The 922,746-nt window shown below is 28.3% G+C and carries 853 protein-coding genes, 14 tRNA genes, 6 rRNA genes, 31 pseudogenes, 6 riboswitches and 2 other annotated features (2 of these 912 only partly in view); of the genes and pseudogenes, 230 read left to right on the plus strand and 674 right to left on the minus strand.

Annotated elements, in window-relative coordinates; translation table 11 throughout:
* The 8 genes and pseudogenes from ACWPW7_RS13795 to ACWPW7_RS13830 all read left to right on the plus strand — a co-directional run.
* A protein-coding gene (locus ACWPW7_RS13795) for a phage tail tape measure protein (protein WP_454053972.1) crosses the window boundary here: on the plus strand, positions 1-1,587 show its final stretch. It extends 1,656 nt beyond the left edge of the window; only the last 1,587 of its 3,243 coding nucleotides appear in the window; its start codon lies beyond the left edge, outside the window; the stop codon is at positions 1,585-1,587.
* Positions 1,588-1,602: 15 nt separating this feature from the next.
* Positions 1,603-2,463: a phage tail family protein gene (locus ACWPW7_RS13800; protein WP_454053973.1), complete on the plus strand. Its 861-nt coding sequence runs from the start codon at positions 1,603-1,605 to the stop codon at positions 2,461-2,463.
* Position 2,464: 1 nt separating this feature from the next.
* A pseudogene (locus ACWPW7_RS13805) lies at positions 2,465-3,594 on the plus strand (siphovirus ReqiPepy6 Gp37-like family protein).
* Between the two features lie 6 nt (positions 3,595-3,600).
* The gene (locus ACWPW7_RS13810) at positions 3,601-4,437 is read left to right on the plus strand and encodes a hypothetical protein (protein WP_454053974.1); all 837 of its coding nucleotides are present in this window, start codon (positions 3,601-3,603) and stop codon (positions 4,435-4,437) included.
* 3 nt (positions 4,438-4,440) lie between these two features.
* Positions 4,441-5,778, plus strand: a complete 1,338-nt coding sequence (locus ACWPW7_RS13815; RefSeq protein WP_454053975.1) for a hypothetical protein — start codon at positions 4,441-4,443, stop codon at positions 5,776-5,778.
* Between the two features lie 268 nt (positions 5,779-6,046).
* Complete coding sequence (locus ACWPW7_RS13820) at positions 6,047-6,454, plus strand: hypothetical protein (RefSeq protein WP_454053976.1); 408 nt, start codon at positions 6,047-6,049, stop codon at positions 6,452-6,454.
* 223 nt (positions 6,455-6,677) lie between these two features.
* Positions 6,678-6,899 (plus strand): BhlA/UviB family holin-like peptide, encoded by a 222-nt coding sequence (locus ACWPW7_RS13825; protein ID WP_454053977.1) that lies wholly within the window; start codon positions 6,678-6,680, stop codon positions 6,897-6,899.
* A 13-nt stretch (positions 6,900-6,912) separates the two neighbouring features.
* Positions 6,913-7,470 (plus strand): annotated as a pseudogene (locus ACWPW7_RS13830) (N-acetylmuramoyl-L-alanine amidase); the annotation flags it as partial.
* A 348-nt stretch (positions 7,471-7,818) separates the two neighbouring features.
* Here the strand turns inward: ACWPW7_RS13830 and ACWPW7_RS13835 are convergent.
* Positions 7,819-8,118, minus strand: coding sequence for a hypothetical protein (locus ACWPW7_RS13835; RefSeq protein ID WP_454053978.1), 300 nt, complete (start codon positions 8,116-8,118; stop codon positions 7,819-7,821).
* Between the two features lie 399 nt (positions 8,119-8,517).
* Between ACWPW7_RS13835 and ACWPW7_RS13840 the strand changes: the two genes are divergently transcribed.
* From ACWPW7_RS13840 to ACWPW7_RS13865, 6 genes and pseudogenes are all read left to right on the plus strand, one after another.
* Complete coding sequence (locus ACWPW7_RS13840; protein WP_454053979.1) at positions 8,518-8,937, plus strand: hypothetical protein; 420 nt, start codon at positions 8,518-8,520, stop codon at positions 8,935-8,937.
* Entirely contained in the window at positions 8,832-9,365 is a 534-nt protein-coding gene (locus tag ACWPW7_RS13845) for a hypothetical protein (protein ID WP_454053980.1), read from the plus strand. Before ACWPW7_RS13840 ends, ACWPW7_RS13845 begins: the two co-directional genes overlap by 106 nt.
* Positions 9,366-10,320: 955 nt before the next feature.
* Positions 10,321-10,704 (plus strand): annotated as a pseudogene (locus ACWPW7_RS13850) (3'-5' exonuclease); the annotation flags it as partial.
* A 960-nt stretch (positions 10,705-11,664) separates the two neighbouring features.
* The gene (locus ACWPW7_RS13855) at positions 11,665-12,852 is read left to right on the plus strand and encodes a M20 metallopeptidase family protein (RefSeq protein WP_454053981.1); all 1,188 of its coding nucleotides are present in this window, start codon (positions 11,665-11,667) and stop codon (positions 12,850-12,852) included.
* A gap of 35 nt (positions 12,853-12,887) precedes the next feature.
* Positions 12,888-13,850 carry an RluA family pseudouridine synthase gene (locus ACWPW7_RS13860; protein WP_454053982.1) on the plus strand — a complete coding sequence of 321 codons (963 nt, stop codon included), beginning with the start codon at positions 12,888-12,890 and terminating at the stop codon, positions 13,848-13,850.
* 12 nt (positions 13,851-13,862) lie between these two features.
* Complete coding sequence (locus ACWPW7_RS13865) at positions 13,863-15,491, plus strand: putative polysaccharide biosynthesis protein (protein ID WP_454053983.1); 1,629 nt, start codon at positions 13,863-13,865, stop codon at positions 15,489-15,491.
* A gap of 130 nt (positions 15,492-15,621) precedes the next feature.
* Here the strand turns inward: ACWPW7_RS13865 and spoVB are convergent, their stop codons facing one another.
* The gene (gene spoVB, locus ACWPW7_RS13870) at positions 15,622-17,130 is read right to left on the minus strand and encodes a stage V sporulation protein B (RefSeq protein WP_454053984.1); all 1,509 of its coding nucleotides are present in this window, start codon (positions 17,128-17,130) and stop codon (positions 15,622-15,624) included.
* 433 nt (positions 17,131-17,563) lie between these two features.
* On the opposite strand from spoVB, the gene ACWPW7_RS13875 reads away from it, so the two are divergent.
* The 16 genes from ACWPW7_RS13875 (at position 17,564) to ACWPW7_RS13950 (ending at position 35,569) form a co-directional block, all read left to right on the plus strand.
* Positions 17,564-18,856: a hypothetical protein gene (locus ACWPW7_RS13875; RefSeq protein ID WP_454053985.1), complete on the plus strand. Its 1,293-nt coding sequence runs from the start codon at positions 17,564-17,566 to the stop codon at positions 18,854-18,856.
* 326 nt (positions 18,857-19,182) lie between these two features.
* Positions 19,183-19,770, plus strand: a complete 588-nt coding sequence (locus tag ACWPW7_RS13880) for a zinc dependent phospholipase C family protein (RefSeq protein WP_454055510.1) — start codon at positions 19,183-19,185, stop codon at positions 19,768-19,770.
* Positions 19,771-19,857: 87 nt separating this feature from the next.
* Entirely contained in the window at positions 19,858-20,367 is a 510-nt protein-coding gene (locus ACWPW7_RS13885; RefSeq protein ID WP_291561805.1) for a class I SAM-dependent methyltransferase, read from the plus strand.
* Positions 20,364-22,073, plus strand: coding sequence for a B12-binding domain-containing radical SAM protein (locus ACWPW7_RS13890; protein WP_454053986.1), 1,710 nt, complete (start codon positions 20,364-20,366; stop codon positions 22,071-22,073). Before ACWPW7_RS13885 ends, ACWPW7_RS13890 begins: the two co-directional genes overlap by 4 nt.
* 233 nt (positions 22,074-22,306) lie before the next feature.
* Complete coding sequence (locus tag ACWPW7_RS13895) at positions 22,307-22,633, plus strand: ATPase (RefSeq protein WP_454053987.1); 327 nt, start codon at positions 22,307-22,309, stop codon at positions 22,631-22,633.
* A gap of 1 nt (position 22,634) precedes the next feature.
* Positions 22,635-24,581 carry a V-type ATP synthase subunit I gene (locus tag ACWPW7_RS13900; protein ID WP_454053988.1) on the plus strand — a complete coding sequence of 649 codons (1,947 nt, stop codon included), beginning with the start codon at positions 22,635-22,637 and terminating at the stop codon, positions 24,579-24,581.
* 12 nt (positions 24,582-24,593) lie between these two features.
* Positions 24,594-25,076, plus strand: a complete 483-nt coding sequence (locus ACWPW7_RS13905; protein ID WP_039630411.1) for a V-type ATP synthase subunit K — start codon at positions 24,594-24,596, stop codon at positions 25,074-25,076.
* 17 nt (positions 25,077-25,093) lie between these two features.
* Positions 25,094-25,693, plus strand: a complete 600-nt coding sequence (locus ACWPW7_RS13910; protein WP_454053989.1) for a V-type ATP synthase subunit E — start codon at positions 25,094-25,096, stop codon at positions 25,691-25,693.
* Between the two features lie 20 nt (positions 25,694-25,713).
* Positions 25,714-26,715: a V-type ATP synthase subunit C gene (locus ACWPW7_RS13915; RefSeq protein ID WP_454053990.1), complete on the plus strand. Its 1,002-nt coding sequence runs from the start codon at positions 25,714-25,716 to the stop codon at positions 26,713-26,715.
* Positions 26,708-27,016: a V-type ATP synthase subunit F gene (locus tag ACWPW7_RS13920; protein ID WP_080619086.1), complete on the plus strand. Its 309-nt coding sequence runs from the start codon at positions 26,708-26,710 to the stop codon at positions 27,014-27,016. The genes ACWPW7_RS13915 and ACWPW7_RS13920 overlap by 8 nt, the downstream gene beginning before the upstream one ends.
* A gap of 17 nt (positions 27,017-27,033) precedes the next feature.
* On the plus strand, positions 27,034-28,809 hold the full coding sequence (locus tag ACWPW7_RS13925; RefSeq protein WP_454053991.1) for a V-type ATP synthase subunit A: 1,776 nt from the start codon (positions 27,034-27,036) through the stop codon (positions 28,807-28,809).
* The gene (locus tag ACWPW7_RS13930; protein ID WP_454053992.1) at positions 28,802-30,184 is read left to right on the plus strand and encodes a V-type ATP synthase subunit B; all 1,383 of its coding nucleotides are present in this window, start codon (positions 28,802-28,804) and stop codon (positions 30,182-30,184) included. The genes ACWPW7_RS13925 and ACWPW7_RS13930 overlap by 8 nt, the downstream gene beginning before the upstream one ends.
* A 2-nt stretch (positions 30,185-30,186) precedes the next feature.
* Positions 30,187-30,846, plus strand: a complete 660-nt coding sequence (locus ACWPW7_RS13935) for a V-type ATP synthase subunit D (RefSeq protein WP_454053993.1) — start codon at positions 30,187-30,189, stop codon at positions 30,844-30,846.
* 221 nt (positions 30,847-31,067) lie between these two features.
* Entirely contained in the window at positions 31,068-31,538 is a 471-nt protein-coding gene (def, locus tag ACWPW7_RS13940) for a peptide deformylase (RefSeq protein WP_454053994.1), read from the plus strand.
* A gap of 468 nt (positions 31,539-32,006) precedes the next feature.
* Complete coding sequence (helD, locus tag ACWPW7_RS13945) at positions 32,007-34,289, plus strand: RNA polymerase recycling motor HelD (RefSeq protein ID WP_454053995.1); 2,283 nt, start codon at positions 32,007-32,009, stop codon at positions 34,287-34,289.
* 104 nt (positions 34,290-34,393) lie between these two features.
* Positions 34,394-35,569, plus strand: a complete 1,176-nt coding sequence (locus tag ACWPW7_RS13950; protein ID WP_454053996.1) for an FprA family A-type flavoprotein — start codon at positions 34,394-34,396, stop codon at positions 35,567-35,569.
* Positions 35,570-35,795: 226 nt separating this feature from the next.
* Here the strand turns inward: ACWPW7_RS13950 and rocF are convergent, their stop codons facing one another.
* A complete protein-coding gene (gene rocF, locus ACWPW7_RS13955; RefSeq protein ID WP_454053997.1) occupies positions 35,796-36,692 on the minus strand; it encodes an arginase in 897 nt (298 codons plus the stop codon).
* Positions 36,693-36,891: 199 nt separating this feature from the next.
* Here rocF and ACWPW7_RS13960 point away from each other — a divergent pair, with 199 nt between their 5' ends.
* A complete protein-coding gene (locus ACWPW7_RS13960; protein ID WP_454053998.1) occupies positions 36,892-37,290 on the plus strand; it encodes a hypothetical protein in 399 nt (132 codons plus the stop codon).
* A 59-nt stretch (positions 37,291-37,349) separates the two neighbouring features.
* Here the strand turns inward: ACWPW7_RS13960 and ACWPW7_RS13965 are convergent, their stop codons facing one another.
* The gene (locus ACWPW7_RS13965) at positions 37,350-37,517 is read right to left on the minus strand and encodes an aspartyl-phosphate phosphatase Spo0E family protein (protein ID WP_082024850.1); all 168 of its coding nucleotides are present in this window, start codon (positions 37,515-37,517) and stop codon (positions 37,350-37,352) included.
* A 277-nt stretch (positions 37,518-37,794) separates the two neighbouring features.
* Here ACWPW7_RS13965 and ACWPW7_RS13970 point away from each other — a divergent pair, with 277 nt between their 5' ends.
* The 6 genes from ACWPW7_RS13970 to ACWPW7_RS13995 all read left to right on the plus strand — a co-directional run bounded on the left by ACWPW7_RS13970 (position 37,795) and on the right by ACWPW7_RS13995 (position 48,117).
* Positions 37,795-37,980 (plus strand): DUF896 domain-containing protein, encoded by a 186-nt coding sequence (locus ACWPW7_RS13970; protein WP_039630434.1) that lies wholly within the window; start codon positions 37,795-37,797, stop codon positions 37,978-37,980.
* Between the two features lie 28 nt (positions 37,981-38,008).
* Positions 38,009-38,926, plus strand: a complete 918-nt coding sequence (gene hprK / locus ACWPW7_RS13975; protein ID WP_291561769.1) for an HPr(Ser) kinase/phosphatase — start codon at positions 38,009-38,011, stop codon at positions 38,924-38,926.
* A 221-nt stretch (positions 38,927-39,147) separates the two neighbouring features.
* Positions 39,148-40,545, plus strand: coding sequence for an aminopeptidase (locus ACWPW7_RS13980; protein ID WP_291561767.1), 1,398 nt, complete (start codon positions 39,148-39,150; stop codon positions 40,543-40,545).
* Positions 40,546-41,164: 619 nt separating this feature from the next.
* The gene (locus ACWPW7_RS13985) at positions 41,165-42,793 is read left to right on the plus strand and encodes a M4 family metallopeptidase (RefSeq protein ID WP_454053999.1); all 1,629 of its coding nucleotides are present in this window, start codon (positions 41,165-41,167) and stop codon (positions 42,791-42,793) included.
* Positions 42,794-43,475: 682 nt separating this feature from the next.
* Positions 43,476-45,122 carry a M4 family metallopeptidase gene (locus tag ACWPW7_RS13990; RefSeq protein WP_454054000.1) on the plus strand — a complete coding sequence of 549 codons (1,647 nt, stop codon included), beginning with the start codon at positions 43,476-43,478 and terminating at the stop codon, positions 45,120-45,122.
* 2,458 nt (positions 45,123-47,580) lie between these two features.
* Positions 47,581-48,117, plus strand: a complete 537-nt coding sequence (locus ACWPW7_RS13995) for an RNA polymerase sigma factor (protein ID WP_454054001.1) — start codon at positions 47,581-47,583, stop codon at positions 48,115-48,117.
* Positions 48,118-48,483: 366 nt separating this feature from the next.
* Here ACWPW7_RS13995 and ACWPW7_RS14000 read toward each other — a convergent pair whose 3' ends face one another.
* On the minus strand, positions 48,484-49,308 hold the full coding sequence (locus ACWPW7_RS14000) for a PHP domain-containing protein (protein ID WP_454054002.1): 825 nt from the start codon (positions 49,306-49,308) through the stop codon (positions 48,484-48,486).
* Between the two features lie 244 nt (positions 49,309-49,552).
* Between ACWPW7_RS14000 and ACWPW7_RS14005 the strand changes: the two genes are divergently transcribed.
* The 7 genes from ACWPW7_RS14005 to folK are packed head-to-tail and all read left to right on the plus strand — an operon-like array spanning position 49,553 to position 55,080.
* Positions 49,553-50,167 (plus strand): anthranilate synthase component II, encoded by a 615-nt coding sequence (locus tag ACWPW7_RS14005; protein WP_454054003.1) that lies wholly within the window; start codon positions 49,553-49,555, stop codon positions 50,165-50,167.
* Positions 50,151-51,518, plus strand: a complete 1,368-nt coding sequence (gene pabB / locus ACWPW7_RS14010) for an aminodeoxychorismate synthase component I (RefSeq protein ID WP_454054004.1) — start codon at positions 50,151-50,153, stop codon at positions 51,516-51,518. Before ACWPW7_RS14005 ends, pabB begins: the two co-directional genes overlap by 17 nt.
* Before the next feature lie 11 nt (positions 51,519-51,529).
* Complete coding sequence (locus ACWPW7_RS14015; RefSeq protein ID WP_454054005.1) at positions 51,530-52,297, plus strand: aminotransferase class IV; 768 nt, start codon at positions 51,530-51,532, stop codon at positions 52,295-52,297.
* Positions 52,298-52,325: 28 nt separating this feature from the next.
* The gene (folE, locus tag ACWPW7_RS14020; RefSeq protein ID WP_454054006.1) at positions 52,326-52,883 is read left to right on the plus strand and encodes a GTP cyclohydrolase I FolE; all 558 of its coding nucleotides are present in this window, start codon (positions 52,326-52,328) and stop codon (positions 52,881-52,883) included.
* Positions 52,884-52,896: 13 nt separating this feature from the next.
* Positions 52,897-53,394: an HD domain-containing protein gene (locus ACWPW7_RS14025; protein ID WP_454054007.1), complete on the plus strand. Its 498-nt coding sequence runs from the start codon at positions 52,897-52,899 to the stop codon at positions 53,392-53,394.
* A 26-nt stretch (positions 53,395-53,420) separates the two neighbouring features.
* A complete protein-coding gene (gene folP / locus ACWPW7_RS14030) occupies positions 53,421-54,230 on the plus strand; it encodes a dihydropteroate synthase (protein ID WP_454055511.1) in 810 nt (269 codons plus the stop codon).
* 19 nt (positions 54,231-54,249) lie between these two features.
* Positions 54,250-55,080, plus strand: coding sequence for a 2-amino-4-hydroxy-6-hydroxymethyldihydropteridine diphosphokinase (gene folK, locus ACWPW7_RS14035; RefSeq protein ID WP_454054008.1), 831 nt, complete (start codon positions 54,250-54,252; stop codon positions 55,078-55,080).
* A gap of 101 nt (positions 55,081-55,181) precedes the next feature.
* Here the strand turns inward: folK and ACWPW7_RS14040 are convergent, their stop codons facing one another.
* Together ACWPW7_RS14040 and ACWPW7_RS14045 are read right to left on the minus strand one after the other, a co-directional pair.
* Positions 55,182-55,652 carry a DUF4883 family protein gene (locus tag ACWPW7_RS14040; protein ID WP_454054009.1) on the minus strand — a complete coding sequence of 157 codons (471 nt, stop codon included), beginning with the start codon at positions 55,650-55,652 and terminating at the stop codon, positions 55,182-55,184.
* Between the two features lie 62 nt (positions 55,653-55,714).
* The gene (locus tag ACWPW7_RS14045) at positions 55,715-56,830 is read right to left on the minus strand and encodes an AI-2E family transporter (RefSeq protein WP_454054010.1); all 1,116 of its coding nucleotides are present in this window, start codon (positions 56,828-56,830) and stop codon (positions 55,715-55,717) included.
* A gap of 186 nt (positions 56,831-57,016) precedes the next feature.
* On the opposite strand from ACWPW7_RS14045, the gene ACWPW7_RS14050 reads away from it, so the two are divergent.
* The 4 genes and pseudogenes from ACWPW7_RS14050 (at position 57,017) to ACWPW7_RS14065 (ending at position 60,254) form a co-directional block, all read left to right on the plus strand.
* Entirely contained in the window at positions 57,017-57,232 is a 216-nt protein-coding gene (locus tag ACWPW7_RS14050) for a DUF3006 domain-containing protein (RefSeq protein ID WP_454054011.1), read from the plus strand.
* Positions 57,233-57,618: 386 nt separating this feature from the next.
* Positions 57,619-57,837 carry a hypothetical protein gene (locus ACWPW7_RS14055; protein ID WP_454054012.1) on the plus strand — a complete coding sequence of 73 codons (219 nt, stop codon included), beginning with the start codon at positions 57,619-57,621 and terminating at the stop codon, positions 57,835-57,837.
* A gap of 305 nt (positions 57,838-58,142) precedes the next feature.
* Entirely contained in the window at positions 58,143-58,739 is a 597-nt protein-coding gene (locus ACWPW7_RS14060; RefSeq protein ID WP_454054013.1) for a GNAT family N-acetyltransferase, read from the plus strand.
* A 398-nt stretch (positions 58,740-59,137) separates the two neighbouring features.
* A pseudogene (locus tag ACWPW7_RS14065) lies at positions 59,138-60,254 on the plus strand (SDR family oxidoreductase).
* A 113-nt stretch (positions 60,255-60,367) separates the two neighbouring features.
* Here ACWPW7_RS14065 and ACWPW7_RS14070 read toward each other — a convergent pair.
* A tRNA-Leu gene (locus ACWPW7_RS14070) sits at positions 60,368-60,454 on the minus strand.
* A 281-nt stretch (positions 60,455-60,735) separates the two neighbouring features.
* Here ACWPW7_RS14070 and glsA point away from each other — a divergent pair.
* The 6 genes from glsA to ACWPW7_RS14100 all read left to right on the plus strand — a co-directional run bounded on the left by glsA (position 60,736) and on the right by ACWPW7_RS14100 (position 67,096).
* Entirely contained in the window at positions 60,736-61,650 is a 915-nt protein-coding gene (gene glsA, locus ACWPW7_RS14075) for a glutaminase A (protein ID WP_454054014.1), read from the plus strand.
* 242 nt (positions 61,651-61,892) lie between these two features.
* Positions 61,893-63,017 carry a chorismate synthase gene (gene aroC / locus ACWPW7_RS14080; protein WP_454054015.1) on the plus strand — a complete coding sequence of 375 codons (1,125 nt, stop codon included), beginning with the start codon at positions 61,893-61,895 and terminating at the stop codon, positions 63,015-63,017.
* A gap of 59 nt (positions 63,018-63,076) precedes the next feature.
* The gene (polA, locus tag ACWPW7_RS14085; protein WP_454054016.1) at positions 63,077-65,704 is read left to right on the plus strand and encodes a DNA polymerase I; all 2,628 of its coding nucleotides are present in this window, start codon (positions 63,077-63,079) and stop codon (positions 65,702-65,704) included.
* Positions 65,691-66,320, plus strand: a complete 630-nt coding sequence (gene coaE / locus ACWPW7_RS14090) for a dephospho-CoA kinase (RefSeq protein ID WP_454054017.1) — start codon at positions 65,691-65,693, stop codon at positions 66,318-66,320. Before polA ends, coaE begins: the two co-directional genes overlap by 14 nt.
* Complete coding sequence (locus tag ACWPW7_RS14095; RefSeq protein ID WP_454054018.1) at positions 66,307-66,864, plus strand: lytic transglycosylase domain-containing protein; 558 nt, start codon at positions 66,307-66,309, stop codon at positions 66,862-66,864. The genes coaE and ACWPW7_RS14095 overlap by 14 nt, the downstream gene beginning before the upstream one ends.
* Before the next feature lie 145 nt (positions 66,865-67,009).
* A tRNA-Leu gene (locus ACWPW7_RS14100) sits at positions 67,010-67,096 on the plus strand.
* 378 nt (positions 67,097-67,474) lie between these two features.
* Here ACWPW7_RS14100 and ACWPW7_RS14105 read toward each other — a convergent pair.
* From ACWPW7_RS14105 to ACWPW7_RS14115, 3 genes are read right to left on the minus strand one after another with little or no spacing between them, the layout of a single operon-like run.
* Positions 67,475-68,731, minus strand: a complete 1,257-nt coding sequence (locus tag ACWPW7_RS14105) for an erythromycin esterase family protein (protein WP_454054019.1) — start codon at positions 68,729-68,731, stop codon at positions 67,475-67,477.
* 19 nt (positions 68,732-68,750) lie between these two features.
* On the minus strand, positions 68,751-69,356 hold the full coding sequence (locus ACWPW7_RS14110; RefSeq protein ID WP_454054020.1) for a DUF2812 domain-containing protein: 606 nt from the start codon (positions 69,354-69,356) through the stop codon (positions 68,751-68,753).
* Between the two features lie 12 nt (positions 69,357-69,368).
* Entirely contained in the window at positions 69,369-69,680 is a 312-nt protein-coding gene (locus ACWPW7_RS14115; protein ID WP_039630476.1) for a PadR family transcriptional regulator, read from the minus strand.
* 295 nt (positions 69,681-69,975) lie between these two features.
* Here ACWPW7_RS14115 and ACWPW7_RS14120 point away from each other — a divergent pair, with 295 nt between their 5' ends.
* A complete protein-coding gene (locus ACWPW7_RS14120; RefSeq protein ID WP_454054021.1) occupies positions 69,976-70,713 on the plus strand; it encodes a hypothetical protein in 738 nt (245 codons plus the stop codon).
* Between the two features lie 204 nt (positions 70,714-70,917).
* Positions 70,918-71,382 (plus strand): N-acetyltransferase family protein, encoded by a 465-nt coding sequence (locus ACWPW7_RS14125; RefSeq protein WP_454054022.1) that lies wholly within the window; start codon positions 70,918-70,920, stop codon positions 71,380-71,382.
* A gap of 380 nt (positions 71,383-71,762) precedes the next feature.
* On the opposite strand, the gene ACWPW7_RS14130 is transcribed toward ACWPW7_RS14125, so the two are convergent.
* Positions 71,763-72,206, minus strand: coding sequence for a MarR family winged helix-turn-helix transcriptional regulator (locus ACWPW7_RS14130; RefSeq protein WP_454054023.1), 444 nt, complete (start codon positions 72,204-72,206; stop codon positions 71,763-71,765).
* Positions 72,207-72,765: 559 nt separating this feature from the next.
* On the opposite strand from ACWPW7_RS14130, the gene ACWPW7_RS14135 reads away from it, so the two are divergent.
* The 3 genes from ACWPW7_RS14135 to ACWPW7_RS14145 all read left to right on the plus strand — a co-directional run bounded on the left by ACWPW7_RS14135 (position 72,766) and on the right by ACWPW7_RS14145 (position 75,531).
* The gene (locus tag ACWPW7_RS14135) at positions 72,766-73,401 is read left to right on the plus strand and encodes a flavodoxin family protein (protein WP_454054024.1); all 636 of its coding nucleotides are present in this window, start codon (positions 72,766-72,768) and stop codon (positions 73,399-73,401) included.
* A 301-nt stretch (positions 73,402-73,702) separates the two neighbouring features.
* Entirely contained in the window at positions 73,703-74,425 is a 723-nt protein-coding gene (locus ACWPW7_RS14140) for an HAD family hydrolase (protein ID WP_454054025.1), read from the plus strand.
* Between the two features lie 296 nt (positions 74,426-74,721).
* The gene (locus tag ACWPW7_RS14145; protein WP_454054026.1) at positions 74,722-75,531 is read left to right on the plus strand and encodes a ZIP family metal transporter; all 810 of its coding nucleotides are present in this window, start codon (positions 74,722-74,724) and stop codon (positions 75,529-75,531) included.
* A 211-nt stretch (positions 75,532-75,742) separates the two neighbouring features.
* Here ACWPW7_RS14145 and ACWPW7_RS14150 read toward each other — a convergent pair whose 3' ends face one another.
* Positions 75,743-76,213 carry a PKD domain-containing protein gene (locus tag ACWPW7_RS14150; protein ID WP_454054027.1) on the minus strand — a complete coding sequence of 157 codons (471 nt, stop codon included), beginning with the start codon at positions 76,211-76,213 and terminating at the stop codon, positions 75,743-75,745.
* A 525-nt stretch (positions 76,214-76,738) separates the two neighbouring features.
* Between ACWPW7_RS14150 and lipA the strand changes: the two genes are divergently transcribed.
* The 5 genes from lipA to thiC all read left to right on the plus strand — a co-directional run bounded on the left by lipA (position 76,739) and on the right by thiC (position 81,660).
* Positions 76,739-77,605 carry a lipoyl synthase gene (gene lipA, locus ACWPW7_RS14155; protein WP_454054028.1) on the plus strand — a complete coding sequence of 289 codons (867 nt, stop codon included), beginning with the start codon at positions 76,739-76,741 and terminating at the stop codon, positions 77,603-77,605.
* 177 nt (positions 77,606-77,782) lie between these two features.
* Positions 77,783-78,040 (plus strand): hypothetical protein, encoded by a 258-nt coding sequence (locus tag ACWPW7_RS14160; protein WP_454054029.1) that lies wholly within the window; start codon positions 77,783-77,785, stop codon positions 78,038-78,040.
* A gap of 188 nt (positions 78,041-78,228) precedes the next feature.
* Positions 78,229-79,011 carry an N-acetylmuramoyl-L-alanine amidase gene (locus tag ACWPW7_RS14165; protein ID WP_454054030.1) on the plus strand — a complete coding sequence of 261 codons (783 nt, stop codon included), beginning with the start codon at positions 78,229-78,231 and terminating at the stop codon, positions 79,009-79,011.
* Positions 79,012-79,106: 95 nt separating this feature from the next.
* A riboswitch (TPP riboswitch) is annotated at positions 79,107-79,207 on the plus strand.
* 106 nt (positions 79,208-79,313) lie between these two features.
* The gene (gene thiE / locus ACWPW7_RS14170; RefSeq protein WP_454054031.1) at positions 79,314-80,378 is read left to right on the plus strand and encodes a thiamine phosphate synthase; all 1,065 of its coding nucleotides are present in this window, start codon (positions 79,314-79,316) and stop codon (positions 80,376-80,378) included.
* On the plus strand, positions 80,347-81,660 hold the full coding sequence (gene thiC, locus ACWPW7_RS14175) for a phosphomethylpyrimidine synthase ThiC (RefSeq protein ID WP_454054032.1): 1,314 nt from the start codon (positions 80,347-80,349) through the stop codon (positions 81,658-81,660). The genes thiE and thiC overlap by 32 nt, the downstream gene beginning before the upstream one ends.
* Positions 81,661-81,811: 151 nt before the next feature.
* On the opposite strand, the gene ACWPW7_RS14180 is transcribed toward thiC, so the two are convergent.
* Both ACWPW7_RS14180 and ACWPW7_RS14185 read right to left on the minus strand, forming a co-directional pair.
* Positions 81,812-82,048 carry a PF20097 family protein gene (locus tag ACWPW7_RS14180; protein WP_454054033.1) on the minus strand — a complete coding sequence of 79 codons (237 nt, stop codon included), beginning with the start codon at positions 82,046-82,048 and terminating at the stop codon, positions 81,812-81,814.
* 40 nt (positions 82,049-82,088) lie between these two features.
* Positions 82,089-83,021: an alpha/beta hydrolase gene (locus ACWPW7_RS14185; protein ID WP_454054034.1), complete on the minus strand. Its 933-nt coding sequence runs from the start codon at positions 83,019-83,021 to the stop codon at positions 82,089-82,091.
* Between the two features lie 283 nt (positions 83,022-83,304).
* Here ACWPW7_RS14185 and ACWPW7_RS14190 point away from each other — a divergent pair, with 283 nt between their 5' ends.
* The 3 genes from ACWPW7_RS14190 to ACWPW7_RS14200 all read left to right on the plus strand — a co-directional run bounded on the left by ACWPW7_RS14190 (position 83,305) and on the right by ACWPW7_RS14200 (position 87,311).
* Positions 83,305-85,653, plus strand: coding sequence for an ATP-dependent DNA helicase (locus ACWPW7_RS14190; protein WP_454054035.1), 2,349 nt, complete (start codon positions 83,305-83,307; stop codon positions 85,651-85,653).
* Positions 85,654-85,932: 279 nt separating this feature from the next.
* Positions 85,933-86,700 (plus strand): MerR family transcriptional regulator, encoded by a 768-nt coding sequence (locus tag ACWPW7_RS14195; RefSeq protein WP_454054036.1) that lies wholly within the window; start codon positions 85,933-85,935, stop codon positions 86,698-86,700.
* Positions 86,701-86,702: 2 nt separating this feature from the next.
* Positions 86,703-87,311, plus strand: coding sequence for a GNAT family N-acetyltransferase (locus ACWPW7_RS14200; protein ID WP_454054037.1), 609 nt, complete (start codon positions 86,703-86,705; stop codon positions 87,309-87,311).
* A 255-nt stretch (positions 87,312-87,566) separates the two neighbouring features.
* Here the strand turns inward: ACWPW7_RS14200 and ACWPW7_RS14205 are convergent, their stop codons facing one another.
* Both ACWPW7_RS14205 and ACWPW7_RS14210 read right to left on the minus strand, forming a co-directional pair.
* A complete protein-coding gene (locus ACWPW7_RS14205; protein WP_454054038.1) occupies positions 87,567-87,722 on the minus strand; it encodes a hypothetical protein in 156 nt (51 codons plus the stop codon).
* A 187-nt stretch (positions 87,723-87,909) separates the two neighbouring features.
* Positions 87,910-88,155, minus strand: a complete 246-nt coding sequence (locus tag ACWPW7_RS14210; protein ID WP_291567454.1) for an AbrB/MazE/SpoVT family DNA-binding domain-containing protein — start codon at positions 88,153-88,155, stop codon at positions 87,910-87,912.
* A 252-nt stretch (positions 88,156-88,407) separates the two neighbouring features.
* On the opposite strand from ACWPW7_RS14210, the gene ACWPW7_RS14215 reads away from it, so the two are divergent.
* The gene (locus ACWPW7_RS14215) at positions 88,408-89,139 is read left to right on the plus strand and encodes a class I SAM-dependent methyltransferase (protein WP_454054039.1); all 732 of its coding nucleotides are present in this window, start codon (positions 88,408-88,410) and stop codon (positions 89,137-89,139) included.
* 100 nt (positions 89,140-89,239) lie between these two features.
* Here the strand turns inward: ACWPW7_RS14215 and ACWPW7_RS14220 are convergent, their stop codons facing one another.
* Positions 89,240-89,731, minus strand: a complete 492-nt coding sequence (locus ACWPW7_RS14220; RefSeq protein ID WP_039630509.1) for a YajQ family cyclic di-GMP-binding protein — start codon at positions 89,729-89,731, stop codon at positions 89,240-89,242.
* 253 nt (positions 89,732-89,984) lie between these two features.
* On the opposite strand from ACWPW7_RS14220, the gene ACWPW7_RS14225 reads away from it, so the two are divergent.
* From ACWPW7_RS14225 to ACWPW7_RS14235, 3 genes are all read left to right on the plus strand, one after another.
* The gene (locus ACWPW7_RS14225; RefSeq protein WP_291567459.1) at positions 89,985-90,428 is read left to right on the plus strand and encodes a hypothetical protein; all 444 of its coding nucleotides are present in this window, start codon (positions 89,985-89,987) and stop codon (positions 90,426-90,428) included.
* Positions 90,429-90,854: 426 nt separating this feature from the next.
* Positions 90,855-91,724, plus strand: coding sequence for an SDR family oxidoreductase (locus tag ACWPW7_RS14230; protein ID WP_454054040.1), 870 nt, complete (start codon positions 90,855-90,857; stop codon positions 91,722-91,724).
* Between the two features lie 21 nt (positions 91,725-91,745).
* The gene (locus ACWPW7_RS14235; RefSeq protein ID WP_454054041.1) at positions 91,746-92,672 is read left to right on the plus strand and encodes an alpha/beta hydrolase; all 927 of its coding nucleotides are present in this window, start codon (positions 91,746-91,748) and stop codon (positions 92,670-92,672) included.
* A 183-nt stretch (positions 92,673-92,855) separates the two neighbouring features.
* Here ACWPW7_RS14235 and uvsE read toward each other — a convergent pair whose 3' ends face one another.
* The gene (gene uvsE, locus ACWPW7_RS14240; protein ID WP_454054042.1) at positions 92,856-93,815 is read right to left on the minus strand and encodes a UV DNA damage repair endonuclease UvsE; all 960 of its coding nucleotides are present in this window, start codon (positions 93,813-93,815) and stop codon (positions 92,856-92,858) included.
* Positions 93,816-93,953: 138 nt separating this feature from the next.
* Between uvsE and ACWPW7_RS14245 the strand changes: the two genes are divergently transcribed.
* The 10 genes and pseudogenes from ACWPW7_RS14245 (at position 93,954) to ACWPW7_RS14290 (ending at position 101,870) form a co-directional block, all read left to right on the plus strand.
* Positions 93,954-94,541 carry a protein kinase gene (locus ACWPW7_RS14245; RefSeq protein WP_454054043.1) on the plus strand — a complete coding sequence of 196 codons (588 nt, stop codon included), beginning with the start codon at positions 93,954-93,956 and terminating at the stop codon, positions 94,539-94,541.
* Between the two features lie 162 nt (positions 94,542-94,703).
* Entirely contained in the window at positions 94,704-94,943 is a 240-nt protein-coding gene (locus tag ACWPW7_RS14250; protein WP_454054044.1) for a hypothetical protein, read from the plus strand.
* 12 nt (positions 94,944-94,955) lie between these two features.
* Positions 94,956-96,089, plus strand: a complete 1,134-nt coding sequence (locus ACWPW7_RS14255) for an IS200/IS605 family accessory protein TnpB-related protein (protein ID WP_454054045.1) — start codon at positions 94,956-94,958, stop codon at positions 96,087-96,089.
* 271 nt (positions 96,090-96,360) lie between these two features.
* A complete protein-coding gene (msrB, locus tag ACWPW7_RS14260; RefSeq protein WP_454054046.1) occupies positions 96,361-96,810 on the plus strand; it encodes a peptide-methionine (R)-S-oxide reductase MsrB in 450 nt (149 codons plus the stop codon).
* Between the two features lie 135 nt (positions 96,811-96,945).
* Entirely contained in the window at positions 96,946-97,518 is a 573-nt protein-coding gene (locus tag ACWPW7_RS14265; RefSeq protein WP_454054047.1) for a hypothetical protein, read from the plus strand.
* Between the two features lie 309 nt (positions 97,519-97,827).
* Positions 97,828-97,935 (plus strand): annotated as a pseudogene (locus ACWPW7_RS14270) (peptide-methionine (R)-S-oxide reductase MsrB); the annotation flags it as partial.
* Between the two features lie 154 nt (positions 97,936-98,089).
* A complete protein-coding gene (locus ACWPW7_RS14275; protein WP_454055512.1) occupies positions 98,090-98,356 on the plus strand; it encodes a metal-sensing transcriptional repressor in 267 nt (88 codons plus the stop codon).
* Between the two features lie 13 nt (positions 98,357-98,369).
* On the plus strand, positions 98,370-100,814 hold the full coding sequence (locus tag ACWPW7_RS14280) for a heavy metal translocating P-type ATPase (protein ID WP_454054048.1): 2,445 nt from the start codon (positions 98,370-98,372) through the stop codon (positions 100,812-100,814).
* A gap of 21 nt (positions 100,815-100,835) precedes the next feature.
* Positions 100,836-101,051 carry a heavy-metal-associated domain-containing protein gene (locus ACWPW7_RS14285; RefSeq protein WP_454054049.1) on the plus strand — a complete coding sequence of 72 codons (216 nt, stop codon included), beginning with the start codon at positions 100,836-100,838 and terminating at the stop codon, positions 101,049-101,051.
* 159 nt (positions 101,052-101,210) lie between these two features.
* Positions 101,211-101,870, plus strand: a complete 660-nt coding sequence (locus tag ACWPW7_RS14290; protein WP_454054050.1) for a peptidylprolyl isomerase — start codon at positions 101,211-101,213, stop codon at positions 101,868-101,870.
* Between the two features lie 43 nt (positions 101,871-101,913).
* Here ACWPW7_RS14290 and ACWPW7_RS14295 read toward each other — a convergent pair whose 3' ends face one another.
* Positions 101,914-102,078 (minus strand): hypothetical protein, encoded by a 165-nt coding sequence (locus ACWPW7_RS14295; RefSeq protein ID WP_454054051.1) that lies wholly within the window; start codon positions 102,076-102,078, stop codon positions 101,914-101,916.
* A gap of 347 nt (positions 102,079-102,425) precedes the next feature.
* Here ACWPW7_RS14295 and ACWPW7_RS14300 point away from each other — a divergent pair, with 347 nt between their 5' ends.
* The 8 genes and pseudogenes from ACWPW7_RS14300 to ACWPW7_RS14335 all read left to right on the plus strand — a co-directional run.
* The gene (locus ACWPW7_RS14300; protein WP_454054052.1) at positions 102,426-103,031 is read left to right on the plus strand and encodes a DJ-1/PfpI family protein; all 606 of its coding nucleotides are present in this window, start codon (positions 102,426-102,428) and stop codon (positions 103,029-103,031) included.
* A gap of 608 nt (positions 103,032-103,639) precedes the next feature.
* Positions 103,640-104,578: a D-alanyl-D-alanine carboxypeptidase family protein gene (locus ACWPW7_RS14305; protein ID WP_454054053.1), complete on the plus strand. Its 939-nt coding sequence runs from the start codon at positions 103,640-103,642 to the stop codon at positions 104,576-104,578.
* Positions 104,579-104,658: 80 nt separating this feature from the next.
* Positions 104,659-105,711: a D-alanine--D-serine ligase VanG gene (gene vanG / locus ACWPW7_RS14310; RefSeq protein WP_454054054.1), complete on the plus strand. Its 1,053-nt coding sequence runs from the start codon at positions 104,659-104,661 to the stop codon at positions 105,709-105,711.
* Positions 105,704-105,862 carry a hypothetical protein gene (locus ACWPW7_RS14315; RefSeq protein ID WP_454054055.1) on the plus strand — a complete coding sequence of 53 codons (159 nt, stop codon included), beginning with the start codon at positions 105,704-105,706 and terminating at the stop codon, positions 105,860-105,862. The genes vanG and ACWPW7_RS14315 overlap by 8 nt, the downstream gene beginning before the upstream one ends.
* Positions 105,859-106,893, plus strand: coding sequence for an acyltransferase family protein (locus tag ACWPW7_RS14320; protein WP_454054056.1), 1,035 nt, complete (start codon positions 105,859-105,861; stop codon positions 106,891-106,893). The genes ACWPW7_RS14315 and ACWPW7_RS14320 overlap by 4 nt, the downstream gene beginning before the upstream one ends.
* Positions 106,890-108,002 carry a serine racemase VanT catalytic subunit gene (vanT, locus tag ACWPW7_RS14325; RefSeq protein ID WP_454054057.1) on the plus strand — a complete coding sequence of 371 codons (1,113 nt, stop codon included), beginning with the start codon at positions 106,890-106,892 and terminating at the stop codon, positions 108,000-108,002. The genes ACWPW7_RS14320 and vanT overlap by 4 nt, the downstream gene beginning before the upstream one ends.
* A 710-nt stretch (positions 108,003-108,712) precedes the next feature.
* Complete coding sequence (locus ACWPW7_RS14330) at positions 108,713-109,588, plus strand: ribbon-helix-helix protein, CopG family (protein ID WP_454054058.1); 876 nt, start codon at positions 108,713-108,715, stop codon at positions 109,586-109,588.
* Positions 109,589-109,993: 405 nt separating this feature from the next.
* Positions 109,994-110,116: pseudogene (locus ACWPW7_RS14335) on the plus strand (IS3 family transposase); the annotation flags it as partial.
* A gap of 45 nt (positions 110,117-110,161) precedes the next feature.
* Here the strand turns inward: ACWPW7_RS14335 and ACWPW7_RS14340 are convergent.
* From ACWPW7_RS14340 to ACWPW7_RS14350, 3 genes are all read right to left on the minus strand, one after another.
* Positions 110,162-110,623: a hypothetical protein gene (locus tag ACWPW7_RS14340; protein WP_454054059.1), complete on the minus strand. Its 462-nt coding sequence runs from the start codon at positions 110,621-110,623 to the stop codon at positions 110,162-110,164.
* Between the two features lie 13 nt (positions 110,624-110,636).
* On the minus strand, positions 110,637-111,119 hold the full coding sequence (locus tag ACWPW7_RS14345) for a hypothetical protein (RefSeq protein WP_454054060.1): 483 nt from the start codon (positions 111,117-111,119) through the stop codon (positions 110,637-110,639).
* A 145-nt stretch (positions 111,120-111,264) separates the two neighbouring features.
* Positions 111,265-112,539 carry a radical SAM/SPASM domain-containing protein gene (locus tag ACWPW7_RS14350; protein WP_454054061.1) on the minus strand — a complete coding sequence of 425 codons (1,275 nt, stop codon included), beginning with the start codon at positions 112,537-112,539 and terminating at the stop codon, positions 111,265-111,267.
* 802 nt (positions 112,540-113,341) lie between these two features.
* Between ACWPW7_RS14350 and ACWPW7_RS14355 the strand changes: the two genes are divergently transcribed.
* Both ACWPW7_RS14355 and ACWPW7_RS14360 read left to right on the plus strand, forming a co-directional pair.
* Positions 113,342-113,923 carry a non-canonical purine NTP pyrophosphatase gene (locus tag ACWPW7_RS14355; protein WP_454054062.1) on the plus strand — a complete coding sequence of 194 codons (582 nt, stop codon included), beginning with the start codon at positions 113,342-113,344 and terminating at the stop codon, positions 113,921-113,923.
* A 108-nt stretch (positions 113,924-114,031) separates the two neighbouring features.
* Positions 114,032-114,835 (plus strand): M55 family metallopeptidase, encoded by an 804-nt coding sequence (locus tag ACWPW7_RS14360; protein ID WP_454054063.1) that lies wholly within the window; start codon positions 114,032-114,034, stop codon positions 114,833-114,835.
* A gap of 132 nt (positions 114,836-114,967) precedes the next feature.
* Here the strand turns inward: ACWPW7_RS14360 and ACWPW7_RS14365 are convergent, their stop codons facing one another.
* The 3 genes and pseudogenes from ACWPW7_RS14365 to ACWPW7_RS14375 all read right to left on the minus strand — a co-directional run bounded on the left by ACWPW7_RS14365 (position 114,968) and on the right by ACWPW7_RS14375 (position 115,905).
* Entirely contained in the window at positions 114,968-115,372 is a 405-nt protein-coding gene (locus ACWPW7_RS14365; RefSeq protein ID WP_454054064.1) for a hypothetical protein, read from the minus strand.
* Between the two features lie 73 nt (positions 115,373-115,445).
* Positions 115,446-115,638 (minus strand): annotated as a pseudogene (locus ACWPW7_RS14370) (YitT family protein).
* Positions 115,639-115,905 carry a YitT family protein gene (locus ACWPW7_RS14375; protein WP_454054065.1) on the minus strand — a complete coding sequence of 89 codons (267 nt, stop codon included), beginning with the start codon at positions 115,903-115,905 and terminating at the stop codon, positions 115,639-115,641. It abuts the pseudogene before it with no gap.
* 1,648 nt (positions 115,906-117,553) lie between these two features.
* Between ACWPW7_RS14375 and ACWPW7_RS14380 the strand changes: the two genes are divergently transcribed.
* From ACWPW7_RS14380 to fosX, 6 genes and pseudogenes are all read left to right on the plus strand, one after another.
* Entirely contained in the window at positions 117,554-118,249 is a 696-nt protein-coding gene (locus ACWPW7_RS14380; protein ID WP_454054066.1) for a lipoprotein BA_5634 family protein, read from the plus strand.
* Between the two features lie 10 nt (positions 118,250-118,259).
* Complete coding sequence (locus ACWPW7_RS14385; RefSeq protein ID WP_454054067.1) at positions 118,260-118,952, plus strand: ABC transporter ATP-binding protein; 693 nt, start codon at positions 118,260-118,262, stop codon at positions 118,950-118,952.
* 12 nt (positions 118,953-118,964) lie between these two features.
* Complete coding sequence (locus ACWPW7_RS14390; protein WP_454054068.1) at positions 118,965-121,403, plus strand: ABC transporter permease; 2,439 nt, start codon at positions 118,965-118,967, stop codon at positions 121,401-121,403.
* Positions 121,404-121,423: 20 nt separating this feature from the next.
* Positions 121,424-122,116, plus strand: a complete 693-nt coding sequence (locus ACWPW7_RS14395; RefSeq protein ID WP_454054069.1) for a response regulator transcription factor — start codon at positions 121,424-121,426, stop codon at positions 122,114-122,116.
* Positions 122,117-122,118: 2 nt separating this feature from the next.
* Positions 122,119-123,345 carry a sensor histidine kinase gene (locus ACWPW7_RS14400; RefSeq protein ID WP_454054070.1) on the plus strand — a complete coding sequence of 409 codons (1,227 nt, stop codon included), beginning with the start codon at positions 122,119-122,121 and terminating at the stop codon, positions 123,343-123,345.
* 531 nt (positions 123,346-123,876) lie between these two features.
* A pseudogene (fosX, locus tag ACWPW7_RS14405) lies at positions 123,877-124,283 on the plus strand (FosX/FosE/FosI family fosfomycin resistance hydrolase).
* A 244-nt stretch (positions 124,284-124,527) separates the two neighbouring features.
* Here the strand turns inward: fosX and ACWPW7_RS14410 are convergent.
* From ACWPW7_RS14410 to purB, 14 genes are all read right to left on the minus strand, one after another.
* Positions 124,528-125,547, minus strand: coding sequence for a tyrosine recombinase XerC (locus ACWPW7_RS14410; protein WP_454054071.1), 1,020 nt, complete (start codon positions 125,545-125,547; stop codon positions 124,528-124,530).
* Positions 125,548-125,791: 244 nt separating this feature from the next.
* Positions 125,792-127,483: a proline--tRNA ligase gene (locus ACWPW7_RS14415; RefSeq protein ID WP_454054072.1), complete on the minus strand. Its 1,692-nt coding sequence runs from the start codon at positions 127,481-127,483 to the stop codon at positions 125,792-125,794.
* A gap of 624 nt (positions 127,484-128,107) precedes the next feature.
* Positions 128,108-129,043 carry a GTP-binding protein gene (locus ACWPW7_RS14420; protein ID WP_454054073.1) on the minus strand — a complete coding sequence of 312 codons (936 nt, stop codon included), beginning with the start codon at positions 129,041-129,043 and terminating at the stop codon, positions 128,108-128,110.
* 75 nt (positions 129,044-129,118) lie between these two features.
* Positions 129,119-129,559 carry a C-GCAxxG-C-C family protein gene (locus tag ACWPW7_RS14425; RefSeq protein ID WP_454054074.1) on the minus strand — a complete coding sequence of 147 codons (441 nt, stop codon included), beginning with the start codon at positions 129,557-129,559 and terminating at the stop codon, positions 129,119-129,121.
* A 94-nt stretch (positions 129,560-129,653) separates the two neighbouring features.
* Positions 129,654-131,297, minus strand: coding sequence for an FAD-dependent oxidoreductase (locus tag ACWPW7_RS14430; protein WP_454054075.1), 1,644 nt, complete (start codon positions 131,295-131,297; stop codon positions 129,654-129,656).
* A 15-nt stretch (positions 131,298-131,312) separates the two neighbouring features.
* Positions 131,313-131,636 (minus strand): ArsR/SmtB family transcription factor, encoded by a 324-nt coding sequence (locus ACWPW7_RS14435; RefSeq protein WP_454054076.1) that lies wholly within the window; start codon positions 131,634-131,636, stop codon positions 131,313-131,315.
* Positions 131,637-131,777: 141 nt separating this feature from the next.
* Complete coding sequence (arsB, locus tag ACWPW7_RS14440) at positions 131,778-132,824, minus strand: ACR3 family arsenite efflux transporter (protein WP_454054077.1); 1,047 nt, start codon at positions 132,822-132,824, stop codon at positions 131,778-131,780.
* 135 nt (positions 132,825-132,959) lie between these two features.
* Positions 132,960-134,705, minus strand: a complete 1,746-nt coding sequence (arsA, locus tag ACWPW7_RS14445) for an arsenical pump-driving ATPase (protein WP_454054078.1) — start codon at positions 134,703-134,705, stop codon at positions 132,960-132,962.
* A gap of 20 nt (positions 134,706-134,725) precedes the next feature.
* Positions 134,726-135,097 (minus strand): arsenite efflux transporter metallochaperone ArsD, encoded by a 372-nt coding sequence (gene arsD / locus ACWPW7_RS14450; RefSeq protein WP_454054079.1) that lies wholly within the window; start codon positions 135,095-135,097, stop codon positions 134,726-134,728.
* A 367-nt stretch (positions 135,098-135,464) separates the two neighbouring features.
* Complete coding sequence (locus tag ACWPW7_RS14455; RefSeq protein ID WP_454054080.1) at positions 135,465-135,650, minus strand: hypothetical protein; 186 nt, start codon at positions 135,648-135,650, stop codon at positions 135,465-135,467.
* Positions 135,651-135,767: 117 nt separating this feature from the next.
* Positions 135,768-136,673, minus strand: coding sequence for a 4Fe-4S binding protein (locus ACWPW7_RS14460; protein ID WP_454054081.1), 906 nt, complete (start codon positions 136,671-136,673; stop codon positions 135,768-135,770).
* Positions 136,666-137,769: a CD1871A family CXXC motif-containing protein gene (locus ACWPW7_RS14465; protein ID WP_454054082.1), complete on the minus strand. Its 1,104-nt coding sequence runs from the start codon at positions 137,767-137,769 to the stop codon at positions 136,666-136,668. The genes ACWPW7_RS14460 and ACWPW7_RS14465 overlap by 8 nt, the downstream gene beginning before the upstream one ends.
* A 560-nt stretch (positions 137,770-138,329) precedes the next feature.
* Positions 138,330-139,424, minus strand: coding sequence for a [FeFe] hydrogenase H-cluster radical SAM maturase HydE (hydE, locus tag ACWPW7_RS14470; RefSeq protein ID WP_454054083.1), 1,095 nt, complete (start codon positions 139,422-139,424; stop codon positions 138,330-138,332).
* A gap of 193 nt (positions 139,425-139,617) precedes the next feature.
* Positions 139,618-141,048, minus strand: a complete 1,431-nt coding sequence (purB, locus tag ACWPW7_RS14475; RefSeq protein ID WP_454054084.1) for an adenylosuccinate lyase — start codon at positions 141,046-141,048, stop codon at positions 139,618-139,620.
* A gap of 309 nt (positions 141,049-141,357) precedes the next feature.
* Between purB and ACWPW7_RS14480 the strand changes: the two genes are divergently transcribed.
* The gene (locus ACWPW7_RS14480) at positions 141,358-141,588 is read left to right on the plus strand and encodes a DUF378 domain-containing protein (RefSeq protein ID WP_291565691.1); all 231 of its coding nucleotides are present in this window, start codon (positions 141,358-141,360) and stop codon (positions 141,586-141,588) included.
* Between the two features lie 63 nt (positions 141,589-141,651).
* Here the strand turns inward: ACWPW7_RS14480 and ACWPW7_RS14485 are convergent, their stop codons facing one another.
* From ACWPW7_RS14485 to ACWPW7_RS14495, 3 genes are all read right to left on the minus strand, one after another.
* Positions 141,652-143,013 carry an MATE family efflux transporter gene (locus ACWPW7_RS14485; RefSeq protein ID WP_291565692.1) on the minus strand — a complete coding sequence of 454 codons (1,362 nt, stop codon included), beginning with the start codon at positions 143,011-143,013 and terminating at the stop codon, positions 141,652-141,654.
* Between the two features lie 168 nt (positions 143,014-143,181).
* Positions 143,182-144,099: a pseudouridine-5'-phosphate glycosidase gene (locus tag ACWPW7_RS14490; RefSeq protein ID WP_454054085.1), complete on the minus strand. Its 918-nt coding sequence runs from the start codon at positions 144,097-144,099 to the stop codon at positions 143,182-143,184.
* Positions 144,093-145,187 carry a PfkB family carbohydrate kinase gene (locus tag ACWPW7_RS14495; RefSeq protein ID WP_312573422.1) on the minus strand — a complete coding sequence of 365 codons (1,095 nt, stop codon included), beginning with the start codon at positions 145,185-145,187 and terminating at the stop codon, positions 144,093-144,095. Before ACWPW7_RS14495 ends, ACWPW7_RS14490 begins: the two co-directional genes overlap by 7 nt.
* Positions 145,188-145,466: 279 nt before the next feature.
* Between ACWPW7_RS14495 and rsxC the strand changes: the two genes are divergently transcribed.
* The 10 genes from rsxC to ACWPW7_RS14545 all read left to right on the plus strand — a co-directional run bounded on the left by rsxC (position 145,467) and on the right by ACWPW7_RS14545 (position 154,750).
* Positions 145,467-146,783, plus strand: coding sequence for an electron transport complex subunit RsxC (rsxC, locus tag ACWPW7_RS14500; RefSeq protein ID WP_454054086.1), 1,317 nt, complete (start codon positions 145,467-145,469; stop codon positions 146,781-146,783).
* Positions 146,784-146,870: 87 nt separating this feature from the next.
* A complete protein-coding gene (locus ACWPW7_RS14505; protein WP_454055513.1) occupies positions 146,871-147,812 on the plus strand; it encodes an RnfABCDGE type electron transport complex subunit D in 942 nt (313 codons plus the stop codon).
* The gene (locus tag ACWPW7_RS14510) at positions 147,813-148,382 is read left to right on the plus strand and encodes an RnfABCDGE type electron transport complex subunit G (RefSeq protein WP_454054087.1); all 570 of its coding nucleotides are present in this window, start codon (positions 147,813-147,815) and stop codon (positions 148,380-148,382) included. It begins immediately after the preceding gene.
* A gap of 2 nt (positions 148,383-148,384) precedes the next feature.
* Entirely contained in the window at positions 148,385-149,026 is a 642-nt protein-coding gene (rsxE, locus tag ACWPW7_RS14515; protein WP_454054088.1) for an electron transport complex subunit RsxE, read from the plus strand.
* Between the two features lie 21 nt (positions 149,027-149,047).
* Positions 149,048-149,623, plus strand: a complete 576-nt coding sequence (gene rsxA / locus ACWPW7_RS14520) for an electron transport complex subunit RsxA (protein ID WP_454054089.1) — start codon at positions 149,048-149,050, stop codon at positions 149,621-149,623.
* A 12-nt stretch (positions 149,624-149,635) separates the two neighbouring features.
* Positions 149,636-150,463: an RnfABCDGE type electron transport complex subunit B gene (locus ACWPW7_RS14525; RefSeq protein ID WP_454054090.1), complete on the plus strand. Its 828-nt coding sequence runs from the start codon at positions 149,636-149,638 to the stop codon at positions 150,461-150,463.
* Positions 150,464-150,545: 82 nt separating this feature from the next.
* Positions 150,546-150,965 carry a SoxR reducing system RseC family protein gene (locus ACWPW7_RS14530; protein WP_454054091.1) on the plus strand — a complete coding sequence of 140 codons (420 nt, stop codon included), beginning with the start codon at positions 150,546-150,548 and terminating at the stop codon, positions 150,963-150,965.
* Positions 150,966-151,312: 347 nt separating this feature from the next.
* The gene (gene murI / locus ACWPW7_RS14535) at positions 151,313-152,095 is read left to right on the plus strand and encodes a glutamate racemase (protein WP_454054092.1); all 783 of its coding nucleotides are present in this window, start codon (positions 151,313-151,315) and stop codon (positions 152,093-152,095) included.
* A gap of 217 nt (positions 152,096-152,312) precedes the next feature.
* Positions 152,313-152,981 carry a deoxyribose-phosphate aldolase gene (gene deoC / locus ACWPW7_RS14540; RefSeq protein ID WP_454054093.1) on the plus strand — a complete coding sequence of 223 codons (669 nt, stop codon included), beginning with the start codon at positions 152,313-152,315 and terminating at the stop codon, positions 152,979-152,981.
* Positions 152,982-153,268: 287 nt separating this feature from the next.
* Positions 153,269-154,750: a Na+/H+ antiporter NhaC family protein gene (locus tag ACWPW7_RS14545; RefSeq protein ID WP_454054094.1), complete on the plus strand. Its 1,482-nt coding sequence runs from the start codon at positions 153,269-153,271 to the stop codon at positions 154,748-154,750.
* Positions 154,751-154,962: 212 nt separating this feature from the next.
* Here ACWPW7_RS14545 and ACWPW7_RS14550 read toward each other — a convergent pair whose 3' ends face one another.
* The gene (locus ACWPW7_RS14550) at positions 154,963-155,838 is read right to left on the minus strand and encodes an SDR family oxidoreductase (protein WP_454054095.1); all 876 of its coding nucleotides are present in this window, start codon (positions 155,836-155,838) and stop codon (positions 154,963-154,965) included.
* A gap of 207 nt (positions 155,839-156,045) precedes the next feature.
* On the opposite strand from ACWPW7_RS14550, the gene pdaA reads away from it, so the two are divergent.
* A complete protein-coding gene (pdaA, locus tag ACWPW7_RS14555; RefSeq protein WP_454054096.1) occupies positions 156,046-157,044 on the plus strand; it encodes a delta-lactam-biosynthetic de-N-acetylase in 999 nt (332 codons plus the stop codon).
* 36 nt (positions 157,045-157,080) lie between these two features.
* Here the strand turns inward: pdaA and ACWPW7_RS14560 are convergent, their stop codons facing one another.
* From ACWPW7_RS14560 to ACWPW7_RS14685, 26 genes and pseudogenes are all read right to left on the minus strand, one after another.
* Positions 157,081-157,338, minus strand: coding sequence for a DUF1292 domain-containing protein (locus ACWPW7_RS14560; protein WP_454054097.1), 258 nt, complete (start codon positions 157,336-157,338; stop codon positions 157,081-157,083).
* 56 nt (positions 157,339-157,394) lie between these two features.
* On the minus strand, positions 157,395-158,762 hold the full coding sequence (locus ACWPW7_RS14565; protein ID WP_454055514.1) for a CCA tRNA nucleotidyltransferase: 1,368 nt from the start codon (positions 158,760-158,762) through the stop codon (positions 157,395-157,397).
* A 22-nt stretch (positions 158,763-158,784) separates the two neighbouring features.
* Positions 158,785-160,212, minus strand: a complete 1,428-nt coding sequence (cysS, locus tag ACWPW7_RS14570; protein WP_454054098.1) for a cysteine--tRNA ligase — start codon at positions 160,210-160,212, stop codon at positions 158,785-158,787.
* A 291-nt stretch (positions 160,213-160,503) separates the two neighbouring features.
* The gene (locus ACWPW7_RS14575) at positions 160,504-161,523 is read right to left on the minus strand and encodes a polysaccharide deacetylase family protein (RefSeq protein ID WP_454054099.1); all 1,020 of its coding nucleotides are present in this window, start codon (positions 161,521-161,523) and stop codon (positions 160,504-160,506) included.
* A gap of 17 nt (positions 161,524-161,540) precedes the next feature.
* Positions 161,541-161,819, minus strand: a complete 279-nt coding sequence (locus ACWPW7_RS14580) for a hypothetical protein (RefSeq protein WP_454054100.1) — start codon at positions 161,817-161,819, stop codon at positions 161,541-161,543.
* A 96-nt stretch (positions 161,820-161,915) separates the two neighbouring features.
* A complete protein-coding gene (locus ACWPW7_RS14585) occupies positions 161,916-162,518 on the minus strand; it encodes a deoxynucleoside kinase (RefSeq protein ID WP_454054101.1) in 603 nt (200 codons plus the stop codon).
* A gap of 317 nt (positions 162,519-162,835) precedes the next feature.
* Positions 162,836-162,994, minus strand: coding sequence for a hypothetical protein (locus tag ACWPW7_RS14590; RefSeq protein WP_454054102.1), 159 nt, complete (start codon positions 162,992-162,994; stop codon positions 162,836-162,838).
* Positions 162,995-163,012: 18 nt separating this feature from the next.
* A complete protein-coding gene (locus ACWPW7_RS14595) occupies positions 163,013-163,243 on the minus strand; it encodes a DUF1292 domain-containing protein (protein WP_454054103.1) in 231 nt (76 codons plus the stop codon).
* Positions 163,244-163,999: 756 nt separating this feature from the next.
* Positions 164,000-165,352 (minus strand): replication-associated recombination protein A, encoded by a 1,353-nt coding sequence (locus ACWPW7_RS14600; protein WP_454054104.1) that lies wholly within the window; start codon positions 165,350-165,352, stop codon positions 164,000-164,002.
* The gene (locus ACWPW7_RS14605; RefSeq protein ID WP_454054105.1) at positions 165,349-166,422 is read right to left on the minus strand and encodes a GIY-YIG nuclease family protein; all 1,074 of its coding nucleotides are present in this window, start codon (positions 166,420-166,422) and stop codon (positions 165,349-165,351) included. The genes ACWPW7_RS14600 and ACWPW7_RS14605 overlap by 4 nt, the downstream gene beginning before the upstream one ends.
* Before the next feature lie 120 nt (positions 166,423-166,542).
* A complete protein-coding gene (locus ACWPW7_RS14610) occupies positions 166,543-167,727 on the minus strand; it encodes a glycosyltransferase family 4 protein (protein ID WP_454054106.1) in 1,185 nt (394 codons plus the stop codon).
* A 382-nt stretch (positions 167,728-168,109) separates the two neighbouring features.
* Positions 168,110-168,586: an XdhC family protein gene (locus ACWPW7_RS14615; RefSeq protein WP_454054107.1), complete on the minus strand. Its 477-nt coding sequence runs from the start codon at positions 168,584-168,586 to the stop codon at positions 168,110-168,112.
* A 79-nt stretch (positions 168,587-168,665) separates the two neighbouring features.
* On the minus strand, positions 168,666-168,815 hold the full coding sequence (locus ACWPW7_RS14620) for an XdhC family protein (protein WP_454055515.1): 150 nt from the start codon (positions 168,813-168,815) through the stop codon (positions 168,666-168,668).
* A gap of 200 nt (positions 168,816-169,015) precedes the next feature.
* Complete coding sequence (locus ACWPW7_RS14625) at positions 169,016-170,284, minus strand: uracil-xanthine permease family protein (RefSeq protein ID WP_291565740.1); 1,269 nt, start codon at positions 170,282-170,284, stop codon at positions 169,016-169,018.
* A 202-nt stretch (positions 170,285-170,486) separates the two neighbouring features.
* Positions 170,487-170,807, minus strand: coding sequence for a hypothetical protein (locus ACWPW7_RS14630; RefSeq protein ID WP_291565742.1), 321 nt, complete (start codon positions 170,805-170,807; stop codon positions 170,487-170,489).
* Between the two features lie 58 nt (positions 170,808-170,865).
* The gene (locus ACWPW7_RS14635) at positions 170,866-171,564 is read right to left on the minus strand and encodes an MgtC/SapB family protein (protein WP_454054108.1); all 699 of its coding nucleotides are present in this window, start codon (positions 171,562-171,564) and stop codon (positions 170,866-170,868) included.
* Positions 171,565-172,541: 977 nt separating this feature from the next.
* On the minus strand, positions 172,542-173,654 hold the full coding sequence (locus tag ACWPW7_RS14640; protein ID WP_454054109.1) for an Ldh family oxidoreductase: 1,113 nt from the start codon (positions 173,652-173,654) through the stop codon (positions 172,542-172,544).
* 23 nt (positions 173,655-173,677) lie between these two features.
* Complete coding sequence (locus tag ACWPW7_RS14645; protein WP_454054110.1) at positions 173,678-174,382, minus strand: Mpv17/PMP22 family protein; 705 nt, start codon at positions 174,380-174,382, stop codon at positions 173,678-173,680.
* Positions 174,383-174,543: 161 nt separating this feature from the next.
* Complete coding sequence (locus tag ACWPW7_RS14650; RefSeq protein ID WP_163247950.1) at positions 174,544-174,684, minus strand: hypothetical protein; 141 nt, start codon at positions 174,682-174,684, stop codon at positions 174,544-174,546.
* Between the two features lie 17 nt (positions 174,685-174,701).
* Entirely contained in the window at positions 174,702-174,872 is a 171-nt protein-coding gene (locus tag ACWPW7_RS14655) for a hypothetical protein (RefSeq protein WP_163247951.1), read from the minus strand.
* A 260-nt stretch (positions 174,873-175,132) separates the two neighbouring features.
* Positions 175,133-176,281, minus strand: a complete 1,149-nt coding sequence (gene rpsA, locus ACWPW7_RS14660) for a 30S ribosomal protein S1 (RefSeq protein ID WP_454054111.1) — start codon at positions 176,279-176,281, stop codon at positions 175,133-175,135.
* Between the two features lie 222 nt (positions 176,282-176,503).
* A complete protein-coding gene (locus ACWPW7_RS14665) occupies positions 176,504-176,833 on the minus strand; it encodes a HesB-like protein (protein ID WP_291565753.1) in 330 nt (109 codons plus the stop codon).
* A 162-nt stretch (positions 176,834-176,995) separates the two neighbouring features.
* Positions 176,996-177,184, minus strand: coding sequence for a hypothetical protein (locus ACWPW7_RS14670; RefSeq protein ID WP_291565755.1), 189 nt, complete (start codon positions 177,182-177,184; stop codon positions 176,996-176,998).
* Between the two features lie 21 nt (positions 177,185-177,205).
* Positions 177,206-177,568 (minus strand): annotated as a pseudogene (locus ACWPW7_RS14675) (peptide-methionine (S)-S-oxide reductase); the annotation flags it as partial.
* 193 nt (positions 177,569-177,761) lie between these two features.
* Positions 177,762-178,832 (minus strand): glycosyltransferase, encoded by a 1,071-nt coding sequence (locus ACWPW7_RS14680; protein WP_291565757.1) that lies wholly within the window; start codon positions 178,830-178,832, stop codon positions 177,762-177,764.
* A 189-nt stretch (positions 178,833-179,021) separates the two neighbouring features.
* Entirely contained in the window at positions 179,022-179,579 is a 558-nt protein-coding gene (locus ACWPW7_RS14685; RefSeq protein ID WP_454054112.1) for a hypothetical protein, read from the minus strand.
* Between the two features lie 389 nt (positions 179,580-179,968).
* On the opposite strand from ACWPW7_RS14685, the gene asnB reads away from it, so the two are divergent.
* Both asnB and ACWPW7_RS14695 read left to right on the plus strand, forming a co-directional pair.
* Entirely contained in the window at positions 179,969-181,870 is a 1,902-nt protein-coding gene (asnB, locus tag ACWPW7_RS14690; RefSeq protein ID WP_291565761.1) for an asparagine synthase (glutamine-hydrolyzing), read from the plus strand.
* A 163-nt stretch (positions 181,871-182,033) separates the two neighbouring features.
* Positions 182,034-183,476, plus strand: coding sequence for an RNA-guided endonuclease TnpB family protein (locus ACWPW7_RS14695; protein ID WP_454054113.1), 1,443 nt, complete (start codon positions 182,034-182,036; stop codon positions 183,474-183,476).
* 213 nt (positions 183,477-183,689) lie between these two features.
* On the opposite strand, the gene ACWPW7_RS14700 is transcribed toward ACWPW7_RS14695, so the two are convergent.
* Positions 183,690-184,742, minus strand: a complete 1,053-nt coding sequence (locus ACWPW7_RS14700) for an NADH:flavin oxidoreductase (protein WP_454054114.1) — start codon at positions 184,740-184,742, stop codon at positions 183,690-183,692.
* 268 nt (positions 184,743-185,010) lie between these two features.
* Entirely contained in the window at positions 185,011-185,478 is a 468-nt protein-coding gene (locus ACWPW7_RS14705) for a hypothetical protein (RefSeq protein ID WP_454054115.1), read from the minus strand.
* A 246-nt stretch (positions 185,479-185,724) separates the two neighbouring features.
* Between ACWPW7_RS14705 and ACWPW7_RS14710 the strand changes: the two genes are divergently transcribed.
* From ACWPW7_RS14710 to ACWPW7_RS14720, 3 genes are all read left to right on the plus strand, one after another.
* Entirely contained in the window at positions 185,725-186,501 is a 777-nt protein-coding gene (locus ACWPW7_RS14710) for a nitroreductase family protein (RefSeq protein WP_291565767.1), read from the plus strand.
* A 137-nt stretch (positions 186,502-186,638) separates the two neighbouring features.
* On the plus strand, positions 186,639-187,241 hold the full coding sequence (locus ACWPW7_RS14715) for an ECF transporter S component (protein ID WP_454054116.1): 603 nt from the start codon (positions 186,639-186,641) through the stop codon (positions 187,239-187,241).
* A 70-nt stretch (positions 187,242-187,311) separates the two neighbouring features.
* On the plus strand, positions 187,312-188,283 hold the full coding sequence (locus tag ACWPW7_RS14720) for a P1 family peptidase (RefSeq protein WP_454054117.1): 972 nt from the start codon (positions 187,312-187,314) through the stop codon (positions 188,281-188,283).
* 110 nt (positions 188,284-188,393) lie between these two features.
* Here ACWPW7_RS14720 and ACWPW7_RS14725 read toward each other — a convergent pair whose 3' ends face one another.
* From ACWPW7_RS14725 to ACWPW7_RS14760, 8 genes are all read right to left on the minus strand, one after another.
* Positions 188,394-188,567, minus strand: coding sequence for a YjfB family protein (locus ACWPW7_RS14725; protein ID WP_069187809.1), 174 nt, complete (start codon positions 188,565-188,567; stop codon positions 188,394-188,396).
* A 656-nt stretch (positions 188,568-189,223) separates the two neighbouring features.
* On the minus strand, positions 189,224-190,714 hold the full coding sequence (locus tag ACWPW7_RS14730) for a hypothetical protein (RefSeq protein ID WP_454054118.1): 1,491 nt from the start codon (positions 190,712-190,714) through the stop codon (positions 189,224-189,226).
* A 45-nt stretch (positions 190,715-190,759) separates the two neighbouring features.
* Positions 190,760-191,785, minus strand: coding sequence for a nucleoid-associated protein (locus ACWPW7_RS14735; RefSeq protein ID WP_454054119.1), 1,026 nt, complete (start codon positions 191,783-191,785; stop codon positions 190,760-190,762).
* Positions 191,786-192,124: 339 nt separating this feature from the next.
* Complete coding sequence (locus tag ACWPW7_RS14740; RefSeq protein ID WP_454054120.1) at positions 192,125-192,235, minus strand: hypothetical protein; 111 nt, start codon at positions 192,233-192,235, stop codon at positions 192,125-192,127.
* 214 nt (positions 192,236-192,449) lie between these two features.
* Positions 192,450-192,695 carry a terminase TerL endonuclease subunit gene (locus tag ACWPW7_RS14745; RefSeq protein WP_454055516.1) on the minus strand — a complete coding sequence of 82 codons (246 nt, stop codon included), beginning with the start codon at positions 192,693-192,695 and terminating at the stop codon, positions 192,450-192,452.
* 8 nt (positions 192,696-192,703) lie between these two features.
* A complete protein-coding gene (locus tag ACWPW7_RS14750) occupies positions 192,704-193,054 on the minus strand; it encodes a hypothetical protein (RefSeq protein ID WP_454054121.1) in 351 nt (116 codons plus the stop codon).
* A 319-nt stretch (positions 193,055-193,373) separates the two neighbouring features.
* On the minus strand, positions 193,374-193,757 hold the full coding sequence (locus ACWPW7_RS14755; protein WP_454054122.1) for an HNH endonuclease: 384 nt from the start codon (positions 193,755-193,757) through the stop codon (positions 193,374-193,376).
* Between the two features lie 406 nt (positions 193,758-194,163).
* Entirely contained in the window at positions 194,164-194,328 is a 165-nt protein-coding gene (locus tag ACWPW7_RS14760) for a hypothetical protein (protein ID WP_454054123.1), read from the minus strand.
* A gap of 119 nt (positions 194,329-194,447) precedes the next feature.
* Here ACWPW7_RS14760 and ACWPW7_RS14765 point away from each other — a divergent pair, with 119 nt between their 5' ends.
* Positions 194,448-194,660 (plus strand): KTSC domain-containing protein, encoded by a 213-nt coding sequence (locus ACWPW7_RS14765; protein WP_454054124.1) that lies wholly within the window; start codon positions 194,448-194,450, stop codon positions 194,658-194,660.
* Here the strand turns inward: ACWPW7_RS14765 and ACWPW7_RS14770 are convergent, their stop codons facing one another.
* The 4 genes from ACWPW7_RS14770 to ACWPW7_RS14785 form a co-directional block, all read right to left on the minus strand.
* Positions 194,661-194,798, minus strand: a complete 138-nt coding sequence (locus ACWPW7_RS14770) for a BC1881 family protein (protein ID WP_454054125.1) — start codon at positions 194,796-194,798, stop codon at positions 194,661-194,663.
* Between the two features lie 310 nt (positions 194,799-195,108).
* Entirely contained in the window at positions 195,109-195,411 is a 303-nt protein-coding gene (locus ACWPW7_RS14775; RefSeq protein ID WP_454054126.1) for a hypothetical protein, read from the minus strand.
* Positions 195,412-195,573: 162 nt separating this feature from the next.
* Positions 195,574-196,815 (minus strand): Ig-like domain-containing protein, encoded by a 1,242-nt coding sequence (locus ACWPW7_RS14780; RefSeq protein ID WP_454054127.1) that lies wholly within the window; start codon positions 196,813-196,815, stop codon positions 195,574-195,576.
* A gap of 665 nt (positions 196,816-197,480) precedes the next feature.
* Positions 197,481-197,645 (minus strand): hypothetical protein, encoded by a 165-nt coding sequence (locus tag ACWPW7_RS14785; protein WP_454054128.1) that lies wholly within the window; start codon positions 197,643-197,645, stop codon positions 197,481-197,483.
* 343 nt (positions 197,646-197,988) lie between these two features.
* Here ACWPW7_RS14785 and catA point away from each other — a divergent pair, with 343 nt between their 5' ends.
* From catA to ACWPW7_RS14800, 3 genes and pseudogenes are all read left to right on the plus strand, one after another.
* Positions 197,989-198,648: a type A chloramphenicol O-acetyltransferase gene (catA, locus tag ACWPW7_RS14790; RefSeq protein WP_454054129.1), complete on the plus strand. Its 660-nt coding sequence runs from the start codon at positions 197,989-197,991 to the stop codon at positions 198,646-198,648.
* Between the two features lie 107 nt (positions 198,649-198,755).
* A pseudogene (locus ACWPW7_RS14795) lies at positions 198,756-198,932 on the plus strand (helix-turn-helix domain-containing protein); the annotation flags it as partial.
* 84 nt (positions 198,933-199,016) lie between these two features.
* Positions 199,017-199,947 (plus strand): annotated as a pseudogene (locus ACWPW7_RS14800) (IS3 family transposase); the annotation flags it as partial.
* Between the two features lie 282 nt (positions 199,948-200,229).
* On the opposite strand, the gene ACWPW7_RS14805 reads toward ACWPW7_RS14800, so the two are convergent.
* From ACWPW7_RS14805 to ACWPW7_RS14945, 29 genes and pseudogenes are all read right to left on the minus strand, one after another.
* Positions 200,230-202,485, minus strand: coding sequence for an ATP-binding cassette domain-containing protein (locus tag ACWPW7_RS14805; RefSeq protein ID WP_454054130.1), 2,256 nt, complete (start codon positions 202,483-202,485; stop codon positions 200,230-200,232).
* The gene (locus tag ACWPW7_RS14810) at positions 202,466-202,927 is read right to left on the minus strand and encodes a MarR family winged helix-turn-helix transcriptional regulator (RefSeq protein WP_454054131.1); all 462 of its coding nucleotides are present in this window, start codon (positions 202,925-202,927) and stop codon (positions 202,466-202,468) included. Before ACWPW7_RS14810 ends, ACWPW7_RS14805 begins: the two co-directional genes overlap by 20 nt.
* A gap of 293 nt (positions 202,928-203,220) precedes the next feature.
* Positions 203,221-203,829, minus strand: a complete 609-nt coding sequence (locus ACWPW7_RS14815) for an alpha/beta fold hydrolase (RefSeq protein WP_454055517.1) — start codon at positions 203,827-203,829, stop codon at positions 203,221-203,223.
* A gap of 21 nt (positions 203,830-203,850) precedes the next feature.
* Entirely contained in the window at positions 203,851-204,213 is a 363-nt protein-coding gene (locus ACWPW7_RS14820) for an alpha/beta fold hydrolase (protein WP_454054132.1), read from the minus strand.
* A 509-nt stretch (positions 204,214-204,722) separates the two neighbouring features.
* Positions 204,723-205,358, minus strand: coding sequence for a class I SAM-dependent methyltransferase (locus ACWPW7_RS14825; protein ID WP_454054133.1), 636 nt, complete (start codon positions 205,356-205,358; stop codon positions 204,723-204,725).
* 137 nt (positions 205,359-205,495) lie between these two features.
* Positions 205,496-207,445: an FtsX-like permease family protein gene (locus ACWPW7_RS14830; protein WP_454054134.1), complete on the minus strand. Its 1,950-nt coding sequence runs from the start codon at positions 207,443-207,445 to the stop codon at positions 205,496-205,498.
* Complete coding sequence (locus ACWPW7_RS14835) at positions 207,432-208,202, minus strand: ABC transporter ATP-binding protein (protein WP_454054135.1); 771 nt, start codon at positions 208,200-208,202, stop codon at positions 207,432-207,434. The genes ACWPW7_RS14830 and ACWPW7_RS14835 overlap by 14 nt, the downstream gene beginning before the upstream one ends.
* Before the next feature lie 117 nt (positions 208,203-208,319).
* On the minus strand, positions 208,320-208,688 hold the full coding sequence (locus ACWPW7_RS14840) for a YxeA family protein (RefSeq protein WP_454054136.1): 369 nt from the start codon (positions 208,686-208,688) through the stop codon (positions 208,320-208,322).
* Positions 208,689-208,857: 169 nt separating this feature from the next.
* Positions 208,858-209,924 (minus strand): annotated as a pseudogene (locus tag ACWPW7_RS14845) (sensor histidine kinase).
* Positions 209,925-209,931: 7 nt separating this feature from the next.
* Positions 209,932-210,638: pseudogene (gene vanR / locus ACWPW7_RS14850) on the minus strand (VanR-ABDEGLN family response regulator transcription factor).
* A 594-nt stretch (positions 210,639-211,232) separates the two neighbouring features.
* Complete coding sequence (locus tag ACWPW7_RS14855) at positions 211,233-212,756, minus strand: cell wall-binding repeat-containing protein (protein WP_454054137.1); 1,524 nt, start codon at positions 212,754-212,756, stop codon at positions 211,233-211,235.
* 198 nt (positions 212,757-212,954) lie between these two features.
* On the minus strand, positions 212,955-213,899 hold the full coding sequence (locus ACWPW7_RS14860; protein ID WP_291561442.1) for an SPFH domain-containing protein: 945 nt from the start codon (positions 213,897-213,899) through the stop codon (positions 212,955-212,957).
* A 2-nt stretch (positions 213,900-213,901) separates the two neighbouring features.
* Entirely contained in the window at positions 213,902-214,327 is a 426-nt protein-coding gene (locus ACWPW7_RS14865; RefSeq protein WP_291561445.1) for an NfeD family protein, read from the minus strand.
* 299 nt (positions 214,328-214,626) lie between these two features.
* On the minus strand, positions 214,627-214,905 hold the full coding sequence (locus ACWPW7_RS14870; protein ID WP_454055518.1) for a hypothetical protein: 279 nt from the start codon (positions 214,903-214,905) through the stop codon (positions 214,627-214,629).
* 70 nt (positions 214,906-214,975) lie between these two features.
* Positions 214,976-215,098 carry a hypothetical protein gene (locus ACWPW7_RS14875; protein WP_454054138.1) on the minus strand — a complete coding sequence of 41 codons (123 nt, stop codon included), beginning with the start codon at positions 215,096-215,098 and terminating at the stop codon, positions 214,976-214,978.
* A gap of 151 nt (positions 215,099-215,249) precedes the next feature.
* A complete protein-coding gene (locus ACWPW7_RS14880) occupies positions 215,250-215,438 on the minus strand; it encodes a hypothetical protein (RefSeq protein WP_039633461.1) in 189 nt (62 codons plus the stop codon).
* 199 nt (positions 215,439-215,637) lie between these two features.
* Complete coding sequence (locus ACWPW7_RS14885; protein WP_454054139.1) at positions 215,638-217,152, minus strand: YfcC family protein; 1,515 nt, start codon at positions 217,150-217,152, stop codon at positions 215,638-215,640.
* A gap of 570 nt (positions 217,153-217,722) precedes the next feature.
* Positions 217,723-218,238 carry a hypothetical protein gene (locus ACWPW7_RS14890; protein ID WP_454054140.1) on the minus strand — a complete coding sequence of 172 codons (516 nt, stop codon included), beginning with the start codon at positions 218,236-218,238 and terminating at the stop codon, positions 217,723-217,725.
* Between the two features lie 22 nt (positions 218,239-218,260).
* Positions 218,261-218,491 carry a hypothetical protein gene (locus tag ACWPW7_RS14895; protein ID WP_454054141.1) on the minus strand — a complete coding sequence of 77 codons (231 nt, stop codon included), beginning with the start codon at positions 218,489-218,491 and terminating at the stop codon, positions 218,261-218,263.
* A gap of 55 nt (positions 218,492-218,546) precedes the next feature.
* Complete coding sequence (locus tag ACWPW7_RS14900; RefSeq protein WP_454054142.1) at positions 218,547-218,855, minus strand: hypothetical protein; 309 nt, start codon at positions 218,853-218,855, stop codon at positions 218,547-218,549.
* A gap of 38 nt (positions 218,856-218,893) precedes the next feature.
* Entirely contained in the window at positions 218,894-219,397 is a 504-nt protein-coding gene (locus ACWPW7_RS14905) for a sodium:solute symporter family transporter (RefSeq protein ID WP_454054143.1), read from the minus strand.
* Positions 219,357-219,944: a sodium:solute symporter family transporter gene (locus ACWPW7_RS14910; RefSeq protein ID WP_454054144.1), complete on the minus strand. Its 588-nt coding sequence runs from the start codon at positions 219,942-219,944 to the stop codon at positions 219,357-219,359. The genes ACWPW7_RS14905 and ACWPW7_RS14910 overlap by 41 nt, the downstream gene beginning before the upstream one ends.
* A 159-nt stretch (positions 219,945-220,103) precedes the next feature.
* On the minus strand, positions 220,104-220,412 hold the full coding sequence (locus ACWPW7_RS14915; protein WP_454054145.1) for a hypothetical protein: 309 nt from the start codon (positions 220,410-220,412) through the stop codon (positions 220,104-220,106).
* A gap of 62 nt (positions 220,413-220,474) precedes the next feature.
* Positions 220,475-221,041 carry an MFS transporter gene (locus ACWPW7_RS14920; RefSeq protein ID WP_454054146.1) on the minus strand — a complete coding sequence of 189 codons (567 nt, stop codon included), beginning with the start codon at positions 221,039-221,041 and terminating at the stop codon, positions 220,475-220,477.
* The gene (locus tag ACWPW7_RS14925) at positions 220,999-221,364 is read right to left on the minus strand and encodes an MFS transporter (RefSeq protein ID WP_454054147.1); all 366 of its coding nucleotides are present in this window, start codon (positions 221,362-221,364) and stop codon (positions 220,999-221,001) included. Before ACWPW7_RS14925 ends, ACWPW7_RS14920 begins: the two co-directional genes overlap by 43 nt.
* Before the next feature lie 417 nt (positions 221,365-221,781).
* Positions 221,782-222,216 (minus strand): PLP-dependent transferase, encoded by a 435-nt coding sequence (locus ACWPW7_RS14930; RefSeq protein WP_454054148.1) that lies wholly within the window; start codon positions 222,214-222,216, stop codon positions 221,782-221,784.
* A pseudogene (locus tag ACWPW7_RS14935) lies at positions 222,168-222,836 on the minus strand (trans-sulfuration enzyme family protein); the annotation flags it as partial. The gene ACWPW7_RS14930 and the pseudogene ACWPW7_RS14935, both read right to left, overlap by 49 nt.
* A gap of 300 nt (positions 222,837-223,136) precedes the next feature.
* Positions 223,137-223,994 (minus strand): MerR family transcriptional regulator, encoded by an 858-nt coding sequence (locus ACWPW7_RS14940; protein ID WP_454054149.1) that lies wholly within the window; start codon positions 223,992-223,994, stop codon positions 223,137-223,139.
* Positions 223,995-224,017: 23 nt separating this feature from the next.
* The gene (locus tag ACWPW7_RS14945; RefSeq protein ID WP_454054150.1) at positions 224,018-225,940 is read right to left on the minus strand and encodes an ABC-F family ATP-binding cassette domain-containing protein; all 1,923 of its coding nucleotides are present in this window, start codon (positions 225,938-225,940) and stop codon (positions 224,018-224,020) included.
* A 289-nt stretch (positions 225,941-226,229) separates the two neighbouring features.
* Between ACWPW7_RS14945 and ACWPW7_RS14950 the strand changes: the two genes are divergently transcribed.
* Positions 226,230-226,364, plus strand: a complete 135-nt coding sequence (locus ACWPW7_RS14950) for a hypothetical protein (RefSeq protein WP_454054151.1) — start codon at positions 226,230-226,232, stop codon at positions 226,362-226,364.
* 70 nt (positions 226,365-226,434) lie between these two features.
* Here ACWPW7_RS14950 and ACWPW7_RS14955 read toward each other — a convergent pair whose 3' ends face one another.
* The 6 genes from ACWPW7_RS14955 to ACWPW7_RS14980 form a co-directional block, all read right to left on the minus strand.
* Positions 226,435-226,962 carry an ECF transporter S component gene (locus tag ACWPW7_RS14955; protein WP_454054152.1) on the minus strand — a complete coding sequence of 176 codons (528 nt, stop codon included), beginning with the start codon at positions 226,960-226,962 and terminating at the stop codon, positions 226,435-226,437.
* A gap of 519 nt (positions 226,963-227,481) precedes the next feature.
* The gene (locus ACWPW7_RS14960; RefSeq protein ID WP_454054153.1) at positions 227,482-228,438 is read right to left on the minus strand and encodes a DUF4349 domain-containing protein; all 957 of its coding nucleotides are present in this window, start codon (positions 228,436-228,438) and stop codon (positions 227,482-227,484) included.
* Positions 228,439-228,785: 347 nt separating this feature from the next.
* Entirely contained in the window at positions 228,786-229,631 is an 846-nt protein-coding gene (locus tag ACWPW7_RS14965) for an FAD binding domain-containing protein (RefSeq protein WP_454054154.1), read from the minus strand.
* Complete coding sequence (locus ACWPW7_RS14970) at positions 229,625-230,098, minus strand: (2Fe-2S)-binding protein (protein WP_454054155.1); 474 nt, start codon at positions 230,096-230,098, stop codon at positions 229,625-229,627. Before ACWPW7_RS14970 ends, ACWPW7_RS14965 begins: the two co-directional genes overlap by 7 nt.
* Positions 230,091-232,238, minus strand: a complete 2,148-nt coding sequence (locus tag ACWPW7_RS14975) for a xanthine dehydrogenase family protein molybdopterin-binding subunit (protein WP_454055519.1) — start codon at positions 232,236-232,238, stop codon at positions 230,091-230,093. The genes ACWPW7_RS14970 and ACWPW7_RS14975 overlap by 8 nt, the downstream gene beginning before the upstream one ends.
* A 902-nt stretch (positions 232,239-233,140) precedes the next feature.
* The gene (locus ACWPW7_RS14980; RefSeq protein WP_454054156.1) at positions 233,141-234,316 is read right to left on the minus strand and encodes a MalY/PatB family protein; all 1,176 of its coding nucleotides are present in this window, start codon (positions 234,314-234,316) and stop codon (positions 233,141-233,143) included.
* 277 nt (positions 234,317-234,593) lie between these two features.
* Here ACWPW7_RS14980 and ACWPW7_RS14985 point away from each other — a divergent pair, with 277 nt between their 5' ends.
* From ACWPW7_RS14985 to ACWPW7_RS14995, 3 genes are read left to right on the plus strand one after another with little or no spacing between them, the layout of a single operon-like run.
* Positions 234,594-235,073, plus strand: coding sequence for an NADH-quinone oxidoreductase subunit NuoE family protein (locus ACWPW7_RS14985; protein ID WP_454054157.1), 480 nt, complete (start codon positions 234,594-234,596; stop codon positions 235,071-235,073).
* 11 nt (positions 235,074-235,084) lie between these two features.
* The gene (locus ACWPW7_RS14990) at positions 235,085-236,980 is read left to right on the plus strand and encodes an NADH-ubiquinone oxidoreductase-F iron-sulfur binding region domain-containing protein (RefSeq protein WP_454054158.1); all 1,896 of its coding nucleotides are present in this window, start codon (positions 235,085-235,087) and stop codon (positions 236,978-236,980) included.
* Positions 236,981-237,000: 20 nt separating this feature from the next.
* Positions 237,001-238,734 (plus strand): NADH-dependent [FeFe] hydrogenase, group A6, encoded by a 1,734-nt coding sequence (locus tag ACWPW7_RS14995; protein WP_454054159.1) that lies wholly within the window; start codon positions 237,001-237,003, stop codon positions 238,732-238,734.
* 393 nt (positions 238,735-239,127) lie between these two features.
* Here ACWPW7_RS14995 and hydF read toward each other — a convergent pair whose 3' ends face one another.
* The 5 genes from hydF to ACWPW7_RS15020 all read right to left on the minus strand — a co-directional run bounded on the left by hydF (position 239,128) and on the right by ACWPW7_RS15020 (position 243,052).
* Positions 239,128-240,321: a [FeFe] hydrogenase H-cluster maturation GTPase HydF gene (hydF, locus tag ACWPW7_RS15000; protein ID WP_454054160.1), complete on the minus strand. Its 1,194-nt coding sequence runs from the start codon at positions 240,319-240,321 to the stop codon at positions 239,128-239,130.
* 19 nt (positions 240,322-240,340) lie between these two features.
* The gene (hydG, locus tag ACWPW7_RS15005) at positions 240,341-241,738 is read right to left on the minus strand and encodes a [FeFe] hydrogenase H-cluster radical SAM maturase HydG (RefSeq protein ID WP_454054161.1); all 1,398 of its coding nucleotides are present in this window, start codon (positions 241,736-241,738) and stop codon (positions 240,341-240,343) included.
* Positions 241,739-241,831: 93 nt separating this feature from the next.
* On the minus strand, positions 241,832-241,984 hold the full coding sequence (locus ACWPW7_RS15010; protein ID WP_454054162.1) for a hypothetical protein: 153 nt from the start codon (positions 241,982-241,984) through the stop codon (positions 241,832-241,834).
* A gap of 141 nt (positions 241,985-242,125) precedes the next feature.
* Positions 242,126-242,722 carry a lysine exporter LysO family protein gene (locus ACWPW7_RS15015; protein WP_454054163.1) on the minus strand — a complete coding sequence of 199 codons (597 nt, stop codon included), beginning with the start codon at positions 242,720-242,722 and terminating at the stop codon, positions 242,126-242,128.
* A complete protein-coding gene (locus tag ACWPW7_RS15020) occupies positions 242,723-243,052 on the minus strand; it encodes a LysO family transporter (protein ID WP_069187782.1) in 330 nt (109 codons plus the stop codon).
* 146 nt (positions 243,053-243,198) lie between these two features.
* Here ACWPW7_RS15020 and ACWPW7_RS15025 point away from each other — a divergent pair, with 146 nt between their 5' ends.
* The gene (locus ACWPW7_RS15025) at positions 243,199-244,020 is read left to right on the plus strand and encodes a hypothetical protein (protein WP_454054164.1); all 822 of its coding nucleotides are present in this window, start codon (positions 243,199-243,201) and stop codon (positions 244,018-244,020) included.
* A 296-nt stretch (positions 244,021-244,316) separates the two neighbouring features.
* On the opposite strand, the gene ACWPW7_RS15030 is transcribed toward ACWPW7_RS15025, so the two are convergent.
* Entirely contained in the window at positions 244,317-246,236 is a 1,920-nt protein-coding gene (locus tag ACWPW7_RS15030; protein WP_454054165.1) for an FAD-dependent oxidoreductase, read from the minus strand.
* A 386-nt stretch (positions 246,237-246,622) separates the two neighbouring features.
* Here ACWPW7_RS15030 and ACWPW7_RS15035 point away from each other — a divergent pair, with 386 nt between their 5' ends.
* Positions 246,623-247,177 carry a hemerythrin domain-containing protein gene (locus ACWPW7_RS15035; protein WP_454054166.1) on the plus strand — a complete coding sequence of 185 codons (555 nt, stop codon included), beginning with the start codon at positions 246,623-246,625 and terminating at the stop codon, positions 247,175-247,177.
* Positions 247,178-247,210: 33 nt separating this feature from the next.
* Here ACWPW7_RS15035 and ACWPW7_RS15040 read toward each other — a convergent pair.
* Positions 247,211-249,117, minus strand: a pseudogene (locus ACWPW7_RS15040) (glutamine synthetase).
* Between the two features lie 189 nt (positions 249,118-249,306).
* On the opposite strand from ACWPW7_RS15040, the gene ACWPW7_RS15045 reads away from it, so the two are divergent.
* Together ACWPW7_RS15045 and ACWPW7_RS15050 are read left to right on the plus strand one after the other, a co-directional pair.
* Entirely contained in the window at positions 249,307-249,921 is a 615-nt protein-coding gene (locus ACWPW7_RS15045; RefSeq protein WP_454054167.1) for a 3'-5' exonuclease, read from the plus strand.
* Between the two features lie 147 nt (positions 249,922-250,068).
* On the plus strand, positions 250,069-251,232 hold the full coding sequence (locus tag ACWPW7_RS15050; protein ID WP_454054168.1) for an amidohydrolase: 1,164 nt from the start codon (positions 250,069-250,071) through the stop codon (positions 251,230-251,232).
* A 37-nt stretch (positions 251,233-251,269) separates the two neighbouring features.
* Here the strand turns inward: ACWPW7_RS15050 and asrC are convergent, their stop codons facing one another.
* From asrC to asrA, 3 genes are read right to left on the minus strand one after another with little or no spacing between them, the layout of a single operon-like run.
* Positions 251,270-252,220 (minus strand): sulfite reductase subunit C, encoded by a 951-nt coding sequence (gene asrC, locus ACWPW7_RS15055; RefSeq protein ID WP_454054169.1) that lies wholly within the window; start codon positions 252,218-252,220, stop codon positions 251,270-251,272.
* An 11-nt stretch (positions 252,221-252,231) separates the two neighbouring features.
* The gene (gene asrB / locus ACWPW7_RS15060; RefSeq protein WP_454054170.1) at positions 252,232-253,023 is read right to left on the minus strand and encodes an anaerobic sulfite reductase subunit AsrB; all 792 of its coding nucleotides are present in this window, start codon (positions 253,021-253,023) and stop codon (positions 252,232-252,234) included.
* 2 nt (positions 253,024-253,025) lie between these two features.
* Positions 253,026-254,033 (minus strand): anaerobic sulfite reductase subunit AsrA, encoded by a 1,008-nt coding sequence (gene asrA, locus ACWPW7_RS15065; RefSeq protein WP_454054171.1) that lies wholly within the window; start codon positions 254,031-254,033, stop codon positions 253,026-253,028.
* Between the two features lie 442 nt (positions 254,034-254,475).
* Here asrA and ACWPW7_RS15070 point away from each other — a divergent pair, with 442 nt between their 5' ends.
* A complete protein-coding gene (locus ACWPW7_RS15070; protein ID WP_454054172.1) occupies positions 254,476-254,661 on the plus strand; it encodes a hypothetical protein in 186 nt (61 codons plus the stop codon).
* A 101-nt stretch (positions 254,662-254,762) separates the two neighbouring features.
* Here ACWPW7_RS15070 and ACWPW7_RS15075 read toward each other — a convergent pair whose 3' ends face one another.
* The 9 genes and pseudogenes from ACWPW7_RS15075 to ACWPW7_RS15115 all read right to left on the minus strand — a co-directional run bounded on the left by ACWPW7_RS15075 (position 254,763) and on the right by ACWPW7_RS15115 (position 261,240).
* Positions 254,763-254,969 carry a hypothetical protein gene (locus ACWPW7_RS15075; protein WP_454054173.1) on the minus strand — a complete coding sequence of 69 codons (207 nt, stop codon included), beginning with the start codon at positions 254,967-254,969 and terminating at the stop codon, positions 254,763-254,765.
* 145 nt (positions 254,970-255,114) lie between these two features.
* A pseudogene (locus tag ACWPW7_RS15080) lies at positions 255,115-255,847 on the minus strand (N-acetylmuramoyl-L-alanine amidase).
* Positions 255,848-255,860: 13 nt separating this feature from the next.
* Entirely contained in the window at positions 255,861-256,082 is a 222-nt protein-coding gene (locus ACWPW7_RS15085; protein WP_039629937.1) for a BhlA/UviB family holin-like peptide, read from the minus strand.
* Positions 256,083-256,535: 453 nt separating this feature from the next.
* Positions 256,536-257,225 (minus strand): Crp/Fnr family transcriptional regulator, encoded by a 690-nt coding sequence (locus tag ACWPW7_RS15090; RefSeq protein WP_454054174.1) that lies wholly within the window; start codon positions 257,223-257,225, stop codon positions 256,536-256,538.
* A gap of 140 nt (positions 257,226-257,365) precedes the next feature.
* Positions 257,366-257,494, minus strand: a complete 129-nt coding sequence (locus ACWPW7_RS15095; protein ID WP_252120199.1) for a clostri-philic family protein — start codon at positions 257,492-257,494, stop codon at positions 257,366-257,368.
* 58 nt (positions 257,495-257,552) lie between these two features.
* Positions 257,553-257,705, minus strand: coding sequence for a hypothetical protein (locus ACWPW7_RS15100; protein WP_454054175.1), 153 nt, complete (start codon positions 257,703-257,705; stop codon positions 257,553-257,555).
* A gap of 364 nt (positions 257,706-258,069) precedes the next feature.
* Positions 258,070-258,447, minus strand: a pseudogene (locus ACWPW7_RS15105) (phosphotransferase); the annotation flags it as partial.
* Positions 258,448-258,460: 13 nt separating this feature from the next.
* A complete protein-coding gene (locus ACWPW7_RS15110) occupies positions 258,461-259,036 on the minus strand; it encodes a phosphotransferase (protein WP_454054176.1) in 576 nt (191 codons plus the stop codon).
* A gap of 419 nt (positions 259,037-259,455) precedes the next feature.
* Positions 259,456-261,240 carry an aminopeptidase P family protein gene (locus tag ACWPW7_RS15115; protein WP_454054177.1) on the minus strand — a complete coding sequence of 595 codons (1,785 nt, stop codon included), beginning with the start codon at positions 261,238-261,240 and terminating at the stop codon, positions 259,456-259,458.
* Between the two features lie 254 nt (positions 261,241-261,494).
* On the opposite strand from ACWPW7_RS15115, the gene ACWPW7_RS15120 reads away from it, so the two are divergent.
* The gene (locus ACWPW7_RS15120; protein ID WP_454054178.1) at positions 261,495-262,007 is read left to right on the plus strand and encodes a hypothetical protein; all 513 of its coding nucleotides are present in this window, start codon (positions 261,495-261,497) and stop codon (positions 262,005-262,007) included.
* A gap of 297 nt (positions 262,008-262,304) precedes the next feature.
* On the opposite strand, the gene ACWPW7_RS15125 is transcribed toward ACWPW7_RS15120, so the two are convergent.
* The 8 genes from ACWPW7_RS15125 to ACWPW7_RS15160 all read right to left on the minus strand — a co-directional run bounded on the left by ACWPW7_RS15125 (position 262,305) and on the right by ACWPW7_RS15160 (position 283,281).
* The gene (locus ACWPW7_RS15125) at positions 262,305-269,906 is read right to left on the minus strand and encodes an amino acid adenylation domain-containing protein (protein ID WP_454054179.1); all 7,602 of its coding nucleotides are present in this window, start codon (positions 269,904-269,906) and stop codon (positions 262,305-262,307) included.
* A 275-nt stretch (positions 269,907-270,181) separates the two neighbouring features.
* Positions 270,182-276,538, minus strand: a complete 6,357-nt coding sequence (locus tag ACWPW7_RS15130) for an amino acid adenylation domain-containing protein (RefSeq protein WP_454054180.1) — start codon at positions 276,536-276,538, stop codon at positions 270,182-270,184.
* Between the two features lie 817 nt (positions 276,539-277,355).
* Positions 277,356-277,811 carry a hypothetical protein gene (locus tag ACWPW7_RS15135; RefSeq protein WP_454054181.1) on the minus strand — a complete coding sequence of 152 codons (456 nt, stop codon included), beginning with the start codon at positions 277,809-277,811 and terminating at the stop codon, positions 277,356-277,358.
* 114 nt (positions 277,812-277,925) lie between these two features.
* Positions 277,926-279,518 carry a sodium-dependent transporter gene (locus tag ACWPW7_RS15140; protein WP_291560971.1) on the minus strand — a complete coding sequence of 531 codons (1,593 nt, stop codon included), beginning with the start codon at positions 279,516-279,518 and terminating at the stop codon, positions 277,926-277,928.
* Between the two features lie 480 nt (positions 279,519-279,998).
* Positions 279,999-280,742, minus strand: a complete 744-nt coding sequence (locus tag ACWPW7_RS15145) for a TIGR03943 family putative permease subunit (protein ID WP_454054182.1) — start codon at positions 280,740-280,742, stop codon at positions 279,999-280,001.
* Complete coding sequence (locus tag ACWPW7_RS15150) at positions 280,743-281,657, minus strand: permease (RefSeq protein ID WP_454054183.1); 915 nt, start codon at positions 281,655-281,657, stop codon at positions 280,743-280,745.
* A gap of 26 nt (positions 281,658-281,683) precedes the next feature.
* The gene (locus ACWPW7_RS15155) at positions 281,684-282,316 is read right to left on the minus strand and encodes a GTP-binding protein (RefSeq protein ID WP_454054184.1); all 633 of its coding nucleotides are present in this window, start codon (positions 282,314-282,316) and stop codon (positions 281,684-281,686) included.
* Between the two features lie 11 nt (positions 282,317-282,327).
* Positions 282,328-283,281, minus strand: coding sequence for a GTP-binding protein (locus tag ACWPW7_RS15160; RefSeq protein WP_454054185.1), 954 nt, complete (start codon positions 283,279-283,281; stop codon positions 282,328-282,330).
* 366 nt (positions 283,282-283,647) lie between these two features.
* Between ACWPW7_RS15160 and ACWPW7_RS15165 the strand changes: the two genes are divergently transcribed.
* Positions 283,648-284,376, plus strand: coding sequence for a FlxA-like family protein (locus ACWPW7_RS15165; protein ID WP_454054186.1), 729 nt, complete (start codon positions 283,648-283,650; stop codon positions 284,374-284,376).
* 176 nt (positions 284,377-284,552) lie between these two features.
* Here the strand turns inward: ACWPW7_RS15165 and ACWPW7_RS15170 are convergent, their stop codons facing one another.
* On the minus strand, positions 284,553-285,140 hold the full coding sequence (locus ACWPW7_RS15170; RefSeq protein ID WP_454054187.1) for a DUF1836 domain-containing protein: 588 nt from the start codon (positions 285,138-285,140) through the stop codon (positions 284,553-284,555).
* A 455-nt stretch (positions 285,141-285,595) separates the two neighbouring features.
* On the opposite strand from ACWPW7_RS15170, the gene trhA reads away from it, so the two are divergent.
* The 5 genes from trhA to ACWPW7_RS15195 all read left to right on the plus strand — a co-directional run bounded on the left by trhA (position 285,596) and on the right by ACWPW7_RS15195 (position 287,807).
* Entirely contained in the window at positions 285,596-286,243 is a 648-nt protein-coding gene (gene trhA, locus ACWPW7_RS15175) for a PAQR family membrane homeostasis protein TrhA (protein WP_291560955.1), read from the plus strand.
* Between the two features lie 83 nt (positions 286,244-286,326).
* Positions 286,327-286,497: a hypothetical protein gene (locus ACWPW7_RS15180; RefSeq protein ID WP_291560952.1), complete on the plus strand. Its 171-nt coding sequence runs from the start codon at positions 286,327-286,329 to the stop codon at positions 286,495-286,497.
* Between the two features lie 208 nt (positions 286,498-286,705).
* Positions 286,706-287,050, plus strand: coding sequence for a DUF2975 domain-containing protein (locus ACWPW7_RS15185; protein ID WP_454054188.1), 345 nt, complete (start codon positions 286,706-286,708; stop codon positions 287,048-287,050).
* Positions 287,051-287,107: 57 nt separating this feature from the next.
* On the plus strand, positions 287,108-287,578 hold the full coding sequence (locus ACWPW7_RS15190; RefSeq protein ID WP_454054189.1) for a DUF2975 domain-containing protein: 471 nt from the start codon (positions 287,108-287,110) through the stop codon (positions 287,576-287,578).
* 10 nt (positions 287,579-287,588) lie between these two features.
* The gene (locus tag ACWPW7_RS15195) at positions 287,589-287,807 is read left to right on the plus strand and encodes a helix-turn-helix domain-containing protein (protein WP_454054190.1); all 219 of its coding nucleotides are present in this window, start codon (positions 287,589-287,591) and stop codon (positions 287,805-287,807) included.
* Between the two features lie 81 nt (positions 287,808-287,888).
* Here ACWPW7_RS15195 and ACWPW7_RS15200 read toward each other — a convergent pair whose 3' ends face one another.
* The 7 genes from ACWPW7_RS15200 to ACWPW7_RS15230 all read right to left on the minus strand — a co-directional run bounded on the left by ACWPW7_RS15200 (position 287,889) and on the right by ACWPW7_RS15230 (position 296,767).
* Positions 287,889-288,905 (minus strand): methylcobamide:CoM methyltransferase MtbA, encoded by a 1,017-nt coding sequence (locus ACWPW7_RS15200; protein ID WP_291560944.1) that lies wholly within the window; start codon positions 288,903-288,905, stop codon positions 287,889-287,891.
* A gap of 14 nt (positions 288,906-288,919) precedes the next feature.
* Entirely contained in the window at positions 288,920-290,002 is a 1,083-nt protein-coding gene (locus ACWPW7_RS15205) for a uroporphyrinogen decarboxylase family protein (RefSeq protein WP_454054191.1), read from the minus strand.
* Entirely contained in the window at positions 289,995-290,654 is a 660-nt protein-coding gene (locus tag ACWPW7_RS15210) for a corrinoid protein (RefSeq protein WP_454054192.1), read from the minus strand. The genes ACWPW7_RS15205 and ACWPW7_RS15210 overlap by 8 nt, the downstream gene beginning before the upstream one ends.
* A gap of 17 nt (positions 290,655-290,671) precedes the next feature.
* Entirely contained in the window at positions 290,672-291,535 is an 864-nt protein-coding gene (locus ACWPW7_RS15215) for a uroporphyrinogen decarboxylase family protein (RefSeq protein WP_454054193.1), read from the minus strand.
* A 255-nt stretch (positions 291,536-291,790) separates the two neighbouring features.
* Positions 291,791-293,518, minus strand: coding sequence for an ASKHA domain-containing protein (locus ACWPW7_RS15220; protein WP_454054194.1), 1,728 nt, complete (start codon positions 293,516-293,518; stop codon positions 291,791-291,793).
* A 199-nt stretch (positions 293,519-293,717) separates the two neighbouring features.
* On the minus strand, positions 293,718-294,494 hold the full coding sequence (gene ygiD / locus ACWPW7_RS15225) for a 4,5-DOPA-extradiol-dioxygenase (protein WP_454054195.1): 777 nt from the start codon (positions 294,492-294,494) through the stop codon (positions 293,718-293,720).
* A gap of 149 nt (positions 294,495-294,643) precedes the next feature.
* Positions 294,644-296,767, minus strand: a complete 2,124-nt coding sequence (locus tag ACWPW7_RS15230) for an immune inhibitor A domain-containing protein (protein ID WP_454054196.1) — start codon at positions 296,765-296,767, stop codon at positions 294,644-294,646.
* Positions 296,768-297,330: 563 nt separating this feature from the next.
* On the opposite strand from ACWPW7_RS15230, the gene ACWPW7_RS15235 reads away from it, so the two are divergent.
* Complete coding sequence (locus ACWPW7_RS15235) at positions 297,331-298,098, plus strand: SDR family NAD(P)-dependent oxidoreductase (protein WP_454054197.1); 768 nt, start codon at positions 297,331-297,333, stop codon at positions 298,096-298,098.
* Between the two features lie 204 nt (positions 298,099-298,302).
* Here the strand turns inward: ACWPW7_RS15235 and ACWPW7_RS15240 are convergent, their stop codons facing one another.
* The 4 genes from ACWPW7_RS15240 to ACWPW7_RS15255 form a co-directional block, all read right to left on the minus strand.
* Positions 298,303-300,258, minus strand: coding sequence for an endonuclease MutS2 (locus ACWPW7_RS15240; RefSeq protein ID WP_454054198.1), 1,956 nt, complete (start codon positions 300,256-300,258; stop codon positions 298,303-298,305).
* A gap of 1,647 nt (positions 300,259-301,905) precedes the next feature.
* Positions 301,906-302,502, minus strand: coding sequence for a hypothetical protein (locus ACWPW7_RS15245; RefSeq protein ID WP_454054199.1), 597 nt, complete (start codon positions 302,500-302,502; stop codon positions 301,906-301,908).
* Positions 302,503-302,639: 137 nt separating this feature from the next.
* On the minus strand, positions 302,640-302,975 hold the full coding sequence (locus ACWPW7_RS15250; RefSeq protein ID WP_454054200.1) for an antibiotic biosynthesis monooxygenase family protein: 336 nt from the start codon (positions 302,973-302,975) through the stop codon (positions 302,640-302,642).
* 595 nt (positions 302,976-303,570) lie between these two features.
* Positions 303,571-305,403, minus strand: coding sequence for a DUF6398 domain-containing protein (locus ACWPW7_RS15255; protein ID WP_454054201.1), 1,833 nt, complete (start codon positions 305,401-305,403; stop codon positions 303,571-303,573).
* Between the two features lie 651 nt (positions 305,404-306,054).
* Here ACWPW7_RS15255 and ACWPW7_RS15260 point away from each other — a divergent pair.
* Positions 306,055-306,876: a YwqG family protein gene (locus tag ACWPW7_RS15260; RefSeq protein ID WP_454054202.1), complete on the plus strand. Its 822-nt coding sequence runs from the start codon at positions 306,055-306,057 to the stop codon at positions 306,874-306,876.
* Between the two features lie 138 nt (positions 306,877-307,014).
* Here ACWPW7_RS15260 and ACWPW7_RS15265 read toward each other — a convergent pair whose 3' ends face one another.
* From ACWPW7_RS15265 to ACWPW7_RS15275, 3 genes are all read right to left on the minus strand, one after another.
* Positions 307,015-307,737: a hypothetical protein gene (locus tag ACWPW7_RS15265; protein WP_454054203.1), complete on the minus strand. Its 723-nt coding sequence runs from the start codon at positions 307,735-307,737 to the stop codon at positions 307,015-307,017.
* A gap of 151 nt (positions 307,738-307,888) precedes the next feature.
* Positions 307,889-308,320 carry a hypothetical protein gene (locus tag ACWPW7_RS15270; RefSeq protein WP_454054204.1) on the minus strand — a complete coding sequence of 144 codons (432 nt, stop codon included), beginning with the start codon at positions 308,318-308,320 and terminating at the stop codon, positions 307,889-307,891.
* A gap of 148 nt (positions 308,321-308,468) precedes the next feature.
* Positions 308,469-309,146, minus strand: a complete 678-nt coding sequence (locus ACWPW7_RS15275; RefSeq protein ID WP_454054205.1) for a DUF6033 family protein — start codon at positions 309,144-309,146, stop codon at positions 308,469-308,471.
* 539 nt (positions 309,147-309,685) lie between these two features.
* Between ACWPW7_RS15275 and ACWPW7_RS15280 the strand changes: the two genes are divergently transcribed.
* Positions 309,686-310,147 carry an NUDIX hydrolase gene (locus ACWPW7_RS15280; protein WP_454054206.1) on the plus strand — a complete coding sequence of 154 codons (462 nt, stop codon included), beginning with the start codon at positions 309,686-309,688 and terminating at the stop codon, positions 310,145-310,147.
* 218 nt (positions 310,148-310,365) lie between these two features.
* On the opposite strand, the gene ACWPW7_RS15285 is transcribed toward ACWPW7_RS15280, so the two are convergent.
* The 4 genes from ACWPW7_RS15285 to ACWPW7_RS15300 form a co-directional block, all read right to left on the minus strand.
* Entirely contained in the window at positions 310,366-312,273 is a 1,908-nt protein-coding gene (locus ACWPW7_RS15285; RefSeq protein ID WP_454054207.1) for an FtsX-like permease family protein, read from the minus strand.
* Positions 312,260-313,024 carry an ABC transporter ATP-binding protein gene (locus tag ACWPW7_RS15290; RefSeq protein WP_454054208.1) on the minus strand — a complete coding sequence of 255 codons (765 nt, stop codon included), beginning with the start codon at positions 313,022-313,024 and terminating at the stop codon, positions 312,260-312,262. The genes ACWPW7_RS15285 and ACWPW7_RS15290 overlap by 14 nt, the downstream gene beginning before the upstream one ends.
* A gap of 269 nt (positions 313,025-313,293) precedes the next feature.
* A complete protein-coding gene (locus tag ACWPW7_RS15295) occupies positions 313,294-314,319 on the minus strand; it encodes a sensor histidine kinase (RefSeq protein ID WP_454054209.1) in 1,026 nt (341 codons plus the stop codon).
* Positions 314,316-314,990, minus strand: a complete 675-nt coding sequence (locus ACWPW7_RS15300) for a response regulator (protein WP_454054210.1) — start codon at positions 314,988-314,990, stop codon at positions 314,316-314,318. The genes ACWPW7_RS15295 and ACWPW7_RS15300 overlap by 4 nt, the downstream gene beginning before the upstream one ends.
* A 148-nt stretch (positions 314,991-315,138) precedes the next feature.
* On the opposite strand from ACWPW7_RS15300, the gene ACWPW7_RS15305 reads away from it, so the two are divergent.
* A complete protein-coding gene (locus ACWPW7_RS15305) occupies positions 315,139-315,840 on the plus strand; it encodes a 5'-methylthioadenosine/adenosylhomocysteine nucleosidase (protein WP_454054211.1) in 702 nt (233 codons plus the stop codon).
* 794 nt (positions 315,841-316,634) lie between these two features.
* Here ACWPW7_RS15305 and ACWPW7_RS15310 read toward each other — a convergent pair.
* The gene (locus tag ACWPW7_RS15310) at positions 316,635-316,799 is read right to left on the minus strand and encodes an aspartyl-phosphate phosphatase Spo0E family protein (RefSeq protein WP_039629872.1); all 165 of its coding nucleotides are present in this window, start codon (positions 316,797-316,799) and stop codon (positions 316,635-316,637) included.
* A 465-nt stretch (positions 316,800-317,264) separates the two neighbouring features.
* Between ACWPW7_RS15310 and ACWPW7_RS15315 the strand changes: the two genes are divergently transcribed.
* Complete coding sequence (locus ACWPW7_RS15315; RefSeq protein WP_291562263.1) at positions 317,265-317,630, plus strand: YmaF family protein; 366 nt, start codon at positions 317,265-317,267, stop codon at positions 317,628-317,630.
* Positions 317,631-317,801: 171 nt separating this feature from the next.
* Here ACWPW7_RS15315 and ACWPW7_RS15320 read toward each other — a convergent pair whose 3' ends face one another.
* Positions 317,802-318,386 (minus strand): ATP-dependent Clp protease proteolytic subunit, encoded by a 585-nt coding sequence (locus ACWPW7_RS15320; protein ID WP_454054212.1) that lies wholly within the window; start codon positions 318,384-318,386, stop codon positions 317,802-317,804.
* Between the two features lie 810 nt (positions 318,387-319,196).
* On the opposite strand from ACWPW7_RS15320, the gene ACWPW7_RS15325 reads away from it, so the two are divergent.
* Positions 319,197-319,646: a MarR family winged helix-turn-helix transcriptional regulator gene (locus ACWPW7_RS15325; RefSeq protein WP_454054213.1), complete on the plus strand. Its 450-nt coding sequence runs from the start codon at positions 319,197-319,199 to the stop codon at positions 319,644-319,646.
* Positions 319,647-319,989: 343 nt separating this feature from the next.
* A complete protein-coding gene (locus ACWPW7_RS15330) occupies positions 319,990-320,709 on the plus strand; it encodes a DUF169 domain-containing protein (RefSeq protein ID WP_454054214.1) in 720 nt (239 codons plus the stop codon).
* 101 nt (positions 320,710-320,810) lie between these two features.
* Here the strand turns inward: ACWPW7_RS15330 and ACWPW7_RS15335 are convergent, their stop codons facing one another.
* From ACWPW7_RS15335 to ACWPW7_RS15520, 38 genes and pseudogenes are all read right to left on the minus strand, one after another.
* Positions 320,811-320,900, minus strand: coding sequence for a hypothetical protein (locus ACWPW7_RS15335; protein ID WP_454055520.1), 90 nt, complete (start codon positions 320,898-320,900; stop codon positions 320,811-320,813).
* A 494-nt stretch (positions 320,901-321,394) separates the two neighbouring features.
* Positions 321,395-321,634, minus strand: coding sequence for a PepSY domain-containing protein (locus tag ACWPW7_RS15340; protein WP_454054215.1), 240 nt, complete (start codon positions 321,632-321,634; stop codon positions 321,395-321,397).
* A 420-nt stretch (positions 321,635-322,054) separates the two neighbouring features.
* Positions 322,055-322,354: pseudogene (locus ACWPW7_RS15345) on the minus strand (Ig-like domain-containing protein); the annotation flags it as partial.
* A 237-nt stretch (positions 322,355-322,591) separates the two neighbouring features.
* Complete coding sequence (locus tag ACWPW7_RS15350; protein WP_291562254.1) at positions 322,592-323,119, minus strand: flavodoxin domain-containing protein; 528 nt, start codon at positions 323,117-323,119, stop codon at positions 322,592-322,594.
* 257 nt (positions 323,120-323,376) lie between these two features.
* Positions 323,377-323,874: an NAD(+) diphosphatase gene (locus tag ACWPW7_RS15355; protein ID WP_454054216.1), complete on the minus strand. Its 498-nt coding sequence runs from the start codon at positions 323,872-323,874 to the stop codon at positions 323,377-323,379.
* Positions 323,875-324,167: 293 nt separating this feature from the next.
* Positions 324,168-325,040: an aminoglycoside 6-adenylyltransferase gene (locus ACWPW7_RS15360; RefSeq protein WP_454054217.1), complete on the minus strand. Its 873-nt coding sequence runs from the start codon at positions 325,038-325,040 to the stop codon at positions 324,168-324,170.
* A gap of 199 nt (positions 325,041-325,239) precedes the next feature.
* Entirely contained in the window at positions 325,240-326,001 is a 762-nt protein-coding gene (locus tag ACWPW7_RS15365; protein ID WP_454054218.1) for an alpha/beta fold hydrolase, read from the minus strand.
* Between the two features lie 156 nt (positions 326,002-326,157).
* Positions 326,158-326,604 carry a GNAT family N-acetyltransferase gene (locus tag ACWPW7_RS15370; protein WP_454054219.1) on the minus strand — a complete coding sequence of 149 codons (447 nt, stop codon included), beginning with the start codon at positions 326,602-326,604 and terminating at the stop codon, positions 326,158-326,160.
* Between the two features lie 678 nt (positions 326,605-327,282).
* Positions 327,283-328,062, minus strand: coding sequence for a GNAT family N-acetyltransferase (locus ACWPW7_RS15375; protein ID WP_454054220.1), 780 nt, complete (start codon positions 328,060-328,062; stop codon positions 327,283-327,285).
* 431 nt (positions 328,063-328,493) lie between these two features.
* The gene (locus ACWPW7_RS15380) at positions 328,494-328,859 is read right to left on the minus strand and encodes a hypothetical protein (protein ID WP_454054221.1); all 366 of its coding nucleotides are present in this window, start codon (positions 328,857-328,859) and stop codon (positions 328,494-328,496) included.
* A 348-nt stretch (positions 328,860-329,207) separates the two neighbouring features.
* A complete protein-coding gene (locus ACWPW7_RS15385; RefSeq protein WP_454054222.1) occupies positions 329,208-329,759 on the minus strand; it encodes a hypothetical protein in 552 nt (183 codons plus the stop codon).
* 513 nt (positions 329,760-330,272) lie between these two features.
* The gene (locus ACWPW7_RS15390; protein WP_454054223.1) at positions 330,273-330,842 is read right to left on the minus strand and encodes a DUF6144 family protein; all 570 of its coding nucleotides are present in this window, start codon (positions 330,840-330,842) and stop codon (positions 330,273-330,275) included.
* Positions 330,843-330,921: 79 nt separating this feature from the next.
* Positions 330,922-331,407 (minus strand): hypothetical protein, encoded by a 486-nt coding sequence (locus tag ACWPW7_RS15395; RefSeq protein ID WP_454054224.1) that lies wholly within the window; start codon positions 331,405-331,407, stop codon positions 330,922-330,924.
* Positions 331,408-331,930: 523 nt separating this feature from the next.
* A tRNA-Glu gene (locus tag ACWPW7_RS15400) sits at positions 331,931-332,005 on the minus strand.
* A gap of 329 nt (positions 332,006-332,334) precedes the next feature.
* Complete coding sequence (locus tag ACWPW7_RS15405) at positions 332,335-332,562, minus strand: catalase-related domain-containing protein (protein WP_454055521.1); 228 nt, start codon at positions 332,560-332,562, stop codon at positions 332,335-332,337.
* A 60-nt stretch (positions 332,563-332,622) separates the two neighbouring features.
* Positions 332,623-332,826 (minus strand): annotated as a pseudogene (locus ACWPW7_RS15410) (catalase); the annotation flags it as partial.
* Positions 332,827-332,924: 98 nt separating this feature from the next.
* Positions 332,925-333,788: a catalase gene (locus ACWPW7_RS15415; protein WP_454054225.1), complete on the minus strand. Its 864-nt coding sequence runs from the start codon at positions 333,786-333,788 to the stop codon at positions 332,925-332,927.
* 100 nt (positions 333,789-333,888) lie between these two features.
* The gene (locus ACWPW7_RS15420; RefSeq protein ID WP_454054226.1) at positions 333,889-334,461 is read right to left on the minus strand and encodes a GDSL-type esterase/lipase family protein; all 573 of its coding nucleotides are present in this window, start codon (positions 334,459-334,461) and stop codon (positions 333,889-333,891) included.
* A gap of 257 nt (positions 334,462-334,718) precedes the next feature.
* Positions 334,719-335,504 carry a sirohydrochlorin cobaltochelatase gene (locus ACWPW7_RS15425; protein ID WP_454054227.1) on the minus strand — a complete coding sequence of 262 codons (786 nt, stop codon included), beginning with the start codon at positions 335,502-335,504 and terminating at the stop codon, positions 334,719-334,721.
* Positions 335,505-335,607: 103 nt separating this feature from the next.
* Positions 335,608-336,111 carry an ECF transporter S component gene (locus tag ACWPW7_RS15430; RefSeq protein ID WP_291562228.1) on the minus strand — a complete coding sequence of 168 codons (504 nt, stop codon included), beginning with the start codon at positions 336,109-336,111 and terminating at the stop codon, positions 335,608-335,610.
* Between the two features lie 126 nt (positions 336,112-336,237).
* Positions 336,238-337,008 (minus strand): cobalt-precorrin-6A reductase, encoded by a 771-nt coding sequence (locus ACWPW7_RS15435; protein WP_454054228.1) that lies wholly within the window; start codon positions 337,006-337,008, stop codon positions 336,238-336,240.
* 12 nt (positions 337,009-337,020) lie between these two features.
* Entirely contained in the window at positions 337,021-337,737 is a 717-nt protein-coding gene (cobJ, locus tag ACWPW7_RS15440; protein WP_454054229.1) for a precorrin-3B C(17)-methyltransferase, read from the minus strand.
* Positions 337,738-337,753: 16 nt separating this feature from the next.
* Positions 337,754-338,770, minus strand: coding sequence for a cobalt-precorrin 5A hydrolase (gene cbiG / locus ACWPW7_RS15445; protein ID WP_454054230.1), 1,017 nt, complete (start codon positions 338,768-338,770; stop codon positions 337,754-337,756).
* On the minus strand, positions 338,730-339,506 hold the full coding sequence (gene cobM / locus ACWPW7_RS15450) for a precorrin-4 C(11)-methyltransferase (protein WP_454054231.1): 777 nt from the start codon (positions 339,504-339,506) through the stop codon (positions 338,730-338,732). The genes cbiG and cobM overlap by 41 nt, the downstream gene beginning before the upstream one ends.
* 16 nt (positions 339,507-339,522) lie before the next feature.
* Positions 339,523-340,206: a cobalt-factor II C(20)-methyltransferase gene (locus ACWPW7_RS15455; RefSeq protein ID WP_454054232.1), complete on the minus strand. Its 684-nt coding sequence runs from the start codon at positions 340,204-340,206 to the stop codon at positions 339,523-339,525.
* A gap of 27 nt (positions 340,207-340,233) precedes the next feature.
* Positions 340,234-340,800, minus strand: coding sequence for a precorrin-6Y C5,15-methyltransferase (decarboxylating) subunit CbiT (cbiT, locus tag ACWPW7_RS15460; protein ID WP_454054233.1), 567 nt, complete (start codon positions 340,798-340,800; stop codon positions 340,234-340,236).
* A 14-nt stretch (positions 340,801-340,814) separates the two neighbouring features.
* Entirely contained in the window at positions 340,815-341,417 is a 603-nt protein-coding gene (gene cbiE, locus ACWPW7_RS15465) for a precorrin-6y C5,15-methyltransferase (decarboxylating) subunit CbiE (protein WP_454054234.1), read from the minus strand.
* Positions 341,418-341,419: 2 nt separating this feature from the next.
* On the minus strand, positions 341,420-342,517 hold the full coding sequence (cbiD, locus tag ACWPW7_RS15470; RefSeq protein WP_454055522.1) for a cobalt-precorrin-5B (C(1))-methyltransferase CbiD: 1,098 nt from the start codon (positions 342,515-342,517) through the stop codon (positions 341,420-341,422).
* A gap of 22 nt (positions 342,518-342,539) precedes the next feature.
* On the minus strand, positions 342,540-343,166 hold the full coding sequence (locus ACWPW7_RS15475; protein ID WP_291562199.1) for a precorrin-8X methylmutase: 627 nt from the start codon (positions 343,164-343,166) through the stop codon (positions 342,540-342,542).
* Positions 343,167-343,418: 252 nt separating this feature from the next.
* Positions 343,419-344,750 carry a cobyrinate a,c-diamide synthase gene (locus ACWPW7_RS15480; protein ID WP_454054235.1) on the minus strand — a complete coding sequence of 444 codons (1,332 nt, stop codon included), beginning with the start codon at positions 344,748-344,750 and terminating at the stop codon, positions 343,419-343,421.
* Between the two features lie 21 nt (positions 344,751-344,771).
* The gene (hemB, locus tag ACWPW7_RS15485) at positions 344,772-345,740 is read right to left on the minus strand and encodes a porphobilinogen synthase (protein ID WP_291562194.1); all 969 of its coding nucleotides are present in this window, start codon (positions 345,738-345,740) and stop codon (positions 344,772-344,774) included.
* 20 nt (positions 345,741-345,760) lie between these two features.
* Positions 345,761-347,230, minus strand: coding sequence for a uroporphyrinogen-III C-methyltransferase (cobA, locus tag ACWPW7_RS15490; protein ID WP_454054236.1), 1,470 nt, complete (start codon positions 347,228-347,230; stop codon positions 345,761-345,763).
* 8 nt (positions 347,231-347,238) lie between these two features.
* Positions 347,239-348,111, minus strand: a complete 873-nt coding sequence (gene hemC / locus ACWPW7_RS15495; RefSeq protein WP_454055523.1) for a hydroxymethylbilane synthase — start codon at positions 348,109-348,111, stop codon at positions 347,239-347,241.
* On the minus strand, positions 348,080-348,724 hold the full coding sequence (locus ACWPW7_RS15500; RefSeq protein ID WP_454054237.1) for an NAD(P)-dependent oxidoreductase: 645 nt from the start codon (positions 348,722-348,724) through the stop codon (positions 348,080-348,082). The genes hemC and ACWPW7_RS15500 overlap by 32 nt, the downstream gene beginning before the upstream one ends.
* Before the next feature lie 24 nt (positions 348,725-348,748).
* Entirely contained in the window at positions 348,749-349,858 is a 1,110-nt protein-coding gene (locus ACWPW7_RS15505; protein WP_454055524.1) for a pyridoxal phosphate-dependent aminotransferase, read from the minus strand.
* A gap of 25 nt (positions 349,859-349,883) precedes the next feature.
* Positions 349,884-350,846 (minus strand): adenosylcobinamide-phosphate synthase CbiB, encoded by a 963-nt coding sequence (gene cbiB, locus ACWPW7_RS15510; RefSeq protein ID WP_454054238.1) that lies wholly within the window; start codon positions 350,844-350,846, stop codon positions 349,884-349,886.
* A gap of 15 nt (positions 350,847-350,861) precedes the next feature.
* Positions 350,862-352,364, minus strand: coding sequence for a cobyric acid synthase (locus ACWPW7_RS15515; protein WP_454054239.1), 1,503 nt, complete (start codon positions 352,362-352,364; stop codon positions 350,862-350,864).
* A 117-nt stretch (positions 352,365-352,481) separates the two neighbouring features.
* A riboswitch (cobalamin riboswitch) is annotated at positions 352,482-352,658 on the minus strand.
* A 765-nt stretch (positions 352,659-353,423) separates the two neighbouring features.
* Entirely contained in the window at positions 353,424-353,744 is a 321-nt protein-coding gene (locus ACWPW7_RS15520; RefSeq protein WP_454054240.1) for a hypothetical protein, read from the minus strand.
* A gap of 293 nt (positions 353,745-354,037) precedes the next feature.
* On the opposite strand from ACWPW7_RS15520, the gene ACWPW7_RS15525 reads away from it, so the two are divergent.
* On the plus strand, positions 354,038-355,360 hold the full coding sequence (locus ACWPW7_RS15525) for a haloacid dehalogenase-like hydrolase (protein WP_454054241.1): 1,323 nt from the start codon (positions 354,038-354,040) through the stop codon (positions 355,358-355,360).
* Positions 355,361-355,806: 446 nt separating this feature from the next.
* Here the strand turns inward: ACWPW7_RS15525 and yfcE are convergent, their stop codons facing one another.
* The 9 genes and pseudogenes from yfcE to ACWPW7_RS15570 form a co-directional block, all read right to left on the minus strand.
* Positions 355,807-356,358 (minus strand): phosphodiesterase, encoded by a 552-nt coding sequence (gene yfcE / locus ACWPW7_RS15530; protein WP_454054242.1) that lies wholly within the window; start codon positions 356,356-356,358, stop codon positions 355,807-355,809.
* A gap of 82 nt (positions 356,359-356,440) precedes the next feature.
* On the minus strand, positions 356,441-357,256 hold the full coding sequence (locus ACWPW7_RS15535; RefSeq protein ID WP_454054243.1) for an alpha/beta fold hydrolase: 816 nt from the start codon (positions 357,254-357,256) through the stop codon (positions 356,441-356,443).
* A 168-nt stretch (positions 357,257-357,424) separates the two neighbouring features.
* Positions 357,425-357,841, minus strand: a pseudogene (locus ACWPW7_RS15540) (MaoC family dehydratase).
* 416 nt (positions 357,842-358,257) lie between these two features.
* Complete coding sequence (locus tag ACWPW7_RS15545; RefSeq protein ID WP_291562170.1) at positions 358,258-359,199, minus strand: hypothetical protein; 942 nt, start codon at positions 359,197-359,199, stop codon at positions 358,258-358,260.
* A gap of 276 nt (positions 359,200-359,475) precedes the next feature.
* Positions 359,476-360,750 (minus strand): FtsW/RodA/SpoVE family cell cycle protein, encoded by a 1,275-nt coding sequence (locus ACWPW7_RS15550; RefSeq protein WP_454054244.1) that lies wholly within the window; start codon positions 360,748-360,750, stop codon positions 359,476-359,478.
* Positions 360,750-361,088, minus strand: coding sequence for a PadR family transcriptional regulator (locus ACWPW7_RS15555; RefSeq protein ID WP_454054245.1), 339 nt, complete (start codon positions 361,086-361,088; stop codon positions 360,750-360,752). Before ACWPW7_RS15555 ends, ACWPW7_RS15550 begins: the two co-directional genes overlap by 1 nt.
* 151 nt (positions 361,089-361,239) lie before the next feature.
* Positions 361,240-362,517, minus strand: coding sequence for an FtsW/RodA/SpoVE family cell cycle protein (locus ACWPW7_RS15560; protein WP_454054246.1), 1,278 nt, complete (start codon positions 362,515-362,517; stop codon positions 361,240-361,242).
* Positions 362,517-362,855, minus strand: a complete 339-nt coding sequence (locus ACWPW7_RS15565) for a PadR family transcriptional regulator (protein WP_454054247.1) — start codon at positions 362,853-362,855, stop codon at positions 362,517-362,519. The genes ACWPW7_RS15560 and ACWPW7_RS15565 overlap by 1 nt, the downstream gene beginning before the upstream one ends.
* Positions 362,856-363,149: 294 nt before the next feature.
* Positions 363,150-363,992: a metallophosphoesterase gene (locus tag ACWPW7_RS15570; protein ID WP_454054248.1), complete on the minus strand. Its 843-nt coding sequence runs from the start codon at positions 363,990-363,992 to the stop codon at positions 363,150-363,152.
* A gap of 679 nt (positions 363,993-364,671) precedes the next feature.
* Positions 364,672-364,844, plus strand: a riboswitch (cobalamin riboswitch).
* Between the two features lie 147 nt (positions 364,845-364,991).
* Here ACWPW7_RS15570 and hemA point away from each other — a divergent pair.
* The 8 genes from hemA to ACWPW7_RS15610 all read left to right on the plus strand — a co-directional run bounded on the left by hemA (position 364,992) and on the right by ACWPW7_RS15610 (position 374,116).
* Positions 364,992-366,212 carry a glutamyl-tRNA reductase gene (gene hemA, locus ACWPW7_RS15575; RefSeq protein WP_454054249.1) on the plus strand — a complete coding sequence of 407 codons (1,221 nt, stop codon included), beginning with the start codon at positions 364,992-364,994 and terminating at the stop codon, positions 366,210-366,212.
* A gap of 15 nt (positions 366,213-366,227) precedes the next feature.
* Complete coding sequence (gene hemL / locus ACWPW7_RS15580) at positions 366,228-367,517, plus strand: glutamate-1-semialdehyde 2,1-aminomutase (protein ID WP_454054250.1); 1,290 nt, start codon at positions 366,228-366,230, stop codon at positions 367,515-367,517.
* Positions 367,518-367,706: 189 nt separating this feature from the next.
* Positions 367,707-368,423 (plus strand): energy-coupling factor ABC transporter permease, encoded by a 717-nt coding sequence (locus tag ACWPW7_RS15585; RefSeq protein ID WP_454054251.1) that lies wholly within the window; start codon positions 367,707-367,709, stop codon positions 368,421-368,423.
* A complete protein-coding gene (locus ACWPW7_RS15590; RefSeq protein ID WP_454054252.1) occupies positions 368,424-368,699 on the plus strand; it encodes an energy-coupling factor ABC transporter substrate-binding protein in 276 nt (91 codons plus the stop codon). It begins immediately after the preceding gene.
* Positions 368,684-369,382 (plus strand): CbiQ family ECF transporter T component, encoded by a 699-nt coding sequence (locus tag ACWPW7_RS15595; RefSeq protein WP_454054253.1) that lies wholly within the window; start codon positions 368,684-368,686, stop codon positions 369,380-369,382. Before ACWPW7_RS15590 ends, ACWPW7_RS15595 begins: the two co-directional genes overlap by 16 nt.
* Before the next feature lie 518 nt (positions 369,383-369,900).
* Positions 369,901-371,322: a Na+/H+ antiporter NhaC gene (gene nhaC, locus ACWPW7_RS15600; protein WP_454054254.1), complete on the plus strand. Its 1,422-nt coding sequence runs from the start codon at positions 369,901-369,903 to the stop codon at positions 371,320-371,322.
* A 434-nt stretch (positions 371,323-371,756) separates the two neighbouring features.
* Complete coding sequence (nhaC, locus tag ACWPW7_RS15605; RefSeq protein ID WP_454054255.1) at positions 371,757-373,178, plus strand: Na+/H+ antiporter NhaC; 1,422 nt, start codon at positions 371,757-371,759, stop codon at positions 373,176-373,178.
* A gap of 494 nt (positions 373,179-373,672) precedes the next feature.
* Positions 373,673-374,116 (plus strand): DUF2383 domain-containing protein, encoded by a 444-nt coding sequence (locus tag ACWPW7_RS15610; protein ID WP_291565836.1) that lies wholly within the window; start codon positions 373,673-373,675, stop codon positions 374,114-374,116.
* Between the two features lie 48 nt (positions 374,117-374,164).
* Here ACWPW7_RS15610 and ACWPW7_RS15615 read toward each other — a convergent pair whose 3' ends face one another.
* The 4 genes from ACWPW7_RS15615 to ACWPW7_RS15630 all read right to left on the minus strand — a co-directional run bounded on the left by ACWPW7_RS15615 (position 374,165) and on the right by ACWPW7_RS15630 (position 377,571).
* Positions 374,165-375,541 (minus strand): sensor histidine kinase, encoded by a 1,377-nt coding sequence (locus ACWPW7_RS15615; protein WP_291565838.1) that lies wholly within the window; start codon positions 375,539-375,541, stop codon positions 374,165-374,167.
* A complete protein-coding gene (locus tag ACWPW7_RS15620; RefSeq protein WP_312580204.1) occupies positions 375,510-376,208 on the minus strand; it encodes a response regulator transcription factor in 699 nt (232 codons plus the stop codon). The genes ACWPW7_RS15615 and ACWPW7_RS15620 overlap by 32 nt, the downstream gene beginning before the upstream one ends.
* Positions 376,209-376,220: 12 nt before the next feature.
* On the minus strand, positions 376,221-377,015 hold the full coding sequence (locus ACWPW7_RS15625; RefSeq protein ID WP_454054256.1) for a hypothetical protein: 795 nt from the start codon (positions 377,013-377,015) through the stop codon (positions 376,221-376,223).
* A 103-nt stretch (positions 377,016-377,118) separates the two neighbouring features.
* Positions 377,119-377,571: a hypothetical protein gene (locus tag ACWPW7_RS15630; protein WP_454054257.1), complete on the minus strand. Its 453-nt coding sequence runs from the start codon at positions 377,569-377,571 to the stop codon at positions 377,119-377,121.
* A 268-nt stretch (positions 377,572-377,839) separates the two neighbouring features.
* Between ACWPW7_RS15630 and ACWPW7_RS15635 the strand changes: the two genes are divergently transcribed.
* Both ACWPW7_RS15635 and ACWPW7_RS15640 read left to right on the plus strand, forming a co-directional pair.
* Positions 377,840-378,298, plus strand: a complete 459-nt coding sequence (locus ACWPW7_RS15635; RefSeq protein ID WP_291565844.1) for a CBS domain-containing protein — start codon at positions 377,840-377,842, stop codon at positions 378,296-378,298.
* A 149-nt stretch (positions 378,299-378,447) separates the two neighbouring features.
* Positions 378,448-379,386, plus strand: a complete 939-nt coding sequence (locus tag ACWPW7_RS15640) for a DMT family transporter (RefSeq protein ID WP_454054258.1) — start codon at positions 378,448-378,450, stop codon at positions 379,384-379,386.
* Between the two features lie 88 nt (positions 379,387-379,474).
* Here ACWPW7_RS15640 and ACWPW7_RS15645 read toward each other — a convergent pair whose 3' ends face one another.
* From ACWPW7_RS15645 to ACWPW7_RS15655, 3 genes are all read right to left on the minus strand, one after another.
* Positions 379,475-379,783: a hypothetical protein gene (locus ACWPW7_RS15645; protein ID WP_291565848.1), complete on the minus strand. Its 309-nt coding sequence runs from the start codon at positions 379,781-379,783 to the stop codon at positions 379,475-379,477.
* A 188-nt stretch (positions 379,784-379,971) separates the two neighbouring features.
* Positions 379,972-381,114, minus strand: a complete 1,143-nt coding sequence (gene thiI, locus ACWPW7_RS15650; protein WP_454054259.1) for a tRNA uracil 4-sulfurtransferase ThiI — start codon at positions 381,112-381,114, stop codon at positions 379,972-379,974.
* The gene (locus ACWPW7_RS15655; RefSeq protein WP_454054260.1) at positions 381,111-382,250 is read right to left on the minus strand and encodes a cysteine desulfurase family protein; all 1,140 of its coding nucleotides are present in this window, start codon (positions 382,248-382,250) and stop codon (positions 381,111-381,113) included. The genes thiI and ACWPW7_RS15655 overlap by 4 nt, the downstream gene beginning before the upstream one ends.
* A 675-nt stretch (positions 382,251-382,925) precedes the next feature.
* Between ACWPW7_RS15655 and ACWPW7_RS15660 the strand changes: the two genes are divergently transcribed.
* Positions 382,926-383,699: a YdcF family protein gene (locus ACWPW7_RS15660; RefSeq protein WP_454054261.1), complete on the plus strand. Its 774-nt coding sequence runs from the start codon at positions 382,926-382,928 to the stop codon at positions 383,697-383,699.
* 253 nt (positions 383,700-383,952) lie between these two features.
* Here ACWPW7_RS15660 and ACWPW7_RS15665 read toward each other — a convergent pair whose 3' ends face one another.
* From ACWPW7_RS15665 to ACWPW7_RS15735, 15 genes are all read right to left on the minus strand, one after another.
* A complete protein-coding gene (locus ACWPW7_RS15665) occupies positions 383,953-384,309 on the minus strand; it encodes an ArsR/SmtB family transcription factor (protein ID WP_039630122.1) in 357 nt (118 codons plus the stop codon).
* 286 nt (positions 384,310-384,595) lie between these two features.
* Positions 384,596-386,626 (minus strand): methyl-accepting chemotaxis protein, encoded by a 2,031-nt coding sequence (locus tag ACWPW7_RS15670; protein ID WP_454054262.1) that lies wholly within the window; start codon positions 386,624-386,626, stop codon positions 384,596-384,598.
* A gap of 319 nt (positions 386,627-386,945) precedes the next feature.
* Positions 386,946-388,982: a methyl-accepting chemotaxis protein gene (locus ACWPW7_RS15675; RefSeq protein WP_454054263.1), complete on the minus strand. Its 2,037-nt coding sequence runs from the start codon at positions 388,980-388,982 to the stop codon at positions 386,946-386,948.
* Between the two features lie 271 nt (positions 388,983-389,253).
* Complete coding sequence (locus tag ACWPW7_RS15680; protein ID WP_454054264.1) at positions 389,254-390,858, minus strand: carbon starvation CstA family protein; 1,605 nt, start codon at positions 390,856-390,858, stop codon at positions 389,254-389,256.
* A 194-nt stretch (positions 390,859-391,052) separates the two neighbouring features.
* Entirely contained in the window at positions 391,053-392,180 is a 1,128-nt protein-coding gene (locus ACWPW7_RS15685) for an RNA-guided endonuclease InsQ/TnpB family protein (RefSeq protein WP_454054265.1), read from the minus strand.
* Between the two features lie 265 nt (positions 392,181-392,445).
* Complete coding sequence (locus tag ACWPW7_RS15690) at positions 392,446-392,955, minus strand: hypothetical protein (RefSeq protein ID WP_454054266.1); 510 nt, start codon at positions 392,953-392,955, stop codon at positions 392,446-392,448.
* 442 nt (positions 392,956-393,397) lie between these two features.
* On the minus strand, positions 393,398-393,871 hold the full coding sequence (locus tag ACWPW7_RS15695) for a hypothetical protein (RefSeq protein ID WP_454054267.1): 474 nt from the start codon (positions 393,869-393,871) through the stop codon (positions 393,398-393,400).
* A 242-nt stretch (positions 393,872-394,113) separates the two neighbouring features.
* Positions 394,114-395,913 (minus strand): oligoendopeptidase F, encoded by a 1,800-nt coding sequence (gene pepF / locus ACWPW7_RS15700; RefSeq protein ID WP_454054268.1) that lies wholly within the window; start codon positions 395,911-395,913, stop codon positions 394,114-394,116.
* A 551-nt stretch (positions 395,914-396,464) separates the two neighbouring features.
* Complete coding sequence (locus ACWPW7_RS15705; RefSeq protein ID WP_454054269.1) at positions 396,465-397,718, minus strand: GNAT family N-acetyltransferase; 1,254 nt, start codon at positions 397,716-397,718, stop codon at positions 396,465-396,467.
* A 251-nt stretch (positions 397,719-397,969) separates the two neighbouring features.
* Complete coding sequence (locus ACWPW7_RS15710; RefSeq protein ID WP_454054270.1) at positions 397,970-398,659, minus strand: 4Fe-4S double cluster binding domain-containing protein; 690 nt, start codon at positions 398,657-398,659, stop codon at positions 397,970-397,972.
* A gap of 162 nt (positions 398,660-398,821) precedes the next feature.
* Positions 398,822-399,322, minus strand: coding sequence for an NUDIX hydrolase (locus ACWPW7_RS15715; protein WP_454054271.1), 501 nt, complete (start codon positions 399,320-399,322; stop codon positions 398,822-398,824).
* Positions 399,323-399,722: 400 nt separating this feature from the next.
* Positions 399,723-400,271 carry a GNAT family N-acetyltransferase gene (locus tag ACWPW7_RS15720; protein WP_454054272.1) on the minus strand — a complete coding sequence of 183 codons (549 nt, stop codon included), beginning with the start codon at positions 400,269-400,271 and terminating at the stop codon, positions 399,723-399,725.
* Complete coding sequence (locus tag ACWPW7_RS15725; RefSeq protein ID WP_454054273.1) at positions 400,261-401,163, minus strand: GNAT family N-acetyltransferase; 903 nt, start codon at positions 401,161-401,163, stop codon at positions 400,261-400,263. The genes ACWPW7_RS15720 and ACWPW7_RS15725 overlap by 11 nt, the downstream gene beginning before the upstream one ends.
* A 222-nt stretch (positions 401,164-401,385) precedes the next feature.
* Positions 401,386-403,128: an ABC transporter ATP-binding protein gene (locus tag ACWPW7_RS15730; RefSeq protein ID WP_454054274.1), complete on the minus strand. Its 1,743-nt coding sequence runs from the start codon at positions 403,126-403,128 to the stop codon at positions 401,386-401,388.
* Positions 403,129-403,192: 64 nt separating this feature from the next.
* Complete coding sequence (locus tag ACWPW7_RS15735) at positions 403,193-404,896, minus strand: ABC transporter ATP-binding protein (RefSeq protein ID WP_454054275.1); 1,704 nt, start codon at positions 404,894-404,896, stop codon at positions 403,193-403,195.
* Between the two features lie 287 nt (positions 404,897-405,183).
* Between ACWPW7_RS15735 and ACWPW7_RS15740 the strand changes: the two are divergent.
* Positions 405,184-405,255, plus strand: a pseudogene (locus tag ACWPW7_RS15740) (IS3 family transposase); the annotation flags it as partial.
* A 73-nt stretch (positions 405,256-405,328) separates the two neighbouring features.
* Here ACWPW7_RS15740 and ACWPW7_RS15745 read toward each other — a convergent pair.
* From ACWPW7_RS15745 to ACWPW7_RS15970, 46 genes and pseudogenes are all read right to left on the minus strand, one after another.
* Positions 405,329-406,729, minus strand: coding sequence for an alanine/glycine:cation symporter family protein (locus ACWPW7_RS15745; protein WP_454054276.1), 1,401 nt, complete (start codon positions 406,727-406,729; stop codon positions 405,329-405,331).
* Positions 406,730-407,419: 690 nt separating this feature from the next.
* Positions 407,420-408,349, minus strand: coding sequence for a GNAT family N-acetyltransferase (locus tag ACWPW7_RS15750; protein WP_454054277.1), 930 nt, complete (start codon positions 408,347-408,349; stop codon positions 407,420-407,422).
* A gap of 28 nt (positions 408,350-408,377) precedes the next feature.
* Positions 408,378-408,950, minus strand: a complete 573-nt coding sequence (locus ACWPW7_RS15755) for a GNAT family N-acetyltransferase (RefSeq protein ID WP_454054278.1) — start codon at positions 408,948-408,950, stop codon at positions 408,378-408,380.
* Positions 408,951-409,072: 122 nt separating this feature from the next.
* Positions 409,073-409,900, minus strand: a complete 828-nt coding sequence (locus tag ACWPW7_RS15760; RefSeq protein ID WP_454054279.1) for a TrmH family RNA methyltransferase — start codon at positions 409,898-409,900, stop codon at positions 409,073-409,075.
* A gap of 259 nt (positions 409,901-410,159) precedes the next feature.
* Entirely contained in the window at positions 410,160-410,720 is a 561-nt protein-coding gene (locus ACWPW7_RS15765; protein WP_454054280.1) for a cupin domain-containing protein, read from the minus strand.
* A gap of 325 nt (positions 410,721-411,045) precedes the next feature.
* The gene (locus ACWPW7_RS15770) at positions 411,046-411,531 is read right to left on the minus strand and encodes a GNAT family N-acetyltransferase (RefSeq protein WP_454054281.1); all 486 of its coding nucleotides are present in this window, start codon (positions 411,529-411,531) and stop codon (positions 411,046-411,048) included.
* Between the two features lie 45 nt (positions 411,532-411,576).
* Positions 411,577-412,503 carry a GNAT family N-acetyltransferase gene (locus tag ACWPW7_RS15775; RefSeq protein WP_454054282.1) on the minus strand — a complete coding sequence of 309 codons (927 nt, stop codon included), beginning with the start codon at positions 412,501-412,503 and terminating at the stop codon, positions 411,577-411,579.
* 257 nt (positions 412,504-412,760) lie between these two features.
* On the minus strand, positions 412,761-413,336 hold the full coding sequence (locus ACWPW7_RS15780) for a GNAT family N-acetyltransferase (protein ID WP_454054283.1): 576 nt from the start codon (positions 413,334-413,336) through the stop codon (positions 412,761-412,763).
* A gap of 399 nt (positions 413,337-413,735) precedes the next feature.
* Positions 413,736-414,074, minus strand: a complete 339-nt coding sequence (locus ACWPW7_RS15785) for a hypothetical protein (RefSeq protein ID WP_454054284.1) — start codon at positions 414,072-414,074, stop codon at positions 413,736-413,738.
* Between the two features lie 24 nt (positions 414,075-414,098).
* A complete protein-coding gene (locus ACWPW7_RS15790; protein ID WP_454054285.1) occupies positions 414,099-414,740 on the minus strand; it encodes a serine hydrolase domain-containing protein in 642 nt (213 codons plus the stop codon).
* A gap of 66 nt (positions 414,741-414,806) precedes the next feature.
* A complete protein-coding gene (locus ACWPW7_RS15795; protein WP_454054286.1) occupies positions 414,807-415,244 on the minus strand; it encodes a GNAT family N-acetyltransferase in 438 nt (145 codons plus the stop codon).
* Positions 415,245-415,373: 129 nt separating this feature from the next.
* Entirely contained in the window at positions 415,374-416,549 is a 1,176-nt protein-coding gene (locus ACWPW7_RS15800) for a hypothetical protein (protein ID WP_454054287.1), read from the minus strand.
* Between the two features lie 216 nt (positions 416,550-416,765).
* Positions 416,766-416,909 (minus strand): hypothetical protein, encoded by a 144-nt coding sequence (locus tag ACWPW7_RS15805; RefSeq protein WP_454054288.1) that lies wholly within the window; start codon positions 416,907-416,909, stop codon positions 416,766-416,768.
* A gap of 303 nt (positions 416,910-417,212) precedes the next feature.
* Complete coding sequence (locus ACWPW7_RS15810) at positions 417,213-418,460, minus strand: nuclear transport factor 2 family protein (RefSeq protein ID WP_454054289.1); 1,248 nt, start codon at positions 418,458-418,460, stop codon at positions 417,213-417,215.
* A 364-nt stretch (positions 418,461-418,824) separates the two neighbouring features.
* Positions 418,825-419,103 carry a CD3324 family protein gene (locus ACWPW7_RS15815; RefSeq protein WP_454054290.1) on the minus strand — a complete coding sequence of 93 codons (279 nt, stop codon included), beginning with the start codon at positions 419,101-419,103 and terminating at the stop codon, positions 418,825-418,827.
* Positions 419,104-419,441: 338 nt separating this feature from the next.
* Positions 419,442-419,885 (minus strand): GNAT family N-acetyltransferase, encoded by a 444-nt coding sequence (locus ACWPW7_RS15820; protein WP_454054291.1) that lies wholly within the window; start codon positions 419,883-419,885, stop codon positions 419,442-419,444.
* Positions 419,886-420,053: 168 nt separating this feature from the next.
* A complete protein-coding gene (locus ACWPW7_RS15825; protein ID WP_291563498.1) occupies positions 420,054-420,305 on the minus strand; it encodes a kinase to dihydroxyacetone kinase in 252 nt (83 codons plus the stop codon).
* A 175-nt stretch (positions 420,306-420,480) separates the two neighbouring features.
* Positions 420,481-421,239 carry an APH(3') family aminoglycoside O-phosphotransferase gene (locus ACWPW7_RS15830; protein WP_454054292.1) on the minus strand — a complete coding sequence of 253 codons (759 nt, stop codon included), beginning with the start codon at positions 421,237-421,239 and terminating at the stop codon, positions 420,481-420,483.
* A gap of 106 nt (positions 421,240-421,345) precedes the next feature.
* The gene (locus ACWPW7_RS15835) at positions 421,346-421,828 is read right to left on the minus strand and encodes an NUDIX hydrolase (protein WP_454054293.1); all 483 of its coding nucleotides are present in this window, start codon (positions 421,826-421,828) and stop codon (positions 421,346-421,348) included.
* A gap of 148 nt (positions 421,829-421,976) precedes the next feature.
* Positions 421,977-422,270 (minus strand): hypothetical protein, encoded by a 294-nt coding sequence (locus tag ACWPW7_RS15840; protein WP_454054294.1) that lies wholly within the window; start codon positions 422,268-422,270, stop codon positions 421,977-421,979.
* A 197-nt stretch (positions 422,271-422,467) separates the two neighbouring features.
* On the minus strand, positions 422,468-423,055 hold the full coding sequence (locus ACWPW7_RS15845; RefSeq protein WP_454054295.1) for a GNAT family N-acetyltransferase: 588 nt from the start codon (positions 423,053-423,055) through the stop codon (positions 422,468-422,470).
* 41 nt (positions 423,056-423,096) lie between these two features.
* The gene (locus ACWPW7_RS15850) at positions 423,097-423,540 is read right to left on the minus strand and encodes an NlpC/P60 family protein (protein ID WP_454054296.1); all 444 of its coding nucleotides are present in this window, start codon (positions 423,538-423,540) and stop codon (positions 423,097-423,099) included.
* Positions 423,541-423,700: 160 nt separating this feature from the next.
* A complete protein-coding gene (locus tag ACWPW7_RS15855) occupies positions 423,701-424,561 on the minus strand; it encodes a hypothetical protein (RefSeq protein WP_454054297.1) in 861 nt (286 codons plus the stop codon).
* 93 nt (positions 424,562-424,654) lie between these two features.
* On the minus strand, positions 424,655-425,323 hold the full coding sequence (locus ACWPW7_RS15860) for an acyltransferase (RefSeq protein ID WP_454054298.1): 669 nt from the start codon (positions 425,321-425,323) through the stop codon (positions 424,655-424,657).
* A gap of 450 nt (positions 425,324-425,773) precedes the next feature.
* Positions 425,774-426,157 (minus strand): VOC family protein, encoded by a 384-nt coding sequence (locus ACWPW7_RS15865; RefSeq protein WP_454054299.1) that lies wholly within the window; start codon positions 426,155-426,157, stop codon positions 425,774-425,776.
* 183 nt (positions 426,158-426,340) lie between these two features.
* Positions 426,341-427,120 (minus strand): class I SAM-dependent methyltransferase, encoded by a 780-nt coding sequence (locus tag ACWPW7_RS15870; protein ID WP_454054300.1) that lies wholly within the window; start codon positions 427,118-427,120, stop codon positions 426,341-426,343.
* 147 nt (positions 427,121-427,267) lie between these two features.
* On the minus strand, positions 427,268-428,029 hold the full coding sequence (locus ACWPW7_RS15875) for a Nif3-like dinuclear metal center hexameric protein (protein ID WP_454054301.1): 762 nt from the start codon (positions 428,027-428,029) through the stop codon (positions 427,268-427,270).
* 107 nt (positions 428,030-428,136) lie between these two features.
* A pseudogene (locus tag ACWPW7_RS15880) lies at positions 428,137-428,334 on the minus strand (DUF6262 family protein); the annotation flags it as partial.
* Between the two features lie 36 nt (positions 428,335-428,370).
* Positions 428,371-428,928, minus strand: a pseudogene (locus ACWPW7_RS15885) (tyrosine-type recombinase/integrase); the annotation flags it as partial.
* Between the two features lie 186 nt (positions 428,929-429,114).
* On the minus strand, positions 429,115-429,807 hold the full coding sequence (locus ACWPW7_RS15890; protein WP_454054302.1) for an HAD family hydrolase: 693 nt from the start codon (positions 429,805-429,807) through the stop codon (positions 429,115-429,117).
* A 163-nt stretch (positions 429,808-429,970) separates the two neighbouring features.
* Positions 429,971-430,189 (minus strand): hypothetical protein, encoded by a 219-nt coding sequence (locus ACWPW7_RS15895; protein WP_454054303.1) that lies wholly within the window; start codon positions 430,187-430,189, stop codon positions 429,971-429,973.
* Positions 430,190-430,338: 149 nt separating this feature from the next.
* The gene (locus ACWPW7_RS15900) at positions 430,339-431,094 is read right to left on the minus strand and encodes a Nif3-like dinuclear metal center hexameric protein (RefSeq protein ID WP_454054304.1); all 756 of its coding nucleotides are present in this window, start codon (positions 431,092-431,094) and stop codon (positions 430,339-430,341) included.
* Between the two features lie 17 nt (positions 431,095-431,111).
* Positions 431,112-431,717 carry an SGNH/GDSL hydrolase family protein gene (locus ACWPW7_RS15905; RefSeq protein ID WP_454054305.1) on the minus strand — a complete coding sequence of 202 codons (606 nt, stop codon included), beginning with the start codon at positions 431,715-431,717 and terminating at the stop codon, positions 431,112-431,114.
* A 15-nt stretch (positions 431,718-431,732) separates the two neighbouring features.
* On the minus strand, positions 431,733-432,191 hold the full coding sequence (locus tag ACWPW7_RS15910; RefSeq protein WP_454054306.1) for a GNAT family N-acetyltransferase: 459 nt from the start codon (positions 432,189-432,191) through the stop codon (positions 431,733-431,735).
* 72 nt (positions 432,192-432,263) lie between these two features.
* A complete protein-coding gene (locus tag ACWPW7_RS15915) occupies positions 432,264-433,160 on the minus strand; it encodes a GNAT family N-acetyltransferase (protein WP_454054307.1) in 897 nt (298 codons plus the stop codon).
* A gap of 91 nt (positions 433,161-433,251) precedes the next feature.
* Positions 433,252-434,112 (minus strand): alpha/beta fold hydrolase, encoded by an 861-nt coding sequence (locus ACWPW7_RS15920; protein ID WP_454054308.1) that lies wholly within the window; start codon positions 434,110-434,112, stop codon positions 433,252-433,254.
* 48 nt (positions 434,113-434,160) lie between these two features.
* Positions 434,161-434,682 carry a DNA topology modulation protein gene (locus ACWPW7_RS15925; RefSeq protein ID WP_454054309.1) on the minus strand — a complete coding sequence of 174 codons (522 nt, stop codon included), beginning with the start codon at positions 434,680-434,682 and terminating at the stop codon, positions 434,161-434,163.
* An 85-nt stretch (positions 434,683-434,767) separates the two neighbouring features.
* On the minus strand, positions 434,768-435,391 hold the full coding sequence (locus ACWPW7_RS15930) for a GNAT family N-acetyltransferase (RefSeq protein ID WP_454054310.1): 624 nt from the start codon (positions 435,389-435,391) through the stop codon (positions 434,768-434,770).
* The gene (locus ACWPW7_RS15935; RefSeq protein WP_454054311.1) at positions 435,358-435,795 is read right to left on the minus strand and encodes a GNAT family N-acetyltransferase; all 438 of its coding nucleotides are present in this window, start codon (positions 435,793-435,795) and stop codon (positions 435,358-435,360) included. Before ACWPW7_RS15935 ends, ACWPW7_RS15930 begins: the two co-directional genes overlap by 34 nt.
* 120 nt (positions 435,796-435,915) lie before the next feature.
* A complete protein-coding gene (locus tag ACWPW7_RS15940; protein WP_454054312.1) occupies positions 435,916-436,521 on the minus strand; it encodes a GNAT family N-acetyltransferase in 606 nt (201 codons plus the stop codon).
* A gap of 15 nt (positions 436,522-436,536) precedes the next feature.
* A complete protein-coding gene (locus ACWPW7_RS15945; RefSeq protein ID WP_454054313.1) occupies positions 436,537-436,989 on the minus strand; it encodes a GNAT family N-acetyltransferase in 453 nt (150 codons plus the stop codon).
* Between the two features lie 26 nt (positions 436,990-437,015).
* The gene (locus tag ACWPW7_RS15950; RefSeq protein ID WP_454055525.1) at positions 437,016-437,294 is read right to left on the minus strand and encodes a GNAT family N-acetyltransferase; all 279 of its coding nucleotides are present in this window, start codon (positions 437,292-437,294) and stop codon (positions 437,016-437,018) included.
* Positions 437,261-437,794, minus strand: a complete 534-nt coding sequence (locus ACWPW7_RS15955; protein ID WP_454054314.1) for a hypothetical protein — start codon at positions 437,792-437,794, stop codon at positions 437,261-437,263. Before ACWPW7_RS15955 ends, ACWPW7_RS15950 begins: the two co-directional genes overlap by 34 nt.
* A 78-nt stretch (positions 437,795-437,872) precedes the next feature.
* Positions 437,873-437,995, minus strand: a complete 123-nt coding sequence (locus ACWPW7_RS15960) for a hypothetical protein (protein WP_454054315.1) — start codon at positions 437,993-437,995, stop codon at positions 437,873-437,875.
* Positions 437,996-438,158: 163 nt separating this feature from the next.
* Positions 438,159-438,650 (minus strand): GNAT family N-acetyltransferase, encoded by a 492-nt coding sequence (locus tag ACWPW7_RS15965; protein WP_454054316.1) that lies wholly within the window; start codon positions 438,648-438,650, stop codon positions 438,159-438,161.
* A gap of 561 nt (positions 438,651-439,211) precedes the next feature.
* Entirely contained in the window at positions 439,212-439,694 is a 483-nt protein-coding gene (locus ACWPW7_RS15970; RefSeq protein ID WP_454054317.1) for a hypothetical protein, read from the minus strand.
* Between the two features lie 162 nt (positions 439,695-439,856).
* Between ACWPW7_RS15970 and ACWPW7_RS15975 the strand changes: the two genes are divergently transcribed.
* Entirely contained in the window at positions 439,857-441,023 is a 1,167-nt protein-coding gene (locus ACWPW7_RS15975) for a metallophosphoesterase (protein ID WP_454054318.1), read from the plus strand.
* Between the two features lie 2,890 nt (positions 441,024-443,913).
* On the opposite strand, the pseudogene ACWPW7_RS15980 reads toward ACWPW7_RS15975, so the two are convergent.
* From ACWPW7_RS15980 to ACWPW7_RS16020, 9 genes and pseudogenes are all read right to left on the minus strand, one after another.
* Positions 443,914-444,846 (minus strand): annotated as a pseudogene (locus tag ACWPW7_RS15980) (GH25 family lysozyme); the annotation flags it as partial.
* 73 nt (positions 444,847-444,919) lie between these two features.
* Positions 444,920-445,705, minus strand: a complete 786-nt coding sequence (locus tag ACWPW7_RS15985; protein WP_454054319.1) for a flavodoxin family protein — start codon at positions 445,703-445,705, stop codon at positions 444,920-444,922.
* 416 nt (positions 445,706-446,121) lie between these two features.
* A complete protein-coding gene (locus tag ACWPW7_RS15990) occupies positions 446,122-447,096 on the minus strand; it encodes an IS3 family transposase (RefSeq protein WP_454055526.1) in 975 nt (324 codons plus the stop codon).
* A complete protein-coding gene (locus tag ACWPW7_RS15995; RefSeq protein WP_454054320.1) occupies positions 447,060-447,362 on the minus strand; it encodes a transposase in 303 nt (100 codons plus the stop codon). Before ACWPW7_RS15995 ends, ACWPW7_RS15990 begins: the two co-directional genes overlap by 37 nt.
* Before the next feature lie 323 nt (positions 447,363-447,685).
* A complete protein-coding gene (locus tag ACWPW7_RS16000; protein ID WP_039630039.1) occupies positions 447,686-448,138 on the minus strand; it encodes an SRPBCC family protein in 453 nt (150 codons plus the stop codon).
* 314 nt (positions 448,139-448,452) lie between these two features.
* Positions 448,453-449,859, minus strand: a complete 1,407-nt coding sequence (locus ACWPW7_RS16005; protein ID WP_454054321.1) for a PdaC/SigV domain-containing protein — start codon at positions 449,857-449,859, stop codon at positions 448,453-448,455.
* A 112-nt stretch (positions 449,860-449,971) separates the two neighbouring features.
* A complete protein-coding gene (locus ACWPW7_RS16010) occupies positions 449,972-452,293 on the minus strand; it encodes a cell wall-binding repeat-containing protein (RefSeq protein WP_454054322.1) in 2,322 nt (773 codons plus the stop codon).
* Between the two features lie 698 nt (positions 452,294-452,991).
* Positions 452,992-455,355: a cell wall-binding repeat-containing protein gene (locus ACWPW7_RS16015; protein WP_454054323.1), complete on the minus strand. Its 2,364-nt coding sequence runs from the start codon at positions 455,353-455,355 to the stop codon at positions 452,992-452,994.
* A 354-nt stretch (positions 455,356-455,709) separates the two neighbouring features.
* Positions 455,710-457,080 (minus strand): 8-oxoguanine deaminase, encoded by a 1,371-nt coding sequence (locus ACWPW7_RS16020; protein ID WP_454054324.1) that lies wholly within the window; start codon positions 457,078-457,080, stop codon positions 455,710-455,712.
* A 389-nt stretch (positions 457,081-457,469) separates the two neighbouring features.
* Here ACWPW7_RS16020 and ACWPW7_RS16025 point away from each other — a divergent pair, with 389 nt between their 5' ends.
* Together ACWPW7_RS16025 and ACWPW7_RS16030 are read left to right on the plus strand one after the other, a co-directional pair.
* Entirely contained in the window at positions 457,470-457,841 is a 372-nt protein-coding gene (locus ACWPW7_RS16025; RefSeq protein WP_454054325.1) for a hypothetical protein, read from the plus strand.
* A 607-nt stretch (positions 457,842-458,448) separates the two neighbouring features.
* Positions 458,449-459,015: a rubrerythrin family protein gene (locus ACWPW7_RS16030; RefSeq protein ID WP_454054326.1), complete on the plus strand. Its 567-nt coding sequence runs from the start codon at positions 458,449-458,451 to the stop codon at positions 459,013-459,015.
* 78 nt (positions 459,016-459,093) lie between these two features.
* Here ACWPW7_RS16030 and ACWPW7_RS16035 read toward each other — a convergent pair whose 3' ends face one another.
* Entirely contained in the window at positions 459,094-459,345 is a 252-nt protein-coding gene (locus tag ACWPW7_RS16035; protein ID WP_454054327.1) for a TIGR03905 family TSCPD domain-containing protein, read from the minus strand.
* 544 nt (positions 459,346-459,889) lie between these two features.
* Between ACWPW7_RS16035 and ACWPW7_RS16040 the strand changes: the two genes are divergently transcribed.
* The 3 genes from ACWPW7_RS16040 to ACWPW7_RS16050 all read left to right on the plus strand — a co-directional run bounded on the left by ACWPW7_RS16040 (position 459,890) and on the right by ACWPW7_RS16050 (position 461,880).
* Positions 459,890-460,564: an isochorismatase family cysteine hydrolase gene (locus ACWPW7_RS16040; protein WP_454054328.1), complete on the plus strand. Its 675-nt coding sequence runs from the start codon at positions 459,890-459,892 to the stop codon at positions 460,562-460,564.
* A gap of 64 nt (positions 460,565-460,628) precedes the next feature.
* Positions 460,629-461,252, plus strand: coding sequence for a DUF2238 domain-containing protein (locus ACWPW7_RS16045; protein ID WP_454054329.1), 624 nt, complete (start codon positions 460,629-460,631; stop codon positions 461,250-461,252).
* A 100-nt stretch (positions 461,253-461,352) separates the two neighbouring features.
* Positions 461,353-461,880: a 2'-5' RNA ligase family protein gene (locus ACWPW7_RS16050; protein ID WP_454054330.1), complete on the plus strand. Its 528-nt coding sequence runs from the start codon at positions 461,353-461,355 to the stop codon at positions 461,878-461,880.
* A 311-nt stretch (positions 461,881-462,191) separates the two neighbouring features.
* On the opposite strand, the gene ACWPW7_RS16055 is transcribed toward ACWPW7_RS16050, so the two are convergent.
* The 6 genes from ACWPW7_RS16055 to ACWPW7_RS16080 all read right to left on the minus strand — a co-directional run bounded on the left by ACWPW7_RS16055 (position 462,192) and on the right by ACWPW7_RS16080 (position 469,561).
* Positions 462,192-462,614, minus strand: coding sequence for a DUF3997 domain-containing protein (locus ACWPW7_RS16055; protein ID WP_454054331.1), 423 nt, complete (start codon positions 462,612-462,614; stop codon positions 462,192-462,194).
* A gap of 1,101 nt (positions 462,615-463,715) precedes the next feature.
* Positions 463,716-465,665 (minus strand): sensor histidine kinase, encoded by a 1,950-nt coding sequence (locus ACWPW7_RS16060; RefSeq protein ID WP_454054332.1) that lies wholly within the window; start codon positions 465,663-465,665, stop codon positions 463,716-463,718.
* Positions 465,666-465,718: 53 nt separating this feature from the next.
* Complete coding sequence (locus ACWPW7_RS16065) at positions 465,719-467,104, minus strand: MATE family efflux transporter (protein ID WP_454054333.1); 1,386 nt, start codon at positions 467,102-467,104, stop codon at positions 465,719-465,721.
* A 232-nt stretch (positions 467,105-467,336) separates the two neighbouring features.
* Positions 467,337-468,536, minus strand: coding sequence for an ABC transporter permease (locus tag ACWPW7_RS16070; RefSeq protein ID WP_454054334.1), 1,200 nt, complete (start codon positions 468,534-468,536; stop codon positions 467,337-467,339).
* A complete protein-coding gene (locus ACWPW7_RS16075) occupies positions 468,526-469,260 on the minus strand; it encodes an ABC transporter ATP-binding protein (RefSeq protein WP_291563766.1) in 735 nt (244 codons plus the stop codon). Before ACWPW7_RS16075 ends, ACWPW7_RS16070 begins: the two co-directional genes overlap by 11 nt.
* A gap of 70 nt (positions 469,261-469,330) precedes the next feature.
* Complete coding sequence (locus tag ACWPW7_RS16080; protein WP_454054335.1) at positions 469,331-469,561, minus strand: hypothetical protein; 231 nt, start codon at positions 469,559-469,561, stop codon at positions 469,331-469,333.
* 356 nt (positions 469,562-469,917) lie between these two features.
* On the opposite strand from ACWPW7_RS16080, the gene ACWPW7_RS16085 reads away from it, so the two are divergent.
* Positions 469,918-470,082: a hypothetical protein gene (locus tag ACWPW7_RS16085; RefSeq protein WP_454054336.1), complete on the plus strand. Its 165-nt coding sequence runs from the start codon at positions 469,918-469,920 to the stop codon at positions 470,080-470,082.
* Positions 470,083-470,243: 161 nt separating this feature from the next.
* Here the strand turns inward: ACWPW7_RS16085 and ACWPW7_RS16090 are convergent, their stop codons facing one another.
* The 19 genes from ACWPW7_RS16090 to ACWPW7_RS16180 form a co-directional block, all read right to left on the minus strand.
* Positions 470,244-472,304 carry a methyl-accepting chemotaxis protein gene (locus ACWPW7_RS16090; RefSeq protein ID WP_454054337.1) on the minus strand — a complete coding sequence of 687 codons (2,061 nt, stop codon included), beginning with the start codon at positions 472,302-472,304 and terminating at the stop codon, positions 470,244-470,246.
* 2,180 nt (positions 472,305-474,484) lie between these two features.
* The gene (locus ACWPW7_RS16095) at positions 474,485-475,303 is read right to left on the minus strand and encodes a hypothetical protein (protein WP_454054338.1); all 819 of its coding nucleotides are present in this window, start codon (positions 475,301-475,303) and stop codon (positions 474,485-474,487) included.
* Positions 475,304-475,306: 3 nt separating this feature from the next.
* On the minus strand, positions 475,307-476,314 hold the full coding sequence (locus tag ACWPW7_RS16100; RefSeq protein ID WP_454054339.1) for a transketolase family protein: 1,008 nt from the start codon (positions 476,312-476,314) through the stop codon (positions 475,307-475,309).
* A 2-nt stretch (positions 476,315-476,316) separates the two neighbouring features.
* Positions 476,317-477,171: a 1-deoxy-D-xylulose-5-phosphate synthase N-terminal domain-containing protein gene (locus ACWPW7_RS16105; RefSeq protein WP_454054340.1), complete on the minus strand. Its 855-nt coding sequence runs from the start codon at positions 477,169-477,171 to the stop codon at positions 476,317-476,319.
* Positions 477,172-477,714: 543 nt separating this feature from the next.
* Positions 477,715-478,344: a cyclase family protein gene (locus ACWPW7_RS16110; protein ID WP_454054341.1), complete on the minus strand. Its 630-nt coding sequence runs from the start codon at positions 478,342-478,344 to the stop codon at positions 477,715-477,717.
* Positions 478,345-478,410: 66 nt separating this feature from the next.
* Positions 478,411-478,905: a hypothetical protein gene (locus ACWPW7_RS16115; RefSeq protein WP_454054342.1), complete on the minus strand. Its 495-nt coding sequence runs from the start codon at positions 478,903-478,905 to the stop codon at positions 478,411-478,413.
* A gap of 106 nt (positions 478,906-479,011) precedes the next feature.
* Entirely contained in the window at positions 479,012-479,557 is a 546-nt protein-coding gene (locus ACWPW7_RS16120; protein WP_454054343.1) for a hypothetical protein, read from the minus strand.
* 137 nt (positions 479,558-479,694) lie between these two features.
* Positions 479,695-479,838, minus strand: a complete 144-nt coding sequence (locus tag ACWPW7_RS16125; RefSeq protein ID WP_454054344.1) for a hypothetical protein — start codon at positions 479,836-479,838, stop codon at positions 479,695-479,697.
* Between the two features lie 706 nt (positions 479,839-480,544).
* The gene (locus ACWPW7_RS16130; protein ID WP_454054345.1) at positions 480,545-481,855 is read right to left on the minus strand and encodes a BclA C-terminal domain-containing protein; all 1,311 of its coding nucleotides are present in this window, start codon (positions 481,853-481,855) and stop codon (positions 480,545-480,547) included.
* A gap of 286 nt (positions 481,856-482,141) precedes the next feature.
* Positions 482,142-482,519 carry a PH domain-containing protein gene (locus tag ACWPW7_RS16135; RefSeq protein WP_454054346.1) on the minus strand — a complete coding sequence of 126 codons (378 nt, stop codon included), beginning with the start codon at positions 482,517-482,519 and terminating at the stop codon, positions 482,142-482,144.
* Between the two features lie 24 nt (positions 482,520-482,543).
* Entirely contained in the window at positions 482,544-483,005 is a 462-nt protein-coding gene (locus tag ACWPW7_RS16140) for a hypothetical protein (protein WP_454054347.1), read from the minus strand.
* Positions 483,006-483,088: 83 nt separating this feature from the next.
* Positions 483,089-483,235, minus strand: coding sequence for a hypothetical protein (locus ACWPW7_RS16145; RefSeq protein ID WP_291562661.1), 147 nt, complete (start codon positions 483,233-483,235; stop codon positions 483,089-483,091).
* Between the two features lie 798 nt (positions 483,236-484,033).
* A complete protein-coding gene (locus ACWPW7_RS16150) occupies positions 484,034-484,471 on the minus strand; it encodes a VanZ family protein (protein ID WP_291562659.1) in 438 nt (145 codons plus the stop codon).
* Between the two features lie 496 nt (positions 484,472-484,967).
* Positions 484,968-485,043 (minus strand) — tRNA-Lys (locus tag ACWPW7_RS16155).
* 35 nt (positions 485,044-485,078) lie between these two features.
* Positions 485,079-485,196: ribosomal RNA gene (gene rrf, locus ACWPW7_RS16160) — 5S ribosomal RNA — on the minus strand.
* A gap of 309 nt (positions 485,197-485,505) precedes the next feature.
* A 23S ribosomal RNA gene (locus tag ACWPW7_RS16165) occupies positions 485,506-488,412 on the minus strand.
* A gap of 518 nt (positions 488,413-488,930) precedes the next feature.
* Positions 488,931-490,442 (minus strand): 16S ribosomal RNA (locus ACWPW7_RS16170).
* Together the 16S, 23S and 5S rRNA genes with 1 tRNA gene alongside form the textbook arrangement of a ribosomal RNA operon.
* A gap of 455 nt (positions 490,443-490,897) precedes the next feature.
* The gene (locus tag ACWPW7_RS16175) at positions 490,898-491,185 is read right to left on the minus strand and encodes a hypothetical protein (protein ID WP_454054348.1); all 288 of its coding nucleotides are present in this window, start codon (positions 491,183-491,185) and stop codon (positions 490,898-490,900) included.
* A 118-nt stretch (positions 491,186-491,303) separates the two neighbouring features.
* Positions 491,304-492,044: a DUF3298 and DUF4163 domain-containing protein gene (locus ACWPW7_RS16180; RefSeq protein WP_454054349.1), complete on the minus strand. Its 741-nt coding sequence runs from the start codon at positions 492,042-492,044 to the stop codon at positions 491,304-491,306.
* A gap of 591 nt (positions 492,045-492,635) precedes the next feature.
* On the opposite strand from ACWPW7_RS16180, the gene ACWPW7_RS16185 reads away from it, so the two are divergent.
* Positions 492,636-492,962 carry a DUF1904 domain-containing protein gene (locus ACWPW7_RS16185; RefSeq protein WP_454054350.1) on the plus strand — a complete coding sequence of 109 codons (327 nt, stop codon included), beginning with the start codon at positions 492,636-492,638 and terminating at the stop codon, positions 492,960-492,962.
* A gap of 75 nt (positions 492,963-493,037) precedes the next feature.
* Here the strand turns inward: ACWPW7_RS16185 and ACWPW7_RS16190 are convergent, their stop codons facing one another.
* The 5 genes from ACWPW7_RS16190 to ACWPW7_RS16210 form a co-directional block, all read right to left on the minus strand.
* Positions 493,038-497,321, minus strand: coding sequence for an acyl-CoA dehydratase activase-related protein (locus ACWPW7_RS16190; RefSeq protein WP_454054351.1), 4,284 nt, complete (start codon positions 497,319-497,321; stop codon positions 493,038-493,040).
* A gap of 147 nt (positions 497,322-497,468) precedes the next feature.
* Positions 497,469-498,875 (minus strand): cysteine--tRNA ligase, encoded by a 1,407-nt coding sequence (gene cysS / locus ACWPW7_RS16195; RefSeq protein WP_454054352.1) that lies wholly within the window; start codon positions 498,873-498,875, stop codon positions 497,469-497,471.
* Positions 498,876-499,388: 513 nt separating this feature from the next.
* Positions 499,389-499,874, minus strand: coding sequence for a hypothetical protein (locus ACWPW7_RS16200; protein WP_454054353.1), 486 nt, complete (start codon positions 499,872-499,874; stop codon positions 499,389-499,391).
* A gap of 112 nt (positions 499,875-499,986) precedes the next feature.
* The gene (locus tag ACWPW7_RS16205) at positions 499,987-500,655 is read right to left on the minus strand and encodes a zinc dependent phospholipase C family protein (protein ID WP_454054354.1); all 669 of its coding nucleotides are present in this window, start codon (positions 500,653-500,655) and stop codon (positions 499,987-499,989) included.
* Positions 500,656-500,824: 169 nt separating this feature from the next.
* Positions 500,825-501,184 carry a hypothetical protein gene (locus tag ACWPW7_RS16210; RefSeq protein WP_454054355.1) on the minus strand — a complete coding sequence of 120 codons (360 nt, stop codon included), beginning with the start codon at positions 501,182-501,184 and terminating at the stop codon, positions 500,825-500,827.
* A gap of 267 nt (positions 501,185-501,451) precedes the next feature.
* Here ACWPW7_RS16210 and ACWPW7_RS16215 point away from each other — a divergent pair, with 267 nt between their 5' ends.
* Both ACWPW7_RS16215 and ACWPW7_RS16220 read left to right on the plus strand, forming a co-directional pair.
* Positions 501,452-501,676, plus strand: coding sequence for a DUF378 domain-containing protein (locus tag ACWPW7_RS16215; RefSeq protein ID WP_039629610.1), 225 nt, complete (start codon positions 501,452-501,454; stop codon positions 501,674-501,676).
* A gap of 76 nt (positions 501,677-501,752) precedes the next feature.
* Positions 501,753-502,397, plus strand: coding sequence for a DUF2284 domain-containing protein (locus ACWPW7_RS16220; protein ID WP_454054356.1), 645 nt, complete (start codon positions 501,753-501,755; stop codon positions 502,395-502,397).
* Here the strand turns inward: ACWPW7_RS16220 and ACWPW7_RS16225 are convergent.
* The gene (locus ACWPW7_RS16225) at positions 502,384-502,827 is read right to left on the minus strand and encodes a hypothetical protein (RefSeq protein WP_454054357.1); all 444 of its coding nucleotides are present in this window, start codon (positions 502,825-502,827) and stop codon (positions 502,384-502,386) included. The genes ACWPW7_RS16220 and ACWPW7_RS16225 overlap by 14 nt on opposite strands.
* Before the next feature lie 56 nt (positions 502,828-502,883).
* Between ACWPW7_RS16225 and ACWPW7_RS16230 the strand changes: the two genes are divergently transcribed.
* Together ACWPW7_RS16230 and ACWPW7_RS16235 are read left to right on the plus strand one after the other, a co-directional pair.
* Positions 502,884-503,204 (plus strand): hypothetical protein, encoded by a 321-nt coding sequence (locus tag ACWPW7_RS16230; RefSeq protein WP_454054358.1) that lies wholly within the window; start codon positions 502,884-502,886, stop codon positions 503,202-503,204.
* Between the two features lie 240 nt (positions 503,205-503,444).
* Positions 503,445-504,887, plus strand: coding sequence for an NADP-dependent glyceraldehyde-3-phosphate dehydrogenase (locus tag ACWPW7_RS16235; RefSeq protein ID WP_454054359.1), 1,443 nt, complete (start codon positions 503,445-503,447; stop codon positions 504,885-504,887).
* 106 nt (positions 504,888-504,993) lie between these two features.
* Here the strand turns inward: ACWPW7_RS16235 and ACWPW7_RS16240 are convergent, their stop codons facing one another.
* Positions 504,994-505,734 (minus strand): lysophospholipid acyltransferase family protein, encoded by a 741-nt coding sequence (locus ACWPW7_RS16240; protein WP_454054360.1) that lies wholly within the window; start codon positions 505,732-505,734, stop codon positions 504,994-504,996.
* Between the two features lie 140 nt (positions 505,735-505,874).
* Here ACWPW7_RS16240 and ACWPW7_RS16245 point away from each other — a divergent pair, with 140 nt between their 5' ends.
* Entirely contained in the window at positions 505,875-506,729 is an 855-nt protein-coding gene (locus tag ACWPW7_RS16245) for a ComEC/Rec2 family competence protein (RefSeq protein ID WP_454054361.1), read from the plus strand.
* 347 nt (positions 506,730-507,076) lie between these two features.
* Here ACWPW7_RS16245 and ACWPW7_RS16250 read toward each other — a convergent pair whose 3' ends face one another.
* From ACWPW7_RS16250 to pckA, 15 genes are all read right to left on the minus strand, one after another.
* Positions 507,077-507,994 (minus strand): hypothetical protein, encoded by a 918-nt coding sequence (locus ACWPW7_RS16250; RefSeq protein WP_454054362.1) that lies wholly within the window; start codon positions 507,992-507,994, stop codon positions 507,077-507,079.
* A gap of 127 nt (positions 507,995-508,121) precedes the next feature.
* Positions 508,122-508,493: a hypothetical protein gene (locus ACWPW7_RS16255; RefSeq protein WP_454054363.1), complete on the minus strand. Its 372-nt coding sequence runs from the start codon at positions 508,491-508,493 to the stop codon at positions 508,122-508,124.
* A gap of 244 nt (positions 508,494-508,737) precedes the next feature.
* Positions 508,738-508,812, minus strand: a tRNA-Asn gene (locus tag ACWPW7_RS16260).
* A gap of 35 nt (positions 508,813-508,847) precedes the next feature.
* Positions 508,848-508,965: ribosomal RNA gene (gene rrf / locus ACWPW7_RS16265) — 5S ribosomal RNA — on the minus strand.
* Between the two features lie 410 nt (positions 508,966-509,375).
* Positions 509,376-512,282 (minus strand): 23S ribosomal RNA (locus ACWPW7_RS16270).
* Positions 512,283-512,719: 437 nt separating this feature from the next.
* Positions 512,720-512,796 (minus strand) — tRNA-Ile (locus ACWPW7_RS16275).
* Positions 512,797-512,802: 6 nt separating this feature from the next.
* Positions 512,803-512,878, minus strand: a tRNA-Ala gene (locus ACWPW7_RS16280).
* Between the two features lie 85 nt (positions 512,879-512,963).
* Positions 512,964-514,475: ribosomal RNA gene (locus ACWPW7_RS16285) — 16S ribosomal RNA — on the minus strand.
* Between the two features lie 538 nt (positions 514,476-515,013).
* Positions 515,014-515,307, minus strand: coding sequence for a serine hydrolase (locus ACWPW7_RS16290; RefSeq protein WP_454054364.1), 294 nt, complete (start codon positions 515,305-515,307; stop codon positions 515,014-515,016).
* 208 nt (positions 515,308-515,515) lie between these two features.
* Entirely contained in the window at positions 515,516-516,451 is a 936-nt protein-coding gene (locus ACWPW7_RS16295; RefSeq protein WP_454054365.1) for a hypothetical protein, read from the minus strand.
* A gap of 57 nt (positions 516,452-516,508) precedes the next feature.
* On the minus strand, positions 516,509-516,757 hold the full coding sequence (locus ACWPW7_RS16300) for a hypothetical protein (RefSeq protein ID WP_454054366.1): 249 nt from the start codon (positions 516,755-516,757) through the stop codon (positions 516,509-516,511).
* Positions 516,758-517,441: 684 nt separating this feature from the next.
* Positions 517,442-518,221, minus strand: a complete 780-nt coding sequence (locus tag ACWPW7_RS16305; protein ID WP_454054367.1) for a serine hydrolase — start codon at positions 518,219-518,221, stop codon at positions 517,442-517,444.
* A 374-nt stretch (positions 518,222-518,595) separates the two neighbouring features.
* On the minus strand, positions 518,596-519,417 hold the full coding sequence (locus ACWPW7_RS16310) for an undecaprenyl-diphosphate phosphatase (RefSeq protein ID WP_454054368.1): 822 nt from the start codon (positions 519,415-519,417) through the stop codon (positions 518,596-518,598).
* A 115-nt stretch (positions 519,418-519,532) separates the two neighbouring features.
* Positions 519,533-520,687: a transglutaminase domain-containing protein gene (locus tag ACWPW7_RS16315; RefSeq protein WP_454054369.1), complete on the minus strand. Its 1,155-nt coding sequence runs from the start codon at positions 520,685-520,687 to the stop codon at positions 519,533-519,535.
* A gap of 209 nt (positions 520,688-520,896) precedes the next feature.
* Positions 520,897-522,471, minus strand: coding sequence for a phosphoenolpyruvate carboxykinase (ATP) (gene pckA, locus ACWPW7_RS16320; RefSeq protein WP_454054370.1), 1,575 nt, complete (start codon positions 522,469-522,471; stop codon positions 520,897-520,899).
* Positions 522,472-522,938: 467 nt separating this feature from the next.
* Here pckA and ACWPW7_RS16325 point away from each other — a divergent pair, with 467 nt between their 5' ends.
* Positions 522,939-523,382 (plus strand): hypothetical protein, encoded by a 444-nt coding sequence (locus ACWPW7_RS16325; RefSeq protein ID WP_454054371.1) that lies wholly within the window; start codon positions 522,939-522,941, stop codon positions 523,380-523,382.
* Positions 523,383-523,484: 102 nt separating this feature from the next.
* Here the strand turns inward: ACWPW7_RS16325 and ACWPW7_RS16330 are convergent, their stop codons facing one another.
* Positions 523,485-525,179, minus strand: coding sequence for a tetratricopeptide repeat protein (locus tag ACWPW7_RS16330; protein ID WP_454054372.1), 1,695 nt, complete (start codon positions 525,177-525,179; stop codon positions 523,485-523,487).
* 173 nt (positions 525,180-525,352) lie between these two features.
* On the opposite strand from ACWPW7_RS16330, the gene ACWPW7_RS16335 reads away from it, so the two are divergent.
* The 3 genes from ACWPW7_RS16335 (at position 525,353) to ACWPW7_RS16345 (ending at position 528,049) form a co-directional block, all read left to right on the plus strand.
* Positions 525,353-525,655 (plus strand): hypothetical protein, encoded by a 303-nt coding sequence (locus tag ACWPW7_RS16335; protein WP_291565929.1) that lies wholly within the window; start codon positions 525,353-525,355, stop codon positions 525,653-525,655.
* A 283-nt stretch (positions 525,656-525,938) separates the two neighbouring features.
* The gene (locus tag ACWPW7_RS16340; RefSeq protein ID WP_454054373.1) at positions 525,939-527,297 is read left to right on the plus strand and encodes a MurT ligase domain-containing protein; all 1,359 of its coding nucleotides are present in this window, start codon (positions 525,939-525,941) and stop codon (positions 527,295-527,297) included.
* A gap of 14 nt (positions 527,298-527,311) precedes the next feature.
* A complete protein-coding gene (locus ACWPW7_RS16345; RefSeq protein WP_291559934.1) occupies positions 527,312-528,049 on the plus strand; it encodes a type 1 glutamine amidotransferase in 738 nt (245 codons plus the stop codon).
* Positions 528,050-528,115: 66 nt separating this feature from the next.
* On the opposite strand, the gene ACWPW7_RS16350 is transcribed toward ACWPW7_RS16345, so the two are convergent.
* The 6 genes from ACWPW7_RS16350 to ACWPW7_RS16375 form a co-directional block, all read right to left on the minus strand.
* Positions 528,116-528,481: a VOC family protein gene (locus tag ACWPW7_RS16350; protein ID WP_291559759.1), complete on the minus strand. Its 366-nt coding sequence runs from the start codon at positions 528,479-528,481 to the stop codon at positions 528,116-528,118.
* 434 nt (positions 528,482-528,915) lie between these two features.
* Positions 528,916-530,190: a helix-turn-helix domain-containing protein gene (locus ACWPW7_RS16355; protein WP_291559762.1), complete on the minus strand. Its 1,275-nt coding sequence runs from the start codon at positions 530,188-530,190 to the stop codon at positions 528,916-528,918.
* Between the two features lie 22 nt (positions 530,191-530,212).
* Positions 530,213-531,514: a helix-turn-helix domain-containing protein gene (locus tag ACWPW7_RS16360; RefSeq protein WP_039631654.1), complete on the minus strand. Its 1,302-nt coding sequence runs from the start codon at positions 531,512-531,514 to the stop codon at positions 530,213-530,215.
* A 553-nt stretch (positions 531,515-532,067) separates the two neighbouring features.
* Positions 532,068-532,229, minus strand: a complete 162-nt coding sequence (locus tag ACWPW7_RS16365; protein WP_291559766.1) for a YtxH domain-containing protein — start codon at positions 532,227-532,229, stop codon at positions 532,068-532,070.
* Positions 532,230-532,408: 179 nt separating this feature from the next.
* The gene (locus tag ACWPW7_RS16370) at positions 532,409-533,779 is read right to left on the minus strand and encodes an ATP-binding protein (protein ID WP_454054374.1); all 1,371 of its coding nucleotides are present in this window, start codon (positions 533,777-533,779) and stop codon (positions 532,409-532,411) included.
* 5 nt (positions 533,780-533,784) lie between these two features.
* Complete coding sequence (locus tag ACWPW7_RS16375; RefSeq protein ID WP_454054375.1) at positions 533,785-534,465, minus strand: response regulator transcription factor; 681 nt, start codon at positions 534,463-534,465, stop codon at positions 533,785-533,787.
* Between the two features lie 161 nt (positions 534,466-534,626).
* On the opposite strand from ACWPW7_RS16375, the gene ACWPW7_RS16380 reads away from it, so the two are divergent.
* Positions 534,627-536,393 carry an urease accessory protein UreH domain-containing protein gene (locus ACWPW7_RS16380; protein ID WP_454054376.1) on the plus strand — a complete coding sequence of 589 codons (1,767 nt, stop codon included), beginning with the start codon at positions 534,627-534,629 and terminating at the stop codon, positions 536,391-536,393.
* Positions 536,394-536,724: 331 nt separating this feature from the next.
* Here the strand turns inward: ACWPW7_RS16380 and ACWPW7_RS16385 are convergent, their stop codons facing one another.
* The 8 genes from ACWPW7_RS16385 to ACWPW7_RS16420 all read right to left on the minus strand — a co-directional run bounded on the left by ACWPW7_RS16385 (position 536,725) and on the right by ACWPW7_RS16420 (position 545,330).
* Positions 536,725-537,642, minus strand: a complete 918-nt coding sequence (locus tag ACWPW7_RS16385; protein WP_454054377.1) for a ribonuclease H1 domain-containing protein — start codon at positions 537,640-537,642, stop codon at positions 536,725-536,727.
* A gap of 12 nt (positions 537,643-537,654) precedes the next feature.
* Positions 537,655-538,689, minus strand: coding sequence for a YkvA family protein (locus tag ACWPW7_RS16390; RefSeq protein WP_454054378.1), 1,035 nt, complete (start codon positions 538,687-538,689; stop codon positions 537,655-537,657).
* A gap of 443 nt (positions 538,690-539,132) precedes the next feature.
* Entirely contained in the window at positions 539,133-539,777 is a 645-nt protein-coding gene (locus ACWPW7_RS16395) for a rhomboid family intramembrane serine protease (protein ID WP_291559784.1), read from the minus strand.
* A gap of 23 nt (positions 539,778-539,800) precedes the next feature.
* On the minus strand, positions 539,801-540,859 hold the full coding sequence (locus ACWPW7_RS16400) for an HD-GYP domain-containing protein (RefSeq protein ID WP_454054379.1): 1,059 nt from the start codon (positions 540,857-540,859) through the stop codon (positions 539,801-539,803).
* 111 nt (positions 540,860-540,970) lie between these two features.
* A complete protein-coding gene (locus tag ACWPW7_RS16405; RefSeq protein WP_454054380.1) occupies positions 540,971-541,372 on the minus strand; it encodes a DUF6762 family protein in 402 nt (133 codons plus the stop codon).
* 451 nt (positions 541,373-541,823) lie between these two features.
* Positions 541,824-542,255 carry a Fur family transcriptional regulator gene (locus ACWPW7_RS16410; protein ID WP_454054381.1) on the minus strand — a complete coding sequence of 144 codons (432 nt, stop codon included), beginning with the start codon at positions 542,253-542,255 and terminating at the stop codon, positions 541,824-541,826.
* A gap of 363 nt (positions 542,256-542,618) precedes the next feature.
* The gene (locus ACWPW7_RS16415; RefSeq protein WP_454055527.1) at positions 542,619-544,076 is read right to left on the minus strand and encodes an aminoacyl-histidine dipeptidase; all 1,458 of its coding nucleotides are present in this window, start codon (positions 544,074-544,076) and stop codon (positions 542,619-542,621) included.
* 705 nt (positions 544,077-544,781) lie between these two features.
* Positions 544,782-545,330: a manganese efflux pump MntP gene (locus ACWPW7_RS16420; protein WP_454054382.1), complete on the minus strand. Its 549-nt coding sequence runs from the start codon at positions 545,328-545,330 to the stop codon at positions 544,782-544,784.
* A 149-nt stretch (positions 545,331-545,479) separates the two neighbouring features.
* On the opposite strand from ACWPW7_RS16420, the gene ACWPW7_RS16425 reads away from it, so the two are divergent.
* Positions 545,480-546,418, plus strand: coding sequence for a magnesium transporter CorA family protein (locus ACWPW7_RS16425; protein ID WP_454054383.1), 939 nt, complete (start codon positions 545,480-545,482; stop codon positions 546,416-546,418).
* Between the two features lie 77 nt (positions 546,419-546,495).
* On the opposite strand, the gene ACWPW7_RS16430 is transcribed toward ACWPW7_RS16425, so the two are convergent.
* The gene (locus tag ACWPW7_RS16430) at positions 546,496-546,660 is read right to left on the minus strand and encodes a hypothetical protein (RefSeq protein ID WP_291559803.1); all 165 of its coding nucleotides are present in this window, start codon (positions 546,658-546,660) and stop codon (positions 546,496-546,498) included.
* Between the two features lie 467 nt (positions 546,661-547,127).
* On the opposite strand from ACWPW7_RS16430, the gene ACWPW7_RS16435 reads away from it, so the two are divergent.
* Entirely contained in the window at positions 547,128-547,880 is a 753-nt protein-coding gene (locus ACWPW7_RS16435; RefSeq protein ID WP_454054384.1) for a DUF4397 domain-containing protein, read from the plus strand.
* A 263-nt stretch (positions 547,881-548,143) separates the two neighbouring features.
* Here the strand turns inward: ACWPW7_RS16435 and ACWPW7_RS16440 are convergent, their stop codons facing one another.
* The 11 genes from ACWPW7_RS16440 to ACWPW7_RS16490 form a co-directional block, all read right to left on the minus strand.
* Complete coding sequence (locus ACWPW7_RS16440; RefSeq protein WP_454054385.1) at positions 548,144-548,695, minus strand: hypothetical protein; 552 nt, start codon at positions 548,693-548,695, stop codon at positions 548,144-548,146.
* Between the two features lie 304 nt (positions 548,696-548,999).
* Complete coding sequence (locus tag ACWPW7_RS16445) at positions 549,000-551,030, minus strand: ABC transporter ATP-binding protein (RefSeq protein ID WP_454054386.1); 2,031 nt, start codon at positions 551,028-551,030, stop codon at positions 549,000-549,002.
* A gap of 2 nt (positions 551,031-551,032) precedes the next feature.
* A complete protein-coding gene (locus ACWPW7_RS16450) occupies positions 551,033-552,781 on the minus strand; it encodes an ABC transporter ATP-binding protein (RefSeq protein ID WP_454054387.1) in 1,749 nt (582 codons plus the stop codon).
* Between the two features lie 171 nt (positions 552,782-552,952).
* Positions 552,953-553,399: a PadR family transcriptional regulator gene (locus tag ACWPW7_RS16455; RefSeq protein WP_291559817.1), complete on the minus strand. Its 447-nt coding sequence runs from the start codon at positions 553,397-553,399 to the stop codon at positions 552,953-552,955.
* Positions 553,400-553,403: 4 nt separating this feature from the next.
* The gene (locus ACWPW7_RS16460) at positions 553,404-554,252 is read right to left on the minus strand and encodes a DegV family protein (RefSeq protein WP_454054388.1); all 849 of its coding nucleotides are present in this window, start codon (positions 554,250-554,252) and stop codon (positions 553,404-553,406) included.
* Between the two features lie 779 nt (positions 554,253-555,031).
* A complete protein-coding gene (locus ACWPW7_RS16465; RefSeq protein ID WP_454054389.1) occupies positions 555,032-555,880 on the minus strand; it encodes a DegV family protein in 849 nt (282 codons plus the stop codon).
* Positions 555,881-556,715: 835 nt separating this feature from the next.
* On the minus strand, positions 556,716-556,934 hold the full coding sequence (locus tag ACWPW7_RS16470; protein ID WP_454054390.1) for a DUF1450 domain-containing protein: 219 nt from the start codon (positions 556,932-556,934) through the stop codon (positions 556,716-556,718).
* A 12-nt stretch (positions 556,935-556,946) separates the two neighbouring features.
* Positions 556,947-557,696, minus strand: a complete 750-nt coding sequence (gene cobS, locus ACWPW7_RS16475; protein ID WP_291559825.1) for an adenosylcobinamide-GDP ribazoletransferase — start codon at positions 557,694-557,696, stop codon at positions 556,947-556,949.
* Positions 557,697-557,768: 72 nt separating this feature from the next.
* Entirely contained in the window at positions 557,769-558,317 is a 549-nt protein-coding gene (cobU, locus tag ACWPW7_RS16480) for a bifunctional adenosylcobinamide kinase/adenosylcobinamide-phosphate guanylyltransferase (protein ID WP_454054391.1), read from the minus strand.
* Between the two features lie 19 nt (positions 558,318-558,336).
* On the minus strand, positions 558,337-558,951 hold the full coding sequence (locus tag ACWPW7_RS16485) for a histidine phosphatase family protein (RefSeq protein ID WP_454054392.1): 615 nt from the start codon (positions 558,949-558,951) through the stop codon (positions 558,337-558,339).
* A 583-nt stretch (positions 558,952-559,534) separates the two neighbouring features.
* The gene (locus ACWPW7_RS16490; protein ID WP_454054393.1) at positions 559,535-560,452 is read right to left on the minus strand and encodes a metal ABC transporter substrate-binding protein; all 918 of its coding nucleotides are present in this window, start codon (positions 560,450-560,452) and stop codon (positions 559,535-559,537) included.
* Between the two features lie 438 nt (positions 560,453-560,890).
* Between ACWPW7_RS16490 and ACWPW7_RS16495 the strand changes: the two genes are divergently transcribed.
* Both ACWPW7_RS16495 and ACWPW7_RS16500 read left to right on the plus strand, forming a co-directional pair.
* Positions 560,891-561,544 carry a metal ABC transporter ATP-binding protein gene (locus tag ACWPW7_RS16495; protein ID WP_291559836.1) on the plus strand — a complete coding sequence of 218 codons (654 nt, stop codon included), beginning with the start codon at positions 560,891-560,893 and terminating at the stop codon, positions 561,542-561,544.
* Positions 561,545-561,553: 9 nt separating this feature from the next.
* A complete protein-coding gene (locus ACWPW7_RS16500) occupies positions 561,554-562,345 on the plus strand; it encodes a metal ABC transporter permease (RefSeq protein ID WP_454054394.1) in 792 nt (263 codons plus the stop codon).
* Between the two features lie 199 nt (positions 562,346-562,544).
* Here ACWPW7_RS16500 and ACWPW7_RS16505 read toward each other — a convergent pair whose 3' ends face one another.
* The 6 genes from ACWPW7_RS16505 to ACWPW7_RS16530 form a co-directional block, all read right to left on the minus strand.
* The gene (locus ACWPW7_RS16505; protein ID WP_454055528.1) at positions 562,545-562,805 is read right to left on the minus strand and encodes a GNAT family N-acetyltransferase; all 261 of its coding nucleotides are present in this window, start codon (positions 562,803-562,805) and stop codon (positions 562,545-562,547) included.
* Between the two features lie 552 nt (positions 562,806-563,357).
* The gene (trmB, locus tag ACWPW7_RS16510) at positions 563,358-564,017 is read right to left on the minus strand and encodes a tRNA (guanosine(46)-N7)-methyltransferase TrmB (protein ID WP_454054395.1); all 660 of its coding nucleotides are present in this window, start codon (positions 564,015-564,017) and stop codon (positions 563,358-563,360) included.
* A gap of 29 nt (positions 564,018-564,046) precedes the next feature.
* Positions 564,047-564,694 (minus strand): site-2 protease family protein, encoded by a 648-nt coding sequence (locus tag ACWPW7_RS16515; RefSeq protein WP_454054396.1) that lies wholly within the window; start codon positions 564,692-564,694, stop codon positions 564,047-564,049.
* 266 nt (positions 564,695-564,960) lie between these two features.
* Positions 564,961-565,986, minus strand: a complete 1,026-nt coding sequence (locus ACWPW7_RS16520; protein ID WP_454054397.1) for a hypothetical protein — start codon at positions 565,984-565,986, stop codon at positions 564,961-564,963.
* A gap of 19 nt (positions 565,987-566,005) precedes the next feature.
* Positions 566,006-567,016, minus strand: coding sequence for a phosphodiester glycosidase family protein (locus ACWPW7_RS16525; protein ID WP_454054398.1), 1,011 nt, complete (start codon positions 567,014-567,016; stop codon positions 566,006-566,008).
* A 311-nt stretch (positions 567,017-567,327) separates the two neighbouring features.
* A complete protein-coding gene (locus ACWPW7_RS16530) occupies positions 567,328-568,704 on the minus strand; it encodes a PhoH family protein (RefSeq protein WP_291559848.1) in 1,377 nt (458 codons plus the stop codon).
* Between the two features lie 174 nt (positions 568,705-568,878).
* Between ACWPW7_RS16530 and ACWPW7_RS16535 the strand changes: the two genes are divergently transcribed.
* From ACWPW7_RS16535 to ACWPW7_RS16545, 3 genes are all read left to right on the plus strand, one after another.
* On the plus strand, positions 568,879-569,316 hold the full coding sequence (locus ACWPW7_RS16535; protein WP_454054399.1) for a Fur family transcriptional regulator: 438 nt from the start codon (positions 568,879-568,881) through the stop codon (positions 569,314-569,316).
* 328 nt (positions 569,317-569,644) lie between these two features.
* The gene (locus ACWPW7_RS16540) at positions 569,645-570,580 is read left to right on the plus strand and encodes a VCBS repeat-containing protein (protein WP_454054400.1); all 936 of its coding nucleotides are present in this window, start codon (positions 569,645-569,647) and stop codon (positions 570,578-570,580) included.
* A 194-nt stretch (positions 570,581-570,774) separates the two neighbouring features.
* Positions 570,775-571,155: a bactofilin family protein gene (locus tag ACWPW7_RS16545; RefSeq protein ID WP_291559854.1), complete on the plus strand. Its 381-nt coding sequence runs from the start codon at positions 570,775-570,777 to the stop codon at positions 571,153-571,155.
* 50 nt (positions 571,156-571,205) lie between these two features.
* On the opposite strand, the gene ACWPW7_RS16550 is transcribed toward ACWPW7_RS16545, so the two are convergent.
* From ACWPW7_RS16550 to ACWPW7_RS16605, 12 genes are all read right to left on the minus strand, one after another.
* Entirely contained in the window at positions 571,206-572,189 is a 984-nt protein-coding gene (locus tag ACWPW7_RS16550) for a hypothetical protein (RefSeq protein ID WP_454054401.1), read from the minus strand.
* Positions 572,190-572,372: 183 nt separating this feature from the next.
* Positions 572,373-572,594, minus strand: a complete 222-nt coding sequence (locus ACWPW7_RS16555; protein WP_039631595.1) for a hypothetical protein — start codon at positions 572,592-572,594, stop codon at positions 572,373-572,375.
* A gap of 19 nt (positions 572,595-572,613) precedes the next feature.
* Entirely contained in the window at positions 572,614-572,925 is a 312-nt protein-coding gene (locus ACWPW7_RS16560; RefSeq protein WP_454054402.1) for a hypothetical protein, read from the minus strand.
* Positions 572,926-572,999: 74 nt separating this feature from the next.
* Positions 573,000-573,539 carry a hypothetical protein gene (locus ACWPW7_RS16565; protein ID WP_454054403.1) on the minus strand — a complete coding sequence of 180 codons (540 nt, stop codon included), beginning with the start codon at positions 573,537-573,539 and terminating at the stop codon, positions 573,000-573,002.
* Between the two features lie 924 nt (positions 573,540-574,463).
* The gene (locus ACWPW7_RS16570; RefSeq protein ID WP_291559865.1) at positions 574,464-574,970 is read right to left on the minus strand and encodes a CPBP family intramembrane glutamic endopeptidase; all 507 of its coding nucleotides are present in this window, start codon (positions 574,968-574,970) and stop codon (positions 574,464-574,466) included.
* Between the two features lie 464 nt (positions 574,971-575,434).
* Positions 575,435-576,022 (minus strand): ribosome biogenesis GTP-binding protein YihA/YsxC, encoded by a 588-nt coding sequence (gene yihA / locus ACWPW7_RS16575; RefSeq protein ID WP_454054404.1) that lies wholly within the window; start codon positions 576,020-576,022, stop codon positions 575,435-575,437.
* Entirely contained in the window at positions 576,012-578,345 is a 2,334-nt protein-coding gene (gene lon / locus ACWPW7_RS16580; RefSeq protein ID WP_454054405.1) for an endopeptidase La, read from the minus strand. The genes yihA and lon overlap by 11 nt, the downstream gene beginning before the upstream one ends.
* A gap of 160 nt (positions 578,346-578,505) precedes the next feature.
* The gene (lonB, locus tag ACWPW7_RS16585) at positions 578,506-580,191 is read right to left on the minus strand and encodes an ATP-dependent protease LonB (protein ID WP_291559872.1); all 1,686 of its coding nucleotides are present in this window, start codon (positions 580,189-580,191) and stop codon (positions 578,506-578,508) included.
* Between the two features lie 440 nt (positions 580,192-580,631).
* A complete protein-coding gene (gene clpX, locus ACWPW7_RS16590) occupies positions 580,632-581,924 on the minus strand; it encodes an ATP-dependent Clp protease ATP-binding subunit ClpX (protein WP_291559875.1) in 1,293 nt (430 codons plus the stop codon).
* A gap of 19 nt (positions 581,925-581,943) precedes the next feature.
* Entirely contained in the window at positions 581,944-582,531 is a 588-nt protein-coding gene (gene clpP / locus ACWPW7_RS16595) for an ATP-dependent Clp endopeptidase proteolytic subunit ClpP (protein ID WP_291559877.1), read from the minus strand.
* Positions 582,532-582,684: 153 nt separating this feature from the next.
* Positions 582,685-583,977, minus strand: coding sequence for a trigger factor (gene tig / locus ACWPW7_RS16600; RefSeq protein ID WP_291559879.1), 1,293 nt, complete (start codon positions 583,975-583,977; stop codon positions 582,685-582,687).
* A 258-nt stretch (positions 583,978-584,235) separates the two neighbouring features.
* On the minus strand, positions 584,236-585,111 hold the full coding sequence (locus tag ACWPW7_RS16605) for a hypothetical protein (RefSeq protein WP_454054406.1): 876 nt from the start codon (positions 585,109-585,111) through the stop codon (positions 584,236-584,238).
* A gap of 677 nt (positions 585,112-585,788) precedes the next feature.
* Here ACWPW7_RS16605 and pflB point away from each other — a divergent pair.
* The 4 genes from pflB (at position 585,789) to ACWPW7_RS16625 (ending at position 590,863) form a co-directional block, all read left to right on the plus strand.
* A complete protein-coding gene (gene pflB, locus ACWPW7_RS16610) occupies positions 585,789-588,017 on the plus strand; it encodes a formate C-acetyltransferase (RefSeq protein ID WP_454054407.1) in 2,229 nt (742 codons plus the stop codon).
* Positions 588,018-588,140: 123 nt separating this feature from the next.
* Positions 588,141-588,887, plus strand: a complete 747-nt coding sequence (gene pflA, locus ACWPW7_RS16615) for a pyruvate formate-lyase-activating protein (protein ID WP_454054408.1) — start codon at positions 588,141-588,143, stop codon at positions 588,885-588,887.
* A 303-nt stretch (positions 588,888-589,190) separates the two neighbouring features.
* Positions 589,191-589,685 (plus strand): hypothetical protein, encoded by a 495-nt coding sequence (locus tag ACWPW7_RS16620; protein WP_454054409.1) that lies wholly within the window; start codon positions 589,191-589,193, stop codon positions 589,683-589,685.
* An 89-nt stretch (positions 589,686-589,774) separates the two neighbouring features.
* Positions 589,775-590,863, plus strand: coding sequence for an AI-2E family transporter (locus ACWPW7_RS16625; protein ID WP_454054410.1), 1,089 nt, complete (start codon positions 589,775-589,777; stop codon positions 590,861-590,863).
* Between the two features lie 101 nt (positions 590,864-590,964).
* On the opposite strand, the gene ACWPW7_RS16630 is transcribed toward ACWPW7_RS16625, so the two are convergent.
* The 7 genes from ACWPW7_RS16630 to ACWPW7_RS16660 all read right to left on the minus strand — a co-directional run bounded on the left by ACWPW7_RS16630 (position 590,965) and on the right by ACWPW7_RS16660 (position 595,074).
* Positions 590,965-592,101 carry a ComEC/Rec2 family competence protein gene (locus tag ACWPW7_RS16630; RefSeq protein ID WP_291559891.1) on the minus strand — a complete coding sequence of 379 codons (1,137 nt, stop codon included), beginning with the start codon at positions 592,099-592,101 and terminating at the stop codon, positions 590,965-590,967.
* Between the two features lie 27 nt (positions 592,102-592,128).
* Positions 592,129-592,995 (minus strand): DMT family transporter, encoded by an 867-nt coding sequence (locus tag ACWPW7_RS16635; protein WP_454054411.1) that lies wholly within the window; start codon positions 592,993-592,995, stop codon positions 592,129-592,131.
* A gap of 188 nt (positions 592,996-593,183) precedes the next feature.
* Positions 593,184-593,537 (minus strand): hypothetical protein, encoded by a 354-nt coding sequence (locus ACWPW7_RS16640; RefSeq protein WP_291559895.1) that lies wholly within the window; start codon positions 593,535-593,537, stop codon positions 593,184-593,186.
* A gap of 20 nt (positions 593,538-593,557) precedes the next feature.
* Positions 593,558-593,743, minus strand: coding sequence for a hypothetical protein (locus tag ACWPW7_RS16645; protein ID WP_291559898.1), 186 nt, complete (start codon positions 593,741-593,743; stop codon positions 593,558-593,560).
* Positions 593,744-593,955: 212 nt separating this feature from the next.
* The gene (locus ACWPW7_RS16650) at positions 593,956-594,129 is read right to left on the minus strand and encodes a hypothetical protein (protein WP_291559900.1); all 174 of its coding nucleotides are present in this window, start codon (positions 594,127-594,129) and stop codon (positions 593,956-593,958) included.
* 7 nt (positions 594,130-594,136) lie between these two features.
* On the minus strand, positions 594,137-594,298 hold the full coding sequence (locus ACWPW7_RS16655) for a hypothetical protein (protein WP_291559902.1): 162 nt from the start codon (positions 594,296-594,298) through the stop codon (positions 594,137-594,139).
* Between the two features lie 461 nt (positions 594,299-594,759).
* A complete protein-coding gene (locus tag ACWPW7_RS16660; protein WP_454054412.1) occupies positions 594,760-595,074 on the minus strand; it encodes a hypothetical protein in 315 nt (104 codons plus the stop codon).
* Positions 595,075-595,169: 95 nt separating this feature from the next.
* On the opposite strand from ACWPW7_RS16660, the gene ACWPW7_RS16665 reads away from it, so the two are divergent.
* Positions 595,170-595,586 carry an NUDIX hydrolase gene (locus ACWPW7_RS16665; RefSeq protein ID WP_454054413.1) on the plus strand — a complete coding sequence of 139 codons (417 nt, stop codon included), beginning with the start codon at positions 595,170-595,172 and terminating at the stop codon, positions 595,584-595,586.
* A gap of 231 nt (positions 595,587-595,817) precedes the next feature.
* Entirely contained in the window at positions 595,818-596,294 is a 477-nt protein-coding gene (locus ACWPW7_RS16670) for an N-acetyltransferase family protein (RefSeq protein ID WP_454054414.1), read from the plus strand.
* A gap of 178 nt (positions 596,295-596,472) precedes the next feature.
* On the opposite strand, the gene ACWPW7_RS16675 is transcribed toward ACWPW7_RS16670, so the two are convergent.
* Complete coding sequence (locus tag ACWPW7_RS16675; protein WP_454054415.1) at positions 596,473-596,856, minus strand: hypothetical protein; 384 nt, start codon at positions 596,854-596,856, stop codon at positions 596,473-596,475.
* Between the two features lie 158 nt (positions 596,857-597,014).
* Positions 597,015-597,155, minus strand: a complete 141-nt coding sequence (locus tag ACWPW7_RS16680; protein ID WP_163247953.1) for a hypothetical protein — start codon at positions 597,153-597,155, stop codon at positions 597,015-597,017.
* 378 nt (positions 597,156-597,533) lie between these two features.
* Between ACWPW7_RS16680 and ACWPW7_RS16685 the strand changes: the two genes are divergently transcribed.
* Together ACWPW7_RS16685 and ACWPW7_RS16690 are read left to right on the plus strand one after the other, a co-directional pair.
* Positions 597,534-597,806 (plus strand): metal-sensing transcriptional repressor, encoded by a 273-nt coding sequence (locus ACWPW7_RS16685; protein ID WP_454054416.1) that lies wholly within the window; start codon positions 597,534-597,536, stop codon positions 597,804-597,806.
* 12 nt (positions 597,807-597,818) lie between these two features.
* Positions 597,819-598,166, plus strand: a complete 348-nt coding sequence (locus tag ACWPW7_RS16690; protein ID WP_454054417.1) for a DUF3147 family protein — start codon at positions 597,819-597,821, stop codon at positions 598,164-598,166.
* Between the two features lie 136 nt (positions 598,167-598,302).
* Here the strand turns inward: ACWPW7_RS16690 and ACWPW7_RS16695 are convergent, their stop codons facing one another.
* The 8 genes and pseudogenes from ACWPW7_RS16695 to ACWPW7_RS16730 all read right to left on the minus strand — a co-directional run bounded on the left by ACWPW7_RS16695 (position 598,303) and on the right by ACWPW7_RS16730 (position 604,011).
* Positions 598,303-598,581 (minus strand): DUF1599 domain-containing protein, encoded by a 279-nt coding sequence (locus tag ACWPW7_RS16695; protein WP_454054418.1) that lies wholly within the window; start codon positions 598,579-598,581, stop codon positions 598,303-598,305.
* Between the two features lie 419 nt (positions 598,582-599,000).
* On the minus strand, positions 599,001-599,570 hold the full coding sequence (locus tag ACWPW7_RS16700; protein WP_454054419.1) for a TIGR03943 family putative permease subunit: 570 nt from the start codon (positions 599,568-599,570) through the stop codon (positions 599,001-599,003).
* Between the two features lie 4 nt (positions 599,571-599,574).
* A pseudogene (locus tag ACWPW7_RS16705) lies at positions 599,575-600,392 on the minus strand (metal ABC transporter permease).
* Positions 600,389-601,075, minus strand: coding sequence for a metal ABC transporter ATP-binding protein (locus ACWPW7_RS16710; protein ID WP_291559922.1), 687 nt, complete (start codon positions 601,073-601,075; stop codon positions 600,389-600,391). Before ACWPW7_RS16710 ends, ACWPW7_RS16705 begins: the two are co-directional and overlap by 4 nt.
* A gap of 1 nt (position 601,076) precedes the next feature.
* Positions 601,077-602,042: a metal ABC transporter solute-binding protein, Zn/Mn family gene (locus ACWPW7_RS16715; protein ID WP_454054420.1), complete on the minus strand. Its 966-nt coding sequence runs from the start codon at positions 602,040-602,042 to the stop codon at positions 601,077-601,079.
* 10 nt (positions 602,043-602,052) lie between these two features.
* On the minus strand, positions 602,053-602,481 hold the full coding sequence (locus tag ACWPW7_RS16720; RefSeq protein ID WP_454054421.1) for a Fur family transcriptional regulator: 429 nt from the start codon (positions 602,479-602,481) through the stop codon (positions 602,053-602,055).
* 284 nt (positions 602,482-602,765) lie between these two features.
* Positions 602,766-603,263, minus strand: a complete 498-nt coding sequence (locus tag ACWPW7_RS16725) for a hypothetical protein (RefSeq protein WP_454054422.1) — start codon at positions 603,261-603,263, stop codon at positions 602,766-602,768.
* A gap of 373 nt (positions 603,264-603,636) precedes the next feature.
* Positions 603,637-604,011, minus strand: coding sequence for a phage holin family protein (locus ACWPW7_RS16730; protein ID WP_291559932.1), 375 nt, complete (start codon positions 604,009-604,011; stop codon positions 603,637-603,639).
* A gap of 1,509 nt (positions 604,012-605,520) precedes the next feature.
* On the opposite strand from ACWPW7_RS16730, the gene ACWPW7_RS16735 reads away from it, so the two are divergent.
* Complete coding sequence (locus tag ACWPW7_RS16735; protein ID WP_454054423.1) at positions 605,521-605,868, plus strand: YmaF family protein; 348 nt, start codon at positions 605,521-605,523, stop codon at positions 605,866-605,868.
* Between the two features lie 1,243 nt (positions 605,869-607,111).
* Here the strand turns inward: ACWPW7_RS16735 and ACWPW7_RS16740 are convergent.
* The 13 genes and pseudogenes from ACWPW7_RS16740 to glnQ form a co-directional block, all read right to left on the minus strand.
* Positions 607,112-607,654, minus strand: a complete 543-nt coding sequence (locus tag ACWPW7_RS16740) for a hypothetical protein (RefSeq protein ID WP_454054424.1) — start codon at positions 607,652-607,654, stop codon at positions 607,112-607,114.
* Between the two features lie 537 nt (positions 607,655-608,191).
* Entirely contained in the window at positions 608,192-608,497 is a 306-nt protein-coding gene (locus ACWPW7_RS16745; protein WP_454054425.1) for a spore coat protein, read from the minus strand.
* Between the two features lie 4 nt (positions 608,498-608,501).
* Positions 608,502-608,717 carry a hypothetical protein gene (locus ACWPW7_RS16750; protein ID WP_454054426.1) on the minus strand — a complete coding sequence of 72 codons (216 nt, stop codon included), beginning with the start codon at positions 608,715-608,717 and terminating at the stop codon, positions 608,502-608,504.
* 411 nt (positions 608,718-609,128) lie between these two features.
* Positions 609,129-609,368 carry a PepSY domain-containing protein gene (locus tag ACWPW7_RS16755; protein ID WP_454054427.1) on the minus strand — a complete coding sequence of 80 codons (240 nt, stop codon included), beginning with the start codon at positions 609,366-609,368 and terminating at the stop codon, positions 609,129-609,131.
* Positions 609,369-609,802: 434 nt separating this feature from the next.
* Positions 609,803-610,042, minus strand: coding sequence for a PepSY domain-containing protein (locus ACWPW7_RS16760; protein WP_454054428.1), 240 nt, complete (start codon positions 610,040-610,042; stop codon positions 609,803-609,805).
* A gap of 166 nt (positions 610,043-610,208) precedes the next feature.
* Positions 610,209-610,349: a hypothetical protein gene (locus ACWPW7_RS16765; protein ID WP_291568408.1), complete on the minus strand. Its 141-nt coding sequence runs from the start codon at positions 610,347-610,349 to the stop codon at positions 610,209-610,211.
* A gap of 52 nt (positions 610,350-610,401) precedes the next feature.
* Positions 610,402-610,749, minus strand: a complete 348-nt coding sequence (locus ACWPW7_RS16770) for a hypothetical protein (protein WP_454054429.1) — start codon at positions 610,747-610,749, stop codon at positions 610,402-610,404.
* Positions 610,750-611,000: 251 nt separating this feature from the next.
* Positions 611,001-611,150, minus strand: coding sequence for a hypothetical protein (locus tag ACWPW7_RS16775; RefSeq protein ID WP_454054430.1), 150 nt, complete (start codon positions 611,148-611,150; stop codon positions 611,001-611,003).
* Between the two features lie 578 nt (positions 611,151-611,728).
* Positions 611,729-612,760, minus strand: coding sequence for a hypothetical protein (locus tag ACWPW7_RS16780; protein WP_454054431.1), 1,032 nt, complete (start codon positions 612,758-612,760; stop codon positions 611,729-611,731).
* 275 nt (positions 612,761-613,035) lie between these two features.
* Positions 613,036-613,362, minus strand: a complete 327-nt coding sequence (locus ACWPW7_RS16785) for a hypothetical protein (RefSeq protein ID WP_454054432.1) — start codon at positions 613,360-613,362, stop codon at positions 613,036-613,038.
* 650 nt (positions 613,363-614,012) lie between these two features.
* Complete coding sequence (locus tag ACWPW7_RS16790; RefSeq protein ID WP_454054433.1) at positions 614,013-615,197, minus strand: murein hydrolase activator EnvC family protein; 1,185 nt, start codon at positions 615,195-615,197, stop codon at positions 614,013-614,015.
* Between the two features lie 79 nt (positions 615,198-615,276).
* Entirely contained in the window at positions 615,277-616,245 is a 969-nt protein-coding gene (locus tag ACWPW7_RS16795; RefSeq protein WP_454054434.1) for a DMT family transporter, read from the minus strand.
* 203 nt (positions 616,246-616,448) lie between these two features.
* Positions 616,449-616,568: pseudogene (glnQ, locus tag ACWPW7_RS16800) on the minus strand (glutamine ABC transporter ATP-binding protein GlnQ); the annotation flags it as partial.
* 318 nt (positions 616,569-616,886) lie between these two features.
* Here glnQ and ACWPW7_RS16805 point away from each other — a divergent pair.
* Complete coding sequence (locus ACWPW7_RS16805; protein ID WP_454054435.1) at positions 616,887-617,960, plus strand: phosphotransferase enzyme family protein; 1,074 nt, start codon at positions 616,887-616,889, stop codon at positions 617,958-617,960.
* Positions 617,961-618,505: 545 nt separating this feature from the next.
* On the opposite strand, the gene ACWPW7_RS16810 is transcribed toward ACWPW7_RS16805, so the two are convergent.
* From ACWPW7_RS16810 to ACWPW7_RS17255, 90 genes and pseudogenes are all read right to left on the minus strand, one after another.
* Positions 618,506-618,919 carry a hypothetical protein gene (locus ACWPW7_RS16810; protein ID WP_454054436.1) on the minus strand — a complete coding sequence of 138 codons (414 nt, stop codon included), beginning with the start codon at positions 618,917-618,919 and terminating at the stop codon, positions 618,506-618,508.
* Between the two features lie 23 nt (positions 618,920-618,942).
* The gene (locus ACWPW7_RS16815) at positions 618,943-619,629 is read right to left on the minus strand and encodes a polymorphic toxin-type HINT domain-containing protein (RefSeq protein ID WP_454055529.1); all 687 of its coding nucleotides are present in this window, start codon (positions 619,627-619,629) and stop codon (positions 618,943-618,945) included.
* A gap of 298 nt (positions 619,630-619,927) precedes the next feature.
* Positions 619,928-620,347, minus strand: a complete 420-nt coding sequence (locus tag ACWPW7_RS16820) for a hypothetical protein (RefSeq protein WP_454054437.1) — start codon at positions 620,345-620,347, stop codon at positions 619,928-619,930.
* The gene (locus ACWPW7_RS16825; protein ID WP_454054438.1) at positions 620,338-621,420 is read right to left on the minus strand and encodes an RHS repeat domain-containing protein; all 1,083 of its coding nucleotides are present in this window, start codon (positions 621,418-621,420) and stop codon (positions 620,338-620,340) included. Before ACWPW7_RS16825 ends, ACWPW7_RS16820 begins: the two co-directional genes overlap by 10 nt.
* Positions 621,421-621,428: 8 nt before the next feature.
* The gene (locus ACWPW7_RS16830) at positions 621,429-621,593 is read right to left on the minus strand and encodes a hypothetical protein (RefSeq protein ID WP_454054439.1); all 165 of its coding nucleotides are present in this window, start codon (positions 621,591-621,593) and stop codon (positions 621,429-621,431) included.
* Positions 621,594-621,876: 283 nt separating this feature from the next.
* Positions 621,877-622,056: a hypothetical protein gene (locus ACWPW7_RS16835; protein WP_454054440.1), complete on the minus strand. Its 180-nt coding sequence runs from the start codon at positions 622,054-622,056 to the stop codon at positions 621,877-621,879.
* A gap of 113 nt (positions 622,057-622,169) precedes the next feature.
* The gene (locus tag ACWPW7_RS16840; protein ID WP_454054441.1) at positions 622,170-622,541 is read right to left on the minus strand and encodes a hypothetical protein; all 372 of its coding nucleotides are present in this window, start codon (positions 622,539-622,541) and stop codon (positions 622,170-622,172) included.
* Between the two features lie 212 nt (positions 622,542-622,753).
* Entirely contained in the window at positions 622,754-622,915 is a 162-nt protein-coding gene (locus ACWPW7_RS16845) for a hypothetical protein (RefSeq protein WP_454054442.1), read from the minus strand.
* Between the two features lie 177 nt (positions 622,916-623,092).
* Positions 623,093-623,419, minus strand: a complete 327-nt coding sequence (locus ACWPW7_RS16850) for a DUF6572 domain-containing protein (protein WP_454054443.1) — start codon at positions 623,417-623,419, stop codon at positions 623,093-623,095.
* A 288-nt stretch (positions 623,420-623,707) separates the two neighbouring features.
* Positions 623,708-624,169, minus strand: a complete 462-nt coding sequence (locus ACWPW7_RS16855) for a hypothetical protein (RefSeq protein WP_454054444.1) — start codon at positions 624,167-624,169, stop codon at positions 623,708-623,710.
* A gap of 778 nt (positions 624,170-624,947) precedes the next feature.
* Positions 624,948-625,268 (minus strand): DUF6572 domain-containing protein, encoded by a 321-nt coding sequence (locus ACWPW7_RS16860; protein ID WP_454054445.1) that lies wholly within the window; start codon positions 625,266-625,268, stop codon positions 624,948-624,950.
* Between the two features lie 10 nt (positions 625,269-625,278).
* Entirely contained in the window at positions 625,279-625,815 is a 537-nt protein-coding gene (locus ACWPW7_RS16865) for a hypothetical protein (RefSeq protein ID WP_454054446.1), read from the minus strand.
* Positions 625,816-626,433: 618 nt separating this feature from the next.
* Positions 626,434-626,649 (minus strand): bacteriocin immunity protein, encoded by a 216-nt coding sequence (locus ACWPW7_RS16870; protein ID WP_454054447.1) that lies wholly within the window; start codon positions 626,647-626,649, stop codon positions 626,434-626,436.
* Between the two features lie 1,278 nt (positions 626,650-627,927).
* Positions 627,928-628,026 (minus strand): annotated as a pseudogene (locus ACWPW7_RS16875) (hypothetical protein); the annotation flags it as partial.
* A gap of 172 nt (positions 628,027-628,198) precedes the next feature.
* Positions 628,199-628,519 carry a hypothetical protein gene (locus ACWPW7_RS16880; RefSeq protein WP_454054448.1) on the minus strand — a complete coding sequence of 107 codons (321 nt, stop codon included), beginning with the start codon at positions 628,517-628,519 and terminating at the stop codon, positions 628,199-628,201.
* 57 nt (positions 628,520-628,576) lie between these two features.
* A complete protein-coding gene (locus ACWPW7_RS16885) occupies positions 628,577-628,732 on the minus strand; it encodes a hypothetical protein (RefSeq protein WP_454054449.1) in 156 nt (51 codons plus the stop codon).
* A gap of 1,217 nt (positions 628,733-629,949) precedes the next feature.
* Positions 629,950-630,249 (minus strand): polymorphic toxin type 15 domain-containing protein, encoded by a 300-nt coding sequence (locus tag ACWPW7_RS16890; RefSeq protein ID WP_454054450.1) that lies wholly within the window; start codon positions 630,247-630,249, stop codon positions 629,950-629,952.
* Positions 630,250-630,295: 46 nt separating this feature from the next.
* Positions 630,296-630,559, minus strand: coding sequence for a hypothetical protein (locus tag ACWPW7_RS16895; protein WP_454054451.1), 264 nt, complete (start codon positions 630,557-630,559; stop codon positions 630,296-630,298).
* 645 nt (positions 630,560-631,204) lie between these two features.
* Positions 631,205-631,741 (minus strand): SMI1/KNR4 family protein, encoded by a 537-nt coding sequence (locus ACWPW7_RS16900; protein ID WP_454054452.1) that lies wholly within the window; start codon positions 631,739-631,741, stop codon positions 631,205-631,207.
* A gap of 5 nt (positions 631,742-631,746) precedes the next feature.
* Positions 631,747-632,082 carry a hypothetical protein gene (locus tag ACWPW7_RS16905; protein ID WP_454055530.1) on the minus strand — a complete coding sequence of 112 codons (336 nt, stop codon included), beginning with the start codon at positions 632,080-632,082 and terminating at the stop codon, positions 631,747-631,749.
* A 448-nt stretch (positions 632,083-632,530) separates the two neighbouring features.
* Complete coding sequence (locus tag ACWPW7_RS16910) at positions 632,531-632,941, minus strand: DUF6258 family protein (protein ID WP_454054453.1); 411 nt, start codon at positions 632,939-632,941, stop codon at positions 632,531-632,533.
* A 16-nt stretch (positions 632,942-632,957) separates the two neighbouring features.
* Positions 632,958-643,301: an RHS repeat-associated core domain-containing protein gene (locus ACWPW7_RS16915; RefSeq protein ID WP_454054454.1), complete on the minus strand. Its 10,344-nt coding sequence runs from the start codon at positions 643,299-643,301 to the stop codon at positions 632,958-632,960.
* A 188-nt stretch (positions 643,302-643,489) separates the two neighbouring features.
* A complete protein-coding gene (locus ACWPW7_RS16920; RefSeq protein ID WP_454054455.1) occupies positions 643,490-645,808 on the minus strand; it encodes a cell wall-binding repeat-containing protein in 2,319 nt (772 codons plus the stop codon).
* Between the two features lie 184 nt (positions 645,809-645,992).
* Complete coding sequence (locus tag ACWPW7_RS16925) at positions 645,993-646,625, minus strand: thiamine diphosphokinase (protein WP_039631510.1); 633 nt, start codon at positions 646,623-646,625, stop codon at positions 645,993-645,995.
* A gap of 1 nt (position 646,626) precedes the next feature.
* Positions 646,627-647,277 carry a ribulose-phosphate 3-epimerase gene (gene rpe / locus ACWPW7_RS16930; protein ID WP_454054456.1) on the minus strand — a complete coding sequence of 217 codons (651 nt, stop codon included), beginning with the start codon at positions 647,275-647,277 and terminating at the stop codon, positions 646,627-646,629.
* The gene (gene rsgA / locus ACWPW7_RS16935) at positions 647,274-648,137 is read right to left on the minus strand and encodes a ribosome small subunit-dependent GTPase A (RefSeq protein ID WP_291568430.1); all 864 of its coding nucleotides are present in this window, start codon (positions 648,135-648,137) and stop codon (positions 647,274-647,276) included. Before rsgA ends, rpe begins: the two co-directional genes overlap by 4 nt.
* A gap of 15 nt (positions 648,138-648,152) precedes the next feature.
* A complete protein-coding gene (gene pknB, locus ACWPW7_RS16940; RefSeq protein WP_454054457.1) occupies positions 648,153-650,144 on the minus strand; it encodes a Stk1 family PASTA domain-containing Ser/Thr kinase in 1,992 nt (663 codons plus the stop codon).
* Entirely contained in the window at positions 650,119-650,865 is a 747-nt protein-coding gene (locus tag ACWPW7_RS16945) for a Stp1/IreP family PP2C-type Ser/Thr phosphatase (RefSeq protein ID WP_454054458.1), read from the minus strand. Before ACWPW7_RS16945 ends, pknB begins: the two co-directional genes overlap by 26 nt.
* 2 nt (positions 650,866-650,867) lie before the next feature.
* A complete protein-coding gene (gene rlmN / locus ACWPW7_RS16950) occupies positions 650,868-651,902 on the minus strand; it encodes a 23S rRNA (adenine(2503)-C(2))-methyltransferase RlmN (protein ID WP_454054459.1) in 1,035 nt (344 codons plus the stop codon).
* 7 nt (positions 651,903-651,909) lie between these two features.
* A complete protein-coding gene (gene rsmB, locus ACWPW7_RS16955) occupies positions 651,910-653,238 on the minus strand; it encodes a 16S rRNA (cytosine(967)-C(5))-methyltransferase RsmB (RefSeq protein WP_454054460.1) in 1,329 nt (442 codons plus the stop codon).
* 452 nt (positions 653,239-653,690) lie between these two features.
* Positions 653,691-654,386, minus strand: coding sequence for a zinc metallopeptidase (locus tag ACWPW7_RS16960; RefSeq protein WP_291568438.1), 696 nt, complete (start codon positions 654,384-654,386; stop codon positions 653,691-653,693).
* A 139-nt stretch (positions 654,387-654,525) separates the two neighbouring features.
* Positions 654,526-655,470, minus strand: coding sequence for a methionyl-tRNA formyltransferase (gene fmt / locus ACWPW7_RS16965; protein WP_291568441.1), 945 nt, complete (start codon positions 655,468-655,470; stop codon positions 654,526-654,528).
* A gap of 1 nt (position 655,471) precedes the next feature.
* A complete protein-coding gene (gene def, locus ACWPW7_RS16970; RefSeq protein WP_454054461.1) occupies positions 655,472-655,924 on the minus strand; it encodes a peptide deformylase in 453 nt (150 codons plus the stop codon).
* A gap of 12 nt (positions 655,925-655,936) precedes the next feature.
* Positions 655,937-658,150, minus strand: a complete 2,214-nt coding sequence (priA, locus tag ACWPW7_RS16975) for a primosomal protein N' (protein WP_454054462.1) — start codon at positions 658,148-658,150, stop codon at positions 655,937-655,939.
* A gap of 141 nt (positions 658,151-658,291) precedes the next feature.
* The gene (coaBC, locus tag ACWPW7_RS16980; RefSeq protein WP_454054463.1) at positions 658,292-659,476 is read right to left on the minus strand and encodes a bifunctional phosphopantothenoylcysteine decarboxylase/phosphopantothenate--cysteine ligase CoaBC; all 1,185 of its coding nucleotides are present in this window, start codon (positions 659,474-659,476) and stop codon (positions 658,292-658,294) included.
* A gap of 1 nt (position 659,477) precedes the next feature.
* Positions 659,478-659,696 carry a DNA-directed RNA polymerase subunit omega gene (rpoZ, locus tag ACWPW7_RS16985; protein WP_454054464.1) on the minus strand — a complete coding sequence of 73 codons (219 nt, stop codon included), beginning with the start codon at positions 659,694-659,696 and terminating at the stop codon, positions 659,478-659,480.
* Between the two features lie 3 nt (positions 659,697-659,699).
* Positions 659,700-660,299 (minus strand): guanylate kinase, encoded by a 600-nt coding sequence (gene gmk / locus ACWPW7_RS16990; protein WP_396153088.1) that lies wholly within the window; start codon positions 660,297-660,299, stop codon positions 659,700-659,702.
* Between the two features lies 1 nt (position 660,300).
* The gene (gene remA / locus ACWPW7_RS16995) at positions 660,301-660,573 is read right to left on the minus strand and encodes an extracellular matrix/biofilm regulator RemA (RefSeq protein WP_039631486.1); all 273 of its coding nucleotides are present in this window, start codon (positions 660,571-660,573) and stop codon (positions 660,301-660,303) included.
* Between the two features lie 13 nt (positions 660,574-660,586).
* Positions 660,587-661,465 carry a YicC/YloC family endoribonuclease gene (locus ACWPW7_RS17000; RefSeq protein ID WP_454054465.1) on the minus strand — a complete coding sequence of 293 codons (879 nt, stop codon included), beginning with the start codon at positions 661,463-661,465 and terminating at the stop codon, positions 660,587-660,589.
* 217 nt (positions 661,466-661,682) lie between these two features.
* A complete protein-coding gene (locus ACWPW7_RS17005) occupies positions 661,683-662,834 on the minus strand; it encodes an aminotransferase class I/II-fold pyridoxal phosphate-dependent enzyme (protein WP_454054466.1) in 1,152 nt (383 codons plus the stop codon).
* Between the two features lie 370 nt (positions 662,835-663,204).
* Entirely contained in the window at positions 663,205-664,557 is a 1,353-nt protein-coding gene (locus ACWPW7_RS17010; RefSeq protein WP_454054467.1) for an NCS2 family permease, read from the minus strand.
* Positions 664,558-664,955: 398 nt separating this feature from the next.
* Positions 664,956-665,948 carry an asparaginase gene (locus tag ACWPW7_RS17015; protein WP_454054468.1) on the minus strand — a complete coding sequence of 331 codons (993 nt, stop codon included), beginning with the start codon at positions 665,946-665,948 and terminating at the stop codon, positions 664,956-664,958.
* 292 nt (positions 665,949-666,240) lie between these two features.
* On the minus strand, positions 666,241-666,438 hold the full coding sequence (locus ACWPW7_RS17020) for a hypothetical protein (RefSeq protein ID WP_454054469.1): 198 nt from the start codon (positions 666,436-666,438) through the stop codon (positions 666,241-666,243).
* 448 nt (positions 666,439-666,886) lie between these two features.
* Positions 666,887-668,362 (minus strand): stage IV sporulation protein A, encoded by a 1,476-nt coding sequence (gene spoIVA / locus ACWPW7_RS17025; RefSeq protein WP_454054470.1) that lies wholly within the window; start codon positions 668,360-668,362, stop codon positions 666,887-666,889.
* Positions 668,363-668,879: 517 nt separating this feature from the next.
* Positions 668,880-669,086, minus strand: a complete 207-nt coding sequence (locus ACWPW7_RS17030) for an integrase core domain-containing protein (RefSeq protein ID WP_454054471.1) — start codon at positions 669,084-669,086, stop codon at positions 668,880-668,882.
* A gap of 35 nt (positions 669,087-669,121) precedes the next feature.
* Positions 669,122-669,442 (minus strand): DDE-type integrase/transposase/recombinase, encoded by a 321-nt coding sequence (locus ACWPW7_RS17035; RefSeq protein WP_454054472.1) that lies wholly within the window; start codon positions 669,440-669,442, stop codon positions 669,122-669,124.
* Between the two features lie 182 nt (positions 669,443-669,624).
* Complete coding sequence (locus ACWPW7_RS17040; RefSeq protein WP_454054473.1) at positions 669,625-669,921, minus strand: transposase; 297 nt, start codon at positions 669,919-669,921, stop codon at positions 669,625-669,627.
* Between the two features lie 166 nt (positions 669,922-670,087).
* On the minus strand, positions 670,088-671,092 hold the full coding sequence (locus ACWPW7_RS17045; RefSeq protein ID WP_454054474.1) for an NAD(P)H-dependent glycerol-3-phosphate dehydrogenase: 1,005 nt from the start codon (positions 671,090-671,092) through the stop codon (positions 670,088-670,090).
* Between the two features lie 28 nt (positions 671,093-671,120).
* Positions 671,121-672,437: a ribosome biogenesis GTPase Der gene (gene der / locus ACWPW7_RS17050; protein WP_454054475.1), complete on the minus strand. Its 1,317-nt coding sequence runs from the start codon at positions 672,435-672,437 to the stop codon at positions 671,121-671,123.
* A gap of 1 nt (position 672,438) precedes the next feature.
* Entirely contained in the window at positions 672,439-673,773 is a 1,335-nt protein-coding gene (locus ACWPW7_RS17055; protein WP_454054476.1) for a DUF512 domain-containing protein, read from the minus strand.
* A gap of 658 nt (positions 673,774-674,431) precedes the next feature.
* On the minus strand, positions 674,432-675,088 hold the full coding sequence (gene phoU, locus ACWPW7_RS17060; protein WP_454054477.1) for a phosphate signaling complex protein PhoU: 657 nt from the start codon (positions 675,086-675,088) through the stop codon (positions 674,432-674,434).
* An 11-nt stretch (positions 675,089-675,099) separates the two neighbouring features.
* Positions 675,100-675,846 carry a phosphate ABC transporter ATP-binding protein PstB gene (pstB, locus tag ACWPW7_RS17065; RefSeq protein WP_291568475.1) on the minus strand — a complete coding sequence of 249 codons (747 nt, stop codon included), beginning with the start codon at positions 675,844-675,846 and terminating at the stop codon, positions 675,100-675,102.
* A gap of 18 nt (positions 675,847-675,864) precedes the next feature.
* Positions 675,865-676,620 carry a phosphate ABC transporter ATP-binding protein PstB gene (gene pstB, locus ACWPW7_RS17070; RefSeq protein ID WP_454054478.1) on the minus strand — a complete coding sequence of 252 codons (756 nt, stop codon included), beginning with the start codon at positions 676,618-676,620 and terminating at the stop codon, positions 675,865-675,867.
* A gap of 16 nt (positions 676,621-676,636) precedes the next feature.
* Complete coding sequence (pstA, locus tag ACWPW7_RS17075; RefSeq protein ID WP_454054479.1) at positions 676,637-677,548, minus strand: phosphate ABC transporter permease PstA; 912 nt, start codon at positions 677,546-677,548, stop codon at positions 676,637-676,639.
* Entirely contained in the window at positions 677,541-678,440 is a 900-nt protein-coding gene (gene pstC / locus ACWPW7_RS17080) for a phosphate ABC transporter permease subunit PstC (protein ID WP_454054480.1), read from the minus strand. Before pstC ends, pstA begins: the two co-directional genes overlap by 8 nt.
* A gap of 213 nt (positions 678,441-678,653) precedes the next feature.
* Positions 678,654-679,583 carry a PstS family phosphate ABC transporter substrate-binding protein gene (locus ACWPW7_RS17085; RefSeq protein ID WP_454054481.1) on the minus strand — a complete coding sequence of 310 codons (930 nt, stop codon included), beginning with the start codon at positions 679,581-679,583 and terminating at the stop codon, positions 678,654-678,656.
* A 684-nt stretch (positions 679,584-680,267) separates the two neighbouring features.
* Positions 680,268-681,959, minus strand: a complete 1,692-nt coding sequence (locus tag ACWPW7_RS17090) for an ATP-binding protein (RefSeq protein ID WP_454054482.1) — start codon at positions 681,957-681,959, stop codon at positions 680,268-680,270.
* Positions 681,960-681,968: 9 nt separating this feature from the next.
* Positions 681,969-682,673, minus strand: a complete 705-nt coding sequence (locus tag ACWPW7_RS17095) for a response regulator transcription factor (protein WP_039631714.1) — start codon at positions 682,671-682,673, stop codon at positions 681,969-681,971.
* A gap of 13 nt (positions 682,674-682,686) precedes the next feature.
* Complete coding sequence (gene pgeF, locus ACWPW7_RS17100; RefSeq protein WP_454054483.1) at positions 682,687-683,406, minus strand: peptidoglycan editing factor PgeF; 720 nt, start codon at positions 683,404-683,406, stop codon at positions 682,687-682,689.
* A gap of 149 nt (positions 683,407-683,555) precedes the next feature.
* Positions 683,556-684,011, minus strand: a complete 456-nt coding sequence (gene nrdR / locus ACWPW7_RS17105) for a transcriptional regulator NrdR (RefSeq protein WP_291568490.1) — start codon at positions 684,009-684,011, stop codon at positions 683,556-683,558.
* 85 nt (positions 684,012-684,096) lie between these two features.
* On the minus strand, positions 684,097-684,363 hold the full coding sequence (locus tag ACWPW7_RS17110) for a YlmC/YmxH family sporulation protein (RefSeq protein ID WP_291568492.1): 267 nt from the start codon (positions 684,361-684,363) through the stop codon (positions 684,097-684,099).
* 376 nt (positions 684,364-684,739) lie between these two features.
* On the minus strand, positions 684,740-685,513 hold the full coding sequence (gene sigG / locus ACWPW7_RS17115) for an RNA polymerase sporulation sigma factor SigG (protein WP_291568493.1): 774 nt from the start codon (positions 685,511-685,513) through the stop codon (positions 684,740-684,742).
* Between the two features lie 75 nt (positions 685,514-685,588).
* Positions 685,589-686,284 carry an RNA polymerase sporulation sigma factor SigE gene (gene sigE, locus ACWPW7_RS17120; protein ID WP_291568638.1) on the minus strand — a complete coding sequence of 232 codons (696 nt, stop codon included), beginning with the start codon at positions 686,282-686,284 and terminating at the stop codon, positions 685,589-685,591.
* Positions 686,285-686,328: 44 nt separating this feature from the next.
* Complete coding sequence (gene spoIIGA, locus ACWPW7_RS17125) at positions 686,329-687,132, minus strand: sigma-E processing peptidase SpoIIGA (protein WP_454054484.1); 804 nt, start codon at positions 687,130-687,132, stop codon at positions 686,329-686,331.
* A 430-nt stretch (positions 687,133-687,562) separates the two neighbouring features.
* Entirely contained in the window at positions 687,563-688,669 is a 1,107-nt protein-coding gene (gene ftsZ, locus ACWPW7_RS17130; protein ID WP_291568497.1) for a cell division protein FtsZ, read from the minus strand.
* A 15-nt stretch (positions 688,670-688,684) separates the two neighbouring features.
* On the minus strand, positions 688,685-689,935 hold the full coding sequence (ftsA, locus tag ACWPW7_RS17135) for a cell division protein FtsA (RefSeq protein ID WP_454054485.1): 1,251 nt from the start codon (positions 689,933-689,935) through the stop codon (positions 688,685-688,687).
* Between the two features lie 624 nt (positions 689,936-690,559).
* Entirely contained in the window at positions 690,560-691,321 is a 762-nt protein-coding gene (locus ACWPW7_RS17140; RefSeq protein WP_454054486.1) for a shikimate dehydrogenase family protein, read from the minus strand.
* A gap of 315 nt (positions 691,322-691,636) precedes the next feature.
* Positions 691,637-692,347, minus strand: a complete 711-nt coding sequence (sigK, locus tag ACWPW7_RS17145; RefSeq protein ID WP_454054487.1) for an RNA polymerase sporulation sigma factor SigK — start codon at positions 692,345-692,347, stop codon at positions 691,637-691,639.
* A 197-nt stretch (positions 692,348-692,544) separates the two neighbouring features.
* Positions 692,545-694,221, minus strand: coding sequence for a penicillin-binding transpeptidase domain-containing protein (locus ACWPW7_RS17150; protein WP_454054488.1), 1,677 nt, complete (start codon positions 694,219-694,221; stop codon positions 692,545-692,547).
* Between the two features lie 71 nt (positions 694,222-694,292).
* Positions 694,293-694,913, minus strand: a complete 621-nt coding sequence (udk, locus tag ACWPW7_RS17155; protein WP_454054489.1) for a uridine kinase — start codon at positions 694,911-694,913, stop codon at positions 694,293-694,295.
* A complete protein-coding gene (locus ACWPW7_RS17160; RefSeq protein ID WP_454054490.1) occupies positions 694,913-696,142 on the minus strand; it encodes a peptidase U32 family protein in 1,230 nt (409 codons plus the stop codon). The genes udk and ACWPW7_RS17160 overlap by 1 nt, the downstream gene beginning before the upstream one ends.
* Positions 696,108-696,791 (minus strand): O-methyltransferase, encoded by a 684-nt coding sequence (locus ACWPW7_RS17165; protein WP_454054491.1) that lies wholly within the window; start codon positions 696,789-696,791, stop codon positions 696,108-696,110. Before ACWPW7_RS17165 ends, ACWPW7_RS17160 begins: the two co-directional genes overlap by 35 nt.
* A gap of 264 nt (positions 696,792-697,055) precedes the next feature.
* Positions 697,056-698,057 (minus strand): endolytic transglycosylase MltG, encoded by a 1,002-nt coding sequence (gene mltG / locus ACWPW7_RS17170; RefSeq protein WP_454054492.1) that lies wholly within the window; start codon positions 698,055-698,057, stop codon positions 697,056-697,058.
* A 25-nt stretch (positions 698,058-698,082) separates the two neighbouring features.
* Positions 698,083-699,903: a translational GTPase TypA gene (typA, locus tag ACWPW7_RS17175; RefSeq protein ID WP_454054493.1), complete on the minus strand. Its 1,821-nt coding sequence runs from the start codon at positions 699,901-699,903 to the stop codon at positions 698,083-698,085.
* 133 nt (positions 699,904-700,036) lie between these two features.
* Complete coding sequence (locus tag ACWPW7_RS17180; RefSeq protein ID WP_291560705.1) at positions 700,037-700,387, minus strand: YlbF family regulator; 351 nt, start codon at positions 700,385-700,387, stop codon at positions 700,037-700,039.
* Between the two features lie 65 nt (positions 700,388-700,452).
* A complete protein-coding gene (locus tag ACWPW7_RS17185; RefSeq protein WP_454054494.1) occupies positions 700,453-702,108 on the minus strand; it encodes a ribonuclease J in 1,656 nt (551 codons plus the stop codon).
* A gap of 194 nt (positions 702,109-702,302) precedes the next feature.
* The gene (locus tag ACWPW7_RS17190; protein WP_454054495.1) at positions 702,303-702,758 is read right to left on the minus strand and encodes a Fur family transcriptional regulator; all 456 of its coding nucleotides are present in this window, start codon (positions 702,756-702,758) and stop codon (positions 702,303-702,305) included.
* 608 nt (positions 702,759-703,366) lie between these two features.
* Positions 703,367-703,618 (minus strand): DUF1292 domain-containing protein, encoded by a 252-nt coding sequence (locus ACWPW7_RS17195; RefSeq protein ID WP_454054496.1) that lies wholly within the window; start codon positions 703,616-703,618, stop codon positions 703,367-703,369.
* 32 nt (positions 703,619-703,650) lie between these two features.
* Positions 703,651-704,061 carry a Holliday junction resolvase RuvX gene (ruvX, locus tag ACWPW7_RS17200; RefSeq protein WP_454054497.1) on the minus strand — a complete coding sequence of 137 codons (411 nt, stop codon included), beginning with the start codon at positions 704,059-704,061 and terminating at the stop codon, positions 703,651-703,653.
* An 86-nt stretch (positions 704,062-704,147) separates the two neighbouring features.
* Positions 704,148-704,420, minus strand: a complete 273-nt coding sequence (locus tag ACWPW7_RS17205) for an IreB family regulatory phosphoprotein (RefSeq protein WP_039631414.1) — start codon at positions 704,418-704,420, stop codon at positions 704,148-704,150.
* A gap of 60 nt (positions 704,421-704,480) precedes the next feature.
* The gene (gene alaS / locus ACWPW7_RS17210) at positions 704,481-707,129 is read right to left on the minus strand and encodes an alanine--tRNA ligase (protein WP_454054498.1); all 2,649 of its coding nucleotides are present in this window, start codon (positions 707,127-707,129) and stop codon (positions 704,481-704,483) included.
* A 201-nt stretch (positions 707,130-707,330) separates the two neighbouring features.
* Positions 707,331-707,508, minus strand: a binding site (T-box leader).
* A gap of 65 nt (positions 707,509-707,573) precedes the next feature.
* A complete protein-coding gene (locus tag ACWPW7_RS17215; RefSeq protein ID WP_454054499.1) occupies positions 707,574-708,596 on the minus strand; it encodes an AI-2E family transporter in 1,023 nt (340 codons plus the stop codon).
* Positions 708,586-709,095, minus strand: a complete 510-nt coding sequence (locus tag ACWPW7_RS17220; RefSeq protein WP_454054500.1) for a PRC-barrel domain-containing protein — start codon at positions 709,093-709,095, stop codon at positions 708,586-708,588. The genes ACWPW7_RS17215 and ACWPW7_RS17220 overlap by 11 nt, the downstream gene beginning before the upstream one ends.
* A 183-nt stretch (positions 709,096-709,278) precedes the next feature.
* Positions 709,279-710,214: an IS3 family transposase gene (locus ACWPW7_RS17225; RefSeq protein ID WP_454052549.1), complete on the minus strand. Its 936-nt coding sequence runs from the start codon at positions 710,212-710,214 to the stop codon at positions 709,279-709,281.
* 14 nt (positions 710,215-710,228) lie between these two features.
* Entirely contained in the window at positions 710,229-710,534 is a 306-nt protein-coding gene (locus tag ACWPW7_RS17230) for a transposase (RefSeq protein WP_454052550.1), read from the minus strand.
* A 109-nt stretch (positions 710,535-710,643) separates the two neighbouring features.
* The gene (gene nifU, locus ACWPW7_RS17235; protein ID WP_454054501.1) at positions 710,644-711,045 is read right to left on the minus strand and encodes a Fe-S cluster assembly scaffold protein NifU; all 402 of its coding nucleotides are present in this window, start codon (positions 711,043-711,045) and stop codon (positions 710,644-710,646) included.
* A 237-nt stretch (positions 711,046-711,282) separates the two neighbouring features.
* Positions 711,283-712,359, minus strand: coding sequence for a tRNA 2-thiouridine(34) synthase MnmA (gene mnmA / locus ACWPW7_RS17240; protein WP_454054502.1), 1,077 nt, complete (start codon positions 712,357-712,359; stop codon positions 711,283-711,285).
* Positions 712,360-712,370: 11 nt separating this feature from the next.
* Complete coding sequence (nifU, locus tag ACWPW7_RS17245; protein WP_291567844.1) at positions 712,371-712,805, minus strand: Fe-S cluster assembly scaffold protein NifU; 435 nt, start codon at positions 712,803-712,805, stop codon at positions 712,371-712,373.
* Positions 712,805-713,992 (minus strand): cysteine desulfurase NifS, encoded by a 1,188-nt coding sequence (nifS, locus tag ACWPW7_RS17250; RefSeq protein WP_039631399.1) that lies wholly within the window; start codon positions 713,990-713,992, stop codon positions 712,805-712,807. Before nifS ends, nifU (ACWPW7_RS17245) begins: the two co-directional genes overlap by 1 nt.
* On the minus strand, positions 713,985-714,428 hold the full coding sequence (locus ACWPW7_RS17255) for an RrF2 family transcriptional regulator (RefSeq protein ID WP_291567841.1): 444 nt from the start codon (positions 714,426-714,428) through the stop codon (positions 713,985-713,987). Before ACWPW7_RS17255 ends, nifS begins: the two co-directional genes overlap by 8 nt.
* 182 nt (positions 714,429-714,610) lie before the next feature.
* Between ACWPW7_RS17255 and ACWPW7_RS17260 the strand changes: the two genes are divergently transcribed.
* Positions 714,611-715,957: an aminotransferase class V-fold PLP-dependent enzyme gene (locus ACWPW7_RS17260; protein ID WP_454054503.1), complete on the plus strand. Its 1,347-nt coding sequence runs from the start codon at positions 714,611-714,613 to the stop codon at positions 715,955-715,957.
* Positions 715,958-716,103: 146 nt separating this feature from the next.
* Here the strand turns inward: ACWPW7_RS17260 and ACWPW7_RS17265 are convergent, their stop codons facing one another.
* From ACWPW7_RS17265 to ACWPW7_RS17335, 15 genes and pseudogenes are all read right to left on the minus strand, one after another.
* The gene (locus ACWPW7_RS17265; protein WP_454054504.1) at positions 716,104-717,087 is read right to left on the minus strand and encodes a lipoate--protein ligase; all 984 of its coding nucleotides are present in this window, start codon (positions 717,085-717,087) and stop codon (positions 716,104-716,106) included.
* 21 nt (positions 717,088-717,108) lie between these two features.
* Positions 717,109-718,500 carry a dihydrolipoyl dehydrogenase gene (gene lpdA, locus ACWPW7_RS17270; protein ID WP_454054505.1) on the minus strand — a complete coding sequence of 464 codons (1,392 nt, stop codon included), beginning with the start codon at positions 718,498-718,500 and terminating at the stop codon, positions 717,109-717,111.
* Between the two features lie 124 nt (positions 718,501-718,624).
* Positions 718,625-720,073 carry an aminomethyl-transferring glycine dehydrogenase subunit GcvPB gene (gene gcvPB / locus ACWPW7_RS17275; protein ID WP_454054506.1) on the minus strand — a complete coding sequence of 483 codons (1,449 nt, stop codon included), beginning with the start codon at positions 720,071-720,073 and terminating at the stop codon, positions 718,625-718,627.
* Positions 720,073-721,413, minus strand: a complete 1,341-nt coding sequence (gene gcvPA / locus ACWPW7_RS17280) for an aminomethyl-transferring glycine dehydrogenase subunit GcvPA (RefSeq protein ID WP_454054507.1) — start codon at positions 721,411-721,413, stop codon at positions 720,073-720,075. Before gcvPA ends, gcvPB begins: the two co-directional genes overlap by 1 nt.
* Before the next feature lies 1 nt (position 721,414).
* On the minus strand, positions 721,415-721,798 hold the full coding sequence (gcvH, locus tag ACWPW7_RS17285; RefSeq protein WP_454054508.1) for a glycine cleavage system protein GcvH: 384 nt from the start codon (positions 721,796-721,798) through the stop codon (positions 721,415-721,417).
* A gap of 13 nt (positions 721,799-721,811) precedes the next feature.
* Entirely contained in the window at positions 721,812-722,918 is a 1,107-nt protein-coding gene (gcvT, locus tag ACWPW7_RS17290; RefSeq protein WP_291567826.1) for a glycine cleavage system aminomethyltransferase GcvT, read from the minus strand.
* A gap of 580 nt (positions 722,919-723,498) precedes the next feature.
* On the minus strand, positions 723,499-724,098 hold the full coding sequence (locus ACWPW7_RS17295) for a zinc dependent phospholipase C family protein (protein WP_454054509.1): 600 nt from the start codon (positions 724,096-724,098) through the stop codon (positions 723,499-723,501).
* Between the two features lie 416 nt (positions 724,099-724,514).
* Positions 724,515-725,897, minus strand: a complete 1,383-nt coding sequence (locus tag ACWPW7_RS17300; protein ID WP_454054510.1) for an MFS transporter — start codon at positions 725,895-725,897, stop codon at positions 724,515-724,517.
* A gap of 345 nt (positions 725,898-726,242) precedes the next feature.
* The gene (gene ltrA / locus ACWPW7_RS17305; protein ID WP_454054511.1) at positions 726,243-727,487 is read right to left on the minus strand and encodes a group II intron reverse transcriptase/maturase; all 1,245 of its coding nucleotides are present in this window, start codon (positions 727,485-727,487) and stop codon (positions 726,243-726,245) included.
* A 563-nt stretch (positions 727,488-728,050) separates the two neighbouring features.
* Positions 728,051-728,596: a group II intron maturase-specific domain-containing protein gene (locus ACWPW7_RS17310; protein WP_454054512.1), complete on the minus strand. Its 546-nt coding sequence runs from the start codon at positions 728,594-728,596 to the stop codon at positions 728,051-728,053.
* Positions 728,596-729,153: a reverse transcriptase domain-containing protein gene (locus ACWPW7_RS17315; RefSeq protein WP_454054513.1), complete on the minus strand. Its 558-nt coding sequence runs from the start codon at positions 729,151-729,153 to the stop codon at positions 728,596-728,598. The genes ACWPW7_RS17310 and ACWPW7_RS17315 overlap by 1 nt, the downstream gene beginning before the upstream one ends.
* Before the next feature lie 533 nt (positions 729,154-729,686).
* Positions 729,687-730,109 (minus strand): annotated as a pseudogene (locus ACWPW7_RS17320) (alpha/beta fold hydrolase); the annotation flags it as partial.
* 247 nt (positions 730,110-730,356) lie between these two features.
* Positions 730,357-730,962 (minus strand): GNAT family N-acetyltransferase, encoded by a 606-nt coding sequence (locus tag ACWPW7_RS17325; protein WP_291566261.1) that lies wholly within the window; start codon positions 730,960-730,962, stop codon positions 730,357-730,359.
* A gap of 60 nt (positions 730,963-731,022) precedes the next feature.
* Complete coding sequence (gene recQ, locus ACWPW7_RS17330) at positions 731,023-733,149, minus strand: DNA helicase RecQ (RefSeq protein ID WP_454054514.1); 2,127 nt, start codon at positions 733,147-733,149, stop codon at positions 731,023-731,025.
* A gap of 255 nt (positions 733,150-733,404) precedes the next feature.
* On the minus strand, positions 733,405-733,536 hold the full coding sequence (locus tag ACWPW7_RS17335; RefSeq protein ID WP_454054515.1) for a hypothetical protein: 132 nt from the start codon (positions 733,534-733,536) through the stop codon (positions 733,405-733,407).
* A 355-nt stretch (positions 733,537-733,891) separates the two neighbouring features.
* On the opposite strand from ACWPW7_RS17335, the gene ACWPW7_RS17340 reads away from it, so the two are divergent.
* Positions 733,892-735,637: an ATP-dependent metallopeptidase FtsH/Yme1/Tma family protein gene (locus ACWPW7_RS17340; protein WP_454054516.1), complete on the plus strand. Its 1,746-nt coding sequence runs from the start codon at positions 733,892-733,894 to the stop codon at positions 735,635-735,637.
* 171 nt (positions 735,638-735,808) lie between these two features.
* On the opposite strand, the gene ACWPW7_RS17345 is transcribed toward ACWPW7_RS17340, so the two are convergent.
* The 3 genes from ACWPW7_RS17345 to ACWPW7_RS17355 form a co-directional block, all read right to left on the minus strand.
* On the minus strand, positions 735,809-736,609 hold the full coding sequence (locus tag ACWPW7_RS17345; protein ID WP_454054517.1) for a GNAT family N-acetyltransferase: 801 nt from the start codon (positions 736,607-736,609) through the stop codon (positions 735,809-735,811).
* A 53-nt stretch (positions 736,610-736,662) separates the two neighbouring features.
* Positions 736,663-737,148, minus strand: a complete 486-nt coding sequence (locus ACWPW7_RS17350) for an HIT family protein (RefSeq protein WP_454054518.1) — start codon at positions 737,146-737,148, stop codon at positions 736,663-736,665.
* A 76-nt stretch (positions 737,149-737,224) separates the two neighbouring features.
* The gene (locus ACWPW7_RS17355) at positions 737,225-737,749 is read right to left on the minus strand and encodes a hypothetical protein (protein WP_454054519.1); all 525 of its coding nucleotides are present in this window, start codon (positions 737,747-737,749) and stop codon (positions 737,225-737,227) included.
* A 138-nt stretch (positions 737,750-737,887) separates the two neighbouring features.
* On the opposite strand from ACWPW7_RS17355, the gene ACWPW7_RS17360 reads away from it, so the two are divergent.
* Complete coding sequence (locus tag ACWPW7_RS17360) at positions 737,888-738,634, plus strand: creatininase (RefSeq protein ID WP_454054520.1); 747 nt, start codon at positions 737,888-737,890, stop codon at positions 738,632-738,634.
* 461 nt (positions 738,635-739,095) lie between these two features.
* On the opposite strand, the gene ric is transcribed toward ACWPW7_RS17360, so the two are convergent.
* Positions 739,096-739,770 (minus strand): iron-sulfur cluster repair di-iron protein, encoded by a 675-nt coding sequence (ric, locus tag ACWPW7_RS17365; protein ID WP_454054521.1) that lies wholly within the window; start codon positions 739,768-739,770, stop codon positions 739,096-739,098.
* A 277-nt stretch (positions 739,771-740,047) separates the two neighbouring features.
* Here ric and ACWPW7_RS17370 point away from each other — a divergent pair, with 277 nt between their 5' ends.
* Positions 740,048-740,731: a Crp/Fnr family transcriptional regulator gene (locus tag ACWPW7_RS17370; protein ID WP_291565945.1), complete on the plus strand. Its 684-nt coding sequence runs from the start codon at positions 740,048-740,050 to the stop codon at positions 740,729-740,731.
* A gap of 130 nt (positions 740,732-740,861) precedes the next feature.
* Here the strand turns inward: ACWPW7_RS17370 and ACWPW7_RS17375 are convergent, their stop codons facing one another.
* The 10 genes from ACWPW7_RS17375 to ACWPW7_RS17420 all read right to left on the minus strand — a co-directional run bounded on the left by ACWPW7_RS17375 (position 740,862) and on the right by ACWPW7_RS17420 (position 745,286).
* Entirely contained in the window at positions 740,862-742,202 is a 1,341-nt protein-coding gene (locus tag ACWPW7_RS17375) for an MATE family efflux transporter (protein WP_291565943.1), read from the minus strand.
* Between the two features lie 84 nt (positions 742,203-742,286).
* On the minus strand, positions 742,287-742,709 hold the full coding sequence (locus ACWPW7_RS17380; RefSeq protein WP_291565941.1) for a MarR family winged helix-turn-helix transcriptional regulator: 423 nt from the start codon (positions 742,707-742,709) through the stop codon (positions 742,287-742,289).
* 206 nt (positions 742,710-742,915) lie between these two features.
* Positions 742,916-744,262 (minus strand): MATE family efflux transporter, encoded by a 1,347-nt coding sequence (locus ACWPW7_RS17385; RefSeq protein WP_312580216.1) that lies wholly within the window; start codon positions 744,260-744,262, stop codon positions 742,916-742,918.
* Between the two features lie 341 nt (positions 744,263-744,603).
* Positions 744,604-744,677: transfer RNA gene (locus ACWPW7_RS17390), tRNA-Gly, on the minus strand.
* Between the two features lie 4 nt (positions 744,678-744,681).
* A tRNA-Gly gene (locus ACWPW7_RS17395) sits at positions 744,682-744,756 on the minus strand.
* 20 nt (positions 744,757-744,776) lie between these two features.
* A tRNA-Pro gene (locus ACWPW7_RS17400) sits at positions 744,777-744,852 on the minus strand.
* Positions 744,853-744,900: 48 nt separating this feature from the next.
* A tRNA-Gly gene (locus tag ACWPW7_RS17405) sits at positions 744,901-744,974 on the minus strand.
* 4 nt (positions 744,975-744,978) lie between these two features.
* Positions 744,979-745,053: transfer RNA gene (locus ACWPW7_RS17410), tRNA-Gly, on the minus strand.
* A 74-nt stretch (positions 745,054-745,127) separates the two neighbouring features.
* Positions 745,128-745,203: transfer RNA gene (locus ACWPW7_RS17415), tRNA-His, on the minus strand.
* 6 nt (positions 745,204-745,209) lie between these two features.
* Positions 745,210-745,286, minus strand: a tRNA-Arg gene (locus ACWPW7_RS17420).
* A gap of 292 nt (positions 745,287-745,578) precedes the next feature.
* Between ACWPW7_RS17420 and ACWPW7_RS17425 the strand changes: the two genes are divergently transcribed.
* Positions 745,579-746,487 (plus strand): ribonuclease Z, encoded by a 909-nt coding sequence (locus ACWPW7_RS17425; protein WP_454054522.1) that lies wholly within the window; start codon positions 745,579-745,581, stop codon positions 746,485-746,487.
* A gap of 726 nt (positions 746,488-747,213) precedes the next feature.
* Here ACWPW7_RS17425 and proC read toward each other — a convergent pair.
* From proC to ACWPW7_RS17460, 7 genes are all read right to left on the minus strand, one after another.
* Entirely contained in the window at positions 747,214-748,032 is an 819-nt protein-coding gene (proC, locus tag ACWPW7_RS17430) for a pyrroline-5-carboxylate reductase (protein ID WP_454054523.1), read from the minus strand.
* Positions 748,033-748,245: 213 nt separating this feature from the next.
* Positions 748,246-750,615: a trans-4-hydroxy-L-proline dehydratase gene (gene hypD, locus ACWPW7_RS17435; protein WP_454054524.1), complete on the minus strand. Its 2,370-nt coding sequence runs from the start codon at positions 750,613-750,615 to the stop codon at positions 748,246-748,248.
* A 5-nt stretch (positions 750,616-750,620) separates the two neighbouring features.
* Entirely contained in the window at positions 750,621-751,523 is a 903-nt protein-coding gene (locus tag ACWPW7_RS17440; RefSeq protein ID WP_454054525.1) for a trans-4-hydroxy-L-proline dehydratase activase, read from the minus strand.
* A gap of 5 nt (positions 751,524-751,528) precedes the next feature.
* Positions 751,529-752,095 carry a helix-turn-helix domain-containing protein gene (locus ACWPW7_RS17445; protein WP_291566589.1) on the minus strand — a complete coding sequence of 189 codons (567 nt, stop codon included), beginning with the start codon at positions 752,093-752,095 and terminating at the stop codon, positions 751,529-751,531.
* Between the two features lie 506 nt (positions 752,096-752,601).
* On the minus strand, positions 752,602-753,135 hold the full coding sequence (locus ACWPW7_RS17450; RefSeq protein ID WP_291566587.1) for an FUSC family protein: 534 nt from the start codon (positions 753,133-753,135) through the stop codon (positions 752,602-752,604).
* Between the two features lie 243 nt (positions 753,136-753,378).
* A complete protein-coding gene (locus ACWPW7_RS17455) occupies positions 753,379-753,531 on the minus strand; it encodes a hypothetical protein (protein WP_454054526.1) in 153 nt (50 codons plus the stop codon).
* 60 nt (positions 753,532-753,591) lie between these two features.
* On the minus strand, positions 753,592-753,750 hold the full coding sequence (locus ACWPW7_RS17460; RefSeq protein ID WP_454054527.1) for a hypothetical protein: 159 nt from the start codon (positions 753,748-753,750) through the stop codon (positions 753,592-753,594).
* Positions 753,751-754,072: 322 nt separating this feature from the next.
* Between ACWPW7_RS17460 and ACWPW7_RS17465 the strand changes: the two genes are divergently transcribed.
* Complete coding sequence (locus ACWPW7_RS17465) at positions 754,073-754,954, plus strand: diacylglycerol/lipid kinase family protein (RefSeq protein ID WP_454054528.1); 882 nt, start codon at positions 754,073-754,075, stop codon at positions 754,952-754,954.
* Positions 754,955-755,078: 124 nt separating this feature from the next.
* Here the strand turns inward: ACWPW7_RS17465 and ACWPW7_RS17470 are convergent, their stop codons facing one another.
* From ACWPW7_RS17470 to ACWPW7_RS17575, 22 genes are all read right to left on the minus strand, one after another.
* Positions 755,079-755,516, minus strand: coding sequence for a hypothetical protein (locus ACWPW7_RS17470; protein ID WP_291566579.1), 438 nt, complete (start codon positions 755,514-755,516; stop codon positions 755,079-755,081).
* Positions 755,517-755,702: 186 nt separating this feature from the next.
* Positions 755,703-757,199 carry an MATE family efflux transporter gene (locus ACWPW7_RS17475; RefSeq protein ID WP_454054529.1) on the minus strand — a complete coding sequence of 499 codons (1,497 nt, stop codon included), beginning with the start codon at positions 757,197-757,199 and terminating at the stop codon, positions 755,703-755,705.
* 20 nt (positions 757,200-757,219) lie between these two features.
* Positions 757,220-757,792 carry a TetR/AcrR family transcriptional regulator gene (locus ACWPW7_RS17480; protein ID WP_454054530.1) on the minus strand — a complete coding sequence of 191 codons (573 nt, stop codon included), beginning with the start codon at positions 757,790-757,792 and terminating at the stop codon, positions 757,220-757,222.
* 221 nt (positions 757,793-758,013) lie between these two features.
* Positions 758,014-758,226 carry a hypothetical protein gene (locus ACWPW7_RS17485; protein WP_454054531.1) on the minus strand — a complete coding sequence of 71 codons (213 nt, stop codon included), beginning with the start codon at positions 758,224-758,226 and terminating at the stop codon, positions 758,014-758,016.
* Between the two features lie 71 nt (positions 758,227-758,297).
* A complete protein-coding gene (locus tag ACWPW7_RS17490; protein ID WP_291566571.1) occupies positions 758,298-759,296 on the minus strand; it encodes a LacI family DNA-binding transcriptional regulator in 999 nt (332 codons plus the stop codon).
* Between the two features lie 4 nt (positions 759,297-759,300).
* Positions 759,301-760,479: a M20 metallopeptidase family protein gene (locus ACWPW7_RS17495; protein ID WP_454054532.1), complete on the minus strand. Its 1,179-nt coding sequence runs from the start codon at positions 760,477-760,479 to the stop codon at positions 759,301-759,303.
* 543 nt (positions 760,480-761,022) lie between these two features.
* Positions 761,023-761,769: a glutamine amidotransferase gene (locus tag ACWPW7_RS17500; protein ID WP_454054533.1), complete on the minus strand. Its 747-nt coding sequence runs from the start codon at positions 761,767-761,769 to the stop codon at positions 761,023-761,025.
* A gap of 21 nt (positions 761,770-761,790) precedes the next feature.
* Positions 761,791-763,056, minus strand: a complete 1,266-nt coding sequence (locus tag ACWPW7_RS17505) for a M20 family metallopeptidase (RefSeq protein WP_454054534.1) — start codon at positions 763,054-763,056, stop codon at positions 761,791-761,793.
* Positions 763,057-763,088: 32 nt separating this feature from the next.
* Entirely contained in the window at positions 763,089-764,027 is a 939-nt protein-coding gene (locus ACWPW7_RS17510) for an ABC transporter permease (protein WP_039637469.1), read from the minus strand.
* A 26-nt stretch (positions 764,028-764,053) separates the two neighbouring features.
* A complete protein-coding gene (locus ACWPW7_RS17515) occupies positions 764,054-765,112 on the minus strand; it encodes an ABC transporter permease (RefSeq protein WP_454054535.1) in 1,059 nt (352 codons plus the stop codon).
* Positions 765,105-766,622, minus strand: coding sequence for an ABC transporter ATP-binding protein (locus ACWPW7_RS17520; RefSeq protein ID WP_454054536.1), 1,518 nt, complete (start codon positions 766,620-766,622; stop codon positions 765,105-765,107). Before ACWPW7_RS17520 ends, ACWPW7_RS17515 begins: the two co-directional genes overlap by 8 nt.
* 77 nt (positions 766,623-766,699) lie before the next feature.
* Positions 766,700-767,770, minus strand: a complete 1,071-nt coding sequence (locus ACWPW7_RS17525; protein WP_291566560.1) for a BMP family lipoprotein — start codon at positions 767,768-767,770, stop codon at positions 766,700-766,702.
* 51 nt (positions 767,771-767,821) lie between these two features.
* Positions 767,822-768,745, minus strand: a complete 924-nt coding sequence (gene rbsK, locus ACWPW7_RS17530; protein WP_454054537.1) for a ribokinase — start codon at positions 768,743-768,745, stop codon at positions 767,822-767,824.
* Between the two features lie 1,178 nt (positions 768,746-769,923).
* Positions 769,924-770,502, minus strand: a complete 579-nt coding sequence (locus tag ACWPW7_RS17535; RefSeq protein ID WP_039637136.1) for an NAD(P)H-dependent oxidoreductase — start codon at positions 770,500-770,502, stop codon at positions 769,924-769,926.
* Positions 770,503-770,724: 222 nt separating this feature from the next.
* Entirely contained in the window at positions 770,725-771,342 is a 618-nt protein-coding gene (locus ACWPW7_RS17540) for a class I SAM-dependent methyltransferase (protein ID WP_454054538.1), read from the minus strand.
* A 187-nt stretch (positions 771,343-771,529) separates the two neighbouring features.
* Complete coding sequence (locus tag ACWPW7_RS17545; protein ID WP_454054539.1) at positions 771,530-772,591, minus strand: endonuclease/exonuclease/phosphatase family protein; 1,062 nt, start codon at positions 772,589-772,591, stop codon at positions 771,530-771,532.
* 264 nt (positions 772,592-772,855) lie between these two features.
* Positions 772,856-773,056 (minus strand): hypothetical protein, encoded by a 201-nt coding sequence (locus tag ACWPW7_RS17550; RefSeq protein ID WP_454054540.1) that lies wholly within the window; start codon positions 773,054-773,056, stop codon positions 772,856-772,858.
* A 218-nt stretch (positions 773,057-773,274) separates the two neighbouring features.
* Positions 773,275-773,856 carry an SOS response-associated peptidase gene (locus ACWPW7_RS17555; RefSeq protein WP_454054541.1) on the minus strand — a complete coding sequence of 194 codons (582 nt, stop codon included), beginning with the start codon at positions 773,854-773,856 and terminating at the stop codon, positions 773,275-773,277.
* A 515-nt stretch (positions 773,857-774,371) separates the two neighbouring features.
* Entirely contained in the window at positions 774,372-775,553 is a 1,182-nt protein-coding gene (locus tag ACWPW7_RS17560) for an acetyl-CoA C-acetyltransferase (RefSeq protein WP_291559678.1), read from the minus strand.
* A gap of 389 nt (positions 775,554-775,942) precedes the next feature.
* Positions 775,943-777,307, minus strand: a complete 1,365-nt coding sequence (locus tag ACWPW7_RS17565; protein WP_454054542.1) for a sigma-54 interaction domain-containing protein — start codon at positions 777,305-777,307, stop codon at positions 775,943-775,945.
* 239 nt (positions 777,308-777,546) lie between these two features.
* On the minus strand, positions 777,547-778,086 hold the full coding sequence (locus ACWPW7_RS17570; protein ID WP_454054543.1) for a Gx transporter family protein: 540 nt from the start codon (positions 778,084-778,086) through the stop codon (positions 777,547-777,549).
* Positions 778,087-778,097: 11 nt separating this feature from the next.
* Positions 778,098-778,493: a NusG domain II-containing protein gene (locus tag ACWPW7_RS17575; protein WP_291559672.1), complete on the minus strand. Its 396-nt coding sequence runs from the start codon at positions 778,491-778,493 to the stop codon at positions 778,098-778,100.
* Positions 778,494-779,100: 607 nt separating this feature from the next.
* Between ACWPW7_RS17575 and ACWPW7_RS17580 the strand changes: the two genes are divergently transcribed.
* Both ACWPW7_RS17580 and ACWPW7_RS17585 read left to right on the plus strand, forming a co-directional pair.
* Positions 779,101-779,562: an FMN-binding protein gene (locus ACWPW7_RS17580; RefSeq protein ID WP_291559670.1), complete on the plus strand. Its 462-nt coding sequence runs from the start codon at positions 779,101-779,103 to the stop codon at positions 779,560-779,562.
* Positions 779,563-779,655: 93 nt separating this feature from the next.
* Positions 779,656-780,696, plus strand: a complete 1,041-nt coding sequence (locus ACWPW7_RS17585) for an FAD:protein FMN transferase (protein ID WP_454054544.1) — start codon at positions 779,656-779,658, stop codon at positions 780,694-780,696.
* A gap of 274 nt (positions 780,697-780,970) precedes the next feature.
* Here the strand turns inward: ACWPW7_RS17585 and ACWPW7_RS17590 are convergent, their stop codons facing one another.
* Entirely contained in the window at positions 780,971-781,222 is a 252-nt protein-coding gene (locus ACWPW7_RS17590) for a DUF3892 domain-containing protein (RefSeq protein ID WP_454055531.1), read from the minus strand.
* 211 nt (positions 781,223-781,433) lie between these two features.
* On the opposite strand from ACWPW7_RS17590, the gene ACWPW7_RS17595 reads away from it, so the two are divergent.
* Positions 781,434-782,009: a TetR/AcrR family transcriptional regulator gene (locus tag ACWPW7_RS17595; protein ID WP_454054545.1), complete on the plus strand. Its 576-nt coding sequence runs from the start codon at positions 781,434-781,436 to the stop codon at positions 782,007-782,009.
* A gap of 80 nt (positions 782,010-782,089) precedes the next feature.
* On the opposite strand, the gene ACWPW7_RS17600 is transcribed toward ACWPW7_RS17595, so the two are convergent.
* Complete coding sequence (locus ACWPW7_RS17600; protein ID WP_454054546.1) at positions 782,090-784,882, minus strand: hypothetical protein; 2,793 nt, start codon at positions 784,880-784,882, stop codon at positions 782,090-782,092.
* A 1,373-nt stretch (positions 784,883-786,255) separates the two neighbouring features.
* Positions 786,256-786,488 (plus strand) — a binding site (T-box leader).
* A gap of 359 nt (positions 786,489-786,847) precedes the next feature.
* On the opposite strand from ACWPW7_RS17600, the gene cysK reads away from it, so the two are divergent.
* The 7 genes from cysK to ACWPW7_RS17635 all read left to right on the plus strand — a co-directional run bounded on the left by cysK (position 786,848) and on the right by ACWPW7_RS17635 (position 792,749).
* On the plus strand, positions 786,848-787,759 hold the full coding sequence (gene cysK, locus ACWPW7_RS17605; protein WP_454054547.1) for a cysteine synthase A: 912 nt from the start codon (positions 786,848-786,850) through the stop codon (positions 787,757-787,759).
* A 30-nt stretch (positions 787,760-787,789) separates the two neighbouring features.
* Positions 787,790-788,335, plus strand: a complete 546-nt coding sequence (gene epsC / locus ACWPW7_RS17610) for a serine O-acetyltransferase EpsC (RefSeq protein ID WP_454054548.1) — start codon at positions 787,790-787,792, stop codon at positions 788,333-788,335.
* Between the two features lie 190 nt (positions 788,336-788,525).
* Positions 788,526-789,944: a DEAD/DEAH box helicase gene (locus ACWPW7_RS17615; RefSeq protein WP_454054549.1), complete on the plus strand. Its 1,419-nt coding sequence runs from the start codon at positions 788,526-788,528 to the stop codon at positions 789,942-789,944.
* 307 nt (positions 789,945-790,251) lie between these two features.
* Positions 790,252-790,962 (plus strand): hypothetical protein, encoded by a 711-nt coding sequence (locus ACWPW7_RS17620; RefSeq protein ID WP_454054550.1) that lies wholly within the window; start codon positions 790,252-790,254, stop codon positions 790,960-790,962.
* A 186-nt stretch (positions 790,963-791,148) separates the two neighbouring features.
* Positions 791,149-791,817, plus strand: coding sequence for a hypothetical protein (locus ACWPW7_RS17625; protein ID WP_454054551.1), 669 nt, complete (start codon positions 791,149-791,151; stop codon positions 791,815-791,817).
* Between the two features lie 31 nt (positions 791,818-791,848).
* On the plus strand, positions 791,849-792,472 hold the full coding sequence (locus tag ACWPW7_RS17630; protein WP_454054552.1) for a hypothetical protein: 624 nt from the start codon (positions 791,849-791,851) through the stop codon (positions 792,470-792,472).
* Between the two features lie 79 nt (positions 792,473-792,551).
* The gene (locus ACWPW7_RS17635) at positions 792,552-792,749 is read left to right on the plus strand and encodes a hypothetical protein (protein ID WP_454054553.1); all 198 of its coding nucleotides are present in this window, start codon (positions 792,552-792,554) and stop codon (positions 792,747-792,749) included.
* Positions 792,750-792,908: 159 nt separating this feature from the next.
* On the opposite strand, the gene ACWPW7_RS17640 is transcribed toward ACWPW7_RS17635, so the two are convergent.
* The 3 genes from ACWPW7_RS17640 to ACWPW7_RS17650 all read right to left on the minus strand — a co-directional run bounded on the left by ACWPW7_RS17640 (position 792,909) and on the right by ACWPW7_RS17650 (position 794,840).
* Positions 792,909-793,574: a Type 1 glutamine amidotransferase-like domain-containing protein gene (locus ACWPW7_RS17640; protein WP_454054554.1), complete on the minus strand. Its 666-nt coding sequence runs from the start codon at positions 793,572-793,574 to the stop codon at positions 792,909-792,911.
* Between the two features lie 483 nt (positions 793,575-794,057).
* On the minus strand, positions 794,058-794,222 hold the full coding sequence (locus tag ACWPW7_RS17645; protein ID WP_291559355.1) for a hypothetical protein: 165 nt from the start codon (positions 794,220-794,222) through the stop codon (positions 794,058-794,060).
* A gap of 450 nt (positions 794,223-794,672) precedes the next feature.
* Entirely contained in the window at positions 794,673-794,840 is a 168-nt protein-coding gene (locus tag ACWPW7_RS17650) for a hypothetical protein (RefSeq protein WP_454054555.1), read from the minus strand.
* A 277-nt stretch (positions 794,841-795,117) separates the two neighbouring features.
* On the opposite strand from ACWPW7_RS17650, the gene ACWPW7_RS17655 reads away from it, so the two are divergent.
* Entirely contained in the window at positions 795,118-795,567 is a 450-nt protein-coding gene (locus ACWPW7_RS17655; protein WP_454054556.1) for a GNAT family N-acetyltransferase, read from the plus strand.
* Between the two features lie 111 nt (positions 795,568-795,678).
* On the opposite strand, the gene ACWPW7_RS17660 is transcribed toward ACWPW7_RS17655, so the two are convergent.
* From ACWPW7_RS17660 to ACWPW7_RS17680, 5 genes are all read right to left on the minus strand, one after another.
* Entirely contained in the window at positions 795,679-796,671 is a 993-nt protein-coding gene (locus ACWPW7_RS17660) for a glycoside hydrolase family 73 protein (protein ID WP_454054557.1), read from the minus strand.
* Positions 796,672-796,695: 24 nt separating this feature from the next.
* Positions 796,696-799,110, minus strand: coding sequence for a VirB4 family type IV secretion system protein (locus tag ACWPW7_RS17665; RefSeq protein WP_454054558.1), 2,415 nt, complete (start codon positions 799,108-799,110; stop codon positions 796,696-796,698).
* Entirely contained in the window at positions 799,061-799,396 is a 336-nt protein-coding gene (locus ACWPW7_RS17670) for a hypothetical protein (protein WP_454054559.1), read from the minus strand. Before ACWPW7_RS17670 ends, ACWPW7_RS17665 begins: the two co-directional genes overlap by 50 nt.
* 16 nt (positions 799,397-799,412) lie before the next feature.
* Positions 799,413-800,300 (minus strand): conjugal transfer protein TrbL family protein, encoded by an 888-nt coding sequence (locus tag ACWPW7_RS17675; RefSeq protein ID WP_454054560.1) that lies wholly within the window; start codon positions 800,298-800,300, stop codon positions 799,413-799,415.
* Positions 800,301-800,609: 309 nt separating this feature from the next.
* Complete coding sequence (locus tag ACWPW7_RS17680) at positions 800,610-800,873, minus strand: hypothetical protein (protein ID WP_039637097.1); 264 nt, start codon at positions 800,871-800,873, stop codon at positions 800,610-800,612.
* Positions 800,874-801,215: 342 nt separating this feature from the next.
* On the opposite strand from ACWPW7_RS17680, the gene ACWPW7_RS17685 reads away from it, so the two are divergent.
* Positions 801,216-801,800, plus strand: coding sequence for a hypothetical protein (locus tag ACWPW7_RS17685; protein ID WP_454054561.1), 585 nt, complete (start codon positions 801,216-801,218; stop codon positions 801,798-801,800).
* A 370-nt stretch (positions 801,801-802,170) separates the two neighbouring features.
* Here the strand turns inward: ACWPW7_RS17685 and helD (ACWPW7_RS17690) are convergent, their stop codons facing one another.
* The 19 genes from helD (ACWPW7_RS17690) to ACWPW7_RS17780 all read right to left on the minus strand — a co-directional run bounded on the left by helD (ACWPW7_RS17690) (position 802,171) and on the right by ACWPW7_RS17780 (position 818,114).
* Entirely contained in the window at positions 802,171-804,420 is a 2,250-nt protein-coding gene (helD, locus tag ACWPW7_RS17690; protein ID WP_454054562.1) for an RNA polymerase recycling motor HelD, read from the minus strand.
* A gap of 423 nt (positions 804,421-804,843) precedes the next feature.
* A complete protein-coding gene (locus tag ACWPW7_RS17695; protein ID WP_454054563.1) occupies positions 804,844-805,611 on the minus strand; it encodes an N-acetylmuramoyl-L-alanine amidase in 768 nt (255 codons plus the stop codon).
* The gene (locus tag ACWPW7_RS17700) at positions 805,595-806,026 is read right to left on the minus strand and encodes a phage holin family protein (protein WP_052268320.1); all 432 of its coding nucleotides are present in this window, start codon (positions 806,024-806,026) and stop codon (positions 805,595-805,597) included. Before ACWPW7_RS17700 ends, ACWPW7_RS17695 begins: the two co-directional genes overlap by 17 nt.
* 325 nt (positions 806,027-806,351) lie before the next feature.
* The gene (locus tag ACWPW7_RS17705) at positions 806,352-806,480 is read right to left on the minus strand and encodes a hypothetical protein (protein ID WP_454054564.1); all 129 of its coding nucleotides are present in this window, start codon (positions 806,478-806,480) and stop codon (positions 806,352-806,354) included.
* Between the two features lie 2 nt (positions 806,481-806,482).
* Positions 806,483-806,752: a hypothetical protein gene (locus ACWPW7_RS17710; RefSeq protein ID WP_454054565.1), complete on the minus strand. Its 270-nt coding sequence runs from the start codon at positions 806,750-806,752 to the stop codon at positions 806,483-806,485.
* Positions 806,753-806,765: 13 nt separating this feature from the next.
* Positions 806,766-807,848 carry a hypothetical protein gene (locus ACWPW7_RS17715; RefSeq protein ID WP_454054566.1) on the minus strand — a complete coding sequence of 361 codons (1,083 nt, stop codon included), beginning with the start codon at positions 807,846-807,848 and terminating at the stop codon, positions 806,766-806,768.
* Between the two features lie 11 nt (positions 807,849-807,859).
* A complete protein-coding gene (locus tag ACWPW7_RS17720; RefSeq protein ID WP_454054567.1) occupies positions 807,860-808,405 on the minus strand; it encodes a YmfQ family protein in 546 nt (181 codons plus the stop codon).
* Positions 808,395-809,459: a baseplate J/gp47 family protein gene (locus ACWPW7_RS17725; protein WP_454054568.1), complete on the minus strand. Its 1,065-nt coding sequence runs from the start codon at positions 809,457-809,459 to the stop codon at positions 808,395-808,397. Before ACWPW7_RS17725 ends, ACWPW7_RS17720 begins: the two co-directional genes overlap by 11 nt.
* Complete coding sequence (locus ACWPW7_RS17730; RefSeq protein WP_454054569.1) at positions 809,452-809,892, minus strand: DUF2634 domain-containing protein; 441 nt, start codon at positions 809,890-809,892, stop codon at positions 809,452-809,454. The genes ACWPW7_RS17725 and ACWPW7_RS17730 overlap by 8 nt, the downstream gene beginning before the upstream one ends.
* Complete coding sequence (locus ACWPW7_RS17735) at positions 809,889-810,236, minus strand: DUF2577 domain-containing protein (RefSeq protein ID WP_454054570.1); 348 nt, start codon at positions 810,234-810,236, stop codon at positions 809,889-809,891. The genes ACWPW7_RS17730 and ACWPW7_RS17735 overlap by 4 nt, the downstream gene beginning before the upstream one ends.
* Before the next feature lies 1 nt (position 810,237).
* On the minus strand, positions 810,238-811,215 hold the full coding sequence (locus ACWPW7_RS17740; RefSeq protein WP_454054571.1) for an XkdQ/YqbQ family protein: 978 nt from the start codon (positions 811,213-811,215) through the stop codon (positions 810,238-810,240).
* Positions 811,212-811,859 (minus strand): LysM peptidoglycan-binding domain-containing protein, encoded by a 648-nt coding sequence (locus ACWPW7_RS17745; RefSeq protein WP_454054572.1) that lies wholly within the window; start codon positions 811,857-811,859, stop codon positions 811,212-811,214. The genes ACWPW7_RS17740 and ACWPW7_RS17745 overlap by 4 nt, the downstream gene beginning before the upstream one ends.
* Positions 811,860-811,869: 10 nt before the next feature.
* Positions 811,870-813,984 (minus strand): hypothetical protein, encoded by a 2,115-nt coding sequence (locus tag ACWPW7_RS17750; protein ID WP_454054573.1) that lies wholly within the window; start codon positions 813,982-813,984, stop codon positions 811,870-811,872.
* Between the two features lie 199 nt (positions 813,985-814,183).
* Positions 814,184-814,354, minus strand: a complete 171-nt coding sequence (locus tag ACWPW7_RS17755) for a hypothetical protein (protein ID WP_454054574.1) — start codon at positions 814,352-814,354, stop codon at positions 814,184-814,186.
* Positions 814,355-814,365: 11 nt separating this feature from the next.
* Positions 814,366-814,773 carry a phage tail assembly chaperone gene (locus ACWPW7_RS17760; protein WP_454054575.1) on the minus strand — a complete coding sequence of 136 codons (408 nt, stop codon included), beginning with the start codon at positions 814,771-814,773 and terminating at the stop codon, positions 814,366-814,368.
* 12 nt (positions 814,774-814,785) lie between these two features.
* Positions 814,786-815,208 carry a phage tail tube protein gene (locus ACWPW7_RS17765; protein ID WP_039637067.1) on the minus strand — a complete coding sequence of 141 codons (423 nt, stop codon included), beginning with the start codon at positions 815,206-815,208 and terminating at the stop codon, positions 814,786-814,788.
* 12 nt (positions 815,209-815,220) lie between these two features.
* Entirely contained in the window at positions 815,221-816,288 is a 1,068-nt protein-coding gene (locus ACWPW7_RS17770; protein ID WP_454054576.1) for a phage tail sheath subtilisin-like domain-containing protein, read from the minus strand.
* Between the two features lie 2 nt (positions 816,289-816,290).
* Positions 816,291-816,707: a phage tail terminator family protein gene (locus tag ACWPW7_RS17775; protein ID WP_454054577.1), complete on the minus strand. Its 417-nt coding sequence runs from the start codon at positions 816,705-816,707 to the stop codon at positions 816,291-816,293.
* An 858-nt stretch (positions 816,708-817,565) separates the two neighbouring features.
* Complete coding sequence (locus ACWPW7_RS17780) at positions 817,566-818,114, minus strand: RNA polymerase sigma factor (RefSeq protein ID WP_454054578.1); 549 nt, start codon at positions 818,112-818,114, stop codon at positions 817,566-817,568.
* A gap of 267 nt (positions 818,115-818,381) precedes the next feature.
* Between ACWPW7_RS17780 and ACWPW7_RS17785 the strand changes: the two genes are divergently transcribed.
* On the plus strand, positions 818,382-818,789 hold the full coding sequence (locus tag ACWPW7_RS17785; protein WP_454054579.1) for a helix-turn-helix domain-containing protein: 408 nt from the start codon (positions 818,382-818,384) through the stop codon (positions 818,787-818,789).
* A gap of 383 nt (positions 818,790-819,172) precedes the next feature.
* The gene (locus ACWPW7_RS17790) at positions 819,173-819,619 is read left to right on the plus strand and encodes an ImmA/IrrE family metallo-endopeptidase (protein ID WP_039637059.1); all 447 of its coding nucleotides are present in this window, start codon (positions 819,173-819,175) and stop codon (positions 819,617-819,619) included.
* A gap of 148 nt (positions 819,620-819,767) precedes the next feature.
* On the opposite strand, the gene ACWPW7_RS17795 is transcribed toward ACWPW7_RS17790, so the two are convergent.
* The 3 genes from ACWPW7_RS17795 to uppP form a co-directional block, all read right to left on the minus strand.
* Complete coding sequence (locus ACWPW7_RS17795; RefSeq protein ID WP_454054580.1) at positions 819,768-820,175, minus strand: hypothetical protein; 408 nt, start codon at positions 820,173-820,175, stop codon at positions 819,768-819,770.
* Between the two features lie 244 nt (positions 820,176-820,419).
* Positions 820,420-820,803, minus strand: a complete 384-nt coding sequence (locus ACWPW7_RS17800) for a YbaN family protein (RefSeq protein ID WP_454054581.1) — start codon at positions 820,801-820,803, stop codon at positions 820,420-820,422.
* A 276-nt stretch (positions 820,804-821,079) separates the two neighbouring features.
* Entirely contained in the window at positions 821,080-821,907 is an 828-nt protein-coding gene (gene uppP, locus ACWPW7_RS17805) for an undecaprenyl-diphosphatase UppP (RefSeq protein ID WP_454054582.1), read from the minus strand.
* Positions 821,908-822,178: 271 nt separating this feature from the next.
* Between uppP and ACWPW7_RS17810 the strand changes: the two genes are divergently transcribed.
* Positions 822,179-822,814: a CatA-like O-acetyltransferase gene (locus ACWPW7_RS17810; RefSeq protein WP_454054583.1), complete on the plus strand. Its 636-nt coding sequence runs from the start codon at positions 822,179-822,181 to the stop codon at positions 822,812-822,814.
* Between the two features lie 327 nt (positions 822,815-823,141).
* Here the strand turns inward: ACWPW7_RS17810 and ACWPW7_RS17815 are convergent, their stop codons facing one another.
* Positions 823,142-823,843: a metallophosphoesterase family protein gene (locus tag ACWPW7_RS17815; RefSeq protein WP_454054584.1), complete on the minus strand. Its 702-nt coding sequence runs from the start codon at positions 823,841-823,843 to the stop codon at positions 823,142-823,144.
* A gap of 199 nt (positions 823,844-824,042) precedes the next feature.
* Positions 824,043-824,684 (minus strand): undecaprenyl diphosphate synthase family protein, encoded by a 642-nt coding sequence (locus ACWPW7_RS17820; RefSeq protein ID WP_454054585.1) that lies wholly within the window; start codon positions 824,682-824,684, stop codon positions 824,043-824,045.
* Between the two features lie 251 nt (positions 824,685-824,935).
* Here ACWPW7_RS17820 and ACWPW7_RS17825 point away from each other — a divergent pair, with 251 nt between their 5' ends.
* Entirely contained in the window at positions 824,936-825,511 is a 576-nt protein-coding gene (locus ACWPW7_RS17825) for an MORN repeat-containing protein (protein ID WP_454055532.1), read from the plus strand.
* Between the two features lie 128 nt (positions 825,512-825,639).
* On the opposite strand, the gene ACWPW7_RS17830 is transcribed toward ACWPW7_RS17825, so the two are convergent.
* From ACWPW7_RS17830 to ACWPW7_RS17890, 13 genes and pseudogenes are all read right to left on the minus strand, one after another.
* Complete coding sequence (locus ACWPW7_RS17830; RefSeq protein ID WP_454054586.1) at positions 825,640-825,978, minus strand: arsenate reductase family protein; 339 nt, start codon at positions 825,976-825,978, stop codon at positions 825,640-825,642.
* Positions 825,979-826,312: 334 nt separating this feature from the next.
* Positions 826,313-827,011, minus strand: coding sequence for a transglutaminase-like domain-containing protein (locus ACWPW7_RS17835; protein WP_454054587.1), 699 nt, complete (start codon positions 827,009-827,011; stop codon positions 826,313-826,315).
* A gap of 40 nt (positions 827,012-827,051) precedes the next feature.
* On the minus strand, positions 827,052-827,828 hold the full coding sequence (locus ACWPW7_RS17840; RefSeq protein ID WP_454054588.1) for a helix-turn-helix domain-containing protein: 777 nt from the start codon (positions 827,826-827,828) through the stop codon (positions 827,052-827,054).
* Positions 827,829-828,091: 263 nt separating this feature from the next.
* Positions 828,092-829,471 (minus strand): MATE family efflux transporter, encoded by a 1,380-nt coding sequence (locus tag ACWPW7_RS17845; RefSeq protein WP_454054589.1) that lies wholly within the window; start codon positions 829,469-829,471, stop codon positions 828,092-828,094.
* Between the two features lie 308 nt (positions 829,472-829,779).
* Entirely contained in the window at positions 829,780-831,957 is a 2,178-nt protein-coding gene (locus ACWPW7_RS17850) for a histidine kinase dimerization/phospho-acceptor domain-containing protein (RefSeq protein ID WP_454054590.1), read from the minus strand.
* Positions 831,935-832,147, minus strand: a pseudogene (locus ACWPW7_RS17855) (winged helix-turn-helix domain-containing protein); the annotation flags it as partial. The pseudogene ACWPW7_RS17855 and the gene ACWPW7_RS17850, both read right to left, overlap by 23 nt.
* Positions 832,148-832,228: 81 nt before the next feature.
* Positions 832,229-832,921, minus strand: a complete 693-nt coding sequence (locus ACWPW7_RS17860) for a response regulator transcription factor (protein WP_454054591.1) — start codon at positions 832,919-832,921, stop codon at positions 832,229-832,231.
* Between the two features lie 513 nt (positions 832,922-833,434).
* Positions 833,435-833,785: a NifB/NifX family molybdenum-iron cluster-binding protein gene (locus ACWPW7_RS17865; protein ID WP_454054592.1), complete on the minus strand. Its 351-nt coding sequence runs from the start codon at positions 833,783-833,785 to the stop codon at positions 833,435-833,437.
* A gap of 128 nt (positions 833,786-833,913) precedes the next feature.
* Positions 833,914-834,684: an SDR family NAD(P)-dependent oxidoreductase gene (locus ACWPW7_RS17870; RefSeq protein WP_454054593.1), complete on the minus strand. Its 771-nt coding sequence runs from the start codon at positions 834,682-834,684 to the stop codon at positions 833,914-833,916.
* A 462-nt stretch (positions 834,685-835,146) separates the two neighbouring features.
* Positions 835,147-835,562 (minus strand): annotated as a pseudogene (locus tag ACWPW7_RS17875) (YjdF family protein).
* Positions 835,563-835,755: 193 nt separating this feature from the next.
* Positions 835,756-836,184, minus strand: coding sequence for a GNAT family N-acetyltransferase (locus tag ACWPW7_RS17880; protein WP_454054594.1), 429 nt, complete (start codon positions 836,182-836,184; stop codon positions 835,756-835,758).
* Positions 836,185-836,347: 163 nt separating this feature from the next.
* On the minus strand, positions 836,348-836,797 hold the full coding sequence (locus ACWPW7_RS17885) for a DMT family transporter (protein WP_454054595.1): 450 nt from the start codon (positions 836,795-836,797) through the stop codon (positions 836,348-836,350).
* An 11-nt stretch (positions 836,798-836,808) separates the two neighbouring features.
* Positions 836,809-837,231 carry a DMT family transporter gene (locus ACWPW7_RS17890; RefSeq protein ID WP_454054596.1) on the minus strand — a complete coding sequence of 141 codons (423 nt, stop codon included), beginning with the start codon at positions 837,229-837,231 and terminating at the stop codon, positions 836,809-836,811.
* Positions 837,232-837,406: 175 nt separating this feature from the next.
* Here ACWPW7_RS17890 and yeiL point away from each other — a divergent pair, with 175 nt between their 5' ends.
* The gene (yeiL, locus tag ACWPW7_RS17895) at positions 837,407-838,099 is read left to right on the plus strand and encodes a transcriptional regulator YeiL (protein WP_454054597.1); all 693 of its coding nucleotides are present in this window, start codon (positions 837,407-837,409) and stop codon (positions 838,097-838,099) included.
* Between the two features lie 242 nt (positions 838,100-838,341).
* On the opposite strand, the gene ACWPW7_RS17900 is transcribed toward yeiL, so the two are convergent.
* A complete protein-coding gene (locus ACWPW7_RS17900) occupies positions 838,342-839,025 on the minus strand; it encodes a flavodoxin (protein ID WP_454054598.1) in 684 nt (227 codons plus the stop codon).
* The gene (locus ACWPW7_RS17905) at positions 839,025-839,600 is read right to left on the minus strand and encodes an NAD(P)H-dependent oxidoreductase (RefSeq protein WP_454054599.1); all 576 of its coding nucleotides are present in this window, start codon (positions 839,598-839,600) and stop codon (positions 839,025-839,027) included. Before ACWPW7_RS17905 ends, ACWPW7_RS17900 begins: the two co-directional genes overlap by 1 nt.
* A 216-nt stretch (positions 839,601-839,816) precedes the next feature.
* Here ACWPW7_RS17905 and ACWPW7_RS17910 point away from each other — a divergent pair.
* The 3 genes and pseudogenes from ACWPW7_RS17910 to ACWPW7_RS17920 form a co-directional block, all read left to right on the plus strand.
* Positions 839,817-840,241: pseudogene (locus tag ACWPW7_RS17910) on the plus strand (IS607 family transposase); the annotation flags it as partial.
* Complete coding sequence (locus ACWPW7_RS17915; protein ID WP_454054600.1) at positions 840,219-841,331, plus strand: RNA-guided endonuclease InsQ/TnpB family protein; 1,113 nt, start codon at positions 840,219-840,221, stop codon at positions 841,329-841,331. The pseudogene ACWPW7_RS17910 and the gene ACWPW7_RS17915, both read left to right, overlap by 23 nt.
* Positions 841,332-841,495: 164 nt before the next feature.
* A complete protein-coding gene (locus ACWPW7_RS17920) occupies positions 841,496-842,089 on the plus strand; it encodes a TetR/AcrR family transcriptional regulator (RefSeq protein WP_454054601.1) in 594 nt (197 codons plus the stop codon).
* Positions 842,090-842,215: 126 nt separating this feature from the next.
* Here ACWPW7_RS17920 and ACWPW7_RS17925 read toward each other — a convergent pair whose 3' ends face one another.
* The 10 genes from ACWPW7_RS17925 to ACWPW7_RS17970 form a co-directional block, all read right to left on the minus strand.
* Complete coding sequence (locus ACWPW7_RS17925; RefSeq protein WP_291559473.1) at positions 842,216-843,103, minus strand: metallophosphoesterase; 888 nt, start codon at positions 843,101-843,103, stop codon at positions 842,216-842,218.
* Positions 843,104-843,549: 446 nt separating this feature from the next.
* A complete protein-coding gene (locus tag ACWPW7_RS17930) occupies positions 843,550-844,011 on the minus strand; it encodes a GyrI-like domain-containing protein (protein ID WP_454054602.1) in 462 nt (153 codons plus the stop codon).
* 222 nt (positions 844,012-844,233) lie between these two features.
* Positions 844,234-844,620: an FMN-binding protein gene (locus ACWPW7_RS17935; RefSeq protein WP_291559479.1), complete on the minus strand. Its 387-nt coding sequence runs from the start codon at positions 844,618-844,620 to the stop codon at positions 844,234-844,236.
* A 192-nt stretch (positions 844,621-844,812) separates the two neighbouring features.
* Positions 844,813-845,508 carry a flavodoxin family protein gene (locus ACWPW7_RS17940; RefSeq protein ID WP_454054603.1) on the minus strand — a complete coding sequence of 232 codons (696 nt, stop codon included), beginning with the start codon at positions 845,506-845,508 and terminating at the stop codon, positions 844,813-844,815.
* Positions 845,486-846,034, minus strand: a complete 549-nt coding sequence (locus tag ACWPW7_RS17945) for a flavodoxin family protein (protein ID WP_454054604.1) — start codon at positions 846,032-846,034, stop codon at positions 845,486-845,488. Before ACWPW7_RS17945 ends, ACWPW7_RS17940 begins: the two co-directional genes overlap by 23 nt.
* 18 nt (positions 846,035-846,052) lie before the next feature.
* Entirely contained in the window at positions 846,053-846,529 is a 477-nt protein-coding gene (locus tag ACWPW7_RS17950) for a flavodoxin domain-containing protein (RefSeq protein ID WP_454054605.1), read from the minus strand.
* 14 nt (positions 846,530-846,543) lie between these two features.
* A complete protein-coding gene (locus ACWPW7_RS17955; protein ID WP_454054606.1) occupies positions 846,544-847,158 on the minus strand; it encodes a TetR/AcrR family transcriptional regulator in 615 nt (204 codons plus the stop codon).
* A 230-nt stretch (positions 847,159-847,388) separates the two neighbouring features.
* Positions 847,389-848,414 (minus strand): tryptophan--tRNA ligase, encoded by a 1,026-nt coding sequence (trpS, locus tag ACWPW7_RS17960; RefSeq protein ID WP_454054607.1) that lies wholly within the window; start codon positions 848,412-848,414, stop codon positions 847,389-847,391.
* Positions 848,415-848,451: 37 nt separating this feature from the next.
* Positions 848,452-849,000 carry a tryptophan transporter gene (locus ACWPW7_RS17965; RefSeq protein WP_454054608.1) on the minus strand — a complete coding sequence of 183 codons (549 nt, stop codon included), beginning with the start codon at positions 848,998-849,000 and terminating at the stop codon, positions 848,452-848,454.
* A 738-nt stretch (positions 849,001-849,738) separates the two neighbouring features.
* Complete coding sequence (locus ACWPW7_RS17970) at positions 849,739-850,242, minus strand: YbjQ family protein (protein ID WP_454054609.1); 504 nt, start codon at positions 850,240-850,242, stop codon at positions 849,739-849,741.
* Between the two features lie 349 nt (positions 850,243-850,591).
* Here ACWPW7_RS17970 and ACWPW7_RS17975 point away from each other — a divergent pair, with 349 nt between their 5' ends.
* From ACWPW7_RS17975 to ACWPW7_RS17995, 5 genes are all read left to right on the plus strand, one after another.
* A complete protein-coding gene (locus tag ACWPW7_RS17975) occupies positions 850,592-850,870 on the plus strand; it encodes a DUF1294 domain-containing protein (protein ID WP_454054610.1) in 279 nt (92 codons plus the stop codon).
* A 136-nt stretch (positions 850,871-851,006) separates the two neighbouring features.
* Positions 851,007-851,411 (plus strand): RrF2 family transcriptional regulator, encoded by a 405-nt coding sequence (locus ACWPW7_RS17980; RefSeq protein ID WP_291559497.1) that lies wholly within the window; start codon positions 851,007-851,009, stop codon positions 851,409-851,411.
* A 321-nt stretch (positions 851,412-851,732) separates the two neighbouring features.
* Complete coding sequence (gene cooS / locus ACWPW7_RS17985; protein WP_454054611.1) at positions 851,733-853,616, plus strand: anaerobic carbon-monoxide dehydrogenase catalytic subunit; 1,884 nt, start codon at positions 851,733-851,735, stop codon at positions 853,614-853,616.
* Positions 853,617-853,632: 16 nt separating this feature from the next.
* Positions 853,633-854,082, plus strand: coding sequence for a 4Fe-4S dicluster domain-containing protein (locus ACWPW7_RS17990; protein WP_454054612.1), 450 nt, complete (start codon positions 853,633-853,635; stop codon positions 854,080-854,082).
* Positions 854,082-855,308: an NAD(P)/FAD-dependent oxidoreductase gene (locus ACWPW7_RS17995; RefSeq protein ID WP_454054613.1), complete on the plus strand. Its 1,227-nt coding sequence runs from the start codon at positions 854,082-854,084 to the stop codon at positions 855,306-855,308. Before ACWPW7_RS17990 ends, ACWPW7_RS17995 begins: the two co-directional genes overlap by 1 nt.
* A gap of 55 nt (positions 855,309-855,363) precedes the next feature.
* On the opposite strand, the gene ade is transcribed toward ACWPW7_RS17995, so the two are convergent.
* Positions 855,364-857,100 carry an adenine deaminase gene (gene ade / locus ACWPW7_RS18000; protein WP_454054614.1) on the minus strand — a complete coding sequence of 579 codons (1,737 nt, stop codon included), beginning with the start codon at positions 857,098-857,100 and terminating at the stop codon, positions 855,364-855,366.
* A gap of 31 nt (positions 857,101-857,131) precedes the next feature.
* Positions 857,132-857,233: riboswitch (purine riboswitch) on the minus strand.
* An 811-nt stretch (positions 857,234-858,044) separates the two neighbouring features.
* Here ade and ACWPW7_RS18005 point away from each other — a divergent pair.
* Positions 858,045-859,739: a glutamine--tRNA ligase/YqeY domain fusion protein gene (locus ACWPW7_RS18005; RefSeq protein WP_454054615.1), complete on the plus strand. Its 1,695-nt coding sequence runs from the start codon at positions 858,045-858,047 to the stop codon at positions 859,737-859,739.
* Between the two features lie 220 nt (positions 859,740-859,959).
* On the opposite strand, the gene ACWPW7_RS18010 is transcribed toward ACWPW7_RS18005, so the two are convergent.
* The 9 genes from ACWPW7_RS18010 to ACWPW7_RS18050 all read right to left on the minus strand — a co-directional run bounded on the left by ACWPW7_RS18010 (position 859,960) and on the right by ACWPW7_RS18050 (position 867,997).
* Complete coding sequence (locus tag ACWPW7_RS18010; RefSeq protein WP_291580289.1) at positions 859,960-860,178, minus strand: hypothetical protein; 219 nt, start codon at positions 860,176-860,178, stop codon at positions 859,960-859,962.
* A 404-nt stretch (positions 860,179-860,582) separates the two neighbouring features.
* Positions 860,583-861,116 (minus strand): phosphoglycerate mutase family protein, encoded by a 534-nt coding sequence (locus ACWPW7_RS18015; protein ID WP_454054616.1) that lies wholly within the window; start codon positions 861,114-861,116, stop codon positions 860,583-860,585.
* Between the two features lie 41 nt (positions 861,117-861,157).
* The gene (locus ACWPW7_RS18020; protein WP_454054617.1) at positions 861,158-862,423 is read right to left on the minus strand and encodes a sensor histidine kinase; all 1,266 of its coding nucleotides are present in this window, start codon (positions 862,421-862,423) and stop codon (positions 861,158-861,160) included.
* 6 nt (positions 862,424-862,429) lie between these two features.
* Positions 862,430-863,125, minus strand: a complete 696-nt coding sequence (locus ACWPW7_RS18025; RefSeq protein ID WP_454054618.1) for a response regulator transcription factor — start codon at positions 863,123-863,125, stop codon at positions 862,430-862,432.
* A 158-nt stretch (positions 863,126-863,283) separates the two neighbouring features.
* On the minus strand, positions 863,284-865,824 hold the full coding sequence (locus ACWPW7_RS18030; RefSeq protein ID WP_454054619.1) for an ABC transporter permease: 2,541 nt from the start codon (positions 865,822-865,824) through the stop codon (positions 863,284-863,286).
* Between the two features lie 14 nt (positions 865,825-865,838).
* Positions 865,839-866,519, minus strand: coding sequence for an ABC transporter ATP-binding protein (locus ACWPW7_RS18035; RefSeq protein ID WP_454054620.1), 681 nt, complete (start codon positions 866,517-866,519; stop codon positions 865,839-865,841).
* A 467-nt stretch (positions 866,520-866,986) separates the two neighbouring features.
* Positions 866,987-867,550 (minus strand): manganese catalase family protein, encoded by a 564-nt coding sequence (locus ACWPW7_RS18040; RefSeq protein WP_039636979.1) that lies wholly within the window; start codon positions 867,548-867,550, stop codon positions 866,987-866,989.
* Positions 867,551-867,553: 3 nt separating this feature from the next.
* Positions 867,554-867,823 (minus strand): spore coat protein CotJB, encoded by a 270-nt coding sequence (locus ACWPW7_RS18045; RefSeq protein ID WP_454054621.1) that lies wholly within the window; start codon positions 867,821-867,823, stop codon positions 867,554-867,556.
* A 12-nt stretch (positions 867,824-867,835) separates the two neighbouring features.
* A complete protein-coding gene (locus tag ACWPW7_RS18050; protein WP_080618899.1) occupies positions 867,836-867,997 on the minus strand; it encodes a spore coat associated protein CotJA in 162 nt (53 codons plus the stop codon).
* A gap of 450 nt (positions 867,998-868,447) precedes the next feature.
* Between ACWPW7_RS18050 and ACWPW7_RS18055 the strand changes: the two genes are divergently transcribed.
* Complete coding sequence (locus ACWPW7_RS18055; protein ID WP_454054622.1) at positions 868,448-868,996, plus strand: GNAT family N-acetyltransferase; 549 nt, start codon at positions 868,448-868,450, stop codon at positions 868,994-868,996.
* 79 nt (positions 868,997-869,075) lie between these two features.
* Complete coding sequence (locus tag ACWPW7_RS18060) at positions 869,076-869,264, plus strand: hypothetical protein (protein WP_454054623.1); 189 nt, start codon at positions 869,076-869,078, stop codon at positions 869,262-869,264.
* 219 nt (positions 869,265-869,483) lie between these two features.
* Here the strand turns inward: ACWPW7_RS18060 and ACWPW7_RS18065 are convergent, their stop codons facing one another.
* The 4 genes from ACWPW7_RS18065 to ACWPW7_RS18080 form a co-directional block, all read right to left on the minus strand.
* Complete coding sequence (locus tag ACWPW7_RS18065) at positions 869,484-870,554, minus strand: immunity protein Imm33 domain-containing protein (protein WP_454054624.1); 1,071 nt, start codon at positions 870,552-870,554, stop codon at positions 869,484-869,486.
* 392 nt (positions 870,555-870,946) lie between these two features.
* Positions 870,947-871,282 carry a hypothetical protein gene (locus ACWPW7_RS18070; RefSeq protein ID WP_454054625.1) on the minus strand — a complete coding sequence of 112 codons (336 nt, stop codon included), beginning with the start codon at positions 871,280-871,282 and terminating at the stop codon, positions 870,947-870,949.
* A 38-nt stretch (positions 871,283-871,320) separates the two neighbouring features.
* On the minus strand, positions 871,321-871,569 hold the full coding sequence (locus ACWPW7_RS18075; RefSeq protein WP_454054626.1) for a DUF1048 domain-containing protein: 249 nt from the start codon (positions 871,567-871,569) through the stop codon (positions 871,321-871,323).
* A 28-nt stretch (positions 871,570-871,597) separates the two neighbouring features.
* The gene (locus tag ACWPW7_RS18080) at positions 871,598-872,044 is read right to left on the minus strand and encodes an Lrp/AsnC family transcriptional regulator (protein WP_454054627.1); all 447 of its coding nucleotides are present in this window, start codon (positions 872,042-872,044) and stop codon (positions 871,598-871,600) included.
* 143 nt (positions 872,045-872,187) lie between these two features.
* Here ACWPW7_RS18080 and ACWPW7_RS18085 point away from each other — a divergent pair, with 143 nt between their 5' ends.
* Complete coding sequence (locus tag ACWPW7_RS18085) at positions 872,188-872,604, plus strand: carboxymuconolactone decarboxylase family protein (RefSeq protein WP_454054628.1); 417 nt, start codon at positions 872,188-872,190, stop codon at positions 872,602-872,604.
* Between the two features lie 106 nt (positions 872,605-872,710).
* Here the strand turns inward: ACWPW7_RS18085 and ACWPW7_RS18090 are convergent, their stop codons facing one another.
* From ACWPW7_RS18090 to ACWPW7_RS18180, 19 genes are all read right to left on the minus strand, one after another.
* Positions 872,711-873,838 carry a universal stress protein gene (locus tag ACWPW7_RS18090; RefSeq protein WP_454054629.1) on the minus strand — a complete coding sequence of 376 codons (1,128 nt, stop codon included), beginning with the start codon at positions 873,836-873,838 and terminating at the stop codon, positions 872,711-872,713.
* Between the two features lie 23 nt (positions 873,839-873,861).
* Positions 873,862-874,461, minus strand: a complete 600-nt coding sequence (locus ACWPW7_RS18095; RefSeq protein ID WP_454054630.1) for a response regulator — start codon at positions 874,459-874,461, stop codon at positions 873,862-873,864.
* 54 nt (positions 874,462-874,515) lie between these two features.
* The gene (locus ACWPW7_RS18100) at positions 874,516-876,357 is read right to left on the minus strand and encodes an ATP-binding protein (RefSeq protein WP_454054631.1); all 1,842 of its coding nucleotides are present in this window, start codon (positions 876,355-876,357) and stop codon (positions 874,516-874,518) included.
* A 384-nt stretch (positions 876,358-876,741) separates the two neighbouring features.
* Complete coding sequence (gene kdpC / locus ACWPW7_RS18105; protein WP_454054632.1) at positions 876,742-877,380, minus strand: K(+)-transporting ATPase subunit C; 639 nt, start codon at positions 877,378-877,380, stop codon at positions 876,742-876,744.
* A gap of 26 nt (positions 877,381-877,406) precedes the next feature.
* Positions 877,407-879,458 carry a potassium-transporting ATPase subunit KdpB gene (gene kdpB / locus ACWPW7_RS18110; protein ID WP_454055533.1) on the minus strand — a complete coding sequence of 684 codons (2,052 nt, stop codon included), beginning with the start codon at positions 879,456-879,458 and terminating at the stop codon, positions 877,407-877,409.
* 40 nt (positions 879,459-879,498) lie between these two features.
* Entirely contained in the window at positions 879,499-881,178 is a 1,680-nt protein-coding gene (gene kdpA / locus ACWPW7_RS18115) for a potassium-transporting ATPase subunit KdpA (RefSeq protein ID WP_454054633.1), read from the minus strand.
* 664 nt (positions 881,179-881,842) lie between these two features.
* Complete coding sequence (locus ACWPW7_RS18120; RefSeq protein WP_454054634.1) at positions 881,843-882,742, minus strand: AraC family transcriptional regulator; 900 nt, start codon at positions 882,740-882,742, stop codon at positions 881,843-881,845.
* Positions 882,743-883,296: 554 nt separating this feature from the next.
* Complete coding sequence (locus ACWPW7_RS18125) at positions 883,297-884,142, minus strand: undecaprenyl-diphosphate phosphatase (RefSeq protein WP_454054635.1); 846 nt, start codon at positions 884,140-884,142, stop codon at positions 883,297-883,299.
* A gap of 181 nt (positions 884,143-884,323) precedes the next feature.
* Complete coding sequence (locus tag ACWPW7_RS18130; protein WP_454054636.1) at positions 884,324-885,058, minus strand: ABC transporter permease; 735 nt, start codon at positions 885,056-885,058, stop codon at positions 884,324-884,326.
* Positions 885,051-885,974: an ABC transporter ATP-binding protein gene (locus ACWPW7_RS18135; RefSeq protein WP_454054637.1), complete on the minus strand. Its 924-nt coding sequence runs from the start codon at positions 885,972-885,974 to the stop codon at positions 885,051-885,053. Before ACWPW7_RS18135 ends, ACWPW7_RS18130 begins: the two co-directional genes overlap by 8 nt.
* 202 nt (positions 885,975-886,176) lie before the next feature.
* Complete coding sequence (locus tag ACWPW7_RS18140; RefSeq protein WP_454054638.1) at positions 886,177-887,100, minus strand: sensor histidine kinase; 924 nt, start codon at positions 887,098-887,100, stop codon at positions 886,177-886,179.
* Positions 887,093-887,797: a response regulator transcription factor gene (locus ACWPW7_RS18145; RefSeq protein WP_454054639.1), complete on the minus strand. Its 705-nt coding sequence runs from the start codon at positions 887,795-887,797 to the stop codon at positions 887,093-887,095. The genes ACWPW7_RS18140 and ACWPW7_RS18145 overlap by 8 nt, the downstream gene beginning before the upstream one ends.
* Before the next feature lie 348 nt (positions 887,798-888,145).
* Positions 888,146-888,628 carry a 50S ribosomal protein L7ae gene (locus tag ACWPW7_RS18150; protein ID WP_454054640.1) on the minus strand — a complete coding sequence of 161 codons (483 nt, stop codon included), beginning with the start codon at positions 888,626-888,628 and terminating at the stop codon, positions 888,146-888,148.
* 191 nt (positions 888,629-888,819) lie between these two features.
* A complete protein-coding gene (locus ACWPW7_RS18155) occupies positions 888,820-889,350 on the minus strand; it encodes a CHAP domain-containing protein (RefSeq protein ID WP_454054641.1) in 531 nt (176 codons plus the stop codon).
* A gap of 466 nt (positions 889,351-889,816) precedes the next feature.
* Positions 889,817-890,806: an alpha/beta fold hydrolase gene (locus ACWPW7_RS18160; RefSeq protein ID WP_454054642.1), complete on the minus strand. Its 990-nt coding sequence runs from the start codon at positions 890,804-890,806 to the stop codon at positions 889,817-889,819.
* Between the two features lie 123 nt (positions 890,807-890,929).
* The gene (locus ACWPW7_RS18165) at positions 890,930-891,922 is read right to left on the minus strand and encodes a helix-turn-helix domain-containing protein (protein WP_454054643.1); all 993 of its coding nucleotides are present in this window, start codon (positions 891,920-891,922) and stop codon (positions 890,930-890,932) included.
* Between the two features lie 573 nt (positions 891,923-892,495).
* A complete protein-coding gene (locus ACWPW7_RS18170; protein ID WP_454054644.1) occupies positions 892,496-893,005 on the minus strand; it encodes a GNAT family N-acetyltransferase in 510 nt (169 codons plus the stop codon).
* 44 nt (positions 893,006-893,049) lie between these two features.
* Positions 893,050-894,258: a sensor histidine kinase gene (locus tag ACWPW7_RS18175; protein WP_454054645.1), complete on the minus strand. Its 1,209-nt coding sequence runs from the start codon at positions 894,256-894,258 to the stop codon at positions 893,050-893,052.
* Positions 894,259-894,261: 3 nt separating this feature from the next.
* On the minus strand, positions 894,262-894,933 hold the full coding sequence (locus tag ACWPW7_RS18180) for a response regulator transcription factor (RefSeq protein ID WP_291565261.1): 672 nt from the start codon (positions 894,931-894,933) through the stop codon (positions 894,262-894,264).
* A 169-nt stretch (positions 894,934-895,102) separates the two neighbouring features.
* Between ACWPW7_RS18180 and ACWPW7_RS18185 the strand changes: the two genes are divergently transcribed.
* From ACWPW7_RS18185 to ACWPW7_RS18195, 3 genes are read left to right on the plus strand one after another with little or no spacing between them, the layout of a single operon-like run.
* Positions 895,103-895,789 carry a polyphosphate polymerase domain-containing protein gene (locus ACWPW7_RS18185; RefSeq protein WP_454054646.1) on the plus strand — a complete coding sequence of 229 codons (687 nt, stop codon included), beginning with the start codon at positions 895,103-895,105 and terminating at the stop codon, positions 895,787-895,789.
* Between the two features lie 24 nt (positions 895,790-895,813).
* Complete coding sequence (locus ACWPW7_RS18190) at positions 895,814-896,506, plus strand: DUF4956 domain-containing protein (protein ID WP_454054647.1); 693 nt, start codon at positions 895,814-895,816, stop codon at positions 896,504-896,506.
* Positions 896,507-896,523: 17 nt separating this feature from the next.
* Complete coding sequence (locus tag ACWPW7_RS18195; protein WP_454054648.1) at positions 896,524-898,548, plus strand: CotH kinase family protein; 2,025 nt, start codon at positions 896,524-896,526, stop codon at positions 898,546-898,548.
* 78 nt (positions 898,549-898,626) lie between these two features.
* Here ACWPW7_RS18195 and ACWPW7_RS18200 read toward each other — a convergent pair whose 3' ends face one another.
* From ACWPW7_RS18200 to ACWPW7_RS18245, 10 genes are all read right to left on the minus strand, one after another.
* Positions 898,627-899,445, minus strand: coding sequence for a class I SAM-dependent methyltransferase (locus ACWPW7_RS18200; RefSeq protein WP_454054649.1), 819 nt, complete (start codon positions 899,443-899,445; stop codon positions 898,627-898,629).
* A gap of 15 nt (positions 899,446-899,460) precedes the next feature.
* Positions 899,461-900,225 (minus strand): ABC transporter ATP-binding protein, encoded by a 765-nt coding sequence (locus tag ACWPW7_RS18205; protein ID WP_454054650.1) that lies wholly within the window; start codon positions 900,223-900,225, stop codon positions 899,461-899,463.
* Positions 900,200-901,159, minus strand: coding sequence for an ABC transporter ATP-binding protein (locus ACWPW7_RS18210; protein ID WP_454054651.1), 960 nt, complete (start codon positions 901,157-901,159; stop codon positions 900,200-900,202). Before ACWPW7_RS18210 ends, ACWPW7_RS18205 begins: the two co-directional genes overlap by 26 nt.
* 14 nt (positions 901,160-901,173) lie before the next feature.
* A complete protein-coding gene (locus tag ACWPW7_RS18215; protein ID WP_454054652.1) occupies positions 901,174-902,019 on the minus strand; it encodes an ABC transporter permease in 846 nt (281 codons plus the stop codon).
* Positions 902,020-902,021: 2 nt separating this feature from the next.
* Positions 902,022-902,969: an ABC transporter permease gene (locus ACWPW7_RS18220; RefSeq protein ID WP_454054653.1), complete on the minus strand. Its 948-nt coding sequence runs from the start codon at positions 902,967-902,969 to the stop codon at positions 902,022-902,024.
* Positions 902,969-904,534 carry an ABC transporter substrate-binding protein gene (locus ACWPW7_RS18225; RefSeq protein WP_454054654.1) on the minus strand — a complete coding sequence of 522 codons (1,566 nt, stop codon included), beginning with the start codon at positions 904,532-904,534 and terminating at the stop codon, positions 902,969-902,971. Before ACWPW7_RS18225 ends, ACWPW7_RS18220 begins: the two co-directional genes overlap by 1 nt.
* A gap of 105 nt (positions 904,535-904,639) precedes the next feature.
* A riboswitch (cobalamin riboswitch) is annotated at positions 904,640-904,820 on the minus strand.
* A gap of 259 nt (positions 904,821-905,079) precedes the next feature.
* The gene (locus ACWPW7_RS18230) at positions 905,080-905,628 is read right to left on the minus strand and encodes a helix-turn-helix domain-containing protein (protein ID WP_454054655.1); all 549 of its coding nucleotides are present in this window, start codon (positions 905,626-905,628) and stop codon (positions 905,080-905,082) included.
* Positions 905,629-905,691: 63 nt separating this feature from the next.
* Positions 905,692-905,991: a hypothetical protein gene (locus ACWPW7_RS18235; RefSeq protein ID WP_454054656.1), complete on the minus strand. Its 300-nt coding sequence runs from the start codon at positions 905,989-905,991 to the stop codon at positions 905,692-905,694.
* Positions 905,992-906,264: 273 nt separating this feature from the next.
* The gene (locus ACWPW7_RS18240; protein WP_454054657.1) at positions 906,265-906,888 is read right to left on the minus strand and encodes a GyrI-like domain-containing protein; all 624 of its coding nucleotides are present in this window, start codon (positions 906,886-906,888) and stop codon (positions 906,265-906,267) included.
* Between the two features lie 11 nt (positions 906,889-906,899).
* Positions 906,900-907,433, minus strand: coding sequence for a DUF6144 family protein (locus ACWPW7_RS18245; RefSeq protein WP_454054658.1), 534 nt, complete (start codon positions 907,431-907,433; stop codon positions 906,900-906,902).
* A gap of 453 nt (positions 907,434-907,886) precedes the next feature.
* Between ACWPW7_RS18245 and ACWPW7_RS18250 the strand changes: the two genes are divergently transcribed.
* Together ACWPW7_RS18250 and ACWPW7_RS18255 are read left to right on the plus strand one after the other, a co-directional pair.
* On the plus strand, positions 907,887-908,318 hold the full coding sequence (locus ACWPW7_RS18250; protein ID WP_291565225.1) for a MarR family winged helix-turn-helix transcriptional regulator: 432 nt from the start codon (positions 907,887-907,889) through the stop codon (positions 908,316-908,318).
* Between the two features lie 245 nt (positions 908,319-908,563).
* The gene (locus ACWPW7_RS18255) at positions 908,564-909,238 is read left to right on the plus strand and encodes a hypothetical protein (protein ID WP_454054659.1); all 675 of its coding nucleotides are present in this window, start codon (positions 908,564-908,566) and stop codon (positions 909,236-909,238) included.
* A 180-nt stretch (positions 909,239-909,418) separates the two neighbouring features.
* Here the strand turns inward: ACWPW7_RS18255 and ACWPW7_RS18260 are convergent, their stop codons facing one another.
* From ACWPW7_RS18260 to ACWPW7_RS18300, 9 genes are all read right to left on the minus strand, one after another.
* Positions 909,419-909,988 (minus strand): GNAT family N-acetyltransferase, encoded by a 570-nt coding sequence (locus tag ACWPW7_RS18260; protein WP_454054660.1) that lies wholly within the window; start codon positions 909,986-909,988, stop codon positions 909,419-909,421.
* A gap of 46 nt (positions 909,989-910,034) precedes the next feature.
* The gene (locus ACWPW7_RS18265; RefSeq protein ID WP_454054661.1) at positions 910,035-910,904 is read right to left on the minus strand and encodes an AraC family transcriptional regulator; all 870 of its coding nucleotides are present in this window, start codon (positions 910,902-910,904) and stop codon (positions 910,035-910,037) included.
* 214 nt (positions 910,905-911,118) lie between these two features.
* The gene (locus ACWPW7_RS18270) at positions 911,119-911,952 is read right to left on the minus strand and encodes a DUF2785 domain-containing protein (RefSeq protein ID WP_454054662.1); all 834 of its coding nucleotides are present in this window, start codon (positions 911,950-911,952) and stop codon (positions 911,119-911,121) included.
* Positions 911,953-912,264: 312 nt separating this feature from the next.
* Positions 912,265-912,840, minus strand: a complete 576-nt coding sequence (locus ACWPW7_RS18275) for a xanthine phosphoribosyltransferase (protein ID WP_454055534.1) — start codon at positions 912,838-912,840, stop codon at positions 912,265-912,267.
* Positions 912,824-914,170: a uracil-xanthine permease family protein gene (locus ACWPW7_RS18280; protein ID WP_454054663.1), complete on the minus strand. Its 1,347-nt coding sequence runs from the start codon at positions 914,168-914,170 to the stop codon at positions 912,824-912,826. Before ACWPW7_RS18280 ends, ACWPW7_RS18275 begins: the two co-directional genes overlap by 17 nt.
* Before the next feature lie 196 nt (positions 914,171-914,366).
* Positions 914,367-914,468: riboswitch (purine riboswitch) on the minus strand.
* Between the two features lie 109 nt (positions 914,469-914,577).
* Positions 914,578-915,693 (minus strand): helix-turn-helix domain-containing protein, encoded by a 1,116-nt coding sequence (locus tag ACWPW7_RS18285; RefSeq protein ID WP_454054664.1) that lies wholly within the window; start codon positions 915,691-915,693, stop codon positions 914,578-914,580.
* Positions 915,694-915,928: 235 nt separating this feature from the next.
* Positions 915,929-918,373, minus strand: coding sequence for a PEP/pyruvate-binding domain-containing protein (locus tag ACWPW7_RS18290; RefSeq protein WP_454054665.1), 2,445 nt, complete (start codon positions 918,371-918,373; stop codon positions 915,929-915,931).
* Between the two features lie 21 nt (positions 918,374-918,394).
* Positions 918,395-919,261 carry a sugar phosphate isomerase/epimerase gene (locus ACWPW7_RS18295; RefSeq protein WP_454054666.1) on the minus strand — a complete coding sequence of 289 codons (867 nt, stop codon included), beginning with the start codon at positions 919,259-919,261 and terminating at the stop codon, positions 918,395-918,397.
* Between the two features lie 366 nt (positions 919,262-919,627).
* Positions 919,628-920,398 (minus strand): TatD family hydrolase, encoded by a 771-nt coding sequence (locus tag ACWPW7_RS18300; protein ID WP_454054667.1) that lies wholly within the window; start codon positions 920,396-920,398, stop codon positions 919,628-919,630.
* A gap of 380 nt (positions 920,399-920,778) precedes the next feature.
* Between ACWPW7_RS18300 and ACWPW7_RS18305 the strand changes: the two genes are divergently transcribed.
* Positions 920,779-921,888 (plus strand): DEAD/DEAH box helicase, encoded by a 1,110-nt coding sequence (locus ACWPW7_RS18305; RefSeq protein ID WP_454054668.1) that lies wholly within the window; start codon positions 920,779-920,781, stop codon positions 921,886-921,888.
* Between the two features lie 292 nt (positions 921,889-922,180).
* On the opposite strand, the gene ACWPW7_RS18310 is transcribed toward ACWPW7_RS18305, so the two are convergent.
* Positions 922,181-922,746, minus strand: the 3' portion of a protein-coding gene (locus tag ACWPW7_RS18310; protein WP_454054669.1) for a hemolysin family protein. The gene runs 748 nt beyond the window's last position; the window shows 566 of its 1,314 coding nt (coding positions 749-1,314); the start codon falls outside the window, past its right edge — the gene reads right to left on this strand; the stop codon is at positions 922,181-922,183.

Consider the following 922,746-nt stretch of genomic DNA (forward strand, 5'->3'; position numbering starts at 1 on the left):
GGAATGATGGCTATTGCTAGTGGTGGAGCATTAAAAATACTTGGTGGAGGAATATCTACAATAGGGAATATAGCTGGAGGACTTTCTAAATTAACAGGGATTCTAGGTGCAGCAAAAACTGCTACTGCAGGAGTTGGCACTGCTGCAAGTGTTGCAGGTGGAGCAGGTGGAATTGGAGCATTAGCAACTGGATTAGGTGGAGCTGTAGTTGCAGCCGCACCATTTGTAGCAGGGGCAGCAGCAATTGGAGTAGCAGCATATGGGATACATAAAGTAATGTCCAAAGATGCAGTACCATCTGTAGATTTGTTTGAAAAGAAAGTTGAATATACTACTAAAACTGTAACAGATAGTAGTGGACGGCTACGGCAGGAAGCTGAAAAGACTACTATTACTATTTCAGAAACAACTAAAAAATCTGTAGAAGCTTATTTAAAGCTAGATGAAGGTGCTACAAAGAGTTTAACTAACCTATATGTTAATGGAACTAAGATAACAGAAGATAATAAGAATCAACTCATAAACACTTATTCCGAAATGAGTACGCAAATAAAAGGTGGAGTGGATAAACATTATAATGAAGAAGTGGAAAATATGAAACAGTTTTTTAGTAATAGTAGAAATATAACATCAGAAGAACAACAGAAGATTTTACAAGGATTACAAGAGCATAACAATAAGCAAAAACAAGAAATTGATGGTTATGAAAAAAGAATAAAAGAAATAATGGATAAAGCAAGTAAAGAAAATAGAGAGTTAAAGAAGGAAGAACAAGAAGAAATAAATAAAATCCAAGATAAGATGAAAACTAATGCAGTTAAATCTCTTAGTGATAGTGAAGTTGAAAGCAAAGTAATATTAGAAAGATTAAAAGGATATAGCACTAGGATAACCACAGAACAAGCATCAGAAGTTATTAAAAATGCAGAAAAACAAAGACTTGAAAGTGTCGGCAATGCGGAGAAACAATATGATGAAACTCTAAGAAATATAGTTAAATTACGTGATGAATCAAAAAAGATAACAGCAGATCAAGCTAATAAAATGATTAAAGAAGCAGAAAGACAAAGAGATGAAACGATAAAAAAGGCAGATGAGCAAAAGCAGGGAATCGTTAATAAAATTAAAGACCAAAACGAAGAAGTCTTAAAAAATATAGATGAAGGTGATGGAGAAATAATGTCTAAGTGGGATAAGTTAAAGAACTGGTTCGCTGACAACCCTATTACTAGGTTTATAAAAACAATAACCAGTGGTGGAGATGAAGAAGCAGGGAGAAACTGGACAGGAACTAACTACTGGAAAGGTGGACTTACTTATCTTCATGATGCCTCAGGAAGAAATAGCAATTACGAATTATATGATTTGCCAAGAGGAACACGTGTATTTAATCATGACGCAAGTGAGGACATGGTCAGGCAAACAGCAGAACAGGTAGCAACTAAAGTAGCTAATAGTGTACTGAGTAGTTTTAATGGTACTGGTGGAATTAATGTAACGCAAAACATATATAGTCCAACTCCAAGTCCAAGTGAAGTATCAAGACAAACCAAAAACAGTTTAAGAGAATTAGCATTAAACTTTTAAAAGTGAGGTGGTGATATGAATAAAAAGGAAAAGTTCATATATGAAAATGAACTAGGACAACATATAGAATTTTCTATTTGGAGTCCTTTTTTTATACAAAACATTGATGGAATAAGTGGATTAAAAAATATTATTTATACTAATAAGGGTATGGGACAGGATGGAACTACTTATACGGGTAGTACTCTTGATAATAGAAATATAGTTATACAGGGTTCAATTATTGAAAATAAAGAATTTAATAGAAAGAAACTACTAAGTACAGTTAATCCTAAATTGAAATCTAAATTGATTTGGGATAATGGAGAAAATAAATACTATGTAGAATGCAAAGTGGAAAATGCTCCAATAATAACTAAGGACAATAAACCTAAGTTTCAAATAAGTCTTTTGTGTCCTAACCCATATTGGAAGAATTATATAGATTCTAAAGTAAATATTGCTTCATGGCAAGGAAGTTTTGAATTCCCTTTAGAAATAAGTGAAAATGAAGAGATAGAATTCGGCTATAGAAATGAAGAATTACTTATGAATATACAGAATAATGGAGACGTAACATGTGGTATGACTGTAGAATTTAGAGCATTAGGAACAGTAGTTAACCCATCTATACTTAATGTAATAACTAGGGAGTTTATAAAGATAAATAAAACTATGTCTCCAGGAGAAATTATTAGAGTTAACACTAATTTTGGAAGCAAAAGAGTAGAACAAGAGATTAATACTGAACTTAAAAATATATCACAGTTTATAAATTTAGATAGTACTTATATGCAATTGGATGTTGGAGATAACTACATTAAATATAATGCGGATAGTAATGTAGGTAATTTAGAAGTAACTATTTCGTATTCTCAGCAGTATTTGGGGGTGTAATATGGATTTACTTATATTTAATAGAGATTTAGATTATTTGGGTATTATAGATACATATAGTAGTTTAAGATGGGTAAGACGTTATAATAAAAGTGGAGAATTTGAATTAAATTGTCCACTTACACAACATAGCTTAGAGCTACTTAAAAGAGAGAATATTATTTATAAAAAAGAAGATAATGAAGCTGGATATATAGAAACTAGGCAATTAAAAGTAGATATTAATGGACAAGAATTTTTAGAGATTAAAGGTAAGTTTCTAACAAATTACTTAGATAGAAGAATTAATTGGGGACAAGTTATATTTAACGGTAAAGTAGAGGATTTAATGCGAAATTTAGTTTTAGATAATGCTATTAATCCAAGTAACGTAAATAGAAAAATTCCTAATTTAGCATTAGGAGATTTAAAAGGATTTACAGAAAAATTAGATTACCAAAACAGCTATGGAAACATATTAGAGCAGTTAGAAAACATAAGTAATACAAATAATTTAGGCTATAGAATTCTATTTAATTATAAAACTAAAAATTAATGTTTGATATTTATAGAGGTGTTGATAGAGCTGTAAATAATAGGTCTATAGCACCCTGTATTTTTTCTAGGGACTTTGAAAACATTTTAGAGCAAAGCTATTTTGAGAGTATAAATAACTACAGAAATACTACATTGATTGCAGGAGTAGGAGAGGGCAAGGATAGAAAGTTAACTAGTATAGGAAACGGATTGGGGTTGGATAGATTTGAACTATATGTAGATGCAAGGGATTTACAGGATACTAGACAAATAGAAAAGAATGATAGTGAAGGAAATACAGTAACAGAAGATGTTCCAATTCCAATAGAAGAATACTATAACATTTTATTACAAAGAGGGAAAGAGAAATTAGAAGAGTGTAAAGAAGTACAAACATTTGACAGTAAGATAAATATCTTAGGAAACAACAAATATAAAATAGATTTTGATTTAGGTGATGTAGTTACCTTAATAGATAAGAAGTGGGGCTTGAGGTTAGATACTAGAATTACAGAAGTAGAAGAAGTTTACGAGCAACAAGGATTATCTATTAATGTAGTTTTCGGCAATACTATTCCTACAATTGTAGATAAAATTAAGCAAAGAATGAGGTGATTATATATGGAAGTTAGTATGTTCTTTAATAGTGTTAATGGAGATAGACGTTATAAAGCACAAGACTTTGCAAACTATTTTAGCAAGGTGCTTACTAATGGAGTATTTCCTAATCCTAGTACTAATCTACAAATTTATAGCGATAATAATATGACCGTTACTGTTAAGCAGGGAGGAGCTAACATTAACGGTTATTTTTATATGTTATATGCAGATAAAAAGTTAGTAATTGATGTTGCTAATCCTACAAGTGATAGAAAAGATTTAATAGTTTTAAGGTGGGATTTGTTACAGAGAAAAATATATTTAGCAATTAAAAAAGGAACTGTTGAAATAACTAAAAATGAGGAAGTATATGAATTAGCACTGGCGGAAATTTTAGTTAAAAAGGGTACCGCTACTATAACTCAAGGAGACATAAAAGACTTAAGGCAAGATAGTAGTAAGTGTGGATTAGTAGACTCTTTAATAAAAATTGATAGTGAAACTTTATTTAATCAATTTACAGAAGGTTTTAAAATAAAGCAAGAGAGCTTTGAAAAGCAATTTTTTGATTGGTTTACTAAATTAAAAGATACTTTAGGGGAAAGTGCAGCAGGAAATTTACAAAATCAAATTGACATGCTCAATCTAAAAAATGATATAACAGGTACTACACAACGAATAATTTTTGAAAATGATTATCCTAAAAAAATCTTACATGTGGATAAGGACAGCTCTGTTCTAAGAACTGATGAATTCCACTTTACTGAAGATTTAATAACAGAAACTAGGACTTTATCAACTGGAGAAACTTTAACCTATAAATATAACTTAAATACTTTAGAAATAGAGGTGATATAGAAAATGGATATAGTAAGTGTAATGGAGCTTAAAGAAAAATTAGACAGAAATCCTCCAGCTAGAATAAGCAATATCAAATATACAGCTATGGGGAATGAAATTACCATTAAATGGGATAATCCGAGTGATGAAGATTTTGCAGGAGTTAGGATTGTAAGAAATTATCTTAGAGTACCAAGTTCTATAACAGATGGGAATATAGTTTTTATGGGTGCTACCAATAGTTATACAGACATGAATTTTGATAGTACGAGAACGGTAGTCTATTATAGATTCTTTCCTTATGATAAAAATTATAATTATAATAAAGATTCAGGGCAACAAATTAAGATTGGTAAAGATGTTACATCGCCAGCAGGAACAAAAATTTATGGAGTACGTATAAACGAGGATTCAAGTAGTTCTAATGCAGTTTATAGGACAGATGATGCAAGTGCTTTATCTCAAGAGGATTACCCATTTAACGAAATCCGCCCATGTGTACTTGGTAGAGATGGGAAGGTCAAATACTATTTAGATAAAAATAATTTTACAAAAAAAATTGATGGAACTAGTGCAAGTATATATCTTTCTTCTAGTGAAGATAATGTAATGATTGAATTTCCTAAAATATATTGGAAAATATACAAAGAAGGAACGTACGTATATGTAAAATATAGCAAGCATAAAATTGACAATACTTGGACTACATTAAGCCATGTGAGAGGTACAGAAGAAAGAGATTATATTTATATAGGGGCGTGTTTAGCAGGGCAAGATTCATCTGGAAAACTTAGAAGTGCAAATACATCATATTCTATTAAGACTGAGATGACATTACAAGAAGCGAGGTCTTCAGCACAAGCAAATGGTGCTGGTTATGAAATAATGACATACGGTGCTTGGTTAATGCTACAGATATTGTATATTGTAAGATATGCTGATAGAGACTCTCAATCTCTAATTGGGAGAGGAAGAACAGATATGTTTGAATCTGGAGAATCTACTAGTATAACTGTTACTAAAGCAACATACGATTTAGGAATGAACTTCATGGGAAATGGGAAACAAAACATGAAGTGGCTTGGGATACAGGACTTCTATGGGAATGGCTTTCAGTTTATAGATGGAATAGTATTTCAAGGGGATGTAACAGATAGACAATTAAAAGGTGGAAGTTTTAAGGTAGGAACTAATAATTTTAATAATTCTGGATCGGGCTACACAACGGTGGGGGAAGTAGAATTGCCCTATTCTAGTAGATATGCAACTGTTAAAAATGTATTTGGAACTAATTTAGGGGGTTTTTGCCTATTTGGAAGGAAGGTTCAAGCAATAGCAGTTATTATTGCGATAAGGTAACTTATCCTAGCCAATATGCAGAGGATAAATACCCTTATACTTTCTCAATTAGAATATCTGGGAGTACAGCTTCACGGTCTGATACAGGTATTTTTGCATTGGATATGGAATATTTGGTAACACATAAAAATAACTATATAGCTGCACGTTTAATGTACTTATAAAATAATATTTATAAAAAATACATTTTATAAAGGATTTTATACTTTTTTGTCTAATAGTTTTTAAACGAACATATTTTAGCAATGTAGTAACGGAGGATTAATAAATGTTTAAAAGCAACAGATTAAAATTTAAAAAAACATTTTACAATATTGTATGTTTAGTTTTAGTGATAATTATAGCTATTGGAATAATTGCAGGTATAATTGGTAATACAATAGACGATAAAACTATTGGAATATGGACTATTATAGCATCAGGAATTACATCTATAGCATTAATAGATGCATTAGTTATGTCTATAAATTCCTCTTTAGACAATCAAAAAGATATCTGTATAAAATTAGTTAGGGAAAACAAAAATAAATATATAATTGAGAATGATGAGAGTTTTAGAAAAGACTTAGAGTTACAAATTAACAGCATCAAAAATAATAAAGGTATTATAGATAATGTTCAGATAATTTCAGTGGACAATAGTAGAGAAGGATATATCTTTTATTATAAAGATTAAAACAAATTTGAAACAATTTTATTTATAGTTTTATTTAATAATCATTTAGACTACTTTTAAAGTAGTCTTTTTGTATTTGAAGTAAATAAAGGCAATAAGTTCTTTTAAACTATTGTAGAGTATGATTTAAAAAAAATGAATTACATCTAATTATTTTTAATTAGATTACATAATCACAATTATGATTATTAAATTTAAAGTAAACTAAAACAGGGGTGAGAATATGGAACAAGAAATTATAAAAGTAGCAATTAGTCAAGGATTAGGATATGCATTATTTGTATTCTTATTAATTTATGTTCTCAAGACTACACAAGAAAGAGAAAATAGATTAAATGCTACTATAGATAAAAACCAATCAATAATACAAGATTTAGCAACAAAATTAAATGTGATTGAGGACGTAAAAAAAGATGTACAAGATATAAAAAATAAAATTAATTAAGGATGTGATAAACTTGAAAATTGCCATAGATTGTGGTCATACACTTAGTGGTGCTGACTATGGAGCAGTAGGAATAAAATCAGAATCTGTATTAACTAGAGAAGTAGGGTCTAGGGTTATAAATAAATTAAAAGCATTAGGTCATAATGTTATAAATTGTACTATAGATAATTCTAATAGTTTAGAAGAAAGTTTAAGTTATAGAGTAAACCAAGCCAATAATAACAATGTGGACTTATTTGTCAGTATACACTTTAATGCTTATAATGGACAGGCACATGGAACAGAAGTATTTACATGGGGTGGCGAACAATTGCCAGAAGCTACTAGAGTATTAAATGACTTAGTAGGGCTTGGATATACAAACCGAGGAATTAAAGATGGTAGCAATTTATATGTAATAAGAAATACAAAAGCTAAAGCAATGTTAATAGAATGTTGTTTCTGCGACAATAGAGAGGACATGAATAAATATGATGCGGAAAAAATGGCTAATGCAATTGTAGAAGGGATTGTAGGTAAAACTGTACCTAATAATATAGAAGTAAATAAGGGGGATTATGACATGGATAAATAGTTACTTACTTAGGAGATGCTGATGTATTTTCAGCTATTTTAGTATCTCAGAAAAATCAATGTGCTTTAATGAAAGCTAGTGACTATGAAGTTAAAAATATAAAAGCAAAAGAAGTAATAAGAATAGGTGGTAAGCCTAATACAAATAGATATGACAGTTTAAAAGAAGCTGCTAAATTAGTATAATTTATTGAGAATTGAATAATATCACTAGGTTATATAATCATAATTATGGTTATTTGAACTTAATGTAAACCAAAGTGTAAAAGAAAACTCATCTTAAAAAAATGAGCTTTCTTTTATCATTTCATGCAATAATTAAGGTTAAAAATAGCACAAACTATTAAAATAGAGTACGTGCATATATAAGCATTACATAAGTTGCAGGTATTTGATAAATTACCAATGCTATATTCAGCAATTTACAATAACGTATCTTTTTTAATTGCCCTGTGTCTAAATTGTCATTTTTTTGTACTTTAATTGTGACTACTAGTCCAATGATATTAACACAAAAAAATAGTGCAAATAGCAATAAGAATACTATGTCTCTTGTTGTACTAGGAAGTATTAAATTTGTTAGCAGTGTCATTATGCAATAAATTATTGCCGATATTATTGGGCAAATTATTGCTTTTCTCATAAATCCCCTCCTTGATAAAAGTATAATATATAAGTGTTTATAATAAGTATATAATTAATTTTATTCATTGTATAGATATAAAAACACCCTAATTTAGTAATAATATACATTATATTGTAGAAAATAAAAATTATGTATTTACAAATATTTCATAATGTATTATACTGGTAATAGTTTAAGGTGAGTTTAATGAGGAATTTTAGCGATTTCGATGTTCATAGATTTTGAATCAATACTATATTTATAGTTATCCAAGATTTATTGTACAAGCAGAGGCATATTTCAAGTTTTTAGTATAGCTATAAATATTCTATTTCGAACATATCTATTTTAAATGTTTTCACAATAAGAACTAGATGAACTCACGTTAAACTATAATTTATTTAGGGGGATATGTATATGGTTAAAAATTCAAAAATTTTTAAAGTTTCTATGGCAGGCTTAATTTGTTGCACTTCTCTAAAAGCACCTATGGTTTATGCTAATACTTTAGATTTTAGTCAACAAAAATCTAATGTACAGTTATTTCAAGAAACTATAAAGGAATCAGATGTAGATTTAAATCGAGAAGATTTAATTAAGCAAGTTTATTCTTTTATTGATGAAGCTAAATCTGCTGGTATGCAGTTTGACTATGTTAATTCAAAAGCAATAGATTCTGCTAACAATGAAGATTTACTTGATATGGCTTTTTATTTAAAATTTGCCACAGTGTGTCAAAAAAATCAAATGAGCAAGAAAATAATTTTAGTAATGAAGATATCAGCAATAATTTTGAAAAACTTCCTGAAGATATTGGAATTGATAATAATAATGTAGGAAATGAAATGCTTGGATCTGGCTATAGTGAATATATAACTAGAACTGCAGGCAAGGTTTATCTTGGAGATGAAACGTTAACTCTTAATGGTAAAACGAAAAAGTTTAGTTATGGAGTAAATGTATATGTAGATTATACCTATAGGGCGTATGAGGATAGGTATGGAGACGCTAGAACTGATTTTTCTAAACTTCACAAAGTAACATCGACTAAGGGTATGGGTGTGGATGCTAAAATATTAAGAAACTATACAGATCGTGGTGGATATTTGTTAAGTAATTCTGCCGACTCATTTAAGGTCAAAGGTCATGGTACATTTACAGTAGGTCTACCAGGTTTTGGTGGTAATCTTGATGTTCCATATCAACAATCATTTGATTGTGGTGACGGTAGCTATGTTGATAGTTCCAATACCCCACCAAGATAAACTTATACTATAGGAAGTTGTGTCACCTTTTATAAGGTGTAACGCCACTCACAAGCCTAGCAAACAACTTATATTAATTATGAGTTGTCTTGCTAGGCTTGTTTTAAGCATTAAATGATGAAATATTTGCATAGTATATATTGAAGAAAAATAATTAAAAATATTAAAGAATTAATTGCTGATTTGAAAAATAAAGATAATAATTTTGAAAAGGATTCCCCAATTAATATAAAGTAATAAAAAGAAAAAAGAGGATTTTACAATTATATCGCTAAAATGTTCTCCATGAATAGTTGGATAGGAGAGGAAGGTATGGAGTACATTGTAAAAGAGGAAACTATGATTGATAAGGTGAAACAGAAGCTAAAAGGGAACTGAAAATCACAAGTTCTATTTTTGTTTAATCTTAACATAGCATGTATTTAAATTTATATAACCATATGTCAAAATCACACTTTTTATGATAAGCCTTAACATGAGATGTATTTAAATATATTAGTTGATAATCCTTTGAGCAAAAATTGAATAGTTGAATCGTAACATATGATGTTATAAATAAAGAGGGTTATTAGGAATTATGTCTAGTAGTCCTTTTGTTATTTTAAGTTATATTAATATGTAGTGTTTTTGTAGCCTACTGTTCCTGCAATCGCAGGAAAGTAATTTATATTTTATTAGTATATATGAATGTGATTTTACTATTAAATATATAAATATTCTTTATCCACATTTGTGGATGCTATAAAATGTAGAAGAATAGTTATTATATGTATATAAACATTAGGGAATTAGATAATTAATCTTAAATTTTTATGTTGCATAATACTGTATAAATTTCAAGATATATAGTACAATACATATATAATGTAAATGTATGGAATGAATTAAACAATTTAATATGGATAGTATGTATTTTACCAGTTAAAGCCTTAATTCTTCTCGATGTCATGGGGTAAAGGGAATGGAATTTAAAAATGTTTTCATAATTAATATGGTACAGGGATATATTCCTCATGAAAACAATATAGAGAATAATATAGAGGAAGAAAGAAGATTATTTTATGTAGCTATGACCCGTAGTATAGAAAATCTCTTTCTATTTATACCTAAGAAAATACAAAGTCAAAGCTATATACTTTCTCAATTTATAAAAGAATGTGAATATAAAAATTCTCTTCCATTTAAATTTAATGATTTTGTAGTTCATAAAAGTCACGGTAGAGGTAAAATTACATATATAGATGAAAATACAATAGAAATCGAGTTTACTAATATAACTAAGAGATTTGATTTAAATGTATTGTGTGATTATAACTTAATAGAATTAGTGGCTAAATAGTTTAATTCATTTCATACATGTAACTATTAAAAAGATAATAAGCTTATATATTATAAAAATATCCATAAGTAGGATATGACATAAAAGAAGCTACTATGACATACCTCATAGTAGAGGTTATTAATTTAAAGACATATGAAAAGTATTTAGATAGTTTTACAACCTATAGTGTATATAAATTCGAGAGAATTAGATTATTATGAATAATAAATTCTTATATGAGTTACAAGAAGGTATTTTAGATAAAAAAGCAATTTATATATTATATGCATTTGTTTTTATATTATCTTTTATCATTAACATTGAAAACATCAAGTTGTATGTTAATATATTTAGATTTATTTTATCTGGAATAGCTCTAGTGTTTTTAGTCTTAATTTATTTAAAATGTAAAAATTCTAGAAATCAAAAGGAGAATAGAATAATTGTTCAAAATATAATCTTTTTTATTGTGTTAACGTTTATCTGCATGTATGTTTTTATAAAAGATTTAATATGAAAGGTTAAAATTATTCTCATATAAGTTAAGTGCGAAGTTATAAAATATATTTAAAAGTAAAGACCAACAGAATAAATCTGTTGGTCTTTACTTTTAAATCCTTATAGATATAGTAGATAATTTAAATAAAGTCTAAAAATAACCTTATTTCATAGCATAGCTATAATATAAGGCTAAACTAGTTAACATAATTATAATTATGATTTTATATATCTAAAGTAAACTTAATAATATATATTTAAATAAACATTTTATACAAATATATATTATGCAATTTAAACTTTATTTTAATATAATGTAATTAGAATTTAATGAAATTAATAAAGAACAATAATTAAGGATTTGTTGAAGTATTTTTAATAATAGTATATAATCTTAATAAGTTTAAAGTACGGTAAAAAAAGATTAAGCTTAAAAATAATAGGCAAAAAGGTCTATTATTTTTTTATGGAGGCATAGTTATGGATTTTCTTAATATGGCAAAGAATATAGAAGATGAATTAATTGAAATTAGAAGAGATTTACATAGAAATCCCGAGTTAGGTTTCGATTTGCCTCAAACTTCAGGAAAGATTAAAGCTTTTTTAAAGAGTGAAAATATTTCTTATACTGAAGTGGCTAAAACGGGAGTAGTGGCTACTATAAAGGGAAGTAAACACCCAGAAGAAAAGAATTTTAAGACTATAGCTATAAGAGCAGATATGGATGCTTTGCCACTAGAGGATAAGAAGACTACTGTATATACTTCTAACATAAAGGGAAAAATGCATGCATGTGGTCATGATGCGCATACAACTATAGCTCTAGGTGCTGCAAAAATATTGAATTCCATTAAAGATGAATTTAGTGGTAATATAAAATTTTTCTTTGAGCCTGCAGAAGAAACTGTAGGAGGAGCTCAATTAATGATTGAAGAAGGTGTACTTAAAAATCCTCCTGTGGATGGAGTTATAGGTCTTCATGTAGATGAAAATTTAGAATGGGGAAAAATTGGAATTAAAAGAGGAACCGCTTATGCAGCGTCAAATCCTTTTACTATAAAGATATATGGAAGAGGTACACATGGTGCGAGTCCTCATAAAGGAGTAGACCCAATAGTCATTGCAAGTCATGTGGTTTTAGCACTCCAAACCATTGTAAGTAGAGAAATTTCTCCTACCTCTCCAGCGGTAGTAACAGTAGGGACAATTAAGGGTGGCACAGCACAAAATATTATACCTGAAGAAGTTGAAATATCAGGAATTCTTAGAACTATGGAAATAAGTCATAGAAAATATGTAAAAGAACGATTGTCAGAAATAGTAAATGGCATAGTTACATCTATGAGAGGACGTTGTGAAATAAAAATTGATGAAAGCTATCCATGTCTTTTAAATGATGACAATATGTATAATATATTTGAAAATAGTGCTATAAACTTATTAGGACAGGATAAAATTAAAGTCTATAATGAACCCACTATGGGAGTTGAAAGTTTTGCTTATTTTTCCTTAGAAAAGCCTTCAATGTTTTATTGGCTTGGATGTGGCAATTTGGAAAAGGGAGTTGTACATCCTGCTCATAGTAGTTTATTTGATATAGATGAAAATTGTTTAGCTATAGGAGTAGCTATGCATTGTAAAATGGCTTTGGACTTTTTAAATAAATAATTACAAAAAAATAAGTTTTACATTAGGAGGAAAGTATGAGGATTGATATAGGATCAAATGAAGCAGGACAAAGATGTGATAAATTTGCAAGAAAATTATTAAAGGACGTTCCTTTAAGTGCAATATACAAAGCTTTTAGAAAGGGAGACATTAAAGTAAATGGTAAAAAGGTAAAAGAAAAATATTCCTTAGAAGAAGGGGATATAGTTGAAATTAGAGAAATTAAAACTGAAGCAAGTAATAATAAGAAAAAACAATTTGACAGAATTGATAATAAACTAAAAATAACTTATGAAGATGAAAATATGATATTAGTAGAAAAATGGCCAGGAGTCCTAGTACATAGTGATAAAAAAAATGGGGAAGCTACATTGACAGATTATGTACTTTCCTATCTATATGATAAAGGCGATTATCAACCAGAGAAGGAAGTAACATTTACTCCTGCACCTTGCAATAGATTAGATAGAAATACCTCTGGTATTGTGTTATTTGGTAAGAACTTTAATGCACTAAAGCAATTGAATGAAATGATTAGAGAGAGAAAAATCGAAAAATATTATATGGCATTAGTGAAAAATAGAATTAAGGATGGAATGTATGAAGCATATATTTCTAAAAATGAAGATACCAATATATCTAAGGTTTATGATAAACCAATGCCAAACACAAAAAAGATAGCTATGAAAGTTAAAACAATACAAAGTTGTGGAACTTTTTCATTAATAGAAATAGATCTATTAACAGGAAGAAGTCATCAACTTAGAGCTCACTTATCCTTTTTAGGAAATCCAATAGTAGGAGATATCAAATACGGTGATAAAAAGTTAAATAGTTTTTTTGTTAACAGATATGGATTAAACTATCAATTCTTATATGCTTATAAGGTTATATTTAAGAATACTCCTGATACATTATCATATTTAGAAAATAAAACAATTGCAGAATCGTTACCTCCAATACTTAAGAAGATAAAAAATGATGTTTTTAAAATCTAGTGGAGGTGTATTATGGGAAATAGTTCGAAGTTAAACACACAATCTGCGGCTAAAGGTGTTGCTATATTAAGTATGGCAATGCTTTTTGTAAAGCTAATGTCTCTTTTGTATGTTCCAGTATTAAGAGCTATTTTAAAGCCAGAAGGTATAGGTGTATATTACTCTTGTTATCAAATATTTCAATACTTTTATATAATAGGTAATTCAGGATTACCAGTAGCTATTTCTAAGATAGTTTCTGAATTTATAGCCCTCGGTAACTATAAAGATGCACTTAAAACTTTTAAAATGGCAAGGGCTATGGCCTTTATATTAGGGCTTGTACTAACATTGTTACTATTTTTATTTGCGGAACCTTTAGCGAAAAGTATGAATAGTGAACAGTCAACATATGCACTTATGGCATTATCACCAACGATATTAATTACAACTATATTATGTGCTTATAAGGGATATTTTCAAGGTAGAGGAAATATGACTCCTACAGCAATTTCTCAGGTGATTGAACAGGTATTTAATACAGGTTTTAGTTTAATTTTTGCTTATTTATTAATTGGATATGGAAATGAATATGGGGCAGCAGGTGGTACTGTTGGTACAACCTTAGGGGCTCTAGTAGCAGCAATATATTTCTTTAGATTTTATAATAAAAATAGAGCTAATAATATACCCCTAGGTTATAGCCATAAAGGTATAGAACGAGCTTCTAATGAAGAAATTGCAAAGAAAATTTTATTTTATGCTATCCCTATAACTATTGGTATAGCTATACAACAAGCAGGAACTTTGGTAGATTTAAAATTGGTGAAAGGCAGATTAGATATAGCTGGTTTTGATAAGTCAAACATAGAGATATTATGGGGAATATTAAGTCAATATACTGTATTAATAAATGTGCCTTTAGCCTTAGTAAGTTCACTATCAATTTCAATAGTTCCTATAATTTCAGCTCATAGTGCAACTAAAGATAAAAAATCTTTAAGAAATAGCGTTAATACTAGTGTAAAAGCAGCCTATTTAATTACAGTTCCTTCTGCTGTAGGACTTTCTGTATTTAGTTTACAGATACTTCAATTATTAAAACTTGATTTAGATATATCTAACTTATTATTTTATGGATCTTATGTAATAATATTAATGGCAATAGTATATTTACAAACATCTATATTACAGGGACTAGGAAAGGTTAAGGCAGTAACAATATTTTCAGTAATAGGACTTATAGGAAAAATTATTGCTAACTATGTATTTGTCGCTATCCCAGAAATCAATATATTGGGAGCAATAATAGGAAATGCTATTTCATTTTTAATAATGCTTATTTTAAACCAGTTATTAATAAATCAAAGTCTTAAAATTAGAGTCAGTATTGTAAGGCCAATAATTAAACCTTTTATTGCATCTGCAGCTATGGCTACTGTAGGCTTAATATGGTACAACTTAGTATATAAAGTATTTTTAATGTTATCAAAAGGATATATAGCAAATGCATTATCTATAGCTACTACTATATTTGTTGCTGTTATAGTGTATTTTGTATCATTAATATATATAGGTGGAATTAGAAAAAGAGATCTTCAAGTGATACCTAGAAAATTAATAAGATTTATTCCTAAGAAATTATTACTAAAGATAAGGTAGGAACAATATTTAATTATTGTATTTATTTATAATAAAATATATGAAAAATAAGGTGAAATTTATTTAAACTATTTTTCATTGTAAACTGTAAAGTATAATATAAAAAATCGTGACTGATAGTCACGATTTTTTATGATGATCTTCTTATCATAAAGGTAGAGGTTATGAATAGTGAAAATCCAATTATTATTAAAATAATATTCTTAATAATAAATATATTATTTGGAATTATTATGTTCAATATCTTTAAAGTTAAAGCTGTTAAGATGGTTAAGCATATAATTATTAAAAACTCACCTAAATTCATAGATATAGATACCACTTTATTAATTTCAACCATATTAATTATTAAACCAATAATAGAAGATGCAACTAATGCAATAGCATATCCTAATATATTAATTTTAGGAATTACTATTAATATATATATTAGTAGTAATTGGATTAAAGATGTAATTAATGAACTTATCAATATAGTCTTTTGCTTTCCTAAGCCATTCAAAATACCATAAGTACAAGATGAGGCATATAGAAAAGGTGCACAAATAGATACAGCTTTAATATATAAGGAAAGATCATTTCTTTTGTAGAATAACATTCCAAGATTATTTGGGATTGTAAGACAGATTATCATAGTAGAAACACCTAATAAAAAGCACATTTTAATCACTTCATTAATTCTTATTTCTAATCCAGTAAAATCTTTTCTAGTTAAATTTTTTGATATATCAGGTACTAATATTGTAGCCATAGATACTACAATTACAATTGGAAAATATATGATGGTTAAACACATACCACTGAACTTTCCTATAATTTCTAGTGCAGCAGTATATTCTAATCCAGCTAATACTAATCTTCTAGGCACTAATAATGTAGAAAAACCTGAAATAGCTGTAGTTAATAAGCCATTGATAGCTAAAGGTGCTGCCACTACTAGCACATTAAATAATAATTGAGCACTGTTTTCTACCCGTTCTTCATTCAAATGTATGTCCATAAATTTAAGGCTACTTCTTTTATAAAATAAATATAAAAGTACAAAGCTTACAAATTCACCTATGGCAAAGGAGGTGTAAGTAGCAGTGACTGTAGAGGTTATATCTTCTAACAAAAAATAATTTATTACAGATAATGTAATAAACATTCTTATTGCTTTTTCAGCGATATCAATAATTGCTGGTGTCTTAACTTCTAATACGCCATAAAAATAACCTTTATATACAGAGGAAATAGCAATAAAAATCAATGCAGGACATAATACCCACAATGAATATAATGTTCTACTATCTTTTATTATATGAGTACTAATAATTGGTGATAGTATAAATATTATTATTGTAACAAAAACAGACCAAATTAATGAGAACGTAAGTACTACATGGATGCTTTTATTTAAATTTTTATAATGACTTGTCCCATAATAAGAAGAAACTTCTTTAGATATGGCAGCAACTAGACCGCCACATACTAGGCAACAAAACAAATCATATATAGGCATTATAAGTCCATATAATCCAACTCCTTCTGGACCTAGTTTGTCCGAAAGGATAATAGAAAAAACAAATCTTATTATAGCCATAGCTAAATTAGATATAGTTAAGACAAAGGTATCTCTATAAAACGTATCATTACCCATAAAAACCCCCACTAAAGTAATATATTAATACTTATATGTAGACGAGCAGACTTATATTCTCATTTTATTATTTAAAATTTCTGTGATTTAGTCATTGAAATTTCTATAACTTCTTCCTCAATTGTAAATTGTAAATTGTGCATTATTCTAAGTTGTGAATTGAAATATTTAATAGCGTGCTTATTATCTATATAGTAACTTTTTGGATAGCTTATCTATAACTTACTTCTTAATCTAAGCTTTAACAAATATACTTATAGTTAAGATAGTGAATATAATAACAATTTTATATATACTAATTAACACTTTACAGATTTTTATGTGTTATTTTTAACAACCATTTTTCAATTTAGTAAATAAAGAAAATGATTAGTAATTTAATGTAATTTGCAAAAATATATATTAATAAATATATAAATAATGGAGTGAGGTTATGAAGAAGATTTGTGGGTGGGCTTTATTGATAATATTTTCAATTTCAATCTTTATTTTTGTTAGTACAAGCAAAAATGACTATGGAATATCTTGTAAAGAAAGAAATGTTAGTTTAGAGATTAAATATAAAGGGCTATCTAATTCAAGAGATTTTGACAAAGATGAAGAAGGAAATTATTATATAGCTTTTAAAGATAGAATTATAATAATAGAAGATAACGGCAAAAGTTACAATTTATTCTCGAAAAATTCACTAAATATCACTAGCATTGAGTATGATAAAGAAAAAATTTATTATGCTTCAGATTCTTCAATTTTTTGCTATGATTTAAAAACTAAAGAACATAGTGAATGTATTAAAGAAATACCTAATATAGGAGATTATAATAAGATATTGTTAAAGTTAAGTGGAGAGTATCTATTTGTTGCTATAGGATCAGCTACTAATTCAGGTGTAGTAGGTGAAGATAATCTTTGGAAGAAAAATTATCCTACAGAACACGATTATAGCCCTAATTCTATAACTTTAAAAGGATATAATTTCGGAGAGATAAATACTGGTGCATTCGTAGAATATGGAAAATCCAATTTAGATGGACAAATAATAGAAAAAAACGAAATAGGCAATTCCACAGTAGTTATTTATAATATAAACACAAAGGCTTATGAAACATTTGCTTGGGGGATTAGGAATATAATGGGGATGGATTTTTCAAGTGAGGGAAAATTGGTTGCTACAGTAGGGGGAATGGAGCAGAGAGGATTAAGGCCAATAAGTAATGATAGTGATTATATATACGAAATTCAAAAGGGAGTATGGCATGGATTCCCAGATTTTTCCGGAGGAGACCCTGTAACTTCTTTAAGATTTTTAGATAAAGAGAACAAACCCATAGAATTTATTTTAGAAAAACATCCAAGCCAAACCCCACCAGGTCCATTATATCAACATAACAAGATATCAGCATTAGGAACCATTGCAATTGATTCACAAGGAAAATTGGGGGACAGAGATAGTATATATTTTTATGATCAGCTAGATAAAAAAATATATAATTACAATAAATTTAAAACATCCAAAGAATATATAACTTTTGGAGATAAATCACAAGTTGAAAGTATAAAGATATTAGATAACAAACTTAATATTCTAGAAAATAATCAAGGAGTATTATATGAGTTAAAGACTTGCGAAAATAAAAATAATGTAATATCATTAAAGGAATTGTTTAGATATTTATTGTTTATTGCACTAACTCTCATTATTATGATCATTATATTATTTATATAGTAAGAAGTTAAAAAAATAAAACTTATTTGAATTTAAATTAGAAGTTCTTAAATTATCTTAAAGCTTTAAAATTTTTCAAAGAAAAAGACGGAATATTAAGCTTGAAATTTATTTTCTAGAAATAAATAAATTAAATTTAAAATCTAGCTATCTTTTTTGATAAGTTTGTTTATAATAATACTGTATTAATTTTTACAGTAGAAGGTGGTAATATAATTAAACGGAAGATTGAAAATACTTATGGTTACACATTAAAATTTCTATTATATGCTTTTAATCCCATAAAGAAAAAGGTTAAAAAGACAGAGTGCATTGTTCATCAATTTATAAACAAAGAGGCCTTAGAAATTTTAAGAAATGATGGATATGAAAAACAGTACAAATTTTTTAAAAAATATATTAAAATTTTAAACAAAGGTGTAATATGGGCAGATGCAGACTTTAAAAGTGCTAATCATTTTTATCATCATGAAGATGGAAGAGGTTTATATGGTTGTTCTAATGCATTAATTGAATGTGAAATCTATTATAATAAAGCTTTAAAGAATATCCATTGCAATAATATTCCTAAAGCTATATTTTATTTAGGAGCAGCATGCCATTTAATTCAAGATACAACGGTGCCTGCACATGCCAATGTAAATTTGAGGAATCATAAGAGTTTTGAAACATGGGCTATTAGACTTATCCAAAATGGATATACTCATCCTATTAAACAAGGAGCTATAAATTATAATACAGTTGAGGAGTATGTTAAAGAAAATACTAAATACTCTAATAGAATTGATAGTATGTATAGGAATATTAGAAATAAAAATCAAAGATATGCTAAAGTTCTAGATAAGGTATTATTAAAAGCAAACCAAAGTACAGCAGGGTTTTTATTAATGTTTTATAATGATGTAAATAATTAATTAAAAGTATATGGAAGGAAATGTAAAAGCTTCGTTGAATAGTATCTATAATAATCTTATATAGATATTAAATGAGGTGAAGAATTTATGAATAGTTCTGTATTTATTAATTTAGAAAACAATATTTTATATGGAAATTTGTTGGATATAGGCCATGACAATTATGGAGTAATATATAATCTGTTCAAGCATTATGATGAAGAATGTGATATTCAATATTTTGAAAAAAGAGCACGAAGGAATATTGAAAAACAGAGTTATGATAGTTGTATACTTTTTTTTAGTTTGAATTCAATATTTAAAAATATTGAAAAAAGGAGACTTATTGATGAAGTTGGAGACTATCTGAAAAATGATGGAATTTTATATATATGGGATATAGATAAAAAATTTTTAAAAACTTATGAAAATAATATAAAAGTATATATGCCAGATAAAAGTTTAAAGGAATTTCAGATTAAAGATTATAATATTTTAAAAGATAATTCTAAAGAAAAAATATTAGATCTAGTTGATAAACGATTTGAGGTTATGAACTTTAAAAGTAATAATGGAGTATACAATATAATTTGTAGAAAGAGGAGAAATAATGGATGAATGTTTTATTAGTTGGGGTAAATGCTAAATATATTCACAGTAATTTAGCAGTAAGGTATTTAAAGGCTTATACTAAAGATATGGATTATAATTGTGATATTATGGAGTTTTCTGTAAATGATAGGGTTGAGAGAATTGTAGAGGAAATAATGGAGAGAAAACCTAGATTACTAGGTTTTTCCTGTTATATATGGAATATTGAATATATAACAAGAATAACAACCTTAATAAAGTCAATAGATGATAGCATACAAATATTTTATGGTGGACCTGAAGTAAGTTATGATTCAGAGAATTTTCTAAAAGCTAACTGTGGTGAATATGTTATAGAGGGCGAAGGGGAAGAAACTTATAGAGAGTTTATTTATACTAAAATAAAAGAATATAAAAATGAAGAAATAGATTATAGTAATATTAGAGGGCTTTACTCTAAAAAGAGTGGACAAATTTACTATGGTGGAAATCGTTCCTTAATGGACATGAATAAAATAGTCTTTCCTTATGAAGAAAGTGAAGACTTAGCTCATAAAATAGTATATTATGAAGCCTCTAGGGGATGTCCATTCAACTGTAAATATTGTTTATCTTCAACTTTTCATGGAGTTAGATTTATAGATATTGAAAAGGTGAAGAAAGATTTAAAATATTTTGTTGATAATAAAGTTAGATTAGTAAAATTTGTTGATAGGACATTTAACTGTAACGAAAGTTTTGCAAATAAAATTTGGAATTATTTAATTGAATTAGATGGAGAGACTAGATTTCACTTTGAGATATCTGCTGACTTATTAAGCAGTAAATCTATAGAAACACTATCCAAAGCAAAAAAAGGATTGTTTCAATTTGAAGTAGGTGTACAAACTACTAATGATAAAATTCTTAAGAATATAAATAGAAATGTTAATTTTTCTACAATAAAAGAAAAAGTGGAAGAATTAAAATGTTTAAAAAATATCATGCAGCATTTAGATCTTATAGCAGGACTTCCAGGAGAGGATTTTAATTCTTTTAAAAACTCTTTTAATGATGTATATGCAATAGGACCAGATGAACTTCAATTAGGTTTTCTAAAACTTTTAAAAGGATCAAGTATGAGAGAAGAAGCAGAAAAGTGGGATATGCATTATAGTCCATACCCTCCCTATGAAATATTGAAAACCAAAAATATAAGTTATAATGAATTAATTAGACTAAAGCATATTGAACATATGGTCGATAAATATTTAAACAGCGGAAAATTTAATAATATATTAAAGTATTTTGTAGAAAGTGATCTTTTTGATACTCCATTTGATTTTTATGAACAGCTATCACTGTTTTACAAAGAAAAGGGATATTTTAAAAGAAATATTTCTTCAAGTGAATATTATAAGGTATTTTTTGACTTCAATAATGAAATATTAAGAAGGAATAGTGAATTATTATGTGACATAATTAAGTTTGACTATTTAACCTATAATAAAAAAAGAGGAATTCCAGATTTTATTTATAGAGAAAGTGGTAAAAACATAGAAAAACAAATTAAAGAGAATCTCATTGATAATAATTTAATAAGTTCTGTTAATGATGTACATATTGAAAAATTCAATTATGACTTAAATCAATATTTTGTAAATAAATTGATAACGAAGAAGGATTTCTATGTAGGTTTCTTTAATAATAGCAATAATGTTTTAATAGATCTAGGAATATACTTAAAAAAATAGAAAAAAAATCCTAAATAATGAACAAATAATGAACAAATGGTTAATAATTAGTTAACTTTACCACTTAGTACGTTTTCACATCTTGTACAATAAATTTTACCTATATATAATAAGTGGTAAACATAAACCTTTTATAAGTATTTTGTGATGTTTTATAAAGTATATGATATTGTGTCGGAGAGGAGATTATTCCTCTCTTTCCATATAATTATATTTTAAAAGGTGGTGATATTTTGGCATTAGAAGCTATAAACAAAGTTAAAACAGCAGAAGATCAAGCAGCACAAATATTAGAAAAAGCATTGAAAGAAAGTAAAGATATAATTAAAAATGCAGAAAGAGAGGCAGATAAGCAGTATGAAGTTAGACTTACTGAAGCTTATAAAGAAGCAGAGCAAATAAAATCTAAATTTATAAGTGAAAGTGAAGTTGAGTCTGAACCTATAATGAAAAAAGGTAAGGAAGAAGTAGGTCATATACTGAATGTAGATGCTAATAAATTTAATAGTGCTGTTAAATTAGTAATTGAGAGGATAGTGAATTTCAATGGCAATAGTTAAAATGAAGAAGTTTACGCTTTTAGCCTTTGAGTCACAAAAGCAAAAGCTATTGCAAGATCTACAAAGGTTAGAAAGTGTTCAATTTTCTGAGGTTTTAATACAAGAAGAACTTGAAGAATATTTACAAAAAGACTCTGCTCATATTGAAATATCAGAAATTGAAGAAGAGCAAGCAAAAATCAGGTTTGCTATTGATTTTTTAAGCCAGTATGAAGAAAAAAAAGGAATGATTCAGAGCTTAAAAGAGGGAAAAAACACTGTTACCTATTATGAACTTGAAAAAGCAGTTGAAGATTTACAATGGAAAAAACAATACAATTATTTAAAAGAAAAAGAAAGCACTATCAACAAGAAAAAACAGCATATCTCAAAACTATCTAGTGAAATTGAAGAAATAGGCAAATGGAGTAATTTAGATATATCTATGAATGAAGTAAATAATTTTAAAAATTGCATTGCCTATTTAGGGGTAGTTCCTAAGAATTTCATAGATAATTTAAGGGAAGATATAAGTTTTCAATATAATAATTGTTATATTGAGGTTGTAAATGAAGATAATAGAGACAGTAATATTCTAATAATTTTCCATAAAGAGTTACAAAGTGAAATAGAAACTTTACTAAAGAGATATAGCTTTAGTAGGGTAAATTATGATTATGAAGTACCACCAAAGGAAGTTATTAGAAATTTTAAAACTAAAATAAAAGAATTAAAAAGTGAGTTAGAAAATATAAAAAAAGAGATTGAAGAACATGTGAAATATATAAATGATTTTAAACTTATATATGAATATAATGAAAATCATTTACTTAGATTAGAGAGTTGTAATAATTTCTTGAGAAGCAAAAATATTCTAACAATAGAAGGATGGTTACCAGAAGAAACTATAGATAAATTTGAAGAAGCAATAAGTAAAAGTCTAAATAGTGAATATTATTTAGAATTAGAAGATGCAAAGGGTGAAGATGTTCCTATATTATTGAAAAATGGAGCAGTATCAGAGGCTTTTGAACCAATTACAGAAATGTATAGTATGCCTAGATACAATGAGATAGACCCAACACCATTATTTATGCCTTTCTATTTTATCTTCTTTGGTATGATGTTATCAGATGCTGGATATGGATTAGTTATGTTTATCGGTTCTTTGGTAGCGTTAAAATTCTTCAATCTAGATGAAGATAAAAGAAAATCCATCAAAATGTTCTTCTATTTAAGTATATCCACAATTTTTTGGGGAGTAATGTACGGTAGTTACTTCGGAGATGCAATTAAAATTAGTCCAATATGGATGAAGCCAGATAGTAATGTAATTTTATTGATGATAGTTTCAGTGGCTTTGGGATTAATTCAAATATATGTTGGTTTAGGAATTAAAGGCTATATGTTAGTTAGAGATGGAAAACCATTAGATGCACTATTAGATGTAGGTTTATGGTATTTGACTTTAACAGGAGGTATTCTATGGTTATTATCAGCTTCAGGTGCATTAAGTAGTTTATCTTCAAGTGGGAATATTCCTACAATTGCAAAATATGCTACATTTGGTGGCATGATATTAATTTTATTAACTCATGGAAGAAGTGAAAAGGGAATAGGCGCAAAACTTGGTGCAGGTTTATATTCATTATATGGAATAACAGGTTATGTAGGAGACTTAGTATCTTATACTAGACTTGCAGCACTTGGACTTGCAACAGGATTTATTGGATCAGCATTTAACTTAATGATTGGAATGCTAGGAAATCCAATAGCAAAAATTTTAGCTGGATCACTGATATTTGTAGTAGGTCACTTATTTAATTTATTCATAAATGCCTTAGGAGCTTATGTTCATACTTGTAGATTACAATATCTTGAGTATTTTAATAAGTTTTATGAAGGCGGAGGCAAAACATTTAGACCATTAAAATTTAGTTCAAAATATGTAAAAGTTGTTAAGGATTAAGGAGGAATTTTCATGACAAACTTAATGGGATTTTTAGTAGACAATGGAGGGATAGTTTTTGCAGCAATGGGTGTTGCATTAGCTGCAATTATGCCAGGAATAGGTTCAGCTAGAGGTGTTGGAATGGTTGGAGAAGCCGCTTCAGGATTAATTACAGAGGAACCAGAAAAGTTCGGTAAGGCACTTATATTAGAATTATTACCAGGTACGCAAGGACTTTATGGTTTCGTTATAGCTCTTATGGTGCTATTCCAAATAAAACCAGATATTACTTTAGCAAATGGTTTATATTTATTCGCAGCTTGTTTACCAATAGCTTTTGCAGGATGGAAATCAGCAATAGCACAAGCAAGAACAGCAGCAGCAGCAATTCAAATATTAGCTAAAAGACCAGAACATAACACAAAAGGTATTATCTTAACAGTTATGGTTGAGACATATGCGTTATTAGGCTTTGTTATGTCACTATTATTAATAATCAACGCTAACTTTTAATTAAGGAAGTGATGATAATGTCAAATTTAGAAAATCTAACTTCAAAGATTATAAGCGATGCTAATGAAAAAGCTGCTGGTATAATTAATGATGCTAAAGTAAAAGAAAAAGAGTTAATAGCTAAAAAGAAAGAAGAAGCTGAAAAACTTGCAAAAAGTATAATAGAAAAAGCAGATTTAGAAGGTAAGAATCTTTTTGATAGAGCTATATCAAAAAGTGAATTAAAAGTAAGAAATGAAAAATTAGTTGCAAAGCAACAAATAATTGATAAAGTTTTTGATGAAGCTATAAAAGAACTTAATAATATGAACTCTGAGGATTATTTAAATTATATAAGAAATAATCTTAAATCAATTAAACTTCAAGGGCATGAAGAAATAATAGTTTCTGAAAATGATAAAGATAAAATAGGTGAAGAATTTATAAAGGAATTAAATAGAACCATTGCTAAAGATGTTGAAAAGGCAAATATCATATTAAGTAAAAATACTAGACAAATGAATGGAGGATTTATTTTAGCTAAAAGTGGTATAGAATTTAACTATTCCTATGATGCTTTAGTGAATTCTTTAAGATATGAAATAGAAAATGAAGTAGCAATGATGTTATTTGATTAATCTTTAAGGAGGATAGCCATATGGATAGAATGAACTTTACTCATGCTGTGGCTAGGCTAAGAGTTATAGAAAAAAAGCTCCTTGATAAAATGAAAATAGAAAGAATGATAGAAAGTAGTTCTTTAGAAGAAGCTATTAAAATTCTTCAAGAAACTCAATATGGAGATAATATATCCATATTGAAAAGAAATGAGGACTATGAACTATTATTAAATGAGGAGTTAAAAAGGCTTTACTCTCTTATGTATGAAATTTCTCCTGAAAAATTAATTGTTGATATTATGAGTATTAAATATGACTATCATAATATTAAAGTTTTAAAGAAGTCTGACATTTTAGGAGGAGATTTATCTTCTTTATTAATTCCTATTGGTACTGTGGAAATTGATAAGTTAAAAAATTCTATGGTTACTAATGAGTTAAAAGAGTTGGAACCTATAATGAGAGAAGCTATTGTAGAAGTTCAAAAGAACTACGAAGAAAATAAGGATTCTCAAAGTGTAGATATAATTTTAGATAATTATATGTATAAAGCTATAATTGAAAAAGCTAAGGAATCCAACTTTGATTTCATTGTAGATTTTATAAAGAAATCAATAGATTTAACTAATATAAAAACAATGATAAGAGTTAAAATGCAAAACAAAGATATTAGATTTTTAGAAAGTGTATTGTTAGATAATGGAAATATATCTAAAGAGTTTTTTATACAGGGACTAAATGATAATTTAGAAAGTTTTAGCAATAGAATATCTAAATATGGATATGAGACTGTCTTAAAAGCTCTAATGGAAGAATATTCAAGTAGTGGCAAATATAATTCTCTTGAAGTTTATTCAGATAATTATTTAATGAGTTTTATAAAAAATGCTAAGAGAATTAATTTTGGTCCAGAACCTATAATTGCATATATAATAGCTAAAGAAACTGAAATAAAAATAATTAGAATAATATTAGCTGGTAAGCTTAATAAAGTTGACAGTAATATTATTAGAGAAAGGTTGCGTGATATATATGCATAAAATTGGAGTTGTAGGGGATAAGGATTCTGTATTAGCATTTAAAGCTATAGGAATAGATGTTTTTCCAGTGGTAGAAGCAGAAGAAGCTAGAAAAGCAATAGATAAAATGGCCTATAACGATTATGCGGTAATATTTGTAACTGAGCAATTAGCACAGCACTTAGATGAAACTATAGAAAGATATAATAAAAAGTTGCTTCCTTCCATTATATTAATTCCAAGTAATCAAGGTACTTTAAACATTGGTAAGAAAAGAATTAGTGATAATGTTGAGAAGGCTGTAGGTGTGAATATCTTATAGAAAGGTAGGTATGTAACTTGAAGAACGGTAAAATTGTTAAGGTTTCAGGTCCTTTAGTTCTTGCTAAGGATATGGATGAAGCCAATATATATGACGTTGTAAAAGTTGGGGAAAAAGGTCTTATCGGTGAAATAATTGAGATGAGAGGCGATAAAGCTTCTATACAAGTTTATGAAGAAACTTCAGGTTTAGGACCAGGAGATCCTGTTACAACTACAGGAGAGCCTTTAAGTGTTGAGCTTGGGCCTGGGCTTATAGAGTCAATGTTTGACGGAATACAAAGACCTTTAGATGCATTTATGGAGGCTGCAAAATCATCCTTTTTATCAAAGGGTGTATCTGTAAAATCTCTAAACAGAGATAGAAAATGGGAATTTAAACCTACTGTTAAAGTTGGAGATGCAATTGTAGCTGGAGATATAATAGGAACTGTTCAAGAAACACCAGTAGTACTTCATAAAATAATGGTACCTTATGGAGTAGAAGGAACAGTTAAGGATATAAAATCAGGAGAATTTACTATTGAAGAAACTGTTTGTATAGTTTCTTCAGAAAAAGGTGATAAAGAATTAAACTTAATTCAAAAATGGCCTGTAAGACGTGGTAGACCATACTCTAGAAAATTAAATCCGATAGAGCCAATGATTACAGGACAAAGGGTTATTGATACTTTCTTTCCAGTAGCAAAAGGTGGAGCAGCAGCAGTTCCAGGACCATTTGGAGCTGGTAAAACTGTTGTTCAACATCAAATAGCAAAATGGGGAGATGCAGAAATAGTTGTTTATGTTGGATGTGGAGAACGTGGAAATGAAATGACTGACGTTCTAAACGAATTCCCTGAACTTAAAGATCCAAAAACAGGGGAAAGTTTAATGAAAAGAACAGTACTTATAGCTAATACTTCCAATATGCCAGTTGCAGCGAGAGAAGCTTCAATTTACACTGGTATAACAATTGCAGAGTATTTTAGAGATATGGGATATTCTGTTTCAATAATGGCAGACTCTACTTCACGTTGGGCTGAAGCTTTAAGAGAGATGTCAGGAAGGCTTGAAGAAATGCCAGGTGATGAAGGATACCCAGCATACTTAGGTTCAAGACTTGCTGATTATTATGAAAGAGCTGGTAAAGTTATAGCATTGGGTTCAGATGGTAGAGAAGGAGCAGTAACTGCAATAGGAGCTGTTTCACCACCAGGAGGAGACTTATCAGAACCAGTTACACAGGCTACTTTAAGAATAGTTAAGGTATTCTGGGGATTAGATGCAAATCTTGCCTATAGAAGACATTTCCCAGCAATTAATTGGTTGGATTCATATTCCTTATATCTAGATAAGATGGGAAGTTGGATGAATGAAAACATATCTCCAGATTGGTCTGAGTTAAGAACAGAAGCAATGGCACTTCTTCAAGAGGAAGCAAACTTAGAAGAAATAGTAAGACTTGTTGGTATAGATGCACTATCTGAAAGAGATAGATTAAAACTAGAAGTTTCTAAATCTATAAGAGAAGACTATCTACAGCAAAACGCTTTCCATGAAGTTGATACTTATGCTTCATTAAATAAACAATATAAGATGTTAAAGCTTGTTTTGAAATTTATGAAAGAAGCGAATAAAGCTCTTGATGCTGGAGTTTATTTAGAAAAAATACTTAACGTGTCAGTAAGAGATAAGATTGCAAGAAGTAAGTATATATCAGAAACTGAAATAGATAAAATGAAAGAAATTGAAGAAGAATTAGAAAGTGAAATTCAAAAACTAATCATCGAAGGAGGTGTTCTAAATGCTTAAAGAATATAGGACAGTTGCGGAAGTAGTTGGACCTTTGATGGTTGTTGAAGGTGTTGAAGGTGTAAAGTTCGACGAATTAGTTGATATAGAATTACAAACTGGAGAAAAGAGAAGAGGTAAGGTTCTTGAGATTAATGGTAGCAATGCCATGGTTCAGCTTTTTGAGGGTTCAACTGGAATAAATTTAAAAGGAACTAAAGTTAAGTTCCTAGGAAGACCTCTAGAACTTGGAGTATCAGAAGATATGCTAGGAAGAGTCTTTGATGGTATGGGTAGACCAAAAGATAATGGTCCTAAAATTATTCCAGAGAAGAGATTAGATATAAATGGGGAACCTATAAACCCTGTAGCAAGAAATTATCCATCAGAATTTATTCAGACAGGTATTTCTGCTATAGATGGACTTAATACTTTAGTTAGAGGACAAAAACTTCCTGTGTTTTCAGGATCAGGTCTTCCACATGCTCAACTTGCTGCACAGATAGCAAGACAGGCAAAGGTTTTAAATTCTGATTCAAAATTTGCTGTGGTTTTTGCAGCTATAGGTATTACTTTTGAAGAAGCAGAATTCTTCGTTGAAGAATTTACAAAAACAGGAGCTATAGATAGATCAGTTCTATTTATGAACTTAGCTAATGATCCAGCTGTAGAGAGAATAGCTACTCCAAGAATGGCGCTAACAACAGCTGAATATCTTGCTTATGAAAAAGGAATGCACGTATTAGTTATAATGACAGATATAACTAACTATGCTGAAGCATTACGTGAAGTTTCTGCAGCTAGAAAAGAAGTTCCAGGTAGAAGAGGATATCCTGGTTATTTATATACTGACCTTTCAACACTATATGAAAGAGCTGGAAGATTGAGAGGAAAAGAGGGCTCTATTACTCAAATTCCTATTTTAACAATGCCAGAAGATGATAAAACGCATCCAATTCCAGACCTTACTGGATATATAACAGAGGGACAAATAATCCTTTCAAGAGAGCTATATAAGAAGGGAATAATGCCTCCAATAGATGTTTTACCATCATTATCAAGACTTAAAGATAAAGGTATAGGAAAAGGTAAAACGAGAGAAGATCATGCAGATACTATGAACCAATTATTTTCAGCTTATGCACAGGGTAAACAGGCAAAAGAGCTTGCAGCAATATTAGGAGAATCTGCCCTTTCTGAAGCAGATAAAAAGTATGCTAAATTTGCAGAGGCTTTTGAAAAAAAATATGTTTCTCAAGGTTTTGAAGCAAATAGAACTGTAGAAGAAACATTAAAATTAGGTTGGGATTTATTAACTATATTACCTAGAACGGAGCTTAAAAGAATTAGAGATGAATATTTAGAGAAGTATTTACCTCTAAGAGAGGATGATTAACTATGGCGAAACTAAATGTTAATCCCACCAGAATGGAGCTCACCAGGCTTAAAAAAAGATTGGCCACTGCTACTAGAGGGCATAAATTACTAAAAGATAAGCAAGATGAGCTTATGAGAAGATTCATTGATTTAATTAAATATAATAACAAATTAAGAAGTGAAGTTGAAGAAAAGCTCCAAGAAGTCTTTAAAAATTTCTTTATGGCAAGTGCTGCTATGCCACCTCAATTCTTAGAGGCTGCATTATCTTGCCCTAAAGAAAGTATATCTGTAGAGGTTGAAACTAAAAATGTAATGAGTGTTAATGTGCCAGTAATGAATTTCATTAGAAAACTTGAAAGTGATCCAGGAAGTATTTATCCTTATGGATTCGCGTCTACTACAATAGAGTTAGATGAAGCAATTGAAAAGTTATATTTAATATTACCTAAACTTTTAGAATTGGCAGAAGTAGAAAAAGCTTGTCAATTGATGGCTGATGAGATTGAAAAGACTAGAAGAAGAGTTAATGCCCTTGAATATATGACAATACCTCAGCTTCAAGAAACTATAAAATATATAAAGATGAAGCTTGACGAAAATGAAAGAGGAGCTTTAACTAGATTAATGAAAGTTAAAAGTATAATGGAAGAAACACAAAGAGCACAACAACAAAACTGAGACTTATTTGTCTCAGTTTTTTAATGTTTAAAGAATACAACATTTATCTTTATAAAATTTAACTGATTTAGTTGAAAAGATGAGATTCTGTTAGAAAGAAATTAATAAATGATTTTTATTAAAAAATATTTGAGTAATATGATTAACTATTATATAATTTAAAAGGAATAATACCTTGTGAAAGGAGGATTTAAGGCAAAGATATGTCTTAATATATATTTATGGCGATAAGAAAGATACTTCAGTATGGTGATAAAAAACTGAATAAAGTATGTGAACCTATTACTAAAATTGATGAAGAAGTACTAGCGTTAGTACAGGATTTAAAGGATACTTTGTACAATTGTAGTGGAGTTGGTCTAGCAGCACCACAAATAGGTATATTAAAAAGAGCTATATTAATAGATCTGAGAGATGGATCTGATTCAATAGTGCTATTGAATCCTAAAATAATTGAAAGCTCAGGAAGCGAAGAAGATTATGAAGGATGCTTAAGCTACGAAGATCATGAAGGCTTAGTAGTAAGACCTACTAGAGTAATTGTAGAAGGTATGAATGTAGATGGACAGAAAGTTCAATATGAAGCAGTAGATTTTTTAGCTAGAGCATTTTGTCATGAAATCGATCATTTAGATGGAATATTATATATGTCAAAGGCTACTGAGATGTACGAACTTGTTGACGAAGAGTAAAGACGTGATTATTTCACGTCTTTTTAATGCATACGAAATATTTTAAAGCTAAAATAATTAACTTTTATTTTCAGAAATCCCAACCCCATATACTCCAAAACTATTACTTCTAAAATAGCTTTTTTTATTTTTGTATATTTTTATATTAGAGGAAAGTTTTAGTGATTTTTCTATATAGATTTTAACATTTTTATATTCAAATGATGTATAATTAGTAATATCATCATAAAAATTTTTACACTCTACCCAAAGTGCTTTAGAGGGGGTATTTCCTCAACATAAATTTACATTGATGATTTTAATAACAAAAGAATAATTATTTTTTAATGCGTAATTGTATGCATTATCTTCAATATAAATCATATTATCAACTCCAATAATTAATGATAACATTATACCATATAAGATGCAGAAAAAATTTATAATATTTTTACTATTATAAGGTTTATAAGAAATTGAGGTGTTAATATGGCCATAGAAAAAAGTAAACTGAACTTAGAACTTAAAAAATTTGAAGAAGTTAGAGATTGGGTTATTATAGAAAAAAATAAGACCTCAAAGAAATATGAAGAGTATGAAGAAAAGATTTCTGCTTTGAAAAAGTCTAGTGGTGGAAGTTTTAGTAATGATTTAATATTAGCAGAGAGAATTTTTCAATTTACAGAAAAGAATTTAAATAAATATAAGGAAGCAAGTAAGCAACCTTACTTTGCGAGAATTGATTTTAGAGAAAAACGATATGATACAGAAACTTTTTATATTGGAAAATTCGGATTAAATGACGAATTAAAAAATGAAGAAATTGTAATCGATTGGAGAGCACCTATTGCTAACTTATATTATAGTGGAACCTACGGCGAATCACATTATATATCTCCAGAGGGGATAATCGAAGGAGAATTAAAGCTTAAAAGAAAATTTTTAGTTAGAGATGAGAAGCTTATAGATGCTTTTGATGAAGGAATAAATGAAATCATATTAAAGAGTAGTGTAGAAGGTAATGAATTAATAGATGAATTTTTAAAGATAAATCTTGAACAAAGTATAAGTAGCAAGCTTAAAGATGTAGTTGCCACTATACAAAAGGAACAAAATGAGATAATAAGAGCATATAAAAATAAAGCTATGATAATACAAGGATCTGCTGGTTCTGGAAAAACTACTGTTGCACTACATAGATTAGCTTATTTAGTGTATACATACAATGAAGTTTTAGAACATGAAGAAATACTTGTGGTAGCGCCTAATGAAATATTTTTAGATTATATTTCTGAAGTATTACCTAATTTAGGTGTGTATACAGTTACTCAAAGTACTTTTGAAAGTTTATGTGCATCACTAATAAATTACAAAGGTAGAATTTATACTAAAGATAAAAAATTATCTTATTTAATGGAAGATAGTGATGAGGAAGATAAAAAATATTTAACCGCTGTAAGTAAAATAAAAGGTTCTTTAAGTTTTAAAGTTATATTAGATAGATATATAAAATATCTAGAGAGAAAAGATGTTGAAGTTGATGATATAAAGATAGATGGGTATGTTTTATATAGTGCAAAGGAAATTAAAAAACTATATATAAGAGATTTAAAGCATCTACCAATTGTAAAACGTAAAGATGAAATTAACCGATATTTTAAACAAAAATTAAAAGATAAACTTGAAAACGTGCAAAATCAGATTGAAGATAACTATAGTTTTAAGATAAAAGACATTAAATCTAAAGAAAATTTAAACGATGAAGGAAAAAGAAAAATCATTATAGAACTTTATGATGAACGAGATAAGTTTATTAAAGAATTAAAACAAAAGGGAAATAAAGCTTTAAAAGACTTTTTTAATAGTTGGCAGAATGAAAAATTGATATCTACTTATTATAATTTATATTCAAATGAAGAGATTTTTAATGAGATTACTGATAATAAAATTCCTTCAAAGCTTGTAAAATACATAGTTAATAGTGCTGAAAAAAATATTAGAGACAAAATTATCGATAGTGAAGATTTACCACATGTAGTTTATTTAAAAATGGCCTTAGAGGGCATACATAGTAAATATATACATGTAATTGTAGATGAAGCTCAAGATTATAGTTACTTTGAAATGCTTATATTGAAGCTATTGTCAAAACAAAACTCTTTGACCATAGTAGGAGACTTAGGACAAGGAATTTATAGTCATAAAGGTATTGACTCATGGGAAAAGCTTATAACAACTGTATTTGAAAATGATGCAACTTATGTTTCTCTAACACAAAGTTATAGATCTACGGTGGAAATTATAGATTTTGCTAATATAGTGCTAGATAAACAAGAATTAAATTTAATTCCTGCAAAACCAGTTTTAAGACATGGGCATAAGCCTAAGATTATAAAAATTGAAAACACTTTAGATGGAATAAATAAAATAGATAAGATTGTTGAAGAAGTTGAAGATATAAATAAAAAAACTGTTGCAATTATATGTAAGACTTATAAACAATGTAGAGATGTTTTAAAGGAGTTAAAAAAGCAAAGTAACTATCAGTGGAGTATGGTTGATGAAAATGATAGTGGTATTAAAGGGAATAGAATAATAATTCCTAGTTATATGACAAAGGGATTAGAGTTTGACGCTACGATAGTTTATAATTGTGATAAAGAGAATTATGGTGAGAATAATCTTGATAAAAAATTACTCTATGTCAATTTAACAAGAGCATTGCATAGAGAGTATATAATGTATAAAAAAAGTCTATCAAAATTGTTATAAATTCATATATTGATAACTGTTATTACTTGAAAATGGCCATTTTATATGTTACCATATAAAGGGTATTATTTAAGGAAAAATATCTTATAGTGGAGGTCTTGTATATGAAACCAGTTGAATTAAAAGATAAATTATATTGGATAGGTGTTAATGACCCAGAATTAAGAGTATTTGATATTATAATGGAAACCAAAAAAGGGACAACCTATAATTCTTATTTAATTGATGATGAAAAGGTTGTGATTGTAGATACTGTTAAAGATAAGTTTTTCGATCAATATTTAAAGAATATAAGAAGTGTTATAGGAAATAGAGATATCGATTACATAATTGTACAACATACTGAACTCGATCATAGTGGTTCCTTAATAAAGCTGTTAGAACATTATCCTAATGCTAAAATAGTTGGATCTAGAGCTGCTATAAAATATTTAGGTGGAATATTGAATTCAAATTTCTATAATCAAGTTGCTGAAGGCGAGCTAAATATAGGTAATAGAGTTTTAGAATTTATTTCTGCACCAAACTTACATTGGCCAGATACAATATTCACATATGATAAAATTAATAAAGTTCTATTTACTTGTGACGTTATGGGATGCCATTATTGTCCTGCGAATTGTATAACAGACAGTTGTAGTGGAGATTATACTGAAGAAATGAAATATTATTTTGATGTGATAATGGGGCCATTTAAAAAGTTTGTTAATGCAGGATTAGATAAAATAGAAAATCTTGAAAAAAATATGATTGCACCAAGTCATGGCCCAGTTCATATTGATGACATAGAGAAATTTACAAAATTATATAGAGAATGGGCTAAAGAAACTACTGTAGATGAAAAGAATATTCAAATATTTTATGTTTCAGCTTATGGAAATACTGAGTCAATGGCAAAATTTTTAGCTAAGACTATTGAAGATAATCAAATTAAAGCAGAAGCCCATGAAATAACTACTACTGATTTTAGTAAAATGATTGAGCTTGTAGATAAGTCAAGTGGTATTATTATAGGTTCTCCAACCATTAATCAAGATGCAGTAGAACCAACATGGAACTTATTATCTCATGTAAGTGCTATAGTAAATAGGGGAAAAGTTGCTTCAGCCTTTGGATCCTATGGATGGAGTGGAGAAGCAGTTCCAATGCTAAATAGTAGGTTAAAGGAACTTAAATTTAAAACGTTACCAGAAGGATTAAAATTTAATTTTGTTCCAAGTAAAGAAGACTTCACAGCAGCAGAATCTTTCGTGGAGAATTTCTTACAATTAGTTAAATAATAAGATAAAACACAATGAATTAAAAAGAAATTTAGATTTATCACAATTAAATTATTTTAATATTTTTATCATAGTATTAGAAATTACTATTCTAATTTGAAAAATTAGTTTTAATTCCTTTATATTTAGTAAAAAAATATATATAATTGTTTGATTTACAATTGGGATGAAAAACTAAAGCGTGAAAAGCGTATTAAAAAACCGTGATTTAATCACGGTTTTACTTTTACAAATATTTAGATATATAATCAATGATTTCAACACAAAATTCAATGGTATCATTGCCTTTATCAAGTTCTGTATTCAGCTCTACAAAATCCATAGATTTTATTAATCTAGTTTCTAATAGATATTTTAATATAAATTTAGCCTCGTTAACAGTTAATCCATTCTCAACTGGAGTTCCAGTTCCAGGAAGAAACTTAGGATCTATAGAGTCAATATCAAAGCTTAAATGTACTGCATCAACATTATTTTTAATTAAAATTTCTTTAATATCATTTAAAATATCCTCTACCCCTCTTTTTTGAACTTCTTCAGTAGTATAAACATTTAATTTATGCTTTTCTATTAATTGAAGTTCTCCAGTATCTAAATCTCTAGCACCTATTATAAATACATTCTTAGGATTTACTTTTTTATCTTCAAAATAAAGCTTTGTTAAAGTATCGTGACCTATCCCCATGGCAGCGGCTAAAGGCATTCCATGCACATTGCCAGATGGTGATGTTTCATGAGTATTAATATCACCATGAGCATCTACCCAAATAACTGCAAGATTATTGTAATATTTACTAGCACCTGAAATACTACCTAATCCTAAGGAGTGGTCTCCTCCTATAGTTAATGGAAAACTTTCAGACTTTAATGAACTGTAAACAGTATGAGCTAAATTTGTGTTTACATCTATGATACTGTCAACATACTTCATGTTTTTATGAGCTGAGAACTTATCACACTCTTTTTTTTCAGGAACATATAAGTTTCCCAAATCATATACAGTATGATTATTATTTCTAATAATTTGAGCTATGTTTTTTTCTCTTAGTTTATTTGGTGCTAAATCAACACCTTTTTTGTCGCAGCCCAAAAATATTGGTACTCCAATTAAGTTAATATTCATAATTAATTCCTCCTTTGCATTGTATCCTTTGCGATTTTAAATTATATAACAAATTTCAACAAAATATAAGTCTTTTTTCAAAAAGTGTATTATTAAAATTATTAATAAAATATAGAATTTTAAGTCAATACTATATTAAAGGATTTATTATTTGTATGTAGAATAATAAATAGTTATAATACTTTAAGGAGGTAATATATTGAACAAGAAAGAAATACTTAATTTTTTAGAAGAAAACGAATTATCGGATGTAAGTGAAGTAGCTTATGAAAGTAAAGAATTGATTATAGCTTTTAAATATTATTTCGATGATATTGAGATTGAAGCCGCTAATGAATATGCCAATGAAGAATATGAGGGAAAAATAAAGGATGAAGATTGGTACTATGAATATTTTTTACCTTATTTAAGTGATTTTGCATTAGATAATGTGGAGGATATACTAGATGAGTGTGCTGAAGAATATGATATGAATTATGAGTTCATAGCCTATGAACTTACAGAGAAGAAATATGATTTTAATAATTTCGTAGTTGTTTTTTCTAAAGATGAAATAAATAATATTGATGATATAATTTTATATTTAGATGAAAAATAAAACATACAAGACTTCAGGAACTTATTAAGTTTCTGAAGCTTGTACAATTTAATAAGAAATTATGCTCCAAATTTTTTTAGTTTTTGATATTCAACTATATATTCGTCTAAATGTTGAGAACAACTTACAACAATTTTATCTGTAGGCTTTTTAAACATAAGAAGTAAATGTAATAAAGTCTTGAAAGAATTAATTTTTTGTTTTAAAATTTTTACTTTAACAAACATACTTTATCTCCCACATAATTAAATAATCTATAATTACTATCATTTAATTTATACTTTAATTTTAACAAATTAGACAAGAAATGTTAATCATTTTAATTTGCCATTTTTATGTATTTTTTTACAAATTATACATAAAATCATAAATAATTTCCAATAAATGATATATACATTTTTTGGAAAATAAAACAAAATGTTGATTTATAGATGTGTGGAAAAAAATGTAAAATACAAAAATGTCAAATTATAAAATATTTATTTAGAAAGAAGGAATAATAAAATGAATATTGACAAAATCATTGAAAGAATCAATTTTTTATATAAAAAAAGTCAAAATGAAGGTTTAACTGATGAAGAAAAAGTAGAACAACAGGAATTAAGACAAAGATATATAGATAATGTAAAGAGAAATTTTAGAGCCCAATTAGATGGAATAGAGAGAGTACCGCCAAAAAATGCAAATTAAAATTGTCATAAAGTGAGGGTGAAATATTATGATAGTAAACGTTGAAAAGTTAATAAATAATTTTAATCTAGAGATAATGTTAAAGGGGGAGGATAATAAGAATATAATATTAGGAGGTATTAATAGACCGGGACTTCAACTAACTGGTTTTTATGATTATTTTGATGAAAAAAGGGTTCAGATAATAGGAAAAACTGAATATAGCTATTTAGAATCTTTATCTCCTGAAATTAGAAAAGAAAGAATGAATAAATTTTTTTCTTATGATGCTCCTTGCACCATTATAACCCGCTCATTAGAAATTCATAAAGAAGTCTTGGAAGCTGCTGAAAAACATAATTCATGGGTATTGAGAACAGATATGAAGGCTACGCGATTTGTTAGTAAGTTAACTAATTTTCTTGATATTGAGTTAGCACCTGAAACAAGAATTCATGGAGTATTAGTAGATGTATATGGTATAGGAATACTTATTATTGGAGAAAGTGGTATAGGTAAAAGTGAAACAGCATTAGAACTTATAAAGAGGGGACATAGGTTAATTGCTGATGATGCAGTAGATATTAAAGAAATTGATGGATTTTTATATGGTAGTTGTCCTTATATAACTCAAGGTATGCTTGAGGTTAGAGGAATGGGAATTATTGATGTACCTGCAATATATGGTATGAGTTCAGTAAAATCTAAGAAACAAATCAATTTAGTAATTTCAATAGAAAATTGGAGTAGTAATGAAAATTATGAGAGATTAGGGATAGATAAAGACTATATAGAAATTTTAAACACTGAAGTAGAAAAATTAACTTTACCTGTAAGACCTGGAAGGAACATAGCAGTAATAATTGAAGCCGCAGCTGCCAACTATAGATATAGTTATACTTCAAATATTACTGCAGTAGATACTATAGAAAAAAGAATGAATGAATTAAATAATTCGGATTTTTAATATGAAAGTATATAGGGTATATTTTATACTACAATACATAATAAAAACTAAAAGATAGCATAATTATCTTTAGAATCCGATTATTTATTTGAAGCAAAATATACAAAGAAAAATTTGCTGATTATTTTGCTTTAAACCGCTAAAAATATATTTGTAATTTATAGAATTATTTAGTAGAATGTAGAATATAAGTATATAAAGTGTTGAAAGGGGATCGTGCAATGACAGATTTAGTTAAAAAGTATGAACTAGCTTGGGACAAGTATTCTAAAGAAGATTTAGAAAAAGTTTTCGCATTATCTGATAGATATATAAACTTTATGTCAAAATGCAAAACAGAAAGAGAGTGTGTTACAGAATTTATAGCTCTTGCTGAAAAAAAAGGATATAAAGATATTAACACATACATTGCTGAAGGAAAAACATTAAAAGCTGGAGATAAAGTATATGCAAATTGTATGGGAAAAACTTTAGCACTGTTTTTAATTGGTTCAGAACCAGTTGAAAAAGGCTTTAAAATATTAGGAGCACATGTTGATTCACCAAGATTAGACTTAAAACAAAATCCACTATATGAAGATTCTGATTTAGCATTATTAAAAACCCATTATTATGGTGGAGTTAAGAAGTATCAATGGACAACTATTCCACTAGCTATTCATGGAGTTGTTTGCAAAAAAGATGGTTCAACCGTTAATGTTGTAATAGGTGAAAATGATAATGAACCAGTAGTAGGAATATCCGATTTATTAATTCATTTAGCTGGAGATCAAATGCAAAAAACTTTAGCTAAAGCTGTTGAAGGTGAACAATTAAATGTATTTATCGGAAGTATACCAGTTGAAGATAAAGAAGCTAAAAATAGAGTTAAATTAAATGTGTTAAGATTATTAAATGATAAGTATGGAATTACAGAAGAAGATTTTGTATCGGCTGAACTTGAAGTAGTTCCAGCAGGAAGAGCTAGAAGTTATGGATTAGATAGCTCAATGGTTATGGCTTATGGTCATGATGACAGAGTGTGTGCTTATACTTCATTTGAAGCTATGATGAATTTAAATGAAACTGATAAGACTTGTATAACTCTTTTAGTTGATAAAGAAGAAGTAGGAAGCATGGGCGCTACAGGTATGCAATCAAGATTCTTTGAGAATACTGTTGCAGAACTAGTGAATTTAATGGGGGATTATAGTGATCTTAAAGTTAGAAGATCGTTAGCTAATTCAAAAATGCTATCTTCAGATGTAAGTGCTGCATTTGATCCAAATTATCCATCTGTAAGTGAAAAACAAAACAATGCATTCTTTGGAAAAGGAGTTGTTTTTAACAAATACACTGGAGCTAGAGGTAAAGGTGGATGTAATGATGCTAATCCAGAATTTATTGCTGAATTAAGAAAAGTAATGGATAAACATAACGTTTCATGGCAAACTTCAGAACTTGGAAAAGTAGATCAAGGTGGCGGTGGTACAATCGCTTATATTTTAGCTGAGTACGGAATGGAAGTTATAGATTCAGGAGTTGCTCTGCACAATATGCACGCTCCATATGAAATTGCGAGCAAAGCAGATATATATGAAGCTTGTAGAGCATATGAAGCATTCTTATTAGAAGTTTAAATTATATAAAGAAGGATGTATAAATTAATTGTCCACCCTTCAATTTAATAAAAACCCTCTGTTTTTTAGCAGAGGGTTTTTATGTTAATTCTTTTAAGTATAGCAATGATATCTCATATGTTATCTAGATAATGTGAAATTCATCAATGTAAAAAATTTAAAATTTCTATGCTGTAAGCTGTTCTGTTATCTAAGACTAATGTAGGTCTGTCTAAAAGTATTAAAGCTTTTTAGCGATGGAAATTTCTATTTTAGCATTCGGATAATCTTGAATACTTTTTGCCCTTTTAAAAACTTTAATTTACATTCTTTAAGGTTCTTTTCTTTCATCATAGCTTAAATATAAATTTTTTATTTTGCTATAATATTTAGACTTTATATAAAAGCTATCTGATTATTCATCTACATATTAATATAATATAAAATCTCCATAATTTTTTTAAAATTAGGTTTACATTTCGCAATGAAATTTCTTTTTTTATTATTGAAAGCTAAATCTTAACCTAAGTAAAGCAGAGGAAAATAATAGGGATAGTTATTTTTTCTTTGTATCCCCTTTACAACAGGGTTAGATGAAATTTTCGAAAAATTTTATCTATTAAATGAGAGGGGAAATATTATGTTAAAAAAGAAAACACTATCAATTATTATATTAAGTTCAATGTTATTAAATACTGCTTCTTCAGCAGTCCTAGCTAAACCTGTTGAGGGGCCAAATGACAAGGTTACTACAATTGAAAATCCTACTGAAGATAAGTTTACATTTATAAATAAGGAATTTAAAGAAGTAGTAGCTAACGAGATAGAAGCTCAAGCTTTTCTTATGAACAATAAAGAGCTTTTAGGAAAAACTACAGGAACCTTTGAAGTTGTAGATACTGAAAAAGATGAAATTGGATATACACATTTTAGAAGCGTAATGACTGGAGATGGAATACCTGTATATGGTTCTGACGTAGTTGTTCACGTAGATAAAAATAATAAGGTATATGCAGTTAATGGTACTATAAATGAAAATGTTATGAATATAGAATGGTCAGATCTTGTAAAAATATCTCAAGAAGATGCTCTTAAAATAGCTAAAGATCTTTTAAACATTAAAGATTTACCAAAGGATGCAAATATTAATCCTGAACTTTATATTTATGAACATGAAGGAAAATTCAATGTTGTGTATCTTGTTCAATTGCTTACTCTAGAAAATGAACCAACCAGTTGGCAAGTTTTCGTTAATGCAGAAAATGGACAAATTGTAAATAAGTTAAGCTTTGTTCAAAATGCAGCTCCAGCGCAAGGAACTGGTGTTGATTTAAAAGGTAAAAATGTATCAATAAACACTTACGAAGAAAATGGAAAATACTATCTAAAGGATACTACAAGACTTTCAAATGGTTCAATAATAACCTTTGACTTAAATAATATAAGTGAAAACTCTTATTTTAACTCTTCAAGATATGGTAATTTTAATGGAACTGTAGTTTCAAGTGCTAATAATGCATTTAATACTGAAAGAATGAAGGCTGCAGTAAGTGCTCATGATAATGTTGCGAAGGTTGTTGATTACTATAAAACTGAATTTAACCGTGATGGTATTGATGGTCGTGGTTCTGATGTAAAGATAGGTGTTCATCTAGACAATAAATATAACAATGCTTTTTGGGATCCAAGCGTAAAAGCTATGGTTTTTGGTGATGGAGATGGCAGAATTTTCAGTTCCCTTGCAGAAGCTCTTGACGTTACAGCTCATGAAACTACTCATGGCGTAATAGATTCCAGTTCAAAGCTTTTGTATCAAAATCAATCTGGTGCATTAAATGAAGCTCTTGCAGATATAATGGGAGTTGCATGTGAAAATGAACCTGGTGATTGGCAAATTGGAGAAGACGTGTATACACCTAATACTCCTGGAGATGCTTTAAGAGATATGGAGGATCCAACAAGATGTGGACAACCTGATCATTTTAGTGCATACCCAGGTGATGTGAGATATCCAAGTCAATACAATGATTATGGTGGAGTTCATAAATATTCAGGTATAATCCTAAAGGCCGCTTACAATATAGGCTCTCAAATAGGCATGAGAGAAATGGGTAGACTTTTCTATAGAGCTAACCACTATTTTACAAGTACAACTAACTTTGCGCAAGCTAGAATATCTACTCTTCAAGCAGCTTCAGATCTTTATGGAAAAGATAGTCGTGAGTATAAAATAGTTGGTCAAGCATTTGATGCTGTTGGAATAAAATAGCAGGTAAAAGTCTTAAGATAACTTGAATAAATATGAATCAAAGAATACTCTGCTATAACTTTATGTATCACTTAAAAGTATAAAAGCGTATTAATCTCCTATAAGTAAAGGAGAAGATAAGATCAACTTCGTTAGAGAAAAAAATTCACATTTATTTAACTAATGATTACCATGTACTGATGAAAAAAATTCTATATTATTTTTGGATAGGATTGAGTAAATAATAATTCACCTTACTTCTTAGAAATTGCATATTTTCAGTAAGCTATAAGAAAAGACCTGCAGTAATTATACTGCAGGTCTTTTTCAGATTTTTGACGTACATATTATATTAACATTTTTAATTTTTGAAAATATTTTGTTAATTCCTTTAAGTATAGGAATGATATCTTATACGTTATCCATAGGATTCCACTTACTAAAACATACTTATTGCACTTCTAAAAAACTTTCTCTTACATTCTTTAAAGTTTTCTTTTTTCATCATAATTTAAATATAATTTTTAAAATTAGGTTTACATTTCGTAATGAAATTTCTTTTTTTATTATTGAAAAATAAATCTTAATCTAAGTAACGCAGAGGAAAATAATGGGGATAGCTATTTTTTTTTGTATCCCCTTTACAACAGGGTTAGATGAAATTTTCGAAAAGTTTTATCTATTAAATGAGAGGGGAAATATTATGTTAAAAAAGAAAACACTATCAATCATTATATTAAGTTCAATGCTATTAAATACTGCTTCTTCAGCTGTTCTAGCTAAACCTATTGAAAATCAAAATGACAAGGTTACTACAATTGAAAATGCCACTGAAGATAAATTTATATTTATAAATAAAGAATTTAAAGAAGTAGTAGCTAATGAGATAGAAGCCCAAACTTTTCTTATGAACAATAAAGGGCTTTTAGGAAAAACTACAGGAACCTTTGAAGTTGTAAATACTGAAAAAGATGAAATTGGATATACACATTTTAGAAGCGTAATGACTGGAGATGGAATACCTGTATATGGTTCTGATATAATTGTTCACGTAGATAAAAATAATAAGGTATATGCAGTTAATGGTACTATAAATGAAAATGTTATGAATATAGAATGGTCAGATTTTGTAAAAATATCTCAAGAAGATGCTCTTAAAATAGCTAAAGATCTTTTAAACATTAAAGATCTACCAAAGGATGCAAATATTAATCCTGAACTTTATATTTATGAACATGAAGGAGAATTCCATGTTGTGTATCTTGTTGAATTGTTTACTCTAGAAAATGGACCAACCAGTTGGCAAGTTTTCGTTAATGCAGAAAATGGACAAATTGTAAATAAGTTAAGCTTTATTCAAAATGTAGCTCCAGCACAAGGAACTGGTGTTGACTTAAAAGGCAAAAATATATCAATAAACACTTACGAAGAAAATGGAGAATACTACCTAAAAGATACTACAAGACTTTCAAATGGTTCAATAATAACTTTTGACTTAAATAATATAAGTGAAAAATCTTATGATGACTTTTCCGAAAAGGGTATTTTTAAGGGAACTGTATTTTCAAGTTCTAATAATGTATTTAACACTGAAAGAATGAAAGCTGCAGTAAGTGCTCATAATAATGTTGCAAAGATTTGTGATTACTATAAAGCTGAATTTAACCGTGATGGTATTGACGGTCGTGGTTCTGATGTAAAAATAGGTGTTCATCTAGACAATAAATATGACAATGCTTTTTGGGATTCAAACTTAAAAGCGATGGTTTTTGGTGATGGAGGTGAAGAGTTCACTTCTCTTGCAGAAGCTCTTGATGTTACAGCTCATGAAGTTACCCATGGTGTAATAAATTCCACTTCAAATCTTTTATATATAACTCAATCTGGTGCATTAAATGAAGCTCTTGCAGATATAATGGCAGTTGCATGTGAAAATGAACCTGGTGATTGGAAAATCGGAGAAGACGTGTATATTACTGATAACACATGGAATAAAAATCCACTAAGAGATTCTTTAAGAGATATGCAGGATCCAAAAAGTTGTGGACAAGCTGAGCATCTTAGTGAATACCCAGGTGATAAGCGTGCTATTTCAAAGTATCCAGAGGATAATGGTGGAGTTCACATATATTCAGGAATAATTTTAAAGGCTGCTTATAATATAGGTTCTCAAATAGGTATGAGAGAAATGGGTAGGCTTTTCTATAGAGCTAACCACTATTTTACAAGGATAACTAACTTTAAACAAGCTAGAATAGGTACTCTTCAAGCAGCTTTAGACCTTTATGGAAAAGATAGCCGTGAGTATAAAATAGTTGGGCAAGCATTTGATGCAGTTGGTATAAAATAATAAGTAAAAGTTTTAAGGTAACTAAATAACTATGAATCAAAGAATACTTTGCTAGAATTTTATAAATTATTTAAAACTGTAAAAGCTTTTAACACACTATAAATAAGAAAGAAGATAAAAAGTGCTTTTATTCAACTTCATTAGAGAAAAAAAATCACATTTATTTAACTAATGATTACCATGTACTGATGAAAAAAATTCTATATTATTTTTGGATAGGATTGAGTAAATAATAATTCACCTTACTTCTTAGAAATTGCATATTTTCAGTAAGCTATAAGAAAAGACCTGCAGTAATTATACTGCAGGTCTTTTTCAGACTTTTGACGTATGTATTATATTAACATTTTTTGATTTTTAAAAACATTTTGTTAATTTTTATTAAATATATTGTGGCTATCTAAAAGCTCATTATAATAACTGTTTTTCTACATAACATAGATAATAGCATTACTTATTTAAAATGAATTTTAGTTTTAATTTAATATATATTAGAAAATTCTCTATGTAATTAATTTTTTTAAATTAAATAGAGGATTTTTAAATATAATATAGAATAATATATTCCAATAATATGTCGATTAAGTAAAAATAAGTAAAAAATATAATATAAAGAAGAATAGAATGATAGAGGAAGTAATAATAAGTAATAACTTAAAGCTATAATAATTTTAAGCTTAATTGTAATAACATTATCCTTAAAGTAAGGTGAAAATGGAATAATAAGTGAAGTTATATATTTTAACAAGTACAGAAGGGAAGAAAATAGGAAAAATTTTATAAAATAAAAGTAGACGTAGTTGGTGTAATTTACATAATCTTTAATACTAATAAATAGTGATTATTAAATTTATTATGAAAATATACTTAAAATTGAAGAGGTACTTAATCTAAATTAAAATATTAATTAGTAATATTCAATATATGGATAAAACAAAGTCTGTTTTAATTTCAAACCTGAAGAAAATTGGGTTAATGTTATAATTTTATCTGAGAGTAAATCGAACATATTTCTATTATTACAGTCGTCGATTTAAATAATAGTGAATATATTATATTAAAGTATTTTTGAAGCTATGATGGAGAAGATTATTCTTCTACCTTATAAAATTACTTTTTAATAAGAGATTTATGAAGTAAATGCTAAAAATAATTTAATAAATGTTAGATCATATACAATTATTAAATGCAATATTTCACTAAATTTTATTTACCATAGAGCTATTTTATATGAATACATTTTATGTTACCCTAAGCTATAATATGTAAATAGCATAAATATTAAATGAGTTTGATATTAGTTTATAAATAAAGTTGTTAAAGAATTTTTTTAGGTACATATAATAAAAGTAGATAAACGTAATTTTTATGTAAAAAATACTATTTTAAAATTAAAGATTCATTATTTTATCATAGAATTTTTATATATTAAATAAAGAACTTAATTTCTTGAATTATTATGATGAATAATGTATGTTCTTAAAAAATTTAAAAATGTAATAATAAATTCAAAAAGTGAACTATCTACATCAACTAATAGGGACTCTATAAAAATACTTGGAATATTGGCTACACTAATAAGGTTATCTCACATCCGATATGTCATATTATATGCTATATTAACAAGCTTTCATTAATATTTACATTGTGATATATTCTATATTTTGTGACATATTCATTTTCTGATTGTTGGATTTCCATTTCAAAGTAGCAATAACTACATTCTGAATAAAGTTTAATACTTGCATAACTTGATGATTATACTATTATATTTCTATACACTTCTATTCTGCTTTATATTCTAAAATCGTTCTAAATTTACCCCAATTTATCAAACTTATACCTTTTATTAACTTTCCTTTATCATATTTTTACTATTAAATTCCTAATAATTGTGATTTAGTTATTCTTAATTATCTCATTATTTATTTTATGAAGAAAATTTTAGCTTTTTTATGTAAATTTGCAAACATTAATTTAACTATATACCTATTATTAATATTTTTTGATAGATTAATAAGTACTTTTGAAGTTCAGTAGACTTTTAGAGACTTTCCAAATGATGAATCATATTGAAAAATCCTTCAAACACCATAGCTATGTCTATTTTACATAACTAAATATTTTCGCTATCCACTAAGATAGGCATATAATAGTCTAATTTAGGTTTATTTATTGTATAAGATTAATTAGTTCATTTTTTATATTAATTTTCTTATTTTAAATTTTGGAATCCAACTTATTTATCGCATTTATATAATAAACTTAGCTCCTATATAATCCCTTTGAAGTTAAAATATTATAACTTCTAGGGATTTTTTGTATTTTTTTAATTAAATTTTCATATAAAAAGCATTTTTTAAAATTATTATTTTCCATTTTTTATAAAGGTTTACATATTTAAGTATTACTTCGTCCTTCATTGATAAATTAAAAACTTCTTTGAGGGGGAAAAATTATGAATATGCCATTATTTCAATTAATTGAAAATTCTCAAAAAGGAGACAAAATATCACTTCTGCTGATAATTGAAAAGTTTAGTCCTTCTATAAAAAAATTCAGCAGAAAGTTAGGCTACGATGGTGCTGATACTGATCTTATAATAAGTTTTATAAAAACTATTAAAGAGTTAAAGCTTACTGACCTAAACTTAGAAAATGAAGGTACTCTAGTAAATTATTTATATAACTCCATAAAATTTAAATATGTAGACCTTATGAGAAAATATTTAAGAATGTTAAAAAGAGAAACTGAACTAAATTTAGAGATAATAGAGAACAAATATACTTATGAAATTGAAGACAACATTTATGTTGAGGATCTTTTAAGAACTTTATCTAAAATGCAAAGAATAGTTTTAGAAGAAAGATATATTAAGAACTATTCAGATATAGAAATTGCGAATAAACTTAATATTTCTAGACAAGCTGTAAATAAAACTAAAAACAAAGCATTAGAAAATTTAAGAACTTATATGAATACTATATCAATATAGGTTTTATAAACTATAAGTAATTCACTATTTCATAATATATAATTTTATATAAAGAATGATTGATATTTAAATTTGTTGTTTCTCGGAGTATATAGATAACTTTATTAATGGCAATTATAGTTTATATTTTAAAAATAAAAAATAAAAAGAAATAAACTAACCATTATTTCAAATTTTAATGAAAGAGTAAATCTAATTAAAGATGTTGAAAATCATATTGAAAACAAAGGAAGATTTAGAATAGATAAAAAAGTTATAAAATAGACTATTCATAATAGGGAAGATATTTTCCATATTATGAATAGTTCTTTTTATATTACAGAAAAATATAGTCTAAAGTATATTTTTAAAAAAATTTCACTTTGATTATTTTTTAATTTCTAAGGATTTTAAGAAAATTTCACATCTTTTATTATCAAAATAACAACTTCCTAAATCTCCGTGAGAGGAATCATTGTATATTCCATGAAAATCAGAGCCGCAGGTTAAAATTTTATTATATTTATGAGCTAAATTAATAAATTTAGCAGTATCATATTCAGTATTAAGAGAATAATAGGCTTCTATTCCATCAAAGTCATGAGAAATTAAGTCTTCAACCTTTGATTTTTTTATAAGAATAGGGTGGGCTAAAGACACAAAAGCATTATGCTCTTTCAGCAGCTGTATTCCTTCATCTAGTGAAACTTTTTTATTTTCCACGTAAGCAGGACTATCCTTAGATAAAAACTTTTTAAAAATTTCATCAAAGCTATAATTATATCCTGAATCTATGATTGCCTTTGCAATATGAGGACGGGCTATTATAGGATTACTTGATATTTGATCATAATCTATTATTATATTAAAATACTTTTTAAGATTTTCTACAATTTTTTTTCCTCTTTCTGCCCTAAAGTCTTTCATTTCTCTTAAAAAGTTTTGCAGGGATAGAGCTTTATAGCTATCATCTCTAAAATAGCCTAATATATGTATGCTTTCTTTATTATGAATTGTAGAGAGTTCAATACCCGGTAGAATAGTTATAGGAAGTTTCTTGCTATAAATTAAAGCCTCTTCTACACCATCAGTAGTATCATGATCTGTAATAGACAGTATATTTATTTTCTTTTTTATGGCATAATCAACTAATTCTTTTGGAGAATATCTACCATCAGATGCAGTAGTATGGCTATGTAAATCTATCTTCATATCATCACCTCATATATAATTCTATAATTTAAAAGATTCTTGTTGAATTTTCAAAGTTAATCTCTGATTTTTTTGATATAATATAGATATAACTGAGAAATATTAGACATATTAACATAATAATGTCTATTAAAGAAATTAGTTCGTAAAGAATTGATTTCTTTAATAATTATGAACTGTGCATTCTTTTAAGTTTATTATACCATTTATTTAAACAAATATTATTTTACTAAAGGAGTATATAATGTTTTTAATGATTGATAACTATGATTCCTTTGTTTATAATTTAGTGAGATATTTAGAAGAAATAAAGGAAGAAATTAAAGTATTTAGAAATGACAAAATAACTATTAAGGAAATTTATGATTTAAATCCAGAAGCAATAATTATTTCGCCTGGTCCTAAGTCACCAGATAAATCAGGAATAATTTTAGAAGTTATTGAAGAATTTAAAGGTAAAATTCCTATATTAGGAATTTGTCTTGGTCATCAAGCTATTGGACATGCTTTTGGAGGTAATATTGTAAAGGGAGCCTATCCTATACATGGAAAAGTAAGTTGTATAACTCATGATAATAAAGGTGTATTTAAAAGCTTAAAAAACCCTTTTAAAGTAACTAGATATCATTCTTTAGTCATTGATAGAAAAACGCTGCCTGAATGTCTTGAAATAACTTCTGAAACAGAAGATGGAGTTATAATGGGAATAAGACATTATAATTATCCTATTGAAGGAGTGCAATTTCATCCTGAGGCAGAACTTACAGAGTTTGGACATGAATTACTAATAAATTTTATTAATATTGCAAGAGAATTTAATAAAAATACATCAAGGAGTAGTTATGAGAGTAAAAATTAAAACTGTAGAGACTGATCTAAATTGCTTTGATATATTTTCATTATTTAAGGATGAAAAAGATATTATTTTCTTAGATAGTGCTAAAGATGAGAATAACTTGGGACAGTATTCAATAATAGGTTTAAATCCATATTTAAAGTTTAAAAGCAAGAATAATTTATGTACTGTAAATGATGAAAGTTTTGAAGGTGATAGTTTTACAGAATTAAATAAAATATTAAGGGAATATAAAATAGAAAACAATACAAATCTTCCATTTATATCAGGAGCTATAGGGTATTTTTCTTATGATTTAGGACGTCAAATAGAAGAACTTCCTGAAAGTGCTGTTGAAGATGTTTTTATTCCTGATGCTTATTTTAATTTTTATGATAATATTATTATCTGTGATAATTTAAATGAGAATTTATTTATTACAGCTTTAGGAATACTTAAAAGCCAAGAAGAAAGTATAAACTTTATAGAAGAGAAAATTAAATTAGGAGAAAAAAGAGAAAAATTAAATTTAAATTTAAATAATCTTAATTATGATATAGAGACTTTTAACTCTAACTTTAAAGAAGATGAGTATTTAAATACCGTATCTACTGTAAAAGAATATATAAAAAATGGAGATATTTATATAGCAAATTTAACTCAACGGTATAGTAAAGAAATAAAGGATAATCCTTTTAATATATATGAAAAATTAAGATCTATAAATCCTGCACCTTTTGCTGCCTATATGGCTTTAGAAGATTTTTATATTTTATCTTCATCGCCAGAAAGATTTTTAAAAATAGAAAACAGATTTATAGAAACGAGACCTATTAAAGGTACTAGGCCTAGAGGAAAAAATATAAGTGAAGATGAAAGATATAAAAATGAACTTTTACAAAGTGAAAAAGATAAATCTGAATTATTAATGATTGTTGATTTAGAAAGAAACGATTTAAGTAAGGTATGTAAACCAAATACAGTAAAGGTAACAGAATTATTTAAATTAGAAGAATATAGTACAGTATTTCATTTAGTTTCAACAGTTATTGGTGAAATTAAAGATGAGTATTCTACTATTGATTGTATTAAAGCTTGCTTTCCAGGGGGATCTATAACTGGGGCACCCAAAATTAGATCTATGGAAATAATTGATGAATTAGAAAAGGTTAGAAGAAATATTTATACTGGTGCTATTGGCTATATAGGATTAGAGGGAAATGTAGATCTGAATATTGTTATAAGAACTGTATTAATTAAAGATAACAAAGCATACTTTGGCGTAGGAGGAGGAATAACCTACGAATCAGTTGAACAAATGGAATATGATGAGACTTTAGATAAAGCTAGAGCTTTAATGAAGGTTCTAAAATAGGTGATGAGATTATGGAGAGTAAAGAAATAGAACAAAGTATAGTTTTAGATGATGGATATGCTTTTGGAAAAGGACTTTTTGAAACCATATTGATATTAAAAGAACCAGTTTTTTTAAAGGAGCATATAAAAAGACTTAATGATGGAATAAATCTTTTAGGAATAGATAACTTTATAAGTGAGAAAGATATCAGAGAAAAAGTAGAAGAGCTTAAGATTACAAACTGTGCTTTGAAAATTATGGTATCTGAAAAAAATATAATTTATTCAAATAGGCCTATAATTTATGGAGAAAAACATTATAAAAGAGGTTTTAATTTAAAAGTTAGTAATTATAAAAGAAATCAATTTTCTAAAACAACTTATATAAAGTCTTTAAATTATTTAGATAATATTTTAGAAAAAGAATTAGCTTTAAAAGAAGGCTTTGATGAAGCTATATTTTTAAATTTAGATAATTTTTTATGTGAGGGATCAGTTTCTAATCTATTCATTATAAAAAATAAAATGATTTATACCCCTAAAATAAGCTCAGGTCTTTTACCTGGTATAGTGAGAGAGTTTTTAATCAATACATTAAGAAGTAAAGGTTATAAAGTTGTTGAAGATTTTATCTTATTAGATGATTTAAAGAATAGTGATGGAGCTTTTTTAACTAATAGCTTAATGGGGATAATGAAAATAAATTCAGTTGATGGTAAGAATATTAAAGATAATAAAATTATAGATGAAATTAAGTTTTACTATGATAATTATATAAATAGTAAATATGGATATTAGCATAGGATAATAGAATGGAGTGTTAAAAATGGTTAATGAAGAAAAAATAAGAGAAGCAATCGCCATGATTATAGAAGCAATAGGAGAAGATCCTGAAAGAGAAGGATTAAAGGATACGCCAGATAGGATTGCTAGAATGTATAGTGAAATATTTTCTGGATTAACTGAAGATCCAAAAGAACATTTAGCAAAGACCTTCACTGTAGAAAATGATGACATTGTAATTGAAAAAGATATAGTATTTTATTCTATGTGTGAGCATCACTTTGTTCCTTTCTATGGTAAAGCTCATATTGCATATATACCTAATGGAAAAGTAGCAGGACTTAGTAAATTTGCTAGAACTGTTGAGGTCTTTGCAAAACGACCTCAACTTCAAGAAAGAATGACCTCTCAAATTGCAGATTCTATAATGAAGAATTTACAAACTAAAGGTGCTTTAGTTATTATTGAAGCTGAACACTTATGTATGACTATGAGAGGGGTTAAGAAGCCTGGCACTAAAACCGCAACTATAGTTTCAAGAGGAATTTTTAAAGATAATATATCTCTACAAAATCAAGTTATTTCTCTAATTAATAAATAATTAAGGTGGTTGAATGAAAAATTTAATTGATAATAATGTTAGAATTAATAAGATTTTAAACAATAAAGAATTTATTAAATATACTAATGAACTGAATGAATTAGAAGAAGAAAGAAGATTTTGTAGACATGGAATGGATCATTCTTTGGATGTAGCAAGAATCATGTATATTAAAGTTTTAGAAAATAATTTAGATATTAGTAAGGATATAATTTATGCAACTGCACTATTACATGATTTAGGAAGAGTACTTCAATATAAAGAAAATATAGAACATCATGAAGGTAGCGTTATTATTGCTAAAAATATATTAATTCATTGTGGATATAATGAAAGTGAAATAGATGAAATATTAATAGCAATTGAAAAGCATAGGGAAAAAAATTGTGAAACGAATTTATCTAAGCTTTTATATAGTTGTGATAAACTTTCAAGATTATGTTTTAATTGTAATGTTATTAATGAATGTTATTGGAATAATGAAAAGAAAAATGTGATTATAACCTATTAGTAGGAGAGGATATTATGAATAAAATAATGAAAATAGGAAGTCGTGAATTTGAATTAGGAAAGAAAACTTTTATTATGGGTATATTAAATGTAACGCCAGATTCTTTTTCAGATGGGGGAAAGTTTAATACTGTAGATAGTGCTGTTGAGCATGCATTAAAGATGATAGATGAAAATGTAGATATAATAGATATAGGCGGTGAGTCTACAAGACCTGGACATAAATCTGTTAATGAGGAAGAAGAATTAGATAGAATTATTCCTATTGTTGAAGCTATAAGAAAAAATGTAGATATTCCTATATCCATTGATACATATAAAGGAAAAGTTGCTGAAGAAGCAATTAAAGCAGGCGCATCCCTTATAAATGATGTATGGGGATTTAAAAAAGATCCATATATATCAAAGGTAGCTGCAAAGTATAATGTACCATGTTGTCTAATGCACAATAGGGAAGAGACAAGCTATAACAATTTAATTAAAGATATGTTAGAAGATTTAAAAGAGAGTATATCCATAGCAATAAAGAGTGGAGTAAAGGGCGAAAATATAATCTTAGACCCTGGTGTTGGCTTTGCTAAAACTTATGAAGATAATCTTGAGGTCATGAGAAATTTAAAGAAATTTAAAGAGTTAGGTTATCCATTGTTATTAGGAACCTCAAGAAAGTCATTAATAGGTAATACTTTAAATCTTCCACCACAAGAAAGAGTTGAGGGTACAATCGCTACCACTGTAATAGGTACAATGAGTGGCTGTGACTTTGTTAGAGTTCATGATGTAAAAGAGAATTACAGAGCAGCATTAATGGCTGATGCTATATATAGAAAAAAATAAACTTAAGAGGTATATAAATATGGATAAAATGTATATAAAAGATTTAGAAATATTTGCAAATCATGGATATTTTCAAGAGGAAAAAAAATTAGGACAAAAGTTTATATTATCTTTTGAATTAGATCTTGATTTAAGTAGAGCTGGGGAAGAAGATAACTTAGATAAAACTGTACATTATGGTATACTTTGTGATGAAATAGAAAAAGAGTTTACTAGAATGAGTCATGATTTAATAGAAAAGGCGGCAGAGGAAATAGTAAACTTTATATTGTTAAAATATGAAGCCATAAATAAAGTAAAGCTTAAATTAAAAAAACCATGGGCACCAGTAAGGAAACATTTAAATTATGTTGCTATTGAAATTGAAAGACAGTGGCATAAAGCATATATTGCAGTAGGTTCTAATCTAGGTGATAAAGAAAAGAATATAAAAGATGCACTTGAAATTATAAATAATTCTAAACATACTAAAATAAATAAAATTGCAAATTACTATAATACAGAGCCTGTAGGATATACAGATCAAGATGAATTTTTAAATACTGCTATAGAGGTAAAAACGTTGTTAACGCCACAAAAACTTATGAAATTTTTGCTTGATGTAGAAAAAAGTTTAAAGAGAGAGCGAATTATAAAATATGGACCTAGAACTTTAGATTTAGATGTAATATTTTATGATGATTTAATAAACAGTGATGAAGAAATTATAATTCCTCATCCTAGAATGGAAGAAAGATTATTTGTATTAAATCCGCTATGTGATATTGTACCATATAAACTTCACCCTATATTAAATAAAAGAATAATAGATATACGAGACAGTATTCTTAAAGATTCTAATAAAGAATAGGACAAGTATTTAATTTAAAATTATGGAGAATTAATGATTAAGGTTGAAATTAATTTCAACCTTAATCAATTTTTATAATCTCAAATTTTAAAATAAGTATATTAGGATAAAAAATACTTACATAATCCATATAAATTAAAAGCTAATGGAGTTTCAGCCATATCGATATAATCCATTGAATATTCTCCATCCCACGGATAAATAGATATGTATCTTTCATTATAGACATTAATAATATATCTCTCATTTTCGAAGGTTATAAATACCTTATATATAGGTATTGTATCAATATTATCGGGTTTATCAATGAAGTACTCATTTTTTATTGAGTTTATAAAACGAAGTACATCAAAAGCTTCATCTTCATTTAGATTTTTTTGTTTATATAAATTAATATCAAATACCCCGACTTCATTAGGAGTACTGTCCACATAACAATCTATTAAATTATAGGTATGATAGGAGTTAGTAGGTTTTTCATCTTTAAATATATCTTTAATATCATAACTACATGAGGTAGTAGTGATTAGTATCAATATTATTGTGATTAAAGTTAATATCTTTTTATACATAAAAATCATCCCCTTTTTTCTATATTAAATTATGAAAAAAAGGGATGATTTATTACTAAAAATTACTTTTTCACCAAATCCTTTAATTTAGGATGATTTTCTTCGTATACGTCCATAAATTTTTGCCAATATATTTTTATAACGCCAGCAATAGGTACTGCAATTAACATACCTATTGCTCCATAAATTGCTCCTCCTACAGCTAATGCAAATATGCAAAAGACAGGGTGTATTCCAACGGTTTTACCAGAAAGCTTAGGACCAAGCCAATTTCCATCTATTTGTTGCAGTATAAATAATAAAATTAATATAAAAAATGCTTTCTGTGGGTCATAAAATACATTTAATAAGGTACCAAAAACAATGCCTAAGAAAGGTCCAAAATAAGGAATCATATTGGTTACTCCAAAGAATAAACTAACTAACAGTACAAAATTAGAATCTAATAGAAGTAACCCAATAAACGCTGCTAATCCCACTATAGCAGATTCAACTGCTCTTATACCTATGTAAGAACCAATCATTTTATCAAAAGTATTTAACAATTCTATAAATTTATTTCCTCTATCTTCTTTAAGAATCATATACATAAGCTTTTTGAAATATAGAATGAAGTGTTCTTTATCATATAGATAATAAGCAGAAATTACAAAACCTAAAGTCCATTTAATCAAAGAACCTGCTAAAGAGCCAGTTATTGATAATAAGGATGTAAAAATAGTGGATAATATATTATACATATTTGCATTTATTTTATCTATTATGTTATTATTTTGAATCCAATATTTAACTGTATCATTAGTAATATAATTTTCGATGAACTCCATTGTTTTTGACATAAAGGATGGAGTAGCTTCAATTAAAGTTTTAAGATTTGATATTATTCCAGGTAATAAGAATTTTATATTTAGAATAGTAAGTAAAATTATTATTATAAAGGATAATAACAAACTAAGACCTCTAGAAAATTTAAGTCTTATCTCAAAAACTTTCATTAAAGGATTAATACAGTAAGCAATAACTGCACCAATTATGAAAGGGGATACTACATTTTTTAATGAGCTGAATAAATCAACAAAAATTTTATAATTATTTATTAATTTAATACCAATAAAGGTTAATAATACAGCTAATATTATTTCTCCGTATTTTTTAAAAGCTTTTAGTATATACTTCATACTACACTTCCTTTCTTATGGTATAATACCAAAACTTACATATATACTATATCATAAACTTACATTGCTTAAAATTATCTTTAAAGATTTATTGAGTTATTTATAAGAATTTAATAATATTACTTCCAAATTGTTGTAGTCAGATATAAAATAAAATTATAAAAGGTTAAAATGAGGTGAAAAATATTGAAATTTATTATTGATAGATTTGAAGAAGAGTTTGCAGTTTGCGAAAATGAAAAGAGAATAATGGTGAATATTTCTAGGGATAAAATACCTAAAGAAGCAAAGGAAGGTGATGTACTTATTATTGAAGAAGAAAATATTTATATAGATGTAGAGGAAACAGAAAAATTAAAGAAAGAAATAGAAGAGTTAGCCAAAGATCTTTGGGAAGAATAATATATTTTAAAAAAATATAGAAATATATTATTAAGGTATATAATAAAGTTTAAAAAAATAAAAAGGCACTTATTAAAAAATTAATCAAATTTCATATGAAAAAACAAATATAAATATAGAAAAGAACTAGTTTTAAAAATAAAAATTTTAGAGATTTAGTTCTTTTTTATTGAAAGTTAAGGTTTATAAATATGAAATCTAATTAAAGAATATATTTATAGTTTACATAATTACAATTATGAACTCTTGAATTTTAAAGTAAACTACATTCTCAAAAATTAGCTAACGACAATAAGTTATAATTAAAAACCGAAAATAAATATATAACAGTACTAGAGAGGATTTTTAAATCTTATGACGAATTTTATTTTTAGAGGTGATTCATTATGGAATTTAATTTAAAAATAAATGATGATCAAGCTTTGGAGATATTAAAAGTCGTACATGAAAAATATATGCATGCAAAAGTATATTTTAAAGAACATCCTAGGGAAGAGGATAGAATTGGTGTAACAACTCCTGAAGAGCTAAAAACAATTCATAACAATATATTAAAACAACTTCATGATAAGGACTTATTTAAAGTATTAGAAATTATTAATTAATAATGTAAATTTATTGAGAAAATAATCCATGAAAGTAACTGATAAGTATATCTTATATATTTACTTTCATAGATTATTTTTTTGTTTATTCTGTAGTAAATGTACTTATGTAATATTTTTAATTTAAATATTTAAATAACATATGTGAAGTTTTGTACATAAAACACAGCACTTGAAGCTATTATATAAATTCTCAAATAAATATATAATTATAATATACAAAATATATTTAAAACTGGGTATACAAATATACTCAATCACATGTGATTAATATGCTTGTTATATTTCTAGGGAGGTTTGAAACCATGATTGGTAAGAGCATTAGAAATGCTCAGAAAAAAGACATTAATGCAATAGCAGAACTTATTTATAGTACAGAAAATGATCAGGAATATGTTTGGGGAGGAAAGTCTAAAAAAGAGAATATAAAAATAATTAAAAAACTTATAGCTATTTCAAACACTAGATATTCATTAGATTACACAAAAGTGATAGAGCATAACGGTGAAGTTGCAGGTATAATAATAGTAATACCTCATGAAAAGCTCGATAAATTAAACATTAATACAGAAAAAATAATATTAAGATCAATAAATGGCTTTAAAAGCAAATTTACGTTTTTAATTGAAGGATTAAAATATATTTTCGTAAAAGAATGTAATAAAGGTGATCTTTATATTGCCAACATTGCTACTAGTGAAAATGTGAGGGGATTAGGCTTCGGTAAAACCCTTATGGAATACGCGGAAAGAGTAGCTAAAGCAAATCGTTATAAAAGATGCGTTCTGCTTGCAAAAGACGAAACTACATCAAAATTTTATAATAAGATTGATTATAAAAAATTAATTGATAAAAATATATTAGGTAATAGGATTATAAAAATGGCTAAGCCAATAATATAAAATAAGAAAGCTGTGAGTGGTTGTAACTCATAGCTTTTTTATTTTTATATTTATATTTATATTTATATAAATTTTATTATATTTAATTTATAATATGTTAAAATCGTACTTATATTTTTTGGTATATGGCCTGTTTTTAGCACAACTTTATATAAAATAAATGAACAGTTTAATACCTTTGTAAAAATAGCAAATATATATAGAAATACAAATATAATAATATGTCATCACTTTATAGTGAAATAGTACAATCGTTCTTGACAGCATCCTACCAACTATTTACAATTAAAGTATGATATTCGTATTATACAATGGTGAGTACAAAATGAATGATAGAGGAAACATAAAAATACATTGTTAATTAAAATTTCATCTTATATGGTAAAGGGGTAAACACTATGAATAGTATACAAGAAAAAACTGCATTAGCTAGTAAAACTGTATTACTTACAGGTGCAGGTGGAGGTATTGGATTTGAAGCTGCAAAAGCATTTGCAAAAATGGGTGCAAAAATCATCATTGTAGAAGTTAATAGAGAAAAAGGATTGGAAGCAACAGAATATATCAACAAACTTTATCCAAAGGCTGCAATATTTTATCATATCGATTTATCTAAGGAATTGCAAGTTAATCAATTATGTGAAAGTATCTTTTCAAAATATGGTTGTCCTAATATTATCTTTAATAATGCTACTATTGCTCCCTTAGGCAATATAGAAGAAATTGATATTGCAACTTGGGATAATAGCTACGCTGTTAATCTTAAAGCTCCAATAATGTTTACAACTTTTTTTACCTCACATAAAAAAAAGAAATGATGGATGTTTTGTGTTTGTATCATCATCTGGAGCTGCTCCATATATGAGTGCATACGAAACTTTTAAAACAGCGCAAGTAGAATTTTCTAATACTTTAGCTATAGAATTAGAGGGAACAAATATTTATGCTTATACTATCAGTCCAGGTCTAGTAAAAACCAGAACAGCGGAAAAAAGCATAGAAATCATTGCCTCTAAAATGGGTATAAGTACAGATGAATTTTACCGTATGAATAAAGATTACATTTTAAATGTGGAGGCTGCTGGATTGGGATTTGCTTTATCAGTATTAAATGCAGAAAAATATCATGGGCAGGAAATATCCTCAATACAAGTTTTGAATGATTTTAATTTTTATAAGAAACATCAAGATGAAAATAGTAATGCAACGTGTATAAATAAAGAATTGTTAAACAAAATTATAACTACATTTGAAGAACAATATAATGGTTGGAAAAAAATGAATATTTTTGAACGTCAATGGGTATTTAGAGATTTCAAAAAGTATATGGGTGTTTCAGCAGATATGGTTCAAGATGACTTATTAAAAATAAAGGAACAACTTAATAACTCGTTAAAAATAACAAATATATCTAGAGACCTTTTTGTAAAATTACAATCATACTGGGAACATCAGCTCCAACTGTTGCAAGGATATGAAAAAGACCCTAATAAGCTTATTGAGAAAGCAAAATAATTGCTGAATGGATTTATGACATTAAAACATTATTATCGTTATTAAATTTATAATAAGTATTAGCACCATAAAAACTACAGCTCTTTAGCTTTGCTAAAGAGCTGTAGTTTTTATGGTGCCGGTGGCCGGGTTCGAACCGGCACGGTATCGCTACCGGAGGATTTTGAGTCCTCTACGTCTGCCAATTCCATCACACCGGCATATTATTTATTTAATTGTTACTTTCTTTCATTCTAGAAAGAACTCCCAATTAACTTAGAAATAGGGCTTTTTACCAATCCCCATTTAGTACATTGTTATATTAACATATTATTTAAAGTTTTTCAAGGTTTAACTTATAATTATATAAAAATAAATATTTTTATAATAAAAGTCTTATAGTTACATGGATTAGTTCTTATTTTTATTGCAAATTGTATTTTACATATATATAATATGGTTGTAATAATTTAGATACTTATATTCATAAAGAGGTGTGATTATGAAAAGAATATTAGATACGATAATTGAAAATAACAGAGAATGGACTAGTAAAGGTACCTTAGCTTCCTATATACCAGAACTGGCAAAAGCAAATCCAAATGTTTTAGGTATTTGTGTAACAACTTTAGATGGAAAGGAATATTATTCTGGTGATTACGAAACTAAATTTACTATACAGAGTATATCAAAAGTAATTACATTAATGCTTGCAATTCTTAATAACGGGATTGAATACGTTTTCTCAAAGGTGGGAATGGAGCCTACAGAGCTTTCTTTTAATTCAATAACAAATTTAGAGACAAGCCCTCAAAGAAAACCTTTAAATCCAATGATTAATGCAGGAGCTATAGCAACAAGTTCTTTAATTTCTGGTAAAAACTCAGAAGAAAAATTTAATAACATACTTAGCTTTACTAGAAAAATCTGCGAAAACAATTCTATAGATATAAATAATGAAGTATACGAAAGTGAGAAAACTACTGGAGATAGAAATAGATCATTAGCTTATTATATGAAGAGCAATGGTATTATTGAAGGTGATGTAGACGAAATATTGGATGTTTATTTTAAAGCATGCTCTATGGAGGTTACCTGCAAGGATATAGCAAGGATAGGTGCAATGCTTGCTAATGAAGGAGTGCTAATGAATCAAGAAAGAGTAATTTCAAGAGAAGCTTGTAGAATAATAAAGACGATAATGGTTACTTGTGGCATGTATGATGAATCTGGTAATTTTGCTGTACATATAGGTATTCCTGCAAAAAGTGGTGTAGGCGGTGGAATAATGGCAGCAGTACCTAGAAGGATGGGAATTGGAGTTGTAGGTCCTTCATTAGATCCAAAAGGAAATAGTATAGGTGGAATTAGGGTATTAGAAAATTTATCAAGAGAATTAGATTTAAGTATATTTTAATACTTTTGATTAAGAGAAAATATTCTTGAAGTTTTTAACAGGTTATATAGAAACAAGAGATTGTATTTATCTCTTGTTTTTTTACAATTAATTTTAAATTTGAGATTACTATTTTTACTGCAGCCTTTATTTAAAATATATTGGACATAATAATTAATAAGATAGTTGCTTTGTTGTTAATAATAGTAAGTAATGCTATAATAAACTATCATATAAATATTGACTAAGAATGGAGAAATGAGATGTTAAGATTTTTAGATAGTGGAGAATCTCATGGTAAAGCTTTAGTTGCTATATTGGAAGGTATTCCATCAAATTTTCAGTTAGATATAGATTTTATAAATAATGAGTTAAGTAGAAGACAACAGGGGTATGGCAGAGGTGAAAGAATGAAAATTGAAAAAGACTCTGTTGAAATTTGGTGTGGATTAAGAGGAAATACAACAACAGGAAATCCTATAACCTTAGTTATATTTAATAAAGATTATGAAAACTGGAAAGAAATTATGAGCAAAGAACCAGAGGAGGAAAATAAAATAATCATTCCTAGACCTGGACATGGTGATTTAGTAGGTTTTTATAAATATAATACTGGAGATATTAGGAATTCTATTGAAAGAACTTCTGCTAGAGAAACTTCAATAAGAACTGCAGTAGGTGCTATTTGTAAAAACATATTAAAGTCTTTAGATATAGAAATAAGAAGTAAAGTACATAGTATAGGAACTTACTGTGACGATAGTATAGATTTATTTAATAATAGTGTGTATGAAGCCATTAATAATAGTGAGTTAAGAGTTTACAACAAAACTATAGAAGAGGAAATGAAAAAACAAATAGATTTATGTAAGATTGAAGGAGACACACTAGGAGGTAGCATTAAACTTGAAGTAAGCAATGTCCCTATGGGAATTGGAAGCTATGCTCATTATGATAGAAAGCTTGATGCTATTTTATCCTTTGGTATTATGTCCGTTCAAGGTATTAAGGCAGTAGAATTTGGTGATATACTAAATAAAGATAAAATTTTTGGAAGTAGCTTTAATGATGAAATTTACTTTGAAAAGAATACTATAAAAAGAACTTCTAACAATGCTGGAGGAATTGAAGCGGGAATATCAAATGGAGAGAATATTAAAATAACTGCTTTTATGAAACCAATACCTACAGTTAAAAAACCTTTAAAATCTATAAATTTAAAAGATAGAACTAATATAACAACAAGATATGAAAGATCTGATGTATGTGGAGTTATTCCTGCATCAGTGGTTCTTGAAAATGTAGTAGCTTTTGAACTTTTAAAGGAAATCTTAAACACTTATCCTAGCGATGATTTTAATAGTTTAAAGAGATACCTTAACAAATAAAAGTTATAGCTATAAAATTTACTTTTAAGATTGGCCAATAAATAAATAGAGGTGAAATTATGTCAAAAGAAAGATTATTAATTTTGGATGGTAATAGTTTATTATACAGAGCCTTTTATGCTATGCCTGCACTAACCAATTCAGAAGGAATATATACTAATGCAGTGTATGGATTCACAAATATGTTATTTAAAATGATTGAAGATATAAAGCCTGATTATATTGTTACAGCTTTTGATAGAGCTGCTCCTACCTTTAGACATGTAGAGTATGATGAATATAAAGCTGGAAGGAAAAAAATGCCTGACGAACTTGGAATGCAATTTCCAATAGTAAAAGATCTCCTTAAAAAGATGGCTATTAATATATTTGAAATTGATGGTTACGAAGCTGATGATTTAATAGGAACTTTATCTGTATTTGCAGAAGAAAATAACATTGAGGTATATATAGTAACAGGAGATAAAGATGCACTTCAGTTAGCCACAGACAACGTTAAAATAGTTATTAATAAAAAAGGGATGACAGAAAAAGAAGTTTACGATAGAACTAGAATGATTGAAGAGTTTGGGGTTACTCCAAAACAATTTATAGATGTGAAGGGCTTAATGGGAGATAAATCTGACAATATTCCTGGGGTACCTGGTGTAGGAGAAAAAACTGCCTTTAAGCTTATAAAAGAATATGGCAGTATAGAAAATCTTCTACAAAATTTAGAAAATGTTAGTGGAAAAAAATTAAAAGAAAATTTAATTGAAAACAGTGAACAAGCAATATTTAGTAAAAAGCTTGCTACTATAATTACTGATGTGCCTGTGGAAATGAACTTGGAATCTATAAAATCTAAGAAAGAATATGATAATAAAGGGTTAAAAGAATTGTTCCATAAGCTGCAATTTAAATCACTATTATCTAAAATAGATAATATAAATGAACAAGATAATATTGAAGAAAAAGCTGTAATTAATATGGAATATACAACAATTGAAGATTTAACAGAATTAAAAGAATTAATAAGTGATATAAAAGAAAAAGTGTTTTTAACTTTTAAACTTAAAGATGTAAATGTATATTCAAAATTAGAAATTGAATATATATTTATTATTCATAACAGTAAATATTATATTATTAATATAAATGAACTTATGATTAAAGATTCAAGTGAAACAATAAAAATTTTAAAAGCTTTATTTGAAAGTGAAGAAACAAAAAAAGTTTCTCATGGATTGAAAAATGTATACACAGCTTTAAATAAATTAAATATTGATTTAAAATCAGTAGAATTTGACAGTGAAATTGCTGCTTATTTAATAGACTCTTCTAAATCAGAATATAGCTTAAAGACTCTTATAGAAGACTTTATAAATGAAACAGTTGGTGGAGATAATTTAGAATTAGAAATTAATTCTTTAGCTATGCTTCCTAAAGTTTATGAGGAAGAAAAGAAAATAATAGAAGAGCTTAATATGAATAATCTTCTATATGAGATTGAACAACCGTTAACTAAAGCTATTTCTATTATGGAATGTGCAGGCTTTAAAATTCATAGAGAAAAATTAGATGAACTTGGTGAAAATTTTAAAGAAGAAATTGATATTACTTCTAAATCAATATATGAAATATCAGATGAAAATTTTAATATAAATTCACCAAAACAATTAGGAAAGATATTATTTGAAAAACTTGATTTACCTGTAATAAAGAAAACTAAAACAGGCTATTCTACTAATGCGGAAGTATTAGATGCTTTAAAAGATAAGCATCCTATTATAGAAAAAATAATTTATTATAGACAATTAACTAAACTCTATTCCACATATATTGAAGGACTTAAGGCAGTTATTGATACCGATGGAAAAATTCATTCTAGTTTTAATCAAACTGTTACAACTACAGGTAGATTATCAAGTACAGAGCCAAACCTTCAAAATATACCAATAAAATATGAGATGGGAAGAGCAATAAGAAAGGTATTTATTCCTGAGAACGAAAATTCTATTATCTTATCAGCAGACTACTCACAAATCGAACTTAGAGTATTAGCTCATATTTCTCAGGATGAAAATTTAATCAATGCTTTTAAAAAACATAGTGATATCCATACTATAACTGCTTCAGAGGTATTTGGTGTTCCTATAGATGAAGTTACTTCCACAATGAGAAGTAATGCTAAAGCAGTAAATTTTGGAATTGTTTATGGTATAGGAGACTTTAGTTTAGCTCAAGATTTAAATATTACAAAAGCGGAAGCTAAAAAATATATTGATAATTATTTAGAAAGATACCCTAAAGTTAAAGAATATATGGATAACGTAATAAATGAAGCAGAAAGTAAACAATATGTTACAACTATTTTAAATAGAAGAAGATTCATACCTGAAATAACTGCTTCTAATAAAATTTTAAAAGCTTTAGGTAAGAGATTAGCTATGAATGCACCTATTCAAGGTAGTGCAGCAGATATAATTAAACTTGCAATGGTTAACGTATATGAAGAATTGACTAAGAGAAATTTAAAAAGTAAGCTTATATTGCAAGTTCATGACGAATTAATACTAAATGTTTATAAAGATGAGTTAGATGAAGTTACAACTTTAGTAAAAAAAGAAATGGAAGAAGTTTTAGATTTAAGTGTTCCTCTTGAAGTGGATATAAATATTGGAGAAACTTGGTATGAAGCAAAATAGTACCATAGTAGTAGGTCTTACTGGAGGTATAGGCAGTGGGAAAAGTACCGTTTCAAACATGCTTATAGAAAGAAATATTCCAGTAATTGATGCGGACAAAATTTCAAGAGAGGTATTAATTATTTATCCGGAGGTTCTATGGTCAATAAAAAAAGAATTTGGTGAAGAAGTTTTTGATGAAAATGATAATTTAGATAGAAAAAAATTAGGATATATTATATTTTCTAATGAAATTTTTAAAAAAAAGTTAGAAAATATAATAATACCCTATATTAAAAAAGAAATTTTTGATAAAATAGAGAAGTACGTGAAAGCTGGAGAAAAACTTTGTATAGTTGATGCTCCTACACTAATTGAAAACAATCTTCATAAATATATGGATGAAGTAATAATTATAGTAGTAAATGAAGAAATTCAAATCAAAAGAGTAATGGCAAGGGATTCCCTAAGTAAAAAAGATGCATTAAATAGGATTAATAGTCAAATGCCGTTAAAAGAAAAGCTTAAATACGCTACCTATACTATTGATAATAGTGATACACTTTCACATACAGAAGAACAATTGGATAATATAATTTTTAATTTATTAGTAAGGGGGAACAATGAAAAAATTTAAAGCATTAATTAAACTATGTATATTTATCTTGATGATTTATATGGTTTTTAACTATAAAAGTGTCATCAAAACTATATATCCTTTAAATTACCAAGAGCACATACTCACTTATTCTAAGGAATATAATTTAGATCCAAATTTGGTGGCAGCAGTAATTAAAGCAGAAAGCGACTTTGATAAGGATGCACTATCTCATAGAGGTGCTTACGGACTCATGCAAATTATGCCGGATACTGCTGATTGGATAGCTGCTCAAAGTGGCATGAAGGAAATTACTTATGATGCTTTATATACACCTGAAATAAATATAAAAATGGGATGTTGGTATTTAGATAATTTAAGTAAAGAATTTAATGGTGACATTAACTTAATCTTAGCTGCTTATAATGGTGGAAGAGGTAATGTCCAAAAATGGCTTAACGATGAAGAATATTCTAAAGATGGTAAAAACCTTCATTTAATTCCATTTAAAGAAACTGATGGTTATGTAAAAAAAGTAAATAAAAATTATAAAATTTATAAGAAGTTATACGATTTAAAATAAAAGGCACTTTTTAGTGCCTTTTTAAAATTTATAAGTTATATTTGTTTATATATAAAAACGCAATATTAACTAAAAACCTATAAATATTATTGTTATAATAATGTAAATATGATATTATTATAATACAAGTTTATATTATATATATGCGGGGATGGCGGAATTGGCAGACGCACCATCTTGAGGGGGTGGCGAGTGTACACTCGTACGGGTTCAAGTCCCGTTCTCCGCACCAAAAATACAAACCTATTTTTAACTAAGTAGGTTTGTATTTTTTATACTAAATTAGATTATTGTTATTAATTCGATACTATCAAAAAGCAAAGTGCAAAAAATAGGTTATTTAGAATAGGAAATGAATGAGTATTGACTTTCAAAAACAGTAGATTCATTTTTTCTATAAAAGAATACTATTGATAAAGATGTTAATGATAAAAGTATGCTGAAATTAATAAGGAATAAAACACTCAAAAATTAATTCTTTTCAAAGTCAGGTCTAAAAACATAACTAGTCAGTATATTAAAATTCATTCAACTTAAAGAACCACCGTGTATCAGATTGGTAAACGGTGGTGTGAGAGTCCTGTAGATAAAATAATTATCTACAATTAGGTTAATCTTCTATAACCGTTCTTGGGGTTGCATTTTTAACTACAATAATTCCATTATAGGCTTTGCTTGGAATCATGTTTAAGGTGTAGAATTTTTTAAATTTTCCTTGCCAATCATTAAATTCAGCACCGATATTTGCCATTGGTTGCTTTTCCTCAATAATGCTTTTTAAAGCCGGATTAGCTTTCGCTTTTTCAAAATCCATAAAGTATTCATTTTCAGGTAAATCTATAAATTGCCCCACAAGTTCATTTTGATTTGTAAGAGTAAAGTTTTTAACTTCATCATTTGATGTAACTGCTGTAAAAGTGCTATTATAAAAATCTGTTCCAATTGCATAATAAGCATCGCCAAATTCATCAGCCAAATGATTGCCCATAGAAGTATAGATAGGTGAAGCTGAAGATTTTTCAATATGTCCGTTATGACCGTTAATAAATATCATGTCACTTCCTTCATGTTCTAGTATCCATTTCACTTTATTGCTCATATATTCATCTCTCATCTGTGAGTAATTAACCTTCCCATCACGTAAAGTGGCATTTTCTTTTATGGATTGAGCAAACTGAAGTGCTAAAGAATACTCTTTTTCATTTGTTGCTTTTATATATATATTCTTATTTAATTCCATTTCAGATATTAAATTTTCTATATTCTTTAATGCTTCTTTCACTTTTGATGGATCTTGCGTATATACAGTATCGTCATTTAAGTCTACTAGTAAATCTTTATACTTGCTTACCATATCTAGGTTTATTTTTTCAATATATGATAACAATCCTTCTTTATTATTATCATATCTTTGCATATCAAAGCCATAAAACTTGATTTTTTGTGATTCGTTCAAATTCTTGTTATAATCATGTATCCATTGAATCAAGTCAACCATTTCCTCTGTTATATAGATACCAAATCCAATTTGAGAAACTGCTTCTTTTGCAGTTCCTTCTCCATTTAGAACATAATTATTGACTTTTTGACATCCACCAAAATCTCCTTCAATAGCAAAAATCCTGCAACCATTATTCTTCACTAATGCTTCAAAGACTTCTTTTTTTAATATTTGAAACTCTGCATTGCCATGGGTAGCTTCTCCAAGTCCTACAATTTTGATGTTGTCTGGCATTGTAATAGAATCAATTCCTGTAATATATTGTTCCATATTTTCTGCTAATTTTGTTTCTTTTTTGCAGCCAGAAAACAGTGACATTATAATAAATATAAATGTAAATAATAATAGGAAGTTTTTCTTTTTCAATTTAATATACACCTCTCAATTAAATTTCCTTATTTGATAAAAAATCCTCATATGCTTTTTTTGCTTTTCTTGCCCAATATCCGTTTAAAACAGTACCAATTATACAAAGAGTAATTGGAAGAACTCTCATAAGCATAAATGGAAATTCAAACCAGAAAGCCTTCCAAAATTCTGCTCCTTGTCTTTCCCAAAGACCGGGTGTTAAAAAGAAAAGCTCAGATAAATTAAAATTAGTACTTACCAATGTTACAACTATTATGCAAATGAACCATTCTAAGCATCTATGTTGTAGACGGACATACCGATCTGCCCTTGATTTCTCGTCTGAAAATATATCAGATGTAGCTTCCTTTGATAATTTTAAAAAATATTGCTGACCGGACCCTTGTGTTCCGTAAATATGTTTCCAGCCACTATCTTCAAACATAGAAATATAATCTAGGAAATTTGATTTTTTATAAAAAATACGATAATCCACCTTGTAAGAACTAATCTTTGGATTAGCTTTTTTAAAATGATATATTCCAAAAGTAGAGTGCCTTACAAACTCAAATCCTTTTTGTGCCATATGATTTAGATATTGCTCTTCCTGTTGAAAATTGGTAAAGACTTTAAGTTGTCTCATCTTCATTTCCTCCTAGAAACCAAATTCTTCTGCTATTTTAATAATATGTCTTAATCTCATTATCTCAAGCTTTAAGACCTCATGTCCGGCATCAGTAAGTTTGTAAACCTTTCTTCGAGCATCTTCTGATTTTACTGATTCAATCAATTTTTGCTTTGTTAGGTTATCAAGAGCACCGTACATAGTTCCTGCGGCAATTCTAACCTTGCCATCACTCAATTTCTCCACCTTTTGCATTACACTGTATCCATGTGCTGGTTCTTTCAATGCAAGCATAATATAAAATGTAGTTTCTGTTAATGGTAAAAACTTTGTTAAATTCATTTTTATCCTCCATTTTTTATACAATATAACTATACAGTATAACTATACAGTTATACTGTATATCGTAAAACTGTATATGTCAATGAGAATAAAAAAGTGTAATTTAATTTATTACCAAATTACAACTTACACCAAAATATAAAATTCATCTTTAAGACTTAATTAAAGAAAGCTGTTTTGATCTATTATTACAATAATTTTAGACAGTTCTTATATTAGAATAAGAATTTCCTTATTGTTTATAAAAGGAAAAACTAGATAATTGTAGAATATTATCATGAAAGGAGGAGAGTTTATGAAGAATAATAGTACTATTAAGGGATTTATAGTATTTTTTATATTTTTATCTATTACTATGGCAATATCACCTAAAATTGCTTCTCTATTATTAACAATAGTACCACTAGCTTATTTAATATTTTTATTTAAGAAAAGTAACAAATTTAAATCTCGAAATATAATGCTTAAAGGAATAATTAGTACATTTTTATTATGTACAGTTCTTACTGGAATTGGAGGAATAGCTACTGAATTTGAAACTTCTAATGAACCTACTAAAAAAATACAACAAATAACCAGTAATAAGAACTCTATTTTAACAGATGAAAAATCATTAGAAGAAAACTCTAAAGATGAGAAAGAGGAAGCAAAAAGAATAGCTGAAGAGAAAACTAAAAGAGAAGAACAACAAAAAAAAGAAGCAGAATTAAAGGCGCAAAAAGCAAAAGAAGAACAAGCTAGAAAAGAAGCGGAAGAGAAAGTAAGAAGAGACGCAGAAGAAAAGAAACAATTAGAAGAATCTATTGCAAATAATAATGTTAGTGAAAATAGTAATGTTATAGAATCTGAAGTAGAATTAGAGTCTGAAATAGTAAATGATGATATAAGCACTGTTGTATACATAACTAAAACTGGAGAAAAATATCATTCAGATGGATGCGGATACTTATCAAGAAGTAAAATAGAAATTACTTTAGAAAATGCAATGAATAGAGGATACACTCCATGTTCTAGGTGTGGTCCACCACAATAAAAATATTTTATTATTTATAAAAAATCTATTTGAGACCATAGGGGTTTCAGTTTTGACACAAGAAATAATTGACTCTATAGAAGAACTGCATTGGAATATGAATGACAATAGAAAATCGGAAAATTAATTATAAATGCTGTGCACTATTATAAATATTAACGATTTTTTCTAAAAATTATCTAGAGACGAGTGGAGGTATTTGTTATGTCAAATATTATTATAAGAGAGTATAAAACTCAAGATTGGCCACGTATCGGGGAAATACATGACTGCGCTAGAAAAATAGAACTTAAATTTGCTGGGTTGGAGGATGCATTTATACCACTTGCTCAGGCTGCCATTGACGAAGGATTATTTGATTATACATTGGTAGTTGGTCAATTAAATGATAGTGTAGTAGGATTTGTAGCATATTCAGAAGATGAAATTGCGTGGATTTATGTCGATCCTAGTGCTATGAGACAGGGCATCGGAAAAAGTTTAGTTAAACATGTCATTAAAAATACGACCTGTAGGCCACTTATGTTAGAGGTTTTGGTAGGAAATAAGCCTGCCTTACGCTTATATGAGGCAATGGGGTTTGAAACCTTAGAGATTCTTTCGGGTTCAATGCCGGGAAATGAGTCTTTCAAAGTATCTGTACATTCCATGCAACTGAAAACAACTTAGTATAATCAAAGTGCAATTCAAAGACATAAGAACATGAAATGCTGTTGGGAATTTCTTAGGAATGGGCAGTATAAGTCAATTGTTACAAATATAAAAAACAAAGCTTTGAAATTCAATTACCATAAATAGTTGTGACAACGTAGTATGATGAAAAAATAAAGTAACATACTATGTTGTTGTTTTTTAGATACTTAAAATAAAGACATAAAAATTTTTTATTCATTACCTTTAAGTATAACCATTTCGATATATTAACTATTTCCTTATAATTAGAAAAAGTGTTATTGTGAAAAAGCTTATAAATTAGAATTATATTTATATTATAACAATACTGTGAGCCTTTATGTCAACTGTATAATATATCTTTAAAAGACTTATATTTATTCTTGATTGTTATTAGCATCAAAAAGTATTTTTAAGTATTTGGTAAATTCTAATTTATCTTCGTCACAAACTCCTTTCAAAGAATTATCTAAAAACTTACATCTTTCAATTAATACATTTTCTAAAACCTTATGACCTTTATCTAAAACTTTAATTCGTACAATTCGTCTATCACGAGGGTCCTTTATTCTTTCAACTAATAAATTTTTTTCCATTCTATCAATTAAATCTGTAGTAGTACTGGGCACTTGATAAAGTTTAGAGCTTAATTCGCTTATTGTTAATTCTCCATTACATATAAGATATTGCAGTGCATCAAACTGTGCTGGAGTTATATTATAATCATCTAAAATTCTTCTTCCTCTTTTCTTAATAATAAAGCAGACTCTTCTTAGTAATACCTCAATATTCTCTATTAAAGTATCATCATAAATACTCATATATTCAACTCCTGTACATAACATTTCGACTCGCGAATTACTATACACTTATTTGAATAATCAGTCAATTATAGTCTTAACTATACTAAGTTTTTCAAGCAAATGGCTGGCGAAAAGAAAATGCGTACGAGCGTTTGTATAAGTATTCCTAATAATGCTGAGTTTGAACAAAATGAATATGCAGCAGCATGGAATTACGTTAATATGTAGTCATTATACAGAATTTGCAGAGATGATGGTTTTATAATTAAAAATGACCTATCTATAATATTTTATAGTCTTTATATATTCATCTAGATGTATGGACTTAGACTAGGCATAATTATATATTGAAATTAAAGATGAAAAAGAGTATAACATTAGAAACTCACAAGAATTAAAACTTCAGCATAGTAGCAGGTTTTATGTTTTGCAGGTTTACGCGCTCAATAAACTAAAGTCCATAATAATAAATGTTCCCTAAAGGTAAGTTACTAACAGAAAAGTGCGTACTTGTTAATTAGATTATGAAGGCATATAATAACATCATTAAAGATATAAATTGTATGGGGGTAATATTATGAAAGTAGTTGCTTTTAATGGAAGTCCTAAAAAGAATGGAAATACTTATGAGGCAATAAAAGCTGTAGGAACAGAATTAGAAAAAGAAAACATAGAATTAGAGATTGTTCATGTGGGAAACAAATTAATACAAGGATGTTTGGCATGTAATGGATGCGGTAGGAACAGAAATGAAAAATGTGTTATTGAAAATGATGAAGTTAATGAGTGGATTCAAAAAATGAAAGAGGCTGATGGAATTATTTTGGCATCTCCTGTATACTACTCAGCTATAGCAGGAACTATGAAATCATTTTTAGACCGTGCATTTTATGTAGCCTCTGCAAATGGAGGAATGTTTAGACATAAAGTGGGCACTAGTGTAGCTGCTGTAAGAAGATCTGGAGGAGTTCCAGCATTTAATCAATTAAATAATTACATTAACTATTCAGAAATGGTAATGCCTACATCAAATTATTGGAATGTAGTTTATGGTACAGTTCCAGGTGAAGCAACTCAGGATGAAGAAGGAATGCAAATTATGAGAGTCTTAGGTAAAAATATGACATGGCTTATGAAAGTTATTGAGGCTGGTAAAGAAAATGTAGAAGAAAATAAGAAGGAACGTAAAGTATTTACGAACTTTATAAGATAGAATTAGTTTATGAAAGAATGAAAATATATCGAATGATAAATAAATAGATTTTCTGTGAGATAAAAATGAAATGTGTAACGAATTGCTACACATTTCATTTTTTATTTGGTTTTGTTTTAAGAAGTTGGTAATTTTATCACTATACTTTATTAGCGATAGTAATGATAGAAAGAAATTTAAAATAGTTGAACTTCGTTGCAGTAATATTATGTGGTAAAATATTACTATAAGTAAAACCTTGATCATTTCCTACTAGCCATCTATTTACTTATTTAACCTTTGTCCATAGGAGGAATAAAAAATGAATAAACCTAAAGCTATATTATTTGATGCAGGAGATACAATTATTGAGTATATAAAAAATAATCCTTTAGAGGGAACAAGGAAGTTATTAGAAAAAGCAAACAATCCTGATAAGGTGACAGCAGAAGAGATACAAGAGTATGCTATAGAAATGGGGAGAATTTTTAACGACGGAAGAGAAACTACTGGTATTGAATATAATATGAGAAGTTTTCAAAGGTTTCTTTATGAGATGCATAATATTTATTTTGATTTAACTCCACTAGAAATAGAGAACATATTTAATAAAGAAGCTTTTAGAGGAAAAGTAATGGAAGGAGTTTTAGAATTTCTTAACTACTTAGAACAAAATAATATTAAAAAAGCTATCTTAAGTAACTCTACTTTTTCAGAAGAAGCTATTAAGGAAGAATTAAGACGTTATGAAATAAACCCTAGTAGATTTGAATTTGTTATATCAACCAGTGAATATGGTTTTAGAAAGCCAGATAAAAGAATTTTTCAATTGGCATTAAAAAAATTAGGTTTGGATAATAATCAGGTATGGTATATAGGAAATAGTTTTAAGTATGATGTAATAGGAGCACAAAATGCTGGAATACAAGCTGTTTGGTTTAACAGACAAGAAAATAATGTAGATGTAGAAAAAGATAATGGAGATTTCCTAGAAGTAAATAGCTATAAGGAGATAGAAGATTATTTAGAAGATATTATAAGCTAGTTTCCAAGGATAATTGTAGACCTACACTACAAGGTGGAATTTTAATAGCTTGTAAAAGGAAGATTTTTGGCGTTTTATGTAAGCTAATTTAATATTATGTATTGATATAAATTATTTAAGGGTATATAATATTAATTGATAATCAATATCGTTTAAGTATATTTATTTGATTATATACTTAACAGTGGAAAATAGTAGTTTAATAGAATTACTAAGAGTTTTATAATTACTAAGAATATTAATTTGTTATAAATGATGATTATATTACATTTTGAATTTACTTGGAGGTGACATTTATGAATACATTTATGAATACATTAAGTCCGGTTGCACTTGCGGCCATAGGGACAGGATTTACTTTCTTAGCAACAGCCTTAGGTGCTGCAATGGTATTTCTTTTTAGAGGAGAAATAAAGCCAAATTTGCAACGTATATTTTTAGGCTTTGCAGCAGGGGTAATGATAGCAGCATCAGTATGGTCTCTTATTATTCCTTCTATAGAAATGGCAGAAGAACAAGGAATGATTGGTTGGATACCAGCTGCAGGCGGTTTTGTTATCGGTGGATTATTTTTACTTTTACTTGATAATTTATTACCACATCTTCACTTAGATAGCGATCATCCAGAGGGACTTCCGTCATCTTTAAAACGTACCACAATGCTTGTATTTGCAGTAACTCTACACAATATTCCAGAGGGATTAGCTGTTGGGCTTGCTTTTGGACTTGCAGGAAGTGGACATTCTACAGTTAGCATTGCATCAGCATCAGCTCTTGCAATTGGAATGGCACTTCAAAACTTCCCAGAAGGAGCGGCTATATCATTGCCACTTAAAAAAGAAGGATTATCAAATACAAAAGCTTTTATATATGGAGCATTGTCAGGCATAGTGGAACCTATAGCTGGAATTATTGGAGTATTGTTAGTTGGTTCAATTCAAGGAATTATGCCTTGGTTTCTATCCTTTGCAGCAGGTGCTATGATATATGTGGTAGTGGAAGAATTGATACCTGAAGCTCATCTAGGAGAGCATTCACATTCAGGAACTATAGGAGTAATGGTTGGCTTTCTTATTATGATGGTTCTTGATGTGGCGTTAGGATAGATAGTCTTTTTATAGATAAAAAATAACAGCCTTGATGACTTTTCTGTTCATCAAGGCTGTTATCAATTTAATACTATCTAATGATAATTTTTTAGTGTGACTAAATCTTTATTCTGTGTTCCTATTGTACAGATGATGATTTTAGTAGTGGTATATATCTCATTTATTTTTATCTCAACTTCCATAGAAGTACCTATAAAGATTAGACAAATTATCTTACTTCAATAATTTCTGTTCCTTCTCCACTATAAAATATTGTATTAAGATGTTCCCAAGGTCTCGTTTGCAGAGGTGAACATTTTATACTAACTTTTACAGTATATCTTCCAGGTCTTGCATAAGTGTGTCTTGGTGAATCACTTTCACTAGTGTTTCCATCACCAAAATTCCATAAATATTTTGTAGTATAGGATGAATTCGAAGTTAAGTAAGGTTCATTTCCATTAAAATCTTTAAAATTAGCTTTAAAATCGAAAGTACCATTTAGCAAACCTATAGGTCCAGCAGGTCCTTTAAGTGATTTAATGTCTACTTTTAAAGGTATAACTTCATATGCTGGATATCCTTGAAGAGATACATCTGTTAAATTTTTTGCTGAAACATTGATGAAAGAACATAGTAAAACAGTTAATACTAGTGTAGTTAATGAAATTATTTTTTTAAAAAAACCCTTTTTGACCATAATAAATTTCCTCCCTTAATACCATTAAATTAAATTCACTAGATAAAATTTATTACTATTAATTCCATAGCATCCCCCTTTAGATAATACATAAAGTACGTATTTCATATTTGTTAACACCTGTTTCTAATATTTTACAATATTATAAATAAATAGTAAAGTATAAGACTTTAATAGGTATTTTTAATCTATAAAAAATATCTATATGTCGACTTTCAAGTAAATAAATCATATAAATAGGTATAAATATTGAAGTATAAGAGGCTGCAAACTTTTAAAGAATATATTTCAAAAACACCTAGCCTAAAATTTATTTTAAATATCAAAAATATTTATTAATAAATGAACTTTTAAAATATTTAATATGCATAAACATGCTATATATAGAATGCAATACGAGGAAAAATATATTATTTTACTATAATATTACAATTTTTCTTTTAAATTGATGTTATAATTTATATATAAGTAATTATGATATATAACTTAAAGTTAAAAGGGAGTATATGAAATAGAGGTGGGTTAATGACATATTTAAGAAAACCAGAATGGTTAAAGGTAAAATTACAAAGTGGTAAAAATATCAATAAGGTTAGTTCTTTGCTAAGCCAATATAAATTAAATACAGTTTGTGAAGAAGCAGGATGCCCTAATCATGGAGAATGTTATAATAAATGTACAGCAGCATTTATGATTTTGGGTAAAAATTGCACTAGAAATTGTAAGTTTTGTAAGGTTACAAAAGATGCCCCAGAAAAAGTTGATCCGATGGAGCCATATAATTTAGCACAAACTGTAAAAGAAATGAACCTAAAACATGTAGTAATTACTTCAGTTACAAGGGATGATTTACTTGATGGCGGGGCTAATCATTTTACAAAAACTGTAAAAGAAATAAAAAAGCTAGATAGAAAAGTTACAACAGAGGTGTTAATACCTGATTTTAAAGGCGACATTGAGGCATTGAAAACAGTAGTGAATTCTAATCCTGAAATAATTAATCATAATATTGAAACTGTAAAAAATTTATATAATAAAGTTCGTCCTATGGCAATTTATAAAAGATCTCTAGAGCTTTTACAAAACGTAAAAATGCTAAATCCAAATATTTTAACCAAATCTGGATTTATGGTAGGATTAGGTGAAAGTGAAGAAGAGGTTATAGAGTTAATGAAGGATTTAAAGAAAGTAGATTGCGATATATTAACTATAGGACAGTATTTAATGCCATCAAAAGAACATATAGATGTTGTAGAATATATTCATCCTAATACTTTTAAAGAATATGAAACTATCGGTAAAGATTTAGGCTTCAAATTTGTGGCTAGTGGACCATTAGTAAGAAGTTCCTACTATGCAGCGGAAGTTTTTGAAAGCCTACTTAAAGCTTAAAACATAAAATTATATTGTATTTAAATTAAAAACCCAATGCTCCTTTATAGCACTGGGTTTTCAATTTGATTAATAATTACTAACTATTTTTTAGTTATAATATAATCCATATATTAATAAATAAGATATTTCTACAATAATAGGTATATAGTAAAATTTAAGAGGTGACATATATACATGCTTATTTTTATACTTATATTAATAAATATACCAATTTATAAAGCTATATTTAAGTTAATATTTAATGATACTGATGATTTAAATGAAAGTATTAGGTATTCCTTTACACCAGATTTCTTTTCACTTTTACGAGGAGAATATTTTGAAGATAGAATGTCAGAATTTAAGCTTAGTTGTTTTATAGTTTCTTGCATACTTGTAGTTACAGTAGAACGTTTTTTTCTTAATAAAATAATACATTGGTTTATGCGATAATTTACATTCTTTATTTATCATAACTATTGATTTATTAGTGAAAAATCTATAATAGAAGAGCTATTATAGAAACTTATGAATTTGATTAATACAAAATACAGTTGCCATCATATTTCTTAAAAATAAAATCATACTTCATATATTGATAATCCTTTTATATGCATATATATAATTGAGGTGATAATATTATGGCACTGATAAATAAAGGTGATACACTAACGATATCTGCAGGACATTGCACTAAAACAGATCTTGGGGCTGTAGGATATAAGATTGAAGCTGAATTAAATAAATCAATAACTAAGGAATTTGTTAAACTATGTAATAAATACAACTTAACAATATATGATGTAACACCATATGATGAAGATTTATCTGTAAATGATAGGCTAGTACTAGAAGTAAATAGAGCTAATAATTATAAACCGAAACTTCATATATGCATGCATCATAACTCCTCTGATGGAAATGGTTATGGCACAGAAGTATATGTATTTTCAAATTCTGGACTAGCTTCAAGTTGTGCTAAGGCAGTAGTAGATGCCATATCCAATTTAGGACTTAGAAATAGAGGAGTAAAAGAAAATAAAAGCTTATACGTTCCTAGAGAAACTAATATGGCTTGCATATTACCAGAAGTCGCATTCGTAGATAATAAAAATGATATGAATTTATGGCAGAAACTTGGACCATATACCGTAGCTAAAAGCATATTTAAAGCGTTAACTGGTATTGATGATAATAAAGAAACCATTCCAACTACTGATGACTATTCTATTAAAGATAAAATAGCACAAATCACTGCTGATATTTTAAATGTAAGAAGTGGACCTGGTATAAATTATTCAGTAATTGGACAATTAAAAAAGAATGATAAAGTTAAGTTATACAAAAAATCTAATGGTTGGTATTCTATATATTATGGTAACAGCGGAGGATATATAAATATTAGTTATATAAAGATTTTATAAGTCTAATATATAATCGAATTCATAATTTGATTATTTTTAGATATATGTTGCAAAAATATTAAATATTGTTATAATGAAATTAAAGAATTAAATAACCTTATTGCTAGGGGTGCCTTATGGCTGAGAGGGCAGATTTTGCCTAACCCTTGAACCTGATGTGGTTAATACCACCGTAGGGAAGCAGAATAAATGCACTTTTATATGTATTTTTAAGCTTGCCTTTGGCAAGCTTTTTTAATTTAGATAAAAGTACATTAAAAATAATAACCTTTCAACATTTTGTTTTAGGAGGTGGCAGTATTTTGTCTATATATAGAATTATTGATGCAAATATAAATAGGGCATCTGAAGGTATTAGGGTATTAGAGGACCTATGCAGATTCTACTATAATGATGAAATAAAAACTAAAGAGCTTAGAGAGTTAAGGCATAATGTAAGAAAAACTTTTGATAGTGATGAACTTATAACCTATAGAGATTCAATAAATGATATTGGTGCTGCTATATCTTTGAGAACCACTGTAGATAAAAAAGAAACTATTGAAGCATTAATAAAATCTAATTTTAAAAGAATACAAGAAGGGCTAAGAACTATTGAGGAACTATTAAAAATATTAGGATACTATGAATATGGTAAAAAATATGAGACTTTAAGGTTTAAATCCTATTATCTTGAAAAGACTTATCCAAATAGAAAGTTTTATTTTAAAGACAGTATTTATGCCATTTTAGGAGAGGATTTTTCTAATGGAAGAGATAATATTCAATTAACTAAAGAACTGATTGAAAATGGTATTAAAATAATTCAATATAGAGAGAAAAATAGAGACAAAGTTTACAAATTAAATCAATGTAAAATTATTAGAGAATTAACTAAAAAAAATAATGTAACCTTTATTGTAAATGATGATATTGATATTGCATTAGCAGTAAAAGCTGATGGTATACATCTAGGGCAAGAAGATATGGATTCACTAGAAGCAAGAAAAATAGCACCTAATATGATAATTGGACTTTCTACCCATAATAAGAATCAAGCTCTTTTAGCTTTAGAAAAGAAGGTTGATTACATAGGTGTAGGACCAATATTTAATACTACAACTAAAAAAGATGTAGAATATTCAGAAGGGTTAGAATATTTAAAATGGGTGTCAAAAAATATAAAATTACCCTCTGTAACAATAGGTGGCATAAAAGAAGAAAATTTAATGGATGTAATAAGCCATGGAGGCAAATGTTTTGCTATGATTTCTGAACTTATTAGTACAGAAAATATAAAAGCTAAAGTTAATAATATTAGAAAAATAATAAATGGGATAAATGAGGAGGATAACTATGAATTACACAACTCAAATGGATGCTGCTAAAAAGCACATTATAACAAAGGAAATGAAGATTGTTGCAGAAAAGGAAAACATAGATATAGAACAGTTAAGAATTTTAGTTGCAGAGGGTAAAATAGCAATACCTGCAAATAAGAATCATAAGAGCTTGTCACCAGAAGGTGTTGGACAAGGTCTTAGAACGAAAATTAATGTAAATCTAGGTATATCAAAGGATTGTGCTAATATTGAAGCAGAACTTGAAAAAGTCAAAATAGCATTAGAAATGAAAGCAGAAGCTATAATGGATTTAAGTAATTATGGCAAAACTTATGATTTTAGAAAAAAACTAATAGATATGTCACCTGCAATGATTGGTACTGTTCCAATGTACGATGTAGTGGGATTTTATGATAAAGAACTCAAAGATATAACTGTAGATGAGTTTTTCGATGTAGTTGAAAAACATGCTATGGATGGAGTAGATTTTGTTACTATCCATGCGGGATTAAATAGAGAGACTATAAATACTTTTAAACGAAATAAAAGACTTACTAATATAGTTTCAAGAGGTGGATCATTACTATTTGCCTGGATGGAATTAAATAACAAGGAAAATCCATTTTATGAGCATTTTGATAGATTACTAGACATTTGCGAAAAATATGATTTAACATTAAGTTTAGGCGACGCTTGCAGACCAGGCTCTATAAATGATGCTACTGATGCCTGTCAAATAAAAGAACTTATGATATTAGGAGAACTTACTTTAAGAGCATGGGAGAGAAATGTACAAGTTATAATTGAAGGGCCAGGTCATATGGCTATTAATGAAATAGAAGCTAATATGTTACTTGAGAAGAAACTTTGCCATGGAGCACCTTTCTATGTATTAGGACCATTAGTTACGGATATAGCACCAGGTTATGATCATATTACAAGTGCTATTGGTGGTGCTATTGCAGCTACTTATGGAGCCGACTTTTTATGTTATGTAACTCCATCAGAGCATTTAAGACTTCCAAACTTAGAAGATATGAAAGAGGGGATAATTGCTTCTAAAATAGCCGCTCATGCTGCTGATATAGCTAAAAATGTAAAAGGTGCAAAAGATATAGATTATAAAATGAGCAAAGCAAGACAGGCGTTGGATTGGGAAGAAATGTTCAATCTAGCTATTGATGAAGAAAAACCTAGAAGATATAGGCGTGAATCCATGCCTGAACATGAAGATAGTTGCACTATGTGCGGTAAAATGTGCTCAATAAGAAACATGAATAAAATTCTTCAAGGAAAAAATATAAATATTTTAAGAGAAGATGATTAAAAAGATCATTGTAAAAGTTAATCTTGTAAAATCTAATAAAATATAAAATTAGAAGGTATATAATTTAGAAAAATAAATTTGAATTATATACCTTTTTTAATTTCACGTAATCTTATAGATAATTTAAATCTTATTATAAAGAAAAGGTTAATTATCTTATTAAAGAGTGTGTTGTATCTATAATTATTTTTTTACATTTATCGCAGTAGTATGCACTAACTTTACATCTAGTAAAAAAGTCTGTCTCATCTAAAATAATACAATCTGTACCCTTAAGTTTAGAGAGAATACTTCTTTTATGAGTCGAATCTACCCATATTAAATTCCTTCTTCCATCAGCTTCAATATTTCCTGGATACATTTCATTTTTACAATAGGGACACTTCATAATTAAATTTACTCCTTAATATTTATTATATTTTAAGATACTATAGAATCACTAAATTTAACCAGTTTATGATATCTTCGAATACTTCATCTTTATTTATTTCATTTAACATTTCATGCCTTCCATCTTTATAGATTTTATAATGAAGATTTTTAATGCCTAAACGCTTATATAAATTAATTAAATTTTCTACTCCTTTTTGATATCTCCCAACAGGATCAGCATCGCCAGAAAAAATGAGTATAGGTAAGTTCTTAGGAATTTTATTTAAATTTTCTTCTTTATGAATTATCTTTAGCCCTTTCATTAAATCATAAAAAAAAGAAGTTGTAAAAACAGTTCCACAATAAGGGTCATTTATAAATTTCTCCACTTCTTCTTCATCTCTTGTAAGCCAATCTACTTTTGTTTTATTTTTATGTATTCTCTTATTATAAGTTCCAAATATCATTCCATCTAAAAGTTTACTTTTTGCTTTTCTTCCACGAATACGCATTTCAATACTAGATATAAAAATACCAAAATTTAATATTAAGCCAGGATTTCCATTAGTTCCTGAAATAATTGCGCCGTTAACAGTATCCCCATATTCTTCTATATATCTTTGAGCTAAAAAAGACCCCATACTATGTCCCATAATTATTATTGGTAAATTGAGATTTTCTTCTTTTATAAAATTATTTATTTCCTTTAAATCTTCAACCATGGTGTGAAAACCATCATTATCACATATATATCCTAAATCTTCAATATTACTACAAGTCAATCCATGACCTCTATGCTCACCAGCATAAACTATAAATCCATTATCTACTAACGTTTTTGCAAATCTTTCATATCTTATTCCAGATTCAGCCATTCCGTGGGCAATATTAATAATTCCTTTAACTGAATCCTTATCCTTTGGCTCCCATTTATACATGTTCATCTTTAATGAATCTTTAGTAATGAAGGTAAAATTTTTGCTTAACATTTAATTCCTCCTAGTGTATAAATCCTTAAAAATATTATACTATAATTTCCCATGTAAGTAATTGGTATTGTATATAATAAAACTTTTTCCCCATATATATTTAGAATTAAATTTGCCATAATTAATAAAAAGAAAGGTTAATAGTAAAATATGTTATAATATTTAAAACTATAATAAATTGATTTTATTACTTTATTTTAGAGAGAAGATCATTATTTATTCTCTTTATTTTTATAAAAATCATATAGTAAAATTTATTAACTAATTATAACGAGGTATAGAAATGAATAAACAAGCTAGAATTTCCGTTAGAAATTTAGTGGAATTCATATACAGATATGGAGATTTAACTAATGAGTATATAAGCCATGGAAGGGCATTAGAAGGTACAAAAATCCATCAGAAAATCCAACAACAATTAAATAAAAAATATGAAGATAATGACAATACAAAATTTGAAAAAGAGGTATCCATAAAAGAAACTTTTAAAATTAAAGATTTTGATTTAACTTTAGAAGGAAGGATAGATGGATTAATAATTTCCCAGGAAATTACAAATGTACTGGAAATAAAAAGTACTAAACGGCAGTTATCTGATATTACTAATGAAAACTTAATTCATAGTGCACAAGCTAAACTTTATGGATATATGTACGTATTTACTAATAACCTTGAGGCTATCAATATAACAGTTATGTATGTTAATACAGAAAGTTATGATATTAAAGAATTTATTACAAATTATAGTTTTGATGAACTTGAAGAATTTTTTTATGAGACTGTAAATAAATATTATCAATGGTTATTATTAAATCATAATTGGATTACGGAAAGAAATAGTTCTATTGATAGTTTACAATTCCCATTTAATGAATATAGACCTAATCAAAGAGAGCTTGCAGTAACAGTTTATAAAACTATTAAACAGAAAAAAAACTTATACTTAGAAGCACCTACTGGAATAGGAAAGACCATATCAACAATATTTCCTTCTATTAAAATATTAGGTGAAGATTTAGGAAATAAAATATTTTACTTAACTGCAAAAGGCAGCACAAAACTTATAGGCGAAAAAACTATTAATTTACTTAAGGAAAAGGGATTGAAATTAAAGACACTAACAATTACTGCGAAAGAAAAAGTATGCTTTAAAGATAATTGCATCTGTAATAGCGATTTTTGTGAATATGCTAAAGGGCACTTTGATAGAGTTAATGATTGTATCTTTGAAATAATAAATAATGAAACTTATATAAATAAAGAAATTATAACGAAATATAGTAAAGAATATAAAGTTTGTCCTTTTGAAACCTCTTTAGATTTAATATCCTATTGTGATTTTATTATATGCGATTATAATTACGTTTTCGATATGCAAGTTTCATTAAAAACTTATTTTAATGAAAGTAAAAATAATAATATATTCTTAGTAGATGAGGCGCACAATTTAGTTGATAGAGCAAGAGAAATGTACTCAGCTACTATAGATAAAGATGAAATATTGGAGTTTAAAAAAAATTTTAAAAACTTAGATAGTACAATATATAAATCTCTAGATAAAATTAATAAATTTATGATAGAAATAAGGAAATACAGTGAAGAAGACAATTATTATATATTAGAAGAAAAACCCAATGACTTTATTAATCATATTAGAGTTTTAATAAATAGTTGTGAATTTTACTTATCTAATAATAAGAATTCTTATAGAGATGAATTGTTAGATTTATATTTTAAATTATTAGCTTTTTACAGAATTAGTGAAGTCTTTGATGAGAATTATATTTGTTATGGTGAAAAGTTAGGAAATAATTTAATCATAAAGCTATTTTGCATAAATCCTTGTAATTTAATTAAAGATGTCATTGGGAAATCTATATCTACTATTTTCTTTTCTGCAACATTCTCACCTATGAATTATTATAAGGAAATGTTAGGTTCTAGTGAAGGAGATTATAATTTAACTCTACCATCACCTTTTGATCTAGAAAACAGAGAAATAATAGTTGCTGATAAAATCTCAACCAAATATCAGTATAGGAAATATAGCTATGATTCTATAGTAGAGTATATCTACAGCTTAATATCATCTAAATCTGGTAATTATATAATATTTTTCCCGTCCTATAGTTATATGGAAGAAATATATAGTAGATTTATTAAAAAATATAATTGTTTCAATATTAAACTTCAGAATTATGGCATGACAGAAATGGATAGGGAAAGCTTTTTAAGAAATTTTGATGAGAATAATGTTATTGGATTTTGTGTTTTAGGTGGAGTTTTTTCAGAAGGTATAGACCTAAAAGGAGATAAACTTATTGGAACGGCAATAATAGGTGTAGGATTACCTCAAATTTGTTTAGAAAGAGATTTAATAAATAAGCATTTTAATAATAAAAATAAGAATGGATTTCATTATGCCTATACTTTTCCAGGAATGAATAAAGTAATTCAAGCAGTAGGAAGGGTAATTAGAACAGATGATGATAGAGGAATAATATTATTAATAGATGATAGATTTAATACGCCATTATATAAAAATCTTTTTCCAAAGTACTGGCTTCCATATAAAAATGTAAAAAATCAAAATGAAATAAAGGAAATTTCTCACAACTTTTTTCAGAAATAGTCACATATCTAAAAATTAAATATAGAATTAGATTCTACCCATAATATTATACAAATGATTATGACAACGTAGTATGATGACATACTACGTTGTTGTTTTTTATACTTAAAGATAATGAATAAATATCTATAAGATTTTTATTCATTATCTTTAAGTATAAATATTCCTACATATTAACTATTTCTTCATAATCAGAAAAAGTGTTACTATGATTTCTATTGACCTTAGCATTGACCTAAGGTATATAATAAATTTACTACACAAGAAAGGATTATAATCATGGAAAATTATCTAAAAATTAGCGAATTAGCTAAGCTAATGAAAGTATCTGTTCACCAACTGCGATATTTTGAAAAAAAGGGGGTATTTTCACCTGCTTATATTGACAATAACGGTTACAGAATGTATGGAATCAATGAAATATATCAACTTTCACAAATACTACTCTTAAGAAGTCTGCAAATACCTGTTCAGAAGATTTATGAAGCGAATAATGATTATACTCCAAAACAATTTGAATTACTTTTAGAAGAATCATTACAAAAAATACAGAAACAAATAGAACAGCTAACTCTTGTAAAAGAGAAAACCCAACAAATATTAGCTAATCAGCAGAATTTAAAGGATAATATGAATAACTTTCAGATTCAATATTTTCCTAAACGCTATCTTCGCAAAAGAGATATATTAGGTGAATCAGAAGATATAGATTTGAATAAATTGAAAAGAAAATCTAAGGAATTTTCTTCATTCTTTAACAGTGATTTAATTTATTTATATGACGAGAAAGAATTAGCTGTATACATTGAAAGTGAAAATAAAGAAATTATAAATTTAGAAGAAGGAGAATATTTATGTAGGAATTTTCTTATATATGAAAAAAGAGATATAGAAAAAGCTTTAGATCACTTAGAGTGTTATATTAAGAATTCTGCTTTTACTCATCATAATCCTGTAATTCTAATTGAGAAATCCTACTCATCTATCTTTCATGCAAAGGCTCTTGTTTATGAAATACAAATAAAAGTTCAGTTAAAGGATGTGTAAACATGAATTATATGGAGGTAAAATACTGTAATATTTATCAAGATGAGAAGATTAAATCTTTAGTCATAAATGCTTTTCAATCAAAATTTACTTCGCTTGTTAATCTTGATGAAATTAACTATCTTTCTCTGATAAATCATTTTTGGGAGATTCCGTACGATTCACATAATGCAAAACAGGTAGTAATTAAAGATAACCATAACATTTGTGCTACCATGTTAATAAAGAAAAAATCAAATAAAAAAGAAAAAGGGTTAAAGTTTGATTATATATCTTTATCTAAACAGTATGGACATAGAAATGTGATTAAACTTATTGCTGGACTGTTAGTCTTAAATCATTCTGTAAAAAAAGGGGAATGGTATATTGATCATATTGCAGTAGATAAAAATTATCGTGGAAAGGGTATAGGAAAAGTGCTTATAAATTGGGCACAAGATTTTATTGAACAAGAAAGCAAATTAACTTTATTTGTTTCTACTAAAAATAAGAATGCCATTCATCTTTATACAAAAGAAGGATTCCAAATTAAAAATAAAAAAAATAGTTTCTGGAAATGGATACTTTTTCGCGAACCATGTTGGTATTTTATGGAGTGGAGAAAGTGTTAAATGAATAAAATAAAAATATTAATTTACAGTTTATTGGATATCTTATTGGCTTTAGGAATTATTTTCTTTTGGCAAAATAGCTACAATATGATGGGAAAGCAAATTATCATAAAACTTCAAAAGAGCATTTATTATCTACTTTGATTATGCCTAAAAAGCAAAATGAAAAAATGAAGAAATGGAGTTAATTATTTTTCTTCATGGAGATGGGGCTATAAATGAAAAAGAAGAGTGAGTTTCACCCTTCTTTTTATATTAGCAACAGCAACGGTCGCGACGTCTTCTACAGTCACAGTCCTCATCAAAGTCAAACAATAAAATTAGTATAATTAGCCACCACCATATGCCGAAGAATGGACAGCAACAAAATAGTAGTAATAGTATTATTATTATTAACGAACAGTCTCTCATTGTATACCCCCCTGTGTTACATATATTGTATAGGATAGTATATATTATGTATTATTCATGTAATTCGTTACTAATTTTTATTTATCCTGAAAATTAAAACAAGGATTACCTAAAAATAGGCAACCCTCATTTTATATTAAAACCCAATTAATGGGTTGAAATACTTTTTCTAATTGTAAAGATAATATTATTTTTCCTTACTTAATTCTTCAAGACATTCATTACATATATTTTTTCCTTTGTAATTTGTAATGTCTCTAGCATTTCCACAGAAAATACAAGCTGGTTCATATTTTTTTAAGATAATTTGATCCTTATCTACATATATTTCTAATGCATCTTTAATCTCAATATCTAAAGTTCTTCTCAATTCTATAGGTATTACTATTCTACCTAATTCATCTACTCTTCTAACTATACCTGTTGACTTCATTTTTCTCCTCCTATTAGCATATAAAAATTTTATAAATATTTAAAAATACTTTTTAAAAATACTTATAGTACATATTATCAATATTGGTAAACATATGTGTTATATTTACGCAAATTTTTGTAAAAATATTTGATAATATGTTTGTAAATATTATATTATTAAATTATCCAATTAAAATAAAAATATACATAATGTACAAGTAAAAAATATAAAAATACTGTTATTATTGTAATAAAAAGGAGAGTGGCTAAAATGTCATTTTATGGAGAGCTAAGTAAAGTATATGAATATGTATTTCCATTAAATAAAAATACCTTAAAATTTATTAGCAAAGACCTGAAAGAAGGCGATAAAATATTAGATTTAGCTTGTGGCTCAGGAGATTATTCCATTGCACTTTCTAAAATGGGATTTAACGTGGATGGAATAGATTTAGAGAAAAATATGATTGAAAAAGCTATTTGTAAAAATATCAATGAAGAAAATAAAGTTGATTTTGTAAGTGGGGATATGACTAAAATAAATGAAATATTTAAAGAGAATAAATATAATTCTATATTTTGTGTAGGAAATTCTATAGTACATTTAGAGGATAAAGACAAAATATTTAGATTAATAAAGGATATTTACTCAATGTTAGAAAACCATGGAGAGTTAATCATTCAAATTGTCAATTATGATAGAATAGTTAAATTTGGAATTACAGAATTACCTACAATACAAAATTCTGAAGTTCCTTTAGAATTTATTAGACATTATATACATAGACCAGAGAATAATAAAGTAGACTTTAATACTAAATTAATTTTAAAAAGTGGCAAAGAAATTTATGAAAATTCTGTCCCACTTTTAATACTTAAAAGTGATGAGTTACTGTCAATGCTTTCAGATGCAGGGTTTAAAGATATAGAATTATATGGTAGCTTTTTAAAAGAAGAATTTACTATTAACTCTTTTGCATTAGTAGTTAGAGCTAAAAAATAATGATTTATATACACAAACAGTTTTAAAAATCTATAATATAAGAAAAATAATTCTCCACCTTATTAATTAGTGGAGAATTATTTTTAAAAATATAATTTTCTTATCTATAATTAGTAAATTGAAGATCTATTCCAAAATCCTTTGATTTAACTAATTGAATAGCTGCTTGTAGATCATCCTTATCTTTTCCTGTAATTCTTAATTGGTTATCCATAATTTGAGTTTGTACCTTAATTTTACTTGCCTTTATTTCTGCTACTATTTTTTTAGCTTTTTCAGTAGAAATTCCTTTTACTATTTTAGCTATTACTCTTGCACTGCCTAGTGATGCAGTTTCTATTTTACCAAGTTCTAAGGCTTTAGGAGAAACTCCTCTTCTTATAAATTTTCCTTTTAGAACATCAATAACCGCATTTAATTTGTATTCGTCGTCTGATACTATTTTAATTTCATCTTTTCCAAGTTCAATTTGAGTTTTAGTTCCTTTAAAATCATATCTCTGACCAATCTCTTTCAATGTTTGGTTGATAGCATTATCTACCTCTTGCATATTTACTTCAGAAACAATATCAAATGAATAATTACTTGCCATAATAAATCCTCCTATGTATATATACTAAAAGCAAAAATAAAGCTTTTAAAAATATTATATTTCATACTAATAATAGTAAGTTATAATCCTATTATTGTCTAGATTAAAGTTAGATATAACCATAATTGTTATAATTTTTTTACTATAATTAAATTATCAGTCTATAAAATTAATAAATAGTTGAATTTAAATTATTAATTTGTTACAATAAAATTTGCTTTAAAACTAATTATAGTGAAAAGAAGGTAGTTATATGAATAAAATATGTATCTTTGACGGAAATAAGAATTGTAACAATTGTAATGAATGTGATTTATGCGAGCTTAATAATAATAAAACCTGTGATAATTGTGGAAAATGTTTGCAATTAGAAGGATATGATGTAAAAGCTATTAAGATTGATGAGGTTTTTGAAGATAAAAAACAAAATACTACATTTAAAAATTATAATGAGAAAATAAATATTGAAGATTTTAGTGATTTTGATTTAGAAGAGGATTCAGAAGATAACTATGATGATTCTTTGGAAGAAGTATCTAGCGAGTATATAGATGCTCTTGATGATGAAAATAACTGGAGCTATTTAGAGGATATTGATAAAATTAAAGAATTTCTAGAGAATGGGGAAGATATAAATTCTTTAGGCTCAGAGGTTTTTCCAGGGCTAATTTCTCTAAAGAATCCTAAGAATAACTAATTAAAGTTTTTATTTCATGTTAATAAAATATAGAGGACTAGTGAAAATTTTAAATATATAAGAGTTTAATGCCTCAAAAATATAGATATCTAATCAACTTAATATTAGATACTTATATTTTTGAGGCTATAATTTTTGTTTGTATTTATTATACTTTTTGTATAAGTACTCCACCTAAAACTATGTTAATTCGCTTTAGATATTTACTGAGTAAAATATATATTAAAACTTTATAAAATAATAAAATTAAATTATATATATTTTAAGAAAATGAGACCTATAAAAAAATAATTATATATAATCTTAAATTAAGTAATTATATGTCGTAAATAAATAGAGTAATTACTGAAAATACGACAATGAGGTACATTTTAAAGGAGTATAATATGAATTAATATGTATTATTTTAGAAAGTGAAGTGGTATTATGGAAAAAATAGCGATCACAGGTTCCAATGGATTTTTTGCGTTAAGATTTATAGATTTTTATAAAGATAAATATGATATTATTCCTTTAAGCCATAATGATTTAGATATAAAAAACTATGAAAGAGCAATTGAAGTAATAAAGAGTGTAAAACCAACTTATTTAATCCATACAGCAGCAATATCAGACACAGGTTTTTGTGAAAAAAATCCTAAGTTATCTTATGATGTCAATGTTAATGGATCAATAAATATTGCTAAGGCGTGTGATATGATGGGAGTAAAAATGATATATTTAAGTTCAGATCAGGTATATGGCGGAAATGAGGATATAGGTCCATATGATGAAATTACTGTACCAATTACAAATAATATATACGGTAAACATAAATTAGAGGCGGAAAAGGCACTAAAAGAAATTTTGGAGGATGGGGTTATTTTAAGAATAACTTGGCTTTATAGTTTACCAGAAAGAAACAAGCCATTAAAACCAAATATAATTTGGAATGTGGTGAAAGCAGCGTTAAATAATAAGCCTGTAGAATTTAGAGCTAATGAATATAGAGGGATAACATATGTATATGATTTAATAAATGCTTTTGATAAAATTCTTCAATTACCTGGAGGAGTTTATAATGCAGGTAGTGAAAATAATTTAAACACCTATGAGCTTGGAGAGATTATTCTTAAAGAAATGGGATTAGAACATAGAATTCATGAATTATTAATTAAGGATACTGAATCATTCAAAAATAAAAATAGAGATTTAAGGATATGTAACAAAAAACTTGAGAAGTATGATATTTATTTTGATGAAACTGAAAAATCACTTAGTAAATGTATAAATGATTTCAAATTCCATATTTTTTAAGAAGAAAAACATTGAGAAAATATGGAAACAAGTGCAAATCAATGTTTAAAGAGAAGAGGAGTAACATTGAAACAGTTTTTTATTAATAATGAAGATGTAAAGACAGAGGTTAGTGAATGGGGGAATAAAGAAAACCCTACAATTATTTGTATTCATGGACTTGGCAGCAGTAGTTTGAGTTTTTTAGAATTAGGAGAATTATTGAAGGATAAATATCATATTTTGTCTATTGATTTACCAGGTCATGGGAAAAGTCCTGTATTTAATAAAGATGACGACTATGAAATTCCCAATTTAATAAACTGGATTTCAAAAGTAATTAAAATAATTGAGAAGGATAATTTTTATTTAATAGCACATTCTTGGGGTGGTTGCATTGCTCTTCATTATGCAGCACTTTACCCAGAAAAGGTAAAGAAAATCCTGTTATTAGATGGTGGTTATCATATAAAACAATTTGAATATGATTATTTTACAAACATGGATAAAAAACAATTATGTTTCGAACCTAATTGTTCTTTAAATGAAGAAATACAGTCATATGAAGCTGATTTTGATGGATATGTATTCTCTAATTGGGATGACTTTTTATATGTAGAGAGGAATAATTATTTAAGATGGTCAGAATTATTAGAGACAGCGGTAAAAGATTTAATGAAAGAAGAAAATGGAAAAATTAGATTTTGTGCAAGTGGAGATACTGCTAGAGGAGCTATTAAATCTATGTATAATTCCCCTACAAATCTTTTATATGATAAATTAAAACTTCCTATATTATTACTACAAGCTACTCTTCCTAGTTCTTGGGATGAAGTTAGAACTTTAGAGGTAGAAGAATTTAAAAAAGGAACTAATGCTATAGTTAAAAAAATAGAAGGAACAACACATTTACTTCATTGGGATAGACCTAATATAATAGTAGAAGAAGTACTAAGTTGGATGAAATAATTATTTCCCAGTTAAAATTAATTATTTTTATAACTTAATATAAGAAATTAGATACTATATTAAAATTTTATACTTACTTATTAAAAGATCAAAAAGAATTAAAACGATACATAAAATAAAGTATGGAATATAAAAAATAGAGATATCCAAATATCTCTATTTTTAAAGTTGTTTAAAAGCGTATTAAACTATAAACGTACTTTCATTAATCCATTTCCAATTTGGTCTCATAATCTTTATATCTTTTGCAAGTTTGAACAATGCCAGATCTTTACTCTTAGCTTCTAGCATAATATCTATATCTCTATTTATATTTTTACAGCCTTCTATAAAATCAATGAATTCTATAACTTCTATATAATCTGCATGTTTTCTATCTAACTTGCCATCTCGAGGGCTTGAGTAATGTAGCTTAGGTGGTAACTCTTCATTTTTCCATGTATTAAAAACTTCTTCTAACATATCAGTAATAATTTCTCTATTATTATTACACTTATGATGGTGAACATCTAAAACCATTGGTATATTAAGAATATTGCATATTTCTAGTGTTTCTTTAGCAGTAAAAGTCTTATCATCATTTTCTAAGATTGCTTTTGAAGTAATGCTACTGGGATAATTCCTAAAATTTTTTATAAATCTTAAGGATGCCTCTTCTTTTCCACCTTCACCACTACCTATATGAAGAATCATTTTTCCTAAAGGATATTTCAAATCCTCAAATAAATTTGCATGAAATAATAAATTTCTTTTTGTGTTTTCTACCGTTTTTATTTTTGTACTATTAACTACATTAAATTCATTAGGATGAGTATCAACCCTCAATTTATTATTAATTATATATTCTCCTAAATGATTAAAATATTCCTTAAAGATCTCTCGATATCTCCAGTGAGTTACGTCTGGATGGGTTGCTAAAGGTACTAGCGATGAGGTAATCCTGTAAAAAAATATTTCATTTGATACATTATATTTTAATACAGTATATAAATCATCTAAATTAGATCTAGTTACTGATACAAGCTTTTTAATTTTTTCATCATCACTTTGGAGTTTATTATAATATGAAAAAGTTACCTTACTAGATGTAGTTATATTAGGTAAATTTAAAGCTATAGACACATATCCTAATCTTACTTTCATATTTCACCTCAAAATAATTGTTTTACTTTAGTATTAAGTACCTTGTTTTTATTTATTCATTCTATAACATTCAAATTAATGCTAATTGTATAAGGCATAGCATATAATTATAAGGATAGCGATAAATTTGGAGGATATATGGGCAGGCCTTTTACAAATCCAGTTTATTTAAACGAAAAAACAGAAAAAATAATAAGAGAAGCAGAATATTTAGGAAAAGGGAATAATGGAGTAGTTTACTTGCTCCCAGATAATAAAATTATAAAAATATTTAACAGTTCAAAAGTCTGTAAAGATGAATATAATACTCTAATTCGTTCAAAAAAAAGTAAGTATTTTCCTAGGGTATATGAACATGGAAAGCATTATATTATAAGAGACTTTGTAGGTGGTATACGTTTAGATAAATATTTAAGAAGAAATAATATGAATAGAACATTGGCTGAACATTTGGTTAAATTAATGAAAGATTTTAAAAAACTAGGTTATAAAAGACTGGATATAAGATGCAAAGACTTATACGTTCAGGAAGATTTCTCAGTAAAGGTTATAGATCCTAAAAATCAATTTACTAAAGTAGTACATTATCCACGGCATTTAATGAAAGGAATTTACAAAAGAAATAAACTAGATGAATTCTTATTTTTTGTAGCAGACATAGACCCAGAGCTCCATAAATATTGGAGTGAGAAAATATATTTGTACATTTGTGAGGAATTTGAATAATAAAGCTACCTATTAATTAGGTGGCTTTTACTATTTTATACAATTAAAATTTAATAATCTATATTAGCATATTTATAAGAATTTAGATAATATTAATTTATAAGGAGGGAGTAACAATAGAAAAATCTATAAAAGAATTATCAAAGAAAGGAGACGAGAATAGTGAAAATAACAATGAAAGCGATACTAGTGAATGAAACTAATAACCAAAAACAAATTATTGATAATATGATGTTAGTATTTTGTACTGCTATAATGTTTTCTTTTAAAAGACTATTAGAAAATAATATTAAGATTAATGAATTAGAAAAAATAGTGTCTAAGAAATATAATCTTAATATTAGACAGTCAAAAGATGCCATAGAGTCAGCTAGACAAACTATTCTCTCTCAAAAGAATTGATAAAAATGAATTATGAAGATTATTCTAATAAATGTAAAGCTATTGAAAAAGTTAGATAAAAGACAAAGAAAGGCTAATTATTTTAAGAATTTCATTGATACAAATACTATTCCATCTGTCACTTTTGGTACAAAAGAAATGTTTATTAGAAGATGTAAGGGCTTAATATCTAAAGAAGAATGGAATAATTGTAGAAATAATAGATTTTATAGTCGTGGAGATAAGAGTAAAAATGGGAACCCTAATTTAAGAATTATAATTAAAAACAATATGAGTTTTTTAGAAATATCTACTTTAGAAAAAACATTAACTAATAGAGCAATTAAAGTTCAAGTACCAATATATTTACCACAAAAATTATCTAAGAAAACAGGTAAAGCTAATGGAATAAATTATAGAGAAATGTTTTTAAGCTATTTAGCTAGTGGCGAAGCTTATCAAGTAGAAATACTAAAAAGAAATAATAAATACTATTGCCATATAACTTTTGATTTACAAAAACAAAAGCCTGTATACACAGGACATAATGGGATAATAGGAATAGACACAAATCCAGATGGTTTTGCATTAACTATGATAGATAACAAAGGTAACTATAAATGGCATACTTATTTAAAGCAACATGAATTATTATATGCTAGAAGTAATAGACGTGAGAATTTATGTGGTGAATTAGTAAAACGAGTAATATTAATAGCAAAAACATACAGCTGTGGAGTTGCTATAGAAGACTTAAAATTCAAAAATGATAAAGATGTTCATAGCAAATTTGCTAGAATAAAACATCAATTTATATATTCTAAATTATTAACTATGCTTGAAAGTACTTGTATAAGAGAAGGAATAGAAATAATAAAAGTGAAACCTCAATTTACGAGTAAAATAGGATTATATAAATATTGCCATCAATATGGAATGGTAGTCCATAATGGTGCAGGTATGGTTATAGCAAGAAGAAGTTATAATTTAAAAGAAAAAGTACCTAAGATTTTAAAAGATAAATTAGTAAAAGATACGAATAAATTTAATAAGAAGAATGAATGGTCAAAATGGAATGAAATTAATAAAAATATAAAAGGAAAGGTAGGTGAAAACCCTGATTTACGGTTAGTTAATAGGAGGAAAATACTTAGATTAGTTAGTTAATAATAACTTTAATATAGATATATACTGCCAAAGTACACCTAGTAGGAAAGGCTTTGATGGCTTATAAATATTAGGGGCTGAGTAACACTCGCAATTCTGTTGTACTTTATAAGTGGATAAAATTATAAAGGCTATATGGAATTTTAGTATTATAGTACTAACCTAAGTAGTTGAATCCTGTGACACTACCGTCTTATTTAGAGAATAAGATGAAAAACTGTAATATAGTTAATGATACTATTTGTTATGGTTTTAGAAATCAGGGAGTATTATGACTAATAAATTATATAAAAAACTTTCATTAGAAGAGCTAAATAAAAAACTTAGTAAAATTCAATTTCACGTTACTCAAGAAAACGGCACAGAGAAGCCTTTCACTAATGAATTTTGGAATCATGACGAAGAAGGATTATATGTAGATACAGTAAGCGGAGAGCCGCTTTTTTCATCAAAAGATAAATTTAACTCTGGATGTGGCTGGCCAAGTTTTTCTAAACCTATAGAGAAAAAAGCTATTGAAGAAAAAGAAGATTTAAGCCATGGGCTTATTAGAACTGAAGTGAGAAGTAACGGAGCAGATTCTCACTTAGGTCATGTATTTGATGATGGCCCTAAGGAACTTGGAGGACTTAGATATTGTATAAATTCAGCTGCACTTAAATTTATACCAAAGGATAAAATGGATGAGTTAGGCTACAGTATATATAAAAAATATCTTTGATAAATCTATTTAGATTACAACAGACAGCTTGTGCTTAATCTAATAAATTTAAACTTAGGCATAAAAATTAGTAGCACAAATAATAATTACTATGTTATAATAATTATTATCAATTATTATATGGAGTGTGTTATTATGGAAAAGAAAATAAGTTTAATATATGAGAATGATGAATATACAATTTTAGTAAATGATACTATAGTAAATAGTGAAAAGGATTTTGAAAAGTCAGTTGATAAATTTAATAAAGTTATAAATGATAATAAATCATTAAATACAAGAAGTTGGGAAAGTATATTAGATGGATTAAAAGACTTATATGATGAAAAAGTAGAAATTAATAACGAATATAGGACTTTAGCTTTTGAATCTATGAAATATTTTTATAACACAGGGAAAACATTCTATATCAAAAATGAACAAATCAATGAACTAAGTGGTTCTTATAATTTATTTTATTATGGTTTGAAAATGATTTTAAAAGAAAAAGTTAAATCTTGTGAAGAGTTATTAGAATTTCTAACTAAAGTTTTAGAAAATAAAGCTGTATACACAATTAATGATGTTGCAATTAGAGTATCTAGTCCTAAATTTAATTATGGTTTTTCAGAATATAATTACATAAATAATAAAATAGATAAAGGTACTTCAATAGAAAGCGGTGACTTTAAAAAATTTAAAGAATATGTTTTAGACAGACTTATGTAAAATGTAAATAAATATTTATTCAAAAACAAAGATATTACTATAAAAACTTGAAATTTATGGTGATATTTTTGTTTTTATTTAGTATATAAATAGAATTTAATATAAAAAATAAAATAAGTTAATATTTAAATAATAGGTAATGTGCTACGTGTTCCTACAAAGATGTAAATGAAATAGAAATATTATTAAGTGAAATCACAGAAAAAAGCTGTGCTAAGTTACCATGTGAAACATAAAGCATTTAATTTGAAAAAGAATTAATCCAACGCATAAAGATAATTATTATATCGTAATACCCATGTATTTAATGATGATTCTATAGAAAATGATAGTCTTAGATATTGCATAAACAGTGCTTCTTTAGGATTTATTCCTGTAGATAAATTAAAAGAAGAAGGATATAGCGATTTTTTATAAAAATTTTAAATACATAACAAACTTTATTAATTTTACTATTGACTATTTATAATATTAGATTTACTATTTAAGTATACCCTACAGGGGTATAGAGTATAATAAAAATGTAATTATGAATAAAAAGGAGGTAACTATGAGTAATAAAACTATAAGTATAAATCCTGAGAGAAAAAATGCAATTAAATATTTAAATATTGCAAAGGGCCAAATAGAAGGCATAATAAAAATGATTGAAGATGACAGATATTGTGTTGATATTTCAAATCAAATAATAGCTTCTCAATCTATATTAAAAAAGGCAAACTCAGTTATTATAAAGCAGCATTTAAAACATTGTGTAAAAAATGCATATGATAATGGAGATATAGATGAGAAAATTGAAGAAATAGATACTTTAATAGAAAAGATAATAAATAAGTAAAGAGGTGATAGAATTGACTAAAAAGATGCTAAAAATAGAAGGTATGACCTGTGCCGCTTGCTCTAAGGCAGTAGAAAGAGTTACAAAAAAGTTAAATGGTGTGCAGGAATCAAATGTTAATTTAGCTACTGAAAAATTGAACATCACCTTTGATGAAAATAAAGTATCCATTGAAGATATAAAACAAGCTATAGAGAAAGCAGGTTATAAAGCTAAAAATGATAGTGTTATAAAGACTTTAAAAATTCAAGGTATGACCTGTGCCTCTTGCTCAAAAGCGGTAGAGAGGGCATGCAAAAAGCTAAATGGTGTTATAGCTGCCAATGTCAATTTAGCTACTGAAAAGCTTACGGTGGAATTTGAAAGCGATAAGATTAGGCTTTCTGAAATTAAAAAAGCAATAGAAAAAGCTGGCTATACTCCACTAAATGATGATTTAAATATAGATGAAGATAAAGAAAGAAAAAATAAAGAAGAAAAATCGCTATATAAAAGATTTATTTTTTCAGCAATATTTACAGTACCATTGCTTATAATTTCCATGGGATCTATGGTAGGCTTAGAACTTCCTACAATTATTAATCCTACAGACAGTCCTTTTAACTTTGCGCTTATACAATTTATACTAACTACTTTTGTTATATTTATAGGCAAGAAATTTTTCAAAGTTGGATTTAAATCCTTAATAAAAGGAAGTCCAAATATGGATTCTCTTATTTCGATTGGTACTTTAGCATCCTATGGTTATAGTATTTATGCTATGTTTGAAATATATTTTAGTGGAAATCATAATATTGCTCATACTAAATTATATTTTGAATCTGCTACAGTAATATTAACTTTGATAACTTTAGGTAAGTATTTAGAAGCTAAAACTAAGGGAAAAACTTCAGAAGCAATTAAAACCTTAATGGGATTAACCCCCAAAACTGCAACTGTAGAAAAAGATGGACAGGAACAAAATATTCCTATTGATGATGTAGAAGTAGGGGATATAATTATCGTTAAACCTGGTGAAAAACTTCCAGTAGATGGTGTAATTATAAGTGGATCTACATCTATAGATGAAAGCATGCTTACAGGGGAAAGTATACCTGTAGAAAAAAATATAGATGACAATGTAATTGGTGCAAGTATTAATAAAAATGGCCTTATAAAATATAAAGCTACAAAAGTAGGCAAAGATACTGCATTGTCTCAAATAATTAAGTTAGTAGAAGATGCTCAAGGTTCTAAAGCACCTATTGCAAGACTTGCAGATATAGTATCTGGTTACTTTGTACCTATAGTAATTGCACTAGCTTTTCTTTCAGCAATAGTTTGGTATTTCTTTAAAGGTGATGTAGTATTTTCATTAACTATATTTATATCTGTATTAGTTATTGCTTGTCCTTGCGCTTTAGGTCTTGCCACTCCAACGGCAATAATGGTAGGTACAGGAAAGGGTGCAGAACTTGGAGTATTATTTAAGAATGGTTCTGCATTAGAAGAAACTCACAAAATTCAAACCATAGTTTTTGATAAAACTGGTACTATCACTGAAGGAAAACCTAAAGTTACAGATATTATAACTAATGATATAAATAAAGATGAGTTATTAATGCTTGCAGCTTCCTCAGAAAAAGGATCAGAACACCCTTTAGGAGAAGCTATAGTACTAGAAGCAGAAAACAGAGCTATTAATCTAAAGGAATTATCAACATTTAAAGCTATACCTGGTCAAGGTATAATATCTACAATTGATGATAAAACAGTATTACTAGGTAATGAAAAGCTTATGAATGAAAACAATATAGATATACAAAGCTTTAATAATTCTTTCGAAAAGTTAGCAAGTGAAGGTAAAACTCCTATGTTTATAGCTATAAATAATAACTTAGCTGGAATAATAGCTGTTGCAGATACTGTTAAAAAGAATAGTAAAAGTGCTATTGAAAAGCTTCATAAAATGGGAATTAAAGTTGCTATGCTAACAGGAGATAATAAAAAAACAGCAAATGCTATTGCAAAGCAAGTTGGAATTGATATTGTTATATCGGAAGTACTGCCAAATGAAAAATCAGAACAAGTTAAAAAACTTCAAAACGAAAATAAAAAAATTGCTATGGTTGGAGATGGTATCAATGATGCCCCAGCATTAGCACAAGCTGATATAGGTATAGCTATAGGTTCAGGTACAGATGTAGCTATAGAATCAGCAGACGTAGTTCTTATGAGAAGTGATTTAATGGATGTACCAACTGCTATAGAATTAAGTAAAAAAACCATACTAAATATAAAAGAAAATCTATTTTGGGCTTTCGCCTATAATACTTTAGGAATTCCTGTAGCTATGGGTGTTTGGTACGCTTTTGGCGGAAAACTATTAAATCCTATGATTGCCGCTTTAGCAATGAGTTTAAGTTCAGTATCAGTATTGTTAAATGCACTTAGACTTAAAAGCTTTAAAATAAAATAATATTTAGAAGGAGTAATAAATATGAAAACTAAAATAACTGTTAATGGTATGAGCTGTATGCATTGTGTTAATCATGTTAAGGAATGTTTATCAGAACTTGAAAATGTAAAATCTGTAGAAGTTGACCTAGACTCTAAAACTGCTATTGTAGAATCAGAGGATAAACTAGACCAAGATAAAGTTAAAACTGCTTTAGATGATTATGGATACGAAGCTGTAGCCTTTGAGGAAATATAAAAGTTTAAATTTTATAATAAAATGGTATGCTAATTGTTAATCTTAGCATACCATTTTTTCTTAATTCTATGATAATGATTTTAAATGATAATTTTATTACAAATTTCTTCTTTAATATGTTAAAATAAATTTTATAGTTAAGTGCAAAGGAGGATAAAAATGAGACTTAGAAAAAGCATAAGCTTATTATTAGTAATAGTTCTATCTTTATCATTATTCATAGGTTGTAGCAAAAAAGAAGAAACTAATGATAAAGATACTACTTCAGCTAATAATGTAGAAACAGAAAAAGGTAAGGATGATAAAAACCCAGTAGCTACTATGGAAATGGAGGACGGTTCAAAAATTAAAATTGAATTGTATCCAGATGTAGCACCTAATACAGTTAGAAATTTTATTTCATTAGCTAATTCTAATTTTTATGATGGATTAATTTTTCATAGAGTAATACCTGATTTTATGATTCAAGGTGGAGATCCTGAAGGAACTGGAGTAGGAGGTCCTGGATATTCTATTAAAGGAGAGTTTTCAAATAATGATTTTGAAAACAATTTAAAACATGATAGAGGAGTTATTTCTATGGCAAGAGCCCAAGATAAAAACTCTGCTGGTTCTCAATTCTTTATTATGCACAAAGATTCACCTCATTTAGATGGAGAATATGCTGCTTTTGGTAAAGTTATAGAAGGTATAGAGGTTGTTGATAAAATTGCAGCAGTAGAAACTGTTGCACAAGATAAACCAAAAGAAGATGTTAAAATGAAAAAGGTAACAGTTGATACTTTTGGTGTTGAATATAAAGAAGTAGAAAAAATGTAGATAAAAAGCTATTTCGTATTTGAATATGAAATAGCTTTTTTAATTATATAACAATAGATATTGTAACTAAAAATATCATAGCTAAATTTATTAGTATACCTGACCATATAAGAAGGTAGAAGTATTTTGTTTTTCTGTTTTTTATACAACAGGAGATAGTAGCTATTAATGTAATTATAGATTCTATTACTAAAATTTTAGTTAACATAAATAAAACCCTGCCTTATATAATTTCATACATAATATTTCCTAGCATTTAAAGCAAATTTATATAAATATTTATTGTTTATAATGATTTTAAAATAAACATATTCAGCACTATAGATATAAAAAATAAGTATTGTAAAAACGAATAATATGGATAATTTAATTTTTTTACCTCGTCATAAAGATTCGTCACATAAAGCAACATTACCTCTTTTTTATAATCTTTTAAATTTTAAACTTGAATACCTTAAAATTATAGCTTAGAATTTTAGTAGACTTAGTAGTTTTTAAGAAACTTACAATATACACTAAAATTTTAAAGAAGATGAAAATATGGAGGATATGTTAATGAAGGAGATTAAAAATGTAGCAATTTTAATATTTGAAGATGTAGAAATTCTTGACTTTTGCGGTCCTTTTGAGGTGTTTTCTATTACAGCTCGTAATACAAATTTAAATGTTTATACGGTGGCGGAAAAAACAACACCAATTTTAACTTATAATAAATTAAGTGTAAATCCACACTATAGTATTTTCGATTGTCCTGAGCCTGATATTGTTTTAATTCCAGGTGGAAAAGGATCAAGAAAAGAGATGAACAATCCTATTATTATCAATTGGATTAAATCAGTATCAAAAAATGCAGAACTAGTTCTTTCTGTTTGTACTGGTGCTTTTTTATTAGCAAAGGCTGATTTACTTGATAATTTAGAAATAACCACTCATCATTTATCATTAGAAGTTCTAAAAGAAATTGCTCCTTCAAGTGCAAAAGTTAGAGAAGGGGTTAGGTTTATAGATAATGGAAAAGTTGTATTATCAGCTGGAATATCCGCAGGAATAGATATGTCCTTATATATTGTAGAAAGAATTTTCGGAAAAGAAAAAGCCTTGAATACAGCAAGTATCATGGAATATGAGTGGAATCCTGAACATGGTGTTAAGTTAATATAATAAATATAAAAGTCAGAGAGCTTTCTCTGACTTTTATGTTTATGCATAATAATATCGATGCTTGAGAATAAGGTATTTTTTAATTATTTCTCTGGCTAATCTCTTATATGTTGTTATCAGTGAAATTAACTCTAAGATTTGTTTCTTTTAAAATCAAGTAAAATTTCTATAGGTCAGTATCTTATAATTTCAACTTTTATCCCTAAATCTAATGGTTGATTTAAAGGCCTATAATTTTCTATATATTTTAAAAATCTCATAACTCACTGTATTGATAAGTTCCTTATGTTCAATAGAAAGTAAAATGATTATGTATATTTTATATAAGAATTCTAAGAGTAATAAACATTTAAGAACCATTCTTCCTTTATGATATGGAAATTCATAGAGGAAGAGTGGTTTTTTACATTCATTTTTATTAATATGTATGCTTTGTAATGATGTCGTTTAGTAAATTGTAATCTTAAGAAATCTTAAGGTTTAATTATAATTTTCTTAAAATCCTTTTTTTATTATAAGAGAGTAAGGAATATGAATTTTATGTTGTTGAAAGATTTTTAATAAAAATAAGACAATATTGTAATTTACATTTAAGGAGGAATGTTAAAATGACAGCCTATAGAAAAAAATGCAAAAGAAAAAAGAGAAAGATAAAATGTATTCTTTTAACCCTATGCCTATGTGCTATATGTATCTCAGCTTTATTTTTCTTAAATCGTCTAATGGTTAATGATTTATATAGCTCAAATGCCATTCTTCTTCGTTTAGATGATAATGAGATATTATTAGATAAATCAAGTGATGAAAGAATATACCCAGCATCTCTTACAAAAATTATGACAGCAATACTGGCAATTGAAAATTTATCAGATTTAAATGAAAGGATTTATCTACCGGAAGAGATGTTTAAAAAGTTATATTCGGAAGGTGCTTCTATGGCTGGCTTTTCACCCAATGAAAATGTGACAGCAATTGATTTAATTTATGGGGTATTATTACCATCTGGAGCAGAAAGCTGTATTGGACTAGCAGAGACAATCGCGGGCTCAGAGGAAAATTATGTGAAGTTAATGAATGAAAAAGCTAAAAAATTAGAAATGAATGATACTCATTTTACTAATTCTACAGGACTACATGACAGAAATCATTACAGTACCGTAAATGATATTGCAAAACTACTAGAATATGCATTACAAAATCATACTTTTCGAGAAGTATATACTTCAAAACGTTATACGACAAAAGCAACCAATATTAATCCCGATGGAATCACTCTTCAAAGTACCATGTTCAAACATATGGATACAGCAGATGTAAATAGCGGTATTATCGAAGGTGGAAAAACTGGTTATACGGAAGAAGCTAAATTATGCCTTGCCAGTTTAGCAAAAATAGATGGTAAAGAATATATTTTAGTAACTGCTAACGCAGATGGTAATCCTCAAACAAAACAGTTCAATATTTTGGATGCATTCACTGTCTATAATCAAATTTTCGAAAATGATATTACTAAAAATACTAAGTATCTTATAAATGATTCTAAGTAGATATATACAAAATTTTTTCTCGATTTTTATAAACTATAATTATCATCAATACAGTTATTTACGAAAGGAGAAATGAAAAAATGAGTAGAAGAAAAATTGTAGTTTTATTTGGTGGCTATTCTACAGAATATGAAGTTTCTTTACAATCTGCATACACAATTATAAAACATATAAACCAAGATTTTTATGAGGTAATACCAATTGGAATAACAAAAGAAGGAACATGGTATCTATATAGTGGAATACTTAGCAAGATTATGGAAAATACATGGATGAATGATAAAACATGTGTACCTGCTATGATTTCACCAAATAAATGCGATCATGGAATTTTTATATTACACCCAGAACATATAGAAAAAATTAGGGTAGATGCTATCTTTCCAATTTTACATGGAAAAAATGGTGAAGATGGTACGGTGCAAGGACTTTGTGAACTTGCTGGAATACCAATTATCGGTTGCAATACATTGTGCTCTGCATTATGCATGGATAAAAACAAGGCACATTCAATTGTAAGATCAAACGGCATTAAAGTTCCAAAGTCAATTATTCTAAAAGAATATTTAAATGAAAATATATTATATGAAAAAATAAAATATTTAAAAATGCCTTTATTCGTAAAGCCTATAAAATCTGGATCATCATTTGGAATAACAAAAGTACAGAAGAAAGAAGAATTACTTCAAGCTGTAGAACTGGCTTTTACCCATGATAATGAAGTTATTATTGAAGAAAACATTGAAGGTTTTGAAGTTGGATGTGCCATATTGGGAAATCACGAGCTAGTTATAGGTGAGATCGATGAAATCGAATTATCACAAGGTTTCTTTGATTATACTGAGAAATATACTTTGAAATCATCAAAAATACATATGCCTGCACGTATACCAGAGGATATAGTAAAACGTATAAAAAAAGCAGCTTGTACTATATATCGAGTTTTAGGATGCTCAGGATTTGCAAGAGTAGATATATTTTTAAAAGCAGATGGAACAATTGTATTTAATGAGGTCAATACAACTCCAGGTTTCACTTCTCATAGCAGATATCCTAATATGCTAAAAGGTATTGGAATGAAATTTGAGGAGATTATAGAAGAAATAATAAGGATGGCGATAGATAATGAATAAAATCTCAAAGGACCATAGATATATTGAAGTATTTTATCAAAAAAATATCAAAAAATTACAAGAATTATATCTATCAGAAGATTTGTCTTATCAAATACTAGGAAACAGTGTAGCTGGTTCTGCTATAACTATATGGAAGAATGGAATATGAGAGATAAAAAAGAATACATAGGAATTAATTATTTTAAAATAATAGCAGCGTTTTTAGTAATAGCTATTCACACATCACCCTTTACTTCCTTTAATGGAAATTTAGATTTTGTTTTTACTAGAATATGGGCAAGGTTAGCAGTTCCATTCTTTTTCATGATAACAGGCTACTTCGTTTTACCTCAATGCTTAAAAGAAGAATGTAATAATATAAATCTAAAAAAATATATAGTTAAAATAAGCAAAATTTATGTACTTGCTATTATTGTATATATCCCAATTAACGTTTATACTAAATATTTTAATCAATCTAATCTATTGTTTAACATTATAAAAGATATTATTTTTGATGGTACATTCTATCATCTTTGGTATCTTCCTGCTTCAATGCTAGGAACAATGATTATTTATTTCTTATTAAAAAAGCTGCATTATAAAAAGACTTTTTATGTTGCAATAATCTTATATTTAATTGGATTATTTGGAGATAGTTATTATGGAATAGTGGAAAAAATAAATTTTTTTAAATTGTTTTATCAAGGTATATTTTTCTTTTCAGACTATACAAGGAATGGAATATTTTTTTCTCCTATTTTTATTTTATTAGGATATTGTACATACCTAACTAAGATACGATTAAGAAAGGAGGATATAAATTCTATAGTCTCCACAAAAGGTTTCCTATTATCATTTCTTTTCCTCAATATAGAAGGAATACTTTTGCACATTTATCATATACAACGACATGATAGTATGTACATTTTTTTAATTCCATGTATGTTATATCTGTTTCATATCTTGCTATCTATAGAAGGAAAAAGAATTGGAGATATAAAAAATGTAGCACTTTTTATTTACATTTTCCATCCTCTCTTTATCATACTGGTGAGAGGGTTCGCAAAGGTAATAGGACTCACTTGGCTAATTGTTGATAATAGTTTCATACACTACATGATGGTTTTAATTTCAACAACAACTTTTTCCTACTTCTCTACAAAAATCATAAATCGACGAAGGAGAATAAACAAATGAATAGAGCATGGATAGAAGTAAATTTAAAAGCTTTAGAGCATAACATAAAAAATATTCAAAACATGATATCAGACCAATGCAATATTATGGCAATTATAAAAGCAAATGCTTATGGCCATGGTGATATTCAAATCGCTCAATATTTAAGCCTGATGGGAATAGATACATTTGGGGTTGCTACACTAGATGAGGCCATTCACTTGAGAAACAATGGTATAGAAGGAGATATATTAATATTAGGATATACCCATATAGAGTGCTTTAAAGATATTGTAGATTACAATTTGATACAAACTGTGGTGGATGCTGATTACGCCAAACAATTGAATGATTTCGGTGAAAAAATTATGGTACATATCAAGATAGATACAGGAATGCACCGCCTTGGAGTAGACTTTCGAAATATGGATGTAATAAAAGGACTTTTTAAATTCAAAAATCTAGACATTAGAGGTATTTATTCTCATTTATGTGTTTCTGATAGTTTAAAAGATACAGATGCGGATTTTACCAACAAGCAAATAAAATATTTTTATAAAGTAAAAGAGCTTCTAAATAAACAGGGGCACCATAATATAAAGAGCCATCTACAATCTAGTTATGGAATTCTAAACTATCCAGAGATTAACTGTGACTATGTAAGACCAGGCATTATTCTTTATGGTATCCAAAATAGTGTTGATATTAAAACAAGAATCTCTCTAGACTTGAAACCTGTACTTGCTCTCAAAGCCAGAATTGCATCTATTCATGAAATAGATGTAGGAGAAACTGTTGGATATGGCAGAAATTTTCGAGCTATAAATAAAAGAATTATAGCTGCTGTCACTATTGGTTATGCTGATGGAATACCAAGAACTTTAACTGGACAAAAAGCCATTGTCAAAGAAAAATTTGCAAAAATTGTTGGTGATATTTGTATGGACCAGCTTATGATTGATGTAACCAATATAAAAGATATAAAGCAGGGGGATATAGTAACTTTTATAGGGCAAGAAAAAGAATGTATTATTTCAGCAGAAGAAATAGCATATCATAATAACACAATAACAAATGAATTATTAAGTAGATTGGGTACAAGGTTAGAGAAGGTATACTACAATAAATAAAGGTGTTTTTCTACATAATGATACCTTTACTAAAGAATACCATAAATAATATTCAATTAACCGCAAGATATACTACAGTATGAGATATTGCATATAAATCCAACTAAAAAATATTAGAAGAAGGTGAATATTCTGCAAGGGAATAGTCATCTTCTTTTGTTGTTAACTATAGAAATCCTAGAAATAATACTAGAAAATAATAGGAACTTTTTCTTGCAATACTTTTAAGAAAAAAACAAAAAATTAATTTTTCCCTTACGCTCTTTAATTTGCTTATTCTGTTTAATTTTGCTTCAACAATAGTTAAATACTTCTAATATTCTATCAAGTTATAGATTACTATCTTTTTTATTAATTGATTTTCAGTATATGGCACAAATTCCTCCGTTTTATCCTTAATAACATCAATTTCACCATTACTTCATATGACTTGCTCCCTCTTTTTGTATCGCTTCTATATCCATATTTTCAATTACTTTTTTTACATCATCTTTTATATCATTTTTCATATCACTTAAAATCTTATATTTTTAACTCAATATAATAAAAGTTATATTGAGTTAAGTTTTTTTATCTTATTTTAGCCTTTTTCATTCACTTTATTCTAAATTCATGGTATAATATACTTGTAAACATTAAGTTTACAAGTGTATTTAATGTGTTTACATGTAAATAATTAATAAAATAAGTAAACATTTTAGGAGGAAATTATGGATACAACTTTTAGCGTAAGGATAAATGACGATTTAAAGTCAAAATTCAATGAATTAGCCCAAAAGGAGGGCATAAATAACAAGGAGTTTATGGAACAAGTTATAAAGTTCTATGAATTAAACTCTATAAAAGATAGCAATTTAAATATTTCAGATGATATAACTGAACTTCAAGATATAACTTCTAGGATTGTAGACATTTATATAAATTCTATGGAAAAAGCTAAAATAAAAATTGGAGAACTAGGCAATACAAATAAAGATCAATTATCGAAGAAAGACTTAGAAATTCAAAAACTTAAGGAAGAATTGGCATCTATTAGAGAAGAAACCAAGAAAATTTTAAAACTAAATGAGGAAGTAAAGAAAAAAGAAGAAATTATTAAAGAAGTTAAAGAAAATCTAGCTCAAACAAAAGAATTAAATAATATGTTGCAAGAAAAGAATAATCACTTAAACAATGAATTAACTTCAACTAAGTCATCATTACAAACTATAACTGAAAAAGAGGAGGAGATAGAAACTTTAAAAAGTGATTTATTAAACTTAAATAATGATAATTCTGTATTAAAGTCTAAATTAGAGGAAATAGAGATTAGACTTTTAAACAAAGATAAAGAGTTAAAAGAAATAAAAGAAAGATTCCAAAGAGATATAGAAGAACTTAATAATAGGAATAAAGAAAAATTTAATTTTGAAATAGAAAAGCAACAACTTGAAACAAGTAAAAAGATATTATTAATTGAAGAAAAACACAAGGAGGAACTAAAGAATAGGGAAGATGAACTAAACAACAAAATAATGGAACTATTAAATAAAAGACAGGAGGATGCAGAAATTATAAGAAAATTAATGATTGGAAATAAAGAATAACATTTAATTATGTTATATATCTAAATGTTTAAACGAAGAAATAAAATTTAGGATATACTTTGCACTATATGGGGTAATCCTAGGGTAACTACGATAAATCGCAAACTCATTTACATTTTAAGAAATTGAGTTTACGATTTAATTATTTTTCTATATTTAGTATAATCTTGGTATGAATGATTATATATTAATTCGCAATTGTATTTTAATACGAACTAATTTAAATAGTTATGTAAATAAACTTTGTATGGAAGGTATATATTATTCAGTCATTACGGAGGAGATAAATTGTTTGAATTTAATTTCATTTTAATGTTATTAGTGCTCTCATTACCACCATTAATTATATAAATGGGTGGTACCGCGTAACTTAGTGGGAGTGAATCGAGCACTTGCTATCAGTCCTATTTCCACACAAAAGAAGACGTAATAGGTACAATCAATGACTATATTTATTGGTATAATGATGAAAGATTTCAACAAAAACTAAATAACCGCACACCAGTTGAATTTAAGTGTGCGGTATAGAAAATAACAGCTTTTTTTAATAATATTTACTTAATTAGACTCAGTTCACTTGGGGGATGCGCCCCGTAAGAGATACTGTTTGTTGCCAGTATCAGTAGTGCCGATCTCGACGAACCTGTCTTTTTCTGGCATTTGGTCATAAGCCTCCTGAGGCATCTCAAGGATCGTCCGTGACTGCATGAGCTGGCATTCACCATGATTCATATCTGCCTCCTGTATGAGCTCATAGATCACATCCTTGGCAGTTTTCACTGGTCCGGCAGATAGACTGTCGATGTCGCCCTCAAGCAAGGTAGACCTATACGCTTGACATCTATTACAGGATTCACAGCTCTGACATTTTTGACAAGCTTCGCATGTTTGGCAGGGCCCGCTCAACAGGTCAACGAGCTCACTCGATCTACCGAGATACTTAGTTCCGATCTCCACAACACTTGAAACTCTTACTTGCGCTGGCGCAAGAGATGAAAAATTGGGCCTCCCGATGGGTTGAAGTTTCTCTGGCATTGTTTTCCTCCTCTCACTTGATTTTCTTGGGGGATGCACCCCGCAAGAGATATTGTTTGGTGCCAGTATCAGTAGTGCCGATCTCAACGAGCCTGTCTTTTTCCGGCATCTGCTCATAAGCCTCCTGAGGCATCTCGAGGATCGTCCGTGACTGCGTGAACTGGCATTCACCATGCTCCATATCTGCCTCCTGGATGAGCTCATAGATCACATCCTTGGCAATTTTCACTGGTCCAGCGGATAGACTGTCGATGTCAATGTCGCCCTCAAATGACATGCGGTACGGATTCCTCTGACAGGACTGGCAGGTCTGACACCTCTGGCAGGTAACACAGCTCTCACATCTTTGACAGCTCGACCCGGCAAACAGGTCAACGAGCTCATCTGATCTGCCGAGATACTTGGTTCCGATTTCCACAGTACTTGAAATTCTTACTTGCGCTGGCGCAAGAGATGAAAAATTGGGCTTCTCGATGGGTTGAAGTTTCTCAGGCATTGTTTTCCTCCTTTCATTTGACTTTCTTAGGGGATGCACCCCGCAAGAGATAAAAAATTGGGCTTCCCGATGGGTTGAAATTTTTCTGACATTGTTTTCCTCGTATATGATATATTCTCGACTAGCTCTTCGCAGCCTTCAAGTGTTATAGTTTCCCTTTGTTGACTAGCAGCCCGTTGTGATACAAGGCGTTTAAGAACTGAAAGTGAGCCTCTCTATTTTCTTCGGTTGCACTCAGAAGCTCGCTGGGCACGAACTCTTGCGGCAAGCGTCGGATGAACTCAACTCCATCCAAATTCACCAGCAGATGGTCGGCGCCAAAGTACAGCAAAAACGCTTCATTCTCTTTCCTCCAACGGATGTCAGACGACAATCTATACGAACAATCAGGGTCAAATTCGCTATACAGCACTTTGCGTCGATAATTCTTCACGGAATGACGCGCCCAGGGATCCATTGCGGCATAATCATCGGAGTACAACTTTGAAGCCACCCGACAGGCCCCGCGACAGTCTACGACGAACGAGCAATCATTACACTCTGCAGGGGCTGCAAGATCCTCACGCCACTCGCTAATTCTCTTCCATATGGTGTCAAAGCCCTCTTCAAAGACGTTGCCCCACACATGGGAGTCATGCGGGCAAAATCGAACATCGCCATAGCAAGAAAGAACTGCCGATGATATTCCGCCGCTGCAGCTCAATTTTACATCTAGGTCTTTGACCCGGGGATCGGCGCAGAAGGGAATGGGCAGTAAGCTTACGACGGAGACGGTCAGGCTTTCTTTGCATTTTAAGAACTCATCAAGAAACCTGGCTGCATTAATCGTATCAACCTTGTAACCGACTTTCATGGGTGAGAGTGCCCGGGTAAAAGAAATTTGGTGAACTCCCATCCTTTCTAATTCTGCTGACGAAGCATACATCATATCGATGTTTCTATTATCGATGACCTGATTTACCGCTACACGTAATCCTTGATTGAGTGCATTCTGAATCCCATTCTTGGTCTCGCCTGCAGCATTCGGAGCGTTTACAATTTCGTTATGTAATTCATCCACCCACGAGTGGAGACTGATCAACACGCTCTGCAAACCAGCGTCTTTCAGCTCTTTGCATGTGGCTTGACTTAATAATCGTCCGTTGGTATTGAGAGAATATTGGACATTGTTATCATTGAAGAACTTGAATAGTTCACTCAAGCGATCAATCCCTAGAATAAGAGGCTCTCCTCCGGTAATAACCACGTCGAACACATCGCTATCTACAATGCGTCGTGCTAATTCAATTATGTTGGGTTTCGCTCTCTTGGCTGGCCTCTTGGCTGGCGACTGAATCCAGCTGGATGCATAGCAATGAGGGCAAGAGTTGTTACAGTGATCGGTGACCTCGAAATGGAGCGTCAGAGGGTAAGTTAACACGTAAATCTCCCCTTTTTTAATAGTATTTCTTCACAATATATTTTTTCACATTTAAACATAAAATTATACATCATGTTGAACAAAATTTATTACCGATGAAAAAATTGAACAAGAAAAAAACTTTACAAAGCAACTTATTGATTACATGGCTGCCTGACCCTGTTGAAGGGAATGGAAGAGGTTGAGGAAGACTATAAACAATTTACTTGAAATGTCAAAGCACGATATATATTAATCATGAGTAGTTTGATTTATTTTATGTTACTAAATCTAAACAACATTGTCAGGAATATATAAGACGCATTTTTCTTAATTTACGAAGCAACCTACTCTAAAAGCAAGTTCATCTTTAGGTAAACTTGCTTTTAGTTATATTTCTTGATTCTCTAATCTGTTAGTTGAAATTTCTGCATTCTTTCCATAGAATATAAAGCCATTAGCAGAATTCTAGTTTTTTACTACATTTGAACCCTCATGTATGATTATTCTTTAAAAATTCTTCTGAATTAAGGACTCCATCTATATCTAAAAATATAACCTTCATAAATTCTTCCCCTCCATTTAAACTAAAAAAGTAAAGAATGTCTCCTATAAAAACTATAGATTATTTCACTTTGTAACATTTTATGATTACATTATTACTATAGACTATGTTATCATTATTTACCATATTTTAGAATAGTCTTTTATAATTCCTCATAATAATAAATTTATTTTATCTACATTGCTATGCTATAATTGTAATTAATTTTAAACTTATTTTTATAGGATAGATATAACTAAAGAGGTGGAGTGAGATAAAATGAAAGAAATCATTTTTGTAACAACTAATAGAGGGAAAATTGCTTCTGCACAAAGGGAATTAAAAAACATAGTAGTTTTGGCTTATAATGCTGAGCTAATTGAACCAAGAAGTGAGGATATAAAAGAAATAGCAAAGCAAAAGGTTTTGCAGGCATATAAAATTGTAAAAAAGCCATGTATATCATTAGATTCAGGATTTTTTATAAATGAGTTAAATGGCTTTCCTAAAGCATATGTTAATCATATGTTAGAAACCATAGGGATAAAAGGGCTATTAAAACTTATGGATGGAGTAGAAGATAGATATTGCGAATTTAGATCTTACTTAGCATATTACGATGGTGTAGATATGAATTTTTTTGAAAGTAAATCTCCAGGAATAATTTCAAAAAGCATACAGGGTAAAGAAAATGAAAATAAATGGTCTGATTTATGGTACATATTTAAACCAGAAAACTTCAATAAAACATTGGCAGAATTTACTGAAGAGGATTTTATAGTATATGACAATTTAAAAGAGGATAGTTGTATAAAGAAGTTTGGAACTTGGTATGAATCTAAAACAACTAATAAATTATAAATCTGAAATATATTATTTATAAAAAATACATAATAAAAATCACATTATAAATAAAGGACTATATCCCTCCATAATGGAATAAGTATATTTAAAAAAGGAGGGATTATTTTGAAATTATTTATAAGTGCAGATATAGAAGGAGTTTCTGGTATAGTAGACTGGGCAGAAACAAATAAAAACCATAGTGATTATAGAACATTTCAGCTGCAAATGACAAATGAAGTAAAGGCTGCTGCTGAAGGAGCACTTAAATCTGGTGTTAAAGAAATCATAATTAAAGACGCACATGATTCAGCTAGAAATATAATTCATGAACTTTTACCTAAAGAAACTGAATTAATAAATGGATGGTATGATCATCCTTATGGCATGATGGAAGGCTTAGATGAAAGTTTTGATGGAGTTATATTCATTGGATATCATTGCGGTGCTGGATTTAATGGTAACCCATTAGCTCACACAATAAGCAGCAGTAAAATCAGATATATAAAGCTAAATGACGAACTAGCAAGTGAATTTAAATTAAATTATTATACAGCTCTTTCTTTAGGAGTTCCAGTAATCTTTGTATCTGGAGATAAGGACTTAATTAAAGATGTGAATAATACTAATCCAAATATAAAAGGTTTAGCAGTAAAAGAGGGGATAGGTGCTGGGGCAAAACATTTACACCCTATATTAGTAGAAGAAAAAATTAAAGAAACCGTTGAGAGTATCATTAAAGATTATAATAAGGAATCTTTTTTAGGAAAAATGCCAAATGAATTTAAAATAGAAATTTGCTATAATCGTCATACCGATGCTTATAAAGCAAGCTTTTATCCTAATGTAAAATTAAAAAATAATAATACAATAGAATTTACTTGTAGTGATTATTTTGAAGCATTAAGAATGAAGCTATTTTTAATTTAATAAATATGTATTTGTGCTACCTTTAATATATATTTATCATATTTTAAAGGTAGCATTTAAATTACAGTATCTGTATAAATACATTAAAATAAATACTTAATCTAAAAAGTACAAGTAATCATTATAAAATTACTATTTAGTTTCATTAACATAAACAGCTGTAGCCCTTCCTTTCATGGGACTTGATTCCATTACTCCATCCTCAATATAAATTTCTACATGGTTACCAACAGTAAATTTACGACTTACATCATGATAAGGTATAGATGTTCCTTCTTTTGTGTTTTCAAAGAAATTAGTTTTATCATCTATAGTAACCCAAATCTTTCCCTTTGCAGTATCTACAATAGAATCCACTAAAATCTTTTTTCCTTCTTCTTTTACCTCTAATACATCACCAACAACAGTCGGAGCCATCAATTTAGTACTTGCTGCTGGGGGATTTTCATTTACCACTTCAGTTTTCTTACTTTCACATCCAATAAACATCATGAAGGTTAGCATACTAATTATAATAAAAAGAATAGTTTTTTTCATAATATCGTCCTTTCTTATATATTATTTTTAATATTCTTTATACGATATGAAATTTAAAAAAGTTCAACATCATTTAAACAAAATTTCCAATTACATCATTAACTGTTGAGATAGTAATAAATGCATTTGAATCCACTTTTTTAATGAAGGCTCTTAAGTTTGGTAACTGTTTTTTCTGGATAACTATATATCATCTCTTTGTTTTCATTAGAATAACCACTAACTGCGTCAAGTACTGTAATACCCCTTAAAAGATTTCTTTTTATTTAATTTACAATTACTTCTGAGCGATCACATATAATGAAATACTGAATTGTAGAAAAAAAGTACTCATTGATATAGGTCATAGTTATTGACCTTACTAAACTAATAAGTATTCCATACATTACAGAATAAATACCAAATACTGCTGAAACTAAAATAAAAACCAAGATATCAAAAAACATTAGAATACTAGATGTTTTTATTGATTTAAACTTACGATTTATAATAATAGCAAGGATATCTAAACCACCACTAGAGCTATCAGACATATAAATCAATGACCTAATATAAATCCACCAAAGATAGAGGCTAGACACATATCACTAATAGGTGTAATTTTAAAATTTGCAGGGAAATATGGGAAGTAAAACTTACTCTTAGCTCAATGCCTACAGATTGGTTAGGGGGGGACGAGGACATACGTGTAAAAACCGGTAATTTTATGGAAATTAAATCCATTAGATGCTGGTTTTTATTATTATTTCATATTTTCATACTCTTTAACTCTTCGATAAAAAGTATTATTTTTAAAATTTAGAAGCTCCATAGCCTTTTTAGCTGTTATTTCTCCGTTTTTCCATTGAGCGTAAATAATTTCAAAGTTTTCACCAACATTTATTTTCTTCCACCCGAATTTTACTCCATTATCATAGTAGTTTTTATTATGCCATTATGGATATTTTTCAAACCATCCAAATCAAAATCGCTCAAATACCGCCTAATGGTATCAATCTGAGGTATTTTAGTTTTCTTATGCAATACTTTTTTTAATTTGTTCTTTTTAAGCCAATGGTTTAATCTATTAAAACTTCTTATTTAAAGCATAAATCCAAACAATACTATAAAAGTAATAGTTGAAACTTTTACTGGAGATTTTACTTTTTTATCTTTTAGGGTATTGATTTTTTCTCCAAGATGATATACCTTAGAGAAATAAGTGAGCATTTGTTTTAAATAACTTTTATTATGCAAATTTTTTCTATATATTTTCCAATAAAAATCGGAAAATACCACATTTCTATTTATTATTCATTCATTCTTATAAATCAACATGCTTACCGCCAAAAAAATTCAAGTGCTAAATCTCTGTCCATAATGTATTTGTCAGACTTCTCTCAGGTAAGAGGAACAATCTTTCTCTCATATATCTGCCACATTTATTTCTTAGAATTTCAGATAGTATTGGAATTTGTTTTGTTGGGCAAACTTGTCCATTTAAAGCAAGTCTTATATGTGATTCATGTTCCTTAAACCGAGGCTTTGCCTAGAACTCCCTTCAAATTCATCATCACGAATGCAACTCTTATCTTCGGCTAGTGGTTCTCATAAGGAAGCCCACAACAGACTTTCACTACAAAACTATAAGCTGGTACAATAGCTGCAAAGTGCTTTCTACTAAGTTCTATTACAATTTTTTGTAAAGTATTAGCCATAACACAACGTCATAGCGTAATATAAAAATAGAGCTTGGATATATTAACAAAAACTCATAGTCAGCGGAGTGTTATATAGTATTAATAGCTTTAAAATTAAATTTAGACATGTAGCAATGAGAACAGTGAAACAAGTTTCGATTTGACAGTAATAAGATTGTTAAAACTAAGTGAAATTAGATAGGAAGTTATAGACTTTATGACGATAAAGCCCTTAAAACCTTGTAGTACACTTAAGTAAAGATTCTTCTTCAAAAGAGCTTCAATAAATTGTTTGTGAGCTAGTAAATTTACACATGTAATATATTTAATTATAGCTTTAAGTTAAGATATTGGATCCTATATTATTTCTAAATATAGGATATTATACTTACAAAACAGTAAGATTAATTTAAATATAGTAATATTACCGTCATGGTTTTAAAGAAGTCAGTATAATAAAATAAATACATAGAAAACAATAAAATTAAGGGGGAAGATATTAATGAAAAAAATAAGCAAATGGATTTTAGGTGGGGTTATCGCTGTTGGAATTTTTACGGCAGCATCACAGGGATTACAGTATGTTTTAAAAGGGCCTAAAAAGCCTTTTAATGCAATTTTAGTTAGTGGGAAAAGTGAAGATGTTAAGGAAGCAAAGGAAATTTATAAGTATAATACTAACTATACAAAGGATTATAAATATAAGATAGTAACTGAGGATAAAACTGTTGTTGAGGATGGAAAGGAGCTTAAGAACACTAAAACTTATATAGTAATAACTAAAGATACAGTAAAAACTATGATAAAGGACCAAATATTTCGTGAGAAGATTGATGAAACGTCAAATTTAGATACGCAGTTACTTAAAGAGATGCCTAATATTGATGGAAATGAAACCTTGATTTTAGGAGGTGCTTACTATAAAGATATATCAAAATTAAACATTCGAGGAATAGAGTTGTCTATGAAATATGGTAATTATTCATGGATGGGATACCTTCCACCAGAAGGAACAATAATTATAGCTGATGATAAAACTTACGATGCTTTAAAAGGTTCTGAGCTTGACATGACTCTTATAAGATTTGAAAAAGGAACTCTTGATTTAAGAGAGGCATCTGACATGGCAAAAGTTAAAAATACATTATCAAGTGTAGCAGATAACATAGAAATAAACTATTCAATTATAGAGGAGTAGAAAGGAAATTATGGAAATTTTAAAAATAGAAAATTTAACAAAGACTTATGGAGAAGGAAATAATAAAGTTGAAGCATTAAATGATATAAATCTTTCTATAAATAAGGGTGAATTCGTTGCTATTATAGGACCATCAGGGTCAGGAAAGAGTACTCTTCTGCATCTCTTAGGAGGATTGGATAGACCGACTTCAGGTAAGGTTATAATTGATGAAAAGAGCATTTATGATTTTAAGGATGAAGAGTTATCTATATTTAGAAGAAGAAAAATAGGCTTTATATTTCAATTTTTTAACCTGATTCCAGTTCTTGATGTGGAGGAGAATATTGAGCTGCCAGTTATATTAGATAATGAAAATGTAGATAAAGACTATTTAGATGAAATTATAACAATACTTAATCTACAGGATAGAAGAACACATATTCCATCAGAATTGTCAGGAGGACAGCAACAGAGGGTATCAATAGGCCGTGCTCTTATTAATAAGCCAAGTATTATATTGGCAGATGAGCCTACAGGAAATCTAGATTCAAAAAATACCAGGGAGGTTATTGAGCTACTTAAGTTTACAGCTCGTGAGTTTAATCAGACTCTTATACTGATAACTCATGATTCCAACATTGCTTCTATGGCTGACCGTGTAATTACCATAGTGGATGGACAGATAATAGAAGATAGTTATTTTAATAATCAGGAAAAGTAAGGAGGGAGCCTTTTGATAGATAATTACAAGGCTTTGAGCAGAAGATATTTAAAGCAGAATAAAAAGCGTACTCTCTTGACACTTATAGGAATTATTTTATCACTTTCCCTAGTAGCAACTATTGGATTATTTGTTAAGAGTGCTGAAAAATCCCAAATTGAAAATGCTAAATATACGGAGGGATTTTCATTTCACTTGGGATATAAAACCTATACAGAGGATATATTATCAAAGGTAGCAAACAATCCTAATGTACAGCGTTACGGTATCATGGAGCGTGGCGATACAGTCACTTATAATGACATTTACATTGATAGATATTATATGGATAAAGGAGCTACTGAATTACTTAATTATAGTGTTAAAGAAGGTAGAATGCCTCAAAATGATAGTGAAATTTCTATAGATCAGTGGTCAAAGAACTACATTAAAGAAAATCTGAACCTTGGAGATAAAATTGTTATTAAAGGAAAAACATACACTGTAGTAGGATTTTTGAAAAATGATGGATATTTCCAGCGTACAAAAAGCTGTAGAGCAATTGTTTTTAGTAATGCTCCTAAAAATGGGCAATTAATGGTGGAAATAAGCCCTAAGGCTGATTTTAGTGAAACTTTAAAAAATATTTCAAATTTGACTACAAATGATAATTTAATACTAAATCAGTCACTTATTAGATTAAATGAAATGAACTCAAACAAAACGTTAATTATAATTGCTTGTATTGCCATTGTTATAGTAGTCAGTGCGACAATTATTGTTATACATAATTCATTTCAAATTAATGTAGCAGAAAGATTGAAACAGTTCGGCCTCCTTAGAAGTATTGGCGCTACTAAAAAACAGATTAAAAAGATAGTTTTTAGAGAGGCAACTATTCTTCTTATTATTGCTATACCTATAGGTATTTCTATAAGCATTGGTGCTATATATGGTTTAAATTTTATTTTTAAACTAATCTTAAAAGGGGATGCTTATTTTTCACTAGTAAGCATTGACGTTGGTATTTTAATTATTAGTATTATAATAACTATTTTAGCAGTGTATATTTCAAGCTTAATCCCTGCAAATTTTGTAGGAAGTATTTCTCCTTTAGCTGCAATAAGTAGTCGTGTTATAATAAAGAAAGAGGCTATTAAAAGAAGAAAGTATCCATTGCTTAAAAAAATCTTTAATTATAAGGTTGTAATGGCGGTGAAGAATATAAGACGTAATCCAAGCAGATGCAGGACTATGATTTTATCAATTATTGTAAGTTCAGCTTTATTTATTACCTTCACTTCTTCCATGAATGAGATATTCACCATAAAAAATCCTAATGGGGCTTATGAAACCATTGATTTAGAGGTTAATAGGTCATCCGATAATGATGATTCAGTAGGTAATAATAATCAGATAGTTGATGATTTAGCATCGCAGCTAAGCACTTTAAACAATGTAAATAAGGTCTATATACAGTATACTGATGTATTTGGTATGGCAGAGGTACCATTAAATAAAAGGATTAAGGAAGCAGGAGGTATTTTACAAAAACAAAAGTTTGAAGATGGTTACAAAGAAGTTATTGTGACCAAAATTAAGAATTATGATAAAGCAGCCTTAGAGGACTTTAGTAAGTACCTGTTAAGCGGAAATATAGATGTCAATAGGATGAACTCTGAAAATGGAGTGATTCTAGTAGATAACGGGAAAGTACGAGACTATAACACCGGTAAGCTTTATATTGGTAAGCTTACTGACTATAAGGTAAATGATGAAATTACTGTACTTAAGGATAGCAAAGAAACTAAAGTTAAAATAATGGCAATTATTAAGGAAGATATCTTTGAGAGAGAGGATTCAACTAATGTTTTGACACTTATTACTGGAAACCAGGTTCTTAAAAATATTACAGGAGAGGCACCGAAGATTAGAAACTTGAGTATTGCTTTAAAGGATAAGGCATTAAATTTAAAGACAGCTGAAGAGGTAAATAATATTCTAAAGGACTATCCTTCCTATACTGTTATTAACTATGCAGATATAAATAAAAGCCAAAAAAATTCAATGCTTATGATTAAGGTACTTATATATGGTTTTATAGCTGTAATTACATTAATCAGCAGCATAAATATTATAAATACAATTACCATGAATATAACCTTAAGGCGAAAAGAAAGTGCTATGTTAAAGTCAATTGGAATGTCACAGAAGGATTTGAAAACAATTATAAGGTATGAAGGTATTTTTTACGGAATAATTGGAAGTACCCTAGGTGCTATAGTTGGATGTTTTTTATCCTACAGTATATTTAATGTTTTATCAGATGTTGTTGTAGTACAGTGGAAACTTCCTTTAGGGTTAATTGTAATTACAATTTTAGTAGCGATAGGTATAAGCTATTTATCTACACTTATTCCTATGAAAAAAATTGAGAAAGATAATGTAATTGAAGCTATTAAGGAAGAATAAGAAAATGAGGGTGGATTTTTATGAGTAGAATACTATTTGTAGAAGATGATACAGATTTAGGATATGCCTTAGACTTTTCGTTAATTGATGAAGGTTTTGAAGTAGTGCGAGTTGCTACTATACAGGAGGCAAAGAGTAAATTCAATAAAGGTAACTTTGATTTAATAATTCTTGATGTGAATTTACCAGATGGGAGTGGGTATGATTTCTGCAAGTATGTAAGAGAGAAATCCAAGATACCTATCATATTTCTTACTGCACTAGATGATGAAGTAAATATTGTTATGGGCTTACAAATAGGAGGAAACGACTATTTGACTAAGCCTTTTGGCTTTAGAGAACTGATGGCAAGGATTAAGGTGCAGTTGCGTTCTAAATTAGAAGAATTTAAAAAGGAGAAGGTAATAACCGGAGATATAACTGTTAATATTGTCACAACTCAGGCATTTAAAAAGGATGAATTATTAAGTTTAACGGCATTAGAATATAAGCTGTTAATGTTATTTGTGCATAATCCACTAAAAGCAATGAAACGAGATGAGATTTTGATAAGTATTACTAAGGATGAAGAAGTCTTCTTTGATGAAAATACCTTGTCTGTGTATATAAAACGTCTTAGGGAGAAAATTGAAGATGATCCTAAAAACCCAAAATATATTGTGACTCAGCGTGGAATAGGCTATAGATGGAATGTTGAGGTAAGGAGTGAATAGAAATGAAGAAGATTTTTGTTAATTATGAAGTAAAAAAAAGTACTTTTATTTTAATATCACTTCTTACTGTTTTTATAATTGTTCAATGGATAATGTATGGAGTATATATTAATAATCAAAAACAGGATTATATTGATATAATGGGTAGTGTTATCTATAAAGCCAAAATCACCAATCCAGAATTAGAAAAAGAGCTAATTCCATTAATTACTAATGACATTAATGCTGAAGACAAAGAGGCTGGCAATGCACTTTTAAAAGAATATGGAATAACAACTACACTTGATAACAGCTTATTTCCAAATTTAAGAAATAACTATGGAATTTTGGCTGCCAGTGTAGTTTTTGCATTACTCATATTAATATTGAATTATATGCAGTTTAACTATTTCTTTAATAAGGTAAGAAAAATAACTTTAGCAGCCAACAAAATATTAGATAATGAGTATAGTATGCTAGTTAATGAAGATGAGGAAGGAGATTTTTCAAAATTAGCTATAGCATTTTCTAATATCCGCAGTATTATAAAAAATAACCTTAACTCTACTCAAAGAGAAAAGGAGTATCTTGTGGAGCTTTTACAGAATATATCCCATCAGTTAAAGACACGGCTTGCTACTATGACATTACATAATGATATATTATTATATAGAAAATTAACAGAAGAACAAAGGGTACATTTTTTAGAGAATAACCGAAGTCAGCTTGATAAAATGAATATTATGATAAAAAATATATTAAAGTTAGCAAAATTAGATGCAAGTGCAATAGAATTTTATAAAAAAGATAATGATTTAAATAAAACTATTGAAGAAGTTGTATATGATCTTAGGCGACTGGCTAAGGATGATGATATTGATTTGAATATAAACTGTAATGAACAGATTAATTTATTGCATGATAAATTTTGGATGCAGGAGGCTTTTACTAATATTATAAAAAATTGCATTGACCATACACCACCAAAGGGAACTATTAAAATTAGGTTAAATGATAATCCTGTATATTTTCGAGTTACAATTAAAGATACAGGAGAAGGAATTGCAAGAGAAGACATTCCTAATATTTTCAAAAGATTTTATAAGGCTAAAAATTCAAGCAAAAAAGATTCTGTTGGTATCGGATTAGCAATTTCAAAATCTATCATTGAAGCCCATGATGGATATATTGATGTTAAAAGTAAAAAAGGAGAAGGTACTAGTTTTTTTATAACCTTTATGAAGTATTAAATCCTTTATAGTATCTATATATATATACATAGTTTTATTTACTAACTTACATTTAGTCAAGAGATTTTTTAATAATTATTTAAAGCTATTCCTAGATTTAAATTTTTGTATAGATAAAAAATAAAGAACTCCCTAAAATTAATAGGAAATTCTTTATTTTATCATATTTAACTCCATTTTTCTGCCCATTTTTGAATTTCATCCATATCTAATATTAGATGTCTTTACAAAAAACAAAAAGGCAGTAAATTTCTATCTTAAAATGATTTTATAGTTATAAACGAACATATTCATGAGGATACAAAAGAAATAGTTTAATGTACAATAAAACGTACAATTAGAGAAATACCGTATTATTCAGAAGTGAATATACGGTATCTTTGTTTCGCAATTCAAGGAAATGGTACAATAAAATAATCAAAAAATAATTTATAAATAGAATATATTTTGTCATAATTATATCTTGGATTATCTTCGATTCAATTCATATAGTATTTAAGACAAATAATAATTAAAAGTTAGGTTTTTAATATGATTAAAGGTATTAGTCATATGACATTTATAGTTAAAGATTTAGAAAAATCAACTAAATTTTTCAAAGAAATATTTAATGCTAAAGAAATATATTCTAGTGGCGATGATACATTTTCATTATCAAAAGAAAAATTTTTTTAATTAGTGGAGAGTTATGGATTGCTATAATGGAAGGTGATGAATTACCTAAAAAGACATACAATCATATAGCTCTTAAAGTAGATGATAATGATTTTAAATTGTACAAAAAAAGAGTTTTAGATTTAGGATTAGATATTAAAGAAGGTAGACCTAGAGTTGAAGAAGAGGCTCAATCCTTATATTTCTATGATTACGATAATCATCTATTTGAAATACATACGGGAACATTACGAGAAATACTGAGTAGATATAACCTAAAATAACGAGTATTATTTGTACTCGCGTCATACTTGGAAACCAGATTGCAGGGCAGACATCCACATGCACGTTTTTTAAAAATTGATGAATTCATGCCTACATACACTGTGCTACTAAAGCAATTAAGTTACTTTAGTAGATATTTAAAAGGTATATTAAGTTTTTATCAAAATAAATCCATAGATAGTGGTTTTTGGGACTAAAAAGCCATATACTTTTTCAGTCCCAATTTTATAATTTTAAAGCATTCTAATCCTCATCTGAAAGGGGATTTTTATTTATAGCAGTTCTAAGCCTCTCATCATCAACATGAGTATAAATCTGAGTGGTTGCAATATTTTCATGACCTAATATTTGCTGAAGTGTTCTAACATCTACCTTGCCGTGCTTATGCATTAATGTAGCAGAAGTATGACGAAGCTTATGTGGAGTATACTTATCCTTATCAAGTCCTGCTAATCCTACATATTTTTTAACTATACGTTCAACAGTTCTTTTATTTATTCTTCTATATTTACCACTAATAAATAGGGCATCTTTATCTTCCTTATCAACTCTAAAATTGATTTCATTCCTATGTGGCATATAACGATTTATTGCCTTTAATGAAGCTTTATTTAAATATATAGTTCTTTCTTTATTTCCTTTACCAATTATGGTTAAAGTATCTCCTTTAATTTTAGATATATCTATACTACAAAGTTCAGAAAGTCTTAAACCACAATTTAAAAATAGTGTTATAATACAATAATCTCTTTCAGAATTTTTTTCTCTATTTTGTGCAGCTTGTAATAGATCTTTACTTTCATCTAAAGTTAAATATACAGGACTTCTTTTACCAAGCTTAGGTGACTCTAAGTCTACAGTTATATTAATAGGTAATAACTTTGCTTTTGTAGTTAAATAATTGAAAAATGACTTTAGCGAAGCAACTTTTCTAGCTTTAGCACTTGATTTATTATTTCTTTCTTTTTCTAGAAAGGAGAGATAGCTATAGAAATCCGTTAGTGTAAGATCTTTCAAAAGAGAAAGGTCAATGTCATTAACTGGTATATTATCAAAATCACCATCAAAATTAATAGGTAAGAGATTTTCATGTATTTTTAAAAACTTCAAAAAAAGAGTCAAATCGGAAGTATATGCAGCTATAGTACTTTTAGATACACCTTTAACAGTTAAAAGATAATTTAAATAATCCTTAACAAAAGGGGGAAGCTTATTAAAATTAGATGATTCATATTTAAGTTTATAATTATTATTATAATTCATGTTTTCCTCCAAAATATATGATAATGTCGTGAAACTTACATTTCACGACATAAATATTCTACAAAAGAGAGGTAAAATCCTTTATTTATATTTAAATAGTTATTGTAGTTTAACATAAAAGTATGTGCATTCCCCTCTGATTTGCCCTTTAATCTAATTTATTCAGATTTTTTATTTAATTTTGACATAAAAGTATGTGCAATTTTTTAAAATATGTTTATGCACACACTTTTATGTCATTGAACTACATATTTAATATTTCCTCTATTTCTCTCTCCAGGTCTTCTACTTGGATAATCTTTTTAATTTTCTTATCTCGTGTAGTTATCTCTAGTTGATTAGCTTTTATGTTTCTCTCGCTTACAATAATTCTTAAAGGTACACCAAGTAAATCTGCATCAGCAAATTGTACTCCTGCGGCAACGTTTCTATCATCCATACTTACTTCATATTGATTTTTTAATCTGTTGTAAATATCTTGGCCTACAGACTCCATATCCACTTTTTGGCTCTTAATTACGCAAATATGAATTTGCCATGGTGCAACAGATCTTGGCCAAATTGGACCATTAGCATCTCTATTTGCCTCAATAATACATGCAAGGAGTCTTCCAACACCTATTCCATAACAACCCATAATTGGATTTTTACTTTGGCCATCCCTATCTATATAGGTCATATTCATTGCCTTTGTATACTTAGTGCCAAGCTGGAATATGTTGCCTACTTCAACACCTCTTTTTAGCTTAAGGTTGCCGCCGCATTCTGGACAATTGTCGTTTTCATTAACCTTAGCTACATCATGAAATTCTACTTTACTTAAATCACGTGTAACGCTAAAGCCTTTAATGTGATGGTCAATTTCGTTTGCTCCACATATTAGGTTGTTTTCATCAATTAATGATTTATCAAAAATAATCTGAACCTCATCCTCCTGAAGGCCGTAAGGCCCTATATAACCAAAGACAAGCGTGCTGTCTTCATATTTTGAGTAAGGTAGTATATTTGCCTTTATTAATGATTTCACCTTAGATTCATTGACCTCTAAATCTCCTCTAATAAATACAATGAGAGGTCTATTACTATTCTCAACTTCAAATACAATTGATTTTAATATACGGTTTTCAGAAACATTAAAGAATTTTGCAAGCAAATTAATCTCTTTTATATTTGGTGTGTAAACCTTTAAAGGTTCTTCTTCCTTTGTCTCTTCATGAATAATTGTTGAAGTAGCAACCTCCATGTTTGCCTTATAGCTGCAGTTGTCACATACAACTATTGTATCTTCACCTATATCAGTAAGCAACATGAATTCATGTGCTATCTTACCGCCCATCATTCCTGTATCTGAGCCTACTGAAATAACCTGAGGCAGTCCTACTCTCTCAAATATAGTATGATATGCTTTTAAACATTCTTCATAATATTCCTCAAGGCTTTCCTGAGAAGTGTGAAAGGAGTAGGCATCCTTCATGGTAAATTCTCTAACCCTTATGAGTCCGCCCCTTGACCTTGGTTCATCCCTGAATTTAGTCTGAATCTGATAAATCATAAAAGGATACTTTGCATAAGTAAGTGCTTCAGTTCTTGCCAAGTGTACTGCAGCTTCTTCATGAGTCATTCCAAGAAGCATTGGATGACCTGCCCTGTCTTTCAGTCTTAACAGCTCACTACCTACGCTCTCATACCTTCCTGATTCTTGCCAAAGCTCAGCAGGAAGTACTACAGGAAATAATACTTCCTGCCCTTCAATTTTATCCATTTCCTCACGTATTATATTTTCTATTTTCTTAGCTACTCGTTTTGCAGGCATAAGCATTGAAAATATTCCATTTGAGACTTGCCTTATGTAGCCGCCTCTTAATAAAAATATATGGCTGTCACTGGTAGCATCTGCAGGTGCTTCCTTATACCTCTCTCCTAAAAGTTTACTCATTAACAACTTAATCACCTTTCCTTTCTAAAATAAAAAATCACTATACAAAACCTGTATAGTGATAGTGTATCTACAACACAGGTGCAAGCACAAACAGCACTTGCACCAAATTTTACTAAGGCACAAATGCTTTAACTTGCACTGGGGTTGCTATTTGGTTGTTTGATAGCACAAGATATAAAAAACATTTTTCGTCACCTCTCTAAGAATTAAAACTAGTATAATATTCCAATGCCAAATTTGTCAAGAGATTATATGCGAAAAATGTTATAATTGTCTGATTAGCTCTTCAAATAGTTTTAATTACTATATTCATTTCTTTTAATTCGTTATATCCTACCGTTCTTTATTTCCGTAAAGTTGCGATTAATGAATACTAGTTTACATGGCTGCGTATATCGTACTTTTATGATATATGCAGCCTATAATAAAAAGATGACATAGCCTATAAATTTTAGACTGTGAACAATGTTCTTTGAAAATATAATAATATATTATTTATATACACACCTTTATGTCATTTCACAAATAGTTATAGATAACATAAATAAAATAAATACTTTTTTGTTGGAAAATACCCCTCTCACTATTACATAAGCAAATATAATTTTAACTCCATTAATATTAATTCTTTAATTCCATTTTTTCTCCTATAATCTCATTCCAATTATTAATTATAGGTTTAATTATATTAGGCCCTATTTTTGATATAAATACCAATTGCGAACTTTCTTTAGGTTCACAGGTTTTATAATCTATGTTTTTGCCAACTACATCTACCTGATTCCATCCTTCTTCTAAGTTAAAAAAACCTTTAATTCGATAGCTGTCTACTTTTATAATATCTAAGAATTTTTCAAGCTCACCCTTTTTAACTATTCCATTAAAATTCATAGTTAAGCTTTTAGGCTTAGTCTCTACAGTATTAGTACTTTCTTCTCCTTCAACCCATTTATTTTTTAATAAATCTTTCTTTAAAAAGTCCATACTAAATTCTCCAAATGAACATATCACTATATCACATATTGGATTTATTTTTCTAATCTCTTCTATTACTTTCTGCAATTCACTTTCACTAATTAAATCTACTTTGTTTATTACAGCCATATGGCAATGCTTTAATTGACGATTAACAGTTTCTAAATCTTGAAGCTGTTCTATAAAGTTAACTCCATCAATTAAACATAGTACACCTTTAAAATTATAAACATTCCCTTCTAAATCCTTAACCTCTTCAAGTATTTCTTCTACATTAGAAGGATCTGCAAGTCCTGAACTCTCTACAAATAAATATTTTAAATTTAGTTTAGACATCTCAGCTAATGCCTGTGCAAAAGATGCCTTTAAACAAGAACAAAATATTGAGCCTCTATTTATTTCTACCATTTCAATGTTATCTCTTTTTAATATGGTTCCATCAATACCTAACTTTCCGAATTCGTTTTGAATAACTCCAACCTTCTCTTCTTTTAAAAGCTCCAATAATCTTAAAAGAACAGTAGTTTTACCAGAACCTAAAAATCCAGTTAAAACATATAAGTTAATTTTATCCCCAACCATTTCACTTATCCCCTCTCTATATTCTCATCATAGCTATAAATTAATGTGATTAATTTTTCTTATCATCTTTATCACTTATCTATTTTCTACTATTATTCTTGCTACTTTTTCCGCTACTTCTCCTGTAAAGGCTATGCATTGATTCATATGCTCTCTTGACCCTAACTCCATACCTTTTGTTAAAAATCTACAGCAGAGACTATTGTGTTTTCCTTTAAAATCATCATGTAGCTCTTTACTAAGTTCCATAGCTTTTCCAACCCTAGGGTCTTTTACTTCTTTTCTTCCGAACACCATCCCAAGTGCCATTATTCCACCTGTTATAGCCCCACAAGTACACCCTGATCCTCCCATTCCTACTGGAAACCCTGATGCCATGGCTATAGCATCATCGGAAATTTCTAGTTCAAATTCATCCCTAATAGTTTTAACTACTGCCTCTGAGCAATAAAAATCTCCATTTCTATAATAGTTTTCAGCAATTTCTCTTACCTTATCAAAATCAATATTATTCATTACTTTACCCCCTAAATCATTATTTATCACTGAGATTATATTCTATAAACACCCATATTATAAGATAATATAGGTTAACTCACATTAATATAAGTTACTCTTTATTTTTAATTGCATTATAAAATTTATGTCCTCCTGAAAGATTATAAACCTTTTTAAATCCATAATTAATCAATATATTTTGAGCTGCATTTCCAGTTACACCTTTGTTACAATATGTTATAGTTAGAATATCCTCATCTAAAGTATCAAGTTCATCTCTAAGATTACTATGTGGTATGTTTATTGCTGTATCTACATGCCCCTCATTATATTGTTTATATACTCTTGCATCAACAATTTGAACCTTTTCTCCCTTATTTATTAGATTTCCAACCTCTTTACTAGTAATAATCGGTCTCTCCTTATTAATTGCATTATCTAATATCATCCCTGTATAGTGAACTGGGTCTTTTGTTGTTGAAAAAGGTGGTGCATAAGCTAAATCTAAATGGAAAAGCTCATCAATCTTTGCTCCGTATGTTATTAATGTAGCAAATACATCTATTCTCTTATCAACACCCTCATAACCTATAATTTGTACTCCTAATATTCTCTCTGTTTTCTTATCTGCAATGGCTTTTATAAGCATTTCTCTACCATTAAAATATGTTGGTTTATCAGGCTTAATATTATGGCATATAGCTATATCATACCCTTCATATATTGCTTCTTTTTCAGATAACCCTGTACTTGCAACGGTGATATCAAAAAACTTAAATATTCCTGTACTTAAATTCCCTCTATATTTTAGATTACCATCTGTAACTACATCTCCTGCAATTCTTCCTGTTTTGTTAGCTGTTGAGCCTAGTGGTCTATAAATTGGCTTTCCTGTAACTATTGAAAATGTTTCAATACAGTCTCCACAGGCATATATATCCCTTATGTTTGTTTCCATTTTAGTAGTCACTTTTATAGCTCCAGTAACTCCAATTTCAATTCCAGAATTCTTTGCTAATTCAATATTAGGCCTTACACCTGTAGCCATAATTGTCATATCACACTTTAATTCTTTTCCATTATCTAAAATAGCTTTACCTTCATTTATTTCAACAGTGCTAGTATTTTTTATAATAGTAATATTTCTTTTCTTTAAAGTGTTTTCTAAAAAAGTAGCCATATCTTCATCAAGATTAGGTGTTATTTTATTTTCCTTTTCTACAATAGTTACATTTATCCCATAAGACATTAAATTTTCAAGCATTTCAAAGCCAATAAAACCTGTTCCAGCAATTATTACATGTTGTGGTTTTTTCTCTTCTATAAAGCTCTTAATATTTCTAGCACTTTGAACATTTCTTAAGAAAAATACATTTCCTCTATCTATCCCTTTTATATTAGGCATAAAAGGTTCTGCACCTGTAGCAACAACCAGCTTATCATAGTTATCTATAAAAACTTTATTTGTATGTAAGTTTTTAACTGTAATTTCCTTAGTTTGAGGATTAATATCTAATACTTCATGTCCAATAAAAATATCAATATTATATTTCTTCTTAAAGAATATAGGATCTCTTGGTGTAAGCTCTCCAATATTCTCTATTTCTCCACCTATGTAATAAGGAAGTCCACAACCTGAATAAGATATATCTTTATCTTTCTCATATATAATTATCTCAGCTTTATCGTTGTTTCTACGGGCTTTTGCTGCTGCTGAGGTTCCAGCTGCTACAGCTCCTATAACTAAAATCCTCATAAAAATTTCCACCTTTTATTTACATTCACATTTTGCTTTATCTTTACATATACAGTCATCCGTATCTGTTATAAGATTCATAAAGAATAACACTAATTTATTACAGTTAGACCTGTTTAATGAATAATAATTCCAGATGCCCTCTTTTCTAGAATCTACAATACCACAATCAATTAATACTTTCATATGGTGTGATAGTGTTGGTTGTGTAAAATTAAAGTACTCTAATATATCACAAGCACATCTCTCTCCGCAGGATAGAATATCAATTATTTTTAATCTATTTGGATCAGACACAGCCTTCATAATCTTTGAATTTTCTTCGTAATTTAAACTCATTTAATCACTCCTTATATAGATGTTTGTCTATTCACAATATATACTTTCATATATATTGTGTCAATAATCCCCGGATAAAAACCCACTGTATTAAACAGAGGGTTTTCAATTATAATTTATATCTTATTTGTTAAGACCTACTTATTTAGGAAACCATTCAGTTGTATTATTAGCAATCTTAACAAGCATTAACATTACAGGTACTTCTACAAGAACTCCAACAATTGTAGCAAGTGCTACTGGTGATGTTGTTCCAAATAATGCAATTGCTACCGCTACAGATAATTCAAAAAAGTTAGATGCTCCAATCATACCTGCAGGTGCTGCAACATTATGTGGTAGCTTTAGTATTCTACTTGCTATATATGCAATAAAGAAAATTAAAAATGTTTGTATAATAAGTGGTATTGCAATTAAAATAATATGGAGTGGATTTTCAATGATTACATCTCCTTGGAATGAGAATATAATTATTAATGTTAAAAGCAAGCCTATCACTGTTACATTATTAAACTTACGAATAAACTCCTTTTCAAAATACTCTTTTCCCTTATTTCTAGTAATAAATACTCTTGTTAAAATACCTCCTAATAATGGAATAACTACAAAAAGAACAACTGATAAAATAAGTGTATTCCATGGTACTGATACATCGCTTATTCCTAGTAGAAATTTAACAATAGGTATAAATGCAATAAGAATAATAAGATCATTAGTTGCTACTTGCACAACTGTATATGCAGGATCTCCTTTTGTAAGGTGGCTCCATACAAAAACCATAGCAGTACATGGTGCTGCTCCTAATAATACTGCTCCTGCAAGATAATCCTTTGCAAGATTTGCAGGAATTAATCCTTTAAATATAACATAAAAAAACAATGATGCTATACCAAACATAGTAAATGGCTTAATAAGCCAATTAGTAACCCATGTTATAAATAATCCCTTTGGATTTTTTCTCACATTTTTAATACTTTGAAAATCTACTTTCATCATCATAGGATAAATCATTAACCAAATAAGTATTGCTATTGGAATAGAAACATTAGCATACTCAAACTTGCCTAAAAAGTTTGGAATACCAGGAATAAACTTTCCAATAAGCACACCTAAAACCATACAAGCTATAACCCATACTGTTAAATATCTTTCAAAAAATCCTATTCCAGATGCTTTTTCTTTACTCATACTTATCACTCCTTTTACTGAAACATTTTATTTTTTTATATAATTATATTCCTATAAAATAATTCCTATCTGAGTTTATTATTTTTAAAATTCCACTACAAAGATTTTTTATTGTTTTGTAGTGGAATTTTAGTTCTAATCGATTAACTGATAAAGTTTATCTCCTTTTATTTCTTCTGGCATCCATTCTATAAGTGCAAAGTTTCCTTTTGATATTTCATTAACTTTATTTATCCATTGCACCTCATTACTTGCTTTTACTTTTAAAATATTATTAGTTGTATTAGCTGCATAGAAACTTGAATTAATTACCCACCATTTACTGTGTATGTCAGCTCTTTCTAAATCTTTTTGCAATCTCATAGCTTCATAAACCGGAGTTGTTTCAGCAAGTGTTACAATAATAACCTCTGTTTCCTTTTCATCTCTTAGTTTAGGTAAAAGTTTTTTAACAGACTCTGGAATATCCCCTTGAGAACGTTGTATTTCTTTATGATAGCTTTGAGTTGAATCTAATAGTAACAGTGTGTGACCTGTTGGTGCAGTATCAATAACTACAACTTCATTTTCTGATCTTTCTACTATTTCAGCAAATGCTCTAAACACTGCAATCTCTTGAGTACAAGGAGATCTTAAATCTTCTTCTATATAAGCAATATCATCTTCACTCATAGTTTCCCTAGCTTTACTTAGTACCTCTTCCTTATACTTTTCAAGCTCTTTCTTTTCATCAATATTACTTAATGTAATACCACAACCATCTTCTAACACAAACTTTAAATGTGCTGCTGGATCAGTAGTTGTCAAATGAACTTTCTTACCTTTTTTATTAAGTCCTAATGCAATTGCAGCAGCTATAGTAGTTTTACCTACTCCACCTTTACCCATCGTAAATATTACTTTTTTGTCATTGGTATATAAGTCCTCTATTACATCATTTAACTTAGAAATGTTAGTAACATTTAGCTTCTCGCTATTAAATCTAACATTGCTTTCTTTTAAAAATGACCTTACATTTTCAATACCTGTTACATTATAAGGTCTTAATGGAATCTCAAAGGTTTCAATATTTTTAATTCCTTTTGGTATGTCCTTTAGCGCATCCTGCTGCTTATTATAAATGGCAGTTGAAAGAGAATCATCATGTTCTTTAAGAAGTCCATTTATAACTAAAATTTGATTATTAACCCCTATATCCTGAAGTTCTCTAGATGCTCTTTCTGCTTCTTTTAATGGTGAAGCTTCTGGGCGTGATACAAGAATAAGGGTAGTTTTATCTTTATTGGCTAGAGTAGCAACAGCACTTTTATAAACTTCCTTTTTACTTTCTAACCCTGAAAGCTGCCCAAGACATGATGCACCGTGAGTGTTTTCACTAATAAAATTACTCCAAGCAGAAGGAAGTTGAAGCATTCTAAGAGTATGGCCTGTTGGGGCTGTATCAAATATAATATGATCATATTCCTCTTCTGCTTTTTCATCAGTTATAAAACTTGAAAACTCATTAAATGCAGCTATTTCAACAGTACATGAGCCTGAAAGTTGCTCTTCCATATTATTTATAACAGTTTGCGGTAATTTTCCTCTATATGGAGCTATTACACTTTCTCTATATTCAGCGGCTGCTTCCTCAGGATCAAAATTCGCAACAACTAGATTTTCCACTTCTTTTATAGCGACACCTTTATTAGTCAGTTCAGTATTAAAAACATCTTGAAGATTTGAAGCTGGGTCAGTGCTTATGAGCATAATCTTCTTACCTTCATCAGCTAAGGCTACTGCCGTTGCACATGCTGTTGAAGTTTTCCCAACTCCTCCTTTTCCAGTAAAAAATAAATACTTAGTTAGATTTATATCTGATACTTTAAAATTTCTAAACATTTGTATCCCTCTTTTCTATATTAACAACATCCACCATCACAACAACAATTATTAGATTTTATTTTGATTGTAGTTTTTAAATAATCTTCTGGTATATCTAGTAATTTAGAAAATTCCTCATTAGTTGGATAAGCTTTTGTTTTTACAACCTCACCATCCACCATTATTACTGGAAGCACTTCTACTCCATGTTTGTTTAAAATTTCATTTATTACTTTATTATCAACAAATATCTGCGGATTGCTAGTAAGGTTATACCTCTCAACTAATATTCCTTTGTTTTTCAAATTGTTTAATACAATTGAAACTCTTAATAATTCTGGATCTACACTTGGGCCACAAACCCCTGTCGAACAGCACATAGCTGGGTCAAATATAATCATTTTTTTCATATTAATTCACTCCTTCTATTAAATGAAATGTATTTTTATCTGTATAAGTAACAATGCTTATTTGTCTAAATCGTATAACATTTCAACTATTTTTAAATATTATTCATACCTTAAATTAACTTTAATCAACCATTACATAGATGACTGTCTATGTATATAATATAGACTATTATCTATATGTTGTCAATATACACTTTAAAAAATAAGGAATAATAACTCTACACATATATAATTATCTATTTATATACTCATATTATGTTAATAGCTAAATATTGTTAATAAAAAAATATTAGATGTAGTAAAATTAATATTAAAGATACTACATCTAATATTCTTTTATTATCTAAATTGAATTAAATTTTTAATATTAATTTTTAATATTAAAGACCATCAGATTCGCTTCTTGATTATTTTTATTATATTTAACAACAAAATCTACTAATGGAGGAGCAATAACTGATTTAAAGTCTATTACATCATTCGGCCTTGACTCTTTCATACGTATAGCATAGGAAACCCAATTTTTATAATGTTTTATATTTAATCTATACAATAACTTTTATATTAATTAAAACTTTATTATTCTTATTTTTTAGATATAATTTCAATTTCTTGTTCTTGTAGATTGACTTAAACTATATTGATTTCATTTTAATTCATCATCTATTTTTTAATCCCCATTTTTTACCACAGATTCCTTAACTACATCAATATCATCGGCTCTCAGCTTATTTACATTTAAGATTTTAAAATTTAAATCCTTTTTTATAGACTTTGTAGGACATGTTTTTATACACTCCCCACACCTAATACATTCAGAGCTATTAGGATTTTTATAAACTTCTATATTCATTTTACATTTATATGTGCAAGCATTACAGCTTGTACATTTATTTTTATCTACTTCATATTTATAGAAACTTACTCTATTAAATAATGAGTAAAATGCTCCTAATGGACATATATATCTACAAAACGGTCTATATATAAATATTGATGCTATAATAATGATAATTAGCAAAAATATCTTCCAGGCAAATAAGTATCCTATAGCTCCCCTTAAAGATTTATTTAATGAAATTAACGGTATTCCACCTTCTAATGTTCCTGCCGGACATATATATTCACAAAAATAAGGAGGACTTATTCCAAATTCATTTACTAAAAATATAGGTAATATTATAACAAATAATGCTAATATAATATATTTTAGATATTTAAGTACATTATTTACTTTTTGATTTACATTTATCTTTTTAGAAGGTATTTTATATAATAGATCCTGAATAAGACCAAAGGGACATAACCACCCACATATAAATCTACCAAATATAATACCAAATAAAGACATAAGTCCAACTATATATAATGAAAGATTATACTTTATGGTTCCAATAACAGCCTGTAAAGAACCTATAGGGCAAGATCCTAGAGCTCCAGGGCAAGAATAACAGTTTAGACCTGGAACACAGATTTTTTTTGTATTTCCTCTAAATATATTACCTTCTAAAAATCCATTTATGTTTGCATTTGTAGTTATAGCTGCAATAATTTGTGTTATCCTTCTTTTATCCAATTCCTATACACTCCAGACATATGTTTATTGCCTTTTTTAATACAATTCTTACTTCATTTCTATATATCCCAGTGAAAATGAATAAAATACTCGTAATTAAGATACTATATTTTATAAGTATTTCACTTTTATTGAATTTACTTATATTCATAGATTTCACATCCTTTATTGATATATAAATTCTACTTGTGATATCTACCTCACCTATTATAAGATGAGGTAGTAGTTTTAATCTATCTTCAATTTTTCTCTTAAACTCTTCTTTGCTATTAGAGCCTACTAAAAAGTCTCCAATAATATTTCCTTCACTATCAACAAAAAATGTAGTAGGAACTCCCGAAATATCTTTTAATATATTATTTTTAATACTTTCATCTGGAATAATATTAGTATACTTTACAGCTTTTTTTGATAAAATTTTCTTAGCTAATTCTTCATTGTCTTCATCTGGCGTATCTGAAATAAGACCAATCACATTAATCTTCTCACCTTTAACTTCCTCATAAAGCTTTTGAATATCCGGCATTTCTTCTATACATGGTCCACAATATGTAGCCCATATATTTACCATTGTAAGCTTGCTATCCTTAAGAATACTACTATCTATTTCTTTACCATCTATAGTTTTAGTTTTAAATTCGAATTTCTTATATTTGCTTAATTTTTCTTTTTCCGATACTGGTTTAAATACTTTAATTAAACTTTTAAATTCTTTAATTTCTCCATGTATTTCTTCATAGTCTTTCTTAGATTTTTCTGATAAACCATTAATATCAGGCTTATTATTATATAATAAATAAAATTCAAGATTGCCCTCTTTACCTATTAAATCTCTATTTTCATATTTTGAGAATAATTCTTTTTGAACTTTGCCTTCTGCTTTGCTCTTATCTATACTTACTACAGTACATAATTCTTTAAACTCTTTAGTTAAATCCATAATTTCTGCTGCAATTTCTTTGATTTTTGCTTTGTCTGTTTCCGGAATTTTCTCTGAATCCTTATTTAATTTTTGCGCCTTATCCATAGTCTCATCAAGTATAAAACTAATGATTAGCTGTCCTTCTACATTTTCTTCTGGTAAGGTTCCATACATATCTATATTTCTTTCTTTCGCTTCCCACTTATTAGGTAGCTTGAATTCAATTCCTAACTCTTCAAATTTTCTTTCTGCATTTTCTTTTGTAGTATCTGTTTTTTTAATTTTATTTTTAGATTGTTTTGAATCTCCTCCTGTAGACTTATTGCACCCTACCAGCGATATATAAAGTATTAATTCCCCTTTATTTTTTATATTGTATTTTCATACTGCTTAATAACTTATATTACAAATATTACAAAAATAACTTTAAGAAAATTATAATTAAACCTTAAGATTTCTTAAGATTACAGTTTAATAAAACTAAGTACGGAAGGTAAACTTTTCTTATCTTCTTTTGTTAATAGATAAAATAAAAAGCTGTTAACAAACATGCTTTGTTAACAGCTTTTAAATAATAATTTATTTAAAATTTTAAAATGATCCTTTTTTCATGTCTATAATCTACATTATCATAAGGATTCTTTGACGCCTATTCTATCTCCTATCCCCTATTTCAATCCCATCTTTAACAAGTGTTTTAATTTTTTTATATCAAAATTATTAAATACTTCCATCTATAATATTGTAATAGTTTTTGGATATGTTTTTTCTCTTTCATTTGTACTAGTAGAAATATCATTATAATCACCACGCGACTCCACAATCTCATAGCCTATTGAAGCTACACGATTTCTCAAACAAACATTACATTCTGCCGCTTCTTCCCCAGTACATATTTTATTATCATATAAATCATATTTTTTTCTAACACTTACAGGAGATAGATTTGGCATCAATACATTAGCTCCGGACAATATTCCCTTTTCTCTACCTTTACTATCAAGGGTCCCAAGTGCAGTTGTTGCTGGAATGAGAGCTTTTGGAAGCATTAGTCTTAAAAGTCCTATTAAAAATAAAGTTAAATCAACACTGCCTGATGGAAATTTTGCAAATTTTGTATCTTTATGTGAAACAAAAGGACCTATTCCTACCATATGAGGAGATAATTCTTTGATAAATAACAAATCATCAGCTATGTGCTCTGCTGTTTGGTAAGGTGAGCCAACCATAAATCCAGTACCTATTTGATATCCAATTTCTTTTAAATTATATAAGCAATTTTTCCTGTTCTCTAAAGAAAGTTTATTGGGATGGAGCATTTCATAATGCGCTTTATTAGCTGTTTCATGTCTAAGTAAATATCGGTCTGCTCCTGCTTTAAAATACTTTAAGTAACTTTCATAATTTTTTTCCCCCATTGAAAGTGTTATAGCACAATCAGGATAGCTCTTTCTAATATTACTAACAATATCAACTATTATATCGTCAGTAAAAGCACCATCTTCTCCACCTTGTAAAACAAATGTACGGAAACCTAACTTATATCCTGTTCCACAACATGACAATATTTCTTCCTTATTAAGTCTATATCTATTAGAATTTCTATTACTTCTTCTTATTCCACAATAATAACAATCATTTTTGCAGTAATTCGTAAACTCGATTAGTCCTCTAAGATAAATATCCTTTCCAAAGTGTTTCTCACTCAAATATCTAGATCTTTTAAAAAGGTATTCACTAACTTCAGCATTAATATTTTCTATCAAAAATATGAACTCTTCTTTTTCTAAGTTATTTGTCTTATATAATTTATCAATTAAATCCTTCATATATTTTTATTCTCACTCCTCTTAATCTACTAGTTTATTTTTTATATCCTCTTTTATATTTTATAATCTTAACTTCTATGTAATAAGATTATATACAAAAAAGTGGATTCTTGGGAATCCACTTTTGCAATGTTATATAAAATTTTATTTTTATATACTCTTTAATTTCTATGAGTATACATTATTATAAGCTCTATACGTTTATTTCAATACTTTCTCCTAATAATTCTCTATTGGATTCTAATATTGGATTAACAATTTCTTGAATGAAATCATCAACTTGACCACTAGCTCTACCAGTAAATTTGCTTGGATCTATAATTAAAAGAATTTCATCTTTTGTAAGGTTAAAGCTATCATCTTCTATAATCCTTTGAATTAAGTCATTGCTCTCCCCTTCTTCTTTAACTTTCCTTGCTGCATCCATAGAATGAATTCTTATTCTTTCATGTAATTCTTGTCTATCGCCACCACGTTTTACAGCCTCCATTAATATGTTTTCCGTTGCCATAAATGGCAGTTCGTTGTTAACGTGAGATGCTATTACTTTAGGATATACAACCATATTTTCTGTTATATTTAAGTATAAGTTTAAAACTCCATCTAAAGCTAAGAAACCTTCTGCTACCGATATCCTCTTATTAGCAGAGTCATCTAATGTTCTTTCAAACCATTGAGTTCCTGCAGTTATAGCTGGATTTAATGAATTTATTATAATATATCTTGAAAGTGCACTTATTCTTTCACTTCTCATAGGATTTCTCTTATAAGCCATAGCAGATGAGCCTATTTGATTTTTTTCAAAGGGTTCCTCCATTTCTTTCATATTCTGAAGTATTCTTAAATCATTACTAAACTTATATGCACTTTGAGCAATTTCTGATAAGGTATTTAAAATTATAGAATCTAATTTTCTTGAATAAGTTTGACCTGTTACTGGGTAAGAAGCCTTAAACTTCATTTTTTCACAAACTATCTTATCTAATTTTTTAACTTTATCTTCATCGTTATTAAATAAAGCCATAAAACTAGCTTGTGTTCCTGTAGTTCCTTTTACTCCTCTAAATTTCATATTTTCAATAACAAAATCTAGATTTTCTAAATCCATCAATAGTTCTTGAATCCATAATGTAGCTCTTTTTCCCACTGTAGTTAATTGAGCTGGCTGCAAATGTGTAAAGCCTAAGGTAGGCATATCCTTATACTTCATAGCAAAAATACTTAATTGATTAATTACATTAATAAGCTTTTTTCTAATTAAATATAAGGCTTCTCGCATAACTATAAGATCTGTATTATCTCCTACGTAACAGCTAGTAGCTCCTAAATGTATAATTCCCTTTGCCTTTGACGCTACTAAACCATAAGCATACACATGACTCATAACATCATGACGTATTTCCTTTTCTTTTGCTTCTGCCGCTGCAAAATCTATATTATCTATATTTTCTTTTAGCTCATTTATTTGCTCTTCCGTAATATTAAGACCTAATTCCTTCTCTCCTTCTGCTAGTGCAATCCAAAGTTTCCTCCAAGTCTTAAATTTCATTTCATCTGAGAATATGTATGACATTTCTTTTGAAGAATATCTTTTATTAAATGGTGAACTATATAAATTTCTCATAGTTTCCTCCGTACTTAATTTATTATTATTATAATATCATTCATATTATAACATACTTAATATAAAAAAGTAATATATTTGTTCGTGTTTAATTCGTTCTAAAACACTATTTAAAACATATATTTATATAGGGTATATTAAAGAAAATAATTAGTCAAATATGCGAAATATATTTTGCATCAGGTTTTCATGATAGTCCAGCTATCATGGAGTTCTAGTGACGCAGTATAACGAAAAATAGACGAGCGTACTGACTAGTTATTTTTGAATATTCCTGAACATATAAATATCAGTTTTAGGGGGAATATTATGTATAGAGTCAATTTATTAGACAAAATTTCCTTTGTATTAGTAATAATTGGTGCTTTTAATTGGGGATTAGTTGGATTATTTAATTTCAATTTAATAGCGAAATTCTTTTCATTAATTCCATCACCATCTATTACTGTATTTTTAAGTAGACTTGTATATATTTTAGTTGGACTAGCTGCAGTAAACATATTAAAATTCTTTATGACTTGTTACAAATCAAATAAATAATTAAAGAAAGTCTATGCATATTATATGTATAGACTTTCTTATTTTATACTATTTTAAAGTTTTTTAAATATCTTTTACTAAATTGCGTATCCATTTTTTAGAAAAAAGCCTTGGAAAGCAAAAAGATATTTTAACTATCTCTTCTAGGTACACTAACGAAACTATAAGTTCTATAGGCAATTTAAATACTAAGGCGCCCAAAAATGCAATAGGAACTCCCACTAGCCAAACCCCGCTCATCTCAAGAATTAATGAGTATTTTGTATCTCCTCCACTTCTCAATATTCCTACAATGAACAGTGAAGTTATCATTCTAAAAGGTATAACAAAGGAGAATACTCTAAGTATTATCTTAGCACTACGAATAACTTCTGGTGATACGTTATACATTGAAACTACTGATGATGAGAAAATAAACAATAATGCACCTATGAGTATTCCCAGTGAAAAGCTTACTTTAATAAACCTTTTAGCAAAAGTCATAGCATTTTCTTCTCTATTAGCACCAATTTCATTTCCTATCATTACAGCACAAGCATTAGCAAGTCCAAAAGCCGCTACAGTAAATATATTTTGAACTGTACCTGCAATTTGAAAAGTTGCTAGTGCATTAGTACTAATTTTTGCATAGGCTACAGAATACATAGTTATACCTAAAGACCAAAATATCTCATTTATTACTACAGGATATATAGTCTTAATTATGTTAAATATAAATTCCTTACTTAAATCGCAAAATTCCTTCAGCTTACCAGCTAAAGCAGTTTTTCTTGTATATGTAACAGATAGAATTAGTACCATCTCAATTACTCTTGCTATAACCGTAGCTATAGCTGCACCTTTAACTCCTAAAACGGGAAAGCCTAATTTACCAAATATAAGTACTGCATTAAAAACGGTATTACATATTAGTGCAACTGCACTAGTAACCATAGGTAATTTGGCTCTTCCTATACTTCTTGATGCAAAAGAAAATGCAAAGCTAATGGCAGTTATTATGTAACTCCACCCTACAATTTTCAAATAATCTGCTCCTAATGAAATAACCATACTATCCTTAGTAAAAAAGCTCATAACTTTTTCAGGAAATATCAATGCTACTATTGTAAAGAATACCGCTCCTAAGCTACCTAAGATTATACATAATCCTAATACTTTTCTTATACTTTTAACATCTCTCTTCCCCCAAAATTGAGCTATAAATATAGCACATCCACTATTTAATCCAAAAATAAATAAGGAGAATAAAAAATAAAATTGATTTGCAAGACCTACAGATGCAATTTGTGCTTCTCCTAATTTTCCAATCATCATAGTATCAACCATATTTAATGATGATGATATTAAATTTTGAATCATAATTGGAAGTGCTAAAGATAACATTGTCTTATAAAACCTTCTCTTGTTATCTAAGCTATTCTCCATATGTCACTTCCTCCCCAAATAAAATATATGTAACTTTTCCCAATATTCATAATAGCATAGTTTTATTTCTTTCTCTAGTACAAAATTCTCTACATTAATATAGGCATATAAAAGAAGCAAGTTCACAAATTATTATATTTGTGAACTTGCTTCTTTATAAATTATCTTCTATTTTAAATTGCTAAGCTCAGCAGCTAATTTTGCACCTAATTTTGCATTGTTGTAAACAAGTTGAATGTTTGCTTCTAAGCTTTGTCCTTCAGTAATTTCTTTAACTTTACCTAATAAGAAAGGTGTGCTTTCTTTACCTTTTATACCCTTTTCTTCTGCTTCTTTTACAGCATCATTTATAGCATTATTTATTTTATCAAAATCCATAGCGTATTCACTAGGTATTGGATTAGCTATAACTACTCCTCCTTGTAAACCTAGATCCCATTTAGCTTTTAGAGCTTTAGCTAATTCTAATTCACTATCAATTTTATAATCTACTTTGAATCCAGATTTAGTAGTAAAGAAAGCTGGTAATTCTTCTGTTTTAAATCCAAAAACAGGAACTCCTTTTGTTTCTAAGTATTCTAATGTTAAACCTATGTCTAATATAGATTTTGCTCCAGCACATACTACTGCTACATTAGTTTTTCCTAATTCATCTAAATCTGCAGATATATCAAAAGTTTCTTGTGCTCCTCTATGAACTCCACCTATTCCGCCTGTAGCAAAAACTTTAATTCCTGCTAATTGCGCAATTATCATAGTAGCTGCTACTGTTGTTGCACCGTCTAATTTATTTGCTATTATAAATGGCATATCTCTTCTGCTCATTTTAATAACATTTTTAGCTTTTCCTAAGTATTCTACTTCTTCAGCAGATAGTCCAACTTTTATCTTTCCATTTAATACAGCTGTAGTTGCAGGTACAGCACCGTTTTCTCTTATTATTTTTTCTACATTTAATGCAGTTTCAACATTTCTTGGATAAGGCATACCATGAGATATTATTGTAGACTCTAATGCTACTACTGGTCTTCCCTCACTTAATGCTTTTGATACTTCTTCACTTATTTCTAAATAGTTTTTTAACATAATTCCATCTCCTTTAATTTTTCATTAACACTGTCTAAATTTATATTAGGATTAATTGTATTTTCATGGGATAGTGCTAAATAAGAACATCCCATAGCAAATTTTATTGTATTATCAATATCAAAATTATTTAGATAACTGTAAACTAGCCCAGAAATAAAAGCATCACCTGCTCCGTTTGAGTTCACTACTTTTATCTTAGAATTAGGCACATATTTAGATGTAGACTTATCTTTATAGTAAACTCCTTCTGCTCCTAGAGAAATAACTACTCTTTCTACTCCTTTATTTAAGAAATAATCACATACCTTTGGTAAGTCTTCATTACTAGTAATCTTTATGCCAGACAATATTTCTGCTTCATATTTATTTGGCTTAATAGTATGAAATCTTCCAATAATATCTTTAACTTTTTTACTTTTTTCAGTAGAAACAGTATCTAAGAAAAATTTTGTATCTTTAAAATTATTTACTGTATATTCAATAATTTCTTTAGGAAGATTAGTATCTATAATACATATTTTTGAACTTTCGATTACATTTTTCTTCTGCTTTATAAAATCAATAGACATATTATCTAGAATATCCATTTGCGATATAGCTAAATGCATATCTCCACTTGAGTCTAAAATTGACATGTATACTGATGAATCATATCCTTCTAATTTTAAACTATGTTCTAAATCAATACCTATATCTCTACATTCATTTAATATCTTTGTACCATAGATATCATCACCAATTGCCGTTATCAATCTAGTATTAATTCCAAGTCTAACTAGGTTTTCCGCTATATTTCTTCCCACTCCACCTAATGAGACTTTTATATTTCCAATATTAGAATCTCTATATCTTAATTCATTAGACGAAAATCCCAAAATATCTACATTAGCGCCACCAATTACAGTGACAAAATTTTCATCATTAATTATATAACCTTTACCCGATATATATCCTTTTTTAATAAGATTTGCAATATGAACTGCGACTGAGGATCTGGTAATCCCTAGAACTTCACTGAGCTCATTTTGAGATATTAAAGGGTTAGATTTTATTAAATTTAATATTTCTTCTTCCCGCTTTGTCATTTAAACCTCCTAATCTTATGCTTATTTCATAAACACTTGTTTATGATTTAATTTTATTTTAGCATACCTTTGTTAAAAAAATCAACAAGATTTTTAAATTATTTTTTTATTTTTTCACATATTTTTAAATTTTATTTAATTATTTTAAAAATATATAAAAAAACCACTTATATATTTTACAATTTTCTCTATATTGCTTATAATTATTGCACCTTACATATTTAAGCGGTATAATAAATTATGAAAATTTGTATTATTTATAACAAAAGGAGGGTCATTATGGGACTTTTAACTTTCAAAGGTGGGATTCATCCCCCACACGGAAAGCACTTAACTGAAAATAGTGCAATTGAAAGATTACTTCCAAAGGGAGATTTAGTCTTTCCTATGTCTCAACATATTGGTGGTGAATGTAAACCAATAGTAAATAAAGGAGATAGAGTTCTCGTTGGTCAAAAAATTGGACAGGCTGCAGGATTTGTTTCTTCTCCAATACATTCAAGCGTTTCTGGAACTGTAAAAAATATTGCTCCAATGCTTCATACAAATGGTAGAAAAATTATGTCTGTTATTATTGAAAATGATGGATTGTATGAGGAAATTGAAGCGTCAGCTCATGATTACACAAAGCTAAATAATGAAGAAATAATCTCTATAATTAATGAAGCTGGTGTAGTTGGATTAGGTGGAGCATGCTTCCCTACTCATGTAAAATTATCTCCAGGTAGCGACAAAAAAATTGATAGCATTATAATTAATGCGGCAGAATGTGAGCCTTACTTAACTTGTGACTACAGATTAATGGTAGAAAACTATAAGGAAATTATTGAAGGGGTTAAGATACTATCTCACATGTTTCCAAATGCAAAATGCTACATAGGTATAGAAGATAATAAAAAAGATGCTATCTCAATTATGTCATCTGCCGTTGCAGAACTAAAAAATATAGAGGTTAAACCTTTAAAAACTAAATATCCTCAAGGAGCTGAAAAACAATTAATTTATGCAATTACTAAACGTGAAGTCCCTACAGGAAAGCTACCTGCTGATGTAGGATGTATAGTTCAAAACGTTGCAACTGCATATGAAATTAGAAATGTGTTATTTACAGGTAAACCTTTAACTGAAAGAGTAGTTACAGTTACTGGTGAAGCAGTAAAAAATCCTAAGAACCTAAGAGTTAAATTAGGAACTGAAATAAGTGAATTAGTTGAAGCTTGTAATGGTTTTAATGAAGAACCAATTAAGATAATTTCTGGTGGTCCAATGATGGGTACAACCCTTATTACATTAGATACGCCTGTTATAAAAGGAACTTCTGGGGTATTATCTCTAACTGCAAAACAAGCAGAACTTACAGAAGAATCTAACTGTATTAGATGCGGAAAATGCGTAGAAGCTTGCCCAATGTTCTTAATACCATCTAAACTTAATAGTTATGTAATTAGAGGAGATTTCGAAAGTTTTGAGAATAGCAATGGACTATCCTGTATTGAGTGTGGCGCTTGTACTTATGTTTGTCCTGCTAAACGTCATTTAACTCAAACTTGCCGTGAAGGAAAACGAGTAATACTAAATAATAGAAAGAAAAAATAAACAATTGAGGTGAATAATATGTCAGATAAATTAAACACGGTATCATCATCTCCTCATATAAAGTCAAAAGAAATTGAGGTGAGTAGTATGTCAGATAAATTATATACGGTATCATCATCTCCTCATATAAAATCAAAAGAAACCGTTAATACTATAATGAGAGATGTTATTATTGCACTATTACCTGCTTTAGTTGCTGGAATATATTTCTTTGGAGCTAATGCTTTAATAGTCACTGCTACTTGTATTGTTTCATGTGTAGCATTTGAATATTTATTTCAAAAGATTACTAAAAGGCCAATTAAAATATATGACTTAAGTGCAGTTGTTACTGGAATATTATTAGCATTCAATATGCCACCAACAACCCCTATATGGGTAGCTATTATTGGAAGTGCATTCGCAATCATAGTGGTTAAATGCTTCTTTGGGGGTATTGGACAAAATATAGTCAACCCCGCTTTAGCTGCAAGAGCATTTTTATTATCTGCATATCCAGTTCATATGACAACATGGACTTTAGATGGCATAGCTACAGTTACTCCACTAGCAATATTCAAAAATGGTGGTGGTGCAATGCCTGAACTTTGGGATGTATTTATAGGTAATGTTGGTGGATGTATAGGTGAAACTTCAGCACTAGCATTATTAATAGGATTTGCTTATTTACTTTATAGAAGAGTTATCAAGCTTCATATACCTGTAAGTTATATAGCAACTACTTTTATACTAACATTAGTACTCGGAAAATTTGGAAGAGACGGATTTGTCGCACAACAAGCTTTAGTAGAAATGTTCTCAGGTGGATTAATTTTAGGTGCTTGTTTCATGGCTACCGACTATACCACTTCTCCAATGACTAAAAAAGGCCATATAGTTTTCGGTATTGGTTGTGGTATTTTAACTGCAGTAATACGTATATTTGGAGGATATACAGAAGGTGTATCTTATTCAATATTAATCATGAACTTGTTTGTACCTATGATTGATAAATTTTTTAAGCCACGTGCGTTCGGGGAGGTAAAATAAGTGAAAGAGAATTTAAAACTAGGTGGAATACTTCTTACAATTACAGCTATTGCTGGAATAATTTTAGGAATTGCCTATTCCGTAACAATGGGGCCAATTATGGCTAAAGAAAAAGAAGAAAAAAATGCTGCAATGAGAGAAATACTCCCAGATGCAGAAGATTTTCAAGAATTTAAATTTGACAATGGTTCAACACCTGAAATTATTGCCGTTGAAAACGGTATTAAAGGTGGAGCAAATGTAGGATATTGTATAAATGTTTCTACTAGTGGATATGGTGGTCCTATTAACATGATGGTAGGAATATCCTCTGATGGAACAGTAAAAGGAATAAAAATATTATCACATACTGAAACGCCAGGACTTGGAGCAAAGGCAGCAGAGCCTGAATTTACTGATACCTTTAAAGAAAAAAAAGTAGATAGTGAATTAAGTGTTGTTAAAGGTGCTGCTTCAGGAGATGATCAAATTGCTGCTATCTCTGGTGCTACGATTACATCCAAAGCAGTTGCTAATGGTGTAAACATTGCAACAAAAGTATTTAATGAACAATTGAAAGGAGCACAGTAATCATGAAGAAACTTATAGAAAGATTGAAAACTGGATTATTTACAGAGAATCCTGTTTTTGTACAAGTTCTAGCTATGTGTCCTACTTTGGCTGTTACAAGTAGTGTTGAAAATGCTATAGGTATGGGACTTGCAGCTACTGCTGTTCTAATTGGTTCAAATGCAGTTATTTCTTTACTTAGAAAACTTATTCCTGATAAAATAAGAATCCCAGCTTTTATAGTTGTAATAGCTAGTTTTGTTACTTTGATACAATTTTTAGTTCAAGCTTACTTACCGGATCTTTATAAGTCTTTAGGTATATTTATACCACTTATAGTTGTTAACTGTATAATTTTAGGTAGAGCTGAAGCTTATGCATCTAAAAACTCTGTAGTGAGTTCTATATTTGATGCTATAGGTATGGGACTGGGCTTTACTTTAGCTTTAACTGTACTTGCATGCATAAGAGAACTATTAGGTGCTGGAACAATATATGGAATCCAAATACTTCCAAGTTCTTATGAACCAATGGGAATTATGCAATTAGCACCTGGTGCTTTCATAACTCTAGGAATTTTACTTTCAATAATGAATCAAGTTAAAATATCTAAAATGAATCAAGTTAAAATATCTAAAGAAAAAAAAGCTGAAGCTATAAAATAAGCAATAGAGAGGTGAATAAATTTGGAACTTTTCAGTATATTTATAAGTGCGTTACTTGTTAATAACGTATTACTAGCTAAATTCTTAGGAATATGTTCATTCTTAGGGGTATCAAAAAAGACAGAAACTGCTAAAGGTATGGGTTTTGCCGTTGTCTTTGTAATTGTTTTATCTTCAATTATTACTTACATTGTAAATATGTTTATATTAGTACCGCTTCACATAGAATATTTATCAACTTTAGCCTTTGTACTTGTTATCGCATCATTAGTACAATTTGTTGAAATAGTTGTAAAGAAAACTAACCCTGGATTATATAGAGCTCTTGGTATATTCTTACCACTTATAACAACAAACTGTGCTGTACTTGGTATTGCGGTTTTAAACATGGAAAAGGGATATAACTTACTTGAAGCTATAGTCAATGGCTTAGGAGCTTCTTTAGGATATATGCTTGCTATAGTTCTTTTAGCTGGTCTTAGAGAGCGTATGGAAGAAAATACTGACATGCCTGAAGCATTCAAAGGATTACCGATTGCACTAGTAACTGCTGGTCTTATGGCAATTGCTTTCTTTGGATTCAATGGTCTTATATAAGGAGGTCTTTTAATGGAATTAAAAGCAATTTTATATCCCGTATTAAGCCTTGGTGGTCTTGGACTTCTATTTGGGTTACTACTTGGATATGCTAACGATAAATTTAAAGTTGAAGTTGATGAAAGAATCCCTTTAGTAAGAGATTGCTTACCTGGAGCAAACTGTGGTGGATGTGGTTTCGCTGGTTGTGATGCATATGCAGAAGCTGTAGTATCTGAAGGAGTAGCTCCTAATTTATGTTCACCTGGTGGTTCAGCTTGTGCTGAAAAAATATCTAATATTTTAGGTGTATCTCTTGAAGAAAGCGATCCTAAGGTGGCTTATGTAAGATGTAACGGTACTTGTAGTGTTGCCAAAGAAAAAAGCTTGTACTTTGGAATAAGGGATTGTAATGAAGCTATGAATGTACCTGGTAATGGTTCAAAAGCCTGTATAGATGGTTGTTTAGGTCTAGGAAGCTGTGTTAAAGTATGTCAATTTGATGCCTTAGAAATTGTTGATGGTGTTGCTAGAATTATAGAAGATAAATGTGTTGCCTGTGGTGCTTGTGTAAACGCTTGCCCTAAAGGTATTATCGGAATTCTTCCAAAAAATTCTAAAGTTCGTGTACAATGTAATTCAAAAGCTAAAGGCAAAGAAGTTATAGACGTATGTTCTGTAGGTTGTATAACTTGCTCATTATGTGCAAAAAATTGTCCAAAAGAAGCAATTGTTATGGAAAATAACTTACCAGTAATTGATTACGATAAATGCGTAAATTGTGGTATTTGTTCAAACAAATGTCCTAAAAATTCAATTGAAAATTTACGTAAGCCTAAAGTTGCTGAAGTGGCAAATTAGTTATATAATATAAATAATAAGAGACTTACAATTGTAAGTCTTTTATTATTAAAATTAGAATGAATTCTTTTGAGGTGATAACATGGAACAAAAAGGACGTATAAAAAAAGTAAATGGTGGCATTGCTGAAGTTGCTTTTGTTAAAAAGTCAGGTTGTGGCGGCAATTGTTCTGGATGTAAATCTGGCTGCCCTTCTGATATGGTACTTATAAGCATAGAAAATACTTTAAATGCTTCCATCGGTGATGAAGTATTAGTTTCTATACAAGATAAAACATTTTCTAAAATGACCTTTTGGGCATATTTTTTCCCAACTGTAATGACCCTATTAGGTCTTATAGGTGGAATAGTCTTATTTAAATCCTTAGGAATGAAAAATTATGAATTATATGGTAGTGCTATAGGATTTATTTTCTTGTTATTATCCTACAGCCTATCAGGCAGATTAAATAAAAAATCTAATAAGGATTCTTTTGTATTTGAAATGATAAAAAAAATTTAATATAATAAAAAATAGAAGTCATAGAAGTCATATATGTGGCTTCTATTTTTTATTACATTAAAATTCTATAGACTAGAATCTTAGTTTCTCCCCTATGCCCTATAAAGATATTATATTATTCTTTTACTTAGATAAAACGCATATAAACTTTACCTTTCGTACTATTACAATCTATTAAAATGATTTTATAGATAACTAAATTAATTCTTAGTTGATTGCTGTTAAATTAATTTATATTTGCTGAAAAATAGTTAAATTATATGAAGCAATAAAATCCATTTTGTATTATAATAAAATTGCATATATATTAAATTTATATATAAACTTTACTTATTGGAGGAATAAGAATGAAGATAGGATTTTTTGATTCTGGTATTGGGGGTATTACTGTATTACATGAAGCATTAAAAATGTTACCTCATGAAGATTATATATATTACGCTGACACATTAAATGTCCCATATGGTCCAAAGCCTAAGGATGAAGTAAAAAAACATATTTTTAATGCTATAGAGTTTATTATGACTCAAAATGTTAAAGCAATAGTTATAGCCTGCAATACTGGTACAAGCGTAGCAATAGAAGATTTAAGATCTAAATATAATGTTCCAATCATAGGTATGGAACCTGCCATAAAACCTGCTGTTGAAAAAAATAACGCTTCAGGTAAACGAATTCTAGTAACTGCTACTGCTTTAACTCTAAAGGAAGAAAAATTACAGCACCTTATTACTAAATTAGATAATGAACATATTGTTGATTTACTACCTCTTCCAGGATTAGTTCAATTTTCGGAAAGATTTGAGTTTAATGAACAAATAGTATTACCTTATCTTCAAGACCAATTAACTAAATATGATTTAAATAATTATGAGACTATTGTATTAGGATGTACTCATTTTTCTTTCTATAAAAATGTGTTTAAAAAATTGCTTCCATCAAACACTAACATAATTGATGGAAACATTGGTACTGTAAAAAATCTTAAAAGAACACTGAAAGAAATGAACTCTTTAAATGAAGGTAATGGTAATGTCACTTTCTTTAATTCAGGATTTAAAATTGAAGATAAGACAAAATTAGATAAGTACAGTAAATTATTTAAAATATTAGATGATATTAATTTTTAAGCTCTAATATAGATAGTTAATATTATTTTCATCATAGGATAAACTATTATAAATTTATATAATTTAACCTATGGAAACTTACCCTTTGTGGATGAGTAAGCTAACTATTGACTATTGCTATAATTTAACTTATTATATTAATATACCCCATAGGGGTATATTAAATTTTTCAAAAGCACTAAAATTAGTGTTTTATTAGATAATGGAGGTTTTATAAATGAATATTGCTTCAATGATTGATCACACAATATTAAAAGCAGATACCACTATAGAACAAGTAAAAAAAATATGTGATGAAGCTAAAGAATATAAGTTTAAATCTGTTTGTGTTAATTCTTGTTATACAAAATTTGTATCAGATGAATTAAAAGATTCAGGTGTTTTAGTTTGTACAGTGGTAGGTTTTCCACTAGGAACTATGGATTCAAAAGCAAAAGCTTTTGAAACAGCTAGAGCTATTGAATTAGGTGCAAATGAAATTGATATGGTTATAAATATAGGTGCATTAAAAGATAAAAATTATGATCTAGTATTAAAAGATATAAAAGAAGTTGTAGAAACTGCTAAAGATAAAGCTATAGTTAAAGTTATAATAGAAGCATGCTTATTAACAGAAGAAGAAAAAATTAAAGCTTGTGAACTTTCTGTAGAAGCAGGTGCAGATTTTGTCAAAACTTCAACTGGCTTTAGTACTGGTGGTGCAACTGTAGAAGATATTAAGTTAATGAGAAAAGTAGTTGGTCCGCAAATAGGTGTTAAAGCTTCTGGTGGAGTTAGAACAACAGAAGATGCACTGAAGTTTATAGAAGCTGGTGCAAATAGAATAGGTGCTAGCGCATCTATAGCTATAGTAAATAAAGATAGTAAAATTACATCTGATTATTAGTAATTTTGTAAAAGTATTAAGACTAAAAGTTAGTTTTAATGCTTTTTTTTACTATTTTTTTATTAATTGTAGAAAAAATAACAATTATTGGTCTACTATTTTGCATTTTTTAACAACAAAATTAATATTCTAAAAACTCTTTGTCTTAATTTTCAAAAAATGTTGAATTTTCAACAAAAAGGTTTTATAATTTACCTATAGCTTAAAGAGGGAAATTTATCATTCAATAGATCAATTACTTTTTTAAGTTAGTATTTTAACAAAAGTTTATCAGGGGGGATTTTTTTATGTTAGCATTATTAAAACTTTCACCTGTCATAGTAATGGCAGGACTCATGATGCTAAAGGTGGATGCATTACTTGCAGCACCAATAGCAACTGTTTACGCAGCACTTATTGCAAAATTAACTGAAAAACTAAAATTCGACGAAATAGTTGATTGCGCTGTTGATAACGTTAAAAGTATGCAGTTAGTATTCTTTATATTAATGCTTGCTTACGCAATGGCATCAGCATTTATGTCTACTGGAGTTGGTGCTTCAATCGTTAACTTAGCTCTAAATCTAGGATTAAACGGACGTACAGTTGCTGTAACTGGTTTCTTAGTTACATCTGTATTATCCGTTGCTACCGGTACTTCTTGGGGGACCTTTGCAGCTTGTGCTCCGATATTTTTATGGCTATGTCATATAGTTGACGGAAGCATAGTATTAACTACAGCTGCAATTGCTGGTGGTGCATGTTTTGGAGATAATATCGGCCTTATATCTGATACTACGGTAGTTAGTTCAGGTATTCAAAAAGTTGAAGTTATTGATAGAATAAGACATCAAGGTGTTTGGTCAATAGGTTGTTTAGTTATTACCGCTGTATTATTTTATATTGCAAGTTTAGTTATGGATTTACCAACAACTGTTACAAATGCTTCTACAGCAATTGATGCAATACCTAGTGAAGTTTGGACTGTTCTAGAAAAAGAAAAACCAGTAGCTATTGACTTATTAAATCAAGTTAAAACTGGAGTTCCATATTATATGATTATTCCACTAATTTTAGTTATTGTAGCTGCTGTTAAAGGTATACAAACTCTTGCTTGCTTAGCAATAGGAATAATTTCTTCATTATTGCTTGGTTTATTAGCTGGAACTGTAGAATCAGTACCTGCATTTATGGAATTAGTTAAAGGCGGATTTGCTGAAGCTGGCGGCTGGGTTATAGTTATGATGATGTGGGTAGGGGCCTTTGGAGGTCTGATGTCAAAAATGAACGCTTTCCAACCTATATCAAAATTAGTTGTTAAACTATCTAGAAATGTAAGACAACTTATGTTCTGGAACGGATGTCTTTCTATTTTAGGAAATGCTGCTCTTGCAGATGAGATGGCTCAAATAGTTACAATTGGACCAATCATCAAGGAAATAGTTGATGAAAATGTTGAAGGTGATGAAGAGTCAATGTATAAACTTCGTTTAAGAAATGCTACCTTCTCTGATGCACTTGGAGTTTTTGGTTCTCAATTATTTCCATGGCATGTATATATGACCTTTTATGTAGGTATAGCTTCTGCTATATATCCATTACACGAATTTAAAGCTATAGAAATAATTCAATACAACTTTATGGCATTTATAGCTGTATTTTCTATATTAATACTTACTCTTACTGGCTTGGATAGATTTATACCAAAATTTGCTCTTCCAAAGGAGCCACAGGTTAAACTTAAAGCAAGGAAATTAAGATTAGTAGAAAAACAATCTAATCACGCTTAATTTATTGAAAATTCAAAGCCTTCATAAAAATGAAGGCTTTTTTTAATTAACTTTTTTTGAAGAATTATTATTTAAATATTCAAATAGCAATTAAGCTAATTTTATTATTTATGAATATGTATTATATTGTTATATTATAAAATTAAATTTAATTTTATATGATTTTTTTAAAAATTCTTTTTTTGAAATTGTTAATTAAATAATTATTGATTTTATCCATTTATTATTGTTCCGCCGTTAACATGGATTATCTCTCCAGATACATAAGATGATAAATCACTAGCTAAATATAAATAAGCCCCTGCTAACTCTACTGGTTGACCTGGTCTTTTACTTGGAGAATTGCTTCCAAATTGTCCTACTTCACTTTCATTAAAACTAGCCGGAATTAATGGAGTCCAAATTGGCCCTGGAGCTACCGCATTTACTCTAATTTGTTTATCTTGAAGAGATAATGCCATAGAACGAGTAAAAGTTACAATCGCTCCTTTTGTACAAGAATAGTCAATTAAAGTCTTATGCCCTTCATAAGCCGTTATAGATGTGGTATTAATTATATTTCCGCCAGATGGTATATATTTTAATGCTGCTTTAGTCATATAAAACATACTAAATAAATTAGTTTTAAATGTTCTTTCTAGTTGCTCCTTAGTTATATCCTCAATTTTTTGTTGTATATGTTGCTCTGCTGCATTATTTATGAGTATATCTATCTTACCTAAAGATTTTATAGTTTCTTCAACTACATTATTGCAAACATTTTCCTCTCCTATATCTCCTGGGAGCAAAACACATTGACCATTATATTTTTCAATTATGTTTTTCGTTTCCATAGCATCTTCTTCTTCATCTAAATAAGAAATTGCTATTTTAGCTCCTTCTTTAGCAAATAATACAGAAATTGCTCTCCCTATTCCACTATCTCCTCCTGTAATTAATACCACTTTATCTTTTAGTTTATTTGATGGTATGTAGCTTTCATCATCATATATAGGCAGTGGATTCATTAATGATTCGATGCCAGGTTGTTTATTTTGATGTTGAGGTTGAAGTTTTTTAGGAAAATTATTAATAAAATTTATATCCATATTCTCTCTCCTTTCTATCAATTTTATTATGTTTATTTTTCTATAATAATATTTAACCAAAAGTTGGTTTAATATTATTTGCATATATTATTACCTATTGCTAAAACTATAATAAGTATTTTATTTAAATAAAACACTATATTTTTTAAATAAATATTCGTATTAAATAGTAAGAATTAATTTTATTTAGGGAAAGGAGATTATTATATGAACAAAGTAAAAATTTTAACTTTGTGTTTAACTTTTGTAATAACGCTATTTGGTTGTTCAAATAATGGAAATATGCAAGATAAGACCTCTAAAATTGACGAAGAATCAATAGTAACAACAACAAAACCTATAGAGAAAAAAGAAAATAAAGATGACCTAAAAAAAGAAAATAAAAATTTAGTAGAAAAGGACAATGACGAGTCTGATTCAAAACTTGAAAAAAAAGAGGTGAATAATCCTACAGAAAATAATTCATCTTCTCCTAACGAAAAAAACGAGACTAGCACAAATAAAATTGATACAAATTTAGATAATACTAAAATCAGTTGGTGGTATAAGCCCAACAAAACTCATACAACTCCAGAAGTAAACAAGGATATAAAATTTGACTTAAGCAAGTATGATGCACTATATGTAGGGAATACCGATGAAAAAGTTATATATTTAACTTTTGATGAAGGATATGAAAATGGTTATACATCAAAAATATTAGATACATTAAAAGCTAATGATGTTAAAGCAATTTTCTTTGTTACTTCTCCATATATTAAAGATAATCCTGAATTAATAAAAAGAATGGTAGATGAAGGTCATATTGTAGGTAATCATTCCAATACACACCCATCTATGCCTACAGTGACTGGAGACGAAACCAAATTTAATAACGAGTTTAAGGATGTTGAAGATAAATTTAAGGCTATTACCGGTCAAGATATACCTAAATTTTTTAGACCACCTATGGGAGAATATTCAGAAAAAAGTTTAGCTATGACTAAGAATTTAGGATATAAGACTATATTTTGGAGCTTTGCTTATCATGATTGGGATAGAAATAATCAACCTAATCCTAGTACTGCAAAACAAACTATGTTAAATGGTGTTCATAATGGTTCTATTATGTTAGTGCATGCTGTATCTAAAACTAACACTGAGATATTAGATGAAGTGATAAAAGAAATAAAGGCACAAGGATATGAATTTAAATTATTGCCATAAAGCAAAAAACATCTAGGATTACTAGATGTTTTTCTTTTATTCATTCATTGTTTCATCAAATAATTTATCATACTCTTCTACTACAGCATTAAATTCTTCTTCATTCTCAACCATTTCATAAGTATCTTTACCATCAACATTAACTATTTTATATATATAGGCATCTTCATCATTATCTGTTGGTGCTAATAATACATATTTCACATCATTTAAAATAATTTCTTCAACCAATTCCAATTCTATCTTTTCATTAGTTTCAGCGTCTAATACTGTTATTATTTTTTTATCTTCCATAATTATCTCCTTTCAAAGTAAAAATACATTCCTATTATATACTATAATAGTATTATTTACAAATAGTTCTTTGTATAGATTCTAGCTTCTTGTATTAATGTTTCTTTAGTATTTAAATTAGGCTTCTCAAGAACTAACTCCAATAAATATTTAAGCAATATACCTATATTTTTACCTTCTGCTATTCCTAGTGAAACCAAATCCTTTCCATTTATATTTATGTCCTTAAGAGTTAAAGGTTCTTTACTATTAATTATTTCATCACAAGCTCTTTTAAGTTTTAATATATCATCATATATTCTATATTCAGGAGAAGAAGCTTTTCTATCAGCAATCATCAATTGAAATAAAACATCTAAATTTTCTTCACCTACTTCATTTATATATTTTTTAATTTTTATTGGCCTCTCTATTTGAGGAACTTTCATATGATTTCTCACTAGTTTTGAAACTTTATTAATTGTACTATTATCAAATTTTAATTTTTTAAGTATTTCTATTGTAAGTTTCTCCCCTACCAAATCATGACCATAAAAATGTCCTCTACCACTATTATCAATAGTAAATGTACTAGGTTTACCTATATCATGTAATAATGTAGCTAATCTTAAATTTAAGTCATTATTAGTATTATCTAGAGCTACCATTACATGATTAAAAATATCCTTATCATGATACTTGCTTCTTTGATTAAAATCTACTAACTCTATTAATTCGGGTATTATATACTCCATAAGATTCAATTCTATTAGTTTTCTTATCCCTTTTGATGGAATATCAGAAATCAGTATTTTCTTAAATTCTTCTCTAACTCTTTCTATACTAATATTTTTAAGTAATCTACTATTATTTACTATAGCTTCTTCTGTATGATCGTCTATAGAAAAATCTAACTGACTACTAAATCTTATAGCTCTTAACATCCTCAATGCATCTTCCTGAAATCTTGCATTTCCATCCCCTACTGCTTTAATTTTTTTACATTTCAAATCTTTTATACCATTAAAACAGTCCACTAAGCCTACTTTATAATTATAAGCAAATGTATTAATAGTAAAATCTCTTCTCTTTAAGTCTTCTTCTAATTTACTAGTATAATAAACTTTAGAAGGCCTTCTGTTGTCTATATAATCCCCTTCTACTCTATAAGTAGTAATTTCATAAGGCATTTTATTTATAATTACTGTTACAGTACCATGCTGTATTCCTGTTTCTATTACCTTATATCCTAAGGAATTAAATAGCTCTTTAGTTTGATGTGGAGTAGAGTTAGTAGTAATATCCCAATCTTTAGGTTCTAATCCTAATAAACTATCTCGTATACATCCACCTACTGCAAATCCTTCACATCCGTTTTTATATAACTTATCAATTATTAGTTCTACCTCTAAAGGTAATTTTATATTCATTTCCACCCATATCATCCCTTTATTTAAACTTTTGTAATTATAAAGAAACATCCCATTCAGTAGTATTTTTTCTATCTAAAATAATTATTCCCCTATCTAACAATTGTTTTTTTATTAAATCTGCATTTTCATAATCCTTATTTCTTTTATATTTACTTCTCTTTTCAATGAGCAAGTTAATTTCATCTTCTGTTACTTTATGCTTTCCTAAATACTTGTTTCGTATTTTATCAACTACTTCTTTAGAACTTTTCTGTAGTAATCCTAAAACTGCATATGTCTTAACTATCGTCTCTTTCATTAGCTTTAACGTAGAAATATCTTGCTTTTTATTAAGCATTCCATTCATACTATGGAAATATTTAAATAAGTTTGAAATAGCAACTGCTGTGTTAAAATCATTTCTCATCGATTCCTTAAATTCATATTCTATATTATAGAGAAGTTTAATTTCCTTTATAGTGTTCTCATATTTTAAATTATCAATTTCTTTAAATATTTTATAGAAATTATATATATGTTTTTCTACTTCTTCAAATATACCGTCAACTATATTTAAATCTGATTTGTAATTATTTTGTAGTAAAACAAACCTTATTACATCTGAATTATAATTATCTAATAATTCTTTTATTGAGATTACATTTCCTAATGACTTGCTCATCTTTTGACCATTAAGCTTAACAAGTCCATTATGTATCCAATAGTTAGAAAACTGCTTTCCTGTTAATGACTCTGACTGTGCAATTTCATTCTCATGATGCGGAAATATAAGATCTTTTCCTCCACCATGAATATCAATTGTCTCTCCTAGATATTTCATGCTCATAGCTGAACATTCAATATGCCATCCTGGACGTCCCTTGCCCCATGGAGCTTCCCAGCAAATTTCGCCAACTTTTGCACTTTTCCATAAAGCGAAGTCTTCCTCATCTCTCTTTCCTGGCTCAACTTCTTTTCTCACTCCGCTAATATTATCCTTAATCATTCTATTTGATAACTTTCCATATTGTGAATACTTCTTTACAGAGAAAAACACATCTCCAAATTTTGTTGTATATGCATAACCTTTCTCAATTAATTTCTCAATAAATTCTATCATTTCATTAATGTTTTCAGTTGCTCTTGCCTGAATTGTTGCTTTATCATTTCTAAGTTTATTTAATTCAAAATCTATTTTCAATATTTGATTGTTAGCATATTCTTGTGGATCAACCCCTAGCTTTTTACCTTTAGCTATAATCTTATCATCAACATCTGTGTAGTTTCTTACATAAGTAACCTCATATCCTTCATATTCAAAATACTTTTTTATAACATCAAATATAACTGATTGATATGCGTGGCCAATATGAGCCTCTCCAGATACAGTTATCCCACAAGCATACATCTTTACCTTACCTTCTTCTATTGGAACAAACAACTCTTTTTTTCTACTTAAAACATTATAAATATAGATTGACATGTATTATCCCCCTTTTTTACCATTTAATTATTTGTAGTATACTCCAATGAGGATTAATGAACAACCTTATTTGAGTATATTATCATCTCTAATCTTACAAATTTATTATACAGTAACAACTGGATATCACTCGTCAAAATTTATTAATGAAGTACAAGATTTAATGTTAAATTATAATCAATTACTAAAACTAGGTTAGTATTTAAATATAAAAGATATTGAATTAGGTTTTTACTTAGAATAGATCCTATCTAATGCTTTTATTTTATATTATAAAATAGTATGCAATTGTTAATAAACAGCTCTTAAGAATTGAATTGTGTACTGTGATGGATCTAAGGAGCTAAATTCATATCCTTGATTAACTAATCCATCAATTATATATGGTAATGCTTCTACCGTAGTAGTTTTCATTATGTTATCATGCATTAATATTATTGCAGAATTTATGTCCTTAGAATTTTCTAATACAGAGTTTATTATGCAATCTCTACTTGGAGCTATAGATGTAGAATCATTAGAATCAATATTCCAATCAAAATATGTATATCCACTAACAATTAAAAGTTTACTTAAATCTGGCATAATATTATAGTGATAATTTTCACTTATGGTATTATTACTTCCACCAGGAAATCGTGCAATCTTTATTTCATAATTATAATTGGATTTTATTAATTTTTGAAGCTTATCAAAATCTTCTATAAAATTGTTCATATTACTATAGATATAACTATAATTGTGACTATAACTATGATTGCCTAATGTATGTCCTTCTTTTATAATTCTCTCATAAACTTTAAGGGAAAATTCATCTTCTCTTCCATTTACAAAAAATGTAGCTTTAATATTATATTTTTTTAACACATCTAATATCTTTATAGTATTTTTGCTCGGGCCATCATCAAAAGTTAAATATGCTATCTTTTTATCAGGAATATTCGCTACATAATATTCAGTAATTTTATTACCCCTATAATTCTGTATACTACTTATTAACTCTTTTTGCTTTTCTTTTTTTTCAATTTGTTTCTTTTCTTCTATTTTTATCATTTCATCTAAAGAATTGATTTGTTCTTCTATTTTTTTAATTTCATTATCAATATTATTTTCTACTCCTCTATACTGTTCAATTTTTATATCAGCTGAGTATATCTTAGCCTCTAATGTATTTATATTATTATTTTTTTGAGAAATAATTTGATTTAATATATTTATTTTTTTATCATTTTTAATACTATAGGATACCATAAATATTTCTGTTATAACTAATACTATTACTATAAGAACTACATATGTTTTCTTTTTCATAATATATTTATACCTCATTAATTCTTTTGTAAAATTCTTAGTTGTTCTTCTTTTTCTATTAGTAAATTATTTAATTTCTCCTTTTTAGCTTTTTTATCATTTATTATCTTTGATAAATTTCTAATTTCTTCTTCTTTATAAAACAACTCAGATGTTTTTTCATTCATAACTCTTTTAATATTACTACTCTTATTTTCTAAAAAAATTGTATAAACATTTTTGTAACTTATAACTATTAGAGTAAAAGCTATGATAAACAAAACTAATAGTATATTCAAATCTAATTTCTTTTTCATATTCTATCTCCTTTAGCTCTAATATTCTTTTTTATTTTGTGTATTATAAAATAATTTATTCTATAAATAAAAAGTCCTCCCATTTAAGGAGACCTTTTATTTTATAGATTTTAACTTATCATCAATTACTGATAATAGATATTGTCTATCTTCTATATTATTTTCAAAATCCAAATTATCTACATCGACCTTTAAAATTGGAGATATATTATATTCATTAAAGTATTTTCTGTAATTATCATTTAGCCTTTCCCAGTATTCTCTTTCAACTATTTTTTCGTATTCTCTTCCTCTTTTATTAATTCTTCTTATTGCCTCATCTACTGTTACCTCTAAATAAATCAATAGTTTAGGCGGCATGCAGTGCTCTAACATATTCTCAAATAGCTCTATGTATAAGTCAAATTCTTCTATAGACATATCCTTAGAATCCTTTAGCATTTTAGCAAAAATTACATCTCCATATATGCTTCTATCCATTACTGATTTATCAAATTTTGATGCTTCTTTGATGTTTTTAAATCTTTTATTAAGAAAAAATATCTGTAATGGAAAACTATATCTTTGTCTATCATAATAAAATTTTTCTAAGAGAGGATTATCTATTATAGGTTCTTCAAAGGGTATATATCCCTGTTCAGCTAAGATATTCATAAGGCTACTCTTCCCTACTCCTACCACTCCATCAATGACAATCATATTCCAATATCCTCCTTTTTTATTTTTCTTAAAGAGATTTTATAGAAGCTCATGGCTTCAGCACTCCTTGCTATAATATAGATATACGAATTCTAAAATTAATATCTGTACATATATATGTAAAAATAATTGATGCTTTTTGATATTATAATTAGAACTATTGAATTCACAATGCACAATTTATATATTATAAGACTATAACTATAAAAAACCAAGCCTACATCTAGATACTTAGTAATGAGACTTGGTTTTTTAATTAGACTTTTAAAGATAAACATAGTAAATATCTAAATTTAAAATCTATGTATCACTGTATATTAATATGATACTTTATGTTTATCAAAGGCACTTTCATTTAATGCTGGCTCTTCAATAGTAGTTACAAATTGATTTTTACTAACTTGATTCTGCGTCTTTACCCCTTTTTTTATATAATCTTTATTATTTTCTTTTTTAAATTCACTTTTATCTTTCATATTATCCTCCATAGTTTATTATCCTTCATTATATTTTTTAAGAACTTTGTTAAATTCGTCACCTGTACCTATTGAAGTATATTGTATTTCTTCCCCTAACCTAGTTACTCTATAAGCGTATGCTTCATTGGAATTTTTAGGTCCTGCAATAATGTATTCTTTACTATCCATCTTAATTACATCAATTAACTCCATTTCTACATCATTACCATGAGTATCTTGAATTTTAAATATTTCATTATGAGCCATTTTTACTCCTCCTCAATATTTACTTATATAATTAAGATGTTCAATTATTCAAATTATATTACATAGACTTTATATTTTAATATATATAATTTTAAATTTCCATAATAATATCCTTTATAACTTAAGGTTCTAAACAATTTATTTAAAATAAAAAATAGTTTTTTGACTAAATATTGTTTTATAAGTAAACTAAAATTTTACCATATAGGATAGCTTCATTTTCATAACATCATCTCATGTCATGAAAATTTTACTATATATGTTTATATTTTATTATTGATTTTTTTAAAATAAGAGGTTATAATACAATGTAACAATAAAATAATATTGAAAAGGAGGAAATTAAATGAAAGATACAACTTTTATAATAACTGCAGATGTTATTGAAGAATGCTTAGAAGAAAGCATAGATTAATAAACATCAAATAATAATTTTAAATTGGAATTGAAAATGGAAAATACATATTATAATAATGTATTTTAAATTTACAAAATGACCCTAATGTAATATTTTACTTAAAATTTTAAGTCATCGTGACTCAAGTCACGACTTTTCAATTCACAATTTATAAATCTAAGCAATTCTCTATTAAAATTGAGGATTTTTTTTATGCCTAAATTTAAGATTTTAATTATCATATTTATAAGTTAATTAGATTAACTTCTTATTTTCCCTTCTAAATTAATAACTACTTATTAGTTTTTATTCATTATAATGAAATTGTAAATTAAATAATATAAAAAAAATACAGCACCTTACTTATGCTGTATACTTTCTGTTGATTTTAATCTTATGAGTCTTTCTTTTAACTTACTTTCATATCCCATTTGAGTCGGCCTATAATATTTTCTATCCTTTATTTTATCTGGTAGATATTGTTGCTTAACATAATGATTATTATAATCATGAGGATAAAGATATTTATCAGAATTATTATATAATCTCTCTGCTCCACTATAGCCTTTTTCTCTTAAAGCTAAGGGTACTTCTCCAATTTCTCCATATTCTACATCTTTAAGAGCTTCATTTATTGCCAAATAAGCTGCATTGCTTTTCGGTGCAGAGGCTATGTAGGTTACAGCTTGAGATAATATGATTCTAGCTTCTGGCATTCCTATAACTTTAACTGAATCCATTGCTGCCTTTGCCACTAATAGAGCATAAGGATCCGCATTTCCTACATCTTCTGAAGCAGCTATTAAAATCCTTCGAGCAATAAACTCTATATCTTCACCAGCATATAACATTCTAGCAAGGTAATGCACTGCTGCATCAGGATCAGATCCTCTCATACTTTTAATAAAAGCAGATATAATATCATAATGATTATCACTATTTTTATCATAGGTAATATGTTTTCTTTGAATACATTCTTCAATAACATCTAAATCAATATTTATTATTCCATCACTATTTTTATTTGTAGTCAAAACAGCTAATTCTAATGCATTTAAAGCTCTTCTACCATCACCATTAGATGTAATACATAAAAACTCCATTGCTTTTTTAGTTAAATTAATCTTTATATTCCCATAACCATTATCCTCATCTTCCAATGCTTTTAATATAAGTTTTTCTATATGCTTTTCATTTAATATTTTTAATTGGAAAACCATAGATCTAGATAAAAGGGCTTTATTTACTTCAAAAAAAGGATTCTCTGTAGTAGCACCAATTAAAATTACTACTCCTTTTTCCACATGAGGAAGAAGAGCATCTTGCTGACTTTTATTAAATCTATGTATTTCATCAATAAATAGTATTGTCTTCTTGTTATACATTTTTAGATCATCTAGTGCAAAATCTATTATTTCCCTTAGTTCTTTAAGATTACTTGTAACTGCATTTATAGATTTAAAATTAGCTTTTGTACTACTAGCAATTACTGTAGCTAAACTTGTCTTCCCTGTTCCTGGAGGACCATATAATATTAAAGAGGTAAGCCTGTCTGATTGAATAGCTCTATAAAGTAGTTTCCCAGGAGCTAAAATATGTTCTTGTCCAATGTATTCCTCTAGAGTTTTAGGCTTCATTCTCTCTGCTAAAGGTGCAGAAGAATTATTATTTCTATTATCCATATCAAATAAACTTATATTTTCAAAGGTCATAGTATCACCCTACCTTTTTTATGAATAGTTTTTTTTATAAATTCTTTTATTTCAATTATAAATTTTTTTTCATCTATGATATCATCTTTTATTTCGAAATAATCAATATGATTATTTTTTAAATAAGAGTTTATTATCATAGATTCATCTATAATTTCCTTTAAATTTACATTATCTAATACCCTATTTTGAGTATTAAATAAACTGAATATCATCTTTGCTATAAAACTTATGTCAATATCATTCACTAAATATTTTTCCCTATATAATATATCATTATTGTACATACAAAATATCTTTATATAATTTTCATCAATCTGTTCAATAACAACTAATCTTCTATCGCTATTTAGTAATTCTACATTATATAAATCTTGTTTTAAATATCTAACCCTACCTAAATTATCCCTTATTTTTGCTGCTAGCTCAAAGTTTAATTCAAGTGCTGAACTTTCCATTAAATCATTAAATCTTTCTATTAACCTATCGTCTTTAAGAGATAGGTAATCTATTATAATTTTCACTTCTTCCATATACTCATTTTTAATATCTTTATTTATGCAAACCCCTAAACAAAGATTTAAATTATAATTTAAGCAAGCAGATTTAGATATGCTATTACACTTTCGTATTTTAGCCATATCTATTATGCTCTTAACTGCTTGATAAGTTGCATTAAAGTTAGTAAAAGGTCCATAATATAAATCCCCATCATTATGTTTTTCATAACATAGAACTACTCTAGGGAATTCTTCTTTAACAGTTATTTTTATATAAGGATATCTTTCATTATTTTTTAGTAATTTATTATAAGTCGGCTTATAAGTTTTAATTAATTTACATTCTAATAGTAAAGCTTCTAATTCCGTATCTGTAGTTATATATTCAAAATCATGAATATTTTTCACAAGCTTTTGAACCTTGCTACTTTTATGATTCTTATTTCCAAAGTAACTAGATACTCTTCTTCTTAAATTTTTAGACTTTCCTACATATATAACTATATTTAAGCTATCCTTCATTAAATATACACCAGGACATTCCTTTAAATCTTTAACCTTTTGCTTCACTATTATTCCTCCAGAAACCAACACATATTTAAGATATTTATAAATTTTACATTACCTATAAATCATATCAAAAATATATGCATAATAAAAGACTATAAGAGATTATAATCTCTCATAGTCTTATCTAGCTGCCAATAGATCTATATCTACTGATTGTCCATAAACCTCTTTATATAGTTCATAAACTCTTATTCCAAATAATTCACTCGAATATTCATAGGATTTACTCAAAGCATTTGAAGAAAACTTTTTCCTTAAATCATCATCCTTTAAAAGCTTAAGAGTTGAAGATATAAAATCTTTCCCTTTATTATAAGTATATCCGTTATAACCATCTATAACAACGTCTTCTATACATTGATCATATCTACATACTACAGGGGTTCCACAACTTAATGCTTCTATATATGTCAATCCCTGAGTTTCACTAGTAGAGGCAGTAACAAACATATCAGAAATTTTATAATATTTATATACATCCTCTGGTTTTACCATGCCAGTGAAAATTATATTATCTAAAAGGTTTAAATTAGTAGCCTCTTCTTTTAATACATCTAGATAAGGTCCACCACCTACTATTAAAAGCTTGGCTCTCTTTTCCTCTTCAATTATATACTTAAAGTTTTCGATAACTTCCTCTATATTTTTTTCTTGAGCTATTCTTCCTATATAAGCTAATACCTTGTCTTCTTTATTTATACCAATACTTTCTCTTAGGTTCATTCTTTCATTCTCATTAAAATCTACCATAAAGCGAGATAAATCAATTCCTGTTGGTATAACTTTAATTGATGCATCTACTCCATAATTAACCAAAGCATTCTTTGTTTTATCTGTTGGAGCAATTACCATATTTACTTTGTCTAATAACATTTTTGTTATTTTAGCTGCTCTATCTCTATTTATTACCTTTCCTTTCAAAAAATACGAAAGATAGTCTTCATACATTGTATGGTATGTGTGAACTAGTGGTATACCTGTAGCTTTAGTTATTTTTCTAGCAATAATCATTGTAGAAAATTCAGACTGCGAATGTATAATATCTGGTTTCCAATCAATAACTTCTTTTATAAGATTATTGCTAGTTATAGAAAACGTAGCTCTTCTAGCCTCAGGATAAACCCATATTGGCTTTGATTTTAAATAATATACATCTCCATCTATATATGTTTCACCATTATTTGATAAGGTAATTATTTTTACATCATGTCCCTGTGATTTTAATTCTTTATATAAATTTATAGTTGATGTCACAACTCCGTTAACTACCGGTTTAAATGTATCTGTTGTTATTAATATCTTCATAAATTAATACCTCCGCCTCTAGAAGATATCTTAATTATAAGATCGCATTATTAGTTATCACTTATAGATATATTAAAAATATATTAGAAACAAATTACAAAAATATATGATTCCTAATTAGAAAATTTCAAAAATATTAATATCTAAATATACTTATTTTATTATAAAACTTACTATTAATGCTACTTATCATAACTTATTATACTACAAAATAGAGTAAATGATAGCCTTTTAATATTAAGAAAATAAGTAAAGTTTCTGTAATATTAATATTGCCACAAACTAAAAAGTTGTAAAAATACTAATTTAAGGTATATTGTTTACTTAAGTCATATGAGGAAAAACAACAGTTCAAAGATGTTAATAGAGAAGGCAAAGAGTGCTATAAACTAGTTCTAAAAACGAAATATAGTGTAAAATAGCTAGCATACGGATTGTTATTTTTTAAAGCTGCCTCATCTTTCATATAGATTAATGTACCATTATTTTTAATCTTTAATATTTCACATATAATGCTAAAAGCTATTTCTTCTGGACTTTCTCCACCTAAATTTATAGCTGATCTTAAAGATATTTCATCATGAATGTAACCTCTAGTAACAATTATAATATAGCACTCTTCCGTTACATTATAATTCTTTAGTCCTTCTTCAATATCTCCTAAAATTATTTCATCAACATCAGTAAATCTTTCATAATTACTATATTCTTCTCTATCTTCAAATATAGTAGTATGAAATTCTAATATGTTTCCTAATTTTTGCAGCACTAATGCAATATGTCCTCCTCCAATTATTAATAATTTGCTTTTAGGAATAAACACCTTAATATATACTTCTATATTTCCTCCACAAGCCATATTTAATGCATCTTTTTCTTCTGTTAGTGAAAAAGTATAGTTTCCACTGTTCCCTTTTTTTAATACACTCTATAGCTTTCTAAATTACTATTTTTCCCAATGCTTCACCACCTATAGTTTCGTATATATTTCCATCTTCAAGTATTGCCATCATAGTTCCCTCACCCCTTGGTGAAGAGCCACAAGCTTTAGTAATGATTGAAAGTGATATTTTATTACCTTTTTCAATTTCTTGATTTAAATTTAGATAATTACTGACTCCATAAAATTACCCCATTTTCTTCATTTAATACCTTATTATAACACAATATTAATTGACAAAAATAAGCTTACAACCAATAATCAAAAGTTACAGTGAAAATTTTTAATTTCTATACTCTGCTGCAAATTAAAAAGATGTGCTAAAATTTAGCACATCTTAATATATTTCTATTTTATTTCTTTTCTATTTATTATTGCATTTAATATTACTCCAGTGATTGCAGCTAAACTGACTCCGGAAATTTTAACAGTTTCCGTTACAGGTATGCCTAAAGTAAATCCAAATTTTTTCTCAATTATCCCTGTACCAATACCTATTATTAATATAACAGTCATGATTATTATATTTTTAATATTGAATTCAACTTTTTCACTTTTAATAGTTTTTACTCCAATTAATGCTATCATACTAAATAGCATTAAACTTATTCCACCCATTACTGGTGCAGGTATTGACTGTAGAAATCCTCCTATTTTAGCTACTACACCAAGGACTATTGCTAACATTGCAGTTAATCTAATTATTGATGGATCATAATTTTTAGTTATTGCTAATACACCTGTATTTTCTCCATAAGTTGTGTTAGCTGGCCCTCCTATAAATGCTGAAAACATTGTTGCAAGTCCATCACCTAATAAAGTTCTATTTAGTCCTGGATCTTCTATAAAATTTTTTCCAACCACTTGACCGTTTGTAGTAATATCTCCAACATGCTCCATTAATACCGCCAAAACTACTGGTGCTATAACGGCTATTGATGAAAGATCAAATTTAGGTAATGTAAAGTTTGGTATTGAAAACAATGGTGCTTCTGATATCAAAGAAGTGTTTACCATACCAATTTTTAGTGCTAGTAAATATCCTACAGTTACTGCTAACAAAATTGATAATTGCTTTATAAATCCTTTGCCAAATAGTGTTATAATAAGTGCTATTGATAAAGTAATTGCTGCTACTATTAAATTCTCTGACGCCATGTCATAAGCAGTTGGTATTAAATTTAATCCTATAGCTATTATCATTGGTCCAACAACTTGTGCTGGTAAAAATTTCTTTATATTATTTACTCCTACTTTACGAACACATAGTGAAAGAAGTACATATATAAGTCCTGCTACCACTATACCACCTTGGGCATATCTAAGGTCACCATTGTGTAGCTCTGTTACTGATATAATAACTGGAATAAATGCAAAAGATGAACCTAAAAATACTGGAACTTTTCCTTTGGTACATATATGAAATATAAGTGTTCCACACCCTGCTGCAATCAATGCAATGGATGGATCAAATCCCGTAAGTATAGGAACTAGCACTGTAGCACCGAACATGGCTATTAAATGTTGTAATGCTAACACAAATCTTTGTGCTGACTGAAGTAATGATTTGTTTTCTTGACTATTAACATTTGATTTAGTAATAACATTTTGTGACATAAAAAAACCTCCTTAATTTTGACAAGGAGAAATTAAATTTCTCCCTTTTCAGCCTCTCTGGACTGATTTAAAAGGTAATACATAATAAAAAAACTTCTTGCTACTGCAAGAAGTCATGATATACCTGTAAAATAACTATACTTTTAATCTTGCAGCCTCTCTGGACCGTATTAAAGATTTATTCACTTTGATAAAAAGTATATCACTTTTTATCCTGTCTTACAAGTATTAAATTATTAAATTTTACTGTTCTACTCATAATTTTTAATATATCTTTATAAACTTTTTCATTATTAACCTTTACAACTTCTCCCTTAGCAACTCGTTCCACTATTTTTTCTAGTTTTTCTGGAGGATTAACTTTTCTTAATGGGTCATTTCTCCATACGATGAGACGTTCACACTCCTCAATTGTTAATATTTTTCTTTCTTTGTCCTCATGTCTCTTTAAAGTTATAACTATGATGTACAGTGAAACTATAAGTACAATTAAAGAAATACTGTCAACTATAATATAATTCATAAAAACTCTCCTTATCCAAAACTAATCCTTATTATTCTTAACGCTATTAAAAAATTGTTTATATAATTCTTATTCCTATAAATTCTTTAAAAGCACTAAGTTCAACTATAAGATTTAGAATATTGATATATGGTGGAATTAAGACATAGTATATGCAGTATTCTGTGTTTTTATTACACTCTTCCTTATATTTACATTCTACATTTAAAATTTCTATATCTTTATCTGCTAAAACTTTATATAATGCTGACATTGCAGCTTCTCTATCTGTATATTTTACTTCTATTTTGATTTTTATAGTTTTATCAATGTACTTTTTTTCTATTTTTTCGAAACTTACTAATACTAAAAACACAACTATAGATGATACTATGCCTAAAAAATAATATCCCATACCTATAGCTAATCCAATGCAAGCTACAATCCAAATAGACGCAGCAGTTGTAAGTCCTTTTACTGATCCTTTCTCATGTATTATTGTCCCAGCGCCTAAAAATCCTACACCAGTAATGACCTGTGCACCTAATCTAGCCAAATCAACTTTTAGAACCTCTCTTAAGGCTATATTGTTATTTATAATATTTATGGCATCTTGGGAGATTAATATTTGTATCATTGAAATTATAGCAGCACCAATGCATACTAAAGAATGAGTTCTAAGCCCTGCAGGTCTATGTTTATACTCTCTTTCATATCCAATGACTCCACCTACAAACATTGCTACTAATAATCTTATTATTATTTCGTATTTTTCCATTAAAACACATCCCCATAATTAATAAAAAATAAATATAACAATTAAAAAAATAATGTGTACGTTAAGATAACTGCTATTCTTATGGTTCTCTAATTAGAGCTATTCAATGAGAATGTACACAATTAAAGAGACTTCTCTTTTATGGAAGAAGTTTTGAATTGATTTCTTTTTTGAAGTTACACAGTAACTTATATACAATCTAGTAATATAATTGCTAGTAAAAAAATAATTAAAGAAGTTATTTTGATTTAAACTAAATTCAACCATAATTGTGCATTCTGCATTGTGAATTAAAATATCTAAGAAAACAATTATATTAATCTGTTTATTAATCTGTTTATTAATCTGTTTATTAATCTGTTTATTAAATTGTGAGCAGTATATCCATAATATGTATACTTTATTATATTGGTGATTAAAATTTTGGAGTATAGAATAAAATAACTATTTAAAATAAAAATAATATTTTACATCATGCAAGTAGATAGTATTACACAAAATAGATTAGTCTATTGGCTAATTATTCTTTGAAGATATATTATATTATTTTAAATAAAAAACCGTTAATTAAGTAAAAATTTAAACTTAATTAACGATTAATATTTATTTTGACTTCTGCTTTAAATTAAAAGTGGCATTAAGCGCCTTCGTAGGACATGCTTTTATACATTCACCACAACAAATACATTCTGGACTATTTGGATTTTCATAAATATTAATATCAAATTTACACTTTCGAGAGCAAGCTTTACACTTAATACATTTGTCATTAACATTTAATCTATATAGACTAATAGGATTAAATAATGAATAAATTGCATCTAATAGATAAATAAATCTACAAAATGGTCTGAACACTATAATAGACAGTATTATGGCAATTATAAGTAACTTTATAATGTTTATATGTAAAATTACGTAAATGTAATACAAAAAAAGAAGGATATGCAATAAACATATCCTTCTCCATGTTAACTTTATTCAAAAGAAAAATTATAATTATTTAGCCCTAATTCTTTTTTTAGTGTCAAAATATCCTGTTGTAATGCTTTATTTACAGGCACACCTTTGTCTTTTCTATAAAGCCAAGCCTCATACTCTTTTTCTCCAGCAGTATAAATCCTTTCCATTCCAGGAGCTTTTTTAGAGTTTCTAAGAGCTCTTAATATTTCTCCTGTTGTAGATTTGAAACTATCTAACTCTGTAAAAGCTTCTACATTTATTGCCATAAAGAAATGTCCTAATCTATAAGGAACTTTCTTACCATCTTCAAAACCATTTAATGCTTTTAGAAAAGCTCCACCTTGAAGTGCTGCAGATAATATTTCAACTACTGTAGCATAACCATAACCTTTATATCCTCCAGTTTCTTCTCCGATACCTCCTAATGGAGTAAGAGCTGCCTTTCCAATTGTTAAATCTTTTAAAATTTGGTGAGTATCTACACGACTATTCCCCTCTTCATCTATTACCCATCCTTCAGGTAATTCTTTGTTTTTCCTATCATAAACTTCAATTTTTCCTCTTTGACTAGTAGATGTTGCACAGTCTAAGACAAAAGGAAACTGCTCATCTGTAGGAACTCCAAAGGTTAGAGGATTAGTACCTAACATATTTTCCACTCCAAAAGTTGGAGCAATAGATGGTCTAGCATTAGTTCCTGTAACACCTATCATACCTTGCTCTGTAGCCATTGTTGCATAATAACCAGCTATTCCATAATGAGAAGAGTTTCTAACAGCTACCATTCCCATACCATAGACCTTAGCTTTTTCTATTGCCATTTCCATTGCTTTTTTTCCTATAACATGCCCAAGTCCATTATTACCATCTATTACTGCGGTAGTTGGTGTTTCTTTAACAATATCAATTTTAGTATTTACTTCTAAAATTCCATCTTTTATTCGATCATAATAGATTGGTTTTAATCTACCTATACCATGAGAATCAATTCCTCTTTTGTCCGATGTAATAAGTACTTCAGCACAAATTTTTGCATGTTCTTCTGGCACACCTACTGCCTTAAAAACGTCTATCATAAAATTTTCTAAATAATTAAAATCTATCCAATACACTTGTTCATTTTCCATATTTTTTCACCTTCTTAAATAAATCATTTTGCAATAGATTTGTGGGAAATAGTATTTTTTTTAGGTTTAGATAAAGCTAAAATAGCCCCTAAAACCATAGAAAGAATTGCTGCTGTTAATACTCTATATTGTGGTGGCAATAAAAAAGTAATAGTATGAGCAGGAATCCAAAAAACTGGAATGGTCTTTAAAACAACAAAATTTAAATATCCATACCAATCTATATTATTAACTACCTCTTTTAATTTTACTTTTTTTATTTTATTTAGTCTACCCCCACCTAGTTCAATATAAGTATCAGTAATTCTATGGAATGCCATAAAAGTTGGTGCAAAAACTATATTCATAAACGCACTTGTAAAAAATGCAAACAAAAATTTATAAGTAGTTGATTCCTTTTCAGCAGAAGGGAGTAATCCAGAATTCATTACTCCTACTACTCCTTTAGCAAAAATATCGAAAACAACAGTGAATGTCATTCCTATAAATCCCCATACAATAAATTTATATACTATTCCTACAGGCTTTTCATAATTTCCTTTTACTATTCTAAGTGCCAAAATTTCACCTAAGGTAGCTAATATAGATACTTTTAAGAATCCTATAACATAAGGATGAGACTTTGCAAAAATAGTTAAACTATTTGTATCTTGACCATTTAGTAGCCGAAATAATAAAAATATTACTAGTCCAACTACAATCCCCCAAATAATATCCCCTTTTTTCATAATTATTCCCCCTATTATTTATTTCAACTCTAATTTTAACAAAAAATATTGCCATTTACTATATTATATTCCATTTGTACAACAGAATAATAATTAAAAGTTTACTTTATTAATTTTTTATTTGGAAATCTTATAATAAAACAAGCTAGGAATAGTCCTAGCTATATGTTTTTCTTAAAATTTTTCACAGAATGTTTTTTAGCATTTCTATTTTGATTATGGTTTTCTTCTGTTATAGGTGTTTGATAATTACATTTTTCCATTCTAGCTATTTTATTATCTGGTTGACTATCTTTTGGCATACCATTTCATCTCCTTTTTACCACTTTCCATCATAGTTTATTGGATTTGCTTTATTATGCTTACTTTTTGCTTTACCTTGAATTTCCGGTACTGGATGAAAATCATTTTTAGGAAATTTTTGTTTATGATTACTTTCTGTTCCATGTGGTTCTTCAACATTAGGTCTTCTCATTCCTTTTTTAGCCATAAATAAATTCCTCCTTATAACTTTCTAATAATAGTTTGTTTATTTACTTTTCTAATATACTAGAAATATAAGGCTTAATTATCTTTAAATATTAAGTATAAAAATAAAACACATAAAGAATACTATTATTTCTTCATGTGTTTATAAAAAACAAAATTAATATTTAATTTGTATTATGTTATAAATGTTTAATAAGAATTTAAGATTAACTTTACCTTTAATAAATTTCTTTTGAAAAAATAAGATTAAAACTCTACAAATTAATCAAATTTAAAATTCTTTAAAGCATCTTTAAAGACATCACCAAGAGTAACATCACTATCATCATTATACTTTTTATAGTCTTCTTTTGAGCCTTCTATAGTTTCTTTAATACTTAAAGAGATTCTATTTTTATCCACATTTAAAATTTTAACTTTAACAATCTCACCTAGAGATAATTTATCTTGTGGTTTGGTTATATTTTCCTCAGAAATTTCTGAAATGTGGACTAATCCTTCTACTCCATCAGCTATTTCAATAAAGGCACCAAAATTCATAAATTTCACTACCTTACCTTCAACAATATCACCAGTAGTAAATTTACTTTCAATACTATTCCATGGGTCATAATCCATATCTTTTAAAGCTAAAGATATTCTGTTTTTGTCTCTATCAAAATCTAATAGATATACTTCTACTTCGTCACCTATAGACACTACATCACTAGGATTCATAATTCTTTTCCAAGATAAATCATTTAAATGAATTAATCCATCTACTCCACCTAGATCAACAAAGGCACCAAAGTTAACAAGTCTTGATACTATGCCTTTTCTTTTCTCTGCTTTTTTCAATGAATTCCATAAATCATTAATTTTCTTTTCTTTTTCTTCTTCTAAAATAATTCTTCTTGATAATATAATTTTATTATCCTCTTTATTAAACTCTATAACCTTAACCTTAAACTTTTCATTAATGAATTTAGATAAATCTTTTACATACTCATTAGAAACCTGTGAAGCAGGAATAAATGCTCTTATACCATCAATATTAGCAATTATTCCACCTTTAACAACTTCTACTGTAGTTGCAGTGATTACATCATTATTTTTATATGCTTCTTCTATGTTATCTAGTGATTTTATTGCATCTGCTTTTTTCTTTGATAAAAGCACATGACCTTCACTTTCATTAATTCCTAAAACATATACTTCTATTTCTTCTCCTTCATTAATAAAGTCCTTTAAATTCTCATCTTCATTACATATTTCATTTTTATATATTATTCCATCGTACATAAAATTTATATTTACTAATACATCATTATCTTTTACAGATAAAACTTTACCTTTTAATATATCACCTTTATAAATTTTATTTAGAGATTTATCTATTTCATTAATAAACTCATTCATTGAATTTTCCATCACACTCTCCCCTTTCTTGCTTATATACAAAGTATATACACTAAATGTAGTATTTTCAATATGAACAAAGAAAACCATTAAAAGTAACTAGCTTTAAGTTTTTAAAAAATAATATATATATTTATTACTTAATTATGTTAACAAAAATTATTAATTCTTTTATACTGGATAAAGCCTATTTTTACAAATAAATAAAAGGAAGGATTTCTCCTTCCTTAAGTATTAGCCACAACTAGAGCAAGTTGAGCATCCGCCACCTTCTGGTTTCTTCTCAGGCTCGATAGAAAATCCACTCATGCCGTTTTCTTCTCCAGATAATATTGTTAATGATCCAAACTGAGTTGTAACATCTTTATCAACTAAAAATGTTATTTCATTTATTACTTCTGTATTATCTTCTGGTTTTTGCTCATCTAAAACAAGATTGAATGATGGCCCACAGCAGCTCATTCCTGCAAAATGTATTCTAATAACATTAGCTGTAACTTCATTGTCTAATAAAAACTGCTTAAATTCTTTAGCAGCATTTTCGCTCATTTTAACGATGCTCATAGTTTATACCTCTCTTTTAATTTATTATCACCAAATTAATAAAAGTCAAAATTTATTGAGAACAATTATTAATTAAGGTAATTACATAATAATATAAAAATAAATATAATGCAATAATAATTTATTTTTATGTTTTCCTTTATATATTATATTATTCGTAGATTATTTTCCATATCCTTCTACTATATCAAACAAAGCTCTTTTTGATATTTCATTTAATTCAAATTTATGAATATCATTCTTTAACATTGCAATAGTTCCATGTCCCTTACAATAGCTATTTAATTTACAAGCTAAAGTAGAGTTCATGAACTCATTAAAATTAGAATATTTAGTAGCTAATTCCTTCATCAAAATAGATGCTTTCTGGAGATAGTATTTTTGATGATAGTTTTCTGCTAAATAAAATTTCCTTAGTGATATTATCTCTGTATTAAAGGTTATATCTAAGGCTTCTTCAAAATCTCTTTTAGAATTTTCTGCTATAATTCTCTCTTCATCTGTTCTATAAAATATAATAGATCTATATTGAGCTATACCAGTTTTATTTTCTGGTGTATGACTATCCCAAAAGCCATTTATTATTTCTTCATATGTAATCTTATCTCCATCATAATCGAACTCAAAGGTTTCTGCATGGTCACCAATATTATTATAAGTAGGATTTTTTGTACTTCCTCCACAATATCCTACCCTTGTTCTAATAACTCCATCAACTATACCAAACTTGGCATCTGGAGTCCAAAATCATCCCACTGCTAGTGTTGTTGTTTTTAAATTAGCTGGCATTTCTAAATCAAGCATTATCATTATTAATCATACCTCACTCTCAAAATTGTTTTTAAAATAATATTAAAATATAAAAAACCTTTTGTAAATTAGAATATAAAAACCTCCAAATTTATGGAGGCTTTTCAAACTAATAATATTATTGTACACCAATACTTTTAAAAAATTCTCTATTATTTATAACATTACTATCTTGAGGTCTGAATTTTGCTGCTAATTCATTATGCTCAAAGGATTCCTGTATTCTATTTATCTTATAATAGCAGACACATAATTGAAGATGAGGACGCCATGTCCAATAATCTATACTTATAAATCCTAAAAAATTTTCAGGAATTTTTAACTTAGTAGCAGTTTCATACCAATATATCGCCTCATCATATCTTTCTTCTTTTTGAAAGAAATAGCCTAATCTATAGCAACTTTCTGCTCTAGGAATACTATATTCAAAAGCTCTTAAACAACTCTCTTTAGCCTTTTTACAGTTTCCTATTCCATCATAACAATCAGCAATCTTATATAAAGCATCTATTTTATCTTCAACCCATCCATCCATAACCATAAATTCTTCAAGTTTGTCAATTGCTTTATAGTACATTCCATTATAAAAAAGCTCTTTTCCATAATAGTAGGTATCTCTACCATTAAATACGTATCCTTCTTTTAATTTATTCTGATATATTTCTAAATTTCTCTTTCCACTACCTTTTAATTTTTTATGAACTACCTTTATATCACTATCTATGGTTTTTCCAAATACTTCAAGATATTCATGTATAAATCCTATCCATAGAAAATGTTTTTCTCTTTTTACTAATCTATTTCTTTTAAAAGTTAAAATAGGATTTCCAAATTCATCAAAATGAGTTTGATAATCCATAGTAACAGAATCTACGGAACTATCTAAAGTCTCCTTAAGATACTGAAATTTTTCTTTATCTTCGTCAAGAAAAATATCATCTGCATCTAGCCATAATATATATTCCTTTGTAGCCTTACTAAAAGAATAGTTTCTAGCAGCTCCAAAATCATCTATCCATTTAAAATTATATATATTATTTGTATACTTTTTAGCAAGTTCAATAGTTTTATCTTTAGAACCAGTATCAACAATTATTATTTCATCTACAATATCTTTTATAGAATCTAAACATCTTTCTATAACATCTTCTTCATCTCTGACAATCATACATAAACTAATAGTAATCATACTTACCTCCACAGTAGTATTAATTCTAAATTTACAATATATTAAATCTGCAAATTTAGTAGAAAATAAGTGTATACCTCTATAATGACTTGATTTTTTTGTCAATATATGCGGTAATATACTTTTATATAATATGAAGGTAAATTGTCTTTAGTTACATATTAGCAAATATATATGTTAATATTTTAATTAAGCTAAATTCTTATTATTCATAAACTCTTCAATAGGTATTATCTCATCCACAAACATTCTATGAGTATGATTAATATAAGAAAGTTTTATAATATCTTTATCTATAGTTTTTCCATTGTTCATATAATCGCCAAAATCATATAATAATAGTGCAACCATATTATTATTTAAGCATATATCATATAAAGAATTTGAAAGATCTTTAAATAATAATTTACTACTTGAATTGATTATACTTTTTACATCAATTATAAATCTTACATCGGAAAATCCACTTTCAACCTTATTATCCCTATATCGTGCTAAAAACTCTTTTATTACCTCAAAATCACTATTTAATACTATATTTTCTATAGCTCCATTACATATCATCAATTTTTCTGTATCATCTAAAAATTTATATAAGAGATTATAGAGTCTATCTTCAATATTTAAATAAACATATACATTATCCTTAATGCAACCCTTTATGTATTTATATATATTTATAACCATATGATCATCTCCATAATAATAAAAGGCTATATTTTTACCTAGTTTATTTATACTACTCATTATATCTCTCTCCTTAAATTGTTGTGATATTTTTACAATAAAGATATTCTACCATTTAATGGAATTACCTTCTTTTTCCATATTTTTTCTTTTTTTAAAATATGACAAAATAACTTTTTATATTAATACTTTATGTAAGTAAAAGTTAATATATATCTACATATGTAATTTTATTTATTTTTTCTTAAAATATGTCTAATCTTAATTTTTTTTATAACTATTCTATAAATAACTGTGTTATACTATAATTTATGTGAATAAAATTATTTGTGAAAGTTAAAATACATAATAGTGAGGACATTTTATATATTGACCAGTTTTTTTCATTAAGATAAAATAAAAAAATAAGAGTAAAATATTATAAAATTCATCACTAAGGAGGAAGTAACATGTGTGGATTTGTAACATTTTTTAGTAATACACCAATGAATGTTGAAACTAAGGATGCGTTAACTCCAATGACAGCATCTATTATTCATAGAGGACCAAATCAAGATGGAGAATATGTTGATGACCATGTTTATTTAGGTTTTAGAAGGCTAAGCATTCTTGATTTAGCAAATGGAAGACAACCTTATAGTCATGAAAATGGTCAATACGAATTAGTGTTCAATGGTGAAATATATAATTATTTAGAATTAAGAGAAGAATTAATAAAAGAAGGATATGAATTTAATACTAATTCAGAAATTGAAGTTATAGCAACCCTTTATAAACATTATGGTGAAAGCTTTGTAAGTAAATTACGAGGTATGTTTTCATTTATAATTTGGGATAAAACTAAAAATGTATTTTTTGGTGCAAGAGATCAGTTTGGAATAAAGCCTTTCTATTATATAGAAAATGATAATGGATTATATATTGCCTCTGAACTTAAAAGCTTCTATTCAAATAAAGATACTACTTATAAAAAAATTGATGAAGAATCTCTTCACAACTATTTGACTTTTCAATTCGTGCCTGAACCAAACACTATGCTAGAGGATGTTAAAATTTTAAAACCAGGTCATACAATAAGAAAAGAACTAGGGAAAAAACATGAAATAAGCCAATATTATTCAATGCAATTCAATCCAACTCCAATGCCAAAAGATGAAAGAATGAAGGAAATAAGAGATGTATTAGAGAAATCTGTTGAGCTTCATATGCAATCAGAAGTACCTGTAGCGACCTTTTTATCTGGTGGTATAGATTCTACTGTAGTAACTGCTCTTGCTAAAAAATTCAAACCTGATATTAAAACCTTCACTATAGGTTTTGATAGAGAAGGATATACTGAAATTGATTTAGCTAAAGAGACTGCTGATAAGCTAGGAGTTGAAAATATAAGTAAAATTATTACAGCAGAAGAGTTTGCTAATGAAATACCTAAAATTATTTGGCATATGGACTCTCCAGTAGCAGATCCTGCTGCAATTCCTCTTTACTTTATAGCAAAGGAAGCTAGTAAACATGTAACTGTTATATTATCCGGTGAAGGTTCTGATGAGGTTTTTGGTGGATATACTATATATCATGAACCCCTATCATTAAAAATGTTTGACTATATTCCTAATGGTGCTAAAAAGCTATTAAAATCTATGTCTTCTAAAATGTCAGAAGGCACAAGAGGAAAGAGTTTTTTAGAAAGAGGATGTACTCCAATTTCAGAACGTTATGTTGGAAACGCTAAAATATTTGTAGATCCTGAAAAACCAGATATACTAAGAAAATATAATAGTAAATATACCTACCCAAGAGCAATGAAAGATATCTATGAAAGAGCGAAAAATTATGATGAAGTAACCCAAATGCAATATGTTGACTTTAATACTTGGCTTACTGGAGATATATTAGTTAAAGCTGATAGAATGACAATGGCTCACTCTTTAGAACTAAGAGTACCATTTTTAGATAAAGAAGTATTTAACGTTGCTTCAAAATTAACTTTAGATGAAAAAATTAATGGTCATGTAACTAAATATATGTTAAGAGAAGCTTATAAATCAGAGCTTCCTATGCTTAGTGCTATAGATAGAAAAAAATTAGGTTATCCAGTACCTATTCGTCTATGGCTAAAAGATGAGCTTTATGATTGGGCTGTTAATATAGTAAAACAAAGTAATGCTGATGAATTTATAAATAAAAAAGCAGTTCTAGATCTTATTGAAGAACACAGAAGAGGACCATTTGATAGAAGTAGAAAAATATGGACTATTCTTGTATTTTTAATATGGCATAGAGTTTTCATTGAAAATACTGCTTCTTATGATTTTCACAAAGAAATAGCTTTAGATAAAGTAACTAAATAAAAAGGTCGTGACTTTAAGTCACGACTTTTTTCTATTAATAATATAGCATCTTAAGGGTAACATATAATGAAAGTAATAAAAATTATAGAAGTTATTAAATAATAAGAACAAATAAGAAAATATATTCAAAATCAATAGAAAAAATAAAGGAGGAATTTCTCTAGTGGCAAACTATGTTTTGACACTTCCATTGAAAACGGAAAAGTGGCAAGAAAATATATTAGAAAAAAGATTAAATATTGCTCGTCAAATCTACAATGCTTGCCTTGGAGAAATTCTTTCAAGATATAGATTAATGCAAAGACAAAAAGAATATGATCTTGCAATGAAAATGGAAAAAGGCAAAAAACGTAATGCAATATTCAATAAACTTAGAAAAGACTTTGGTGTAACTAAGTTTGATCTAAACAAGTTTGTAAAACCTATGGGGCAAAAGTTTAAACAAAACTTAGGTTCTCAAATGGTTCAAGAAATCGCAGAACGTTCTTTTACTTCTTTTGAAAAACTAATGTTTGGAGAAGCAAAGAAAGTTAGATTTAAAGCCTATGGCGAGTTCTATTCTGTACGTGAAAAAGGAAATTTCACAGGCTTTAGGTATTTCGAAGATAGAAATGTAATGGAATGGCTTGGGCTAACAATGCCAGTAATCATAAAAAGAAATGATGAGTATGCACATCAATGTTTTTTAGATAAATTAAAGTTTTGCAAACTTGTTAAAAAAGTTATCCGTGGTAAAAATAGATATTTTGTTCAAATGACTTTTGAGGGTGTTCCACTACAAAAGAAAAACTGTAAGGTTTCTATTAACAAAAATGCTCGTGTAGGCTTAGATATTGGTACTTCTACTCTTGCTATCGCAAGTGAGAAAGAAGTTAAAATATTAGAACTTGCAGAAGATATAAATATAGACGAAAAACTTAAAAGAGTTCTTCAAAGAAAACTCGATAGACAACGTAGAGCAAGTAATCTCAACAAATACAATGAAGATGGCACAATTAAAGTAGGAAATCGTGAGAAATGGGTTCAAAGTAAAGGTTATATTAAAACTAAACTTGCACTTGCAGAAATTCAAAGGAAAATAGCCGATAAGAGAAAAGAATCTCATAATAAACTTGCTAATTATATACTTTCTCTTGGTCTTGATATAAGAGTTGAAACTATGAATTTTAAAGCACTTCAAAAAAGAGCAAAAAAAACTACTGTAAATGAGAAAACTGAGAAGATTAATCGCAAGAAAAGATTTGGAAAATCTCTTGGTAACAAAGCACCGAGTATGCTTATAACTCTTATAGATAATAAACTTCAATACTACGGTCTTTCAATTAAGAAAATAGATACTTACAAAGTTAAAGCGAGTCAATTTGAACACTTTACAAAAACTTATGTTAAAAAGCCATTATCAAAACGTTGGAATGAATTTGAACAAGGAAATATTCAAAGAGATATGTATTCTGCATTTCTAATAATGAATACAAAGGATAACTTAAAAGAAATAGATATAGATAGAGCAAATGCAACTTTTGAAAACTTCTTTAAGTTGCATAATAAAGAAATAGAAAGAATTAGAAAATTAGATAAAAAACAAATAAGTAGCATAGGACTATAAAAGCCCATACTACTTTGGGGCATATGGTTTTGAACCGAGCCAATATGATAAACTCCGTAGGGTGATAATAGTTTCAACGGAAACTTTGCCCGATAAAGTCTTAGGGAAACCGGGCCAGATTTGGTGTCAACCGATATTGCTTTAGCAAATATCGGTTATCCAAAAGAAGTTTGGATAGTACCTAAGAACCTTACGATTTTAGTCGTGAGAGGTTCAGTTATGAAGTATGCAGGTCTTTCCTACAGACATACAGTTACCACAATATAAACATTTAGGTTTAGTTCTATCCCCTGATTCCCATCTATTTATAAGATCAGGTTCACAAATCAGTGGCCTAGACATTGAAAAGCATTCTATTTTACTATTATTAAGTATCTCTTCCATAGTATTTAAATTATTATTTTTACAAACTATCATTACTTTACAATTTACATTATCTGCTATAATTTTCCCATAGTCTCTAAAGACAGAATCTCTATAACTTATTTCATCGCTACTATAATTGCCACTACCGCTTATTTCTATCCCATCAATTCCTCTTTTATCTAACTCATAACAAACATATTTACATTCTTCAAAGGTAGCACCATCATCAAAATCACTACAATTTATTTTTATAGTAACTGTAAATTCACTTCCAACTACTTTTCTTATTTCATCATATACTTCTAATATTATTCTTCCTCTATTTTCAACATTTCCACCATATTCATCAGTTCTTCTATTATAATAAGGACTTAAAAATTGAGATAATAGATATCCATGAGCTCCATGTATTTGAACTCCATCAAGACCAGACTTTTTAACTCTTAATGCAGCTTCACTAAAAGCTTTTTTCAATAGTTCTATATCCTCTATAGTCATTTCTTTAGGAGTAACTTTAGTAATTTTATTTTCTATAGCTGAAGGTCCTAGTATTTCTCTGTTTTCCACTTCAAAACTACTCAGAGAACCACCATACACTATTTGCTGAATATATTTGCAATCATATTTGTGAACTATTTTCCCCAGTATTTTGTAATCCTCAATAAAGGAGTCATCATAAATTCCTAACATTTTAGGAGAAGGTTGTTCATCTTTAGTTACATAAGCATAACTACCAATAATAAGGCCTACTCCCCCTTTAGCTAAGTTCTCATAGATATTATAAATTTCATCGTTTAAATGACCATCATTCTTTGCTCTTCTTTCATAAGTTGCAGAACGAACAAATCTGTTTTTTAAAGATAATTTTCCCATAGTAGCATTATCAAATAAACTTTTCATCTAAATCCCCCTATTATAGATTTATATAATCGAGAATTGATTATTGACAATGAACAAGTTATTTCAATTCTCAATTCACAATGCAAAATTCACAATTATGGATATTTCTCAGCAGAAGCTGAGAAATTTAGACTTTATCTTTTTTCAAGTTACAAAGTGACTTTTTTAAGAAACTAGCAATTACATTGCTAGTGAAAAAGTTTATTAAAGAAATTATTTTGATTAAAAATAATTTCCACCATAATTGTCAATTCTCCATTTTCAATTCTCAATTGTATAATATTATATCCTTTTCATTTAGCCAATTTATTAGATACTCAATAAATCTCATATCTTTATAATCATAATATTCTTCAATAATATCATGATTAATTAATTCTATATTAAATTTATGTTCACTTTCTCCAATTAAGGATAACAATTTAATTTTAAGCATTTCATCATTGATATTTGAAGCAAAATCTATCATCACCTCATTGGCAAACTCACTTTCAATTAATGGTATATATATGTATTTATCTTTATTATTATGTATTTCTCTTGCTTCTTCCAATAAAATTATTTGCCACTCTTCTAATTCATATAATTCTGTATTCTTCTCAATAGACTCCATAATATCTTTAGGAATATAGCTTATATCACCATTTTCTATATTTATAAAACTTTGACCTGTCCCTCTTGTATCAAAAGAACTCAATTCTAATAACAATTCCATATCAATACTTAATTTTTTCATTATTACCTCTTTTTTCAGTATAAAACCACTATTAACAATTTATTAAAATTTAAATTTCAATTCATATTATATCATATAAAAATATAGATTAAAAATATAACATAAGAAAAATAATTGAAGTAAAAAAATAAAATATCTAATCAAATAAAATGAATATAACACTAATCATTTATTTTCTAAGAATGCTTAAAGGAATACATATAAATATATAGAATAATACATAATAAAATTAAGGGGGACTGCATTATGAATGAAGTTATTAAAACCATCAATGAACGTGTATCATTAAGAAAATACGAAGATAAAAAAATATCAGAAGATCACTTAGATATTATATTAAATTCTTCTATGAGAGCACCAACTGCTGGAAATATGATGCTATATTCTATTTTAACTATCGAAAGTGAGGATACTAAGAAGAAGCTTAGTATAAGTTGTGATAATCAACCATTTATTGCTAAAGCTCCATTAATTCTTATTTTTTTAGCCGATTTTCACAGGACCTACAGATATTTTCATATTAGTAAAGTTAAAGATTATTGTATTAAAAACAATAAAAAATATAGGCTTCCTTCCGAAGGAGATTTATTTTTAGCAATTAACGATGCAATTATTGCAGCCCAAAATGCTGTTATATCTGCAGAATCTTTAGGAATTGGTTCTTGTTATATTGGTGATATTATGGAGAATTATGAGTTTCATAAAGAGCTATTAAATCTCCCAGATTATACTTTTCCAATATGTATGTTGACCTTAGGATACTATCCCCAAGATACGAAAAAAATATATCGTAAAAGATTTGATAAAAAATATACAGTATATAGTGAAAAATATGCTGATTTAACTGATGACGATATTAAAGAGTGCTACAAAGGATGGGATAAAAACTTTATGCCAAATAATCCTTACAATGGGGAAAATACAGGACAAGTACTCTATGCTCGTAAAACTGGTGGAGATTTTTCTCTTGAAATGACCCGCTCTGTTCGTGAAGCATTAAAAAAATGGAATGGAGAAATTTAATATTATATATTGATTTTTTTTTATCAAGTGATAAAATACTATTGTCGGTATTCTTCGGAAACTGAACTAGTCTAATAATTTTTTTAATTAGACCCGAATTATATCCTTTTATGGAATAAGAATGGGAGGAATTTAACATGGAAACAAATTTAAATCCAACAACAAGAAAAAAATCAAAATTAACTGTGAGGCAATTAGCTATTGTTGGTATGCTATCAGGAATTTCTATTTTTTTAGGAGTTTCTAAATTAGGTTTTATACCGTTACCTACAATGAAAGCTACAATTATGCACGTACCTGTAATTATTGGTGCCATTATTGAAGGTCCAATCGTTGGAGCATTAATTGGCTTAATTTTTGGTATTTTTAGCATGGTAGATGCTTTTTCAAATCCAACAATAACATCTTTTTTATTCTATAACCCAATTATTGCAGTATTACCTAGAATTTTAATAGGTATTGGTAGCTATTACATTTATCACTTATTCAATGTAAAGAAAGCTTCTTTAAGGCTTTCAGTAACTGCAATTTGTGGTTCACTTATTAATACTTGTGGAGTACTTGGTTTTGCTTACTTATTTTATGCTGAGAAATTATCTCAAGCATTAAATTTAGGGAGTACAAAGGCAGCAGGAATATTTTGTGCAACAACTGCCATAGCTAATGGTATTCCTGAAGCAATACTTTCAGCAGTAATAGTAACACCTATTGTTGTATCAGTAAGAAAATTAAAAAAATAAATACCTTACTCCTAGTCAAGTTTTTTACTTTACTAGGAGTTTTTAATATTTATAAAAGGCGGAATGTGTTATGAAAGAAATAAAATTTGTAGATATAGATAAACTTAAAGTTGGTCATTCTCAAAACTTTGAAGCTTCTACTGGATGCACCGTGGTAATATGTGAAGAAGGTGCCACTGGAGGGGTTGCTGTTAGAGGTGGTGCTCCTGGCACTAGGGAAACTGATTTATTAAACCCAACAGAAATGATTGAAAAAATTAATGCAGTGGTTTTAGCTGGAGGCAGTGCCTTTGGTTTAGATGCTTCTTCTGGTGTAATGGAATATTTAGAAGAAAAATCTCTTGGTTTTGACGTAGGAGTAACAAAAGTCCCTATTGTCTGTAGTGCTGTATTGTTTGATTTAGTCATTGGTAGCAGTAAAATTAGACCCGATAAAACTATGGGGTATGAGGCTTGTCTACATTCAGAAACCAATAATGATGATTTACAAGGAAACATCGGTGCTGGCACTGGTGCAACTATAGGAAAGATATTAGGACCAGAGTTTTCCATGAAAGGTGGTCTTGGATCTTATGCTATTCAAGTTGGTGATTTAAAAGTTGGTGCTATAGTAGCTGTTAATGCGCTTGGAGACATAATTAATCCTAATTCTGGTAAAATTATAGCCGGTGCCTTAAACTCTAGCAAAGATGGGTTTATAAATACTGTAGATGTAATGATAAATCAATATCAAAGCAAAGTAAACAGATTTAACGGAAATACCACTATAGGATTAATTGGTACTAATGCAATTTTAACAAAGTCAGAAGCAAATAAAATTGCTTCTATGTCACATAATGGTTTTGGAAAGACTATTAGACCTGCTCATACTATGTTTGATGGAGATACAATATTTACTATGGCTACTAATGTAGTGGAAGCTGATATGAATGTAGTAGGAATGCTTGCTACAGAAGTTATGGAAAAAGCAGTAATTAATGCTATCATAAATGCAAAGTCCTCCCATGGCATATTAGCTAAATGTGATTTAAATAAAAATTAGAATTATATACAAAAAAAGAAAAGTTTAAATAACTCTTCTTTTTATAAGATAATTTATCTATTATACTTGTATAACTGTTCATAGAAAACCGTGACTAATGTCTTGGTTTTCTATGCTTTTACATCTAAACTATTGCCTAAATTAGGGTCAACAGCCTCTATCATTTTAATCATTCCATCCATATTTACATTAGATGTTGTCATTACTTTTTTCATTAATGCTAAGCTCACTGCATTTTGAACTTTTCCTTGATTTAAAGCAATACTCATTGCACCTATATCCATAATATCTCCTCCATTCATCTTTATATTTCAATTATCGTATAAAGTTTATAGTATTATAGAGCCTATTCAATTTAAAATTAAAATAATTCTATGAAGATATACTATTAAGTATAGGTTACTGACTTTCCACTATTTTTAGAAAACCTTAAATTAAGGCTATTTAGTGGCTTTTTCCAACTTAATATTTTCAGTACTATCATTAGCAGTAATCTCAACTATTTCACCTGAACTGTTATGGACTAAAAATAAAATTAATTTACGCATTTTCAAGCATTTAAAATATAAACTGTGGTCATAGTGTGGTCAAAATTTGAAGAGAGTTACTAGATACAATTTCTATAATCCTTTTTTAAATTACATCACATGTTAAGGTTAAACCACTGGTATTAAGCCATTCTCTATTTTCATTATAGTCTTTAATCTATTGAAAATAAAAGCTTTATTAAAAATTTTCCCAACCATTTTGTGTTTCTTAAAATTTAATAAAAAAAGGTAGCCTAGTTTTCTAAGCTGCTTTTTTAGAGTTCTCATATTTTTGCTTCTCTGCTTCAACAGGACAGATTTCAAATTCTTTCCCTGTTCTGTACGGGCATTCTTTATAAATATAACTTTCATAGTTCATTATTATGCCCTTGTTCTTTTCTATTCCTTACATTTTATTCAAATTTTTTTATAAATATCCTTATATCAGTAGTTAAAACAAAATATGTGATTAAAATTATTATCAATATACTAGCGACTGTATATATACGAAATATGAGCCTGTTTAGAGAATTTCTTTTCATTAATTGCATTATATTATCATCATCTGGATGATGCTTCCTATATAAATTACTATTAAATTGAAAATCATTATTATATTGAACTGCTCTTATTATACTTATAGGCAAATTAAAAAAGCAATTAATATAAAGAAAAATAGTATACAGAAAACTTAACATTTTTATAAAAACATAGTCTCCTTTTGCTACATAGCCTAATACTCCTGCTATAATGGTCGCTAATAAAGATGTCATATTGGTAATAGTTAATTTAGTTAATTCACTTATTTGATTATTTATTCCTATAATATTACTATTTAATCTTTCTATTGCTGTATTTTTTTCTTTGAAAAATGATTCTATATTTTTCATAAGAAAGTCCTTAAAATTACCTTCTACGGATTTTACTAACCAATCGCTATTATTTAATATTGTCTTATATACAGATCCTTGGCATTTAGCAGAAACTAAAATACTTATTACATTTCTACATATAGTAATTTTATCAAAAGTAGAGTTTTCATATATCCACGAATACAATTTAAATAGATTATAGTAGCTATCTTTTTCATAATCATTTAAATTTAAATCATATTTAACTTCAATTCTTTTACTACCATTTATAATACTTAAATATTGATTTTCATTATTCCCAGTGAAGTTACTTATAAAAGGTATAATCATATCTATAGTTTTTTTATATAAATAAATTTTAGCATTATTAGAAATATTAAACCTAGAGTCTTCAATATTTACATAAAAACAATCAGGAGTTAGAAACTGGCTACTATTTATCCAATTACATAATTGATTTCTTTTCTTTATAATATCTTCTGTGTTTATTAAAGTAGTATGGTTACAATAAGTATATATTTCTTCTTTATAATCATTTCTTCTTACATTAGTAATCATATAAAAATTATTATAAAAGAAATCGTTAGAATTCCCCATTATAAATATATTCTTGGAATGCATATCTAATAAATCTTCTAAGCACTTAATATCCTTATTTAGATAATTAATAAAATTAGAATATTCTACAAAATACAACAATTTATCATCTACTTCTATTTGAGATTTTATAAATTCATGTTTTCTAAATATTAATTTAAAACTATAATTGTCATTTAACCGCTCTGTTTCTTCATTAAAATCATCTAAGTTATCCAAATAATCAAATAAATTTTGTTCATCATTAATTGAACTACATATGTATAAACTAATAAAATTTGAAAAACACGTCTTCATTTCTTGTAGTAAATTATAACTAACTAATTTTTTAACTCTATCATAACTTTTAAATTCTAATTTAAAAGTTATTTCATCTTCATAACTCTTATATCCCATGTCATTCAGCGAACTTAGAAATTCATAGAATAGATTCATAGATATACACCTCCTTTTAACTTAATTAAATTAATAATATTTTACTTACTCATTTTTAACTATTTTAACCTTTTTAATCGTTATATCTACAAAACCCTCGTCATCTTTTTCTCCTATATCTATACTTTGAGAATTAAATAGCGACTCATTTGCCCTTAATGTTATCCCATTACTTGTAGTTATACTTCTTCTTTTAAATCTTTTTTCAACTACTGTTTTATCAATTTCAAAAGCATAATCTAGTTTTTTGTTTTTGATTGCTTCTTTGAATTCATTTCCAATATCTTCTGAACCAAACACTCGATTAATTAAAGAGTCGATTTCAAAATTATCACATTCTTTAAAATATGAAGTTAATTCATATGATTTATTTAATTGTACTTGTGGATTATCATTATATTTTTCATTTATAAAATTTATAACTTCATCTATCATTTTTTTCGTATTAGTTTTAGCATCTATTACTAGAGTTGATTTTAAAAAAGTACTCCCAAAATAATTACTAATTTCTTCCTTCGACTGTTTATCTAAAACAATAATTTCAGAATTTTCATCCATTAATATGCTGTCATATATAAATACGCATTTTTGGAGTTTTTGTTTAGAATTGAATCCAGCTGAATTGATTTTTACATCAACCTTAATTTTCCCATCTTTTTCTACTGGTTGTGTATAAAAGTTAACATTAAAATCTAGTTTTAAAAGAGCTACTGCATTATTATCTCCATGTTTATATTTGATAATCATAAAATTTGTTGGAGATGCATTTGTTCCTTTCATTGAACGGAATAATTCCTTAGAAATATTTTTAGTTTGTTCAATAAAACTTTCATCATTATCATTATTATTCAATATATTAATACTACTCTGTTTAACAATATTATCACCTATATTAAATTTTGAGAATCTTCTAGAATCATGTTTAAGTGAAGTAGTAATATACTTGATTATTAGATTGTTTAAAGCATCATGTGACTCTATTTTAAAGTCACTTAATTTATGATAATCCTCTTTTGGGTCTAAAATATGTACTATAATATCTTTAATAAAAATTGTTCCATCAAAATTCATAAATTCCTCCATTATACTCTTATTTCAACGAATATGTGTTACAATAAAGGTATATATTCAATGAAATACTTATTAATCTAAAACCATCCTTGATTTAGTCGTCTTGATGGTTTATTTTCTTCTATAATATAATATATTTTACAGCTTGTACAGTTTTCGACATAATTGTATAAAATTTTCCAAAAGCGCAAATCATATATTTAATATTAATAACTTATATTAGAATTAAAATACTTTATTATAATATAAGTGTAATATTTTATATAATCATTACAAGTACAACATTTAGACAAAATAAAAAAGGTAGTTCCTAAGTTTTACCCTAGAAACTACCTTTCACTACAATATATCTATATAATCCTCATATACATATCCACCATGTGCCCCATAATAAATCTGTATCCAATATCCTTCTTTCCTGTATAATCTTACTTTTTCTCCATGCTTCAAAACACCTAGTATTTTAGAATTTGTGCTTTTACCTTCTCTTACATTTAAACCACTTGTGGCATTTATTATACCAACTTTATCATCTAAAGAATACTAATTACTATTATTAGGTGTAGACTTACATGCAATTCCTTCTACAATTGCACTAGCCATTTTTCTGCACCTACTTTCTTATGTAACTCTATATCTACACTATCTATGAAGAATAACTCTATTAACATTGCTTTAGCCTAATTAACCTTTTATAATCTACATTTTCTTTCTTACTTTTGAAATCTCTTTTATGCAAAGGTATAGATTCCCATACCTTTGCATAAATCTTGTTATTGTATTGACTAACCATAGCGACAGCAGTATTATCATCTGTTTGCGATAAGTCTAAACCTAAATATACTTTTTTACCTTTCCAAAAATCAAGATTTTCTAACTCCTTGCATTCTCTAACTTTCGTAACTTCAATGTAACCTTCTACTCCAAGCCTTTATACTTTATATTGTTACAAAGATAGTTTTCTCTTTTATTTTCATAGAGAATAGCCATATCTCTCATTTCTTTTGTAGTTTCAAATATATACTGATTTTTTACAACTATCGGATTGCTTTGATATATCACTAAATCCTCTATTTGCCACTTATCATCAAGTAAAAATTCATCATCAGGTTCGTATAATAGTGAAAATCTTCTTTTATTTAAATTAACTCTATCTAGTACCTTTTTAGATATATCAATTTCATCTATCATAGCATTATTGTCATTTGGGTATTGAGTACTTATTATTATTCCTAACTTATTAAATAATGTAATTTGTGATGATCTCATAGCTTCAATAGGATAGCTGTCCATTGCCCCTGCTTCATCTGCTAATAAAGGGCTAACTTTTATTAGCTTTTACTTCTTGCCTTTCTTTTAATGGAGTTCCAGTTGCTAGAGCTTTCTCTCCCTCTTCTCTCATTTTTAATTCCTATGAGATTTACCTTCTATTTTTAATACTGTAAACGGCTTTGGTGGTATTGGCATAATATTATCTCATCTCTTGAAAATTTGATGTGGGAATATTTTGTTTACAGATGTGAGTACGTGGTGTCCATAGAAATCAATTTTTTAATCGATTACCTCAGGGGGATATATTCCGACATTATCACGCATAATATTCATTTTCTTGTTGATTTGCTATGTTAATAAGTTCCTCTCCTGGTATCTCCTTACGCTCCGTCATCCTATGATGATAGTCGCATAAACATATTAAGTTACTATCCTCTAGTCTTAAGCCCCACTCCTCTGCAATAGACACTATATGATGTACTCCTATATCCTTATAGTTGCATTGAAGCTGTGTCAAGTATATATTTCTTATACATACTTGACACATATATCCATCTCTTTCATTTATCTGTTTCCTTTGCCATGCCTTAGCCCATCTAAATCTATCTATATCAGTTATTTTATATTCTCTCTTAGGTTTCTTGGGACATATATATTGGCTATCATATATGCCACCACAATAGCTACAGCCCTTTAACATAAGCCTCACCTACTTCTGTTTTAACCTTCCATTCTCTCTTTTATATTTTCTCTGCCTCATACAACTCTCTATATCTTGATAAGGATCAAGTGTTACTTATTCTCCTCACACTTTTCCCACCTATTACAAAGGGGATTAAAAAAGGAACACGCACACTCTAAGTTGTGTTTGTTCCATCTTGTATAAAGTACAATTCTTTTCACAGTCTCACATCACTTTTAAGCATTAAAAAAGAGCCCTGTTAAGAACTCTTTTCTTATAATACAAAAACTCCTTTATCTGAAGCTTCCCTTACATTTTCTTTATATCCATTCTCAAAAGTATTTATAATTTTTTCAAAAATTTCTTCTTCTGATAAAAAACTAACTTTCATATTATCTTTATCTATGCCTTCGATGTTGTAATATTAAAAACTAATACTTCTTCCTAAAATATCAACTATACTATTTTCTTTTTTGTATTCAATTGTTATATGTTCTTTTATTGATACATACTCAGATTGAAAAGCTTGCACGGTAAATTCAACATTGCCTACTGTTCTTTCTATAATTTTTATTATTTTAGAATTCATTCTGTCACACTCCTTAACTTATATTTCTACATTCTAGAATATATTTCTTCTTTTAATTAGTTATTTTGAAGGAATTTACCACTTCTTATAGAATTATGGTGATCAAAGGAGGTGTTTATATGGAAAGAACTATAGTTTCATCCTCAAACATTTATTCTATAGGATATGATGCTTATTCTAACACTTTAGAGGTGCAATTTCATACTGGTTCTATATATCAATATTACAATGTACCTCAATCAGTTTATAATGGGTTAATTTCTGCATCATCACACGGTAGTTATCTTCACTCTTATGTAAAAGGAAGCTATCAATATAAGAGAATGGGCTAATCAACAATTTCTACTATTATAGCTACCATTAACCTTAATCTGCTTGTTTTGATAAGGTTCAGCTATAGCATATTTAACACCTTCTCTTTTTAATATTTCTTCTAGTAATTGTTTTGTAGTAATTTTTTTTAAATTCAAAACTATCACTCCTAACTTATTTCTGCCTTAAATCTCCATTAATCCTTTCTACAATCTTAGTATCTAACCCAGGTACTATCTTATTTATTAATGTAAATACTGTAGTATGTAATATCCTGCAATAATCCCCAATACTTGAATTAATTTTATGTTTGCGTTCGTATCTTCTAAGCCACAATAATTTTTGTTCCTTTCTAGTTATATTAATAATGTCTCCTTATTTTATACAAAATAAAAAGATAGATAATCATATACTCAGAATATCTATCTTATATCTATAACACTATATTTAATTTATGAAAACATTTAGCTACTTTTCAAGCTTAAACGATTCATTTTCCATTATAAACTCTTCGGTAATATTAAAACCGCATAATTTAAGAATATCATATGTTCCTCTTGGCCCTTCTCCCCAATATCCACATGAGCATGAATTAATCAAATGTATCTCTTCATTCTTATCATTAATTAATACTAATTTATAATTGACTTCATTTTCTTTACCATACATCTCAGCTGATATAACATTTCCAAAGGCATCTTTATATCTCTTGAGGAATTCTACACTTCTCTGAGTTGAACCATCACAATTATTATTCATTATTATTGCCATTATAATTACACCTCCATTTTACATAACTATTTCTACATCTTAAGATATATTCCTTCTTTTAAGTAAATTATTTACTAAAAAATAGCACCTAGTTTCCTAAGTGCTATAAAAAGAAGTGGACTAAAAAAGCACCTACATAAGTAAGTGCTCTAATTATCTATTTTATTTACTGATTTCATATTCTCTTACTTCAAAAGATGCTATCTTATCATGTGCTATATATTCTTTTACTGATTTATATGGATTAATCTTTTTATCAAATGAGTATAATGCTGAACCTTTACCATTAGCTCTTTCCTCATACCAGTTTATAAATTTATTTACTTCTTCCATGCTTACATCATATTCTTTTCTAGCTCCATTTACTAAAGAAATACTTAAAATTGCATTATTCTTATTTTCTTCTACTAATTTGCTTACATTTACTTCACAAGTAGCTGTTAAATCAGTATTTTCTAATTTAGCTATTATTGTTGCTTGTCCTTCTTTTATAGCTGTTACATTTCCATTTTCATCTACTTTTGCTATACTTTCATCACTTGATGACCATATAACTTTTTTATTTGTAGTATCTTCAGGTAATACTGTTGCAGTTAATTTTTCTGAGCTGCCTTTCATTAAATTCATAGATGTTTTGTCTAATGATATAGACTCAGCTTTATTTGAATAATCAACAACTTCATTATATATTTCAATTTCATCTAAATCGCCTTTAAATATATATGGATATGCTTTATTTGATGTTTTTCCTATTGTTAAGTTTGATGTTAAATTATTTGATTCTGTTTTCTTTGATGTTGTGCTAATATCTGGAGTATTTAAATCATCAATATACATTTTAGCTGTATTCGAATTAGTAGTCCCATCCCATGTTAATAAAACTGTGTGCCATTGTCCGTCACAAATATTTCTTGTTGAAGCTAAACGGATAAGCCTACTTGAAACATTGTAATCTCCATTATATATATTCCATATAACCTTACCTTCTGTATCTATCCCTATCCAACTACCATAAATTAATTGCTTATCTGATATAGCATTATTCAAAACTGCCATATCTTTGTTAGGAATATCATTTACTCGTACTTTGAACTTAATAGATTTTTTACCAACAGGAATAATTGGATTATTGAATTGTATATAATCACTTATCCCATTAAACCTTCTAAAAGTCTTATTATCTTCAGTTATACTTATAGTGCCATTATATGTACCATTATATTGTCCTATAGTATCTATGCAAGTATTTTCATCTATTTCATCAAGTTTATAGTTAGCTATTAAATTATTGGAATAGTCCTTTTTAAGTTTGCTCTCTATAGAATCAGCTGCAAATACAGTAGCAGAACTCCCTAGCAATAGTACTAATATCATAATTAATGCAATTGTAAATTTTTTTCTCATATTATCCCCTCCACCTTAAATTATTTACAGTAAACATTGTAAATGTTCAACAGACCTACTTCAACACAAATCATTAGACAAATAACACTACATATTACATTATAAGTAAATTTCTTAATTTTAAATATTAACTAATTAAAAATTTTTCTTTGTTTTGTATATAGATATACCTCTCTTAGCTTATCAATGTATGTAAAAAGCACCTAGCAACCTAAATACCTTTCTAGAATTTACTCTTTTTAATAGCTGTAACCACATTTGTAATCCCTGCTGTGGTTACTACCTTTTTTCATGATTTAATATTAACATATACTTACCGAACTTGTTACAGACTTTCTCAGGCTTCTTTCCATATTTTTTACGGATTTAATCAGTGTATTTCTTACTAATCCATATTATTGGAGCTATCTCATTTATAATTCCTCTCTTGGTAATTCTTCAAAAGCTTTATTGTTAAAACACAGTAGATATTCTTTCTGATTTCTTCTAACTTCTGCACTCTTTTGCTGCATAGACTTAAATCTCTTTTTATGGCTTTCTTCTATCTTTAAGTTATACTCTTTATAGATTTCAGGATAATGATTTTGAATATATATGTACTATTTTATTATTTAACTAGTATACTTACTTTGCACTTTTCCTCTTAAAATAGCGTATTGTGCTACTTATACGAACATTTTTATAAATTCTTTTCTATTAACCTTTAAGATTTCATATGCACTATCTAGTCCTAAAGATATATATTCATTATGACTCTTACCTATTTCATTAGTTTCTTCATGTACTAGCTCATAGGCTAATCCTTTAATTTCTGTTTTTATCTTATTCACTCTATATTTTCTTTTCTTAACTTCATAAAATATTTAAATTACGACGTAAAAATACCGTAAAATTCATTTCTGAATAATACGGTATTTAGAAAAATTATTTGATTTTATATTTTAGTCGTTAAATAAGAAAAATATGCATTATTTTAAGTTCTTCGGCCGCTGACATTGTTTCACAACTCGCTTATTTATAGGCTATGTTTTAGATAGATGTTGATTATTGAACATTATAGTATATATGCTATAATATAAACCATAAGTACAGGCTTGGAGGTTGCAAAATGATTATCACAATTAAGATAGCCTTCTAAAATACGTCAACGAAACTTTTTAGGAGGCTAAAATTATGAAATTTAATTTAATAGATATTGAACATTGGAACAGAAAACCATACTTTGAATACTATTTGAATTCTGTTAGGTGCACTTATAGCATGACAGCAAATATAGAAATAACAAATTTATTGCATGATATTAAACTTAAAAAACTTAAACTGTATCCAACACTTATTTATATCATTGCAACTGTGGTTAATAATCATAAGGAATTCCGCACTTGTTTTGATGAAAACGGTAATTTAGGATACTGGGATAGTATGAGTCCAAGTTATACTATCTTTCATAAGGATAACGAAACACATTCAGAGATCTGGACAGAATATGACGAAAATTTTTTATGTTTTTACAGTAAGTATCTTGATGATATTAAAAACTATGGGGACATTATGAGGTTTACTTCGAAATTGAATGAACCAGCCAATACATTTCCTATATCCTGCATACCCTGGGTGAGTTTTACTGGGTTTAATTTGAATGTATACAATGATGGAAGATATTTAGTTCCTATTTTTACTATTGGTAAATATTTTGAACAGAATAATAAAATATTTATTCCTATGTCCATACAGGTTCACCATGCAGTTTGTGATGGTTACCATACCAGTAGATTTATTAATGAGGTACAAGAATTAGCATTAAATTCTCAAACATGGTTAAGACATAAATAGACTATGCTATTCTTATAAACTAAAATAAGGGAAGTCGATTGATATGCACCCCAAAAGTTAGACACTGTAAATAAGAAGTGTATAATTAAAAAAGGGGTGCATATTTTATGTCCAAAAGAAAAACTTATACTGGTGAAATCAAGCAAAGGGTTATAGAGGATATTAGAAATAATAATCTTAGTTTTACTGATGCAGAAGAAAAGTATGGAATTGCTGATTCAATTATCTCAAGATGGGATCGTATATATTTAGAAGAAGGCGTAGAAGGACTATACATACAGAGGCGTGGAAGAAAAAAAGGTGGTAAGAATACAAAGGTTTCTAAGCAACTCAATAAACAAGTAGAGGAAGACTTAATATCAGAAAATCAAAGGCTTAGAATGGAGAATGAATACTTAAAAAAGTTGAATGCCTTAATTCAAGCCAAGGAAAAATCAGAGAAAAAGACAAAATAGTTGTTATCACTGAATTAAGGCATAAATACAAGTTAGCTGATTTATTGAAACTTGTGGGCATAGCCCGTAGCACATTTTACTATCAGCTAAAAGCTATGAAAAAACATGACAAATATGAAGATGTTAAATCTGCTATAAATCAAATCTATCACGAGAATAAAGGTAGATATGGATATCGAAGAATTACAATGGAATTGCGTAATAGAGGATATATTGTAAACCATAAAACCGTTCAAAAGCTAATGTCACAACTGGGATTAAAATGCATGGTTCGTATTAAGAAATATAAATCATACCGTGGAAAGGTTGGTAAGATTGCACCAAATTTGCTAAAACGTAATTTCAAAGCAAATAAACCTAATCAGAAATGGGTTACCGATGTAACCGAGTTCTCAATCTTTGGGAGTAAACTATATCTTTCACCAATACTTGACTTGTACAACGGAGAAATAGTAAGCTATAATTTATCTGAAAGACCTACTTTTCATCAAACAACTGATATGCTAAAAAAGGCATTTGAGAAAATTCCCGATAATACACAATTAATACTTCACTCAGATCAGGGATGGCAATATCAAATGTTTAGTTATCAACAAATGCTAAAGAAAAAGGTATCAAACAGAGCATGTCTCGTAAAGGTAACTGCCTAGATAATGCAGTTATGGAAAATTTCTTTAGTATGTTGAAAACAGAGCTGCTGTACTTGCAGGAATTTAATAATATAGAACAATTCATAGAAGAACTAATCGAGTACATAGACTACTATAACAATGACCGTATTAAGAAAAAATTAAAAGGACTAAGTCCTGTTCAATATAGGATTCAGTCCTCTCATGTAGCTTAATTGAATTTTGTCTAATTTTTTGGGGTCACTTCAGATGGCTTCCCTTAAAAATTGATATATTTTAAACACTACTCTAAAATATATCCTAGTTAAAATATTTTGCCTTACTATTCTTTACCACCTAAAAGAAAAAGATATTACGCAAAATCATACTGAATTTTTTTCGTATTATTATAAAATAATACATGAGCTATGAATTATAATTAATTCATAATTTTTTTATATTATTAAAGGAAGCCATAATGACTTCCTTTAATAATATGCAACAATCAAAATTGATATCTATTCTTTTGATATATACTCTAATAATCTTTTTCCTGTTAAGGATAAAGAACAGTTTATTATATTTTGTGGATATCCCATATATACTAGTTCTCCACCATTAAAGCCTCCAAAAAGTCCTAAATCAATAATCCAGTCAGCATGACACATGATGCTCAAATTATGTTCTAGTGCAATAATTGTTTTTCCTCGTTCAATTAATTTGTTTAATAATACTATCAACTTTTTAGTATCTGCCTCATGTAAACCAGTGCTTGGTTCATCAAATATATAAATCTCGCCACTATCATTTAAAAGTGTTACAGCAATTTTTAATCGCTGAAGTTCTCCTCCTGATAATGTATCCAATGACTGCCCAAGTTTTATATAGCTTAGATTTACTTCTTGAATAGTATGTAATATTTTCTTAATTTCTTTGTCTGTAAAAACAGTTAAAGCTTCTTCCACTGTAAGGTTAAGAATATCACTAATTGTATATCCTTTATATTTATAACTCAAAGCTTCTTCGCTGTATCGTCTTCCGCCACATAACTCACAAGTTTGCTCTACATCATCTAGAAAGGCAAGATCTGTTTTAATTATTCCCATACCTTTACATAAAGGGCACGCCCCTTTTCCATTATAACTAAATAATGAAGGTGATTGATCATTTGCTTTTCCAAATAGGGTTCGAATTTTATCAAAAAAGCCAATGTACGTAGCTAATATTGAGCGAGAAGATGTATACACTCTTTTTTGATCTAAAAGGATGCTATTAGGATAACTATTTATGAAAAGACGCGTAATCAATGTACTTTTACCTGAACCAGCTACTCCTGTTACAACTGTCAAGGCATTTATAGGTATTTTTACTGATATATTCTTTAAGTTAAACATATTTGCATTATTAAGTTCATAAAACTCAGTAAATTCTTTATTTGTCATGTTTATTTTATGTTTTTCAGATAAAGCAAGACCCGTAATAGTATGACTATTTAATAGCTCTAAATAGGTTCCCTCAAAAAGAATTTCCCCACCATGAATTCCTGGCTTTGGACCCATATCAATTATATGGTCTGCTATCTTTATCACATCAGGATCATGCTCCACTATTACTACTGTATTTCCTTTATCTTTAAGCCCCTTAAATATCTTGTTTATACCAATGATATCATGAGGATGTAATCCAGTGCTAGGTTCATCAAATATATATAAAATATCACTGAGACTACTGTTTAAATGCTTTGACATTTTAATACGTTGAGATTCTCCTCCAGATAATGTATTAGTAGTGCGATTTAATGTCAGATAATCTAATCCAACTTCTTCTAATGTACTTAAACGCTGAAAAATATCATCAATCACCGTCTGAACTTCTTTTTCACTAATTGTCTGAATAAAAGATTTCAATTCATTTATTGGCATATTCACACAATCACCGATTGATTTTCCTTTAATCTTACAAGATAAAATCGTGTCATTCAATCTTTTTCCCTCGCAGTGGGGACAAATCTGTTCTTTAATGATTTCTTCAATCTCTTCTTTGTATTGTTTTTGTTCTTTTTCTAAAAATGAACTTCTAATTCGAGGTATAACACCAATATACTTAGCTGTTTTATGCCATTTTTCTGTAGGGTTATCTGGTATTTTTTCTTTTTCATAAAGCAAAGTATTGAGCTCTAAATTAGAGTAATCTTTAATAGGTTTTTGAATATCAAAATATCCGGATTCAGTATATCGAGTTAACCTCCATCCTCCTGGTTGAAATGTAGGAAATTGAATAGCTCCTTCAGCTAAACTTTTATCAAAGTCAATTAGTTTATTAATATTAATGTCCTTAACTACTCCTAATCCTTGACACTGAGGACACATGCCATTTGTGTTGTTGAAAGAAAAGTTCATTGAATAACCAACAAAAGGTTTTCCAATTCTAGAGAAAAGTAGACGCAACAAGGTGTAAATGTCGGTGACTGTTCCAACTGTTGAACGTGCATTCCCACCTATCTTTTTTTGATCTATAATAATAGATACAGGAAGGTTATTAATCTTTTCAACATTTGGCCTCCCATAATGAGGTAATAGCTGTTGAATATAGGCAGAGTAAGTATCATTTAACATTCGTTGGGACTCAGCAGCTAATGTATCAAAAATCAGCGAAGATTTTCCTGAACCAGATAATCCCGTGACTATAGTAATTTTTTTCTTTGGAATCTTTACTGATATATCCTTAAGGTTATTTTCATTTGCATGAAATATTTCAATCATTTCTTCTATCATAGTATCTCCTCTTTTCTTCAAATACTTTGCTTAATTTGATACACATCTCAGCAAACAATACTTGCTCATCTTTAGTTAAAGTAGTTTCAGCAATTCCTGCTAAATATTCATGTCCACTCTTAGTATTCTTTAAAAATTTGAATCCTTTATCTGTTAATTCTGTCCAAAATTCTCGTGCATCATCATTAGGTTGTTTCTTTTGTTCAATATAGCCTATTTCCTTAAGTCCCTTCAATGCCTTAGATATTTTAGAGCGTGAAGCAGCTAATTTAATACTTAATTCTGAAGGCAAACTTCCCTTTGTTCGATATAACAACTCTAATAAATCGTACTGAAACCAAGAAATATTTTCTGGGTTTACTCTATTTCTCTCAGCAACAAGTTCGCATTGAAGTGTTGATAAGCCTTCTTCTAATTTAGAATTATATAATTTTTCATTCATAGATAAATACCTCTTTAATATAAAATAGTTTCCTTTTAGAAATTATTTTATCACTTTAATAAAATGATTGCAATAAGGAAACTATATATAATAAAAATTAAGTGCTAGCTTATTAATCTTGTAATAAGCTAGCACTTATAATCTCCCCAAAGGCATATATAGTTTGTTATTTTGTCTTTAAATTTGTTACAAAAGTTATCAAAAACCATGTAATTTTAATTTGTTTGATATTTAAAATATGTATTGACTCTAGTTTTAATTTAAACACTTGTAGTTGTTAGCATTAATATCTTCTACTTATGCTTCTCTATTAGTTTTTTTATTTCATTATTCACAACATCTGGATTATATTGATGTATAGCATGACCTGCTCCATTAACAACTATTTGTTCACTATCTGTTGACCATTTCTTCAAGGCTATCTGACTGTTATCCCATTCAGGATCACTAGGAGCAGTTAGTATTCTAATTGGTAAACTACCTAAATGACCATTTTCCATCACAGTCTTTGCATTAGCTTTTGCCCCATTACCTTCGTCTATAATATTTTTGTTATACATAGTTTTTATTGTCATTCCTAAATATAATTGCTTTAAATCATCAGGTAATAACTTAATTTTTTTTGAAAAGAAATCTGTATGATAAAGTGCTAATCTTGCTATACCAGTAGACTTTAGAAACTTATACTTAGCTACTGTACTATTAGCAACTTCCAAGCCATTTTGGACATAATACTCAGGATTTCCACCATCTATCAATACTAACGCAGATACTTCATCTTTATAAAGCTGTGCAAATCTTATCATTTGCAATGATGCATATGAGTGTCCAACTAATACATATGGAGATTTTTCTCCTGATTCAATAAGTGCAGTGTGCATTTCTTCTACAATAGAATCTATATCTCTTGGTACATCTGTTACTTAACTCCATCCATGTCCTGGTCTATCATAAGTAACAATTCTAGTATAATTGGAAATTTCATTGTAAAGAGGATAAAAATCTGCATAAGAGCTTGGTTCATTTAATCCTCCAGTAAAAACCACAGTAGAATTTCCTTCACCTTTACTAAAAACATTAATTTTATGATTATTTACCTCAACCATCTTTCCTACTGGAAGATAATTTTTTTCATCCTTGTATCCACCTATTCTTTCATATAAACAACCTATTAGTAAAATAAAAACTACAAAAATAACCCCTCTCAATAAATATTGTCTAAATCGTTTTAAACCTTTTTGTTTAGTCATTTTCTTTTTTTTATTCTCTCTAAATTCATCTCTCAAATCTCCCTCAAACTAACTTTAATAATATACAATTGGTATTACAAACAACTGAAATATTCTTCTTATATCTTACATCTATTTAATAAATAATTAATTATTATAAGAAATAGATAATCAATATTTTTTAAAGATATATCTCTAAAATGATTTATTGCTGTCGCTCCATACCTACATTATATTTTATTGACATTTCATATCACCTCCTATATATAAGATACTATATTCGACATATAATTGTAAAATATTTCTTCTTAATTCTTTCATTAAACAAATCTTTTAAAAGCTAATACTTTTTTTAGCTTAAATTAGAAAACTATCCCTTTATATATTTATTACTCACTTGATAAATTGTATTGTCTACCCTGAGTTGTTAAAGTTTATGTAAAACTTTCGCTATTAGGCATAATATCGATAGCCAAGCTACTCCAAGCGATATTTTATTCGATAAAACATCACTTGGAGTAGCTTGGCTTTTGGAATTGAAATTATTAATTATTTTATTGAATAATTTAAGACTTTAGATACATCAATTCTAGGAAATATAGCCCTATATTCATTCTATGATTTTGTATAATTATTCCATATAACTTATTTTTACATCTCAAAACATAGGCTGGCGGTAAGTTTAAAAATACTTTTCTTCTTTTAATTTTACTAAAATATGATTTAAAGAGTTTCATTTTAAATAAAGTATATTGGAAAGTTATAAACTCTCCTTCATCTTTTAGTATTTCCTTTGTAACTGATGGTACCTTACGGCCTATAGCATCAGATAAGCTAGCGAATGGAATACCTGATACTATATAGTCAACTTTATCAATATTATATTCGTTTAAATACTCTTTTAAATTTTCTGCGGATCCATTTATAAGTATAAAATTTTTCTCATTTTTAAATTTATCATTTAAGATTTCATAAAAATTCCTATTATATTCTATAGCTATAAATATAGTACTATACTTCTTTTTATTTAATATTTTTTCTGTAAATGATCCTGTACCAGGTCCATATTCAACAATACATGATGCATTTAAAAAATTAACATCTTCCACCATTTTATATGCTAATTTTTCTGAACTTGAAGCTACAGCGCCCACTGTTCTTGGATATTTTAAATATTGTTTTATAAAATTACCAAATTCCATTTTATACTCCTCTCATATCACTATGAGATCTCTCCAAGTTAATTCTAGTTATAAATGAAAAAGATTCGTTGGACTTATAGTCTAAATAAGAATCAAAGAAAAGCAGATATTGTTTTCTTCGATATGTAGTTTCTTTATTACTTCCCACTCACAATCTTAAAATAAGACTGAACTGTTAAAAAGTAATACCCAATGTAAATGACTCCATATACTCCCATACTTATTAATAAAGGAATTAAAATTTGGTATGGTATTAACGTCGATAAACTTTTTAAAGCAAATAAGCTATGCAAAATACCAATAGCTAGTGGAATAACAAATATAAATCTCATTTGCTTTGCTATTGCTTTTTTCATCTCTTTTTTCGTTACACCAACTTTGCGAAGGACAATGTAACAGTAACGATCTGCATTCGCTTCTGCTAACTGTTTAAAGTAAATAACAGAACCTGTTGCAAGCAGGAATACAAAGCCTAAGAATATACCGATAAACATTATTAAACCTGTGGCTTCAATTCCCTTTTCGAAGTCAGTATAAAAATCATTGAAAGATTGTACACTTGCATCTTCTTCTACTAGCATCACTTTTTTTAATTTTTCAGTTAATACCTTACTATTTCTTTCATTCTTCACATTAATATTTTTAACAATACGTGTGCCAGCTATCTTTTTGGTACTTTCATATACTTCATCTGGAACAATAACAACCAACTCTCCTAAGCTCGTAAGACTACGACCTTCCGCTTCTTTAATTGTCAATGTCTTTCTTTCACTTCCAAGGTGGAATACTACTTTATTTCCTATGTATACCGGACTAAACTCATATCCTTCTATATATGTACTATCATATATGAATGCTTCCCCGTCATTTAGATTTACAGTATCTGTATTCATTCTTTTCGCAATATTATTAAATGATGATTGAGATACAAGATGATAATATTCTGAAATAAGATAATTAGCATTTCTAATATTATCAGATTTTTCACCTTCAAACTTTCCCTTAACAGAAGCCATCTCTATCTCAAATTGCTCTATTACCGGATGGCTATTCTTTTCTTCATTAAGAATAGTATTCACTTTACTATCTAATTCCCCATTCTTCTTTTCATAGGAATAACTAAATGGTGTAAACCTGCTAGCTTGTACAAATGTGTTATAATATGTTGTGATAGAAACTCCAACGGATGTTAGTGTAACAGCACTTAATACTGCAATTGTGGCAAGTGATTTCGCATTTCCTCTAATGCGGTATAGTAATTGTGATGTTGTTATAATATTCATACCATAATAAAATGACACCTTATTTTTTCGTACTCTTTTCAGTATAAAAACAGTAAAGAACATAAATAGTAAATAGGTACCAAGTACCGTTGCAAGTAGGATATAAAGAGCAACTGTAAAAAGATCCTTACCTTTAATTACTTCTGAAAATGTCAATGATAAGTAATAACCAGAACCAATTAAAAAAACTGAAATACATGCCATAATAATTGATCCCTTTGGCATTTCTTCGCCCTTACGGTCAGCATGGAAAAGCTCAATTAACTTAAAACGATAAACTAGGCGATAACCTTGAAAGGATGTATAGAGTACAATAACAAAAAAGATAATGCTTGTATCAATAATTGCACCAATAGGTACTTCGAAATGAACATTTAAATTTAATCCCATTATACTTATTAATAGTTCAAGAAATAGCTTTGATAGCAAACCTCCAATTACAATACCAATTACTAATGATAGCAGTCCCATTAACATATTTTCATAAAATAACATTCTCCCAATTTGTTTTTTACGAATTCCTAGTAATGAATATAATCCTACTTCTTTTTTACGTTTACATGTAAAAAATCCATTGGAATATATAATAAAGACGGCAACGAATATAACTAACATCACACTAGAAATCTTAAAAGCATCACCAATATTATTGGACTCACCTGACGCTTTTGCAATTTGAGAATTGTACTGTAATGCTTTGAATGTAAAATAGATCACAATGCTAAAAATCATAGAAGCAAAGTATATAAAGTAATCTTTAAAATTCCGTCTTATATTACGGATGGCAATACTAGATAACTTCATTTACACCACCTCCAGAAATGGAAGACATGACATCTACTACTTGTTGGAAAAATTGTTTCTGTGTTAACTCACCACGATGCAATTCTTTATATAATTTGCCATCTTTAATGAAAATTACCCGTTTACAATAACTAGCAGCAAATGCATCATGAGTTACCATTAAAATTGTTACTTTATCATGTTTATTTAATAATTTTATATTCTCTAATAAATCTGTTGCGGATTTTGAATCAAGTGCACCTGTTGGCTCATCTCCAAAAATCATGGTTGGATTTGTCACAATAGCACGGGAGGCTGCACAACGTTGCTTTTCTCCGCCAGAAACTTCATATGGATATTTATCTAAAATATGACTAATTCTAAACTTTTTTGCAATGGTAAGTACACGAGTCTCCACTTCACTGGCTTTTACTTTAGATAGTGCAAGTGGCAATGCAATATTCTCTTTCACCGTTAGCGTATCTAATAAATTATAATCTTGGAAAATGAATCCTAAATGATTGCGACGAAATAATGTTAATTTATCATCATTCATCTTTACAATATCTTTTCCATCAATTAAAATTTCACCTTTTGAAACATTATCAATTGTAGAAAGTACGTTTAAAAGAGTCGTTTTACCTGATCCTGAAATTTTTATGATTCCAACGAACTCACCTTCTTTCACTTGTAAGTTGATTTCTTTTAGTGCTTCAAATTTATTTTTACCGTTATCATATACTTTCGAAATATGCTTCGCTTCTAATACTGTTTTCATCCTTACACGCTCCTATCTACTGCCATAACTATGAATGCTCCTTACATGCTTTATGTAATATAACTCTAAGTATAAATTTGACTTTAAACTCTAGAATTTATATTGTAAAATGAACTTTTATTTTAATCCTAATTTTGCTTTTGCTGCTTCAGGAATTTCATTTAGTTGTACTTCTCCGTAGTTTTTTCCACTCTTTCCTGCTGATTGTACTGATAAGTAAGCACCATGACGTAAATTTTTCGGTGCATTAATTATAATCTTTTGCTCTTTTCCTTCACCATTGTAGCCTATAAATTCGTATTGATAGCATTCATCCTCTTTTCTAATCTTATCTTTCCCTAAGTATTTACCATCGGTTTTTACAACTGTATAATAAGTATCCCTTTTAAGAAATGGATTCATTCTGTCAGCAAGTTCACTATTACTCATAAAAAATGCTCCCACTCCAATTACCAAGAATATAAATGTAATAATAATTTTTTTCATATATAAGTTCCACCTTTCATTATAAAATATAGTTTTTTTATTTATTATCATCCGAAACAGAAATGCTCCCTGCTTTGGTAATATAAATTATACCTAAGCAAGGAGCACTCTTTTTCCGTTTTTCTCTAACAAAAACCTACTTTATTATGATAAAATTCTTACGATTTTCCTACGAAAGTATAGGAATAAAAACCTCAAATTCAATTACTTCATTTTTACTGAATGCTGTGATAGTTCCACTGTGCAATTCAACAATTTCTTTGGCAATTGCAAGTCCCAATCCTGAACCGCCTGTCTTAGAAGTTCGTGCGGTATCTAAACGATAAAACTGCTGAAAAATGCGATTCAGCTTTTCTACTGGAATAGTGTTGCCCTGATTGTAGAATTTTAGCTTTATACCACTTTTATCTTGCACAACCGTAATTTCAATGATGCTATTTTCAAAGCTGTAGTTGATTGCATTCCGAATTAGATTATCAAATACCCGTTCCATCTTTTTAACATCACATTTAATTATTATATCTGGCGCGGCATTTAAAGTACATTGCAGGTTTTTTGTTGCTAATATTGGCTTAAATTCATAGATGATTTGCTCTAACATCCTTGTCAGATTAACTCGACTTAATTCCAATGTAAGGCTTGTTAGATTAAATCTTGTAATTTCAAAAAACTCGTTAATTAAATCCTCTAACCGTTCAGCTTTTTCTAGGGAAATGGAAAGATATTTTTTCTCAAATCCTCTGAAATTTGTCCCTCATCACGCAACAAAGTCAAATAACCAATAACAGATGTAAGCGGTGTCTTTAAATCGTGAGCCAAATAAACTACTAAATCATTTTTTCTTTGTTCTGCTTCTTTTGCAATTTGCTCTTTTCGAAACATATCTAATCTGATGTTATTCATCTGGTTTTCCATCTGTTTTAATGCAGCTGGAAAATGAATAGGTTCTTCATTTGAATTAATAAGAGAATTACTGGCTTCCGCTACTATTACAATATATCTGATGGTCTTTATCCAATACCACGCAAGGATAGAAAAAATGCCAATAATCCATGTGATTTCACCCAAAAAACTTCTATTCTCATTAACAAATTTAAAAATTCTATAACTATCAAGTCGCTCACTTACATCAATAACAAGAGAGCCTATAACTATTAAACTAATAGAGTATACCGTAATAGCTAGAGTAAAACGCCCTAATATATTGAAAAATAGATTTCTTGTGAAATTTTTCATATCGATCTTATTCAATTTGATAGCCAACCCCCCACACTGTTTTTATGAATTTAGGATTTCTGGCTGGCTCCTGCATTTTTTCACGTAATCTTCCGATATGAGCCATCACTGTATTATTGTTATCTAAATATTTTTCTTCCCATACAGCCTCAAACAGCTCTTCAGAAGAAACCACTTTGCCTTTGTGATCACACAGATACCAAAGAATAGAAAACTCTATTGGTGTTAACGATAATTGTTTTCCATATAAAACGCATTTACGAGTATCCTTATTGATAAAAAGACCTTCAAATTCATATTCATTGCATTTTTCAGAGAGGTTAATATCTGTTTCTTTTCCTTGATTATACTTTATATATCGTCGAAGTTGTGTTCTTACCCTTGCAGATACTTCTAATGGGTTAAATGGCTTCGTAATATAATCATCTGCACCTATCGTTAAACCCATAATTTTATCCATGTCCTCAACTTTAGCCGTTAGCATAATAATAGGAAAAAATAATTCTCTCTAATTTTCTGACAAATTGTAAAACCATCTACATCAGGAAGCATTATATCTAGAATGGCTAAGTCCAAATCTTGTAAATTGCTACAATCAAGTGCGTCTTTACCATTGTAGTATTTATAAACCACATATCCTTCATTTTTTAAATATATTTCTAATAAATCAGCGATTTCTTTTTCATCATCAACTACTAAAATTTTTGCACTCATAATTTAATCCACCTTTCTTAAATACGAATTACTGCATTAAAAGACAATCTTAGTTATATAGATAAACTTGCAATTAAACTCAGTACAAGTTCCACAGAATTTCCAAAGGCATATGTTTATCTTCAATAATGCATTTACAAGCATTTATACTGTTGATTTCTTGTATATGATTAGTTTCTAAAGCTTCTCATAGTCCAAACTCATCTTTTATTCATCTCAACTAAAAATGATGGAAATCATTATATCATGCTATTTTTCATTTTTCAACAATTGATATGATATATAAAAAATAATTTATTTTTGTTTAAATCAACACTTATATCTAGAATATAATTTTTTTAAGGTCTTCATAGTGTTTTCGTATATAAAATGAATATTAATTTGGATATTCAGACGTTAACAACCCCTTAAGATTTTTTAAAATCTTAAGGGGTTGATTTAAAATAAAAAAGTCCTGTATCAAATTCTTTCATCATTAGACATTGATATTCTATACTAATAATAACTACATTAGTGTTCATAACACTTACATATAGCTCTATTTTTCCATATGTAAATTGACTTATTTATCTACTTCTTATGATACAATGTTTTTTATCTAACTAGATTCCCTTCGTTGAATTCAATATCTAGTACACCACAAACAATAGCTTTAGCTATAGCATTTAATCCATATTCATTCATAATAGCAACATCTTTTACATTGTCAATAAAGCATACCTCAATATAAATAGTTTCTGCATCTGTTCCATTTATTAAGGCTAGCTCTGCATTCTTAATGCCTCTATTTCTAAATCCTAATTTGCTCATATTTTTTAATACTCTATCTGCTTCTGGTACATACTTACCCTGATATGTAAATATCTCTGTGCCATATCCAATACCTAAATGGCTATTAAAATGTATAACAACATTCATGTCAGCATTTACACTATTACATAGTATAACTTGTTTATTAAGACTTTCATCTAAAGTAGTAGCATGATCTACAATAACTAAATTCGTCTGTTGTCCTTTTGATTTAAACTGACTATCCAATTCTTTAACAAGTTGTCTAGTTAAAACTTCTTCTTTTAAACCATTTACGCCACTAGCGCCTGTATCTGCTCCGGTAAGTGTATGTCCTGCATTTAAGTTAAACATTTTAACTCCTGATTTAAATTTCTGTATTGCCGCTGTAGAAACAACACTTTCTCCTCCTAAAACAATTAAGTTAGCTTGTGTATTATATTTTTTAATACTTAGGGTTGCATTATCTGGAGTATTTGAAATAAGCACCATAGGATTACCATTCTTAGATGCTAATGCACCTCCTGATAAAGCATCCGGAAAATTTATTCCTGTTGCAATAAATAAATTAGAAAAATCTAATTGATCTTTAAATTTATCTAATAATATTTTATTAGTTTCATATCTATTACTTCCATATAATCTTTCAGCATTAGGAAATTTATTAAGTACATTATCAGATATAAGTGATGTTCCTCCAACTACATATGTCTTTGCAATAGAATTATCGCTTATTAAATTCTCTAATGATGGATCTAAATTATGAGTTGGATTTAATAATATTGGCATTTGAAGTTTAGCTGCAATTGGTCCTACTGATAATGCATCTGCATAATTTAAGCCATAGGCAACAAAAATACCATTTTCTACTCCTACCTTTTTTGCAACTGCAACTGATGTTTCATATCTACCTTGACCAAAGATTCTTTCAATCTCAATGTTTAAATTCTTAATTTCATCTTCAACTTCAGTACCTACTACCCCGGTACCACCTACTATAAATACTTTTTTTACACCTAATCTTTTTATTTCACTTAAGGTATTATTATTTAACTTATTTTTTTCCGTTAATAGTATTGGGGCCTCATACTTTTTAGCTAGTGGAGTAGCACTAAGTGCATCTGGATAATCTGCTCCTGTAACTAAAACTGCATATTCACTACTTGTCCACCCATCTGATGACACTGCTTTTGCAGTTTCATATCTCCCTTCACCAGCTAATCTTTTTACTTGAGTTTCTGCATTAACATTTAAACTAAATAAATTAGTAATTATTAAAGTTAATATAATAAAATAGGATATAAATTGTGTTTTTCTATTGTTTCTCATAAAACCACCTCGACTTAACATTATTCTACATTTAACTACCTTTTCCTTTTATAAAATAAAAAAATAAGGTAATTCCTATTTTAAAAACTACCTCTAATGTGTTTCTTATAATTAAATACTAAATTACATTGTATCAAGTTTATCATTTATGCTAAAAAAATAAAGCTAGCTCAAAATTGAGCTAGCTTTTATTTTTTATTATTTATCTTTTGACATCTTTATTGTTTCAGCTATAGCAGATATGCTACCTAATGAAGATAATGTATCTACAGGTAATATTAACTTATTAGCTGGGTTTTTAGATAATTCTTTTAATGCTTCTACTTGTTTTAGAGCTATTACAGTTGCATCTGTACCTGAATCAAGTATAGCTTTATTAACTTTTTCTATAGCCTCAGCATCAGCTTTAGCAATTAATTCAATTGCACTTGCTTTACCTTCTGCCTCTAATAATTGAGACTCACGTAAACCTTCTGCTCTTCTAATATTAGCCTCTTTCTCCGCTTCTGCTTGAAGAATTTTAGATTGCTTGTCACCTTCTGCTCTAGCTATAGCACTTTGTCTATCTCCTTCTGCATTAAGTATTGCTGCTCTCTTATTTCTTTCAGCTTTCATTTGTTTTTCCATCGCTTCTTGAATTTCAGCTGGTGGAACTATATTCTTAATTTCTACAGATAATATTTTTATTCCATAAGCATCTGTAATAGTATCTACAATAGTTAATAACTTGAAGTTTATAGTATCTCTACCTGCTAATACCTCATCAAGTGTCATATCTCCTAATATATTTCTCATATTAGTTACTGTTGAATACATTATACCTGAAGTATAATTTTCAATGTTATAAACTGCATCTTTAGAATTTAATACTTGATAGAATATTACATTATCTACTGATATTTTAACGTTATCTTTTGTTATAACGTTTTGAGGTGGTATATCAAGAATTTGTTGTTTCATTGATATTTTTGCTCTTACAAAGTCAGCAAATGGAATTGTTATATGCCATCCCGGTTCTAAAACCTTGTAGAATTGGCCAAATCTTTCTAAAATGTAAACATAGCCTGTGTTTACAACTTTTACTGATAATATTATAAGTAATAATACTATTACCAGTACAGTTAAAAAACCAAAAAGAATCATTGCTATTCATCTCCCTTTTTAATAATAAGTTTATTGTTCTCTATATCAACAACAATAAAACTTTCACCACTAATTATTGGTGAACCTATATTTTTTACTCTCCAATATACACCGTTCACCTTCATTTGTTCTTCTTTAATAATATCTATATTTGCTACAAATTCTTGTCCTAAATATTTTCCCATCATTAGCTTTTCTTGCTTTATATTCTTTTTAATATATTTTCTAGAGTATTTTAATCCTAATACAATTGAAATTCCACCTATCATTACAGCAATAAAAACTTGTACAGGAAATACCACTAGAAAACCTAATAAAAAAGCTGGTATAAAGCCTATAATAAGCCAGGAATAAACAAAGTCACTTGTAAGAAAGTCAATGACTATAACAAACGCTGTTAACAAGAGCCAAATCCAATTAATTTCCATCCCTCTCACCTCATTTTATACTATAATAATATTATATATTACTTCTAATGAATTATTAGTAATTATCTTTAATATAATAATATCCTATATTTCAACAAAATGCAATATAAACTTTATAAAATAGTATTTAAAAACCCATATGATAATATAAATTATCATATATAAGAAACATGATAATAAACGTATTATAAAAATAAAAAGTTTAGTCCTAGATTAATAATAAATTTAGAACTAAACTCTACTTTTATAAAATTAATACTGTCAATAGCTACAGTAACCATTCTATCTATATCTCTTTCTTAGATACAGTAAGAAGGCATAAAATAAATTATATTTCCTAAAGGCCTTAGTAAGGCACCCTTTTTTAAAGCAGTTTTGTATATGTTATAGTCTACACGACTTTTAAGTGGAAATGTGCCTTTAGTTTTTCTATCTTTAACTAATTCAATTGTGCCTATCATTCCTATTCGTCTAAACTCTCCTACATAAGGATGATTTTTTACCTTTCTATCAACTAAGCTTTTTATAAGTGCAGATTTATCTATGTTTTTTTCTATAATATTTTCTTCTTCAAATATTTTTAATGTTTCACAAGTGCCCTTCCCTCACTATAGTCACCATAAAAACTATTATATATTTCTTCTATTGCTAGAACTGCTGACATCCCCATATATCCGATACAAAAGGTATTGGTATTTTTATAAATGTTCCAATAGCTGTAAGAGCTCCAAAAATGGATATTAAAATTAAACTCTTTATCTCACCTCTCATTGTAAACCTTGATTTAATTTTATTTTTACAATTATAATTTAACACTAATCGAAAGCATTATAAACTTATATATTAAAATTTATTTACAATATTATTTACTTATATAATTTTGTCTATAAAAAAAGAGTTTTCAAAATGAAAACTCTTAAAATTAATCTTCAAATTCCCCTAGTAATCCTTGAAGCCTTTGTGCTTGGTATCCACACTCTTTAGCTAATGCCTTAAACTCATCTTTAACATTCTTGTCATCTACCTTATCAGCATAACTTTGAAAATCACGAACATTTTCTTGAAGATCAACAAGTTTTAATTTGATAACTTCTCTAGTAGAAAGCTCCATTTTTTCACCTCCTCTTTTAGTGTTAGTATTTCCAAAGAGAAAAAATATATATTTAAAATCAACATAATATATAAAAAATCTAAAATTTATTTATTCATATTAAAAAGTAACTAATTAAAGTAAATTTATAAAACATATAAAAATAGAGTCCATCATTAAAATAATTTTTAATGATAGACTCTACACTTTATAAAAAATATTATAGAATTACTTGAACAAATAGCATTGCTATAGATAATCCGCCCATTAATGCCATTAGTGGTAGAATAAATTTCAGCCATTTATCATAGGTTACGTCAACCATTTCTAAACTAGCCAGTATCAATCCCGTTGGAGTAATAAATGACATCAATCCTTGTCCATATTGATATGCACTAACAATAACATCTCTTGATAGTCCGACTGCATCTGCTAGTGGAGCCATAATAGGCATTGATAAAGTTGCAAGTCCTGATGATGATGATATGAAGAATCCTAATAAACTAAATAATATTAAGATAACAACTATAAATAACATAGAGTTCATACCTTCAACTACTCCTGATGAGAAATATAATATAGAGTCACTAATTAAACCTTTTTCCATAATGATGTTAACTCCTCTAGCAACACCTACAATTAATGCAACTCCTATAAGATCTCCAGCACCAGTAACAAATTTGTCAACAAATGCTTTTTCTCCTATTCCTGAAATAACTCCTATTACTACTGCTATTGCTAAGAATAGTGCAGTCATTTCAGTAAACCACCATCCTTTTGATGATACTCCCCAAATCATTACTCCAAATGCCAAGGCAAAAATTAACAACATAAGTTTTCTTCTAAAATCAAAGTTTGGAATGTTATCTGGATCATAATTACTTAAAAATTTATCTTCAATATGTTGTTTATCTGCATGAATTAATGAGTTTTTAGAATCAGTCTGAACTTTCTTTGCATAACGAATTATGTAAATTAAAGAAATTACTAATGATAACACTAAACCAATTCCTCTAAAGGTCAATCCCTCTGTAAAGCTTATACCTGCGGCATTAGATGCCGTAACAGATGAAAAAGGGTTAGTAGTTGCAAACATTGTTCCTAATGATGAACCCATATATATTGCAGCTATACATACCAATGCATCATATCCTGCAACCAAAAATATTGGCATCAATATTGGATAGAATGCTATAGTTTCCTCTGCTAAACCAAAAGTAGTACCTCCTGCTGCAATTAATACAGTTACTACGATTATTAGCATCATTTCTTTTCCTTTTGTTGCCTTTGATAAACTAGCTATTCCAGCATCAAAAGCCCCTGTATAATTAATAACCCCAATTATACCTCCAAGAATAAATACAAACATTATAATATCAATTGATTCATACACCCCTTGAATTGGTGCAGTTAATATTTCGAAAGGTCCTTGTGGATTGCTTTCTATTTTTTCATAGGTATTAGGTATAGCAATAGGTTTACTAATACTTCCACTAGTGAATTTAGATACATCAACTTTCATGTTCAATTTGTCTAATACTTCTTGTGTAGCAGGAAGCTCCTCTATTTCACCAGATGGCTTTGTAATCGTAAACATATTAGTTTCAGTGTCAAATTTTAATTTAGCATAGCTCCCAGCTGGTATTAAGTAAGTTAATGCGGCAACAAGAATTAATACAATAAATGTAACTGTAAAGGCTGTCGGAAAACCTTTTTTCTTTTTTTTGTTACTCATTTTTCTCCTCCCTCATTATGAAAATATTCTAAAAATTTGTTACAGCAACATTATACACTATGTTACAAAAATATTAAATATTTATTAAATATTTTTTACAGTATTATTTATTTTTTATATTATAAATTATATGATTAAGTATAACAGTAAAAATAACAAAAAATTATACATAATATGTAAAATAAACTTGTTTTTTGGTATTAATTTAGACTGGCACCTATTTTTTATAAATTTATAATACCTATTCTATAGGGATACAATTTAAAAACTTAAAATATGCTGTGGAAAATAAATAGCTTAACTCCTTAAAAATTAAGGATTAATAATGAAGAATTTAGGGAGAAATTTACCCTTAGTGAATTTCTAAAATAAAATTTATCCTAAAAAACTCCAAAGGTTTTGAGGTTGGAGTTTTAACCATAATTCATATCTTTAATCCTTAATTTTTAATTTATAGAAAAAAATTTTGTTATGAAAATTAAAATCATGTATAAGTTAAATTTCCATTGTGGAACCCTATATAACTAATTTCTACCTTTATTTCTATTTAAAATAATCTATAAGTAAATACTAAAAGCCTTTATTGATTTTAAAGCCGTCTGCTTCTATTGGAAGATATATTACTTTTTTATTTTTTTCTACTTTATCAAAAAATACAACCCAATATGGTCTAAATATGCTATCTATTTTTATTATTTTAATTTCAGGTATTTTGCCCATAAATTTATGAGTTATTCTCATAGTCATTTTTATAGCTTTTGAACGAATCTTTGTATCATCCTTATCAGAATACTGTATTATGTCTTCATCTACATCTTGTGATGTTATAGATATAGGAACAACATCTTGAGCTATACTACCTGATCCAGTTGATCCATTTATAAGTACTTTTAATATATTAGCCTTATTATCTTTATTTTGTTGTATTTCTATAGTTACCAATTTAAATTCTATATAATGTAGTCTAGCTTCATGTACTTTTTTATACTTTAAAAATATTCTACTTAAAACCGATCCTTTACCATTTTTAGCTATTTCTATAGCTTCCTCTTCTGTAACTTTTATAGGTAAAGCATTTATTTTCATATTATTCACCTTCTTTTGGAAATTATCTCTGTTTTATCATTTTATATACTTGATATAAGTAATCCAGAAATACAATGGTAACTGCAACCATAACTCCAAAAGGTATTAATTTACCTACTATAAAATCATTCTTTGTAAGGATACCATAAAATATGAAACTTGCTATTACAAAATAAAGTAATACTAAAAAACCATCTATACCAAACCATTTTATTTCTAAATCTTTTTTAACTTTAGACACTAGTTTAGACATGCTTAACTCTCCTTTACTATATTATCTTAAATTACTTGAAAGCTTCTACAAGCCTCTATATATTTTCATTATTATTTTGATTTAAATCTTTTCCTATTCTATTTCCTATATTCCAAGCAATAAAGGAAAGAGGAATTGCTATTACAAGTGGTTCAAGTTGAAATTTCTGTACTGGAAATATTTTAAAGTATCCAAAGGTAAATCCACCAACAAGCATACCTAATATTCCACCTAAAGCTGTCCTTTTTCCATTTCCCAAAAGTGCTCCTACTATGGGTACAAAAGCAGATCCCATCCATATACTTCCCACAAATATACAGGCATCATATACATTTTCAAATTTGAAGGCAATACTTAATCCCATTACTGCCGCTACTACAATTCCTATCCTAGTTAATTTAACTAACTGTTTTTGTGATAATTCTTTTTTGTTATTCTGCCATATATGTCATTAGCTAATGTAGCTCCTGCTGCAAGATAATAGCTATCTAATGTAGAAATTATAGAGCCTAATATTCCAATTATAAAGATTAGTCTTACTCCTTTTGGTAGCGTATTTAAAACTAAAGTTATATATCCAGCAGCTGGTGGCATTTCTGGGTAAGTAGCTCTAACTATAAGTCCTGTGATCACAAGCACCATATCAAAACATATCCATAATGAAAAACAGGTTAATAATGCCCTTCTCCCCACTTTAGGAGAATCAGCCGCTGAAAATCTTTGGTAAAAAGTTGGATCTGAATAAGCTCCAAAAGAATATACTATGAGCATTAAGGCTTTCATCATAGACATTCCTCTTGTTGGGTGCATAAGATTAGGTGCATTTTTTAAAGCTTCTGTAAGTCCTGCAAATCCACCTATTTGTTTAAATTGTCCTGGCATAACCATGGTTAATCCAAATACCATACAAAAATAATATCATGTCAGTTATAGCTACTCCCATAAATCCACCAAGTACAGTTAAAATGACAACCACTAAAACAAGTATAAAACCTATTGTTTCTTTATCTATGCCCCATGCAATTTCCCCTATTGTACCCAGTGCAGTTATTTCTCCAAGCTGTGCACAGTATACAAACATCAGTATTGCTCCTAATATAGCTACATATTCTCCATAAAAGCTTTCTAATAAATCTGGCACTGTTATATCTGTTCTTATATGAATTCTTGGTCCAACCCATAATGCTAGTGGCATTCTACCTATATGAGCCGCTATAGACCAAACTGCCCATGCAGATAATCCATATATAGCTGCATATTCTACACTTCCAACAGTTCCTACTCCACCATACCAAGATGCAACTAATGTACCAACTATTAGAGACCATGGCAAACTACGATTCCCTAAATAGTAACTTTCCATATTTTTTATATTTCTAGAAAAATAGTATCCCACTGCTATTAATAAAATAGCAAAAACTACTATGATTCCATTTTCCCATAATGTTAGCATAATTATCCTCCGTAATTTTAAGTATAAAGACTATCTTTTATATTGTTATAATTGTAAATTGGAATAACTCTACCCATCTTTTTCAGAAGATAAGTAGAGCTCTATTCTCATTGTATTTAAAGTCTAATGTATTTAATAATAGTATGTATAAATTGTTTCTTAAGCTATTTCTTTATTCAATATTTCCAATTTCTTTTCTTTCTCATTTATTTTAACTAATGTATAAGTTGCAAATACGCCTATTATGGCACATATTACTGAAAGCATGAATATGTAAGTATATCCTCTTTGTCCATATGTATCTAACCAATTTCCAGCAAGAGTATAATAGAACGCATCTGGGGAAAACCCTATGAATGATGCAAATCCAACTACTGCTCCTGTAGTTTCTAATGGAATGTTAGATTCAGAAACTGAAGCAAAGTATATACCTCTAAAACCAAATAGTATTATGCTTAATATTATCATATTTATAACTGCTATCCATATGAAGCTTTGATTCTTAGGTATTATTAAATAAGCTGCAGTACTTACATTACCATCAATATAAATCCTATAAACATGACTTTTATAGATGATCCAACCCTATCAGTTATGATTCCAGCAGCAGGAGATGCCCCCATTTTTATAACATAAGTTCTTATTATAGATATAGTAGAAACTAGTGCCATTGGCATTACATATATTTCTGATAAATAAGGACTCAAATAAGTTAAACTTGAAAATACTAAATAAGTTGAAAATATGATAATTCCTATTAACCAAGCTTTAGGCATAGTAACAACCTTTATCACTCCTTTAAAGCTCACATTATCACTTGAGGTTTCTTCTTCTTTCTTTTCTTCAAGTAGTATTACTAGTAATATTCCACATATTATAGAAGCTATTGAGTATAGCCAAACAACATATTTAAATCCAATAGTTATCTCCGTGAATTTACCGAACAAATATAATCCTATAAAAGATATTAAAGTCCCTGATATTCCTGACAGTCCTTCATAAAACCCAAATATTCTCCCTTGTTCTGATTCACTACCTTGCATTCTTACAACTTTTACTGAAGCTGAAAAAAGGTCATTATGGTTGTTACACCCCATAATATAAAAGTTAAAAGTAAGCCATTATAGGATGGAAATGTAGCAAAGTAAAACCCTATCCCACCTGAAGACACCAAAGAAAAACATAATAACTTTTTAACTGAAAATTTGTCTGCAAGCCATCCTCCTACAAAGTAGGATATCATTCCTATTAGTCCGTATAAACTTAGTAAATTACCTATTTGAGTATGTGATAAATTTAATGCCTGTTGCATTGGATCATAAAATGATGATTTCATATAAGGCAGACTATACATTGCTGTAGTTCCAAATGCTAATATAAATATTATAAGAAACCTTTTAAAATTTTTCTTCTTTTCCATCTTCTCATTTCTCCTTATGTTTTTTATGCATCCTCTTAATTCATAAGTTATTAAGAGTCTATATAGAATTCTTAGTTAGAAATTCAATTTATACAATATTTTAATTTCTATAGCAAAAACTATTTCTTCATGAATTAAAAATTAAGAATACGAATTATAATTAAAAATGCACTATCAAAGCCTTCAGAGTTTTTAGAATAAATTTTATTTTAGGGAATTTATTAAAGGTGAATTTCATATTAAATTCGTATTCTCAACTATTAATTCTTAATTTTCAAGGGACTAAAATGTTTTTATATAAAATTTATTTTCTAAAGTAAATTTTAAGCTTTCATATAAGATCTATATTTTAATAATGTCTAAAGTTTACACTTAACATAATGAAATTATTTTATTTTTTCTATAGCTTGCTTAAAATCATTTACTATATCTATTGCAGACTCTAGAGTACTCTATAGCTATTCTTATAAGGTTTTCACCATTCATTTGAACTAATGTATGCTCTTCTCCTAAGCTAGTAGCTATTGTGCATAGTTCTAGTCCATTAATCAATTTTCTACTTGCCTCATCTCTAGTTAAACCATTTATTCCATCTTTTAATTTAAAGGACACAATACCTCCACCCATTCCATTCATCTGTTTTTGACATAATTCATAATGTGGATGAGATTTTAATGCTGGATATTTTACTATTTCAACCTTTTCTTCTGTACTTAAAAATTTAGATACAACTAAAGCGTTTTCACAATGTTTTTTCATTCTCATATCTAAGGTTTTCATGCCTCTTAGTATCATCCATGCATTCATAGGTGGCAGTGATGCACCTGTAAAACATGGCAATCCTGGTACCATCTAACTAAATCTATTAATTCTCTTGAGCCTATTACTACTCCACCTAAGGTATCTCCATGTCCATTTATATACTTAGTTAAACTATGAACAACTAAGTCAGCTCCTAAATCTATAGGTTTTTGTAATATTGGACTAGCAAATGTGCTATCTACAATAACTATACTTTTGTTATCATGAGCAATTTCCGATATAGTCTTTATGTCAACTAAGTCTAAAGATGGATTTAAAGGACTTTCTATATAAACTAGTTTTGTATTTGATTTTAATGCTGACTTTATATTTTCTGGATCAACAGCATCTACAAAAGTAACTTCAACGCCAAATTTCCCTAACAATTCATTCATAAATAATTTAGTGTGTGAAAATATTCCATCAGAGCTTACTATATGATCTCCACTTTTTATTAAGGCTAATATTGTAGATGTTATAGCTCCCATACCTGATGTGCTAACTATAGCACTGTCTCCATTTTCTAACATAGCTAATTTAAGTTCTAATTCAGTTAATGTAGGATTGCACTCTCTCGTATATACATAGCCAAAACTTCTACACAATTCTTCGAAATCTTCTATGGTTTTTGCTGCAAATGTGGCAGTTTGATATATAGGAGTAGCTAACGCTCCTGTCGCTGGATCTTACTCTATGCCCCCAATGAATTATTTTAGTTTCTAAGTCATAACTTAAATTGTTACTCACTTTAAATTCCTCCTACTTTAAATATTTTAATGATGATATTGTTTTCAAGCCATATAATTCTATACTTTTCTTGTCACATAATAATATTTTTCTTATTTTTTGCAATTTTCTATATTTATAATTATAAAGTCTATAGTAACTATAGAGTCAATATTTTTTATATTTTTTATATTTTTTATATTTGGTAATTTAAGCATAAAAAAATACCGATATTCATCGGTATTTTATACTAAACATCTTAAATCTATCTCTCTTTTTTTCACTAATATTTGTATTTCTGTAAGAAATTCTTTTTCATTATTTGTAGATAAAGGATCAATTATTGGTATTTCATAGATATAATCTTCTATTGGTATACGCTTATATTCTACGTAATCTATAAGCTTTTTAAAGTGTTTATAATTGTCAGTGTACCGTCCTTTATAAGTCATACATATAAATTCACCTGATGGAATTTCTGTAATATGTTTTTGTGCTTCATTATTAAAAAGATCCTTTTCCACAGTAACAAAACTATTTTCATAAATAACTTCTTCATTTTCTATTACTTTTTTCATGGATACTAATCCACTTACTCCACCATAAAAAACAGAAATATTTTCTTCTAAAATATTTGCAATCTGACGTCTTGTCAATTCTATTGTGTCTTTTATACTTAAACCTTCTTCATACTCCATAGATAAAATACTTCTTTTTTGCATATACTTTCTATTTATTTTTCCTACTTCATCTACCTTCAAACCTTTTTCTATAGTTTCTTTCTTAGTTTGAAGCACTTTTTTAATTAGTTCTAATTCTTTAATTTTATCATTTACCATATCAATTTTATTACTTAATAGATTCAATATCTCTTCATTATTTTTTTCTAATTTACTTTTTATTTCTTTTAGTGGAATACCTAAATATTTTAAATACTTAATAATATCTAATTGTGAAAATTGATCTATTGAATAATATCTATAATTACTTTCTTTATCTACATACACCGGCTTAAATAAGTCTATTTGATCATAATACCTAAGAGTTTGTATACTTATTTTATGGAGCTTTGACATTTCTCCAATAGAAAAATACTTGCTCATATAATTCGCACTCCTAAATCATCTTATATATTATTTTCTTTATTTTCCTTAATTTTTTCAGATAGCTCATTAAGATAAGTCCATCTTTCCATTAAATATTCCAACTCTTCTTCAATCTTACTTTGCTTTTCTAGTAGTTCTTGAAGTAATACAAAATTACTTCCTGCATTACTTATATTTTCCTTAACTTCATTTAATTCATTTTCTTTCTCTTCAACTTTTTCATCGATCTCTTCATACTCTTTCATTTCTTTATAAGAAAATTTTAACGGTTTTTCTTTTTTAGATTCTTTATTTTTAATTTCTTTGGCTTTATTTATACTTTCATCTTTTTTTTCATTAGTTAAGTAAAGTTCACTATATTCCTTATAATCACTATAATTACCTGTAATTTCTAATATTTTTCCATCACCTTCAAAAGTAAAAATTTTATTAGCAATTTTATCTAAAAAGTATCTATCATGGGATATAGTAATTACTGAACCATTAAATTCTTCAAGATACTCTTCCAATATAGTAAGGGTATCTATATCTAAATCATTAGTAGGCTCATCTAAGAACAATACATTAGGACTCTCCATCAATATTCTAAGTAAATACAACCTTCTTTTCTCTCCACCGGATAGCTTTGATATAGGGGTATATTGCATTGCACCTTCAAACATAAATCTTTCTAGCATTTGAGAAGCAGAGATTGCAATTCCATCCTTTGTGGTTATAAATTCTGCTATTTCCTTTATATAATCAATAACTCTAAGTTCGTCATTCATCTCACCATTTTCTTGAGTAAAATAGCCAAGTTTTACAGTGTCACCAAATTCAATCACTCCACTTTCTACTTCTAATCTACCACTTAATATATTTAAAAGTGTAGACTTCCCTACTCCATTTGGTCCTATTATTCCTATTCTATCTTCTTTTGTTGCAATATAACTAAAATCCTTAATTAACTGTTTTTCTCCAAAGGATTTATAAATATTCTCTACATTAATTATTTTTTTGCCAAGTCTACTGCTGCCTGTAGATATGTCTATTTTATTATCCTTTATTTCAACTTTGCTATTTTTAATTTCTTCAAATCTTTCCAATCTAGCTTTTTGTTTAGTACTTCTAGCCTTAGCTCCTCTTTTTACCCATGATAATTCTTTTCTATATAAGTTTTGCCTTTTTCTTTCTAAGCTTTGCATAAGTTCAATTCTTTCAAGTTTCTTCTCTATAAAAGTTGAATAGTTTCCTATATATCCGTAGATGTTCCCGTTATCAATTTCAATTATTTTATTAGCAACTCTATCTAAGAAATATCTATCATGAGTAATCATCAACAATGCGGATTTTCTATTTCTAAGTTCGTTTTCTAACCATTCTATAATGTTATTATCCATATGATTAGTAGGCTCATCTAAAATTAATAAATCACAAGGAGATATTAGCGAAGAAGCTAATGCTACTCTCTTCCGTTGTCCTCCAGATAGGACTTTCATCTTATCATTAAAATTATTTATACCTAATTTTGTTAATATTCTTTTTGCTTCACTTTCTAACTGCCATCCATTTAAAGCATCCATTTTACTTTGAAGAGAGATTAAGCTTTTTTGAAGAGTAGTATTGTCAGCATCTAATGAAAGTTTGTGAAGTATACTTTCATATTCTCTTAACACTTTCATAACTTCTGAAGATCCTTTAAAAATCTGTTCCAATACAGTATCTTCTGCTTCATAGATAACTTCTTGAGGTAAGTATTCTATTCTAAGTCCATTCATTTTTATAATATCACCACTATCAGAAGTCTCCATTTCTGCAATTATTTTTAAAAGAGTAGATTTCCCTGCTCCATTTACCCCTATTACCCCTATCTTGTCTTCATCAGTAATAGTCAATTTTATATTTTCTAATAGTGTTTTATCACTATAGCTTTTACATATATTTTCTAAAGTTATTAAATTCATAAAACTCCATCCTTTTAGTTAATTTTCATAAAATTGTTTTATATATAAATAATTAAATCTTTATACAAAATCAAATTTTATCTTGTTTCTATATAATTATACAGAAATACCATAACAATTTCACTATTAATTAATATTAGGTGCCTGAAATAGAATAACTAGTGAAAATTTCTGAAAATATTTTCTATCAGGCAAAGAGAATGATTTAATTCAAAGCTTCTCCCATACAGCAGAGGTCTCAATAATTATGAATTAATAAAATATGCCACAATACTTACTAGTTATTTTTTTGAACATATCTAAATATAATATAATATCAAATAAAAGGAGGAACTTTATGGCAAACAAATCGAAGAAAGCTACAGATAAGTCAAATAGTAAAAAGAAATCAGATACTAAAAAGAATAAAGATAAAAAGAAATAGTAAAAAGTCGTGATTTCTAATCACGACTTTTTACTAGAACTCCTATCTTTTGTTTGAATATGATAAAAATTTAAGCTGCAATATCTTTTCTTTTATTATTACCACAAAGTAAATTTCCTGTAGCCTTATTTATTGATGCTACTAAAGGTAAGGTAATAAGTCCATCAACAATATGATGTAATACACCACCAACTCCTACTGCAATTAATGCTTTATATAAGTCAAAACCAAAAGGCATTACAACTAAAGCTTCTAAGAATCCGTGTAATGGTGCAGTTATAAAAATAGTCTTAGTAAAACTTACATTTTTAAGTATTAATTTTCCCCCTACAAATCCTACTATTATGTGCATTGCTGCTCTAGCTGCAATTACTGGATCAGGAAATGCAAATAAAAATCCGATTGCAGATCCAATACCAACGACTGCTGCCTCAAAAGGTCCTAAAAACATAGATAAAAACATTGGTACGTGTGATGCCAAAGTTGCAGAAAATGGCGGTATATATATTCTCAAAGTTGAACCAAAGACTAATGGTATGATTATAGATATAGCCATCAACAACGCTGATATTACCATTTTTTTAATATTAATTTTCATAATAATCTCCCCCATTTATAGATGTACTACCTTAAAAATTAATGCATAGCTCATATAACTAAATGTTTAAATATTTCAATTCACAACTTTAATCAATGGAGAATTGGAAATTGACAATTGATAATTATGGTTGAAATTAGTTTTGATTAAACTAATTTCTTTAACTGTTTTTTGCTAGCAATTTTATTGCTAGTCCTTTTATAAGAAATGACTACGTCACTTCAAAAAGATCAATTCTAAATTTCTCAGTTTACTGAGAAATTTCCTCAATTGTGCATTGTGAATTGAAAAAACTGAGAATTCAATAACTCTAATTAAAATACTAAAAAATAACTTTTACTCTGATGTATACATTAAATTTAAAAGTAGCATATCTACTTAGTGTATATACACTAGTATATATTTTTCCTATTCATTTGTAAATACATAAATAAAAATATCTATAAAATTAAGAAGAGAATAAATACACTATAATTCACAGCATATTTATTCTCTATTTAGAATTTAAATATTAACTAACTATTTTTTTGAAAATGGTTTAATAAACTTATCTTTTATATTAAATTTTTTTATTATAAATCTAAATAAGAACACTATTAATCCTATTACAACTATATATGGAATAGATGCAGCAATATAAATAATAGAATTTTTCATTAAATATCCAACATCTTTTATAGAGTTTATAAAAGAATTGATCATTTTTTCAAATATACTTCCTTTTACATCAATTTCATTCTTAATTTGTTCAACTTCTTCTACATTGATATATACTGTTGAATATTCTATTAAATTATCTAAATTCTTTAAATAACCTTCTACTGATTCAATATCATATCTAACTTTAGAAAGTTCTGATTCTACTGCAATTATATCAGTAACATTCTTACTTTCTTTAAGAATTTCTAATAATCTTTCTTCTTTTACTTTTAAAACCTTAAGTCTAGCTTCATTATCAACATATGTTAAAGTTACGTCTTCACCATGTTGACCTTCTTGAGTTACATGAGCTATAGATTTTAATTTAGTAAGGTACTTCTCTAAATCTTTGCTTGGAATTCTTGCTGTTATATTACCATTTCTATTATAAGTATTTCCCTTATTGTCTATCCCATTACCATTCATATAAGAGTTCTGTATAAATCCTTTAAATTCATCTATACTTTTATTAATTGATTCAATAGATTTTTCAAACTCAGTAGTTTGTAACGTAATATCTACATTCCTTATTATTTTTTTAGATGAAGAATTAATAAGTTTATTTTCTTCCATTTTATTTTCTTTTACTTTACTGTCTTCCATTACCTTGTTATTTTGCTCACTATCGTTTATTGCATAGTCTTTAGCAGAACTTTCACATTGGAAACTCTCTTCTACTACTTCTGATTTTTTATCAGTGCCACAACCAATGAATGCAAATAAGCTAATAAATATAGCTAAAAAAATACTTAGAAAATTTCTTATAGGATTTCTCATAAAATTCACCGTCCATAATTTATTTAGGTTTCTCAAATAAGATAACTAATCAAGAATAATAGAATATTTAAAGTAATGATTTCCAATGACCTAGCATAGTACAAAATAGACTATTATGCTGACTAGTTGTTTATTTATTGATTCCTTATATACTATACGAAAATTTTAATTCATAGTTATGTTCAAACTTTAAAATTAATCTCTAAAGTTATATATTCTTTAAATTTTAACTATGTAAAGAATATATAAATTTGAAAGTAAAAAACTAGCAAATTACTTGCTAGTTTTTTATTTAAAAGTTTAATCTTGTAGTCTTTAAAATCAATTTTAGATTTGTAAAAATATCATTAAAAAACTTTTTCATTAAAAAAATAATTTATTAAATTAATTGAAACTTTTTTTCTATATCTGGCTGTAGATCTAGCATCATCTATAGGCATGATAATCTCTTTATATCGTTCTATTATTTCTTCTAATTTTGCCTTTGCTTCCAATTTGCTTAAGCTAATAAATGAACACTCTAAATCTCTATCATTTACAATAGTTGGAGAGACTGCTCCCAATGCTATTCTTATATCTTTTACTATGTCATCTTCAATTTTATAAAATCCTATAAATGAAACTTTAGCTAGTGCTGTAGATTTTCTAGTGCCTACTTTGTGATAATAATAATCAGTAAAATTATAACTCTCTATAATGATTTCCTTTAATATCTCATTATTTTTTAATATTGTTTTTCCTGGTCCAACTATCAATTCTTTTATAGGGATTTTCCTTTCTCCATTACTATTAGCTATAACTACTTTACTCCCTAATGCATATAGTGAAGGTAAAACATCTCCCGCTGGAGAGCCATTACAAATGTTTCCTCCAATAGTTGCAATATTCCTAGTTCCAATTGACGCCATTTCTTTTATAACATCTTTAAGATATTGAGGAATCATATTATTTATTTCTAATTCCCCTAATTTGCAACAACTCCCAATAACTAAATCATTATCTTCTACTCTTACTTCTTTTAATTCCGGTAAATGACTTATAAACAATACTTGTTCTTCAAAATTAGGTATCAACCCAGACCATCGCTTCTTTCTAACCATAAGGTCTGTTCCACCTGCTAATATAATACATTCTTCCCTATTCAATATGTCTAATGCTTCTTCTAGAGTATTGGGCCTATAACAATTTACCATAATCCCTCACCTCTTTTAGATGCCAATTTCACTGCCTCTACTATCATGTTATATCCAGTACATCTACATAAATTTCCTGATATACCTCTTCTTATATCCTCTTCCTTAGGATTAGGATTATTAGTTAAAAGTGCTTCAGCTGCCATTATCATTCCAGGTGTACAAAAACCACATTGTACTGCTCCTGCATCCTCAAAAGCTTGTCGTAAAATTTCAAATCGATTAGTTAATTTTAATCCTTCTATAGTTAAAACTTCCATGTTTTCTAAAGTACCAATAGATACTAGACAGGAATTTACTAATCTTTTATTTATTATAACTGAACAAGCTCCACATTCACCTTGTCCACACCCTTCTTTAATTCCAGTTATATTAAATTCTTCTCTTAACACATCAATTAATCTTTTTACTGGATTACATTCTAAAATAATTTCCTTATTATCCAATACAAAACTTACTTTATTCACTGTCCATCACCTCCATTAGGTACTCTGGATTAACTGGTATTTTATTTATATCTTTTCCTATAGCATTTTTAACTGCTAAAGCATAAGCCACAGGTGCACCTACAAAAGTTAATTCTCCTGCACTTTTAGCTCCAAAAGGTCCATTATCATATAGATTATTTATAAGCTCACTTTTAATATTTGAAAAATCTAAAGCTGTAGGTATAACATAATCCGTATTAGTTCTTTGAATAAGTTTACCATTCTTACATTCCATAACTTCAATAGAACTATGTCCTAATCCTTGAATAATTCCTCCATCTATTTGACCTTTAATTATTTTTTCATCAATTGCAATTCCAACATCATATACTGCATATATCTCTTTAACATCCACTTCATAAGTAATGGGATTAACTTGTACCTCTACAACATTAGCACCCCATGAATACTCATTGTAGGCATCTCCCTGAAAAGTTTCATCATTCCAATAAAATCCTTCGGGGAACTTATATCTAGTAGTAATCTCAGTTTCTTTACTATCTTCCCATTTCTCTTTTAATTCCTTGGATGCTTCCTGCAATAGCTTTCCTACAACCATTATAGTTCTAGAAGCAACGGTAGGTCCTGAATCTGGTACTCTATCTGTATCAGTATTAATAATAATCACTGTTTCAATTGGGATATCTAATTCCGAAGCCACAATTTTTCTTAAAGTGGTGTGAATACCTTGACCCATTTCCACGTTAGAAATAAGTATTTCCACAGTATTATCTATATATTTTTTAAGTTTAACCACTGCCTTTATATGGTCTCTCTCCCCACTTCCTGTAAATCCTCCTCCATGAAAAAACAATGATAATCCTATGCCTCTATAGTTATTATTTAGTTTAAACTCTTTAACTTTTTTACTATAATTACTAAGTTCTTCAATTTTTTTAATTAAATCATTTAATGGTACATATCCTCTAAAAATTCCTCCAGTTGAAGATAAATCTCCTTGATGAAGTAGGTTCATTTTTTTAAATTCTAAAGTATCAATGCCTAATTCACTAGCCATACAATCAATATGCATTTCTAATGCAAATATGCTTTGAGGTGCTCCGAATCCTCTAAAACCTCCATTTGGAACTGTATTTGTAGCTAATGCCTTCCCTTTTACTCTTACATTTGGAATATTATATGCTCCTGTAATTGCAAACATAGCTCTTTGAAGCACTATGTTTGAAAGTCCTGAATAAGCGCCGCCATTTAAAGTTATATCTGCATCCATTCCTATAATTTTATTATTTTCATCTACTAAAGTAGTTAATTTAATTTTTGATGGATGTCTTTTAGTTGAACATTCTATATCTTCATCTCTTTCAAAAATAAGTGTTACAGGCTTTTTGGTTTTCATAGTAGCAGCCACTACTTGACCACCTATTAATGAAGGATATTCTTCTTTACCTCCAAAAGCTCCTCCAGTTATAGATTGAATTATTTGAACCTTATCTTCAGCTAATCCCATAGCCTCAATTACTGCATTTTTTACAAAATAAGGACACTGCATTGATCCAATAACAGTAACTTTATGAGTTTCTTCATCATAAGTGGCAGCAATACCTTGAGTTTCTAAATATATATGCTCTTGATATCCAGTTTTATATTCTCTGCTAAACACCCTGTGTGATGAACTATAAGCCTTATCTATAACTCCTTTTTCATAGAAATAATTTGCAAAACAATTATCATCTTTATATATAGGAATTTTCTCTTTACTGTTCTCACTTTCTTCTATAGTAAAAATAGGTTCAATTTCCTCATATTCAATTTCTATTTTATTGATAATATCTAATATTTTCTCTTTATCTTCACCAACTATAAGAGCTATTGGCTCTCCTATATAATTAACTATCTCCTCAGCAAAAAAAGGCATATCATAAAACATTATTTTCACTCTATTTTTTCCAGTTATATCATTTTTATCAACTATAAAATATTCTTCTGGCATTACTGGATATGTTATATTTACTATTTTTCCTCTTGCTTTAGTTGATCTTAAGGTTTTTGCATATAAAGAATTTTCTAATTTAATATCCGATATATATTTAGCCTCACCACTTATTTTCTCTTTTGCATCAAATCTATTTATTGGAGTGCTTATACATTTACCCAAAATTACACCTCCGCAACACTCTATGTTAAAGTTCTTAAACTTTTAAATTTTTCTAGTATCCAATTATAATCCTCAATGATATCAATATTACTTAATCCTAATTCATTACAAATTCCCTCTTTTAAAGCTTAATATATTCCCTCCTCTAGCATCATGATTAATAATAGTTTTAACAGCATTTTTTATACTAACTAATTCAAAAATTAAAATACTATAAAAACACTCTTCTTTTGTAAGTTTACTATCTAATTTCTACCACAATTGTTGTAATATTTCCTTAATATTTTTATTATCTTATCTTCAAATAATATATATGATTTCTTTCTAAAACTTTCAAAATCATATAATGTAGAGTTTATGATTGGCTTTCATCTAAAATACTCCTTGATAATTTTATAAAATTAGCTATAAAAAGTTGAAATTTAAAACATTACTATTAAATGAAATTTTAAAAGTTAAAATTAGATTGTTGATATCCTTCTTATATATTTTAATTTAAATTTCATAATTATATTACATTTATGATAAATTTTGGATTTAATTAACAATTTTTATTAATGTCTTATAAATTTAATATTTATTTCATATTCTAGTTTACTTTTAAAAATAATGTTCTTAATTTTAATTATGTTAACTAATTTTGTAAGATTCACATAATCTATCACTTTTTTAATTAATGTAATTAACTTTTAAATATTAAGATCTAGTTTGAAATACATGTTTTTTACATAAAATAAAATGGTTCTTCTTAAAATTATAGAAGAACCATTTTATTTACTTATATTAAGTTATATGGTTATTTTTATAAACTTTTCAAGACTTTTAGCATCTGGATTATTATTAATAAATCTATGTTTCCTTAATTTATTTCTATTACTTATATATAAAAAATTACGCTTAAATTTTTATGTTAACTTATCAACTTCTTTTTTTATTCTATTTAGAGCTTCTTCAATAATTTTTTTAGAACATGCTATATTCATTCTCATAAAATATTTTCCTTCTTGTCCAAATATACTTCCTTCATCAAGACCTACTCTGCATTTTCTAACAAAAAATTCTTTAATTTCTTTTTCATCCATGTTTAAATTAGAACAGTCTAGCCAAATTATAAAAGTTCCCTGCGGTTTTATAACTTTTATTTTTGGTATATAATTTTCAATAAAATCTATTATATAATTTAAACTTTCTTCTAAATATATCATTAATTGAGATAACCAATCATCACAGCGATAGTATGCTGCTTTTAAACCCTCTGTACCAAAAACATTTGCACCAGATACAGTATTATTTTCTAAAGTAATTTTAAATCTTTTTCTTAATTCTTTATTTGGAATAATAATATTAGAAACTTGTAATCCTGCAATATTAAACGTTTTGCTTGGAGCAGTGCAAATAATAGAATTTTGTGCAAAAGTTTCACTAACTGAAGCAATTACTGTGTGATTGTATCCACTGTATATTAAGTCAAAATGTATATCGTCAGATATTATAATTATATTATTATCTATGCATATTTCACCTAAAGTTTTTAACTCTTCTAAAGTCCAAACTCTTCCTACAGGATTATGAGGATTACATAAAAATAACAGCTTAGTTCTTGGAGTTATTTTTCTTTTTAAATCATCAAAATCCATGGTATAATTATTATCTTCATACTTTAATGGATTATTAACAATAGTTCTCCCATTAAATTTAATTACTTTTGAAAATGGTGCATATACCGGCGTTTGTATTATTATTTCATCTCCTTGAGAGGAAAATGCTTGAACTGCATAATTTAATGCTGGAACAACACCTGGAGTAAAGCATATCCATTCTTTCTTTATGTTCCAATTATGCTTATCTTTCATCCAATAAACTATAGCTTCATAATAACTATCTTCAAACTTGGTATATCCTAATATAGGATGCTCTGCTCTGTGTTTTATAGCTTCAATTATAGGTTCAGCTACTGGGAAATCCATATCTGCAACCCACATAGGAATTAAATCTTCCACTCCAAATCGTTCTTTTAACCCATCAAATTTAACACATCCTGTATTTTTTCTATCTATACTTTCATCAAAATTATAAATCACGCCATCCCCTCCTTTGTATTTTACATAAATTATATCATAGATGCTTTTGAAGTTTTAAGTTATTATCTAAAAATTTGTTTTATCATCTCAAAAAAAACTTTACATTTTAATTATTCATAATATATAATATTTTTAAATTAATTTTCATAATATTTCAAATCTTCCATCATAGTATATTACATATTCCAAATTCTTTACGTAATGAAATATGCTATTTTTAGAGATTTCATATTTCATTGTTAAAAAAATAACATTAAATTATAAGGAGGTTTTTTAATTGTGCTGTTGTTATGAAAAAGATGAAAAATTTTTAGAGTTAGAAACATTTATAGAATCCCTTCCTAATAAAAAAGGTGCACTTATAGAAGTTTTGCATAAAGCACAAAGTATATTTGGATATTTATCTGAAGAAGTTCAACTTTTTGTTTCTAAAAAACTGGACATTCCTGCTTCTAAAGTCTTTGGAGTAGTTACATTTTATTCATTTTTTAAAACTCAGCCTCAGGGAGAGTATGTCATAAATGTATGCTTAGGTACTGCTTGTTTTGTTAGAGGTGCTGGTGACGTTCTAAAGGAGTTTGAAAATCAATTGGGTATAGCTTGTGGTAAGACTACAGAAGATATGAAATTCACTTTGGGCTCTTTAAGATGTGTTGGAGCTTGTGGACTTGCACCTGTAGTATCTGTTAATAATAAAGTTTATGGTCATGTAACAGTGGACAAGGTTTCACAAATCCTTAGGGAATATACTAATTAGGAGGCGGTATCTTGAATAAAATAGCTTCATTTGAAGAACTTAAAAAAATTCATAATGATAACAAAAATTTATTAAATATAAGAAAATCTACTGGTTGTGACAATTATAATTATAGTGAAGTTCAATATAGAAAGGTTATATTAATTTGTGGTGGAACTGGCTGTAAATCTGCTGAAAGCGACCTAATTAAAGAAAATCTAATTAAAGAAATTGAAGATTTTGGTCTTTCAAAAGAAATCTTTGTAACTACAACTGGCTGTTTTGGATTTTGTGAAAAAGGTCCTATAGTAAAAATTACTCCTGATGATGTCTTTTATGTTCATGTTTCTCCAAAGGATACTAGAGAAATTGTAGAATCCCATTTAGTTAATGGTGAGATTATAGAAAGATTATTATATGAGGAGCCTACCATAAGTAAAAAAGTTAAAACACAGGATGAAATGACATTTTATAAAAAGCAAGTAAGAATTGCTTTAAGGAATTGTGGATTAATAGATCCTGAAAATATACAAGAATATATTGCTGAAAATGGATATCTTGCTCTTGGAATATCTTTAACAGAATTAGGTCAAGATGGGGTTATAAATATAATTAACGATTCTGGTCTACGCGGTAGAGGTGGTGGTGGCTTCCCTACTGGTAAAAAATGGCATATGGCTAAAAGTTATAAATCTGATGAAAAATATATAATTTGTAATGCAGATGAAGGTGATCCTGGAGCATTTATGGATCGTTCTATATTAGAAGGTGATCCTCATAGTGTTATAGAAGCAATGGCAATTGCTGGTTATGCAATTGGAGCTTCTATTGGCTGTGTTTATATAAGAGCTGAATACCCTCTTGCTATAAATAGATTGGAAATTGCAATTAAGCAAGCAAGGGAATTAGGATTGCTAGGCAAAAACATTTTAAATACTGGTTTTAATTTTGACATACAAATTAAATATGGTGCCGGTGCTTTCGTATGTGGTGAAGAAACAGCTTTAATCCATTCTATTGAAGGTGAGAGAGGAGAGCCTACAAATAAACCTCCTTTTCCTGCAGAATCAGGATTATGGTGCAAACCAACTTGCGTTAATAATGTAGAAACTCTTGCTTCTATACCTGTAATTATAAACAAGGGGGCTGATTGGTATAATCAAATTGGTACAGCTACCTCTAAAGGTACTAAGGTTTTTGCACTAGCAGGTAAAATAAATAATGTTGGGTTAGTTGAAGTACCAATGGGTACAACATTGAAGGAAATAATATATGACATTGGCGGAGGGATTAAAAATAACCGCAAGTTTAAAGCAGTACAAACTGGTGGTCCGTCTGGTGGATGCATTCCTGCCCAATATCTTAATACTCCTATAGATTACGAATCTTTAAATTCTATTGGCTCAATGATGGGCTCTGGTGGAATGATAGTTATGGATGAAGATAATTGTATGGTTGATATAGCCAAATTCTATCTTGAATTCACAAGAGAAGAATCCTGTGGTAAATGTACTCCTTGTAGAATTGGAACTACTCGCTTATTAGAAATGTTAGATAGAATTTCTAAAGGAAAAGGTGATGCTGAAACTCTTGAAAGATTAAAGGAACTTTCAGAGATTATTAAAGATACCTCATTATGCGGTCTTGGGCAAACTGCGCCTAATCCTATATTAAGCACTATGAAATATTTTATGAATGAGTATGAAGCTCATGTATTTGGTAAAACTTGTCCTTCAGGAGTTTGCAAGGATTTACTTAAATATGTAATTACAGATAAATGTATAGGATGTACTAAATGTGCAAGACAATGTCCAGTAAATTGTATTACTGGTAAAGTAAAAGTTCGTCATAGCATAAATCAAGAAAAATGCATAAAGTGTGGTAACTGTAAGGTAAGTTGTCCAGTTGATGCTATTATACTTAAATAATATAGAAAAGGGGTATAAAAATGAGTTTAGTTTCACTTAAAATAAACGATATAGATGTATCTATTCAAGAAGGTTCAACAGTGCTAGATGCTGCTAAAAAACTTAATATAAATATACCAAATTTATGTTATTTAAAATTGCATGATGATAAAACTAAAAACCAACCTGCTTCTTGTAGAGTTTGCGTAGTTGAAATAGAGGGAAGAAGAAATCTTGCACCAGCTTGTTCTACAATAGTTCAAAATGGTATGGTAGTAAAAACTAATACTGCTAGAGCAATTGCTTCTCGTAGAGCAGTAGTGGAATTATTGCTTTCAGATCATCCACAAAATTGCTTGCTTTGTCATAAAAGCATGCATTGTGAACTTCAAAAGTTGGCTGCTGATTTAGGTATAAGGGAAATACCCTACTTTGGCGAAATGTCTACTTATCCACTAGATACATCAAGTAATTCAATTGTTAGAGATTTAGATAAATGTATATTATGTAGAAGATGCACCACTATGTGTGATGTAGTTCAAACTGTAGGGGTATTGAGTGCTGTAGAAAGAGGATTTCAAACTGTTATTTCTCCTGCTTTTGGTGAACCTATGACAGAGACAAGCTGTACTTTCTGCGGTCAATGCGTTTCTGTTTGTCCAACTGGTGCGCTAACTGAAGTAGATAACACTTCAAAGGTTTGGAGAGCAATAAATCAAAAGGATAAGATTGTAGTTGTTCAAACGGCTCCAGCAATACGGGCAGCACTAGGAGAAGAATTTGGTATAGATGATGATAACCCTGTTACAGGAAAAATGGTTTCAGCGCTAAGAAAAATTGGTTTTGATTATGTGTTTGATACTAATTTTGGTGCAGACCTTACTATCATGGAAGAAGCTGCTGAATTTATTCATAGATTTGAAAATGGCGGAAAACTTCCTATGTTAACAAGTTGTTGCCCTGGATGGGTTTCATTCTTTGAACATCAATTCCATGATTTACTAGATGTACCTTCAACCTGTAAATCTCCTCAACAAATGTGGGGAGCTATTGCTAAAACCTATTGGGCTGAGAAGATGAATATTGATCCTAAAAACTTAGTAGTTGTTTCAGTAATGCCTTGTCTTGCCAAAAAATATGAAGCTTCAAGACCAGAAATGTCTAGAAATGGAATTCCAGATGTTGATATTGTTATTAGTACAAGGGAACTGGCAAAAATGATAAGAGAAGCTGGGATTAACTTAACCTCTTTAAATGAAGATATCTTTGATAATCCATTAGGCGAATCTACTGGTGCTGGTACAATCTTTGGTGCTAGCGGTGGAGTTATGGAGGCTGCATTACGTACAGCATATGAATGGATTACTAAAGAGGAACTTTTAAATTTAGATTTTACTTCTGTTAGAGGTTTAGATGGTGTTAAAGAAGCTACTATAAAAATTAAAGATATCTATGTTAATGTAGCTATTGCAAGTGGGCTTGGGAATGCAAGAAGCTTACTTGAAAAAATTAAAAATGGCACTGCTAATTATCATTTAATTGAAATAATGGCATGCCCTGGCGGCTGTATTAATGGAGGTGGCCAGCCTTATTCTAAAGACGATACTTCTATTCTTGAAAAACGTAGAGCTGCATTATATAAAGAAGATAAAAATAAGTCAATAAGAAAATCTCATGAGAACCCATATATCATAAAACTTTATGATGAGTTTTTAGGAGAGCCTTATAATAAAAAATCTCATGAACTTCTTCACACTCATTATAGTAAAAAATAATAGTTAAATTTACGAAAATTTTATTAAAGACTAACAATTTTTATTGTTAGCCTTTAATAAAGTCCTATATAAGGATACAATGCGAAAACTTAATATATGCTCTGGAAAATAAATTTTCTATAAAAACAGCTTTAATCCTTAGAAATTAAGGATTAATAATGAAGAATGAAGAATTTAGGAAAAAATTCACTAAAGGTGAATTTCTTAAAATAAAATTTGTTTTTAAAAAACTCCAAGAGCTTTAGTCGTGGAGTTTTAACCATAATTCTTCATCTTTCATTCTTAATTTTTCATTCATAGAAAAGAACTTTTGTCGTGGGAATTAAAATCATGCATAAGTTAAATTTTCATTATGGAACTCTATAATATAAATTAATTATATATTAGTCTACATTATAATTTAAAGGGTTCTATAACTCTATCCAACATGTCATTTAATTTTGCTATTGCTAATCCAAAATTAGTTATAGATACATTAATATTATTACAGCAATTTATTCTTGACATAAATTGAGCTCTATTAAACATACAAGAACCGCAGTGTATAACCAATTTATATTGTGATAAATCTTTTGGGAAATCACTTCCACTTACATTATGAATTTCTATTCCTTTAATCTTGCTACTTAAAAGTTTAGGAATCTTTTCTCTTGCAATATCCCCTTTTAAGCTATGATGACTACAAGCCTCTGAAATTAATACTTTATCTCCACTTTTAAGCTTATCTATAGTCTTTGCTCCATCTACTAAAGTTTTCAAGTCTCCTTTTTGCCTTGCCATCAAAATAGAGAAAGAAGTCAATGGCACATCCCTAGGTATTAATTCATTAACAATTTTAAATACCTGAGAATCTACCACAACTAAATCAGGCTTATTATTTAAAATCTTTAGAGCATCCTCTACCTCATCTAAAGTAACTATCATAGGAATACCATGATGATCCAATATATCTCTTAAAGTTTGTACTTGTGGGAGTATTAATCTTCCTTTTGGAGCTTGAATATTCTGCGGTGCTACTAATAATACCTTATTTTTAGGTTTAATAATATCTCCTAATAAGAATAAATCATTTTCGGTTTTAGAAGTTATTTTCACTAATTCCTCTTTTAGCTGATTTAAATTGTTCTTTGTAATAGCATTGATTTCTATAATTTTAATATCAAATATGTTAGATAAATTATGTTTATCTATAGAATTTACATTCTTTCTATTTATAGCACCAATCACAGGAATGTTTTTCTCTTTTAATAGATTATACCAATGCCTTTCAATTTCAAAATCCTTAAAACTTTCCTCATCAAAAAGTAGTATAGCTACATCAGTTTTTAATAAAACTTCCTTAGTTTTTTCAATGCGTAGATTTCCAATATCACCTTCATCATCAATACCTGCAGTATCAATAAAAACCACTGGACCTATTGGATGAAACTCTATAGCTTTATATACTGGATCTGTAGTAGTCCCTTTTACTTCGGAAACCAAAGATGTATTTTGGTTAGTTAATCCATTTATAAGAGTAGATTTTCCTACATTTCTCCTTCCAAATACAGATATATGAATTCTATTTGAATTTGGTGTTTGCAACATAATATAAAACCCCTTTATCTTAGAATCTTAAATCTCTTTCTCCATTTTCAATTCTATTGAGTTTTTCAATAATAGAAGCTTTAATAGCTTCATTTTTAATTTCATCTAATTCTTTTTTTATTATATTTTCACCTAAAACTTTTGTTTTTTCTCTACCATAATCTATAATAAATTCTTTTAAAGTCAATAATGCATTAGGTTGACACACATTATTTATTTCACCAGACTTCGCTAACGCCATAAATCTATCACCAGTTCGTCCTTCTCTATAACAAGCAGTACAATAACTAGGAATATAGCCACTTTCACATAAACTTTCTATAATTTCTATTGGAGATCTATTATCTCCTAGCTCAAATTGCGGCTTGCCTTTTTGATGTTGATATCCCCCTACACCTGTGCAAGAACCACTACTTACTTGTGAAACTCCTAGTGCAATCACTTCATCTCTAAAATCTGCTTCTTCCCTAGTAGATAGTATAATTCCAGCATAAGGCACTGATAACCTTAATACTGCTACTATTCTTTTAAATGCATCATCATTTACTAGATATGGATAGTTGTCTAAGCTTACATTTTCTGCCGCTTTTATCCTTGGAACAGAAACAGTGTGAGGACCAACTCCAGTATCTCTTTCTAAACTTTCTGCATGCATTAACATTGCAATAGTTTCATACTTGTAATCATATAATCCATATAATACTCCTAAGCCTATATCATCTATTCCTGCTTCTCTAGCTCTATGCATTGCAGTAGTATGATAGTCATAATCACACTTAGGACCATTAAGATGGAACTCCTCATAGCTTTTCTTATGATAAGTCTCTTGGAATAATATATATGTCCCTATATTTGCTTCTTTTAGTCTTTTATAGTTTTCTACAGTAGTTGCCGCTATATTTACATTTATTCTTCTAATAGATCCATTATCAAATTTTAATGAATATATATTTTCTATACATTGAAGCACATATTCAATTGGTAAATTAATAGGATCTTCGCCTGCCTCTAATGCAATTCTTTTATGTCCTAAAGACTCTAAAATTCTTACTTCTTCCTTTAATTCTTCCATTGTTAATTTTTTTCTAGTAAACTCTTTGTTTGAAGCTTTATAGCCACAATATTTGCAATTGTTAACACAATAATTCCCTACATAAAGTGGCGCAAATATTACAATTCTTTTTCCATATATTTTTTCCTTAACTTCTCTCGCCAATTTAAATATTTTATTTAATATTTTCTCATCTTCTACACTTAAAAGTACTGCTGCCTCCTTATGACTAAGTCCACTTCCTTCTTTAGCCTTATTTAATAATTTTTCAATAAAATTTACATCTTTTGATTTTTCTAATCCGTAGTTAATACTTTCTAAAACTTCATCATGAATTATAAAATCTTCCCCTCTATATCTCTCCATACATTTCCTCCTATCTATTTATTAAATCTCTTTTGGTATTAGAAACTGTTCTATTAATATTATGTATAAAATCTTCTATATCTTTTACTTCAGTTAATATACTTTTTTATCTCCAAGATTTTTAGGATACATATCATGAAAAACTCTATATTTACAAGGTTCAGCTTTTCTCGTAATAGCATTTATTCCTATATTAAAAGCTAAATTCCTATTTGCATTATCTATAGTTTCTAATGTTTTAATCACAGGTAACTCCTTTAATAATAAGTTCTATAATTCATAATTAAAAAGCTATAAAACTTATTATAAATTTATTATATCAAAGCTAAATTTTCTTTTAAATAAATAAGTAGATAATAAAACTTATTTATTATCTACTTGGTTGAATTAAAGATTATAGAAAAATGTAACGCAAACCGGTACTAAGGAGCTTAATATAACTCCATTTATAAATGCTATTACAGCTATTTCTGAGTCTGTAGCTTTTGCTACTAAAGGTAGGGTAGTGTCCATAGAAGTGGCTCCACATGGTGCAATTGCGGAATAATAATTTAGTCTTTTTGCCAATATAGGTATGGATATTACTGCAATTATTTCTCTAAATACATTAGATAAAAAGGCTGTAGCACCTAACTGTGCATTTGCAAGCTCCGTAAGCATAATTCCAGATAAGCTATACCATCCAAAACCTGAAGCTACTGCTAAGCTTTCATTATACGGCATTCTAAATATTAATCCACTTATAAGTCCTCCAACTAGAGAGCCAAAAATAACTCCTATTGGTATAATGAGAACTTTAATTCCTATAGCTTTTATATCTTTTATTATTTTCTTATTTGATCCAACATCAATTCCTACTAAAAATATAAGTACATATAAACAGATAGATGCAATACTATCTAAATTTTCTATTATACTTTGTGGGAATATAAAATACCCAAATCCGATGCCTAAAATCATTGAAACTATAACAATTACAGTCATTTACATTCCCCCCTCTTCACATTTTTCAACTATAGCTTCTTTTTCTGCTTGAATTGCTTCTTTTTTATCACAAAAAAATTTTTTGCTTAAAAAATACACAACTATTACACTAAAAGCACAAGCTAATAGTGAAAACGTAAAGGATTTCAATCCTATCGATCCTATGTTCCTTATTACCTCTTCATTCGCACCAATTGAGGCTCCCATGAAAAATAGCAAAAATACTACACCTAGTTGTTGTAATTTACCATTAACTTCCTTTTGTTTTTTTGTCAATGGAATGAAATAGCCTAATATCATTCCTAGTATCAATGCAATCATTATTTTCATATGCATCCCCCTTTCATAAATATTATATCACTTTATCGAAAATTCTAAATAGATTTAATGTAAATAATGTTCTTAACCTAAATAATTGTTCTAAATTTAATAAATACAATATAGAATTTATTATAATACTAAAAGGAGTGAATAAAGTGAGTGATGTATTTATTCCACTTTATGTAAATAATGATACTATTGTCAGCATGTATAAAATTGCTTTTATAAGATTTAGGGAAATAGATGTTGTTGCAAATAGAAGAGAAATAATTATAAATACCAACGTACCTTTAAGTGAACTTACCTGTGGTAAAATTAGCCAAGGTACTGCATTTGTGCAAGTACTACAAGGATTTCTAAATTTGACTTTAGAGGAAGTTACTGCATGCCCCATTACTACTTTTGTAAAACTTCATCAATTACTAACCGAATACAAATTATTAAAAAATATAACTACTATACAAGCACTGGAAAAAGCTAAAATTGGCGATATTATTCAAATAAGTTGTAGGATTCATAAAAGCTCTCAGCTAAAAAAACTTCAAAACTTAATAAATACACTTGAGATAGAAAGTATACTTAATCCACAAGAAAATCTACTAGGAGGTAAAGTTGATAAAAGTGCTCTTTTAAATTTTTTAAAAGATACTTACTCATCTCTTGAAGATAATCATTGCATGGAATATATTTCTGAGCCCTTATTTGACAGCTATAAAGCTATTATTCACCTAGAAAGCAAATATCTAAATGCATATTCTCAATGTTTGGAAAACAAATATGTTACTGTAGTTGGAAAAGTAAACTCTATTGATAAAGAAGTAAAGGAACATTCTAAAGATTTATATGAGGATTTGGGGTTGAATTTAATGGAAAATAAGTTATTAGCTCTTACCGAATATGTTAATGAAAAAGATATTGAAGAAAGTAATAAAATATATAATTATATGGAAATTATACCAATAATGGTATATGTATAATCTTTTTATTATAAATTAGCTATAGTATTGAATTTAATTGATTTAAAAATTAATATAATATAGCAATAATACTAATTCTACTAAAAAATAAATTTATAGAAATCTTTTTTAAATTTAACATTAGAAATACTTTCGTATCCAATTCTTAATGTACTAACAAATCTATTCTTAATGAAAGTGAAAAGAAACCTCTTTCAGTTGTTATATGCCTATTATCTACCATATTTGTATTAAAACTAATTTTAATATACATTAAAAAATAAAGCCGTGACAAATAGTAACGGCTTTACCTCTAATTAAAGTTTTTCTACTTTAGCGGTTACAATACCTTTATCAATTTCTACATGGGTTAATTTACACTTATTTCTTTCACAAAAACTTTTCACATCATCTTGAAAATCAGTATCTGAAGATTTTACTGTTAATATTTCCCCTCTATTTAGTCCTTTTATTTTTTCTTCTAAATTAATTAAAGGATTAGGACAGTGTAATCCACAAACATCTAAAGCAATTTCTTTTTTATTATGATTAATTTTAGAGAAATATTGATTTTCTTGATTATTTATAAATTTTTTAGGAACAAATTTTTCTGCCCTATAGCTTTTATATCCTCCAGTTACATTTTTTACATTAAAACCATAGTTTTTTAACATTCTCTCTGCTATATAAGCTCTTAACCCTACTGCACAATGTATCCAATATTCCTTAGATTTGTCTAACTCAGAAACTTTATCTCTCAATTCATTGACATCTATATGAATTGAACCATCTATATAACCATTATCTCGCTCCATTTTAGTCCTAACGTCAATTAGAACAACTTTCTCTCTATCTCTTCCATCAACCTCTCTAGGTAATACTATATGACTTTTTCCAGACAATACATTTTCAGCTATATATCCTGCAAAATTTACAGGGTCCTTTGCACTAGAATATGGAGGTGCATAGCTTAATTCTAGCTCAGTTAAATCATAAACTGTGCCACCTAACCTAAGGACTGTGGCAATAACATCTATCCTTTTTTCTATTCCATCGTATCCTACTGTCTGTGCTCCTAAAATTTTTCCCTCATCATTGAATATTAGCTTTAAAGTCATTTGTGTAGCGTCAGGATAATAGGCAGCATGATTATTTGGATGAACATATATTATCTTATATGGGATATTAAATTTATTTAAAGTTCTTTCATTATTTCCTGTAGATGCTGCTGTTAAATCAAAGATTTTTATGACAGAAGTTCCTTGGGTATCTTTATATTGATTTTTATATCCACAAATATTATCTGCTATTATCCTACCCATTTTATTTGCTGGTCCAGCAAGGGGTATAGCAGTTTTACTTTTATTCACAAAATCTACCACTTCCACCGCATCTCCTGCAGCATAAATACCTTTAATATTCGTTTCTAAATACTGATCTACTAAAATATGACCTTTAGCTCCTAATTCTATTCCACTGCTTTTTAAGAATTCCGTATCTGGAGTAACTCCTATAGCAAGTATCACTAGATCCCCTTCAACGGCTACATTGCTATTTAGTATAGCAGTGATTGAATTTTCATCTCCTTTAAACTCCTTAACCCCATCTTTTAATATTAATTTAATACCTTTATTTTCTAATTCTTTTTCTATTAATACTACCATATCATCATCTAATGGTGCTAAGATGTGAGGTGCTGCTTCTACCAAAGTTACCTCTAGCCCTCTTTCTCTTAAGTTTTCAGCCATCTCTATACCTATATATCCGCCACCAATAACAGTGACCCTCTTAACTTTATCACTGTCTATTTCTGCTTTAATTTTATCAGTATCAGGAATATTTCTTAGAGTTTTTATTCTGCTATCTTCTATACCCTTTATTTTAGGTACTATAGGTTTAGCCCCTGGTGATAAAACTAAATAATCAAAACTTTCTTCATAAACTTTATCACCATTTTTTACCTTAACGACTTTATTTCCGCTATCAACTTCAATTACCTCACTATTACTCCTAACATCAATATTAAATCTATCTTTCATTAATTCTTCTTTTGTAACTATAAGTTTATCCCTATCTTTTATAACCTCACCTATGTAGTATGGAAGTCCGCAGTTAGCAAAGGAAATGTAAGGGCCTTTTTCAAACATGATAATTTCAATTTCTTCATCTAATCTTCTTAATCTAGCTGCTGCTGAAGCTCCTCCAGCAACTCCACCTACCACTAATACTTTTTTCATGATTACCAGCCTCTCTTAAAATTATTATTTTTTATAAATATAAAATTTCTATAAGTATCTGAATTTAGAATATCACATTATATTTATATATTCAAATACTACGATTTATAAATTTTTACTGAAATATCTAATTTTATAAATTTATCTTCATTTTATTACGAATTTGTACTGTATTAATTTAATTTAATATGTTTTTCATATCCACTTATGTAAATTTATTATGACTTAATGTTTTTTATAGAATTATAAAAAAGAGATTCTATATTATTTATTTAATATTGTATTTTATAAAAATTTATGATAAATCTATAAATATAATAATTATTTATCTAATAGTAAATTTCTATATTGGAATAATAATATTAAAACCTTAGGAGGTAACTATTATGAAAGCAATTGATTTAATGGTAGAGGAACATAATCTTATTGTAAGGATGTTAAAAATAATAAGAAAATTATGTCTTAAGATATTAAATGAAAATACAGTAAGTGTTGAAGACTTTAATACCAGTATAGATTTTATAAAGAATTTTGCTGACAGTCATCATCATAATAAAGAAGAGCTTATATTATTTAAAATTATGGGTGATGCTCTTGGAGAAAGAATAAAAAATGGTCCTATTATGGGTATGCTTGTAGAGCATGATTTAGGAAGACTATATGTAGTTAATTTAGAAAAAGCTATTGTAAATTTTAATAATGGTAATGAAGAGTCTAAATTGGATATAATAGCTAATGCTATAGGATATACAGACTTATTACAAAGGCATATAGACAAAGAAAATTCAACTATATATAGTTTTGCAGAAAGAAGTCTATCTAAAGAAAAAATGGATGAATTAAATGAAAAATGTTTTCAGCTTGAAAATTCTCCAGATGGCATAAAATTACAACAAAAATATAAAAATGTAGTAAAAAGTTTAGAAAAAAAGCTAGCTTAAAGCTAGCTTTTTTTAAATATAATTTATAGAACTTTACATATGAAAATCTATTAAATTTCTTGAATATGTTATATACTTATCTCTTAAATTTTGCATTTCTTCTTCTAGCAAATTTGAAGCTCTGATAATTTATCATATTCTTCATTATTAATAGCTTCTCTTATCTCTGAGAATATACTTTTTCTAACATTTGTATCCTTCATTATATTTTCTCTAATAAGTTTAATATCTTCCCAATTACTCTTATCTAAATCACAATCAATTTCATTATGATGAAGTATTTTACAGCTTCTAACTTCATCCATATAATTTAGAATTATTCTATGTTCTATTTCCATAGCATATTTATTTAAAATAGCTATTTTATAACTATTTATTATATTTTCAGTTATTATACTACCTTCAGTTATTACTTTAAGCTTATCTTTACAGTTGTCAAAAGCTATGATATTTTCATACACCGTTCTTGGAGATTTTCCAAAAAAATCTTCTCTTTCTTTTTCTGAAAAATCCTCAAATATATCTTCTTCACTTCTATAGGATCTGTGCTTTTCTAGATATGGTGAGTCTTCTCCAGGCTTTTTGGATATTTCTCCCAATAGTTCTTCTTCATTTTTATTGTTTTCAATAACATATCTTATTCCATCTAAAATGCCCATATTCATAGTCGCTAATGTTAAATATGTATTAGTACGTGGACTTGGAGATCTTAATTCAAATCTCGTTGCCATAGGATTACCCATATCTCTAATTAATCCTATAAGTATAGTTCTATTTCTTGAAGGTACATCTTTAGTTAGTCCTAGAGATGTAACTATGCAAACTGGAGCTTCAAATCCTGGTTTTAACCTTCTAAATGCATCATTTGAAGAAGATATAAATGGGTTCATAACTTCGTAATTTTTAAGCATTCCCATCAATGCACCATATCCTATTGGACTTATGAATCCACCTTCTTTTGATGTAAAAAGGTTAATTCTCTTATTGTTTTTTAATTTTAGCACTATACCCATATGAACGTGCTTTCCGCTACCTGCAACACTATCTATAGGCTTCGCTGCAAAAGTAACTTCTAATTTATTCCTTCTAAAAGTTTCTTTTATAAGAGTTCTAATAAATAGTTCATTATCACAAGCTTGTATGGCATTAGAATATTTCCAATCAATTTCAAGCTGCTCCATTACATGAACTAAGTCTCCACTTTGAGATAATTTAGCTGTAACTCCTCCAACTTCTTTATGTCCCATTTCAGGCTCTAGTCCATATTTTCCCATTAGTAATAAACTTTGTTCTAAAGATGTTCTTACAGAACCCTTTGTTCTTTTCCAGTATTGTTCTTTTAAAGCTTGAGAAGTAGATAATGCCTCTAATTCTGCAAGCTCATTAGGACTTTTTACCCAAAACTCTAGCTCAGTAGCAGAAGTTATCTCTACTCCTTCTATCTCATCAAAAGTAACTCCATAATAATTAAGAGCTTCTTTGTTTTCTTTCAATAACTTCATAATATTTTGCTTTAAAAATGCTATGGTGCTTTTTAAAATATTTCTTGAATCTACAGCTTTTCCTTCATGATATAAAAAGCATGGAATTCTTAAAGTACCTATAGGTTTATTTGTTTCTTCATCTATATTTTCATAATTATAATCTATAAACCAGTTACAATCTAAATCAGCTTTCATATCTACTTTAGCGTTATTTAACTTTGCTATACCTGGTAAAATAACTGAGGATCCATCTGTCTGTGCTGCCATTCCATTTAAAAAAATATGTATATCTTCTAAAAAATTTTTTACAGGAATTTTTTCGTCAGTGTCATTACCTAATAAATCTACTCCTACTAGGGACACAAACTTAATTTCCTTATGGGCATTAAGTATTGATTTTAAATCTTCTTCATTATGTTTTTCTCTTGGGATAGTGTATATCATATATTCGTCCATTTCATTCCCTCCTATATTAAAGTAACTTTTATTCAACATTATATTACAAAATTCACAAATAAGACATTAATTTTTTGTATATTTATTAATATTTTTTATTTAAACCTTTACAAGTAATTTATCATATTTACTCTATATTTATTCTCTAATTTGTATTATTATATTAGTATACTTAGGAGGTTTTTACATATGAAGATGATATTTTTTGATACAGAAACTACTGGAATAACTCCAGGAAATATATGCCAGCTATCTTATATAGTTGTAGATACTGGTGTAAAACCTACAAAAACTGAAGGTAAAAATGTTTTCTTTGCAGTAGAATATGTTGAGCCTGAAGCTGAAGAGGTTCATGGTTTTTCTGCTGAAGATCTATACCAATTAAGTAATGGAAAATACTTTGAAGATTCTTACGAAGAATTCGTAAATGATTTTTTATCCGCCGATATATTAATTGGACATAATGTTAATTTTGATATAAAGTTCTTATGTCATGAACTTGAATATTGCGATATAGAATATGCTCCTACAAATGTTTTTTGCACAATGAATTATTATAAAAATATATGTAAGTTCATAAATAATAGAGGTGGAATTAAAAATCCTAAGCTTGAAGAAGTTATTAGATTCTTAGGTATAGAAAGAAGTCAAATTAGAGATAAGGCAAAAGAACTTTTTGAAGGTAGTGGAAGTTATCATGATGCTAGATTCGATACCGCTGCCACTTATTTAATAGTTACTGAAGGTATAAAAAAGAAGTATATTCCACCAAGATATTTCACAAATATAGTAAAGAAGCAATAATAAATATTTTGTTTAAGCATATGGCAAAAAATAGGTTAACATACTGGCTTGTTATTTTTTTGAAGATACATTCATATAGATAACTGTAAAATGTTTTATTAAATAAAAATCAATATATTTTAAAGAATATTATGGGGGTATAATGTTATGATATTTATTAAAAATGCTAACATCCATACTATGACAAAGGAAATTTTAGATAAGGGAACAATTATCGTTGATAATGGTAAGATTGTAGCAATAGGAAAAGATCTAGAAATACCTGAGAACTCTACAGTCATTGATGCACAAGGTGGTTTTTTAATGCCTGGTATGATCGATGCTCATTGTCATGTAGGCATGTGGGAAAATGGTATTGGCTTTGAAGGTGCAGATGGAAATGAAGCTACTGACCCTGTTACCCCTCACCTAAGAGCAATTGATGGTATTAATCCTGTAGATAAATCCTTTGAAGAAGCGCTATTAGCTGGTATTACAACTGTTGCTACTGGTCCTGGAAGCGCAAACGTAATTGGTGGTCAATTTGCTATAATGAAGACTTATGGAAAAAGACTAGAAGAAATGATAATAGATGACTGTGCCGCTATGAAAGTTGCCTTTGGTGAAAATCCTAAGAGAGTTTATAATAACAAACAAAAATGTCCTTCAACAAGAATGGGCACTGCAGCAGTTCTTAGAGAAAACTTAATGAAAGCTAAAAACTACGTTGAAATGCAGCGTAAATCTATTGAAGGAAACGAAAAAGCTCCAGAATTTGATATGAAACTTGATGCTCTTGCAAAAGTAATAAGAAAAGAGATTCCTCTTAAAGCCCATGCTCATAGAGCTGATGACATTTTAACAGCTATAAGAATCGCTAAAGAATTTGGAGTAGAAATTTCTTTAGAGCATTGTACTGAGGGTCATCTAATAGTTGATTACTTAAAGGAAGAGACTTTAAAAGGTATAATAGTTGGTCCTACTCTTTCAGATAGATCTAAGTTCGAACTTCAAAATTTGACTTTTGAAACCCCAGCAATTTTAAATAATGCAGGACTTAAAATTGCTCTTATGACAGACCATCCTGTAATTCCTCTTCAATACTTACCTGTATGTGCTGCATTAGCTGCCAGAGAGGGATTGAATGAAGAAGAGGCTTTAAAGGCTATAACTATAAATGCCGCTGAAGTATTAGGAATAGATGATAGAGTTGGATCTATAGAAGTAAACAAAGATGCTGATATTGTAATTTACAATGGACATCCTTTTGATTTAAGAAATAAAGTTAAATTTGTTATGGTAAATGGAAATATAGTAAAGAATGAATTCTAACAAAAAACCGTGAGTAATCACGGTTTTTTATTGAAACTTAGTACCAATTAATATTTTCAGTTATTTCTGCAATATCTGGAAGTTTTACATCTTTTAATGCCCATTTTTCAAATTCTCTATATCCTGTTCTATCAACTATATATCCTATATGTTCTTTTCCACCTGGTGCGTCTTTATCGATATATTCTTTAATATAATCATAGGTATTTAGAATTATTTTAATTATACTTTCTTCATCTATCCATTTTATAAAATCTTGAGCCATTCTTGGATTTTTCTTGCCTGTTCTACCCATAATTACTAATTTATAATATTTATCTATACTCCTTGACCATGCACCTGTAGGACATTTGCCCACGCATTCTCCACAACCTACACATTTAGAATGATCTCTCACTACCTTAAAGTTTTCAAAACTCAATGCTCCTGTAACCCTTTTCTTACAATTCTTAACACAGGACTCACAACCAACACATCTATAACTTTCATATTGAGGTACTGTCATGCCTATAATTCCAAAATCCTGCATTCTTGCTTTTATACAGTCATTAGCACATCCAGTTAATGCAATTTTTACATGATAGTCATTTGGGAAAATTGCTTTTTCAATTTTTAAAGCAAATTCAGAAGTATTATAATTCCCAAAAGGACAAACATTATTACCAATACAAGCAGATACATTTCTAGTTCCCGCTGCGTTATATCCCTTATTGGGATTAAGCTGATTTATTCCTAAACCTTCTATAATTGGTTGAATTAAATTATTTATTTCATCCATCTTATTCATATCTATACCTGGAATTTCAAAACCCTGTCTAGTTGTTAAATGTACTGTACCACTCCCGTAATTCTCTGCAATTTCATTTAAAATTGTAAAGTATTTAGTTGGCATATGACCACCAGGTACTCTTATTCTTATGGCAACTTTTCCTCTATGTTTAGTAACTCTAAAAGCATTTTTTTTTAAATTTTTAGTATTTATATCCACAATATTTCCCCCTAATCTATAAGAGTTTTTCCTTTAATATAATTAAACACTGGTCCATCCACGCAAATATACGTGTCATCTATCTTGCAATGACCACATTTTCCCACTCCACAACACATTTTTCTTTCTTGAGAAATCCAAATATTCTCTTCTTTAATTCCTAATTTTAAAAATTCTAAAACAGTAAACTTCATCATCATTGGAGGCCCTACAACTATTACTTGAACATCATCTATATTATTTATCTTAAGGTCTGGTATATATTTTGTAACAAGTCCGACCTTTCCACTATATCCTTCTTCTGCACTGTCTACTGTTATAGTAACATCAGAAGTTTTTTTCCATCTTTCTATATTATCTTCAAAGAGTACATTATCAATAGTTTTAAAACCTACTAATACTGTTAGATTTTTGCATTCTTCAATATTATCTGCAAAATAATCTATAACACCTTTAACTGGAGATAATCCTGTTCCTCCTGCAGCCACTATAAGCTCTTTATCTTTATAGTTGTCTATATCGAAGCCATTACCATAAGGTCCTCTTAAGAAAAGGATATCCTCTGGTTTAAAGCTATGAATTACATCTGTAACAACTCCCACTCTTCTTATGGTGAGCTCTATATACCCTTCTCCTATTTCTGATACAGATATTGGTGCTTCACCATACTTAGGAAGTGATACTTCAAAAAATTGACCTGGCTTTACATCTCCGTAGTACTCCATTCTAAAGGAATACTCTATATCTGTATGCTTCTTTATGCTAATTATCTTAGATTTAAATGGCATATATATATTTGACATTTTTATTTTTCTCCTTCCATAGCATCATTAAGCTTGTTTACACAATTTGAAAAAGATATATATTCTGGACAGATATCATCACATCTTCCACAGCCTACGCACATATGGTATCCAAACTTTTTCTTAAAATCATATACCTTATGCATTACCTTAAATCTCATTCTTTCGCTTTTCGATTTTCTAAACTCATGTCCTCCAGCCATAACTGTAAAATTATCTACATGGCAAGATGCCCATACTCTTCTTCTCTCTCCTGTTTTCTGATTATCTTTATAAAAAATATCTTGCATTGAAAAGCATGTACAAGTAGGGCAAACAAAATTACATCTTCCACAACTAATACATCTTGAGTTATATTCCTTCCACATATCTGAATTATAAATTCTTTGATCTAAGTTTTCCGGTATATTAACTTTTACAGAATTTTCTGTAACATAATCCGGTTTTACTTCACAAATTCTACCTTCAACATCATTAAAATAGTCTAATAGTTCTTCATCTTTTACATCTAGTTCTACAACGTCATTTCTAAAATTTATTGCTGCATAATATTTATCACTTTTATTTGTCCCCATGCTTACACAAAAGCAATTTTCAAAGCTTTTACTGCAGCCCATCAATATAAATTTTAAATTATCTCTAATCGCCTTATAATATGGGTCTTTGTCGCCATTTTTTAAATATATCTCATCTATTCTTTTTACAGCTTGTAAATCACAACTTCTTAAAAATACTAATATTTCTTTTCTATCAATTTTAGGTTCAATCCATTGTTCTTCTGTAAAATAAAATAAAGTCTGAGTTATTGGCAGTAATATTTCTTTAAAAGAAAAATGAGATTTTACATCAACTACAATTTCCTCTATTGAACTTACTAATCCATATCTTACTCTATCTGTGTCAGAAAAAGTTCCCTTACCTTTTAGGTTTACAGGTGCATATATTTCATATTTTTCGCTTAAATTTTTTAGCACATCATTAAACCTATCTTTAGAAATTATAAGTCCCATAATTGCACACTCCTATACTTTTTTATTCTTTATAGTGAAATTTTAAATATTATAAGAATATGTTTTGAATCATCTGGATATTAAGTTTATTTTGAAAACTTTATATAAAATTTCACTATTTATTGTTAATTAATTCACTAATATTAACAATAAGTTCCCTATTACTCACTCTAATTCTAAGTGATATATAAAAAAAAGTATGTGATTTTTATCACATACCCTTAAAATATTTAGCTAAAATTTCTCTATTAATAACTGTTATCTTTTTATTTTTTATAAGGCATCTGAAAGAAAATAATAGATCAAAGATGTTAGCATATTTTCTATCAGACAAGGCGTCAGGTTCTACTCATAGTGGCACTATGAGAGGGTTCTGACAACGCAGTATGGTGGAAAATAGGCTAATAATACTGCTCTATTATTTTTTTGAAGATGCCTGACTATGAGATTTTTGTCTTCTAATACTTTTATGGCTGTAGACATTGTTTCTCTTGAACACCCAAACATGTTTGCAAGATATGAGTACGACTATAAGTATCTTAAATGCTCATTTTATGCAATTTTATACAACCAAGCATTAATTATAACTTTAATTCCTCTATTTGCACAGAATGTATTATTAATGTAAGATTAATAATGTAGATAATTAAATGCATATATACAAATAAAAAAAGAGGGTAGCTCCTAACTTAAGTTAAGAACTACCTTATAAAGTACATTAATATCGTTTTATTTCGTATTAGCATGTTTTTTTATTTCATCAACAATTATAAATGTACATACTACTACTATTGCACATAATATTGAAATTGCAGTAACTATAATACCTGCCTCATGAACACCAGCCCCAAGTGCTGAGCCCACATTTGTGGCCAAAAACTCTACTATAAAAAATGTTATAAATCCTACCAATAAATAAACCATTTTTTCGCCCATTATTATTCCTCCTTGATTTACATACCATTTATCACAATAAAGGATTAATCCTAAAAGTATTTCAATATATTATACCAAATATATATCCATATATTCCATAAACTAGTAATAAATATTTCTAAAAGCATACTATTTAATTTTAAAACTACAACACTTCTATATAATCACCATGTACATATCCACCATGTTTAGGATAGTAAATGTGTATCCACTCCCATTCTTTTCTGTATAATCTTACCTTTTTTCCATATTGTAAAACACCTAATATCTTGCTATTAGTAGATTTACTCTGTCTTACATTCAAGCCGTCTTTGTCAGTAACAATACCTACCTTTCCATCTAAAGAATACCAATTACTATTGTTAGGTATAGACTTCCCTACAATTCCTTCTACAATTGCACTAGCCATTCTTTCCGCATCATATTTATCCATATCTTCTTTACTATCACAAAAACAACATTCTATTAACATTGCTTTAGCCTTTGTATTTCTTATTACATATAAATTGCTGCCATCTTTAATCCCTCAGTTTGTATATCCAAGTCCTACTAAATTATTTAATACTCTAGTGGCTTCTTGGAATGCCACTCCATGTAAATGCTTCAGTTCCATGTGCCTGTCCATTGTAAGCATTAAAGTGCATGCTAATGAATAAATCCACATTGTTGTTATTGGCTTGATTTACTCTGTAAGCTAGACTTTCTTCTAAACTATTACAAGTATCTATAGTACAATTTATAACGCTATGACCTAATGCTTTTAATTTATTTATAACCCTAGACCCTACTTCTCTAGTTAATACAGATTCTGCTTTTACTCCTACTGCTCCATAGTCAGCACCACTAAGTGTATGACCGCAATCTATACCAATTTTCAAGTTTATCACATCCTTAATTAATTTTATTTTTTATATCTTGTACGTCTTTTTTTACATCTTCAATAACATTTAATTTTGTTGCTAAATCTTGTATAATTGATTGGTTTTTTTCTATAGTAGCATTTAATCTATTCTCTCTGTCCTGTGTAGTTTTAAGAACATAAATTAATAAGAATACAAATAATGCGTATCCTAATCCTTGACTAATCGCTACTTTTACTATTTCTTGTTCCATATTATCACCTCTTGTTTTAGTTTACTTTAAGTTGAATAGTCATAATTATGATTATGTAATCTAATTTAAGTTTTTTATTATAAGAATAGGCAATAAAAATTTTATACTAACATCCTTAACTTGCCTATTTTCTTTCAAAAAAAGTATGAAGTCTTCTATAGTTTTATTATTTATTTTATTTATAGGACTATTATAAGAATAGAACTTATGCCAAATAAGCAAAAAATCTTTATATGTTTTTATTGTTGCTTCTCTTAAATCTTTAACTTTACAATATCTTATAAATTCTTCTGTATCTTCCTCAAAAGTTTTATTTATGTCATTATTAATAATTAATCTTTCCCTGATTTTCTATCTCTCCTCATGAAAAAACACCAAACATATCATAAGTGTTTTTTTACTCTTAGATATGTTTGGTGTTTTTCAATTATTTTTTATATTTTAAGTACATTATCACATACCCTTAAAATATTTAGCTAAATTTTCTCTATTAATAACTGTTATTTTTTTATTTTTTATAGCTATGAGATTTTTATCTTCCAATACTTTTATAGCTCTAGACATTGTTTCTCTTGAACACCCAAACATGTTTGCAAGATATGTAACAGTCATGGTCATATCAATTAATGTGCCCTTTTCCCCATCTACTCCATAATCTTTTGAAAGTTTCCAAAGTTTTGCTGCTAGTTTTTTCTCAATTTTTAATGGCACTGTATTTTTTAGTTGCCTATAAGTTCTTCTAATTTTTTTAGTCATAGATTCTATAACTACTTTAGTTAGTGAAAAGTATTTTTCCATAAGCTTTAGTAATTCATCTTTATTAATTATCATGATGACACTATCTTCAAAAATCTCACAATTTACTGAAGAGCTTCCATTATCAATTATTACATCATTTATTATACTTCCTTCTCCCAGTATAAATATTACTCGCTTTTGTCCTTCTTCTGATATTTTATATAAAGATACTTTTCCACTTAAAACTATATAGATATTATTTACTACATCTCTTTCCATAAAGAGTTGATGTCCCCTATGAAAACTTGTTTTGTAACTTTTATCACAAATTTCTATTAATATATCTTTATCCAATCTTCCAAAGTTCTCTAATTTTTCTATATCCCTTAATATAACCTTATCCATAGTGCACTCCTAATCAATGTATTTCAGATTTTACTATTAATTCTATTATATATTATGGATATAAATAATACACCTATTTATAAATGTGGAGTAATATAAAAGAAAATCTCTTAGGACATTCTAAGAGATTTATAGTTTATCTATTCAGTTGGCTCACCATCAAAATTTACATATCTTGGTGAAGTCTTTTTATTTCCTTTATTTTTAGGTAAGTTATTTATCTTTTGTCTTCTTTTCCCTTTATTATTGCTATTATTGGTTTTATCCATACTATTCACTCCTTTCAGCCTTATTTTTACCTAGGCTAAAAGTTTTATACTATAGAAATTAATTACTCCTCATTAACATAACTTTGCTAGGAACATTGTTTTCTTTTATTAATTTTCCGTTTACATTTCTATCTATAGTTGAAATTATCATACAACTTAATAAACCAATTAATAATACGACTAATCTATTTTTAATTTTTTTCTTTATCATAAACTCTCACCTTCTAATAATGATATTGATAATCATTTTCATCTATATTTTAATTATAATATATTTATTTTTCTATGTCTATAGTTATATAAAATAAAAGTTTATTAATAATTGCGTTGTTAGTTTTTATTTTATATAAATTAATCTTAAAATTGATATATAAATAAAAAAAGAACTTTCTAAAACTTAACGGTTTTATTTTAGAAGTGTGAACTTAAAAATAACAGCAATTTTTACAACGGTTTTTGTAACAAAAAAAACTATACTAATTAGTCGTTTAGCATAGTTTTTTACATTTAATTATTTAAGTCTTAATGAAGAATATAAGAACATTGTGAAGTAAAGCAAGTTCTGATCATACTTATTAGAAACATAATAAAGAATCTATCTCAGACCAGTGTTCTGTCAACCAAAGCATTTCATCTTTGAAACGCTTTGGAATTTCGTCACATTCTCTAAAAAATTCCGGCTGTATCCACCACGGTGTTTCAATGCACCATGAAAGCCTCAAAGCGTCCGCTATATTAGGCAAAGTTAGCTCTGAATGCTGTGTATAGCCTTCAAGGAAAGCATGCACCTTTTCGACATTCATTACATTGCCTTCCAACGCAAAAGACAGTATCGCTCTTCCTATATCATGCCAAATATAGCTGTAACAATTACGATCGAAATCAACGACAGCAGATACGCAATCCACATCGAACAGGATATTTCCGGGTTGAAAATCCTCATGGGCGAGTCCTTTGGGAAACTTATCAAAAAAATTCGGTGCTAAGCTGCTTCAAAATCGGCTCCAGCGCAAGCAAAGCTTTCCGATATTCAACATGAGCGTCCGGCGAGCATTTCGTCATACGAGAGTTAAAGTTTTCCCATAATAAATCCATCGTATAACCGCCAAAAACGGGTAGGCTCTTGACTGAAGGCTCCAGTAATTGTGAAAATGCTTTATGCATTACAGCACAGGCGCTGCCTAGACTTCGCATTTGTGTTATTGTGATTGTATTGGCTTTTTCGGTCTTTCCTGAGCGAAAATCCATGACCATATAAGCTGTTTTGTCATCCAGCCAACGAATTACACGGTCTCCGTGCTGCCAGAGAAACGGACAGGGAACGCCTTTTTTTTCAAGGATAATCTGCCGCTGCAGTGCGGACTCGATTCTCTCAATTTGTTCTCTGCGAAACCGCTTAGTGCTGTATTGTTTGACCAAAAGCTCGCCCTTTTCAGTAGAAACCTTCCATTTCAGATTCAACAATCCACCTGTTACTGGAGTAATTTGATTACAAATTATCCCATAACCACCTTTCAAATCAGCTATAATACTATCCTCCATATAATAGCCTCCTAAACAAAATTTGAATAATCTTTAGTACACATTTTTTTACAAGTATGTACTTATATTATATACCGATTATCTACAAATACTAATATATTAAGAGAAATATATTACGCATTATACTGGAAGTGATTATCTTTAACGTCTATTCTTTGTGCAAGAATTGGCGCATCGCCATTACCATTCTCTAAAGCCCAGCGGAAGTTATAAAACATTCTTAAAGTAGTTAATTTTGGATTGTAGTTACAGTAACTATAACTCTTTCCCTAGACTCTCGCTGTAACAAGTGGGGTTTTAAGGGTAGACATGTTTCTTCTTATCTGATTAAGAAAAGGAGTGCAAAAATCATTGTATTTTTCCTTTTTGTATCTCTAAAGGAAGTCCGCTACTAAAAACTTAGGAAATCCTCCTTTTATTTATATAGCTCTTGTTTCATATTTTAAAAATGCTTTTTCTTCCTCATTTAAATATGGGGATAACTTTTCATATGTTTGTTTATGATAATTATTTAGCCATTCTCTTTCATCTTCAGTCATCATCTCTGGAATTATTCCGTCTAAATCAAAAGGACAGAATGTTATAGTTTCAAATTTTAAAAATTCTCCACCATATTCAGTTGCTTCATCCTCAGTTACAAACAATGTATTTTCTAATCTTATACCATGCTTACCTTCTTTGTAGACACCTGGTTCATTAGTTAGGTTCATACCTACTTCTAACTTAACATTTGATGGAACTCTAGATATTCCATGTGGACCTTCATGAACATTTAATAGATATCCTACGCCATGTCCTGTACCACATTTGTAATCTATTCCTGCTTCCCAAAGTGGTTTTCTAGCAAGTATATCTAGGTTGCATCCCACAGTACCAACTAAAAATCTAGCTTTAGATAATCCAATATTACCTCTAGCAACTAAGGTAAAATCTCTTTTTTGCTCTTCTGTTAGTGATCCTAAAACTATTGTTCTTGTTATATCTGTGGTGCCATCATAATATTGTCCACCAGAATCAATTAAGAATAAACCTTCTGGCTTTAATTCATAATCTGTTTCTGGAGTTGCACTATAGTGCATCATAGCAGCATGATCTTTATATCCTGCTATTGTATTAAAACTTGGTTCTATAAATAATTCATCTTCAGCTCTTAAGCTAGTTAATTTATTAGAAGCAGATATTTCTGTTACTTTTTCACCTCTTGAAACTGATTCTTTTAGCCATTTTATAAATCTTACTTCAGCAACACAATCTCTAATTGTAGCTTTTCTTGTATTTTCTATTTCTATTTTATTTTTTATAGCTTTTAATTTAGTTGTTATATTTACTTCCTCTATTTTAGTAATATCAGATCTTATAGCATCTAAAATCATTACATTAGTTTTAGCTGGATCATATGTTACAACTTTATCTTCTGGTATACTTTCAATAAATTCTGTTATCTCTTCATATGACTTAACTTCAATATTTTCACCTTTTAACTCTTCTGATATTTCTCTTGATATTTTAGATAAATTAATAAATAAATAAGCTTTATTTTCATCTATTACAGCATAAGAAATAACTACAGGATTTTTATCTATATCTCTTCCCCTTATATTAAATAACCATGCTATATCATCTAGTGAACTTAATATAAAATAATTAGCTTCTATTTTTTTCATTTTATCTCTAACTTCACTTAATTTTTTGCTTCTGGTTTTTCCAGCATACTTAACATCATGAATGAATACCTGCTCTGATGGAAGTGCCGGTCTATCTTCCCAAATCTCACCTACTAAATCAAATCTTGTTTCAATTTTAAACTTTTTAGAGGCAAATTTTAATGACATATCCTTATATAAGGAAACAGGAAATACCTTTCCATCAAAACCTATAGTTGAGTTTTTTTCTACATTTTCCTTTATCCATTCAATGTAGGTTGGAACTGTTGGTTGTCCCATTTTAAATAATTCAATTCCACTTCCCTGCAATTGTTTTTCTGCCTGTATAAAATATCTTCCATCTGTCCATAATCCTGCGCTATTTAATGTGATAACAACTGTACCTGCTGACCCCGTAAATCCTGATATCCATGCTCTTGATTTATAATGTTCAGCTACATACTCGCTTTGGTGAGAGTCAAAACTAGGAATAATATAAGCCTCAATATTCTTTTCTCTCATTAAGGCTCTTAATTTTTCTATTCTTTCCTTTACTGTCATCTTTTTACCTCCAATCATAATAAAACTTTGTATAAAATAAATTTTAAATATATAAATACTTTTAGTAGAATGACTTAATTATAATATATTTTTTACTTTATTTAAATATTTTCTTACAATTTAATCAGATTTTTTTATATTTCCTAAATTTTTATCGTATTTGTAAAATTCACCAATATTTATCCTTAATATTTTCAAGTTGTTCCAAAATTATGATATAATGTAGATGATAAAATTGGAAAGTAGGTATTTATATGAAAAAACTTTTATCAATATTATGTATTTTATTTTCATTTTCTTTAATTGGTTGCACAAAAGAAAAATCAGAAACCATCAATCCTGATGATATCGCTAAGGATGTTGTAATCAAATATTATACCTTTGATAAGGATCGCATAGATCTATATGCAAAGCTCGGCATAGATGGGGTAACTAGTGCAGAATCTGCTGATAAATTACATAGCCCTATTAAGGATTATTTTGAAGAGAATTTATATTTAATAACAATTAGCGAAAAAATTATAATTTCTCAACTTGAGAGTTCTCATAGAGACAAATATACACTAGAAGTAAAAGATGTTACTTTAATTAAAGTTAATTCTTCTGAAGAAGGTATCTATGATTACGAATATACTGGAACTCTAATAAAAAAATCTTTTGAAAATGAATCTAGTGAAGAAGTTCCTATGTCTGGACATCTTAAATTAAGCAATTATAATGATAAGTGGACAGTAACAAGTTTTTCTTCGAACCTTCCACTAAAGTAAATAAATTTTTTTGAATTAACTTCTTTATCTATATTAATCTTTAAAGAAAAATAATAAAAATATAATTAAACTTCTTCTGTTATTTTTGCAGCATTATTGCTCTTAGAAAAATAACAGAAGAAGTTTTTAATTAGTTATAAATTATATCTTCCTCTTTCTTTAAATTTAAGAAATCTTCCAATACTTCAATATTTTTCACTATTCTTTTAAATAATTTGTTTATCTATTCTTACCACATAGTAAAATAAAATTCAAACAACTTTTCTATAAAAATTGCTAAATTATAATAGTATATTATCATTCTAAAAAATTAACTTTTCTACAATAATCTATCATTTTATTCATATGCTCTAAATTTAAGCTTGGCCATACGAAGTCTGCTTGCTTAAGTAATATTTGAGTTTTTTCACATATACTTACAAAGGCTTTATTCTCTTCATTGTTCAATATATTAGAGTGTACTAAGAAATTGTCTATATGCTCTCTTAAATCCTCTCTATTATAGTTATCATATACATATTCTAAAAAATCTTCAAAGGACTTCATTTCAATTGAAAGACCTAATTTATTTAATAAATCCCCTATTAGAATTGGAGTTACAGAATTAGGATTAAATATATGATATATTTCATTTTTTAAATCTGCTCTATCATATAACAAAATAATTGCCCTACTTACATAATCAACAAAGGAAAAATCATAACTTGAATTTATTTTTGGCATTGCTTCTAAATTTATATAGGATTTTAGCTGTGAATAAAAAGCATTCTCATCTATATTTTTTTGGAATACCCCTGTTCTTGAATTAAAAACAATATTGCCTACTCTAAATATATTGGTATTAATACCATCTTCTCTTGCCTTTAAGACAACTCTTTCTCCTTCAATTTTAGTCTTTATATAATAGTTATCAATATGGCTTTCTAATTCATCGTTATATTCACTAAATAACATATCTCCCTTATCTGCTTTTTCTGACCCTACACTAATAGTTGAAATGTGATTTAAATCTTTCTTTTGGCCAAATTTAGCAAATTCTATCAACCCTTCAACAGCCTTTACATTCACATCATAAAAATCCTCATAATGACCATAGTGCTTTACATTAGCAGCAGAATTAATAATACAATCTACAGTTTCAGCTAAAACTTCATATATTTCTTTTTCCAACCCAAAATTATACTTTGTTATATCTCCGTTTATTATGGATATCTTATCTGAATAAACCTCATATATATTACTTCCAAAATATAATTCAAAATTTTTCATTAATTTTTTTTCTGCTTCTTCTTTATTTTTCCCTCTTATAAGTAAATGAATTGTTACATCATCACTATTCAATAATTCATGTAGAATATGCATACCTAAATATCCTGTTGCTCCTGTTAAGAAAATATTTTTGTACTTTCTTTTTTTAATAACATGAATTTGATCATATGCTTTATTTAGCTCTCGATAAGTCATAATACTACTATTTAACTTTTTATCAAAAATTGAACTGTTGTTTGAACTTTCTAAAGTAACTGCTACTTCTTTAAAAGAATCAATTTTCATCTTAAGATTATTTTTCTTAAAAGATACTTTTTTAGACAACTGAGATATAGTTTTGCATTCAAAAATATCATTTATTTTTATTTCAAAATCAACAATTAATTTAGATACAATACGAATTGCTTTAATAGAATCTCCACCTAAGTCAAAGAAATTATCTTTTACTCCTATTCTTTCTATTCCTAGTATTTCCTCCCATACAGAGGCCATTTTAGCTTCTATAAAGTTTCTTGGTGCCTCATATACTGTACCTATGTCAATAAATTTATCATATTGCTCTAATGCTCTTATATCAACCTTTCCATTTGGCGTTACTGGTATTTTTTCTAGTTGTACAAAATATGATGGTATCATATACTCTGGTAGCTCTTTTGAAAGATATCCTCTCAATTCTTGAGTATTAATTTCATTATCCCCAACTATATAAGCACAAATATACTTGTTATTATTTTTATCTTCTCTAGATATTACTACTGTTTCCCTTACTTTTTTATTTTTTAACAACTGTGATTCTATCTCACCTAATTCTATTCTAAATCCTCTTATTTTTACTTGATGATCTATTCTTCCTAAAAATTCTATATTTCCATCTGACAACCATCTTGCTAAATCTCCCGTTTTGTACATTCTTATATTTGGGTCGAATGGGTTTAATATAAACTTTTCTCTTGTTAAGTCTGGTTTATTCAAGTATCCCCTTGCAATACCATCTCCAGATATACATAGTTCCCCTGCTACCCCTATTGGTTGAACTTTATTATTTTTATCTACTATAAATATTCTTGTATTATCTCTTGGTTTGCCTATTGTTATTTTTTTATTTGCATCAACATTTCTCATAATTGTTGTAACTACACTATTTTCAGTTGGTCCATATTCATTAACTATTTCAATTTCTTTGTTAACACTTTTACATTTTTCAACAACCTTAGAAGTTAGATTTTCTCCCGCTAATGTTATTATCCTTAAACTTTTTGCTTCTTCTGTAGTTAAAGAATCCATTATTGCTAAGCACATAGATGGTACTGTTATAAAATGTGTAATATTATGTGTTAATATTTTATCTTTTATCACAAAAACATCTTTTGCTTCAATGTCACTTAAAATAACTACTTTTGCTCCAGAGATAATTGGTGTATAAAAACTTGTTACAAACCCATCGAAAGCATAAGAAAATAACTGAAGCACACTATCCACAGAATTTAACTTATATTCTTTTCTTCTCCATTGAAGCATAGTTGTAACGCTTTTATGCTCTATCATTACTCCTTTTGGCTTTCCAGTAGATCCAGAAGTATAAATAATATATGCTAAATCTCGTGAAGTATTTACTTTCTTCAAATTTTCTTCACTCTGTGAATTAATTTTTTCACCATCTATATCTAATACTTCTCCACTGTAAGTTATTTTTTTTAACAATTTGTGACGAGTAAGTAATATATCCACTTTACTATCTTGTATCATATATTCTATTCTATCTTTAGGATACTCTAATTCAATAGGTAAGTATGCTCCTCCAGATTTTAATATGCCAATTATCCCCACTATCATATCTAAAGATCTTTCTAACATTATTCCGACTACAGAATTAGCCTTGACTCCACACTCCCTTAATGCTCTTGCCAACTTATTTGCTTTATCATTTAATTCCCTATAGGTTAGCTTATTCTCCTCACATATTACTGCTATATTGTTAGGAGTATTTTTTACCTGTTCTTCAAATAGTTCATATATAGTTTTATCTTCAGGATACTTAGCATTTGTAGCATTGAAATCATAAAGCAGCTGTTTCTCTTCTTCTTCTGATAGCATTTCTATTTCCGATAATTTAATTTCTATATTATTTACTACTTCTTTTAGTATATTTACATAGTGCCTTGATAATCTTTCTAAGGTTTCTCTTTTAAAAAGTTTTGTACAATACTCTAAATTAAAAATTATCTTTTCCTTTGTTTCAATAGCACTTAATGTAATATCAAATTTAGATATCCTATTTTTAAACTCATATGAACTAAATTTTAATCCATCAATTTCTATATTCTCCATGTCCATATTTTGCAATGTAAACATCACATCAAATAATGGATTCTTGCTAAAATCTCTATTTATATCTAAATTGCTAATTAGGTCTTCAAATTGGTAATCTTGATTTTCATATGCTTCTAATGCAGTATCCTTAACTTTTTCTAAGAATTCCTTAAAGCTCATCTCTCCTTTAGGATAATTCCTCATTACGATGGTGTTTACAAACATTCCTACTATATTATCTAAATCAGAATGTGCCCTGCCTGCTACTGGTGTTCCTACAACTATATCTTCCTGACCTGTATATTTGGATAATAGGACGGTATATGCTCCTAGTAATACCATATATAAAGTTGTCCCTGTTTTAGCTGCAAGTTTATTTATATCTTCTTTTAATTCCTTTTCTATTTCAAATTTTATTAAATTGCCCTCAAAACTTTTCGTAGAAGGTCTCATATAGTCTGTTGGCATATTTAATACAGGTATTTCATCTTTAAATTTATCTAGCCAATATTCTTTTTGTTTTTTAATAGATTCAGTTTTTAATATATTATTTTGCCACTGTGAAAAGTCCTTATATTGTATTCTTAACTTTGGTAATTTTTTATTTTCATATAATGCAATAAATTCTTTTATAAATATTCCTGTTGATATTCCATCTGATATTATGTGATGAGTATCCATCATAAATAAATGATTATTTTTTGATAGTTTTATCAGCTCTACTCTTAAAAGCGGTGCTTTGCTAAGATCAAATGGTTGTATAAAATTCTCTATTTTATCTTTTATTTCACCTTCTATTAATTCACTATAAACTATTTCAAACTCCACATTTTTATATATTTTTTGTACTGGTCTACCTTCTATTAATTCAAAAGCTGTCCTAAAAGATTCATGCCTTCTTACAAGTTCTTGCATTGCCTTTTCAAACTGATTTATATTTAATTCACCTTTAATTGTCATTATCATCGGCATATTATAACTTATACCTGCATTTTCAATTTGATTTAGTATATACATTCTTTTTTGTGCAGAGGATAATGGATAATATTCCTTTTCCTCTACAATTTCTATTGTAGAATATATACTTTTATCTAAATTTCTTATATACTCTCCAAGACTCTTTATAGTAGAGTTTCTAAATATTTCTCCCAAAGAAATTTCTACATTTAACTCTTTGCATATCTTATTTACAAGAGACATAGCTTTTAAAGAATGTCCTCCTAGTTCAAAGAAGTTATCATTTATTCCTATCACATCGACCTTTAATATATCTCCCCATATTTTTACTAAACTCTCTTCAATTTCATCTCTTGCGCCTTCATACTCTATACCTATATCCATTGCGCCTTCAGGCCTCGGTAATCTCTTTCTATCTATTTTTCCATTTGGTGTTAATGGCATTACTTCTAACTGTACGAAATATGATGGTATCATGTATTCTGGTAACTCTTTTAAAAGACATTCTCTTAATTCTTTAACAGTAAAATTTCTCGTTCCTACTATATAAGCACAAATATATTTATTACTACCTTCATCTTCTCTAGCTATTACTACTGATTCGTTTATCTTTTCCTTCTTTAGAAGTTGTGCTTCAATCTCACCAAGCTCTATTCTAAATCCTCTTATCTTCACTTGATGATCTATTCTTCCCAAAAATTCTATATTTCCGTCTGGTAACCATCTTGCTAAATCACCAGTTTTATATATTCTTTCACCTGACTTATAGGGATTTTCTATAAACTTTTCTGCAGTTAATTCTGGCTTGTTTAAATATCCTCTTGCTAGGCCATCTCCTGATATGCATAATTCCCCTGCAACGCCTATTGGTGCTAGTTGATTATTATTCATAATATATATTTGAGTATTTTCAATAGGATTCCCTATAGGTATACTAATATATTTTAAATTTTTATCTACTGAATATCTAGATGAATAGATACTAGTTTCTGTTGGCCCATATAAATTTTCTAATCTTATAGTATTAAACTTACTATAAAAATTAGAAACTATATCTGTTTTTAATTCCTCTCCTGCAGCAAACACATATTTTAAACTATTTATTTTATCTAAATCATCTCCTATACTTTCCATAAACAGATTTAGCATAGCTGGTACAAAATTAATATGTGTTACTTTATGTTTCTCTATTAAATTAATAATAGCACTTATATCCTTTTCTTCATTACTACTCATTATTACAAGCTTACCACTTCCTACAAACCAACCAAATAGTTCACTTACTGACACATCAAATGTAAATTTGGTTTTTAACAAGTGAGTATCTTCATGTCCTAAGGGATATTTTTTCTCCATGCATACTAGTGTATTAATTACGCTTTTATGTTCTACCATTACCCCTTTAGGATTTCCAGTTGAACCTGAAGTGTATATAATATACGCTAAACTCTTAGAATTATTTATTCTTTCTAAATTATTTCTTTCACATCTATATAATTCTTCATCTAGTAAATCTATAGTTTCTCCTAAAAAATCTATATTATTTGAACTTTTTTTCCTAATTAATAATAATTTACTTTTACTATCTTTTAGGATATACTCCACTCTTTCTTTTGGATAGTCCGGATCTATAGGTAAATACGCCCCTCCTGCTTTTAATATTCCTAATATTCCTACTATCATTTCCAAAGATCTTTCTACCATTATTCCTACTATAGAATCAGCTTTAACTCCTTTTTTTCTCAATACTCTCGCCAGCTTATTTGCTTTCATATTTAACTCGTCATAGGTTAATTGTTTGTCTTCATATATTACTGCTATATTGTGAGGAGTCCTCTTTACTTGTTCTTCGAATAGTTCATGTATGGTTTTATCTTTAGGATATTCAATTTTATCACTATTAAAATCATAAAGCAGCTTATCTTTCTCCTCTTTAGATAAAATTTCTATTTCTGATAATTTAATTTCTGCATTATTTGTTACCTCTTTTAGTATATTTATATAATGTTTTGATAATCTTTCTATAGTTTCTCTTCTAAAGAGTTTCGTGCAATATTGTAAATCAAAAGTTATCTTTTCCTTTGATTCAATAGCACTTAATGTAATATCAAATTTAGATACTTTATTTTCAAATTCATATGGTCTAAATTTTAATTGGTCAATTTCTATATTTTCTATATCAATGTTTTGGAGTGTAAACATCACATCAAACAATGGGTTCTTACTAAGATCTCGAGTTATATCTAACTGACTAATTAACTCTTCAAATTGATAATCTTGATTTTCATATGCTTCTAGTGATGTTTCTTTAACTGTTTCTAAGAATTCTCTAAAGCTTTTCTCTCCTTTAGGATAATTCCTCATTGCAACGGTATTTACAAACATTCCTATTATATTATCTAAATCAGAATGAGCCCTACCAGCTACTGGTGTTCCTACAACTATATCTTCCTGACCTGTATATTTAGATAGCAATACATTATAAGCTCCTAGTAATATCATATATAAGGTTGTACCTGTTTTAGCTGCAAGTTTATTTATATCTTCTACTAATTCCTTTTCTATTTCAAATTTTACTACATCACCTTCAAAACTCTTTATGTTAGGTCTTCTATAGTCTGTTAGCATGTTTAATACAGGTACTTCTCCTCTAAATTTGTCTAGCCAATACCGTTTTTGTTTTTCAATAGATTTAGTTTTTAATATATTGTTTTGCCACTGTGAAAAATCCTTATATTGTATACTAAGGTCTGGTAATTCCTTACCTTTATACAAACTAATAAAATCCTTTATAAATATTCCTGTTGATACTCCATCTGATATTATATGATGAGTATCCATCATAAATAGATGTTTGTTTGTTGATAATTTTATGAGCTCTACTCTTAGAAGTGGTGCTTTACTAAGATCAAATGGCTCTACAAATCCCTCTATTTTGCTCTTTATCTCATCTTCTCTTGCTTCGCTATGTGCTATCTCAAACTCTATATTTTTATATATTTTTTGTACTGGTTCACCATCCACTACCTGAAAGGCTGTTCTAAAGGATTCATGCCTTCTTACAAGTTCTTTCATTGTTTTTTCAAATTGATTTATATTTAGATTTCCTTCAATTGTCATTATCATTGGTATATTATAACTTATACCTACATTTTCAATTTGATCCAGTATATACATTCTTTTTTGTGCAGATGACAACAAATAATAATTTCTATCTTCTACAGGTTCTATTGATTCAAATTTATTTTCTTTAATATCTAAAATATTTTGATTAATATCTATATTATTTTCCTTAAGGCGCTTCTCCAAAAGTTTCAACTTTTCAGGTGGTAGTTTTGAAATTCTTTTTAATAAATCATTCATCTTTATTAGCTCCTCCTTATGCTCAAATCATTTATAGTTGATTGCTTATTCTACAATTACAGATAATAAAAATTTAACTCAGTGTAAATTTATAATTTTAAGCATTTCAAATAAAATAACTAGTCAAAGATGTATAAAGTATTTTGTATTAACAGTACGCTTGATTTTATTGATAATGCTATATCAATTAGTTCCAACAACTATATATCTCAAAATACGCTATCATACTCATGCTGACTAGTTATTTTTCAATATGCTTGAATAAATTTAAATAATTATAATATTAAGCCCAATACATTATCATCATCTAAATCTTCTACTTCATTTAACAATTCTTCCAATTTTAAAAGATCAGTTTCATTTGTTAATATTGATGTTTCTTTGTTTTCTATATTCACAATGTAATCAGCAAGACCTTTAATAGTAGCATCTTTAAATATTTCTTTTAATGAAATCTCTATATTTAATTCTTTCCATATTCTATTTACAAGAGATGTAGCTTTTAAGGAATGTCCTCCTATTTCAAAAAAGTTATCATTTATTCCTATCTGCTCAACATTTAATATATCTTTCCATATTTCCACTAATTTTTCTTCAATTTCATTCCTTGGCGCTTCATACTCTATTCCTGTATTTATTTCCCCTTCTAGTTCTGGTAATCTCTTTCTATCTATTTTTCCATTTGATGTTAAAGGCATTGTTTCTAATTGGAGGAAATATGACGGTATCATATATTCTGGTAGCTCTTTTAAAAGATATTCTCTTAAATCTTTAACGTTAAATTTCACCGTTCCTACTATATAAGCACAAATATATTTATTACCTCCATCATCTTCTTTAGCTATTACTACTGCTTCTTTTATTTTTTCATTTTTTAAAAGTTGTAATTCTATCTCACCAAGTTCTATTCTAAATCCTCTTATTTTCACTTGATGGTCTATTCTTCCTAAAAATTCTATATTTCCATCCTCTAGCCACCTTACTAAATCACCAGTTTTATAAACTCTTTCTCCCTTTATAAAAGGATTATCTATAAATTTTTCTTTAGTAAGTTCTTTATTATTTATATATCCTCTAGCTAACCCGTCACCGCCTACATATAGTTCTCCATAAACTCCTACTGGCTGTAATCTTCTATGTTTATTTAATACATAACATGTAGAATTAGCTATTGGTTTTCCTATAGGAATGTTTTCCTCATAGTCCTTATTGATGTGAAAACATGTAGAAAATGTAGTGTTTTCTGTTGGTCCATAACCATTTATAATATTTATTTTTTTATTTTTACTTCTCACATTATTTATATGTTTAGTGGATAATACATCTCCTCCTACCAATAAATATTCTAGTTTTTCAAATATTTCTGGTTTTTCTTTTGATATTTGATTAAATAATGGTGATGTTAACCACATAGTGCTTATTTTATTCTTTTGAATAAATTGTTCTAATTTTTTTACATTCATAAGTACATCATTATTAATTAAATACAATGGCAATCCATTGAGTAATGCCCCCCAAATTTCAAAGGTTGAAGCATCAAATGCTATTGCACCTGTTTGTAATATTTTATGATTTCTTTTAAACTTTATATAGTTAGTGTTTTTTACAAGCCTTACTACATTTTTCTGCTCTACTGCAACTCCTTTTGGCTTACCAGTACTACCTGATGTATATATTATATAAGCTAAATCTTCCGGCTTATTTATATTTGGTAGGTTAGGTAATTCCTCAACAGAATTTATTAAATTTTCTATATCTATTATTTCTCCACTAAAATCCATTCCATCTATAAAATAACTTTTACTTAGTAACACTTTTGCATTACTATCATTTATATTGTGCTTTATTCTGTGCTGAGGATACTCTGTATCTATAGGTAAATAAGCTCCTCCAGCTTTTAATATTCCTAATATTCCAATTATCATTTCTAAGGACTTTTCCACCATTATTCCTACTACTGTATCTGCTTTTACACCCTTATCCCTTAATACTCTTGCTAAATAATTTGATTTTTTATTTAATTCACTATAGGTTAACTGTTTATCTTCATATACTATTGCTATATTATTAGGTGTATTTTTTACCTGTTCTTCAAATAACTCATGTATTGTTTTATCTTTTGGATATTTAGTCTTTGTGTTATTAAAATCATAAATTAACTGTTTTTTCTCTTCCTGTGATAAAATCTCTATTTCTGATAACTTTATTTCTACATTATTTGTTACCTCTTTTAGTATATTTACATAATGTTTTGATAATCTTTCTATAGTTTCCCTTTTAAAAAGCTTTGTACAATACTCTAAGCTAAAAATTATTTTATCCTTTAATTCAATAGCGCTTAATGTAATATCAAACTTGGATATTTTATTTTCAAATTCATGTGGACTAAATTTTAATCCTTCAATTTCTATATTCCCTATATCAATATTTTGGAGTGTAAACATCACATCAAATAATGGATTCTTACTAAGATCTCGAGCTATATCTAATTGGCTAATTAATTCTTCAAATTGATAATCTTGATTTTCATATGCTTCTAATGCTGTTTCCTTAACTGTTTCTAAGAATTCCCTAAAACCTTTTTCTCCTTTAGGATAATTCCTCATTGCAATAGTGTTTACAAACATTCCTATTATATTATCTAAATCAGAATGTCTCCTACCAGCCACTGGTGTTCCTACAACTATATCTTCCTGACCTGTATATTTAGATAACAATACATTATAAGCTCCTAGTAATATCATATATAAGGTTGTCTCTGTTTTAGCTGCAAGTTTATTTATCTCTTCTACTAATTCTTTTTCTATTTCAAAATTCACTACATCACCATCAAAACTTCTTACAGCAGGCCTTGTATAGTCTGTTGGCATATTTAATGCAGGTATTTCATCATTAAATTTGTTTAACCAATATTCTTTTTGTTTTTCAACGATTTTAGTTTTTAATATGTTATTTTGCCAATGTGAAAAATCTTTATATTGTATCCTAACCTTTGGCAATTTCTTCTCTTCATATAGGCTAATAAATTCTTTTATAAATATTCTCATTGATATTCCATCTGATATTATATGGTGAGTATCCATCATAAATAAATGTTTATTTTTTGATAGTTTTAGGAGTTCTACTCTTAACAGTGGCGCTTTACTAAGATCGAATGGTTGTATAAATTCCTCTATTTTATTTTTTATTCTATCTTCTCTTAATTCATCATAGATTATTTTAAAATCTACCTCTTCATATACTTTTTGTACTGGTTCACCTTCTATTAACTCAAAAGCTGTTCTAAAGGACTCATGTCTTTTTACAAGTTCTTTTATTGTTTTTTCAAATTGACTGGTATTTAATTTACCTTCTATTGTCATTATCATTGGTATGTTATAGCTTACCCCTACATCTTCAATTTGGTTTAGTATATACATTCTCTTTTGTGCTGAGGATAGTGCATAATGCTCGCTTTCTTCTACATTCTCTATTGATGAATATATACTTTTATCTAAATTCCTTATATGTTTTCCAAGACTTTTTATAGTAGTATTTCTAAATATTTCTCCCAAGGAAATTTCTGCATTTAACTCTTTACATATTTTATTTACAAGAGATGTAGCTTTTAAAGAATGTCCCCCTATTTCAAAGAAGTTATCATTTATTCCTACCCGCTCAACATTTAATACATCTTTCCATATTTCTACTAGTTTCTTTTCAATTTCATCCCTTGCTCCTTCATACTCTACTCCTGTATCTATTTCGCCTTCTGGTTCTGGCAATCTCTTTCTATCTATTTTTCCATTTGATGTTAAAGGCATTTTTTCTAGTTGTATAAAATATGACGGTATCATATATTCTGGTAACTCTTTTAAAAGATAATTTCTTAATTCTTTAACAGTAAAATTCACGGCTCCTAATATATAGGCACAAATATATTTATTACCATCTTCATCTTCTTTAGCTATAACTACTGATTCTTTTATTTTTTCATTTTTTAAGAGTTTCGATTCTATCTCTCCTAGTTCTATCCTAAATCCTCTAATTTTCACCTGGTGATCTATTCTTCCCAGAAATTCTATATTCCCGTCTGGCAACCATCTCACTAAATCACCGGTTTTATAAATTCTTTCTCCCTTTATAAAAGGGTCAGCTATAAATTTTTCTTTAGTAAGTTCTTCGTTATTTATATATCCCCTAGCTAATCCATCACCACCTACATATAGTTCTCCATAAACCCCTATAGGCTGCAACCTCTCATATTTATTTAGAACATAGCATGTAGAATTAGCTATTGGTTTTCCTATAGGAATGCTTTCCTTATAATCTTTATTAATGTGAAAACATGTAGAAAATGTAGTATTTTCTGTTGGTCCATAACCATTTATAATATTTAATTTCTTATTTTTACTTCTCACATTATTTATATGTTTAGTTGATAATACATCTCCTCCTACCAAAAGGTATTCTAGATTTTCAAACATTTCCGGTTTTTCTTTTGATATTTGATTAAACAATGGTGACGTTAACCACATAGTACTTATTTTATTCTCTTGAATATATTGTTCTAATTTTTTTACGTTCATAAGTATATCGTTACTGATTAAATGCAATGGCAAACCATTGAGTAATGCTCCCCAAATCTCAAAGGTTGAAGCATCAAATACTATTGCTCCTGTTTGCAATATTCTATGATTTTCTTTAAATTTAATATAATCAGTATTATTTACAAGCCTTACTACATTTTTCTGTTCTACTGCAACTCCTTTTGGTTGTCCAGTACTACCTGATGTATATATTACATAAGCCAAATCCTCTGGCTTATTTATATTTGGTAAATTAGGTAATCCCTCAATAGAATCCATTACATTTTCAAATTCTATTATCTCTCCATTAAAATTTATATCCTCTATAAAATAATTTTTAGTTAATATTATATTTACATTACTATCATTTATAATGTGCTTTATCCTCTTATTAGGATATTGTGGATCTATAGGTAAATAAGCTCCTCCTGCTTTTAATATTCCTAATATTCCAATTATCGTTTCCAAAGATTTTTCTACCATTATTCCTACTATTGTATCTACTTTTACTCCCTTATCCCTTAATAATTTTGCTAGATAATTGGATTTTTCATTTAATTCATTATAGGTTAGCTGCTTATCTTTATATACTACTGCTATATTGTTAGGTGTATTTTTCACCTGTTCTTCAAACAACTCATGTATTGTTTTATTTTTTAGATATTCAGTCTTTGTATTATTAAAATCATATAAAACTTTTCTCTTTTCATCCTTTGTAATAATATCTATATCACAAAGACGATTATAAGGGTTATTACCAAGTTGATACAATAAATTTTCAAAGTGTGAAATAACACTGTCGATAGGAAAACTCTCATCAAATACTTTAAGTTGATAATCAAAATCTATATTTATATCTTTCTCATCTCCAAAATCACTTACAAAAGTCGTTAGTGCATTTCTTTCGCATCTATTCGCAAGTAGCTTGTACTCTGTTTCATAGTCAGAAAACTTTTGAGAATAATCATGCTTTAGATAAGAAAGTACTACATCAAATAAGTTTTTCTCATGGCCACTATTGCTATAGACTTCTCTAACTATATGTCCTAAAGGAAATTGCTCATGTTTATAACTTTCAACCAATTCTTTTTTTATATTTACAACGAAATCTATAAATTTTAAATTATTATCAATTTTTATCTTTAATGGTAATAAATTAACAAAAAGTCCTACTGTAGATTTATGTTTATCACTTCTTCTATTTAAAACTGGTACACCAATTATAAGTTCATCTTTGTCATAAACTCTTGAAAAATAAGTAAACATTGTTCCTAAAACAAAATGAAAAGCAGAACAATTATTTTCCTTACTAATTTTTATTATTTTATTATAAGCTGAACGTTTTATAGTTAATGTTTTCCTAGAACTTACTATATAGTTATTTATATCGTTCTCTGTATCTGCTTTTTTCGTGATAAGAGGATCTGTTAATACTTCTAATTTTTTCTTCCAATAAATCTTATCTCTCTCATACTCTTTAGAATTTAAATATTCTTTATTTTCTAGTATTAAATTTTTATAACAATATAAATTGTCTCCTCCTGGAAGATCTCCTTTTATAAGACTGTTGTATATTTTCATAACTCTTTTGTTTATAAGAGAGATTGACCATCCATCAACAATTACATGATGTATTTTTGTAAACCAATAATATAAATTTGTATTAACTTTTATTAATTCAAATTGAAAAAGAATATTGTTATTTAGGTTAAAAGGTTTTATCATTTCTGATTGTAGCCACTGTAAAGTATACTCCTCTGATTTCTCTTTTTCTGAAAAATCATGAAAAGGTACAGTATAATTTAATTTTGATAAAAACTTTTGAGTAGGTTCTCCATTAACTTCATTAATCATTATTCTTAGTGCATCATTTTCTTCTATTAATATATTTATGGACCTCTGAAAGATATCTAAATCTATCTTTCCCTTTATTTCCATATATCCTCCAATGTTGTAAAGAGCATTCTTAGGATATATTTGTTGCTTTATCCAAATATCCTGTTGATATGGTGTAAGTGAATATTCATGTAATTCACTTGTAAAGCTATTTTCATTTAGTAACATAAAATCCCTCTTTCTTATTTTTTAGTTTATTATAAGACTTATCAAAACTAGTATTTTCAATAATAATTAAAGTTTTTATGCATATATTTTTTCTATTCATACCTAGGTATTAAAATTTATATTTTTTATCATAGCAATCCAATTAATTATACATGCCATAATCTTATAAAAAATTACAGTTTCTAGTTGTTATTATACAAATATAAAATGTAACATATTGTAGTTTTTAGTAAAATGTTACTATTATTAACAAATTGTTAACAATTGTTAACGCTCAAAACCTTATTTTTTTATTTAAATTATTATAAATAAATGAAATTTACTAGGTTTTATTTAATTTTTAAACTTCAAAAATGAATATTAAAAATTAATAATATTCATTAATCCTTAATTGTTTTTGATATCAATATAGTAAACCAAATTAAAAAACCAGCTTAAACTTATTTATTAAGCTTAAGCTAGTTTTCCTATGAAATTTAGTTTAATATTAAATTTAATTATTAATTATAAGATATTATTTCTACATATATCTTGAAATCATGACTTTAGTTATTTTCAGCTTTTTGATGCTTCATCAATGAAGTCAAAGTTATACCTACTGCTCCAACTATGGCTCCCCAAAATACTACTAAAAACAAAATAGCACTACTTTCCATAAAAACTACCTCCAAATTGCTAAAAATAAATTTAAATCTGGAAAATAAAATATTTTTACTAATATATGCTAATCCTCTCTAAATATTTATTAAATATATAATATTTTTTAAAGATACCTAAAACAAAAGAGATAAACATAACGTCTATCTCTTTTCACCACCTATCTCTTTTTATCTACCATTGAGTTAAAAATTTTCTTATTCTTTATAAGGGATGTAAAAGTAGTTATACTTAATATAAACAAAATTATACCCAATATTGAACATATCAATGTTATTACTTTTATAGTTCCAAAGTAAAATCCAATACTTGAGCTTAGCTTTAATATTTCTTTATTTAAATTTGGAATTATATATATAAAATATCTTATCCAAAGCATTGATACTCCTAAAGCTATAGGTATTATACCCATAGCAATTAAATAGCCACTTTTTCTTCTGTTTTTAATTCCTTTAATAGCCATATATATAGGAAGTATAAAAACTATAGCCAATATAGGTCCAAAAAATTGTGGCGACAATGCTATTAGACATGCACTTAATAATGTAAATTGAAGGGAAATATTATAAGCTTTTTTTTGAATAATAATTTTTTCCTCTTTAGATGCGGCTACCATAGGCTATTTCTCCGCCCTTTGATGTCTTAATAATGAAGAAAGTGTTCCTACTATAGCCGTAAAAATGCATCCCCAGAAAAATACTAAGAAAAATATTGCTGTTGTTTCCATAAATTATGCCCCCAATCCTTTCTTGACTATAACTTTATTTGAGTCAATTTCTTTTCCATAAACCTTTTTAATACTTCTATAAGTTCCCACAAATCCTATTATTAAAACTCCTAATATAACCAGTCTAGCACCATTTACCCATGGTACAAGATTCGGTGTGCTTTCAACAAAGCTTGGAATCAATCTAAAATATCCATCTCTTATATAGTTAAATGTGGATCCAATAAGAACTACAAGTATAGTTATTGGAGTTACAAACCTTATAACAACAGTATATACCCATCGTGGAAGCTTCCAATAAGAACCATTGTTAATTCCTTCTGTAAAATCTTCTTTCATAATCCAACCGGTAATTATAACCTCCAAGAGTCCAACTATAACTAATAAATATGAACCTACCCAATTATCTATTTCAGTAAAATATGCCATTACATCCGTCTTTGTTAAAATTGGCTCTAATCCCACAGGTAATCCTACTATAATGTATAATGCAAATACTGCAAAAGAAGCAGCTTTTCTTGAAAGTCCCATATCTTCTGAGAAGATTGTAGTTAAATAATTATACATTGCTATTGCAGATGTAAAACCAGCAAAGAATAATAGCAAGAACCATAGTGCACCAATTATTTGTCCTCCTGACATGTTCATAAATACATTAGGAAGTGCGATAAAGGATAATCCTATACTCTGTTGTATTCCATCCGGCCCCATAAATGCATAAGCAATAGGAATTGCAATAGTTCCACCTAGTATTACTTCTGCAAACTCATTTAAAGAAACAGTAGTCAATGCTGAAAGCACTATATCATCATCTTGCCTTACATAGGATGCATAATTTTGAATTATTCCCATTCCTACTGACAGTGTAAAAAATATCTGTCCACTAGCTGCTAAAGTCGCCTGAAAATTAAGAGCACTCCAGTCTGGTTTCCACAAATAATTTAGTCCCTTTAATGCTGACCACTCAGGATTTACTGGCGATCCAGTAGTTAGCGATTTAATTATCAATATAATTCCAAAAGTATATAGTAATGGCATCATTATTTTTGCCCATGCTTCTATTCCTTTTTGTATTCCCTTTGTTACTGCAAAGGCAAGTACTGATAGGGCTATTAGCCAAAATACAAGAACTTTAGCTGGATCTTGAATGTAACTAACAAAAAATTCTCCAGTACTTTGAATACCTTGATAGGCACCTGTGGCTGTAAAGAAAGAATATCCAAGAGACCACCCAATTATATGATTATAATATGAATTTACAAGTACAGTTACTGCAATAGCAAAAGCTCCACATAAAGCTCCTAAGAATATTGCTTTTTTAGGCTTTAATCTGTCTCTTGATTGTAAGTAAGCCATGTATCCAACAGTGCCATGACCATACCTTCCTCCAATTCTTCCTTGCATCCATTCAACGAGCATTACAGGAATCCCCATTACTAACAATGCAAATATATACGGAAGCATAAATGCTCCCCCACCATTTTTAGCTGCTTGATAAGGAAATCTCCAGAAGTTTCCTAGCCCTATAGCGTTTCCTGCCATAGCTAGAATGAGGCCAAGTTTCGTTCCCCAATTCTCTCTACGATTCTGATCCATAATACTACCTCCTTATAAAAATCTTACAATAATGTTATCAAGATAGCGTTTAAAATGCAATTTAACAATTTATTAATTTCATTCTAAGAATTTTAACTTCTATTCCATATCATCACCTAAAGAAATATTTTATAATTATTATGCGCTTAAATCCTTAATTATTCCTATTTATATGAATTGTATTATTTTTTTATAATCCATCCGTCATTTAAACGTTTTCTTTAAAATTGCAACATTTAGAAAATTATTTGTTAATTTTTTGACTATTACAATCATCTCTTCCTCTTAATTCGCACTAGTTATTAAAAGATTTTATTAAACTTTTACAGTTTCTTTTAAATCCCTCTGTAACCTTTAAAAATTTTTAATATTTTATTTTCTTTAAATTGGCAAAAAATATACTATCCAAATTTATTCGTATTTTTTCCATATTTTCCTTCAAAAGATGCCCTAAATAAAAATAAGCCTTAATTTTAAGACTTATTTAGGATAAACATATTCAACTATAGGTTTTTTAACTTGTTCTATTAAAATTACCTTTAATAATGGTGAATTAAATACTTCTCTATCATATTTACTTATAATGTTATGAATAGTAGCTTCAACTCTTACCCAGCTATCCTTTTGCAACTTATCAGCCTTATCATATTCACATAATATACCATAAATTTCTGCATCTGCTGCACAACAATTCATCACTGGTCTAGACAATAAAAACTGTTGATTTTCAAAACTAGTATTCTTATAAACAAAGCCCTCCACTACTATTTTCTTTCCTTCATAATAATCTAAATTATTAACAATTTCCTCAAAAGTCTTCATAAAGTTTTTTTCATCTATTTCAATTTTTTCTTTTAAATCAATATTTTGTAAACTATTAAAAGAAGAGTATTCGCTATTATTGCTCTTAAAATATTTATATCCCTTTAAATTTGCCATACTGCTATTTATTGTATCAGTTTTTACTAGTGGTATAGATATTAATAAAATAACAAATAAGATATAAGAGTACTTTATCTTCTCTCTTTTTTCTATAGTAAATATTTTTTTAAATTGAAATAAATCTAAAATTATAAGAGATGCTAGTACAAAATACATATATTTAACCATGTTAGGATGGATAAAACTAAAAATTCTTTTAGTATATATCAAGTTTGACAAAGATAAGCTGAAAGATAATAAAATCAAAAACCAAATTACTTCATTCAAATTAAACTTTTTCATTTATACCACCCTCCCTGCAATAAAAATGTTTACTAGACATCCACTAACGAAGCATACTGCAAAAATTAATAGGAGAAGTTTTATAATAAATCCTTTTTTAAAACCACTACTTAACATAAATACATTTTTTATGTCTATCATAGGTCCTAAAATTAAAAATACTACAATAGACCCTAGAGAAAATTGATTTATAAAACTACTTGCTATAAAAGCATCTGCTTCTGAGCAGAGTGAAATTATAAAAGCAAAAGCTCCCATTGCAATTATAGATAAAATACTGTTTTCACCAACCATTAATAAATAATTTCTAGGTATAGAACTTTGAAAAGCTGCTGATATTAATGCCCCAATTATAAGCATTCCACCTATATTACGCAATTCAGCTGAACAATGATTTAATATATTTGATATTTTGCCATTATTATAAAATATATAATCATTACATCCACAGCTACAGAAATTACTAGTGCCATTATCCTTTATAACTTTATCTTTATCTATCAAACCCTCTATTAACAATCCTATAGTTATAGCTACTAAAAATCCTATTCCCCCTCTTAACATTACCATATAAGGCATGTCTTTAAATGCATAATAAGTAGAAGTAAGCACTATAGGATTTACAATTGGTGCAGCTAACATAAAAGTTATAGCTATATTAAATGGTACACCTTTTTTAATTAGTCCTCTAGTAATAGGAACAGTAGCGCATTCACATAGTGGAAAAATTATTCCTAATAAAGCTGCAATTATTGTTCCTAAAAGTTTATTTTTAGGGATTATTCTTTTTATTGTATCCTCTGACACATAAATTTGAATTATTGCTGCTATAAAAGAACCTAATATTATAAAGGGTAACGCTTCTAAAACTATGCTTATAAATATTGTAAAAAATATATCTTTATTATTTATCATTTTCTTACTCCTTATAGATTATGGAACTAATAGTCTTTATTCTTTAAAAATAATGATATTTTTTTAGTCATTCCTCTATCCAATTTACTAAAATTCTCTAATTCTTTTTTAAGATCCTCACTTTTATTAACTGGCAATATAAATCCATGATTATTTATTTTTTCTATAGCAGTTAACAATTTTTTCTTTTCATCTTCACCTAATTCTCCTATATTGTTAATAATTATTAGGTTTGCCCTTTCTAAAGTTGGAACAATGACCCCTTCCATATTATACAAGTATAATAAAAAGTTTCTACCATCTATTATATTAAATATAGTGGTAACACTACTTATTTTAGAAAGCTTTTTGGAATTCAACTTTTCAATTAAAGAGCTTATATTCTCCATACTATTATGTTCAATTATTATTCTATATGGCTTAAACCCTTTAATATATTTTATTAATAGTTCTTCCTTTAAATCATCAAACTCTATTTGTCTTATCCTCAAATTTTTATTTTTTAAGAACTCTTCCTTAATAGCACTATTACCTTTTTCACATTGAATTACTATTACTTTTTCACTGCTCATTAAAGTACTACAAAGCAGTGCATTTATAAAATTAGTTTTCCCTGATGAAATAAAGCCCGTTACTATTTCAATATTGGTTTTTAACATATTTTCACCTACTAAAGTTTAAATAGTTTTTTTAAGTTCTCTTTTTTTAAATTAGCTCCTATAATACATAACCTCCCTGAAAAATCCGGAGTAGTATTTCTAATTTGTAATTCTTCAGGTACATAATCAAACTGAATCCACTTATTATTTTCAAGTTCTAAAATTCCTTTAGCTCTTAATACTTGTCCATAGTTTTCATCATCTAATTTTTTTAATAAAGTTAATAACTCACTTTCTTTAAACTTCCTTGCAGTTACAGTTCCAAAGCTTTCAAAGGTATTATAGGCTGAATGGAAATTTTTATTTATAGCTTTTATATCTTTTGTTGGTTTAGTAATTAAATCTATTTCTTTTAAATTGTTCTCGATAGCCTTTTCACTAATTTCAACTATTCTTTCTCCTCTTAATTTCTCCCATGGTGTAATTATTATGGTAGCTTTTGGATTAATAGTGTTTATGCCTTTTAATATTGAGTTTATTAAGTTTTCTTCTGCCTGACCTGTTCTACTTAAAACTAAAGTTTTTCCATTTTGAATTTGGTCTTTATATATCTTTCCAAAGTTTTCTACATACATCTTATATTTAAATACATCAATTACAGTTATAACCATATTTAGTTTTGCAATACTCTTTAATTCCTTAGAATTAATTATTGAAATTATTTCTGAAAGCTTACCTACTCCTGATGGTTCAATTATCACCCTATTTGGATTAAATTTGCTACAAACTTCTACAAGTGCCTTTTTAAAATCTCCTGATATATTACAACAGATACATCCTGCATTTATTTCTTTAACTTCAATATTAGCTTTTCTTAATATAGTTCCATCAATTCCAACTTCACCAAATTCATTTTCAATAATCACTATTTTTTCTTTATATAAACTCTCACTAACTAGCTTTTTAATTAACATAGTCTTTCCTGCACCTAAAAAACCTGAAAATATATCTACTTTTATAGTCATTTAACTCTCTCCTCATATAAAATTTTTCTTAGATATCCGAAATAAAATAACAAGTTAAAAATGTTCCTCTCTTTTCTATTCTATAAGCCGTTAATCTTCACTAATAGTGATCCTATTGTGTTTTCTGATAAAAGACCATATAAAAAATAGGTTAACCTGCTAGATTATTCTTTTTTTAAGATACCTTATATTAAAATATATATTTATTTATGGGAATCTATACCTTTTATTAGTAAAGTTTCTCTCTCATTTTCCAAATAAAATATAAATGTAAAGTTCACTTCCAAAATATAACTCTTTTATTAAAGTTATTGAAAACTTTTACGATAAGTAATATGAAAAAGAATTAATTGGAGTGGTTACAATATGAACATAAAAGGATTAGATAAAATTTTTACATCCACAACTAAAACTTCATCCCCTATTGATAGTGAAATTAGAGCCTTAGAAGATCAAAAAACTACCCTTATGCAACAACTTTCATTAGATAAAGGGAATAGCTCTTTAGATATGGAAAAAATTAAAGAAATAAATAAGCAAATTCAAAATATCGACAAGGAAATTCAGAAGAAACAAATAGAAAAACTAAAAGAGTCTCAAAAAATTGACAAAAGTAAAGAAAGTATTATTACAAACAGCCTAATCAATGCTAGTAATATGCATACACATGCTACTATTATGAATAATGCCAAAGGCTCACTTAGAAGAGAAATAAATATACTTAAAACCGAGGTAAATTCATCTAAGAAAAAAGATAATGATATAAAAGATGAAAATATAGAAAAGGCAATAAAAAACAAAAATTCTCAATTATTTGATAAATATAGTGGAAAACTTGAAAATAGATTAGAAAAAATAAACAATAAAGTTATAGAAAAAACTGAAAATATAGATCAGCATTTAAATGATGCTATAGAAGAAGCAAATAAAAAAGACATAAGTAATGATGCTGATAGAAAGAAAAGAATAGAAGAAAGAAAAGATAGAGATATAAGGAAAAAGAAACTTAAAGAAGCACAAATCCAACATATTAAAAAGCTAGAAAATATAGTAGAGGATTACGCAGAATTTAAAGTTAATTCTTTAATTAAATAAAACCTGTAAAATAATTACAGGTTTTATTTGAGGAATCTGAAAGAAAATAATAACTTAAAGATGCCAGCATATTTTATATCGTACAATGTGTCGGGCTCAGCTTATAGTAGCGCTATATGCTGTTTCTAACAACACAGTATAGTATGAAATAGAATAATACGCTAATCTATTATTTTTTAAATATGTCTAAAATATTTATCTATTATTTTTTCTGCTAACCGTTTTTGTATATTAGCGCTATTTATTAAACAAAGCACAGTTATTAAAAGCTTTTCATACTCCTCATCACCTTTATCAGATAGCTGCTCTTCAACTTTTGAAATTAAATTATTTATTTGATCTTCTGCTTCAATGGTCTGAAGATCTTTTATATGTAAAAACTTTTTATAGATTTCCTCTAGATTAATCTTTTCCGCCTCTTCCTGCTGCAAATTAACCACCATATCATTAAATAGTGATTTTATATCTAAAATACTTAAATTTTGCTTTAAATTATATATAAGAATCATTAATATTATATGATTTTTAGAATACTTTTTCTTTTTAGCTGGGATTAAAAGCTTATCTTTTGTGTAGTTATTTATCATAGTTTTAGTTAAAAGTTTATCTTCATCATATCGTTTTGAATTAGATAAATTACTTTCAAATAATGTTATAACTTGATCCATATATAAATCAATTGATGGTATTTCTTTAGGTTCAATATGCTCATTAAGATTTAATTCCTCCAGTAATTTTAATATATCTTCTCTATTATAATCCATATTTTTCTCCCTTTTATGAAATTTATGTTTAGTTTATTTTTATATAGAAATAATAAGGTATGTGAAATAAAATAATACTCCAAAGATGTTAGTATATTTTAGGTATATAAAATAAAATAGTTAGTTAAAGATGCAAAATCTATTTTACATCAGACAAGAAGCTACGGTCTACTCATAGTAGCGCTATAAGCAGGTTCCGACGACGCAGTATGATGGAAACTAGGCTAATATACTGGTCTATTATTTTTTTGAAAATGCCTAAGTATTAATATTAATAATTTTTTAGTTATTATAATATATCTTTCCTTTTATAGCAATGAAGAAATCTAGAAAATATTTACTAAAATGAATTTATTTTTTAAAATTGTATGTTTACTTTTACGATTTTATAGTATAATATATACATAACATAGTTTTAAAAACTACGTGCGATAGTTTTGATTAGGAGGTACATCATGTCAAAGAATTTTAGAGAGCCTGTAAGTGGTTTTACTCATCTATTTGGTGCTTTAGTTTCATTAGTTGGTCTAATAGCACTAATTTATAAAGAAATTTATATAGGACAAAATTCCATATTAGGTATGATAGGAGTTGTCATTTTTGGTCTTAGCTTAATATTTTTATATACAGCTAGTACTGTATATCATTTAGCAGTTTCTTCAGAAGGTGTAATTAAGATGTTAAGAAAATTAGATCATTCTATGATTTTTGTACTGATTGCAGGAACCTATACACCTATATGCCTCATTGCTTTAGAATCTTATTGGAGATGGGGATTATTTATTTGCGTATGGCTATTAGCTCTGATAGGAATTGTATTCAAATTCTTTTGGATTGATTGTCCAAAATGGTTGTCTTCTAGCTTTTACGTAGGCTTAGGTTGGCTTGCTCTTGCTGCATTTTCACCACTATCTAAAGTATTACCATTTCAAGGTATGGCATTATTAATTTTAGGTGGAATACTCTATACTGTAGGAGCAGTTATTTACTGCTTAGAGAAAAAGGGCAAAAAGAGAACCTTTGGTGCTCATGAAATTTTTCACATATTTGTTCTCTTAGGCAGCTTAGCCCATTATATTTTAGTTTTTAAATACATCATCTAAAAGATTATCCAAAAATTTTATGAATACCTCCTTTATATATAGGTTAAATTAACATTGTAGTAATTATATAAGGAGGTATTTACATGTCTGATAATAATAAAAACCGTATCAAAGATAGAGAAAAATCTAACGCAGAACTTAGAAAAATGTACCCTAAAGATGGTGCTGATATTGGGATAATTGATGGTAAAAAAATAGGCAGTTATGCCAATAGCAAAGATCATTCTAAAGAAAGAGGAAAAGAATATTATTAAAAAGCATGGTAACCATGCTTTTTTTATTATATACATAAATCCTTTTCTATAAATATCTATATTTCAATATATTTTTATTATATTTTAGTATATTTTTATTGATAAACAATAAATTATTTGATATTATATTTTTGAGAGGTGAGAGTTATGAATAAAAAAATCTCAAAAATATTAACAAAAATAGAACCACTAACATCCTTTAGTTTCTATGAATATACAAGAATGTTTAGATTTTTTTCCAGATTCAATATTTATCATAATTTCAACATTGATTATGTATAAAATGAAGGTTATCACAAAAAACTTTAAAAAAGAAGATTTTTTTAGCCTCGAAAATATTCGTGCTTTTAAATCTATAGGATTGTTTTCTGCATGCTCTTTTATTATCTATCAAATCTTATCTTCACTATTTCCAAATATCATGCTTAGCCAATACGGCTCTCTTAAAATGCTTAGTATGGTATTCTTAATATTTGGTACATTCTCTTATGTATTAGCTGAAACCTTTAAGATTGCTCTTTCGACAAAAGAAGAAAATGATTTAACTATTTAAAATAAAGTTTAGTAATTAAAGTAAATAACTAAAAAATTTAAATAAGGAGATAATTCTATGAATAAAAGAAGTTTAACTGTATTAACAATAATATTAAGTATAATTTTTGTAATTGGTTCTCTTGCGAGTTTTTCAATGATCTTCAATGTAATTTTTGCTCTTAATCATTTAGCTATGCTAGACTTTTTTCTTGCTTTAGGCTTTTTAGCTTTTAGTTTGATTTCAACAGTAGTTGCATACAAATTAAAACTTGTTGTAAAAAACATAAGAAATGGTGATTGTTTCAATATAAAAAATAGTCATTACTTTAGACATATTGGACTATTATCCCTAATTTTTTCTATTTTTTATGCAATTATAACCTATCCAACTCCATATCAAGGAAATCTTCAACTTATATCTACTAAGTATGGTTCTTTAAAACCAACCTCCTTTGCATTTTTAATTTTCGGATTATTATCTTATGTATTATCTGAGATCTTTAAACTTGCTTTTTTAACAAAAGAAGAAAATGATTTGACCATTTAGGAGGATTTATATGCCTATTATAGTAAATTTAGATGTTATGATGGCAAAACGGAAGATTAGTTCTCAAGATTTAGCAGCCAAAATTGGGATAACTCAAGCTAATCTTTCTATTTTAAAAACAAACAAAGCCAAGGCTATACGTTTTTCTACTCTTGAAGCTATATGCAAAGTATTAGAATGCCAGCCTGGAGATATATTGGAATATGTAGAAGATGAAAATGAGGATTAATTTTTAAAGTAAAAAGGTGTTAGAGAATTAAGCTAACACCTTTTATGTGGTTTAAATAATATTTTAGATTACTTTGGATATTTAACTTTCTTTTGCTACTTCTACCATGGTCTTAATATTTTTAAGCGGCGTAGTTATTCCTAACCCACAGGCAGGTGACAATATGTCCACTCCATTTTTTATACAATGACTGGATATATTTTTTATTAAGTCACATTCTCCATTAAATAGAGTAAGAGTACTTACATTTCCCATTATTGCTTTTCCCTTAACGTTTTGTTTAACCTCTTTCACACTGGTTATTGAATCGAAACTTATAGCATCGCATTTTAGGTTTTGTAAGTTTTCATAAACACTTTTTAATTTTCCACATATGTGAACTATTATTCCACCTTTAGCGTATGGTTTTAAAGCTTCAACTATTTTATTTATATACGGTATTGCAAATTCGTTAAACAACTTTGGCCCTAATATTTCACCAGTACCGCTTGGGTCTGATATTGCAAGTATTTCTGCTCCAGCCTCAAGTTGAGCTTTACCAAAACTTATTAAATTTTCAGCAATTACCTCCATATATTTATGAGCTTCTTCTTTCTTTCTTACTAGTTCCTTATAAAAAACTATAGGATCCATAATTGAAGAAGCTAAACTTATAGGGCCTGTTATATTGGCTACAATTGGTATTTCTAAATTCCTTTCTGAAAGAATCTTTATAGCATCTATCACTACTTTTGTTCTTCCAGAATTAGAATCTATATTTTTCAATTTTTCATATTCAGTAACAGAATTAATAACATAGTCTGTTACTCTAGGTTCTGTAGTCTTATCTCCTAGAGAAACTCCTGCTCCCATAGATTCTGCCTCTACAGTCATGCAAAACGGAACTCCGCAGTTTTCAAATCCTCCATTTTCATACATACTATATGCTAAGTTTGCCATTAATTTTGGATTAGTATGAGCATCTGGCCACTTTATTTCTGTTATATCCATCAAATCTTCTATTATCATATTCATCATTCCACCAGGGCATATACAAGGTGGTCTGTCTACTTTTTCATTTTTTAATACTTTAAATAATCTCTCTTTTGACGTTAACATTTAGCTTTACCCCTTTAATATCTATCTATACTTAAAAGATAATCTATTTTTTCCTCATCTATAGGCCATCCTATCTCTCTAGCAGCATCCATCATAGCATCTATATTTTCTACTGGAGTCTCTACAGGCAGCCCACAGCCAGGCATTACCATATAACCTTTAGGATTTTTATGTGCAATTTTTATCGAATTCAATACCGCTTTCCTAACATCTTCTCTGCTACCAGAATACATTATGCTAGAAGGATCGATATTTCCCATTACCTTCATTCTATGTCCAACATTATTGACACAATTTCTAAGGCTAGCTACATTATCTATACTAACACCATCCATACCCATCTGTGCTAAATCTCCCCAAATATCTTCAGTTTGTCCACAAATATGTATGGATACTCCTCCGCATCTTTCCTTTATAAATTTACTAAAGGTTTTAATGTAAGGATATGCATACTCTCTAAAATGTTTAGGACTTATAACAGTACAAGATGACATAGGTTCTGCAATAGTAACACCTACCCCTTGTTTAATAGCCTCTTCTGTAAATCTCAAGCAGCTTTCTAAAGATATTTTGCATAATTTATGAACAGCATCAGGATTTTTTATCATGAGTCTAGTCATTTCTTTTACACCTATGAGAAAAAAAGCACTAGTAAAAGGGCCTACAATTAATGTACTAACAGGCACCTCTTTCCCAATTCTATCTTTAACTATTTTCATTGCTTCTATTTGAATAGCTAATCTACCATCTTTATAGGGATTAACTATATTTAAATTTTCTATATCCTCTACCTTATTTATTGCTGGTTCTAAAAGATCCACCGTACCATCTTCAGGATATTTCATTTTTGCTCCCATAGCTTCTGAAAGTATAAATAAATCTGTAAAAATCTTAGCGCCATCTCCACCAAATCTATTATAAGTAGCTATTACTGCATCTGCTAATGCCTTTGAGTTATGATTGAATTCTGAAATTTTACATCCTGATATTCTTGCTATACCATTAGAAAGATTAGGATTACATTGAATTCTATCTACCTCCTGACCCTTAGATAATGCAATAGCTCTTTCTAGCGCTGTCATTTTATCTTTATACATTTAAAACTTTCCCATTCACAAGATTTTTTGCAATTCTAGCAGCTCTAGAAGCTTCTGGAGCATAAGCATCAGCGCCTATTTTATCTGCAAAATTTTGTGATATAGGACCTCCACCTACCATAACCACTACATCTTCCCTTATTCCTTCCTTCTTTAACAAATCTATAACTACTTGCATATTATCCATAGTAGTGGTCATAAGAGTAGACATTCCTACTAAATTGGCATTAAAATTTTTAGCTTTGTTTACAAATTCTATAGGAGGTACATCTCTACCTAAATCTAATACTTCAAAGCCGTTAGTTTCTAGCATTATCTTAAAGAGATTTTTACCTATATCATGAGTATCGCCTTCCACTACTCCAACTACTGCTCTTAAATTATTCTCACTACTTTCACTTTTCAGATGTGGCCTTAAAACGTCAAGACCTACATACATAGCATCAGAACACATTAAAAGTTCCGGTATGTAGTACTCTCCTTCTTCATATAATTTTCCTGCTTCCTGCATTCCCATAGCTAGTCCTTCATTTATTGCTTTAAAAGGATCCATTTCATCTTCTATGCACTTTTCTGCTAAGACTTTAGTTTCATCCTCCTCCATATCAACTACACTTTGTTTTAAATCAAGTATTAAATCTCCATCATACATAGTTTCTCATCCCTTCTTTATTTTAAAATTATCTCATATGCTAAGGGTTCCTTTAATAACTTATTAGTATTTTTTATACATTGTCCCCCTAAAGCTTTACTGGAGTTTCTTTCATTTAATATATTTATTATTCCTTCTCCATAAGTTAGATTATTATCATATTTTATTGGATTAAAAGCAATAAAATCATTATTATATAAACTTAAAGAAGTTAATCCACATACATGAATTAAACTATTATCAATAACTTGTTGAAAATTTCTGATTATATTACAAGTACTCTTACCACTATAATTTAAGTATATATTTTTACCTACAATAGACTCTACTCCACTAGAATCTCCATAAGATATTATGTTAGCTCCTCTTTTAACTCCTTCTTTTATATATTCTAAAATTCCCTGCTCTACCTTCTTTATTATTTCTAAAGCTTTATGTTCATCTTTTCTTAATAGTTTATAAAAAATTCTTGGCTCCATTATAGAAGTTATAACCGTAAAGGTTCCTTCTACTTTTAATGCTACATATGGATTTTCAGCTTTAAGTTCTTCTATACTGTCTAGTACTTCCTTTACCCTACCTAAGCCAAAATTAATTGTCTTTAAATTATCTATTTCATCTAATGAATTTATAGCATATTCCTTAACCCTCGGAAGGTATTTATGATCTCCTAAATTTACCTTTGCTCCAAGTGCCTCTGGTAATACAGTCATACAAAAGGGTAAAAAACATATATTATCTTTTTTATAAATTTTAAGTTCTTTTGATAGCCTTGTCATAGCTGTCTTCTCACTATATGCCTCTGGAAAGCTTATTCCTAAGTGTAAAATTTTCTCAGGTATATGTTCATTATCATCTCCTGAGCATTTAAATTTGTTCAATTATAACACCTCCTTATGTTTTAATGCACAATTTATACAATGGACAATTGACGATTGACAATGGACAATTAAGGAGGAAATTATTTTTAGACAAAATAATTTCTTTAACAGATTTTTAATTAGCAATGTAATTGCTAGCTATGTGGCGAACACTGTTCGCCGCTACAGAATCAATTTAGAATTTCTCAGGAATAACTGAGAAATATCCACAATTGTGAATAGTGAATTCTTCATTGTGAATTGAATTTTAACAGTCTAATTAAAATTTAAAGCTTCTATAAAATACTTTTGAAAATAGTCTTTACTGCTTAAATCTACTACTTCTACTTTATCTTTTATGTCCATCATTTCTAAAAGCTTGTCTTTATTTAAAAGTGATAATTTTGCACCTTCTACAGAAGAATTACCTACAAATTTTATATCTCCTTTAAAACCACTAGGTATTATACCAACAGTTCTTATACTTTCTTCTTTAAGATGATATCCAAAAGAACCAGCTATAATTGCATGTTCTATATTTTCTATAGAATCATCTACTTCTTTTAAAAGCATAGTTATTCCAGAAGCTATAGCTCCTTTAGCTAGCTGTATTTGTCTTATATCCTTTTGAGAAATGTAGATATCCTCTGTTATATAAAATTTTTTATCTTTAAATCTTTTTTTTATATTTTCTGGAATATTCTTAGAGAATCTTCCACTTGGTTCTATTATTTTAGCTTTTATAAGACTAGATGTTATATCTAAAAGTCCGCTTCCACATATTCCTCTTGTCCTACTTCCCCCAATGGTATCATAGCTTATATTATAGTTTTCATCTAATTCAAACTTCTCTATAGCACCACTTTCTGCTCTCATACCACAGCTTATATTCATTCCTTCAAGTGCAGGACCTGCTGCAGTAGATGTTGAGTAGAGTTTACCATCCTTAAGTAAAACCATCTCACCATTAGTACCAATATCTATAAATATTACAGATTGATACTTATTTATATCTATAGCTACTATCCCAGCTACAATATCTGCCCCAACATAAGAAGATATGGAAGGTAATAAAGTAATTATTCCCTTAGGGTTTATCTTAATATTTAACTCCTTAGGTCTTAAATCAATCTTATCTAAGAATGTGGCTTTATAAGGTGCTTTTGCTATAGATTCTGGATTTACTCCTGCTAATATATGTAGCATTGTAGTATTAGCTGCTATGTTTAAATTGTATATATCATCTCTATTAAATTTTTCGCCTATTAATTCTTTTATAAGTTCATCTATTTTTTCTATTATTACTTCTTGAAGCTTGTCCAGACCGTTCTCTTCCTGCATGGTAAAACTTATTCTAGAAATAACATCTCCTCCAAAGATAGTTTGAGGATTTAAAGTAGAAGCTTTATTAAGTATACTCCCATTTTCTAAATCTAAAAGATATGCGGATATCCCTGTCGTACCTATATCTAAAGCTATACCTAGTATATTTTTATTTTCATTAAATAAATCTATAATGATATCTTCAAAAGTTACAACATAAAGATCCTCTTCTTCATATTTTCTAAGGTCTCCTATCTTTTTTATAATATCCATATCTTTTATATTAAAACTTGTACATTCCATGGAACATTTGTATTCAGCTTTTTTTATATTTTGAAACTTTTTCTTCTGTAATCTACTGCTTATATCTACATCTATAGAATAACCTTCATTTATAGTCTTCAAACCCTCTTTTTCATTTGTTAAAAACTCTACTGTAATATCTTCTTCTATTTTAGTAGTACAAGCTAATCTCTCATTAGCATTTGTTAAAAACTTTTTTTCTTCATCTTTAGGCTTCGATTTTATTCCATATATTTTCACCTTGCATTTTCCACATATGCCCTTAGAATTACAAGGTGTTTCCAACTTAAAACCATTTTTTCGTATAACATCTATAAGTAGACTTTCATTTTCTACCTCAATTTCTTTATGGTATTGACTAAAGTAAACTTTGTGCATATTTTCCTCCCTCTAAAAGCTTTTCATCTATTATTGTATTTTCAAACTTATCTCTATACAATGAATATACTATAATGTAATATAACTACTAAGTTCTATAGGATTTTATAATAATACTATAAATAAAAAAACATACTCACTTAACGTACATAAATGAGCATGTTTTTTATTTTTAAAATACTGTTAGTACAAAACTTCTTTATCCTATTTGTATGGTTCTCATTGACATAGAACCGTTTTGTATAGATTCATGTATAAATTTAACCTCATCATTTTCTTGTTGCATAGCTGCAATATATAATAATGGAAGATAGTGTTCCTTCGTTGGAACTGATAACTTAGCAGCCATGCCCATTTGATTATATTCTATTAATTCTTTATGATCTTTATTTTTTATAGCCTTTGCAACGTATTCATCAAATTCAATAGCCCAATCAAAGGGCTTTGAGTACATATCATAATTAATCATCCTTAGATTATGAACAATATTTCCACTGCCTATTATTAATATTCCTTTTTCTCTTAACTTATATAATTTTTTGCCTAAATTATAGTGATATGTTTCATCACCCAATAAGTTTAAACTCAATTGAAATACAGGTATATCTGCATTAGGATATATATGAGTAAGTACTCCCCAAGCTCCATGATCTAGTCCCCATTCATTGGTTCTTTTAATATCTTCATCTTTCAACTCTTCAACAATCATATCAACATAAGCTTTTCCACCTTTTGGATTGTATTTTATATTGTATAATTCTTCTGGAAAACCATAAAAATCATAAATTTGTTTTGGCTTATCGTCATAGGTAATAAAAGTTCCCTTTGTTTCCCAATGAGCTGAAATAACCATAATAGCCTCTGGCCTTTCCATATACTTTCCTAATTCTTCAAGTGATTCAGTATATGAATTTTTTAAGATTGCATTCATAGGACTTCCATGTGCAATAAATAGGGCTGGTAATCTATTCACCATAAAATTCACCTCCTAAATTTATATAATTATTATTTCCAAATATTTAAGTATAAAATTCAAGAGATTGTATGATAATCTTAATGAATTTAAATAATAATTATACTCGTTAATGTTATTTAAATCTGCAGATAAAGTGTTTTTTATACCATTTAGGATTTAGAAATAACGTTAAATTCTCCATCAGTTAATTTTTCTTTATTAGCAGAATTTCCAATGATGTTTTCATAATCTACATTATATATTATTTCTACCCTTTCTTCTCTATCCTGTAAAATAATATATCTTGGTTTCCAATTTCCTAATTTAAAATTATCTTCAACATTTAATTTTCCTACATATTTACCTTTAACTAAGCACAAATCAATCTTTTTTTCTTCTTCAAATTCTTCAGTATTATTTACATAGCATAAAACTGCTTCTTTTGCCGGATTATCTATATCTGTTTCTAAGGTAACTGTTACAGTTGCTCCTGATTTAAATACTTTTTTATCTAATGATATGTTCTGAATAAAATCAGAAGTTATACCCTCTTTTAATATCTTCCTTTCAGTAAAATTATTATCTCCTTTTTTCCTAACTATATGGATTTTTCCCACAGTTCTATCTTTACTCTCCCCTGTCACATAAACTTTAAGTCCATACTGTGGAAGTATTCTGCCAGCTTCTTTTATTCCTTTATTGGAATAATCTTTACTATCGTCAAATATAGGGTTCATAAAAATAATATTATCTGAAGTGGTTTTACCTGGCTTATTTTTTATATTATCTACAAAGATTTTTTTACTCTTTTTTAAACTAAAAGCAGCATCGTGCACATGATAAGTTGATGAAGCTTTTTCAACCTCTTCGCCAGTATTAGCGTCACTCCATATTATTAAATGTTGATCACTATCTACTACTCCTATAAAACTATATCCCGGATGTACTTCAACATCATTATCTTTATTTCCTGTTAAATATCCAAATTTATCCTCTTCTAAATAATTTTCATCTACATACCATATCAGAAGACCTGGATCATAGAACACTTGTCCCCCCTCTGTAGATGACAATCCTCTATCTGTTCCTTGATGGTTACGCCACTCAATAAGATAGTATTTATCCTTTTCATTTCTATCATAGGCATTTTGTTTAGGTAAATCTATTCTAATTAATTGAGTATTTTCCCCTTTTTTGCTTGCTTCATCTAAAAGAAAATCTAATCCCTTTTCATCTATCTCCTCTAACTTTAGCCTAGTTTCCTTAACCCAATTGCCACCATATTCATCTTGTAAATATTTTTTGCACCAAGGGCTAAGTCCAGTAGGATCAGCTCCACCACTTATTCCAGCCCAACTACCACTTGCCATAACAGACCAATATCCAACAGGGTTATCTCCTCCATTATCTGTTACATTATATTCATCTGGAAGCCCCAGTACATGTCCATATTCATGAGCTAAAACTCCTATTCCTGCATCCTGTGGAACTATCATATAATCATAAATACCAATTAAATTTCCATTAATATCTTTCTTCATATATGGTGCATGTTCACTGATAGCATTTCTATGAGACCAAATAGCATTTTCTCCTAATGTTCCTCCATCTACTTCTTCACCTTTTCCTGCATGTATAACAATTAGATAATCAATTATTCCATCTGGTTCATCATAATCTCCATCTTCATCCATATCTAGAGGATCCTTTATATCATATTCACTTAAATCAATATTTTTATCATTACAAACATTATCAAAAGCTTCTCTTATTAAGGAAGTAACATTACTATCTCTAACATTTCTATATGGTTTTCCATAATACTCTGCACTATGCTTTGCTTTATACCAACCAGCTACTCCACCTTCTATATTAAAGCTCCCTCCTGATTGCTCATTATAATATTGCTTCATAGTAAAAAGTTCTTCACCTTTGGGCCCAATATAAGTTTTATCTCCAAATATCATATCTTCATAGTGTTTTTTAGACCAATCTTTAAAGTCTCTCGGTGTTTCTTCCTTCTTTATATCTTCATGTGTGTAATCAGGAAATTCCATTAATATTACTAAAGGTTTTACCGTGGTTTTTTTACCATTCCAAGTTCCCTGTAATTTTATAGGTTGTACACTATCACCGAAATTAATATTTGTTTTTAATTTACTTTCTATATTTTCAGTGATATTTTCTTTATTGATAACTGATGATGCAGCTTGATAAGCATATGTATTATTACTAACTAGTTCTATTACAATTACTAATATCAAGAAACTTCTTATTAACATATTACCCTTCATTAATCTTTCCCCCATAACTCAGTTTTTTACAAATTTATTTATAGCTTTAAAAATACCTAATATGGATATATCACGACATATTATTGGTATATTTTATCATTTATTCATAATACTTCATATAAAGATTTAACTTTTTTATAGAAATTTTTCTTCTATAGTAATTTATAATAATATATTGTTAACTTATATTTTTAAAACATAACTTTCTAAATACCACTTGCGAAAATATTGGATAAATAATAAATGCTCTAGGTGGAAATAACTTTGACGTAGGTCCAACTCTTACAAAACAAAGTTTATATAGAGATTAGTTATTTTAAAATTGGAAAAATACGATAATATTTAGGCACTTTCCTCATGAACTTTAGCCAGAATTGAAAGTTATAAATAATCTCAGCGTAATTTACACCATGAGTATATTAATATATTACAGAAAAGAGATATTTTAATAAAAATAGGTTCAATAATATTTTCATCTTATTCACAAATAAAGTAGGACTTTTAATAATAATGATGTATAATAATTTTATAAAAATTTTATTAAAGATTAAGGAGATGTTGCGATGAGAAATTTATTTGATTTAACAGGTAAAGTGGCAATTATAACTGGGGCTTCTAGTGGAATAGGAGTTCAACTTGCTAAAACTTTTGCAGATCAAGGCGCTAGCGTGGCAATACTTGCAAGGAGATATGAAAAATTAGAAGGTTTATCTAAAGAAATTGAAGCTATGGGCGGAAAAGCCTTCCCAGTGAAATGTGATGTTACGAGAGAAGAAGATGTAATTAAAGCAGTAGCTGCTATTATTGATAAATTTGGTAAGATTGATATATTGATTAACAATGCTGGAGTAGCATCTGCAGGTTCTGTAGAAAATATAGAAGAGGTTGAATGGGATAGAGTTATGGATGCTAATGTTAAAGGTGCATTTTTAATGTCTAAACATGTTGTAAAACATATGAAAGAAAGAAAATATGGAAAAATAGTTAATGTTGCTTCTGTTTGTGGACTTATAGGTAGCAAAAATGCTCCTCTTCATGCATACAATGCGTCAAAAGGTGCAGTAATCAATTTAACAAGAGGTATGGGAACTTCCCTAATTCAACATGGAATAACTGTAAATGGAATTGGACCTAGTCTTTTCAAAACAGAGATGACAGAAACTTCATTATATAGTGAAGACTATTTAAAAATGTATAATGCAGTTTGTCCAGCAGGAAGACCAGGAAATACTGATGAGTTAGATGGTGCAGTTATCTACTTTGCATCAGATGCTTCTAGCTATACAACTGGTCAAACATTATTTGTCGATGGCGGTTTGACATCAGTTTAATACTATTGGCTAATAGGTTCTAAATACTAAAAATAAGAGTTTAAAGATATTTTTAAGGCATAATTATTGCCTTATCTCTTTAAACTCTTAATAATTTAGTATATTAATTTTACGTAGATAAATAAAATTAGGTTTCACTTATCCAATTTATACATTTAATATGATACTGTATATTATCTCACTTAATCCTATCAGTTCAAAGCTTTAAATTTCCTCAGTAGCATCTATCAAAAGTCCTTTTACATGTTTCTTATTCATTAGTTTATCTTTTTTTCTGTAATCTTTACTTTTAAAAACAATGTCTAAATCATATTCTTCAGGATAAAGTTCTTCTTTATCTATATAAATAGATAATCTCTTTTTATTAATTTTAATTTTCTTTTTCATCACCATAACGCCATATTCGCCTTTGGAATTTTCTCCTTCGCAAATTATTCCCGTTCTATTCATAAAACTAATATATACACAATCTCCAATATTAAAACTTAATTTTGTATCTTTAATTTCATTAAGTTTTTCTCTTTTTTCAGCTGACTTTAGTTTTTCAACTTTTTCCTGATGAATTACTAAATCTTTTTCTTTCTTAATTACATTCTCATTCTGCTCCTTATATTCTAAATAAATTTTCTCTTCCTTATAAGTTACAGCATGAGCTCTTTCAATTATACCTTTATCCATGCCAAGTCTTAGTGCAATTAAAAATGCATTACTTTCTCCAGCTTTGCCAATATTAAGTTTATATAATGGCTTAAGAGTATTAATATCAAATTCCATTGAACCATTTATAAATCCTATATGGTTTTGTGCAAAATCCTTTATTTCACTATAATGAGTTGTGGCACAAATTACTGCTCCCTTTTTGTAGAGTTCTTCAAGTATAGCTACAGCTATGCCCATACCCTCACTAGGATCTGTTCCTGATCCAACCTCATCTAAAATTACTAAGCTATATTCATCTGCACAGTTTAATATACTTATTATATTTTTGATATGAGACGAAAAGGTACTAAGATTTTGTTCTATACTTTGACCATCACCAATATCAACTAGCACTTCTGCAAATACTCCAACTTCGCTTCCTTTAGCTACTGGTATATGAAGTCCTGTCTGAGCCATTAAAGTCAGTAGCCCTACTGTTTTTAAAGCCACTGTCTTTCCTCCTGTATTTGGTCCTGTAATAATTACCCCTTTATAATGTTCTCCTGCTATAAAATTTAGTGGAACGGCATTCTTGCCTAATAATGGATGCTTAGCATCTTTAATATTTATATAGTTTCTATTATTAAATCCAACTTCTCTTCCTTCTATAGCTTTGCTATATTTTCCTTTTGCAAAAATATAGTCATAGTTACTCATAACTTCTATATTTATTTTTATTTCCTTTATATTATCACAAACAAGATTAGTCAAATTGGATAAAATTTTATATATTTCTTTTTCTTCTTCAAACTTTTCAAAGTCTAATTCATCCTGTATTTTTTTAACCTCTGCTGGCTCAACAAAAACTGTAGAACCACTTTGAGATCTATCATGGATGTTTCCATCCATATCATTTTTATATTCGCTTTTTATAGGGATTACATATCTGCCATTTCTTTGACTTACTAAAGAATCTTGAAGGTATCCTTTATATCTTTCATTTCTCAATACACTGTCCAATTTACTTTTAATTTTATCCTCTAAAATTATAATTCTCTTTCTTATTTTATAGAGTTTAGAGGTTGCTCTATCATCTACTCTTCCTCTTACAATAGATTTTTCTATTTCTTCTCTTAATCCACCTAGTTCAGAGGTTGATAATGCATATAAACTTATAGTTGGCGCAACCTGTTCTTTATCTAACATAAATCTTTTCAGTCTTTTTATTTCCCTAAGGAGTTCAGAAATCATATCCAAATCTTCTGGTGAAAGAATCATTCCTTTTTCAATCTTCTCTCTTACTGCTTTAATACCAGTTAAGCTATGAATTGGCACACTTGAGTTTATATCAACTATAGCTCTAGCTTCCGTGGTTTCCCTCATATTTTTCCTAATTATATTTATATCCACATAAGGTTCTAACTTTTCAATTCTTTCCTTAGCCATATCTGATAGTGCATATCCTTTTAATAATTCTTTTATTTTGTTATATTCTAATAATTCGATTGCTTTATTATTCACTTTTAATTCCTCCATTTACTCATTTCTCTTAATCGTTTAAAACTTTTTTTGTTATTTTATATTGTGAATAATAAGTCCTATCAACCTATTTGTAATCTTACTGTGTTATAAAATATTTATAATTACTTATTAACTTAGTAAATGTGATTCTTTTAGATGCTCTATATAATTATTTAAAAATTTTCCTTTAAAACTTATAATGTTATAACAAAAGGCTATAAGTAAACAAACGTTCACTTATAGCCTAAAATTTCGTCCTCTTTATATTTAGAATTATCTTTAACAAAGAAAATCATCCATAAATAAACTACAATAACTGAAAAACCTTAGCTAAATATATAATTAAATACTAACAAATTATATGCTAATAGCAAAACATAGTTTTTCATAATAGTGTATTGTTTATATGAATAGAATTTCTTTATGGAACCTAATTCTAAAATGGCGTAAAAAAACCGAGCATTAGCCCGGATTATTACCTCTCTAGACATCTTAAACAAAATAATTAATCAAAATACAGATAGCATACCTTACGTCATACAATTAACAATGAACTAAAATACACTAATATATTGACTATTTATTTACTAATGTCCTATATCAAGGAGAATGTGAACCCCGTTCTACTAAGTTTAAGTCTAAAAAATTTTACAACAAATAAACCTACTAAAATAGGTCAATTTTAAAATTTCTAAAGACTCACTATTCAATTACTTAGTTTAGAACTATCGCACTCATAAAAATCTCCTCTTCATTTTATTATGAAACCATTTTATCATTTATTTTTATACTATTCAATAAGTATTTTTTTGATATAGTAAAATTAGCTATATATACCACCCCTAAATTTGATCTATCCCTGAAAATAATTAACACTTATTGGTATTGCCACTAATACTACTAAATTCAAAATTCACAGTTCATAATTCACAATTTCGGATATTTCTCAGTAGTAACTGAGAAATTTAGAACTGACTAACTGTAGCGGCGAACAGTGTTTACCACTACAATAAAACACTAGTAAATGTAGCCTATCCATAGTATTAGTTAAATTTATTAGTATTGTGCCGAGCTATACTGCACCTCAGGGGAACCCTAAAGGGCTTCACCACTGTTCCCCAGAGGTGGAAAACTAACAATTGTGCTACTAGTTAAAAAATCTATTAAAGGAATTATTTTTGTTAAAAATAATTTCCACATTAATTGTGCATTTTGCATTGTGAATTGTGAACTAAAATACCCCAGAGTATACATTAAGTTTGAAGGCAATTTATCTATAGTAATACAATATAAAAACTCGATTTATGCTAGTTAGCTTTTTCTACTTCTCTATTCTTTCATAGTTATTTAGAGTTATTAAGCTATTTAAAGTAAGCACTCCTATCCATTCATTATACGCTGGTTTTAGCTCATCAATATATATACTTTCTCCCCAAGATGGATTTATTTTTTCTTCCCCTTCTAATTCTTTAATTATAAAGTCTAAATTATTTTCTATTTTAGACTCTTTTATTTCAAATTTACAATTTCTAGGACTTTCAACGAAATCTAATGGTTTTGGTATATACTCCTGCCACTTTCTTTCATCATATATAATTACCTGTTCTATAGCTATTGATATTCTTTTTTCCAGCCTTTGTTTTAGTTCTATAGGTAAAACTTCGTATAATTCAATATAACAAAAATTTCATGTTCTGAACTAAAATTCTCTTTATCTTCAATATGCTTTATTGCAAACTCTATTAAATCATCTACTTTTAAAGTTTTTACATATTCTCTATATTTATATAAACATGCAATTATTTCAGCTGAAGGATTTCCCCAAATTTTATCTATTATTGTCATATTCTCTTCTTCGTTATAATGCCACCAAGGAGCATGAGGAAAATTATTCACTTCCTTTGAAACTGAAAACCATCCATTTCTTTCTTTATCGTATGAATACTCTAAATAATTTATTGCTTTTTTTATCATTTTTCTTGCTTCTTCAAGGCTATCTATTTTTGATAAATGCCTAAGCCCTACAGATGTTGCCATTGGAGAAGAATATGGTAATCTTATATCTGACTCTACTCCATGTCCAAATCCACCATCTTCATTTTGAAATTTCTTCAACTCACATAATACCTTTTCCACATCCCCATTATGAAAATAAAGGTCAAAGATTGCTGTCTCTAATGGTCGAGCATACTTTTTCATGTTTTCAGAAACACCTCTGAAAGACTCTTTACTTAACTTTTTCATTTAAAAATTCCCCCATAATTTTTATTTATCATATTTAAAATTAAGGCTATGTTAAAGAATAGTGTTAATAATATAGAATATTATAAGAGAACTCTTAAAAAGAGTTCTCTTAATTCACACTTTAAAAAGTATATGAACTAAAAAGTACTATCAAAATAATTATCATTTTCTACCTTACAAATTCGTATCATATATTTTGAATACCACATTTTCTTTCCGATTTCCTTTGCTTTCATGTGCGAAACATTGCATTTCCACTCATTAATACTCTCTAAAGAATCCCAATATGATATTGTTGTTCCAAATCCTTCTTCATCTCTGACACTTTCTGCTCCTAAAAAGCCCTTTTGTTTAGAAACAATATTAACTAGCTCATCAGCTACTTCCCCATATCCATTATCATCTAAAGTTCTTATAGATGTAAAAATAACTGCATAATAAGGAGGTTTAGGTGTTTTCACTATTTTGCTCATATAAAATAACCTCCCATTGAAAATTAATATATTTATAATATGTTCAATAATTGTAGCGTAATAGATTACAATTGTCTATTAAAATAACTATTTAAATACATCTTATGTTAAGGTTCAACGCAAGTAAGTGTACCATTAAGCATTGCTAATAATCTATTTAAATACATCTTATGTTAAGGTTCAACTTGGATTATTTGTTCTTCCTTTTTCTATATTCCTTAATATTTAAATACATCTTATGTTAAGGTTCAACTAATTTGTGTGATGATATAATGGCTTATTTGATAGCATTTAAATACATCTTATGTTAAGGTTCAACCATTGGATTCAAGCCATTCTTTATTTTTATGATATCATTAAAACCATTGAAAATAAAAGGCTTATCTAAAATTTTCCCAACCATTTTATGTTTTTTAAAAAAATAATAAAAAACTTCCCTTAAACCTTGAATTTTCAATAGGTTAAGGGAACTTTAATTTTTAAGATGGTTGGGAAAATTAATCTTCATATATAATAAAAATTACCACTTGGTATCTTTTTAGATTAACATCTCTTCCTAGGCTTTGAATTCTCAATATGCTAATAGGAGTCTATTTTACATATTTTCTTTAACCCATTTTTTAAATCCTAGTGTTTCATTTATAGCATCCTTTGCATATGTCATAGCAATTATTGCTTCATTTTCGTCTCCGTATCCATAGAAAAATGGTTCTTCTAGTGGAATTCTTTTTTTCTCAATTATGTAATCTTTTATATATGGATTATGATCCTTTAATGATTCTGCGTTTTCTTTAGCTTTTTTCATATCCCCTAAACTATAATTATATAGTATTTTTCCTAAAAGCATAGTTGCCCCTCTATCTTCCTCATAATCTTTGAAAAGTTTTTTTGCATAGTCAAAATCTCTTAAATTTACTGCTTTGAATATTGCCCAATCTCTAACCCCTTGATTATCATTAGGATTTAGTTCTAAAGTTCCCTTATCTACTTCTAAGGACTCATTTCTTTTCCTAGAAAGCCATAAAACATCTGCATAGTCAACTCTCATCTCCATATATTTTCTAGTTTCTGGTATTAACCAAAAATTACCTTTATTCTCTTTTATAAATTTTTCTCCTAATTTATCTTCTTCATAAATTAAAAGCTCTTTTAATTTTCTCTCAGCTTCTTTATAATTATTATTTTCTATATCAGAATATATATCGTTAAGTAGCTGCAAATTTTCATTATCCGTCTCCATAAAATTTTCAATCAATTCTTGAAAATCTTCAGCTAAATTATAATTTTTAAGTGTCTTTTCAAATATACCATATTTATATATACTTTCTACTTTCCACTCTTCCTCTCCTTCTTCCATTCCCATGAATGTTCTAATATCTCTAGATTTTTTTGATACCGTTCCTTCACTAATATTAAAGTAATCTGCTATATCCTTTACTCTTATATCTATAGCACCTTCCTCTAATAACATCATATTTAAAAATACCCTGTTTACATTTAATATGGCATGAACAATTCCCGCTGCTATAGTATTATTTTTCCCTCTATCTAATTGTTGCCATTCTTCATTTTTAAGAGTTTCAAAGAGGTTTATACATACAGATTCTAATTCCTTATTTTCTAATTCATCACAAAAACTTTCTAAAAGTTTCTTAATTTCTTCATATTTTTGAGTATTTTCTTTTGATTTCTTTATATAATCACTTTTAATCTCCATCAAAGGTAAATAACGTTTTTCATCGTCTTTTTCTCCATCATAATCACAAACTCCAAATCTTGGAGAATTGACATATTCTAGTTCTTCAATGTAATTTTCATCGTCTTCATCGTAGTTTTTTATACATTCATCACACAAATATTTTGTAATTCCTTCATAAGCATCTTCAAAATCATATTTAGCCTTTTTTCCACATTCATCACATTGAACAGCCGGTTCATTATTTCTAGCTAATATTTCTATAATATTTTTAGTTTTTATATCTGAAATTTCATCTATAACTTTTATTGTTATATATGTAGTTGATCCAAAATCATATTCATATTCAAAAATATTTTTAATTTGTACCAAGTCTTTTAATTTCTTATTCATATTGCCATCATAAGAGCTCCAAATACTATCATTTACTTTATTTTCACCATATATCTTATTTTTTATTTTAAAACAACTTAAATGTCCACAACATTCTACCCATACATCTCTTATAAACTTATCCAAATCTTTTAACTTAGCATTTTTCTCTATAGATATGTACATCCAAAAATCTTTTATGTATTTATCCTTAATTAACAATATAAACTTATCTACATGCTTACCATCTATCTTTTTATTTTCTTTTATTAATTCTAATCGCTTTTTACAATTTTTAATATGGTTAGCTCCTCCACCACTAGTAACTTCCTTGCCACAAAAATAACATTTACCTTTCAATACATTCACCTACTCAAAAATTTTCTACATTTTATAATAAAATAATATATCAATATTATCAACAAAAGCTATTTTAATATTATTAAATTTTAGTAAAAAAGATAACAAGTTCTTTAAATATAGCTACTTTATTTAAAGAACTTTTTTAAGCCTCAATTAAAACACTCTTATATTATCCAGCTTGAAAAAGAATTTAAGTACATCTTATGTTAAGGTTCAACGCTTTCTCCCTACTATATTCTGCCCAATAATTGCATCTTTAAATACATCCTATGTTAAGGTTCAACCGTTGAATTCAAGCCATCTTCTATTTTTATGATATCATTAAAACCATTGAAGTTAAAGGATTTTCTTGAAATTTTACCAACCACTTTGTGTTTTTAGAAAAATTGATAAAAAATCTATAATAAACCTTTAGTTTTCAATGAGTTAACAATATTATTTTTTATAAAGAGGTTGGAAAATTTTATGCAATTTATATGTAGTGTAAATAAAAAAATAGAAATTTTAAAACCTATTTTACTTAAGTTACTGAGTTGTAGAACAACTAGTTTTTAAACAGGTTAGAATTATTGTTATTACTGTTAAAATTTGATACTATTTTAAATTGAAGTATATCTTATAAATAATAAAATAAGGTGGGAATTTTATATGAAAAATATACAGTTATCAAAAGAATTTAATGAATTTAAAGATGTTATACAAAGTACATTAAAATCAACCATAACTATAGACGTAAAAGAGCAATCAACTAAACCCTGGGAAAGTAAGATAGGTGGAAACCCTTATTTAGAGATAGGATCACAATGCCCTAAAAATTCTAAAGGAGAGCATTTAAGATTGCTATCTCAAATTAATTTTGAGGAAGTTTCTCATATAGAACCTTATCCTAAAAAAGGAATATTACAATTCTTTATATTTTCCGATGATTTTTATGGTGCAAACTTTGATAACATGGAATATCCTGGGCTCCTTGAACAAGATAATTTTAGAATTATATACGTAGCTGATGTTATTAAAGATGAAACAAAATTAGTTAAAGATTTTTCCTTCTTAGGAGAATTAAAAGAAGATGAATATCTTCCTTTAACAGGAGAAATGAAAATGAGTTTTAGCTTAGAAAAAATGTTTATAACTGCCAATGACTATAAATTCGAGGAAGTATATAAAAACTGTGATTTTGATAACATAGAAGACGGTAAATATGAGTCCTTATTAGAACGATATTATGAAGAGCTTGATGAAGCCTATTCTAGAATAGGTGGATATCCAAATTTCACTCAATGGGATCCAAGAGCAAATTATAAAGGATATGAAGATTTTGATACTTTATTACTTCAATTAGATATGGAAAGTGACGGAAACTCAGAATTAATGTTTGGAGACAGTGGTATTGCTAACTTCTTTATAAGAGAGGAAGATTTAAAAAATCTAGACTTCTCAAAAGTAATGTATAATTGGGATTGCTGCTAATTAACTTAATTAAACATATTATTTAATTAAGTTATAGTGTAATAAATGAAAGGGCAATTTAATATTTCCCTTCATTTATTATTTATGTATAACTAATTTATTGCAGATTTCTATAATAAAAATCCCTCTAAATATAATTTATTTTTCCTCATCTTTAAAATATTCACGACAACGTTTAATCCAAATTTCTTCATGTTTTTTAGGACTTACTACTCTTTTAGTTAAATCTTCAACAGAAAAAATTCCCTTTTCTTCACACCAATTAATACAGGTTTTAAAGAATTTTAAGTCCACATTATCTATTTCGTAATATCCATATACATAAGAAAATCCTTTTAAAAATGCTGAAACCAATCTAGAATGTCCATCTATTGAAACTATTCTATCATCTATGTTAATGCAAGTGACAACAACATCCTCTGGACAGTTTATCCATGAATTTACTCGTTCTAACTTTACTTTATCAACTGTTAACTGTTCTGGCTTTATATCTTTTATATTAACTTTAAAAACTTCTATACCATTATCTATAATTTTTGCCCAGTTTTTATTCTTAATAAAACCACTATCTTTTAAAATCTCTTCTCTTATTTTATATTTCTCATCATTATATATAATCTTACTTAAATAAGGATTCCAGTAGATAATCTCCTCTATTAGCTTTTTAAAGACTAAGCTTTCATCACAGTTTTCTATAATTTGAAAATTTACTAATTCCGCATATTTTAAACTTTTTATTTCATATTCTAAAACTGCTTTAATCTTGTCCTCTTCAGCTACTATAATTGCTGTAGAATGTAAAAAACTTTTTTCATATTTTAAATATCTACGATCACTATCTTTAGCTCTATAAACCTCCACTCTATCACCTCTATTAAACCAATATATTATTAAATTGCTATACTATTTTTTTATTTATAGTAATGAACTTTTATAATTTTTATTTTTCTTTTCTAATTTTAGTTATTTTTAAAAGTAAAATTTACGATTCTATATTATTTAAGCACCACTTTTAGTCAATGGAAATCCCTAACACTCTTTTAGCTAGTACGCTACCTTTATCAACTTCAAGTACATCCTCAGCATATTTATATAATAATTTCTCTTCTAATTTATCATTAAAAAATAATATCCATTCTTTATAATTAACATTTTCCGAATCAAATTCTAGTGATTTCTCTGCATAAGAAAATGCAAGTTCATCTGCTAATACTGGAGTTAAAATTATAAAAAGATGAAATGATATTAGATGGCTGACATATGCAAGCTCTTTTTTCTTATTCATTTTTTCAAATTGAAAAAATTTATGCTGTAATAAATAAAATACATTGTTTTTATAAAATGAACTTTCATTACAAAGAGAACTAATATCATCAACGGATATATCAAATATATTATCTATTTCATCATAGGCATAATTATCAATAATCTCTTTAAAATTCATATAATCTCTCCTTAAAATTAATTAATGTAGATAATAAAACAATCATTATTTAGGCTTATTTTATAAAAACCTCTCTACAGAGCTATTTTATCATAACTTTATGTAAAGAGGTTTAATATTATATTTAAAATTATCTTCTTATAAATTATTATAAAATAGATCTTCTTACTTTCAGTTCTAATGCAGGCAAAGAATTAACGAAAGACTCATCTAAAGAGAAATTTATATGTGTATCCATAGATAACATACTTTGCAACAAAATATTTGTTGAATATTTTCCTTTATAAGTTGCCTCAAGTCTTAACCTTTCTGCTTCTCTCTCCTTTTGTTTCTCTTCCTGAATTCTTTTCCCTTTTTCCTTTTCCTCCTGTGAAGTTTCAGATGCACTCCAAACTGTTGTTGTTCCATCCTCATGAATAATAACTCCAGAGGTTACCACTGTAACTCCTAGAGATTCAAGTGATTTTAAACTTGGTATTTCTCGATTTAAATATAATTCAATACTTTTCTCCACATTTGCCTTTATTTTTGAATCAGTTTTCATTTTTTCAATGATATTAGGTGCTATGGTTATATCGCTTAAATTTCCATTTCGAATCAGTCTTTCCATTTCCTCTTCATTTTTAGGCACAGACTGAATAGCCACAGACAAACTATATTTCTTCATGAGTGCATGGTCAATACTAGATGATTCAGTTCTTAACATTATGTCATTAAAATTGTTATGATTATTATTTTCCCTCATAGCAATATTTTGTTGTAAAGACTGGTTCTGTAGCGTATTAAATAACTTATAATTCCAATTATTAAGTGCAGATAAACTCAATATACTCCCGCCAAATTTCCATAATATATACCTTAGATATATCGATAAAAATCTCTATACACTTAATATCTTTTAAATTTAAATTTTACCTGCCTTTATAAAAAATTTGACACGTTATATAAAAAATATAATTTTTATCAAACTAAAAAACCAATTTGTTCTGTAAAATATTTTCTCATATACTTCATTATTCGCAGTATCGTAGTAGCAAACATTGTTCTCCAACTCTTATACCAATATCTAGTGCTATTATGATTATCATAAATATGATTTCCATCAATAATATATTTATCAATTTTAGGATAGTTTTTTAAATACTACTTACTGAAATATTAACTATCTATCTATCTATCTATCTAATATCTAATAATGGAAATGGTTTTAGATTTTTGTGTTAACGCTATTCGTCCCTACATTAAATAAACCTCTCATTTTAAATATATAAGTTAGATACAGTATATAAATAATTTATAATATAATACTAACTAATAGAATACTGTTATATAATTAAATCATATAAAAACACGAGGTGAAAAGAAATGAATTACGTAGAAGAATTGAGGAGTATAGTTGGTCATAGGCCTCTTATTTTAGTAGGAGCAGTTGTGATAATTGTAGATGATAAAAATAGAATATTGTTACAAAAACGAAAAACAACTTCCTATGGAATGTGGGGAATACCTGGTGGATTAATGGAGCTTGGAGAATCTACGGAAGATACAGCAAGGAGAGAAGTATTAGAAGAAACTGGTCTAACTGTTGGAAAGCTAAAATTAATAGATGTATTCTCAGGTCCAGAAAGTTTAGTAAAGGTTCCTAATGGTGATGAGTTTTATGCTGTTACCATTGCATACTATACTGAAGAAATAAGTGGTGACCTTAAAATAGATAAAAGTGAATCTCTTGGATTTAGTTTTATAAGCCTTGATAATTTACCCGAAAACATTGTAAAAAGTCATAAAAAAATGATTGATAGCTTTCTTCAAACATACAATACTTAAATATTTTAATTCACAGTTCACAATACAAAATTCATAATTATATTTGAAATTAATTCTTTACGAATTAGCTTTTAAACTACTTTTTACTAGCAATATATTACTAGTATTTATATGAAGTGGCTCCTCTATTTCAACATAATAGGAGATAAATAGGCTCACCCAAAGGTAAGTCTATTTATCATTTTTATGAAAATTTAAAGAAAGCTTAATCTAAGCATTTACTCTTCTCTTATAACTCTAATAAAATTTCTTTTAGCTATGACAAAGAAAATTAAGTATATAACTATAAAGATTAAAACAGTTATTATAAAAGGTTTTATTAAATTTACAAAAAGCATTTTACTTAGAATTCTTATAGCAAATATACTGTGAAGTATTCCTAAGGTTAAAGTTAATATAAAGAATATTGAAATCTGCTTATTTACTGAAGTAGCTATATCACTATCATCTATTCCTAACTTAATTAGTATTTTGTATTTTTCCTTATCATTGTTTGCATCATCAAAGATTTTAAAGTACACTATACTACCAGTAGCTACAGCAAATACTAAAGCTAAAAAGCATCCTATAACATATACAAATTTAACCCAATTATCACTATCCTTTTGGTCCAAATAAAAATAATGTATTGAATTATTTCTATCTTTATCTGCCATACTTTCTAATTCTTTTGTTAATACTTTTGTATTTTCTTGATTATCTACCTTTATTCCATAAAAATTTATTTTCTTTAATTCCCTTTCTAATTCACTATAAGTTTTATCATTTATTATCAATAAATCTGATTGGTATATTCCACCAAGAAAAGGAATCTTAATTTTTTCACTTACTGAAAATTTCTTATCATTTACTATAAATTCATCCGTTTTTTCTCCTGAACTTAAAGTTATTAAGGTTCCTGCCTTTTGAACATAAATGCAACGATTTTCTTCTGTTAGATTCGAATTCATACTATTAACTAACTCATAATTTCCAAGTTCTTTTAAAACTCTTATAAAATCTGAATACTTAACAAAGGAAATCAATCCATATTTGTTATAACCATCTATATTATCTGAATAAAGTAGTCTTAGGCTCACTTCTTTTATAATTTTGTGATTACTTTTTTCTATTATATTTTTTATAGGCTTTTCATTTATATCTTTTAAGGAAGCATAAGAAAAAGTATATATATATTTATTCTCTATACGACTTTTATAGGTATAGTTCATAGTTATAGCTGTTCCTAAAGCAGTAATAGTAGCTGCTATTAAAATTACTACTGTAGCATAGGTTTTATAATTTGTTCTTATCCTATAAGCAATATTACTTATACTTATTACATTTACTCCCTTATAAAAAAAACTTTTTCTTCTTATAAGATGTTTTAAAGCTACTGGTAATACTGCTCCAAGTAAACCATAGGTACCTAAAATTATTAATATTAATGCATTTAATGTTTTATTAAAATTATCTGCTGCTAAATAAGCATTTCTGTATCCTAATATAATAATAATTACAGAAATTACTGCTATAATATAGATTAGAACACCTATTTTAGGCATCTTATCCTCTTTTTTTGTAGCATTAAATAAATCTATAAGCTTACATCTTGCTATATTTATAAAGCCCTTTAAAGACATAAATAAAAATATAGCTAAAAAAATTAATATTGTACTACCTATAGAATTAAAAGTTATATCAAATTTACTTTCTACCTGAAAACCAGATGCCTTAATTACAATCATTTGAAACAATTTAGTAGAAAAAATTCCAATTATTATTCCTAAGAGTATTGAAAATAAACCTAAAAGTAAAGTTTCAAAAAAGAATATACTTCCTATTTGGTAATTATCAATTCCCATAAAAGCATATATTCCAATTTCCTTTTTTCTTTGCTTTAAAAATATATTGGTAGAAAACCATATAAAAAATACAAGGAATACTATTAACATAACAGTTATAGTCTTTAGCATTATGGCACAATAACCATCTCCCACCTTGTCAAAGTTTTTTATAGTTTCACCATATCGTAGACTCTGAAAGTTAAATAAAATTGCTACAGAAATTGTCATTGCTATAAGATGAAAATAATATACTCTAATATTATTTTTACAATTTCTTAATGCCATCTTAAAAGAGTTCATTATCTCCACCTCCTAAAGAAGCAAGCAATTCTAATATTCTTCCATAGTATTCCTTTCTTGATTCATTTCTATCTAATCTTGAATAAGTCTTACCGTCTTTTATTAATAAAACCTTTTTACAAAAGCTAGCAGCAAAGGCATCATGAGTAACCATTATAATAGTAGAATTAGTTTTTTCATTTAATTTTGATAAACAATTTAAAAGATCTAAGGAGGATTTAGTGTCTAATGCTCCTGTTGGTTCATCAGCAAAGATTATACTTGGAGAAGTTATAAGTGCTCTTGCTGCTGCTCCTCTTTGCTTTTGTCCACCTGATAGCTGATAAGGATATTTTTCCAAATGATCATTTAAGCCGAAAAAATCTGCAATCTCTAGAACCTTCTTTTCTATTTCTTTATGATTTTTTCTTGATAGTGCTAAAGGAAGTGCTATGTTATCTCTCAATGTCATATTATCTAAAAGATTAAAATCTTGAAAAATAAAACCTATCTTATCTTTTCTTAATTTAGATAATTCCTTATTCCTTAATTTAGCAATGTCTACCCCATCAATAATTATCTGCCCCTCGGTTGGCTTGTCTATAGTTGACATAAGATTTAATAGAGTTGTTTTTCCCGCCCCAGAAGGTCCCATCACACCTAAAAAATCTCCTTTTTTAACTTCCATATCAATATTATCTAGCGCAACAGTAGTAAAACCTTTTATTCCATAGATCTTAGTTAATCCCTGAATTTTTAATACTGAATTCATTTTTAATACCTCCAAATATACACAATTGAGAATTGACTATTGACAATGGACAATTATTGAAGCTTCTCTTTTATAAGAGAAGTTTTAAAGTAATTTTTTTGGAGTAACACAATTACTTTCATGGAAAAGTCCATTTGAAGAAATTAATTTATAAAAATTGATTTCAATAATAATTCTACATTTTGCGTAGTTTATCTATTCTGTACTTTAAGTTTAATCTAACAGAAAAATATTTTCCCTCTCTTTAGGTTACTTTATAGCTCTTAAAGTTACATTTTTGTAATATTAAAATAATCTGATATTTTATAAAAACTTATGATGAATTCAGTAAATTCATTTTCTTTTGATACTACTTTCATTTTATGCCCTAGTTTATCTGCCATCTTCTTAGAAAAATATAATCCCATACCTGTAGATTTGTAGGTTTTTGCTCTTCCATTAGTACCTGTATATCCTTTATTGAAAACCCTCTCTATATCTTCTTGTAATATTCCTATACCATTATCCCTAATATGAAGGCTAATGATTTTTTCATCTTCATCACTATAAATTTCAACTTTTCCATTTTCTCTAGAATATTTAATAGCATTATTAATTATTTGATCTAGTATATAAAGAATCCATTTCTTATCTGTAAGAACATTGTAATCTAAATTATCAAGTTCTAAATCAATTTTATTAGTTATAAAAGAATACGAATTCTTTTTAACCCCTTCTCGTACAATCTTTTCTAAAGAAAGTTCCTGTATTAACAAATCTTCTGAATAGCTATTTGCTCTAGTACTATATAATACTTGATTTACTAAAAAATTAATTCTATCCATTTGATTTTTTATATTTCTTGAAGCCTCTATATCTTCTAATCTATCTGTTATAAGATCACAAACAGAAATAGGAATTTTTATTTCATGAATCCATTTTGAAATATATTCATTAATTTCATCTATGTTTTCCTTTAAACTTTTAATTTCATCATATTTTATTCTATCCTTTAAAATTAGAATATCTCTTATAATTTCATCTTGAGTTGATTCTCCCTTTATATCTAAACACCCTATATCACTAGATTCTATTACTAACTTTTTAAATTCTTTATATCTTGTATTCCATTTTTTATAGGAAATAAATATGTAAATGAGAAATATTGAAATTACTAAAAAATTTATATATAAAATATCTATTAAAACCTTATTTACACTTGTATTACTATATATAAATAAATTTAAAGTTATAAGTATTACTATTTGGTAATAGATAAAAAGTTTATTTTCTTTTAAGTATTTATAGATATTCATTCTATTATATATCCTAAGCCTTTCTTAGTTTTTATAAATTCCTCAATACCTATTTCCCTAATCTTTGTTCTAAGCCTATTGATATTTACAGTTAGAGCATTGTCATTTATAAATTCATCATTCTCCCAAAGGCTCATCATAAGCTTATCTCTTGATATTATTTTTCTTTGATTTTTCATTAATACAACTAATATTTTAAGCTCATTTTTGGTAAGCTCTAGTTTTTCATCTTTATATATTAAAATTCCTTTCTCTATATCTAACATAACATTCTTATAGCTTATAAAATGTCCCTTCTCATCTCCATAGGAATAGGTCCTTCTTAAAAGAGCATTTAATTTTGCTATCAAAATATCTATTTGAAAAGGTTTATTTATGTAGTCATCTCCCCCATTGTTAATTGCCATAATTATATCCATATTAGAATCCCTAGAAGAAAGAAAAATTATTGGGATTTTAGATATTTCTCTAATTTTTTTACACCAATAAAACCCATCAAAATAAGGTAAATTTATATCCATAATAACTAAATGAGGATTACTGGATATAAATTCCTCCATTATATTTTCGAAATTCTTCAGAACTTCAACATTAAACTGCCACTTGTTAAGTGCTAATTTTATCTCTTTAGATAAATTGCAGTCATCTTCAATTAAAAGAATGCTATACATATCCTTTCCCCCTATATACTTAAAATCTTCATTTTATTTAGTTTAATATATTGATTTTAACATTTATATATTTAAAATTATGATATACTCATATATAAAATATATCATAACTGTTAATTATTATGTAATGTTAAGGGGGGTATGATCTTTGCAAACTATAGGTATCATTGGGGCAATGGATTTAGAAATTGAACTTATCAAAAATAGCATAATCATATTAAAGGAAGAAATTTATGCTGGTTTTAAATTTTATATTGGAGTTTTTAAAGATGTAAATTTGGTGTTAACTTCTTGCAGTATTGGGAAAGTTAATGCAGCAGCTTGCACTCAAATACTAATTGATAAATTTGGAGTTACTAGTATAATTAATACTGGTATAGCAGGAAGCTTAAATAATGAAGTTAAGATATGTGATATAGTAATCTCCAACAATGTTACTTATCATGATGTTCGTAAGGAGCAGATGAAAGGATGGTTTCCTTTCGTTGAGCATTTTGAAACAAGCAACTTATTAGTAGAAATTGCTATACAAGCTTATAAAAACATGAAGATAAAAGAATTTAATTATCATGTTGGAAGAATTGTAACTGGTGAAGCTTTTATATCAGATAATGAGTTAAAAAGTAAAATTATAAAAAATTATTCTCCTCATTGCGTTGAAATGGAAGGTTCTGCAATTGGACATGTAGCCTATATTAATAAAATTCCTTTTATTGTGATTAGAAGTATTTCTGATAATGCTGATTGTGATGCACATATTAGCTATGATAATTTTGAGAAAATATCAGCTAATAACTCCAGTAATTTAGTATTAAATATGCTCAAAATAATCAATGATAGAATTGATTGAAAATTATATTAAATATTTAAAATTCTATAGGTTTTCAATATGGATATTAAACATTCATATTGAAAACCTATTTTTATAGAATTAACTCGCTATAAATTGATTTATAAAAGATAAACCATACAAATAAATTCACCCTTAGTAAATTTTATCCTAAATTCGTATTTTTAACTATTAATTCTCAATTTTCAAAGAGTTAAACTATTTTTATAGAAAATTTATCTTTCAGATTATATTCTAAGCTTTCACGTTGTATCCATACAGATAAACTACGTTAAAAATTAATGTGTAGCTAAATATAGCTACACCCTTAAGTATTTCAATTCACAATTAAAGTTGAAATTATTTTTAATTAAAACTAATTTCTTTAATAGATTTTTTACTACCAATACAATTGATAGCTTTTTCACCTCAGGGGAACAGTAGGGAAGCCCTTTAAGGTTCCCCTGAGGTGCAGTATAGTTTGGAACAACATTAATAAATTTAGCTAATACTATGGAGATACTACAGTTGCTAGTTTTTCATAGGAAGTTACTTCGTAACTTCAAAAATAATCAATTTTAAATTTCTCAGCTTCTACTAAGAAATACCCACAATTGTGAATTTTGCATTGCGAATTATGAATTCAACAGTTCTAATTATAATACTAAAAAATACAATTATTTTCACATATATATAATTTTAGAACCGGTCATCTATACACATTGTCCTAATCTAATTGAATAAGGTACTTGATTAAGAATATTATCTTAATCAAGTACCTTACCTAATTTCTAGTAATTGAGCAATGTATAGATCTACTCACTCATCAAAAGTCTATTGTACTGGTTTAGTAGTTTGTCTAATTCTTGGCTAATTTCTACTAATTCACTGTTGGTCAATGTCTCACTTTGGTTCATTAACAAATGCATTAAGTTTCTCAGTTCTTCAATCTTTTGTATTATTTCCTGTTTTTCTGACATAATATCCCTCCTTTCATTATGTAAACTATATTAAATGAAAAAATGGATATTATGTTGTTATAAATTTAATAAAAATATATTTCATAAACTAGCTTTTAAATATATAAAAAAGATAGGCTTAAAGCCTATCAAAGGAGAATATATTATTTATAGAATCTTTTATGTGCTCTCCATACACTTTTTTTACAACTTTCTAAACATTCACATAGTATCAAAAGTTTATTTTGTGAATATTTATATATATAAGAAAGTGTGTTCGTTAGATGAACTCTTAAGGTATAAATATTATTACTATAACAATGTATATTAGTAATCCTTAAACTCTTAGAAAGTGCTAAATTAGCTTAACAATTGAAAGATAGGCATCTATGGATTTGCTTTCTTTGCCACATCTCTCACACCTTTCTAAATAATTTAACAATGTGAAAATTTTATTTACTAAACAGCATATAAGGAGGTACCGTCATGTCAGATGAAGGCTTAAGATTTAAAAGTTGTAATTGTAATGAAAATACTGATGATTGTCAAACTCACGTTCATGAATTCTTAGGAAGCACTCAATTAGCTGAACAAGGAGAAGATAGGCATAATCATAGATTTGCTGGTGTTACAAGCCAAGTTATTCCTATGGGTAACTCTCATGTTCACGCTATCTTAGTGAATACTGACTTTTTCTTAAATCACCATCATGAAATAGGTGTAATTACAGGACTAGCTATTGATGTTGGTAATGGTAAACATGTTCACTTAGTAAGAGGTGTTACTACAGTAGATGATGGTCATAATCATCCATTTATTTTCACAACGCTTATTGAAAGTCCTTTGACTTAATAATAAAATGGGGGAGGCTTTTGCCTCCCTTTTAAATTTGAATACTGTTTATGGAAAACTTAAGATATTTATGAGTATGTTTATACTCATAAATACTAATAAAGACAAAAACAACAAGCCTTATTTATAAGACTTGTTGTTTTATATTATATAGATTAATATACTAATAAATTATAGATTCGTTAGCTCATCGTATTTTGAAATAACTTGATTTGCTATTCCATAATCAACTGCTTCATAAGAATTTAACCAATAATTTCTATCTGTATCTTTTTCTACTTTTTCTAATGATTGACCAGTAGCTTCACTGATTATGCTATTAATCCTCTTACGTACTCTCAATATTTCCTCTGCCTCAATACCAATATCTGTAGCCTGACCACTAAATCCACCTAATGGCTGGTGTATCATATATCTTGTATTTGGTAAAGAATAACGATTTTGCTTTTCAGCTGCAAGATAAATTGTGATAGCAGCACTTGCAACCCAACCAGTACCAATTACAATAACAGGTGGTTTAATAAACTTAATCATATCGTGAATTGTATCACCAGCTTCAACATGACCACCTTGGCTGTTGATAAATAATTTTATTGGTTCATCTCCCATTTCTTGTAGGATTAAAAGTTGTGTAGTTACCTTTTCCGCTAAAGCTTGATTAATCTCTCCAGAAATTACAATTGATCTAGATTGCAATAGTTTTTCTAGCACTAAACTTGAAGTTTCTTTTTCTTTTTTTTGCTCTTCATTATTCATAATATTATTCTCCTATCAATTAATATATTTAAATCTAATGATAACAATATAGTTATCATCAGCTACTTTTAATTTAATTAATTATAACATAATGAACCAAAAATTGTTAATCACAAGTTAAAAATATTAATTTAATTATTTACTTTTCTTTATATGCTTAAATATATTGTAGGAGAATTAGTGAAGGTGTAGATATTTGAAATTATGAAAATCAAAGTTAAATTATTAATATTTCAAAAATATTAGATACTATGCTTTTTTAGTGTAGGAAACTAAAAGAAGATTACTAGGTATAATTCCTAATAACCATCCTTTTTATAATATCAATATGTTAAAGTTCAATTTTTTAGTTGTCATCTATTCGCGTCATGATTTAAATACCTCTTATGCTACGGTTAATAATAAACTTTATTTACTTATTCTACAACTATTTAGGTCTTCCCTTTATAAAATAGAAAAGTAGCCTCTATTTCTAGATACCACCCTTCTTATTTTACTTTAATATATCAACTTTGATTTCTTTTTTTAATTCTTTTAGATTATTTTATACTCTTTTATTACTTCTTTTATTTTAACTTCTTTATATTCATCTATTGTTTTATAATTCATATAACTATCAATTATTTTTGTTCAAAATAATTCATAGGATTTAATTTTACAATTTTAAATAAGTCCTTTCCTCTAGTGACAGCTTAGCTGGTACTACCTCTTTTAGTAAGACAAAATTTATACAAAATAGTTGCAAGTACATTCTATTTATGCTACTATAAACTTAGCTTTAATTGTATATAATTTTGAAAGGATGTAAAAATGAGGGAACTGTTTGGAAAATATATAACTGTGCTAAATAGATACCAGCAAATATTGATTAATCATAAATTAAAAGAATATGAACTGGGGAGCGGGCAATATTTTTTTTTAATTAACATTTACCAAAATGAAGGTATATCGCAGAAAGATTTAACTTCACTAGTAAAGACGGATAAGGCTACTACAGCAAAAGCTTTAATAAAACTAGAGAAACATGGTTATATCTATAGAACTACTGATAGCGAAGACAAAAGATATAATAAACTTTACTTAACTCAAAAAGGTTCTGAATTTATGCCGACTCTCATGAATATTTTGCACAATACAACCGAAACTTTTATGGACGGTATAGATTCTCAACGATATGATGAAATGCTAGAAACTTTGAATATGATTCTAAGCAATGTAGAAACATTAGTAGAGTTGTCGCGAAGGGAAAAGAAAGTTTAAAATCTTACACCTATTTTTTAGGTGTAAAAATTTTAATAAAATAGTTGCATATACATCCTATTTTACAATAATAAAAAAGCTGTGATAGGCAATAAAATAGTTTTTAATGTGAACATACAGTATTGAATTTGTAGCAACATTATAACTTTGATTTATATTATCTTTTTTGATAAATAAATTAACGTGATTTCTGGTAAAAAATGTAACCAGAGTTAATTCGCTTTTTCAAAATCTTTTGCATGCCGTATATCTATTTCACTGTTGCTACTCTGTTTCTACTGTAAATAAAAAGGACAATTATATATATAATTAGATATATAATTGATAAAAGGAGGCTATTTATATGGAAATCAAAGAACTTATGAAGGAATTAAATATGAAATTTCCGCCATTATCAATTATTCAAAGTGATACGGAGATTGAGGCATGTAAAGAAAATTTAACAGGGTGCTCTATGAAAGTGCTTAACAAATCAATAAATGGTGAAACCATTCTTGTAAACTGCAATAACTTAACTTGCGGAGGCGCTAAGTCAGGATTTGGCTTTTATGACGGATTACCTGATATGCCCGGTGGATTTGGGTATTTCTTGTCTTGTGGTCAAGGTGAAGGCTTTCCAAAAGGAGAAAAATTAAAAATAGATCCGGAAACAGGAGTTAGAATGTTGGAAAACCAACCAAAAAATGTATTAAACCAAAAGGCATATATAATTATTAAACCCTATGAGGAAGGTGATAATCCTTGCACAGTAACATTTTTTGCTAACCCTGATCAGCTTTCGGCACTTATACAATTATTTTATTTTAGACGAGACACATATGATGAAGTCATTGCCCCTATGTCTTCCGGTTGTGCATCTGTATTTAGAATACCTTTTAATGAAGCTAAGAAGGAGAAACCAAGAGGTGTAATCGGAAATGTAGATGTCTTTTCAAGACCTCATTTTGATAAAAATCTTTTTAATTTTACGGTTTCTTTTAGAGATTTTCAAACAATGCTGCAAGATGCAGATAACTGTTTTTTCAGTTCCCATATTTGGAAAGGCGTCAAGTCCAGATTGTAACTTATAATGTTTACAAACTATTGGATTTATTACGAAAAATTTATAAAAAATACGAACTAAGCTAACTTAGTTCGTATTTTTTATCTCTAAAATTAGTGTATCTAATTAACCTCTTTTCTATAACCCCTTACCTTTTCTCCATATTTTAAAACACCTAGTATTTTAGAATTTGTACTTTTGTCTTCTCTTATATTTAAACCATCTTTTTAGGGTACTACTCCGTACTTACTACCTAAAGAATATAAGTTATTATTAGGCATAGGTTTACCTATAATTCCTTTTCCAATTTCATTGTTCATTTTTTCTGTACCTACTTTTTTATATGGTTCTATGTCTATACTATCTATAAAAACAACTCTATTAATATTGCTTTAGCATTTGTATCTCTAAGTACATAAAGTTTACTGCCATCTTTTATTCCTCTGCTTGTATCTTCTTTACTTTATACAATGTTCTATATCATCATAAAGTAAATAATATGTTCCAACTTCCTTACGCTACTTCCATTTCCCACATAGAGGATTTAAAAAGGAATATTCATATTTTAAGTTGTGTTTATTCCATCTTGTATAAGGTATTATTTTCTTTTTTACGTCCTCACCTCACTTTTAATCATAAAAAATAATCCTGTTAAGCCCCTTTTTATATTGGTATTTTTCTATTAATTGCTTAATACCTTCTTACTTTACTCAACCTTCTCACTAATTCCAATTACCTTTCCTGTCCTAGTATCTACTTTTACTTCATACATTCCAGCAGGAGTTCTTATACCAACTTTATAAATTAATATGCCCTGCTCAGTGCCTAATCCAACTTCTACTAATTCATGAGGAATATATTCTAAAGCAATTTGGATAGCCTCTTCAGGACTAATTCGATAAGTTCCCCGATAATTATCCCATAATTTATAGTAAAAACCACCCATTATATTAATCTCTTCCTTTTTAGTAATTATATGATTATTGTATTCAAATCCTTAAACATTGGTGCTTTTTAACAATATATAACCCTAAACTACTTCTACCTAACAGTTCCATTTACTATTTTAAACTATCCCTTGTATTCTCCTCCTTAATCCTTTCTGCAATCTTAGCATCTAAGCTAGGTATTGTTTTATTGATTAATGTAATTACTGTAGTATGTAATATTTTGCAATAATCATCTATAGCTAAATTTAATTTATGTTACATTGGTGTATTATAATCCATAATAATTTTTGTTCTTTTTTTAGTTAGCCTCATACCTTTCACTACTTTTTAACTCTATACACAAAAATAACACCTAGATTATTGTAAGTACTATAAAAAGATGAATAAAAAAGCACCTAATTCCTAGATACCTTTAATTATTTACTTACTCCATATTCTCTTACTTCAAAAAATGCTATCTTATCATATATTATTTATATGGACTAATCTTTTTATCAAAGGAATATAATTCTGGCCCTTTACCATTAACTATTTCTTCATACCAGTCTATAAATTTATTTACTTATTCCATGTTTACATCATATTCTTTTGTAGCTCCATTTACTAAAGAAATACTTAAAATTGCATTGTTCTTATTTTCTTCTACTAGTTTACTTACTTACATTTACTTTATAAGTAGCTGTTAAATCATTATTTTCTAATCTAGTTGTTATTGTTACTTATCCTTATTTTATACTGTTACATTCTCATTTTTGTTACTCTATACTTATCCTTTAATTATTTTATCTTATTCACTTTGTATTTTCTCTTTCTTACTTCATAAAATATTGGTATTGCGACATAAAAAATATCTCAAATTCATCTCTGAATAATGCGATATTTTAATCTTGTATTTATTTTTACTTGTACATACTATTCCCAAAAAATGTACAAGATGTTAGCCAGATCAATTATTATAGAGATTTCACATATTTCAGCAATGGCTCAATCTGCTCGCGGCTCGAATAATCATAAGAATTTTGGATTGCCTCTTCAGTTCCTCGTTCTATGTCAGACTTGCTTTTTGACATTTTTAATATAAATTTAAATATGTTCATCAGCATTTTATCTGCACCTTTCATTTTTTCATAGTTTATACCACTTTGAAAATAGAAAAATGGTATACTTTCATTTTCTGGAATATTATTTTTCCTGAATTTCTCTATTTCTTCAGGAATAGGTGCTGTTCCCCCTGTTGCAAAGATAATAACTTGTTTATTTTTAAATGCAGAAAGATTGTCTTTAATAAATTTTATACCATTTATTTTACTGGCGTGCATACCACCGCCAAAAATAATGATATCATACTGGTTTAATTTCAAAGAGTTAGCCTCACTTAATGATATTGCGGTACAACCCAAAGTATCACTAATCCACTCTGAATATTTTCGTGTAAATCCTGTATTAGATTTGTAAATAACAACAACTTTTTTATCGCTCATAATGTCACTCTCCTATCCTAAGAAAATATAAATTATCTTCGTTAAAATTCAAGCTTACCTTTACCTTGTTTACCTATTATAAGTAAATTATAACATATTACCCTAATATTTCATTATAAACTTTCAAAGAACATTTCTATTAATTAATTCATCCTATAATCAAATCACCACATAAAAATACCGTAAAATTCATTTCTGAATAATACGGTATTTAGAAAAATTATTTGATTTTATATTTTAGTCGTTAAATAAGAAAATTATTCACTAAGACTCTTTATTGCTTTTTTAAAGAGTTGCTTACCTATGCTGCCTTCTCTTAGTTTTAAATTAGCATCATTGATTGAGACCCAACTAATCTGGTCAACTTCGCAAGACTTAATAAATTCAGATTTCTCAACAAAAGCCAAATAGCCTAACATGAGTAAATTACGTGAGGAATGATGAAAACTTGATATGTATTGAAATGATTTTACATTAAGACCCGTCTCTTCTTTCACTTCTCGCAATACTGTCTCTTCAGCATTTTCACCTTCTGTAATAAATCCTGCAATCAACCCCCAGTTTGTTTTTGATACATAGTCCTGTTTCAATAATACAACTTCATTATATTCATTGATTACCACCACTAAGACACATGGAGCAGGTGACTTAAAGTAAGGCTTATTGCATGTTTTGCAGTAGGGAATCATACCCTCGTCACCTATTTGTTTAAGCATTAATTTTTCACCACAAATTTGACAAAAGTTTATATCCATAACCTCTTATTTCTCCTATTCTAATTACATTTTAAAATTAGATAAACCATTAGTTCACCATAAAATACAACTATGACTTAACTCATAAGAAAAGTCTATCATATTTACCATTTTTTTGAACTATTTTTCAATATACTTGAGATAACTTTTATTTTTTAATACCGTAAAATTCAAGTTTGAATAATACGGTATTTTAATTAATTTTATTTTTATATTTATCTTCGTAATATCCCAAGATTATTAATTATCTAAGTTTTGTACAAACAAAACTTAGATTTACCCTTAAATATTAACTAATATATTTCCTTTGCATCTTTTGGCAATAAGTAAACATCCTTTAAAAACTTTAAACTATTATTTGCTTCAATTTCGTTATATATAATGCTCATGTTATATGATACTTCATTGGCAATATCATTAAATAAGTCACACATAATAAAAACTGATTTCCAAATATCTTTTATATTTCCAGAAGGATATGTTTTCAAAAATGTATTCCACTCTTTGTTTTCCAACCACCTATACATATACTTTCCTGATTTTCCAACACTAACGGTAAAATTTGTTTTGAATCCTATTTTCCATTCTAATAAACATATTAATTGAGGACGAACACAATAATTTATCATATCCATTACATATGGTATTTCTTCTCGCCATAATCCCTTTGCAACATTATTTAAGCTCCACCAATATTCATTACAGGTATCAAAAAATTGACACTCTGTTGGTTTCTTTACCCAATAATCTTCATCAGTTTCTTTTGGCATCTTAGGTAAACATTTATCTTTATCAAGTAATATTCTACAAAGCCTGTCCTCTTTAATTTCTTTTAACACATATGATAATGTAGACACATGCAAGTCCAGACGATTTCCATCAGTAAATTGAATAAGCCATCCATAACAATTGTCTATATCATTCGGATAGTAAGAACTTTCTTCAGGATACTGCATATATAATCGTTCACCAAATTGGTCAATCCAATTTTTCTGGTCACGAAATGATTTTGTTTCCTGGACAACATATACGATATCATAGTCCTGAAAAATATCTTTTATAGCATTTGGATTTGTTCTGGATCCGTTCATAATAACTGCACGAATCCTTTTATCGTTCTTTGCAATATCTAATATTAAATTAAACATTTCTTGTTCTGTACGCATTTTAACCTCCAAAAAGATAAATATTTTTAATTAACAGCATATAACTAATTATAATAGTATTATAAATTACTTATTAAAGTTAGCATAAAGTCGCAAAATATTTTCAAATAAGGATAAAAATATCATAAATTCAACTTTGAATAATACAGCATTTTAAATAATTATTCGATTTTTATATTTATTGCGTTAAATAAGAATATTATGATTCATCAACTCTTATAAGCCATTCATTAACTAGTGAATTGAATAATTCTTCTTTTTCTATCTGTAAATTATGTCCTGCTCCATCTAATACAGTAAAAGTTGCTCTCGGAAAATTCTCTAAGATATTCCATGCATCCTTATATCCTACACAGGAATCTTGTTTACCTAACAGTATAAGAGCAGGTTTATTAAATTTTTTATTTATCTTATCTACATCAAATGAAAATTCATAGCCATTTTCTTTAAGACTTTCTAAAAATTTAATGTCTGCCATTTTAGCACCAGATATTATTTCTTTTTTATACCTTTCATAGATTGCGTTACTTTGAATCACTGCCATAGAATTAAATTGTTCAGCAACTTCCGATGTCAGTTTAGACAATACCGTATTATCTTTCACTAAAATAACATGTTCGGGAACATTTCGCTTTTTATTATCTGCTATTATAAGTGGACAAATTAATAAAACCCCATCTACCTTATCTGTCATTTTGTAAATTACTCCTCTTGATATATAGCCACCATATGACTCACCTACAAGTAAAAAGTTTTCATTTGGAATGATTTTTTTAATAAAATCAATTACAATTTCAAGCATAACATCAGAGCTAGTAATCCATTCTGCACTCTCTGATTTGCCCATGCCTGGTAAGTCAATATATATTCTTTTATAACTATCTTTAGTACTAAATATAGGTTCCATACATCCAGTCATTAATCTGTGATCTAGAGAATAACCATGATTTTCAAAGAACATTATTTTTATATCTAATATCTATGTATTTGTTATATTCTTTAATCAAATTACAACATAAAAAATACCGTATATTCACGTTGAATAATGCGGTATTTTAGTAAATTATTCGTTTTTTCAGTTATGACTCTAAATAAGAAAATTATTAGTTAAATATATTTACTTTAATTTCATATGAAGTATAGGAAATGGATTTCCTTGTGCATCAAGTTCTGACCTTTTAAATATATCAAATCCTATATGTTTATAGAATCCTACACCTTGTATATTCTGCTCATTTACATCTACATATTTTATATTTAAACTATTTATTGCGTATTCTATAAGCCTTTTTCCTATGCCCTTACCTCTACATTCATCACTTACAAATAACATTTCAATCTTACCATCATGCACACCCATAAATGCTTGTATAGTACCTTCATTATCTCTTATACACATAAGTTTGCTAACATAATAAGCGCCTTCTTTAACTTGGGGTTTTATTGATATTATATCTTCTTCATTTAAAAAAGTATGTGTTGCTCTTACCGATGATTCCCAGGCATCTAATATATTATCCATATCTTCCTCATCAATATTATTTAAAATTTCTATATCAATCATATTATATATCCTCCTTAAACTGTCTTAGGGAATTCTTAATTAAGTCAATAAAATTTAGTGGATGTTAATGCAAATATATTAATTCACAACATCTTACCATTTTGCCTTAACTAATGGTGATTATATCATATTTATATGATCTTATATAGTCATTTCTAACACCGCATTATCCAATTTTTAAAGAGCATTTTTTGTATCTTAAATTTCAGCACTCACTTAATAAAATAATCAATTTGCAAACTAACTCGTTCCTGTTCTTTTAGGACAATATTGAGGACTTGTTCTTAACTCACTTGAAAAAATCTCCAAATATTTTCCTTTGTTAAACTTACAAATATGTTTATTTTTTAGTTATGAAGTCTTAATACTTCCACTGCTCTCTACCATTACAGAAGTATATTTATAATGCTCACATTCCTTTCATTTTAGCACTTTTGTACTCATATTTCACCTATAATCTTCTATTTCTTAAAAGGCGATAACCACGCTGGTCAAGTATCCTTCATAATATATTTGTATTACGACGCAAAAATACTGCAAATCCCCTTATGAATACTGCGGTATTTTAATATATTATTTTATATTTACTTTTTAAGTTCATTGACAAATTGGAATTTATCTAGGTCGTTCAATACTTAGATTACAAACTATACTATATTTATAATCAATCAGATATCTTTAACTAATTGAATATACATAATATTCCTTATCAAAATGATACCCTAATTTCTCAGCAAGTGCCACAGACTCTACATTGGAGGCATCCCACTTAGGATATATATTTTTATCTAAACACTCCAATATAACCTTTGACGCACAGGCTAATGCTAGTCCCCTTTTTCTATATTTTCTTTTGGTTCCAATGGTGATGTCAATAATACCATTACAATAACTATATGAAGATGCTCCTGAAATTATTTCATCTTCATGAATAATTATATATCCAATTCCATTGTCCTCAAAATCATCTAGGGATGAGAAATTTGAGCAACAATCTGCCATAAAATCATCTTCTAATACCTTGTTATAATTAGTTGCATCTATTTTCTCAATCCAAAATTCTTGTTCAATATTCTTAATAAACCTCTTAAGTTTTTCTCCGTCAAAAACATCTGTTTCTTTTTTTATTGCATATCTAATACTTTTCTTATGATTAGTTGCAAAATGCTTTTCTATAAATATATCCCAATACTTATCATAATTAACAATCAGTTTACCCTTATATTGTTCAAGAATATGCTTTATATAACTTTCTTCTTCTTTCTTCTCATTGATACCTAGTAAAAAACAAAAGTCTGCAACTAAAACTATTGCAGTTGATGGATTTTCTTTATTATCTACCCAAGCTACTCCCTCCATCTTTCCTTCAACTAAAGCCCGTAGTTCAACATCTCTATCTCTGCATTCCTTGATTAGCGGAATAATAGAAGTCATTTCTTGTTTTGTTAATTCTATCATAAAATCTCCTTCTCAATTTGCTTTTAAATTAGTTAGCATTTATTTAAACTAATTAGTTCGTAAAATAAAATATTCACTCTTCACTCTAAATAATTAACTAATTCATAAATTCCTATTTATCTATATATCTTATACAAATAATTTTTACTTCGCATTTTATTTGTCCCTCCTACCATCACATTTGTTACTCGTGCACAACATCTTACTATTACAAATTAATTATAACATATATTGTAAATACCGTATTATTTAATTTTCAAAGAACATATTTTCATTTTAATTCGCCTTTTAATCAAATCACGACATAAAAAATACCGCAAATTCACTTATAAATACTGCGGTATTTTAATATATTATTTTATACTTATTTTTTTAAATTGAAATTTGTCTAGCTTAGAGTTATACTTATAATCTCACCGAAAAACTGGGAATTAACCTCTTTTACTAATTTCATCTGTTATTAATGATTTTGAAATATACATCGCTTTTATTATGTTCTTAAAGCGCTTGTGATGAGATGTACCCTCCTCAAATTTTAGCTGTGCTTTTTCACATTTGCTGATAACTGAAGATACTGGGCGTAGTGCTTCTATCAATTCTTCTTTTGTATATTTGTCCATAACATTTTCATCTGTTATTAATGATTTTGAAATATACAACGCTTTTATCCTGTTCTTAAGGAGTGTGTGCTGAGAGGTACCCTCCTCAAATTTTGGCTGTATTTTTTCACACTTACTGATAGTTGAGGATACAACTTGTAGTGCTTCTATCAATTCTTCTTTTGTATATTTGTCCATAGCATTTCACCTCAAATTCATAATTTATCTAGCTTGTATTATAATACAATTATTCTTAACCGAAAATAGCTCACTGACAAATTCTTATTTATCTATATGTCTTATAAAAATAATTTTTACTTAAAATTATTTTACTATTACAAATCAATTATAACATATTTTATAAATACCACATTATTCAATTTTCAAAGAACATATTTCAATTTTAATTCATCTTATATTTGTATTGCGACATAAAAAATACCGCAATTTCATTTCTGAATAATACGGTGTTTTAGTAAATTATTCGTTTTTTCAGTTATGACGTTAAACGAAAAGATAACGTACTCTCCTTAACAAATATGAAATTTATTTTAATGGGTAAATTATTTCCCATTTGCTTTCTTGCAAGTTTTTATAATAATAGTAATTATGTTCTGCCCCTACTGTGCAAAGAACTCTTTTACCCTCATTCCCATCTAATGCATTTTTTATTCTTTCAACCATAATTTGATTTCTACGTATCCAACATACTTTATGCATATCAGGATTTACGTTATTCAGAAAATCTTCTTTTTTCTCTACAATATCATTAAACTCTAATGAATTAAATGATATTTTACTATTTTTAGCACTTTCCATAACCTCAGCCATTAATGAATCGAGTTGTTGTTCTAAAGTAGTAAGTTCAGCATCTGATTTTCCTTGAAAGTAATCATGACCTACCAAGTCATCTAGAAACCAATCAAAAGGTATAAATTTAATACCTTTCTTCTCGCATAAAGGTATTATTAGTTTTCTATATTCATTTGGACCTAGATAGCCTTCATATTCATTATTTGAACAATATTTTTCCCAATCTTCCGGTCGCACTTCTCCACAAATAATATCTGGTTTAAACTCTTCTATAAGTTCCTCCATTTTTTTATGGTAATTATATTATAATTTATATAATCTCATATAGTTATTTCTAACACCGCATTATCCAGTTTTTAAAGAGCATTTTTTGTATCTTAAACTTCAGTAGTTACTTAATAAAATAATTAAATTGCAAACTAACTCGTCCCTGTTCTTTTAGGACAACATTGAGGACTTGTTCTTAACTCACTTGAAAAAATCTCCAAATATTTTCCTTTGTTAAACTTACAAATATGTTTATTTTTTAGGTATGAAGTCTTAATACTTCCACTGCTCTCTACCATTACAGAAGTGTATTTATAATGCTCACATTCCTTTCATTTTGGCACTTTTGTGCTCATATTTCACTCATAATTTTCCATTTTTTTAAAAAGTGATAACTATGCTTGTTAAGTATCCTTCATAATATATTTGAATTGTGACATAAAAAACACCGTATATTCAGTTTTGAATAGTACGGTATTGATGGTTAACTTAATATTTAATTTTGCTTTCGTAATATAAGAAAACTGTGAACTAACGATTATACTCGTTTTGCGAATCTAAAATTGTAATTCTGAATGAACAATCTGTTCCACCGCAGCAAATGCCTTGCAGCAATTTCGACTCAATTGCTTTATCACACAGATAGTTGAACTGCAATTTGTTGTTTGCATTACAACATTCGCACCATGAACACGAGATCTTTTTATAGTTTTCTATTTTTCGAAACATTCCACAGACGCATTTTTTATTTCCCCATGAAAAGGTATATACATTTTTACCACATGAGGAAAATGAACCGCCAAGATATTCGCTGTATGCCTTTATTCTATCAGCAATATTTTCGAAGCTCTCCTTGATTTCTTGCATTTTCTGTTTATCTGCTTTCGGAATATTGCAAGGATGCCGTTGCCGGATCTTAATAATGGTATCGTGATCCAGTGAATTATCAAGTCTATCCATCAATATGTGTGCAAGCTCAACTTGATCTTCCGCAGACATTTTATTGGGTAGTGTTGAATATTCCGGAAACAGCTCATTTGCCTTGTTTTCACCTACAATCTCCTTTATAGAGCGATAAATTTGATAAAACTTGAATATCATTTTCATGCCTCCTATTATATAAATAAATGATTCAGAATTTAAGACGATTATAAATTAAAGATTATCCTTATAATTTTTATTACAAGTTGGAGGTTGATTTTAATTTAATTGGTATAAATGTTTCCATTTGCGCCCATCCTTGTGCTTTTATAATCTCTGATGGTGTAATAATATGTCCCATAGCATAATGATTTTGACGGACATCCAGTTCGAAAATATTAGAATTCTTAATATATTCCAAGGCTTGATTATATAACTTACCATTTGTTTCTTCATCTCCATCTTTATAAACATAAGTTATATAGTACCCGCCTTCAAAATCAATGACTTCGTTGCCGCCATCATCCATATCCTCAGTCAATGCCCACCACCATACCATACCTTGTTTTTCTTCATCAAAGAACAAAAAATCTCTAGGCATAAAACTATCTCTTTTGGATGGATTAATTGCAGAAAAATACTTATCAAACTTTCCTAAAATACCATTAAAGGAAAAGTTGAATTCTTTATCTACCCCAGATGACGCTGCTTTGAATGGTGGCAATGATATTATCCTAAAATCCATAAGAATACCTCCTGTTATTTTTTAATCACTGATTCAAACACGCTGACTTTGCCCACATTATAACATATTTTCAAATACCATACTATTCAATTTTCAAAGATCATAATTTATTAATTAGTTCGTCAAATAATCAATTTACGTCATTAAATAAAATAATAATATCTAAAAAATAATATTGTATAACTTTATAAATAATATAAATTGTCTATAATTTCTCAAATTTAATAGTTAATTTCCTTTGTAGCATGTTTTTCATCTATTCTATTATTTATGATGTCGTAGGGGTGAACAATGTTCGCCAGTTTTCTTTTTTATCTCTTGTATCATCGGCTTGAATCATCATAGTTATATCAATACTCTTAAGTATTTTTTATTAAAATCTTAAGTTGATATTTAGCGAACACTGTTCGCCGCTACAAAGATATTTCTCCTTCTAAACATATATAGTTATATAAAATACCATAACTTAGGAAAATAAAAAAATAAGATGGTTAACATTTCTGTTAACCATCTTATTTCAACATGGTGACTCCTAGGGGAATCGAACCCCTGATACCACCGTGAGAGGGTGGTGTCTTAACCGCTTGACCAAGGAGCCATATATATTTAAAATTATTTTATAAGTGATATTATAATCTCTACAGTCCATATATTACTCGCAAATAATCAATATGTAAATATATTATTATATTTTTCTATTGATGATACTACAACTATAGAAAAGTGGCCATTTTAATTTATCTTTAAGTTTAAGTGACCACTTTATTTAAACAGTATCTGATATTTCACATTCTACACTTTATAAATATTAATATTTTTTATAAAAATTATAAAAGAAATTAAGTCAACCTTAATTATGCATTTTATCTTGCAAGTTAAATACACCACAATACTAACTAGCAATTTTAAAATATAACTTATCTATAATTATTTAATTTTAAGACCTCTTCTTACTCTCTCTCCATATTCTCTATCTGCTTTAGTAAAATACTCTATAACTTTTAATTGAATTTTTTCCTCTACACTCCATAAATCATTTACTAAATTATCTATTAAATGATCTTTTTCTTCTTTATCATAGGAACGATATTTTTCTCCTGCTTGTTGGAAATCGTTTGTTAGCTTTATTTTTTTCTTTTCAATATTGCCACATATATATTGTGGCTTTGATGGTGATGATGGTGCTTCTCTAGGTTCTCCGCAATTTAACGTATTTGGTTCATAGTTAACTTTTCCACAATTTGCGAAGTATCTCATATCTCCATCTTGTTGATTATTTATAACTGGGACTTGAGGTCTATTTATTGGTAATTGAGCAAAATTAGCACCTATTCTATGACGTTGAGTATCAGAATATGAAAATAATCTTCCTTGCAAAAGTTTATCTGCAGAAACTTCAATACCATCTATTAAATTTGCAGGACAAAAGCTGCTTGCTCAACTTCAGCAAAAAGTTTTTAGGTGCTGTAGTTAAGGTAAGTTTTCCCACTTTTATAAGTGGGAATGCCTTTTCAGAGTCAAGTTTTTGTAGCATCTAAAGGGTCAAATTCTTGTTTAAATTCATCTTCAACATCCATAATTTGTACAAATAGTTCATAATCAACGGTTTTTCCTCTATTAAGAGTATCATATAAATCTCTTGTTGCCACATCTGGATCTAATCCTGCCAATATTTCAGATTCCTGTCTTGTTATAGTTTTAATTCCTAATGTAGGCTTCCAATGATATTTTACATAAGTCCTTTTTCCTTTTTCATTTAACCATATATAAGTATTTACGCCGAAGCCTTCCATGGTCCTATAGCTTTTAATTGTTCCTCTATCTGAGAAAATCCATGTAATCATATGGGTAGCTTCTGGTGTATTAGATATAAAGTCCCAAAACCTATTTGGATCTGGTATATTAGTGTCTGGTGAAGGTTTAAAAGCATGAATCATATCTGGAAATTTCATGGCATCTCTTATAAAAAATATTGGTAAGTTGTTTCCTACTAAATCATAGTTCCCCTGTTCTGTATAAAATTTTACAGCAAATCCTCTTGGATCACGTAAGGTATCTGCAGAACCTTTTGAACCTATAACTGTAGAAAAACGGACAAACACCGGTATTTGTTTATTTATCTCATTAAGAAATTTAGCCCTTGTATATCTTCTCATAGAATTACAAAGTGTAAAATAACCATGAGCTCCGGCTCCTTTAGCATGTACCACCCTCTCTGGAATTCTCTCTCTATCAAAACCAGCTAACTTTTCAATTAACTCCACATCTTGAAGTAAAACAGGTCCTCTCTCTCCAACAGTTAATGAGCTTTGGTTATTGGTTATACCCACACCTTGATTTGTAGTTAGATATTCACTATTTTTCAAGTTCCTATCACTCATAAATCCCTCCAATAAATTCCATTAATATCATAACTATATTATATTAATAGATATGGAAAAGTATTATACCTTTTTTAAAATAGTGGTTTATTAATAAAACTTATACTTTAATTACATTAGCCACTACTTCAAATAGCAATTTATTTCCCTCTTCACTAAGGTGAATTCCATCAGTATACAAATGCCTATTGTCTTCTTTTTTATCAAAAACATCATTTAAATTTACAAAAGAAATATCTTCATTAGAGCAAAACTTACTAAGGATATCTCCAAACTGCTCTACTAAAGAGTTTACCTTAGTGTAGTCACAACAACTATCCCAACAATTTAAAGCTAAGTCCTCTATTGCTTTTGGTGGTGATAAAACTATTGGTATAATGTTATTTTCTATTGCTTCTTTCACCATTATATTTATATTTTTAAGAGAATTGTCTGGATTTCGATTGGCTAAAAAATCATTAGTTCCACCTAAAATAATAACAACATCTGGATTATTATAGACTACATCCTCCGTAAATCTATTAACCATACCAATGGTTGTATCTCCATTTACTCCTGCATTTATCACATTAACATTCTTTAACCTCTTCTTTAATAATTCAACCCAGCTACTTTTGCTATTAACTCCATATCCATATGTAAGACTATCTCCTATGCACACTATTGAATTCATATTATTTAAATCCCTCCCTTAATTTTCAATTTCCATTGGTAAAGGTAAGTAACTATTTCTAAAAGCTCTTAAATTTTATCTTTACTTTATAACAATATTTATATTTTTATTCCTTTGAAATAAAATTAATTATATTTTATAACTTATTCCGTAAATTATAATTTTCTCCTTGTAAATTTAAATAATTAAATATTAAATAAAGAATTATATAAATATAAAGACTCAATAACTTTATTTTAATTATTGAGTCTTTTATACTATTTCATTATATCTTCTAAATGGCTAACATATATATTTTGGAATTTATTATTTTCCCCTAATCCTTTAATGTAAGTGTCTATTTTAAAGCCTTCACCTTCTAATATGGATTTCCATGAATCTTCTTCATCAGATGCCATATCGTTTTGAGCATGGTCTCCAGCTACTAACATAAATGGCATTAAAGTTATTTCCTCTATATTTTTTGCCTTTAACTCTGGAATTATATGCTCTATTTCTGGATATCCTTCTACTGTTGCCATGTAGATATTTTCCAAATCCATTTTACGAGCAACGTATTCAAATTGGAAATAACATGAGTTTGCATGATGTTCAGTTCCATGTCCCATTAACACTACTGCTGAATTTTTATTTAATTCCGGAAGCTGAGCTTTTAAAGCTTCAACAGCCTCAAAATAATCTTCATTTTTATAAAGTAATGGTCTTCCAAGTTCTATTTTTCCAAAGACCTTTTCTTCTCTATATTGATCTATGGAAGATTTAATCTTATTATATTCTTCTCCATATATTATATGTAGTGGTTGAACATAAACCTCATTAAATCCTTCCTCACGCATCTTTAAAAGTGCTTCTCCTACTGTGTCTACGTGAAGATTATCTCTACTTTTAAGCTTCTTTATTATCATATTAGAAGTAAAAGCTCTTCTAATTTCAAACTCCTTAAAATTATTCCTTATAAAATTCTCTGTAGCTTCTATACAACTTTTAAGTGGATGTTCATAGCTTGTTCCAAAGCTTACAACTAATATGCCCTTTTTACTCATATGTTCATTCTCCTTAAAATTATATTTTAAAAATCTATTATTATAAACTCCTAGCAAACTGAGAATTAACTACAACCCTTGACTATATACATATCCCAAATTACTAATTAGTTTTATAATTCTCTGGTATAAATTTATTTACAATAAGTGCGATTATAATATTAAATGCAGCCACCATTGTTAAAACAGGTATCATACCTATCAAAACTTCATTTGGCATAAATGCCATAAATTTATTCAATATTAATAACATAAAAACGGATATAGGTCCATTAATTAAAGCTCCTACTATAGCAGAAGATATATTTGATATTAGTTCTCCTTTTTTTCTTAAAACCTTATAAGTTATTCCAAAGAAATACATAGTTAATGCCATATCTATACATATAACTAAGTGAACTGGTAATGACATTGGAAATCCACTGATAGTTGAAGTTATAAGATGACCTATTGCACCAACCACTGCTCCTGCTAAAGGTCCTAATATAATTGCTGATAAAAATCCTGGCATTGAATCAAATGCAACTGTTTGAAAAACTTTAATATTAGCCCCAATTGCACTTAATGCTATAAAAAGCCCTATTAAAACTATTTTTTTTACCTTCATAAATACCTCCATCGTTAATATACAATTCACAGTTTCAAATGCACAATTATAAAGTTCTTCCTATACTTTTTATAAACAATTAGAGATAATTGTGCATTGTTTCAACTACCCTTGAAAAGAATTTTCTTAAATAAACTTCTTTTCAACTAAATAATTTAATAATCCTTTTTCATCACTAAAAGCTATTGGATAATTTATTCTCTTTCTACCTATAACAATTCCATAGATATTGCTTTCTATTATAGCTTCTAATTTTTCTAAAGTACCTCCTACTATGCCACTATCTTTAAGCAACATAGCTTTAACATCAAATTCATTTATAAAGCACAAATTAAGTTCTTTAGAAAAAGGTCCCTTCATCGCAATAATATCTTCTACCTTAACTCCTAACTCTTCACATTCTGAAAGTACCTTTAAGGTAGGTAATACTCTATGAATTATTCTATTATTTAAATTTAAATCTAATATTTTATTGATATTTCTACTTCCTGTAGTGTTTAATATAGTTCCATCTATATTTTTTAACACTTTGTCTAATTCCTCATAGCTTTCCACTTCCATTATATTAGGTGAATTTGTATATTTATCTACAATAGAGGCTCTTTCATATCTAATATAATTAATGTTTAAACTGTTACAAATTTCTAAAGCATTATAAGTTATTTCTACTGCGTAAGGATGAGATGCATCTATTAATAATTTTACACCATTGACCTTTAGCATTTCCTTAAGTTCATCTTTCGTTAGCGGCTTGTCATTTAAAATTTTGTACTTATAATTCTCTAACAGACTTCCACCATATGAACTAGCAACAGACAGTAATAAATCATCGGTATATTTGTTTAAATTTTCTACTATAACTTTTCCTTCGCTTGTTCCTAAAATTAATGCTATCACAATTGTCGCTCCTTATAATTTATATCCTCTTGGAGTTATAAATTTATTATCTTTCATAAAGCTATTACTATTTCCTATGATTACTATAGAGAACATATCCACTTTACTATCATCAAAGTTTTCTAATGTATATAGATGAACTTCTTGTCCTTCTCTTAATGCATGCTTAACTACTGCTACTGGCACATTTCCACTTCTAAATTCCTTTACAGTTTCAATAGCTTCTCTTAAGTAATGAGGTCTTCCATTACTTTTTGGATTGTAAAGAGATATGATAAAATCTCCTTCTGCTGCAAGACGAATTCTTTTCTTTATTAGTTCATATGGTGTTAATAAATCACTTAAACTAATGTTACAATTGTCATGCATTAATGGTGCACCAACTACAGAAGCTGCAGCACTTGAAGCTGTAACTCCTGGTACGATTTCAACTTCTTCACCTTCTGCCATTTGAAGTATAAGACCAGCCATTCCATAGATTCCAGCATCTCCTGTGCTTACAACTGCTACATCCTTATCTCTAGATAACTCTAATGCTTTTCTACATCTTTCTTCTTCTCCACGCATTCCAGTAGAAAATACTTCTTTATTTTCTATAAGAGGCTTAATCATTTCAAGATATTTAGTATATCCAACTACTATGTCACAATTTTCTATTACTTCTTTTGCTCTCACTGTCATATGGTCAAGTCCACCTGGTCCAATTCCAACTACGTATAATTTACCCATATTATTTCCTCCTACTTTATAACACTCCAATACTAAGTGTCATTCCATTTAATTTCATTTTGTTTTTTATGATTTTTCCTCCACTAAGCTCTACAGAAGGCTCACATACAGAGCCTATTCCTAGTGTTTTTCGTACAAAATCACTACCTTCATACTTATGTTCAATCTTCTTAATTTCTTCAATTGTGAATATCTCTAATTCACAGTTTAGTTTATCTTTAAGGGATAAAATTGCTTTTTCCTTTGCTTTAATTTCTACAGTAACAATTTTTTTAACACTTCGAAAATCAATATTGTTTTCTCTTAATGCCTGCATTACATTCTGCTCCATAGAATTTATATCATAATCTTTTCTACAGCCAATACCAAGTACAATGTCCCTTCTTATAAGCTTTAAAGTTTTATGAGTAATATTCTCAACTTCTAACTTATGAGTTACATATACTGCTCCATCAGCTTGATTTTCCTCTTCAACATATCCTTTTGGTATGTTTATTAAAGATTTTCCATCTATAAAAGCAACTTTTTTTCCTTCTACTAAAAGTGCTGCTATATCTTTAGCATCTTTCAGATTGTCAATAATTAAATTATTGTTTTTCGCCACCATATCCGGAGCTTCTATTTTTAATCCATCAGTAGCAGTAGTAATTATAGGAATACATTTAAGTATATAGCTTACTTCCTCTGTAAGAGTATTGGCTCCACCTAAGTGACCACTTAAAAGACTTATAGCATATTTTACTGAATTATCTACCACTACCACTGCTGGGTCCTTGTCTTTACTTTTAATAAAAGGTGCAATTCCTCTTACTGCAATTCCTGTGGAGCTGATAAATATAATTCCTTGAAAATTCTCCATAGCTTCACCACATATTTTATTCAAAGTTAAAGTTTTAACTTCGTCTTTAGTGTATATATGGCAACTATATTTATAATGGACTTCAAGGTTTTCTTTTAAAGATTTTGATATTTTATCTCCACTATTAGTAACACTAATTATTGCTATTTTCATCTTTTGCCTTTCTATACTCATGAGTGAAGCCTGCATCATATAATAAGCTTTTTTCATATTCACTATCTATGAAATCTCCTACTAATATTTGTGCAGTTTTTGTTATATTAGCTTCTTTAACTTTTTCTGCAATATCATCTAATGTTCCAATAACATATTTCTCATCACCCCAAGTAGCTCTTTGTATTACAGCTACAGGTACATTTCTTCCATAACCACGTCTTAACTTTTCAGTTACTTTATCAATCATACCAACAGATAGGAATAATGCCATTGATGCACCTATACTAGCAAGCCTTTCTAAGTCTTCCTTTTCAGGAACTGGTGTTCTTCCTTCCATTCTAGTAAGTATTACTGTTTGAGAAACACTTGGCAGAGTAAATTCTTTCTTTATGCTTGCTGCTGCTGCAGTAAAGGAACTAACTCCCGGAATTACTTTATAACCTATGTTTAATTTATCAAGCTCATCCATTTGTTCTTTAATTGCTCCATAAATAGCAGGATCTCCAGTATGAAGCCTAACAATCTTTTTATCTTCACTATGGGCTCTTTTTATTACTGCAATAACTTCATCTAAAGTCATTGAAGCTGAATTATGTATTTCTACATCCTTTTTACAATATTCAAAATGTGCAGGACTAACTAGTGAACCAGCAAAAATTATTACATCTGCTTCTTCTAATATTTTTCTTCCCTTTACTGTTATTAAATCTGGGTCTCCTGGACCAGCACCTATAAAATAAACTATATTTTCCATATTTATTTCCTCCATACTATATCTCGCTATTTCTATGAGCAATTATTAATGACATATAATCTTTTTCATTTAAAATTTCTTCTCTAGTAGACAGTACTTTTTCACCTTCTCTATATGCTCTTTGAACACATACATAGTCAAAGCCTCTTTCATCTAAGAAATCTAATACTTTTTCTTCTTGGTTGTAGAATTTCATAATAACCACATATTTTTCATCTTTTATAGAATCAATTCTACTTCCTGGAACTATTAATAATGGTTCATCTCCTATTACCAATATTCTATCTGCAATACTTGCACTGGCACAGAAAGAAGTTATTCCTGGAACAGTTTCAGTTTTATAATTTTGTTCTTTTATGTATTTTAATAAATATATATACGTACTATAAACAAAGGCATCTCCTATAGTTAAAAATGCAACATCCTTACCATCTTTTAAATATTCTTCTATGGTTTTAAATGCATCATAAACCTTTTCTTCTTTATCTGGTTTTCCCATTGGGAAATGACTAATAATCACTTCTTGGTTATCCTTTATAAAGTTTTTTGCTGTTTCATATGCGATACTAACTCCGCCAGCTTTTGCACTTGGTGCTATAATAACATCACAATTCTCTATTACTCTTACAGCCTTTAAAGTAAGTAGTTCTTCTCCTCCTGGTCCAACTCCAACGCCATATAAAGTTCCATGTTTCTTCATATATTTAAATCCTCCGTTAATTTCAAATTAGCTAATCTTTTCGCCACAAATTATGAATATAGGGTTATTTGCCATGAGCATGCAACTATTTCCTCTTCCTCTTGCTACTGCTATTTGGCTTACCTCAACTTTATATCCATTTTCTTTTAAAGCTTCCATTGCCTTATATAAATTACTTATAGTAATAAAATTCAACACCATTTTTCCCTGTGGTTTAAGCATTTTTCCATATTCATAGATTATCTTATCTATATTTCCACCGCTGCCACCGATAAAAATTCCATCAAATTCTCCCTTTATGTTATTTATTGCCTCATAGGCTTCACTTTCCACTAAAGTTACATTATTTGCTTCAAATTTTTCTATATTCTTTTTAATAACTTCTATTGCTTCTTCATCCATTTCTACTGCAACAACTTCACCACTATTACAAATTTTACTCATTTGTATAGTAACAGAGCCTGTACCTGCACCTATATCAAGAACTCTTGAGTTTTCTTCTAGTTCTAATTTGGATAGGCTTAAAATTCTTATTTCTTCTTTAGTCATTGGACAATTTCCACGAATAAATTCTTCATCTTTAATAAATTTCATTTACTTCAACTCCATTACTTTAGCTTTATGTACATAACTGCTAGCTTTCCAAAGTTATATTTCATAAGTTCTTCTGGCATTCCGAAGGATATTATTTCATCTTCATAGGAAAGATTTTCTCCAACATAAACTTCACAATTTATGTTATTTTCATAAAGAATTCTGCAAAGCTCACTTGGTGAATTCTTATTATCTGTCAAAAATATTACCTGTGAGTATTTAGAAATATTTCCTAAAAAGTCTTCTTCTCTTCCATGCATACTTCCTAAATGAACATTATGCCATGACTGATTCAACTTACCCATAAAGTATTGAAAAGAACTTATTCCTGGTATGACTTTTATTTCACCATCATAATTTTTCTTTATATATTCGGTAATACCATAAAAGCCAGGATCTCCAGAAGCTATTATAGATATGTTTTTATCTTTATTCTCACTAATATAATCTACAATTGATACTATACTTTTAAATTCAAGTTTAGGAGTTTTTATATGGTCTATGCTTTTAATAGCTCTTCCAAATCCTACTACTATATCAGAGCTTTCCATAGTTTTATCAGCTATAGGAAGAATATAATCTTTATGTCCAGGTCCAAGCCCTATAATATAAACCATAATTATCTCTCCTTTTCTTCTAAGGAATTATAAAGTATTCCTCTCTTCATAGAATACATAATTGCATCTACTTCTAACTGGTCATAGCTATAAATTTTAATTCTATTTATAACCTTTTGACCTATATTTTCATAAAGTTTTTCGAAGCCATCACCTAAAAGCTCTACAGCACCTTCTGTGGTTTTTTCATTATAAATCTTTTTAACTAGTTCTAAGTCATAACCCATAAGTGCTAACTCTAATGCCAGTGTTTCAAGCCTTACATCACAAACTCTACTGTGAGTATTAAAAACTCCGCTAGCCACCTTGCAAAGCTTACCTATATGCCCTACTATTGTAATTTTCTTTATTCCTTTAGAAATTACAGAATCTAAGGCTATGCCTACATAATTAGAAATAATGACCATATCTTTTTCATTAAGTTTAAGCTTATTTGCCATATCTTCGCCCATATTTCCAAATAACAATATGAGTTCTTTGCTTCCACTTGCTACCTTTTGGCTTATCTCTAATTTTACTGATTCAGTTAAAGCTTCTTCTGACATTGGCATTACTATACCAGTAGTCCCCAGTATAGAAATCCCGCCTAATATGTTTAATCTAGGATTAAAAGTTTTTTTAGCAATTTCCTCACCTCGAGGAACAAATATAGTAATTTCTACTCCACAATCTTTAGGAAGCACTTCAGTTACTTCCTTTTCAATCATTTTTCTAGGTACAGGATTTATAGCTGGCTCTCCTTTTTTAATATAAAGTCCTTCTCCGCAAACTACTCCTACACCCTTACCACCCTTTAACGAGTATCCACTAACTTTTTTAGTGGCACGAGCAAATATTTTTATTCCGTTGGTAGCATCGATATCATCTCCGCCATCCTTTATTATTGCACACTCCACATACTCTTCTCCAAAGGTAATATCGTGAACCTCTAAGTTTAATTCTATTCCCTTAGGAGTATCTATTTTAACTTTATCTATTGGTGTTTTCTCTTTATCATAAAGCATCATTGTTGCTGCTTTAGAAGCTGCTGCTGCACAGGAACCAGTGGTATATCCACACCTCAATCTTTTTCCATTTGCTTCTACATATAAATCTAGCATATTTACACCTTCACTCTTAGTACTATCTTTCAACCATCATGTACATAATAGCATTCATAATTGCTGCTACCACTGTACTTCCACCTTTTCTTCCCCTAATCGTTATTGTTGGAATATTGTATTTTTCTAGTAGTTCTTTACTTTCTTTAGCTCCTACAAATCCTACAGGAGCACCTATAACAAATTTAGGTTTTGCTTTACCTTCTTCTACTAATTCTAATAATTTAAAAATTGCTGTAGGTGCATTTCCAAATACAAAGAATTCTACTCCTTCTTCAACAGCTTTTTCAACCCCAGCCATAGAACGAGTTATTTTCTTTTCCTTAGCAATAGCTCTTACATCTTCTCTTGCTACATAACACTCTACATTGCAATTAAGCTTTTTTAATGCTGGCTTACTCATTCCTGAAAGTGCCATATTAGTATCTGTGTATATAGTCACACCCTTAGATAATATGTCCTTAGCCTTTTCAATAGCATCTTCACTAAAATGAATTATGTTTTGATAATCAAAATCTGCAGTAGTATGTATTACTCTTTTAACTATTTGCAACTGTTTTTCATCAAAATTATGAGGTCCCATTTCCTCTCCAATTATTTCAAAGCTTCTAATCTCTATTCCCATTGGATCTTTTATATATTCTTTCATTCTACTTCATTCCTTTTCAAAGATTTTTTAGGCATATAAAGGAAAATAACAAGTCAAAAATGGTGGTATATTTGCATCATCTAGAATATAGATTCCTATGATAACATGGCTGTCATGATATTCTGACAAAGCACTATTATTAAAATAGTATAATATATTTACTTATTATTTTTTATAAATGCCTTAACTTTAACAAACTTTATATTGCTCCCCTAAGATGATTAACTTAATCTTAGTTTTTAAGGAATAATTTTATTTCAATAACTCTTTTAAAAAGTTTATATTGCCAAAAAAATGAATGTGTCCATAGGCACCTAAAGTATTATTTTTTACATATCCACAACTCCAGTTTTTAACAGAACCATCATAACTGTTCTTTGTGAGGTTGTATATATAATTTTCATCTAATTCTACCTTTGATTTATGAAATTCATGTGCATTGATTGACAAGTCTTTTAAAAGTGGACTTTTTTCATCTATATTAATAGCGCAATATCCAAAATTTTGAAGTCTTGTAGTCATAATACTTTTTCCTTTAAAGTAGCCAACAGTATTAAATTCTTTACCATCTAAAGTGCTTATTGACTCTGTTAAATACATAAGTCCTCCACACTCTGCATAGCATTTTAATCCATTATCTAATTCACTTTTTATAGATTTAAGCATTGATGTATTACTACTAAGTTTTTTAATAAAAACTTCTGGATACCCTCCTCCTAAGTATAAAAAGTCTATATTATCAGGTAATTTTTCATCATGTAATGGGCTAAAATATACAATTTCTCCTGCCTCTTTAAGAAGCTCTAGGTTTTCTGTATAATAAAAACTGAAAGCTTCGTCTTTAGCAACTGCTATTTTTAAATTTTTATTTTCTATATGAAAATCATCTTCATATTTCTTTACTTCGCTAAAAGTAGAAATTAATTCATCCATGTTTACATTGGATAAAATATGTTCGCTGCATTTGTTAATTTTATATTCTATATCTTCTACTTCACTACATTGAATAAGTCCTAAATGTCTTGACTCTAATGATATTTCCTCATCTTTAGGTATGTAACCATAGACTTTAATATTACAATGAGTTTCTATTATGAGCTTTAAAAGATTGTAATAGCTAGAAGATATATTGTTTAATATAACTCCCTTTACATTAGGCTTTTTTACCCATTCATCACAATAATCTAACAGCCCTTGAATTTCAGCTGCTAAAGTTGCACTTGCTGCTTTAGGACTTAGTATAAGAATTATGGGAAGCTCTAGAGTTTTTGCTACATGTGCTGTAGAAAACCTACTATCTATTCCTTTTCCATCAAAGAGCCCCATTACACCTTCTATTACAGCCATATCTCCATAACCTCTTGAAAATGCAGCCTTTACGCCTTCTTCTCCCATTAAAAATAAATCTAAATTTCTAGATGGCTTCTTAGTTATAGTGGAATGGAAAGCTGGATCTATATAGTCTGGTCCTACTTTATAGCCTTGCACATCAAAACCAAGTTTCATTAACGCTTTCATTATTCCAAGTGTAATGGTGGTTTTTCCTCCACCACTACAATTAGAAGATATAACTATACCTTTCATCTTTTCACATCTTTCTTTTTACTATTCTTCACTTAACCATTTACAAGCTTCAAGTGCATAGTATGTTATTATTAAGTTTGCACCTGCTCTTTTCATTGAAGTTAGCATTTCTAGTGCTGCTTCCTTTTCATTTAATAGTCCATTTTCTGAAGCACATTTTATCATTGCATATTCTCCACTTACGTTATAAGCTGCAATTGGAATATTAAAATTATCTGAAGCTGCTTTTATAATATCTAAATAGATCATGGCAGGTTTAACGATTATTATATCTGCGCCTTCTAAGATATCTTCTTCAATTTCTCTTAGTGCCTCTTTACCATTTGCCGGATCCATCTGATAAGTTTTTCTATCTCCAAATTGTGGCGTTGAATTTGCCGCTGCTCTAAATGGTCCATACATAGCTGAACAATATTTTGCACTATAAGCCATTATAGAAACATAGTCAAAGTTATTCTCATCTAAAATTTCTCTTATAGCTCCTATTCTTCCATCCATCATATCAGAAGGCGCTACCATATCTGCTCCTGCTTTAGCATGAGATAATGCTATTTTAGCTATAATCTCTACTGAAGCATCATTAAGTACTCTTCCATTTTCAACTATTCCGCAGTGTCCATGATCTGTATATTGGCACATGCAAACATCAGTTATTACAAATAGGTCTTTATCTAATTCTTTTATTTTTCTAATTGCCTTTTGAACAATTCCGTCTTCTGCAAAAGCAGAAGTTGCTATTTCATCTTTATGATCTGGTAATCCAAAAAGTATTACACCTTTTACTTTTGCAGCTTTAACTTCATTTATAACCTCATGTAATCTATCTATAGACCAATGATAAATTCCTTTTAAAGAAGAAATTTCTTCCTTAATATTTTCACCTTCAACTACGAATATAGGAAATATAAAATCATTTGGATTTAAAACTGTCTCTCTTACTAAGCTTCTTATAGCTGAATTTTCTCTTAATCTTCTATGTTGTGTTAACATAACTTCCACTCCCTTAATTCTTAGGACTTTGAATAAATTTCAATTAATTTATTTATCATTCCCTCATTACTACTCTCATCACATACAATATGCTCGATATTATGTTTGTTAAGTTCTACTGAAGTAATCGGTCCTATAGATACCACTGTTTTTTTCTTAATCTCTTCAATACCTACAAGCTTAATCATATTAGTTAAGGTACTTGGACTTGTAAATACAACGGCATCACAATCTACAAATCTGTTAAGCCCTACAGCTTCTCCCGTTTCTGTTTCATATATATGACATTCATCTACTATGCATCCTTTGCTTTCAAATGCTTCTGTTAAAAAAACTCTTGCATTCTTAGATCGTGGAAGAAGTATTTTGTCATTTTCTTTTATAAAACTTTCCATATGACTAAATAAATTTTCTGCTACATATTCTTGAGCACAAAGCTTTGGTATTACCCCATAACTTCTAATTGCACTATCACTAGCTGGTCCTATGGTTATAATTTGCGCTTTTATAGTTCTAACATCAATTTCTCTTTCTATTAAATATTCAAAGAAAACTCTCGCCGCATTAGCACTGGTTATAACAATGTAATCATATAATGATAATTTATCTAAATATGGTTCTAATTTTTCCGGTGTAGGCTTAATTTTTATAGAGTTTATTTCTGTAACTTCTGCTCCTAAATTTAGTAGCTTGGTTTTTATTTCTTTACTTTGCTCTTTAGTTCTTGTAATACATATATTTTTTCCAAAAAGAGGTCTTCTTTCAAACCAATTTAATTTATCATGGAACTGAACTACTTCGCCTACTACAATTATGCTAGGATTTGATAAATTGTTTTCTAGTGCTTTTTCTACAATATTACTTAATGTTCCTATAGCTTTTTTTTGTTTAGATGTAGTTCCTCTCATCACTACTGCTGCTGGAGTATCACCACTCATACCATTTTCCATCAAACTTTTAGTAATAGTCCCCAGCTTCTCAAAGCTCATAAGAAATATTAATGTTCCATTAAGCTCTGAAATAACTTTAAAGTTTAAGTCCATATTATCATTGCTTTTTCCTGTAAATATATGAAATCCTCTAGCTATTCCTCTATGAGTTACAGGGATTCCCGCATAATTTAGTACAGATATTGGAGAAGTTATTCCTGGCACTACTTCAAATTCTATGTTTTCTTCTAATAATCTAAGTGCTTCTTCTCCTCCTCTACCAAATATATAAGGATCTCCGCCCTTTACTCTTCCTACAATATGTCCTTTCTTAGCTAGCTCCACTATCATATCATTAATTTCATTTTGATTTTTATAATGGCATCCTGGTTCTTTTCCACAGTAATATATTTCTGCATTTCGATTTATATATTGTAAAAAACTTTCTCCGCATAATCTATCATACATAATAGCGGTACACTGTTTTAAAACATTTACTGCTCTCATTGTAATAAGTTCTTCATGTCCTGGTCCTGCACCTATTAAATATACTTTATTCATAATTCCTCCTAAGAATTTAAAATTAAAGAAGCAAGCTCTTCTCCTAGCTTAATATTTTTATTTACTGGTCCTGTTACTTCTTTTCTTACAAGGTTTCCATTAACTTCGTAAATACCAATCATATTGATTGTATTATCCTTTAACACCGCATAAGCTCCTATAGCAGCGTGGCAATCCCCTTTTAAAGCTGCCATAAAACTTCTTTCCGCTTCAACACAAACTCTAACCTCATAATCATCAAGAGCTGTAAAAACTTCTTTATCTTTACAACTTTCATGTATTTCAATTCCTAGTGCGCCTTGACCTATAGCAGGAATCATTTCATGAGGCTCAAAATAATCAGTTATTATCTCATCCATACCTAATCTTTTAAGTCCTGCTGCTGCTAGAATTATTCCATCTAAATTTTCTTTTTTTATTTTGTCAATTCTAGTTTGAACATTACCTCTTATAGGTACTATTTCTATATCTGGTCTTAAAATTTTTAATTGACTAGCTCTTCTATTACTACTAGTACCTACCTTAGCACCTTTTTTTAAATCTTTAAATTTTACTCCATTTATAGATACGAAGGCATCTCTTACATCTTCTCTAATAGGCATTGCTGCAACTATAAAACCTTCTGGCAATTCATAAGGCATATCCTTCATACTATGAACACCAGCTTCTGCGTGTCCATCTAATATAAGCTGCTCTAATTCCTTAATAAAAAGTCCTTTACCGCCTATTTTATCAAGTGTAACATCTAACCTTCTATCTCCTAAAGTATCTGTTAATACCTTTTCACATTTAATGTTATGAGCTTTATTTATAAGCTCCATTACAAACTCTGTCTGTACCTGTGCTAACTTACTCTTTCTCGTTGCTATCCTCAATTCTATTGCCTCCATAAAATAAATTTATAATTTTTTCACCGTATCCCTTATTAAAAATATATAGAAAATCCTCTGTAGATATGAAATTTAAAATTTCACTCTTTCTAACATGATTCTTTAGAGAATTTCTTAAATTTACTGAAAAATCTATATAACTATCGTATTTTTTTAGATGAGTTTCTAGATTATCCCTAATAAATAGTGAAGTTTTGGGACTAAATTTTTTTGTATGAATTGCAAAAACTGTACTTTTACTTTCTCCTACGGTAGGAGTTATACACATGCTTTCCTCTACATTAGAAGAATTTATATAAAATTTACAAAGTTCATCACAATCCATTTTAATATTACGATTTAAGAATTCATCATCAGTTGCAATGACCACTAGATGATATTTTACTAACACTTCCTTATTATAAGTAGTTTTTTCAATACTTAACTTTTCAAAATTCTGTAAAGATAGCACTTCTTTACATATATCTAATGCAATAACCTTAACCTCTGCTCCTTTAGTTAAAAAGGATTTACACTTTATATATCCTGCTTTTCCTCCACCAACTATAAGAACCTTAAGCTTATCACTTTTAATAGATAAAAAGCACTGCTCCAAATTTTTCATTTATCCACCTTCTCTAGCTAAGGGTTAAATATCCTTAATTTTTAATGGATCTATATTTTTTAAGTGCTCTATCAGCTTTTCATTAGAGCTTCTATCCTTTATTGCAAATCTAACAAACTTATCATCTAGTCCTCTGTAATTATTGCACTTTCTTATTATAATACATTTTTCTTCTAAGTAACTGTAAAGTTTATCACAGTTTATTCCCTTTAATTTGCAAAGAACATAATTTCCATAACTATTATGACACCTTTCAATTATGGAAATTTTATTTAGTTCATCTATCATATATTTTCTTTCTGTTTCAATCCACTTAAGAGAATCTCGTATATATGCTTCATCACTTAATGCATATTTAGCACTTAATTCAGCAAAGCAATTAATATTCCATGGATTTTGCATTGAAACTATATAATTAATTAATTCTTCATTTTTTGTTATTCCAAAACCTAATCTTACGCCAGGCAATCCATAAAATTTTGTTATCGCCTTAATGATAAATAAACATTTATATTTTTCTACTAAATTCAAAAGGCTATAGTTAAAGCTTCCTGTAAACTCGATAAAAGCTTCGTCTATTAGAACTATCTTATTATTTTCTTCACAAAAATCTAAAATACTTGTAAACTTTTCTTTATCTATAATTGAACCATTAGGATTATTAGGATTTCCAATTATAAGACCTTCACTATTATTTAATTTACTTAATATATCCTCATAGTCATAAGTAAAATCATCTTTTAAATATGAATAACTTACTTCTAAATTATATCTATGACTATTATCTTCATATTCTACAAAGGAAGGTACTACTATAGTTATAGACTTTAAATATCTAACAGCTAGATCTATTATTTCGGAAGCTCCGTTCCCTAATAAAATATTTTCATGAGTTAAATTAAACTCATTAGTTTCTCCTCCAAAATAATAACTACATTTATTTAAATAATTAATTATGTTATCCTTTAATGTTCTATATTTTATATCAGGATAAACTTGAAGCATTTCTATTCCTTCATTAATATTTTCAATAAATCCTTTAGGTACACCGAGAGGATTTATATTAGAACTAAAATCCAATAGTTTTCTTCCTTTTAATAATCCTTCACTATATATATCTCCACCATGCTTCAATTTCTTCACGTCCTAACTAGTTTTTTTAAATTACCACCAAAATTAATGATACAAGTACTAACAATATCTCACTTGAATACATAAGCTTTATACTTTGCTTTATATCTCTAGCTTCTAAGTTTTTAATTCTATCTCCAAGAGTTGGCTTATATACTATCTCTCCAAAATAAACATTTGTTCCACCAAGTTGAATTTTCATTGCACCTGCTGCTGCCGCCTCAGGATAAGCACAGTTTGGACTCTTATGATTTTTCCTATCTCTAATCATTATTCTAAAGCTATCTTCTATATTTCCACCTACAACAAAAGAAGTTAAGCACATTAAAATTCCTGTAAGTCTTGCAGGTATTAAATTGAACAAATCATCTACTTTAGCTGGGAAAAAACCAATATATTTGAACTTTTCATTCAAATATCCTAGCATTGAATCCATAGTATTAACGCCTTTATACATCATAGCTAGTGGAGCTCCTCCTAATATAGCGTAAAACATAGGAGCAATTATACCATCAGAAGCATTTTCTGCTACAGTTTCTATATCTGCTCTTATAATTTCATCTTCTTCAAGGCTAGCTGTATCTCTACCTACTATATAAGAAAGCTTTACCCTTGCATCCTTTATATCTCTTTTTTCTAAAGATTTATAAACTTCAATAGCCGCACCATGTAAACTTTTTGCTGCTAATGTAGTCCAAATTATAAAGATATTTAAACCATGAAATAAATATTCATTAATCAATGATAATTTTAATAAGGCATAAGGAATAGTATAAGTTACAAAACATACTATTAAAACAATTAATCCTCCACAGATTCTTAAGCCTTCATCACTTTTTTCACCTTTTCTAAAATAGTTTTCTAACTTAGCTATAAGCTTCCCAATATAGATAATTGGATGAGGAAGCCAAGCAGGATCCCCCAAAACGAAGTCTATAATCATAGCTATTAATACGTAAATAATGTTAGCTTTCAAATTAAAATTAAACATTATTTTATCTCCTAACTATCTTTTAATTCCCATGATTTTATATATTTCATCCATATCTAAAGTTTTTCTTACTAAATCTGCAAGTTTATCAAGTTCTTCTTCTCTTAAACTTTCATATGGTTTTGATTCTTTTAATTCTATACCCTTTTTACTTCTAAGCTTGTTAACTATAACTTCTCTAAAATCTGTTTTATCAAAAATTCCGTGGATATAAGATCCCATTATATTGCCATATTCATTAATAGCTCCATCATTATAATTTACTTCTTTTGTATTTTGAGTCTTTATATTAAATAGTGGATTGGCATTTTTACCGTATTTGCAAATCCCCATATGAATTTCATAACCGTATACAGATAATTTATCTCTATCAGTGGCGAAGACTTTATTATCAATTAAATCAGCTTCTACTCTAGTAGTTACCTTTTTCTGTTCAAAGACTGTCTCTATGTCTAAAAGTCCTAATCCTTCTATTTCTAATAGTTCTGTTTCTACACCATATGGATCTGTGATTTTCTTGCCTAACATTTGATATCCACCACAAATTCCTATTATTTCTCCATTTTTGCTATATTCTTTAATCTTATCAAAAAGTCCAGAAGTTTTAAGTGCATTTAAATCTTCAATGGTATTTTTACTTCCTGGTATAATTAATAAATCAGGATTTTTAAATTCTTCTACAGAAGTTATAAATCTTACTGAAACATCTTCTTCATTTTTAAGTGCATCTACATCAGTAAAATTTGAGATTCTAGGAAGTTTAATAACAGCTATATCAATTTTATTTGTTATCTTTTTATTTAATTCTACAGCTCCATCCTCATCTTCTAGAGCTAATGTACAATGTGGTACAACTCCTATACACTGTTTTTTAGATATATCCTCAAGCATGTCAATACCTGGCTTTAATATATCTACATCACCTCTAAATTTATTGATGATAGTTCCCTTTACTCTTTCTCTTTCTTCTTCCGTAAGAAGCATTAGTGTTCCTACTAATGAAGCAAAAACTCCACCTTTATCAATATCTCCAACTAAGACTACAGGCGCATCTACAAGTTCTGCCATTCCCATATTTACTATATCTCTATCTCGTAAATTTATTTCTGCTGGACTACCTGCACCTTCCATAACTATAATGTCAAATTGATTTTCTAACTCTTCAAATTGAGTTTTTAGCATATCTTTAAACTCTAATTTCATATTATGATATTCCATTGCTGTGCTATTTCCGTAAACCTCTCCGTTTACAATTATTTGACACTTCTTATCACTAGTTGGCTTTAATAGTATAGGATTCATGTATACTTCTGGCTCTAATCCACAAGCATAAGCTTGCAATACTTGCGCACGTCCCATCTCTTTACCATCTAAAGTTATGTATGAATTTAATGACATATTTTGTGATTTATATGGACATACCTTATATCCATCTTGTTTAAAAATTCTACATAGTGCTGTAACTAATATACTCTTGCCTACGGAAGATGCTGTTCCTTGCACCATTATCTTTGCCATATTAAAACTCCCTTTCAAATAAAAAAATAATAGAGGCAAACTCTCTAAGTTCACCTCTATTTGTATAAATAATCTGCAGAATGTCCCCTCATACTAATAGAACTTTCCCTCCGAAAGCTTTTATCTAAGATTTAGGCAGGTCTCCTGGCTTTTGATTCATTCTCTCCTTAACCTTCCCCTTTAAAAGAGTGGTGTAATTTAAGGTTCGTCATCATTTACAGTAGCGGGGGCTGCTGTGGAGTTTAACCACATTCCCTTTTCACTTATAAAAGCACCTAAATTCTTATTATTTAATTTTTATTATTCCTTAATCTCAATTTAAATATGTTACAACTAAAATTATAGATTTAAATTAATTCCGTGTCAAGTTATGTAACTTTATGAACTATTACCAATTCCTTCATTTAAATCATAACATCATGATTAATATTTCTATTGGAACAACTTTACCTTAGTCACAAGGTCATTCCAGCCTCAATAACCACTATTATATTACTAATTTTAGTAGATTTTTATTAGCATTTATTTCTCTATGGTGGTATACCTTCAATTTATACAATTCCATTCTCTAAGCGCTAATTTTTTTTACTTCTGAATTTTTATGCCCACACTATGAACATAAGAAACGTTTGGAGTCAATCTCATTAATTTAGCTATAGTTAAATTGAAAACATCAACGAAAATTTGTGGATTTCTTTCACTATCATTTCTAAATATAGTAGCATGAGAAACTACTGAAACAATTTCTTGTAACTTTTCATCATTTTTATTACAGCTTCCATATCTCTTAATGGATCTAAAGTCTTTATTTCATAGAATATAAATTAATTTAAGATGCTCCTTAGTGAAAATATATCATTTTTAAGATATGATCAGACTAAAAATAAGAAATTAAAGATTTCATATGAAAAATTTCTAAGTTGAAGCAAAAAATTAATCACCAAAGTATAACAGCTAATATAATATTGAAATAAATTTGGTGAATAATTCAGGTTTAATTATAAACGTATTCACAGTGCTCCCAATTATATGACACCTAATGACCAAATAAAAATTTTATTAAAAAGTGCTGACAATCCATATCCCATTCTCACTAATTATTTGCTTTTTTCTAATGCTCCCCCTGCATAAGCTTGCGGATCTTTGTAGAGCATCTTTATTGTTTAGGACTTCTTCTACTTCTCTTGAGACTATGATTCCTACTATATTAGTTACAATAATAATTCTTGCTGCCTTTGATTTTGTAAATTTTAGAACTGCTAAGGTATCTGCAGCTTCTTCTGCCTGATTTATAACAATTAAAAGACAATGCTCCTCTATCATTGTGATTTTAATCTCATCTAATTTAATCTGCTCATTTATATTAACTCTTGATTTCATAGCATCTCTTATAACTCTTGGCTGCTCTTATCTTGTTCATGAGAAGATACAACTCCTAATGCATAGCTCGTTTTCATATTTTTTAGAAAGTCTTTAAATTAAATTTAAAATTAATTCCAAGAATAGGGAAACCCAACTTTATATTGACATTTTTTGATGCTCGTTATATAAATTAATTGTAAAGTTTATGTTAAGTATGGTTAATAAGTTTTAACAATAAGTTTTATTTGGCATATTTAACTATTTCTATTAAAAATGAAATCACAAATGACACAAATAAGGAGAGATAACTTATGAATAATTTTAAAAGAAAAACTCTTGGCTTATCATTAGCATGCATTATGTCTTTTTCTTTAGTTGCATGTGGAAATTCTGCTAAAACAGAAGGAACTAAAAATGACACTAAAGTAGAACAAACTGATAACAAAAAGGAAGTTAAACTTGAAAAGGGTAACTGGGCTCCTGAAAATTATGCTGCTTTAACAGACCTTATAGAGAAATACGGCAAAAACAGTAAGGATTATGATGAAAAGAAAAAGCCTTACGCTGTATTTGACTGGGATAACACATCAATAATCAATGATGTTGAAGAAGCGTTACTTGCATATCAGTTAGAAAATCTTGAATTTAAAATGACTCCTGAAGAATTTAGCAACACTATTAGAATAAACATTCCAAAGGACAACTTTGTAGAAGCCTGCAATAACGATGAAGGAAAACCTGTTAACATCGAATTAGTTGGTGCTGATATTGATTCTGACTACAAATTCTTATATGAAAACTATAAAGGTTTCAAAGGAACTAAATCTTTAGATGAGATTAAAGCTACTCCTGAATACAAAGATTTTATAGCTAAAACTAGATACCTTTATAATTCAATCGGTGAATCTTTTAGTTCTGATGTAAGCTATCCATGGGTAACTTACCTATTTGCAGGGATGACTGAAAAGGAAGTTTCTGAGTTAACTGAAAAATCAAATGATTATTGGTTAAACCATGAACTTGGTGAAGAAACTTGGACTAGTCCAAAGGAATTAGCAGGTAAAGCTGGCGTTGTTTCAGTTAAATTCCACTCTGGTTTAAGAACAATAAAAGAACAACAAAACCTTTACAAAACTTTAATGGATAATGGAATAGATGTTTATATCTGCTCAGCATCATTCATAGATGTTGTTAGAACATTTGCTACTAACCCTAAGTTCGGATATGAACTTCCAAAAGAAAATGTATTTGCTATGGAACTTGAAAGAGATGATAAAGGTGTAATTAAGGCTGAATTTAGAAAAGGCTACGATCAAACTCAAAGCAAAGGTAAAACTAAAACTATAGAAAAGTTTTTAGTTGAAAACCATGGTGGCCAAGGTCCATTAATCGTTGGTGGAGATAGCGCTGGTGACGTTGCTATGTTATCTGATTTTAAAGATACTAAATTTAGCTTAATCATTAACAGATGCAAAGGTGATGAACTTGGTAAGCTTTCAAAAGAAGCTGCTGATACTATAGGTAAATCAGATGCTAGATATTACTTACAAGGAAGAGATGAAAACACTGGCGAATTTAGACCAAGCCAAAAATCTGTATTCCTAGGAAGTAAAGAAGAAAAGTTACTTAAATAATACAAGCAATTGTAATTGATTGCATTGTTAAAAGTATATCAGTGAAATAGTAAAATTGCTAAAATATAAACTTTATTAGAATATAAAATATATCAAAATAAAAGGAGTTGTCGCATTAACGATTAAAAACCGCTAATGCTCAACTCTTATTTTTTTATACCCATATTTTAAAAATGGAGCATTTGCATACTCACTTTCAATTAGAGTTTTTAAATTTAATTAAATATCGTAATAATATGTGGCGAACACTGTTCGCCGCTACAGGACAATTCAAAATTTCTCAGTGATAACTGAGAAATATCCATAATTGTAAATTGTGCATTGTGCATTAAAAAAGAGAGTTCAATGAGCTCTTTTTTACGTTATGAGCATAGCCAAAAGAATGCTTTCGTCAAAGATATTCTGCTTTCCTTTGCGAAGAAATCTTCGAAATTCCATATCTTGATTTAATTCGCCAAAATATCAATTTCTTTAATAACTTCTCCTTCTAAATTTTTAATGTAAAATTTATTTCCATCAATAACTCCATAACTGTGAGGATTATTTTCTTTAGGATATGCAATAGATCCAGGATTTAAAATAAATATATTATTTTCATTCTTCGCTACTGGTATATGAGTATGTCCATAAATTATTATGTCTCCCTTTGAAATATTAGGAAGTTTATTCTCATTATAAATGTGACCATGAGTTACAAAAATTCTTTTATTTTTCGCTAAAATCACGTTATAATCCATCATACAAGGATATGTAAGGAGCATTTGATCAACCTCTGCATCACAATTTCCTCTTACTCCTATAATTTTTTCTGCGTATTCATTTAATAAATTTGCTACTTCTTTAGGATTATACTCCTCTGGAAGAGGATTTCTCGGTCCATGATAAAGTACATCTCCCAAAATAACCATATAATCTGCTTCTTCTTTTATGAAAGCTTCAACACCAAGTTTTGCATATTTCAATGAGCCATGTATATCAGACATAAAAAATAACTTCATTAATATATCACCTTTTTCTAATTTTTTATATATTATATCATTTTTTCATATAAATCATAAAATATATGATATGTTTTGCTTACTAAAGTATTTTTATATCTTGGTTATACGACTCCAGAAAACCTTTTATTGCTGCTATAAACTCTATAGGTTTTTCATAAATAACCGCATGACCTGCTTTTTCAATTACAACTATCCTAGAACCTTTTATTTTTTTATGTATTAATTTTTGATAGCATATAGGTGTTAAAATATCATATTCACTACCTATTATCATAGTAGGTAAACTTATATTTTTTATTTCTTTTGTCAAATTTAAATTTGATGCACTTTTAGCTATTCTTCTAAAAGAGCTATACCACTGCTTAGTAAGACCTATTGAAAATGCTTCTTCCTTTTTCTTAAGCCATTGTATATTTTCCTCATAAAACTTATGTGAATATATATAAGGCATTGTAGCTTTAAAAAGTATTCTTCCATCATAAGTGCTCGCTGCAAAATCCCATAATTCTTTTATGTCTTTCATTATATTGCTATTATGACAGGTTGTATTAGACAATATTATAGAGTTTAATTTGTGAGGATACTTTAATGCAAATTGCAATGCTATTTCTCCACCGTAAGATATACCCACAATATGACATTTATCTATATTTAATTTTTCAATAACCTTATATAGTATTTCTACTTGAAGGTTTTGATCATATTGAAAGTTAGCACTAGAAGATTGTCCTTGATCTATCAAATCAATTAATATTAAATTGTAATCATTAAAACTTTTTCTAAAGGGGTGCCAGCTTATTGTACTCATCAGTATTCCAGATAAAAATATAATTGGTTCCCCACTTCCGTAGCTTTCGTAATGAATATTATAGTCTTCAATATTTAATTTCGGCATATTTCCCTCCTAGTTTTCTATTTTATAAGTAATTTCTATTTTTCTTCTATTAACTCCTTCTTAATTATTAATCATTTTAAATATAACTTCGTTTATACATTGTATTTTTAGTTAATCATACTTATTTATAGATAATTTAAGCACTGCTAATATTAGCAATGCTCAAATTTATTTTGGCGGCATAACTGTTGCCATACCGTCAATAACAATCTTTCCTTCTTCATTTACCACAGTAGTTTTAAGTTTTACTCTATTTTTTTCTCTATTAATTTCTATAACTTCTACTTCTGCTTTTACTGTATTTCCAATCTTCACAGAAGCTAAAAATTTTAAATCCTATGCTAAATATATAGTTCCCGGTCCCGGTAAATACATTCCTATTACTGTTGAAATAAATCCTGTAATTAAGATTCCATGAACAATTCTGCTCTTAAACATAGTTTTAGAAGAAGCTTCTTCATTAATATGAGCAGGGTTTAAATCCCCAGTAATTCCTGCAAATAAATAAACATCACTTTCACTTATAGTTTTTTCAAAAGAGGCCTTATCTCCTAAATTAATTTCTTCAATTGTTTTACCTTTTATAAAATATACTCCCTCTTATTTTTAATATATAAATTAAAGAATAGCGGTGATACAATTGAGTGTAATCTTATTAAATCAGTTGAAAAGTTGCTAGAATAATTATTTAATAATTAAAAGTTCTCTCCTAATTATATTTTTATTTTATGCATTACGTGCCAAATCCTTTTAATAAATTACTTTAAAGTTCTAATCCCATCAAATTAATTTAAGTTTATATAGACCTTCTAATTTAGAACTTCTTATATTAATAAAAATTGATATAAGAAAAAAGAATCCTTTAAGATAATAATTTCTCTTCTTAAAAGATTCTTTATAAATCAGCATATAAAATTTTCTTTTCTAAATACCTAATTCAACTTTATATTTATAATTATTATATTAAAACAAATTATTACGTAAATTTAAAATCCACAAGTTTAAGATTCTTTATTTTCTTCTAAAAATTTATTAAGATTTTTAACTTCTTTTCCCTTTATTAATAATACTTCATCTTTTTTACTGTGAACATATAGGTCATATTGCCATAGATTATTTCCTTTGTTGTCTTTTTCTATTACTTTATAATATGGTTCATTATTATAAGTAATCTCTTCTACATATACATTTTTTATATCTTTAAGCCATTGTAGTTTATTAATTTTCTCAAGAGCAGCCTTTACTTCTTTTGTATTTTTTAAATACTCTACTTTTTCCTTTTGTATTTTGTCTTTTTCTGCTAATAAATCTTTATCATTATTATTTAACTGTAAAGCTTCATCAATTTTTGATAATGCCTTTTGGAAATCGCCATCTTTAATAAAGCTATCCAATTTCTTTAACGCAAACTCTTTAGCTCTTTCAGGTATGACTTTTAATGTATCCTGTGCCTGCTCATAGAACTTATAACTTTCCCTAACTAGGGCAAACTCTTCCTTTGCCTTAATAAACTCTTTCTCTTCAAAATATTTTATTCCATTTTTATAATGCTTATCATCTTGTATATAATTAAGCATCTTATCATATTCTATTTTAATTTTTTTCGATTTATCTCCATAATATTTAAAATTAACTATAGACTCTTCTGCTTTTTCATTTTCAATAGTATTATTTTCTAAACTAAATTTTAAAGCCTCTAACTGATCTAATAAATATGTATCTATTTTTTCTTTGTGCTTTTCTTTTTTTGTTTCGTCATAAATCTTGTGTGCTTCTACTTGATTATTTACAGTGAAATACTTTTTAAAATCGTTTAATTTTCTTACAAATACAGACTCTGTTGCGTAAAGTTTTCCACCAATTATAAGAAATATAACGGCTATAATTGCAAAAATAGTAGATAACTTATATTTCCTCCTTGTTTCTTTGTTTTTAAAACCCATATTCTTCCTCCTAAACTATGTCCTATGTAATATAAACCTTATCTAATTATAATAATATAGCCATCAGTTGTAAAATTTATGAATTTTCAAAATATTATTAAAAAAATTAGAGAAGACTTTGTTCCTTCTCTAATTAATATCATACCATTTTAAGTCAATATTTCAATTTGATTCTATAAGTAATCTTGAATATACAATAACATATATAGTAATTTATAACATTGAAAACTTTAAAAAATAGAACTTTTATAGTCTCAAAGCCTTAAAAAAATAAGTTTATAAACTTATCTTTTTAAAGCTTTTTTTAAGATTTTTTCTTGAATATATACTGGATATAAGTCCTAACATAGCCATATTAGTAATCATTGATGTGATCTTATATCCAATGAAAGGCAATACAACTCCAATTATTGGTGCAAGATTAAGGCACATCATAATACTAATTGTAAACTGAATAAGAAAGGAGATTGTAATTCCTAAAATTATATTTTTTCCGTAATTATTTTTTATTAATTTTATATTTCTAAATAAAGATATTATAAAAATAATAGATAATACTATTATAAAAAGTGCAGCAGCCCATCCAAAATAACATAATATTAGAGTAAATGTAATATCATTCGCATCAAAAGATATCATATTGATTATATCTTGATTTAATGTTCTTCCTATAAATTGAGAAGAATCCATAATTTTAGATATTATATTATTTATGTAAGCTGCACCCTTATTAATGTCTCTAAAATCTATAAAACTTGTTAGTCTTGCTAAACGATAGGGATTCATAAAACAATAAAATAAACCTCCTAAAACTGATGAAAAAGTAAAAATTATTGGTATTTTTTTATTTTTACAATTTTTAATTGTTAACACTATAAATACAAAAGTAAATATTACAGCATATATCTTATTCATTTCTAAAAATAAAATATAATTAGATAAAATAAACATCCCAATAAGTCTAAATATATTATTTTTATATTTAAAGTCCATATTATTTATAATTCCACTTATTGAAATTAAATAAAGAAGCATGATTAATGATCCTAACATAATTTCATCTCTAACTATTGACATTCCACTTTTTGATATATAAGAAAGTAATCCTACTACAGTTGATATTCCATAAATATGATATGAATACTTTTCTAGCTTTCTATAATCAAAATAATATATGCCTAAAAACACTCCTATTCCAAGTAGAAAACAAACTATACTTTTAACGGTTTGATTTTCATAGCTCTGCATTAAATTGCTAGTTATTAAAAAATTAACTACTATACCAAACAATGATAATACGATTCCTATAATCAAAGTTTTATATTCTATTTTTTTCTCATATACCTTATTAAGCTTAAAACCTATTTCTCCTGAATCTCCCACATCCCTTATAGCTAATTTATAAGCTTCATCTGGACTATATCCATTATCTATATATTCTAATGCTAATTCCTCAATATGATTTCTTATTTCTTCTTTTATTTCTTCATGTACTTCTTTACATTTAATAACACTACAAACCTCTTCTAAATAAGAGCTAATTCCATCCATTACATCAACACCCCCTGGTATAAAAGATTATCAACTGCTCCTTTAAAGGTTTTCCATTCCACTTCTTTTTCTTTTAAAAGTTTAATTCCACTTTTAGTAATCCTATAATATTTTCTTTTTCTTCCCTCATCACTTTCAACCCAATAAGCTTCAACTGCATTTTCCCCCTCTAAACTATGGAGTATAGGATATAAGGTACCTTCTTTAAAAGTAAAAATTCCACTGGACTTTTCTTTAATTTCCTTAATCATCTCATAGCCATACATAGACTTTTCTTTTAAAAGACTCAAAATTAAAATTACTGTACTTCCTTTTAATAGTTCTTTACTTATTTTCATAGTTCCACCTCCAATACATAGATTAACAATGCATAGTAAATCTATGTATACAATAAAATAAATATCCCAGAAGCTCTAATAAGATATACTATTAATACTATAACTTTTTAATCTGTGAATCTATTTAGAATTTTTTAATGATGCAATAAATCTATGAATTTATGACATTATTAAAACTATTTTTAAGATTTTTTCTTGAATATATACTGGATATTAAGCCTAGCATTATCATATTGCTTAACATAGATGATCCACCGTGCCCTATAAAAGGCAATGCAACAATTAAAATTGGAGATAAATTCATTGACATTAGTATATTAAGGACGAATTGTATTCCAAATGCTGTAGTTATACTTATCATTATATTTTTTCCATATCTATTTTTTATTATCTTAGTATTTTTAAATAATATAACTATAAAAGTCAAAATTAATACTATTATAGCTAAAGCTACTATCCACCCCATTGCAGATATTATTGCAGTAAGTACAAGATCTGTACCATGTCCAGCAAATCCCTCTATTTTACTTGTATCAAATTTCCCTATAATATGAGAAGATGATAATATTTTTGAAATCATCATACCATAAGGATCACTTTTGAATTTTAAAAATGCAAATAACCTCGCTCTACGATATTCACGACTTATGATTGGTACTATAATACTTCCTAATGTACCTATCCCCAAAGCGCTAGGTATAAATTTATTATGACTGTTTTGAAAAAGTAAAATAATAAATGCAACAGTAAAAATAAGATTATTGACTATATTCATTATATAAAACAATGAAAAGTTTCCTAGAATAAAAATTCCTATAGCAATGAGTATTTGCTTTTTTTCTTTAAAATTAATGCCTTTAATAATTCCACTAATAGAAATTAAAAATCCTACCAAAATAAATACTTCAAAATTTACAATTCGAAAATTTATAACTCTAAAGCTAGGTCTTCCCCACATTGATTCCCCTAATGTTACTTGAATAAAAGATAAGATTACAGAAACTATAAATATATAATAAGAATATTTCTCTAATTTTCTATAGTCAAAATAATATATACCTATAAATGCTCCTATTCCTATGATAAAATATATTACTTGATTTACTGGAGAAGGATTATAAAAACTTAATTTATTATTTAAAATAAATTCAAAACCAAGACCGAATAAGCTTAACAATATAGCAATAATCAAAGTTTTATATTCTATTTTTTTCTCATACACCTTATTAAGCTTAAAACCTATTTCTCCTGAATCTCCCATATCTCTTATAGCTAATTTGTAGGCTTCTTCTTTTTCATATCCATTGTCTATATATTCTAAGGACAGTTCTTCAATATGACCTTTCATTTCTTCTTTTATTTCATCATGCACTTCTTTACATTTAATAACACTACAAATTTCTTCTAAGTAAGAGTTAACTCCATCCATTACATCAACACCCCCTGGTATAAAAGATTATCAACTGCTCCTTTAAAGGTTTTCCATTCCACTTCTTTTTCTTTTAAAAGTTTAATTCCACCTTTAGTAATCTTATAATATTTTCTTTTTCTTCCCTCATCACTTTCAACCCAATAAGCCTCAACTGCATTTTCCCCCTCTAAACTATGGAGTATAGGATATAAGGTACCTTCTTTAAAAGTAAAAATTCCACTGGACTTTTCTTCAATTTCCTTAATCATCTCATAACCATACATAGGTTTTTCTTTTAAAAGACTTAAAATTAAAATTACCGTGCTCCCTTTTAATAGTTCTTTACTAATTTTCATAATTCCACCTCCAATACATAGATTTACTATGCATAGTAAATCTATGTATATGGTAAACCATATATTTCATGTGGTCAAGTGAAATATCACCTTCTTAAAATAAAGATTTTATAATTTCATATAATCGAAAGAAAAATTTCACCTAAAAAAAGAAGAAAATCAATACTTGATTTCTTCTTAAAGCTTCCATAACTTCTTACATTAAAAAACTAGCAATTTTATTACTAGTTTTTAATTTTAAAATTGCTTTTTATATATTAATTTTTAGTATATAAAAAATAGTACCTAGTTTGCTTAATTATTTCTGCTTTCTGATGATTTTAATGTTATAACCACAATTTCTGGTCTATTAAATATGCGTTGAGGAAATAAACTATTACCTAACCCTCTATTTACTATCATATAAGAATCCTTTTCTTTATAAAGTCCTTTAGTATATTTAGGGAAAATTCCTTGCATTGGAGCAAATAATCCACCTACTAGCGGGAGTCTAATTTGTCCTCCATGTGCATGACCAGTTAAAGCTAAATCTATATTTAAACTACTATATATATTAAATTTTTCTGGCCTATGACTTAAAAGCAGTTTAAAATTCTTATCTTCTTTTATTAAAGGCATAAGATAATTTTCTACAATATTGGCTTCAGTATCTTGTCCATAACCACTTAACGGATCTTCTATTCCTATAATTTCTATACTTTGATTATTTATCTTTATTAACTCCTTATGATTTCTTAAAACCTTTATTCCTAAAGCTTCTAATTTATTTTGTAGATAATCTACATTACCGTATCTCCATTCGTGGTTCCCAGTTACATAATAAACTGGTGAAATCTTAACTAATTCTTTCATTAATTCTAAGCTAGGTATCTCATCATATTTTCTACTATCTATTAGATCACCTGTAAATGCTATAATATCTGGCTTCTCTTTTTTAATTTTATTTATAATATATTTTTGATTTTCACCAAAGCTCTTACAATGCAAATCAGATAAATGTATTATTTTAATTTTGTTATTATTTTCCATTTTGCTATGTTCAATTTCTATATAACTTTTAACAATCGAATTATTTTCTAGGTATAAGAAAATTAATATAAGTAAAGCAACTACTACTGTCTTCTTTAAAGTTTTCATAATTATTTTCTCCTTAAAATTCTTTTATCAAGATTTATTCAACAATATATGAAAATTTCCTCTAAAATTACTCTATAAATAAACTACCTTAAAATTTAATGTATATCTCTATGGCATTTTAATTCACAATGCACAATGCACAATGCACAATTAAGGTGGAAATTATTTTTGATTAAAATAATTTCTTTAATGGATCTTTTAATTAGCAATGCAATTGCTAGTGTTTTATTGTAGATGTGAACGGTGTTCGTCAGTTCTTTTTAATACGTCTTATAGTTTAACATTTATTCAATAATATATGGCGAACACTGTTCGCCGCTACAGTTAATCAATTCTAAATTTCTCAGTTGCCACTGAGAAATATCTGAAATCGTGAATTGTGAACTGTGAATTTTGAATTTAGTAGTTTTAGTTGCCATACCAATAAGTGTTAATTATTCTCAGAGACAGATTAAACTTAGGAGTAGTACATCTTATATTATATATAGATATGCTGCTTGAAAAAAATATTTTTACTCAATCTTTAAAGAAATTGGCTTAATCTCAAATTAAAAACTTTATTAAAAAGTTATCTATAGCTTTATATACATCAATAATTTAAAGATAAAATTAAATAGCTAGATTTTTTTAAAAATAAATTCTTTAAAATTTAATGTATTTGTGATATACTAAACTCAACGAAATATGTTAAGTTTATGGTACTATTATTAGTATAATAGGGAAAGTGGTGAAAATCCACTACAGCCCCCGCTACTGTAACGAAGACGAATCTTGACCACTGAGCTTGTGCTTGGGAAGGTGAGAGGAGATTGATGCGTGAGTCAGGAGACCTGCCATAAACAACTTGCTGTGCCTTCGGTGGGAAGGAAAGTGGCGTTGATACTTAAATAACCTATTAGGATTTAGTATGCAAACTCACTTATTGTGAGTTTTTTTATTTGCGTAATATTTGTGTAAATATACTAGGTAAAGGTACATAAGCTAGGAGATGATTAATGGATGATTCAACTAATAGGGCTAAATAGAGAAGTTGATATAGAAACACGAAGTTGCTTTAGCATTGCTAGCAATGTATTAGAAGAAAGCTTATTAAAATTAAGAGGAATTTGTGATGAAGTAGTTATACTTTCTACTTGTAATAGAACAGAAGTTTATTTTACCTCTGAAAATGTAGATGAAAACATTATAAATAATATTTTTACAATATTAAATTGGGATATAGATAATAAAAAATATATATTCCACTCAACAGGTGAAGCTGCTATAAAACACTTAATGGAGTTATGTTGTGGCTTTCATTCTAAAATTTTAGGTGAAGATCAAATATTAGGTCAGATTAAAGATGCTTATTTTGCTGCTGTTAAAGCAAATAGTTTAAAAGGTATTTTAGAAAGACTTTTTACTAATGCCATAGCTTGCGGCAAGGAATTTAAAACTGCTACAACCCTATATAAAATTCCTGTTTCTGCATCTTCAATTGCTGTGAAAGAAGCTATAAAAAGAAATAAAAGAAATTATATGATTATAGGCTTTGGTGTAATGGGAAAGCTTTGCTATAAAACTTTAATAGGAAATGATAATAATTTCGATAACATATACATTGTAGGAAGAAATGTAGAAAAGATTAAAAAAGATGAATTATTAACCTGTAATGATAAAGTAAAAATAATTTCTATGGAATGTAGGAAGCAATATTATGATTTAGTTGATACAATAATAAGCTGTACTTCATCACCTAATACTATTATAACTAAAGATGAAATTCCAAGTGATAAAGAACTATTAATATTTGATTTGGCAGTTCCTAAGGATGTTGAAAAAAATGTAGAGCTACTTAAAAACGTCACAGTATATGATATAGATAAAGTTCATATAATTGATGAGGAAAATAAAAAATTAAGAAGAGTTATAATGGATAATCATCGATATATAGTTGAAAAGTATATAGAAGAATATAATGAATGGAGAACTCTTAGGGGCTTATCTCCTCATATCATTAATATGATAAATAAAGGTAATTCCATTTATAAAAACAGGTTTAAAACCTATACTCAAAAAAAATACACAAAAGATAATGATAAATTAGTTGAAACTTTAATTAAAAGTACTAGTAATGCTTATGTAAATAGAGCCATTGAAGTTTTAAAAGAGGAAACCTTAAAAGGTAATGGAGATGAAACATTAAAATTAATACAAAAAATCTTTTGTGATATAAATTAAATAAGGAGGAAGAAAATGAATTCAGAAAGAAGTTTTAAAATTTTTGAAGAATCAAAAAAATACATACCAGGTGGAGTTAATAGTCCTGTTAGAGCTTTAAAAGATATGGGTATAACGCCTCCTGTGATAAAAAAAGGTGATGGTGCATACATATTCGATGAAGATGGAAACAAGTATATTGATTTTATTGGTGCTTGGGGCCCTATGATATTAGGTCACAATGACAATAATGTTATTAATGCAATAAAACAAACTTGTGAAGAATCTATAGCCTTTGGTGCACCAACAGACTTAGAATTACAACTTGCAAAACATTTATGTGAAACTTTAGATAATATAGATTTAATAAGAATGGTTAACTCTGGTACAGAGGCTACTATGAGTGCAGTAAAACTAGCAAGAGGATACACTAATAAGAATAAAATTATAAAATTTGCTGGATGTTATCATGGACATTTTGATGGATTTTTAGTAAGTGCTGGTTCTGGAGTAATGACAGAAGGTATTCCTGGTAGTGCTGGTGTACCTCAAGAAAGTATAAAAAATACATTAATAGCTTCTTACAATGATATTGACAGCATAAAAAGTATCTTTGAAAAATATGGTGATGATATAGCTGGTGTTATTATAGAACCTATCGCTGGTAATATGGGTGTAATAAAAGCTACTAAAGAATTTATGAAAGAATTGGAGTCACTATGTAAAAAATATGGTGCTTTATTAATATTTGATGAAGTAATGTGTGGTTTTAGGGTTGCTTATAAAGGAGCTCAAAGTCTTTATGATGTAACTCCTGATATAGTTACCTACGCTAAAATAATGGGTGGTGGGCTTCCTTGTGGCGCCTATGGTGGCAAAAGGCAAATAATGGAAAATCTTTCACCTATGGGACCTGTTTATCAAGCAGGAACTATGTCTGGAAATCCTATAGTTATGGCTGCCGGACTTGCAACTGTACAAAAGCTACATTCTCATCCAGAATACTATGAACATCTTGAAAAATTAGGTAAAAAACTTCAGGATGGAATGGTTAAAATAGCTAGTGAAAAAAATATTCCTATAACTATAAATAGATGTGGAGCTATGATGACTATATTCTTTACAGATTTAAAAGAAGTAAAGAACTATGAAGATGCTAAAACTTGTAATACAAAATTATTTTCAAAATTTTATATGCATATGCTCAAAAATGGTATCTATATTGCCCCATCTCAATTTGAGGCATTATTCTTATCAGTAGCTCATACTGAAGAAAACATAGACAAATTCTTAGATGTTTTCAAAAGCTTTGATTCCAATCAATAGTCTGATCAACTATTGATTTATATAGATTTTTAAAGGCCTTTAATCTATTTTATTACAATTTGTAGCAGTGCTTTAAAACTTATTAAATTTATAATTATATACTAAAGTAATTATATTTATCTTTTACTAAGATTAAATTCTAACTAATATCTTTAAAGCATTGCTATTATAAAAGATGGAGGGTTTAATATGAAAAAAAGAAATATTTTATTGCTAGGTTTAATACTTTCAATAGTTATGCCTTATAGCGCTTTTGCAATGCATATTGCAGAAGGATTCCTAAGTCCATTTTGGTGTATAGTTTACTTTATTTTATCCGCACCATTCTTCTTCTTAGGGGTTAGAGCAATTAATAAAAAAACATATAATAATAAGGATTTAAAAATGCTTTTAGCACTTACCGCTGCCTTTTGCTTTGTTTTATCTGCATTAAAACTACCTTCTGTATCTGGAAGTAGTTCACATGCTACTGGTACTGCCCTTGGAGCAATTTTATTTGGACCTTTTGCGATGACGGTAATAGCATCACTAGTGCTACTATTTCAAGCTCTGTTATTAGCTCATGGTGGTTTAACAACATTAGGTGCAAATGTATTTTCTATGGGTATTATTGGACCAATAGTTGCATTTTTAACATATAAATTATTTAAAAATAAAAATAAAAAAATAGCTATTTTTTTAGCAGCAGTTTTAGGGGATTTATCCACTTATGTTATTACTTCAGTACAGATGGGACTTGCTCACTCTGGAGGAAATTTTATAAATGCTTTCACAAAATTCATTTCAATTTTTGCAATAACTCAATTACCATTAGCTATAATTGAAGGTATTATTACTGTATTAATATTTGAATTTATTGAGAAACATTCTAAGAATGAACTACTAGCTTTGGAGGAGATGGTATAAATGAAAAGAAAAAATATTGTACTTGTATTGATTTGTATTTTTCTTGTAATCGCTCCCCTTGCCTACTATGGTTCTACTAGTGAGTTTGTAGGCGGAGATGATCAAATGGAAGAAGTAATTTCAGAAATAAATAAAGATTATGAACCTTGGTTTAGTAGTATTTGGGAACCACCTTCTTCTGAAATAGAAAGTTTACTATTCTCTCTTCAAGCAGCAATAGGTGCAGGATTTGTAGGCTTCTATATAGGTAAGAAGAAATCGTGCTCAAAAATATAATAGCTTATTCTAAAATAAGTAGTCAAATACATAGGCATCCTTTTGAAAAGTTATGCCTATGTATTTTTCCCATTATTATCTTAGGATTTTCCAATACTATAATACCAATTATATTAAATATAATAATCTTTATTTTTCTTCACATAAAGGTCAATAATCCAATAAATATGGTTTCAAAATTTTCTTTTGGTGCCTTTATATTCGCTTTGTTATCATCAATTACTTTTATATTTACTTACGATTTAAATTATATTTTATTAATATTATTAAAAAGTTTTTCTGGTGGACTTTGTATTGCATACCTTTCTTTAACTACACCATTAGACCATATTTTATATCTATTCTCCAAAAGTAAGAGTCTTAGAGAAATTTGTGATATAGCTAAAAATATGGAAAGATACATATTATTGATTGATGATGAAGCAAGATTACTATACAATGCTATAAAATCTAGAAGTGGTTTTACAACCTTTAAATTAAAAGTTATAAATACAGGGAAAATGCTAGGTTTATTATTCCTTAATACTATGAAAAGATGGGATGAAATAAAAGAAGGCTTAAACTCTAGATGTTATAGAGGAAATCACTATTATAGTGGTTTTGATTTTACTATAACTGCTAAAAATTGTGGATATATTTTTATTTATAATATTATTTTAATAATGATGATTCTAATCTTATAAGAGTATTGCAACTAAGGTTGAAATGCTCTTTTTTTATTTTTGTTTAAGAATAGCTTTATAATATATTGCTGAAATTAATAATAAAACTAAAATTTAGTAAAAACAATTATTAACATTTCTTTACTACATAAAAACCTTTGAAGATTTCAAAGTTTTTTTTAAAATAATATGATATTTTGTTATTTGTTTAACATTTTTTTCTAGCAATATTGATTTTATAATTGCAAACATTTTTAATTCTTTAATATTTTTATAATAAAAATATAAATTTTAATATAAAAATTCAAGAAATCATATATAAGCATAATAATAATTTGAAATTCTTTTGCGTTATAAAGTTACTTATTAAATAATTATACTGTATAATATGAATTTTCTATGCATATTACTTATTTTTTTGCACTAAATGATTGTAATAAATTATTAATAGTTAATTTTTTAATTATTCTTAAATTTAATTGAAAACTTGCTGTTTATAAGGTAAAATATTAACAATATATTGAAATAGGAGGATTAATATGAGTAATGAAATAAGAAAACCTAAACTTTTTGAAGCATTATTACCAATTATTTTTTTAGCAGTATGCCTCTCTGTTGGAATAATATTATATGAATCAAGTCCTCATATTCCTTTAATTATCGGCTCAATAGTTGCGTCTTTGGTTGCACTTAGATTAGGGTTTAAATGGAAGGACTTAGAAGAAGCATTTATAAACTCTATTCAAATGTCTATGCAGGCAATAATTATTTTGATGATAATTGGAATTATTATTGGTTCTTGGATTCTTAGTGGAACAGTTCCTACTATGATATATTACGGACTTAAAATCATTTCTCCTAGTATATTCTTAGTTGCCTCCTGTATTATGTGCTCAATAGTTTCTCTAGCTACAGGTAGTTCTTGGACTACTGCCGGAACTGTTGGTATAGCACTACTAGGAATTGGTCAAGGTCTTGGCATTCCAACTCCTATGATTGCCGGTGCTATTATATCTGGCGCATACTTTGGAGATAAAATGTCACCTCTTTCTGATACTACAAATTTGGCCCCTGCTATGGCTGGTGCTGAACTATTTGAGCATATAAAACACATGATTTATACTACGGCTCCAAGTATGGTCATAGCTTTAGTAATCTATGGAATATTAGGACTAAGATATTCTGGTAAAGAATTAGATATAACTCAAATTAATACTATATTAAGTGGACTTCAAACAAATTTCAATATAACCCCATGGCTTTTAATTCCTCCAATAGTCGTTATAGTTTTAGTTGTTAAAAAAATTCCTGCTATTCCTGGATTAATTGCTGGCGCAATATTAGGTGGAGTGTTTGCAATGCTATTTCAGAGTTCTTCTTTTGGTGATGTTATAAATGTTATGAATTCAGGATATGTTGGAAATAGCGGTGTTGAAATGGTTGACGAACTTTTAAATCGAGGCGGACTTCAAAGTATGATGCCCACTGTATCCTTAATTATGTGCGCTATGATTTTTGGTGGAATTATGGAGAAATCAGGCTGCCTCGGATTACTTGCGGAAAGTTTATTAAAATTAGCAGTAAACACCGGCTCTTTAATACTAGTAACTATAGTATCTTGTATATTTACTAATATTATTGCTGGAGATCAATATTTAGCAATAGTTATTCCAGGTAGAATGTATAAGGATGAATATGCAAAACGAGGCCTTGCTGCTAAAAATCTTTCAAGAACTCTTGAAGATGCTGGTACTATGACCTCTTGCTTTGTTCCTTGGAATACCTGTGGAGCATTTATGAGCAGTACTTTAGGTGTACACCCATTCGCTTATATGCCTTATGCTTTCCTTAACTTAATAAATCCAATTGTTGCTATCATCTATGGATACACAGGTATAACTATTGAAAAAATCAAGCTCGAAAATGCAAAATCTAAAAAAAGATCTTCTTTAGATTTATAGATTATAATATAAGAATTCAATTTGTTACGAAAATTAAAATACTGTATAAGTTAAATTTTCATTGTGAAACCTTATAATTAATCCCTTTTAAATGTATATATAATTACTAAAATCTAAAGAACTCTATGTTAACCATAGGGTTCTTTAGTTAATGTTATTAATTTTTTTACATTTGAAATAACTTTTCTGATTTTTGATTTTTTTCTCATAAAATATATGATTATTTTTAAAATTCCTCCATAAAATCCACTTTTTATATCTACTTTTTAAGTATTTTTGCTAAAATCCAACTTTTTAATATAACTATTGAAAAAAATTTTATGTATTTAAGTAACAAACTGTTAATAGTTATTTTTAATTACCCTTAATCTTCATTGAAAACTTTTTGTATATAATGTAATATATTAACAATATATTGAAACAGGAGGACTAATATGAGTAATGAGATAAGAAAACCAAAACTCTTGGAAGCATTACTGCCCATTATTATTTTAGCAATATGCCTATCTGTTGGTATTATACTTTATGAAGCAAGTGCTCACATACCTTTAGTCATAGGTTCGATAATTGCTTCCCTAGTTGCACTTAGGCTAGGATTTAAATGGAAAGACTTAGAGAAAGGATTTATAAACTCTATTCAAATGTCTATGCAGGCAATAATTATTTTAATGATAATAGGAATTATTATCGGTTCTTGGATACTTAGCGGCACAGTGCCTACTATGATATATTATGGTCTTAAAATTATATCTCCAGGTATATTTTTATTAGCAACTTGTATAATGTGTTCAATAGTTTCCCTTGCTACTGGTAGTTCTTGGACCACTGTTGGAACTGTAGGTATTGCACTACTGGGAATTGGTCAAGGTCTTGGTTTTTCAACTCCTTTAGTTGCTGGCGCTGTTATATCTGGTGCCTATTTTGGAGATAAAATGTCCCCCCTTTCTGATACTACGAACTTAGCTCCTGCTATGGCTGGTTCTGAGCTATTTGATCATATAAAACATATGATTTATACTACAGGTCCAAGTATGATTATAGCTTTAGTACTCTATGGAATACTAGGATTAAAATATGCTGGTAAGGAATTAGATGTTACTCAAATAAATACCATTTTAGATGGACTACAAAGAAGCTTTAATATAACTCCATTACTTTTAATTCCTCCGGTAGTTGTTATAGTCTTAGTTGTTAAAAAAATTCCTGCTATTCCCGGATTAATTGCTGGTGCAATATTAGGAGGATTATTCGCAATATTATTTCAAAGCTCTTCCTTTGGGGATATCATAAATGTCATGAATTTAGGATATGTTGGGAATAGTGGTGTTCAAATGGTTGACGAGCTTTTAAATCGAGGAGGGCTGCAAAGTATGATGCCCACCGTATCCTTAATCATGTGCGCTATGACTTTTGGTGGAATCATGGAGAAATCAGGTTGTTTAGGATTATTAGCTGAAAGCTTATTAAAATTGGCAGTAAACACTGGTTCATTAATATTAGTAACTGTAGTATCTTGTATATTTACAAATCTTATTTCTGGAGATCAATATTTATCAATAGTTATTCCAGGTAGAATGTATAAAGATGAATATGTTAAAAGAGGTCTTGCTCCTAAAAACCTTTCAAGAACTCTTGAAGATGCTGGTACTATGACTTCTTGTTTAATACCTTGGAGCAACTGCGGAGCATTTATGAGTTCCACTTTAGGTGTCCCTACCCTCTCTTATCTGCCCTTTACTTTTCTTAATTTAATAAATCCGTTAGTTGCTATTTTCTATGGATATACAGGTATAACTATTGAAAAAATTAAATCTGAAAATGTAAAACCTGAAAAAAACTCTTCTTTAAATATATAAAATTATAGTAATTCTTTTTTAGAAATTTATAATTTCTATTATTAAGAAGCTCTATGATAATCATAGAGCTTCTCCTCATATTATATTTATTTTATAAGAACATTAAAATTTAGAATATTTTAATGTTAATTGATATAGATTACATATATTATAACTTTTAAATCCATAATAATCATATAGTCATGCAATGTGAAAAGTTAAAATATACTCTGAAAAATAAATTTTCTATAAAATAGCTTAACATCTTAAAAATTAAGGATTAACAATTAAAAATGAAGAATTGAGGGATGAAATTCACCCTTAGTGAATTTCTAAAATAAAATTTATTCTAAAAAACTCCAAAGGCTTTGTCAGTGGAGTTTTAACCATAATCCGTATCTTTAATTCTTAATTTTTAATTCATGAATAAGAATTTTTTTATGGAAATTAAAATCATGTATAGTCTAAATTTCCATTGAGGAACTCTATAGTATATATAAAAGGAGTTGTTTTCTTTGAATAAAGAATGTATTAACGAATTGAATAAATTCCTTCAAGGTATTTATATGGGCATTGATACCTTTGAACAATATATCCAGAAATGTAATGATTATAATATAAAAAATCGATTGCAAGAAATCCAAAAGGATTATAGATTACATGCACTTAAAGTATCAGAAAGAATTCAAGACTTAGGTGGTGTTCCTGTTAATAGTTCAGGATTTGTTAGTAAAACTATAGATTTTTATTCCCAAATAACAAATAGTATTAATCTTAATTCTTCTCAAGATATTATTGAAGAAGCTCATAATGCATCAAATACAGGTTACATAATGGGTAGTAGACTAATCCAAGAAAGTAAATCAATAGATCACAACAGTTATAGACTTTTAAATTCCATATTAAAAGATTATCAAAGGCATATGAACTCCTTAAGTAAACACGCTAGTATACATTAAATAAAGTAATAAAGCACTTGCTACAAAAATAGCTAATGCTTTATTGCTTTATTTATTTTCAATTGGTAACACCACTGTTATAGTTGTTCCTTTCGAAACTTCACTGCTAGCATATATTTTACCACTATGATTTTCAATAATTAATTTTGCAATAGCAAGTCCTAGGCCACTTCCACCTTTTTCTCTATGTCTAGCTTTATCTACCATATAAAACCTATCAAATATTCTAGATAAATCCTCTTTAGGTATACCAATACCTGTGTCTCTTATAACAATTTTTGCAAAATTATTTTCTCTTATTAAATTAATTACAATTTCTCCATCTTCTTTAGTGAATTTAATACTATTGTCCACAAAAATTCTTAAACCTTGCTTAATCATCTTATAATCAGCATCTATAATTATTTCATCATTTATTTTACTATATATATTATGTTTATCAGAAATAAATTTACTTTCTTTTATTACCTCATCAATTAATTCATTTAAATAAAATTTTTCTTTATGAATCTTCTGCGTATTACTATCATTTCTTGCTAAAAACAATAATTTTTCTAATAATACAGTCATGTTTTCTGTTTCTTTTTTAATAGCCTCAATTGATTCCTCTAAGATTTCTTTATCATCTTTCCCCCATCGGTCTAATAAATTCACATATCCTTTTATAACTGCAATAGGGGTTCTCAGTTCATGAGAAGCATCAGATACAAATTGATTTTGTTTTTCAAAAGACCCTTGCAGTCTATCAATCATACTATTAAAAGTTGATGCTAATCTGGATAATTCATCTTCTTTAGGAGCAACTTCTATTCTTTCCTTTAAGTTATTGATACTTATGCTTTGTGCTGCTTTAGTTATTCTATCAATAGGTTCTAGCATACCTTTACTAACCACATTTCCAAGTGCTATCGAAATTATAATTCCTCCAAAGCAAGCTGTTATCATAAAAGCTTTTAATACTTCCAAGAAGATTGTTTCGTATTCTATATCCTTAACAGCCTGAATATATACAGTACCATTATTTGTTTTAACTTTATTGGTTACATATATATACTTTCGCTCTTTTTCATATCTATAATCAGTTTTATCAGTAGTATTATTAGAGTTTATATTTAAAGGAATATCATATTTAAAGTTGTCTACAGTAGCAATGACATTTCCTTTATCATCTAATATTCGAGAATAGTACCTTTCTTTAGAAGGTGCACCCTCAAAAATATTTGAGTAATTATAGACACCTCTTGGATTAACAATTCTTTGCTCAATAATTTTAGATAAATAATTTAACTCTGCACTAACTTGATGCTCTGCATAAAAAGTTATTCCTAAATATATAGCACTATTCAATGCAATTAATACGCTAAGAAGTAATATAGTATAAAGTATAGTTAATTTAGTCGATATTTTTGTGTTTTTTAATAACATATCCTACTCCTCTAACGGTATGAATTAACTTTACATCAAAACCTTCATCAATTTTGCTTCTCAAATATCTAATATATACATCAACTACATTTGTATCTCCCATATAATTGTATCCCCAAACAACTTCCAATAATTGTTCTCTATTCAATACAACGTCTACATTCTTCATCAAATATTCTAGAAGGTCGTATTCTCTTTTAGTCAATTCAATTAATTGGTTTTCTCGTTTAACTTCATGAGTGCTTAAATTCATAACTAAATCATTAACCATAATCTCATTTTTATTTTCATTATTTTTACTACTATTTTTTCTCTTTATAGCTCTAATTCTAGCTAATAATTCTTCAATTGCAAAAGGCTTTGTCATGTAATCATCAGCCCCAATATCTAATCCTGTTACTTTATCTATAACACTATCTTTAGCTGTAAGCATTATAATTGGTACCTCACTAAAAGCTCTTACTCTTCTACAAACCTCCATGCCATTTAAACTTGGAAGCATAACATCTAATATAACTAAGTTATATTCATTATTTTTTATTTTTTCTAAACCTTCTCTACCATCATAAACAGTTTCAACCTCGTAACCTTCATGCATTAATTCTAACTGAACAAATCTAGCAATTTGTTTTTCATCTTCAACGATCAATATTTTATACTCTTTCATAACTTATCCCTCCTAGATCAAATGTTTTTTTCTATTTAAAAATGTATTTTTATTTTCTCTATATAATTGAAATACAAAAATTAATATTATAAAGAAAGATATGACTAACACTATACCCAAAACACAAAATATAGCTGCTATAATCCATATTATCATTCCAAAGTTCATATCACCAGTAAATGCTATTATTACAATCTTTCTATTGTTAATTTCATCATTAATCTCATGCAATAAATATAATTGCTTAAAATTTTTCACTTCTTTATTACCTTTATCTTCTGAGCTTTTTAAGAATTGCTCAAACTCTTCTTCATAGAAATTTCCCCCTAGAAAAAGCATATCTTCTATGTAAGATTTCACATAAATTATTTCAGGGTTATTACTACTATATAAAAATCCTCTATGAAGATAATCATTGTATTGATCCTCTTCATAATTAGCATCTAAGCTTTTATCCAGTATGAACTTTCCATTCTTAGACAAATTGGAATTGCTATAGCTATATGTAATATTGTTTTCATTATCTAAAATAAGAATATCTTTTATGGAGCTAAAGCTTTCTCCAAGTTTCCTAGCATGGACTTTTACCCGTTCATTTGGCTCACTTTTTTTAATATCTCTATGTATGGCTTTATAATTATAAAAGGTTTTTACTCTATTTCTATTAAACCAAGGTATAATTGCACCAAAAAACATCACAGTTACTAAAAACAATATAGTAAAAGCTTTTAAATTGTTCTTAAGATTATTAAAGGCCTTTGTATGAAACAAATACTTATTAAATAAATCTTTTACTATTCGTATCACTTAGTACTCCTCCTATAACTCTTTCATTAATTATATATTTTCCCCATTAAAACTGCATTAAAACCTAATTAAATATAAATAAAGCATCTATATTATAGATGCTTTATTTATGTTTTTTATTTCTTAATAAAATTTTACTAATTGCTACACATGTCACAGCAGTAGCAATTACTTTTGTAGCTATTTCTTTTTTATTTATTTTTCCTACTGGCTCCAAATTATTTATAATTATTGCATCCTTTGAAGTACTCTGTGGATAAAGATATGCGCCTATCATACAAATATGTTGAAATCTTATTTCAGAAAAATTATCAATAAGACTACTTAGAGATTTTAAAAAATATTCCTTATCCCATTCATTAATGGGTTTTAAAACCTCATTATTATGTTCATCCATTAAATCATCAATAAATTCTTCAGCATATTTTTTAGCTCTTAATATTTCTCCTACATTTCCTGGATCTTTTCTTATATACTCAATTAACGCTGTTCTTACAGCTTCAACTTCTCCTAAAGATATGGCTTCTATTAAAGATGCCTCTGCTATAAATTCCATTATTAAAAACCTCCTAATAAAATTTAACCTTAATATTATTATAATCTAATATTCATCTAGTAAAATATATTTTAAATATATTTTAAATATAACTTATATCTACTATTTATGAAAGTCTTATAAAACTAATTATAATGCCTTAGTATAAATTAGTAAATACTTCTAATTTAAATCGTTTTGTAACAATATTGACATATAGAATGATATAATAGTATATATAAGAACAAATTAAAAATAAGTAATATAATATTAATTGGAGGATGATCCCATGAATGTTGCTTTTTTTCTTACTCCAAAAAGTGAGGTAATACATGAAAAGGTAAATTCAACAATGAGAAGAGCTATGGAACGTATGGAATATCATAGATATACAGCTATTCCTTTAGTAGATGAAAAAGGCAGATATGTTGGTACATTAACCGAAGGGGATATTTTATGGAAATTTAAAAATGATCCTGATATAACCCTAAAAGACACTGAAAAGGTGTTAATTAGAGATATACCAAGAAATGTTCGAAATAAAGCAGTGTCAATAAACTCTGACATTGAAAGTCTAATACTGGTTGCTAAATCTCAAAATTTTGTACCTGTTGTAGATGATTCTAATATTTTTATTGGCATAATTAAAAGAAGTGATATAATATCCTATTGTTATAATAGAATATTCAACGAAGATAAATTTAAAAACCTTCCTACCTATGAAATTTTAGATGAAATAGCTAATTAATTACCTTAAAATTTAAAATATTTCGCTAAATTTCCAAAGGAATTTATTAAGAAACCTAGAATATATACTATATAACGCCATAATCTAAAAATTCATGTATTAGATTATGGCGTTTTTCACTGTGGAATATAAGAAAAGGAAGTGATTTAATGAAAGCTTTGAAGAACAAAAGTTTATTAGCAGATTTAGCTCTTTTATTAGTAGCAATCATATGGGGTGGAGGTTTTATTGCCGTAAAAGATTCTGTAAATCTAATACCACCCTTTTATCAAATGACTATAAGATTTTTTCTCTCAACTGTTATAATGGCAATAATCTTTAATAAAAATTTTAAAAAAGCAACTAAAACAGATTTTAAAATGGGAACTATAATAGGAATTTTTTTATTTCTAGGATTTGCACTTCAAACTGTAGGAATTGTTTATACTACTGCTAGCAAAAGTGCTTTTTTAACTGCAACTTACGTAGTACTTGTTCCTTTTTTAAATTGGGCTATTTTTAAATTAAAACCAGATAAATTTTCAGTTATTGGTGCAATTTTATGCTTAATTGGTATTTCCTGCCTAACTCTTCAAGGAGGTTTAAATTTTAATGGTGGTGACATACTTACAATATTATGTGGTATAGGTTTTGCTGGACAAATTATTACCATTGGTCTATACACTAAAAAAACAGATCCTATAATATTAACTATTATTCAATTTGGTGTAGCTGCAATATTATCTTTTATTATGGCAATTTTCTTTGAACCTTTACCTCAGTTTGAAACAAAATTAATACTACCTATAGCATATATGGTTATATTCAGTACTACACTTTGCTTTATAATTCAAAATGTAGCTCAAAAATATACAAGTTCTACTCATGCTGCTATAATACTCTCTTTAGAATGTTTATTTGGATCATTATTTTCAGTATTGATATTTGGAGATAAATTTACCTTCTCTATGATTGTTGGCTGTATATTTATATTTATAGCAATAATCACCACTGAAACTAAATTAAGTTTTGTATTTAAGAATAATAATTCAAAAGATCTTTTAGCTGATAAAGAACTAGAAATGGCATCAGGTGAAAACATAGAATAGAAAAGCGTGACTAAAGGTCACGCTTTTTAAACTAAAATGTTAAATAACTTATAAAAACAATTGCTAGCCTTTAAGTTAAATTAATTCTCTATTCTTCCTTTTTATCTCTATAAATTTTATATGCCTCTTTAAAATGTTTCTTAAATCTTTTTACAAAATATAAGATAAAAAGTATTATAAAATCCACAGCTACTAATGAAACCATTAAATTTCTTAATTCGCTATTTTGCCTTACAGCAGGAATTAACCCTATAATTACACAAATTGGTACACCTATAACTATTATATATTTTATATTCTTATTTTCTTTATACTTATAAATACAATATCTTATCCATATTAAACAAGCAAAAGTGCCACAAATTAGCGGCAAATAATCCTTCATAAATCCTTTCATCCTTTCCCCCAAAGTACCTATAGTTTATTTTATATAGAAATCTTATATTTCTCAAGACTTTTGTATATATAATTGTTTTTTTATTAAACCTTCGGAATGAAAAATTAGCGAACATTGTTCACCACTACAAATCTATAAAAACCTCTCTTATACAAGAGAAGTTTTTATAATAATCATCTAAATTCATATTAGTTGTATACTTCCATTCCTTCTATAGCTTTTTCTACCAATTCATCTATATCAAGTATAGATTCAGATTTTATAATTTCATCTAATCTAGGTTTAGTTTTAGGATGTTTAGGTACAAAGATTGTACAACAATCCTCATAAGGTAATATAGATGTTTCATAGGTATCTATGTCTCTTGCAATATCCATAATATCTATTTTGTCCATAGCAATTAGCGGTCTAAACACCGGTCTATCTGAACAATTATCACTTACTACCAAAGCCTCCATAGTTTGTGAGGCTACCTGACCAACACTTTCCCCAGTAGTTACAGAATTAATATTATATTTCTCTGCTAATTTACAAGCAAGTCTCATCATAAATCTTCTCATTATTATTGTTAATTCATCTTCTCTACATTTTTCAATAATTTCTAATTGAATATCAGTAAAAGGAACCACATATAGATTTAATTCGCCTGTATAGTTTTTTAATATATTTGCTAAAGTCTTCACTTTATCTTTAGCTCTTTCACTTGTATAAGGATGACTATGATAATAAACAGCATGAAGTTCTACACCTCTACGTGCCATTAAATATCCTGCTACAGGAGAATCTATTCCTCCTGATAACATAAGCATAGTACTTCCATTAATTCCATAAGGAAGTCCTCCTACTGCCTTAACTTTTTTAGAGATAACATAAGCATTTTTTCTTATTTCTATATTTAACAAAAATTCAGGTTTCTTTACATCAACAGTAATTCCATCTAAATTTTCCAATATGTAAGCTCCTACTTCTCTACTAACTTCCATAGAGTTTAGTGTAAATTCTTTATTTGCTCTATTTGTTTCAACCTTAAAAGTTTTTCCCACAGCATTCTTCATAACCTCTAATGCTACCTTAGATATTGATTCCATATCAGCAGTGGTTTCTTCCACTATACAAACTTCCATCACTCCAAAAACCTTTTTAACTCTCTCTATAATTTCATCTAAATTTTCAGAGTATATAAACCATCTGCCACTATCTTCAACAAATTCATAATTTAATTCTTCAAGTACATGTTTAATATTATCCTTTAATCTTCTTTCAAATTTTCCTCTATTTAACCCCTTTAAAAAAATTTCTGAAGCATACTTAACTAATAATAGTTTTCTCACCTTTTCATCCTCCTTAAAATTTTTAAACTGCTTTTCAAAGCTTCAATGACATAATCTACTTCATCCTTAGTATTATATTCGCAGAAACTAAACCTTATAGTTCCCTGTTGCTCTTTTAAAGATAGTCCAAAAGCATTTAATACCTGTGAAGTTTTTACAGCTTTTGAAGAACAAGCTGAACCTGTTGAAACATATATATTCTTTTCTTCTAGAGCATGCAATAATACCTCACCTCTTATAGATTGAAAAGAAACAGAAAGTATATGAGGCAAAAAGTTATCTTCCATTTTACTGTTAATTTTTACTTCCTCTAATTCATCCAATCTTTCAATGAAATATTTTTTAACTTCTAATACTTTTTCATAATTTTCCTGTAAATTTTCATGCATTATTTTACTTGCCATTGCGAAGCCAGCTATAGCTGGTAAGTTTTCTGTTCCTGATCTAAAGTTTCTCTCTTGCCCTCCGCCAGAAATTAATGGATTCGCCACTAATCCTTTTTTAATATAAGCAAAACCTACACCTCTAGGTCCATGTAATTTATGTCCACTAGTGCTCAGTAGATCAATTTTACATTTTTCTACATCTATAGGTATTTTTCCGTAGCTTTGTACTGCATCTACATGAAATTTTACTCTAGTTGATTTTTCTTTTATAGCATTTCCTATTTTTTCAATATCTTGAATTATTCCAATCTCATTATTAACATGCATTATGCTTACAAGTACTGTATCTTTAGTTATACTCTCTAACAATTCATCTATATTTATTTCGCCATTGTCCTTTAAAGATATATAACTTACCTTTATACCTTCTTTTTCTAGAGCTTTAAAAGTATTTAATACACTAGGATGTTCAATATTCGATGTAATTATATGAGTTCCTACCTTAGAAAATCCCTTTATTAAAAAATTATTACTTTCGCTTCCACCAGAAGTAAATATTATTTCTTCACTATGAGCTTTAATTGTAGTAGCAATAAACTCTCTACACTTTCTAAGCTTTTGTTCCGCTTTAAACCCTAAGCTATGAGCAGAAGATGGATTAGCAAAATACTCTCTCATACTATTACTTACTTCTTCAATTACTTCCTCATAAGGTTCTGTAGTTGCACTGTTATCAAAATAAACTTCCATATTATTCACCTCTTAAAACTAATAATACTAATGATTGCTATGTATTATAGTATTATTAGTTATATAAATAATTATATTAAATTTATAATTTTTTTATTTTAATTTGCCTATATATAAACTACCTTAAAAATTAATATATAGCTCAATGTAGCTATGCCGTTAAAAACTCCAATTCACAACTTTAATCAATTGAGAATTGAAAATAGACAATTGACAATTGTGGTGGAAATTAGTTCTAATCAAACTAATTTCTTTAATTGTTTTTTTACTAGCAATACAATTGCTAGTGTTTTATTGTAGGGGCGAACACTGCTCGCCAGTTCTTTTTAATACGTCTTATAGTTTAATATTTATTCAATAATATATGGCGAACGCTGTTCGCCGCTACGGTTAATCAATTCTAAATTTCTCAGCTTCTGCTGATAAATATCCACAATTGTGAATTCAATAGCTTTAAAAGCAACAATTGTTTTCACATATATTAATTTTAGAACTGGTATATCTATAAGTGCTTACCTTTATTTTTTATAATAAAAGGGTAATTAGAGAGCTACACAGAAATATATATTGTGAATTATGTAATCAATTTTTATAAAAATATGAAATCATATCTTTAGATATTAAAATCAACATTATTTATAATACCACATATTTTTAAAATTAAGGAGGTTAATTATGATTAAATTAAATCATAGCAATATTTCAAAATTTCTATTACTATTAGGGTTCCTTTGTTTATTATACTTTATTGGTATTAAGGCTATATTTTATAATACAAGTTTTTCAACTTTTTGGGCTATTATTGGAACTATATTAATTTTGATTGGATTAAAAATGAATAAAATACTTGATTTTTTTTCTTCCTTACCAAAATCAATAAGACAGATAACTCTTATACTATTAGTTCTATTAACCATTATTTATATTTTACTTCAATCATTAATAATATTTAATGGATTTTATAAAGATACTACAAAGCCTGATTATGCAATTGTATTAGGTGCAGGACTTATAGGTGATAAAATTTCAACGTCCCTTTACTATAGACTTATGGCAGCAGTTGAATTTCATAACCTTTACCCTGATGTAAAAATTGTAGTAAGCGGTGGACAAGGCCCAGATGAATTAATTAGTGAAGCCGCAGCAATGAAAAACTTCCTCATAGAAAAAGGAGTTAAAGAAGATAATATAATAATGGAAGATAAGTCCACAACTACCTATGAAAACTTTCTCTATACCAAAGATAAACTACATAGTCTAGATAATAGAGAGATGTTATCAGTAACAGTGATTACTAATAATTTTCATATGTTTAGAGCAAAGATCCTTTCACAACGACTGGGCTTTAAAACTTATGGGTATCCTGGTAGAACTCATAAATTTCTCGCACTAAACTTCTTCGTTAGAGAAGTTCCTGCAGTTATTAAAAGTTATTTATTTGATAAATAATATAAAATTTTAAGTTCATCGTTAAAATCTATATTTAGATTATTTTAATTAACAGTTTATAAAATTAATAATAAATACTCTAGTAAATTTTCAATAAAAGTGTATAAACTTTTGAATTAGATAATTAAAATAGAGCATTAAAAATTTATATGTATATCCACTTATAAAGCAATTAATTCTTTAAGAATTAATTGCTTTATATTTTTAATTAGAATTTTTAAAATTGCAAATTTATACAGATGAGAACTAAATCTTACTCTTTTACATGTAATAAAGCTTGATCAAAAATATACTTAACATGGTCATCATCTAAAGAGTAATAAACTACCTTACCTTCTTTTCTAAACTTTACCAATCTTGTACTTTTTAATACTCTTAATTGATGTGATATTGCAGATTGGCTCATTCCTAAGGTTTCTGCTATGTCACAAACACACATTTCCTTTTGAAATAAAACATATAGTATTCTTATTCTAGTTATATCTCCAAAAGCTTTAAAAAGCTCTGATAAATCACCTAACACCTCTTCTGAAGGTATATTACTTTTTACACTATCAACTATATCCTTATGAATTTCTGTACAGTTACAGAATTCTAAATTATTATCCATACTATTCCTCCTATATATGCATTTTAATTATATAGTATATATGAATACATATTCATATATACTATATAATAAATTTATTGTAATACTTTGTCAAATAAACCACTACAAAACTTAACTTTTTATTACTACAATTCCTTAGTAAACATTTATCTTATACATTATTTTAATTTTCATAGCAAAATTTTTAACATGGTATTACTTTAATTATACTTTTCCAAAATTTTATTACAATGACTTTTATTTAAATAAAAAGTAAAGCTAAGTTTAAACTTAGCTTTACTCTTTATTAATTATTTCCATTTTCTTTATTAATATTAAATTTACTTATCGTTTCTCTAAGATCTAAGGATAATTTTTCCAAATTTTCAGCAGCAGTAACTACTTCTCTAAATTTAGTTCTTTGTTCTTCACTAGATGCACTTACTTCTTCCGTTGAAGCTGCTGCTTCTTCTGAAACTGCTGATATTCCTTGTATCTTATCAATAAAACCATCTTTAGCTTCATTAACTTTAGTTAATGTATCATTTACACTATTTATATTATTTTGAAGACCTTTAATTGCATTGTTTATTTCATCAAAAGTCTCATTAGTATTTTCAACTTTCTCTAATGTCTTTTCACTTAAATCTTTAGATAGTGTAATTTCTTTAATAACCATCTTAATATCTTCTAAATTAGTATTTATAACTTTTTCAACTTCTTCTGCAGAACTTGAAGATTGCTCTGCTAACTTTCTTACTTCTTCTGCAACTACTGCAAAACCACGTCCAGCTTCCCCAGCTCTAGCTGCTTCAATACTTGCATTTAATGCTAATAAATTAGTTTTACTAGTAATTTCTTTTATGGCATCAATTATTGCTCTAATTCTATTAGAATTCTCTCCTAGCGCTTCAGCTTTAGCTGCTACATTAATTATAGCTCTATTATTTTCACTGAAGGAATAAGTAAGTCCTTCAACCATTTCCTTACCACTACTAACAAAACTTTCAACTTCTTCGCTTTCTTCTAATACATCATTAGAATAATTTAATATTTCACTTATGTTATTTCCTAAATCCATGGATAAAGCTACACTTTCTTCAAGCATTATAGATTGTTCATTAGCTCCTTGAGCCACCTGTTCTACTGCATTAGATATATCACCAGCTACTGTTTCTGAAAATTCTACAGTAGTAGTTAAATCCACTGATGATTTAGATAAATGCTCTGAAGTGTTAACAATATTATCTATTATCTTTTCCATATCATTCATAAGTTCGTTACTGGCATTTCCTATCTCTACAATTTCCATGGTCTTAACTTTATTTAAATTAACTCTTTTAGTAAAATCTCCATCCTTTGCAGCTTTAAGAATATTGACTAAATGCTTCATGCTTTTAGACAAATTAGTAGAATATACCATAGGTGCTCCTGATGAAAAAATTATAATTATTAATACTGCCAGTATGGGAATAGCTAATTTATTAAATATTTTACCATTTATTTCTGAATTTCTTATAAACCCAAAAGAAGTATATCCTAGTTCCTTATTTTCCACCTTAACCGCATGATAATTTGCATTATCAAAAGTTACATCTATGATATCGTTATCAAGTATTCCTTTGCTCCATTCTTCATCATTCAAATTCTTTCCTATCAATTTTTCATTGTCACTAGCAATTATACTCCCATCTTTATAAGCAACTATATTAAATCCTTCTTTTCCTATTTTCATTTTAGAAACTTTTTCGGAAACTTTATTTAAATCCATATCTATTGCCACAACTCCAGCTAATTTATTATTGTCATCTTTTAAAGCCTTTGACAAAGTCACTATCATTTGGCCAGAGCTGTGATCCTTATACGGGATATCTATGTATAATAGATTCTCATCTTTCATAGCTTCCGTATACCATAGTCTTTCATTTAAATTAAAACTACTATCTACTTCATCCGGTGGATAGCAATAAAGTTTTGTCTTTTCATTAAAAGCATAAACTGAAAAAATATTATCTTTAATTCCCTGTATATTTTTGAAAGTTTCAACTGCCTTACTCTCATTTCCTTGTTTAGTATAAAGGTTTCTAACGTGAGGTTCACTTGATAATAACTTAATAAAATTACTATTAGAATCAATTATTTCCTCTATTTCATCATTTATTGCTCTTACAGAAGCGGATGCAACAATCATATATTCATTCATCACACTATCATAAATTGTTTTTGTTGTAGCTACTCCTAAGATAATAATAGGAATTACACATGTAATTACCAGCATTAGTGAGAGTTGCTTTTTAATACTCACTAATTTAAATTTCTTCTCTTTTTTCCTTTTCATATTCTCTCCCCCTAGTTTAATGTGCCTATTACTTAATAAGTATAATTAATTTGACATATTTTTTCAACAAATTACATATATCTAAGTGTTGTAACTTTAATTTATTAAAAATAATTACATATTTACTTCATAATATATATTTTTTATACACAATTTTAATAATATCAATTATTCTCTACATTTAAACTATTTTTCTATTTTTTTCTAGCGAATATTGTAAATTATTAAGGTATTATACTATTTTAATCATTAGATTCTGAAGCTATATTGAGTTGATTTATAAAAAATAACTGCTGATATTATCATCAGCAGTTATTTCTTAACTTATTTTGAATTTACTAATTACACCCTTAAGTTTTTCTGATAACAATTCTAAGTTTTCTGCTGATAGTACTACTTGTCCAAATCTATCCTTTTGTTCTTCGCTAGATGCACTTACTTCTTCTGAAGATGCTGCTGCTTCTTCTGCCACTGCTGAAATATTTTGTATTCTTCCTATAAGTCCATCTTTAGTACTATTTATATTTATTAAAGTTTCATTAACTCCATTTATATTTTTCTGAAGAAGTTTTATTGAAGAATTTATTTCTTCAAAGGTTTTAAAAGTATTTTCAACTTTACTTGAGGTTTTTTCTGTAATCTCTTTTGATATTGTTACTCCATTAATAACCTTATCTATATCACTAATATTTTCTTTTATTACTTTTTCTATTTCTTCAGCAGAAATTGTAGATTGCTCTGCTAGCTTTTTTACTTCATTAGCAACTACTGCAAAGCCATGTCCTGCCTCACCTGCTCGTGCAGCTTCTATACTAGCATTTAGTGCAAGTAAATTAGTTTTATTTGTTATAGATTTTATTGCATCTATAATAATATTAATCTTCTTAGAATTTTCCTGTAAAGTTTTTGCTTTATTTACAGTATCAATTACTGCTTCAGTATTTTCTTTAAACATTTCATCAAAATCTTGTATAACTTCTTTTCCATTAAAAATAAGTTTTTCTGCTTCTTCGCATTGATTCATTACATCTTCTGAATATGATACTATATTACTGATATCTTCGCCTAAATTAATGGTAAGAGAAACATTTTCATCTAACATTATTGACTGTTCATTTGCTCCTTGTGCCATTTGTGACACAGCACTTGAAATATCACTATTAGCAACTCTTGAGTCTTTAACTATATTTGTTAATGTACTTGACGCTTCTGATAAATGTTTGGAAGCATTCTTCACACTTTCAAGCAATGATACCATATCATCCATCATACTATTTACCACATTAGAAATTTCTTTAATCTCTTTGGTCACTATTCCTTTGGTAGTTATACGAGCTGTAAAGTCTCCATTCCTAGTACGAGCTAAAGTATTTACCAAATTATTTATCACTCTAACAAATTTTGAAGAAAAAATAGTGACAACAGTAAGTGAAAATATAAGTATAAAAACTATTAATATTATAGACGTCCATAAAGCTTCACCTATTTGTCCCTTAATTTCATTTGTAGAACTAAATCCATAAGTTGTATAACCTAATTCTCCATTTGTATATTTTTGAATATAGTAATTATTATTTTCAAATTTAAACAAATCCAAATTTTCAGAAGTGATAAGATCTTTTGCCCACTGTTCCTTCGATAATTCTTTACCTATCAGTTCTTCCTTACTACTAGCAACTACACTTTCATCTTTATAAGTAACTAAAATAAATCCTTCATTGCCAATTGAACTAGAAGTAACCTTTTCTGATAAATTTGTAAGATCAATATCCATTGCCATTACACCAATTAAATCTCCATTTTTATCTATTACTTTTTTTGAGATAGTAAAGACTTGTTTGCCAGTAAAAGCATCTATATACGGCTTTGATATCACTAAGTTCTTTTCGCCCTTTGCATTGGTATACCATTCACGAGAATTGGGATCATAATTTGAATCTAATTCCACTTTAGGATAAAGATATAATTCCTTCTTTTCATTAGCAAAATATATGGATAATACATCATTACTATTTGCTTTTACATTCATAAAAGTATTGAAAACTAGACTTTTATTTTTCTCACCTTTAAATCCATTTTGTATATTTTCTTCTTCTGAAAGAATATTTATTAAGTTGCTATTAAAATTAATAATATTCTCTATTTCTTTTCCTACATCCTCAATTTTATTAGCAGTTGCTACAATATACTCATTATTTGCACTATTATAAACTACCTTAGTAGTGCTTATACCTAAAATGATTATAGGAATTAAAGATATAAATAATATTAAAATTAAAAGTTCATTTCTTAAACTTAAATTTAATCCTAAAGTCAATTTTTTCTTTTCTTTTTGTTTTCTAGTTTTAATCTTCATCTAAAGTCCTCCTTTATCTCATATGTTATTTTTCGTATGATTATACTTTTTCTTTAAATAAAATTAAATTGTTACTATATAGTTCTGTAATTTTCAACAATGTTTTTACATTTCATTACAAAAACAATAAATATAATAATTCCTATATAATAAATTTACAAAAATACTAGAAACTTGTGTTTCATAAGCTCTTAAATTGTATTAAAACAATATATTATTTCAGTAAATTAAAAAAGTAAGAGGCAGTCTCTTTTGAGACAGCCTCCAAAAACTATGCTTTTTTCTTTTTAATTATAAGTCTATAAGTTTCTATTAATAAAATTAGTGCTAATATTAATAATATTACAGCAAATACCCCTAATACTATATTTGACGTAGCTGCAGTAAAATATTGGCGTATTAGCATTGTTAATGATGTCAATGTAACTATAAACATAAATATCATAGGTATTAAAGCCATAGTATATTTTTTCCCTATACTGGATAACCAAGCTGAAACTGCTAATAAAGAAAGAGCCGCTAATAGTTGATTTGCTGATCCAAATATAGGCCAAATTTTATTGTATCCATAAGCTAATAATAAAATTGATGCTCCTATGGTAGCAAATGTAGCAAAATATTTATTGCTACCTAAACTCTTACTTTCTTTTTCTTTGTCAAAGAATTCTTGGAATATATACCTTCCAATCCTTGTTGCTGTATCAAGACTAGTTAATGCAAAAGCTGAAAAAGTAAGCATAGTAAATACCTTACCTATCTGAAGTGGTAATCCAAAACTATTCATAAATACAGATAATCCGTTTGCAAATACTACTGAAGGAGCTCCCTCAGAATTTGCTAAATATCCAACAGTTATTAAGGCTATAATTGCCACAATACCTTCAATGAGCATGGAACCATAACCTATTAATTTGGCATCAGATTCTTTATCAATTTGCTTTGATGAGGTTCCTGACCCTATAAGAGAGTGAAATCCTGATACTGCTCCACAAGCAACAGTTACAAATAAGAATGGAAATAGTGTTTGATTGTTAACCTTAAAACCACTAAAAGCAGGTATTGCCATTGAAGGCCTATAAATCAATATTCCTAGTACTCCTCCTATAATCATTGCATATAAAAGAAACGAGCACAAATAATCCCTAGGTTGTAGTAATATCCATACTGGTAAAGTAGATGCCAAGGTTATATATATAATTAATACTATATTCCATTGAAATTTTGTTAATTTTATAAAAGGAAACATATATCCAAGCCATATACAGAAAAATAAAAGTATAACTCCAATTAATGTGGAAATTCCAAGCTTAGATCCTTTTCTATAAACAGCAAATCCAAAAGCCATTGATATGAATATAAAAAGTATAGATGCTGTTCCTGCTTGTGCTCCTATTAAATTATTGGGATCATAAGCAAAAGTTGAAGCACAAATATCAGTAAAAGCAGCTACTATTAATACAATAGTAGACCATGCAAAAATGTTGTATAGTATTTTGCCTTTATTACCTAAATTGGTTTTAATTATTTCTCCTATAGTTTTTCCATCATGTCTTATAGATGCAAATAAGGCACTATAATCATGAACACCTCCTACAAATACACTCCCAACTAATATCCATAAGTATACAGGAATCCATCCAAAAACTGCTGCTAATATTGGTCCAGTTATGGGTCCTGCACCTGCAATTGAAGAAAAGTGATGTCCTAATAGCACTTTAGAATTTGATGGCACATAATCCATATTATCAAACTTAGTATGAGCTGGTGTTTTTCTATTAACATCAATACCCCATTTTTTAGTTAACCATGCACCATAGGTTACATAAGCTATTAAGAATACTATAATTGAAATAACTAATAATAACAGTGCGTTCATTTATAGCCGTTACCAAAACGCTAAAAAACTCCATAAGAAGATTATATAAGTTTTTAGTTTTGTTTATTTCCTACTTCATAATGTCCGATTTTGCCTAAGCTACTTTCCTTTGGTATAACACTCTATAGGCTTTGCTACCTATTAAGGTAGTGGGTTGTAACGATTACCCAATTTAGTTAATCTTTTTTAGTTGATTATACTAAACCATAGTCTGCAAGATTATAACTAGCATTTTTATCTCTATCACAACTAAAACCACAAGAACATTTATAGGTTCTATCTGAAAGTTTTAAATCTCTATTAATAGAGCCACAATGACTGCAGGTTTTACTTGAAGGATAAAATACAGGTACTTTAATAAACTCAATACCACACCGTTCACATTTATATTTCATTTGATTTATAAATATATTAAATCCTTGCTCTCCTATTGCCTTTGATAAGTGTTTATTTTTCATCATATTAGACACTTTTAAATCTTCCATTACCACCCTGTAAGGCTTGGCTTTCACCATTTTAGAAGTGGTTTGATGGATATGATTTAGTCTAATATTTTTGAGTTTACTATGAAATTTTTTAATCTTCTTTTCAAGTTTTGCAATGTTCCTAGTTTTTTGGTAACTACCTCCTTTTTTATTTTTTTCATACTTCTTTGAACATTGCCTTTGCAATTTTTTTAATCTTTTATTTAATTTTTTGACTTTATGTGTTTTGTTAATATTTCTAGCATCTAAATTATCTATATTAGTTATTGCTAATTGAGTTATCCCGAGATCTACTCCTAAACTAAAATTGTTTAATTTAGTTTTTTCTACTGGTGTTTCAACACCTACTGAAAGTATCCACACTCTACCATTAAAATGTATTCTAGGATTTTTAAATCTTTTTATAGTAGTTAAATCAATATCATAATCTACTCGGCATTTAACTTTACCTATCTTTTCAAGGTTTACAAAATCTTCTTTGAAGTAAACTTTGTCATACCTACTATAAAATTTAGGCTTTGATTTTTTCTTACTTTTAAATTTAGGGAATTTACTGCCATTAAAGAAATTTTTATATGCTTTATCTAAATCTCTAATGCTTTCTTTTAATGTTGCATTGGATGCTTCATAAAGCCACTGATAACCTTCAGTATTCTTTAAAATAGTTAATTCTTTACCTAATTCTGAAACTGATAGATTTTTATTATTGGTTTTATAATTTTCTATTTGCTTTGATAATGCCCAATTATAAACAAATCTCATACAACCAATGTGTTTATAAATTAAATTTATTTGTTCCTCTGTTGGATATAATCTTATATTTAGTGCTTTTATCAAATTTATCACCTCACTTTCTAATAACTATTATATCCAAATACTACCTTTATATAATAGCTTTGAGATGATAAAATAAGGATTAAAAATTTTAAAACAACAATTACTATATCTAATACTATAGATACTAAAATTTAAAAATATTCTACTGGAAATTACATATCACTTTCAAAATTATTAGATAAATCAACTATTTTAAAAGTCTATTAATAAATAGTAAGTTTTTATAACATTTCATAACTTTTCTTTAACAGCTATTTATCCTCCTTTATTTATTACTTAAGGTGTGTAAATACACCTTATAGTCTTCTTTAGCAGCTTTGTTAGTTATAATCTTACTACTAGATAAATCTATAACTACAAGCTTTATGGTACTCCAACCATGAAGTGTAAACTTATAATACTTATTGTATTTGAATTTTTTTGTATAATCCCAAATATCCTTGGAGGTATTAGTTTTGCTAACTATAATTCCTGTTATTATAGAACTTTTGTGTTCTCCATTTGGATTTACTAGTTTTATAGTCATATCTTTTAGATAATGTGAAAATTCTACTAAATCCTGATATTTTAAATCATTATAGCCCTCTATTAAGCAATGTTCATATACTTCGAATTTATCTATAACATCATTTTTAGTCAGAAAGGTTCTTCCACCTATATCTTTATATTTTCCATATAAATTTAACTTTTTATCAAAAATTACTACATCTTTGTGAAGTTCGAAGTTCTTTCTAAATATTTCACTTAGATTATCTAAATATAACTGTAAATCCATAAATATCCCCCAAAATTTTATTACATTGCCTAATATTTATACAATTAAGAGTTGACTATTGACAATAGAGATAAATTCAAACTTCTCTCATAAGAGAGAAGTTTGAATTTATCTCTTTTTAAAGTGCATAGTCACTTTTATCGAAAAGCCTATTTGAAGAAATTAGTTTGATCGAAACTAATTTCAACCTTAATTGTCAATCGTCCATTTTCAATTCTCAATTAAATAAATATAATATGCCTATATTAAAATATACTCATCAGAAACTTGATTTAAAACTATATAGTATAAAAATTATATAAATATACAGTTTTTTATATAATTTTTCATATATATATGTCTTTAAAAAAGTACTCTCTTCTAAAATAAATAATCTATTTTTTATATTTATTGCAAAAAAATAAATGCTGATAGAAAACTCTATCAGCACTAAATATATAAATTATGTTGGTATTTGTGTTGGTATTAATATGTTGTTTAATTCTTTTACAGTAATATTAAAATAATTGCTACCTGTGTCTAATGGTTTAATTTGAGATATAACATAATCATCCTTAAGTAAAAACATCAAATCATCTGATTTATTCTTGTCTTTTGGTATAATAAGTGCAAAGGAATTATTAGATACCAAAATATTATCTTCTTGGATTAGTGCAGCACACAACTCTCCTTTAATAAAATTTTGTTTTAAAGAAAAAATAATATCACCTTTTCTAGCTATGTTAACATTTTCATATAACATACTAAAATTTTCTACAGGCTTAGTATTAATTATTCTTTGTTTAAAAATATCAATACAACTCTCATCAATTAACTTATAACTACTATTAATTTCTGTAGTTTCCTTTAAAGTCCTGCTAGATAAATTAATGTCTGCAATCTGGTACAAATAACAGGTTTCACAATTAATATCCATCCTTATCCCCCTAAAGAAAATATTCAAATTTCTATAATAATTATATACTATTTTTATTCGCAAATTCATTAATAACTTATAGTTTTATCATAAAATTTATTATTTCTAATATTTTCGTAAAAAAATATAATACCACTTTATTTTTATATCTTTATTATACAAAAAATTCCTTAATGTTGCTTATCAAAAAAATCAAAGTTACCAATGAGTTTTATATTGATAACCTTGATTTTAAAATAATTTTATATTTCCTTTTCTAACATGTCTAATAACATATCGAATCTTTTTATAGTATCTTCTAGTGGTTTTGGCGTTGTCATATCAACACCTGCATTTTTAAGTATGTTTATTGGATAATCACTACTTCCTGCTTTTAAAAAGCCTTTAAATCTTTCTACATCTTGGGCTCCTCCATTTATTATCATTTGTGAAAATGAATTTGCCGCTGCAAAACCTGTTACATATTGATAGACATAAAAATCTCTATAGAAATGAGGAATTCTTGACCATTCCATATCTATTTCACTATCTACAATCATATCTTTTCCGAAGTATTTTACATTTAAATCATGATATATACTACACAAATCATCACTAGACAATGCTTCTCCTGCTTCCATTTTTTCATGGGTAATAAGTTCAAATTCAGCAAACATTGTTTGTCTAAAAACAGTAGTTCTTATGCTTTCAAGCTGTTCATTAATCAAGTATAATTTTTTAATTTTATCTTCTTCTTTTTTTATTAAATAATCCATAAGTATGCATTCATTAGTTATAGAAGCAACTTCAGCACAAAACAATACATAATCTGCATAAATATATGGCTGATTTTTCTTTGAATAATAAGAGTGTATAGAATGCCCCATTTCATGAGCAAGTGTGGAAACATCATTTATTTGATTATTATAATTTAAAAGTACATATGGCATGCTATTATAGCTTCCGCTAGAATAAGCGCCTCCTCTTTTTCCTTTGCTTTCATATACGTCAATCCATCTATCTTCTATGCCTTCTTTAAATATATTTAGATATTCCTCTCCCATTGGTTTTAATGCTTCAATACAGATTTTTACTCCTTCTTCATAAGGTATATCAAATCTAGGAGTCTCTATATTAGGTACATATAAATCATACATATGAATTTCATCTAAATTTAACAATTTCTTTTTAAGTGACACATACCTGTGAAGGGATTTTAAATTATTATTGATAGTATCTACTACATTATGATAAACCTCAAGAGGAATTTTATTTGGCTTTAATGAACTTTCTAGCGAAGAATTATAATGTCTAGCCTTTGACTTAAAGATAAAACTCTTATGTGAAGACGTATAAGTAGTGGCTAAAGTATTTTTATATTTTTTATATGTGCTAAATAAACTGTTAAAAGCCTCCTGTCTAACTCTTCTATTTTTTGATCTTATAAATACAGAATAATTTCCTTCTGTAAGTTCAATTGAATAATTATTTTCATCTTGTATTATAGGAAAAGTCATATCTGCATTGGTTAGCATATTAAATATATTTCCTGGAGCTGATAGTGAATTTTCTGCAGATGCTAATAACTTTTCCCCTTCTTCACTAAGTATATGAGGTTTTTGTTCTAATATATCCTTCAAATATTTTTCATAAAGTTTTAGTGGCTCTAACTCATCTATAGCCTTGTTAATATCCTCTTCCCTTAAAGTTAATATTTCCGGTACAAAGAAAGAGGTTATGCTATTTACCTCTGTAAGATAAGCTCTTATTCTATCTAAAAGAACTTGATACTTAGTATTTGCTGTATTTTCATCACTTCTAAGATGAGCATATACATATAAATCCTCTACTAAGTTTGAAACTTTAACATAACTTTCTAAATATCCTAAAAGCATATTAGGATCCTTCAATTTCCCTTTATAATCTAATAATTTAGGTGCTATTTCTTTTGCTTTAATAAAGTCTGATTCCCAAGCTTTCTCGTCCAAATACATTTTCTTAACATTCCATTTGTACTTTTCAGGAACTTCTTCTCTAATTTTTAACTTTTTTACTTCGCTCATGGTTCCCTCCCAATTACTTAGACTATGTTTTTATTATTAATTATGATTTAATTGTTATAATGCTTATAAAAAATAACAGTATTTTAAAACATAGTCATTATTTTAGATTTAATATAATTTCATATTAACACATATTTACAAAATTTTAATAAAATTCTATAATTTTCTTTTAATAAATTTTCCATAACTCTTTTTATCTATAAATTGATTGCCTTTACTATTATCTCTCCTCTTACCATAGTTAATACAGGATATCCTTATTTGCTATGGCTATTCCTATATCTAAATTAAAATGGATGCGAACACCAATATCACCTGGAATTATATATTTTCCACTAGCATTAATAATCTCATCATAATTTCTTTTAATATTACTCTATAAATTCTTACAATGAGATAAGAAAAGCGCACAATCACTTTTCTTGAAAATTCTTAAAGAAATTATTTAAGATATGACTAATATAATCTTAATTATAAATTGTAAAATCTATATTTATTTAGATTACCTATTAGTAAGTTTTTTATTTATTTTTAATTATAAATAATTTAGTTTAGAACTGTGTCATACAGATTGGTTTTTCATCTGATGAAAATATTTTATTTAATACTTTTAAATACTCAACATTTGAAATTTTAACTTTTCCATATCTATAAAGACTATTAATATCTACAACACAGGTAATAAGCGATGAAAAATCTGAAACATCCATCATAAGTTCTACGTCAAAATCTTTATTTTTATTTAAAGTGGCTTTTCCGTCATTAAAATGAATTATATAACTTCCATTATTTTCTTTTATAAGGGTATCAGCAATCGTTAGTTTAAGTCTGCAATTTTGATTTTTAAAGTTATGGCCTTCTAAATCCTTGAAAAGCTTAGACACATCTATTACTCTGTACATTATTCCCGTTCCTTGCCTACTGCATTGATGATATACACCAGTAAGTATTATATCTGCCCCATCTCTTGGATCTTCTAAAGCAAATCTAAAATTTTCATCTTGAGTATTAAAAAGTATATATCTTATTTGATCATTTTGACTATTAAAGAAGGTCATAAACTCAAGGAATACTTCTGGATCTTCATAAAAAAATTCTTTTATAACCATATCATTAATTGTAAAAGCCTCTGTATCCCCTTTTTTAAATTCAAAAACCACATAACCCCTTATTTCATCCTTAACTCTGTATGCTAAAATTTTATTTGAAGCATTATCAAATAAAATTTTAAATTCATAATCATGTTTTTCAATTAGTCCATTAGTTTCCATTACCATTTTATTATAAAAATTACAAAGCTCATGTATATCCTCAATATTTAAAAATTGAATATGTGCCTTACTTGTACCCTTTGGTAAATTGCAAGGTTTTACCCTAAATTGATTTATGCTTGTACCAAATCCAAAACCCATCTTTTTATAAAAATCTGGCCTGAAAGGATATAATAATGCCATTGAAACCCCTTGGTTTCTGTAATGATAGATAAAATCTTTAATAATATCTATTGCAACCTTTTCTTTTTTATGAATTAAATCAACAGCAATACACCCTACTCCACCAGCTTTAATCTTTTGATTTAGTAAATTCATGTTGAAATCATGATATCTCATTCCTCCAAGAAGTACTAAATCTTCAAATACTCCATAGAAATTAACATTTTGCCTTTCATTTTGAACCTTGATAATATTATTTTTAAACCTTCCCTTATCTTCCTTTGTAAATATTCCATTAGATGGGTATGCATTAGCTACTATTTCTACAAAACTTTCTATATTACATTCTTCTAATCTTTTTATTACACGCATGTCATTTTCATTGGAATATCTATATTATTAAGAATCCAATGATATTCACCTCCATTTATCTTTTTAACTACATATAAAATAATTTGATTTATACGAATATTTATTATCATCAGAAAATTATGTTCATATTTGGATATCCTTTTTGCTTTTAAACACCTACTCATTTCTAATAACTAAATTAGTGATCTGTATACAACTATCTTCCTTAAATTCTCAATATATGCCTTTTTATCTCCTTTAATACATTCTCATTAATTACAACTTATATATCTTTGTGTAAATGGACATACCTCTATACATTTACCGCATAATGAAAGTTCAGATCCTACTTGTTTTTTTGATAACTCTCTAGCTTTTTGCCTACATTTAAAAGGATTTATTAATTCCTCCCTTTTTAATTTTATATTCCATAGCTGTCCTTTAATTGTTTCCGCTGGGCATGATAATCTACATTTCTCACATCTGCCACATCTAGATTCATTAATTGGACTATTTGTTTCAAGTGGCATATTAGTTAAAACTGAAGAAATACGTATAGCAGATCCATATTCAGGTGTAATTAATAATGCATTTTTACCTATCCAACCTAACCCTGCCCTTGTAGCTACAGTTTTATGTGGTAACAATGTGGCTAAATTATCATCACTAGTGACATAAGTAGAGGTTTGTCCTATTGCATTATAACCTAAGTTTTCTATATAGCTAACGCAAGCTATAGCAATTTCATCCAAAGCATTATTTATCTTCTTATACTCCTCCCAATATTCTTTTGTTGGCCCACAATTAATCTCTCTTATAATCTTAGTATTTAATTTAATCCCAAAGGATATGCCATAGTCCATACTCTTACGTGCTTCAATATCAATATCTCTCAAATCTGCAAATCCAACTAAAGATGCTCCAAGAGTTTCTAAATATTTCTTTAAAAAATTTTTATTCATACTTCACCTCAATTATTCATATTAATAATAACATTTTCTAAGACTTTCTTACTTTTATCCATAACATAAATTCATTAACTATGTCTTTCTTATCTCACTTTAAAAATCTCACTCTTCCCGTGATAATAAAAATTTTCTTCACATTGCTATAATATAATAAAATTACTTAAATAAATAGTGTCCTACATATTCTAAGTACATATCCCCATAGAAAAAATCTCTACTTTCTATAATTTCTAATATATCTTCTTTAGTCATTAATTTAACTTCACTTACTTCTCCTTGCTGAGGAATAACTTCATTAATATCGATTTTCTGTCTAAAGTGATAAATATCTGCAATCCAAGGATTTTTAGTATCAAATCTAACCCTTCTAAGTAATCCTCCATTTTCTACTTTTAACTCTATTCCTAACTCTTCTTTAACTTCTCTTAAAGCAGCTTCTAAACTTTCTTCTCCTGCAATAACTGAACCACCTACTGTTTCCCATTTGTTTGCATTAGTTTTATTTGGACTTCTTCTTGATATTATAAAATTTCCATCTACATTTTCTATCCATATGAATACAACAAGATGATATTCACCCTCACTCATCTTACTACCTCTGGGAGCTACTTTTCCTGTTCTATTTCCATCTTTATCTAAGATGTCCCATAATTCCATAGTATTATCTCCTTATTCTGTTAATGCATAAATAATATTTGCATAAGGCACATTCAAATAAATAATAAGTCAGTATGCTAGTCTATTTTGTGTAATACTGCGTCAGCAGAACCCGCTGATAGCTCTACTAGCAACGGAACCTGCTTCCTTGTCTGACACAAAATATCCGTCGCATCTTTGACTTATTATTTATTTTCATGTGCCTAATTCTCTTTTTATAATTATAACACTTAGAAATAAAATTATATAATTAAAAACTGCTAAAGATTATTTAAAATCTTTAGCAGTTTTAAGCCATCTATACTTAATATTTTGAAAAATATATTTAATATTTACTTTATAGAGGTTCTTTATGCTTAAATCATAAATATTTAAATGTTTAGTTATTATAATAAAGTATCTACTCTTTCCTTGTTCTTAAAGCCTTTCTCATCCATAAAATCTTAAATTTCTTGCCTGCTATTTCTCCCTCATAAGTATTAAACTGTTTAAAATCTGCTTTTTCATATGCTTTTATTGCTCTCTTATTAAATTCTGCCACCCCTAATCTAAGATAATCTCCTTTATAATTATGATGATTTGTTGCAAAATCTATACATTCTGATACATATTCACTACCCAATCCTTGTCCAGTTAAATCCGGTCTTAATCCAAAGCCTATCCACATTTCATAAATTTTATTTGGATTATCTTTTACTATTTTTATATCTACATATCCATCGTCTTCAGAGCTTTCATCAACCTCTTCAAAAAATTCTATAGTAAGCTCCCCTATTAAATTATTATTCTCATCTAAAGCTGCAAATTTTCCAAAACCCCAGCTTTCTTCTTCTAATAATACTTCTTTTTCATTGCAGTAATCATATACGGAATATTCGCCTTCATATTTCCAATTATTAATCATCTCTCTTGCATACTCTTTGTTCATTGCAACAAACTTATATTTCATGTTTTCTCCTCCAATTATATTCATACTCTACACTTGCTTTATATTTTGTAAAACCTTCTCTAAGATATAGATTTAATGCACTCTCATTTTCCACCTCTACACAGAGCATAGCCTTAGGCATTCCTTTACTTCTTCCATAATCTATTGCTGCTCTTAATAAATTTCTACCTAGCGCTTTTCCTCTATACTCTGGATTTACACACACAACAGATATGTATGTATATGCTTCTCCTGCTTCAAATTCCACTGAAGCACGTATAGTTCCTATAGGTTCCTCATTATAATAAAGTAACATCATTCCATCTTCTAAATGGCACTGTGGCTCACTCTTCCAATATAAACAAACATTTTCTGGTGTTCTTGGAGGATCCTCTGGAAATCCAATATTTCTAACCTTACACCAATCCATTTCATCCCTATTTTCTTTAAAAGTCCTTAACTCATATCCCTCTGGAAAAGTAGCTTTAGGAACTTCTCTATCCTCTCTAATCATAGTAAAACTATATCCACCTAACTTAAATTGTAAAGCTGTTAATATTTCAGCCATAACCTCATTCTTTTGATCTATATATATAAATATTTTATCTATGCCTTCTATTTCTTCCAATATTGCTCTAAGCATACTCTTATAATTATCTATTTTATTTTCAATGCTATGAAATATCCTTAATCTACCCATTCCTCCCTGTTTATAGAAGTCATCTAAAATGATGGAAATCGCCCCTTTAATATTATTATCACTCACTAATATATAAGTTGGATTTTCTTTATTAATCTCAAAACTCTCTAAATCTATATCACTTAATCCTTCATCATTAGGATCCTCTCTATACTTCTTACAATACTCAATAAAGGCTTCAACCATTTCATCTCTTAATCTTTCAACCTTCATGCCCCTTCCCCTCCATTATCTATCCTTATGAAAATATTACCATTTATCACTCTAATCTTATATATCCAAAATAATTCTGTATTAAAGTTGAGCAGAGAGATTTACTTTAACATTTAACCATAAGAATTAGTATTATTTTAAAACAGCATCTCAATTTAAAATAGAAAAACCTATAAACGCAGTATCTTCTCTACGTTTATAGGTTATTAATTTAAATGACCTTTACTCAAACTGTGAATAATATAATTGGCTATAAAAGCCCTTTTGTCTTATTAATTCTTTATGATTTCCCTGCTCTATTATGTTACCATCCTTTACTACTAATATATGGTCAGCACTTTTTATAGTAGAAAGCCTATGTGCTATAACAAAGCATGTTTTACCTTTCATAAGATTTCTCATAGCCTGCTGAATTTGTATTTCCGTTCTTGTATCAACGTTAGAGGTTGCCTCATCTAAAATAAGCATTTTAGAATCTAAAAGCATGGCTCTGGCTATTGTTAGTAACTGCTTTTGACCTTTGGATATATTAGTTCCATCATCTGTAAGAATCGTATCATATCCATTTGGAAGTCTTTTTATATAAGAGTGAATTTTGGCTGCCTTAGCTGCGTTTATTACATCTTCTAAGGTAACATTTTCACTACCATAAGCAATATTTTCAAAGATAGTTCCTTGAAATAGCCAAGTATCCTGTAGTACCATAGCATAGGATTTTCTAAGACTTTCCCTTGTTATGTCCCTTATCTCCATCTCATCTACATAGATACTTCCATGGTTTACATCATAAAATCTCATAAGAAGATTAATCAATGTAGTTTTTCCTGACCCAGTAGGTCCAACAATGGCAATCATATTTCCGGATGGTGCCTCCATACTAAGATTTTTAAGAATTATTTTATCTGCTGTATATCCAAAGGATATATTATCAACTTTTACATCACCATGAACATGTAAAAGTTCCTTGGCATCTTCTTTATCTCTCTCTTCTGTCAGCTCATCCATAAGCTGAAAAATTCTTTCTGCTGCTGCTAGTGAAGATTGAAACTCTCCTACAATATTTGCAGATTCATTGATAGGTCCAGAAAATTTCCTAGAATATAATACAAATGAAGAAATATTTCCTAGACTCATTTGATTATGTAAGTACATGATTGCACCAAATATACTAATTAATGTTAAAGATAAATTGTTCATAAAATTAACTGATGGCCCAACCATAGAACCATAATAATCTGCACGATAATAAGCATTCACTGCATCTTCATTCTTTCTTCTAAATTTATCCTTGGTATTCTCCTCTTGATTATATGCCCTTAATGTCTTCTGTCCTGATACAAATTCCTCAACCATTCCATTTAGTTCTCCAAGCTTTCTTGAACGATTACGAAACATAGGTCTTGTAATTTTTGTCATCCTCTTTGTGAGTATAATAGATAACGGAACTGTAAATACAAAAACTAATACTAGCTTTGTGGATATCATAACCATAGAAATAAATGATACAACTACTGTAATAATACTTCCACAAATGGTAACTAAATCTGCTGTTAAAGATGCATTTAGGGTATCAATATCATAGGAAATTTTACTTATAATATCTCCCGTAGCATGGGTATCAAAATACCCTACAGGAAGTGAAAGTAAATGATCAAATAAGTCCTTCCTTAATTTATAGGATATCCTCTTACTAACCTCCAGCATAATCACTGATAAAATATAGGTTAAAATAGAGGATATTATATAAAATATAATCATAAGTCCACAGTAATAATATACTTTACTAAAGTTTACCGCACCATTTCCCAGTTCAATGCTATCTATGGCATATCCTGATAGCATAGGACCCATTAATGCAAATAAATTACTTCCAATAGACAGTAGAACCGCAATAATTATTAATGCCTTATATTCTAAAAGATAGGACATTATTCTTCTTAAAGCATGAATCTTATTCTTTTTCATAATTACAACATGCCCTCCTTGTTCCATGTAAACTGCTTTAGGGTATTTTTTTACTTAAAGGAATTTACTCCTCTAGTTGTGATTCACTAATTTCTCTGTATATATCACAACTTTCTATAAGTTCCTGGTGAGTTCCATAGCCGACTATCTCTCCATCCTCCAAAACACAGATATGGTCAGAAGACATAATAGAGCTAATTCTTTGAGCAATCATTATAGTTGTGGTTTCCTTAAAATGATTTTGAAGTTCCTTTCGTAATGATGCATCTGTTTTATAATCTAATGCACTAGAAGAGTCATCTAGTATTAAAATCTCGGGATGTGCTGCAAGTGCTCTTGAAATTAGTAATCTTTGCTTTTGTCCACCACTTAAATCTGCACCTCTTACTGCTACTTTAGTTTGAAATCCCTCTGTCTTTCCTTCTATGAACTCAGTAGCCATTGCATATTCTGACGCTGCCTTTATCTCAGCTTCACTTATATCTCTTCCAAATCGAATATTTTCAAATAGGGTATCTGTGCTAATAAAGTCATTTTGAAATACAACTCCAAATTTTTCTCTTAATACCTTCATATCAATTGATCGTACATCTTGTCCATTAATTCTAATTGCCCCTTGATCCACATCATAAAACCTCATTAATAGTTTAACTATAGTAGACTTTCCAGAGCCTGTAGCTCCAATAATGCCCAAGGTCTCTCCTTTTTTAATACCAAAGCTTATATTACTTATATTACTTTCTTTATGATTATAAGAAAAAGATACATTATCAACTTCTATGGCATATCCATTATCTATCTTTGGTATATCTTTAATTACAAATTCCTCTTCAGCATTTAAAATCCCATTTATACGTTTTGCTGAAGCGCTTGCTTTTGAATAATTGGTGAAAACCCTAGAAATAAATAAAAGAGCATTTAAAATTAATGTAACATAGGTTAAAAATGCAACAATTACTCCTGGCTTCATAACTCCGCTGTTTACCCTATAGGCTCCTGCTAGAATAACCAATACCGTCCCAAGATTTAAGCATAGATTCATAACTGGATTTAATACAGCCATCACCATTCCAGTCTTTTTTTCTTGCTCTACAGCAGCTTTATTACGATAATCAAACTTTTCTCTTTCATAATCTTCCTTTGATAAGGCTTTAATAACTCGTATTCCTGTCACATCTTCCCGTACAACCCTTACAAAATCGTCTATCTTTTTTTGAACAATAGAATACATTGGAATGCCTACCTTAGAAACATAGGTCACTGCTAAAAATATAATAGGCATCACTGAAATCATGACTAAGGTAAGTATTGGATCTAGTGTAAAAGTAATAATTATACCACCTATAAGTAAGATAGGTGCTCTTACCCCAATTCTCTGCATCATACCTAGCATCTGGTGAATGTTATATGTATCAGAGGTAACTCTTGAAATTAAAGAAGGTAATGTAAAGTAATCTACTTGATTATTAGAAAGGTAAATTATCTTAGAAAACAAATCATTTCTAACACGCTCCGTTGTATCCCTTGCAACTTTGGAAGCCATTCTATTTGCTATAATATTAAATACCACTGCAATAATAGAGCACAAAAGCATAAGTCCACCCCAAATAAGAATTGGTTGTACCTGTTTTAATGGGATAATCTCATCAATCATATAGGATAATATCCAAGGAAGTGCCAGTTCTACAATAGTACCTGTAAATTTTATGGCAAGTCCAATACTCATTCGAAAAATATATGGTTTTAGATATTTAAATATTTGCTTCATTTTTATTTCCACCTAATACATAATTATATATTTAAAGTAAAATTTGCTTCTTAATATATTATACACTTATATTTCATAAAAATCGATTTTAACGCAAGAAAAAAATTCCGAAAGACCTAAGAAAAAAGAACTTTCCATAGAAGAAAAATATAAATGCCTTAAAGTAAAAATAATTTACTAAAAGCTAAGAAGGAACTCTTAAAAAAGCTCCATATACTAAAAAGGAGGATGATACAAAAAATAAGTTTATCTGTCTAACAGAAATTTAATCTAACTAATTTAGTAGCGAAAAATATAAATTAAATTTAAAAAAGATGACTCCTGTTCAATACAGAAATCATCTTCTTAACCTATTTTAAGCTTTTAATTTTTCTTTGACAAAGGGTATATTTTAAAGGTCTTTTTTTACTAACTAACTATTTTCTTATCCGTTTAAGACCATTCCGTTACTTCATCTTTAAGTTCAGGTATAGAATTGCTAGTGAATATAGGATCTTTTATACCTGCTCTCTTCTGATTTTTGTAATCTTCTAGAGCTTTTAATGCAATTTTGCTTAATAGTACAATAGCAATTAAGTTTACTATAGCCATGAGTCCCATGAATACATCAGCTAAATTCCAAACTATATCCATGCTGACAATAGATCCAAAGAACACCATCACACCAACAAAAACTCTATAAAGCTGTAAATAAATTTTCTTATCTGTTATAAATTGAATATTGGTTTCACCATAATAATAATTTCCAACTATAGAACTAAAAGCAAATAGTAATATACATACGGAAATAAATATTCCTCCCCAAGATCCTACTTGATTATTAAGGGCTATTTGAGTAAGTTCTATACCTTTAACTGAGCCATCAAGTGGAGCACCTGATAATAATATCATGAATGCTGTACAACTGCAGATTATTATAGTATCAGTAAAAACTCCAAGGGTTTGTATAAAACCTTGCTTAACTGGATGGGATACTGTAGCAGCTGCAGCAGCATTAGGCGCAGAACCCATACCAGCTTCATTTGAAAACAACCCTCTCTTTATACCTTGCATTAAGGCTGCTCCAATTCCACCACCAACAACTTCATTAATACCAAAGGCATTTTCAAAAATCATTGATAATACGGAAGGAATTGCCGAAAAGTTTTTAACAACTATAAATAATGCAACTATTATATAAAAAATAGCCATAACAGGAACTAAAACACTTGAAACTTTTGCAATTCTATTGACTCCTCCAAAAATAATGGCAATAGTAAGTATTGTTAAGATAGCTCCTACAACAGTTTTATTAAATCCAAAAGAACGGTATAAAGAAAGAGTTATAGTATTTGCTTGAACTGAATTGAATACTAGTCCAAAACAAATGGTTATCAGAATGGCAAAAAGCATTCCCATCCATTTCTTTTTAAGTCCTTTTTCTATATAGTAAGCAGGTCCACCTCTAAAGCTATCTCCATCCTTAACTTTATAAATTTGTGCCAAAGTAGATTCTATAAAACTAGAGGCACCACCTATAAGTGCTATAAGCCACATCCAAAATACTGCTCCAGGTCCACCAATGGCAATTGCAGTTGCTACACCAGCTAAATTCCCAGTACCAACTCTAGAAGCCGTACTTATACAAAAGGCTTCAAAGGAAGATACAGAATTCTCTTCTTTATCCCCTGTGGCACCATCTCCTAAAAGTCTAAACATCTCTTTAAAATTTCTAAATTGAACAAACTTGGTTTTAAAAGTAAAATACACACCAATTACTATGAGCATAGCAATTAAAATATAGGTCCATAGAAAGTTGCTAATATGTGAAATCATTCCATCTAAAAACGCCATCTTTTGTAAACTCCTCCTTTTTTCTTCAGTTATTCATTAAAAATCCATTTGTTAATACAATATATTATTCATGAATATAATATATTATTTATGGCAAAACTGCAATAAAAATATTTGAATATTTCATAAATTAATTGAAAACATACTGTAAACTAGTAAAATCATGGTAAAAAGGAATAAAATTAAAATACATTATTCATTTCATTGTAAAATACACTATACTAGGATATTAAGGATTAATATAAGTTAAATGTTGAGATAGGGTAAATTTAATCTTTGAGCTTCAAAAAATATTAATTTTTTGTGAATATACTTTTGAAGTATGTCATAGCTCTAATTGATAATGAAGAATAAAAATACTTACCTTACACAAAGTGGCTATAAAAATTCTATCAATTTAGAATCTACATTACATTATCCAATATAATATAGGAAGGTAATTTTTAATTTCTAGGAGAAGTCTACCCATTTTGAGTATTTTATTGAAATTTAAGACTTAAAAAAACAAGAACTTAGATTTATACATCAATATATTACAATTGAAATATTAAATCTAAGTTCATAAATAATTTAAAATTTATTCTATTTTTTTATAGTATATAAATAAAATTAGTTACAGATTAAATAGATATAAAATATGATTAATATATAAATCATATTAATCAATTAAAAACCTATAGATATAGTAAACTACTTCTCTATTATTTCAAATTTCATATCCGTTAACTGAAGCCCCTTTAAGAAGCCTAAATTATGATATAATTCTTCTGCTTTATTTCCTATATCTACGTATAATCTAACTACTGGATATTCTTCATTTAAAACTGCAAGTGCACTTTTTAGCATTTTAGTTCCAATGCCCTTTCCAGCATAGCTAGGCTTTACAGCTATTTGAGATACCAATGGCCATTCTTGCCATATAGATATATAACAAATTCCTACTAATTTTTTAGTAGTTTTATCATATACTAAAGTAGATGCTCTATTTAAAATTTCCACATCTAAATTGCTATCAAAATACTCCTTAACCCATTCAGTATACTCATGTACACTGTAATTAAAATTTAACCCTTCATTATTTTGGAAAGCTTCATAGAGTAGCTTTCCCATTTCTAATTCATCTTCTCTTTTGGGAGAAGTAACATAATAGTTATCTTCCCAGTTAATATTAAAAGTTTCAGTTGGCCTTACCATCCAACGGCCACTTTCTACTTTTATAAAACCTAGTTTTTCATATAGTTTAACTTGATATGAATCAACTGTAGATGCCTCAATAGGTTTATCAGAATCTGACCAATGAACTAATATTTCTTTAAGTTTCTTCAGTACTTCATATTCATCTGAATAAGGTGGAATGAGAAATACTCCCTCTATAAAATTAGGCTTAATAAGTACTCCTCCTATCCTCCTACCATCCTTAAGTATCCAAAAACAATCATCTTCATCATCTATGATTGAACGCATTATATCATAATTCTTTTTAAACCATCCATTTGCCTTTTGTAATCCATAGTAAGTTGCATAATATTTAGAGAAGATTTCATGCTCTGCCCTTTGAAGTTCATAATCATCTCCTAAATTATATATATCTCTTTCCTTTGAATAATTCTCTAATGTCATTTATGATCCCCCCTGTGCTTTTTACTATTTAACTTTTTAGAAAATATATATCAGTTACTGATTTCCCTTTATAATCTCTAGGCAAAATATCCATATACACCTCATCATAAACTTTTCCACCTATAAAATGAGATTCCCGTCTTCTTCCAAATTCCTTAAAACCAACTTTTTTATACATTCCTATTGCTTTTTCATTATGAGAATAGACAACCACCATCACATTATGTAGATTTAATATGTTAAAACAATAATCTATAATAAGTTGCATTGCTTCCACTCCATAACCTTGTCCCCTAAAATTACTATCTCCTATTAAAATTGCTAATTCTGTTGCTCTATCTATATAGTTTATCTCTTTAAGCCAGCAGAACCCAATTAACTTATCTTCTTTTAAATCAACTATTGAGAAATGATTAGCCTTGCTACTATAATTTTCCCCAAAAAATTCTTTAGTACTTTCTATAGAATAATTGCCTGCTGCGTCTCCTAGTCCAATGGTTGTTTTCATATCCGTAAACCACTCTGCAAATTTTTCGTAATCTTCGTAAAGCATTTGTGCTAAATAACATTTCTCACCTATTAACTTCTTTAAATATCCCATTGTTTTCCCCCTATAATTTTTACACTTTACACTTTCCCTACCAAGTAGCATTAGCATAATCTTTAAAGCTTATTATTGTAGTAAAATTATTGTTTAATTTAAATTAAAACTTAATATTCACTTTAATTCCTAGAAAACTTATAAGATGCAATACCTACTGCTACGGATAAATTTAAAGAATCAATTTCCTTTGAATGTGCTATTGAAATACTCGTGCCAATGTTTAAAAACTTATCATCAAGACCAGTAGCTTCATTTCCAAAGACTAAAGAAAATAATTTATCTTCATCAGTTGCTATATTTTTAATGGAATTTTCTCCATCTATCATGAAAGTATAAATATTATGGTGAATAAAATCTTCAATATAAGTATTAAAGTCACTATAGTAACTAAAACTGATTTTAAAAAGTGCTCCCATTGATGCTCTTATAACCTTGGGATCAAATACATCTACTCCAGGGCTTATAACTGCTAAATTATCCATTCCAAATCCAACCATAGTTCTAATAATAGTTCCCATATTCCCCATATTACTTGGATTAACTAAAACTATATGAGACTTATTCCTATCTAAATCTAAACTATATTTTTTAAAAATTCCTATAACATAATAGTTTTCTTTATCTGTAATTCTAGAAAATATATCATCATTAACCTTTATATCTATGTTTTTACTTCTACATAGTTCATGTAAATTTATTCCATTATCCTTTTCTATATAACTAGACTTTACAACAATGCCTATAACCTTATCTAGTCTTGTATTAATTAATTCAATGGTTGCAAAGGCTCCAAAGGTATAAGAGTATTCAAACTGCTTTTTATATTTTTTAAGAATCATCTCTTTAAATTCCTTTTCATTACTTTCAAATTTCTTTCTTAGAAAAATTATACTATCTATCCTATAGTTCTTATATATCCAAAACAATTCTATATTAAAGTTGAGCAAAAAGAAGATCTTATTATCAAGATAATAAGATCTTCCCTAATACAAAGCATAATTTAATATGCTTGACCCACAAAAATTAATATATAGATTTTTTTAATATCCTATGATTTGCCTTACCCATCTATAGGGGGATTTTTTCCTTCATTTATTAAACTATTTACTCTTGCCATAAAAATAACTTATATTATAATTTAATTCTGCTGTGAAAAGCTATCTTTTGCAGATTTTTCACAGCCTCTTTTGATAAATGAATACAGCCTCATTCAGCAGCCTCTGCCTCTGCTTTAGTTTTATGAATTGTACCATGAGGGTGATTAGGTGGTGCATAGATAGAATACAATTTAAGCGGTTTATTACCAGTGTTTATTATATTGTGCCATTTACCAGCTGGTATAATGATTGCAAAATCATCATAGACTTTTCTTAGGAAATTCAAATCATCTTTACTATCACCCATTTTAACAATTCCTTGTCCTTCTTCAATACGTAGGAATTGATCAACATGTGGATGAACTTCTAAACCTATATCATCTCCAACATCAATGCTCATCAATGTAAGCTGTAAATGGTCTCCTGTCCATAAAGCGGTACGAAAAGTATTGTTTTGCTTAGTAGCCTCAGTAATATTAACTACAAAGGGATCTGGTCCATAATCCTTTAACTCATTTAAATAATCACTCCTTGCAAATCGCAAAGAGTAAGCCCATGAATCATACTCCATATCATCAGTAAAATAAGTATACTGATTATCAAACTGATTAGAAAAGTCTGTGGTATCCTCATAATAAGGATGCGAATAGTTTCTGTAGTAATTATACATTTTTTCCTTTCCTTTCATATGACTATAACATTATCATATGTTCTGTATATATATATTGTACTTCGATCCATAGATATGATATGAATCAAAATCTAATACCTAAATCGAAAAATTTATAAATTGTATAAAATCATAATTTTTAAGTATACATTATAATATTTTTCAACTGTTATTTTCTTGCTAGTTCACTGAAGTTTGGTTTATTCAAGCTATTAACCTTCACTAATAGTTTTAATTTACTAAAAAATAATAGGTGGCATCGTCCACCTATTATACTCAATTTCTCAGGTATATAACAATAAAACATTGTAGCACCGTTGAAATTTTAAATGTTTTTCAACATAGATATATTCTCATTTTTTTGATCTCTTATTTTGTATTCTAAACTTTTATATAATGAAAAAGCAGGTTTGTTATATTTAAAAACGTTGAGTAATATTTTATTAAGTCCTTTTTCTTTTGCTTCTTTTTCAAGCAAAAGTAAGGTCTGTTTTCCATAACCTTGTTTACGGAACTTTTCAAGTATTAAGAAATCACAAATAAACGCTATATCTTCCTTATACTTTTGATACCATATAAACCCTACGCCCTCATTATCACTATTTACAACCACATAAATATAATTATCCTTTGTGTACTTTCCTTGTGGAAGCAATTCATTAAAACTTTTTTTTGCATTTTCAAGCGCATTTTCCTCGCTGGATAAGCCGGATTTTATTAAATCTTTTGAATAAGCTAGAATATCCCACTCAGCGAATTTATCAAATTCATCATCACTCATTTCTCTAAATCTTATATTAAAATCCTCCATTTTCTTTCTCCTTTTTAGTTCGTCAAATATGAAAATTGCGTACTATTAAAATTTTTTTCTCCAATTCCAAATTTCATTAATTCTCTCAACTTTAAAACCTAAATCCCAATAAAATTGCTGATCTCCTCCAAGCATTCCTCTACACTGTGGTGACATCTTCATAACTCGATTAGCCGCCTCATATATCAATGCCCTTCCCATTCCCTTTCTTCTACACCACCATACAACTCCAAGGGGCTCTAATTCACAATAAGGCATTTTTTCGTTGTACCAAATGATAGCAAATCCCACTGGTTTTTCTTCATCATCCAATACGCATAAATCAAGTTCTGGTTTATACCCTGGCATTTTTCTTAAATCATGAAATCCTCTTTCTCCTGTTTCCGCTATAGGAAGTGTATAGTTAAAAGAAAACATATGAGTATTGGAAAGAAAAAAATCTGGTGTTTGGGTTCCATCAACTATCTTATATCCATTTGGAAGTATAATATCAAATTTCTTCTCTAAAAACGGAAGTATTAAAGCTCGCTCCACTTTTTGAGATAACTCATATCCTCTCTCTTTTGCCATCTTTTTTACCGAATCATATTCTGGTGGAATTACTACATGTAAGTATCTTGTATTATTTTCATAGCCTTTTTTAAAGCAAGAGAGATGTGTTTCTGCATGATGAAACATTCTCTCTAGTAGTTCTCTATCTCTTTGTCGTTCTAAAGAATCAAAGAGGAAGAAGGCATCTCCATGCCATACTCCTTCGCATATAACTGCCGAAATGATATTACCCTCTTCCTCCCATATACCTACTATATGTCTCCAATTATCTTTTACATTTGCCCATGCACTGTGAACTCCACGGCTAAATTCATGACGACTTACTCCCCATGGTGGATTACCCCATGCATAACTATTTAAGACAAGTTGTTCTAATTTTAGAAAGTCTTTCTCCGTATAATATTTAAAAGAAATACTCATAATTCTCCCCCATTCTACATCAAAGCTCATTTGTTATAAATTTTACCATCTATGCTCATCTTCTTATCCTCAGTTTACAATTATAATCCAGTGCCAATTGTTTTTTGCTATACTAAGTATTTCAGTTTTTGTATACATATTTTACGCCCCCACCCTTTAATGATTATTATATATATTAGTCACCTCTAAAAAGCGAAGATTATTTATATCAACATAATTATTAAAATAATCAACTATGTTGTTTAAGTTTTTTGAATTTATTTCTTTGCTATATTTTTTAAATAGTCTTCTTTTGTTAATCCAAAACATATTTCATCGTAATATCTTCCATTCATATAAATGTTTTGTTTGAGTACACCTTCCTGCTCATATCCAAGTTTTTTATGCATTTTAATAGATGCTTCATTTCCCTCTAAAACAGTTGAAGAACATTTATTTAATCGTCTTTCCATAAATCCATATTTTATAATTATTTTCATAGCACTTGTTCCATACCCCTTGCCTTGGTACTCTGCTGCAATTCTAATACCAACACCAAAAGTTCCATGACTCTCATTATCTATTCCTAAACCTATTCTTCCAACATGTATACCCTCTAATGTGTCTATTGCAAAGATTATACTAGAATTATTTGCAGTACTATTCTCTACTCCCTTACAATATTCTTTTGCACCTGAAACTGTTGGTGGTAAATCAACTTTATATCCTGCTAATCTACCTAATGAACTATCAAATCCAGTATAATAAATCCACTCCCAATCATCTTCACTCCAAGGTCTTAATCTCACTAAATCATTTTGCCAGTAATAATTATCATATATAATTTCTCTCATAAAAAATTCCTCCATTTATTTTGTTTGCAATATAAAAATATTAATATAACTACCAAGTAAATTTATATTTATTAAAACTTTTAATATACTGTAGAACCAATATATATTTGGGAATATACATTATTTTTTTCATTATCAATGCTATATTTAATTCTTCATTTCTATAAATAAAAACTAATATTCACTTAAACTTTTAGAAAGTTCATAAGATACAATACCTTTTTATAATTTCCAAATTTATTCCTAAAAAAATTGTACTATTTTCTTAATAATTCTTATATATCCAAAATAGTTCTATATTAAAGTTGAGCAAAAATAAGGCCTTGCTATTAAATTAAATTTAATAACAAAGTACTTTGTTCTAACACATGGCATAATTTATTATATTTAAACCAAACACTAATCAAACATTTCTAATATAGCTTTATTGTACTTCCATACATTGTTATAAGCATTGCTCATTATTACAACTTTTAAGTTCTTTTCTAAATCAACAAAGGAATTAAATCTTATTCCTGGATCATCTCCCATAAGAGAATATCTATAAGAGCCATTTTCTTTTTCATATAGCCATACTCCATATCCATACTTGCTTCCATCATCTTGTGCTTGTGGCGAAAGCATAGTTTGTGTAAGCTCCTTTGATATTAATTTATACCCCAAGAGACAATTCCAAAATTTTGTCATATCATTAGCAGTAGTAAATGCTCCTCCAGCTCCTGTTCCCTTCACATCCACACTATAAATATTAGTTCTAAACTCTCATGTAGCTTTATCATATATATATCCATTAGCACATCCTGCAGGTAATCTATCCAGTTCAAAATAACCCGTATCATTCATATTACAAGGCTCAAATATATTTTCTCTTATATAACTATCAAAGCTTTTACCTGTTACCTTTTCTATTATTAAGCCCAGAATTACATATCCTGAATTATTATATTTAAATTTACTTCCTTTTTCATATTGCATTGGCTTTTCAATGAATAGTGGAAGCAGCGCTGATGAATTTCTTATTTTATACATAGGATAATCTATCCATAGTTCTTCATAATCCTCCATAATGTCCTCATCAAAATAATCTGGTATTCCTGAGGTGTGATTTAAAAGCTGATGAACTGTAACTTCTTTGTCTATTTGATGAAAATTAAAATCTAATATACTGCCTATTGTAGTATTTAAATTTAATAATCCCCTTTTAATGAGTTGCAATATTGATACAGCAGTAAAAACTTTACTGCCTGAAGCTATGGGAAATCTTGTTGTGATTTCATTTGCTCTAAAGTTACTTCTATCCGCATATCCATAGGCTTTACTATAAATCTCCGCGTCCTTATTACTAATATAAATTACTCCACTAAAATCTTTATCTAATAAATTATCAAATTCTCTACCATCCATAATTTATCTTTAGTAAGAGATATATTGTAAATACCAAGCTCTCACTAAATTCTCCTTTCTTCAAATTTATAAATCTACCTTTAAAATTTCTTCGCCCCAACGTAATTCTCCAGTTTTTTTAAAGCCAACTTTTTCATATAACTTTTTAGCAACATTATTTTCAGGTTTTACACTTGTATACAGTTTATTATCATCATAATTATCTTTGATTAGTTTTTTTAGTTTTAAAAGAGCCATTTTGCCATATCCATGACATTGATAATCCTTGTCTATCATAAATCTTCGTAATCTGTATGCCTTAAAATCTTCATCATAAAGATACATCAAAAATCCAACCATTTTGTTATCATCATATATTGCAACTGGATAATTTCTATCATCATAATGAGATTGAAGTACAGAAAATGTATTATTTACAACAAAATTATTTTGTTCTTCTAATACCTCTAAATTAACACACTCAAGCCAATTATCCTTATCTACAGCTTTAAAAGTGATCCCCATGTTATCGCCCCTTCTATAGAGTAGTTATAATATTGTGTAGAAAGCTAATTATCTTTCTACACAATATTAAATTACATAACTTATTTATTATTTTAAAATTTTATTATAAACCTACATCAGCTTTAGCGTTTACTCAACTATATCTGAGAAATGCATATGGTTGAATTTCCACTTTCCATCTTTTTTTACTAGTACTCCAAAGAATTTCATAGCGTAAAGAGGTTTTTCTTTAGCATTTATTATAATATCTAAGCAATTAGCCATTGATGTTATCATTTTATATACAATTTCTTTATTAGATTCTTCCGTTTCATTTAAGTAGTAGTTTAAGCTATTTTTAGCCCAATGAGAAACCTTGTCCTTTTTCCAAGTAAATTCTATAAGTGCCTTTGAATAAACTACTGCTACATCATCTAAAATAGAAATATATGCATTTTCCCTATTTAAATTGAAATCTCCCCAATACTTCCAATCTCCTTCAAATAATTCCTTGCCTTCATCAAACCCATGAAAGTTCTCTCCTTGGTCTGTTCCAAATATAAATAAATTTCCATCCTTATGAAGTAGCTCATCTCCATAGCTGTCCACTAAATTTACATCCCGTTTATCATAAGCTTCTTGAAAGACTTGCAATACTTTTTGAATTTCCTCTATCTCTAAATTTTCTTCCTTTTCTACTGGAATAAGCTTAAATTTATCCTCCACATTATAGTTATTAAGTATTATCTCTAAACCATTTCCACTAAAAGATATCTTCATATGCTTTATCATCCAATTTAAATTAGTGTTAACCATTACCATTGTCACTCTAAAAGGCTCTATATATTTTTCTTCTTGGCTTATATATTTTTCCTCTGAGTTTAGATTAACTATCCCTTCTGAAATTTCATTTATAAGTTTAGCTAAGGTTCCTTTTGATACATTGTCGTCATTTAATTCCTTAGATAACTTGTTTATCATATTTTCATAGATTTTTTCTTCACTTATATTTCTTGTATTTTTCCCCGAAATAGATACAACAGCTACTTTACCTTCTAAATTTATAACTGCATTATTTACATCAAGTTCTATATGTTGTAGATATTTTTCTGCCTTTGTCCAGTAACTATTTATTTCATCCTTTATATTTTCTATTCCAAAACACCAACTATTTAATCCTGCCCCTACAAGACTTGTATCTTTCTCGTCTACAAAAAACTTCTTAACAAAAGCTTCTGCATTATGGTGATTTCCTTCGTTATATTGTTTTTGAAAATCTTTTAAAACTACCTTTATATCTTCAATTGTCTTATTCTTTTCTCTCATTTTATACTCCCCCTTAATACCTTAGTTAGTGTAAAGTTTTTTTCACTATCTCATATGACCTGTATAAAATTAAAAATTTAAATTTATTTCTAAAAAAATTATACTATTCTCCTTATAATTCTTATATATCCAAACTAGTTCTATATTAAAGTTGAACAAAAAATAGCTGTGATAAACATCATACTCGCCACAACATTAATTTCTTAAACTACCTTTTTAAAAGATATTTTTCCATTCTTGATCTTGCCTTTCATTAACTGCGAAAATATATAAAGAATGACCATCTCCTCTCACAGTCCATGTTCTATACCACAAATCTGTATCTACTAACTTTTCAAGTTGTGTATTCTGACTATCCATACCAAACATTTCCCCATATACAGCTAGTGTGTCTATATGATTATCCTCTCTCCAAATTAATGTAACTAAATAATTTTCATCATCTTCTTCTGTTTTTTCAATAATAGGCGAGCCATTTTTTCTAATTTCATTCCAAAATTCTTCTAAAGCTTTGCCTTTATCACTTTTTAGCTCCTCGTATAAATTCTGTATCTTGGACTAATTATTTTTGGGTTATTTTTCATATCCATCCTCCCACTTTATTAGTTAGTATAAAGTTTTTTACACTATCATACCTTAAAATTTATCTTAAACTTATTTACTTTAAATGCTATCTATCTTTTCTTCAAATATCCAATAAAATGGAAATGAAAAATGTATATAGTTAAATACAGGTTTATCTCCACAATTTGAAACTAACGCTGTTAATCTGATAGGACAAGTATAATTTGTACCTATTGCACTCTCTTTTAGTGCATAAGATACACTTCTGTGAGCCGCAAATAGTTTTTCTTTTGAGGTAAGATTAGATTTAAATAGATTGTCCAGTTCCGCTAAGGCACCTTCAGCAAGTTCATCAGCTGCCAATTCTTGTTTCAATGTACCTGAAACTGTGACCCAAGCCATTTCACCTGTCTTTGTAGCAATGGCATGTTCTAAGTCTATAGAAAGACTTGAAGCGCTGCTTTTTTCAAAGAATTCTTTGATCTGATCCACCCCATAATACCATTGGTTATCCACTCCCATAACATAGGGAATACTATAAGCTGTAAAACATTTACTTATCAATTTTTTTGAAATATTTTCTTGCCCCACAAGCTCTGTCTCTAGACTCTTTAGAAGAGATTTTATCTCCATATTCACTTGATTATTTTTATATTTACAAGCCATAGCATTGTACTTATTGTAACTTTCCACATATTCTTTGGAGCTTTCAAAACGCTGATCTGGAAAATTAGCCTTTGGTATGGAAAATTGGAGATGAGCAAATTTCCACCTGCTCTCTCGTTTTAGTAGAACTCCACTTAAACATACAGCCCATAAGTATTCTCTCTTCTCATCTGATCGCTGATGGTAAGTTAGAGCCAACACCCAATTGATAAAAGCAATTTTCTCTTTAGATGTAAGTTCTGTTTCTTCAGCCTTATTTTTTATGAAATTAACATGACGATCATATCTTTCTGGTGTATCTTCAAAAGTGTGTTTCACAGAAGCTGTAGTGGCAAACCAGGCAACTTCATCTTCAACAGAAATATGTGCCATTTCCCAATCCATATTGAAATCACCCCAATATTTCCAGTCATCTCTAATCAACGTTTTTACTTCTTCGCTGCCTAAAAATAATTCTTCTGTTGAAGTTCCAAGAACAGAGACATCTTCTCCAATAATAAAAAGTTTATCCATAAAAGCATCAACTTTTTCTATATCACGTTCAGTATATCCAACCTGAAACTGCCTGAGAACCTCTCTAATATCTCTATGATCCTCAGTTGAATCATGAAATATATCTTTTTCCTCTGAAAACTTTCTTAAAGATTTATTATCTAAGTATTGTATTCCAAATTTATTCATATCTAAAATACCTCATTTTCCCCTTTAATATCTTTTATTTTAATAGTCTAAGTTCATATTGAAATATTTCCTATGGATGTACCACTTTTAAACTTAATTTATGAATTCATATGACTGGCGAACACTGTTCGCCCCTACAAAAATCTATTAAATAAATTAATTTGTAAAAATTAATTTTAACCATAATTGTCAATTATCAATTCTCAATTTTTAATTGATTGAAAGTCTCCCTACTAAAATTTTACTATTTAATAAAGTTATATTATATATCCAAAACAGTTCTATATTAAAGTTGAGCAAAAAAACGTCTTATTATCAAAATTATATTGATAATAAGACGTTTTCACTGATTTTATTTTTTTGTTTAAGCACTTAATTTTCTTTCCCTGCTTATAATTCTTCTTATACTCTGTTCAGAAAGAAAGTATTCATTTGCAAGGTCTGCAACTTTAGCTCCACAAGTATATTTTTCAAAAATTTCATTATTCCTTTTCTTAAGGCTATCTCTTGTTCCATTTTTTTCGCCCCAAGATTTTTCATTTTCACTTTTTCTAGGGATATATAAGTATTCCCCATCTATATATTCTTGAATTAATTCTATTATCTCCTCTGGTAACACATTGTGTGCTTTAACATATTTCATATTTTTGCTCCTCCTTAATTTTTATAAATTAAGGCAAAGACCTATGAAAAAGTAAGCTCATGTATTATGGGAGCCTAGTTTTTAGCATCTTCAACGAAATATCTAATGAAAGATGCCTTTTAGCTAATAGATACATTAGGCTCCAAGCAAAGCATAGCTAACTGAGTCATTATGGTCTTTGCTTGAAGCATATCATTTACAGTACAATTAAATACATTATAACTTCTCATAAAACATCACTCCTTTTTACCCTATAACATATAATTATATGTTAAGCTCTAAATTCCTTTTATTATTTTTTTATCTAATTAATAATATGCAGTATAAATAATTTTTATTTATACTGCATAACTCTTTCTAAATCCCATAATCTTTCTAAATTTATTTCTTGTATAAAACTCATAGACCTCTTCATCCGCAAGCAATTCTATTCTTGTTTTAGGATATAACTGATGACAAATATCTAATAAAGCTTTTCCTATTCCTTTCCCTCTATAATCTGTATTCACTATAATCTCTGCTATAAAGGTAATGATATTACCATCTGTAAAACCTCGTACTAGTCCAACTATTTTCTCTCCTTCAACAGCTACAATAGCAATACTAGAATTTTTCCATGACTCTAAGCTATCCTTATCTCTATTTATAAATGCCATCCATCCTTCTTCTTTATACAAGTTTTGAATAGAAGAAAAATCCCTCTCTTTAAATCCTCTAACACTAACTCCTTGGATTAATTCAATGTTAAATAATGATTTATCATTTATAATATTATCTTCCATAGAACACCCTCCAATATCTATTAAGAAAAACCTAATTTATAAAACTCTTACTATAAATAATTAAAATTATTATAAATAGATTATTTTATAATCTATTTGAAATTGTTTATATAGGTCTATATATTTCTGATTAGGTAAATTGAAATTTGCAATGATTTTTTATACTATTTAACCTTGAAGACCCTTGGACTGTCTTTCCATATTTTCTATAACGATATCATGAATATCACCTAGTGAAGCGCAATATTCAAGCACTTTCCATGGGGTATTTGTGTGAAAATGAATTTTAATCAATTCCTCATCACCAACCACAAGTAAGCAATCACCTTCAATATTTTTTGTAATATACTCATTTATTTTATCTTCTGAAAGACTTTCTCCTTCAATCAATAGCTGTGTATCAAATTTATATTCAATCATAAATTATTCTCCTTTACATCTTATAAGTTCTAAATTTATCTGTATACTGTAAATAGATTATAACATAACATAATAGCTTCTAAATAATAAGGTATTTTTATAAATTATTCACTTTTTTACTTGTGATTTTAAAATCTAATATTATGAATTAAGTAACTACAGATCATGCTCAAACTTAGAACAACTCATCTAATAAAATATAATATTTTATCTTTTCCCAATTTGGTTCTATCCCCAACTCTTTTATGAACATCTCTGTGTATTTTGGTTCAAAATCCATTAGTTCGCGAACACATAATGCAATATCTTGATAAAAATCACTTACACCAGCTCGTCCCATATCTATAAAGCCTGTAATCTCGGTTCCATTCGTAAAGTAATTATTAAAACAATAGTCTCCATGGGAAAAAATCAGTTCTTCTTCTGGCTTATTCTCTATAAGATATCTATATACATCTTCAGGAGTATATAATCCCTTTGTATATACATTTTTATCTATTCTTCCTGTTAAGCCACTTTCAATTCTTTCTTTTGCCTTCTCTAGTTTTGTATCTATTCTGCTATCAAAAGGACAATCATAAACATCTACACTTTGTAATAATTTAATCCCCTTGGCAGCTAACGCTACTAACTTTTCTGGCCTACTGCGATAACCATCATCTTCTAGCATCTTACCTCTAGCAGCTTCAATTAACATATATGAAACATTATCCTCTACAACTCTATAAACAATTTTCGGTACTGGTAGTTTCCCTATAAGCCACTGATACATATCATACTCTCTTATAACTTCATCATTTATCTTTTCAATTTTTAAAAAGAATTCTTTACAAGCATCATAGTAACGGATCACCTTTGCTCTAGACATACCTTCCTTACATTCTTCAGACTGCATCAATACTACTATACGTTTTATCTCTTTTGGTAAATACATATTATACCTCCACTGATATTTTTGCTATATGAATATCTTGCCTAATATAGCCATTTAAATTAGGTAACAGTCCAATAACCATTTTTTAGTTTATAAATGTTGCAAATTAAACTCTCACTTCCGCCACATGTTCTATTACTTCTGGTAGTTGTAAAATATTCTTCTTTATAAGTAATGGATATATATTCAAATCTTTAATTTTATCTATATCTTTCCAATAAAACGTAAGAGTATGTTTTTTATTCTCTTTAAATATAAAACTCTCCCCTTTATTTATCAATTCATCATCCATCATATCTAATAAATAATAGAAACATATTTCGTGAAAGTTCTCATTGAAATACTCTTCATGAAATAAGTTTTCATGAACCCATAGCATACGATTAACTTTAACCTCAGTATTTAATTCTTCTCTTATTTCTCTAACTATTGCATATTCACTTAACTCATTCATCCCAACTCTACCACCTGGAATATAATAATAAGGTGAATGTTCATCTTTCATAATTAATAATTTATTATCGTAAATTATAATACCTGCTACTCTATAATTAAATCTTCCCTCATCAGTTTTAAATGAAATATCCATATTTAAAATCTCCCTGTCTAATCAATCATTTGTGTAATATCTAAAGTTCCAACTCAATAATTGGTTTAATAATTACTTTCTAAAATTTTTATAACTTCTACGTTTTACAAACATATCCTATAAAACTCTTTTAATTATCATATATTAATTAAAAGAAAATATATGGTAAATTTTTATCCCAATTATTAACACCACACTCTAATACTTTCGCTTTATTTAATGATTTATCAAAAACAAATTTGTTTAACCATTCTACAAAGGCTTCTGATCTATAAGAACAACCTGCCTTTTCACCATTCTCATACCACCAATAAGAATGATTGTTTTGCTTATCAAATAACCAATTCATAAACTTATTACTGTATTCTATTAAATTATCTGTAATATTTTCAGGACAATCAATTATATCTGCATCTATATCAAACTTAACTACTACTCTCATTATTATTACCTCACATTTTTTAGTTTTTCTCAAATAATCTTATAATTATCTCTTAAGTTATATCATATTATTATATTTTTCTATTAAACTATTAAACAAAAACAATTTTTATTTTATAATACCCTATTATTCAATTTTCAAAGAGCATGTTTTGCTTTTAATTCATTTAATAATCATAAAATAAATGAAGAAAATACTCATTTTATTCGCTTCTTCATTTTTATTGGATATCCAAATCCCTGAATAACAGTAAAAAAATTAAAGCTTTTTTTATATACCTTAAATCCCAATTCCTCATATAGTCGTTTTGCATTGGTGTTTTTGGATAGCACTTCTAAATAACATTTATCGTATTCTGGTAATTGGCATGCAAAATCTAACAGCTTTGTAGCTATTCCTTTTCCGCGCATATCTGTATCCGTAGTCAAGTAATCAATATATAAATCAGAATCCTTCTTTACTGCTGGAGTTTCTGCAATCATCTTAAGCTGTTTATATATTATCATTCCTTTAATTTTTCCGAATATCTTTTGACATACTTGAATATCAAAGCAAAATACTCTTTTTTTATTTGTGCCAATACCAAGAACTCCAACAATTTTTTCCTTATAACAACAAACATAAATCATTGAAGTATCTAAAGACGGTAAAAAGAGTTCAATTAATTCGAACTTATTTTCTGTAAATAAGAATATGTTTCTAAATCCATCAACAAATAATTCAACAGTTTCACGTTTTTTTGCTTCATGTAAATCACTAAGACAATATACCTGTAAATCAACCATATACACAATCTCCTATTACATAAATAGTGATAATTTTATATCTAATAAGTTTTTCTTTGAAACCCAAGCATAATCCGTTCAAGTGGCACCCATCCAATGAACTTTGGTTTTTCCCATCCTGGAGCAGCTACTAACTTTTCTATATCAAGGTAATTATCAACCCTTACTTTATCCCAAGCATGGATGACCTCTCCATTGCCCATAGACAAACCAACATGTCCCCAATTTTTATATTCATCATTAATTACTCCTGAGCAGTCATAAAAAACAAAGGTTCCTTTTGGAGGTATATCTGTATGCTTATATGCTTCATATAAATCAGCAGATTCCTTTGCAGTATCTCCACCAAAGATTTCAATATCATTACTTCTCTCTAATGCATCCTCTACAAAAGCCAAACAATGATAACAATATTCTCTAGAATTCAAATGATTTTTAGCCCACTCAATTGTATTATTGACATACTTCTCATAATTTTTATCCATATATTATCCCCTTTTTATAATATCTAGTGTACTTTCTATACACCGATTAATTTTATTTTATGCATATAATCTGTATGCTATATGATTTATTAGTTTGCTTATAACTTTTATTTATAAAATAAGAAAATTGCGACTTTTCACTAAATATTAATTTAGTTGACTAAAGTATACATTTATAACATCTATAGTTATCTTTAATCTCAAATCCTGCAGCTAAAGCTGAATTTAATTCATCAGTACAATCTTCATCAATAAAATATACAATTTCCTTTAATCTACCAAATTCATTATATAACTGCATCAACATTTCATTGATTAAGATACTTTCAATACCACTATTTTTATATTCTTCATCAATAAATAATCCAACGACTTCTTTTTCTTTTGGGTCTAGTAATCCGTTAACAAAAATGCTTCCATGAATCCCTCCATCTTGTCTAAAAACAAATACTCGAAAACGCTCTATATTCTTTTTCAAATTTTTGCTATTATAATACATTTCTAAAGGAATAGCATATTTATCATGAAATATAGCATATTCTTCAAAATTATCTTCGGTAATTTTTTCTATGCAATTATGTCTTTGAGTAGAATGTATTTTTAAATTATATAATCTTGTGTCAAAACTAGCATCGATACATTCTATATTCTTTTTCTTAAAATATTGGTTTGCATTTTCATTAGAAACTGGTACACCTATAAATAATTCATGTCCTGGCAATTGCTTACTTATATAATCAATTAATTCTTCTGCAATTTGTTCATAATTTTCTCTTATTAAAAACATTTCTGTTTGTGCATATTTTTCATCATGTTCCCAAAAATAAACACAAACTCCTGATAATACATCTTCCCTATAACAAGCTAATATATTTCTATTATCTGAGCGGATAGCTCTTTTAATATTTTTTTTAATATCATTCATTGATTTTCTCCTTGGATAGCTAGCATATAAATCATTTTGACTTAATTCCCATGCAAAATCAATTATTTCCTCAAATTTATAATTTGTTTTTATCATCTCTTATCTTTAGTTAGAGAATGTATAACAAGTACCAAACCCTCACTAAAACTCACCTCTTTTCTTTTTATACTCTTTTTCGTGTATAGCATGTTAATAACTTTGTTTTCTCTCTACAATTTCACCACTATTTTTCAAAATACTATTCTCTGGAATATAACCCCTCACAGAACATAATGGATAAACAATACTACCTTTCCCTAATATTGTCCCTGGGTTTAAAACTGTATTACATCCTACTTCCGCTGAATCACCTAAAATTGCACCAAATTTCCTTAAACCAGTTTCAATAATATCTGTACCATATTTTACTTTTACTAACGTTCCATTGGACTTTAAATTAGAGGTTATTACACCTGCCCCCAGATGGGATTTATACCCTAATATTGAATCACTAACATAATTATAATGCGGGACCTGCACTTTATTGAAGAGAATTGAATTTTTAATTTCAGTTGAGTTTCCAACGACAACATCATTACCAATGATAACATTTTCTCTAATGTAAGCAGAATGCCTGATTTCACAATTATAACCGATAATTGCTGGACCTTTTATCAGAGCACTTTTTTCAATAGTAGTGCCTTTGCCAACCCATATAAATTCCTCTATTCTTTCAAAATCATTTGGCAGAGCTTTTGCGTACTCAAAAATGAAAGTATTAATTCTTGTAAGAACTTCCCAAGGATGCTTAACCCCTCCAAATATTGCTTGTGCGTCTAATTCTCTCAATGTAAAAAGTTCATCAACGGAAATGCCCATTATAATCCTCCTTAATGTATTTCGCAATATCTTACTAATTGCCACTTACTTAATACTTTTTAATTTATTTAATTGCTCTCTTAATCTTTTATTTTCATCTTTAACTTTTCCAATTTCTTCTATCATCCACAATAAACAATTGCGACTATTTTCTATAAAAACTGCGGCTTATTTTCCTTTGTATTTTTCTTATAGTTATTTTGCACAGACATACTCTCTTACAATTTTAAATCTAACATATTTAGAACTCACACCAATTGATTATATTTTACTCATAATAGTACTTATTCCGATTAATCATGGAATAAGTACTATATAAATGTAATATTATTGAGCTCTTAAAAGCATTATTTTTGCATTTAGAATATATATCCTTCATTCTTTATTTGAATTACAAAACAAAAACACTGTATATTCCCGTTGAATAACACGGTATTATGAATAAATTATTTAATTTCCCTTTATACCAAACCCTATCCATCTACCATCAATATCCTCAACTACAAATTCTTTATTATGGTAATCCGTACAAAATAATGGACGAACAATATTTGCACCCATATCTTTTAATTCTTCTTGTAATTTTTCCTGATTATCTGTTATAAAATATGCATCATAACCATATCCATATAGCTTCCTATTTGGGATTACTTCTTGTCCATTTGATTTTGTTAATATAATTTCTGTAGAATCACGATATAAACAAATATGTGGTTCTTTTCCGCCAAGATATTGCACTGCTTTAAATCCCATTACTTTCTCATAGTAATCTGATGTCTTTTTTATATTGGGTGTTGGAAACACACAATGTGACATATACAACATTTTTCCCATAATATTTATCCTTTCTAATAAATACTTTAATACATAACCTATATTACAATTGTGATTTAAGCACGCTGACTTTACCCACATTATAATATATTTTCAAATTTATAAAGTTTATCTATAAAACATTGAAATGCACTTTTGTTCTTTAGTTCATCATGAATAATTAATAATTTAAAGCCAATATCTCTACAGTTTTTGTGCAAGATATAAGTCTACTGTATCATTAATAATTAATTCATTTCCAAATTCTTCGATTGCTGTTCTAATATTATCAAAAAGCTGAGATTTTATTGATTTTTCTAAAGCTAAATGGTCTGAATAAGTATTCAGTAACTCTATATATTCAACTCCAGTCATTTTCCTGATATTATGGTATAGTTTAAACTCAATATTAGTAAATCCATACTGCTCTATTTTATTTACCATACTTGAATACATCCTTGATTTATCTTCATTATTGGTTACCTTATAACCCCACTGCGGTAAAAGCTCATTATAAATAGACTGGATTTTTTGATGTAGTGGATTGTCCTTATCATTTGTAGATGGTCTATTCCAAAATAAAGCAATCGTACCACCTTTTTTTATTATCCTATATGACTTTTTATATCCAATTTCATCCGGTATCCAATGGAAAGCCGTAGCAGAATATAACATATCAAACTTATTATCCTCACAATCATAATCTTCAAAAACAGATTGAACAACATTCAGATTTTTATAAGACTTGAACTTTTCTCTTGTGTATGAAGAAAGATTTTCACCTAATTCAACTGCTGTTACCTCACATTTTGTTTTTAAAAACGGCTCTGTAGCTTGACCTGTTCCGCAACCTACCTCTATAAGTGACTTGTCCATCCCAATTTCTGCATATTTTATTATATCTTTAAATAGTTCAGTTCCATAATTTGGACGCCTCTTTTCATAATTTAAAACTACATCATCAAATAAATGTTTTATATCCAAGTTATCATCTCCAATCCATATATAGTGTAGTGCACCCTACACTGACTTATTTTACTATCTTTATACATAGACTACATATAATTAATGTAGTCTATAATTTAATTGTTAAATTCTTTTAAGTTATACGTATTTCTCTGTTATTATGTCTTATTTTATATTTGCTTCATAATGCTCTTCATTAAGTTTCACTACTTCAAGTTCTTTTTTATTCTCATTCAATTTCAATGCTAAACTTTGAATTCCAAATAATTCTGTGAAAGTATGACTCCCAATGATAAGATTTATCCCTTTAAACTTAGCATATTGAATCGTATACAAATTACATTCACCTGTAATGTATACATCACACTTATTTTCAACTGCTTCCTTAAGACAAGTTGTTGGCCCTCCATTACCACAGACTAAGCCCACTCGCTTCACCTTTTTGTCATTAAACTGCCAAAATCTAACTGGTTCTTCAAGTAGATTTTCAATATTTTTTACTAATTCATTAAATTCAATTTCTTCATCATATTCTGCAACTCTACCAAAATATAGCCCTTCCCATTCGTGGGTTCTTTTAACATTTTCTAAATTCAATTTTTTTAATAAACTATCATTTGTTCCAAAGTTACAGTCATCAAGTGGCAAGTGATTATAGTAGTGACTTATACCATACTCTGCTAGTTTTTCTATGCATGCCTCTTTTAATCCATATATTTCATCCCATGCATCGTGGTGTGTCACCATCATATCAACTCCATGAATTCTTGCTTCCTCTATAGTTTCAAGCGTTAGATTAACACAGTATCCTAATTTTTTAACTTTTTTATCTGCGCGGTATGTAATCCCAGATTCACTAGAATAGATTTCCTTATTTGTTACATTAAAAAGATCATTAATTCTTTCAACAATATGTGAAACATCCATATACTTACCTCCTCAATTTCATCATGTTTTGCCTTCAATTCTCATTATTACCTTGGTTGTAATCAATTTCTTTGTATTACATCATAATACAAAGAAATTTTGTGTACTTACATTTTTTCATACAGCTTACCTCTTAGTATCTCTAACTGCTCCCTCAGCTTCTTATTTTCTTCTTCAAGTTCCTTAATCTTTTTATCTTTCGCCATTATGATAATGTCCTTAGCCTTAGAAGTCTTATCATATTTAAGCCTTTGATTCATTTCTCTACTAACCTGCTGTTGTCTTAAATCCTCTATTCTTTTCTTCTGCATATTTCTTTAATCCTTTAGTATTACCAGCCATTATAATACATCCTTCCTTGAAGCTCCATTTTTATGGAGTATCTTTTGGTCCCTAACTCTTTCGAGTGTATTTTCTAATAATTTTAAGCATGTTTTGTTCTTCTCTGCCCAAAGCTCTCTACCACATCTTTCACTAACTTCTATCTGTTTCTTAACATAATCTATTTCTTCTTCATATTCAGATATATTTTCAACTATAGTGCAGAAACTTGCACGAGTTAAACAATGATTCATTTGTTGCTTACAAGACAATTTAGAAGATTTAAAGCACACACCAAAAGGTACTCTTACAGCATCTAAATTCTTTTTAACATATTCATACCTTATAAGATTTTCACCATCATCAGAGCTTAAATCTACTTGTTCAAGATTATTGGTTTCAGTATTAACTCTAAACAAGTCTAAATCCTCTGTATTCTTCCATTTCTCGTAAAGAGTATTTTCTGTTACTGTGGCATAATGAACAGTCATTTTAAGACTTTGATGCCCTAATATTTGTTGTATAATACTAATACCCATACCTTGCTCTACGTACTCTTTTGCCCTTGTATGTCTTAGAGGTTGATAGGTTTTTAATTCGTAATTTTTTTGTATTGCGACGCAAAAACACCGTAAAATTCAATTTATGAATAATGCGGTGTTTGAGCAAATTGTTCGTTTTTTTAGTTATGACGTTAAATATGAAAAATGCGTAATATATTAACTAAACTGCTTTACTCATATTTGCATAAAAAGTTTAAAATATTACTTGGTCAACATTTCAACTGGCTTATATGATATATTCATAAGTTCAGATATATTATTAATAATATATCTTGGAATATAATATTTTGTATCCCATACTTGCCCATTACTTAACCAAACAGAGGCTAAGCCAGCATCAATTGCTCCTTTTATATCACACAAAGGGTTGTCTCCAACAAATAATGTAGTTTCCCTATTTGAATTGATTCTAGATAAAGCAAGATGAAATATTTCAGGGTGAGGCTTTCTAATATTAACTTCTTCAGAAATAATTATAGTTTTCATATATTTTCTTAAATTTAATTTATCAATTTTTGTATTTTGAAAATCGGAATGGCCATTTGTTACAACTCCCATTTTTATATTCTTATTCATAAGGAAATCTAAAACTTTATATACGTTAGCCATAGGTTCAGCACATTTTGGAAATTCCTCATTCCAAAAATCAATTAATTCTTTTAAATTAGGTTTATATTTCCATGAAACTCTGCTTTGTAAATCTTTGAACATTTCTTCTCTTGATCTATATCCTCGCCAATCAATTTCAAAAAAAATATCTCTCATAATCAACTTACTATCATAGTTCAATGCATTTGAATATTTCAGTTTAAAAAGGTCAACAAACTTACACAATGACTTGTTTCTATCATGTATAGTATCATCCAAGTCAAAAAGTATTGTATCAAAAATCATATATTTAACCCCCTAGGAGATATTACTACATAACTATGTACTCCAAAGAATACAGCAGTAGTAGTTATTTCTGGACTCCCCGTCCAACCTAATTTTTTAAGATTCTTCTCATTATCGCTAATAATAATTTTAGGCTTACTTTTAGTACTTCCCCAGAACGTCGCTAGCCTCTTATTTGCTCATCTATAATTGACAGTACCTTGGAACTATCTCCATTAAAATTTTTGTCCACATATATATTCTCCTTAACCTGTGTATATCCACAGAGTGGAACTGTCATTTTATATCCAAGGCTTGTAATTTGAATAAAGAATATCCCAATAAGAATTAGCATAAGTGCTATAGGCACTATAATCACATGTTTCTTTTTGATTTTGTTCATTGGTCCCAATCCTTGCTAATGATTTTTAATTCATTATATATTACTATAATGAATTAATTATAACATATTTTGTAAATACCGCATTATTCAATTTTCAAAGAACATTGTTTGCATCTCTTATTTAGTAGTTATGTCGTCTAATAATCATTTTATTCAATATGCTCTTCCTCTATCTTAACAACCTCAATATCTTTATAGGAATTCTTAATTAATTCACATAAACTCTCCACTCCAAATATTTCAGTGAATGTATGGCTTCCTACAATAAGATTTATATTTGCCTGTTTTGCATATTGAATTGTATATAATATCTTTTCTCCAGTAAAATATGCATCACACCCTAAGTCCACAGCTTCCTTCATATCAATAGCTGAGAATCCTGCCCCTGTTACAACCCCTACTTTCTTAATTTTCTTATCATTATTCTTCCAAACACGAACTGACTCCTCTAACAAACTTTCTATGTTATCTGTTAAAATCTCAAGACTTATAGGCTCATCTACCTCTCCAACTCTTCCATTGTAGAATCCTTCCTCCTGAGCAAATTTTTCTGTAACTCTAAAACCTAATTTTTCAAGCAATGAAACACTTGTACCAAACTCAGCATCATCTAAGGGAGCATGTACATAAAAATGAGATATATTATTCTCTTTTAATATACTAAGAACCTGTTTTTTCATTCCATCTATCCATTCCCATGCATCATGATGAGTTATTAGTAAATCCACTTTATTAACAACCGCTTCTTTAGCTGAATCTGGAGTTAAATTAGTACAATATCCTACTTTTTTGATACTGTCTCTTCCTATATTAGTGAAGCCATATTCTCCTTTTCCCTCTACTAGATTTAGTTTTTCCTTGGTAAATACATTTACAATTAATTTCTCAAAATCTTTTATTAGCATATTTTTACCTCCAGCTTTTATATTGAATTTAAGTATCCTGCAATAAAGGCCCCTTGTAATCTCCTAACTTCATCTTTAAAATGTACATGGTCATAATAAATATCTCCACCTAAATTTTTAGTAAAGTTATATAAATCTATAATTTTCACATTACCTTCTTTCATAACTGATGTTGAAATCTCATTATATTTTTCAACTTCACTACTATATCTTAGAACTCCAGCTTTTCTTGCATTATGAACTTCATCAATAATAGGTGTTAAGGATATCCATATAACTTCTTTTGACATCTCTTTAGAAATTTTAATGCTCTCCTCTAAATTACTTTTATATTTATCTATTTTAATTTGAACCACATTAGATTCTCTATCCCTTCTAAGATCATGCATTCCACAATTTATTATTAGAACATCATATATACTTCCTAATTTATGCTCCTCTTGCAAATATTCTAAAACCATACTACTATCTCCTGCATTAGCACCAACTGGTTTGTCTAAATCCACCAGAGCATGCTCTAATCCTCTTTTTCTATCATAGGTAAATTTGTCCTTTATCATTTCTCTAAGGTATGGACCATAATGGATTGATATACTGTCTCCTATTACAAATAAACTCCTCATAGCCTTCACCTATTTTTACCAAGCATTTATCATTTCATAAAACTCTTTGTCCTCACCATTCACATGCCACATAAACTCTTCACTAACTGTAAATCCTAATTTTTCATAAACTTTTATGGCTCTTTGGTTAAATTTAGCAACTAGCAAGGATATCTCAGTAAACTTATACTTTTCTCTTCCAAATTCTAAAAGAGCTGTTACTACTTCTACCCCCATGCCTTTACCTGTTAATGAAGGTTTCATTTGAACTCCAAATGAAACTCCTTCCTCATCAAATTCAAAACAGCAGTTTCCTATTAATTTATTGCTTTCATTATATATAGCATAGGTATTCTCTTCTTTATGAAGGTTTAGTGCCCATTCTTTTTTTAATTCTGTTTTGTCATTATCATAAAAGGAATACTCTCCTTCAAACTTCCAAGTAGCAATCTCTCTTGAATCAGCTTCTGTAGGTTTTCTAAATTCTAGATTCATTTACAGTTCCTCCAATACATATTTAGCTCTTTTTACTGAGTCTTAAAAAAACATCCTTAATCCACTAATTATTTACCTTATATCATAGTTATAGCAAATTACTACCTCATCCTTATAAAAGCCTTCTTTAAAATATAAACTTAAAGCCTTATCATTTTCTCCATTCACACTGAGCATTCCCCTATCTATACCGAGAGTTTTTCCATGGTGTAGAGCTGTTCTTAGAAGGTTTTTTCCAAGAGCTTTCCCTTGATATTCAGGTTTTACTGCTAAAGAATGTATAAATGCATATTCTATGCCATCTTCAATCTCACTTGACACACCCACTATTCCAACAGGCTCATCATGGCTATATAGAATTTTCATACCTCCTGGTAATAGCCCTCTATCATATTGCATTTCACTTATCATTTCAGGAGTTCTAGGTGTTTCACTGCCTTTAAGTTTTGCAAAGCCTGCATTCCTAACTTCACACCAATGCTCCTCATCTCTATTAAATTCAAAGGTTTTTAAATTAAATCCTTCTGGAAATATTGTTTCTCCTATAGGTCCTACATCCCTTTTAAGTAAAAAGGAATATCTTTGAATGCAAAAATTCAAACTATTAAGAATATTTATAATCTCTTTCTCTTCTTCTTTAACAAAAACAAATATCTTATTTATTTCTTCTGTATGTTTTAATATTTCTCTTAGCATTTCTCTATAATATTCTAAATTATTTGTTATGCTATGAAATATTCTAAACCTACCCTTTTTACATTTTTTATTATATTCATCAATAATAAGAGAAGCCACTCCAATAATATTCTCATCCTTATCTATTAAAAGATAGGTTGGATTTTCTTCACCAAGTTTAAACCTTTCTAAATCCTCATCGTATAAAAAGCTATCGTCTACTTCTTTTCTATGACTCTTACAATAGTTTATGAAATCTACTATTCTTTCTTGTGATAAATTCTCAATTTTCATTTTATACCATCCTTTATTGATAATATGCCTTTTAATCTACTGCTTCTCTAATATATAATCTAAATAACCATATATATACTCTTAATAATGGCTACAATACTTTATCAATAGTTTCTAAAATTATCTCTGGATAATTACTGTAAATATTATGACTTGAACCTTTAGCAAATATTAATTCTGCTTTTGATGAATAATTTAGTTTTTCTCTATTCAACTCTTGAATCAAATCCTCCAAAGCTCTTGCTTCAACTTCTGGTATTCCAACCTTTATTAATTTATTTATTTCTATCTGTCCATCTCTTACTATTGATTTTATTGGCATATTTTTTAACATTTCTATAGACAGCTTCTCTATCTCTATCCCACTGTCTATCATATTTTCGAGTTCAGAACTTTGAGCTCTGTGAAACTTAGAACTAATTAAAGCTTTTCCTATATTTTCTTGAATTTCTTCCGTAAATCCACTATTATATTCCAAAACACTTAGATTAATTTCTTTTTTTAGTTCCTCCTCATTGATATTACCTAGCTTCTTTAATCTTTCTATTGCCTTAATTGTAAGATATTTTTCTTGTATGGATTGGAGTTGTCTTTTTAAATCTTCTATTTTATACATTTCTACTGGAGATGAATCCACCAAAACTAAAGACTTCACCATTTCTGGATATAATTTTGCAAAGTGCAGCACACACATTCCTCCAAAGGAATGCCCTACTAATATTACTGGTTCATTGATACCTTTTTTTGAGAGCAATAATTTTAAATTTTCGGCTACTCTTCTTGTTGTAAATTTCTCTTTTGCCATTGAACTATTTCCATAGCCCTCTCTATGATATAAAATTACTCTTGCTTTCTTAGAAACTTCTTTTGCTATACTATACCAATCATAAAATAGAGATCCAAGCCCTGTTTCAATCACTACAACTTGTTCACCTATACCTTGAGTAGACACTTCTAATATTGTGTCTCCTTTATTTATTATTATTTTTTAAAATATAATCTATATATTTCTTCTTTTCTTTACTTGATTAATAAAAAACTCTATATCTTTTTTATTCTTTAAATAATAGACTTCTTTTCCCTCTGATTTTTCTTCTATTTCTTTTAATATAATAGGTTTACTATCTTTATGGAAATTCCATATCCATTTTATAAATTCCCAGTCTATTTTCTCGTTACATCCTACTGTCAAATCACTTCTTGTTTTGCTACTATATTGAAATCTTCTCTTAACTACGCTATATAGACATTTACTCCTTGGCACATCAATAAAAATTATTGTATCACCAGTACTAAGCCTTATATCTAAAACTCCACTATAATTTCCATCCATAATCCAAGACTCTTTTTCAGCATAGCTTTTAACTCTCTCTTCAAATTCTTCACTAGGAACCTTAACCCATCCTGGCGCCCAAAATAGAGTATCTAAATGAATTACCTCTATGCCAGTTATTTCTCCTATGCTCTTAGCTAATGTTGACTTTCCTGAGCCTGGTGAACCTAAAATCATTATCCGTTTCATATTCATAACCCCTAAGTTTAATAAGTATAAATTTAATTACTCCTGCTTGATCTTTATTTTAGATGCTTTTATCTTTTGTTTATCTTTAGCATAGTTCAAGCTTTTCATCTATCTCATCAAACTCTCCGCTAGTCATTCCATAGATTACTTCATCATAATAGTTTCCATTAGTATATACCATTCTTCTAATTACCCCTTCTTTTTTAAATCCTAAGGCTTCATGGAGCTTCATTGATCTTTCATTGAAGGAGTACACATAAACAGTAGCCTTTTGATATCTTAATTCTCTAAAATAATATCTTAGTATTATTTTTATAGCTTCCTTTGCATATCCTTTTCCCCAGTATTCTCTTGATATACCTAATCCATATCCAAAGGTTCCTATTCTACTATTACAATTTATAGTATTTATATTTCCTACTGCTATTCCATCACTATTTTCTATAATCCATGTAAATTCATCATTTTCTGGTGCTGCTTTTGACTTTTTCTCAACCATATCATTCATTGCTTCACAGTTTCTTGGAAAATGTATTTCATCACAGTATCTATCAGCTTCACAATCGTAATCATAGAACCATTTATAATAATTTTCTGCATCTTTTAATTCTACTGCTCTAAGTCCAATTTTTTCACCTTTCCAAAAATTATAGCTCATAATATCTTCTCCTTTAACTATAACTGTATCTCCATAACCACCTCTCCCCAAGCTATTTCTCCAGTTTTTCTAAATCCTATACTTTCATATAATTTGTCAGCAACAGCATTTTCTGGTTCAAAGCTAGTATAAAGTTTTATATTTCCCTTTTCTTTTTTTAATAAATCAATTAGTAATCCTATAGCCTTTCTACCATATCCTTTACCTTGATATTGCTTGTCCGTCATTAGTCTGCACATCCACCAATTGTTAGTATCATTATCAAAGCTATACATTAAAAATCCCACCATGGTTTCTCCATCATATATACCCATTGGATAACAATAATCCTCATATTTAGATTCCAATAATGAATAGGAATTTGAAGCTACAAATTTTCTTTGGTTCTCCTCTACTTGAAGTTCAATGCACTTTTCCCAGTTGTCTCTATTAATTTCTTTTAAAATAACTTCCATTCTTATCTCTCCTTAATATATCTCCTGTACCTGCTTGTACAGAAGTTGATTTTAATTATTTTATAACCTACATATAAATAATATGTCTTTAATCTTTCATTTAATTTACATCTCTATAAATTACAATAAATTTTTCAAATCCTCATCATAATTTATATATAATTGTTTAAATTCCTCTTCTAAAATACTCATTATAATTTCATTATGATATTTATGATTAAAATACAAACTATCTCTTTTAATTCCTTCTTTTACAAATCCTAATTTCTTATAAACACGGATTGCCCTTTCATTAAATTCAAACACACTTAATTCAATTCTATGAAGATTAAACATTCCAAAACCATAATTTAGTGCTAAAATCATAGCTTCACTTCCATATCCTTTATTAAAATCTTCTTTTTTATTAATAGCTATCCTTATATTAGCACTTCTATCTTTTACACTTACCTCATTAATAACAACTTCACCAACAATTTTGTTAGAATTTTTAGAAAATATTAAAAAGTCTGCTCGATTGCTATCATTTTCAATTGTATTTAAGAAACCTTCTAAATTAGATTTCGTATACAACTCCTTTGTTCCAGTAAAAACACTTGATTCAATGCTGGCATTCTTAAAACATTCACAGTATTCCTCAAGATATTCGCTTCCTAACTTTTTTAAATAGACCAAGTTCCCACTTAACTCTAAAAAATTTATTATTTCTAATTTACATATTCCCATATTTTACCCCTCTTTTTATTCAATTTCTAATTTATAAAAAATCTCATCATCCGCTTCGAATCCAGTAATAAACTGCTTAAAGCCTAAACCAGAGTAAAGCTTTCCTGCTGATCTACTCTCTGGATGAAAACTTAAGCAAATCCTATCACATCTAGTTTCTTCTTTAATTTTTTCTATTAATTTTTCTAGTGCATATTTACCGTAACCTTGTCCTTGATATTTTTCATCAATCATATATCGAATCAACCATATTTCTTTATCCCTCTCGTCTTCTGGACCATACATAGAAAATCCAATAATATCTTCATCTTTATATATACCTAGAGTTGTCCACTTAGGATAAAATTTAGATTCTGCAATTGAAATCAAGTTAGAATGAGGTAAATATGCCTCTTGCTCCTTAGCTATCTTTAGAGCAATAGCTTCTCTCCAATTATCTGCTGCAATATTTTTAAAATATATATTCAATATATTATCCCTGTTTCCTATTATTTTTAAATGAACTTTACCTTTAGTAAACGAGTCTTTGTTACAAAACCACAACTTTCTAAGGTCTTTTTAGAATTGATGTTATAATACCAACAACCACATATAGGAATTTCTCCATTCTCATAACATAATTTTTTTAGCTTAGTTATTATGGCTTTACCTATGCCTTTTTTTCTATATGCTACAATTGTGAACATTCCTATGCTTGTGTAGCCCTGTAATACTTGTCCTCTTTCAGTTATACCAAAGCCTAAAACCTCTTCTCCTTCAGTAAAGATAAATATTTCTTTCTCCGCATCTTGCTTAGGAACGTCCTCAAAAAATCTCCACTGATTCCCTTTATTATTTCTATGTCTTCACTTTCTGCTAATCTTAAAACTCCACCATCATATGGTTTCACTGGTTCAGGATTCTCTTTATTATCTTGAAAAAAGTATGCTTGATTTTTTATCTCCTTATTTTTTACATCACAAATGCAGCTCAAAAATAATTCATCTGCGGCACATACATAAGCTCCTTCTATTGAAAATTTATCAAGTATATAACTAAAAACTTCTTGCGCATATTTTAAATATTTAAATTTCACATAAAATTGAGTTAGTAGCTTTTTTTCAAAAATTGAGAAATAGCCTATATCTACTGAATCTTTAACTATTTTATAAAAATCTGATGCTATTATATGGTCTTCTAAAAAGGAATCAAAGGGCGATGACAATGTCTTTATATATTCCGCCATTAATTCTGAAATCTTTTCAATGGTTGTAGATTCAAATTTAAAATTCATATAATACTCTCCTTTAATTTAGTTTTATAGTAATTTGAAACTTCATCTGAAATTAAAAATTAACTTTATGCCTCTCAGCTATATTCCAATTAAAGCTATAAGTCCTGTAGCTACTGTTTCACCCCAGCCTAAATAATCATGTCCTAATGGAAAATTTTCATAAGCTATACTATATCCCTTATTTAGTAAAACATCTCGCATACTATTTATCACTTCCATCATTATAGGTTCGTCATCATAGGTAGTACCTATTCTTTTTACACCTAACCAAAACTCTTCAATTGCACTATAATTTTCTTTTTCTATTTCTCTAACAGAGTCCTTAATTTACAAATTTTAAAACTCCTCATACTCATAATAATTTTCACCTTACCTTAGAATATAGTAGATTATTATAATATTCTCCCTGAAATTCTAAAACTTTTCTCAATAGTCCTTCTTTAAGAAAACCATTTTTAATTGCAACCTTTTCACTAGCCTTATTTCTTGGGTCCATCCTTATTTCAAGCCTAACTAATTTTAGTTCTTCAAGGGCTATTTTCTCCAGCTTAGCTACGACTTCTGATGCAATTCCTTTATTAAAATAATTTGTATCTATGAAATATCCTAGTTCTCCTATATGTGGTGCCTCTCGAAATATTTTAATGTTACACCCTCCCACTAAAATTCCTCTATAAATTATAGAATAATTATACTCGAGATTATTCTTTCTTTTGTACTCTCTTCTTTTAATCCATTTAATTTCTTCTTCAACATCCTCTGGAATAGCTGCATGATAAAATTCGTACTTTCCATCTTTTAAAATTCTTAAATATTCTTCTGCCTCTTCTATTTGAGGATAACGAAGTTCAATCATTTTTCTCACCTCTTCATACATTCTCTTATTGCTTGCCTTATCAATTAATATTTTTATAATTGATGGCTGATATTTTACTTAAAATCTATATAAAAAATAAATAGCTATATCCATTCCTCCTTAGAAATAGATATAGCTATTTTATTTATGCATATAAAAAGTCCTAGGAATACCCTAGGACTTAATCACAAACATAAAACCTTAAATTGCTTTTAAAAACCTATATTGAGGTAGGGTATAATTTGTATTTCTATTAAGTTTAGCTTCATGTAAATTATTATTACTTAACATTTTCCTACCTCCTTTTTATTGGTTATATTCCTATTATAGTTTTTAATTGTATTATTTGTCAACTATTATTTAATTAATCAATCATATAAATTTGATGCTTAAATATGAAATAATGAATTTTTATGAAGTATATATATTTTCATTACCTTACTTATATTTCAACATATTGGGTAATTATTGCAATTACTTTTCTTATAATAATCATAAATTTAATTTATACACTATTTTAATTTCCATAAAAAAAGCTGACAGATTTTATTCTGTCAGCTTTTAGTCTATAAATATTTCCCAATCTCCACATTCACATTGTATTATATATAAAGTTTTTGAATCAAAGTCGCCTTCTCCAAAATCTTTATCTAAATCTTTTTCGTCTTCTATATATCTATATCCAATATTAAACTTTTCCTCATAATCCTCTTCATCTTCTTCATCATATTCTTCCACATAATCATACTCATAGCCTTCTTCTCCACTTTTATAATATAAAAGCTCTTCATAAGTAGTGCTATCTGTTTTTATATCAAAATTTTCTAATTTGTACACAGTAGACTTATTATCTTCACAACAATTATTTCGTGAAAGTTTTTTCACTTCAGCATATTCATTTTCAGCTCCAAATTGAACTACTTCTAATATTTCCTCTTCACTCATTGATAATTTTACTTTGTGCTCATAATCAGAGAACCCCTTAAATTTATTTACAGGTAACTTTATTCTCTCATCTTCTGTTTCTAAAATTAAATATTCCAAGTACATCACTCCATTTAACTTTTTGTATAGTTATTTTAACATATTTTTTATCATTTATACATTTATTTGAATTATCTAATAAATTTATATATAAATACATTTATTTACCTAAAATAGCTAATAATAACCTAATAAGATAACTGAAAAAAAGGAGGAAAAATTATGGATATGACAGTATTTCTTAAAAATATATTTTCAGTGATTTTACTTGCATTAGTTTTCATTATGATAAATTATTATATAAGTAAAAAAATATATACATCTATCAGTCATTATTTTTCTTCCTTAAGTGAGAGAATTTTTTATTATATCTTTTGGACTATTGCTCTTTGTTATGTTATTGCTACCTTTGGTAAAAGTATTTTACCCTATTATTTATTTTTGCCACTATTAACTATAGGATGCTTTTATTTAGGTGTTCTTTATTATTTAATATTATTCCTTCCCATCTTTGCATTAATAAAATTTATATATAAAAAATTTGCTCCTAAATCTGAAAGATTAAGGGGATTCTTAAGAACAATATATCTTAATGGTGTATTTGTTTTTATTATAATAGGTATTATTATTTCTCTTGGCTATTTTAATAGCCGTACTATAAAAACCACTATTTATAATATAGATATTTCAAAACCATCTGAGCTTAATACCTTAAAAGTAGTCTTCCTTTCAGATGTACATTTAGGTGTAGGAATTAATGATAAAGATTTTTTTAAACTTATAGATAAAATAAATAAAGAAGATGTAGATTTAGTTTTGCTAGGAGGAGATTTTTTTGATGAATCCACGCCTAAAGAATACATAATAAAAATGAAGGAAGGATTAGCAAATATCAAAAGTAAATATGGCGTTTATGGTATTATAGGCAATCATGAATATCAATATGGAACCATGGAAGAAATTAAATCTAGCTATGAAACTATAAATTTATTAATTGATGAATATATAAAAATAGAAGACATTTACATAGTTGGCAGAAATGATTTTTCATCTACGGATATAAATTACTTAAGAAAAGACTTATCTAATGTAATTTCTAATATAGACAAGAGTAAACCAATTATATTATTGGATCATAAACCGCTAGACAGTGATTTGAATATAAAAAACAATATCGATTTACAGCTTTCTGGTCATACTCATAATGGTCAATTTTTTATTAATCAGGTACTAGTAGACTTAATGTATCCTTATAGATATGGTCTTCATAAAATTGATGATTTTAATTTAGTTGTGTCTTCTGGCTATGGTACTTGGGGTCCGCCTATAAGAGTAGCTTCAAATAGTGAGTTTGTAATAATTAATATTACCTTCAAGAATAAATCATAATTAACATTTCTTAAATTCATATTAAAAATGAGGAGGGAAAGCATTATATTGATCTTTAATCAATGAAATATCTAAAAATTATTTATGTATTTTTTTATAATTATTTATATACTAAAAAAATACCCTGATTATCAGGGTACTTCTTTAGTTATCTTTTATGCTTTTTATGATATTTTTTCTTTTTCTTTTTGTCATTATCTTTACGATGATTATTTTCATACCAATGCTTGTAATGAATACCATCCCAATCTTCTAACATTTTTTTATCCTCTTTTAAATATTGATAGTGATATTCATCTTTAAAGTCCCTATATTCTTTTCTACTATTACGTTCTATATCATCTTCACTCTCATTTTTTGCACAATATTCTCTCTCATCTTTACTTTCATTTTCCATGCTGGGTTCTGTCTTATGCTCACCTAAATCTTCCTCAAAATATTCAATTGCATCCCCATTTTTGCTTTCCCTATATTCTTCTTCTATTTCATTTTCATCTTTATCTTTATTTTCTGCATCTTCTTCTCTCTTTTTATTTTCATCTTTATTTTCTATGCATTCTTCTTCTCTTTTACATTCATCTTCATTTTCTGTACATTCTTCTCTTTTATATTCATCTTCATTTTCTGTACATTCTTCTTCTCTTTTATATTCATCTTCATTTTCTGTAGGTTCTTCTTCTCCTCTATATTCATCTTCATTTTCTGTGTATTTTTCTTCCATTTTATATTCATCTTCATTTTTAGTATCATTTTCTATTTCATTTTCACTTTCATATTCTATATCATAATTATATTCACCATCTATATGTCTTTCATATTCAGTATAATCTTCCTCATTATAATTATATAGAGCATAAAGATTAATCCTATTTTCAGTAATGTCCTCTTCTTGTATTTTTTTATCTACATAATTATCTAAGATATTATCTTCAAATATTTCTTCATTATTTTTTTTGCTATACTGTATTATGTGTTCACTGTTATAGTTATCATAAAACTCTTCATCTCTATAATCATTTATCTCATAATCCCCAAAATCATCATCATAGTAACCTCGTGCAAATTCAAATTCTTCACCATAGTCCATTGTAGTTATATTAGACACTTTAATATCAGGCTTCATTTTATATTCAAAGCTATCAAATTTATCTGTAATTATATTAGATACCTGGATGTTAGGCTCCACTTCATATTCAAAATCATAAAAATCATTTACAGTTATATTTGATACCTGTATATTAGGTCCCATTTCATATTCAAAGTCGTAAAATTCATTTGTAGTTATATTGGACACCTGTATATTAGGCTCCATTTCATATTCAAAGTCGTAAAATCCATTTGTAGTTATATTGGATACCTGTATATTAGGCTCCATTTCATATTCAAAGTCATCAAATTCATTTCTAGTTATATTGGATACCTGTATATTAGGCTCCATTTCATATTCAAAGTCATCAAATTCATTTCTAGTTATATTAGATACCTGTATATTAGGCTCCATTTCATATTCAAAGTCATCAAATTCATTTCTAGTTATATTAGATATCTGTATATTAGGCTCCATTTTATATTCAAAGTCATCAAATTCATTTGTAGTTATATTAGATACCTGTATATTAGGCTCCATTTCATATTCAAAGTCATCAAATTCATTTCTAGTTATATTAGATACCTGTATATTAGGCTCCATTTTATATTCAAAGTCATCAAATTCATTTGTAGTTATATTAGATACCTGTATATTAGGCTCCATTTTATATTCAAAGTCATCAAATTCATTTGTAGTTATATTAGATACCTGTATATTAGGCTCCATTTCATATTCAAAGTCATCAAATTCATTTCTAGTTATATTAGATACCTGTATATTAGGCCCCATTCCATATTCAAAGTCATCAAATTCATTTGTAGTTATATTAGATACCTGTATATTAGGCTCCATTTTATATTCAAAGTCATCAAATTCATTTGTAGTTATATTAGATACCTGTATATTAGGCTCCATTTCATATTCAAAGTCATCAAATTCATTTCTAGTTATATTAGATACCTGTATATTAGGCTTCATTTTATATTCAAAGTCATCAAATTCGTTTGTATTTATATTGGATACCTGTATGTTAGGCTCGCTTTCATACTCAAAGTCATCAAATTCATTTTCTTCTTCTTCCAAAGTATATTTAAATACAGGAGAATACTGTATTTTATTTTCAGCTCTTTTTTCCATATATCTCTGTGGATGTACTACTTTAACAGGATAATAATAAAGGTCATCATTTTCATCATAATATATCTCATATTTGCTTCTATAACAATTATTATAAGCTTTTTCATCACTGTAATCCTGATGGTCTTCGTAAACTTTATCTAATTTATTATATTCTATATTATAAGAATCATCATTTTCTGCATCTTGATAGTAATTATCATAACATTTACTAGAATTTTGAAATCTCATATCTTTTTTATTGAAATCTTCAAGTTTCATATAACTCCTATAATAATTATACGCTCTATCACAATCATCAGATTTTATGTCCTTTTTATAATCACTATAACCTTCATCGTAACTTATAGGCTTTATATCTTTTTTATAACTATTTTGTTCTTTATCATAGTTAAATTCCATATGTTTTTTGTAACAACTGCAATCTTTACTATCCTCTTTACGGTTCGCATCTTTTTTATATTCATTATGCTTTTTATCGTAATTTTCAACCTCTATATCTTTTTTATAACCACTATATTCTTTCTTATGATCCTCAGGATATTTATCATTTTCCATAGAATCTTGTTGATTATAATCCTCTGAAAGACATTTGGACTCTTCTTTTTCCTGTCTTGCACCACTATGATCACTTTCTATGTCATCATAAGCTTGCCTAAGCATTACTATAGTTTTTGTTCTGTTTTGAGAAAAATCACCAGTTACATCGAAAGCTTCAATTCCAACTTCATATCTAGCATTTTTATTTGGATACCAAAGTCTTATAGTATGACTGGTAACATTTTTTCCTACAGTACCTACATATTCAGCGCCTAAGAATATATTATATCCATTTAAGTCTACATCAGTATTTCTGTCCCAAGATAAATAGATGTTTTTGTCATCACCATAAGCTTTTAAGTTTCTAACATCTCTAGGTGGTGTTAAGTAATCTAGATTAGTAGGACCATAATTTAAATCTACTGGAGGATTTATACCTGGCATGGTTCCATTTTCAGTAAATTGCCATATTGTCCACCTAGTCCATCCTCCTGCATCTCTTGGATAAGGCGGATTACCTGGAATTTCTGGGTACATTGCAATCCAAAGAGGCATATCAGATAATATATAACCTTTTCTTGAATGATAAAAATTGTTATAAAGATCAATAAAAAAAGAACCAGTATAAAGCATTAATATTCTTCTAGTTTTTCTTTCAAATCTTTTTCTAAATCTATCTACCCAATCTAATAGTGCATCAGTAGAAATTGATTTGTCTATTGGCGCTTCTACATCTACTACTGGAAACATATCACCATATCTTCCTGGGCCATATGCATCTTGGAGTATTCTAATAAAATCATCACATTGTGAATCAGCAGTACTTAAATCATAGGAAGGTACCGCATAATGATATGCACCGCTTAATATTCCTACTGATCTAAGCCCTCTAACATACTCAAAAAATCTTCTATCAACTCTAAATCTTCCTGTTCCTGAACCAGACGCACGTACATAACAATATGGTGTTCTAGTTGCTAATAATGTATAATCTACATCACCTCTATATTCATTTATATCAGGACCTATGATATTATTAGGACTTTTATCTTGCATAGATTCCTCCATATATAAAGTAATTCACTTATATAATATTACAAAATGGAAATTTTTGTTACATATAATTATTTTAATTATATGTTCTATTTTGACTTAATACCTTATTTTCTTCATCATATTGAATATTATTAATGGGCTTTACTTTCTTTGAAAAAGAATTATAAAAAGTTTTGCTTATTATTTTTTTAAAAATGTTTACTTTGCAATTAAAATAATAATCTCCATTGTAATTTTTCTCTTTCCAATAAATTTTATCTAATGGAAGGACTTTATTAGCTAAAGCTCGTTGAACTTGATAATTTATTAGCACATCCATTGTAGGTTTATATTTTCTACTTGAACTATTAAGAAGTTCTTTGAAATTCTTTAATTCATCATCTTTTACTTCATTGTTTATATTTTTTATATTTCTAGTTATACTGCCTGCTGGAATAGCACCCCAAGCAATGACAGTTTTTTTCATTAGTTTTATAGTAGCCCTTAATCCAGATGAAGCAGTAGTAGCTGCTGTTAATATGGGTATTTTAACTAGTTCTGGTCTGTGAAACCATTTTGAAGTTCTATCAATAAAAACCTTTAATTTTCCTGTTATAGAGGACATATAAACTGGTGAGCTTAAAATAATTCCATCACAACTTAATAATTTATTTATTATTATCTCTGTATCATCTTTTATATGACATTTATCTTTTGTTATGCAATTAAAACATCCTCTACATTCACTTATGCTATAATCAAATAAATTAATTATTTCTACTTCCATTTCTTCTTTTAAAAGCTTCTCTTTTATATTTATTAACAAATTATAAGTATTTCCTTTTCTCTTGCTACTATTAATGGCAACTATTCTTTTCATAAAAATAACTCCTTTAATACTATTATAAATATATAAATTTAAACTGAACTATTAAATTAATTCACAATTGCGAATATTCCTCAGCAAAAGCTGAGAAATTTAAAATTATTTATTTTTGAAATGAGGCAATCACTTTTTCGCAGTAGAATTTAGTTGTATTATCTATCTTCATTATTTTAGTTAAATAAATAGTTCTTGTTCCAAAGCATACTGCACCTTAATAGAACCCTTATACAATTGAGAATTGACGATTAACAATAGAGAATTATTGATACTTCTCTTTTATAAGAGAAGTTCTAAATTTATTTCTTTTCAAAGTGACGCAGTCATTTTTATTGGAAAATCTATTTAAAGAAATTAATTTGTAAGAATTAATTTCCACCAAAATTGTCGGATTGGCCCCCTCAAATGGGACACTATATGCTAATTACTAGCTCATTCTTAAAGTTACAATTTTTTAGATTATAGAACTCATCAGGAGTTCTATAATCTATTGATGAATGAACTCGTATCGTATTATATCCATATACATATTTATCAATGATGGCTTCCGCCTCTTCTAAACTATTAAATATCTTACCAGCTAGGCACTCATCTTGAAGATATCTATGATATGACTCTATATGTGCATTATAGTTTGGGCTATGTACTGGGATCCTTTCATGAATCGTCTTTTCTTTTATACATAACTTTTCAAAGCCATGAGCTATAAACTGTGAACCATTGTCTGTACGGACAGTAAGTCCGTCGGCAGCATCTTTGATACCTCTGTTGTACAATGCCGTAAGCAATACTTCTTGTGCTGCCTCAGCATTAGCAGAAAGTGATAGCTTACATGCTATAATACTTCTATCAAAAACATCAATAATTGAAGCTAAATAGGCAACTTCACGTGTACCAGCAATATAGACATACTTCGTATCCATCTCCCAAAGTTGATTAGACTGTTTAACTAAGTGATTTTTGCAAATACGTTTATACCTAGTAACTGGTTCTTTAGATTTTTGTATCATCCCTAATACTGTCATTAACCTATGCACCTTTTTCTTGTTTATCCTTAAGCAATACTTTCGCTTAAGAACTGCCGTAACCTTCTTGTAGCCATAGTGTCGTCCATAGTCACAGGACTTTATTTCCATAATATACTTTTGTATCATTAAGTCACTTATTTTTACATTATCAATATTGTAGCTAAATCCAGGAATAATTCCTTCTTTCTTTTTAACTACTATATTTTCATGCTTTTTACTTTGTTTCCTTCGATAGTATGTAGACTTATTCAGTCCAAGTATTCTAAGAATACTTGATACTGGTGCTCCACATGCTATCCATTCCTCTGCATATTCATAATAATCTATTTCATTTTCTTTTTTTTTAACAAATCTCTCAATACTGCTATTTCTAGGTCTTTCTGTTTATTTTCTTCAACAAGTTTTTTATACTCTTTCTTATAATTCACAATTATATTTTCTTCTTTAGGTTCCTTTGGTTTCAATGTTTGTTGATATCTCCTATAATTCCCTTTCCACGTTGAAAGCAATTTAGGATTAATATCATATTTTGTAGCAACTAAAGCATTGCTTCCATACTCTAATGCCTCCTTAACAATTGCAACTCGTTCTTCTTCTGTAAATTTTCTTGTAAATTTTATGCTCATAGTTCTCCCCCTTAATCTTACTTTTTATTGTATGGTCATTTGAACGAAGTGTCCAACATCTTGAGGGGGCCTATGAGTTGTCAATTTTCCATTTTAAATTCTCCATTGATTAAGTTCCCCAGAGGTAGAAAAATTAGCAATATATTGCTAGTAAAAAATTAATTTTAACCATAATTGTGAATTTTACATTATAAATTGAAAATTAAAATATTTAAAGGTGTAACTATATTCAGTTATACATTAATTTTTAAGGTAGTTTATCTATATAATAGATATATTATATAGGCATAAAAAAATATGCAAGATATTTATCTTGCATATTTTTAAGATACACAGCAAACTAACTCATCCGTAAAATAATTTTGAAGTTTTTCTAAATGATTAAGATCATCTTCTTTAATTACCTCGAATATTTGCTCTGCTAAATCTTCTTGAAAATTATCAAAATTTACTTCTGCTAAATATTGAACTAAGGTTCCTTCATCTAACTTCTCAAAACTATATTTATATATAGTTTGCACTCCTCCTCTTTTACTCTTAATAGTAAATATTTTATTAGTAATAAAATCTATAATTTCTGCTGTAGATTGCAATTCAATATCATCACTTAGCATTATACTCCTAAGCTTGGTTCCCTCTCCTAGAGGTTCTTCAGATAATTTCTCCATATTTAAAATGTGATCCCATATTATTGAAAAAACCTTTAATTCCACAAATAAGTTAAATATGTCTTCTAATTTCTTTGGTATAACTATGGAATTTGAAAACTTGTACATTTCTTTCATCCCCTCCATCTAAAGTAAGTTTATTATATCACATTTTACATAATTTGTAAGCTACATATATAATCTATTTTTCTCTATTAACTCTTATAAAATATGATATCTCTTGTTTGAAAAATTTTTTTTACTATTAAAAGATACTTTTTGATAATATTTAGCTATTTATGTTGTATTTTTAATAAGAATGAGAAAGATAATTTTCATAATAAGTTTAATTATATCAAATTATGTTCAATAAATAATTACTTAAGCAATATTTTTTATCAAAATTTATATTTATATAAAAGAACGTGACAAGATCACGCTCTTTAATGTTCTATAAATTGTGGATTTATTTTATCACCAAATTTATAAAGTGGTATATAAAATTTTGGAGCTCCAAAATCCTTTGAAAGTATTTCCCCTGCTTCAAATAAAATTACTAAGTTTCCTCTATAAATGTAATATGGCTGTTCTGCTTTAATAGTTTTAAAGTTATAATTATATTTATACTCTGAACTTTTAATAATATTTTCAATTTGATTATTTATTTCTGTATTTATTAAAGTAACATAATCAGTACCTTTTTTAAAAACATCAGAAAGTTTATAATTCTCTCCAGTAATTAAATTAAAATTATAGCCTTTATTATAAAGTATATAATTAATTGTACTTCCATCATTTGCCGAATAAGTTATATCTATACTAATTAAATCTGGATTAACAAAATATTCATCTGAATAAACTGATGCACCCCATGTAACAGGCCTATTATATATATTTAGCTTCCCCTTACTTAATTCGGCTTTCTTTTTCACATCTTTAGTAAAATTGCTAATATCTTTGGTTATAATAGTATTTATTTGTTTTTCTATAATAGGATTATCTAAATTTTTAATTTGTGGATAGTATAAATATTCACTATAGTTTTCTCTCTTTTTAACAGATTGCTCTTTTTCAATACTAACATTATCACTTTTAATACTTACATCTTTTTTAAGTCCATGTTTGAATTTTGAATAGGGGATTTTAAACTCAGGAATACCTGCAACATACGGAGCAATATCATACAATGGATAATAAATCACTATTCCATCCTTAGTTAAATAAAAATTTTGATCATATGGAATTCCATGTAATGTATTTAATATATCCTTGAAATATTTATCTGGTTCCTTGGATATTTGATTCCTAACTTCATCTAAGATAACCTTTCTATAATTATCTTCTTCATAAAGGAAATCTTTTAAATATCCTGTTTTACCGGTATTTAAATCAAAATTATAAGCTATTTTTTCTGTGTTGCCATGAGCTCCACCTGTATAGTTATATAAAGTTACTACTACACTTAATACATTGCCTTGATTATACGTCACTTCATAATCTGATGTTACATTATATTTCATAAAAGGCTGATCTTTTTCTTTAGTATTAAAAAATTCCTTTGCCTCTTTTTCTGTAGAGTTTTTTAAATCCATAATGGGCTTTTCTATTTTATCATTCATAATTTTCTCTGTAACCTTGTTATTATAAGTTATCACTGGTATCTTTAAATCCACTTCTATGTAATCATTAGTATACTTTACTTCCTTAGGCTCCACTATAGCATTATAAGTAGGAGCACTAACTAATCTAGGTGGATTTATTTCCACTGTAGGTGGTTTATCCTTTGCTAATACAATGCTATTAATACTGAATATAAGACAAACTATTATACCAAATACTATTTTCTTCATATTATCACCTCTAGCTTTTTTTATTATTTTTCCCCTATTAATTGTTAGTACACCTGTTAAATTTAAACAAAAAAAGCAAATTGATAAATCAATCTGCTTTTTTGTGGTTATACTACTTTACAGTTATATAACTAATATCTAATATATCATTTGGAATTAAAGCACTAGACCCAAATACATAAGCTTTATTTATTGACCATAGGTTACTTTCTATTATTCCTCTTGCAGTAGCCTCTCTTGGATGAGTTAAGATTATAGGATGTCCACCCTTAGCTGCTAACGCTGAACCTGATAGTGCATCAGGATAATCCATTCCAGTTGCAACATATACGTTTGAAAAGCTTATAGTTGATTTAAACTCATTAATGATAGCTTTATTAGTGTCATATCTATTATTTCCACCTAATCTCTTCACCACCGGAAGATTTGATGCTACTTGTTTACTAATAACACCTTCTGCTCCAACTACATAGCTTTGCTGAATATTTTGACTACCCACATATTCTTTTACAACTTTATCAATATTATTTTTACCAACTAATACTATAGGCATTGATAAATTTGCTGCTATTGGTGCAATAGACAATGCATCTGGATAATCTAAACCTGTAGCAAAAACCATCTTACCACTATTTCCAACTTGTTTTGCAATTAATACTGAAGTTTCATATCTATTAGCTCCGCCAATTCTCTTTATATTAATTCCTAAAGCTTTTATTTGATTTTCTGTATTTTTGCTAAGAGCACCTTCTCCTCCAACAATAAATACTTGTTTAACTTTTAATCTTTGTAATTCATTTTTAAGACCTTCAGTTAAAATTTTTTGTTCACTTAATAAAATAGGTGCATTATATTTTTTTGCCAGTGGCCCAGCACATAACGCATCTGGATAATCTACTCCACTAGCTATTACTGCATAATCAGAATTTTGCCATCCTTTTTTTGAAGCCTCATAAGATGTTAAATATCTATTACTTCCAAAAATTCTTTCTCCTACTACATTACCTTTAACATGTACTGTTGCTGAAGCCTTAAATCCTCCATCTTTCGTTGTTGCCGTAATAGTAGTAGTTCCTGCACTTTTTCCTATTATATTGCCATAGGCATCTACTACTGCAACATAAGGATGACTTGAAGTCCATGTTACTTGTTTATTTCCTGCATTTTGAGGAGCTACTTGTGCTTGAATTGCCACTGTATCATCTTTCTTTAAATATACAGTATCCTTATTAAGAGTAACACCAGTTACAGCCTCTCCTCCAGTTGGAGGTGTTACCGTTCCAGAAGAATCTTTTAAATAAGATAAAACTCCTGCTACAATGGCATTAGCGCAATCTTCTCTAAATTTATCTGTTCTCATTTTTTCTTCTACAGTTGGATTACTTATAAACTCCAATTCAGCTAAAATTGCTGGCATATAGGTTTGTCTAATAACTGCAAAATCTGCACTTTTAACTTGTCTATTTTTAGAACCAAGATTATTGAGAAGATTATTTTGTACTAATCCAGCTAACTTTTTGCTTTCATTTATTCTTTCTCCAGTACCAGTATAAACATAAGTTTCTGTTCCACTTACGCTTCTATCACCAAATGAATTATTATGAATAGACACGAAAGCATCTGCTCCAAAAATATTTGCCATTTGTGCTCTTGGAGAAAGATCAACAAATACATCTGTGGCTCTACTTATTTGAACTTTAATCCCTTGAGCTTCTAATTTACTTTTGACTTTCATTCCTACAGCTAAAGTAACTTCTTTTTCTGTTAACTTATTTAATCCAATGGCACCTGGATCTGATCCACCATGTCCTGGATCTATAAATACTTTATATTCTTTATCTTTGAAATTTGCATTGTTTACTATGTAGCTCTGTGGTGCATTAAGGTCTAAGCTCTTTATCTTTTCTTCAAATTCACTAAATCCACCTTTAACTTTTTCTAATGGTTCATCATTTAATTCAAGTCCACTATCTTTATTTTTAATATTCTCATTTTCTTCTTCATCACCACTATAACTTTTTACAGATACAGATTCATTTTCTACTTCTTCTACATATATTTCAAATACATATTTTGTACTATCATCTATAGCATATATTTTAGCTTTTCCATATTCTAAAGCACTAATCTTTCCTAAACCATCAACTGAAACTATATCTTCATTAGAAGACAACCAAACTAATTTTTTTGCATCTTCTTTTGTAGAAACCACATATTTATATAAATAAGTATTATCACCTTTGGATAAACTTATTGGCTCCTTATTTATTTCTAAATATTTTTCATATTTTTTTAACTCATTATTAAAATTTGACGAATTATTTTCTAAGGAAAATGTAACATTTGAAAAAAGTGTTGAAAAAATAAATGTAAAAAGTAAAACTAATGAAAAAAACTTAGTATATTTACTTTTTAAATTTTTATAATTATCCAATGAAATCCCTCCTTGCCCCTCAGCATAAGTTTTTTATTCTTCATAAAATTATAAAATCCTTCTAAATATATTTAAAAAGTTTAAAAAGTTTCCTTTCGCTTTTATATAGGATTTTAGCATTAAATCTTAACTTATTTTAAACAAATTACCGACAAAATTTTATTTCTCAATACTGTTGAGTAAAGCCTTTATGAAAATATAGAACTTATAAACAAGTTAAAATACGCCTTAAAAGCCTATGATAATTTTAATAAATATAAATCAATTTTTAATTTTTTATCATACTGTTATTTGATTTGTACATTTTAGAAATATAAACTAATTATGTGTTTTAGAAGGTTAAATAATTAGAATACAAAGATATTATCTTAGGAATATTTAGTGTATATATTCCATCCATTTATGGTTATATATGTAAATTATTATATGTGAAATCATATAAATAGTACACCAAACAGACAAAAACTGCAACCTAAAAGTTGCAGTTTTTGTTATATTTTTCGTATTATTTTTATTTAACTTAAATCTTAGTAGATATTTATTGCTTACCTTTTCTATTAATATAAAAGTAGAATAGTTATTGCCTACTTTATTTTTTTATATAAAATTTTAGAATACATGTCTATATCTATTGTTAGAAAACATCATCTTTAGCTAAATATTAGATTGCTAAATCAGATTACTTTTTCTCAGTTATATCACTTTACAGTTATATAACTAATATCTAATATATCGTTTGGAACTAAAGCACTAGATCCAAATACATAAGCTTTATTTATTGACCATAGATTACTTTCTATTATTCCTCTCGCAGTAGCTTCTTTTGGATGAGTTAAAATTATAGGATGTCCACCCTTAGCTGCTAATGCTGAACCTGATAGTGCATCAGGATAATCCATTCCAGTTACAACATATACGTTTGAAAAATTTATAGTTGATTTAAACTCATTAATGATAGCTTTGTTAGTGTCATATCTATTATTTCCACCTAATCTCTTCACTGCTGGAAGATTTGATGCTACTTGCTCACTAATAACGCCCTCTGCTCCAACTATATAACTTTGCTGAATATTTTGACTATCTACATACTCTTTTACAACTCTATCAATATTATTTTTACCAACTAATACTATAGGCATTGATAAATTTGCCGCTATTGGTGCAATAGACAATGCATCTGGATAATCTAAACCTGTAGCAAAAACCATCTTACCACTATTTCCAACTTCTTTTGCAATTAATACTGAAGTTTCATATCTATTAGCTCCGCCAATTCTCTTTATATTAATTCCTAAAGCTTTTATCTGATTTTCTGTGTCTTTGCTAAGAGCACCTTCTCCTCCAACAATAAATACTTGTTTAACTTTTAATCTTTGTAATTCATTTCTAAGACCTTCAGTTAAAATTTTTTGTTCACTTAATAAAATAGGTGCATTATATTTTTTTGCTAATGGTCCAGCACATAACGCATCTGGATAATCTGCTCCACTAGCTATTACTGCATAATCAGAATTTTGCCATCCTTTTTTTGAAGCCTCATAAGATCTTAAATATCCATTACTTCCAAAAATTCTTTCTCCTACTACATTCCCTTTAACATTTACTGTTGCTGAAGCCTTAAATCCTCCATCCTTTGTTGTTGCTGTAATGGTAGTAGTTCCTGCACTTTTCCCTATTATATTACCATAGGCATCTACTATTGCAACATAAGGATGACTTGAAGTCCATGTTACTTGTTTATTTCCTGCATTTTGAGGAGCCACTTGTGCTTGAATTGCTACTATATCATCTTTTTTTAAGTATACAGTATCCTTGCTAAGGGTGACCCCAGTTACAGTTTCTCCTACAGTTGGAGGTATCATTTCTCCAGTAGGAGGTGTTACTTCTCCAGCAGGAGGTATTACTATTCCAGAAGGATTTTTTAAATAAGATAAAACTCCTATTACAATAGCATTAGCACAATCTTCTTTAAATTTATCTGTTCTCATTTTTTCCTCTATAGTTGGATTACTTATAAACTCCAATTCAGCTAAAACTGCTGGCATATAAGTTTCTCTCACAACTGCGAAATCCGCACTTTTAACCTTTCTATTTTTAGAACCAAGATTATTAATTAGATTATTTTGTATTGGCGTAGCTAACTTTTTACTTTCATTTATTCTTTCTCCAGTGCCAGTATAAACATAGGTTTCTGTTCCACTTGTACTTCTATCGCTAAAAGAATTACAGTGAATAGACACAAAAGCATCTGCTCCAAAAATATTTGCCATTTGCGCTCTTGGAGAAAGATCAATAAATACATCTGTAGTTCTACTTATCTGAACTTTGATACCTTGAGCTTCTAGTTTATTTTTTACCTTTAAGCTCACATCTAAAGTTACGTCTTTCTCCATCAGCCTATTTAATCCAATAGCACCTGTTTCTGATCCTCCATGTCCAGGATCTATAAACACCTTATACTCTTTACCTTTAAAAGCTTCGCTATTTAATATGTAATTCTGTGGTACATTGAAATCTAAGTTTTTTATCTTTTCTTCAAACTCACTGAATTCCCCTTTAACTTTTTCTTTCTCTTCATTATTTAGCTGAAGTTCATCATCTTTAACTTCTATATCTCTGTTTTCATTTTCTTCATTTTTACCACTTTTTATAGATGCAGTTTCATCTCCTAAATCTTTTACATATACTTCAAAGACAAATTTCGTGCTGCTATCTATAGCATATACTTTTGCTTTCCCATATCCTAAAGTAGTGATTTTACCTTCATTATTAACAGAAACGATATCTTCATTAGAAGATAACCAAACCAAATTTTTCGATTCTTCTTTGGTAGAAACTACAAATTTATATAAATAACTAGTTTTGCCTTTAGATAAACTTATTGGTTCCTTATTTATCTCTAAATATTTCTCATACTTTTTTAACTTATTATTAAAGTTTGATGAGTTATTTTCTAGAGAAAATGTAACATTTGAAAATAATGCTAAAAAAATGAATGTAAAAAGTAAAACTAACGAAAAGAACTTAGCATATGTACTTTTTAAACTCTTATAATTGCCCAATGAAATTCCTCCTCTGCCATAATCATAAGTTTATTATTCTTCATTGGAGTATAAAATCCTTCTAAAGTATATTTGAAAGTCTCTTCTTATGTTGCGCAAACAATTTTAAATTTTCATTACTACATTCTTCTCATCTTTTATTACTCTTCAATGAAAATCAATGCTAATAATATTAATAAATTTTTAGATTAATATTTCACTTTCATACATAATAAAAAAACAGCTACAAAGAGCTGTTCTCAAAATAAATAAACTAAATATAAAACTATTGATCTACAAAACTACTAACAAATCTTTTTCCTATTAGATTAAGAACCATATTTAATTTAAATAAATATTAATTATTGTAGAATCTTAACTATTGGCTATTTTATTTTTTTCCATAATCTTTTTTGCTACTTTATTCGCATTTATTCTTATATCTTCTGTATTCATAGTTAAAAGAATACCATCTTTAACCACTATCCTTCCATTTACCATAGTATATTTAACTAGGCTACTATTGCCGCAACAAACTATAGCTACTATAGGATCATGGCATCCTGCATAAGCTACATCATTTAAATCTATAGCAATAATATCTGCTGCCTTTCCTACTTCAATATACCCTGTATCATATCTCCCTAATACCTTCGCTCCTCCTCTTGTAGCCATTTTTAGTAATTCATAAGCTGACAATCCTTTATCTCCATACTTTAAATGATTTAAAAGATACGCCCTTCTTACTTCTTCCCACATATTAGAACCGTCATTAGATGCACTACCATCTACTGCAATTCCAACTGGAACATTTGCTTTATATAATTCCGAAGTTCTACATATTCCACTGCCAAGCTTCATATTAGAGCTTGGACAATGAGCTATTCCCGCTCCTTGTATAGCTTTAATTTCTCTATCATTTAAAAATATTCCATGTGCATACCAAACATCTTTACCAACCCATTCTAATTCCTCCATAAGTTCTACAGGTCTTCTTCCATATTTCTCAATGCAGAATCTTTCTTCATCTAATGTCTCGGCTAAATGAGTATGCATCATAACATCTTTTTTTCTAGCTAAATCTTTAGTACTAATCATTAAATCTTTACTTACAGAAAATGGCGAACACGGCGCTAATGCAATTCTAGTCATTGCATAATCTTCCTTATCATGATATTTATCTATTAATCTCTCTGAATCAGCTAGTATCTCATCTTCCTTTTGAACAACTGAGTCTGGTGGCAATCCTCCATTACTTCTTCCTAAACACATAGAGCCCCTTGTAGCATGAAATCTTATACCAACTTCTTTTGCTGCTTTTATTTGTTCATCTATCAACCCTTCACTATTATTTTTTGGAAATAAATAATGATGATCCATAGTTAAAGTACATCCGGTTTTTAATAATTCACTGAACCCTACAAGTGCTCCATAATAAACTGCACTACTATCAATATATTTCCAAAATTCATAAAGCCCTGTGAGCCAAGGGAAAAGTGGTAAATCTTGTACTTCTTTAATCCCTCTAAAAAGAGTTTGATAAAGATGATGATGGGTATTAACAAATCCAGGCATTAAGGTCAATTCACTACAGTCTATAACCTCAACATCCTCTTTAACATTAATGTCCTTAGCTATTTTTTCAATTTTATTAGATACTACCAATAAATCTACATCATTTAATATACTTTCTTTATCATCCATAGTTATAAGTGTAGATATATTTTTAAACAATATATTATTCAAAACATCCTCCTAAGCTATAATTATTTCTTAATTATATGTATATTACTTTATATATTTTTTTATAATTAATAATTTTTCAAATAATAATCTTATTGCTTGCCTCTCTCCAATAAAAATATATAAATTGCTTAGAAGAAATAGATTATAACTTTTTTAATATTTAATAGATTAGTTAGATCAAACATTTTATTAATAATAAAATAGTCTTGCCACAACAATATGTAATAAAATATAAAAAAAGTTTTAATTTTCAAAATGTTAATATCTTTTTCAGGTTTAGGATGATATAATATTAATAAAAAACAATAATTGGCAGTGGTTAATTATTGTTTTTTTATTATACCTATAATTCTTTATGTAATATGTTCAATAATTAAGGAGGTGATTTAATGGATTACACTTTAACTACTATGGAAGCATTTGAAATATTGTATGATAATCCAACATATAGAGCTATAAATGCTGAAGGTCATACTTTAGAACTTAGAGGTGAAGAAAAGTATATTATTCATCGACGTGTTAAACTTGCTAAAGATAAACATGTCAGTATGAAGGATACTTGGAGGATTATAAAGCCTATATCTTATGAAATAGCAAATGAGCTATTTAAGCGTTTGAGAACTATTGAATGTAGATTTGAAGATGGAGTAAAAAAAATATATAGCAAAATGCCTATTAATGGTCAATTCATTATAGAAAGTGATTTGCCATATTGTAAGAATTGTTTATGGTATTGTTTTAGCTATATAGATGAGGAGTAATTTTACAATAATTATTTATGGATACTTGTGAAAATTATTATAAAATAAAAAGACAATAGGAATTTCTATTTGAATGAAACATCCTATTGTTTTTTATTTATAAAGATATAATATAAATAATATTTAAATCTTACTACTTAACTCTACGATTTCTTAACTTTTATCTATTTCATTTATGTACATATGACAAAATAACTAGTCAAATATTTTAATAATATTATCTGTAAAAAAGAATAGAATTTTACAGATAATAGTGCTATCTATAAATTTTTTCTATACAATCTTTGTAAAATTCATATTTAGAATTATTATATCTTTCTTACAATTATTGATTATAATTTTCAAAAAATGATATTATAATAATCATGAAAATATAATATTTAACTACAAATGTTGAATTCACCCACATAAATTTATATTAATGTATTTATCTTTATTCATAACCCTCATTAAAATCTATGATTTATTATTGGGCTTATAAATATGAAACTTTTTCTCACTTAGTCATTTCAATAACTTTCTATATAAATAATACATTTTTTGTAATATGTATCATATTTTGTAAATTACTATATAATATTATAGAGAGATTTTTAGGAGGTTTACTATGAATTATGGAAGAAGTGATATTAGAACTCTTAAAGGAAGTGAAACTGAGAAAAACTTACTTAGAACCTTTGCTGGAGAGTCAAGAGCTTCAAATAAGTATATGCTCTTTGCAGAAAAAGCTAAGGAAGATGGCTACCAATATGTAGCACAAGTATTTGAAGAAACTGCTTATAACGAACGAGCTCATAGTAGAGTTGCATACAGAGATTTCCTAAAGCAAGTAAGATCTACTGCTGATAACTTAATGTCTGCTATAAAAGGTGAAACAGAAGAAGTTACTAAAATTTATAAAGAATATGAAGATGTAGCTAGAAGTGAAGGTTTTAATCAAATTGCTGATTTTTATAAAGAATTAAGAGAAGTTGAGGAATCTCATGAGAAGAGATTTAAAGCATTATATGACAGAATTATGAATGATATGATGTTTAAAAGCAACAAGGTAGAATCTTGGCAATGTATGAATTGTGGTTATATACATGAAGGTTTAGAAGCCCCTATGGTTTGTCCACTATGCAAGTATCCTAGATCTTATTTTAAAATTCAATGTAAAGATTATGAGTTATAGGTAAAAATAAGCAGTTTGTTAAAGCTGCTTATTTTTTAAATATATGCAAAATATTAACTACATAAATATTACATTATCTTATTTTACGTTTAAAACCAATTTCTCTAAAGCAGTAGCAAATTGATCTGGACATGAAGTTGAAGTTTTGCAAGGTACTCCTTTTAGCTTTTTAACAATGTCATTAACATCCATTCCTTCTAATAGAGCTGCTAGTCCTTTAGTATTTCCTGGACATCCTTTAACAAATTCAACATTTTTAACTTTATTATCTTCTACTTCAAATTTAACTTCTGTTGCGCAACATCCTTTTGTCTTATATGTATATTCCATTATTTTCTCCCCTATCTATAGCTTTATCTCATATATGAATATACATAAAAATACTAAGACATGCAATATGTTCATAAAATATTGCATAATATAGCAGTATATATCACATTAAAACATAATGCATAGTCTAATATAAATGTTTACCTAAGTATTTTAATCTACAACTTAAAATAATGGGTAATTGGCAGTTGACAATTGATGATGAAATTAATTTCTTTAAAGGTTTGCTCAGAAATATAAGCTTTTAGCTGTTCTTTAATAAAAATCTTTTGCTCTTATTGTTATATGAAAAGAAAGTAATAAATCAGTTAAAAAATTCTCATGCACTGCTGAGAATTCACCATAATTGTCCATTGTCCATCGTAAATTATTAATTTTATACTAATGTGAATCTCAGTAATTTAATAATCAATTATATGAATGCATATACTAAATTTTAAAGTAGTAGATGTATATGTATATACATCTGTAAAATAATATTTGACACTAATATTTTAATTGCCTATAATTTTATTAAAATATTGATTTATTAGGAGAGAAGTATATGTTTAATAATGTTGATGTAAATATTGATAAATATGTTAATTCTTTTAAAAATATCATTTCATTAATTAAAGAAAAGTCCGTAGAATCCATTTCTATTAAAGACTTACCTAAAACTGAAACTGCACTTATAGTAATAGATATGATAAATGGTTTTGCTAAGTCAGGAAATCTTTATAGTCCTAGAATAGAGTCTTTAATTCCTGAAATAGGCGCTATTATGAAATACTGTAAAGATGAACATATAAAAGTTATTGCTTTTGGTGATAGTCATACAGATTTATCACCAGAATTTGATTCCTATCCTAAGCATTGTATAAAAGATAGTTTTGAATCAGACATGGTTGAACCATTAAAATCTATTAATAACTATAATTTCATAGAAAAAAACTCAACTAATGGATTTTTAGAGGAAAAGTTTCAAATTTTTCTTAGAGATAATCCTAAAATAACTAATTTTATTATTGTAGGAGACTGCACTGACATTTGTATTGAACAATTTGCAACTACGCTTAAAGCGCATTTTAACAAAAACAACATAATTTCCAGAATAATTGTTCCTATGAATGCTGTAGATACTTATGATTTATCTCCTCATGATGGCGATCTAATGCATATATTAGGATTATTTATGATGATGAACAACGGGATAGAAATAATAAATTCAATTAAGTAATTATTTAAATAATCTTTGGGAATACTATCTTTACATTCCTATTTAAATTGGAAAGGTGATAGTTATGGACTCTACGGATAAAAAATTTCACTTATTTTTATTATTTAGTATTATCATAATTCTAATATGGTCAGGTATTAGGCCCTATAGTAGATATAATTGGTTCTTCGAAGTTTTTTCTTGTTTTATCATCATAGCTGTATTACTTTTTACATATAATAAATTTAAATTTTCTAATTTAGTATATATTGTAATATGGCTTTCTTTGGCTACTATGGCTATAGGTGGACATTACTCCTATAAAAATGTTCCATTGTTTAACTATCTTAAAGATGTGCTTGATTTATCTAGAAATCATTTTGATAGATTAGGACACATAATACAAGGTGCAGTTCCAGCTTTAGTAACTGCTGAACTTCTTATTAGAAAAAAAGTACTAAAAAATAATTTTTTTATTTTTATTATTTCATTTTCTGTTTCTGTAGCAATAAGTGCTTTATATGAAATAGGAGAAGTGGTAGGAGGATATTATATAGCTCATAAGAGAAATGATTTTTTACAAATGCAAGGTGACCAATGGGATACTCAATGGGATATGCTCTGTACAGCTGTAGGTGCATTTTTCTCTCTTACTGCTTTAAGTCCAATACATTGGAAAATATTAAGAAAAAAATTCAATGTAAGATAAAGAATTGATATTATCAACTCTTTATCTTTTTTAATACTAATCATTACTTTAATTAAATAATATTATAATTATATCAATCTATGTTTGGAGGTAGTAAATCATGAGATATGTTATTGTATGTACAATTAAAGGTCCTGCTGGAGAGTTTAATAATAAATTAAGAAAAGATATTTTTCATAAATTTGGTGCTAAGTCTTCAAAACTTCCTGCTCATTTTACTATAAAAGCTCCTTTTGACTATGATAATATTACAGAACTAGAAAATATATTGGAAAATTTCTCAAAAACTTATAGTAAAGCACCTATTGAAATTAAAGGCTATAATTCCTTTAGAAAAGATGTTATATATATGGATGTTAAAATGTCTAGGGAGGCTAAAGATATCCATGATAAACTTATAGATGAACTAGTAAAACTTCCTTACTTAACCTTTAAATCTAATGAAGGAAAAAATAAAATTTTTCATATAACTATAGCCTCTAAAAAAATTTATGATAAATTTGAACCAATAAAAAATTATGTAGAATCCTTTCCTTGTAACTTTGAAAGTTTCTTTGATAATATAGGAGTTTATAAATGGGTAGACAATACTTGGATATTGCATAAAGAATATGAGCTATTGTCTTAAATATTTGATAAAGAATACTATAAATCTTATTATATAGATATACAATATAAGAACTTAAAATATACCCTAGAAAATGACTTTCCCATAAAATAGCATAACTTCTTAAAATTAAGGTTTAATAATTAAGAATGAAAAGTTTAGGATAAAATCTATTTAAAAAACTCCATGCCTTTTACCATGGAGTTTTAACAATTAATTCTTAACTTTTCATTCTTAATTCTTAATTCATGTATAAGGATTTTTATTATGAAAACTAAAATCATGTATAATTTAAAATTCCATAAAAGAAATCTATAGTGTCCTTTATCATCTTATTTGTAACTCTCTACCTTTTTAAGTTTCAAATCCTTTGGTATTTTTAATTCCTCTTTTTTGCTTTCAAACTCCTCTTTAGTAAAAGGTCCATATCCTCTAAGTTGTTTAGTATTTAAAATCCAATAATATTCATTTTTATCTTCATCAACATTTTTATTATCATTCTCTATATCATCTATATTCTTTTGCTTTGCTAATATAAAAACATCATCAAAAGCTATTTCACTAACCATAGAAGGCACTATAGGTGTGTTTTCATCGTATCCATCACGAGGTATAATCTCCACATGATTATCCTCAATTTTAACCACCATATAATTGTTAGGTAGATTAATAGAAAACTCTCCATTACTACTACATCCGCAGAATAATATTAAAATCATAATAATATTAAAGCATGCTATAAACTTCTTTCTCATAGTCTCAACTCCCACTACTTAATCACTAAAAATACTTTTTAATAAATGCGGCATTAACATTAGCCTTAATTATAAGACCTAAACTTATTTTTAACTTTCTATTTCATAAGTAGTTTTATTACAGAGTTAAAAATATCCCCTTTTAGTAGCCACAATTGTTTAAATTAATATTTTGTCAGTTATACTGATCTCTTTAACTCCCCCTTCTAATATTTTTTATAATTATAAGTTCAATATAATACAAAAGCCTGTCTATATTGTGCTCTAAAATATACATTTTTTTAAAATTTTATTATGTATTTTTAATATACATTATTTTATATTTCACCATAATACCTTATACTTTACAAATTCATAGATTAATACTTATATATTAATTTATATTCTACCTATATATAAAATTTCCTTTAATATAATTAAATAAAATTTATGAAAAACTCTAAATTATTAAAATAATAATTTTAAGTTTTCAATAAAAATTATACCATAAAATACCATAATTTCAATTACAATTTTATTATCTTTATAATCTTATATTTTATTTTGAAATATTCATATAATAATATAAGATTATAAAGATAAAAATGCTCTAAAATTTAAAATTCTAGAGCACAACTATATACACATATTTCAATTCACAATTTAAAATAATAGGCAATTCAAAATCCACAATTGAAGAGGAAATTAGTTTGATTAAAACTTTTTTTACTATCAATATGTTGCTAATTCCTCACCTCTGAGGAACAGTTTAATCAATGGAGAACTAAGGATGAGAAATTAACTATTTTAGTTGAAATTAATTTCTTCAAAAATTTTCGATTTTTAATTGTTAATTGTATAAGGGTTCCTCTGAGGTACAACATAATCCAGAACAATATCTATTTACTTAACTAGAATTATGAAAATAGGTAATACAACTAAATATTACCCATGCATTAAATATATTCCATAATATACTACATCCAAAGAATGGTATATCAATTCAAAATCTCTTTTATAAAGAAAAGTTCTCTATAATTGTGCATTATAAATTTAATAGTTCTAATTATAATACTAAACAGCATTAATTTTTCTCATTTTTACAAATACTAAATTAATTACTTAATCATAAATATCAGAAAACTCTAAATTAACTTTTTGATGTTTATCTTCATTGATATCATTTGCGCCTTGGTTATAATTATTCAATAATTTAACTGGCAACTCTACAATAAAACTACTTCCCTTATTTAATTCACTTTTTAAAGTTATATTCCCGCCATGAAGCTCAACTAGGCTCTTTACAAGTGATAACCCTATACCACTACCTTCTCTTTTTCTAGTTAGAGTACTATCTACTTGTGTAAATCTATCAAAAATTATTTTTTGTTTATCTATAGGTATTCCAATACCACTATCTGTAACAGTTATTCTAACCTTGCTGTTTAAATCCTCTAAACTTACTAATATTTCTCCTCCTTTATCAGTAAACTTTATTGCATTAGAAAGGAGATTCAGCACTATTCTTTCTATCTTTTCCTCATCAATTGCCATTATCTTTTCTTCTGTATCAGTATCAAAGACTAATTCAATTCCTTTTCCTTCTACATAGTCTGCAACTGATAATGCTATGTCCTCTACAACTTCTACTACATTACAATTTTGAAGGTTCAATGTAAAATATCCTGAATCAATTTTTGTAATATCAATTATGTTATTGACCAATCTTAAAAGCCTTAGAGCGTTTTGCTTTATGTAAAAAAATTTAATATAGGTATCTTCATTATCAAAAATTATTTTATTATTATCAACATATAACTCCATAAGACTTACAGTGCTTAATATTACATTTAAAGGTGTTCTAAGTTCGTGGGATATATTTGCAAAAAATTCTGTTTTCAACTTATCGTATTTTAATGCTTCATCATAAATTTTTCTCTCTTTTTTTGCCTTCGCTACTAAATAGACATAATATATCCCTGCTACAATCAATGCAAATACTATAAGAAGTATCAGTCCAAAATAAAATCGCTTTTGTTTTTGAGATAAAATGGAATCATGTTTACTTTTATTTATTATGATACAATTTTCAGGAATTTTTCCTAAAGGTATATCTTCTTTAACTAACATATGAAAATCAAAAACAAAAGCATCAATGTGTTCATTAGTTATAGATATATCAGACACTTTTTTTCCTTCTAATATTTGATTTGCAACTTCCCCTATAGCTTCACCATGTTGCTGCCCTATATCTATAGCTCCTCCAACTATACCATAGCCTAAATAATCTTGAGATGGAGAATAAAAAGGACCTTTATTATATTTTTTTAGGTAATCTATGGTTTGTTCTGGAGTTAAAGTTCTATTTTCTCTGTTTAAAAATGTGCCTGAAATTATATTTACTTGATTTTCTCCATTTTTATGCATATCTTTTGCTACATCTTCAATATACATATGTTGAATAAAATTAAACTGAATAGATTTATAATAAGGTCTAATGGATTTTAAATTTTTTCTTACACTATAAGAATATGAGGTGTTGTCTAAGATAATATTTATTTTTTCTGCTTTTGGATGAAGCTTTAAAATAGTATCGAGATTTTCTTTATCGTTAGAAGCTTCATAGAATCCGGTAAAATGTTTTTTTTCTTCTTCATTTAAATTATTTCTTTCGCTTATCCCTATAAATACTACAGGAGCATTATTAAATATATCACTGTGATATTTTTTTACAAATTTAAATGCTTCATCATTAATAACTAATATTAAATCAAAACTTTTGTTTTTATATTTAATTTTATAAATATCACTAAGTTCCTTATAATATTCATCATTTCCTCTTTTAGCATTTAAATATTCATTTGTATAACTTACTTGGATATTTGGATTAATGGTGCTTCTAAAACCATCTTCAATATTCCTTTCCCAAGTTTGATTAATATCATAAGAATTTATTATAAGTATTTCTTTTCTACTGTCTGCTTTTACAATTTGTACTTTTGCATTGAAAATTAAGCTCCAAATAATAAAAATCATTGTTAAATTCAAAGCTTTTATTTTCTTATTTTTCATAACTTTCTCCTAAAAATTTTTAAAAATTTGTCTATAGATCTATTTAATTAAAATTATCTTAACTTAATAGTTTTCCATTTTCCAGATTTAAATCTTAAGTATATCAATATCCATCTAAAAATTTGATCTAAAAGCATGGCAATCCATGCTCCTGGTAGGGCTAAATTAAAAAAGTTCACAAATATGTAGGCAAAAACAACTCTTACTCCCATAATGCCAATTGCCGTTGATATAAGTGGAAAAACAGTATCCCCTGCACCTCTTAATGCTCCTGCTAAAATAAATGCTGAAGACTGAAAAGGTTGAATTATAGCTACAATTTTAAGTACTATTGATGCCGAATTTATAATGTCATTATCTGTTGTGTAAAGAGATAAAATTTGTTTTCCGAAAAAGAAAAATCCTAATGCAATTAAGGAGGCTAATATAGACCCTAACTGCCTACATCTGTGGACATATTCCTCTGCTCTTTTAGGTTCGCCCTCTCCTAAAGTTCTCCCTGTAAGAGATGATGCTGCAATTGAAAATGCTTGTCCAGTTGTAAAAGAAAGTCCCAAAATATTAATGCAAATTTGATGTGATGCATAAACCACTGTCCCTAGAGATGCTACAATTTTTACATATAAAAGCATACCTAGTCTTAAACTTAATTGTTCTAATGAAGATGGAACACCTATTCTTATAAAATTTAAAACAATATTCTTATCAAAAGCAAACTTTTCTTTAAAATTTATCTTTATTTTTGTTTTTCCTTTTAAGAAATAAGAAATAAGCATGATTGAAGCTATTACATGAGATAGTAAAGTAGATACTCCTGCCCCAGTAACCCCCATTCGTGGAAAAAAGAATAATCCATAAATTAATAATGCATTTCCTAAAACATTAAATCCATTTACTTTTATATTTATTTTCATTGGTACTTTAGTATCTCCTACACCTCTTAACACAGCAAATAATGAGGAGTTAAAGCCTTGAAATATAAATCCATACATTATGACTCTAAAATAATTTATTCCAATATCTATAGTTTGCTGTTCTGCACCCATAAAGCTCATTATGCTTCTAGCATTTATCTGCGCCCATATAACTATTGGCAATACTATAAACATATTGATAAGTATAATATGCTTAACTGTACTGCCTACTTTTTCTACTTTTTTCTGTCCTATATATCTTGCTACCATAGCAGTACCACCTACATTTAATGCCTGTAATACTGCCAATCCTAAAAATAATGGTTGATTGGTTACTCCCACCGAGGCCACCGAAGCTGCTGATTCTGCCTTCGGTAATTGTCCAAGCATCATCATGTCTAACATAGAAAATAATGACCCCAATAATAATTCTAGTAGTACAGGCCAAGCTATGTAAATAACTTCTTTACTTATCTTGTCCTCAAATCTACTAAGAAATTTTTCTTTTATTTGTAAAAATGACATATAACCCCTCCAAATTATGTAAACCCTTTATTTTAGGCATCTGAAAAAATAACTTATCAAATATGTGTCCTATATTTTGTATAAGATAACTCAATAGGTTTCCATAATATTCTAAACATCCTGGAGTTCTAATGAAGCAATATGATGCAAAATAAGCTAGCATACTGATTTGTTATTTTTTTAAGATGACTTATATAGAAAAACACAAGATACCTTGTGTTTTTCTATTTTTCTATGTTCTAAATATAACTTCTTCTTTCATGAACATATATCTAGCTATTAAAAGAGATACTACTACATAGACTATTGTCCATACTAATGTAATAGTTATATGCTGTATATTATATACACCTGCAATTAGTTCCTTTAAAATACAAATTATATTAGCTAATGGAATATGGAAATAAATATTTGAAATTGACTTCACATCTAACATATAAGTTGCATAAGCAGGTATTATTGCAATAATTGTAAGTGGAGTCATGTAAGTCTGAGCTTCTTTAAAGCTTCTAGCATATATACTTATAGCAAGCTCTAATGCTCCAAAAACCATAGTAGTTAATACAGCTAATACAAATATTATTACTATAACTTTAATATCTAAAGAGAAATTTAATGCCATATTTGCATCAGAACCAGCAAAGTATTTCGATGACATACTAAATGATATTAAAAGTCCTCCTAAAGAAGCAGCAGTGGTCATCATGCCCAATACAGTAATTGCTAAAAATTTACCATATAATAGTGACATTCTTCCTGCTTGCGTAGTTAATAGTGGTTCTAATGTACCTCTTTCCTTTTCCCCAGCCCCTAAATCTGTCGCTGCTGGAATAGGTCCAGATACACAATACATTACCAATAGGAAGGGAAGTAATATAGATAGCATCATCTTTGCTCCTCCGTCTTCTTTTTCCCCTACCTTATTTTCATCAATTTTTATTGGAGTTAATATAGCTTCATCAATATTCTTAGCTTTTAGCCTTTCTGCTACAATTTCTTTTGAATACTCTTCTACAAGACTGTTAATAGCTCCTAGTGCCACACTAGAAGATTGACTAACATCATCATAGGAAACAGTTATATTAGAAGTTTCTTCATTTTTAATTTTTTCCTCAAAATTCTCTGGTATTTCAATTGCTATCTTTATTTTACCTTCTTTTATATCATTTTTTATATCACTACTATCAATAATAGTTATGTTTTCTTGAGATTTTATAAACTCTCCTATTTTACTATTTCCTTTGTCAACTATTGCGATTTCAAGATTTTCCATTACTTCTGTGGTATTTTTACTTATTCCTTTTCCTATTAAAGTAAACATCACTGGAAATAATAGCAATGGTATTAATATACTAATCATTAAGGTTTTCTTATCTCTAAAAATATCTAACAGTTCTTTCTTTAATACTATAGATATAACTTTATTTTTCATGACTTTCACCTCCTATAAGAGATAAAAATACTTCTTCTAAATCATCATTGTTATACTTTTCCTTTAAATTAATAATTGTACCTTCTTCAACAATCTTACCTTTATGAATTATAATTACTCTATCACATAGTTTTTCTACTTCCCTCATGCTATGACTTGAAAAAATAATTACTTTATTCTCTTTCTTACATCTAAATATAAAATTTTGTACTGTTCTTGAAGCGGTTACATCTAAACCTATTGTAGGTTCATCAAATAGCATAACTTTGGGATTATGTACAATACTTCTTGCAATAGCAACTCTTTGCTTCATACCTCTAGAGAATTTTCCCACTTTTCTATCTATATATTCGTCCATTTCAAAAACTTCCATAAGATTTTTTATATTTTCATTTGACTGTTCCTCTGATAAACCATTTAGCATAGCAAAATATTTTATATTTTCTCTAGCTGTTAATCTGTCATATAACCCTACTTCACCACCAAATAATATACCTATTTCAGATCTAACTTTTGAACTATTCTTTAGTATATCAAATCCATTAATATTAGCAGTGCCCTCTGTAGGTTTTAACATTGTAGCAATCATTCTTAATGTTGTGGTTTTTCCAGCTCCATTTTCTCCTAAAAGTCCAACTATTTCTCCTTCATTAACTGTAAAACTTATATTATCTACCGCTTTAATATTCTTAAAGCTTTTACTTAAATTTTTTACTTCAATCATAACTCTAGACCTCCCTTCAGTTGATGTTAAATATTAACATCATAATTATAACATACAAAGTAATAAATAGTTAATTTTGAAAATAAAATTTATATTTTGAATTGCTATATTTTGAATTTAAGCATATAAAAGTTTTCTTAAATAAAAGAGAACTCTCAATATATTTTTCGCCCGTTGTAAGAATTATAACTGCCTTTGCAGTATACAATCTATTTTCTGCCTTATCATATACAAGAGATTGTGGTTCATATAGAATACTATCTTCAATCTCATTTCCTCTGCCTGCTTGAAGAGCATACATATACGAGTTTCTTTAGCAAGGCCTTCATTGTTTTGATTAATCACTAATTCTTAGGAATAACTACATCTGCATCTTTATATGCCTCTTCCATATTATGAGCTATAGTAATGCTCCACAATGCTTCTCAGCATTTTCTCTAGCTTGCTCTATAACCTAATCTGTTAATTTGTATCCTTCTGAATAAACTAGCCACACCTCCATCCATTCTATGACTTAGGTAAAACTATTTAATAGAACTAAATAAATAGTAAGTATTTATGTTAACCTTAGAAATTAGTATGAATATTCTTGAAATTATCGTTTATTCATTTAATGTAGTCCATAATTATGATATAATGTTATTAGGAGGTGATATTATGACTTATTTTAATACTAATGACTATACAAGATATAAAATAGCTGAAACAGAACAAAATAATAATGGATTAGGAAAGCAAAGTTATGTATCTGGTTGGAAAATAACAGGTATTTCAACTCTCATAATATTATCATATTTTTTACTCCTATTTATATTAAATTAAAATTCTAAATTATATAAAATTAAGCACTAATTACTTAATGTAAATTAGTGCTTATTTTTTTACCAATATTTAATTTGCGTTATCTTTTTCTTAGTTTTTATAAATAATAGACTTTATTTTAAATAAGTTTTTATTCTTAAAATAATATTATAATTATTCCACTACCTTACCTTAAACTTATTTATTTGTCCCATCATGTCTGTTGCCTTTTCTGTAAGTACCTGAGCACTTGTAGCTACTTCTGAACTTGAGTTATTTAGTTCTTCTGAAGATGCTGATATTTCCTCTGAAGATGCTGATATTTCCTCTGATATTGAAGATAATTCCTCTATTGTATTTACTATCTCCTCTTTATTATTATTAATATCCTCAAAGGCTGTATTAATCTCACTTATTCTTGGTGCTATATCACTAACTGCTATAGAAATTTCATTAAAAGATTTCATAGAATTCTCTACATTTTCTCTTTGATTTACAAGTTCTTTATTCATTGTATCTGTTTCATTAACTATAACTTTAGTATTATTTAATAATTTATTTATTATTCTATAAATATTTTCTGAAGATTCTTTACTTCGCTCTGCAAGTTTTCTTATTTCATCCGCTACTACAGCAAATCCTCTTCCAGACTCTCCTGCTCTTGCTGCTTCTATTGCTGCATTTAATGCTAAAAGATTTGTTTGTTCTGCTATACTATTTATTAAATCCGTAATTTCATTTACAGTTTTAATATCTACATCCATTTCTCCTATGCTCTTTGTAAAGTTTTTAAATTTATCATTAAAGCTTGTTATAGAAAATACCACATTTTCCATGTCCTTATTGCTTTTCTTTGAACTTTCACTTACACCTACTGCCATATTATCTATTTCAGTTATATGAATTGCAACTTCATTTAATTGTTCACTAAATTCATTTAATTTGAAAACTATATCTGTTAAGTCTGACGCCTGTTTAGTAGTCCCTTTTGTTACATCTAATATTGCAGTGGAAATGTTATGAGTTAATGCTGATAATTCTTCAGAAATAGCTGCTAAATTTACTGCACTAGAATCTATTTCCCCTGCTGAATCTTTAACTGCTCCTACCATATTTCCTATGGAACTTTGAGTAACATTCAAAGTTTTACATATAGCACCAACCTCATCTGAGCTTCTTATATACTTTTTGTTTATCTCTTCAGTAAAATCTCCTTCTGCTATCTTATCCATATGTCCTTTAACTGCAACTAATCCATTAGTTATTTTTCTACTAAGTACTACTACTAAAATTCCTATTATCACTAACTCTACTAAACCAATAAGCATACTTATATTCTTAAGTCCATTTAATCGACTTAATAAGTCATTTTCATGTACAGCTATTGCTAAAGACCATCCGGTTGATTCAAGTGGATAATATGCTACATATTTATCAACTCCATCATAGAAGTACTCTCCTATGCCTGTCTTTCCTTGCATCATTTCTTTTTCAATTGCAATTAAATCCTGTAATTCAGGATCATTTTGCACTATATAATTGTCCATTCTGTCTACAATAGCCTGATCTATTGCTGCAATTATTTTCCCTTCTGTATCTATGACAAAGCATTCCCCAGTTGATAAAAACTTTATTTTATTGGTTATTTTACTTAAATTATCACTATTCCTTATTGCTATTAAAGCCCCAGTTACAGAACCATTGTTTTTTATTGGCACAGAATATGCAATCAAAATTTTTCCATCTATTTTACTTTTAAAAGTTGATGATACATAGTTATTCCCCTTTATTGCTTCTTTAAAATATTCTCTATCTTTAATATCAAGTACACTACCATCAGTATAAGTTACTTTTCCTGTTAAATCCGCAATTCCAAGCATTGAATGCCCTTCTAATTCTATACTTGACTGTAAAATTGCCTTTTTATCTTCCCATGAAACTTTAGGATCTTTTATCCTTGGAGTATTAGCTGTTAGACTTAAACTCATAAGTTTTGATTTTATTTCATTTTCAAGTCTTTCTGCTGAGGATCTACTTATTTCTGACATAAGATCGACACTACTATTAACAAGTGTTTTTCTCGCTGAATAATAAGCAAATCCAGTTAAAGATATGCACATTACTGCAACCAAAGATAACATAGAAATTAATAATTTTGCCCTTATACTTTTTAATTGAAATTTTGATTTTACTTTATCTCCTCCTCTATTAAGATTTTTCATTAGTTTCAAATTTAATTTCATTATATTTTTTCCCTCCTATATTATTGATCTTACGATTTTATATTAGTTGGTTTAAATCTAAACTATTAACATCCAAGTTGTTATAGGCATATAGATTTATAAAATAAATATTTAAAAAACTTTATTTTCCCAAATAGATATACAAGTTCAATATTGAACTTGTATATCTATTTTAGAAAGGATTTAATATAAAATCATTCTATTAACTTTAATTAATAATACATTTAATATATCGAGAATATTTTTCAAAATTAAATGTTTTTTTGCTTTTTTCGCCAATTATTTTATTTTTGGCTAAAATATAGCAGATTTTATGCATTATTTTCATATTTTTAGTCTTTTTATTACTTTTGAAAGTTTTATATGGTATTTTATTAATAAAATACTATAACAAATATAAATTCTCTAAAGAAAAAGATCCTTTCTAATTTTAGAAAGGATCTTATATATAAATTTTTAATCTATATATAATTTTATTATTTATAATACTGTTTCTATATTAGAGATATCTTCTATATTATGTGTCTTATTTTAGAAATTTCCGCTTATTATTTCTTTATATAAAGTCTTATAGGAAATTACTTTAATAAAAATTATAGCATATCTACTTTGATATTCATGTTTCTATAAACCTTTTAATTATTTTATCAAAGTTACTAACTATATTCTTCAATAAATTGAAACCCATGTAATATAAAGTTAAGCAATTTGGAAAATATTTTTTAATAGTAACTTTCTTTCTTATTAAACTGATAAATAATTATATAGCTAATTTTATAGCTTCTATTAATTTACCAATTATAATCACATCTTCTACATCATCATTAACCTTAGGATTTTTTAAACTCTATCCTTAAATTATATAGGATTATGGCTTTTCCTCTTTTACAAGTTATTATTAAAATTAAATTTTCCTTTTTTAAATCTTTTATAATTATACTGCTATTTATATTGTAATTTTAAATCATTTCATTATAATAATTTTTATTTTATATAGTACCAATGATATTATCTCAATCATAATCATATAATACTACACTATGCATAGTTTAATTACAAAATTGCTGCCCTGTCCTAAGTTATTATACCCATATCTTTACTAATTTCTCCTTGGATAAGTAGTTACTATATATGTCTTTTAAAATGTTTTAAGATTTATTATACATTTGAGATATCCTATACTATAGCAATTTATTCAAGACACCCTTCATGTCTCCAATACAAGGATTTATATCCTTAGCATTTCTACTATATAATTATTAGCCTAAATTTTATTTGCTAATAAAAACTATGAAATCATCACATCATATTTTCTTCTCTTAAGCTATTTTAGTAGAAATTGAAATATACTAATTTTTCTATGACTACACTTAGTCCTCTAATGCCTTTATCAGATTTAATATTATTTTCATCTAATATCTTTAAATCCCCATTAATAAATACATTTATTATATTAATAAGTGTGATAACTACAAGTTATCCTCTCATCTTAAATCTATATAAGAAGCATTTACTTCTACTTAAATTAAATTTTTTATAAATCTTAAATCTATTCTAATAGTTATATTCTTTGTAAGTTTTTAAGCATCTTCACCTCCTCCATTCTTTTAATATAAATTTTCTTAAGTGCTAAAACCTACCTGACTCATATATAGATTAATTTAAAATAAATCTTTTTCCAATTTTTTGATGATTATAATCCAAGCTTCTCATAAAAAGCAAATTTTAATTTTTTTTCAATTGTAGGCTGGGTATATAATTTTATTTGTTCTATTAAATAGTAAAAATGACTATTTATATACTATTTAGTCTCCAGTTCCATACAATTTACAGAAAATTATTGCTATACTTTAAAATTTTCTATATTTTCATTTATTCTTCTGCTACATGAAATCTTAGAAATATAATAATTTGAATTATAAAAAGGATACAGGCATTTAAAATCTTTTAGTAGAATACTTAGGATCCCCCAACCCTCCCAACACTCAGTAACAATTGAGTAAAAAATTCAACACTGAAGTTATAACATTCTTTACCTAATTTTTTCTATCAACTATCTATCTCTTAATAAAATTTTACTTTCGCGAAGAATATCAAAAGAAACATCCTCTTTTCAATAGCGGGAAATTTTTTTACTAACTATAATCCCTATTTTACCCTTTCTTTTAAAAGTCAATTTCTTATTCAAAGAATAAATTTTCATATTTCCTGTCTTTACTTAGTAAATTTTTAACCAGAAACATAAATGATTTAATTTGAGCATCATATTCTGTTGCTCCTTCCATGATAATATGTGAATTTACAATATCCTTAATTAAATTTTCGCTATCCTTTAATATATCTAAAGCACTATCTGTATTATTAAAGTTCATTGCAAGAAAAGGTTTTGTTCTCTTATATTGTCCTCTACCAGCTTTTGATTTTCCATATTTTATTCTAATATAAGCTGAAAGCTCAGGCTTTCCTACTACCCTCCACTCATATGCTCTGTCAGGGCTTTTTTGAGTCCATTTAGTTATTTCTGGGTGATCTGCTTTATTTAATTGACTTATCCCAGAGGATATTAAATAAAAATGCAGCTTTACAAGTAAATCCTTTTCTTTTTCATCATTAGGCATATCTGTAAATGAGAGCATTTTAGATAAAACTGATAATGCTTTTATAGTAGGTATAAGTAGTCTAGATTTAAAACCACCCTTTATTTTAGGTAACTTTTTACTTTTTCCTTTACAAAAATTATTAAACTCATATATACTTTCAAACTGTAACTCTAAATCTGGATTTTCTAATATAGTCTTTACTACTTCGATATTTCCTTCTTCTACTACAAAGTGAATTCCTATTTTTTTATTTTCATCTAAACAACAAATTTGAATTACTCCATTTTTATTTCTAAAAGATTTTTTAAGATCTTCTTTTTCCTCTACTAATACTTTAAAAAGTGGTAATACAGAATTTAAAAATATCTTATTTGAGTACATTTCATCCTTATAAATCATGAATTATACCTCGTCTTCCCAATCGTTGTCGTCATCAAAATTTTTTCTTAATATTTCTCTCACCTCTTCTAAAATACCTTTAGCATTTATTTTATAATAAGCCATTAAATCTTCATGTAATCCACTTGTAAAAAACTCGTCTGATATTCCTAAAGATTTGAAAATACAAGCTTTTCCGCTTTCTGCAATAACCTCTGATACTGCACTTCCAAGTCCTCCTATTACATTATGTTCTTCTACTGTTATTATTCTTCTAGTCTCGCATATAGCGTTTAATATAACGTCCTTATCTATTGGCTTAATTGTGTGCATATTAATTACTCTTACTTTTAATTGATGCATGTCCTCTAAGATTTTTGCTGCTTCTAATGCTTGATGAACAGAACTTCCGCAAGCAATAATAGTTATATCTGTACCTTCCTTTAATTCTATTCCTTTACCAATTTTAAATTCATATTCTTCATTTTCATATAGTTTTTTATCAAGGCATTCGTCAATACGAATATATACAGGCCCTCGCAAATCATAGGACTCTATAATTGCTTTAGCTGCTTCAACACTATCTGCTGGTACTACAACCTTCATATTACTCATAGATCTCATAATAGCTATATCTTCTATACAACGATTAGTAGTTTCACATTGACCAAATGATAAGCTCCAATTTGTTGCAATTATTTTTACATTTAAATTTTGATAACATATGTCCGTCCTAACTTGTTCTAAGGCCTTCATTGAGGCAGATACATCAAAAATGGATATATATGTTTTTAGGTCACATTTTGCAAGTCCAGCAGCTATAGCAAAGAGAGTTTTCTCTGTTGTTTCTATATCTAAAAATCTTTTATCATATTTATCGCTAAACAATTCAAATTTAGTAGATTTCTTTAAATCCGCAAATAATCCAACTATATCATCATGCATTTCTATCAAATAATAAAGTGACTTTTCATAAATTTCCGTCATTGCTCCATTGATTGTATCTAACATAGTATAAGTTAATCCATACATAGTTACACCTCTTTTATCCTTATTTCATAGTATTTTTCTAAACTTTCTTTTGCTTCCTTAACTTTTTCTTCATCAAGAATTCCATAAGTAAATCTATAGTCATCTTCCATAAAATCAACACCACAACCATTTATTGTATTAGCAATAATAACAACAGGCTTTTTATTTTCACTTAAAGCAAAATCTAAAGCTTCAGAAAGTTCTTTAAGACTATGACCATCTACCTCTTCAACTATAAATCCAAAATTTCTCCATTTATCTGCAAAGGATTCTAATGTTATAATTTCTTTTATAGAATCATCAATTATACATTGATTTTTATTTATAATAGTTATAAGATTTGTTGTTTTTAAATAAGCTATAGCCATTGCTGCTTCCCAAACTGATCCTTCGTTACACTCTTTATCACTTAATAGACAGTAAACTTTATATTTCTTAGATTTAATCCTTGCTCCTAATGCCATTCCTAATGCAATTGAAAGTCCATATCCTAATGAATGGATAGAAACCTCTTCTGCGCAAACCTTTCTAAAATCTAGATTTACCCCTAAATTATCTTTACTATGATTATATTCCTTAAGTAATTCTTTATGTATGAATACATTGTCTAATAAGCTAGGAACAATGTAGATTCCTCCATGCTCTTTACTTAATACAAGTTTATCTCTACACTTATCTTTTGAATCTTTAAAATCTATATTTAAATATTTATGATATAGTATTGTAAAAATATCTATAGAACTTAAAGCTTTTCCGGTATTTCCGTTACCTAGCTTAAGTGCAGCATCTATAGAAAGTAATCTAAGTTCATAAGCTTTTTCTTCTAGGTTTAACAGCTCTTTTGATGTTAAAGGCATATAACTCTCCCCCTATTTGAATTGGATTATTTTTATGGCAATATAAAGAATTTCTCTGCTATTTCTAAATCTAAGTTACTGTTTCTATCGTTATTTGCACAGTTCATAAGTAAGACAAATGATTTATAAAATTAACACCTCTTCAATACATTCTCTTACCTACTGTCAGTGAATAATTATTAACTTATCATTTTTATAGAAATATTGTTATTTTTATAAAAGTTCTACTATCTTCATTTAATTTATACAAATTAGAAAAACTCCTTAATATATTCTCAATATTAAAATTATATAATAGCCTTATTTTCTACTTAAAATGATGTACTTCTTCTTATATAATAAAAACTATCCTATAAACTCTCTAGAATAGTTTTTTATATATAAATATTATTAGTAAGTTTCAAATATAACCATATAGCTTTATAAGTGCTAATTATAACTTTAATTTTATAGATATGTGACTTATATAAAGTTAAATCGTAAGTTTTATTAGTTATAATAATGATTTTTAAATAAAAAATAAATCTCACTATAAAGCGAGATTTATTTATATAATATTACCCTTGCTGGGGCACCATCTGAATTTTTAATTTTAATTGGCAATGCACAAAGTTCATAATTTCCCTCTGGAACATCTTTTAAATTTAATCCTTCCACTATTACAATATTATTTTTTAAAAGTAATTTGTGCACTCTAAACTCAGTGTCATTAAAACTTTCAATAGAAAAATAGTCTATACCCACAGTATTTATATTTTTATCTACTAAATATTCTGCTGCTTCTAAAGTTAGATATACAAATTCCTCATAAAATATCTTATGAGTTACCTTATCGTAATTACTTGTTTTAAAAAATATTCTATCTCCATCTTCAATGATAAGATTTTCTAAATGATATTTTTCAATTTTACTACAATTTAATACTTCAAATACTTTAGCCTTACCTATTAATTTTTCTATTGGTATTTCTTCGATTCCATAACCATCAGTAAAAAAATGCTTAGGTGCATCTATGTGAGTTCCACTATGTGTTGTGATTATAAGTTTTGATAAATTAAAGTCATCTCCTTTGGAAATATTAAATACATCTTCTATTTCTATATTTGGATCTCCATTATAAACAGCAGTGTTGTCACTTAATTCTATAGAAATATCATAAAAATTTCTACTCATAATATACCTCTTATATAAAATTATTTTCTAATTTTATTATATATTACAAATTATAATAATCCTATATTAAGCTCCCCATAATATCCTTTTGCGTTCCACATTCCACTGCTCATCTTTTTTATTTATGACAATCTTAACCCCTTTTGCAGAAATAGGACCTGTATATATGGCACCTTCAATAAAAATTTTATTATTTTTATATTTATAATCTACTATATTAATAAGTAATCCATTTTTACTATTCCCATTTAGTCTATTAAAATTATCTGTAAATCCATCTTGATTTAAATCCTTTAACGACTTATTCATCACAGTTTTATTATATTTTTTTAAGTTATTTAATATTTTTTCCTTATCAGCTTTATCAAGCTCCTCAAAAAATTTATTATTCATATCAATAGTTATATAATCTATATCTTCTAAACCATCATAATAAGATATTAAAGTGTCTATAGTAATACTATAGATATTTATTTTATCTTCTCTACTAATAGGTTCATAAGCAAATACATTTATTGAAAACAAATGTATTAATATTAATAAACTAATTATTTTTTTCATAAAAATCTCTCCTAAATATAAAACTTTGAATACATCTAAATTATTCTAATATTATTTTTAGGAGAAATCTAAAAATTATTCCTATATTATGTAGAAGTATAATAAACTACAATAATTTTAGACATTTTTTTATAACTGATTGAGGCAGAGGCTGCTCTAATGCCCTTTTTATTAATTTTGGATTTGAAACTCCATTCTTATTCAAATATTCTTCTATAATACTTACTTTCTTCTCTCTATCTGGAATTAATTGATATAGTATATACCAATCTTCTATAGAAGATAATGGTATTTGTATATTATTTATAGATATGTACTGCGAAATTGCTTCTTCATCTAAAATATAAGAATATATCCCTCTTTCGTGAGAGATTTTAAAGCTCCCTATTATATCAACTTCCGTATTATTTATTTTATAATTATAAAAGCTCTCAGTTTTATATGGAGTCTTACTATCCATCTCTCTACATTCTCCATAATTATATAAAATATCATTTACTTTCTTCGACTCCTCATAATTTACTAATATATCTATATCTCGTGGATTGTCTAATATTTTGTTAAAGTATAATAGCAATGATCCTCCTAAAGCCCATTTTATATTTATTTCATTTAGTTTTACCGATAAAAAGTATAAATCGTTTATATCCATATTTTACCTCCCACAACAAATAAATGATATAAAAAATTATATCACTAAAACAATTTATATGTTATTTATTAACTATTAAAATGCTAATTAGCTAGGATTTCAAATATTAGTTTAATTAACTCACTATATTATATATTTTAAATATTTCTCATAATCTTTGATATTTTAGAAGATGCTAAAGTAAAAAAACTAATATACTTTTTTTCTTCAAAAACTGAAGAATTGCTATATTTAGAACTTTCTTTTAGAAGTTTTATATATTCATTAAATATCATTTTCATATCCTTTTCTGAAATCACATAATAATTTTTAAAATCCTTAAAAATAGTTTTATTTATTTTTTCTACATCAAGTTTATTATCTATTATTTTATTATCATAAAATAATAGATTTTTTAATTTTTTTCCTTAGCTGCTTCATTATCTCCATTTACAAGTACAGAAGTTCTAAGAATATGTCCATTTTCATTTACATAATTATCCAACCATAAATGGCTATAATATCCTAAAATAAATGATTTCTCTTCGTCTGATACGTCTAAATATTTATCCTTTAAGAATAATTCGCATTGACAATTACTATTGACACTACTTTTATAATATGCTTTACAATTTAAATAATTATTTTATAAATTTTCAATTAATTTAGAATGTAATATCTTTACAAAGGTCATATGGGTATTAATATGTGGCATAATACTCTCTCCTTAAAATACAAGATTAACCTTTTATTATGTAACTGTATATTTATGTAATTTTAATATATCATTCAATGTTATTGTAAACTTAAATATTTTAATTTACAACATTTTTATACAGTTTATCTCAATTGTTACATAATATTTTCACACTTATTAATTAGCCTATTAAAAATTCTTTTAAATCTTGCATATTGCTTTCATATAAATAATTATTATTAAGATTTTAAAATCTAATCTTATATATTTAGAAATCTCCCTAAAATAGGGAGATTCAAATATTTTATATTTTAGTTTAGCTTCTTAACTGACATCGCAACACTTACATCAACACCAGTTATTGTAATTCCTAATGCTACTGTTGCTCCAAATGCTAATTGAATATTTGCATTTGCAGGTACTGTAGCTATTACACTTCCAGTATAAACTTGAAGTCCTGTAGTTAATGTCTCTGTAAATTTCCCTCCTGGTACAGCAGTTCCATTTATCTGAATTTGGAATGTTCCCGCTACCGCTAAAGTTGCTGTAAAGTACACTACAAAGTTTATCTCATATTGGCCAGCACTAGTAACATTTATAGTATTTGCAGTTGGATGAGTTACTCCAGTGGATAATGGACCTGAATTATTAAAGTTTATAGGCTGAGGTGGCTGAAGCAATGCTATAGTTATAGTTTGGTTTCCTGTATTGTAAACATATCCAAAAGCATTTAATCCATTTGCAGGACCAGTTGGACCCGTTACTCCTTGTATACCTTGAGTTCCCTGTATACCTGTTGGGCCAGTTGGTCCTGTTGGACCGGTCGGACCTATTGGACCAGTATCTCCTGTTGCTCCTGGTGTTCCAGGAGCTCCTGGCGCCCCAGGTGTTCCTGGAGCTCCATCTGCTCCTGCAGGACCTTGTGGACCAGTTGCTCCTGTTGCACCAGGTGCTCCGTCTGCACCGGGTGCTCCATCTGCTCCTGTTGCTCCGGTTGGACCTACTAAGCCTATTGGACCGGTTGGTCCTGTTGGCCCGGTTACTCCTGTTGGGCCTATTGGGCCTGTCGCTCCAGTTGCCCCCGTTAATCCTATTGGGCCTGTCGCTCCGGTTGCCCCGGTTACTCCTGCTAATCCGGTTGGACCTATTGGGCCTGTCGCTCCGGTCACTCCTGCTAATCCGGTTGGACCTATTGGGCCGGTCGCTCCGGCTGCTCCTGTTAATCCGGTTGGACCTATTGGGCCGGTCGCTCCGGTTGCTCCTGCTAATCCGGTTGGACCTATTGGACCAGTTGGTCCAGTTGCCCCCGTTGCTCCCGTTGGACCTATTGGACCGGTTGGGCCTGTTGCTCCTCTTGGTCCCGGTTGACCTGGTTGTCCTGGCTGTCCCGGTTGACCTGGTTGTCCTGGTTGTCCTGCAGCTCCTTGAGCCCCAGGAGCTCCTGGCTGTCCAGGTTTACCAGCTTGTCCTGGTTGACCTGGCTGCCCCACTTGTCCAGTCGTACCAGTTGGTCCCGTTGGACCGGTTGGGCCTGTCGGACCAGTTGGGCCTGTTGGACCAGGTATATCTGCTAAAACATCTATTGCTAACTTAGCATAGATGTTCGATATATCATAAATCAAACACATTCCCTCCCTTAAATTAAATTTCATTAAAATAAAATATTTTATAAGGGGCTTATATATCAAAATCATTTATCTTTTAAGAAATTTACTCCAAAACAATTTTAGGAAAAAATAGTCATTAAATATTAGTTTATGACCTAATATATTATAGTTTCTAAATTTAAATTTGTTACTTTGCTCTTATAAGTTGCAGATATTACTATACTATATTAAATCCTCAATTTAAACATTCATTTAAGATAAATCTAAAATATTATCTCAAATATAAAAAAAGACCTACAATTTATAGGTCTTTAAGCTGTTGCTTTCTTTTTCCTTTGTTTTCTTTAATAAAATCTACAAATTTTATTAAATTTTGATCTTCTACAAATCTCATAGAACAAGATTGCTTTTTGCAATGAATAAACACTTTATCTCCAAACTTTTCTTGTGACAGCTCTACATTATATACATCTTCATATTCAACTACATCATTAAATACTGTAAAAAATCTTTTACTACAAAACCTTATTTTCTTATTAGTTGCAATTAATATACCTGTCCTTAATGTGCTTTTTCCATTAAACACCTTTTCATAAGCACCATATATATAATGTACTATTTCTTCATTACTCTCAAAGCCTTTTTTAGATATTTCTAATAACTTCTCAACTTTTGTCAAAATACTCCCCCCCAAATTGTTATATTATCTAAATATCTTATCAATGTATTTTTTTAAAATTAAAATAAATTCATTAATTAAGTCTTTTATCCTATATTTTATTCCTTTTTTAAGTAAATCACAACCTTGATTGTTTTTAATTTTGTCATCAAGTTTCAATTTGCTTTCTACTATAAATGCAATATCACTCATTTGGTCATAAGCTCTTTCCTCTTCCCATTCTAATAATTTATCTTTTCCTATTGTATATTTGATAGAATCACAAAGTTCTTTAAGTATATTTATTTCATTACTATTTACGGAGGATAAGGTTATTAAATAATTTAATATTATTGCACCACATACTCTAGCATCTATACTTGTTAACGCACACCAATAAACAAAATAATTAATAAGAGCTCTTCTTTTATTAAAATTAAATTTTTTTACAGTATCTTCATATTGTTTAAGTAGCTCTTTATTATTTAGTAAAACTTCATATTTCATTTATTATCCTCCTTTACATTAATGCAATTTAACAAAAACTGATAACATTTTTATTTGCTATCAGTCTCCGCTACTAAATTCTACTAAAACTTTTCATTTATTTCCTTTTGTATTCTCTTTAAATCTTTTTGTCTTAATTTTGTTTCTTTTTGGATTTTACCCCAATCTTCACCGTCAATCATCATTTCCTTTGCTTGGTTTTTAGTACCATTTTCTCTTTCGTCTTTCATTTTAATGCCTCCAAAATATTTTAATTATATTTTTACCATTTTCATTTTCTTTTATGTATAAATACAAAAATACTAAAACTAACATTAATTATGCTTATTTTATAGCGATTCTATAAACTTTATGGGTAATAACATAATATATAACTTTATTACAGAAGCTATTAATATATATTTTTTGTAATAAATCTATTTTATTAGTTAAAAGACTTCTTTATTTCAGTTTTAACTAAATATGTTTTTTTATTCCCATGTAATGTAAAATACTACTGCATACTATAAAATAAAACTATTTGAATAACTATTAATCAATGAAAAATAGGTCATATTGGAAATATAGGGGATTTATTAAATAAATTATAATGTTTTCCTTTTGATTATAATTAACTTACAGAGGTTTCGATTTGAGAGAAAAGGTTTTATTATTGAAGATAATTTTTATATAGTAAAAATTTTGAAAGAGTGTTTTAAGAAATCTAGACATGATAATATATAAGCTTCTACTTACATAAGAACTAAAATTCATAAAAACTAAAAGTTATATTCTAATAATAATTATAAATGCAAAAATGATAATTATGATAAAGTAAAATCCTTAAAGTTTTATGTACAAATCTACAATAATATAAGTACAAATACTTCAGAAGACTTTATTGAAAGTCTATATTAAAATTAAATCATAAAAAGAAAGTCGTCATAATTATGCTGACTTTCTTTCTATGATTCTCATGAACCTAATAATAGAAAATTATGTGGCATTAATAATTCTTACCTTATGAAAAAATTATAACTCAACACTATTTATAATGTAGAAACATATTTTATCTTATTTTTTATATATACAATCAACATGCCCATCATTCCACCACTAGTATCTAATATAACATCTTTTATACTTCCTTCTCTTCCAATTACAAATAATTGATGAAATTCATCACTACAAGCATAGAGAAACACAAATACTATACTTAAAAGAATGCTACTTTTAAATTTAAAATATTCTTTTAATACATTATAAAAAAGTATATAAAGAATAAAATATTCTGTGAAATGTCCTAACTTTCTAATTATGAAATTTGATAATTCTCCAAAAATACCATTAAAATTTATTCCTATAGTTCGAAGCATAGATATAACCAAATAACTTTGTTCATCAGATTGTATCGATGGCTGATGTGAAAACCAAAATATAATACACATCCATGCTATAAGTAGAAACCATTTTAATTTTTTATTCATAATTTTTTCCTCGCTAAATTATATTTTAAATAATATACCTATAAAAGAAAACTTAATTTTATCTTTTATATAGAATTCATTGGTGAAATTCTAAGTTTTCATATAGAAACCCTATATAGGGATACAATGCGAAAACTTAATATATACTCTGGAAAATAAATTTTCTATAAAAACAGATTAACCCCTTAGAAATTAAGGATTAATAATTAAAAATGAAAAATTTAGGATGAAATTCACTGTTAGTGAATTTCTAAAATGAAGTTTATCTTAAAAAACTCCAAAGACTTTGACGGTGGAGTTTTAACCATAATTCTTCATTATTAATTCTTAATTTTTAATTCATTGTAAAAATTTTATTATGAAAATTAAAATCATGCATAAGCTAAATTTCCATTAAGGAACCCTACAGTATCCTTTAATTATAGTATTAATTATTAAGTTGATTATGCATTATTTACAATATAAAAAAATCCTTAGTACACATTGTACTAAGGATTGGTGGCTCACCGGGGGATCGAACCCCGGACACCATGATTAAAAGTCATGTGCTCTACCGACTGAGCTAGTGAACCATATTACTAAGCTAAGTTAAACTTAGCTTAGCACTACCTGGCAACAACCTACCCTCCCACAGGGTCTCCCCTGCAGTACTCTCGGCGTCCTAAGGCTTAACCTGCCTGTTCGGAATGGAAAGGGGTGTTACCCTTAGGACCATCATCACCAGATAATTATTCTTCCAATAATATTAGAGTTCTCTACTGTTGACTTTACGGATATTTATATAATTCTCTAACATTATTGTACTTTTTATAATAATATTATTAACATATTATTATAAAATATTCAAGATTTATCTTAAGAGAACTACATATTCATGTAGTCACTCCTACAAAGGTATTTAATCAATAAGCGAAACATCTTTAAAAATTTATATAAGCTTCACATTACTACGTCAGCTTCAGTCAATCCTTATACTGCTCGCTTCTATTAATTTCAAAGAAATTATTCTCTGAAAATTGCACAGTGAAATCAATTAGGTCAAGCCCTCGACTTATTAGTATGAGTCAGCTGAACATGTTGCCATGCTTACACCTCTCACCTATCAACCTGGTGTTCTTCCAGGAGTCTTACTAACTTATGTTATGGGAAATCTCATCTTAGGGGGGGCTTCACGCTTAGATGCTTTCAGCGTTTATCCCTTCCAGACATAGCTACCCAGCTGTGCCACTGGCGTGACAACTGGTGCACCAGAGGTCTGTCCATCCCGGTCCTCTCGTACTAAGGACAGCTCCCTTCAAATTTCCTACGCCCGCGACGGATAGGGACCGAACTGTCTCACGACGTTCTGAACCCAGCTCGCGTGCCGCTTTAATGGGCGAACAGCCCAACCCTTGGGACCTACTTCAGCCCCAGGATGCGACGAGCCGACATCGAGGTGCCAAACCTCCCCGTCGATGTGGACTCTTGGGGGAGATCAGCCTGTTATCCCCGAGGTAGCTTTTATCCGTTGAGCGATGGCCCTCCCACGAGGAACCACCGGATCACTAAGCCCGACTTTCGTCCCTGCTCCACTTGTCTGTGTCGCAGTCAGGCTCCCTTCTGCCTTTGCACTCTTCGAACGATTTCCGACCGTTCTGAGGGAACCTTTGGGCGCCTCCGTTACTTTTTTGGAGGCGACCGCCCCAGTCAAACTGCCCACCTAACAATGTCCCGTGACCTGATTCAAGGCCTCCGGTTAGAATTCCAGTACTATCAGGGTGGTATCCCAAGGATGACTCCACAAAGGCTGACGCCCTTGCTTCCAAGTCTCCCACCTATCCTGTACAGATAGTACCGAAACTCAATGCTAAATTGCAGTAAAGCTCTACGGGGTCTTTCCGTCCAATCGCGGGTAGCAAGCATCTTCACTTGCACTACAATTTCGCCGGATTTGCTGTTGAGACAGTGCCCAAATCATTACGCCATTCGTGCGGGTCGGAACTTACCCGACAAGGAATTTCGCTACCTTAGGACCGTTATAGTTACGGCCGCCGTTTACTGGGGCTTAAGTTCATGCCTTCGTTTGCACTAAGCAATCCCCTTAACCTTCCAGCACCGGGCAGGCGTCAGCCCCTATACATCAGCTTTCGCTTTAGCAGAGACCTGTGTTTTTGCTAAACAGTTGCTTGGGCCTATTCTCTGCGGCCTACTTGCGTAGGCACCCCTTCTCCCGAAGTTACGGGGTCAATTTGCCGAGTTCCTTAACAGCAATTCTTCCGATGGTCTTAGGATTCTCTCCTCACCTACCTGTGTCGGTTTGCGGTACGGGCACTAACTTCCTCCATAGAGGCTTTTCTTGGCAGCGTGGAATCAGATACTTCACCCTTAAAGGGTTTCCCCATCACGCCTCAGCTAATGTAGGTGGATTTGCCTATCCTACATACCTAAACGCTTAGACTAGCATCCAATAGCTAGCACATCTTATCCTCCTGCGTCACCCCATTTGTAATAACGTCTGCTAGTGGTACAGGAATATCAACCTGTTGTCCATCACCTACGCCTTTCGGCCTCGGCTTAGGTCCCGACTAACCCTGAGCGGACGAGCCTTCCTCAGGAAACCTTAGGTTTTCGACCGACAGGATTCTCACCTGTCTCTCGCTACTTATGCCAACATTCTCACTTCTGCATCGTCCACCGCTCCTTTCGGTACGACTTCAGCCAATGCAGAAAGCTCCTCTACCGCGTACACATAGTGTACACCCATAGCTTCGGTGGTAAGTTTTAGCCCCGGACATCTTCGGCGCAGGATCTCTTGACTAGTGAGCTATTACGCACTCTTTGAATGAGTGGCTGCTTCTAAGCCAACATCCTAGTTGTCTTAGAAATCCCACATCCTTTACCACTTAACTTACACTTTGGGACCTTAGCTGATGGTCTGGGCTGTTTCCCTTTTGACTACGGATCTTATCATTCGCAGTCTGACTGCCGAAATACAAGTATATGGCATTCGGAGTTTGATAAGGTTCGGTAAGCGATATGCCCCCTAGCCTATTCAGTGCTCTACCTCCATTACTTAATTAATCGACGCTAGCCCTAAAGCTATTTCGAGGAGAACCAGCTATCTCCGAGTTCGATTGGAATTTCTCCGCTATCCACAGCTCATCCCATGGTTTTTCAACACCAACGTGGTTCGGTCCTCCACGAGATTTTACTCTCGCTTCAACCTGGCCATGGATAGGTCACCCGGTTTCGGGTCTACGACATGCAACTTTGCGCCCTATTCAGACTCGGTTTCCCTTCGGCTCCGTACCTTAAGTACTTAACCTCGCTACATATCGTAACTCGTTGGCTCGTTCTACAAAAAGCACATCGTCACACATATAAAGTGCTTCGATCGGTTGTAGGCACAGGGTTTCAGGTTCTATTTCACTCCCCTCCCGGGGTTCTTTTCACCTTTCCCTCACGGTACTTCTCCACTATCGGTCACTAGGTAGTATTTAGCCTTGGGAGGTGGTCCTCCCTGCTTCCCACAAGGTTTCACGTGTCTCGTGGTACTCTGGATCAGAACTTAAGGTCTTCTCGTTTCACTTACAGGTCTATTACCTTCTACGGAGTAGCTTTCCAGCTATCTTCAGTTACAATAGCCACCTCTTTTATGTTCTGTCCTCAACCCCCAAGCCAAAGGCTTAGGTTTGGGCTCTTTCCCTTTCGCTCGCCGCTACTTAGGAAATCGATTTTTCTTTCTCTTCCTCCGGGTACTTAGATGTTTCAGTTCCCCGGGTTTACCTCTATATACCTATGTATTCAGCATATAGTACATGGCGTAGCCATGTGGGTTCCCCCATTCGGAAATCTTTGGATCACAGACTATTTGCGTCTACCCAAAGCTTATCGCAGCTTATCGCGTCCTTCTTCGGCTCCTAGTGCCAAGGCATTCACCCTGCGCCCTTTGTAGCTTGACCTAAAAACTTGATATAAACTTCGTACTACGTCGTCAACTTCGCTCGCTGTGGTGCTCATTTACTTTAGTAAACTCCGCTCCTCGCTCACTCGTTTCCTCGTACTACTCGTTTCTATTAACTTTTTCAAATTAAATATAAGCTTCGTATTACTGCGTCAACTTCAGTCACTGCGGTGCTCACTTACATAAGTAAGCTCTGCTCCTCGTTCCTTCGTTTCCTTGTACTACTCGCTTCTATTTGATTTTATAAAGTTTCATTAACTTTATAAAAATGTCTTATACAAATTCGCATAAATATAATTCAAAAACTTTAGTTTTTAAATTTATTTCTGTTTGTCTTGACGAAATTGTTTATTTATCTTTTAATTTAAAAGGATATTTAAACAAATATTTTCACTGTGCAATTTTCAAAGAACAATTGAGCTTTTCCTTTGTCCCGTAGGACCTTGGTCGCTCAAAATTAAACAGAGTATAGTACCAGTGTTCGTAGAAGAGTTACCAACTACGTCGACTCCCTAGAAAGGAGGTGATCCAGCCGCAGGTTCTCCTACGGCTACCTTGTTACGACTTCACCCCAATCACTAATCCCACCTTCGGCCGCTGGCTCCTTACGGTTACCTCACGGACTTCGGGTGTTACCAGCTCTCATGGTGTGACGGGCGGTGTGTACAAGGCCCGGGAACGTATTCACCGCGACATGCTGATTCGCGATTACTAGCAACTCCGGCTTCATGTAGGCGAGTTTCAGCCTACAATCCGAACTGGGATTGGTTTTTTAAGTTTAGCTCCACCTCGCGGTCTTGCATCTTGTTGTACCAACCATTGTAGCACGTGTGTAGCCCTAGACATAAGGGGCATGATGATTTGACGTCATCCCCACCTTCCTCCCGGTTAACCCGGGCAGTCTCACTAGAGTGCTCAACTTAATGGTAGCAACTAATGATAAGGGTTGCGCTCGTTGCGGGACTTAACCCAACATCTCACGACACGAGCTGACGACAACCATGCACCACCTGTCTCCCTGCCCCGAAGGGCTTCCCTCATTACAGGTAATTCAGGGGATGTCAAGTCTAGGTAAGGTTCTTCGCGTTGCTTCGAATTAAACCACATGCTCCGCTGCTTGTGCGGGCCCCCGTCAATTCCTTTGAGTTTTAATCTTGCGATCGTACTCCCCAGGCGGAATACTTATTGTGTTAACTGCGGCACAGAAGGGGTCGATACCTCCTACACCTAGTATTCATCGTTTACGGCGTGGACTACCAGGGTATCTAATCCTGTTTGCTCCCCACGCTTTCATGCCTCAGCGTCAGTTACAGTCCAGAAAGCCGCCTTCGCCACTGGTGTTCTTCCTAATCTCTACGCATTTCACCGCTACACTAGGAATTCCGCTTTCCTCTCCTGCACTCTAGACACCCAGTTTCAAATGCAGCACCCAAGTTGAGCTCGGGTATTTCACATCTGACTTAAATGTCCGCCTACGCATCCTTTACGCCCAGTAAATCCGGACAACGCTTGCCACCTACGTATTACCGCGGCTGCTGGCACGTAGTTAGCCGTGGCTTCCTCATATGGTACCGTCATTATCTTCCCATATGACAGAACTTTACAACCCTAAGGCCTTCTTCATTCACGCGGCGTTGCTGCGTCAGGGTTTCCCCCATTGCGCAATATTCCCCACTGCTGCCTCCCGTAGGAGTCTGGACCGTGTCTCAGTTCCAATGTGGCCGATCACCCTCTCAGGTCGGCTACGCATCGTCGCCTTGGTGAGCTGTTACCTCACCAACTAGCTAATGCGCCGCGGGTCCATCTCATAGCGGATTGCTCCTTTGGTATAAAAGTCATGCGACCTTCATACGTTATGCGGTATTAATCTCCCTTTCGGGAGGCTATTCCCCTCTATGAGGCAGGTTACCCACGTGTTACTCACCCGTCCGCCGCTAATCCACTCCCGAAGGAGCTTCATCGCTCGACTTGCATGTGTTAGGCACGCCGCCAGCGTTCGTCCTGAGCCAGGATCAAACTCTCAATTTAAAAGTTTGTATCTTGATTGCTCAAGTAAAGTTTGCTGACTATTAATAGTCATTTTAAGTTTCTTTCGAAACTCAATGAATTAACTGGTTTTACCTATTTCTCTGTTTAATTTTCAAAGACCAAGTTTAAATTGTCATTAACTAGCTTCTAAATGCTATCATATAATTTTTCACATGTCAAGATACTATTTCATACTTTTTTTGATTTCTCACTTGCACTCATATATCTTGTCCTTGACAACAAAAATAATATTATCAGTTTATAATAATAAATGAAACGCTCATACTACTAAATATCTAAATTTATTTTATTCTATCTTAATATTCTTTAATATTTCTCTAAATTATATACATTGACACGCCTGGAACTGTTTTATTTGTAAAATAAAAACTAGCCTTATGGCTAGCTTTTATTTTAAATATATTATTCTATATTTAAAACTTATTTTATCTTCTTTACATCTTATTTTCTAATTCTTTAATTTTTTTCTTTAAAGCTTTTATTTCTGATTCTATATCTATATTATTGTTTCCGTTATTATTTCCATTATTTTTTGATGAATTATTATTAGATTTTTGTTTTAAAGTTAATACTGTACTAATTAAAAAAATATTTTGCCCTAAAGAAAAAAATATATTTCCAAGAACACTTTGTTGTTCTACTGTTAATCCTTTTGATAAATTTATTGATATTGCTAGTAATAGCAGTGATAATTCTTCAGGAGTTAATTCACATATTGACACCATAACCACCTATTATATATTGATACAATATATTTATTCATTTGTTTTACTATATATAACATTTTTAAAGTTTAAAAATTGTACTATAAATATAGTATTACTATAAATTATCTATATTTTATAATTTCATTTGTAAACTGAAGTTATTTAGAGGTATTTTAAATTCCGGTATTCCTATAACATACGGTGAAATTTCATTCATATCGAAATACACTACTATATTATCTTTCTCTATATAAAATTTAGTATTTTCATTTACAGTAATAAATTTATCAGCAAAATATACATTTTCTTTTTCCTTTAATTCTGTTTTAATATTTCCATTGATTATTTCTACATAATTTTCTTTTTCATGAAAAACATCATCTAAATTTAATATCTTTTCTTTGTTTATATCCACATTATAAGTTACATTATCTTCAATAGCATATGTTCCACCTGTAAATTTAACAAATTCTATAGTTAAACTTACTAAATTATTACTTATATAGTTTACTTTATAATCAACAGTACAATTATATTTAGGAATGTCATATCTATTTTCTTTGGCATATTTATGATCTATAATACTTAATTCTTCTGTATTATTCTTAAATTTAATTATGCTTTCTAGTATTTCTCCATTAAGTTTATTTTCAAACTCTTTATTTGCAAGCCCTATTAATCTAGGAATTCTAAGATTAATATCAATAGTTTCACCTAAGATTTTTTCCTCTTTAAAATTTACTTCTATTTTTTCCATTTGTGTTTTTTCTAATGCACTTACTTTTTTACTAAATTCATTATCCTTGTTAAAATTAAACAGGATATTTATCATTGCCAACACTACTAATAAGCTAACAGAAACTACTCTTTTCATTGGTACTCCTCCTTACCTTTTTCCATTTTTTACCTATATCTTATCACACACTTTTCAAAAAATTACATATATTATGTAGTTTTCAAAAAATATTTAATTACATTTTTTTACAACTGCATTACTAATATTGACACCTATTTCCTTTATTATTCCTCTACACAATGTTTAAAATACAATGCAATAAAGATTTATTTGTATTTTTATATTAAAAAGTTATTTATTGTAGACATATATCCAACAATTAATTTAATTCACCCTATTACATTAGATTGTCAAAATCTTAGAAATTATAAAATATAAGGGCAAGTTAAAAGTTTTTTAAATTAAAACTTAAAAATATAGATAGTTTAAATATAAGACTCCTTAATGGAAATTTAACTTATACATGATTTTAATTTCCATAACAAAAATTCTTTTCTATTAATTAAGAATTAAGAATTAAAGATGAAAAATTATGGTTAAAACTCTAACCTCAAAGCTTTTAGAGTTTTTAGAATAATTTTTATAATATTTTTACTAGAACTTTATTGATAAAAGAATTATACTTTTATTAATTATTAATAAAAATTATGTAATTTAAGGAGAAATATTATGCCATTATTAAGATTTAGAGCTATTGAACCTAAAAAAATAGTTTCTATTAGTAGAGATTTAATTGATGAGTTACAATTACTAATAGGATGTCCAAGAGATTATTTTACACTTGAAGCTATAGAATCTGTATTTATAAAAGACGGTGAAACAGTAAGTGGATACCCTATAGTTGAAGTTTCTTGGTTTGATAGAGGACAAGAAGTCCAAGATGATGTAGCTAAGATAATTACAAACTATGTTTATTCTATGGGATATAATGATGTAGATATTATATTTATTCCCCTTGAAGAATGTAAGTACTATGAAAATGGAGAACATTTTTAATTTTATTTGATAAAAATCCTTGTTTAAAAATAATAAAAATCACCATCAAAATTACAATTTTGATGGTGATTTTTATTATTTTTTCTTTTCATTAGAAGCTGCAACTTCTTTTAGTGCTTTTTCTACTACCATATCTTCTTCCAATTCTTTAAAGGCAACAGATAGCATAAGTTTTATTCTATTTAACTGATTTACTTCGCTAGCACCAGGATCATAGTCTACAGCTACAATATTAGACTGAGGATATTGTCTTCTAAGCTCTTTTATCATGCCCTTACCAGTTACATGGTTAGGTAAACAAGCAAAAGGCTGCATACAAACAATGTTTTTAGCTCCACTTTCGATAAGTTCAATCATCTCTGCTGTTAAAAACCACCCTTCACCGGTTTGATTGCAAAGTGATAATACATTTTCAGCTAATTCAGCTAAGTGAGATATGCTTTTAGGTGGATTAAATCTTTTACTATTCTCCAGCGCTTCTTTCATTGGTTTTCTATAAAATTCTATATACATTTCTTCAACTCTAGCTAAATATTTATCTTTTTTACTAAACCCCAAATATTTACTTTTCAATTCTGAGTCTTTTATAGTATATAAGAAAAAATCCATTAAATCTGGCATTACCGCTTCACAGCCTTCTGATTCAATAATATCAACTATATAGTTATTAGCATCTGGATGAAATTTTACTAATATCTCACCTACAAGTCCTACCCTAGGTTTTCTAACATTTTTAATCTTTAAATTATCGAAATCTTCTACAATATTATTAACTATTTTTTTAAACTCTTTGAAATTTCCTCTTTGTACAGCTTCCATACATATACCTACATGCTTATTGTAAAGTTCATTAGCTGAACCTTGTCTTTCTTCATATGGTCTTACCCTATATAAAACTCTCATGAGTAAATCTCCATATAAAATTCCCATAACTGCCTTTTTTAATAATGCTAATGTAAATTTAAATCCTGGATTAGATTCAAGTCCAACTGCATTTAAAGATATAACTGGTATATTTTCAAATCCTGCATCTTTTAGTGCCTTTCTTAAAAAAGCTATATAGTTTGTAGCTCTACATCCTCCACCAGTTTGAGTTATTACAATAGAAGTATTATTTAAATCATACTTTCCAGATTTTAATGCATCTATAAATTGCCCAGCGACTAGTATAGATGGATAACAGGCATCATTATTTACATATCTTAAACCTTCTTCAACAACTCTATCATCAGCCTTTTCTAATATTTCAAAATTATATCCCTCTGAAGAAAAAGCAGGACCTAAAAATTGAAAATGGATAGGAGACATCTGAGGTGCTAATATAGTATGAGTTTTTCTCATCTCTTTAGTAAATATTACTCTTGGACTTTGATCAATAATTTTTATAGGAATTACTCCCTTTTTATCTCTTTCATTAATAGCAGCTTTTAGAGAACGTATTCTAATCCTTGCTGAACCTAAATTATTTACTTCATCAATCTTTAGTACTGTATAAATCTTATTATTATTTTCTAAAATCTCTTGGACTTGATCTGTAGTAACCGAATCTAATCCGCATCCAAAGGAGTTTAATTGTACTAACTCAAGATTTTTCTCCTTAGCAACATAACTAGCAGCAGCATATAATCTTGAATGATACACCCATTGATCAACCACTCTTAAAGGTCGTTCTACTTCCCCTAAATGGGCAATAGAATCCTCTGTTAACACTGCCATATCAAAGCTAGTAATAAGCTTGTCTAAACCATGGTTAATTTCTGGATCTATATGATAAGGTCTTCCTGCAAGTACAATACCTTTTTTACCGCTTTCCTTTAGATATTTTAGAGTTTCTTCACCTTTCGCTCTTAAATCTCTTTTTATACTCTCATCTTCTATAAAAGCTAAATTTAATGCTTCTTTTATCTCACGTTTAGATATTTTATACTGTTTTAGTGTATCTTCCATCCTTACTACTAAAGCCTCTCTATTATGAAGAGATATAAAAGGATTTAAGAAAGGTACTTTTTTCTCTTTTAAGAGGTCAATATTAGTTCTAATAACCTCTGAATAAGATATAACTATAGGACAATTATATTGATTTGTAGCTCCTTCTTGTTCCTTTTGTTCATAAACTACAGAGGGATAAAATATAAAATCTACATCTTTTTCTACTAGACTAACTATATGTCCATGACTAAGCTTTGCAGGATAACATGCTGATTCAGAAGGTATGGTTTCAATTCCTTTTTCATAAATTAACTTGGAGCTTCTAGGTGACAACTCTACCCTAAATCCTAATTTCGTAAAGAAAGTAAACCAAAATCCATAGTTCTCATACATATTTAAAACTCTAGGTATTCCAACTGTTCCTCTTATTGCATCTTCTTTTTTCAATGGCTTATAAGAGAACATTCGCTTATATCTATACTCATATAGATTAGGTACTGTATCTTTTTTTATTTCCAATCCTAGTCCTCGTTCACATCTATTTCCTAGTATAAATTCCCTTCCATCAGAAAAACCATTTACTGTTAATAAGCAATTATTACTGCAAAGGCCACATCTTTTCATAGTTGATGATGATTTAAAATTGCTTAAGTTTTCTTTTTGAAGAATAGTAGAATTTTTACCTTCTACATATCTTTCTTTCGATATTAACGCACAACCAAAAGCTCCCATAAGTCCTGCTATATCTGGTCTAACTACTTCTCTACCTGAAATCAATTCAAAGCTTCTAAGCACTGCATCATTATAAAAAGTTCCACCTTGAACTATAATATTTTTTCCCATCTCTTTAGGATTTCTAATCTTTATAACTTTAAATAAAGCATTTTTAATAACTGAATAAGAAAGTCCACTAGAAATATCTCCTACCGTTGCTCCTTCCTTTTGAGCTTGCTTTACTCTAGAATTCATAAAAACAGTACATCTTGAACCTAAATCTACGGGGTTTTCAGCAAGTAATGCCTCTTTAGCAAAACCCTCTACAGTCATATTTAAAGATTGAGCAAAGTTTTGGATAAAAGAGCCGCATCCAGCTGAACAGGCTTCATTAAGGGTCACTGAATTAATAACTCCATCTTTTACCCTTAAGCATTTCATATCTTGTCCACCAATATCTAATATAAAATCTACATTAGGTAAAAAATGTTCTGCCGCTTTATAATGTGCTACCGTTTCTATTTCCCCTATATCAATCTTTAATGCTGCTTTAATTAGTGCTTCGCCATAGCCTGTTACAGTAGAGTTTACAATTTCTGCTCCTTCAGGTATTTTGTTATACAAATCTAATAATGCACTCTTAATAAGCTTTAGAGGATTACCTTCATTGCTTCCATAATAAGAGTATAGTAAGTTTTTATCTTCATCAATCAATGCTATTTTAGTGGTAGTTGAACCTGCATCTATACCTAAATAACATTTTCCTTTATAGCTATTGAGATCTTTTGAACTTACCTTAAAAGAATTATGCCTATTTTTAAACTCTTCTAATTCCTCTTGGCTCTTAAATAGTGGCGATAATCTCTGTACTTCTTGACCTTCACAATATTTTAAAAGTTCTAGTTTGTCGTATAACTCTTTAAATGTAATATGCTCACTTTTTACTGATAATATAGCACATCCCATGGCTACAAATAATTGAGAATTCTCCGGAAAAACAACATCCTCCGCTTTAATGTTTAAAGTCTCCACAAATCTTTTTCTAAGCTCTGATAAGAAATATAATGGACCACCTAAGAAAGCTACCTTTCCTCTTATGGGCCTTCCACAAGCAAGTCCACTAATAGTTTGATTGACAACAGATTGAAATATAGAAGCTGCTATATCTTCTTTTAATGCCCCTTCATTTATCAATGGCTGGATATCTGACTTTGCAAATACTCCACATCTTGCAGCAATAGGATGAATAGTTTTGTAATCCTTAGCTAATTCATTTAACCCCGCTGCATCTGTTTTTAATAGTGAGGACATTTGGTCTATAAACGCACCAGTTCCCCCTGCACAGGTTCCATTCATTCTTTGTTCCATTCCATCTTTAAAATAAGTTATTTTTGCATCTTCTCCGCCTAGCTCAATAGCTACATCAACATCATCAGCAAAGGTTTCTATAGTTTTACTACATGCAATAACTTCTTGAACAAAAGGTATATTTAACCAATTAGATACAGACAATCCTCCTGAACCTGTTACATTTACAGTAATCCTCTCCTTTGGAAAAGAACTATAGGCATTATTTATTAAACTAAATATAGTACTTTTAATATCTGAAAAATGCCTTTCATATTTACTGTATATTATTTGAAAATTTTCATCTAAAATCACTAATTTAACTGTTGTTGAACCAACATCCAATCCTAAATGTAACAACCTTTTCATACTTTCATCACTATTCCTTCTATAATTTAATAATTTAGTGAATAAATCTATAATAAAAATTACACTTATTGAAAAAAACTTCTATAATTAATATATAGAGTTAAATCACTAAAATTTTAGCAATCTAACTCTATCAAGATTATCTATTTATTTCACTTTCCAAGTTGTACCTTCTTTATTGTCTAATATTTCAATATTCATGTTCAAAAGTTGATTTCTTATTTCATCAGCCTTTGAATAATCCTTAGCTTTTCTAGCTTGATTTCTTTCATCAATCAATCTATTTATTAGTTCTTCATCTACATTAGATAAATCTTTTTCAATCTTCATTAAATCTAGAGATAATACTTTATCAAAATCTTCTATTAACGTCGCTTTTTCTTTATTGTTAAGCTGATTATCTTTTAACACATCCAATAATACTGTAAAGGCATTTGCTATATTTAAATCATCACTTATATGAGCTTTAAAATTTTCTTTATATGAATCTATTTTTCCTTTATCTATTGACTCACTTTCAATTATATTCTCTAATATTAAGGATATTCTCTTTTTAAGAGCTTTAAAAGATTTTTTTGCATCTTCTAAACTTTCAAAACTAAATACTAGCTGCTTTCTATATCTTGACTGTAAGCAAAAATATCTATAATCTAAAGGTGAAAATCCTTTATCTTCTAATCTCTTTAAAGTTAAAAATTCTCCACTTGATTTAGACATTTTCCCACCATCAAGTACTAAAAACTCTCCATGTATCCAATAATTTACCCATTTTTGACCACTGTAAGCTTCTGATTGAGCTATCTCATTTGTATGATGTACTGGTATATGATCTATTCCTCCACAATGTATATCAATTCTATCGCCTAAATACTTCATGGACATAGCAGAGCACTCTAAATGCCATCCTGGAAAACCTCTTCCCCATGGAGAATCCCATTGCATTATTTGATTTGTAAATTTAGAATTTGTAAACCAAAGGACGAAATCTAATGGATTTTTTTTATTTGGGTCAACTTCTATTCTACTACCTGCTTCTAATTCGTCAATACTTAAATCAGCAAGTTTTGTATAATCTTTAAATTTTTCTATTTCAAAATACATATTTCCATTAGCTTGATATGTATATCCTTTTTCTTCAAGCCCTTGAACAAATTTAATCATATCATCTATATGTTCCGTTGCTCTACATACAACATTTGGTCTTTTTATATTTAACTTATTGCAATCTTCAAAAAAAGCATCCTCATAAAATTTAGCGATTTCCCAAACTGTTTTCTTTTCTCTCGATGCACCAAGAGCCATTTTATCTTCACCTTCATCGCCATCAGATTGAAGATGTCCAACATCCGTTACATTCATTACATGTTTTACTTTGTATCCCACATACTCTAATGATTTTTTTAAAACATCTTCAAATATGTAAGTTCTTAAGTTTCCTATATGAGCATAATTATACACTGTAGGTCCACAAGTATACATTCCTACCTTATTAGGCTTTATAGAAATGAACTCGTCTTTATTTCTCGTCATTGTATTATAAACATAAAAACTCATAATTATCTCTCCTTTTCTTAGAATTTAAATATATAGCTAATTGTTCCTTTACTTTTTATAATCTATTAGCATAGAGAAACATTTAATCTCAATTTCATAAAACTTCATATCAAAATTAGAAATTTAAAATCTACTATAGATTTTATTCATAAAGTATATATTTATGCTTTAACTTAAAAAGCTACAGAAATAACTGTAGCTTATCTATAAAATTTAATAAAATGTTTTAATTTTATAGTTGCTTTATAATCTACAGTATAATGCAACTTACTCAGTGTTTCATTGAATAAAATCTATAACTTATTGATAAAAATTAACTTAATATAAATTGTATCATATTAAGATAATTTTACAATATTTTTAGGAAATCATATAACACTTATATTTCATATTATAATTTTAATAAAAAGATATAATTTAATCTAGTATTTATTATATCAAATATGTCAGTTTAAACAATATCTATATGAAATGTTCCTGCTTACTACCTATATTTAAATAAACTACTTTATCTTAAGTATACATTGTTTTATCAATTCCCTTTTCATACATTTTTTTAACCCAAATTTTACATTTATTAATTCCATCTTTATCTTTTGCTTCAATTATATCTAAATTCATCTCTCCTAATATATCACTATCAAAAAATAGCTCATTTTTATCGCGTATATTTTTTAAATCTTTTCCTAATGTAAACAAAGCTATTTTTTTGCCGGACAAAATATTTCCTAAAGTATTTCTTTTTAATCCTATAGGTAATTTATAAAACCAATTAGGTACTGCTAATACAATGAATTCATAGGATTTTATATCTTCTCTTAAAGTTTCTAAATTAAGATTATCTTCTATAAAACTTTTATATGGAGTTTTATCATAGATGCCAGTATTATTTTTTACGTCTTTTAGCTGTAATAGATCTCCATTTATCTCTTCTTTCATAGTTTTGGATAAATTTTTTAATAATCCGTCTAAAGAATAAAATAATATAAGAGTTTTCAATATACCACTCCTAAATACTTATATATATTATTAGTATATGAAAACTCTTTTTATTTAGTTAATATGTTAATATTTTTCAATCTTTGTTACGACCAATAAATCTTAGTACCTATTAATCTTCCAGATAGAAACCTTTAGACCTTAAATCATTTATTATATATTGAATACATTTAACTACAAAATCATTCATTTCATTTTCTGTTAAATATATAAAATTTTCTTTTGTTTCATTATTTTCTCCTAGATAAAATTCTTTTATGTATTTTACTTGCTTTGTAAAAGCTCCTTTTGGGAAGTATTCTAAATAATCTTCAACTTCTGTTACATTTTTAAAAATTGTAAAAAATAAACTATTTGGATTTTTATCTAAAAATAAATAATCAAGTCCATACCAATCTTTTTTAATAATCCATATAAATTTTTTGTCTTTTTCTAATCCTTCTCTATATAATTTTGTAGCCTTTTTATCATCATAATTTTTTTGCCAACATATATCTGTTAAAAGATGTACATAATAACCTAAATAGAAAGAGAATTTATTGCTTAAATTATTTTTCTCATAATCTTTTAAGTATTTAGTATAAAATCCTTCTGCATTAATATTTTTTCCATCTTCCATCCAATGAGTAATGACCCTAGATGGATTAAAAGAAGACCAATCCTCATTAGGTACTCCGCTATCCGGTCCTATATTTCCTACAGTAAAACACTCATCATTTACCTTTAATTTTTTCTCCAAAATTTTTTCTGCTACTCTTAAATGTGCTATCCAAGTTGCCATAATATACCCCCATCCTTAAATGCCATATAACTATAGCTAATTTATATTATTAAACTTAAGATTAACTAAATTCTTCTTTCTCTTTAAAACTCCTTCTTTTATTAAATAAAATAAGTAAGATAGACTTTTAGAGAAAAGTTTATCTTACTTATTTTACTATTTCTTAATTTTATTTCTTTTTCTTAACTCTGTTTGGTTTTGCTTTAGGTTTAATAACTGTATTATTACTTTTATTATATTGATTATATGATTTATCTTGTGGTTTATCATAATGTTTTAAGAACCCTGACAAATCCATAAACCATAAAAATAAAATTACAAAAATTCCTGGAATTATATATCTAGCAACGTAGCTAGGCATTGTTGGCCAAAGTAATGTTGGTACTATAAATACAGCTAAGGCTATTATTAATATAATCCATTTATTCACTTTAATCTTATCTAATACATATGTTCTAAGTACTCCATAAGCAATCAATGCTACAATAGAAAAAAGTAAAATTCCTAAAATAAGCTTAAATGTTTCCACTTTTATCCCTCACTTCTTGTTATGTTATTTTTAAACAGTTAATAACATTATATAATATCCCCTCGCCAATTAACAGATTTTATTTAAATTTATACTTAAAATTATATTTACTTTATGTTAAAATTTATGTAGGATACTATAGAATAATTATTAATTTTTTATAAATTATCTTCATTTTGTTAAAATATTTTTTTCTTATTGTTATAAATTATCAATAGTTGTAAATAATAAGAAATGTAAATATTTTAGAAAAAGGAGATGTGTTATATGAGAACACTAGACACAATCGTACTAATACTTGTTATAGTAGGCGCAGTAAACTGGGGATTAGTTGGACTATTTCGATTTGATTTAGTAGCTGCACTGTTTGCTGGATCAGGTACTTTTGGTTCAATAAGCCAATTTAGCCGCATTATTTACGCAATAGTTGGTATTTGTGGATTATATGCTCTTTCATTCCTAGGAAGAGACAGAGATCGCGATGACGTTTAACGTTAAAATATAACCTTTATAAAAAAGCTGAATTATTTCAGCTTTTTTATTATTTCTTATATGCTAGGGGGATAATATGAGTATAAAAAAATATATAAACTATAGATTTAAAGAATTAACTATAGAAGAATTGATTAAATTCCATAATCCTAAATTGATAAAAGGATATTGTAAGCAATGTAAAAAATATGGTACCGTTTGGTCTTGTCCTGAATTTAATTTTAACGAATTAGAACTTTTAAAAAATTATAATTATGTATATTTAATACACTCGAAAATTTATATAAGAGATATATGTAAAAGCACAATGGATGAATATTATAACAATCTTCTAAATATAATACCTGAAGTTAAGGATTATAAGGATGATATGGGGAAAAACTTTAATACTTTATATTTCTCCGGTAGACTTTACTTAGATAATATGCTGCTAAGAATTGAAGAAAGTTATAAACATTCTTTAGCTATAGTATCTGGCAGATGTCTTTACTGTGATCCTTGTGAAAAAACTAAGGGCAAAGAATGTATAAATCCTGAAAAACTAAGGTACTCTTTAGAAGCCCTATCTATAGATGTATCATCTTTATTAAAGTATTCATTAAATGAAGAAATTCAATGGAGCAATGATGAAGCATCTAATTACATTACCTGCGTTTCTGCACTGCTTTCAAAAAACCTAATAAAAATAGATGAATTAGAAGATAAAATTATTCATTTTTGATAAATCTAAGTTGAATAGTAACAGTTTTTATATTTTCTCTTATAACTAAAATACTAACAGAAATATTACCATTTAATATTTCATCAAAGATATCATTTATATCTTCCTCAATAAATTTTATAGTATCTCCTTTTTTATTTTTAATAGCATAATTTGAAGAAAGTCTTTCTAAATATAAATTGTCCCACTGTGTTAAATCGTATTCATTTTCTACTTCAAAAATTAGTCCTCTATTTATTAAAAAATTCTTTAATAATTCATATTTGCCTTTAAGGTCATTCCCTTTTTCATCTAGTTTTTTATAAAATTCCTGCTTTTCATTTATTACTTGTTTTTCCTTTTTTATTTCAACTTCCAATTTTTCTTTTTCATTATCTAATTCCAATATATATTTATTAATTTTTTCTAAATATCTTTTACTATTTTTCATAATTTACCTTGCCTTTCTATAAGTTCTTTATATAAAATATTAGTGAGGTGAAGCTTATGAAAAAACTTCAAGAAATTATAGATTTCTTATCAACTCAACTATTAATAATAGTTAGGAGAATTTCTAACTCTATATATAGAGTTTACAATAACATAGTATTCAATTTCAACAAACAAAGCACTATTAAGAAAATGTTTGAACCTACTATTGATAAAAAACAAAATATAAATAAGGAATTATTAAATGATTTAAAGTGTCTTAAAAATAAAACAGAGAATCTTGAGAATGAAATTAATTGTATTAAAAAAGAGAATTTAAAAATTGAGGAAAAAATTAATATTTTGGAATTGCTTCTCACTGAACAAAGTCAACAATAATTTTTAGAATTATTAATCCTTAATTTTTAAGCTATTAAGTTATTTTTATAGAAATTTCATTTTTTAAGTATATTTTAAGTTTTTGCATTGAATTCCCATATTGATGCTTTAATATAACTTCTGATATTACATTTTTATTTATAGTAACTTTCAAATATAAAAATGCTCTTAATATTTATTTTATAATTTAGCTACTAATTGATAATACTAATTATATCTAAATGTTATGAGGTGATATTTTTGTTTGAATGTATAAAGAAAGACAATCATTTCTGTAATTTATATGATGGTGGTTGGGTAACATCTAAAGACACTATTGATATCTATTCCCCTGTGGATAATTCTTTTGTAGGTACTATCCCTGCTATGACAAAAGATGATGTAGATGCATATATAAAAAATTCAAAAGAAGCACAAATATCTTGGGAAGAAGTTCCTGTTAGTGAAAGAGCTGCTATACTTCATAAAGCCGCAACAATATTAGAAGAGCAAGTAGAAGAAATGGCAGAAGTACTCATGTGGGAAATTGCAAAAGATAAAAAGTCCTGTATATCTGAAATTATAAGAACTGCAGCTTTTATTAGATATACTGCAGATGCAGGTAAAAATCTTGAAGGTGAAGCTATTGGTGCTGATAATTTTCCTGGATTTAAGAAAAATAAAATGTCTTTTGCTACAAGAGTTCCTCTTGGAATAGTATTAGCAATTTCACCTTTCAATTATCCTATAAATCTATCCGCAGCAAAAATAGCTCCTGCTCTAGTTGCTGGAAATAGTGTTATATTAAAGCCACCTACTCAAGGTGCAATTAGTGCACTATATCTAGCAAAGGTATTTCAAGAAGCCGGTCTTCCTAATGGAGTACTAAATACCGTTACTGGCAAAAGTTCTGAAATTGGTGATTATTTAGTTACTAGGCCAGAAATAAATTTTATAAATTTCACTGGCTCTACTAATGTTGGTAAGCATATTGCTGAAATTGCTGGAATGGTACCTATGATAATGGAGCTTGGTGGAAAAGATGCTGCAATAGTATTAAAGGATGCTGACTTAGATGATGCAGCAAGAGAAATAGTATCAGGAGCTTATAGTTATGCTGGTCAGAGATGCACTGCCATAAAAAGAGTATTAGTGGTGGAAGAAATAGCTGATAAATTAGTAGAAAAGCTTTTAGATAATGTTAAAAATTTAAAGGTAGGCCATCCGAAGGATAATTGTGCAGTAACTCCTCTTATTGATACTAAATCTGGTGATTTTGTTGAAGAACTTATGAAAGATGCTATTGATAAAGGAGCTAAATTACTTATTGGAAATAAACGTGAAGGGAATTTGCTATATCCTACACTTTTTGACTATGTAACCACAGATATGAGAATTGCCTGGGAAGAACCTTTTGGTCCTGTACTTCCTGTAATTCGCGTAAAATCTATGGAAGAGGCTATAGATATAGCTAACCGTTCTCAATATGGATTACAATCTTCTGTATTTACTATGAATATAAATGATGCCTTTTATGTTGCAAATAAACTTGAAGTGGGAGCAGTACAAATTAATAATAAATCCGAAAGAGGACCAGACCATTTTCCATTCTCTGGAGTAAAAGCTTCTGGGATGGGTACCCAAGGTATTAAATATAGTATAGAAGCTATGAGTAGGTTAAAATCTATAGTATTAACAGTATAACTAAACAATAACACTATATTAATTCTAGGATATTTAAAATTCTCCATCATCAATAAAACTTTTTTACTTATTAAAAATGCTACTTAGAAACTCTAAGTAGCATTTTTTACATATTAAATCCATTCTCAACAATATCTTTACATATTTGAGCTAAGTTACTTTGATCTTCCTTAGATAATTCTTTAGGGTATATTGGCTTATGAATTACTATTTTACAATCTAAATCACTTTTTTTAGCCTTTTTACTTCCCTCTAATACCTTATATGTTCCATCTATAGTAATTGGAACAATTGGCACATTAGCTCTTGTAGCCAATTTAAGGCTTCCTTTTTTAAATTCATTTAACTTACCATCTCTACTCCTCGTTCCTTCAGGAAAAATTAACATAGAATGTCCATCTTTAAGATTTTCTGTAGCTTCAAGAATAGCTTTTAATCCCTCTCTTGGATTATCTCTATCTAAAAATACACATCGTATATTTTTAGCCCAATAAGATACTAATGGTACATTTTCTAATTCTTTTTTCCCTACAGCACCTAATGGCCTATCAATACAATCAATTACTAATGGAATATCTACGATGCTCTGATGATTTGCCACATAAAGACAAGTCTCATCAAGTAAATTTTCTTTACCAATTACCTTAACTTTTAATTTAGATGCTTTCATAGTAAATCTTGCCCATTTTTTTGCATGATTATATATAAACTTTTCACTTTCTTCTCTAGACTTCTTTTTAATTCTTTCAAACTTTGGTCGCAAAAACATTGTAAAAAAAATATATATTGCAGACTTTGCTACAAAGAAGAATTTTCTCATTTTATCACCGTCCTTATGTTTAATCATAACTATTATATCAATAATATTATCCATTTAAAAGTATAGTTAATAAAGAAACTATATTGAAAAATACTGAAAATACTTTCTTAGTTTATAAACTTATTAATTGGTCTATAATTTTAATAATTAACCTGTAGGAGGAATAAATGAAAAATAAATTTATTAATTTATCTATTTTAATATCAATTGTAATTTCAATATTTACTATATCCTATAAAGTGCATATAGATTATATTCCTTATAATGATAAGGCTATAATTCATTATATTAACGTAGGGCAAGGTGATGGAATATTAATTCAAGTTAACAATAAAAATATTCTAATTGATGGAGGCACAGAAAGTAATTCTAAAGCACTTATTAAATATTTAAAAAGTCAGCGAGTCAAATCCTTAGATTATATTATAGCCACTCATCCACATGAAGATCATATTGGCGGATTACCAGAGATCATAGATACCTTTAAAGTTAAGAATTTCTATGCTCCCAAAGTAACTGCTGACACCAGTTGTTTCTATAACTTAGTAAATAGCTTAAAAAGAAAGAATTTAAAAATTCACTCTGCAAAAGCTCCTACAATATTAAATTTAGATGAGTATACCTCTTTATCTTTTATTTCTCCTAATAAAAATGATTATAAAAATTTAAACAACTATTCAGTAGTTTCAAAACTTCGATACAAAAATTTCTCATTTTTATTTACTGGCGATGCAGAGGAAGAAATTGAAAATGAACTTGTCTCATCAGATTACGATATAAGGTGTCATATTCTAAAATTAGGTCACCATGGGAGTAAAACTTCTTCTACTCCAAAGTTTTTAGATAAGTCCAATCCTAAAATAGCTATTGCGTCTTGCGGACTTGGAAATGATTATGGCCATCCAAGCAAGAATATATTAAAAGAACTAAAAAATAGAAATATAACACTATATCGAACTGATAAAGATGGAACTATTGTATTTGTTTGTGATGGAGAAACTTTAAAGCGAAAGGTAAAATGAAGTGCCATATAAAAAGAATTTTAGTTATAATTCTTCTTATATAGCACTTCATATTTTAATAAAAATGGCTCCGCGAAGAGGATTCAAACCTTTAATATATCGTATAAACTTGAAATTCATGTTTACCGTACATTAAAATAAATTTATATTGATTTCGTCATTTTCAGTATATGAATTTATTAGATATCTTCAAATTGCATCTATTAATATCATATAAATTTCACTAATTCATTATAATGTCTATCAAATTAAAGAAATGCAGAAAACTAATTGATTAATCGCTTTCTGCACTTTGTTCTATATTTGAAAATTATTTATAATGACCTATTTAATAATTTGCTATTATTTTATAATCTTCCATCATCTAATTTTCCACTTTCAAAATTTATTGAAAAGTTAAAGTCTGGTATGCTATTTTGTCCATTTTTAACTATTTCTTTTAAATTTTCTATAATTGGTTTTGTTAGCATTATACAAGTTCCTGATCCTCCATTGTACTCTGGATTATTTTTTCTTGCTTTACCTAACCATTCTTCAATAAGATTACTATAATCTCCATCTAAAACCTTTTGCAATTCACTATTTGCGCCTAGGTATTTTCCACTGCTTTTATCATAGGATAAGTCTTTTATGCTTTGACCAAAATATTCATGTATAAAATTATCTGCTTCATTTTTAGCATATCCTTGGTGAGTTATTTCTCCATTTAAATTTCGTGCTGAGTACATAGTATTATTTATTTCACCAATCATCTTTTTTTGAAAAGTTTTACCATTACGCGTTACAGTGCATTTGGAATCTTCTATAAGACTTTTTATTTTTTTTGCTTTTTTATCATCTTTCAAACCTTTTATCTTTAAATTTTTTAAAGAATCTAATTCAATTGAAAATTTTTCTCCTTCTTCAAGAGTTATTCCATTTTCTTTAAATAATCTATTTAATTCATTATTAAGATTTTCTCTATCGTTTTTAACTGTTGTTTCATAATCAGGACTTAGCGGTTTAAGACCTTTTTCTCTAAGATCACCATACCAAGGAGTTTTTTCTTTTATTTTAAGTATGTTTCTTTCATCATAAAGACTATTTCCTTGAGCATTGTATACATTATTAAATTGTTCTCCCTTAGAAAATACAAGTTCTTGCATTGCTCTACTTACAATATTTGTATTGTTTACATTTCTTCCATTATTTATTTTTCGAGCATTTCTCATCCACATTATACTTGACAAGGTATTTATATCATTTAAATCATTTATCCTATTCATTTTAATCTCCTAAAATAAATTCTAATATAATATCTAAATAAAGGTTTATCAACATATTTTCTAATACTGATAAACCTTTATGGTTTATTTACATCTTTTAATATTGTTAATTAAGCATAAATCTATATTAATCCCAATCCTCTGCTTTATCATAATCATAACTAATTGATGCTTTTAAATTTGACCATTTTGTTTTTGCTAATGCTGAAGAAACATACTTTAATTCCCATTTATCTTTAACCTTAATTTGGTCAGAATATTTATATCCTATAAAGTTTGCACTATTTACACTTAATCTTGTCTTTGTACATCCTAATTTTGAAGATTTTATTTCAATAAATGTGTTTCCTGTAGAAACTCCTTGTCCTTCAACAGTGATAGATTTTATCATAGCACTATTAGGTATTGATGAATCATTACTTAAATTCATGGAAGTTATCCCAGAATAAACATTATTTCCTGGACAACTTATTGAAGTTGGTGAAAAACTTTTTTCCACACTTCTACTTCCAATTCTATTACCTGTAGTTAATGTATATCTGCTGATAATTTGATTTAAAATTTGCTTTTCATATTTTATCTTTTCTATACAGTTATCGTTAAATAATGTAAAAAGTTTATAGAATTTGAAATTTTTTTAGTTGTTTTATATAAATTTGAAAATAAAGACAAAATAAAAAGCTATATAAAAAGAATTTTAATTGTAATTCTTCTTATATAGCTTTTCATATTTTTAATAAAAATGGCTCCGCGAAGAGGATTCGAACCTCCAACCTATCGGTTAACAGCCGAGTGCTCCACCGTTGAGCTATCGCGGAATATTGCTAAACTAAGTAAAACTTAGCTTAGCATTACCTGGCAACAACCTACCCTCCCACACAGTCTCCCGTGCAGTACTCTCGGCGTCCTAAGGCTTAACCTGCCTGTTCGGAATGGAAAGGGGTGTTACCCTTAGGACCATCATCACCAGATTTAAATTTGCTATAAACATCGTACTACTTCGTCAACTGCATTCGCTCTGGTGCTCATTTACCGTAGTAAACTCCGCTCCTCACTCATTTGTTTCCTTGTATTACTCGTTTCCATCAAATTTTAAAAATTCATATAAGCTTCGCATTACTTCGTCAATTTCAGTCACTCCAGTGCTCATTTACTTTAGTAAACTCCGCTCTTCATTCCTTCATTTCCTTGTACTGCTCGTTTCTATTAATTTTTTGAAAATTTCATATAAGCTTCGTATTACTGAGTCAACTTCAGTCACTGCGGTACTCATTTACCTTAGTAAAATCTGTTCCTCGCTCCTTCGTTTCCTTGTACTACTTGCTTCTATTAATTTTTAGAGAAATTAATTATTCTCTGAAAATTGCACAGTGAAATTAATTAGGTCAAGCCCTCGACTTATTAGTATGAGTCAGCTGAACATGTTGCCATGCTTACACCTCTCACCTATCAACCTGGTGTTCTTCCAGGAGTCTTACTAACTTATGTTATGGGAAATCTCATCTTAGGGGGGGCTTCACGCTTAGATGCTTTCAGCGTTTATCCCTTCCAGACATAGCTACCCAGCTGTGCCACTGGCGTGACAACTGGTGCACCAGAGGTCTGTCCATCCCGGTCCTCTCGTACTAAGGACAGCTCCCTTCAAATTTCCTACGCCCGCGACGGATAGGGACCGAACTGTCTCACGACGTTCTGAACCCAGCTCGCGTGCCGCTTTAATGGGCGAACAGCCCAACCCTTGGGACCTACTTCAGCCCCAGGATGCGACGAGCCGACATCGAGGTGCCAAACCTCCCCGTCGATGTGGACTCTTGGGGGAGATCAGCCTGTTATCCCCGAGGTAGCTTTTATCCGTTGAGCGATGGCCCTCCCACGAGGAACCACCGGATCACTAAGCCCGACTTTCGTCCCTGCTCCACTTGTCTGTGTCGCAGTCAGGCTCCCTTCTGCCTTTGCACTCTTCGAACGATTTCCGACCGTTCTGAGGGAACCTTTGGGCGCCTCCGTTACTTTTTTGGAGGCGACCGCCCCAGTCAAACTGCCCACCTAACAATGTCCCGTGACCTGATTCAAGGCCTCCGGTTAGAATTCCAGTACTATCAGGGTGGTATCCCAAGGATGACTCCACAAAGGCTGACGCCCTTGCTTCCAAGTCTCCCACCTATCCTGTACAGATAGTACCGAAACTCAATGCTAAATTGCAGTAAAGCTCTACGGGGTCTTTCCGTCCAATCGCGGGTAGCAAGCATCTTCACTTGCACTACAATTTCGCCGGATTTGCTGTTGAGACAGTGCCCAAATCATTACGCCATTCGTGCGGGTCGGAACTTACCCGACAAGGAATTTCGCTACCTTAGGACCGTTATAGTTACGGCCGCCGTTTACTGGGGCTTAAGTTCATGCCTTCGTTTGCACTAAGCAATCCCCTTAACCTTCCAGCACCGGGCAGGCGTCAGCCCCTATACATCAGCTTTCGCTTTAGCAGAGACCTGTGTTTTTGCTAAACAGTTGCTTGGGCCTATTCTCTGCGGCCTACTTGCGTAGGCACCCCTTCTCCCGAAGTTACGGGGTCAATTTGCCGAGTTCCTTAACAGCAATTCTTCCGATGGTCTTAGGATTCTCTCCTCACCTACCTGTGTCGGTTTGCGGTACGGGCACTAACTTCCTCCATAGAGGCTTTTCTTGGCAGCGTGGAATCAGATACTTCACCCTTAAAGGGTTTCCCCATCACGCCTCAGCTAATGTAGGTGGATTTGCCTATCCTACATACCTAAACGCTTAGACTAGCATCCAATAGCTAGCACATCTTATCCTCCTGCGTCACCCCATTTGTAATAACGTCTGCTAGTGGTACAGGAATATCAACCTGTTGTCCATCACCTACGCCTTTCGGCCTCGGCTTAGGTCCCGACTAACCCTGAGCGGACGAGCCTTCCTCAGGAAACCTTAGGTTTTCGACCGACAGGATTCTCACCTGTCTCTCGCTACTTATGCCAACATTCTCACTTCTGCATCGTCCACCGCTCCTTTCGGTACGACTTCAGCCAATGCAGAAAGCTCCTCTACCGCGTACACATAGTGTACACCCATAGCTTCGGTGGTAAGTTTTAGCCCCGGACATCTTCGGCGCAGGATCTCTTGACTAGTGAGCTATTACGCACTCTTTGAATGAGTGGCTGCTTCTAAGCCAACATCCTAGTTGTCTTAGAAATCCCACATCCTTTACCACTTAACTTACACTTTGGGACCTTAGCTGATGGTCTGGGCTGTTTCCCTTTTGACTACGGATCTTATCATTCGCAGTCTGACTGCCGAAATACAAGTATATGGCATTCGGAGTTTGATAAGGTTCGGTAAGCGATATGCCCCCTAGCCTATTCAGTGCTCTACCTCCATTACTTAATTAATCGACGCTAGCCCTAAAGCTATTTCGAGGAGAACCAGCTATCTCCGAGTTCGATTGGAATTTCTCCGCTATCCACAGCTCATCCCATGGTTTTTCAACACCAACGTGGTTCGGTCCTCCACGAGATTTTACTCTCGCTTCAACCTGGCCATGGATAGGTCACCCGGTTTCGGGTCTACGACATGCAACTTTGCGCCCTATTCAGACTCGGTTTCCCTTCGGCTCCGTACCTTAAGTACTTAACCTCGCTACATATCGTAACTCGTTGGCTCGTTCTACAAAAAGCACATCGTCACACATATAAAGTGCTTCGATCGGTTGTAGGCACAGGGTTTCAGGTTCTATTTCACTCCCCTCCCGGGGTTCTTTTCACCTTTCCCTCACGGTACTTCTCCACTATCGGTCACTAGGTAGTATTTAGCCTTGGGAGGTGGTCCTCCCTGCTTCCCACAAGGTTTCACGTGTCTCGTGGTACTCTGGATCAGAACTTAAGGTCTTCTCGTTTCACTTACAGGTCTATTACCTTCTACGGAGTAGCTTTCCAGCTATCTTCAGTTACAATAGCCACCTCTTTTATGTTCTGTCCTCAACCCCCAAGCCAAAGGCTTAGGTTTGGGCTCTTTCCCTTTCGCTCGCCGCTACTTAGGAAATCGATTTTTCTTTCTCTTCCTCCGGGTACTTAGATGTTTCAGTTCCCCGGGTTTACCTCTATATACCTATGTATTCAGCATATAGTACATGGCGTAGCCATGTGGGTTCCCCCATTCGGAAATCTTTGGATCACAGACTATTTGCGTCTACCCAAAGCTTATCGCAGCTTATCGCGTCCTTCTTCGGCTCCTAGTGCCAAGGCATTCACCCTGCGCCCTTTGTAGCTTGACCTAAAAACTTGATATAAACTTCGTACTACGTCGTCAGCTTCGCTCGCTGTGGTGCTCATTTACATAAGTAAACTCCGCTCCTCGTCATTCGCTTCCTAGTATTGCTCGTTTCTATCAACTTTTTCAAAAGCAATATAAACTTCGTATTACTGCGTCAACTTCAATCACTGTGGTGCTCACTTACCTAAGTAAGCTCTGCCCCTCGTTCATTCGTTTCCTTGTACTACTCGTTTCTATTGTTTTTTATAAAGTAATAAAAAATTTTATTAACTTTACAAAAGTGTCCTATACAAATTCGCATAAATAGAGTTCAAAAACTTTAGTTTTTAAACTTATTTTCGTTTGTCTTGACGAAATTGTTTATTTATCTTTTAATTTAAAAGGATATTTAAACAAATATTTTCACTGTGCAATTTTCAAAGAACAATTTTAAATTAATGGTGGGTCTAAATGGACTCGAACCATCGACCTCACGCTTATCAGGCGTGCGCTCTAACCAGCTGAGCTATAGACCCACAATGTGGTGGAGATAAAGAGATTCGAACTCTTGACCCCCTGCGTGCAAGGCAGGTGCTCTCCCAACTGAGCTATACCCCCATATTAAAGACTTTTGGTCTTTCAAAATTAAACAGAGATAGTACCAGTGTTCGTAGAAGAGTTACCAACTACGTCGACTCCCTAGAAAGGAGGTGATCCAGCCGCAGGTTCTCCTACGGCTACCTTGTTACGACTTCACCCCAATCACTAATCCCACCTTCGGCCGCTGGCTCCTTACGGTTACCTCACGGACTTCGGGTGTTACCAGCTCTCATGGTGTGACGGGCGGTGTGTACAAGGCCCGGGAACGTATTCACCGCGACATGCTGATTCGCGATTACTAGCAACTCCGGCTTCATGTAGGCGAGTTTCAGCCTACAATCCGAACTGGGATTGGTTTTTTAAGTTTAGCTCCACCTCGCGGTCTTGCATCTTGTTGTACCAACCATTGTAGCACGTGTGTAGCCCTAGACATAAGGGGCATGATGATTTGACGTCATCCCCACCTTCCTCCCGGTTAACCCGGGCAGTCTCACTAGAGTGCTCAACTTAATGGTAGCAACTAATGATAAGGGTTGCGCTCGTTGCGGGACTTAACCCAACATCTCACGACACGAGCTGACGACAACCATGCACCACCTGTCTCCCTGCCCCGAAGGGCTTCCCTCATTACAGGTAATTCAGGGGATGTCAAGTCTAGGTAAGGTTCTTCGCGTTGCTTCGAATTAAACCACATGCTCCGCTGCTTGTGCGGGCCCCCGTCAATTCCTTTGAGTTTTAATCTTGCGATCGTACTCCCCAGGCGGAATACTTATTGTGTTAACTGCGGCACAGAAGGGGTCGATACCTCCTACACCTAGTATTCATCGTTTACGGCGTGGACTACCAGGGTATCTAATCCTGTTTGCTCCCCACGCTTTCATGCCTCAGCGTCAGTTACAGTCCAGAAAGCCGCCTTCGCCACTGGTGTTCTTCCTAATCTCTACGCATTTCACCGCTACACTAGGAATTCCGCTTTCCTCTCCTGCACTCTAGACACCCAGTTTCAAATGCAGCACCCAAGTTGAGCTCGGGTATTTCACATCTGACTTAAATGTCCGCCTACGCATCCTTTACGCCCAGTAAATCCGGACAACGCTTGCCACCTACGTATTACCGCGGCTGCTGGCACGTAGTTAGCCGTGGCTTCCTCATATGGTACCGTCATTATCTTCCCATATGACAGAACTTTACAACCCTAAGGCCTTCTTCATTCACGCGGCGTTGCTGCGTCAGGGTTTCCCCCATTGCGCAATATTCCCCACTGCTGCCTCCCGTAGGAGTCTGGACCGTGTCTCAGTTCCAATGTGGCCGATCACCCTCTCAGGTCGGCTACGCATCGTCGCCTTGGTGAGCCTTTACCTCACCAACTAGCTAATGCGCCGCGGGTCCATCTCATAGCGGATTGCTCCTTTGGTATAAAAGTCATGCGACCTTCATACGTTATGCGGTATTAATCTCCCTTTCGGGAGGCTATTCCCCTCTATGAGGCAGGTTACCCACGTGTTACTCACCCGTCCGCCGCTAATCCACTCCCGAAGGAGCTTCATCGCTCGACTTGCATGTGTTAGGCACGCCGCCAGCGTTCGTCCTGAGCCAGGATCAAACTCTCAATTTAAAAGTTTGTATCTTGATTGCTCAAGTAAAGTTTGCTGACTATTAATAGTCATTTTAAGTTTCTTTCGAAACTCAATGAATTAACTGGTTTTACCTATTTCTCTGTTTAATTTTCAAAGACCAAATTATTTAGTAATTTTTACCGTCATCACCTGACGACTCTTACTATTTTATCAACATTTTACTTTCTTGTCAACAGTAAATTTATTTATCAGTTAAATTTACTGTATTTAAAAAGTTTTAATTTATCACTAAGACTGTCTCATGTGCTCCCTAGCGACAAAAACTATTCTACCAAATAAATATACATCTTTGTTAATATATTGCTATATTTAGCAACAAATAAATTGTTTTTTTTCATTTTTTCTTTATATTTCTTTATATTTCTTACATTGATACACCAGATTAGGTTGTTGATATTTTAATATACTATTTTGCTTTTTTATTATATGTTTATAAAAATACTTTTGATTTATTCCTATATAATTTAATTTTCAATAATTGCTTAAGATGGGTTATAATTTTTTATTATATTAATTCTAATCCTTATCAACCATATTAAACATCATTTTACCTATTCTTGATATAGTAGTTAAACCATAAACATTACTAGGTAAATTGCTAGACATAACTGTAAAAACAAAATTTCCTTTTGATAAGTTTAATAATGCAGTGTCATTCTCTACACATTTTAAAGTTTCTATTTTATTTGCTGTAGTCGATTGTAATTCATGTGGTAAATAAAATGGTATCCCTGTATTTACTTGATTTTTCTTTAATGTTTCTAATATAAGATTACTATGTTCTTCATTTAAATAACTTTTATTCGACAAAATTTAAAAACATAATGAACTTGTATTTACATTATTAAAAACAGATTTAAAATATGGAGTGTAATGGAGGTCACGATTGACTTTCCTTAAAAATTGTCATATTATCAACATTATGCTAAAACATACCTAATTTTATTAAGCAATCTTAAACATCCAAAAGACCACCAATAATAACTTGCCAGTCTTCTAACTCATTACTCTATATATTTTAAGGAAACTGAGGAGTTCCCGCTCCTTGTGTTACAAATGGTTTAACTTCAACTCCCTTATAATCAATAAAATAATTTATATCGCATATTGTTTTACCTAAATAAGACTCCTGTGCAGCATTAGCTTCCATTACTTCTTCTGGGCAAAAATCATATATAGGAGATTTTACTAAATTACAAAAACCACTATCTTCACTTGTATCTATTCTCCAAATTTTATTTTTACGTAATGACCATATATAATTTCTCTTTTTATATACTCCATTTTTAGTATCAAATAGCTGTAATTTAGGATCTTCTTTAATTGCAATATCTGCTTTTTGTTTTTCTAAGTTACTAGGATATTCTTTACTATGAAAAATTATTAATATATCTCCATTACTGTAACTTTCGTCTATTACCATATGTCCATGAAATAAATCAATAAGATTCAATCTAGTATCTGGAAAATTTCTATTAATAGCTTTAAATAATCCCTCTAAGTAATTGCTTATATCATCATTAAACCTTCTAGGTTTTTCGCCATTCCCAGAACTCCAGCTTTTTATAAATTCAGCCACTTCAATAGGATTTGTATTTTTAATAATACTACTTTGATCTTTTAATACTTGAAATAATTTAGCTTCATCATAACCCTTTGGAAGTTCAGGGGCTAATATAGTATTAACCTTTGAGGAATAAATCTTAGGTCCACCTTGTCCATCACAACTTCTAAGTAAACCCATAATAGCCTTTGACTTATCTTCATAAGTTATATTATCATTTTCAATAATATCTAGAAACCTCGTCCATTCTTGTGAATATTCTTTACTAATTTTCTTTACTTCTTCATTTCCTAATTTATTATCAATTAATTCTACTGCATATACTATTCTGCTACTACATATTAAAAACATAATTAATATTGCTATATTTTTAATTGTATTTTTATCCATTGTTAATCCTCCCTTTATTTTATAGTTTTAAAGTTAATTAACATATACCATTAAAATTCATATTTCAACAAACAACTCTTCAAAATCACCCATTAGACACTTTCCCATTATAGCATTTATTTCATAAATACATTTTTTACATATATTTTCAGTAAATAGCATTATGTTATCATATAGATATGCTTCAAACTTAGCTTGTCCTCTACGTTGAAAATCCTTTTGAGCATCCTTCATATATGACTCAATATTAACTATATTAATCTCATCAACTCTAATGCTGCTTATAACTTCTATATTATTTGCCAAATTATATTTATAAATAGATCCCTCTCTGATACTTTACCATTGGCAAATTTAAAATCCTTTACTAACTAAGTACAAAAAGGACTTCATGCAATATGCGCTATAAGTCCTTCTGTAATATATTTTTTAGTCATAACCACCCATAAAACTGTGGCTTGGTCTGAGGCTATAAGACCCTTTTCTCTAGCTAGCGTCTAAAGGCGCTGGCTTTTTACTTAATTCAAAGCCACTTTGCTATTGCCACTTTTGCAATCCATTAATAGATAATTTTAATACTTGCTATTCTTAAAAGTGCCTTCATATTCTTTAACACTTAACTTATCTTTCATTTGATCTTACTTTTCTTAGTTTTGTATATATTTTTTTATAGTTGCTTCATTTAATCCTACCTTGTCGGATAAGTCAGAACCCTTTCGAGTTTCTCTTCACAGGGCTCACGGGTTCTTAACCCCCAAGTCTTTCATTATTGTCAGCCTAGACTTAAAAGCAGCTGTTTCCTTATATGCTAACATCTTTGTATATCTTCTTCTTTGTTTTTTATTAGAAAATATTCTTTATTTTTGTATGGATTCTTATCAAGTTTAAGCTTTATCACTAAAGCTTTTCAGAACTCACCTGCATATCAGGTAGTTTTCAATATACAATAAAAATAGTATAAGAAAATCTTCTTATACTATTTTTATTGTATTAATTCCAATCCTTATCAACCATATCAAACATCATTTTACCTATTCTTGATATAGTAGTTAAACCATAAACATTGCTAGGTAAATTGCTAGACATAACTGTAAAAACAAAATTTCCTTTTGGTAAGTTTAATAATGCAGTGTCATTCTCTACACATTTTAATGTTCCTATTTTATTTGCTGTAGCCGATTGTAATTCATGTGGTAAATAAAATGGTATTCCTGTATTTACTTGATTTTTCTTTAATGTTTCTAATATAAGATTACTATGTTCTTCATTTAAATAGCTGTTATTTGATAAAAGTCTTAAACATTTTGAAAGATCATGACTAGTAGTAACGTTTTCTTTATTATCATCTATTTTATTTTCTGATGGATACTTTCTAACTTCTGTAGAATAAAGTTTCATATCTTTTATTAACTCATTTATTCGATCCATTCCTACTAAATTTACTATCTTGCAAGCTGCTGTATTATCACTTTGTATTAACATTGCTATCAACAACTCTTTAATTGTATACTCTTTTTCTGAAAATTCATGAATTATACTATATTTCCCACTAACCATATCATTTTTAGTTATTGAAACTTTATCATCAATGTTAAAATTATTATTTTCAATTTCTTTCATTAAAGCCACTGCAATTGGTACTTTTATGCATCCTGCTGCTGTCATTTGCACATTTTCATTTAATCCATAAGTATAACCGCTTTTTAAATCTTCAAAATAGAAACTATAAATTCCGTCCCTATTATCTAAATAACGTTTAATTTCTTTCATATATTCCCTCCAAGCACCACATCATTAAGACACCATATAAACTTACATTAATTATAATATTCTATATATTCTAATGTCAACTAATTGAGTTTATTTTCTAAATTTATTGTATATTTAAAATATAATGCAAATTTTACAAATAAAATCATATCTATTTTTAAAGAAAAGTAGTTTTTAATTGACAATATCTAAATTTTCTCCCTTAAATTTTAGAAAAGTAACTAATCAAATAAATCTATAAAAAAATATTTCAAAATTATATCTATATTAAATGATAGATATAATTTAATATAAATACTTAAAATAATCTCCTTAATGTCTCGTAATATCTCCTTGAAAATAATAAAAGCACTTAAAACTAAGTGCTTTTATTACTATATTGAAATTATATTCATAAATACTAGTGCAAATAAAAATAACGCAATCATAATTCTATATACAGCAAATACTTTCATTGGCTTTTTCTTTAGATAATTTATAAATCTATCGACTACTACTAAAGATACTAAAAATGCAACTATAAACCCTACAGTTAATGTAAGTATTTCTCCTAATGCAAGATTACCCCCGTACTTAATTAATTTTACTCCCGAAGCTCCTACCATAGCTGGAATAGCTAGAAAAAAAGAAAATTCAGTAGCCACTACTGTAGAAAGTCCACTTACCCAACCACCAATAATAGTTGATGAAGATCGTGACATTCCAGGCCATAATGCTAAACATTGAAATATTCCTACTTTTAAAGCTTGCTTAGTAGTAATATCATCTATATCTACAGTTTTTAAAGACTTTTTAAAATTTTTTTCTGCTATTAGCATTAATATTCCTCCTATTAATAAGCCTATAGCAACAGTCAATGAATTAAATAAATACTTATCAATTAAATCTTCAAATGCAAATCCAAGTATACCTACTGGTATACATGCTACAAATATATTAATCCAAAACTTTACTCCCCAAGGCTTACCTGTAAAGAATCCTTTTATGGAGGAAATTATTTTTTCCCAATATAGTACTAAAATAGCAAGTATCGCCCCTAACTGTATAACAACTTCAAAAAGATTGGCAAAACTTCCCTTGAAATTTATTAGATCTCCAACGATAATCATATGTCCTGTAGAGGATACTGGAATAAATTCTGTTATTCCCTCTACAATAGCAATCACAATTGCTTTTAATAGTAATATTAAATTCATAAATCATCACTCTTTCAATTTTACTTTATTCGAGGGTATATTGTACTATGATAACTTTTTTATTTCAACTATTTAGGTATATGAAAGAAAGTAATGAACCAAAGATATTAATCTATTATTTTTTTGAAGATGCCGCATTCTTTCTAATTGTTATTTCCCTAATTGGAGTCTTTCCATCCTCAGATATCCTTATAGAATTTTCTCCATTCATTATAGCTAAATCGTAATAAGTATTTACTTCTACAAAATTTCCTCCATCAATACTTATATAATATTTTTCTATCATAACACTATTTTTAAATATACCTGCAGTAAGACCTATAAACTCTTCTGTATCTTCTTTTGTATCTCTTTTAGATAATATAATTGTTGGAAGTTTATCATTCTTTTCATCATGGTATACTACCTCTGGGTTTATGTGAAATACATCTTTTTTATTCACAAATATAGTAGGCCCAATGTATCCTTCTTTATTTTCTAACTGAACGTCCTCTTTGTTTTTGACATAAGTAACATAAGAATTACTTTTAATTTCATCAAATTTATTATTATCAATTTCTATAGTATAGCTATTAAAATATTTACTCATATTTTTTTTATATTTTTTGATAGCTTTTTCGTTTTCTAATCCCACAATATTAACATTTTCAATACCTTTTCCAATTATTTCAACAGCACTTAATGGTATATCTTTATCGGTCATATAGCAACCATTACCACCATCTATCATTACCCATTTACCATGAACCTTGCTCCATACTTCAATTACTTTATAATTTTGTCTAGGTTTAACCTTTGTATTATTACTTGCGAAGAGCTTGCCTTTTCTTACATTTATATTAATTGTAGATAATCCCTCTTCCAAAAGTGTTGCATAATTATCATCAGACAATGTTTTATTAGTTTCAATTTTCTTCATTATTTCTTCTGTGTTTTTCCCCACTTCAATAGCATCTATATTAAATTCTGCTTTACTATTTATCCACTTAATCATTTCAAAAGCCTTATCTATTTCACTTACTCCCTTAGCAACTAATTTATCATATCTATATTTATTTTTTAATTTCTGCTGATAATCATTTTTTCCATCTAAATAATAAAATTTAATATTATCTCCTTCATAAAAGTTATCATACTTTACAATCTCAACCTTATATTTATGATTATATTTATTTAATTCTAAATTATTCTTAAAAATTATAGCTGCTGAAAATCCTCCCATTACTAATAATCCAATTATAATTTTTTTTATTCCATTACGTCTTTTCATTTCCCATACCCCTAATCATTGTTTTTTAACATATACCATTATAATCTACTTCTACAATATATTGAAGTGAATATATCTAAAAATTTATTTTTTTTGGTTAATTTTTCTACTCTATAAGTAATTCTTTAAAAAATATTGATTTATGCACCTTGTTACAAGTAAAAAGGAAAGTGCATATACACTTTCCTTTTATATTATATTATATTATATTATAACGCTACTGGGCCTGCATTTTTAATATCATCACTTACTTCCTTAAACTTTTGGAAGTTATCGTTGAATTTTTTTGCAAGTTCTTTTGCTTTAATATCATATTCTTCTTTATTAGTCCAGGTATTTTTCGGATTTAATATTTCACTTGGTACATTTGGTACTTCTTTTGGTACCAATACTTTAAATATTTCATGCTCTTCAAAATCTACATTTTTCAATTGTCCATTTAATGCTGCTTTTACCATTGCTCTAGTATGAGTTAAGTTCATTCTCTTACCTACTCCATACTCTCCGCCAGACCATCCTGTATTTACAAGGTAAACTTCTGTATTATATTTTGTTATTTTTTCTCCTAACAGTTTAGCATATACTGATGGATTCATAAGCATAAACGGTTCTCCAAAACAAGCTGAGAAAGTTGCCTTCGGGGAAGTTATTCCTCTTTCAGTACCTGCTAATTTACTTGTATATCCAGACATAAAATGATACATAGCTGCTTCTTTAGATAATTTTGATATTGGTGGTATTACACCAAAAGCATCTGCTGTTAAGAATATTACTGTATTTGGATGTTTTCCAAATCCACTTAAATCTGCATTATCTATATGTTCTACTGGATAAGCACCTCTTGTATTTTCTGTTAAGCTGTCATCATCAAAGTTTGGTCTTTTGTTTTCATCTAGCACTACATTTTCAAGTAATGAACCAAATTTTAACGCATTATATATCTGTGCCTCTTTTTCCTTATCAAGTTTTATTGTCTTAGCATAGCAACCACCTTCAAAGTTAAATACACCCTTATCACACCATCCATGTTCATCATCACCGATTAACCTTCTGTCTGGATCAGCAGATAGTGTTGTTTTACCTGTCCCTGACAATCCAAAGAATACCGCTGTATCGCCATTTTCTCCAATGTTAGCTGAACAGTGCATTGGGAAAACCCCTTTTAATGGTAATAAAAAATTCATAATTGAGAAAATTGATTTTTTAATTTCTCCTGAATATTGAGTTCCTCCAATTAAAACTATTTTCTTATCAAAGTTGATAAGAACAAAAGCTTCTGAATTAACTCCATCTTCTTCACCTTTAGCTTTAAATCCTGGTGCAACAATTACACTAAATTGAGGATTATGATTTTTTAATTGTTCTTCTGTAGGTCTTCTAAACAACTGTGTTGCCATTAATGCTTCTGATGCATACTCATTTACAACACGAATTTCCATTTTATACTCTTCTAAAGCACCTACATAACCATCTACTACAAATAAATCCTTATTTGATAAATAATTAGTTACCTTTTCATAAAGTTTATTAAATACATCCTCTTCAATTGAACGGTTAGTTTCTCCCCAGTTAATATAGTCTTTTGTGCTATCTTGCTTTACAATAAACCTATCTTTTGGAGATCTGCCTGTATACTTTCCAGTATTAACCACTAACGCTCCACTTTCTGCTAAAGTTCCTTCTTCTCTTTTCACCGCAAATTCAACTAAATTTGCAACGCTTAAGTTTCTGTAAACATTCTCTGATGTTTTAATTTGTAAATTTTCTACAATGTTAGAATTCATTCCTATTACCCCCGAAAACATTCTTAGTAAATTACATCAGTATTATTAATTAATGTTAAACTTATAAATTAGACTGATAAAGCTTTTATAAGCTTTTATAAGTTTATATAAACACAATTAATTGAAAAATGCAAGAAAAATATTAATATTCTAATATATATTTATTCATATTGCAGTATAGTATTCATTATAGTGTTTATTTACCTTCTAACAACAATTAGTATATCATATTTTTAGAAAAAGTATAGCACATTTTACAAATTCTTTATAAATATGACCAATTTTTTTTACTTTTTTAGCATTTTATATATATGGTAAAAATAAACTATCTAAAGAGAAAAAATATTGTAAAAAACTTACTTATTTCTTCATAAAAATTATATTTATTCTTCTGTTATAAAATAAATAATAATGATAATATCTATATTAGATAAATAGTTTATTTATAATGTTTTGAGGTGATTATAATGTTCTGTACGAATTGTGGTGCTTTTATGGATAATGATCATTCTATCTGTTTACAATGTGGTATTAGACAATTTACAGCTAATAAATTTTGTTATAACTGTGGTAAAAAGATTACTTCTCTTCAAAGTACTTGTGTAAATTGTGGTGCAGAGATTAATAATTTGAAGCAAAAAATATATTTTAACGGATTAATTCCACCCAAAATTAATTTAATGAGTGGATTTATTTATATAGTAGCTTCTTTATTAATCCCTGGGCTAGGTCAAATTCTCCTTGGTCAAGTAAAAAAGGGTTTTCTAATTTTAATTATATCCGCAATTGTTGCTACCATAACTTTTGGAGTATACTCTGGTGCGATGAATATCATATCTGCTATTGATACTTATTTTATATATAAAAAACAACAGCAAGGTTTAGCTGTTAGAGAATGGGAATTCTTTTAAAATTATTAATATTATTTACTTTATAATTCATCAATTAAAATTTTTCTTGTAATTTTATTATAAATATAAGAAAACACCTTTGTTCAAACAAAGGTGTTCTGTTTAATAAAACATTACAAAATCAGGTATTTGTAAAATCTCATTATCCTTACCATTAGCATACTTGTTTTTTAAATCAACTATTTTATTATAATTCTCTTTTATGGTAGTTCTAGTATAATCATCATCACTATCTTTTAATCCTTTATAAGCTGCATCTAAATTTTCAAAGGCTCTTTCTAAATCTCCATCAACAGTTATATAATAGCATCCAGCATTATTCAACGTTAATATATCCTTTTGGTCAAGAGAATAAGAAATTTTTATTTCATTTAATGCTTCTTTAGTCTTTTTAGAAATTAGATAAGCAGTTCCTAAAGTTCTATGATATTTAATTGATTTATCATCTTCTTCTACACAAGTCTTCAAAATGTTTATAGCTTCATTGTAACTATGATTGGATAAGTATATTAGCGCAGTTTGATATTTAAAATCAGTTATATTTGGCTTTAGTATTAGTGCTACTTTAAAATTCTTAACAGCACTAATACTATCATTATTAGAATACCAATCATAAGTAGCGTTACTTATATATATACTACTATTATATGGTTCTTTATAAGAGGCATAATGAAAATATGGCTCAGAAGAATTTGGTTCTCCTATAGCTTTCAATATATTTGGCATCAAATTAACATAATTATCTACATAAGAAGGATTTTCCTTTAATGATCTTTCTCCATATTTTAAAGCCATATCAAAATTCTTTTTATTAAAGTAATGCCATGCAGCTACATTATTTACTCTATAATCCTTAGGATAATCCGTTAATAATATATTTAATTTTTCTTCCGCTTTATCATACTCTTTATTATTATCAAGTATTGATATTTCTAACAACCTCGTAATTAAAAAATCTTTACTATCTTTTACTTCATTTATAACCTCATTAATAATTTCTTTTCCTTTATTATTACTTTCTTCAATGCTATAAATTTTTGCAAGCCATAGTTTATAGCATAAATCCTCTTTGTTCTTTTCATTTAACTTTGTAATATCATTTAGTAAAGTTTTATTTTCTTCATAACTTTCATAAATGACATCATATATTTTAATTTCATTCTTATCTAAATCATAAGCAGCTTTTAAAGTGGATAATCCCTCTTCTGTTTTATTCAAAATCATGTACATTCTAGATTTTTCTGCTAAATCGTAAGCAGATCCCTCTAAAATTGGATAGTTATCTACAATACCTTTTGCCTTATCATAATTATTATTTGACATATAAATTAAAAACATTGTTTTATTAATTTGTTTATTACTGCTATATTTCTTTAGAAGTTCTTCTCCGTCTTTTTCAATAATTTCAAAATCTTTTTTTTCTATTTTTCCTTCAGCTAATTTATCTTTAATTATATTAAATTTATTGTTTAATATAATACTTTGAGCATCACCTGTCTTATCTTCTTTTTTAACTGCTTCCTCCATGTATTTATTAGCGTTTTCTATATCTCTTTTTAATAAATATACTTCACTTATTTTAGCATCCCATAATGGAGATTTATTTTCTCTTCTCCCTATTGATTTATACTTGTCTATTGCCTCGTCATATTTCGATGTATAAAAATAATTATTTGCTTCTATTTTTTCTTCTTTCAAACCATTTATATTATTTAAAGCTATAATAGCTATAATAGCTATTATGACACCACTAACTAATATAATAATGTTTCTCTTGTTATATAGTTTATTGTTCATAATTTTCCTCCTCCCCTGTGGAATCATATTAATTTTATCAAAACCTTATAAAAAAATCTACTTAATTTGAAGTATAACGCATAGAAAGGAATGTATTATCATGTTATAATGTAGTTTAGTAATTTATTTTTAAATTAAAATCTAAATTAAATATTTTATGGGGGGTTGGAGTTATGAAAAAATCTAAAGAACAACTTCTAAAAGAGCGACGCCAAAATACTCTAAAGAAAACCCGTATTAAAAATGCCATCACTTTAATAATTTTTATTTTAATGATAAGTTATTTGTTTTTTTGTGTTTTCACAATGGCTAAGAATATAACAACAAGAATTATAAATAAAAAAGTGGCCACATCTTCAGTAAGTAAATTTAGAGAAAAAAACAATGACGATAATAATAAAAGTGCAAATGATGAAAAAATAAAATTTAAAGATAAAGAAATCTTACTAAGTATTGTTGGTAATCATATTTCATAAAAAATGTACATTTTGTTTTCAATTACTATTATCAAGTTAAATGAATTAAGTATTTCTCTAGATAATAAGTAACTTAAAAATTATGGTTAATTCGTATATATTAAAATACAATAAGATATCTAAGATAAATTAACTAGTCAAAAATAGAAAGTCTATCTTGTGTTAAATAAAGGATACTAATAGTAGTAAAAACTTATCCCATAATACGACTCAAAATACACTAGCATACTAACTAACTATTTCTTGAGAGTGTATAACAGACTTTTAAATTTAAGCTAAGGGAGTGTTTAAAATTAAAATCAATTCTTTTTTCGGTATAATTAACTCTAAATTTATAATTAAAATTTCAAAACTACTTTTCAAAGGTGGTTCAAACTTTCCTGGTAAGGTAGCATTAAAGTTTGATAACCGTATCTTAAAAACTGTAGCAAAAGATTATAATGTTATTTTGATTACTGGTACTAATGGTAAAACTACTACCACTAGTATGATTTATAACATTTTAAAAGCTAATAATTTTGATGTTATTACCAACAACACTGGGGCAAATATGGTAACTGGAATTACTTCCTGCTTCATTTCTAATTATAAATTTAGGAAATGTAATAAAAATACATATGCAGTAATTGAAGTAGATGAGGCGTACTTACCTATAATTACTGAAGATATAAAACCTCGAATAATTACAGTTACAAATTTATTTAGAGATCAATTAGATAGATATGGAGAAATTCATACTACTTTTACAAAGATACTTAGTGGAATTGAAAAAACTCCTAATACCACTCTAGTACTAAATGGTGATGAATCTCTGTTTGGAAAGTTAGATGTTAATAATCCAAAAGCTTATTATGGATTTAATGTTCCTATTCGAGAAAATGCCACAACAAATATAAATTCAGATAATAAATTCTGTAAGTGCTGTAAATCACAATATAATTATGATTTTATAACTTATAATCATCTAGGAAGTTATTATTGTAATAATTGTGGTTATAGAAGACCCGAGCTTAAATATGGAGTTAATAAAATACTGGAGCTAACACCGGATGGTTCTTCTGTTATATTTAATAATAAAGAGTTTAATATAAATCAAGCTGGTGAGTATAATATTTATAATGGTCTTTGTGCTTATGCTACTTCTAAGGAACTAGGTATTAGTGATGAGGTTATAGCTTCTACTTTACAAAACCAACAAAGTAGCTTTGGAAGACAAGAAACTATAAAAATTAACAATAAAGAAGTAAAAATCATACTTGTTAAAAATCCTGCTGGCTACGATCAAGCAGTTAATACCATAATGCTTGATAAGAAAAAAATAAATCTTGCTGTACTTTTAAATGATAGATATGCTGATGGACGAGATGTATCGTGGATTTGGGATGTTAATTTTGAAAAGCTTAATGAACTTGAAATCGACAAGATAATTGTTTCAGGTACACGACTTTATGACATGGCTATTAGGCTTAAAGTTGCAGGACTTTCGAAGGACAAATTTTTGTTATGTGAAGACGATGAAAGCCTGATGAATGGATTAATATCATTAGAAGATAATACAACCTATATTTTAGCAACTTATACAGCTATGTTAAATATTAGGAAACTCCTTCATAGTAAAGGTTACATTGAAAAAATATGGTAAGGCAAGGTGATTTTATGGAATTAAATATATGTCATTTATACCCTGATTTATTAAATGTTTATGGAGATATGGGTAATGTACTTATTTTGAAACATAGAGCTGAAGAAAGAGGAATAAAAGTAAATATTATTAATATCACTATAAATGATAAATTTGACGGTGATAATTATGATATAGTTTTTTTTGGTGGAGGCCAAGACTACGAGCAATCTATAGTATCTAAGGATCTTATAGAAATAAAAAAAGATGATATAAAAAAATATATAGAAAATGGCAAAGCTTTCTTAAGTATTTGCGGAGGGTATCAGCTTCTTGGAAAATACTATACCACTCCTGATGGTATTAAACTAGAGGGCTTAGGTATACTTGACATATATACAGAGTCAGGTGATACTAGATTCATAGGAAATACTGTAATATATAATGAAGAATTTAACGAAACCTATGTTGGCTTTGAAAACCATTCTGGAAAAACATACACTGGAGATTTAAATCCTCTAGGTATTATAAAATCTGGATATGGAAATAATGGAGAAGATAAAAAAGAAGGTTGTATTTATAAAAATACTTTTTGTACATATTTTCACGGTAGTTTATTATCCAAGAACCCTGAACTTGCAGATAGACTATTGTTTATAGCTTTAAATTATAAATATCCTGATTGCGAGGTTGCTTTAAGTAACTTAGATGATAGTTTAGAATTAAAAGCAAAAGAATTTATTATAAATAGAGAGATAAAAAGTCGTGATTAAATATCACGACTTTTTAAAAATTCTAACTTTAGCTTACAACTATCCTAGCTATTTTAATTATAAGTACTATAAATATTGTACAAATTCTAATTTTTCTCCATTTGGCCCTTTAAAAAAAGCTATTAATTTATTATCACAAACTCTTGGAAATTCACTTATTAATTCTATGTTTTTCTCTTTTAAACCTTCAATTGCAACTTCTAAATTTTCAACAGTAAAGGCGATATGTTCTACTACTCCTAAATTTAAATTACTCTTTTCCTTTTTTCTTTTTACAAGTTCTATTACTCCATTTCCACTTCTTACAAAACAAAGATGAACATTTTCATCTTCATACTCATGGTCTATTACACCATCTAAAACCTCAGAATAGAACCTTTTAGAAATATCCATATCCTTAACTATTACCCCTACATGATTCATAATTATCATAATAATATCCCCTTTCTATTTAGTATTATATATTGCTTAATATCATGTTTTCTCAATACATATTGTACCACTCTGAATCTTTTCTAGATACACTAAAAAATCATATTGTAATTTTCTAATATAAGATAAATACCCTTTACATGAATTCACAACTTAAAACAATACATAACTCAAAATTCACAATTCACAATTGACGAGGAAATTAGCTTTGATCAAACTACTTTTTTTACTAGCAATACACTTGCTAACTTTTTTTCTTTGAAGTTATCTCCTAACTTCAAAAATAAATTAATTCTAAATTTCTCAGCTTTTACTGAGAAATCTCCATAATTGTGAATTTTGCATTGTGAACTGTGAATTAAGATATCTAATGATGTAGCTACAATATTCTAAATTTAAAATAAACCTTTATATACAAAAATGTAGCCTTTTGGCTACATTTTCTTTTCTAATTGCATTGCTAAGTTAAAAAACTTAATTGACTCTGCTATTTCTCCTAGTTTATGATACATTTCTCCCATTTCTAAATATCTTTTATATATTTTAGACTTTGATCCATATCTAACTAGAGCATCTAAAGATAGATTCATATACGTTTCTGATGAAGAATAATTATTTTGCATTTGAAGTATGACAGCCTTATAATAATAAGCACTTTCAATAAACTTTGTGCTATCTAAGTTTATTGCATAATTTAAAACTTCATCTGTTACCTTTTGTGCTAAATCTAAAATTTCATTTTCTATTAAAGTTTGCACTGCAATAATCAGAAAAGAACATAATTGCTCTGTATTTTCCTTTGGATACTGCTCTATAGCTTGACTCATATACTCTTCTGCAGCGCTCCTTTTATTATTTTTAAACATAGTTAGAGCAAAGTTGTGAAAGCACATAGCTTTTCTTCTAACATCATTTCTATAATAATAAAGAGTTTTTTCTTCATAATCTTTAAATTTTTCATAATCATTAGTGCGAAGAGCAAGAATAGAAAATATGTGATAAATATCCCCTTTTAATATATCTGTTTCACTGTAATCAACTATTTCTACTAATTCATCACATCTTTCTCTGGCAGCATCAAAGTCTTCCATAGTTATAAGTGCTGCACACTCATTATAAGTAGCTCTTATCAGTTGCGATTTATCTTCTACTTTTAACTCTTTTAATCTTTTTCTTACACTACTATAATAGCTTATGGCCTGAGAATATTCTCCATTAGATGAAAGATATACAGCAATATCCATATAATATTTTAACTGAAATAATTCATCATTTGATTTCTGGCATAAATCATAATATCTTGGTATTATAATTCTCAAATCCTCAAAATTATTTTTTGATAGGTGATATGAAAATAACAAATGTAATATTTCACATGCTAAATCATAATAGCAATATGTTTCAGCATATTCAAGATTATATAATACATTTTCTATATAATTATTACTATATGAGTTATTTTCTTTATAAGTTTTAAATACTTTTATATTCTCTAAAATTTGATCTCTTACATCATGCATTAAATACTTTAAATCTAAATCCAATTTTTCACTTATATATTCTAAAATCCATGGTTCCGCAGTTACTTTATTATTTTCAATACAACTCATTTTAGATACAGAAATTTTTTCCTCACAAATATCTCTCAAAGTTAGACCTTTATATATTCTGGCTCTTTTTATTTTTTCGCCTGTTGACAATATCTCCACTTTTATCCCCCACTTAACATTACTACTTGTCTAAAATCTTTAATTCCCTTAATACCTTTATTCCCTCATTTAAATATTTAGCTGCTTCATTATCCCTACCATTATCAATGTAGAATTTACCCAACATTATAGATATTTCCGCGCTTTCCTTAAGGAAGTTTACTTTTTTAACATAATTAAGTGTTTGTATTAATGTATTCTCTGCTTCTTCTAGTTTTCCCTCTAATAACTCAACTCGATATTTAAGTAGATAGTAATCACAAAGTGATTTTTCTTCCCCTTTTTCTATGTGCTGTAATATTTCATTCAGCGTTTCTTTAGCTTTTATTTCGTCTTTTAACTTAATATAGTTCTCACATATATTACATAAGGTTTCAATGATTTTAGAATCATTTGTTTTTTCTCTAATTTCTTTCGCTTTATAGAGATGTATAAAAGATTGTTCAACATTTTCAAAATCCGAAAATAATTTCCCTAAATCATTTTCGATTTCAGATACATAAAAACTATTATTCATCTCTTTATATATTTTTAATGTTTTTTCTGAGTAATTTATAGCATTGCTTATATCACCTTTTTCGCAATATTCTTTGGCTAATGCTAATAAACTTTCTGCGTAAATTTTCTTATTATCAATATTTCTAAATTTTTCTTGAGCCATAAAAGAATATTCTATAGATTTATCTATAATTCCTAATTTAAAATAAGTGCATCCTATGTAATAATAAATTTGGCCAATTAAGAAATCATCACCTAAATTACTATCTTCAAAAACTTTTTCTGCCTGTTGAAAATAGCTATAAGCAGAATGATATGCTTTAAGTCTTAAGGTAATTTTCCCTAATAGCAAAAAAGTATTGATAACTTCTTCATTGGAATTATTTTTGATAAATATACTATTTGCTGACAAAAAATTTTGCTGAGCATTTCCATATTCTTTCTTCTTGCTATAGATTAAGCCTTTTAAATAAAGATCTTTTGCTTTCCTCATATCCAAGTTATATTTTTGCGCATAATGTAAAGAGTTTTCTATATTTTTTTCTGCCTCTTCTAATTCGTCATTTAATATCTTAGCTTCTGCAATATTTTCATGATAAAGACAAATTTTTTCTGCTTGAGTCTCCTCAGTTTCCATTAAGTACTCTACTGTAATATTTAATGCAAAGGCTAAATATTCTAATAAATCCATACTTGGGTTAGATTTTCCAGACTCAACTAAACTAATTTGTCCTGCGGTTATTCTATCACCAGCTAGATTTTTTAAAGTTAAATTTAACTCTTTTCTTCTTAGTTTTATCTTTTCGCCTAAAGATAGTATTTTCATAATCACGCATCCTTTACAAGTAATTTATTATTAGCTACTATAGTTATACTAGATAAAAAATGAAATTTTATAAATTTTCTTATTTTATTATAACATAAATTTTAATAAAATCACAAAAATTATAGTATTTTTAAAGTAGAATAACAATTATATATAAATTTTCGTAAATTTTGGATTTTTATTTAATAATTTGCATTAATTTTATTTTAATTCTAATATATGTAAAAAAATAACAACTTAAATTAAAATATAAGTACTTTTTAGTTGTATTTAGTTTAGATAATATTGTCAAACTTGAAATTGCAAGTTTTATAGTTTTAGTATATTCTTATAATAAAAAAAGTTGGATAAAACTCCAACTTTTTCACTATAAAAATATACTAAATATTCCAAAAAAATAACTAGTCAATATGTTAAGCCACTTTGCATCATACTGGATTCATTAATACCACTAGTATTAGTGAGTTCAGTGTCCATACTTGACACAAAATATTCTCAACATCTTTGACTAGATACTTTATTCCTTACTTCAGATGCCTTATATTTATATTTATTAACGTATCATAGACATCATATTTCCATACATATCTCCAGCCATATGTTGCAACATTCTACCGGATTTTTTAATTCTTCTTCTAGTTTTTTTATCCATCATTGGCATCATCATTTGCATAGTGACACCAGCAACAGCACCTACAAGAAATATTTTACCCATAGTTTTCATTATAAATGCACATCCTTTCTTTAATTTTATAATACTATGGTGTGCAATTTTTATAAATTAATTCTATTATAAAGAACTTAATTTCAATTAAATAAAATTTTAGATTTACATTTATGCTATTATAAAGAAATTATATCTATAAAATTAAATTTAAAATATTTAAATAGTTTCTATATATTTTTAAAATTAACCATAACTGTAGTGCCTATACTTTCTTTACTTTTAACTTCTATATCCGCAGAATGCAGATTTAATATACTTTTTGTGATAGTAAGACCTATTCCACTTCCTTCTGTCTCTTCCCTACTCTTATCTCCTCTATAAAATCTTTCAAAAATAAAAGGCAAATCTTCCTCTTGTATCCCTATGCCATCATCACTTATTTCTACTATAAGAGTTTCTTTACTTTTTCTTAGAATTATCTCTACCTTGCCTTTTTCTTTGGAAAATTTTATTGCATTAGATAAAATATTTATAAATACCTGTCTTAAACTACTCTCATCACCTAATATATAATCCTCTTCTTCTATAAAACTTTCGAAATTTAAAATTACATTTTTCTCTTTACTATATAATTTGAAATCTTCATATATGGTATATATTAATCTTTTTAAAGATATTACTTTAAAATTGAGCTTTTTACTATCTTCTTCAAAATTTTTTAATACTTTTAAATTGTTAAGTAAACCTGCAAATCTTATAACTTCATCATTTAAACTTTCTAATCTTTCACTAGTTATTGGGAAAATACCGTCAATCATTGCTTCTAGATTATTTTGAAGTACATTTAGAGGAGTTCTAAGCTCATGAGAAATGTCTGAAACTAATCGTTTTCTAAGCACATCTTGATATTTTAGATTTTCCCCTAATCTATTTATACTATTCTTTAATTCTCCTAACTCCTTGATGTCAGTATCGATAAGACATTGTGCATCTAAATTCCCATTAGATAGTTTTACTGAAATGTCTGCTACTTTTTTTATAGGTTCAGTAAATTCTTTAGATATAAATTTACTTAAAATTATTGATAATATTATTGCAATTACTGCACTAGCAATAATACTCTTATTTATGTCTATTTGAAATTTAATATCCTCTTGGGACATTAAAATAGTAGAATAATGTCCTACATCTATATATCCTATTATTTCATCATTGTCTTTTAATTCATATCTTTCAGATATATAATTTCCATTTTGAACGTGAGACAACATAGCTTCTCTATAACTTTCATTTTTTAAATCTTTAGGGTTCATTCCCCAAATAATATTTTTATTTTTATCATAAAGTGTTAAACAAAAATTACTCATGTAAGCTTCATGCATCATTTCTATACCTGAGTCAGGCTTCCAAGTCTTTTCCTCCTTATAAACTTTCTGTAAATAATCTACAATTCTTTCATTCCTTTTACTTTGATTATTTTTTAGATATTCTTTAAAATTGTTATTCACAGTTAAATTTACAAATAAAAGTACTAAAATCATAATAACTATAGAAACTCCAATAAATATGTTTTTTATTTTATTATTTATTGTTATCATTTTTTCTACTCCTTACCAAATTTATATCCTACTTTAACTACTGTTATTATATACTTTGGTTTTTTTGTATTTTCTTCTATTTTCTTTCTTAAATTTTTAATATGAGTATCTACATTTCTATCAAATCCATCAAAATCAAATCCGAAAACTTCTTCCACTAACCTTTCTCTAGTTAACACCTTTCCTTCATTTTTAGCTAAGGTATACAATATTTCAAATTCATAAGGTGTTAAATAAACTTCTTTCCCTTTTACTTTAACTAAACGTTTTTCATAATTAATTATTAAGTTTCCATTATCAACGACCATCTCAGTATATGTTTCTTTATTCAATCTTCTAAATAATGCATTTACTCTAGCAACTAATTCTCTAGGACTAAATGGCTTAACCAAATATTCATCTGCACCTAAATTTAATCCTTGAATTTTATCATTAAGGTCACTTTTTGCAGTGAGCATAAATATATGCACATCAGAATTTTTTCTAATAATTTTACATATATCCTCTCCACTTATATCTGGTAACATCAAATCTAAAATAATTAATTGAAACTGATTTTTATTAAATAACTTTAAGCCTTCTTCTCCTTTTGCTGTAACTTTAACATTATATCCTGAAGCTTTTAAATATGCTTCTATTACTTCTGAAACTGATTTTTCATCTTCTATTATTAAAATATTTTTCATATTATACCTCTCAAAAAGTTTAATTTATTTTAATATTTACTCTATATAAAAAATTATAATAAAAAGTTCTGTAAAAGTTATGTAGAAATTTTTAATCTACACAACTTCTACATAGATTTCTTATATACTTTAATAACAATGGAATAATAAGGAGGTTAAATATGAGTTTAAATAAAGAGTATATAAAGGTCAAGGGCATGACCTGTACTTCTTGCGAAAAAAGAATAGAAAAAAATATAAAAAATTTACCTGGTATAATTAATGTAAAGTGCAGCTATAAAAATGAAACTGTAATTGTAGAATATAATTTAGAACTTTGCAGTAAAGAAATTATTATTAATACTATTGAATCTTTAGGTTATATTGTTTTAGCAAAATCTTATAAGGACTTTTCAAAATATATAGGTATAGGAATAATCGTTTTAGCGATTATTTTATTAGGAAAATTTGCTACAGGTTTCAATATGGATAAGGCTTTGATTAATGCATCATATTTCATGCTCTTTATAATAGGTGCTATTACCTCCTTACATTGTGTTGGAATGTGTGGCGGTATTATGATGTCTCAAACCTTATCATCCCCCAATAAAAATAAAAGTGAATCTATAAAGCCTGCTTTATTATATAACATAGGTCGAATAATATCTTATACTGTACTTGGTGGTATTGTTGGTGCTGTTGGTTCTATTTTTTCGGTGTCCCCTAAACTTACTGCAATAATTCAAATTATCGCCAGTTTATATATGATTTTAATAGGCTTAAATATGATGGGATTTAACATTTTAAGAAGTATTAATATAAAGCTTCCTTTTTCAACTTGTACTAAGGTTAAAGGAAATAAATCTCCTATTTTAATAGGGTTATTAAATGGATTTATGCCCTGTGGTCCTCTTCAAACAATGCAACTTTATGCACTTAGCACTGGTAGTGCTATTTTAGGCGCTAAATCTATGTTTTTCTTTGCACTAGGAACTGTACCTCTCATGCTTACATTTGGGATTTTATCTACTTTATTTATTAAAGGTAAAAATGCTATAAATTTAATGAAATTCAGTGGAATGCTCATAATAGTTCTTGGATTAATAATGGCAAATAGAGGATTTACAGTTGTTGGATTAAATATATCAGAGCCTTTTTCTGCCAAGGAGAATACAGATATAACTATAGAAGATAACCAACTTCCTAAAATAGAAAATGGAGTTCAAGTAATTAAAACTACTGCAGATATTTTTGGATATTCTCCTAAAACAATATATATTGAGAAAAATAAGCCAATAAAATGGATTATAGAGGGTGAAACTTTGACCTCCTGTAACAATGAGATAATTATACCTTCTTTAGGTCAAAGAATAAAATTAAAAGAAGGAGAAAATATAATTAATCTCGATAATACTGATGAAACTATTAAATACAGCTGCTGGATGGGAATGCTTTCTGGCACCATTAAAGTTGTTGATAATTTAAACAATATAAGTCCCTCTGAAAAAGAATCAAATGATAAGAGTTTCACACCATCTTGTTGCTCTAGTTCAAACATGAATGGCTTAAATGAAAATGAAAATATAAGCTCCAATTTAATAAGAAAAGCTGAAAAAAATATCAATACTCAAAGTTTAAGTATATCTACTTCAGATGATGTTTTAAATCCTTATATAATGGTAATAGAAAAAGATATTCCTTTAGAATTAACCTTTAATATGGATAATTTAAAGAATAATAATTCATCTATTAATTTTATTAACTCTGCAAATTCGACTACTCTTCTAACTATAGACTATATTAAAAATAATAAAGCTACCTTAGTTTCGGAAGATTTAGGAGAAATATTAATAAAAAACAACTCTGAACTATTAGGAATTATAATTGTAGTGGATAACTTAGAAAATACTGATTTAAATAAAATTTTATCTCTATATTTGCTAGAATAAAATAGTATAATATTTCTACTGTTAAATAGTTCATAAAATAATTAAAATTTCAAAATCCTCTTAAAATAAGGCATATGAAATAAAATAGCTAGTTAAAGATGCGTCATGCATTTTGCATCAGACAGGTCGGCAGGTTTTCATAATAGTCTAGATCATAGAATTCTAACGACACAGTATGATACAAAAATAGATGAGTATACTGACTAGTTATTTTTTGAAGATGCCTAAACTATAAAAGCACAGTAGAAATTTATTATAAATTAAAAGACAATCCTCCTATAGAGGTTGTCTTTTATAATTATTAATTATATACTTTAATGCTTTTTAAATTTTAATTTATTTCTTTAATAAATTTAAATATTAAATCATTTTTAATACTCTCATCCAAACCTTTTATGTAAGATAATAGCTTATTATCACAGTTTAAAAACTTAATTTCTCTAAGAACTTCCTCTAAGTTTTCTTTTTCTTTTAATATAAGATTTTCCTCTGAACATATTACTTTATGGTAATTTTTTTCTTTTATTATAGAGAGTAGTTTTTCTTTAACAACATCATCTTTAACTTTTACTGTATTTGTTAATAAATATTTATCAACAGCATCAGTTAAAGGTACTCTTATTGCTGCCTTAGCATAACTATCTGTTATTTCATTATATATATCTCCACTATGGCTATCTGTCTTAACAAAAATAATCTCCATATTATCTTTATTTATATAGTTATTAATTTTATCATAATACTCTTTTGAAGATCTATCCTTTCTCTCCCAAGTACCTATAGCATGATGATATATACCCTCATAGTCATGAAATATTACTAATTTTCTTTCTCCTATTAATTTTGCATATTCCACTGCCTTTATAGCTCCCATTAACTCTCCTGCTATTTGCCTTAACTGTTTTTGTGAATTGTCCTCTGCCTCACCATTTTCCATATATTCTATTACATCATTTCTTACTGCAACCATACCATAAGAAAACTTCTCACTTTGAAGATTGTAACTTCCATCTACATATATGTGGATGCAATCCATAGGATAGCTATCAACACCCTTTTTTAATAACTTTTTTTCTTCACTTAAATATTCTTTTGCTTCATTAAGACTTTCAAAACTTTTATACTGAGCTCCTTTTACACCTTTAACTAATGCTAAGCATTCTGCCCAAGTATTAACCATGATATTTCTTATTTCTCTATTATTTTTAAAATCAAAACCATATTTAATTGCATATATTTTTTTAGCCATAGTTTCTCTCCTTTATTTAGAAAAAAAATTAATTCCTTTTTTTATTGATAAAGATAATATATCAATTATATTTTTAATATTTTTTGTTCCAAATCTATCTGCAAATAGAGCTATTCCCTCTTTAATTATTAATATTATATCTTCATTACCTTCATAATTATCAACGATAATTTCTGTAGGTATATCACATAATAGCTTTTGAAACACAAAAAATACTACTGCTAAATCATCAATTTTGCCTATGAGTGGAATAGAATCTGGTATTACATCTATAGGAGAGAACAAATAGCCTAAAGCCACTCCTAAATATCTTTTAGTTTCTTTTGTAACCCGTTCATCCTTAAAAACTCTAACAAGTAATGCTATTATATCTGGCAGTAATAATACATATTGTGAATAATCTCTATATTTATTAGGTACAGTGCTTATCATAGAGTTTCTTGCTTGAGAATAACTGCTGCAATTTTTCTCATTAGTTTTTATTGAAGTTATACTATTTGCCTTTAACAATAAAGGATCCACTTCCTCAGCTTCAATTGCTTCCGTTTTTTCTTCTACTAGTACATCAGTTTTTTCTTCTGAATTCTTTTGCAAGTCCACATTTAGATCATAAAATTTTACCTCAAGTCCAAATGGAATAACGGTCACCTTTCTTAATTTAAAATTAACTATAGGAATAATTGTACAAAGCTCATAAAAATTGATACATAGTGTATTACTATCCACTGTTATCCCTACATCTTTAAATTTTTTTAAAGATGTCTTTAAAATAAAGTTTTTTACTCTATTAAATATTTTTATTTTCTTAATATTTATTGATTGAAGCACAATATAAAGCCTGTTATCTTCTACATCTTCAATGGATACTTTTGCATCAAAAGGTATATTTATGCCATAATTATAACTTCCTTGAATACATAAATAATCCTCTATCAATAATTTATCTATTTTTAATTGTGGCAAATTTACATAATTCTTTAGTACATCATTTATAATACTTAACAAATCTTTTTCTGTTAAAATCACTTTTAATTCTGATATATTCAATTATATCCCCCCTATTATACATACAGACATATTAGTCAAAAAGTTGATATATATCAATATAGTTACTTTGTTGGATATTTTAATTCATAATTCACAATGCAAAATTCACAATTAAGGTAGAAATTAATTCTTTACGAATTAATTTCTTAAATATATTTCCTTTACTAGTAATTTTATTACTAATTTTTATCATAAAAAGTTATATAGTAACTTCTTATGATAAGCTAATTCTAGAATCGTCACATATATAGATACCTTAATGTTTAATTATATCATTACAAAATTTTAATTAAAATAAATCATGAAAATCCTCTATAAAATTTAGCCTTTGCATTCTTTCTCTAAAATAAGTATACATGAAAAGTCAATTTTTGCAATTAACTTTTTACCTAAAAAAGCCATCTAACATTACTTAGATAGCTCTTTATTATTAACTTTTAAAATTATTTTTGTTTAAAGTGAGGATACTTAAGTATAATATAGGTAATTATAATTCCCACTATTAATCCTGAAACATGGGCTACATTATCTATATTAGGTATTAAAAATCCGATAATTATATTAACTATAACTACTTTTGTTACACTCTTAAGCAATTCTTTTCCAATAACCTTTCTGTTAAGAAAAGCAATTACTAATAGTGCCCCTAACAAACCAAAAATGGCACCTGATGCCCCTACAGAAATAGATACTCTGTAAATAGATTTTGTAGATAAATAGCTTCCATAAGAGGCTAATATAGCGGATAAAATGTATATGATTAAAAGTTTTCCTTTACTTAATATTTTCTCTAGTATAGTGCCTAGAGAATTAAGTGCATACATATTTAAGGCTAAATGCATTATTGAACTATGCAAAAATGCACATGTAAACAATCTGTAATATTGTCCTTCTTCTACCAAAATATTAACCATTGCACCTAACATAACTAAGGCTCTATTATCTATTTCTATTATGCTTCCTTTGTAATAATAAAAGGATACAAATCCAACAATTAAATATACTAATACATTAATAGTGATGAGCATATAAGTTAAGGTTGGACCTGTCTTAATTATATTAATTAAATTCTTTTCTTTTGAATTCAAATTTATCACTCCAAAAATCTAAGCTATACTAATGATTTAATAATTAAATTTCTACGTTCTAATAAATTAATTTCATAAAATCTTATAGGTAATCTTGATTCATGATCATAAAGTACCCTAATAACCGGTCTATCTGGGAAATTTTCATTTTGCCTTATAACATATCCTTCTATACCATTAGAAAGTCTTACGCAACAGCCTAGGGGATAAACGGAGAATACTCTTCTAAATAAACTTACAACTTTTTTATCAAAGTTAGTTCCTGATCCAGCCAATATAAGTTCATAGGCTTCATTAGGTAAAAATTTTTTTCTATAACTCCTATTATTACTTACTGCATCATATACATCACAAACACAAACTATTTTAGCGTAGTTTGATATTTGTTTATCCTTAAGTCCATAAGGATATCCTTTTCCATCTACTTTTTCATGATGTTGTTCTATAGCTTTAATGGAAGCTCGAGAAATGCTAAAATTTTTTATTAAAATTTCTTTACCATATATGGGATGTCTTTTCATTTCTTCAAACTCCTCAAAACTTAATGGTCCTTTTTTATCAATTATGGAAGGAGAAATTCTCACTTTCCCAATATCATGTAAGATTCCACCAACGGCAAGATCATTCAGTTCTTGTTTCTTAAGACCTAATGCTACCCCCATAAAGGTTGCCATTATCCCTGTATCTACACTATGAAGCAAAGTGTAGTTATTGTGAGTTTTTATGTCAAGTAAACTTTTATTTACATCACCTAATTCTAAAATATATTCAATTAATTCATTTACCCTTACTAAACAATCCTTAGTATTACTTTTATTTATTACTCCTACATTTTTAATTACATCATTTAAGCACCTCATAGTATCCTGTTTTAACATATTAAACTTAGGATCATCTGCCTCTATATCTCCTAATCTATCATCTTCTATGTATATATAATAAGCACCTAATTGAGTTAATTTATTTATGTATTGAGATGTCAATTTAATTCCTGCTCTTAGTAAGATCCTACCATCATTATCAAAAACTGTCTTGCCTAGAACTTCATTTTCTTTTACATTTCCAATAAAATCTAAACGCATGTTTCCCCCTATTTGTTCAAAATTTACTAAAAAATATTTATTTTAGTTATACTACCATTATCGTAGTTTTTCTATACAGATTTACAAGTAATTGATAATTGGTGGTAAGTTTTAATTTAAATACTCACTTTTTTTATCTTTGATATCTTCTAAAACTTTTTCTATTTTTTCTTTTATTAAATTACAAGCTTTATTTAGTTTTTCTTTAATAACATTATGTTCATCATCGTATTGGAATCTTATTATCCATGTAGGATTATATTCATCATCATATGCTTCAATCTGAAAACCTTCCTTTTCAAAAGATTCCTCATCGAATAAATCATATATAGCAGTATATTGCCATTCTTCTACATCTTCTTTCGTATCGAAATACAAATTAATTAAATCTCCATCATAAAATAATTTTGTAACATATTCTGCTCCATCACTTACCTCATAACTTCCTAGTTCTTTTATTAAATAATTGGTATCTTTTTCTCTTTCCATAAGTACTAATGATGAAAAATTCATATTTATCTTCCTTTCTTATTAGACATATTTATCTTATTTCTTAATATTATATTATTATAATTAACTAACGAGAGGTGATTATTATAGGTTATAATTACAAAGGAAAAGTTAATTCAAAATCTAAATTTAGTATAAAAAATAGGATAACCTTATATTTTATTTTAATTCTATCCATAATAATATTTTTTTCTCTAGCAAAATATAAATATACCCAATATAGATGCAAAGATATAAATTATGCTATAAAAAAATATAGCACCAGTGGAGTTTTTAATAAATATAAGCTAAATAAACTAGAAAGCTTCCAAATTAACTATTCTGATTCTAATGTGGCAATTGTCCACTTAGTAGGTTCTATAAATAAAGCTCCATATAAAACTATCAATTGTACTCTTGTACTTAAAAAAAATAAAAAAGGAATGTGGAAAGTAGCGGAGTACTATCCACATTCTTATTTTTTATTGTTATTTACACACTCACTACATATGCCTTTATTTATACTAATACAGCTATCAATTAAAGTAACTCCTGTTTTAAGTTTTATATATTCTTCCACCTGAGGCATAGGACAGTCAATTTCAATTATTTTATGACATACATCACATTCTATGTTATGCTTATGTCCTTTATCTTTAAATCTATAGTTATACTTATCATCATCAATGTTAAATTTCTCTAGAATTTTTTTATCTACTAAAACCTCTAAAGTTCTATAAACAGTAGATAAGTCTACAACTATATTATTCTTATTAAGTCTATCCCATATTTCACTAGCAGTTAACGCTTCATCACTTTTGCTTAAAATGGTTAGAATACTTGTACGTGCTCTTGTAATTTTTAATTGTTTTTCTTTAAGATATTGATTAATTTCCAATGATATCACCCTAATATATTTTAGGCATCTTTTAAAACAGTTAATTAGTATAATAAATTATTTTTTATTATGAAGTTATTAAATTCCACTCATAACCTCTACATGAATAAATACTATTTTCCTATATTTACAAAAAATATATCTATCACATTTCCTTATTAAGACGCCTCATTACTTATTAGTATACAATAGTAAATTATTTTCCTCAATATTAAATAAGTATTATTTCTAATAACAAAATCATATCATTTTTCTATACCTAATTATCTGTATAAAATTTTTATATAGAAAAGGCCATGATAATTTTCACAGCCTTCTCAAAAAATTAAGATAAAAATCTAATTCTAAAACTCAATAAAGACATAAGCTTAGCTATCTTATCTCTTTTAGTACTTCTAATAGGAAATTATACATTCTTTCTGTTGAAGAAATGCTAATATGCTCATCTGGAGTATGAACATCATATATATTAGGTCCAAAGGATATTTGATCTATTTTACCATCAAATTTATCACTTAATAGTCCACATTCAAGACCTGCATGTATTGCAGATATTTGTGCTTCTCTTCCAAACATATTTTTATAGACTTTTTCAAATATATCTCTTATTTCTGATATTGGATTATATTGCCATTCTGGATAATCTGATTTGAACTCAATTGATGCTCCTAAAATATCTGTTAAAACAATCATCTCATCACATATTGCTTTTTTTAGAGATTTAACAGAGCTTCTTACAGCACTTTCCAATATTACTTCATTATTTTCTGTAGTAACAACTCCTAAATTTGTTGAACTTTGTACCAAATCCTTTATAGACATGCTCATTGTTTGAACTCCATTAGGTATTAAAAATAACATTTTTAGAACTTTTGATGTAGATTCGTCATCAAAGGTTTTCTCTATATTTTTACCATATTGTTCAAAAGTTAATTCTAAATCATCATCTATACCTTGGAATTCATTCTTTAATACTTTATTCCACTCTTTAATTTTTTCTTCAACTTTAATACTATCTTCTGAGTTAATAAATATTAATGCATCTGCTTCTCTAGGTATAGCATTCATCTTAGAACCACCATTAATAGAAACTAATTTAAAATCTACTACAGAATTTAAATCCATTAAAAAACGTCCCATTAACTTATTAGAATTTCCTCTTTCTTTGTTAATTTCCATTCCTGAATGTCCACCCTTTAAACCTCTTATAGATATATTTAAGCCTATATATCCCTCTTCTATATCCTCATAGGTTACTGGCACGCTAACACTTACTCTAACTCCTCCAGAACAGCTTACAAGAAAAGTTCCTTCTTCTTCTGAATCTATATTTATTAATATTCTCCCTTTTAAATGCGATGGATCTAAACTCATCGCTCCACCCATACCGGTTTCTTCCTCTGTGGTTACCACTAACTCTATTGGTGGATGCGGTATATCTTTTGAAGCTAATATTGAAAGACCAAAAGCAACTGCAATGCCGTTATCTGCTCCTAAAGTGGTACCATCTGCTCTTAAATTGTCTCCATCTACTATAAAAGCTATAGGATCCTTTTCAAAATTATGAATTTTAGATATATTTTTTTCACAAACCATATCCATATGACCTTGAAGTATTATTGTTTTAGCGCTCTCATAACCTTTAGTGCCTGGTTTCTTAATTATTATATTTAATGCCTCATCTTGAATAACTTCTAAGTTTCTCTCTTTTGCAAAATTCACTAGCCAATCACTTATAGCTTTCTCATTTCCTGAACCTCTAGGTATTTCGTTCATAGCTTTAAAATATTTAAAAGCTTCATATGAATTAAGGTGTTTTAATTTGTTAATCATCACATTCATCCTTTCTTAGAAAAACATCATTTTTGGGCAAATAAATAATTACATTATGATAAAATGTAATTTAGAGAAAATAATTATAGTTATAAAACTATTCATATAAATCTTCTCCTAAAAATTTGATTCTATAAAAGTTAATCAAATTATATTAATAATTCTTTTATACTATAGCGCTAAATTTTAATACTTCTTATACTTTACTATACTATAAATAATACTTTAAAGTATATATTTAATTTTACCAATAAATTAGCTTTTATAGCATAATTACTATATTATTGTACAATTTAAATAATTTATTTTAATTGTACAATAATATAGTAATTAGTAACAACAATTTATTAAAATAAAATTTATCTCTATTAAAGTTGAATATAAATATTATATAATCTACGTAAATATTAAGTGTATGATACCCTTCCTTATGTGAAGCAAATCATATTAATCCATAAATTACAGTATTTCCATAATAATATAAATACTTAACTAAGTACTATAATCTATTGTGTATAAAGATAAAAAGAAAAATATATACTATTTTTCTTCTCCTTTATGTATTTAATACTTTCTTAAAAATTTTTAAGAAAGTAGTTTATAAAATAGGCTCTAGTAATTATGTTACTTTTTTAATCTCAAAATAAATTCTCGACGTATTTTTGACGTTTTAAAATGAAACTTTGATTTTTCAAGGGTTAACTATAAAAACATCATTTTTAGTCCAAATAAAATTAATATTATTCCACCTATATAATCTGCATACTTGCTAATTACCTCTATTTTACTTAAGTTTTTAGAAACTATAAAAGCTATTGTGCACATAACTAATGTTACTAATCCTATTATTAATGTATACATAAACAATTTAGTAACCTCTGTTCCACCTAAAGTTGCAAATCCTACAACCATTGCATCTATACTTACAGATATACCTAATAAAAAATACATTTTAATATTTAACAATGGGCACCGTCCTTCATTTTCCATTCCTTCTTTTATCATCATTACCCCTACTATAGCTATTATCATTCCTCCTATAATAGAAGGTACTGATGCTATATTTTCTGAAAAAAGCTTTCCAGAAAATCCACCTAAAAAGGATAGTAAAAACTGAAAACATCCAAAGGAAAGAGAAAAAAATACCTTATTTTTTATTGTGGCTTTTTCATTTAACCCTATACATAATGCTACTCCACAAGCATCTAAGGACACTGCCATTGCAATCCACATAACTTGACTAATGTTCATCTTAGCCTCCAAATAATATTAATAAAAGCTTGTATACTTATATATATATTTACTGCAATACTAATATTATGATTTATTGTTATCTTATTGTCAATAATTCAATAAAAGTATATAATTTTCTTATGACGTTACAAAAACGAGGTGATAACATGATTTCGATTTATAAAAGTAATTTTGAAGGCGAACTTGAAAATATTGATTCAATTGAAAATGGAAGTTGGATTAATATGGTTTCTCCCTCTGAGGAAGAATCATTATTAGTGTCTCAAAAACTTAATATTCCCTTAGATTTTATAAAATCAGCCTTAGATGAAGAAGAGCGTTCCCATATTGAAATAGAGGAAGACTGTACCTTAGTAATTGTAGATATACCTTTTACAGATATAGATGATAATTCACTAACCTATGATACATACCCATTAGCCATAATTCATACTGAAAATAATATAATTACTGTTTGTCTTAAAAATAGTAAAATTATTTCTGATTTTATTAAAGGCAAAATTTCTTCTTTCTATTCTTTTAAACGTTCTAGATTTATGCTTCAAATATTATTTAGAGTAGCAAGTTATTTTTTACTATACTTAAGACAAATAAATAAAAAAAGTATATTAGTTGAAAAAAGCCTTTATAAATCTATGAGAAATAGAGAATTAATTCAATTATTAGCACTTCAAAAATCTTTAGTATATTTTTCAACCTCACTAAAATCTAATGAAATCACATTAGAAAAACTACTAAAACTAGAAATGGTTCAAAAGTATGAGGAAGATAAAGATGTGTTAGAAGATGTAATCATAGAAACTAGACAGGCAATTGAAATGTGTAATATATATAGTGATGTTTTAAGTGGTACCATGGATGCTTTTGCATCTATAATTTCTAACAATCAAAACATGGTTATGAAATATTTAACCTCAGTTACCATAGTATTATCCATTCCTACACTAATTTCTGGAATGTTCGGAATGAATGTAGGCGGTGTACCTTTTGGTGAGAATGGTAGTGGTTTCTTAATTGTAGGAGCAATTATTGCGAGTATTACAATAGTAGTAGCTATAATACTGAATAAAAAAGATATGTTTTAAAGCTGTGCCATTTAGGTGGAGCTTTTTTAAATTTTATATTTTGAATGTAATATCATATTAAATATTTATTAAATTATTCAATGCTTATCTCTTCTTTTTCTTAAAGTAGATAATATTATTAATACTAATGATATTAATAATGATATAAATGTATACACATTATTACTTAAAACCATACCTGCTGACATAACTATTGAAAATATAATTGTTATTTTTAGAAAAAAATCTATCAAATCAATCATCATAATCTCCATTTTACAAAGTATATATTTAAACTATAATCATATATTAAGAATTATATTTTAGCAGCTTTTTATTAAATAATCACCATATTTCAGTACTTTCCATAATTCTATCTTTAATAAGATAATTTAAAAATTTAATATTATATTGTAAATCATTTGCTTACTAATAATAACATAATTATACCATAATCTTCAATTAAAAATATTATATAGTACATAAATAATCTATGGATAAGTTTTATAATATTAACTATCTGACATTATAATGTATTAATCATTCAATTTAATTCTCCACACAAAAGTATTCAACTAAATTTTCATAAATTTTTAATAAAACTACCAATAAATAATTAGAAAATCTTATAAGATATAAAAATTATTATTATATTTTTTTAGAAATAATATCACCAAATTCCAAATTACCCATATACTAATTTTAGAAATACTAAATAAAGAGGTTAAATATGTATTATCACAGAAATATGAATACCAGAAGTGATATGGATAATATGAGCAATGTGAATAGCATGGATAACATTAATAATATGAGTAATATGAGCAATACGAATAACATGATTAACATGGGCAATATGAGTAATATGGGTAGCATGATTACCTATGTTAGATTACTTCATGCATCACCTAATGCACCTGTTGTAGATGTATATGTAAATGATAAGCTTTTAGTGAAAAATTTTAACTATAGAGAGTTTACTGATTATGTTAAATTGATGCCTGGAACATATAATATAAAAATTTATAAATCTACTAACGGTAAAAATTTATTATATAATAACAATCTAACTATTCCTGGAAACACGATTTTTACTGTAGCAGCTATTGGGAATTTTCCTGAAAATTTTGAATTATATCCTATAGAAGAAAAATATACCGGAGTAAATAATAAGAACAAAGCAAAAATTAGATTTGTTCATTTAATTCCAAATGGCCCTCCAGTGGATGTAACTATTCCTGTAGGAAATATATTATTTGGAAATGTAATGTATAAAGATATAACAGATTATATTGAAATGACACCTGGAATGTATACCTTTGAAATAACATACCCAAATAGTACTACAAATATATTATATATCCCTAATATAAGACTTCGTGGTGATAGATTCTATACTATTTATGCTATAGGACTTGTAGGAGATGAACCTGCACCGCAAGTATTAATACCGCTAGATGGTCTTACATATTTAAAGCATTAATTTAAATATGTAATTTATTTAAATGAATTTTGCAAGTATCTTTCAAGCTGTAAATTGCAGTTTGAATGTTTCCCCCATAAAACTTATTTATAATTAAATGGGCTAGCAAAAATTGCTAGCCATTTTTTATTATTTAAAATATCATATTAGGTAATCTAATCTTACCATATCTATTTATATAATATTCTTTTAACTTAATAATTAACTTCAAATGGCTGTATTTCGCTAATTGAAAGATATTTGTTGGGTATAGCAATTCCTTCTCATTTGCGAAGCACTTGCATTACTGGTGCAATATGTTTTCCATTATATTCATTAGCTGGTACATAAGAATTTACATATGCCTGTGTTATTTCATATCCATTAGAACAATCATACTCTAATCCTAAAGGGCTAATCCCTCGTAAATTTTTATGTTTTTCTTCTAAGACATAAGCATAATCTGCAATATATAGCCCATTAAAGTCTCTTGGTAATTCTACCTTCAACAATATATTACCTACATGCTTTTTCGTCATCTCAAATGACAAATCACTAAAATAATAATCATCTGTTAACCATTTTGATAATGGTTCAAGAAATCCCTCAATAAGATAACAGTCATTAAACTCTTGAGGTATGTTGGGACAGCTTACCCTTCTATGGGCAAACAATCCATTACCTGAGGAGAATATTTTATCTAAGTATTCAACATAAGTATAATGATAGAATGTAATACAATTTTTATTAAATTCTACGTTATTAGGCTGTATTTTAAACCCATTATCTCCTAGATACAATCCTCTGTTATTAATAAACAATTGACTCAACCTCATAATTCTTCTCTCCTATTAAATATTATCTACGTTCTTCTACACTATAAAAATCGCTTAAAAACTATAGCTTCTTTACATATTAATTATAATATTAAGTTCATATTTATACTAAAAAATTCAGAGCAGCTGCTCTGAATTATCTTAGATCTCTCCACCATAAGTAGAGCTTAAAACTAACATACTATATAAACTATTTTCATCACAAATCAAAAATCTTAATCTAAGTTTTAGGAACGCCTAAATATATACTACTATTCTCCTAAAGTCATTTTTTATTTAAATAAATAAATAAATTTTATATTTATTAATGCTGTGCATACTGAAGCTTATATAAATTGCTATATAAACCGTCTTTTACAAGAAGCTCTTCATGATTTCCAACTTCTCTGATTTTTCCTTTATGGAGAACTATGATCTTATCTGCATTTTTAATTGTTGAGAGTCTATGAGCAACAATTATAGTTGTTCTTCCTTCTGTCAGTTTTCCTAAAGCATCTTGAATCAAACTCTCTGTTTCTGTGTCTATATTTGCAGTTGCTTCATCCAAAACTAATATAGGCGGATTAAAAGCTAATGCTCTCGCAAAAGCAACTAGTTGACGCTCTCCTTGAGAAAAAATAGAACCTCTCTCATTTACAGGAGCATCATATTTCTCTGGAAGCTTTTCTATAAATATATTAGCATTAACATATTCACATGCTCTTATAACTTCTTCATCACTAATACTATCATTATTTAGTCTAACATTACTCTTAATGTCACCAGTAAATAAGAATACATCCTGCAATACTGTTGCTAGATTTCTTCTCAAGTCTTCTTTTCTCATAGTTTTTATATTTATGCCATCAATTAATATCTCACCTTTTTGGATATCATATAATCGACTTATTAAGCTTATTATTGATGTTTTTCCTGCCCCAGTAGCGCCTACAAAAGCAATAGTTTCTCCTATATTTATTTTAAAACTTACATCTCTAAGCACCCAATCTTCATTATTATAGGCAAACCAAACATTCTTAAATTCTATTTCTCCTTTAAACCTCTGTACTTCTACTGGATTTTCAGAATTTTTAATTGTAGTATCAGTATCTAAAAGCATAAATATTCTTTCAGATGATGCCATAGCAGATTGCATGATATCAAACTTCTCAGAAAGATCAAAAATTGGCTGAAAAAATTGTTGAATATAGCTGACAAAAGCATATAGTACTCCTATATTAATATCAGCGTTTAAAACTGCTTTTCCCCCTGCCCAAATCAATATAGCTAATGCTATTTGATATATAAAATCCATAACTGGCCTAAATATAGCGAATACTTTAATTTGCTCCATGGCAGCTTCAGAGTAAGAGGTATTTATATCATCGAATTCTCTATACTTTTTATCTTCCTTGCCATAAATTTGAACTATCTTCATACCACTTATATTTTCAGCCAAAGATGAGTTTATTCTTGAAAGTCTAGCTCTAACTTTTCTATAGGCCTCTCTATCATATTTCTTAAATATATATGACACTAATATAATTAATGGCAATGTAACTATTGTTATAAGTGCTAACTTTATATCTAATAAAAACATAGCAATTATTATTCCTGTAATTAAGAAAAAATCTTTAAATAAATATACTAATACTGAAGTATACATTTCATTTAAAGTTTCTACATCATTAGTAACCCTTGTAACTAATCGTCCTACAGGATTTTTATCAAAAAATGATAGTGATAGTCCTTCTACATGTCTAAACACAGTATCTCTTATATTATATACAATTTTTTGACCTGTATATTGTAATATGAAAATTTGAATATAATTTAATATAAATATTAATATTGAAATAACTAGTATATATAGCGCCTTTCTACTTACAGATAAAAGGCTATTACTTCGTAAAGTCTTAACTTCTTCCTTAGAAATCTTATAGGCTGAATAAGTATTTTCTCCTTGTATTAATCTTTCTCCATCTATGTTGTAGGGAGCATTCTCCTTTATCTCTCCATCTATTACATAAGCATTTTTATCATCATATATTAAGGAAGCTCTTTTACCGTCTAAAGAATGATTGTTAACTACATAAAAATCATCCCTTATTTTTATACTATTATTTACTGCTTTTTCTGTAATTATATAAGATGATTTATCTGGATTTATATCATTATCTATAGTACTTTTAATAATATATGGCCTTAGTAAGTCTAAACAAGTTACTATAAACATTATTACTATAACACCTAATATATGGAGTTTGTATGGCTTTGCAAATTTAAGGAGTCTTCTCATGAGTTTTGAGTCATATTGTTTCATCAAACTTTCTTCTTCTAAATTAAAATTTTCCATGATTATACCTCCTCCGCCATAATTGCTTGTTCAATTTGTTGCTTTTCATAAATATCCTTATAAATACCTTCTTGATTCTTAAGTTCATCATGCTTACCCCTTTGCACAATTTCACCTTCATCTAATACAATAATTTGATCTGCTTCTTTAACCGCTGAAATTCTATGAGAAATTATTATAGATGTTTTATTTTTCATTATGTCATTGAGGTTCTCTAATATTTTTACTTCAGTTTTAGCGTCAACTGCTGATAGGCAATCGTCTAATATTAAAAGTTCAGGATTTTTAATTAATGCCCTTGAAATAGAAATTCGCTGTTTTTGCCCCCCTGATAAAGTTACACCTCTTTCTCCAACCATTGTTTTAAATTCTTCTGGAAAATCTATAATATTCTCATATATATCTGCATTTTTAGTAGCTTCATAAACCTGCTCCATATCTAACTTATCAAATGCCAAATTTACATTTTCTGCAATAGTGGTAGAAAATAAAAATGGATCTTGGGATACAAACCCTATACTATGTCTTAAAGTATTTAATGGAATTTTATTTATATCTTCACCTGCTATAAATATTTTTCCATTAGGTATATTATAAAGCCTCAATAAAAGATGAACTAATGTACTTTTACTACTTCCTGTACGTCCTACAATTCCTAATGTTTCTCCTTCTTTTATATTAACACTTATATTTTTAAGTGCAGGGTAAGTAGCTTTTGGATAAATAAAGGTCAAATCTTTAATTACTATATCTCCTTTTATTGATTTAACTTCATGAACATATTTATCAATAATTTCAGGCTTTTGGTTTAATATTTCCTCAACTCTTTCTAAGGATGCAAAACCTCTTTGAAGTACATTAATTACCCATCCAACTGCCATCATTGGCCATACTAAATTTCCTAAATACATATTAAATGCTACAAATTCACCTAAGGATATGTCCCCCAGAATAACAAATGCTCCTCCCACTGCAACTAATACCACAAAACTTAATGAAGAAATAAGTTCTATCAGTGGAGAGAACACACCCCATATTCTTATAAAATCCATATTTGCTTCAAAATTATTCTGATTTTCCTCAGCGAATCTTTCAAATTCTTTTTCCTCTTGTACAAAAGACTTAATAATTCTAATTCCTGAGAAATTTTCTTGAACTAAATCAGTAAGTTTTGAAAAGCATTTTTGAACTCTCATAAATTTTCTGTGTATTTTCTTACCAAATTTTCGTGATATAAGTGCAACAAAAGGTAATGGAAGCAATGCTAATAAGGTTAATTTTGCATTTATGCTTAGCATTATAAATAAAGTAGCTATAGTTAATACTAGCGCATCAAAAAACATTATGACACCTTGTCCTAGTGCCATTCTTATAGCATTTAAGTCATTGGTAGCTAGTGCCATTAAATCCCCTGTCTTATTTTCATTATAAAAATTTGTTGAAAGACTTTGTAAATGCTTGAAGAACTTGCTCCTAATATCATACTCTATCATTCTAGACGTACCATTAATATAAATTCTCCACATAAAACGCCCTATAGACATAGTCACAGCTATTACCATCATATAGAGAATTGCTTTAGTGATTGTACTAGTAGTAGCACTTCCTTGTGCTAGACTATCTGTTAGACCTCCTAAAATCTTAGGTGGAATAAGCTGAACAATATCCACTACAATTAAAAAAAGAATACCTATAAAATATCTTTTCTTGTACTTCATTGTATATTTCAATAGTGACTTCAGCTTCCGCATTAATTTGCCCCCTTTCAATTGAATATTGTTTTAAAATTTGTAATTTTCTATAAACTCCATAATATTATGCTATAATACTTTTTTATAATTTTCAATAATTTATTTCGAGTCTCGAATTTTTCACAATATTTAAATGATTTAAAACAAAAAATCCATGAAAATCATGGATTTTTAATCAGAATATAAATCATTGTATATTATTTTAAAAACTTCTAGTGCCTCTTCAATTTTACCTCTAAGAAGTTCTCTTTTATTTTCAAATTCAATTTCCCCTTCTTTAGTTAACTTATAAATTTTCTGCATTTTCTTTTTAGAATCATCCCAATGTCCTTCAACATACTTTTCCTTTTCTAATTTTTTTAATAGTGGATATATGCCTCCTGTGCTTGGAAGCCATAATCCATTAGTTTTCTCTCCAATTTGATGAGAAATATCATTACCATTTGTTGGACCTAGACTTAATATATACATAACATATATTGGCAGAAGCCCCTTTGTAAATACTTGGCCTACCGCTTCTTTTTCATTTTGTACTTTACGAAGTTCATTTAATTTTTTCTTATATTCTTCATATAATCGTTTTTCTTCTGCCTTAATATCAGGAAAGGAATTAGTCATTTAATTATTCCACCTCATAGAAAAGTACACCTAAAAAGCCTGGGCCACTATGAACTCCAGATACAGGACTTATATATCCACCGAAATTAACACTGTTTGCATTAGGATGTCTAGATATCTCATCTAGAATCCTTCTAGCTTCTTCTTCTGCTTCACCGTGAATTACGTAAATATCACATTTCTTTTTATCTAGCATCTCATTGCCTATAGCAATCATTCTATTAATAGACTGTTTTCGTCCTCTAACCTTATCATATGTTGCATAAGATCCCTCTTCATCTACATGAATAATAGGCTTTATATTCAAAAGCTCTGCAATAGTTCCTGCAACCTTTCCTATTCTTCCACCTCTTTTTAGATACTCTAAAGTTCCAACTACAAAGAAGGCATGCGCTCTTTTTTTTATTTCAGGTAGTTTTTTAACTACTTCGTCAAAACTCATACCTTTTTCTATCATTTTAGCTGCTTCTAAAATAATAACTGACTCTCCATAAGATATAAGTTTTGAGTCAAACACATGAGTCTTTATAGAAGGATATTCTTCACTTACTAACTTTAATGCATTGTATATTCCTGATAATTTACTAGACAAAGTTACTGCAATGGCATGAGTATATCCTTCTCTTTCTAGTCTTTGAAAAACATCCTCCATATCTTTCATTGAAGGCAATGACGAAGTAGGGACTTCCTTTTCAAATGATTTATATATTTCTTGAGGAGTTATTTCTACTCCATCTCTAAATTCTCTATCTTTAAAAATAATTCTAAAAGGTAGAACTATTATATTATATTTATCTATCATTTCTTTATTTAAATCTGAAGTACTATCTGTAATTAATGCTATTTTTTCCAAATATATCACTCCTAAAAATCAAAATTCCATTTATTCTTACTTAATAATATTATATATCACTACTGATAGTATTATCAATAGTGATATATAATATTAAATCTAAAATAATTTTTTATAAAAAATAAGGTAGTCCATATTTATCCCACAAACTGCCTTATTAGGCTAATGAAATATAATTACTATCCTCCTTAATGATTTTTCAAATAATATTCTACTTCTATAGTTACTATAGATATAATGTACAATCCAACTATACTCCATGTATATTTATTATATCCAAAGTTAGAAAATAATATATACAACAATGAAATCATAGCTATAGTACAATAGACCAGCAATATGTTTATATTTTTTCATAACGCAGCCACCTAAAATTTGTAATTTTTTATGTTTATTTGTTTTATAATTATGTTATAATACATAAAATCACATTTTACAATTATATTTATTATTATAGTATTTTTGCTTTTAAATTTTTAATCCTTAGCAGTGAAAATAGCTTAAATGCATTAGAGTGCATTTAAGCTATTCTTTCTTGTTATGGATACACATTCACAAATACAAGTGAAAGAACTTGTACCTTCAAAGTTTGTGAAAGTAATTATTTGTTGTTTATAACTACTTAAACTATTAAGTGAATTTAAACCTATATTTTTCTAATCATAACTTTTTAATTAAATTTATTAAGCAAGCTGATTTTATTATTTTTTATATTCAGAATTTTTATTAGGTATTTTACAGTTAAATACCTTTACATTTCTATATGTATATACTATAACTTATTGTGCTTCATAAAACACTACCGCTATAAACCCCGGTCCACTATGTACTCCAGATACTGCACTTACATATCCGCCAAAATAAGCTCTATTTATATTAGGATGTTTCTCATATTCAGCTAAAAGCTTTCTAGCTTCTTCTTCTGCTTCACCATGTATAATGTATACATCTTGCTTATTCTTATCTAATAATTCATTTCCAATTGATAACATTCTACTAATAGACTGCTTCCTACCTCTTACTTTATCCCGAGTATAATAATGACCTTTATCATCAACTGATATTATTGGCTTTATATGTAAAAGCTCTGCTATTGTTCCAGCAACTTTTCCTATTCTTCCACCCTTTTTTAAATACTCTAATGTACCAACTACATAAAAACCAGTTGCTTTCTTTCTCATCTCTGGTAACTTAGCAACTACTTCATCAAAGCTTGCCCCACTTTTTATCATTTCAGCACACTCCATAGCTATTGCTCCATGTGCATAAGAAATTATTTTTGAATCAAAGACATAGCTTTTTATAGTTGGATGATTTTCACTTGCAAGTTTAACAGCATTATAAAGTCCTGATAATTGACTAGATAATGTGATTATAATAGCATGAGTATAGTTTTCACTTTCTAACTTTTTAAATGTATCTTCCATATCTTTCATTGATGGCAAAGAAGATGTTGGTATTTCTTTATGTAGATTTTCACATATTTCCTTCGTTGTTATATCTACTCCATCACTAAACTCTCTGTCCTTATATATAATTCTGAAGGGAAGCATATTTATATTATATTTTTCTACAAATTCTTTTGATAAATCACTCGAGCTATCTGTTATTATTGCAATTTTTTCCAATATTAATCACTCCTTAAACTTAAAGTCGTAATACATTATATATCACTATTGATAGTTATATCAATAGTGATATATGTCAAAAAAGATAAATTTTTTAAAATTAACAAATTAATTAGAAAATTTAATTTAAAGTTAACAATTATTAATAATAATTGATACACAAATCTACTAGAAAAATAAAAGCTTTAGTAATACTTAGATTACTAAAGCTTTTATTTTAACACTTGAATTAAATATAATAATTTATCTGTTTAAAGGAAATTTTATAATAAATTTTAGTAAATGTCCATACTTTAATTTAAATATTAAAGTTAAAAATATAATTTTTTATAAATATTATATTTTAATCTATTATAGTGTACCTAAAAAGAAAGTTAATATATTAATTATCATATCTGCAGATGTACCACTTTTAAATTTACTCTATACATTCATAGAATTGTGCTATTAAATTGTTTAAGTTTACATTAATATGAAATTGAGAATTAACTATTGACAATGGATAATTATGGTGAATTCTCAGCAAAGCATGAGAATTTTTAAACTGATTAATTTACAGAACTAATTAAAGTTATCTTTATATGCTAATAAAAATAATAAACTTTTATTAGAAAACAGTTAAAAGTTATGCTTTTCAACTAAACTTTTAAAGAAATTAATTTATAAAAATTAATTTCAACCACAATTGTCAATTGTCCATCCACTAAAGTTGTTGATTAAAATATTTAATATCATAATTATTAGTTATAAATTAACTTTCAGGTAGTTTATCTATATATAATCTTTATATCCATAATGCAATTTTAAGATATTAACTAATTTCTTAAAATCATTTTTAAATTTCTTTTTTTATACTTTCGTAAAGCTCTTCTTCGCTGTCCGCTTCTATAAGTTTTCCATTAACTCTAGTGATTAATTTTCCCCCACATTTATCACAAGCACCTATACATTTATTTAAGGTAGTCTTATGTTCAGGAAAATCTTTTTTTATTTTTTCCATTACTCTTTCATGACCTTCATTGTAACCACAAAAACTTATTTTATTTTCTCCCATTTTTCTTCTCCTCTAAATAATGAAAAATATAGTTAAAGTCAATATTTCAACTAACTCATTTATTGCTCCTAAAGTGTCTCCTGTTAATCCATTTATTTTATGTTCACAAAGTTTATTAAATAATAAAGTTATAATAATTGCAGTAAAAGTTAAAATTACTATATCTTTAGGGCTAATAAATATAAATTGTAATAATAAACATATTACAGCTGTCAATACTATATTTGTAGTTTCTATATTTCCAATAAATATGTTACCTGTACCTGTAGATTTAGCATTTTTCCCCATTGTAGCTAATAACACCACCGAAAATCTTGCTATGATAGGTGCTACAATTATTATTTCAGGCACATATGAATCTATTGCTAATTTTATCAAATTGTATTTAAATAATAAGTCTAGAATTATAGCTACACAAGAATATACTCCTATTCTACTATCTTTCATTATGTCAATAATTTTTTCCTTACCACCCTTGAAAGCAAAAAAACCATCACAAACATCACCTAAACCATCTAAGTGTAATGCCCCTGTAAGAAGCACAAAGGTTAATACTACAAAAATGGCTGTTATACTAGAAGGTAGATATCTATTTAGTAATAAATATACTAAATATTGAATCCCTCCTACTATAAAGCCTATTATTGGAAAAAACATAGCTCCTCTTCTAAAATTTTCATTACTACAGTCTAATTGAAGATTAACAGGTATTCTAGTAAAAAATTGGATATATAGTAAAAAATCATTTATATATTTTTTCATAACTTACTCCTAACTTAAGCATCTTCAAAAAAATAACTAGTCAGTATACTAGTCTATTTTATTTCAAGTGTCTTATTTTAATCTTAATGGTAATCCACAGGTTACAAAATAAACTTCATCAGAAAGCTTTGCTATAAATTGATTGGTAAAACCTGCTATATCTCTATAAATTCTGCTCAATTTATATTCAGGCACTAATCCACTTCCCACCTCATTAGTAACCATAACTAAAACCTTATTTTTTTCTTTAGCCATTAAAATAAGCTTTTCAAATTCTTTTTTAATATTGTCTTGTATTCTATCTACTTCTTCCATGGCTATGTTATCAAAATCTAATTCTTTATCAAATAACAAATTAGTTACCATTATTGTTACACAATCTAATAATATATTTGGTTCTTCTATATTTTCTATAGCTTTATGTAAATCTCTATATCCCTCATAAGTTCTCCACTTTTGATTTCGTCCTTTTTTGTGTTTGTCTATTCTATTTTTCATTTCATTATCTGTTACTATGGCTGTAGCTATATATAATACATCATCTCTCTCATCAAAAATATTTTCTGCATAATTACTTTTACCACTTCTACTGCCTCCTGTAACTAATATTACTCTACTCATTTGATACACCTTACTTTCCTTACAAAAATTTATTATGAATTATTCCATCTAAAAATAAATTTTCATATTCATATTTTATAATTGAAACATCTCCATTTCTTGAAGAAAACTTCCAAAATAAATCCATATTTTCATTCATAATATAAGAGTATATAGCCCTTATTACGCCACTATGAGTTACAACTAATACATTATCACAGGTTAAGTTTAATATATCTTTTAAAAAGTCAGACGCTCTATTGTATAGTTCTATATAGCTCTCTCCACTAGGTGGTACAAAGCCCTTCCAATCTTTTTCCCATATATCACATTCTTTAGGATAAAACTTTAAAAGTTCTTCATAACTTTTCCCTTCAAACTCTCCAAAGTTAGTTTCATTTATTCTTTTGTCTATAACTATTTTATTATTTTTTTCTAACTTTTTAAATCTTTCACTTAGTATTATCTTAGAAGTCTCATAGGTTCTTTTTTTGTTACTTAAATAAACCATGTCTAAGTCAATTTTCTTAAAAAAAGCACTTAATTTCTTTGATTCAATTATTCCTTTTTCTGTTAGCCCTTCATCTATTGTACCATAAAATACTTTATTTTTATTTTGAATAGTTTCACCATGTCTCACTAAATATATGTTCATATCTACACCCCTACATGTATTTATATATAGATATACCAGCTCTAAAATTAATATATATGTGAAAATAATTGGTATTTCTTGGTATTATAATTGAAACTATTGAATTCATAATTCGCAGTTTACAATCCACAATTGTGGATATTTCTCAGCAAAAGCTAAGAAATTTAAAATTATTTATTTTTGAAGTGATACAATCACTTATACAATTGAAAATTGACTATTAACAATGGAGAATTGTTGAAACTTCCCTTTTACAAGAGAAGTCTTCAATTAATTTCTTTTTAAAGTGACACGGTCACTTTTATTAAAAAATCTATTAAAGAAATTAGTTTGATTAAAACTAATTTCCACCTTAACTGTCAATTGTCCATTATCACTTCTCAATTAATTAAAGTTTAGCTATACATTAATTTTTAAGATAGTTTATCTATACATATTTTATATTACTTTTTTTCTATATAAAAAACAACATTAAAGGTAGAAAACTATAATTTATTATTAAAAAATCGTGACAAAGCCACGATTTTTAATGAAAAATTATAGTTAATACTATCTACAGTTATTATATATTTTATATTGATAATTACTTCATACTATTGTATATAGTTTCTAAATTATACTTCATAGCTTCTATATAGCCTAGTCCATCTTCACTACTATGAAGTGTATATATTTTTTCAGTTTTCCCATTCACTTCACGAGCTAGTGTTTCTGATATTTGAGGACTAACTAAATTTTCAACGAAAACTGTAGTTATATTTTTCTCCTTACATAAATCAGTTAACTCTTTAAGTTGTTTAGGGGATGGCTCTCCTTCTGCAAATACTCCTTCAATACTATATTGATTTAATCCAAAGTCTCTACATAAGTATCCAAAGGTTTCATGACCAGTGACAAAATTTTTATTTGAAATTTGCTGAAATTTAGTACTGTAATCATTATATAACGCCTCAAGTTTTCCGCTAAATTCATTATAATTTTTTTCATAATAATCCTTATTATCACTATCTACTTCTATCAGTTCATTTTTTATATTATTAGCTTGGAGTTTTGCCATGTTTAAACTAAGCCATAAATGAGGATCGTAAGCGCCGTGTTCATGCTCTCCTTCTTTATGATCCCCTTCTTCAATTTTAATAAAATCTCCACCTTTAGATGTATCTACAACTTTTAACTTATTATTATTTATAACTTTTAGAACATCATCTTTCCAATGTTCCATATCTAATCCATTTAAAACTAATAGATCTGCTTTTTCTAAGTTCTCTAAATCCTTTGCTTTAGGTTCGAAATCATGTGGTTCCACTCCATCTGGAACAATAGTATATACATCTATCTTTTCTTTTCCTATTTCCTTAGCAAATTCATTCATTGCATAAAAGCTAGTTACTACTTTTATTTTATCATTTTTTTCTGTATTGATATTATTATCTTTCTTATTGCATCCTATTAAAGTCACAGAGAGCATCAATACCAATATATAAGTAATAAATTTTTTCACTATAAAAACACACCTTTCAATCGAAAATGATTTGCATTTGCACACATTTGCTTATTATAGTATAATTAACAAGCTTTGTAAATATAAAAATATATTCTATTGCAAATTATTTGCATTTACATTATTATTATATTATACATCTTTAATAATGTAAATTATTACAAGATAAATATATAAAAAGAATTTAAAAATTTCTACTAAACTAACTATTTTTAAGATATTTAGCTTATTTTATGAAAATTAATATTCTATATATGTTTTAAGATATAAACTCTGTATTACATTCAATTATTTTTAATTAATTTGTATATTAAGCGCTATTTAATTATTATCAATAAAAATATATTTTATTCAAATTTCCTTTTATTGTTATTAAAAGTTCTTAGGTGGATAAGATTATAGAAGTACATAGTTAAGTTTAGTAAAAGGAGATTAAATATGATAAAAATAAATAATTTGAGTTTTTCCTACAATAATATTAAACCTTATATGATAGACAATCTAAATCTTCATATAGAAAATGGTAGCTATGTTTCCATAATAGGTGAGAATGGTAGTGGCAAAACCACTATAGTAAAACTAATACTTGATATTTTAAAACCAATTAAAGGAACTATATCAATTAACTCAAAAAATATAGGATATGTCCCCCAAAAAATAGATGGTTTTAATTCACAATTTCCTATAACTGTATATGAGGTTTTAAATGTACATAGAAAAACCCTTAAAATAACTGATAAAAAAGTTATAGATGAGTCACTTAAAGCTGTTAATATGGAAAAATATAAAAATTCTCTAATAGGGGGACTTTCAGGAGGACAACAACAAAAAATTTTCATTGCTAGAGCTATTATGGGGCAATGTGATTTGCTAATATTAGATGAGCCTTCTACAGCTTTAGATGAAAAGAGCATATCAGATTTATATAAATTAATTAAACACTTAAATAAACTCCATAATATTACCATACTTTCCATAGAGCATAATATAAAAATGGCTTTAGAAAACTCTTCTCATATATACTCCATGGATAATGGCAATGGTGTACTATATGACATTAAAGAATATAAAGAAAAATTTGATTTAAATTAGGAGGCTATTATGTTTCAATATGAGTTTATGCAAAATGCTTTTACAGCTGCTGTATTTATTTCTATTTTATGCCCTTTAGTTGGCGTATTTTTAGTACTTAAAAGATATTCAATGATGGGTGATACCTTAGCTCACAGTTCTTTTGCAGGAGTAGCTATAGGTCTAGTTACAGGATATAGCCCTATACTTTGTGCATTTATATTTACTAGTATATGTGGATTATTAATTGAACTATTAAGAAATTATTATAAAAAGTATGCAGAACTAATTCTACCTATAGTTTTGACCTTAAGTATAGGAATTGGTATTACTCTCGTTAGTATGGGAAAGACAAATGCTAATATAAATTCATTTTTATTTGGAAGTATTCTAACTGTAACCAAGGATGATTTGTTTATTATGCTAGTATTGAGTATTATTTCAATTTTAGTTCTATATAAGCTATATAATAAATTAGTTTATATAACCTTTGACGAAGAAGGTGCAAAGGTAGCTAACATCAGAGTAAAACTTATAAACTACGTTTTTGCACTATTGGTAGGCGCCACTATCTCTGTTTCTATAAGAGTCATGGGAATATTAGTTATGTCTTCAATGATAGCTCTTCCTGTTGCAACTGCTCTTCAGCTTAATAAAGGTTTTAAAAAGACTATGATTTTTTCAATATTTTTTGGCTTTATAGATATTATTTTAGGGCTTATTTCCTCATATTATTTAAACTGTGCTCCAGGTGGTACAATAGCCTTAATTTCCGTATTCATTCTTGTTATAACTATAATATTTAAAAGCTTTAGAAGATAAATATGTATTTCTCATGAAATACATATTTTTTTATTTCCTATATTTTTAAAACTAAAATATAGGAAATAAAAGGAATTCTTCCCTTAAAATACTGAATTTATATCTATCAATGTATCTACCTCTTCCTAATCTATCTTTTCTCATTATACCTTCCTTAATAAATCCACATTTCTCATAGCTTTTTATAGCATTTATATTATCATAGTCTACTCTTAACCATATTTTTTTCTAGTTGAAAATCATTAAATCCTATTTGCAGCATATTTTTTATTGCTAAGCTTCCATAACCTTTACCTAAAAAATTTTTATCTCCTATAGCAATACTTAGTTCAGCATTCTTATTCACATTGTCAAAATTCTTTAAATCTATCCATCCAATATGTTTTCCTTCTTCTATCATTATTGCTTTTTGATAGTACCCATTTTCATGACTCATACAACATCTAATCCATTCTTCAATTTCCTATCTTGTAAATGGTGTATATTTATCTGGAGTAATTAGAAATTTTGTTACATCCTTATCTAATGACCATCTATATATAGATATCCCACTCCTAAATTTAACCTATGCCTGAAAATAATCAACATTTATTGGTATTACCACTAAAACTACTAAATTCAAAATTCAGAGTTCACAATTTCGGATATTTCTCAGTGGTAACTGTGAAATTTAGAATTGATTAACCGTAGCGGCGAACAGTGTTCGCCATATACTATTGAATAAATATTAAACTATAAGACGTATTAAAAAAACTGACAAACACTGTTCATCCCTACAATAAAACACCAGCAATTGTATTGCTAGTTAAAAAATCCATTAAAGAAATTATTTTGATCAAAAATAATTTTCACCTTAATTTTGCATTGTGAATTGTAAATTAAAATACCATAGAGATATGCATTAAGTTTTAATGTAGTTTATCCATACATCTATCTTCTACATCTTCAATTTTTAAATCTATTAAATAAATAAGGACTACTATAAAATATATTTTATAGTAGTCCTTATTTATTATTTTAATCTTGCAGTTAAAAACATTGTTTTCATGCCCAAAGCAGTAAATTTTCCTTCATATTCTGTTATAACATTGTCCTTAAAATCACTATTATGAAGATCATAGGTTATATATTCTATTTCAAAACCACTTTCTTTAAAGTACTCTATTGAATCTTTAAAAAGTCCTGTATCATCAGTTTTAAACCAAATTTCTCCACCTTTTTTAAGAAATTTCTTATACTGTGCTAAAAATTTAGTATGAGTTAATCTTCTTTTATTATGTCTCTCTTTTGGCCAGGGATTACAAAAATTAATATAGATTTTATTTATTTCATCCTTATCAAAAACATTATCTATTAACATGATGTTTAAGGGCATTAATCTAACATTTATATCTTTATCTAGTATGTTTTCATCAATCCTAGCTTCCTTAACTTTTCTTAAGGCATAAACTAAAACTTCATCTTTTAAATCTATTCCCACATAGTTAATATTAGGATTCATCTTTGCTTTATTTGTAATATGTCCTCCCCTGCCACAACCTAATTCTAAATGTATTTCATTATTGTTTTCAAATTCTTCTTTCCACTTTCCTTTGTGGTCATATTGATTGAAAACAACTACTTCACTACTTTGCATTTCTGGTCTTGCCCAATGCTTTTTTCTTAAGCGCATATATTCCTCTCCTTATGTATAACAAAATATTAAATTTTTAATCCCACTAAATTACCTAAAAATGAAAATAGGTATTCTGCTGGCATTTGAACTAAATAGGTCAGCAATGACCTTCCACCACCAAGTATAGGCGCAATTAATAATATAAAAATAATTAATTGATATCCATATATTTTATCTGATATTTTATAAAATTGACGCGGAAATAAATCTTTTAATATATGAAATCCATCAAAACCTGGTATAGGAATTAAATTTAAAAACAACCAGAAACAATTATAATAAGCTGTTAAATACACTATTGTATTTATAATTGAAGTTAAGTTAGACTTTGGAAGCATCTTTCCTAATATTGCTAATACAATTATAGCTACAATTGAGCATGCTAAATTTGCTAATGGCCCTGCTATAGATATCTTCAAATCATCCTTATAATAATTTTTTAAGGCATTTGGATTTACTTGCACTGGCTTAGCCCAACCAAATCCCCAAAATAAAATCATGAAAAAGCCTAAAAAATCTATATGTGCAAAAGGATTTAATGTTAATCTACCTTGATATTTAGGGGTATTATCTCCTAATTTAACTGCAACCCTTGCATGAGCATATTCATGAAAAGTAAATGCAACTAATATTGCTGGTATCATTAATACTTTTCCTAACAAATCAATTCTCATTAGAACGTCCCCTTTCTACTTGTAATCAAGAAAAATTGATTATCCCTATAATTATATCAAAATAATCTACTATAGAGAATATCTTATAAAAAATATTTTTTTTACACTATAAAGATATTAATATATGCCCTATTAATATAACCTTATTTCAAATTTATAAATGATTTTAATTTTTAAATGTAAATGCTATAACTTAATTTAGAGGTTAAATTTATCTGTAGTAAAACTATAAATTTATAAATAAAGACTATGAAAATTCATAGTCTTTATTTATAGGCAATAATTTCTACATTATCTCCACTTTTGGTTACTACACCATTATTCTGAAATTGAATAAATTCACCTTCATAAATTGTTTCTTTGTTTGATTTTTGTTCTCTAACAATTTTATTATCTTTATCATGTATGTATATATTCCCTTCAGCAGAAATATATATATTTTGATTTTCTGTGGACACATTCAAATCTATTTGCTGCCATTGTGAAGTATCTTCGGTAATACATCCATAAAATATCTTATTAACTAAACCGTTTTCTAGTCCACCTATATAAATTTTATCCTCATCATCTCTACCTAATATGGTAATTCGCTCATATTCTGGGAAATATAATACCTCGCTAGTTTGGGATGAATAAACTTGATTATAAACCTCACCTTCATAAAGTAATATGTCTTCTCTTCTTAAAAGTTCCATATTACTTATATGTCTAGGTACAGTATATGTTTTAGTCATTGTACCCATTCTATCAATTCTATATATACTACTTACATTTTCACTATCCACTATTTTCACATAAGTAAGGCCTGTGAGTGTTGATATTGCAATATCTTCTACTATTGCACTTTCTTCATTCCAATCAAACTCTTTAATTAATGATTTATCTTTCTTCTTTACATCGTAAGAATAAAGAGTTAATTTACTTGAGCCATAGTTTACAATCTTTTCAACAAATAATACCCTATTTCTATCTGGTAACCATTTATAAAAGCTCACTTCAGCATCTGGTTCAAGAGTTATTTCATCAGTTTGTCCATCTTGTACCTTGACTACTGTTAAAAGATTATTTTTTATATAGGATAAATATTTGCTATCATAAGATACTGAAACTTTCCCTACATCAGATGGAATTTTAATTTTGTTTTTTTTCTCTTCTACTTTTTCTTCTACTACTTTTTTACCCTTTATCTTACTTTCTAAACTTAAAAAATTGTTATCAATATAATAAAATCCAACACATTGAATTCCTAAAGATATAGCCATCCAAAGTGTCAATCTTTTTATTATCTTCATACTATTCTCCTTACTTATGTTATTTTTCTACATATATGGCTGAAGGAACTGCCCTTTCACCTAATGAATCTGATGGACTATTAATTACTTCTCCCTTATAATACATTGTTGAAGATGATCCACCATCCAAATTACTAGCATTATAAGCTCCATACTCATATAATACGTCTTGAGCTTCTTTTAATGTAGCTCCTATACTATTTGTTTGCCTACCATCAATAACTAATAATATTATAGCACCATCTTTTCTTTGTCCTATGGCTGTTCTTGGTGCAATTCCCCAGCCGCCATCTCCATTAGTAATTGCCTTTTGTCCATCAACTATTAATGCAGGACCAAAGCTAACTGCTTCTTTCGCTTTATGTTGTATTAACTCATTTAAACTATAGCTACCTACTAGTAGAACTCCAGCTTCAGTAATTGCTACTACTTCTCTTTGCTCATCATCACTACTTAAATCATTATATTTAACCTCACCATTATTCATTATTATACCAGTAGGCTTTGCACCAGTGCCTGTCCACAATGATCCTGTAGCTTCATCTGTAAATCCACCACCATTTATTGCTGCAATAGCGCCATTATTTTCAGCTATTTCACTGGTCGTTTGGCCTTCTATCTCTAATTTTTCACTATACCCTACTTTAACTCTTGTAGAATCATTAATAATTAATACATAACCTGTAAATTTATTGCTATTCACTTCAAATCTCTCAATGGTTTTATCATTTTTATTACTAACAATAACTTCTGTTTCTGCGTCCTTCTTTTGAGATAAATTAGTTACTGCCTGTTCTTTTAATATTTTATTAATTGTTTCTTTACTCAAAAACAACTCTGCAATCCACTGGTGACTTAGAGTTGTCATAGCTGTAGTTACAAGCGTATTTCTTACATTCTCAAAAGGTCCATAATAAGCTAAAAACGGAGCGGTTATTCCAGTAAATACTATTTGAAAAAGTATAAAACTAATTATGAATTTAATTTTACTCTTTTTCTTAACTGATTTTTTAGATTTTCTTGCGTTCATTTTAACCTTCCTTTATTAGATAATTTATAGTGAGCATCATACTATAATAAAGTGTTAAATTCCATATGTTATATAGTTTATAGTATTTTCCTTTGAAAGTCATTAGATTGTTATTAGAAATATTAATTAATTTTACCTATTTATATTTTATCATAATACTATTTACTCACATATATAGTATAAATTTGTTTCAATTCCATTACAAAAGTAAAAACACATTATATAATATCGTAGAAATTAAAAAAATTCAATTATAAAGTAGAACGTTCTACTTTATAATTGAATTAAATTCTCTGTAAATCATTAAAAAACTACAGTTTTTGAGCAGCTTCAAAAGCCAACGGAGATCTCTCACATTCATCAAATTTTAAAGTTACTTGATAACAGAGTTCGCTCCCCTTCATTTTCTCTGAAGCATAACATAATCCATTTGATCTAGAATCCATAAATGGATGATCTATTTGATCCGGATCTCCTATTAAAATTAGTTTTGTCCCTATTCCTACTCTTGTTGTAATTGCTTTAATTTGTTTAGGTGAAAGATTTTGAGCTTCATCAATTATAAGCCAATTTTTCACTATAGAACGTCCTCTTAAATAAGCTACTGCTTCTGTAGTTATTATTCTTCTATCAAATAATTCTCTTATTTTATCCTGTAATTCTTTTTCATTTTTATATCGTTCTTTTTCATCAGAGTCCACTAATATCTCAAGATTGTCAAAAACAGGTCTCATAAATGGAGCTATTTTTTCTTCTTCTGTACCAGGTAAAAAACCTATTTCTTCATCCATAGTAATATTGGGCCGGCATACTAAAATTCTTCTATACTGACCTGTGTTTTCCTCTAATATTTTTTCAAGTCCTGTAGCCAAAGAAAATAGTGTTTTAGCTGTACCTGCAGGACCTTTTATTATAACTAATGGTGCTTTGGATGGTTCTGTACATAATGCTTCAAGCATAAATTTTTGACCTACATTTCTCGGAGAAATTCCCATAGGTTTAATATCTTTATAATATAATGGAACTACTTTTTTACCATCAAATCTTCCAAGTGCTGTTTGTTTAGAATTTTCCATGGAATGCATTAAAATAAATTGGTTAACATATAACTGTGGTACATAATATTCCTCTTTATCTTCATTGTAGTAAAGCATTTCTTTTATATCTAATGACTTTTTATTATAAAACTCTTCAATTTTATGTGATGGAACATAAACTTCTATTCTTCCTGTATATTGATTATAGTCTTCTGGAACTACCTTCTCATAGAAATCTTCACTTTTTATATTCACTATATCTGCTTTAATTCTTTCAAAAGTGTCCTTAGTTATTAAAATTACATCTTCGCCCTTTTCTTTTAATCCTTTACAAAGTTGGATTATTCGATTATCTGGCTTACTTTTGTCCCAAGATATAGGAATTTCTGTATCATGATGATTCATTTCCACTCTCAAATATCCACCACAAGGCAATCTAACTCCTTTATTAAGTTGACCTTCTCCTCTAAGGGAATCGATTAATCTTGATGCTTGCCTAGCATTTGCTCCTAAATCGGTCTTATCTTTTTTAAAGTTATCTAGCTCCTCAAGCACAATTTCTGGTATTACCACGTCATTGTTTCCAAATGATAATAGTGCTGTGGATGAATACAGAATAACATTAGTATCTAAAACATAGGTCTTTTTCAAAATCTATACTCCTCCTCTCCTATACTATTAATATATGTTTTATTTGCAATAAATGAATAAATATATTATATTTTACATGGAAAAATTTTTATTATACTAATTTTCTAAATAATTATTGATAATGGATAATTTTTATTATATAATAATAGTAATCTTGAAATGAGGTTGATGATTATGTTAAATTTTACGCAAATTTTCAAGGAAAAAAAATTAAAACTTACCCCTCAGCGTATAGCTGTGTATAAGTATCTATGTTCTACTAATGAACATCCTTCAGCAGAAACAATATATAAAGCACTGCAAGAAGAATATCCTACAATGAGCCTTGCCACAGTTTATAAGGCATTAAAAGTTTTAGTATCTGTAAACTTAATTCAAGAAATTAATGTAGGTGAAGGTAACTTTAGATATGATGGCACTATTGAACCACATTCACATATTCAATGTGTTAATTGTTCAAAAGTTGATGATATTAAGGGTATATCTTTCTCTAATTTAAATGAAGAAGTTAAGGAATTTACAGATTACAGTATTTTAACAAATCAAATATATTTTTATGGATTATGCAGTGAATGTAAAGCTGATAATGAGCCAAAAGTAGAGTTAGTATAACTAACTCTACTTTTACTTTTTTTAATAAATTATTCATTTCTAATGTTATAAAATAATTCTAAGTTTTTAACTTCTTCTTTACAATTCATATATTCTATGCTATCTCTTACTTTAAATTTTCTACTAATACTTTAAGTTCTAATTTTAACTAAATATAAGCTTTTCATAATCAGTGATTCTACTGTTTTATTAAAGGCTTTTAAATACATATAATACTACTTTATCTATCCTACTAAAATAATTTAACTAAATTCACTTTTTATATTTAATAAAAAAACTTGTCCTATAAACTAATAGATCTTCATATACTTTAGTGGGGGTGACTTTGGTGAAATCAATTAAAAATTTTGTTAAGAAAAAATACAGCTATATAGCATTTATAATTGTTCTTATAATCACAGCTATAATTTTTATATTAAATAAAAATAAAAATTCATTACCTACATTTTTTATAATAGACAATAATAAAATAGTTAATGAAGATTTGAATGGAGATGGATATAAAGATGCTCTTTATATAAAAACTGATGACAATAACTATCTTGTTCAAATAAATTTAAGTAATCAAATTAGTTATAGTCTAAACCCCAATAAAGATATTCTTACATTAGGTGAGCATAAAACCTATTGGCCTATGAAAGTTATACTAGAAGATGTGTCTAGAGATAATTTAAAAGAAATATTTATTCAGTCTTCTATAAATGAAAAATCTATTCAGCATATTTTTCGTTTTAATGGAGAAGGCTACGAAAATATCTACTCTTCATATTATAATATCTTAGGATTTATAGATAATAAAAATAATAAAACCCCTAAAATTGTAACTGGAAATTTTAAAAATAATGAAACTAAATTAGAAAATCATATATTTATAAATAATAAGTTTAAAACCTTTGAATATTCCTATCCTGAGAATTATATAGGAAATAAGTTAATATGTGATTTTATAAACTTTATTGAAAGTTTTCCAAATATAAATACTAATATTCCCAATTATTTTAGCGCTTATATAAGTGGGAATGATCTTTCTATGGTATATCAACTTTCATCTAAAAATACAGCCTATCACTTTCAAGATGGTTTTTTTAAAGAAATTAGTTATGATTCCCAAGATAGACCTTTAGAAGTTAAATGGACATTAAACTTTAAAGGAATTGAAAAAAATGACTATAAAGTAATTAATAATTATACTATTGATCTAATGCTAGCTAAAAAAGCTTTTGAGCGTGAATATATGATAACATCAATTAATGTAAGAAAGTAAAATATAAAACAAAAAAGGGACCATTTAAGGTCCCAAGGGGGATGGGGGGTTTAACTAAAGATGTAAAAACTTTAGTTATGGAGATTTCAACTCCTATTACATTTATAATTTTACCCAATATGTAATATTTTATTCACTAAAACAAATTTTATTTTTTCTTAATATATCAATAATTTTTATATGGAGGTATATTTATGTTTTATGATAAGGAAAAAAATAATCTTAACAAAATCGAAACACTAATTGGAGAAAATTGTAAAGTCAATGGAAATTTTTCTGGTACAGGTCTTTTAAAAGTAGATGGCATAATCGAAGGAGACGTTAATTGGGAAGACGATATAATAATAGGAGTTAATGGAGAGATAAATGGTGCAATTTATTGCAATAATGCTTTTATTAACGGTACTGTCAATGGAAATGTTAATTGCAATGATAGTTTAACTATAGAAAATCAAGGTAGAGTTAAGGGGGATATATCTATAAAAAGACTTGTCATTAATGAAAATGGATTTTTAGATGGCAAATGCACTATGGTAACTTTAAATGAAACACCTATATTTTTACCTGAAAATTAATATATTCTATATTAATTAAAAACACACTAACAATAGTGTGTTTTTTAATACTATTTTTCTTTGCCATGTTGTCTTAAAAATTTTCTCAATAACTCTAGTTTATAAGGCTCAATGAGCTGCATAAGTATTTTTATAATATCATAAAGTTCATCTTCTTTAAACTTCTTAGATGAATTATGTGATTTAGATTTTGATGATTTTTGCCTATTATCTACTTTTTGCCTATTATCTACTTTTTGCTTATTATCTCCTTTGGGTTTATTATCTACTTCTATTACATTCTCAGCATCAATAATTTCACCACTATAGTTTTCGTTTAATGAATTCAAGCTTAAATCATTTAAATCAAAATCCATCCCATCTAAGTTCATATCACTAAAATCCATATTCCCTAAATTATTTAGAATAGAACCTATGTCTAAACCACCAAACATATCTTCAAAATTTAAATTTTCATTTCCTCCATCTTCACTCTGATTATTAAATAAATCTCCTAAAACGCTTTGAAATGCATTTATATCATTTTCAGTTATATTTGCAAAAATATTTTCCAATCCACTGAAAGGATTTCCATTTCCTTGATTTCTGTTAGTATTATTAACATCATTATTATTAATATTATTAAATAAACTACTCAAATCGTTTAAATTAAAATTATTCTGCCTATTATTATTTCCACCTCCCATAAACGTTGACATTAAATTACTTATCATATCTCCATCATAATCATTTCCGCCCCCACCTCCGCCTAGAGTAGTTAGTAGCGTTAATAGACTATTTCCTAGATTTCCACCGTTAAAATTATTAGGGTTTCCACCTCTAAAATTAGGATTATTCATTTGATTCATGGGGTCCATTTGATTCATTCGATTCATTTGATTCATGGGGTCCATTTGATTCATTCGATTCATTTGATTCATTTGATTCATTCGATTCATAGGGTTCATTCGATTCATTTGATTCATTTGAGCATAATATTTACAATTTTCACATTCATATTTATCTCTTTTTCTACGATGTTTATGCTTTCCCACAAAATCACCTCTTTGATAATTAGGAGGGTATATTTTTCCCCTCCTATATTTAGAAACTATAGCTATAATATTTTAAAAAGCAATCCACGTTGTCACATGGACTGCTAAAAACTCTTATCTCTTTATAAACCACCCCTCCTGGGCCATGGCTTTACATTATAAATCTTCTTTCGTTAAAACCCATTAACAGCAACATCTTCTTGCAATTGGAAATCTGCATCCACATGGTGAGTTAAATCTACCAATAAAACCACCTCTATTAAATCCACAGAAGAAGAAAATTAGTACTAAAATCATAGCAATTCTACCTTCTATGTGCTTAGTATTTAATAGATTTCCTTGATTTAAAATTACTATTATTAGTAATATTATGCATGGGTTACATTCATTTATACTGCCACACATAGTATCAGCTCCTTTTCAATTAGCAACAACAACCTCTTTTTAGACGTCTACGTCTTCTGCCTCTACTTCCTCTTCCATCTTTACCGTCACAGCAGCAACAGCAACAATTATTTCCGAATCCAAAATTTCCGAATCCAGAATTTCCAAATCTTCCATTACTACAACATAACCAGAAAAGGAATAACAATGTTAAAGCGTTTCTACCAGAGTTATCGTCACAATCACGTGTATTTAACAAGCGTTGATTTAAAAATATTAGTATTATTAATATTATAGTACATGGGTCACAGCCAAATCCACATCCTCTATTTCCATTTCCCCATCCGAACATAGTTCATACCTCCATTTTAATCTAAGATTTATTCTAAAATCTTTACAGCTTTTGCTACATTTATGCATTTTTCTTTAGAATCTCCTATTACAGAAGACGATTAGTATTATGATTATAAACCATATTCCACATCCACCGAAGCCACATCCGCCTCCAAAGTTATTTCCGAATCCGCCTCCGAAACAGTTGTTTCCAAAGCCTCCAAAGCCTCCAAAGCCTCCGCCGAATCTTCCAAAACCGGAGTTACAGCAGCATGGATCACAGCAACAGCAGCAGCAACAATCTTTTTCACGGCGTCTATCACGTTTACGACGTTTACCACGTCTATCATCACAACAGCATGGATCACAGCAGCATGGGTCGCAGCAGCATGGATCACAGCATGGGTCACAACATGGGTCACAACATGGGTCACAACAATTTCCAAAGCCGCCTCCAAAGCCGTTAAAGAAACCATTTCCGCCACAGCCACAACAGAATATTAAGAATATAATGATTATTAGGAATATTCTTCTTCCTCCGAAGATTCCTCTATCCCTATCACAACATTCCCCATCTTCTCCTTCTGGAACATTAATATTTGACATTAGGTTTAATAAAGAGTTGATATCCATATATTTTCTCCTCCTCTTATAGATTATTTATATATCTTTTGTATATTACATAATATGGTTTATTAAATGTTTTGACACTAATTTGTAGTTAATTTACAAATTTACTATCTTATTAGATTTATTGAATTTTTTCTTTTGTTTTCTAATAACATACTATTAAATAATCTTAATTTTTGTTACAATAAAACTTTTTCTGTAAGTATTGGAGCATATTATAAGATATCTTGGGAAATTGCTATTTATTGTGTTAAAGTTCCTTCTGTTAGTAGAACTTATTGATATATATAAATTATTTAAAAAATTAATATATAACTAAATATAGCTACACTCTTGAGTATTTCAATTTGCAATTCACAATGCAAAATTCACAATTAAGGTTGAAATTAATTCTTTATGAATTAATTTTTTAAACTAATTTTTACTAGCAATGTATTGCTAGTTTTTTATAAAAAGTGATTGTATCACTTGAAAAATAAATAATTCTAAATTTCTCAGTAAAAACTAAGAAATTTAGAATTATTTAATCGTAGCGGCGAACAATGTTCGCCATATATTATTGAATAAATATTAAACTATAAGACGTATTAAAGAGAATTAGCAAACACTGTTCACATCTACAATAAAACACTAGCAATTGTAGGCTCTCCATAGTATTAATTAAATTTATTAGTATTGTTCCGAGCTATACTGCACCTCAGGGGAACCCTAAAGGGCTTCACTACTGTTCCCCTGAGGTGGAAAACTAGCAATTGTATTGCTAGTTAAAAAATCCATTAAAGAAACTCCCAAGAACTACTATTATTAAGGAACTTTCTTTTCTAATAAAATTTTTTTGTTTCTTTAAGTATTATTTTCTCTTAAACATTAATTACCTTAAAAATAAAAAAGCCAATAATATTATTGGCTTTTAAAGTTACGATTTATTTAATTAAATTTATCAATAAATAAATAAATTGTAGTCATTAAATTTAAAGATAGATGAGCTATAACAGCATACCAGTAACCTTTTTTGTGAATTAAATAACAAGTAACCATACTTACTGTAAATAAAACTAAAAATGCAGTTAAACTAAAATGTACTAAGGCAAATATTATACTAGTTATTATGCTAGCTAATATAACTCCAATTCTCTTTTTTAAAAATTTCTCAAATATTAAATATCTAAATACAAATTCCTCCAATATGGGTGCAAATATTACAGTTGAAGGCACTGCTATAAAAAAGCTTAATAAATCATAATCTGATAATATTGTAACTACTTCTTGCTCCTTCAATTGAATACCTAAATTTCTTAATATCCAACTCCATAATATTGATGCAGATATCATCATAATATAGGATATAATCCCATACTTAAAAGCAGAGAATATGTCTATAGTTTTTATAGAAAATTCATATCCATAATAGTCATCTAAATTTGATTTTTTCATATGTATTATTAATATTATTACTATAATAAAAGGATATAAATTAGCTATCATCGATGGACTAATTAATACTAATAATGTATATATTAAAGTAAAAAAAATGTTTTTTATTGAAAATAATTTATAAATTCCCCTCTTATAACCATATTCATATATAAATACAAAATAAGGTAAAAAATAAACTAGCAGTAAAATTAATATATTAACTAATAATTGCAACCTACTACCTCCTATTAAAATTAATTGATATTAGTATACTCTATACTATTTATATAATAAATAACAGTTAACTAACTTCTTTTAGAATAAATAGTTATGATAAATTTTAAATAAAATATTTTTTTTGAAATTCATTAATAGCCTTCTCATATATCAATAAAAAGATAAGGATTTTCTAAAAAATAGTTAACAATATTTTTAATATACCTTAATAAAGGCATATACTTAAACTGTATATGCCTTTATTATTATATTTCTATTCCCTTAAATAATTCCTCTAAAAGGTCTTCCTTTCCTTCTTTCTTTAAAGATGAAAAGAAAAGAAGTGGCTCATCTTTATCCATTTTTAACGTTTCTCTAATTAGTTTATTGCTTTTAAAAAGTTCATTTTTAGTTAATTTATCTTTTTTAGTAACAACTACCACTACACCATATCCGTAATGCTTTATCCATTCATACATTGATATATCGTCATTTGTAGGTTTATGCCTTGAATCTACCAACAATACAACCTTTTTAAGTTGTGGTCTATTAACTAAATATTTTTCCATCATTTGGCCCCAAGTTGCCTTTTCACTTTTGGATACTTTAGCATATCCATAACCAGGTAAGTCTACAAAATAAAATTCATTATTAATTATGAAAAAGTTTATTAATCTAGTTTTTCCTGGTGTACCACTTACCTTAACCAACTTTCTTCTATTTGTTAAAGTATTTATAAGTGATGATTTTCCAACATTTGAACGACCTACAAATGCAAATTCAATCCTATTGTCTGTAGGATATTGCTCTGGTTTTACTGCTGATATAGTGAATTCTGATTGCTTAATTTCCATTTTTCATCTCTCCAATTAATGCATTTTCTAATACATCATCTACGTTCTCCGCTACTATAAAGTTTAATTTGTTTTTTAAAGATTTTGGAAGCTTTTCAATATCTCTCTTGTTATCCTTAGGTATAATAATTGTATCTATACCCATTCTGTAAGCTGCTAAACTCTTTTCTTTTAATCCACCAATTGGAAGCACTCTTCCTGTTAAAGTAACCTCACCAGTCATAGCCACATTATGTTTAACTTTTTTATTACTTAATGCGGATACCATTGCTGTTACCATGGTTACACCTGCTGATGGTCCATCTTTAGGTACTGCCCCTTCTGGTACATGTATATGAATATCTTTATCCTTGTAAAAATTTTCTTCAATGTTAAAGTGTTTAGTATTTGTTCTTACATAGCTATATCCGGCTTTAGCAGATTCTTTCATTACATCACCCAATTGTCCTGTTAGTTGAAGTTTGCCATTTCCCTCCATAACAGTTACTTCTACCGGTAATGTATCTCCACCATATCCAGTCCATGCAAGGCCAGTTACAACACCTATTTTATCTTCTTTATCTAAATCATCATAACTATAAATTTCTGGACCTAAATACTTTCTAACATAACTTGTAGTTATAGCTACCTTCTTCTTATCCTTTTCTACCATTTCAGTAATAGATTTTCTTATAACAGAAGATATTTTTCTTTCTAAATTTCTAACTCCTGATTCTCTTGTATAGTTCTCCACTATACTTCTTATGGCAGAATCATATATTTTAATTTGTCCTTCTTCCATATTATGCTCTTTTAATAGTTTAGGAATTAAATGATCTTTAGCAATAAAAAATTTCTCTTCTGGTGTATATCCCGTTACTTCTATTATTTCCATTCTATCTAATAATGGTCTAGATATAGTATCTAAGGAGTTTGCCGTTGTTATAAATAAAACTTTTGACAAATCAAAATCTAGTTCTAAGTAATGATCTCTAAAAGTTGAATTTTGTTCACTATCTAAAACTTCAAGTAATGCATCTGCAAGGCTCCCTCTATGATCCGCGCCCATTTTATCAATTTCATCTAATAAAAATAATGGATTTTTATATCCTGCTTCTTTCATACCATTTATAATTCTACCTGGTATTGCACCTACGTAAGTCTTCCTATGCCCTCTTATCTCAGCTTCATCTTTAACTCCACCTAAACTCATTCTTACAAACTTACGTCCTAATGCATTAGCCACAGATTTAGCAATAGAAGTTTTTCCTACTCCCGGTGGTCCTACAAGGCAAAGTATAGGCCCCTTTAAAGTTCTACTTATCTTTCTTACTGCCAGATATTCTATTATTCTTTCTTTAACATCTTCAAGTCCATAATGTTCATCATTTAACACTTTTCTAGCATTTTTTATATCTAAATTATCTTTAGTTAGCTTATTCCATGGAAGCTCTAATACCCAATCTAGATAATTTTTTACAACTACTGCTTCCTGTGTATGAACTCCGCTACTCTTTAATCTATTCAGCTCATAAACTGCTTTTTCTTTAACTTCTTTAGGCAATTTATTTTTATTAACCTTGTCTTCGTATTCTCTTATTTCTTTACTTCCTTCGTCTTCTTCACCTAATTCCTCTTGTATTACTTTAAGTTGCTCCCTTAAATAATATTCTTTCTGAACCTTTCCAATTTTGCTCTTAATTTTAGTTCCTATTTTCTTTTCTAATGTAACAACTTCAATTTCATTTTCTATAAATATAAGGAGCTTTTCTAAACGCTCTTTAACATCTATAGCTTCTAAAAGTTCTTGTTTTTTGTTCTGCTTTAACATCATATAAGAACCTACTGTGTCGCAAAATCTACCATAGTCCTCTTCATCTTCTAAATCTATCAGAACTTCTGAACTCATATCACCTATAAGCTCTAAATACCTATCAAAAGCTTCTTCTATAGATGTTACATATGCCATACATTCATTATCATTCTCATATTGTATGTCTTCAATTATTTCAACCTCAGAATAGATTGAATCTTCTTCATCTATATAGTTTACTATCCTTGCTCTTGACAATCCTTCCACCAGAACTCTCATGTAGTTTCCTGGCAATTTAACAAACTGTTTTATATTGCACACAGTTCCAACCTTGTATATATCTTTTTCTTCTGGTTCTTCAACCTTAGCATCTTTTTGAGAAACTAAAAATATTTTTTGATCCTTTGACATTGCTTCTTCAAGGGCAAGAATTGATTTTTCTCTTCCCACATCAAAATGTAAAACCATATATGGAAAGATATTTATCCCTCTTAGAGGAATTAAAGGAAGCTTTTTAATATTATTCTCCATTTTTCTCCCCTCATTTCTATAATTAATAAAATGATTTTTTTAATTTATTTAAAAAAGTATATAGCTAGACTTATATATTATACCTATAAAAAGAAATTTTTTCAATTAATAATAATCATTAAATTAATTTAGGCTATGTATTTAATACATAGCCTAATATTTACATATCTGCAGACTGAGCTGTAAGAATATCTACTCCATTTTCCACTGGAATATTTACAACATTCTCCTTGACTAAAGCTTCTTTTATTACTTCTTCTATATTGGTTACTGCAACAATTTTTACGCCTTCTATATCTTTAAAACTTTCTTGCCAGTTTTCTTTTGGTATTATTACTTTTGTAACTCCTGCTTTCTTAGCTGCATGTATTTTAGCATTTACTCCACCGATAGGCTTAACATTGCCATGAATGGAAATCTCTCCTGTCATAGCAACTTTATTGTCTATAGCTACTCCTGTTATAGCGCTATAGATAGCAGTTGTTATGCTAATACCTGCTGAAGGTCCATCTACTGGCGAACCCCCTGGAAAGTTTACGTGTATATCATATTTGTCAGTATCTATGTTAAAAAATCTTTCCAGTACTGTTAAAACATTTTCTACAGAACATCTAGCAGTACTCTTTCTTTTTATTTTTTTATTATGCCCACTGATCTCCTCTTCTTCTACAATTCCAGTAATTTTAATTTTTCCCTTTCTTAAATTTACTGCTCTGGCACTAGCCTCTATCTCCATTACAGAACCTATATTTGCTCCATATACTGCTAATCCATTTACAAAACCTACTTGAGGACTTTCCTTTATTTTTTTATTTGGTCTTGGTGTATATTGACCGTTCTCAATAACCCACTCTATATCACTTACTGTTACAGTATCTCTATTTTCATTAATAGCGATTCCTGAAGCTAATTGTATTAAGTTGACTGCATCTCTTCCATTAGTAGAATATAATCCTACTAATTCACAAGCTTTTTCTTCAAGTAATAGTCCTATTTTTTTCATAGCATTATTTGCTATTATTTCTATTTCTTCTGGCTGCAAAGCTCTAAAGAAAATTTCTACACATCTCGATCTAATAGCCGGTGCTATTTCTTCAGGGCTTCTAGTTGTAGCGCCTATTAACCTAAAATCCGCTGGTAATCCATTATCAAATATTTCTTTTATATAACTAGGCATATTTTGATCTTCTGAATTATAATATGCACTATCTAAAAATACTTTTCTATCTTCTAAAACTTTTAATAACTTATTCATTTCTATAGGGTGTAACTCTCCTATTTCATCTATAAACAGTACACCCCCGTGTGCTTTAGTAACAGCTCCTGGCTTTGGTTGTGGCACACCTGCAACTCCTAATGGCCCAGCCCCCTGATATATAGGATCATGCACCGAACCTATAAGTGGGTCCGCTATACCTCTTTCATCAAATCTAATAGTTGTAGCATCTATTTCTACAAATTTAGCCTCTTCTTTAAAGGGAGATGTTTTTCTTCTTTTAGCATCTTCAAGGACTAATCTTGCAGCTGCAGTTTTTCCTACTCCTGGAGGTCCATAAATAATTACATGTTGTGGATTAGGCCCACAAATAGCTGCCTGAAGTGCTTTAATTCCTTTTTCTTGGCCTATTATTTCTTCAAAGCTACTAGGTCTACTTTTCTCTGTTAAAGGCATAGATAATGATATGCTCTTCATTTTTTTTAATTTATCTATTTCTTTTTGATTTTCTTTGTTAATTACAACCTTATTGCTTTGTTGACCCTTTAAAGCATTAAAAAAGTACAACCCTATTATAATTGTAAAAACCATTTGTATTCCCATAGTAAAGAATAATAATTTATCGCTCATAAATAATTTAGCTTAGATTCTATAAAATTAAGCTAATCCTCCTTTCATTAGATAAATTTTCCAGATAACTTTTAAATATATTACTATTCTTTACAATTGCACAATTTTATATTCCATAATGTAATAAAAAAGCATTTTAAATTATAAATAATTCCTTATATATAAGCTTTAAATATTATAAGATGAAATTATAATTTATTTTTTTCATTATTTAGCACAATATTTAACCAACTGTTTATGTAAGATTCTTAACATAACATAAAATTTCTAGATTTTAATTTTGTTATAATTTCAAAATATCACCTTAAAAGTACTTATATTAAAAAAAGTTTAGTCCTAAATCAAAATTATTTTAGGACTAAACTTTATTTTCATACTCTATATTACAAACTTTAAATAAAAGCTTACATAAATTTTAACTTGAGGTACATTATCCTGTATTAAGCCGGCTCTGAACCTCTTTTAACCTTATTTTTAGCTTCTAATTTTAATGGAGCTCTCTTTCCACTTTCAGCTATTACGAATTGAGGTTTTTTATCTTTCACTGACTCTTCAGTAATAATAACTTTTTCTACCTCTTCCCTTGAAGGAATTTCAAACATAATATCCTTCATAGTTTCTTCTATAATAGCTCTTAATCCTCTAGCTCCAGTATTTCTTTTAATAGCTTCTTTAGCAATTGCTTTCAATGCAGCTTCATCAAAATCTAATTGGACATTATCCATTTCAAATAATTTTTTATATTGTTTAACAAGAGCATTTTTAGGTTCACTTAATATATTAACTAAAGCATTTTCATCTAAAGCCTCCAATGTAACAACTATTGGTAATCTTCCTACAAACTCTGGAATTAAACCAAATTTTAGTAAATCTCCAGGCATTATCTCTTTTAGTAATACTCCTATATCTATATTTTCCTTAGATTGAACTTTGGCTCCAAATCCCATAGAAGATTTTTGTGTTCTTCTAGTTATTATTTTTTCTAAGCCATCAAAAGCTCCTCCGCATATAAACAGTATGTTTGAAGTATTAATTTGAATAAACTCTTGATGTGGATGCTTTCTTCCACCTTGAGGTGGTACTGATGAAACAGTTCCTTCTAATATTTTTAACAATGCTTGTTGCACACCCTCACCAGATACATCACGGGTGATAGAAGGATTTTCTGATTTTCTTGCTATCTTGTCTATTTCATCTATATATATGATACCTTTTTCTGCTCTTTCAATATCGTAATCAGAATTTTGAATTAATTTCAATAATATATTTTCTACATCTTCTCCGACATATCCTGCTTCTGTTAAGGTAGTAGCATCTGCAATAGCAAATGGTACATTTAACATTTTAGCCAAGGTTTGAGCAAGAAGTGTTTTACCTGAACCTGTTGGTCCTAGAAGTAGTATATTACTCTTTTGAAGCTCAACATCACTTTCGCTTATATTTGAACTAATTCTTTTATAATGATTGTATACTGCAACAGCTAAAGATTTTTTTGCATCATCCTGCCCAACTACATATTGATCAAGATATTTTTTAATCTCGTCTGGTTTTGGTAGTGTTTCCATGTCAATTTGAACATCATCTTCTTTTTCATCTATGATGATTTCAGAGCATAGTTCTATACATTCATCACATATATAAACACCTGGACCAGCTATTAGTCTTCTAACCTGTTCCTCGCTTTTACCACAAAAGGAACATTTGAACTTTTTCTTTTCATCATTTCTTGGCATGTCTACACCTCTCTAACTGCTATTTCTTTTTAAATTCATAAACCTCATCGATTAATCCATACTCTTTAGCTTCCTCTGCGGTCATGAAATAATCTCTTTCGACATCACTTTGAATTTTTTCAAGTGATTGGCCTGTATTTTCACTTAATATTCTATTTAAAGTTTCTTTTGTTCTTAATATTCTCTTGGCATGAATATCTATATCAGTTGCCTGACCTTTAAATCCACCTAATGGTTGGTGTATCATTATTTCACTATTTGGAAGTGCAAAACGCTTTCCTTTTGCTCCAGCAGATAATAAAAATGCTCCCATTGAAGCAGCCATACCAGTACAAATTGTTGATACATCTGGCTTTATATAATTCATAGTATCGTATATAGCCATACCATCTGTAATTGAGCCTCCTGGACTATTTATATATAAATGTATGTCCTTATCTGGATCTTCTGACTCTAAAAATAATAATTGAGCCACAACTAAACTAGCAGTGGTAGCATTAACTTCTTCGCCTAAAAATATTATCCTGTCTTTTAAAAGTCTAGAATAAATATCATAAGATCTTTCGCCTTTATTAGTTTGCTCTATAACCATTGGTACTAAACTCATACAACATCCTCCTTTTTATATATTATAAATTATAGCACAAAACTTCTACTATTTAAGTTTATCCTTATAATTTAACTTTAATCCTATATATTTAAAATTAATTGCCAGATTGCTCTGGCAATTAATTCTCTTAAATATGTTTTATTATAAAATTTAGATAGCTTTGCTACTTTCAACTAACATATCTTTAACTTTTTCAGTAGTAACTTGAAGTTGTAAATACTCTTTTTGAGAGTTTATTAATAACTCAGCAGTTTTATCTGCCTCTGAAGCTCCGTAATACATTTCAGCCATTTCTTTAGCCTTAGCTTTAACTTCTTCTTCAGTTGCTGTTATATTTTCTACTTCAGCTATTTTATCCATAACAACTTCAGTTTTAACTTTATTTGTAGCAACTTCTTTCATTTGTTGTCTAAAACCTTCTTCACTTGTATTTGTGAATTGATAGTATGTTTGAATGTCTAATCCTTGATATTGTAATCTAGTTTCTAAATCTTTTAACATTCCATCTATTTCCCTGTTTACCATAACTTCTGGAATATCAATTTTAGCATTAGCTACTGCTGCATTTATAACAGCTTCTTCATATTCTTTTTTTACTCTTAGTTCATTTGCTTCCTCTAAATTAGCTTTTATATCATTTCTATACTCTTCCAATGTTTCAAATTCAGAAACTTCTTTAGCAAATTCATCATCTATAGCAGGTAATTCTTTTACCTTAACAGTCTTAATTTTAACTTCAAATTTAGCTGGTTTTCCATTTAATTCTTCTCTTCCATATTGCTCTGGGAAAGTTACATTAACTTCTTTAAAGTCTCCAGCTTTTAAACCTATTAATTGTTCTTCAAAATTGTCTATAAATGTACCTGAACCTATCTCTAATTCATAATCTGTTCCTTCTCCACCTTCAAAAGCAACATCATCTGTAAATCCTTTAAAGTCAATAATAGCTATATCACCTTTTTCTATAACTTTATCTTCTTTAACTTCAACTCTTGCATTTCTATATTGAACTTCTTTTAATTTATTTTCAACATCTTCATCAGTTACATTGTATTCATTTTTCTTAACTTCTAAAGCTTTGTACTCACCAAGTTCAACTTCTGGCATAACTGTTATCTCTGCAGTATATATGAACTCTTTTCCTTCTCCAATTTGAACTATATCTATTGATGGGTAATCAATTGGATTTATGTTATTTTCTTCTAACGCTTTTGGATATGTATCTCTATATATCATGTCTATCGCGTCTTCAAATAATACTCCTTCTCCATAATATTTTTTTACTATATTAAGTGGAGCTTTACCCTTTCTAAATCCTGGTATGTTAAATTTCTTAGCATTTTTAGCAAAAGATTTCTTTAAAGCTTCATTAAATTTTTCAGCTTCAACGATTATTTCTAGTTTTACAACGTTTTTTTCTAATTTTTCCATTTTAACGTTCATTGTTTTCTTCCTCCTAATATCATAAATGAATATTAACCTAATAGATTATACCATACTTTCTTAATAATTACATAGATTAATTGTCATTTTTTTAATAACGCTAAATCCTAATATTGCAAATAATACAACTGACACCATTAATACATCTTACTCTAAAACATATAAATTGACATTACAAAATAATATAAATTGTAGAGTTTGTTTCAAATTATACAATAAATTCATATAAAATTTCAAGTAAATTTACAAACTTTCCTATTAATAAACTATATTTCCTTCACCCTTTAAAAAATTCACCTTACCATCTATATTAATAATTAATCCTTTTTCTTCAATTTTTCCAAATTTAATATCTTTACCTGTTAAATTATAATAAGCGGTATGTTCTAAATTTTGTAAATTCATCATCCATACATATTGATTTTTATCCTCATTTATCCATGGTAAATAACTTATATATGCAATATTTTTTTCATCTACAAATTTTGGATTGCTACCCCATAGATATCCGGGGTTATATTGAAGTACAGACTCTTTAGAAAAAATTTCATTTTCTGTAGATACATATTCTTTTTTTGTTATTTCCTTTAAATCTCCATTTACATTCATTAAGAAGATTCGCTGTTCCTTTTTTTCTTCGAAAACAGCCTGTTTTCCAGAGGGACTAATATCACTCGTAGTATTTTCAGCATTGTTAATAGATATAATTCTCTTATCATTATCTTTATTCTCTATAACAAGTTTTACAGTAGCATTATCACTTAATTTAATTTCTTTCTCTTCTTGTAATGTCTTTTGCTTATTAGCTTCTTCTTTTTCTTCTTTTAAATTTTCTTCTTTATTTTCTTCTTTATTTTCTTCCTCGCTTTTATTATCTATTTTATCTTTGTTATCTTCCTTGTTATTATTCGTAGCAGTTTCTGATTTTTCATCTTTATTATCTTTATTTTTATTATCTTTATTTAATATCATAGTATCCTTTATACTTAATAAGCTTTGTTTTATTGGTGAGCTAAATACTATAACTATAACAGCTGCAACAGAAGCTAAAATTAGCATTACATATCTTCTTCTTCTTTTCCTCATCTGTTTTTCGTAATTCTTACTAAACATGCTAGGTTTTCTTCTTCCCACTTGTCTTCCCTCCATACTCAGTATAATAGCATAAATAAAATGGAATATTATTTTTAAAGCATCCTTTCAAATAGCTATTTAATTCTACTCATTCTATTATAACTCATTTTTATTGGAATTAGTATTTTTTTATTAATTTACTGTAACTTATTATTACACATATTAGGTAAACAGTATAAATAACAATATAACATACAAATTATAACAGTTTAATATCTGTTTTTAATACCTTTTGACTTTTATTTTTATAGATTTTTTTATCCTTTTAAAACTGTATTAGTCAAAATACAAAACAGTTTTATTTTCATATGTTACACACTATTAATTTTTTTATTTTTCCTTCATTCATATTTTATGTTTACACCTCTTCTTTTTCAATTCTCTCTATGAAAAATGACATATTTTGAATTTTATATTTCAACATTACTATATCAACTACTTAGTATACGTTATCATGCATGAAAAGTAGTAATTATTATTTAAGTTTGAATATTCTGAAAATATAAAAATCTATTGAATTAGTTCTGTATTAGTAATACAATTATAACACAAGATAAAATAATTATTAATCGTAAATAAATACCGTTAAATAAATTTATATTTAGCCTTATGCTGTTATAGTTAAATATAAGAACTGTTTTATTTTTTAAATTGTAATATATTAGGAGGAATAGTAAATGTTTAAACAATGGGAAGGCTTTAAAGGCGAGCTATGGCAAGAATCTATTGATGTAAGAGAATTTATTCAAAAGAACTATTCATTATATGAAGGTGATGATACTTTTTTAGTAGGAATGTCAGATAAAACTGCTAAGGTTTGGGATAAAACTCATGCACTAATAATAGAAGAAATAAAAAAAGGAATAATTGATGTTGAAGTTAATGAAATATCTGGAATTAATAACTTTGCTCCTGGATATATAGATAAAGCTAATGAAGTTATTGTTGGACTACAAACAGATGCTCCACTAAAAAGAATAGTTAATCCATTTGGTGGATTTAGAATGGTAGAACAATCTTTAGAAGCTTATGGATTTGAATTAAATGAAGAAATAAACAAATATTTCCCTAAATATAGAAAAACTCATAACCAAGGTGTTTTCCATGCTTATACTGATGAAATAAGAGCAGCTAGAAGTGCTGGATTATTAACTGGTCTTCCTGACGCTTATGGAAGAGGAAGAATTATTGGTGATTATAGAAGAATTGCACTTTATGGAATGGACTTTTTAATTAATGAAAAGAAAAAAGATTTAGCTGAACTTAAAGGACCAGCTTTAGATGACTTAATAAGACAAAGAGAAGAAGTTAATGAACAAATTGCAGCTATGGAAGATATAAAAGCTATGTCAGCTTCTTATGGAATAGATATTTCAGAGCCTGCTAAAGACGCTAAAGAAGCTGTACAGTTTACCTATTTTGCATATTTAGCAGCTATAAAAGAAAACAATGGTGCTGCAATGTCATTAGGAAGAGTTAGCACATTCTTAGATATATATATTCAAAGAGATTTAGAAAAGGGTATTATAACAGAGATAGAAGCTCAAGAAATAATTGATCAATTTGTTATAAAGTTAAGAATAGCTAGACATTTAAGAACTCCTGATTATAACGATCTATTTGCTGGGGATCCAAACTGGATAACAGAAGCAATTGGTGGAGTTAGCGTAAATGGTAAACCACTTGTAACTAAGACATCATTCAGATTCATGCATACATTAATTAATCTAAACCCTGCACCAGAGCCAAATATGACAGTTTTATGGTCAGAAAAATTACCAGAAAACTTCAAAAAATATTGTTCAAAAATGTCAATCGAAACTGGAGCAATTCAATATGAAAATGATGACATAATGAGACCAGTATATGGTGATGACTATGGTATTGCTTGTTGTGTATCAGCTATGGAAATTGGTAAGAGAATGCAATTTTTCGGAGCTAGAGCTAATTTAGGTAAATCACTATTATACGCTATTAATGGTGGAATTGATGAAAAAACATTTAGCACTGTAATTAAAGGTCTAGATAAGATGAGTGATGAAGTTCTTGACTACAAAAAAGTTAAAACTAAATTCTTTGAAGTTCTTGAATATGTGGCTGAATTATACGTTGATACAATGAATACAATTCACTATATGCATGATAAGTATGCTTATGAAGCTGGGCAAATGGCTTTACACGATACAAATATCAAAAGATTTATGGCTTTTGGAGTTGCAGGATTATCAGTTGTAGCTGACTCGTTAAGTGCTATAAAATATGCTAAAGTTACTCCTATTAGAAATGAAGATGGAATAGCTATAGACTTTAAAATTGAAGGAGATTTTCCTAAATACGGAAATGATGACGATAGAGTTGATGATATTGCTGTAGAAGTTGTTAAAAAATTCTCTGAAATGTTAAAGAAGCACAAGACATATAGAGATGCTGAACACTCATTATCAGTGTTAACAATAACATCTAATGTTGTCTATGGTAAGAAAACTGGTGCTACTCCAGATGGAAGAAAAGCTGGCGAGCCATTTGCACCAGGTGCTAACCCAATGCATGGAAGAGATGAAAATGGTGCCTTAGCATCATTAAACTCAGTTGCTAAAATTCCTTACAAGGAATCTTGTCAAGATGGAGTTTCAAATACATTCTCAATAATTCCTGATGCATTAGGAAAAACTGAAGAAGAAAGAGTTAGTAATTTAGTGTCTATAATGGACGGATATTTCGGACAAAGTGCTTTCCACTTAAACGTTAACGTCTTAAATAGGGAAACATTATTAGATGCTATGGAAAATCCAGATAAATATCCAACATTAACAATTAGAGTTTCTGGATATGCTGTTAATTTCAACAGATTGACTAAAGCTCAACAATTAGAAGTTATAAGCAGAACATTCCATGAATCAATGTAATTAATTTAAGTAGAATTACCTATACTAATATAGGTAATTCTACTGTATTAAAAAAGCTATTAACTTTAATCTAATGGTTTTTTTAATACAACTATATAAATGCCTAATTAAGGAGAAGATATTATGGTAAAAGGAAGAATTCATTCAATTGAAAGCATGGGACTTGTAGACGGTCCTGGTATAAGAACAATAGTATTTATGCAAGGATGTAAATTAAGATGTGCTTATTGTCATAATCCAGACACCTGGAGTTTGAATGGTGGCAATGAGATGACCTCTGATGAAATAGTAAAAAAAATTATTAGATTTAAACCCTACTTTAAAAATTCAGGTGGTGGAGTAACATTTTCTGGTGGAGACCCTTTATTTCAAGATGAATTTCTACTTGATATGTTAAAACAATGCAAGCAGCATGGAATACACACTGCCATTGATACTGCTGGTTATGGACATGGTCATTATGATGAAATATTAAAATACACAGATTTAGTTCTACTTGATATAAAGCATATAGATAGTACTGGTTATATTAAACTAACAGGACAAGATACTAAAGATGTTAACTTATTCTTAGAGGCTCTTAGAAAAAGCACTACTAGAGTTTGGGTTAGACATGTAATTATCCCTGATCATACGGATTCTAAAGAGCATATAGAAAAAATAGCTAAAATAATAAATGAAGAAATTCCAAATGTGGATAAAATTGAACTTCTTCCCTATCACCTATTAGGAGTAAATAAGTATGAAGCTTTGGGTATGAAATATAAATTGGAAGATGTTCCAGCTATGGATAAAGAAAAAACGAAAGAATTAGAATCCTATTTATATTCTCTTGTGGATTTAGATAAAACTAATATAAAAGTATCCTAACCTAATAATACAAAAAAGGTTTAGCTCTAAAATAGCTTTTAATTAGAGTTAAGCCTTTTTTTATATTAAACCTCTAAAGCCCTCCTTTTTAATTAATTATATAGGAAAAGTAATTTTATTTATTTATTACATTTTTTTCCACATTATCCACAACTTTATCCACATTTTGGTAATAATTATCATTTATCAATCATATAATATTTGATATTTACTTATTAATTACTTTATGAGATAATGTAACCATTATATATATTTTGAATTATTTTATAATTATTTCTCGCTATATTGAAAGGGGACAAGCTAATGAGACTAAACACTAAGGCTTTTGAAAAATTCATTGAAGAACACCAAATACCTATGAATAAAGGAATGAATATAGATGAATTTACTATCTTCTCTTTTCCTGAGAAAATAACTGTTGATGGTGTTGAAAAACCAGTTTTAGGTGGAGGAACAGAAAAAAGAGCGGTTATAGCTTTAAGAGATGATGATACTCTAGCTGATATATATGTATTTCACATAACAAGTACACCAAGTGATGAAAATGCAAAAATTAAACTTTATAAATTATTTAATGATTTAAATTCTACTTATAAATATGTTTCTTTCTATGAAGATCAAAACGTAGTCAGTGCAAAAGCTTCCATTCCTTTCAACAATAATTTTGATGCTGAAATTGTATTTGAAACTTTATCTGTTATTTTCCAAGCAGTTGAATCAGAATACGAAGGAATAATGGATGCACTAAATTTAAAGCCTAAAAAAAGTAAAATTATTGATTTAAAATCAATGCAATAGTTTTAAAAGCCCATACCGAAATGGGCTTTTATTTTGTATTACATAATATAATAAAATACTAAATATATTAAATACTATTGGAGGATAATATGTTAAAAGAAAACAAAACAATTTTATATCTTATCATAATAAACTTAGCCCTACTAATGATTTTCTTATTGACTAAAGTAGACTTTATTTTTACACCTTTAGTTAGTTTAAAAGATGCTGTATTAATACCAGCTATTTTAGCTATATTTTTATATTATATATTAAGGCCTATAAATAGGTTTCTGAAATCTAAAAATATTTCTAATGGATTAGCAACAACAATAACTATAATATCTATATTAATATTGTTGATAGGTATATCCACTTATGCTAGTTCTACCATAGCAAAAGAAAGCTCAAGCTTAGTTACAAATCTTACTGTAAGTATTCAAAACTTATCAGAAAAATATAATTATTTATATCCGAAACTCAATGAATTATTAAAAATTGATGATGTTCTTAAGAAAACCGCATCTTTTATAACTAGTTCATTTTTAGATATAAGTATAGGGGTTGCAGGCGTAGTAGGTTCTGTAAGTAATTTTTTTGCTCAATTAATACTTATTCCTATTATTATGTTCTATATATTAAAAGATGAGTACAAAATTTATAATTCCTTTGTTAAAATATTACCTGTAAAGATTAAAAGCTTTATAATAAAAATCGCTAAAGAAATAGATACAGTACTTAAACAATATATAACAGCTCAGATGATGGTTGCCTGTATAATAGGTATATTGATGTTTATAGGATATTTGATAATAAGAATGCCTAATGCTTTTGTATTAGCTTTCTTCGCCTTTATAACTTCATTTATTCCATTCTTAGGCCCTATATTAGGAATATTTCCTGCTTTAATAATAGCTCTAGGAATGGGTTTTCCAATGGCTGTTAAAATAGGTATATTAGCAGTAATTGTTCAACAACTTGAAGGCAATATAATAACTCCTAATATAACAGGCAATCAGCTTCATATGTATCCACTTACAACAATTATAGTAATTACCGCAAGTGTATACTTAGGTGGATTTTTTGCAGCCTTTGTAGCAGTACCAATATATAACATTATTAAAATATTAGTTAAAAATATTTATCAATACTATATTCGATCTAAACAAAGATCTAAAGACATAGAAATATCAAATTAAACCAAAATATTTATTGATCTTAAATATTTTATAATTATAATTTATTAAATAAAAAGATGTGACAATGTCGCATCTTTTATTTATATACATATATTTACTTATTAGCTTGCACATTTTTCACAAGGATTGTTTTTTCCTTGATTTTTAGCATCTTTTAAACTACCCTCTAATATATTTTTACTATTTGATAAAGTGCTACAATCCTTCTTGTAGTGATATGCCTTTCCTTTAGGTGTAAAGTATACTATTTTACTAGAATTATTACTTTTATTAATAGTATTCTTATCACCTTCATTTTTTGTTTGGATATTATTTTCTTCTTTATTTTTTCTTACTCCCTCTTTATAGCTAGCTACTGATTTATTAAAAGTTATTTTCTTCCCGTCACTAGTAGCTACAATTGTGCCTTGCTCATCTGTTCTATAAAGTTTTATATTTCTTTCTTTCATTTTTTTCACAGTTTCAATATGGGGATGTCCATAATCATTATTCTTCTCACAAGTTATTACTCCATATTTAGGATTCACCGCATCTAAAAATTTATCTGAGGAAGAAGTTCTCGATCCGTGATGCCCTAATTTTAAAACATCTGCGGTTAAGTCACTTTTCTTATTTAAAATATCCTGCTCTGAAGGACCTTCTGCATCTCCTGTAAATAAAAATGTGTTATTTCCGTATTTCATCTTTAAAACTATTGAACTATCATTAGCATCTTCATAATCTTTTATAGGTGCTAATATGGTAAAAGTAGCTTCTCCTAGTTTAAAGCTATCTCCCACTTTAGGAGCTGTAAATTTTAATGACTTTTTACTAGCAGCTGTTACTACATCTCTATAAGTCTTTGTAGTAGAAGTTTTTTTAGGCATAAAAATCTTTCCTATTTCAAAGCCGTAAATAACATCATCCATAGCACCTATATGATCTTCATGAGGATGTGTACCTACTAAATAATCTATTTTAGTTATATTTCTTTTTCCTAGATAATCCTTAATAATCTTTCCATCATCATTATTACCAGCATCAATAAGCATTGTAGAGTTACCCTGTTCTATTAAAATGCTATCTGCTTGCCCTACATCAATAAAGTGCACTGTAAGTTTCCCCGTAGAATCTGCAACTACATCTTCCTCATTTCCTTCTTCTAAAGATATTTCTGCACATCCAATTAAAAATATAGAAGTCATTATTAAAATTATAAATATAAATAAGTTTTTAATTTTAAAAATTCCTTTCTTCATTTGTATCCCTCCTAATTTCCTTAGTTTTTATGAACTTAATTTTTCAACTTTTCTTTTATTATACATGAACATTAAAAATCCAGCTGAAATTATAACTACATATCCTAATATACTTAATAAATCTGGAATTTCTCCTAGTAAGAACATTCCTAATAAAGCTGTAAAAATTATATTTGCATAGTCGTATATAGATATTTCACTAGCTGGTGCATATTTATATGCTACTGTTAATGAAAATTGTGCTATAGAAGCAAAAACTCCTGCTCCTAATAATATTAATAATTGATTTAAAGTTAAAGGTTTATATACCATTATCATCAAAGGAAGATTAAATAATATAGATACAAAAGAAAAATAGAAAACTATAGTATAATATTTTTCTTTATCTCTTAAAAATCTCACAAATGTATATGCACCTCCCGCAAAAGCTGCAGAAGCAACACCTATTAATGCAGGCATTATATTCATGTTAAAGGATGGCTTAATTATTAATAAGCTTCCTAAAAAAGCTGTAATTATTGCAGCTAATTGAACCTTAGTTATCCTTTCTTTTAAAAATAAAGCAGAAAAAACTATAACAAAAAAGGGACTTAACTTATTTAACATAGAAGAGTCTGATAATACCATGTTATCTATACAATAAAAATATAATATTACCCCTAATGTTCCTAATATAGATCTACCTAATAGATATTTCTGATTTTCCTTTTTTCCAAAGAAACTTTCCTTGTTCTTTATAATAAGTACTAAAGCAACAACGCAACTAACTATGTTTCTAAAAAAGCTTTTTTCAACGGAAGGTACGTCCCCTGCAATTTTAACTAAAAGGCTCATTATAGCAAAGCAAAAAGATGCTAAAAGCATATATGATATTCCCTTTGTTTTATTGTCCATAACTTCACATCCTTTCTTTTGTACTATATTAATTTTATCTTACAACGGCTTTTTTTAATAGTGTTAATAATTTATTCTAAATTTTTAAACATTTAAGTAACAATTCAATTTTTTAATACAGATATTTAATATTAGACATTTTTAAAAAGAAAAAACTTACAAGCATAAGCTGTAAGTTTTTATGATTATTATTTTACTGTTATTCTTCCTTTACTTTGTCTTATTATACCACCTACTGTAGGAATCAATTTACTTTCTATATATTTTAACTTATGTTCATCATCTTCTATATCAATATTTTGTATAGCAAAAGCTAAGGCTTTAAAAATAGAATTAATTTGATAGGGGGTAAAATTGAAACTCTCTATAGCTCCATTAGCACTATTAGAAATCTTTTCACAGATTTCACATAAAAACATTATATAAAATTGTTTATCACCCTTGCTCTTAGCATATTCAATTTGTGCCTCAATATTATAAGGATACCTCTCTTCAATCTCATATTTATAAATAGTATATTGTCCGTAACGAGTATCTTCCATATAACCCCTCCCGAATATATTTATAAATAACCTCCAAAAGTTCTATATATGATGTATAAAAAATATAATGTTCCTATACCTAACATAGCCCACATTATAGGCTTACAATTTATTTTTTTCTTTTCATTTCTACATTCTTCTAAATCTATCTGGTCTAAAGAATCCTCTATATCTATCAAAGTTTTTGAATTTTGCTGTTCTCTCATTAATAAATCCTCCTTTATTATGAACTTATGAGGATTTCTTAGTAAGTAGAACTATTGAATTTACAATGCACAGTTCGCAATTCACAATTATGGATATTTCTCAGCAAAAGCTGAGAAATTTAAAATTATATATTTTACTAAAATTTAAAATATATAAGTATAAGATAAGATATATATCTCTTATCTTATACTTGACTATTTTTTATCTTATTTTATTTTTCATTTTCTCTTATTTTAATTAATGTCTTTAGTTCTTCTAAATCCTCTAATGTTGCCTTATTTCTTATAAAGCTTCTTGCACTAGAGCGACTTTTTAAATAACTAGCATATTCTCTGTTTTTCTTTTCCCAATTTTGATTTGCTAAAGTTTGCCTCGTCTTTTCCATTATTAAATCACCTTTTAAACCATTTAGTAAATATCTTAATTGTTGCTAATAACATTATAGGTATCCCAATTAAATCTAATAACCCTGCTCTACTAAAGCATGTTCTTCCTAACCATGTTATTGTAAAAAAAATTACTACTAATTCAGTAACTTCTATTTTTCTTTCCATTCAATTTTAGGTGTGCTATAATTTATTCTATAGGAAGGAGTTCTATCTCCTTTCCTCAAGTTATTTAGAACGCTTCTTTTTGGACTTAGGGGCGTTCTTTTTATTTTGTTGATTTAGATTTTTTATCGTTAGTATTGCAATCACTACGCCTAACAATTTTAACACTAAATCTAATAGATCAATTAGCACAGCCACGGGATCACCTCCTTAATTATATTATACTACGTGTAGTAAGCAGCCACAAGAATTTTTAGTAATTTTTATAAAATTTTGGTATTTAATATATCCTATTCCCAAATATAGCTCGTCATACTTTTATTTAAAAATAAAAACTAAATAATTATTCATATATATTTTTTTGCTACATACTTTCCAATCTTAAAGACTATATATTTCTAATGCAATTTAAACATTATATAAAAGAAATATTAAAATAAAAAAGAGCTCTCGATGAACTCTTTTTAATTAGGTTTCCAAAATATTAAGTATATATTTTTAATATTTCTTATTAATATCATTAAGATATGAACTAATATTATTTGATTTATTATTAATTGAATGTATATCGAAATATTTGAACTAACAATTATAATAAATTTTTCTATAAATAAAATAATTAATAATATTATCTCCACAAATATTGAATAAGTTAAATCTATAATTAATATCTGAAATAAATATACAGGATTATTGTTAAATTCATAATCTAAAGAAGTTCTAGATTTTAATTCTTCAATATTTTTACTACTACTAACTAATAAACTGAAATATGCCATACTAAAGCTAATAAAAAGGGCCATTACACTAATTAAAGTATTTATGTTATCATTTTATAATGTAATCGTGCGATAAGGAATAAAGGTGAAAATTTATGAAAATAGAGTTTTATAAAATAGGTAAAATTGATGATAAAGAACTAACATTTGCAGTAATAAGCACTATATATCAAGGAAAATGGGTTTATGTTAGACATAAAGGGAGGAAACCTTTGGAAATTCCAGGAGGTCATAGAGAAATAGGAGAAACTATTAATAATACCGCTAAACGAGAATTGTTTGAAGAAACTGGTGCAAAAGAATTCACACTAAAACCTGTTTGTGATTATTCAATGAATGATTCCAATGGAAAACTATTTGGGAGGCTATTTTTCTGCGAAATAAGTGAAATGGGTATTTTACCAATTTCAGAGATTGCGGAAGTAAAACTATTCGATGAACTTCCAAAGAATCTAACCTATCCTAATATTCAACCATATTTATATGAAAAAAACATTACCTTTGAAATGTAATAGATAGGTATTCAATATGCAAATTGAAAATATACTCTGGAAAGAAAATTTTCTATAAAAATAGATTAATCCCTAAAAATTAAGAATTAATAGCTAATAATGAAGTATTTAGGAAGAAATTCTTCTTTAGCGAATTTCTATTTATTCTATTATAATCTAATAATTAATATTACAATTTATATTAAAATATTTTATTATAAAGTTATATTATTAAAAAGGAAGGTATTAAAAATGAATATTCGTACAGTGCAAGAGTCCGATTATACAGAAGTTATAACAGTAATAGATGCTTGGTGGGGTGGAAGGCATATGAGTGATATGTTACCTAGATTATTTTTCAAGCATTTTCAAAATACTAGTTTTATAGCAGAAGAAAATGATAAAATTATAGGATTTTTAATTGGTTTTATATCACAAAGTTATCCAACTGAAGCATATATTCACTTTATAGGAGTTCATCCAGAATATAGAAAATCAGGAATTGCAAAAGAATTATATGAATTGTTCTTTAATGCAGCAAATAAACTAGGTTGTACTACAGTTCATTCTGTAACATCTCCTATAAATAAAGGTTCTATTGCATTTCATAAAAAAATGGGATTTGAAGTAGAAAAAGGAGATAATGAGATTGATGGAATTTCTGTAACTAGAAATTATGATGGCAATGGTGGAAATAGAGTACTATTCATAAAGAAATTATTAGATTAAATTAAAGTAGTTATAGGTAGAAAACCTATAACTACTTTTTAATCATATGTTTAAAATAATGATTCATGTACATGTGCCGCTCATCTGTGCTGTAACTTAAATCAACTGTTATATGATTTCTATCAATTGCTTCACTTGAGATAGTTGAAAAATTTATATTTAAACTATATATTTTTTGTTACTTCTTATCGTCAATTGTTATAGAATTATTTATTTCTATAATCTTCTTTAACTTCGCATATCCAACAAAACTTAATATCATTGATGGAATAACAAATATAATATACATAATAAAAATAGCTCCACCTACCGCATACAAAATTCCACCTGTAAGTGCAAAACCTCTTTTATTTGAAAAATATGCTATCCAATTAAAAATTGTTGCTAAAACAACTAAAATTATGTGTGGTGTAACTACTGCTGTTGCTATAGCTGCCCCTAAAACTTCCGTACTTCCTTTACTACCAAATATTCCATTACTAAAATATGATATAATGTATATTGAATATAATAAACCTAATATTGCTGAAACTAATAATATTTTAGAACGTTTAACCTTCATAAATATCCCCATTTTATAAAGTAATATTCAACTATCTCTCTATATCATTGTAATATAAAGGATCTTATATATTCAACCATTTTCATACATACTATTATAAATTTTACTTTTTTGCGAGTTTTTTCACTTTTAATATACATATAGATAAAAAAAGAGTCTTATTTAGACTCTTTTTTTATAGATCTATATTTTGAATTGGTTCTCTCTTCTGGATTTATATAATCATAATCACCGTTTTCAGTTTTTTTTAATCCTAATGATGCCATTTGTTTTTTAGTGAATTTACGTTTATTAGTCATGTATATTCCTCCTTCTATACTGTTAGAATCACCATATAAAAAGAATCTATTCCTTTAATTATTTTTAGTTAACTTATGATGAAGTTCTTAAATAAGAAACTTCCCTTATGAATCTATATAATAATTTTGAAAATTATTAAGAATTCTTTTAATTTAATTTACATTTTTATATTTTTTACTCTTTTTTAATTATTAATATAATGTATAAATCCTATATAAATATGTTTTAAGATATCATAACTAATTTTGATGTTTAAATTATGAACTAATCTTACTTTTTTTAAATTTTACATTTACAGCATATTATTTTGCCTTTTGTTAAGCTTAGTGATATAATTTTCACATCCCCCCCATGGGGATATGAAAGGAGAAAATTATATGCATAATCATAATCATCCACAACAAAAAAATGTAATTAATAGACTGTCTAGAGCTATAGGCCATTTGGAAGCTGTGAAGCGCATGGCTGAAGAAGGTAGGGATTGTAGTGAATTGTTAATTCAAATATCAGCTGTCCGTTCTGCTATAAATAATATTGGAAAAATAATACTGGAAGATCATATTAATCACTGTGTTATAGAAGCTATAGAAACTAATAATACAGAAGTTATTACTGATTTTAAAAATGCCCTAGATAAATTTCTAAAATAAAGGAGATATAGTATGCAATTTATTTTAAAAACATTAATATCATCTCTTCTAATTGCCATTGTATCTACTATTAGCAAGAAATCTCCTTTTGTTGGAGCTATCATTATATCCTTACCTATAACTTCTATATTAGCTTTAATATGGCTTTATAGTGATACTAAAGACATAAATCAAGTAATTTCCTTATCCTCATCCATATGTTTTATGATTTTACCTTCAATATTATTTTTTATAGTTTTAGCTATTTTGCTTAAACATGACTTTAGCTTTATTAAATCAATAATTTTTTCATCTATTGCTATGATTACTTTTTATACTGCCTACTCTTATATTTTAAATAAAGTTGGAATTAATTTATAAATTCTAAAAAGATTAGATTTTAAAAAAGCCCTTAGTTAACTAGATGCTTTTCTAAAATCTAATCTTTTTAATAGGTATAATATATGTATAATTTTCACTGTAAGTATTAACTTTTTCTGTCAATACACTTTTAACTTCATTTTATATGGCTTTTTTCATATTTTAATTCTATTAATGTCATTATAGAATAATTAGCTAGATCCATTAATGTATCTTCTATACTCTCATCGACCTTATTCTCTGTTTTAATTAATGCCTTAAGTCTACTTAATTTATCTTCCAATCTTATTATTGGCATTACCATACCATATTCCTTAAATCCCTTACCAAAGCTATCCCCATAGTCATGATTTTTTCTTGTGTATAAGCTATTTAGTTCTTTACATATTTCCATGTGTTTAGATGATTTATCCATACTTATCTCCCCTTAACATTTCTATTTAACTATATATAGTATTCTACAAGTTTTGTTTATTTAAGCCTTTTTGTACTTTAATTTTAAGTTCTTTTAAAATATTTCATAATTAATTTATAAATTTTTCGAATAAAATTATAACGTACACTGAAATCAAAAAAAAACAATTACTTTCATTTAAAATATCAAAACAATAATCGAAAAAAATTCAAAAATAACTTGTACTAATAAGGAATTATATCAAAGATATAAATAATCAGTAAAAAAATCTTCTTTTCGTAAGACAAGTGAAATTTCTAAAAAACTACCTATTAAATATAAAAAATACAATATACAGTTCTATTTGCTAAAGTATTTATTATTTAATCTATTTACATTTAGAAGCAGTTATACTTTTTATACTAAACCTTTATAAAATTTTATTTATATATAAATTCATTACCTGGCTCACTTAAGGTGGATAAATCTGTTACTTTCAAATAAGGGGAGCGACCTTGATCATCTTCCGTTAATATGCCCGTCACAACCACCCAAAGGTTATTATCAGGTATATACCCATTAAATTCACATGGTAAACCTACAAGATATGCATCTGTACCACAACAAAAATATTTACGACAAACAGCAAATGGTTCCTTTGCATTCTCTTCTGCTAAGTTGTATATAAATCCCTCATATTGAATAATCTTACCTTTATAACTACTTAAATTAATATACATATCATCAAGTTGTCCAAGAAAGAAATTATCGCGAATTATAATATCGGCCTTAGGTCTTGATTGCTTTTCAGAACTAGAGTCCTCTCTATCAATATTTTTTTCACTTTGCCCATTTAAATCATGTGTATTACTCGATGTATCAGGTGCAATAGAATTATCAACTGTCTCTTTATCCAAATAGTTATTAAGCATACTTTGATTAGAAGTGCCACAACCACCTACACTTATAGCCAATACAAAAATAAGTGTCATTAAACACATTTTCTTCATTTTTTCATCTCCCTATTCTAATGCATTTGCTCACAACTTCCGAAAAAATCATCATGACGATATTTACTGTAACAATACTCGCCCCCGTTGGCATATTGAAAATAAAGGACACTATTATTCCAATGATAAAGCAAACCACAGAAATAATGGCAGAAGTAATTACTAGTGCCTTAAAGCTATGGACCATTTTTTTAGCAGTTATAGCAGGAAAAATGATGAGACTTGAAATGAGAAGCGTACCCATAATCCTCATTCCGACCACTACAGTGAGAGCTGTTAAGAAGGAGATTAGAAATTGATACATTGTAACATTAATACCGGAAGCTTTGGCAAAATTCTCGTCACAAATTATGAGAAATAGCCTATTATAAAATAAAATAAAAAGCCCTATTACCAAGATTGATACTATAACACTCAATAAAATATCAAAATTATTCATTGCTAATATGCTACCAAACATGTAGTTGCAAACATCTATATTAAATCCTCTTGTTATAGATGTTATGATAACACCTGCTGAAAGAGAAGCTGTTGATGCAATTCCAATAGCTACATCTCCAGCTACACCTTTTTTCTGACAATGATAAATGAAGCTACAATTACTACAGGCATAGATGTATATAAAGGAGATAGTCCCATAGACATAGCAAAAGATAGTGATGCAAATCCAACATTTGCGAGACCATGCCCAATTAATGAGTAACGTTTTAATACCAACACCACACCGAGAAGAGCAGCACAAAGAGATACCAGTAAACCTACAATCAAAGCACGGGTAACGAAAGGATAACTAAAAATTTCAAATATTTTATTTATTGTCATTTTCTTATATCCCCTCTTCTAAAAACTTGCCACTCTTCTATGTTCCCACAAAATCTTAAGTGATTATCCATTACAGCTACACCATTGGCATAATCTTTAACTTTATTTAAGTCATGAGAAACCATTAAAATTGTGATATTATGCTTGGTGTTTAAGTCTGATAATATATTGTATAAACTCTTCGTAATATCTTCATCTAAACCAGAACAAGGTTCATCCAAAATTAATAATTTAGGATTTTTGCATAGTGCTCTGGCCAGCAGTACTCTTTGCTGCTGACCACCTGAAAGTTCTCCAATTTGCTTGTTTGATATATCTGTTATTTCTAAAAGTGCTATAGCTTCTTTTGCCGCTTTTATATCATCTCTTGAGTAAAAAGGGATTCTCTTAGCGCTTTTTTGTCTTCCCGTAATTACGATCTCATAAACTGTAGCAGGCAGATCAGAAGGAATTGTGCTAATCTGAGGTAAATAAGCTATTTGCTCTTTTGATATATTAAATTCCACTTTTCCTCTATTAAATGGTACAAGTCCTAATATACCTTTTACTAGTGAACTTTTACCTGATCCATTTGATCCTACAATACAAAAATAATCTCCATCGGCTATTTCAAAACTCACATCTTTTACAGCCAATACGGATTCATAAAATATGTCTAGGTGGGAAACTTTTAAAATCCACATATCAATTCAGCCCTTTTTTGATACTCTCAAGATTTTCACGCATAATATTAATGTAGGTTGTTTTATCCTCTAGTTGATCTTTTGATAAATTGTGTGCTGTACTAAAAAGTTCTGCTGAGATACCTGTTTGCTGTGCAATAGACTTGGCTACTTTTGGATCTACAAACTCTTCATGATATATACAAGAAATGTTATTTTTCTTTATATAATCAATAATGGAAGTTATGGTTTGGACACTCGGCTCACCTTCAGTGGAACAAGAATCATAAGCAGATTCGTACTTTAAACCATAATGATTTAGAAAATAACTATAGGCGAAACGTCCTCCAAATACCAATGTGTTCCGTTTACTACTTTTTACTACTTTAAAAATATCATCATCTAATTTCTGTAACTCTTTTTTATAATTATCTGCATTTTTACGATAGAATTCAGCATTGATGACGTCTTTTTCACAAAGTCCAGCTACGATATTGTCAACCATCTTCATTGCTAAAGTCGGGTCAAGCCAAATATGTGGATCATATTCGTGATGGTGTTCATCCTCAGCCAGATGATCTTCTTCATGGTCCTCCTTATGCTCATCATGGTCATGTTCTTCTTTTACCAAACTAATACCATTGGATGCATCAATTACTAGTAAATTTTTATTTGTTCCCCCTTCTACCACCTTTTCAGCCCAAGGTTCCATATATTTACCCGTATATATAAACATATCCGCATTATAAATATTTGACATATCGCTAGGCTTAGGGTCAAAAGTATGACTTTCTATTCCTGGTGGTAAGAGTAATTTAACATCTGCCTTATCTCCCACAATCTGAAGTGTAAAATCATACTGTGGAAATAGTGATGCAACAATAGTGAGTTTATGATCACTAACTTTCTGATTTTCATTTGTGTTATTGCAAGCAGTAAGAGAAAACATCATTGCTGCAATTGTAAAAATAGCTAATAACTTTTTCATTTTTATCCTCCTATGAGCTTGCACAGGATTTACATAATCCATAAAATACAGTTCTACGTCCATCAATAGTAAATCCATCTGTTGACTTTATACCTTCAAACAATCTCTGAAGTGCAGAATTTTCAAAATGTACAATCTGACCACAAGATTGACACATGAGGTGATAATGTTCTTGACATATTGTATTTTCACCTATGAATTGATAACAAGCTGGTTGATTTTCTGTAAGCAAATATTTTCTCACTAAACCACTTTCCTCTAATTGTGATAGATAACGATACACTGTAGACTTTGCTACTGGAGTTTCATTCGCTTTTAAAATATCAATAATTTCTTCAGCTGTAATATGTTCTCCATTATGATCTTGCATACAATCAAGTATTAGTGCTTTTTGCTTAGTATTTCTTGAAATACTGGATTGTTTATTTGTACTTAACATAATAATACCTCCTTATCGAAACTCGGAATCAGTTTTAATAAGAATATCACTATTTTAATTTATTTGTCAATATCATTTAATAAATAAGCATATTTCTTTCATATCCTTTTATTTAAAATATTTCAGATTTAATTTTAAAATTTCCTTGACAATTAGGTTTATGATGTCATAATAATCCACATTATAAAAAGGACTATCTCAAAATAGAAATTATTTTCTATTTTGAGATAGTCCTTTTTATTTCGCATACTTAATTATTATACCTATTCATACTACCTATAAGATTACAATATCTGACAAGCTATTCCTGTATAATATCTGTGAAAATCTTTGTACCAAATATGCTTTATATATTCCTCATTTTCTTTTTTATACCAAGGATTATAGTACGTAAAGTAGTCCTTGTTTCTCTCTATTAATACAACCCAATGGCTATTTCTAAGTCCAAATTCTTCTTCATCACCTGTAAGAAGAACCATAATAGGCGCTATTTTTAAAGATTCTTTCCATTCATCATCATAGAAAGACATTCTAAATTTAATTTTGTTTTCAACACAAAATTTAAAAATATCCTCTGGATAAACCCCACAAGGCGAATCATCTTCATCATACCCTTTTTCTTTAGGAGATAACTTAAAATTTAATTTTTCACCTAAGGTTTTAAAATCTTCACATTCTGATATACCATGATATTTTAACAACATTGATAAGCTTGCTATTCCACAAGAAACCTCTGGGTAAAACTCTTGTTCATTTTGGCTGATAAAAAAATCTTTATCCATATTTACTCTCCTATCTAAAATGATAATTTACTAAATATTATTTATATTTTAGCTATATAATATATTCAATTCCAAAATTTATATTATCATATATTTTTGGAAATATCTACATAAATAATTTTAATATCCTCTTAAATTATTATTACATATTTTATATTAATATATGGATACATTATTAAATGTTTAATATAACTTTGCGATATTCTAAACATAATAAAAAGAGCTTTTGCAAGCTCTTATGTATTATTTAAAGTAAACTAAATACTCAATATTTCTAGATCTCAATCTAATATAAAATTAACTCACTTACTTTAAAAATATGATTACTTTTTAAAAATGTATTTCAAATAAAGTATTTTACGAAATAGTTAGATTACATTATCCTTCCAGGTAATAGTGCATCTAAAATTCCGATAACTATAGCTGCTAATAATGCTCCTATTATAGATACTCTCATATTTGGAACTAAAAATTGTGTTAAGTATATTATTACAGCAGCAATGGCAAATCCTTTTAGTCCCTTTCCTATAGGAGATGCGTCAACTCCCATAAGTGATTCTGCGAAATAATCTAATACAGTTATTACAAGTGCAGCTATCAAAAATGACCATAATCCATGAATAGTAAATCCAGGTGTGAAAAATGATGTTATACCTAAAACAACTGCAACTAATATTAGTCTTACTATCCACCCCCAAATACTATTATTATTTGAATCATTTCTTTTATTTTCTTTATCTTGTTCCATTAAAATTCCTCCCTTATAAATTTTTATTGTCACATATTATAGTATGCTCATATAATTGAGAAATATAATAAATAATGAAGAATATATATTTAATACTATTTATATTTAAAAAATATGAAAAATTTGATTTAAATTTTAATCTTTTTTTAGTGTTTTATTAATTATAATTAATCCATTAATAAACAATTATAACTTATATCTCATACTTGAATATCTGTTTTCTTTAATTTAATAGCATATTTATAGTCATTTTATAATGTTTAGCAATATTAAGATTCCTTCAATATTCAATAACAATTTTTTCTGTTTTAGAGTGATTTTCTCAACTACATGGCCTTAATTTTTTTGTATAATATTATAAATTCTACTCATAATATAATTATACGATTAAACTCCACATATAAAATGAGCTAAGTAATAAATGAATCATATTGCTTAGCTCTTATTATTTTTAATAATAAAATAGAATAGATTAATAACCCTACTTATATTGTAATCTCTTCATTTTATACTTTTTTAAATCTACTAGAAATCTATTGAAAAATGTCATATGTTTGTTTTTGTTGAATTATTATTTAATTAGCTATAAAAATTGCTAACTAAAATGCTTTATATGCTACATCACAACTATCATCTAAATCCATAGTGACTAGATGGACAACTTTATTTTTAATAACTACTATAATACCCAAAACTCCTCAAACTCTAGCCTCCAACCTTCTTTTTAAAGAATTATTTATATCATTACTTTGATTTTTTTCTTATCCTAATTTAATGCATACATACTTATTCTTACAAGTTTTGCATCTATATTAAATATAAATATTTATTACATCTCACTTCACTTTTCTCCTTATACATAGAAAAGCACTAGTCTTTCTACTGGTGCTAAAATATATTAATAGCATTGAAAACTATCAATTTGATCTAATGCAGCTATAGATATACCACTCCTAAATTTAATCTATTTCTTAAAATAATTAACACTTATTGGTATCATCCCTAAAACTACTAAGTTTAAAATTCACAGTTCACAATTCACAATTCCGGATATTTCTCAGTGATAGCTGAGAAATTTAGAATTGATTTGTTTTTAAAGTTACGCAGTAGCTTATTATAAAGAGACTAGCAAATGTAGCCTCTCCATAGTATTAGTTAAATTTATTAGTATTGCTCCGAGCTATACTTCACCTCTGGGGAACCCTAAAGGGCTTCACTACTGTTCCCCAGAGGTGAAAAACTAGCAATACATTGCTAATAAAAATTAGTCTAAGAAATTAATTTATAAACAATTAATTTCCACCTTAATTGCACATTTTGCATTGGAATTATAAATTAGAATACTTAAGAATGCGTCTTTATTCAGCTATGCATTAATTTTTAAAATAGTTTATCTATATAAAATAAATCTTCATATTACTATCTCATTTATACATATTGCTCTTTTCTAAATTTTTACATGGTGTCAAGACTTTCTTTGTTGAATATTGTATATAAGGGGGTGTAGTCATGTTAAATGAACACTTAAAATCTGAAAATTCCACTGATTGTCAAACTCACGTTCACGAATTTTTAGGAAGTACTAGACTAGCTGAACAAGGAGAAGATAGGCATAATCATAGATTTGCTGGTGTTACAAGTCAAGTTATCCCTATGGGTAATTCTCACGTTCACGCTATCTTAGTTAATACTGACTTTTTTTCAGAGCATCATCATGAACTAGGTGTAATTACAGGACTAGCTATAGATGTTGGTAATGGCAAGCATATTCACTTAGCAACAGGTGTTACAACATTAGATGATGGTCATAATCATCAATTTATTTTTACGACTCTTATTCAAAGTCCTTTGACTTAATAATAAAACGGGGGAGATTTTCATCTCCCTTTTTAAATATAGACAATTAAGTCTATAAAAGAAACTAAGAAAATACTATTATAAAAGCTACTACAAATACTTAATTTTATCTATTTTAAACATAGCTATTATTCTCTTTTTAGTAAACTTTAAAATCTTACTATTTAATATCCCACCTGATAAAACTCCTGACTACTTGTTTAACTATTTTATATAATTCAGAACATGAGCCTTTTTAATCTTTGCATATCTTCTAATTCAAGACTAATTTCTATAAATTCTTCCTTTAATAAATAGTTATTATATTATTTTCTAATTAGGTTTACATTTCTTAATAAACTTTCGTTTTTTATTATTGAAAATTAAATCTTCACCTAGGTAAAGCAAAGGAAAATAATAGGGATAGTTATTATTCCTTTGTATCCCCTTTACAAAGAGGGATAGATGAATTTTCAGAGAAATTAACTCTATTAAATCCATATAAAAAAGGAATAACACTGCTACTATAATTTTAAATGCACTTAAAGATAAATTTTCATTTGTAAATAAAGATTTTAAGAAAATAACGAATAACAAAACAAAAGCTCAAACTTTTCTTATGAGCAATAAAGAACTTTTATGAAAAACTACAGAAACCTTTGAAGTTGTAACTTTAAAGATTGCCTATAATATAGACTTTCAAATAGGCATGAGATAAATAAGAAAACTTTCTACAGAGCTATCCACTGTTTTACAAGTGTAACTAATTTTTTATAAGCTAGGATGACTACTTCTTAGCAGCTTCAGATCTTTATCTAAAAGATAGTTGTAAGCATAGAATAGTTGCTGAAGAATTCTATATTGTTTCTGAATAGATCATAGCAAACAACTTTTAACTTACCCCTTTAAAATATATATTTTAAAAGACCTGTAGTACTATCATACTACAGATCTTTTACGGATTACTGACACATATATATTAAGATGTTCTGCTTTTTGTGTCTATAAGATAACAGTCCTAGTAAAAATAAAATCTTAAAACTCTCTACTCATAATACTAACTTACCAGTGATTAAGGTAGTCACAACTGTTAATTTTTTGTGGGAAACTTACTTAGAGCTTAGAGGGTACGTTAACAGAAAATAATAACAGTTCTAAGTAAAAAATTTTAAGTTTAAATATTATTGTGATTATATCAACAAGTGAACGTAAAAACTGTATAGATAAAAAAGCCGTCCTATTAGTGGGACGGTTTTTAAATAAATTAGCATTCAAAGTTAATTAGTGCATTAGAGTTGTCTTGATTTTGTTGATTCTGATAATATTGTTGAGTTTCTCCTGTGGATTCCAGATCTTTATTATAATCTTCATAGGCTTCTTTAACTAGTTCCATAAGTAAATTTCCGTACTGTGGATTACATTCCGCTATGTGTTGAGCTTCCATGGAGGCTTGTACTAGTATTTTTTGTGCCTCTTGCTTACTTTTAGCATTTCTCAATCTGTTTTTTAAAGATTCATTTGCTTGCTTTGCCTCTTCTGCTTTACGAAACATTTCTGGGTCAACACGGTTTATTAATTCTTTTTCTTCTTCTGTTAATTTCTGTCCTCGCACAATCTTTCTAGCAATTCCTTCGATTTTTGCCTGCTCTTCATACATCTTATTGATATCATGCTGATAAAGCATACGATCCAATTGTGGATTTCCCTTTCTAGCTTTATCAATTTTTTCTCGATCTTCTATAGTTTTATTCTTCTTATTATGTAGATTAAAAATGTACTGAAAATTTATATCTCCTTGAATTTTCATTTCTCTAATCCCCCCTTTTATCTAAATATTCAATGCAGATAGCTTTATAATTTTTATATCGAACATTTAAATAAGAATTATAGTTCTTTTTATAAGTTAACATATAGACATGTTAAAACTTCTAGATTTATTTGGTAATGTTTTATGTTGTTATTGGATATATATCATGCCTATATAAATAATTAATAGCCTTCTAGAAAATTAATAATGTAAAAGATTTATAACAATCTCTTAAGGAAGTATTTGCTAATATTCTATAGGAAATAGTTAAAATAGAATCAAAGAACCATTTGGCTTATTCTAAGTACAAGTATAAATATAACTATAAAAATAAAAGAACTAAGAATAGTAGGAACGAGAGTAAATTTCTTTATTATGATAATAATTAAATAGTGGCATTAAAGTCCACTAAATGCTCATCTACAAATATTCTCTATTTTCGTATTAACTTCAAAATACCGCCATTCCTTTTTATACATAATAAAAGAGCCCTATTAAGAGCTCTTTTAAACTATTTACAATGGATTTTACTTTATACTATTGTTCATTTGGATTAATTACAGTTTTTGATTCATTATAAGTATCAGTCAATTGTTGTACAGGTGAATTGTAAGGTTTAGCCCAACCTTGAGTTACAGCTAATTCTGTAAGAGCAGTATGTCCTCCAACTATTTGATTTAAACCAGCAGAATATATGGATCTCAATTCTGGAGTACTGCTTGTTAACGTAGCATTAAGATATGCGTCAGCTGCAGCTTTTCCAGAAGAAAGCATATTTGTAGATATAACCTCATCATTAATATCAACGTTATTTTTAATTAGGTTTCCAATTAAATTTGCCATTCTATTATACCTCCCCTGGAACTGTTACTTGATTTTCATTAATAAACTGTTGTAATCCTTTTATCCTACCCTCTGATGCTAACACGCTAGATTCACCTTGTCTTTTTAAGTTTTCATCTGTTATTAGTGCATTCACTGCTCTTTGTACAATTAATCCATCTTGCTCCATCTTCAATAGTGATGTTAAGGATAGTACTTCTGCTTCTGAAAGTTTTCTCATATTGTTACCTCCTCTAAATATAATTTACATATACTTATATTATGTGATTTTTAGAAAGTTAATAGTCATGTTAAATTTATCCAATTAAATAAATATTATTTCTACCTTAAAACTCCATTAACTTTCTTATATGCTCTTTTCTTACATAATACTCTTCTAAATTATCTATTGCCTTTTGTTTACCTATCCTTTTACTACTACATTAAATATATACTGAATATCTTTCTGCTTACTTGATTTTTAATTTTTTTAGTTAATAATACCAATCATTCTTACAAATTTTATACCTATATGAACTATAAATATTTAGCATATACTCACCTTCTTCTGTATAAAATAAAAAAGAGCCATTGTTTAAGGCTCTTTTTTAATATTAGTATTTTTCTATTAATCACTTAAAACTTTAGTATTTTAATCAAATTCCCTATCAATTTCAAGTATTTCCCCTGTATCAGCATCTACTTTTACTTCATAAATTCCAGTAGTAGTTCTTATGGTGACTTCATAAACTAATATACCGTACTCAGTGTCTAGTTCAACTTTTACTACTTGACCAGGAACCTGCTGTAAAGCAGCTTGAATAGCTGCTTCACTGTTAATGCGATAAGTTCTCCAGTAATTATCCCATAGATTATAGTAAATATTCTTCATTATATAAATCTCATCCTTTTTAGCATTCATATGATTATTGTATTCAAATTTTCAAAAATTGGTGTCTTTTAAGAGTGTATAATCTTAAATTATTTCTGCCTTAAAGCTACGTTAACTCTTTTATATATCCTTTCTGATATGCTTTCTTTTAAACTCTCTGCTCCCCTTTGTTTCTTAATCTTCTGTGAACTGCAGTAAGCGCATACTAAATATCTTTCTTACCTTACTTGATTTTTAGTTTACTCAGTTAATAATACAAACCCATTTTTATAAATTCTATATCTATATGAAGTTAAATATTTAGTATATTTTCATCTCACTTTAATTTTTCACATAAAAAAAGAGCCCCCTATAAGCTCTTCTCAAAATTAATTTACTATATCTTGTTAAAAGTAAAAAATTGTTTTTTAAATCCTACTGGAAAATTTTGAACTTTAATCAACTTTCACATCTACTTCAAGCATCTGACCAGTATTAGCATCTATTTCAACTTTATATACTCCAGTAATGTTTTTAATAGTAACTTTATAGATTAATAAATCCCCTTTATAATCTATTTCAACTTTCATTACCTGACCTGGAAATTGCTCTAGAGCAATTTGAATAGCTGCTTCACTGTTAATACGATAAGTTCTCCAGTAATTATCCCACAGACTATAATAAAGATCCGTCATTACTTGCACACCTTTCTTTTAACATTCCCATAATTATTGTATTCAGGCATTTGGAAATTTATGTCTTATGCTATTATATATCCATCACATCAAAATAAAGCAACCTCTGCTCTAAGTCTCTAAAAATTATTCAACTTAAATTGACTTAATCTAATCAAACAATTTACTAATTATCAATTCTTTCATAACCACAGCCACAAGTATATTTAATACTTAAAGTAAAATTATAATCACTGTTATCATCTAATTTTACGTATTCTCTATTTATCTTCTTGCCACATTTAGGACAAATTAAATATTCATTCATTTTTTAACTCCTTCCTAATTTTCACTATTAATATATTTGAAATATGGACTAACTAAATATCTATTTCTACTGGCTTATCTTGATAACATGTAATATTTTGTTTTGGACTTTTTTTAAGTATTCTATTTAGAATCTTTTGAATTTGATTTATATCCTTATCTTCTATATCTTTCCAAATTAAATTTTCCCACTCTTCATACATATTGTCGCACTCTTCATTTTTAATAGCATTTTTTAACATATCTTTTGCGTTAAGAGCTGCATGATGAATCCCTAATGTATAAACATTCACTCCTTTAAATTGATCTATATTTGTAATCAACTCTTCTTTTGTCATTAGCTTATATTCATCACCAACTACTAATATTTCATGGTCTTTCAAAGTTGACAATTTAACCATTCTTATTCCCTCCTATTTAAGATTATAAAAAATAATCCCTAATCATTTTCTAAAACTTATTCTTTTATTGCATTTAGCCTCAAATAAAAGCTTAATTTCTTCTCCTGAATATCCTATAACTTCTTAGTGCCCTAATTTCTCAACTGCTTTTTATATTAAAATCTAAAAATCCTTCTATTTTATAATACAATCAGCACATGTAAATTGTTACTTATAATAACAAATTATCTTCTTTTAACCATTTTTTATTATTAAAATAAAATTATTTCTTTAACATTTTCTTCTTTATCTCTTTCTGTTAAACTTGGTGCTACAAATGTAAAATCTGATACAATGTTTTTATTTACCAAATAGAAGTTTATTTTATTATGTACATCTTTTAAATCTATTCTTATTAACATCTTTTTAAGGCTTTATTAAATTTCACAATTAACAATCTTATTAAATAACTTCAACTCAATAACCTAAATCATTAACATTAATTTATAGTATAAAAAATACCGTAAAATTCACCTTGAATAATACGGTATTAGAAATTTAGTTTATATACATTTTTGCTACTTTTATATAAAACTATATTTGACTTTTACATAAAACTTCTCTAACTTCCATCAATATTTTTCCTAACATATTTTTTCCCGTTCTATCTTTACACATCCCCAATAATAATCATTAGAAGTCTTCTCTATTATTTTTTTCTCCTGTTGCTTTAAATTTTCTATGAAAATTTAATCTTAAATGATATATTTGGAGTTGCTCCATGGCAATTAATTATTAACTGAAATATCGTTCTATAATTAATTTATAAATCTTTTTTATGGAATTCTCAGCAATGTTTTTTCACAGACGAATGGACATGTGTCATTCTAAAAAAAGATGTAAAAATAAAAAACCCTTTCTTTGAATTTCCATTAAGAATTTAAACAATAAAAGGTGGCAATTATAGCCACCTGTACAACTAATATGAACACCCAATGATTTACTTATAGGTAAACGATATAGAAGGAATAAACGAATCTGGGATTTTGAAAATTTCATTTACTTTCTCATCCTCTAGATTATAGCAATACAAGGCGTTTGGATAAACTGTTAACCCTAAAATATTTTTTTGACTTGTTCCAATGGGAATAGCCGTAAAGTAGATGTTTTTCTCATCAGAACTAAGAGCTGCAATATAAGGTTGAGAAAATTCAGAAATTTCGTTGGTTTTCTTAAGTTGTTCTTGAGTTAGCAAAGTATCTATTTTATTTTTCTTTATATCTAACTTATAGAATCCTTTTTCATTATCCTGTATACCACTTCCACCTAATATGATAAAATCATTTGATTTTGAAAATGATATTGAATCTAATCTCACAGCGGTTATCTGGGATACCACTGTTCTATTACTTCCATCTATGTCCATTGCTATAATGTAGTAGTTGATTTTTGCCAAATCATTTTGTTCCTTAAATTTCTTTGTTATAAACTCTTCATAAGAAAATGCTAATGCAATGATTTTATTATTACGCACATCAAAATCTTGTACACCAAGACCAGAATCTAATTCGAGGATTTCCCCCTCTTTCTTAATAACATCTATTTTTGATATTTGAGGAACAGGAGAGTTCTTATCTCCACTCTTTGCAAATATAATGTTTCCCTTTTCGTCACCGAAACGTAAATTAAATTGACCTAATGGATCATCAGTAATTTGATAAGTTTCTTTAGTAGGAATATTAAATCGAAATATATCCCATGAGTTCTTCCCAATAGCATCAGAATAAAGCAAGATTTCTCCTGTGGTATTAACTTTACCAGTTATCATTGCATCTCTGTTACTTACTAATTTTTGTTTCCTTTGAATCTCAGTATCTATCATCCATAAGTCACTTTTGTTGTTAGAATTAGTAACAGTTGCAACTAGCCATTCACCATTACTTGAGGAATTTCTGCCTATTACTGCAATACTATTTATTTTATTAAAAACAAATAGTATTGTAAGAGGAAAAACAATTAAAATTAATAGCATATATTTAATACGAATGTTTTTAAGAGTTAATATATCCTTAATTTTTTTAATATCAAAATATAACACCTCTAAGTTCTTTTGTAATTTAGTTCTAATTAGTTGGTATGCCAAACTATTTTGCTGTCAAACCAACCTTTAGCTGTAGGATAGAAGTTGGTAGTAAAACATTTAACATCTATATCTAGTATTACTCCGGGAGCAAAGTTGCCTCTATCAAGTACATAAACTGCTGCCGTCTTAGTACCGCTTTCTAGATCATATACACGAACCGTTGGCTACCAAGGCAGAAACATATGAGCTGCACTCCATTCATCTAAAACAACACTACGTCCAGAAGCATAAAAATAAGTAGTTTTCCCAGTTTGAGAGTGTTCAGTCGCCATAATATTTACATCATTGGATATTTGTGAATTTGGTTCTACTTTCTTTACGTCAACTTTAACCTCAGATTGTTTTCTAGCATCTTGATTAATAATAATCGGTTGCCCAAGAGCATCATAAGTAACTATCATTCCTTCTTTTGCTAATGGTAAAGTTGATTCATTTATCAACACTGGATTCTTTTTACTAAATTCTGTTTTTTCTCCCTTTTCAAGAGTCACACATTGTTACTCTTATCAAATGTAATAGTAGTACCAGGATCCATATACTTCGGTATCTGTTTATATGGTATACCACTTGCTGCTAAAACATTCGTTGAATTTAAAACGAGTATAAGTGATAACGTAGGGATAAATTTTTTTAGCTTCATCTTTATTCCTTGAAATTTTATTTAACTATATATTCTATATTTGTCATATTTACCTTTTTAAGTGATCATCTGTTTATATTTATTTAAAACAATTTAATTCCTCTTACTTATGACATCTATCATTGCACTATAAGGTAATTAAACTAATTATCTATATTTCCCCACGTACTCATAAGAGCCATAGCCTTATATTTTCATTTTTTTCACTTATGGTTACTTATTAAAGTTGTTCCCCATGCATTTCTTTAATATATGCATCATTATCATAATAATAAAGAAATACTTCTACACTTTATCTTCTTTACATTCACTTCTATCTTCATAAGCATTCTTTACAATTCCAAGATAGTTTGAGTGTCCAAGTCATATATAAAATTGTTATCCTTTCCCATTGCTTAATGTTTCCCAATACCAATCTCACGGCGGACTTTCACCGCCAGTTATTGCCATGCTGGCATACTAATAAAAGGATGCCTACCTTAAATAAGCATCCTTTATTACTTAATATATATAATATGAGATTGGATCAATCTTCTCACCACTGGAGTTAATTATTTCAAAATGTATATGTGGTCCTGTTGACCATCCTGTTGAACCAACCTTTGCAATTTGTTGTCCTCCACTGACGCTCTGTCCCTGACTAACTAAAAGCTCTGAATTATGAGCATATAAGCTGCTGATATCTCCATGATCTATAACCACTACATTCCCATATCCATTCATCCAACCTGAGTAAGCTACAGTTCCATCTTTAAGTGAATACACTCCAGCACCATAAGGTGCCCCTATATCAAGAGCTCCATGAAATTCTTTCTCACCTGTGATAGGACTGACTCTTCCTTCAAATTCCTGAGTTATAGGGTACCCATTTCCTCCTGTTATTGAAAAAATGCTTCCATTTGATACTTGTCCACCACTAGGCACATCTTCATCGCTAGACATAGATCCACCTCTAGATGGTCTACTCTCAGCCTCCATACTCCCAATAGCTGTAATTATTTCATCAAACTCACTTTGCTGCTTCGCTAATATAGCTTCATGTACATCAATATCACTTTCAATTTCAGCTATAAGTGCATTTTTCTCTTGCTTATTATCTTTTACAGTACTCATTTTACTATTAGCAGTTTGCATCATACTTTCAAGATTGCTTTTTTCATTCTTAGCTTGAGTAGTAGTGCTTTCCAGCTCGTCTTGCTTTTCCTTAAATTCATCCATAAGTTCTTTATCATATTTAATCAAACTTCTTATAGCTTCTACTTTTTCAATGAAATCATAAACTCCTTCTGATCCAAATAATATCTCTACGTAACTTTGAGATTGATTCATATACATAATACGAAGTCTTTCTGCCATCACTTCTTCATTTTTTGCTAAATCAACCTTTAATTTCTCTGATTTAACCTCTAAATTTTTTATCTTCTCATTTGAATTACCTATTTGGGAATTTATCTCCTCAACTTCATGTTCTAACTCATTGATATTTTTTTCTAATTCATGAATATCATTAAGGACATTTTCCTTATTTTTCTCTAATTTTTTTATCTCATTCTTGCCATTATTGATTTTCTGTTCAATATTATTGGACTTATTTTTCATATTGTTAATATCATTTGCTAGCACATTTCCTGTCGCTAGGTTGCTACATAGTATCAATGCTATTATAATTTTAGTTTTATTATTCATAAAAACTCCCTTCAAGTTATAATGCTTGTCTACTTATTTTTTATGTCATTTTACCAACCTAAACACTTTTTGTCAACTTTTAATTCAATTTAACTTTTTTATGTAAAGGATCCAATTTATTAATTTTTTTATTGCTTTCTCTGTTAACTAACCATATACCTATACATACACATATTAATGCTATGGCATTTTTTAATTCCCATATATTCTCATGTAAAAATATAGCTGATAATATTGAACCAAATATAGGTGTTAAAAAATTAAAAACAGCTACAGTTCCTACGTTGTTATACTTTAAGAGAATTGTCCACAATGAAAATGCAATGGAGGAAAGCATTGCAAGGTATATAAGTAAGCTTGTGGATTTTATAGTAAATCCTGATATAGAACCATTAAAACCGTAACCTAATCCAATAAGTACAGCTCCTCCTATGAATAATTGATATCCCGTTACTACTACTGAATCCATAGACTGTGTAAGTTTCTTACCATAAATAGATGATGCAGATAGTATTAATGCAGAAATCAAAATTGCTCCTTCACCTTTTATGGTAAAAGAAGAACCCAGTAACTGCGAATCGAAATTAACAATGATTACACCTATAAATCCTATAATACACCCTAAGGTCTTTTTTAAATTTAATTTATCATTTATGTATATATAATGAGCTATTATAACGCTAAAAAAAGCTCCTGTTCCACTCAGGATAGAACCCTTTGCACCGCTAATATAAGCTAATCCTAAATAAAAAAATATGTATTGTAAGCAGGTTTGTGTAATTCCCAGTAATGCTATTTGCCCTAGTTGCCTTTTATTAAACTTAAAAAGTTCTTTTTTACTTAATAATGCTATAAAAAGTACTATTCCACCTGCCAAAAAAAATCTATACCCTGCAAATACTAATTTAGAAGGTATATCCTCTGAAGCAATGTTAAATACTTCATATCCACTTTTTACTGCTGGAAAGGCACTTCCCCATAACATACAACATATAGTTGCAAATATGTATATTACTTTTTTCTTCATAAAAAACTCTCTAGTATTCATTTATAATCTCCTATTGTCAATATATTTCACTATTAAATATATCACTAAATTAGCAATTTATAAATATATGCTATTCATAAATTCCTTTATCTTAACATACATTTTTTATATTGGGTTTAAAATAAATATAATCCGCAAAATTACTTATACAATTAAGTAATTTTACGAATTATGTACTCTGCTTTTGACTAATATAAAAAAGTTCTATCCCCTACTTCTTTTGCAATTCCTATTTCATGATTGCCAACCATCATGGTCATTCCATCATTGACAAGCCCTTTCATTATATTTAAAAGTTCTCCTACCATCTCAGTGTCTAGGGCTCGTTTATAATTGGCACAGTATATGAATACTATAATTGTTAAAATTTTGCTTTTATATGGAATAAATAGTTATAATTATTTTTACTCTTATAGTCCTATTAAAGTTAATGATATAATAAATATATTACAAAGAGAAATTGCTGGATGAAATTGGGTATATATAAAACTTGGTAAGTAGTTTACAAATACTATTTATTATCTTTATTGCATAGAGCATGATATACTCAACTTTGATTTTTACGAAAAAAATCCTTTGACAGGGTAGTGAAAATTAATAATAACGGAATTTTTAATTACTAAGTAATGAAAGGAGCTATTATGACTTATAATGAGGTTGTTAAAATCGGTGATGCATATTTACTTCCAATAATATCAGAGTTATATAGATTGGAAGGCTATGAAATCAGTCCAATTAAGGCACATGAGGTCGGGCGGAATGTCGTTTACAACTGTGAGAAAGATGGCGCTGGCGCTAAAATACTTAGAATCGCCTTCCTAAATGACAGAAGCCAGGAAGATTTTCTTGGGGAAGTTGAATATATTAGGTATTTATTCGAGCATGGCGGCAGTGTCTCGGATGTAGTCAACTCCCTGAAGGGAAATCTACTGGAAGAAATAACTCATAATAATCATACCTTTTCTGTCTGCCTCTTTGAAAAGGCCAAGGGAAAAATGTTGGTGGAAAATAATTATCGGTACCGTGAAGGAGCTCCAATTACCGAATATTATTATAATTGTGGTAAAGTCTTGGGGAAACTACACCAATTGTCGAAAGAATATACTCCTGTCCATTGTCGGTATAGTTTTTTTAATAAATATAATGACGAATATATCGATAAACTGATACCTGACTCCTTATCCCTGTTTAAGGAGAAGCTGGTTCAGCTCCTTAAAACTTTGGAAGGATTGGACAGGAACCGTGAGTCTTTCGGTATGGTCCATTTTGATTACAATGATGGGAATTATTCGATAGATTTTGATACTGGACAAATAACCGTATATGATTTCGATAATTCATGTTACTGTTGGTATATGTTTGACCTAGCAACTCTCTGGACGAACGGAGTGGGCTGGATACAATTTGAACAAGATGCCGGTAAACGCAAAAAGTTCATGGATGATTATTTTGAAGCAGCCCTCGCGGGATACAAATCCGAGAGCAGAATCGAAAATTCAATGTTAGATAACTTGCCTTTATTTATCCAAGTAAACCTCATGGAAAATATTGTAGATATATTCGAGGTAATGCGGAACAACGGCGATGAGCCGGAGTGTGATGAGGAGCTGTCCTATCGTATAAAATGTCTGGAAGACGATATCCCATATATGGGATTTTTTCATGAAATTTATTCCTGTGAAGAACCCTTTGAGTATGAGAAACGAAATATTTAGTCTTTTCATTTGGGACTTTGCAAGAGAATTTTATAGATGAGAAGCCTTAATAAAAATAATGTGTAAAATATATTAAAGCTTACACCTGCTCAGGATGGGATGCTTTTTCGCTATTTAATAAAATTATCGTGAGACATGAGATGCTCCGAATACTTTTCACTGGGAAGATTTGAACAATCCACTTCAGATTAACCTGAGGAAGCAATCTCCTTCCCATCGTTTTTTTGACCTTTCACGGTACCTCTAGGCAGCCATGAGTAGTCTAATATAAAATTATCTCCCTCATATAGGTAGTTTGTTATATTACCTTCTACATCTTTTAGTATTCTTAAACCTTCAGCATTGTATCCATTTTCAGTAGCTATCTTTATTTATTATTTTATGAATCCTACTATATTCAATTAAACTTTCTTTTAATTTTAAATTATTTTGTTCAGTAACTAATTTCTTGCATGAGAAATAGAGTCAATGTCTCTTACATTAGAAACATTGACTCTATTCTTAGCAATAATATATTTGATTTTCTTTCTGATTACACTTTCCTATTAGTGGAAAAGTAGATAGATGGCAGGATATTTTAAAACTATTTTTTTATCTTTCAATTTATAAATTTCCCATGCACCTTTAATAATGTCATTTAGTGTCTTTCCAAGTCTATATGATTCTATAGCAGTTCTTTCTTCACTATAAAATAATCCTACAATAACATTATCTACTGGTTTACAAACAAGGCACTTAACATTTCCTTGTTTCCATGATTGTGGCATAATTTGTCCTTTTAAAGAATCATTAAGTGCATGCATATGTTCAATATTGCCAAAAAGATTTTCTACTAAGCTAAAATATTCTAGTTCTGTTTTATTTCCTATATTTTCGATATTATTATCATCCAAATTAGCCACAACTGAAAGTTCAATGTTATTATTTAACATTATTTCATTTAATTTAGATTTTAACATAATACTCACTTCTTTCTATGAATCTATTTAAATCCTTTGTCTATCCAAACTCCATCTTCTATCTCAATAAGCCTTTGACCTTTGACTTTCCAGGAATCAATTATTTCAGATTGTCTTAGTTTATTACAATTAGTTTCTGAATTAAATATAGATTTTGCTGGATGCCTACTTGGTGAACCACCTGTATGAATATTTCCTTCTGGATGCCCAGGACTTGGTAATTCATCTATTACGCCTCCATCTCTAACTGGAATTTGATATCTGTGGTGTGGTGCCAACTTTGTTTCAGCAGAGTTTCGTGGCAAAAATGAATCTCTTTGTTCAGTTGTATATGGACCTTCTCTATAAATTGGTGGTTCTGAAAAATTAGGGTCTCTAGGACTTATTTTATGTCCATCAGGAATCTTTACTTCTTGTCCTTTCCAGTTTGTTATAGGAAATGACCCTACGTCAGAACAGTCATTGTGCACCAAGATATTTTCTTCAGATACAAAGTAAGTATGGAAATCTTCTACTTCAAAGTTATATACTTTAATTTTATTTTCTAACTCTTCTTTTTTAATAGAAGTTATTTCTTTATTTTCTCCTGAGTAAAGTCTTATCTTATCTCCTAAAGTTAAAGATTTTGCTTTTACCCAACCTTCACCATCTACATAAAATGAATGCTCTGGAGTAGCTTTTATTGTTTCTTCTCCTAATGTTATATGTATTAGTGTACTACTCTATCTTTCAAATACATTTTTAACAGCTTTTAATCCCTTTTCTCTAACATATAGGTTTGTATTTAAACCTCATTCTATATTTTTAAAATAAATAGAAGTCAACAAATAATTTAATCTGTTGACCTCTACCTTAATAGCCATGATTCATCCTTGTCAATATCTAATCCAATTTTTTAAGCTAATTCTCTTATATCTATAATATCTACAATAAACTGATAAGCTTTTATTTAATATGTTATTAATTCTTATTCTAATAAATTAAGTATTTATTAGAACTACTTTATTCTTAAATTCTTTTAACTTTGGCATTTAGCCCTTTACTATTAAATAAAAGTTCCAATCTTATCATCTCTGTTCTTGTTCCTGTTAGTATGATTCCTGGAACTGCTCTTAACATATTGTTAGCTTCAACTAAACTAATTCTAAGAACTCCTCTCATTAGCTTAATTGCTTCTATTTTACTATCCTCATAAACATATAATCCCCATTTGCCATCTACTTTCAATATTGTTTCACGTATATTATCATTTGGGATTCCTTTACCATCTAATTCAATTTGATTATCACAATACGGACATTTGTAAGTTCCCCACCAAGCTAGCTCAAAATTTTCTAAAATACTCTGTCCAACTACCATATCTACCTGATTATTGCATTTACTACATTTTACTTGTATATATGATTTATTCACTATTATTAATCCCATCCTCTCATCCTATGATATCTTTTAACTACTTCATAAAACTTTTCATTAGGAATATACGTATCAGGTGAATGATGATAGCTCGGTATGCCTCTTTCCCACCAACGATGATGAAGTTCTTCGTGTATAATTGTATTTCTTAATTCTGCTCTAGATGAAAATGATTTTTTCCCTATTTGAGTACCATCTCCAAATTGCGCAACTCCTGTTTCTGAAAAAGGATTATATTCAGCTTTATGTCTAAAATTAATATTTGGAAAATCTTCTTTTATAATTGCATTTATTGCTTTATTTCTTTGAGCAGCGGTTTTTCCTGTAACATGAGATAAATCTTCAACAAATGCATTTGTCCCTCCTGCTGATTCTATAAATTTACCTACCCCTTTAATAGAGGCATCATATACTTTAATACTATCTCCAGGTTTATATCCTAAGTTTTTAGGAGAGTTTATAGGTATTTTTGATCCCTGAGATATGGTACTATTAGGTAAACTGCTTGGCACTTTTGGAGCTGTATTTTTAAGTCCACCAAACATATTTTTAGGATTCCATGATTTTTTAGAAAAATAACTTTTTACGTTTTTTATGTTACCTTTAACATTTTTAACTACTTTGGATTTTTCTAAAGCTGTTATTGGTTTAAGTTCCATTATCGGTTTAGGTAAGATTTCAGGTTTAAATATTGCTTTCTGTGCTCCATGAAATGCCATTTCAAATATAGCATCTTTTGACCCCTCACTAATAGCCTCAACAACATCTATTTCACTTTTATTAAAGATCTGATATATTGCATTTGCTCCTACTCCTGATGTAAAAGCAGTTGCAAGATATACAATTCCATCTGCTAATCCATGTACTAAATTATATGCATATCCAAATCCAGCTGCTGTCCCAACTAATGCTCCAGCTACTGCTCCTATCGCAGCTCCTATAAGCCACGGAGCATTACCTGTTGGATCATAATATTCTATTGGATTGTTATGACAATAAGTATATAGATTTAAACTTAATGGATCTTCATCTTTTCCTCTATAGGTGTCTTCTTGCATAAATCTTGCTGTTACAGGATCATACATTCTAGTTTTTAGGTAGCAGTCTCACCATCATATTCATAGCCTGAATATCTATATGGATTATCTATAGAACCTGTTTCTTCTAAGATATTTCCAAAGGCATCATAATAATAGCTCGCTAATATATCTCCATTGCTATTTAAAAGTTTTGTTACATCACTATGGCCATTATACATATAGTAAGCAGTTATATCCCCATATTTTTCATTTATAGTTCTGCTTATTAAACTTGTCCCCCAAACATTTCTTGCTAACTCTTGTCCATCTTTACTTGTTTCTAATATAACATTACCTTCATTATACAGACAATTTGTTGCGCTATCTTTTAATAATCTAGCCCTTAAAATTATATTTGTTTTAACAATATATTAAGTTTTCATACCATAATAACTCTCTGTTAACTATTAATTATAACTCGTTACGTAAAATTGTTGTAAAGTAGCATTAGAATCAGCTCCCTTAAGCCTTTAAAAATTCTATGGAAGGCTTAATGTCACCAACATAGCTTTCTGTTGTTTTAGGACTCTTACCATCTTCGATTATGCTTATCTCAAAATCTTTAATTATTTGACACATCATCTTTACTTTCTTTAATTTCTTTGCATGAGAAAAAGAGCTAATGTTTCTTATTTGAAGCATTAGCTCTTATCATTGTTATAATATAAATTTATTTTTTTCTGTTATTTACAACTTATGACGTAGTAAAATTTATTATTGTTTTGTATTTAGTTTTTAGCTTAAATTTTTATTATTTATATTTCATCATACCTTTCTTTGCTAAATCTACTAATCCAACCATCTTCTGTGTAGAGTTCACCTTCTAACCCATCACTAATTTCCTTAATATCATTATCTTTCTGTCCATCATCAACTTCTACTTTTATTGCATCATTTTGCTCAATCATAAGAAGTAAATTATGCAAACTTGAATCAATAATTTTAGGTATTAGCCACTTTAATACCTCTAATTCTTCATCATTAAATACTGATATTTTCTCCCTAATCTGTTGTGCAGTGATACCTCTCATTTTGCCTCTTAGCATCATATTCCAACTTGTTATTGTTTCATCTCTAACTTCTGTTATTAGTATTTTTCCAAAGTAATCTAAAATATTTTCATTCAATATAATCATTCCTTCTTTTTAATTTATTTTAAATACCATGGTATTCTTGTTGGTTTTGTAACTCCCTGTTCTCTTAAATTCTAAAGAAACTTTCTTATTAATTCATCTACTTGTGATTCATTTGCTCCACCAGCTTTTAATGCTTCTTTAGCTATTCTTGTGTGTCTTTAAGTATATTGGGTCTTCCACTCTCATAAATCACTATGATATGACTATCTTTGCTTAGTAGTTATATCAAAGTGATTTAATCCATTATTTTTCATATAATCTTGGCTAATAGAAAATCCTTTCTTAGTGTCATAATTAACATCACCTTTGAAGCCAGCTTTAGCCACGTCTTGCTTTTTCTTAGTGACGTACTTTAGTGTTTTCAATGTATACCACTATTTTATCACCATAAAAAACAATGAACTAGCCTATTTATTTTTCAGCTAGTTCATTTTGTCTTTTCTCACTGCTTAATTACAATTATGTTGCTTAAATATTTCTTTCTCTTAATCATTTAACTCTATTCCACTATTTCTATTTTCTATGCAGTTCTCTATTTATTATTATGCATCTATTTTTCTACAATTAAATTTGTATCCATTCTTATAAAGAAATTCTTTTATCTTACTTATTAACTTTTGCCCATTCAATGTTAACTCATACTTCAAGTAAATTTCTATTTCTATTTCCTTACCTTTAGCCATTGGGTATGCTTTATGCAGTTCGTTACTCTCAATAAAATTAAGATAGTTGTTTACCTTATCTTGTATTAATTTTAAATGATTATACTCATCTGCCCAATCAAGCTCGTCTACAATTGTTAATATTACTTTCTTTTCTTCACTATCTATAGATATAGTATCAACTTCATTTACATTTTCTAATGCCATTAAGCAGCATCCTTTCTCTTACTTCCATGGTCTAATTACTTTATACTTTAGTAGGTGCTATTTCTACACCAGTAGTAAATGGTGACTCTCATTTAACTACCACTATTGCTTTACTTCTCTTAATTTAATATATTCATTATCTTACTCCTTTCATTGCATCTTTTCCTCTAGCTTTCCAATATTCAATTGAATCTACTTTTTGGAATGCCTTTCTTACTTCTTTATCTATTGGATTAAATGGATTTAATTGGCCTTTATATGGATGTAATGGCGCTCTTTTAGCATTACTTATATTATGATATCTTGTCGACGCTTCAAATAATGGTCCAACACTATGTGTTGTGAATGATGTAATGTTGCAACATTACCAGCCTCATCTAATATAGGTGCTAATCCATATCTTTCTGCTGCTTGTGCCTTCGTTAAATTTCTCCCTTTTTTAGCTCCAGTAGTTCTCATCATATACCACTCTATATTATTTCTTTGAAATACCTTATATGTGATTCCTGTACCCTCTTCCCCAGCATTAAAACTAACTGATTTACCGAATACATTATTATTAGCATACTCACCAATTAATTTTAGTTCAGAGTCTGCCGCCCCCCTAAGCATATTACCTACATTATCTCCTGAAGCTGATAATTTATATGATGTTCCTTTATTTATTGGTATTTTTGATCCCTGAGATATGGTGCTATTAGGTAAACTGCTTGGCACTTTTGGAGCTATATTTTTAAGTCCACCAAACATATTCTTAGAGTTTGCTTTTGCAGCAGATACAATCTTTGAAATACTTTTATCTAATATGAACTATTTCAATCTTTTATCACCTTATATTAAAACAGAAAATATCAACACTAATCTAGTATCAATATTTCACTTTTAACGATATTTTCTTTTAGCTTTAGAAGATATTTATATTATTAGTTTAATTCCTTATGCCCCCTATCCCCCTGTTGCTTTTTTCAAGTCCCGAGTTCCTATTTCTAAGTTCCATTATTTATATATTTTATATTTTCAATTCTTTTTATTTTTAAGTGGATTTATTTCCCCTCTACATATTACTTGTCGTTTTTACTCCTTGATTTCAAGTGAAATTAAGAACGCTAGGATTTCCTTAGCTTTCAGCTTACAGCATTTGTACAAGTCGTGTTTTACTTGCTCCTATTTTTAGTGTATCTACTATTTAACTTTTTATCTATTGCTTACTCTCAACCTAATTCAATGTAAAAAAATATCGACACTATTGTAGTATCGACATTTCAATTACAAAGATATTTTCTTTTATTTTAGGTTGAAAGGGGGCATAGGTGGTAAAGATTTTAGAAAGTATTTTTTAGTTTCATCAACTAAAAATTACTTTTTAATTTTATCTGCCACTCTTCCCCCTTTGCCCCCTATTCACTACATTATTGAAATTATGCAGTATTAAATTCTCTTACTTTTATTGATTTATCTTAGTTCATATAAATAGATTTATTTTGCAGTAAGTTATATCTTAATTCTGAATTAAGATTTCAACCTACTCTCATATAATCTCACAACTTAAATTAAACCCTGCTTCAACTACACTTTTATATGCAACATTTAAAAACTCTTCTGCTTTTTGAGTAAAATCATATTTTGCATATATTATTATCTCTATATTTTTATCTTTTGACATAGGATAACTTTCATATATTTCTCCACTTTCGATAAAATTCAAGTATGAATTTATTTTATCTTGAAGCATTATTAGATGCTCGTATTCATTACTCCAATCTAAATGGTCTGAAATCCCTAGCATTACATTTCCACTTTCTTTATTTATACCTATACTATCAATTTTATCTTTATCTATTACTGACATAAAATCACCTCTATTTTTTTCTTATTATTTCTATTTTAGTTGGTGGTATTTCTGTTCCTCCAATAAATGGTGGTTTTCCCTTCCCAACAACAACTCCTCCATCAGTTAAAATTTCTGGATGTGCTATTTTTTGATTTTTAGTTAATGGAGCTGATGGTGATGCCTTATACTCTTGAATTATTATTTCACCTGTATTCTTATCTACCCCAATGGCATCTAACCTTGTTCTCGTTCCACTTTTGCTTTTTACTGTAATTTGTTCAACTACATTATCAGCATTACCCTTCATTTTATTTAATGCCTCTACCTCGAAATCCCTTCCATTAATTCTATTTTGCTTTAATATATCAGCTTTACTTACCCCCTTAATAGCACTTCCACCAATATTAGAACTTCCTTTTTTATTTCCAAACAACTGCAGATCCATTCCACGTTCTGCTAACTTGGATTGTGTTCCTTTATCTAAGGATATTTTCGAACCTTGAGAGTTACCACTTGGTAAACTGTTTGGTACTTTTGGAGTTGCATTTTTAAGCCCACCAAACATATTTCTAAAATTTGATTTTACAGCAGATACAATCTTTGAAACATTTTTATCTAATAGAACTATTTCAACCTTTTACCATTACTTTTTTATCTGCTTTTGTTATTACCTTAAATACCATCTTGATCTTAGTTTTTATCCTGCTTGCTACATATTCTAATCAATGAGATAAATCATAATATCTTTTACTTTTATATATTTCTAGTATAACATTTTCAAACTTCAATATTAAATTTTATTATTAAATCCATTGTTCTAGCTATTATTTATATGTTTTATCTTTTCAATTTTTTTATTTTTAAGTGAAATTTATTTCTCTATATATTACTTGCTCGTTCTATTCTTCAATTTTAAGCAGAATTATCAATCCTAAGATTTCCTGCTTTCACCTTACAATATTTCTTCAAATCCTGTTATTTGGACTTTTAAAGATATTTTATTATAAAAAAAGATTAATGCTCCAATTGCTGAAACATTAACCTTTTTAGTTGCATTAATTACATTATTAATATTATGCAGTTAGCCATTTTATTACCATCATTAAATTTATAGCTCTTTCAATGTTCTCTTTAATTACATATCTACACCATTACTATTGTAAGATGTCAGTAAATTTAACTTCTAAAGTTGTATTGGTTTATAAGCTAGTGCTATATCTACTATTTGCTCAGGAATAAGGTCTTCTTCATTCCAATATATTAAATCACTTACCTCTGGATGTGGAACATTTCTTTCTACAACTTCTATCATTTCATCAATCTCTTCTTCTATTCCTTCACATTCTACTATTTTACTTACTAAACTTATCAGTTCTTCTCTTGTTAATTGTTTCAACATATAATGTATTAGCCTCCAATTATCATTTAATTTTTTATAAGTATTTTATAATTATTGATTAATCTTTAGAATTAAAGAAAACATCTATTTTATAAATTTTTATATTTAATCCTTGCTAGCAATAAATTTTCTCTTTATTAACTAATATTAGGATGTATAATCTCATTTACTAATTCAAAATACATTTCGCTCTTTATGAAATCTTGGCATTAGCAACTCTAAATTATTTTAAGCAATTATAAAGCAAATGTAATAATATAAAATTCGTTTATCACTAAATATATTTAGTTTTTCTTTTAGCTAAATCTCACTACATTATTTAGATTATGCAGCAAATTAACTCTTATTTTTTATTAAGTTTACAACAATACCTAAATAGTTACTTTTCTTAAGTTGCTTTCTATTAAGTTTTATAGTTACTTTTATATTTTAGCAATTTTTATTTAAATTAGATTTACTCCAAGATCTCAATTATGCTAAAATTATCCCATGTATCTTCCAATCCCACAATTTCACAATACAGTTCATAACTTAATCCGACTGCATCACTTAAAGCTTCATCGATCCATACTTCATCACACTATTCACAAATATATATAATTTTAATTTATCTAGCATATAGGTTTGTACTTGGATCTCACTCTATATTTTTAAGCTACTTACTCTTATATTCATAATATCTATAATAAACTAATAGACTTTTATTTAATATGTTATGAATCATTATTCTAATAAATAAAGTGCTTATTAGAAGCACTTTATTTCTAAATTCTTTTAGTTTTGACATTTATCCCTTTACGATTAAGGAAAAGTTCTAATCTCATCATCTCTGTTCTTGTTCCTGTTAGTGCAATTCCTGGAACTGCTTTTAACATATTGTTAGCTTCAGCTAAACTAATTCTAAGAACTCCTCTTGTTAATTTAATTGCTTCTATTTTGCTATCTTCATAAACATATAATCCCCATCTACCATCTACCTTTAATATTGTTTCACGTATATTATCATTTGGGATCCCTTTACCATCTAATTCAATTTGATTATCACAATATGGACATTTGTAAGCTCCCCACCAAGTTAGCTCAAAATTTTCTAAAATACTCTGACCAATACCATATCTACTTGATTATTACATTTGCTACATTTTACTTGTATACATGATTCATTTACTATTATTAATCCCATCCTCTCATCCTATGATATCTTTTAACTACTTCATAAAACTTTTAATTAGGAATATATGTATCAGGCGAATGATGCTAGCTCCGCATGCCTCTTTCCTACCAACGATGATGAAGTTCTTCATATATAATTGTATTTCTTAATTCTGCTCTAGATGAAAATGACTTTTTCCCTATTTGATTACCATCTCCAAATTGCGCAACTCCTGTTTCTGAAAAAGATTATATTCAGTTTATGCCTAAAATTAATATTAAGAAAATCTTCTTTACTACTTATTTAAATATCATACTCTACAACTGTTTAATATTTTGAAGTTAGTTCTATATTGATTTTGCAGTGAATTCTTCTAGGTAAAAGATAATACTTTTATTATTGAACTATATCTTCTGCAACATCTCCAGGCTTTTCCCAATACTTTAATTTTTCCATCGCTCTTTCTAAATCATCCATCTCATCATCTCTTAGTGTATTATCAAATTTTTCTGATAGTATCCCCCTAATTCTCGCCAGCCTATGGGGTACTTTCCATTCGTCTATAAACCTAGTAGTTTCTTTTTCATATTCTCTTGTATCTTTATCCATGTAATACGAACCCATATCATGTAAAGATATTAAAATTACATCAATTTCTTTTAATATTTCTATAGCTTCATCCCCAGATAACACTATTTTTTCATTTTCTTTAATCATAGCTTTATTTTCTCCTTTTAAATAATGGATCTATTAATTCTTCAATTCCACCTTTTATTACCAGCCCTTCAGTTCATATCTAGGATTCTTTGCCCATTCAAGCATTGAATTAGGAACATCATCCTCAGCATAATCTCTTCTTTTTCCTTTTTTTATTTGATACTTTGTTTCAGATTCAATCTGACTTAATGGCTTTTTATTTGCTGTTTCCACATAAACTCTATTGTTATCTCTAGAAATAATTTTTCCATCCTGCTCTATTCCATTTATTCCTTTACGATATAATGACGTACTCTAGTAATTTCTTCTGTAGCTTGTGTCCCCCACTCAATAGCATTTCCCTTCTTATGTCCAAATAATTGAAGTCCACGCCATTTTTTAGGACAGATGAGTTTTTTGTTTATTTTTATACTATCTTCAGGTTTATATCCTAAGTTTTTAGGAGGGTTATAGGCATTTTTACTCCTTGTGGCATATTTCCTTTAGAGAAAATACTTGATATGTTTGAAATTGCACTCTTAAGTCCAGTAAATTAATTTTTAGCTGAAGATACTCCCGCTGAAAAAAAGTTTTTGATATTTTTTATTCTAACTTCAATATTTTCATCTTATCTCTTACAATAAAAAAATTAAATCATTTGAATCTACATCTCCTCATTTTTGTATTGATTTACACTATAATTATTTAGTCAACCATTAAAGCCACTGGCACAATTCACAAACTCTAGTCAATTACATTTTACATATCTTGTATCAATAATTTTCCATTTTTCAAATCATCCGAAATAAATGCAAAAGCAGTAGGTTCTGCCCCTAAGTTAAGATAAAATGGAAGAAAATTAGAATTCAATTGCATTAATAACTTCCATTGACCATCTTCTTACCATTCATCTCCTTGGAAAAAATATGGTACTCCTCCAATTTTATTCCCTTCAATTGAACTACAATATGCATTTTTTTCATCTTCTGAAAGTTTTCTAAACCCATTACAATCTATAAACTCAGGGTCTTCTGAATAGTTAAATTTTACATATCCTTCATAAGCAAATCCAGAAGAATCAAAAAGTGTTGGTCCTTTTTCAAGTTTTTTTGTCTCTAGAAATATTTGTCCTCCTGGTTGTATAATTACTGCATTTTCACCTTCATCAGGATATATTATGTCTGGGTCAAAAAGTCATCTTCTGGGCTTTCTGCATGTGTTATGAAAATGTAAGCCATTTTATCTTCAGTATTTCCAAATAATTTCTTGTCTAATGCAATTTGCGCAACAAACATCATAGGTCGATTGTCCCAACCACTACTTATAGGTACCATTGAGGCTCAGTTAACCAAACTGGCTGCCCTCCAAATTTTGTTATATATTCTTTTATTTCATCATTAACTCTAATAAATTCTTCAATTTTCATCTTGGGTATCATATAATTCACTTCTTTATTTTGATTCTATTATCCAATGTATGTTAGTAACATTATTACTCATATTTAAAATATCTCTTGCAATCCTATTTGCTTGACCACCTAATATTGAATTTATATGCTTACTACCTACTCTTGTAACATCTGTAGGCAATCCACCAGTTCTCATATCTGCTTCATGAAGCCATGCGAATCCATCTGGTGCTTTATCTAATGTTTTAACATATGCCCTTCCTTTAGCTGCTAATCCTTTATTGTATGAATTAATCCTACTCTTTAATCCACTCATACCTTCATTTTCAATTATTCTATTCATTGCATCAACTTAACACTAACTTGCTTTGTTAATTCATTAAAATAAGTTACCTCATTACTTTGTGAACATATTTAAGGTCTTCATCATTGTCACCTAGGCCCTTAAGCATACTTCCTAAGCTGTCACTTGAGGTACCAGGTCCAGGTCCAACTCCAGTCGCCCCCTTAAGCATATTACCTACATTATCTCCCGAAGCTGGTAGTTTAGATAATGTCCCTTTATTTATAGGTGTTTTTAATCCCTGAGATATACTGCTATTAGGTAAACTGCTTGGTGCTTTTGGAGCTAAATTTTTGAGCCCACCAAACATATTCTTAGAGTTTGCTTTTGCAGCCGATACAATCTTTGAAATACTTTTATCTAATATGAACTATTTCAATCTCTTATCACCTTATATTAAAACAGAAAATATCAACACTAATCTAGTATCAATATTTCACTTTTAACGATATTTTCTTTTATCTTTAGGAGATATCTATATTATTAGTTTAATTCCTTATGCCCCCTATCCCCCGTTGCTCTTTTCTAGTCTCTAGTTCCTATTTCAAGTTTCATTATTTATATGTTTCATCTTTTCAATTCTTTTTATTTCTGAGTGCAATTGATTTACCTATTACATATTATTTGTTCTTTTTGCTCCTCGATTTCAAGTGGAATTAAGAACTCTAGGATTTCCTTAGCTTTCAGCTTACGGCGTTTGCATAAGCCTTGTTTTACTTGCTCCTATTTGTATGATATCTACTATTTAACTTTTTATCTATGCCTTACTATCAACCTGATTAAATGTAAAAAAATAATGAGCCAATCTATTTCAATTGACTCATCATTCTATTTCACTGCATTATTTAGATTATGAGGTATATTTTATTACATATTTTTATAAATTATATATATTTACACTTATTATCTTTTTATGTATCTATTCTATCACTAATTTTATAGTAAGTATTTAATTCTATTCTGTATCAATACCATCATAAGCATTACCATATGATATATAATCGTCCTTTAAGAAGTACCAATATTCACCTCTATTTTCTACCAGTTGCATTAATAACTCAGTGAAAGATTTTGCAATTGTTGGTGTATTTCCAACCTCTGGATAACTGTCCCAGAATGCTTTATAACATTGACCCAGACGTTCTTTATTTAAGTCTATAACTATATAATCTGAGTTATATAAGTCAGCTATTATAAACCAATCTTTTGATATTTCATTATCATAAGTCCCTTTTTCAATTTCTGCATTAATGATTTCTTCACCTATTATTACAGGATTAGCATTTATAAACTCTTGGGGTGCTACAATCTTAACTGCATATGGAGCACCTTCAAATAAACTAATACCTCCACATAATTTATAGAACTCAACTAAATCCTCTGGTGCTTCTAACCCATTTGGTATAGTAATCATGTCTGATGATTGGTAAACATTGCAGTTTGGTAAAGAACTTACTTTCTTTATTATTTCTTTAATATCTATTGCATACATCTGCTTTATTTTTGTAACCCATAAATATATTTATTAAATTCTCTATAATACTCAGCTCTAGCACTTTGCGGTACTTTAGCAGCATCAAACATTCTTTCTGAAAGTTGCTGAATCTCTCTTCGTGAAACATTTTCCCAGTCTACTTTTCCTTTAAATCCATAGTTTTCACACTTCCACTTTCCAAATACAGACCTTGTTGAATTATGTTGTTCCTTTGTTAAAGCTATTGCTGTTGAATCTGCTGGTCTAGGCTTATATCCTGGAATATTTTTCTGTGACCACATATTCATTACACCGTGATGATTTTCTAGTCCTGGGGTTTTATTACCGTATTTTACAATATCGAATGGTTCAGCTTGTGTAGCCCCCTTGGGGCAGAGTCTGTATCTTCTATAAACTTAGTATTTTCAATGCTTAGCATTACTTTTTAACTACTTTTTATCACTTATCATTTTTAGTGTTATGTAGTTAGTATTTTTACATTAACTTCCTTCAATCTATTACCCTTATTTTATCATGCACCTTCTTTTATTTCTACATTAGGCATTACATACTCACTTTTATCATTACAAGAAAAAAAGATTAATGCTCCAATTATTGAAACATTAACCTTTTTAACTTCTTTCACTACATTATTAATATTCTGTGGTTAGCTTTTGCTTGTTTAGTTTGTCTGAAAACTTTACAACTGAAGGATTGGAGTCTTTCACCATCAGACTCCAAAGTTCTGCAGTCAGCTTGATTAGAGTTTCGCAGTGAATAGCTCAAGCTTATTAATGACATTTTATACTACTCATTAATCTCAACACCTTGATTCGTTGGATCTTCCAAATGAATTGCTTCTGCTATTATTTTCATTTCGACTCTAGTACACCTTCCTTGTTGGTCACAGGATGCTGCTGATATATTAAATATAAAACTTTCCTCGTCATCTTCAATCAACTCAGCACTTACAATTTCAATTTCATCGTTTGGAATAAATCCTTGAGGTTCAAGCAATATTGATTTCACTCCAGTGAATACAATCAAACCATCTTCGATGTTTTCATCATTGTAGTACTCCCAATTTCCAGACTCACTACGTATTCTGGAAATCGTATTAATTTGTATTTTAACTCTTTCATTATAACCATCAATTAGAATACTCTTGCAAAACCTGTCTCCTAAATAAATAGTATTAATAAATTCTCTTGGATTCATTGATAAAGCCTCCTTCTTACTTATTTATTTTCCAGTGAGCTGCAGGATTCCATAAATCTACTTGATTACCATTTACATCTATTGAAGGACCTTGACCTTTCATATTAGGTCCTGTTCCTTCTAAATGTCCATGCCCATGAGGTGTTGAGTCTTTAGGATGTCCATTTGGATTCAACCTTTGGTAATTTGACTTATTAGGGTATAGTGTATGCGTGTCAACTGGGTCTTTTCCTGGAACCGTATCTCCTCCCTTTGGTTCAATCATAATATTTCCTTTTTCATCCCCAATAAACCTACCTACTTCCTTACCAGTATTTCTATCAATAGTTGGTCCTGATTGTTTACCAACATTAGGACTTCCTTTTTTATTTCCAAACAACTGTAGATCCATTCCACGTTCTGCTAATTTGGATGATGTCCCTTTATTTATAGGTATTTTTGATCCCTGAGATGCATTACTGCTAGATAAATTGCTTGGTACTTTTGGGGCTGCATTTTTAAGCCCACCAAACATATTTCTAGAATTTGATTTTACAGCAGATACAAGCTTTGAAACATTTTTTATAGCGGCTTTAGCCTCTTGTACTGCTTGTTTTTTGAAGCTGGCTGTTACTTCTTTAAATACCATTTTTGCTTTTGGTATTACTATTTTTTCCATACCATATTGGAAAACTTGAGAACCTGCTTCAGCTGCTCCATATTTTGCACCTTCGCTTATTGCTTTAGGTACATTTATGTCTCCGCCATTGTATATTATGTCACCTATTAAGCTATCTGCTATTCCAAAGGCTGTCATTCCTGCTATCAATGACACTGCGTTTAGGCCAGCATTCATAACATAAGTTCCATATCCATATCCAAGGGTTGCTCCTGCTAAGGCTCCTACTCCCGCTGATTTTAGGTATGATTTTACACCTCTATTAATTTTTCCGTCGTCTAAATAGTCAGCTACTAAATTAATTCCAGCACCTGCTACTGCGCCTATAACTCCTCCTATCACATGCCATGCTATGTGTCCCGTTGGGTCATAATATTCTATTGGATTATTATGACAATAAGTATATAGATTTAAACTTAATGGATCTTCATCTTTTCCTCTATAGGTGTCTTCTTGCATAAATCTTGCTGTTACAGGATCATACATTCTAGCTTTTAAATAGTACTTGCCAGTTTCACTATCATATTCATAGCCTGAATATCTATATGGATTATTTATAGAACCTGTTTCTTCTAAGATATTTCCAAAGGCATCATAATAATAGCTCGCTAATATATCTCCATTGCTATTTAAAAGTTTTGTTACATCACTATGACCATTATACATATAGTAAGCAGTTATATCACTATCTTTTTCATTTATAGTTCTGCTTATTAAACTTGTTCCCCAAACATTTCTTGCGAGTTCTTGTCCATCTTTATCTGTTTCTAATATAACATTATCTCCCTCATATAGGTAGTTTGTTATATTACCTTCTATGTCTTTTAGCACTCTTAAACCTTCAGCATCATATCCATTTTTAGCTATAGTTTTGTTATCTTTTCTAACTTCTATTAGCTGATTAAATAGATCATATTTATAATCTATTTGCTCCTCATTTAAAGAACTTATAATTCTTGCCCCTATTAATAATTCTGACGGCTCTATATTAGTTGTTTTTTCAGCTATTTGGTTTCCATTATTATCATACTTAAAGTATTTTTCTGAAACAACTATATCATTTTGACTTGAAATTATAGATAACAGCCTATTTTGTCCATTATATATATATCTGTTTAAAAGAGTTAAATCTTTATCTATGACTTTTTCCGTTTCTCTATTTCCTGCCAAATCATAGGTATAAGATGTTGTTTTTCCTATTGGTTCTTTTACTGAGAACAATCGATTTAGGTTATCATAGGTATATAGTGTTGTTCCTTTTTCATCATGTTTACCTATCATATTTCCTGCATTGTCGTAAGTATAGCTAAAGGATTCTAAAATCTCACCAGTCTTTTTAGTATTTATAAGATTTTTTAATCGATTATTTTCAAGATAATCATATTCTTCCTTTGATCCATCTGGATATATAGTACACTTTTTATTTCCATTTTCATAGTATTCGTAACTAGTTACTTCATCTTTTGATATTACAGTTTTAAGTCTGTTTACTCTATCATAAACTTTTTTTACTGTGTTTCCTTTTGGATCAGTGGTTATCTCTGCTCTTTCACCACTAGGAAGTCCTTCTAGTGAATCATATATAAATGTACTCTTTCCAAATTCAGGTGCTTCTTTTGATATTGTTCTATTTAAAAAGTCATATTCTCTTTTTATTGTACCTTTATTATCTGTAACAGTTAATTGGTTACCATTGTTGTCATAGGTATATGATATATTTGTATCTTCTATTGTTTCTAAAATTTTTCTTCCATGTATATCATAACTATATGAAGTAATCTTTCCATTTTTATCTTTTTTGCTTTTTATATTTCCATCACAGTAATAAGTATAACTTTCTATCTTACTATTAAATTCATTGTCCAAATCTATTCCATTTGGATCTATTATTTTTGTAAGCTTATTAGCAATATTATATTCATAGGCAGTTCTGTTACCTTTTCCATCTGTTTGGGATGTTTTATTGCCATTGTTATCATAAGTATAGCTTGTAATATTTCTATTTGCATCTATTACTTCTGTTAACCTATTTAATTCGTCATATCTAAATTCTGTAATGTTTCCATTTCCATCTGTCTTAGATTCAATATTACCTCTATCATCATAAGCTTGCTTAGTAATATTTCCAGCTGCATCAGTGGTAGATATAAGCCTATTGGCTTTATCATACTCAAAAGCATTTACATTATTTAATGCATCATAAGATTTATATTGAAGATTGCTTTCTTTATATTCTAATCTCTCAATAATATTTCCTAATCCATCTTTTCTTTCAATCAATCTTCCAAGTGCATCATAGGTATTAGATTTCACATTTCCTAACCAATCAATTTCTTTAGTTATGTTACCATCTTCATCATACTCATATCTAGTTTCATAAGAAGTAGAATTATTATCTGTATTTCCACCTGATATAGATTTTGAAATTACTCTATTAAGTCCATCGTAAGTATACTCTGTAACATTACCTTTTCCATCTACCTCAAATCTCTTATTACCGTTCTTATCATAGCTAGTTTTAGTAGTTATGATTTCACTATTGTCTTCTTTAGATTGAGAATTTGATAATGGTCTTCCCTCTGTATCATAGGTCATTACATTTATTTTACCTGTGCTGTCTTTTCTATAAACATTATTTCCATCTAAGTCATATTGATACAGTACTACATTTTCTTCTATTAAGCTGTCACCATGAATTACAGCTTTTCTAATTTTACCAAAGATATTGTATTCAATATTTGAAACAACATTACCATTTCCATCTATCTTACTTGTAAGATTTCCTTTTAGATTATAAGTATTTTTCTCTAATTCTTTTTCTTCTAAAGTATTAGATATGGATTTTTTAGATAATACTTTTCCTTCTCCGTTATAGCTACAAACTATACTATTTCCTTTAGCATCTGTTTCTTTAATTAAATTTTTTAAGCCATCATATTTATACTTCTTAGAAAACTCAAGTCCATTTTCTTTTGAAACAGGATCTAATTCTTCCTGAAGCATATTACCTAAGTTATATCTAAATTCTTTTCCATAAGCATTTCTAATTTTTTCTTCTTTAGATTCTCCTTCTGCATTTTTATAAGCTAATCCATCAACTTCTTTTATTACATTATCACAGACATCATACATATAAGCTTTTATTACTATATATTCTGATCCCATTAATTTTTCTTCTGTAACTACTCTTCCTCTGCTATCATAAGTATATCTTGTTTTAGAATTTGATATCTTATCTTTAGGAGTAGTTTTCTCTATAAGTCTTCCCATTAGATCATAAGTATAATTCGTAATCTCACCTTTAGTATTTGTTTCGCTTAATAGCATACCTTTACTATCGTAAGAATATCTATTTACATTTCCATTGTAATCTGTTTCACTTTCAACCTTGTCTAAGCTATTATAAGTTATGTGTTTAGCTGCTTCTACTTTATTTCCATTTTCATCTACTAAAGTTCTACTCTCTGATATTTTTCTATTTTTATTATCATAGGAATAGGTAATTTTATTTCCGCTAGCACTGGTTTCTGATATAAGGTTTCCATTTTTATCATATTCATACTCAGTCATAATATCCATAAGTGTCTTATCACTTATATCATTACCATAAATATCACACTTCTTAATATACTCATATTTTTTGAAAGGTAATCCAAGTTTATTATTAGAATATCCAATAATGATAAAGTCTCCTTCATTTTCTATATAACTAAATTCTTTTGATAGGTTGTTATCTTTATCATATTCATATTCTTTTCCTCTGCCTTCGTTATCATATTCTGCCTTTAACATTCCATCTTTAAAATACTCATAGTTCTTTTCAAAGATTTCCTCAGGTATTTCTCCTGAAAATACTAGGTCTTTTCCCATGGTTTCTTTTATTAGATTACCATTTCTGTCATATTCAAATCCCTTGTATATATATTTTACATCACCATCTTCATCTTCAAGTGCTTCATATCTAGAACTAATTTTGTTTAATCCATTATATTTATAGTAGCTTGTATTGCCTCTTGCATCTCTTTCATAGGCTATATTACCTAAAGCATCATAGCTCCTTGCATAGGCAGTTCCATCTGAATTTATAACTTTTACTTCCCTATCTTTGTAATCTGTAATTACATAGTTTTTTATATAGTTATTTTCATCAAGGTAATTTTTAATAGCTTTTTTAGTACCTATGCCTTTTACTGTATTGACAATTTCATATTCATATTCTTCCAATAAAACAGCATTTACATCTTCACTTTCCTTTATATACTTTTTAATTGGTCTATTTACACTATCATATTCATAGGTATATATAACTCCACTTGGCAGCTTTTCATATATTTTATTTCCATAGATATCATAATCGTATGTTGTTTGATTATTTTCTTCATCAATAATAGTTTTTATATTCCCATTGTTATGATAAGTATATCTTACTCCATGATCTCCATTATAAGCATGAGAATCAATATTATCTAGTGAAGCATTATAAAGATTTGGTGAAACCTCTTTTACTTTTCTTCCTAAAGAATCATAAACTATTCTTGTAGTTTCTTCTCCACCTTTAACAATGGTTCTTTCTAAATTTCCTTTATTATCATAAGCAAATTCCTTTTCTACTCCTTTTGCTGATTCAGATTTAATCATAAACCCAAGATCATTATAAGTATTTTCTACAGTTTTATTTTCAGGATTTGTTATAGATTTTTTATTACCATATCTATCGTAAGTATAAACTTCAACTCCGCCTTCTGGATTTTTTACACTTTTAACTAATCCTTTCAATTTACATCCATCATTAATAGAGTCATTTGCATCGTAATACTCATAGGTTGTTATTGCTTCTTCATTATTGTCATTTGGGCTTACTTTTTCTATTTTCTTTGTTAAGTTTTTCTTTTCTTTATCATATTCATAGGAAATATTACGTACAACTGTCATGTCAGCTTCTTTAATAACTTCTTTTACAATATTATTTTTCTCATCATATTCTCTTTCAGTTACAGTTAAATCTGGATTTACCTCTTTTATAATATTTCCTTTTTTATCCCGTGTATAAGAAGTAACATTTCCCAATTTATCAAACTTTTTAACTACCTCTTCAACTTCACTTACCCCTTCATCATTAGCATCATACTCCATTATGGTTATTCTGCCTTCTGGGTCTGTCTCCGCTACTAAAAATAAACTTATATTATAAAGCTGTTTTGTTACTCTTCCCTTGGAATCTTTAATTTCTAAAACTCTATTTTTATTATCATAGTTATAAGTTGACTTATTTCCATAAATATCTATTTTCTCTTTAACCTTGTCTTTATTATCTGTACTATCAAAATATGTAATAGTCTCTATAGTTTTTCCTGCTTCAATTACTTCTGATAGCTTTTTATTAGCGTCATATTTATATTCATATAATGTGTTCCCATTAAAATCCACCACACTAGAAAGGACTTTATTTGAATTATAATTATATTGAACTACTCTTTTTATGGTTCCATTTACAGTTTCAGAAACTTTTATTAAATTCCCATCTTTATATTCAAACTCATAAATTTTTCCTAGTAAGTTGTCAATTTTTTTCACAGTTCTATCACTATTATAGTGAATTCTTAATGCATTATCATTTTTATCTTTTATAAATGATAATAACCCACTGGCTGTATACCCATATCTGCTTTGATCTCTAGCTATAAGTTCATGAGTTCCATCACTATTTTTAATAAGTTCATTTCTGTTATCGATAGGTATATATTTTCCATTTTCTTCCCTAAAGCTTTGTACACTTCCATCAGGCAGTGTTATGGTTTTACCTTTAACTTCATATTTTGCTTCTATATCCTTTATTTCCGATTCAAAGCTTAATCTCCATCCATTTCCTAAAGAACCTTTAGTTGTACTTTCATTGGAATTATAAGTTCTTTCTAAATTTACTTCTAAACTAGGAAGTTCTATTTTTATATCTTCGAAAGTTTTAGAATAGTTTCCAGTAATACCTGTTTGACCTTCTTGTCCTAAAAGTTTTTTAATTTGATATTGATAATCTGTAATAAATTTATTTACTGGTTTTTTAAAATCCTCATAATTACTTCCACCACTACCTATACCTATAAGATCATCCATAGATTCAGTAATATCTTCCGCAAATATAGGTTCATATTTAACAGTAGAGTTATTTGATATTTTATCTCCACTTCCTTGAACTTTATTGTTTTCATAAACATATGGACCATCTGAAGCTCCCCAATAGTTATGGGTTGCATCTATTATTTTCTCAATGCTGGTCAAACCTATCCCAGAATTATTTTTAAATGAGTTGTACGTAATAGTGGCACTTTTAATTTCGCTATTAGACCAAACACCATATTCATTATTATGAATTTTATTATATTGTATTTTAACTTGTCCATTATTGATGCCAATTCCTTTACCACAATTTGTTATAATAGATGAATATATCTCTAAAAGTTTATTAGTATTTGACATGACCCCATTATATTTACAATTTGAAATCTTTGAACCTGAAATAGTAACTTTACTATTTCCTAATATATATATACCATTTTGAGATTCATTATCTATTGATTTATTTCCAGTAATAGTAACACCATCTATGCTTATATCTTTTATATTATTGCTACCTACATATACTCCATACTCTTCAAAGTTGGATATTTGTGAATCATTGTATAAAAGTAAATTAGCATTTTTATTATCTATATAGATTCCTGACTTACAATTTTCAATTTTTACTCTTTCTAAATCAATGTTTGTAGATAAATTTTTGCTATCACTAACAAAATGATATATACCATCTTCTTTTATATTGTTTATCTTTACAACAAATGCTTTAATACTATTTGTTGTAACTATTCCATACCTAGCATTAAATATATTTGAATTAGTGATTGTCATTTCATTGCTATAATTTAGAAGCCCGTAATCATCCGTTGTTTGTAGTGTACTATCGTTAATATGCATTGTTTTATAATTCTTAACTAATGAGCTACTTCCACCTGAGCGATATAATTGTGTATTTTTTAATACTGTTGTTCCTGCATTTTCAAGCATAGGTATAATTTCATCTTTTGTACTTTGCCCTCCATATTTAATTACTGAATTCTCAGAGATAAAATTACCACCTGTATAAACAAGAATGCCTTTAAAAAATCCATCAGTTACATTTTTAATTGGAATATGTCCTACATAATCAGGATTAGGCTTTCCTGTAATTGTCTTTCCCTCTGCATTTAATGAGGTTATAACAACCTTATCAGTAGACTTTCCCTCTAAAGATAAACTTCCTAGCACCTTTATATCTCCAATAGCATTAATCTTTGTACCTTCTGTTATTTTTACTGATTTTTTTCTATTAACTGCTAAAACACTATTTACTACATAATTATATTTACCTTTAGAAATAGTTGTATTTATATTTAATGCACCATCTATTAAAATACCATCTATGGTGTTGTCACTTATTACATTGGTACTGTCTTTTGGATTTATAGTTTTAAATAAATCTGTATTATTTTCTTTAATAGAGGTTATATTTATTTTTATAGCTGCTCCTATACCATTTCGAACTATATTGGCATCTGACATCTTATTGTTTTTAATTGTATTTTTAGTTAAAAGAATATTAGATAAATAATTTGCAGCTATATTTATTCCTGAACCATTATTATTTTCTATAATATTGTTATCTACTTCTATTTTTCTACCAATGTTAACTGATAAAATTTGATGCCTTTGAATAATATTAATAGCTGTAGAACTATTTTTAATGGTATTTCTTGATATCTTCATAGTTTTACTGCTTTGAGACTTATTATTTAATTCAATGATATCTATGCCATTTCCTTGTAAAGTATTTCCTTCAATTAAAACAGCTCCTAAGCTATTGCTAAGAACTATACCACTTTCAAAATCATAAATCTCATTATTTTTTAAACTTATATCTTTGTCACCTTTTATTGAAATTCCAGTATAAATCTTACCAATATATTCACTGTCTTTATATTTGCTCTTATCATAGAGCTTAGAATTTTCTAAAGATAATCCTCCTTCAATATCTAAGAATCTTTTACTTGAATATGCTCTTACATTCTGTCTTTCTACATAAAAATTAGTATAACTAGCATCTAAAGTCCCTGCGCTCTTAACTCTTATTCCAAAATGTTCACTTATATCAGTGTCCATCCTTTTATCAGTAAAAGTAATTTGTTTACCACTTGAGGAACTGCATTTTGATATTAATTTACCCTTTACTTCTATTCCACTGGTAGAGTCTATATCACTGTTTGAGTTATCTTGTGTAAACTCTATTCTTGCCCCTTCCTCAATAGTTACTGTAGCATTTTCTGCAATTTCTACTACCTCGGATATCTTTATTACATCTCCAGCTTTCCACACTTCATCCTCAGTTATAATCCTTCGACTTTCTTTGTAGAACTTTAAAGATAGTGCAATTGCCCCTGAACCAGTTTCATCTCCAGATAATTCTCCATTAGTCATATATTCTGGTTCGCCAGCTCTTGTTGTATCCGATAATAGCCAATATTTGATTTGATAACCATAGTTATTTCCACTTAATTTAACCCGTATAGCCTTTATAGGGTATCCATCTACTCCGGCAAGTTCATTGTTCTCTTTCCATTCACTCCATCTTTCATTATAATAAACTTGATATTCTATGCCCATTCCTGGATAATTCTTTAGAGTTTTAGGGCTTAATCTTAAATTGACTTTCTCAATTTGGGAACCTTCTTGAAAACCCATAATTCCATCTACAGAATATGCCTTCTGACCATTTTTACCAAATAACGCCACTTCAATTTCTGGGCTTTCATGTGAAGTCCCTTCATTAGGAGCTGCATATAATTTTATATTTTTTGAATTAATAGGTTTTTCATGGTTATTTAAAGATGTATCACTAAGTTCCTTTTTTATATCTTCAGTTTTAGTTTCTTCCTTTTCACCAGGCTCCTTATTTTCATCCAATAATTTCTTTTCATCTAATTCTTTATGTTCATCTTTTTTTAATTCTGATTTTTCTTCCTGAACTATAGTTTCATTATTTTCTATATTTATATTTTCATTATATATTTCATCAGAATTTAAATTTTCTTCTACTTCAGGCTTAGTTGTTTTAAAGGATTTTTTTTCACTCCATTCACTATATAAATCATTATTTTTATATCTTAATCTATAGGTATAATTTTCTTCTGGCACTACACCTTTGTGAAAATAAAAATCTTTCTTTCCTACTTGCACTATAGTTCCGTTTATTTCTAACTCATAATCAAAATCTATAGACTCCTGCCATCTTATTCTTATTAGATAAGGAGATATCTCTTCTATATCTTTTATTTCCGGACTGTTAAAAACTTCATTTTTTGAAGTTAAAGGATCTTTCTCTAATTCTTCAATTAGAGATCTTTCTGTAGAATTTTTAATTAAAGTTTCATTATGAAGTTTTTCCTCTTCAAGTCTCTTATTTTCTTCTATTTTTTTTAATTCTAATTCTTTTTCTCTATCTTTATTATTTTCTTTATCATTACTAGTTTTTTTTATAATAGTAGCTAAACTACTAATTAAATTAGGTGATATTTTAATATACTCACTTGTCATAGCTAATACTTCTTGGCTATATGAAAATATCATAATAAACGTTAATAAAACTGCTATGATCCTCTTATGCTTATCTATCATACTTCCTCCTCAAATTTAATAATTATATTAAAATCTATATAACCGCTATATAAAAACACATGTTAAAATAACTACAATTTTTATTTAAAAGTAGTCCATCTTTCGGGAAAATAAAGCTTATTATTACTCCCGAAAGATGAATTTAATCAATAACTTTATATCTTTTAATTAAAAATTGATTTTATGAATTATTTTATATTTAAAATATACTCTACCATTTGTTCTGTTATAATACCTTCTCCCCCAAGAACTGTCACTGATATATTATTTTTAATATCTTTGATATATTGTTCTGCATTGTTTAAATTTTTATCATCAATAAGAACTAGTGGTGCTGATCTTCTTGCAGTATATATACTTCCAGCGCCAGCATCTGCAAAATTAAGTCCTGTAGTTAATACTATCTCCTTTGGACTAGGTTTAAATTTAATGTTTATATTTTTGCAGGTTTCATATCTGTTATTACCGCTAATTCTCTCAAAGTCTTTATCCGTATAATTTAATTTTGCTTTTATTGTATTAATAACAGTATTAGGTACTGCTCCTTCCCCTCCAACAATATAAATCTTTGAAGGCTTAATACTTTCAATATAGGATAAAAGTTGTGAATTAATATTGTCTTTATTAGTAAAAACTATAGGCCAATTATTTTCTGCTGCTATAGGAGAGATACTTAAAGCATCGGCAAATCCCATTCCATCAGTAAGCACAATTGGTGTATTATATTTTGCATATACTTCTTTTACTATGTGATAATTAGTAACAAACCTATCCGTTCCGCTCAATCTCATAATTTTGAAATTCTTTGAACAATTTTCTCTTAAATATGCAATAAAATCATCACTTATTAAACTATCTCCACCAATAATATAAACTTTTGCATCCTTCTTAACTCTATCTTTAATAAAGTCAAAGAACTCTTTTGATGTAGAGTCTTTATGATAATCTTTATTTGTGTAAAGTATCGGTGCATTAATTTTTTTTGCAAGTACAGAAGAAGATATTATTCCTGAAGAGTCAGCACCATTAGCTATAACTATATTTTCTATTTCATCTTTATAAGCTTTTTTAGCTATCTCTACAGAAGTATAGATCCTGTCTTTTCCAGCTATTCTTTGTTTGAAGCTGATTGGTTTAACCTCTCCACCTTCTTCACCACTTCCTGAACCACCTTCTGTTCCTCCATCTATTTCATTATCATCATCCACATATGTATAATCATCACCTATTAATTCTGTATTAGGATAATAAAATTCCAAAATTTCTTTATATTCTTTTCCTTCTTTTGATCTATTTATTGCTCCTTCTACACTTAAACCTACACCGTGGCCTATACCTTTTCCTTTAAAGTTATACAAATCTTTATTATTACTTTTACTTACAATTACATCAAAATAAGTACTTAAAAAACTTCCATTAAGACTATGTGGAAAGAACTTTAATAACTCTTCTCCAGTAAGACTTAAAACTTTTTCATTGCTGTTTACATCTTTATACTTTATATTTAAAGATTTAATTCTTCCACTAGAATATTTCTCAATGGTATTTAAATCTATTTGTAAAAATTCTTTCACATTTAATTCTTTATATTTGGTAGTTAAGATATTATTTAGCTCATCATAACTTAAAGAGCTGTTCCATTCTTCAGTATCATATGTATCCTTTTGAAATTTTAAATATGGTACATTTTCACCAGTAACATTAACTAGCTCTTCTGTTTGTCCACCATTGCTTAAGCAATAATAATCTCTTAAGTATCCACCTTTAAATAATTTATCATCATCACTTTGTAAATATTGAACTTTTGATATTTTGGTCATTTCATCATATACTTCTGTTAATTTATCGTTTTCATCTATTAAATATGGAAATATACCACTTTCAATATCTGTCATATCACTATCTTTAAAGATACTAAATATTCCACTATTTATATTTGACTCTGCGAAAGTTCTTGCAATGATTGCCTCTGCTCTTATTACTTCTTTGCTAGTCTCTTTACTAAGGGTATTAATATTTGAGAATATATGCATTTGTGGCAATACTTTTCTTACATATTGATCAATATTCATTTCATTGATAATTGTCATGGATTTGTCAGTACCATCTTTAAAATATAAATTTCCAAACATATTGCCATAAAAGGGTTTGTCTACTAAAGTTATGTAGCCTTTTCCATTTTCACTTATTAAAGTTATAGTATTTTGGTTTTCTAATAATATTTCTTCATTTTCTAATATATCAAAACTAGAATTTTTACTTTTAATAGTATATTCACTATTACTTTTTAATTTTTTATCACTTCCTTTTATAGCATAATCATTACTTACTTTAATTACTATTTGATTTATATCTTTTAAGTTTTCTAGTTTTATATTAATTTTATTTTGTTTTAATGAAGCACTAAGCTCTTTATTACTTTTCCCATAAACAATAATGTTATTGTTTAATAAAAAAAAGCTTACTAACAATATTATTAATAAGTTTTTTCTTCTAATCTTTTTCACTTTTTCACCTCCAAATATATGATAAAATACCAAAATATATTCTATTATATATTTTATATAAATTCAACTATTTTTTGAATAATATTTAATATTATTTTAATTTATTCAAAATTATTGAAATAATAACCATATTTTAAAAATAAAAAAGTCTAATAACATAAGTTATTAGACTTTTTTATCGAAATTAATCGATACACCTCATAAGTATAACTGTTCCACTATCAAAGACTAAGGATACTTCTTCTTCAATAAATTCATTTGACAATGTTAAATTGTCACTTAAACTCAAATAATATGAATTAAGTTCATATTTTGCACCCTTTATAGTTAGATTTTTCACATCCTCTTTAAAGGCTATTAAAGAAAAACATTCTCCTTTTTTCCCTCTAATGATAGTAGGGGTATTTATCATTGTAATGCTATTATTCTCATCTACTATAGAAGCTTTTATATTTTTTTCTAGTGCTTTATATAATACGCATAGATTCCCGAGAAAATGATCCATTCTACTTCCTGTACAACCTAGAAATACTATGTCTTTAGCTTTAAGATCTATAGCCATGTTTAAGGCAAGTTCTGTATCAGTAAAATCTTTTTCACTTGGAACAGTTAAAATCTCTGTTTTATCTTTAAAATAATTTAGTACCTCTTTATCAATTGAGTCAAAGTCCCCTAATAGAATTTTAGGAGTTATTCTATATTTATACAGACAATTTGCTCCACTATCTGCTGCTATTATTTCATAGCCTTTTTCAATATAAATATTTAATATCTCCTCACTTGGAGCTTTTCCTCCAGATACTATTGCTATTTTCATACTAAATTCCTTCTTTTAAAAGCTTAATATTTTTTTCTATTTCATTGTTTTTAAACACTGCTGAACCTGCAACTATTACATTTGCACCAGCATCTACCACAGTTTTTATATTTGCTGCATCTATTCCGCCATCAACCTGTATCATCAATTCTTTATTACAGTTTTCTGCTAAGACTTTAACTTCTCTTATTTTCTCACCACAGTAATCTATATACTTTTGTCCTCCAAATCCAGGGTTAACAGACATTATAAGTACCATATCTACCTCTTTGATTAAATGCTTTATACTACTTACTGGTGTAGCTGGATTTAGTGCTATTCCTGCTTTAATACCAAAGCTTTTAATATAGTTTATAGTTCTATCTAAATGCCTATCTGCTTCTGCATGAACAGTTATGATATCTGCTCCAGCATCCACAAACTCTTTAATATATCTAGCTGGCTCCTCTATCATTAGATGAACATCAAAGGCTAACTTTGTATATTTTCTTATAGATTTTATTACTGGAAATCCAAAAGAAATATTAGGTACAAACATCCCATCCATAACATCAATATGAATCATATCTGCTCCATATTTCTCTAAATTCTTTACTGCTTCACCTAAGTTTGCAAAGTCAGCAGATAATATTGAAGGTGATAATTTTATCATTTTCTGTTCCCCCTACTTATAATCTCTTCTAAGGTTTTTATATAAAATTCATATCTACTCTTGTGAATTTCACCTTGTTCAACTGCATTTTTAACACCGCATTTTGGCTCTTTGTAGTGTACACAATTATTAAACTTACAATCATCTCTATATTCATCAAATTCTTTAAAGCAATATTGAAGTTCTTCTTTACTTATAAAATCTAATTCTAAAGATGAAAATCCTGGTGTATCTACTAAAAATCCCTCTTCTACCTCAATAAGCTCGCTATGTCTTGTGGTGTGCTTACCTCTTTTTAGCTTGTCACTGATTTCTCCAGTCTGCATAACTTCTTTTCCAATAAAACTATTTAGTATAGTAGATTTACCTACTCCTGAGGGACCACAAAATACACTTATATTATCTTTTATTTTCTCCTTTAGCTTATCTAAGCCTTTATTATTTTTAGCTTCTAAATACAAAACTTCATAGCCAGCAGATTCTAATTCATCCTTTATGCTATTTTTATCTTCATCTACTAAATCCATTTTATTAAAGCATACTACTGCTTTTAACCCATTATACTCACATAAAAGTAAAAATTTATTTAGTAAATCCTTATTTAAGTCTGGATGCTTAAAAGCAAAAACTACAAAAGCTTGAGTTACGTTTGCTACTGCCGGTCTTATTAGCTCTGTTTTTCTTTCGTAAATTTTTTCTATAGATACAGAGTCTTTTTCAATGGAAATTTCAACATTATCACCAATCATCGGTGTTAAATTGTTGTATCTAAATTTCCCTCTAGCTTTGCATTTATATAATTCTCCATTTACGTTAACGTAATAAAGTCCACCTATTCCTTTAACAATTACTCCATCCATATGTCCTCCAAAACATTACTGTTTATCTTGATTTGGTTCTGTTGGTTTTTCATCTTCTTCTATTTCTTTTGCTTTTACTGTTAATTTTATAGTTTCTCCTTTAACCACCTTAGTGCCAGGTGTTATATTTTGAAATTCAACTATATCATCATCATTTCCTGAAACCTGTACATTTAATTCTAAAGATGCTGCTAAATCTTTAGCGCGCCTTACGGTTTCTCCTGTAAAATCAGGTACTGGTATTTTCTCTGGTTCTGGCTCCTTATATTTGTAATAATTTACACTTATTGTTTCTTGTTCTTTTACCTTTGATCCAGGCGCATGACTTTGATTGAATATTTTTCCATCTTTAGTTATATCATCAGTTATTACTGGTGACTTATCTCCTAAGTTAAGATTTGATACACTAAGTACACTAATTGCCCCGTCTATAGTCATATTTGTTAAATCTGGTACTTTAGTATACTTAATTGAAGAACCTTTACTTACAACTATATCAACAGTATCATCTTTCTTAGCTGAAGCCTCTGGCTGAGGATTTTGTCTTATAACAGTTCCTTCTGCATAGGTTTCATTGTTTTCTTCAGTTATCTTACCTACTCTTAATCCTTTGCCAACTATTTGATTTTGCGCTTCTTCCGAAGATATATTTCGTAAATCTGGAACTTTAATCTCTTCTGGTCCTTCACTTAAAATAACCTTTACTTGAAATTTCTTTTTAACTGGAGTCCCTTCATTAGGTATACATTTTATAATTGTACCTTTTGGTTTATCATTTTTTTCTTCTCCATCTACTACTAATTCAAGCCCTAAATCCTCTAACATTTTTTTCCCTTGCGCTTCAGTTTTTCCTACAATAGCTGGAATTTTTATTTCATTAGATTTACCTGGTTTAGGATTGAATATTTTAGAATATATTGTACTTGAAAAAACTCCTAGTATTAATACAAATATAGTAGCAAAAGAAATGATTATCATCTTCTTTTTCTTTTTATCTATACTCTTTGAACTATTTTTTCTCTTCGGCTCTTCATCTTCATCTTCATCATCAAACTCATCTTCGTCATCAAAGTCTTCATCTTCAAAATCATTTTTTTTATAAGAAGATTTTATTTTATCAACTTGAATAGGGTCCATAACTCTAGTATAGTCCTCATCTATACTAGTATTTTGAACTATAGTATAAGTATGATTATTTTGTATTTGCCTTAGGTCATTTAATATTTCCGTAGCAGTTTGATATCTTTTAATAGGCTCTTTTTCAATTGCCTTCATTATTAAATTACTTAAACCAACAGGAATATTATAATTTATTGCACTTGGCGGAATTACTGGTTCTTGAATATGTTTTAAGGCTATTGAAACAGGACTATCACCATCAAAAGGTAACTTACCTGTTGCCATTTCATAAAGCACAATACCAAAAGAGTATATATCTGTTCTAAAATCTACTACTTTTCCTTTTGCTTGCTCTGGTGAAAAATAGTGTGCCGACCCTATAACTTTGCTTGTATGAGTTATAGTATCCGTATTAGAAGCCTTAGCTATTCCAAAGTCAGTAACCTTTACCGTTCCATCTTCTGTCACAAGAATATTGTGAGGTTTTATATCTCTATGAATTATGCCATTTCTATGGGCACATTCTAAGGCCTTTGCAATTTGTATTCCTATAGATATTACTTCCTCATAAGGTAAATTACCTTTCTCATGAATTACTTTCTTTAATGTCTTTCCATTTACAAGCTCCATAACTATATAATTATATTTGCCTTCAACACCTACATCGAAAACATTAACTATATTGTTATGAGAAAAGCTTGCTGTAGCTGCAGCTTCTTTTCTAAACTTATCCATAAATTCAAAATTTGTAGTATATTCTTCTTTTAGAATTTTAACGGCTACATATCTATTTAGAAGACGACATTTTGCTTTATATACTACTGCCATGCCACCTTCACCAACTTTTTCAATTAGTTCATATCTACTCCCCAATATGGTTCCAATCATCTCCGCACTCTCCTTTGAATATGATAACTGAGATGTTATCTCTTCCGCCTCTTTCTTTACTTAATTGTATTAATTTTTCACAGCTTTCGCTTTCACAATTAGTAATTATATCATATATTTCTTCCGTAGTTACTTCATTAGTAAGACCATCTGTGCATAGCAATACTTTATCTACACTATCAATATCTAATTTATAAACATCTACCTCTACAGATGGTTTTGTACCAATAGCTCTAGTGATTACATTTTTATTCGGATGATTCACAGCTTCTTCTTCGCTGATTGTTCCATTATCTAGCAGCTCTTGAACTAAAGAGTGATCTTTTGTAATCTTCACTAAAGAATTATTGCACAATGCATAACATCTACTATCTCCTACATGTCCAACTAGCAATGTATTATCCTTTATATAGCAAACTGTTATGGTAGTTCCCATACCTCTATAATTTTCATTTAATAGAGCATGCTTATATACATTATGATTTGCTTTATTGATAGCCTCAACTAATGTTTTTTCTGGTTCTTCATCTTTATGTTCTTTTATATATCCTATAACAATTTCTAAAGCAAGTTTACTTGCAACCTCTCCGGCATTATGCCCCCCCATACCATCGGCTATACCATAAATAGCCATACTGTCTTCTTCAAAGTATCCAACAAAGTCCTCATTTAAACTTCTTTTGTTTCCAACATCAGACTGTATCCCTATTAATCTCCCCATTCCTATAACTCCTTTTTCTCTAAATAACTTCTTCTAAGTTGTCCACAAGCAGCATTTATGTCTAAGCCCATTTCCTTTCTAACTGTTGTCTCTATTCCATTTTTAATTAATATATTTTTAAATCTATTTACATCTTCTAAATTGGCTTTCTTTAAGCTACTTTCTTTTATTTCGTTTATAGGTATCAAATTAACATGACAAAGCATACCTTTTAAAATTTTTGAAAGCTCCTGTGCATTTTCTATGCTGTCATTAACTCCTCTTACCAATGCATATTCAAAAGTAACTCTTCTATTAGTTTTTTCAATATAATAGTTACAAGCCTCTAATAATTCTTTAATAGAATAAGCCTTAGCAATAGGCATAGTTTGCCTTCTTAATTCATCATTTGGTGCATGAAGTGAAATTGCTAAAGTTATTTGTAGATTTTTATCTGCTAGTTCTTTAATTTTAGGAACAATTCCGCAGGTAGATAAGGTTATATGTCTTTGTCCTATATTTAGACCATATTCTGAATTTACATTCTCTAAAAACTTTATTACATTATCAAAGTTATCTAGTGGTTCCCCACTCCCCATTAAAACTACATTTGAAATTCTGTCACCTAAGCTCTCTTGTGCCTTAATAACTTGACCTAATATTTCTCCACTGGTTAAACTTCTAACTACACCGTCTATAGTGGATGCACAAAACTTACATCCCATTCTACAACCAATTTGAGTAGATACACATATAGAATTCCCATGACTATATTGCATAACTACAGATTCAATTAGATTGTTATCTCTTAATGCAAAAAGATGCTTTCTAGTATCTCCCGCCTTTGAATTGTAAGTTTCAACTATTTCAGGTACACCTACATAAAATTTATCTTCCAATTTTTCTTTTAAGCTCTTAGGTAAATTCTTCATATCTTTAAAGTCATATACATATTTATATATCCAATCAAAAACTTGTTTTGCTCTAAATTCACTTTCATTATTTTCTTTCATCCATGATTTAAGGTCTTGTAAGTTTAAGTCTAATATATTTTGCATAATGCACCTACCATATTCTACGTATTTTTGCTATGAAGAAACCATCCATGTATTTGTTTGGTAATATGGTTGCATATCCTTCTTCACTATATATTACGTTATCTACATTTCCATAAAACAATGGTTCTAATTTAAAGTTAGGATGATTTTTTAAAAACCATTGTATGTTATTTTCATTTTCCTCTTTGTTTAGTGTACAAGTGGAATATAATATAACTCCATCCTTTTTTACATACTTTGCTGCATTTTTCATAATCTCTTTTTGTATTTTAACTATTTCTTTTAACTCTTTAGAAGTTTTAGTATATTTTATCTCTGGTTTTTTCCTTATAATTCCAAGCCCTGAGCAAGGAACATCAATAAGTACTCTATCTCCGCTATCTTCTAGTTCACTAGTATATATAGTAGCATCTAAAGTACTGCAATTTATGTTTTTTATTCCTAATCTCTGTACATTGGAAAGAATTAGCGATAATTTATTTTCATGAATATCAAAAGCTAATACTTTGCCAGTATTATTCATAATCTCTGAGATATGAGTAGTCTTCCCTCCTGGTGCACTGCATAAATCTAAAACTGTCATATTTTCTTCTATATCCATTGAAGGTGCAACTAGCATAGCACTTTCGTCCTGCACTGTTACGTATCCATCTTTAAATAATGGATTGGCTTCAATACTTCTTCCATTTACCACTCTAATGGCTTCTGGACAAACATACCCTTCCATTATATCATATTTATTTTTCTCTAAAGCTTCAAATACTTCCTCATAATCTCCTTTTAATGAGTTTACTCTTAATGTTATAGCTGGCCTTTCATTTAAGCCCTTCAGTATGTTTTCTGCATTATCCATTCCATAGTGGCTTATAAAATGCTTTATAAGCCACTGTGGAAATGAATAAAGAAAAGCTAATTTTTCTATTTCATTATCATTGTAATATTGCTTATCTAAATTCCTTAAATAATTTCGTAAAACTCCATTTACTAATTTAGAAGCACCTACTGATACATTTTTTTTAGTAAGGTTCACTGCTTCATTCACTACTGCGAAATCAGGAATTTTATCTAAATATTTTATTTGATATATTGAAATCCTAAGTATATTTAATACAAAATTCTCTAGTTTATTAAAATTTTTTCCTGTAAAGTTTTGAATAATTTTATCTATTGAATATTTATATTTGATAGTACCGTATACTATCTCTGTAACCAATGCTTTATCTACTTCACTTAAATTACTATTGTTAAGCTCTAGTCCTAAAACAATATTAGAGTAAGCTTTATTAGTAAAGACCTGACTTACTATTTCTGTTGCTATTTTTCTAGCGTTACTCATCGTCTTACCTCTATTTTCAATTATTTAAACATCTGAAAGAAAATAACAAGTCCAAAGATGCTTTAGATTCCATTCATAGTCCTCTATGAGTGGGTTCTGACAGCACAGTATGATATAGGGTTCCACAATCAAAATTTAACTTATACATGATTTTAATTTCCATAACAAAAATTTTTCATCATGAATTAAAAATTAAGAATTAAAGATGAAGAATTATGGTTAAAACTCCACAGCCAAAGCCTTTGGAGTTTTCTTAAACTAAATTTTATTTTAAGAAATTCACCTTTAGTGAATTTTTTCCTGAATTCTTCATTCTTCATTATTAATCCTTAATTCCTAAGGATTTAAACTGTTTTTATATAAAACTTATTTTCCATAGCATATTTTAAGTTTTCACATTGTATCCCTATATAAAAGACTTACATACTGACTTGTTATTTTTTCAAGATATCTTAATCATTTCTTCTACTTAAAAGTATTAATCTAGCTAATTGTGCAAGTGCAGTTATCACTGCTGCTACGTAAGTTAATGCTGCAGCATTTAAAACCTTTTTTGCTCCATTAATTTCATCACCTACTAAAATACCCTTAGATTGTAGCACTGCAATTGCTCTATTTGAAGCGTTAAATTCTACTGGTAATGTTACTACTTGGAATAAAACTACTGCTGAGAATAATACTATACCTGCTGTAATTAGGGGTTTAATACTAAAAATTATTCCCATAAAGAATAATATCCAAGAAGCATTAGAACCTAAACTAGCCACTGGTACTAGAGCTGTTCTTAATCTTATAGGTCCGTAGTTTTCTTTATGTTGAATGGCATGACCTATTTCATGAGCTGCCACTCCTATAGATGCTAGTGAAGTTCCTTCATAAACTTCCTGAGATAGTCTAACTACTTTCTTTTCAGGGTCATAATGATCAGTTAATTTCCCCCTTACCATCTCAATTGGAATGTCAAATAATCCATGAGCATCTAAAATGATTCTTGCTACATCCTTACCTTTATATCCCATAGAGCTATAAATTTTAGAGTATTTGTTGAAAGTAGATTTAATATTAAATTGTGCCCACATAGCAATTATTAGCGCTGGAATCAAAATCAACATAGTAGGATCATAATAATAACCATAATAACCGAACATAATAAAACCTCCTTATTTTAGTTTAGTTGTCTTTTTTAAAACTTTGTAATATCTAGCATTCTTTATTTAAGATGCCCTAATTGAGAATTAAGTATTAATACTAAAGATTTATAAATAATTATTATTCTAATTTTAATTCTTATTCTTTATTTTTATTTCTTAACTCTATGTTTTCTTCAATTTTATTTCCTTTAATATACTCAGATACTTCTAATGGCTTTTTATTCGGGAATTGTATTTTCGTTATTAATATAACTTTATCTTTTGTTGCTACTCTAATTCCTTCATTATTTACCTTTAAAATCGTTCCTGGCTTTTTACTACTTTCTTCTTGTAGTAGTTTAGTAGATATTACTTTCATCATCTTATCTTCATAAAAAGTGTAGGCTATTGGAAAAGGATTTAATCCTCTTACAAAATTATGTATTTCTACTGAGGATTTATTCCAGTCGATATTAGCCATTTCTCTACTTAACTTATGAGCATAACAACTTTTTGAATCCTCTTGCTTTTCTCCTGCAATTTCTCCCTTTGATAACTTTTTTATAGTTTCTACGAGTAGAGAACTTCCACTTTCCATTAAAACATCATGAAGCTGTCCAAAAGTCATATCTTCATCAATCTCCACTTCATTTTTTAAAAGCATATCTCCTGTGTCTAATCCTACATCCATAAGCATAGTAGTATTTCCAGATTTTTCTTCACCTGCCATGATTGCATAATTTATAGGTGCTGCACCTCTAAATTTAGGAAGTAATGAAGCATGAAGATTTATACATCCGTATTTAGCAATCTCTAAAACTTCCTTTGAAAGTATCTGCCCAAAAGCAACTACAATTATAAAATCTGGCTCCATTTTCTTAAGCATATCTATCATTTCTGGTTCTTTTCTTAAATTTGCTGGCTGATAAACAGGAATATTATGCTCTAATGCTACTTCCTTAACTGGAGACATTGCTAATGCCTTCCCTCTTCCTTTTGGTCTATCTGGTTGAGTAAATACAGCCATAACTTCAAATTCATCAATTAGTGCCTTTAGAGATGGTACTGAGAAGTCTGGAGTTCCCATAAATACTATTTTCATATTATGCCTCCTGTTCCTTTACAATTTTATCTATATAAAGTATTCCATCTAAATGATCAATTTCATGACAAAAGGCCCTAGCAAGAAAATTTTCACCTTCTAACAATATCTCTTCACCTTTTTCATTCATCGCTTTAATCTTAACATATTTAGGTCTTTTAACCTCGCCTTGTTCCCCTGGAACACTTAAGCATCCTTCTATATCTGTAACTTCTCCTCTTTTTTCAATTATTTCAGGATTTATTAAAACTATAGGACCATCTCCTATATCTACAACCACTACTCTTTTTAATATTCCCACTTGCGGTGCTGCAAGTCCAACACCATTAGAAGCATACATGGTTTCTTTCATATCATTAATTAAAGTCAAAAGTCTATCATCTATATTTGTCACGACTTTGCTTCTTTTTCTTAAGACTTCATCTTCTTTAGTTCTAATATTTCTTATAGCCATCTTTTCTCTCCTTTATAGCATATTATTTGGATTTACATCTATACTTACTCTTATGTCATTATAAACATTACTTAATTCTTCATAAATAAAATTTTTAATTCCAAGAGCTAAATCTTCGCTAAAATTTCCTTTGATTACAATTTGCCATCTATAAGCATTTTTTATCTTTGAAATACCACACGGACAAGGTCCTAATATTTCAATTTTATCATTTTTTTCTAGGTGAAACCTTAATTTGTTACATATATTTTGTATATTTTTTATTAATAGATCTTCCTTTTTACTACTAAGGTTTATACACATAATTTTAGTAAAAGGAGGATATTTAAGAATCTCCCTAAGCTTAATTTCTTCATTATAAAAGCCCTTATAATTATTCTCTACAGAACATTTTATGCTTAGATTGTCAGGGTTATAAGTCTGAACTACTACTTTTCCTTCTTTTTTTCCTCTCCCTGCTCTTCCTGATACCTGGGTTATAAGTTGAAATGTTCTTTCATTAGCTCGATAATCTGGTAGGTTCAAAGACAGGTCAGCTGCAATAATTCCAACTAAAGTCACATTTGGAAAATCTAAACCCTTTGCTATCATCTGAGTTCCTATCAGTATATCTGCTTCACCATTTTTAAAAGACTTATATATATTTTCATAAGAATCCTTTTGTCTTGTGGTATCAAAATCCATTCTCAAGGTTTTAGCCATTGGAAAAGCCTTTTTAACTTGAGCTTCTAATTGTTCTGTACCTATTCCAAAATATTTTACGTATTTACTTTTACATTTAGGGCAAGTTTTTACCTGTGGAACCTTAGCACCACAATAATGACAACTTAATGCTTCATAAGAATTATGATAAGTTAAAGATATGTCACAATTGTGACATTTAAACACATATCCACAAGATCTACAAGATACAAAAGTAGAATATCCCCTTCTATTTAAAAATAATAATATTTGATCCTTGTTTTCTAAGGCTTTACCTATATTTTCATAAAGCACTTCGCTAAAAATGGTTTTATTATTATTTATAAGTTCTTCTCTCATATCAGAAAGATAAATCTTAGGCAGCTTTGCATTATCTGCTCTTTCATCAATGGTTATAAGTTCATATATTCGTTCCTGTGCCTTATAATAGCTTTCTATGGAAGGTGTAGCAGAACCTAAAACTAATTTGCAATTTTCTATTGTACATTTTAATTCTCCAATTTCTTTAGCTATATATTTAGGATCACTATCGGACTTATAGCTTCCCTCATGCTCTTCATCAATAACAATGAGACCTAAGTTTTTAAAAGGTAAAAAAATTGCTGATCTAGCACCTATTGCTATCTTTACTTTTCCACTTTTTACCCTCATCCATTCATCAAATTTCTCTCCATCACTTAATTTGCTATGAAATATAGCCACATCTTTTCCAAAACGTCCCTTAAAACGTTCTACCATCTGTGGAGTTAGAGAAATTTCAGGAATTAAAATTATAGAATCTTTCCCTTTATCCATCATATTACTAACTAAATTCATATAAATTTCTGTTTTTCCGCTACCTGTAACTCCATGAAGTAAAAATTTATTATTTTTAGAATTTAATATTATATCTACAGCTTTTCTTTGAACATCATTTAATATTTTTTTATCGTAGTTTTTATAGAGTTTGTCATTATATCTATAAATGATACTTTCTTCTGCTATTAAAAATCCATATTTAATTAATGTGTTTATAGAAGATAATGAAAATCCCATTTCTTTTGTAAGCTCTGTTTTATTATATATTCCATTATTCTCTTTTATAAAACTATAAATATTCATATAATTTTCTTTCAAATATTTTTCTTCCAAAGCTTTTCCTAATGAAATTACCATTTTAGTTTTAAACTTCATTCCTTTTGTAATACCATTAGGTATTATTACCTTTATACATTCTAAATAAGTACAAAGATATTTTTTTCTCATTGTTTCAATGAGCTCTATATCCTGTTCTCTTATTACTAGGAAATCATCACAGATTTCTTTTATTGTTTTCATTTTAGAAAAATTTTCTTCTTGTAAATCGTGACTTTTATAAAGTTTCATTACAAATCCATCAATAAATTTATTTCCTAATCCGAAGGGAACCTTTACTCTATGTCCTAAAGATAGCTTATCCTTTAAGCTACTAGGAATTTTGTATGTAAATATTTTATCAACTTTTATTGCCTCATTATTAACAATAATTCCTGCAAAATCATTCATAGTATCCCTCCTTTAAAACTAACTTTAAATATTATATCATTTTAAGCATATGAAATAAAATCTTGTTGTTTTTTTAAATATTTTAAACCTCTAAATGAAAATTTCTGCATTTTTAAAAATAAAAAGCGACAAAGTCGCTTTTTATAAATCATTCTCTGTAATAATATTAAATAATTCCGTTGCTACTTCTCTTTTACTCATAGCACCTAATGTAATAGAAGTTTTATCTCGCTTAATAATAGTTACCTTGTTACTGTCCTTACCAAAGCTATCAGTAATATCATTTGCAACAATATAATCCAGATTTTTCTTTTCTAATTTACCTGTAGCGTTTTTTATTACATCATTACTTTCAGCAGCAAATCCTACTAAAATTTGATGTTCTTTTAACTCTCCAAGTTTTTTTAGTATATCATTATCTCTTTCAAATTCTAATACTAGATTACCATCACCTTTTTTAATCTTTGTATTAGAATAATTTTTAATTTTATAATCTGCAACTGCTGCTGACTTTATAGCTATGTCACAGTTTTTAAAGTGATTTATTGCTTCATCATACATTTCCCCATTAGTTGTAACCTTAATAATATTTATTCCAAAGGGTGTTTTTAAGCTAGAAGGTCCACTTATCAATGTAACCTCCGCACCTCTGTCTCTAGCTTCTTCTGCAATAGCATATCCCATCTTACCACTAGAGCCATTAGTAACATACCTTACAGGATCAATCGGCGATATAGTTGGCCCTGCTGTGACTAAAACTTTTTTCCCCTTTAGATCCTTTCTCTCATAAAGCTTACTAATAATAGTTTCTGCTATTAAATCTGTATCTTGAAGCTTTCCATCTCCAACATCTCCACATGCCAATCTTCCACTAGCTGGAGATATAAATTCATATCCAAAGGATTTTAGCCTATTCATATTATCTTGCACTATAGGGTTATTATACATATTAGTATTCATGGCTGGTGCAAAAATAACTGGCGCTTTTGTAGCCATTATTGTAGTTGAAAGCATATCATCCGCTATGCCATTAGCAACCTTTCCAATAATGTTAGCAGTTGCAGGCACAACCACTACAAGGTCTGCTTTTTTAGCTAAAGAAATATGTTGAATTTCCCAAGCCTTTGGCTCTGCAAACATATCTGTTATAACCATATTTTGACTTAATGACTGAAAGGTAAGTGGTGTTACAAACTCTGTAGATGATTTAGTCATTATAACATGAACATTAATGTCCCTTTTTCTTAATTTGCTTATAACATCTAAAGCTTTATAAACAGCTATTCCGCCACTAACCCCTATAACAACTGTTTTTTCTTTTAACATTTTACTTTAATCCTTCTTTCGTAGTTTCAGTTTCAATTGCACCCTCGTTTATTTCATTAATAGCAATTGTAACAGGTTTAGTTGAATCTACAGTTATTAATGGCTCCTTGCCCTCTATTAATTGTCTTGCTCTTTTAGAAGCTGCAACTACTAGCGAATACCTATTATCAACTTTTTTTAATAATTCTACTATTGATGGATTAATCATTGAATTGTTCATGTATTAGAACCTCCCTAATATTTCATCTTTTATTTTATATACTCTACATTTTTCAGCAATTATTATGCTCTCAATTTTCTTAACTGCTTCATTAACTTCATCATTAATTACTGCATAATCATACTTTGAGGCAAAAGAAATTTCCTCATAAGCAGAATTTAATCGAGTCTTTAAAGATTCTGGTGTCTCACTACCTCTATTGGTAATTCTAGATCTTAATTCTTCCATTGACGGAGGCAGTATAAATATAAACACTCCATCTGGATAAGCAGATTTTATCTTTAATGCACCTTGAATATCAATTTCTAGTATTACATCTTTTCCACTTTCCAACACTTCAAAAACCTTAGATTTTGGAGTACCATAATAATTTCCATAGACTTCTGCATATTCTAAAAAATCATTACTATCTATCTTTGTTAAAAACTCATCTTTATCTATAAAAAAATAGTTTACTCCATCTATTTCTCCATTCCTTGGCTTTCTAGTTGTAGCTGATACTGATATCCATATATCATTCTTTTCTAACAGTGACTTACATACAGTACCTTTTCCTGCTCCTGAAGGACCAGATATAACTAATAATTGACCTTTAACTCCCATTTTATTCATCGACCTCTTCTATATGCTCATCTTCTTTAGAAGACAATCTATGCGCAACAGTTTCTGGTTGTACTGCTGATAAGATTACATGGTCACTGTCTGTTATGATTACTGCTCTAGTCCTTCTGCCATATGTAGCATCAATAAGCATACCTCTATCCCTTGCTTCTTGAATTATTCTTTTAATTGGTGCTGATTCTGGACTTACTATAGCAACCAATCTATTGGCAGAAACTATATTTCCAAATCCTATGTTTATTAATTTTATACCCATTAGTTACCTCCTATTATTCTACATTTTGAACTTGCTCTCTGATCTTCTCAATTTCACTTTTAATATCCACAGCTAAGTTAGTAATGTCTAAATCATTAACTTTAGATGCTATAGTATTACTTTCTCTATTCATTTCTTGAACTATAAAATCTAATTTTCTTCCAACAGGTTCTTCTAATTGTAGAGTTTCCACAATTTGACAAATATGACTATTTAGTCTTACAATTTCTTCATCTATTCCTGTTTTATCAGCTAAGAGTACTACTTCCATAGCAATTCTATTTTCATCTAATTGAGATTCCTCTAAAAGCTCCTTAACCTTTTTAGTTAATTTATCTCTATACTCTACGGATACCATTGGTACTCTTTTGCTAATCATATTGGTAAATTTTTTAATTAAATCACATCTATGATTAATATCTTGATTTAATTTTATACCTTCACTCTCTCTCATATGTACTAATGAATTTAATGCTTCATCTAAGGATACTTGAAGCTCTTTCCAAGCTTCTTCTAAATTTTCTTCTTTTTGCTTTAAATTGATAACCTCAGGGAATCTAGCTAGATTTGTTATCGAAATATCATCTCTTAAATCATACATGGACTGAATTGTTTTAAGGCAGTTCATATAACTTTTAACAAGTTCTTCATTTAAAACTGCCTCTACATTTTCTTTATCATGATAATTTTGTGTTATAAATATATCAACTTTACCTCTTTTAATTTTTTCACTAACAACCTTTCTAATGTTGTCTTCTAATGAAATTAACGCTCTAGGCATCCTTACATTTAGTTCGAAATATCTGTGGTTAACACTTTTTATTTCTACAATAAAATTTGAGTGGCCATCACTGCCACTTCCACGCCCAAAGCCTGTCATGCTTTTAATCATAAAAAACGCATCCTTCCGACTTCTTTGTAAATTCTTTAATACCTATTATACAAAACTTATAACATCAATTTCAAGCTAAAAGTGTAAGTATTAATTAGTAAATTGGAATATTTCTTAGATATTTAAAGAAAAACAAATTTATTCAACAATAATAGAGGCAACATTGCCTCTACTACTAATTATTTTAATTATAGACATATAATCATTTTTATAACTTTTAATTATATTTGTCAAGCATTAAAAGTGCATTTCTTGTAGTTTCTATGTCATTAGTTAAAGATATTCTAAAGTAGTCGTACCCTAAATCTCCAAATACTGATCCTGGTGTTACAACAATCCCATGCTTATTTATAAGCTCTGAGCAGAACTCATAGGTAGTATAATCTTTAGGAGTTCTACACCAAATATAAAAGGTTGCATTAGTGCTAAAAAATTTAATATTCTTTTCTTTTAATATTTTTTCTACTTCACTTCTTCTTTCAGCATAAGTTTTTTTAATATTATTTTTATATTCCTCATCTAGATTTAAAGAAGCATGTGCAGCCTTTTGTATTGGAATAAACTGACCAGAATCTAAATTACTTTTAATTTTAGACAGTGCATTTATTACTTCATTTGATCCTACAGCATAACCTATTCTAAATCCTGTCATATTATACAATTTAGAAAAACTTCCAAATTCAACGGATTTTTTTTCTTCATCAAACTGAAGTATACTTATAGGTTTTTCCTCCAAGGGAATTATTTCATTATATGCTGCATCATTGCATAGTATTATATTTTTTTCTCTACAATATGCAATAATTTCTCTAAAAAATTCTTCATTACCAGTTGCTCCTGTGGGATTATTAGGATAGTTGATAAAAAACAACTTAGCTCTATTAGAAATATTTTCTGGAATTTCTTTAAGCTCCATTAAGTACCTCTTCTTTTCCTTTAGAGGAATAGTATGAGGCGTACAACCCCATAAATTTGAAGCTATTGAATAAACAGGATAACCCGGCTCTGGCACTAAAACAACATCTCCAATATCACAAACTGCCGGTATAATACTGCTTATCCCCTCTTTAGAGCCAATTAAAATAATAACCTCATCTAGGGTTAAATCTACATTGAAAGTATCTTTATAGTGCCTAATAACTTCTTTTTTAAGCTCTAAAGTGCCATCATAAGGCGGATATTTGTTAAAGCCCTCAATATTAAATCCATCAACTAGTGCCTTTAATATATTTGGATGAACATCTAAATCTGGATCACCAATACTCAAATCTACAACCACTTTACCATCTTCTTTTCTTTTCTTCTTAATTTCATCAAGTATTTTAAAATGATACTGTTGTAAATTGCTTATTCTATTGTTTATCTTCATATTTAATCACCCTATCTTTTATGTTATAAATTATGCTATTCATAACTCATATGAAAGGTTCCATAAATACGGATATTTTCTAATAGTTGTTAATTATTATATATCAACTTTATCCAATTCACAATTCGCAATGCAAAATTCACAATTATGGATATTTCTCAGCAGAAGCTGAGAAATTTAAAATTGATTGTCTGTAGCGGTGAACAGTGTTCGCCATAAAACTAGCAATTTCATTGCTAGTTAAAAATAAATTTAAAGAAATTATTTTAACTAAAAATAATTTCATCCTTAATTGTGCATTGTGAATTGTGCATTGTGAATTAAAAAAATACTCCTTGGAATATTTTATCCAAGGAGTATTTTATTTTTATTAGTGTGAGGCAAATATTATCTTTACTATAAATACTATTGCTAATATATACATTACTAAAGATACTTTCTTTTTCTCTTTTCCAAATATATTACTTAAAAGATTAATTAATGCATAGGATATTACCCCTACTGTTAAACCGTCTCCTATACTATAAGTTAATGGCATTAAAGATAATGTAAGGAATGCTGGGACTCCTTCTGTATAATCAGAAAAGTCAATTTTTCTGATGCTATCAATCATATAAAACCCAACTATAATAAGTGCTGGTGCTGTTGCACAACCTGGTATTGCTACAAATATTGGTGAGAAGAATAATGCTATTAAAAATAATATTCCTGTTACTACTGAAGCTAGTCCCGTTCTTGCACCTACTGCAACCCCTGCTGAACTTTCAACATAAGTGGTAACTGTTGAAGTTCCTGCTACTGCACCTAATGTTGTTCCAATGGCATCTACTAATAATGCTTTTCCTGCATTTTTAACTCTTCCTTCTTCGTCAACCATTCCAACTTTAGACGCTACACCTACTAAAGTTCCTACAGTATCAAAAAAATCTACAAATAAAAATGTAAATACTACTGTCATAAATGATGATATTTTTGATGGATCTAATAAATATGAAAAATCTAATTTAAAAGCTATAGGTTTTAAAGATTCATATTTAAATATACCATTAGGTGTAAATATCATATGACTTGCTGCTGCTTCTGGTGATATGTACGCGTAAATCCATGCTACTATTGAGCTTCCTAATAGTCCCCAAAGTATAGCACCTTTTACATTTTTTTTAGATAAAATAACTGTAAGTAATATTCCTATTGTTGCAATTATAACTGTTGGACTTGATAAATCTCCCATTGCCAGCTTTGTTGCTTCACTTGAAACAACTATTCCTGCATTGCTAAATCCTATAAAAGCTATAAACAATCCTATACCTGCTGTTACCGCATATTTCAAATTTGTTGGTATTGCATTAACAACCATTTCTCTCACATTGGTTAATGATAGTAATATAAATATTATACCTTCTACAAATACTGCTGTTAACGCTACTTGCCAAGAAATATTCATTCCTAGAACTACAGAAAAAGCAAAGAAAGCATTTAATCCCATTCCTGACGCTAGAGCAAAGGGTAAGTTTGCATATAAACCCATGAATATAGTAGTTATCCCTGCTGTTAAGCAAGTTGCTGTAACAATTGCTCCTGCTGGCATTCCTACACCTTCTGTACCAAGAATATCTGCATTTACTGCTATAATATAAGCCATTGTTAAGAATGTTGTTATACCACCTATAACTTCACGTTTAACATCAGTACCATTTTCTTTTAGTTTAAAAATTTTTTCCATTGTAGCCTCCTTAATTTTTTTAATTTATTAGAGCGAAATGTGATAAAATCACAATTTTTTAATCCATCATTTTAAATTAAGAAAATATTATTAAAATAAGTTTGATAATTCATCTTTCTAATTAAAGTTTTCCCAAATTGCTAATTTTTATAGTTAATAGTTTACTTCTATTAACTTATTACAAATGAAAATTAACCACTAGAATATGTACTAATGGTTAATCTTTATACACTGTACACAACTATTACAATAAAAAACCATGTGACATTGATATATCATTCGTACAAATATGAATTATAATAACATTTTTCAATGTATTATTCGTACAAATAAATATTACCAACATATTTTTACTATGTCAACAGTTTTTGCGTACATTCTATTAAATTATATTTACTTTATTCGTATTTATAATGTCCTTCCTCAAAAATTTCCCTTATTTCATTCATATCATTTGTTTTTCCCAATGCTACTATAAGTTTTATTCTAGCTTTTTGTCCTGGTAAACTATCTGCAAATATAACTCCACCAGTTCTTAAATCTTTTCCTCCACCTTCATATCCATAACTATCTAAGACCCTTCCCTTATAGCATCTTGAAACTAATACTACTGGTATTCCTTTTTTAACAGCCTTTTTAACAGAAGCAGCCATCTGAGGTGGAATATTACCTCTTCCCATAGCTTCTATTACTAAACCTTTTGCACCACTTTCTATACAATAATCTACAAGCTTTCCATCTATTCCTGCACAAGCTTTTATTAAATCCACTTTAGTTTCTATTTTATCTGTAGGTATATATTCATGATTTAAGCTTTCTCTATAAAAAATTGCCTTATTATCATCAACAATGCCTATTGGTCCAAACTCAGGACTTTGAAAAGTATTCAAATGCATTGAATGTGATTTTGTAACTTCACCTGCAGCATTTAATTCGTTATTTAAACATACTAATACACCTCTTCCCCTAGATTCCTCTGAAGTTGCCGTACATATTGCTGCTGCCAAATTTGATGGTCCATCATATCCTAGTTCAGAACTATTTCTCATAGAGCCTGTAACTACTATTGGTTTTTCACTTTTAATTGTTAGATTTAAAAAATATGCTGTCTCCTCTAAAGTATCTGTGCCATGGGTAACAACCACTCCATCTACATCCTCTTTCTCTAAAAATGATCTAACATATTTTGAAAGTTCAAGCATAAGATCTGGTGTAACATGAGGACTAGGTAAGCTTGAAAAATTATATGATTCCACCTTTGCATAGGATTCTATTCCTGTTACCATGGACATTATTTCTTCTCCGCTTAAAGTTGGAACTGCTGCTTGTATTCTTGGGTCAACCTTCATTGATATTGTACCACCATTGAAAATAACAACTACTTTTTTCATTATAAGTACCTCCTAAATTGGTCAAATATAGATATGTAAAAGTTTTTTTATTTAAGTTTATTAGATTATTATTTCATAAATATTTTACAACATATTTAAAATATTTAAACCCTTTAAATTTAAAACCAAACAATTTCGCAAATTTTAAAACATTATATGTAAAATAATCAAATAATTCCTATTAATAAATTCTTCATAGATAGGATTCTTCCTTTAATAATAAAAAAAGAGAGTATTTATATTGCGAAATCATTTTCTATAATTTTGCAATAAACTACTCTCATGAATTATATTAATCATTTCTTAAATATTTAAACATTTCTTTTTCTATATCATCCGCTCCATTGTCATCTATAGTGACAACATATAATTTACCATCTAAGGCTTTCATTTCTACTTCACCTATTTCGCTTCCGGAAATTAAATCAACATCTCTTTTAAATTTCATAATTTTATATCCGTCTTCAATCATTTGATTTATGTTTTTCATAGAATTTCTCCTCCTTAGATAATAATTTTCTTTTATAATCTTATTATCTGCATTAAGAAACCCTCTTATCCTATAAGGTTTTTATTAATTTATGAAGTTATTTTTATTTTTGGTATTTATAAATTAATATGTAGTTATTTTCATAAAATAAAGTTTTATATAATAAATTTATATTAATTTATTAGTTTATTGATCAAATTTTATATAATATTTCAATTTTCATAACGAAAATTCTTATTTATGAATTAAAAATTAAGAATGAAAGATAAAAAATTATAGTTAAACCTATTATCAAAGCCTTTCAAGTTTTTATAACAGATTTTTAAAAATTTACTAAGAAGAAACTCACTTTACATAATTTAATTTATTTTTCAATTTTTTCAAAAAAAATAATAGCTACGAGTTAATTTTCAACTCATAGCTATTATTTAGACTAATAAAACATGTACTATAAAATTATACAAATTAATCCGCCACTACCTTCATTAATAATTTTTTGAAGGGTTTTTTGAAGCTTATGTTGAACATCTTCTGGCATTTTATAAAGTTTACTTTGAAGTCCTTCTTTAACCAAAACCTCAAGTGGTTTACCAAACATATTACTTTGCCAAATTTGTGATGGATCATTTTCAAATTGATCAAGAATTGATTTGTAAAATTCTTCACTTTGCTTTTCGCTTCCCATAATAGGAACTTCTGTTTCTATATCTGCTCTAATTATGTGAAGTGACGGAGCGGATGCTTTAAGTTTAACCCCTTTCTTGCTTCCACTGTTAATAAGCTCAGGTACTTCTAATTTCATTTCTGACAATTGAGGTGCAACTAATCCATATCCTGTATTATTTACATCTATTAATGCATCTGCAATCTTATCATACTCTACCTTAGCTTTATAGAAGCTTTCCATCATCTTTAGTAAGTCACCTTCACTGTTAATTTCAGTATTGCATACCTCACCAAGAATTCTATAAAATAATTCCTGTTTAGGAATTATATTGACTTGGGCAGTCCCATCACCCATATTCATTTCTTTAACTTTTATTCCTGATAAGAATTCTACTCCCTCGAAACATTCTAAAGCCCTTTTAATGTCCCTTACCTTAAATATGTCTTTGCACATTCCTCTAAGTATAGTCATAAAATTAATCTTTAACCAATGTTTACCGTTAAGGGTCTCTATCCACTCTGGCATATCTATGTTGATTTCCTTAACTGGGAACTCTTTAAGTACATTACTAAATATGTCTGATACATCTTGCTCATTCATTTCCATTACATTAACTAATTGTACTGGAACATCATATTTTTCTTCTAACTCTTTTTGAAGTTCCATGCTTTCTGGAGATTTTATGTCTTTACAGTTACATAACATTATAAATGGTTTATTTATTCTTTTTAGTTCCTCTACAACTCTTTCTTCTGCCTCAACATAATCGCCTCTCTCTAAACCTGTTACTGTTCCATCAGTAGTTACTAATATCCCAATAGTAGAATGCTCATTTATAACCTTTTTTGTCCCAATTTCTGCTGCTTCTTCAAAGGGTATTTCATAGTCATACCAAGGTGTAGTTACCATCTTAGGTGCATTTTCTTCATTATATCCTAAAGAATTTTTAACTATATATCCAACACAGTCCACCATTCTAACCTTAAACTTAGTGCCATTTTCAAGTTTAACCTCTACCGCTTCATTAGGCACAAATTTGGGTTCCGTTGTATGAATTGATTTGCCAGAACCACTTTGTGGAAGTTCATCTTTAGCTCTTTCTTTTTTATGGACATTATCTATGTTAGGTATTACCATCATCTCCATAAATCTTTTTATGAAGGTTGACTTTCCTGTTCTTACTGGGCCGACTACCCCTACATATATGTCCCCTTGAGTCCTTTCAGCAATATCTTTGTATATATCAAAGTTTTCCAAGTTCCACCCTCCTGTAACTAAATATTAACACTATATATATATTGAAAAAAACTTTTAAATATACCAATTTTTTAGTGAATATTTAGGGAACTCTTAAGGTATCGATTTATTAATTAGAACTTTAATTCATATAATATTTTAATTCTCTCTATAAGAATCTTATATAAAAATTAAAAATGAAAAATAAAAAGCTTCTCATTTTTTATCAATATCTATAGATATACTACTTCCAAATTTAATCTATAGATTTATATAATTGTGTTATTAAATCATTAAAATCTTTACCTTATACAATACGAATTAACTATTGACAATGGGCAATCATTGATACTTCTTCTTTAGGGAAAAAGTTTTGAGTTGATTTATTTTTCAAGTGATACAGTCACTTTTATTAAAAAATCCATTTAAAGAAATTAATTTATAAAATTAATTTCAACCGTAATTGTCGGATTGCCCCTAAAAGTGGACTCTAAATGCTAATTACTAGATTATCCTTAAAATTACAATTTTTTAGATTTTAGAACTCATCAGGAGTTCTATAATCTATTGATGAATGGACTCGTATCGTGTTATATCCATATACATATTTATCAATGATAGCTTCCGCCTCTTCTAAACTATTAAATATCTTACCAACTAGACACTCATCTTGAAGATACCTATGATATGACTCTATATGTGCATTATAGTTCGGGCTATGCACTGGAATCCTTTCATGGATCACCTTTTCTTTTATACATAGCTTTTCAAAGTCATGAGCTATAAACTGTGAACCATTGTCCGTACGGACAGTAAGTCCGTCAACAGCATCTTTGATGCTTCTGTTGTATAATGTATAAGCAATACTTCTTGCGCTGCTTCAGCATTAGCAGAAGGTGATAGCTTACATGCTATAATACTTCTATCAAAAACATCAATAATTGAAGCTAAATAAGCAACTTCACGTGTACCAGCAATATACACATACTTTGTGTCCATCTCCCAAAGTTGATTAGACTGTTTAACTAAGTGATTCTTACAACCACGTTTATATCTTGTAACTGGCTCCTTAGATTTCTGTATCATCCCTAATACACTCATTAGCCGATATACCTTTTTCTTGTTTATCTTTAAGCAATACCTTCACTTAAGAACTGCTGTAACCTTCTTGTAACCATAGTGTCGTCCATGGTCACAGGACTTTATCTCCATAATGTACTTTTGTATTACTAAGTCACTTACTTTTACATTATTAATATTATAGCTAAATCCAATAATCTATTTCATTTTCTTTTTTTTAATAACTCTCTCAATACTGCTATTTCTAGGTTTTTCTGTTTATTTTCTTCAACAAGTTTTTTATACTCTTTCTTATAATTCACAATTATATTTTCTTCCTTAGGTTCCTTTGGTTTCAAAGTTTGTTGATATCTCCTATAATTTCCTTTCCATGTTGATAGCAATTTAGGATTAATATCATATTTTACAGCAACTAAAGCATTGTTTCCATATTCCAATGGCTCCTTAACAATTCCAACTCGTTCTTCTTCTGTAAACTTTCTTGTAAATTTTGTAGTCATATTTTCCCCCCTCAACCTTGCTTTTTTTATTGTATAGTCATTTGAACGAAGTGTCTAACATCTTGAGGGGGTCTATGAGTTGTCAATTGTCCATTTTCAATTCTCTATTGATTAAAATAGAGAGCTAAAAAAGAAAGAAGATAATTCTTCTTTCTTTACATATTCTTTATAACATAAAATTATGCTCATCTTTTTTGTTTCTTGACATCAATTCATAAACTCCGTATTTAGGGTCTTTATCTTCAAATAGAACCTTATATAAGGTGTCTGTTATAGGCATAGACACTTGTTCTCTTTCTTTTAATTCATAGAAGGCTTTGCAAGCTTTTATTCCTTCAACTACCATACCTACTTCTTTTGTAGCCTCTTCTCTAGTCATGCCTTTTCCTATTAATATTCCCGCTCTTCTATTTCTACTATGAATACTAGTACAAGTTACTATAAGATCTCCCATTCCTGTAAGTCCGTAAAAAGTTTCTGCTCTTCCGCCTAACTTCATACCTATCTTAATTATTTCACTCATACCTCTAGTCATTAATGCAGCTTTTGTATTATCACCATAACCAATTCCATCAGATATACCTGCTGCTAATGCTATAATGTTTTTACAAGCTCCACCAATTTCTACTCCTATTAGATCATCATTTGTGTAAACTCTAAATTTATTTGACATAAATATATCCTGTACCCGACTTGCTGCTTCCATATTCTTTGAGGAAACAACTATGGTAGTCGGTATATCTTGTGCCACTTCTTCCGCATGACTTGGACCTGAAATTACAACTACAGGTATATTCTTTATTTCTTCTTCTATTATCTCTGACATTCTTTTTAAAGTTCCACCTTCTATTCCCTTAGCAACAGTAGCTACAATTTGAGAACCGCTAATATATTGTGATAGTTTTTTACTAACATCTCTTATAGCATGAGATGGTACAGCTAGCACAACTATATCACTATCTTTTACTGCCTTCTCCATATCTGAATAAGCAGTTATATTCGAAGGTATTGCCACCTTTGATAAATATTTTATATTTTCTCTTTTTACATTTATATCCTCAACTATAACTCTATCCTTTGCCCAAATAGAAACCTCTATTCCTTTTTTGGATAACATAACTCCTAAGGCAGTGCCAAAGCTTCCTCCGCCTAAAAATGTAACCTTTAACATAACCTTAAATCATCTCCCCAAAACTCTTTTATTCTTTTCTTTCTCTAAATATTAGTTTAATACCTGTTCCTCTAAAGTCAAAACTCTCTCTCAATTGATTTTCTAAATATCTCTCATAAGAGAAGTGTAGTAAGCTAGGATTATTAACAAAAAATATAAAAGTCGGCGGCTTTGTATCTACTTGTGTTACATAAAATATTTTTAATCTTTTAAGTGCTACTACTGGTGGCTCTTTCATAAGTACTGCTCTACTTATTACATCATTTAGCACTCCTGTAGCTACTCTCTTATTATAGTTATCATAACATTCTTTAGCCATCTGAAGAACTTTATTTACTCTTTGACCAGTTTTAGCTGAAATAAATAAATATGATGCATAAGACATAAATGATAATCCTTTGGCAATATCCATTTGGAAGTTTCTCATAGTCTTATCATCTTTTTCTATCAAATCCCATTTATTAACAACAACCATAATTGCTTTATTTAACTCATGAGCATATCCTACAATCTTCTCATCTTGGTCACTTAAGCCTTCAGTAGCATCAATCATAAGAATACATATGTCTGCTCTTTCAATAGCAGCTAATGTTCTAACTACACTATATCTTTCTATTTCTTCTTTAACTTTACTCTTTCTTCTAAGTCCCGCTGTATCTATTAATGTAAATTTACCTTCTGCTGTCTCTATTTTGCTATCTATAGCATCTCTTGTTGTTCCTGGAATATTACTAACAATATTCCTTTCCTCTCCTAAAATTTTATTTATAAGAGAGGATTTTCCTACGTTTGGTTTTCCAATCATAGCAATTTTTATGTATTCTTCTTCTTCTTCGGATAAATCCTCTGGATTAAAGTGAGCAACAACTTCATCAAGCATATCTCCAAGACCTAATCCTTGAGATGCAGATATTGCTATAGGATTTCCTATACCCAAATTATAAAACTCAAAAGCATTATCTTCTAGTTCTATTCTATCTATTTTATTAACAACTAATACTATTGGTTTTTTAGACTTTCTAAGCATTTGAGCTACTTCATGATCTGAAGGATGAAGCCCAGCTTTTCCATCAACTATAAAGACAATAACATCTGCTGTTTCTATAGCCATGTTCGCTTGCCTTCTCATCTGTGCCATAATAATATCTTCATTTTGTGGCTCAATACCACCAGTATCAATTATTGTAAAATTATGTCTAAGCCATTCAGCTTCAGCATATATTCTATCTCTCGTTACTCCTGGTGTATCTTCAACTATAGCTATTCTCTTTCCAGCTAATTTATTAAATAATGTGGATTTACCAACATTAGGTCTTCCAACTATTGCAACTATTGGCTTTCCCATTTTACTCCTCCTCTAAATGTTTATTTAGTATATTGATTAGATCATCTCCAGCATAATCACACACTAAAAACTCTTTATTTAGTATTTTCTCCAAATCTCTTACAGTATAATCATCTAGCAATAATCCTTCTACCTCTTCTCCAAGCTCATATCCTTTTTTTAGCATATTATTTGGGATTATAATATAATCTCCTAGTGTTTCTTCCTTAGCAGTATTGATTATATCTATACCAGTTAAAAGTCCTGCTACAGTTATTGTGGTACCAAAAAATTTATTTTCTACCGTTATTATATTAATTTTAATATTGGAATTTACTTTCATTATACTATTAGCAACTTCCTCTAAGACAGCCTTAGCAGAAACCCCTGTAATCATAGTAAAGTTACCTTTACCCTTTTTATTTAAATACTCCACTTGTTCTTTTATGGTATTTTTTAATATTCTTATCATTCCAATTCCATCTTCTAACTGCTCATATCCTCCATAATGTTCTTCTTTTGGAGGTTCAATTCCAGCCATTACATAAAACTCATCAGATAATCTTACAAAAGGAGTTCCACTTTCTTTTACATATTTATCTTGAAGGACTTTAATACTTTCTATAAGTTCCTTAGAATTTTCCTTAGTGAATAGTTTTAAATGTGGTAAATTAGCTCTAAATTTAGTTATTCCTAGTGGAACTACTGCTAAATTTTCCACACTTGGGTAAAGAGCATATAAATCTTCAATAGTTCTTATAAGTTCTTTCCCATCATTTATGTCAGGACAACAAACTATTTGAGTGTTTACCTTTATGTCTGCCTCTGCTAGCCTTTTTAGTATATCATATATGTTGCCAGCAAATCTATTATTTAACATTTTTATCCTTAATTCAGGATTTGTAGTATGTACAGATACGTTTATAGGACTAATTCTATATTTTATTATTCTTTCAATATCCTCTTCCTTCATATTAGTTAAAGTTAGGAAATTTCCTTGTAAAAAAGATAATCTTGAATCATCATCCTTAAAGTATAAAGTTTGTCTCATACCGCTTGGTAATTGATCAATAAAACAAAATACACATTTATTATGACAGCTCATAGGCCTATCTAATATAGCTTCTTTAAATACTATACCTAAATCTTCATCATAATCCTTTTCTATTTCTATTTCCCATACCTCACCATTAGGTTTTTCAACTTCTAGCTCTAAATACTCATCGGTGATCAAGAATTTATAATCTATAATATCCTTAACATTATTACCGTTAATACTGATAAGCTTATCACCTGATTCAATTTCCACTTCTTCTGCTATGCTGTTAGGAAGAACCTTTGATACTAAATTTTTCACATTTCTTCCTCCTGTTCTATTAGTTTTTATACTATATTTTAGAATAATAGTAGTATTTGAATTTTGAAAATTAGCATTATATAAATTTTATATTGACTTATATTTAAAATAATTAAAATACAATTATTATTGCTTTCATAAAACTTTTAACAATTATTTGTTATATCTAGTTTTATCTTTAATTTTATATTTTATGAACTACTTCTATAAGTTACTAAATTCTATCAATGATAACTTTAATATTAATCATCTTCAAAAAAACATATTATATCTGCTATTATGTTATAATATATCAATTATATTCAATAGTCAATGTAAATGCATAAGGGCTATTATCAATTTGAATATCTCTTTGCTTAATGAACAATTTATAGAAAAATTTTATAATACAATAATAATTATAAATAACTTAAAGTGAAATATATGATTTTTTGCAAAAGAAAAATGCTTAAGGATAATAAGCATTTTTCTTTAATCTTTAGGAGGTAATTGTGAAATTTATTACCTATTTTAATATGATTATTAGTAACTTAATTATAATAGGTTTAAATACTCTAAAAGTTACAATAATATAAATTAAATATTACAAATTGGTTAAAATAACCTTTACGGATAAATAATTTATATTTTGGGATATGTTTCATATATTGTCTCGTTTTTATTCATTTAAATCAATTTTCTTACCACTTAGAAGATAAATTGTCCATTCACATATATTAGTAGTATGATCTCCAATTCTTTCTAGGAACTTACAAACAAATAACAATCTTGTAGCTTGCTCTATTACTTCTGGTTTCTTAGTCATTATCATCAAAAGCTCTGAAAATACATTGTTATATAATTTATCAACCTGATCATCCATACGACAAATCTCTAGTGCCTTTTCCTCACTTTTATTTAAGTAAGCTTCAATTGAGCCCTCTATCATCTTACTAACTAAAACTCCCATTTTAGATATATCTCTAAGTTCCTTTATATATTCTTCATCACAAAGTTGTAATGTAATTTTTGAAATATCCACTGCATGATCTGCAATTCTTTCAAGATCTGTTACAATTTTACTTATAGTAAATATAGTTCTTAGATCAGTAGCTAATGGTTGCCTCGTAGCTATTAAAGTCACACATTTATCTCCTATATCATTTTCAAAATCATCAATTATATCATCTTTTTTGATTATATCTTTTGCCAAGTTCACATCTTGCTTTATAAGGGCATCCATTGTGTCCTTTATTTGCTCACTTACTGCTAAAGTCATGTTAGATAATTGATTTTGAAGTTCTAATAACTCTGTATCAAAAGATTTTCTTGACATTATTTCACCACCTAACTTATTCTTCCTGTAATATAATCTTCTGTTCTATTGTCCTTAGGCTTATAAAAAAGATCCTTAGTTTTTCCATACTCTATAATTTCTCCATTAAAAAAGAATGCAGTATAATCTGATATTCTAGCTGCTTGCTGCATATTATGAGTTACTATAACAATAGTGTATTCACTTTTTAAATTGTCCATAAGTTCTTCAATTTTTGAAGTTGAAATAGGATCTAAGGCTGAAGTAGGTTCATCCATTAATATTACCTTAGGCTTAACTGCTATTGTTCTAGCAATACATAATCTCTGTTGCTGTCCACCAGATAGTGATAATGCACTTTTATTAAGTCTATCTTTAACTTCATCATATAAGTTTACAGCCTTTAAGCTTTCTTCTACTATTTCATCTAAAAGTTTTTTATCTTTAATTCCATGGATTTTAGGACCATAGACTATGTTTTCATATATAGACTTAGGGAAAACATTAGGCTTTTGAAATACCATTCCAACCTCTTTTCTAAGTCTTATAACATCGTATTCATATATATTATCATTTAAATAGCTTATGTTTCCTTTAATAGTTACATTATCTATAAAATCATTCATTCTATTCAATGTTCTTAAAAATGTAGACTTCCCACAGCCTGAAGGACCGATAAGAGCTGTTATCTTATTTTCCATTATCTCCATATTTACATTTTTTAAAGCTTGCATTTCGCCATAAAATAAATTTAAATTTTCTACTTTAATATTATTCATATTCTGCCTCCAGTTATATTAACCAAATCTACCTGAAATGTAATCCTCTGTTTTTTTATTTTTAGGATTAGAAAAAATATTATTAGTAATATCCATTTCTATAAGTTTACCATTTAAAAAGAACGCTGTATAATCTGAAGTTCTTGCAGCTTGTTCCATATTATGAGTAACCACAACTACTGTGTAATTCTTCTTTAATTCTTCCATAAGTTCCTCAATTTTTAATGTTGAAATAGGATCTAGGGCTGAAGTAGGTTCATCCATAAGAATTATATCTGGCTTAGAGGCTAATGCTCTTGCAATACATAGTCTTTGCTGTTGTCCTCCAGATAATCTAAAAGCTGATTTATTTAGAACATCTTTTACTTCATTCCAAAGTGCAGCTCTTTTTAAGCTACTTTCCACTATTTCATCTAATTTATTTTTATCTTTTATTCCATATCTCTTAGGACCATAAATTACATTTTCATATATAGACTTTGGAAAAACGTTAGGTTTTTGAAATACCATTCCTACTGACTTTCTAAGTTCAATTGTATCTATATTTTCAGTTAAGATATCATTATTATTTATAAGAATTTTTCCTTCATAGTTTATATCATTTATAAAATCATTCATTCTATTTAAGCTTCTTAAAAATGTAGATTTGCCACATCCCGAAGGACCTATTAATGCAATTATTTTTCTTTCTTCAATCTGCAAATTTATATTATCTAAGGCTTTTTTTTCACCATAGTAAAAGCTAAAATCCTCAACTTTTATTTTAGAAGTCATATTATCTCTCCTAGTCTTAATGTAAATTCTTATTATATTTATTTCTTAATAATATTGCTATACTGTTAGCAGTTAATAAAATTACAAGTAGTACTATTATTCCTGATGCTGCTAATTTTTGAAATTCTGCTTGTGGCCTTGAAGTCCAATTGTAAATTTGTATTGGTAGTGCTGTATATGAACTTGTAAGTCCTTTTGGTAAAAAGGCTACATAGCTTAAAGCTCCTACCATGATAAGTGGTGCAGATTCTCCTAATGCTCTTGATATGGAAAGTATTGTACCTGTTAATATACTTGGCATTGCATAAGGTAAGATAACTCCTGTTATACTTTGCCATTTTGAAACTCCTAAAGCATAAGAACCTTCTTTAATTGCAATAGGTACATTTCTAAGAGCTTCTTCTGTAGTAATTATTATAGTAGGCAATATTAATAAGGATAATGTCAATGCCCCAGTGAGCATTCCTCTGCCTAATACTACTACAAAGACTCCTAATCCAAGCATTCCATAAACTATAGATGGAACCCCTGCCAAGTTAGAAATATTAAGTTCTAAAAATTCTCTTAATCTACTTTTTTTCATGTACTCTTCAATATATATAGCAGTTCCAATTCCTATAGGAAAAGAAATTAATGCTGTCAAAAATATTAAATAAATACTGCCTACAAAAGCTGGTAATATTCCAGCCTTACTTACAAATCTTGATGGAAAACTAGTTAAAAAGTTTATATCTAAATATTTAATTCCATCTTTTATTATAGAAAACATAAGAAGTGCTAAGGTTATTAACGCAAATAATGTACAAGCTAGAAATATGAATTTACATAATGCATTTTTTATTTTTCTTCGTTTTAAATTGTTTTCTTCCTTAATTCTATGATTTTCCTTAGAGGAAGTTTTATTTATAACATATCCTTCATTAGACATTTTGAAGCTCCTTTCCTTTTTTAACTACTTTTTTAGCAATGATATTCAATATAAATGTAAGTAAAAACAATACTGTTCCTACTGCAAAAATAGTTTGATATTCTATAGTCCCTCTTTGCACATCTCCCATTGCTATATTAACCATATATCCTGTAATTGTTTGTATACTTTTAAGTGGATTTAAAGTTAATGATGGCCTAGATCCTGCTGCAATTGCGACTATCATAGTTTCTCCTATTGCTCTTGAAATAGCTAATATAAAAGATGATATGATTCCTGATATTGCTCCTGGTATAACTATTTTTGTTACTACTTCCAATTTTGTTGCTCCTAATGCATAAGCGCCGTCTCTTACAGATGAGGATATAGAACTCATAGCATCCTCGCTCAAAGATGAAATCATAGGTATAATCATTATTCCTACAGCAATTCCTGCACTTAGAGCATTAAATATCTCTATGTTAGGAAAGATTTTTTGAAGTAAAGGTGTTATAAATGTCAGTGCAAAATATCCATAAACTATAGATGGTATACCCGCTAGAATTTCCACCATTGGTTTAAGTATATTTTTTACTTTTTTTGGTGCATATTCACTTAGATAAATTGCTGCTCCTAACCCTATAGGAATGGCAATTATAATTGCAGTAACTCCAATTATTAATGTGCCGTTTAATAGTGGCATTATTCCAAAGTGCTTAGGTTCTAAAAGAGGAGTCCAACTCTTCTCTGTAAAAAATCTTACAATTCCTATATCTTTAAAAAATATAAAAGATTCTTTAGATAAAATAACTATAATTGCTACGGTTGTTAATACAGTTAATAATGTAAATCCCTGCAAAAACTTTTCTATTATGAACTCTTTTTTATTAATATTTCTCCTTTTAGATGACATATATTTTCCTCCTACAGTGTTCCTCGTGTTATTGATTTAATTATATGGTTTTAATGTTAACTTCCTTATAACTAATGTTAAGGCAAGGTTAACAGAATGTTAGCTTTTATTAATTTAACCTCAAATTAGACAATTTATTAAAATTTCTTTATTTTATAAATTAAAGGAGGGATAGCCTACAGGCTATCCCCTTATTATTCATCTTTAACTAAGCTATTCTATCTTTCCTAATTCCACATTATAATCTTCATCTGGTAACTCTACATATCCGATTTCTGATATAATAGATTTTCCTTCACTTAAATAGAACTTTAAGAATTCTTTAATTTCTTCTCTTTTTAATGATTCATTATTTACATATAAAAATAATGGTCTTGATAATGGAGCATAGCTTCCATCTTTTATAGTTTCAAAACTAGGTTCAACTCCACCTTTGCCATTATCAATTTTAACAGCCTTTAGCTTATCCTTATTTTCTTCATAATATGAATATCCAAAGAAGCCCATGGCATTTTTATTTCCTGCAACACCTTGTACTAACGTATTAGGGTCTGCATTAGGAGTTATATCCTGTCTTATTGCACCACTTTTTTTATTTATTTCTTCTGTAAAATAATCAAATGTACCTGAATCTGTTCCTGGTGAGTAGAATTTAATTTCTTCTGCTGGCCATTCATTTCTTATATCCTTCCAAGTCTTGACCTTGCTATCAGGAGACCATATATTCTTTATCTCATCTACTGTTAAAGTATCTACCCATGTATTGTCTTTATTAACTGCTAGAGTAATTCCATCAAAGGCAATTTTAAAATCTGTGTAAGTAACACCATTCTTTTCAGCCTCTGACTTTTCTTTATCTTTAATTGCTCTTGAAGCGTCATTTATATCTGTTTCTTTAGTAACAAATCTTTTAAATCCTCCACCGGTTCCAGATATTCCAATAGGAATTTTAACATCTCTGTGAATTTTATTAAATTCTTCTGCCATTCCCTCTGTAATAGGTGCTACAGTTGACGAACCATCAATTTTTATCTCTCCAGTTAGTGAAGATGAACTCTCTTTCTTACCGCAACCTATAAACACTCCTGTTAAAGTTACTACTAGTAAAGAAGTAAGTATAAGTTTAATTGATTGTCTTTTCATTTTGCTTCCTCCTAAATATATATGTTATTATTTCTTCCAAATTTTCCTTACAAGTTTATTTTATAGAGATTTTATTAAGCAAGTTTTATCATCTTGTTAATTAAAGTTTACTTAATGTTAAGTATTATTTACAATTAAAATCTACCCTATACAATTGAGAATTGACAATGGACAATCTATGGAGAGTTCTCCCATAAAGAAGAAATTCAGAATTATTTTTTTAATTATTTTATAATTTTTCATAATAAAAAAGAAAAGTAAATTAGTACTTTTCCTTTTTAAAAACTATTAAATAACTATATCTTTAATATATTGATTAAATTATTTAATAATTGCTCCCAATTATACTTCATCCCAGGGAACCCTTATACAATTGAGAATTCACGATTGACAATGGACAATTATGGAAACTTCTCTTTTATAAGAGAAGTTTTAAATTGATTTGTTTTTGAAGTGGCACAGTCACTTTCATTGAAAAGTTCATTTTAAGGAATTAATTTGTAAAAATTAATTTCAACCAGAATTGTCAATTTTCCATTTTTAATTCTCAATTGGTTAAGTTCCCCTGAGGTGGAAAAACTAGCAATATAATTGCTAGTAAAAAAATATATTTAAAGAGATTAATTCATAAAGAATTAATCTCTACCTTAATTTTCAATTGTCCATGGTCAATTCTCAATTAATTTAACTATAAGGTATAGTTATAATAAATTTTGTCCCCTTATTTAAGGCACTTTCTACAGATATATTACCATTAAAACCCAATACAATATGTTTAACTATTGCAAGACCTAAACCAGTTCCGCCCTTAGCTCTAGATCTGGCCTTATCCACTCTATAGAACCTCTCAAATAAGCGTGATATATGATCTTCTGATATTCCTATTCCCTTATCTTCTACCTCAATAACGCATTGATTATCTTTATAATATCTATTAATAATAATCTCTTCACTTTCAGAATACTTAATTGCATTATCAACTAAATTAATAAGCATTTGCTTAAATTTATCGCTGTCCCCAACTAAATTAGGAACATTTTCTCCTTTTATTACAATGTTTAAATCTTTCTTCTCACCTACATTTCTCATAAGAGCATCAACATGAAAGATTATTCTATTTACATCAACTATTTCTTTTTTAAAGTCTTTTTGTAATTCAATATCAGAGAGAATCAATATATCAGATATAAGCCTAGTAAGTCTATCCGCTTCCTCTTCAATTATATCTAAAAACTTATCTCGAGTTTCTATATCGTCAACATATCTTAAAGTTTCTGTAAATCCCTTAATAGAAGTTAAAGGTGTTTTTAATTCATGAGACACATTAGCTACAAATTCCGTTCTGACATTTTCTAATTTCTTAACATCTGTTACATCCTGTATTACAGCTACTTTACCAATATGATGATTTCTATTTATAATATCTGCAGTTCTAACTCTTAAATATGCTTCTTTAGGGTAATCTATTTTAACTTCTTTATAATGATCATCTATATCCTTAAAAATCGTACTTATATCAAAATTTTTGGAGATTGTGTTTATATTTTTGCCTATAACATCTTCATTAATTTCAAAAATTTTTTCCGTATATGCATTAACTATGATTATATTATCATTAATATCTATAGCAATAACTCCACTATCCATACTTTGAAGTATAGCAGATAATCTATTTTGTTTTTCTTTAACTTCATTTAAACTATATTCTAGTTTATTTGCCATTTTATTAAAGCTTGCACCTAACTGGCCTATTTCATCCTTAGAAGTCACCTTAACCCTTCTATCCAACTCACCTTGTGCTATCATAGAAGTAGTATTTTCCAAGTCCATAATAGGCTTTACGATTATATAAGACAACTTTGAGGAAACCCATATTGTAATTAGAAGTATAACTCCTACTACAGTTACATAAGTGAATATATATGTTTTATCCTCACCGTTAATTCCTTTAACTGGTTGAGAAGTTCTTATAATATAATTGTCAAATTTTGATGCATAATAAACAGTGTCTACATCTAAACTTTTACTAACTCTTACTCCATAACCTTCACCACTAACTAATGCCTCTTTAAATTCCGATCTTTCTTTATGATTTTCTAAATTATTTTTATCTACTTTAGAATCAAACTTTACATTCCCTTCGATATCTAGTATTGTAACTCTTATATTTAAATCATCAAGCTTTTTAAATAATGCTTTATTATTATCAATTTCATTAACTTTAATAAACTCCATTATAATTCCATTGTAGTTTTTTAAATTTTCTTTTACATTTTCCTGTCTTTGATAATTTAATATAGTTATAAATAAAACTGTCACAAATCCAAAAATAAATATCATGGAAGATAAAATATAAAACATTAATTTCTTCTTCATGGGATTAGTTTACTCACTTCCCTCAGAATAGTTGAATTTATATCCTATTCCTCTTATTGTTTGAATAAACACAGGATTTTTATCATTACTCTCAATCTTTTGTCTTAAATGCCTTACATGAACATCTACAGTTCGAGTTTCCCCTACATACTCATAGCCCCATATTTTATCCAAAAGAAAGTCTCTAGTCATAACCCTTCCACGATTTTTAATAAGTATCTCTAAAAGTTCAAATTCTTTTAAAGTGAGCTCTACTTTTTCTCCATTTCTCTTTACTTCATGCTTTTCAAAATCTATAACTACATCACCAAATTTGAAATTATTATCCTCATATTTTACTACAGTTCTTCTAAGAATAGCTTTAACTCTTGCCATAAGCTCTCTAACAGAAAAAGGTTTTGTTATATAATCATCTGCTCCAAGTTCTAAACCTAATATTTTGTCTAGTTCCTCACTTTTTGCAGTAATCATTATGATTGGCATAGAAGAGATGATTGGCTCCTTTCTAATTTCCTTACAAACTTCAAGTCCATCCATTCCTGGAAGCATTAAATCTAATAAAAGTAGATCAGGCATTTTTTCTTTTGCAATTTTTAAGCCTAGGTCTCCAGTATTAGCTGTTAAAACTTTATATCCATTTTTCTCAAGATTAAACTTTATAAGCTCAACTATATGCTCCTCATCATCTACTACTAAAATTTTTTTTTCTGCCATAAGTTTTCCTCCATTATTCAATATATACAAAAGAAAATAATCTTCCCTCTTTTTCATGTTCTTTTCTATAAGAATATAACTCGTATTCACTATTGCAATAAGTACATATATCTGTAGAATAAATATTGTCTTTTTTAATATTAAAGTTCGTAAACTGTACCTGTATACATTCTTGTAAATTTAAATATCGTCCATTACTTATATTTTCATATTTGTAAATGGGAAGAGCTTTAAATTTTTCTATTAATTCTTCACTTACCTCATAACAACATTCTTTATTATGAGGTCCTATATATACTTTTAAATCCTCTTCATTACAGCCATATTCTTTAATAATTTTTTCTATAGTTTTTGTAACAATAAGATTAAATGTACCTTTCCATCCACTGTGTATTGCTGCTGCTACTTTCTTTTTATTATCTACAATTATTACAGGTACACAATCTGCTGTGAAAATTCCTATTGCTGTTTTATTCTTAGAGGTTATAATACTATCTCCATCTAAATTAGTTATATTGTCATTTTCATAAATATGAACTATATCACTATGAATTTGATTTAGATAAATAACCTCGTCTAATTTAAATAAACTTTTTAGATTGTTTAAATTATTTTGTCCTTCTTTTGTTCTTTTATTAAAGTTTAAATTATTTTTTGATGTTGAAAAAACTATATTTATATTTTCTTCTTTATATGTTACAAATTCATAATCACTAATATTTAGCTTTGCCATGTTGACCTCCTAATTTCTACTTTGATAATATCATTTAAAGTAATATACTGTAACAGTTTCCTCTATTTTTTAACTTGTATTTAACATAAAATTTTCAGATTTCATCTAAAACTTTACATAGAAAAAAAGTAAAATACTTTTTAAGTATTCTACTTATGACTCATAAGATTTCTAATTTCATGCATAAAAGTATTTATGTCTTCAAATTGCCTGTATACAGAAGCAAATCTAACATAAGCAACTTCATCAATAGTTTTTAACTTTTCTAGCACCATTTCACCTATATCCTCTGAGCTAATTTCTGTAATCATTTTATTGTTTAAAGATTTCTCTATATCATTGGTGATATTTTCAATTACAGCTCTGGATACCGGTCTTTTTTGGCAAGCAATAACTAATCCCCTTATTATTTTATCTCTGTTGAAAAACTCTCTATTTAAATCCCTTTTAATGACTAATACCGGAATATCTTCTATCTTTTCATAGGTGGTATATCGTTTGTTACAGCGAAGGCATTCTCTTCTTCTTCTTATTGCAACATTATCATCAGTGGATCTTGAGTCAACTACTTTACTTTCTTCACCGCTACAAAATGGACATTTCACTTATCTTCACTACCTTTTTAAAGAATTTTATATAGTTAATTATACACATATTTTGATAAAATTCCATAAAAAAATAAAATATCTCTTATTCTTCCATTATATCTATATATCCTTCTCCATCAACTAGTATTACATCAATACCTATTTTTCTAATATTTTCCCAAGGAATTTCAATATCACTACTTTTATTAAACCATCCACCTTTTTCTTGAGAAGGTATTACAATTGACAATACTCTATAAACTTCACAGTCTATTTTTAAATCTTTTATATATCCAAGTTTTGATCCCGAATTTATATCTATAACTTCCATCATCTTTAAACTATTTATTGCATACATTGTGTTTTCCATAATATCCTCCCATATTTTTTTCTCTATGCTAATATATATTTTAAAGTAAAATATATATTCTTATGAATCTAAAATAAAATAATTAATTAAAGAAATTAGTTTAATTAAAACTAATTTCCACCACAATTATAAATTTTCTATTTTTAATTCTCCATTGATCAAAGCTGTGAGTTGAAATATTAAAAGATATATCTATACATTATTTTAAAAATAGTTTATAGATACAAAATTTTTCAACTTACTAACTGGTTATTTTTGAATATGCTTTATTTAAGAAGCTTGTACTTAGAAACTGATTAATTTTTAGCCTTTACAGATTTTTATCAAACTTTTAATAATATCTTTAATAAGAAAAAACAGAGCCTATATAGGCTCTTTAAACATATTTCCTCATATGCTTTAACGCTGTCTTTTCTAATCGTGATACCTGTGCTTGAGAAATACCTATCTCATCTGCTACCTCCATTTGAGTTCTTCCATCAAAGAATCTTAAATTTAATATTAATTTTTCTCTATCGCTTAATTTTTTCATAGCTTCTTTTATAGATATATTTTCAAGCCAACTATCATCTAAATTCTTATTATCACTAATTTGATCCATAACATAGATAGCATCTCCACCATCATGATAAATTGGTTCAAACAAAGAAACTGGATCTTGAATAGCATCAAGTGCAAAAACTACTTCTTCTCTTGATACTTGAAGCTCTTTTGCTATTTGTGAAACAGTAGGTTCTTTATTATCTTTATTAACTAATCTATCTCTAACTTGAAGTGCTTTATATGCAATATCTCTAAGTGATCTACTAACTCTTATAGAATTATTATCTCTTAAATATCGCCTTATTTCACCAATAATCATTGGAACAGCATAAGTAGAAAACTTAACGTTTTGGCTTAAATCAAAATTGTCAATAGCTTTAATTAATCCTATACATCCTACTTGAAATAAATCGTCAACATTTTCTCCCCTATTGTTAAAACGTTGAATAACGCTAAGTACCAGTCTTAAATTTCCTTTTATAAATTTTTCTCTGGATTCTTCATCTCCATCCTTCATTTTTAAAAGCAATTCCTTCATTTCCTTTTCTTTTAAAACTGGTAGTTTTGACGTGTTTACCCCACATATTTCTACTTTGTTTATCATCATAAGGTCACCATTCCCTTCAGAGTAATTGCATTTTAATTATCTCCTTATGTGATAACTTTTATACTAAGGACAACTTTACAACATTTTATTAATTTCTTTTTTCAACCTTTTAATAATTCTTTTTTCTAATCTAGAAATATATGATTGTGATATACCAAGTATATCCGCTACTTCCTTTTGGGTTTTTTCTGCATATCCATTAAGGCCAAATCTCAACTCAACAATTTCTTTTTCTCTATCATTTAATTTTTCCATTGCTAAAACCAATAATTGCTTGTCAACCTCATCTTCAATAAGGTTGTAAACTACATCACTTTCAGTACCTAATATATCCGATAATAAAAGTTCATTTCCATCCCAATCAATATTTAGTGGTTCATAAAATGATATTTCTGTCTTGATTTTACTATTTCTCCTTAAATACATAAGTATTTCATTTTCGATACATCTTGAAGCATATGTAGCAAGCTTAATCTTCTTTTCAGGATCAAATGTATTTACAGCTTTAATAAGCCCTATAGTACCTACAGAAATTAAATCTTCTACGTTCACTCCTGTATTTTCAAACTTTCTAGCAATATATACAACTAGTCTTAAATTTCTTTCTATAAGTGTAGCTCTAATGCTTTCATCTCCTAAAACTAAATCCTGTACTAACTTATCTTCCTCTTCCTTAGTAAGCGGTGGGGGTAATGCATCATTTCCTCCTATATAATAAACCTTTTTATAAAAAATTTTTATTTTGCCTAACAAGCTGCTTAATCCACTTATTAATTTATTGAAAAAGACTTTAATTTTCACTTAAATACCCCCGTTCAAATTATTATACCTCTTGGCAATAGTGCATTATAGTCATTGTATTTACTAAGTTTATTATCACAAAAAGCTATAATTGCATCTTTTAAAATTATATTTTCATCAAAAATAATACTAACACTATCAGGTTTAAATCCCTCTAGCTTTCCATCTTTCCCGTTTACCACTGAATAACCTATTAGATATTTTGCATAACTGTTTAATTCCAATTCCTTTAAAGCATCTTTCTCTACTATAATTACTGGTAAATTAGTAATAGGCTCTCTTAATTCATTACCTGTATCTAAAAATCCCTTAACCCTTAACTTTTGATTATTAACAGAGATATCAATAGTACAAATATAGTTGTATAATATTTTTCTATCTTTTATGTATACTACAACTCTGTTAATAATTAAGTATAGAATCATTATAGCTAATGCTAATTTTTCATAATTAAATTTAAACATAGAATGAGTAAATAATAAATTAGGATCATTGTTTAGTGAAAAGTAATAGGTAGTTCCCGCAAGCAACATAGAATAAAGTATATAAATTAAAGTACCTTTAATACAGATCAATTTGCTTTCTTTTCTTAAGCAAATTATTATCATTATAAAAGCAATGATTACATTAACTAATTTACTTTTAAGAAACATAAGTCTTGGAACAAACATCACCAAAACATACAGACTTCCAAAAGCTGCTGCAATGATCTCTTTTGTAAACTTTGTTTTCTTCTTTATAGTTTGAAGAGTAATACATAAGATGAATAAATTAACTAAAAAATTCTTAAATAAAATTTCATCTAAATAAATAACCAAAATTATTCCTCCTCTAAGAAATATTATACATGTAATAGAGTATAAAATTTGTAAAATTTTACCTGTATTTTTAGAATTATTCATTTTTTTTTACGTCAAATTATGATTATTTTCCCAAATAATTTTGATATACATAGATTTAAATAAATATTTTGATATTTTAACTAAAGTTATTTAATTACTAATTGTGAAAACTTGTTCTTTATACAATTGAGAATTGAAGATGTATAATCTATAGAAATTTCTCCTTATATTAAAGAAGTTTTAAATTAATTTATTTTTAAGTTACATCATGGTTTCCTATAAAAAAACTAGCAATGTAATTGCTAGTTAAAAATCAGTTAAAAAAATTAATTTAATTAAACTTAGAAATAATATATTATTTTGCAAAAAAAAGAAAAGCAAATGTAATTTTACATTTGCCTTAAAATTATCTATTTGTATTTCTTCTTAACCACGTTGGTACTGAATAATTTTCTTCTTCATATTTCTCTTCTGTTGCTGCTACTTCCTCTTTAGGGACATTTCTTGAAGAAACTATTGTATCAGCTTTCGAATTATTAATTATATTTTGAGGAGCTTTGTCACATTCAAATCCAGTTGCTATAACAGTTATTCTTATTTCTTCTTTTAAATTCTCATCAATAACTGCACCAAATATAATGTTTGCATCTGGGTCTGCAGCTTCTTGAACTATTTGTGCAGCTTCACTAATTTCTAATAATGATAAATCAGATCCTCCAGTAACATTTAATAGCACTCCTGTTGCACCAACGATTGAAGTTTCAAGAAGAGGGCTTGATATTGCTTCTTTTGCCGCTTCTTGCGCTCTATTATCACCTCTACCTGCACCTACCCCCATATGAGCCAGTCCTTTATCCAACATTATTGTACTAATATCAGCAAAGTCCAAGTTTATAAGTCCTGGTATAGTAATAAGGTCTGATATACCTTGAACACCTTGTCTTAATACCTCATCCGCTTTTTTAAATGATTCAACTAATGTAGTTTTTTTATCTACCATGCTCAACAATCTTTCATTTGGTATTGTCACTAAAGTATCTACCGATTCCTTTAATGATTTAATTCCAGTTTCAGCATGAATCATTCTTTTTCTGCCTTCAAATATAAATGGTTTAGTAATAACTCCTATTGTCAATATTCCCATTGACTTAGCAATTTCTGCTACTACTGGTGCTGCACCAGTACCTGTACCACCACCCATACCAGCAGTAATAAATACCATATCTGCACCTTTTAGTGCTTGTACAATTTCTTCTTTGCTTTCTTCTGCTGCTTTTCTTCCAATTTCAGGATTAGCACCTGCACCTAATCCTCTAGTAAGCTTCTCACCTAATTGAATTTTTTGTGATGCTTTTGATAAAGCTAAAGCTTGCTTGTCTGTATTTATTCCTATAAACTCTACGTTTTTAAGTCCTTCTTCAATCATTCTATTTACAGCGTTGTTTCCTCCGCCTCCACATCCAATTACCTTTATCTGGCATAAATCTCTGTCTTGAACATCAAAATCTAGCACAATACTACCTCCTCATTAGAAAAAATCTGATAAAAACGATTTTATTTTGGATGAAAATGTCTCTTTTACACTTTTACTTGACTTTTTATTATTTAAGTTTTTTGGTTCTACATTCTCTTCTACATTCTCTATAACTTTCATATTCAATGATAATTCTTTTATAATACCTGTAGCTGTTGTATATATTGGGTTAGCAGCTCCTACATAAGATGGAGTACCTATTCTACATGACTTGTCCAATATACTTGAAACTAAATCAGTAACACTCCTATATAGTGAAATACCACCACCACATATTACAATAGAGCTTATTTCATTATAATATCCAGCTTCAATTAAATCTCGTTTAACTAAAACTATTATTTCTTTAACTCTTTCTGCAACTATTTCAACTAATGTATTATAATCTACTTCTAATAACTCTCCATTCTCTGATGAATAAATCTTTAATTTATAATCTAGTGATATATCATCTTTAAATAGCCTTCCGCTTTTAATTTTTAAGTTCTCTGCATCCTCACGAGAAATTTTAAGACAAATAGATATGTCACTGGTTATAGTTTCACCGCCTAGAGGTATACTAGATGTATAGCTTAGTTTATTATTTTTAAATATGGAAATATCTGAAGTCTCCGCACCTATATCTATAAGTGCTACTCCTTCTTTAAGTTCTTCAGATTTTAACATATCCTTTGATACTCCTAAAGAATCTACAACTACACTCTTAACTTTTACTTTTGCTTCATTCATAGCTTTTCTGTAGTTATCAACTATTTCTTTTGATGCAATTAACACCTGAGCTCTAACTCCTAAAGTACGACCTAATAACCCTATTGGATTATTTATGTTACCCACCTCGTTGATTGAATATTCCTCAGGGTTTATTGCTACTACTTCCATGCCTCTAGAAGCCTCAACTTCAAGTCTCATCACATTAATAACACTATCAATGTCTTCTCTCTTTATTTCTCTATCCTGGGAAGATAAAGTTAATACTTCTCTTTCCTCAACTATTTCACATAATGATACAGGTATAGAAATATATGCATCTTCTATAGTAGTACCAACAATATTTTCTAGTTGTTTTACTGTCTCAGAAATAGCTTTAGTTGTACTTTCTACATCTTCAAGTAGACCTTTTTTTATGCCATTACATTTAGATGTAGTAATTCCTAAAACTTGAAGCTTTCCGATACCATCTAAATCTCCAACTACACCACATACTTTGGATGCTCCAATGTCTATTCCAACTATGTAATTGCTCACTTAAATTATCCCCCCTTAAGAGAAGCTTCAAAAGTATATATTCAACAAAAAACTTATTTTTCCTCTAAAATAGCTTATTTTTTAGAGAATATTATGTTAAAATATAAACTCCTATTTTCAGTATAATTGCTTTGTAAATAAAATGCAATATTTCACTAAAAACCATCTATTTTTATTTACGTTTATATAAAAAATAGATGGGATACTGCTCTCATCTATACCAAATATAAAGATTACTTATTTTAATACAATTCTTTTTTAAATCACATTTTATTAAATAAGATTATCTTTAAGTTTTAATTTGATTTCTTTCCTAGGCAATAAATTTGTGTATTGTAATTTACTGGTAGTATAAAGCTACCAGTATACACTTTAATAATAACAGATTTCATATTTACATATCAATACTATAATATATTTCCTTAATATATTATAGTATTTTTAAAAACTTTGCAAATTCTTAAAAATAATCAATATGTTTATTATATATTGATAGACTACCTTAAAGCTTAATATATAACAAATATAATCATTTTCTTTACTATAATTATTTTTTTAATAATTATATAAAAAATAACTAATCAAATATATGATTAGTTATTTTTTGAATATTCTTAAGTAATTTTATAATATTTGTTTCCATATTTCTATAGCTTTATAAGCCTGACTATAAAGCATATCCATTCCATTTATAGTTCTTGCACCATATTTTTCTCCTAATTCCATAAACTTAGTAACCTTAGGATTATAATTCAAGTCATAAAAAACTATATTCTTATTACAATTCTTTATTTTTATAGGGCAACTTTCCATATAGTTTGCGCCACCTAATGGTGTACAGTTAATTACTATGTCATAATCTCTTAAATCCAATTCATCTTCAAAGCTAAAAAATTTACTTATATAAATACTATGATCTTTTATGGATTTTTTTTTTCTAAGTACCATATGTATTTCATCTACACCTAAGTCCTTTACTCCATAAAGTACAGCTTTAGCAGCTCCTCCGCTACCAATAATTAAAGATTTTTTTCCTTGAAGATTAATATTATTTATTTTTAAACTTTCAATAAAGCCAAAATAATCAGTATTATAACCTATAAGTCTATTATTATTAATTACAACTGTATTAACTGCTTTAATCTTGTTTGCAGGATAAACTAGCTCTTGCAAGAAGTCTATAATATATTCTTTATATGGAATGGTAACATTAACTCCTACTATATTATTACTTGGTAAAGATTCTAAAAATTTTTTTACTTCACTTTGCCGTATATCAAATATTCTATATTCTAACGATATATTGTTCTTCTTATAATATTCATTATGAATAGGAGGTGACAAAGTATACTGTATGTTTCTTCCCAATAGTCCACTATAATTCATTATATCACCTCCTTCAAGCTTTATACTATTTTAAATTCAATATTAAATGTAAAAACACTAATATAAAATTAATTAAGTAAGGATGAGAATTTGACTGTGTATTGCATGCAATTAAAAATTTAAAGCCTAGTTTCTTTTGAAGAAAATAATTTACAATAATTATTTTGCTCTCATTAATCACTAACTTTATAATTCAAATACAGTTCATAATTCACATCTTTAATTCAATTTTATACTCTTTAATATTATTTTGTAAATATCACTACACTTAAAACCTCATACTAAATTATATTAAATACCTCCAGGCTTTAAAAATCAATAAGTATTACTATCCGGGCTATTTAATTCTTTGCATAGTTTTTTTAATGCTCTCTTCTCTATCCTCGATACATAGGACCTTGATATCCCTAGTATTTTCGCAATTTCTCGTTGAGTTTTACCCTTTCCATCAATAAGTCCATATCTCATTTCTATAATAAGCTTTTCTCTTTCCTGCAAAACAGTATTGATTTTGCTATAAAGCTTTTTCACCTGAATTTTATTTTCTACTATTTCTATAATAGAATCTTTATCACTACTTAATATATCCATTAATGAAATCTCATTACCTTCTTTATCAATACCTATAGGGTCTTGTAAATACACTTCACCCTTTATCTTTTTATTATTTCTAATAAGCATTAAGATTTCATTTTCAATACATCTTGCAGCATAGGTAGCCAGTCTCGTTCCCTTAGAACTATCAAAAGAATCAATTGCTTTTATTAGACCTACTGTACCTATGGAAATTAAATCATCTACTTCTTTACCTGGGAAAGAGTATTTTTTAACAATATGCGCCACCAGTCTTAAGTTTCTTTCCACTAAGATATTTTTAGCTTCAACGTCTCCCTCTTTAAACTTTTGTAAATATTCTCTTTCCTCTTCCTCCGTAAGAGGTTGTGGAAATGAGCTACTTCCAGATACATAAGCTGTTAATAAAGTAATGTCTCCAATCACATTAAAGAACCAATTGAAGAAAACCATAGCTGTTCCCCCTAATAGTGCTTATTATAATAATATGATTGGAAATCAAAAAAGTAGCCTGTACACTAAAATTTTTTCTACCTTATTTAATTAAAATAAGCCTTGACAAATTTAATATTCTTCAATTTATTGTAAAAATATTAAGCATCTTCAATAAAATAATGAAGCAATATTTTATTGAAGATGCTTCAGTACATTTACAAATAATTGGATTTTATTAATCTATCTATAGCTTCCCTAAACACATAGGCAGCAGTAGTACCACCTGCATCATTTACAATATCTATTTCGGGTATAAATACTACCATAGAATAAAATTTATCTTTATACTTGAAATATCCTACAAACCATCCATCTGAATATTCTTTTCCATCTACAAAATACTCCGTAGTCCCAGTTTTCCCGCCCATATACAAACCTTCAATATTAGTTTTTCTACCTGTGCCTATTTCAGAAGTTATGACCTCTCTCATTTGTTCTTCCATAATATTAGCGGTTTCTTCCGATAGAATTCTATGTTTCTCCACAGACATTTCTTCTATTATATGTCCATTATTATCTACATAACCTTCTAAAATTTTTGGCTTTACATATATACCTTTATTAACTATAGTACTTGGAATAGCTGACACTGCCAATGGTGTAGATCTTAAAGTTTGCCCTATAGAAGTATTCGTAATAACTCCAGACTTATCTTTTTCATTTAATCCTTCAATAGCGCCTTGTGCCTCATCGTGAAGATTTAAAACTGAATGTAGTAGTCCTTGGCTTTCTGCATATTTAATTATATTATCTAATCCAACTTTCCATCCTAACTGTGCAAAAACATCGTTTGAAGAACGAAGATAAGCTTCATTTAAAGTATATATTTTCTGTTTCTCAATACTTCTAGGAAATATATTCTTAATTTCATACTCATCTTTTAAATCAGCCAATTCTAAATCTAAAGCCGCTTCAAACACTACAGTTTTAAATACAGACCCTACTAGAAAACCGTTACTACTAGGTACCCCAATATTTATATTAGATATATTATCATCTTTTTGGACCATTGATAGTATCTTTCCACTTTCACTTTCCACAAGAGTAAGACCTATTTGAGGATACTTATTAAAATTTTCACTCCTTAAGGTTTCTTCCATAAGCTTTTGTATATTTTTATCTAAGGTTAACTTTACATTTATATTATCTTCAGGTATTATAGTTTCTTCTCCTATTATTTTTCCATTTACATCTTTTTCATAACGAATTTTATCAAATTGATTTTTTTTAACTCTATTATATATGTCCATCTCTAGAGATTTAGATTCTTTAAACTTTTCATCTTTATAATTTTGTGGAGAAGTTATTAAATTTTCAATCTTCCAGTCTTTTTCCTTCATAGCATTTTTTTGTTTATAGGTATAGACTCCATTAATACTTTTAGAACTATTCAATTTTTCATAGGCTTTATAGTCTATTTCATAAGTATATTTTTGACTTTTATCTTTATATTTTATTTGTGACAAATCATAATCCTTATTATAATTTCTTAATATATAAGTTACAGTTTGTATGTCTTGTAAGCTTGTATCATTATTTAAAGTTAAAAAAGTCATAGGATCTATTGTTACAAAATACTTATATTGATAATCGAAAAGCTCCTCATTATTTCTTCCCAATAATTTATAGTTTATATTGCTTATATTTTCTTCATAGTAATATTGCATATCAGCCATCACTGAATAGGTTTCTTCTTTATAATACTGTATATAATATAATCTACCTAATAGTACAAGAAAACTACAAATTAATAATACTGCTACAATATAAATTCTATTGATAGTAATCTCCTTCCACTTATAATTTATAAAACTATAGGTTTTTTTCCTCATAAAAACACCTCCCTTTAGCTTAAATTTTTGACTAAAGTGAGGTGTTATATTCTCAATAATATATATTTTTATTATTTTTGTAATATTTGTCTTATGTTAGCTGTTATTATATCTATAGCAACTTTATTATGTCCACCTTCTGGTATTATAATATCTGCATATCTTTTAGTGTTTTCTGTAAATTGCTCATGCATTTGCTTAACTACTGTCAAATATTGAGTAATAACTGAATCTATAGTTCTTCCTCTTTCTTTAACATCTCTAACCATTCTTCTTATAAATCTTACATCCGGATCAGTATCTACATATATCTTTATATCTAGCATATCACGAAGTATTTCTTCTTGTAGAACTAATATTCCCTCTAATATTATTATATCTCTTGGTTCAATTCTAACAGTTTCTTTTACTCTATTATGTATCTCAAAATCATAGATTGGCTTTTCTACAACCTCTCCATTTATTAACTTATTTAATTGTTCAACTAATAATTTAGTGTCAAAAGCATCTGGATGGTCATAGTTTGTTTTAACCCGTTCTTCTGAAGTTAAATAACTTTGATCCTTATAATAAGAATCTTGCTCTATCATAGCTATACAATCTTCTCCAAAGCTTTTATATATTTCTTTAGCTATAGTACTTTTTCCTGAGCCTGTACCCCCTGTAATTCCTATTAAAACTGGACGATTCATTACTTCTTATCCTCCTTAGCCTTTACAAGTATATCACTTTTCTGTAGTTCAGTATCTACCTTAACACTAAACAACATTTGTGCGCTAGGAGCTGAATCTATCTTATTTCCTTTACTATCTCTCATATCTTTTAAAGTTATTTCTATATTGTCACCAACTGGCCTTAAAACTTCAACCACATCGTTATCTAAAACCTTATTTCTTTGTTCTATAACTGCTAAATTATTTTCTTTATCGAATTCCACAACAGTTCCAACAATATCATAATTTCTTATATATGAAGATGATTCATATATCTGACTATCCTTATCACCAAGATAGAAACCTGTATAATATTTTCTATGACTTGGTTTTTGAAGATTTTCTAGCCATTTTTGCTGAAACTTGTACTCTTTTGGATTTTCAAAATATGTATCTATTGCTTCTCTGTATGCCTTAACCACTGTAGCTGCGTAATAAGCACTTTTCATTCTACCTTCTATCTTGAAAGATATTGCTCCTGTATTCATAAGCTCTGGAATATATTCTATCATACACAAGTCCTTAGAATTCATTATGTATGTTCCTTTATCATCTTCAATAATTGGGAAATACTCTTCATTTCTCTTCTCTTCTACAAGACGATATTTATATCTGCAAGGCTGAGCACATTGTCCTCTATTGGCATCTCTTCCTGTCATATAATTAGATAATAAGCATCTACCTGAATATGACATGCACATTGAACCATGAACAAAAATTTCAAGATCTAATTCTTGTGGAACTTTGTCTTTAATGTCTCTGATTTCTTCTAATGTTAATTCTCTAGCTAAAACTATTCTTTTAACACCTTGTTTATACCAAAATATTGCTGATTTATAGTTTACATTATTTGCTTGAGTACTTAAATGAATTTCAAGATTAGGAACTACTTCTCTAGCTGTCATTATTATTCCAGGGTCAGCAACAATTATAGCATCTGCACCTATTTCATAAAGTTCTTTTAAATAATCTTCTAATCCTTCTAAATCTTCATTATGAGGAAACACATTCATTGTTACATGGACTTTCTTCCCTCTTGCATGAGCATACTCTATTCCTTCTTTTAGCTCTTCATTAGTAAAATTATCTGCAAAAGCTCTTAAATTTAGCTTACTTCCCCCTAAGTATACAGCGTCCGCTCCAAAGTCAATCGCAGTTTTTAATTTTTCTAAATTACCTGCCGGAGCTAGTAACTCTGGTTTTATCATTTTCATTCCTCCTTATAGTTAAAGCAATACCATCACCCATAGGTATAACTGTGGTTACTAAATTATCGTCACTAGAAACCATATCTAAATAACTCCTCATCCTTTTAACTATAGTTATTTTTCTTCTTTGTACTAATTCTTTAGAAGCTACCATACCTCTAAATAATACATTGTCCGCTACAATTACTCCGTCTTCTTTTAAAAGTCTTAAGCAATGAGGTAAAAAATGATTATAATGTCCTTTTCCTGCATCCATAAAAATCATATCATATTCATCTTCTAAATTCTCTAATATCTCTAAACAGTCACCTTCAACTATATTTATTTTATCTTCTAATCCATATCTTTTAATATTTTCTTTAGCTAATTTTATCATATTTTCGTCTCGTTCAATAGTAGTAATATTATTATTACCACCGGCTGCTAAGTTCATTAAAATAGATGAATATCCTATGGCAGTTCCAAGTTCTAAAATTTTCTTTGGCTTTTTTAAGGTCACCATAAACTGTAGAAACTTAGCTCCTTCTTTTTGGATAATAGGTACCTTATTTTCTATTGCAAAGTCATGCATCTCCTCTAAAATACCAACATCATCTGGAATAAGATTTCTTAAATATAATTCCATATAATCATGTGTAACTCCACTCATAAGTATCCTCCATTTTAATATATAACATTTTAATGTAAACTGAAATATAAAGCCTCATATATAAGACTTTAACCAATAACTCACACATTTTACTATTAAATATTGACAGTGAACAATTATGTAGATTCTTATAGTATGATTAGAATCTCATTGTAAACTGTTCATTGCCAATGATTAATTAAGTAAAATTGTTAATTCTTAACAATATAGTTTTTTTAAATTTTCATGTGATAATCTCAACAAATATTATATAAATATCTGATTTTAAAATCCCTGTGTTTTTTCTTTAACCTTTAAAAATTCATCATAGTTATCTGTGAAAAAATGCGTACCATCATTATTAGAAACAAAGAATAAGTAATTAGTTTCTGCTGGATTTATCGCAGCCTTTATTGCTTCACTTCCTGGAGAGCTAATTGGTCCCACAGGAAGCCCTTTAACTAAATAAGTATTGTATGGAGAATTTACTTCTAAGTCTTTTTCGTATAACTTATCTTTATGTTTTCCTAGTGCATAAAGTACTGTAGCACAAGATTGAAATTTCATATCTTCTTTTATTCTATTATAAAATACTGAAGCTACAATATCTCTTTCCTTAGGATTACTTGTTTCTCTTTCTACAATAGATGCCATAGTTATTATATTATATAACTCTTCATCATTTAAGGGCTTTTCTTTAGTTAAATCCTTAATTACTTCATTAAATCTACCATTCATAGTCTTAATTATTTCCTCGCCAGATACACCCTTTTTAAAACTATAAGTATCTGGAAATAAAAATCCCTCTAGATCATATTTTCTTTCACTATTAGATTTGATATAGCTTGGTAATTTATACTCTTTAACTGCTGATATAAATTCATCTTTACTAATTACATCAGCTTTTTCTAGAGTAGCAGCTATTCCATCTACATCATATCCTTCTGGAATGGTAACTTTAATATTACTCTTATCTAAACTAGAGTCTTCAAGCATAGCAATAAATTCTTCTACCGACGCATCTTTAGCTATATTGTAACTACCTGGTTTTATGTTAGGTTGAAGCTCCTTTTGCTTAATATACAACTTAACTAAAGTTGGATTTTTCAACTTATCTTCACCTTTTAGTTTTTCAATTACGCTATATAATGTGTCTCCTTCTTTAATCTCAATAGCAAAATCTTCTGTTGCTTTAAAAGGATGTTTTGCATTGCTATTATAAAATATTCCCCCTAATAATAACGCACCTACCAAACATATGGTAGCAATAATAATTCCTTTTTTCACAGAATCACCCCATTATAAAATAGATTTATTTTTTTGCTGCTCTTTTTCTCAAATTTGGATCTAATATTTTCTTTCTCATTCTTATGTTTAATGGCGTAACTTCTACAAGTTCATCAGAAGCTATAAAATCTAAACATTTTTCTAATGACATTTCATTAGGTGTAACTAATTTTAGCGCATCATCTGCACCAGATGATCTTGTATTTGTAAGTTGTTTTTTCTTACATATATTAACTTCCACATCCTCACTTCTTGAACATTCACCAATAACCATACCTTGGTAAACTGGAATTCCTGCTCCTATGAATAGTGTTCCTCTTTCTTGTGCATTATACAATCCATAAGTAACTGATTCACCAGTTTCAAATACAACTAGTGATCCTCTGCTTCTCTCAGCAATTTCACCCTTATAAGGCTCATAGCCCTCTAATACACTGTTCATTATACCATTACCTCTAGTATCAGTCATAAATTCATTTCTGAATCCTATAAGACCTCTTGACGGAATTTTAAATTCAAGTCTAGTGTATCCATTTATAGCACTTGTCATATTGACCATTTCAGCTTTTCTAGGTCCTAACTTTTCCATAACTGGTCCCATAAATTCTTCTGGTACGTCTATAGTTAAATGTTCAATTGGCTCAAGTTTTTTACCGTTTTCCTCTTTATATATTACTGTAGGCTTAGAAACTTGGAACTCATATCCTTCTCTTCTCATTGTCTCTATTAATATAGATAAGTGAAGCTCTCCTCTTCCACTAATTTTAAAGCTATCAGCAGAATCTGTTTCTTCAACTCTTAAGCTTACGTTAGTTTCTAACTCTTTCATAAGTCTATCTCTTAAGTGTCTTGATGTAACGAAGTCACCATCTTGGCCAGCAAAAGGAGAGTTATTAACTATAAAGTTCATGCTTAATGTTGGTTCATCTATCTCTATAAATGGAAGTGCCTCAGGGTTTTGAGCATCAGCAATTGTCTCTCCTATGTTTATATCTGAAATTCCTGAAATTGCAACTATATCTCCTAATTTAGCTTCTTCTGTTTCTTCTCTTTTCAGACCATTATATGTATATAAATTAGAAATTTTAACATTTTTTATAGTTCCATCTTTTCTCATTAAGGCAACGTTTTGGTTTTTCTTGATAGTTCCTCTAATTACCTTACCTACACCAATTTTACCAACATACTCATTGTAATCTAATGATGTAATAAGTAATTGAAGTGGAGCATCTAATTCTCCTTTTGGCGGCTCAACATGGTCTATTATAGCTTTGAATAATGGCTCCATGCTGTCTGACTCATCTTCTAGTTCTTGTTTAGCATATCCATCTCTTGCAGAGCCATATATAACTTTAAAATCTAACTGTTCATCAGAAGCTCCAAGCTCAACAAATAAGTCAAATACTTCATCAATAACTTCGGCAGCTCTTTCATTTGGTTTGTCTATTTTATTTATTACAACTATTGGTTTTAAATTAAGTTCTAAAGCCTTCTTTAAAACGAATTTAGTTTGAGGCATAGCCCCTTCATAAGAGTCAACTACTAGTAGAACACTATCTACCATCTTTAGAACCCTCTCAACTTCTCCACCAAAATCTGCGTGTCCTGGAGTATCTATAATATTAATTTTTATATCTCCATATTGAACTGCGGTATTCTTTGAAAGAATTGTTATTCCTCTTTCTCTTTCTAAGTCATTAGAGTCCATTACTCTTTCCTCAACCTTTTCATTTTCTCTAAAAACCTTACTTTGTTTTAATAGTGCATCAACCAATGTAGTCTTACCATGGTCAACATGGGCTATTATTGCTATGTTTCTTATGTCTTCTCTTGTGAATATATTCATTATTTTCCTCCATCTTTCATCAATTTTCTACAATTCACGTACAAAAGAAAATTGGATACGAAGTCTGTATCCAATTTTAATTAACTATACCTATTCTAATATTATGTTTAATAAAAGTCAACTTTACGGAGAATTATTCTCTAGTGTCAATTTCTGCTTCAATTCCCATAGCTTTTGTTAGAATTTTCATTACATCTTCCCACATAACTCCAAAGTTAGCTTCTGCTTGAAGAAATTTTCCAATATCAGGATTTAACGTAACTACTGAGCCCATATTTTCAAGCTTTTCCTTCATGCTGTCTGACAATTTACCTTTTTCAATTTGTTCACTATAAGCTTCAAATTGAATTTTTCTAAAATCATCTAGCATCTTCTTATTAGCTTCATTTTCTTTTATCTTTTTTAAACTTTCTCTGTACTCAACAACTTCATTACATTCCTTTAAAACTCTAGCAAATTCATACGCCTTATCATATATATTCATATAAATTCCTCCTTATTTAAAAAGTAAAATAAGATATTAAAATCTGTAAGAATATATTATATAAGTTAAACTTCCATTATTATAGGTAATATCATAGGACGTCTTTTAGTTTTTTCATATAAATACACTCTTAATACTTCTCTTATATTAGCCTTTATTGTTGGCCATTCTGTGATTTTATTTTCTTCACATTGTTTAAGTGCATCTCTAACTAAAATCCTTGCTTCCTCCATTAAATCCTCTGATTCTCTTACATAAACAAAACCTCTAGATATAATGTCAGGACCAGCAATTACCGTTCCACTTCCTTTTTCTATAGTTACAACAACTGTAAGTATTCCATCCTGAGATAAATGTTTTCTATCTCTAAGAACTATGTTACCTACATCTCCAACACCTAGTCCATCAACAAATACTTGACCAGATACCACTGATGCTGATTTTTTTATTGAATCTCTTGTCAATTCAATTACATCACCATTTTCTCCAATATAAACATTTTTTTCTGGCAATCCTAGCTTCATAGCTAATTCTCCATGTTGTTTTAAATGCCTATATTCACCGTGAACTGGAATAAAGAACTTAGGTTTCACTAAAATTTGCATAAGTTTTAGTTCTTCTTGACAAGCATGCCCTGAAACGTGAACCTCATAAATAACCTGAGCTCCCTTTTTGAAAAGTTGATTTATAACCTTGGATATCAACTTTTCATTTCCTGGTATTGGTGTGGCAGATATTATAACTGTATCTCCCTCTGTAATATTTACCTTTTTATGGTCCGATGAAGCCATTCTTGAAAGCGCAGACATTGGTTCCCCTTGGCTTCCTGTAGTTATAATAACAATTTGATCATCATTATACTTTGAAATGGCATCTATATTTATTAGGATATCTTTTTCAAGCTTAATGTAACCAAGCTCTATAGCTACTGCCATAATATTCTCCATACTTCTTCCAGATACTGCAACCTTTCTACCGTGCCTACTAGCTGCTTCAATTATCTGTTGAATTCTGTGGATATTCGATGCAAATGTAGCTACTATTATTCTTCCTTTTGCAGTAAAGAAAATCTTTTCAAAACTTTCACCAACAGTACTTTCTGACATAGTATATCCTGGTCTTTCCACATTTGTACTGTCAGCTAACATTACTGTTACCCCTCTTTTTCCAAGCTCCGCAAATCTAGTTAAGTCTGCTACACAACCATCAATTGGGGTAAAATCTATTTTGAAATCGCCAGTATGAAGCACTACACCTAATGGTGTATGAATAGCAATAGCTACTGAATCTGCTATGCTATGGCTAGTTCTTATAAATTCTACTGAAACATTTTCAAGCTTGACTATATCCTTTGGTTTAACATACTTTAACTCTACTGAACTTAAAAGACCATGTTCTTTAAGTTTTGTTTGAACAATACCTAATGTAAGCTTTGTTCCGTAGACAGGAACATTAATTTGTTTTAAAACATAAGGTAGTGCACCTATATGATCTTCATGTCCATGAGTTAAAAATATACCTTTAACCCTTTCTCTGTTCTTTATAAGATAATTTACATCTGGTATAACTACATCTATACCTAACATATCATCATCTGGGAATTTAAGGCCGCAGTCGATAACAACAATATCATTCTTGTACTCAATTACGGTAAGATTTTTGCCTATTTCATTAAGACCTCCAAGCGGTATAATTTTAATTTTTTCTCTTTCTCTTCGCACTTTCTCCCCTCCTTTGTAATTTTATATATATTTAAATTAATTTGTTACTCTATTTAAGTATCCTTAAGAAAATAATCAATCAGCATTTAACCTATTTTACGTTATGCTGTATCAGCAAAATCTTCATATAGCCTCACTATAAGCGGGTTCCACTTCTTTGTCTAACAGAAAATAGACTAAAATCCTTATCTTACTTATTCTCTTCCAGATGCCTTATTACATTCTTCACATATTCCATAGAATTTCAAACTGTGATTTTCAATTTTAAATTTGTATTTTTCTTCAATAACTTCTTCTATTTCATGAAGTAAATCGCCCTGAACTTCAATTACTTTATTACAAGAATTGCAAATTAAATGATGATGTTGATGACTATCATCACCTTGACAAAGTTCATATCTACTTCTTCCATCATCTAAGTCTAATTTACATACTACGCCCATCTCTTCTAGTAATTGAACAGTTCTATAAACAGTTGCTAAGCCTATTTCAGGGCAGTCTATTTTAACTAAATCATATAACTCTTCAGCTGTTAAGTGAGCTCCTTCACTATCAATTATTCCGTTTAAAATAGCTCTTCTTTGAGGGGTTAATTTATACCCCTTTTCTTTTAAAACTTCTTTTAAAACTTCAATTCTATCATGAGACATATTAACTCATTACATCTGTTACGCAAAACTTATAAAACTCTATAAAAACATTATAAAAACTTATATTTTCCCTATACTTAACATATTGGGTATTATATTCTAGCATAGATATATACATTGAAAATGTGAGCTTTCATATAATTTGCCACCTAGTATCATAATTCTTTAACAGACTATAACATTTGCATATAAAAGTTTTTCTGATAAAGATATTTTAAGATTTCCATAACTATTCTTAATAGTTATGCTTTTACTATATTAGCAATTATCTTACGACTATAATCATTTTTAATATTCTCAAATATTTTATGTGACTTTTTAATGTTCTTTTCAAATTTTATAATATTACTTGTTTTAACGTAACTCCTCCCTTCTCCATTTTTTCATATCTTATTAATGCATTACGCTGTAATCTACGTAATTTTTTATAAGTTTTGAGAAATTCTCAATAGAATAACATTTCAAATTAATAACTATAAAAATTTAACATTTTTCAAATTTTATTTTATATAGTTTTTTAATTACTATTAATCTCTTTATATTAACTATCTATTATTCTTATAAGATAGATATTTTCAAATGATAATTACACGATAATAAAATAAAAATTATTCTTCAAATATAGCTTCATAAGCTTCTGATATCATTTCAAACTCATCTTCATCTTCTACTGGAACTAATAAATCATTTCCTTCTTCATCTTTTTTAATCTTTAGTGCTATAGCATCTAAATCTTCTTCTCCACTTGGAACAACTATAACGTATTCCTCTTCTTCTATATCCAGCTTAGTTATAACATCAAATTCAATTTCTTCTCCATCTTCATCAATTAAAGTAATTTTATCAACATAATTTTCCATAACTATTTCTCCTATTCTATCATAATAATTCTTTAATATATACTATCTAAATATCCTTGTAATATGTATATTGCTGCTATTTTATCTACAATTTTCTTTCTCTTGCTTCTTGATAAATCTGCTTCTAACATAACCTTATGAGCAGCGACAGTGGTTAATCTTTCATCCCAAAACTTTATTTCTTTATCTATGTGCTTTTTTAATTCCTCACAAAAAGCCATAACTTTTTCTCCTTGTGAGCCTATAGTTCCATTCATATTTTTAGGAAGTCCTGAAATTATCTTTTCCACATCATATTCTTTACATATTTTTATAATTTCATTTATATCATCTTCTAATTTTTTTCTTCTTATTGTAGTAATGCCTTGAGCTGTTAGTCCTAACGGATCACTTACTGCTACTCCAATAGTTCTATCGCCAACATCTAATCCTAGTATTCTCATTAAGAATCTCCTTATGCAAAAGTATCTATAATTAATAATAAACTTAGTATATGTTAAATTAAAATAAAAATGCCTATAAGGCATTTTTATTTTATATCTAGATAAGATTTTAAAACCTCTTCCAATATATCGTCTCTTTCTAGTTTACTAACTAATGCTCTTGCTCCATTATAATTTGTTATATAAGTTGGATCACCTGAAATCAAATATCCTACTAGTTGATTAACTGGGTTATATCCCTTTTTCTTTAAGGCATCATATACGTCAGTCAGTATCATTTTTGTCATATCTTTTTTATCCTTCACATTTTCAAACTGAACTGTATTTTGATTATCCACTATAATCTCCCTCTTTCCCATCGCTTAAACGACCAATAGATATTTTAATAATATTATAAAACATATACTTCAAAAAGTACACTATTTAACTAAACTTTCTAATACTTCCTTAGCTTTATCCATTGCCTCTTTTAATTTTTCTGGTATTTTTCCACCTGCTTGAGCCATATCTGGCCTTCCACCACCGCCGCCGCCAGCGATAGTTGCAGCTTCTTTAATTATTTTACCACAATGAACCCCATTTGATACAGCATCCTTTGTAGCCATCGCTACAAATTGAACCTTATCTTTTGAGGAAGCTCCTAGTATGACAACACCACTTTGAAGTTTATCTCTTAATTTATCACTAAGGTTTCTAAGAGCTTCTCCTTCAATATCATTAACCATTGCCACTATAGCTTTTACGCCCTTTATATCTATTACTGAACTTATAAGCTCATCTTCTAATCCACTATTTAGTTTTTCTTTTAAACCCTGAACTTCTTTATCTTTCTCTTTAAGCTCTTGTAGTAATAATTGTAGCTTATTAACTACATCTTTCTCTCCACATTTTAATATTGAAGAAATCTCTTTTAAGAAAGTATTTTTATCTTCTACATATTTAACTGATTTTGCTCCAGTTATAGCTTCAATTCTTCTAATACCTGCTGCAACTCCACTTTCACTTATAATTTTAAATAATCCTATCTCTCCGGAATTCTTAACGTGAGTTCCTCCACAAAGCTCTTTACTGAAGTTTCCTACAGATACAACCCTAACATCTTCTTCATATTTATCATCAAATAATGCTACTGCACCACTATTTTTAGCTTCTTCTATAGTCATAACATCAGTATTTATGCTATAAACTTTCATAATTTCATCATTTAATTTCTTTTCAACCTTTTTAAGTTCTTCTTCACTTAAGGCAGCAAAATGAGTAAAGTCAAATCTTAATCTTTCATCATCTACATAGGAACCTGCTTGGTTTACATGGTCTCCTAAAATTTCTCTTAAAGCTTCATGAAGCATATGAGTAGCTGTATGATTTTTGCATATATTTTGCCTTCTTTCGCTATCAACTGAAAGCTCAACTATATCCTCTAGATTTACTTCACCTTCTACTACTTCTACAAAATGAAGAATTTTTCCGCCAATATTTTTCTTACAATCATAAACTACAGCTTTAAACTTATTATTAGAGATTATGCCTTTATCTCCTACTTGACCTCCCATTTCAGCATAAAATGGAGTTATAGAAGTAATTATTATACCTTTTTCTTTGGTAGCTAAAGTTCCCACAAATTCATCATCTTTAATTAGAACTTTTACTTCTGAAGAATCTACTATTTTATCGTATCCACTAAAAGCAGTTTCTATATCTGCAGGAATTTTATTTAAAATTCCATCATCATTGCCCATGTAGCTTGAATCTCCTCTAGCTGCTCTAGCTCTTTCTCTTTGGCTTTTCATTTCTGTATTAAAGCCTTCTATATCAACTTTTAAATTCTTTTCCTCTAAAATCTCCTCTGTAAGTTCTAGTGGAAAACCATAAGTGTCATAAAGTTTAAAAACTTTTTCACCTTTTAAAGTATCTTCATTAGAAGTTTCTAATTCTTCAATATATGACTTTAATATTTCCATTCCTGAATCTATAGTTTCACTAAATCTTTCTTCTTCTAGTTTTATTACTTTTTTAATATAACTAGCTTTTTCACTTAATTCTGGATAAGCACCCTTAGAATTTTCTATGACTATATCACATAATTCATTTAAGAATATACCTTTTATTCCTAGTAATCTACCATGTCTTGCTGCCCTTCTTAATATTCTTCTTAAAACATATCCTCTACCTTCATTTGATGGTAATACTCCATCACTAATCATGAATGCTACACTTCTAACATGATCAGTTATAACTCTTATAGATATGTCTTCTCTTTCATTATAGCCATATTTTTTATTAGATATTCTACAAACTTCATCTAATATTGCTCTAATTGTGTCAACTTCAAAAATGCTGTTAACTCCTTGCATTATGGTTGCCATTCTTTCAAGTCCCATTCCTGTATCTATGTTAGGACTTGATAATTTGTTATAATTTCCTTCCTCATCTTTATCAAATTGAGTAAATACTAAATTCCAAAACTCTATAACTCTATCTTCATCAGAAGCTTTTTCAAATTCCTCAGCAGTTTTTATTTGTCCTAATTCAGGTTTTCTATCAAAATGAATTTCAGAACACGGTCCACATGGTCCAGGGCCAGCTCCAACCTCCCAGAAATTATCTGCTCCTAATCTAAAAATACGATTTTTATCTATATCTGTTTTATTTACCCATATTTTAAAAGCTTCATCATCTTCTAAATGTATAGTTACATATAATTTTTCTTTAGGTATTCCTAAAACTTCTGTTACATATTCCCAAGCCCACGGAATTATTTCTTCTTTAAAGTAATCTCCAAAAGAAAAATTTCCAAGCATTTCGAAAAAAGTACCATGTCTAGAGGTTCTACCTACATTTTCTATATCTCCAGTTCTAATACACTTTTGACAAGTAGTAACTCTCTTACTTAGTGGGGTTTGTAATCCTGTAAAATATGGTTTTAATGGAGCCATACCAGCATTTATAAGTAGTAAGCTCTTATCGTTTTTAGGTACTAACGGAAAACTTTCTAATCTTAAGTGATCTTTACTTTCAAAAAATTTTAAATAAGATTCTCTAATTTCATTTAATGACATATTTTTCATATCTGTTCCTCCTATAATTTAAGTGCACTATTTAAAAATTTAATATATAGATTAAAATATGTATTTGTTTTGTTATTTTAATTTATAACTTTTTAATTCACAATGCACATCTCACACTTCGCTATTGTAGTGATATTTTATATCGCCATAGTCTTAACTGATAATATTTTTATACAAAAAATAAAAAACCCTCCTTCCCTAAAAAGGGACGAAAGGTTCCGCGTTACCACCCTTATTATATTAAAATTTTTAAAATTTTAATATCACTTAATTAAATATGGCTCTAAGACAGCTTCAATATATCTCCCAAGAAGTTTTCACCAACCACTTCCTCTCTAAATGCCTTGATATATTTACTAATTCTTGTCATCACCTAATATTATATTTTCTTATTGGAATTATATGAAAAAATAAATAAAATGTCAACTATTACTTAATTAAAATTTAAAATAAATAACTCTCGATATCCTCATACAATACCTTAATAGTTACCCAAATAGGTACAATAATTATCATACCTAATACTCCACCTATATTTCCACCTACAAGTAATAATATTAATATGGTAAGTGGATGCGCACTGACACTCTCTCCTATAATTTTAGGGCATATAATATCTCCCTCTATTTGTTGAATTATCATTAATGCTATTCCTACAGAAACTATACTTTGAAGTGAATTTAAACTAGCTAATATAAGAATAGGAATAGCACCTATTATGGGCCCAAAATAAGGGATTATATTAAATACTGCATTTATTAAGGATAATACTATAGGAAATTTAACTCTTAATACTAAAAGCACTATAAATGTTAAAACCCCTATAATTGCGCAAAGCTCAAATTGTGTTATTATATACCGTTCCAACACTTTATCTACATGCATTAATGCTTTTTTAATCATACCCTTACTTGATGTGGGAAATAATTTTAAAATTCCATTCAAAATTAAATTATCATCACATAGAAAAAAATAAATAAGAGTAGGAGAAACTAAAAATAATAATATATTTTCCCCTGCTGATATAAGAGTTTCTATGGTTTTCTCTATTGTATTAATTATTAGTAATTGTACTTTATCGTAAATTACGTTTATAAAATGAGAAATAAATTTATTGTTTCCTAAAGTAATATCTGGACTCTTAAAATTATTAACATATCTTTCAATATCTAAAAGTATATCATTAATATTATTGCTGTCTTTAAATATAGAAGGTATTAAAATAGTAAATATTAACAAAATAGAAAGTATTATAGTTAATATAACAAAAACTGCTGCAAATCTTCTATTAAAGCCTTTACCAATTAAAAATTTATAATAGGGTCTTAAACTATACGATATTATAAAAGATATTAATATAACTCCAATTAAATCTAAAAATATTGGAAATCTTTTTATTAGAAGTATAATTGCTAATATAAGTATTATTAAAGCTATAATTTTAATATAGCTTCTTTTACCCTTCAATATTGTCTTCTCCTATATGTAAGAAATTGTTATGAGGTATACAATGAAAACTATATTTATCTTGGCATCCTACATAAAGCAAATTATCTTCTCCTAAAATCATATCTTTAATTAACAATATTCTTCTTTCTTTAAATATACTTGTAACTAGGCTATATGCTATTGAAATAGCTCTTATTTCAAAGCTTTCTCCATCAAAAATTATTTCCTTAACAATCCCCAATATTTTAGAATTTTTATCTATAACATACATCTTCTTAATATCACTAAAAGCTAAATATTCTTCTTTAGTTATTTTGTTTATTACCATTGCTCCATTAAAATAAATAATATCTTCTTTTAAAATGCTAAAGTTTTTCCTAAAAAGCTTGTAGGGGGTTACTTTAAAACCTATAACTTCCCTTTTACTAAAATTTATCAGTATATCCTTTATATATCCTAACTTTTCACCTTGTAGATCCAATACATCCATAAATACAAAATCTCTACTCTTATACATGATATAATACCTTCCCTACTCTACCTTCTTTATTAAGTATTATACCCATTTAAAAAATAATTTAGTCAAAACTTATACAATACGAATTGACACAGTCACTTTTATTTAAAATCTAGTTAAAGAAATTAATTTATGAAATTAATTTTAACTACAATTGTCGGATTGCCCCCCCAAAAGTGGACTCTAAATGCTAATTACTAGATTATCCTTAAAATTACTATTTGTTAGATTATAGAATTCATTTGGAGTCCTATAACCAATTGAAGAATGTATTCTTTTAAAATTATAATTATTCACATATTTTTCGATAGTATCACTTGCATCCTCTAAGTCTTTAAACAGCCTGCCGGCAAGGCATTCTTGTTGTAAATATCTATGATATGACTCTATGTGAGCATTATAATTAGGACTATGAACAGGTATTCTTTCATGTGTAATATTCTCTTGAACACATAGCTTTTCAAATTTACTAGCTATAAATTGCGATCCATTGTCCGTACGAACTATTAATTCCGAAGTTTTTCCTTTGATACCTCTATTATAAAGTGCTTTTATTACTACAATTTTAGCCTGTTCTGCATTTGGAGAAAGTGACAAATCATATGCTAATATACTTCTATCAAATACATCTATAATAGATGTTAAATAGGCTATTTGCCTTGTTTCAGCTATATAAACATATTTCATATCCATTTCCCAAAACTGATTTGAGTCTGTAATTACGTGATTTTTGCACACTTTAGAGTATCTCTTAATGCCTGTTTTTTTCTTGTTTAATAGACTCATACTCTTCATTAGTCTATAAACTTTCTTCTTATTAATTTTTAGTTTATATTTACTTTTTAAAACTACTCTTACCTTTCTATATCCATAAAACTGTCCTACTTCATCCTTTTTTATTTCCATTATATATTTTTGAATTTCTAAATCAGAAATTTTTTCACCATGTACATTTAAACTATATCCTGGAATGTTTCCTTCGGATTTGTTTAAAGGTTTATTTCCACTTTTAATTAATAATTGGTGTTTATAATAAGTAGATTTCTTTAAACCTAATATTCGTAATATAGTTTTAGTAGGTGCACCTGTAGAAATCCATTCGGATGCATAAGAATGCAACTCAAATTCTTCATTTATCTCTTTTTTTTTAATAAATCTCGAAGAACAGCAACTTCTAATTCAAGCTCTTTGCATTTTTCCTGCGTTTTCTTATACTCTTTTCTATAATCTATAATTATTTGGTCATCTTTAGGTTGCTTAGCATTTTTAGGCTTTAAAGTTTGCTTATATCTTCTATAATTACATTTCCAGTTAGATATCAATCCACTGTGTATATTGTACTTTGCTGCCACTAAAGAGTTACTTCCACATGCTAAAACTTCTTCTACAATTTTTACTCGTTCCTCTTCAGTATATTTTCTAATAAAATTTTCACTCATAATGCACCCCCCCATCTATTAACTCTAGTATAATTCCATTCGAATTATGAGTCTACTATTCTAAAGGGGCCTATGAGTCCATAATTTTCAATTGTCAATTCTCCATTGTTTAACCTTCCCATTTATCTTTCCATTTTTCTAAACCTAACTTTTCTCTATAGTTATTAATGGCTTTGTGTATAGTCTGTTCTGCCAGTACGGAACAATGGATTTTTTCTGAAGGAAGCCCATCTAATGCCTCAATTACAGATTTGTTTGTTAAATTCCACGCTTCTTCCAAGGTTTTTCCCTTTATAAGTTCTGTAGCAATGCTAGAAGAAGCAATAGCAGATCCACAACCAAAGGTCATAAACCTAACATCTTTTATAGTATCGTTTTCTACTTTTATATATATCTTCATGATATCTCCACAGTTAGCATCTCCAGCTTCACCTATGCCATCTGCATCAGGTAAGGTTCCTACATTTCTAGGACTATAAAAATGTTCTAATAATTTATCACTATACTCCATAAAAATCTCCTTTTATAAAAATTACTTAAGAAATTTTTATAATAAATTAGGATATTTGGAATTCCAAATATCCTAATTTATTATATCTCTACAATGCTTAAATAAACTAATAGATAACTTACTTTATACCATATTATGTGACATAATCCATTGATAGTAGCACTATTAACAAAATCTATCAACCTAATAGCATAAAATAAACTTCCCATACTTTATTAGTTTTTTGTTTTAAACATGTTATAATATTTCGTCTATAATTCCACCACCAACAACAATATCTCCATCATAAAATACAACTGATTGGCCTTTTGTTATAGCTCTTTGTTTTTCTTCGAACTTAATTTTCACTTTATCATCATCTAATTGAGTTATTGTAGCAACTGCCGGTTTTGCAGAATACCTAACCTTTGCAGTAACCTTCATTTCACCTTCAAATTTATCAAAAGGAATCAAGTTAATATCTTTTGCAATTAATTCTGTTTTAAATATATCCTCTTCATCACCAAGTACCACTTGATTTTTTTCTGGAATTATATCTGTAACAAACATAGGCTTGCCTAATGCAATCCCTAATCCTTTCCTTTGACCTATAGTATAGTAAACTATACCCTTATGTGTTCCTAATACATTTCCATTTTTATCTACAAACTTCCCTGGATTTAAAATTTTACCAGTAAATTTTTCAATAAATCTTCCATGATTATTATCTGGAACAAAACATATTTCTTGAGAATCTTTCTTTCTAAATACTTCTAGACCAATTTTCTCTGCAATTTCTCTAATTTCAGTCTTGGAATATGCTCCACAAGGCATTAAGGTATGTGCTAACTGCTCTTGAGTTAAAGTATAAAGAGCATAGGTTTGATCTTTCTTATCATCTTGTGATCTCTTAAGCAAATATCTACCATCTATATTTTCTATAGTTGCATAGTGACCTGTTGCAATATAGTCAGCACCTAATGCCATAGCTTTTCTCAATAACTCCTCAAATTTTATATGTTTATTACACATAATGCATGGGTTAGGAGTTCTTCCACTAAAGTATTCATCAACAAAATTGTTAATTACAAGAGTTTGGAAAGGTCTTTTAAAGTTCATTACATAAAATGGAATGTCTAATTTATCAGCTACCCTTCTAGCATCCAATACAGCAGATAGTGAACAACATCCACCTTCATTTTCTGCATATTCAGGATCATCGGGAGCTAGTTTCATCATAATCCCTATAACTTCATATCCTTGCTCTTTCAAAAGATATGCTGCAACAGAACTATCTACTCCCCCACTCATTCCTATAACAACTTTTTTTTTCATAATTATTTCACCTATTCTCCGTGTACATTAGCATGTAACTCATCATGATCTGTTTCTTTAAAATCCCATGGAGTTAGGCCTTCTTTAACTCTATAATCATTTATTGCCTTATGAATTGCTTCTTCTGCAAGTACTGAGCAATGCATTTTTATCGGTGGAAGACCATCTAATGCTTCTGCCACTGCTAAATTTGTTAAATCCCATGCTTCTTCAACAGTTTTTCCTTTTATAAGCTCTGTAGCCATACTTGATGAAGCTATAGCTGAACCACATCCAAAAGTCTTAAACTTAGCGTCTACAACTACATTATTTTCTACTTTTAAATAAACCTTCATTATATCTCCGCATTTAGCATTTCCTACTTCTCCTATGCCATTAGCATTAACAATTTCTCCAACGTTTCTTGGATTTGTAAAATGATCCATTACTTTTTCGCTGTATATCATTATTTTTCCTCTCCTTTTAAAAAGTCATCATATAACGGTGACATATCTCTTAATCTTTGAACTATTGAAGGAACTTTCTCTAATACGTAATCCACTTCTTCTTCTGTTGTTCCATCACCAATGCTTAGTCTTAGTGAGCCATGAGCTATCTCATGTGGTAATCCTATTGCTAGTAATACATGTGATGGATCTAATGATCCAGATGTGCAAGCACTTCCACTTGAAGCACAAATTCCCATTGCATCTAACATTAATAGTACAGATTCACCTTCTATAAATTTAAAACATACATTTACATTACCCGGTAATCTTTTTTCTCCGGATGGTCCGTTTAATTTTGTATATGGTATTTTAAGTAATCCATCTATAAGTTTATCTCTTAATGCTATTAATTTTCTACTGTGATCTTCCATATTGTCTACTGCAAGTTCAATTGCTTTTCCAAGTCCAACTATTCCTGCTACATTTTCAGTACCAGCTCTTCTATTTTTCTCTTGAGCTCCACCATAAATTAAATTGTGGATTTTTATACCTTTTTTAATATATAAAACACCGACACCTTTAGGTCCATAAATTTTATGAGCAGCTAATGATAATAAATCTATATTCATATCTTTTACATCTACTGGTACATTTCCTATTGCTTGAACTGCATCTGTATGAAAGAATACTTTCTTATCTCTACAAATTTGACCTATTTCTTTTATTGATTGAATTACTCCAATCTCATTATTGGCAAACATTATAGTTACCAATATAGTCTTATCTGTTATAGCATTTTTTAAGTCCTCAATATTTATTAATCCTTCTTCATTAACATCTAAATATGTAACTTCAAATCCATGGTTTTTCTCAAGATATTCACAAGCATGTAATACTGCATGATGCTCTATTTTAGTTGTTATAATATGGTTTCCTTTATTTTTATGAGCAAAAGCAATACCTTTTATAGCCCAGTTGTCTGCTTCAGATCCACCACCAGTAAAGTAAATTTCACTTCTATCTGCATTTATGGCTTTGGCTACTCTATCTCTTGCCAAATCTAAAGCTTTTTTAGTTTCCCTTGAAATTGAGTATATAGATGACGGGTTACCATAAAATTGTGTAAAATATGGAATCATTTCATCTAAAACCTCTGGTTTTGTGTAAGTTGTCGCTGCATAATCCATGTAAACAGTTTTACTCATGATTAGTTGTCACTCCTTTTAATTTGGAAATATCCATATAATCTTCTACTATATCTTTAAGAGTAATAGACATTGTAACATTGTCTATACTATCTTTAATTTTTTTCCATACTAATCTTGTGGCACAACAATCTATGTTGTTGCAGGACTCTGTATCTAGACAATGGGATATTTCTATTGGTCCTTCTAACACCTCTAAAATATCATAAATTCTTATTTCATCTGGCGCCTTACCTAACACATATCCACCCATAGCACCTCTTATGCTCTTAATAAGTCCTGATTTTCTCAATGTAGAAAATAATTGCTCTAAATAGTATTCCGATATATTTTGTCTTTCTGAAATGGTCTTTATTGAAACTGGTTCTTTCCCATAGCGTATAGCTAAGTCAACCATAGCTTTAACACCATAACGACCTTTCGTTGATAATTTCATTACCTCACTCCTTAATGTTGAGTGTTTTACTACACTTTGATAATATCAAACCAGAGTAATCATGTCAACAATTAATAATTCAATGTTTCTATTATTTGTACCAATTATTATAGTATTTAATATTATGATTATAAGGGTAGTACTATATAGCTATAAATGCTATATATGAAAGGAGGTAAAAAATGAGTAGTAAATATAATAACGTATATAGAAAACTAGTAGTAGGTGTCAACAATAAAGTACCTTTAATAGACGGTACCTTAGTAACTGGCATAAATTTTGATAATGCTGCAACTACACCTCCTCTTTTCTGTGTATTAGATGATATTATTCACTTCTCACCTTACTATTCTTCTATTCATCGTGGTGAAGGATACAAATCTCAAGTTTCCACTATGCTATATGAAGAAAGTAGAGACGTGGTTGGTAAGTTTGTAAATTATGACCCTAATTATATGCAAACTATTTTTGTAAAAAATTGTAGTGAAGCTATAAATAAACTTTGTAACATTCTCTACGAAGACGATGAAGATAAAGTAATATTATCTAGCTACATGGAACATCATTCCAATGATCTACCTTGGAGAGCAAAGTATAAAGTTGATTATATAAATATTGATAACGCTGGTAATTTAGATCTTAATGATTTAGAAAATAAATTAATTAAATATCAAGGAAATATAAAACTTGTAACTATAACTGGCGCTTCTAATGTAACCGGTCATAAAAATCACATCTATAGTATTTCCAGGTTAGTTCATAAATATGATTGTAAGCTATTAGTAGATGGTGCTCAATTAGTTCCACATGCCCCTGTAGATTTAAGACCTTTTAATTGTGATGACCATATAGATTTCATAGCTTTTTCTGGTCATAAAGTCTACGCTCCTTTTGGTTCTGGGGTGTTAATAGGTCCAAAAGAAACTTTTGAACATTGCCATCCAGATCATGTAGGAGGAGGAACTATTTCCTTTGTAACTCCTGACTATGTGAGGTGGGCTTCATCTCCTGATAAGCATGAGGCAGGAAGTCCAAATGTTCTAGGTGCATTAGCTATTGTTTCCTCTATTAGAAAATTATCATCTTTAGGAATGAAAAACTTGGAAAACTATGAGAGATATTTAACAGAATATGCTACTGCTAACCTTTTATTAATTCCTTATGTAACTCTTTATGGAGACTATTTAAATTTTAATGATAAGGTTAGCATAATTTCTTTTAATATAGAGGGAGTTCATCATGGAACTTTAGCTAAAATTCTATCTTATGAATTTGGCATTGCAGTAAGAAGTGGCTGTTTTTGTGCTCAACCTTATATGCAGAAATTACTAAATGTAAGCCAAGAAGAGATTGTTAGAAATATGTCCCTTCCTAAAGAAGTTTATCCTGGTACTGTAAGAATTAGTTTTGGCATGTACAATACTATAGATGAAATTAATAGACTTTTATATGCTATAGATGAAATAGCATTAAATAGAGAGTATTATATAAAGAAATATCGAAATATAAAAATAACACTTTTGGATTAATAAATAGCCGTGGTTCAAAGCCACGGTTTCTTAGGGTAAAATTATGTTTAATGGCTAGTTTTTTTAATCTATATTTTAAATGAATTATAGGATTTAATCTTTATAGGTAAAAAGCCGCGATTAAAATCACGACTTTTTTAACATCTTTATTTTATCAATAAATTTAAGATTTCATCCTCTTTTATGTTAGAGAAATACTCACTTATTTGAAAATTAGATAATACTTTTTTAATTTCACTTTCTTCATGATTTTTACCTATAAGAGATTTTTCTATTTCACCCACATCTTCCTTACCAAAAAAATCTCCAAAAATCTTTACATCTTTTATTACACCTTTTTCAACTTTTATATTAACTTCTACAGTACCACCTGCAAATTTTTCCTCATTATAAAAATCATATTTGGGCGACTGTCCAAAATTCCATTTCCAAGTTTCGTATTTAGATTTTTTTAGATTTTCTACATCTCTTATTTCTCTTTCACTTAACCTCTCAATAACTGCATTTTTATCATTTTTTGTAATATACTCAAATATCAGTGTTTTAAATTCTTCTACTGTAAGAGGTGATTTTAAATGCTCACTTATATTTGTGACTCTACTTACAACTGATTTTACCGCTTTATCAGAGAACTTTACTGGCTTTGATATTAATGCACCACTTAAATTGTTCATATTAACAGAAAATAATATACAGCCATGATGCATCATTCTATTCTTATGCTTACATTGTGCATTTCCAACAACTTTTTTTCCATCAATAATTAAGTCATTTCTACCAGAAAATTCAGCTTTTATACCTAACTCTTTTAAAACACCTATGATAGGCTGTAAAAACTTTTCAAAATCAGTAAAACTTTCTCCGTCATCTCCAACTATAAAAGTAAAATTAAGATTTCCCAAATCATGAAATACAGCGCCACCACCACTTTGTCTTCTTACAACCTTAATATTATTAGTTTTAACATAATCCACATTTATTTCTGACAGTGTATTTTGATTTTTTCCTACAACTATACAAGGCTCATTTCTCCATAAAACAAAATACTCATCATTTTTTTCTTTTAATAAATACTCTTCTAAGGCTAAATTAAAATATGGACTTATACATGTATTATCTATATATCTCATAACTGTTTACCCCTTGTAAATCTATTTATTTATGCTGTGTATCGCTTCTCCATTTAAAGCTAGTATCGCTTCATAAAAGGCTTCCCCTAAAGTAGGATGACTATGAACTATATCTTTTATATCATAAGCCTTCATTTTTTTATCTATAGCTAAAACCCCTTCATGGATTAAATCCGAAGCATGAGGTCCCATAATGTGAATTCCTAACAATGTATTATCTTCACTATTACATATTGCTTTAACAAATCCTTCTCCTTCTCCAAGTGCTAGTGCTTTTCCATTAGCACCAAATAGGAATTTACTCTTTTTATATGGTATTCCTTTTTCCTTGGCCTCTTCTTCAGTAATTCCAACTGTAGCTATTTCTGGGAATGTGAATATACAATTTGGAATAGAAGGATTGTGGATATCTTTATTTAATAATATCTTTTCTACTACTTGTACACCTTGGTGAGAAGCAGCATGAGCTAATTGGCATATTCCATTTACATCGCCTATAGCATATATGCCTTTTATGGAAGTTTCATAATTCTCATTAACTTTAATTTTTTTCCTATCAAAATCTACTCCTATTTTATCTAGGTTCAATCCGTCAAAGTTAGCTATTCTTCCTTTAGCCACTAGCACCATATCAGCCTTAATTTCTACTTCCCCTTTTTTGCTGTCGCACTTTATAATAACTTCTTCTTCTCCACTAATACTTTTCACAACAGTAGAAGTTTGTATTTGAATTCCCGTTCTTTTAGCCATAGCTGTATATCTCTTAGTAATTTCTCTATCCACATCATATAATATGGAATCTCTTGCTACTATAACTGTTACATTAGACCCTAATGCATTAAAAATACTAGCAAATTCCATTCCTATTACCCCGCCACCTATAACAGCTAAAGTTTTAGGAATATGGTCAAAATCTAAAAGTTCATCACTGGTTATAACCTTAGAATTATTAATTCCTTCTATAGATGGAATTTCTGATTTGGAACCACTAGCTATAATTATGTTCTTTCCCTTTAATATTGTTTCGCCTTCTTTAGTTATGACACTGATAGTATTATTATCAATAAAAGAAGCCTCTCCACTTATAAATTCTACACCATTTCCTTCTATAAGCTTCTCAATACCGCCAACTAAAGTATTTACAATTTCACTCTTTCTATTTTGTATTTTTTCTACATTTACTTCATAGTTGTCAACTTTTATACCAAAATCCTCAATATGATTTAAATTATTTAAAAGTTCAGCTGTTCTATATAAGGTTTTAGTCGGAATACATCCTCTATTAAGACAAGTACCTCCGACTCTATCTTTCTCTATAACACATACTTTTGCACCTAATTGAGCTGCTCTTATGCCAGCTACATATCCACCAGGTCCACCGCCAATTATAATAATATCCTTTATATCATCCATATAAATGCCCTCCACTATTTTAAACAATTAACAATTCTAGTCAAAATCCCAAAATTTTGTAATCAATCATTTATAAAAATTTAGTAGTTTAAGTAAAGGCGTGATTAAACATCACGCCTTATTTTTACCACTTTAATATAGGGGTTCTAGCTGCTTTAACTTGGTCTAGTCGTCTCACTGGTGCATTATGAGGTGCATCATGTAATAATTCTGGATTTTCTTTTGCCTCCACAGCTATTTTTTTCATTACCTCGATAAATTCATTAATAGTTTCTATACTCTCACTTTCAGTTGGTTCCACCATAAGTGCTTCTTCAACTATTAATGGGAAATATACTGTTGGAGGATGAACTCCATAATCTATCATTCGTTTTGCCACATCTACTGTAGAAAGTCCATTAGGATTATCTTTTAATCCTGCAAAAACAACTTCATGCATACATACTTCGTCTATAGCTACCTTATAATAATCCTTTAAGGCTTCTTTTATATAGTTAGCATTTAATACTGCATTTTCAGATGCTGATTTTAAACCATCACTACCCATACTCAATATATAAGTATAAGCCTTTACTAGCACACCAAAATTACCATAAAAACTTCTTATTTTTCCTATAGATTCCGGTAAATTATGATCTAATGAAAATCTATTATCTTCTTTTTTTATTAACGGAACTGGAAGAAATTTAGCCAGTTTTTTATTTACTCCTACTGGTGCTGCTCCTGGTCCCCCTCCACCATGTGGCGTAGAAAAAGTCTTATGAAGATTTAAATGACAAACATCAAATCCCATATCTCCAGGTCTCGCAATTCCCATGATGGCATTCAAATTTGCACCATCATAGTACAATAATCCACCTGCTTCATGAACTAAATCACTTATAAGCTTTATATCTTTTTCAAACAATCCTAAAGTACTAGGATTTGTAAGCATAAGTCCAGCTATCTCATCATTTAATACACTTTTTAAATCGTCTATGCAAACTCTGCCATGTTCATCAGATTTGATTTCTACTATATCAAATCCTGCTACAGCCGCACTAGCTGGATTTGTTCCATGGGCTGAATCAGGAACTATTATTTTATTTCTTTTATAATCTCCTCTGCTTTCATGATAAGCCTTTATAAGTAAAAGACCTGTAAACTCACCATGAGCACCTGCAGCTGGTTGAAGAGTATATTCATCCATACCAGTAATTTCACAAAGTCTTGAAGATAAATCATACATAAGTTCTAATGAACCTTGTACTGTATCCTCATTTTGATATGGGTGTATTTTTGAAAATCCTGGTAAACTTGCTATATCTTCATTAATTTTTGGGTTATATTTCATAGTGCAAGATCCTAATGGATAAAATCCTTTATCTACACTATAGTTTTTATTTGAAAGAGCAGTGTAGTGTCTTACTACGTCTACTTCGCTAACTTCTGGAAGATTTAAATCTTCCGCTCTTAACATATCTTTTGGTACTAAGTTCGCTATATCTATATCAGGCACATCTAAAGCAGGAAGTCTATAACCTTTTCTACCCTCTGATGATAGTTCAAATATAATTTTATTATACTTTTTCATTATATCTCCTCCATCACTTTTACTAATGTATCAATTTCTTTTCTTGTTCTTTTCTCTGTTACACATAAAAGCATTGAATTTTCATAATGAGGGTATGCTTTAGCTAAATTATATCCACCTAATATATTTTCATTTAATAACTTCTTATTAATTTCACAAGTTGAAGTTTCTGATTTCATTGCAAACTCTTTAAAGAATGGTTTATTAAATAATGGTTTATATTTGCCACTACTTGTTAATGCTTCATAGGCATAATGAGATTTTTTAATACATTGAGTTGCAATTTCTTTTATTCCTTCTTTCCCTAAAGTAGCCATGTATACAGCTGCACCTATAGAAATTAAAGTTTGATCTGAACATATATTGGAAGTAGCTTTTTCTCTTCTTATATGTTGTTCACGAGCTTGTAATGTTAGAACAAAGCCTCTCTCCCCATCTACATCCTCTGTTTGACCTGCTATTCTTCCTGGCATTTTTCTCATAAGCTTTTTAGTAGTATTTAAAAATCCTAGGCCTGGTCCACCAAAGCTTATATTAGCTCCAAGACCTTGTCCATCACCAACTACTATATCTGCACCAAGTTCACCAGGACTCTTTAATATACCTAGTGATATTGGATCTACACTCATAATTAAAAGTGATTTATTACTATGAACTAATTTTTCTATTTCTCCAATTTCTTCTATGATTCCAAAGAAGTTAGGACTTTGTATAATAACTGCTGCTATATCCTTATCCAAAATACTTTGAAGTTTTTCAATATTAGTTGTGCCTTCACATTCCTCAATTTCCACCATATTATAGCCTTTAAACTTTAGATAAGTTTTAAGTACTCTTCTTGTTTCAGGATTTACTGTAGAAGAAACAGCTATAGTTTTTCTTCTTGTTGCATCTATAGCCATTACTGATGCCTCAGCAACAGCTGTAGCTCCGTCATACATAGCTGAGTTTGAAACTTCCATGCCTGTTAAATTACAAATCATACTTTGATATTCAAATATACTTTGAAGTGTACCTTGGCTTATCTCTGGTTGATATGGAGTGTATGCTGTATAAAACTCAGATCTTCCTATTAAATGTTTTACTGTAGCAGGTATATAATGATCATAACTTCCAGCTCCTAAAAAACAAGTAATATCATCTGTAGATTTATTTTTTCTTACTAATTCTTTTATTTTATTAGTAACTTCTATTTCTGATAGGGATTTTTCCAAATTTAACTCTCTATTTAACTTAACTTCATCTGGTATATCTTTAAATAAATCCTCCATAGATTTTATTGAAAGAAAATCAAATATTTCCTGTATCTCTTTTTCTGTATTAGGTATATAAGGAAACATATTATTCCTCCTTATCACAAATATTTTCGTACTCTTTTGGACTTAATAACTCTTTAAGTTCACTTTCATCTTGTAATTCCACTGCTATCATCCAGCTTTCATAAGGATTTCCATTAACAGTTTCTGGACTGTCAGTTATTTCTTCATTAAACTCAACCACATTACCACTAACTGGTATATAAATATCAGATGCAGCTTTAACAGATTCAACTACTCCAAAAGCATCACCTTTAGAAAATTCTGTTCCTTCTTCTGGCAACTCTATAAATACTATATCTCCTAACAATCTTTGAGCATAATCGGTAATTCCAATATAAGCCTTATTTCCTTCTACTCTTATCCATTCATGATTCTTTGTATATAATAAATTATCTAAAACTAACATCTTAAATTCCCCCTTATTTTTGTGTTTTTTTACTATAAAATTTCTTATTAATAACTACAGCTTTTAATTCTCTGTTTCTTACTTTAATAAATATTTCGTTGCCTAATGCTGAATATTTTTCATCAATTAATGCAAAACCTATATTCTTTTTTAATGTAGGTGACATGTAGCCTGTAGTAACATGTCCAATATCTTTACCATCTACTATAACTCTATAACCATGCCTTGCAATTCCTTTATCAAGCAATTCAAATCCAACTAATTTTCTTTTTACTCCATCTGACTTTTGCTTTACTAATGCATCTCTACCTATGAAATTATCTTTATTAAGTTTTACAAAAAAGCCAAATCCCATTTCTAATGGCGTTATTGTAGCATCCATTTCATTTCCGTATAATGGTAGAGTCGCTTCAAATCTTAAAGTGTCCCTAGCACCAAGACCAATTGGTTCAACTTCTAAATCTTTTCCTTCTTCTAAGATAGCTCTCCACAATTCAACTAAATTTTTAGGTTCAGTATATATTTCAAAACCATCTTCTCCAGTATATCCTGTCCTTGAAACTAAGCATTTTTTACCTTTAACTTCTACGTTTCTTTTAAATTTAAAGAAACCTATTTCTGATAGATCTATAGAAACTAATTTTTGAAGAATTTCTTGTGCTTTTGGTCCTTGAAGTGCCAACTGCCCAAATTCATCAGAAATATTATTTAATTCTACATCATAGTTTCCTTTATTATCCAACATCCATTTATAATCTTTTTCCATATTGCTGGCATTTACTACTAAAAAATATTCTTCTTTTGAAAATCTATAAACAAGCAAGTCATCTACTACACCACCAGTTTCATTACACATGAAGGTGTATAATACGTCATTGTCTTCTAAGGTTTTTACATCATTAGTTATAAGATAATTTACAAAAGTTTCTGCATCTTTTCCCTTGATGATTATTTCTCCCATGTGTGATACATCAAATAATCCGGCTTTCTCCCTTACTGCCTCATGTTCTTCTAAAATTCCCTTAAACTGCACAGGAAGTCTGTATCCTGCAAAATCAACAACCTTTCCTCCATAATTTTTATATTCCTCTATTAGAGGGGTAGTTTTTAATGTATCCATCTTAATCCCTCCTACTATTATAGATTTACTTTTCGGAATACGTTTACACCTCAATTTTATGAAGTATAACATTATAGTATGCCTAAAGTTATTTAATCACTAATTACTCCCTCAAAATATAATGTAAGGAATCTTTAGTAACTTTTTACTCTACAATAAATATTATAATATTTATTTCACGATAATTCAAACTATTCTAACTAATTATTAATATATTTTTAAAATTTAATCATGTAAGTTAACCATTGAATAAACATATTTTGATAATTTATTAACAATTTTTTCTTTTTTATTATATATATGAATGATTATAATAAATTAATTATATATATATCTTTATATCAAAGACCTCCCAATTCTTATAATAATTACTATTTTGTTTATTCTTTAACTGTATATATTAATAATTAATGATTATTTTAACGAAGTTAATATTAATATTTTATTAATTCCTAACACTATGTTCATTTTCTTAGTAACTATATCCAAAGAAAAATCTTTCTATTGGTAACATAGGATTTAATGTAAAAAAGTCGCAACTATATAGTCACGGCTTTTTTACATATAATATAATTTTTTCTTAATAGTTTTCAACTTGGAGTTGCTGTAATTTGCACCTATTTATATATTGATTTAATATTATATTTCCTACCATAAGACAAGCTCTTATAGAATACATCATATCTTTTTCATATTCTTTTAATTTATTGTCTTGTATATATTCTTTATGAAGATTTTCAATAGAGTTTATTAAATCTTCAGTGGATATTTCATTTTGTAAATACCTACAACTTGGCATTGAATTTATCCTCTTAATATATTTCCCTATATACACCATTTGATGGAACTCATATAAATGATGCTGAGGTATAGTTCCTTCATAGTGACCATTATGAGGATAGCAGAAGAAATCACAAACAAAATGCAAGATTGCACCTAAGTCTCTCAAAAATTTATTGTAATTTATGCCTTCCTCAATATCTCCATAAATTTTATTAATTAAATTATATGCATATTCAGTATATGCTTCTTTTGTATGATTTCTCATAGTAGTTTCAATCTTTATATCTGGTCTTACATTACCATAAAAAAAGTTAATCTTTTTAATATTTACATCTAATTCTTTTTCAAATCTTGGTGTAAAATGTGATGCTAAAATTATATGTGTAAATACATTCATTTTCATTACCTCTTATCTAAATTTGTATAAGCAAATTAAAATTTATATTAGGTTAATTTTTAATAGTTGTTTATATAAAAAATAATAAAACAATCTGATAATCAATCTATAACTAAATTTAAAATATAATTTTCTTAATTTTAAAACCTAACACTCTTCTTATTATATTAATAATAAAACTCATTTTCAAATTAGAATTTTATTAGAAAACATTATCATTCTTAATAATTTAGCTACTTTATTGTAAGTCTTTATGTTTTATAACTATTTAAGAGGTAAAACTTTTTAGATTACATTAAACATAATAAAGCACTATTAAATTATTAAAATTAGATAATTTAATAGTGCTTATTTAAAACTATAAAAGTTTATTAATAAATCTTTTAACAAAAGTGTATTTAAAAAAGCCTTCTCATTTATTCACTTTCTAAAGTATTTGCTAATTCTGCGCTATCTAAATTTATACTACTATTTTCCCTTTCTACTACATTAATAATGGCTTTTTTATCCTTATTTTGATTTTCTTCTTCCACACTTTCTATAGAATCATTTTCTTCAGCTCTATACAAAGCCTTCTTAAATCCTAATATAGAAACGAATAATATTGATGCTGCTATACTTATACAAAGCCATGATTCCATTTTGTCAAATAAAAATCCAAATATCATTTGTCCTAGTGGAATAGCAGCCATAGCTCCTGTGTTAATTACGGCTCCCACTCTTCCCATCATAGATAGTGGTACAATCTGATTTATCATAGTTCCTGTAGCTATATTCACAATAACTATCACTAGTCCAATAATAAACATATCGATACTCAAAGTAATATATGGTATAAAATTGCTATTAAATAAATCTAAATATAAAGATGATGATATTATTGCCATTATGCCCATAAGTATAGATGTAATAAAAATATTTAAAAATAGTATTTTACTTAATTTAAACTTTTTAGAAACTGTACTACATAAAAATGGAGCAATAATCATAGCTACTACAATGATTGATTGTAAAGCTCCATATTGATAGTCATTAATTTTTAATATTTCTTTTGAAAGATATGGTAGACCTATTGAAAATATAGGATTAAACGCAAAATTAATTATTAAACTTAAAATAATTATATTAAATATTATTTTTTTATTTTTGATAAAACTAACACCATCCATAAAATCTTTAGAAAAAGATTTTATATTTATTTTTTCAGGTTTTTTATTAACTTTCGGTATATTTATAAACATCTCACTTATTGAAGATAGAATAAAACTTATTGAATTTACAATCAATATTATAAACATATCAAAAAATCCTAATAAAAGTCCTGCCAATAGCGGTGCTATAAAATTACCTAAGTTCATAATAAAAGAATTTATTCCATTTGCATCTACCAATTCTTCTTTTTTAACAAGAGTTGGTATAACAGTATTTATAGCTGGATTAAATAATGTTGATACTATAGACATTAAAATGACTAAAACATATATATGTGATAAAGACAACTCTCCATTTATCTTATATATAATAGCAAAAATCCCAATAATAATACCATTTAGCATATCTAACAATACTATAATTTTCTTTCTATCAAACCAATCAGCAATTACTCCTGCAATAGGTCCAAGAATTAATTGAGGTATTAAAGTTATAGCTAATACTGATGCAAATTTAGTAGCAGAACCTGTAATTTTAAGTACATAAAGTGAAAGTGCAAAACTTTGCATTTGGCTTCCTATTAATGACACTAATTTTCCTAACATTAATAAGAAAAAATCCTTATCTTTTAGCATTTCTATTTTCATTTTATTTGCTCCTTTTGATGATACTTTCTCTAATTCTTACCTCATCATAAGTACTTAAGTTAAATCGTATGCTTCTTAGGAATTTAAATTCTAAGCAAATAGTTTATTATAATAAAATTCTTTTGTTTACCTTAATACTACCATACATTATATTACATTTAAAATTATTTTTTACATTTATTCATTTTTTGCTGCAATCTTTAGCTAATTATTTGATTTAGATGAATCGAGTAGGAGCTGAATAATTATTTTATTCAGCGACCTCTCAGTCGAGTAGCAAAGAGGAATTTCACCTCAATGCTCTCACAGAACCGTACGTGAATCTCTCGATTCATACGGCTCTTATCATTTTACCTTATGGTGTAAACCCAAAAGCCCAATGTGAAAACATGTTGGGCTCTCTTTTGCAATCTCTTTTAGCCATTTTTCAGCGTTAGTCCGATGATTCCTGAAGTACTTGTATTTAGACATTGTCCATTTTACAAGTCTTCGATTTATACAGTCCATAGTATATTTCACAGCAGATTTATTATATTTGCTAAAATAATTCAGCCAGCCACGAATCATGGGATTCAAAATTTCAGCAACCATTTCAATCTTGCTTCCAGACATAGAATGTATATTCTTTTCCTTTATTTTGTCCCTGAATGATTTAGCAGATTTCCTGCTCACTAGTGGCAAAAAATTAAACTGTAATCTACCAGTCCTATCTTTTATGAATACTCTTCTAAATGTATAACCAAGAAAGTCAAACTCTGTGTTTGAATATTCAAGTTTCCTATCCTTATCTTTGCAGTACACAATCTTAGTCTTTTGAGGATGTAATTCTAATTTACACTCAGTCAGTCTTTTGTTTAATGCGTTTAAGATTTCTTGAGCAGTATTTTCATTTTTACAATGGATGATGGCATCATCTGCATACCTTTCAAATGGTGCTTCCTTGTAGTTTCTTGTCAACCAAACATCAAAAGTATAATGCATAAACAAATTTGCAAGAAGTGGGCTTATTACTCCTCCTTGTGGAGTTCCGCTAGTTCTTTCTATGATTTCATTGCCGACAATAAATGGTGCCTTTAACCATCTTTCAATATAGAGTAAAATCCATGGTTCTTTAGTATGAAGCTTAACTGCTTTCATAAGCAATTCATGGTCAATGTTATCAAAAAGTCCTTTTATATCAAACTCTATGACGTAATCATATTTCCAACATCTTTCTCTTGCTTTCCCTATGGCATCAAGTGCCGATTTATTTGGTCTGTATCCATATGAGTCCTCGTGGAAAACAGACTCAATACTAGATTCTAAATACATTTTAACAACCATTTGTGCTATTCGGTCACTTGTTGTAGGTATGCCAAGTCGTCTAGTGCCTCCTAATTTCTTAGGAATTTCTACTGCCTTTACAGGCGGTGGAAAGTAGCTACCAGAACTCATTCTGTTCCAGATTTTGTACAAGTTTGCTTTCAGGTCTTTTTGAAAGTCTTCTATATCAACTTCATCAATACCTGCGCTACCTTTATTTCGTTTCACTCTTTTAAATGCTTCTAATGCTACTAGCTTTGAAATTTCATAAGGTTTGCTGCCTTTCATATGTTCCTCCTGTTTTTTTTTTTACAGTTGTCATTTGAACTCAGCTAAAATGACACAATCCCTTTGCTCCATTGCCATTACAGCAACTTCATTACTACTACGGATTGTTCCGCCCCTGTACTACACATTGCTATTTCAGCCTTGCCTTTCTGTGACTTGTGCTTTTTCGCTTTACATTGTAGTGCAGGTTCCTGTGTTTCACAACAGAGCCTATTGTACGCTCATGCCACCTTAATACCGGTTGCCAAGTAGACGGTACCATCAGGTTTCCTCTACTCTTATCCTTAGTTAGTGGTGAAAACTAAGTTTTGACAACATCTTACGCTATCGATACTTCATCAATGGTTCACTCTCGTTCATCTTCGTACAACACACATGACTATTTTACTATAGCCTTTTCCCTAATCGCTCACTACCATAGCTCTTTACTACAGCAGCATTAGGGTTGTTTGGAAAGTTTGCCTGTTCAATCCTCTCCGAAGGACCTTCCTTCATCTCTGCTGCAACTTGCACAGCACACCACCACCGTGAGTACCGTTCGGTACAGGTTGGTTCAATAAAAATTAATGTACTAATGAATATATTTCAGATATGGAGATTAAACCTATTTCTTTGAGATATTTATTAGTTAAGGATTTAGATAATATAGGGCTTTTGGATATTCTCCAATAGCCTTTTCTTGTGCTAGCATATTCCCATGCTTTATTATTGGAAATTCCTAATTTTACAAGATTATCGTGTTTTGTTTTAATCTTTTTCCATTGTTTCCAAAAACACATTCTTATCCTTCGCCTTAACCATTCATCAAGTGTTTTAAGAATATTTCTCATATCGGCGATAGCAAAATAGTTTATCCACCCCACTATTGCCTGTTTTAATTTTAGAAACCTATATTCCATATTCATTGCATTACTTTTTAAAGTTAACTCCTTAAGTTTTGCTCTAAATTTGTTTAAGGATTTCTCATGAACTCTTATTCTGTATTCACCTTTACCTCTGTAAAAAGAAAATCCTAGAAATTTAAGCTTCCAAGGTCTATCTACTGTACTTTTGTCTTTATTGATTTTAAGTTTTAACTTCTCTTCAATAAACTTCGTAATACTTTCCATCACTCTACTAGCAGCTTTCTTACATTAATATATTGTCTGCATCTTTCAACAGCTTGCTTCGCACTTCTTAATGGTCTAAAGCCATAACTGTTATTTAAAAATTTACCTTCGTATATAGGCATTAGAATTTGAGCAATAGCTTGTTGAACAACTCTATCTATTACAGTAGGTATTCCTAATAGTCTCTTTCCGCCGTCAGGCTTAGGTATTTCTATTCTCCTGACGGGTTTAGGTTTATATCTACCTTCCAGTAATGATTGCCTTAATTTCTGTCCATGTTCTTTTAGGTATTGTAGAAGTTCATCTACTGTCATACCATCAATACCATGACTTCCTTTGTTGGCTTTTACTCTTTTATAAGCATTGTTCATATTATCCTTAGATAATATTCGTTCTAGTAAATCACTACCGTATTCATTGACATCGTTCCTTCCTTCTTTAGACATAGAAGAAATACTAGGCACTTCTATATTAGCTTTGAGTTCCACTCTATTTTCATATAGATAGTCTTCTTTATGAAGTTGTCTGCTTTTATCATATTTCCTCGTATCTTTCAAAATTCTGAAACCTCCTATTGTTCAATCCTTTCCACGCTAACGCGTTCAACGTGGTACTATGACCTCTGCTGGCTTCTGATAGTTCAGACATACATCACTGTATGGGTTGTTATTTCTAAATTCATATCCATAACTTATCTATCAGACCTCCCCAGGTAAGAACGCTTACTTTCCCTCCATATATCTGCTACATTTACATCGCTTGCCTCGGATAGTTTAGGGCTTTGTTTTGATTTGCAAACTCACCCACAAGCATATGCCTTATATGTAGTTTCTGTTCGTCAGACCAGAGTTTTGCCGCCGACTTCCTTCAGATTCCACCTCACGGTGGACACCCTTGTCTTAAGCTAACGGTTGGCACTATCACCCCCCGTATCGGACTTTCACCGACAAGTAAGCGCCCATGCTGGGCACACTAAAATAGCACCTAAACTAATTCTAGGTGCTATAAAAATGAGACTAAAAGAGTATCTAGTCCCCTAGATGCTTTTCTAAAATTTATTCTAACTTATGTACTCTTTTGTTGCAAAACTTTACTCTTCAATAAATTTCATCAATTCTTTGTTAAATTTGTCTCGCTCGTCATAGAAGGATCCGTAATCATTGAATCTAAATGGTATAAGCTTTGAATTTTTAATATATTGATTTTGTACTTCACCTAGCGAGAATGGAACAACTTTGTCATTAATGCCGTGAATAATTAAGGTTGGGACATTTATTGTTTCTAGATCAGAAAATAATACTTCACGTAACCAAGTATTTGCAATACTAGCAGGTGCCCACCCAGCTGCCTGTAATTCCAATTGGAATAACCAACCAGATAATAGCTCAGTTATATTCTGAAAGAAAAATATGTCTCCAAAATCCCGTAACATTTTAGGACGATCGGTGTATGTTCCCTGAATAATTTTGATTACTTCTTCTTTTTCCAAGCCATATAGGAAATTAGAACGTTCAAAATGAATGATAGCTCTATTGATAGATTATTTACTTAAGCATAAATATATTCACGTACTTTCAGACATTCAAAAAGACCTAACTAAAAACTTTTTAATTTTATCAAGTCTATTAATAAAATCAATAATTAATATTTTCGTTGACATTTGGTTAATAAAATCAAATTTTGTTACATATTAAACAAATCGTGACTAAATGCCACGATTTTCAATAATTTAAAATTGCAAAAAATTATTTGGTTATTATTTATTGTTCTATCTCTTTTATCATTCTAAGATATATTTTCTTTCCTAAATGTGATTCTTCTACTACTTTATATCCAAGTACAGTATAAAAATGAATTACCTTATGATCATTAACGTCTACTAAAAGAGAAATTTTATTTAATCCTTTCTCTTTAGCCATTTTTTCTGCTTCCATCATTAAGGCCCTTCCTATACCTCTACCTTGATATTTTATATGAGTAGCTATATTGGCTATAAATAATTCCCCTGGATCAGATTCCTTTAGATGATCAAGCATTATCATACTAGAGATATATCCTACTTTTTCTTTAAAACCTTTTTGTCCTCTCATAAGTAACTTTCCAGTTTTTTTCTCAATGTTTTTCATAGTATCATGTGGAATTGCAAATAATATTCCTGCTACTTCGTTGTTTACTACTGCAACTTTAGCATGTTGATAACTAAATCTATTCCTACTTTCTTTAACTATATAGGCAAGTCTTTCTATTATTTCATTCTTACTTCCTGTTCCCCAAATAACTTCCGGATTAGATTCTGTAATATAAAGTAAACTTGCTATTTTTTTAACATCCTTTATTTCTGCATTTCTTATATCTACTGAATTCATGATTCCTCCCAAATAAAAATTCTTAAGTTATTAGCTAATTATAAACCTCAATTGTGTCAATTATAAGTCGCTATTATATTTAAGCAATACAGATTTTATAGATAGATAAGTTACCTCTTTTGGCAACAATTCTTTTATAGGCTTTAACTTTTCTGCTCCTACATTTTTAATTGTTTCTATTATTAAATCCTCATGTTCCTTTTGTATAAAATCATCTAAGTTTACATCTAACCCCTCTGTCTTGCACTTAAATAGATGTTCCTCAATAGTAACTTCAGTAAGTTCTCTTTCCTTAGAAATTTCTTTAATAGTTTTGCCTTCTTTATACATATTATAAGTTACTATATGACTTTTTATCTTTTCAGTAGCGTAAGCCTCTTCATTATCCATTGCCACTTCTTTAGTTATGTTATTTTCCTTCATATATTTTTTAATTTCTTCTATAAATACTTCACCATATTTATTATATTTACTTTGACCTACACCTTTAATATTAAGAAAATCTTCTTTTGTAACAGGCATATATTCTGTCATTTCTTTTAAAGATGCATCTGCAAATACTAAATAAGGTGGTATTTTTTCATTTAATGCAATATCTTTTCTTAAAAGTCTTAAAGCTTCAAATAGAGTATCATCGACTTTTCCTTTTTTACTTTCAGGTTTTTTATTTACCTTTAGAAATACTTTTTCTTCACTTCTTAATACCGGAACAGCCTTTGGTCTTAATTTAACTACAGGAAATTCATCATCTGTAGTAATCATATAATCATCAGCAATAAGTTTATTAATTATATCTACTAACTCTTTCTTTGTATAATTCTTTACTATTCCATAGGTTGAAAGCTTATCAAGACCTAAATTTAATATTTTTGCATTTGTTGAACCTTTCAAAACTTCTGCAATTACATTAGTTCCATATCTTTCTTTCATTCTATAAACACAAGAAAAAATCTTTTGTGCCTCAATAGTCATGTCTATAGTCTCTCTATCATCATTACATACAGAACAATTGTTACAACTATCCTTTATATTTTCTTCTCCAAAATATTCAAGTATATATTTTCTAAGACACATAGATGTATAAGTATAATCTACCATAGCTCTTAAATTATTATATTCCTGTGCTTTTTTAACAGGATTTAATTCTCGCATATCTATAAAATATTTTTGAGTTTGTATATCCTTAGGGCTAAATAATAATATACATTCACTTGCTTCACCATCTCTACCTGCACGTCCTATTTCTTGGTAGTAGGCTTCTATATTTTTAGGCATATTATAATGAATTACATATCTAACGTTAGATTTATCAATACCCATTCCAAAAGCATTAGTAGCTACAATTACATCTACATTATCATAAGAAAAATCTTCCTGTGCTTTTTCTCTATCACTATCAGAAAGACCTGCATGATAAAGAGCAGCCTTAATATTTCTTTTCTTAAGATTAACATATACTGTTTCCGCTTCTCTTCTAGTAGCAGTATATATTATTCCAGTAGTATTGATTTTTTCACCAACATAATTGACTACATAATCTAATTTATTTTCTCCTCTTAATACTTTCAAATTTAAATTTTCTCTATCAAAACCACTTATAAATATATCAGGTTCTTTTAACCTTAAAATATTTATCATATCTTCTCTAACCTTATCCGTAGCAGTAGCGGTAAAAGCTGCTAAAATAGGTCTTTTTTCTAATTTTCTTAAGAAACTAGGTATTTTTTTATAACTTGGTCTAAAATCATGTCCCCATTGAGAAACACAGTGTGCCTCATCTATAGCAACTAAGGTTATATCTATATGTTTTAAAACTTCACAAAAACTTTCATTTTCAAGCCTTTCTGGCGCTACATAAATTAATTTGTATTGTCCATTCCTAGCATAAAATATTCTCTCTTCAATTTCTAGAGGATCTAATGAGCTATTTATATATGTAGAAGGAATTCCACTACTATTTAATCCATCTACTTGATCCTTCATTAAGGATATTAATGGAGAAATAACCACCGTAACTCCCTGTAATATAAGCGAAGGAATTTGAAAACATATAGATTTTCCTCCTCCTGTAGGCATAATAGTTAAGGTATCTTGTCCTTTTAATATGCTCTCTATAGGCTTAACTTGCGCACTTCTAAAATCATCATAGCCAAAATATTGTTTTAGAAGCATTTTAGCTTTTTCCATAACTTCAATTCCTTTCCCAATTAATGCACTATCATTAATTATAACCAATAATTCTAAAAAGTGTTATAAAAAATATTAAGTTTTTTTATCTACTACTAAGCAGTAGGTAAGATAATTCACAATACAAAATACAGAATTCACAATTAAGATAAAAATTAATTCCTTTAATTGATTTTTTTTCTAGCAATAAAATTGCTAGCTTTTATCATAGAAAGTTAATGTTAACTTGAAAGAAATCAATTGAAAGCTTCTCCTTTATTGAAGAAGTTTCCCCAATTGTCCCTTTTCAATTTTTAATTCTCCATTGTATAAGAGACTAGTATAATCTCTAGTTATTTTTCTAAACATACCCTCTTCTAATATGTTAATTAGTAGCTTTTTTACCATTTTGATAATTTCATTCCATAACTTACATTACCAAATTCTATGATTTTAATTAGACAATAAGATTGTAATGTATATAATAAGTATCATAGACTTAAGCATCTGACACAAAATATTATTACAATCTTTTAGTAGTTATTTTTTGCCAGATGCTTAAATTAGGCATCTTCAAAAAAATAATAAGTCAGTATGTTAGCCTATCTTTCATCATACTGCGTTGTCAGAACCCGCACATAGCGCCACTATGAACGGAATCTGACGCCTTGTCTGATATAAAATAGACTAACATCTTTAACTTCTTATTTTCTTTCATATGCCTAATACTAATTTTTTCTAAGAAGAAGGGGGAACTACTTTAATGAATAAACTTAAAAAGAATTACATTATAATTCCCATTGTTATTTGTATTTTATCTTTAATAGCAATGACTTTTATTAACTTTAGAAGTTCAAACTTATCATTTAAATCTTATAAAGAATTTTTAAAGGATGCTCATAATGACCAACTCTCAACTGTATATATGGTTCCCTCTTCTAAAATTACTGTTGTAATGAAAGATGGAACAGAATATACTACCGATAACCCTAATAGTCTTACTTTAAAAGAAGAGCTTTTAAGTAAAGGTGTAGAAGTAAAGGAAAACAGCAGTACCACATTTATGCAAACAGGTTTTTCTGCAGTTTTAACACTTTCAGTTCTTGCTATTGTTTTTATCTCCTTATCAAAAACTAGAGGAGCAAGAGGAGTTACTTCTATGGACGCAGTAGACGCTTCTACTCTTGTAAAGGATAAATTCAATTTTAATAGCTTAGCTGGAAATGAGGAAGCTAAAGAAAGCGTTAAAGATATAGTAGATTATTTGAAAAATCCTGAAAAATATAAAAAATATGGTGCAAGAGTTCCTAAAGGAATTATACTATATGGTTCTCCTGGTACTGGTAAAACATTACTAGCTAAAGCAGTTGCAGGAGAAGCAAAAGTACCTTTCTATGCTGTATCTGGTTCTGATTTTATTCAAGTATATGTAGGGGTTGGAGCTGGTAGAGTTAGAAGTCTATTTAAAAAAGCAAAAAGCCATGGAAAAGCAGTTATATTCATAGATGAGATAGATGCTATTGGTAAAAAAAGATCATCTAAGGGTACAGGAGGTTCTGAAGAAAAAGATCAAACTTTAAATGCCCTATTAACAGAGATGTCAGGATTTAGCGAAAGCGAAGGAATAGTAGTTATTGCTGCTACAAATAGATTAGATATACTTGATCCTGCACTTTTAAGACCAGGTAGATTTGATAGACATATTGAAGTGGCATTACCTGATGTAAGTGCTAGAGAAAAAATAATTAAACTTCATTTAAAAAATAAACCTCATAAAGATATAGATATCTTAGATCTCGCTCATAGAACTTCATATTTTTCTGGTGCTAAATTAGAAAATCTAATAAATGAAGCAGCTATATTAGCTTGTAAAGAAGACATTGGATATATCACTAATGAACATATGGATACTGCATTTTCTATAGTTCTTGCAGGTTACGAAAAAATTGATAAATCTGCTATTAAAGAAGAAGATAGAAAAATTACTGCTTATCATGAAGCTGGACATGCTTTAATTTCATTATTAAAGCTACCAGAGGAAAAAGTATCTAAGGTGACTATAATTCCTACTTCTAAAGGTGCTGGAGGATATACTCTAAGCTTACCTGTAGATAGTGCATATCAAAACCTAGACTATTTAAAGAAAAAAATAATGGTACTTTTAGGTGGACGTGCTGCTGAAGAAATAATTTTTGGGAAAGAAAAAATTACTACAGGTGCTTATAATGATTTAAAACAAACTACTAGTATGATTTATAATATGATTACTGAGTATGGTATGGGTGAATCTTTAGGTCTTCTAAGGCTTTCAGAAATGCCTAGCTCACTTCAAGGATCAAGTTCTAAGGATATATTAGAAGAATGTAAATCTACTGTTGATAACCTTTATGAAGAAGTAAAATCTATATTATTAAAAGAAAAATCTAAGTTAGAAGCTTTAACTAATTCATTATTGATTAAAGAAAAGCTTTCTTACGAAGAAATTTTGTCAGCAACTAATTTTATATAAATTCGCAGTTCATCATCTCTCTTAATAAAAGCCTAGAAAATATAATTTTCTAGGCTTTTATTTTTCATTATATAAATTAGGTAGGAATTTTCCTCCTATAATTTTTTTTAAAGCTACGAATTAATTCCTAACTCTTTAAATAAATCATTCAATTTAAATCAGTTCATCTTATTAAAAAATCACCTTAAAGACCTTATGTCTTGAAATAAACCCAGCCTTAACTAAAGCTTTATTAGAAGCTATATTATCAAAATCACAGGAACAAATTGCCCTATGCTCTCTTATAAGACTTTTTTCTAAAAGCTTGTACATGATATAGCTTCCGTAGCCTCTATTTCTATAAGATTTATTCACAACTATCCCTAAATTAACAGTGCCAGGAAAAATATTGCTTTTGCGATATTCTCCAACTCCTAAAATTTCACTATCATCACAAAGTACAAATAATTCATCGTTAGCTACTAATCCTAATAAATAGCTATCTATACATTCATCCTTATCTTCTAAATTTTTCATGTAAAACTCTTTAATTTTCTCAATTTGCTCCCCTTTAGCCAGTATAAAATCTAAACTATCATATTTTTTCATAAAACTGTTAAGATTAAAATCATAAAATAAATAAGAATCTATACTTATCTCTTTAGCCATTCCCATAGTTAAGGATAAAAAAATAGGTTCAACACTACATACAATAGCACCTTCTATAGATTCTTCTTCAATTATCATTGAAAAAATTTTTTCACTTAAGGCTTTGTATTCATCAATTATATAAAATTGAGATAATAAATTATTATTATTACTAATTGAATAATATCCTATTAACTTATCATTTAAATATATTCCAAAATAGCTTGCTGTAATAATGTGTACAACATCATGATAATCTTCCATAGGCTTTAAAAGACTATTATAGTATTCTTTCCTTAAAGGTAGAATATCTCTTACTGAATCTAATTTTTTAAAATTTATCATTTAACTTCTCCTTAATAAGCTTTCAAATGTACTTAAATAAACATTAAATGACCTTAAGTATTTAAATACTTTTTAAGATTATTTATTGCTTCAATTACTCTATTTAAATTCTCCTCAGAATTTAAATTATCTCGTGCATGTAATAATGCTGGTCTTAGAGATTGAACAGAGTGTCCAAAGTTATACATCCACTTATACCTTGGAACCATCCAAGTATGGAAATGATGAGTAGTATCTTCATTATAGAAGTAATACACATATTCAATATTCAATACCTTTCTCTGAGCTTCTCTAATTTTTGTTAGCAGTGTTATATAATCAATTTTTTCTTCTTCTGTTAGCTCATCAAAGTATTTAATATGTCTTTTTGAAGCTAATATAACCAATCCCTCTATAGGATATGCCACATCCTGATGTGCGTGAAAAAATTTTGTTTCAATAATTATTCCTCCATCAGGCTCAACTTCTCCACTTGTAATAGCACAGCTTAGACATTCCACTTCAATGGTTTTATTATTAGCTAATGTAATTTTCCTCATAAACCCATCTCCCTTGCCTAATTACAATTTTTTCTCTTATTTTTACATTAATATTTATAATCACAATAATATATTTTTATAATATATATTCATTTAATAAATCTAATTCTTCACTTATATATGTACTACCTTCTTTACTTATCATATTAGCCATTATATATTTTTTTAATTTCATATAAAGACCTAGTGGAAATTCATATTCTACCCATTTTGTCCTATAGCCTATAATACCATGATTTTTTAAAAGTAGTTCACATTCCCTTAAAATTTCTCTTATAAATTCTTTAAACTCGTAAGTAGTGTCTATATCTACATTTATAGTTTCTCCATCGTAGGTTTCATTGGTTATTTTAATTCTTATATTTTCTTTATCCTCTAGATGTATTTCCCATTTATGCTGATTAGGATTATCGTGCCAAATAAAATAATATTCTTCTGTCTCCCCATCAGTACTTTCTTCTAATACATTAACAATTGCTTGTAGTAAATCTCCTATGGCATCTGTTATATTGTAAGGTGTAAATTCACTTATCTTCCCATTTATATTTATAAACCCTTCGCAAATTCCTACCCCTGTAAGCTTATAGCTAAACTCTACCATAAAACTCCTCCTACTTTTTATAAATTATATATTAGTGTATCTATAAAGCTCCTTTATATGCAAAGTTTATGCAAAAACTTTATAGTTATATTATAATACTATTGTACAAATTTAACGATTGGAGAGGAGATTTCTATTATGGAAATAAAATTAGATGTTCTTACATGGCAAGAATTCAATGAGAGAAAAGAAAAGGATGTTGTAATCCTCCCTATAGGCTCTTTAGAGCAACATGGACCTCATCTTCCATTATGCACTGATACAGTAATTTCTTATGAATTATCATTACTTTTGGCTAAGGAGATCAATGGAATAGTAGCTCCATCAATTAATTACGGCTATAAATCATTACCAGCCAGTGGTGGTGGTCCTCTATTTCCTGGAACTATAGACTTAAATGGAAGCACTGTAGTTGCTCTTGTAAAAGATATATTAGAGGAATTTATTAAAGATGGAGTTAAAAAAATATTAATCTTTAACAGTCATTATGAAAATGAAGCCTTTATACTTGAAGCAGCAGACCTTGTGTCTCGTAATATACCAAAGGGAACTAAAATTATTATCACTAATTGGTGGGATCCATTATCTAATGAAACAATAGATAAAATATTTGATGAAATCCCATTCCCAGGTTGGGCATTAGAGCATGCGGCTATAACTGAAACCTCATTCATGCTTAAATTTACACCGGAACTTGTACATATGGAAAGATTGGTAGATGAAACAATGACTCCTCTTGGATATTCAATATATCCAGTGCCATCTGACTTAGTACCACCTTCTGGATTACTGGCTAGTGCTAGGAGTAGTTCAAAAGAAAAGGCAGATATGATGATAGAAGAAATTATTCCTAAAATTAAAAGTATAATAGAAAAAATATTTTAAAAACTACTTTTATTAATTCTTTAATATACCTTAGGATATCTATTTATTTATAAAAAATGAACTGAAGTAAGTAGATAAAATAAATACTCTGCTTACTCCAGTTCAACCTATGGTATTTTAATTCACAATGCAAAATGCACAATTAAGGTGGAAATTATTTTTAATCAAAATAATTTCTTTAATAGATTTTTTAACTAGCAATACAATTGCTAGTGTCTTATTGTAGGGGCGAACAGTGTTCACCAGTTCTTTTTAATACGTCTTATAGTTTAATATTTATTCAATAATATATGGCGAATACTGTTCGCCGCTATGGTTAATCAATTCTAAATTTCTCAGTTACCACTGAGAAATATCCGAAATTGTGAATTGAGCATTGTAAATTTAATAGCTTTAGTTATAATACTAAAAAATCCCAGTTATTTTCACATATATTAATTTTAAAGTTAATATTCTATATATCAATATCTTTTAAATAATATATTATTTTCTAAGTGAATATGCTGAAAAATATCACTTTCAAGATCAACTAATTTTCTATATGTCATCTCAAAGGTTAAGCATACATCACTTGGAATACTATAACCATCTGTTACTTTTCTCAGTTCTTTAAGAATAACACCAGCACCTTCATGTTCATTTTCAAGTTCATTAATTTTATTTTTTATCTGCTCTTTTTCTTCACCTTTAAGTATAAGTGGAAAAATTTCTTCTTCTTCCTTAGGTAAATGAGCTAACAATTCTTTAGCTAAAGCTGTAAATAATTCTTGAACTTTATAAAGCTCCTTATGATTATCACCATGTGCTCTTATAATTTTTTCTATAAGCCCTCCTATATTAGGAAGTTCATTGTATAAATAATTATGATGAGTATCTATAATATGCTTTATTAATTCTTCTGAAGGCACATCCTTCCATAGCTTAGGTGTTGTATTCATAATAGATATTTTATAATTTTCATTTATTTTATCCATTATCTCTTTTTCATTTAATCCTTGTTCTTTTATAGCCTCTATTAAAGGTCTATTTCCTCCACAACAAAAATCTATTTCATAAATTTTAAATATATCTCCTGCTCCTGGATATTCACTAAGTATGTCTCCAATAAGCATTATGCTGTAAAAATTTTTTTCCATAATAACTCCCTCCATTTAAGTATTTTTTAAAAATTACATTTATTTTATATCATATAAAATTTTAAGTTCCATTGGTATCGTCAATGAATAGATTCTAATAAAGCAGTATGATGTAAATATGCTAATATAATAGCTGGTTACTTTTTTTAAAGCTGCCTTATGTCTTTATTATAGATTTTCATCTTATGGAAATATGTGATTTAAATCAAATTATAATAAATTATTTAGTGTATAATAAGATATATATTTATACCTTAAGAAAGTGGAGGATTCTTTTATGATTAACCTTTATAGTTGTAATAGTTGTTCAGGCAAATATTGTGCTAGTAAAATATCAATATTTAAAGGATTAGATGAAAATCAATTAAAAAAGATTACAGCCTTAATAAAGAGAAAAAGTTTTGAAAAGGGAGATGTTTTATTTAATATAGGCGATACTTCCGACAAACTTTATATTATAAATAGTGGGAAATTAAAGGTTTATACTTATAACAAAGAAGGTAAAGAACAAATTTTATATCTCTTAAATGAGGGAGATTTTATTGGAGACTTGAGCCTTTTAAAAAGTAGTAAATTTAACTTTGCTTCTAAAGCCCTTGAAAAAACTAATATTTGCATGATTTCTAAAGAAGATTTTGATAAAATCATTAAAGAATCTCCTGAAATTACTTTAAAAATATTAGAATATGCTTATGATAGAATTGAAAGTCTTGAAAATATGATTACCACTTTAACCAATAAAGACATTGACAGTAGAATTGCGGAACTCTTATTAAAACTAGAAAAGAATAATATAATAATTCTTTCTATAAATAGAGAAGATATGGCAAATTATATAGGAGTTACCCGTGAAACCATAAGTAGAAAACTAACTTCATTAAGCGAAGAAAATATTATAGAACTTGTAGGTAATAAAAAGATTATTATTAAAGATAAAGAATATCTACAAGATTTATTATAATAAGAAATAGAAATGCACTTTTATGTAAATAAACATAAAAAGTGCATTTATTAAATTCCTTATAATCAATTGTGATTTTTATATTTTCAAGGTTTATAATTTACAATTATCAATAATTACCAAACATACATTAGGTAGCAATAGTTACTTCTTCTTTTCTCTTATTTAATATACCAATAAAAATAGTGGTAGCTAAAGCTAATGTATCAGAAACTAACGGTGATAAAAACACTCCTTCAACCCCTAAAAATTTAGGTAATATAAATGACACTGGTATTAAGAATATAAAGGAACGCCCCATAGAAATTATATTTGCATATAAATCTTTTTGTATTGATTGATAATAGCTTCCATAGGTTATTACTATACCTAAAAACGGCAATGACCCTAAGTACATTTTTAATCTTGTGGCTGTACTATTAACAAATTCCATATTATCATTAAATATATTTACAATTGAAGTTGCAAATATGAAAAGTAGTATTAGTGCTATACATCCATATACTATATCAACGATTAAAGCTAACCTTAAAGTTTTCCTAACTCTATCATATTTTTCAGCGCCATAGTTGTACCCTATAATTGGCTGAGTTCCTTGAGCTATTCCTAATAATATTTCTAAAAATATTGTTGCAACATATCCTACTATAGCAAACATAGCTAAATCTGTTGTTGTTCCATAGTGAAGTATTAAATTGTTTTGGATAAAAGTTAAAATACCTAAAGACATTTGCATACCAAAAGATACAAAACCAGAAATACATATCTCTTTTAAGATATTAAACTTAATTTTAAGATGTTTTAGTCTAATATGAAGTTTAGATTTTCTAGAAAAGAAATAATAAAGGAAATAAACACCAGAAAGAGTCATACCTACTATAGTGGCTGCCGCTGCTCCTGCCATCCCATAACCTAATTTCATTACAAATAGCCAGTCTAAAAATCCGTTTAATATAGCAGAAATTATTAAAATATTCATTGACAACTTTGGATTTCCTTCTGCTCTTGCGATTGGATTTAATCCTGTAGATAAAATATGCATAATTGTAGCAGAAATAATTATTACACTATATTCCTTACTTAGCTTTAAAACTTCTCCTTCAGCTCCTAAGAAAATCATAATAGGCTCTAGGAATAATAACCCTACTATAGTTATTATTAGTCCAATTAATATCATAGAAAAAATAGATGTACCTAAAATTTGTCTAGCTTCCTCCTTTTCATTTTGTCCAAGTCTTATTGCAATAAGTGCAGAACCTCCTACTCCTAAAAGCATACCTATTGCCATATTACTACACATTACTGGCCACAAAATATTTATAGCTGCTAGCCCTGTTTCTCCTACTCCTCTTCCTATAAAGATTCCATCTACAATTATATACAATGAGTTTACCAAAACTCCTATAATTGCCGGAATTACAAACTTCAAAAACAAACTTCTAATACTTTTCGTAGATAAGCTATTCTCCATTCTTCCCCTCCGTTTAAGTTAGTTAGTTTAACTAACTATTTGGTTTATAAAAAAGTCTTATGAATAATTAAGACTTTACTTTCTCTATTTTATTATTTTATCAACTATTATACGAGTTAATTCTTTGTATTTTTCTAACTCATCTTCTGTTAAACTATCTTTTATTTCTTGAGTAAATTCATTTACAACATTATAATCTTGTTCTAACAGTAATTTGCCTTTATCTGTTAAATATAAATATGACTTTCTTCTGTCTTTTTCACTTTGAATCTTATATATTAATCCCTTAGATATTAATTTTTTTACCATATTAGTCACTGAAGGCTTAGAAAGATTTAGGTACTGTGCTAAATCTGAATAAGTAGCATCCTCTAATATATTTAAAGCTTCAACATAAAAATACTCGCTATAAGATATGTTAACTATATCTTCACAATTTGCAGAATACTTTCTGTAAAGACTATAAAGATGAGAATTCACCTTAAAGATAAGCTTTTCTAACTCCATCTTTACCCTCCTTAAAAACTTATAATATAATAAACACATACTAAATTATACTTATAATAAATTTTAAAGTCAACAAGATACATTGCTTACCGTTTAAAAGTAACTAATTTAAATTTTAAAATATCTAAATAAAAAATAAAGAAATTAATTCATAAAGAATTAATTTCAATCATAATTGTACATTTTTCATTGAGAATTATTTTAATTTATGTTGCTAAATTATTTCTATTATCTTTATTGTTCTTTAAATTTAAACAAATTATTATTGTAACCACTAGCCCTATATAATCTGCTACTACTGGTGCTAAAAACACTCCATCTACTCCTATAAAATAAGGTAAGATAAATGATATAGGTATTAAAAGTACAAAAGAACGACCTACAGAAATTATATTGGCAAATAAATTTCGCTTCGTTGCTTGAAAATAACTTGCAAAGGTTATCACTATTCCAACAGTGGGCATGGATGCCAAATAAATAACAAGTCTTTTAGCTGCTAACTTAATAACTTCTGGATTGCTATTAAAAATACCTACTAATTTACTGGAAAAAATATATACGAATATAAATGTAGCGCTTCCAAAAATAACATCTGCTATTAAGCTAATTTTTAATATTTCCTTAACTCTGCCATGTTCCTTCGCACCATAATTATATCCTATAATAGGTTGTATTCCCTGCGCTATTCCATATAATATTTGAATAAAGACTATGGAAATATATCCTACAATAGCAAATATTGATACATCTAAAGTTGTACCATAACTTAATAATATTTGATTTTGAATAAATATTATAAATCCTAAAGCTACCTGCATAGCAAAAGACATAAAACCTGAGGTACAAATTTCTTTTAGAATATTTGTTTTTATTTTTAAATAAGATAACTTAATTCTAAGATTAGCTTGTTTACTAAAGAAATAGAATAGAAGATATACAGAAGACCCTATTATTCCAATAGCTGTAGCACATCCCGCACCTATAATTCCTAAGTTCAATTTAATAACAAATAGCCAATCTAAAAATCCATTTAAAATTGAAGCAGTAATAAGTATATTCATAGATAATTTAGGATTTCCATCTGATCGTGTAATAGGATTTAATCCAGTAGCTAGTACATGAAAAGGCGTTATCAAAAATAATATAGTTCCATATTGTTTACTCAATTTTAAGACTTCTCCTTCTGCTCCTAGAAATTTCATTATCGGTTCTAAAAATATTAATCCTATTAAAGATATAAAAGTTGAAACTAAAATCATAACTAAAATGGATGTCCCTAATATATTTTTAGCTTCTTCCCTCTTATTCTCACCAAGTCGTATAGATATTAAGGTTGCTGCACCTGTTCCAAATAGAGAACCAATTGCCATATTTACACATGCTGCTGGAAATATAAGATTAATACTAGCAAGTGCAATCTCTCCTACACCACGCCCTATAAATATTCCATCAATTATTAAATAAAGAGAATTTACTAGTATTCCTATTATTGATGGTATAACAAATTTAAAGAAAAGGCTTAGTGTATTCTTTTTTATCAAATCATTTCCCATTATATTTTCTCCTTTGGTTACTTATTAATATTAACGATTTTTACATAGATATTTTACTTCTAATACCTTAACTACAAATAATTTCAACTATTCTTCTTAAAATAAGTAAAAACACACTATATAAAATGTTAATACAAAGTTAAGTGAATTTCAAATTAAAAAAATCTAATGTTTCTCTAAATTAATTTTAAAAATATAGATAACTAATAAATAAACACTAATTATTTATATATTATATTTTGTTAAAATTACAAATTAATTATTAATCTCTATAAAATTCTAAAATATTTTAATAAAATATTTTTTACGCAATAAAAAAATAGTCATATTTGACTATTTTTTGGAGCGGGTGAAGGGAATCGAACCCTCGTAACTAGCTTGGAAGGCTAGCACTCTACCATTGAGTTACACCCGCATATTGGAGCGGAAGACGAGATTCGAACTCGCGACGTTCACCTTGGCAAGGTGACGCTCTACCACTGAGCCACTCCCGCATATTAAATTTTAAAATTAGTGGTCGGGGTGACAGGGATTGAACCTGCGACCTCATGGTCCCAAACCACGCGCGCTCCCATCTGCGCCACACCCCGATTTTTTTGTTTTATCACATAAAAATTAGTGATATTTGATTATTTTTTTGGAGCGGGTGAAGGGAATCGAACCCTCGTAACTAGCTTGGAAGGCTAGCACTCTACCATTGAGTTACACCCGCACATTGGAGCGGAAGACGAGATTCGAACTCGCGACGTTCACCTTGGCAAGGTGACGCTCTACCACTGAGCCACTCCCGCATAATAATCTTAATTTCCATATTAATATTTTTAGATATTAATGCTTATCCAATAGCTTGTACTTATTTTAAATATGGGGTGACCGATGGGATTCGAACCCACGACACCCAGAGCCACAATCTGGTGCTCTACCAACTGAACTACGGCCACCATATTTGGTGCGTTTTAAGGGATTCGAACCCCTGGCCCACGCCTTAGAAGGGCGTTGCTCTATCCAGCTGAGCTAAAAACGCATTTATTTTGTCGACTACTGCCGACGAAGATTATAATACCATAGTTAGAAAAATTGTGCAAGTATTTTTGCAAAGTTTCTAGTAAAAATTTAATTTAAACTTAAAAATATATTATATTTTCATAGATTTTCCTTTGCTAATTGCCAATTTTCCATTGTATAAAGTTGTAGATAAAAATGTTAAAAGGTATTTCTTTACTTCCTATATTAATATTATAATCAATATTATATTAATATAGTATTGGTTATAATAATTTTGTATACTAAAATTGATTAAAAAGTAGGTGATATTTTTGGTAGATATTTTACTTTTAGGTTGTGGTGGTAATCTCCCTACTCCAGATAGAAGCTTAACCGCTCTTTTACTAAATATTAAAGGCCGTAAAATATTAATAGATTGTGGTGAAGGTACTCAAGTATCCATGAAAATAGTAGGAACAGGTTTTAAATCCATTGATATAATATGTCTTACTCACTTCCATGGAGATCATGTAATAGGACTTCCTGGACTTCTTTTAACTATAGCTAATTCTGGTAGACAAGAACCATTAACCATAATAGGTCCTATTGGGCTTAAAGAAGTTATATTAGGACTTTCTGTACTCTTCCCTGTTCTCCCTTATGAAATTAATCTTATAGAAACTGATGAAGATGGGGAAACTTTTAATTTTGAAGATTTTATTATATATACTAGTTCTTTAGAACATACCGCCTCTTGTAATGGCTATTCTTTTTATATAAAACGAAAAAGACGATTTGACCCTATAAAAGCAACAAAGAACAAAGTTCCTAAAATCCTGTGGAACAAATTGCAAAATGAAAAAGAAGTATTTTTTAATGAAATATATTATAGTAATGAAATGGTATTAGGAGAAGAAAGAAAAGGATTAAAAATTTGTTATGCTACCGACACTAGGCCTTGTACTAATCTTGAAACACTTTCTAAAGACTCAGATCTTTTTATTTGTGAAGGTATGTATGGGGACAATAGCTATTTAGAAAAAGCACTTTCCAATAAACATATGTTATTCTCAGAAGCTGCACACTTAGCTAAATCTGTAAATGTAAAAGAACTGTGGTTAACTCATTTTAGTCCCAGCATGATAAACCCAGAAGAATATTTGTATATAGCAAAAGATATATTCCCTAATACAATTCTAGGTGAAGACAGAATTAAAAAAACATTACAATTTGAGGACTAATAAAAAATTATCATAAAATTGTACATGTTTATATTATAAAGTTATTTAACTGCACTTTATTTTTTAATAAAATTATTTTAAAAAGTATATAAGATAGCTGAAAAATAAAGTGGTAGCATAACTACCACTTTAACAATATCAATAATTAACACTTGAAATAAAGTAAATTGTCATACTTGCTATGGATGAGCTACCTTAAAAATTAATTTATAGCCAAATATAACTACACCCTTGAGTATTTCAATTCACAACTTAAAATAATGCACAATGCACAATTCACAATTCACAATTAAGGTTGAAATTAGTTTTAATCAAGCTAATCTCTTTAATAGATTTTTTATTAGCAATACAATTGCTAATTTTTCCATCTCTAGGGAACAGTAGTAAAACCCTTTAGGGTTCCCCTGAGGTGCAGTATAGCTAGGAATAACACTAGTAAACTTAACTAATACTACAGAGAAACTACAGTTACTATTTTTTTATAAAAAGTCACTATATCACTTCAAAAATAATTAATTTTAAATTTCTCATCTTCTGCTGAGAAATATCTACAATTGTGAATTCAATAGTTTCAATTATAATACTAAAAAGCACCAATTATTTTCACATATATATTAATTTTAGAACTAGTATATCTAAATTATAGGGATATAACGTAAAAACTCAAAATATATTCTAAAAAATAGATTTTCTAGAAAAATAACTTAACTTCTTAAAAATTAAGGATTAATAATTAAGATTTTTAGTCATTTCTTTAGATTTGTTCATACAATCAACAATTGCTTCTATCACTGCTGTTCTTAGCCCTTTTGACTCTAAAGTTCTAACTGCTTCTATAGTTGTTCCTCCTGGGGAACAAACCATATCTTTAAGCTCTCCTGGGTGTTTTCCTGTTTCTAAAACCATCTTCGCTGATCCCAAAACTGCTTGTGCTGCAAACTTATAAGCCTTATCTCTTGGCATTCCACCTATAACTGCTCCATCAGCCATAGCTTCTATAAACATAAAAACATAAGCTGGTGCTGAACCACTAACACCTATAACCGCATCTATTAAATACTCTGGAAGTATTTCTGATTCTCCAAAGCTATCAAATATGCTCTTAACTTCTTTTAATTCTTCTTCTGTAGTATTTTTATTAGCACATAATACTGACATTCCCTCATTAACTAGAGCTGGGGTATTTGGCATAGTTCTAACAATTTTAGTATCTTCACCTAAAATTCCCTCTATATCTGCTATAGCTTTACCTGCTGCTATAGTTACTATCAATTTTTCTTTAGTGATATCCTCTTTTATAGATTTCATCACTATATCATAAATATTTGGCTTAACTGCTAAAACAATTATATCCGCTTTTTTTGCTACTTCCTTAGAGTCCGTGGTAGTTAAAACTCCAAATTCATTATGTATAGTATCTAATTTTTTCTGATCTAAATCAGAAATTATAACCTTCATTGGCTCTACAAGCTTTGACTTAATTATTCCACCAATCATAGCTTTTCCCATATTTCCTGCGCCAATAAATCCAATTATCTTATTCATAATTAGTCCTCGCTTTCATATCTAGATGATTTATAAATTAGGTCTTATAATAGATATTGTTATTAAATTATAATATAATAATTCACCTTTCGGAAATAAAGACTACTCTGCTATTCCCGAAAGGTATATCTTCATAGTAGAATTACTGCTATAAATAAATTTATTTCTAAATAATACTCCCTAATTGTTTTCATAAATTGTTTTAAACTTTCACTAAAAATTTTGCTCTGTTCTTTCAATAATTTCATCTTGGAGTGCCTTACTTAAATTATGGAAGTGATCACTATAACCAGCAACCCTAACAATAAGATCTTTATACTCCTCAGGATTATTTTGAGCATTTATTAAAGTTTTTCTATCTATAACGTTAAATTGAATATGATGTCCATCCATATTAAAATAAGCTCTAATTAGCGAAGACATATTTTCAAGACCTTCATTTCCACTGACAACAGATGGCGTAAACTTTTGATTTAATAATGTTCCTCCAGTTTTTAAATGGTCCATTTTAGCTGCTGACTTTATAACAGCTGTTGGTCCATTTCTATCAGCACCTTTTTCTGGTGAAATACCCTCTGAAAGAGGTTTAAATTTAAGTCTTCCATTTGAGCTAGCTCCCATTACTTCTCCAAAGTAAACATGACAGGTTGTAGGAAGCATATTTATTCTATAAACTCCACCTTTAACATTTGGTCTTCCTGTTACCTCTTTATAAAAGGATATAAATATATCTTTCATTATACTATCAGCATATTCATCATCATTGCCATATTTAGGAGTTTTATTTAAAACTATATTGTGAATAGCTTCATATCCATCAAAATTGTTATCCATAGCTTTAATAAGCTCTTTCATGTCAATTCTTTTTTTATCATATACATTATATTTTATTGAAGTTAAACAATCAGTAACTGTTCCTATTCCAACTCCTTGAATATAACTTGTATTGTACCTAGCTCCACCACCATTGTAATCCATGCCTTTTGATATACAATCATCAACTATTATTGATAAAAATGGTGAAGGCATGTGTTTTGCATATATAGCTTCAATTACATTACTTCCTTGAACTTTTATATCAACAATGTAATGCAATTGCTTTTTAAAAGCTTCAAATAGTTCATCAAAGGTTTTAAAATCTTCAGCATATCCAAGTTCTAATCCAATTTGTTTACCGGATATTTTGTCAAAGCCATTATATAATGTTAATTGAAGAATTTTAGGTATATTTAAATATCCAGTTAAATTGTAAGATTCTTTTCCGAAAGCTCCTGTTTCAACACAACCACTTGATCCACCTTGCCTAGCATCTTCAATTGATTTTCCCATTTCCATAAGTTCTTGAACTATTGCTTCAGTATTATAGAAAGCAGGCTGTCCCCATCCTTTTCTTGATATTTCACAAGCCCTTTTTAAAAACTTACTAGGGGTCTTTTTGCTAATTTGAACATTTGAGCTTGGTTGCAATAACTTCATCTCATCCATAGTATCTAAAATTAGATAGCTTATATCATTAACTCCATCATATCCTTCTTCCGTAATTCCACCAGTATTAATATTAACAAAATCTGTATAGGTACTACTTTCTTTTAGCGTTATTCCAACCTTTGGTGGTGCCGGTTGATTATTAAACTTAATCCAAAAACACTCTAATAACTCTTTTGCTCTTTCGGAAGTTATTTTTCCCTCTTCTAATTCTTTTTCATAAAATGGATATATGTGTTGATCCAATCTTCCTGGAGAAAATGCATCCCAAATATTAAGTTCAGTAGTTACACCAACATGAACAAACCAATACATTTGCAATGCTTGATGATAACTTTTTGGTGCATGGGCTGGAACTACATCACAATTCTCTGCAATTGTTAATAAATCCAACCTTCTCTTTTCATCAGTCTCTTTATTAGCAAGTTCCCTTGCATATTTAGCATATCTCTTTCCATATATAATTATAGCATCGCAACAGATAGCCATAGCTTCAAGCTCTACTTTCTTGTCAAATGCTTTTTTATCATTTTTATAATCTATATTTTCAATAGATTTTCTTATATCTACTTTAAAATCTAAAAATCCTTTTTTATATATCTTTCCATCAGCAACGGTATGCCCCGGTGCCCTCTGCTCCATAAACTCTGTAAATAAACCACCTTCATAACAAGCCTTCCAGTCTTCTGTCATATTAGTTAATATTTTTTCTCTTATTGAACGATTACACCAATATGGAATAATTAATTCTTCTTGTGTCTTTCTAACTTCATCATTAACTTTAAAAGATATTTTATCTCTCGAATTCATAACTTCTAAATCTTCCATGGTATGACAACAAAGTTCTGGAAATGTTGGTGCACTTTGAGCTCCTTGACCTTTCTCCCCTACTATTAATTCATCTTCATTTATACAAAGTTCTCTGTTTTCCATAAAATACTTAAAAGCTAATGCTCTTAAAATAGGTGTTTCAACTGAACCTTCATATTTTTTATAAGCTTCTGTAAATAATTTAGCCCTTTCAATAGAAATATGTGGAGCTATAGTTGTACTTTGTTTTCTTAATTTCTTAACCCTTTCATTTATACCTCTTTCCATAATATTTAACCTCCAATTTTAACATGATAATTATACTTTTCAAAAACCTCTTTAATTTCTTCAACTTTTTTCTCACTAGGTTTTGATATGTGATCCTGTTTATAAAACATATTAAGCTTTGTATATTTGTACATGCCAATATCATGGTATGGTAATAAATTTACTTCTTTAATATTTAAGTTTTGGAGAAATTTTATTGTTTCATTAATATTATCATCATCGGTATTAATCCTTTCAATAAGTGGTATTCTTATATTGATCTTCGCTCCATATTCACAAAGCTTTTGTAAATTCTCTATTATAAGCTTATTTGGTTTTCCAATAAACTCCTCATGCCTTTGTGAATTAATTAATTTTAAGTCATACAAAAATATATCTACATAATCTAATATTCTTTTATAATTCTCAAAATTTGTATAACCACAGGTATCAATGGCTACAGATATCCCTTTATCTCTACATCTTTTAACAAGAGCTTCTACAAAATCAATTTGCATCATCACTTCTCCTCCAGATAAAGTAACTCCACCACCGGATTCCTCATAAAAAATCTTATCTTTATCTATTTCTTTAATTAATTCTTCCACTGTATATTCTTTGCCTATAATTTCTCTAGCATTATTTACACAAAAGTCCATACATTTTTCGCAAAAGTCACACTTTTCTAAATTTGTAGATACTATTTTTTCATTAATTGAAATAGCCTGATTAGGACATTTCTCCTCACATTGCCCACAAAGTGAACATTTTTCATTATTATACATAATATCTTTTGTATATTTTTGCGTTTCAGGATTATGGCACCATAAGCAAGTTAATGGGCACCCCTTAAAAAACACGGTAGTCCGTATTCCAGGACCATCGTGTACCGAACACTTTTGTATATTCGTTATTAAGGCACTCTTCAATAACATCACTCCTTGTCTTTAAAATGATTTGGAGTACTTACTTCCAAAATTCTCACCATCTTATTTGTATAGTTAGCATAATTATGCATAATTGCTGAACTGTAATGAGCACTATCTCCTGGATATAAGTCATATTGTTCATTATTTATAAATAAAGTTAATGTTCCTTCTAATACATATACAAACTCTTCTCCTTCATGTTTATATTGACTTAAACTTTCATCTGTATTATTTGGAAGTACTTCTATTAATCTTGGTAAAAGTTCTTTATCATGACCATCAGTAGTTAAGTTGTAATTTATAAACATACTGTTATCAATTTTAAAAACCTCTTTTTCATAACTTCTTAATATCATCCTTGTTTTGCGTTTTGGACTTGAAAAAAAGTAATTTAAATCTACATCTAAAGCCTCTGCAATTTTCATTAATGAATCCGTAGCAATACTGGTAAGTCCCCTTTCAAGCTGTGATAAAAAGCCAATAGAAAGACCTGTACCTTCACTTAATTCCCTTAGTGTCATCTTTTTGTTTGCTCTCAATTCTTTTATTTTGTTTCCAATATCCTTTTTCAACTTCGCACCTCTTTATTATCGCTACAGGAATTGTTTGTTTTTTAACACTATTCTTAATTATCAATATACTCTAAGTAAATTAACTTGTCTATAGTTTTGTGAAATTTTTTACTATATTTTTTATTATAATGAACAAATCACTCTTTAAAGTCTACTTTTTAAATGTATATTAATAATTCTTTAAAATATTACCATAATTTAAACAAGGATTATGTAAAAACATAATCCTTGAATTATTATAGTATTTTAAAATATACTATATATTTACTAAAAGTAGCATATTTTTATACTTTAATGCATATAAACTAAATTCTGCAGCTTATATTTTTAACAAATTAAATATATTAACTCAATCTTAAGCATAATTAGATGTTATTTATGTAAATATTATAACACCTATATGAATAAAAATCTTATATTAAATTGAATTTTAATAATTTTTTGATAGATTTTTTAATATATTATAAAAAGTTCAGTATAATTAATAATATCTAAAAATTTTAATTTTATTTAGCATCTTCATCTTCTTCTGGGTAATTCTTTATGATTTTAGTATTTTCATTATGCAGCTTCTCTATGTTTTCATCTTTAATTATATTGTAAGGACAAATATATCTGTTAACAATTACAGCTACTATAATGCCTATAGCAGTTTCAATAAATCTATTAATCCCATATTGAAGTGGTGATGTAGTTTTAAGATTTATCATTATAGCTAAAAATACTACACAAGCAATATTAGCAGATTTATTTTCATGAAGAATGTTTGTAATATATATAATTAAGCTCACTCCTATTACTGTTAATATGCTACTGTGAGGTGCAATATAAGAAAATATAATACCTATAATAGCTCCAATGGTTGTTCCTATCAATCTATTCTTTCCAGTTTGAAAAGAATTTTCAACAGTGGTTTGCATTGTTATAACTGCTGCAATACAAGCATAAAAAGGCGAATCAAACCTTAATATTCTTAAAAGAATTATACATATTCCTACAGATAATGCTGTCTTAATATTTCTCATGCCAATTCTTTTCATCAATAATTCTCCTTAAAAACAGTCTTAGAAATCTTGAAAAATACCTATCCATATGCTATCTTATTTTATTTCACATCCTTTATACTAAATTTAAAAATCGTAATTAATTTTATAATACCATATTTTTTTATAATGGGTTATTTAAAATTCTTCATAAAATAATTATCGAATAATATTTTTTCTTTTAAACAAATCTTCAAATATTAATTTCATTTTAAAAGGCACCTTTTTACAGGTGCCTCTTTATCTTCTCATTTTTTGTTGTTCTTTTAATATATCTTCCTCTGATAGCCCAGTGATATCCATAATTTCAGTAATTCCTACACTTTGTTCTAAAAGGTTTCTAGCCTTTTTCATAGCTTTTTCATGCATACCTTTATCCGCCTTTTTAGCCATAGAAAAACACTCCCATCTACTTTTTATTCTTATTATTTCTTTATGTATAGTAAAATATTCCTAAGAATCAATGTAATACTTGTACCTTAATCTCTTCTCTTCTTCAAGTATATCTTTTTCTGAAAGTCGTGTAATATCCATGATTTCCATTAAACTCACATGTATTTTTAAAAGTTCCCTAGCTTTTTTCCTAGCTATATTATATACCTCTTTAGGCATCCAATAGCCTATAACTCTTCTTCTCTCTCCTTATTATATTTAGTATTTCTAAAATCTTAATTTACTATTAAAAAGAAAAATGCCACTTAAATTAGCATGGTATCCTTTAGTAAAAATTCAATCTATAAATTATTTTAATCTCCATGATAAAAATTTTATTTATAAATTTAAAATTAAAAGTGAAGAACAAAGAGCTCTTGTTAAAACTTTACTTAAAGCCTTATAATTTATTAAAGTATCATTCTTTAAAATAGTATGAAAAATTGTATCTCCTGTCGATTTAGGTTAAAATAAATTATAAATAAAAAATTAGGGGGACATCATGAAAAACTTATTTATAATTAATCCAGTTGCAGGGAAAGGGCGTTCTTTAGAATATATAGATAAAATTAAAAATTACTTCGATGATTTACATGAAGAGTATATTATAGAAATCACTAAGTATAAAGATCATGCTATAGAAATAGCTAAAGAGTATACTTCAAAGGACACCTATAGAGTTTTTGCAGTTGGTGGAGATGGTACCATTAATGAAGTTTTAAATGGTTTAATCGGAAGTGATAGTGTTCTTTGTGTCATCCCTACAGGTACAGGTAATGACTTTGTAAGAACATTATATAAAGATAAAGAAATTGAAGATGTTTTAGATTCTCTAATAAGTGGACAAGAACATTATATTGACCTCGCTAAATCAAATGATAGATATTTTATTAATATAGCTTCTGTAGGTTTTGATGCTGAGGTTGTCTATAATGCTAGAATGTTTAAAAATAGAAGATTTATTCCTAGTTCCTTTGCTTATATATTAAGTGTAATTTATACTGCCTTTAACTTTAAATCTATAAATATGACTATTAAAATCGGAGAGCGATCTATAAAAGAGTCAACATTTTTATTAGCTGCATGTAATGGAAAATGCTATGGTGGAGGAGTTATGATAGCACCTAAAGCTGATATGAAAGATGGTTTATTGGATATTTGTGTTATAAGAAGGCCAGGATTATTTACTCTACTTAAATCCATTCCCAAAGCTCTAAAAGGTGAACTTGAAGGTATAGAAGAGGTAACTTATTACTCTGGTAAAAAAATAATAGTTGAAGGTGATAGAGAGTTTATCCTCAACGCTGATGGCGAACTCTTTAGACAAACTCAAGCAGAGTTTGAATTAATTGAAAATGGCATGAAGGTTGTTATACCGTTTTAAAAGCGTGACTAAAAGTCGCGCTTTTAAAATTTACGACTTAGATTAATAGATACTTATTAATCTAAGTAATCTCCATATTATATATTTCTAAACTCTATCCATTCTCAATTATATAAAATAAAGATTATTTCGTATTATTACTTAAAATTTCAATAACCTGTTGTAAAAATTTTTTTAGAGGAGTTTTATTTAAAATAGTTGAGGTTATAGTAATAATTTTGTTATTCTTCATCATTATATGGAGAATAGAATTGCAATCTTTGCCATTATCTATAATACTTATAAAATCTATTTCTTTAAAGCTTATATAATTAGCTTCATTAAAACTTTCTTTAAAATAAATCCCCTCAGTAGCAAACAAAAAACCTTCTTTTCCAGTACCTAAAATTGTAATATCTAATAGTGCTAATACATTTTCTTTTTGCACACCTTTGCCATAAGAACTAATGGCATTATTTAATTTCTTCATAGGGATATTTTCAATATAATAGGTATTTATAGTAGAAATATCACCTATATATTTTTTAAAACACTCCATTATCTCACTATATTTAACTAACATTATTCTTCATTCCTTTATTTTTGTTTCACATATCTTATATTTATAACTATTAACATATATCTATATTTTATTACATATAACCATCTTAAATCTTATAAAAATTATTCTAATCCACAATTTCTATTCTATATAAACTATATTATTAATTTAAATCAAAAAGCACTAGGTTATTCCTAGTACCTTTTATTATATATTAATTTCTTTTTCATCTTTTTCTACTGCTAATTGGAGATGTAACTCATTTTCATTCTCTATAGATGTTTTGCTAACAACCTTAAATTCTTTCTTTACCCTACTTCCTAATAACAAAGTAACTAATACTGTTAACCCATCTGCTAAGGATTGACTAAATCCTATTGCATAAAGACCTAAATCCATTTTATATGGTAATATATTTGTTAAAGATGTAAAGAATGAATTTCCACTTTCAAAAGCACTCGGTAATAGTAATAAGGCTGGAATAAAAAATAACCCTTGACGAGCTACTGATAATAGTGCTGCTTCTTTACTCTTACCTAATGCTTGGAATAATCCAGTGTAAATCATCTGATAACCAAGGAATGGTCTTAACACTCCTAAAGCTATAATTGTATTAGCACCTATTTTTATTACATTTTCACTAGTGCTAAACATTGATACAATTGGACTTGCAAACATCCATATTACTACTGTAGTTACTAAACAAAATATAGTAGACCATATTACAGATATCCTAATAGCATCTTTAACCCTTTTATATTTTTCAGCGCCATAATTATATCCAGCTACTGGCTGAAATCCTTGAATATATCCCATAAGAACATAGGTAATCATTGAATTCACTCTTAAAACAATTCCTACCGCTGCAACAGCTTCATCACCATAAGGCATCGCAGTATTATTAATAAGACCCATTACAAAAGAATTTAAAAATTGCATTATAAATGTTGGAATACCTATTTTTAGCATTTCAGAATATATTTTTTTATCAAAAGAAAAATCTTTTCTGCTAATTTTTACAAAGCTTTTTTTTCTATAAAAATATGACACTAAAAATATAGTAGAAACACCTTGACCTATAACCGTTGCCACAGCTGCACCTACTACACCCATTTTAAATGTTAAAATAAATATTGGATCTAATATTATATTTAAAACTGCTCCAAGTATTATTGCAAACATAGAATACTTAGAATTACCTTCCGCTCTTATAATATTATTCAAAGTCATATTTGTAATAGTAAATACTGCACCGATAGCTAATATTTTAGTATAACTTATAGCATAAGGCATTATTGTCTCAGAAGCTCCTACTAATCTTAAGGCTGGTTTTACAAATATATAAAGTAAAACCATTACTGCTAGTCCTGCACCAATAGCAGTAAAAAATGCAACTGTTGCAGTTTTGTCAGCTCTATCCTTTTTATTTTCTCCTAAACACCTTGAAATGTAAGATGAGGAACCTACTCCTATTGCTTGACCTACAGCACTAACTACCATAAATAGTGGAAAAGCTACTGATATGGCCCCTATAGCTGCAGTATCATTTAACATTCCTACGAAAAATGTATCTGCCATGTTATATATAGCACTTATAAGCATGGCAATAATAGCAGGTATAGCAAGCTTAAGTAGAACAGACTTCATTTCACCTTCACCCATAAGCCTTGCCCGTTCTGCCCTAGCATCTATTTTATTTTCCATGTATTGTCCTCCTAAAAATATTAATCTGTAACTAGTAGCCCTAAAATTAATTCTTCAATAAATTTAAGATTTTCTTCTTTTTTCTCTTTTCTTACAGACAAATTCATTGTAATTTGAAGAAGTAATGTTTGTGCTAACCTTTCATCTGCATCATCTATACCTCTTAATGATTCTACCTTTTCAAAAGGTTTAAACATCAATTTTAATCTTGATATTATTCTTTGATTAAAATCCCCAAGATCTTCGGTTTTTTCTTGATTAAAAGTATACCGCTGATGCACATAATATCCTAATCCTCGTCTTTGTTCAATTCCTGTATATAATATTTCAATTTCTTTTTTAATTTTTTCTTTTGCAGGAATATTTAATTCACTTACTTCGCTTAATTCCTGAAAAGTGTATTCCCATGAGTTTTCAAGTATATCCATAAAAAGTTCTTTTTTACTCTTATAATAATTATAAAACGTACCTACCGCCATACCACACTCCTTTGCAATTAATTTAACGTCAACTTCATCATAGCCATGTTCTGAAAATAATTTTAGAGCGTTTTTTTTGATTTTTTCATCTAGATTTTTAATAATTTTTGGCATAACTTCTCCTTTATGAACTACGATTCATCTTTAATGAACTCTAATTCATTATATGATTTTATTTAAATTTAGTCAACTTCTAAAGATATTATTTATTAATCTATCTTTTTAATTTAATACTATAATAATTTTACCATAGTTAAAATAAAAGCTATATAATAAAAAAACTCATAATATTATCTTTATAAAAAATAAAACCATGCTAATTAGCATGGTTTCTCTTAAACATCTTCTATGGCATCTTCTTCATTACAAGGTTTAATTGCAAAGCATATCTCATAGTTGAGATTACAATAAATTGCATATTCATCTTTAAAGTTAAAAGAAGATGGAAAATCTAACATTTGATATTTACAAAATAAAGATTTTTTTATAAATTTTCTAAACTGATTTTCTACATAAGGATTGTTGTCCATTTTTTCACTCTCTTTCAATAACTATTTCAATAATATATTATTAAAATTATTGACAACATTTGGACAATCTTATACTTAAATAACATTCCCTATTTAATATTTTTTGTACTTTCCCTTATGATCAATTCTGTATCAAGACTTATTATTTTTCCTTGTATTTTATTATTTTCAATCAGATCCATTAATATTTCTACGGATACTTTGCCGATATCTTCTGTAGGTTGTTTTATAGTAGTAAGCGGAGGATCTAAGAATTCAACTAAAGTTATATCATCAAAACCCACTACTGAAATATCATCTGGTATTTTGTAACTTAATTCCTTTGCCGCTTTATAAACTCCACATGCCATCAAATCATCATGGGTGAATATAGCTGTTATATTATGATTCTTAATCAAATCTTTTGCAGCCTCATATCCTCCTTCAATAGCATAATCATTAGATTTAATAATAGTTTCATCACATTCTATATGATTATCTATCAGTGCATCTTTATATCCTCTTAATCTTTCAATAGTGGTATTAATATTTTTAGGACCTGTTATACAGGCTATAGATCTATGACCTAAATCAATTAGGTGTTTTGTAGCATTGTAAGCACCTTTATAGTTATCTACAAAAACTCCATATTTTATTTCCACCTCAGGTTTTCTATCTATAAAAACCATAGGCACATCATCTTTATAAATGTCATATTTATCCTTAGTTTGCTTAGAACTAAGCAAAATTCCATCTACACATTTTTCTTTTAGTACATTTATATAATTAGCTTCCTTTTCTGTGTCATCATAACTATTACATAATATAAGGTTATATCCTAATTCATTTACCAAATCCTCTACGCTCTTAGCTATACTTGGGAAAAATGGATTTGATATATCAGGAAGTATTAAACCTATAGTCTTTGTTCTTTTAGTAACTAAACTTCTTGCTAGTGCATTAGGTTTATAATCTAATTCTTCTATAACCTTTAATATTCTCTTTTTTGTTTCTTCATTAGTATATCCTTCTATTTTATTTATTACCCTTGAAACTGTAGTAATTGAAACATTAGCTTTCTTTGCTACATCTTTTATAGTCACCTTCATAAAATCACTCCATCATATCTAATATCATTTGTACAGTAACTAGCACACCTTTGTATAACTCTTTTTCGTCTATATCAAATTTACAATGATGATGAGGATAAAACTCACCTTCTACTGCTTTTTTGCTTCCTAAGAAGAAATATACTCCTGGAATTTTGTTTAAAAAATAGGAAATATCCTCCCCTATCATTGTTGGCTTTTTAAGTATTACTAATTCCTCATCAGAAATAACTTTTTTGCTTGATTCAATTAGTTTGCTTACTAAATCTTTATTATTTTCTACCATAGGATATCCGAAATGATAGTTATAATCATATCTCCCATTCATAGCTAAAGTAATTCCTTTAGCTATTTCTCCTATTCTTCTACTGATATAGTTACGAACTTCTTCACTAGTAGTCCTAACTGTCCCTTCTAACTCTACCTTCTCAGGTATTATGTTGTGTGCTGATCCTGCTTGAATTTTACCTATAGATATTACTCCATTCTCATTAGTATCAATTTCCCTACTTACAATACATTGAATACTTTGAATTATTTGAGCTGTCATAGTGATAGGATCTATAGATTTATGAGGCACTCCTCCATGTCCGCCTTTTCCATGAATAACTAAAGAAAATTTATCTAAACAAGACATAATCACTCCATACCCTACTGCTAATTGCCCATTATCAACCTCTTCAAAAATTGAGCCTATATGATGAGAAACTATATATTGGATATTGTGTTTTTCAATTACGCCTTCCTGAAGCATTTTTTCTGCTCCACCATGTCCTTCCTCTCCAGGTTGGAAAATTAGTTTTACTGTACCCTTTAATTCTTTGTCATTTTCTTTTAGAACCTCTCCTATAGCTAGTAAGATCGACATATGTCCATCATGACCGCAAGCATGCATTGAGCCATTTGTTGAAGCAAATTCTAAATTAGTTTCTTCTAAAATAGGAAGAGCATCCATATCTGCCCTTATGCCTATTACTTTTCCTTCTTTTTTTCCACCTATAGTCGCAACAATTCCTGAAACTTCTTTGAGTTCTTCAAATTCTATATTTAATTCCTCTAGCTGATTTTTCAAGTATTCTATAGTCTTAGGCAACACTAATCCTACTTCAGGTATTGTATGTAAATATCTTCTATGTTTTATTATTCTTTCCTCTATTTTTTCTTTATTTATATTAAAAATCATTAATAATCCCCTCTTCTAATCTAAAATTTTTTAGAGATAAAAAACAAAATCGTGACAAGACCACGATTTTTCAATTGATAATACATATCTTATTCAATTAATTCAACCATGTCTGTTGATTATAAATTATATAAAAATTGTAATTGTTTTTATTGATAAGCTCTAAATAAATTTAAATTTAACGTACCCTTTAAGGAAGAAAAAATCTTCTATAGACCATATAGAAGAATTACTCTTAGCTTAAATAATTGGTGATGATTTAAAATATTATTGATTTCAAAATACAACTATGATTAGTTTATAGCATTAAGAATTAATAGATAATATAAAGTTATTAATCTCTTTAAACCTTCATTTTAATTCTCAATTAATTACAACAGTTAGCATAGAGTAATCTAAATTTTCAATGATTTAAAACATAGCCAAATATCAAATATTTTATTAATGAGATTTTATTGTAGGGGTGTCTAGATAAGTAAATACCTAGACACCACCTTCAATAATTTAGTGTAATATTAGGAACTAATTGTCTTTAACTAAGTCTTACTTTCTTGTCATCCAATTTAAGATATTTATCCAAAGTTTATTGTAGTATTCCCAATTTAGGAACTCTACTGGGCCCCAGTGTGGAGCACAATCAGAAGTAAAGATAGCCGTTCTACCTTTTCCACATTCCATAACAGATATGAATGGATCTCCATCTATTGTTACTAAGTGTTCTCCTCTGTCTTCTAGTGCTATTGTTTTATTATATCCTAAGAAATGTGGCCATTCTTTTGGTATTCCATTTAATATTTCATGTTCTTTAACAACTTGTGGATGGAATCCTTGAGGTGCCTCTACTCTATCATCTGTATCTAACATTTTTATTGGTAATATGTCCTTTACAGCAGTTTCACCATATCTAGTTTTTGCATCTATTCCAGTGAAAGACATGTATCCTCCTACCATTAAGAAAGATCCACCTTTTTCAACATATTCTTTTACAAGTTCTAATCTGTTTGGTAATTTCTTTCCTTGTGTAAATACTGATTTAGGTAATAATAGAGTATTTGATCCTATATCAGATAATATAACAGCTTCATATTGATTTAGCTCTTCTAAAGTTGTCGGAAATTTATCTGCTGCTAAATGGTTTGGTAGAAAGTCTACTTCATATCCACCTTCTTCTAACGCTTTTTTTATATACTCAACACCTTCTTCATAAACTGAAGTTGTAAAGCTGTCAAATCCCTTTACATGTATAGTATGGCTCATCCATGATTCCCCAGCAATTAATATTTTACTCATCTTTAAAGTCCTCCTTAAAAATTATCTATCAAAATTTAATATTAAATTAGCGTATATAAGAATATGATTTAAATACTCTTCTACTTTTACATATTCATTAATAGTATGACATTGCTCTAGTGCTCCTGGTCCTAATATAACTGTAGGTATATTTGCTATATTCTTTAAAAGTCTAGCATCATTACCTGCACAGCTTCCATCTACTATTGATGTGGTATCAGTAGCTTCACTATATGCTTCTTTAACTTTAGATACAAAGCTATGATTTTCATCCATCTCAAAAGCTCCTCCAGCTTGATATATATTATATATCGGTGGATTATCTTTAAGATAACTATCCCCATTAGCACACAGATTTAAGGTATTAATAACATCATTTTTAACCATTTCATAACTCATTACTTCTGGTAAATAATGAATACACATTTTAAACTTACAATTATCAGGTACTGTAGATCCTGCTGTACCTCCATTAATCACTCCTACATTTATTGTTGGAGCAGGAAGTACTTTATGCTTATATCTCATCAGCCATTGATGCTCTAATTCATTTAGTGCATTTATAAGTTTAATCGCTTTTTCAATGGCATTAACACCTTCCCATTTCTTACCGCTATGTAGAGCTATTCCACTAACCTCTACTTCAAAGAATATAAATCCCATATGAGCATTTATTATTTTGTTATCTGAAGGTTCGCAAATTACTGCCCCATCAGCTTTTACACCTTTTGTAACAGCATGAATAGTTCCATTTCCTCCACCTTCTTCATCTACTACTGAAAGAATCTTTACATTAACAGGGAGCTCTATTCCTGCATCTTTTAATAATTTAACTGCCATTATAGATGCCATAAGTCCACTTTTCATATCAGCAGCACCTAATCCATAAAGTCTTCCATCAATTATTTCTGGCTTCCAAGGATTAACCTTCCACTTGCTTATATCTCCTGGTGGCATTGTATCTACATGACCATTAAATAAAAAAGTCTTATCCCCTTTTCCTTTAAAATCTCCTATTAAATTAAATCTATCTTCATAGTTATGATTAAGATTTCCTTCATTATAGCTTTTAAGAGCTTGAATAATAGTTTCTTCTTCCATTTGCTCAACTACAACTTGTCCATCAAGTTCCTCTAAAAGTTTTTTAATATATAACTGTCCTTCTTTTTCTTTTCCTCCATCTATACCATGACCTATTACTTGAGTATCTATAGAGATTAAATCCATAAGATGTTTTATATACTGCTCTTTATTATTGATAAGAGTTTCTTTTAACTTATTATTCATTTTTATCACATCCTATAACTTTATATAAATTCTTATTTATTATCCATAGTAATAAGAGAGCTTTTTGCTTTCTTTTCCACTAAATATTTTCTAATCATTGAAATTGAAAGTATAGCAACAGTTGTAATGTATGGAACCATTAGTATAAAATCTGAAGGAAATCCATGAGATTGTAATCTTGCACCTATAGAGTCTGCAAATCCAAAGATTAACGTCCCTATATAAGCAAATATAGGATTTACTCCTCCAAAATACATTGCTGCAACACCCATAAATCCTCTTCCATTAGTCATATTTTCAACGAACATCCTTGAATATCCTAAGGATAAGTGTGCTCCAGCTATTCCTCCCAATATTCCAGATATTATAATTACTTGAAATTTTGATTTGTAAATATCTATTCCTGCTGTTTCTGCTGCCTTAGGATTCAAACCAACACTTCTAATTCTAAGTCCCCAAGTAGTTCTGAATAATAAATACCATATGGCAAATACAAAAACTGGTCCTAAAAGTTCAAATAAAGAGTAGTTGTTAAACAATGTGTTTAACACAGGAATATTATCTAAAAAAGGTATATGCACTCTCGGTATTGGTACTATTTTATCAGAGTAAAAACTTCCAGCAACTCCAAATACCTCTCTTAATAAAAATCTTGTCACTGCTAATGCAAACATATTAAGAGATATACCAACAACCATAATTTCTCCTTTAAATTTTATGTGAGCGACTCCTACTATAAGTGCCATTAAAACTCCAGAAACCATAGCTGCTATTACAGCTAAAATCCAGCTTCCAGTTAAAAAACTTACTGATACTGCTACGAAAGCTCCCATTAGCATAATTCCTTCAGTACCAACATTTAATATATCTGCCTGTTGAGTTATTATAACGGCTAAAGCAGCGTATAATATTGGTGTAGATGCTCTAATAGTAGAAGCAATCAAACTTAAATCAAATATAGATGATAACATTTCCAAATTTATTCACTCCTTTGCCACTATGCATTAACTGAACTTTCTTTAGAATCTTCAATCTTTGCTTTTTTCTTTTTTAATTTGATTCCGCTATATAATCCTTCCATTGCCACTAGTATTATAAATACTGAAATAATTATATCTATTAAAGACTTAGGTATTCCCGTAAATCTTTCCATACCCAAAGCTCCAGCTTTAAGACTAGCAACAAAGAAAGCTATAAATGGTACAAGTTTTATATTATTTCTGGCAATTAATGATATAAGCATTCCATCAAAGCCTATTCCTACAGAAAAGTTTCCTAAAAAGTATCCATAAACACCAGCAACTTCGATTCCTCCTGCAAGCCCTCCAATTGCTCCACTTATCATCATTCCAATAACCATTATCTTTTTCTCTTTAATCCCTATGTATTCAGAGAATTTTCTATTAATTCCTACATTTCTAAGTTTATATCCCACTGTAGTGTGAAACATTAGCCAATATACAAATATTAAAACTCCAATTGCGATAAATAGTCCAGTATTTGCTTTGCTCGGTTTTAAAATTGTTGATAACTTTGCACTACCTGCTATGTCTTTTGTTTTAGCAACAACACCTTGAGCAGATAAACTTCCATTTACTAAATAATTAGTGATATAAATAGCAACGTAATTTAGTAATATAGTTGCTGTTATTTCATTTACATTAAAATATGATTTTAGATATCCTGGTATAAAGGCCCATAAAGAACCTACAATAGCAGAAAAACCAAGTGTTAAAGGTATGTGTATAATCTTTGGAAGACCCACAAGTGATGCACCTATCCATGCAGCTGCTATTGCACCTAAATATAATTCTCCTTCAACTCCTATATTAAATATTCCAACCTTTGAAGAGACTGCAAATGCTAATGCTGCTAACATTAGTGGAACAAAAATTTGAAGTGTGCCTCCTAAGTTAAAGTTACCCACAAAAGCACCTTTAAATAGTTGTATATATCCTTCAATAGGATTAAATCCCATTGAAATTATAATTATCGCTCCTATAGCAAAGGCAGTTAGTAATGAAAGAAGTAAGCTTATATAATATTTTTTACCCATTTAATTTACCTCCTATCATAAGGATACCTAAATTCTCCTCTGTAGCCTCTTCTGAAGAAAGCACTCCTGTTATCTTACCTTCATACATAACAGCTATCCTATCTGAAAGAGAAAGTATTTCCTCGAGATCTGCAGATACTAAAAGTATAGCTGTATTCTTCTTCTTAGCTTCCTCTAAGTATTTTCTAATCTCTTCAATAGATCCAATATCTACTCCTCTTGTTGGTTGTGCTGCTATTAAAAGTTTTGCACCCATATCAACTTCTCGGGCAACTATTACTTTTTGTGCATTTCCTCCAGATAAATTAGATGTAAGTATTTCTCCATCTTTCGGTCTAATGTCAAATTTATCTATTAATTCCTTAGAATAATTTTCGATTTCTTTTTTATTTAATTTTATAAATTTACTAAAAGGACTTTTATAAAATTTATTTGCAATCAAATTGTCCTTTATACTCCACTCTTTATTTAATCCCCTAACATTTCTATCCTCTGGTATATGTGCTACACCTGATTGTCTAATTTTCAAAGGTGATAAATTAGTTATATTTTTCCCTAATAATTTTATTTCACCTTTCTCAACTTTTCTAAGTCCTGTAATGGCATCAATAAGTTCTGTTTGGCCATTTCCGTCAACTCCAGCAATTCCTAGGACTTCCCCTTCTCTTATCTCTAAATCTAACCCTCTAATTTTTGATAATTCTCTATCTCCTGGAACATAGATATCTTTTAACTCGATAACTACATCTCCAACCTTTCCAGTTTTCGCTTTAGCACTTAAAAATACATCTCTACCAACCATCATTTTTGCTATTTCTGGTATACTAGTATCTTTCTTTAAAAATGTATTTAAATAGCTTCCTTGTCTCATAACAGATATTCTATCACTGATTTCCATAACTTCCTTAAGCTTATGAGATATAAAGATTACGGACTTACCATCTTTCTTAAGTGCATTTAATATTTTAAATAATTGAACTGTTTCCTGAGGAGTAAGTACAGCTGTTGGTTCATCTAGTATTAATATTTCAGCACCTCTATAAAGAGTTTTTATAATTTCAACCCTTTGTGCTTCTCCTACAGATATATTTCTAACCTTTTTATTAAGTTGTATATCCATTCCATATAGATCTATATATTCTTGTATTCTTCTTCTAGCTTCATCTAAGTCTATTCTCATGCCTTTGCTTGGTTCAAAGCCTAAAATTATATTTTCAAGTACTGTTAAGTCCTGAACTAACATAAACTCTTGATGAACCATGCCTATTCCCAATTCTATAGCTTCTTTAGGAGTTAAATATGAATACTCCTTACCTTTTATCACCATTTTGCCTTCATCAAAATTGTACATACCATAAAGTATTTTTAATAGAGTAGATTTCCCTGCTCCATTTTCACCTACTAAAGAATGAATTTCACCTTCATATAAGTCGAAAAAACCATTAGAAATAGCTTGTACAGTTCCAAAGCTCTTTTTTATGTTGGTCATTTGTATAATTTTATTTGACATAGCCTCTCCCCTACCTAACTAAATATATTTAATATACCAAGATTAAGGTTTTAATCTTGGTATATTCTTAATATTTGTTACTTCTTTCCAAATCCTGGATGCGACTTAACTTTTATCTCACCACTTTTAATTTTTTCTTCTATTTCTTTAACTTTAGTTAATATATCCTCTGGGAAGTCTTTTCCTAAAGCTTCTTTCATAACTGTCATATCTGTTAATCCAACACCGCCATTAGTTACATCCATGTAAAGTGTTTCTCCAGCTTTAAAGCTTCCATCAGCTATAGACTTAATTACTGTATATGAAGTAACATCAATACGCTTAAGCATTGAAGTTAATATGTTTCCTGGATATATTCCATCTTGATCTTGGTCAACACCTATTGCATATTTACCTGATTCTTTAGCTGCTTCTAATATACCATTTCCTGTACCTGAAGCAACGTTCATTACTATGTCAGCACCTTGGCTATATTGAGCTAATGTTAATTCTTTTCCTTTTAATGGGTCACTAAATGAACCTGCAAAAGCTTCTAAAACTTTTGTTGATGGATCAATATATGCTGCTCCTTGCTTATAACCTGTTAAGAAGTCTTGTAATACAGGGATATCTACTCCCCCAACCCATCCTATAACTTTGTCTTCGTTTACATTCTTAATGTTTGTTTTTTGAGTAAATAATGCTGCTGCTGCTCCAGCTAAGAATGATCCTTCATTTTGAGCAAATATTGCCGAAGCTACGTTAGGTTCATCAACAACACCATCAATAATTGCAAATTTTTGATCTGGGAATTGAGGAGCTATTGTCTTCATTATATCCTCATATTGAGCTGATACTGCTAAAATTAAATCATATTCACCTGATGAAGCCATAGCCATTGTGTTTGATTCCCAATCTGCTGGTTTATCAGTTTCCATAATTTTAACTTCAAGGTCAAATTCTCCTTGAGCCTTTTTTACTCCCTCATTAGCAGAGTCATTAAATGATTTATCTCCTAAATAACCTGCTAATAATAATGCAACTTTGGTTTTTTTACCGTCTTTAGAACTATCATCTTTACTGCCATTACTACTACCGCAACCAACAAGTACTGTTGAAAAAGCAATAATAAGAGTTAGCAACAATGCAATATGTTTTTTACATTTCATGGTTAAATCCCCCTTTAATATTTTTTTATATGTTTTTAAATAGTTCACTTTTTATTTTTTTCTACTGTTAATAAATTCTTCTACTTCTTCTTTATAAGGTAATGAACTTTGAGCTCCCTTTTTACTAACAGTTAATGCTCCTACATATAAAGAGTACTCAATGGCTTTCATAACGTCATTTTCTCTATTTAAATGTGAAACAAATCCTCCTATAAAAGAATCACCTGCTGCAGTAGTATCTACTGCGTTTACCTTTATGGAATTAAAAATTTTAAGCTCTTTACTACTTGCATAAATTGCACCTTTTTCACCAAGAGTAGTTATAACATTTTTAACTCCCATGTTTAAAAGTTTATTTATAGCATTCTTTACATCTTCTTCAGTATTTATATTTTCACCAGTCATCAATTCTAGTTCTGTTTCATTTGGTATTAAATAATCTACTTTGCACAATATTTCCTCTGGTATTTGTTGTGCTGGAGCAGGATTTAATATTATTTTTATACCTTTTTTATGACAAAAGTCTACTGCAGTTTTAACCGTATCTAAAGGTATCTCTAGCTGCATTACACAATAAGAAACATTTTCAAAAGCTTCACTATATTTTTCAATATCTTCTACTTTTAAATTGCTATTTGATGCTGGATTTACCACAATGCAGTTATCTCCATTTTTATCTACATATATAAACGCAGTCCCTGATGGATAAGTTTCATCAAACAATACGTATTTAATATCAACATTGCTTTCTTCTAAAGCATCTGCTAACTCATTGCCGTTACCATCTTGTCCAACTTTACCAAGCATTTTAACACTTCCACCTAGTCTTCCAATGGCTACTGCTTGATTAGCACCTTTTCCACCATGAAACTTTAAAATAGACTTTGATAATATGGTTTCTCCTAATTTAGGTATGTGGTCTACATCCACTACAAAATCCATATTAATGCTGCCAATAACCAGTATATCTTTCATTTATAGACACTCCCTTTACATAATGAGATAAAAATGTAACCTTAATTTATGTAATTACTTAGCATAAACTCATTTTAGTTAAAGGTTTAACTAAAACGTTTTACTTCTTTAAAATCATTCTATTATAGCCTTATAAAAAAAACAATATATTTGACATCATATTTCATTATTTTTTTACAATTTTATTTCTTTTAAGTGTTTTTTATAATTTAACTATATTTTTATTAAAAAATATACACTTTTTTATATATGTGCTTATATATTTTTACATTTAACCTCTAATTGTATAGCACTATTATTAAAAATTATTTTTTATTTTTATATATGCTGTACTATATATCACATATTTAAAAATAATCTAAATAATTAAATTATTTAAACTATTTTACCTTTTAATTTTTTTATAAATATGTTATTCATTATGATCATTTTATTTTTTTACATTTAAAGTAATGTTAAATATTCCTAGACCTTTTATTGCTATATCCATTTAAATATATTATTTGTCATTAAAATATTCTTTACATAATTAATGATTGTAGTTTTTATAATAATTTTAAATATTTCTACTATAATTAAAGTAAATTAAAAATTTGTGTAATAAATTATTTTTATAGTGTAAAATATAATTTTTTATAAAAGTTCTTAGTACTCTTTGAACTTTTATATTTAAAAACTAGTAAGAGAGTTATATCCCCTGTATAACTCTCTTACTAAATTTAATAAATATATCAAAATAATTTAAGTCTATTTATAATCTATAGAATTTTATGTTATATTGCTAAAATATTTTAAAATAATCACCAGCCTATAACATAAGATTATTTTATAAATTCCTTATTAAAAAGAAAAGTAACCTATAGAATTTTTCTATAGGTTACTTTTCTCTTACATAGTACTTAGTTTCCAAGGTTGGATATGTGATTTTATATATCGAATTTAACTATCTAGCATGTTTCAACTTATATTTTTATTATAAGTGAAATCAAATAGTCAAACCATTCATATACCTTACAAAACCAGGAATTAAACTTACATTTTTGTAATTTACTATGCATTTATAATATAACTGTTTCTTTAAATATTTAAATTCACAACTTTAGTTAATAGCTAATAAATAATTACTTTATTTAAATAAAACTTTAGCCATCACTATATAAGTAATGGCTAAAATTTTATTATAAATTTTGTATTAAAGTTTCAGTTTTTGTTAAATACTCTTTACGCGATTCATCATCGACAAAAGGAACTGCACCAAAGAAAGTATGATGAAGTGGTTCAATTCCACAAAATTTAAATATACCATCGTTTACCATCTGCTTCATAGCATCATGCATACCATCTTCTGCATAAGCATCACTAGGAGATCCAGTAGTATTAAATACTAGTGCTTTTTTTCCTTCTAGCAACCCTACTGGTGCATTATTTTCATATTTATATGCAAATCCATTAGCAAATACTCTATCTATATATCCTTTAAGTATAGCCGGCATTGATGCCCACCATATAGGATAAATAAAGGTAATAAGATCTGCCCATTTTACTTCTTCCTGTTCACATTTAATGTCACTTGGAATTTCTCCTCTTCCAAAAGCTTCAAAATCTGATGGTTGTAGCGTTGGATTAAAGTTAATAGCATATAAATCCTTAATCTTCACTTCATGTCCCTTATTTTTACTAACATTTTCTACACTTTGTAATATAGCATGACAAAAGCTATTAGGATTAGGATGAGCATAAATTATTAAATGTTTCATATGTATATCCCCTTTCTCAAAACAAATATAATTTAGTTTTTGCTAGTTTGTAAATATTATTCCATAGAAACACCAATAAATTTTAACTCATAATAATCTATCTATTTTGTACTTAATTTTAGTCTATATTAAATAATAGTAATCATCTAAACTTTTAAAGTTATACATAGTATATTTAAAATAAGCTTTTATTTTTTAACCTTATAAAAAAATAATTAACGATTATTTTTTCATTAATATATAATCAAAATATGATGATGTATACCTTTCATCATCAATTCTTCTTTGAACTGCTCGTTTTTCTTTATAGAGAATTTCAAATCCATTAAAGTATCGCTCAATCTCATCCTCTTTATAATGGCAGTAAAATACTTCTTCATTATCTTCAATTTGTATGAACTCCCCTTCGCTAATTTGATTACCTTTTCCATAGGAATCACATTCTTCACTTAAAAAATTTATATAACACAATCCTTCAGGTTTTAATACTCTATAAAACTCTTTTAAAGCAAATAAAAAATCTTTTTTCTTCATATGAACAGAGGTATTATAAGAAAATAAGAAGCTAAAAATTTCATCACCAAAGGGAATTTCTTTCATATCTCCCTTGGTAATGTTTAAATTTATATTATTTTTACCACAAAATAAATTAGCTTTTTCTAATTGTTCTTCACATATTTCAATACCGTAAGTTTTATATCCAAACTCATAAAATAAAGAAAGAGGCGGGGTAATTTCACCAACACCACAATCAACAAAAAAATTGACTTTTTCAAGAGAGCTAGCATTACAGTATTTTAAGAAATTATACAAAGGAAAAGCTGATATAAGATTATTCATATTTTCATCCTCACTTTATATATTATTATAGAAATAACTTATGAATTTTTAAGTGTTCGATCTCAATACTGGAATTTCCTCCTAAAAATTTAATTAAAAATTTTAATTCTATGGTTTTATAATTTTTCTTTTTTAAAAAAGACTACTAAAAATATTTAATTTAATAGTAGTCCTTAAAAATATTAACTTATTTTAATTTAAAGTTTAATATTACTGGATTATGATCCGAATAAGTAAAATCTAAGTTTTTTGCTTTAGTGGATATATCTTCAACATTATCAGAAATCAAAAATCCATCTATTATAGTTGTAAAAGTTTCTCCTTTTTTATAAGGCTTTGCCACCGCTCTAGCTGTTGGATTTTCTTCATCAAAACTCCATCTAAATCCTTCTGGTTGAAAATCCTTTGGGATAGATTGAAGCCATTCCGGCCATTCTTCTGTAGTCTTAAAAATAGAAACTTCGCTCCCTGGAATTTGATGATTAAAATCCCCACCTGCAATTATATAGTTACCTTTTTTATATTCCTCTTGTAAAAATGAGGATAGAAAATCAAGTTGTTGTTTTCTTATTTTACCACCCTTATCATAGGCTGATAAATGAAGATTTATTAAAATTAATTCTTTTCTATTCTCAACCGGTATTCTATTAATTAAAATACAGCGATCAAGATCTGCTAACTGTCTCGGCCATGACTCTTTTCCTGGCAGATCATACCTTGTACTTTTATCCACAGCTAGTTTTGAAAAATTCGCCAATCCTGCTAATACATTTCCATGAGGCTTTTTAATAGGCACAGGCACCCATGGCACTTTATAATTAATTGCAAAACTAGATGAATATCCATTTAAATTATTTGCAAAATAATTATATTGGTCTATCTTATAACTTCTTGTAGCTTTCTTGTCCACTTCCTGTAAAAAAATAAAAGTTGGATCTTCTTTTTCTATTATTTTAAAACTTTCTTTCAAATTTTCTATAGTCTTTTCCTTACTAAGTGAACGGGACTCCTTTCCTCCATCCATAAAAAAGTCTACATCTTTATCCATTCCACAATATCCTATATTATAAGTCATAACAGTCATTTGAGAATTTAATTTAGCTTGTTCTTCTTTATTATTTTCTATTTTAATTTCTAAAATCTTCTCTGGTTTATAATCTGTAATTGTCATAAATACAAAATATCCTATTACTAAAATTCCTACTACAATTGCTCCAAATAAAAGCCATTTTAAAAATTTATTTTCCATCTACTCCTCCTAAATATAAATATTTATAAAATTATAATGATCTTATTGCTTTAATATTACCATATAAATAATGGCTTTTGAAACAATAATAAGGTCATTATTTCTATATTAAAATCATTTAAAATAAAGAGTAAATATAAAAATTCAACTTTAATTTCAATATAAAAAACCACAGCAAGGGGGCGCCGTGGTTTTTCATAGATAACTTTATTATGAATTTATTTAAGAGGTCAATATGATTTATTAGCTTTGAAATAACACTATTCAATTTTGTTTTTTAAATTGATTAATATTAAATAATAAAGTCGATGTAAAAAGAATAATAGAACCCATAGCTAACGGAAAAACCGCAGGGTACATCATACCAGAAGTGCTATGACTTAAACTTTCTATGATGTAAAGTCCTCCAAAAACAATTGTAGTTCCAGCAGATATTCTATTCAATATCAAACTAATCTTTTCCATCTCATTATCCTCCTAACTTTCAAAGCTTTCATTAAAATTCAACATCTTAAAGGTACTTGATGTTTTCATATTACAGTATTAATTATAATAGTAACTAAGAATTTTAAAAATTTATTTGCCTTACAAACCTATATTTACATCTTACATTTTTGTAATCTTAAGACTATAGGTATTTAATCTATAGTTAAAATTATATAATATGACGTTTTAATTTTTTATTAAAATAAACTCAGCTGTTCTATTCCTTTATCTTCTATTATTAATAATTTATCATCTTCTAATGAATTTAACATACTTTCTATTATCTCCTCAGGTGTATGACTATCTAAATATATCTTTTCTTCTTTTTTATCCAAAATAACCGGCATTCTATGATGTAATTCACTCATCTCTCTATTAGCCCCTGCTGTTAAAATTACAAAAGCATAATGTTCTTCCCCATTCTTATCTATAACTTTATTATAAATACCAGCCATTGAAAAAAACTTTTCATCGTTTATCTTTATCTTATATTTCATCTTATCTTTCCACTCATAAAAATGACAAGCTGGTATTAAACATCGCTGAGATTTTATTGCCTTTTTAAAGAACCTTTTTTCAAATACTGTTTCTCCTCTAGCATTTATAACTAATTTATTATTTAGAGGAAATCCCCATTTCATATAGGTGGTTTCATCTTCTTTAACCACTATAGCTTTATGAGAAGGAAATTTTTCTCCTCCCCCTTCTCTTTCATCTTTTATGTTGTAATAATCTAAAATCTCTCTATTATTAACATCCAAAAAAAATCTACCACACATAATGTCACCTCCTCCGATTAAATTTTATAAAATATCTACATATATTATTTTAAAATCAATATTATTATAACTATACAGCATAAATATATATACAATAAAACTTATCTTAATTATATCTTCTATATGAAAAACGTAAGACACTCTACTCAATTAACTATTTTCTAATGAAAATCTTTTATTTTTACTATTATATGAAAACAAAACAATAACTTATAAGAAATAAATCAATTGAAAAATTCTCATACTCTGCCGAGAATTCACTATAATTGTCCATTTTCCATCGTCAATTATCAATTTTATACTAATAATGAATTGAAATGATTTGATAACACAATTATATAAATGCATAGATTGAACCTAAAAGTGCTACATCTATAAGTATTCCTTAAAATTATAAATTTAAGTCATTTATTAATAGCAAATATATGTATAGAAAAAAGAGCCAGTTATATACTGACTCTTTCATTTAAACGTAACATTTTCATAATTTATAGTGTGATAGGGTTATCTATTTTTTATTGTCTTTCAATTACTAATGCAGTACCTTGTCCGCCACCTATACATAATGTAGCTAAACCAGTTTTTGCATCTCTTTTTATCATTTCATGTATTAATGTTGTTAGTATTCTAGCACCTGAAGCTCCTACTGGATGTCCAATTGCTATCGCTCCACCATTTACATTTACTTTACTTGTATCTAGGTTTAAGTCTTTAACTACTGCTAAAGATTGAGCTGCGAAAGCTTCATTTGCTTCTACTAAATCTATGTCTTCCACTGATAAATTAGCTTTTGATAATGCTTTTCTTGTAGCTGGAACTGGTCCATATCCCATTATTTGTGGATCTAATCCTGAAGAAGCATATGATTTTATTGTAGCTAATGGTTTTATTCCTAATTCATCGGCTTTTTCTTTAGACATAACTATAATCATAGCTGCACCATCATTTATTCCTGAAGCATTTCCTGCTGTTACTGTTCCATCTTTTTTGAATGCAGGTTTTAATTTAGCTAATTTCTCTATTGTCATATTAGCTTTTGGGAATTCATCTGTATCAAATATAATAGGTTCTCCTTTTCTTTGAGGAATCTCTATTGGAACTATTTCATCTTTAAATCTTCCCATTTTTATTGCTTCTTCTGCTTTTAATTGACTGTTTAATGCAAACTCATCTTGCATTTCTCTTGTTAAGTTCCATCTCTCTGCTATATTTTCTGCTGTAATTCCCATATGGTAATCATTGAAAGCATCCCATAAACCATCGTTGATCATAGTATCTACAACGTTTCCATTTCCCATTCTTTGACCCCATCTGTTGTTTGGAAGAACATATGGTGCATTACTCATACTTTCTGTTCCTCCAGCAAGAATTACATCTGCATCTCCAGCTTTTATCATTTGAGCTGCCATGCTTACTGCTCTAAGTCCTGAACCACAAACTTTATTGATAGTTATTGCACTTGACTCTTCACATAATCCTGCTTTTAATGCCACTTGACGAGCTGGATTTTGTCCAAGTCCTGCAGTTAAAACATTACCTATAATAGCTTCTTCTATTATTTCTGGTTTTATACCTGCTCTTTTGATAGCTTCTTTTGCAGCAATTGTTCCTAATTCTACTGCTGAAAATTTAGATAAACTTCCTCCAAATGCTCCTACTGGTGTTCTTACAGCACTTACTATTACTACTTCTCTCATACTATTCATCCTCCAATAAACTTCACATATTTATGATAAATTTTAATTAATTAATCATTTTCGCATAAATATATACAAGCAAAAACTGTGCCAACTTTTATATTCTCTTTAAACAGGCACAATACCTATATTGCTCCAAATCTCAAAAAAAAGCAAGTGTAAACTAAGTTTACACTCAAATGTTTTGTGTTTAAATTAACAATTTTGTTAATATACTGACATCTTTGTTAACATTATCACTATAAGTACTTTCAACGGTTTGGTGGTTTTTTATTTCATATTTTACCCATTGTTTTTCCTTTTAAAGTTTAAATATCAAAATTAAAGGAAATTTGTAAAAACAAAAGTATACATGTAAACTTAGTTTACATGTATACTTTTGTTAACACTTATAAACTTTCTAAATTATATCTTTTAAGTTTTTTATATAATCCTGTTCTACTTAATCCTAACATCTCAGCAGCCTTATTTTTATTTCCATCAGTTTTATCTAAAGTTTCTATAATAATATCCTTTTCAACTTCTTCTACTATATCCTTTAATGCCCCCCCTTCATTCAATGCATAATTTTTACTTTTGCATTTTAGTATTTTCTCTGGAAGATGTTTTGGAAGTATAAAAAGTTCTGTGTCTAATAAATTTATAGCTCTTTCTAAAACATTTTCAAGCTGCCTTACATTACCAGGCCAATTATAAGCTTTTAAGTATTCTAACGCTTCCTTTGACACACCTTCTGAATAAATTCCATATCTATTACAAAGATCTATACTAAGTCTTTCACACAACGGCTCAATATCCTCAGGCCTTTCTCTTAGTGGTGGAAGATTTATATGCATAACATTTAATCTATAATATAAATCTTCTCTAAACTTGCCTTGTTCTATTAACTCTAAAAGTGACTTATTAGTAGAAGCTATAACTCTGACATCTATTTTTTTTACTTCATTCCCACCTACTCTAACTAATTCTCTCTCTTGGAGCACTCTTAGAAGCTTTACTTGCATATTCAAAGGCATATCTCCTATTTCATCAAGTAAAATAGTACCTCCATTTGCATATTCAAATAGACCTTTTTTCCCACTTTTTCTTGCTCCAGTAAAAGCTCCTTCTTCATATCCAAACATCTCAGATTCAAAAAGCTCTGTTGGAATTGCTGCACAATTAATTTTTATAAAGGGCTTGAAGCATCTCTTACTTCCATTATGTATGGCTTGAGCTACTAATTCTTTTCCTGTACCACTTTCTCCTGTAATAAGTACACTAGAGTCTCCCTTAGCTACTTTTTTAGCTAAATTAATAGCATTAGTAAACTTAACACTTTTTCCTATTAAATTATTAAAGGTATGTTTAGCTTTTTTTTCTTCATTAAATTCATTCTTATAGTATTCTAATTCTTTTTCTAAATTAGAAATTTTACTGCTTAATATCTTAAAATTACTTAAATCTTTAAACATAACTTTTCCTATAGCGCCAATAACTTTTCCTTCATTAATAAGTGGTGCTCTCATGGAAATCATTTTATGTCCATTAACTTCTTGAATTTCTCCAACTTCTTTTTCACCTGTTTCAGCTACTATATGTAGTTTAGTATTAGGTATTACATCTGTAACATGTTTTCCTTCAGGGTTATCACACTCTAAAAATTTTTTATATACATTGCTCATCATTATAATTTTGCCATTTAAATCTACAACAACAATACATTCTTCTAAACTATTAAATATACTATTAAGTATTTTTTCATCTATCTTCATGTTATCACCCCTTATGCAATTGAAAATTGACAATGGACAATTGACAATTGTAGATACTTCTCCTTTAAGGGAGAAGTTTTTAATTAATTTATTTTGAAGTTACACAGTAACTTTTTATGATAAAAATTAGCAATTGCATTGCTAATAAAAAAACAATTAAAGAAATTAGTTCGGCTAAAACTAATTTCATCCACAATTGTCGATTATCCACTGTTAATTCTCCATTATTTTAAATTTTACTATAATCTATCTTTTGTTATAAATCCTAAATTATTTTTATTATTAACCTTATATAAATGATTTAATGCAAAGTTACAGGTTAGTCCTACAAAAATCCCCGTACCTATACCTGCAATTGTCATTATAGGTAAGTACAACATAACCCCTAAAGTTTCTACTATATATGATGCCACAAGTAGTTGTCCCACATTATGAAAAATTGCTCCAGTGGCGCTAACTCCAATAATACTAAGTTTATTTTTAAATACTTTAATTGCAATTACCATTGATGCAAAGCTAAAGAATGCGCCACCTAAACTATATAGCAATCTTGATATGCTTCCTCCAAACATTACTGAAAGCAAGATTCTAACTACTAATACTGTAAAAGCTTCTTTATAACTTAAGGTATATAGTGCTATTACAGTAATAATGTTTGAAAGCCCCAATCTTGCACCAGGAGTAATAAAAGGTATAGGTAACATTCCTTCAATAATATGTAATGCTAAAGCCTGAGCAATAAGCAAAGATATATATACTAATTTAGTAGTTTTCTTCATTTTCTTCACCTCTAACCAGATATAAAGTCTGTTTCTTCATCATCAATATTTGCCCTTCCTTTAATTTCTACCACAACTTTATGGGGTAAACAAACTGCAGTTTCTCCTACCTTACTAATATATCCAGGCTTTAAACAAATCTTATCTGGGCAATCAGCTTCAACTATAGCTATCTTATTATCCACAACCTTTATCATATTATATCCTTTACTAGTTTTAATATTAAACACTTCTTCCCCTTTATGGTTGTCCAATCTAATATTCTTATATTCTTTTCCTTCTACAGTAATTTTCGCATATACATAATTGTTGTCTTCTGAGGTCATCCAAAAGATACAATGTGGAATAAAGGATGCTATAAATAATAGAGAAATAACTATTATATCTAATTTCTTAATTATTTTCATATGCTTCTCATCCATCTCTTTCTAGTTTTATTTATTATAATATATAATAATTAGACATATTTCTATTAACTCTTTAAATATTTTTATTTTATAATAGTTCATATTATGTTATAATTTTAACATCTTAACAATATTTATAAATATTGTTAAGATTCATGCTACGATAAGTATAATAATATCATAGCATAAAACTGCTATCTTCTCTAAAATTTTTTAATGTAATTATTGATAAAATTTAACTTAATTAAATTTTATTATCTAACTTAAGTTATATTAAAAATATAAAAAATAAAATATTGTCACAAATTAATTGTAAAAATAATCATAAAATTATTGAAATTTTCCGTAAAATCTGTTGTAATATAAATAGATACTTAGTTTTAATATACATTTTAGTGAAGAATTTCTAATAATTCTATAAATTATCATTAAAAATCATAATTTGCTTTACTTTTTGTAAATGTTTTAATAAAATTACCTAATATAAGCTATTTTTCTAATTATTAACTTAGTTTCCATACTTACTATGTGAAAATTACATATATCCACATAGTAATTAATATAATATTTCTAAAATGAATGTGAATTTCACAGGAGGGATTTTGAAATGAATAAAAAATTAGTAAGTGTTGTTTCTGCAACATTATTAGCTGCAACAGTATTAGTAGGATGTGGATCTTCTTCAGCATCAAAAGAATTAAAAGATGGACAATACAAAGCTGAATATTCCGAAATGGACGAACATGGCTGGAAAGCTTTTGTTGAATTAAAAGTAGCTGATGGAAAGATTTCTGAGTCTAATGCAGACTATGTAAATGAAGAAGGAAAACTTAAGTCTCAAGACGCTGATTATGAGAAAAATATGAAAGGTGCTAGCGAGACTTGGCCATCAAAATTCTCTGCTGACTTTAACAAAGCTTTAGTCGAAAAAGGAAACCCAGCTGATGTTGATAACATAACTGGAGCAACTCATTCAACTGAGGATTTCAAGAATTTATCAAAAGAAGCTTTAAAAGCTGCTGAAAAAGGCAAAACTGACACAGTTGTAGTTAAAGCTGCTAAAAAATAAGTTATAAAACGCAAATAAGAGACTTTAGGAATTATTCCTAAAGTCTTTGATTTTAAAAAATAAATAGTAAAAATTAAACTTTGGAGGATATATATGAAAAAATTTAAATTATATGTCTTATCATTACTAATCTTATCTATTACTATTTTATCTGGATGTTCATCCTCTAATTCTAGCACTAAAGAACCTATATCTCATACGGAAGTAGTTATGGGAACAGTATGTACTATTCAGATTTTTGACTCAAAGGATACTTCCATACTTGATAAAGCCTTTGATAGATTAAAGGATTTAGAAAATAAAGTAAGTATAAATAAAGAGGGTACAGAACTTGATAAGGTTAATGAAATGTCCGGTAAAGAAGCTGTAGTTGTAGGAGAAGATACCTTCACCATAGTAGAAAGTGGACTTTATTACAGTAAGATTTCTAATGGTAACTTCGACATAACAATAGGTCCTATAGTTAAGCTTTGGGGAATTGGCAGTGAAAATGCTAGAGTCCCTAGTGAAAAAGAAATTATAGAAAAAAAATCTCTTATAAATTATAATGATGTTATTTTAGACAGTGAAAAAAATAGCATTTTCTTAAAGAATCCAAATATGATTATTGACCTAGGTGGAATTGCTAAAGGATATGCTGCTGATGAAATGAAAAATCTTTTAGTTGATAATGGTGTTAAAAGTGCAATGATTAATTTAGGAGGAAATCTATATATCTTAGGAAATAAACCTAATGGTAAGCAATGGAAAATAGGCATTCAAGATCCTAATGGAGGCTCTACTGATACTGTTGGTAACATATTAGTCAATGATAAATCTATAGTAACCTCTGGTACATATGAAAGATTTTTAGAAGTAGATGGAAAGGTTTATCATCATATATTAGATCCTAAAACTGGATATCCTTATGAAAGTGATCTTTTAAGTGCAACTATCATAAGCGATAAATCTATGGATGGAGATGGATTATCTACATATACCTTTGCTTTAGGAAGAGAAAAAGGATTAGAGTTTATAAATTCATTAGAAGATATTGAGGCTATATTTATCACAAAAGATAATGAAATATATTTAACTAATGGGCTGAAAAATGATTTTAAACTAACTAATAATAATTATAAGCTAGTAGAATAATATGTAGATGTGCTACATTCAAATTCAATCTATATATTTATATGATTGGATTATTAAATTATTTAAATTTCTAGCTTATATAATTGAGAATTGACGATGGACAATAGACATTCTTATTAATGAATAATGAATAATGAAGAATTGTGGATACATCTCCTTTATGGGAGAAGTTATAAATTGAAATAATGGAAATTTAAGGAGGAAATTAATTTAAGATCAATTAATTTCCTCCTTAATTATTTTATTTCTATAATTTAATAATAAATGTAATTTTTTAAAATGTAGGTTTATTGCTTAAATTATCTTCTTCTGTTCCGTTAGGATTACTTTTTAAATATTCTCTTCCATTTTTAGCTCTACTTACATTTACCCCATTTATTAATCCCTCTTTTGCCATCTCAACAGCCTCTGCTATGGGATATATTTTTTCATTAGAAAGCATTACATCAGTAATATCTCCCTCAGAGTTTTTTTTAACCTTAGATATTGTTATATTATTTTCTTTAGGTATATCTGAAGCTTTCATCATATTACTCATATTACTGATGCTCTGTGGCATATTATCTTCCGGGAAAAATCTCTTCATATTTATCACTTCTTATGAATATTATGTTTTATATAGCTAAAAATTATTCTATTTAAATAAGGCTTGTCTTATATTATTGACAAAACATGATGACCGACATTATAATCATTATTATATATAAAAAAGGATTATATTATTACGAGGTGGTAAAGTGACTAACGCTGTTAGTGATATTGAGGGTTCGATAATTAATTGTGCAAAAGAATTATTTATTCAAAGAGGATATGAAAAGGTAGATATGAAACTTATTTCTAAAAAGTGTAATATATCTACAGGAACAATTTATAATTATTTTTCAAACAAAAGTAAGCTTTTTATAAGAATATTAGAAGATAACTTAGAAAAAACTTTTCTCAAACTTCAAACTTTAACAGAATCAGAGGATAAATATAAAGCAGCCTCTTGTATCAAAATACTTTATGAAGACATAGAAGAAAGATGTTTATTAAACAAAGAGCTTATTAAAGCCGATCTTACTAATAAAAGTCAAACTGAGTCAAATGTTGAAATTGAGAAGAATATTATAAGTTTAATAGATAAAATTTTTAATGATTTTTCTAAAGATTGTACTTCTTCTATAGAATATAATTGTAATATTAGGCTAGTAGAATCTTTATTAGCTACTATTTATACTATGATTGAAGCTCATCCTGAGGAAAAAGAAAAAAATATAGAATTTTTAAATCAATTGATTTTAAATTTAGGTTATAAAAAAGAGGTTAGTTAAGATATTAAAAAAGTCGTGATAATTCACGACTTTTTGTTATTAATTATATGCAATATTTAAGTTTTCTAATATTCCTAGGGTTAATTATTAATTAAATAAACCGCTCCTTCACTATAAATCATATTATTAAATAATTGACGTTTATACTTTTCTAACTCTATATTTATAAATAATATATTAGATTTTATTTCTTCATTTCTAGCACATAATTCCGAATGCTCTAGTTTTTTAAATTCCCATATTTTATTAGATATAATATTATCACTTTCAACAGATAATATTAAATTATCAAAAGCTTTTTCAATTTCTATATTAAGCTTTAAATTTAATTCCTCTATGTTTTCAAAAATCTTATCACAAATCAAAGATGCTACAATAGGTTTTTGTTCAAGTAAAAGTTCCTTAATATAATTCTTTTTATTACTAATCTTTTCCTCTGGTTTTATAAAAACAGTTCTTACCCCTTCCTTTAAGCTCTTTATAATTCCCTCTTTTGGAAGTATTTTTACATCAAATTTTAAATTATTAATAAAATCTTCATAATGAACTTTGAAATTACTTCTCATCTCTTCTAAGGTTATGAAATATATTTTAGTAGAATCCTTAGAAAATTCATCACTAACACTTAATATTATTTTTCTATTTTCTTCAATATTGTTTTTAAGTTCTATCTGTTCTTCATGAACTTTTTCATATTTAGCTAGATATACCTCAAACTGCTCATTTAATAGCTTATATATATTTTCACTGCACCAATTATTAATGATTTCTAGCATTCTATATTCAGCTTCTTCTCTAATATTTTTTATATCTTCTATATCATCTATTAACTTCACATTTTCTTCAATTATAGATGGTATATACATATTTAACTTTGACTCTAAATACTCTCTTAAAAATATAAGATCACTTTCTACTTTCCCTTTAAATTCTTTAATGTTTAATTTAAGCTCATCCTCAAATTCTTTTGTTTTAAAGCTAGTCTCTTCCATCTTATTAACTTCCACTCTTTTGTAGTCAAGTTCCTTATCTATTTTTTCATTGATTTTATTTATTTCACTTTTTAATAAATTAGCAAAATCATTAAATCTATATAACGTCATATTGTTAGGCGTTGTTTTTTCTATTTCCTCTAGTAGCTCTTTCTGTTCTTCTCCACTAGCTACTATTTTTATATTTTTATCTATTTCTTCCAAAATATCTTTTAGAGCATTTTTCCTATTTTTAAAATCATCATAAATTAAATCTTCATTATTGGTTATTACAAATAAAAGTTTATCTAAATTAATATCTGCACTTAATTTCTTTAAATCTTCTATTTTTTCTTCATCCAAATTTTCCATGCAATCTATAGCTATTATTACTAAGTCTGCCACTAACATTTCATCCTTAGTAGTAACATCAATTATAGTAAAAATACCGCTTTCGAACTTTTCTTTAAAACTCTTATTTTCAAGTAAAAGCTCCAACAACTTTTCTCTACTATTTTCTTCACTACCTAAAAACACTAATTTTACTGTATTATCACTACTCTTATATTGATTTTCATAGCTTATATTGGGATTAAACTTACATTTCTCTCCTACTAAATTTACTTTATCTACTAAGCCAATCCACGGATATTTTTGTAAAGGCTTTTTAATAGGCTTTATCTCTTTTAAAATTTCACTTAACAAATTATCAACTATCTCTTTTTTATCATTTATATTATTTAATTCTAATATAGATAATAATTTAGTTGCCCCTTCAAAACTGTTATAAAAATCATTGTTTCTAAAGGAAGCGTTTATAAGATAAAATATAAAATCTTGCTCAAAATTTCTTATTTGAGAGTTTATATACTTTTTATTATTTAAATCTATATAAATTTCTCTTAGTACTTCGATACATTGTGGAAAATAAGAATAATCATTGCTCTCATAACTAATTTTATCAAAGCTTTCTCTAAGATAAAGTAAAAGCTTATTTAAAGCTATATCCCAATCCTTAACAGCTGTATACAAGGATATAATTAATAATCTCCACTGCTCAAACTTAAATGTAGTTAAAAGCAAATTGCAAAATTTGATAACTTTTTCCACAGATTGAATATTAAAAGCCTTACTGTTTTGACAGCATTCACAGGCAATATCTATAAAAAACTCTTCTTCACTTCTGCTATATTCATCATAGCAAATTTCCAGAGTTTTTAAAAAAGCATTATTATCTTTTAGAAATAATACTACATCTTTGTTTATATTACTGTATTCAGGTACAACCTTTATTATATTTCTAGCTGCTTCATAGGCTTTATCAGTATTCTTAAGTTGTTTCGAACTGTTATAAAGTGCTCTATTTTTTTCTAAAAATAGAAGTTCTCTATCACTAGCTATGCTTTCATAAATTTCTAAAGCTTCTTCTACATTTTTATTTATATCTGCTAAACTCTTTCTAGACCACATCATAAGTTCAAATAATGTTATATCATCTTTATCCTCTAGCATATTAAAAAACTTTAAGTTAAGTTTTGTACTCTCCTCTAAAATTTCAATGACTTTATTAAAATTATTTAATGCAAACTCTCTATTGTTTTTCTCTATGTAAATTTCTCCTAAAGAATAATAAGCAACAACTAAATGTTTAAGTTCCTTATACTCTAATTTGGATATGACTTTATACTCTGTGTTTTTTATTATCTCATTAAAGAATTTTATATTTAATTTTTCATCTATGCTTACCTTATAAGTATTCTTCAAGCTCCAAAGATAATATTTTTTAAGTGCTAAACAAACTTCACAACTTATATTATTTTCTGCAATACTTAAATATAAGGTGAATTTATCCATAGATTCATAACACTTATTTAAAAAATCAAACTGCTTTTTTAATAACAAATTCATTCCTCCTAACATATTGGCAATAACTCTTATAGAATATTTTACCACAGCTTTGTATCCATAAAAACAAATAAAATTGCACATTTTTTAAAGATACAAATTATCTTTAAAAAATGTGCATTATTTTATATTAAGTCTGTAAAATAACTGGTCAAAGCTAGCATAAAATATACTGACATACTGATTAGCTATCTTTTTTGAAGGTACCTTAATTAATCCAGTAGTATATATCAATCATAATAAAGTTGTCTTTAATCAGTTTTTTTGTTTTTTTAATAATTAAATTATTGTAATTTCAATTCCATTATACAATTAGTTTATTTCCCTATAGATTTAAAAGTTCATAATATTAAGTTTTTAAATCTATTTAAGAGAATCAAGAAATATTTAACTTGATTCTCTCTATACTTAAGCTTATTTCTATATAATAATTAAAGTTTAAGTTTTTATATTCTTTTTTCTTATAATATTGTTTAGTTATAGTACTATTTGTTCCTTATTTCTTATATCAAAGCTTTTCATTATTTTAATATATTTCAAATCAGCTCTTAAATATTCTATCCAATGTCATAGTATATTAATTATATTTACAGTTAATGTTCCTATATTTTATTTACCAATATAGTTTTTAATACTGTTATTAAAGTATAGTAATTTTATAATTCTTTCTTCTGGATTTTTAGCTTCTATATTAGATATATTATACTATATGCACATTTAATGTATTTGTTGACTTTATTTTCATCATTAAAAGACCTATGGAAATCCATAGGCCAATATATTAAACCTGACCATAAAAAATGATCAGGGAGCTTAGGAAGCTTTTTTAGCTTCTAGCATTGCTATAATATTCAATCCATTAAACTATCACATAATGAATTGATATATAGTTATAAAATTCTTTATCCCCTAATTACTTAAGACACCTAAAACATATGTATACTCAATTAATTATATTTATGAACATAACTAAATATTCCTATAAGACAAGTAAAGTAAAATAACTACTATATGAACGGTTCTCAAAATACTTAAGTCTAACTTATAATTTATCTTAACTATATTATTAGCTAATTTTTAAATAATAATTATTTATACTTTTTAATATTCACATTTATCACCCTATCGCATATAAATATTTAATATAGAATCTATATACTCATTTATATTAAATTTTATTATGTTTCCTATTAATTACATATATAATTATATTATGTAATCATAGCTTAAAGTTGTGATTACAACTAAAGTAATTTTTTTATTAATTTAGTTGACAAATACATTTCTAAGAGTATAATTATATTTATAATTCCTAGTAAAACACTCAAGTTTAATCATTGGCCAGCTTATATCCAATGTGAATAATCTAGTAGAATGCGTTGAAGAAGGAAAGTAGTATAAATTTAGGTTACAGAGAGAAAGCGGTGGTGGAAAGCTTTTACTGATAATTTATTTGAAGTGCCCTTTGGAGTAGAAATCTGAAATTTTAGTATGATTCTCCAGGTTCGCCTGTTATAGCGATAGGGTATTATTTGTACCTGAATGAGTGGGATAACTATATCCAATTAGGGTGGAACCACGGAGCGCACGCTTCGTCTCTAGATTTAGAGACGAAGCTCTTTTTATTTTTAAGATACATTTTCAATTTTATGGAAGTAATATGCACTCTTAATTTCTACATTTAATAGCATTTCCAACTTGAATAAATTATAGCTTAAGTTTGGAAGACTATATTATATATAGATATACTACAGTAAAATTTAAAATATCTTAATTCATTATTTGAAAAAACTAAGGCATTTTAACTAATTAAGAATTGACTGTTGACAATTATCAATTCATACTAATGCGAGTTCAAATAATTCAATAGCATAATTATATAAATGCAAAGATTAAATGTGAAAGTAGTACATCTATAAATATTTAATATGAAAATTTAAAATATATTAAGGAGGATTTATTATGATATTCAATAATTTAATAGATATGATAGGACAAACACCAATAATAAAACTTAATAAACTAGTAAATAACGATATGGCAGAGGTATATGTAAAGCTTGAGAGATATAATCCTGGTGGAAGTGTTAAGGATAGAGCCGCACTGGGAATGATAGAAAAAGCTGAAAAAATGGGACTTTTAAAGAGTGGTGATGTCATTGTAGAACCTACTAGTGGTAATACTGGAATAGCATTAGCTATGATTGGCAAATCCAAAGGATATAAAGTTATAATAGTTATGCCTGATACTATGAGTGTTGAAAGAAGAAATATTATAAAAGCTTATGGTGCTGAATTAGTATTAACTGAAGGTGCTAAAGGTATGAAAGGTGCAATAGAAATGGCCTTAGACCTTGCAAAAAATAACGATAACTACTTTGTACCTCAACAATTTGAAAATATTGCTAATGCAGAAAAACATTATGAAAGCACTGCAGAGGAAATATTAGATGACATATCTGATTTAAATGCTTTCGTAGCTGGTGTAGGTACTGGAGGAACTATTTCTGGTGTAGGTAAAAAACTTAAAGAAAAAATTTCTAATATAGAAATAATAGCCGTTGAACCTTTTAACTCCCCTGTTTTATCAGGCGGTTCACCTTCTCCTCATAAAATTCAAGGAATAGGTGCAGGTTTTGTTCCTAAAATATATGATGGTGAAATAATTGATTCAATAATGACTGTGAAAGATGAAGATGCTTTTAATACTGCAAAGCTTATGGCTAGTGAGGAAGGCTTCTTAGTGGGTATATCTTCTGGAGCTAATATATATGCTGCTTTAGAAATAGCTAAAAAATTAGGGCCAGATTACAAAGTTCTAACTATTGCCCCAGATGGTGGAGAAAAATATTTCTCAATGGGATTGTATGATTAATTTTACTTTTTATAATTTGGGTGTGATTTTATGTTTAGATATATAGTAGAAGATTTAAAGACAATTAAAAGCAAAGACCCCGCAGCTAAAAGTCTATTGGAAGGCTTTTTATATCCATCTTTTTATTCATTATTGCTTTATAGATGGGCTAATAGATTATATAAAATACGTTTTTATTTCTTAGCTAGATTTATTTCTCAGCTTGGAAGATTTTTAACAGGTATTGAAATTCATCCAGGAGCTACTATAGGAAGAAGACTTTTTATAGATCATGGTATGGGTATCGTAATTGGAGAAACTGCTGAAATCGGTAATGATGTAACTATTTATCATGGTGTTACCTTAGGTGGTACAGGACATGACCAAGGTAAAAGGCATCCTACTCTAGAAGATAATGTATTAGTTGGTGCTGGTGCAAAAATTCTTGGTCCTATAACTCTAGGAAAAAACTCAAAAATTGGTGCTAATGCAGTAGTCTTAAAATCCATTCCAGAAAACTGTACCGCTACTGGAATACCAGCCAAAGTAGTAAAGCCAAAGATAGACCATTTAAGGCTAATAGAGTATGTTATATAAAAAATTAACACTAGTATGATATTACAATTATTATTATGAATTTTAACTCTGCCCCTTGGGAATACTAAAGAATCTACATTATTCCCAAGGGGTACTTTAGTATTCTAATTAAAACTATTGAATTGACAACCTGCAATGAAGAACTTATGATATGATAGTACTTTAAGAATTATATATACGAGGTAAGGTAATGAACGATTTTAAAAATTTTAATATAAGCCATAATATGATAAAATCTATAATTTCAGTAGGTTATGAATCACCATCTGAAGTTCAAAAAAAAGTTATTCCTTTAGCACTTAAAGGAGAAGATTTAATTGTAAAGTCTCAAACTGGCAGTGGTAAAACTGCTTCTTTTGGTATACCACTTTGTGAGAAGCTAGAGACAGAAAAAAATGCAGTTCAAGCTTTAATTTTAACTCCTACTAGAGAATTATCTATACAAGTAAAAAATGAAATTTCTAAATTAGGACTTTATAAAAAAATTAAAGCAATAGCTCTATATGGTAAAGAGCCTTTTTCTCTTCAAAGAAAAGAATTATCCCAAAGAGTTCATGTAGTAGTAGGTACTCCTGGAAGAGTTTTGGACCATATTACTAGAAAAACTCTTAATGTTGAAAATATAAAGTATCTTATAATAGATGAAGCAGACGAAATGCTTAATATGGGTTTTATTTCTCAAGTTGAAAGTATTATAAAATCTCTTCCACATAAAAGACAAACTATGATGTTTTCTGCTACCATTTCTGATGAAATTAAAGCTTTAAGTAAAAAATATATGAATTCTTCTTATACTACAATTGAAATTTCTCCTGAAAAGTTAACCTTAGATAATATATCTCAAGGTCTTTATATAGTAGAAGATAATCAAAAATTAAAGCTACTTATGGATTTAATTAAAACAGAAGATATAACTCAGGCTATTATTTTTTGTAGAACAAAAGATAAAGTTAGTGAGGTCTACCAAAAGTTAAGAAAATACAACCTTCCCCTTTGTGAAATTCATGGAAACATGCTTCAGAAAGATAGACTAAGCACTATAAAAGGTTTTAAAGAAGGTAAATATTTATTTATGGTTGCCACTGATGTAGCTGCAAGAGGTATTGATATTTCTACAGTAAGCCATGTTATAAATTACGACCTTCCATTAGAGGTAGAAGCATATGTGCATAGAATAGGAAGAACTGGTCGTGCTGGTGAAAGTGGTACTTCTCTAACTTTTGTAACACCTTATGAAGATAAATTCTTAAAAGCTATTGAAGAATTTATCTCTATGAAAATTCCTGTAAAAACCCCACCTTCTGAAGAAGAAGTCAAATCTTCTATCAATAAAGAGTTTAAAATAAAAATTAAAACTCCATCTAGTAATGATAATGTGGTTAAAATATATATTAATGGTGGTAAAAAGAAAAAGATAAGACGTGGGGACATAGTAGGTGCTTTAACTAATAGTGGAAATATTCCTTCTGACTCTATAGGAATTATAGACATTTACGATACCTATAGTCACGTAGATATACTAAACGGTCATGGCAAAACTTTACTTAAAACTCAAAGTGAAATAAATATTAAAGGAAAACCTACTAAAATTAAAAAAGCAAAGGCTTGATTAATTAAGAATTTCAATATAATTTAAGAATCGTGATTTTATCACGATTTTCTTTTTTCATCACAATTTTTGCATTATTAGGAATTATATATTATAATAACTTTGTTCTAAATATTGCATTTATGTTAATATTTTCATATTTATATTATTAATATAATTTTATATTAACTTTAAATATAATAATATTTAGCTAATTATTTTAATATTTTAATGGGGTTAAATTGTTTAAGACGTCTTCAGAAAATGATCAGTTACTATACTAATCGACTTTAGGCGACTAATATAAAATTATAAGGGGGATTTGTAAATGAACAAATCAATAAAAAAAATTATTACTTTTTGTACAGTTATGGTATTATCTTTAACTGTAGCGGGATGCTCTAAAAAAGATTCATCACAAGAAGGAAATTCATCTAAAAAAGAAACGGTGGAGAAAAAAGAGGCTATGACACCAGAACAAGTTTTAGATGAATATTTTAAAGATGTAAAAAAAGCTGAAAATTTAAAATCATCTAAGGATGTTAATACAATTTTAGCTAAAGCTTTTAATAATGATGATTCTAATACAGATTTTGTTAAAGAAATGGGAAAAGAAAATACTGATAAATTTATCAAGGATTTTATGATTCCAATAGCAAATAACATAGAATATAAAATAGGTGAAACTAATATTAATGACAACAAAGCAACAGCAAAAGTAAATATCACTGCTATAGATATTAGTGAAAAAATTCAAGATATATTTGGTGGACTTATAAGCGAAGGTATGAAATTAGCTCTTGATGGAAAAGAACCTACAGATCAAGAGATAGCTGGAATTCTTATAAATGAATTGATAAAAGCATCAAAAGGAGAAAATGTAAAAAAATTAAGTTCTGATATAGAAATGACTTTAGAGAAAAAAAATAATGAATGGATTGTTAATGAAAATACTCAGCTTGAAAATATATTAGCTGGAAATCTAAACAAGATAGGAGAAAAATTCAAATCCTTTGATATGGGAACTCCAAGCAATTAATAAATTTTATTTTTTAGTATCAATTAAATATTTTAATCTATAATAAGGTACTTCTTGTAAGAGGTACCTTTATTCTATTATTCTTAAAGAAAACCTTTACTTTATAATGAGACATCCCTTATAATTATTTAGTACTAATTTTTAAATTAATTAAAAAAATACTAGAAATTTAAGGAGGACTTATACTTGAAAAAATTAATTACACTTTGTACAATTTTAATTCTTTCCATAACTATGGTAGGTTGCTCAAAGTTTACGTTATCACCAGAAAAAGCAACCGATTTATATTTAAAAGAATATAAAAATTCACATAATCTACTAGATGTAGAGGAACTTGTAAAAGATTATATTTTAGACGAAGAATCTGATTTAATTAAAGATTCTGATAGTGAAAGCTTTAGATTGATTATAAAAGATATTATATTTCCTATATTAGAAAGCTTAGAATACGAAATAGGTGAAAGTACTATTGATGGTAACACCTCTACAGTAAAAGTTAAAGTTACTGCTTTAGATTTAAAACCTTTCATTCCTGAAATATTAGAAAACTGTCTAGAAGAATTTATGCTAGTATACCTTGAAGACGAAACATATTCAGAGGAAGAATTTGTAGAAATTTTCTTTAAAGGCATAGCTAATAAATTAAAATCTAATACTATTAAGAAATCTACTTCTGAAATAACCATAGGCTTGATTAAAGATGGCGTTCAATGGGTTGTTAATGAAGATGATGCTTTTGCAGACATAATATCTGGATTTTTGCATGAAATTACACCTGAACTCTTTGATGCTGCTACAGAAAACTATATAAAAAAACATATGAATGATATTGATTTATCTAATTTAACTGAATAAAAACATTTTTTTACTTACATGGAGGGCAAATATGAATAAAATAAAAAAATTAATGATGATTTATATCTTTTTAATATTTTCTTTAACTTTAGTAGGTTGTGGTACAAACCCTGAGACAGTGGTAGAAAATTATTTTAACACTCTAAAATCAAAAGGATTTATTGAAGCTAGCAACTTTATTGATGATAAATTAACTGAAGAGGATTCTAAAGATTTTAATTATACTTTAATGGATAAAAAAATTCAAACAGTTTTATCTTCAAAAATAGAATATAAAATATTAGAGTCCCACACTTCTTTAACTAATGCTAAAGTAAAGGTAAAAATAAATTATATAGATTTAGTACCTATTATTGATAGACTTCCTAATGACATATCTCCTATAGTTACTAAAGCCTTATTAGAGGGAAAGCTTAATAACTTAGAAGATGCTAAAAATATAGAGATGACTTACATATATGACTCTGTAAAAGATAAGAATGCTGAAACAGCTATGCTAATTCTTGATATAGATTTAAAAAGAAGCGTTAATAATCATTGGACTATAGCTACTAACGATGAATTTTTCAAGGCATCTTTAGGTGATGCTAAAGAAGCTGGTGAAAAACTTAAGAAATTAAATGATAAATATGGTAATATAGATAAAAAAAAATAAGTTAAAGTTTGTTAAAATTTTTTTTAGCTTGTCTATCATCTAAAAAAGTAAAAGAATTTTTCAATGTAACTTTAAAGATGTGTCAGCAGAAAATATAGTAAAATTAATAAGATCATATATTGGCTTCTTATCTTTAGATAGATATAAAAACTATTGCAAAATAGTATTTGCCAAATCCATAGATGAAGAACAACTAAATATAGTTCAACAAGAACTTAAAAATATTTCAGATGAAGATTTAAAAGTTATGATTGAAGAAGTATTATCAAGTCTATAACTATAAAAGATGTAATAATTTTGTTAATGTTTATTTTTAAGAGTGTAAATTTTAACTTAATAGCAAATTTAAAATCAAAAACTATGCTAACTTCAATTTAGCATAGTTTTTTATATTCAATTATTTAAATTCTAATGAAAACCATAAGAAAAGTATGAACTATTTTCTATTAAATATCTCTATATCTCCCAGTAATGTAATTTGATTATTGTTAACAATTATTCCACCGGTATTCTTAATTGCATATACCCTATCCTTCTTTTCATTTAATACTTTATTGATATAACTTTTTTGCATTTCTGTCTCCTCATAATGAACTTCAATACCAAAATCTTTAATCAAATTTAATCCTTTATTATATGAAAATTTATCATAGTTTTCATCAGGAGTAATATGATACTCTGATATCTGAATCATTGCTCCAGCACTACTGCCTATAATAATCCCAGTAAAATTTTCAATGTCATTTATTAAGTCGAATTCCTTTAAACGACACATCATTTTATCAGGTAAACCTCCGGTGAAAAATATTATATCACTATTTCTTACCTTTTCTTTTGCATTTTCCTTGGTATCTTTAAAATAATTTATCCAGTTTATATTTTCTTCTGCAATTCCATAGTTCAAAAATGGTAGAATAGCACTGTTGTAATACTTTCCATTGTTCTTACTGTAAGCATACTCCCATTCCATATTATTACTTATCTTTTCATTAAAAGAAAATGGTATTATCAAAACCTTATCATTACAATTTATATATTTTTCTATTGTATCTTTTGCCCATCTTTCATGAAAATTATATTCACTAAATAGTATATTAACCATTAATATCCCTCCTATTAATTTACCATAACTTATATTATAGGATTCCTTAATGAAAATTTAACTTATGCATGATTTTGATTTCCATAATAAAATTTTACCATGAATTAAAAATTAAGAATGAATAATGAAGAATTATGGTTAAAACTCCACCGTCAAAGCCTTTGGAGTTTTTTAAGATAAATTTTATTTTAGAAATTCATTAACAGTGGATTTCATCCTAAATTTTTCATTTTTAATTATTAATCCTTAATTTTCAAGAGGTTAATCTGTTTTTATAGAAAATTTATTTTCCAGAGTATATATTAAATTTTCGCATTGTATCCCTATATATACTGGTTATCTACAAATACTAATATATTAAAAGAAATATTTTATATCATTATAAAAGAAACTTTAATTTCTCATTGTTCCTTGCAAAATCCTATAAGTAATCATCATAATATTTAATTCTATTAGTTTCTATCTGCTCCTGTGTGATTTTATTTATTGCTTCTTTTTTAATATAGATGATATGATACTATATGCTGAATAGCAGAAAAGAAATATCCCTAAAGCAATATATTTGCCATCCTTACTCTTAAGTGCTGAAAGTGTTAATAAAATTGATATTATAAAAAGAATTACATTAATAATAACTCTAGCAAACATAAATATACCTCCAAGATTTAACTTAGAGGTATATTCACTGCAAAGCATTTAAAGTCCTTTTAACTTTTAATATGTTAATAAAATGTTTTTATTAACATATTAAAATAAACGTAATTAATTGAAAACTTCTCATGATATACTAAAAGTTCCCCTTAACTCTTAATTTTTTTCTCTTAATTTTTCATTCCCACAGAAAAGCTATTATTATAGAAATTCAACTTATTATTATAAAACGTATATAAGAATTCTTAATGAAAATCTAACTTATACATAATTTAAACAAGAAAAATTCTTTTCTATGAATGAAAAATAAAGAATTATAGTTAAAACTCCACTGTCCAATCCTGTAGAGTTTTTTATAATAAATTTTATTTTAAGTTTTCATTTATATCCCTATAATATTTACCCTATTTTTACTCTAACGTTAATAGAAAATCTTTATAAATCTCCCTACTCTTCTGCCTTGCAATTACTGTTAATAGCTTTTTTTGCTATACTTAAAGATACTAACACTACTAAAGCTGCAATTCCCCATTTTTTTATCTTACTATTTTTTTCTATGTTAATATCCTTTGTATCACTAACCTCATTTTCTATGTTTCTTCTAATAATATTCATAAAGTATACATCCTTTCATCATTAAATTTATAATGTAACTAAGAATAATTATTTTCATCTTAGCTTTCTATAATCATATACTAAGTTATTTAAATTAAAAGAATAGTAATAATAGCTTAAAACAACATTAAATACAAATTAGAAATTCTAATCTTATCATTAAAAACCTACTTTTTCATAATTTTATATTCTCTTCCTTTAAGTTAATGGTATAATTTGTATATGAAATTATAACCTCGATAGTTAAAAATTTAAAGAGTAATGGAGGAACCTGTATATGATAAATCGGCTTGATTTAAAGGATGAAAAAGTTCTAGAAAAAATACTAGATGTACAAATAGCATCTTATAAGATTGAAACAGAAATTATTGGATTTGATGAAATACCACCATTAAAAGACACAATTAATACTTTAAAACAATGCAATGAAATTTTTTACGGATATTTTATTGATGATATTCTAGCTGGCATTGTTTCCTATAAAATTGAAGATGACACTTTAGATATCCATAGGGTTGCAGTACATCCTTCTTTCTTTAAAAGAGGTATTGCAAAGGAGCTTATTAACTTTGTAGAAAAAATTAATAATATAAAAAATATAATAGTATGTACCGGAAAAGAAAATATACCTGCTGTAAATCTATATATGAAAAATGGCTATAAGAAAATTAAAGACATCAAAATTAAAGACGGTTTTTATTTAACATCCTTTGAAAAAATACTATAATTTAAAACTATAATAAATTATTTCACAATATTAATAGATTATATTGAAAAAAATAACTAGCCAGTATCCTTGTCTAGTTATTTTCTTTAATAATATAGATATAACAATTCTTTATTTTTTATCATATTGATGTAAATTATATTGCTCAATTAAGCTTATAAGTGTAACTGCATAGTTAGGATCTGTGGCATATCCTGCCCTTTGCAATGCAAAAGCTTGACCAATATGATCCTTTGCATTAAAAAATCCTGCCTCAGAATAAATGCTATTTTCAACTAAAAATTTTCCGTGATCTTCAAGAGAATGGTCCCAGGAATCATAAGCTCTAAAAGCTGCTTTAACCTCAACCTTCACTCCTCCATACCATTCATAGGTTAGCATTTCAACATATTTTCCACTCCAGTAAAAGGCCTTTATACCAAATAAATTATTTGCTTTAGCTGTGAGCCCTGAGCTCCCCCAACCTGATTCTAATATGGCCTGTGATATACTTATTGAAGGCAATACTCCATATTTTTTATAAGTGCTCTCAGCTCCTGGTATTACTTTATTAATGAATTCTTCTTGTGTTAAGTTAAGAGGTACTCCTTCTCCATCTATTAAAATTCCTCCTCCAAACTGTTCATTTAGCAAATTTAAACCTATATCTCTATAAAGTTTAATATCTCTCTTTTCTTCTTCTGAAAATCCCATTTCATCCATTACTTGATCTAGGTTTTTTCTTCTATAGGCTGTTACCTTTTCTACTCTTTCTACTTCTTCTCCTTTAATATTTGTTATAATAACTTTTCTTTCTTCTATATATTCTTCTATAAAAGATTCTCCTAAGGATAAAACATCACCAGATTTTACATCTTTAAAATTTTGTTTATATCTAACTGCATCAATTGCCATTAAATCACGCCAATCAACTTTAACATTTTCCTCGCTAGCACTTTGAGCTCCACTTATATACATTCTAATAATCTCTTCATCTGCTGCTGGCACCGTTTTAATTACTACAAATGAGGTGGCAAACATAATAGGTATCATAAGTAATGCAATAAAAAAAAGTAATATCTGCTTCCAGTATTTTTTTAATAGTGATGCACCCTTTATGACCACATATGGATTCATATAATCACCAGCCTAACCTAAGTTTAAATATCTTGATTTAACTCCATATATTTCTTCAAATTGAACAGGATCTATAACTTCTAATTCAAATTTCGATGCTCTAGTTTGTATAACTACCCTTTGAGAGCCAACAATAAATATACCTTTACCTTTGCTCCCCTTTTTCTTACCGCCTGTACCTTTTAATATTTTTATTTCACTATCACTAAATGAATATAGTTTTTTAGCTACAGGAATATCACTTTCTCCTAGTCGCATAAATAATTTAAAGTATGAATTATCTATAATTGCTTGTCCAAATCGAGGAATACTTAAAAAGTCTGGTAAGTTTTGAGTTGCAGTAATAAGCCTTATTCCAAATCCCCTTCCCTGTTTACTTAATTTAGTAGATAAAAACATAAGTGTCTGCGGATTTTGAGGGTCTGCAAATTCATGACATTCATCTACATATATATCTTTTCTTGTAGGATTTATAGTTCCATCCTTTTTAGCAAACTGCCATGTATCTTTAAGTAAAATATCATATAATGGTTTTTTAACAGCCTCAGGAATATTAGATATATCAAATACAGTAAACTTATCAAAATTCCAATTTGTTTGACCATTAAATATTTTAGAGTAAGTACCTTTTGAATATGGTTTAATACAGGCTTTTAAATATTTTCTTCTTTCCAATTCCATCTCTGCATCAGAGCTTTTTATTTTTTCTTCCATTACTTCATCTAAAGTTGACATAGTACAAAATTCTTTAGGTAGTTCTATGCTTTGAAAATTCAAACTACATTTTTTATATGAATCTCTTATGTCTTCTTCTAATAAACTTTCATCATAGGGTGTAAGCTCTGGAATTATCCATTTAAAAAATACTATAAGATCCATTATTTTTTGAGATAAATATATTCCAATATCACTTTTTACTTCTTGTTGTTCCATAGAATTATCTGATATGGTATTTCTAATGTGAAAGGGATTAACTATGGTTCCTGAAGTTGCAGAAAATATATACCTTTTCCCCCAAGGGAAATTTAAATCTCCTTTAATATCGAACATGATTGTATAATCAACATAGGGTATATTTCTTATAGCATCAGTTTTTATAAAGAACGTTTTCCCTGAGCCTGAATCCGCTAATATACACATATGAGCATTGTTATATAATTTATTTCTATAGTTTGCTATTACCAATCCTCTACTTATTTCATTTTCTCCAATAAGTGTTCCACTTTGCTCCATGAATTCTGAAGAATCAAAGGGTATTATTGATGCTACATCCTTTGTGCTTAAATTCCAGATATAATTTTCAGTAATTTTATTATCTGCAAGAATGGGCATTATTGTATAAAAAGGTTCAAAGCCCTTTCTTTTAATTTCAGTACTTTGAAGATAAGAGCTTGATATTTTAGACCTTACTATGTTTGAAAGAGTATCAAGTTCTTGAATATCCTTTGCGCTTATTCCTATAGTGATATTGGTATCATAGAGACTAACGTTATCATTCCCTAACTCCTCTATCATGTTTTTAGCACTTTCTTCTTGTTTAAAATATTTCTGTCTTGAAGCCTCATCCTTTGCTGATATTGCCCTAGCATTTAGCTCATCAACGGCTTTAGATAATTCTTTTATTATAGTAGCTTTATTTTTAGGGTTTAATATTATTGCAATATTTACATCTCCTCTTATGTTTAATAGCTTTTTAAGCCATCTATATTCATCTACATTTTGAGGATATTTTGATATAGCATAAAATCTATATAATCTGTTTTCTATTTCTAAATGTCTACCATCTTTAAATCTTACAGCATTTTGTGGATATATATTTTCTAGTAACCAATCCTCTTTATAGGGTTCTACCTGACTTTGTTCCGGATTCATCTTCTCATATAATAACTGCTTTATTTCTTTTTCTTTTAATTGTTCCACATACATTTCCTGTGATTCTAATTCATTTTTCACACTTATATAAGCATCTTCTAAAACTTGTCTTGCAGTATCACTATTTTTATCTTTAATCTCTAGAACCATGTAAAAATTTAATACTGTTCTGCTTTTATTAGCTATACTTTCTAAATACTTCTTTTGTTCTTCTAGAAGTTCTATTCTAAATTCATCAGATAATTCTTCTTTTTGTTTTTCTATATTTTTAATATTAAGTGATATATCAACTCTTTCACTTTGTATATAAATACCTTGTCTTCCTTCAAAGGAATTTAATGCTCCTTGGATCGCATTAGATATATCTCTTAACATATCTTCTGGTGCCAATTCTCCATTGATGGGAGTAACCTTAGCAACTAACTTATACTTATGATCATTGCCTATAATAATGTCTTTCACATCTTTTATGGGTAAGTTAAAAGTTTCTTCTTTATTTTTTATATTATTTTTCTTTGGTATTTTCGATCTTGTTCCAAATAACTTTGCGAACATCTTCTAACTCACATCCCCTCTCATAAATTATGTTGCCTTCTAATTCATATCTTATGATATCCTTCAAAATATCTAATCCTGTTTCTCTATTGTTGAACTCAGCAAATAAAATAGTAGTTAGCCCTATTGCTAACACCCCAAAAAATAAAGTTATAGGGCTAAAATTACTTAATATTGCGAAAACTTCTATAATAAAAATTGGAAAAAATTTAATAAAATTTCTTGCAGTCATTGGTCCTATTTTAACTCTACCATCCACATGTCGTGGAATACTTCTTTTATTCATGATTACTACTCCTTAATTAAACTAATGGTCCAATAGGGGACGAAGATTTTACCATACGTTTCATGGCTCTCATTTTTCCATAGCCTCTTGCAGCAGTTCCTGCTGTTTTAACTGAAAGTGAACCTGTGCCAGAAGTATATAAAAAGTTCCTTAAAACTTGAGGACCTTTAAGCATTATAGAAATAGATGCTATACTTAATACTGCCATCATAATTCCATCTACAGTAGTCATTATTGTAATTAATATTTGAAGTAAAAACATGTGTATTGATTGAGTGAATACAATACATATGGTCTCTTTAAACCATACCTCAGTGCCTTCTCCATCATTTACAATGGATACAGCTGCAATTGGAGCAAATAAAATACATATAAGTAATTCAATATATCTTATGCTTCCTGCAATAGCTAATATAAGAAACCCTATTCCTAGGATTAATAGTACTAAAATCATAAGCTGACCTAAATCGGAAAGATTACCTACTAAAGTTTTTGTCTTACTAAAATGTTCTTCAGTTATTTCAATGCCTATAGCTTGAATAAACTTCATTAACGCATTATTAATTGGTAATAAAACATCTATCACTAAATAAGGTAATACATAAATAGCAGCACCTGACTGCAAAACTTTAATCATAAGTGCCGAAATTGATCCATTATTTCCTCCCAATACACCGCCGCTTTGATATTTTAAAGCTTCCCAGGCTATTCTAACTAATAGAAATGAAGCAGCAATTATTTGAATATATACTAAGTATTTATTAATATTTATATATCTATTTATGTCAGTTATATTAATAATAGTTTCCGTTATAAATTTAAATGCCTCATTTATTATGTTAGAACATAACTTAGCAAAAAATCCCCAGATTCCTTCTGTAATATTATTAATAATCCAATCCATATTGCACCTCCTTATTTACTAAGAGTGACTTCTAACTGATTGCAAATAAAGAATTTTTCAAATTTATCCTATAAAAAAAAGACTTTAAATCAATTTTTCAGTTAAAAGCTAATAATAGAATTGCTAGCTTAAATCCTAAAGTGAAATAATATGTTATTAGTAAAAATTAATTTTAATCATAATTGTGAATTTAAACACATAAAGCTGTAACTATATTAATCTATACTGAACTTTGCAACTAGTATCTTTATATATGTAAAAGCTTGTCCTACTTGCAAAAAGCTTCAGCAATAATCTGAAGCTTATAGTTTATACTTTCATCTTGTCCACTACATAAGTTGCAAACCAAATTAAAAAGAAAACACCTCCACCCATGTAAACAGTCTTTTTAATATTGGATATAGCTTCCGCTTTCTCTGATCCATCCCCTTGAAAATATTTAAATGAGTGAATAAGAATTACTACTACTGTAACCACTGCCACTAAAGCTAAAAACCATCCCTTAATATCATTTAGTATTGCTGTTATTTTAGGTACAAATGGATTACTTGAAGCCATTATTAAAAAATTCATAATTGATACACCCTCCTTCCTTTTTCTATTTAATTATACTAAATATTTACTTTAATATAAAGATTTTTACAAATATTTATTTAAAAAGTTATATTATCCACAAATATCCTATATTTTACAATGCATATTTTAATAAATTCTACAATAATTTAGTTTCTTCTACCATAAATCTACATATTTATACTTTAGATTTATATACATACTTAACTTTTATATATTTTTTTCAACATATAAAGGGAAAAAATAAGCTCCATTGAATTATGTTTCGTAATATACTAAATAGCTACTTTTAATATCTTATATGCATTGATTTTTCTCAGGAATACTCTAGGAGGTGAAGTTGTGAAAAGAATATTAGTTATTATACTTCTTGTAATTTTATCAAGTATTTCATTTATGTGTTGCAGCAATGAAAAGCAGATTAAAAATGAACCGAAATTTGCAATATACCTTGTAAAGGAAGAACATAAAAGTGGTGCTTTAAGTTACGGAAGAAATGAAAAAGGTGAATATATAAAACCTGAGTTAAAACTTGAGGAATTACTTATAGATGAAATGCCATTAATTACAGAGGAAGATATAAAAAAATATCATTGGAATACTCATGAAATAGAGCTAACTAAAAATTATTTAAAAAAACATAAGATTAAAGTGAGTTATAATACAAATTCTGATAATGCAGGAAGTAAGTTATTAGGAACAAAAGAATGGGATGCAGTTGTTATAACAGCAAAAGGTAAAAGAATCTATTGTGCAGGATTTCCCCTTAGCCTAAGAAGATCAAATTTTTTACCTGAAATTTTGATTAGAGATGTAGAAAGTAGCTTTTTTATTGACAAACTTGGAAATAAAAGTTCAGAAGATATACGAAACAGTAAATATATTTATGAGGCATTAAAAGAAGCTAACATTTTAATAGAAAAATAATTAGGGAAATTCAAAATGTTTTTTACTTAACCTTAAGAGGTAAAAATAAAGTATGAAATAGTTTTTTATGTAATTAATATATAAAACTACAGCTTAGAATAAAAGAAGTTTAATTCCTATTTCTTTAAGCTGTAGTTTAGAATTTTTGTATATTTCATGTTAATATCTTAATAGTATATAGATTCTCTATAAAAATAGCTTAATTCCTTAAAATTAAAGATTGACAATTAACAGTACTAATTTAGAAAGAAATTCATCCTTAGCAAATTTCTAAAATAAAATCTATTCTAAAAAAACTCCTAAGACTCTGCTGGTGAAGTTTTAACCACAATTCTTTATTTTTCATTCTTAATTTTTAATTTATGAAGATTTATTTATGAAAAAATTCACTTTTTAAAAGTTCTGTTTTTTCACCAATATGGTATATCTTTAAATTATGAAGTGGTCTTGTCATAGCTACATATAAAAGCTTAACATCTAATTGATTTTCTGAGTAGTTTTCTTTGGAGGCATTGCATATAACTACCATATCAAACTCTAATCCTTTTACTAGATATGAAGGTATTAATACAACTCCTCCAGTAAAATCATTTTCTCCACCTTCAACTAAGTTAACCTTTATATTGTTCTTATCTAATTCTATCTTAAGCCTTTTACATTCTTCTAAGGTTTTACATATCAATGCAAGAGATTTATATCCCTTGTTTTTGTTCTCACTTATATCCTTTTCTAATTGTAATGCAAGGCTATAATAATCTTTCATTAAATTTATAGCTATTTCTTCTCCATGTCTTATAACAGGTTTAGCTACTGGTAATTTTTCATCTTTTAATGCTCTTAATACTTCCGTTGCCCCATTCATTATTTCAATTGTTGTTCTATAGCTCTGTTCTAAGCCAAGCATTTGAGCTTCCTCATCAAAAATATAGTTATTAACCATATCCCAATCATTAGTCCCTCTATAACTGTATATTCCTTGACATATATCTCCTAATATGGTCATTGAGCCAGATCCCAGTATTTCTTTTAATACATGAAATTGTAATAAGTTAAAGTCCTGCGCTTCATCAATTACTATATGTTTTAAATTTAAACTTTCTTCAATTCCATATACCTTTAACTTTATATACATAAGTGGAGCTAAATCTTCAATTTCTATTAGATTATTTTCTAAATTTTTTAAGGTCTCTTTTGCCATCTCTCCTATTACGCCATCTGGTTTCCATTTTATTAAAGACATGATAAATTCCTTATAATATTCTGTTGTAGATAGTGGTTTAATATTTTTAAAATAATCCCTTACTAAGCTGCTTAGTTTATTCTTAACTCTTTTAAAAAGTTCATCTCTCTCATCAGCAACCTCAATAATTTTGGCCCTTCTTTCAGGTGAATCTTTGAAAGCCCATCTAATTTCATTGAGTTTATCCTCATAATCATTTTCTATTTTATCTAATATTTTTTGCTTATCAGCTTTTGTTTTATTTATAAAATGCTTTCTTATTTCATTTATCCTCTTTTCAAAAGGCAAATAACTATAATCATTTTTAAACAATTCTATTATTTCCTTATATGAATAAAGAATTGTTTCATTTACTTTAAAGTCTAATTTAGGAATATAAGTTACTTCTACATGTTTAAGAAATCTATCTATTAATTTTTTAAATTCTATGGAAGTTTTAAAGGAAGTGATTTTTGAGAGATTTTTATTTCCTTCTATTATATTTCTAAGTTTTATTGATGGATCAATTATTTTTAGATCTTCCTCTATAAATTCAAGAGCAAAATCCTCAAAGGTATTTTGTTTTACATTATCCACGCCTAATTCAGGTAAAACGTCTGATATATAGCTTAAGAAAAATCTATTAGGAGCTATTATCATAAAATTATCTGGTGATAGAGTCTTTTCATTGTTGTATAATAGGTATGCTATTCTATGAAGCGCTATAGTAGTCTTCCCTCCACCAGCAGCACCTTGAACTATTAGAGGCTTCCACATATTAGCCCTTATAACTCTATTTTGTTCCTCTTGAATAGTTGAAACTATATCTTTTAATCTATTATCTTTTAAAGAGTTAAGACTTGCTTGAAGAAACTCATCATTAGTGGTTATGTCTATATCATAAATGTCTAAAAGCTTAGATTTTTCAATGGCATATTGCCTTTTTAAGCTTATATTACCATTTATGCCCCCATCTTCACACTCATACTGAGCAGTTCCTAATCTTCCCTCATAGTAAAGAGTAGCAATTGGAGCTCTCCAATCTACTATTAAAAGTTCATTACTTTCATCATCAACTAAAGAAGTTTTTCCTACATAAAGCTTTTGAATATTTTCTTTGCCTTCTTCTTTAAAATCAACTCTAGCAAAATAAGGCTTTTCTATGCTTTTTTCTAATCCTCTCACCTTAGATTGTAGACTCTTTTGTAATGCAGTGTTTATAACTAATTCATTAAACTGTTCTGCGTTATCTGAGTTGTAATGGGAATATCCATAATTAACAGCCTCATCAAGTTCTCTTTTTTCTTCAAAAACTTTTTTGTTATAATTAATTAAGTATTCTAAGATGGTATTTAATCTTAATACCTCTTCATCATAATCAGGATGGTTATTTTTAACCATAGAGATCACCTCACAAATTTATATTTGTGCCACATTGTTCATTGAGACAAATTCTATTCTATATTAGATGTGGTAAAATGGAAAGCTCCCCCATGGTTTATGTAATTGTCTATATTTCAATATTTATGACTTAAATATAAATTTAATAAAAATATCTCTATTTCTCTTGACAGTTTAGAGTTTTTTTATTATAGTATAAGTATAAATTAAGAAATTAATATTAAGGTATTGCATTTATACCCAAAATAAATTACCAGTAATTGTAAGTTCATGGAATAGTTCCATGGCTTTTATTTTTTTGTATATAAAATATCGTTTATTATTGCCAATTGTTAAGCTAAATTCAATACTTATCTTAACAATTGGCATAATAAAAATTTATTTAAGAAATTAATTTAAATTTTATTCCTTTTGAAATACTTCCTATTTTATAATAAAATCTAAAACCTTATTACAGGTGTCATATCTATCTTTACCAGCTATTATTATTGAATTAGGAATATTTATTCCACCACCAATTACATATACTTTTTCTCCAATACCAGATACAAAGTCCTTTGCTTCTATAATGTTACAATTTAGATAATCAGCTAAATATAGTGCTGCTCTTCTATCTACTTCATTGTTAATTACAATTATATTTTTACTTTTTTCCATATTTACCTTAGTTCCATGAATACCTTCCGCTATAACTTTTCCTATTATATCTGCTCCAAGCTTTTTATATAATTCCACATCCGCTTTACTATCTACAAAAAAACATTCTATAATCATAGAACTATAGTATATTGAATTTAGTTCTGCTAAATTATTTTGCTCTTTAACTCCTCTATTTTTAAAACCTAAGTTTTCTAAATTTTTAAGTATTCTTTCACCAATAGCGCTTGTTTTCTTATCTCCAGGATAAATTAGAACCTCTGCTCCTCTAGCTGCTTCTGTTGGTTCATAGCAATTTAAATGAGTGGAGAAAAATATATCTCCTTTAACATTGTTTGCACTATTAATTCCATAGGTAAGTTCCTCATTAACCCCTGATATATTACGAGGAGTACAATCTATAAGAGAATGTTTTGCCATAGATAGATATTTTATTATAGAGCTGTGAATTTTTCTGTTTTCTACTACTTCATCTACATAATATTTACTACCAGGACACGCTTCATTATGACCTGCTCTATGTGTTATTTTCATCCCTTTCTCCTCCTTTTTTATCACCTTTAAGCTGCTCTAAAGCATCAATAATTTGCTTTGGCATAGGTACCCCTAACTTTACTGCATTTTCGCAAATACTTATTCCTTCGTTTGATATCATAAAAAAACAAAACAGAGTTCTAAGAGAACCACCGGAGCCAATAAGTCTATCTAATAATACTGGTACAATCAAAAGCATTAGCACCAATATTTTCTTAACTACTCCCTGTAATCCTTCCTTAGAACTCAACTTTCCACCAATATAAGCACCTATCACTCCTGTAATATAATCTAAAAACATAAAAACAATAAGCACTTGAAGTATTATATCCCATCCACCAAAGAAATAAGTTATTATACTAATCAATCCTCCAATAAATCCTGTTGTTATTCCCCTTTCTTTTACAGAACCCATGCTCTTTAAAGCATTTAATAAAATTTCAATATTATATCACCACCTAAAAAAGCTGTGAAAAACCACAGCTTTTTAATTCAAAATTCACAATTTTAGAGTTACTTTATAATTTTTTATTTAAGGAACTGCGAGAAGTCACTATCTAAATTTACGAGATAGTGCTTTTTATACTATCCTTAATAGTGTAAAATTATAAAATAAAAGGCTTTAAATTTAAAATTTTTAATTATATTCTTCATATAATTAACTAACATTTTTAAGTAGCTATAAATTTACGCTTATGATTAGCATAAAAATGTTATTAGCTTATTCTGCACTAAATTTGTTATTTAATTATATCCTCATATTCTTCCAATGTAATGATATCATTTTCAAGTAACCTTTGTAATTCTTTTTTTTCTTTTCCATTCTCTAATTGCCTTTTCCAAAATCTAACCACATAATCTCTAACCATATTTATATACTCCTCATTAAAATAATATCTGCAATTATATTTTCAATGTCTAAAATTCTTTGTTCTTCTGAAGATAAGTCTACTTCTGAGAATTCTCCATCTTCTATTGTATATTTAGACCAATCTTCTATAGGAAATAAAGTTAAAGCAAGTTTATTATCAAGATAACATTCTATTTTATTGTTTACGACATCTTTTATTATTTTATCAAAATTAGTAGGTTGGTTAGACTTATCTATGCCTACATAAAATTTTTTATTTTTAAGATACATATATATCCTCCTTTTATGTTATTTTTGTTAATGCGGACGCTCCAATAACATTTGTACCTAATTTATCTGAACGTGATACTAAAATACATGCAACGCCTGAAGCATTAATACCATCCCCATTATTTGTTCCAGAGTTATACGTAGATATTACAATACAGTAGTCTGAAATTGATATTGCACTAATAAATTTATTGCTAATTGTACAATCACCTATAGTACATATTGAACGATTAATTATACTAATTCCTTTTGAACCTGAGTTTATGGATTGTAAACTAAAAATATTACATGTGCTATCGCTAACATAAACCTCTTCTTCAGATATTATATGACTCAAATATACCTTATCACACTCATCTACAGATAAGCCTTTTACCCTTATTCTTATTTCGTACCCACTAAGCATAATTTCATTTTTAATTCCTTCAATCTTAATCTTACCTTCGCTAGTGAAATCAGCCTTTGCAGCATTATTTCTGTCTGCAAGCAGTATAGTAATTTGTAAATTGGGATTTGTTACATATTTTTCTATAAATTCTATGCATTTATTTATAGAATTAAATGATTTACCGTCAAAACCATTTTCTAAATTTGAAGTTCCATTTATTTTGTCTAAATATAAATCAATTTTTTTCTTACTATTTAAAATTTTAATTTTGTCATGTAAAGCATCTTTCATTATATAATTATTATGAGTATGATCTTTATCCGACTTATCTGCAAAATATTTTTTTACTTCATTTAATGCACCATTCACGTCTTTACTAATAAAATTAGAATTATTTAATTTTATTTTATCTGCAGATAAATCTATTTTTTCTAATTCCTTTTTTAACTCATCCTTGTTCACTGTTTCAGTCAATTGAGATTCAATTGTTGTACCTTGCTCCGTCTTAATATCTTCAGCCTTTAAAATAACATCTCCAATTTTTCCATTTACGCTAGATACTTTTCCACCATTTTTTACAATGTCTTTTAGTTCTTTATATGCTTCATCTATTTTTTTATTATCTTCAATAAAGTCTGTTCTTTTAGGGTATTCATTACCATTCCATTGATTTAATTCCAAATTGGAAGTTTTATCATTGCTTGACATTATTTACACCTCTATTCTCTATATTTTTCAAACTCATCCCAGGTTAAGTTTAGTTCTTCCCATTGATCCCAGGTTTTATTGTAGAATTCAAACTCATCCCAGGTCATATAAGTAAATTTATATTTTATAGATAAGTGAGCTGGTTTAATATCTTCTATAGCTTTTTTAAGTCCTTCTAAGTTAGGAGGTATACCTCTTGTACCTACAAATTTTATTTCAAAGGTGTAAGGTTCTATATTTTCAGTAATTTCAACCTCTCCATTGGAAAAACTTTCACTTACATTCTTTATGAGCTCCACAGTAACTATACCTTGACCTCTTAGTTTTGCTTTTATGGCGCTTCTTCTAAAATCTTCTGGTGAGGAAAGGTTAGCTTTTATATCTAAAAAATCCTCCCATAAGCTAAGTCCCCAAGTGGCTTTTTCAACAAAGCATTGATTTACCAAGTCTTCAATTAAATTGTTATAATCATCAATTTCACTTTGTTCGATTTCATAGATTTTAGAAAATATTTTAGAATTTCCTATAAAGGAGGGAAGATATTTTTTAAGCTTCACTTTCTATCTCCACCTTTCCCAAAACTCCAACTGCCCCTGTGTCAATTTCTATATTGGAAGTTCCATCATTGATGGTTAATTCACTATAATCAATGATAGGAGGAATATCTAGTAGTAAATTTGCTATTCTTGTATATCTAATAAGTGGATCTTTAAAAGCTAAGGTGTTTAAATACTTAGTTACAGCATTTTCTATTTGAATTTTTACTTCCTCTTGGTTTGCATAGCTAGCTAATTGTAGTTTTACCTTTATATTTATAGGTATTTCCTCCACTCCAACTACATCTACTTCTGCTCCTATAGGTCTTTGAGCTTCAATATATTCTTTTATAGAAGTTATTAAATCCTCATTTGGTTTTTTATTGTTGTTATCCATAACTACTACCTTAACTGTTCCAGGCCCCTTATAAAGTGGTATTACCACTGCATTTCCTACTCCATTTACTTCAAGTGCCCATAATTTATAATGATGAATATTTCCACTGGTAGCTGGAAGTCTAACTTTAAGCAGCAATCTCTTTAAAAGTTCTTCATCACTTTCAATGCTGATACCTCCAGTTGCTCCTTCCTCATTTATAACAGCACTTACTCCTGGAATCGAAATAGGAATACTGTTTATAATTTTAGCTGGCACATTATATTTGTTTCCAACTTCCTCTGCCATAGCCTCCACAAAGGTTTTATCATTTTTTATAATACTCTCCTCTATGGTTATAAACCTAAGCCCACCTTCTGTTTGAAAGATGCTTTCTTTAGGTATTAAAGTATCTTTACTTCCTTCAATGGTCAGTTTTACTTTAGCTTTTATTCCAGCTTTTCTATAGATCCCAAATTCTTTAGCCTTTAATTCTAACTCTTCACTATAACCATTTTCAGCAGCTTTTATTGCAAACACCTTGTTTACTATTTCATCAAGTTGTAATTTACTTTGCATAAGTTCTAAGGAAATGGGAGAAAGGGCATCATAAATAAATGAACCTTCAGACTTATCTATATCTGAAGGCACTTTTTTCATCATTCTATCAAGTATTAATTTTTCATTTTCACTATACACTTACCTTAACCTCCCCTAAATCTGTTTCTACTTTAAAATTCACTGTTATTTTATCCTTGTAGCTTAGAACATCAATGTCACTTATACCTTTAATATGCGGATTAATTTCTAAAGCTTCTTTTAAAAATCTTTTTATTTCCGACTTAGTAAGTTCTTTAGAATAATTTTCCCCTACTAGGCTTTCTATTTCACTACCATAATCAGTAGTATAAGCTAAATATCTATATCTCTCTGTAATTAATACCTTTCTTATCCATATATTAAGGGCTTCTAGTCCTTCTACTACTACAAATTTACCATCCTTTAAGATAAATTCATTTTTTTGAAAATCCCAAGCATACTCATGTGGGATCTCCTCATTAGTATTTAATTCATTTTCAACCTCTTCTATAACCTTCATATCTTCATCGGTGAATGTTGGAAAAATACTCACAGTTTCACCACCTTACATAATACTAAAAATTTAGAGCTACTAATCTTTATAAGTGCTACACCATCTCCAGATTTTAAAGTTTTATCAAAATCAACTTTTTTCTTATCTATGGTTATATTTTTAATTGAACCTTCAATTTTAACTTCTCCATTAAAACTTACTTCTACGTTATCTTTAAGTAGATGTTCACTTATATATAAATTTTCTTTGCTAAGGGTAATATCACTTGCTTTAATGGAAAGAGGACTTGTAGAAATAATTTCACCTAATTCTACTGAAGGAGGATTGAAGTACTTACCTTGATCCCTAATTAGTTTTATAAATTCTCCATAACACTCACTCAATTTAGTTTCCCTCCTTTAAATCCATTTTATTTTGTAGACTTGCTGTAAGACTCATAGTGTGCTGATTTGATGCTAAGTCAAAGGTATGAGTATCAGAGTCGATATATAATATGCAATCAACTAAAGCACTGATATACCATATTTTGGCTTTTACTGCGTAACCAGTAATACATCTAATATCTCCTAATGCCTCTATATTTACATTACTTTCTATATCCTGTAACATTTGTTTTGCCTTATCCATATATCCATCATCATCTTTTGTAACGCTTTCTTGTAGAACTCCATACATAGTTATATTCTTTTGATTTTCTACCTTAGTTAAAAAGTTGTTATTTTCATCAAAGATTTTTACTCTGTTAATCATATTTTCCATTGAATCATCATAATTACAACTTATAATGTTTTTATTAGGTTCAAGAACTAATCCATCAATAAGCTTACCTTTTTCAATTAAATTGAATTGGTCCTTGTTCATCATTGGTATATAACATTTATTAGTTTTATCCCTAGCCTTGGTATAAGCTCTCATTATGATGTCATAAAAAGAAGTGTTTTGAGGAATATCACTAATTTTAACTCCAGTTTTAGCTATATTCCCCACCCTTACCTCTGCTTCACTACATATTTTTCTTGTTATGTCTTCAGCTGTTATTTGATTGAAATTATAGGACCCTTTAGACTTTGTAAAGTATATTAAAAAGTCATAAGCATTAAAGGTAAGTTCTTCACTGCTATTTAACTGTCTATCGAAAACAATTCCTCTAAAAATTTCTACACCTCTATCATCTACTACCCAAACTACAGTATTAGGTCTTATTTGAGTTCTATCATGATTTCTATCAAATATAGAATAAGTTATAGTTCCCGTAAGTTTTCTAGCACATTGGCTTATACTTCCAGTCAAAGATAGGGATTTAATCATTGGTGTTATTTCTGTGACAACCCATCTATCATATAGTGCATAAACTTTTATCATAATTTTATCACCGTTCCTGGCTTTAAATTAAAGTTGCCTTTAAATCCATTTTTTTCTGCTAACTCTCTCCAATTATCACTATCTCCAGTAAATTTTTTTGATATCAGTGGAAATGTATCTCCTACTTTAGTTGTATAGGTTTTAGGCTTTACATCTACTGGTCTTATGGTAGATGCAATATTATTCGCACCTTTCATATTGACCTTATCATGACTATAGCCATGCTTTCCTACTATCTTTGATGGAACTTTTATTGGATTGTACTCTTTTAAATCTAACGTAAAATAAACATCTCTAGTTCCATCTTGCTCTAGATAGCTAAAGTTTTCTATAGAAAACAAGCTATTAATAGGAGTTTCAGTTATTATAAATCTTACTGGTTTCATATTTTCTTTAAAATTATTAATAAGCTCTATTGCCTCATAAGGTTCTGATGAGTCTTTATATGAAGCGAAACTATATTCTTGGCTTGGAAAAAAGCTAGATACTTTTAGAGTTTTAGGAGGTGATTTTGCTAAAAAAGTCACTTCACCTAATTGTTCTACATTTACAGTTTTATTTAAAGTACCTGAGCCTACTTCAAAGGATGGAGGAATTACTGGGAACATTAATTTATCATTGTCTTGAATTATCCAAAATTCCATAATATCACCTCTAAATATTAAACGCTGCTTGTTTTATTTCATTAACTATTTGTTTTGCTACTAAGTTTGGATCTGAAGATCCACTTATATTAAATGACATATTAAAATTATTGCTGCCTCTGTTTTGAACCTGATTAGCTTCCTTTTTAGTTAGAACTACTTCTCCTTCATGAAGTAATGCAGGGTAATTATTATAAGGTACTCTTGGGAGTCCCGTAGCATGACCTTTTGGTCTTTTTTCATCTGAAGCACTTATGCCAAAAAATCCAATTACTTTATTAACCAAATCAAAAACATGTCCTAAAACATTTCCTATTCCTCTTGCTATAGGTTCAATAACAACCCATACTTTTTCTAGTATATCTTGAACTATAGGCATAGCCCACATAACAGCATCTGCAATACCTTCAAATACAGTTATACCTAAATCTAAAGCTGGATTTATTACATCCCAAGCAATTTGTACTGCATCGGATATCATTGGCATAGAACTAATAAACAATTCCTTAAGCCAATCTATTTTCGGCCCTAACCATTCCAAAACTTCACCTAATTTTCCCATAATAGTAGCTGCAATTTCTGTTACTATTGGACCAAAATTTTGTATTGCTGCTCCAATTATCTCAAAAACACTCCCAAATATGGCCATAATAGGTTGTAAAAGTGTAGCTATTCCATTAAATACATTGCCAACTATAGTTTGGATCATCGGAAGATTAGTTTTAATCCATTCAATAGCAGGAGTTAAAAACATCCCTATACTGTTTGCAATGCTTTGAACAACAGTCGCAGCACTTTGTCCGAACTGTACAAAGGCTCCTGTATTATTTCCTAATAATTGTCCTAAAGGTCCTAATATTTGAGTTATTATTGGTAAAAATGCACTTCCAAAATTGCTTCCCATAGTTTGAAGATTTCCAGATATAATTGACCATTGTCCCATTGCGGTTTTACTTAATTCGTCTGTCCCACCTGCAAATTGTATACTCACTTTATTGTTAATAAGGCTATCAAAGGCCTTTGACATTTCCGCATCCGTTAATTCTTCGCCGCTGCCCTTACCTGCCAATGCTTTAAATTCTTCCGATGAAAAGTTAAAACCAAAATCACTAGCTTTAGAAAAGTCACCTGATTTCATATCTGCTAAAGCTTGCATTGCATCATCTAATGATTTATCTGGATTAACTGCTGCCATATCCTGTGCTATTTTAACTAATCCCATTGACTTATCTGTATCACCATTCATAACATCTACTGCTTTACGCCCAGCGGATATAATATCATTAGAATTAAATGGTGCTTTAGTAGATTCACCTTTTAAAGCTTCCATATAGTTATCTGTAATAGATGAAATTTCTTCTTTGCTTTTACCTTGATTTTGAGCTCCTATAGAATGTTTCATAGCTAGTTGTTGCTGCTCTCCCTGCATAGCCGCTCCTATAGTAGCATTAAATGCACTTTTTGCATTATCTCCTAGTACAACTTCTTTAGCAAATTCTTTAATACCAGTAATACCGTTTTTTATTGATCCAAAGACAGCTTTGGTTTTATCTATAGCCTTAACTGCTATACTGACAGGTTTACTAGCCAACTTTTTAACATTATTAAATGTATTTGCAATTTTGCCATTTACTTCTGCTAAGTGAGCTACTGGCTTAATCAATAACTTTTTAGGCTTAGCAATTAAATTTTGTATCTCATTTGATGCTACTTGTTTTAATGCCATTGTTATATAATACGGTTTCTTTACAACATTATTTACCTTAGCTATTTTTTCGTTTAACTCTGATCCTGCCATACTAACGCCTATTTTAACATTACCTGATATACTCTTTATCTTATCTTTTACCCCTTGTGGTAATTTAGGTACCATACTAATATAGGCTTTTGCTCTTCCAACAGCATTTTGAATTTCCTTTTTAGCATCTGCTATTGCTTTTTTATCATTTTTGATATCTAATTTGATTTTGTTGTTTTCTATAGTTTTTAACTGTTTTCTTACATTCATTACTTGCTGTAGAAATTTAGAAGTGCTCTTATTTGCTGTTTTCATAGCATCATTAAAATTACCTTCTAGACCTAACATAATAGTTAATTTTTCACTTAGATTTAATTTATCTGCCAAATTATCACCACCCTCTATTAAAATTATTAAAATAAGGAAAATATAAAAATCACCTTTAGAATTAATACAAGCTACTCTTGTTTCTAAAGGTGATTTTTAATAATAAAATTATAAATATTCTTCTAATTTTTAATCCTCAATTTTAAGATTATAATTGTCTAATATATTTAATGTCTAAATAAAAAGCTGTAGAAAATTCCTATACAATTTTCACAGCCATAATATTTTCATTTTTTAATATTTCCATTTTTTCCTCTAGTTCCTTTTCATAAAAGGCTGCTAAAAGAACTCTAGTACCTAAAGGTTTATTATAAAACTCATCTGGCCATATACCTTTTGTCTTCCAGTAATAATACATCATGCCTACCATATGGTCAGAGTTTATGAGTTTTTTATTTCTTCTACCTGCCCTTTACCAAAGCCACTAAGGTCATTTATAGTATTATACAAATGAGATACCTCACCAGGCAATAATAATTTATTTATCAAATCCTTTGGAGTTAAGCATTCATAATATTCTCTAAGTTCTTTAGATTTTAAATTTGGCTCTTTTACTCCTGATAAAAGAACAAATAATTGCATATCATTATTTTTTATGTCTACTTCTCCATCAGATTTTATAGTAAGAGCATTGTTAGTTGCTTCCTCAATTTCACTAGCATTTAAAGCTTGGCATGTGAATACTACCTTCTCCCCTGCAAGTTCTGATAATCTTTTTATTTCTACTTGTTTTTCCGGTCTAAAAAGTTTATTGGTATCTACTTTTAATAATAAATCTATTGTACTCACTTAATTTCCCCCTTATATTTGGTCTAAATATTCATAGTCTGAAAAAGTAAATGGACATTCTAATTCACCTGGTTTTTCTGATTCCCAGTCAATTAATGTTAAATCGTCAAAAGACACATTTTTTATAGCTATACGCTCTGATCCAAAAGCATCTGGATCAGCTAATTTAGATATAATAGTAAATTTAATATCTCTTCCTTCTTTAATAGCTTCACCTATAAGTTTTCCCATACGACTGCTGATTTTGTTAAGTTTAACTGTACCTTTTCCTGCCCAACCTACAACTTTTGTATCTTCTCCACCATATCCGCAGCGTTTTACTACTTCTTTCTTTACCTCTATTTTTGCCTGAAGTCCAAAAGCTTCTGATACATAATCTCCTTCAAGCCACATTTCTCCAAATGATCCATTAATAACTCTCTTTGTTTCTAACATATATACTTCCCCCTATATAACAAAATTTAAATTTATATCTTCCATAGCATCAGTTATTTTAATTAATCCTTTTAGGAATACTTTATCCTTAGTATTTGCTTCCTTAATTTCTTGTTCATTCATATTATCAACATCGATACCTATAGTCTTAAGATAATTTTTTTGAGTTTCTATATCTATAGAAACCTTATTTTTTCCTAAGTCTAGTAAGTTATCAATTTCCAATGTTTCTAAATAACTTTGAATTGATGACATTAATAGAATCTTATTATCATAGTTATTAGCATATTTTCCGATAAAATTATCCTCAGCAGTTTTCTTTATATCACTAACTATTAAATCCATCATGTCAACTAATTTTATCTTCTTAAAATCTTCACCTTTATCTGCATTTGTAGTTACTAAACTGTTTACTGCTCTTGCTATTTTTACTTTTTCTCCATCATGTAGGAGTAATAATTTACCGCTATCAATTCCTTCATCAAAGCTTTCTTTAGATAAGTGTGGAACATCTTCTACTTCTGGCAATGGCTGATAAGTAGCACTTATATTAAGTGGACATCCTGCTAACATGCCTGCTATTCTTGAACAATATTCAGAAGCTGTATATAGATTGTTTCCTACTTTAATATTATCTGTAGCAAAGTTAATAACACCTTCATTGTCTGCAGCACAATGTGATAAAACTGCTTTCACTTTTACATCTTTATTACTTCTCATATCTTTTATCCAAGTTGCAATTTTAACAGCATCTTCATTAGTTATAAATGGAACAACTAAATAATCAAATTTTGTTGTTTCTAATAATGTTAATGCTTCTGTATAGTTCTCACTTTCCTCAGGAATTATAAGTGCTATAACTTTTTTAGCTGAATTGACACTTCCCATAAAAGCTAGCTCTATTTGCTTTTTATTATTTTCATTAATAGTTTTTGGTATTTCATCTACTCCATTTAATCTTTCAATTTGTATTTTTGAAACTTTGTCCTTTAATATTAATGTAACTATTCCTCTAGTTCCTCTTTTTATCACTGTTGAAGCAGTGCTTTTAAATGCAATATTAATTTGTGGTAATCCCATAACTATACTCCTCCTCTAAAATGAACTTCATTTATTTTTTGATCTTTTATATTTTCCTCTGCAATAATTTGCTCATAGCTTATATCAACTTTAAAACTAGGTATATCATCCTTCATTTCTAAAGTAAGCTTATTAACCATCACATAGCTTTTTTCAACCTTAAGAGTAGTACCAAACAATGAATTAAGCCTATCTACTATTTGAACAAATTCACTATGCGAGTCTTCTTTTGGAAGATATCTTATGTTAAAGGTTGCAGATACTTCTTGTAATGATTTTCTCTTTTTTTTACAAGTTGAGTTTACTAATTCTATAAAAAAAGCTGGACTCTCAAAGCCATCTTTATTTTCTACAACTTGAAAATTCTCCTTCTCTAAGGCTTCAGTGATTGCCGTTCTTACATTATAAAGATTAATCATATTTAATCCCCTTCCAAGATAAACTTTCTTATTTTCACTCAAGTGCAGTTGTTTACTTGTGATATATATAGCTTCATAGCTCTCACCTCCTTTCAAAAATAAAAAGCTGGCTATTTACAAAATAACCAGCTTTTTAGACATATACCTTATATATAAAAAGGCACTTAAATTTCTCTAAGCGCCTTAAGATAACTTATCACACTATCATTTTATTATTTCTATACTGTACTTACAAGGACATGATTTAGACAAGTTCATTTAATTCAAAATTCACAATGCACAATTCACAATTATGGATATTTCTCAGTAAACTGAGAAATTTATAATTGATTTATTTTAAACTTCCCTTCATTCTCCTGTGAATTAAAAAAGGCACTTAAATTTCTCTAAGCGCCTTAATATAACTTACCACACTATCATTTTACTATTTCTATACTGTACTTACAAGGACATGATTTAGACAATTTCATCAATTGAAGATTGAGAATTGACAATTGACAATTTTGAATATTTCTCAGGGAGCTGAGAAATTGATAATTGATTTTTTTAAGTTTAACTTAATTTTCTATGAATTGAAAAAGGCACTTAGGTTTCTCTAAGTGCCTTAAGATAACTTATCACAATATCATTTTACTATTTCTATACTGTACTTACAAGGACATCATTTAGACAAGTTTATTCAATTCAAAATTCACAGTTCACAATTCACAATTATGGATACTTCTCCTTAAAGGAGAAGTCTTAAATTTATTCTTTAAATGACGTAGTCCCTTTTATTAAAGTCCTATTAAAGAAATTAATTTGACAAAATTAATTTCAACCATAATTGTCAATTGTCCATCTTCAATTCTCCATTGCCTAAATTTCTAACTTCAGCCCATCTATTCCAAACAATAGTACACTTAATTCTTCAATTGCTCTTTTTCTATCTCTAGATATGGTTTTTTCACTGTACCCTAGTTCTTCTGCTGTTTCTTCATAGGTTTTACCTTCCATGTACAAGAGTTCTATTACTTCATATCTTCTTTCAGCATTTTCATCTTTGCTTTTAAATGCTCTATATTTGTAAAATCCTAATATTGTTTCTATGTGATTTACTATTATTTTTGTTCTAGTATGTGTCCTCTTAATGGAGTTTATATATAAATCTTCTTCGAAACTATCACACTCCATTAATATTTCTATTGGATCTTCATCTTCAATTTGTGAATTAGTATATATTGCATTATTAAAATGTTCTTTTAAATTAATATAATTTCTAAGCAATAAAGCAGTATTTCTTAGTCTTCTATCCCTTTTTAATTTAGCACTTTTTTCTTTTTCCTTTTCTAAAACTATTAACGCTTCTCTTACAGTAATTTGCACACTTTCTTTTATTAACTTTTCCATATCTAATATATCTATCATATCACCACAACCCCTTAATTATTTATTTCTTATATTTCTAGTTTTTATTAATTGATCTCCCGTATACCTTTTTATAGAAGTATTGTTCTTAATATATAATATATATCTTTTTACTGAAGTAATCAATAAGTATATATCTTTTTATTGAAGTATTTTTCCAAAATATATTTATTTTACTTAATTTTTCTTCTATTTTCTTGACATATATCCATATTTTAATATATTGTATACTTATATATATCGAAGTATATTTTAGGAGTGAGTTCGGTGTTTAATAAAGAAAGATTAATTAAGATTATGGAAGAAAAGGATATATCTGCATATAAGCTCTGGAAGTTATCTGGTGTTGCACAGTCTACTATAAGTGACATTCTTAATAAAGATGATAAAAACCCAACTGCAAAAACTCTTCAAAAGATTGCAGATGCTCTTGGTGTATCTGTTGATGAATTTTTTAAATCAGATAATGATAAAAATAATATTAATAATAAAGTACATAATTCTTCATTGGGATTCTCTACACCAGAAGAAGCTATAAAATTTATATTAGAACAACCAACAATCATGGGCTTTGGTGGCTTTGATATAAACAAAATGAGTGATGCTGAAATAATGGATTTCGCCAATGAATTACTCAGGCAATTGCAACTTATAAGCTACAAATATAAAAAATAATGTTATATTTTGAGGCATCTTAGATAAAATAACTACCTAAACTTTCTTATGATATTTTATTCATAGAAAAATTAATATTCAACAGATAGGTATATTATAGGTATCTAATATTAAAATCTATAATATACTCTGAAAAATAAACCTTCTGCAAAAATAGCTTAAATCTTTAGAAATTAAGGATTAATAGTTAAAAATGAATAATTTAGGATGAAATTCATCTTTAGTGAATTTCTTAAAATAAAATTTATTCTAAAAAACTCCAAAGGCTTTGATGATGGAGTCTTAACCATAATTCTTCATTTTTATTTAATGGCAAATATATCATAAGAACATACTAAATAGCTATTTTTAAGATGCTTTATTAGGGAATTGGAGGGGATACTGTGTCTTGGCTTGATGAATATGTGCTAGGAATAGTTGATCTATACGACACAAATGATATTTATGAGATTTATGATAATTTAGAAATAACAATAATAAAACTAGATAAAAATAACATATTATTAAAAGGCAATGATGCATTATATAATCGAAATCATTTTAATAAAGAAGTAGTTTTTATAAGAAACGATTTGAATATTAATTATGAAAAGTTTATTTTAGCCCATGAACTTGCTCATGCAATTATTCATGTTCATATTACTACAGCTGCCTATAATAACACCCTTATTAATATAGGAAAATTAGAACGTCAAGCAAACTACTTTGCCTTTAAACTATTAAATATTAACCCAGATCATATTGAACATAATGGTTTCACTATTGAGCAAATTGCTAGTAGCTTAAACCTTCCACTAGATTGTTGTAAACAATTATCTGATAAACTATAATAAAAAATCGTGACAAAGTCACGATTTTTTATTATAAGCAACTTTAAATTCTTCAATTAAGGTGATTTGGATATATGTAACAAACTATTTCATCTCTCGTATATAATATATGTTTCTATGACTTATATATTTAATAATATAATTTTTACTACCTTATTTCTGGCGCTACTACTTCTTCTGGTTCTTCTACAATTTGATTGAAGGCAAAAGCCACTCCTAAAAAAATTATAAATTCCTCTTCCGTTATTGGTAATGCTAATATATAACTTTCGGAGGATATGGTAGGAAGATATGAGACACTTACAAAATATACTGAAGGTTTTTTGCTTTGAGCTGTTGTATACTGATTTAAATCATTAATATTGTAATTATTTTTGCACTTTTCTATCCAATATAATAAAATTATAATAAAAAGCCTTTCAGTTATTCCATATTGAATAAATAATGTCACATTATTTATACTAGTAACTATCTCAGTACCTATTATATAAACTATAATATTCTTATCATTTTTTTTATCATTATTGTCATGTTTATTCTTATCTTCTTTTTCCATATAATCACCTTTATCTTCAAATAATCTTTAAGTCTACACTACAGACTATAGATATTTTAATAATTAGTAGTTACCTTCATTTCTTCTAAGAATAAAATATGTGATTAATTGCAAATCTATATTCTTATTGCTATATTAACTGGTATTTCTTTAAATATTTCTATCTTATTGACGTTCTTCTTAAAAACATTCTCATATTATTTTATTATCTAAAATGCATTTTATGAGTAAGAAATACTCAGCTTTAATCCTGTATGGTTCTTATTTTAAATTTGAAATAATAAGCCATAATTATGCAAAGGACTATTATAAGACTTCTAACATATAGATTATTATTTAATATAAATGCAATTATTAACATTGTAAAAGCCGTACATAAAATTGATACTTTATTTTTTAATGTCATAGCTCTTGTTTTTACAAAATCCTCTAAATGATTTTTATATATTTTAGTTGCTATAAACCAAGCATGAAATTTATTAGATCCCTTTGCAAAGCAATAAGAAGCTAAAAGTAAAAATGGAGTTGTAGGCAATATAGGAAGAATAATTCCTACTATCCCAAGTCCTAAAGATAAAAAGCCTAATCCAATTAATACATATTTTTTTACTGTGTTAACATTAATCATAAACTCTTCCCCCTAAATCGCTAAAAACATTGAAATTGACTATCATTATAATATCATATTTTTCTATATTTTTATGTGATTCAAGTTACCTTTCTTATTTATGCTAATTCTTAATATTTTATTATACTTTATAAAGATATAATAAACCTTTTCCATATGTAACAAAGTTATCATAATTTTCATTAAGAAGGCTCTGTTAATTGTAATTAAAATTTTAATATTAGTATTGCAAAATTATAAAAAGGCACTTATATAAATAAGCACCTTTAATTTCTATTATCCTAATATAAATGTACCAATAGCTATTGCTCCTACAGCCCAACAGTAGTAAGCAAAGTAGTGGAACTTTTTATTTAAAACAACCTTTTCAAGTAATTTAATTGAAAGAATACCTACAATAGCTGAGACTACTGTTCCGATACCATATTGAAGAAATACTCCCTCCGTTGCAGCACCAGCTTCTATAATATCTTTACTTTTTAAAAGTAAAGCTCCTAATACTGCTGGTATAGACATTAAAAATGAAAAACGAACAGCCATTTCTCTTTTTAATCCTAAGAATAATCCTGTAACTATTGTTGAACCTGAACGAGATATTCCTGGAGTTATTGCTAATCCTTGAACTATTCCAATAACTGTTGCATTTCTGAAGTTTGTTCTCTTCTCATCTTTCTTTCCTTCTCTAATCTTATCAGAAACATATAGTAATGTTCCTGTTATAAGCAACGCTATACCCACTGGTAAAATTGAGCCAAATAACGATTCAAAAGTATCTTGGAATGCAAATCCCAAAATAGCTGTTGGAATACTTGCAACTATAATTAGTGCAACAAGTTTTCTATAAGGATTGTCCAAATTAAATTCACCCTTAAATAAGTCTCTTATCATTGCAAAAAATTCAATAATCATCTCTTTTATATCTTTATGATATACAACAAAAATAGCAACTAATGTACCTAAATGCAGTAACACTTCAAAAGTGTTATTAGGTTCATTTATACCTAATAATTTTCCAAATATAACAAGATGACCAGATGAACTTACTGGTAAGAATTCTGTAGCACCTTGTATTATACCCATAATTATAGCTTTTACAATCGACATTTTTTCACCTCGTTAATCTTTATTTTTAATAAAAACCCTATTAATTATATCATTTTAAAAATATTTTGGTAAGTTTTTTAATTAAAATGTAATCTTTTATTTAAATTATCATAAATTTTACTGAACATTTTCTTTTTAGATTAATGTAAATCCTTTTAGGTTATGTATTATAATTGTTATTTAATGCAATCCATAATTGTATTTTTTTGTTTTGACTGTTAAAATTGTAATATCAATTTAATTTATAATTTTTTTAGTAGGTGATGTATTAATGAAATATATAGATATGGAAAATTGGCCAAGAAAAAATCAATATAATCATTTTAAAGCACTTGATTATCCACACTTTAATATCTGCGGAAATATTGATATTACGCAATTTTATAAATTTATCAAAGAAAATGAAAATTCATTTTTCCCATCTTTTTTATTTTTTTCTGTTAAAACAGCAAACTATATAAAAGAATTTCGTTATAGAATAAGAGAAGATAGAGTCGTAGAACATGATGTTGTAAATCCATCCTTTACTATAATGACTACGAAAGGTGTATTTAGCTTTTGCACCGTTGAATATGTTGACAATTATAATGAATTTATATTAAATGCAAAAAGAAAAATAGAAGCAGCAAAAAATATTGTAAATCTACAAGACGAACCTGGACGGGATGATTTATTATATATAACTAGCGTTCCTTGGATTTCATTTACAAGTGTAGTCCATCCAGTTCACATGAATCCAGTTGATAGCATTCCAAGAATAGCTTGGGGTAAATTTTTTGAGGAAAATGGGAAAATGAAAATTCCTCTTTCAATCCAAGCTCATCATGCTTTACTAGATGGTGATCATGTAGGTAAATATTTTACCTTAATTCAAGATTTCTTAAATAATCCAGATAAAAATTTATAAATTTAATCTATAAGTTAATTAAATCTACAATACAAAATTCACAATTGAGGGAATTTCTCAACAATAGCTGAGAAATTTAGAATTAATTTGTCTTTGGAGTTACGAAGTAGCTTCAAAAAGAAAAAGCTAATAATTGTATTGCTAGTAAAGAAATTAGTTTGACCGAAACTAAATTCTCCCTTAATTGTGAATCTTGAATTGCACACTGTTTAAAGTTGTGAATTATAATTTTAATGTATACGGCAAAATAATTACTATTATTATTCTTCTAATTAAAATAATAGCTTTTATAATAAATGTCCTAGGAAATAATTTAATGCTATTATTTTATTCAATATAAAATTCCATCATATCATCTAGTCTTAAACATGCCATTCTTCCACCTTCATAGCAATTTCCTGTGTCTATACATATCTTGTCTTTATATTTCACATCAAACCATATCTTATAAGGGATTTCTGAAACTACATCAAAGTTCTTATCAATAGATTCTCTAGGGTTATGGCCAAAAATAACTGTATATTCATCTAGTCCTTTATTTTTATAAAAATCTCCTCTAACCCATACTAGTCTATCCTTCTGATTTAGTAACCCTTCTTCTAAAGACATACTAAGCATATCCGCTATCAGCCTATTTGTTTCAAACCCTGCATGAACAAGAATATATTTATCATCTATTATCTTAAAATACTCTAAAGAGTCCAAATAAGATAATATTTCTTTTTTCTCATCTTCACATAACTTATTAAATCCATTTAAAGTTGTTTCATAACCATTTCTTCTCCAACGGATTATTTCCTTTTCATCATTATCTCTTAAAGATTTCAACATCATTTCATCATGATTCCCCATTATAGAAATTATATTTTTCTTTTCTTTAATAAACTTAATAACCTCTATAGGCTCTGGTCCTCTATCTACCAAATCCCCCAATACATATAAAACATCTTCCTTCGAAAAGTTAATTCGCTCTAATAGCTTCTTAAGTCTATCCAATCTTCCATGAATATCACTTACAACGTACTTCATAACCTAACCCCCTATTTGTATACTATTTTGTTTTTATTAAATAATTATATCAGTAATAAGTAAATTTATCTCACTAAACTAATATTAAAGCTTCATGAGTATTTCATTGAGTTATTTATAAAATTTAAAAAACTTCACTGCTCTTTGCAGTGAAGTTTTAAAAAATAAATATTTTATCTTTATTTGTTATCTTTAATTATTAACCTCCAAGAGTTATATCCTGTGTATTGTACCAGCTTAAAGCTTGTGAAAAATGCTCTGCTTTAAAATCGGGCCAGTAATCTTCTATAATATAAAAGTCTGAATAGATAGATTGAACTGGTAAAAAGCCGCTTAATCTGCGTCTTCCTCCCCAGCGTATTATTAAATCAACCCTGGATACATCATAGGATTTAATAGAATTCATAATTTTTTTTCTAGAATTATCACCCATTTTTAAATTTTTCAAATCCCATTCCCAACCATAGTTAACTAGAAAGTTAACTTTTATTCCCCCTTTACCGAAGGTTTGCCTTTTGGTATAAGGAAGTAATTTTTTAGGAAACATAGGAGAATCAGTATTGCCAACAACTAACAATGAGGCATCTTCTTTTGAAATCATTTCAACTGCATTAATACAAGCTTCTGTAAAGGCTTCCCTTTGATTTGCCGGCCTTTTTGTGTTGTCAGTAGTAAATCCATAGTATGTTATCTCCTTAACTCCAGCATCCTTACATAATTTAAAAAGTATTAATCCAGGATCTAGACCTAGCGCATATCCTCGTTCTTTAGTCATTCCTTTGTCTACGGCCCATCTTCTATTACCATCTGGAATAATTCCAATATGGTTTGGTATTCTCATAATATACACCTCAAATCCATACAATTATTGTTAAGTACTACTAATTTATTTATACATCTTATTATTACCAAACTTTTCAAAAGTTAGTCTTATATATGTAAAAACATTTTAAATCTTAATTTTATAATTAACTTCTTTTAATACTCTATATTTTTTGATATACTATTTATAGAAAATTGAAATTGATAATTATTCTCCTTAAATAATTCTTTATATGTATTTAAGATTATAAGGAGAAAATCTCATCTTTAATTATTAAAATGATGATTGAAAGGACTAAAACTATTATGAAGAATATAAATATAAAAAAATTAACTGATACTAAGTTAAAATTAACTAATAATAAAAAAGTCGAAGAGCATGTTCATACTGGAGTTTATGAAGGAGAAAGAAAAGATGGAAAAATCCATGGCTATGGTACCTATACTTATACAAACGGAACTAAATATGTAGGATATTGGAAAGAAAATACTATGCATGGTGAAGGTACTTTAACCTGGGCCAATGGTGAAAAATATATTGGCAGCTGGAAAGATGATGAAAAGTACGGCTATGGAATATATACTTGGCCAGATGGCGAGAGTTATGTTGGAAGTTGGGAAAATGACTTAAAAACAGGTCATGGTATTTACAGTTGGTCTAATGGAGATACTTATACTGGTGATTGGTTTGAAGATAATTGCCATGGATATGGAATTGAAACTTTAAACAATGGAGATAAATACATTGGTGAATGGAAGAATAATATGAAAAATGGAAAAGGCATGTACATATCTTCTAGTGGTGAAGTTTTTATTGGTGAATTTGTGGATAATAAAAAATTATAAAAATACATTGCTATAAGCAACTCCCTTAAGAAATGTATATAAGGGCGTTGCTGTTTTTTCTATTTTTACACTAAACGTATATTTCATTACTAAAACTTCTTAAATTTATGATATTTATACTATATTTTTTATTCCCAATCTTTCCATATTTCTGGTTTATATCCTACTGTAGCCATCTTACCATTTCGTACTATTGGTGTCTTATATAATTTAGAATTGTTTAATAATAATTCTTCCTTTACACTGTCAGTTCTTATATTTTGAAGATTTAATTTAGTATACTCTTTGCTTTTTTCATTTATAAGCTCTCTTAATCCTACTGCTGCTTTAACATTTTGTAGTTCACCTTTGCTTAATCCTTTTATATTTAAATCTATAAACTGATATTTTATTTTTCTTTCTTTAAAATATCTTTCTGCCTTTTTTGTATCAAAACATTTACTTATGCCAAAAATTTGTATGTTCATTTATTTTCCTCCTCTAAAACTTTGCATTTCTAGCTATTTAATTTATAAAAACATATACTAATTTGTATTTTAATATAAATCAATATAATAATTTATTTATATAAACTATTATTCTTCTTATGAAATTTTAAAAGTAATAATTATAATATATCATTTAAATAAAAATAAACAAATACTGTACCTATATCTTATTTATCTAAGGATCAATATTCTATTTCATTTTTACTAATTTATTACTTTTTCTTACTAAGAAATCTTAGAAAATATAATTAAAATAAAAAGCAAAACCTACCTTATTCAAGTAAAGTCTTGCTTTAATCTGTTTATACATTCATTATTTATTTTTTCTTATATCATCTAATCTTTTATTAGTTTTCCTAAATAATTTTTCCATGATGACTTCTTTAAATTTATTATTAGCATTATTATACTTTCTAAATAATTCATCTGGATTATCAAATATTCCTAAATCGTCTGTAATAGAAAAACTTTGTATATATGTGCTATTTTCATTCCAACACAAATTTATTTTATCTTTATTTTCTACCGAAATACCATATCCAATATATCCACCATTATATTCACAGAGATTATTTTTTACATTATTTAAATATACTTTATCTATTATTACACCCTCTAGTGCTAACCACTTTCCATTAAAATAAACCTCGGTCCACGCGTGTACAATTTTTTTAGGAGCTAACATATATATTATTCCAGTTAATGCTCCCTTTTGCATTCTTTTATCAATTAGAAATCCATGTATTCTACAAGGAATATCTACTGCACGTAATAGTGCCATCAAAAGAATACTTTTTGTATTGCATTGACCATAACCATCTATTAGTACTTCACTTGCAGCCATTCCATCTTTTTTGTTATATCCAAATTTTATTTCATCTTTCACAAAGTTATATATTGATTTTATTTTTTCTTTTTCATTTAAACTTCTCCAGCCCCTGTTTCCAATTAAATCTTGAATTTCTATTGAATTATAGTTTAATAATTTTGTTTCTTTAAGATATCTCTTCATATTCATCCCCCTTTTGCTCTTTCTTAAAATTATAAGGGAATTAATAATTATTTACTTGCAAATATCTGCTGTTTTTCTTAATAGCACTTGGTATCATGCCTAGCTTTTCCTTGCACACATTAGTTAAATGGGATGAGCTATAGAATCCCGCCTCAAGGGCTGATGTAGTAATACTATTTCCTTCGAAAATTAGTTTAAAGGCTTTTCTGACTTTATAATTTAATATATAACTACTAATAGAAATTCCTATATTTTCTTTAAATAAGTGAGACAATCTACTTTCAGACAAAAATACATTTTTACTTAAGCTTTCTAAGGATATTTCTGCTAAATTATTATTAGCAATATACTTTAAAACTTTATCTACTCTTTCATCTAGTAGATGATTAATTGTATAATTTTCTAAAGAAAGAATTGAATAAATTTCTGAAATAAATTTATTGTATTTAGCTTTATTATCAATGGCTATATGTTTCTCTTTAACTAATTCTCTAATAGCCTCTGTTGCATCTTCAGGTATAATGTAAAAGTCTTTATTTTTCATGTACATTCTCTTTATCTTTTCACCAAATATTGATTCAGGATTAATTAAAAAATATATCTGCCAACCATCTTTACCAAATAATTCATGAGATACATTGGAGTTAATAATAATACCACTTTCATTGATTATATTGTTTTTTATTTTTACAGAAAACTTTTCTTCTATACTTACTGTAATCTGAATAGAATTATGAATATGCAAACTTGCATCTATTTTATTTGTAATAAAACTTATATGATCATCCGAATAAAAAATATAAATATTTTCTCTCATTTGAACACCTCATAAAATTTTTAATCTATAATTATCATTATTATATCATCTTTAACCTTTTAAATTCCTTATAAACAAAAGAATATGTCCCTAAAATTTGTGACTTTGTCACTAAATCTAAGGACATATTATATATGAAAACTTAAAATATAATTTAAAATAAAAATTGTTCTAAAAAATTCTTCATTTTAAGAGTTTTTTAAATTCTTTAAAAAACTCTTAAAATGAAGTTCACTATATCACTCTATAATTAAGTTACACATTTACTTTTGAATTGCTTCTTCCATTCTTATAACTTTTCTTTGCCAATGATTTTTTCTATAAATTAAAAATCCATAAACACATACTATTAAATTACTAAAGCTCATAGAAAACCATATTCCTGGAGATCCAACATTGGTAAAGTGTTTAAATATCAATATCATAGGTAATCTTACAAACCATAGACGACCGATTTCCATTGCCATAGAGTATTTAGTGTGTCCTGATCCCTGAAATATGCCTTGAAATACACTAAAAATCCCCATAAGTGGCATTGAAGCTGAAATGTAACGTAAATATACAATTCCTTGAGAAATTACTTCAACATCATCTTTTGACTGCATAAAAAAGTTTATAATTTGTTTATCTGCTAATATCATTAAAATACATCCCACTATAGAAAATGAGATAGTAAGTTTTAAAGATTTTCCAAAGGCTTCCTTCACTCTATCTATTTTATCCGCCCCTAAATTTTGTCCAACAATAGATGTTAAGGCTGCTCCAATACCCATAGCTGGCTGCATTACTAAAGAAGTAATTCTATTAACCATGCCAAAGGCTGCTAGTGTTGCAGTTCCGTAAGATACTATAAATCCATTAAGAACTATAAAACCTAAAGCTGAACCTGACTGTCCTATTGAGGAAGGCAATGCAACATTTATAATTTTTCTTATTATCTTCCTGTCAAATTTAAAATTCTTAAAACTTGGCCTAATCATTGTAGTTGAATTTATTAATATATATATACCTGCTACAGCAAGTAATACTTTTGATAGTAAGGTTGCAATAGCAGCTCCAGCAATGCCCATTTTAAATGTAAATATGAAAATAGGGTCTAATATTACATTAAGTATGGCACTAATACCGCTAAGTATTGTTGGAGTTAAAGTATTCCCTTGAGAATTCATAATAGAATTAAAGTTGAAAAATAAAAAAGTAAAGGGCATATCTAAAAAGGTAATCCTAAGATAGATATTGCTATAGTTAGCTAAATCACCAGTAGCACCCATTAACTTAATAACAACTGGACTTATAATATATCCTATAATAGCAAAAAAAATAGAACTTATTAAAGATATCACAATAAGCTGACTCGAATATTTATTAGCTTCCTCATATCTTGATGCTCCTATTAATTGAGATAATATAGATGTACCTGCAATTGAAAGCCCCATACCTAAAGATATAAATAAAAAGTTTACTGGCCACACAAAAGAAGTAGCAGCAAACTCCACTGAGCCAATTTTACTTACCCAAACTCCATCAGCTAAATTATAAAGTGTTTGAATCAAATTATTTATCATAATTGGTAAAGACAGTGTAATAATTACTTTATACAATTCACCATTAAGTATAAGATTTTTTCTCTTTTCTCCCTTCATTAATCCCACCCCAACATCATTTATTCACAATTCATAATATATAGATTATATCATCAAATAATATCAGTTTAAACTTAAATTTTTAATGCTCTATATTACATGAATATGAATCATCATGTCAAAATATTTTACTTTACTTCTACTAAGATATACATGAATAAATAACTAGTGAAAAATTAAAGGATATTTTATGTAATGCAGCATCTACAAAACTAATTTATAGCATAACTATAAATCCATTCTAATGCTTTATATGACACAAAATATCCTACTATATTGATTGTTATTTATTTTTAAACAGTTAAAATTTATTGTGGAAACTTTACAATAACTTTAAAAAGATCTCCATCAATTTCTATATCTAAAGTTCCACCTTGTATATCTACAATGCTTTTAGCAATAGCTAGTCCTAAACCAGACCCCTCTGTATTTCTAGATTTATCACCTCGTTTTAATCTTTCAAATATCTCATTTGGTTCAAAATCTAGTTCATAGTTTGAAATATTCTTTATGATAAAAACTGCCTTATTATCTTCTTCTTCTAAAGAAAGATATACCCTAGTGTTATCCGCAGAATATTTCAGAGCATTATTAATTAAATTATCAAAAACTCTCCAAGTTTTCATTCCATCTAAATATGCATAGATATTTTGTTTTTCTATATTTAGCTTAAAAGTTATAGAAGAATTTTTAATTTTCTCATCGTATTCTCCCAATGCTTGTTTTAATAACGCTGTCAAATCCACTTTTTGTAGCGATAGCTCAACATCCCCACTAGACATTTTAGATGCTTCAAATAAATCCTCAATTAAAGTCTTTAATCTTTGCGACTTTCTCTCTAGTATCTCAACATATTTTTTGACATCATCTTTAGAAAGATTTTCATTTCTTAACAAATCTATATAGTTAACTATAGATGTAAGTGGAGTTTTAAGGTCATGAGATACATTTGTAATAAGTTCTGATTTTAATCGTTCACTCTTCATCTGGTTATCTAAGGCTATTTTAGAACTAGCCTTTATATTATTTATATTATGAGCTAATTTCTCAAGGCCACTTTTCCCTTTGCCTTTTACTTCTATTGTATAGTCAAAATTACCACATAAAATTTCTTCTGTTCCTTTATTAATTCTATTGAAAAGTGATATTTTTTCTAAAACACGTGGAACTATAACAAATAAATATATAATATCATAGATACTACACAAAATAATCTTATTACTATCTGTTGAATCAAATATTACTATGGCACTTATAACGAATCCTATGGTAAGTATATTTATAAATAAAAGTTTAAAAAGAAACCCTTTATAAATACTAAACTCTTTTATGATAACTTTGAATTTATAAATTAAACTATTACTCCACTGATTCTTAAAATCCTCTTTACTTTCTTTAATTATAATTAATTCTTTTATACTTAAATAGGTATAAAATATATATACAACTATAAAAGTCAGCTTTTTAATATGCTCAATACTCAATAGAAAGTAAAAAAATTCTACATTAGATATGTATCTTAATATAATCCAAGAATAAGCAATAAATATAATCCCTCTTATATCCAATGGTATTTTTTTTAATAAATTTCTTGCTTTTTCAAATAATAAAGGAATATTTATTCTATTTCTATATAAATAAAATGATGCGATAATAATTAATATCAATATTATTATAAATACGCAAACTTCTATATATACTCTTTCCCCTACTGAAACATAATACATATAATCTTTGTATAACTGACTATTTTCATTCATAGTTTTAGGAACTATAAAATATCCATCCCAATTAAGTTCATCAATGCTATTATCAATATTGGTTGTAAAATAGTTCTTATTATAATTTGGTAGATTTATACTATATAAAGCTTCTTCTATATATTTTTTAATGTCTATATCCTTTTCTATATTAGTATATATTTCACCAGTATTTTTATTTCTAAAGTAATACTTAATAAAATTTTCTTTATTTAATACTTTCTCCTTTAAAATAAGATATTCTTTGTCCTTTTCTTCTATTGCCTTTTTTCTAATTCTCTCTTCTGCTTTATTTTTATCTTCTTTATTATTTTCTATATCACTAATTTTTTTATCTCTTTCTGCTACAAGAGCATTAAGTTTTGGAAGATTTAAATTATAATAATTTTCATTAATTTCTTCACTGTATTCATCTCTAATAGCCTCAATTTTCTTTTGCTTTTCTTCCTCATCTTTTTTTGTTTGAAGTTTTATCTCCTCTTCTGTTACCTTATCTTTATCAGTTCTTTTATCATAATTATTAAAATATAAATAATATCTCTTTAGATTATTAACATTATCATCTATAGCTTCTTTAAAGTTATATGAAACAAAAAATGCATCCTTATTTAAAAATTCTTTTTGATATTTAATATCTACACCTGTCAAAATTGCAAATGCCACCAAATAAATAGCTATTATAAAAGTTATTATATATATAATTTTACTTTTCAACTTTATATCCAATTTCCCACACCACCTTTAAATATTTTGGATCTTTGGCATTTATCTCAATCTTTTCTCTTATCCTCCTTATATGCACTGCTATAGTGTTCTCAGAGTTATAACTACTCTCTCTCCATACCTTTTCATAAATTTCATCACTAGAAAATACTCTCTCTTTATTCTCCATAAGCAATTCCAATATTTTATACTTTGCTCTTTAATATCTATACTTGTTAAAATTGCAAGTGCCACCAAATAAATAGCTATTATAAAAGTTATTGTATATATAATTTTACTTTTCAATTTTATATCCAATTCCCCATACCACCTTTAAATATTTTGGTTCTTTGGGATTTATCTCAATCTTTTCCCTTATCCTCCTTATATGCACTGCTACAGTATTTTCAGAGTTATAACTACTCTCTCTCCATACCTTTTCATAAATTTCATCAATAGAAAATACTCTCCCTTTATTCTCCATAAGTAATTCTAGTATTTTATACTCAAGAGGAGTCATACGAGCTTCTTCACCATCAATAGTTATAGATTTTGTGCTTTTATTCAGTATTAGCCCTCTTACTATAATTACATCATCACTCCCTTTAAAATTGCCAAGGCTTGTATATCTTCTTAATTGAGACTTCACTCTTGCAACTAATTCTAAAGGATTGAAAGGTTTTGTAATATAATCGTCTGCTCCAATGTTAAGTCCTAATATTTTATCTGTATCTTCAGATTTTGCTGAAAGCATAATTATAGGAATATTTTTGCTTTCCCTAATTTTAAAAGTTGCCTTTATTCCATCCATTCTTGGCATCATAATATCCATTAATATAAGATGAATTTCTTCTTTATCCAAAATATTTAGTGCCTCAATTCCATCCATTGCCTTAAAAACATTTATACCTTCATTCTTTAAATAAATTTCAATAGCATCTCTAATTTCTTTATCATCATCAACTGCTAAAACACTATATTTAGTCATGTATCTATCCCTCCATTTATCTTTAATTTATTATATCATCTCCATATTCCTTCATCTCCTCTTTACTAATGCTACATCACTATTGTACAAAGGATTTTTTACAAAACAGTTAGTATATTTCTTAAGAATTTCTTAAGAAATATACATTTAGCTCTTAAACTATTAATAATCATAAAAAATAGCTTAAATATAAAAAAGTAACAGAACTTTATCTGCTACCTCGTATTCTAAATATTTTTTATTTATTCTTTAAGGAATACTTGCAATTTTAAATATTGAATCTATCTATAAAAGATTTTACCGTATTTCCTATAAATATATCTGCTTTATAAAATATTATAAAAATTTTTTCTTCTAAGATTAATAGTATAAAAGTAAATTTTTTCTCTAAAAACAAAAAAACTTCAACTATTTTAAAATATGTACATTTAAAATAGTTGAAATTTTCTTTGTTCTAAGGTTTTAGGCTATAGATTATCATGCTTATAATATAACCTTAAAATTTAATAAATTCTAATGGTGCTCTCCATGATGATTGCACATAACAGCTCTATCTTTTAATTCACCTTTTAAATAATTTGATAGGGCATCATCTATTGTTGAATTGACTCCTCTTATAACATTTAGGTTATATTCTTTTAAAGCATTATAAGCTCCAGCGCCTATTCCTCCAGTAATTACCACTGATGCACCTTCATTTAAAATTAACTTAGATAGTCCTCCATGATTATGTTGTAAATCCATAACTGAAACTTCCTTCTTTTCAGTTACTTTCCCATTTTCAACTGTAGCTATAATAAAACTTTCACTTTTTCCAAAATGTTGGTTTATCATATCCCCGTTTTTTGGTATTGCTATTTTCATATATACTACACTCCTTTCTATATAGTTCCATTATATACCTATACAGATTAAAAATCCAATTAGTTCCCTTATTGTATATCTCTTTAATATTAATACCTCTAGCTTCTATTTTATCTCATAATAAGATTTTACTTTTTGCTATTAACCCTTCTAATTATTTTACTTAATAATCTATTAGGAATTATTCTAGAGCAAATCACTAACAATTTATTATTAATCCCAGGTACAATAACCAGCTTATTTTTCATAAATTTCTTATATCCAATGCAAGCAACTAATCTTGGATTCATTAAAGTTTTCTTTGCAAAGTCAGCCTTTTTAACCTGTGATCTTTCTTGAAAATTAGTAGCAGTAGGTCCCGGACACAACACCGAAACCTTTATATTAGTATTTTTTAGTTCCTCTTTTAATCCCTCCGTTAAAGAAAGTATATATGCCTTAGAAGCATAATAATTATTCATAAAGGGTCCAGGTGAGAAAGCAGCAGTAGAAGATACATTTAAAACTCCACCTGAGTTTCTTTCAATCATATCAGGTAAAAAAAGCTTAGTAAGATGGATAACTGCCTTAATATTAACATCAATTAAATTAAGCTCCCTATGTAAAGAAGTATCACTTAAAGCCCCAAAAGATCCAAGTCCTGCATTATTAATTAAAAACTCTATCTCGTAATTATTTTTCTTTATAGATTCATATATTCTCATAATATCTTCAAAGGAACTTAAATCCCCAGCTAAAATAACTACATCACTAGAATAACACTGAAATTCCGCTTTCAATTCCTCAAGTCTTTTTATATCACGACCACATAAAATCATATTATGGCCATTCTCTCCAAAAACCTTACTAAGCTCATATCCTATTCCAGAAGTGGCACCTGTAATCAAAGTATATCTCAAAATAATACCTCCATTTTAAATATCTATTTATAGAAAATTATATCAGTACATTGCCACTTATAGGGTTCATTAATGAAAATTTAACTTATGCATGATTTTAATTTCCATAAAAAAATTCTTTTCTATGAATGAAAAATTAAGAATGAAAGATGAAGAATTATGGTTAAAACTTCACGGTTAAGACCTTTGAAGTTTTTTGAGAATAAATTTTATTTTAAGAAATTCACTAAGGGTGAATTTCATCCTAAATTTTTCATTCTTCATTATTAATTCTTAATTCCTAAGGATTTAAGCTATTTTTATAAAAAATTTATTTTCCAAAGTATATATTAAGTTTTTACATTGTATCCCTATAGGGCATATAAAAATAAACTTTTCCAAAAATAAAAAACCATAACTTTATTAAAAGCTATGATTTTTACATAATGTAAATATTAAGTTATTACTAAATTTAAGAAGTTGCTAATGACCTTTCTTCTTTTCCTTTTTCTTTTCCTGCTTCAATTGAAATTTTATTTTCTCTTTTAATTCCTTCTTTTTTTTTTAAAAGATTTTCTTTGCAGTTTATTAGTTTCTAATTCTTCTTTTAATGCTTGTTGAGCCTTGGTGCCAATTCCTTTATTTTTTACTTCTTCTTTAATTTTTCTTTGCAATCTTTTAGGATTTATTTTTTTATCAGAAAATATTTCTTCATCCTTTGCAATACTAAACTTAATATTATAATATTTACTAAGTATAAATTCATATATTTTTGAATCCCTCGGCTCCGATCCAAAAATCACCTTTGCTACCTTATAATTTTCATCCCATTTTTCTAGTATACCTACCCAAAATGGTTCTTCAAAAAGTATCGTTAGCTTTAATTTTACTGTATTCATTTTACCCTCCTAAAATTAACCTTTAAGAGAATGGACAACCCAGGAGGGCAGGTTACTGCTACTTCATCATCTTTAATTATATATTAAAAACGACATATAGGTTCCGACTACCAACGGAACTGTGTTTTTATCTCTTATTTTTATTATATATCTTTCTAATAATTTTTACATGTATCTATAACAATTTAAATTATTACAATATTTTCCTGAAAAAATACTGATCATAACCATTAATACATTCTTCAAGTAATCCAAATAATTCATATCCCATTTTATTATAAAATTCAGGCGCCTGAAAACCAAAAGTATTAAGATAAATAAGTTTACACTTTTTATCTACTGCTATGCTCTCCATATGTTTTATTAGATTTTCCCCAATTCCTTTTCCACGGTGTGAATTATCTACCCATAAGAAATCTATTGTTAAACATTCATTATCTCTTGAAGCAACAATACCACCAACTACTTTTTCATCTTCATCCTTATAACAAAAACTAAACTCCTCATAATCTGTAATAAATTTAACATTATGTTCAACTAACTTATTATGAATATATTCTTTTTCCTTCTCACTGCAAGGCTTTAATATAAAATTATGATCTTTATCATTAATTGAACTCATTTAAATCTCCCCTTAATCAAAATAATTCAACAATATATAGCCCACTGATTATGTTTATAGATATACTACCTTAAAATTAATATATAGGCAATATATATTCTATTAAATATTTTAATTTATAACTTAAAATATTTGCAATTTACAATTATTGAACTAAGCTTACTTAATTGTTATTAGATAACTGTTTTTTATCCACATTAGAATTATATAGCATCCCCAATAATATCAGTAATCCACCAATTATTTTTCCCTTTGATATAGAGCTTAATTCTAAATAATCTATAATAATTCCTGTAAAAATCTGTCCTATAAATATAAGTAAAGTAGTATACATGGTTGGTATTTTAGGAATTACAACATTGGAAGCAGATACAACTATCACTCCAATTAACCCACCTAAAAAAGCATAAAAAGGTATGTTAGAAAAATTATCAATATTAAAATTATATGTGCTTTTCGCAAATACCATTATGATTAAAATAACTAGCAATCCCACTATATAATTTATAAGTGTGCCTCTAAGTACACCTATTTCTTTTGCTAAGCCTGCATTTATAATCATTGATATTATTGTAAGTCCTCCACCTATCATTGCTAATATTATATAAACCATATTATAACCTCCTAATATATTGCCATAACAACAATTCCTATAGATATTATTATGAAACCTATAAGTTTTTTATTTTGAAACTTATAAGTATTCATTCCAAGCAATCCAAAGTGATCAATAAAGCAAGCTACTACTAATTGTCCAAAAACTGTTAATGACAAAGTTAAGGAAGCACCAAGATAAGTAAAACATATATTACTTAATAATACCATTAAAACCCCTATGGCACCTGCACTGAATAAGTAAATAGGAACTTTCTTATGAAAGGTAATTTTTTGTTTTTTTACTATGAAAATAAATATTAGTGTAATAAGACCAACTATATGTATTATTAATATTGATAAATAACTACCTGAATAGCTATGTAATATGGCATTGAATGTTGCCATTATGGCAATAAAAACGCCTATAAATATTGCTCCAATTTCATACATAAAACCCCTCCTCTCTATTCTAATGTTTAGTTTATCAAATAAAATTATTTTTATATACGACATTTGTCATATATAAAAATATTCTTTAATATATAATGTGAAAATATCTATGCTATGATGTCAGTATGATATAAGATACTATATAATTAAGGGTTTAATCATGGAGGGAATTATTATGGAGCAAATTAATAATGAAGAAAATTTAAAATATTATATAAAAAAGTATGGAATTAATAATATTTTTCAATCAAATACCCTTGACTATATGAAATTGTATTCCTTTAATAAGAATGAACATATTTGCAAAGCTAATGAAAAAATGAATTATTTTTATTTTTTAGTAGAAGGTAAGGCTAAAGTATATATCCTTCTAGCTAATGGTAAATCTCTTTTACTTCGATTTTACAATCCATTAGATATAATTGGTGATATGGAATTTATAGACTCCAATATTTATAATTGTAATGTCCAAGTAGTTAAGGAATGCTTATGTATTGGAATTTCTTTAGACGATTTAAGAAAATATGCTCTAAATGATCCTATATTCTTAAAATATATGTGTAAAAGTCTTAGTGAAAAATTAGCTAGTTCTTCTCTTTCAAGTTCTATAAATCTTCTTTACCCTTTAGAAAATAGATTAGCTAGTTATATTTTGGCTGTTTCTCCTGAAGAAAATGAATATCCCTTAGATGGAATAGTAGCAGATAATTTAATAGAGATTGCAGAAATATTAGGTACGAGCTACAGGCATTTAATTAGGGTTATAAATAAGTTTTATAAAGAAAAGATTATAAAAAAACAAAATAATCTATTGATAGTTTTAAATAGAGATGTCTTAAAAAGACTAGCAGGAGATTTATATGAATAAAGTAAAAAGTCCGCAGTTTTAAAGACTGCGGCTAATGTATAATATAAACTAATGAGTTCTAAAATTAATATATAGAAGATAATCAGTACTTTGTAGTATTATAATTAAAACTATTGAATTCATAATTAAAAAGCTGAGTAATTATTTGTTCTAAAAATAAATTAGCTAATCTAATTATCATTATCACTAGTACACAATTATATACCCGCCAATTTAAGTTATACTATTTCTAATGCACTATTCTATTTGGCATAAGGTTTTGCATAAAGTTCTTTTTTAGTGATCTTATTTAATTTACCCATCTTTATCCAACCTCTATTTCCCATAAACTTGAATAAAAATTTAGGGAATTGAGGTGATTCAAATATATTACTTTTAGACACTTCCACATTGTTTTCTATATCCTCTTTCATATCTTGAAGCGCTTTATAAATCTTCTGCTTCGGATTTCTATTTAGAGGGATATTGTTTTGTGTTTCTCGCATGAACTCACCAGCTCCTATACCTATCCCAAATCTCCATATAAAATGTACTTTATCACAAAAATTTTTTATAATCTGAATAGCATATCTATTTTGTTCACCTTCAAAGAAGCCACAATTGACTATAGCATACACTCTTGGTAGTCTTCTTTCATCCATAAAGCTTTCTTTATTTTTAATAAAGTTTTCAAATCCAACTAAAAATTCTATTACTGTTGAAGGTAAAGAATCTACATATAGAGGAAAAGTAAAAATTATATTATCTGAATTAATTGCTTCTGTATATATCTCTTCTTTATCTATACTTTTTCTAAAGTCTATTATACTTATTTTCTTTATCTCAACTTTCTCTTTATCTAGTAATTTACATACTTCATTAATAAAATACTGGGATGCACTATTTTTACCTCTTGGACTTCCATTGATAAGATATACTTTTTTCATTATTTATCACCACCTATATTTTCAAGGAATTTGATAAAATCATTAATAATTTTATCTATATATTTCATATTTTTACATATATATGTCTTTGCCATGCTTTTTTGAAAATTTATTGCATTTGCCCTATTTAAATCTTGAAAGGTTTTTTCTTCTTGGCTTGTTATTTCCTCTCCATAACCTATCATAACTAGCTGTGGATATTTATCATAACGTGGAGCATGATGCATTTCACCATTTATCATTTTAAAAAAAGGGAGAATATTACCTATACTTCTATCTAATACCCTCTTTATAGCTGGACTATAACAACCATACTTTACTGGAGTAAGTAATATACATATGTCACTCCATACAACACTATTATTAATTTCCCTGGCTAAGTCATCATATATACATATTCCTGGTGTATTAAGCCAACATTTAAAACAGCCTATACAATGAGTTAAATCGGAATTTTCTATATTATAATTCTTATAGTTATAATTTCTTTCCTGAAGTTCATAAACTAATTTTTTTTGTAAATTAGAACCAATATCTTCTTTATTAGAATCATCACTTATAATCAATATTCTCATAATATCCCCCTATCAAAATTATTATAAAACCCAGAAAGTTTACATTGTAAACTTTATACCGAAATTATACATTATATAAGTTTACACTGTCAACATATTATGATACAATTTTTATATTAAATTCAATTTGGAGGGTGCAATAACAGTAATAAAACATTATATACGTTTATTGAATTCATATAATATTTTTATTACTATAAGTTCAAGAGGTGATATAAATTAAATATTATTAAACCTCATCATGTTGGTTCAACAGGATATAGGTATTATTCACAAAAACAACTTAATCATTTTTTAAGAATTAAAGACATTGAAACTAAAAATAAAAAAGTAATTGGATATTGTAGAGTTAGTTCACATAAGCAAAAGGACGATTTAGAACGTCAGATTGAAAATTAGTAATTCTATATAAAGATAGATTACTAAGATCTGGACTTAAAATAATAGAAAATCTATGTAATAAGTATGGGATAACTATTGAAATTGTAGATAATACTAAAAAGATAGAAGAACAGGAGTTAGTAGAAGATTTAATTCAAATAGTTACAGTTTTTAGTTGTAGATTACAAGCCAAAAGAGCAAATAAGGCAAAGAAAATGATTAAGGAGTTGTTAGAGAATGATACTGGCGAAGAAAGTTAGAATTATTCCAAACATAGATCAGGAACAAAAACTTTGGAAATCTATTGGAACTGCAAGATTTATATATAATTGGACACTTGCAAAACAAGAAGAAAATTATAAGAATGGTGACAAATTTATTAATGATGGTGATTTGAGAAAAGAATTAACTAAACTTAAAAAAGATGAACTAAATTGGCTTAATGAAGTATCTAACAATGTAGCAAAACAAGCTGTAAAAGATAGCTGTAATGCTTATAAAAGATTTTTTAAAGGATTAGCAGATAAACCAAGATTTAAAAGTAGAAGAAAAAGTAAACCATCATTTTATAATGACAATATAAAATTAAAAGTTAAATCTAAGATGGTTTTAATTGAAAAAGTAGGTTGGGTTAAAACAGCAGAGCAACTCCCAATGAATGTTAAATATACTAATCCAAGAGTAAGTTTTGACGGAAAGTATTGGTACTTATATGTAGGTATTGAAAAAGAAACTCCAATAGCTAAGCTAACTGACGAAAGCATAGGTATAGATGTTGGGATTAAAGACCTTGCTATATGCTCCAATGGAATGACTTTTAAAAATATTAATAAAACAAGATTAGTTAAGAAATTAGAAAAAAGATTACGTAGGTTGCAACGTAAAATATCAAGGAAATATGAATTAAATAAAGAAGGAAGGGAGTTCGTCAAAACCAGCAACATTATAAAACTTGAAAAGCAGATTAGATTACTTCATAGGAGGTTGTCTAATATTAGGCACAATCACTTACACCAAGCAACTACTAAGATAGTGAAAACCAAGCCGTCAAGAGTAGTTATGGAAACACTTAATATTAAAGGTATGATAAAAAATCGTCATTTATCTAAAGCTATAGCACAGCAAGGATTATATGACTTTAAAAGACAACTTCAATATAAATGTAAGTTTTATGGAATTGAATTTATTGAAGCTGATAAATGGTATCCATCATCAAAGACTTGTAGTAAGTGTGGACATATAAAGAATAAGTTATCACTATCTGAAAGAACTTATATTTGCGAAGAATGTGGAGCAGTAATTGACAGAGATTTTAATGCTTCAATTAATTTAAGCAAATATTCGGCATAACTACTTAAACAGTTATGTTTGAGGTGTAGGATTCGTTGTATCCGAAGTTAAGCCCTCGGAGTGCTATACAAACCAAAGTAGCTTTGGCAAAATGGGGTACGTCGAATAGGGAATTAAACAAACTTTATAGAGTTTTATAAAGTTTTGGCAACGGGTGTATAAAATTGACTAAAGAAAAATATCATCATGGTACTTTAAAAGAAGATATGATAGATAAAGGACTATTACTTCTAAATAAAGAAGGCTTTGAAGGTTTTTCATTGAGAAAAGTTGCTAGTATGTGTGGAGTAAGCCATACAGCACCTTATAAGCATTTCAAAGACAAAGATACACTTATTAATGAAATTGCTCTTAAAGTTATAGAAAGCTTTAAATCTTCACTTATGACGGCAACTATAAATTGTTCTGATGATCCAAGAGCTCAAATTATTGAAATGGGAAAGTGCTATGTAAAATTTATGGTTGAAAACCCTGAGTACTTGAAATTTCTTTTTCTTACAGAACATACTTCCCCCATTGTTGTTGAAGATAATAAATTTTTATGCCATATAAATAGTCCATTTAATGTTTTTAAGGAAAGTGCTGAATTTTATCTTTCCTCAATGAATTTAGATAAAGACATGTATACTTTAAATATTTTAACTATGTGGAGTTTAGTTCACGGTATAGCTGTGTTAATTGCTAATAAAGCTCTTGATTATAAAGGAGATTATTTAGAATTAGTTCATAAAATGATTGATGAAAATCTAAAAATGTAAACAGACTAAACCATAAATTATATAAATCTCTAGTAGAATTTATATAATTTATGGTGAATTTTTATTGAAATATATTTAATAGAGATTTTAAAGAAAGGTAAATATATCATTTGGATATAGATCTAATTAAATATTCTTAAGAGCTACTGGTCCACCAATTACTTGTCTTTTTACTGACAATATACCGCTTTCAAGAGATATAACACTCCATTTAACTAAAGTGAGCTTACCATTTTCTAGTTCTATAGAACTCATGGAATAAGGATGAACACAGCAGCCATCATTAAAATAAATGCTTTTCTTTTCCTCTGGTAATCTTGAACGATGCGTATGTCCTGCTATAATAGGCTGATTATTATTTTTAGCCCATTGTTCCAATTTTTTATCGACTTTTGTTCTTTTAGAATTATTTTTAGCTGGGCTTGTAAGGTTCTTAAATCCAAAGACTTGTTCAAGAAATGACCAAACATATCTAACCAAAAATCCAGTTACAAAGCTTAAATTATAATTCATAAAATCTACTTGATGCCCATGTACCACAAACACCCTCCTATTAGTCGGCCTATAAAGCAAGGTCAATCCATCATATATAGGTGTATTATGAAATAAATTGTATAATGTTCTTTTCTCCAAATCAAACCTTAACTTTTCAATATCTTTCTTAAACTTTTTAGTATTTTTTACTGCATCATGATTTCCAAAAATCATATAAAATCTATTATCATTTTTAAACTTTAGTAACATCTCAAAAATATCCTGATGGACTTCATATATATTAACAATTTTAGGCACCTTCCAAAGTTCATCTCCATCACCAATTTCAATTTGAGTAAAACCATTGTTGTAATAGTAACTAAGTGCAGCCATATATATATTTCTGTTAGGAAGTAACGCATCTTTCCAAGTGCCATCCCCTCTATGACAATCACTTATAAACACTACTTTTGATTTATCATCAACCTCTATCTCTGGAGCTTTATTTAAAATGTCTTTTAAAATATCTTTTTCAAACATATCTAACCTCAAAACTATTGGTTAGTACATAATATGAAAAAGTATTTTCTCTGTTATTTAATATTTAAAATTCTTTATAAAAATAGTAGCATAAAACATAATTGGCTTCTGCTACTAAATCTTTAAAATTGAAAATTTTTTAAACAATAAATTCTCTTTTAATAACTTTAAAATGTTCTGTCTATATTAAATATTTTAGGATCATTCTTAAATTCATTTAAGGTTGGTTTTTCTCACTCTTTCCATCCTCCATTAAATATTCATATGATTATTAACAAAAAGAGACTAAATTCTATAGCTATCACTAACTGGTTAGATTGCAATTTTTTATAGTTATTAAAATAAACTATAAATTATATAATTATTGTTTTTAAAAAAAGATTCCCATATAAAATGGAAATCTTTTTTAGTTTTTGATATTAAATTTATTTTTATACACCTTAAATCTAATTTAAAGAAATGTAAATATCAATAGTTTGGTTATTTATGTCTTCACTATCATTATGGTAAACTTCAAAATCACAATTATATTTTCTATCTAAATCCATGTTCCAAATCTTTCCCCAAGCTTCTCCTACTGCCTTTTGCATATGACCTTTTACTGTGAACTTTGCATATTTACCTGATGGTATTACTTTAGTAACAATATCATCCTTCTCTTCTATAACCCCACTTATTTCAACAGCACAATAAAATTTATATGGTTTTGTATAGTCACCTTCATATTCTGTATATAAGCCTATAGCTTTTTCATTTACCCTCATTGGAATAGAATCTATTATTTTTTCTCCTATAAATTTTCCCCATAGCATACCAATATCTATCATAGCTTTCATATTTTTATTGGTAGTTTCTACTCCTATTCCAGCTACAATCTTTTCTTGTATATTAACTATTTCATAATTCATCTTCGTCGCTCCTAACATCATTAAATTTTTAAGATACTTTAGTTAATCTTATCATTTTAAAGTTGACAGCTGTCTGTCATATTCAAAAACTTTTATAGGAAATATTTATTTTCTTATTTCAACAACCTATATTCTACACTCCTAAGTTTACTCTCTCTATTCTTACCAAAATATTTTATAATAAGCACCTTACTAAGATTAATGAGTTTATATCTCTGTTATTTATTCTTTTCCCTTTTCAAGAGCAATCTCAACTGCCTTTAAAATTACTTTACTGCTTAGCGTGGCACCACTAACTTCATCAACTTGCAGTGTCTGCAAGCTTTCAATTTCATCTGTTATTTTTTCCGCTTTTTTCCCTAGTCCACATTCATGTTTTTCAATTTTTATATCCTTAATCTTATTACCTATTACCTCGACTTTTACAACAGCTTTTACTGGTCCAGCTTCATATTCTCCAATATAAGAACCATCATTAATATCTTTAATATTAATATTTTTAATTTCAATATTTGGTAGTTCAATAGATTTTATATAGAAAAATCCAGCGGTTGCAACTATAAAGATTATAATTACTATACTAATAAGAATTTTTATAGATTTCTTCATTTTACTTCTCTCCTTAATAATTTTATCTAAATATTATATAAGGTATATAAAAATAACTAGTTAATATGTTTAGAAACTATGTTCACTGAACTCCATAATGTTAGCAAAATCAATGTCCTTATCTCATGAAAGATATTCTAAACAGCTTTAACCAGTTATTTCAATTTATATGACTAATACAAAAATTTATTTTTATTCAAGATAAGTTCTTTTACTAAGGTCTGTAACCCCATACTTTCTTGCAGTTTTTCTTGAATTATAGTTTAAAAAAGCTACCAATGGTGGATAAAAAAATTTAGGAATTTTTACTGTTAGAAGTTTTTGAGATTCAGAAGATATTGTTTTCCCATAAAAAACATCTTTCAGTGCAAGTTTAAAAGCTGTGGTAATTTTCTTTCCCTTCCTCCCTAAATTCTCTAGCAATTCTCCATTTATTATTGCGCCTCCTCCATAAGCTAAGCCTCCCATCCATTTCATTCCTGTCTCCTCTGCAAAATACCTACAAGATTCTAGAAGAGGCTCACAAAGGATTATATCTGGAAATCCACATTGAGCTATTGCAAAACAACTCTTCCCTTGAAGTTCATCTGCAAATTCAACGGTGAGTTTTTCAAAGAACCAAATGGCAGGATAAGGAAGCGTATCTACATACAGAGGGGATATGAAAGTTATGATATCGCTTTGTAAAATAATACTTTTTAAATCATTAATATTTTTATTTTTGTCAAGATAATCAATAATGTGTATAATTTCAGCAGTACTACCTTCTTCTTCTATAAGCTTTTTTATTGTACGTCCAAAGCTATAGGAAGTTCCTTTCTTTCTAGGACTTCCATTTAATATAAGAAATCTTTTCTCTCCATATTTAAACCTCCCCTCTAAGGACATCCTCTATTTCATGCTTTATTTTTCTTATATTATCTAATGGTTTAAATATAAGATTTTTCTGTGTGCACTGCATATTTAATCCATTTCTTTCTACTAAGGTTCTAAAATTATCCTCTGCACCTCTCACATACTTTGAAGCTATCCCTATTCCAATTATCAATTTACTATCATATCGCATCGGATGAAGCATATGACCATCCTTAACCATATAGAGTGGGAGACCTACTGCCATGAATTTATCAAGAGCTTTTTTCAACTGTGAGGAATATCCTCCAAACCTTATAGGGGTAAGCATTATCATTACATCACTTTTCGCAAAAGCTTTAATTATGCTAGGCATGTCATCTTCAAAAACACACTTACCTGGACTTTTATGTGAACAAGCTCCACAACTTCTACAGGGCAATATATTCATATCTTTAAGCTTAAAATATGAAAATTCCTCGCCTTTTCCTTCAAGCATCTTTTTAAGTATATCACCTATAAGATTTTCTTCTTCAAATCCATCAAGTATTACTACCCTCAAACTCTACTCCTCTCTAAGCTAAATATTATTTATTAACTTTGCAAATTTATTTATATTTTCTTCTGAAATATTTGATATATCTTTATTAGTTTTAGCTACCTTCTTTACTATGAATCTTTCCAGAGTATTCATATTTTTAAATATAAATTCTCCGCCAAAATATCCTATTGCCGATGCATGAGTTAACAATTCTTCTGGAAAAGAACTATTTAATTGCATCTCTTCATTATCTCTGTTCATACAACATATAAAAAATCCAATTTTTTTATTTTTTAAGATATTAATATTTTCAAAGCAAAAGTTTCTTATTTCACTTTGAATTTTACCTATATAAATTGAACCACCAATAATGATATTATGAAAAAACTCTATATTAGGTATATCTTGATTTCTTATATTTATAGCTGTAACCTCTCCTTTAAGCTTATCCTTTAAAATCATAGTACATTTTTCTGTACATCCATGCTTAGATCCATAAATAATAAGTGTTTTCATTTTGAAATCTCCCTTTATTTTAATAATCCATTGATAAGAATTTGAAAATGATGATCTATAAGTCTATCTTTTTGCTTCTTAGAAATGTTTTTTTCTAAAATTAATCTAGAAAGAAGCCCATAGGTAGATGTCCATATAATCTGTGCAGTAAGCTCAACATCCATTTCTCTAAATATACCTTTTTCAATACCTAATGAAACTAACTTACACATAGATTCTATACTCTTTCTCTCCTTTGAAACACCTTCATCTAGCATATTTACTTTATCTTGTATACCTTCAATATCGTTCATTACAATTGCTCTAAACTGCTCTGGTACTTCAAGTATAAGCTCAATATAGGCTTTTAAACCATCTACTATTGATTTATCTGGATTTTCAATATCTATAGGAATTTTACTTATTGTCTTTAATATCCTTCCGTATCCTTCCTCCACAATCAAAGTTACTATTTCATCTTTATCCTTAAAATAATGATAAATAATGCCTGGTGAATACTCTATTCTCTTAGCAATTTTCCGTATAGATAAATTTTCATATCCTTCTTTAGCTAATATATCACTTGCAGCCTCTAGTATCTTCTTCTTTATAAGCTCTCTTTCAAGCTGTCTTCTTTCCGTAGTTCCCATTTTTCCCTCCAATAGAATAGATATTATTGAACATCGTAATATTATTAAATACCGTTCAATAATATTCTACCATTATTTTCTTTGTAGGTAAATATAATATTTAAACTTTAAATAATCACAGAATCTAATTATCATCTCGTCAAAATATAAATAAGAGAAAAATTATTATCATAATAAATAAAAACACAGTTGTAAAACAATTGTGTTACAACTATGTTTTTATTTATTAATTAAATTCTTCCATCAAAATATTCTATACCAATTGCTTCACGAACCTCTTTTAGTGTTCTAGCTACTACCTCTCTAGCTTTTTCACTTCCCTCGTATAGCATTTTATATATGCTCGGAATATCTTTCTGGAATTCTTCTCTCCTTTTCCTTATAGGTGATATCTCAGCTTGTAGAATTTCATTTAAATATTTCTTTATTTTTACATCCCCAAGTCCACCTCGCTTATAGTGTTCCTTCATCTCTTCTAAAGCAGAACTATCTTTGCAGAAAGTATCTAAATATATAAATACTGGATTATTCTCCACTTCTCCTGGGTCTTCAACTCTTAAATGTTTAGGATCAGTAAACATACTCATTACTTTTTTCTTTATAATGTCCTCATCATCTGATAGGTATATTGCATTTCCTAAAGATTTACTCATTTTAGATTTTCCATCTATTCCGGGTAGTCTACAGGAACTATTTTCATTTGGTAGTAATGCTTCAGGTTCGACTAAAACTTTTCCATATATAGAGTTAAAAGCTCTTACAATTTCTCGACTTTGTTCAATCATAGGTAATTGATCTTCTCCTACTGGAACAATATTGGCTTTAAATGCTGTAATATCAGCTGTTTGACTTACTGGATAAGTTAAGAAACCTGCTGGTATACTATTTTCAAAATTTCTCAGTTTAATTTCTTCTTTAACTGTTGGATTACGCTGTAATCTGGATACTGTTACTAAATTTAAGTAGTACATTGTCAGCTCATGCAGTTCTGATATCTGTGATTGAACGCAAATTATGGATTTTCTTGGTTCTATACCAACAGCCAAATAATCTAAAGCTACTTCTATTAAATTATTTCTTATTTTCTCTGGATTTCTTGCATTATCAGTAAGTGCTTGCTGATCTGCAATTAATAAAAATGTTTCATACTTTCCTGTATTCTGTAATTGAACTCTACTTCTTAAAGAACCTACATAATGTCCTAAATGTAAATTCCCTGTTGGTCTGTCACCAGTTAAGATTATATCTTTTTTCATAAAAACACCTCTAATCTAAGATTTTACTAAAGCAACACTATCTTTTTACTGAATAAGAAGCTCTGATTAAAGATAAGTTCACCACTTTATATAAGAACATACCCGCTATTAAATTTATCACTGTAGCTGGTAGTACTACTGTTAGTAATAATGTTGTAAATGATGCTGGTAATCCTATTATTATTTGTGCTGATAATAAAAATATTATTCCGCTAATTAAGGTTCCTATAGGTAATATTACCAAAGCTATTATATAATTTTGTTTTTCTTCACTTAATTTCTTGAAAGATTTAAATTTACAAATTACAAAGATTAATATATATACAAAATTTACTGTTATCAACTTATCTAATATATTTGGTATTTGACCTCCTGGAAACTTTGTGGTCATAGCCGTAAATACTCCTGTTACTATACCTGCTACTAAAGAAGCTTTATAATCATCCTTGTTTAATATGATTATTATAAATAACATTGCCAAAGCAAAATCTGGTTGCATTGGTAATCCTAATGCAGGGGTAATTTGATGTAATAGTGCACCTACAGCTAAAAGTAATGCGTTAATTGTTAATTTCTTTATATTCATATTCTCACTCCTCCTGAGGCATATTGAAAAAATAACTAGTTGATATGATAGTGTATTTTTTCATATACCTAAATCCATTTAATTTTTTATTATTTATATATTTCTTTAAAATACACTTTCACACCATACTACTCCCCCCTAAAATACTTTACTCTCTACCCTCTTCTTTATAAATAAAAAAACTCCGCCCTAAATCAATAGGACGGAGATATTATCCGCGATACCACCTAAATTGCAATATATGTATAACTACCTTAATAAGCTTAATTTTCATTTACTTAAGAATCAATAGATTTATAAACTTAAAAATAAATAAACTTTACACAATAAAAAAATAGTACAAGTTACAAATCTATAATACCTTAAGTACTAAAAGTTTATACATATACTATACGCCTCTCAACTTCAAGTACTAACATACTCTATCCGCTATAACGTGCAGCCCACGATAACTGGTACTATCTAAAAAGATTTCCCTTTATTCCTCTGAGGCCCATTCATTAAACTCTTTCATGCTAGGATTCCACCATCCCCAGCTCTCTTTAACGAACCTAAATTTAATTACTCTCCCTCTTCACTGGATTAAAATTTATTCTATTTAATAAAATTATATTCATTATTTTTTAAAATGTCAACTTATTTTTAATATTTCTTTCTATTATTCATATTTTGAAATTTTAATTATAACTTTTTATGAAAAATAATTTTGGAATGAAACATTCTTTAATATAGATATTTCTATAACTTTTCAACAGTTACTGCTGTACCATTTACAATTACAGCAATAATATTTTTACTAAATAGTGCGTAATCAAAATCAAGTCCTAAAATGGCATTAGCATTTACATTAATAGCCTTACGAATTAATTTATGGGTTGCACTACTTCTTGCTTCATCCAACTTAGAAGCAAATCCTTCATCTTCAACTCCAAAAAAATCAGAAAGACTTGCAGAAAATTCACTAAAGAAACCAGTGCCTATAACAGTTTCTGCACAAATAACTTTGTTGTATTTTATAATTTTGTATTCCTCAAAATTGTATCCAGTAGTCATAAGAAAGTTTTCTATTTGTTCTTTCAATACTTTTTCTTGTAATTTTTTCTTCTGTAATTTTTCTTCCTTTAATTTTTCGTTAAATATTTCAGTTTCTTTCTGGATGCATATATATTGTCCACACTGATAGCATAAACCTGAATTTATCATCTCTTCTGTTAACTTTTCCCCACATTTTGCACATATCATATAAATACCCTCCCATATTTTCGCCCCTTATTTAGAGTTAAAATTATAAACAATTATTATTTATGTGGAATATGCCCTATTTTATAAAAAAATTGAATAATACTCTTACTATACTAATTATATTTATTTTATTTAATTATCTCAACAAAATTTGCCATTTATAGAAATAATTTATACAATTACTTTTATTTTTTAGTTCTCTTCATATTTTAAGTTTTATTGTAACAATAAATAGATTTAGTGTTGAATTCATAAAAAAATTTTATAGTCATCCTTTGTTTTTTAAGCTCTAAATAATTTTTATGCTATACTTGTATTATTAATTTGTATTATAAAAGGAGATGGAATTTTGATTTTACCTTATTTAGTAATTATTAATATAATAGGATTTTATATAATGTTTTTAGATAAAAGGAAGGCTAAAAAACATAAATGGAGAATTCCTGAAAAAAACATATTTTTAATAGCCTTATTAGGCGGATCTCTAGGATGTTTATTAGGAATGAATATTTTTAGACATAAAACTAAGCATTGGTATTTTAAATTTGGTTTACCAACAATACTGATATTACAAGCGGTAATTATAATGTACTTTTTAAAAGACATTCCTAATCTCATAAAATTTTAATTTAAAAATATAAATTAGATTATACTACCTTTAATATTAAATAATCATTTTTTAATGATTCATATTGACTTTTCACAAAATATAGAATATATTAAAAATAGACCAGTTTGGTATAACTTTAATAAAGGAGAAGATTATGGGACTAACGCAAGAAACAGACTATGCTTTAAGAGTAATACTTTATTTATCCAAATTAGAAAAAGGTACTATTGTAAGCGCTAATACCATATCTGAGAAAGAAAATATACCTTTAAGATTTCTATTAAAGCTTCTACGAAAACTAAGAGATGCGAAACTAGTAGAATCCTATATGGGTATAAATGGCGGATATGCTTTAAATAAAAACCCAGAGGAAATATCTCTAAAAGATGTTATAGAAGCCATAGAAGGACCTATATATTTAAACCGTTGTTTATATGAACCGGAGAAATGTAATCTTCGTGGACCAAATAAATGTGCTATTCATAGTGCATTATTTACTGTTCAAAAAAAATTGGTAGAAGAATTATCTAAAATCAATTTTAAAGAAATTATAAAATAACATAAATTTTAGATGTGCAAAAAATAGTTTAGGGGTAATCCCCTAACTTTTACGAAGTATATTATACCTTTTTGGTATATGTTTATCTATTTGGTGCACATTCATACATATACATTTATGACTTTTAATATATAGATTCATAGAAACGTGTCTTTAAATTATTTCAATTTACATTAGTTGAAATTGATAGTTAATCGTTAACAATGGACATTTATGGCGAATTCTCTGTCCATTGTCAAATTTTCATTACTTTAAGTTATAAATTAAAATACTTAGACATTAAGTTTTAAGGTAATGCATCTATAATAGGGAGGGTTTAACATGTCTATCAATGAAAAAAAATCTACTTGTAATTCTGCGGATAAAGTATTAGAAAATTTTATTGCAGAACTTAAATTTGATACTGCTCACCATAGGATGGAAAAACAAGGTGTAAAATGTGGTTTTGGACTACAAGGTGTATGTTGCAAACTTTGTGCTAATGGACCTTGTCGTATAACCCCTAATGCTCCAAAAGGTGTATGTGGTGCAACAGCAGACACTATAGTTGCAAGAAATTTCTTAAGAGCTGTAGCAGCTGGAAGTGCCTGTTATCTACACGTAGTTGAAAATACTGCTTGGAACCTAAAAGAAACAGGTAAAAACAAAGGAATTATTAAAGGCAAGGCAACATTAAATGAACTTTGTCAATTGTTTGAAATAGAAGGAAAAGATGATCATGAAAAAGCTGTGTTATTAGCAGAAGAAGTCCTTAAAGATCTTTATAAACCTAGATTTGAAAAAATGAAATTAGTTAAAAAACTAGCTTATGGACCTAGATTTAAAAAATGGCAAGATTTATCCATTCTTCCTGGAGGCGCAAAATCTGAAGTCTTTGATGCAACTGTAAAAACATCTACTAATCTAAACAGTGACCCAGTAAATATGCTTTTACATTCTCTTAGTCTAGGTATTTCTACTGGTCTTTACGGTTTAGTTTTAACTAATTTATTAAATGACATAATGCTTGGTGAACCAAAGATAAGATCTGCAAGTGTAGGTTTTAAAGTAGTAGATGCTGATTATATAAATATTATGATTACCGGTCACCAGCATTCATTTATAGCAGATTTACAGGATAGACTTTCCAATCCTGAAATTATAGAAAAAGCTCTAGAAATTGGTGCTAAAGGCTTTAAATTAGTAGGCTCAACCTGTGTTGGCCAAGATTTGCAATTAAGAGGTGAACACTATAAAGAAGTATTTGCCGGTCATTCAGGAAATAACTTTACCAGTGAAGCATTAATTTCTACTGGTGCTATTGATTTAATAGTATCAGAATTTAACTGTACTTTCCCTGGAATAGAACCAATTACTGATGAGTTAATGGTAAAAATGATCTGTATTGACGATGTAGCTAAAAAACAAAACGCAGAGTATATTAATTATTCTTATAGAGAAAAAGAAAAGATAACTAATCGTATTATTGATGAAGCAATAAATAGCCATAATAAAAGAAGAGGTAATGTTGAGATTAACTTACCAAAGAACCATGGAAATGATGACACTTTGACTGGAATTAGTGAAACATCCCTTAAGAATTTCTTAGGTGGAACTTTCGAGCCACTATTAAATTTAATCGCTCAAGGAAAAATAAAAGGTGTAGCAGGAGTTGTTGGATGTTCAAATCTTGTATCTGGTGGTCATGATGTATTTACTGTAGAACTTACAAAAGAATTGATAAAAAGAGATATAATAGTTCTTTCCGCTGGATGCTCAAGTGGTGGACTTGAAAATGTGGGTTTGATGTCTCCAAAAGCCGCAAAATTTGCAGGAGAAAACTTAAGAGAAGTATGCGAAAGTTTAGGAATACCACCAGTATTAAACTTTGGTCCATGTCTTGCTATTGGAAGACTTGAAGCGGTGGCTACTGAACTTGCAAAATTACTTAATGTTGACTTGCCTGATCTACCATTAGTTCTATCTGCACCACAATGGTTAGAAGAACAAGCTTTAGCAGATGGTGCTTTTGGACTTGCCTTAGGACTTCCTCTTCATTTAGCAAAACCACCTTTTATTACAGGTAGTAAGGTAGTTACAAAAGTTTTAACTCAAGATTTAGTTAACTTAACTGGTGGAAAACTTATATTAGACGACGATGTATTAAGCACAGCTGACAAACTTGAAGAAATAATTCTTAATAAAAGAAAAGCACTGAATATTTAAAAAGGGGGCCATAAAATTGAAAAGAATAATGATAGACAAAGATAAATGTATGGCTTGTCTTGGATGTGTTTTAGGATGTATGGCAGAACATAATGAAAGTGGAAAGTCTATTTATGATTTAGACTTAGAAGATACTTCTAATGAAAGTAGAAATCATATAGAACTTAATGAAAATTTAAGTCCTGCACCTATTATATGTCGCCACTGCAGTGAACCTGAATGTGTCTTTACTTGTATGAGTGGTGCTATGACTAAAGATGAAAATTTAGGCATAGTAAACTATGATAAAAATAGATGTGCTTCTTGTTTTATGTGTATTATGTCATGCCCATATGGGGTTCTAAAACCTGATAAGAATACTAAAAAAATTATAGTTAAATGTGATATGTGCAAAGATAGAGGAACTCCTCGCTGCGTAGAAAGTTGTCCTACTGAGGCAATATATCTAGTGGAGGTGAATAACTAATGAAGTATGTAATATTAGGTGCCAGTGCCGCTGGTATTAATGCTGCAAGAACTTTACGTAGCTTAGATAAAACAGGTGATATTACTATTATTTCTAAGGATGAAAATGTATATTCTAGATGTATGCTTCACCTCTATGTAAGTAAAAAAAGAGATATAGAAAGTCTTTCTTTTATTGAAAAAGTTTTTTTTGAAAAGAATAATATCCATTGGATAAAAGGAGTTTCTGTATCTAATATTGACCCTAAAAAATCACAAGTAATTCTTGATAATAATTCTCTAATTGAATATGATAAACTCTTAATAGCTACAGGTTCTTCTGCGGTTATTCCTCCTGTAGAAAATCTAAGAGAAGCTAAAAATGTATTTACTTTAAGAAATTTAGAGGATTCCTTGGCTATTGATAAAGCCTCTCATAACTGTCAATCTGCTGTAGTTATAGGCGGTGGGCTAATAGGAATTGATATGGCAACTGAATTATTAGAAAGAGGAATTAGAGTATACATAATTGAAATGGGTAAAAACATCTTATCACTTCAATTAGATGAAAAAACTGCAAAAGCTTACGAGCATGAATTACAAAAAAGAGGTGCAAAAATATTCACTGGTCACCTTGCTAAAAGTGCTTTATTAAATGAAAATGGTAATTTTAAAGGATTGTTATTAGATGATGGTACTGTGATAGATGCTGATATGGCAATAGTTGCAGCAGGAGTTAAATCAAATGCAGACTTTATTAGTAGCACTACTATTGAATTTGACAGAGGAATTATGGTAAATTCTAAATGTGAAACTAAAGAAACCAATATTTATGCTGCTGGTGATGTCTGTGCAGGAAAGCCAGGCATATGGCCTTTAGCTGTAAAACAAGGAATAGTTGCAGCACACAATATGGCAAATAGAGAAAAAGAAATAGAAGATCTTTTTGGATTTAAAAACTCTATGAACTTCTTTGAAATTGATACAGTATCTCTAGGCATACCTAATCCACCAGATGATAGCTTTAATGTTCATATATATGATGATGGAAAAGTTTATAAAAAGATAATAGAAAAAGACGGCATTATATATGGTGCTATATTCCAAGGAGATATCGCATATATAGGAGTATACACAAAGTTAATAAGCGACAAAATTAACATAAAAAATATTAATAAAAACATATTCAATATAGGATATGTAGACTTCTTCAACACCACTCCTAAAGGCGATTTTCAATATATCTAAGCTTTAAAGCTTAGAAGCTTCCCATATTTTATGGGAAGTTTTTTTTAAATATAAACTATTCAGCTACTTCTATAAACTTAAATTTAGTAACATCAAATAAACCCTTATCTGTTATCTTTAGAGCCGGTATTACTGGTAATGATAAGAAAGATAGTGTTAGAAATGGATTAAATTTTATATTTGGCGATATTTCATTTATAGCTTCATGTAGCTTATGTAAATCTGAAATTACTTCATTTAAAATCCTGCTGGTTATAAGCCCTGCAATTTCAAGTTGGATTGATGCAAGAACACTTTTATTCTTAACTACTATTATGCCTCCACCTATTTTTTGAAGCTCATTTGCAGCAAAAATCATGTCTTCATCATTGCATCCACTAACAATCATATTATGAGAATCATGTGCTATAGTAGTGGCTATAGCCCCCTCTTTAATATTCAAACCTTTAATAATGCCTAATCCGATATTTCCATTTCCCTTATGTCTTTCTATAACTGCTATTTTAATTAAATCTTTTTCTATATCAGCAATAAATTTTTCTTTATTACTTAACTCATCAATATTTATGTTTAAATTATTGCTTTCTAATTTATTTGGTATAAGCTCAATAACATTTAATTTACTTTTATCTATTAAATCAATTTCAAAACTTTTTTCAGTAAGCTTAGGAATGTTGATACTATTTTTAATATCATATGTATATTCATCTTTTTTTACTTCATTTATTAATTTATTATTCTTTACTACCAACTGTCCATTTTTATAGACAGAATTTATTTTAAAGTTCTCCAAATCATCTAATATTATAAAGTCTGCTATAAATCCTGGAGCAATAGCGCCTTTATGTTTTAAGTTGTAGCATTCTGCTGTATTTAAGGTAGACATTTGTATTGCTGTTTCAGCTTTTAATCCATGTTTAACAGCCATTTTAATTGAATGATCTACACTACCATTCTCTATTAAATCATCTATATGTTTATCATCTGTACAAAAACAAATTCTTCTTGAATTTGCTATACTAGTAACCTTAATCAGTTCTTTAAGATTTTTTGCTACAGTCCCCTCTCTTATAAGTACATACATACCTCTTCTTAATCTATCTATAACCTCTTCCCCATTATGACATTCATGATCTGTTGTAATATTAGAAGTTGTATAGACATTAATCATAGTTTCATCAAATCCTGCACCATGCCCATCTATAACTAACCCTTTTTCTTTTGCATCCCATATTTTATTAATCATATTATCATCACAATTTAATACTGCTGGAAAATTCATAACTTCAGCTAAACCTAGTACCCTGTCATTATTATAAAATGGTTTTAAATCTTTACTTTCTAAATTTGCTTCAGAACTTTCAAAGCTAGTAGCTGGTACACAGGAAGAAAGCATAAAATAGAAATCTAAAGGAAGATTCTCACTTAATTTCATCATAAGTTCTATGCCTTCAACACCTAAAACATTTGCGATTTCATGAGGATCTGTGACCATTGAAGTTATTCCATGAATAAGTGCTGCTTTATAATATTCCTTTGGAGTTGTTAAAGAAGACTCTATATGAGCATGTGCATCAATAAGTCCTGGACATATATATTTATTAGTACCATCAATAATAGTTTGTCCATCATAATTTCCTAATCCTACTATATATCCATTTTTTATAGCTACATCACTAGTAAATATATCATTTTGGAATACATCTATAATATTTACGTTCCTAATAACTAAATCACATGTTTCATGTTTTGCTGCCGCTCTAATTTGTTCTTTAAAAATTCTCTTGTTCATTAAAACAATCCACCCTTTAAAAATATTTAACCTTCGTGGATTACTTCTTCATAGTTATACTATTTACGGTAGTATAGTAGAAACACCCAAACCTTATTATCGGGCCTATACAAAGGTTATTGTTACATATTATATTTAAATCTCCTACTTTTGTCAAAAGATTATTTCCTTTAATAAATTTTCTATAAAAAGCTAGTATATCACTTTTAAACTTCTCTCCAAAAGAGAAGTATCCTCAATTGTCCATTATCAATTTTCAATTCTCAATTGTATAACCTTGTATCATTGACAGATTACTTTGAATAGTATAAAATATGTTAAAAAATACATACTATAATAAAGCAATGATGAGAAGAGTAGATAAATTATTTCTTTTACAGAGAGCCTTGGCAGCTGAAAAAAGGCAAAGAAAAGTTTAGGCATCCTTAGATGCCCTATCGAAACAAGCCTCTGAGCTTCATACCGATCCTTTAAGGAATGTAAAATTTACTTTAAGGGGGAGGCTATGACAGGAGCTCCTGTTACAGAGCTAAGGTATAAGTAGTTTAATTTTATTTTAACTTAAAGTTATTTAAGCACTACCGTACCTGATAAGGTTAATATGGCAACATATTGATAAATTGGGGTGGCACCACGAAGATAGTAGCTCTCGTCCCCAAGACTAATAAGTCTTGGAGGTGAGAGTTTTTTTATTATTTAATTTTAAGGCATCTTCAAAAAATAATAGACCAGTATATTAGCCTATTTTCCATCATACTGCGTCGTCAGAGTTTTATGATAGTTAAACTATCATGAAAACCTGTCTTCTTGTCTGATGGAAAATATATTTCGCATCTTTAACTAGCTATTTTATTTCATATGCTTAAAATATACTAACATCTTTGATCTATTATTTTCTTTCAGATGCCTAATACCATTATTTTTTATAAAAGGGAGGATTCAAAATGTGTCACTCAACAGATAAAAATGAAAATATAATTGTTCAAAATTTTATAGATAAAGTTGTAGAGGAAGATATTAAAAATAAGAGCTTTAGCAGAGATATCTGTACCCGTTTTCCACCAGAGCCAAATGGCTACCTTCACATTGGTAATGCCTATGCTCTTAGTATTAGTTATGGTATTGCTAATAAATATGGTGGAAAATTCAACTTACGTTTTGACGATACTAATCCACTAAAAGAAGATATTGAATATGTAAAGGCTATTATTGAGGATATTAAATGGATTGGCTTTTATACTGAAGATAGAATTTATTATGGTTCTGATTATTCAGATATGATATATGAATTTGCTATTAAATTAATAAAACGTGGAAAGGCATATGTTTGTGACTTAACACCAGAAAAAATAAAGGAATATAGGGGTACACTAACTACACCTGGAAAAAACAGTCCCTATAGAAATAGGACTATAGAAGAAAACCTTGATTTATTTGAAAGGATGAAAAATGGTGAATTTCCTGCTGCTTCAAAGGTCTTAAGGGCTAAAATAGATATGTCTTCACCAAATATAAATCTTAGAGATCCTGTAATATACAGAATAAACTTTGCTCATCATTATAGAACTGGCGATAAATGGTGTATCTATCCTATGTATGATTTTGCCCATCCATTACAAGATGCAATAGAAGGCGTTACTCATTCTCTTTGTTCCATTGAATTTAAGAATCACAGACCCTTATATGAATGGTTCTTAAAAGAACTTGACATAAAAGAACCACCAAAACAACGAGAGTTTGGAAGACTAAATTTAACTGGAGTTGTAACTAGCAAAAGATATTTAAGAGAACTGGTATTTGGTGGTTATGTGGATGGATGGGATGATCCAAGATTACCTACCCTTAAAGGATTACGCCGCAGAGGAATTACACCTGAAAGTATAAAAGATTTTCTATCACAAATAGGTGTATTTAGAAATGAAAGCACCATTGATATCTCCTTGCTAGAACACACTTTACGTCAAGATTTAAAATCTAAAGTGAATTGTGTTATGGGAGTTTTAAATCCGCTAAAAGTTACTATAACTAACTATGATGAAAATAAAGTGGACTATTTAGAAATTGAAAATAATAGTGAAAATCCATCGCTAGGAACTAGATTATTGGCTTTCTCAAAGACTTTATATATTGAAAGAGAGGATTTTATGGAAAATCCAATTAAGGGATTCCGCAGATTATCGCCTGGCAAAGAAGTACGATTAAAAGGAGCCTATTTTATAAAATGTGAAGATATAGTTAAAAACCCATCTACTGGCGAAATAACAGAACTACTTTGCAGTTATGATCCTGAAACTAAAAGCGGTTCTGGATTTACTGGTAGAAAGGTTAAAGGAACAATTCATTGGGTATCAACTAATCATGGAATTAAGGCAGAGGTACATCTTTATGATAAATTGATTTCTGATGAAGAGTTATTAAAGGATAACTCAAAACCTTGGGAGGAAAGAATAAATCCAACTTCCTTAATAAAACTTAAAAATTGTATATTAGAGTCTTCTTTAAAGAATGCACCTATAGAAAACAAATATCAATTTATTAGACATGGATACTTTTGTGTAGATAAAAAATATACTTCTGATAAAAACCTAGTATTTAACAGAATAGTACCCCTAAAAGATTCTTGGAATAAGAAATTATAGATTATCACTTATAAATGAATGGATATGTATCCTCTCATGAATATTATATTGAAAATATAAGCTAATTCAAATATCATTAAGCTATGCCCATTTAATGGGAAAATATCCACAAAAATAGGTATAAACTCAGTTACATCAAGAATTTATACCTATTTTAATGCTAAATTCAATACTTGTAGCAACACAGCTGATTTTACTATCTCATATAAAACTTAAAGAATTAACCTTCTTTAAAATACACTTTAATTGCATCATAAATAACCCCAAATCCAATAATTAATGATAGGGTTCTCATAATGAATTCACTAACAAGAAGTCCTCCTAATATCTTACTTTCATCATATAAACGACCTGTAATTATTATTGGAGCTACCATAATTAAAACACCTAAAATACAGCCAATAATGCACAAAATAGCTTTTTTTGAATCTATCTTCATTTAATTTCTCCACCCTTACCTGTCTTAATTCTAAAACTTTTGATTATTATTGTTTGGTACATTTTCTTGTGCAAAAGCTGAAAAATTTGACGTCAAAACAATACTTAACGCTAATCCACACTTAACATAAGATGTTTGCTTTTCATAAAAACTCCTCCTTGAAAATAAAGTACTTGTTCTGAATCCACGAAACCGTACTACATTTAGCGGATCTGAACTTACCGTAAATTATATCATTACTTTTTATGTAAAACAATCCATAAACAGGTTAAAATTATCAAATTAACATTAAACACATATAAGAAATAGCTTTAATTATTGGGTTAATTATTTACTATTAACAAATTAAATAGAGTGTGGTAAAATCCACACTCTATTATTTAAACCTGCTCTAATACTATTAACTATTTTGTATATAAATACAATGTACCATTTTTAGGTCTTTTTACAGTTTTTCCTTTAAATCCTCTGTTTTTAAGTTTCTTTTGTAATGTATTCATAAGAAATCCGTGACAAACAATTAATATATTTTCATTTGAGTCTAAATCTATATTAGATAAAAACTCATCTATTCTCTTTTCCGTATCTTTTCTACTTTCTTTTTGAGATTTATGTTCAAAGAACCATGCGCATCTTCCACTTATGGCCCAAAATATATATGGTAATTTAACATTACTTTTAAATATTGGTGATATAGGTACTTCTCTTAACAAGTAAGTTTTTACCATTTTTTCTGTAAATATGCTTTCAGCAGTTTTAATAGCTCTATGCAAATCACTAGAGAAGCATTTATCCCACTTAATATGCCCTAAGTCTATGTCATTTTCTATAATATCATCTTCATCATATTTCTTTACCCATGCCTCAAACTCATCTGATGTCATAAATAAAGTTCTATCACACTCTACTTTAAAGTGTCTTATCAATCCTATGTTCATAATATCCCCTTTAGCTCTCTCCTGTAATTTTAAAATATATTTTATAGAATCTCCAAATTTGAATTAGTAGCTAAAAAAGTGATGGTAAAAATAGTCCCCTCTTTAACTTTGCTATTAACTTCAATCATCCCATCATGACTTTCTACTATAGCTTTAGAAAGAGCTAGTCCAATTCCTACTGACTCTGTTTTCTTACTCCTCTTCCCTTTATAAAATCTCTTAAAAATATTGAAGATTTCTTCTCTAGGAATTCCTTCTCCATTATCCTTAATAATAATTCTAATACACACTGGTGTTCTTTCTGTAAAAACCTCTACTTCTCCGCCCTCTGCTGTATGCTCTAGTGAATTTTTAACTATATTTATAATTGCTTCACTAAGCCAGTTTGAATCATGTGCCATCATAATTTGGGAATCTTTTTTATGAAATATAAGGTTTATTTTTTCCTCTTCTGCTGTCCCTTGAAGTGCTTCAACAGCATCCTTCACAGTTTCATTTATATCATAATTATGTTTTTCAAACTTTATTACTCCAGCATCCAATTTAGCAACTTTAAGTAAACTTTTTACAAGCCATTCAATTCTATTTAATTGTTTCCCACTATTTTCTAAAAATTCTTTTCTCTTTTCTTCATCCAAATTCCTGTTTAAAAGTATATCATTATATATTATTAAAGATGATATAGGTGTTTTAAGCTGATGTGAAATATCTGAAAGTATATCTACTAAAAAATTTTTCTCTTTTTGTATAGCTAAAAAATTATTCCTTATAATTACCCTCATATTATTGAAAGAGTAAGCAAGTTTTGCAAAAGTCCCTTCTGCATTTTCATAAATTCCAATATCAAAATTGTATTCTACTATATTTTCTGCAGCCATTATAAGCCTTTCAAGGATTTTATAAATCCTTATATACTGAATAGAATTTTGTAAAAATATAATAATGAAAAATATTACTAAACAGCTAAGTATACCTTTTAAAGCCATATTATAACTATCATTCATTGTTGGTATAAACTTTATTTCTAAATTTTCATTAAAGCCATATTCACTTAATACTTTTCTACCTACTTCTATACTTTCTTCATTAGCCCCTTTTGTTATTACAGGAATTATTTCATCACTTAATTCTGGGTGATTTTTAATTATTTCACCTACTAAAGCCATGGTGCTTTCTGTGTAATTTATTTTTATCTTATTATAACTTCTATTCATTATAAAAAAAGATGTTATTAACATAATAAAGGCTAATACTAAAATAATTAATGAACTTCTTTTTAGTTCTGGATTAGTAAAATATTTAGTCATGCCTAACTACTCCTTTTCAACTTCCAAATGCCACTCATACCCAAGACCTCTTTTAGTTTTTATATATTCAGGATTTGAGGAATCGTCTTCTATTTTTTCTCTAATTCTTTTTATATATACAGAAAGAGTATTTGTATCAAAATACGCTCCTGAGCCATCTATTAATTTATCTAGTATCTCTTCTCTACTCATCAACTTTTGAGGATTCATCATAAAATTTAAAATAAGTTTGTACTCTTGCGAAGAAAGTATTATTTCTTCTCCCCTTTTTTCAACTTTTGCAGTTTCTGTATCCAAAACTATATCTTTAGATTTAAATATATGTTTTTTATAAACTTCATTTCTAAATCTTCTTTGAATGGCCTTAATTCTTGAAATAAGCTCTTTTACCTTAAATGGTTTTACTATATAATCATCTGCTCCAATGTCTAATCCTAAAACAATATTTACCTCATCATCACAAGCAGTTAAGAATATTATAGGAACTTCACTTTTGCCTCTTATATATTTACATACATCATAACCACTTCCATCAGGAAGCATTACATCTAATATGATCACATCAAATTCATTTTCATTAAAAACCTTTAGAGCTTCTTCTACATCTTCAGCTCTTGTAACCTCAAAGCCTTCATCTTTAAGTGTAAATTCAATGCCTAAAGCTAAACCTTCATCATCTTCTACAAGAAGTATTCTATTCATAAATTTAATCCCTCCTATTTAACTTTATAAAATGATTATATAAAATTATATAAAAAAAACAAAGCTCTGTTCCATATTTTTACAGAGCTTCTAAAGTAAACTTTAATTCTTAATCAATAAACTGTTAAATTGTGTATTGAATAAATTTATAAACTTATTTATTGTTCTCCTCTTATTACTTCAACAATATTTTCTTTTTTAATTCTATTTAAAGGCTTTATTACTGCTATCACCCCTATAAATATAGACGCTCCAGCAGCAATACTTATAGTTTTCCAAGGAATGCCCCATTTAAATCCCATTATACCTATCATTGAAGATGACATAAAATATGATAGTATTGTTCCAAGAATAGCTCCCAAAAATGAACCATATACACCGTAAAGAATTCCTTCAGTCAAAATCATTGATCTTATGTTTTTATAAGTCATTCCTAATGCACTTAATGATGCAATTTCTTTTCTTCTTAAGATTAAATTAGTAGTTATAGTATTTATTATATTTACTACTCCAATCAGTGATACTACTGCTACAAATCCATATAATAATATATTTATTTGAAGATTGTTAGCTCTGGTCTCTTCTGCTTCTTTACTAGTATTCATAACCTTTATTCCATTCATGTCCCCCAAAGGTTGAATCCACTTTTCAAATTCCTTTTCTTTTTTTTCATCCTTTAATATTATCCCTGCGGATTTATATGGAATTTTTCCTACATCTATATTAGATATATTTTTCATAACATCTTTTGAAGTTATTATTTTTAAGTGATTTGGATTACCATAGATAGGATATGGTGCATAATCTACTATTGCTGATACTTTAACTTTTATCATATTATCTTTATTAAAATTATTTATTTCATTATTTTCTTTTAAATTTTTTGTATTTATAATAGACGCATTCTTATAAATATAGAAGCTATCTCCAACTTTTAAATTGGTAAGAGGAAGTTCATAGTATTTATCTTTCCCTCTAAACATCTGATTCTTTACAAGTATAACACCATTTTCTTTAATCATTTTTTCTTTATCTATTCTGCCACTAGTTATATAACTTTCAGTATTTTTAAGCTTTATATCATCATATACATCAAAGAGTATATCTAATGAAGTCATTTCTTCTCCATTAAAATTTGTTTTATTATATGTATGTGGTGCAGCTTCAGTTATTACCTTTTCTTTTTTATCATTTGAAATTACTGCTCTCGACACATAATTTTCATAGTCCACATATAACTCTTTAACTTCATTATTATTTTTTATTTTATTTATTATGTCTTCAGTTATAGTACTTTTTCCATCTATTAAAAGCCAATTATCATCTAATAAGCTTATAATCTCAAAATTATTTTTTTCATCTTCTGATTTATGTGGTGTAAAATTAACAGTCATATTTATAAAAGAGGTGAAAAATATAAATAATGTAACACTTATTATCATCGAGAATACTGTAATTCTAAATCTCTTTTTATTTCTTTTTATATTTTTAAAAGCCATTAATCCATTTATATTTAGTAATTTCTTTACTAATTTGCCTCTATTTTTCTTTATCTTTTCTTTTGTTATAGAAGCCCTGCTGCTAATTGCTATTAGAGGAGATATTTTTCCTGCAAATCTTGCTGGTATTAATGCCGATACATATATTGAAATTAATCCAACTACTGCACTTATACCTAATATTTTGTAAGATATAACCACATCTAAGGACCCAAAAGCACTGCTAGACATAATTTTAAATATCTGAGCTATAGCCCACATTGCGAATATACCACATAAAATTCCTAGTGGAACTCCTATTAAACTTATTAAAGTAGCTTCTCTTAATACTATTTTTTTTATTTGTTTTGGAGTTGCACCTACTGCTCTTAAAAGTCCAAATTGTTTTATTCTCTCAACTACGCTTATTTGAAATGAGTTATATACAACTGCTATCGTTGCTATTATTACTATAGTAATTATCAGGCCAGCTATATGATTTAAACTATTATTTATAGATTTATTTTGTCCTTTTCCTAGAAGTCTTAATAAATCTTCATTAGTTGATATATTTTTAAATGTACTTTTTAATTCTTCTACTGTATCGGAAATATCCGCCTTTTTAGATATAGTTGCGAATATTCGAGATTTTTCCATATCAAATTTATCACAATAAACAACTCCTGTAGATGCTCCACTCAATTGACTATAGGAATTATTTTTAATTAATCCCGTAATTTTAAATTCCTCTAATTTACCATTTTCAAGTTGTAATTTTATGGTATCTCCTAGCTTAGGGGTATTATCAATATAATTTAATACCCAACTTTCTAAGGCTATTTCTCCATCTGCTTTTGGAATTTCTCCCTCAACAGCTTTATATGGTAAAAGCTCTAAAGCATTTTTATCAAGTTTCACTAACTCTATAGACTTTGATGATTTCAAAGGAACTTTATCCCACTGCTCCCTAAGTCCAACTTTTTCTATTTTAGGATTATTTTTAATTTTATCATAATCCTTATTATTTAAATTAGTAATAGCAATATGAAATGAACCATTACCATCTATAGAATCTTGAATAAAAGTATTTTGCATACTTTTTATAAATAAACCTATAGATGTAATAAGTGCTACTGAAAGTATTATTCCGCAAATCGTTAATACAGTTCTTTTTTTATTGTGCTTTAAATATTTATTAGTTATATCTTTATAGCTTTTCACAATACTTCCTCCTTCTATCCAATTCTTTCATCAGATTTCAATTCACCATCTACTATGGTTATCACTCTATCTGCTTGCTCTGATATACTCATATCGTGAGTTATAACTATTAGTGTTTGATTATAATTTTTAGAAGAAAGTTTTAAAAGTTCTATTACCTCTTTACTATTTTTACTATCTAAATTTCCAGTAGGCTCATCTGCAAGAATTATAGATGGTTTATTTACTAATGCCCTTCCAATGGAAACTCTTTGCTGCTGACCTCCAGATAATTCTGAAGGCAGGTGATTTCTTCTATCGTTTAATCCAAGCATCCATAACAATCCATCCAAATATGTTTCATCTATTTTCTCTTTATCCAGCAAAGCTGGTAGTGATATATTTTCTTCTACATCTAAAACCGGTATCAAATTAAAAAACTGAAATACAAATCCTATATTTCTTCTTCTAAATATAGCTAATTTTTCTTCATTTAATTTATATATATCTTCTCCATCTAAATGAACCTTACCTGAAGTTGGTCTATCAAGACCACCTAACATATGAAGTAATGTGCTTTTTCCTGAGCCAGAGGCCCCTACTATTGCAGTAAATTCTCCTCTATTTATAGAAAAAGATACGTCTTTAAGTGCTTCTACTTTATTATTACCATCGCCATAAACTTTTGATAAATTTTCAACCTTTAGTATTTCCATGTTAAATCCCTCTCTTTTAACTTTATCATCAATATAAATCTTAATATCTAAAAACTAGTTTCTTAACTCTCATATTATAAAGTCTCTTCAAAAATAACTAGTTATTATTTTTGTATATTTTGTTTTTTATGCCTCAAATTATAATCTTATTATATTTTTACAGCTACTTTATAACAATAACTATTCCCTTACACATAGAAGATGAACTCTTACATATCTGTAAGATATGGGGACGGTTCATTACAATTAATAAGTTTAAAATAGTTAACATTATTAAGATACTAATTTTAAAATGCTAAAATCAAAGCTTCTTATAAAAATAATAAAATTAAATATAAACATATAAAAACCAAAAAATAAAAATCTGCCAAAATAATTTTAAAATATTGGCAGATTAACAAATAATATAATTTTTTAAAATATATATTATATATAAATTATTATTTCTCTATACAATATAATTAGATTTATTTAGAACATATATTTTCTTGGACATCAACTAAAGCTTCTCCAAATCTTTGGAAATGAACGATTTCTCTTTCTCTTAAAAATTTTAATATCTCTTTTATATCATGATCATCTGTTAAATTTATTAACCACTGATAAGTTGCCCTTGCTTTTTGTTCTGCTGCCATATTCTCATGAAGATCAGCAATTACATCACCTTTAGCTTGTATATAAGTTGCTGTCCATGGATTGCCAGTAGCATCTGTATAAAATATTGCTTTTCCATGATCAGTATAATGACCTCCAAGACCAGCTTCTCTAATTTCTTCTACAGTTGCATTTTCCATAAGCTGATATGCCATAGTACCAATAATTTCAACATGCGCCATCTCCTCTGTTCCTATGTCGGTGAGTAATGCTTTAGATTTTCCTGTAGGCATTGTATAACGTTGATTCAAGTATCTAAGTGCAGCACTTAATTCACCATCCGGTCCACCATATTGGGATATAAGAAATTTCGCCATTTGAAGATCTTTAGATTTAAGATTTACTGGATATTCTAAAGTTTTTACATAATACCACATACTCTACTCTTCCTCCCCTCTATTCTGTTCTCTTTGCCATGGCCATGGGTCTTTTACCCAAAGTGGTGGATTTTCTACAAAAGCGGAACCGAAATTAGTAAGTGGACCAAATTTCTCTTCATATTCATTAATTAAACAAGTTAATTTATGAGATGTAATTTTAAAATCCTTTGTTGCCTTTTCATCATGAGGAAAATTATCTAGAAATAAATTAAGCTCTATAGCATAGAATTGATATTCTCTAATAGTATTTAATAGTTCATTTGCATGCATAGTATTCACCTCTTAACATATAGATTTTTTATTATATGGTTGATAAAGGTCTTTAAAAATTGTACCTCTTTTAAAAGCCTCTCTAACTGAAAATAAATTTTCATAAACTTGAGGTAATACATATGCTCTTGCATATTGTACTTTTACAATCTTACATTTGTCATGATCATGCATTAATTTAACATCCTTTCGTTATTTACTAGCTAATAACCATGTTATGTTATTAATATCCATAATGTTACAAATAATATAATTTTATCTCAAAATATACTTAAAATATATTTAAAGTGCAAAATTAAATGCACTACTTTTTTAATGATAAATCCTTTTAAGTTTAAATGTAATAGGGAGGGTTCATTACAATTTATACAAAATTAGAATAAAATTTATTAAAGTATTAACTTAAAAAATTGCTAAATTAAAAATTTAATAAAAAATAATGAACCGTCCCTTATTTAATCAGTAGAAATTCTGCAATTTCTAATTGACAGTTCTTAATTAAGAATTATAAAATTATAAGGTATATATTTTCATGTAAAATTTTGAAGCTTTTGCTACATATACTTTTTCTAAAGAGTATTATCTATTATTTTCTAAAATAAATATGATTATTGGAGGTTCAATATGGTTATTGAAAATAAAGAAATAATAGGAAAGAGCCTAACATGGATACTTCGCTGCCCTACGAAAGGTGATGGAGCAGAATTATCTAAATTAAGAGTTCAATTAGACGGAGAAACAGAAAATTTCGACCGCGAACCAGGAGAGGGATTTCTTACTCCAGAAGATTTTGAAAAAATGATTTATGAAAATTCAATATCAGATAATAGTTTATTTTTAGTTGCAGAAGTTGAAGAAAAATTAATAGGACTTGCCCTTTGTAAAGGAAATACATTAAGTAGATTTAAGCATAATGCATCATTAGGTATTGGGATTTTAAAGGAGTATTGGGGTAACGGAATTGGAAATATACTGCTAGAAAATATATTATCTTGGGCAGACACCACAATATTAGAAAAAATTTCATTAGTTGCAGTAGAAACAAATACAAAAGCAATTCAACTGTATAAAAAATATGGATTTATAGAAGAAGGGTTATTAATAAAAGATCGTATTCACAAGGATGGAAATTATTATAATACAGTTATAATGGGAAGAATTTCGGATCATTAAAATGCGGAGGCATTCATTACAAATTGTAAAACTAATTTTATAAATGAAAGCAATAGATACATAGATTTTTACTCATTTTATGTGTGATAAGATATGGATCATAGTAGGAAGAATTCTACTAATGGCTATAATATTAAGTAGATTATTTATTCTCATGCCAAAAGAAACTCTTAGTTTAATATATGTATTTATTGGAGTTATTGCTATGATTATTTCTGTTCCTTTAGTAAAAAAGGATTTAAAAATCACTTTACTGAAATTAAAATAGAGTATTTTCTTATACTCTATTTCAGTTTCAACATCTGTAAAAACATATAGCTGCTCTGGTGCAGGACCTTCAGAAAAATTAGTTCGTGGTTTGGAAATATAGCACTAATGAGCAAATTTTTCAGTTTTTAGCTGAAGACAAAAATCAAGAAATTCCATATGTTTAAACATGTGAATTACTTGCTAATATTCTTATACATGGAAACTTCTGCTATCCCTATTACCTTTTAGTATCCTCATACAACTTGCCGTCATTATCCCGATAATAAGCCTTTCCAACTGGGGCTTCCAAGAATGGAATTATGCCACTATCATAATTAGCAATTGTATTCAATCCATATATACCTGAATTGTTTGGATTATCGAGATATTCCTGTGTCTCTCCTCCCCCAAAGAAGCGCCAACCACTGTCCCCTTCAAAATCAGTTTCTTCCCGGTACATGTAATCTACCTTACAACCGTCCACTGTGATCCTGTCTGTAGCAATGCAGCCCATATTATTATCCACAAGTTTTTGAAAGCCACCCTCTACTGGATAATATCTTTTTCTTATCGGAGCTTCAGGCATTGGTATGTCATATGCTTCCGGATCAATAAAAGGTGTCACAAGGCAGCATATCTCATCATTTTTATTCATTCCCCAATAGGAATCATAATAGCCATCACCAAATCCGCTTGCAAACATAACAATATTATTACGGGTATTAGGCACACTCCAATCCAGATAATCCCCACCTTCGCGTTGATATTCTGGCTCTTTCTGATAGCTTTCAGCAAAAAAACTGTCAAAGTAATCATCATAATGATTACTGCCAACATTATCACTGTGCCACTTTTCCAAAAATCTACTATATAACTCTTCAGTCTGCCTGTCGCAAAAACTACCTAGCCCTGTCTCTACTCCAAATCCACTGATAACACCTGGTTTCCCCTCATCTTCTATTTTCTGACCTTCATTCATCACTCTTTCATAACGAACAGGTTCTTGATTTGTAATAGCAAGTTTAGCTGATAAATATCGCATTCCAAATACTTCATGGTCTAAAATAGATAAATATACCGGATAAGTTCCTACCGCAATCCTTTTATTCGCTGCGCAACGAAATTTCGTCCCCAAATAACAAAGTGGATCCCCTATCACTACTTGTCCAGTGGGTAGATACACCTCACCAACTTTATGTACAATGTATTTGCCATTCACTTCAAATTGCTCATTGATTCTTTGGGTTACAATTGGTTTATTCAATAACTCTAAATTTTTCTCGAAAATCTTCCGAAAAGTATCATGCATAATTTTATCTCTCCTCTGATTTAGATTATATAAATAATCTTTATAATTCTAAATAAATAATCTACTTTTATCAATGCATATATTTTACTATGTCATCACAAGTCCTTCAATGAAAAGAATCGCAAAAGAAATTAATAACTTACAAATATTTGTTACTTCTCAAAAGCGTGTAGAAATCCAAACAACATTTTCGCCTAAATCGTATTTAGATAGTTTCACTAAAATTCTTTACTATCAAAATATATTAGTATTTAAATCTAAATACCAATATAACTTTAATTAATTTATAATATGTTGTACAATTAATGATTCTGCATTTAATGAATTGTCTTTAACCTTGGATTTTTAGGTGTTCTATTCTATTAATAATCTCTTGATTCTAATATTAATAACTATTTATTACTAGATAATCTTTTATACATTTCTATTATCCCAATTGCTATAAATATAAAAGGTAAATAATAAATATTATTAATTAAACTAATGCTATATTTCATAATCTCTGCACCTAAAAGTTTTTTGATTATTAAATTTATCAAAGCAAAAATGATAGAAAAAGTAACCACATTAGATACAAACCTTTCATCTTTAATGTTAAATCTAACATTAATTCTTTTAGGTATTAATAATAAAGCCATAGCATTTGACCATATGAACTGTTCTAAATTTATAGTTAAATTTAAAGAATCACCATTAATTACATTAGAAATTCCAATTATAATTACCACTAGCGTAATCCATAATAAATATTTTTGTACATAATCAACTATTTTATAATATTTATTTCTACTATTATTAAACTCTCAACGATTGAGTCACAAAATACTTCGTAATCTTTTCCAATGAATAAATCTACAGATTTATTTTCAAACTGAGCTTGTAATATCATATCCATAATTTGCTGCAAAATTTCCTCTTTCTCATCTAATTCTAGATTACTGCAAATTTGAATATAAGAAGTTATATGCTTATATAAACACAAATTTGTATCATTTAACTTTTTCTGTTCCCTCAATTTTATTTATTGCTTAATTTAAAAATATCTACTTAAAAAACTTAGTAATATTATCATCTATCTCTACACTAGAAAAAGCAACGATAGTGGAAGTTATAGTATATGAAGATATTAAATTTATAAATTCTTCTATTTCATTTAATGAAGATATTGATAGCTTTACTAAAAAGCAGCTATCTCCTGCAACTCTATAACACCACTCACTTCGTTCATACTCTTTTATAAATGCTTTAAATCGTTCATATTCGCCATTCCTCATTGTTACTTTTATTATGCAATCTATAGGAAAACCTATATTCTTTTTATTTATTTTTATTGTATATCCCTCAATTACTCCATTATCTTCAAGCCTTTTTATTCTTTCTGTAATTGAAGGTGGTGAAAGATTAATAAGTTTCGATAGTTGTCTTATAGATAGCCGACTGTTTTTTTGTAATTCTGATAAAATCATTATATCAATCTCATCTATTTTCATTTGTAATCACTTCCTTAAAATAATTATTTCATTTGATATGTTTATACTAAAATTATATGTCATATAAAATACAAAATAAATAAAATTCACTATATAATATTTATATAAAAAATAAGTCAACAGAATATTAAAGGAGTGATAATATGGAAAGAATAAATTTTTCTACTGAAGGTTCTACCCTCTTTGAACAGCTATTAGGTCATAACAAAAATATCCTTAAAGAATGGAACAATCTAGAAGATGCTTTATTTAACTCTAATACTTTTAGTAGAGAATTAAAAGAAGAAATAAGACGTACTCTTGCCTTTAATAATGGATGCTTTTACTGTATGGCTAAAGGTAAGCCATCAAATTCTATGAAGACACCTAAAGAGCTATTAGCGATTAAATTAGCAGATATATTTTCAAAAAATGTAGAAGTGGATGATGAATTATTTACCCAATTAAAATCATTATTTAGTGACAAAGAAATCTCTGAGCTTTGTGCCTTCATATGCTTTGTAACTGCCTGCCAAAAATATGGAGCATTATTAAATTTGCAGCCTAACTGTTCATTGTAGGATTATATATAATTATAGAATTTATGAAAAACTGGATACTTAAAGATAGGATTCCAATAAGAATATTTAATATATTCCTATTGGAATTCTATCTTTAAACTCAAAATTAATGTTGTGGATCAGCTACAACTAAAACATCTACATACTTAGCTTTTCTCATTATTTTTCTTACAATAGATCCTTTAATTATCTCATGAAATCTAGTTCTTGCTGATTGGCCTATAACTATTTGTGTTATAGAATTTTCTTTAGCATATTTAATAATTGGTGAAGCAGGATTCTTAGACACTTTCACTATAAACTCTCCCTCTAACCTTTTACATAAATCAACTATTTCTTTATACTTTTTTACTGTTTCTCCATCATTGTCATGGTCATGCTTATTTTTTACATACATTACAAATAACTCAGCTTTAAGCATTCTAGCTATCCTATATCCTCTTCTTATTAAATACTCTGCATTAAAATTAAGATTAACGCAAACAAGTATTTTTTCTTTTGCACCTACTAATCCATCCACTTCTTTTTCATTTTTATAGTTAGTTAGTTTTTCATCTTCTTCATTCGCCACTTCCCTTAATGAAAGTTCTCTCAAAGCAGTCAAATTCCCAAGACGAAAGAAATTATTTAAAGAGGAATGAATTTTATCTTCGCTATAAATTTTACCTTTTCTTAATCTTTCTCTGATACCTTCTGGAGAAATATCTATCACCTTTGTTTCATCAGCAATTGTTAGCATTTTATCTGGAATAGTCTCTCTAATTTTAACTCCTGTCATTCTGTTAACATAGTCTTTTAAACTCTCTAGATGTTGTATATTAACAGCGGTCATAACACTTATTCCATTTTCAATAAGCTCTAATACATCCTCATATCTCTTTTTATTTTTTGATTTAGGTGCATTCGTATGCGCTAGCTCATCCACAATAACAACTTTTGGTTTTCTTAAAATAATTTTTTCTAAATCCAATTCTTTTAATATCACAGTTTTATATTTAATTTCCTTCGACTCAATTATCTCTAAACCACTAATTTGCTCAATAGTTTCTTTTCTTCCATGAGTTTCTATAATGCCAATAACTACATCTATACCGCTTTGTCTCATTTCATTGGCATCTCTAAGCATTTGATAGGTCTTACCTACACCTGGTGCCGCACCAACATATATTTTAAGCCGGCCTTTAGTAGAACGCTCATATTCTTTAAGAAAGTAATCCGGTGTCCTTGTATTCATAACTTCACATCCTAAATACTTATCTAATCAAACAATTTCGCTATGTCATAAAATCTTTTTGCTTGAATATCATTGTTTGTATTCTCATTAATTTGTCCAATTAAATAATAGGTTTCTTTTATATATGGATTAATGGATAATGCAGTTTTAATATTTTCAAAAGCTTCATCATATTTCTTTTCATTTATTAGAGATTTTGTTTTTGAAAGATATAGTTCAACATCTCTAAGATTAGATTTAGTTCTATTTTCATTTGAAGTATTCTCTGTGATTTCATCAAGAATCCCATTTACTCTATCTGGTGAAAAAGGCTTTTGAAGATAAGCTACTGCACCTAATTTAGTACAGTCTACAGCATTTTTTACTGTAGCAAAAGCAGTCATTATTATTACTGGACAAGAAATCCCATAATTTCGTAAACTCTTTAAAACCTCTGTTCCACTCATTCCCGGCATTCTTATATCTAAAAATATTAAGTCAATTTCCTCTTTTTTTTCCTTCAAAATATCAAGTGCTACTTTACCATTTTCTGCTGTTAAAACCTCATAATCTCTCAACTCTAAGCATGTAGTTAAGAGTGTTCTTATATTTTTGGTGTCATCTATAATTAAAACTTTCTTCATACAGGCACTCCTTCAATATTACTCTCAATTTTATCTTTAAAAATATCTAGACATTTAATCTTCTTCAATAGGCAATGTAAAAGTAAATATACTTCCTTCATTTAACTTACTTTCACACCAAATTTCCCCTCCATGAACCTCTACAATTTCCTTTGCAATAGAAAGTCCAAGTCCATTGCTTTCAGGTAATATTTCAAAGCCTTCTACTCTGACAAACTTTTCAAATACTTTATTTAAATATTGTTCTGGTATTCCTCTTCCTGTATCTTTTATATATACATACATTTCTTCATTTTTTGTATATGTTCCTATTAATATTTTCCCTTTATTCTCTGTATATCTAATTGCATTTGAGACTAAATTATTTAAAACCCAAATTATTTTTTCTTCATCAACCATTATATTAGGTAATTTCCCACATACTTCATAATGCAAATTAATCTGTTTTTCCTCAGCTTGACTAATATAGTTATTTACACAATTATTAATTAAGTCTATGATATTACAAGGCTTTATATCTAATATTGCTCTATCTGATTGTAACTGAGATATTTTTAATAGATTTGAAACTAGATCATTTAATTTATGAACATCTTCTTTAATAGTTTCAATTATTTTACTCTGCTTTTGATTTAATGTACCTATATTCACATCTGACATCAAACCTACTCCCATCATAACTGAAGTTAATGGTGTTTTTAATTCATGAGAAATTGTTCCTATAAAATCTGTCTTTATCATCTCTAGCTGCTTTAATTCCGTAACATTTCTAAAGAGCATAATTACTCCATTAACCTTCAAATCCTTATCTTTTATAGGTGTAACGGTAACATTAAAGAAATAGGTTTTATTCTTCATAGCTATATCTATTATTTTTCCATCGTCTATTAAATCATTGTTTATAACTTCAAAGGCATAATCATATAGTTCTGAATTCTTTATAACCTGAAGAAAATGTTTGTTAAGAACATAGTCTTCTTTTAAATTAAAGAACGTCTCACAAGAATTATTTATAAATTTAATCTTAAAACTTGCATCAAGTACTATCAGTGGATCAGAAATACTTTTTACTATAGTCATAGACCTATTTTTCTCCGCTAAAAGTGTTCCTTTAGTACTTTTCTCAAATTCATATAATCTATTAGTCATATTATTAAATTCAGTAGCTAGCATTCCAATTTCATCGTTATAAATAATAGGAGCTTGTTTATTAATTTCACCTTCTTTTACAGACTTTACGGTATCAGTTAACAAATGAATAGGTCTTAAATACTTGTTTGTATATATTATTGATATTATTAGACCTAGAGCTGTTGAAATTGATGATGCTATTAAAATTATATTTGTTGAATTCTCTGCATTTATCTTTGCGCTATTCTTTTTATCAAACATAGTTACTTCATTTAGCTTTGATAAATCATTTAAATTTTTCTTTATGTCTTCTAACACTGGCGTTATTATCTCTCTATAAAATAATTGTATCTGCTCATAATTATGAGTTTTACTGTATTCCTGTAATTCTGGAAATAGCTTTATAAAATTAATATAATTCACATTAAGTTCTTCAACAATCTCTGCTTCTCTTACTTCAGTAACATTATTCCTTTCAGTATGAAACCATTTATAAAACATATCATTGCTTTCGTAAAACAAATTAACTGCTTCCTTTTTTTGGTTTTGCATATACTTTAAAATAGCTTTATCTTGGGCTTCTATATAATTATTCATATTATTAGCTGCATCTATACTTTTATAATTATCAGTTATCAATCCATCAATTGACCGTTCTAACTTATAAACATTAAAAACAGAAATTAATCCTACAATTGTAATTATCATTACAAGCCCAATATAAATTAGTGTTATTTTGCCTCTTAATGATTTAATATTAATCACCTCAAATTCTTAGATTGACTAATTTTACTGCATAGTTCACAATTAATTTCTTTAATAAATTTTTATAAGGAAAAGTGACTTATGCACTTTTCCTTTTTATTAAATACAAGAAATTATAAAGCAGCTTAGAAATCAATTATAAAATTCTTAATTCTTAACAAATAAAAACCTATAATTAGTTAAAGAAATTAGTTTGATTAAAACTAATTTCCACCATAATTGTCAATTGTCCATTTTCAATTCTCCACCGATTAAGGTTGTGAGCTGAAATATTTAATTTCATAGCATATTTTTAAGGTATTTTATCTACATAAGTCAATCCTATTTAATAAATATAATACATCCCTAAGATAATCCTAGTCAAAATAAATATTAAATCTTTAATTATAACTTACTATTACTTTTTAGTATGGTAGCAATTTCTAAATTAACTAAAAGAACATTTACTCTAGGTTCTCCAAATATACCTAATGATCTACCTTCCGTATATTTTTCAATTATTTTTTCTAAATCACTTACAGCTATCCCAGAGGCTTTAGATACTCTATCTAACTGTATCTTAGCAGACTCTGGAGTTATATGAGGATCTAATCCAGATCCAGAACTAGTTAATAAATCTGCTGGAATATCTTCTTTATTTATATTTGGATTATTCTTTAAAAATTCCTCTATATCTTTACTTACTCTCTCCTTTAGTGCTGGATTTGATGGTGCAAGATTGGCAGAACCTGAAGCTACCCCTGAAAATATTTTTTTCCCATTTTCATCTTCAAGAATATCTTCTTTTGTATAAGTATTATAATTTACTGCTGATACTCTGCCTTGAAAAAATCTTTCATCTTTAAAGTCTTGCCCTATAAGTTTAGAGCCAACTATCTTACCATCAAGCTCAATTAGACTTCCATTTGCTTTTTCATTAAAAAATAACTGACTAGCACCTGTGACCAAAAGTGGATATATAAATCCACATATTATAATTAATGTTATTGTCATTAAAAATGAAGTTTTAATTATGCTCTTCATAAAATTACCTCCAGTATATAGATAGACTATAAACTAAAAATTTTTAAAACTGGTGATACAAGTAAATCTATAAGTTTGATACCTATAAATGGAACTATTACACCACCTAGTCCATATATTAGAATATTTTTCATTAGCATTTTTTCTGCCTTCATTGGCTTATATTTAACGCCTCTCATGGCAATTGGTATTAATAATGGTATTATAATGGCATTAAATATCAATGCCGACAATACTGCACTTGTTGGAGTATTTAACCCCATTATATTTATACTATTCATTTGTGGTATAGCTATAGAAAACATTGCAGGTATGATAGCAAAATATTTAGCGACATCATTTGATATACTAAAAGTAGTCAACGCTCCTCTTGTTATTAATAGCTGCTTACCAATTTCAACTACCTCTAAAATTTTTGTTGGATCTGAATCTAAGTCAACCATATTAGCAGCCTCTTTTGCCGCTTGAGTTCCACTATTCATAGCGAGACCAACATCTGCTTGTGCAAGAGCAGGTGCATCATTAGTTCCGTCTCCAGTCATTGCTACAATTTTACCTTCAGCTTGTTCTCTTTTAATTACATCAATTTTATCCTCTGGATTGCATTCAGAAATAAACTCATCAACTCCAGCTTCTTTAGCTATAGTTGCAGCTGTTAGTGGGTTATCCCCTGTACACATAACAGTTTTTATTCCCATCTCTCTAAGTCTTGCAAATCTTTCAACTAATCCTGGTTTTACAGTATCCTTAAGATATATAACACCAAGTATATGCTTATCTACACATACAACAAGAGGAGTACCACCTAACTTTGAAATTCCTTCTGTAATCTTATCTAAATCTTCAGGAATTTTACCGCCAATACTAATTACAAAGTTTTTAATAGAATCAGCAGCGCCTTTTCTTATCTTAATTCCATCCTTTAGATCCATACCACTCATTCTGCTCTGAGCAGTAAATTCAATAAATAGACTATCTTTATATTCATCTTCATTTATAATAACATTGTTTTTTCTAGCTAATTCTATTATAGATCTTCCTTCTGGCGTTTCATCTTTTATAGATGATAAAGCTGCAAATCTTGTAACTTCTTCTATTATATGCTTGCCTACAGGTATAAACTCTGCTGCCATTCTATTTCCGAAGGTAATAGTACCTGTTTTATCAAGTATCATAGTATCTACATCTCCACAAGCCTCTACAGCTTTACCTGACATAGCAATAACATTAAACTTTGTAACTCTATCCATACCTGCTATTCCTATAGCTGATAACAATCCCCCTATAGTAGTAGGTATAAGACAAACTAACAAAGCTATTAATGTTGAAACTGGAATTTCAACTTGAGAATAGTTTGCCATTGGTAACAAAGAAACTATTACTATTATAAAAATAATTGTTAAACTAATAAGAACTGTACTTAAGGCTATCTCGTTAGGAGTTTTTTGCCTTGAAGCTCCTTCTACAAGACTAATCATTTTATCTAGAAAGGATTCACCTGGAGATGCTATTATTTCAACTTTGATCCAGTCACTAACAACCTTTGTTCCACCAGTAACTGCACTAAAATCCCCTCCAGCTTCCTTTAATACCGGGGCAGATTCTCCAGTAATAGCTGATTCATCTACTGAGGCGATTCCTTCAATTATAACTCCATCATTTGGTATTAAATCACCGACTTCAACTAGAACTATATCTCCTTTTTTTAGTTCACTTGCACTTATTATATTTACAGCTCCATTTTTAGAAATAAGCTTTGCCTTTGTATCCTTTTTTGTTTTCTTTAAAGTTTCCGCTTGGGCCTTTCCCCTTCCTTCTGCAACTGCTTCTGCAAAGTTTGCAAAGAGCACTGTGATTAGAAGTATGACGCTCACTATTCCATTATATATCTGTAAATTTTGTCCCTCATTACCAAAAATATTTGGAAAGATACTTAATATTAAAGTAATAAAGAAACCTATTTCAACTATAAACATAACAGGATTCTTATACATAATTTTAGGATTAAGCTTTATAAATGAATTCTTAATAGCAGTAATAACTATATCTTTATTTAAAATCTTTTTATTCTTTTTCATACTCATAATAATTAACTCCTTTAATAAAAGCCTATTTTCCCTATTGTCCTAAGGTTAAATGTTCTGCAATTGGTCCTAGTGCCAAAGCAGGAAGGAAAGTCAGTGCCCCTATAATTACCACAACAGCCACTATTATAACTACAAACATTCCGTTATCAGTTCTAAAAAATACATTATTTTCTGGTAATGCCTTCTTTGCTGTAAAAGACCCTGCAACTGCAAGTAATAATATCATTGGCATGTATCTACCAAGTAACATTACTATTCCTGTAGTGCTATTCCAAAAGATTGTATTATCCATGAGCCCTTCAAATCCTGACCCATTATTTGCTGCTGATGAAGTATACTGGTAAAGCACTTGAGTTAATCCATGAAATCCATGATTTGTTATACCTTCAAGTCCTGATTGTACACTAAGTGCTATAGCTGATGGCATCAATATTATTAATGGATGAATAATTATTGCTAGGGCAATTAGCTTAATCTCTTTTCCTTCAATTTTCTTTCTTAAGAATTCTGGCGTACGTCCCACCATAAGTCCGCATAAGAATACCGCTAATATTGCATACATAATCATTCCCATAAGCCCAACACCATTTCCACCAAAGACTACATTAAGCATCATATTCCATAGTGCTACCATCCCACCTAAAGGAGTTAAGGAGTCATGCATATTATTTACAGTTCCCGTCGTAAATGCTGTTGTTATAGTTGTAAAAAGTGACGATTGTGCTATACCAAATCTAACTTCTTTTCCTTCCATATTTCCTGCTATTTGCGATAATCCCACATTAGCTAATTCAGGATTTCCTCTCATTTCAGCATAATAACAAATAGGAATTGCTATTAAAAGTAATATTGCCATAGCTTTAAAAATTGTCCATCCTTCTTTCTTCTTTCCTATCATTAAACCGAAAGTGTAAACTAAGGATCCTGGTATCACCATCATTGATAGTATTTCTATTAAATTTGTTATAGGTGTAGGATTTTCAAAAGGATGTGAAGAATTAGCTCCAAAGAAACCTCCGCCATTCGTTCCAATGTGTTTAATAGATTCTAAAGAAGCTACTGGTCCAAGAGCTATATCTTGAAACTTCCCTTCAATGGTATTAACCGTAATATTCGGTGAAAAAGTTTGTGGTACTCCTTGCCACACAAAAAGTAATGCAACGAATATTGATAGCGGTAAGGCTACTCTAGTTATAATTCTTACAAGGTCAACAAAAAAGTTTCCAACAGTCTTTTTATGCCCCGCAAGTCCCCTAATAAAAGCTAAGGCTGCTGAAAGACCTGTTGATGCAGATGTGAACATAAGAAATGTAATCACACTCATCTGGCTAAAATATGATAATGCTGATTCTCCACTATAATTTTGAAGATTAGTATTGGTAATAAAACTTATAGCAGTGTTAAAACTAAGGCTTTGCTCCATACTATCTATACCATTGGGATTTAAAAAAATTATATTTTGAATTCTTAAAATCAAATATGCTATTAGAATCATTACTCCATTAAATAACAATAATGATGTAGCATATTTTTTCCAGTTCATTTCCTCTTTTTTAACTTTTGTAATTTTAAATATAAAATTGTCTACTTTATCAAAGACTGGATCGACAAATGACCCTTCCCCACTTGCCACTTTATAGAGATATGTGCCTACTGGTACTATAAGCAACATAAATAATATCAATGTTACAACTATTTGTAGAATATCCATATACTAAACCTCCCAATATTTTCCATTATAATAATGAATACTATTATTCATCTATCTGTTTTGGGTTAATTTGATAATCACACCATTTTACAAATCTATAGAACAATCCATAACTTGCTAGTAATATGACTACAAAAATAAAATCCATTAGCATATACACTCCCCTATTAAATTACTATGATTTTAAAATCTGTAACTAGATTATAAATCTACTTTCTTATAAAATGAAAATCTCCAAATTGAAGCAAATAGAAATTCTTCCTATCACTATTGTTGATAGGATTAGATTATCTCTTTATTGCGTAGCTTGTTTCATAGTTTTGGCTTGTTTTGCTATTAATTATATTTCTTATATTTTTTTTCTTAATAAATCAATAAAAACTACAATTTTCATACATCTAAAAGTCCTTATACAAAATTAGCTTAATATTTTATCGATTTCATTCTCTTATTTATTCTTTTAATACACTTATGAAATTTTATTAAAAGAATGAATTTTTAAGTATTTTTGCAATACTAAATTTACTACTATAAAAGTGTATCTTCATTCATCTAGCAGACTAATAAAAAAATATCCGACATGATAACAAAAAGTATCACATCGGATATTATATAAATAAATATAGATATTTTAATTGAACATTTTCATAAATAAAATACTCTTCTACTCTTTTTTCACTACTGGTATATAGATATCCATTACAATTCCCTCATATCCATAGCAACGCTCGTCATATAGTTCAAAATCTACTCCATCTGGCGCATATTCATAACCGGATTCTGGAAACCATTCATTCCAAATATAATTCCATGTGCCTTGAATAGTATTAGTAAATCCATTATCTTTACGGTCTGATGGTGGTGTAGTAAATACAGCATAGGTAGCTTCATTTATTTCTCCTTTGAAAAGTCCTTCTGGTATATTATCAAAGTTTCTTACCTCTACCCCAATTATATAGGAAAAGTTTCCTGTCTTCATATCTGGTTGTAGACAAACACCCAGTTCTGCATGATTAACTGGAGTAATTTTTTCATGTAAAGTTTTTGCCCAATTTTCTTCAAAGTATCTGCCCCAAAATTTTGGAATTTCCGTATTATTCTTTCCATCATTTGAAGTAGTCTTTAGTTCATAACCTGCTAACTTGAATGCTGGTTTGACAATAAATTTAGGTTGCATAATAATTCCTCCTATTATTTTATATTTTGCTAACTTCATTAAGTCCACTTTCTCTGGAATCCGTTTAGTTGCATGAATTCGATATTGTTCTGGAGATACACCGTAGGATTTACGAAATGCCTTAGTGAAGCCTGCATGGGTATCAAAGCCATAGTCTAGAGCAATATCCAAGATTTTTCGTCCATCAAGTAGCTCTGTGGCAGCATAAGCTATACGTCTCTTCCGTATATATTTCATTACTGGTAGCCCTACATAGAATTGAAATACTCTGTAATAATGATAAGATGAAAATCCAGCTAATGCAGCTAGCTTCTCTACTGTAATATCTTCTTTTAAGTGAATCTCAATATAGTCGATACTTTGTTGAATACAAGCTCTATAATCCATGTTTTCCCTCCCCAATCTATGATTCTATAATATCAGAGCTAATTACCATCCGCTTATCCATTTTTGCTAAGTTGATTTTTACTAATAAGGTATCTTCAAAAAATAGTAGATCAGTATATCAACCTACTTTCCATTATTCTAGGTTGTAAGTTTCTGTTCATAGGTCTACTATTAGTAGAACTCGACACATTGTCTAGCATGAGACATATCTAAAAATAGCTAGTTAAAGATGCTCATATATTTCGCATCTTTAACTAGCTATTTTATTTCATAAATTTAGAATATAGTAATATCCTTGTTTTTTTATTTTCTTTCAAATGACTAAACTTGATATACCTTTTATCAATAACTTGTCCAAAGGTAATTTCTAAATATTCAAGATAAACTTTAAATATTTTTCAACTTTTAAAAATCCCCTAAAAACAATTACTTACTAAAATTAGAGAATATACCTACTGTAACAAAGTAAGATAACACTACTTTAAATTATATAAAATTTAATGTTTCTAAATTTAACCTAAAAGCTTGTCCGAAAGAAAGCCTTATATATTTTATTAAAATATTCCCATAAATCCTGCAGCTAAAACTACAACTGCAAATATCATTCTATAAATTGCAAATACCTTCATTGGTTTTTTCTTTAAATATGAAATAAATTTATTAATTACTGCTAGTGCCACTATAAATGAAACTACAAAACCAACTGCAAGAGAAATAATTTCCGGAGATGTAAGAATAGATATACCGCCAATCTTTAAAATTTTTAAGAAGCTCATTCCTAGCATAACTGGAATTGCTAAAAAGAATGAAAACTCAGCAGCTGTAACAGTAGAAAGTCCTGCTACCCATCCCCCTATAATAGTTGAAGCCGAACGTGACATACCTGGGATTATAGCTAAACATTGAAATAATCCAACTAATATTGCTTGCTTTGGTGTAACATTTAGCTCATCATTTTTTCTATTATTATTTCTAAATTTCTTTTCAGCATATATCATCCATATACCACCTAAGAATAAGGTTATAGCTACAGATATTGGTGTAAATAAGTACTGCTCTGCTAAGTCATCTAGTAGTATCCCAAAAAAACCTCCAGGAATACAAGCAATAAATATCATAAACCAAAACTTAAATCCTGATTTTTCATACCCAACTTTTTGTGGAAAGAAGTTCACAAGAGTATCTTTTATCTTTTTCCAGTAAAGTATAACAACTGCAAGTATTGCTCCAAGCTGTATTACATATGTATACATCTCAACATAGTTTGTACTAGTTCCTTTAAATCCTATTAAATTTTGAAAAATAACAAGATGCCCCGTTGAGGATACTGGTAAGAATTCTGTTATCCCTTCCACGATTCCTAATATTATAGATTTTATTATAAAAATTATTGTTTCCATTTAATCACCTTTTTCTAATTTATTATTTAGACATAGAGAAAAATAACTAGCTAAAGATTTTAATGTATTTTCTTCGATGATAGCTAATATCATGATTCCTTAAATACACAGTATAATTTCAAATAGATTATTATAATTACCAATTATTTTCCAATATATCTTATTCAAATACATATTTCTATTAATGAATATCTACCTTTTTAAAGTAAATCACTGTTGCTATAAATCCAATAATAGACGTAATAAAAATAGAAATATAAGAATATATTGGAGGGTATTCTGGACGAAAAATATTAGTTGCTATAGCTAGTATTGCTGACCATGGATATAAAGCACTATATTCTGAATTTGAAATTAGCACGTTTACCATAGTTATGGCTATAGTAACTGCAATGGTTGGTACATAATCTTTGAATAAAAGTGTCACAAATATAATTGGAGTTGACAATAGAAAAAGAAGACTACCTCCTATGATATACTCTTTAAATGAAGTTATCAATATTGTAGTGTTTAAACCTTCAAACTGTCCTATTAGTCCAAAAATTAAAGTCATAACCCAAGAAATTATAGTCAATACCATAATCCAAATTAATAGTAGAACTAGCTTGCTCACAATAAGGCTTATTCTTGATACAGGTACAGTTAATAGATTTTTTAATGTATTTTCAACATACTCTCTATTAAAAAGATAGGCAGTAATCAACCCATATAAAAGTACTCCAATTAGAAAAACAACATATAAATTAGTATCAGAAAAAACCACATTAAATTCAATAGGTATATCAGGTCTTTTGGCCTTTTGCATTACATATGCTATAAAGCACATAAAAGGTGCTACTATCGCTCCCACAATACTTACCCAAAACATATTAGATCGCTTAAGCTTTAGAAGTTCAGTATATAATAAATTAGCCAATAGTGCCACCTCCTATTAGTTTAATAAAGTAATCTTCTAAGTTATCTTCACTTATAATAATCTTTAATACCTCAATATCATTTTCTACAAATACTTTATTGATCTTTCCTTGTTCACCTAAATGGGAATATATACGAATGTTCCCTTTTTCATGAACTTCATAATCTGTAATATTAAAGTGCTTCTCTATAAGCATAACTGCCTTATTCTCGTTAGATACTTGAAATTCAAGATATTTACGATTTCTTTTTCTAAGTTCTTCAACAGATACTTCTTCTAGTAATTTCCCATCATGAATAACTCCAATATTATCTGCCAATTGTTCAATTTCACTAAGAATATGACTTGAAATAACAATGGTTACATGATTTTCTTTACATAATTTAATAAGAAAATTTCGCATTTCTTGTATACCTATAGGATCAAGGCCATTTATAGGTTCATCCAAAATTAATAACTCTGGTTCATGCATAATAGCAGCTGCAATTCCTAAACGCTGTTTCATTCCTAAAGAATATTGAGATACTATTTTCTCTGGTTCTTTGTCAAGCCCTACTGTTGAAAGTGCATATTCTATAGCATCTGAACGGTGAACTCCACGTAGCCGAGCTAATATTTTGAGATTTTCGCTCCCTGTTAAATTTTGATAAAATCCAGGATTTTCAATAATTGATCCAATACGAGGATAAATTTCTTTTTTATTCTTCATTAAGTTCTTCCCAAATATTTCAATCTCACCTGAGGTAGGTTGAACTAGCCCCATAATCATACGCAGTGTTGTAGTTTTACCTGCTCCATTACGACCTAAAAGTCCATAAATTTGACCTTTAGGAACATGAAGATTGATACTATCCACTGCTATTTGTTTATCAAATTTTCTTGTAAGTGCTTTAGTTTCTAAAATCCAATTTTCCATCTATATCGCTCCTTGCCTTAATTGTTTTCTTACTAAAATATAACTGTCTATTTTTTATAAAAAGCAACAAAATCACTTTTAAAAGAATCAATTCTAAATCTATTAGCTATTCCTAAGAAATATCCCAAATTGTTAATTATCAGTTGAAATAGCTTATATATTTATTCTATATGGTAGTTCTGACATGGAGCTTACACATTTCTTACTTTTTCTTACTTTTTGGTAGAGAAACTTGCACAAAGGTTTTTATATGTGGAGTACTTTCCATAAAAATTCTTCCCTGCATCTTTTGAACAAGTTCCTTAGATATAGCTAAACCTAAGCCATGACCTTTAGTTGACCTTGAAGAATCCTCTCTGTAAAGCCGTTCAAAGACCCTAGATATTTCATCTGAAGATAGTCCATGACCTTTATCCCAAACTTCAAAATGAACATCAGTTTCATCCTCCCATGCAGATACCCCTATAAAATGATTGTCTTTACCATAACGAAAAGCATTTTGAAGTAAATTACTAAAAATGCGAATCAATGCATGTTGATCTCCATTTACAAAACACTCCTCATCAGGAATTTGAACTTCCAAGGTTATATTTTCTTTCTGTAATGTTGGAATCCAGCCAATAAGTTCACTGCGCAGTAATTCAAATAAATCAATTGGTTCAAAGACAAGTTGTATTTCGTTAGCATCTATTTGAGCTACAGTAAATAGTTCATCAATATATTCTTTTAATGCATAAGCTTTATTTTTAGCAATATGAAGATATTCTTCACTTTCTTCCCCAGCCATACCATCGCATAATGCATCTAAATATCCTAGAACAGATGTTAATGGAGTTCGTACATCATGAGATAAGTTAGATAACATTTGTTTCCTTGCCTGTTCTGCTCGAAATGCCCTTACTTTATCTTTTTGATACGAGTCTACTAATTGATTAATTTTAAATACTAAAGGGGCGATAGCTTCCTTAGCTCCAACATGAATTTTTCGATTTTCATTACCTTCAATAATATTATCTAAAATATGCAAAGTCTCTTGGATACGGCGGCGATATTTCCATTCACGATAAATAAAAAATGCAAGAACTATTACTAAAATAATGATAAACCATATAATTTCCCTACTCATTGCCTGCTTCTCCATTAAACTTATAGCCCATACCCCAAGCTGTTAAAATGTATATTGGATTTTCTGGGTCTGGTTCGATTTTTTTTCGTAATCTTCTAATATGTACCATAATATTGTTGTCATCATAAGCATAATCTTCTTGCCATACGTTTTGATATATCTGTTTCTTGGTAAAAATTTGTCCAGGATTAGATGCTAAAAAATATAATAAATCGTATTCCTTTCCAGTAAGTGAAATATTTTCACCATTATAAGTGACACGGATATGTGCAGTATCTATAATAAGAGGTCCAAAAGCCATGCAATGTGGCTTTTCTGCCACAGCACCAAGCACTACATATCTACGAATTAATGATTGCACTCTAGCTGTTAATTCAGATAAACTAAAAGGTTTAGTTATGTAATCATCCGCACCCAATTTTAGTCCCAAAACCTTATCCATTTCATCACCCTTTGCTGTAAGCATTAGCACTGGCGTATTTTTTATTTTTCTAATATGAGTTAATGTAGATATTCCATCCATTTCTGGCATCATAATATCCAATATAATTAAATGATAGTCCTTGTTATTAACAAACTTCAAACCTTCTATCCCTGTATGAGCAACATCTGACTCATATCCTTCAGTTTCCATGCATCTTTTAAGTAATCTACATAGTTCAATATCATCATCTATAATTAAAATACTCTTTTTCATATAAACCACCTCATATTTTTTAATAACTAAATATTAACCTTTTTACTTACTAAAATACTTCATCCTTAAATTTATAATATTAAATAATTATTTCTATAACCATTTAATATTATTACACTTATTATAATAAATGTATTTGAATTAATAGTAAATTTAATAACTACTAAAAATAAAAAAATACTAGAATGAACTTATAAAATTCTCTAGTATTTTTACGAAACCTCTTAAAAAATGTATAAATTTAATTTTTATATACACTTTTTAAATAAGTCCTTTACATTTATCCCTTATAAATTTAATTTCATAATCTTCATAAAACTTGCTACATGTGACTTAATATCTTTTCATTTATATACTTTTAAATGTACCTTTTTCTATATGCAGTTCAAGTTCAATATCTGCCTTTTTATACCCAACTAATTTTATGCGATTAATACCTTTTTTAATTGGTATAGTTAAGGTGGTATTCCCTTCTACACTTGATTTGGCTGTATTTTCAACAAGAGTAACAACTGTATTGTCAGGTGATATTAAAACAATTTTTGCCTTTCCACTTTTTACTGATAATATATATGGAACTTGTAAATCAAAATCTTCATCACTTTCATATGTCCAAATAGTTCCACTTCCACTTAATTTTACTTTTCCCTTGTATACTCCTTCCTCTATTGTTTCATCACTTTTATCTAATTCAAAAGTATCAGAGTCATTAGCTATTTTACTATCATCATTATAAACTCTATCCATAAAATTATTTTTTCCACATCCTATTAATAGATTAATCATAATGATAGTGATAATAACCAATATTTTTCTCTTTTTAAAATTCATTTTAATCTTCTCTTACTTAATTTAATAATCTTCTTCATTTATATTGAATCATAACAGTAAAAATACCGTAATTTTGTTTCTGAATAATGCGACATTTTAACAAATTGTCCATTTTTCTAGTGTTAATATTAGAAGACTTCATTATTGTTATGACTCTTAATAAAATTATTATAAATTACAGTTCCATTTTATTAACCTTGTTTAATATTGAAATCATAATCATTAGGAATTCTAATATAACCTCTAATATGATTGTTTTTCTTTCTTTCAATAACTCCAGATACGTTATTAATATTGCCTTCTGCTACTATTATTAAGTCTTTTGTAGCTTCTATAATTATTCCTATATGATCATGAGGCTCATCGCAAAATACCTTATCATATAGTACAATATCCCCTTTATCAGGCAAAAATTCTTTATCTTCTCTTGAATAATAAAACTTATTTTCAGATAGGTTTGCCCATAGCTCCCACGCTTTGCACCCTGCAAAATTACAAGTTATTTTTTCATTTGGATATTTTACTGGTATATTAAACCCTGTCTTTATACAGCAATAATAAACAAAAGCAGCACACCATTTACCATCCCAATTTTCTAATGACCATTTAGGGAATAAATTGGCTATTGGTTGTATATTTGATTCTGCATTCATTACATTCCCATGAAAACATTTTTGTGCTTCTTCTTTTGCAATGTTAGCTAATTTTTCTCGTTTTATCATGTTTACCTCCCCCAATTATAAACAATCTTTACTTCATCATAATTTACAACAAATAATTAGTTATGAAAATTATAACATATTTTACTTAATATTCATTAATATATTTCATGATTTGGGTAGTGAATATTTCTAATGCTGTACTATTCAGTTTTCAAAAATCATTATTTTTGTACTAAAATTTATATATCTTCATCCATTCTTTAATCAGCATTAGTCATTATATATAGAATTAATATCTATATTAAACATCAACTGTCATCTTAATATCTGATAATGGCAATCAACTTGTATTTTCAGGCAAACACTGTTCGCCCCTACATAATATGAACCTTCAACTTTCTAATGTATTTCAATAAAAAAAAGCACCTAATATAGTGCTGTAAATTACTTATCAAAGCTAATATAAACTATTAAAATATTTTGTATTTTAATAGTTTGGTCATTTTCTACATAAAATCAAGCTTTATTATTTCAAATTGGATATAAACTTATCTGTAAGTCTTATAATTTCTTCAGCTTGTTCTCGATAAATTAAATGGGAGCCATCAAGTATGACATAGGATGCGTTATCGCCCAAACGTTCTAAGTGGGATTCTTGATATTCCATGTTTCCTGCATTTTCAATTGTTTGTTTAGCTATAATTTTTAATACAGGAATATCCTCTGGAAATGGCAAATCCTTAACTTCTGCTATACAATCATATAGATTTTCAGACTGCTCAATTATTGTGTCATTTATAGCGTAGTTATAATACTTTTTAAAATCCTCTATTTCCTTTTGTGTATGACCATTCTCTGGTGCTATAAATGTATTACTTTCTATTAATATATCTTCTGGAGTAAAACTTAATAATAATCCTGATAGCCCTATGTTTTGCCTAAATTTCCCAACATAAAGGGGTCTTATCATATCTTCTGTTATTTTTGTTGTAAATGCTGTTGAAGTAGTATCTAGTAAAATTATACCTTTAACTTCTTTAGGATATTTTGTAGCATAATATTCGCTATAAACACCTGATATTGAGTGTGGCATTAATATATAAGGAGGTTTAAAACCTGCTTTATCAAGAGAAGTTCTAATTTCCTTCATATAATTTTCAGAAGTACGCGGCTTGTCCGTTTCGTCACTAAATCCAACCCCAAAATATTCCACCATCACAACTTTATATTTTTTACTTAATTTACGCATAAGAGGAGCAAAGTCTGCTGATGGTAGAGAGTCGCCCCAACCTGATAGAAGTACAATAGTTTCCTCTCCATCCCCCATGGAATAAACGTGCATATTTTCATTATCTACTTCAACCATTTCACCATAAGGTTTTATTTCTTTTAGTTGACTTTTATAATAAGTATTATGCAATGTAAAACCTGTAAGCATAGCCAATACTATCAACCCTACAATGATACCTATAATCCAAAGAATTATCTTACCTATTTTTTTAATTTTTGTTTTCATTGTATTTCTCCTTTAACTTTTCCAATTTTTTTTACCATATTTTGGAAAGAATAGTCATCAGAAAGAGGTGAAAAATCTGGATTATTCACTATTAAATCTATAATATTTTGTTTAATTATTTTTTCATTTTTTATAAACCCAAAATTTCAAATCTAATTTATTTATCCAAGAATCAATTAAATTAAAAAAGTTATCACCGTAAGGTTCTAATTTATAAGTATTACTTGTTAAAAGTTCTGTACACTTCTTTAACATATTAAGACTTTTTTCTGAATTTCCTTGCACTATATACCCATGTGCAGCTATTATATAAAGTTCTATAGAAGCAGCAGGCAAAAGTTCTTTCATATTAAAGGCTTCTTCTATTAAGAATGCACGATGCAATATCTCCTCATATCCTTTAGTCTCATCCATACATATCATAAGATAAAAAGGAAAAAGGCTAAATAGACTTACAGCATATTGATATATTCCCATTTGCAATGTAGATTTTGCTTCATTTGTTTTGCCTTCCATTTGATAAGAAGCTGCAAGAAGATTTTCTACAATAAGTAATGGCTTATTTATATCTTCAAGTAATTGAATAGCTGATTTTGAATCTCTAAGAGCAATATAACAATTTGCTTCCATGTATTGTGCTTGTTTGATAAGCTCCACATCCTCACTTTCTTTTTTTACTCTAATAAAAAGTTCTTTTGCTTCCATAATTAGAGAAGTGGTTTTATTTATATCTTTTGAAAGATTGCTGTGAAAAAGTATCAATACTCCCATTTGTAGTAAGAGTGGAAAACAAGAATAATATTTTTTGATGATATCCCTACAATTGTTTAAAACATCATCATAGGGCTTTGATGTAAAATCAGATGCTAACTTGTTATAAAGCTTACAAATCTCTTCTTTTGACATTTGTGGCTCGTATCCCATTAAATCGTCTATACTAATGTTAAAATAAGTTGCAAGTTGCGGTAAAAAAGTAATATCTGGATAACTTTGTCCTGTTTCCCATTTAGAGACAGAAGCCTTTGAAATCCCGATATATTTTGCCAACTCCTCTTGAGTAATGCCTTTTTCTTTTCTCTTATCTATAAGTGTTCTTGCAATATTTATTTCTTTCATAGAATCACACCTCTTGCCTATATTTTACTTATTATGGTTAAAAATCTCAATGGATTAATGGTTGATTTTGGTTAACAAAATCAACCACAAAGAAATATGGAGCAATTCCATTTATAAAATTGCTCCATGAAAATACATATTTTTATTATAAATAATATTTCCTTTATAGATATTTATATTTTAGTAAGTATAATATTTTTTAATGATTAATTTATATTATCATTGAATATGTTAAATTATTAAATTAAGCTATTCCATATGCCTTTTTCAAAGTTAAAATTACTATTATTTCAATATATTTATGATACTTTGATATTTCCATTACAATTGCTTTTTAAAAAATATTTTAATTGTAACATAGAAATACCGTAAAATTCATTTCTGAATAATACGGTGTTTTTAAGAAACTATTCAATTTTACATTTGTGATATATAAATATAATTGTCCTATGTTTAATATCTTAAAATTGCAAAACTATCATTAAAAATAATATGCATTTAGTAGTATCTAAATTAAGCTTTACAGTATCTTATTCATCTTTAATAAATGTAGCTTAAAAAATTAAACTTAAATTATTTTAAAAAGCTTTTATTATTGTTAAATCTTTGGATTGGACCATTCCAACTTTCTATGCCCTTTGGTAGTTCTTCAAAGTTATTTAAAGTGTATTCTTTTATTACTTCATGCCAAAAAACATTCGAAATCTTATTATCTGGCAATTGTTTTACTTCCCAAACTCCATGAAATCTATCAAAAACATTAAAAACAACAGTCTTTCCTACTCCTTTTTTTCTATATTTCTTTAATATGAAAAATTCTGCAATACTATAATCAATTGAAAATGAGATATCAACTCCATGTTTATTAACAAGAACAAATCCTGCTAATTTATCATCAACTCTAATTATAAATGGATGCCTATCTTCTTCTGTCCAATAATTATCTAAATAATTATAATCATATAAACCATGCTCATTTAAATCAACATCTTCATATTCTGATAAATCATAGTTATATAACTCCATCATATTTTTTATTACCAATTTATCATTAATGCTTGCCTCTATTATTTCTATTTTCATTACAAATCCCCTCCCTAAAATTTTCCGAAATGAAATAAAAATCATTACTTAACACTTTGAGGTAATTCCACAATAAATGAAGTATATTCATTTATATTACTCTTCACATATATATTTCCATTATGCTCATTTACAATTGATTTAGCAATTGAAAGTCCAAGCCCATATCCTCCACTCTCTCTATTTCGTGAGTCATCAACTCGGTAAAATCGTTCAAATATTTTATCAATATGTTCTTTCGGAATACCATCACCAGTATTTTTTATTTCAATTTCTATTTTGCTCTTATCACAACTAAGCTTTACAGAAACTTTTCCCTTTGGTGGAGTATTCTTTATTGCATTATCCATAAGAATATTGAAAAGTTTTTTAATACTTTCTTTTTCACCATTTATAAATATATTCTTATTTATGTCAAAATCCAACTCTATATTATTTTCATAAAGTACTGCTTCAAAGGATAAAAGAATATTTTCTAGGGTTTTACTAATATCAAAACTTGAAAAATACACTTTCTGCTGAGGATTATCTAATTTAGCTAATGATAGCATATCATCAATAAGTTTTGACATCCTATCTATTTGAGAGTTTATGTATCCGATCCATTTACTTTGGCTTTTTACAGTTTCTTCACTATTAGATAAAACTAGGGCTGTATTGGTTTTTATTATTGTAAGTGGCGTTTTAAGTTCATGAGATGCATCTGTTATAAATTGCTTTTGCTTTTCAAAAACTTCTTTAATAGGTTTTATTGTTCTATTAGCAAAATACATACTAATCAATAACAAAATAATAAGACTAATACTTCCTACTAAAAAGAATATTTTAAGCAAATTAATAGCCATTGTCTGTTGAGGACTCCTATCAGCAAAAACAATTTTCATACCTCTCGGAGTATCCTGCTTTAAAAAAGCATAACTACTACCTTCTATCTTTAAATTCTTAGAAGATTCTTTACTTTTTATAGCTTGTGATATAGCTTCTTCAATTGATTCTTTTTCAATGTCAAATAAAGAAAAAACATCTACTATATTATGTTCCTTATCCAACTCTACAATAATACTAGTTGCAATTGCTGGATTATTAGGAGATGGCTTAGGAGGTGCATGCATTAAAGTATTAAGAGTAAATTCTGTTTGTCTTGCTGCACTAACCATAGTCATAATATATATGGTTGAAAATATTGCAATAAAAACTACTGTTAAGAGGGTCATATTTATTATAATAAATTTTCTTTTAAGCTTGTCGAACATATTTTAATCCTCCAGTTTATATCCAATTCCTCTTAATGTAGTTATAGCTGTCTCAGATCCAATATGTAATAACTTTTTACGTAAAAAAGATATATAAACTTCAATATTATTATACTCTGCTTCTGAATCAAAGCCCCAAAGTTTAATAATAAGGTCATCTTTACTAACCACATTTCTAGGTCTTTGCATAAAATATCTAATTATTTCAAATTCCTTTAATGATAATTTTACACTATTTTCTTTTCCTTCTAATTCATAGGTAGATAAATTAAGCCTAAGATCAGCAAAATCTAATATATTTTCATTAATAAATTCACCTTTTCTTCTACAAAGCGCTCTAAGCCTTGCTAACAATTCTTCTGGCGAAAAGGGCTTTACTAAATAGTCATCAGCTCCATAATCAAGACCTGTAACCCTATCACAAATTTGCCCTTTTGCTGTTAAAAGAATTACTGGAGTAGATATTCCCTCTGAACGCAATTTTTTAAGAAGCTCTAGTCCATTTAGTTTTGGCAGCATTATATCTAAAATTATAACATCATATATTTCTGTCATTGCGTAATCAAAACCTGTTTCTCCATCATATACCGCATCAACAAAATATTTATTCTTCATAAGAAGTTGTGTCAATGCCTCTGACAGTTGCTTTTCATCTTCTATTAATAATAGTTTCAAGATAATCACCCTCTAATTTTATAAATTTTTACTTTCTTTTTTTATTTTTTTAAGATATGTTAAACAAATTTTATCATACAAATCTTAAAATAACTTTAAGTTTAAGACTAATTTAAGGTTTATATTTTATGATTTATTTGTAAATTTCATGATAGAGGGAGGTGACATAATGAAAAAAATAAAGCCAAGGCATGAAATAAAACATTTTATAAACCTTTGTGATTACTATGAAATAAAAAATAGACTTAAGCATATTGCCAAATTAGATACAAATGCTGGAATTGATGGCACATATAAAATTAGAAGTTTATATTTTGATAATTTTAATGATAAAGCATTAATGGAAAAAATAAATGGTGTAAATAACCGTGAAAAATTTAGAATTCGATTTTATAATGATGTACCATCCGTCATCAAGCTTGAAAAGAAAAGTAAAATCAATGGTTTATGCTTAAAGGATTCTGCAATGTTAACAAAGGATCAATGTGATTTACTACTAGAAAATCATACTTCATGGCTTTTAAAATCCAATAGCGATCTCCTTAAGGAGCTCTATGCAAAAATGAAATACCAATTTTTAAGACCTAAAACTATTGTGGATTATACTAGAGAAGCATATATTTACGAACCTGGTAATGTAAGAATTACCATAGATAGTAACCTTAGAACTGGATTATTTGCTAAAAACTTTTTTAACTCTGAACTTCCCACTTTAGGAATGCCTGTAGATACTACAATGATTTTAGAAGTTAAATATGATGAATTCTTACCAGAAATTATACGAGATATAATCCAAACAAAAGAAAGACAAAGTACATCAGTTTCAAAATACGCAGCCTGTAGAATATACGGCTAAAACAAATTAATGGAGGTAATAAAAATGAATGGAAATAGCCAATTAAATTTCAATGATATCTTTAAATCAAGCTTTTTAGAAAAAGCAACAACGTTTTCCTTATTAGATACTGTTATAGCACTAGGATTAGCCTTTGCTATTGGTCTTTTTATATTCTTAGTATATAAAAAGACTTTTAAAGGAGTAATGTACTCAGAAAGTTTTGGTACTTCACTTCTTTCAATGACCCTTATAACTACACTAATCATTTTAGCAATAACTTCAAATGTGGTCCTATCTCTTGGTATGGTTGGTGCATTGTCTATTGTAAGATTTCGTACAGCTATTAAAGAACCTATGGATATAGCTTTTTTATTTTGGTCAATCAGTGCCGGTATTGTTTTAGGTGCTGGACTCATACCACTTGCTATATTTGGTTCAGCATTTATTGGTGTAATTATGATAATATTTGTAAATAAAAAAAGTACAGATAATCCTTATATATTAGTAATAAACTGTACTAGCGATGAAAGTGAAAATGCTGCTATAGAATATATAAAAAAATCCGTCAAAAAACATGTTGTTAAATCAAAAACTGTTTCTTCTAGTAATGGTATTGAACTAACTGTTGAAATTAGATTAAAAGAAATGTCAACAAAGTTCGTAAATGAACTTAGCCATATACAAGGTATAAATAATGTTATTCTTGTAAGTTACAATGGCGAATATATGTCCTAATATTAGGTGGTGTTAAAATGATTTCCAATAAATTTATTAATATCATAATATCTATTATTATGATATTATCCCTTTTGTTTGCATCTTTAATTGTAATTTTATCTAATAATACAAATTACACCTCTTCTATTACAGAAGCAGAATATATCAGCAAGGTATTTGATAAAAATAAAGTAATGGAAATTGATATAAATATTTCTCAAGAAGATTGGGATTGGACTATTGAAAATGCAACAGAAGAAGAATATAAAAATGCAAATATCTCAATTAATGGTGAAACATATTATAATGTAGGCATAAGACCTAAAGGTAACTCTAGCTTATCAATGATTGCAAGTGACGACACCACCGATAGATATAGCTTTAAGATTAAGTTTGATGAGTACGTAGATGGACAAACTTTACATGGCCTTAATAAATTAGTTATAAATAATGTTATGTCAGATACCACTTATATGAAAGAGTATCTTTCATACGATTTATATACTGCCATGGGAATTCCAACACCAGCTTATGCTTATGCAAATATAAAAATAAATGGTGAAGACTGGGGTCTTTACTTAGCTGTAGAAGTTATAGAGGAAAGCTTTCTAGAAAGAAACTATGGTACTTTAGAAGGAAATCTTTATAAGCCTGAAAGCACAAAAATAGGTGGTGCTATGCCTAATGGTAAGCAAGGACAAAATCCAAATAATGCTCCAGATGCTGCTCCTGGTCAAAGGCCTAATTTAAATGAACAGCCTAACTTAAATGGGCAGCCCAATTTAAATGAGCAAGCTAATTTAAATGAAGGACCTAATAGAGAAGGCAATGAACAAAATCCAATAGGTGGCGGTAAAGGTATGGGATCAGGTGGTGGTACAAACCTTGTATGGAATGGTGAGGACCCGTCAAATTACTCAAGCGTTTTAAATAGTGCTGTACTTAAAAAAACTAATTCCTCAGATCACGAAAAGGTCATTAATATGATAAAAAATCTCAATGAAGGCACTGATTTAGAAAAATATCTTGATGTAGATGAAATACTAAGATATTTTGCTGTTAATACCTTTTTAGTTAATTTAGACAGCTATGCTGGAAGTATGAAACATAACTATTACCTTTATGAGGAAAATGGTATTTTTCAAATATTACCATGGGACTTTAACCTTTCTTTCGCAGGATTTCAAATGAACGATGCTGAAAAGGCCGTTAATTTCCCTATCGATTCTCCTGTTACAGATACTCTAGAAAATAGTCCACTTATATCTAAGCTTCTTGAAGTATCCAAATACAAAGATTTATATCATAAGTATCTAAATGAAATAGTGACAAGCTACATTGATAATGGAGTTTTCAAATCTACAATAAATAATCTAGATAACCTTATTGTAGACTATGTTAAGAATGATGCTACTGCCTTTTATACCTACGAAGAATATAAAACTTCTCTTCCAATACTTATTTCTTTTGGAAAAGATAGAGCTTCAAGTATAACTGCTCAACTTGCAGGTGCTCAACCATCAACTACTTATGATAATATTCCTACAAATGTTAATTTAAGTGCTCTTGGAACTATGGGTGGCGGTAATGGTGGTTTCCCTGGTGAAAAATTACCTGGAAATAATTCTCCAAATCCGAATAATGACCTTCCAAATGGCTTTAGCGATGGTAATATGCCTGATATGAGTACAATGGAAAAAGCTATGGAAATAATTCAGGCTTCTGAAGATGGTATCCTTACAGATGAACAAATTGCAGAGCTTAAAGATTTGGGTATTGATGAGTCAGTACTTGAAATTATTAAAAACTCTCCTTTTGGCATGAAGGAAGAAAATAGAAATAAAGACTTTCAAGATAACTTAGACAAAAATCCAAATATTGATAATGAAAATATGAAAGATAATCAATTTGGTAGAGGACCAAAGGATAGAATTCAAGGATCTGAGACTCCTCAAAATACCTCTTATTTAGTTACTATTCTTATATTCTCATTATTATCTATAATTATTGCATCTATATTTGCTCTCAAATTTAAAAGAAAAAAATATCAAAGTTCATAATATAAAACAAAAAGCTGGTTAAGGTAAATTTCATACTAACCAGCTTTTTGTTTTTATTAATCATATAAATCTGTAATTTTATATCTTCCACGATATAATTGCAACTTTAGAGTTATTAGTATATACATACTTATTCTCTTCTTTTATAAAGTTTTTTTCTATAAAACTATCTATTATATTATTATTTGTTTTTCTCCCTATATCTTCTTCTATTTTTCTATATATATCCTCTATATTGCTAAAATATATATTATTTTTTACATCTATATATTGTATATTTGCATAAATACCTAAAGAATGTATTATATTTTCAAGATATATGTAGTCTAAAACTGTTTGATCCTCTATTCCTAATTCCATATAGAATTGGTTAAACATAGGTTTTTGTATAGTTCGTACTATTATAACTGCCTTTTTAGCTAAAGTATTCATGTTTTTTAAAGCATCTTTGATATTCCATATCCTATAAAGAGAATTTACTGATAGTATATAATCCATTTTATCAATATTGGCATCTTCCCATTTTCCTTCTAAGATTCTTATATTATTTATGTTGTTATTTTCTATTTTTTCTTTTAATACCTTTAACATATCTTTTGAAAAATCAACAGCTAATATATCTTTACACTTATTTGATAATGGTATTGTAAATTTTCCTGTTCCACATCCAATTTCTATTAAACTACTATCTTTTTCAATTAAACTTTCTACTATTTTAAATACTTCTTTAGAATAATCATATAGTGTAGGACTTTTATCATAATTAGGAGCTAATTTCTCCCAAAACTCTCTTTCAACTTCATCATCAAAAGCTCGCTGTTTCTCATACCCATTTTTACTTCTAATTCTATTTTTCCATATTTCCTCAAAATCTATATCTTTATAATCTAAGTACATATTCCTAGCTCTCCTTTAAAAATTTATAAAGCTTTCTGTAAGTCTTTTAGTATATTCATTTTTAGCATTTTTGTAGATTTCCTCAGCTTTTATAATTTCTACTATTTTACCATTTAGCATTACAGCTATATCATCACTTACTGCCTTAACTAAATCTATGTCATGTGATATAAATAAATATGTTATACCAAATTCTTTTTGGGCTTTTTTTAATAGCTGTATAACTTGAGCTTGTACGGATACATCTAACATTGATGTAGGTTCATCTAGTATGATAAATTTGGGTTTTAAAAGTAACACTCTAGCTAAAGCTACTCTTTGAATTTGACCTCCACTTACTTGATAAGGATATCTTGATAAAACTTCATCACTTAATCCAACAAACTTCAAATAGTTTTTAATGTATTTTTGTGCAGTATTTTCATTATAAATTTTATGTAATTTTAGTGGTTCTATTAAACTCTCTTCTATGGTTTTTCTAGGATTTAGTGCTGAATCAGGATGTTGAAATATTATTTGCATTTCTCGTCTTAAATCTCTCATTTTTGAAAAACTATAGTTTGTAATATCTTCTTCGTTGTAAATTATTCTACCACTATCTGGTTTTATAAGTTTTAATATTAATCTTGATAAAGTAGACTTTCCACATCCACTTTCTCCAACTAGACCTAAGGTCTTTCCCTTTTCAATTTTAAAAGATACTCCATCTACCGCCGTAACTACATTTCTATTTACTATTCCATTTTTAAACTGCTTACGTAGATTTATTATCTCTATCATATAAAAAACACCTCACTTCACAGCTATCTACTTTATAAAGATTGGCCTCTTTTTCCATACATAATTTTTTCTTATATTTACATCTAGGATGAAATCTACATCCTTTTGGTAAATCTGTTAAACTTGGCGCAACTCCATCTAAAGGAATAAGCTTTTTATTAGGTTGAGCATCTATTAATCCTTTAGTATAAGGATGCTTAGGATTTTCAAAAATATCTTCTTTACTACCTTTTTCTAATATCTTCCCTGCATACATTACTATAACTTCATCACAAAGCTTCTTTGCTAGCATTAAATCATGGGTTATTAGTATCATACTTACTCCCATATTTTCTTTAAGGTTTTTGAAAACATCATATACTTGATTTCTTATTATTGCATCTAAACCTTTAGTTGGCTCATCTGCAATTATCCATTTTGGCTCTAATGCCATACCCATTGCTGACAATACTCTTTGTTTCATTCCCCCACTTAATTGAAATCCATAAGAACTATACACTTTATTGCTGTTTTTAAATGAGAATTTCTCCAAAATTTTTATAGTCTTTTCCTTGCTTTTACTCTTTTTTTCTTTGTTGTGATAATAAAATAATTCACTTATTTGAGAACCTACATTGTATATAGGATTAAAGGCTGTTTCTGGATTTTGAGGTATTAATGCTATTTCCTTTCCCCTTATTTTTCTTAATTCCTGATTTTTTAAAGTTAATAAATTTTTATCATTATAAAGTATATTTCCTCCCACTTTAGCATTCTGAGCTAGTAATCCTAAGATTGAGAGACCTAATACTGATTTTCCACTGCCTGTTTCCCCTACTATTCCTATAATATTTCCTCTCTTCAATGTTAAGTCAATTCCATCTACTGCCTTAACATCCCCTTCTTTAGTATTAAAATATACTTTTAAATTTTCTATTTTTATATCTTCTTCCATACTAAAACATCCTTTTAAAGATATTGATTAAAGAAATCCTTTTTCTCGTCAAATAGATCTCTTAAACCATCGCCAATTAGGTTTATACTGCAACACAATAGCATTATGCAACTTCCTGGAGCTAATAATAAATGCGGATAGGATCTAAAGTAAGTTTTAGCATCATTTACCATTACACCCCAATCTGCCTGTGGTGGTTGAATGCCAAGTCCTAAAAAACTCAGTGATGCCATTGATAGTACAACTTTTCCAATTCTTACAGTAAAAAGCACTATAAAAGGTGCAAAAATATTAGGCAATATATGATGAATTATTATATAAAAATGACTAGCACCTAAAGCCCTAGCACCTTCTATATAATTCTCTTCTTTTATTTTTAGAACTTCCCCTCTTACTACTCTAGAGAATCCTGCCCAGGAAGTTACTACTATAGCAATTATTAAGCTTTTAATACCTGGTCCTAAAACTCCTGCAATAGCTATCATAAAACTAAGACCCGGGAGCCCTTGAAATATACTAACTAACACTTGTATTATGCTATCTAAAACACCACCAAAATATCCTGCTATAACTCCTATAGTTGTTCCTAAAAACATTGTACATATAGTTGCAAGTATTGCTAAAAATATTGAAATCCTTGCACCATATAATATTCTACTAAAAACATCTCTTCCTAATGCATCTGTTCCTAAAAGATGTTCTTTAGATATGCTTTGAAGTCTTTTCGTCATATCTATAGCATTTGGATCATAAGGTGCTAATACTGGTGCAAATATTCCTATTGAAATCATAGCAATAAGTGTTATAAATGCTATCTTATAAATAAGAGGCATATTTTTAACTTTGTTAAACCTTCTCACCGTTATTTACCTCCAAGTCTTATTTTAGGATTTAATGCTAAGTAGCATAAATCTACTATAAGGTTAAATATAACAAAAACTACTCCTGTAAAAACAACATATCCCTGAACAACAGGATAATCTCTACTCATTATACCTTGAATAACATAACTTCCCATACCTGGAAGTCCAAAAATGACCTCTACAACTGTTGCTCCCCCAAGTATTGCTCCAAAATAATTTCCTAGAACAGTAATTATAGGCATAATTGAATTCATAAGCCCATATTTTAATAAGATCACTCTTTCTGGAAGCCCTTTGCCTTCAGCAGTAACTATATAATTTTGTCCAAGAGATTCTATTAATGTAGCTCTATTTAATCTCATAATTGTTCCTATTGTTCCTGCTGCTAAAACAAAGGCAGGCATTATTAAGTGCTTAAGTGTACCATATCCACTAGTAGGTAATATTTTTAATCTTTCACAAAATATGTTCATCATAACTATAGCAAGCCAAAATCCTGGTATAGATGTTAAAAGTAATGATATAGTTCTTCCTATATTGTCAATTAAAGAATCTTTTTTTAATGCCATAATTATTGCTAACGGTATTGAAAAAATTACTACAAATATCATTGCCATTAATGATACTGAGAAGGTTATTGGTAACCTTCTCAGTATTTCTTCTGATACAGGAGTCTTTTTTATATAAGAAACTCCTAAATCTCCTTTAATAGCTTTTTTAGTCCAATTAACATATTGAACTAATATATTATCATTTAATCCTAATTCTTCTCTTACCTCTTGTATTTCTTCTTCTGTAGGAGTACTTATTCCGTCCATACTTAAAACTTCAACTGCCGGATCTCCCGGTGCAATAACTCCAAGGATAAATGCTAATAAAGTTATGCCTATTAAAACTGGTATAGTGGACAATACTTTTTTAAATATATATTTAAAAATATTTTCCACTATTTACTCCACTCCATTTTGTTTAGGGTAGTTCCATAATTTGTTGCCTCAAAACCTTTTATTTTTTTATTGAAGGCTATTAAATTAACATCTTGGAACAGTGGTATACTCGCTGGATCTTTAGCTGATATATCCTGAAGTTCATTGTAAATTTCTTCTCTTTTAGCCATGTCATTAGTTTCTTTTAGCTTATCAATTAGTTCATCTGCTCTTTGGTTTTTATATCCTAAACTATAAGACTTATTACTTGATCCCTCGCTATGCATATATCCCTCAAATATAGTAAAAGGTTCTGCATTTGGCAGCCCTTGAGGATGTATAGCTAAGTCATATTCTCCTTTTTTCATAGCCTCTTTAAATGCAGCTCCATCTAAAATTGTTATTGTTGCATTTAATCCTATATCTTTTATCGCTGATTGAATATATTCTGCTTCAGTTTTATAAGGGTAACGATCTACTCCATAAGAAGGTACTATAAATTTTACTTCTTTTGTCTCTCCTTTTAATACTTCTTTTGCAATTTCTTTAGCTCCCTCTTTATCATGAACTGGCTTTATTTCTTTTGCAAAAGGAGATGTGTGGTTTAATATATTAATAGTTGAAGTTCCATATCCTCCAAAGAATTCATCAACTATAAGATCTCTATCCACTGCTAAGCTTAAGGCCTCTTTCATTTTTGCATTACTGAATGGTCCTTTAACACCATTAGTGGAGATAAAGTGAGTTATACTTGATTTTCCAGTAGATACATCAAATTTTTCATCTTTTAATAATTCTTTAGATAATTCCGGAGTTATTGCTCCTAAGTCCATTACTCCCATAATTTCCTCAGATTTTAAAGCTGAAAATCTAGTTTCTGCATCTGGAATAACTTTTACTCTTACTTTCTTAGCCTTGGCTTTATCACCATAGTATTCTTCATTTCTTTCTAATAATGTATATTGATCCTTTTCATGTCCTACAATTTTAAATGGTCCTGTACCTTTTGCTATATCTGTAAAATCTCCTGTATTTATATCAAAGCATTGTGGACTATACATAGCACTACCAAATCTAGCCATGTTATATATTAGTGTCGATATAGGTTTATTAAATATTAATTTAACTTCATAATCAGATACTTTAACCACTTCTTTTAAATTAGGATATGTCTTTTCTAAATCAAAAGAATAAAATGGTGATCCTTTCGTTTTCATATTGATATATCGATCAAAGTTTTTAATTACCGCATCAGCATCTAATTGAACTCCATCATGAAATTTTACTCCTTCCTTTATCTTAAAAGTCCATTCTTTAAAATCTTCAGAGTTTGTCCATTTTTCTGCTAATTCAGCACAAGGATTTCCTTTATCATCTAATCCAATTAAAGGCTCCCAAACAAATAATATAGAAGTAGCATAATATGCATCCTTTGCTCCTGGCGATAAATCTCTTGCAGCTGCCAGCACAATTTCATCATCCTCATTTATGCTGGTGTCTTTAGTTGTACATCCAGCTAAAGTTCCTAGCACCATTGTTAACACTAAAAATACTAGTAATATCTTGTTTTTAAATAACTTTTTCATAGCTCCATTCCTTCTCTTTTAAATTTTCACAATAAAAAAAAGCCATAGTCAACGCCATAGCTTACCCATCTTTGCTATAAAATTAGATTTAGTTACTCCCCCCTCAATCTATTTCTCTTTAAGTTTAGGTATCCTGACTTACGATTCCCCCTTAGCCTAGCCTTCCCAGAATTAATCCAGTGGCATATTAGGCATCGTCATCGCTTACAGTGATGGGTTCGTGTTGGAATCTCACCAAACTTCCCTAAATTCTTAAATTTATTAATTTTTCAACAAAATTATACATTGTATTTAAAAATATGTCAAATATTTTATTTTCTTATAAATACTTTCAAAAACCTATTAATCACTTTATTTTTTATTTAATTTATTGCTAATATTGCTAATAAAAATTGTAAGTTAAATGAAATTTATAATAAAATTTAATTCATATCACATCTAATAATTCCAATATTTTTTAATGGTTTCATTATTAATATATGAACCCCATAACTATTTTTCTTAAATATCTAAAAAAATAGTTATGGGGTTCAATAAATTACTTCTTATTCTTCAATTATTGTAAAAAAGCTATGATATCTAAGCTTTTCAGAATCTTTTTGTTTATGATTTTTTAAAAAACTTTTCATTAATTCTATTATTTCATCTGCCTCTTCTTCCGTAAGATAGACATTCTTGCTTATAATAGTTCCATTTGATTCTTGTATATTTTTATCCATAGAGTCTAAAAATATATCTTTACTATTATCATAAAACTCTGAAATCATCATTTGACTTACTGCCAAAAGCATCATTTTAGAAGGTTCCTCTACTTCTTTTGAACATTTTATCTCAAACTTTCTAGCTAAGGGTTCATAATATTTAGTTATAATTCCCTTTATTTTTTTAGTGTAAATTAGCTTTACTATTCCCACTTTTTCAAGCTTATTTACATGATAATATATTTTTGATGGAACTTCTTTCATTTTATCAGCTATCTGTTTTACTGTAGCTGGCTCGTTCATATCTATAAGTGTATTTAAAATTCTGTATCTAAAAGGATCAGAAATAGCTTTTACTTCTTCTAAAGTAGTTAATACTTTTCTATCTTCCATCGCTTTATCCCCTCCCCTTTTGTTATATAGTAATTTTCATTATTTAAATGAAATCTTTAGCCTTTAAGCTTTTTTAAAGCTTTTGCTATAATTTAAAGATAAAACAACTACAGAAATCATTACACCTATAATTAAAAATATAAAATAAACAGATAAATATTCTATTATAATCCCCTTTAGATCATTATCTAAAAGTATTATACAGCAACTTATAACTCTCATAAAAAAACTAACTATGCCTAATATTTCTTTATATGATTTATTCATTATATAAGTATTAATTGCTAAAGTTACCATGGTATTAAAAACCAAAAGCCAAATAATACAAGCATAGGTAGTTCTATAGAAACTAAATTCATTCATATTATTATATTCATCAAAAACAATAATGTACAAAATTTATATTTAATAAAAAAAATTGAATTTTAATTACATTATTTATTTTTAAACTTTAATTCACAGTATACAGCACATACTGTAAAATGAGATTCACTAAAATAAAGTTTAAGTGAATCGCTTTATAAACAGCTTATAAAATTTAATAATATCAAGTAAAAAAGGTGTTAAACTTAGAGTAATAAATCTAAATTTCACACCTTTTAATATTAAGATATTAAAACTTTTATATTCTAACGCCTATTCCTTCAACATTATAGGTTGTCTAATTATAGTTTTTATATTATTAGGTAAACATCGTCTAGAATCATTTAAATATATTTCATGATGTAATCCTCTTAATTCATATCCACATTCTTTGATATAATTATGAAGCTTCTCTACAGTAGGACCTTCATTTGTATAAGGTCCCACATGCATAATTTGTGCAACAAGTCCTTCATCATAGTCTTTATACTCTATCTTAGAGATAGACGATAATTTCTTCTTTCTTTCTACTTCATATAAAGCTTTTTCTATATAATCTTCTGGAACAATATCAGGCTGCATAATCATACTGCACCATTTCCATATATCTTTATTAGCTATTGAAAAATCATTTATATTATCAGTCCACCATACACTTTCCAGTGGCATTACTCCATAATCTATCTTTAAATCACTATTCTTAATCATAAATTTTATAGTATAGGATAAACTGAATAATGTTTCAACTGCATCCTTGTATTCCTTTGATGTATTTGGATTTCCATGGCCATTTATCATTAAATATTTAAGCTTTGGCATCTTTAAAATTGATACTTTTTTCGCAGGCTGACTATAGAACTCTTTAAATACTTTTTTATAATCAAACTTATTTATCATGATTATTCTCCTTAAAACTCAATTTTAAAAGCACAGTTATCTGCTCCCTCTAAAATAGTGTGAAGCTTTGTAACTTTTACTGTTTTATTAAATACTGAGCTAAATAATTTTTCAAACCATCCTGCAGAGCAATTGCAATATGAAACTGGCATATCTTCTACATTTTTAGCCATTCCACAATAACATTTATTATAAATTCCAATTATGTTTCCACTATCCATGTGAAGTTCTCCACCACCTATATGTTTCTCATTCATTAAATCTAAAAATTTTTCAACATTTTCAGCTCTTTCAAATAATTTTTTTGCTTCCTTAATTGTTCTATTTGAAATGCATAAATGTCCACAGGGTTTCATTACTTTTTCTACTATAATTTCTCCAATATTATTTTCAAGTTCATTTAATATACTTTTAACATATTTTGCTTGCTTAGTAGGTGATGATTTTAAAGGTAATTCACCATATACTTCCACTATTTTTTTATAGATATCGTCCCCAGCATTTAATCTAATACTATCAAGAATACGTTCACACTTACTAGACATAATTTTTCCCCCTTATCCATTAAAATATTTACATATGTTCTTTAATTATAAATAGTCTTATATGACGTCATCATGTCATATTAAAAAAATTATTAATTAAGATATATTCAAAAAATAACTAAAATCCACCTTTATGGACTTTAAATTGCTATTATTCTTCGAAAGTGAACTTACTTGATTTTTCATTTCAATTTTTCATATATCTTATATATTTTATAACAAATTATTAGTACAAAAATAACCTATCAAACCACATAACAAATTAAGGTTTCTTTTATCTTTCTTTGATTATAAATAAAGATAAATATTTTTTAAATTAGTATTGACCATAGTAAATTTATAGTATATTATAGTTTGCATACGAACTATTTTTTTAAATCTTTCTACTTATTGATTGACTAAATATAGTCATAGGGTATAGAATTGTTTTTATATACAATTTGAGGTGATTTTATGAGTTCAAGCTTTGATAGTTTTAAAATAGCCATGTTAATAAAAGAAATATATTCTAAGTCTATGCATATTGTTGAAAAAAATCTAAAAGATAGTAATCTAACTCATCAACAGATTATTGTAATTAAACTTATAGCCCATAATAAAGAAATGACTATTTCTGAGATATGTGATGAAATGTCCTTGGCTAAAGGTACTGTATCTGGTATTGTGACTAGATTAGAAGAATACGGTTATTTAGAAAAGGTAAAATATCCTGACGATAAGAGAAATACTTATGTAAAATTTTCTTCAAAGGGATTAGAGTTTGCTAAGAATTTTAGAACCATAATACAAGAAAGCTTTGATAATATATTTAAAGATTGCAGCAAAGAAGAGCTAGAAGAATTAGTAAAGAACTTAAGAAATATTTTATCAAAAATTAAAGAGTAATTTAATTGATTTAAAATAGTTAGCTAGCACCCTTTATTTGATCCCTATATCTTTAAAAAGAAATAAAGCTATAGTTTTTAAACTATTAAATTTATTTATAATTATGATATGCAAATAAGAAGCTTTTCTATAAAATTAACCTTTTATTTGTTGTATTTTATTAATTCTTTATTTTGTAGAAATGATTTAATAAAATTAATGTTGAATAGTTCGCATGAAAACCATATATTAAAGGAGGATTATTTATGCAAGCTATAATGGAACCAATTTTTCATGTTGTATATCTTACAACAGTAATTACTATTGGAAGTATCATGATAAAAAATAGTAAAGATAATAAATATTTTAAGTTATTCGGTTATATGTCATTAATACTTGGAATAGGGGATTCTTTTCATCTTATACCAAGAATATATGCACTATTAACTACAGGGCTTGAAGCTAATGCTGCTAGTTTAGGATTCGGCAAATTTGTAACTTCTATTACAATGACCATTTTTTATGTAATTCTATATAAAATTTGGAAACTAAGATTTAATATTAAAGAAGTAAAGGCCTTAGATATTTCAATTTATTTACTTGCTTTAATTAGAATAGCACTATGCTTATTTCCTCAAAATGATTGGTTAAATTATTATGCTCCTGTAAGTTGGGGTATTTACAGAAATATACCTTTTACAATTATGGGAATAATCATGATTTATATTATTTATAAGGAAGCCACTAAAGTTAATGATAAAGATTATAAATATATGGCTTTAGCTGTGTTATTATCTTTTGCTCTATATACTCCAGTAGTTCTTTGGGCAACTACTAATAGATTAATTGGAATGTTGATGATACCTAAAACATTAGCTTATGTTTGGATAGTACTTATAGGATATAAACAATTTAAAAAATATTTATCTAAAAGTAAATAATATATACTTTAATTAGTGATTTAAAATAAATTAACTAATTAAAAATAGAATGGATATTTAAGAAAATGTACGTTAATTAACATTGAACTATATAAAACTGTAAATAAGTTTTTATAAACTTATTTACAGTTCTTTTTCTTTTGGTGATATTTAAAATAATAACTATAAACTAAAGATAAGTTACTCCTTGTAATCTTCTTTTAGAATGCTATATATCTCCAAATCTACTATACCTTTGCCAGACCATAAAGTAGCCTGCCTTAGTAATCCTTCTTTTATAAAGCCATTTTTTAAAAGCACTTTCTTTGAGGCTTCATTTTCTGGCATAACTTCTGCTTGAATTCTATTAATATTAACCTTCTCAAATAAGAATTTTATTAATATTTTAAGAGCTTCGGATGCAATACCCTGTCCCCAATATGACTCTGATAAAAAATATCCTATTGTTACCATATCTATCTTTGGCTTAAAATCCATGGCTTCAATAATTCCAACTAATATATCACCCTTATTTTTTAAAAATATACCCCATTTAATTCTATCTTTTTTATTATAATCTCTTTCAAAATGAGTAACCATATTACTTATAGTTTTAATACTCTTCTTTGGTATAATTCCACAATATTTAAATACCTTTTCATTGCTGTAAATTGCATATAATTCTTCTATATTACTAGCCTCAATTTTTTTTAATATTAAGTTTTCCAATTCCAAAACTGGAAATTCATTAAAAGCTATTCCTATATTCATATTATTCACCTGCTCCGTCTACAAAATAAATGTGAAAGTAAAATTTCTACTTAATAGGTATATATATTTTCATATTTATATTATTTGGAAATCTTGAGTTACAGACATCTGTAATCTCAAAATCAGGTCCTTCTCGTCTCTCGTAATTAGAATTTGGTAACCAATTACTATAAATATATCTTCTTGCATTTTGAACTAAATCAACTGCTCCACATATTTTAAATTCTGCATATTTCCCCTCAGGAACTTCAAAATTAACAAAATTATTATCTATATCTTCAGAAAAAGCATCTACTTCTTCACCAATAATAAATGAAAATCCTCCGTTATCTTGAAAATTACATGCTATGCCATAGCAAATGCTTGGTTTAGATCTTTGCGGAATTCGTAGATAATATTCATTTTTCCCAAAATCATTATAAAATTCAGGGATATTTTTAAAATACTCATAATCATTTAAATTTGTCTTATATTCATATCCCATAATATTTATCTTGGTTAAAATAATAATATCAGGCTTATTCATATTTATTTCTCCTTTAATATTTTTTCTATAATCAAGAAAATTAATTTTGTTTTGCTTATTAACATTTATATTAGTCTTTCGATATGCAGCCGGCGTTATATCAAAATAACCTTTAAATGCCCGAGTAAATGCTTCCTGAGAATTATATTGATAAGAAATAGCTATGTCCAATATATTTTTATTTGTTTTCTTCAGTAAAACTGCTGCTTCGGATAATCTTCTTTTTCTTATATACTCCTGTACAGAAAACCCTGAAATTGCTTGAAAAAGTCTTTGGAAATGAAAAGCTGAAAAAAAAGCTTTTGGCGCAACCTCATTAATTTCTATTTCTTCTTCAAGATTCTCCTCTATAAATTCAATAGCATTTTGTATTCTTTCAAAGTAATCCATCAATTCACATCCTCACTATAGTTATATTTTATCTATAACTCAAACTGTTTTTTTGATAATTTATGCTATTCTTGATTTAAAATAAATAAGCCTTAATTAGTTTTAATTATATATTTAAATCAATAAATAAAAAAGATTAAGAAAACTTAATACCAAATTTTCTTAATCCTATTTAAGTTCTTTATTCAATGAGTTTTTCTTCAAGATAATTAACCTAAAAAGTTTTAATTTTATATAATGTTTCCTTTATTGCTTCGCTAATTACTTCAGAATTATTTTCATATATCAATCTAAAATAAATACTTCTCAAGAAATTTTTAATATTTATAAGTAAATTATGATCTTCTGGGTAATGATTTGCTTTCTTTGCATCCTCAAAGCTTTTTATCCAATTTGCAATTTCTTTATTATTTAGTAGGTTTCTATTAATTACACTTATTATAGCTACTGCCATTCTCTCATCTTCTTGATTTACATAGCAATAATTATTAATACATACTTTAGTTTTAATTGCTTCTAATATATCTAGTAGATCTTTATATTCTATACTCTCGCACTGTGCTAGCTCATCTAAAACATCAGCAGTATGTGCTGCTGAATGTGACCATCCTTTATCTTTTACATACCCTCTTACATCTTTTTCACAAATCATATATTCAACAGTCTTTTCTTTAACATTTTTTAGCTCACTCTCTGAAAGAAAGTTTTCTTTTCTATGAAAATAAATTATTGCAGCAACTATTAGAACTGAAAATGATCTTGTAAAGACAGAATCTGTTTCCTCTTCACCAATTTTGTAGAATAAATGATTTTCATCAAGGCTAATATTTAACAATTCTTTTAACTGTTTAAATGTAAATGCACCATCTTCAATCCATTTGCTTAAGATTTCATAAATAAGCATGTCCCTAAGTTCCGGGTCACTATCTCCAACATACTCCATCATTTTTAGAGCTAATTCAAAAGTATTTAAATCATTAGGTACTTTAAAATCATTATTTTTTATTTCTTTTAAAGTTTCCTTAATCATATATTTATTATTCACCATAATTATCACCTCTTTAACAAAATTATCCATATAAACATTATATGATAATACTAATTTTAAAACAAATTCCTATTTTAAATTTTATTCTGATCAAATAAATATTATTAATAATGAAATTTGGTTCGTTACTTATGAAGACAGCCAGAATAAATTATATAAAATGAATTTAGATGGTAGTAACCTAACTCTTATTGAGTAAAATAATTATTTCTCATAAAAAATAAAGCTATATCATTGATTTTACTCAAGATATAGCTTATTTTCTATATGTAATAGCCCCCAATTTTTTCTAAATCATTTTGTAAATTTGTTTTATTCTTCTACAAATTCAATTAAATCCTTATCTAATTTCTTAATTCTAGCAAGAGAATAAACATCATATCCCTTTTCTATTAGCATGTCTCTTCCTGGTTGGAAGGATTTTTCTATAACTATTCCTATTCCACCAACCTTAGCTCCACTAGCTTCAACTAACCTCGCTGCACCTAAAGCAGCTTCTCCATTTGCTAGAAAGTCATCTATTATAAGTATGTTGTCATTATCATTTATGTACTTTTTAGAAAGTGTTAATTCATAATCTAGTCCTTTAGTAAAAGAATGAACTGTAGTTTGATAAACTTCACCTTTTAAGATTTTAGAAGTTTGCTTTTTTAAAGTTACCATTTGCAAATCCATCTGCATAGCAGCCATCACAGCTGGTGCAATACCTGAACTTTCTATAGTAAACACCTTAGTTATTCCTTTATCTTTAAAATAATTTTTAAAATAAGTTCCTATCTCATACATAAGTTTTGGATCTACACCATGGTTTAAAAATGAGTCTACTTTTAAAACTGTTTTATTTAACGCCATACCTTCTTCTAATATTTTCTTACGCAGCTTTTCCATTTTCGATACTTCCTTCATTTGTTTTTTCTTCCTTTAATATTTTATTTAAAATAAGTGCCACAATTGTACCAGTTGATATTCCTGATGAAAAAATCATCTTTACTGCTTCTGGCAATTGAGCAATAAACTCTGGGCGGAAAGTAACCCCTAATCCTAATCCTATTGATGTTGCTATTATTAATAAATTTCTATTATTTATTTCAACTCTACTTAAAGTCTTAATTCCTGCTGCAGCTATAGTACCAAACATAACTATTCCAACACCGCCAAGTACTGGTTGTGGCATAATATTAATTAATGCTGCAAACTTTGGAAAAAAACCTAATACTACTAAAAGTATTCCTGCCATTGTTGCTACTGAACGGCTTGCATTTCTTGTCAATGGAATTAATCCAACATTTTGGCTGAAAACTGTATTAGGAAAAGCACCAACAACTCCTGCCAATGCACTTCCAATAGCATCTGCTAATACGCCTCGTCCAATAATTTTCTCATCTGCTTTGACTTTTGAAACTTCACAAATAGATACTAAACATCCAACACTTCCTATAGTTGCAACAAAATAAGCTGGAATAAAAGGTAATACATATTTAAAATTAAAATCTACGCCATATTTAAATATGTTAGGCAATGCAAACCAACTTGCTTCTTTTACTAAAGTAAAATCTACCATATTTAATGGAATACATATAATATAACCTATAACCATTCCTATTAATATTGATGCACTACTAACTATAGCATTACCATATCTGTTTAAGAGTAAAGTTATAAACATTACAAACATAGCTATTGAAACATTAATTAAACTTCCATAATCAGCAGCACCTACTCCACCTGCTGCCCAGTCAACGGATACCGGTAATAATGTTAATCCTATTAAACATACTACTGTTCCTGTAACTAGTGGTGGAAATAATTTCATTAGTGGTTTAATAAAATAACTTAAAATAATTTCTACTATGGCTCCCAAAATAGTTGCTCCAATTATAGCCGGTAGTCCTGCAACTGATCCAATAGCAATTGCTGGAGCAACAAAGGTAAAATCAGTTCCCATTATGCAAGGCATTTTTGACCCTACAGGACCTATTCCCTTAGATTGTATTATTGTAGCTATACCAGCTGCTAAAATAGATGCACTTAAAACTGCAGTAGCAACTGCTCCATCAAAACCCAATGCACTTGATATTACTAACGGTACTGCTATAATTCCTCCAAAGGCAGCAAATATATTTTGAAATCCTAATAATATTTGCGTACTTATGCTAGGAGTATCATCAATTCCATAAAGCAACTCATCATTACAAAGATTTTGTATATTTTCTTCCACTCTTGTAATCCCCCTAAAAATATATTTATCATATGTTCTCGTACATCTATGTATCTTTCACAAAATAATATTGAAAATTATGTCATAGAATATTTAATAATTTTTAAAATTTCTCATTATATTTAGGGAAAAATAAAAACACCTCAAATATATATTTGAGGTGCGTCAATTTTAATAATAGAAATATAATATCCTTACTAAAACAACTTAACCCCGTAGTCTGCTAATTTTCGGCTAGCAGGTAGAAACTTTCGGACCTTATCTCCGATGATATACGAGAATATTTTATGATATAAAGAGATTATAACATAGAATAATGTTTTAGTATATTATTAAATTAAACTATTATTAGCATTAATTACAATAGTATTTTATTTAAAAGAAATATTAAGTATAGTATTAATTTTTTATTTTTTAGCTAAAGACCTAACTTCTAAATCCTTTAAATCTGTTAATATATCAATAAACTCTTCACACTCTCTGATTGGATCAAAAATTGAGTCTTCAAGCATTTTAAAAATATTTTCATATAAGTTCATTGTTAGTGATTTTTCTCCGCGTTCAATTTCATTAAAACACCAAATATTATTTAGATTTCCAAAGTCATTAATATCATTTTCCTTTATGCAACCTACCATTGTTTTTAATGCTTCTATAGCTTTACTATTTTTATTGATTTGCAAATATGCTCTTGTCAAATTAAAATATTCTGTCCATAATTTTAAAGCCCCATCTCCATCAGGTGATAATACTTTTTTAAAATCTATTGCCAACTTATAATATCTTTCTACCATATCAAAATCTTTTTCATATCTTCCATAGGAGGTAGCCAAATTCATGCAAATAAGAGATATTTCATAAATATATTTATATAATTTGCTTTGAAGTAAGTTTCTAGCTTCTTTAAATTTCTTCTGTTTAATATATATGGTTGCAAGTATATCATTAGGATCACATTGGCTTTTATGAATTTTATTTAAAGAATCTATTGCCTTATCATCTTCACCAACTTGTGAATACATAGCACCTAATGCAAATAATGCACATTCTACAAACTCAATATCTGTACAATTTGACGCTACATCTTCAAATAATTTAATGGCATATGTAAGCATATTCATAGATTTTTCTTCATCATTAGCTTTCCATGAATAAGCAAAAAATAAATGAGCTATTTTATCTTTTAGATAATAACTACTTGGATATTCTAAAATATAGCTTTTACTTTTTTCAATAGCTAAATTAAAATCATCTGCACTATTAAAAAGTTTCTCACATTCACTATAGATTTTTTTAACTTCTTTATCGGATAGTTCAATTTCAAAGTTTAATAATTTATCTATAGTTACATTAAAAAATTTTGCTAACACTGGCAGCAGCGTTATATCTGGATATGAAATCCCATTTTCCCATTTTGAAACAGCAGCCATAGAAACTCCTATAAAATTAGCTAGTTGCTCTTGCGTAATAGCTCTTTCTTTTCTTAATTTACATATCACTTCACCAATTTGTAATCTTTCCATATTCATACGCTCCATTAAATGTATTATAAGATCTTACATATTAAGTATACATTGTAACATTTAAAATACCAATGGAGGCGTAGTTGAATATAATAAATAAAACTTAACTACAGGTTAAGTTTTATTTAGGATGAAATTTATTTTAAAAAACTCCACAGACTATTGTTGTGGAGTTTTAACCTTCTATTAAAATCAAAATAGCATATCAATTAAATTTAAATTAAGAAAATTTATATTATCCATTCTCTTTTCTATTCCTAATAACTATTTCTCCCTTAATACCATCAAGTTCTACCTCATCACCACTATTTAATATTTTACATACATTTTCTACATTATATATACACGGAATATTAATTTCTCTTAATATAATTCCCAAATGTTCAAAAGGCGAACCCTGCTCCACTATTACACCTTTTACTTTATCTAATACAGGAAAAATATCCCCACAACGTGTATAAGGAATTACTAATATACAATCTTCATTAATTAAATTAGGTATACCTAAACATACTTTCCCTATAACTTTTTTCCTTAAGCCTGGAATACCTTTTAATATGGAATTAGTACCCTCATCTAAAGCCCCCTCTTTATTATCAAAATCTTTCTGTGAAGTAGGCTCTTTTCCTATATATTCAAGTGGTAATAGTTGTTTTTGTTTCTCATATATATTCTTTCTCTCTTCTACCACATGAGCAAAATTTGAATTGTATAGCAACCCTGACTTAATCTCATCTAATTTTAAAAAGTATATATCTTCTTTATCAACTATTAGATTATTGTCTTTCAATGTTTTTGAAGCAGCTGATATAGCTAAACTTAAATATACATTAGATTTTCGTTCAAAATAGCAATGATGATTATCTCTTGATAAGTAAGATTTTTCTGCTAACATGAGCTTTTTTAAGAAATCTTCTTTTTCATCTTCAGTTAATTTTTCTAAAAATAAGTTTTTAACCAATTGTTTATTTTGCTGACTTTTGTTAATGGACTCTACATAAGTACTTGGATCTACTCCAAGATACCCTCTAACATAATTTAACACTGTTGAAGGCTTTTCCATTATAGCTGGTTCTATTCGTGTGCTTATTGTATTGCAATCAAGCTGTAACATACCATACTCTTTTATATAATCATCCATTAACGATAAAAGTTCTTTAGCCTCAGGAATAATTTTTAGATGCTCATATATAATTTCATCGTATCTAACTTCATCAAATAGTTTTCTAACTTTATCCTTTGAGTTAATAATTGAAGCCATTAATATGTAATACTCTCTTTCTCTAGCTAATAAACTTTTCTCAAATACTAAATCATAAAAATCCTCTTGACTTAAATCTTTAATAATCTCCCTGCAGTAAGCTTCAAATTCTTTTACATATTCACATCCATAAGCAGCTTTCCAATGGTTTTTAGCAGTAAAATTCATATATTCTAAACTTTTATCTAAAAATTCACTTACTTCTCTAGGCGAAATATCATCTCTTACATAGGAATCAAGTGAATTTGTTAATTTCAATATTTTAGGCAAAAGAATATCTTCAAAAATATTTTTTTCACATTTAGTTAATTCATCTACTTCATATTTAAATAAACTTCTTTTCTCCTCTACATTACTTACTTCTTTATCTCTATAATATGAATACCCATTTTGCAGAATAATAACAGGATACCCAAATTCATGACCTACAGAATATGCATTCTCTTTAAATCCACAAACTTCATGTTCCATTAGTTCACACATTAATGGAAAAAAAGGCTTATCATCTTCAAGAAACCAAGTATATTTTTCATCCTCTGGGTTACTCCAGTTTATGGGAAATTCTTTTGTTCTGAAAGTAGTAATAGAGCTCCTTGCTTGAAGTACATATAATTCTCCTTCAGCTATAGTCCATTCAACGTCTACTTTTTCTTTCATAAATTTTTCTATATTTAAAGTAGTTTCATATAAATTTTCTATATATTCTAAAGGCAATATATTAGTACTTTCTGGGATTTTTTTCTCTACTATTGAACCATCTTTTTTTCTTATAGAATACAAACTAGAAGGTATTTTTCCACTTACAAAATCATCACATATACTATTTACTGCATTGATATGCATAAAATTTTCATTCATGTCTATTGTATCTACAGAAAAGTTTACTCCTAAGTAATCACCGACTATAAATTCTTGTACTATTATTCCCATCTTTAAAAGCTCAATTTTAAGGTTATTTTTTATAACATAGGCTAATACCTCGTCAGTGAAAGCTGATAAATAACATTGCTTTATGGCCATTTTTACATCTTCAAAGGAATTTAGTTCTATAAATGACTCAAACATTCCAGCCATGCTGTGCATCTTACTATCTTCACACAATGAAGAAGATCGAACTACGTATTTTATATTTGGTTTATTTTTATTAATATTGTTAAATAATTCTTCTAATTTATTTTCTATATTTATTGGAAAATTTCCCTTAAGTATAAGTTGTGATATTTTATCGTTATTAGCTAAACATTCTTCCATTTGAAATGGGATGTTATTATATCTTAAATATTCAATGAATACCTCATTAGATACTGCAAAACCTTCCGGCACTTTAAATTTACTATTTTTCAATTCTCCTAAAACACATGCTTTTTGTCCATATTTTTCATTGTCACTTAATGATAACTTTTCTAATAACTTAAACATTTTATCACTCCCTTTTTCATACTATATTAATAAACTTCCTATCCATTTATAACATTCTTCTAATTCTTCATCAGTTATCTTATCTGAACAATGTTCAAATACAAATTTACAGGTATTATTATTCTCCTTAACTATTTTCATATATTTTTCTATATCTGCCCATCCTTCGCAAGGCTTTTGACAAGGTAAAATAGGAAAGTGACTATATTCTAGATTAGTTGAAGCTTTTACATTCCATAAGTGTATTACTTCTGCATATTTTACAAATCTTTTCACGAATCCATAGGAATCAAAATTATCATCGAGTTTTTCTTGGAGATGAAGTCTACCTATATCCATACAGAGCTTTATATTGCTATACTCTTCCAATAATTCTTCTAATAAATTTGTATTATAAATATATGAATTTACAGCATCTAACTCTAATATCACTGAAATATTTAATTCCTTGGCTTTATTTGATATCCATTTAAAAAAGTCTCTACTTCTTTCTTCAAATTCATTATAAGAATATTCTGACTCATAGTAGTGCTCTGATTTATCTGCAAACCTCCAGTTTGTCCAATTTACCCTATCATCTAAAATTACTGGCTTAGGATAATGTAAAAGTACATAATTTGGATTAAATTTACTTACGAATTTAAACTCTTTATCAATAAATTCAAACGATTCCATACGTTGTTTTTCATCTTTTGATAAATATTGAGGATCTCTAAATCTCCATTGATTTGCTCTTAATGGAAAATGTATTCCTAAATTAAGATTATTCTTTTGAAGCACTTCAAATAAATTAAATATTTTCTCCTCACTTTCATATTGACAAGCTTGTACCCCAAAAAATCCTTCTCTTAAATCACGGTTATATCTAACCTCATCAAATCCCCCCAAACATATCAATCATAAATCTATTAGTTATTGTAGACATCTATATGGCTCCCCTTTCATTTAATAAATTCTGCATAATTCATCTTTTTATATTGTTGCATTTAGTAAATGTCCTTTAATTATACTTGTTCCTACAATTTATTACAATATTTTAAATAATTTACTCATATTCTCTTTTTATGTCAAAATAAAAAACCATTATATTACTTAGTAGTTTTCTATAAATATTACCCCTCTAAGGGACGGTTCATTTAAAATGCTTGTATTATATATTATCCTTAATGTTTAAGGGACGGCTCATAATAAATATTTAAATACTTATCTCACACTTTTAATGAACCGTCCCCAATTTTCTAAAAATAGATTATTTTAAATATTAATATTAAAAATTTTCTTCGCATTTTTATTGGTTTGAATCTCTACTTTTTCAAAAGGTACTTTTCTTAATTGTGCAATTGTACCTGCAACATACCTTACATAAGAAGGCTGATTTCTTTTTCGACCAATATCTGAAGGTGTTAAATAAGGTGAATCTGTTTCAATTAACAAATATTCAAGAGGTATCTCTTTTGCTACTTCTTGAAGTTTTCTAGCGCTTCTATAAGTAACAGGACCTGCTATAGATATATAAAATCCCATATCAATATATTTTTTTGCAAGTTCTAGATCTCCAGAGTAACAATGTAGTACTCCAGTTAAATTTCCATCCTGTTCCTTCTTTAAAATATTATAAGTGTCAATATTGGCATCACGGTCGTGAACTACTACAGGCAATGCCAATTCCTTTGCCAATCTTATTTGCTCTATAAACCATTTTTTCTGAACTTCCTTTTGATAATTTTCATAATGATAGTCTAATCCGCATTCCCCTATAGCTACTACTTTACTATGACTTGCTAAATTTTTTAACGTTTTGATTGAATCACAATCCATTTCATCTGAATTATTCGGATGCACACCAATAGTAGCATATAAATTGTCATATTCAGCTGCCAGTGAAACTGCCTCAATTGAACTTTCAATGGATGTTCCTGGTAATATTACTAGCTCAATACCATCATCCTTTAACTCTCTAATAATTTTATCTCTATCTCTATCAAATCTTTCTGAATATAAATGTGCATGGCTATCTATAAGCATTCTTATTCCTCCTTATATTTTTTATCTAATCTAAACCTAAGGCATTTTAAAAATAATTAGTAAGTTTGCTAAACTATTTTATTTAAGATGCCTAAATCCATTATAAGAAACAATGGCTGACATCATTATGTCACCCATTAATTTTAAATTTAAGGGACGGTTCATTTTTATTCTTATAAAATACTATAATACCATTTAAATTATAAACTCTCTAAGAAATATTAAAAAGAAGCTATGTTAAAAATAATATTTTTATATAACTTCTTATTTTTTTATTAGTCTTACATGAAATTTGCTATATGAATTAATACTAATAATATGATACTATTAATTGATTTAAATAAATAAAAATATAACTTAATGATGAAAGGTAAGAAATAATGAGTTTTAAAAATTTAGAAATTAGTGAAAATATAATAACTGTGTTAAAAAATTCAGGTATTACTAAACCAACGGCAATTCAAGAAGAAAGCATTACATTTATTAAAGAAGGTAGGGATGTTATAGCAGAAGCACAAACTGGTACAGGTAAAACCCTTGCTTTTTTACTTCCTATATTTGAAAATATATCACCTAATATAGATGCAGTTCAAGTATTGATTGTGTCTCCTACAAGAGAACTGGCTATTCAAATAACTGAGGAAGCTATGAAACTTAAAACTGCTAAAGATATAAACATTTTAGCAGCATATGGTGGGAAAGATATAGGAGCACAACTTAAGAAGCTAAAGGGAAATATTCATCTAATCATTGCAACTCCTGGTAGGCTTTTAGATCATATTAAGAGAAAAACAGTAGATCTTAGCAAATTAAAAACCTTAGTATTAGATGAAGCAGATCAAATGTTATTTATGGGATTTAAAAACGAGGTTGAAGCTATCATAAAGGAAACCCCTAAAAAACGTCAAACCCTTTGTTTTTCTGCAACTATAGATTCTCAAGTTAAGAAATTAGCCTATAGATATATGAATGATCCTTTAATGGTTACTGTAAAAAAAGAAGCAGTTACACTTAATAACATTAAACAATTTGTGGTGGAAACTACAGATAGAAGAAAACAAGATGCACTATGTGCAATTTTAGAAGAAGATAATCCATTTATGGCTATCATATTTTGCAGAACGAAGAGAAGAGCTGATGATCTTGAAATAGCACTTCATAGACGTGGATTTAAATGTGAAAAGTTACATGGTGATTTAATTCAATCAAAACGTGAAAGAATAATGAAATCTTTTAGAAACGCAGATATTCAGTACTTAATAGCTACAGATGTTGCAGCTAGAGGATTAGATGTAAGTGGAGTTACTCATATATATAATTATGATATTCCAGAAAGTGCTGAAGGTTATATACACCGTATTGGTAGAACTGGAAGAGCTGGTGAAGAAGGATATACTTGTCTATTTATAGACCCTAAAAATCAAAAGACCTTAGAGGAAATAGAAAGAGTAATAAAATTTAAAATACCTAGAAGACAGTTAAACATATAAGTTTATTCATATAAAGAGCCCTTGTGAAATCAGGGCTCTAACTGTTTTTATTTTTTATTCTTACTACTCCCTCTACATATGTGAAGTATTAACTGTAGGCATGTTTAAATAAAATAAATACAGTGAAGTTTATCTAATAAAAAGCAATATTATTTATAATTTAAAAACATATCTTTTTTATTATATTCATTCCTAAAGCTTTTCAGAACTCATCTTCTTATGACATAGTTTTTAATACACAAAAGCAAATATAATTTACAAACTGCATTTACTCAAAATAAGTACTTAACATCTATCTTCCTATATACATCTTTATCTTACTTATACGTTTATCAAGTATTTCTTCTACTTTAAATGATAGATTTTCATACTCAACTAATTTCTCTTCATCCGTTTCAGGTATACCACCTATTATATTTAATAAGAATCCACCAATTGTATCAAAGTCCTCACATTGAAGATTTACATCAAAATAACTATTAAAATCATTTAGTGAAAGAAGACCATTGATAAGAAATGTATTGTCATCTATTTTTTCAATAAGTAGTTCTAATTCATCATACTCGTCATTGATCTCTCCCATAACTTCCTCAATTAAATCCTCTATTGTTACTATACCCGAAAATCCACCATATTCATCAATTAAAACAGCCATATGAATTTTACTTGACTGTAATTCCTTAAACAAATCATCGATAGGTTTATTTTCTATTACAAAATATGGTTTATGAAGTATTGGCCTTATTTCTATATTTTCAAACCCTTTTATTTTTGCTTCAGCAAGCATATCTCTCATATATAGAATACCTATAATATTATCTGGATTTTCTTCATATACAGGTACTCTTGAATAATTTT

This window comes from Clostridium sp. Marseille-Q7071, from assembly GCF_965112025.1.

Excerpts from the sequence above, each read along its gene's own strand:
- ACWPW7_RS17295 (WP_454054509.1), bottom strand. The coding sequence starts at position 724,098 with ATGAATGTATTTACACATATAATTTTAGCATCACATTTTACACCAAGA.
- ACWPW7_RS17265 (WP_454054504.1), bottom strand. The coding sequence starts at position 717,087 with ATGAGATATATAGATAATACATGTATAAGTCCATATTTTAATTTAGCC.
- tig (WP_291559879.1), bottom strand. The coding sequence starts at position 583,977 with ATGAACGTTAAAATGGAAAAATTAGAAAAAAACGTTGTAAAACTAGAA.
- ACWPW7_RS14895 (WP_454054141.1), bottom strand. The coding sequence starts at position 218,491 with ATGTCTAAACTAGTGTCTAAAGTTAAAAAAGATTTAGAAATAAAATGG.
- ACWPW7_RS15360 (WP_454054217.1), bottom strand. The coding sequence starts at position 325,040 with ATGCGTACAGAACAAGAAATGTTTAATTTAATATTAGATATTGCAAAG.
- gcvPB (WP_454054506.1), bottom strand. The coding sequence starts at position 720,073 with ATGAAAAAGTATAATAAAATTATATTTGAACTATCATCAGAGGGTAGA.
- ACWPW7_RS14395 (WP_454054069.1), top strand. The coding sequence starts at position 121,424 with ATGAGTAGAATACTATTTGTAGAAGATGATACAGATTTAGGATATGCC.
- ACWPW7_RS17815 (WP_454054584.1), bottom strand. The coding sequence starts at position 823,843 with ATGAAGTACGTTGTAAGTGATATTCATGGAAGATTGGATAGACTTAAG.
- lpdA (WP_454054505.1), bottom strand. The coding sequence starts at position 718,500 with ATGGATGATATAAAGGATATTATTATAATTGGCGGTGGACCTGGTGGA.
- helD (WP_454053995.1), top strand. The coding sequence starts at position 32,007 with ATGGCCATAGAAAAAAGTAAACTGAACTTAGAACTTAAAAAATTTGAA.
- ACWPW7_RS15840 (WP_454054294.1), bottom strand. The coding sequence starts at position 422,270 with ATGAGAGTAGTAGTTAAGTTTGATATAGATGCAGATATAATTGATTGT.
- ACWPW7_RS18150 (WP_454054640.1), bottom strand. The coding sequence starts at position 888,628 with ATGAATTTTAAAAAGAGAAAAATATTGGTTATTATCACTATCATTATG.
- ACWPW7_RS18205 (WP_454054650.1), bottom strand. The coding sequence starts at position 900,225 with ATGATAGAGATAATAAATCTACGTAAGCAGTTTAAAAATGGAATAGTA.
- ACWPW7_RS15715 (WP_454054271.1), bottom strand. The coding sequence starts at position 399,322 with ATGGAATTATGGGACATCTTAGATAAAGATGGAAATAGAACAGGAAAA.
- ACWPW7_RS17585 (WP_454054544.1), top strand. The coding sequence starts at position 779,656 with ATGAAAAAATTTAAATTATATGTCTTATCATTACTAATCTTATCTATT.
- ACWPW7_RS16330 (WP_454054372.1), bottom strand. The coding sequence starts at position 525,179 with ATGAACAATAAACTATATAACAAGAGAAACATTATTATATTAGTTAGT.
- ACWPW7_RS14165 (WP_454054030.1), top strand. The coding sequence starts at position 78,229 with ATGGCACTGATAAATAAAGGTGATACACTAACGATATCTGCAGGACAT.
- ACWPW7_RS16860 (WP_454054445.1), bottom strand. The coding sequence starts at position 625,268 with ATGTCAGTAATAGATAAAGATAAAATTGATAGTATAGGTATAAATAAA.
- ACWPW7_RS16080 (WP_454054335.1), bottom strand. The coding sequence starts at position 469,561 with ATGTATGCTCTTCAAGCAGGCAGAGGAAATGAGATTGAAGATAGTATT.
- ACWPW7_RS17835 (WP_454054587.1), bottom strand. The coding sequence starts at position 827,011 with ATGAAGAGATATCTTAAAGAAACAAAATTATTAAACTATAATTCAATA.
- ACWPW7_RS15145 (WP_454054182.1), bottom strand. The coding sequence starts at position 280,742 with ATGAAAAAGTTTAATTTGAATGAAGTAATTTGGTTTTTGATTTTATTA.
- ACWPW7_RS15825 (WP_291563498.1), bottom strand. The coding sequence starts at position 420,305 with ATGATTGAATATAAATTTGATACACAGCTATTGATTGAAGGAGAAAGT.
- ACWPW7_RS16850 (WP_454054443.1), bottom strand. The coding sequence starts at position 623,419 with ATGGCATTAGAAAATGTAAATGAAGTTGATACTATATCTATAGATAGT.
- trmB (WP_454054395.1), bottom strand. The coding sequence starts at position 564,017 with ATGCGCTTAAGAAAAAAGCATTGGGCAAGACCAGAAATGCAAAGTAGT.
- ACWPW7_RS16470 (WP_454054390.1), bottom strand. The coding sequence starts at position 556,934 with ATGGGAGAAAATAAAATAAGTTTTTGTGGTTACAATGAAGGTCATGAA.
- ACWPW7_RS17715 (WP_454054566.1), bottom strand. The coding sequence starts at position 807,848 with ATGTCAAGCAATGATAAAACTTCCAATTTGGAATTAAATCAATGGAAT.
- typA (WP_454054493.1), bottom strand. The coding sequence starts at position 699,903 with ATGAATATATTCACAAGAGAAGACATAAGAAACATAGCAATAATAGCC.
- cobS (WP_291559825.1), bottom strand. The coding sequence starts at position 557,696 with ATGAAAAAATATATAAATGATTTTTTACTATATATCCAATTTTTTACT.
- ACWPW7_RS13980 (WP_291561767.1), top strand. The coding sequence starts at position 39,148 with ATGACAGATTTAGTTAAAAAGTATGAACTAGCTTGGGACAAGTATTCT.
- ACWPW7_RS17780 (WP_454054578.1), bottom strand. The coding sequence starts at position 818,114 with ATGATAGATATATTAGATATGGAAAAGTTAATAAAAGAAAGTGTGCAA.
- ACWPW7_RS17555 (WP_454054541.1), bottom strand. The coding sequence starts at position 773,856 with ATGTGTGGTAGATTTTTTTTGGATGTTAATAATAGAGAGATTTTAGAT.
- ACWPW7_RS16775 (WP_454054430.1), bottom strand. The coding sequence starts at position 611,150 with ATGTTAATAAGAATAGATTTAAAAGATGTACATAATAAAATAAACTTC.
- ACWPW7_RS14645 (WP_454054110.1), bottom strand. The coding sequence starts at position 174,382 with ATGAAAAAAGGGGATATTATTTGGGGGATTGTAGTTGGACTAGTAATA.
- ACWPW7_RS16150 (WP_291562659.1), bottom strand. The coding sequence starts at position 484,471 with ATGAATAAAAAATTAAAATGGTTTCTACTTATAGCATGGATGTGTATT.
- ACWPW7_RS17460 (WP_454054527.1), bottom strand. The coding sequence starts at position 753,750 with ATGCCTAAAGAGGTATATAATATAGCTAGGAAAAAAGCTAGGGAACTT.
- ACWPW7_RS15925 (WP_454054309.1), bottom strand. The coding sequence starts at position 434,682 with ATGAAACGGATAATGATTTTAGGTTCACCAGGCTCAGGAAAGTCAACA.
- ACWPW7_RS17705 (WP_454054564.1), bottom strand. The coding sequence starts at position 806,480 with ATGGTTAGAGATTATGTGGTTAGATTTTGGAAAAGGCAATTAGAGAAT.
- ACWPW7_RS16350 (WP_291559759.1), bottom strand. The coding sequence starts at position 528,481 with ATGATAATTATGAATCATGTAGGGGTAATAGTTAAGGATATGGATATT.
- ACWPW7_RS14185 (WP_454054034.1), bottom strand. The coding sequence starts at position 83,021 with ATGTTAAGCAAAAATTTTACCTTCATTACTAAAGATTCATTAAAGATG.
- ACWPW7_RS13810 (WP_454053974.1), top strand. The coding sequence starts at position 3,601 with ATGGAAGTTAGTATGTTCTTTAATAGTGTTAATGGAGATAGACGTTAT.
- ACWPW7_RS14930 (WP_454054148.1), bottom strand. The coding sequence starts at position 222,216 with ATGGTACCAGGATTGCCATGTTTTACAGGTGCATCACTGCCACCTATG.
- ACWPW7_RS17810 (WP_454054583.1), top strand. The coding sequence starts at position 822,179 with ATGAAATATATAGATATGGAAAATTGGCCAAGAAAAAATCAATATAAT.
- rpsA (WP_454054111.1), bottom strand. The coding sequence starts at position 176,281 with ATGGAAAATTCAATGAATGAGTTTATTAATGAAATAGATAAATCTCTA.
- ACWPW7_RS17695 (WP_454054563.1), bottom strand. The coding sequence starts at position 805,611 with ATGAAAATAACACATAGAGCAGGTCATAATGAAGCGTGTCCTGGTAGT.
- ACWPW7_RS14825 (WP_454054133.1), bottom strand. The coding sequence starts at position 205,358 with ATGGAATTTGGTAATTTTATAAAACAATATTTAAAATATCCAAGAACA.
- ACWPW7_RS16240 (WP_454054360.1), bottom strand. The coding sequence starts at position 505,734 with ATGATTAAACATAAGGACGGTGATAAAATGAGAAAATTCTTCTTTGTA.
- ACWPW7_RS16025 (WP_454054325.1), top strand. The coding sequence starts at position 457,470 with ATGGATTACACTTTAACTACTATGGAAGCATTTGAAATATTGTATGAT.
- ACWPW7_RS15185 (WP_454054188.1), top strand. The coding sequence starts at position 286,706 with ATGAATATACAAGAATGTTTAGATTTTTTTCCAGATTCAATATTTATC.
- ACWPW7_RS15085 (WP_039629937.1), bottom strand. The coding sequence starts at position 256,082 with ATGGAACAAGAAATAGTAAAAGTAGCGATTAGTCAAGGATTAGGATAC.
- recQ (WP_454054514.1), bottom strand. The coding sequence starts at position 733,149 with ATGGAAAAAGCTAAAATGCTTCTAAAACAATATTTTGGCTATGATGAT.
- pstB (WP_454054478.1), bottom strand. The coding sequence starts at position 676,620 with ATGACTTCTAAAATAAAAGTTGAGGATTTTAGCTTTTACTATGGTGAA.
- lonB (WP_291559872.1), bottom strand. The coding sequence starts at position 580,191 with ATGAGCGATAAATTATTATTCTTTACTATGGGAATACAAATGGTTTTT.
- ACWPW7_RS14295 (WP_454054051.1), bottom strand. The coding sequence starts at position 102,078 with ATGTTAACTAAAATTTTAGTAATAGAATCTATAATTACATTAATAGCT.
- ACWPW7_RS14625 (WP_291565740.1), bottom strand. The coding sequence starts at position 170,284 with ATGTCACAAAATGTTATTACTAAATCAAATGTTAATAGTCAAGAAAAC.
- def (WP_454053994.1), top strand. The coding sequence starts at position 31,068 with ATGGCGATAAGAAAGATACTTCAGTATGGTGATAAAAAACTGAATAAA.
- ACWPW7_RS17450 (WP_291566587.1), bottom strand. The coding sequence starts at position 753,135 with ATGAAAAGAATTGGCATGAGAAATATTAAGACAGCATTATCTGTAGGA.
- hemB (WP_291562194.1), bottom strand. The coding sequence starts at position 345,740 with ATGTTAACACAACATAGAAGATTAAGAGAAAATTCAGCTATAAGAAGC.
- ACWPW7_RS17190 (WP_454054495.1), bottom strand. The coding sequence starts at position 702,758 with ATGTCTCATGATAGAATTGAAGTTTTAAAAGAAGTTTTAAAAGAAAAG.
- ACWPW7_RS14650 (WP_163247950.1), bottom strand. The coding sequence starts at position 174,684 with ATGCCAAAAGATAGTCAACCAGATAATAAAATAGCTAGAATGGAAAAA.
- ACWPW7_RS16520 (WP_454054397.1), bottom strand. The coding sequence starts at position 565,986 with ATGAAGATAATAAAAAGATTGACACTTTGGATGGCTATATCTTTAGGA.
- cobJ (WP_454054229.1), bottom strand. The coding sequence starts at position 337,737 with ATGGGTAAATTATACGTAGTTGGAATTGGACCAGGTGGACTTGACCAT.
- ACWPW7_RS18085 (WP_454054628.1), top strand. The coding sequence starts at position 872,188 with ATGGAAAGAATAAATTTTTCTACTGAAGGTTCTACCCTCTTTGAACAG.
- ACWPW7_RS15910 (WP_454054306.1), bottom strand. The coding sequence starts at position 432,191 with ATGAATCTAGAATTTAGAAAACCTACAGAAGCTGATTCAAGAGAGATT.
- ACWPW7_RS17590 (WP_454055531.1), bottom strand. The coding sequence starts at position 781,222 with ATGAAAGCTTCAGATATACCTAAAGAAAATAATATAACAATATCTAAG.
- ACWPW7_RS17335 (WP_454054515.1), bottom strand. The coding sequence starts at position 733,536 with ATGGTAAAAAAGCTACTAATTAACATATTAGAAGAGGGTATGTTTAGA.
- ACWPW7_RS14150 (WP_454054027.1), bottom strand. The coding sequence starts at position 76,213 with ATGGTCAAAAAGGGTTTTTTTAAAAAAATAATTTCATTAACTACACTA.
- ACWPW7_RS13860 (WP_454053982.1), top strand. The coding sequence starts at position 12,888 with ATGAGGATTGATATAGGATCAAATGAAGCAGGACAAAGATGTGATAAA.
- ACWPW7_RS15370 (WP_454054219.1), bottom strand. The coding sequence starts at position 326,604 with ATGATTGATATAGAAATTTTAAATAATATTGATGAGGAAGATATGGAT.
- ACWPW7_RS13865 (WP_454053983.1), top strand. The coding sequence starts at position 13,863 with ATGGGAAATAGTTCGAAGTTAAACACACAATCTGCGGCTAAAGGTGTT.
- ACWPW7_RS17005 (WP_454054466.1), bottom strand. The coding sequence starts at position 662,834 with ATGAAGATAAACAATAGAATAAGCAATTTACAACAGTATCATTTTAAA.
- pstB (WP_291568475.1), bottom strand. The coding sequence starts at position 675,846 with ATGAATAATATTAAAGTAGAAAATTTAAATTTATTTTATGGCGAAATG.
- cbiT (WP_454054233.1), bottom strand. The coding sequence starts at position 340,800 with ATGAAATTTATTAAAGATGAAGAATTTATTCGTGGAAATTGTCCAATG.
- ACWPW7_RS14865 (WP_291561445.1), bottom strand. The coding sequence starts at position 214,327 with ATGGAAATTAATTGGATTTGGCTCTTGTTAACAGCGTTTGTTATAGTC.
- ACWPW7_RS16755 (WP_454054427.1), bottom strand. The coding sequence starts at position 609,368 with ATGAAGAATATTTACTATAATCTATGGGATAATTACTGGAGAACTTAT.
- ACWPW7_RS14905 (WP_454054143.1), bottom strand. The coding sequence starts at position 219,397 with ATGGTATTTGGATTAACCATGGTTATGCCAGGACAATTTAAACAAATA.
- ACWPW7_RS15955 (WP_454054314.1), bottom strand. The coding sequence starts at position 437,794 with ATGAATTTTAAATTTGAATCTACAACCATTGAAAAGATTTCAGAATTA.
- rsxE (WP_454054088.1), top strand. The coding sequence starts at position 148,385 with ATGAAGAAACTTATAGAAAGATTGAAAACTGGATTATTTACAGAGAAT.
- ACWPW7_RS15355 (WP_454054216.1), bottom strand. The coding sequence starts at position 323,874 with ATGGATATAAACTTTTGTCAAATTTGTGGTGAAAAATTAATGCTTAAA.
- ACWPW7_RS15290 (WP_454054208.1), bottom strand. The coding sequence starts at position 313,024 with ATGAATTCAGTATTAAAAATTCAGGGATTAACTAAGATCTATGGAATA.
- ACWPW7_RS17650 (WP_454054555.1), bottom strand. The coding sequence starts at position 794,840 with ATGAATATTATTAGAAGAAACATAGAAAATGAGGTTAGTGATACAAAG.
- ACWPW7_RS16650 (WP_291559900.1), bottom strand. The coding sequence starts at position 594,129 with ATGGAAAAGACGAGGCAAACTTTAGCAAATCAAAATTGGGAAAAGAAA.
- ACWPW7_RS16710 (WP_291559922.1), bottom strand. The coding sequence starts at position 601,075 with ATGTGGATTTTAAAAGTTTCCCACCTAGACATATTTTATGAATCCGTA.
- ACWPW7_RS14835 (WP_454054135.1), bottom strand. The coding sequence starts at position 208,202 with ATGAAAACAGTATTAGAAGCGAAGCATATTTCGAAAGTATATGATAAC.
- ACWPW7_RS14910 (WP_454054144.1), bottom strand. The coding sequence starts at position 219,944 with ATGCTAACATTATGGGAAAATGGAATCATAGTAGTTTTTGCTATTTTA.
- ACWPW7_RS16310 (WP_454054368.1), bottom strand. The coding sequence starts at position 519,417 with ATGAATTTAATATTACTATTAAAAGCAATTGTGATTGCTATTGTAGAG.
- ACWPW7_RS15500 (WP_454054237.1), bottom strand. The coding sequence starts at position 348,724 with ATGAAAAATTTGGAGCAGTGCTTTTTATCTATTAAAAGTGATAAGCTT.
- ACWPW7_RS15070 (WP_454054172.1), top strand. The coding sequence starts at position 254,476 with ATGAGATTTTTGTCTTCTAATACTTTTATGGCTGTAGACATTGTTTCT.
- ACWPW7_RS17700 (WP_052268320.1), bottom strand. The coding sequence starts at position 806,026 with ATGGGTTCTGTAAAAGAAAGGGGAATAACAACAGGATTTATTGGAGGA.
- ACWPW7_RS14130 (WP_454054023.1), bottom strand. The coding sequence starts at position 72,206 with ATGAGTATTTATGATGATACTTTAATAGAGAATATTGAGGTATTACTA.
- pflB (WP_454054407.1), top strand. The coding sequence starts at position 585,789 with ATGTTTAAACAATGGGAAGGCTTTAAAGGCGAGCTATGGCAAGAATCT.
- ACWPW7_RS14375 (WP_454054065.1), bottom strand. The coding sequence starts at position 115,905 with ATGTCTGATAGCTCTAGTGGTGGTTTAGATATCCTTGCTATTATTATA.
- ACWPW7_RS15735 (WP_454054275.1), bottom strand. The coding sequence starts at position 404,896 with ATGAAGCAAATATTTAAATATCTAAAACCATATATTTTTCGAATGAGT.
- ACWPW7_RS16005 (WP_454054321.1), bottom strand. The coding sequence starts at position 449,859 with ATGAAGAAAATAGTATTTGGTATAATAGTTTGTCTTATATTCAGTATT.
- ACWPW7_RS17550 (WP_454054540.1), bottom strand. The coding sequence starts at position 773,056 with ATGGAAAAGATTAGTTTGATATTGAATAGAATATCTGCTGGAACTACA.
- ACWPW7_RS15375 (WP_454054220.1), bottom strand. The coding sequence starts at position 328,062 with ATGATAGAATTAACAAAACAAGAAATGACTTCTATTATTCCGCTAATC.
- ACWPW7_RS16495 (WP_291559836.1), top strand. The coding sequence starts at position 560,891 with ATGATAAAAATAAATAATTTGAGTTTTTCCTACAATAATATTAAACCT.
- ACWPW7_RS16805 (WP_454054435.1), top strand. The coding sequence starts at position 616,887 with ATGACTTATAATGAGGTTGTTAAAATCGGTGATGCATATTTACTTCCA.
- ACWPW7_RS17845 (WP_454054589.1), bottom strand. The coding sequence starts at position 829,471 with ATGAAGGGAGAAAAGAGAAAAAATCTTATACTTAATGGTGAATTGTAT.
- ACWPW7_RS17560 (WP_291559678.1), bottom strand. The coding sequence starts at position 775,553 with ATGAGAGAAGTAGTAATAGTAAGTGCTGTAAGAACACCAGTAGGAGCA.
- ACWPW7_RS17040 (WP_454054473.1), bottom strand. The coding sequence starts at position 669,921 with ATGACTACAAAATTTACAAGAAAGTTTACAGAAGAAGAACGAGTTGGA.
- ACWPW7_RS16400 (WP_454054379.1), bottom strand. The coding sequence starts at position 540,859 with ATGCGTTTAGATTTTATTGGAAATGTAAAAGAAAATGAAGTTCTAGGC.
- ACWPW7_RS18140 (WP_454054638.1), bottom strand. The coding sequence starts at position 887,100 with ATGAGTAGGGAAATTATATGGTTTATCATTATTTTAGTAATAGTTCTT.
- ACWPW7_RS16360 (WP_039631654.1), bottom strand. The coding sequence starts at position 531,514 with ATGAAAATACTATCTTTAGGCGAAAAGATAAAACTAAGAAGAAAAGAG.
- ACWPW7_RS14720 (WP_454054117.1), top strand. The coding sequence starts at position 187,312 with ATGAAAGAAATAAAATTTGTAGATATAGATAAACTTAAAGTTGGTCAT.
- cysS (WP_454054352.1), bottom strand. The coding sequence starts at position 498,875 with ATGAGTTTTTATGTTTATAATACAATGACGAGAAATAAAGACGAGTTC.
- ACWPW7_RS16245 (WP_454054361.1), top strand. The coding sequence starts at position 505,875 with ATGAAAAATAAATTTATTAATTTATCTATTTTAATATCAATTGTAATT.
- ACWPW7_RS14775 (WP_454054126.1), bottom strand. The coding sequence starts at position 195,411 with ATGGCAATAATAATGAATAATAATTGTGATGGTTCAACTCAGAGAAGT.
- ACWPW7_RS16660 (WP_454054412.1), bottom strand. The coding sequence starts at position 595,074 with ATGGCATATTTCAGTTTATTAGTTAGTAGTAGTAAAAATATTGAAGAA.
- ACWPW7_RS15020 (WP_069187782.1), bottom strand. The coding sequence starts at position 243,052 with ATGAAAATAATGATTGCATTGATACTAGGAATGATATTAGGCTATTTC.
- ACWPW7_RS13835 (WP_454053978.1), bottom strand. The coding sequence starts at position 8,118 with ATGAGAAAAGCAATAATTTGCCCAATAATATCGGCAATAATTTATTGC.
- arsD (WP_454054079.1), bottom strand. The coding sequence starts at position 135,097 with ATGAAAAAAATGATTATATTTGACCCAGCTATGTGCTGTTCGACAGGG.
- ACWPW7_RS14300 (WP_454054052.1), top strand. The coding sequence starts at position 102,426 with ATGAAGGAGATTAAAAATGTAGCAATTTTAATATTTGAAGATGTAGAA.
- ACWPW7_RS16945 (WP_454054458.1), bottom strand. The coding sequence starts at position 650,865 with ATGGGGAGATTAATAGGGATACAGTCTGATGTTGGAAACAAAAGAAGT.
- ACWPW7_RS18020 (WP_454054617.1), bottom strand. The coding sequence starts at position 862,423 with ATGACTAAATATTTTACTAATCCAGAACTAAAAAGAAGTTCATTAATT.
- deoC (WP_454054093.1), top strand. The coding sequence starts at position 152,313 with ATGAATATTGCTTCAATGATTGATCACACAATATTAAAAGCAGATACC.
- ACWPW7_RS14885 (WP_454054139.1), bottom strand. The coding sequence starts at position 217,152 with ATGAGTAACAAAAAAAAGAAAAAAGGTTTTCCGACAGCCTTTACAGTT.
- rsmB (WP_454054460.1), bottom strand. The coding sequence starts at position 653,238 with ATGAGTAACGCTAGAAAAATAGCAACAGAAATAGTAAGTCAGGTCTTT.
- ACWPW7_RS17770 (WP_454054576.1), bottom strand. The coding sequence starts at position 816,288 with ATGGGATTACCACAAATTAATATTGCATTTAAAAGCACTGCTTCAACA.
- ACWPW7_RS14600 (WP_454054104.1), bottom strand. The coding sequence starts at position 165,352 with ATGACCTTTGAAAATATAAGTTTATTTGATATGGATAATAGAAATAAT.
- ACWPW7_RS13820 (WP_454053976.1), top strand. The coding sequence starts at position 6,047 with ATGTTTAAAAGCAACAGATTAAAATTTAAAAAAACATTTTACAATATT.
- ACWPW7_RS18040 (WP_039636979.1), bottom strand. The coding sequence starts at position 867,550 with ATGTGGTATTATGTAAAAACTTTAGAATATCCAGTAAATCTTAAATCT.
- ACWPW7_RS16545 (WP_291559854.1), top strand. The coding sequence starts at position 570,775 with ATGTTTTATGATAAGGAAAAAAATAATCTTAACAAAATCGAAACACTA.
- ACWPW7_RS14495 (WP_312573422.1), bottom strand. The coding sequence starts at position 145,187 with ATGACAAAGCGGGAAGAAGAAATATTAAATTTAATAAAATCTAACCCT.
- rpe (WP_454054456.1), bottom strand. The coding sequence starts at position 647,277 with ATGATAAAATTATCACCTTCAATATTATCTGCTGACTTTGCAAACTTA.
- ACWPW7_RS16445 (WP_454054386.1), bottom strand. The coding sequence starts at position 551,030 with ATGGAAAATTTTAATTTAGAAGAAGAAAGTTTGATGAAACAATATGAC.
- lon (WP_454054405.1), bottom strand. The coding sequence starts at position 578,345 with ATGGAGAATAATATTAAAAAGCTTCCTTTAATTCCTCTAAGAGGGATA.
- ACWPW7_RS18210 (WP_454054651.1), bottom strand. The coding sequence starts at position 901,159 with ATGGAAGAAGATATAAAAATAGAAAATTTAAAAGTATATTTTAATACT.
- ACWPW7_RS18250 (WP_291565225.1), top strand. The coding sequence starts at position 907,887 with ATGAGTTCAAGCTTTGATAGTTTTAAAATAGCCATGTTAATAAAAGAA.
- ACWPW7_RS16565 (WP_454054403.1), bottom strand. The coding sequence starts at position 573,539 with ATGGATATCAACTCTTTATTAAACCTAATGTCAAATATTAATGTTCCA.
- ACWPW7_RS16045 (WP_454054329.1), top strand. The coding sequence starts at position 460,629 with ATGGACTCTACGGATAAAAAATTTCACTTATTTTTATTATTTAGTATT.
- ACWPW7_RS14380 (WP_454054066.1), top strand. The coding sequence starts at position 117,554 with ATGAAAAAAATAAGCAAATGGATTTTAGGTGGGGTTATCGCTGTTGGA.
- ACWPW7_RS13815 (WP_454053975.1), top strand. The coding sequence starts at position 4,441 with ATGGATATAGTAAGTGTAATGGAGCTTAAAGAAAAATTAGACAGAAAT.
- ACWPW7_RS16735 (WP_454054423.1), top strand. The coding sequence starts at position 605,521 with ATGTTAAATGAACACTTAAAATCTGAAAATTCCACTGATTGTCAAACT.
- gcvT (WP_291567826.1), bottom strand. The coding sequence starts at position 722,918 with ATGGATACATTAAAAACTACCCCTCTAATAGAGGAATATAAAAATTAT.
- ACWPW7_RS14320 (WP_454054056.1), top strand. The coding sequence starts at position 105,859 with ATGAGAGATAAAAAAGAATACATAGGAATTAATTATTTTAAAATAATA.
- ACWPW7_RS16895 (WP_454054451.1), bottom strand. The coding sequence starts at position 630,559 with ATGTTTGGTGGGCTCAAAAATTTAGCTCCAAAAGCACCAAGCAGTTTA.
- ACWPW7_RS16380 (WP_454054376.1), top strand. The coding sequence starts at position 534,627 with ATGAGTTTAAATAAAGAGTATATAAAGGTCAAGGGCATGACCTGTACT.
- ACWPW7_RS14365 (WP_454054064.1), bottom strand. The coding sequence starts at position 115,372 with ATGAAAAAAACTATTCTTTTTATTATAATTAGTATGCTAACCTTCATG.
- ACWPW7_RS14290 (WP_454054050.1), top strand. The coding sequence starts at position 101,211 with ATGAGACTTAGAAAAAGCATAAGCTTATTATTAGTAATAGTTCTATCT.
- ACWPW7_RS15180 (WP_291560952.1), top strand. The coding sequence starts at position 286,327 with ATGTCTGATAATAATAAAAACCGTATCAAAGATAGAGAAAAATCTAAC.
- rpoZ (WP_454054464.1), bottom strand. The coding sequence starts at position 659,696 with ATGAACAATTCAATGATTAATCCATCAATAGTAGAATTATTAAAAAAA.
- ACWPW7_RS14430 (WP_454054075.1), bottom strand. The coding sequence starts at position 131,297 with ATGAGGATTTTAGTTATAGGAGCTGTAGCAGCTGGAACCTCAGCAGCA.
- ACWPW7_RS17900 (WP_454054598.1), bottom strand. The coding sequence starts at position 839,025 with ATGAAAAAAGTATATCTTATCAATGGAAGTCCAAGAGGTAAAAATAGT.
- ACWPW7_RS17510 (WP_039637469.1), bottom strand. The coding sequence starts at position 764,027 with ATGTTATCATCTATATTTGATTTAAGTTTGATTGCTTCTACTATTAGA.
- ACWPW7_RS14485 (WP_291565692.1), bottom strand. The coding sequence starts at position 143,013 with ATGGAGAATAGCTTAGATAACAAGAGAAGGTTTTATAAGACAATGTTA.
- ACWPW7_RS15220 (WP_454054194.1), bottom strand. The coding sequence starts at position 293,518 with ATGCACAAAGTTTACTTTAGTCAATACCATAAAGAAATTGAGGTAGAA.
- ACWPW7_RS18200 (WP_454054649.1), bottom strand. The coding sequence starts at position 899,445 with ATGTACTTAGATTATAAAGATATAGATTTTGAGGAAATATGGAAAAAT.
- ACWPW7_RS18240 (WP_454054657.1), bottom strand. The coding sequence starts at position 906,888 with ATGATAAATAAGTTTGATTATAAAAAAGTATTTAAAGAGTTCTATAGT.
- ACWPW7_RS18195 (WP_454054648.1), top strand. The coding sequence starts at position 896,524 with ATGATTTCCAATAAATTTATTAATATCATAATATCTATTATTATGATA.
- ACWPW7_RS15620 (WP_312580204.1), bottom strand. The coding sequence starts at position 376,208 with ATGAAAGAGTATAAAATATTGATCGTTGAAGATGAAAAACAAATTGCT.
- ACWPW7_RS17675 (WP_454054560.1), bottom strand. The coding sequence starts at position 800,300 with ATGGATTGGATTATTAATAATATTACAGAAGGAATCTGGGGATTTTTT.
- ACWPW7_RS17095 (WP_039631714.1), bottom strand. The coding sequence starts at position 682,673 with ATGGCAGAAAAAAAAATTTTAGTAGTAGATGATGAGGAGCATATAGTT.
- ACWPW7_RS16960 (WP_291568438.1), bottom strand. The coding sequence starts at position 654,386 with ATGTTCGGTTATTATGGTTATTATTATGATCCTACTATGTTGATTTTG.
- ACWPW7_RS17755 (WP_454054574.1), bottom strand. The coding sequence starts at position 814,354 with ATGGTAGGCATGATGTATTATTACTGGAAGACAAAAGGTATATGGCCA.
- ACWPW7_RS15800 (WP_454054287.1), bottom strand. The coding sequence starts at position 416,549 with ATGAGAGAAAAGAATAAGACAATTGAAGATATAAAGGTAGTTTTAAAA.
- ACWPW7_RS13930 (WP_454053992.1), top strand. The coding sequence starts at position 28,802 with ATGCTTAAAGAATATAGGACAGTTGCGGAAGTAGTTGGACCTTTGATG.
- ACWPW7_RS15570 (WP_454054248.1), bottom strand. The coding sequence starts at position 363,992 with ATGAAAACTTTAAAGAAGACAGTAGTAGTTGCTTTACTTATATTAATT.
- ACWPW7_RS14095 (WP_454054018.1), top strand. The coding sequence starts at position 66,307 with ATGAAAAAATTTAAAGCATTAATTAAACTATGTATATTTATCTTGATG.
- ACWPW7_RS14110 (WP_454054020.1), bottom strand. The coding sequence starts at position 69,356 with ATGAGACAACTTAAAGTCTTTACCAATTTTCAACAGGAAGAGCAATAT.
- ACWPW7_RS17345 (WP_454054517.1), bottom strand. The coding sequence starts at position 736,609 with ATGATAAATTTTAAAAAATTAGATTCAGTAAGAGATATTCTACCTTTA.
- ACWPW7_RS16750 (WP_454054426.1), bottom strand. The coding sequence starts at position 608,717 with ATGAGAAAACTTTCAGAAGCAGAAGTACTATCCTTAACATCACTATTG.
- ACWPW7_RS17085 (WP_454054481.1), bottom strand. The coding sequence starts at position 679,583 with ATGAAAAGACAATCAATTAAACTTATACTTACTTCTTTACTAGTAGTA.
- aroC (WP_454054015.1), top strand. The coding sequence starts at position 61,893 with ATGTTAAGATTTTTAGATAGTGGAGAATCTCATGGTAAAGCTTTAGTT.
- ACWPW7_RS15155 (WP_454054184.1), bottom strand. The coding sequence starts at position 282,316 with ATGTTAAAAACCAATATTGAAATAGTAACGGGCTTTATTTCATCAGGG.
- ACWPW7_RS16700 (WP_454054419.1), bottom strand. The coding sequence starts at position 599,570 with ATGAAGAAAATGTGTTTAATGACACTTATTTTTGTATTGGCTATAAGT.
- ACWPW7_RS17880 (WP_454054594.1), bottom strand. The coding sequence starts at position 836,184 with ATGAGTTCAATTAATGATAAAGATCATAATTTTATATTAAAGCCTTGC.
- nhaC (WP_454054254.1), top strand. The coding sequence starts at position 369,901 with ATGAGTAATGAAATAAGAAAACCTAAACTTTTTGAAGCATTATTACCA.
- gcvH (WP_454054508.1), bottom strand. The coding sequence starts at position 721,798 with ATGTTAGTTTTAGATAATTTATTATATACAAAGAATCATGAATGGATA.
- ruvX (WP_454054497.1), bottom strand. The coding sequence starts at position 704,061 with ATGAGAATACTAGGATTAGATGTTGGCGATAGAACTATTGGAGTAGCA.
- ACWPW7_RS14900 (WP_454054142.1), bottom strand. The coding sequence starts at position 218,855 with ATGGGATTAAGTATTGCCTTCAAATTTGAAAATGTATATGATGCCTGT.
- ACWPW7_RS17010 (WP_454054467.1), bottom strand. The coding sequence starts at position 664,557 with ATGGAAAAAATTTTTAAACTAAAAGAAAATGGTACTGATGTTAAACGT.
- ACWPW7_RS15810 (WP_454054289.1), bottom strand. The coding sequence starts at position 418,460 with ATGAATAAATTTGGAATACAATACTTAGATAATAAATCTTTAAGAAAG.
- ACWPW7_RS14610 (WP_454054106.1), bottom strand. The coding sequence starts at position 167,727 with ATGAAGATATTAATAACAACAGATACATTTAAACCGGTAGTTAACGGA.
- ACWPW7_RS14410 (WP_454054071.1), bottom strand. The coding sequence starts at position 125,547 with ATGAATTATAATAATAATTATAAACTTAAATATGAATCATCTAATTTT.
- ACWPW7_RS16645 (WP_291559898.1), bottom strand. The coding sequence starts at position 593,743 with ATGAGAGAACAGCAAAATTCAAAAACTTTGATAGATATAGAGGATTCT.
- uvsE (WP_454054042.1), bottom strand. The coding sequence starts at position 93,815 with ATGAAAGTAAGATTAGGATATGTGTCTATAGCTTTAAATTTACCTAAT.
- ACWPW7_RS17615 (WP_454054549.1), top strand. The coding sequence starts at position 788,526 with ATGAACGATTTTAAAAATTTTAATATAAGCCATAATATGATAAAATCT.
- ACWPW7_RS16925 (WP_039631510.1), bottom strand. The coding sequence starts at position 646,625 with ATGAAAATAGCAATAGTATCTGGAGGAAAAGCTCCAAGTGAGGAGATA.
- ACWPW7_RS14140 (WP_454054025.1), top strand. The coding sequence starts at position 73,703 with ATGAATAAACCTAAAGCTATATTATTTGATGCAGGAGATACAATTATT.
- ACWPW7_RS15635 (WP_291565844.1), top strand. The coding sequence starts at position 377,840 with ATGAATGTTGCTTTTTTTCTTACTCCAAAAAGTGAGGTAATACATGAA.
- ACWPW7_RS15380 (WP_454054221.1), bottom strand. The coding sequence starts at position 328,859 with ATGGACAAATATACAAAAGAAGAATTGATAGAAGCACTACAAGTTGTA.
- ACWPW7_RS14780 (WP_454054127.1), bottom strand. The coding sequence starts at position 196,815 with ATGAGAAAAAAATTTACAATTGCATTAATTATGATATTAGTACTATTG.
- der (WP_454054475.1), bottom strand. The coding sequence starts at position 672,437 with ATGGGAAAGCCAATAGTTGCAATAGTTGGAAGACCTAATGTTGGTAAA.
- folE (WP_454054006.1), top strand. The coding sequence starts at position 52,326 with ATGGTTAATGAAGAAAAAATAAGAGAAGCAATCGCCATGATTATAGAA.
- ACWPW7_RS14190 (WP_454054035.1), top strand. The coding sequence starts at position 83,305 with ATGAATAAACAAGCTAGAATTTCCGTTAGAAATTTAGTGGAATTCATA.
- ACWPW7_RS14760 (WP_454054123.1), bottom strand. The coding sequence starts at position 194,328 with ATGAATTCTAAAATAATAAAAATTATAGAAAGAACAGTAGGCAATGTT.
- ACWPW7_RS17890 (WP_454054596.1), bottom strand. The coding sequence starts at position 837,231 with ATGTATGAAATTGGAGCAATATTTATAGGCGTTTTTATTGCCATAATG.
- ACWPW7_RS13855 (WP_454053981.1), top strand. The coding sequence starts at position 11,665 with ATGGATTTTCTTAATATGGCAAAGAATATAGAAGATGAATTAATTGAA.
- ACWPW7_RS17045 (WP_454054474.1), bottom strand. The coding sequence starts at position 671,092 with ATGTTAAAGGTTACATTTTTAGGCGGAGGAAGCTTTGGCACTGCCTTA.
- ACWPW7_RS14580 (WP_454054100.1), bottom strand. The coding sequence starts at position 161,819 with ATGAAAAAGAAATTAGATTTGAATATACTATTAGTTTTGTTTATCATA.
- ACWPW7_RS14220 (WP_039630509.1), bottom strand. The coding sequence starts at position 89,731 with ATGGCAAGTAATTATTCATTTGATATTGTTTCTGAAGTAAATATGCAA.
- ACWPW7_RS16345 (WP_291559934.1), top strand. The coding sequence starts at position 527,312 with ATGGAATTAAATATATGTCATTTATACCCTGATTTATTAAATGTTTAT.
- ACWPW7_RS15665 (WP_039630122.1), bottom strand. The coding sequence starts at position 384,309 with ATGGATAATAATTTAGAATTCTGTAACTGTACAGAAATTCATAAGGAT.
- ACWPW7_RS18225 (WP_454054654.1), bottom strand. The coding sequence starts at position 904,534 with ATGAAAAAGTTATTTAAAAACAAGATATTACTAGTATTTTTAGTGTTA.
- ACWPW7_RS14125 (WP_454054022.1), top strand. The coding sequence starts at position 70,918 with ATGTCAAATATTATTATAAGAGAGTATAAAACTCAAGATTGGCCACGT.
- ACWPW7_RS15045 (WP_454054167.1), top strand. The coding sequence starts at position 249,307 with ATGAAGATGATATTTTTTGATACAGAAACTACTGGAATAACTCCAGGA.
- ACWPW7_RS14860 (WP_291561442.1), bottom strand. The coding sequence starts at position 213,899 with ATGATTCTTTTTGGTTTTTTAACTGTACTGGTAATAGTATTATTACTT.
- pgeF (WP_454054483.1), bottom strand. The coding sequence starts at position 683,406 with ATGGCAAAGCTAAATATTAGTGATTATGAATTTGTAACATATAAAGAA.
- ACWPW7_RS17110 (WP_291568492.1), bottom strand. The coding sequence starts at position 684,363 with ATGGAAAACACAATGTATGCAATAAATAGTTTAAAGATGATGGAAGTT.
- ACWPW7_RS15960 (WP_454054315.1), bottom strand. The coding sequence starts at position 437,995 with ATGCGAGATGTTTTACTAAATAAGGGATATAGTATAGCTTATGAAAAT.
- ACWPW7_RS15325 (WP_454054213.1), top strand. The coding sequence starts at position 319,197 with ATGAGGGAACTGTTTGGAAAATATATAACTGTGCTAAATAGATACCAG.
- ACWPW7_RS17500 (WP_454054533.1), bottom strand. The coding sequence starts at position 761,769 with ATGAGTAAAATATTAATTGCTGGGGAATCATGGATGAGCCATACTATA.
- ACWPW7_RS16485 (WP_454054392.1), bottom strand. The coding sequence starts at position 558,951 with ATGAACATATATTTAGTGAGACATGGTGAAACTATTCAAAATAAAAAT.
- ACWPW7_RS13910 (WP_454053989.1), top strand. The coding sequence starts at position 25,094 with ATGTCAAATTTAGAAAATCTAACTTCAAAGATTATAAGCGATGCTAAT.
- ACWPW7_RS18255 (WP_454054659.1), top strand. The coding sequence starts at position 908,564 with ATGCAAGCTATAATGGAACCAATTTTTCATGTTGTATATCTTACAACA.
- ACWPW7_RS16740 (WP_454054424.1), bottom strand. The coding sequence starts at position 607,654 with ATGAAAATTCAAGGAGATATAAATTTTCAGTACATTTTTAATCTACAT.
- ACWPW7_RS14615 (WP_454054107.1), bottom strand. The coding sequence starts at position 168,586 with ATGGCTTGTGGAGGAAATATAGAAGTATATATTAAGGTGTTTATTCCT.
- ACWPW7_RS15750 (WP_454054277.1), bottom strand. The coding sequence starts at position 408,349 with ATGACATTAGAGAATTATTCAAAGGAAAGAGATATATATAATTTAGGA.
- ACWPW7_RS15320 (WP_454054212.1), bottom strand. The coding sequence starts at position 318,386 with ATGAATAATGAAGAGCAAAAAAAAGAAAAAGAAACTTCAAGTTTAGTG.
- ACWPW7_RS16780 (WP_454054431.1), bottom strand. The coding sequence starts at position 612,760 with ATGCTATTAATTTTAATTGTTTTTCCTCTTACAATACTATTTGTTTTT.
- fmt (WP_291568441.1), bottom strand. The coding sequence starts at position 655,470 with ATGAAAATAGTATTTATGGGAACTCCAGACTTCTCAGTACCATCTCTA.
- ACWPW7_RS17885 (WP_454054595.1), bottom strand. The coding sequence starts at position 836,797 with ATGGTTTATATAATATTAGCAATGATAGGTGGAGGACTTACAATAATA.
- ACWPW7_RS17310 (WP_454054512.1), bottom strand. The coding sequence starts at position 728,596 with ATGGAAAGTATTACGAAGTTTATTGAAGAGAAGTTAAAACTTAAAATC.
- ACWPW7_RS17710 (WP_454054565.1), bottom strand. The coding sequence starts at position 806,752 with ATGTATCTTAAAAATAAAAAATTTTATGTAGGCATAGATAAGTCTAAC.
- ACWPW7_RS16000 (WP_039630039.1), bottom strand. The coding sequence starts at position 448,138 with ATGTACAAGTTTTCAAATTCCATAGTTATACCAAAGAAATTAGAAGAC.
- ACWPW7_RS14415 (WP_454054072.1), bottom strand. The coding sequence starts at position 127,483 with ATGAGTAAACTTTTAGGAGAGAGGTATAAGGAAGCACCTGCAGATGCT.
- ACWPW7_RS15210 (WP_454054192.1), bottom strand. The coding sequence starts at position 290,654 with ATGTATGATGGAGATTTAATACTTGATTTAAAACAAAGTGTAGTTGAT.
- ACWPW7_RS14115 (WP_039630476.1), bottom strand. The coding sequence starts at position 69,680 with ATGAATTTAACAAAGTTTTTACCATTAACAGAAACTACATTTTATATT.
- arsB (WP_454054077.1), bottom strand. The coding sequence starts at position 132,824 with ATGAGTAAAGAAAAAGCATCTGGAATAGGATTTTTTGAAAGATATTTA.
- ACWPW7_RS16560 (WP_454054402.1), bottom strand. The coding sequence starts at position 572,925 with ATGTTCGGATGGGGAAATGGAAATAGAGGATGTGGATTTGGCTGTGAC.
- ACWPW7_RS14225 (WP_291567459.1), top strand. The coding sequence starts at position 89,985 with ATGAATAAAATATGTATCTTTGACGGAAATAAGAATTGTAACAATTGT.
- cbiB (WP_454054238.1), bottom strand. The coding sequence starts at position 350,846 with ATGTTTAATTTTAATTTGAAAGCTAACATTATTTACGTATTAATAGCT.
- ACWPW7_RS16500 (WP_454054394.1), top strand. The coding sequence starts at position 561,554 with ATGTTTCAATATGAGTTTATGCAAAATGCTTTTACAGCTGCTGTATTT.
- ACWPW7_RS17830 (WP_454054586.1), bottom strand. The coding sequence starts at position 825,978 with ATGAACATACAAATTTTTGGCATAAGTAAATGTTTTGATACAAAAAAG.
- ACWPW7_RS17540 (WP_454054538.1), bottom strand. The coding sequence starts at position 771,342 with ATGAATAATCTTATATCAGCTTTTCCTTTGTATAATTTCTTAAAATAC.
- cbiG (WP_454054230.1), bottom strand. The coding sequence starts at position 338,770 with ATGAGTATAGAAAGGCAAAAGATGAAAATAGCAATAATTAGTGTTACT.
- ACWPW7_RS15310 (WP_039629872.1), bottom strand. The coding sequence starts at position 316,799 with ATGTCAGAAAAACAGGAAATAATACAAAAGATTGAAGAACTGAGAAAC.
- polA (WP_454054016.1), top strand. The coding sequence starts at position 63,077 with ATGTCAAAAGAAAGATTATTAATTTTGGATGGTAATAGTTTATTATAC.
- ACWPW7_RS16370 (WP_454054374.1), bottom strand. The coding sequence starts at position 533,779 with ATGATAACAATAAATAATAAAATAAAAAACATATTTATTGGAGTTTCT.
- clpP (WP_291559877.1), bottom strand. The coding sequence starts at position 582,531 with ATGAGTTTAGTACCAATGGTTATAGAGCAAACTAATAAAGGCGAAAGA.
- ACWPW7_RS17995 (WP_454054613.1), top strand. The coding sequence starts at position 854,082 with ATGAAGTATGTAATATTAGGTGCCAGTGCCGCTGGTATTAATGCTGCA.
- ACWPW7_RS16640 (WP_291559895.1), bottom strand. The coding sequence starts at position 593,537 with ATGGAAGATACTCGTTACGGACAATATACTATTTATAAATATGAGATT.
- ACWPW7_RS17800 (WP_454054581.1), bottom strand. The coding sequence starts at position 820,803 with ATGATTAATGTTAACACAGTAAAAAAATATGTATTAATTGGATTAGGC.
- ACWPW7_RS15615 (WP_291565838.1), bottom strand. The coding sequence starts at position 375,541 with ATGTTATTAAAAAACACAAAAATATCGACTAAATTAACTATACTTTAT.
- ACWPW7_RS17260 (WP_454054503.1), top strand. The coding sequence starts at position 714,611 with ATGAGTAGTAAATATAATAACGTATATAGAAAACTAGTAGTAGGTGTC.
- ACWPW7_RS16140 (WP_454054347.1), bottom strand. The coding sequence starts at position 483,005 with ATGAAATATGAAGTTTTACTAAATAATAAAGAGCTACTTAAACAATAT.
- ACWPW7_RS15095 (WP_252120199.1), bottom strand. The coding sequence starts at position 257,494 with ATGGATAAAACCAATAATAGCAATAATAAAGGGAAAAGAAGACAAAAG.
- ACWPW7_RS16060 (WP_454054332.1), bottom strand. The coding sequence starts at position 465,665 with ATGAAAAATAAGAAAATAAAAGCTTTGAATTTAACAATGATTTTTATT.
- ACWPW7_RS15245 (WP_454054199.1), bottom strand. The coding sequence starts at position 302,502 with ATGAAAAAGTTAAGTAAAGAGTCTTTCAGAGGTGTTTCTGAAAACATG.
- ACWPW7_RS16385 (WP_454054377.1), bottom strand. The coding sequence starts at position 537,642 with ATGGCTAAAAAAATATATGCAATTAAATATGGTTTTGATTTTAAAAAT.
- ACWPW7_RS15100 (WP_454054175.1), bottom strand. The coding sequence starts at position 257,705 with ATGATAAAGAAAAAAATTAAAAATAGATTAGTCGTATTATTAATTGGT.
- ACWPW7_RS14665 (WP_291565753.1), bottom strand. The coding sequence starts at position 176,833 with ATGAGCATCGTTAAAATGAGCGAAAATGCTGCTAAAGAATTTAAGCAG.
- cooS (WP_454054611.1), top strand. The coding sequence starts at position 851,733 with ATGTCTATCAATGAAAAAAAATCTACTTGTAATTCTGCGGATAAAGTA.
- ACWPW7_RS16205 (WP_454054354.1), bottom strand. The coding sequence starts at position 500,655 with ATGGCAACTTGGATAGCACATTTAAGAGTAGCAGAAAAAATTTTGGAG.
- ACWPW7_RS13950 (WP_454053996.1), top strand. The coding sequence starts at position 34,394 with ATGAAACCAGTTGAATTAAAAGATAAATTATATTGGATAGGTGTTAAT.
- ACWPW7_RS15120 (WP_454054178.1), top strand. The coding sequence starts at position 261,495 with ATGAAAAAACTTTTATCAATATTATGTATTTTATTTTCATTTTCTTTA.
- ACWPW7_RS16665 (WP_454054413.1), top strand. The coding sequence starts at position 595,170 with ATGAAAATAGAGTTTTATAAAATAGGTAAAATTGATGATAAAGAACTA.
- ACWPW7_RS17220 (WP_454054500.1), bottom strand. The coding sequence starts at position 709,095 with ATGTATAAGAGTAGAGATTTTGTATTTATGGATGTATTGGATCTACAA.
- ACWPW7_RS17970 (WP_454054609.1), bottom strand. The coding sequence starts at position 850,242 with ATGATATGTGCAAAATGTGGGGAAAAGTTAACAGAAGAGATGATAAAT.
- ACWPW7_RS16820 (WP_454054437.1), bottom strand. The coding sequence starts at position 620,347 with ATGGGATTAATAATAGTGAATAAATCATATATACAAGTAAAATGTAGT.
- ACWPW7_RS16880 (WP_454054448.1), bottom strand. The coding sequence starts at position 628,519 with ATGATTAAAGAAAATGAAAAAATAGTGTTATCTGGGGATGAAGCTATA.
- rocF (WP_454053997.1), bottom strand. The coding sequence starts at position 36,692 with ATGAATATTAACTTAATTGGAGTACCAATATTTTTGGGCTGCGACAAA.
- gcvPA (WP_454054507.1), bottom strand. The coding sequence starts at position 721,413 with ATGTTTCCTTATATACCTAATACAGAAAAAGAGATACAGGAAATATTT.
- ACWPW7_RS15775 (WP_454054282.1), bottom strand. The coding sequence starts at position 412,503 with ATGAGTATTTCTTTTAAATATTATACGGAGAAAGACTTTCTAAAATTA.
- helD (WP_454054562.1), bottom strand. The coding sequence starts at position 804,420 with ATGGTTAAAAATAACCATCCTGATTATGATGAAGAGGTATTAAGATTA.
- ACWPW7_RS18185 (WP_454054646.1), top strand. The coding sequence starts at position 895,103 with ATGAAAAAAATAAAGCCAAGGCATGAAATAAAACATTTTATAAACCTT.
- ACWPW7_RS14830 (WP_454054134.1), bottom strand. The coding sequence starts at position 207,445 with ATGAAGTTATCTAGTATTGCCATCCGTAATATAAGACGGAATTTTAAA.
- ACWPW7_RS13885 (WP_291561805.1), top strand. The coding sequence starts at position 19,858 with ATGAATAGTTCTGTATTTATTAATTTAGAAAACAATATTTTATATGGA.
- ACWPW7_RS18265 (WP_454054661.1), bottom strand. The coding sequence starts at position 910,904 with ATGGATTACTTTGAAAGAATACAAAATGCTATTGAATTTATAGAGGAG.
- cysS (WP_454054098.1), bottom strand. The coding sequence starts at position 160,212 with ATGTCAATCTATATTTATAATGTTTTAAGTAGAAAAAAAGAGTTGTTT.
- ACWPW7_RS16870 (WP_454054447.1), bottom strand. The coding sequence starts at position 626,649 with ATGTTGAAACAATTAACAAGAGAAGAACTGATAAGTTTAGTAAGTAAA.
- glsA (WP_454054014.1), top strand. The coding sequence starts at position 60,736 with ATGAAAAGAATATTAGATACGATAATTGAAAATAACAGAGAATGGACT.
- ACWPW7_RS16030 (WP_454054326.1), top strand. The coding sequence starts at position 458,449 with ATGAATTATGGAAGAAGTGATATTAGAACTCTTAAAGGAAGTGAAACT.
- ACWPW7_RS15855 (WP_454054297.1), bottom strand. The coding sequence starts at position 424,561 with ATGATAAAAACAAATTATAAATTTGAGGAAATAATTGATTTTGCATGG.
- ACWPW7_RS17020 (WP_454054469.1), bottom strand. The coding sequence starts at position 666,438 with ATGAAAAACATAAATCAAATGATTGAAGACGGATATAAAATTATGAAA.
- ACWPW7_RS18305 (WP_454054668.1), top strand. The coding sequence starts at position 920,779 with ATGAGTTTTAAAAATTTAGAAATTAGTGAAAATATAATAACTGTGTTA.
- ACWPW7_RS18035 (WP_454054620.1), bottom strand. The coding sequence starts at position 866,519 with ATGGAAATACTAAAGGTTGAAAATTTATCAAAAGTTTATGGCGATGGT.
- ACWPW7_RS16035 (WP_454054327.1), bottom strand. The coding sequence starts at position 459,345 with ATGGAATATACATATAAGACAAAAGGATGTTGCGCAACAGAAGTTAAA.
- ACWPW7_RS17795 (WP_454054580.1), bottom strand. The coding sequence starts at position 820,175 with ATGGAAAAAGAAGATAAGAATAAACATGACAATAATGATAAAAAAAAT.
- gmk (WP_396153088.1), bottom strand. The coding sequence starts at position 660,299 with ATGGGAGTTAAAGGTCAATTATTAGTTATATCTGGTCCTTCAGGAGCA.
- ACWPW7_RS18055 (WP_454054622.1), top strand. The coding sequence starts at position 868,448 with ATGGTTATTGAAAATAAAGAAATAATAGGAAAGAGCCTAACATGGATA.
- ACWPW7_RS16375 (WP_454054375.1), bottom strand. The coding sequence starts at position 534,465 with ATGAAAAATATTTTAATAATAGAAGATGAAAAATCAGTTTCAGAAGTA.
- cobA (WP_454054236.1), bottom strand. The coding sequence starts at position 347,230 with ATGAATAAAGTATATTTAATAGGTGCAGGACCAGGACATGAAGAACTT.
- ACWPW7_RS15190 (WP_454054189.1), top strand. The coding sequence starts at position 287,108 with ATGAATAAAAGAAGTTTAACTGTATTAACAATAATATTAAGTATAATT.
- ACWPW7_RS14135 (WP_454054024.1), top strand. The coding sequence starts at position 72,766 with ATGAAAGTAGTTGCTTTTAATGGAAGTCCTAAAAAGAATGGAAATACT.
- ACWPW7_RS14060 (WP_454054013.1), top strand. The coding sequence starts at position 58,143 with ATGATTGGTAAGAGCATTAGAAATGCTCAGAAAAAAGACATTAATGCA.
- ACWPW7_RS16555 (WP_039631595.1), bottom strand. The coding sequence starts at position 572,594 with ATGTGTGGCAGTATAAATGAATGTAACCCATGCATAATATTACTAATA.
- ACWPW7_RS15030 (WP_454054165.1), bottom strand. The coding sequence starts at position 246,236 with ATGAAAAAAGTATTAGTGGTAGGTGGAGTTGCTGGAGGAGCTTCAGCA.
- ACWPW7_RS16900 (WP_454054452.1), bottom strand. The coding sequence starts at position 631,741 with ATGTATGCAATAGATATTAAAGAAATAATAAAGAAAGTAAGTTCTTTA.
- ACWPW7_RS15710 (WP_454054270.1), bottom strand. The coding sequence starts at position 398,659 with ATGAATAAAAATTTTTTAAAGAAATATTTAGAAACTCTTGGAGCATCT.
- ACWPW7_RS18290 (WP_454054665.1), bottom strand. The coding sequence starts at position 918,373 with ATGTTTAAGTTATTAGAAAAGTTATCATTAAGTGACAATGAAAAATAT.
- cobM (WP_454054231.1), bottom strand. The coding sequence starts at position 339,506 with ATGGAAAATATAGTTTATTTTATAGGTGCTGGTCCAGGAGACCCAGAT.
- ACWPW7_RS16335 (WP_291565929.1), top strand. The coding sequence starts at position 525,353 with ATGAAAAAATCTAAAGAACAACTTCTAAAAGAGCGACGCCAAAATACT.
- ACWPW7_RS18025 (WP_454054618.1), bottom strand. The coding sequence starts at position 863,125 with ATGAATAGAATACTTCTTGTAGAAGATGATGAAGGTTTAGCTTTAGGC.
- pflA (WP_454054408.1), top strand. The coding sequence starts at position 588,141 with ATGGTAAAAGGAAGAATTCATTCAATTGAAAGCATGGGACTTGTAGAC.
- ACWPW7_RS18275 (WP_454055534.1), bottom strand. The coding sequence starts at position 912,840 with ATGGAAAAGCTGCGTAAGAAAATATTAGAAGAAGGTATGGCGTTAAAT.
- ade (WP_454054614.1), bottom strand. The coding sequence starts at position 857,100 with ATGAACAAGAGAATTTTTAAAGAACAAATTAGAGCGGCAGCAAAACAT.
- clpX (WP_291559875.1), bottom strand. The coding sequence starts at position 581,924 with ATGCCAAGAAATGATGAAAAGAAAAAGTTCAAATGTTCCTTTTGTGGT.
- hydE (WP_454054083.1), bottom strand. The coding sequence starts at position 139,424 with ATGAAGGATTTAATTGATAAATTATATAAGACAAATAACTTAGAAAAA.
- trpS (WP_454054607.1), bottom strand. The coding sequence starts at position 848,414 with ATGAAAAAAGATATAATCTTAACTGGTGACAGACCAACAGGGAATTTA.
- ACWPW7_RS17470 (WP_291566579.1), bottom strand. The coding sequence starts at position 755,516 with ATGTTAGTTAAATATAGTGAGATAATGGAGTGTTTTAAAAAATATATA.
- def (WP_454054461.1), bottom strand. The coding sequence starts at position 655,924 with ATGGCTATAAGAAATATTAGAACTAAAGAAGATGAAGTCTTAAGAAAA.
- ACWPW7_RS18270 (WP_454054662.1), bottom strand. The coding sequence starts at position 911,952 with ATGGTGAATAATAAATATATGATTAAGGAAACTTTAAAAGAAATAAAA.
- ACWPW7_RS18125 (WP_454054635.1), bottom strand. The coding sequence starts at position 884,142 with ATGGAAACAATAATTTTTATAATAAAATCTATAATATTAGGAATCGTG.
- ACWPW7_RS16675 (WP_454054415.1), bottom strand. The coding sequence starts at position 596,856 with ATGAAGGTTAAACGTTCTAAAATATTATTAGTTTCAGCAATATTAGGT.
- ACWPW7_RS15590 (WP_454054252.1), top strand. The coding sequence starts at position 368,424 with ATGAAAAGAAAAAATATTGTACTTGTATTGATTTGTATTTTTCTTGTA.
- ACWPW7_RS15640 (WP_454054258.1), top strand. The coding sequence starts at position 378,448 with ATGAAAGCTTTGAAGAACAAAAGTTTATTAGCAGATTTAGCTCTTTTA.
- ACWPW7_RS14670 (WP_291565755.1), bottom strand. The coding sequence starts at position 177,184 with ATGAAGGAATTAGCTACTAAATATTCTAATTTTAATGAGTTCATGAAC.
- ACWPW7_RS15455 (WP_454054232.1), bottom strand. The coding sequence starts at position 340,206 with ATGAAGAAACATGGAACTTTATATGGCGTTGGAGTTGGACCAGGAGGA.
- ACWPW7_RS18095 (WP_454054630.1), bottom strand. The coding sequence starts at position 874,461 with ATGAAGAAAGTTTTAATTATAGATGACACCAAAAATATAAGAACACTC.
- ACWPW7_RS15035 (WP_454054166.1), top strand. The coding sequence starts at position 246,623 with ATGAAAGCAATTGATTTAATGGTAGAGGAACATAATCTTATTGTAAGG.
- ACWPW7_RS14655 (WP_163247951.1), bottom strand. The coding sequence starts at position 174,872 with ATGGCTAAAAAAGGAATGAGAAGACCTAATGTTGAAGAACCACATGGA.
- ACWPW7_RS14590 (WP_454054102.1), bottom strand. The coding sequence starts at position 162,994 with ATGAAAGATAAAAGTGAATTTAAAAAAGAAAATAATAAAGATTATATA.
- ACWPW7_RS14545 (WP_454054094.1), top strand. The coding sequence starts at position 153,269 with ATGTTAGCATTATTAAAACTTTCACCTGTCATAGTAATGGCAGGACTC.
- arsA (WP_454054078.1), bottom strand. The coding sequence starts at position 134,705 with ATGTTTAGAAATTTTAAAGTATCAGATATAAATCTAACTAAGTATTTA.
- ACWPW7_RS16295 (WP_454054365.1), bottom strand. The coding sequence starts at position 516,451 with ATGGATAAAAATACAATTAAAAATATAGCAATATTAATTATGTTTTTA.
- ACWPW7_RS14285 (WP_454054049.1), top strand. The coding sequence starts at position 100,836 with ATGAAAACTAAAATAACTGTTAATGGTATGAGCTGTATGCATTGTGTT.
- ACWPW7_RS17255 (WP_291567841.1), bottom strand. The coding sequence starts at position 714,428 with ATGAAATTATCAACGAAAGGTCGTTATGGTGTTAAAGCTATGGTTGAC.
- ACWPW7_RS14235 (WP_454054041.1), top strand. The coding sequence starts at position 91,746 with ATGGAAACAAGTGCAAATCAATGTTTAAAGAGAAGAGGAGTAACATTG.
- ACWPW7_RS16215 (WP_039629610.1), top strand. The coding sequence starts at position 501,452 with ATGAGAACACTAGACACAATCGTACTAATACTTGTTATAGTAGGCGCA.
- ACWPW7_RS15260 (WP_454054202.1), top strand. The coding sequence starts at position 306,055 with ATGAAAAATATACAGTTATCAAAAGAATTTAATGAATTTAAAGATGTT.
- ACWPW7_RS17775 (WP_454054577.1), bottom strand. The coding sequence starts at position 816,707 with ATGATTAATCTTTATAATGTAAGAACGGCAATCACTGAAGCCTTAGAG.
- ACWPW7_RS14840 (WP_454054136.1), bottom strand. The coding sequence starts at position 208,688 with ATGAAAAAAATTATTATTACATTTATATTCTTGGTAATTGGAGTGGGA.
- ACWPW7_RS18170 (WP_454054644.1), bottom strand. The coding sequence starts at position 893,005 with ATGAAAATAGAAATAATAGAGGCAAGCATTAATGATAAATTGGTAATA.
- ACWPW7_RS15235 (WP_454054197.1), top strand. The coding sequence starts at position 297,331 with ATGAGAAATTTATTTGATTTAACAGGTAAAGTGGCAATTATAACTGGG.
- ACWPW7_RS16680 (WP_163247953.1), bottom strand. The coding sequence starts at position 597,155 with ATGACTAATAAACGTAAATTCACTAAAAAACAAATGGCATCATTAGGA.
- ACWPW7_RS14315 (WP_454054055.1), top strand. The coding sequence starts at position 105,704 with ATGAATAAAATCTCAAAGGACCATAGATATATTGAAGTATTTTATCAA.
- ACWPW7_RS15850 (WP_454054296.1), bottom strand. The coding sequence starts at position 423,540 with ATGGATAAAAATTATGAGAAGTATGTCAATAATACAATTGAGTGGGCT.
- cbiD (WP_454055522.1), bottom strand. The coding sequence starts at position 342,517 with ATGCTAGATTTATATGTAGAAGCAAATGGAAAAAGATTGAGGTGTGGA.
- ACWPW7_RS16430 (WP_291559803.1), bottom strand. The coding sequence starts at position 546,660 with ATGATTGATTTGATAGATTTTTTTCTAAAAATAACAATTATATTTTCA.
- ACWPW7_RS17340 (WP_454054516.1), top strand. The coding sequence starts at position 733,892 with ATGAATAAACTTAAAAAGAATTACATTATAATTCCCATTGTTATTTGT.
- ACWPW7_RS15805 (WP_454054288.1), bottom strand. The coding sequence starts at position 416,909 with ATGGATAGTCAGAATACACAACTTGAAAAGTTAGTAGATACAGATTTG.
- ACWPW7_RS17300 (WP_454054510.1), bottom strand. The coding sequence starts at position 725,897 with ATGAAAATAGAAATGCTAAAAGATAAGGATTTTTTCTTATTAATGTTA.
- ACWPW7_RS17745 (WP_454054572.1), bottom strand. The coding sequence starts at position 811,859 with ATGGAATTTTGGATAATTCAAGACAATGATAAATTAATGTTCCCAGTA.
- ACWPW7_RS14920 (WP_454054146.1), bottom strand. The coding sequence starts at position 221,041 with ATGGGGTGTAACAACCATAATGACCTTTTTTCAGCTTCAGTAAAAGTT.
- ACWPW7_RS15965 (WP_454054316.1), bottom strand. The coding sequence starts at position 438,650 with ATGATTGAACTTCGTTATCCTCAAATAGAAGAGGCAGAAGAATATTTA.
- ACWPW7_RS17090 (WP_454054482.1), bottom strand. The coding sequence starts at position 681,959 with ATGAAGAAGAAATTAATGTTTTATATTTTATCTTCCATGATATTTATT.
- lipA (WP_454054028.1), top strand. The coding sequence starts at position 76,739 with ATGACATATTTAAGAAAACCAGAATGGTTAAAGGTAAAATTACAAAGT.
- ACWPW7_RS16105 (WP_454054340.1), bottom strand. The coding sequence starts at position 477,171 with ATGCCTTTAACATCAAAAGAGCTGTTAAACCTAGAAGAAAAAGCTTAT.
- ACWPW7_RS16890 (WP_454054450.1), bottom strand. The coding sequence starts at position 630,249 with ATGAATAGAATAATTGAAAATGAAGGTATGAGTGGATTAAAGAGTAGG.
- ACWPW7_RS17580 (WP_291559670.1), top strand. The coding sequence starts at position 779,101 with ATGAATAAAAAATTAGTAAGTGTTGTTTCTGCAACATTATTAGCTGCA.
- ACWPW7_RS18230 (WP_454054655.1), bottom strand. The coding sequence starts at position 905,628 with ATGGAAGATAGAAAAGTATTAACTACTTTAGAAGAAGTAAAAGCTATT.
- ACWPW7_RS15815 (WP_454054290.1), bottom strand. The coding sequence starts at position 419,103 with ATGAAATATGTTAAAGCACACAATGTGTTACCAGAGGAGATAATAGAA.
- ACWPW7_RS17765 (WP_039637067.1), bottom strand. The coding sequence starts at position 815,208 with ATGTTAGAAACAAAGAGAGTTATTAATGGATCATTTGGAGAAATGTGG.
- ACWPW7_RS16725 (WP_454054422.1), bottom strand. The coding sequence starts at position 603,263 with ATGGATAAAGATTTTTTTATCAGCCAAAATGAACAAGAGTTTTACCCA.
- rbsK (WP_454054537.1), bottom strand. The coding sequence starts at position 768,745 with ATGAAAGATATACTGGTTATTGGCAGCATTAATATGGATTTTGTAGTG.
- hprK (WP_291561769.1), top strand. The coding sequence starts at position 38,009 with ATGATAGTAAACGTTGAAAAGTTAATAAATAATTTTAATCTAGAGATA.
- ACWPW7_RS17150 (WP_454054488.1), bottom strand. The coding sequence starts at position 694,221 with ATGAGGAAAAAAACCTATAGTTTTATAAATTATAAGTGGAAGGAGATT.
- ACWPW7_RS14585 (WP_454054101.1), bottom strand. The coding sequence starts at position 162,518 with ATGATTGTCATTGATGGAGTGGTAGGAGTAGGGAAGAGTAGCCTTATG.
- ACWPW7_RS15705 (WP_454054269.1), bottom strand. The coding sequence starts at position 397,718 with ATGCGTGTAATAAAAAGATTAGAAGAATGTAATATAGAAAGTTTTGTA.
- ACWPW7_RS15350 (WP_291562254.1), bottom strand. The coding sequence starts at position 323,119 with ATGAGCGATAAAAAAGTTGTTGTTATTTACAAATCTAATACAGGATTT.
- ACWPW7_RS13905 (WP_039630411.1), top strand. The coding sequence starts at position 24,594 with ATGACAAACTTAATGGGATTTTTAGTAGACAATGGAGGGATAGTTTTT.
- ACWPW7_RS13920 (WP_080619086.1), top strand. The coding sequence starts at position 26,708 with ATGCATAAAATTGGAGTTGTAGGGGATAAGGATTCTGTATTAGCATTT.
- ACWPW7_RS15430 (WP_291562228.1), bottom strand. The coding sequence starts at position 336,111 with ATGAAGGTAAAAAAAATAGTTTTAATAGGGCTTTTTATAGCATTAAGT.
- ACWPW7_RS15480 (WP_454054235.1), bottom strand. The coding sequence starts at position 344,750 with ATGAAAGGTATAGTTATATCTTCTAATTGTAGTGGTGGAGGAAAAACC.
- pdaA (WP_454054096.1), top strand. The coding sequence starts at position 156,046 with ATGAACAAAGTAAAAATTTTAACTTTGTGTTTAACTTTTGTAATAACG.
- ACWPW7_RS18135 (WP_454054637.1), bottom strand. The coding sequence starts at position 885,974 with ATGGAAAATTGGATTTTAGAAACTAAAGCACTTACAAGAAAATTTGAT.
- ACWPW7_RS15975 (WP_454054318.1), top strand. The coding sequence starts at position 439,857 with ATGGATATGACAGTATTTCTTAAAAATATATTTTCAGTGATTTTACTT.
- pstA (WP_454054479.1), bottom strand. The coding sequence starts at position 677,548 with ATGTCTAATGAAGGATATGTTATAAATAAAACTTCCTCTAAGGAAAAT.
- ACWPW7_RS17640 (WP_454054554.1), bottom strand. The coding sequence starts at position 793,574 with ATGGTTAATATACTATTTAGTGAATATAATTTTCATGAAAGATGGGCA.
- ACWPW7_RS14120 (WP_454054021.1), top strand. The coding sequence starts at position 69,976 with ATGAAGAATAATAGTACTATTAAGGGATTTATAGTATTTTTTATATTT.
- ACWPW7_RS17905 (WP_454054599.1), bottom strand. The coding sequence starts at position 839,600 with ATGAGAATATTGATTATAAGTGATGATTCTAATAAAGAAGATATTGGT.
- coaBC (WP_454054463.1), bottom strand. The coding sequence starts at position 659,476 with ATGTTAAAAGAAAAAACAGTTGTTATAGGGGTTAGTGGCGGAATAGCT.
- ACWPW7_RS17035 (WP_454054472.1), bottom strand. The coding sequence starts at position 669,442 with ATGAGTGTATTAGGGATGATACAGAAATCTAAGGAGCCAGTTACAAGA.
- yihA (WP_454054404.1), bottom strand. The coding sequence starts at position 576,022 with ATGGAAATTAAGCAATCAGAATTCACTATATCAGCAGTAAAACCAGAG.
- ACWPW7_RS17535 (WP_039637136.1), bottom strand. The coding sequence starts at position 770,502 with ATGAAACATTTAATAATTTATGCTCATCCTAATCCTAATAGCTTTTGT.
- ACWPW7_RS14750 (WP_454054121.1), bottom strand. The coding sequence starts at position 193,054 with ATGAGATCATCACAAATTACATTATTTAATAAGTTAGGAATAATAATA.
- ACWPW7_RS15170 (WP_454054187.1), bottom strand. The coding sequence starts at position 285,140 with ATGGATTATAATAGAGAAGATATATTAAAATTACTGGAGGAATTAAAT.
- ACWPW7_RS15845 (WP_454054295.1), bottom strand. The coding sequence starts at position 423,055 with ATGGTTGATTTACAGGTATATTGTCTTAGTGATTTACATGAAGCAAAA.
- ACWPW7_RS17820 (WP_454054585.1), bottom strand. The coding sequence starts at position 824,684 with ATGAGAATACCAAACCATATTGGAATTATTCCAGATGGTAATAGAAGA.
- ltrA (WP_454054511.1), bottom strand. The coding sequence starts at position 727,487 with ATGAAAGGCAGCAAACCTTATGAAATTTCAAAGCTAGTAGCATTAGAA.
- ACWPW7_RS17980 (WP_291559497.1), top strand. The coding sequence starts at position 851,007 with ATGGGACTAACGCAAGAAACAGACTATGCTTTAAGAGTAATACTTTAT.
- ACWPW7_RS14305 (WP_454054053.1), top strand. The coding sequence starts at position 103,640 with ATGACAGCCTATAGAAAAAAATGCAAAAGAAAAAAGAGAAAGATAAAA.
- pstC (WP_454054480.1), bottom strand. The coding sequence starts at position 678,440 with ATGTCATCTAAAAGGAGAAATATTAATAAAAAAGAGTTCATAATAGAA.
- catA (WP_454054129.1), top strand. The coding sequence starts at position 197,989 with ATGAAATTTAATTTAATAGATATTGAACATTGGAACAGAAAACCATAC.
- ACWPW7_RS18285 (WP_454054664.1), bottom strand. The coding sequence starts at position 915,693 with ATGGAAAGATTACAAATTGGTGAAGTGATATGTAAATTAAGAAAAGAA.
- murI (WP_454054092.1), top strand. The coding sequence starts at position 151,313 with ATGAAGATAGGATTTTTTGATTCTGGTATTGGGGGTATTACTGTATTA.
- ACWPW7_RS17925 (WP_291559473.1), bottom strand. The coding sequence starts at position 843,103 with ATGTTTGAAAAAGATATTTTAAAAGACATTTTAAATAAAGCTCCAGAG.
- ACWPW7_RS13900 (WP_454053988.1), top strand. The coding sequence starts at position 22,635 with ATGAAGAAGTTTACGCTTTTAGCCTTTGAGTCACAAAAGCAAAAGCTA.
- ACWPW7_RS15330 (WP_454054214.1), top strand. The coding sequence starts at position 319,990 with ATGGAAATCAAAGAACTTATGAAGGAATTAAATATGAAATTTCCGCCA.
- ACWPW7_RS15560 (WP_454054246.1), bottom strand. The coding sequence starts at position 362,517 with ATGGATGGAGTTAACTCTTACTTAGAAGAAATTTGTAGTGTTATTAAA.
- ACWPW7_RS14755 (WP_454054122.1), bottom strand. The coding sequence starts at position 193,757 with ATGTTAAAGGGCTGTAGCTATTGTGGTGGCATATATGATAGCCAATAT.
- ACWPW7_RS16085 (WP_454054336.1), top strand. The coding sequence starts at position 469,918 with ATGACTTATTTTAATACTAATGACTATACAAGATATAAAATAGCTGAA.
- ACWPW7_RS17565 (WP_454054542.1), bottom strand. The coding sequence starts at position 777,307 with ATGAAGATAGATGAAAAAATACTTAATAGTATATTTAATAGTTTAGAA.
- ACWPW7_RS16455 (WP_291559817.1), bottom strand. The coding sequence starts at position 553,399 with ATGACTAATTCCTTTCCTGATATTAAGGCAGAAGAAAAACGATTATAT.
- kdpC (WP_454054632.1), bottom strand. The coding sequence starts at position 877,380 with ATGAAGAGCATAATTAAAACTTCATTTTTAATGACAATAACATTAATT.
- ACWPW7_RS15050 (WP_454054168.1), top strand. The coding sequence starts at position 250,069 with ATGATATTTATTAAAAATGCTAACATCCATACTATGACAAAGGAAATT.
- ACWPW7_RS17380 (WP_291565941.1), bottom strand. The coding sequence starts at position 742,709 with ATGGAGTTAGAAAAGCTTATCTTTAAGGTGAATTCTCATCTTTATAGT.
- ACWPW7_RS16715 (WP_454054420.1), bottom strand. The coding sequence starts at position 602,042 with ATGAAAAAGTTATTAGCTATTTTTACAATTGCAGCAATGATGTTTTCT.
- ACWPW7_RS15315 (WP_291562263.1), top strand. The coding sequence starts at position 317,265 with ATGTCAGATGAAGGCTTAAGATTTAAAAGTTGTAATTGTAATGAAAAT.
- ACWPW7_RS14145 (WP_454054026.1), top strand. The coding sequence starts at position 74,722 with ATGAATACATTTATGAATACATTAAGTCCGGTTGCACTTGCGGCCATA.
- ACWPW7_RS16450 (WP_454054387.1), bottom strand. The coding sequence starts at position 552,781 with ATGCGGAAGCTGAAGTCACTATTGAAATATACAATGAAGTACAAGAAA.
- ACWPW7_RS15725 (WP_454054273.1), bottom strand. The coding sequence starts at position 401,163 with ATGAAGGTTGAAAGATTAAGAGATGAAATGGTTGAAGCCTTTATTGAG.
- ACWPW7_RS16305 (WP_454054367.1), bottom strand. The coding sequence starts at position 518,221 with ATGAAAGAAATTAAACGTTATTTAGATAATAGGGACGGAATTTATAGT.
- ACWPW7_RS14340 (WP_454054059.1), bottom strand. The coding sequence starts at position 110,623 with ATGCCAGAGAAACTTCAACCCATCGGGAGGCCCAATTTTTCATCTCTT.
- rsxC (WP_454054086.1), top strand. The coding sequence starts at position 145,467 with ATGGGACTTTTAACTTTCAAAGGTGGGATTCATCCCCCACACGGAAAG.
- yfcE (WP_454054242.1), bottom strand. The coding sequence starts at position 356,358 with ATGAAGTTATTTTTTATGTCTGATATACATGGCTCATTGAAATATGCA.
- ACWPW7_RS14765 (WP_454054124.1), top strand. The coding sequence starts at position 194,448 with ATGGAAAGAACTATAGTTTCATCCTCAAACATTTATTCTATAGGATAT.
- ACWPW7_RS16435 (WP_454054384.1), top strand. The coding sequence starts at position 547,128 with ATGTATTATCACAGAAATATGAATACCAGAAGTGATATGGATAATATG.
- ACWPW7_RS15745 (WP_454054276.1), bottom strand. The coding sequence starts at position 406,729 with ATGGCGTTTTTAGATGGAATGATTTCACATATTAGCAACTTTCTATGG.
- msrB (WP_454054046.1), top strand. The coding sequence starts at position 96,361 with ATGACTAATAAATTATATAAAAAACTTTCATTAGAAGAGCTAAATAAA.
- ACWPW7_RS17655 (WP_454054556.1), top strand. The coding sequence starts at position 795,118 with ATGATAAATCGGCTTGATTTAAAGGATGAAAAAGTTCTAGAAAAAATA.
- ACWPW7_RS16100 (WP_454054339.1), bottom strand. The coding sequence starts at position 476,314 with ATGTATGGATTAACTTATACTATGTTAGATACAATCAATGGAGCAATG.
- cysK (WP_454054547.1), top strand. The coding sequence starts at position 786,848 with ATGATATTCAATAATTTAATAGATATGATAGGACAAACACCAATAATA.
- ACWPW7_RS18145 (WP_454054639.1), bottom strand. The coding sequence starts at position 887,797 with ATGAAAAAGAGTATTTTAATTATAGATGATGATATTGAACTATGTAGA.
- kdpA (WP_454054633.1), bottom strand. The coding sequence starts at position 881,178 with ATGGATATTCTACAAATAGTTGTAACATTGATATTATTTATGTTGCTT.
- ACWPW7_RS17495 (WP_454054532.1), bottom strand. The coding sequence starts at position 760,479 with ATGATTTTTAATATAAATAAAGAAAAAATAGAGGAAAGAATAATAAAA.
- ACWPW7_RS15690 (WP_454054266.1), bottom strand. The coding sequence starts at position 392,955 with ATGGATTTACAGTTATATTTAGATAATCTAAGTGAAATATTTAGAAAG.
- ACWPW7_RS17350 (WP_454054518.1), bottom strand. The coding sequence starts at position 737,148 with ATGAGGAAAATTACATTAGCTAATAATAAAACCATTGAAGTGGAATGT.
- ACWPW7_RS17000 (WP_454054465.1), bottom strand. The coding sequence starts at position 661,465 with ATGATTAAAAGCATGACAGGCTTTGGGCGTGGAAGTGGCAGTGATGGC.
- ACWPW7_RS15830 (WP_454054292.1), bottom strand. The coding sequence starts at position 421,239 with ATGTATTTACCAAAAGAGATAAAACGTATAGTAGTATTGATGCAGTCT.
- ACWPW7_RS17455 (WP_454054526.1), bottom strand. The coding sequence starts at position 753,531 with ATGGCTAAAAAGGCGGATAAAGGTATGCATGAAAAAGCTATGAAAAAG.
- ACWPW7_RS14160 (WP_454054029.1), top strand. The coding sequence starts at position 77,783 with ATGCTTATTTTTATACTTATATTAATAAATATACCAATTTATAAAGCT.
- ACWPW7_RS16325 (WP_454054371.1), top strand. The coding sequence starts at position 522,939 with ATGTTCTGTACGAATTGTGGTGCTTTTATGGATAATGATCATTCTATC.
- ACWPW7_RS14915 (WP_454054145.1), bottom strand. The coding sequence starts at position 220,412 with ATGATAATATTAAGCATAATACTATTTGGTTTTAGAGGTATATACTTT.
- ACWPW7_RS17965 (WP_454054608.1), bottom strand. The coding sequence starts at position 849,000 with ATGAATATAAAGAAATTAACAATTAACGCATTACTTTTAGCTGTAGGT.
- ACWPW7_RS15160 (WP_454054185.1), bottom strand. The coding sequence starts at position 283,281 with ATGACTATAAAAGTAGATATATTTTCAGGTTTTTTAGGTGCAGGAAAG.
- ACWPW7_RS17475 (WP_454054529.1), bottom strand. The coding sequence starts at position 757,199 with ATGGAAAATAAAATAGATGCTAGGGCAGAACGGGCAAGGCTTATGGGT.
- ACWPW7_RS16865 (WP_454054446.1), bottom strand. The coding sequence starts at position 625,815 with ATGTTTGGTGGGCTTAAAAATGCAACTCCAAAAGTACCAAACAGTTTA.
- ACWPW7_RS15875 (WP_454054301.1), bottom strand. The coding sequence starts at position 428,029 with ATGGATGTTTCACATATTGTTGAAAGAATTAATGATCTTTTTAATGTA.
- ACWPW7_RS14735 (WP_454054119.1), bottom strand. The coding sequence starts at position 191,785 with ATGAATTTTGATGGAACAATTTTTATTAAAGATATTATAGTACATATT.
- ACWPW7_RS16125 (WP_454054344.1), bottom strand. The coding sequence starts at position 479,838 with ATGAAAATGATATTTAATGAATATATAAAACTTCTAAAAGAAAGTTCT.
- ACWPW7_RS15765 (WP_454054280.1), bottom strand. The coding sequence starts at position 410,720 with ATGTATAATTACTACAGAAACTATTCGCATCCTTATTATGAGGATACC.
- ACWPW7_RS14490 (WP_454054085.1), bottom strand. The coding sequence starts at position 144,099 with ATGTTAAAAAACTATTTAGAAATAAGTGAAGAAGTATCAAAAGCATTA.
- ACWPW7_RS15865 (WP_454054299.1), bottom strand. The coding sequence starts at position 426,157 with ATGGGAAAAATGTTGTATATGTCACATTGTGTGTTTCCAACACCCAAT.
- ACWPW7_RS15795 (WP_454054286.1), bottom strand. The coding sequence starts at position 415,244 with ATGGGGATCACTTTTAAAGCTGTAGATAAGGATAATTGGCTTGAGTGT.
- ACWPW7_RS18260 (WP_454054660.1), bottom strand. The coding sequence starts at position 909,988 with ATGAATATAGGAATAGCTTTTAATGAATTTCCAGTTTTGGAATTGGAA.
- ACWPW7_RS15395 (WP_454054224.1), bottom strand. The coding sequence starts at position 331,407 with ATGGATTTTAGGATAATATCATTGCCACCATTCAAAGCAGCGTCATCT.
- ACWPW7_RS14480 (WP_291565691.1), top strand. The coding sequence starts at position 141,358 with ATGTATAGAGTCAATTTATTAGACAAAATTTCCTTTGTATTAGTAATA.
- ACWPW7_RS16620 (WP_454054409.1), top strand. The coding sequence starts at position 589,191 with ATGAGACTAAACACTAAGGCTTTTGAAAAATTCATTGAAGAACACCAA.
- ACWPW7_RS14400 (WP_454054070.1), top strand. The coding sequence starts at position 122,119 with ATGAAGAAGATTTTTGTTAATTATGAAGTAAAAAAAAGTACTTTTATT.
- ACWPW7_RS14925 (WP_454054147.1), bottom strand. The coding sequence starts at position 221,364 with ATGGAAAAGAAGAAAAATTTTAAAAGGTTTCTTATAATATTTATATTA.
- sigG (WP_291568493.1), bottom strand. The coding sequence starts at position 685,513 with ATGATGATAAACAAAGTAGAAATATGTGGGGTAAACACGTCAAAACTA.
- ACWPW7_RS15525 (WP_454054241.1), top strand. The coding sequence starts at position 354,038 with ATGAATAATTTTAAAAGAAAAACTCTTGGCTTATCATTAGCATGCATT.
- ACWPW7_RS16760 (WP_454054428.1), bottom strand. The coding sequence starts at position 610,042 with ATGACGGATCTTTATTATAGTCTGTGGGATAATTACTGGAGAACTTAT.
- ACWPW7_RS16185 (WP_454054350.1), top strand. The coding sequence starts at position 492,636 with ATGCCATTATTAAGATTTAGAGCTATTGAACCTAAAAAAATAGTTTCT.
- cobU (WP_454054391.1), bottom strand. The coding sequence starts at position 558,317 with ATGAGTAGAGTAATATTAGTTACAGGAGGCAGTAGAAGTGGTAAAAGT.
- ACWPW7_RS15905 (WP_454054305.1), bottom strand. The coding sequence starts at position 431,717 with ATGAGGAGTTTATTTGTAATAGGAGACAGTATATCAATCCATTATGGT.
- ACWPW7_RS14355 (WP_454054062.1), top strand. The coding sequence starts at position 113,342 with ATGAAAGAAATCATTTTTGTAACAACTAATAGAGGGAAAATTGCTTCT.
- ACWPW7_RS15555 (WP_454054245.1), bottom strand. The coding sequence starts at position 361,088 with ATGAAAATAAGTAAAGAACTATTAAAAGGAAGTACAGTAATTTTAATT.
- ACWPW7_RS16075 (WP_291563766.1), bottom strand. The coding sequence starts at position 469,260 with ATGATTGAAGTAAAAAATTTAAGTAAAAGCTTTAAGAATATTAAAGCG.
- ACWPW7_RS15270 (WP_454054204.1), bottom strand. The coding sequence starts at position 308,320 with ATGAATTTTAAAGAGATTATTGATAATTATGCCTATGATGAAATAGAT.
- ACWPW7_RS18090 (WP_454054629.1), bottom strand. The coding sequence starts at position 873,838 with ATGAATACAAGGACACCGGATTACTTTCTTAAAGAATATGAGCGTTCT.
- ACWPW7_RS16730 (WP_291559932.1), bottom strand. The coding sequence starts at position 604,011 with ATGGAACAAGATAAAGAAAATAAAAGAAATGATTCAAATAATAATAGT.
- ACWPW7_RS14345 (WP_454054060.1), bottom strand. The coding sequence starts at position 111,119 with ATGCCTGAGAAACTTCAACCCATCGAGAAGCCCAATTTTTCATCTCTT.
- asrA (WP_454054171.1), bottom strand. The coding sequence starts at position 254,033 with ATGGGACTTATAATTTCTAAAGATAGGTTTAATGATGTGCTAAAAAAT.
- ACWPW7_RS16770 (WP_454054429.1), bottom strand. The coding sequence starts at position 610,749 with ATGGTTAAATTGTCAACTTTGAAAGACCATGAAATATTAGTAGTTGGT.
- ACWPW7_RS18300 (WP_454054667.1), bottom strand. The coding sequence starts at position 920,398 with ATGCTTATAGATAGCCATGCACATTTATATTCAGAAAGATTTGATAGA.
- ACWPW7_RS15730 (WP_454054274.1), bottom strand. The coding sequence starts at position 403,128 with ATGAAAAAGAATAAGATTCATGCTTTAAGAAGAATAATGTCCTATCTT.
- ACWPW7_RS17325 (WP_291566261.1), bottom strand. The coding sequence starts at position 730,962 with ATGAATTCAGTAGATATAAGAAATGCAGAAATAAAGGATGTTAAAAAA.
- ACWPW7_RS14955 (WP_454054152.1), bottom strand. The coding sequence starts at position 226,962 with ATGAAAATTAATATTAAAAAAATGGTAATATCAGCGTTGTTGATGGCT.
- ACWPW7_RS17915 (WP_454054600.1), top strand. The coding sequence starts at position 840,219 with ATGATACTGGCGAAGAAAGTTAGAATTATTCCAAACATAGATCAGGAA.
- ACWPW7_RS16090 (WP_454054337.1), bottom strand. The coding sequence starts at position 472,304 with ATGAAATTAAATTTGAAACTAATGAAAAATCTTAATAGAGGAGGAGAT.
- ACWPW7_RS15200 (WP_291560944.1), bottom strand. The coding sequence starts at position 288,905 with ATGTTAACGTCAAAAGAGAGATTATTTAAAGTATTAAAAAATGAAAAA.
- ACWPW7_RS16515 (WP_454054396.1), bottom strand. The coding sequence starts at position 564,694 with ATGAGAATTGATTTGTTAGGAAAAGTATTAATGATACCAGCAATATTA.
- ACWPW7_RS15075 (WP_454054173.1), bottom strand. The coding sequence starts at position 254,969 with ATGGGCGAAAAAATGGTTTATTTATTGGTAGGATTTATAACATTTTTT.
- ACWPW7_RS18060 (WP_454054623.1), top strand. The coding sequence starts at position 869,076 with ATGTGTGATAAGATATGGATCATAGTAGGAAGAATTCTACTAATGGCT.
- ACWPW7_RS17840 (WP_454054588.1), bottom strand. The coding sequence starts at position 827,828 with ATGAGAGAAAATATTTATATTTTTTATTCGGATGATCATATAAGTTTT.
- ric (WP_454054521.1), bottom strand. The coding sequence starts at position 739,770 with ATGGAAAAAAATTTTTACAGCATAATGCTTATTGGAGACATACTTAGT.
- ACWPW7_RS15135 (WP_454054181.1), bottom strand. The coding sequence starts at position 277,811 with ATGGTAGCCGCATCTAAAGAGGAAAAAATTATTATTCAAAAAAAAGCT.
- ACWPW7_RS16830 (WP_454054439.1), bottom strand. The coding sequence starts at position 621,593 with ATGTATAATGGCCATAGTGATGTAACAAAACTTTTAAATAGCAATGGA.
- ACWPW7_RS18010 (WP_291580289.1), bottom strand. The coding sequence starts at position 860,178 with ATGAAGATAGATTCAAAAAAAGCTATTTTGTGCATTATTGGCTGTATT.
- ACWPW7_RS17740 (WP_454054571.1), bottom strand. The coding sequence starts at position 811,215 with ATGATAAAAGTTTATGCACTATATGATAGATGGGTTGTCACAGAAATA.
- vanT (WP_454054057.1), top strand. The coding sequence starts at position 106,890 with ATGAATAGAGCATGGATAGAAGTAAATTTAAAAGCTTTAGAGCATAAC.
- ACWPW7_RS17140 (WP_454054486.1), bottom strand. The coding sequence starts at position 691,321 with ATGAATTATAGTGGACTATTGGGAAGAAACATACAGTATACTTTGTCA.
- ACWPW7_RS17620 (WP_454054550.1), top strand. The coding sequence starts at position 790,252 with ATGAACAAATCAATAAAAAAAATTATTACTTTTTGTACAGTTATGGTA.
- ACWPW7_RS16810 (WP_454054436.1), bottom strand. The coding sequence starts at position 618,919 with ATGTTAAAATCTAAATTAAATGAAATAATGTTAAATAATAACATTGAA.
- spoVB (WP_454053984.1), bottom strand. The coding sequence starts at position 17,130 with ATGGGTAATGATACGTTTTATAGAGATACCTTTGTCTTAACTATATCT.
- ACWPW7_RS14700 (WP_454054114.1), bottom strand. The coding sequence starts at position 184,742 with ATGAAAAGTTTATTTGATAATGCTACTATGGGAAAATTATCTTTAAAA.
- ACWPW7_RS14420 (WP_454054073.1), bottom strand. The coding sequence starts at position 129,043 with ATGGTTGGGGATAAAATTAACTTATATGTTTTAACTGGATTTTTAGGT.
- ACWPW7_RS14995 (WP_454054159.1), top strand. The coding sequence starts at position 237,001 with ATGAGTTTAGTTTCACTTAAAATAAACGATATAGATGTATCTATTCAA.
- ACWPW7_RS16225 (WP_454054357.1), bottom strand. The coding sequence starts at position 502,827 with ATGAAAAATAGTAAAAGATATTTAGAAAAAATTAATAAATATATATTG.
- ACWPW7_RS16365 (WP_291559766.1), bottom strand. The coding sequence starts at position 532,229 with ATGGGTAAAATATTTCTTGTAGGTGCTGTTGCTGGTGTCACTATGCAA.
- ACWPW7_RS15125 (WP_454054179.1), bottom strand. The coding sequence starts at position 269,906 with ATGAATGATTTATTAAAAAGAATTTCAAAACTACCACCTGAAAAGTTG.
- ACWPW7_RS14025 (WP_454054007.1), top strand. The coding sequence starts at position 52,897 with ATGAAAAATTTAATTGATAATAATGTTAGAATTAATAAGATTTTAAAC.
- ACWPW7_RS15165 (WP_454054186.1), top strand. The coding sequence starts at position 283,648 with ATGAACATAAAAGGATTAGATAAAATTTTTACATCCACAACTAAAACT.
- asrB (WP_454054170.1), bottom strand. The coding sequence starts at position 253,023 with ATGTCAAATATATATATGCCATTTAAATCTAAGATAATTAGCATAAAG.
- ACWPW7_RS14230 (WP_454054040.1), top strand. The coding sequence starts at position 90,855 with ATGGAAAAAATAGCGATCACAGGTTCCAATGGATTTTTTGCGTTAAGA.
- ACWPW7_RS16405 (WP_454054380.1), bottom strand. The coding sequence starts at position 541,372 with ATGAATTTTTCATCATTAGTACTTATGGAAAGAGAAAAAGATACCAAT.
- ACWPW7_RS14245 (WP_454054043.1), top strand. The coding sequence starts at position 93,954 with ATGGGCAGGCCTTTTACAAATCCAGTTTATTTAAACGAAAAAACAGAA.
- ACWPW7_RS14730 (WP_454054118.1), bottom strand. The coding sequence starts at position 190,714 with ATGAATCTATTCTATGAATTTCTAAGTTCGCTGAATGACATGGGATAT.
- kdpB (WP_454055533.1), bottom strand. The coding sequence starts at position 879,458 with ATGAAAAAGAATAAAAAGATTTTAAATAAAGATATAGTTATTACTGCT.
- ACWPW7_RS18005 (WP_454054615.1), top strand. The coding sequence starts at position 858,045 with ATGTGTCACTCAACAGATAAAAATGAAAATATAATTGTTCAAAATTTT.
- ACWPW7_RS17940 (WP_454054603.1), bottom strand. The coding sequence starts at position 845,508 with ATGTCCTTAGAGGGGAGGTTTAAATATGGAGAGAAAAGATTTCTTATA.
- ACWPW7_RS14200 (WP_454054037.1), top strand. The coding sequence starts at position 86,703 with ATGAATTATATGGAGGTAAAATACTGTAATATTTATCAAGATGAGAAG.
- cbiE (WP_454054234.1), bottom strand. The coding sequence starts at position 341,417 with ATGGTTTATATTATAGGGCTTGGACCTGGACATAAAGATTATATTCTT.
- ACWPW7_RS14575 (WP_454054099.1), bottom strand. The coding sequence starts at position 161,523 with ATGAAAAAGAAAACATATGTAGTTCTTATAGTAATAGTATTAGTTATA.
- pknB (WP_454054457.1), bottom strand. The coding sequence starts at position 650,144 with ATGATTGGAACCATATTGGGGAGTAGATATGAACTAATTGAAAAAGTT.
- ACWPW7_RS14855 (WP_454054137.1), bottom strand. The coding sequence starts at position 212,756 with ATGAGAAACAATAGAAAAACACAATTTATATCCTATTTTATTATATTA.
- ACWPW7_RS14330 (WP_454054058.1), top strand. The coding sequence starts at position 108,713 with ATGGATACAACTTTTAGCGTAAGGATAAATGACGATTTAAAGTCAAAA.
- ACWPW7_RS15835 (WP_454054293.1), bottom strand. The coding sequence starts at position 421,828 with ATGGATATTTCATTTAAAACTGATGAGGGAAGATTTAATTATAGAGTA.
- priA (WP_454054462.1), bottom strand. The coding sequence starts at position 658,150 with ATGAATGATTTTGCAGGAATTATTGTTAATAATGAGGCAATAAAAGTT.
- ACWPW7_RS15935 (WP_454054311.1), bottom strand. The coding sequence starts at position 435,795 with ATGGAAGTTATTTTAAAAGAAATTAATAGAGACAACTGGGAAAAGTGC.
- ACWPW7_RS18065 (WP_454054624.1), bottom strand. The coding sequence starts at position 870,554 with ATGCATGATACTTTTCGGAAGATTTTCGAGAAAAATTTAGAGTTATTG.
- ACWPW7_RS14505 (WP_454055513.1), top strand. The coding sequence starts at position 146,871 with ATGTCAGATAAATTATATACGGTATCATCATCTCCTCATATAAAATCA.
- ACWPW7_RS14890 (WP_454054140.1), bottom strand. The coding sequence starts at position 218,238 with ATGAAAATAAATGCTTTACCTATAAAAGTTACAGAAGAGGAAGCTATA.
- thiC (WP_454054032.1), top strand. The coding sequence starts at position 80,347 with ATGAATTACACAACTCAAATGGATGCTGCTAAAAAGCACATTATAACA.
- ACWPW7_RS16230 (WP_454054358.1), top strand. The coding sequence starts at position 502,884 with ATGAAAAAACTTCAAGAAATTATAGATTTCTTATCAACTCAACTATTA.
- ACWPW7_RS14215 (WP_454054039.1), top strand. The coding sequence starts at position 88,408 with ATGTCATTTTATGGAGAGCTAAGTAAAGTATATGAATATGTATTTCCA.
- ACWPW7_RS16115 (WP_454054342.1), bottom strand. The coding sequence starts at position 478,905 with ATGAAAAAAATAATTAGTTTATTAATATTAATACATTTGTTTTCAATA.
- phoU (WP_454054477.1), bottom strand. The coding sequence starts at position 675,088 with ATGTCAAGAAAATCTTTTGATACAGAGTTATTAGAACTTCAAAATCAA.
- ACWPW7_RS16190 (WP_454054351.1), bottom strand. The coding sequence starts at position 497,321 with ATGAAAAGGTTGTTACATTTAGGATTGGATGTTGGTTCAACAACAGTT.
- ACWPW7_RS16690 (WP_454054417.1), top strand. The coding sequence starts at position 597,819 with ATGCAATTTATTTTAAAAACATTAATATCATCTCTTCTAATTGCCATT.
- ACWPW7_RS18235 (WP_454054656.1), bottom strand. The coding sequence starts at position 905,991 with ATGAATGAATTTAGTTTCTATAGAACTACCTATGCTTGTATTATTTGG.
- mnmA (WP_454054502.1), bottom strand. The coding sequence starts at position 712,359 with ATGAAAAAAAAAGTTGTTATAGGAATGAGTGGGGGAGTAGATAGTTCT.
- ACWPW7_RS13840 (WP_454053979.1), top strand. The coding sequence starts at position 8,518 with ATGGTTAAAAATTCAAAAATTTTTAAAGTTTCTATGGCAGGCTTAATT.
- ACWPW7_RS18190 (WP_454054647.1), top strand. The coding sequence starts at position 895,814 with ATGAATGGAAATAGCCAATTAAATTTCAATGATATCTTTAAATCAAGC.
- ACWPW7_RS15820 (WP_454054291.1), bottom strand. The coding sequence starts at position 419,885 with ATGGAAGATAATATTATAAATGATAAATCATTATTTAACATTGAATTA.
- ACWPW7_RS15790 (WP_454054285.1), bottom strand. The coding sequence starts at position 414,740 with ATGGATGGTAGAGAATTTGATAATTTATTAGATAAAGATTTTAGTGGA.
- ACWPW7_RS15985 (WP_454054319.1), bottom strand. The coding sequence starts at position 445,705 with ATGAAAAGAATAGTTGCCATTAATAGTAGCAAGAGAAAAGGAAATACT.
- ACWPW7_RS15545 (WP_291562170.1), bottom strand. The coding sequence starts at position 359,199 with ATGGGTTTTAAAAACAAAGAAACAAGGAGGAAATATAAGTTATCTACT.
- vanG (WP_454054054.1), top strand. The coding sequence starts at position 104,659 with ATGAGTAGAAGAAAAATTGTAGTTTTATTTGGTGGCTATTCTACAGAA.
- ACWPW7_RS14710 (WP_291565767.1), top strand. The coding sequence starts at position 185,725 with ATGAATGAAGTTATTAAAACCATCAATGAACGTGTATCATTAAGAAAA.
- trhA (WP_291560955.1), top strand. The coding sequence starts at position 285,596 with ATGTCAAAGAATTTTAGAGAGCCTGTAAGTGGTTTTACTCATCTATTT.
- ACWPW7_RS13985 (WP_454053999.1), top strand. The coding sequence starts at position 41,165 with ATGTTAAAAAAGAAAACACTATCAATTATTATATTAAGTTCAATGTTA.
- nhaC (WP_454054255.1), top strand. The coding sequence starts at position 371,757 with ATGAGTAATGAGATAAGAAAACCAAAACTCTTGGAAGCATTACTGCCC.
- ACWPW7_RS17630 (WP_454054552.1), top strand. The coding sequence starts at position 791,849 with ATGAATAAAATAAAAAAATTAATGATGATTTATATCTTTTTAATATTT.
- ACWPW7_RS13875 (WP_454053985.1), top strand. The coding sequence starts at position 17,564 with ATGAAGAAGATTTGTGGGTGGGCTTTATTGATAATATTTTCAATTTCA.
- ACWPW7_RS17375 (WP_291565943.1), bottom strand. The coding sequence starts at position 742,202 with ATGGAGAATAGCTTATCTACGAAAAGTATTAGAAGTTTGTTTTTGAAG.
- ACWPW7_RS16220 (WP_454054356.1), top strand. The coding sequence starts at position 501,753 with ATGAGTATAAAAAAATATATAAACTATAGATTTAAAGAATTAACTATA.
- ACWPW7_RS17645 (WP_291559355.1), bottom strand. The coding sequence starts at position 794,222 with ATGTTTGCTAGAGTTATTATTAATGTAATTCTTTTTATAATATCAATT.
- folK (WP_454054008.1), top strand. The coding sequence starts at position 54,250 with ATGGATAAAATGTATATAAAAGATTTAGAAATATTTGCAAATCATGGA.
- ACWPW7_RS17180 (WP_291560705.1), bottom strand. The coding sequence starts at position 700,387 with ATGAATATATATGATAAGGCGTATGAATTTGCTAGAGTTTTAAAGGAA.
- ACWPW7_RS14550 (WP_454054095.1), bottom strand. The coding sequence starts at position 155,838 with ATGGATATAAATTTTATTAATAATTTTCCTAAAAAACTTCAACCTCAA.
- ACWPW7_RS15230 (WP_454054196.1), bottom strand. The coding sequence starts at position 296,767 with ATGAAGGGTAATATGTTAATAAGAAGTTTCTTGATATTAGTAATTGTA.
- nifU (WP_291567844.1), bottom strand. The coding sequence starts at position 712,805 with ATGATATACAGCGAAAAAGTAATGGATCATTTTACAAATCCAAGAAAC.
- ACWPW7_RS14000 (WP_454054002.1), bottom strand. The coding sequence starts at position 49,308 with ATGAAGATAGATTTACATAGCCATACTACTGCATCTGATGGTAGATAT.
- ACWPW7_RS13995 (WP_454054001.1), top strand. The coding sequence starts at position 47,581 with ATGAATATGCCATTATTTCAATTAATTGAAAATTCTCAAAAAGGAGAC.
- ACWPW7_RS17570 (WP_454054543.1), bottom strand. The coding sequence starts at position 778,086 with ATGAAGAAAACTACTAAATTAGTATATATATCTTTGCTTATTGCTCAG.
- ACWPW7_RS17955 (WP_454054606.1), bottom strand. The coding sequence starts at position 847,158 with ATGGGAACTACGGAAAGAAGACAGCTTGAAAGAGAGCTTATAAAGAAG.
- ACWPW7_RS15895 (WP_454054303.1), bottom strand. The coding sequence starts at position 430,189 with ATGAACAAAATCAAAAAGAAACATGTGATTATAGTGCCTATAGCACTT.
- ACWPW7_RS14195 (WP_454054036.1), top strand. The coding sequence starts at position 85,933 with ATGGAAAATTATCTAAAAATTAGCGAATTAGCTAAGCTAATGAAAGTA.
- coaE (WP_454054017.1), top strand. The coding sequence starts at position 65,691 with ATGAAGCAAAATAGTACCATAGTAGTAGGTCTTACTGGAGGTATAGGC.
- hypD (WP_454054524.1), bottom strand. The coding sequence starts at position 750,615 with ATGGAAAGAGGTATAAATGAAAGGGTTAAGAAATTAAGAAAACAAAGT.
- ACWPW7_RS16055 (WP_454054331.1), bottom strand. The coding sequence starts at position 462,614 with ATGAGAAAGAAGTTTATAGCATGCTTTAATATTATTATGATTTTAATA.
- purB (WP_454054084.1), bottom strand. The coding sequence starts at position 141,048 with ATGAGAAATTTATATAGTTCACCATTTAATAAAAGATATTCTTCAAAA.
- ACWPW7_RS14040 (WP_454054009.1), bottom strand. The coding sequence starts at position 55,652 with ATGTATAAAAAGATATTAACTTTAATCACAATAATATTGATACTAATC.
- ACWPW7_RS15995 (WP_454054320.1), bottom strand. The coding sequence starts at position 447,362 with ATGAGCATAAAATTTACAAGAAAATTTACAGAAGAAGAACGAGTTGCA.
- ACWPW7_RS15425 (WP_454054227.1), bottom strand. The coding sequence starts at position 335,504 with ATGAGTAAAAAGGGCATATTAGTTGTAAGCTTTGGAACAAGCTATGAA.
- ACWPW7_RS16795 (WP_454054434.1), bottom strand. The coding sequence starts at position 616,245 with ATGAATACTAGAGAGTTTTTTATGAAGAAAAAAGTAATATACATATTT.
- ACWPW7_RS17490 (WP_291566571.1), bottom strand. The coding sequence starts at position 759,296 with ATGAAGGTGACTATAAAAGATGTAGCAAAGAAAGCTAATGTTTCAATT.
- ACWPW7_RS15940 (WP_454054312.1), bottom strand. The coding sequence starts at position 436,521 with ATGGGAATATGTAAATTAGAAATAATAAATTTTTTAGAGTTAAGTGGG.
- ACWPW7_RS15285 (WP_454054207.1), bottom strand. The coding sequence starts at position 312,273 with ATGAACTCTTTTAAGATGGCATTAAGAAATTGTAAAAATAATATTAGA.
- ACWPW7_RS16050 (WP_454054330.1), top strand. The coding sequence starts at position 461,353 with ATGAGATATGTTATTGTATGTACAATTAAAGGTCCTGCTGGAGAGTTT.
- ACWPW7_RS14465 (WP_454054082.1), bottom strand. The coding sequence starts at position 137,769 with ATGTATGGAACCTTACCAGAAGAAAATGTAGAAGGACAGCTAATCATT.
- ACWPW7_RS16065 (WP_454054333.1), bottom strand. The coding sequence starts at position 467,104 with ATGTCATTTTTACAAATAAAAGAAAAATTTCTTAGTAGATTTGAGGAC.
- rsgA (WP_291568430.1), bottom strand. The coding sequence starts at position 648,137 with ATGGATGGAGTAATTGTTAAAGGAATAGGTGGACTTTATTACGTTAAC.
- pepF (WP_454054268.1), bottom strand. The coding sequence starts at position 395,913 with ATGAGCGAAGTAAAAAAGTTAAAAATTAGAGAAGAAGTTCCTGAAAAG.
- ACWPW7_RS14805 (WP_454054130.1), bottom strand. The coding sequence starts at position 202,485 with ATGATAGAAGAAATGATTGAAATATTTCATGCAAATGAAAATAACCTT.
- ACWPW7_RS13825 (WP_454053977.1), top strand. The coding sequence starts at position 6,678 with ATGGAACAAGAAATTATAAAAGTAGCAATTAGTCAAGGATTAGGATAT.
- ACWPW7_RS13965 (WP_082024850.1), bottom strand. The coding sequence starts at position 37,517 with ATGTTTGTTAAAGTAAAAATTTTAAAACAAAAAATTAATTCTTTCAAG.
- ACWPW7_RS15660 (WP_454054261.1), top strand. The coding sequence starts at position 382,926 with ATGATTAAATTAAATCATAGCAATATTTCAAAATTTCTATTACTATTA.
- uppP (WP_454054582.1), bottom strand. The coding sequence starts at position 821,907 with ATGTCGATTGTAAAAGCTATAATTATGGGTATAATACAAGGTGCTACA.
- ACWPW7_RS17935 (WP_291559479.1), bottom strand. The coding sequence starts at position 844,620 with ATGAAGAAATCTATAAAAATTCTTATTAGTATAGTAATTATAATCTTT.
- ACWPW7_RS18015 (WP_454054616.1), bottom strand. The coding sequence starts at position 861,116 with ATGAACATAGGATTGATAAGACACTTTAAAGTAGAGTGTGATAGAACT.
- ACWPW7_RS15585 (WP_454054251.1), top strand. The coding sequence starts at position 367,707 with ATGAAAAAAAGAAATATTTTATTGCTAGGTTTAATACTTTCAATAGTT.
- ACWPW7_RS17930 (WP_454054602.1), bottom strand. The coding sequence starts at position 844,011 with ATGAATTATGAAATAGTTAATATACAAGAAAAGATTGTAGCTGGAATA.
- ACWPW7_RS18155 (WP_454054641.1), bottom strand. The coding sequence starts at position 889,350 with ATGATAAAACGAGAAAAATTAGCTAACATTGCAAAAGAAGAAGCACAA.
- ACWPW7_RS15015 (WP_454054163.1), bottom strand. The coding sequence starts at position 242,722 with ATGACTGTAATTGTTATAGTTTCAATGATTTTAGGCATCGGATTTGGG.
- ACWPW7_RS15515 (WP_454054239.1), bottom strand. The coding sequence starts at position 352,364 with ATGGCAAAGATAATGGTGCAAGGAACAGCATCTTCCGTAGGCAAGAGT.
- ygiD (WP_454054195.1), bottom strand. The coding sequence starts at position 294,494 with ATGGTGAATAGATTACCAGCCCTATTTATTGCACATGGAAGTCCTATG.
- ACWPW7_RS14715 (WP_454054116.1), top strand. The coding sequence starts at position 186,639 with ATGGAAACAAATTTAAATCCAACAACAAGAAAAAAATCAAAATTAACT.
- ACWPW7_RS15115 (WP_454054177.1), bottom strand. The coding sequence starts at position 261,240 with ATGACAGTAAAGGAAAGAATAGAAAAATTAAGAGCCTTAATGAGAGAA.
- ACWPW7_RS14255 (WP_454054045.1), top strand. The coding sequence starts at position 94,956 with ATGAAGATTATTCTAATAAATGTAAAGCTATTGAAAAAGTTAGATAAA.
- ACWPW7_RS15385 (WP_454054222.1), bottom strand. The coding sequence starts at position 329,759 with ATGGAGGAACTTATAGAAGAGTTTAAACCAGATATTATTTGTGGAGAA.
- ACWPW7_RS18160 (WP_454054642.1), bottom strand. The coding sequence starts at position 890,806 with ATGAAAACAAAAATTAAAAAAATAGGTAAGATAATTCTTTGGATTATA.
- ACWPW7_RS17520 (WP_454054536.1), bottom strand. The coding sequence starts at position 766,622 with ATGTCAAATAAAATTATACAAATGACCAACATAAAAAAGAGCTTTGGA.
- ACWPW7_RS14015 (WP_454054005.1), top strand. The coding sequence starts at position 51,530 with ATGGAGAGTAAAGAAATAGAACAAAGTATAGTTTTAGATGATGGATAT.
- ACWPW7_RS17385 (WP_312580216.1), bottom strand. The coding sequence starts at position 744,262 with ATGGGAAATGATTTGATAAAAAAGAATACACTAAGCCTTTTCTTTAAA.
- ACWPW7_RS15340 (WP_454054215.1), bottom strand. The coding sequence starts at position 321,634 with ATGGGTGGTTTTTACTATAAATTATGGGATAATTATCGGGGAACTTAT.
- ACWPW7_RS16110 (WP_454054341.1), bottom strand. The coding sequence starts at position 478,344 with ATGAGTAGAAATTTTTATGATATTTCTATAGAATTAAGTGACAACACT.
- ACWPW7_RS17205 (WP_039631414.1), bottom strand. The coding sequence starts at position 704,420 with ATGGGAAAGAGGGAGATTATAGTGGATAATCAAAATACAGTTCAGTTT.
- ACWPW7_RS16825 (WP_454054438.1), bottom strand. The coding sequence starts at position 621,420 with ATGTATGATCCTGTAACAGCAAGATTTATGCAAGAAGACACCTATAGA.
- ACWPW7_RS15535 (WP_454054243.1), bottom strand. The coding sequence starts at position 357,256 with ATGCCGAAATTAAATATTGAAGACTATAATATTCATTACGAAAGCTAC.
- hemA (WP_454054249.1), top strand. The coding sequence starts at position 364,992 with ATGATTCAACTAATAGGGCTAAATAGAGAAGTTGATATAGAAACACGA.
- ACWPW7_RS14725 (WP_069187809.1), bottom strand. The coding sequence starts at position 188,567 with ATGGATATAGGTGCAATGAGTATTGCTTTAAATCAAGGAAAAGTTCAA.
- ACWPW7_RS17515 (WP_454054535.1), bottom strand. The coding sequence starts at position 765,112 with ATGGGTAAAAAATATTATATAAGCTTACTTCTTTCATTACTAACTGCC.
- ACWPW7_RS15720 (WP_454054272.1), bottom strand. The coding sequence starts at position 400,271 with ATGAAATATAAGTTTGTTGCAATGAACAAAGAGTATGCAAGAGAGATG.
- ACWPW7_RS16120 (WP_454054343.1), bottom strand. The coding sequence starts at position 479,557 with ATGGATATAAACGATTTATACTTTTTATCGGTAAAACTAAATGAAATA.
- nifS (WP_039631399.1), bottom strand. The coding sequence starts at position 713,992 with ATGAGTAAAACTGTTTACATGGATTATGCAGCGACAACTTACACAAAA.
- ACWPW7_RS14425 (WP_454054074.1), bottom strand. The coding sequence starts at position 129,559 with ATGAATAATATTGATTTTGATAAGGTAAGAGAAATTGCTGAAAACTAT.
- ACWPW7_RS17230 (WP_454052550.1), bottom strand. The coding sequence starts at position 710,534 with ATGAGTGAAAATTTTATTAGAAAATATACTGAAGAGGAACGAGTAAAA.
- ACWPW7_RS17950 (WP_454054605.1), bottom strand. The coding sequence starts at position 846,529 with ATGAAAACACTTATTATTTATGGATCTAAGCATGGATGTACAGAAAAA.
- proC (WP_454054523.1), bottom strand. The coding sequence starts at position 748,032 with ATGAATAAGATAATTGGATTTATTGGCGCAGGAAATATGGGAAAAGCT.
- ACWPW7_RS16625 (WP_454054410.1), top strand. The coding sequence starts at position 589,775 with ATGTTAAAAGAAAACAAAACAATTTTATATCTTATCATAATAAACTTA.
- remA (WP_039631486.1), bottom strand. The coding sequence starts at position 660,573 with ATGGGTATAAAATTAATAAACATAGGATTTGGAAATATAGTTTCTGCC.
- ACWPW7_RS15195 (WP_454054190.1), top strand. The coding sequence starts at position 287,589 with ATGCCTATTATAGTAAATTTAGATGTTATGATGGCAAAACGGAAGATT.
- ACWPW7_RS16315 (WP_454054369.1), bottom strand. The coding sequence starts at position 520,687 with ATGAAAAGACGTAATGGAATAAAAAAAATTATAATTGGATTATTAGTA.
- ACWPW7_RS15565 (WP_454054247.1), bottom strand. The coding sequence starts at position 362,855 with ATGAAAATTAGTAAAGAACTATTAAAAGGGAGCACGGTAATTTTAATT.
- ACWPW7_RS14875 (WP_454054138.1), bottom strand. The coding sequence starts at position 215,098 with ATGAGAGGTGAGATAAAGAGTTTAATTTTAATATCCATTTTTGGAGCT.
- ACWPW7_RS16250 (WP_454054362.1), bottom strand. The coding sequence starts at position 507,994 with ATGAATAGGATAAATGATTTAAATGATATAAATACCTTGTCAAGTATA.
- sigK (WP_454054487.1), bottom strand. The coding sequence starts at position 692,347 with ATGGTTTTCTTCAATTGGTTCTTTAATGTGATTGGAGACATTACTTTA.
- pckA (WP_454054370.1), bottom strand. The coding sequence starts at position 522,471 with ATGAATTCTAACATTGTAGAAAATTTACAAATTAAAACATCAGAGAAT.
- ACWPW7_RS15420 (WP_454054226.1), bottom strand. The coding sequence starts at position 334,461 with ATGAATTCAATAGTGTGCATAGGAGATAGTCTTACATATGGATATGGA.
- udk (WP_454054489.1), bottom strand. The coding sequence starts at position 694,913 with ATGAATCGTCCAGTTTTAATAGGAATTACAGGGGGTACAGGCTCAGGA.
- ACWPW7_RS15140 (WP_291560971.1), bottom strand. The coding sequence starts at position 279,518 with ATGGATCAGAATCGTAGAGAGAATTGGGGAACGAAACTTGGCCTCATT.
- ACWPW7_RS15915 (WP_454054307.1), bottom strand. The coding sequence starts at position 433,160 with ATGAAAATTGAGAATTTATCACAAGAAAGAATAGTAGATTTCATAAAC.
- epsC (WP_454054548.1), top strand. The coding sequence starts at position 787,790 with ATGTTTAGATATATAGTAGAAGATTTAAAGACAATTAAAAGCAAAGAC.
- asnB (WP_291565761.1), top strand. The coding sequence starts at position 179,969 with ATGTGTGGATTTGTAACATTTTTTAGTAATACACCAATGAATGTTGAA.
- ACWPW7_RS17480 (WP_454054530.1), bottom strand. The coding sequence starts at position 757,792 with ATGCCAAAAATTATTAAAAATCTAGATGAAAAAATCAAAAAAAACGCT.
- ACWPW7_RS17670 (WP_454054559.1), bottom strand. The coding sequence starts at position 799,396 with ATGAATAAAAGAAGTATTCCACGACATGTGGATGGTAGAGTTAAAATA.
- ACWPW7_RS14960 (WP_454054153.1), bottom strand. The coding sequence starts at position 228,438 with ATGAGAAATCCTATAAGAAATTTTCTAAGTATTTTTTTAGCTATATTT.
- ACWPW7_RS18245 (WP_454054658.1), bottom strand. The coding sequence starts at position 907,433 with ATGTCTAGTAAGTGTGAACGTATTCTTGATAGTATTAGATTAAATGCT.
- ACWPW7_RS16425 (WP_454054383.1), top strand. The coding sequence starts at position 545,480 with ATGATTTCGATTTATAAAAGTAATTTTGAAGGCGAACTTGAAAATATT.
- ACWPW7_RS16685 (WP_454054416.1), top strand. The coding sequence starts at position 597,534 with ATGCATAATCATAATCATCCACAACAAAAAAATGTAATTAATAGACTG.
- ACWPW7_RS15655 (WP_454054260.1), bottom strand. The coding sequence starts at position 382,250 with ATGGAAGTTTATTTTGATAACAGTGCAACTACAGAACCTTATGAGGAA.
- ACWPW7_RS13915 (WP_454053990.1), top strand. The coding sequence starts at position 25,714 with ATGGATAGAATGAACTTTACTCATGCTGTGGCTAGGCTAAGAGTTATA.
- ACWPW7_RS14005 (WP_454054003.1), top strand. The coding sequence starts at position 49,553 with ATGTTTTTAATGATTGATAACTATGATTCCTTTGTTTATAATTTAGTG.
- ACWPW7_RS14055 (WP_454054012.1), top strand. The coding sequence starts at position 57,619 with ATGGAATTTAATTTAAAAATAAATGATGATCAAGCTTTGGAGATATTA.
- ACWPW7_RS14565 (WP_454055514.1), bottom strand. The coding sequence starts at position 158,762 with ATGATATGGGTGGAAATGAATATAAAATTACCTTTAGAGGTAGAACTA.
- folP (WP_454055511.1), top strand. The coding sequence starts at position 53,421 with ATGAAAATAGGAAGTCGTGAATTTGAATTAGGAAAGAAAACTTTTATT.
- ACWPW7_RS13800 (WP_454053973.1), top strand. The coding sequence starts at position 1,603 with ATGAATAAAAAGGAAAAGTTCATATATGAAAATGAACTAGGACAACAT.
- ACWPW7_RS16835 (WP_454054440.1), bottom strand. The coding sequence starts at position 622,056 with ATGCTTCAAATAAGAAACATTAGCTCTTTTTCTCATGCAAAGAAATTA.
- ACWPW7_RS15150 (WP_454054183.1), bottom strand. The coding sequence starts at position 281,657 with ATGATAAATAATAAAGATATATTTTTTACAATATTTATAAGCATAGTT.
- ACWPW7_RS17575 (WP_291559672.1), bottom strand. The coding sequence starts at position 778,493 with ATGAAAATAATTAAGAAATTAGATATAATAGTTATTTCTCTATTATTT.
- ACWPW7_RS15300 (WP_454054210.1), bottom strand. The coding sequence starts at position 314,990 with ATGTATAGCATTCTTTTAATTGAAGATGACTGCAATTTATCTAAAGAG.
- ACWPW7_RS14435 (WP_454054076.1), bottom strand. The coding sequence starts at position 131,636 with ATGAGTTTAAATTACGAAGAAAATTCAAAGATTATGAAGGCTGTGTCT.
- ACWPW7_RS14385 (WP_454054067.1), top strand. The coding sequence starts at position 118,260 with ATGGAAATTTTAAAAATAGAAAATTTAACAAAGACTTATGGAGAAGGA.
- ACWPW7_RS14525 (WP_454054090.1), top strand. The coding sequence starts at position 149,636 with ATGGAATTAAAAGCAATTTTATATCCCGTATTAAGCCTTGGTGGTCTT.
- ACWPW7_RS16635 (WP_454054411.1), bottom strand. The coding sequence starts at position 592,995 with ATGGACAATAAAACAAAGGGAATATCATATATGCTTTTAGCATCTTTT.
- ACWPW7_RS14705 (WP_454054115.1), bottom strand. The coding sequence starts at position 185,478 with ATGAAAAAATTAAGTATTGATATGGAATTGTTATTAGAATTGAGTTCT.
- ACWPW7_RS14045 (WP_454054010.1), bottom strand. The coding sequence starts at position 56,830 with ATGAAGTATATACTAAAAGCTTTTAAAAAATACGGAGAAATAATATTA.
- ACWPW7_RS15295 (WP_454054209.1), bottom strand. The coding sequence starts at position 314,319 with ATGAATATCTATAAATACTTAAAAGAAAATAAACTTTTTATCTATTAC.
- ACWPW7_RS15390 (WP_454054223.1), bottom strand. The coding sequence starts at position 330,842 with ATGATATTCAAGTTTTATCAAATTTATCGCTCTATAAAGGAGATTGTA.
- ACWPW7_RS16655 (WP_291559902.1), bottom strand. The coding sequence starts at position 594,298 with ATGGAAAGAAAAATAGAAGTTACTGAATTAGTAGTAATTTTTTTTACA.
- hydF (WP_454054160.1), bottom strand. The coding sequence starts at position 240,321 with ATGTTGCAAACACCAAATTCAAATAGAATTCATATATCTGTATTTGGA.
- ACWPW7_RS15675 (WP_454054263.1), bottom strand. The coding sequence starts at position 388,982 with ATGAAGATTAAAACTAGAAAACAAAAAGAAAAGAAAAAATTGACTTTA.
- ACWPW7_RS14530 (WP_454054091.1), top strand. The coding sequence starts at position 150,546 with ATGGAACAAAAAGGACGTATAAAAAAAGTAAATGGTGGCATTGCTGAA.
- ACWPW7_RS15550 (WP_454054244.1), bottom strand. The coding sequence starts at position 360,750 with ATGGATGGAATTAGCTCTTATTTAGAAGAGGTTTGTAGTGTTATTAAA.
- ACWPW7_RS16095 (WP_454054338.1), bottom strand. The coding sequence starts at position 475,303 with ATGATTTATAAGGATGAAATGTACTCAAATAAGATATTTTTAAATTCT.
- ACWPW7_RS14685 (WP_454054112.1), bottom strand. The coding sequence starts at position 179,579 with ATGAGTAGTATAAATAAACTAGGTAAAAATATAGCCTTTTATTATTAT.
- ACWPW7_RS16720 (WP_454054421.1), bottom strand. The coding sequence starts at position 602,481 with ATGTTAAGTACAAATAAACAATCCAGTATTTCAAGAAATACTAAGCAA.
- ACWPW7_RS18050 (WP_080618899.1), bottom strand. The coding sequence starts at position 867,997 with ATGCATGATCATGACAAATGTAAGATTGTAAAAGTACAATATGCAAGA.
- ACWPW7_RS15090 (WP_454054174.1), bottom strand. The coding sequence starts at position 257,225 with ATGGATAAGGTTATATTAAGGGATATAGAAAAATTAGAGAACTTTGGA.
- ACWPW7_RS17860 (WP_454054591.1), bottom strand. The coding sequence starts at position 832,921 with ATGACTAAATATAGTGTTTTAGCAGTTGATGATGATAAAGAAATTAGA.
- ACWPW7_RS16420 (WP_454054382.1), bottom strand. The coding sequence starts at position 545,330 with ATGAACATTAGTCAAGTTATGTGGATTGCAATGGCAGTGTCCTTAGAT.
- ACWPW7_RS13990 (WP_454054000.1), top strand. The coding sequence starts at position 43,476 with ATGTTAAAAAAGAAAACACTATCAATCATTATATTAAGTTCAATGCTA.
- ACWPW7_RS14965 (WP_454054154.1), bottom strand. The coding sequence starts at position 229,631 with ATGGTAAATTGTTATAGGCCCAATACTCTAGAAGAAGCATTAGACATA.
- ACWPW7_RS16070 (WP_454054334.1), bottom strand. The coding sequence starts at position 468,536 with ATGAAAAATAAAGTTATATCTATAGTATTAAAGAAAGAACTGTTAGAT.
- ACWPW7_RS15475 (WP_291562199.1), bottom strand. The coding sequence starts at position 343,166 with ATGAAAGAATATATAAAAGATCCAATGGGAATAGAGATTAGAAGCTTT.
- ACWPW7_RS15520 (WP_454054240.1), bottom strand. The coding sequence starts at position 353,744 with ATGAAATCAAGAGTTAATATAAATGAGCAGATTAAATTAGATGAGATT.
- ACWPW7_RS14210 (WP_291567454.1), bottom strand. The coding sequence starts at position 88,155 with ATGAAGTCAACAGGTATAGTTAGAAGAGTAGATGAATTAGGTAGAATA.
- ACWPW7_RS15680 (WP_454054264.1), bottom strand. The coding sequence starts at position 390,858 with ATGAACGCACTGTTATTATTAGTTATTTCAATTATAGTATTCTTAATA.
- ACWPW7_RS17545 (WP_454054539.1), bottom strand. The coding sequence starts at position 772,591 with ATGGAAAATAAATTTTTAAAATGGCTTTTATTTGGAGCAATTGTAGTA.
- ACWPW7_RS18165 (WP_454054643.1), bottom strand. The coding sequence starts at position 891,922 with ATGAAAGAAATAAATATTGCAAGAACACTTATAGATAAGAGAAAAGAA.
- ACWPW7_RS14810 (WP_454054131.1), bottom strand. The coding sequence starts at position 202,927 with ATGAATGAAAAATTATATAATTCTAAATTAGAAGAAGGCTTATCAACA.
- ACWPW7_RS14640 (WP_454054109.1), bottom strand. The coding sequence starts at position 173,654 with ATGGAAAATGAACAAGTGTATTGGATAGATTTTAATTATTTAGAAAAT.
- ACWPW7_RS17015 (WP_454054468.1), bottom strand. The coding sequence starts at position 665,948 with ATGAAAAAAGTAGTTGTTATTTTCAATGGTGGTACAATATCAATGAAG.
- ACWPW7_RS18045 (WP_454054621.1), bottom strand. The coding sequence starts at position 867,823 with ATGCATGCAAATGAACTATTAAATACTATTAGAGAATATCAATTCTAT.
- ACWPW7_RS17165 (WP_454054491.1), bottom strand. The coding sequence starts at position 696,791 with ATGAGTGGAGTTACACATGATTATATGGAATTATATTTAAGAAATCTT.
- ACWPW7_RS18175 (WP_454054645.1), bottom strand. The coding sequence starts at position 894,258 with ATGTTCGACAAGCTTAAAAGAAAATTTATTATAATAAATATGACCCTC.
- ACWPW7_RS15630 (WP_454054257.1), bottom strand. The coding sequence starts at position 377,571 with ATGGAATTTATAGCAGAGGCATCTTTAATAGAAGCCATATCTTTAGGA.
- ACWPW7_RS14205 (WP_454054038.1), bottom strand. The coding sequence starts at position 87,722 with ATGAGAGACTGTTCGTTAATAATAATAATACTATTACTACTATTTTGT.
- ACWPW7_RS14560 (WP_454054097.1), bottom strand. The coding sequence starts at position 157,338 with ATGGAAGATAAAAAAATAATAACAGTATTAGACGCTGAAACTAATGAA.
- ACWPW7_RS15250 (WP_454054200.1), bottom strand. The coding sequence starts at position 302,975 with ATGAGCAAAATAGTGAAAACACCTAAACCTCCTTATTATGCAGTTATT.
- ACWPW7_RS15110 (WP_454054176.1), bottom strand. The coding sequence starts at position 259,036 with ATGGAGGATAGTATTATAGCTGATTTGAAAGGTGGTTATGGGATAATT.
- ACWPW7_RS17360 (WP_454054520.1), top strand. The coding sequence starts at position 737,888 with ATGGAAATAAAATTAGATGTTCTTACATGGCAAGAATTCAATGAGAGA.
- ACWPW7_RS17505 (WP_454054534.1), bottom strand. The coding sequence starts at position 763,056 with ATGAATAATAAGTTAAAAGAAACTCTTATCAATAATAAAGAGCAGTAT.
- ACWPW7_RS17160 (WP_454054490.1), bottom strand. The coding sequence starts at position 696,142 with ATGATAAAACCAGAGTTACTAGCTCCGGCAGGTAATTTAGAAAAATTA.
- ACWPW7_RS15695 (WP_454054267.1), bottom strand. The coding sequence starts at position 393,871 with ATGGATATTAATTGTGAAACCTGTTATTTGTACCAGATTGCAGACATT.
- ACWPW7_RS14265 (WP_454054047.1), top strand. The coding sequence starts at position 96,946 with ATGGAAAAGAAAATAAGTTTAATATATGAGAATGATGAATATACAATT.
- ACWPW7_RS15860 (WP_454054298.1), bottom strand. The coding sequence starts at position 425,323 with ATGGGCATTTCCGTTGATGAACTTTTTACATTGAGAGAATTAGACGCA.
- ACWPW7_RS16145 (WP_291562661.1), bottom strand. The coding sequence starts at position 483,235 with ATGAAAGACGAAAGAGAAAATGGTACTAAAAACCAAGCAAAGGAAATG.
- ACWPW7_RS15755 (WP_454054278.1), bottom strand. The coding sequence starts at position 408,950 with ATGGGATATTTAAAGAAGTTAATAGGTGAGAAATGTTATTTAGCACAA.
- ACWPW7_RS16670 (WP_454054414.1), top strand. The coding sequence starts at position 595,818 with ATGAATATTCGTACAGTGCAAGAGTCCGATTATACAGAAGTTATAACA.
- ACWPW7_RS15670 (WP_454054262.1), bottom strand. The coding sequence starts at position 386,626 with ATGAAAAGGAAAAAAGAGAAGAAATTTAAATTAGTGAGTATTAAAAAG.
- ACWPW7_RS17465 (WP_454054528.1), top strand. The coding sequence starts at position 754,073 with ATGAAAAACTTATTTATAATTAATCCAGTTGCAGGGAAAGGGCGTTCT.
- ACWPW7_RS14940 (WP_454054149.1), bottom strand. The coding sequence starts at position 223,994 with ATGAGCAAGTATTTTTCTATTGGAGAAATGTCAAAGCTCCATAAAATA.
- ACWPW7_RS14945 (WP_454054150.1), bottom strand. The coding sequence starts at position 225,940 with ATGAATTTAATAACTTTAGAAAATATATGTAAAAGCTATAGTGATAAA.
- ACWPW7_RS16855 (WP_454054444.1), bottom strand. The coding sequence starts at position 624,169 with ATGTTTGGTGGACTTAAAAATATAGCTCCAAAAGTGCCAAGCAGTTTA.
- ACWPW7_RS14630 (WP_291565742.1), bottom strand. The coding sequence starts at position 170,807 with ATGAATTATATTATAGTTGACAGTATTTCTTTAATTGTACTTATAGTT.
- ACWPW7_RS18080 (WP_454054627.1), bottom strand. The coding sequence starts at position 872,044 with ATGAAAATAGATGAGATTGATATAATGATTTTATCAGAATTACAAAAA.
- ACWPW7_RS18120 (WP_454054634.1), bottom strand. The coding sequence starts at position 882,742 with ATGGATTATAGAGCTTGTATTCAACAAAGTATCGACTATATTGAGATT.
- ACWPW7_RS17355 (WP_454054519.1), bottom strand. The coding sequence starts at position 737,749 with ATGGTAGAGTTTAGCTATAAGCTTACAGGGGTAGGAATTTGCGAAGGG.
- alaS (WP_454054498.1), bottom strand. The coding sequence starts at position 707,129 with ATGAAAAATATGTCATTAAATGAAATTAGAGAATCTTATTTAAAATTT.
- ACWPW7_RS16440 (WP_454054385.1), bottom strand. The coding sequence starts at position 548,695 with ATGAGGTTGAGTCAATTGTTTATTAATAACAGAGGATTGTATCTAGGA.
- ACWPW7_RS15890 (WP_454054302.1), bottom strand. The coding sequence starts at position 429,807 with ATGATTTTTGATACAATACTTTTTGACTTGGATGATACTATACATGAT.
- nifU (WP_454054501.1), bottom strand. The coding sequence starts at position 711,045 with ATGGAGTATAGTGATAAATTATTAGAACATTTTTATAGTCCTAGAAAT.
- ACWPW7_RS17370 (WP_291565945.1), top strand. The coding sequence starts at position 740,048 with ATGATTAACCTTTATAGTTGTAATAGTTGTTCAGGCAAATATTGTGCT.
- ACWPW7_RS15770 (WP_454054281.1), bottom strand. The coding sequence starts at position 411,531 with ATGGAGGATTTTAATATAAGATTTAGAGAAATGAGTGATGATGAATTT.
- ACWPW7_RS15780 (WP_454054283.1), bottom strand. The coding sequence starts at position 413,336 with ATGAGAGAAATTATATATGATAATTATTACTGGCAAAATGATTTAGTG.
- ACWPW7_RS14595 (WP_454054103.1), bottom strand. The coding sequence starts at position 163,243 with ATGGCTCATAATGAAATATTTAAAATTCAAGATACTCATGGTAATGAT.
- ACWPW7_RS16695 (WP_454054418.1), bottom strand. The coding sequence starts at position 598,581 with ATGGATAAATCATCTAAACACATGGAAATATGTAAAGAACTAAATAGC.
- ACWPW7_RS14635 (WP_454054108.1), bottom strand. The coding sequence starts at position 171,564 with ATGGAAAAATACGAAATAATAATAAGATTATTAGTAGCAATGTTTGTA.
- ACWPW7_RS16040 (WP_454054328.1), top strand. The coding sequence starts at position 459,890 with ATGTTTAATAATGTTGATGTAAATATTGATAAATATGTTAATTCTTTT.
- ACWPW7_RS16525 (WP_454054398.1), bottom strand. The coding sequence starts at position 567,016 with ATGAACGCAAGAAAATCTAAAAAATCAGTTAAGAAAAAGAGTAAAATT.
- ACWPW7_RS15900 (WP_454054304.1), bottom strand. The coding sequence starts at position 431,094 with ATGCTAATAAAAGATTTTGAGAAATTAATTGTAAATGTATTTACCAAG.
- ACWPW7_RS16915 (WP_454054454.1), bottom strand. The coding sequence starts at position 643,301 with ATGATAGATAAGCATAAGAGGATCATAGCAGTTTTATTAACGTTTATT.
- ACWPW7_RS14180 (WP_454054033.1), bottom strand. The coding sequence starts at position 82,048 with ATGAAGTGTCCCTATTGTAAAAATGAAATGTATCCAGGAAATATTGAA.
- pabB (WP_454054004.1), top strand. The coding sequence starts at position 50,151 with ATGAGAGTAAAAATTAAAACTGTAGAGACTGATCTAAATTGCTTTGAT.
- ACWPW7_RS16570 (WP_291559865.1), bottom strand. The coding sequence starts at position 574,970 with ATGAAAAAATCAAATTTAGATGACTATTATGGATATGAATTTTCTATA.
- ACWPW7_RS15130 (WP_454054180.1), bottom strand. The coding sequence starts at position 276,538 with ATGTTACTAAATGAAAATAGCTTTACAAGTGAATTACATGAATATTCA.
- ACWPW7_RS14880 (WP_039633461.1), bottom strand. The coding sequence starts at position 215,438 with ATGGAGCTTTCTACTAGAGAAGTTATCAAATTAAAACTTGTTGATCTT.
- ACWPW7_RS15645 (WP_291565848.1), bottom strand. The coding sequence starts at position 379,783 with ATGAAAGGATTTATGAAGGATTATTTGCCGCTAATTTGTGGCACTTTT.
- ACWPW7_RS15365 (WP_454054218.1), bottom strand. The coding sequence starts at position 326,001 with ATGTTCTTTGAAAATCATGGTTATTCTCTAGATCACAGATTAATGACT.
- hydG (WP_454054161.1), bottom strand. The coding sequence starts at position 241,738 with ATGGAGAGATATAGAGGGGAAGATTTTATAATTCATGATGAAGTTTTA.
- ACWPW7_RS17525 (WP_291566560.1), bottom strand. The coding sequence starts at position 767,770 with ATGAAATGTAAAAAACATATTGCATTGTTGCTAACTCTTATTATTGCT.
- ACWPW7_RS13935 (WP_454053993.1), top strand. The coding sequence starts at position 30,187 with ATGGCGAAACTAAATGTTAATCCCACCAGAATGGAGCTCACCAGGCTT.
- hemL (WP_454054250.1), top strand. The coding sequence starts at position 366,228 with ATGAATTCAGAAAGAAGTTTTAAAATTTTTGAAGAATCAAAAAAATAC.
- rlmN (WP_454054459.1), bottom strand. The coding sequence starts at position 651,902 with ATGCAAAATATATTAGACTTAAACTTACAAGACCTTAAATCATGGATG.
- ACWPW7_RS16765 (WP_291568408.1), bottom strand. The coding sequence starts at position 610,349 with ATGAATGAATATTTAATTTGTCCTAAATGTGGCAAGAAGATAAATAGA.
- ACWPW7_RS17865 (WP_454054592.1), bottom strand. The coding sequence starts at position 833,785 with ATGAAAATAGCAATACCAAAAAACGGGGATATGATAAACCAACATTTT.
- ACWPW7_RS16790 (WP_454054433.1), bottom strand. The coding sequence starts at position 615,197 with ATGAATAATAAAACTAAAATTATAATAGCATTGATACTATGTAGCAAC.
- ACWPW7_RS13970 (WP_039630434.1), top strand. The coding sequence starts at position 37,795 with ATGAATATTGACAAAATCATTGAAAGAATCAATTTTTTATATAAAAAA.
- ACWPW7_RS17665 (WP_454054558.1), bottom strand. The coding sequence starts at position 799,110 with ATGTTCGCAAAGTTATTTGGAACAAGATCGAAAATACCAAAGAAAAAT.
- ACWPW7_RS17195 (WP_454054496.1), bottom strand. The coding sequence starts at position 703,618 with ATGGAAAATTATGTTGATAAAATTACTTTAATTGATGAAGATGGAGAA.
- ACWPW7_RS15205 (WP_454054191.1), bottom strand. The coding sequence starts at position 290,002 with ATGTATAAAGATAAAATGACAGCGCTAGAAAGAGCTATTGCATTATCT.
- ACWPW7_RS15280 (WP_454054206.1), top strand. The coding sequence starts at position 309,686 with ATGAATTACGTAGAAGAATTGAGGAGTATAGTTGGTCATAGGCCTCTT.
- ACWPW7_RS16535 (WP_454054399.1), top strand. The coding sequence starts at position 568,879 with ATGTTAAATTTTACGCAAATTTTCAAGGAAAAAAAATTAAAACTTACC.
- ACWPW7_RS16745 (WP_454054425.1), bottom strand. The coding sequence starts at position 608,497 with ATGGCAAATTTAATTGGAAACCTAATTAAAAATAACGTTGATATTAAT.
- ACWPW7_RS16180 (WP_454054349.1), bottom strand. The coding sequence starts at position 492,044 with ATGAAAAGAGTAGTTTCTGTTAGCTTATTAGTAGTGTTGGCAATGATA.
- ACWPW7_RS14680 (WP_291565757.1), bottom strand. The coding sequence starts at position 178,832 with ATGATTACTATTAGTTTATGTATGATTGTCAGAGATGAAGAAGATGTT.
- yeiL (WP_454054597.1), top strand. The coding sequence starts at position 837,407 with ATGGAGCAAATTAATAATGAAGAAAATTTAAAATATTATATAAAAAAG.
- ACWPW7_RS17680 (WP_039637097.1), bottom strand. The coding sequence starts at position 800,873 with ATGAATTTTTTAATAATGGCTTCAAGTAATCCATTTGTACCTAAAATA.
- ACWPW7_RS16910 (WP_454054453.1), bottom strand. The coding sequence starts at position 632,941 with ATGAATCCAAGAGAATTTATTAATACTATTTATTTAGGAGACAGGTTT.
- ACWPW7_RS15415 (WP_454054225.1), bottom strand. The coding sequence starts at position 333,788 with ATGAGTGATAGGAACTTGAAAAATAGTGAATATCTAACTACAAATCAA.
- ACWPW7_RS13890 (WP_454053986.1), top strand. The coding sequence starts at position 20,364 with ATGAATGTTTTATTAGTTGGGGTAAATGCTAAATATATTCACAGTAAT.
- ACWPW7_RS16630 (WP_291559891.1), bottom strand. The coding sequence starts at position 592,101 with ATGAAGAAAGGAATTTTTAAAATTAAAAACTTATTTATATTTATAATT.